This is a genomic window from Oscillibacter sp. PEA192 (genome assembly GCF_003574015.1).
In the GTDB taxonomy this organism is placed as follows: domain Bacteria; phylum Bacillota; class Clostridia; order Oscillospirales; family Oscillospiraceae; genus Oscillibacter; species Oscillibacter welbionis.
In genome coordinates this window covers 2,212,630-3,125,495 of sequence record NZ_AP018532.1, presented here as the reverse complement: position 1 = coordinate 3,125,495, position 912,866 = coordinate 2,212,630, and the positions used below count along the sequence as shown (strand labels likewise).

General features: G+C 57.3%; 887 protein-coding genes, 27 tRNA genes, 3 rRNA genes, 10 pseudogenes, 1 riboswitch and 2 other annotated features (2 of these 930 only partly in view). Of the genes and pseudogenes, 515 read left to right on the top strand and 412 right to left on the bottom strand.

Annotated features, from left to right (window positions below; genetic code table 11):
• Positions 1–952, top strand: the final stretch of a protein-coding gene (locus DN611_RS15540) for a polysaccharide pyruvyl transferase family protein (RefSeq protein WP_036629976.1). The gene continues 1,349 nt to the left of window position 1, outside the view; only the last 952 of its 2,301 coding nucleotides appear in the window; the start codon falls outside the window, past its left edge; its stop codon occupies positions 950–952.
• 63 nt (positions 953–1,015) lie between these two features.
• Positions 1,016–1,174 (top strand): rubredoxin, encoded by a 159-nt coding sequence (rd, locus tag DN611_RS15535; RefSeq protein WP_021748720.1) that lies wholly within the window; start codon positions 1,016–1,018, stop codon positions 1,172–1,174.
• 53 nt (positions 1,175–1,227) lie between these two features.
• Here the strand turns inward: rd and DN611_RS15530 are convergent, their stop codons facing one another.
• From DN611_RS15530 to dusB, 4 genes are all read right to left on the bottom strand, one after another.
• On the bottom strand, positions 1,228–1,743 hold the full coding sequence (locus tag DN611_RS15530) for a QueT transporter family protein (RefSeq protein WP_119311797.1): 516 nt from the start codon (positions 1,741–1,743) through the stop codon (positions 1,228–1,230).
• A gap of 249 nt (positions 1,744–1,992) precedes the next feature.
• The gene (locus tag DN611_RS15520) at positions 1,993–2,853 is read right to left on the bottom strand and encodes an anti-sigma factor family protein (RefSeq protein ID WP_119311796.1); all 861 of its coding nucleotides are present in this window, start codon (positions 2,851–2,853) and stop codon (positions 1,993–1,995) included.
• Positions 2,854–2,855: 2 nt separating this feature from the next.
• Positions 2,856–3,467: an RNA polymerase sigma factor gene (locus DN611_RS15515; RefSeq protein WP_021748724.1), complete on the bottom strand. Its 612-nt coding sequence runs from the start codon at positions 3,465–3,467 to the stop codon at positions 2,856–2,858.
• Complete coding sequence (gene dusB, locus DN611_RS15510) at positions 3,464–4,432, bottom strand: tRNA dihydrouridine synthase DusB (RefSeq protein ID WP_021751918.1); 969 nt, start codon at positions 4,430–4,432, stop codon at positions 3,464–3,466. The genes DN611_RS15515 and dusB overlap by 4 nt, the downstream gene beginning before the upstream one ends.
• A gap of 195 nt (positions 4,433–4,627) precedes the next feature.
• Here dusB and DN611_RS15505 point away from each other — a divergent pair, with 195 nt between their 5' ends.
• Together DN611_RS15505 and DN611_RS15500 are read left to right on the top strand one after the other, a co-directional pair.
• Positions 4,628–6,664 carry a SpoIIE family protein phosphatase gene (locus DN611_RS15505; protein WP_276894586.1) on the top strand — a complete coding sequence of 679 codons (2,037 nt, stop codon included), beginning with the start codon at positions 4,628–4,630 and terminating at the stop codon, positions 6,662–6,664.
• A gap of 77 nt (positions 6,665–6,741) precedes the next feature.
• A complete protein-coding gene (locus DN611_RS15500; RefSeq protein WP_021749096.1) occupies positions 6,742–7,014 on the top strand; it encodes a hypothetical protein in 273 nt (90 codons plus the stop codon).
• 47 nt (positions 7,015–7,061) lie between these two features.
• Here the strand turns inward: DN611_RS15500 and ribF are convergent, their stop codons facing one another.
• The 13 genes from ribF to DN611_RS15435 form a co-directional block, all read right to left on the bottom strand.
• Positions 7,062–7,979: a riboflavin biosynthesis protein RibF gene (ribF, locus tag DN611_RS15495; RefSeq protein ID WP_119311795.1), complete on the bottom strand. Its 918-nt coding sequence runs from the start codon at positions 7,977–7,979 to the stop codon at positions 7,062–7,064.
• A 3-nt stretch (positions 7,980–7,982) separates the two neighbouring features.
• Positions 7,983–8,849: a tRNA pseudouridine(55) synthase TruB gene (gene truB / locus DN611_RS15490; RefSeq protein ID WP_021749098.1), complete on the bottom strand. Its 867-nt coding sequence runs from the start codon at positions 8,847–8,849 to the stop codon at positions 7,983–7,985.
• 35 nt (positions 8,850–8,884) lie between these two features.
• Complete coding sequence (locus DN611_RS15485; RefSeq protein WP_174233004.1) at positions 8,885–9,841, bottom strand: DHH family phosphoesterase; 957 nt, start codon at positions 9,839–9,841, stop codon at positions 8,885–8,887.
• A gap of 2 nt (positions 9,842–9,843) precedes the next feature.
• Positions 9,844–10,233 carry a 30S ribosome-binding factor RbfA gene (rbfA, locus tag DN611_RS15480; RefSeq protein ID WP_025545418.1) on the bottom strand — a complete coding sequence of 130 codons (390 nt, stop codon included), beginning with the start codon at positions 10,231–10,233 and terminating at the stop codon, positions 9,844–9,846.
• 52 nt (positions 10,234–10,285) lie between these two features.
• On the bottom strand, positions 10,286–10,684 hold the full coding sequence (locus tag DN611_RS15475; RefSeq protein WP_119311794.1) for a hypothetical protein: 399 nt from the start codon (positions 10,682–10,684) through the stop codon (positions 10,286–10,288).
• A gap of 292 nt (positions 10,685–10,976) precedes the next feature.
• On the bottom strand, positions 10,977–13,367 hold the full coding sequence (gene infB, locus DN611_RS15470) for a translation initiation factor IF-2 (RefSeq protein WP_119311793.1): 2,391 nt from the start codon (positions 13,365–13,367) through the stop codon (positions 10,977–10,979).
• A gap of 87 nt (positions 13,368–13,454) precedes the next feature.
• Positions 13,455–14,096, bottom strand: coding sequence for a 50S ribosomal protein L7 (locus DN611_RS15465; RefSeq protein ID WP_119311792.1), 642 nt, complete (start codon positions 14,094–14,096; stop codon positions 13,455–13,457).
• Positions 14,083–14,364 carry an RNase P modulator RnpM gene (gene rnpM, locus DN611_RS15460; protein ID WP_021747944.1) on the bottom strand — a complete coding sequence of 94 codons (282 nt, stop codon included), beginning with the start codon at positions 14,362–14,364 and terminating at the stop codon, positions 14,083–14,085. Before rnpM ends, DN611_RS15465 begins: the two co-directional genes overlap by 14 nt.
• Before the next feature lie 30 nt (positions 14,365–14,394).
• Positions 14,395–15,570, bottom strand: coding sequence for a transcription termination factor NusA (gene nusA / locus DN611_RS15455; protein WP_025545102.1), 1,176 nt, complete (start codon positions 15,568–15,570; stop codon positions 14,395–14,397).
• 51 nt (positions 15,571–15,621) lie between these two features.
• The gene (rimP, locus tag DN611_RS15450) at positions 15,622–16,083 is read right to left on the bottom strand and encodes a ribosome maturation factor RimP (protein ID WP_119311791.1); all 462 of its coding nucleotides are present in this window, start codon (positions 16,081–16,083) and stop codon (positions 15,622–15,624) included.
• A 222-nt stretch (positions 16,084–16,305) separates the two neighbouring features.
• Positions 16,306–17,118: a metal ABC transporter permease gene (locus DN611_RS15445; RefSeq protein ID WP_119311790.1), complete on the bottom strand. Its 813-nt coding sequence runs from the start codon at positions 17,116–17,118 to the stop codon at positions 16,306–16,308.
• Positions 17,115–17,828, bottom strand: a complete 714-nt coding sequence (locus tag DN611_RS15440) for a metal ABC transporter ATP-binding protein (protein ID WP_119311789.1) — start codon at positions 17,826–17,828, stop codon at positions 17,115–17,117. The genes DN611_RS15445 and DN611_RS15440 overlap by 4 nt, the downstream gene beginning before the upstream one ends.
• Positions 17,815–18,234, bottom strand: coding sequence for a Fur family transcriptional regulator (locus DN611_RS15435; RefSeq protein ID WP_119311788.1), 420 nt, complete (start codon positions 18,232–18,234; stop codon positions 17,815–17,817). Before DN611_RS15435 ends, DN611_RS15440 begins: the two co-directional genes overlap by 14 nt.
• 166 nt (positions 18,235–18,400) lie before the next feature.
• On the opposite strand from DN611_RS15435, the gene DN611_RS15430 reads away from it, so the two are divergent.
• Both DN611_RS15430 and DN611_RS15425 read left to right on the top strand, forming a co-directional pair.
• Positions 18,401–19,318 (top strand): nucleotidyltransferase family protein, encoded by a 918-nt coding sequence (locus tag DN611_RS15430; RefSeq protein WP_021747938.1) that lies wholly within the window; start codon positions 18,401–18,403, stop codon positions 19,316–19,318.
• Positions 19,319–19,337: 19 nt separating this feature from the next.
• Positions 19,338–19,760 (top strand): double zinc ribbon domain-containing protein, encoded by a 423-nt coding sequence (locus DN611_RS15425; protein WP_025545101.1) that lies wholly within the window; start codon positions 19,338–19,340, stop codon positions 19,758–19,760.
• A 54-nt stretch (positions 19,761–19,814) separates the two neighbouring features.
• Here the strand turns inward: DN611_RS15425 and DN611_RS15420 are convergent, their stop codons facing one another.
• The 13 genes from DN611_RS15420 to ftsH (DN611_RS15365) form a co-directional block, all read right to left on the bottom strand.
• Positions 19,815–20,273: a hypothetical protein gene (locus tag DN611_RS15420; RefSeq protein ID WP_136891259.1), complete on the bottom strand. Its 459-nt coding sequence runs from the start codon at positions 20,271–20,273 to the stop codon at positions 19,815–19,817.
• Positions 20,243–20,416 (bottom strand): hypothetical protein, encoded by a 174-nt coding sequence (locus tag DN611_RS16765; protein ID WP_158629758.1) that lies wholly within the window; start codon positions 20,414–20,416, stop codon positions 20,243–20,245. Before DN611_RS16765 ends, DN611_RS15420 begins: the two co-directional genes overlap by 31 nt.
• Complete coding sequence (locus DN611_RS15415; protein WP_119311786.1) at positions 20,413–20,832, bottom strand: DUF5301 domain-containing protein; 420 nt, start codon at positions 20,830–20,832, stop codon at positions 20,413–20,415. Before DN611_RS15415 ends, DN611_RS16765 begins: the two co-directional genes overlap by 4 nt.
• A gap of 11 nt (positions 20,833–20,843) precedes the next feature.
• Entirely contained in the window at positions 20,844–22,379 is a 1,536-nt protein-coding gene (locus DN611_RS15410; protein ID WP_119311785.1) for a DUF4153 domain-containing protein, read from the bottom strand.
• A gap of 53 nt (positions 22,380–22,432) precedes the next feature.
• Positions 22,433–22,750, bottom strand: a complete 318-nt coding sequence (locus tag DN611_RS15405; RefSeq protein ID WP_025545056.1) for a hypothetical protein — start codon at positions 22,748–22,750, stop codon at positions 22,433–22,435.
• Positions 22,747–23,139, bottom strand: a complete 393-nt coding sequence (locus DN611_RS15400) for a hypothetical protein (protein ID WP_119311784.1) — start codon at positions 23,137–23,139, stop codon at positions 22,747–22,749. Before DN611_RS15400 ends, DN611_RS15405 begins: the two co-directional genes overlap by 4 nt.
• A 397-nt stretch (positions 23,140–23,536) precedes the next feature.
• Positions 23,537–23,755 carry a helix-turn-helix domain-containing protein gene (locus tag DN611_RS15395; protein WP_021747930.1) on the bottom strand — a complete coding sequence of 73 codons (219 nt, stop codon included), beginning with the start codon at positions 23,753–23,755 and terminating at the stop codon, positions 23,537–23,539.
• A gap of 9 nt (positions 23,756–23,764) precedes the next feature.
• The gene (locus DN611_RS15390) at positions 23,765–24,337 is read right to left on the bottom strand and encodes a DUF2975 domain-containing protein (protein WP_119311783.1); all 573 of its coding nucleotides are present in this window, start codon (positions 24,335–24,337) and stop codon (positions 23,765–23,767) included.
• Positions 24,338–24,352: 15 nt separating this feature from the next.
• Entirely contained in the window at positions 24,353–24,937 is a 585-nt protein-coding gene (locus tag DN611_RS15385) for a DUF2975 domain-containing protein (protein ID WP_119311782.1), read from the bottom strand.
• A 14-nt stretch (positions 24,938–24,951) separates the two neighbouring features.
• A complete protein-coding gene (locus tag DN611_RS15380) occupies positions 24,952–25,260 on the bottom strand; it encodes a hypothetical protein (RefSeq protein WP_119311781.1) in 309 nt (102 codons plus the stop codon).
• A 344-nt stretch (positions 25,261–25,604) separates the two neighbouring features.
• Positions 25,605–26,861 (bottom strand): helix-turn-helix domain-containing protein, encoded by a 1,257-nt coding sequence (locus tag DN611_RS15375; protein WP_119311780.1) that lies wholly within the window; start codon positions 26,859–26,861, stop codon positions 25,605–25,607.
• A 121-nt stretch (positions 26,862–26,982) separates the two neighbouring features.
• Positions 26,983–27,501, bottom strand: coding sequence for a GNAT family N-acetyltransferase (locus DN611_RS15370; RefSeq protein ID WP_021749203.1), 519 nt, complete (start codon positions 27,499–27,501; stop codon positions 26,983–26,985).
• Between the two features lie 82 nt (positions 27,502–27,583).
• A complete protein-coding gene (gene ftsH / locus DN611_RS15365) occupies positions 27,584–29,794 on the bottom strand; it encodes an ATP-dependent zinc metalloprotease FtsH (protein ID WP_025545050.1) in 2,211 nt (736 codons plus the stop codon).
• Positions 29,795–30,089: 295 nt separating this feature from the next.
• Between ftsH (DN611_RS15365) and rlmB the strand changes: the two genes are divergently transcribed.
• Both rlmB and DN611_RS15355 read left to right on the top strand, forming a co-directional pair.
• Positions 30,090–30,860, top strand: a complete 771-nt coding sequence (gene rlmB / locus DN611_RS15360; protein WP_021749201.1) for a 23S rRNA (guanosine(2251)-2'-O)-methyltransferase RlmB — start codon at positions 30,090–30,092, stop codon at positions 30,858–30,860.
• Between the two features lie 35 nt (positions 30,861–30,895).
• Complete coding sequence (locus DN611_RS15355) at positions 30,896–33,043, top strand: hypothetical protein (RefSeq protein WP_021749200.1); 2,148 nt, start codon at positions 30,896–30,898, stop codon at positions 33,041–33,043.
• A 194-nt stretch (positions 33,044–33,237) separates the two neighbouring features.
• On the opposite strand, the gene DN611_RS15350 is transcribed toward DN611_RS15355, so the two are convergent.
• From DN611_RS15350 to DN611_RS15340, 3 genes are all read right to left on the bottom strand, one after another.
• On the bottom strand, positions 33,238–34,053 hold the full coding sequence (locus DN611_RS15350; RefSeq protein WP_119311779.1) for a mechanosensitive ion channel family protein: 816 nt from the start codon (positions 34,051–34,053) through the stop codon (positions 33,238–33,240).
• 91 nt (positions 34,054–34,144) lie between these two features.
• Positions 34,145–34,879, bottom strand: a complete 735-nt coding sequence (locus DN611_RS15345; protein ID WP_119311778.1) for a hypothetical protein — start codon at positions 34,877–34,879, stop codon at positions 34,145–34,147.
• 45 nt (positions 34,880–34,924) lie between these two features.
• The gene (locus DN611_RS15340) at positions 34,925–35,551 is read right to left on the bottom strand and encodes an RNA polymerase sigma factor (RefSeq protein ID WP_119311777.1); all 627 of its coding nucleotides are present in this window, start codon (positions 35,549–35,551) and stop codon (positions 34,925–34,927) included.
• 162 nt (positions 35,552–35,713) lie between these two features.
• Here DN611_RS15340 and DN611_RS15335 point away from each other — a divergent pair, with 162 nt between their 5' ends.
• The 4 genes from DN611_RS15335 (at position 35,714) to DN611_RS15320 (ending at position 38,868) form a co-directional block, all read left to right on the top strand.
• The gene (locus DN611_RS15335; RefSeq protein ID WP_021749194.1) at positions 35,714–36,013 is read left to right on the top strand and encodes a hypothetical protein; all 300 of its coding nucleotides are present in this window, start codon (positions 35,714–35,716) and stop codon (positions 36,011–36,013) included.
• 93 nt (positions 36,014–36,106) lie between these two features.
• Positions 36,107–36,691, top strand: a complete 585-nt coding sequence (locus DN611_RS15330) for a sugar O-acetyltransferase (RefSeq protein WP_119311776.1) — start codon at positions 36,107–36,109, stop codon at positions 36,689–36,691.
• A 154-nt stretch (positions 36,692–36,845) separates the two neighbouring features.
• Positions 36,846–37,412, top strand: a complete 567-nt coding sequence (locus DN611_RS15325) for an RNA polymerase sigma factor (RefSeq protein ID WP_021751723.1) — start codon at positions 36,846–36,848, stop codon at positions 37,410–37,412.
• A gap of 1 nt (position 37,413) precedes the next feature.
• Positions 37,414–38,868 (top strand): PepSY domain-containing protein, encoded by a 1,455-nt coding sequence (locus tag DN611_RS15320; RefSeq protein ID WP_302201789.1) that lies wholly within the window; start codon positions 37,414–37,416, stop codon positions 38,866–38,868.
• Positions 38,869–38,964: 96 nt separating this feature from the next.
• Here DN611_RS15320 and DN611_RS15315 read toward each other — a convergent pair whose 3' ends face one another.
• The 9 genes from DN611_RS15315 to DN611_RS15275 all read right to left on the bottom strand — a co-directional run bounded on the left by DN611_RS15315 (position 38,965) and on the right by DN611_RS15275 (position 46,462).
• On the bottom strand, positions 38,965–39,885 hold the full coding sequence (locus DN611_RS15315) for a hypothetical protein (protein WP_021750559.1): 921 nt from the start codon (positions 39,883–39,885) through the stop codon (positions 38,965–38,967).
• On the bottom strand, positions 39,882–40,736 hold the full coding sequence (locus DN611_RS15310; RefSeq protein WP_021752041.1) for a glycerophosphodiester phosphodiesterase family protein: 855 nt from the start codon (positions 40,734–40,736) through the stop codon (positions 39,882–39,884). Before DN611_RS15310 ends, DN611_RS15315 begins: the two co-directional genes overlap by 4 nt.
• 213 nt (positions 40,737–40,949) lie before the next feature.
• Positions 40,950–41,702, bottom strand: a complete 753-nt coding sequence (locus DN611_RS15305; protein ID WP_021750557.1) for a DUF3169 family protein — start codon at positions 41,700–41,702, stop codon at positions 40,950–40,952.
• Positions 41,692–41,910, bottom strand: coding sequence for a helix-turn-helix transcriptional regulator (locus DN611_RS15300; RefSeq protein WP_025544718.1), 219 nt, complete (start codon positions 41,908–41,910; stop codon positions 41,692–41,694). Before DN611_RS15300 ends, DN611_RS15305 begins: the two co-directional genes overlap by 11 nt.
• A gap of 175 nt (positions 41,911–42,085) precedes the next feature.
• Positions 42,086–43,273: an AI-2E family transporter gene (locus tag DN611_RS15295; protein ID WP_021750555.1), complete on the bottom strand. Its 1,188-nt coding sequence runs from the start codon at positions 43,271–43,273 to the stop codon at positions 42,086–42,088.
• Between the two features lie 37 nt (positions 43,274–43,310).
• Positions 43,311–43,805: a gamma carbonic anhydrase family protein gene (locus DN611_RS15290; RefSeq protein ID WP_119311775.1), complete on the bottom strand. Its 495-nt coding sequence runs from the start codon at positions 43,803–43,805 to the stop codon at positions 43,311–43,313.
• Between the two features lie 24 nt (positions 43,806–43,829).
• The gene (locus tag DN611_RS15285; RefSeq protein ID WP_119311956.1) at positions 43,830–45,062 is read right to left on the bottom strand and encodes an aminopeptidase; all 1,233 of its coding nucleotides are present in this window, start codon (positions 45,060–45,062) and stop codon (positions 43,830–43,832) included.
• A 106-nt stretch (positions 45,063–45,168) separates the two neighbouring features.
• Positions 45,169–46,032 (bottom strand): YihY/virulence factor BrkB family protein, encoded by an 864-nt coding sequence (locus DN611_RS15280; RefSeq protein WP_249390880.1) that lies wholly within the window; start codon positions 46,030–46,032, stop codon positions 45,169–45,171.
• 94 nt (positions 46,033–46,126) lie between these two features.
• On the bottom strand, positions 46,127–46,462 hold the full coding sequence (locus DN611_RS15275; protein ID WP_021750551.1) for an arsenate reductase family protein: 336 nt from the start codon (positions 46,460–46,462) through the stop codon (positions 46,127–46,129).
• A gap of 50 nt (positions 46,463–46,512) precedes the next feature.
• Here DN611_RS15275 and DN611_RS15270 point away from each other — a divergent pair, with 50 nt between their 5' ends.
• The 5 genes from DN611_RS15270 to DN611_RS15250 all read left to right on the top strand — a co-directional run bounded on the left by DN611_RS15270 (position 46,513) and on the right by DN611_RS15250 (position 49,322).
• Entirely contained in the window at positions 46,513–47,229 is a 717-nt protein-coding gene (locus DN611_RS15270) for an NAD-dependent protein deacylase (RefSeq protein ID WP_119311774.1), read from the top strand.
• A gap of 204 nt (positions 47,230–47,433) precedes the next feature.
• The gene (locus DN611_RS15265) at positions 47,434–48,807 is read left to right on the top strand and encodes a citrate/2-methylcitrate synthase (protein ID WP_119311773.1); all 1,374 of its coding nucleotides are present in this window, start codon (positions 47,434–47,436) and stop codon (positions 48,805–48,807) included.
• Between the two features lie 149 nt (positions 48,808–48,956).
• Positions 48,957–49,043, top strand: a tRNA-Leu gene (locus tag DN611_RS15260).
• A 31-nt stretch (positions 49,044–49,074) separates the two neighbouring features.
• A tRNA-Leu gene (locus DN611_RS15255) sits at positions 49,075–49,162 on the top strand.
• A 72-nt stretch (positions 49,163–49,234) separates the two neighbouring features.
• Positions 49,235–49,322: transfer RNA gene (locus DN611_RS15250), tRNA-Leu, on the top strand.
• A gap of 344 nt (positions 49,323–49,666) precedes the next feature.
• On the opposite strand, the gene DN611_RS15245 is transcribed toward DN611_RS15250, so the two are convergent.
• The 7 genes from DN611_RS15245 to DN611_RS15215 all read right to left on the bottom strand — a co-directional run bounded on the left by DN611_RS15245 (position 49,667) and on the right by DN611_RS15215 (position 57,110).
• Positions 49,667–50,506 (bottom strand): DUF5677 domain-containing protein, encoded by an 840-nt coding sequence (locus DN611_RS15245; RefSeq protein WP_136891252.1) that lies wholly within the window; start codon positions 50,504–50,506, stop codon positions 49,667–49,669.
• Positions 50,507–50,583: 77 nt separating this feature from the next.
• Complete coding sequence (locus DN611_RS15240) at positions 50,584–50,793, bottom strand: hypothetical protein (protein WP_119311771.1); 210 nt, start codon at positions 50,791–50,793, stop codon at positions 50,584–50,586.
• A gap of 73 nt (positions 50,794–50,866) precedes the next feature.
• Positions 50,867–52,408: a glutamine-hydrolyzing GMP synthase gene (gene guaA, locus DN611_RS15235; protein ID WP_119311770.1), complete on the bottom strand. Its 1,542-nt coding sequence runs from the start codon at positions 52,406–52,408 to the stop codon at positions 50,867–50,869.
• 28 nt (positions 52,409–52,436) lie between these two features.
• Positions 52,437–53,066, bottom strand: a complete 630-nt coding sequence (locus DN611_RS17195) for a hypothetical protein (RefSeq protein ID WP_025544726.1) — start codon at positions 53,064–53,066, stop codon at positions 52,437–52,439.
• Between the two features lie 113 nt (positions 53,067–53,179).
• On the bottom strand, positions 53,180–53,758 hold the full coding sequence (locus DN611_RS15225) for a xanthine phosphoribosyltransferase (protein ID WP_021750465.1): 579 nt from the start codon (positions 53,756–53,758) through the stop codon (positions 53,180–53,182).
• A gap of 198 nt (positions 53,759–53,956) precedes the next feature.
• A complete protein-coding gene (locus DN611_RS15220; RefSeq protein ID WP_119311769.1) occupies positions 53,957–54,778 on the bottom strand; it encodes an Mrp/NBP35 family ATP-binding protein in 822 nt (273 codons plus the stop codon).
• 91 nt (positions 54,779–54,869) lie between these two features.
• A complete protein-coding gene (locus tag DN611_RS15215; protein WP_256264555.1) occupies positions 54,870–57,110 on the bottom strand; it encodes an ATP-binding protein in 2,241 nt (746 codons plus the stop codon).
• A gap of 586 nt (positions 57,111–57,696) precedes the next feature.
• Between DN611_RS15215 and DN611_RS15210 the strand changes: the two genes are divergently transcribed.
• The 10 genes from DN611_RS15210 (at position 57,697) to DN611_RS15165 (ending at position 63,459) form a co-directional block, all read left to right on the top strand.
• Positions 57,697–59,227: ribosomal RNA gene (locus DN611_RS15210) — 16S ribosomal RNA — on the top strand.
• Between the two features lie 105 nt (positions 59,228–59,332).
• Positions 59,333–59,408, top strand: a tRNA-Ala gene (locus DN611_RS15205).
• Between the two features lie 31 nt (positions 59,409–59,439).
• Positions 59,440–59,516, top strand: a tRNA-Ile gene (locus DN611_RS15200).
• 316 nt (positions 59,517–59,832) lie between these two features.
• Positions 59,833–62,671: ribosomal RNA gene (locus tag DN611_RS15195) — 23S ribosomal RNA — on the top strand.
• Between the two features lie 77 nt (positions 62,672–62,748).
• Positions 62,749–62,824, top strand: a tRNA-Lys gene (locus tag DN611_RS15190).
• Between the two features lies 1 nt (position 62,825).
• A tRNA-Glu gene (locus DN611_RS15185) sits at positions 62,826–62,900 on the top strand.
• Positions 62,901–62,986: 86 nt separating this feature from the next.
• Positions 62,987–63,102, top strand: a 5S ribosomal RNA gene (gene rrf / locus DN611_RS15180).
• Together the 16S, 23S and 5S rRNA genes with 7 tRNA genes alongside form the textbook arrangement of a ribosomal RNA operon.
• A gap of 33 nt (positions 63,103–63,135) precedes the next feature.
• Positions 63,136–63,211, top strand: a tRNA-Asn gene (locus DN611_RS15175).
• Between the two features lie 56 nt (positions 63,212–63,267).
• A tRNA-Ile gene (locus tag DN611_RS15170) sits at positions 63,268–63,344 on the top strand.
• Positions 63,345–63,383: 39 nt separating this feature from the next.
• Positions 63,384–63,459: transfer RNA gene (locus DN611_RS15165), tRNA-Trp, on the top strand.
• 221 nt (positions 63,460–63,680) lie between these two features.
• Here the strand turns inward: DN611_RS15165 and DN611_RS15160 are convergent.
• Entirely contained in the window at positions 63,681–64,895 is a 1,215-nt protein-coding gene (locus DN611_RS15160; RefSeq protein WP_119311767.1) for a tyrosine-type recombinase/integrase, read from the bottom strand.
• Between the two features lie 409 nt (positions 64,896–65,304).
• On the bottom strand, positions 65,305–66,234 hold the full coding sequence (locus tag DN611_RS15155; RefSeq protein WP_025544146.1) for a LysR family transcriptional regulator: 930 nt from the start codon (positions 66,232–66,234) through the stop codon (positions 65,305–65,307).
• A gap of 247 nt (positions 66,235–66,481) precedes the next feature.
• Here DN611_RS15155 and DN611_RS15150 point away from each other — a divergent pair, with 247 nt between their 5' ends.
• The 5 genes from DN611_RS15150 to DN611_RS15130 all read left to right on the top strand — a co-directional run bounded on the left by DN611_RS15150 (position 66,482) and on the right by DN611_RS15130 (position 71,508).
• Entirely contained in the window at positions 66,482–67,753 is a 1,272-nt protein-coding gene (locus DN611_RS15150) for an SLC13 family permease (RefSeq protein ID WP_025544145.1), read from the top strand.
• 24 nt (positions 67,754–67,777) lie between these two features.
• Positions 67,778–68,821: a 2-hydroxyacid dehydrogenase gene (locus DN611_RS15145; protein WP_025544144.1), complete on the top strand. Its 1,044-nt coding sequence runs from the start codon at positions 67,778–67,780 to the stop codon at positions 68,819–68,821.
• A gap of 18 nt (positions 68,822–68,839) precedes the next feature.
• Entirely contained in the window at positions 68,840–69,520 is a 681-nt protein-coding gene (locus tag DN611_RS15140; protein ID WP_119311766.1) for an RraA family protein, read from the top strand.
• A gap of 174 nt (positions 69,521–69,694) precedes the next feature.
• Positions 69,695–70,615 carry an AEC family transporter gene (locus DN611_RS15135; protein WP_025544141.1) on the top strand — a complete coding sequence of 307 codons (921 nt, stop codon included), beginning with the start codon at positions 69,695–69,697 and terminating at the stop codon, positions 70,613–70,615.
• 656 nt (positions 70,616–71,271) lie between these two features.
• Positions 71,272–71,508 (top strand): hypothetical protein, encoded by a 237-nt coding sequence (locus tag DN611_RS15130; protein WP_025544140.1) that lies wholly within the window; start codon positions 71,272–71,274, stop codon positions 71,506–71,508.
• Positions 71,509–71,592: 84 nt separating this feature from the next.
• Here the strand turns inward: DN611_RS15130 and DN611_RS17190 are convergent, their stop codons facing one another.
• The 9 genes from DN611_RS17190 to DN611_RS15100 all read right to left on the bottom strand — a co-directional run bounded on the left by DN611_RS17190 (position 71,593) and on the right by DN611_RS15100 (position 76,184).
• Complete coding sequence (locus tag DN611_RS17190; protein WP_249390877.1) at positions 71,593–71,901, bottom strand: SEL1-like repeat protein; 309 nt, start codon at positions 71,899–71,901, stop codon at positions 71,593–71,595.
• A 146-nt stretch (positions 71,902–72,047) separates the two neighbouring features.
• A complete protein-coding gene (locus DN611_RS17185) occupies positions 72,048–72,266 on the bottom strand; it encodes an SEL1-like repeat protein (protein ID WP_249390876.1) in 219 nt (72 codons plus the stop codon).
• 26 nt (positions 72,267–72,292) lie between these two features.
• Positions 72,293–73,144, bottom strand: a complete 852-nt coding sequence (mobP3, locus tag DN611_RS17180; protein ID WP_249390875.1) for a MobP3 family relaxase — start codon at positions 73,142–73,144, stop codon at positions 72,293–72,295.
• On the bottom strand, positions 73,072–73,509 hold the full coding sequence (gene mobL / locus DN611_RS17175) for a relaxase MobL (RefSeq protein ID WP_256264910.1): 438 nt from the start codon (positions 73,507–73,509) through the stop codon (positions 73,072–73,074). Before mobL (DN611_RS17175) ends, mobP3 (DN611_RS17180) begins: the two co-directional genes overlap by 73 nt.
• A gap of 8 nt (positions 73,510–73,517) precedes the next feature.
• On the bottom strand, positions 73,518–73,658 hold the full coding sequence (locus DN611_RS17170) for a hypothetical protein (protein WP_249390873.1): 141 nt from the start codon (positions 73,656–73,658) through the stop codon (positions 73,518–73,520).
• On the bottom strand, positions 73,636–73,914 hold the full coding sequence (locus tag DN611_RS15120) for a hypothetical protein (protein ID WP_249390872.1): 279 nt from the start codon (positions 73,912–73,914) through the stop codon (positions 73,636–73,638). Before DN611_RS15120 ends, DN611_RS17170 begins: the two co-directional genes overlap by 23 nt.
• 495 nt (positions 73,915–74,409) lie before the next feature.
• Positions 74,410–74,625, bottom strand: coding sequence for a helix-turn-helix domain-containing protein (locus DN611_RS15115; protein WP_249390871.1), 216 nt, complete (start codon positions 74,623–74,625; stop codon positions 74,410–74,412).
• Positions 74,622–74,831, bottom strand: a complete 210-nt coding sequence (locus DN611_RS15110) for a helix-turn-helix transcriptional regulator (RefSeq protein WP_025544139.1) — start codon at positions 74,829–74,831, stop codon at positions 74,622–74,624. Before DN611_RS15110 ends, DN611_RS15115 begins: the two co-directional genes overlap by 4 nt.
• Positions 74,832–75,800: 969 nt before the next feature.
• A complete protein-coding gene (locus tag DN611_RS15100; RefSeq protein ID WP_025544138.1) occupies positions 75,801–76,184 on the bottom strand; it encodes a hypothetical protein in 384 nt (127 codons plus the stop codon).
• A gap of 798 nt (positions 76,185–76,982) precedes the next feature.
• On the opposite strand from DN611_RS15100, the gene DN611_RS15095 reads away from it, so the two are divergent.
• The 5 genes from DN611_RS15095 (at position 76,983) to DN611_RS15075 (ending at position 82,626) form a co-directional block, all read left to right on the top strand.
• Positions 76,983–78,386, top strand: coding sequence for a sigma-54 interaction domain-containing protein (locus tag DN611_RS15095; RefSeq protein WP_051365554.1), 1,404 nt, complete (start codon positions 76,983–76,985; stop codon positions 78,384–78,386).
• Positions 78,387–78,538: 152 nt separating this feature from the next.
• Positions 78,539–79,474, top strand: a complete 936-nt coding sequence (locus tag DN611_RS15090; protein WP_158629757.1) for a 3-hydroxyacyl-CoA dehydrogenase family protein — start codon at positions 78,539–78,541, stop codon at positions 79,472–79,474.
• Positions 79,475–79,516: 42 nt separating this feature from the next.
• Positions 79,517–80,344: an N-acyl homoserine lactonase family protein gene (locus DN611_RS15085; RefSeq protein ID WP_158629756.1), complete on the top strand. Its 828-nt coding sequence runs from the start codon at positions 79,517–79,519 to the stop codon at positions 80,342–80,344.
• A gap of 42 nt (positions 80,345–80,386) precedes the next feature.
• Positions 80,387–82,303 (top strand): sodium:solute symporter family transporter, encoded by a 1,917-nt coding sequence (locus DN611_RS15080; protein WP_119311763.1) that lies wholly within the window; start codon positions 80,387–80,389, stop codon positions 82,301–82,303.
• 47 nt (positions 82,304–82,350) lie between these two features.
• Positions 82,351–82,626, top strand: a complete 276-nt coding sequence (locus tag DN611_RS15075) for a hypothetical protein (protein WP_119311762.1) — start codon at positions 82,351–82,353, stop codon at positions 82,624–82,626.
• Between the two features lie 263 nt (positions 82,627–82,889).
• Here DN611_RS15075 and DN611_RS17165 read toward each other — a convergent pair whose 3' ends face one another.
• From DN611_RS17165 to DN611_RS15045, 6 genes and pseudogenes are all read right to left on the bottom strand, one after another.
• A complete protein-coding gene (locus DN611_RS17165; protein ID WP_267288487.1) occupies positions 82,890–83,021 on the bottom strand; it encodes a hypothetical protein in 132 nt (43 codons plus the stop codon).
• 547 nt (positions 83,022–83,568) lie between these two features.
• The gene (locus DN611_RS17160) at positions 83,569–83,799 is read right to left on the bottom strand and encodes a hypothetical protein (protein WP_051365553.1); all 231 of its coding nucleotides are present in this window, start codon (positions 83,797–83,799) and stop codon (positions 83,569–83,571) included.
• A gap of 93 nt (positions 83,800–83,892) precedes the next feature.
• Positions 83,893–84,158: pseudogene (locus DN611_RS15060) on the bottom strand (helix-turn-helix transcriptional regulator).
• 629 nt (positions 84,159–84,787) lie between these two features.
• Positions 84,788–85,030: a hypothetical protein gene (locus DN611_RS15055; RefSeq protein WP_025544131.1), complete on the bottom strand. Its 243-nt coding sequence runs from the start codon at positions 85,028–85,030 to the stop codon at positions 84,788–84,790.
• Between the two features lie 16 nt (positions 85,031–85,046).
• On the bottom strand, positions 85,047–85,355 hold the full coding sequence (locus tag DN611_RS15050) for a nitroreductase family protein (RefSeq protein WP_025544130.1): 309 nt from the start codon (positions 85,353–85,355) through the stop codon (positions 85,047–85,049).
• A 423-nt stretch (positions 85,356–85,778) separates the two neighbouring features.
• Positions 85,779–86,177, bottom strand: coding sequence for an MOFRL family protein (locus tag DN611_RS15045; protein ID WP_081692089.1), 399 nt, complete (start codon positions 86,175–86,177; stop codon positions 85,779–85,781).
• Positions 86,178–86,541: 364 nt separating this feature from the next.
• On the opposite strand from DN611_RS15045, the gene DN611_RS15040 reads away from it, so the two are divergent.
• Both DN611_RS15040 and DN611_RS15035 read left to right on the top strand, forming a co-directional pair.
• On the top strand, positions 86,542–87,309 hold the full coding sequence (locus DN611_RS15040) for an aspartate/glutamate racemase family protein (RefSeq protein ID WP_119311761.1): 768 nt from the start codon (positions 86,542–86,544) through the stop codon (positions 87,307–87,309).
• Positions 87,310–87,345: 36 nt separating this feature from the next.
• Positions 87,346–88,461: an ABC transporter permease gene (locus DN611_RS15035; protein ID WP_119311760.1), complete on the top strand. Its 1,116-nt coding sequence runs from the start codon at positions 87,346–87,348 to the stop codon at positions 88,459–88,461.
• Here the strand turns inward: DN611_RS15035 and DN611_RS15030 are convergent.
• Positions 88,451–89,695, bottom strand: a complete 1,245-nt coding sequence (locus DN611_RS15030) for an IS110 family transposase (protein WP_119310534.1) — start codon at positions 89,693–89,695, stop codon at positions 88,451–88,453. The genes DN611_RS15035 and DN611_RS15030 overlap by 11 nt on opposite strands.
• A 312-nt stretch (positions 89,696–90,007) precedes the next feature.
• Here DN611_RS15030 and DN611_RS15025 point away from each other — a divergent pair, with 312 nt between their 5' ends.
• The 5 genes from DN611_RS15025 to DN611_RS15005 all read left to right on the top strand — a co-directional run bounded on the left by DN611_RS15025 (position 90,008) and on the right by DN611_RS15005 (position 95,799).
• Entirely contained in the window at positions 90,008–90,901 is an 894-nt protein-coding gene (locus tag DN611_RS15025) for an ABC transporter permease (RefSeq protein WP_025544125.1), read from the top strand.
• On the top strand, positions 90,901–91,920 hold the full coding sequence (locus DN611_RS15020; RefSeq protein ID WP_025544123.1) for an ABC transporter ATP-binding protein: 1,020 nt from the start codon (positions 90,901–90,903) through the stop codon (positions 91,918–91,920). The genes DN611_RS15025 and DN611_RS15020 overlap by 1 nt, the downstream gene beginning before the upstream one ends.
• Entirely contained in the window at positions 91,910–92,875 is a 966-nt protein-coding gene (locus DN611_RS15015) for an ABC transporter ATP-binding protein (RefSeq protein WP_025544122.1), read from the top strand. The genes DN611_RS15020 and DN611_RS15015 overlap by 11 nt, the downstream gene beginning before the upstream one ends.
• Positions 92,876–92,950: 75 nt before the next feature.
• The gene (locus DN611_RS15010) at positions 92,951–94,603 is read left to right on the top strand and encodes an ABC transporter substrate-binding protein (RefSeq protein WP_119311759.1); all 1,653 of its coding nucleotides are present in this window, start codon (positions 92,951–92,953) and stop codon (positions 94,601–94,603) included.
• Between the two features lie 47 nt (positions 94,604–94,650).
• Entirely contained in the window at positions 94,651–95,799 is a 1,149-nt protein-coding gene (locus tag DN611_RS15005; RefSeq protein WP_025544120.1) for a DUF917 domain-containing protein, read from the top strand.
• A 60-nt stretch (positions 95,800–95,859) separates the two neighbouring features.
• Here DN611_RS15005 and DN611_RS15000 read toward each other — a convergent pair whose 3' ends face one another.
• Positions 95,860–97,515: a PucR family transcriptional regulator gene (locus tag DN611_RS15000; RefSeq protein WP_119311758.1), complete on the bottom strand. Its 1,656-nt coding sequence runs from the start codon at positions 97,513–97,515 to the stop codon at positions 95,860–95,862.
• A gap of 155 nt (positions 97,516–97,670) precedes the next feature.
• Here DN611_RS15000 and DN611_RS14995 point away from each other — a divergent pair, with 155 nt between their 5' ends.
• The 4 genes from DN611_RS14995 (at position 97,671) to gdhA (ending at position 102,281) form a co-directional block, all read left to right on the top strand.
• Positions 97,671–98,765 carry a M20/M25/M40 family metallo-hydrolase gene (locus DN611_RS14995; protein ID WP_119311757.1) on the top strand — a complete coding sequence of 365 codons (1,095 nt, stop codon included), beginning with the start codon at positions 97,671–97,673 and terminating at the stop codon, positions 98,763–98,765.
• Between the two features lie 10 nt (positions 98,766–98,775).
• On the top strand, positions 98,776–99,615 hold the full coding sequence (locus tag DN611_RS16590) for a hypothetical protein (protein ID WP_136891238.1): 840 nt from the start codon (positions 98,776–98,778) through the stop codon (positions 99,613–99,615).
• 43 nt (positions 99,616–99,658) lie between these two features.
• Entirely contained in the window at positions 99,659–100,813 is a 1,155-nt protein-coding gene (locus tag DN611_RS14990) for a pyridoxal phosphate-dependent aminotransferase (RefSeq protein WP_160117454.1), read from the top strand.
• A gap of 118 nt (positions 100,814–100,931) precedes the next feature.
• Positions 100,932–102,281 carry an NADP-specific glutamate dehydrogenase gene (gene gdhA / locus DN611_RS14985; protein ID WP_119311755.1) on the top strand — a complete coding sequence of 450 codons (1,350 nt, stop codon included), beginning with the start codon at positions 100,932–100,934 and terminating at the stop codon, positions 102,279–102,281.
• A gap of 861 nt (positions 102,282–103,142) precedes the next feature.
• On the opposite strand, the gene DN611_RS14980 is transcribed toward gdhA, so the two are convergent.
• Positions 103,143–104,021 carry a PfkB family carbohydrate kinase gene (locus tag DN611_RS14980; RefSeq protein WP_021749957.1) on the bottom strand — a complete coding sequence of 293 codons (879 nt, stop codon included), beginning with the start codon at positions 104,019–104,021 and terminating at the stop codon, positions 103,143–103,145.
• Positions 104,018–104,746, bottom strand: coding sequence for a PHP domain-containing protein (locus DN611_RS14975; protein ID WP_119311754.1), 729 nt, complete (start codon positions 104,744–104,746; stop codon positions 104,018–104,020). The genes DN611_RS14980 and DN611_RS14975 overlap by 4 nt, the downstream gene beginning before the upstream one ends.
• Positions 104,747–105,150: 404 nt before the next feature.
• On the opposite strand from DN611_RS14975, the gene DN611_RS14970 reads away from it, so the two are divergent.
• The 6 genes from DN611_RS14970 to DN611_RS14945 all read left to right on the top strand — a co-directional run bounded on the left by DN611_RS14970 (position 105,151) and on the right by DN611_RS14945 (position 111,919).
• Positions 105,151–105,885 (top strand): HAD family hydrolase, encoded by a 735-nt coding sequence (locus DN611_RS14970; protein WP_025545005.1) that lies wholly within the window; start codon positions 105,151–105,153, stop codon positions 105,883–105,885.
• Positions 105,886–106,125: 240 nt separating this feature from the next.
• Positions 106,126–107,964 (top strand): ABC transporter permease, encoded by a 1,839-nt coding sequence (locus tag DN611_RS14965; protein ID WP_021749953.1) that lies wholly within the window; start codon positions 106,126–106,128, stop codon positions 107,962–107,964.
• 32 nt (positions 107,965–107,996) lie between these two features.
• Positions 107,997–109,118 carry an ABC transporter ATP-binding protein gene (locus DN611_RS14960; RefSeq protein ID WP_119311753.1) on the top strand — a complete coding sequence of 374 codons (1,122 nt, stop codon included), beginning with the start codon at positions 107,997–107,999 and terminating at the stop codon, positions 109,116–109,118.
• Positions 109,119–109,222: 104 nt separating this feature from the next.
• Positions 109,223–110,413 carry an ABC transporter substrate-binding protein gene (locus tag DN611_RS14955; protein WP_119311752.1) on the top strand — a complete coding sequence of 397 codons (1,191 nt, stop codon included), beginning with the start codon at positions 109,223–109,225 and terminating at the stop codon, positions 110,411–110,413.
• Between the two features lie 97 nt (positions 110,414–110,510).
• Complete coding sequence (locus tag DN611_RS14950; protein WP_025545008.1) at positions 110,511–111,143, top strand: hypothetical protein; 633 nt, start codon at positions 110,511–110,513, stop codon at positions 111,141–111,143.
• Positions 111,143–111,919 carry an HAD family hydrolase gene (locus DN611_RS14945; protein ID WP_021749949.1) on the top strand — a complete coding sequence of 259 codons (777 nt, stop codon included), beginning with the start codon at positions 111,143–111,145 and terminating at the stop codon, positions 111,917–111,919. The genes DN611_RS14950 and DN611_RS14945 overlap by 1 nt, the downstream gene beginning before the upstream one ends.
• Positions 111,920–112,025: 106 nt before the next feature.
• Here the strand turns inward: DN611_RS14945 and DN611_RS14940 are convergent, their stop codons facing one another.
• The 3 genes from DN611_RS14940 to DN611_RS14930 all read right to left on the bottom strand — a co-directional run bounded on the left by DN611_RS14940 (position 112,026) and on the right by DN611_RS14930 (position 117,151).
• Entirely contained in the window at positions 112,026–113,759 is a 1,734-nt protein-coding gene (locus DN611_RS14940) for an ABC transporter ATP-binding protein (RefSeq protein WP_119311751.1), read from the bottom strand.
• A complete protein-coding gene (locus DN611_RS14935) occupies positions 113,756–115,465 on the bottom strand; it encodes an ABC transporter ATP-binding protein (protein ID WP_119311750.1) in 1,710 nt (569 codons plus the stop codon). Before DN611_RS14935 ends, DN611_RS14940 begins: the two co-directional genes overlap by 4 nt.
• 117 nt (positions 115,466–115,582) lie before the next feature.
• Complete coding sequence (locus DN611_RS14930; protein WP_119311749.1) at positions 115,583–117,151, bottom strand: sulfatase-like hydrolase/transferase; 1,569 nt, start codon at positions 117,149–117,151, stop codon at positions 115,583–115,585.
• A 343-nt stretch (positions 117,152–117,494) separates the two neighbouring features.
• Between DN611_RS14930 and DN611_RS14925 the strand changes: the two genes are divergently transcribed.
• The 5 genes from DN611_RS14925 to DN611_RS14905 all read left to right on the top strand — a co-directional run bounded on the left by DN611_RS14925 (position 117,495) and on the right by DN611_RS14905 (position 121,257).
• Positions 117,495–118,499 carry a LacI family DNA-binding transcriptional regulator gene (locus tag DN611_RS14925; RefSeq protein ID WP_025543572.1) on the top strand — a complete coding sequence of 335 codons (1,005 nt, stop codon included), beginning with the start codon at positions 117,495–117,497 and terminating at the stop codon, positions 118,497–118,499.
• Positions 118,500–119,487: 988 nt separating this feature from the next.
• Positions 119,488–119,564, top strand: a tRNA-Asp gene (locus DN611_RS14920).
• Between the two features lie 6 nt (positions 119,565–119,570).
• Positions 119,571–119,646 (top strand) — tRNA-Thr (locus DN611_RS14915).
• Between the two features lie 244 nt (positions 119,647–119,890).
• A complete protein-coding gene (locus tag DN611_RS14910; RefSeq protein WP_025544103.1) occupies positions 119,891–120,310 on the top strand; it encodes an HTH domain-containing protein in 420 nt (139 codons plus the stop codon).
• A gap of 2 nt (positions 120,311–120,312) precedes the next feature.
• Complete coding sequence (locus DN611_RS14905; protein ID WP_025544101.1) at positions 120,313–121,257, top strand: IS3 family transposase; 945 nt, start codon at positions 120,313–120,315, stop codon at positions 121,255–121,257.
• Between the two features lie 100 nt (positions 121,258–121,357).
• On the opposite strand, the gene DN611_RS17155 is transcribed toward DN611_RS14905, so the two are convergent.
• From DN611_RS17155 to DN611_RS17145, 5 genes and pseudogenes are all read right to left on the bottom strand, one after another.
• Positions 121,358–121,882, bottom strand: a complete 525-nt coding sequence (locus tag DN611_RS17155; protein WP_249390870.1) for a site-specific integrase — start codon at positions 121,880–121,882, stop codon at positions 121,358–121,360.
• A 301-nt stretch (positions 121,883–122,183) separates the two neighbouring features.
• Positions 122,184–122,279, bottom strand: a pseudogene (locus DN611_RS17150) (hypothetical protein); the annotation flags it as partial.
• A gap of 377 nt (positions 122,280–122,656) precedes the next feature.
• Positions 122,657–123,013 (bottom strand): IS3 family transposase, encoded by a 357-nt coding sequence (locus DN611_RS14895; RefSeq protein WP_249390868.1) that lies wholly within the window; start codon positions 123,011–123,013, stop codon positions 122,657–122,659.
• Between the two features lie 47 nt (positions 123,014–123,060).
• Positions 123,061–123,405, bottom strand: coding sequence for an IS3 family transposase (locus DN611_RS14890; protein ID WP_160117453.1), 345 nt, complete (start codon positions 123,403–123,405; stop codon positions 123,061–123,063).
• A 13-nt stretch (positions 123,406–123,418) separates the two neighbouring features.
• Positions 123,419–123,925 (bottom strand): transposase, encoded by a 507-nt coding sequence (locus tag DN611_RS17145; protein WP_317258894.1) that lies wholly within the window; start codon positions 123,923–123,925, stop codon positions 123,419–123,421.
• A gap of 20 nt (positions 123,926–123,945) precedes the next feature.
• On the opposite strand from DN611_RS17145, the gene tnpA reads away from it, so the two are divergent.
• The 6 genes from tnpA (at position 123,946) to DN611_RS14875 (ending at position 126,649) form a co-directional block, all read left to right on the top strand.
• Positions 123,946–124,248, top strand: a complete 303-nt coding sequence (tnpA, locus tag DN611_RS17355) for an IS66 family insertion sequence element accessory protein TnpA (protein ID WP_394802918.1) — start codon at positions 123,946–123,948, stop codon at positions 124,246–124,248.
• Positions 124,178–124,396, top strand: a complete 219-nt coding sequence (gene tnpB, locus DN611_RS14885) for an IS66 family insertion sequence element accessory protein TnpB (protein ID WP_119311746.1) — start codon at positions 124,178–124,180, stop codon at positions 124,394–124,396. Before tnpA ends, tnpB (DN611_RS14885) begins: the two co-directional genes overlap by 71 nt.
• Before the next feature lie 296 nt (positions 124,397–124,692).
• Entirely contained in the window at positions 124,693–125,640 is a 948-nt protein-coding gene (gene tnpC, locus DN611_RS14880) for an IS66 family transposase (RefSeq protein WP_302201504.1), read from the top strand.
• Complete coding sequence (locus DN611_RS17140; RefSeq protein ID WP_256264667.1) at positions 125,580–125,831, top strand: IS66 family transposase; 252 nt, start codon at positions 125,580–125,582, stop codon at positions 125,829–125,831. Before tnpC ends, DN611_RS17140 begins: the two co-directional genes overlap by 61 nt.
• A 51-nt stretch (positions 125,832–125,882) precedes the next feature.
• Positions 125,883–126,044 carry a transposase domain-containing protein gene (locus tag DN611_RS17135; RefSeq protein ID WP_021751533.1) on the top strand — a complete coding sequence of 54 codons (162 nt, stop codon included), beginning with the start codon at positions 125,883–125,885 and terminating at the stop codon, positions 126,042–126,044.
• Positions 126,045–126,184: 140 nt separating this feature from the next.
• Complete coding sequence (locus DN611_RS14875; RefSeq protein ID WP_119311745.1) at positions 126,185–126,649, top strand: sporulation initiation factor Spo0A C-terminal domain-containing protein; 465 nt, start codon at positions 126,185–126,187, stop codon at positions 126,647–126,649.
• 421 nt (positions 126,650–127,070) lie between these two features.
• On the opposite strand, the gene DN611_RS17130 is transcribed toward DN611_RS14875, so the two are convergent.
• From DN611_RS17130 to DN611_RS16580, 6 genes are all read right to left on the bottom strand, one after another.
• The gene (locus DN611_RS17130; protein WP_249390866.1) at positions 127,071–127,724 is read right to left on the bottom strand and encodes a tetratricopeptide repeat protein; all 654 of its coding nucleotides are present in this window, start codon (positions 127,722–127,724) and stop codon (positions 127,071–127,073) included.
• A gap of 72 nt (positions 127,725–127,796) precedes the next feature.
• Entirely contained in the window at positions 127,797–128,075 is a 279-nt protein-coding gene (locus tag DN611_RS17125) for a relaxase MobL (protein WP_249390865.1), read from the bottom strand.
• Positions 128,068–128,337, bottom strand: coding sequence for a hypothetical protein (locus DN611_RS17120; protein ID WP_249390864.1), 270 nt, complete (start codon positions 128,335–128,337; stop codon positions 128,068–128,070). Before DN611_RS17120 ends, DN611_RS17125 begins: the two co-directional genes overlap by 8 nt.
• Before the next feature lie 48 nt (positions 128,338–128,385).
• The gene (mobL, locus tag DN611_RS17115; protein ID WP_249390901.1) at positions 128,386–128,604 is read right to left on the bottom strand and encodes a relaxase MobL; all 219 of its coding nucleotides are present in this window, start codon (positions 128,602–128,604) and stop codon (positions 128,386–128,388) included.
• A 202-nt stretch (positions 128,605–128,806) separates the two neighbouring features.
• Entirely contained in the window at positions 128,807–129,211 is a 405-nt protein-coding gene (locus DN611_RS14865; protein ID WP_119311744.1) for a hypothetical protein, read from the bottom strand.
• Positions 129,212–129,520: 309 nt separating this feature from the next.
• Positions 129,521–129,919, bottom strand: coding sequence for a hypothetical protein (locus tag DN611_RS16580; protein WP_136891234.1), 399 nt, complete (start codon positions 129,917–129,919; stop codon positions 129,521–129,523).
• Positions 129,920–130,566: 647 nt separating this feature from the next.
• Here DN611_RS16580 and DN611_RS14860 point away from each other — a divergent pair.
• The 13 genes and pseudogenes from DN611_RS14860 to DN611_RS17350 form a co-directional block, all read left to right on the top strand.
• Positions 130,567–131,010 (top strand): hypothetical protein, encoded by a 444-nt coding sequence (locus DN611_RS14860; protein WP_119311743.1) that lies wholly within the window; start codon positions 130,567–130,569, stop codon positions 131,008–131,010.
• Positions 131,011–131,025: 15 nt separating this feature from the next.
• Positions 131,026–131,406: a DUF6076 domain-containing protein gene (locus tag DN611_RS14855; protein ID WP_136891233.1), complete on the top strand. Its 381-nt coding sequence runs from the start codon at positions 131,026–131,028 to the stop codon at positions 131,404–131,406.
• Positions 131,407–131,904: 498 nt separating this feature from the next.
• Positions 131,905–133,296: a sigma-54 interaction domain-containing protein gene (locus DN611_RS14845; RefSeq protein WP_160117452.1), complete on the top strand. Its 1,392-nt coding sequence runs from the start codon at positions 131,905–131,907 to the stop codon at positions 133,294–133,296.
• A gap of 459 nt (positions 133,297–133,755) precedes the next feature.
• The gene (locus tag DN611_RS14840) at positions 133,756–134,520 is read left to right on the top strand and encodes an HpcH/HpaI aldolase family protein (protein WP_119311739.1); all 765 of its coding nucleotides are present in this window, start codon (positions 133,756–133,758) and stop codon (positions 134,518–134,520) included.
• Between the two features lie 18 nt (positions 134,521–134,538).
• Entirely contained in the window at positions 134,539–135,492 is a 954-nt protein-coding gene (locus tag DN611_RS14835; protein ID WP_119311738.1) for a hydroxyacid dehydrogenase, read from the top strand.
• 35 nt (positions 135,493–135,527) lie between these two features.
• The gene (locus DN611_RS14830; RefSeq protein ID WP_021752195.1) at positions 135,528–136,388 is read left to right on the top strand and encodes a 5-deoxy-glucuronate isomerase; all 861 of its coding nucleotides are present in this window, start codon (positions 135,528–135,530) and stop codon (positions 136,386–136,388) included.
• A 21-nt stretch (positions 136,389–136,409) separates the two neighbouring features.
• Positions 136,410–137,210, top strand: coding sequence for an MBL fold metallo-hydrolase (locus DN611_RS14825; RefSeq protein ID WP_119311737.1), 801 nt, complete (start codon positions 136,410–136,412; stop codon positions 137,208–137,210).
• Positions 137,210–138,247 carry a zinc-dependent alcohol dehydrogenase gene (locus tag DN611_RS14820; protein ID WP_158629754.1) on the top strand — a complete coding sequence of 346 codons (1,038 nt, stop codon included), beginning with the start codon at positions 137,210–137,212 and terminating at the stop codon, positions 138,245–138,247. The genes DN611_RS14825 and DN611_RS14820 overlap by 1 nt, the downstream gene beginning before the upstream one ends.
• 72 nt (positions 138,248–138,319) lie before the next feature.
• Positions 138,320–139,261, top strand: coding sequence for a creatininase family protein (locus DN611_RS14815; RefSeq protein ID WP_119311735.1), 942 nt, complete (start codon positions 138,320–138,322; stop codon positions 139,259–139,261).
• A gap of 45 nt (positions 139,262–139,306) precedes the next feature.
• On the top strand, positions 139,307–140,335 hold the full coding sequence (locus tag DN611_RS14810; RefSeq protein ID WP_158629753.1) for a TRAP transporter substrate-binding protein: 1,029 nt from the start codon (positions 139,307–139,309) through the stop codon (positions 140,333–140,335).
• A gap of 103 nt (positions 140,336–140,438) precedes the next feature.
• Positions 140,439–140,939, top strand: coding sequence for a TRAP transporter small permease (locus tag DN611_RS14805; RefSeq protein ID WP_119311733.1), 501 nt, complete (start codon positions 140,439–140,441; stop codon positions 140,937–140,939).
• Positions 140,936–142,213 carry a TRAP transporter large permease gene (locus tag DN611_RS14800; RefSeq protein ID WP_119311732.1) on the top strand — a complete coding sequence of 426 codons (1,278 nt, stop codon included), beginning with the start codon at positions 140,936–140,938 and terminating at the stop codon, positions 142,211–142,213. The genes DN611_RS14805 and DN611_RS14800 overlap by 4 nt, the downstream gene beginning before the upstream one ends.
• Positions 142,214–142,494: 281 nt before the next feature.
• Positions 142,495–142,770 (top strand): annotated as a pseudogene (locus DN611_RS17350) (iron-containing alcohol dehydrogenase); the annotation flags it as partial.
• Between the two features lie 128 nt (positions 142,771–142,898).
• On the opposite strand, the gene DN611_RS17110 reads toward DN611_RS17350, so the two are convergent.
• The 4 genes from DN611_RS17110 to DN611_RS14785 all read right to left on the bottom strand — a co-directional run bounded on the left by DN611_RS17110 (position 142,899) and on the right by DN611_RS14785 (position 144,951).
• Entirely contained in the window at positions 142,899–143,348 is a 450-nt protein-coding gene (locus tag DN611_RS17110; RefSeq protein WP_249390863.1) for a tyrosine-type recombinase/integrase, read from the bottom strand.
• A 349-nt stretch (positions 143,349–143,697) separates the two neighbouring features.
• Complete coding sequence (locus tag DN611_RS17105) at positions 143,698–144,060, bottom strand: N-terminal phage integrase SAM-like domain-containing protein (RefSeq protein ID WP_249390862.1); 363 nt, start codon at positions 144,058–144,060, stop codon at positions 143,698–143,700.
• 209 nt (positions 144,061–144,269) lie between these two features.
• A complete protein-coding gene (locus DN611_RS16575) occupies positions 144,270–144,473 on the bottom strand; it encodes a hypothetical protein (RefSeq protein WP_136891229.1) in 204 nt (67 codons plus the stop codon).
• A gap of 154 nt (positions 144,474–144,627) precedes the next feature.
• Positions 144,628–144,951 carry a hypothetical protein gene (locus tag DN611_RS14785; protein WP_119311730.1) on the bottom strand — a complete coding sequence of 108 codons (324 nt, stop codon included), beginning with the start codon at positions 144,949–144,951 and terminating at the stop codon, positions 144,628–144,630.
• A gap of 805 nt (positions 144,952–145,756) precedes the next feature.
• Here DN611_RS14785 and DN611_RS14775 point away from each other — a divergent pair.
• Positions 145,757–146,521, top strand: a complete 765-nt coding sequence (locus tag DN611_RS14775; protein ID WP_119311728.1) for a hypothetical protein — start codon at positions 145,757–145,759, stop codon at positions 146,519–146,521.
• Positions 146,522–147,019: 498 nt separating this feature from the next.
• Positions 147,020–147,160: a hypothetical protein gene (locus DN611_RS16565; RefSeq protein ID WP_160117451.1), complete on the top strand. Its 141-nt coding sequence runs from the start codon at positions 147,020–147,022 to the stop codon at positions 147,158–147,160.
• Positions 147,161–147,654: 494 nt separating this feature from the next.
• On the opposite strand, the gene DN611_RS14770 is transcribed toward DN611_RS16565, so the two are convergent.
• The 7 genes from DN611_RS14770 to DN611_RS14740 form a co-directional block, all read right to left on the bottom strand.
• Positions 147,655–148,041 carry a RidA family protein gene (locus DN611_RS14770; RefSeq protein WP_119311727.1) on the bottom strand — a complete coding sequence of 129 codons (387 nt, stop codon included), beginning with the start codon at positions 148,039–148,041 and terminating at the stop codon, positions 147,655–147,657.
• Between the two features lie 27 nt (positions 148,042–148,068).
• On the bottom strand, positions 148,069–149,361 hold the full coding sequence (locus DN611_RS14765; protein WP_119311726.1) for a TRAP transporter large permease: 1,293 nt from the start codon (positions 149,359–149,361) through the stop codon (positions 148,069–148,071).
• On the bottom strand, positions 149,358–149,897 hold the full coding sequence (locus tag DN611_RS14760) for a TRAP transporter small permease (protein WP_119311725.1): 540 nt from the start codon (positions 149,895–149,897) through the stop codon (positions 149,358–149,360). Before DN611_RS14760 ends, DN611_RS14765 begins: the two co-directional genes overlap by 4 nt.
• Before the next feature lie 85 nt (positions 149,898–149,982).
• Positions 149,983–151,053: a TRAP transporter substrate-binding protein DctP gene (dctP, locus tag DN611_RS14755; RefSeq protein ID WP_119311724.1), complete on the bottom strand. Its 1,071-nt coding sequence runs from the start codon at positions 151,051–151,053 to the stop codon at positions 149,983–149,985.
• A gap of 41 nt (positions 151,054–151,094) precedes the next feature.
• Complete coding sequence (locus DN611_RS14750) at positions 151,095–152,759, bottom strand: dihydroxy-acid dehydratase (protein ID WP_119311723.1); 1,665 nt, start codon at positions 152,757–152,759, stop codon at positions 151,095–151,097.
• A gap of 36 nt (positions 152,760–152,795) precedes the next feature.
• Positions 152,796–153,125, bottom strand: coding sequence for a DUF1904 family protein (locus DN611_RS14745; RefSeq protein ID WP_119311722.1), 330 nt, complete (start codon positions 153,123–153,125; stop codon positions 152,796–152,798).
• Positions 153,126–153,144: 19 nt separating this feature from the next.
• Positions 153,145–153,678, bottom strand: coding sequence for a nitroreductase family protein (locus tag DN611_RS14740; RefSeq protein WP_158629751.1), 534 nt, complete (start codon positions 153,676–153,678; stop codon positions 153,145–153,147).
• Between the two features lie 381 nt (positions 153,679–154,059).
• On the opposite strand from DN611_RS14740, the gene DN611_RS14735 reads away from it, so the two are divergent.
• Positions 154,060–154,440 (top strand): winged helix-turn-helix transcriptional regulator, encoded by a 381-nt coding sequence (locus DN611_RS14735; RefSeq protein WP_119311720.1) that lies wholly within the window; start codon positions 154,060–154,062, stop codon positions 154,438–154,440.
• A 257-nt stretch (positions 154,441–154,697) separates the two neighbouring features.
• On the opposite strand, the gene DN611_RS17345 is transcribed toward DN611_RS14735, so the two are convergent.
• Entirely contained in the window at positions 154,698–154,925 is a 228-nt protein-coding gene (locus tag DN611_RS17345; RefSeq protein ID WP_119311719.1) for an IS66 family transposase, read from the bottom strand.
• A gap of 1,648 nt (positions 154,926–156,573) precedes the next feature.
• Here DN611_RS17345 and DN611_RS14725 point away from each other — a divergent pair.
• The 7 genes from DN611_RS14725 (at position 156,574) to DN611_RS14695 (ending at position 165,145) form a co-directional block, all read left to right on the top strand.
• The gene (locus tag DN611_RS14725; protein ID WP_119311718.1) at positions 156,574–157,797 is read left to right on the top strand and encodes a M20 metallopeptidase family protein; all 1,224 of its coding nucleotides are present in this window, start codon (positions 156,574–156,576) and stop codon (positions 157,795–157,797) included.
• Positions 157,798–157,867: 70 nt separating this feature from the next.
• Complete coding sequence (locus DN611_RS14720) at positions 157,868–159,034, top strand: amidohydrolase (RefSeq protein WP_021747961.1); 1,167 nt, start codon at positions 157,868–157,870, stop codon at positions 159,032–159,034.
• A 98-nt stretch (positions 159,035–159,132) separates the two neighbouring features.
• Positions 159,133–160,350, top strand: coding sequence for a hypothetical protein (locus DN611_RS14715; protein ID WP_021747960.1), 1,218 nt, complete (start codon positions 159,133–159,135; stop codon positions 160,348–160,350).
• Positions 160,351–160,486: 136 nt separating this feature from the next.
• Positions 160,487–161,734: an L-cysteine desulfidase family protein gene (locus DN611_RS14710; protein WP_329757577.1), complete on the top strand. Its 1,248-nt coding sequence runs from the start codon at positions 160,487–160,489 to the stop codon at positions 161,732–161,734.
• A gap of 10 nt (positions 161,735–161,744) precedes the next feature.
• Complete coding sequence (locus tag DN611_RS14705; RefSeq protein ID WP_119311717.1) at positions 161,745–162,932, top strand: amidohydrolase; 1,188 nt, start codon at positions 161,745–161,747, stop codon at positions 162,930–162,932.
• 268 nt (positions 162,933–163,200) lie between these two features.
• Positions 163,201–164,595 carry a Na+/H+ antiporter NhaC family protein gene (locus tag DN611_RS14700; RefSeq protein WP_021747956.1) on the top strand — a complete coding sequence of 465 codons (1,395 nt, stop codon included), beginning with the start codon at positions 163,201–163,203 and terminating at the stop codon, positions 164,593–164,595.
• A gap of 13 nt (positions 164,596–164,608) precedes the next feature.
• Positions 164,609–165,145: a macro domain-containing protein gene (locus DN611_RS14695; protein ID WP_025543626.1), complete on the top strand. Its 537-nt coding sequence runs from the start codon at positions 164,609–164,611 to the stop codon at positions 165,143–165,145.
• A 217-nt stretch (positions 165,146–165,362) separates the two neighbouring features.
• Here DN611_RS14695 and DN611_RS16560 read toward each other — a convergent pair whose 3' ends face one another.
• From DN611_RS16560 to DN611_RS14680, 3 genes are all read right to left on the bottom strand, one after another.
• Entirely contained in the window at positions 165,363–165,887 is a 525-nt protein-coding gene (locus tag DN611_RS16560) for a hypothetical protein (protein ID WP_136891223.1), read from the bottom strand.
• 550 nt (positions 165,888–166,437) lie between these two features.
• Entirely contained in the window at positions 166,438–167,583 is a 1,146-nt protein-coding gene (locus tag DN611_RS14685; protein ID WP_119311715.1) for a sensor histidine kinase, read from the bottom strand.
• Entirely contained in the window at positions 167,580–168,260 is a 681-nt protein-coding gene (locus tag DN611_RS14680; RefSeq protein WP_021747951.1) for a response regulator transcription factor, read from the bottom strand. The genes DN611_RS14685 and DN611_RS14680 overlap by 4 nt, the downstream gene beginning before the upstream one ends.
• Positions 168,261–168,407: 147 nt before the next feature.
• Between DN611_RS14680 and DN611_RS14675 the strand changes: the two genes are divergently transcribed.
• From DN611_RS14675 to DN611_RS14665, 4 genes are read left to right on the top strand one after another with little or no spacing between them, the layout of a single operon-like run.
• Positions 168,408–169,118, top strand: coding sequence for a hypothetical protein (locus DN611_RS14675; protein WP_119311714.1), 711 nt, complete (start codon positions 168,408–168,410; stop codon positions 169,116–169,118).
• Position 169,119: 1 nt separating this feature from the next.
• Positions 169,120–169,251, top strand: coding sequence for a CD1871A family CXXC motif-containing protein (locus DN611_RS17100; RefSeq protein WP_256264661.1), 132 nt, complete (start codon positions 169,120–169,122; stop codon positions 169,249–169,251).
• Positions 169,244–170,110: a 4Fe-4S binding protein gene (locus DN611_RS14670; RefSeq protein WP_249390861.1), complete on the top strand. Its 867-nt coding sequence runs from the start codon at positions 169,244–169,246 to the stop codon at positions 170,108–170,110. The genes DN611_RS17100 and DN611_RS14670 overlap by 8 nt, the downstream gene beginning before the upstream one ends.
• Entirely contained in the window at positions 170,107–170,652 is a 546-nt protein-coding gene (locus DN611_RS14665; protein WP_119311713.1) for a TlpA family protein disulfide reductase, read from the top strand. Before DN611_RS14670 ends, DN611_RS14665 begins: the two co-directional genes overlap by 4 nt.
• A gap of 219 nt (positions 170,653–170,871) precedes the next feature.
• Here DN611_RS14665 and DN611_RS14660 read toward each other — a convergent pair whose 3' ends face one another.
• From DN611_RS14660 to DN611_RS14645, 4 genes are all read right to left on the bottom strand, one after another.
• Positions 170,872–171,228, bottom strand: coding sequence for a sporulation initiation factor Spo0A C-terminal domain-containing protein (locus DN611_RS14660; RefSeq protein ID WP_160117448.1), 357 nt, complete (start codon positions 171,226–171,228; stop codon positions 170,872–170,874).
• Positions 171,229–171,666: 438 nt separating this feature from the next.
• Positions 171,667–174,636, bottom strand: a complete 2,970-nt coding sequence (locus DN611_RS14655; protein ID WP_119311711.1) for an S-layer homology domain-containing protein — start codon at positions 174,634–174,636, stop codon at positions 171,667–171,669.
• A 332-nt stretch (positions 174,637–174,968) separates the two neighbouring features.
• Entirely contained in the window at positions 174,969–176,240 is a 1,272-nt protein-coding gene (locus DN611_RS14650; RefSeq protein ID WP_249390860.1) for a tyrosine-type recombinase/integrase, read from the bottom strand.
• Positions 176,241–176,516: 276 nt separating this feature from the next.
• The gene (locus DN611_RS14645; protein ID WP_021750309.1) at positions 176,517–176,696 is read right to left on the bottom strand and encodes a hypothetical protein; all 180 of its coding nucleotides are present in this window, start codon (positions 176,694–176,696) and stop codon (positions 176,517–176,519) included.
• 148 nt (positions 176,697–176,844) lie between these two features.
• Here DN611_RS14645 and DN611_RS14640 point away from each other — a divergent pair, with 148 nt between their 5' ends.
• A complete protein-coding gene (locus tag DN611_RS14640; protein ID WP_021750310.1) occupies positions 176,845–177,042 on the top strand; it encodes a ribbon-helix-helix domain-containing protein in 198 nt (65 codons plus the stop codon).
• A gap of 196 nt (positions 177,043–177,238) precedes the next feature.
• Here DN611_RS14640 and DN611_RS14635 read toward each other — a convergent pair whose 3' ends face one another.
• Both DN611_RS14635 and DN611_RS14630 read right to left on the bottom strand, forming a co-directional pair.
• Positions 177,239–177,415 (bottom strand): hypothetical protein, encoded by a 177-nt coding sequence (locus DN611_RS14635; RefSeq protein ID WP_181446429.1) that lies wholly within the window; start codon positions 177,413–177,415, stop codon positions 177,239–177,241.
• Positions 177,412–178,512, bottom strand: coding sequence for an aldo/keto reductase (locus DN611_RS14630; RefSeq protein ID WP_119311709.1), 1,101 nt, complete (start codon positions 178,510–178,512; stop codon positions 177,412–177,414). Before DN611_RS14630 ends, DN611_RS14635 begins: the two co-directional genes overlap by 4 nt.
• 200 nt (positions 178,513–178,712) lie before the next feature.
• On the opposite strand from DN611_RS14630, the gene DN611_RS14625 reads away from it, so the two are divergent.
• Both DN611_RS14625 and DN611_RS14620 read left to right on the top strand, forming a co-directional pair.
• Positions 178,713–179,600, top strand: a complete 888-nt coding sequence (locus tag DN611_RS14625; protein WP_119311708.1) for a LysR family transcriptional regulator — start codon at positions 178,713–178,715, stop codon at positions 179,598–179,600.
• Positions 179,601–179,972: 372 nt separating this feature from the next.
• Positions 179,973–180,404 carry a cupin domain-containing protein gene (locus tag DN611_RS14620; protein ID WP_025545232.1) on the top strand — a complete coding sequence of 144 codons (432 nt, stop codon included), beginning with the start codon at positions 179,973–179,975 and terminating at the stop codon, positions 180,402–180,404.
• A 141-nt stretch (positions 180,405–180,545) separates the two neighbouring features.
• On the opposite strand, the gene phnE is transcribed toward DN611_RS14620, so the two are convergent.
• The 5 genes from phnE to DN611_RS14595 form a co-directional block, all read right to left on the bottom strand.
• The gene (phnE, locus tag DN611_RS14615; protein WP_119311707.1) at positions 180,546–182,078 is read right to left on the bottom strand and encodes a phosphonate ABC transporter, permease protein PhnE; all 1,533 of its coding nucleotides are present in this window, start codon (positions 182,076–182,078) and stop codon (positions 180,546–180,548) included.
• On the bottom strand, positions 182,075–182,821 hold the full coding sequence (locus tag DN611_RS14610; protein WP_119311706.1) for a phosphonate ABC transporter ATP-binding protein: 747 nt from the start codon (positions 182,819–182,821) through the stop codon (positions 182,075–182,077). Before DN611_RS14610 ends, phnE begins: the two co-directional genes overlap by 4 nt.
• 20 nt (positions 182,822–182,841) lie before the next feature.
• Positions 182,842–183,894 carry a phosphate/phosphite/phosphonate ABC transporter substrate-binding protein gene (locus DN611_RS14605; RefSeq protein ID WP_119311705.1) on the bottom strand — a complete coding sequence of 351 codons (1,053 nt, stop codon included), beginning with the start codon at positions 183,892–183,894 and terminating at the stop codon, positions 182,842–182,844.
• Positions 183,895–184,278: 384 nt separating this feature from the next.
• Positions 184,279–185,142, bottom strand: coding sequence for an EamA family transporter (locus tag DN611_RS14600; RefSeq protein ID WP_025545424.1), 864 nt, complete (start codon positions 185,140–185,142; stop codon positions 184,279–184,281).
• 587 nt (positions 185,143–185,729) lie between these two features.
• Positions 185,730–186,086 (bottom strand): response regulator transcription factor, encoded by a 357-nt coding sequence (locus tag DN611_RS14595; protein WP_136891221.1) that lies wholly within the window; start codon positions 186,084–186,086, stop codon positions 185,730–185,732.
• A 165-nt stretch (positions 186,087–186,251) separates the two neighbouring features.
• Between DN611_RS14595 and DN611_RS14590 the strand changes: the two genes are divergently transcribed.
• Positions 186,252–186,974: a BglII/BstYI family type II restriction endonuclease gene (locus DN611_RS14590; protein ID WP_021750324.1), complete on the top strand. Its 723-nt coding sequence runs from the start codon at positions 186,252–186,254 to the stop codon at positions 186,972–186,974.
• On the top strand, positions 186,949–187,614 hold the full coding sequence (locus DN611_RS14585; protein ID WP_021750325.1) for an MT-A70 family methyltransferase: 666 nt from the start codon (positions 186,949–186,951) through the stop codon (positions 187,612–187,614). The genes DN611_RS14590 and DN611_RS14585 overlap by 26 nt, the downstream gene beginning before the upstream one ends.
• Positions 187,615–187,861: 247 nt before the next feature.
• On the opposite strand, the gene DN611_RS14580 is transcribed toward DN611_RS14585, so the two are convergent.
• The 6 genes from DN611_RS14580 to DN611_RS14555 form a co-directional block, all read right to left on the bottom strand.
• On the bottom strand, positions 187,862–188,917 hold the full coding sequence (locus DN611_RS14580) for a BMP family protein (protein ID WP_021750327.1): 1,056 nt from the start codon (positions 188,915–188,917) through the stop codon (positions 187,862–187,864).
• Between the two features lie 72 nt (positions 188,918–188,989).
• A complete protein-coding gene (locus DN611_RS14575; RefSeq protein WP_021750328.1) occupies positions 188,990–189,916 on the bottom strand; it encodes an ABC transporter permease in 927 nt (308 codons plus the stop codon).
• Position 189,917: 1 nt separating this feature from the next.
• Positions 189,918–190,976, bottom strand: a complete 1,059-nt coding sequence (locus tag DN611_RS14570; protein ID WP_021750329.1) for an ABC transporter permease — start codon at positions 190,974–190,976, stop codon at positions 189,918–189,920.
• A 15-nt stretch (positions 190,977–190,991) separates the two neighbouring features.
• Positions 190,992–192,500 carry an ABC transporter ATP-binding protein gene (locus tag DN611_RS14565; RefSeq protein ID WP_119311703.1) on the bottom strand — a complete coding sequence of 503 codons (1,509 nt, stop codon included), beginning with the start codon at positions 192,498–192,500 and terminating at the stop codon, positions 190,992–190,994.
• Between the two features lie 16 nt (positions 192,501–192,516).
• Positions 192,517–193,329, bottom strand: a complete 813-nt coding sequence (locus tag DN611_RS14560; RefSeq protein WP_021750331.1) for a response regulator — start codon at positions 193,327–193,329, stop codon at positions 192,517–192,519.
• Positions 193,330–193,392: 63 nt separating this feature from the next.
• A complete protein-coding gene (locus DN611_RS14555) occupies positions 193,393–194,907 on the bottom strand; it encodes a histidine kinase (protein ID WP_249390900.1) in 1,515 nt (504 codons plus the stop codon).
• 197 nt (positions 194,908–195,104) lie between these two features.
• Between DN611_RS14555 and DN611_RS14550 the strand changes: the two genes are divergently transcribed.
• Both DN611_RS14550 and DN611_RS14545 read left to right on the top strand, forming a co-directional pair.
• Positions 195,105–195,950 carry a tyrosine-type recombinase/integrase gene (locus tag DN611_RS14550; protein ID WP_119311701.1) on the top strand — a complete coding sequence of 282 codons (846 nt, stop codon included), beginning with the start codon at positions 195,105–195,107 and terminating at the stop codon, positions 195,948–195,950.
• Between the two features lie 303 nt (positions 195,951–196,253).
• Complete coding sequence (locus DN611_RS14545; protein WP_160117447.1) at positions 196,254–197,138, top strand: tyrosine-type recombinase/integrase; 885 nt, start codon at positions 196,254–196,256, stop codon at positions 197,136–197,138.
• Positions 197,139–197,313: 175 nt separating this feature from the next.
• Here DN611_RS14545 and DN611_RS14540 read toward each other — a convergent pair whose 3' ends face one another.
• On the bottom strand, positions 197,314–198,540 hold the full coding sequence (locus tag DN611_RS14540) for an IS110 family transposase (RefSeq protein WP_009261591.1): 1,227 nt from the start codon (positions 198,538–198,540) through the stop codon (positions 197,314–197,316).
• 342 nt (positions 198,541–198,882) lie between these two features.
• Here DN611_RS14540 and DN611_RS14535 point away from each other — a divergent pair, with 342 nt between their 5' ends.
• The 4 genes from DN611_RS14535 (at position 198,883) to DN611_RS14520 (ending at position 206,999) form a co-directional block, all read left to right on the top strand.
• On the top strand, positions 198,883–205,122 hold the full coding sequence (locus DN611_RS14535) for an S-layer homology domain-containing protein (protein WP_119311699.1): 6,240 nt from the start codon (positions 198,883–198,885) through the stop codon (positions 205,120–205,122).
• Between the two features lie 266 nt (positions 205,123–205,388).
• Positions 205,389–205,925: an LptM family lipoprotein gene (locus tag DN611_RS14530; protein ID WP_119311698.1), complete on the top strand. Its 537-nt coding sequence runs from the start codon at positions 205,389–205,391 to the stop codon at positions 205,923–205,925.
• A 169-nt stretch (positions 205,926–206,094) separates the two neighbouring features.
• Positions 206,095–206,307 (top strand): hypothetical protein, encoded by a 213-nt coding sequence (locus DN611_RS14525; protein ID WP_136891159.1) that lies wholly within the window; start codon positions 206,095–206,097, stop codon positions 206,305–206,307.
• A gap of 245 nt (positions 206,308–206,552) precedes the next feature.
• Positions 206,553–206,999 (top strand): RsiV family protein, encoded by a 447-nt coding sequence (locus DN611_RS14520; protein ID WP_158629740.1) that lies wholly within the window; start codon positions 206,553–206,555, stop codon positions 206,997–206,999.
• Between the two features lie 853 nt (positions 207,000–207,852).
• Here the strand turns inward: DN611_RS14520 and DN611_RS14515 are convergent.
• On the bottom strand, positions 207,853–208,215 hold the full coding sequence (locus DN611_RS14515) for a helix-turn-helix domain-containing protein (RefSeq protein ID WP_021750345.1): 363 nt from the start codon (positions 208,213–208,215) through the stop codon (positions 207,853–207,855).
• 254 nt (positions 208,216–208,469) lie between these two features.
• Here DN611_RS14515 and DN611_RS14510 point away from each other — a divergent pair, with 254 nt between their 5' ends.
• A complete protein-coding gene (locus tag DN611_RS14510; RefSeq protein ID WP_119311695.1) occupies positions 208,470–209,741 on the top strand; it encodes a hypothetical protein in 1,272 nt (423 codons plus the stop codon).
• A 282-nt stretch (positions 209,742–210,023) separates the two neighbouring features.
• Positions 210,024–213,914 (top strand): S-layer homology domain-containing protein, encoded by a 3,891-nt coding sequence (locus DN611_RS14505; RefSeq protein ID WP_119311694.1) that lies wholly within the window; start codon positions 210,024–210,026, stop codon positions 213,912–213,914.
• Between the two features lie 65 nt (positions 213,915–213,979).
• On the opposite strand, the gene DN611_RS17095 is transcribed toward DN611_RS14505, so the two are convergent.
• Positions 213,980–214,108: a hypothetical protein gene (locus DN611_RS17095; protein WP_256264649.1), complete on the bottom strand. Its 129-nt coding sequence runs from the start codon at positions 214,106–214,108 to the stop codon at positions 213,980–213,982.
• Between the two features lie 51 nt (positions 214,109–214,159).
• Between DN611_RS17095 and DN611_RS14500 the strand changes: the two genes are divergently transcribed.
• The 3 genes from DN611_RS14500 (at position 214,160) to DN611_RS14490 (ending at position 215,716) form a co-directional block, all read left to right on the top strand.
• Entirely contained in the window at positions 214,160–214,405 is a 246-nt protein-coding gene (locus DN611_RS14500) for a hypothetical protein (protein WP_021750350.1), read from the top strand.
• Between the two features lie 744 nt (positions 214,406–215,149).
• Positions 215,150–215,419 carry a hypothetical protein gene (locus DN611_RS14495; protein WP_136891156.1) on the top strand — a complete coding sequence of 90 codons (270 nt, stop codon included), beginning with the start codon at positions 215,150–215,152 and terminating at the stop codon, positions 215,417–215,419.
• A gap of 18 nt (positions 215,420–215,437) precedes the next feature.
• The gene (locus DN611_RS14490; protein ID WP_021750353.1) at positions 215,438–215,716 is read left to right on the top strand and encodes a hypothetical protein; all 279 of its coding nucleotides are present in this window, start codon (positions 215,438–215,440) and stop codon (positions 215,714–215,716) included.
• Positions 215,717–215,909: 193 nt separating this feature from the next.
• On the opposite strand, the gene DN611_RS14485 is transcribed toward DN611_RS14490, so the two are convergent.
• The 7 genes from DN611_RS14485 to DN611_RS16555 all read right to left on the bottom strand — a co-directional run bounded on the left by DN611_RS14485 (position 215,910) and on the right by DN611_RS16555 (position 224,026).
• A complete protein-coding gene (locus DN611_RS14485; RefSeq protein WP_025544383.1) occupies positions 215,910–217,337 on the bottom strand; it encodes a hypothetical protein in 1,428 nt (475 codons plus the stop codon).
• A gap of 4 nt (positions 217,338–217,341) precedes the next feature.
• Positions 217,342–218,160: a sensor histidine kinase gene (locus DN611_RS14480; protein WP_021750356.1), complete on the bottom strand. Its 819-nt coding sequence runs from the start codon at positions 218,158–218,160 to the stop codon at positions 217,342–217,344.
• 8 nt (positions 218,161–218,168) lie between these two features.
• Positions 218,169–219,752, bottom strand: coding sequence for a response regulator transcription factor (locus tag DN611_RS14475; protein WP_021750357.1), 1,584 nt, complete (start codon positions 219,750–219,752; stop codon positions 218,169–218,171).
• Positions 219,753–219,892: 140 nt separating this feature from the next.
• Positions 219,893–220,870, bottom strand: coding sequence for a sugar ABC transporter substrate-binding protein (locus tag DN611_RS14470; RefSeq protein ID WP_158629738.1), 978 nt, complete (start codon positions 220,868–220,870; stop codon positions 219,893–219,895).
• An 80-nt stretch (positions 220,871–220,950) separates the two neighbouring features.
• Positions 220,951–221,898, bottom strand: coding sequence for an ABC transporter permease (locus DN611_RS14465; RefSeq protein ID WP_021750359.1), 948 nt, complete (start codon positions 221,896–221,898; stop codon positions 220,951–220,953).
• A gap of 14 nt (positions 221,899–221,912) precedes the next feature.
• The gene (locus DN611_RS14460) at positions 221,913–223,406 is read right to left on the bottom strand and encodes a sugar ABC transporter ATP-binding protein (protein ID WP_021750360.1); all 1,494 of its coding nucleotides are present in this window, start codon (positions 223,404–223,406) and stop codon (positions 221,913–221,915) included.
• Between the two features lie 365 nt (positions 223,407–223,771).
• On the bottom strand, positions 223,772–224,026 hold the full coding sequence (locus DN611_RS16555) for a hypothetical protein (RefSeq protein WP_136891155.1): 255 nt from the start codon (positions 224,024–224,026) through the stop codon (positions 223,772–223,774).
• Positions 224,027–224,653: 627 nt separating this feature from the next.
• Here DN611_RS16555 and DN611_RS16885 point away from each other — a divergent pair.
• The 3 genes from DN611_RS16885 to DN611_RS16760 all read left to right on the top strand — a co-directional run bounded on the left by DN611_RS16885 (position 224,654) and on the right by DN611_RS16760 (position 227,336).
• Complete coding sequence (locus DN611_RS16885; protein WP_181446428.1) at positions 224,654–225,301, top strand: hypothetical protein; 648 nt, start codon at positions 224,654–224,656, stop codon at positions 225,299–225,301.
• Between the two features lie 201 nt (positions 225,302–225,502).
• The gene (locus tag DN611_RS14450) at positions 225,503–226,807 is read left to right on the top strand and encodes a DUF4417 domain-containing protein (protein WP_119311690.1); all 1,305 of its coding nucleotides are present in this window, start codon (positions 225,503–225,505) and stop codon (positions 226,805–226,807) included.
• Between the two features lie 304 nt (positions 226,808–227,111).
• Complete coding sequence (locus tag DN611_RS16760; RefSeq protein WP_119311689.1) at positions 227,112–227,336, top strand: hypothetical protein; 225 nt, start codon at positions 227,112–227,114, stop codon at positions 227,334–227,336.
• 514 nt (positions 227,337–227,850) lie between these two features.
• Here the strand turns inward: DN611_RS16760 and DN611_RS14440 are convergent.
• The 5 genes from DN611_RS14440 to DN611_RS14420 all read right to left on the bottom strand — a co-directional run bounded on the left by DN611_RS14440 (position 227,851) and on the right by DN611_RS14420 (position 232,978).
• Positions 227,851–229,047: a mandelate racemase/muconate lactonizing enzyme family protein gene (locus DN611_RS14440; RefSeq protein WP_119311688.1), complete on the bottom strand. Its 1,197-nt coding sequence runs from the start codon at positions 229,045–229,047 to the stop codon at positions 227,851–227,853.
• Positions 229,044–229,754 carry a FadR/GntR family transcriptional regulator gene (locus DN611_RS14435; RefSeq protein WP_119311687.1) on the bottom strand — a complete coding sequence of 237 codons (711 nt, stop codon included), beginning with the start codon at positions 229,752–229,754 and terminating at the stop codon, positions 229,044–229,046. The genes DN611_RS14440 and DN611_RS14435 overlap by 4 nt, the downstream gene beginning before the upstream one ends.
• A gap of 351 nt (positions 229,755–230,105) precedes the next feature.
• On the bottom strand, positions 230,106–231,146 hold the full coding sequence (locus tag DN611_RS14430; RefSeq protein WP_025543649.1) for a TRAP transporter substrate-binding protein: 1,041 nt from the start codon (positions 231,144–231,146) through the stop codon (positions 230,106–230,108).
• A 56-nt stretch (positions 231,147–231,202) separates the two neighbouring features.
• A complete protein-coding gene (locus tag DN611_RS14425; RefSeq protein WP_119311686.1) occupies positions 231,203–232,495 on the bottom strand; it encodes a TRAP transporter large permease in 1,293 nt (430 codons plus the stop codon).
• Positions 232,496–232,978, bottom strand: coding sequence for a TRAP transporter small permease (locus tag DN611_RS14420; protein ID WP_025543651.1), 483 nt, complete (start codon positions 232,976–232,978; stop codon positions 232,496–232,498). It lies immediately after the preceding gene.
• A gap of 312 nt (positions 232,979–233,290) precedes the next feature.
• On the opposite strand from DN611_RS14420, the gene DN611_RS14415 reads away from it, so the two are divergent.
• The 3 genes from DN611_RS14415 (at position 233,291) to DN611_RS17090 (ending at position 234,887) form a co-directional block, all read left to right on the top strand.
• Complete coding sequence (locus DN611_RS14415; protein ID WP_119311685.1) at positions 233,291–233,557, top strand: hypothetical protein; 267 nt, start codon at positions 233,291–233,293, stop codon at positions 233,555–233,557.
• Between the two features lie 192 nt (positions 233,558–233,749).
• Positions 233,750–234,262: a hypothetical protein gene (locus DN611_RS16880; protein ID WP_197714232.1), complete on the top strand. Its 513-nt coding sequence runs from the start codon at positions 233,750–233,752 to the stop codon at positions 234,260–234,262.
• Complete coding sequence (locus DN611_RS17090) at positions 234,189–234,887, top strand: hypothetical protein (protein ID WP_036626848.1); 699 nt, start codon at positions 234,189–234,191, stop codon at positions 234,885–234,887. The genes DN611_RS16880 and DN611_RS17090 overlap by 74 nt, the downstream gene beginning before the upstream one ends.
• Positions 234,888–237,485: 2,598 nt before the next feature.
• On the opposite strand, the gene DN611_RS14395 is transcribed toward DN611_RS17090, so the two are convergent.
• Entirely contained in the window at positions 237,486–239,279 is a 1,794-nt protein-coding gene (locus DN611_RS14395) for a PrpR N-terminal domain-containing protein (RefSeq protein ID WP_158629735.1), read from the bottom strand.
• A gap of 239 nt (positions 239,280–239,518) precedes the next feature.
• Between DN611_RS14395 and DN611_RS14390 the strand changes: the two genes are divergently transcribed.
• The 18 genes from DN611_RS14390 to DN611_RS14310 all read left to right on the top strand — a co-directional run bounded on the left by DN611_RS14390 (position 239,519) and on the right by DN611_RS14310 (position 254,223).
• A complete protein-coding gene (locus DN611_RS14390) occupies positions 239,519–241,606 on the top strand; it encodes a transketolase C-terminal domain-containing protein (protein ID WP_160117446.1) in 2,088 nt (695 codons plus the stop codon).
• A gap of 12 nt (positions 241,607–241,618) precedes the next feature.
• Positions 241,619–242,392, top strand: coding sequence for an SDR family oxidoreductase (locus DN611_RS14385; protein WP_021750610.1), 774 nt, complete (start codon positions 241,619–241,621; stop codon positions 242,390–242,392).
• 12 nt (positions 242,393–242,404) lie between these two features.
• On the top strand, positions 242,405–242,851 hold the full coding sequence (locus DN611_RS14380) for a tripartite tricarboxylate transporter TctB family protein (protein ID WP_119311681.1): 447 nt from the start codon (positions 242,405–242,407) through the stop codon (positions 242,849–242,851).
• A 97-nt stretch (positions 242,852–242,948) separates the two neighbouring features.
• A complete protein-coding gene (locus tag DN611_RS14375) occupies positions 242,949–243,902 on the top strand; it encodes a Bug family tripartite tricarboxylate transporter substrate binding protein (RefSeq protein ID WP_021750608.1) in 954 nt (317 codons plus the stop codon).
• 68 nt (positions 243,903–243,970) lie between these two features.
• A complete protein-coding gene (locus DN611_RS14370) occupies positions 243,971–245,464 on the top strand; it encodes a tripartite tricarboxylate transporter permease (RefSeq protein WP_021750607.1) in 1,494 nt (497 codons plus the stop codon).
• 105 nt (positions 245,465–245,569) lie between these two features.
• Positions 245,570–246,595: a zinc-dependent alcohol dehydrogenase gene (locus tag DN611_RS14365; protein ID WP_021750606.1), complete on the top strand. Its 1,026-nt coding sequence runs from the start codon at positions 245,570–245,572 to the stop codon at positions 246,593–246,595.
• Positions 246,596–247,115: 520 nt separating this feature from the next.
• Positions 247,116–247,505: a sigma-70 family RNA polymerase sigma factor gene (locus tag DN611_RS14360; protein WP_081692033.1), complete on the top strand. Its 390-nt coding sequence runs from the start codon at positions 247,116–247,118 to the stop codon at positions 247,503–247,505.
• Positions 247,506–247,828: 323 nt separating this feature from the next.
• Positions 247,829–248,173, top strand: coding sequence for a hypothetical protein (locus DN611_RS14355; protein WP_021750604.1), 345 nt, complete (start codon positions 247,829–247,831; stop codon positions 248,171–248,173).
• Between the two features lie 15 nt (positions 248,174–248,188).
• Positions 248,189–248,398: a helix-turn-helix domain-containing protein gene (locus DN611_RS14350; RefSeq protein ID WP_021750603.1), complete on the top strand. Its 210-nt coding sequence runs from the start codon at positions 248,189–248,191 to the stop codon at positions 248,396–248,398.
• A complete protein-coding gene (locus tag DN611_RS14345) occupies positions 248,395–248,802 on the top strand; it encodes a helix-turn-helix domain-containing protein (protein ID WP_021750602.1) in 408 nt (135 codons plus the stop codon). Before DN611_RS14350 ends, DN611_RS14345 begins: the two co-directional genes overlap by 4 nt.
• 425 nt (positions 248,803–249,227) lie before the next feature.
• Entirely contained in the window at positions 249,228–249,533 is a 306-nt protein-coding gene (locus DN611_RS14340; protein WP_249390852.1) for a hypothetical protein, read from the top strand.
• On the top strand, positions 249,521–250,336 hold the full coding sequence (gene mobP3 / locus DN611_RS17085; protein ID WP_025543661.1) for a MobP3 family relaxase: 816 nt from the start codon (positions 249,521–249,523) through the stop codon (positions 250,334–250,336). The genes DN611_RS14340 and mobP3 (DN611_RS17085) overlap by 13 nt, the downstream gene beginning before the upstream one ends.
• Positions 250,221–250,778: a relaxase MobL gene (gene mobL / locus DN611_RS17080; RefSeq protein ID WP_256264647.1), complete on the top strand. Its 558-nt coding sequence runs from the start codon at positions 250,221–250,223 to the stop codon at positions 250,776–250,778. Before mobP3 (DN611_RS17085) ends, mobL (DN611_RS17080) begins: the two co-directional genes overlap by 116 nt.
• Positions 250,779–251,135: 357 nt before the next feature.
• Positions 251,136–251,342, top strand: a complete 207-nt coding sequence (locus DN611_RS14330; protein WP_025543663.1) for a helix-turn-helix domain-containing protein — start codon at positions 251,136–251,138, stop codon at positions 251,340–251,342.
• A gap of 1 nt (position 251,343) precedes the next feature.
• A complete protein-coding gene (locus DN611_RS14325) occupies positions 251,344–251,694 on the top strand; it encodes a hypothetical protein (protein WP_267288533.1) in 351 nt (116 codons plus the stop codon).
• Positions 251,648–252,613 (top strand): HipA domain-containing protein, encoded by a 966-nt coding sequence (locus DN611_RS14320; RefSeq protein ID WP_326170137.1) that lies wholly within the window; start codon positions 251,648–251,650, stop codon positions 252,611–252,613. Before DN611_RS14325 ends, DN611_RS14320 begins: the two co-directional genes overlap by 47 nt.
• A gap of 133 nt (positions 252,614–252,746) precedes the next feature.
• Positions 252,747–253,013: a DUF6809 family protein gene (locus DN611_RS14315; RefSeq protein ID WP_119311680.1), complete on the top strand. Its 267-nt coding sequence runs from the start codon at positions 252,747–252,749 to the stop codon at positions 253,011–253,013.
• 52 nt (positions 253,014–253,065) lie between these two features.
• Positions 253,066–254,223, top strand: a complete 1,158-nt coding sequence (locus DN611_RS14310; RefSeq protein ID WP_025543668.1) for a tyrosine-type recombinase/integrase — start codon at positions 253,066–253,068, stop codon at positions 254,221–254,223.
• Between the two features lie 49 nt (positions 254,224–254,272).
• On the opposite strand, the gene DN611_RS14305 is transcribed toward DN611_RS14310, so the two are convergent.
• Together DN611_RS14305 and DN611_RS14300 are read right to left on the bottom strand one after the other, a co-directional pair.
• The gene (locus DN611_RS14305; protein WP_119311679.1) at positions 254,273–255,238 is read right to left on the bottom strand and encodes a DUF4062 domain-containing protein; all 966 of its coding nucleotides are present in this window, start codon (positions 255,236–255,238) and stop codon (positions 254,273–254,275) included.
• Positions 255,239–256,201: 963 nt separating this feature from the next.
• Positions 256,202–257,992: a sigma-54-dependent transcriptional regulator gene (locus DN611_RS14300; RefSeq protein WP_119311678.1), complete on the bottom strand. Its 1,791-nt coding sequence runs from the start codon at positions 257,990–257,992 to the stop codon at positions 256,202–256,204.
• Positions 257,993–258,239: 247 nt separating this feature from the next.
• Here DN611_RS14300 and DN611_RS14295 point away from each other — a divergent pair, with 247 nt between their 5' ends.
• From DN611_RS14295 to DN611_RS14210, 19 genes are all read left to right on the top strand, one after another.
• A complete protein-coding gene (locus DN611_RS14295; protein WP_119311677.1) occupies positions 258,240–259,526 on the top strand; it encodes a four-carbon acid sugar kinase family protein in 1,287 nt (428 codons plus the stop codon).
• Complete coding sequence (locus DN611_RS14290; RefSeq protein ID WP_119311676.1) at positions 259,505–260,659, top strand: iron-containing alcohol dehydrogenase; 1,155 nt, start codon at positions 259,505–259,507, stop codon at positions 260,657–260,659. Before DN611_RS14295 ends, DN611_RS14290 begins: the two co-directional genes overlap by 22 nt.
• Positions 260,660–260,673: 14 nt before the next feature.
• Entirely contained in the window at positions 260,674–261,582 is a 909-nt protein-coding gene (gene dapA, locus DN611_RS14285) for a 4-hydroxy-tetrahydrodipicolinate synthase (RefSeq protein ID WP_119311675.1), read from the top strand.
• Between the two features lie 22 nt (positions 261,583–261,604).
• Entirely contained in the window at positions 261,605–262,684 is a 1,080-nt protein-coding gene (gene pdxA / locus DN611_RS14280; protein ID WP_119311674.1) for a 4-hydroxythreonine-4-phosphate dehydrogenase PdxA, read from the top strand.
• A gap of 45 nt (positions 262,685–262,729) precedes the next feature.
• Positions 262,730–263,731: a hydroxyacid dehydrogenase gene (locus tag DN611_RS14275; RefSeq protein WP_119311673.1), complete on the top strand. Its 1,002-nt coding sequence runs from the start codon at positions 262,730–262,732 to the stop codon at positions 263,729–263,731.
• Between the two features lie 52 nt (positions 263,732–263,783).
• The gene (locus DN611_RS14270) at positions 263,784–265,079 is read left to right on the top strand and encodes a lactate racemase domain-containing protein (RefSeq protein WP_119311672.1); all 1,296 of its coding nucleotides are present in this window, start codon (positions 263,784–263,786) and stop codon (positions 265,077–265,079) included.
• Between the two features lie 58 nt (positions 265,080–265,137).
• The gene (gene dctP / locus DN611_RS14265) at positions 265,138–266,157 is read left to right on the top strand and encodes a TRAP transporter substrate-binding protein DctP (RefSeq protein WP_119311671.1); all 1,020 of its coding nucleotides are present in this window, start codon (positions 265,138–265,140) and stop codon (positions 266,155–266,157) included.
• A gap of 100 nt (positions 266,158–266,257) precedes the next feature.
• Positions 266,258–266,812, top strand: coding sequence for a TRAP transporter small permease (locus DN611_RS14260; protein WP_119311670.1), 555 nt, complete (start codon positions 266,258–266,260; stop codon positions 266,810–266,812).
• On the top strand, positions 266,809–268,086 hold the full coding sequence (locus DN611_RS14255; protein WP_119311669.1) for a TRAP transporter large permease: 1,278 nt from the start codon (positions 266,809–266,811) through the stop codon (positions 268,084–268,086). Before DN611_RS14260 ends, DN611_RS14255 begins: the two co-directional genes overlap by 4 nt.
• Before the next feature lie 22 nt (positions 268,087–268,108).
• On the top strand, positions 268,109–269,269 hold the full coding sequence (locus DN611_RS14250; protein WP_119311668.1) for an amidohydrolase family protein: 1,161 nt from the start codon (positions 268,109–268,111) through the stop codon (positions 269,267–269,269).
• Positions 269,270–270,326: 1,057 nt separating this feature from the next.
• The gene (locus DN611_RS16535; protein ID WP_145985111.1) at positions 270,327–270,506 is read left to right on the top strand and encodes a hypothetical protein; all 180 of its coding nucleotides are present in this window, start codon (positions 270,327–270,329) and stop codon (positions 270,504–270,506) included.
• Between the two features lie 64 nt (positions 270,507–270,570).
• The gene (locus tag DN611_RS14245; protein WP_119311667.1) at positions 270,571–270,951 is read left to right on the top strand and encodes a helix-turn-helix domain-containing protein; all 381 of its coding nucleotides are present in this window, start codon (positions 270,571–270,573) and stop codon (positions 270,949–270,951) included.
• Between the two features lie 330 nt (positions 270,952–271,281).
• The gene (locus DN611_RS14240) at positions 271,282–271,710 is read left to right on the top strand and encodes a hypothetical protein (protein WP_119311666.1); all 429 of its coding nucleotides are present in this window, start codon (positions 271,282–271,284) and stop codon (positions 271,708–271,710) included.
• Complete coding sequence (gene mobP3 / locus DN611_RS14235; RefSeq protein WP_119311665.1) at positions 271,698–273,671, top strand: MobP3 family relaxase; 1,974 nt, start codon at positions 271,698–271,700, stop codon at positions 273,669–273,671. Before DN611_RS14240 ends, mobP3 (DN611_RS14235) begins: the two co-directional genes overlap by 13 nt.
• A gap of 133 nt (positions 273,672–273,804) precedes the next feature.
• A complete protein-coding gene (locus DN611_RS14230) occupies positions 273,805–274,011 on the top strand; it encodes a helix-turn-helix domain-containing protein (RefSeq protein ID WP_317336530.1) in 207 nt (68 codons plus the stop codon).
• A gap of 1 nt (position 274,012) precedes the next feature.
• Positions 274,013–274,363, top strand: coding sequence for a hypothetical protein (locus DN611_RS14225; RefSeq protein WP_333637351.1), 351 nt, complete (start codon positions 274,013–274,015; stop codon positions 274,361–274,363).
• The gene (locus DN611_RS14220; RefSeq protein ID WP_333637350.1) at positions 274,317–275,282 is read left to right on the top strand and encodes a HipA domain-containing protein; all 966 of its coding nucleotides are present in this window, start codon (positions 274,317–274,319) and stop codon (positions 275,280–275,282) included. The genes DN611_RS14225 and DN611_RS14220 overlap by 47 nt, the downstream gene beginning before the upstream one ends.
• A gap of 136 nt (positions 275,283–275,418) precedes the next feature.
• Positions 275,419–275,730: a DUF6809 family protein gene (locus DN611_RS14215; RefSeq protein WP_302201511.1), complete on the top strand. Its 312-nt coding sequence runs from the start codon at positions 275,419–275,421 to the stop codon at positions 275,728–275,730.
• A 3-nt stretch (positions 275,731–275,733) separates the two neighbouring features.
• A complete protein-coding gene (locus DN611_RS14210) occupies positions 275,734–276,891 on the top strand; it encodes a tyrosine-type recombinase/integrase (protein ID WP_119311663.1) in 1,158 nt (385 codons plus the stop codon).
• Between the two features lie 185 nt (positions 276,892–277,076).
• Here DN611_RS14210 and DN611_RS14205 read toward each other — a convergent pair.
• The 6 genes from DN611_RS14205 to DN611_RS14180 form a co-directional block, all read right to left on the bottom strand.
• Positions 277,077–277,153 (bottom strand) — tRNA-Val (locus DN611_RS14205).
• 60 nt (positions 277,154–277,213) lie between these two features.
• Positions 277,214–277,288: transfer RNA gene (locus tag DN611_RS14200), tRNA-Glu, on the bottom strand.
• A gap of 39 nt (positions 277,289–277,327) precedes the next feature.
• Positions 277,328–277,404 (bottom strand) — tRNA-Met (locus DN611_RS14195).
• Positions 277,405–277,622: 218 nt separating this feature from the next.
• Positions 277,623–278,765: a glycerate kinase family protein gene (locus DN611_RS14190; RefSeq protein ID WP_119311662.1), complete on the bottom strand. Its 1,143-nt coding sequence runs from the start codon at positions 278,763–278,765 to the stop codon at positions 277,623–277,625.
• A gap of 54 nt (positions 278,766–278,819) precedes the next feature.
• A complete protein-coding gene (locus DN611_RS14185) occupies positions 278,820–279,788 on the bottom strand; it encodes a D-2-hydroxyacid dehydrogenase (RefSeq protein ID WP_021750299.1) in 969 nt (322 codons plus the stop codon).
• Between the two features lie 67 nt (positions 279,789–279,855).
• Entirely contained in the window at positions 279,856–280,449 is a 594-nt protein-coding gene (locus DN611_RS14180; protein ID WP_158629723.1) for a tripartite tricarboxylate transporter substrate-binding protein, read from the bottom strand.
• Positions 280,450–280,597: 148 nt separating this feature from the next.
• Here DN611_RS14180 and DN611_RS14175 point away from each other — a divergent pair, with 148 nt between their 5' ends.
• Entirely contained in the window at positions 280,598–281,830 is a 1,233-nt protein-coding gene (locus DN611_RS14175) for a sigma-54 interaction domain-containing protein (RefSeq protein WP_119311660.1), read from the top strand.
• A 396-nt stretch (positions 281,831–282,226) separates the two neighbouring features.
• On the opposite strand, the gene groL is transcribed toward DN611_RS14175, so the two are convergent.
• Both groL and DN611_RS14165 read right to left on the bottom strand, forming a co-directional pair.
• Positions 282,227–283,855: a chaperonin GroEL gene (groL, locus tag DN611_RS14170; protein WP_119311659.1), complete on the bottom strand. Its 1,629-nt coding sequence runs from the start codon at positions 283,853–283,855 to the stop codon at positions 282,227–282,229.
• 162 nt (positions 283,856–284,017) lie between these two features.
• Positions 284,018–284,302 (bottom strand): co-chaperone GroES, encoded by a 285-nt coding sequence (locus DN611_RS14165; RefSeq protein WP_025544992.1) that lies wholly within the window; start codon positions 284,300–284,302, stop codon positions 284,018–284,020.
• Between the two features lie 686 nt (positions 284,303–284,988).
• Between DN611_RS14165 and DN611_RS14160 the strand changes: the two genes are divergently transcribed.
• From DN611_RS14160 to DN611_RS14150, 3 genes are read left to right on the top strand one after another with little or no spacing between them, the layout of a single operon-like run.
• A complete protein-coding gene (locus DN611_RS14160) occupies positions 284,989–285,222 on the top strand; it encodes a helix-turn-helix transcriptional regulator (protein ID WP_021750286.1) in 234 nt (77 codons plus the stop codon).
• On the top strand, positions 285,206–285,421 hold the full coding sequence (locus DN611_RS14155; RefSeq protein WP_025544993.1) for a hypothetical protein: 216 nt from the start codon (positions 285,206–285,208) through the stop codon (positions 285,419–285,421). The genes DN611_RS14160 and DN611_RS14155 overlap by 17 nt, the downstream gene beginning before the upstream one ends.
• Positions 285,422–285,423: 2 nt before the next feature.
• On the top strand, positions 285,424–285,840 hold the full coding sequence (locus tag DN611_RS14150; protein ID WP_025544994.1) for a hypothetical protein: 417 nt from the start codon (positions 285,424–285,426) through the stop codon (positions 285,838–285,840).
• 139 nt (positions 285,841–285,979) lie between these two features.
• Here DN611_RS14150 and DN611_RS14145 read toward each other — a convergent pair whose 3' ends face one another.
• The 3 genes from DN611_RS14145 to DN611_RS14135 all read right to left on the bottom strand — a co-directional run bounded on the left by DN611_RS14145 (position 285,980) and on the right by DN611_RS14135 (position 288,763).
• Positions 285,980–286,963 (bottom strand): diacylglycerol/lipid kinase family protein, encoded by a 984-nt coding sequence (locus DN611_RS14145; RefSeq protein ID WP_119311658.1) that lies wholly within the window; start codon positions 286,961–286,963, stop codon positions 285,980–285,982.
• Between the two features lie 81 nt (positions 286,964–287,044).
• Positions 287,045–288,181 carry a THUMP domain-containing class I SAM-dependent RNA methyltransferase gene (locus DN611_RS14140; protein ID WP_021750282.1) on the bottom strand — a complete coding sequence of 379 codons (1,137 nt, stop codon included), beginning with the start codon at positions 288,179–288,181 and terminating at the stop codon, positions 287,045–287,047.
• A gap of 69 nt (positions 288,182–288,250) precedes the next feature.
• The gene (locus DN611_RS14135; protein WP_021750281.1) at positions 288,251–288,763 is read right to left on the bottom strand and encodes a hypothetical protein; all 513 of its coding nucleotides are present in this window, start codon (positions 288,761–288,763) and stop codon (positions 288,251–288,253) included.
• Positions 288,764–289,065: 302 nt separating this feature from the next.
• Between DN611_RS14135 and DN611_RS14130 the strand changes: the two genes are divergently transcribed.
• The 3 genes from DN611_RS14130 to DN611_RS14120 all read left to right on the top strand — a co-directional run bounded on the left by DN611_RS14130 (position 289,066) and on the right by DN611_RS14120 (position 292,357).
• Entirely contained in the window at positions 289,066–289,908 is an 843-nt protein-coding gene (locus tag DN611_RS14130) for an NfeD family protein (RefSeq protein ID WP_160117445.1), read from the top strand.
• A 2-nt stretch (positions 289,909–289,910) separates the two neighbouring features.
• Complete coding sequence (locus tag DN611_RS14125) at positions 289,911–290,861, top strand: SPFH domain-containing protein (RefSeq protein WP_021750278.1); 951 nt, start codon at positions 289,911–289,913, stop codon at positions 290,859–290,861.
• Positions 290,862–291,289: 428 nt separating this feature from the next.
• Complete coding sequence (locus DN611_RS14120; protein ID WP_160117444.1) at positions 291,290–292,357, top strand: helix-turn-helix domain-containing protein; 1,068 nt, start codon at positions 291,290–291,292, stop codon at positions 292,355–292,357.
• Between the two features lie 144 nt (positions 292,358–292,501).
• On the opposite strand, the gene DN611_RS14115 is transcribed toward DN611_RS14120, so the two are convergent.
• Positions 292,502–292,804, bottom strand: a complete 303-nt coding sequence (locus DN611_RS14115; RefSeq protein ID WP_025545589.1) for a DUF6506 family protein — start codon at positions 292,802–292,804, stop codon at positions 292,502–292,504.
• Positions 292,805–292,904: 100 nt separating this feature from the next.
• Complete coding sequence (locus DN611_RS14110) at positions 292,905–294,563, bottom strand: ribonuclease J (RefSeq protein ID WP_021750274.1); 1,659 nt, start codon at positions 294,561–294,563, stop codon at positions 292,905–292,907.
• Between the two features lie 454 nt (positions 294,564–295,017).
• Here DN611_RS14110 and DN611_RS14105 point away from each other — a divergent pair, with 454 nt between their 5' ends.
• The 17 genes from DN611_RS14105 to DN611_RS14025 all read left to right on the top strand — a co-directional run bounded on the left by DN611_RS14105 (position 295,018) and on the right by DN611_RS14025 (position 316,066).
• A complete protein-coding gene (locus DN611_RS14105) occupies positions 295,018–296,040 on the top strand; it encodes a LacI family DNA-binding transcriptional regulator (RefSeq protein ID WP_119311656.1) in 1,023 nt (340 codons plus the stop codon).
• Between the two features lie 96 nt (positions 296,041–296,136).
• Positions 296,137–297,330, top strand: coding sequence for an MFS transporter (locus tag DN611_RS14100; protein WP_021750271.1), 1,194 nt, complete (start codon positions 296,137–296,139; stop codon positions 297,328–297,330).
• Between the two features lie 131 nt (positions 297,331–297,461).
• On the top strand, positions 297,462–299,453 hold the full coding sequence (locus tag DN611_RS14095; RefSeq protein ID WP_119311655.1) for a DHH family phosphoesterase: 1,992 nt from the start codon (positions 297,462–297,464) through the stop codon (positions 299,451–299,453).
• A gap of 14 nt (positions 299,454–299,467) precedes the next feature.
• On the top strand, positions 299,468–299,701 hold the full coding sequence (locus DN611_RS14090; protein WP_021750269.1) for a hypothetical protein: 234 nt from the start codon (positions 299,468–299,470) through the stop codon (positions 299,699–299,701).
• Positions 299,702–299,715: 14 nt separating this feature from the next.
• Entirely contained in the window at positions 299,716–300,165 is a 450-nt protein-coding gene (rplI, locus tag DN611_RS14085; protein WP_021750268.1) for a 50S ribosomal protein L9, read from the top strand.
• 241 nt (positions 300,166–300,406) lie between these two features.
• The gene (gene dnaB, locus DN611_RS14080) at positions 300,407–301,756 is read left to right on the top strand and encodes a replicative DNA helicase (protein ID WP_021750267.1); all 1,350 of its coding nucleotides are present in this window, start codon (positions 300,407–300,409) and stop codon (positions 301,754–301,756) included.
• Between the two features lie 237 nt (positions 301,757–301,993).
• A complete protein-coding gene (tilS, locus tag DN611_RS14075) occupies positions 301,994–303,364 on the top strand; it encodes a tRNA lysidine(34) synthetase TilS (RefSeq protein WP_119311654.1) in 1,371 nt (456 codons plus the stop codon).
• On the top strand, positions 303,361–303,915 hold the full coding sequence (gene hpt / locus DN611_RS14070) for a hypoxanthine phosphoribosyltransferase (RefSeq protein WP_021750265.1): 555 nt from the start codon (positions 303,361–303,363) through the stop codon (positions 303,913–303,915). The genes tilS and hpt overlap by 4 nt, the downstream gene beginning before the upstream one ends.
• A 95-nt stretch (positions 303,916–304,010) precedes the next feature.
• The gene (gene ftsH / locus DN611_RS14065) at positions 304,011–305,879 is read left to right on the top strand and encodes an ATP-dependent zinc metalloprotease FtsH (RefSeq protein WP_119311653.1); all 1,869 of its coding nucleotides are present in this window, start codon (positions 304,011–304,013) and stop codon (positions 305,877–305,879) included.
• 374 nt (positions 305,880–306,253) lie between these two features.
• A complete protein-coding gene (locus DN611_RS14060) occupies positions 306,254–307,438 on the top strand; it encodes an ABC transporter substrate-binding protein (protein ID WP_021750262.1) in 1,185 nt (394 codons plus the stop codon).
• A gap of 143 nt (positions 307,439–307,581) precedes the next feature.
• The gene (locus DN611_RS14055) at positions 307,582–308,463 is read left to right on the top strand and encodes a branched-chain amino acid ABC transporter permease (RefSeq protein ID WP_337542176.1); all 882 of its coding nucleotides are present in this window, start codon (positions 307,582–307,584) and stop codon (positions 308,461–308,463) included.
• A gap of 13 nt (positions 308,464–308,476) precedes the next feature.
• Positions 308,477–309,646, top strand: coding sequence for a branched-chain amino acid ABC transporter permease (locus tag DN611_RS14050; protein ID WP_119311652.1), 1,170 nt, complete (start codon positions 308,477–308,479; stop codon positions 309,644–309,646).
• The gene (locus DN611_RS14045; protein ID WP_119310847.1) at positions 309,643–310,485 is read left to right on the top strand and encodes an ABC transporter ATP-binding protein; all 843 of its coding nucleotides are present in this window, start codon (positions 309,643–309,645) and stop codon (positions 310,483–310,485) included. Before DN611_RS14050 ends, DN611_RS14045 begins: the two co-directional genes overlap by 4 nt.
• Entirely contained in the window at positions 310,478–311,188 is a 711-nt protein-coding gene (locus tag DN611_RS14040; protein ID WP_021750258.1) for an ABC transporter ATP-binding protein, read from the top strand. Before DN611_RS14045 ends, DN611_RS14040 begins: the two co-directional genes overlap by 8 nt.
• A 240-nt stretch (positions 311,189–311,428) precedes the next feature.
• Complete coding sequence (arcA, locus tag DN611_RS14035; RefSeq protein WP_021750257.1) at positions 311,429–312,673, top strand: arginine deiminase; 1,245 nt, start codon at positions 311,429–311,431, stop codon at positions 312,671–312,673.
• A gap of 831 nt (positions 312,674–313,504) precedes the next feature.
• A complete protein-coding gene (gene argF / locus DN611_RS14030; RefSeq protein WP_119311651.1) occupies positions 313,505–314,503 on the top strand; it encodes an ornithine carbamoyltransferase in 999 nt (332 codons plus the stop codon).
• A gap of 174 nt (positions 314,504–314,677) precedes the next feature.
• Positions 314,678–316,066, top strand: coding sequence for a YfcC family protein (locus tag DN611_RS14025; RefSeq protein ID WP_036630883.1), 1,389 nt, complete (start codon positions 314,678–314,680; stop codon positions 316,064–316,066).
• 135 nt (positions 316,067–316,201) lie between these two features.
• On the opposite strand, the gene DN611_RS14020 is transcribed toward DN611_RS14025, so the two are convergent.
• Positions 316,202–317,050 (bottom strand): DegV family protein, encoded by an 849-nt coding sequence (locus DN611_RS14020; RefSeq protein ID WP_021750253.1) that lies wholly within the window; start codon positions 317,048–317,050, stop codon positions 316,202–316,204.
• Positions 317,051–317,224: 174 nt separating this feature from the next.
• Here DN611_RS14020 and DN611_RS14015 point away from each other — a divergent pair, with 174 nt between their 5' ends.
• The gene (locus DN611_RS14015; protein WP_119311650.1) at positions 317,225–317,677 is read left to right on the top strand and encodes a MarR family winged helix-turn-helix transcriptional regulator; all 453 of its coding nucleotides are present in this window, start codon (positions 317,225–317,227) and stop codon (positions 317,675–317,677) included.
• Positions 317,674–319,056: an MATE family efflux transporter gene (locus DN611_RS14010; RefSeq protein ID WP_021750251.1), complete on the top strand. Its 1,383-nt coding sequence runs from the start codon at positions 317,674–317,676 to the stop codon at positions 319,054–319,056. The genes DN611_RS14015 and DN611_RS14010 overlap by 4 nt, the downstream gene beginning before the upstream one ends.
• 76 nt (positions 319,057–319,132) lie before the next feature.
• On the opposite strand, the gene pdxR is transcribed toward DN611_RS14010, so the two are convergent.
• Positions 319,133–320,524, bottom strand: coding sequence for a MocR-like pyridoxine biosynthesis transcription factor PdxR (pdxR, locus tag DN611_RS14005; protein ID WP_119311649.1), 1,392 nt, complete (start codon positions 320,522–320,524; stop codon positions 319,133–319,135).
• A gap of 123 nt (positions 320,525–320,647) precedes the next feature.
• Between pdxR and DN611_RS14000 the strand changes: the two genes are divergently transcribed.
• Positions 320,648–321,199, top strand: a complete 552-nt coding sequence (locus tag DN611_RS14000; protein ID WP_119311648.1) for an ECF transporter S component — start codon at positions 320,648–320,650, stop codon at positions 321,197–321,199.
• Positions 321,200–321,407: 208 nt separating this feature from the next.
• Here DN611_RS14000 and DN611_RS13995 read toward each other — a convergent pair whose 3' ends face one another.
• Positions 321,408–322,232, bottom strand: a complete 825-nt coding sequence (locus DN611_RS13995) for a DUF975 family protein (RefSeq protein ID WP_021748238.1) — start codon at positions 322,230–322,232, stop codon at positions 321,408–321,410.
• Between the two features lie 344 nt (positions 322,233–322,576).
• On the opposite strand from DN611_RS13995, the gene rsxC (DN611_RS13990) reads away from it, so the two are divergent.
• From rsxC (DN611_RS13990) to DN611_RS13965, 6 genes are read left to right on the top strand one after another with little or no spacing between them, the layout of a single operon-like run.
• On the top strand, positions 322,577–323,950 hold the full coding sequence (gene rsxC, locus DN611_RS13990) for an electron transport complex subunit RsxC (protein WP_021748240.1): 1,374 nt from the start codon (positions 322,577–322,579) through the stop codon (positions 323,948–323,950).
• Complete coding sequence (locus tag DN611_RS13985; protein ID WP_021748241.1) at positions 323,947–324,969, top strand: RnfABCDGE type electron transport complex subunit D; 1,023 nt, start codon at positions 323,947–323,949, stop codon at positions 324,967–324,969. Before rsxC (DN611_RS13990) ends, DN611_RS13985 begins: the two co-directional genes overlap by 4 nt.
• Positions 324,966–325,598, top strand: coding sequence for an RnfABCDGE type electron transport complex subunit G (locus DN611_RS13980; RefSeq protein WP_021748242.1), 633 nt, complete (start codon positions 324,966–324,968; stop codon positions 325,596–325,598). The genes DN611_RS13985 and DN611_RS13980 overlap by 4 nt, the downstream gene beginning before the upstream one ends.
• Before the next feature lie 17 nt (positions 325,599–325,615).
• Positions 325,616–326,251, top strand: coding sequence for an electron transport complex subunit RsxE (gene rsxE / locus DN611_RS13975; protein ID WP_021748243.1), 636 nt, complete (start codon positions 325,616–325,618; stop codon positions 326,249–326,251).
• The gene (gene rsxA, locus DN611_RS13970; protein WP_021748244.1) at positions 326,251–326,841 is read left to right on the top strand and encodes an electron transport complex subunit RsxA; all 591 of its coding nucleotides are present in this window, start codon (positions 326,251–326,253) and stop codon (positions 326,839–326,841) included. Before rsxE ends, rsxA begins: the two co-directional genes overlap by 1 nt.
• 17 nt (positions 326,842–326,858) lie before the next feature.
• Complete coding sequence (locus tag DN611_RS13965; RefSeq protein ID WP_021748245.1) at positions 326,859–327,752, top strand: RnfABCDGE type electron transport complex subunit B; 894 nt, start codon at positions 326,859–326,861, stop codon at positions 327,750–327,752.
• A 51-nt stretch (positions 327,753–327,803) separates the two neighbouring features.
• On the opposite strand, the gene DN611_RS13960 is transcribed toward DN611_RS13965, so the two are convergent.
• Positions 327,804–328,316 (bottom strand): adenylate kinase, encoded by a 513-nt coding sequence (locus DN611_RS13960; RefSeq protein WP_119311647.1) that lies wholly within the window; start codon positions 328,314–328,316, stop codon positions 327,804–327,806.
• A 135-nt stretch (positions 328,317–328,451) separates the two neighbouring features.
• A riboswitch (THF riboswitch) is annotated at positions 328,452–328,556 on the top strand.
• A 77-nt stretch (positions 328,557–328,633) separates the two neighbouring features.
• Here DN611_RS13960 and DN611_RS13955 point away from each other — a divergent pair.
• The 8 genes from DN611_RS13955 to DN611_RS13920 all read left to right on the top strand — a co-directional run bounded on the left by DN611_RS13955 (position 328,634) and on the right by DN611_RS13920 (position 336,964).
• Positions 328,634–329,245: a folate family ECF transporter S component gene (locus tag DN611_RS13955; protein WP_021748247.1), complete on the top strand. Its 612-nt coding sequence runs from the start codon at positions 328,634–328,636 to the stop codon at positions 329,243–329,245.
• A gap of 223 nt (positions 329,246–329,468) precedes the next feature.
• Positions 329,469–330,512 carry a heat-inducible transcriptional repressor HrcA gene (gene hrcA, locus DN611_RS13950; protein ID WP_119311950.1) on the top strand — a complete coding sequence of 348 codons (1,044 nt, stop codon included), beginning with the start codon at positions 329,469–329,471 and terminating at the stop codon, positions 330,510–330,512.
• Positions 330,509–331,120: a nucleotide exchange factor GrpE gene (gene grpE, locus DN611_RS13945; protein WP_021748250.1), complete on the top strand. Its 612-nt coding sequence runs from the start codon at positions 330,509–330,511 to the stop codon at positions 331,118–331,120. Before hrcA ends, grpE begins: the two co-directional genes overlap by 4 nt.
• A 222-nt stretch (positions 331,121–331,342) precedes the next feature.
• Positions 331,343–333,196, top strand: coding sequence for a molecular chaperone DnaK (gene dnaK, locus DN611_RS13940; RefSeq protein ID WP_119311646.1), 1,854 nt, complete (start codon positions 331,343–331,345; stop codon positions 333,194–333,196).
• Between the two features lie 197 nt (positions 333,197–333,393).
• On the top strand, positions 333,394–334,533 hold the full coding sequence (gene dnaJ / locus DN611_RS13935; RefSeq protein ID WP_021748252.1) for a molecular chaperone DnaJ: 1,140 nt from the start codon (positions 333,394–333,396) through the stop codon (positions 334,531–334,533).
• Between the two features lie 7 nt (positions 334,534–334,540).
• Positions 334,541–335,350: a histidinol-phosphatase HisJ family protein gene (locus DN611_RS13930; RefSeq protein WP_119311645.1), complete on the top strand. Its 810-nt coding sequence runs from the start codon at positions 334,541–334,543 to the stop codon at positions 335,348–335,350.
• A 95-nt stretch (positions 335,351–335,445) separates the two neighbouring features.
• Positions 335,446–335,883, top strand: coding sequence for a ribose 5-phosphate isomerase B (rpiB, locus tag DN611_RS13925; RefSeq protein ID WP_021748254.1), 438 nt, complete (start codon positions 335,446–335,448; stop codon positions 335,881–335,883).
• 37 nt (positions 335,884–335,920) lie between these two features.
• The gene (locus DN611_RS13920; RefSeq protein ID WP_025545080.1) at positions 335,921–336,964 is read left to right on the top strand and encodes a putative glycoside hydrolase; all 1,044 of its coding nucleotides are present in this window, start codon (positions 335,921–335,923) and stop codon (positions 336,962–336,964) included.
• A 59-nt stretch (positions 336,965–337,023) separates the two neighbouring features.
• On the opposite strand, the gene DN611_RS13915 is transcribed toward DN611_RS13920, so the two are convergent.
• The 5 genes from DN611_RS13915 to DN611_RS13895 are packed head-to-tail and all read right to left on the bottom strand — an operon-like array spanning position 337,024 to position 339,231.
• Positions 337,024–337,323, bottom strand: a complete 300-nt coding sequence (locus tag DN611_RS13915; RefSeq protein WP_021748256.1) for a hypothetical protein — start codon at positions 337,321–337,323, stop codon at positions 337,024–337,026.
• On the bottom strand, positions 337,320–338,051 hold the full coding sequence (locus tag DN611_RS13910; RefSeq protein ID WP_119311644.1) for an MBL fold metallo-hydrolase: 732 nt from the start codon (positions 338,049–338,051) through the stop codon (positions 337,320–337,322). The genes DN611_RS13915 and DN611_RS13910 overlap by 4 nt, the downstream gene beginning before the upstream one ends.
• Complete coding sequence (locus DN611_RS13905; protein WP_021748258.1) at positions 338,048–338,359, bottom strand: YbjQ family protein; 312 nt, start codon at positions 338,357–338,359, stop codon at positions 338,048–338,050. Before DN611_RS13905 ends, DN611_RS13910 begins: the two co-directional genes overlap by 4 nt.
• Complete coding sequence (locus DN611_RS13900) at positions 338,340–338,594, bottom strand: hypothetical protein (protein WP_025545082.1); 255 nt, start codon at positions 338,592–338,594, stop codon at positions 338,340–338,342. Before DN611_RS13900 ends, DN611_RS13905 begins: the two co-directional genes overlap by 20 nt.
• Positions 338,578–339,231: a MerR family transcriptional regulator gene (locus DN611_RS13895; protein ID WP_025545083.1), complete on the bottom strand. Its 654-nt coding sequence runs from the start codon at positions 339,229–339,231 to the stop codon at positions 338,578–338,580. The genes DN611_RS13900 and DN611_RS13895 overlap by 17 nt, the downstream gene beginning before the upstream one ends.
• Positions 339,232–339,443: 212 nt before the next feature.
• Here DN611_RS13895 and mutY point away from each other — a divergent pair, with 212 nt between their 5' ends.
• The 9 genes from mutY to DN611_RS13850 all read left to right on the top strand — a co-directional run bounded on the left by mutY (position 339,444) and on the right by DN611_RS13850 (position 345,673).
• Positions 339,444–340,526 (top strand): A/G-specific adenine glycosylase, encoded by a 1,083-nt coding sequence (mutY, locus tag DN611_RS13890; RefSeq protein WP_051319938.1) that lies wholly within the window; start codon positions 339,444–339,446, stop codon positions 340,524–340,526.
• Positions 340,527–340,529: 3 nt separating this feature from the next.
• Positions 340,530–340,787 (top strand): hypothetical protein, encoded by a 258-nt coding sequence (locus DN611_RS13885; protein ID WP_021748262.1) that lies wholly within the window; start codon positions 340,530–340,532, stop codon positions 340,785–340,787.
• Positions 340,788–340,985, top strand: a complete 198-nt coding sequence (locus DN611_RS13880) for a hypothetical protein (protein ID WP_021748263.1) — start codon at positions 340,788–340,790, stop codon at positions 340,983–340,985.
• Entirely contained in the window at positions 340,985–341,452 is a 468-nt protein-coding gene (locus DN611_RS13875; RefSeq protein ID WP_025545085.1) for a PF20097 family protein, read from the top strand. Before DN611_RS13880 ends, DN611_RS13875 begins: the two co-directional genes overlap by 1 nt.
• A 2-nt stretch (positions 341,453–341,454) precedes the next feature.
• Positions 341,455–341,946: a PF20097 family protein gene (locus DN611_RS13870; protein WP_119311643.1), complete on the top strand. Its 492-nt coding sequence runs from the start codon at positions 341,455–341,457 to the stop codon at positions 341,944–341,946.
• Positions 341,947–342,035: 89 nt separating this feature from the next.
• Entirely contained in the window at positions 342,036–342,626 is a 591-nt protein-coding gene (locus DN611_RS13865) for a thymidine kinase (RefSeq protein ID WP_021748266.1), read from the top strand.
• Positions 342,623–343,495 carry a 4Fe-4S cluster-binding domain-containing protein gene (locus DN611_RS13860; protein WP_119311642.1) on the top strand — a complete coding sequence of 291 codons (873 nt, stop codon included), beginning with the start codon at positions 342,623–342,625 and terminating at the stop codon, positions 343,493–343,495. The genes DN611_RS13865 and DN611_RS13860 overlap by 4 nt, the downstream gene beginning before the upstream one ends.
• A 225-nt stretch (positions 343,496–343,720) precedes the next feature.
• Entirely contained in the window at positions 343,721–344,206 is a 486-nt protein-coding gene (locus DN611_RS13855) for a hypothetical protein (protein ID WP_119311641.1), read from the top strand.
• 75 nt (positions 344,207–344,281) lie between these two features.
• Positions 344,282–345,673: an MATE family efflux transporter gene (locus DN611_RS13850; protein WP_119311640.1), complete on the top strand. Its 1,392-nt coding sequence runs from the start codon at positions 344,282–344,284 to the stop codon at positions 345,671–345,673.
• Positions 345,674–345,838: 165 nt separating this feature from the next.
• On the opposite strand, the gene DN611_RS13845 is transcribed toward DN611_RS13850, so the two are convergent.
• From DN611_RS13845 to DN611_RS13825, 5 genes are all read right to left on the bottom strand, one after another.
• Positions 345,839–346,891, bottom strand: coding sequence for a putative ABC transporter permease (locus tag DN611_RS13845; protein ID WP_119311639.1), 1,053 nt, complete (start codon positions 346,889–346,891; stop codon positions 345,839–345,841).
• A gap of 75 nt (positions 346,892–346,966) precedes the next feature.
• On the bottom strand, positions 346,967–348,238 hold the full coding sequence (locus tag DN611_RS13840; RefSeq protein WP_036629886.1) for an HlyC/CorC family transporter: 1,272 nt from the start codon (positions 348,236–348,238) through the stop codon (positions 346,967–346,969).
• A 228-nt stretch (positions 348,239–348,466) separates the two neighbouring features.
• Entirely contained in the window at positions 348,467–349,126 is a 660-nt protein-coding gene (locus tag DN611_RS13835) for a YczE/YyaS/YitT family protein (protein WP_249390837.1), read from the bottom strand.
• Positions 349,127–349,177: 51 nt separating this feature from the next.
• Positions 349,178–349,966 (bottom strand): hydroxypyruvate isomerase family protein, encoded by a 789-nt coding sequence (locus tag DN611_RS13830; protein WP_119311638.1) that lies wholly within the window; start codon positions 349,964–349,966, stop codon positions 349,178–349,180.
• A 319-nt stretch (positions 349,967–350,285) separates the two neighbouring features.
• Complete coding sequence (locus DN611_RS13825) at positions 350,286–353,372, bottom strand: phosphodiester glycosidase family protein (RefSeq protein WP_021747570.1); 3,087 nt, start codon at positions 353,370–353,372, stop codon at positions 350,286–350,288.
• Positions 353,373–353,617: 245 nt separating this feature from the next.
• Between DN611_RS13825 and DN611_RS13820 the strand changes: the two genes are divergently transcribed.
• The gene (locus tag DN611_RS13820; RefSeq protein ID WP_021747569.1) at positions 353,618–353,809 is read left to right on the top strand and encodes a ferredoxin; all 192 of its coding nucleotides are present in this window, start codon (positions 353,618–353,620) and stop codon (positions 353,807–353,809) included.
• Positions 353,810–353,854: 45 nt separating this feature from the next.
• Here the strand turns inward: DN611_RS13820 and hemW are convergent, their stop codons facing one another.
• A complete protein-coding gene (gene hemW / locus DN611_RS13815) occupies positions 353,855–355,066 on the bottom strand; it encodes a radical SAM family heme chaperone HemW (RefSeq protein WP_119311637.1) in 1,212 nt (403 codons plus the stop codon).
• 126 nt (positions 355,067–355,192) lie between these two features.
• Between hemW and spoVAC the strand changes: the two genes are divergently transcribed.
• Positions 355,193–355,630, top strand: coding sequence for a stage V sporulation protein AC (gene spoVAC / locus DN611_RS13810; protein ID WP_021747567.1), 438 nt, complete (start codon positions 355,193–355,195; stop codon positions 355,628–355,630).
• Positions 355,631–355,767: 137 nt separating this feature from the next.
• On the opposite strand, the gene DN611_RS13805 is transcribed toward spoVAC, so the two are convergent.
• Positions 355,768–356,142, bottom strand: a complete 375-nt coding sequence (locus tag DN611_RS13805) for a desulfoferrodoxin family protein (protein WP_119311636.1) — start codon at positions 356,140–356,142, stop codon at positions 355,768–355,770.
• 469 nt (positions 356,143–356,611) lie between these two features.
• On the opposite strand from DN611_RS13805, the gene DN611_RS13800 reads away from it, so the two are divergent.
• The gene (locus tag DN611_RS13800; RefSeq protein WP_119311635.1) at positions 356,612–358,606 is read left to right on the top strand and encodes a DNA gyrase/topoisomerase IV subunit B; all 1,995 of its coding nucleotides are present in this window, start codon (positions 356,612–356,614) and stop codon (positions 358,604–358,606) included.
• A gap of 5 nt (positions 358,607–358,611) precedes the next feature.
• On the opposite strand, the gene DN611_RS13795 is transcribed toward DN611_RS13800, so the two are convergent.
• Positions 358,612–358,854, bottom strand: a complete 243-nt coding sequence (locus DN611_RS13795; protein ID WP_119311634.1) for a hypothetical protein — start codon at positions 358,852–358,854, stop codon at positions 358,612–358,614.
• A 185-nt stretch (positions 358,855–359,039) separates the two neighbouring features.
• Between DN611_RS13795 and DN611_RS13790 the strand changes: the two genes are divergently transcribed.
• The 8 genes from DN611_RS13790 to DN611_RS16755 all read left to right on the top strand — a co-directional run bounded on the left by DN611_RS13790 (position 359,040) and on the right by DN611_RS16755 (position 364,912).
• Complete coding sequence (locus tag DN611_RS13790; RefSeq protein ID WP_249390836.1) at positions 359,040–359,411, top strand: transposase; 372 nt, start codon at positions 359,040–359,042, stop codon at positions 359,409–359,411.
• Positions 359,412–359,540: 129 nt separating this feature from the next.
• Complete coding sequence (locus DN611_RS13785; protein ID WP_119311633.1) at positions 359,541–361,787, top strand: DNA gyrase/topoisomerase IV subunit A; 2,247 nt, start codon at positions 359,541–359,543, stop codon at positions 361,785–361,787.
• A gap of 24 nt (positions 361,788–361,811) precedes the next feature.
• Positions 361,812–362,666, top strand: coding sequence for a YitT family protein (locus DN611_RS13780; RefSeq protein ID WP_021747731.1), 855 nt, complete (start codon positions 361,812–361,814; stop codon positions 362,664–362,666).
• Between the two features lies 1 nt (position 362,667).
• On the top strand, positions 362,668–363,264 hold the full coding sequence (locus DN611_RS13775; RefSeq protein WP_021747732.1) for an LUD domain-containing protein: 597 nt from the start codon (positions 362,668–362,670) through the stop codon (positions 363,262–363,264).
• 59 nt (positions 363,265–363,323) lie between these two features.
• Positions 363,324–364,013, top strand: coding sequence for a hypothetical protein (locus DN611_RS13770; RefSeq protein WP_249390896.1), 690 nt, complete (start codon positions 363,324–363,326; stop codon positions 364,011–364,013).
• A 37-nt stretch (positions 364,014–364,050) separates the two neighbouring features.
• Positions 364,051–364,126, top strand: a tRNA-Gly gene (locus DN611_RS13765).
• A gap of 395 nt (positions 364,127–364,521) precedes the next feature.
• On the top strand, positions 364,522–364,785 hold the full coding sequence (locus tag DN611_RS13760; protein ID WP_119311631.1) for a hypothetical protein: 264 nt from the start codon (positions 364,522–364,524) through the stop codon (positions 364,783–364,785).
• On the top strand, positions 364,736–364,912 hold the full coding sequence (locus tag DN611_RS16755) for a hypothetical protein (RefSeq protein ID WP_160117443.1): 177 nt from the start codon (positions 364,736–364,738) through the stop codon (positions 364,910–364,912). The genes DN611_RS13760 and DN611_RS16755 overlap by 50 nt, the downstream gene beginning before the upstream one ends.
• Positions 364,913–364,971: 59 nt before the next feature.
• Here the strand turns inward: DN611_RS16755 and DN611_RS13755 are convergent, their stop codons facing one another.
• Positions 364,972–366,663 (bottom strand): FAD-dependent oxidoreductase, encoded by a 1,692-nt coding sequence (locus tag DN611_RS13755; protein ID WP_025544077.1) that lies wholly within the window; start codon positions 366,661–366,663, stop codon positions 364,972–364,974.
• A 1-nt stretch (position 366,664) separates the two neighbouring features.
• Positions 366,665–366,988: a rhodanese-like domain-containing protein gene (locus tag DN611_RS13750; protein ID WP_394802903.1), complete on the bottom strand. Its 324-nt coding sequence runs from the start codon at positions 366,986–366,988 to the stop codon at positions 366,665–366,667.
• A 217-nt stretch (positions 366,989–367,205) separates the two neighbouring features.
• On the opposite strand from DN611_RS13750, the gene DN611_RS13745 reads away from it, so the two are divergent.
• Positions 367,206–368,135: an AEC family transporter gene (locus DN611_RS13745; RefSeq protein ID WP_021747738.1), complete on the top strand. Its 930-nt coding sequence runs from the start codon at positions 367,206–367,208 to the stop codon at positions 368,133–368,135.
• Positions 368,136–368,286: 151 nt separating this feature from the next.
• Here the strand turns inward: DN611_RS13745 and DN611_RS13740 are convergent, their stop codons facing one another.
• Positions 368,287–368,619 (bottom strand): winged helix-turn-helix transcriptional regulator, encoded by a 333-nt coding sequence (locus DN611_RS13740; RefSeq protein WP_021747739.1) that lies wholly within the window; start codon positions 368,617–368,619, stop codon positions 368,287–368,289.
• 350 nt (positions 368,620–368,969) lie between these two features.
• On the opposite strand from DN611_RS13740, the gene DN611_RS13735 reads away from it, so the two are divergent.
• Entirely contained in the window at positions 368,970–369,764 is a 795-nt protein-coding gene (locus DN611_RS13735; RefSeq protein ID WP_119311630.1) for a protein-ADP-ribose hydrolase, read from the top strand.
• Entirely contained in the window at positions 369,709–370,590 is an 882-nt protein-coding gene (locus DN611_RS13730) for an SIR2 family NAD-dependent protein deacylase (RefSeq protein WP_021747741.1), read from the top strand. The genes DN611_RS13735 and DN611_RS13730 overlap by 56 nt, the downstream gene beginning before the upstream one ends.
• 466 nt (positions 370,591–371,056) lie before the next feature.
• Here DN611_RS13730 and DN611_RS13725 read toward each other — a convergent pair whose 3' ends face one another.
• The 7 genes from DN611_RS13725 to DN611_RS13695 form a co-directional block, all read right to left on the bottom strand.
• Complete coding sequence (locus DN611_RS13725) at positions 371,057–371,518, bottom strand: hypothetical protein (protein ID WP_119311629.1); 462 nt, start codon at positions 371,516–371,518, stop codon at positions 371,057–371,059.
• A gap of 6 nt (positions 371,519–371,524) precedes the next feature.
• On the bottom strand, positions 371,525–372,064 hold the full coding sequence (locus DN611_RS13720) for an FMN-binding protein (RefSeq protein ID WP_021751592.1): 540 nt from the start codon (positions 372,062–372,064) through the stop codon (positions 371,525–371,527).
• Positions 372,061–373,023, bottom strand: a complete 963-nt coding sequence (locus DN611_RS13715; RefSeq protein WP_333637349.1) for an RnfABCDGE type electron transport complex subunit D — start codon at positions 373,021–373,023, stop codon at positions 372,061–372,063. The genes DN611_RS13720 and DN611_RS13715 overlap by 4 nt, the downstream gene beginning before the upstream one ends.
• A gap of 8 nt (positions 373,024–373,031) precedes the next feature.
• Positions 373,032–374,339, bottom strand: a complete 1,308-nt coding sequence (rsxC, locus tag DN611_RS13710) for an electron transport complex subunit RsxC (RefSeq protein ID WP_119311628.1) — start codon at positions 374,337–374,339, stop codon at positions 373,032–373,034.
• A 27-nt stretch (positions 374,340–374,366) separates the two neighbouring features.
• A complete protein-coding gene (locus tag DN611_RS13705; RefSeq protein WP_119311627.1) occupies positions 374,367–375,398 on the bottom strand; it encodes an FAD:protein FMN transferase in 1,032 nt (343 codons plus the stop codon).
• Positions 375,395–376,441, bottom strand: coding sequence for a hypothetical protein (locus tag DN611_RS13700; RefSeq protein ID WP_025544084.1), 1,047 nt, complete (start codon positions 376,439–376,441; stop codon positions 375,395–375,397). The genes DN611_RS13705 and DN611_RS13700 overlap by 4 nt, the downstream gene beginning before the upstream one ends.
• Positions 376,442–376,649: 208 nt before the next feature.
• Positions 376,650–377,027 carry a hypothetical protein gene (locus tag DN611_RS13695; RefSeq protein WP_119311626.1) on the bottom strand — a complete coding sequence of 126 codons (378 nt, stop codon included), beginning with the start codon at positions 377,025–377,027 and terminating at the stop codon, positions 376,650–376,652.
• A gap of 706 nt (positions 377,028–377,733) precedes the next feature.
• Between DN611_RS13695 and DN611_RS13690 the strand changes: the two genes are divergently transcribed.
• From DN611_RS13690 to DN611_RS17075, 5 genes are all read left to right on the top strand, one after another.
• Entirely contained in the window at positions 377,734–378,579 is an 846-nt protein-coding gene (locus DN611_RS13690) for a tyrosine-type recombinase/integrase (RefSeq protein ID WP_119311625.1), read from the top strand.
• A gap of 288 nt (positions 378,580–378,867) precedes the next feature.
• Entirely contained in the window at positions 378,868–383,847 is a 4,980-nt protein-coding gene (locus DN611_RS13685; protein ID WP_160117442.1) for an S-layer homology domain-containing protein, read from the top strand.
• Between the two features lie 383 nt (positions 383,848–384,230).
• A complete protein-coding gene (locus DN611_RS16750) occupies positions 384,231–384,401 on the top strand; it encodes a hypothetical protein (RefSeq protein WP_021747988.1) in 171 nt (56 codons plus the stop codon).
• Positions 384,391–384,678, top strand: a complete 288-nt coding sequence (gene tnpB, locus DN611_RS13680; RefSeq protein ID WP_021747989.1) for an IS66 family insertion sequence element accessory protein TnpB — start codon at positions 384,391–384,393, stop codon at positions 384,676–384,678. Before DN611_RS16750 ends, tnpB (DN611_RS13680) begins: the two co-directional genes overlap by 11 nt.
• Positions 384,679–387,851: 3,173 nt before the next feature.
• On the top strand, positions 387,852–388,193 hold the full coding sequence (locus DN611_RS17075; RefSeq protein WP_119311621.1) for a hypothetical protein: 342 nt from the start codon (positions 387,852–387,854) through the stop codon (positions 388,191–388,193).
• 928 nt (positions 388,194–389,121) lie between these two features.
• On the opposite strand, the gene DN611_RS13645 is transcribed toward DN611_RS17075, so the two are convergent.
• Positions 389,122–389,198 (bottom strand) — tRNA-Val (locus DN611_RS13645).
• Between the two features lie 111 nt (positions 389,199–389,309).
• Between DN611_RS13645 and ymfI the strand changes: the two genes are divergently transcribed.
• Complete coding sequence (gene ymfI, locus DN611_RS13640; protein ID WP_021748997.1) at positions 389,310–390,044, top strand: elongation factor P 5-aminopentanone reductase; 735 nt, start codon at positions 389,310–389,312, stop codon at positions 390,042–390,044.
• Positions 390,045–390,096: 52 nt separating this feature from the next.
• On the opposite strand, the gene DN611_RS13635 is transcribed toward ymfI, so the two are convergent.
• The 3 genes from DN611_RS13635 to DN611_RS13625 form a co-directional block, all read right to left on the bottom strand.
• Positions 390,097–390,843 carry an XRE family transcriptional regulator gene (locus tag DN611_RS13635; protein ID WP_119311619.1) on the bottom strand — a complete coding sequence of 249 codons (747 nt, stop codon included), beginning with the start codon at positions 390,841–390,843 and terminating at the stop codon, positions 390,097–390,099.
• A gap of 216 nt (positions 390,844–391,059) precedes the next feature.
• Positions 391,060–391,144, bottom strand: a tRNA-Tyr gene (locus tag DN611_RS13630).
• Between the two features lie 10 nt (positions 391,145–391,154).
• Positions 391,155–391,230 (bottom strand) — tRNA-Thr (locus tag DN611_RS13625).
• 142 nt (positions 391,231–391,372) lie between these two features.
• Here DN611_RS13625 and DN611_RS13620 point away from each other — a divergent pair.
• From DN611_RS13620 to DN611_RS13600, 5 genes are all read left to right on the top strand, one after another.
• Positions 391,373–391,561, top strand: coding sequence for a hypothetical protein (locus DN611_RS13620; RefSeq protein ID WP_025544094.1), 189 nt, complete (start codon positions 391,373–391,375; stop codon positions 391,559–391,561).
• Complete coding sequence (locus DN611_RS13615; RefSeq protein WP_036631428.1) at positions 391,558–391,791, top strand: hypothetical protein; 234 nt, start codon at positions 391,558–391,560, stop codon at positions 391,789–391,791. The genes DN611_RS13620 and DN611_RS13615 overlap by 4 nt, the downstream gene beginning before the upstream one ends.
• On the top strand, positions 391,772–392,068 hold the full coding sequence (locus tag DN611_RS13610; RefSeq protein WP_021751542.1) for a sigma-70 family RNA polymerase sigma factor: 297 nt from the start codon (positions 391,772–391,774) through the stop codon (positions 392,066–392,068). The genes DN611_RS13615 and DN611_RS13610 overlap by 20 nt, the downstream gene beginning before the upstream one ends.
• Positions 392,069–392,171: 103 nt before the next feature.
• A complete protein-coding gene (locus DN611_RS13605) occupies positions 392,172–393,056 on the top strand; it encodes a YitT family protein (protein WP_021751543.1) in 885 nt (294 codons plus the stop codon).
• A 16-nt stretch (positions 393,057–393,072) separates the two neighbouring features.
• Positions 393,073–393,720, top strand: coding sequence for an aspartate/glutamate racemase family protein (locus tag DN611_RS13600; protein ID WP_119311618.1), 648 nt, complete (start codon positions 393,073–393,075; stop codon positions 393,718–393,720).
• A gap of 51 nt (positions 393,721–393,771) precedes the next feature.
• Here DN611_RS13600 and DN611_RS13595 read toward each other — a convergent pair whose 3' ends face one another.
• Positions 393,772–396,249, bottom strand: a complete 2,478-nt coding sequence (locus DN611_RS13595; RefSeq protein WP_288181523.1) for a cation-translocating P-type ATPase — start codon at positions 396,247–396,249, stop codon at positions 393,772–393,774.
• A gap of 258 nt (positions 396,250–396,507) precedes the next feature.
• Between DN611_RS13595 and ilvA the strand changes: the two genes are divergently transcribed.
• A complete protein-coding gene (gene ilvA, locus DN611_RS13590; RefSeq protein WP_036629692.1) occupies positions 396,508–397,701 on the top strand; it encodes a threonine ammonia-lyase in 1,194 nt (397 codons plus the stop codon).
• A 36-nt stretch (positions 397,702–397,737) separates the two neighbouring features.
• Here ilvA and DN611_RS13585 read toward each other — a convergent pair whose 3' ends face one another.
• From DN611_RS13585 to DN611_RS13515, 15 genes are all read right to left on the bottom strand, one after another.
• Entirely contained in the window at positions 397,738–398,511 is a 774-nt protein-coding gene (locus DN611_RS13585) for an ABC transporter ATP-binding protein (protein ID WP_025545195.1), read from the bottom strand.
• Entirely contained in the window at positions 398,504–399,448 is a 945-nt protein-coding gene (locus DN611_RS13580) for an ABC transporter permease (RefSeq protein WP_333637348.1), read from the bottom strand. Before DN611_RS13580 ends, DN611_RS13585 begins: the two co-directional genes overlap by 8 nt.
• A 27-nt stretch (positions 399,449–399,475) precedes the next feature.
• The gene (locus DN611_RS13575) at positions 399,476–400,339 is read right to left on the bottom strand and encodes a fumarylacetoacetate hydrolase family protein (protein ID WP_025545197.1); all 864 of its coding nucleotides are present in this window, start codon (positions 400,337–400,339) and stop codon (positions 399,476–399,478) included.
• Positions 400,340–400,373: 34 nt separating this feature from the next.
• Positions 400,374–401,378 carry an ABC transporter substrate-binding protein gene (locus tag DN611_RS13570; RefSeq protein WP_021748191.1) on the bottom strand — a complete coding sequence of 335 codons (1,005 nt, stop codon included), beginning with the start codon at positions 401,376–401,378 and terminating at the stop codon, positions 400,374–400,376.
• A gap of 157 nt (positions 401,379–401,535) precedes the next feature.
• Positions 401,536–401,784, bottom strand: a binding site (T-box leader).
• Between the two features lie 162 nt (positions 401,785–401,946).
• A complete protein-coding gene (locus DN611_RS13565) occupies positions 401,947–402,741 on the bottom strand; it encodes an ABC transporter ATP-binding protein (RefSeq protein ID WP_119311617.1) in 795 nt (264 codons plus the stop codon).
• Positions 402,734–403,675: an ABC transporter permease gene (locus DN611_RS13560; RefSeq protein ID WP_021748188.1), complete on the bottom strand. Its 942-nt coding sequence runs from the start codon at positions 403,673–403,675 to the stop codon at positions 402,734–402,736. Before DN611_RS13560 ends, DN611_RS13565 begins: the two co-directional genes overlap by 8 nt.
• A 290-nt stretch (positions 403,676–403,965) precedes the next feature.
• A complete protein-coding gene (locus DN611_RS13555; protein WP_021748186.1) occupies positions 403,966–404,973 on the bottom strand; it encodes an ABC transporter substrate-binding protein in 1,008 nt (335 codons plus the stop codon).
• A 404-nt stretch (positions 404,974–405,377) separates the two neighbouring features.
• Complete coding sequence (locus tag DN611_RS13550; protein ID WP_021748184.1) at positions 405,378–406,991, bottom strand: putative manganese-dependent inorganic diphosphatase; 1,614 nt, start codon at positions 406,989–406,991, stop codon at positions 405,378–405,380.
• Positions 406,992–407,170: 179 nt separating this feature from the next.
• Complete coding sequence (locus DN611_RS13545; protein ID WP_021748182.1) at positions 407,171–407,464, bottom strand: TipAS antibiotic-recognition domain-containing protein; 294 nt, start codon at positions 407,462–407,464, stop codon at positions 407,171–407,173.
• A gap of 35 nt (positions 407,465–407,499) precedes the next feature.
• Positions 407,500–408,573: a M24 family metallopeptidase gene (locus DN611_RS13540; protein ID WP_119311616.1), complete on the bottom strand. Its 1,074-nt coding sequence runs from the start codon at positions 408,571–408,573 to the stop codon at positions 407,500–407,502.
• Positions 408,570–410,186, bottom strand: a complete 1,617-nt coding sequence (locus DN611_RS13535; RefSeq protein WP_119311615.1) for a CTP synthase — start codon at positions 410,184–410,186, stop codon at positions 408,570–408,572. Before DN611_RS13535 ends, DN611_RS13540 begins: the two co-directional genes overlap by 4 nt.
• Positions 410,187–410,688: 502 nt before the next feature.
• Complete coding sequence (locus DN611_RS13530) at positions 410,689–410,916, bottom strand: hypothetical protein (RefSeq protein WP_119311614.1); 228 nt, start codon at positions 410,914–410,916, stop codon at positions 410,689–410,691.
• 109 nt (positions 410,917–411,025) lie between these two features.
• A complete protein-coding gene (locus DN611_RS13525) occupies positions 411,026–411,628 on the bottom strand; it encodes an ABC-2 transporter permease (protein ID WP_119311613.1) in 603 nt (200 codons plus the stop codon).
• Positions 411,625–412,479: an ABC transporter ATP-binding protein gene (locus DN611_RS13520; RefSeq protein WP_119311612.1), complete on the bottom strand. Its 855-nt coding sequence runs from the start codon at positions 412,477–412,479 to the stop codon at positions 411,625–411,627. Before DN611_RS13520 ends, DN611_RS13525 begins: the two co-directional genes overlap by 4 nt.
• A complete protein-coding gene (locus DN611_RS13515) occupies positions 412,476–412,862 on the bottom strand; it encodes a GntR family transcriptional regulator (protein WP_025544972.1) in 387 nt (128 codons plus the stop codon). Before DN611_RS13515 ends, DN611_RS13520 begins: the two co-directional genes overlap by 4 nt.
• Positions 412,863–413,044: 182 nt before the next feature.
• Here DN611_RS13515 and DN611_RS13510 point away from each other — a divergent pair, with 182 nt between their 5' ends.
• Genes DN611_RS13510 through DN611_RS13495 form a run of 4 tightly spaced genes read left to right on the top strand, consistent with a single transcriptional unit; the run spans position 413,045 to position 417,237 of the window.
• Positions 413,045–414,022, top strand: a complete 978-nt coding sequence (locus DN611_RS13510) for a hypothetical protein (protein ID WP_119311611.1) — start codon at positions 413,045–413,047, stop codon at positions 414,020–414,022.
• A gap of 18 nt (positions 414,023–414,040) precedes the next feature.
• Positions 414,041–415,411: a vWA domain-containing protein gene (locus DN611_RS13505; RefSeq protein WP_119311610.1), complete on the top strand. Its 1,371-nt coding sequence runs from the start codon at positions 414,041–414,043 to the stop codon at positions 415,409–415,411.
• A 12-nt stretch (positions 415,412–415,423) separates the two neighbouring features.
• Complete coding sequence (locus tag DN611_RS13500) at positions 415,424–416,947, top strand: ATP-binding protein (protein WP_119311609.1); 1,524 nt, start codon at positions 415,424–415,426, stop codon at positions 416,945–416,947.
• The gene (locus tag DN611_RS13495; protein ID WP_021748171.1) at positions 416,944–417,237 is read left to right on the top strand and encodes a NifU family protein; all 294 of its coding nucleotides are present in this window, start codon (positions 416,944–416,946) and stop codon (positions 417,235–417,237) included. Before DN611_RS13500 ends, DN611_RS13495 begins: the two co-directional genes overlap by 4 nt.
• Positions 417,238–417,301: 64 nt before the next feature.
• Here DN611_RS13495 and DN611_RS13490 read toward each other — a convergent pair whose 3' ends face one another.
• From DN611_RS13490 to DN611_RS13470, 5 genes are all read right to left on the bottom strand, one after another.
• The gene (locus DN611_RS13490; protein WP_119311608.1) at positions 417,302–418,738 is read right to left on the bottom strand and encodes an S-layer homology domain-containing protein; all 1,437 of its coding nucleotides are present in this window, start codon (positions 418,736–418,738) and stop codon (positions 417,302–417,304) included.
• A gap of 79 nt (positions 418,739–418,817) precedes the next feature.
• A complete protein-coding gene (locus tag DN611_RS13485) occupies positions 418,818–419,810 on the bottom strand; it encodes an LCP family protein (protein WP_021748169.1) in 993 nt (330 codons plus the stop codon).
• A 155-nt stretch (positions 419,811–419,965) separates the two neighbouring features.
• Positions 419,966–420,226, bottom strand: a complete 261-nt coding sequence (locus DN611_RS13480; RefSeq protein ID WP_021748168.1) for a hypothetical protein — start codon at positions 420,224–420,226, stop codon at positions 419,966–419,968.
• 46 nt (positions 420,227–420,272) lie between these two features.
• The gene (gene spoIIID / locus DN611_RS13475; protein WP_025545171.1) at positions 420,273–420,521 is read right to left on the bottom strand and encodes a sporulation transcriptional regulator SpoIIID; all 249 of its coding nucleotides are present in this window, start codon (positions 420,519–420,521) and stop codon (positions 420,273–420,275) included.
• Positions 420,522–420,666: 145 nt separating this feature from the next.
• Positions 420,667–421,830 carry a pyridoxal phosphate-dependent aminotransferase gene (locus DN611_RS13470; RefSeq protein ID WP_021748166.1) on the bottom strand — a complete coding sequence of 388 codons (1,164 nt, stop codon included), beginning with the start codon at positions 421,828–421,830 and terminating at the stop codon, positions 420,667–420,669.
• Positions 421,831–422,017: 187 nt separating this feature from the next.
• Here DN611_RS13470 and DN611_RS13465 point away from each other — a divergent pair, with 187 nt between their 5' ends.
• Positions 422,018–422,242 (top strand): hypothetical protein, encoded by a 225-nt coding sequence (locus DN611_RS13465; RefSeq protein ID WP_021748165.1) that lies wholly within the window; start codon positions 422,018–422,020, stop codon positions 422,240–422,242.
• A gap of 95 nt (positions 422,243–422,337) precedes the next feature.
• Positions 422,338–422,859 (top strand): nitroreductase family protein, encoded by a 522-nt coding sequence (locus DN611_RS13460; RefSeq protein WP_021748164.1) that lies wholly within the window; start codon positions 422,338–422,340, stop codon positions 422,857–422,859.
• A gap of 136 nt (positions 422,860–422,995) precedes the next feature.
• On the opposite strand, the gene DN611_RS13455 is transcribed toward DN611_RS13460, so the two are convergent.
• Positions 422,996–423,496 (bottom strand): hypothetical protein, encoded by a 501-nt coding sequence (locus tag DN611_RS13455; protein ID WP_119311607.1) that lies wholly within the window; start codon positions 423,494–423,496, stop codon positions 422,996–422,998.
• A gap of 241 nt (positions 423,497–423,737) precedes the next feature.
• Between DN611_RS13455 and mtnA the strand changes: the two genes are divergently transcribed.
• Genes mtnA through DN611_RS13440 form a run of 3 tightly spaced genes read left to right on the top strand, consistent with a single transcriptional unit; the run spans position 423,738 to position 425,893 of the window.
• Entirely contained in the window at positions 423,738–424,814 is a 1,077-nt protein-coding gene (gene mtnA / locus DN611_RS13450; protein WP_119311606.1) for an S-methyl-5-thioribose-1-phosphate isomerase, read from the top strand.
• Between the two features lie 47 nt (positions 424,815–424,861).
• Positions 424,862–425,596, top strand: a complete 735-nt coding sequence (gene deoD, locus DN611_RS13445; protein WP_119311605.1) for a purine-nucleoside phosphorylase — start codon at positions 424,862–424,864, stop codon at positions 425,594–425,596.
• 3 nt (positions 425,597–425,599) lie between these two features.
• Positions 425,600–425,893: a hypothetical protein gene (locus DN611_RS13440; protein WP_021748160.1), complete on the top strand. Its 294-nt coding sequence runs from the start codon at positions 425,600–425,602 to the stop codon at positions 425,891–425,893.
• Positions 425,894–426,094: 201 nt separating this feature from the next.
• Here DN611_RS13440 and DN611_RS13435 read toward each other — a convergent pair whose 3' ends face one another.
• The 3 genes from DN611_RS13435 to DN611_RS13425 all read right to left on the bottom strand — a co-directional run bounded on the left by DN611_RS13435 (position 426,095) and on the right by DN611_RS13425 (position 428,091).
• A complete protein-coding gene (locus DN611_RS13435) occupies positions 426,095–427,150 on the bottom strand; it encodes a DUF4179 domain-containing protein (RefSeq protein WP_160117441.1) in 1,056 nt (351 codons plus the stop codon).
• Positions 427,134–427,622: an RNA polymerase sigma factor gene (locus DN611_RS13430; protein WP_119311603.1), complete on the bottom strand. Its 489-nt coding sequence runs from the start codon at positions 427,620–427,622 to the stop codon at positions 427,134–427,136. Before DN611_RS13430 ends, DN611_RS13435 begins: the two co-directional genes overlap by 17 nt.
• Before the next feature lie 124 nt (positions 427,623–427,746).
• Positions 427,747–428,091, bottom strand: coding sequence for a cupin domain-containing protein (locus DN611_RS13425; RefSeq protein ID WP_021748157.1), 345 nt, complete (start codon positions 428,089–428,091; stop codon positions 427,747–427,749).
• A 188-nt stretch (positions 428,092–428,279) separates the two neighbouring features.
• On the opposite strand from DN611_RS13425, the gene DN611_RS13420 reads away from it, so the two are divergent.
• Entirely contained in the window at positions 428,280–429,758 is a 1,479-nt protein-coding gene (locus DN611_RS13420) for a MerR family transcriptional regulator (RefSeq protein ID WP_051319954.1), read from the top strand.
• 46 nt (positions 429,759–429,804) lie between these two features.
• Here DN611_RS13420 and DN611_RS13415 read toward each other — a convergent pair whose 3' ends face one another.
• Entirely contained in the window at positions 429,805–430,041 is a 237-nt protein-coding gene (locus DN611_RS13415; RefSeq protein ID WP_025544054.1) for a helix-turn-helix domain-containing protein, read from the bottom strand.
• A 310-nt stretch (positions 430,042–430,351) separates the two neighbouring features.
• On the opposite strand from DN611_RS13415, the gene hisG reads away from it, so the two are divergent.
• The 12 genes and pseudogenes from hisG to DN611_RS13355 all read left to right on the top strand — a co-directional run bounded on the left by hisG (position 430,352) and on the right by DN611_RS13355 (position 439,994).
• Positions 430,352–431,929 carry an ATP phosphoribosyltransferase gene (gene hisG / locus DN611_RS13410; protein ID WP_021748153.1) on the top strand — a complete coding sequence of 526 codons (1,578 nt, stop codon included), beginning with the start codon at positions 430,352–430,354 and terminating at the stop codon, positions 431,927–431,929.
• Positions 431,926–433,211 (top strand): annotated as a pseudogene (gene hisD / locus DN611_RS13405) (histidinol dehydrogenase). The gene hisG and the pseudogene hisD overlap by 4 nt, the downstream one beginning before the upstream one ends.
• A gap of 4 nt (positions 433,212–433,215) precedes the next feature.
• On the top strand, positions 433,216–434,280 hold the full coding sequence (gene hisC / locus DN611_RS13400) for a histidinol-phosphate transaminase (protein WP_021748150.1): 1,065 nt from the start codon (positions 433,216–433,218) through the stop codon (positions 434,278–434,280).
• 12 nt (positions 434,281–434,292) lie between these two features.
• Positions 434,293–434,880, top strand: a complete 588-nt coding sequence (hisB, locus tag DN611_RS13395; protein WP_119311601.1) for an imidazoleglycerol-phosphate dehydratase HisB — start codon at positions 434,293–434,295, stop codon at positions 434,878–434,880.
• Entirely contained in the window at positions 434,881–435,492 is a 612-nt protein-coding gene (gene hisH, locus DN611_RS13390) for an imidazole glycerol phosphate synthase subunit HisH (protein ID WP_119311600.1), read from the top strand.
• Positions 435,493–435,512: 20 nt separating this feature from the next.
• Positions 435,513–435,983 carry a pyridoxamine 5'-phosphate oxidase family protein gene (locus tag DN611_RS13385; RefSeq protein WP_119311599.1) on the top strand — a complete coding sequence of 157 codons (471 nt, stop codon included), beginning with the start codon at positions 435,513–435,515 and terminating at the stop codon, positions 435,981–435,983.
• Positions 435,984–436,003: 20 nt separating this feature from the next.
• Positions 436,004–436,186 carry a hypothetical protein gene (locus tag DN611_RS13380; protein ID WP_119311598.1) on the top strand — a complete coding sequence of 61 codons (183 nt, stop codon included), beginning with the start codon at positions 436,004–436,006 and terminating at the stop codon, positions 436,184–436,186.
• Positions 436,187–436,203: 17 nt separating this feature from the next.
• Positions 436,204–436,923, top strand: coding sequence for a 1-(5-phosphoribosyl)-5-[(5-phosphoribosylamino)methylideneamino]imidazole-4-carboxamide isomerase (gene hisA / locus DN611_RS13375; RefSeq protein ID WP_021748145.1), 720 nt, complete (start codon positions 436,204–436,206; stop codon positions 436,921–436,923).
• Complete coding sequence (gene hisF, locus DN611_RS13370; RefSeq protein ID WP_119311597.1) at positions 436,917–437,672, top strand: imidazole glycerol phosphate synthase subunit HisF; 756 nt, start codon at positions 436,917–436,919, stop codon at positions 437,670–437,672. Before hisA ends, hisF begins: the two co-directional genes overlap by 7 nt.
• A gap of 77 nt (positions 437,673–437,749) precedes the next feature.
• Positions 437,750–438,385, top strand: a complete 636-nt coding sequence (hisIE, locus tag DN611_RS13365) for a bifunctional phosphoribosyl-AMP cyclohydrolase/phosphoribosyl-ATP diphosphatase HisIE (protein WP_119311596.1) — start codon at positions 437,750–437,752, stop codon at positions 438,383–438,385.
• Positions 438,382–439,215, top strand: a complete 834-nt coding sequence (locus tag DN611_RS13360; RefSeq protein ID WP_119311595.1) for a PHP domain-containing protein — start codon at positions 438,382–438,384, stop codon at positions 439,213–439,215. The genes hisIE and DN611_RS13360 overlap by 4 nt, the downstream gene beginning before the upstream one ends.
• A gap of 128 nt (positions 439,216–439,343) precedes the next feature.
• Positions 439,344–439,994, top strand: a complete 651-nt coding sequence (locus tag DN611_RS13355; RefSeq protein WP_021748141.1) for an HAD family hydrolase — start codon at positions 439,344–439,346, stop codon at positions 439,992–439,994.
• Positions 439,995–440,027: 33 nt separating this feature from the next.
• Here DN611_RS13355 and DN611_RS13350 read toward each other — a convergent pair whose 3' ends face one another.
• Both DN611_RS13350 and DN611_RS13345 read right to left on the bottom strand, forming a co-directional pair.
• Positions 440,028–440,645, bottom strand: coding sequence for a DUF4230 domain-containing protein (locus DN611_RS13350; protein ID WP_021748140.1), 618 nt, complete (start codon positions 440,643–440,645; stop codon positions 440,028–440,030).
• A 179-nt stretch (positions 440,646–440,824) separates the two neighbouring features.
• Positions 440,825–441,238, bottom strand: coding sequence for an entericidin EcnA/B family protein (locus tag DN611_RS13345; RefSeq protein ID WP_021748139.1), 414 nt, complete (start codon positions 441,236–441,238; stop codon positions 440,825–440,827).
• A 200-nt stretch (positions 441,239–441,438) separates the two neighbouring features.
• On the opposite strand from DN611_RS13345, the gene DN611_RS13340 reads away from it, so the two are divergent.
• The 5 genes from DN611_RS13340 to DN611_RS13320 all read left to right on the top strand — a co-directional run bounded on the left by DN611_RS13340 (position 441,439) and on the right by DN611_RS13320 (position 445,506).
• Positions 441,439–441,867 carry a Fur family transcriptional regulator gene (locus tag DN611_RS13340; protein ID WP_025544061.1) on the top strand — a complete coding sequence of 143 codons (429 nt, stop codon included), beginning with the start codon at positions 441,439–441,441 and terminating at the stop codon, positions 441,865–441,867.
• 14 nt (positions 441,868–441,881) lie between these two features.
• Positions 441,882–442,415, top strand: coding sequence for a rubrerythrin (gene rbr / locus DN611_RS13335; protein ID WP_021748137.1), 534 nt, complete (start codon positions 441,882–441,884; stop codon positions 442,413–442,415).
• Positions 442,416–442,704: 289 nt separating this feature from the next.
• Complete coding sequence (locus tag DN611_RS13330; protein WP_021748136.1) at positions 442,705–442,968, top strand: HPr family phosphocarrier protein; 264 nt, start codon at positions 442,705–442,707, stop codon at positions 442,966–442,968.
• A gap of 77 nt (positions 442,969–443,045) precedes the next feature.
• Positions 443,046–444,878, top strand: coding sequence for an excinuclease ABC subunit UvrC (gene uvrC, locus DN611_RS13325; RefSeq protein ID WP_119311594.1), 1,833 nt, complete (start codon positions 443,046–443,048; stop codon positions 444,876–444,878).
• Between the two features lie 100 nt (positions 444,879–444,978).
• The gene (locus tag DN611_RS13320) at positions 444,979–445,506 is read left to right on the top strand and encodes a hypothetical protein (protein WP_025544063.1); all 528 of its coding nucleotides are present in this window, start codon (positions 444,979–444,981) and stop codon (positions 445,504–445,506) included.
• Between the two features lie 691 nt (positions 445,507–446,197).
• Here DN611_RS13320 and DN611_RS13310 read toward each other — a convergent pair.
• Positions 446,198–448,111, bottom strand: coding sequence for an LTA synthase family protein (locus tag DN611_RS13310; protein WP_249390827.1), 1,914 nt, complete (start codon positions 448,109–448,111; stop codon positions 446,198–446,200).
• 113 nt (positions 448,112–448,224) lie between these two features.
• Here DN611_RS13310 and DN611_RS13305 point away from each other — a divergent pair, with 113 nt between their 5' ends.
• On the top strand, positions 448,225–448,392 hold the full coding sequence (locus tag DN611_RS13305; protein WP_081692082.1) for a helix-turn-helix transcriptional regulator: 168 nt from the start codon (positions 448,225–448,227) through the stop codon (positions 448,390–448,392).
• A 197-nt stretch (positions 448,393–448,589) separates the two neighbouring features.
• Here DN611_RS13305 and DN611_RS13300 read toward each other — a convergent pair whose 3' ends face one another.
• The 5 genes from DN611_RS13300 to DN611_RS13280 all read right to left on the bottom strand — a co-directional run bounded on the left by DN611_RS13300 (position 448,590) and on the right by DN611_RS13280 (position 453,589).
• Complete coding sequence (locus DN611_RS13300; protein WP_025544065.1) at positions 448,590–449,522, bottom strand: TIGR03943 family putative permease subunit; 933 nt, start codon at positions 449,520–449,522, stop codon at positions 448,590–448,592.
• A 204-nt stretch (positions 449,523–449,726) separates the two neighbouring features.
• Positions 449,727–450,848, bottom strand: a complete 1,122-nt coding sequence (locus tag DN611_RS13295) for a CobW family GTP-binding protein (protein WP_119311592.1) — start codon at positions 450,846–450,848, stop codon at positions 449,727–449,729.
• Positions 450,849–451,041: 193 nt separating this feature from the next.
• A complete protein-coding gene (locus tag DN611_RS13290) occupies positions 451,042–452,466 on the bottom strand; it encodes an alanine/glycine:cation symporter family protein (RefSeq protein WP_119311591.1) in 1,425 nt (474 codons plus the stop codon).
• 110 nt (positions 452,467–452,576) lie between these two features.
• Positions 452,577–453,119, bottom strand: a complete 543-nt coding sequence (locus DN611_RS13285; protein ID WP_021748124.1) for a stage V sporulation T C-terminal domain-containing protein — start codon at positions 453,117–453,119, stop codon at positions 452,577–452,579.
• A gap of 113 nt (positions 453,120–453,232) precedes the next feature.
• Positions 453,233–453,589: a hypothetical protein gene (locus DN611_RS13280; RefSeq protein WP_021748123.1), complete on the bottom strand. Its 357-nt coding sequence runs from the start codon at positions 453,587–453,589 to the stop codon at positions 453,233–453,235.
• Positions 453,590–453,910: 321 nt separating this feature from the next.
• On the opposite strand from DN611_RS13280, the gene glgB reads away from it, so the two are divergent.
• The 7 genes from glgB to DN611_RS13245 all read left to right on the top strand — a co-directional run bounded on the left by glgB (position 453,911) and on the right by DN611_RS13245 (position 463,832).
• Entirely contained in the window at positions 453,911–455,833 is a 1,923-nt protein-coding gene (gene glgB / locus DN611_RS13275; RefSeq protein ID WP_119311590.1) for a 1,4-alpha-glucan branching protein GlgB, read from the top strand.
• Positions 455,830–457,038 (top strand): glucose-1-phosphate adenylyltransferase, encoded by a 1,209-nt coding sequence (locus DN611_RS13270; protein WP_119311589.1) that lies wholly within the window; start codon positions 455,830–455,832, stop codon positions 457,036–457,038. Before glgB ends, DN611_RS13270 begins: the two co-directional genes overlap by 4 nt.
• Entirely contained in the window at positions 457,035–458,150 is a 1,116-nt protein-coding gene (glgD, locus tag DN611_RS13265) for a glucose-1-phosphate adenylyltransferase subunit GlgD (RefSeq protein WP_021748119.1), read from the top strand. Before DN611_RS13270 ends, glgD begins: the two co-directional genes overlap by 4 nt.
• A gap of 117 nt (positions 458,151–458,267) precedes the next feature.
• Positions 458,268–460,058: a glycogen synthase GlgA gene (gene glgA, locus DN611_RS13260; protein ID WP_119311588.1), complete on the top strand. Its 1,791-nt coding sequence runs from the start codon at positions 458,268–458,270 to the stop codon at positions 460,056–460,058.
• Between the two features lie 8 nt (positions 460,059–460,066).
• Entirely contained in the window at positions 460,067–462,493 is a 2,427-nt protein-coding gene (locus tag DN611_RS13255) for a glycogen/starch/alpha-glucan phosphorylase (protein WP_021748117.1), read from the top strand.
• A 227-nt stretch (positions 462,494–462,720) separates the two neighbouring features.
• A complete protein-coding gene (locus tag DN611_RS13250; RefSeq protein ID WP_119311587.1) occupies positions 462,721–463,167 on the top strand; it encodes an RNA polymerase sigma factor in 447 nt (148 codons plus the stop codon).
• Positions 463,164–463,832 carry a hypothetical protein gene (locus DN611_RS13245; protein ID WP_119311586.1) on the top strand — a complete coding sequence of 223 codons (669 nt, stop codon included), beginning with the start codon at positions 463,164–463,166 and terminating at the stop codon, positions 463,830–463,832. Before DN611_RS13250 ends, DN611_RS13245 begins: the two co-directional genes overlap by 4 nt.
• Before the next feature lie 44 nt (positions 463,833–463,876).
• On the opposite strand, the gene DN611_RS13240 is transcribed toward DN611_RS13245, so the two are convergent.
• A complete protein-coding gene (locus DN611_RS13240) occupies positions 463,877–464,095 on the bottom strand; it encodes a helix-turn-helix domain-containing protein (RefSeq protein ID WP_410763778.1) in 219 nt (72 codons plus the stop codon).
• Positions 464,096–464,461: 366 nt separating this feature from the next.
• Here DN611_RS13240 and DN611_RS13235 point away from each other — a divergent pair, with 366 nt between their 5' ends.
• The 10 genes from DN611_RS13235 (at position 464,462) to DN611_RS13190 (ending at position 481,443) form a co-directional block, all read left to right on the top strand.
• Positions 464,462–465,184, top strand: a complete 723-nt coding sequence (locus DN611_RS13235; protein WP_021748112.1) for an SdpI family protein — start codon at positions 464,462–464,464, stop codon at positions 465,182–465,184.
• 19 nt (positions 465,185–465,203) lie between these two features.
• Positions 465,204–466,358: a DEAD/DEAH box helicase gene (locus DN611_RS13230; RefSeq protein WP_119311585.1), complete on the top strand. Its 1,155-nt coding sequence runs from the start codon at positions 465,204–465,206 to the stop codon at positions 466,356–466,358.
• 259 nt (positions 466,359–466,617) lie between these two features.
• On the top strand, positions 466,618–468,285 hold the full coding sequence (locus DN611_RS13225; protein WP_119311584.1) for a peptide ABC transporter substrate-binding protein: 1,668 nt from the start codon (positions 466,618–466,620) through the stop codon (positions 468,283–468,285).
• 249 nt (positions 468,286–468,534) lie between these two features.
• Positions 468,535–471,951: a pyruvate carboxylase gene (locus DN611_RS13220; protein WP_119311583.1), complete on the top strand. Its 3,417-nt coding sequence runs from the start codon at positions 468,535–468,537 to the stop codon at positions 471,949–471,951.
• A 207-nt stretch (positions 471,952–472,158) separates the two neighbouring features.
• Positions 472,159–473,199, top strand: coding sequence for a TAXI family TRAP transporter solute-binding subunit (locus DN611_RS13215; protein WP_021748108.1), 1,041 nt, complete (start codon positions 472,159–472,161; stop codon positions 473,197–473,199).
• A 107-nt stretch (positions 473,200–473,306) separates the two neighbouring features.
• Entirely contained in the window at positions 473,307–475,337 is a 2,031-nt protein-coding gene (locus tag DN611_RS13210; protein WP_083490965.1) for a TRAP transporter permease, read from the top strand.
• Positions 475,338–475,519: 182 nt separating this feature from the next.
• A complete protein-coding gene (locus DN611_RS13205; RefSeq protein WP_021748104.1) occupies positions 475,520–477,220 on the top strand; it encodes an HlyD family efflux transporter periplasmic adaptor subunit in 1,701 nt (566 codons plus the stop codon).
• A 5-nt stretch (positions 477,221–477,225) separates the two neighbouring features.
• Positions 477,226–477,930 carry an ABC transporter ATP-binding protein gene (locus DN611_RS13200; protein WP_036629681.1) on the top strand — a complete coding sequence of 235 codons (705 nt, stop codon included), beginning with the start codon at positions 477,226–477,228 and terminating at the stop codon, positions 477,928–477,930.
• Positions 477,927–479,183, top strand: a complete 1,257-nt coding sequence (locus tag DN611_RS13195) for an ABC transporter permease (RefSeq protein WP_025544359.1) — start codon at positions 477,927–477,929, stop codon at positions 479,181–479,183. The genes DN611_RS13200 and DN611_RS13195 overlap by 4 nt, the downstream gene beginning before the upstream one ends.
• Positions 479,184–479,196: 13 nt before the next feature.
• On the top strand, positions 479,197–481,443 hold the full coding sequence (locus DN611_RS13190; RefSeq protein WP_021748101.1) for an S-layer homology domain-containing protein: 2,247 nt from the start codon (positions 479,197–479,199) through the stop codon (positions 481,441–481,443).
• A gap of 121 nt (positions 481,444–481,564) precedes the next feature.
• Here DN611_RS13190 and DN611_RS13185 read toward each other — a convergent pair whose 3' ends face one another.
• On the bottom strand, positions 481,565–482,794 hold the full coding sequence (locus DN611_RS13185; RefSeq protein ID WP_119311582.1) for a class I SAM-dependent rRNA methyltransferase: 1,230 nt from the start codon (positions 482,792–482,794) through the stop codon (positions 481,565–481,567).
• A gap of 92 nt (positions 482,795–482,886) precedes the next feature.
• Here DN611_RS13185 and DN611_RS13180 point away from each other — a divergent pair, with 92 nt between their 5' ends.
• The 38 genes from DN611_RS13180 to DN611_RS12995 all read left to right on the top strand — a co-directional run bounded on the left by DN611_RS13180 (position 482,887) and on the right by DN611_RS12995 (position 505,229).
• Positions 482,887–483,627 (top strand): SH3 domain-containing protein, encoded by a 741-nt coding sequence (locus DN611_RS13180; protein ID WP_036630068.1) that lies wholly within the window; start codon positions 482,887–482,889, stop codon positions 483,625–483,627.
• Positions 483,628–483,902: 275 nt separating this feature from the next.
• The gene (gene rny, locus DN611_RS13175; protein ID WP_021752184.1) at positions 483,903–485,450 is read left to right on the top strand and encodes a ribonuclease Y; all 1,548 of its coding nucleotides are present in this window, start codon (positions 483,903–483,905) and stop codon (positions 485,448–485,450) included.
• Between the two features lie 305 nt (positions 485,451–485,755).
• Positions 485,756–487,195 carry a proline--tRNA ligase gene (proS, locus tag DN611_RS13170; protein WP_036630538.1) on the top strand — a complete coding sequence of 480 codons (1,440 nt, stop codon included), beginning with the start codon at positions 485,756–485,758 and terminating at the stop codon, positions 487,193–487,195.
• Between the two features lie 471 nt (positions 487,196–487,666).
• Positions 487,667–487,978 carry a 30S ribosomal protein S10 gene (gene rpsJ, locus DN611_RS13165; RefSeq protein WP_021749668.1) on the top strand — a complete coding sequence of 104 codons (312 nt, stop codon included), beginning with the start codon at positions 487,667–487,669 and terminating at the stop codon, positions 487,976–487,978.
• Positions 487,979–488,228: 250 nt separating this feature from the next.
• Positions 488,229–488,948 (top strand): 50S ribosomal protein L3, encoded by a 720-nt coding sequence (gene rplC / locus DN611_RS13160; protein WP_021749667.1) that lies wholly within the window; start codon positions 488,229–488,231, stop codon positions 488,946–488,948.
• 18 nt (positions 488,949–488,966) lie between these two features.
• The gene (gene rplD, locus DN611_RS13155; RefSeq protein ID WP_025544363.1) at positions 488,967–489,590 is read left to right on the top strand and encodes a 50S ribosomal protein L4; all 624 of its coding nucleotides are present in this window, start codon (positions 488,967–488,969) and stop codon (positions 489,588–489,590) included.
• Positions 489,590–489,886, top strand: a complete 297-nt coding sequence (rplW, locus tag DN611_RS13150; protein WP_021749665.1) for a 50S ribosomal protein L23 — start codon at positions 489,590–489,592, stop codon at positions 489,884–489,886. Before rplD ends, rplW begins: the two co-directional genes overlap by 1 nt.
• Positions 489,887–489,910: 24 nt before the next feature.
• A complete protein-coding gene (gene rplB / locus DN611_RS13145) occupies positions 489,911–490,744 on the top strand; it encodes a 50S ribosomal protein L2 (RefSeq protein ID WP_025544366.1) in 834 nt (277 codons plus the stop codon).
• 14 nt (positions 490,745–490,758) lie between these two features.
• Positions 490,759–491,022, top strand: a complete 264-nt coding sequence (rpsS, locus tag DN611_RS13140; protein ID WP_021749663.1) for a 30S ribosomal protein S19 — start codon at positions 490,759–490,761, stop codon at positions 491,020–491,022.
• Between the two features lie 18 nt (positions 491,023–491,040).
• Positions 491,041–491,388, top strand: a complete 348-nt coding sequence (gene rplV, locus DN611_RS13135; protein ID WP_025544367.1) for a 50S ribosomal protein L22 — start codon at positions 491,041–491,043, stop codon at positions 491,386–491,388.
• Positions 491,389–491,407: 19 nt separating this feature from the next.
• A complete protein-coding gene (gene rpsC, locus DN611_RS13130) occupies positions 491,408–492,298 on the top strand; it encodes a 30S ribosomal protein S3 (protein WP_021749661.1) in 891 nt (296 codons plus the stop codon).
• Positions 492,298–492,720: a 50S ribosomal protein L16 gene (gene rplP, locus DN611_RS13125; protein ID WP_021749660.1), complete on the top strand. Its 423-nt coding sequence runs from the start codon at positions 492,298–492,300 to the stop codon at positions 492,718–492,720. Before rpsC ends, rplP begins: the two co-directional genes overlap by 1 nt.
• A gap of 2 nt (positions 492,721–492,722) precedes the next feature.
• The gene (gene rpmC, locus DN611_RS13120; RefSeq protein ID WP_025545553.1) at positions 492,723–492,932 is read left to right on the top strand and encodes a 50S ribosomal protein L29; all 210 of its coding nucleotides are present in this window, start codon (positions 492,723–492,725) and stop codon (positions 492,930–492,932) included.
• Between the two features lie 17 nt (positions 492,933–492,949).
• A complete protein-coding gene (rpsQ, locus tag DN611_RS13115) occupies positions 492,950–493,216 on the top strand; it encodes a 30S ribosomal protein S17 (protein WP_021749658.1) in 267 nt (88 codons plus the stop codon).
• A gap of 12 nt (positions 493,217–493,228) precedes the next feature.
• Positions 493,229–493,597 (top strand): 50S ribosomal protein L14, encoded by a 369-nt coding sequence (rplN, locus tag DN611_RS13110; protein ID WP_016321001.1) that lies wholly within the window; start codon positions 493,229–493,231, stop codon positions 493,595–493,597.
• A 13-nt stretch (positions 493,598–493,610) separates the two neighbouring features.
• Positions 493,611–493,922, top strand: a complete 312-nt coding sequence (gene rplX, locus DN611_RS13105; RefSeq protein ID WP_021749657.1) for a 50S ribosomal protein L24 — start codon at positions 493,611–493,613, stop codon at positions 493,920–493,922.
• A gap of 17 nt (positions 493,923–493,939) precedes the next feature.
• Entirely contained in the window at positions 493,940–494,479 is a 540-nt protein-coding gene (rplE, locus tag DN611_RS13100; protein WP_021749656.1) for a 50S ribosomal protein L5, read from the top strand.
• Positions 494,480–494,492: 13 nt separating this feature from the next.
• Entirely contained in the window at positions 494,493–494,678 is a 186-nt protein-coding gene (locus tag DN611_RS13095) for a type Z 30S ribosomal protein S14 (RefSeq protein ID WP_021749655.1), read from the top strand.
• A gap of 184 nt (positions 494,679–494,862) precedes the next feature.
• Positions 494,863–495,261: a 30S ribosomal protein S8 gene (rpsH, locus tag DN611_RS13090; RefSeq protein ID WP_021749654.1), complete on the top strand. Its 399-nt coding sequence runs from the start codon at positions 494,863–494,865 to the stop codon at positions 495,259–495,261.
• A 15-nt stretch (positions 495,262–495,276) separates the two neighbouring features.
• Positions 495,277–495,822: a 50S ribosomal protein L6 gene (rplF, locus tag DN611_RS13085; protein WP_025544558.1), complete on the top strand. Its 546-nt coding sequence runs from the start codon at positions 495,277–495,279 to the stop codon at positions 495,820–495,822.
• A gap of 14 nt (positions 495,823–495,836) precedes the next feature.
• Positions 495,837–496,196 carry a 50S ribosomal protein L18 gene (gene rplR, locus DN611_RS13080; RefSeq protein WP_021749652.1) on the top strand — a complete coding sequence of 120 codons (360 nt, stop codon included), beginning with the start codon at positions 495,837–495,839 and terminating at the stop codon, positions 496,194–496,196.
• An 18-nt stretch (positions 496,197–496,214) separates the two neighbouring features.
• Positions 496,215–496,715, top strand: coding sequence for a 30S ribosomal protein S5 (gene rpsE / locus DN611_RS13075; protein ID WP_021749651.1), 501 nt, complete (start codon positions 496,215–496,217; stop codon positions 496,713–496,715).
• Positions 496,716–496,727: 12 nt separating this feature from the next.
• Positions 496,728–496,910, top strand: a complete 183-nt coding sequence (gene rpmD, locus DN611_RS13070) for a 50S ribosomal protein L30 (RefSeq protein WP_021749650.1) — start codon at positions 496,728–496,730, stop codon at positions 496,908–496,910.
• Positions 496,911–496,924: 14 nt separating this feature from the next.
• The gene (gene rplO / locus DN611_RS13065) at positions 496,925–497,365 is read left to right on the top strand and encodes a 50S ribosomal protein L15 (protein ID WP_021749649.1); all 441 of its coding nucleotides are present in this window, start codon (positions 496,925–496,927) and stop codon (positions 497,363–497,365) included.
• Position 497,366: 1 nt separating this feature from the next.
• Positions 497,367–498,683, top strand: a complete 1,317-nt coding sequence (gene secY, locus DN611_RS13060; protein ID WP_021749648.1) for a preprotein translocase subunit SecY — start codon at positions 497,367–497,369, stop codon at positions 498,681–498,683.
• A gap of 17 nt (positions 498,684–498,700) precedes the next feature.
• Positions 498,701–499,333 carry an adenylate kinase gene (locus DN611_RS13055; protein ID WP_119311581.1) on the top strand — a complete coding sequence of 211 codons (633 nt, stop codon included), beginning with the start codon at positions 498,701–498,703 and terminating at the stop codon, positions 499,331–499,333.
• A 4-nt stretch (positions 499,334–499,337) separates the two neighbouring features.
• A complete protein-coding gene (gene map / locus DN611_RS13050) occupies positions 499,338–500,090 on the top strand; it encodes a type I methionyl aminopeptidase (RefSeq protein WP_119311580.1) in 753 nt (250 codons plus the stop codon).
• Positions 500,091–500,100: 10 nt separating this feature from the next.
• Positions 500,101–500,385: a KOW domain-containing RNA-binding protein gene (locus DN611_RS13045; protein WP_021749645.1), complete on the top strand. Its 285-nt coding sequence runs from the start codon at positions 500,101–500,103 to the stop codon at positions 500,383–500,385.
• A 3-nt stretch (positions 500,386–500,388) separates the two neighbouring features.
• Positions 500,389–500,607, top strand: coding sequence for a translation initiation factor IF-1 (infA, locus tag DN611_RS13040; RefSeq protein WP_025544561.1), 219 nt, complete (start codon positions 500,389–500,391; stop codon positions 500,605–500,607).
• A 52-nt stretch (positions 500,608–500,659) separates the two neighbouring features.
• The gene (gene rpmJ, locus DN611_RS13035) at positions 500,660–500,773 is read left to right on the top strand and encodes a 50S ribosomal protein L36 (protein WP_014116882.1); all 114 of its coding nucleotides are present in this window, start codon (positions 500,660–500,662) and stop codon (positions 500,771–500,773) included.
• 26 nt (positions 500,774–500,799) lie between these two features.
• The gene (gene rpsM, locus DN611_RS13030) at positions 500,800–501,165 is read left to right on the top strand and encodes a 30S ribosomal protein S13 (protein WP_021749643.1); all 366 of its coding nucleotides are present in this window, start codon (positions 500,800–500,802) and stop codon (positions 501,163–501,165) included.
• Positions 501,166–501,180: 15 nt separating this feature from the next.
• Positions 501,181–501,588, top strand: a complete 408-nt coding sequence (gene rpsK, locus DN611_RS13025; protein ID WP_021749642.1) for a 30S ribosomal protein S11 — start codon at positions 501,181–501,183, stop codon at positions 501,586–501,588.
• Between the two features lie 23 nt (positions 501,589–501,611).
• Positions 501,612–502,214, top strand: a complete 603-nt coding sequence (gene rpsD / locus DN611_RS13020; protein WP_021749641.1) for a 30S ribosomal protein S4 — start codon at positions 501,612–501,614, stop codon at positions 502,212–502,214.
• An 89-nt stretch (positions 502,215–502,303) separates the two neighbouring features.
• Positions 502,304–503,257 carry a DNA-directed RNA polymerase subunit alpha gene (locus DN611_RS13015; RefSeq protein ID WP_021749640.1) on the top strand — a complete coding sequence of 318 codons (954 nt, stop codon included), beginning with the start codon at positions 502,304–502,306 and terminating at the stop codon, positions 503,255–503,257.
• A 58-nt stretch (positions 503,258–503,315) separates the two neighbouring features.
• On the top strand, positions 503,316–503,660 hold the full coding sequence (rplQ, locus tag DN611_RS13010) for a 50S ribosomal protein L17 (protein ID WP_021749639.1): 345 nt from the start codon (positions 503,316–503,318) through the stop codon (positions 503,658–503,660).
• A 96-nt stretch (positions 503,661–503,756) separates the two neighbouring features.
• Positions 503,757–504,047: a hypothetical protein gene (locus tag DN611_RS13005; RefSeq protein ID WP_021749638.1), complete on the top strand. Its 291-nt coding sequence runs from the start codon at positions 503,757–503,759 to the stop codon at positions 504,045–504,047.
• Positions 504,048–504,080: 33 nt separating this feature from the next.
• Positions 504,081–504,359 carry a hypothetical protein gene (locus DN611_RS13000; protein WP_119311579.1) on the top strand — a complete coding sequence of 93 codons (279 nt, stop codon included), beginning with the start codon at positions 504,081–504,083 and terminating at the stop codon, positions 504,357–504,359.
• A 159-nt stretch (positions 504,360–504,518) separates the two neighbouring features.
• Positions 504,519–505,229 carry a polysaccharide deacetylase family protein gene (locus tag DN611_RS12995; protein ID WP_119311578.1) on the top strand — a complete coding sequence of 237 codons (711 nt, stop codon included), beginning with the start codon at positions 504,519–504,521 and terminating at the stop codon, positions 505,227–505,229.
• A gap of 45 nt (positions 505,230–505,274) precedes the next feature.
• On the opposite strand, the gene secG is transcribed toward DN611_RS12995, so the two are convergent.
• The gene (gene secG / locus DN611_RS12990) at positions 505,275–505,517 is read right to left on the bottom strand and encodes a preprotein translocase subunit SecG (RefSeq protein WP_021749635.1); all 243 of its coding nucleotides are present in this window, start codon (positions 505,515–505,517) and stop codon (positions 505,275–505,277) included.
• A 239-nt stretch (positions 505,518–505,756) separates the two neighbouring features.
• On the opposite strand from secG, the gene lexA reads away from it, so the two are divergent.
• Positions 505,757–506,347: a transcriptional repressor LexA gene (lexA, locus tag DN611_RS12985; protein ID WP_021749633.1), complete on the top strand. Its 591-nt coding sequence runs from the start codon at positions 505,757–505,759 to the stop codon at positions 506,345–506,347.
• A gap of 74 nt (positions 506,348–506,421) precedes the next feature.
• Here the strand turns inward: lexA and sigK are convergent, their stop codons facing one another.
• Positions 506,422–507,153 carry an RNA polymerase sporulation sigma factor SigK gene (sigK, locus tag DN611_RS12980; RefSeq protein WP_021749632.1) on the bottom strand — a complete coding sequence of 244 codons (732 nt, stop codon included), beginning with the start codon at positions 507,151–507,153 and terminating at the stop codon, positions 506,422–506,424.
• Between the two features lie 117 nt (positions 507,154–507,270).
• Between sigK and DN611_RS12975 the strand changes: the two genes are divergently transcribed.
• From DN611_RS12975 to pgsA, 10 genes are all read left to right on the top strand, one after another.
• Positions 507,271–507,537 (top strand): GIY-YIG nuclease family protein, encoded by a 267-nt coding sequence (locus tag DN611_RS12975; RefSeq protein ID WP_021749631.1) that lies wholly within the window; start codon positions 507,271–507,273, stop codon positions 507,535–507,537.
• Positions 507,538–507,663: 126 nt separating this feature from the next.
• Entirely contained in the window at positions 507,664–509,022 is a 1,359-nt protein-coding gene (locus tag DN611_RS12970; RefSeq protein WP_119311577.1) for an FG-GAP repeat domain-containing protein, read from the top strand.
• Positions 509,023–509,047: 25 nt separating this feature from the next.
• Positions 509,048–509,734, top strand: a complete 687-nt coding sequence (locus DN611_RS12965; protein ID WP_021749629.1) for a response regulator transcription factor — start codon at positions 509,048–509,050, stop codon at positions 509,732–509,734.
• A gap of 278 nt (positions 509,735–510,012) precedes the next feature.
• A complete protein-coding gene (locus tag DN611_RS12960; RefSeq protein ID WP_021749627.1) occupies positions 510,013–511,455 on the top strand; it encodes a sensor histidine kinase in 1,443 nt (480 codons plus the stop codon).
• Positions 511,456–511,535: 80 nt separating this feature from the next.
• A complete protein-coding gene (locus DN611_RS12955) occupies positions 511,536–512,510 on the top strand; it encodes a DUF1385 domain-containing protein (protein WP_036630537.1) in 975 nt (324 codons plus the stop codon).
• A 22-nt stretch (positions 512,511–512,532) separates the two neighbouring features.
• The gene (prmC, locus tag DN611_RS12950; protein ID WP_036630536.1) at positions 512,533–513,399 is read left to right on the top strand and encodes a peptide chain release factor N(5)-glutamine methyltransferase; all 867 of its coding nucleotides are present in this window, start codon (positions 512,533–512,535) and stop codon (positions 513,397–513,399) included.
• A gap of 406 nt (positions 513,400–513,805) precedes the next feature.
• Complete coding sequence (gene recA / locus DN611_RS12940) at positions 513,806–514,912, top strand: recombinase RecA (protein ID WP_021749624.1); 1,107 nt, start codon at positions 513,806–513,808, stop codon at positions 514,910–514,912.
• The gene (locus DN611_RS12935; protein ID WP_256264896.1) at positions 514,902–515,522 is read left to right on the top strand and encodes a regulatory protein RecX; all 621 of its coding nucleotides are present in this window, start codon (positions 514,902–514,904) and stop codon (positions 515,520–515,522) included. Before recA ends, DN611_RS12935 begins: the two co-directional genes overlap by 11 nt.
• Before the next feature lie 192 nt (positions 515,523–515,714).
• The gene (rimO, locus tag DN611_RS12930; protein WP_256264897.1) at positions 515,715–517,046 is read left to right on the top strand and encodes a 30S ribosomal protein S12 methylthiotransferase RimO; all 1,332 of its coding nucleotides are present in this window, start codon (positions 515,715–515,717) and stop codon (positions 517,044–517,046) included.
• 6 nt (positions 517,047–517,052) lie between these two features.
• The gene (gene pgsA / locus DN611_RS12925; RefSeq protein ID WP_119311576.1) at positions 517,053–517,574 is read left to right on the top strand and encodes a CDP-diacylglycerol--glycerol-3-phosphate 3-phosphatidyltransferase; all 522 of its coding nucleotides are present in this window, start codon (positions 517,053–517,055) and stop codon (positions 517,572–517,574) included.
• A gap of 57 nt (positions 517,575–517,631) precedes the next feature.
• On the opposite strand, the gene DN611_RS12920 is transcribed toward pgsA, so the two are convergent.
• Together DN611_RS12920 and DN611_RS12915 are read right to left on the bottom strand one after the other, a co-directional pair.
• Positions 517,632–518,009, bottom strand: a complete 378-nt coding sequence (locus tag DN611_RS12920; RefSeq protein ID WP_119311575.1) for a hypothetical protein — start codon at positions 518,007–518,009, stop codon at positions 517,632–517,634.
• A complete protein-coding gene (locus DN611_RS12915) occupies positions 518,009–518,701 on the bottom strand; it encodes a helix-turn-helix domain-containing protein (protein ID WP_119311574.1) in 693 nt (230 codons plus the stop codon). Before DN611_RS12915 ends, DN611_RS12920 begins: the two co-directional genes overlap by 1 nt.
• Before the next feature lie 498 nt (positions 518,702–519,199).
• Here DN611_RS12915 and epsC point away from each other — a divergent pair, with 498 nt between their 5' ends.
• Both epsC and cysS read left to right on the top strand, forming a co-directional pair.
• Entirely contained in the window at positions 519,200–519,886 is a 687-nt protein-coding gene (epsC, locus tag DN611_RS12910) for a serine O-acetyltransferase EpsC (protein WP_021749617.1), read from the top strand.
• Positions 519,887–519,900: 14 nt separating this feature from the next.
• Positions 519,901–521,349 carry a cysteine--tRNA ligase gene (gene cysS / locus DN611_RS12905; protein ID WP_021749616.1) on the top strand — a complete coding sequence of 483 codons (1,449 nt, stop codon included), beginning with the start codon at positions 519,901–519,903 and terminating at the stop codon, positions 521,347–521,349.
• A 59-nt stretch (positions 521,350–521,408) separates the two neighbouring features.
• On the opposite strand, the gene DN611_RS12900 is transcribed toward cysS, so the two are convergent.
• A complete protein-coding gene (locus tag DN611_RS12900) occupies positions 521,409–521,732 on the bottom strand; it encodes a CFI-box-CTERM domain-containing protein (RefSeq protein WP_119311573.1) in 324 nt (107 codons plus the stop codon).
• Positions 521,733–522,580: 848 nt separating this feature from the next.
• On the opposite strand from DN611_RS12900, the gene DN611_RS12895 reads away from it, so the two are divergent.
• Both DN611_RS12895 and DN611_RS12890 read left to right on the top strand, forming a co-directional pair.
• Positions 522,581–523,135 (top strand): XRE family transcriptional regulator, encoded by a 555-nt coding sequence (locus DN611_RS12895; RefSeq protein ID WP_025544818.1) that lies wholly within the window; start codon positions 522,581–522,583, stop codon positions 523,133–523,135.
• Between the two features lie 13 nt (positions 523,136–523,148).
• Complete coding sequence (locus DN611_RS12890) at positions 523,149–523,634, top strand: GNAT family N-acetyltransferase (protein ID WP_025544819.1); 486 nt, start codon at positions 523,149–523,151, stop codon at positions 523,632–523,634.
• A 60-nt stretch (positions 523,635–523,694) separates the two neighbouring features.
• On the opposite strand, the gene DN611_RS12885 is transcribed toward DN611_RS12890, so the two are convergent.
• Together DN611_RS12885 and glpK are read right to left on the bottom strand one after the other, a co-directional pair.
• Complete coding sequence (locus tag DN611_RS12885) at positions 523,695–524,108, bottom strand: zinc ribbon domain-containing protein (RefSeq protein ID WP_021749611.1); 414 nt, start codon at positions 524,106–524,108, stop codon at positions 523,695–523,697.
• A gap of 125 nt (positions 524,109–524,233) precedes the next feature.
• On the bottom strand, positions 524,234–525,745 hold the full coding sequence (glpK, locus tag DN611_RS12880; protein WP_119311572.1) for a glycerol kinase GlpK: 1,512 nt from the start codon (positions 525,743–525,745) through the stop codon (positions 524,234–524,236).
• A 110-nt stretch (positions 525,746–525,855) separates the two neighbouring features.
• Here glpK and DN611_RS12875 point away from each other — a divergent pair, with 110 nt between their 5' ends.
• A complete protein-coding gene (locus DN611_RS12875) occupies positions 525,856–526,791 on the top strand; it encodes an alpha/beta hydrolase (protein WP_119311571.1) in 936 nt (311 codons plus the stop codon).
• A 53-nt stretch (positions 526,792–526,844) separates the two neighbouring features.
• Here the strand turns inward: DN611_RS12875 and DN611_RS12870 are convergent, their stop codons facing one another.
• Entirely contained in the window at positions 526,845–527,378 is a 534-nt protein-coding gene (locus DN611_RS12870) for a putative ABC transporter permease (protein WP_021749608.1), read from the bottom strand.
• 180 nt (positions 527,379–527,558) lie between these two features.
• On the opposite strand from DN611_RS12870, the gene DN611_RS12865 reads away from it, so the two are divergent.
• The 3 genes from DN611_RS12865 (at position 527,559) to DN611_RS12855 (ending at position 530,014) form a co-directional block, all read left to right on the top strand.
• Positions 527,559–528,131: a uracil-DNA glycosylase gene (locus DN611_RS12865; RefSeq protein WP_025545513.1), complete on the top strand. Its 573-nt coding sequence runs from the start codon at positions 527,559–527,561 to the stop codon at positions 528,129–528,131.
• 119 nt (positions 528,132–528,250) lie between these two features.
• On the top strand, positions 528,251–528,808 hold the full coding sequence (locus DN611_RS12860; RefSeq protein WP_394802904.1) for a biotin transporter BioY: 558 nt from the start codon (positions 528,251–528,253) through the stop codon (positions 528,806–528,808).
• Between the two features lie 90 nt (positions 528,809–528,898).
• Entirely contained in the window at positions 528,899–530,014 is a 1,116-nt protein-coding gene (locus DN611_RS12855; protein WP_119311569.1) for an SLC13 family permease, read from the top strand.
• Between the two features lie 58 nt (positions 530,015–530,072).
• Here the strand turns inward: DN611_RS12855 and DN611_RS12850 are convergent, their stop codons facing one another.
• On the bottom strand, positions 530,073–530,588 hold the full coding sequence (locus DN611_RS12850) for a M48 family metallopeptidase (protein WP_021749604.1): 516 nt from the start codon (positions 530,586–530,588) through the stop codon (positions 530,073–530,075).
• Positions 530,589–530,782: 194 nt separating this feature from the next.
• On the opposite strand from DN611_RS12850, the gene DN611_RS12845 reads away from it, so the two are divergent.
• Positions 530,783–533,227: a phosphoketolase family protein gene (locus tag DN611_RS12845; RefSeq protein WP_051319967.1), complete on the top strand. Its 2,445-nt coding sequence runs from the start codon at positions 530,783–530,785 to the stop codon at positions 533,225–533,227.
• A 65-nt stretch (positions 533,228–533,292) separates the two neighbouring features.
• Here the strand turns inward: DN611_RS12845 and DN611_RS12840 are convergent, their stop codons facing one another.
• The 4 genes from DN611_RS12840 to DN611_RS12825 all read right to left on the bottom strand — a co-directional run bounded on the left by DN611_RS12840 (position 533,293) and on the right by DN611_RS12825 (position 537,361).
• Complete coding sequence (locus tag DN611_RS12840) at positions 533,293–534,411, bottom strand: DUF4825 domain-containing protein (RefSeq protein ID WP_119311568.1); 1,119 nt, start codon at positions 534,409–534,411, stop codon at positions 533,293–533,295.
• Positions 534,395–534,889 carry an RNA polymerase sigma factor gene (locus DN611_RS12835; protein ID WP_021749601.1) on the bottom strand — a complete coding sequence of 165 codons (495 nt, stop codon included), beginning with the start codon at positions 534,887–534,889 and terminating at the stop codon, positions 534,395–534,397. The genes DN611_RS12840 and DN611_RS12835 overlap by 17 nt, the downstream gene beginning before the upstream one ends.
• Positions 534,890–535,697: 808 nt before the next feature.
• Entirely contained in the window at positions 535,698–536,624 is a 927-nt protein-coding gene (locus DN611_RS12830) for a SufB/SufD family protein (protein WP_021750876.1), read from the bottom strand.
• Positions 536,621–537,361 (bottom strand): ABC transporter ATP-binding protein, encoded by a 741-nt coding sequence (locus DN611_RS12825; protein WP_021750875.1) that lies wholly within the window; start codon positions 537,359–537,361, stop codon positions 536,621–536,623. Before DN611_RS12825 ends, DN611_RS12830 begins: the two co-directional genes overlap by 4 nt.
• Before the next feature lie 196 nt (positions 537,362–537,557).
• On the opposite strand from DN611_RS12825, the gene DN611_RS12820 reads away from it, so the two are divergent.
• The 3 genes from DN611_RS12820 to DN611_RS12810 all read left to right on the top strand — a co-directional run bounded on the left by DN611_RS12820 (position 537,558) and on the right by DN611_RS12810 (position 539,597).
• On the top strand, positions 537,558–538,190 hold the full coding sequence (locus tag DN611_RS12820) for a ferritin-like domain-containing protein (RefSeq protein WP_119311567.1): 633 nt from the start codon (positions 537,558–537,560) through the stop codon (positions 538,188–538,190).
• A 107-nt stretch (positions 538,191–538,297) separates the two neighbouring features.
• Positions 538,298–538,987 (top strand): DUF2461 domain-containing protein, encoded by a 690-nt coding sequence (locus tag DN611_RS12815; protein WP_021750872.1) that lies wholly within the window; start codon positions 538,298–538,300, stop codon positions 538,985–538,987.
• 25 nt (positions 538,988–539,012) lie between these two features.
• Entirely contained in the window at positions 539,013–539,597 is a 585-nt protein-coding gene (locus tag DN611_RS12810) for a hypothetical protein (protein WP_021750871.1), read from the top strand.
• A 76-nt stretch (positions 539,598–539,673) separates the two neighbouring features.
• Here DN611_RS12810 and DN611_RS12805 read toward each other — a convergent pair whose 3' ends face one another.
• Positions 539,674–540,174, bottom strand: coding sequence for a GNAT family N-acetyltransferase (locus tag DN611_RS12805; protein WP_025544657.1), 501 nt, complete (start codon positions 540,172–540,174; stop codon positions 539,674–539,676).
• 162 nt (positions 540,175–540,336) lie between these two features.
• Here DN611_RS12805 and DN611_RS12800 point away from each other — a divergent pair, with 162 nt between their 5' ends.
• Positions 540,337–540,888 (top strand): helix-turn-helix domain-containing protein, encoded by a 552-nt coding sequence (locus tag DN611_RS12800; protein WP_119311566.1) that lies wholly within the window; start codon positions 540,337–540,339, stop codon positions 540,886–540,888.
• A gap of 58 nt (positions 540,889–540,946) precedes the next feature.
• Here DN611_RS12800 and DN611_RS12795 read toward each other — a convergent pair whose 3' ends face one another.
• The 3 genes from DN611_RS12795 to DN611_RS12785 all read right to left on the bottom strand — a co-directional run bounded on the left by DN611_RS12795 (position 540,947) and on the right by DN611_RS12785 (position 543,544).
• The gene (locus DN611_RS12795) at positions 540,947–541,417 is read right to left on the bottom strand and encodes a hypothetical protein (protein ID WP_025544659.1); all 471 of its coding nucleotides are present in this window, start codon (positions 541,415–541,417) and stop codon (positions 540,947–540,949) included.
• 68 nt (positions 541,418–541,485) lie between these two features.
• Positions 541,486–543,177: a DAK2 domain-containing protein gene (locus tag DN611_RS12790; protein ID WP_119311565.1), complete on the bottom strand. Its 1,692-nt coding sequence runs from the start codon at positions 543,175–543,177 to the stop codon at positions 541,486–541,488.
• A gap of 16 nt (positions 543,178–543,193) precedes the next feature.
• Positions 543,194–543,544 (bottom strand): Asp23/Gls24 family envelope stress response protein, encoded by a 351-nt coding sequence (locus DN611_RS12785; RefSeq protein ID WP_021750866.1) that lies wholly within the window; start codon positions 543,542–543,544, stop codon positions 543,194–543,196.
• A gap of 261 nt (positions 543,545–543,805) precedes the next feature.
• On the opposite strand from DN611_RS12785, the gene rarD reads away from it, so the two are divergent.
• From rarD to spoIVB, 16 genes are all read left to right on the top strand, one after another.
• The gene (rarD, locus tag DN611_RS12780; RefSeq protein ID WP_119311564.1) at positions 543,806–544,705 is read left to right on the top strand and encodes an EamA family transporter RarD; all 900 of its coding nucleotides are present in this window, start codon (positions 543,806–543,808) and stop codon (positions 544,703–544,705) included.
• Complete coding sequence (gene rsmD / locus DN611_RS12775; protein ID WP_021750864.1) at positions 544,696–545,259, top strand: 16S rRNA (guanine(966)-N(2))-methyltransferase RsmD; 564 nt, start codon at positions 544,696–544,698, stop codon at positions 545,257–545,259. The genes rarD and rsmD overlap by 10 nt, the downstream gene beginning before the upstream one ends.
• Before the next feature lie 5 nt (positions 545,260–545,264).
• A complete protein-coding gene (coaD, locus tag DN611_RS12770) occupies positions 545,265–545,756 on the top strand; it encodes a pantetheine-phosphate adenylyltransferase (protein ID WP_025544663.1) in 492 nt (163 codons plus the stop codon).
• A gap of 5 nt (positions 545,757–545,761) precedes the next feature.
• Positions 545,762–546,289 carry a hypothetical protein gene (locus tag DN611_RS12765; protein WP_025544664.1) on the top strand — a complete coding sequence of 176 codons (528 nt, stop codon included), beginning with the start codon at positions 545,762–545,764 and terminating at the stop codon, positions 546,287–546,289.
• 381 nt (positions 546,290–546,670) lie between these two features.
• Positions 546,671–547,114, top strand: a complete 444-nt coding sequence (gene mraZ / locus DN611_RS12760; protein ID WP_021750860.1) for a division/cell wall cluster transcriptional repressor MraZ — start codon at positions 546,671–546,673, stop codon at positions 547,112–547,114.
• Positions 547,115–547,120: 6 nt separating this feature from the next.
• Positions 547,121–548,065: a 16S rRNA (cytosine(1402)-N(4))-methyltransferase RsmH gene (gene rsmH, locus DN611_RS12755; protein WP_119311563.1), complete on the top strand. Its 945-nt coding sequence runs from the start codon at positions 547,121–547,123 to the stop codon at positions 548,063–548,065.
• A 79-nt stretch (positions 548,066–548,144) separates the two neighbouring features.
• The gene (locus tag DN611_RS12750) at positions 548,145–548,714 is read left to right on the top strand and encodes a hypothetical protein (protein ID WP_025544668.1); all 570 of its coding nucleotides are present in this window, start codon (positions 548,145–548,147) and stop codon (positions 548,712–548,714) included.
• 117 nt (positions 548,715–548,831) lie between these two features.
• The gene (locus DN611_RS12745) at positions 548,832–551,297 is read left to right on the top strand and encodes a penicillin-binding transpeptidase domain-containing protein (protein ID WP_119311562.1); all 2,466 of its coding nucleotides are present in this window, start codon (positions 548,832–548,834) and stop codon (positions 551,295–551,297) included.
• Positions 551,298–551,412: 115 nt separating this feature from the next.
• The gene (locus tag DN611_RS12740) at positions 551,413–552,861 is read left to right on the top strand and encodes a UDP-N-acetylmuramoyl-L-alanyl-D-glutamate--2,6-diaminopimelate ligase (RefSeq protein WP_119311561.1); all 1,449 of its coding nucleotides are present in this window, start codon (positions 551,413–551,415) and stop codon (positions 552,859–552,861) included.
• 229 nt (positions 552,862–553,090) lie between these two features.
• Positions 553,091–554,077: a phospho-N-acetylmuramoyl-pentapeptide-transferase gene (gene mraY, locus DN611_RS12735; protein WP_036631121.1), complete on the top strand. Its 987-nt coding sequence runs from the start codon at positions 553,091–553,093 to the stop codon at positions 554,075–554,077.
• Between the two features lie 65 nt (positions 554,078–554,142).
• Complete coding sequence (ftsW, locus tag DN611_RS12730; RefSeq protein WP_174233003.1) at positions 554,143–555,384, top strand: putative lipid II flippase FtsW; 1,242 nt, start codon at positions 554,143–554,145, stop codon at positions 555,382–555,384.
• Positions 555,385–555,515: 131 nt separating this feature from the next.
• A complete protein-coding gene (gene murG, locus DN611_RS12725) occupies positions 555,516–556,652 on the top strand; it encodes an undecaprenyldiphospho-muramoylpentapeptide beta-N-acetylglucosaminyltransferase (RefSeq protein WP_119311560.1) in 1,137 nt (378 codons plus the stop codon).
• 64 nt (positions 556,653–556,716) lie between these two features.
• On the top strand, positions 556,717–557,988 hold the full coding sequence (murA, locus tag DN611_RS12720) for a UDP-N-acetylglucosamine 1-carboxyvinyltransferase (protein ID WP_021750850.1): 1,272 nt from the start codon (positions 556,717–556,719) through the stop codon (positions 557,986–557,988).
• A gap of 10 nt (positions 557,989–557,998) precedes the next feature.
• Positions 557,999–558,760 (top strand): cell division protein FtsQ/DivIB, encoded by a 762-nt coding sequence (locus DN611_RS12715; RefSeq protein ID WP_021750849.1) that lies wholly within the window; start codon positions 557,999–558,001, stop codon positions 558,758–558,760.
• A gap of 215 nt (positions 558,761–558,975) precedes the next feature.
• The gene (gene ftsZ, locus DN611_RS12710; protein WP_119311559.1) at positions 558,976–560,097 is read left to right on the top strand and encodes a cell division protein FtsZ; all 1,122 of its coding nucleotides are present in this window, start codon (positions 558,976–558,978) and stop codon (positions 560,095–560,097) included.
• A gap of 191 nt (positions 560,098–560,288) precedes the next feature.
• Complete coding sequence (spoIVB, locus tag DN611_RS12705) at positions 560,289–561,356, top strand: SpoIVB peptidase (protein WP_119311558.1); 1,068 nt, start codon at positions 560,289–560,291, stop codon at positions 561,354–561,356.
• 76 nt (positions 561,357–561,432) lie between these two features.
• Here the strand turns inward: spoIVB and DN611_RS12700 are convergent, their stop codons facing one another.
• A complete protein-coding gene (locus DN611_RS12700; protein WP_021750844.1) occupies positions 561,433–561,861 on the bottom strand; it encodes a helix-turn-helix domain-containing protein in 429 nt (142 codons plus the stop codon).
• Positions 561,862–561,952: 91 nt separating this feature from the next.
• A complete protein-coding gene (locus tag DN611_RS12695; protein ID WP_197714231.1) occupies positions 561,953–562,540 on the bottom strand; it encodes an NUDIX hydrolase in 588 nt (195 codons plus the stop codon).
• Between the two features lie 318 nt (positions 562,541–562,858).
• Between DN611_RS12695 and spo0A the strand changes: the two genes are divergently transcribed.
• Positions 562,859–563,620: a sporulation transcription factor Spo0A gene (gene spo0A / locus DN611_RS12690; RefSeq protein WP_021750842.1), complete on the top strand. Its 762-nt coding sequence runs from the start codon at positions 562,859–562,861 to the stop codon at positions 563,618–563,620.
• A 50-nt stretch (positions 563,621–563,670) separates the two neighbouring features.
• On the opposite strand, the gene DN611_RS12685 is transcribed toward spo0A, so the two are convergent.
• Both DN611_RS12685 and DN611_RS12680 read right to left on the bottom strand, forming a co-directional pair.
• Positions 563,671–565,077, bottom strand: coding sequence for a DUF2812 domain-containing protein (locus tag DN611_RS12685; protein WP_119311557.1), 1,407 nt, complete (start codon positions 565,075–565,077; stop codon positions 563,671–563,673).
• Positions 565,074–565,400 (bottom strand): PadR family transcriptional regulator, encoded by a 327-nt coding sequence (locus DN611_RS12680; protein ID WP_021750839.1) that lies wholly within the window; start codon positions 565,398–565,400, stop codon positions 565,074–565,076. The genes DN611_RS12685 and DN611_RS12680 overlap by 4 nt, the downstream gene beginning before the upstream one ends.
• A gap of 249 nt (positions 565,401–565,649) precedes the next feature.
• Here DN611_RS12680 and DN611_RS12675 point away from each other — a divergent pair, with 249 nt between their 5' ends.
• From DN611_RS12675 to DN611_RS12665, 3 genes are all read left to right on the top strand, one after another.
• Positions 565,650–565,829, top strand: a complete 180-nt coding sequence (locus DN611_RS12675; protein WP_021750837.1) for a hypothetical protein — start codon at positions 565,650–565,652, stop codon at positions 565,827–565,829.
• Between the two features lie 176 nt (positions 565,830–566,005).
• A complete protein-coding gene (locus DN611_RS12670) occupies positions 566,006–566,263 on the top strand; it encodes a TIGR03905 family TSCPD domain-containing protein (protein WP_021750836.1) in 258 nt (85 codons plus the stop codon).
• 165 nt (positions 566,264–566,428) lie between these two features.
• Positions 566,429–567,568 carry a glycosyltransferase gene (locus DN611_RS12665; RefSeq protein WP_021750835.1) on the top strand — a complete coding sequence of 380 codons (1,140 nt, stop codon included), beginning with the start codon at positions 566,429–566,431 and terminating at the stop codon, positions 567,566–567,568.
• Positions 567,569–567,652: 84 nt separating this feature from the next.
• Here the strand turns inward: DN611_RS12665 and DN611_RS12660 are convergent, their stop codons facing one another.
• Genes DN611_RS12660 through DN611_RS16745 form a run of 3 tightly spaced genes read right to left on the bottom strand, consistent with a single transcriptional unit; the run spans position 567,653 to position 568,916 of the window.
• Positions 567,653–568,021 carry a DUF4180 domain-containing protein gene (locus tag DN611_RS12660; protein ID WP_025545301.1) on the bottom strand — a complete coding sequence of 123 codons (369 nt, stop codon included), beginning with the start codon at positions 568,019–568,021 and terminating at the stop codon, positions 567,653–567,655.
• A gap of 57 nt (positions 568,022–568,078) precedes the next feature.
• The gene (locus DN611_RS12655; protein WP_119311556.1) at positions 568,079–568,747 is read right to left on the bottom strand and encodes a nitroreductase family protein; all 669 of its coding nucleotides are present in this window, start codon (positions 568,745–568,747) and stop codon (positions 568,079–568,081) included.
• A gap of 28 nt (positions 568,748–568,775) precedes the next feature.
• Complete coding sequence (locus DN611_RS16745) at positions 568,776–568,916, bottom strand: hypothetical protein (protein ID WP_155979402.1); 141 nt, start codon at positions 568,914–568,916, stop codon at positions 568,776–568,778.
• Between the two features lie 394 nt (positions 568,917–569,310).
• Here DN611_RS16745 and DN611_RS12650 point away from each other — a divergent pair, with 394 nt between their 5' ends.
• The 3 genes from DN611_RS12650 (at position 569,311) to DN611_RS12640 (ending at position 570,893) form a co-directional block, all read left to right on the top strand.
• On the top strand, positions 569,311–569,751 hold the full coding sequence (locus DN611_RS12650) for a cell wall hydrolase (RefSeq protein WP_021750831.1): 441 nt from the start codon (positions 569,311–569,313) through the stop codon (positions 569,749–569,751).
• A 12-nt stretch (positions 569,752–569,763) separates the two neighbouring features.
• The gene (locus DN611_RS12645) at positions 569,764–570,309 is read left to right on the top strand and encodes a hypothetical protein (protein ID WP_119311555.1); all 546 of its coding nucleotides are present in this window, start codon (positions 569,764–569,766) and stop codon (positions 570,307–570,309) included.
• A 71-nt stretch (positions 570,310–570,380) separates the two neighbouring features.
• Positions 570,381–570,893, top strand: a complete 513-nt coding sequence (locus tag DN611_RS12640) for a nitroreductase family protein (RefSeq protein ID WP_025545193.1) — start codon at positions 570,381–570,383, stop codon at positions 570,891–570,893.
• A 176-nt stretch (positions 570,894–571,069) separates the two neighbouring features.
• On the opposite strand, the gene DN611_RS12635 is transcribed toward DN611_RS12640, so the two are convergent.
• The gene (locus tag DN611_RS12635) at positions 571,070–572,434 is read right to left on the bottom strand and encodes a D-alanyl-D-alanine carboxypeptidase family protein (RefSeq protein WP_021749178.1); all 1,365 of its coding nucleotides are present in this window, start codon (positions 572,432–572,434) and stop codon (positions 571,070–571,072) included.
• A 118-nt stretch (positions 572,435–572,552) separates the two neighbouring features.
• On the opposite strand from DN611_RS12635, the gene DN611_RS17070 reads away from it, so the two are divergent.
• Genes DN611_RS17070 through DN611_RS12615 form a run of 4 tightly spaced genes read left to right on the top strand, consistent with a single transcriptional unit; the run spans position 572,553 to position 575,937 of the window.
• Entirely contained in the window at positions 572,553–572,957 is a 405-nt protein-coding gene (locus DN611_RS17070) for a ComEA family DNA-binding protein (RefSeq protein ID WP_021749177.1), read from the top strand.
• Entirely contained in the window at positions 572,938–573,615 is a 678-nt protein-coding gene (locus tag DN611_RS12625; protein WP_021749176.1) for a response regulator transcription factor, read from the top strand. The genes DN611_RS17070 and DN611_RS12625 overlap by 20 nt, the downstream gene beginning before the upstream one ends.
• Entirely contained in the window at positions 573,593–575,029 is a 1,437-nt protein-coding gene (locus tag DN611_RS12620; protein ID WP_021749175.1) for a sensor histidine kinase, read from the top strand. Before DN611_RS12625 ends, DN611_RS12620 begins: the two co-directional genes overlap by 23 nt.
• Positions 575,026–575,937 (top strand): GerMN domain-containing protein, encoded by a 912-nt coding sequence (locus DN611_RS12615; protein ID WP_025545191.1) that lies wholly within the window; start codon positions 575,026–575,028, stop codon positions 575,935–575,937. Before DN611_RS12620 ends, DN611_RS12615 begins: the two co-directional genes overlap by 4 nt.
• 20 nt (positions 575,938–575,957) lie before the next feature.
• Here the strand turns inward: DN611_RS12615 and DN611_RS12610 are convergent, their stop codons facing one another.
• Together DN611_RS12610 and DN611_RS12605 are read right to left on the bottom strand one after the other, a co-directional pair.
• On the bottom strand, positions 575,958–576,479 hold the full coding sequence (locus tag DN611_RS12610; RefSeq protein ID WP_036630223.1) for a spore maturation protein: 522 nt from the start codon (positions 576,477–576,479) through the stop codon (positions 575,958–575,960).
• Positions 576,476–577,060 carry a nucleoside recognition domain-containing protein gene (locus DN611_RS12605; RefSeq protein WP_036630220.1) on the bottom strand — a complete coding sequence of 195 codons (585 nt, stop codon included), beginning with the start codon at positions 577,058–577,060 and terminating at the stop codon, positions 576,476–576,478. Before DN611_RS12605 ends, DN611_RS12610 begins: the two co-directional genes overlap by 4 nt.
• A 192-nt stretch (positions 577,061–577,252) precedes the next feature.
• On the opposite strand from DN611_RS12605, the gene DN611_RS12600 reads away from it, so the two are divergent.
• On the top strand, positions 577,253–577,495 hold the full coding sequence (locus DN611_RS12600) for an AbrB/MazE/SpoVT family DNA-binding domain-containing protein (protein WP_021749170.1): 243 nt from the start codon (positions 577,253–577,255) through the stop codon (positions 577,493–577,495).
• A 79-nt stretch (positions 577,496–577,574) separates the two neighbouring features.
• On the opposite strand, the gene rsmI is transcribed toward DN611_RS12600, so the two are convergent.
• The 5 genes from rsmI to DN611_RS12575 all read right to left on the bottom strand — a co-directional run bounded on the left by rsmI (position 577,575) and on the right by DN611_RS12575 (position 581,981).
• Entirely contained in the window at positions 577,575–578,408 is an 834-nt protein-coding gene (gene rsmI / locus DN611_RS12595; protein WP_119311554.1) for a 16S rRNA (cytidine(1402)-2'-O)-methyltransferase, read from the bottom strand.
• A complete protein-coding gene (locus tag DN611_RS12590; RefSeq protein ID WP_119311553.1) occupies positions 578,405–579,139 on the bottom strand; it encodes a tRNA1(Val) (adenine(37)-N6)-methyltransferase in 735 nt (244 codons plus the stop codon). The genes rsmI and DN611_RS12590 overlap by 4 nt, the downstream gene beginning before the upstream one ends.
• 349 nt (positions 579,140–579,488) lie before the next feature.
• Positions 579,489–580,343, bottom strand: a complete 855-nt coding sequence (locus tag DN611_RS12585; RefSeq protein WP_119311552.1) for a TraX family protein — start codon at positions 580,341–580,343, stop codon at positions 579,489–579,491.
• Complete coding sequence (locus tag DN611_RS12580) at positions 580,340–581,608, bottom strand: S41 family peptidase (RefSeq protein ID WP_021749165.1); 1,269 nt, start codon at positions 581,606–581,608, stop codon at positions 580,340–580,342. Before DN611_RS12580 ends, DN611_RS12585 begins: the two co-directional genes overlap by 4 nt.
• Positions 581,609–581,807: 199 nt before the next feature.
• Entirely contained in the window at positions 581,808–581,981 is a 174-nt protein-coding gene (locus DN611_RS12575) for a DUF362 domain-containing protein (protein ID WP_025544307.1), read from the bottom strand.
• A 290-nt stretch (positions 581,982–582,271) separates the two neighbouring features.
• On the opposite strand from DN611_RS12575, the gene DN611_RS12570 reads away from it, so the two are divergent.
• The 6 genes from DN611_RS12570 to DN611_RS17065 all read left to right on the top strand — a co-directional run bounded on the left by DN611_RS12570 (position 582,272) and on the right by DN611_RS17065 (position 587,860).
• Positions 582,272–582,724, top strand: a complete 453-nt coding sequence (locus DN611_RS12570; RefSeq protein ID WP_025544308.1) for a CtsR family transcriptional regulator — start codon at positions 582,272–582,274, stop codon at positions 582,722–582,724.
• Positions 582,725–582,797: 73 nt separating this feature from the next.
• Entirely contained in the window at positions 582,798–583,307 is a 510-nt protein-coding gene (locus DN611_RS12565; RefSeq protein ID WP_021749162.1) for a UvrB/UvrC motif-containing protein, read from the top strand.
• Between the two features lie 35 nt (positions 583,308–583,342).
• Entirely contained in the window at positions 583,343–585,805 is a 2,463-nt protein-coding gene (locus tag DN611_RS12560) for an ATP-dependent Clp protease ATP-binding subunit (RefSeq protein ID WP_119311551.1), read from the top strand.
• Between the two features lie 389 nt (positions 585,806–586,194).
• Positions 586,195–586,560 (top strand): hypothetical protein, encoded by a 366-nt coding sequence (locus tag DN611_RS16515; RefSeq protein ID WP_145985104.1) that lies wholly within the window; start codon positions 586,195–586,197, stop codon positions 586,558–586,560.
• A 129-nt stretch (positions 586,561–586,689) separates the two neighbouring features.
• Positions 586,690–586,765, top strand: a tRNA-Pro gene (locus DN611_RS12555).
• Positions 586,766–586,948: 183 nt separating this feature from the next.
• Positions 586,949–587,860, top strand: a complete 912-nt coding sequence (locus tag DN611_RS17065) for a DUF7662 domain-containing protein (protein WP_333637347.1) — start codon at positions 586,949–586,951, stop codon at positions 587,858–587,860.
• 508 nt (positions 587,861–588,368) lie between these two features.
• Here the strand turns inward: DN611_RS17065 and DN611_RS12540 are convergent.
• The 7 genes from DN611_RS12540 to DN611_RS12510 form a co-directional block, all read right to left on the bottom strand.
• A complete protein-coding gene (locus tag DN611_RS12540) occupies positions 588,369–589,946 on the bottom strand; it encodes a tyrosine-type recombinase/integrase (RefSeq protein ID WP_119311549.1) in 1,578 nt (525 codons plus the stop codon).
• Complete coding sequence (locus DN611_RS12535) at positions 589,910–591,112, bottom strand: tyrosine-type recombinase/integrase (protein ID WP_119311548.1); 1,203 nt, start codon at positions 591,110–591,112, stop codon at positions 589,910–589,912. The genes DN611_RS12540 and DN611_RS12535 overlap by 37 nt, the downstream gene beginning before the upstream one ends.
• Entirely contained in the window at positions 591,113–591,415 is a 303-nt protein-coding gene (locus DN611_RS12530) for a hypothetical protein (RefSeq protein WP_119311547.1), read from the bottom strand. It lies immediately after the preceding gene.
• Positions 591,416–591,532: 117 nt separating this feature from the next.
• Positions 591,533–593,500: a MobP3 family relaxase gene (gene mobP3 / locus DN611_RS12525; RefSeq protein WP_119311546.1), complete on the bottom strand. Its 1,968-nt coding sequence runs from the start codon at positions 593,498–593,500 to the stop codon at positions 591,533–591,535.
• The gene (locus tag DN611_RS12520; protein ID WP_119311545.1) at positions 593,488–593,901 is read right to left on the bottom strand and encodes a hypothetical protein; all 414 of its coding nucleotides are present in this window, start codon (positions 593,899–593,901) and stop codon (positions 593,488–593,490) included. Before DN611_RS12520 ends, mobP3 (DN611_RS12525) begins: the two co-directional genes overlap by 13 nt.
• Positions 593,902–594,601: 700 nt before the next feature.
• Positions 594,602–595,015 carry a helix-turn-helix domain-containing protein gene (locus DN611_RS12515; protein ID WP_119311544.1) on the bottom strand — a complete coding sequence of 138 codons (414 nt, stop codon included), beginning with the start codon at positions 595,013–595,015 and terminating at the stop codon, positions 594,602–594,604.
• Complete coding sequence (locus DN611_RS12510) at positions 595,012–595,221, bottom strand: helix-turn-helix transcriptional regulator (RefSeq protein ID WP_050618000.1); 210 nt, start codon at positions 595,219–595,221, stop codon at positions 595,012–595,014. Before DN611_RS12510 ends, DN611_RS12515 begins: the two co-directional genes overlap by 4 nt.
• A gap of 514 nt (positions 595,222–595,735) precedes the next feature.
• Between DN611_RS12510 and DN611_RS12505 the strand changes: the two genes are divergently transcribed.
• Complete coding sequence (locus DN611_RS12505; RefSeq protein ID WP_119311543.1) at positions 595,736–596,704, top strand: DUF6076 domain-containing protein; 969 nt, start codon at positions 595,736–595,738, stop codon at positions 596,702–596,704.
• A gap of 88 nt (positions 596,705–596,792) precedes the next feature.
• Here DN611_RS12505 and DN611_RS12500 read toward each other — a convergent pair whose 3' ends face one another.
• The 12 genes from DN611_RS12500 to DN611_RS12445 form a co-directional block, all read right to left on the bottom strand.
• Positions 596,793–597,644 (bottom strand): BRO-N domain-containing protein, encoded by an 852-nt coding sequence (locus tag DN611_RS12500; protein WP_119311542.1) that lies wholly within the window; start codon positions 597,642–597,644, stop codon positions 596,793–596,795.
• A gap of 30 nt (positions 597,645–597,674) precedes the next feature.
• A complete protein-coding gene (locus DN611_RS12495) occupies positions 597,675–597,881 on the bottom strand; it encodes a DUF7695 domain-containing protein (protein ID WP_119311541.1) in 207 nt (68 codons plus the stop codon).
• A 2-nt stretch (positions 597,882–597,883) separates the two neighbouring features.
• Entirely contained in the window at positions 597,884–600,589 is a 2,706-nt protein-coding gene (locus DN611_RS12490; protein WP_119311540.1) for an AAA domain-containing protein, read from the bottom strand.
• 44 nt (positions 600,590–600,633) lie between these two features.
• Entirely contained in the window at positions 600,634–603,693 is a 3,060-nt protein-coding gene (locus tag DN611_RS12485; protein WP_119311539.1) for a type III restriction-modification system endonuclease, read from the bottom strand.
• A complete protein-coding gene (locus DN611_RS12480) occupies positions 603,690–604,406 on the bottom strand; it encodes an HNH endonuclease (protein ID WP_119311538.1) in 717 nt (238 codons plus the stop codon). The genes DN611_RS12485 and DN611_RS12480 overlap by 4 nt, the downstream gene beginning before the upstream one ends.
• Position 604,407: 1 nt before the next feature.
• A complete protein-coding gene (locus DN611_RS12475; protein WP_119311537.1) occupies positions 604,408–606,438 on the bottom strand; it encodes a site-specific DNA-methyltransferase in 2,031 nt (676 codons plus the stop codon).
• Positions 606,419–607,231: a hypothetical protein gene (locus DN611_RS12470; RefSeq protein ID WP_119311536.1), complete on the bottom strand. Its 813-nt coding sequence runs from the start codon at positions 607,229–607,231 to the stop codon at positions 606,419–606,421. The genes DN611_RS12475 and DN611_RS12470 overlap by 20 nt, the downstream gene beginning before the upstream one ends.
• On the bottom strand, positions 607,228–607,881 hold the full coding sequence (locus DN611_RS12465; protein WP_119311535.1) for a DUF4391 domain-containing protein: 654 nt from the start codon (positions 607,879–607,881) through the stop codon (positions 607,228–607,230). The genes DN611_RS12470 and DN611_RS12465 overlap by 4 nt, the downstream gene beginning before the upstream one ends.
• Positions 607,882–607,916: 35 nt before the next feature.
• Positions 607,917–609,653 carry a DUF262 domain-containing protein gene (locus DN611_RS12460; RefSeq protein ID WP_119311534.1) on the bottom strand — a complete coding sequence of 579 codons (1,737 nt, stop codon included), beginning with the start codon at positions 609,651–609,653 and terminating at the stop codon, positions 607,917–607,919.
• Positions 609,654–609,712: 59 nt separating this feature from the next.
• Positions 609,713–612,937 carry a helicase-related protein gene (locus tag DN611_RS12455; protein WP_119311533.1) on the bottom strand — a complete coding sequence of 1,075 codons (3,225 nt, stop codon included), beginning with the start codon at positions 612,935–612,937 and terminating at the stop codon, positions 609,713–609,715.
• A 115-nt stretch (positions 612,938–613,052) separates the two neighbouring features.
• Complete coding sequence (locus DN611_RS12450) at positions 613,053–613,919, bottom strand: nucleotidyl transferase AbiEii/AbiGii toxin family protein (protein ID WP_333637346.1); 867 nt, start codon at positions 613,917–613,919, stop codon at positions 613,053–613,055.
• The gene (locus DN611_RS12445; RefSeq protein WP_333637362.1) at positions 613,916–614,500 is read right to left on the bottom strand and encodes a type IV toxin-antitoxin system AbiEi family antitoxin domain-containing protein; all 585 of its coding nucleotides are present in this window, start codon (positions 614,498–614,500) and stop codon (positions 613,916–613,918) included. The genes DN611_RS12450 and DN611_RS12445 overlap by 4 nt, the downstream gene beginning before the upstream one ends.
• A 329-nt stretch (positions 614,501–614,829) precedes the next feature.
• Between DN611_RS12445 and DN611_RS12440 the strand changes: the two genes are divergently transcribed.
• The 5 genes from DN611_RS12440 to DN611_RS12420 all read left to right on the top strand — a co-directional run bounded on the left by DN611_RS12440 (position 614,830) and on the right by DN611_RS12420 (position 622,654).
• On the top strand, positions 614,830–615,447 hold the full coding sequence (locus DN611_RS12440; protein ID WP_145985103.1) for a hypothetical protein: 618 nt from the start codon (positions 614,830–614,832) through the stop codon (positions 615,445–615,447).
• A 771-nt stretch (positions 615,448–616,218) separates the two neighbouring features.
• Positions 616,219–619,140 carry an SIR2 family protein gene (locus DN611_RS12435; RefSeq protein WP_119311531.1) on the top strand — a complete coding sequence of 974 codons (2,922 nt, stop codon included), beginning with the start codon at positions 616,219–616,221 and terminating at the stop codon, positions 619,138–619,140.
• A 470-nt stretch (positions 619,141–619,610) separates the two neighbouring features.
• Positions 619,611–620,342 (top strand): PstS family phosphate ABC transporter substrate-binding protein, encoded by a 732-nt coding sequence (locus DN611_RS12430; protein ID WP_160117440.1) that lies wholly within the window; start codon positions 619,611–619,613, stop codon positions 620,340–620,342.
• On the top strand, positions 620,339–621,445 hold the full coding sequence (locus DN611_RS12425) for a hypothetical protein (RefSeq protein ID WP_119311529.1): 1,107 nt from the start codon (positions 620,339–620,341) through the stop codon (positions 621,443–621,445). The genes DN611_RS12430 and DN611_RS12425 overlap by 4 nt, the downstream gene beginning before the upstream one ends.
• Before the next feature lie 510 nt (positions 621,446–621,955).
• The gene (locus DN611_RS12420; RefSeq protein WP_119311528.1) at positions 621,956–622,654 is read left to right on the top strand and encodes a hypothetical protein; all 699 of its coding nucleotides are present in this window, start codon (positions 621,956–621,958) and stop codon (positions 622,652–622,654) included.
• Between the two features lie 216 nt (positions 622,655–622,870).
• Here DN611_RS12420 and DN611_RS12415 read toward each other — a convergent pair whose 3' ends face one another.
• Positions 622,871–624,244, bottom strand: a complete 1,374-nt coding sequence (locus tag DN611_RS12415; RefSeq protein ID WP_333637345.1) for an MATE family efflux transporter — start codon at positions 624,242–624,244, stop codon at positions 622,871–622,873.
• Entirely contained in the window at positions 624,237–624,686 is a 450-nt protein-coding gene (locus DN611_RS12410) for a MarR family winged helix-turn-helix transcriptional regulator (protein WP_119311527.1), read from the bottom strand. The genes DN611_RS12415 and DN611_RS12410 overlap by 8 nt, the downstream gene beginning before the upstream one ends.
• Before the next feature lie 315 nt (positions 624,687–625,001).
• On the opposite strand from DN611_RS12410, the gene DN611_RS12405 reads away from it, so the two are divergent.
• Entirely contained in the window at positions 625,002–625,511 is a 510-nt protein-coding gene (locus DN611_RS12405; protein ID WP_119311526.1) for a helix-turn-helix domain-containing protein, read from the top strand.
• Between the two features lie 96 nt (positions 625,512–625,607).
• Here DN611_RS12405 and DN611_RS12400 read toward each other — a convergent pair whose 3' ends face one another.
• The 3 genes from DN611_RS12400 to DN611_RS17055 all read right to left on the bottom strand — a co-directional run bounded on the left by DN611_RS12400 (position 625,608) and on the right by DN611_RS17055 (position 626,896).
• Positions 625,608–626,156 (bottom strand): AAA family ATPase, encoded by a 549-nt coding sequence (locus DN611_RS12400; protein ID WP_119311525.1) that lies wholly within the window; start codon positions 626,154–626,156, stop codon positions 625,608–625,610.
• Between the two features lie 122 nt (positions 626,157–626,278).
• Positions 626,279–626,641, bottom strand: a complete 363-nt coding sequence (locus DN611_RS17060) for a CatA-like O-acetyltransferase (protein ID WP_333637344.1) — start codon at positions 626,639–626,641, stop codon at positions 626,279–626,281.
• Positions 626,642–626,665: 24 nt separating this feature from the next.
• Positions 626,666–626,896 carry a hypothetical protein gene (locus tag DN611_RS17055; protein WP_333637343.1) on the bottom strand — a complete coding sequence of 77 codons (231 nt, stop codon included), beginning with the start codon at positions 626,894–626,896 and terminating at the stop codon, positions 626,666–626,668.
• Positions 626,897–627,068: 172 nt separating this feature from the next.
• On the opposite strand from DN611_RS17055, the gene DN611_RS12390 reads away from it, so the two are divergent.
• Entirely contained in the window at positions 627,069–627,629 is a 561-nt protein-coding gene (locus DN611_RS12390; RefSeq protein WP_119311524.1) for a flavin reductase family protein, read from the top strand.
• A 237-nt stretch (positions 627,630–627,866) separates the two neighbouring features.
• Here DN611_RS12390 and DN611_RS12385 read toward each other — a convergent pair whose 3' ends face one another.
• Positions 627,867–628,718: a TIGR02391 family protein gene (locus DN611_RS12385; RefSeq protein WP_160117439.1), complete on the bottom strand. Its 852-nt coding sequence runs from the start codon at positions 628,716–628,718 to the stop codon at positions 627,867–627,869.
• 178 nt (positions 628,719–628,896) lie between these two features.
• Here DN611_RS12385 and DN611_RS17050 point away from each other — a divergent pair.
• The 3 genes and pseudogenes from DN611_RS17050 to DN611_RS12375 form a co-directional block, all read left to right on the top strand.
• A pseudogene (locus tag DN611_RS17050) lies at positions 628,897–629,526 on the top strand (hypothetical protein); the annotation flags it as partial.
• A 658-nt stretch (positions 629,527–630,184) separates the two neighbouring features.
• A complete protein-coding gene (locus DN611_RS17045) occupies positions 630,185–630,856 on the top strand; it encodes a phospholipase D-like domain-containing protein (RefSeq protein ID WP_333637361.1) in 672 nt (223 codons plus the stop codon).
• Positions 630,857–630,889: 33 nt separating this feature from the next.
• Positions 630,890–631,246: a DUF3795 domain-containing protein gene (locus DN611_RS12375; protein ID WP_119311522.1), complete on the top strand. Its 357-nt coding sequence runs from the start codon at positions 630,890–630,892 to the stop codon at positions 631,244–631,246.
• 108 nt (positions 631,247–631,354) lie between these two features.
• Here the strand turns inward: DN611_RS12375 and DN611_RS12370 are convergent, their stop codons facing one another.
• Together DN611_RS12370 and DN611_RS12365 are read right to left on the bottom strand one after the other, a co-directional pair.
• Entirely contained in the window at positions 631,355–631,723 is a 369-nt protein-coding gene (locus DN611_RS12370; protein WP_119311521.1) for a hypothetical protein, read from the bottom strand.
• A gap of 6 nt (positions 631,724–631,729) precedes the next feature.
• Complete coding sequence (locus DN611_RS12365; RefSeq protein WP_119311520.1) at positions 631,730–632,245, bottom strand: YcxB family protein; 516 nt, start codon at positions 632,243–632,245, stop codon at positions 631,730–631,732.
• Positions 632,246–632,458: 213 nt separating this feature from the next.
• Between DN611_RS12365 and DN611_RS12360 the strand changes: the two genes are divergently transcribed.
• From DN611_RS12360 to DN611_RS12345, 4 genes are all read left to right on the top strand, one after another.
• Positions 632,459–633,199 carry an EFR1 family ferrodoxin gene (locus tag DN611_RS12360; protein WP_119311519.1) on the top strand — a complete coding sequence of 247 codons (741 nt, stop codon included), beginning with the start codon at positions 632,459–632,461 and terminating at the stop codon, positions 633,197–633,199.
• 11 nt (positions 633,200–633,210) lie between these two features.
• Positions 633,211–633,939 carry an alpha/beta fold hydrolase gene (locus DN611_RS12355; RefSeq protein ID WP_119311518.1) on the top strand — a complete coding sequence of 243 codons (729 nt, stop codon included), beginning with the start codon at positions 633,211–633,213 and terminating at the stop codon, positions 633,937–633,939.
• A 13-nt stretch (positions 633,940–633,952) separates the two neighbouring features.
• Entirely contained in the window at positions 633,953–634,171 is a 219-nt protein-coding gene (locus DN611_RS12350) for an aspartate dehydrogenase (RefSeq protein WP_119311517.1), read from the top strand.
• A 683-nt stretch (positions 634,172–634,854) separates the two neighbouring features.
• Entirely contained in the window at positions 634,855–636,240 is a 1,386-nt protein-coding gene (locus DN611_RS12345) for a hypothetical protein (protein ID WP_119311516.1), read from the top strand.
• 290 nt (positions 636,241–636,530) lie between these two features.
• On the opposite strand, the gene DN611_RS12340 is transcribed toward DN611_RS12345, so the two are convergent.
• The 3 genes from DN611_RS12340 to DN611_RS12330 all read right to left on the bottom strand — a co-directional run bounded on the left by DN611_RS12340 (position 636,531) and on the right by DN611_RS12330 (position 639,673).
• Entirely contained in the window at positions 636,531–638,069 is a 1,539-nt protein-coding gene (locus tag DN611_RS12340; protein WP_119311515.1) for a hypothetical protein, read from the bottom strand.
• 279 nt (positions 638,070–638,348) lie between these two features.
• Positions 638,349–639,164: a hypothetical protein gene (locus DN611_RS12335; RefSeq protein ID WP_119311514.1), complete on the bottom strand. Its 816-nt coding sequence runs from the start codon at positions 639,162–639,164 to the stop codon at positions 638,349–638,351.
• Positions 639,161–639,673, bottom strand: coding sequence for a hypothetical protein (locus DN611_RS12330; RefSeq protein ID WP_119311513.1), 513 nt, complete (start codon positions 639,671–639,673; stop codon positions 639,161–639,163). The genes DN611_RS12335 and DN611_RS12330 overlap by 4 nt, the downstream gene beginning before the upstream one ends.
• A 275-nt stretch (positions 639,674–639,948) precedes the next feature.
• Between DN611_RS12330 and DN611_RS12325 the strand changes: the two genes are divergently transcribed.
• Both DN611_RS12325 and DN611_RS12320 read left to right on the top strand, forming a co-directional pair.
• The gene (locus DN611_RS12325; protein WP_119311512.1) at positions 639,949–640,962 is read left to right on the top strand and encodes a hypothetical protein; all 1,014 of its coding nucleotides are present in this window, start codon (positions 639,949–639,951) and stop codon (positions 640,960–640,962) included.
• Complete coding sequence (locus DN611_RS12320) at positions 640,962–641,834, top strand: hypothetical protein (RefSeq protein WP_119311511.1); 873 nt, start codon at positions 640,962–640,964, stop codon at positions 641,832–641,834. Before DN611_RS12325 ends, DN611_RS12320 begins: the two co-directional genes overlap by 1 nt.
• A gap of 86 nt (positions 641,835–641,920) precedes the next feature.
• On the opposite strand, the gene DN611_RS12315 is transcribed toward DN611_RS12320, so the two are convergent.
• From DN611_RS12315 to DN611_RS12285, 7 genes are all read right to left on the bottom strand, one after another.
• On the bottom strand, positions 641,921–643,483 hold the full coding sequence (locus DN611_RS12315; protein WP_119311510.1) for a tyrosine-type recombinase/integrase: 1,563 nt from the start codon (positions 643,481–643,483) through the stop codon (positions 641,921–641,923).
• Positions 643,447–644,649: a tyrosine-type recombinase/integrase gene (locus tag DN611_RS12310; protein ID WP_119311509.1), complete on the bottom strand. Its 1,203-nt coding sequence runs from the start codon at positions 644,647–644,649 to the stop codon at positions 643,447–643,449. The genes DN611_RS12315 and DN611_RS12310 overlap by 37 nt, the downstream gene beginning before the upstream one ends.
• Before the next feature lie 67 nt (positions 644,650–644,716).
• Entirely contained in the window at positions 644,717–645,016 is a 300-nt protein-coding gene (locus DN611_RS12305; RefSeq protein ID WP_174233002.1) for a DUF6809 family protein, read from the bottom strand.
• A 95-nt stretch (positions 645,017–645,111) separates the two neighbouring features.
• Positions 645,112–645,558, bottom strand: coding sequence for a hypothetical protein (locus DN611_RS12300; RefSeq protein ID WP_145985101.1), 447 nt, complete (start codon positions 645,556–645,558; stop codon positions 645,112–645,114).
• Between the two features lie 317 nt (positions 645,559–645,875).
• Positions 645,876–646,310: a hypothetical protein gene (locus DN611_RS12295; protein ID WP_119311506.1), complete on the bottom strand. Its 435-nt coding sequence runs from the start codon at positions 646,308–646,310 to the stop codon at positions 645,876–645,878.
• Complete coding sequence (locus DN611_RS12290) at positions 646,307–646,972, bottom strand: helix-turn-helix domain-containing protein (RefSeq protein ID WP_160117438.1); 666 nt, start codon at positions 646,970–646,972, stop codon at positions 646,307–646,309. Before DN611_RS12290 ends, DN611_RS12295 begins: the two co-directional genes overlap by 4 nt.
• Positions 646,972–647,184 carry a helix-turn-helix transcriptional regulator gene (locus DN611_RS12285; protein WP_119311504.1) on the bottom strand — a complete coding sequence of 71 codons (213 nt, stop codon included), beginning with the start codon at positions 647,182–647,184 and terminating at the stop codon, positions 646,972–646,974. The genes DN611_RS12290 and DN611_RS12285 overlap by 1 nt, the downstream gene beginning before the upstream one ends.
• A gap of 486 nt (positions 647,185–647,670) precedes the next feature.
• Between DN611_RS12285 and DN611_RS12280 the strand changes: the two genes are divergently transcribed.
• The gene (locus DN611_RS12280) at positions 647,671–648,636 is read left to right on the top strand and encodes a DUF6076 domain-containing protein (RefSeq protein WP_119311503.1); all 966 of its coding nucleotides are present in this window, start codon (positions 647,671–647,673) and stop codon (positions 648,634–648,636) included.
• A 69-nt stretch (positions 648,637–648,705) separates the two neighbouring features.
• Here the strand turns inward: DN611_RS12280 and DN611_RS12275 are convergent, their stop codons facing one another.
• From DN611_RS12275 to DN611_RS12190, 17 genes are all read right to left on the bottom strand, one after another.
• Entirely contained in the window at positions 648,706–649,344 is a 639-nt protein-coding gene (locus DN611_RS12275) for a hypothetical protein (protein WP_119311502.1), read from the bottom strand.
• A 24-nt stretch (positions 649,345–649,368) separates the two neighbouring features.
• A complete protein-coding gene (locus tag DN611_RS12270) occupies positions 649,369–649,749 on the bottom strand; it encodes a rhodanese-like domain-containing protein (RefSeq protein WP_119311501.1) in 381 nt (126 codons plus the stop codon).
• Positions 649,746–650,279, bottom strand: coding sequence for a GDSL-type esterase/lipase family protein (locus DN611_RS12265; RefSeq protein WP_119311500.1), 534 nt, complete (start codon positions 650,277–650,279; stop codon positions 649,746–649,748). Before DN611_RS12265 ends, DN611_RS12270 begins: the two co-directional genes overlap by 4 nt.
• A gap of 62 nt (positions 650,280–650,341) precedes the next feature.
• Positions 650,342–650,725, bottom strand: coding sequence for a (deoxy)nucleoside triphosphate pyrophosphohydrolase (locus tag DN611_RS12260; protein ID WP_119311499.1), 384 nt, complete (start codon positions 650,723–650,725; stop codon positions 650,342–650,344).
• Between the two features lie 47 nt (positions 650,726–650,772).
• Complete coding sequence (locus tag DN611_RS12255) at positions 650,773–653,049, bottom strand: DEAD/DEAH box helicase (protein ID WP_119311498.1); 2,277 nt, start codon at positions 653,047–653,049, stop codon at positions 650,773–650,775.
• 10 nt (positions 653,050–653,059) lie between these two features.
• On the bottom strand, positions 653,060–653,968 hold the full coding sequence (locus DN611_RS17040) for a nucleoside triphosphate pyrophosphohydrolase (protein WP_329757364.1): 909 nt from the start codon (positions 653,966–653,968) through the stop codon (positions 653,060–653,062).
• 180 nt (positions 653,969–654,148) lie between these two features.
• Positions 654,149–655,132, bottom strand: coding sequence for a helix-turn-helix transcriptional regulator (locus DN611_RS12240; RefSeq protein ID WP_119311497.1), 984 nt, complete (start codon positions 655,130–655,132; stop codon positions 654,149–654,151).
• 49 nt (positions 655,133–655,181) lie between these two features.
• Positions 655,182–659,378 carry a hypothetical protein gene (locus tag DN611_RS12235; protein ID WP_119311496.1) on the bottom strand — a complete coding sequence of 1,399 codons (4,197 nt, stop codon included), beginning with the start codon at positions 659,376–659,378 and terminating at the stop codon, positions 655,182–655,184.
• A gap of 15 nt (positions 659,379–659,393) precedes the next feature.
• On the bottom strand, positions 659,394–660,227 hold the full coding sequence (locus tag DN611_RS12230) for a DUF4007 family protein (RefSeq protein ID WP_119311495.1): 834 nt from the start codon (positions 660,225–660,227) through the stop codon (positions 659,394–659,396).
• Complete coding sequence (locus DN611_RS12225) at positions 660,220–665,829, bottom strand: ATP-binding protein (RefSeq protein WP_119311494.1); 5,610 nt, start codon at positions 665,827–665,829, stop codon at positions 660,220–660,222. Before DN611_RS12225 ends, DN611_RS12230 begins: the two co-directional genes overlap by 8 nt.
• On the bottom strand, positions 665,826–667,349 hold the full coding sequence (locus tag DN611_RS12220; protein ID WP_119311493.1) for a hypothetical protein: 1,524 nt from the start codon (positions 667,347–667,349) through the stop codon (positions 665,826–665,828). The genes DN611_RS12225 and DN611_RS12220 overlap by 4 nt, the downstream gene beginning before the upstream one ends.
• 13 nt (positions 667,350–667,362) lie before the next feature.
• Positions 667,363–669,141 carry a hypothetical protein gene (locus tag DN611_RS12215; RefSeq protein WP_119311492.1) on the bottom strand — a complete coding sequence of 593 codons (1,779 nt, stop codon included), beginning with the start codon at positions 669,139–669,141 and terminating at the stop codon, positions 667,363–667,365.
• Positions 669,138–670,295, bottom strand: a complete 1,158-nt coding sequence (locus DN611_RS12210) for an aminotransferase class V-fold PLP-dependent enzyme (RefSeq protein ID WP_119311491.1) — start codon at positions 670,293–670,295, stop codon at positions 669,138–669,140. The genes DN611_RS12215 and DN611_RS12210 overlap by 4 nt, the downstream gene beginning before the upstream one ends.
• Before the next feature lie 11 nt (positions 670,296–670,306).
• Positions 670,307–673,888, bottom strand: coding sequence for a hypothetical protein (locus DN611_RS12205; protein ID WP_145985100.1), 3,582 nt, complete (start codon positions 673,886–673,888; stop codon positions 670,307–670,309).
• Between the two features lie 3 nt (positions 673,889–673,891).
• Positions 673,892–674,830 (bottom strand): DUF4007 family protein, encoded by a 939-nt coding sequence (locus DN611_RS12200; protein ID WP_119311489.1) that lies wholly within the window; start codon positions 674,828–674,830, stop codon positions 673,892–673,894.
• Positions 674,827–676,590, bottom strand: a complete 1,764-nt coding sequence (locus DN611_RS12195) for a phosphoadenosine phosphosulfate reductase domain-containing protein (RefSeq protein WP_119311488.1) — start codon at positions 676,588–676,590, stop codon at positions 674,827–674,829. Before DN611_RS12195 ends, DN611_RS12200 begins: the two co-directional genes overlap by 4 nt.
• A 27-nt stretch (positions 676,591–676,617) precedes the next feature.
• Positions 676,618–676,830 (bottom strand): helix-turn-helix domain-containing protein, encoded by a 213-nt coding sequence (locus DN611_RS12190; protein ID WP_119311487.1) that lies wholly within the window; start codon positions 676,828–676,830, stop codon positions 676,618–676,620.
• Positions 676,831–677,424: 594 nt separating this feature from the next.
• Here DN611_RS12190 and DN611_RS16740 point away from each other — a divergent pair.
• From DN611_RS16740 to DN611_RS12180, 3 genes are all read left to right on the top strand, one after another.
• Positions 677,425–677,598: a hypothetical protein gene (locus DN611_RS16740; protein ID WP_160117437.1), complete on the top strand. Its 174-nt coding sequence runs from the start codon at positions 677,425–677,427 to the stop codon at positions 677,596–677,598.
• A 1,098-nt stretch (positions 677,599–678,696) separates the two neighbouring features.
• Positions 678,697–679,896 carry a CaiB/BaiF CoA transferase family protein gene (locus DN611_RS12185; RefSeq protein ID WP_119311486.1) on the top strand — a complete coding sequence of 400 codons (1,200 nt, stop codon included), beginning with the start codon at positions 678,697–678,699 and terminating at the stop codon, positions 679,894–679,896.
• Between the two features lie 22 nt (positions 679,897–679,918).
• Positions 679,919–680,833: a hydroxymethylglutaryl-CoA lyase gene (locus DN611_RS12180; protein WP_119311485.1), complete on the top strand. Its 915-nt coding sequence runs from the start codon at positions 679,919–679,921 to the stop codon at positions 680,831–680,833.
• A 405-nt stretch (positions 680,834–681,238) separates the two neighbouring features.
• Here DN611_RS12180 and DN611_RS12175 read toward each other — a convergent pair whose 3' ends face one another.
• The 5 genes from DN611_RS12175 to DN611_RS12155 all read right to left on the bottom strand — a co-directional run bounded on the left by DN611_RS12175 (position 681,239) and on the right by DN611_RS12155 (position 688,639).
• Positions 681,239–682,684, bottom strand: coding sequence for an SLC13 family permease (locus DN611_RS12175; protein ID WP_119311484.1), 1,446 nt, complete (start codon positions 682,682–682,684; stop codon positions 681,239–681,241).
• Between the two features lie 316 nt (positions 682,685–683,000).
• Positions 683,001–684,854 carry a sigma 54-interacting transcriptional regulator gene (locus DN611_RS12170; protein WP_160117436.1) on the bottom strand — a complete coding sequence of 618 codons (1,854 nt, stop codon included), beginning with the start codon at positions 684,852–684,854 and terminating at the stop codon, positions 683,001–683,003.
• A gap of 294 nt (positions 684,855–685,148) precedes the next feature.
• Positions 685,149–686,063 (bottom strand): hydroxymethylglutaryl-CoA lyase, encoded by a 915-nt coding sequence (locus DN611_RS12165; protein WP_025543860.1) that lies wholly within the window; start codon positions 686,061–686,063, stop codon positions 685,149–685,151.
• A gap of 150 nt (positions 686,064–686,213) precedes the next feature.
• Positions 686,214–687,158, bottom strand: a complete 945-nt coding sequence (locus DN611_RS12160; RefSeq protein ID WP_119311481.1) for an AEC family transporter — start codon at positions 687,156–687,158, stop codon at positions 686,214–686,216.
• A 71-nt stretch (positions 687,159–687,229) separates the two neighbouring features.
• Positions 687,230–688,639 carry a sigma-54 interaction domain-containing protein gene (locus DN611_RS12155; RefSeq protein WP_158629698.1) on the bottom strand — a complete coding sequence of 470 codons (1,410 nt, stop codon included), beginning with the start codon at positions 688,637–688,639 and terminating at the stop codon, positions 687,230–687,232.
• Positions 688,640–688,948: 309 nt separating this feature from the next.
• On the opposite strand from DN611_RS12155, the gene DN611_RS12150 reads away from it, so the two are divergent.
• Genes DN611_RS12150 through DN611_RS12140 form a run of 3 tightly spaced genes read left to right on the top strand, consistent with a single transcriptional unit; the run spans position 688,949 to position 691,750 of the window.
• The gene (locus tag DN611_RS12150; RefSeq protein ID WP_119311479.1) at positions 688,949–689,305 is read left to right on the top strand and encodes a DUF997 family protein; all 357 of its coding nucleotides are present in this window, start codon (positions 688,949–688,951) and stop codon (positions 689,303–689,305) included.
• Positions 689,302–690,885 carry a sodium:solute symporter family transporter gene (locus DN611_RS12145; protein WP_025543855.1) on the top strand — a complete coding sequence of 528 codons (1,584 nt, stop codon included), beginning with the start codon at positions 689,302–689,304 and terminating at the stop codon, positions 690,883–690,885. The genes DN611_RS12150 and DN611_RS12145 overlap by 4 nt, the downstream gene beginning before the upstream one ends.
• Positions 690,886–690,901: 16 nt before the next feature.
• Entirely contained in the window at positions 690,902–691,750 is an 849-nt protein-coding gene (locus tag DN611_RS12140) for an alpha/beta fold hydrolase (RefSeq protein WP_119311478.1), read from the top strand.
• Between the two features lie 101 nt (positions 691,751–691,851).
• On the opposite strand, the gene DN611_RS12135 is transcribed toward DN611_RS12140, so the two are convergent.
• From DN611_RS12135 to DN611_RS12125, 3 genes are read right to left on the bottom strand one after another with little or no spacing between them, the layout of a single operon-like run.
• Complete coding sequence (locus DN611_RS12135; protein ID WP_160117435.1) at positions 691,852–693,642, bottom strand: aconitase/3-isopropylmalate dehydratase large subunit family protein; 1,791 nt, start codon at positions 693,640–693,642, stop codon at positions 691,852–691,854.
• Between the two features lie 13 nt (positions 693,643–693,655).
• The gene (locus DN611_RS12130; protein ID WP_119311476.1) at positions 693,656–694,756 is read right to left on the bottom strand and encodes an aconitase family protein; all 1,101 of its coding nucleotides are present in this window, start codon (positions 694,754–694,756) and stop codon (positions 693,656–693,658) included.
• A gap of 11 nt (positions 694,757–694,767) precedes the next feature.
• Positions 694,768–695,433 (bottom strand): RraA family protein, encoded by a 666-nt coding sequence (locus DN611_RS12125; protein ID WP_119311475.1) that lies wholly within the window; start codon positions 695,431–695,433, stop codon positions 694,768–694,770.
• A gap of 138 nt (positions 695,434–695,571) precedes the next feature.
• On the opposite strand from DN611_RS12125, the gene DN611_RS12120 reads away from it, so the two are divergent.
• Complete coding sequence (locus DN611_RS12120) at positions 695,572–696,444, top strand: LysR substrate-binding domain-containing protein (RefSeq protein WP_025545771.1); 873 nt, start codon at positions 695,572–695,574, stop codon at positions 696,442–696,444.
• Between the two features lie 484 nt (positions 696,445–696,928).
• A pseudogene (locus DN611_RS12115) lies at positions 696,929–697,943 on the top strand (ABC transporter ATP-binding protein); the annotation flags it as partial.
• A 137-nt stretch (positions 697,944–698,080) separates the two neighbouring features.
• Here DN611_RS12115 and DN611_RS12110 read toward each other — a convergent pair.
• The 3 genes from DN611_RS12110 to DN611_RS12100 form a co-directional block, all read right to left on the bottom strand.
• Complete coding sequence (locus DN611_RS12110; RefSeq protein WP_025544226.1) at positions 698,081–698,929, bottom strand: carbohydrate ABC transporter permease; 849 nt, start codon at positions 698,927–698,929, stop codon at positions 698,081–698,083.
• 13 nt (positions 698,930–698,942) lie between these two features.
• Positions 698,943–699,815, bottom strand: coding sequence for a carbohydrate ABC transporter permease (locus tag DN611_RS12105; RefSeq protein ID WP_025544225.1), 873 nt, complete (start codon positions 699,813–699,815; stop codon positions 698,943–698,945).
• Positions 699,816–699,940: 125 nt separating this feature from the next.
• The gene (locus tag DN611_RS12100; protein ID WP_119311474.1) at positions 699,941–701,266 is read right to left on the bottom strand and encodes an ABC transporter substrate-binding protein; all 1,326 of its coding nucleotides are present in this window, start codon (positions 701,264–701,266) and stop codon (positions 699,941–699,943) included.
• A gap of 293 nt (positions 701,267–701,559) precedes the next feature.
• Between DN611_RS12100 and DN611_RS12095 the strand changes: the two genes are divergently transcribed.
• The 4 genes from DN611_RS12095 (at position 701,560) to tnpB (DN611_RS12080) (ending at position 706,075) form a co-directional block, all read left to right on the top strand.
• On the top strand, positions 701,560–703,278 hold the full coding sequence (locus DN611_RS12095) for a sensor histidine kinase (protein WP_160117434.1): 1,719 nt from the start codon (positions 701,560–701,562) through the stop codon (positions 703,276–703,278).
• Positions 703,279–703,284: 6 nt separating this feature from the next.
• Entirely contained in the window at positions 703,285–704,826 is a 1,542-nt protein-coding gene (locus tag DN611_RS12090; RefSeq protein ID WP_119311472.1) for a response regulator, read from the top strand.
• On the top strand, positions 704,823–705,713 hold the full coding sequence (locus DN611_RS12085) for a sugar phosphate isomerase/epimerase family protein (RefSeq protein ID WP_119311471.1): 891 nt from the start codon (positions 704,823–704,825) through the stop codon (positions 705,711–705,713). Before DN611_RS12090 ends, DN611_RS12085 begins: the two co-directional genes overlap by 4 nt.
• Before the next feature lie 218 nt (positions 705,714–705,931).
• Positions 705,932–706,075, top strand: coding sequence for an IS66 family insertion sequence element accessory protein TnpB (gene tnpB, locus DN611_RS12080; protein ID WP_119311470.1), 144 nt, complete (start codon positions 705,932–705,934; stop codon positions 706,073–706,075).
• A gap of 475 nt (positions 706,076–706,550) precedes the next feature.
• On the opposite strand, the gene nagB is transcribed toward tnpB (DN611_RS12080), so the two are convergent.
• Genes nagB through DN611_RS12055 form a run of 5 tightly spaced genes read right to left on the bottom strand, consistent with a single transcriptional unit; the run spans position 706,551 to position 711,628 of the window.
• The gene (gene nagB, locus DN611_RS12075) at positions 706,551–707,306 is read right to left on the bottom strand and encodes a glucosamine-6-phosphate deaminase (RefSeq protein WP_025544221.1); all 756 of its coding nucleotides are present in this window, start codon (positions 707,304–707,306) and stop codon (positions 706,551–706,553) included.
• Between the two features lie 20 nt (positions 707,307–707,326).
• Positions 707,327–708,316 carry an N-acetylglucosamine kinase gene (locus DN611_RS12070; RefSeq protein ID WP_025544219.1) on the bottom strand — a complete coding sequence of 330 codons (990 nt, stop codon included), beginning with the start codon at positions 708,314–708,316 and terminating at the stop codon, positions 707,327–707,329.
• Positions 708,313–709,497 (bottom strand): MFS transporter, encoded by a 1,185-nt coding sequence (locus DN611_RS12065; protein ID WP_119311468.1) that lies wholly within the window; start codon positions 709,495–709,497, stop codon positions 708,313–708,315. Before DN611_RS12065 ends, DN611_RS12070 begins: the two co-directional genes overlap by 4 nt.
• A complete protein-coding gene (locus tag DN611_RS12060) occupies positions 709,479–710,564 on the bottom strand; it encodes an SIS domain-containing protein (RefSeq protein ID WP_119311467.1) in 1,086 nt (361 codons plus the stop codon). Before DN611_RS12060 ends, DN611_RS12065 begins: the two co-directional genes overlap by 19 nt.
• The gene (locus DN611_RS12055) at positions 710,561–711,628 is read right to left on the bottom strand and encodes a Gfo/Idh/MocA family protein (protein WP_119311466.1); all 1,068 of its coding nucleotides are present in this window, start codon (positions 711,626–711,628) and stop codon (positions 710,561–710,563) included. Before DN611_RS12055 ends, DN611_RS12060 begins: the two co-directional genes overlap by 4 nt.
• A gap of 225 nt (positions 711,629–711,853) precedes the next feature.
• On the opposite strand from DN611_RS12055, the gene DN611_RS12050 reads away from it, so the two are divergent.
• Positions 711,854–712,612, top strand: a complete 759-nt coding sequence (locus DN611_RS12050) for a glucosamine-6-phosphate deaminase (RefSeq protein WP_025544214.1) — start codon at positions 711,854–711,856, stop codon at positions 712,610–712,612.
• 53 nt (positions 712,613–712,665) lie between these two features.
• On the opposite strand, the gene DN611_RS12045 is transcribed toward DN611_RS12050, so the two are convergent.
• From DN611_RS12045 to DN611_RS12010, 8 genes are all read right to left on the bottom strand, one after another.
• Positions 712,666–713,529 (bottom strand): PfkB family carbohydrate kinase, encoded by an 864-nt coding sequence (locus tag DN611_RS12045; protein ID WP_025544213.1) that lies wholly within the window; start codon positions 713,527–713,529, stop codon positions 712,666–712,668.
• A 13-nt stretch (positions 713,530–713,542) separates the two neighbouring features.
• Entirely contained in the window at positions 713,543–714,538 is a 996-nt protein-coding gene (locus tag DN611_RS12040; RefSeq protein ID WP_119311465.1) for an SIS domain-containing protein, read from the bottom strand.
• Between the two features lie 13 nt (positions 714,539–714,551).
• Complete coding sequence (locus DN611_RS12035) at positions 714,552–715,601, bottom strand: Gfo/Idh/MocA family protein (RefSeq protein ID WP_158629692.1); 1,050 nt, start codon at positions 715,599–715,601, stop codon at positions 714,552–714,554.
• Positions 715,602–717,098: 1,497 nt separating this feature from the next.
• Positions 717,099–718,361, bottom strand: a complete 1,263-nt coding sequence (locus DN611_RS12030; RefSeq protein ID WP_025544210.1) for an amidohydrolase — start codon at positions 718,359–718,361, stop codon at positions 717,099–717,101.
• Between the two features lie 21 nt (positions 718,362–718,382).
• Positions 718,383–719,789 carry a YfcC family protein gene (locus DN611_RS12025; protein WP_119311463.1) on the bottom strand — a complete coding sequence of 469 codons (1,407 nt, stop codon included), beginning with the start codon at positions 719,787–719,789 and terminating at the stop codon, positions 718,383–718,385.
• Positions 719,790–719,819: 30 nt separating this feature from the next.
• On the bottom strand, positions 719,820–720,743 hold the full coding sequence (locus tag DN611_RS12020; protein ID WP_025544209.1) for a hydroxyacid dehydrogenase: 924 nt from the start codon (positions 720,741–720,743) through the stop codon (positions 719,820–719,822).
• A gap of 9 nt (positions 720,744–720,752) precedes the next feature.
• Positions 720,753–721,430 carry an RraA family protein gene (locus DN611_RS12015; protein ID WP_025544208.1) on the bottom strand — a complete coding sequence of 226 codons (678 nt, stop codon included), beginning with the start codon at positions 721,428–721,430 and terminating at the stop codon, positions 720,753–720,755.
• 167 nt (positions 721,431–721,597) lie between these two features.
• On the bottom strand, positions 721,598–723,496 hold the full coding sequence (locus DN611_RS12010) for a sigma-54-dependent Fis family transcriptional regulator (RefSeq protein ID WP_025544207.1): 1,899 nt from the start codon (positions 723,494–723,496) through the stop codon (positions 721,598–721,600).
• Positions 723,497–724,777: 1,281 nt separating this feature from the next.
• On the opposite strand from DN611_RS12010, the gene DN611_RS12000 reads away from it, so the two are divergent.
• From DN611_RS12000 to DN611_RS11920, 17 genes are read left to right on the top strand one after another with little or no spacing between them, the layout of a single operon-like run.
• Complete coding sequence (locus DN611_RS12000) at positions 724,778–725,893, top strand: hypothetical protein (RefSeq protein ID WP_119311462.1); 1,116 nt, start codon at positions 724,778–724,780, stop codon at positions 725,891–725,893.
• Positions 725,894–725,906: 13 nt separating this feature from the next.
• A complete protein-coding gene (locus DN611_RS11995) occupies positions 725,907–727,289 on the top strand; it encodes a DUF6138 family protein (RefSeq protein WP_119311461.1) in 1,383 nt (460 codons plus the stop codon).
• A 10-nt stretch (positions 727,290–727,299) separates the two neighbouring features.
• On the top strand, positions 727,300–728,142 hold the full coding sequence (locus tag DN611_RS11990; protein WP_025543907.1) for a DUF2262 domain-containing protein: 843 nt from the start codon (positions 727,300–727,302) through the stop codon (positions 728,140–728,142).
• Between the two features lie 21 nt (positions 728,143–728,163).
• Positions 728,164–728,673, top strand: coding sequence for a hypothetical protein (locus DN611_RS11985; protein WP_119311460.1), 510 nt, complete (start codon positions 728,164–728,166; stop codon positions 728,671–728,673).
• Entirely contained in the window at positions 728,670–728,903 is a 234-nt protein-coding gene (locus DN611_RS11980) for an Imm17 family immunity protein (RefSeq protein WP_021747696.1), read from the top strand. Before DN611_RS11985 ends, DN611_RS11980 begins: the two co-directional genes overlap by 4 nt.
• Before the next feature lie 13 nt (positions 728,904–728,916).
• The gene (locus tag DN611_RS11975; protein ID WP_119311459.1) at positions 728,917–729,459 is read left to right on the top strand and encodes a hypothetical protein; all 543 of its coding nucleotides are present in this window, start codon (positions 728,917–728,919) and stop codon (positions 729,457–729,459) included.
• Positions 729,456–729,851 (top strand): hypothetical protein, encoded by a 396-nt coding sequence (locus tag DN611_RS11970; protein ID WP_119311458.1) that lies wholly within the window; start codon positions 729,456–729,458, stop codon positions 729,849–729,851. The genes DN611_RS11975 and DN611_RS11970 overlap by 4 nt, the downstream gene beginning before the upstream one ends.
• Entirely contained in the window at positions 729,842–730,429 is a 588-nt protein-coding gene (locus DN611_RS11965; protein ID WP_119311457.1) for a hypothetical protein, read from the top strand. The genes DN611_RS11970 and DN611_RS11965 overlap by 10 nt, the downstream gene beginning before the upstream one ends.
• Before the next feature lie 16 nt (positions 730,430–730,445).
• Complete coding sequence (locus DN611_RS11960; protein ID WP_119311456.1) at positions 730,446–731,525, top strand: ankyrin repeat domain-containing protein; 1,080 nt, start codon at positions 730,446–730,448, stop codon at positions 731,523–731,525.
• A gap of 4 nt (positions 731,526–731,529) precedes the next feature.
• Entirely contained in the window at positions 731,530–732,150 is a 621-nt protein-coding gene (locus tag DN611_RS11955; protein ID WP_119311455.1) for a hypothetical protein, read from the top strand.
• 13 nt (positions 732,151–732,163) lie between these two features.
• Positions 732,164–732,754: a hypothetical protein gene (locus tag DN611_RS11950; protein WP_119311454.1), complete on the top strand. Its 591-nt coding sequence runs from the start codon at positions 732,164–732,166 to the stop codon at positions 732,752–732,754.
• Between the two features lie 14 nt (positions 732,755–732,768).
• Complete coding sequence (locus tag DN611_RS11945) at positions 732,769–733,608, top strand: DUF2262 domain-containing protein (RefSeq protein WP_119311453.1); 840 nt, start codon at positions 732,769–732,771, stop codon at positions 733,606–733,608.
• Positions 733,609–733,618: 10 nt separating this feature from the next.
• Positions 733,619–733,981: a hypothetical protein gene (locus DN611_RS11940; protein WP_025543914.1), complete on the top strand. Its 363-nt coding sequence runs from the start codon at positions 733,619–733,621 to the stop codon at positions 733,979–733,981.
• A gap of 12 nt (positions 733,982–733,993) precedes the next feature.
• On the top strand, positions 733,994–734,497 hold the full coding sequence (locus DN611_RS11935) for a DUF2004 domain-containing protein (RefSeq protein ID WP_025543915.1): 504 nt from the start codon (positions 733,994–733,996) through the stop codon (positions 734,495–734,497).
• Positions 734,498–734,511: 14 nt separating this feature from the next.
• Positions 734,512–734,922: a hypothetical protein gene (locus DN611_RS11930; RefSeq protein ID WP_025543916.1), complete on the top strand. Its 411-nt coding sequence runs from the start codon at positions 734,512–734,514 to the stop codon at positions 734,920–734,922.
• A 55-nt stretch (positions 734,923–734,977) separates the two neighbouring features.
• Positions 734,978–735,574, top strand: coding sequence for a hypothetical protein (locus DN611_RS11925; protein ID WP_025543917.1), 597 nt, complete (start codon positions 734,978–734,980; stop codon positions 735,572–735,574).
• A gap of 22 nt (positions 735,575–735,596) precedes the next feature.
• Positions 735,597–736,040: a hypothetical protein gene (locus DN611_RS11920; RefSeq protein ID WP_333637342.1), complete on the top strand. Its 444-nt coding sequence runs from the start codon at positions 735,597–735,599 to the stop codon at positions 736,038–736,040.
• Here DN611_RS11920 and DN611_RS11915 read toward each other — a convergent pair.
• On the bottom strand, positions 736,030–737,274 hold the full coding sequence (locus DN611_RS11915; protein ID WP_119310534.1) for an IS110 family transposase: 1,245 nt from the start codon (positions 737,272–737,274) through the stop codon (positions 736,030–736,032). The genes DN611_RS11920 and DN611_RS11915 overlap by 11 nt on opposite strands.
• 312 nt (positions 737,275–737,586) lie before the next feature.
• On the opposite strand from DN611_RS11915, the gene DN611_RS11910 reads away from it, so the two are divergent.
• The 27 genes from DN611_RS11910 to DN611_RS11770 all read left to right on the top strand — a co-directional run bounded on the left by DN611_RS11910 (position 737,587) and on the right by DN611_RS11770 (position 762,589).
• Positions 737,587–737,880 (top strand): hypothetical protein, encoded by a 294-nt coding sequence (locus tag DN611_RS11910; protein WP_333637341.1) that lies wholly within the window; start codon positions 737,587–737,589, stop codon positions 737,878–737,880.
• A 26-nt stretch (positions 737,881–737,906) separates the two neighbouring features.
• Entirely contained in the window at positions 737,907–738,461 is a 555-nt protein-coding gene (locus tag DN611_RS11905; RefSeq protein ID WP_025543919.1) for an SUKH-3 domain-containing protein, read from the top strand.
• A gap of 25 nt (positions 738,462–738,486) precedes the next feature.
• Positions 738,487–741,705 carry a DUF4241 domain-containing protein gene (locus tag DN611_RS17340; protein WP_394802906.1) on the top strand — a complete coding sequence of 1,073 codons (3,219 nt, stop codon included), beginning with the start codon at positions 738,487–738,489 and terminating at the stop codon, positions 741,703–741,705.
• Between the two features lie 14 nt (positions 741,706–741,719).
• Positions 741,720–742,679 carry an NTF2 fold immunity protein gene (locus DN611_RS11885; RefSeq protein ID WP_119311451.1) on the top strand — a complete coding sequence of 320 codons (960 nt, stop codon included), beginning with the start codon at positions 741,720–741,722 and terminating at the stop codon, positions 742,677–742,679.
• Between the two features lie 22 nt (positions 742,680–742,701).
• Positions 742,702–744,183 (top strand): hypothetical protein, encoded by a 1,482-nt coding sequence (locus tag DN611_RS11880; RefSeq protein ID WP_119311450.1) that lies wholly within the window; start codon positions 742,702–742,704, stop codon positions 744,181–744,183.
• Positions 744,184–744,197: 14 nt separating this feature from the next.
• The gene (locus DN611_RS11875; protein WP_119311449.1) at positions 744,198–744,749 is read left to right on the top strand and encodes a hypothetical protein; all 552 of its coding nucleotides are present in this window, start codon (positions 744,198–744,200) and stop codon (positions 744,747–744,749) included.
• Between the two features lie 22 nt (positions 744,750–744,771).
• Positions 744,772–745,371, top strand: coding sequence for a hypothetical protein (locus DN611_RS11870; protein ID WP_119311448.1), 600 nt, complete (start codon positions 744,772–744,774; stop codon positions 745,369–745,371).
• 2 nt (positions 745,372–745,373) lie between these two features.
• Positions 745,374–745,511, top strand: coding sequence for a hypothetical protein (locus DN611_RS17335; RefSeq protein ID WP_431834278.1), 138 nt, complete (start codon positions 745,374–745,376; stop codon positions 745,509–745,511).
• A gap of 121 nt (positions 745,512–745,632) precedes the next feature.
• Positions 745,633–746,502 (top strand): NADAR family protein, encoded by an 870-nt coding sequence (locus tag DN611_RS11860; protein ID WP_119311939.1) that lies wholly within the window; start codon positions 745,633–745,635, stop codon positions 746,500–746,502.
• Positions 746,490–746,948 carry a C-GCAxxG-C-C family protein gene (locus DN611_RS11855; RefSeq protein ID WP_256264014.1) on the top strand — a complete coding sequence of 153 codons (459 nt, stop codon included), beginning with the start codon at positions 746,490–746,492 and terminating at the stop codon, positions 746,946–746,948. The genes DN611_RS11860 and DN611_RS11855 overlap by 13 nt, the downstream gene beginning before the upstream one ends.
• Before the next feature lie 25 nt (positions 746,949–746,973).
• Complete coding sequence (locus tag DN611_RS11850; protein ID WP_119311447.1) at positions 746,974–747,288, top strand: hypothetical protein; 315 nt, start codon at positions 746,974–746,976, stop codon at positions 747,286–747,288.
• Positions 747,285–747,725 carry an immunity 51 family protein gene (locus DN611_RS11845; RefSeq protein WP_119311446.1) on the top strand — a complete coding sequence of 147 codons (441 nt, stop codon included), beginning with the start codon at positions 747,285–747,287 and terminating at the stop codon, positions 747,723–747,725. The genes DN611_RS11850 and DN611_RS11845 overlap by 4 nt, the downstream gene beginning before the upstream one ends.
• Positions 747,722–747,985 (top strand): hypothetical protein, encoded by a 264-nt coding sequence (locus DN611_RS11840; RefSeq protein WP_021747670.1) that lies wholly within the window; start codon positions 747,722–747,724, stop codon positions 747,983–747,985. Before DN611_RS11845 ends, DN611_RS11840 begins: the two co-directional genes overlap by 4 nt.
• Before the next feature lie 10 nt (positions 747,986–747,995).
• Positions 747,996–748,283 carry a DUF6881 domain-containing protein gene (locus DN611_RS11835; protein WP_025543926.1) on the top strand — a complete coding sequence of 96 codons (288 nt, stop codon included), beginning with the start codon at positions 747,996–747,998 and terminating at the stop codon, positions 748,281–748,283.
• A gap of 16 nt (positions 748,284–748,299) precedes the next feature.
• Positions 748,300–748,650, top strand: a complete 351-nt coding sequence (locus DN611_RS11830) for a DUF6547 family protein (RefSeq protein WP_119311445.1) — start codon at positions 748,300–748,302, stop codon at positions 748,648–748,650.
• Between the two features lie 15 nt (positions 748,651–748,665).
• Positions 748,666–754,875 (top strand): immunity protein Imm33 domain-containing protein, encoded by a 6,210-nt coding sequence (locus DN611_RS11825; RefSeq protein WP_119311444.1) that lies wholly within the window; start codon positions 748,666–748,668, stop codon positions 754,873–754,875.
• 37 nt (positions 754,876–754,912) lie between these two features.
• On the top strand, positions 754,913–755,662 hold the full coding sequence (locus tag DN611_RS11820) for an SMI1/KNR4 family protein (RefSeq protein WP_021747666.1): 750 nt from the start codon (positions 754,913–754,915) through the stop codon (positions 755,660–755,662).
• A gap of 73 nt (positions 755,663–755,735) precedes the next feature.
• Complete coding sequence (locus tag DN611_RS11815; protein WP_036629434.1) at positions 755,736–756,086, top strand: hypothetical protein; 351 nt, start codon at positions 755,736–755,738, stop codon at positions 756,084–756,086.
• Between the two features lie 66 nt (positions 756,087–756,152).
• Positions 756,153–756,665: an SF0329 family protein gene (locus tag DN611_RS11810; RefSeq protein ID WP_036629432.1), complete on the top strand. Its 513-nt coding sequence runs from the start codon at positions 756,153–756,155 to the stop codon at positions 756,663–756,665.
• Positions 756,666–756,683: 18 nt separating this feature from the next.
• Complete coding sequence (locus tag DN611_RS11805) at positions 756,684–757,043, top strand: hypothetical protein (RefSeq protein ID WP_021747663.1); 360 nt, start codon at positions 756,684–756,686, stop codon at positions 757,041–757,043.
• A gap of 51 nt (positions 757,044–757,094) precedes the next feature.
• Entirely contained in the window at positions 757,095–757,448 is a 354-nt protein-coding gene (locus DN611_RS11800; protein WP_119311443.1) for a hypothetical protein, read from the top strand.
• A 12-nt stretch (positions 757,449–757,460) separates the two neighbouring features.
• On the top strand, positions 757,461–758,120 hold the full coding sequence (locus DN611_RS11795; RefSeq protein ID WP_119311442.1) for a DUF3885 domain-containing protein: 660 nt from the start codon (positions 757,461–757,463) through the stop codon (positions 758,118–758,120).
• A 28-nt stretch (positions 758,121–758,148) separates the two neighbouring features.
• Entirely contained in the window at positions 758,149–758,928 is a 780-nt protein-coding gene (locus DN611_RS11790) for a hypothetical protein (protein ID WP_119311441.1), read from the top strand.
• 11 nt (positions 758,929–758,939) lie between these two features.
• A complete protein-coding gene (locus DN611_RS11785) occupies positions 758,940–759,653 on the top strand; it encodes a hypothetical protein (RefSeq protein WP_119311440.1) in 714 nt (237 codons plus the stop codon).
• A 17-nt stretch (positions 759,654–759,670) separates the two neighbouring features.
• Positions 759,671–760,546, top strand: coding sequence for a spondin (locus DN611_RS11780; protein WP_119311439.1), 876 nt, complete (start codon positions 759,671–759,673; stop codon positions 760,544–760,546).
• Positions 760,547–760,728: 182 nt separating this feature from the next.
• Positions 760,729–761,607, top strand: a complete 879-nt coding sequence (locus DN611_RS11775; protein WP_119311438.1) for a DUF4261 domain-containing protein — start codon at positions 760,729–760,731, stop codon at positions 761,605–761,607.
• A 253-nt stretch (positions 761,608–761,860) separates the two neighbouring features.
• Positions 761,861–762,589, top strand: coding sequence for a DUF5714 domain-containing protein (locus DN611_RS11770; protein WP_036629430.1), 729 nt, complete (start codon positions 761,861–761,863; stop codon positions 762,587–762,589).
• Between the two features lie 115 nt (positions 762,590–762,704).
• On the opposite strand, the pseudogene DN611_RS17030 reads toward DN611_RS11770, so the two are convergent.
• A pseudogene (locus tag DN611_RS17030) lies at positions 762,705–762,827 on the bottom strand (DUF2200 family protein); the annotation flags it as partial.
• Between DN611_RS17030 and DN611_RS17025 the strand changes: the two are divergent.
• Together DN611_RS17025 and DN611_RS11755 are read left to right on the top strand one after the other, a co-directional pair.
• Entirely contained in the window at positions 762,790–762,936 is a 147-nt protein-coding gene (locus DN611_RS17025) for a hypothetical protein (protein WP_021747654.1), read from the top strand. The pseudogene DN611_RS17030 and the gene DN611_RS17025 overlap by 38 nt on opposite strands.
• 782 nt (positions 762,937–763,718) lie before the next feature.
• Complete coding sequence (locus DN611_RS11755; RefSeq protein WP_119311437.1) at positions 763,719–765,716, top strand: thioredoxin domain-containing protein; 1,998 nt, start codon at positions 763,719–763,721, stop codon at positions 765,714–765,716.
• A gap of 237 nt (positions 765,717–765,953) precedes the next feature.
• Here DN611_RS11755 and trxB read toward each other — a convergent pair whose 3' ends face one another.
• On the bottom strand, positions 765,954–766,883 hold the full coding sequence (trxB, locus tag DN611_RS11750) for a thioredoxin-disulfide reductase (protein WP_021747650.1): 930 nt from the start codon (positions 766,881–766,883) through the stop codon (positions 765,954–765,956).
• 13 nt (positions 766,884–766,896) lie between these two features.
• Positions 766,897–767,220 (bottom strand): thioredoxin, encoded by a 324-nt coding sequence (gene trxA / locus DN611_RS11745; RefSeq protein ID WP_025543938.1) that lies wholly within the window; start codon positions 767,218–767,220, stop codon positions 766,897–766,899.
• Between the two features lie 160 nt (positions 767,221–767,380).
• On the opposite strand from trxA, the gene DN611_RS11740 reads away from it, so the two are divergent.
• Positions 767,381–768,037 (top strand): Crp/Fnr family transcriptional regulator, encoded by a 657-nt coding sequence (locus DN611_RS11740; protein WP_021747648.1) that lies wholly within the window; start codon positions 767,381–767,383, stop codon positions 768,035–768,037.
• Between the two features lie 19 nt (positions 768,038–768,056).
• Here the strand turns inward: DN611_RS11740 and DN611_RS11735 are convergent, their stop codons facing one another.
• Complete coding sequence (locus tag DN611_RS11735) at positions 768,057–768,632, bottom strand: 4Fe-4S binding protein (protein ID WP_119311436.1); 576 nt, start codon at positions 768,630–768,632, stop codon at positions 768,057–768,059.
• The gene (locus DN611_RS11730) at positions 768,629–768,838 is read right to left on the bottom strand and encodes an ATP-binding protein (RefSeq protein ID WP_025543941.1); all 210 of its coding nucleotides are present in this window, start codon (positions 768,836–768,838) and stop codon (positions 768,629–768,631) included. Before DN611_RS11730 ends, DN611_RS11735 begins: the two co-directional genes overlap by 4 nt.
• Positions 768,839–769,096: 258 nt before the next feature.
• Here DN611_RS11730 and DN611_RS11725 point away from each other — a divergent pair, with 258 nt between their 5' ends.
• The 4 genes from DN611_RS11725 to DN611_RS11710 all read left to right on the top strand — a co-directional run bounded on the left by DN611_RS11725 (position 769,097) and on the right by DN611_RS11710 (position 771,164).
• Entirely contained in the window at positions 769,097–769,504 is a 408-nt protein-coding gene (locus tag DN611_RS11725) for an SGNH/GDSL hydrolase family protein (RefSeq protein WP_249390790.1), read from the top strand.
• Positions 769,505–769,709: 205 nt separating this feature from the next.
• Positions 769,710–770,282 carry an SGNH/GDSL hydrolase family protein gene (locus DN611_RS11720; protein WP_036629443.1) on the top strand — a complete coding sequence of 191 codons (573 nt, stop codon included), beginning with the start codon at positions 769,710–769,712 and terminating at the stop codon, positions 770,280–770,282.
• Complete coding sequence (locus tag DN611_RS11715; protein ID WP_119311435.1) at positions 770,279–770,689, top strand: peptide deformylase; 411 nt, start codon at positions 770,279–770,281, stop codon at positions 770,687–770,689. The genes DN611_RS11720 and DN611_RS11715 overlap by 4 nt, the downstream gene beginning before the upstream one ends.
• 16 nt (positions 770,690–770,705) lie before the next feature.
• Positions 770,706–771,164: a metallophosphoesterase family protein gene (locus DN611_RS11710; RefSeq protein WP_021747642.1), complete on the top strand. Its 459-nt coding sequence runs from the start codon at positions 770,706–770,708 to the stop codon at positions 771,162–771,164.
• Between the two features lie 380 nt (positions 771,165–771,544).
• Here DN611_RS11710 and DN611_RS11705 read toward each other — a convergent pair whose 3' ends face one another.
• From DN611_RS11705 to DN611_RS17330, 3 genes are all read right to left on the bottom strand, one after another.
• Positions 771,545–774,589 carry a restriction endonuclease gene (locus tag DN611_RS11705; RefSeq protein ID WP_119311434.1) on the bottom strand — a complete coding sequence of 1,015 codons (3,045 nt, stop codon included), beginning with the start codon at positions 774,587–774,589 and terminating at the stop codon, positions 771,545–771,547.
• Between the two features lie 92 nt (positions 774,590–774,681).
• On the bottom strand, positions 774,682–776,661 hold the full coding sequence (locus DN611_RS16870) for a site-specific DNA-methyltransferase (protein ID WP_197714230.1): 1,980 nt from the start codon (positions 776,659–776,661) through the stop codon (positions 774,682–774,684).
• Positions 776,658–777,350 (bottom strand): hypothetical protein, encoded by a 693-nt coding sequence (locus DN611_RS17330; protein ID WP_119311433.1) that lies wholly within the window; start codon positions 777,348–777,350, stop codon positions 776,658–776,660. Before DN611_RS17330 ends, DN611_RS16870 begins: the two co-directional genes overlap by 4 nt.
• Before the next feature lie 89 nt (positions 777,351–777,439).
• Here DN611_RS17330 and DN611_RS11690 point away from each other — a divergent pair, with 89 nt between their 5' ends.
• The 6 genes from DN611_RS11690 (at position 777,440) to DN611_RS11660 (ending at position 783,609) form a co-directional block, all read left to right on the top strand.
• A complete protein-coding gene (locus DN611_RS11690) occupies positions 777,440–777,619 on the top strand; it encodes a 5-formyltetrahydrofolate cyclo-ligase (protein ID WP_158629691.1) in 180 nt (59 codons plus the stop codon).
• A gap of 262 nt (positions 777,620–777,881) precedes the next feature.
• Positions 777,882–778,145, top strand: a binding site (T-box leader).
• Between the two features lie 78 nt (positions 778,146–778,223).
• Positions 778,224–779,891 (top strand): 2-isopropylmalate synthase, encoded by a 1,668-nt coding sequence (locus DN611_RS11680; RefSeq protein WP_119311430.1) that lies wholly within the window; start codon positions 778,224–778,226, stop codon positions 779,889–779,891.
• A gap of 52 nt (positions 779,892–779,943) precedes the next feature.
• A complete protein-coding gene (leuC, locus tag DN611_RS11675; RefSeq protein WP_119311429.1) occupies positions 779,944–781,203 on the top strand; it encodes a 3-isopropylmalate dehydratase large subunit in 1,260 nt (419 codons plus the stop codon).
• Between the two features lie 5 nt (positions 781,204–781,208).
• Entirely contained in the window at positions 781,209–781,694 is a 486-nt protein-coding gene (gene leuD, locus DN611_RS11670; RefSeq protein ID WP_021747635.1) for a 3-isopropylmalate dehydratase small subunit, read from the top strand.
• Positions 781,695–781,706: 12 nt separating this feature from the next.
• Positions 781,707–782,777, top strand: coding sequence for a 3-isopropylmalate dehydrogenase (gene leuB, locus DN611_RS11665; RefSeq protein WP_119311428.1), 1,071 nt, complete (start codon positions 781,707–781,709; stop codon positions 782,775–782,777).
• 172 nt (positions 782,778–782,949) lie between these two features.
• Entirely contained in the window at positions 782,950–783,609 is a 660-nt protein-coding gene (locus DN611_RS11660; protein WP_021747632.1) for a metal-dependent hydrolase, read from the top strand.
• 519 nt (positions 783,610–784,128) lie between these two features.
• Here the strand turns inward: DN611_RS11660 and DN611_RS11655 are convergent.
• The 6 genes from DN611_RS11655 to DN611_RS16735 all read right to left on the bottom strand — a co-directional run bounded on the left by DN611_RS11655 (position 784,129) and on the right by DN611_RS16735 (position 785,402).
• Positions 784,129–784,204 (bottom strand) — tRNA-Lys (locus tag DN611_RS11655).
• A 48-nt stretch (positions 784,205–784,252) separates the two neighbouring features.
• A tRNA-Gln gene (locus tag DN611_RS11650) sits at positions 784,253–784,327 on the bottom strand.
• A 47-nt stretch (positions 784,328–784,374) separates the two neighbouring features.
• Positions 784,375–784,451 (bottom strand) — tRNA-His (locus DN611_RS11645).
• 54 nt (positions 784,452–784,505) lie between these two features.
• Positions 784,506–784,582, bottom strand: a tRNA-Arg gene (locus DN611_RS11640).
• A gap of 9 nt (positions 784,583–784,591) precedes the next feature.
• Positions 784,592–784,666 (bottom strand) — tRNA-Gly (locus DN611_RS11635).
• Between the two features lie 82 nt (positions 784,667–784,748).
• The gene (locus DN611_RS16735; RefSeq protein WP_158629690.1) at positions 784,749–785,402 is read right to left on the bottom strand and encodes a gamma-glutamyl-gamma-aminobutyrate hydrolase family protein; all 654 of its coding nucleotides are present in this window, start codon (positions 785,400–785,402) and stop codon (positions 784,749–784,751) included.
• A 619-nt stretch (positions 785,403–786,021) separates the two neighbouring features.
• Here DN611_RS16735 and DN611_RS11625 point away from each other — a divergent pair.
• Positions 786,022–786,110, top strand: a tRNA-Ser gene (locus tag DN611_RS11625).
• A 46-nt stretch (positions 786,111–786,156) separates the two neighbouring features.
• Here DN611_RS11625 and DN611_RS11620 read toward each other — a convergent pair.
• The 5 genes from DN611_RS11620 to DN611_RS11595 all read right to left on the bottom strand — a co-directional run bounded on the left by DN611_RS11620 (position 786,157) and on the right by DN611_RS11595 (position 790,111).
• Entirely contained in the window at positions 786,157–787,317 is a 1,161-nt protein-coding gene (locus tag DN611_RS11620; RefSeq protein WP_007592950.1) for a tyrosine-type recombinase/integrase, read from the bottom strand.
• Between the two features lie 122 nt (positions 787,318–787,439).
• Entirely contained in the window at positions 787,440–787,679 is a 240-nt protein-coding gene (locus DN611_RS11615) for a helix-turn-helix domain-containing protein (RefSeq protein ID WP_442950788.1), read from the bottom strand.
• Between the two features lie 495 nt (positions 787,680–788,174).
• Entirely contained in the window at positions 788,175–788,672 is a 498-nt protein-coding gene (locus tag DN611_RS11610) for a hypothetical protein (RefSeq protein WP_119311426.1), read from the bottom strand.
• A gap of 450 nt (positions 788,673–789,122) precedes the next feature.
• Entirely contained in the window at positions 789,123–789,851 is a 729-nt protein-coding gene (locus DN611_RS11600; protein ID WP_119311424.1) for an ImmA/IrrE family metallo-endopeptidase, read from the bottom strand.
• Positions 789,848–790,111, bottom strand: a complete 264-nt coding sequence (locus DN611_RS11595; protein WP_119311423.1) for a hypothetical protein — start codon at positions 790,109–790,111, stop codon at positions 789,848–789,850. The genes DN611_RS11600 and DN611_RS11595 overlap by 4 nt, the downstream gene beginning before the upstream one ends.
• Positions 790,112–790,314: 203 nt before the next feature.
• On the opposite strand from DN611_RS11595, the gene DN611_RS11590 reads away from it, so the two are divergent.
• From DN611_RS11590 to DN611_RS11510, 17 genes and pseudogenes are all read left to right on the top strand, one after another.
• Entirely contained in the window at positions 790,315–790,734 is a 420-nt protein-coding gene (locus tag DN611_RS11590) for a helix-turn-helix domain-containing protein (RefSeq protein ID WP_007592960.1), read from the top strand.
• Between the two features lie 59 nt (positions 790,735–790,793).
• Positions 790,794–791,306 (top strand): ImmA/IrrE family metallo-endopeptidase, encoded by a 513-nt coding sequence (locus tag DN611_RS11585; protein WP_119311422.1) that lies wholly within the window; start codon positions 790,794–790,796, stop codon positions 791,304–791,306.
• Positions 791,307–791,317: 11 nt separating this feature from the next.
• Entirely contained in the window at positions 791,318–791,644 is a 327-nt protein-coding gene (locus DN611_RS11580) for a DUF6050 family protein (RefSeq protein ID WP_119311421.1), read from the top strand.
• 16 nt (positions 791,645–791,660) lie between these two features.
• A complete protein-coding gene (locus tag DN611_RS11575) occupies positions 791,661–792,140 on the top strand; it encodes a flavodoxin (protein ID WP_119311420.1) in 480 nt (159 codons plus the stop codon).
• 41 nt (positions 792,141–792,181) lie between these two features.
• The gene (locus DN611_RS11570) at positions 792,182–792,784 is read left to right on the top strand and encodes a Type 1 glutamine amidotransferase-like domain-containing protein (RefSeq protein WP_119311419.1); all 603 of its coding nucleotides are present in this window, start codon (positions 792,182–792,184) and stop codon (positions 792,782–792,784) included.
• A 40-nt stretch (positions 792,785–792,824) separates the two neighbouring features.
• The gene (locus DN611_RS11565) at positions 792,825–793,034 is read left to right on the top strand and encodes a hypothetical protein (RefSeq protein WP_119311418.1); all 210 of its coding nucleotides are present in this window, start codon (positions 792,825–792,827) and stop codon (positions 793,032–793,034) included.
• Positions 793,035–793,105: 71 nt separating this feature from the next.
• Positions 793,106–794,614 carry a Y-family DNA polymerase gene (locus DN611_RS11560; RefSeq protein WP_119311417.1) on the top strand — a complete coding sequence of 503 codons (1,509 nt, stop codon included), beginning with the start codon at positions 793,106–793,108 and terminating at the stop codon, positions 794,612–794,614.
• Between the two features lie 145 nt (positions 794,615–794,759).
• Positions 794,760–795,200: a LytTR family DNA-binding domain-containing protein gene (locus DN611_RS11555; protein ID WP_002610304.1), complete on the top strand. Its 441-nt coding sequence runs from the start codon at positions 794,760–794,762 to the stop codon at positions 795,198–795,200.
• 10 nt (positions 795,201–795,210) lie between these two features.
• The gene (locus DN611_RS11550; protein WP_119311416.1) at positions 795,211–795,675 is read left to right on the top strand and encodes a DUF3021 domain-containing protein; all 465 of its coding nucleotides are present in this window, start codon (positions 795,211–795,213) and stop codon (positions 795,673–795,675) included.
• Positions 795,676–795,733: 58 nt separating this feature from the next.
• Positions 795,734–796,156: a YolD-like family protein gene (locus DN611_RS11545; RefSeq protein ID WP_119311937.1), complete on the top strand. Its 423-nt coding sequence runs from the start codon at positions 795,734–795,736 to the stop codon at positions 796,154–796,156.
• Positions 796,157–796,419: 263 nt separating this feature from the next.
• Positions 796,420–796,749 carry a plasmid mobilization protein gene (locus DN611_RS11540; protein ID WP_119311415.1) on the top strand — a complete coding sequence of 110 codons (330 nt, stop codon included), beginning with the start codon at positions 796,420–796,422 and terminating at the stop codon, positions 796,747–796,749.
• A complete protein-coding gene (locus tag DN611_RS11535; RefSeq protein WP_119311414.1) occupies positions 796,710–798,077 on the top strand; it encodes a relaxase/mobilization nuclease domain-containing protein in 1,368 nt (455 codons plus the stop codon). The genes DN611_RS11540 and DN611_RS11535 overlap by 40 nt, the downstream gene beginning before the upstream one ends.
• Before the next feature lie 174 nt (positions 798,078–798,251).
• Positions 798,252–798,465 (top strand): annotated as a pseudogene (locus DN611_RS11530) (helix-turn-helix domain-containing protein).
• Positions 798,466–798,534: 69 nt separating this feature from the next.
• Positions 798,535–800,037, top strand: coding sequence for a class I SAM-dependent DNA methyltransferase (locus tag DN611_RS11525; protein WP_119311413.1), 1,503 nt, complete (start codon positions 798,535–798,537; stop codon positions 800,035–800,037).
• The gene (locus DN611_RS11520; protein ID WP_160117432.1) at positions 800,027–801,244 is read left to right on the top strand and encodes a restriction endonuclease subunit S; all 1,218 of its coding nucleotides are present in this window, start codon (positions 800,027–800,029) and stop codon (positions 801,242–801,244) included. Before DN611_RS11525 ends, DN611_RS11520 begins: the two co-directional genes overlap by 11 nt.
• 108 nt (positions 801,245–801,352) lie before the next feature.
• Positions 801,353–802,336 (top strand): site-specific tyrosine recombinase/integron integrase, encoded by a 984-nt coding sequence (gene xerA, locus DN611_RS11515; RefSeq protein ID WP_119311411.1) that lies wholly within the window; start codon positions 801,353–801,355, stop codon positions 802,334–802,336.
• A gap of 10 nt (positions 802,337–802,346) precedes the next feature.
• On the top strand, positions 802,347–802,844 hold the full coding sequence (locus DN611_RS11510) for a restriction endonuclease subunit S (protein WP_119311410.1): 498 nt from the start codon (positions 802,347–802,349) through the stop codon (positions 802,842–802,844).
• Here the strand turns inward: DN611_RS11510 and DN611_RS11505 are convergent.
• A complete protein-coding gene (locus DN611_RS11505) occupies positions 802,841–803,533 on the bottom strand; it encodes a restriction endonuclease subunit S (protein ID WP_119311409.1) in 693 nt (230 codons plus the stop codon). The two genes, DN611_RS11510 and DN611_RS11505, sit on opposite strands and share 4 nt — an antisense overlap.
• On the opposite strand from DN611_RS11505, the gene DN611_RS11500 reads away from it, so the two are divergent.
• The 5 genes from DN611_RS11500 to DN611_RS11480 all read left to right on the top strand — a co-directional run bounded on the left by DN611_RS11500 (position 803,532) and on the right by DN611_RS11480 (position 811,165).
• Positions 803,532–803,891: a hypothetical protein gene (locus DN611_RS11500; RefSeq protein WP_119311408.1), complete on the top strand. Its 360-nt coding sequence runs from the start codon at positions 803,532–803,534 to the stop codon at positions 803,889–803,891. The genes DN611_RS11505 and DN611_RS11500 overlap by 2 nt on opposite strands.
• Positions 803,892–803,914: 23 nt before the next feature.
• A complete protein-coding gene (locus DN611_RS11495; RefSeq protein ID WP_333637340.1) occupies positions 803,915–805,738 on the top strand; it encodes a GmrSD restriction endonuclease domain-containing protein in 1,824 nt (607 codons plus the stop codon).
• Between the two features lie 17 nt (positions 805,739–805,755).
• Positions 805,756–808,845, top strand: a complete 3,090-nt coding sequence (locus DN611_RS11490; protein ID WP_119311407.1) for a type I restriction endonuclease subunit R — start codon at positions 805,756–805,758, stop codon at positions 808,843–808,845.
• Between the two features lie 25 nt (positions 808,846–808,870).
• Positions 808,871–810,262 carry an NYN domain-containing protein gene (locus tag DN611_RS11485; RefSeq protein ID WP_119311406.1) on the top strand — a complete coding sequence of 464 codons (1,392 nt, stop codon included), beginning with the start codon at positions 808,871–808,873 and terminating at the stop codon, positions 810,260–810,262.
• 291 nt (positions 810,263–810,553) lie between these two features.
• Positions 810,554–811,165 (top strand): hypothetical protein, encoded by a 612-nt coding sequence (locus DN611_RS11480; protein WP_119311405.1) that lies wholly within the window; start codon positions 810,554–810,556, stop codon positions 811,163–811,165.
• A 275-nt stretch (positions 811,166–811,440) separates the two neighbouring features.
• Here the strand turns inward: DN611_RS11480 and DN611_RS11475 are convergent, their stop codons facing one another.
• Entirely contained in the window at positions 811,441–812,016 is a 576-nt protein-coding gene (locus DN611_RS11475) for an SLOG family protein (protein WP_119311404.1), read from the bottom strand.
• Positions 812,017–812,167: 151 nt separating this feature from the next.
• Here DN611_RS11475 and DN611_RS11470 point away from each other — a divergent pair, with 151 nt between their 5' ends.
• On the top strand, positions 812,168–812,497 hold the full coding sequence (locus tag DN611_RS11470) for a helix-turn-helix domain-containing protein (protein WP_119311403.1): 330 nt from the start codon (positions 812,168–812,170) through the stop codon (positions 812,495–812,497).
• Between the two features lie 361 nt (positions 812,498–812,858).
• Here DN611_RS11470 and DN611_RS11460 read toward each other — a convergent pair whose 3' ends face one another.
• The 28 genes and pseudogenes from DN611_RS11460 to DN611_RS17020 all read right to left on the bottom strand — a co-directional run bounded on the left by DN611_RS11460 (position 812,859) and on the right by DN611_RS17020 (position 839,521).
• A complete protein-coding gene (locus tag DN611_RS11460; RefSeq protein ID WP_333637339.1) occupies positions 812,859–814,631 on the bottom strand; it encodes an antirestriction protein ArdA in 1,773 nt (590 codons plus the stop codon).
• A 13-nt stretch (positions 814,632–814,644) separates the two neighbouring features.
• On the bottom strand, positions 814,645–814,860 hold the full coding sequence (locus DN611_RS11455; protein WP_119311401.1) for a transposon-transfer assisting family protein: 216 nt from the start codon (positions 814,858–814,860) through the stop codon (positions 814,645–814,647).
• Between the two features lies 1 nt (position 814,861).
• On the bottom strand, positions 814,862–816,055 hold the full coding sequence (locus tag DN611_RS11450) for a DNA mismatch repair protein MutS (protein WP_119311400.1): 1,194 nt from the start codon (positions 816,053–816,055) through the stop codon (positions 814,862–814,864).
• A 12-nt stretch (positions 816,056–816,067) separates the two neighbouring features.
• A complete protein-coding gene (locus DN611_RS11445) occupies positions 816,068–817,957 on the bottom strand; it encodes a DUF3849 domain-containing protein (protein WP_119311399.1) in 1,890 nt (629 codons plus the stop codon).
• A 16-nt stretch (positions 817,958–817,973) separates the two neighbouring features.
• A complete protein-coding gene (locus DN611_RS11440; protein ID WP_119311398.1) occupies positions 817,974–818,732 on the bottom strand; it encodes a phosphoadenosine phosphosulfate reductase in 759 nt (252 codons plus the stop codon).
• The gene (locus DN611_RS11435; protein ID WP_119311397.1) at positions 818,729–820,798 is read right to left on the bottom strand and encodes a DNA topoisomerase 3; all 2,070 of its coding nucleotides are present in this window, start codon (positions 820,796–820,798) and stop codon (positions 818,729–818,731) included. The genes DN611_RS11440 and DN611_RS11435 overlap by 4 nt, the downstream gene beginning before the upstream one ends.
• The gene (locus DN611_RS11430; RefSeq protein WP_119311396.1) at positions 820,795–821,574 is read right to left on the bottom strand and encodes a DUF4366 domain-containing protein; all 780 of its coding nucleotides are present in this window, start codon (positions 821,572–821,574) and stop codon (positions 820,795–820,797) included. The genes DN611_RS11435 and DN611_RS11430 overlap by 4 nt, the downstream gene beginning before the upstream one ends.
• Positions 821,567–821,803, bottom strand: a complete 237-nt coding sequence (locus DN611_RS11425) for a DUF4315 family protein (protein WP_005934785.1) — start codon at positions 821,801–821,803, stop codon at positions 821,567–821,569. Before DN611_RS11425 ends, DN611_RS11430 begins: the two co-directional genes overlap by 8 nt.
• Before the next feature lie 16 nt (positions 821,804–821,819).
• A complete protein-coding gene (locus tag DN611_RS11420) occupies positions 821,820–824,024 on the bottom strand; it encodes a C40 family peptidase (RefSeq protein ID WP_119311395.1) in 2,205 nt (734 codons plus the stop codon).
• Complete coding sequence (locus DN611_RS11415; protein WP_333637360.1) at positions 824,024–825,010, bottom strand: DNA-methyltransferase; 987 nt, start codon at positions 825,008–825,010, stop codon at positions 824,024–824,026. The genes DN611_RS11420 and DN611_RS11415 overlap by 1 nt, the downstream gene beginning before the upstream one ends.
• 41 nt (positions 825,011–825,051) lie before the next feature.
• Complete coding sequence (locus tag DN611_RS11410; RefSeq protein ID WP_119311394.1) at positions 825,052–825,645, bottom strand: nitrogen fixation protein; 594 nt, start codon at positions 825,643–825,645, stop codon at positions 825,052–825,054.
• A gap of 15 nt (positions 825,646–825,660) precedes the next feature.
• The gene (locus DN611_RS11405) at positions 825,661–828,060 is read right to left on the bottom strand and encodes a VirB4-like conjugal transfer ATPase, CD1110 family (protein ID WP_119311393.1); all 2,400 of its coding nucleotides are present in this window, start codon (positions 828,058–828,060) and stop codon (positions 825,661–825,663) included.
• Position 828,061: 1 nt separating this feature from the next.
• Positions 828,062–828,442: a PrgI family protein gene (locus DN611_RS11400; RefSeq protein WP_005934790.1), complete on the bottom strand. Its 381-nt coding sequence runs from the start codon at positions 828,440–828,442 to the stop codon at positions 828,062–828,064.
• A complete protein-coding gene (locus DN611_RS11395) occupies positions 828,411–828,899 on the bottom strand; it encodes an XF1762 family protein (RefSeq protein WP_119311392.1) in 489 nt (162 codons plus the stop codon). The genes DN611_RS11400 and DN611_RS11395 overlap by 32 nt, the downstream gene beginning before the upstream one ends.
• Entirely contained in the window at positions 828,887–829,456 is a 570-nt protein-coding gene (locus DN611_RS11390; RefSeq protein ID WP_007593032.1) for an MT-A70 family methyltransferase, read from the bottom strand. Before DN611_RS11390 ends, DN611_RS11395 begins: the two co-directional genes overlap by 13 nt.
• A 13-nt stretch (positions 829,457–829,469) precedes the next feature.
• Positions 829,470–830,339 carry a VirB6/TrbL-like conjugal transfer protein, CD1112 family gene (locus tag DN611_RS11385; RefSeq protein ID WP_007046101.1) on the bottom strand — a complete coding sequence of 290 codons (870 nt, stop codon included), beginning with the start codon at positions 830,337–830,339 and terminating at the stop codon, positions 829,470–829,472.
• Positions 830,340–830,378: 39 nt separating this feature from the next.
• Positions 830,379–830,462 (bottom strand): annotated as a pseudogene (locus DN611_RS11380) (Maff2 family mobile element protein); the annotation flags it as partial.
• A 91-nt stretch (positions 830,463–830,553) separates the two neighbouring features.
• On the bottom strand, positions 830,554–832,218 hold the full coding sequence (locus DN611_RS11375) for a recombinase family protein (protein ID WP_119311391.1): 1,665 nt from the start codon (positions 832,216–832,218) through the stop codon (positions 830,554–830,556).
• A gap of 6 nt (positions 832,219–832,224) precedes the next feature.
• A complete protein-coding gene (locus DN611_RS11370) occupies positions 832,225–832,422 on the bottom strand; it encodes a hypothetical protein (RefSeq protein WP_119311390.1) in 198 nt (65 codons plus the stop codon).
• Between the two features lie 253 nt (positions 832,423–832,675).
• Positions 832,676–833,974 (bottom strand): virulence-associated E family protein, encoded by a 1,299-nt coding sequence (locus DN611_RS11365; protein ID WP_118626690.1) that lies wholly within the window; start codon positions 833,972–833,974, stop codon positions 832,676–832,678.
• 13 nt (positions 833,975–833,987) lie between these two features.
• Positions 833,988–834,635, bottom strand: coding sequence for a CHC2 zinc finger domain-containing protein (locus tag DN611_RS11360; RefSeq protein ID WP_174233001.1), 648 nt, complete (start codon positions 834,633–834,635; stop codon positions 833,988–833,990).
• A gap of 71 nt (positions 834,636–834,706) precedes the next feature.
• Positions 834,707–836,296, bottom strand: a complete 1,590-nt coding sequence (gene mobQ / locus DN611_RS11355) for a MobQ family relaxase (protein WP_119311388.1) — start codon at positions 836,294–836,296, stop codon at positions 834,707–834,709.
• Between the two features lie 137 nt (positions 836,297–836,433).
• The gene (locus DN611_RS11350) at positions 836,434–837,090 is read right to left on the bottom strand and encodes an ABC-2 transporter permease (protein WP_015540957.1); all 657 of its coding nucleotides are present in this window, start codon (positions 837,088–837,090) and stop codon (positions 836,434–836,436) included.
• Positions 837,087–837,953 carry an ABC transporter ATP-binding protein gene (locus DN611_RS11345; RefSeq protein ID WP_055052367.1) on the bottom strand — a complete coding sequence of 289 codons (867 nt, stop codon included), beginning with the start codon at positions 837,951–837,953 and terminating at the stop codon, positions 837,087–837,089. Before DN611_RS11345 ends, DN611_RS11350 begins: the two co-directional genes overlap by 4 nt.
• A 1-nt stretch (position 837,954) precedes the next feature.
• A complete protein-coding gene (locus tag DN611_RS11340) occupies positions 837,955–838,332 on the bottom strand; it encodes a GntR family transcriptional regulator (protein ID WP_015540956.1) in 378 nt (125 codons plus the stop codon).
• 347 nt (positions 838,333–838,679) lie between these two features.
• Positions 838,680–838,994: a DUF3847 domain-containing protein gene (locus DN611_RS11330; protein ID WP_118419917.1), complete on the bottom strand. Its 315-nt coding sequence runs from the start codon at positions 838,992–838,994 to the stop codon at positions 838,680–838,682.
• Positions 838,991–839,329, bottom strand: a complete 339-nt coding sequence (locus DN611_RS11325; RefSeq protein WP_118419916.1) for a DeoR family transcriptional regulator — start codon at positions 839,327–839,329, stop codon at positions 838,991–838,993. The genes DN611_RS11330 and DN611_RS11325 overlap by 4 nt, the downstream gene beginning before the upstream one ends.
• Complete coding sequence (locus DN611_RS17020; protein WP_227148914.1) at positions 839,330–839,521, bottom strand: hypothetical protein; 192 nt, start codon at positions 839,519–839,521, stop codon at positions 839,330–839,332.
• A gap of 533 nt (positions 839,522–840,054) precedes the next feature.
• Here DN611_RS17020 and DN611_RS11310 point away from each other — a divergent pair.
• The gene (locus tag DN611_RS11310; protein WP_118419914.1) at positions 840,055–840,876 is read left to right on the top strand and encodes a helix-turn-helix domain-containing protein; all 822 of its coding nucleotides are present in this window, start codon (positions 840,055–840,057) and stop codon (positions 840,874–840,876) included.
• A 46-nt stretch (positions 840,877–840,922) separates the two neighbouring features.
• Here the strand turns inward: DN611_RS11310 and DN611_RS11305 are convergent, their stop codons facing one another.
• From DN611_RS11305 to DN611_RS11245, 13 genes and pseudogenes are all read right to left on the bottom strand, one after another.
• A complete protein-coding gene (locus DN611_RS11305) occupies positions 840,923–841,687 on the bottom strand; it encodes an MBL fold metallo-hydrolase (RefSeq protein ID WP_015540951.1) in 765 nt (254 codons plus the stop codon).
• A 34-nt stretch (positions 841,688–841,721) separates the two neighbouring features.
• Positions 841,722–842,141 carry a nuclear transport factor 2 family protein gene (locus tag DN611_RS11300; protein ID WP_015540950.1) on the bottom strand — a complete coding sequence of 140 codons (420 nt, stop codon included), beginning with the start codon at positions 842,139–842,141 and terminating at the stop codon, positions 841,722–841,724.
• 18 nt (positions 842,142–842,159) lie between these two features.
• The gene (locus DN611_RS11295) at positions 842,160–842,384 is read right to left on the bottom strand and encodes a helix-turn-helix domain-containing protein (RefSeq protein ID WP_015540949.1); all 225 of its coding nucleotides are present in this window, start codon (positions 842,382–842,384) and stop codon (positions 842,160–842,162) included.
• A 142-nt stretch (positions 842,385–842,526) separates the two neighbouring features.
• Positions 842,527–842,679, bottom strand: a pseudogene (locus DN611_RS11290) (Maff2 family mobile element protein); the annotation flags it as partial.
• 134 nt (positions 842,680–842,813) lie between these two features.
• Positions 842,814–844,583 (bottom strand): VirD4-like conjugal transfer protein, CD1115 family, encoded by a 1,770-nt coding sequence (locus DN611_RS11285; RefSeq protein WP_119311385.1) that lies wholly within the window; start codon positions 844,581–844,583, stop codon positions 842,814–842,816.
• Entirely contained in the window at positions 844,580–845,071 is a 492-nt protein-coding gene (locus DN611_RS11280) for a PcfB family protein (RefSeq protein ID WP_119311384.1), read from the bottom strand. The genes DN611_RS11285 and DN611_RS11280 overlap by 4 nt, the downstream gene beginning before the upstream one ends.
• Before the next feature lie 130 nt (positions 845,072–845,201).
• A complete protein-coding gene (locus DN611_RS11275; RefSeq protein WP_119311934.1) occupies positions 845,202–846,056 on the bottom strand; it encodes a DUF6017 domain-containing protein in 855 nt (284 codons plus the stop codon).
• Positions 846,057–846,102: 46 nt separating this feature from the next.
• Positions 846,103–846,876, bottom strand: a complete 774-nt coding sequence (locus DN611_RS11270; protein WP_119311383.1) for a phage antirepressor KilAC domain-containing protein — start codon at positions 846,874–846,876, stop codon at positions 846,103–846,105.
• Positions 846,869–847,108 (bottom strand): hypothetical protein, encoded by a 240-nt coding sequence (locus DN611_RS11265; RefSeq protein WP_119311382.1) that lies wholly within the window; start codon positions 847,106–847,108, stop codon positions 846,869–846,871. The genes DN611_RS11270 and DN611_RS11265 overlap by 8 nt, the downstream gene beginning before the upstream one ends.
• 84 nt (positions 847,109–847,192) lie before the next feature.
• Entirely contained in the window at positions 847,193–847,801 is a 609-nt protein-coding gene (locus tag DN611_RS11260; protein WP_119311381.1) for a helix-turn-helix domain-containing protein, read from the bottom strand.
• Positions 847,802–848,440: 639 nt separating this feature from the next.
• Complete coding sequence (locus tag DN611_RS11255; RefSeq protein ID WP_119311380.1) at positions 848,441–849,676, bottom strand: tyrosine-type recombinase/integrase; 1,236 nt, start codon at positions 849,674–849,676, stop codon at positions 848,441–848,443.
• A gap of 112 nt (positions 849,677–849,788) precedes the next feature.
• Entirely contained in the window at positions 849,789–849,995 is a 207-nt protein-coding gene (locus DN611_RS11250) for a DNA-binding protein (RefSeq protein WP_119311379.1), read from the bottom strand.
• Positions 849,973–851,550 carry a phage/plasmid primase, P4 family gene (locus DN611_RS11245; RefSeq protein ID WP_119311378.1) on the bottom strand — a complete coding sequence of 526 codons (1,578 nt, stop codon included), beginning with the start codon at positions 851,548–851,550 and terminating at the stop codon, positions 849,973–849,975. The genes DN611_RS11250 and DN611_RS11245 overlap by 23 nt, the downstream gene beginning before the upstream one ends.
• A 273-nt stretch (positions 851,551–851,823) precedes the next feature.
• Between DN611_RS11245 and DN611_RS11240 the strand changes: the two genes are divergently transcribed.
• The gene (locus DN611_RS11240; protein ID WP_119311377.1) at positions 851,824–852,885 is read left to right on the top strand and encodes a hypothetical protein; all 1,062 of its coding nucleotides are present in this window, start codon (positions 851,824–851,826) and stop codon (positions 852,883–852,885) included.
• Here DN611_RS11240 and DN611_RS11235 read toward each other — a convergent pair.
• A complete protein-coding gene (locus DN611_RS11235; protein WP_119311376.1) occupies positions 852,882–853,097 on the bottom strand; it encodes a helix-turn-helix domain-containing protein in 216 nt (71 codons plus the stop codon). The genes DN611_RS11240 and DN611_RS11235 overlap by 4 nt on opposite strands.
• A gap of 107 nt (positions 853,098–853,204) precedes the next feature.
• Here DN611_RS11235 and DN611_RS16720 point away from each other — a divergent pair, with 107 nt between their 5' ends.
• The 3 genes from DN611_RS16720 to DN611_RS11225 are packed head-to-tail and all read left to right on the top strand — an operon-like array spanning position 853,205 to position 855,507.
• Positions 853,205–853,456: a hypothetical protein gene (locus tag DN611_RS16720; protein ID WP_136890790.1), complete on the top strand. Its 252-nt coding sequence runs from the start codon at positions 853,205–853,207 to the stop codon at positions 853,454–853,456.
• A gap of 3 nt (positions 853,457–853,459) precedes the next feature.
• Positions 853,460–854,575, top strand: coding sequence for an amidoligase family protein (locus DN611_RS11230; protein WP_119311375.1), 1,116 nt, complete (start codon positions 853,460–853,462; stop codon positions 854,573–854,575).
• A gap of 2 nt (positions 854,576–854,577) precedes the next feature.
• The gene (locus DN611_RS11225) at positions 854,578–855,507 is read left to right on the top strand and encodes a class II glutamine amidotransferase (protein ID WP_119311374.1); all 930 of its coding nucleotides are present in this window, start codon (positions 854,578–854,580) and stop codon (positions 855,505–855,507) included.
• Between the two features lie 42 nt (positions 855,508–855,549).
• On the opposite strand, the gene DN611_RS11220 is transcribed toward DN611_RS11225, so the two are convergent.
• On the bottom strand, positions 855,550–855,882 hold the full coding sequence (locus DN611_RS11220; RefSeq protein ID WP_119311373.1) for a helix-turn-helix domain-containing protein: 333 nt from the start codon (positions 855,880–855,882) through the stop codon (positions 855,550–855,552).
• Positions 855,883–856,056: 174 nt separating this feature from the next.
• Between DN611_RS11220 and DN611_RS11215 the strand changes: the two genes are divergently transcribed.
• The 6 genes from DN611_RS11215 (at position 856,057) to DN611_RS16860 (ending at position 862,021) form a co-directional block, all read left to right on the top strand.
• Positions 856,057–857,025 (top strand): helix-turn-helix transcriptional regulator, encoded by a 969-nt coding sequence (locus tag DN611_RS11215; protein WP_249390788.1) that lies wholly within the window; start codon positions 856,057–856,059, stop codon positions 857,023–857,025.
• Complete coding sequence (locus DN611_RS16505; protein ID WP_136890788.1) at positions 857,025–858,314, top strand: hypothetical protein; 1,290 nt, start codon at positions 857,025–857,027, stop codon at positions 858,312–858,314. Before DN611_RS11215 ends, DN611_RS16505 begins: the two co-directional genes overlap by 1 nt.
• A gap of 9 nt (positions 858,315–858,323) precedes the next feature.
• The gene (locus DN611_RS11205) at positions 858,324–858,575 is read left to right on the top strand and encodes a YkgJ family cysteine cluster protein (protein ID WP_119311371.1); all 252 of its coding nucleotides are present in this window, start codon (positions 858,324–858,326) and stop codon (positions 858,573–858,575) included.
• Between the two features lie 12 nt (positions 858,576–858,587).
• On the top strand, positions 858,588–859,628 hold the full coding sequence (locus DN611_RS11200; RefSeq protein ID WP_119311370.1) for a hypothetical protein: 1,041 nt from the start codon (positions 858,588–858,590) through the stop codon (positions 859,626–859,628).
• 759 nt (positions 859,629–860,387) lie between these two features.
• On the top strand, positions 860,388–861,092 hold the full coding sequence (locus tag DN611_RS16865; RefSeq protein ID WP_197714229.1) for a GIY-YIG nuclease family protein: 705 nt from the start codon (positions 860,388–860,390) through the stop codon (positions 861,090–861,092).
• Positions 861,005–862,021, top strand: a complete 1,017-nt coding sequence (locus tag DN611_RS16860; RefSeq protein ID WP_203005779.1) for a DNA/RNA helicase domain-containing protein — start codon at positions 861,005–861,007, stop codon at positions 862,019–862,021. The genes DN611_RS16865 and DN611_RS16860 overlap by 88 nt, the downstream gene beginning before the upstream one ends.
• Before the next feature lie 66 nt (positions 862,022–862,087).
• On the opposite strand, the gene DN611_RS11190 is transcribed toward DN611_RS16860, so the two are convergent.
• From DN611_RS11190 to DN611_RS11175, 4 genes are all read right to left on the bottom strand, one after another.
• A complete protein-coding gene (locus tag DN611_RS11190) occupies positions 862,088–863,320 on the bottom strand; it encodes a site-specific integrase (protein ID WP_119311369.1) in 1,233 nt (410 codons plus the stop codon).
• A 62-nt stretch (positions 863,321–863,382) separates the two neighbouring features.
• A complete protein-coding gene (locus tag DN611_RS11185) occupies positions 863,383–863,649 on the bottom strand; it encodes a DNA-binding protein (protein WP_181446420.1) in 267 nt (88 codons plus the stop codon).
• Between the two features lie 2 nt (positions 863,650–863,651).
• Positions 863,652–863,906 carry a hypothetical protein gene (locus DN611_RS11180; protein ID WP_119311368.1) on the bottom strand — a complete coding sequence of 85 codons (255 nt, stop codon included), beginning with the start codon at positions 863,904–863,906 and terminating at the stop codon, positions 863,652–863,654.
• Complete coding sequence (locus DN611_RS11175) at positions 863,903–865,624, bottom strand: DNA primase family protein (RefSeq protein ID WP_119311367.1); 1,722 nt, start codon at positions 865,622–865,624, stop codon at positions 863,903–863,905. Before DN611_RS11175 ends, DN611_RS11180 begins: the two co-directional genes overlap by 4 nt.
• A gap of 127 nt (positions 865,625–865,751) precedes the next feature.
• Between DN611_RS11175 and DN611_RS11170 the strand changes: the two genes are divergently transcribed.
• Positions 865,752–866,693, top strand: coding sequence for a helix-turn-helix domain-containing protein (locus tag DN611_RS11170; RefSeq protein ID WP_119311366.1), 942 nt, complete (start codon positions 865,752–865,754; stop codon positions 866,691–866,693).
• A gap of 471 nt (positions 866,694–867,164) precedes the next feature.
• Here DN611_RS11170 and DN611_RS11165 read toward each other — a convergent pair whose 3' ends face one another.
• The 5 genes from DN611_RS11165 to DN611_RS11145 form a co-directional block, all read right to left on the bottom strand.
• Positions 867,165–867,731: a tyrosine-type recombinase/integrase gene (locus tag DN611_RS11165; protein WP_119311365.1), complete on the bottom strand. Its 567-nt coding sequence runs from the start codon at positions 867,729–867,731 to the stop codon at positions 867,165–867,167.
• A gap of 128 nt (positions 867,732–867,859) precedes the next feature.
• Positions 867,860–868,219 carry a DUF3846 domain-containing protein gene (locus DN611_RS11160; protein WP_119311364.1) on the bottom strand — a complete coding sequence of 120 codons (360 nt, stop codon included), beginning with the start codon at positions 868,217–868,219 and terminating at the stop codon, positions 867,860–867,862.
• Position 868,220: 1 nt separating this feature from the next.
• Positions 868,221–869,144 carry a class II glutamine amidotransferase gene (locus tag DN611_RS11155; protein ID WP_119311363.1) on the bottom strand — a complete coding sequence of 308 codons (924 nt, stop codon included), beginning with the start codon at positions 869,142–869,144 and terminating at the stop codon, positions 868,221–868,223.
• 1 nt (position 869,145) lies between these two features.
• On the bottom strand, positions 869,146–870,243 hold the full coding sequence (locus DN611_RS11150; RefSeq protein WP_119311362.1) for an amidoligase family protein: 1,098 nt from the start codon (positions 870,241–870,243) through the stop codon (positions 869,146–869,148).
• 84 nt (positions 870,244–870,327) lie between these two features.
• A complete protein-coding gene (locus tag DN611_RS11145; RefSeq protein ID WP_158629688.1) occupies positions 870,328–870,666 on the bottom strand; it encodes a helix-turn-helix domain-containing protein in 339 nt (112 codons plus the stop codon).
• A gap of 149 nt (positions 870,667–870,815) precedes the next feature.
• Between DN611_RS11145 and DN611_RS11140 the strand changes: the two genes are divergently transcribed.
• Positions 870,816–873,272: a zinc-ribbon domain and TM2 domain-containing protein gene (locus tag DN611_RS11140; RefSeq protein ID WP_119311360.1), complete on the top strand. Its 2,457-nt coding sequence runs from the start codon at positions 870,816–870,818 to the stop codon at positions 873,270–873,272.
• Positions 873,273–873,328: 56 nt separating this feature from the next.
• Here the strand turns inward: DN611_RS11140 and DN611_RS11135 are convergent, their stop codons facing one another.
• Positions 873,329–874,663 (bottom strand): hypothetical protein, encoded by a 1,335-nt coding sequence (locus tag DN611_RS11135; RefSeq protein WP_119311359.1) that lies wholly within the window; start codon positions 874,661–874,663, stop codon positions 873,329–873,331.
• A gap of 260 nt (positions 874,664–874,923) precedes the next feature.
• Here DN611_RS11135 and DN611_RS11130 point away from each other — a divergent pair, with 260 nt between their 5' ends.
• From DN611_RS11130 to DN611_RS11115, 5 genes are all read left to right on the top strand, one after another.
• Complete coding sequence (locus DN611_RS11130; protein ID WP_119311358.1) at positions 874,924–875,265, top strand: hypothetical protein; 342 nt, start codon at positions 874,924–874,926, stop codon at positions 875,263–875,265.
• Positions 875,266–875,472: a helix-turn-helix domain-containing protein gene (locus tag DN611_RS11125; protein ID WP_119311357.1), complete on the top strand. Its 207-nt coding sequence runs from the start codon at positions 875,266–875,268 to the stop codon at positions 875,470–875,472.
• 71 nt (positions 875,473–875,543) lie between these two features.
• A complete protein-coding gene (locus tag DN611_RS11120) occupies positions 875,544–877,148 on the top strand; it encodes an AAA family ATPase (RefSeq protein ID WP_119311356.1) in 1,605 nt (534 codons plus the stop codon).
• A gap of 125 nt (positions 877,149–877,273) precedes the next feature.
• A tRNA-OTHER gene (locus tag DN611_RS16715) sits at positions 877,274–877,355 on the top strand.
• A gap of 433 nt (positions 877,356–877,788) precedes the next feature.
• Positions 877,789–879,942, top strand: a complete 2,154-nt coding sequence (locus DN611_RS11115) for an ATP-dependent helicase (RefSeq protein WP_119311932.1) — start codon at positions 877,789–877,791, stop codon at positions 879,940–879,942.
• A 227-nt stretch (positions 879,943–880,169) separates the two neighbouring features.
• Here DN611_RS11115 and DN611_RS11110 read toward each other — a convergent pair whose 3' ends face one another.
• From DN611_RS11110 to DN611_RS11090, 4 genes are all read right to left on the bottom strand, one after another.
• Positions 880,170–881,969, bottom strand: a complete 1,800-nt coding sequence (locus tag DN611_RS11110; RefSeq protein WP_302495566.1) for an ABC transporter ATP-binding protein — start codon at positions 881,967–881,969, stop codon at positions 880,170–880,172.
• Positions 881,970–881,982: 13 nt separating this feature from the next.
• Entirely contained in the window at positions 881,983–883,743 is a 1,761-nt protein-coding gene (locus DN611_RS11105; RefSeq protein ID WP_119311355.1) for an ABC transporter ATP-binding protein, read from the bottom strand.
• A 332-nt stretch (positions 883,744–884,075) separates the two neighbouring features.
• On the bottom strand, positions 884,076–884,705 hold the full coding sequence (locus tag DN611_RS11095; RefSeq protein ID WP_021751507.1) for a TetR/AcrR family transcriptional regulator: 630 nt from the start codon (positions 884,703–884,705) through the stop codon (positions 884,076–884,078).
• Positions 884,706–885,482: 777 nt separating this feature from the next.
• Entirely contained in the window at positions 885,483–886,391 is a 909-nt protein-coding gene (locus DN611_RS11090) for a LysR family transcriptional regulator (RefSeq protein ID WP_025544191.1), read from the bottom strand.
• Positions 886,392–886,629: 238 nt separating this feature from the next.
• Here DN611_RS11090 and DN611_RS11085 point away from each other — a divergent pair, with 238 nt between their 5' ends.
• From DN611_RS11085 to DN611_RS11045, 9 genes are all read left to right on the top strand, one after another.
• Positions 886,630–887,478: a hypothetical protein gene (locus DN611_RS11085; RefSeq protein WP_051320032.1), complete on the top strand. Its 849-nt coding sequence runs from the start codon at positions 886,630–886,632 to the stop codon at positions 887,476–887,478.
• Positions 887,479–887,549: 71 nt separating this feature from the next.
• Positions 887,550–889,088: an ABC transporter substrate-binding protein gene (locus tag DN611_RS11080; protein ID WP_025544188.1), complete on the top strand. Its 1,539-nt coding sequence runs from the start codon at positions 887,550–887,552 to the stop codon at positions 889,086–889,088.
• 87 nt (positions 889,089–889,175) lie between these two features.
• Positions 889,176–890,114 (top strand): nickel ABC transporter permease, encoded by a 939-nt coding sequence (gene nikB / locus DN611_RS11075; protein WP_021751501.1) that lies wholly within the window; start codon positions 889,176–889,178, stop codon positions 890,112–890,114.
• Positions 890,115–890,119: 5 nt separating this feature from the next.
• Positions 890,120–890,998 (top strand): ABC transporter permease, encoded by an 879-nt coding sequence (locus DN611_RS11070; RefSeq protein WP_036631401.1) that lies wholly within the window; start codon positions 890,120–890,122, stop codon positions 890,996–890,998.
• Between the two features lie 16 nt (positions 890,999–891,014).
• The gene (locus DN611_RS11065) at positions 891,015–892,088 is read left to right on the top strand and encodes an ABC transporter ATP-binding protein (protein WP_021751499.1); all 1,074 of its coding nucleotides are present in this window, start codon (positions 891,015–891,017) and stop codon (positions 892,086–892,088) included.
• Positions 892,078–893,061, top strand: a complete 984-nt coding sequence (locus DN611_RS11060) for an ABC transporter ATP-binding protein (RefSeq protein ID WP_025544187.1) — start codon at positions 892,078–892,080, stop codon at positions 893,059–893,061. The genes DN611_RS11065 and DN611_RS11060 overlap by 11 nt, the downstream gene beginning before the upstream one ends.
• 27 nt (positions 893,062–893,088) lie before the next feature.
• Positions 893,089–894,084: a hypothetical protein gene (locus tag DN611_RS11055; protein WP_025544186.1), complete on the top strand. Its 996-nt coding sequence runs from the start codon at positions 893,089–893,091 to the stop codon at positions 894,082–894,084.
• A gap of 12 nt (positions 894,085–894,096) precedes the next feature.
• Positions 894,097–895,038 (top strand): FMN-binding protein, encoded by a 942-nt coding sequence (locus DN611_RS11050; protein WP_119311354.1) that lies wholly within the window; start codon positions 894,097–894,099, stop codon positions 895,036–895,038.
• 27 nt (positions 895,039–895,065) lie between these two features.
• A complete protein-coding gene (locus tag DN611_RS11045; RefSeq protein ID WP_119311353.1) occupies positions 895,066–896,016 on the top strand; it encodes an FAD:protein FMN transferase in 951 nt (316 codons plus the stop codon).
• A gap of 95 nt (positions 896,017–896,111) precedes the next feature.
• On the opposite strand, the gene DN611_RS11040 is transcribed toward DN611_RS11045, so the two are convergent.
• The 5 genes from DN611_RS11040 to DN611_RS11020 all read right to left on the bottom strand — a co-directional run bounded on the left by DN611_RS11040 (position 896,112) and on the right by DN611_RS11020 (position 902,648).
• The gene (locus DN611_RS11040) at positions 896,112–897,797 is read right to left on the bottom strand and encodes a cyclic-di-AMP receptor (RefSeq protein WP_083491022.1); all 1,686 of its coding nucleotides are present in this window, start codon (positions 897,795–897,797) and stop codon (positions 896,112–896,114) included.
• A gap of 224 nt (positions 897,798–898,021) precedes the next feature.
• Positions 898,022–899,389 (bottom strand): MATE family efflux transporter, encoded by a 1,368-nt coding sequence (locus DN611_RS11035; protein ID WP_021751492.1) that lies wholly within the window; start codon positions 899,387–899,389, stop codon positions 898,022–898,024.
• 44 nt (positions 899,390–899,433) lie between these two features.
• Positions 899,434–900,813, bottom strand: coding sequence for an MATE family efflux transporter (locus DN611_RS11030; RefSeq protein ID WP_119311930.1), 1,380 nt, complete (start codon positions 900,811–900,813; stop codon positions 899,434–899,436).
• Between the two features lie 43 nt (positions 900,814–900,856).
• Positions 900,857–902,221 carry an MATE family efflux transporter gene (locus DN611_RS11025; RefSeq protein WP_025544515.1) on the bottom strand — a complete coding sequence of 455 codons (1,365 nt, stop codon included), beginning with the start codon at positions 902,219–902,221 and terminating at the stop codon, positions 900,857–900,859.
• A complete protein-coding gene (locus DN611_RS11020) occupies positions 902,214–902,648 on the bottom strand; it encodes a MarR family winged helix-turn-helix transcriptional regulator (protein ID WP_021751489.1) in 435 nt (144 codons plus the stop codon). Before DN611_RS11020 ends, DN611_RS11025 begins: the two co-directional genes overlap by 8 nt.
• Positions 902,649–902,899: 251 nt before the next feature.
• Here DN611_RS11020 and DN611_RS11015 point away from each other — a divergent pair, with 251 nt between their 5' ends.
• The 4 genes from DN611_RS11015 (at position 902,900) to DN611_RS11000 (ending at position 905,804) form a co-directional block, all read left to right on the top strand.
• Positions 902,900–903,508 (top strand): DAK2 domain-containing protein, encoded by a 609-nt coding sequence (locus DN611_RS11015; protein WP_021751488.1) that lies wholly within the window; start codon positions 902,900–902,902, stop codon positions 903,506–903,508.
• Positions 903,509–903,575: 67 nt separating this feature from the next.
• Complete coding sequence (locus tag DN611_RS11010) at positions 903,576–904,574, top strand: dihydroxyacetone kinase subunit DhaK (protein WP_021751487.1); 999 nt, start codon at positions 903,576–903,578, stop codon at positions 904,572–904,574.
• Positions 904,575–904,579: 5 nt separating this feature from the next.
• Entirely contained in the window at positions 904,580–905,467 is an 888-nt protein-coding gene (lsrF, locus tag DN611_RS11005) for a 3-hydroxy-5-phosphonooxypentane-2,4-dione thiolase (protein WP_119311352.1), read from the top strand.
• 13 nt (positions 905,468–905,480) lie between these two features.
• On the top strand, positions 905,481–905,804 hold the full coding sequence (locus tag DN611_RS11000) for a hypothetical protein (protein WP_021751485.1): 324 nt from the start codon (positions 905,481–905,483) through the stop codon (positions 905,802–905,804).
• A 179-nt stretch (positions 905,805–905,983) separates the two neighbouring features.
• Here the strand turns inward: DN611_RS11000 and DN611_RS10995 are convergent, their stop codons facing one another.
• Positions 905,984–906,310, bottom strand: coding sequence for a helix-turn-helix domain-containing protein (locus DN611_RS10995; protein ID WP_119311351.1), 327 nt, complete (start codon positions 906,308–906,310; stop codon positions 905,984–905,986).
• A gap of 139 nt (positions 906,311–906,449) precedes the next feature.
• Here DN611_RS10995 and DN611_RS10990 point away from each other — a divergent pair, with 139 nt between their 5' ends.
• Complete coding sequence (locus tag DN611_RS10990) at positions 906,450–907,277, top strand: polysaccharide deacetylase family protein (RefSeq protein WP_025544520.1); 828 nt, start codon at positions 906,450–906,452, stop codon at positions 907,275–907,277.
• Between the two features lie 95 nt (positions 907,278–907,372).
• Here DN611_RS10990 and DN611_RS10985 read toward each other — a convergent pair whose 3' ends face one another.
• Positions 907,373–909,112: a S8 family serine peptidase gene (locus DN611_RS10985; protein WP_119311350.1), complete on the bottom strand. Its 1,740-nt coding sequence runs from the start codon at positions 909,110–909,112 to the stop codon at positions 907,373–907,375.
• 275 nt (positions 909,113–909,387) lie between these two features.
• On the opposite strand from DN611_RS10985, the gene DN611_RS10980 reads away from it, so the two are divergent.
• On the top strand, positions 909,388–910,164 hold the full coding sequence (locus tag DN611_RS10980) for a ZIP family metal transporter (RefSeq protein ID WP_021751549.1): 777 nt from the start codon (positions 909,388–909,390) through the stop codon (positions 910,162–910,164).
• 3 nt (positions 910,165–910,167) lie between these two features.
• On the opposite strand, the gene DN611_RS10975 is transcribed toward DN611_RS10980, so the two are convergent.
• Entirely contained in the window at positions 910,168–910,389 is a 222-nt protein-coding gene (locus tag DN611_RS10975; RefSeq protein WP_025544524.1) for a hypothetical protein, read from the bottom strand.
• A gap of 151 nt (positions 910,390–910,540) precedes the next feature.
• Here DN611_RS10975 and DN611_RS10970 point away from each other — a divergent pair, with 151 nt between their 5' ends.
• Both DN611_RS10970 and DN611_RS10965 read left to right on the top strand, forming a co-directional pair.
• Positions 910,541–911,293, top strand: a complete 753-nt coding sequence (locus DN611_RS10970; protein WP_119311349.1) for an N-acetylmuramoyl-L-alanine amidase family protein — start codon at positions 910,541–910,543, stop codon at positions 911,291–911,293.
• Between the two features lie 130 nt (positions 911,294–911,423).
• Positions 911,424–911,930 carry a DUF6514 family protein gene (locus DN611_RS10965; RefSeq protein WP_119311348.1) on the top strand — a complete coding sequence of 169 codons (507 nt, stop codon included), beginning with the start codon at positions 911,424–911,426 and terminating at the stop codon, positions 911,928–911,930.
• Positions 911,931–911,983: 53 nt separating this feature from the next.
• On the opposite strand, the gene DN611_RS10960 is transcribed toward DN611_RS10965, so the two are convergent.
• A protein-coding gene (locus DN611_RS10960; protein ID WP_119311347.1) for an aldo/keto reductase crosses the window boundary here: on the bottom strand, positions 911,984–912,866 show its 3' portion. Its footprint extends 245 nt past the window's final position; the window shows 883 of its 1,128 coding nt (coding positions 246–1,128); its start codon lies beyond the right edge, outside the window; the stop codon is at positions 911,984–911,986.

Genomic DNA, 912,866 nt, shown 5'->3' with positions numbered 1-912,866 from the left:
CGCGGCCTGGAATAGAAACGATGAGATCCGAAGAGACTCCACCTCGGGCGGCGTGTTCACCCTGCTGGCGGAGTATATCCTGGAAAGCGGCGGCGTGGTCTTTGGCGCCGCCTTTGACGGCAGCCAGCATCTGCGGCACACCGCCTGCTTCCGCAAGGAGGAGCTGTGGCGCCTGCGGGGCGCCAAGTACGTCCAGAGCGATCTGGAGGGCGTCTTTCGGGAGGTGCGGCGCTGGTTGGACCAGCGACCAGTGCTGTTTTCCGGCACACCCTGCCAGGTGGACGGGCTGTACCGCTATCTGGGCGGACGGCCGGAGAATCTGACCACCTGCGACCTGGTGTGCCACGGCGTGCCCTCTCCCGGCGTGTGGGAGGACATGGCCCGGAGCCTGGAGGCGCGCCGGCAGCAGCCGCTGCAGGCGGTCCGTTTCCGCAACAAGGTCGCCGGATGGAAGGACAGCCATTTTACCGCGGTCTACGGCGACGGCACCGTGGATACCGCGCCGCTGTTCCGCACGGAATACGGCCGGGCCTTCGGCCGGGCGCTGTTCCTGCGGCCCAGCTGCTACCGCTGTCCCTACGCCTCCATGACCCGGGTGGGCGATCTGACACTGGGGGATTTCTGGGGCCTGCGGCCGGATGAGCTGCCGGACCAGCAGGAGAAGGGGATCAGCCTGCTGTTGGTGAACACCCCCCACGGCAGCCACATTTTTGACCAGCTCCCGCTGGCCAAGCAGCCCTTCCCGCCGGAACGGGCCATTGCCGGAAATCCCCGGCTGGCATCTCCCATTCCCCTGCCGCCGGAGCGGACGGCATTCTTTGCCGCCTACGCCCTGGAGCCCTTCGACCAGGTGCGCCGGGAGTTCTGCCGCCTGCCGCCGCTGCCAGTACGGGCCGCCGGCCGGCTGCTGTCGCCGGAGGTCAAGGCGGCCATCCGGAAGAAGCTGAAGTAAGCACTGTCTCCACCGGAATCCAGGCGTGTATCGCCCGTTTATAACAGAAGGAGGATCTTTCAAATGAAACAGTACGAATGCGATCTCTGCGGCTATGTGTATGACGAGGCCGCCGGCGATCCGGACAACGGCATCGCCCCCGGCACCAAGTGGGAGGACCTGCCCGCCGACTGGGTGTGCCCCCTGTGCGGCGCCGGAAAGGACGAGTTCACCGCTAAGTGAAAAGAAGTCCCGCGTCCAACGGACGCGGGACTTCTTTTTTGCGCAGAGTGGCATCAGATGCGGGAAGAGGCTATCCGGCCCTTCAGTGCGGGGACTCTGGGCAGGACCCGCAGCAGCAGGGAGCCCAGAATGAAGCAAGCGGCGGCCTCGCCGATCCCCACGGTCAGGGAGTTGAAGGCGAACGCGGGCCAGAAGGCGGCACCCTCCTGGGTGGAAAACCAGGCGATCTCCGCACCTACCAGCACCATATTGCAGATCACCGGCGGCAGGGGCGCCAGCGCCCTGTGATGGAGCTTCGATGTCCAGAGCGCAGCCAGCAGGGTGGCCGCCGTACCCACGATCCAGTCCAGAGGAATGGGAGAACCCAGGAGGTTGGCCAGGAAACAGCCGACGGTAAGACCGGGGATGGCCTCCGGGAACAGGAAGGGCAGGACCGTCATGGCCTCCGCCACCCGGAACTGGATGCCGCCATACTGGGGAATGGGCAGCAGCAGCGTCAGGGCGGCGTAAATGGCGGCGATGATACCGGCAGCGGCCATCTGCTGTGTGGTGAATCTGGGTTTGGACATAAAAGAAAGACCTCCTTGAATGATGTCGGAGGCCTTTGATACGAAAACGCAGCAAAACGCCCGTGGTAAGGTACGGGCAACCTCCATTTTTTTGTTTAGAGAACGGCGATTGACGAAGACCGCCGAACGAACGCCCAGTGTCGGACGCTTGGACAGGGAGATGGCACCTGTCGAAATAATATTATATCACAAGCTTTCAAAAAAGGGAAGAGGGACGCCGCAAAAAATTTCGGCGTCCCTTCTGCTTTTTTAACCGGGAATCACGTGGACCAGAATGGTTCCGTCGGCCTCCGCCTCCTCTGCGGTGGCGGCGCCTGCAATGGCCAGCCCCTGCTGTTCCAGCTGCTGCAGCAGAGCGGTATATTCGGCGGCGGTCAATTCGTAGACCAGAGTCCCGTCCGATTCAGAGATGAGCGTATAGCTGTCCAGCAGGCTTCCGGCCTCCTCCGCCGTCAGCGTCAGGCCGGGGGATTGGATCGCGAAGGTGGCCGGGGCCGTCTCCGGCACATCGGCAGAACTCCCTTCCCGGGGCAAAATGCTGCTTTTGGAATCGGAGGCGGGAGCAAGCTGGTCCTGTGTGCCGGGCGCAACGGTATCCGCCTCCGGCGCGATTGCCTCAGACACAGTGGAATCCGGGACGTCTGCCGTGTCCTCGTCGGACTGGGTTGCATAGGCCGTGGCGGCGGTGTCCTCCTCAACGCTGTCCACGTTGGGCACAGCGGCCTCTGCTGGGGCCGCAATCTCTGCATGGGATTCCGGATGGTCCGTCACAGCGGTGCCGCCGGGGCGGGGCAGGCCGGAGACGGCCAGCACCACGACGGCACAGCAGGCGGCCAAGGGGAGCAGCGTCTTTGCCCACCGGGGTCTCCGGCGCTTCCGGGGGGCGGCGTCCGCCCGGATGGCAGCCATCACGCCTGCGGCGAAGCCATCCGGCACAGGGGTATCCTCTGCCTCGGGAAACGCGTCCCGTATGGCCAGCGCGGCCTGGACATAGGCCCGGCAGCCGTCACAGGTATGCAGATGCTCCCGCACCCGGGCGGTTTCCTCCGGGGAAAGCTCTCCGTCGATATAGGGGTCCAGCAGGGCCGAAAACTCCTTGCAGTATGTCATTGTCAGCCCTCCTTTTCTGTTCCTTTAGACGCCGGCAGCGGAGAAAAGTTCCCGCTTTTCAGCAAAAAATTCCGCAGCTGTTTCCGGGCCCGGCTGATCCGGGATTTCACGGTGCCCACATCCAGAGAGAGGGAGTCCGCGATTTCATCATAGCGCAGCTGGTGAATCTCTCGGAGGATCAGCACCTCCCGGTGCTCCGGCGAGAGGGCGGAGAGGCCCCGCTCAATCTCTTCCCGCAGCTCCTGCCGCTCCGCCGCGTCCTGGGGAGAGGGCGCCGGATCGGGCACGTCCAGATTCAGCTCCTCGTCATCCAGGGAGGGGCCGGCCGAGGCCCGGCGGCGGCCATCACGCCGCAGCAAGTCCACGCAGGCGTTGGACACCAGCCGGTACAGCCAGGTGGAGAAGCTGGCCTCTCCCCGGAAGAATGCCAGCCCCTGCCAGGCGGCGAGAAATGCCTCTTGGGCGGCCTCGGCGGCATCCTCGGGATTCCCGCACATCCGCAGCGTCAGGGCGAACACCCGTTTCTCATACAGATGGACCAGCGCCTCGAAGGCGTCCATATCCCCGTCCCGGGCGGCGGAGACCAGCTGCTGTTCCCGCGATTGCTCGTTCATCTCAAATCCCTTTTGATTCCTTTCGTCACCCGATACACGTCTTCCAGCGTGTTCATCTGCACGATCTGTTCCTTGTAGTAGCCGGAGTGGGACACGCCCTTCAGATACCAGCAGTAGTGGCGGCGGGCCTCCAGCACGGCTACCCGCTCGCCCTTGGACGCGGCGGCCAGCTCAAACTGCCGTACCGCTGTGTCGCACCGCTCCGCAAGCGGCGGCAGGGGCGGGATGGGCTTGCCCTCCAGCGCGGCTTTGGCCTGCTGGAACAGCCAGGGGTTGCCGAAGCACCCGCGACCGATCATGGCCATGTCCGCTTTGGTGTGCTGGAGAATGCGGACCGCGTCCTCCGGCTTCCAGATATCGCCGTTGGCGATCACCGGGATGGACACAGCCTCCTTCACCGCCCGAATGCAGGTCCAGTCCGCCTGACCGCTGTACACCTGGGCCCGGGTCCGGCCGTGGACCGCCACGGCGGAGGCCCCTGCCTGCTCCAGGATTCGGGCGAACTCCACGCAGTTGCAGCTGCCCATGTCCCAGCCCCGGCGGAACTTGGCGGTCACCGGCACAGAGACGGCTTTCACCACTGCCTCCATGATGCGTCCGGCCTTTTCCGGGTCCTTCATCAGGGCGGCCCCGTCGCCGTTGTTGACGATCTTGCCCATGGGGCAGCCCATGTTCAGGTCCACCACATCCGCCCCGGAATGCTCCAGGGCGATCTGGGCTGCCTCTGCCATGCAGATCGGGTCACTGCCGAAGATCTGCACTGCCGCAGGGTGCTCCCCGGGAAACTGCTGGAGCAGGGACAGGGTCTTCTTGTCGTGGTAGCACAGGGCCTTGGAGGAGATGAGCTCCGTGATGGTATATCCCGCCCCCAATTCCGCGCAGATCTGGCGGAAGGCGACGTCCGTGACCCCGGCCATGGGGGCCAGGGCCAGGGAGGAGTTGATGGTAAGCGTGCCGATGTTCAAGGCGGGCCGTCCTTTCCAATGAAAACATGATAGTTTATCATACCATATCCGGCCGTAAAAGTCCACTATGGGCATCCAGCCCGGAAATGGCGCGGCTTTCTTTTCCCGACGGGATTTTTTCCACACAGCCTGTAAAATAGTGGAAAAAACCAAAGAGGCCGTGGACTTCACGGCGGAATACAGGAGGGACAAGCTGTGGGGCACAGGGACATGATATGGAGCCGGCACCAGCCGGCACAGCTGCTGGCCTGGGGCATCCGATTTTTTTTGGCGGCGGCGCTGACCGCCACCCAGACGCCGGGGGATTACGCGCCCTTTGCCCTGGGGTGCGTGGCGGCCTGTGGGCCAGGGGCAGGAGGGATCGCCGCCCTGCTGGGCGCTGGCGTGGGGGCGGTGCTGTTTCTGGACTTTTCCGGTGCGCTGCCCTTTTTGGCCGCTGCGATTTTGATCTTTACCACCGCGGCGGCCTTTCAGGGGCTGAAGCTGCTGGAGGGACCGCTGTTTCACCCTCTGGCAGGGGCGGGACTGTTTCTGGCGGTGAGCGGCATCTACGTGCTCCAGTCCTTGTCCCCCCTGCGAAACCTGGCGCCCTGCCTTGCGGCAACGGCCCTGGTAGGCATCTCCGCATGGTATTATCAGCCCCTGCTGCAGGCCGGAGGGGAGCGGCCGGAGCCAGATAGTCTGCTGTTTCTGGCAGGCTCCATTCTGCTGGCGCTGGTGGACGTAGAACTGGCCGGTGTCTCCGTGGGGCGTTCACTGTTGTGTCTGCTGCTGGCCTACACCGCCTATCAGCGGGGGGCCATGACCGGGGTAGCCGCCGGACTGGGGGCGGGCCTGGCGGCGGACTTCTGTTCCGGCCGGGGCGGCGTCCTCTTCGGGGCGGCCTATGGTCTGGCGGGCCTTCTGGCTGGGAGCCGCAGTAGCGGAAGGCGGATCTGGGCGGCGCTGGCATTCTGGGGAGCGGCGGCTCTGGCCGCCCTGCCGGCGGGCCTCTCCACGCCCCTGCTGCCGGAGGCCGCGGTGGGAGCGGTCCTGTTTTTGATGCTGCCGGGCCGAGCCTTCGGCGGCAAGCGGGTGATGCGGGGAGAGACACCGGAGTTTCCCGCCGCGCTGGAGGGGATGCGCGCCCAGCTGACCCGGATGGCCGCCGCTCTGCGGGCCCTGTACGACAGCATGGGCAGGGCGGCCCCGGTGTCCACGGAGGAGAACCCGGCGGTGGTCTTTGACCGGGCGGCAGAAAAGGTGTGCCGGGGCTGCGCCCTGTGCGAGCTCTGTTGGCAGAAGGAGTACACCGGCACCTTCAACGCCCTGAACGACGCCACGCCCTTCCTGCTGGAGCGGGGGCGCGCGCTGGCCAAGGACTTTCCCAGCTACTTCGCGGACCGGTGCATCCACCTGCCGGACTTTCTCACCGCCGTCAATGGGGAGCTCTCTGCATTCCTGCTGCGGCGGCAGTACCGGCGGCAGCTGGAGGAGACCCGCCGCAGCGCCAGGGGCCAGTACGCCCAGCTCAGTGAACTGCTGACCGCCACCGCTGCCGGTTTGGGGGAGGTCCGTGCCACAGCAGGGGAGGCGGATCTCTGCCGCATTGGCGCGGCCCTGCGGCCCAAGGAGGGGGAGACGGTCTGTGGGGATACGGTGGTCTCCTTCCGCACGGAGGGGGGCCTCCTGTGCCTGCTGCTGGCGGACGGCATGGGCAGCGGAGAGGCAGCCCGGCGGGAGTCCGCCCTCACCTGCCGTCTGTTGGAGCAGTTTTTGCAGGCGGGCATCGAGCCGGAGGCGGCCATGAAGACCCTGAACGCAGCCATGGCCCTGCGGGGCGCGGAGACCGGAAGCTTCACCACCATTGATCTCATCACCTGCAGACCGGAGACGGGGGAGGCGGCCTTCTTCAAATACGGCGCGGCCCCCAGCTATGTGAAGAAGGGGGGCACTGTCCGGCGGATCACCGGCGGGACCCTGCCGGCGGGTCTGCGGGGCGGGGCGGCGGCTCCGGATGTGACCCGTGCCACGCTGGAGCCGGGAAGCTTTGCAGTAATGGTCAGCGACGGGGTGGCAGACCCGGGCCGGGACGAATGGCTTCAAAACCTGCTGGCCGGCTGGGATGGAGAGGATCCGCAGACCCTGGCGGGACTGATCCTCAGCGAGAGCGTCCGGCGGGAGAATCTTCAGGACGACTGCGGGGTTCAGGTGCTGTATCTCAGCCGGGAGAGCGGTGTGAAAAAGGTGTGAGAGGCGGTATAAATTTTCCCGCGCTGAGACAAAATGGAACCATCTAAATTCTGTGAGAGGCAGGAGGCGTAAAGCGGATGGTGAAAGGCATTTCCAGACGGGTCGTGGTGGTGGATTCCCCGGACCAGCGTTTTTTTGAGCAGGCGATCTTCATCGTGCGGAACGATGCGGCCGGCGAGGGCGTCACCGCCCGGGAGCTGGTGGAGGAGGCCCGCCGGGTGGCGCGAAACTATGCCGGCGGAGACCATGGGCGGTTCAGCCGGATCTGGCGGGATCTTTCCCCGGCGGTCTACACCCTGATGGGCGCTGCCGGGATCGGCTTGGTGTGGCTGACGGTGTGGCTGATCTGAAAACAGCGCGGAGTCCGATTCCGGACTCCGCGCTGTTTCATGGAGGATCAAAGGGCAGGGAAGGTGGGGACCCCGTCTGCGAAATAGGTCCGGGTGGCGTCTGCATCCGACTGGATCTGGGCCCGCAGGGCGTCCAGGGAGTCGAAGCGCACCTCCTGGCGCAGATGCTCATAAAACTCCAGCCGCAGCTGTTTACCGTACAGGTCCCCCTGGAAGTCCAGGAGACAGGCCTCCACTGTGATGTCCGAGCCGTTTTGAACCGTGGGGCGGGTGCCCACGTTGGTGACAGCGGCGTAGCAGGAGCCGTCCTCCAGTGTGGCCCGGGTGGCGTATACTCCGTGGCTCGGCACCAGCACATGAGGCGGAATGACGAGGTTGGCAGTGGGGAACAGTTGGGAGGAGCCGATGCCCCGGCCGTGGCGGACTGTGCCTGTCAGGGTGTGGGGGTGGCCCAGGAAGCGGTTGGCCCGGCTGATCTGCCCCAGCTCCACCAACCGGCGGATGTAGGTGGAGCTGACGGTGATGCCTGCTACCTCCACCTTGGGGATGATGTCACAGCCCAGGCCCAGCTGGGCGCACTTCTGCGCCAGCAGCTCCGGTGTGCCCTGGTTCCTGTGGCCGAAGTGGTGATCGTGTCCCGCCACCAGATGGACCGCGTGGTAGCGGCCCACCAGGATCCGGACAATAAAGTCATCCCAGGGCGTGGTCATCATCTCGCGGTCAAAGGGGACCATCAGCACGTCCTGAATGCGGTACAGCCGCCGCACCAGGTCCCGCCGGTCCTCCGGGGAGTTGATGAGGGGACAGGGGACGCCGGTGACCACCTCCTTCGGCGGGCGGTCAAAGGTGAATACCGCGGGGGTACAGCCCCGCAGGGCGGCCTCCTCAGCGGCCCGGCGCAGCAGGGCGCCGTGCCCCAGGTGGACTCCGTCAAAAAAGCCCAGGGCAATGACTCGTTCTTTCATGGTTTACGCTCCAAAGAAATTCTTGATGGACGTCAGCGTTCCGCCCGCAGCCCGGGACAGGCACAGGAACTGCCGGTCCCGGCTGTATACGCGGTAGATGCCGTCCGGTGTGCCCGGCAGGGGGATGGGATTGCCGCAGCGGACCCGTTTCTCCAGCAGGCCGGATGTCAGAGGCAGGGCCGGGTACTCTGCGAAGAGGCTGTCCGTAGGCAGCAGGAGCGCTGTACCCTGTGCCTGGACTGCCTCCAGCGTCACTGCCTGGTCCAACCTGAAGCCGGCCGCCATGGTGCGGCGGAGGGCGTACAGCGTCCCGCCGCAGCCCAGCTGTCGGCCGATGTCATGGCAGAGGGTGCGGATGTAGGTGCCCTTGGAGCAGCGGCAGCGGAGCAGGTAGTCCGTTGCGCTCTCCTGGGCCAGTAGCTCCAGCTCGTAGATGGTGATGCGGCGGGGCTTCCGTTCCACGACCTGTCCCTTCCGGGCCAGGTCGTAGAGTTTCTGCCCGCCTACCTTGACAGCGGAGTACATAGGGGGGATCTGGTCCTGCTCTCCCAGAAAGCGGGGCAGCAGCGCTTCCAGTGCTGCCCGATCCGCCGTGACGGGACGGGTCTCCAGCGTGGTGCCGGTGACGTCCTGGGTGTCCGTCACCTGGCCGAGCCGCAGACCGGCTACATATTCCTTCTGGCCGTTCTCTGCGAACTCCACCCCGCGGGTGGCCTGCCCCACAAAGACCGGCAGCACCCCGGTGGCCATGGGGTCCAGCGTTCCGCCGTGTCCCACCCGCTTTTCGTGGAAGATGCCCCGCACCTTGGCGCAGACGTCCATGCTGGTCCAACCGGCGGGCTTGTCGATAATCAGGATACCACTGGGCATAAAAACCTCCTCAAGGGCAGCAGAACGCGGCCCGCTCAGCGCTGATAGTCCGGCGCCACCTGCGCCACGGCAGCCAGGATTCGCTCCCTGGCCTCAGCCCAGGGGGCCTCCACCGTGCAGCCTGCGGCGGCCGCGTGGCCGCCGCCGCCCAGCAGCCGGCAGGCCTCCGTGGCATTAATCCGGGGACCGGTCCGCAGGGACATCTTCCACACATCGGGCCGCAGCTCCCGCATGGTGATGGCGCAGTCCACGCCCTCAATCTGGGGACCCAGAGCGGAGAGGTCCTCCGCATCCGTTTCCGAGGCGCCGATCCGCGCCATCAGGGAGAGGGGCACGGACAGCACCGCCACCCGGTCTCGGTCGTAAAACGTACAGTCGTTGAGGATGGCGGCCTCCAGCTGCATCCGCCTGCGGCTCTTGGTGCGGAAGAACACCTTGTTGACGGTCTGATAGTCGATGCCGGTCCGCAGCAGCGCGGCCGCCACCGCATGGGTCTGGGCAGTGGTATTGGCGTAGGCAAAGCAGCCTGTGTCCGTGGAGACGGCCACATACAGCGGAAGGGCCATCTCCGGCGTGATGGGGCCCAGATCGGACAGAATGTCGTAGATTAGCTCTCCGCACGCGGCGGCTTCCGGCCGGACGATATTCTCTCGGCCAAAGGACTCAAAAGAGGGATGGTGGTCAATGGCCAGATCCACCCGTTCCGCGTATGGTCTGGCGTTCTCCGGGAACAGGCCCACCGTGGCGATGTCCGTGGACACCACCTTGTCCGGTGTGAAGCCTTCCGGCGCCTCGTAAGGGCGGAAATAGGGGGCGGTGGTGTCTGTCAGCTCCGGATTGGGCAGCAGAAACGCCGCCTTGCCCAGAGACCGCAGTCCTGCGCACAGGGCTGCGGCACAGCCCACCGTGTCCCCATCCGGGCGGACATGGGTGAGGATCAGAATATTGTCAAAGGTCCGCAGCAGCGCCGCGGTCTGGGGGACCGTCAGCATGCTCATTCCTCCGTTTCGCCGGCGTCCGGGTCGTCCCGGGCTTCATCCTGCCGCTCCACCTGGCGCAGGATCTCCAGGATGTGGGCGCCGTGCTGGATGGAGTCGTCGGCGATGAACTGCAGCTCCGGCGTGTATCGCAGCTGCAGGGCCCGTCCCAGCTCCCGCCGCAGGAAGCCGCCGGCGGATTTCAGGCCCTTCAGCACGTCTTTCTCCTGGTCCTTGTCCAGAACACTGATATAGACCCGGGCGTATCGCAGGTCGCTGGTGGTGTCCACCCGGGTGATGGATACCATACCCACCTGGGAGACACGGGGGTCCTTCAGACGGCGGAGCTGGTCCGCCAGCTCCCGCTGGATCTCCTCGTTGATCCGGCCGATTCGATTGCTTGGCATAGAGAGATACCTCCTTATGGGAGTTCATTGGAATTGCGCTTGGTTGGAGCGCTTATATGGTCAGGGTAATGCAGGTCTGCTCCCGCTCCTCCATCTGCACCAGGGCGTCGGCGTCCAGATCTGCCAGCGGGCCCGTCAGGCGAAAGGCCCGGACCCGGATATCGCTCACCCACAGGTTCCACAGCTCCACCTGTTCACCGGGAATGCAGCTCTGCCGCAGATAGTCCCGCAGCAGGGCGGCGTCCTGCTCCGTAGCACGCAGGTCCAGCTCATAGCGATGGGGTTTCATGGACAGCTCCAGGTTGTCCACCGCAGGGCGGTAGTAGACATGGGGCTGAACAGAAAATCCTTCCTCCTCATACCGCACGCCGCGGTGGAAATAGACCCGGCGGGTCTGGGCGGCATACAGCGGAAGGGGATGATCGGCGCAAAGCAGGATCACGCGGCTCATAGGCGCTCCTTCTGAAAAAGCAGGGCGGGCGTTTACGCCCGCCCTGCCGGCTATTGCAAGTATGGTTGATGATTGCGATCTGATGAGGCAGGCCCATTACCGGGGAAGCTGTTCATGGTAAACACCTCGATGATACCGCACGCCCCATGAAATGGGTTTCACAGGAACTCTGAATCAGACATCCTCGGCGGGCAGAGCCAACCGCGGCACGCTTGGGCGCACTGCCGTGCGGGGCCGCTCTGCGACCCGAAAGGGCGGCGGAGAGGCGGTATACAGCGTCAGGCCCAGCACATTACCGCGGAATCTCCTCCATGGTAAACGCCTCGATGATATCGCCCTCTTTGATGTCGTTGAACTTCTCCACGGTCAGGCCGCACTCGTAGTTCTCAGCGACCTCCCGGGCGTCGTCCTTGAACCGCTTCAGGGAGGCCAGAGAGCCCTCGTGGATCACGATGCCGTCCCGGACCACCCGGACGGAGCAGCTACGGACGATCTTGCCGTCCTGGACGTAGCAGCCGGCCACGGTGCCCACGCTGGAGACCTTGTAGGTCTGGCGGACCTCCGCGTGGCCCAGCACCACTTCCCGGTACTTGGGGGCCAGCATGCCCTTCATGGCCGCCTCGATCTCATCGATGCAGTCATAGATGACGCGATACATCCGCATATCCACGTTCTGGCGCACCGCGCCGTCCCGGGCGGCGGCGTCCGGCCGGACGTTGAAGCCCACGATGATGGCGCCGGAGGAGGCAGCCAGCATCACGTCGGACTCGTTGATGGCGCCCACGCCACCGTGAATGACACGGACGGTCACTTCGTCGTTGGACAGCTTTTCCAGAGAGGCCTTCACCGCCTCCACACTGCCCTGGACGTCGGCCTTGACGATCAGGGCCAGCTCCTTGCGTTCGCCGGCCTGGATCTGGTCAAACAGGTTCTCCAGAGAGACCTTCTGCACCGGTGCGGCGGCCTTGGCCTTCTCCTCGGCCTTGCGCTGCTCCACCAGCTCCCGGGCCATGCGCTCGTCGGCCACGGCGAAGAAGGGGCTGCCGGCAGAGGGCGCTTCGGAGAGGCCCGCGATCTCTACGGGTACGGAGGGGCCGGCCTGGGTGAGACGGGCGCCCTTGTAGTCCATCATGGTCCGGACACGGCCCACGGCGGTGCCGGCGATGATGATGTCGCCCTGCTTCAGTGTGCCGTTCTGCACCAGCAGAGTGGCCACGGGGCCCCGGCCCTTGTCCAGCCGGGCCTCGATGACGGTGCCCTTGGCAGACCGGTTGGGGTTGGCCTTCAGCTCCGCCATCTCAGCGGTGAGGGTCACCATTTCCAGCAGGTTTTCGATGCCGATCTTCTGCTTGGCGGAGATCCTACAGCAGATGGTGTCGCCGCCCCAGTCCTCTGGTACCAGGCCGTACTCCGTCAGCTGCTGAAGCACCCGGTCCGGGTTGGCGTTCTCCCTGTCGATCTTGTTGATGGCCACGATGATGGGGATACCTGCGGCCTTGGCATGGTTGATGGACTCCACGGTCTGGGGCATGATGCCGTCGTCCGCTGCCACCACCAGAATGGCAATGTCCGTAATCATGGCGCCGCGGGCCCGCATGGAGGTGAATGCCTCATGGCCCGGCGTGTCCAGGAAGGTGATGGGCTTGCCGTTCACCTGCACCTGATAGGCGCCGATGTGCTGGGTGATGCCGCCGGCCTCTCCGGCCGCCACAGAGGTGTGGCGGATGGTATCCAGCAGGGAGGTCTTGCCGTGGTCCACGTGACCCATGACCACCACCACGGGAGCCCGGGGCACCAGATCCTCCGCCTTGTCCTCGTGGTCGTCAATCAGCCGCTCCTCGATGGTGACGACAACCTCCTTCTCCACCTTGCAGCCCATCTCCTCGGCGATGATGGCGGCGGTGTCGAAGTCAATGATCTGGCTGAGGGAGGCCATAATGCCGTTCTTCATCAGGCACTTGACCACCTCTGCGCCGGTTTTCTTCATGCGGCTGGCCAGTTCGCCCACGGAGATCTCATCGGGGATCATGACCTTCACAGGGGCCTTCTTGGCGATCTCCAGCTGGAGCCTGCGCATCCGCTCTGCCTCGTCCTGCTTGCGCTTGTTGGAGAAGGTCATGCCGCCCCGGCGCTGGTTGTTGGTGCGGATCTTCTCCTTGCCGCTGCGCTGCTGCCGCTGCATCCGAGCGCCCCGCTCGCCGCCCAGATCCTCCAGCCGCTCATCATACTTGGCCAGATTCACGTCGCCGCCCTTGCGGGTGTCCACGATCTTCCGCTGGGGCACCCGGGACACCGGCTGCTGCGCCGCAGGCTTGGAGGCGGCGTTCTGCTGCTGGGGCTGCTGCCGGCCACCCTGGCTGCTCTGCGCGCTCTGGGCAGGCACAGACTGCCTGACCTGCTGGCCCTGGGCGGGCGCGGCGGCCTTGCCGGCGGGCTCTGGCTTTTTGGTGGCTGGTTCCTTCGCAGGCTCCTCCTTGTAGGTGTCGGCGAAGATCACCTGGATGCTGGAGACCGGATTGTGCTGCGTCAGGTATTCAAAGATCAGAGAGAGCTCCTGATCTGTCAGCGCCTGCATGTGGTTTTTGGGAGTCTCGGCGTATTTCGTCAGGATCTCCGTGATGGTCTTGGTGGGAAGGCCGAAATCCTTCGCCACCTCATGGACTCTGTATTTCTCAATACCCAATAGAAACACCTCGTTCTGCTCCAACCCGAGGGCTGGGAAATTTTTTCAAATAGCTGCCGCGGACACATGCCGCGGCGGCGCGGTCCGTCAGCCTTCCTTTTTCTTGCGGAAGGAGCCTTTGCCCTTTTTCACCGGGCGGCTGTTGGCGTATGGCCGCGCCTGTGCCTTCGGCTTGGGGCGAGCGTCCCTGGGGGGACGGGATCGGTATGGCTTTGCGCCGCGGGGACGGTTCCCGTCTGGCGCACGCTCCGGTGGCATTTCCGCCGGAGGTTTGGCCGCCTTTGGTGCAGGCGGCGCCTTTCGGCGGCGCTTGCCCTGGCGGAGATTCTTCTCATGGGCCGCCTGCTCCGCCCGGCGCTCCGCGGCCCGGCGGGCCTTTACATCCATCCGGTCCGCCGCGTCGGCGTACTGCTCCGGATCCAGCTCCGCCAGCCGGTGCAGCAGGGCGGCGGCCAGTCCCACGTCCGTCACCGCGGCGATGGCCACGGCCGTCCGGCCCAGGGCCCGGCCCAGTTCCGCCTTGGTGAAGGGGAGCTGGAGCCACAGGCAGTCACCGGCCTGGGCGAAGTGCTCGCACCGGCGGCGGGTGCCCTCCGCCGCGTCGGCGGCCAGCAGCAGCACCCGGGCGTCCCGGGCGCGGGCCACGGCCTCTACCGGCTCCTCGCCCACGGCCAACCGGCCGCCCCGCAGGCTGAGACCCAGCAGGGACAGAATGTTAAGCCGGTCCATCCGCACCTCGCAGTTCTGCCTCCATGGCGTCGTAGACCTCCGGCGGGATGGCGGTGTCAAAGGCCCGTTCCAGGGCCCGGGTTTTCCGGGCCTTCTGCAGGCAGGCCACGTCGTGGCACACATAGGCGCCCCGCCCGGGCTTCTTGCCGCCGAAGTCCAGGGACACGGTGCCGTCCGGGGCCTTGACCACCCGCAGCAAGGCCTTCTTATCCTTCATTTCCCGGCAGCCCACGCACTGCCGCTGGGGAATCTTCTTCACTTTCGGCATCTCATAGGCCGCCTTTCTGATAAACTGATCTTACTCCGCGTCCACGGGCTCCACAGCGGACGCTTCCGCCGTGTCCGCGGCCTCCGGGGCGCCCCCGGCAGGGGGCTCTTCCTCGTCGTGATAGCTCTCCGGCTTGATGTCGATTTTGTAGCCGGTGAGGCGGGCCGCCAGGCGGGCGTTCTGTCCCTCCTTGCCAATGGCCAGGGACAACTGGTCATCCGGCACGATGACGCGGCAGGCCTTGCCCTCGTCCGCCATCCACACATCCACCACGTCGGCAGGCGCCAGGGCGGCGGCGATAAACTGGGCCGGGTCTTCGCTGTACTTGACGATGTCGATCTTCTCGCCCCGCAGCTCCTCCACAATGCTGCCCACACGCTGGCCCTTGGGGCCCACGCAGGCGCCGATGGGGTCCACGTTCTCGTCGTTGGACCACACGGCCATCTTGGTGCGGCTGCCGGCTTCACGGGCGATGGATTTCACCTCCACGGTGCCGTCATAAATCTCGGGGACCTCCAGTTCGAACAGGCGCTTCACCAGGCCCGGATGGGTCCGGGAGATCAGCACCTGGGGCCCGCGGGTGGACCGGCGAACCTCCACCACATAGACCTTCACATGCATGCCTTCGGTCAGATCCTCGCCGGGGACCTGCTCACCGGCCATCAGCAGCGCCTCGGTAGAGTCGGTGCCGGTGCCGATCCGCAGGGACACATTGCCGTTGCGGGGATCCACACGGGTGACTACGCCGGTGAGGATCTCATGCTGCTTGGAGTTGAACTCATCATACACCTGGCCCCGCTCGGCCTCCCGCAGGCCCTGGATGATGACCTGCTTGCCGTTGCCTGCTGCGATGCGGCCGAACTCCACCGTGTCCACAGGGATGTTCACGATGTCGCCCACCTCGTACTTGGCGGAGAGCCTCTTGGCCTCCTCAATGGGCATCTCGTTGGCGGGGTCCACGTAGTCCTCTTCCTCCACCACGTTTTTCTGGACGAACATCTTCAGGTTCTGGTGTGCCTCGTCCACATCCACGATGACGTTCTCCACATCCGCGTGGTCCCGCTTGTAGGCGGTGGTGAGGGCCTGGACAATCTTCTCCATCATGAAGGACTGGGGGATGCCCCGCTCCTTCTCCAGCAGAGCCAGTGCCGCGAAGATTTCCGCGGGATTGAAGCCTACGGGCTCCTTCTGCTTTTTGCCTTTCATGTTGCTGATTCTCCTTGTTGATAAAATACGTCTTGTCGGGACGGTGATTGGTTAAAATTCCACCCGCAGGCGGATAAGGGCAGTCTCCTTCTTGGGGAAGACCAGATCCTGGCTGCCCACGGTGACGGTGACATCGCCGGTGGCCTCGTCATAGCCCTTCAGATAGCCGGCAAACTCCTTCCGGCCCTCCCGGGCCCGGTACAGCTTCACCAGCACGGGGCTGCCCAGAAACTGCTGAAAATCGGAGGGCCGCTTCAGCGCCCGCTCGGCACCGGCGGAGCCCACCTCCAGGGTGTAGCTGCCCTCGATGGGGTCGGCCTTGTCCAGCAGGTCGCTGACCTTCCGGGAGATCTCCTCACAATCCAGAATGTCCACGCCGCCCTCTTTGTCCAGCAGAATGCGCAGATACCAGGTGCCGGCCTCCTTGACGTACTCCACGTCCCAGAGGGTGCAGCCCTGTTCCGCGATAGCGGGAGCGGCCAGTTCCGCGGTCAGTTCAGTGATCTTTTTCATGGGAGGACTCCCTTCTTTTGGAAGTTTAAGCAGAGTTTGCCTGACCGAAAAAGGTCAAGAAAAAGAGCGGACCCCGCAGCCCACTCCACATACCTTACTCTTCTAACATACGCATCATAGCACAGATACTGGAAAAGCGCAAGCCTTTTCTGCCAGATTCTTTTCTAATATTGTATAAAAAAATCCGCCGGATATACGGCACAGCCGCAGATCCGGCGGTTTTCAGCGCCTGCGCAGCCAGCCGGCAGCACAGGAGAGCAGAAACAGCGCGAGATTTGCCGCCACCACAGAGGCTCCCACCGGCGTGGACAGCGTCCAGGAGGCCATGAGTCCCGCGCAGAAGCAGCACACCGACGTAACGGCGGCACATACCACCACGCCCCGGAAGCTCTTGAACAGCCGCATGGCCGTCAGCGCCGGGAAGATCACCAGGGAGGAGATCAGCATGGCACCCATCATCCGCATCCCCAGCACGATGGTCAGGGCGGTGAGAATGGCCAGCAGGGTGTTGTACCAGTCCACCCGCAGCCCCGTGGCCCGGGAGAAGCTCTCATCGAACGTCACGGCGAAGAGCTTGTGGTAGAACAGCACGAACAGGGCCAGCACCGCAAGGGACAGTACCGCAGACAGGGCCACATCCGCCCACGTCATGGCCAGGACGCTGCCGAACATGTAGTTGTCCACATCCGTGGTCATGCCGCTGGTGCGGGAGATGACGATGATGCCGACGGCCAGGGCCGACGCACTCATGACGGCGATGGCCGCGTCGCTGTTCCAGCGGGGATTGGTGGCCAGCCGCAGCAGGAAGAACGCCGCGAGGATCACCACGGGGATGGAGAAGTAGAGGGGAGTGAACCCCAGGGCCACGGCGATGGCCAGGGCGCCGAAGGAGACGTGGCTGAGGCCATCGCCGATCATGGAGTACCGCTTCAGTACCAGGGGGACTCCCAGCAGCGCGGCGCAGAGGCTTACCAGCGTCCCGGCGATCAGGGCCCGCTGCATAAAGGGATAGGTCAGCATCAAGGTCAGGCTCATTCCTCCACCTCCCGAAACCGCCGCCCCTGGGGGGAGGCCAGATAGTCTTTGACTGTGCCTAAAAAGTAGCTGCTGTGGCCGATGTGCAGCACCGTCCGGGCGCTGCGCAGGGCGGCCCTCAGATCGTGGGTCACCATCACCACCGCCATGCCCTCCTTCCGGTTCAGGTAGGAGAGGGTCTTGTACAGATCCTGGGCCGCGGCGGGGTCCAGGCCGGTAATGGGCTCGTCCAGGATCAGCAGGCTGCGGGCGGCACACAGGGCCCGGGCCAGCAGCACCCGCTGCTGCTGGCCGCCGGAGAGATCCCGGTAGCTCTGGTCCTTCAGCTCCAGAATCCCCAGCTTGCCCATGTTCATCAATGCCGCGGACTTCTGGGCGGCGGTGTAGAAGAACCGCAGCCCCTTCTGGTTCAGGCAGCCCGAGAGGACCACTTCATACACCGTGGCCGGGAAGTCCCGCTGGGCCCGGGTCTGCTGGGGCAGATAGCCCACGGCTCCCTGCCGCAGTTCCGGCGCCCGGAGAATCTCCCCGGACTGGGGGGAGAGGAGCCCCAGCAGGCCCCGCAGCAACGTGGACTTGCCGGAGCCGTTGTCCCCCACGATGCACAGGTAGTCCCCCGCCCGGATGGTGAGATCCAGGTGGGCCAGGACGCTCTGACCCTCATACCCCAGGGACGCGTCCCGGCAGACGATCAGCTCATTGGGCTCCATGGTGGTCCTCCTCTCCGGCGCAGACGTCGCACACCCCGGAAAACAGCGTCCCCCGGGGATCGATGCGGAAGTGGTGCTCCCGCTCCAGGTGGTCGTACAGGTTCTGCAGGCGGGTACAGTCCACATGGCGGATGCGGCCGCAGCGCTCACACTTCAGAAGAAAGCAATCCCGGTGGCCTTGGGACTGGCGGCCGCAGTACTGGTACAGGGCGCCCTCCTCGGTGTTGACCTTGTGGACCGCCCCGGCGGCCTCCAGCTTTTCCAGCTGGCGGTAGATGGTGGCCAGGCCCACCGGGCAGCCCTCCCGACGCAGGTCCTCCGCCAGTTCGGCGGCGGTGCAGGCGGTCTCGCCCCGGGCCTCCAGGCAGCGGAGCACCGCCTGGTGCTGTTTGGTGCTGTATGGCATCCAATGCCTCCTTTAATCTGAAAATGATTATCGTTTTCATATTATAGACCGCAGAGGAAAAAAGTCAAGAGCAGTTGCAAAAATCCGGCAAATAGGGTATGGTAAAAGAACAGCGTATGGTTGCGCAACAAGGCGCAAATTCACAAAAACTTTAGGAGAGAAGCAAATGAAAGTCTCACTGGTCATCATGGCGGCGGGCCTTGGGTCCCGCTACGGCGGCAGCAAGCAGGTGGACGGCATCGGGCCCCACAACGAGATCCTGATGGAGTACTCCATCTACGACGCCCTCCGGGCGGGGTTCAGCAAGGTGGTGTTCATCATCAAGCCGGAGATGGAGGAGATGATGCGCCGCCTGTGCGGGGATTATCTGGCGAGGAAGACCGCACTGGACGGCACGCCGGTGGAGGTGGCCTATGTCTTTCAGGACTTTACCTCCGTGCCGGACTTCTACCGGATTCCGCCGGAGCGGACCAAGCCCTTCGGCACGGTCCATGCCCTGCTGTGCGCGGCGGATGTGGTGCACGAGCCCTTCTGCGTCATCAATGCCGACGACTATTACGGCATCGACGCCTACCGCACCATCTATGACGAGCTGGTGAAGCTGCCTGAGACGGGAAAGGCCACCATGGTGGGGTATCTGCTGAAGAATACCGCCAGCCTCCACGGCACGGTGTCCCGCGGCGTGTGCGCGGTGGAGGACGGAAAGCTCCGCTCCGTCCGGGAGGCACTGAAGATCCAGCTGTATCCCGACGGCACGCTGCGGGATCTGGCGGAGGACACGGACCTGTCCCCGGAGACGGTGGTGTCCATGAACTTCTGGGGGTTTGCCCCCAGCATCTTCCCCGCCCTGCGGGAGTACTTTGAAAACTTCCTTCGCACGGAGGCCGGGGAAAATATCAAGGCCGAGTGCCTGCTGCCGGTGATGGTGGGGGATCAGCTGCAAAAGGGCGCGCTGGAGGTGTCCGTCCTTCACTCCGCGGACAAGTGGTTCGGCATGACCTACCATGAGGACCGGGAGATCGTGGCGGAGGAGCTCCGCAAGCTCCATGCCAGGGGAGATTATCCGGAGAGCCTGCGGGTGTGAGCATGCGGAGGTGCGGGAGATGAATCCGAACACGCCGGTGGGTTGCCCCCAGTGCGGGGGGCAGATGGACCTCTGGCAGGCGGGCAGGCGCCTGGCTCTGACGGGCCTTTTTGCCTCCGTCACCGACTGGATTGAGGTGGATATATACAGCTGCCCCGCCTGTGGAAGACTGGCCTTTTTCCGCACCAACTTTCTCCCTCAACCGAAAAAACATGTGCCGGTGGAGCCGGAACCAACAGACGTGGACACCGCCGCCTTCTACGTTCCCGGTACGGGGGAGCTGGTCAAATGCCCGGTCTGCGGCAAGGAGCATCCCCGTGACGATGCCTTTTGCCCCCTGTGCGGGACCCGGCGGGATCAGCCCTGCCCCTGGTGCGGAAAATGGTTTCCGGCAGCACAGCCGGTCTGTCCCTGGTGCGGCCACGGCCGAGATGAGGAATAAGCGAAACCGCCAAGCGGCGGCCATGGAAACCCATGGCCGCCGCTGTTTTTCTGCTCAAAAAAAGCACTCCACCACATACAGCCGGGTACCTGCGCTGTTTACCAGCAGGTACAGCCGGTTGCGTTCATCCGTTGGGTGCGCCGCCGTGAAGCCGCGGCAGTCCGAAAAATCGGGCCGCTGGTCCGCCGGAACGGCCAGCAGATCCAGGATTTCGGTCACTGGCACTTCTGCGGACCTGACCGGCGTAGCTTCCTCTGTCAGGGTTTCCTCCAGCCCGCTGTCGTCCGCGTATGCCAGGACGTGATACCGCTCCCCGTCCCCGCTAAAGCTGGCGCCGCTGTCGGTCTCATACAGACAGCCCTCGCTGGCGGGGAGCTCCAGCTCCCAGTTGAGCTGAACGGTTCTGACATAATCGCCGCTGCCCCAGAAGATCATCAGGACCGACAGAACCAGCAGGACCGGCAGTGCCAGCAGCCCGCCCATCAGCTTCCACATGGACTCACCTTCTGCCATGCAACTGAGACCTCCACCGTGGACGGCACGGTGTTCTCCATCCGGTCATAGGCGGCCTTGTAGCCGATCAGATAGAACACCCCGGCGATCAACATGCCGCAGAGCAGCAGGCACACGATCCAACCGGCCGACGGCCTGTTCACTGTGGATTCCTCCCCTCCGGCGCGGCGTCAGCCGCCAGAACTGTCCAAAGTGCCTCGTCCCCCTGGTAGATGCCCGTATAGGGCTGCTCCAAACAGCAGATGCCGTCCGCCTCGTAGACGTACAGAACGCTCCAGTCCGGCGTCTCGCCGGTGCCCAGCTCCACCTTTACCGCACCGGTTTGGTCCGGCGCGTCCTGCACGCTCTCCATGCCGGTGGAGACAGCCTCTGCCGCCTGTTGGAGAAATTCTCCGATCCAGTCCCGGTCCGTGTGGAGCGTCACCGCATCTCCTGCCGTTACCCGGATGGCAGTGACCTCCGCCGCCTCCGGGAGGACGATCCGGCCCGCCCTGCCGCAGGCTGTTACGGCCAGCGCAAGCCCCAGGCACCAGGCGGCCAGCCGCAGATAGCGCTTCATGCCCGGCCCCCTTACGCGCCGCCCCGGCTGGCCAGCCAGGCCGAGAGGCTCCAGGTCCGCCAGTCGGCGCAGTCTGTTCGGGCCTCCTGCCGCCGCTGTTCCAATAGGATGGACAGGCGGGCCGTACCGATGGCGTCCCAGTCCCCATACGCTGTGCAGACCATGTCTCCGTCCAGCCGCTCCAGCTGGGACAGGGTGTCATAGGAGAGGTCATAGAGCAGGTACTCCGCGTCCAGCACCCCGCTCTCCCCGGAGAGGTAGCGGTCCACCTGATCCTTTGCCACCAGGTAGTCCACCGGCACGCAGTTGATGACCAGCCACCCCGCCAGGGCCAGGGGAAACACCACCCGACAGAACCGGAAGTCTGGCCGCCGCACCTTCCAGGCCGCAGCCAGCAGAAAGGCCGCCATCATCCCCATGCCCCAGTAGGTCATGCAGCGCTTGAAGGACAGGCCGTACACATCCACATACAGCGTCATCCGCCAGGCGGCAGAGAGGAGCAGGAGCAGGCTCTCCGCTGTCAGCAGGGCGGAGAGGAGGCGGACTGCCCGCCAAGCGCCGCCCTCCCGGCGGGACCACTGGACCGCAGCCAGCAGAAGCGTCAGGTTCACCACTGTCACCCCCACCATCTGGAAGAAACCGCTCCGGGCCCACTCGGCATAGGAAAGGCCCTTTTGGGCCAGGTACTCGGCTCCGCCGAAGAGTCCGGCGGATTGGACGCCCAGGAACAGCAGGTACAGCGCCGCCACCGCCGCCAGCACGATGGCGAAGCCCAGGCCGTCTACCCCGCCGCGGGCTGCGGCTCCGGTCCGTTTCAGGGGTGTGGGGCGGCGGAGACTGTACAGCAGACCGAAGAGGAAGGGGGTCATGACGCTGGCCAGCAGGGCCTTCCAGACCGCGTCCGTGAAGTGGAGGGAGACAAAGGCCCGCAGGTCCGCCGTGGCGGCGGCGAACAGCGCGTCGGCGGAGGCCAGAACGGGCACCAGTACCGCCAGCAGCGCCAGGGCGCCGGCCGCCCCCAGCAGCAGGGGCAGGACCCGCCGGGCGGCGCCGTCCTTTTTCTGAGGCCAGGCGGTGGCCAATGCTGCCCCCAGATGGCCGAAGAGGCCCCACAGCAGCAAACAGAGCCGCTCCCACAGCATGGAGGGGCGCCACCAGGGCAGAAACTGTCCGCCGGAGAGGCCGATGGCGTGGACAGGTAACAGGGCCAGCAGGGCCAGCAGATTCCACGCCCGGAAATACCAGTTGGACCCCAGGGCCAGCGTGGCGGCCAGGGCCAGATTCACCGCCAGCAGAACGCGGCTCTCCCAGGTGTTCAGCAGGGGGCGGCCCAGATAGAGCCCCAGCAGGCCGTACCAGACGCAGACGGAGGCGGTCAGTCCCGCGGTGGGGCCGCTCCAAAGCAGCGTGTTCACCAGCAGAAGACAGAAGCAGAAGGCCAGCGGCAGAAGCAGTCGCTCTCGGGAGGAGATCACATAAATTTTCACCGCATTTTGCGTAAGCTTCGCCGGCCCTCCCGCCGGCAGGGCTTTTTCATGTTCATTCATAATGGGTTCTCCTTTTTTGGGGCTGTCTCCACAGCAGGGACAGTCAATGCACGTTACGTTCGGTCTCTGGCGGCAAAGTGGTGGCTCACCACGGCCATGGTTTCAAAGATCAGCGTTATCACAAACAGGATCCGGCCGGCGATAGCTGCGCCGGAGGCCTGGACCAGGGCCGTTTCCAAATCACCCGCCACGGTCTCCAGCTGCACGGCGAAGAGCTGGGCCAGCAGGGCCAGGGCGCAGGCCATCCCGCCGCCGGCCAGCTTCCAGCCGGAGCGGTCCCTCTCAGGACGGAGAAAGGACCACACCGCCAGCACCCAGCCGGTAAAGCCCGTCAGCAGGCTGACCGCATTGCAGAATGGGGCATCAATCATGCGTCCACCTCCTTGCGGAAACCGGAGTTGTCCGGGGAACTGTCTTGCCTGGGCGGGACACACACCAGGGGCAGCAGAAGCAGGTAGAGGAAGAGTGGATACAGCCAGGTACGGCTGCCCAGCGTCGCCAGCAGGCCCGGCGCCGGGCCGGTCTCCACAGCGTCAAAGGTGAGATTGGTGAACTGGAACGAGAGCCGCAGCGCCGCAATATGCAGCAGCAGGACCAGCGAGGCGCTGCCCAGGCAGAAGAGCTTCACCCGCTGCCGCTCCCGCAGATTGAAGAGCAGGAAGAGCAGGTGAAAGGCCATCAGCAGGAACGTAAACCCCAAAACATAGTCAAAGGGGTTGCACAGCCTGCCGAACTCGGTAAACAGCGAAAGCTGAAACATCGCGAGAAACCTCCAACAGTAAAGATTCCAAAAGCGCAGCCTTTATCGCGTCAGCATCAGAAGGAGTATCCGAAACGGCGTTATGAGATACCGCAACGGCCCCGGCGGCCTTCCGGGGCAGATCGGCAGACTGACCGCCGCCGGATACAATCCGCAGAAGATGTCCCGCAGTACACTGGGTCCCATCTTCCGCGATCTGCCCGGCTCCAGAGGCGGATCCCCAGAGATACCAGGGGCAGAAGGACACAGGGATCCACCCCAGCAGGAGGACCAATACCACTCCCGGCCAGGCGGCGCTGAAGAACGTGGGCGGGAAGAGCTGCGCCGCCAGCAGGGAAAATGCGGGGACGGCAGATGCAGGCCCGCTTTTGGCGGGGCGGAGCCGTGCGCCTGGCGGTCATGGTTCCGCCTCTTCGTCCGGCACGAACTCCAGAATGTCTCCCGGCTGGCAGTCCAGGGCGGCGCAGATGGCCTCCAGCGTGGAGAAACGGACGGCCTTGGCCTTGTTGTTTTTCAGAATGGACAGGTTGGCCAGGGTGATATCCACTTTCTCCGATAGTTGGGAGAGGGACATTTTCCGCTTGGCCATCATCACGTCCAGGTTGACTACAATCATGCCGTCACCTCAAATCGTCAGGTCGTTTTCCGCCTTCATCTCCGCTGCCCGGTGAAACAGCCCGGCCATCACCAGGCACAGAAGGCCCGCCATGGTGAAGAGGGGGATGAACAAAGCGGTGTAGGACAGCAATGCGGCGGCGCCATCCCGGCAGAGGGTGAAGGCGGTCCGCCCCAGGGCGCCGGCGGCGATCACAAAGCAGCCTGCGGCGGCCCGCTGGAGATAGACGGCGTTCTTCGGGGAGAACGGCGTGCCGTCCGCCACAGAGGCCAGCAGACGGATGCCCTGGACCAGGATCACTGCGCCGCAGATGCCCGCCAAAAGCAGGAATAGAGCCAGGACCGCGGTCTCCGGGGACTTCCAGGCCTCTTTCAAAATAATTTCCAGCAAATTTCCCACCCCGTCGTCAAAGTCGTAGGCGAAAACAGCCAGGAGGTGGTCGAAGCGCATGGACGCCGGATTCTGAAAGCGGAAGTAGGCCAGGGCCGGTGTCAGGGGAAGCAGCAGAATGTCGCAAAAGATGAGGAAACCGCAGAGAAAAATCAACACATCCGCGATTTTTTGGGCAGCAGTACGAACCATGGCGTGGGCCTCCTCCTAAATGGTCAGGTCGTTTTCCGCTTTCATCTCCGTCGCCTGGCGGAACAGGGCGGACATCACCAGGCACAGCAGGCCGAACATGGTGAAGATCGGCACAAAGAGCGCGTTGTAGGTGGCCAGGGGGCGGAGGGACTGGTAAAACCACAGCCCCCAGATCGTCCGGAGCAGTGCCGCTCCCGCGATGCAGAAGGAACATACAGCCGCCCGTCGGAGGCTGACGGCATTCTGCGTGGAAAACGGCGCACCCTGGAGGATGGTGCCCAGCACCCGGAGCCCCTGGAGGAGAATCAGCGCGGTGCAGATGCCGCAGATCACCAAGAACAGGGCGATTAGGGCGTTGGCGCCCTCGCCCCATATCCAGACCCAGGAGAGAAAAATCGCGGATACGCCTGCGGCGGTCACATCGTCCGCCTCCGGGTGGAACAGGTCATGCAGAAAGGTGCCGGCGCCGCCGAAGAGGTTTTCCGCGTTGACCATGACGGAGGCGGGAACCAGCAGCAGAGCCAGGACGTTGAGCAGTAGGGCGAAGATCAGCAGTACCCGGAGCACCCGGGCGAGTATTTGCACAGTACTGTTGGACATGGTCGCTTTCCTCCTTATGCGTGAGAATGGGCCCGGCTGGCCGGACGGGGACGCAGCAGGCACAAGGCCCAGATGCCGCAGAACTGCAGGAGAAGCGCCAGCAGGATCTGGAGCGCGGAACCCTCTGTCCAGAGCCACACCCAGCACCAGGCACAGAAAATCAGGAACCGAAGCAGCCCCTTCCAGAAGGGCACATAGTTCTCCACCGCGCCTGTCAGCTCCGGCAGCCATTCGCTGCCTGTCAGCACCAGACTGGGAACGCAGAACAGGGCCGCCAGAAGCAGCAGCGCCAGCAGAACACGCCAGAGACGGCTGGACGGCATAGGAATTCCCCCCTTTTTCCGTATCGTACCACGTGTAGTTATTGTTTGTCAATTATTTTTTATTGTTTTTCGATAAAAATGAAAAAGCAATAATCGGGCAGGGACAGCAGAAAAACGGCGCCGGGGCGGTCCTTTCGGACCGCCCCGGCGTCTGTATGATATAGAGAAAGGAGAGGGAAAATGATGTGTGTCACAAGCTTCCTGCTTGTTGTGCTCATCATACTGCCCCCAGCCGGGAAAGTCAACAGCCTGGGGGAAAGCTTCATACTTTGTTTACAGACTGGTCAAAAACGGATGATTTCATTCACAAAATGTTCAAAATCCGGAAACAATTTGCGCGGCGGTCATCCGCCGTACTGCCAGTGGGCGGGATCGGGATCTGTCTCACTGCTGTCTGGCCAAGTCAGCGCATCTCCGCTCTCATCGAGAATGTAGGGCACATCCTGGGAGACCGTGACCCGTCCATAGATATCCGTCACCACGGCAGCCACCTGTACCGTATCCGCAGGCGTGAGGGAGAGGCGCAGCTCCGGCAGCTGGTAAAAATCAAATTCTTCAAAGCCGTGGAAGCTGTCAGGCTTTTCACAGGGCTCTGCCCAGGCTGCCAGTTTCTGATTTTTGAACAGGCCCACCCGGATATTTGCCACGGCCGCGGTGAGAGACGCATCAGCCGGTGTCACCTCACGGATATAAACATAGCGCTCGTGGCTGGACGCATTCAGGACCAGCGTGCTGTCCTCCAGATCCATCCACATGAGATCGCTGTTGACCTCCACTTGCGGCAGAGAGGCGCTGTACAGCCCCTCAAACTGGTCCAACAGCTGGGTCTGGCGGGTGCCGTCCGGCGGGACCAGCAGCGCCGAGAGGGTGATATGGTCCGTCAAGGGGATGGAGAGTGTGGCGGAGAACCGTTGGTTGGGGCCCTCTTCTCCCACACTGCCCAGCCGGTCGCTGGCAGTCTCGCCGTTTTCCGCCAGGAACTCCACAGCCATTCCCTCCACATAGGTCTTGGGGACAGCATAGGCGGAGAAGGTGACGGTGTTGGCGGCAAGGTCCACGGCTTCCAGCTCCACACCGCAGTCCGCCACCAGGCTGTTCTGGGCCTTCAAGATCTCCTCCACCCGGTTGGAGAGGGAGCCGATCTGGCCGTACACACTGGACTCCACCCGGTAGAGGCTGTTCTGCAGATTTACATACTGGCCGTTCATTCGGTCCAGACGGTCGAAGAGGTGGAACAGCACCAGGCACAGCGCCGCTGCCGCCAACACCCAAGGCCAGCGGCGGCGCTTCCGGGGCGACGGCTGGGCGGCAATGTAGCGGCCTGCGATCTCCTCCACCATCTTCAGCTGGGCCTCTGTCAGCCCGCCGCCTGTTTCAGCAGGAGCGGCATCCGCCTCCGGCGGTTCCTCCACGCCCAGCAGCCATCCCACAGAGACGCCGAACAGGCGGCTGAGGGCGATCAGCTTGTCGACCTCCGGCAGGGCGGAGTCTGCCTCCCATTTGTAGATGGACTGGCGGGAGACGCCCAGCTTGCTCCCCAGAGCCTCCTGGGACAGCCCCAGCTCCTTCCGCTTCTGCGCGATGCGCTGCCCAATGGTCACATCCCTCGCCTCCTTTCGCCGTCAGACTAGCAGACAGCCTGCCCCCAGGCCACCAACTGGGGAGTGGAAATCTGTCAACCCACGGTTAGCAGAGGAGAAAAGCCCTTGCGTCTCAATGGATTCAGAGGGCCTTTTCGTAGCAGTTGAGATTCTCCCGCACAAAGCCCATGAAGAAGAACTCCGCCGTTCCGGCGTAGCGGTAGCCCAGGGAGGGGTACAGGCGGTTGGCGGGCAGGTTCCCCTCCCAGGTGTCCAGCCGGATGACGGTACGGCCCTGGCGGCGAGCCTCCGCCTCACAGAAGGCCACCATCTGTCGGGCATATCCCCGGCCGGAGCAGGAGGGACGGATGCACAGGGTATGGATCACCCCTACCTCCTCCGCAGCGGCGGGGATGGTCCAAGGGATGGCGCCGTACTCCGGCAGCTGGACGCTGTTCAGGTTCACCACGCCCCAGAGGACGCCGTTCTCCTCGCCCACGTAGAAGGTGCCGGCCTCCAGGGCCTGGCGGGCGGTGTCGATGGTGGGGTATTTGCCCCGCTGCCAGTTGGTATAGACGGGGCCCTGTGCCTCTCGGTCCAGGATCTCCTCATAGATATCTGCGGCCTGAGACAGGTCCGCGGGGGTGGCGAGTCGGATCATGGCGATTCTCCTTTTTGATGTAGTGGCGATGGGAAAAGCGAGGCGCGCTGGGGTCAGCGCGCCTCGCGGGGATGATCGGGGATCACGGGGTGTCCTTGGGCGGCTCAGACGGAGTGGAACCGCTCTCCTGGGGGGCGTCTCCGCCGGAAGGGGAGGGATCGGACACCGGGTTCTCCGGCTGTCCCTCCTGGGCGGGCTCCTCGGGGGATTCGATCTTCTGGGAGATCATGTGCACCTTCTTGGCAGGGGCCTCAATGGTCTCGGGAGAGGAGGGGCGGAACGCCTTGTCCTCTGCGCGGGTGGAGGCGTAGGGGTTCTCCACCAGCTCCGGGTCCCGGCCCTCGATGATAGCCACCATCTCTGCGCCGGTGATGGTCTCCTTCTCCAGCAGGTAGGCCACGACCTTGTCCATGTCCTCCCGGCTGGCCTTGATGACCTCCACGGCCTGCTGGTAGCACTGGTCCAGGATGTCCTTCACCGCCTGGTCCATCCGGGCGGCGGTATCCTGGGCGCAGTCCATGCCGTAGCCGCCGTCCAGGTATTGGTTCCGGCGGGAGGCCAGCGCCATCATGCCGAACTCGTCGCTCATGCCGAACATGGCCACCATGTTCCGGGCCACGTTGGTGGCGTCCTGAATATCCTGGCTGGCGCCGTTGGTCATGGTGTTCATCACCACTTCCTCGGCCGCCCGGCCGCCCATGGAGACCATGATCTTGGCCATCAGCTCGTCGCGGGTGCGCAGTTCGGTCTTGTCCTCCTCTGGCATCAGCAGGGTGTAGCCCAGAGAGCCCTGGGTGTGGGGGACGATGGTGATCTTCTGCACCGGCTCGGTGTTTTTCTGCTTGTAGGCCACCATGGCGTGACCGACCTCGTGGTAGGCCACCAGCTTTTTCTCAAACTCGGTGAGGACGCTGCCCTTCTTCTCCGTGCCGGCAATGACCAGCTCGAAGGCGGCCAGAAGATCCTCCTGGGTCACCAGCTTGCGGCCCTTCCGCACGGCCCGCAGGGCCGCTTCGTTCACCAGATTGGCAAGGTCCGCGCCCACGCAGCCCGCAGTGGCCAGGGCCACCTTTTTCAGATTCACGTCCTCCGCCAGCTTGATGTTGCGGGTGTGGACCTGCAGCGTGGCAATGCGTCCCGCCAGGTTGGGCCGGTCGATGGTGATGCGCCGGTCAAACCGGCCGGGCCGCAGCAGCGCCTGGTCCAGCACCTCAGGCCGGTTGGTGGCGGCCAGCAGAATGATGCCCTTGGTGGGGTCAAAGCCGTCCATCTCCGCCAGCAGCTGGTTCAATGTCTGCTCCCGCTCGTCGTTGCCGCCCATGCGGTTGTCCCGGGATTTGCCGATGGTGTCGATCTCGTCGATGAACACGATGCAGGGGGCCACCTTGGCCGCCTCCTTAAAGAGGTCCCGGACGCGGCTGGCGCCCACGCCCACGAACATCTCCACGAAGTCGGAGCCGGAGATGGAGAAAAACGGGACGTTGGCTTCGCCGGCCACAGCCTTGGCCAGCAGCGTCTTGCCGGTGCCCGGAGGGCCGACCAGCAGCGCGCCCTTGGGGAGCTTCGCGCCGATCTCCGTGTACTTCTGGGGGTTGTGCAGGAAGTCGATGATCTCTGTCAGGGACTCCTTGGCCTCGTCCTGGCCGGCCACATCCTTGAAGGTGACGCCGGTGGACTTCTCCATATACACCTTGGCGTTGGCCTTGCCCACGCCGCCGATGCCGCCCATTCCTCCCATGCCGCCCTTTTTCGCCATCCAACGCATGACCAGGGAGAACATCAGGAAGATCAGCACAAAGGGCAACACGTAGCTCACCAGCATGGCCAGCACCGGGTTCACCGGGGCCTGATACTCCTTGTCGACGCCCTCCACCCCATACTCGTTCAGGAAATCAATGACGGCGTCATTGGACTGGATCCGGACAGTGAACAGCTCCAGGTGGGCAGTCTGCTCCTGCCCGGCGGCGTCCATATAAGTGTAGCCGTCCTCCGTCTTGGTGTAGACGGTGCCGTCCTCAGCGGTGTAGGAATACCCCTCCTCAGGGGTTATCAGGAGGATATCCTCCGCGTTGTCGAATTCCACCCGGGCCACCTGGCCGCTCTCCACCATCTCCTGGAACTCTCCGTATTCCACGTTGATGGAGGAGGCCTGGCGGCCAGTGCTGCCGATGACGCTGCTGGCATAGCTGAAGATGATCGTCAGCAGAAGGGCCCAGCCCACCAGAGAGGCCACGCCCCGCCAGTTGCCGCCGGGCTTGTTGTTTTTGTTGTTCTTATTGTCGTTTGGGTTCATGTATGGAACTCCTTTCAGGGGAAAACCTGTCAATACCCGGAGGATAAACGGGACCGCCCCGGTCCCGCCTGTGCCGGAGACGGGGGTGCGGTCCGCTGCCCGGGGGCGTCCAGCCCTGTTTTCAGACAGTGCCGAAGCCTTAAAATGATTTATAAAGTATATCACAGAAGCCGCAGGCCTACAAGGACAAGGAACCGGTTTTCTATAAATTTTCTGTGAATTCCACTTTCCAGACTCCCGCCCCTATGCTATACTACCTCTTGAATGCGAAAATACTCAGATTGAGGGAGAAGTTATGGAAGAACGGAGAAAGCAGGACCTGACTGCCGAGGCCGACGGCATCATCGAGGGGCGCAACGCCGTCATTGAGGCCCTGCGGGCAGGGGAGACGATTGACAAAATTTACCTCCAGAAGGGAGAGACGGACAAGACCCTGGGACATATTGCCTCCAAAGCCCGGGCGGCGGGCGTGGTGGTGGTGGAGGCGGACCGGCGGAAGCTGGACGCCATGAGCCGCACCCATGCCCACCAGGGCGTCATCGCCCTGGCGGCGGTCCGGGAGTACGTCAGTGTGGAGAGCATCCTTCAGGCCGCCCGGGACAAGGGCGAGGCCCCCCTGCTGGTGGTGTGCGACGAGATCTCCGACCCCCACAACCTGGGGGCCATCATCCGGACCGCTGAGTGCGCCGGGGCTCACGGCGTGGTGATCCCCAAGCGCCGCAGCGCGGGCCTCACCGCCGTGGTGGCCAAGACCTCCGCCGGAGCGGTGGCCCACGTGCCGGTGGCCCGGGTGCCCAACATCCCCGCTCTGCTGAAGGATCTGAAAAAACAGGGGGTGTGGGTCTTCGGCACGGCGGCGGACGGCACCACGGCCCTGTACGACGCGGATCTGAAGGGACCCGCCGCCATCGTCATCGGCAGCGAGGGGGACGGCATGACCCGTCTGGCCGCCGAGAACTGCGACTTTTTGGTGAGTATCCCCATGCGGGGGAAGCTGAATTCCCTGAATGCCTCCGCCGCCGCGGCGATCCTGCTGTATGAGGCGGTGCGCCAGCGGATGGCCTGAAGGGCCGGGGACACAGCGGAGAGGAAAGGGGCAGCATGGCTTCCAAAGACGAGAGAGAGTTTGATAGCGGTCTGACCGGGGGCACGGATGTCCCGGCGTTGGAGGAGGACTTCTCCCTGGAGGAGATCCTGGCGGAATACGGCGCAGGCCGGGAGCAGCGGCTTATGGAGGCCGTGGAGCAGGAGGCCCGCCGGGAGACGGAGCCGGCCGCCCCTCCGGCGGAGGGCGGCGCGAAGAAGCCGCCTCTGCAAACGGAGGCGCGGCCGCGTCCCGCCCCCCAGGTGACGGAAAAAACAGCTCCGCCCCAAAAGCCGCCCGCCCAGCCGGAGGACCTGCTGGAGGAGCTGCGGCAGGATCTGCCGCCCTCTCCCCACCCCATCACGCTGGAGGATGTGGTGGGCAGCACCGTGGACGCGGTGATGGAAGAGGAGGCTCAGGAGCCCCTGCTGCGGCCCCGGCGGGGCCTGTTCTCCCGGAAGCGCCTGATGGAGACGGAGGAGCTCTACGCCCCGCCGGAACCGGAGGAGGCGCCGGAGGAGATCCCGGAGATCGACACCATCGGTCCGGAGCCGGAGCTGGCTGAGGCGGCGGCGGACTACCGGGCGGAGGCCAAGCGGCGCAAGCACCCTATCCTGGCAGCGGTACTGATCTCGCTGCTGCCGGTGATCCCTATGGGGATCGAGGCCTACGGCTATGAGATCCGCTACTGGACCGGCGACGCAGCCGTCCAGAGCGGTGTGCTGCTGGCGTGCCTTGCGGCGGTGGCCGTCCTGGCCCGGCAGGTATTCGCCAAGGCGTTCGGCTCGCTGCTGCAGAAGCGATGCACCAGCGAGCTGCTGGCGGTGGTCTCCGCCGTGGTGATGGCGGCGGACTGTGTGGCCCGGCTGGTGCTGCCGGAGCGGAGCGCCGTCCCCTGCTATGCCCCGGTGGGGTGCCTCGCCCTGGTGTTTGCCATGTGGGGCGGAGCCCGGGAGAGCCGGGGACTGTGGGACACCTTCCGCATGGCCGCCACGGATGACGAGCCGCCTTATCTGGTGACGGAGACGGAGAAGGGGGCCTGCAAGCAGGCGGGTTCCGTCCCCGGCTTCTACACCACCGCCCTGCGGGAGAATACCGCCGCCGTGTGGCAGAACGCGCTGATGCCGGTGGTGCTGATGGCCTCCATCGTGTTTGCCGGGCTCAGCTCCCTGGGCCAGGAACGGGGGGACGACTTTTTGCTGAACTGGTCTGCCATCCTGGGGGCAGGCACCACCTTTGCCCTGCCTCTGTGCTGGGGGATGCCATTCTCCCGGCTGGCCCGGCACTTTCACAAGGCGGGGTGCGCCGTGGCGGGCTGGTGCGGTGCGGAGAAGATCAGCCGCAGGCGGGCCATGATCCTGACGGACGGAGACCTGTTCCCGCCGGGTACGATCCAGCTCAACGGCGTAAAGGTGTTCGGGGAGGACCTGTCCCGGGTTTCCTCCTATGCCGCCTCTATGGCCCGGGCGGCGGACTGCGGCCTTCAGCGGTTGTTTGACGGCCTGCTCCGCAGCGAGGGCGGCCATTATGAGAAAGTGGACGATTTCAGCTTTTATGAGGAGGGCGGCTACTCCGCCACCATCCGGGGGGAGTCGGTATTGCTGGGCACGGCCTCCTTCATGCGGAAGATGGAGGTGCGCCTGCCCGGCGGCATCAACCTGCGGACCGGCATCTTCCTGGCCATGGACCGGCAGCTGGCGGCAGTGTTTGCCGTGAAGTACCAGCCCTCGGAGAACGTGGATTTCGCCCTGCGGATGATGCGCCGCAGCCGCATCACGCCGATCCTGGCGTCCCGGGATCCCAACATCACCCCGGCCCTGCTGAAGCGGAAGTTTCACAAGGGCGTGAAGGTGGAGTTCCCCAGTCTGACGGACCGGGTGGCTTTCAGTGAGGCGGAGCTGGACCGGGGGATGCCCCGGGCCCTGCTGTTTCGGGAAGGACTGCTGCCCTATGCGGAAGCGGTGGTAGGCAGCCGCCGCCTGTGCAAGGCTGTGCGCCGGGCCACGGCGCTGTCCGTGCTGGGCAGCGTGGCCGGGACGCTGCTGTCCTTTTATATGGTGTTCCAAGGCGCCTATAATCTGCTGACGCCTCTGGCCCTGCTGGTGTTCCTGCTGCTGTGGGCGCTGCCGGTGTTGCTGCTGGCGGACTGGGCGGGCAGGTATTGAGCGCCGGTCATCTCGTTCGCAGCGGGATAAGATGACGCTGCGGGCGGAAGTCAACCGCATGAGCGGGGAGACCCACCACATCCGTGTCCCATGCAGGGCATTCTGCGGCATTTACCCCAAAAGACGGCGCCCGGTCCGGGATTTCCCGGACCGGGCGTCGCTGTATACAGAGGCGCCTGGAGCGCCTCCCGCGGTCAGCTTTGGTTTTCTATGATGTGGACATTCAGGTGGTTGTAGGTCATCTCCACGCCGTACTCCCGGAAGGCGTCCCGCAGGTGCTCCCCCAGAGCCAGATACGCGCCCCACCAGTTCTCCGGCGTAGCCCAGCAGTAGACGGTGTACTCGATAGAGCTCTCCTTGTATGCGGTGAGGTAGACGGTGGGAGCCGGGTCCTCCAGCAGGTTTTCCGTCTGCTCCAGAGCGCGCCGGCAGGCGGCCTTCACCGTCTCCGTGGGGGCGTCGTAGGAGGCGGCCACCCGCTGCACCACCCGCCGCCGCCCCAATACGGTGTAGTTGGTCATCTGGGAGGAGGCCAGCTCCTTGTTGGGGAGCATCACCAAATGCCCATCCGGGGTCACCAGCTTGGTGTGGTTCAGACTGATCTCATGGACCGTGCCGGCCACGCCGCCGACCTCTACATAGTCCCCGATGGAGAAGGGGTGGGCGGAGAGGATCACCAGCCCGCCGGCCACATTGCCCAGGATGTCCTCCGCCGCCAGGGTGACGCCCAGGGACCCCACGGACAGCAGCGCCACCAGGGAGGTCATGGGAATATTCAGGCTCTCCGCCACGATCAGCACCGTGACGATATAGAGGATCAGCTTCACCCCGGCCAGCAGGTATTTCTGGATGCGCTCGTCCAGCTTCGTCCTGGCCAGCAGCCGCCGCAGCAGCTTGCCCAGCAGGTGGACGGCCACCAGGCAGATCAGCAGCGTGGCAGCGGCGGAGAGGACCGCCCGGAAGGAGAACTTGGCCAGCGTGTCTGTGAACAGGGAAGTGAGGTCCGACATACGCGGCGCCCCCTTTGTATCAGGATAGCAAAAGCATACCGGAAAGCAGCGGAAAAGTCAACGCCGCCGGGGCGCGGCTCCCGGACCCGCTTCAGTCTTTTTCATCTGCAGAAAGGGCGATTTGGCAGCGGGGCAGGATTGCATGCTCAAATGTATACAGTGTCTCCGCCGCAATGGTGCGCACAACGGCTGCCAGTACCTGGTCGATTTCGGCGGTATATATCCGCGTCTGCCCGTCCGGCAGCGGGGCGGCAATCTGCAGGGAATTTGCCGCTCTCCGGCGTAACAAAGCCGCCTTTTCGTCCATGCCGGGCTGGACATGGGCGCCACCCTCCTGGTTTGCCAGCAGACACACTACGCCCTTACGGCTCAAAAAGTGCTGCCGGTCAATCAAGAGAATGTCAATCCCATCCCACCAGGTCTTGAATGCCCGTTTGGCATATCGCTTTCCGGGTTCCAGGGACAGGGGCTGCACCGTCAGAACCGGAGGGACTTCTGGCTGGTGAATCATCTGGTACTGAATGAGCGGGGAGCGAACAAAATCGGTCCTCCCTTTATTGGGCAGCTCGCCCCGCACGGTGCTCAGACTGAGAAAATCCGGACAGCTGAATGCAAAACGCTTTGTAATTTGGGCCAGCAGGGAATCAGAATATTTTGTCTGGTGAAGCAGAAGCCGGAGCTTGGTCGCAATCTGCGCACCGTAAGACCAGTCTCCTGCATCGTAATGGAGGCATTCCTGCCTTAAAAATTTTAACTGGACGAGCAGATCGCTGAGCAATTCTGTCGGCGTCCGATCAACTTGATACGCTTTTTTATCGTTGTGCATATTTGGTGCACTCCTTTCGGCATGAATAGTTGGGATTCCTGCACTTTAAAACTCTACTTTCTCCGTGCAATAGCGCAGGAAGCGCGTCCGGACCACATTGCACGCGGCTTCATATCGCGTTTTTACCTCACGCTGTGTCAGATTTAATTCCTGCGCAATGGCCCGCAGCGACAGCTTTTCCAAAATCCGAGCCTCCAGAATCCGCTGGCTTGTTTCAGAGATGTCGGAGATGGCTTTCCAGAGACAATAGTACCGCTCTAGACGAATCAGGATCCACAGGGGATCCCAATCCCGCATCCGTCCGGTGGAGACTTCATAGAGCTGCCGGCGATACCGTAGGCCGGTCAACACCTGCCGACAGCGGGTGCGGGTAATGTTTTTGCTGTACCCGCCTACCCAGCCGGAGAACTGGCTGAGCCCCTGATATCGGTCCAGCTGTTCATAACAGAGGGCAAACGCCTCATCGGCAATCTCACAGTAATCATCAGGTCCCAGCACGCGGCAAAAATCCATCCCGTACGCGCACTGGTATACAATTTCATAGGCACTCTCATAAAGCGCCTTCCAAAGTTCGGGATCGCCGCTTTTCAGAAATTCCTGAACCTGTTGATAGTCTTGCTCCCGCCGACTGGTTCGATAGGGCTGATATTTCCAAATTTTTTTATATTTCATCAAATTCACCTCCTTTCTGCCTCTCACAGTGGCGGCTTTAGGCGATCCTGTCAAGAAAAAATTTCGCCCGCCATGCAATAAAAGCCGTTGTCTGCGCGTTATCAGGGCAGAAGACACAAACAGGAACCATGAATCCGAAACAACAAGCAGGAGGAGCTTTTTATGAAAAACATGTCTGTGAAGAAGATCGTCGCTATGATCGTGGGTGCAGCTGCGGTACTGGCCGTCGCGGCCGTGGCCGCCGTGCTGGCGCTGCGGGTGGACAGTGCGGAGGCTCAACAGATCGCGCTGGATACCGTCGGCGGCGGGGAGATCGTCTCACAGGAGGTCAGCAGTGAGGGCCTTTGGAATGAGTACAGCTACGAAATCATCAACGGGGACACGTGGTACGACATCGAAATCAGCGGCTTCGGCTCCGTCACAGAGCTGGAGAGCGTCAGCAGCCAGTATCCCCGGGGCTGAACCGACGGCGGCTCTTGCACCCGGAGGGCGCCTTCTGTATAATGGCAGAGTGAATTGCGGCCCTGGGGCCGCCTGTACAGGAGGAATCACCCTATGACGGAAAAGGAGAAGATGCTGCGGGGAATGCTGTACGCACCCGCCCATGATGAGACCCTGCTGGCGGAGCTGGCTGCCTGCAAGGCTCAGTGCCAGCAGTTCAATCAGCGGGCCTATCAGGCGGAGGGCATCGAATCCGCCCAGATGCTGCTGCGCCGGCTGCTGGGCGCCGCTGGGGAAGGACTGCGGATTGAGCCGCCCTTCTGGTGCGACTACGGCTGGAATATCAGTGTGGGCCGGAACTTCTACATGAACCACGGCGGCGTCATTCTGGACGCCGGCGGCGTGACCTTTGGAGACAACGTGCTGGTCGGCCCCCAGTGTGGATTCTACACCTCCGGCCACCCCTTGGACGCGGCAAAGCGGGCCCAGGGGCTGGAGTACGCCTATCCCATCCGTGTGGGCAGCGGCGTCTGGATCGGCGGCGGCGTCCGCGTGATGCCCGGCGTCTCCATCGGAGACGGGGCGGTCATCGCCTCCGGCAGCGTGGTGACGAAGGACATCCCTGCCGGAGTCCTGGCTGCGGGCGTCCCCTGCCGCCCCATCCGCCCCATCACGGCGGCGGACCGGATGCTGCCCTGATCCGGCGGAGCAGCTGCCCTTCCGGAAAATTTCGGCCCGGGGTTGGAAACCTCTGCAGGATGTGCTATCATGGGGGCGCGGCCGGTGATGCTTCGGCCGCAGTGCAATCAAACGCGCCGCCGGCGCGTTGTCTGTGTGAACAGGAGGAAGCCCCATGATATTCTGCATGACCGTGGCAGAGCCGGACCCAGACGCGGATGCCGCCCTGGAGGACTGTATCGCCCGCATCGCCGGGGGAGACAAGGACGCTCTGGCGGATTTGTACAACCGCACCCGTCCTGCCGTCTACGGCTTTGCCCTGTCAATCGTCAAAAACGCCCACGACGCAGAGGATATTCTCCACGACGCCTGTTTGCAGGTGTGGAACGCTGCCGGCGGATACCGCAGGCAGGGCAAGCCTATGGCCTGGGTGCTGACCATCACCCGGAATCTGGCCATCAGCCGCCTGCGGGAGCACGGGCGGACGGAACCCCTGGTTCAGGAGGACTGGCAGGACCGTCTGGCGGACAATCCCGCCGTGACCCATGAGGACCGGATGATGCTGGAGGCCGTGCTCTCCGCCCTGAGCGACGAAGAGCGGCAGATCGTCACCCTCCACGCGCTGACAGGCCTGCGGCACCGGGAGATCGCCGCTCTGCTGGGCCTGCCGCTCCCCACGGTTCTCTCCAAATACAGCCGGGCTTTGAAAAAGCTCCAACTCGCATGGAAGGAGGCAGACTGACTTGGACGAACGTGAACTGGAACAGCGCCTGCGGACCGCCGTGGAGCACGCCGCTCCTGATCCGCTGGACCGCATCCTGGCCGCCTGCGGCCCGCAAGCGGGAACTGTCCTCCCTTTTGAGGCTCCGAAAAAGAAGCGCCGCTGGGCGCCCCTGGCAGTGGCTGCCGCCCTGGTGGTCATGTGCTGTGGTGCTTTCGGCATCAGCAGCTGGCGGGGAGCCAACGCCGTGGACTCCGTGGTGATGCTGGATGTGAACCCCAGCCTCTCCATGACCGTCAGCTCCAAGGAGCGGGTCCTCTCCGTCACCCCCTTCAACCAGGACGCAGAGGTTATCCTGGGCGACATGGATCTGACCGGCACGGACCTGGACGTGGCAGTGAACGCCCTCATCGGCTCCATGCTCCAAAACGGTTATCTCAGCGATATCCAGAACGCCATCCTGGTGTCCGTGGAGAACCAGGACGCCGCAAAATCCGCCCAGCTCCAGCAGCACCTGACGGATACCATCAACAGCGTCTTCCAGGGCGGTTCCCTGGAGGGGGCTGTCCTCAGCCAGACAGTGACGGAGAGCGCGGATCTGAATGCTCTGGCCCAGCAGTACGGCATCTCCGTAGGCAAGGCATCCCTGATCCAGGAGGTGATCGCTCAGGACAGCACACTGACCTTTGCGTCCCTGGCACCCCTGTCGGTGAATGAGATCGCCTTGATCGCCGAGTCCCGGCATCTGACCACCCAGGCCGTCACCCAGACGGGCACCGCCAGCACAAAGGCCTATATCACGGCAGAGGAGGCCAAAAATGCCGCCCTGGCTCATGCGGGCATCGCCGAGAGCAGCGTGGCCCAGCTGGAGATCGAGTTCGACAGCGAGGACGGCCTGATGGTCTACGAGGTGGAGTTCTATGCCGGCGGCACAGAGTATGATTACGACATCAACGCCCGCACCGGTGAGGTGGTGAATTTCTCCCGGGAGGGCGGCATCTCCGGCGGAACAACCGGCAGCTCCGGCTCCTACATCGGCGAGGCGGCCGCCACTGCCGCCGCCCTGACCCACGCAGGCGTCAGCGAAGCGGACACCATCTATCTCCGCTGCTGGGTGGAGCACGACGACGGTTGGGCGGAGTGCTATGAGGTGGAGTTCCTGGCGGGCACCACGGAGTATCAGTATGAGATCGACCTCTATACCGGCGCCGTGCTGAAAAGCGAGCGGGAGAGCCACAGTGTCCCAGCATCCGGCAGCTCCGGCCCCCACATTGGCGAGGCGGCTGCAAAATCCGCTGCCTTGACCCACGCCGGCGTCAGTGAGAGCGACGCCTCCCGCATCCAGGTGGAGTTGGACCGGGATGACGGCCGGACCTTGTATGAGGTGGAGTTCCATGTGGGCCGGACGGAGTACAGCTATGAGATCGACGCCTCCTCCGGCGCAATTGTCAAGGCAGAGCAGGAGCTGGACGACTGAACCCTGTCACATCAAAAAGCAGCGGCCGGCAGATGCCGGCCGCTGCTGCGAAAAACCACCGGCCGAAGCCGGTGGTTTTCTGTCTGTGTGGGGCGCTCAGGCACCCTCCGGTTCTCCCGGCGCCGGGGGGCCATCCGGAGTGGGGGCGTCCGCGTCCTTTTGATCCGCCTCTTCCAGCGCCTGCTGGAGATAGTCCTGCTCCGCGGTCTTTTTGCTGGGGACAAAGCCCTGGGCGGCGCTCTTCCGGCGGCCCTTGCTGCGGGCGAAGAAGAAGCCGGAGAGGGAGAACACAACGGCACCGATGAAATTCACAAATAGGTCCTTCATGGTGTCGATGATGCCAATATCCAGGTAGCCGCCCAGTCCCAGGCTCTCTCCGTTGATGACCACGTCCTGGATATCCGGAATCGTCACCACCTTGTTGGAGAGCGTGGGATCCAGGGAGACGGAGTGGATGGCGTGGATGACCGTGTCCTTCTGCATGTCCGTGCCCAGGAAGAAGTCCATGCCGAATTCAAAGAACTCCCACAGGACCCCGATAGTCATGGAGAAGCAGAAGGCCACCAGGGCCAGGAACGCCGGGGACAGATGGAAGGTGATCCGGTCATCGTCGTTCAGCAGCATCACCATGGAGAAGCCTACCGCCGCGGCCAGGAAGCCGTTGATGGTGTGGAGCATGGTGTCCCATCCGGGGATCACGACATAAAAGGCGTTGACCTCACCCAGAATTTCTGCCGCAAAGATGAAGCAGAAAATGGTGATCTCCAGGGGCGGCGGCAGCTCGATCCGCAGCTTCACCTGGATCCAGCTGGGCACGTAGAGCAGCAGAAGCGTGAGAATGCAGAAGAAGGCGCCCTCGTAGTTGGCCAGCATAATCTGCCGCACCAGCACCACCAGCACCAGAATTCGCAGGATGGAAAAGACGATGAAGGAGCTTTTGTGTTCCCGCAGCTCCCGCGCCATGGCCTCCTGAAATGCCTTTTTATACTGCTTCTTTTCTTTCTTTGTCGACTTCAATGGGTTACCTCCTTCGGTCGGTCCGGTTCTTCAAAAATCGGCAGGGCGCCCTCTTGCTCGGCAAGGGCCACATCGGCCCGGGAGCGGAGGGTCCAGTAGGCCATCCGCATCCCAAATTTGCGGCACAGCCGCACTGCCGGCTTTTCCCGGTCTCCGAACCGGTAGGCCACAAAATCCGGCCGGGTGAATGCATTGTAGAAGAGATTCGTCAGCGCCAAGCGGTTCCAGGGACCCTGGCCGGATGGATGGCGGTGGAAATCCTGGGACAGCTGGCCCCGCAGCACCGACGGCCGGTGGCGGCGCAGCCACCGCAGCGGCCGGGGGTCAAAGCTCTCCACACAGTAGTCTATGGAGAAGCGGTCCAGGCAATCCACCGTATCCCGGGCCAGCGCCGCGGCGCCGTGCCGGTCGGTCTTCAGCTCCACCACCAGCGGCGCCCGTCCGGCAAACAGGGGGAGCACCTCCTCCAGAAGAGGGATGTGTTCCTCTGAGCCTGCCAGCCGGAGAGCGGCAAGCTCCTCCGCGGTTTTTTCCGCCACCCGGCCGGGAACGCCGCACATCCGCTCCAAATCCCCGTCGTGGATCACCACCAGGCGGCCATCCCGGGTCAGATGGACATCCAGTTCGGCGCCGTATCCGGCCTCCGCCGCCCGGCGGAAGGCCGCCAGGGAGTTCTCCGGCACGCCGGGGCCGTGGAGGCCCCGGTGGGCGTACCGAAAGCCCTCCAGCTTTTCCCAGCCAGGACCATCCCGCCGGCCGTGGAGCAGGAACCAGACCAGCAGGTATCCAAGCCCGGCCAGGGCAGCTGCCGCAGCAGCGGCTGCCGCTAAAATCAGCAGCAATTCGACCATAAACACCTCCGCCAAATCCGGGCATCGGGGAGCGGACCGCCCCGGGATGGACCGCAGATTCCTTCAAACAAAATAAAGAATACCACAAAGCCGGCCCGCTGACAAGCGGGCCGGCTTTGTGAAATGCCCGGCGGCATCAGATTTGCGCCTTCTTTTTCTCCAACAGGCAGAGCACGCAGGCTGCCAAAACGGCGCCCAGCAGCGCGATGTCCATTACGCGTCCCCCGTTCTCTTGCTGAGTCGGATGCACTCAAGGGCATAGACGGTTTGCATCGCGCCCCACACCGCCAGCACCGCCGCGATGGGCAGCAGACCGAAGTCAAACACAAAGTTCAGGATCAGCAGGGCCACCCACAGGAAGATGCAGACCTTGGTCCCCACCATATAGGCCCGGTAGCAGGCCTGGCCGATCTGGGCCCGCTCCGCCTCGTCGCAGCTGTCCATCCAGGTCTTCTGGAATTTCATGTCGTAAACGCTGCCCCGCTTCTCCGGATTGATCCGGCGCTCCAGGTCCACGATCTTCTGCTGGAGCACCACCAGCACCGCCACAGACGCCAGAAAGAGGATCAGGTCCGGCAGAAAGCGGTCGTAGATGATGGAGGCGGCGAAGAAGAAAAAGTCCAGGATTATCACCAGCCCCGTCAGCAGCAGAGCCCAGCTCAGCTGCTGCTCCGCCGCGTCCATGGCGTCCTCGTCCTCCCCATCCCAGGCGGCAAAGCGCCGTTTGGCGGCGGCATAGAGGTACCAGCCCGCCCCCAGCAGCACCACGGCGCTGCCGACGATGCCCCAGGGCGCACACACCGCCAGCACCCGGTCCAGGGCCTGCCGCACCGTCTCCGCCACGCCAGCGGCCCCAGCCACACCGGTGAAAAAGCCCAGCACGCCGCCCAGCAGCCCGAACAGCAGAATTGTCAGCAGGTATTTGGGCAGCGCCCTGCGGTTGTCCCGCCTCACGTTATCGCTCATGGCATTCATCCTCCTGATAGGTAAAAATGTCCTCCACGGTCACACCGCAGATCCTGGCAAGCTTCAGCGCCAGCGTCACCGAGGGGGAGTAGTCCCCCCGTTCGATCTGGCTGATGGTCTGGCGGGAAACACCCGCCAGGGCGCCCATCTCCTGCTGGTTGACCCCCAGCCGGGCCCGGTGCTCCTTCAGCCGGTTGTACAGCGGCATCCGCTCATCCCCTTTCCTGACAATGATCCAAGTCAAAATGACAATTATTCTTGTCAAATATAGCATAGCACTGACAAGGATTCTTGTCAATAAAAAATTGAATCTGCGCACAAAAACCGGCCGCCCAATTTGGACGGCCGGTTTTTGAACAGATGTAGGGCGGCGGAAAGAACGCTCACTGCCGGGAGGGTGGGGGAGGCGGGTCCCGCCATTTTTCCGGTGGGACTGCCTTGCTCACCAGCCGGTTTTTCACATAGCTGCGGAACAGGGCGTAGATCACGGAGCACAGCGGGATGAAGAACAGCATCCCTGTGATCCCCATGAGCTTGCCGCCCAGAGTGACGGCGGCCAGCACCCAGATGGAGGGCAGCCCCACGGAGGAACCCACCACATGGGGGTAGATCAGGTTTCCCTCGATCTGCTGGAGCACCAGGAACAGCACGATGAACCACAGCGCCTTCCAGGGATCGTCGATGGCGATGAGCAGTGCGCCCACAGCGCAGCCGATAAAAGCCCCCACAATGGGGATCAGGGCGGTCAGGGCGATCAGGACGCCCACCAGCAGGGCGTAGGGCATCCGGAAGATGGTCATGGCCGCGACGAACAGCGTGCCCAGAATGCAGGCCTCCAGGCACTGGCCGGAGAGGAAGCTGGAGAAGGTCCGCCCGGACAGCCGCAGGACGTCCAGCGTCCGGTCGGCCTGCCGCAGGGGCAGCAGGCCGTAAATCACCTGGCGGCCCTGGCGGCCCAGCTTCTCCTTCTGCAGCAGGACATAGAAGGAGAAGATCAGGCTGATGACAAAGGTGCTGACACCGCTGACCACACCGCCGATGAACCCACCGGAGGAGACAATCCCGGCCCCAATTGCCTTGGCGATCTCCAGAGCCTTGGCAGAAAGCTCCTGCCATTGGATCTCCTCCTGCAGCTTCATCAGCTGCTCCTCCAGTAGAGGCCACAGGTCCTGCAGGTTCTCCGCCAGGGCGGTGAGCTGGTGCTCCAGTCGCTGGAAGGCGGCAGGAATCTCCCGAATGATGGACATGACTGCATCTGCGATGCCCGGGCCGATCACCAGGCCAGCCAGGGCCAGCACACCGATCACCGCGACCAGGGTCAGCACCAGGGCCAGGGGGCGGCGGAGCTTTGCGCCCTTCCGGTTTCTGGGGAACAGGTGCCGCTCGATGGCCCGCATGGGCACATTCAGGATAAAGGCCAGGGCGCCGCCCAGCAGAAACGGCGCCAAAATCCCAAGCAGCCAGCCCAGCGCCGCCAGGACTGCATCCAGGCGCTGCAGTGCGCAGTAAAACGCCACACCGCCGCAGACCACCAGCAGAAGTCCTTTGATCTTCTGTTTGTTCCATTCCATGAACGGTAAACTCTCTTTCCGGCCCGGAGGGCCTGTCTCAACGGGCTTCCTGCTCCTTCCGATACTGGGCGGCAGCTTCCAGATACTCCTCCATGGCCGCCCGGTTGCCTTCGATCTCCTCCGGCTTCAGGGGCCGCACCACCTTGGCGGGGCTGCCCAGGATCATGGACCCGTCCGGGGCGTCCATTTTTCCGGTGACCAGGGCCCCGGCACCCACGATACAGTCGCTGCCGATCTTCGCGCCGTTGAGGACAATGGCCCCCATGCCGATCAGGGTGTTGTCCCCCACTGTGCAGCCGTGGACGATGGCCCCGTGGCCGATGGTGCAGCCCCTGCCCACCACCGTCTCCTCGTGGAGGATGGCCTCGTCCTGAATATTGGTGTCCGTTCCCACGGTGATGGGGCCCATGTCCCCCCGCAGGACCGCACCGTACCAGATGCTGACGCCCTTTGCCAGCCGCACGTCTCCGGTGACGGAGGCGCCCTCCGCAATCAGCACGTTCTCGTCAGTCTTTCTCAGCTCGTATGTCATGGTCTCTCCTCTTTCTCTCTGATTTCAGATCTCCGGGGCGAAGTTGCCGTCCACGAACACTGGGATTTCCTTTCCGTCGTGGGTAATACCCAGGATGTTCAGGTCCGGCGTGCCCACCATGAAGTCCACGTGGGTGATGGAGTCGTTGAGGCCCCGGGCCTTCAGCTCGTCCTTGCTCATGGCCTGGCCGTCCTTGAGGCAGGGATAGGCCTCGCCGAAGGCGATGTGGCAGGCCGCATTCTCGTCGAACAGGGTGTTGTAGAACAGGATCTTCTGGTTGGAGATAGGGCTGTCATAGGGCACCAGGGCCACCTCGCCGAAGTAGCTGGCCCCTTCATCCACAGTGACGGCGGCCTTGAGGGCCTCCTCCCCCTGTTCCGCGTGAACCTCCACGATCTTCCCGTCCTTCACCACAAAGTGGAACTTGTCAATGATGGTGCCGTTGTGGGACAGGGGCAGGGCGGAGTAGACCACGCCGTTGACGCCGGTCTTCAGGGGAGAGGTGAAGACCTCCTCCGTGGGGATATTGGCGATATAGGTGCGGCCAGACAGAGTCACGTCGTTACCCGCCTCCCAGATGTGGTCCTCCGGCAGTTCCACAGTCAGGTCCGTGCCCAGGGAGTTGGTGTAGTGGAGGGACTTGAAGTTCAGCTGGTTCAGCTTCTCCACCCGATGGGCCAGGGTCTCGATATGCCGGTGCCACTTGTCTACGCACCTGCCGTCGCCGGTAATGCGCACTGCCTGGAAGATGGCCTCCCACAGTTTGTCCATTGCCTCGCTCTCCGCAAGATCCGGGAACACCTTCTTCGCCCAGCTGGGGATGGGGATGGAGGCGATGCACCAGGGGAAGCCGCCGCACATCTGGAGACGGTCGAAGTCCTTCAAGGCCCTCCCGCTGGCCTGCTGGGCCCGGACGATCCGGCTGTGGTCCACGCCCTTGAGGTTCTCCGGATCGCTGGCGGAGATGGCCAGGTACGCCGCCCCCTCCAGGGCGTAGTCGTTGTAGAAGTGCCGCCGCCACAGGGGCACGGTGTCGAACACCTCGTCAGCCGCATGGAGGTACTTCATCCGGCCCAGTTCATCGTCGCCCCAGTTCATCACCACCTCCCGGCAACCGGCCTGATAGGCCTCCGCCGCACAGAGACGGGCGAAAAAGGCGCACTCCACAGGCGAGGAGATCACCAGCGGCTGCCCCCTCTGGATATTCAGGCCCACCCGCACCAGCAGCTGGGCGTATTCCGTCAGTTTTTCTTTCATGGATTCCATTTGATTCCATCCTTTCCAAGGGTTTCCTCACCCAGAGAATATTGTAGAGCATCTCTCCCGTAAAGTAAAGCGGGGGCCGCCGGGATTCAAAAATCGTTTACGATTCCCCCGCCCGGTCCTTTCGCAGGGAGATCAGCGTGGCGTTCAGCTCCGCCCCCATGATGAGGGTCACGGCGGTCATATACAGCCAGATCAAAAGGGCGATGGCCGTGCCGATGGAGCCGTACAGCAGGGAGTAGTCGGCAAAGTTCTCCACGTATGTGGAGTACAGCCAGTTCAGCGCCAGCCAGGCCCCCAGGGCCGCCATAGTGCCGGGCCAGATGTTCCGCCAGGGCTGGCGGCCGTCCTGAGACAGTGCGTACAGGAAGAACAGGGCGAAATACCCTGCCACCGCCGCCACCGGGAACCGCAGCTTCGCCCACAGCACCGCCCAGAACCGGGGCAGGCCGAAGCTGTCCACGGCGTAGAGCAGCAGCCGGTCTCCCACGGACATCAGCGTCAGGGTCAGGGCGATGGTGGCGATCAGCACCGCCGTGTACAGCAGCGTTTTCACCAGCTGGGGCAGCGCGCCCCGGGGCGGGCCCAGGTGATAGGCGATCCGCACGGAGCGCATCAGCGTGTTGGTGGCCCGCATGGGGAAGTACAGGGAGAAGAACAGGCCGAACAGCAGCAGCTTCACACTGGGGTTCCGGCCCACATAGGTGAGGTACACCCCGATGAAGGACACGATCTCCCGGGGCAGGAACTCCTGCACCGCGGCCAGAATGGCATCCACGTCCAGCTGCAGCAGGCCCAGCAGGGAGCTGACAAAGATCAGCAGGGGAAAGATCATGAACAGCAGGTAAAACGCCAGAGCCGCTCCCTGCATCCCCACATTGTGGCGCAGATACCGCTGCACCAGCAGATAGATGCCCCGCAGAAAGCGGTTTTGGGGCAGCTCCATCCAGGCTCGCCTTTGCACGCAGGCCACCTCCTCTCCGTGTGCATCCATAGTATGCACAGAATACCACCGATCTGTTCCGCAGCGGTGCAGAATTCTGTCGGGCGGCAGAGACTCACTCCCAAGTCTGCCAGATTTCCGGATGGTAGCCCACCGTGGCCTCCCTTCCATTGCGGACGATGGGGGTCACGAACAGCTCCGGGTGTTCCAGCAGCTTCTCCTCCCGGGCGTCCGGGGTGATATAGGCCATGTACAGGTCCTCATAGGCCCGGCATTTCGTGTTCACCAGGGCGTCAAAGCCCACTTTCTGCTTGACGGACTGGTACTCCCGGGGGGATAATCCCTTTGAGGGCAGGTCGATATACTGGTACTTAATGCGGCGCTCCTTGAACCAGCGCTCCGCCTTCTTGGAGTCGAAGGACTTAGAGGAACCGAAGATCTGAATGTTCATGCCTGTGCTCCTGTCTCAATAAAATTGGAAATTGGAATGGAGGGTCCGGTATGACGGACAGTATTAAACGGCTGAAGGAACTGGTGGGCAGCTCCGACAACATCGTGTTTTTCGGGGGGGCCGGCGTTTCCACAGAGTCCGGCATCCCGGACTTCCGCAGCACTGGCGGCCTATATCACCAAGAATGGAAATATCCGCCTGAAGTGATTTTAAGCCATACATTTTACGAAAGCAACCCCGAAGAATTTTTCCGCTTCTACCGGGCCAAGCTGCTGGCCCCGGACGCCAAGCCCAACGCCGCCCATAAAAAGCTGGCGGAGTGGGAGGCGGAGGGCCGGTTGAAAGCCGTCATCACCCAGAACATCGACGGGCTCCACCAGGCCGCCGGCAGCCGGAACGTGCTGGAGCTCCACGGCAGCGTCCACCGGAACCACTGCCAGCGGTGCGGGAAATTTTACGGTCTGGAGCATATCCTCCGCACGGAGGGCGTGCCCCGGTGCAGCTGCGGCGGCATCATCAAGCCGGATGTGGTGCTCTATGAGGAGGGGCTGGATCAGGGGACGCTGGAGGCAGCCGTCCGCGCCCTGGCGGAGGCGGATATGCTGATGATCGGCGGCACCTCCCTGAACGTCTATCCCGCCGCGGGGCTGATTCGATACTATCAGGGGCACAGGCTGGTGCTCCTCAACAAGTCGCCGGTGGCCCGGGATCTGGCCGCGGATCTGGTGATTACTGACCCCATCGGCGAGACCCTGGCCCAGCTGTGAGGCGCTTCGGCGCCGGAGTTCTTCAGGCAGCCCTCCGAGGGCTGCCTGTTGCTTTTTGAATTTGCAAGTTCGAAAAAAGAAAAATTCAAAAGTTTTCTTATTTTTTCAAAAATATTTTTTAAAACGGTTGAAAATGCAATTTTTTAATGATACTATTGCAAATAGTACAACGGCTGCATGCCGCCGAAAGGAGCGCGCACCCCTATGGTCTGGAAAGAGAACCGTGAGAACGCCTATTGTGAGATCACCCCCGCCATTCTCGCGCTGAAGGAGCAGTGGGAGAAGAAAAACTACATCGACCCCAAGCTCTATAAGGAGTATAACGTCAAGCGCGGCCTGCGGGACGAGGACGGCCGCGGCGTGCTCACCGGCCTGACCCGGGTGGGCGAGATCCAGTCTTACAGCGTCACGGAGGGGGAGCACATCATCCCCCAGGACGGTATGCTTTACTACCGGGGCATCGATTGCCGGGAGCTGGTGAAGGGCTCCGAGGGGCGCCGCTTCGCCTTTGAAGAGACGGCCTATCTGCTGCTCTTCGGCGAACTGCCCACCGCCGCCCAACTGGAGGCATTCTGCCAGCAGCTGGCCTCCTACCGGACGCTGCCCACCAATTTCTTCCGGGACGTGATTATGAAGGCGCCGCCCCGGGATCTGATGAACACCATGCAGCGGGGCATCCTGACGCTGTTCTGCTATGATGACAAGCCCAACGACATCGGGCTGGAGAATGTGCTGCGCCAGTGCCTGCAGCTGATGAGCAATATGCCCGTGCTGGCCATCTACGCCTATCAGGCCTGGCGGTTCAGTCAGGGGGAGAGCCTGTTTATCCACGTGCCCAAGCCGGAGCTGTCCACCGCGGAGAACTTCCTGCGGATGCTGCGGGAGGACTGCAGCTACACCGATCTGGAGGCCCGGACCCTGGACGTGGCCCTGATCCTCCACGCGGACAACGGCGGCGGCAACAACTCCACCTTCACCAACCATGTGGTCACCTCCTCCGGAACAGATACCTATTCTGCCATCGCCGCGTCCATGGCCTCGTTGAAGGGTCCCCGCCACGGCGGCGCCAACAGCAAGGTGATGGCCATGATGGACGACGTGAAGGAGCACGTGCGGGACTGGAATGACGAGGGCTGCGTGGCGGACTATCTCACCAGGATCCTGAACAAGGATGCCTTCGACCGCAGCGGCCTGATCTACGGCCTGGGCCACGCGGTCTATACCAAGACCGACCCCCGGTGCGAGGTGTTCCGGGCCTACGTGAATCACCTGGCGGCGGAAAAGGGCCGGGAGGACGAGCTGGCCCTGTACGCCAATGTGGAGAAGATCGGCAAGCAGCTGCTGATGGAGCGGCAGCACAAGTCTGTGCTCTCCACCAACATCGACTTTTACAGCGGATTTGTCTATGAGATGCTGGGCCTGCCCAAGGAGCTGTATACGCCCCTGTTCGCCGTGGCCCGTATCGCCGGCTGGAGTGCCCACCGGATGGAGGAGCTCTCCGTGGGAGGCAAGCTGATCCGCCCCCGGTATGAGTGTGTGGAGGAGCACCGTCCCTATACGTCCATGGACCGGCGCTGAACAGGTCAGGCGGCCGGGACCGTCTTCGGCGGTCCCGGCCGAATTCCTGGTCCATGGAAATTTTTTCGACTGATCGGGGAAAAACAGTTGACATTTGGATCTCGACTGGCTATAATAATCAAGCAGTCTTTTTTAGGGGACGAACATTTGCGGCTGTGCTGGAACTGGTAGACAGGCCAGCTTGAGGTGCTGGTGTCCGAATCGACGTGTGGGTTCAAATCCCGTCAGCCGCACCATACGGTGTCTCTGAAAAGATAACCGCTCTATGCGCGAGTGGTGGAATTGGCAGACTCGCTAGATTCAGGTTCTAGTGTCCATTACGGACGTGCGGGTTCAAGTCCCGCCTCGCGCACCACGTTCCACCGGAGGGCTCCCTTCCGGTGGAACACCCCAACGGGGAGATACAGGGAGCAAAGTTCATATCGACGCGCGAGTGGTGGAATTGGCAGACTCGCTAGATTCAGGTTCTAGTGTCCATTACGGACGTGCGGGTTCAAGTCCCGCCTCGCGCACCAAAGAGAAAGGGCTTCCTATCCGGAAGTCCTTTCTCTTTGGGCTCCGGCAGCCGAAGGCGGCCCCCGCCCTTCGGTGATTCAAATGCTCGGCGGAAGTGAATTCCGCCTGCGCCGAGGTTTTATCTACGGCAAAGCGCCCGTGCGGCGCAAATGCGCCGCCGGCCAGAAGGCCGGTGGGGTGGGTCTCCTATACCTTTTCGAGATTTTAAAATATCGATTTTGACCGTCCCTTCTCGAAAGAGAGACATCTGCGGAAAGTAGATGTCTCTCTTTTTGAATTTTGGATGCTTTTGGCAGGGCACCATCAGCGCCGCGGCAACCTGTACAGCCGCCTCGTAAGCCCGTCATGCGTTTTTGTCCCAGCTGGTGGTTCCCCAAAGAGCAGCCAGGTCCCGTTCGAGCTTCTGCATCTCCGCCTCCAGCTCCTCAGAGACAGGGTACAGGCGGATCGCCCTGAAGATATAAGACATCATCACAGTGAGCAGATGATAGGTGGAGTCGTAAAATGTGAAGGGATGCATTTTGGAGCGGATATCCTGCCCGTGGACAAACGCGCAGGCCCATTGATACGTCTGATAGAGCTCCGTTTCCTGCAGGTATTCACAAACATGGGAGAAGTAGATCCGGCCTTTGCCCGGGATCACGGAAACCAGCCACTCGTTTTCGTTGCCCTTTTTGAACCGCCGGATTGTTTCCTCCGGCTCTCGGTTCCATGCGCTGCAAAGTGCATACACAGTTTTGAGTTTTGCCTGCCGCAGCGCCCCATCCTGGCCGGGGAGGCTGCGGATCATCCCGCAGAGAAACCAGTCTTCCAAAAGGCGGGCGCTCTTTTCCTGCTTCAGCACCTTCCCGTAGACACAGCACTCCATCAGAGTCCGCGTCATCGCCGCTGTGGAAAACAGATTCCCGCCCACAAACATGTTGAAGAGCTCGTTGATCAGCTCGCGCATGTGAAGACGCCACTGGAGCAGATAGTTTTGCGGGTCATAGGGCTCTGGGGGCAGCAGCGCATACTCTGCGTCCAGCTCTTGGTAGCGCTTCAAAAAATCCGAGACCTGTTTGAGATAGGCGTATACAGTCGCCTCGGACTGATATTCGGTGTGGCTGAAATTCTCCACATACGGGGCGTCTAGGCTGTGGTCCTTCTCATTTCTGGCGTGGGAAATTTCCAGCCGTTCGGGCACATCATTCCGCTGTGGGTTCTTGTTCCTGTCAGAAATCAGTGGGAAATGAACTTCCGTAAGAAACGGAAGCAGAAATCTCAATCCGAATCCCTTTTGGAGCTCCGCATATCCGCGTCAAACCTGCCCTGCGCATTGCGGTGTCCGTCAATGTCAAGGTACAGGGTTCTCGGCTTTCCCGGCTCCTTCTTTTCCGCGGCGTATACCAAGGACACAAGATCCTTTGCCGCCTTCTCAAAATTTTCCCACCGCATAACACGGTGGTATAGCGCGACGCCTGCCTGATCCATGTGATCCCTCCTGTTCCGATTTTAAGAATCACAAGCTCCAGGGCCCAAGCGCAGGCCCTGGAGCTTGTGACCGTCATTCCCACTCGATCGTAGCGGGCGGCTTGGACGTGATATCGTACACAATCCGGTTGATATGGGGCACTTCGTTGACAATCCGCACGCTGATCCGGTCCAGCACCTCGTAGGGAATACGGGTCCAGTCGGCGGTCATGAAGTCTGTGGTGGTGACAGAGCGGAGAGCCAGAGTGTAGTCATAGGTCCGGCCGTCACCCATAACGCCCACGGAACGCATGTTGGTGAGCACCGCGAAATACTGGTTCATGGTGCCCTCCAGATGGGCCTTAGCGATCTCGTCCCGGAAAATGAAGTCTGCCAGGCGCAGAGTGTCCAGTTTGTCCTTCGTCACCTCGCCGATGACCCGGATGGCAAGGCCCGGGCCCGGGAAAGGCTGGCGCATGACCAGATACTCCGGCAGGCCCAGCTCCCGACCAAGCTGACGGACCTCGTCCTTGAAGAGCATCCGCAGGGGTTCGATGATCTCCTTGAAGTCCACATAGTCCGGCAGGCCGCCCACGTTGTGGTGGCTCTTGATGACGGCGGCGTCGCCGGTGCCGGACTCGATCACATCGGGATAGATGGTGCCCTGGACCAGGTAATCCACCTGGCCGATCTTTTTGGCCTCCGCCTCAAAGACCCGGATGAACTCCTCCCCGATGATCTTCCGCTTGCGCTCCGGCTCGCTGACGCCGGAGAGTTTGGAGAGGAACAGCTCCTCCGCGTTGGCCCGGACGAAGTTGATATCCCACTTTTTGAAGGCCTCCTCCACCTCGTCGCCCTCGTTCAGGCGCATGAGGCCGTGGTCCACAAACACGCAGGTCAGCTGGCTGCCTACGGCCTCGGCTACCAGGGCTGCCGCCACGGAGGAGTCCACGCCGCCGGACAGGGCCAGCAGCACCTTGCCGTCCCCCACCTTCTCCCGGATCTGGCGGATGGCAGTCTCCTTGTAGTCGCCCATGGTCCAGTCGCCCGCTGCGCCGCAGACCTCATACAGGAAGTTGCGGATCATGTCGGTGCCATGCTCCGTATGATTGACCTCCGGGTGGTACTGGACGCCGTAGAAGCCGCGGCTCTCATCGCAGATGGCCACATTGGGGCAGGCGTCGGAGTGGGCCACCAGAGCGAAGCCCTCCGGCACCTTCTCCATGTAGTCCCCGTGACTCATCCAGGTGATGCCCTGGGCGGGAAGGCCCTTGAAGAGCTTGCAGGCCGAATCGAAATACGTCTCGGTCTTGCCGTACTCCCGGGCGGAGTCGTCCTGGGCCTCGGTAACCCGGCCGCCCAGGTTATGGGCCATCAGCTGGCAGCCGTAGCAGATGCCCAGGATGGGCACGCCCCAGGTGAAGATGGCCGGGTCCACCTGGGGGGACTTGGGATCATACACGCTGTTGGGGCCGCCGGTGAAGATGATGCCGATGGGATTCATGGCGCGGATGTCCGCCAGCGGGGTGGTGTAGGGCTTTACCTCGCAGTAGACGCCGCACTCCCGGACCCGGCGGGCGATGAGCTGATTGTACTGTCCGCCGAAGTCCAGCACGATGACAGTCTGGTGAGACAAGGGAATTCCTCCTTTGTGTAAATTCGGTTTATGAGATCTCTGCGCCGCCCCACTCCACCAGGGTGAAGCCGGTACGCACCGGGGCGGCCAGCGTCTGGGGCGGAAGCTCCACGGAGCGGTCCAGCGGCTTCCAGGCCATGAAGACCCGCAGCACCGTGTCCGGCGCCGGGTCTGCCGTGAGCCGGGCATGGTCCGTGTAGGAACTTGTCTGGAAGGCGATCAGATTATAGGCGTTCCCCTCCATGTGAGGCAGCCAGTAGACAATAAACTCGTTGGCCTCCCGGCGGTTCAGACCCAGAGTGGCCAGGGTGTCCTCCAAAAAGGCGGCGGTGTCCCTGCCTGGTACGCAGAAGCCCTGGGAGAAGTCATATTCCGTCCGGCTGACGCCCTCCCAGTAGAGGTAATTGTAGGTCTGACCGACCGCGTCCGTCAGCGTCCCGTCGGGGCTGGCGGTGACCATCCAGGAATTTCCATTCATGACGGGATAAACACAGGTCAGTTCCCCGTCATAGTCCAGGGTAACGGTGACATCGGTCTCCGCCTCCGGATAGAGGTAGATGACCGGCTTTGCGTCGGCTCCGCCTCCCGGCGGCGTACAGCTGGGGAGCAGCGCTAGGGCCAGGGTCAGCAGTACCAGAAACAGTGGGGGCCGTTTCATGGAAAAGTCCTCCTTTTTCTGATGCGCCGAAAGATAGGGAACGATCGTTCTGCTATCCTATCAGACGGAAAAAAGAGACGAATCTTACAGAGTGCCGCGGAAAATGCAGAGGATCAGTCCTCGCCCCGGAAGACGATGTTGCCGGGCTCGGCGGACTCGATGATGGCCAGGGACTTCAGGTTCACACCCGCGGCCCGCAGCCGGTCGCCGCCGCCCTGGAACCCCTTCTCTACCGCGCAGCCGATGCCCACCAGCGTGGCACCGGCGGCGTTGACGATGTCGCACAGGCCCCGCATGGCTTCGCCGTTGGCCATGAAGTCGTCGATAATCAGGACCTTGTCGTCGGCGGAGAGCCACTCCTTGGACACCAGCAGCGTCACCTTTTTCTTATAGGTGTAGGAGAAGATGTCGCTCTGGTACAGGCCGCCCTCGATGTTGTCGCTCTTGGCCTTCTTGGCGAAGATCATGGGCTTGTGGAAGTGGTGGGCCACGATGGCGGACAGGGCGATGCCGCTGGCCTCGGCGGTGAGGATCATGGTGACCTCGTCCATATTGAAGTGTTTGCCGAACTCCTCTGCGATATGGTCCATCAGCTCCGTGTCGATGCGGTGGTTCAGAAAACCATCCACCTTGATGATGTTGCCGGGCAGCACCTTGCCCTCTTTCACGATGCGGTCTTTCAGTTCCTGCATGGGTGATTCCCCCTCGATCTGTCTGTATTTTGCATGGTTTTATGCCAAATTTGATCTTTTTCTATTATCTCGAATCCTGCCGGATTTTGCAACTGTTTTTGCCCACAAAAAGAAGGTGCTTCCTCCGGTGGATTTGCATAGGACGGACAAAACGCGGCAAACGCCGCGCCGTGGAAGGACACGGCGCGGCGTTGAGCATTATTTCCCCTCCAGCTTGTCGGCGGCAGCCTCCAGCCAGCTGCCCTGGAAGGACTCGATGTCTCCGGCGTCGGTAAGGGCGGCCAGGGCCGGGTCGATGGGCATCTCCGCCAGCACGGGCAGATGGTGGCGCTCCGCAGCCTCGGCAGTTTTGCCCTGGCCGAAGAGATGGATCTGCTTCCCGCAGTCCGGACAGGTGACATAGCTCATGTTCTCCACCAGGCCCACGATGGGGACCTCCATCATCTCTGCCATCTTCACGGCCTTCTCCACCACCATGCTCACCAGCTCCTGGGGAGAGGCCACGATCACGATGCCGTCCAGGGGAATGGACTGGAACACACTGAGGGACACATCGCCGGTTCCCGGCGGCATATCCACGAACAGGTAGTCGCAGTTCCACAGCACGTCGGTCCAGAACTGCTGGACCACGCCGGAGATGACCGGGCCCCGCCAGATGACCGGGTCCGTCTCGTTGGGCAGCAGCAGGTTGGTGCTCATCACCTGAATGCCGGTTTTGGACACCATGGGATACAGGCCCGCCTCGCTGCCTGTGGCCTGGCCGTGGATGCCGAAGGCCTTGGGGATGGAGGGACCGGTGACGTCGGCATCCAGAATGCCGACCTGATGGCCCCGGCGGCGCATGGTGACCGCCAGCTGGCTGGTGACCATGGACTTTCCGACGCCGCCCTTGCCGGACACGATGCCGAACACCTTACCGATGTGGGCTTCGGGATGGTGCTCCTTCAGCAGGGACTGGGGTTCCTGCCGCTCGCTGCAGCTCTCGCCGCAGGTGGAGCAGTCGTGGGTGCATTCGCTCATAGTATGGATATCTCCTTTTTTCGCTTTCGCGTAATTGATAAACACAGGCTCCCGGCCCCGCCGCTGCGGGGAACGGGGAGTATTCCATATCTTATACCTCTACCGCCGCATCCGTCAACCGCTGGACGAAAACTTCCCTGTCTCCGGCAAAAAATTCCCCCTCCCGGCTGTGGCAGGTGAAGAGCAGGATCTGCCGGTTCCCGGCGGCCTCTTTCAAAAACTGCAGGGCCGCAGCGCAGCGGCTGTCGTCAAAATTGGCCAGGGCGTCGTCCAGCACGATGGGCACCTGCTTCTCCGGCGGCAGCACCAGCTCACAGATGGCCAGGCGCACCGCCAGATACAGCTGGTCCAGCGCGCCGGCGGAGAGCAGGGCGGCATCCCGGAACACCGGGTCTCCCACAGGCTCTGCCGAGAGGCGGAAGCTCCGGTCCAGCACCACACCGGCATAGCGGTTGTCGGTCAGTCGGGAAAAGATCTCCGCTGCCCGGCGGCCCAGAGCGGGAGAGAAGCGGTTCTGCAGGGCGGTGTTGGCCCCCTCCAGTGCCTCCATAGCCAGCCGGAGAGCGCTGTACTCCGTTTCCAGCCGCTCCTTTCGGGCAGCCAGGTCCTCGGCAGAAGCCCGCAGCACCGCGGGATCGCCCGCGGCGTGGAGCTGGCCGTCCAGACGGTCCGCGGAGGAGCGGGCCTCCGCCAGTGCGGCGCGGACCCGGTCCAGCTCCGTGGAGATGGCCTCCCGGCTCCGGACGGGAGCGGGGACATCCGCCTCCGGCGTGCCGGGAGCGGGCGCCTGCTGGACCTGAAGCTCATAGCGCATCCGTGCCTCCCGGGCGGCGGTCTCCGCCTCCGCCAGCTCCTTCCGCCGGACGGCACAGGCCCGGAGCAGCTGGTCCGCCGTGGGGATGTCGAAGGCGTCGGGAGCGAAGCGCCGGACCTCCAGCAGGATGCCCTGTTCGTTGGAGGAGAGACTACTATATAAGGTGTCCGCTGCGGCGGACTTGGCGTTGACACTGGCCTGGGCGGCGTCCCGGGCCTCGCACAGCTTGGCGTAATCCTCAGCCAGCTGGCGGATGGCATCCAGGTCCGCGGTGCCGAAGCGCTTCAACCGGAGTTCTGCCCAGCCGGCCTGAAACGCCCGCTTTTTCAAAAAGAGAGCGAGGGCGCACACGCAGGAGAATCCGGCTAGCATGGTGAGAAGCGCAAGCAGCTTGCTGTGGCTGCCTGTGAGAAAAAGTACCGCATAGGTCACGACGAAACACAGTGGGACACCAATTAAAAAAGTCAGCACGCCGGGGACCGGATTCCATTTGACAGGCTCGTTCTCAGTTCCTGCGGCCTCTCGCCGGGCGCTCTCCGGACTCTGCCCGGCAAAGGGACTCTCATTCACAGCGGCCTCCGCCCGCAGCAATGCCTTCATGGCCTCGTCCCGCTCCGACCGGGCCTTGTCCACGGCTCTCCGGGTGGTCTCCAGATTGACGATGGCGCCGCGGAGCCGGGCGATGGTCTCGTTCTCCGGGATTTGGTCCTGCTGAAGCCGCTCCTGCACCTGCGCGGCGCGGACCTCTGCCTGTTCCGCCGCCGATGCGGCACCGGAGAGGGCCTGGCGGCGCTGGGCGGCCTCCCAGCGGTTGCAGTCCGTCAGTTCCGCCTGTAGGATCTCCGCCCGACGGGACAGAGCTTCGACCTCGGAGCGGGCCTGCACCAGCTGCCGGGCCAGAGAGTTGCTCTCCGACAGCTGACGGTCCAGTTCGGCCAGCTCCGTCTCCAGAGCGGGGAGCTGCCCGGTCCTGTTATGGCGGCGACGATTCAGCTGCTTTTTCAGGGCATCCGCAGCCTCTGTATAGGAGGTGCCCTCCTCTCCGGAGGAGATCAAGGCCGCGATGCGCCGTTCCAGCTCGGCGTCCTGGCTGATGGGCAGGTTATTCTGCCGGATAAAGGCGCTGCGCTCAAAGACCTCCCGGCTGATGCCCAGCAGGGTCTCGCCGCAGGCGGCACCGGTCAGGCCCGGCACAGGCTCGTTGGTACCGGCGTATACGGCACTGAATTCCCCCATGGGGCTGGTCTGCCGCCGGGTGGCGCGGGTCAGAGTCAGCTCCCCCAGTTCCGTGCCGCAGTCCATCCGGCCGGACATGGCCGCGCCTGACCAGGGAGCAAAGCGGTTTTTATCCGCGATAAAACCAGCGCGGTCCCGCTCCCGGCTGTTGACACCATATAAAATAGAGAGCAGAAAGGCGCACCAGGTGGACTTTCCAGTCTCGTTGGGGGCTTCGATGATATTCAGACCGTCCCCCAGCTCCAAAGACCGGCCCTGGAGTTTGCCGAAGGTGGCGGTCATGCGATGAATCCGCAGATCAATCCCTCCTACTATGTATACATTTTATTTCCATGGACATTATACCACTGTCGCCTCCGTTTGCACAGCTTATTTTCCCGACCTGCGCAAGGGGAAGGGGACGAAAGCCGGAGAAATCGCCACAGCAATCAGAAAAATAAAAAAACCTCGAAAAAGGTATTGACAAAAGGGGAAGGATTTGGTATTCTAACAAAGCTGTCGGCGCGGTGATGAGCCGGGCCGGGAAGAAATGAAAAAAGTTCTTGACAGCAAGGCTGAGGTGTGGTAACCTAAACAGGTTGCTGCTGATACGAGATGGATCGGATGTCAAAAAACTTCTGAAAAAAGTTCTTGACAAACGAAATGAAATCAAGTATAATAGCAATGTTCCGCCGGGAACGGCGTGCACCTTGTAAATTAAACAATGTAACGAAAAGGAAGCACCAGAAGGCGAGCTCATTTAGATGAGTTTGCCAAAGGACAAAGCCGTCTCACTGGGTTGAGTCAATTACCGGTGGGATGGAGAAATGAAGCTATGACAAATAGCTCTATGAAGGTTTGAACGGACTACGGTTCGTTTAGATACCATTTTATAGAGAGTTTGATCCTGGCTCAGGACGAACGCTGGCGGCGTGCTTAACACATGCAAGTCGAACGGAGCACCCTTGACTGAGGTTTCGGCCAAATGATAGGAATGCTTAGTGGCGGACTGGTGAGTAACGCGTGAGGAACCTACCTTCCAGAGGGGGACAACAGTTGGAAACGACTGCTAATACCGCATGACGCATGACCGGGGCATCCCGGGCATGTCAAAGATTTTATCGCTGGAAGATGGCCTCGCGTCTGATTAGCTAGATGGTGGGGTAACGGCCCACCATGGCGACGATCAGTAGCCGGACTGAGAGGTTGACCGGCCACATTGGGACTGAGATACGGCCCAGACTCCTACGGGAGGCAGCAGTGGGGAATATTGGGCAATGGACGCAAGTCTGACCCAGCAACGCCGCGTGAAGGAAGAAGGCTTTCGGGTTGTAAACTTCTTTTGTCAGGGAAGAGTAGAAGACGGTACCTGACGAATAAGCCACGGCTAACTACGTGCCAGCAGCCGCGGTAATACGTAGGTGGCAAGCGTTGTCCGGATTTACTGGGTGTAAAGGGCGTGCAGCCGGGCCGGCAAGTCAGATGTGAAATCTGGAGGCTTAACCTCCAAACTGCATTTGAAACTGTAGGTCTTGAGTACCGGAGAGGTTATCGGAATTCCTTGTGTAGCGGTGAAATGCGTAGATATAAGGAAGAACACCAGTGGCGAAGGCGGATAACTGGACGGCAACTGACGGTGAGGCGCGAAAGCGTGGGGAGCAAACAGGATTAGATACCCTGGTAGTCCACGCTGTAAACGATGGATACTAGGTGTGCGGGGACTGACCCCCTGCGTGCCGCAGTTAACACAATAAGTATCCCACCTGGGGAGTACGATCGCAAGGTTGAAACTCAAAGGAATTGACGGGGGCCCGCACAAGCGGTGGATTATGTGGTTTAATTCGAAGCAACGCGAAGAACCTTACCAGGGCTTGACATCCTACTAACGAAGTAGAGATACATCAGGTGCCCTTCGGGGAAAGTAGAGACAGGTGGTGCATGGTTGTCGTCAGCTCGTGTCGTGAGATGTTGGGTTAAGTCCCGCAACGAGCGCAACCCCTATTGTTAGTTGCTACGCAAGAGCACTCTAGCGAGACTGCCGTTGACAAAACGGAGGAAGGTGGGGACGACGTCAAATCATCATGCCCCTTATGTCCTGGGCTACACACGTAATACAATGGCGGTCAACAGAGGGAGGCAAAGCCGCGAGGCAGAGCAAACCCCCAAAAGCCGTCCCAGTTCGGATCGCAGGCTGCAACCCGCCTGCGTGAAGTCGGAATCGCTAGTAATCGCGGATCAGCATGCCGCGGTGAATACGTTCCCGGGCCTTGTACACACCGCCCGTCACACCATGAGAGTCGGGAACACCCGAAGTCCGTAGCCTAACCGCAAGGAGGGCGCGGCCGAAGGTGGGTTCGATAATTGGGGTGAAGTCGTAACAAGGTAGCCGTATCGGAAGGTGCGGCTGGATCACCTCCTTTCTAAGGAGACCTGGGCAGAGCAAGCTCTGCCTGGAATTCCTGGTCAGCTGGAGCGGAAAAAGAGTTACGTTGTTTAATTTAGAGGGCGTACGCCGGGAGATAGAAGGGGATATAGCTCAGCTGGGAGAGCGCCTGCCTTGCAAGCAGGAGGTCGCCGGTTCGAACCCGACTATCTCCACCAAGAGAATAAAGCGTCACCTCGTCCAAGACGAGGGCCCGTAGCTCAGCTGGCTAGAGCGTACGACTGATAATCGTAAGGTCGGTGGTTCGAGCCCACTCGGGCCCACCAGGCGATTTGCCTTTGGATTTGAAGACCTGATCGAAAGATCGGATCTTCAAATCTGACTGCAAAAGCGGTTGGAAGCTGTGCCGGAGACAAGCGAAAGCTTGCGGACGGCGATCTGCACCTTGAAAACTGAACAATGTGACAAAAGCAAGTAAGGCAACAGAGAGGTTTCTCTGTGGAAACACAGAGGAAACAAATTGATTGTGGAACAGCATCCGAAAGGATGCAGGGTGACATACAATTTCGATCTTTGTAAAGCCTGCATAATTCTCAAAGAGAACCAAGAATTCTCTGACAAGTCGCTGTGAGAACAGCGATAGGTCAAGCTGGAAAGAGCGCAAGGGGAATGCCTTGGCATCAGGAGCCGAAGAAGGACGTGACAAGCTGCGAAAAGCCTCGGGGAGGAGCAAATATCCATTGATCCGGGGATATCCGAATGGGGCAACCCGGCTGGACAATATCCAGTCATCCTGCGTTGAACAAAATAGGCGTAGGAAGGGAACCGCCTGAACTGAAACATCTAAGTAGGGCGAGGAAGAGACATCAACCGAGATTCCGCAAGTAGTGGCGAGCGAACGCGGAAGAGGCCAAACCGAGGGATTTATTCCTCGGGGTTGCGGACAGTCATTTAGCGGAAGTTATCTAGGAGAAGGGTCTGGGAAGGCCCGCCACAGAGGGTGAGAGCCCCGTATCCGAAAGAGAAGGCCGTGCGACTGAATCCAGAGTACCGCGGGACACGTGAAACCCCGTGGGAAACAGGGGGGACCACCCTCCAAGCCTAAATACTACCTGATGACCGATAGAGGAGCAGTACCGTGAGGGAAAGGTGAAAAGGACCCCGGGAGGGGAGTGAAAGAGAACCTGAAACCTTGTGCTTACAAGCTGTCAAAGCACGTTAACGTGTGATGGCGTACTTTTTGTAGAACGGTCCGGCGAGTTATAGTAACGAGCGAGCTTAAGGCATTCAGTGCCGGAGGCGAAGCGAGAGCGAGTCTGAATAGGGCGTAAAGTTCGTTGCCATAGACCCGAAACCGGGTGACCTACCCATGAGCAGGTTGAAGTGGGGGTGAAACCCCATGGAGGACCGAACCGACCCCCGTTGCAATGGTGGCGGATGACTTGTGGGTAGCGGTGAAATTCCAATCGAACTCGGAGATAGCTGGTTCTCCCCGAAATAGCTTTAGGGCTAGCGTTATGTTAGATTACCGGAGGTAAAGCACTGAATGGTAGCGGGGCCGATAAGGTTACCAACGCCTATCAAACTAAGAATGCCGGCTAATTGATGCATAGCAGTCAGACAGTGTGAGATAAGTTTCATTGTCAAAAGGGAAACAGCCCAGACCTACAGCTAAGGTCCCGAATAGATGCTAAGTGGAAAACGATGTGGAGTTGCGAAAACAACCAGGATGTTGGCTTAGAAGCAGCCACTCATTAAAAGAGTGCGTAATAGCTCACTGGTCGAGTGACTCTGCGCGGAAAATGTAACGGGGCTAAGCATCTAACCGAAGCTTAGGATTGTCGTAAGACAGTGGTAGGGGAGCGTTCCATGTGGGGTGAAGTCGTAGCGAAAGCAGCGGTGGACTGCATGGAAGTGAGAATGCCGGAATGAGTAGCGAGAATTATGTGGGAATCATAATGGCCGAAAATCTAAGGTTTCTTGGGGAAGGTTCGTCCGCCCAAGGTAAGCCGGGAGCTAAGGCGAGGCCGAAAGGCGTAGTCGATGCACATACGGTAGAAATTCCGTAGCCACCGAACTTTAAGTCAGAGGGACACTTTTGGATAGCGGAACCCGGGCGTTGGTTGACCCGGGCGAAAGGGAGCGAAAATATAGTAGCGAAGTCCGCGATGCTGAGAGGCGAGAAAAGCTCTGATGGATACTAAGGTGCCCGTACCGCAAACCGACACAGGTAGATGAGGAGAGAATCCTAAGGCCAACGGGAGAAGGGTTGTTAAGGAACTCGGCAAGTTGACCCCGTAACTTCGGAATAAGGGGAGCCTCGAAAGAGGCCGCAGTGAAAAGGCCCAAGCAACTGTTTACCAAAAACACAGGTCTATGCTAAATCGAAAGATGACGTATATGGGCTGACGCCTGCCCGGTGCCGGAAGGTTAAGAGGAGATGTCAGCGCAAGCGAAGCATTGAATTGAAGCCCCGGTAAACGGCGGCCGTAACTATAACGGTCCTAAGGTAGCGAAATTCCTTGTCAGGTAAGTTCTGACCCGCACGAAAGGCGTAATGATTTGGGCACTGTCTCAACAGCCCGCCCGGCGAAATTGTAGTACTGGTGAAGATACCAGTTACCCGCAACTAGACGGAAAGACCCCATGGAGCTTTACTGCAGCTTAATACTGGAATTCGGTAACCCATGTACAGGATAGGTGGGAGGCTTGGAAGCAGGGGCGTCAGCTCTTGTGGAGCCGCCGGTGGGATACCACTCTTGGATTGCTGAATTTCTAACCTGCGGCCGTGAATCCGGTCGGGGGACACTGTTAGGCGGGCAGTTTGACTGGGGCGGTCGCCTCCTAAAGAGTAACGGAGGCGCTCAAAGGTTGGCTCAGCACGGACGGAAATCGTGCAGTGAGTGTAAACGTAGAAGCCAGCCTAACTGCGAGACCGACGGGTCGAGCAGTAACGAAAGTTGGAGTTAGTGATCCGGTGGTATGTGAGTGGAAATGCCATCGCTCAACGGATAAAAGCTACCCTGGGGATAACAGGCTGATCTCCCCCAAGCGTCCACAGCGACGGGGAGGTTTGGCACCTCGATGTCGGCTCGTCACATCCTGGGGCTGAATTCGGTCCCAAGGGTTCGGCTGTTCGCCGATTAAAGTGGCACGCGAGCTGGGTTCAGAACGTCGTGAGACAGTTCGGTCCCTATCTGTTGCGGGCGGAAGAGATTTGAAGGGAGCTGTCCTTAGTACGAGAGGACCGGGATGGACGTACCTCTGGTGCACCAGTTGTCCTGCCAAGGGCATAGCTGGGTAGCTAAGTACGGACGAGATAAACGCTGAAAGCATCTAAGCGTGAAACTCCCCCTAAGATGAGATCTCTCACCTCGAAAGAGGGTAAGGGCCCAGGAAGACTACCTGGTAGATAGGCCGGAGGTGGAAGTGCAGTAATGTATGGAGCTGACCGGTACTAATAGCCCGAGGGCTTGACCTACGAGAAAGCAGGCGAGCCTGAAAGCAGCGTCACATTGTTCGGTTTTGAGGGTGCAGGGAAGCATGCTCAAGGGATTTGCACCTTTAGCTCAGTTGGTAGAGCAACTGACTCTTAATCAGTGGGTCCCCGGTTCGAGTCCGTGAAGGTGCACCATGGCCCGTTGGTCAAGTGGTTAAGACAGCGGCCTCTCACGCCGTTAACATCGGTTCGAATCCGGTACGGGTCACCAGACTTTTCAAGGGCGAAAGTTCTTGACAAGGGAAGCGAAATACAATATAATACAGTTTGTTCTCCGGCAAGACCGGATGACATAGAGTTGGTGCTGATTAGGGCGAGGGTCCACCCGTTCCCATTCCGAACACGGCAGTTAAGCTCGTTCCTGCTGACAATACTTGGCTGGTGACGGCCCGGGAAGATAGGTAGCGCCAACACAGGCTCTTGTTTTTAACAAGGGCCTGCCACATTCCTCCATAGCTCAGTCGGTAGAGCACGCGGCTGTTAACCGCGGTGTCGTTGGTTCGAGTCCAACTGGGGGAGCCAAGTATTGCCGCCACTCGGCGTGGCGGCAATACTTCTCTTGAAGGAAATGCCGATACGGGCCTTTAGCTCAGTTGGTTAGAGCAGCTGGCTCATAACCGGCCGGTCCCGGGTTCGAATCCCTGAAGGCCCACCAGAATGGTTGATCGCCTGACGGGAGTGCCGCAAGCGAGATAGGGGTATAGCTCAGCTGGTAGAGCAGCGGTCTCCAAAACCGCGTGCCGAGGGTTCGAATCCTTCTGCCCCTGCCATTGTTTATTCCGAAAACCCCGATTTATCGGGGTTTTTTGTTACTTTTTCGAGGGAATGATTTTCGGGAGACCGCGGGTGACGCTCAAATGATGCCCTGAATGTGGTATCTGGCGTCATCCGTTTTTACTGTTTCCGTCTGCTACAGCATCATTTTAGCATCAAAGTTTTGCGCCCCTGGCCAGTTGGTTTCTGGTCAGGGGCGCGTTTTTTGGAGGGTGCTTTAGAGATCGAATCCTGCCGTGATTCCTGCCAGCCGGGAGGTATCCTTTTTCACGTAGTAGAGTTCTGTGATCTCTGAGGTGGAGTGGCCGAGGAGGTCGGCCACCTGCCGGGGAGAGAGCGCGCGGATGGTTCCATTCGGCTGTTTGACTCCGTTGACCAGATTGGTGGCGAAGGTGTGTCGGAGGGCATGGAGTCCCCGCTGCTCCAGTCCAGCCGCCTCCAGAATGCGGTAGTATCGTTTCCGGAAGTTTACCGGCCGGGTATAACCTCCGTGTTCATCCGAGATGAGAGGGCTGTCCTCTCCGAAGTATCGCTCCGCTCTCAGAGTCAGGATGGCGTCCACTGCCGCCTGATTGAGGGGCACATCCCGTTTGCTGGAGGTGCTCTTCAGCTTGCCGATCTTCACCTCCCGGCCGCTGGTGGATTCGGTGCCTTCCCGCCTGAAAACCTCTTTCACGCCCCGCTGGAGGTGGATGACGCGGTTCTCCAGATCGATGTCGCTGTTCAGCAGTCCGAGGGCTTCGCCTGTGCGGAGTCCGGTGTTCAGCATCAGCGTATAGGCGGCCGCCTGCTGATAGATGGGCGTCCCGTTTTCCCAGGTCCTGACAGCCTCCGCCTTGAACTTTGTGATCTCCTCCGGGGTGAAGATGGTCACAGTTTCGAAGGTTGGCAGATCCTCCTTGCCCTGGCTAGCCATGAAGTTTGACTTCTTGATCATGGGAGCCGCAGCCATTGGGTTCTTCGGGATGTACTCCTGTTGAGTCAGGTAGCGGAAGTAGTCGGTAAGGATGTTGTAGACCTTCTTGACTGTGGTGTAGGCGTAGCCCTCATTCATCCAGTGATTCAGCAGGGCTTTGATATCTGCCGAGGTGATGTCACCCACCACCTTGCCGCCGAGGATCGGGTAGATCTGATACTTGGCGGTGCACTCCAGCCGGTCGTAGGTGCCGCGCTCCACAGAGGGAAATTTGAATACCCGGAGCCACTTGCCCATGCTTTCCTCAAACTTTGCCTTGGACTCATCTGAGGCCGTGAGCTGGCGGTCGAAGTCGGCAAGGTAGGCAGTGATTTTATCTTTGACCTCTTGTTTGCTGGTCCCGCAGAAGGATTTGCGTTTCTTTGAACTCTGCTCATCCGAGTACCAGACCACGCCGTTCCAGCGGCCGTCTGATCGTTTGAAGATGTTTCCGCTTTCCAATAGTTTTCGCTGCATATTACGGCCGCCTTTTCTCAGCAACACACAATACCGCAACTGCGGAAGAATAGCCACCCTGAATGAGGACTATTATCAGAAAGTTTCTATTTGGGAAGCCCGTATATTGTTTACTTCCCCGCAAAATTTGAAAAGGGGGGAGTACCACTGTTGTATCCGCAGACATCCTATTGTTTACTGCACAGTAAATTCTGAGTTATTTGTGGGGCCAAAATACCTTGCGTGTTTTTTGTCAAAACTCTAATGTATATACTACCTTTTATCCGTTATCCTTCGGCCTTTAGCCACAAAGTGGGTTTGGGGCTCTCCCTGCAAAAAGAGCGTTTGGCAGCCGCTGGCATGCTGAACGCTCTTTTTGCCCCGTATGAGCAGGTGAAATTTTTCCGTATGCAGCCGTTTTCAACACCGCTTATTCTCGTCGGAGCTGCTGTTTCATGACATCAATGAACAGCTGGGAAAGACGCGTCAGATAGGTGTCCTTCCGATACACGGCCGCTAAATCCCATACCAGATCCGGGGAATCCACTGCAAAATAAGTCACTGCGCCAGGGTGCTGGCAGACTTTCGCACCCTCTTCTGGCACAAAAGCGCAGGCAATGCCCTGAGCGGTCAAATTAATAGCTGTGGTCAGATTGGCTGTCTCCATAAGGAGATCTGGCTCAATATGACTCTTCCCAAGAGCGTGTTTAACCTCGTGGGTCAAATTCTGTCCGGGTTTCGTCAGGATCAGGGGAATATGGGTTACCAGCTCCAGCGAGGCAACAGGATAGCCTCCAAGGGTCGGGCAGTCTGCAAGTAAGTTCTGCACATAAGGGTGTTGTGTGGGGGCGGCGATTAGAATCCGTTCTTCGCAAACGACCTCCGATACCAGTTTGCTGTAATCCAGCGTGCGGGGTAGATTCATCACTGCAAGGTCGATTTTATCGTTCATCAATGCGCTTTCCAGTTGGACGGAGCGCCCCTCAGTCAGTTCGATGTGAATGTCCGGATACTGCCGGTGAAAGCTGGGGAATACATCCGGCAGCAGGCAAGCGCCCCGCCACAGCGCCACTCCTAATCGGAGGCGTCCGCTGGTTTGGTTTTTGATGTCCTGAAATTCCCGGCGGATATTTTCATCCAGCTTCATCATCTGCAGGACGTATTGATAATAGCGTTCACCGGTATAGGTCAGCCGGAGCGGCGAGGCGCTGCGATCAAACAGTTCTACGCCCAGATTCGCCTCCAGCCTTTTCAGATACTGACTGAGCGAAGGCTGGGAGACATACAGGTGCTCAGCTGCTTTTGTTAGGCTCCCCTCATCTACGATGGCTACGAAATACTCATAGTTATGCAAGACCATATATGATCCGATCCTCCTCAACTAGTATAATGTTGACATTATAATCTTTATATTACCTTTTGCCTTTGACAAAAGCAAGTATAGACGTTAAAATGATGACAGAAAAGCAAAAAATGCGCATATTTTGCTACAATCTTGCCTATGTAAAGAAAATTTAGGACCAAGGGTCTGATAAGAAAAACCAATATGGATTTTGCACTTTCGCAAAATCACCGTACATGAATGGAGAAAAGAAAGGAGAACTCCTATGAGCCCTGCAGTGATTACGCTATTGGTCCTGCTGGTTATGGTTGTGTTTTTTGTGACGGAGAAGCTCCCCGCGGCCCTGGTGGCTATGCTGGGTGGCAGTGTTTTGGTGTTGTGTGGGATCATTGACCCGGCGGAATTGTTCAGCGCCTTTTCCGGCAGCACCATCGTCCTGGTGGCGGCAATGATGGTGGTTGGTTCCGCCCTCTTCCACACAGGCATCGCCGCCAAGATGGCGGATGTTCTGGTCAAATTCACAGGTACATCGGAAAACGGCATCATGATCGCCTTTATGCTGGTGGCTACAATTATCTCCGCGGTGTGCAGCGGCGTAGCCGTAGTCGCTATGCTGCTTCCCATCGTCATCAGCGTCAGCCAGCGGGCAGGTGTCTCCGTCTCCCGGCAGCTGATTCCCATGTCCTTCGCCGCAAGCTTTGGTTGCAACCTGACACTGATGGGCGCGGCCAGCAATGTAGTGGTCAACGGAGCCCTGGAGGATCTGGGCGTTCCCACTATGACCTTCTTCGAACTGGGCAAAGTGGGCATTCCGGTCTCCATTGCTGGCATTGTGTTCTTCCTGACCATCGGAAAGCGGTTCCTGACCCCTGGCGACACCTCTGACAGAGAATATCTGGCGGAATATACCGGCAGCAATAAGGCTGTGGAATTCAACGCCGTAAAGGCCGGGCTGTGCCTGGTGATCTTGGCAGTGCTCCTGGTGGCTATGGCCATCGACAGTGATTCCTTCCCTATGTATCTGGTGGCGGCCTTCGCGGCCTTTGTTCTGGTGCTGACCGGCTGTATCAGCCAGTCCGATGCCTATAAATCCATCGATCTATCCACTCTATTTATCGTGGCCGGCATGAGCGCTGTCTCCACAGGCATGAGCAAAAGCGGTGCCGGCGCCCTGATCGCCGATACAGCGGTAAACCTGCTGGGCGAACATCCCAACAAGTTGCTGGTGCTGTTTATCATTCTGGTTCTGGTAACTCTGCTGACCAATGCCATGATGAACACCTCCTGTGCCATGCTGGTCACCCCGTTGTTCATTCCCATCGTGCAGGCATTTGGCATGAACACCACCGCCGTGGCCATCGCCATCTGTGTGGCAGCATCCGCTCCGTTCCTGACCCCGGTGGGCAGCGGCACCAACACCCTGATCGTCCGTCCGGGCAACCTGAAGTTCATGGACTTCTTCCGCCCCGGCCTGGGGCTGACGGTGGTCATTCTCATCGTATCCATGATCTTCATTCCCATTTTCTGGCCTCTGTAAGCGACTTTTGAAGGAGGCAAATTTATGAGAGCAATTGTCGTTGACAAAGATTACGGCAGCGTCACACCCCAAGAACTGGACCGTGTGGCGGCAGCCTATCAGGCGGCCGGGATCCAGATGGAGCTGCTGGAGTACCAGGTGGAAGCGACTCGTCAGAAGGAGCCCACAGAAGAGGAGATCATCGCGGGCTGCCAAGGAGCCCAGGTGCTCCTGGCCACCGGCAACCCGCCCATCACCCGCAAGGTGATGGAGACCCTGCCGGAGGTGAAGTTCGTCCAGCGGTTTGGCGCCGGCGTCAACAGCATCGACCTGGCGGCCGCCGCAGAGCTGGGCGTGATCGTTTTGAACCTGCCTGGCTTCTGCGCCAAGGAGCTGGCTGACGTGGCCACCGCCATGATCATGGGGCTGATCCGCAACACCGCCTACTATGACCGGGAGGTGCGCAAGGGCAACTGGCCCAAATGTCAGTACCTGCTGCCCCCTGATGTGCGGGAGTTGACTCTGGGGCTCTACGGCTTCGGCCTGGCAGGCCGCCATCTCCACGATATCTTCCACAATGGGTTCGGCACAAAGGTCATCAGCTGCGATCCGTACATCAGCGATGCCGTCAAAGCTCAGTACCCGGATGTAGAGTTCGTGTCCTTTGAGGAGCTGATCACCCGCAGCGACATCATCTCCATCCATGTCGTGCTGACCCCGGAAACCACCCACGTGTTCAACAAAGAAGTCTTCAAAAAGATGAAGAATACCGCCATGATCATCAACACCAGCCGAGGCCCCGTCATCGACAACGACGATATGGTCTGGGCCCTGCAAAATGGCGAGATCCTGTACGCCGGCCTGGACACCGTGGAGCGGGAGCCTCTGCCGGAAAATGACCCGCTGAAGACGCTGGACAACGTCATCGTCAACCCCCACTGCGGCAGCTATGGCGTGGGCAGCAAGAAGACCCAGATCCAGATGGTCTGCGATCTGGTCCCCACCGCCGTGACTACAGGTAAAGTAGCCGCCCGCTGCGTGGCGGACCGAGACGTACTGAATAAAGAGACTGGCTTTACATTTATCTGAGATCGGAGGAATGAGATCATGTCTATCGGATGCAAGATCGTAAAGGATTTTCAGCGGCCCGCCCCGGAGCTGGTGACCCGGTTCAAAGATATGCCGGTGGCCAACATCGATGACAACATGGGCCGCATCGCCGCAGTGGACGCGGCCATCGAGCCCATTGGATACAAAGGACAGCTGCTGGGCACGGCCTTCACCGTCCGGGTCCCTCAGGGCGATAACCTGATGTTTCACGCTGCCATGGATTTGGCAAAGCCCGGTGATGTCATCGTCATTGATGCCGGCGGCTTCACAGACCGGGCCATTTTCGGCGAGCTGATGGCCACCTACTGCAAGGCCCGCGGGATCAAGGGCATCGTCTGCGACGGTGCCATCCGGGACCGGGGCGGTCTGGCGGCTATGGAGGACTTCCACGTCTACGCCCGGTCCGCCACCCCCAACGGCCCCTATAAGAACGGCCCCGGCGAGATCAACGTCCCCGTGGTGATTGGTGGAAAACTCGTCCGTCCCGGCGACATCGTAGTGGGCGATGACGACGGTGTGTTGTTCATTGATCCCGCCATCGCCGCAGAGCTGGCGGATGCCACCGAGGCGGTTGAGAAGAAAGAAGCCGACATCATGGCCCATATTCTGGGGGACGGCACCTACATCCGTCCCTGGGTAGATGAAAAGCTGAAGGAAATCAGCTGCGAAATCCTGTAAGCACGGTACCGCATTCCAAATTTGCTACCATCGGACACACACGATCCTTTTTTCGTGCAGGGTCCGGCCCCAGGGCCGGACCCTGCGCCCTATTTCGGATAAAAATGGTATGGCCTATCGGAATATATTGTAGAATTTTTATTGGAATAAGCTTTGCGGAGAAGAGGGAGCGAGATGGATTTTTTCTGGGAGATGTTATCCCTGCAGGAGACGCTGTTTCTGCTGATCCTGTTGGGTGTGCTGGTGAAAAAATTGAAGATCATCCGCGAAAACGGGCGGAAAACCCTTTCAGATCTTCTGATTTATGCGATTCTCCCCTGTAATATCGTAGCGTCCTTTATGGGTGGGATCACACTGCCCGATGGCTTTGTGCACAACTGCATTCTGGCTGTCTGTATCTCCATCGGGATTCAGGTACTGTCGATTTACGGAAGCAAGCTGCTGTTCCGCCGGTATCCGGCAAACCAGAAAAGTGTGCTGTCCTATGGCATGATCTGTTCCAATTCCAGCTTTGTAGGGCTGCCGATTGCCCATCTGATGTTCGGGGATCTGGGTGTCATCTATACTTCCGTATTTCAAATTCCCCTTCGCTTTACCATGTGGACAGCGGGTCTTTCCCTATTTACGGATGTCAGTAAAAAAGATGCCTTCCGAAAATTGGTGCGGCATCCCTGCATCATCGCGGTATTTGTGGGCCTGATTTTGATGGTAGCTCCGATCTCACTTCCAAATTTCTTAGAAGAAGCTATTGACATAACCAGCGGCTGCACAGTGCCGCTTTCCATGATCGTGATCGGTACAATTCTCGCGGATGCGCCAATCCGATCTCTATTCTCCAAATCCGTGCTATGGTACACCTGTTTACGGTTGGTGTTCTTTCCCGTGCTGATCTGGCTGGTGCTAAAGCCGTTCCCGCTGGATTCAACGCTGGTCAATGTCTGCATTCTGATAACGGGGATGCCCGCAGGCAGCACGACTTCCATTTTGGCAGACAAATACGGCGGTGATGCCATATTTGCATCGCAGATCATCTTTGCCTCCACGCTCTGCTCGATTCTGACAATCCCCTTGTTGACCTTCCTGATGGGCGTGTGACAGTGTGCATATTCTAGCTTCCCTTTCTCAGCAACGGACAATCCCACAATCGCAGAAGAATAGCCACCCTGAATTAGGACTATTATCAGAAAGTTTCTATTTGGGAAACGCGTATATCGCATACTACCCTGCAAAATTTGAAGGGGGGACACCGCCGTTGTATCCGCAGACATTCTATGGTAAAATGCGGGTATCACTTTTCAGGCAGGAGGTGCGGCCGGTAATCTGCTGTATATCGGACATCCACGGCGAGTTGGATAAGCTTGAACAGATGCTGGAGCTGATCCGATTCTCTGGTGAGGACCATCTATACATTCTGGGAGGCGTTATCGTCCGGGGGACTTTGGGTGGGGACATTTTTTGGAGGATCATAGCCGCGACGAATATGACCATGCTTCTGGGCAACCACAAGCAGATGTGCCTGAGGACCCTGGAACCCAATAACGAGTTCGGCGCCCGGGACCTCTGGCGGATGAACGGCGGGTTCGTCTGCTTACCGGGAGCTGATCTATCACCGGACGCACCAAGAGCGGAATGGGATCCTGTGTTTCCTCGCCGGCCTGCCGGGCTATCTGGACCTGACAGTGGGTGGGCAGAGGTTTCATCTGGTACACGGGTATCCGGGAGAGGGGCACGAAACCCGCATCTGGGGCCGGGTGGAGCCAGACAACAGAAGCCCCTTTCCGGACACCATCTGCATTGTCGGCCACACGCCCACGGTGTTCCTTACGGATGGGCACGACGAGGACTTTTCAATCTGGCATGGAGACGGCATCCTCGACATCGACTGCGGCTGTGGCAGCATGAAGGCGGCACACCGACGCCTGGCCTGCCTGCGGCTGGACGATATGGCCGAGTTCTATGTGGGCGGAGTGGGAGAAGGCACCTCTTGATCTGCCGGGCCTCCCGTATTTGCGGGAGGCCTTTTTCCTTTCTCGTGCAGCTCACCATCCCTTCATCGTCATTTCATCCTGATGCTACTCATCCTCATGGTCATCCGGCTTGTGGCCCAGAGCGATACGCCTCGCCTGGAGTTTCTGCCGGCGCTTCCGGTCGATGCGCAGACCAGTGCTGGATCGAGGCAGGGAGCAGTCCTCAAAGCTCCGGCTCATGTGGTAGAGCAGGCGGGTAACTGCCAGCATGACAGAGGGCGGTCGAATATCATCGTGCCGCTCCAGAAAGAACTGGGCGTACTGATTTCCCTCAGCGGACCTGCCGAACCACACTATTGCCTGGACCTGATCCGGCTGAACACTCTGCCCAGTCAGATACAACTTTCCCAGCATATACTGGGCATACTGGTTTCCCGCCTCCGCTGACTAGGTGAGGCGCTCTGTGACTCTGACTGCATCTTTTGACACAACCTCGCCGCTGAGATACTTCTTGCCCAGCCGGTAGGCGGCAAAGTGGTTCCCGTTCCCAGCTGCTTCTTTCAAGCAGCGGATGCCCCCGTCCGAATCACAGACTTCAAGATCGTCAGAGAAAGCAGTTTGTCCAGAGCGTACTGTGCCTCCGGCAATCCCTGCTTTGCCGCCTGGGTGAGCCAGTATTTCGCGCTCTGGCTGTCCGGGATCAGTAGAAGGCCATCCCGGTAGAGTAGACCCATCAGGTACTGCGCATGGAGATCACTCTGTTCCGCCAGCCGTTCCAATTCCTCTGCCGCATCGTTCTGATCTTTCAGAGGAAAGGGCGCGTCCCGGATGATTTGCCGTAGTTCCCAGCAGGCAGAGGACTCGCTCTGCACCTGTTCCGACTCATCGCACTCAGCCAAGTCATCATTCTCGAAGGTGATCTCCTCCAGCCGAATGCGTTCCGCCTCCTGAATGACGGCGTTCTTGATCTGCCAGAACTCCTTCTCCTGGGACAGCTTTTCTTCTCTCTGGGCTTGTCGTGGTAGCAGCTTTCCACCTCACCCTGGAGCCTGCACCACTGGTCATAGCACGCACGAACTACCTGCAGTTCCTCCAGCTTGTCCACCACCTCATCCACGGTTTTCTTCACCGGCTTGGAGAGATAGCCGTAGGACTTCTTTCCCTTAACCGTTTCCAGTTGTTCAGCCAACTGCGCCATCTTCTGCTCGATCTCAGGGCGAGTACAGATAGTCCGAGCCATCTCCTGGGGGAGTTTTCGGATGGTCTGCCGAGCTTCCCGCACCACTTCATCCTGCGACTGAGATTTCTGCTCGTAGGTGTGGAGCATCTCCTGACGGAAGATCTGGTTGGTGAGCGTGGACTTGATCTTGCGGATGCCCTCTCTGGTGAGATAGGCCTCACCGGGTACCGCCGACCACGCCATCATGTGTACGTGGGGGTGCTTCACCTCATCATGGAAAGCGGCGTACCATCGGAAGTGATTCGGCGGAATGTTCATGGCGGCGATGTCGTTGTGGTTTGTCCGGAGCAGATTCATCCACACTTTAGCATTGTCGCAGTCCAGCCGTGTTGCATCCTTCCGTTTCAGGGAGAGGATGTGCGTCCATACCTTTCCAGTGTAGTGGTCCAGTTCTTCCATGGCCTTTGCCAAGTCCACGCCGTCCTCATCACTAAACAGACCATGCCCCCCAGCCGCTCCGCCCTGGGACGAGTGGCGATGTACTTCATGTAGCCCTCTGTTTTCTGTAGTGCTGACCAGTTTTCCTCCAGCGCCCTAGTGATGAGCGAGGAGGCATTGGCCTTGGTAGGCTTGGTTTCGTAGCCGGAGAATTCATTCAGCTCTTTGACATTCGGAAAATATTTCACCAGTTTCGTGATGAACTGCTCCTGCTTTCTGGTTGGCGGACGGTCATCTGGGAGCAGCTCCACCCGCTCCCTGGTCCCGATGTAGTGGAGGTATCCACTGACGGAATGATCCTCGCCACACTTCAGGTAGGGGCTTTTCACGATCAATCCTGCCACTCATCGTCCTACTCCCAGAACTCCCGCGCCCGCTGTTCCAACGAGACGCGGCCATTGGCCTTCTTCACATTGATGACGCTCTGCGCACGGCAACGGCGGAGATCCTCCTCGCTGAACTGGTAGATGTCAGCGAGGATGCCAGCCACCATGTCCTGCTCCACTGCCTGTTTGAAGGCAGGGAAGACAGGCGATCTTCCAGCTGTCCCAGCGTCCATCCAGGCAGGACTTGACGGAGGCGGGGAGGAATAGACCAGCATTATTGGCGCTGAGATAGTCAAGATAGAAATCTACGGCATTCTCGATGAAGGCGGTGAGGCTGCGGCCCCCGTCCTCCTGATACCGGCGTTCCGGAATTGCTTTTTTCTCCAGCGTCAGGTACAGGGAAAACTTCTCTTTTCTGCTCAAAAGCGGCTCTTTTCCAGGGCGTGCTCCCTGTTTTTTGTTGTGACAGTAGGTGTTCTGGGATAGTGACCGCAAACGTGATTCCCGCTGGCTGTTTTGACCCCACTTTCGGTCATCCGGAAAATTCCTGTAACTGCCCGCACTGCGGGCAGATGTGACTGGCTGGAGGCACCATCGGTGACCCCGACGTTTATCCTGTTCCTTTTTTCGTCCCTCGTAAAACCCCCAAAACGGGCCAAATCCGTCCGAAGCCACTGGGAGGGGCAAGAGCTCACGCAAACGGGGCACACAGCGGCTCACAGGCGGTCACGCTGGAGTCTCCAGCTCCTGGAAGGACTTGGCGACCCGTTGCCGCTCTGCAGCCAATTCTACCCTCTCCAGCTGTCAGGCGTAGGATTCGGCGATCACATCCTGAATTGGCCGGAGGGTGAACAGAAAATTTCCGCTGTGCCGACCACTGGCTTTGGTGGTGACCTCGGTAGGCTCGGTGGAGATAAGCTACCGCTCCTCCAGTCGGCGGATGCACTTGCGCACCGTGTTCTCACTCATGCCTACCGCATGGCCAATCGTTTTGATGCTGTGCCAGCACTGATGTGTCTTTCGATTTTTGCACCGTTTCAGGAAACTGCAGACCGCCAGTTCTCCATAGTCCAGTCCCAGCTGAAACAACTCGTTGGGCAGAAAGAAAACGTCTCGGTAATTTCTATACTTCATGTTCCACCTCCTGTGTGATCGCTCACCCACTGTATGAACTGCTCCTTGGGCACCACCATCCGGTTCCCGACGCGCATCACCGGGAAGCCCGGGTCGTGCAGCAACTCGTAACCGCTAGATGGTGACACGCCCAGAACCTTTGCCACTGTTTTTGCATTGAGAAACAGAGGCAGATCATCATAGCTTTTGTAATGGGACTCTTTCATACGCACCTCCTGCCAGTAGATCTCGATCCAATGTTTGTGCTTTCAGTCTATCAGCTGACCCGGCAGCCTTTTTGCCGGGTCTCGAAATTTTTTCAATCAGCATCCCTTTTCGAAGCCTCACAGACAACATTTGGATGGATCAAACGCAGGAACTCATCCACGGAGTGGGTCTCTCTGGCATCCTTCACTTCTGGTATATTTGTCCCGGCTCTTTTTGAAATTTTCATTCTAGCTGTAGTGCTTTTTCGCGGGAAGCAGGACTCATTTTAGTAACTTCCAGGAAAAGCAAATTGGATGAGGATAGAGTTCATCACTTTCAAATCCTCACCATCCAGATCCATTCGGACTCTTAGCAAAGGCGATATTTGAGCTGCCGACAGTTGCGTTTGAGCTGGGTGGTGCCAATCTGAGACGCGAATTCCTCCATAGAGACCAAAGGAAGTCTCGATGGGATATGTACAGGATAACATGACCAGGGCGCTTCGAATCGTCCGCTCACAAACTCCAAATCGATTTGCCAGTTGTTTCGTTGTACCAAACCGTGCGCCGCATAAGTAGCCCCATATCGCTTGTCTCTGTTCCGAGGGTCCCAATGATCTCACTCCCACTTATCGCTCCTTACTTCCGAGGATACAGCGAGACCCGGCAAGGTAACTGCCGGGCCTCCGAAAATCCTGTAGGAGCTTATTCGTTTTCTGCATTTCTAACAATCTTGAAATCAAAATTTAGACAAAATATTCTTGATAGCCTACACCGTAACTTTCAGTACGTTTAGTTCACGGAGCTAAAGGCAGAATACCGGCCAGTCGAAGAAGGTGCCGTCATTCTGCTTGATCAGCGTATCGCAAGTGGGCTTGCAACCAATGCTTTTTCTTTGTATCGCATATCAAAATCTGATAAGTGGCAGAAATAAGGACAGACAGTTTTGAAAAGGCGGGAGCATCGCTCCCGCCTTCTTGCAGAGGCACCTCACGCCTCCACAATCCCCATCTGCCCGCCCAGATCGATCACTTCTTGGGCATAGTCCTCCGGCTTTGTGTACACCATACGCTGGTGCAGCAGGAGATTTGGCTGATTGTTCCGCCACGCCTCCGCTTGGTTCAGATTGTCGATTCCGGCGACAGAGCCGACCTTGTAGCCATTGGGCAGGGTCAACATGAAATTCGTGTTGAACAGGCTGCCGTATTGATCCAGCGCCTCCGTGCCCTTGATGCCAAACAGCTTTTCCGTGAAGGTATAGTTGTCGAAGCCGATCCCTGTCAGCGCGTTGTGGCTCCCGTAGTAGACATCTAGGCGGAAGTCCGGGAAGCGGTAGTTGTGTCCGGTCCACCGGGAAAATGTATGCCAGCTCAATGCCTATGGTGCGGGAGAGTTCCGCCGCATACAGGCTGTCCACAGAGATCGGGGGGTGGAATTTGTCCACAAACTCCTTGATGTTCAGGTAGTGGTCCGGGTGCGCGTGATTCAGGAAGATGTAGTCGCAGGCATCAAAGTTGTCAATCGAGAGAGGAGCTTTAGCTTCAAGCATCGAGCGAAGTGAGCCGCTGGCATGAGACTTCCAATAATAGAAAGCTACTATTAGAACGATGATTACCCGTTTACAGGCTGTAAGGCAAGTGATGCAAGCAAAATAAATTTCAGTGCGCCTTGAGACGCTTGCCGGTAATAGGCCTTCATAGGGCCTACTCAAGCCATCGGCTTAGCCGGTGACTATGACTGTAAAAGGAAACCTCCGACTGTGCCGATGTTATACTTAGCAAAGAATCAATGAAAACGGTGGAGAGAAGGGGGAAGAATTTTAGAAATGAATATAGGAACACCCTATGGTTATCTGATTAGCGGCAGGCCGTTCCTGAGAATACGGCAGAAACGGATGGCTAAGTATTTTGAAAAGCCAGAGAGATTATATGATAGATAGCCATGTTGCCACAGCGTAAGCAGTACCAGTGCAGCAATTTTTACTTTCCAGCTTTTTATTTTTGGGAGAATTTTTTAGGTACTGTAACAATTTTACATAATTGTAAGTATTTATTTACAGTGTTTACAACTTGTGTTAAAATTGGCTTACAATAATTCTTCCAAAACAGAACCGGGGAGCTGTGTGAATTTTCGTTAAAATAACGGAAATCGAAAGGAGGAGAAATTCCCTTGATGGTCCAGAGTCTACATGAAATTTCAACAAAAGCATTGATGCAAAGAATTGCCGATGAACTGGAGGGACTCATTGTCGCGGATGCAGAGGGACGGTATGCCTATGTCAACCAGCGATGGTCATCACTTACCGGGTATACATTTGAGCAGGTAAAGGGCCGATATGTCCGGGATGTTGTTCGGCTTTCCCGCGTGGATGAGGTATTAAAGACTCAAAAATTTGTGTCTGGGGATGCGATTCTCCTGAACAGTCAAACTGGGGAGGAGGTACCGGTCTATTGCTCCTACACACCGCTGTTTCACGAAAACAAGTTGGAGGGTTGTCTCGTCTATATGATTCGAAAGAATGAGGATGTTTCCATGGCGGTTCCCTCTCATGTCGTTTCACTGCTGGAAGAACTGAATCGCCAGATGCAACTGCTTCAGTCCTTTCAGCAAAATACCGTAGATCCCTTGGATCGGATTGTCGGAAACAGCCCGGAGATTCTGAAAATGAAGCACGAAATTGTCTGTGCAGCGCGGTCCTCTTCCACGGTTTTGATTGATGGAGAAACTGGCAGCGGCAAGGAGCTGGTAGCGCATGCCATTCATGAACTCAGTCCCAGATGTAAGAATCGCCTGATCAAAGTGAACTGTGCAGCGATCCCCGCTGAACTTCTGGAATCAGAATTCTTTGGTTATGTGGAGGGAGCCTTTACGGGGGCCAGCAGGGGAGGCAGGATTGGAAAATTTGAGATGGCAAATGGCGGCAGCCTCTTTTTGGACGAGATTAATCAGATGCCGCTTGCCCTGCAGCCGAAACTCCTCCGGGTATTGCAGGAGCGGGAGATTGAGCGTGTGGGATCTTCTGCCACAATCCCCATTGACACGCGGATTATTTCATCGACAAACACGCCTCTTGAAAAGCTTGTGATGGAAGAAAAATTTCGCAGTGATCTCTATTTCCGACTGAATGTGGTATGCATTCATGTTCCGCCATTGAGAGAGCGAAGCGAGGATATTCCTTTGCTGATCGATTGGCTGATGAAGCAGTTGAATTTCCGGCTGAACCTCCAAATCCCGGGAATCTCTCAGGAAGCCGTTCAGCGTCTGATGGAATATGACTGGCCGGGAAATGTCCGTGAACTGCAGAATGTTTTAGAACGGGCCATGAATCTTGCCTGGTTTGAGACGCTGGAGTGGAAGTATTTTTCGGACTATTTTAAACATCACGCATATGAAACAAAAACATTAAACTCTGCCGCGCCGCCGCGCTTGCTGCGCCAACGGACGGATGAGCTGGAAAAGGATATCCTGATGCAAGTTTTACAGGAGTTTCACGGTAATAAGACCTTGGTAGCACAAAATTTGGGAATTTCCCGCACAATCCTGTATAAAAAACTTCATAAGTATCAACTTCTTTAAAGACTCAGCAAACAGGGGAGTTGTACAGTTTTACAACACACTATGCCAAGAATGGAGAATTTTTGTATTTTCCATTCTTGGCATAGTTTTTGCTTAGGTAGTAAGGCGTCAAGGCCCTGACAATGCTGTTTCAAAACGAGAGGAGGCGTTCTATGGGGAAAAAAATTGCAATTTATGGGGCAGGAACGATCGGCGCGTGCCAAGCGACGCTGACATCTGGCAATGGATATTCCACCGTTGTAATTGGACATTCAGAGGAGGGACTATCCCGCTGCAGAAACACCATGCTGCAAAACTGGAATGACCTTATAGCCCAGAAATTGGCGACTGCGGCCAATCGGCGTGCTGCGATGGACCTGGTGACGATCACCAATGATGTCTCAGCCCTTAGAGACTGTGACATTGTTTTTGAAGCGGTTTCAGAAGATGTGAACATTAAGCAGCGTGTGTATAGCATCATTACCGAGGTCTGCGGCAGAGATATCATTGTGGTATCCACAACATCTTCCATTGATGCTGCAATCCTGGCAGAAAAAATTGAAAATCCCGCAAGATTCCTGATTGCGCATCCATTCCAACCCGTCCACATGCTTCCCCTGGTGGAAGTTGTCCGGCATACAGAGACATCAGAGGAAACTCTGAATCAGGTCTGTACGCTGCTGAAGGACCTGAATCGACAAGTGGTCATGCTGAATCGCAGTGTCCCAGGATTTTTAGTAAATCGTTTTGCCCAGGCATTGTTCCGCGAGTCGATTTATTTGATTGAGCAGGGGATCACCACTGCGGCGGACATTGATCGGGCAATTAAGTATGCAGTTGGAATGCGGTACGCTTCTATAGGGCTTTTGGAATATTACGATGCGGTTGGCTTTGAGTTGGAAAGGGCCATTGCACTGAATGTGTATCCAGATCTCTGCGACACAAAAAGTATCCAAAAGACCACTCTGGTGGGGATTGCCTCCGGGCGCACGGGGCAAAAGGCGGGCCAAGGACTCTATGATTGGTCTGAAAAGGACGAGGATGACTTCCGATACCGGAAGCAGGCTCCCTATTTTGAGGGCGTCCGGCAATGGCATATGCCGGAGTGAATGAAACACCGGCTCACATTTGGAGTAGAAAGGATGGAAAATATGGCGAACAACAACTGGAAAATCACCTGCCTGCACTATGGTACGCTGTCCTGCTATAAGTCCTTATTTGATGGTGGGCTTGACCAAACGAGATATCCCTTTGTCTATAGTGGGTATCTCCTGCAAAAGGATGGTAGAAATATTCTTGTGGATACTGGTGTTCATCAGGACAACATTGTCGATGGCAAAGCTTGGGCGGACAGTCCGGCGGAGGGCGGCAATCAATTTGTTTTGGATGCGCTGAAAGGAGAAGGTCTGACACCCGACGATATTGAGATTGTCATGTATACCCACCTCCACAACGATCATGCAGGCGGCATGCTGCTGTTTCCCAATTCACAGCACCTGTTTCAGAGGGATGAGTATTACAATATGCTTCACCCCCTGCCCACACAGAAGATTCGAAGAGATTATGACCCGCGCACGCCAGGCGACCTTGCACAGATCAAGAATGTACGCATGATTGATGGCGATTTTGACATGGGAAACGGAATCCGCCTGTTCAAGGTTCCCGGTCACTCCCTAGGCGGTATGGCCATTCAGGTCCAGACTGCAGAGGGCAAGTATGTGATTACCGGCGATATGCCCCATATTGCCCAGTCTCTCTTCCCGCAGATGGATAAGATGGAGGTCATTGGCGGCGAAATTGTGGATATCACACCTGCACCTGAGAACTGGGGACCCTTTATCCTCAACAGCGTTATCTATGACCACTATGCCTGCTATGACAGCTTCAACAAGATTATGATGCTGGCGGAGCGGGAAGAGCCTAAGTGGTTCCTCACTGGACACGACATGTGGTGCGTCAACAAGAAATACTTTGGATAATGCCAATGCTGGTGAAATGTTCATACGTAAGGAGGTATCTGTATGACTTCACAAATGTGGATGATCCTAATTACTGTGGTCTACGTATGCGCAATGATGCTACTGAGCTGGATCATCGGAAAAAAGACCACCAAGGATGAGACGGAATTCATGGTTGGCGGCCGGGAGTTTACGGCCTTCATGACAGCCATCGGCAACGGTTCCATTCTGATCTCTGGCGGTTATCTGCCCTCCATTATCATGTACGGCTATATGTTCGGTATGGGCGGCATGTGGTTCTACTTGGGCTGGGGCACAGGAGCTCTGGTGGCTTGGCTGTGCTGGGCCGGCTTCTGGCGGACATCCGGCGCCCTGACGCCCACCGAGTGGTTTGAATACCGCTACGGAAAGGGCGGCCGCATGGCCATCACCATTGTAATCCTTTTTGCCTCCCTAGCCATTCTGGGCTGGCAGTATGTGGGATGCGGCGAGACCATCGGCGGTGCGCTGGGCATTGACCCCAAAATCGCGATGCTGTTGGTAGGTGTGGTGGTCACGGCCTACGTGGTATTCGGCGGCATCTGGGCGGCTACCGCCACAGATGTGATTCAGTTCTCCTGGGTATTCATTATCCAGTTCATCATCCTGCCGACCTTTTTGATCGCGAAGTACGGGTTGCCTGATGCAGTGGCGCTACCAGATGCTTTCCTCTCCCTTCCTTTCGGTACGCTCCCTGTCATCAAATTTGTGGCACCGTCTGTCATCACCTTCCTGATGATGCACCAGTCTCTGCTGAACCAGTCTCCGTATTGGGCCCGGGCGGCGGGTACTCGCAGTCTAAAGAACTGCAAGCGCGGCTGGATGTGGACTGTGATCATCGCCTACTTTACCGGTGTTGTCGGAGCTTTTATCGGCTGCTATGCCCGGCAGCTTCTGCCGGGACTGACGGATTCCAGTCAGGCGTTCGGAGCCTTGATGAATATTTTGCCGATTCCTTTGGCGGCCTGTATTATGGCCGGCCTGATGGCGGCCACCATGTCCACCTGCGACATCTACCTGGTATCTGGCGTGAATCAGCTAGTCCGTGATGTGGCGCAGTATTTCCTGAAAATTCGTGATACCAAAAAGCTCCTGCAGTGGGCGAAGTGGGGCACCATCATCTATGGAATGGCCTCGGTATTCTTCGCCATCTTCTGGAGCGGCGGGCTGAGCTATCTCTTCGCTTTCGGCACAGGAGTGGGTGCCCCATTGTTTGTCTACTATCTGGACTCCTGGCTATTGCGGGTAGGCAACCAGAAGGGAGCGATTGCCTCTGTTGCCGTGTCTATGGCCATTGTACTGTACTGGGATATCCTAACCACCAACTCCCAGCAGATGAACAGCCTCTGGCTGATTTTCCCGGCCTCTTTCCTCACGCTGGTGATTGTAAGCTTTCTGACCAAGAAGGATACCGTTGTTCCTGTGGATGAAAAGACGGGACCCAATGAAGCCCAGATGGAGATTCTGAAAACCATCAAGCGTGGATATTCAAATGCCGGCGCTATTATCACCAGTATGACGCGCTTCTGCAATGAGCATCAGCTACAGGCTGGCCATATCCACAATGCGCTGGATTCTCTGGAGAAGAGCGGCTATGTCAAGCGAAAGGGACAGCGGCTGATTGCCCAGCTATATTTTTCCCTGACGGAAAAAGGCGATGCCGCGGCCTGTGCCAATATGAGTGAAACAGAGTTGAAGACCATTGCCGTATATGGAGTGGACAGTCAGGCAATCCAGTTCATGCATTGGATCGAAAAGGACGATGCCACGATGAGCGAGATCTCTGGAAAGCATTCCATCTACATGATGGAACTGAGTGCCATTTCTGAACATCTCTCCGATCTGGGACTGGTGAGAGTCTTCGGCCAAGGACGATTGAAAGCCGGACTGACGGATGCTGGGCGGCAACTGTTGCGGAAGACTGCCGCACAGCATTCATAAGCAACAGGAAATCTCTTTTCCAAGAAAATGCTGAAGGAGGGAAAAAGGTGAATGCTTATGTCGCTAGAAAGCTGGCAGAATTCGCCGCCTCAATTTTGATTCTTGTTCCCTGCGTCCTGTTGCTGGCATGGGAAACTGCTCTGCCCAATGCAACATTTCTATGGGCGGTGTTGCTGGCCTGCAGCGGAGTTTTTCTGGCGGCACTTATCCATGCGGACCGCTGTCAGGAACAGCGGTCTTGGAGACGTGTAGTGAGCCGTTGCGGTGGCTTTGTGATCATGTTCCTGTTCATTCTCTATAAAGTTATAACCCTGTTGTTTTAAGAAAATAGAGTGAAGAAACTGGCATAAGAGAGAGTCCCACACACAAAATGGTAAATGTCAAATACAGGAGGATATAAAGGAGTGTGGGTGTGGCTTTAGCCACGCCCACACTCCTTTATTGCCCCTTATATTTGACATTTACCCCAATTCCAAGACCATCAACAGTTTTTCGTAGACATCCCGGTTGGAAGTTCTGAAGTACAGCATCCTCCACGGGATGCCTGACACAATCTGAGGCAGACAGCACCGTTTCAAACTCACTTTTACTCAGGTGCCTTGTTGATACTCTCCGTGCGGCGTGGCTGGAGATCATCTTCGTTGAATTGATAGGCATCCGCCAGAATGCCGGCTACCATATCCTGCTCCACTGCCTGCTTGTACAGCAGAGAGGACATCCGATTCTCCAACTGTCCCAGTCGGCCGTCCACATAGGATTTGATGGAGGCCGGGAGAAAGAGTCCTGCGTTGTTGGCGCTGAAGCAGTCCAGATAGAAGTCGACGGCTCGTTCGATGAAGGCGGTGAGACTGCGGCTTCAATCCTCCCGGTACCGCCGCTCTAAGATGGCCTTCTTCTCCGGAGAGAGGTAGAAGGCGAATTTCTCTTTTCTGCCCATAAACTGCTCCTTTCTGGGGCTTGACCTCTGTTTTTTTGTTGTGACAGTAGGTGTTCCGGGTTCGTGACCGCAGAGGTGACAGCACAGGTCGGATTTTGATCCCACTTTTGATACACCGCAAAACCCTCGCAACTGCCCGCACTGCGGGCAGTTGTGACCGGCCGGAGGTGCTACCGGCGACCCCGGCCTTTATCCTGCACGATTCCCCCCCTCGGTCCACCTGCCCATTTAGGCGTTAATCAATAACGGGAGCTGCGGCACACAGTCCCCACACGGAATGCCTGTACCCTGCCCACGCTGTCACCTCCGCACACAGCGGCCCAGGCGGTCACATGCCGGCCTGGGCCGCTGCTGCCTTCTGACGCATTACTGTGATTTCCAGCCGCGCCAACTGACGGTCATAGTACGCATTTACCACCTCCTGGGTGGGACGGAGGGTGTGGTGCAGATTCCTATTGCGCTTCTGACCGGCCCTGGTCATAATCTCTGTCGGTTCTGTGAAGAGGAGCTCCTGTTCCTCCAGTTGGCGGATGTACTTGCGCACTGTGTTTTCACTCATACCCACAGATCTCCCAATCGTTGGGCCAGCACTGATGCGTCTTACGGTCCTCGCACCGTTTGAGGTAACTATACACTGCCAGTTCACCGGCATTCAGACCCAGCAGGAAGATCTCGTCGGGCAGAGAGAAGTAGGTTCCACTTCCGTACCTGATTTTCCACCTCCCGTATGCTCATCCCCCAGCGGGTGAACTGCTCCTTGGGTACGACCATCCTGCTGCCGATCTTTAGTACCGGGAAGCCCGGCTCGTGCATGAGCTCGTAGCAGCTGGATTGTGACACACCAAGAAGTTTTGCCACTGTTGCCGTGTTCAGAAACAGCGGCAGATCCTCATAGCGTTTGCAGTCCGATTCTTTCACGATGCCTCCCCCGCATTTGAGAAATACACAACCTCTCATCATGTACAAGCAACAAAACAGGGAGTTGAGCGGAGACAAGAAGAAAATTCAGAGAATTACACAGATTCAAGCATCTTGATTCAGTGCTTTTGCCAATCAGATACTTCCTCTGACAGCGATATGCGTAATCCAGCAAGTGGGCAAAAGAAAATGAAGCGATGACGGACAACGCAAGAATCTGAGAGAATGAATATGAAACCGAGGAAAAGAAACGGCCGGATTGATTGATCCAACTCCTAATCCAGCTGGCCTTTTCATTGCTGATGCGGCGCAGTTTCTGCGTTGGTGCTGTTGGAGATTTCACAAGTGTCGATTATTTCCTCCCGCCGGGCATATGTCAAGGCGATGCCTTCATCACGTTGCTGGCGGGAATCCAGCTCAGTTTTCACAGGCTTTTATATGGAGAAATCGCCAAGGCACCAGGAAGGAGAATCTTGGTGCCCCGGCGATTTATAGGAAATAAGATAGGTAGCAGTAAATTATCTAAGCACTGTGTAGGACAAATGGATAGACTACCAGTCCGGACACAAAAGCAACATATAAAAATTCCGCTGAGGTATTTTCACCAATTTTCCAATGAACACACTCCGTCAAATCCGGATAAACCTGCTCCGATATTCAGCCCCTTCTGCAATATGGCCGATTCCGATGATGCAAGGAAGCTGGTATCCTGATGGACAGCCCAGCACTTCCAAAATCTTCCTCGGCTGTTCCTCTGTGGGAATTCGCATGGAGCGGCCAAGGCTCTCGTCTGTGGTAGCTAGGAAGACGTTTTCGATGACGCACCAGATCTCGACAAAGTCCATCAGTTTTCTGGGCCCGACCTCCATCATGATCTGTGCTTCCCGCTTATACAGCGGCAGAAGGACACATCCAGCTTCCGCACATACTTTTTTGCTTGGGGAAAGCGATCTGAATCATCTCCTGCACTGGATTTTCAGGAGGAGTGTCCTTACAGGGCAGAGGGTCAATGTAGTCGGTGACTTTTCGCTTTGCCATCTCCGACGTGACCGCAATAAGATTCCACTTGCGTTTGTGGTCAAAAGAGGGAGCCGTGATTCCGGCCCGAATAATCCACTTAATCTGTTCCGCTGTTACCGGTGTACCAGTAAACTGAAATGTTGTGCGTCTCTTTTGAATATCTTCTTTAAATTCCATAGGTGTGACCATTCCTTTCCGCTACGCTCCAAGGCACCAAAATGGATGAAACATAGGTGCCTCTCATACAGCAAGTTGAAATTTGTTAAAATAGGCTTGAGGAAGCAGGTGTACTACAGAGCACGTGGAGGTGAGTAGGCTCAACCTCGTGTTGGACTAAATAGGTATGTGCTGGACGCTCTTTCAAGCACCAATAATTAGGGCTTAACACCCTGTAACCTTATCTTTGGAGAGACGGACTGCTTCAATCTTTCAGCGGGCGTTCAGTCCCTGCTTGTTCTCCTCAGGTTTTATTTCGAGAGGATATGCTATGCCTTTCCTCCTGTTTTTACCACGCCTGTTCCCGCTTCCGATCCCGCTCCAGAAAGCCTTCGGCACCGATACTTGCTGCCCACGATACGTAATCACAACAGAGTCGCTTGTTCATGTCCTTTCAGCTTGTTGAATCAGGAGCACCAAAACATCATTTACATTGGTCCCTATGGGACCCGTTCGAATCAACCCATCTACTTGTTTCAAAGCATGATAGGCGCTGTTATTAGCTAGTATCTGGTGAATGGAGAGGCCAGCCTTTTCCAGTCGGCTCCACGTGAACCTATCTACAATTCCGCCGACCGCATCAGTGGACCCATCGGTTCCATCAGAAGCAACGGAAAAAATTAAGACATTGTCCAGTCCTGCAATTCCTTCTGCAGCGGCCAATGCCAGCTCCTGATTTCTCCCGCCAGAACCGTGTTCAGTGAGTTGCACGACCGTCTCTCCATCAGCGAGGAATGCCAGGGAATTTCCACAATGGGAATGGGCCTTTGCAATAGACGCCAACGCAGTTGTTCCGGCGGCTTCATAGCGGTGTTCTACCGCCTGTCCCTATCGTCTGGCCGATGAGATACAGCAGGGGCTCCAGACGCTCCACTTAAAGTTGGGCAAATTACTGTTAAAAATCTACCCTCAGCTTCTTAAGGAAGATGTCAAGGAAAGACCATAGATGCTTACAACAGAGATTCCCTGATCCCTTCTGCTGTTCTGGACATCTAGATATATGTGAGATTTGCATAAGGGCTGTGTGTTATGATGAAAATAATGCCCAAGAAAAATGTATATTTCTACACAAAATCCAATCGTATAATTTTCAACATAAATAACACGGCAGTAGACCAAAATTAGATGATGCGAAAAGGAGGTATCTATGAGAAAGATCAGAATCCTCAACATTGTTCCGGACATTTATACAGAGGGGATCGCAGTCTCTGTAAAGGACCGTCAGGCGCTGGCCGCCGCGCTGAAGGAGGAAACCGGGGGACTGGTGGAGCTTGAGAGCAGGATCGTTGAGGGTGGAAGTGAGTCTATTGAATGCTTTTACGATTCGGCTCTGGCTGCGCCTTACATATTAAAGCTGGTGCAGCAGGGGGAAAAAGATGGCTTCGACGCCATTGTCCTGGATTGCTTTCTGGATCCCGCACTCTCTGAATGCCGGGAATTGGTCCGAATTCCGGTGATGGGGGCATGCCAGTCCAGCTGTTCACTGGCCGCCAGAATGGCCGGGCGCTTTTCTGTGATCGGGATTCTGGATAATGCCGACCGCTGTATTCGTGAAAATATCCGGTGTTATTGCTTTGAACGGCAGTTGGCATCCATTCCGGTCATTCACATGCCAGTGGTGGAACTTCACAACAGTGAGGAGGCTCTCGTGGACAAGGCTGCGGCGGCTGCCAACCAAGCGGTACGGCAGGATGGCGCCCGGGCGGTGATTTTTGGCTGTACCTGCATGAGCACGGCGGTGGATGGCGTGAAGAGAAAACTGCAGGAACACGGGATCGATATTCCGGTCATTGAGCCATTCAGAGCGGCTCTTTACGACGCACTTTCTTGTGCGTTGATGGGCGTTTCCCAGAGCAAATACGCCTATTGGCCGGTGGAAGAAAAGACACGAAAAGTCGATTGGGAACTGACGTGATCCAAATGGCTCTGCAATAGGAAAGGGGTTGGAAAAGTGCTTCGCTATATACTGAAAAGACTCTTGCAGGGAGTATTTGTTCTGATAGGAGTTTCAATTGTCATTTTCTGTCTTTCCCGCATTATTCCGGGAGATCCGGCACGGTTGGCTTTGGGGCAGCACGCGACCCAGGAGGCAGTCGATAACCTGTCAAAACAGATGTATTTAGATAAGCCACTGCCGGTGCAGTATATCCTGTGGTTTCGGGATGTGCTTCATGGCGATTTCGGTATTTCCCTGTCCACCCGCCGCTCTGTTACAGAGGACATGAAGCAGCTGCTTCCGGCGACCTTTGAACTGATTTTCTGGTCCGCCCTGTTCATGGTGGGCGGTTCCCTGATTTTGGGACGGGCGGCGGCCCGGCACCGAGATGGCATTCTGGACAGTATCATCCGTGTGTTCTCCTATATCGGAATCGCGGTGCCGTCCTTCGTGGTGGCAATTGTGCTGCTGGTCATATTCGGAAATCTATGGCAGGTAATCCCAACGCTTGGGCGATTGAGTACCGGGGTGGCACCGCCGGACACCATCACGGGCTTCTATGTGCTGGATGCCCTGGTGCAGGGACAATTTTCCACGGCGTGGGACGCGTTCCTCCATTTGCTGTTGCCCGCGTTTGCCCTTTCTCTGGGCGGTATGTTCCAGGATGCACGGCTGATGCGTTCCGCGCTGACGGACAATATGGGAAAGGAGTACATGTGCGTTTCCCGCAGTTATGGCCTGCCGGAAAAAGTCCTGATGAATCGATATCTGTTCAAGCCCTCCAGCACGTCAGTGATCACAGTTATGGGCATGGACATTGCATCTATGGTGGGCAACGCATTCATGGTGGAACAGGTATTCAACTGGCCGGGATTTTCCAAATACGGGGCAAACGCGATGATTACCAAGGACTTGAACTCTGTCTGTGCAGTGGTGCTTGTAATCGGAGCGACGTTCTTGGTGGTCAATCTGATCGTGGACGTGATCAATGCTATGGTGGACCCGAGGATCCGACTGGGAGGTGTAAGGTTGAAACATTGTAGTCAAAGCACCATTGCGAAAAGGGCGCACAAAACCAAGCCCACTAAAAGTGGGCGAAAAACGAAGGTATGCTTAAAGTCTATGGCGTAGGTGGAGCAGCTACCAGATAACCTTGCCGCTGGAGAATGAAGATGGCTTCCGCCACGGAAACCTCACGGTGCGCTGGAGGTCGGTCTGTCTGCCGGTAAAGTTCAGGATTGTAAGACTCATTTTTCTTGAGAATGTTGTAAATAGCTGTAAGGAGCATTCTGGCAATGGCGATGATTGCTTTCTTGTGTCCACGGCGTTTCTTGAGAGCAAGGTAGCGATTGCGGACTTCTGGGAATTTCTTGGCACGAACCGCATTGAGGGCGCACTGAACAAGCAGCGGTTTGATGTAGGCTCCGGCCCGGCTGATTCTGGTGGTTTTCTTCTTCCCGGCACTTTCGTTGTTCTGCGGCGTAAGCCCAGCCCAGGAGCAAAGATGCTTCGAGGTGGGGAACACGGACATATCCACTCCGATTTCGGAAATGATGCCGATTGCGGTAAAGGATTGGATACCCGGCACCGTCATAACAAGGCCCAGTTGAGGAAGATATTTCTCAGCAGTTGCCAGAATCAGTGATTCCAAATCAAGTTTGCACAGTTGGAGACTATCCATGTGGGAACGGATGATGCGGAGCTTTTCAGCCTGTTCTTCACACATCTCTCCGTCCACAGCGGCGAGCACCTGTTCATTGGTCGCTTTCATGCCTTTGGTGCGGAAACCGGAAACATCCGTAATTTTCTCAGCTGGATTTTCTAAAATCCTGGTCGTAATTGCAGAGGCGGTTTTGCCGAACACATCTGAGAACACATCATCCAACTTGATATTGGAAACGGTTAGGCAGTTCTGTGCCCGGTTTTTCTCGCCGGTAGTGAAGTTGGTAAGTTTCCAACGATAACGAACCAAATCCCGAAGCTGGCGAATATCTGCCGGTGGGATAAAGCTTCCGGCGACAAGGTCGTGCTTGAAGATGTCTGCGATCCACTTGGCGTCTCGCTTGTCGGTCTTCTTGCCCCGAATCGCTTTCACGTATTTCGGATGAGCAAGAACGATATTACAGGTTGGCTCCAGAATGTTGTAGATGGGAATCCAATACTTTCCCGTGGATTCCATGCACACATCTTTGCAGCTATTCTCAGCCAACCAGGCTGCACAACGGCGTAGGTCCCCAGTGAAGGTGGAAAAACGCTTGCTCTTGTAGGTTGTTACTCCATACTCAGTGGTAGAAGCAATACAGGCAACGACAAAGGACTTGTGGACGTCCATCCCGCAGCAGACACGATAAACGATTTTGAGCATAACACATCCCCTCGAAACAGTGTATTTGAGGGAACAGGCAGGGACTGGACGCCCACTGAAAGATTGAAGTAGTCCGTCTCTCCAAAGATAAGGTTACAGGGTGCAAAGCCCTACTCATTGGTGCTTGAAAGAGCGTCCGGCACACATAAAGATTCAGTCCAGCAAGGGCTGGGCCTACTCACCTCCACGTGCTCTGTAGTGTGCCTGCTTCCTCAAGTACAGTCTAACAAATTTAGATAAGTTGCGTCAGAGGTACTTCGGTTTCATTCCCTTTGGTGCCTTGGAGCGCAGCGGAAAGGAATGGTCATAAAGATGGATGCAGCCAAAAAGAAAAAAGGCTTTCTGAAGCCATCCACCCGGGAGAATTTCTGTATTTACTGGTATAACTTCCGCAGCAACAAATTGTCCATGGTGGGATTGGCCATTGTGGTGATCTCCCTGATTTTCGCAATTTTTGCCCCGTATGTGGCGCCGTTTCCGGAACATGCCGGCGCCTATGTGGATCTGGCCAATGCCGGCGTGGCACCTAACGCCACGTTTTGGTTCGGGACGGATGTGACGGGGCGGGACATCCTCTCCCGCGTGATTTTCGGATTCCGCGGCGCCCTGAAAATGGCAGTGGTGGTACTGGCGATCTCTGTTCCCGTGGGGACGTTTCTGGGTCTTCTGGCGGGATATTATCACCACACCTGGGTGGACACCGTCATCATGCGCATGACGGATATTTTCCTGGCGTTGCCGTCACTGGTGCTGGCCATGACCATAGCCTCCCTCATGGAGCCGAACATGACGAATACCATGATTGCGGTGACCCTTTCCTGGTGGCCATGGTATACAAGACTGGTCTATAGTATGGCGACCGGATATAGCAAGGAGTACTTTATCAAGAATGCCGAACTTGTCGGCGCGAGCAGGGCGCATATTCTCTTCAAGGAACTGCTGCCCAACTGCTTGTCCCCGGTTTTGACAAAGATGGCGCTGGACGTTGGCTGGGTTATTCTGCTGGGCGCATCCCTGAGTTTTATCGGCCTGGGCGAACAGCCCCCCACGCCGTCCTTCGGCACGATGATCTCCGAAGGGTCGACTTACATGCCGGACTATTGGTGGATGACGGCATTCCCCGCCCTTGCCATTGTGTTTGTCATCCTTGGCTTTAACTTCTTGGGCGACGGAATTCGGGATATGCTGGACAGGGGGAAACAGTGATGGATGAAAAATTGCTGGATATTCAGGATCTCTCTGTATGGTACAAGACATATCGGGGCTTTGCCGAAGTGGTGGATCACATCAATCTGTACGTGGGTAAGGGCGAAAAAATCGGCCTTGTGGGCGAGTCCGGCTGCGGAAAGACCACAACGATGAAAATGGTCATGCGGACACTGGACGAACGGGGTATCAAGGTGGGAGAGGGGTCTAAGCTCCTGTTTGGCGGTGAGGATATCCTGGCCATGGATGCGAAGGCGCTTTTGGATCTACGGCGCCGCAAGATCTCCATGATCTCCCAGTCGCCCATGGCGGCATTGAACCCTGTATTCACGATCGGCCAGCAGATGATGGATGTGCTGAAATACTCCGGGCAGTTTGATAAGCATGACAAAAAGGGAATGCTGGACGCGGCCCGGAAGGCGATTGACAGCGTGATGATTCCGGACCCGGACCGCATTCTGAACTCGTACCCGCACCAGTTATCAGGCGGTATGCGGCAGAGAATCTGCATTGCCACATCGCTTCTGACGCCCCGTCAGCTGCTGATCGCGGATGAGCCCGGTACCGCGCTGGACGTCACGGTTCAGGGGCAGATCCACAAGCTTCTGCGCAGGCTGGTGGAGGAGGAAAAGCGCTCTTTGATCATGATCACCCACTCGCTGGGCGTGGTCCGAGAGCTGGTGGACCGTATTTACGTCATGTACGCGGGAAACATCGTGGAGAACTGCGATACCGCTGAGCTTTTCAAAAATCCGCTGCATCCGTATACCCAAGGCTTGCTGGCATGTGTGCCGCGGCTTACCGGCGGCGGAATTTCAGCCGGCATTTACGGCTACATTCCAAGTTATGTAAATCCACCAAAGGGGTGCCGGTTCTTCAACCGCTGCCCTCATTGCACAGAACGCTGCAAGCAGGAAAAACCGGGCACATACATGGCTGCAGAAAATCATGCGGTGTCCTGCTTCCTCTATGAGGACAAGGGACCTGCCAAGGAGAGGGGAGACGGCCATGTCGAATGAGTTATTGACATTAAAGAACCTGAAGCAGTACTTTCCTGTGGGAAAAGACCGGTTTGTGCGGGCAGTGGATGGCGTGGACCTGACCATCAACCATGGGGATGTCATGGGCCTTGTGGGTGAGTCCGGCTCCGGAAAGAGCACGATTGCCTATACCGTTATGGGCATGTACGGGATGACGGGCGGCGAGATCGACTTTGAGGGCGAGGTTTTCACAAAGGAGACCAAGCGGAAGAGGAGCATGAAATTCCGCCGCGAGGCGCAGATCGTCTTTCAGGATCCCGGCTCTTCCCTAAACCCCTATCAGGATGTGCGCAGCATTCTGAGTCTGCCGCTGAAGGTACATAAGGTAGTTCCCAAGAACGAGATTGACGATAAGATCCTTGAGATTCTGGAGATGGTAGAACTTCCCGCCGACTTCATGTACAAGTCGCCTAACTCCATCGGTGGCGGTGAGAAGCAGCTGGTCTCCATAGCCCGGGCACTGTGCTGCAATCCCAAGTTCATCATTCTGGATGAGCCAACCTCTTCTCTGGATGTCTCCATCCAGGCCAAGATCATCAACATGCTCATCAAGCTGAAGAAGGAGCAGAACCTCACCTATATGTTCATCACCCACGACATGGGCGTAATGCGGAACGTCTCCAACCGGGTGGCGATCATGTATCTGGGCAAGATTTGCGAAATCGCCCCCACCGAGACATTCTATCGAAATCCGCTGCACCCCTATACACAGATGCTGCTGTCCTCGATCCCGGTAGTTTCGGAGGAGGACGAGACCATCAAACCAAAGGCAGTGGAGTGCGTGGGGGAAATTCCGTCCCCGGTCAATGTGCCGACGGGCTGCAGTTTTCACACCCGCTGCCCCTACAAATGCGAGCGGTGCACAAAAGAAGACCCGGTGATGCGGGAGGTGGAGCCAGGGCATACGGTCCGCTGTCATTTGATAGATAAATAGGGCATTCTCTCTGTACACGCTTTTCGGCTGCCGCCGGAGGTGTAAATTATACGACTGTAATAAAGGAGGAAGATTATGAAACGAATTCTTGCATTGGTCCTGGCCCTTTTGAGCTGCGTCGGCCTGCTGTCCGGGTGCGGCGGAGACACTGCGGGCGACCCGGCAGACGCTCAGACGGGAGACGGCACCCGCCCCAGCATCATCCGCTTCTCTGCGGACAGTACGCCCAAGATTGATCCGGCGGTGATTACGGACTTGGTCGGCAGCGTATGTGTTGAAAATCTGTATGATAATCTCACCTATCCAGATGAAACGCCGAACCTGGCCACCGATTGGGAGGCCAGCCCGGATGGATTGGAGTATACCTTCCATCTGAAGGAGGGCGTGAAGTTCCACAGCGGAAACGACCTGACAGCTTCCGATGTCGTGTTTTCCTTTAACCGCTTCAAAACGATTGGACAGGGATTTGCGTACCTCTTCGACACCGTGGAGGAATGCGTGGCGGACGATGATTACACAGTGAGATTTGTTCTCGCCGAGCCTCTGGGTTCTTTTATGGGCATCATCTGGCACCTGTACATTTTGGACGAAGAGACGGTCATGGCCAATATTGTGGATGACGGCACCTACGGCGAATATGGCGACTATGCCATGGCCTGGCTGCTGGACAACGACGCTGGCTCTGGTCCCTACACAGCTACAGAGATGGTGCATTCTGATTATTTCCTAGCAAGCCGCTTCCCTGACTGGCATATGGGCTGGGAGGGCCGCGAAAATGCCCCCGAGCAGTTTCAGGCTATTTATCTGACTGAGCCCAGTACCCAGCAGACTATGATGGCCAATCAGGAGCTGGAAATTTCTTCTCCGTGGTTTGCTCCGGAAAACTATGAGGCGTTGGATGAGATTGAGGGGGTTGAACTGGCATTTACCACATGGGCCTGCACCCAGTATATCTTCTTTAATACGCAGGCCGCCCCCACAGACGATCTGAACTACCGCAAGGCGTTGTCCTGCCTGCTGGACTATGAGAGTTTCCTCGGCCCTGTATTCTACGGCGCAGAGCGTAGCGTCGGACCGGTCTCCTCCGCAATCAACGGCCATAACGACAGCTGTACGACTTATAACTATGATATTGAGCAGGCGAAGGAATACTTGGCCCAGTCGAGGTATGCGGACACATATCAGGACATTGAACTGGAGTGTTTCCTCCTGGATTCGGCTCCAGCTCTGGAAAAAATGATGCTGTCCCTGCAGGCCAACTGCGCGCAAGTCGGCATCACTATGAATATCCGGAAGGGTCCCTGGCTGACCTATCAGGAGCAGATTTCCAACCCGGATAGTGCGCCGAATGTATCTACCTGCAACATCACGCCCTCTGTCAATGACGCCGCTTCTGTGATGCGCACTCTATTTGGCAGCGCAACCCAGGGAACGTTTGAGAATCCCACCTGGGTTTCCACGCCGGAGCTGGATGAACGGTTGGACACTGCTGTCACCATTCTGGATACAGATGAGAGAAATGCCGCTGCCATGGAACTGCAGGACTATGTGATGGCAGAGCTGTGTGCGTCGGCACCAGTCGCCGATATGGCGAATCCCTATGCGTATCAGTCCACATACATTGATTGGCCTGTTGCGGACTATTACAATGAAACCGGTGAACTGAAGTATTATGCGCTGGGCATGGATATGTACATGCCAGACATCAGCATTTATACAGATCGGTAATCCTACGCAACAGTTATATGATAAGTTAGAAAGTGAGGAGCGCTTTTATGGTTGCGTTTGAGTTAAAGACAAAGCAGGATATTCAGGATTTTGCCACTGGCTGCTGCTTCTTCGGCTGCGGTGGCGGCGGTGACCCTGAGGCCGGCATCGTAGCCCTGACAGAGGTGTTGGAGAAGGGGAAGCCCCTCCAGGTAACCAGCTTTGACGATCTGAAGGATGATGACACCTATGCGTCTGTTTTTCTGATGGGCTCTATCGCCCCCAAAACAGATGAGATCATTGCCAAGCAAAAGCGCAACGGCGTGCCCGTTGATCCGCCCTATTCTCCCCAGGAGATGCTTTCCAAGTCCCTGGATGTCCTGGAGGAATACACCGGGAAGAAGATCAGCGCATTGTTTGCCATTGAGCTGGGCGGCGGAAACAGCTGCATGCCCATGTCCGTTGGATTCGACAAGGGCCTGACGTATATCGACGCGGACGCCGCGGGGCGTGCCTATCCGCAGATGACCCAGGCGCTGCCGCTTGTTATGGATAAGCCCTGTCTGCCGGTGGCCATCGTCAACGGCTATGGCGACACCAATATCTTGACGCGCTGTGTGAACAGCCAGATGATCGAGCGCAACGGCAAGATGCTGGCTGACTCCGGCTTCGGTATGGTAGCCCACGCGTGCTACATCATGTCCGGTAAGGAAGTCAAGGACGCGCTGGTCCCCGGCACGCTCAGCCAGTGCTTCAAGATTGGCAAGACCATTCGGGAGGCCAACGAGGTAGGGAAGGACCCCGTGGCCGCGGCAGCGGAAGCCGCCGGCGGTTATGTTCTGGCAAAAACGAAGATGGTCAAAAAAGAGGGAAAGACCATCGACGGCCTGTACTATGGCACGCTGGAGCTGGAAGGTGTGGACGAGTTTGCTGGCAATACCTATAAGCTGTGGTTCGAGAATGAGTATCATGTGATGTGGAAGAACGGCAAGCCATGGATTACCAGCCCTGATATCGTTCAATGCGTGGATACAAAGACCTGCCATCCGTTGACCAACACGGTAATTGAAGTTGGCGACTTTGTCAGCATCGTAGGCGTGCCCGCCCGGGAGCAATACAATTCAGGAAAGCCATTCTCCGTTATGAACCCCCGCTACTATGATTTTGAGTTTGACCATGTTCCGATGGCGGAAGTCCTGCGCCAAGAAAACGCCTGAGTATCTGCCGTGAAGAAGATTCCCGGTTGTCGAATGAGTTGCATCGACAACCGGGAATCTTTAAATATCGCCGGAATCAGAGGAACCCTTCCGCACGTATAAGCCCTCTAAAATAAACGCGAATTCAAACTGGCGGCGCAATGGCAACTGAAAAGGATCCTCCTTATACAGAGATACAATTTTTTGCTTGCGCTGAAGAACGGTGTTTTTATGAAAAAACAACTGTTCGGCAACCAGATTGTAATTCATGTCGCAGCGCAAAAGTGCGCGGAAGGTCTCTTCCAAGGCACCGTTTCGGGTTTGATCATATTGCCGGACAGGGGCTAAAAGACGGTCAATCAACTGCGGGACCAGTCCAGGGTCGGCCTGATAAGTCTGAAGCAGCATCATATAGGCGGGAAACTCCTCGCTGTCCACACAGGTAGAGGGCGCAAAACCAGAGGTTGCAATTTGCAGCGCCAGTCTTGCGGTTTCGTAGCTGGTTTGGATATCCCGCACACTTTTACAGCGATATCCAATTCCGGCGGAAACCTCAATATTTTTGCGCTTAAGGACCCGCTGGAGAGAACGGGCTACCTGCAAAATCGTTTGCTTGGGCGTCTGAATATGGAGGATTACGACCTTATCACTCAGTACACAGCAGATACTCCTGTCCCCTAAAGCGCTGAGTTCGCTTTGCACCAACTCATAAAAGTCACGTTTTAAAGAAGCGATTTTCTCCTCGCTGTATTGTTTGATCAACTGCTTGAAATTGCAGATATCCAGCACAATACATCCCTCTACCTGGGAGATGTCGCAGTGAATCGCTGTGCTGCGGCGAAAGATATCCTCTTCAGATAGATGGATGGTCAACAGATCCCGTATAAAATCTGTGCGCAGTTTTTCTTGCTGCTGGCTGATGCTGATCTGGCTTAGACTGGAAATGCTCAAGGCATTGCAGATCTGGGCAATCGCAATTTTATCCAAATCAGAAAACCTGCACCCTACAATTACCAAAGTGCCAAAATAGAATGCCTTATTATAGATTGGGCGCAGATAGAGCTGCTCATCTATCCCCGGGCAGGAAATGGTCTGGCTGGAATGGTGGAGCAAAAACTCTGAGAAATGATTTTTGATATACCGTTCAACCATCTGGATTCGCGCTCTGGAAAAGCCGGAGATGTAGATGGGCTCGGCATTTTGATCAAAGTACATCACGCGCTTTTCCAGCATATGTTCCAGAGACATGACCAGCGAGGAGTTGTTCCTGCTCTCCATCAGCAGTTCCGTCACATATTCATAGATGTCAATGGCGTCTCGCAGCTTTTGATTATCAAGCCCCAAAAGCGCATCGGATACAGCACGGATAATCTCTTTGTAGCCTACCAGAGAAAACATCACAATCAAAGGAAAATCCAGTTCGTTGCACACATCAATGAGCTCCTGAGAGACGTCCTTTAAAACTGTTCCCACATAACAGAGGACAAGCCCGGCAGCTCCGCTCTTGTTCAGGCGTCGGATGGCTTCCACCTGCCGCTCAGGATGGTCGACCAGGGCATACATTGAGGAAATTTCCAAAGAGGCACCTCGAACCAGCTCTGAGGAAAACCATTCTGTGATATCCACCTCCATCACGCTGACGTGCTCAACTTTACGGGTAACACCGTTTTCCCCTGCGATTACCTTGCCGGTGGCAAAGGGCTTCAGCTTTAATACATCGGCGACGGTAAGAGCCATTTCACATCCCCTCCTGAGCTGTTATACATCTGCGGGTGTTCGGGTGACTACTAGCAGAAAGGTTTCGTGGACAATTTAACATATTATAGCATGTTACGATCAGTTTGCCAATGACAAAGAGACGCATTTTGCGGAATGAATGAGAGGATGTTAGTATGAACAAAGAACGTTTGCTGCAACGCTTTCTCCAATATGTTACCTGTGCCAGCGAGACCTATCAAGAGCGAGAATTTTGCATCATGATGGAGGAAGAATTGACTTCTCTTGGACTCCATTGGGAACGACAGGAGATTGGGGAAATGTTCGGCTCCAACGGGTGGAATCTCCATGCGATTCTACCAGGTACAGGCGCTCCTCTGCTTCTTTGCGCCCATATGGACACTGTGGCCCCGGGCTATGGGATTTCTCCTATTTTGAGAGATGGGGTCATATACAGCGATGGAACCACAATTCTAGGCAGTGATGATAAAGCCGGTATTGCTGCAGCTATGGAGGCTGTCCAGACGATTGTTGAGAAAGGCTTGCCGCATCGGCCGATCGAATTTCTGCTGACTATCTGTGAGGAAAACGGCATTCTCGGCTCCAAATACGCTGACTACAGCAAAATTATCAGCAAAGAGGCCATTGTTTTAGACAATGAGGATGTGGGGCACTTGGTGAACCAGGCGGCTGCATATATGAAGATTCACTTTTCTATCCAAGGAAAGAGCGCACATGCGGGCGTTTCTCCTGAAAAAGGCATCCATGCTCTGAAAGCTGTGGCAGAGTGTATTTCCGGCATCGAATGCGGCCGTGTGTCGGAAATTAGCGTTGTCAACGTGGCCAATTTGCTCTGCCCCGGGCAAACCAACATCGTCCCAGAGAAAGCGGATTTTGATGTGGAGGTTCGCTCCTACGAGGAGGAGGAGCTCCAGTCGATTGTACAGAATATTTGCGGCCACGTGGAAAAGGTTTGTCAGGCCTGGGGCGCAAAATTCTGCAAAACCGAGAACCGGGTCTCTAATGCGTTTTGTATTCCGGTTACCGCACCCATTATTGAAAAGACCTGTGAGGCCATGCGCAGTATTGGCATCACACCGGTCATTGAACAGACGCTCGGCGGCAGCGACATCACATGGCTGGTTGAAAATGGTCTGGCTGCTATCAATATCGGGGTAGGTATGCAGGAAGTTCACGGGTGCAAGGAACATATCCTGTTTGAAGACATGATTTCGACAACAGAAGTTTTGCTGAGGGTTTTGACAACATGAGGTAAAAAATTTGAAACGTGTTCAGATTTTTTTGAGTGTGAATGCCGCAAAGTGGCTGATTGCCGAGGCAATTTCCAGGCGGCCGGAAGTTCAGACCGCACTGGAAAATGGAACATTAATTTTGAAGGGCGGAACCACAACCTCCTGTCTCAGCGCCATTCTGACGGGATCGCACCTGAGGCTGTGCGGCCGGGTAACATGCCGCGGGGCTGTGGCCAATTTGAAAGAGAGCTCCAATCCACATACGGTACTTCTCAGCCGGCAGGGCATACGGTCCCTGGATGGCTTGGAGAGAGATGCCTTTTTGAAGTTTGGACCGGAATGTGTATTGGTTACTGGAGCGAATTTAATTGATTGCAGCGGCGGAGCGGCTCTTCTTGCGGGGAGTCCCGGGGGCGGTAGCTATGGCGCGGCGCTTAGTGCCATTGAGACCGAAGGAATCCGGGTCCTCATAGCAGCAGGGACAGAAAAACTAACGTCCGGAAATATCTCATCAGCAGTAGCGTTGTCTCAAAGAAAACATGTCTCAGCCTCCCATGGGATGGCCTGCGGACTGCTTCCATTAGCTGGAGAAGTGATTACGGAGTTGGATGCCATCTCTATGCTGGCGCCTGTGAAATCAGTCCTGATTGGAAAAGGCGGCATTCAAGGAGCGGAAGGCGGTTCTCTCATTCAAGTATGGGGGGCGGACAGAGATGTAGACGCCATTTGGACGCTGGCGGGACAGTGCTCTACCCGCCCGCTGGGTGGATGTGAGGAGAGCCTTCTGGAATGTCGTCCTGGTGCGTCGGGCTGTCGGGAGCATCTCTCCTGTGTATACCGAGGACAACATGCGCATGGATATGCCTAGACCGAATAATGGAACTCGAAAGGACAGAAAGGAAAATATAGATATGTCAATAGTTTCGAAGAAAAGCAAGCAGATTCCTGGCTCTCTAATTCGAGAAATGTTCGCTATGCAAGCAGGAATGAAGGATGTCATCAGCTTCGCGTTGGGGGAACCGGACTTTACGGCCCCGCAGCATGTCGTTGATGCGACGGTAGCCTCCTTTCGGCGCGGGGAAACCCACTATACGCCCAATACCGGCATTCCTGCTTTGCGGAAGGCCGTGGCTGCGACTTATCAGGCGCGGGGGCTGGATTATCAGCCGAGTGAGATCCTGATTGGGGCCGGCGCAATCAGTCTGCTGAATCTTGCCTGCACCGCCATGTTGGATATCGGAGATGAGGTGTTGCTGCCAGACCCCGGGTGGGCCAATTACAAAGGCCTGATGATGCAGGTAGGTGCCGTCCCCATTCCTGTGAAAGTCAAGGAAGAAAACGGATTCATGTACGAGATTGACGACCTGCGGAATGCGATTACGCCAAAGACCAAAGTTATCTTGATCAATTCGCCTTCCAATCCAACCGGCGGTGTAGCCAGCGCGGAAAACCTGCGCCAAATTTCGGATCTGGCAAAAGAGCGAAACCTGTATGTTCTTACAGACGAGATTTATCGCGAACTGATTTGGGATGGGGAGCCTTATACCAGTATTGCCAGTTTTCCGGGGATGAAAGAGCGTACAGTAGTGGTAGACGGCTTTTCTAAGAAATATGCTATGACAGGCTTTCGTTTAGCTTGGAGCGCTGCGCCTTTAGAAGTCACGACTGTTATGACAAAGCTTCTGGAAAACGTACTTTCTTCTGTGAATGAAGGCGTTCAGTGGGGCGGGGTGGCGGCGCTTACAGGAAACCAGGACTGCGTGGAAGAAATGAAGTGCCAGTATCGCCGTCGCCGGGAGCTGATTGTCAAGGGACTCAATAATATTGAAAAGATTAGCTGTCTGTGGCCAAAGGGCGCATTCTATGCATTTGCCAATATTTCCGGGACTGGACTGAAATCCCAGGAGTTTGCGATGCGGCTGCTGCAGGAGCAACATGTGGTTGTCGTGCCCGGCACAGGCTTTGGCCAAGGCGGCGAGGGATTTATCCGCCTGTCTTACGCCACCAGCGAGAAAAGCATCCAGGAGGGGTTGCGGCGAATGGAGGCTTTTGTAAAGGGCCTTTGAGCCCACAGAAGCTTGGGGAAATATACGCCTTACATTTTCGAAAGGAAGGATTGTCCGTTTTCCTAATTCGCAAGGTTGAGAACTGTTCTTGATAAAATAAAGGAGGATTAAAACAGCCATGAACACATATCTCACCAGCGTGATCGAGAACGTGAAGAAGAAGCACGGCAACGAGCCGGAATTCGTGCAGACGGTGGAGGAGGTGTTCTCCTCTCTGGAGCCGGTGATCGAGAAGCACCCGGAGTATGAGAAGGTGGACCTGCTGAACCGGATGGTGGAGCCGGAGCGGATGTTCACCTTCCGGGTCTCCTGGGAGGACGATCAGGGTCAGTGGCACACGAACATCGGCTACCGGTGCCAGTTCAACGGCGCGCTGGGGCCCTACAAGGGCGGCCTGCGGTTCCAGGCCAACGTATATCCCGGCATCATCAAATTCCTGGGCTTTGAGCAGATCTTCAAGAACTCTCTGACGGGTCTGCCCATCGGCGGCGGCAAGGGCGGCGCGGACTTCGACCCGGCGGGGAAGTCGGACGCGGAGATCATGCGGTTCTGCCAGGCGTACATGCAGGCGCTGTACCGGTACATCGGGCCGGACGTGGACGTGCCTGCCGGGGACATGGGCGTGGGCGGCCGGGAGATCGGGTATCTCTTCGGCGAGTACCGGCGGCTGAAGGGGGCCTGGGAGAACGGTGTGCTGACGGGCAAGGGGTTCTCTTACGGCGGCAGCCTGATCCGGCCGGAGGCCACGGGCTACGGCGCGGTATACTATCTCCAGAACGTGCTGGAGCACGAGGGGGAGCGGATCGCGGGCAAGACCATCGCCTGCGCGGGCTTCGGCAACGTGACCTGGGGCATCTGCAGGAAGGCAACGCAGCTGGGGGCCAAGGTGGTGACATTGTCCGGCCCGGACGGATATATCTATGATCCGGACGGCGTAGCCACGGAGGAGAAGATTGCGTATCTGGTGGAGATGCGCTCCAGCGGCCGCAACCGGGTACAGGACTACGCGGAGAAGTTCGGCGTGGAGTTCTTCCCCGGTGAGAAGCCTTGGGGGGTGAAGGCGGATGTGGTGATGCCCTCGGCCATGCAGAACGACGTGCACATGGAGCAGGCGAAGCAGATCGCGGCCAACGGCGTGAAGTACTACATTGAGGTGGCGAACATGCCCACCACCAACGACGCGCTGCGGTTCTTGATGGAGCAGCCCGGGATGATCGTGGCGCCCAGCAAGGCGGTGAACGCAGGCGGCGTGGCCACCAGCGCACTGGAGATGGCGCAGAACAGCGAGCGGCTGGTGTGGACGGCGGAAGAGGTGGACGCGCAGCTGCACCGGATCATGAACACCATCTACCAGATGAGCGTGGAGGCTGCGGAGGAGTACGGCCTGGGCTACAACCTGGTGGCGGGCGCCAACATCGCCGGCTTCAAGCGGGTGGCTGAGGCCATGATGGAGCAGGGCGTCTTTTGAGGCGAGGCCTCTCACGGATCCTCAGCCGCATAGCCTGAATACAAACCACCCAGAACAGGCAGATGCGGCCGCTCCCCTCTCGCGAGGTTTGAGAACTGCAGTTTCACGCAATGTCTGCCAAAAGCCAAAGGGCGCCGGGGTGCCACCCGACGCCCTTTGATTTTGCGCCCTTTAATATGCGGCTCCATAAATGCGCGGCTGCATATTGATTTCCCCGACCCATGAAAGTCTTGTTTCTGTCTGCTACAGCATCATTTTAGCTTTAAAATTTTGCTCCCCTGGCCAGTTGCCTGCTGGCCAGGGGAGTTCTTTTTTCGCATACCTCAGAGATCGAATCCTGTCGTGATCCCTGTCAAGCGGAGGCGTCCTTTTTCACATAGTAGAGCTCCGTAATCTCCGAGGCGGATTGTCTAAGGAGGACGGCCACCTGCCGGGGGGAAAGGGAGCCGAGCGTCCCATCCGGTTGTTTGATGCTGTTAACCAGATTGGCGGCGAAGCAGAGTATGGAGCCCCCGCTGCTTCAGCTCAGCCGCCTTCAGGATGCGGTAGTACCGTTCGGGTATAGCCTTCGTGCTCGTCAGCGATGATCGACGCGTCTTCTACGAAGTACCACTCCGCTCTCAGATCCAGGATGGCGTCCACCGAGGCCTCGTTGAGAGGCACATCCCGCATTCTGGTAGATGCGTGTCCTGTTTCCCCAGGTGCGGAGAGCCTCGGCTTTGAACTTCATGGTATCATCTGGGGTGAAGATAGTCACATTTGCAGAAGTTGGTTGCTCCTTCTTCGGAGCAGAGCTGAAAAGACGGCTGCCGGGTTGGCAGCCGTCTTGGTGATTTCGGGAGATGGATACGGAAATGGCGCTCAGTAGAATTCCTTCAGATAGGCATCTACATCCGCCCGGGTGCCGGTGAAGGGGCCGGGGGTCTCCATCTTCAGGGACACTAAGGCGGTGGCGAAGCGGAGGGCGGTGGGGATGTCAGCAGTCAGCCGCTCATTGATGTAGCCGGCAAAGGTGGTGTCGCCCCGCCCGGTCCGGCCGGAGAGGTTTCTGGCCCGGATGGGGCATGTGTAGATCTCCCGACCATCGTAGACCAGCACCTCCGTGTTATGGGTGATGAGAATCTCCTTGGCGCCCCACTGGTAAAGCTGTCTGGCGGCCTCAGCCCGGTCGGTGAGACCTGTCAGAATCTCCGCCTCCGCCGCGTCGGTCTTGAGAAATCGGACATACGGCAGCAGCTCCTTTTTCTCTGCCCAGTCGTGATAGACCATGCCGCCGTTCTCCACCCAGCGCAGCATGGTTTGCACGTCGATGGCCACCATGGCGTGCCGGGCGGCAAAGGGGATCATCTCGTTGGGAATGTCGCCCGCTGCCAGGCCCGCCAGATGCCAGATCGCCGCATCGATATCCGGCACCTCCTCGGTGCGGTATGGTTCGATGACGCTGTCCACGGTGGAGGTGCGCCGCTCCCGGTCCGGGGTGTGGTAGACGTTTTTTGTGACAAAGGAGGTCCTGCTGTGCAGGGGATAGACGGTCACATTTGGGGCTGGGGCGAAGGCGGCGGCCAGGTCCACCTGGGCCGTGTCCGCCTTGGGGAGCACCGCGGTCTTGTGGCCGGTGTTGGCGGCGGCGAAGCCGGAGTAGTACACGGCGCCGCCCACGGCATGGACGGTGGTGCCGTCATAGTCCACATTGGTGTCCTGTGCCACCTCGCCGATGATCAGAGAGTCAAACTGGCTCATTTCTGTTTCTCCTTCCGCATTTCCTCATCCGTGTCCACAAAGGACTGGAACTCCGGGCTCCAGAGGTGGAAACGGTGCTGCCCAATCAAGGTCTTGTAGGCAAAGGAGTCGGCGGGCCTCTCTGGCAGGATCACGCCGGCCCGGGCCTCGTCCCCACTCTGATGGGTGTCGGATCCCGCCAGGCGGTAGTATTCTGGATGGCGGCGGGCCAGCTCTAGAGCCCGGTCATTGTAGTTGTCGTGCCGGGGATTGCCGTTGATGATCTCCGTACCGTGAATCGCGTCCTCAAACACCGTAGTGTTGCCGTCCCGATAGGGGTGGGCGTGGATAATAAGCACCTGGTCATGGAATTTCTGGAAGAACTCCCGGGCGCTCATGCAGCAAACGTAGGGGTTGGATCGCAGCCACGCCTCATCAATGCCGTACACCAGGTAGTCGTTGTCATTTTCGGGAAATCGCAGTTCCGCGCCGAGCAGCACTTGGAAGCCCACCTCGTCGCCCCGCTGTTTGGAGGCGCGGTAGCCGGAGAGATAGTGGTCTATGACCTTATTCCAATCGTGGTCTGTGTCAATCCGGGAGAGGTACTCCGGGTGGAGATGGTCCGTCACAACCAGTCCGGAGAAGCCATGGCGCACATAGCGGTCCACCACCTCCGCCGCCGGCAGGTGGCCGCACTTGCTGGTTTCCGCCGTGTGAGTGTGGGGGTCAAACAGGTATCCGTCCATAAAATGCCTTCTTTCCATGATTCAGACTGTCACGCTCAAACTGCGGGAGGGGGGCAGCGCCTTGGAACAGGGCAGACAAAAGCCGGTTTTTCCACCAAAAAGTCCTCGAAAATGCAAACGTTTTCGATTCTGCGACGCAACTCCGCCCGCAAGAAAGAGAAGTACACTTCTGCATTGAAATATATAGAGTTTTGTCAGAAAAGTCAATATAAAACTGCGATTTCTGGACTTTTGGTCAAAATGGCAAAAACAGGGGAGTGTCTTTGGCGGTTCCTCCCCTTGACAGAGAAAAGTAATCTACCATAGAATAAAGACAGAAAATCGAAAACGTTTGCATTCGGTGCATAAGACGAGTGGGCAGCGGATCCAGAGAGCATCTGCCTGTCTGCGGATAAGGAGGAAGGATGAACGAAAAAAGGTACAGGGCCGTCCTGTTCGACTTGGGCGGCACCCTTCGGATTGCGCTGGAGGATGAGCCCTATATGCGCCATGCCCGCAGGAAGATGACGGAGCTGGCGGGGGCACCGCTGCAGGTGGAGGACTTCTATCAGTTGGTAGAAGACCGCTACGAGTCCTATCGCCGCTGGGCCCTGGGAGAGAACAAGGAGGCTGGCGACCGGGAGCTCTGGTGCCGGTGGCTGCTGCCGGACTATGACCAGAAGCGCATTGCCCAGGTCTGCCATGAGCTGTCCTTTGAGTACCGCCAGTCCAAAGGCCGGCGTGTGGTGGTGGACGGCGGGGCAGAAGTGATCCGAACCTTGCACGAGCGGGGATACAAGCTGGGCATTGTGTCCAACCTGATTGGCGAGCACGAGGTGCCCGACTGGCTGGAGGAGGATCGGCTGGCCCCGTATTTTGGCAGTGTGGTGCTCTCCTCCGTGTGCCATCTGCGCAAGCCTGGCGCGGAGATTTACCACATTGCAGCCCGGGAACTGGGGGTGGATCTGGCAGACTGCGTCTCCGTGGCGGACAACATCAAGCGAGATATTCCAGGGGCCAAGGCTGCGGGAATCGGCTGCAACATCATCTTCCGGTCTCCGGAGAAGAAGCATCCTGTGGAGTTCACGGAGGAGACGCGGCCGGATGCAGTGATCGATACGTTCCCGGAATTGCTGGAGTTGCTGCCGCCGCTGAAGTGAACGCATCATTTTTTTCAAATCCCGGAAAACGTTTGTGTGAGCCGTTCGGATTTGAATTTTGCAAGACAACGAAATAACCAAAATTAGAATAATTTTATTGGATACTTTATTAAATATGCGGTATAGTTCTTGACAAAAGTATGAACGAATGTTAAATTTGAAATCGCATAGAAACGAAAACGTTTGCGATATTTAACACAAACAACAAGAGGAACTGAGGAGAGAGGGTGCAAGAGGAAGATGAAACCGCAAGAGCAAACGTATTCAAAAAGCCGGCGGCTGAAGAATCAGATCAAGGCAGTGGTGACAAATCCCTACAACATCATCGTACTGATCGCCGTCGTTCTGCTGGTCTATCTGATCGTCCTGCCGCTGCTGGACATGATCGCCACCACCTTTGAGCTGGCCCAGCGGGACATCCGGGCTGTGGGCGGCGGCAAGGCCGGCGACTTTACCCTGTACTACTGGCAGCGGCTGCTGGCCAGTGAGCTGTCCTGGACCATGCTGATCAAGCCGTTGATCAACTCCCTGGTCATCGGCGTCTGCGTGTCCGTGTGCGCCATCCTGCTGGGTTCCATTCTGGCCTGGCTGATGGTCCGGTCGGATCTGCCCTTCAAGAAGTTTTTCTCCCTGGCGGTGATTATCCCCTACATGATCCCCTCCTGGTGCAAATCCCAGGCGTGGCTGTCCATGTTCAAGACAGCGAGGTTGGGCGGCGCGCCCGGCTTCATGGCCTCCCTGGGGCTGGATGTGCCGGAGTGGCTGGCCTATGGCCCTGTCGCCATCATCATCGTGCTGACCCTTCATTATTACGCCTATACATACCTGCTGGTATCCTCAGCACTGAACTCCATCAACTCCGAGCTGGAGGAGATGGGTGAGATCCAGGGCGCGGGCAAGGCCATGATCCTGCGGAAGATCACTCTGCCTTTGGTGCTGCCGGCCATCCTGTCGGCCGTGATCCTGACTTTCTCCAAGGCCATCGGCACCTTCGGAACCATCAACTATCTGGGCTCTCCGGTGCAGTACTACACCCTGTCCAGCCAGCTGTACATGAATATCAACTCCCGGGATACGCAGACCGGATTTGCCATGGCGATCCTGATGATTATTATTGCCTCCATCGCCGTGTTCGTCAACCAGAAGCTGATCGGCTCCCGCAAGTCCTACGCCACCATCGGCGGCAAGGGCGGCCGATCCACCCTGATCGGCCTTGGGAAGGTAGGCAGGCCGGTTATCACTGCGGCGCTGTTCGTGTTCTTCGCAGTGGGCATCATCATGCCAATCGTCATCTTGGTCATGGAGAGCTTCATGCTCAAGGAAGGTATCTACTCCCTGGACAACTTTACCCTCCACTACTGGATTGGCGAATCCAATCCCCAGATTATGGAGGGGCTGCCGGGCATCTTCAAGAATGACGAGTTCATCAACTCCCTGTTCAACTCCCTGCGCCTGACTCTCGTGAACGGCGTGTTCGGCACCATCTTCGGCCAGCTGCTTGGCTACATCACCGCCAAGGGCCGCGGCAGGCTCCACGGCAAGCTGGTGGAACAGCTGGTGTTCATCCCCTATCTGATCCCGTCCGTGGCGTTCGGCGGCATCTATCTGTCCATGTTCTCCCAGCCCCAGCAGATCTTCGGCGTGACCCTGGTGCCCGCCCTGTACGGCACCTTCGCTCTGCTGACGCTGGTGTCCGTGGTGAAGCATCTGCCCTTCGCGGCGCGGGCCGGCACCTCCAACATGCTGCAGATCAGCGGTGAGCTGGAAGAGGCGGCCACCATCGAGGGCGCCGGATTCTTCCGCCGGTTCGTGAAGATTGTGTTCCCCCTGTCCAAAGGCGGCTTCATCTCCGGCTTCATGCTGATCTTCGTTTCCATCATGAAGGAGCTGGATCTGATCATCCTGATCATGACCCCCACCACCTCCACGCTGCCGTACCTGGCGTTCCGGTACCAGAACGGCAACTCGCCGCAGGCATCTGACTGCGTGGCGATTGTGATGTTCTCTATTGTGTTCCTGGTGTATGCGATAGCGAATCTCTCCGGCAAGGCGGACCTGGCCAAGAGCATGGCCGGCTGACGCGGACAGAGAACTGAGAGGAGACGACGAACATGAGCAAGATTGAATTAAAACATATCGATAAATTCTATGGCAAGAACCACGTTCTGAAAGATCTGAACCTGACCATCGAGGACGGCGACTTCATGACGCTGCTGGGCCCCTCCGGCTGCGGCAAGACCACAACGCTGCGGGTGGTGTCCGGCCTGGAAAAGCCCCAGAACGGCTTCATCTACATGGACGGCAAGGAGATCGTCAACGCGGCGGAGGCGTACTACGCGCCCCCGTCCCAGCGGAACCTGAACCTGGTGTTCCAGTCCTACGCGCTGTGGCCCCACATGACTGTCTTTGAGAACGTGTCCTTCGGCCTGAAGATCAAAAAGATCCCCTCCGCGGAGATCGAAAAAATGGTTGCCAGCGCCCTGGAACGGATGCAGATCGGCCAGTACGCCAAGCGGTATCCCACCGAGCTCTCCGGCGGCCAGCAGCAGCGTGTGGCCATCGCCCGCGCCATCGTGTCAGAGCCCCGGCTGCTCCTGCTTGACGAGCCCCTGTCCAACCTGGACGCCAAGCTCCGCGTGGATATGCGGTCCGAGCTGAAGCGCCTGCACCACGACACCGGCAGCACCATCATCTACGTCACCCACGACCAGGTGGAGGCGCTGACCATGTCCACCAAGATCGCCCTGTTCCGTGAGGGCGAGCTGGTCCAGGTGGATAAGCCTCTGGAGCTGTACGACAACCCCTGCGATCTCTATACGGCGGACTTCATCGGCAACCCCAGCATCAACTTCGTGGAGGCCTCGGGCACCGCCGGCGCGTCCGGGCTGTCGGTTGACGGTGTCATGGGCCGCCTGGAGTTCTCCCGGGAGGACATGACGCCTGAAGCGCCCGCCTCCGGCGACCTGAAGCTGGTTCTGGGCATCCGCCCGGAGCAGATCACCATTTCCCGTGAGAAGACCGACGCCGCGCAGGTGGAGGCCCGTGTATACGCCGGAATGCCCGCCGGTTCCGAGACCCTGGTCTCCGTCCGGGTCGGTGAGAAGCTGATTACTGTAAAGGAGCTGGGCTCCACCCATTACGCCGGCGATGAGACGGTCTATCTCTCCTACCCGCCCAAGAAGGTCAATGTGTTCGACGCCTCTACCAAACGCCTGATCAAGTACTCCCGCTAATGCGCGTTTCCATCATCCGAGCGATCCCGGAGTATCCTGCGGCGTCAGCCGTTGCGATAAAAGAGAGCGATTTGAGGAAGAATGATTAAAGGAGGAAAAGAACCATGTTGAAGCACAAGAAACTATTGAGCGCCCTGTTGGCTGCTGTCATGCTGTTTACTGTGACCGGCTGCGGCGGCACGGATGATGAGGCGGAGGATGCCGGCGCCACCTCCTGGGAGGAAACCGCCAACATCACCGCCACGGACGAGACGGATGAGGAGCTCTATGAGCAGGCCATCGCCGAGGGCGGCGAGGTCACTCTGTACTCCATCTCCTCCCGCTGCACCAAGGTGGCGGAGGCCTTCATGGACAAGTACCCCGAAATCACCTGCACGCCCTTTGATATCTCTACCAACGACCTGCTGGACAAGGTCACCCGTGAGCACGAGGCCGGCCAGTATGTGGCGGATGTGGTCCATATCAAGGACGAGGACGGCTCCCTGTACAATGAGTATGTGCAAAACAAGATTTTTTACATATATCAGCCTGCCGACATCCTCGCCCATATTGATCCCAGCCTGACAGAGACGCAAACCCCTCTGTACATTGAGCTGACCCAGCTGTTCTACAATGCTGAGGCTTATCCTGACGGTTCCCCTGTCACCAACATCTGGCAGGTGACCGAGCCCCAATGGAAGGGCAAGATCCTGATGCAGGATCCCCTGAATAATGTGGGCTGGGGCTCCTGGATTACCGGCTTCTGCGTGGGTGATACCCCGGATCAGCTGGCTGCCGCCTATGAGGAACTGTATGGCGAGGAGCTGGTGCTCTCTGAGGGCTGCGCCAACGCCGGCTACGAGTTCCTGAAGCGCCTGCGTGAGAATGAGCCGATCTTCACCTCCGCTTCTGACGAGGTTGCCGAGGCTGTCGGCACCCCCGGCCAGTCCGATCCCCCCATTGGTTTCTGCGCCTCCTCCAAGCTGCGCAAGAACGAGGATAACGGCTGGGTCCTGGCTCCCGTGAACCTGTATCCCACCACCGGCATACCCGCCATCAACACCCTGTACGTGGTGGAAGGCTGTGAGCATCCCGCTGCCGCCAAACTGCTGATCCGCTTCATGATGGGCGGCATTGATGGCGATACCAGCGGCTACGAGCCCTTCAACACCCTGGGCGGCTGGCCTGTCCGGGACGACATTGAACCCGCTGAGGGCTCTGTCCCCTATGAGGAGATGAACGTTTCCCCGTTCGATCCCAATTCCATCTACACGGAGTTCATGACCGTCCGTGACTTCTGGCAGATGCTCGGATAACAGCACTTCGGCGATCCTGGCTGCTTCACACGGCCGGCGGACGGGAATCCGTCCGCCGGCTCTCCATTCCGGCCCTCTCAGATAAGGAGATATGCGCATGAATCTATTCATTGACAAGAATCACCGGCGGAAGAGCCCCATTGCCATTGCAGGCTTTTTCGCCACCCTGCTGGACCTCTGCATCTACGGGGTTCTGTATACCCTGCTGGCAGAGCCGCTGTACCGGCAGCTTACGCTGCCCAGCACTGCAGCCACCAACGCCGTGCACACGCTGATCATCGCATTGGCGGGGACGGCAATCGGCAGCCTGCTGTTCCTTCTGCGGGACAAGCGGGTGGCGCTGTTCGGGTTTGTGGGGCTGGCGGTGGTTCTGGTGATGTTCTACTTCGCAGCCTGGATGCTGGATACAGACCAGCGGGCAACCATGGTGCAGCTGATTACCCTGTATGGTGTGGCACCGGCCCTGATCGGAAACGCGGTGGCTTGGCCGGTCTATCTCAAGCTGAGAAAGACCCATCCTCTGCCTGTGCAGAAGACTCTGCAGGAGGAGATGCGGGAGGCGGCCGGGACCAAGGCTGATGCCGCCCCCAAAGCGCATCCTGCTGCCCCGGCTGCTGAAGAGCGGCCCCGGCGGTCTCCCCAGGAGGATGCCATGCTGTTGTTTGAGGACGGAGAGGATGCCGGCTGCCACCGCCGGCGGAATACACACGGAAAGGATGAGGATTCCTGATGCTGACAACCGTTTTATTTGATATGGGCGGAACTCTGGAGGATATTTGGTACAACGAGGACACCCAGCGGGCGACCTGCCGCAGGCTGCTGGAGGTCCTGCGGGCCAACGGCCTGGAGCCCGGCTGCCCGGACGATGTGTTCTGGAAGCGGATCACGGACGGCGTAAAGGCCTATAAGCAGTGGAGCGAGGGGAATATGCTGGAGAAAAAGCCGGAGGAGATTTGGCCGGACTGGTATCTTCGGGACTTTGCCTTTGACCGGGAAAAGCTGCTGCCCATCACCGAGGAGCTGGCCAACCTGTGGGAGGTCACCTTCTACCACCGGGAGCTCCGCGACGGCGCGGCAGAGATGCTGCAGGCCCTGAAGAGCCGGGGCTACCACCTGGGCGTTATCTCCAACAACGCCTCGCTGTACAATGTGTTCCGCGTGCTGGAGGACTACGGCATCCGCGGCTTTATGGAGGATGTAACGGTCTCCAGCGTCACCGGTTATCGCAAACCCCATCCGGAGATCTTCCGGATCGCCCTGCGGCAAATGCAGGCAAAGCCGGAAATGTGCGTCTATGTGGGCGACACGGTCTCCAGGGACATCATCGGCCCCAAGCAGGTGGGCTTTGCCAAGGCCGTGCAGATCCGCTCCTTCCTGTCGGAGCAGAAGGATGTGCACGTGGCCGCGGATGCGGCACAGCCGGACAAGGTTATCGGAACACTGATGGACCTGGTGACTTGGCTGGACCAGATCAATCCAGAGCTGGCCCCCGCCCCCGGCGCATAACCACTCATTTAATTTGCTCACTTTACTTTTTCTCTTTCTTGCGGAGAGGCGCCCCGGCTGAATGGCCGGGGCGCCTCTCCGTGTTGTCATGAAATCCGGGGGGCTGTCAGGAGAACTGGGCATCGTATAGGACCCGATAGATGCCGCCGGCATCCAGCAGCTGCTGGTGAGTGCCCTGCTCGGCGATCCGGCCGTCCTGCAGTACCAGGATGCGGTCCGCCGTGCGCACTGTGGCCAGACGGTGGGCGATGAGGAAACAGGTGCGCCCCCTCCGCAGCCGCTCCAGGGCGGCGCTGATCTGCTCCTCGGTCTCCGGGTCCACGTCCGAGGTGGCCTCGTCCAAGATCACGATGTCCGCATTGGAGAGGAAGCAGCGGGCAAGGGCCAGCAGCTGCCGCTGGCCCTTGGAGAGGCCGGCGCCGCTGTCAGTGAGTGCGGTATCATATCCATCCGGCAGGGAGGAGAGAAAGGAATGGATACAGGCTGCCTTGGCGGCGGCCTCGATCTGGGCGCGGGTGGCGCCCGGCACGCCGTAGGCGATGTTTTCCGCGATGGTGCCGCCGCACAGCCAGCCGTCCTGCAAGACGATGGCCAAGCGGCGCCGGAGGCCGTCCCGGGTGTACTGCTGGATGGGCAGCCCGTCAATGGTGATGGAGCCCTTCTGGGGCGTATAGAACCGCAGCAGGAGGGAGACCAGGGTGGTCTTGCCGGCCCCGGTGGGCCCCACCACAGCCACCATGCTGCCGGCGGGGATGTCCGCGCTGAAGTCCCGCAGCACCGGGTGGGCGGGGTCATAGCCGAAGTCCACATGGCGGAAGGAGATGGCGCCGGAGAGCTTGCATGGCTCCCGGGCGCCCGGCAAGTCGCCATCCTCTGCCGGCTGGTCCAGCAGATCCAGAACCCGCTCCGCCGCGGCCACGGAGGCCTGCAGGTCGCTGAGGAGCTCCGCCGTCTCCCGGATAGGACCGGAGAATTTGCGGGAGTACAGCACAAAGGAGGACAGCGCCCCCAGGGACAGTCCGCCGCCTAAGTACAGCAGGGCACCAAAGACACTGACCGCCGCCAGGGAGAGGTTGTTGATGAAGTTGACGGAGGGCCCCAGGGCCGTGCTGGCGCAGTCGGCCTTGTAGTACGTCTCGGAGGCGGCGTCGTTTTTCTCGGCGAACTGCCGAAGATCTGCCGCCTCGACGCCGTAGACCCGAATGGCCCGCTGGCAGCTGACCCGCTCCTCCGCAAAGCTATTCAAGGCCCCCAGCTCCTGGGAGCGGCGGCGGAACAGGGGGTGGATATGCTTCATCTGGAGCCGCGTCAGCAGGACGGAGAGCGGCACGGTCAGGAAAAACACGCCGGAGAGCAGGGGGGAGAGCATCAGCAGCATCACAAAGGAGCCAATGACCGTCAGCAGGCTGGTGCCGATCTGGAGCAGATCAGTGGACAGGGCGGCGTTGACCGTGTCCACATCATAGCAGACCCGGCTGATCAGATCCCCCGCCGGGTGGGTGTCAAAATACCGGACCGGTAGCTGAGTGATTTGCTGAAAAGCTGCCTTCCGCAATGTGTAGGATACGGTCTGCCCCACCCGCACCAGGGCGGCGGAGGCGCCGTAGCTGCAAACAGCGGACAGGACAGCGGCTCCGAGACCTGCGGCACAGTACCGCAGCACCGCGGTCAGGTCCGCAGCCCCCGGCCCAGTCCCGATGGCCTCCACCGCCCAGCCCGCCACGAGAGGCACCAGCAGCGCCAGCAGACCGGACAGAGCGGCCAGCGCCGCAGCCCCTGCTAGGGACGACGCCTGGGGCCGCAGGAACCGGCCCATCCGGCGAAACAGATGTCGTTTCATTCGACATCACCTCCCATCTGGAGCTTGGCCATGCGCTGATAGCGCCGGCAGGAGGCCATCAGCGCGTCGTGGCAGCCCTGGGCATCGATGCGGCCGTTTTCCAGGACCAGAATGCAGTCCGCTTCACGCACGGCGGACACCCGCTCGGAGATTATCACCAGGGTAGTGCCGGGGAAATCCCGCCGCAGCGCCTGCCGCAGCGCGGCGGCTGTGGAGTAGTCCAGGGCGCTGTCGGCATTGTCCAGTATCAGGATCTCCGGCCGGTCCGCCAGGGCCCGGGCGATCAGCAGCCGCTGGCGCTGGCCGCCGGAGAGGTTGGCGCCGCCCAGGTCCAGCGGGGTGTCCAGACCCTGAGGCAGCTGGGAGATAAAGGGCCACGCCTGGGCCGTCCGGGCGGCGGCTTCCACCGCTGGCCGTGGGAGATTTCGCAGGAAGGAGATATTTTCATAGACGGTGCCGCGGATCAGGTCGTCGCTTTGAAAGACCACGCCGAAGCGGCTCTGGAGTGCCCGGCGATCCTGGGCCTTTACATCCATGCCGCCCACCCAGACCACGCCCCGGTCTGCGTCATACAGCCGCAGCAGCAGGGCGGTCAGTGTGCTCTTGCCGCTGCCGGTGGGCCCCAGGATTCCCAGCATCCCGCCTTGGCGCAAGAGGAAGGACGCCGCCTCCACATCCGGCTTGGCACCCTGATAGGAGAATGTGACGCGGTCCATGCCCAGAAAACCGCCGCCAGCAGGCAGGGGCGCTGTTTGCCGCTGCTGCTCCGGGGCCAGCAGGACCTCCTGGATCCGGCGGGCGGATGCGGCGCCCTTACTGACCTTCACGAACACCTTGGCAAGCCCCAGTGTGGCGCTTTGGATCAGAGTGAAGTAGGTCATAAAGGCGACGATCTGCCCGGGGGGCATCAGTCCCGCGTTGACCCGCAGGGCCCCCACCAGGACTACCAGGATGAGCCCGGCGTTCAGCAGCAGATCGGTTATGGGGTTTGCCAGCGCCATGACCTGCCCAGCCTGCGCCTCTGCCTGCCGCTGGGCCTGGTTGGCTGTGTCAAAGCGATCCCGCTCCCTGACCTGACAGGCGAGGGCCTTTACCACCCGCACCCCGGCGGCGTTCTCCCGGAGGATGCGTACCACCGTGTCCACAGCCGCCTGAGCTCTGGTGTAGTGGGGGATCCCCCGCCGGGTCACCAGCGTAATGGTGAGAAAGGTGAGAAGGCTCACCGCCAGCTGCACCAGCGCCAGAGAGGGCTCCAGCAGAAAGGTCAGTATCAATCCGCCCAACACCAGCATGGGGGCCCGGATGCCGCCCCGCTGGACCTTGTCAAACATCTGGTGGACATTGTAGGTGTCATTGGTGAGGCGGGACACCAGGGAGGAGGGTGAGAATTGATCTGCCTGGGTGCAGGAGAGTCCCTGGATCCGGCGGTAGAGATCCTGGCGCAGTACCCGGGTCATCTCCATGGAGACCCAGGCGGCCATCCGGTTGGCGGTAATGTTGCAGCCCACCGCCCCAAGAGCCAGCAGCGACATCCAGCCGCCGGTCCGCCAGATGGCGGCAGTGTCGCCGGCGGGCACCAGCTCGTCGATGATTTCTGCCAGCAGGAGGGGGAGGATCAGCTCCAGGACCGCTGCGGTGAATTTGATGGCGGCACCGGCGGCGACCCGCCCGGCATGGGGGCGCAGATAGCCCAACACGGTTTTCATAGCGCACCTCTTTTCCAATGTGCAGACAATCTCGCAGCACGCCCTTGGCGGCTGTATCACAAATACAGGGCCCGCGCGGAATGAGGAGCGCATCCCGCGCGGGCCGAGCGTCGGCGCTCATGAATACCAGGCGCCCAGGCCGTCTGTCAGGGCATCGTATGCCCGCTTTACCTTGTCGTAATTCTTGTCCCGGTCCAGGACCACGCCCCGGCCAACGCCGTCCACGATCCGCCCCAGCCCGATCTGGTCCAGGCGGCTGTCCAGCTCCGCCAGCAGCGCGGGGGCGGAGCCGGGTTCGGTGGAGCGGCCGTCGAAGATGATGTGGAAGTAGACCTCCTCCAGGCCCTGCTTCTTGGCCATCTCACAGATGGCCAGGGGATAGTCGATGCACCCGTGGGAGGACTTATGGGTGAGGTAGGCCAGCAGATGCAGGGAGGCATGGTTCCGTCTGGCATGCTCGATGGCCTCCAGAAAGACCGGATTGCGGGCGAAGGAGCCGTCCTGCACCGCCGCGTCCAGCCGCACGTCGTCCTGCATGACGCACCGGCCAGCCCCCAGATTGGAGTGTCCGGCCTCGGAGTTGCCGGCCTTGCCGGCCCCCAGGCCCACAAATTCACGGGAGGCCTGCAGGCGGCACCAGGAGCGATTTTCCAAAAGGGCGTCCCAGTAGGGGGTGTGGGCCAGGTGGATGGCGTCGCCCTCATCGCCGGCGCCCAGGCCCCAGCCGTCGCAGATGATGAGGAGCATCCTCCGCCCCCGGCTCCAGGCGTGTCCCTCCGCCAGGGAGCGGCCGGTCATCTCCAGGGGCTGAGGAAGGCCCATGACGTCTAATATTGTGGGAGCCACGTCGCAGAGGGCACCGTCCCGCAGGGAGATGGGGTCCTCCTGACGGGAGTCTATCAGAATAAAGGGCACCAGATTGGTGGTGTGGGAGCCGTCCGGCTTCCCGGCAACGGTGTACAGCTTTTCGATATTGCCGTGGTCCGCAGTGATGGCCACCACGTAGTCCTGGGCCAGGGCAGCATCCACCACCTGCTCCAGGGCCCGGCTGACGTAACCGCAGGCATCCAGCTTGGCGGCGGTGTTCTGGGTGTGGCCGATGACATCACCGTTGGCGAAGTTGGTGACGATGAAGTCGTATTTCCCCAGGGCGCCCGCCACAGTCCGGGCCACCTCCGGCAGGGAGAGCTCCGGCTTCTGGTCAAAGTCGATGCCTTTGGGAGAGGGGACGCACACATCCTCTTCACCGGGGAAGGAGGTGTTTTCCCCGCCGTTGAAGAAAAAGGTCACATGGGCGAACTTCTCGGACTCCGCGCAGTGGAACTGGGTTTTTCCGGCCTCGGAGAGGACCTGGGCCAAAGGTTTTACCACGTGTTCCGGCGCAAAGGCGATGGGCAGATGCTTGAACTTGTCGTGATACAGTGTCAGGATAGCGAAGTACAGATCCTTCAGCTTCCGGCGCTCCACGGCCCGGAAGTCGTCCGCCGTGAACAGTTCCGTCAGCTCGATCTCCCGCTCACCCCGGCGGCAGCAGAACACCACCGCGTCGTGATCCCGGATGCGGCCGACGGGAACGCCGCGCTCAGTCAGCACCATGGGCTCCAGATGATAGTCGTCCTGCCCTGCGGCATAGGCATGCCGGACGGCCTCTGCCAGCTGGGCACCGCCGTGATTGGATACAGACATCAAAAGACCTCCCCTATGTTTCAGGCCGCCATTCACAGTGGGCAGGAGAGCTTCTGTAAACGGACAGCTGAAGAATGTAAACGTTTGCGGTTTTCTTGATTTTATTTTAGGATATCCGTCTGTCATTTGTCAAGTCGGCGCCCGCCAAAGAATCTTCGGCAGATTTGGAGAAATTACTATAATGATAATTTTTTCGGAGATATTGACAAGTTTGATATAATTCTATATGCTGTTCAATAAGAAAAGTGAAATTGACGATTTGTTTGATTTTAACGGCGTCAAAATGAAAACGTTTACGCAATGGAACCGGCTCAGGCGTGGACCGATGGAAAGGACAGAGATCATGAAGAACGTGACACTGAAGGATGTGGCCAAGGCCGCCGGTGTCTCTTATGCAACGGTATCCCGGGCTCTGTCGGGGAGTAACCAGATCGGAAAGAGCACGCGGGAGCGGATTGTCCGCCTGTGCGACGAGATGGGGTACACGGGGAACTACGTGGCCCGCTCCATGGTGATGAAAAAGACGTATCTGCTGGGACTGGTGGTGCCGGCCATTGAAAATGAGTTCATGTCCCAGCTGGCCTATTATGTGGAGATGAGCGCCCGGGCCAGGGGCTACAACATTATGCTGTGCAACTCAGAGCCGGATTTGAAACAGGAGGAGATGGTGGTCAAACTGCTGCTGGGCCGCCGGGTGGACGGGATTTTGATCGTCCCCCAGTCCCCGGCCACCTATGAGAAGATCGCCCCGCTGCTGGAGCAGATCCCTGCGGTGTTTCTCAGCGAGAATCTGCGGGATCAGCCCCAGAGCTACGTATCTGTGGACAACAGCCGAGGCGCCTATCTGGGGGTGGAGTATCTCTACGGACTGGGACACCGGGAGATCCTGTACTTCGGTTGCCGGAACTCCACTACCCATCAGCTCCGGGCGGAGGGCTATCTGCGGGCCTGCCGGCAATTCGGGCTGGAACCCAGGCTCCATCACAGCGACTTTGCCCGGTCCTCCATCGAGAATGGATATCAGATGGTCAAGGAGCTGTTTGCAAAGCCCATCGACTATACAGCGATCTTTGCCTCTACGGACTCCAACGCACTGGGCATCCTGAAGGCGGCTGACGAGCTCCATATCCGCATCCCGGGGGATCTGTCCCTCATCGGATTTGACAACATCCCCTCCACTGCGCTGCCGCGCATCGACCTTACCACCATTGAGCAGCCGAAAAAGGAAATGGCCGTCCAGGCGGTGGATATGCTGCTGGACAAGATCGAAAAGGGGACCCAGGGTTATGTGCACCAGATTTTGATGCCCAGCCTGGTCCAGCGGGGGACCTGCCGTTCTCTGACATGATGGCAGAGCGTTTTTTCAATTTGAAGAGTGACAGAAAAAACACCGTTCCTGGCGGTGTTTTCTCTTGCGGCCGAGGTGCGGGTGAAAAGAAAATGGACTGCAGCAACTCCAGAGCTTCACAATAATATCTAGCAGGATATCCGCGCTGGTGGCATCCCTCTTGTCCAAAGCGTGATTCATATGGCTGTAGCTCTCCCGGTATTTCAGAATTTTCCAGACCAGCCCAGGAGAAGTGCTCTGCAATGGACTGGTGGAACTGGATATTCAGCGTGTTTTTCAGCTTCTTGACCCAGGTGGCCTCTTTGTAGACGCTGGCCTTGGTTCACCATACTTTCCATGCAGATCAGCAGGCTATCGGCCATCTCCGGAAGGAGGCATCCATCGAGGGCGCCAGTATGGCTCTTTCTCATAGGTTTGAAGTTCCCCGAGGAAAGGGCTTTCCATTGTTTTATGCGCCTTGGTTTTTGAGGGGCGGCTTTTTCCATGTCTGTGCGCTACGGTCATCCTTGGCGCTGGAAATTTCAGAGATTTGGTCTGGTTAGTGTAAAATTTTTGTTGGCAAAAGAAAAAGGGAAACGGCGAAAACACAGCTTCCCTTGGGACTCCAAAATCAGTAGAATTGTGAAGCGACAAAACACACCTGCTGCAAAGGTGCCTCAAGGCAGCTGTCTGTCTGCTGGATAATGGAGACATTAAAAAAATGTCTCAAAAATCAAAAAAAGGATTGACAAAAGCTGCGGCGTAAAGTATAATCCTTATTGTTCTGTGCGGCGGATGCGTTGTCCCAAAGGATGACAGCATCAAGAAAACGTCAGAATTGTGAAGAGCGAACTGCTATGGATTGGTAAGTGTTTGGGGCAGTAGAGGAACGTTGCTCTTTGTAGCCATCCCAAAACCGCATGCCGAGGGTTCGAATTCTTCTGCTCCTGCCATTGGAATCTTTAGAAGGCAGGATGTATTTGCTTATAATAGGACGAGCCTACAAAATGGCCCGGTAGTTCAGTTGGTTAGAACGCTAGCCTGTCACGCTAGAGGTCGACGGTTCGAGCCCGTTCCGGGTCGCCATTTTATGCTGCTGTAGCTCAGTAGGTAGAGCGCATCCTTGGTAAGGATGAGGTCGGCGGTTCGAATCCGCCCAGCAGCTCCAACAAATACCTGAAATCTTCGGATTTCAGGTGTTTTTTTGTTGCGAATGTGGACTTTTTCGTGTGGGTCAAAATGTGGGGCAGCGGGTTGACCCAAACCGTGACCCAGACAGGGCATAAACTGTACCCAAGAAAATGGACACGATGGATTTGACCCACGGCCCCGTTTAGTGGACACGCATTTGACCCATAGGGTCAGAGGCACCTCATCTGTGATAAAATAAGATCACCAGATGGAGGTGCTGCATGAGCACAAAAAAACAATTCACGCCGGAGGAGATCCGGCATCTACGGGCAAACCCGTACACACGGTGCGTGACAGCGGACACGATCTCCTACACCCTCGCCTTCAAGGAGGCGTTCTGGGCCTTGAGCCTGCAAGGGTACACCGGACCGGCCGCCTTCCGCAAGCTGGGCTATAACACGGAAGTCCTGGGCTTCGAGCGGGTCCACAACACCACCAAGCGCATTCGGCGGGAAGCCAAGTCTCTGGAAGGGCTTCGTGAGGGCACCCGGGGCGGCGTGCGCCTGCAGAAGGAGACAACATCGGCGGACTCCCCGTCTGTCGAAGCTGCCAGACGGATGCGGCGGGAGATCCTGTGCCTCCAGCAGCAGATGGCGTTTTTAAAAAAAGTCATGCGGCTGCACGACAAGCCGGAACAGTAGTCATGGACAGTGCCGGAGAACGGTTCGCGGCCATCCAGGAGGCGTTGGCGGACCGGAAGAACATCCTCACCGTGAAAGAGCTGTGCGAATTGGCCGGTGTGTCCCGCTCCGGCTATTACAACTGGGTGCGTTCCGAACGAGCCAGGGAAACGAGGGAGCAGAGGGACCGGGCAGATTTTGAGTGGATTTTAGAGGCGTACCGGTTCCGCAGCTACGCAAAGGGCGCCCGGGGCATCCACATGCGGCTGCTGCACATGGGCGTGCGGATGAATGTGAAGAAAATCCGCCGGCTCATGCGGAAGTACCGTCTCACCTGCCCCATTCGGAAGCCGAATCCCTACCGCAGATTACAGAGGTCTATCCGGATGGGCAGCACCGCGGAGAATCTGGTGAACCGGGAATTTGAATCACGCGGTCCCAGGGCCATCCTCCTGACGGATATTACCTATATCCCTTTGAATGGGAAGTTCTGCTATCTGTCCACGATCCTGGACGCCTGCACGAAACAGGTCTTATCCTATGCCGTGAGCGAATCTCTGGAAGTGGATTTCGTTCTGGAGATGGTGGAGCGGCTGGTGCAGAACTACGGCACCTCGCTGAACAAAGAGACTGTGATCCACAGTGACCAGGGCACCCACTACACCAGCTTGAAATTCATTCAACTGGTGGAGAGCCGGGAGCTGCGGCGCTCCATGTCCCGCAGGGGCAACTGCTGGGACAACGCACCCCAGGAGAGCTTTTTCGGGCACATGAAAGACGAGCTGGCCGGTGAGATCCCCGGTTGGACATCCTTTGCGGATGCGAAGGCATCCATTGACCGCTGGATGGATTATTACAACCAGGACCGCTGCCAGTGGGACTTGGCGAAGCTGTCCCCAAACGAATTTTACGAGTACATCTCCACAGGTGAGCACCCCGCCGGAATGCTGCCGCAATGGGTCAAATGATTTTGTCCTTGACTTGGGGAGCACTTTAGAAAGGAAATAACGGACACAAGAGTGCCGGACGGGAAGATTTGCCTTCCCGTCCGGCATTTTTCTCTCTGTCTTACATGACCTGTTCCATGAAGCTGCCCATGGTCTGGGTTGCCTCATCCTGCTTTTGCCTTGTTGCGTGGGTGTAGGTGCGGAGGGTGAAACCGGCGTCAAAGTGCCCTAGCATGGAGGACACTGTTTTCACGTCCACGCCATTCTGGAGAGCTGTGGTGGCGAAGGTGTGCCGGAGATCGTGGAATCTGAGATGTTCCAATCCGGCGTCCTTCAGGATCTTTTTGTGGAGGTTTACCACGCTGTCCGGGTGATACATCTCTCCGGCTAATGGAGAGGGGAACATGTATGGATTATCCGGATGGTGGTCATGCTCCTGGAGCAGCAGGTCCACCGCTGCCTGTGGGATAGACACCAGACGTACTGAGTTTTCGGTTTTGGGCCTTGTGAGCTCCAGACTTCCATCCGGGTTTCGGACATACTGTCTGCTTACCGAGATAGTTTTGCTTTGGACATCCAGGTCGTCCCACCGCAGGGCCACCAGTTCTCCCTTCCGCAATCCGCTGACCAGTTCCAGATAAAACATAGAGAGCAGATCTCGCCGCTGTGCGGCTTCCAAAATAGCCCCCCATCTGCTCTGGAGATAAGACTTTCATGTCCAGTTTTCGGGGCTTTGGGACGATGCAGTTCTCGCAGGGGTTTCGGGGAATGAGCCGTTCTTTTACTGCCCGGTCCAGAGCGGCGTGGAGCATCAGGTGGACGCTGCGGACCGTGGTGGTGCTGAGCCCTTTGCTCTGGTTCTTTCCAACATGGATTCTACCGTTTTCTAATAACTCCTTGTAGAGCTTCTGCAGATGCCGGGTGGTCATCTTCTTCAATTTGATATTCCCGATGCGGGGGACGGTGTAGGTATCGATGATGAGCTGGTAGCGGTTGGCGGTGGCTGTGCGGACGTTGGGCTTGGCATAGAGTTCATACCACATTTTCAGCCAGGTGGCTACTGTGTGTTCATCGGCTTCTCTGCTGACGTCCAGCCCCTGACACTCCGCCATGGCTGTTTTCGGTTTTTCCCGAACCTCCGCCTGCGTCTTACCCAACACATTTTTGTTGATGCGTTTGCCGGTCTTTGGATCGTACCCGGCAGTGTATCGTCCCTCCCAGCGGCCGTTCTTGCGTTTGCGGATGTTCCCCTCGCCGTTGGCTCGTTTCTTTGACATATCGATCGCCTCCTATCAGCAACACAACATACTGCAACTTCTATAAAATAGCCACGCTATTTGATCGGAGTTATCAAAGACTTTACAATTTCCTTTTTTCAAAAGTTGAACTGCACCCAAAATATTGGACAACTACGACTGACTCAAGCAGCGCCAAGGGTTTTACATCTATGAACGGCTGGAGGCAGACCGCCCGGGCTCAATTTGATTCTTCGGTTGTTGTAGTATTCAAGATAGGAGACCAGTTCTGTTTTAAACTGCTCTATGGATGCAAACTTTTGCAGATAAAGCAGCTCCGATTTGAGGAGCCCAAAGAAATTTTCCACGACAGCATTATCCAGGCAATTCCCCTTTCGGCTCATGCTTTGCCGAATGTCCTTGCCTTTCAGCATGTCCCGATACTTTCTATGCTGGTAATGCCAGCCTTGGTCCGAGTGAAGAATCAGATTTGTCCCATCCGGAATTTTATGAAACGCTTTCTCCAGCATGGAGGTCACCATCTTTAGGTCCGGACGATCTGAAATCGTGTAGCTTACAATGTCCCGGCTTACAGATCAAGCAGGATGGATAAGTAGAGTTTTTGCCCGAAAAGATGAAATTCTGTGACGTCTGTTACCATTTTTTCGTTTGGCTGTTCTGCCTCAAAGTTTCTCTCCAACAGATTTGGCGCAATTTGTCCCATCTCGCCCTTGTAAGAACGATATTTCTTCATCCGAACTCGGCACACCAACCCAAGCTCCTTCATCAGTCTGGAGACTACCTTGTGATTACAATGAATCTTCCTGTTTTCCAGCTCCGCTGTGATTCGCCTGTAACCGTATCTGCCCCGGTGTTCTTTAAAAATTGCTTGGATTTCTCTTTTTACGGATGCGCACTTGTTCCCCTTCTTCATCCGCTTTATCTCATCATAAAATGTGGGCCTTGACAGGTGAGCAACGGACAGCAGCATCTTCAAAGGGATTTCTGGCCTCAGTTCTTGAATCACCCGCGCTTTTTGCGCTGGCGCTGCTCGTCTTCCAAAACCGAGGCCCGCAATTTTTTAGGTATCGATTTTCTGCCTCTAATCGCTGTACTTGAGCCAGCAACTCTTTCTCACGGTCCTGGCTTACCCGTTTCAGAGGACGGCCCGATCCGCTGTGCCCTCGTCGTTCAACAGAGAAACCTTCCGGCCCTTCCGCCAAGTAAATCCACTCCCATATCTGAAGCAGTGTATGAGACTCAATCCCAAACCGCCGGCCTGCTTCACTGTGGTTCAGGCCTTCCGCCCGCATGATTTCGATTACCTTTACTTTGAATTCCGCACTGTATCTTCGATTTGGCGTAAGCGTCAAAGCTGGGGGCGGATTAAAAAGTTGAAGAGGATATGAGATACTAATTCTCGAGAAGTCTAAAGACTTCTCGAGAATTCTCATTTTAGAAGGTGGCGGGGAAGATGGGCGCGTGTGAATTGAAACGGCAGGCAAAGCTGGAACAATGGAAGACACAGGTCATAGACTGCCGCAGCAGCGGCATGAGCGTAAGGGGATGGTGTGCGGAACACAATATTTCGGCAAAGACGTACTACCGCCGGGAAAAGGAAATCCTTTCATCGGCAGCCACAGAACTTGTGCCCGCAGTTTCAGCACCGCAGCCACCGGCAGCCTTTGTAGAGCTCTCGCCGTTGCCTGAGCGGCAGACAGCGGGACCGCATCAAGGGCCTCTATTGGGAGCGGGATGGATTTATCCTGTTGTATAAGCGGTTGGAACAGGGTGCATACCAATGGCCGCGAACGGAAAACGAGGTACGGCAATTGACGCCGCAGCAATACCGCTGGCTGATGGAGGGGCTGAAGGTGGAGCAGCTAAAGGCCCACCGTCCGGTGGACGGCCTGCGTATCATTTAGGCGGTAGAATAGCTGAAAACCCTGGAAATACTGGACTTTCCAGTTCAAATATAGTATAATTTACCCATGAAAAATGAAAGAAATCATGGGACAAGCACCCCGGAGATGGTAACCATTTCACGGGCGGAATATGCGTCTCTGAAAGCGGAAAGAGACGAGCTGAACCAGAAATTGGACTGGCTTCTGGAGCAAGTGCGCCTGAACAGGAAGAAACTCTACGGAGTGTCCTCGGAGCGGCTGGAAGAAGAACTGATAGGCCCCAGTTGAGCCTCATGTTTGACGAGACGGAAGCCTGGTTGTCCAGGCGGAGAGCCAAAGAGACGGAGGTGGCCGCCCATACCCGGCGTTCTTCCAGGCCGGAGGAGGTCCTGCCGGACAATGTACCGGTTGAGGTGGTGGAACACCGGATTCCAGAGAAGGAACCAGACTGCCCTGTGTGCGGCACAGCCAAGATGGAGATTGGAAGGGACGTCCGGCGCACATTGGTGATGATCCCGGCCCAGGTGATGATCCGGGAAAACATTTATTTCACCTACGCCTGCCCCAAATGCAAGGAGGAAGGGACAGAGACGCCGATCCGCAAGGCGGAAAGGCTCCCTGCCCTGACTCCCGGCAGCTATGTCTCGGCGGAGGCGGTCGCCCATATCATGGTGCAGAAATTTGTGATGTACGCACCGTTGTACCGGCAGGAACAGGAGTGGAACCGGGCAGGCGTGCAGTTGAGCCGGCAGACCATGAGCAACTGGGTGCTGCGGGTGGCGGAGGACTGGCTGAAACCGGTATATGAGGAACTGCACAGGCGGCTCCTCCAACGACAGGTGCTCCACGCGGATGAAACCACGCTGCAGGTGCTGAAACTGGAGGGCCGGGCAGCCCGGAGCAAGTGCTATATGTGGCTGTACCGCACCAGTGGGGACGCGAAGTCCCCCGTTGTGCTGTATGAGTACCGGCCTACCCGGAAGGCGGAGAACGCGGCTGCCTTTCTGGAGAGTTTCTCCGGGTGGCTCCATGCAGATGGCTACTCCGGTTACCACCGGTTGCCTAAAAACATCCGGGTGGTTGGTTGCTGGGCGTACCTGCGGCGAAAATTCGATGAGGCGGTGGATGCCCTGCCGAAGGACCAACGCGCAGGTTGTGCGGCACCGGAGGGGCTGGATAATGCCTCTTCGGGATTGAGCAGGAATTGGCAGGGCTGCCGCCGGAAGAACGGTGTGAACAGCGTCTGGCCCGGTCCAAGCCGGTGATGGACGCTTTATTGACATGGGCTGAAACGAAGAGCGCCGCTGTGCCGAAGTCCGCGCTGGGCAAGGCACTGTACTATCTGCGGGAACAGTGGCCATACCTGATCCGGTTTCTGGGGGATGGGCAGCTGGAGATCTTCAATAACCGTGCGGAACGCAGTGTGAAACCCTTTGTAATGAGCCGGAAGAACTAGCTGTTTCCAAATACGGAAGGCGGGGCTCAGAGCAGTGCAATTGTTTATAGCATGATTGAGACTGCCAAGGAGAATCCTCTCTCCCCATACCAGTATCTGACCTGGCTTCTGAGAGATGCTCCGAAACTCGCGGCAGAGGAAAAGAATTTGGCAGAGAAATTATTGCCGGAGAACGCCCCGCAAAGCAGTTGGGATATCCCTGTGAAAATATGACTGTACGCTAAAGAGTCTGCTGATACGCAGGCTCTTTTTCCTTTTAGGTTTCTGAATTTTCTGGTGTCTCTTTTTGTCTCAAAACGGCGAATTTGCGAACTACAGATTTAACGTCAAATTTTTTACCGGAGGTATTTTCTATGGAGGACACACAAGACCTGATTTTTGAAATTGAAGGAAACGTCGGTTCGGTAGGTAGCAGCGATCTGCTGGGTGTTGTCTCTCTGGTCATGACCGGTGGGACAGAAGCCTTGCATCTGGGTAAGACATCGGATTCTTTCGAGCAACAGACTGGAAAGAAAGCAAAAACTGTATCCAGGTCCTTAGCACGTACAACAACTAACATTTGGGAGACTGGAAACAAAAAGATCCTGCGGCAAGTCTATAGCAACCATCTTCCGGTTGAACGTCCTACACCCAAAAATTTCATTATACGGCTTGCGGAATATTTAAAGCGCCAGACCATACGTAAGCAAGACACCCCTTTGAATGGTCTTGAGCGTAATGAAACTATCCCCAAAGAACCAAATGTTCACCAAATGTTCTTTACAAATATTTTTTCCACGAGATACATCCATCCCGCACTTCCTCCTATGGCATTCTAGTACAAGGTCATTTTCCAGATGGCTGGGCCACAATTTCTGTGGTTTCTCCCCCTATCCCACGGCAAAAACGCTGTGGCCTTGCTCGTTAAAAAAGATTCTCGTCTCCAACTTCCCCCTGAGCACCTTTTGGATGTGGTACATGATTTTCTTTCGCAAGAAGTGATTCACTCTTAAAATCCTGCTAATCCTATTCAGCAAAAGAGCGGCCATGCGGCCGCCCTTTTGTTGATGCTTCCCGCTGTTTTACGCTTACGATTTGGCACTCCTTTTGGCATATTTACCCCCCTTTTTTTATTTTATCACTTTTGTCTATCTCTGGGGGTGCAGTTCAATGGTATCACATTTTGATACCATCCTCCGGTCCTATCAATATCCTGTCATACCTCCCATGCCGCCTTGTGTTAGCTCGAGATCTTCATGGTCACCCGGCTTGTGGCCCATGACGATCTTCTTCGCCCTGATCTTTCGGAGCAGCTTTCGGTCCACACCATGTCCCGCCGGTGCGGCAGGCGGCACGGAGTTGTCCTGGAATATCTGCCCCAGGTGGTGAAGCAGCTTGGTGGCGGCCAGAAGCATATGAGGACTGTGTGTCATTGAAGTGCGCCAGGAAGAACTGGGCGTACTTGTTTCCCTGTTCCGCCATCGCAGAGAACCAGTCCCAGGATTGATCCGGGTCCCGCGGAACCTCCCGTCCGTCGAGATACAGCCTGCCCAGAGCATACTGGGCGAACTGGTTGCCCTGTTCGGCGGAGGCGGTGAGGTGGTCCACCGCCCCGGGTACATCCTTTGAGACCGCTTTTCCTTCGAAGTACAGCTTTCCCAGCCAGCAGTCGGCGTAGGAATTGTCCTGTGCCGCCGCTTTTTCATACCGAGACACCGCCTCATCCATTCGCTTTTGACTTTGCAGCAGTTTACCAAGGGCGTACTGGGAGAAGTCATGACCAGCTTCAGCGGCACGGCGGAACCACAGCTCCGCCTGTTCGTCATCCGGAAGCACGCCCATGCTGTCCCGCCAGCACTTGTTCAGCAGATGAGCCGCTACGGTGAAGCCGGCATTCCAGAGCTGCTCCAGCATCCGCACCTGTACTGCTTTTTCTTTCTCTGTATTTTCATACTCTGACAGGATTTCCTTGGCAGCCTGGTATGCCTAAGACATCTGCCGGCGGGAGTTCCAGATGTTGTACACCGCCTCCTGATCCTCATCCACTTCGTCTTTCATGGTCGTATCTTCGAAGGTAAAGGCACCTAAGCGCAATTCCTCTGCTTCCCGGATGACCATATTCTTGATGGCTTTGAACTCCTTTTGCTGTGAGAATGGTTTGTGCTCTCTCGGCGCGTCCTTGTAGTAGCGCTCTAGTTCATCCCGAAGTTCGTTCCATTGTCCATAGCACTCCGCCACCTCTGGGAGCCTGGCCAGTTCATCCACGATGGGCGTCTGCTTGGGCTTTTACCGGCTTTCTCAGGTAGCCGTAGACTTTCTTGCCCTTGTAGTTTTCCAGCATTCCGGCCAGCGTTTCCATTTGCGTTTCGATGACCGGACTGTGGCACAGACCTGTTTCCATCCTCCGAATGAGCCGCCCCATGGCCTCTATCGCGGTGTCCCGCACCTGCTGATAGGATAGATCTTTTTGCTGGTAGAGGGACAGCATCTCGTCATGGAAGATCTCATTGGACAGCTTCGAACGCATCTGCTCGATGCCTTTTTCCGTGAGATAGCCTTGCTTGGGGGCTGACGATTAGGCCATCATGTGGATGTGCGGATGGTGCTTTTCGTCATGAAAGGCGGCCCGCCAGCGGAAATTTTGCGGAGAGATTTTCATGGCCTGGGCCAGTTCTGTCTGATGAGCCAACAACAGCTTCCGCCAGCTCTCCGCGGAGTCATACCCCAGCCGGACGGCATCCTCCCGCTTCAGGGAGTAGATGAGGGTCCACACCGGGCCGGTATGCCCATTGATCTCATCCGTAGTTTTCTCCAGGTCGGCGGGACTATCGGCGGAGAACAGTCCGTGGGACCGGGGGGGCGCTCCGCTATATACTCCAGGTAGCCGCCGGGCTTCAACTCCTCCGCACCCTCCCGGGTGGCGATGTATTCAGCGTAGTGTCCGCCGCCGCTTCCCGACTTGATATAGCCCGACTTCTGAATCAGTCCCTCCATTCCTACACCCCTTTCTGGTAGGCGAGGGCGTCATCCATGTCGATCTCACCGTTGGTTTCTCTGACCTCCTTCACGCACCGGACCCGTGTCTTACGCAGTGTGTCCAGAGCCACGTCCATCCCGGCGGCCACCAGATTTCCCATGAGGGCCTCCTCCACCGCCAGCTTGAACAGCAGGTGTCCCATCCGTTTGCCCAGGGCCCCCAGCTTGCCCTCCAGCACATCGGCCAGAACCCGGGGCAGGTAATCGCCGGCCCGCTCCGAATTCAGGTAGCCGGAGTAGAACTGAATCGCCTTTTCGATATACTCATTTTTGGTGGAGCAGTTGTCTTTCTGGTAGTGGGACTCCACCTGATCCCACACGGCATCGTCCATCCAGACGGTGTGCCGGTGTCTGTTTTCACCCATTGTCAAATACCTCCCAAATCCGTGATAGCGTCAGCGAATGTCCCGCAATGGCGGGGATATTCGTCTGCTTCTCTGGAAACAGCGTCAATCGTAGTTTGGGCGTTCCGGAAAAGCGTCAGCCCATGTCCCCGAAAACCACCCGCACTGCGGGCGGAAGTGACTGCCTGGGCGCCATAAAAGCGCCAGGGCTTTCTCCTGTTTTTTCGTCCTCCGCAGAGCCTCAAAATCGGCCCAAATCCGTCCAAAATCCCCGGGAGGAGCTGGGATCTTACTGGGGCCCAAACCGCTCTACAAAGGGCTTTGCTGGGCTCACGGGCTTTCCCTTGCTATCCTTTGTTTTGCTGATACACTTCCTCCACAACATCTCCTGTGGTGGATTTCCTGCTTGCACGATGCCCTGCGGTGGAAAGCGCAGGCAGCGGCAGGATGTAGTAGTGGTTGTTGCTCTGCCGCCAACTTCCGTCGCGGCGCATCAGCTTGTTGGTTGCCGCCTTGCGGATGAATCCGCGATCCACTAATTGCCTGACTGCGTCCCTCGCAACGTTTTCCGAACAGCTGCAGTGCGATGGTCTTGATGCTGGGCCAGCAAAGTTCTTTCTGCCCGGCGCAGCAGACCAGATAGCTGTATACCGCCAGCGGGATCGGTTTCAGGTCATAGCAGAAGATGGCATTGCTTATTTGATAGAATCGTTCACCGAGAATCGGCATAGAGTACCTCCGTGTTCTTTTCGAAATTCAGAGAACAAAATCTTGCGTTCCGGAAGCCTCTCTGTTAGACTGTCTGCAGATGGAATCTGCGTTTTTCGGAACGCGGCGTGCCGGCGGACTGTTGCAGCAGTTTCGGCGGCTTTCCTTTTGCTGCGGACCTTGTACGCTGATCACACGCACCTCCTTTACAAAAATTCGTGGGCCGCACGCCGTACCGGTTCCTACTCTGCGGCCTTGTTTGTCACGCACGGCGTTTCCTTTCGCCTTAGTGGGCGCGCCTGTTGCTTGACAGCAGAGTTCTGGCGGCACTCTTTCCGGCAAGTATCGGCTTTGGTGGTGGGTATGCAGTTATCGAGGTACAATCGCGGCCAGATAGAATTCTTGATTTTTCTAACTGTCTAATCCAGACTTGGTTTTAAAGGCATTATTCTATTGCTCGCCTAACCCGGGCGTAACAAACCACACTCTTTGCGTCAAGACCAATTAATGAACAGTTTGTAAATTAGTCTGGGGTGGGGCACATTGCTTTGATGAGGTACACATTCAAAACCTATATCGCCCATGAGCAGGAGCACTATCTTTACAGCGAGTAGACACTTGGCGAAGCGGTCACGTTTTCTGAGACAGTCCCGTTCCCGGAAAGCTTGATGTCGCTGCTCTATATGGACCTGGACCCCATAGACGCCATTATTCAAAAGTTGAATGACGAGTTCTGGAAACTGGCAGCAACGAAAGAAGAGCAACATCACCAGAACGCGCTTGCGCTGCTGGATGACTTGGCTTCGCGCCACATCTATTTTCAGCAGTTTCGGCTGGATATGAATTGCCGTCTTACCCATGCCAAGCTATTCAATAGCTATACAGAGGACGTGCTGCCCCGGGCGTATCTGTATCATCTGCCGGAGAAGCTTCGGCAGATGCAAGCTCAGATCCTGGAGCTGATCCAACATGTATTGGATACGGATCAGGAGTCCGAGGAAACGGTACCGCAGAAAATGGTCTCCTACTACAAGGCAGCAGGAGACCGTGCCTTTCGGTTCTGTGTGCAGCCGGTTGGCTTTGAGCTCATCGACGATGAAGTGTTTGCATAGGTTTTGGAGCCGGAGGTGGTCTATGACCTCATTGACTACCACCTCCGGGAGTGCATCAAGCGGGAAGTGAAGATGCGGGTGTGCAAAAACTGCGGGAGATACTTTGCCCTGACGGGCCGTACCAACACCGAATATTGTAGCCGGCCTTTTGACGAGAAAGGCCGCACCTGCCGGGAAGTGGGCGCCATTGCCCTGTGGACGAAACGGAAGAGCAGGGATGCCTTGTTTCAGGACTATCGCAGAGAATACAAGAATCGCTTTGCTCGCATGAAGGCGGGAAAGCTGGAGCCGGAGGAGCTCTACGCGTGGGACGAACGTGCCAGAGAGAAAAAAGCGGAGTGCGAAGCGGGGAGGCTGTCCCCGGAAGACTACGCTGCCTGGCTGCGGGAATCATGATAAAGAAGGAAAAATTAAGCGGCGCAGACTGTATGCAGTCTACGCCGTTTAGTTTTAGGTATGAACCAATTTTTTTACAGAAGATGGGGTATAAACGCACTTCAAGTCAAGGCATACGGCCCGACGTGGAAATGCTCGGAGCCGATACAGCCATAGAAGCCAAAAGCATTCATGACGGAGTTTTGCAGAATTTTTACGATTCCATTTTTTGTGCTTCCCCTTGCCCTTCCTTTTGTTGGAGAAGTTTTCCTTGTCACGATTCGTTGTGTTAAATACTTTTTGCTCGTTATGAGGATGTTGCTCCATGAAGACAATTCTTTTCTCCTGAAAAACATGAAATGTGAGATATAAAGGCAAGCACTTTACAGAGAACCCCGCATTTGATAAAATAGCAATAAATATATCATGGAAATTTTGCGGAATTGGGCATTTTTGCCATATTATAATGATTTGTCGGTAGAACCGATGCAGCTGCGAGTATATAAAAGGAGATACGCCGTGATTGATAGCAATGCCTTGATTGAAATGATGGAATCCTCTTTTGATGGTGTTTGGATTACCGATGGAGAAGGCAAAGTGCTCTTTGCAAATTCAGCCAATGCCTCGCTCCTGGGGGTCAGCAAAGCGGAACTGGAGGGCAGAACGACGCAACAGCTTCTGGATGAAAAGATTTTTTCCAATTCTGTCATTCTGGAGGTTATCCGGCAAAAAAAGCAGATTTCAAAAATCAGCTACAATTATCACACGCGGCTGACGGTTCTGGCTACGGCCACACCCATTTTCGATGATGTCGGAAATGTCAAATATGTATTTAACAATGTCCGGGATATCACAGCCCTCAATGAACTCCAGAACAGTCTGAAGAGCAAGGATACGATTATCCAGCAGCAGTCCCGCCAACTGGAGAGCATGCGGATCCGCCTGGGTGAGGGGACCATTATTGCAAACAGCAAGGCGTTCAACGAAGTTATTACATTGGCACAGCGGGTGGCCGCATTTGATGGAGCCACCGTACTGATTCTGGGTGAATCCGGAACGGGAAAGGAAATTATTTCTGAACTGATTGTAAACAACAGCCCCCGGAAAGACTGGCCGTATCTGCAGGTAAACTGTGGGGCCATTCCAGAAAATCTCATAGAGTCTGAGCTGTTTGGCTATGAGAAGGGGGCATTTACCGGGGCGGACAACAAGGGACACAAGGGCCTGTTTGAGGCCGCCAACGGAGGGACGGTCTTTTTGGACGAGATCGGCGATCTGCCCCTGCATATGCAGGTAAAGCTTCTGCGTGTCTTACAGCAAAAAAAAGTGACCCGTGTGGGCGGGACAGAACCCATTGCCTTGGATGTAAGAGTGATTGCGGCGACAAATCGCAATCTGGAACAGATGGTCAGAGAGGGAACGTTCCGGGAGGATCTATATTACCGACTGAATGTGGTTTCAATTTTCATTCCGCCGCTGCGGGAGCGCCGGGAGGATATCATTCCGCTGATTAACCATTTCCTCATGGTGGAAAACCAGAAATACCACACCAATAAATCTATCTATTCAGACACGATCGATGCGTTTGAAGGATATTGCTGGCCGGGAAATGTCCGGGAGTTGGAAAATCTGCTGGAAAATTTGGTGATTACCACTCCGGGCGACATTATTCGGCGGGAGAACTTGCCACTGAAGCTTCGGCGGCCTCAGCAAGTATCTGCGGAGGAAGAAGAGGAAACGGTTTCATTGAAAAGCGTAGTAGAACGGGCGGAATATGCGGCAATTGAACGCGCCATCGAAAAATACGGATCCATTCGCAAGGCCGCTGCAGCGCTGGATGTCAATCCGTCCACTATTACCCGGAAAATGCAGCTTTATAAGGACATGTCTTCCAGAAAACAAAATAAGTAAATGGTTCGAAAGAGAGATGACGGGGAGAGGGAAACCTTTCTCCGTCATCTCGTATGCAAAATAGCAACGCTGATGCAATTTTGCGCACATGAAGAGTGCGGTTGTCTGTAATATGCATTGTTTTTGCACGAATATATGCGGCATTTATAGCCAATATGCACAATTTCGTCCCAGACTTTTGTGTGAACCTCACGAAAAAATTCGTTTTCGGCAGAATTATCACTTTGGCATAAATATTGCTTAATAACAGGGCGGACAGCAACCGCAGGAGGCGGGAGAAACTTAGACAAGGTGGCTGACAGAAAACGGATGCACTGCTGCGCGACAGCAATGTCCCTATTCAGCAGAATCTTTTTCTGGTGAAGGCGGCGGCTTTTCTAGAGTAAGACACCGAACGCGCTGCCCCGAAATCCGGCCTCGCCCCGGAACCTGTAATTTACACAAAAGGAAGTCATACAAATGCGCAAGAATATGCTCAAGGAGAAGATTCGCAATGGCGAGAGTGCCATCGGCACCTTTGTGAAGCTGACGGACCCTGCGGTTCCGGAGCTGCTGGCCCTGGCGGGGTTCGACTTCTTCGTACTGGATACAGAGCATGTGGCGGTGGACCGGGAACAGCTGACCAACATCGTCCGGGCAGCGGACGCGGCCGGCATCACGCCCATTGTGCGGGTTCGGGAGAACCAGCAGGTGGAGATCCTGCAGAATCTGGACCTGGGATATGCGGGCGTGCAGGTGCCCAATGTGGATACCCCGGAGCAGGCCCGGAACCTGGTGTCCTATGTGAAGTATACCCCCCTGGGCGTGCGGGGCCTGTCCCCCAGCGTGCGGGCTTGTGACTACGGCACCTGCGGCGTGCAGGAGTATATCGACACCGCCAATGCCAACACGATGATCGTCTCCCACTGTGAGAGCAAGACCTGTGTGGAGAATCTGGACGAGGTCCTGAAGGTGGACGGCATCGATGTCATCTTCATCGGACCCATGGACCTGTCCCAGTCCTACGGTGTACCCGGCAAGACCACGGACCCAGAGGTGAAGGCAGCCATCGACACCATCACCGCCAAGACGCTGGCAGCCGGCAAGGCAGTGGGCACCACGGCGGCTTCCGCCGAGGCGGCCAAGGCGCTGATGGCCAAGGGCGTGCAGTATATTCTGCTCTCCTCTGACGAAGGGATCATCGTCAAGTGGGGCAAGGAGACCATCAGCCGGATCCGCGGCTGAGAAGGAGCGTACATAAACATGGAAAAGGTATTTCTGACCGAGCATATCCACCCGGATGCGGTGGCGTATCTCCGGGAGAATTTCGAGGTCGTGCAGGGCACTTCCACGGAGAGCGGCGAGATCATCCGGCAGGCGCAGGGATGCTCCGCGATCCTGATCCGTTCGGCGAAGATCACGGCGGAGATCATGGACGCCATCCCGACGTTGAAGGTAGTCGCCAAGCACGGCATGGGCGTGGACAATATCGCGGTGGATCACGCCACGGAAAAGGGGATCCTGGTGGTCAACGCCCCCTACTCCAACCTGAACGCCGTGGCGGAGCATATCGTGATGCTGCTGCTGGCACTGTCCAAGCGGACGGTGCAGATGGATCAGCTGACCCGGGCCGGCCAGTTCAAAGAGCGCAACACCTACAAGACCATCGAGCTGAAGGGCGCCACGGTGGGCATCATCGGCATGGGCAAGATCTCCCGGCTGGTGGTGAAGAAGCTCTCCGGCTTTGAGATGAACATTCTGGCCACGGATCCCTATGTGAAGCAGGCGGATGTCGAGGGACTGGGGATCACCATGGCGACGCCGGAGGAGCTGTATGCAAAGTCCGATTTCGTCATCGTCCACACCTCTCTGTTCCCCTCTACCTTCCATCTGGTGGGTGCGGAGCAGTTCAAGGCTATGAAGAACACCGCCTTCATCATCAACGCCGCCCGGGGTGCCGTGATCGACGAGGCCGCCATGATCGAGGCCCTGAAGTCCGGCGAGATCGCCGGGGCCGGCCTGGATGTGTTTGAGCAGGAGCCGCCGGCTGATGACAATCCGCTCTTCTCCATGGAGAATGTGATCGTCTCTCCCCACAATGCGGCACTCAGCAACGGGGCGCTTCGGGCTATGGCTATGGACAGCGCCCAGGGGATCACTGAGTATCTCACCGGTAAACCGGTCACCTATCCCGTCAACAAGGAAGTATTGAAATAATTGCATTCAAATCAAGGAAAAAGGAGTGGACGCAAATGTCTTACACAACTGTATACCGCTTTCAGGACCTGAACGGCTATGAGAGCGTGATCTCCAAGGCCAACTCGGATATGACCTATGAGGGATTCGGCCGAATCCTTCTCAACCCCGGCCAGACGCTGGAGTACAAGGTCACCGGTGAGGAGCAGGCCATCGTGCTGCAGCAGGGCGACATGACCTGCTGGGTGGAGTATGAGGGCGTGACCGTTGTGGACGGCGCCAAGGGCCAGCGCGGCAATGTCTATGACGATCTGCCCACCGCCCTGTATGTGCCGCCCAAAGCCACAGTGAAGCTGTACAGCGAGAAGGGCATGGAGGCGAGAGTTTTCACCGCCTATTGTGAGGAGGGCAATGCCCCCTATTTCTGCCCGCCTGAAAATATCGAGGAGGGAGAACCCGGCGAGTACATCTACAAGCGGAAGTACCGCTTCATCTTCGGCCAGCCCGGCAAGCACAACGACCACATCACCAAGCTGCTGATCGTGGGCGAGACCGTGTCCGTGCCCGGCGGCTGGATCGGATTCCCGGCGCACCGGCACGACTACGAGCGCCCCGGCAAGGAGTGCGTGTTGGATGAGATCTTCTCCTTCCAGATGACCTCCACCGAGGATGGCCCTGGCCGCGGCGGCGTCATGCAGCACGGCTATGATCTGACGGACGAGAACAAGAAGATCTGGGACGAGGTCAATGTGATCGAGGAGAACAACACCGCCGTGGCGCTGCCCACCGGCTACCACACCACGGTGGCACTGCCCGGCACCCGTGCGTATCTGCTGTGGGGCCTGGCTGGCGATACGAAGAAGTACAAGGTCCAGTTTGACGAGCGGTATTCCTGGCTTGAGGGCTGCTTATATTGAGGAACTGAGAAAGGTAGTAGGATGAATCTCGCAGAGGAAATTCGGGGAACACAAGTTCCTCCAGATCATCTGGGAATTTGCTGGCTTGGCCAGGCCGGATTTCTCCTGAAGGCTCCCGACGGAACAAGCATGGTGCTCGATCCCTATCTGACGGAGTGCGGCGAGCGGATTCGAGGATTCAAACGACTCTCACCCATGCTGATCGCGCCGGAAGAGCTGGCGGTAGATTATTATGTGACCAGCCATCTGCATTTTGATCACTTCGATTATGATGCGATTCCAATTGTGGCACAGTGCACAAAAAGGACCTTGTTTTTCGGGCCTGCCAGCTGTCAGGAGAAGTTCATTGAACTGGGCATACAGGCCCACCGCTGCCATCGTCTGGACAGAGGAGAATGCTATCAGGATGAAAAGATCCTGATTCGGGCAGTGATGGCGGATCACGGTACCATGGCGCCGGATGCTATCGGGCTCTTGGTGGCGTTTGCAGGTCATCGGCTCTATTTTTCCGGAGACACGGCGTTTCACTCGGAGTTGTTTCAGGAGATCAGGATCTTTGAGCCGGATATTGCGGTGCTGTCTGTCAATGGTGCATTTGGCAACATGAACGCTGAGGAAGGAGCGGCGGCGGCGGAATTGACTGGCGCGAGATATGCAGTGCCCTGCCACTTCTGGACCTTTATGGAGCACGGCGGGCTTCCCGGTCAGTTTTGTGAGCAGCTGCTCCTAAAAGGGACTTGCCAGCCGCTCTGCTTCCGGCAGGGGGAGATTCGAACGATGCAATGTCATACAAATCGGGAAAGAAAGAAGGAGACCGCCTGATGAAAGCCATTCGGTTCATGGATCCGGGAGTAATCGAGTATTCCGAGATCCCGCAGCCTGAGATTCGGGATGACGAAGTCTTGGCACAGATCGCTTATGCCGGGTTCTGTGCTACGGATATTGAACTGCTAACAGGAGAGATGATCCATATCAAAAACGGCAACACCAAGTACCCCATCATTCCCGGCCATGAGTGGAGCGGCACGGTGGTGGCTGTGGGCAAGAATGTCCGGGATTTTAAAGCGGGAGACCAGGTCACCTCCGATGTGAGCTTGGGATGCGGCGAGTGCGAAAACTGCCGGCAGGGCCATTATAATCTGTGCCCCAACCGGGAGGTCGTAGGATCTTACCGCAACCGCCAGGGTGTGTTTGCCCAGTATGTGGCGATACCGCAACGGCATCTGTATCATATCCCCGAAGGGCTGAGCTTGGAGGAGGCCGCTCTGGCAGAGCCTGCCGCAACCGCCATGTACGCGGTCACCAAGGCGCAGATTCCCGCCGGCGCCCAGGTGCTGGTGATCGGAGATGGTCCCATTGGCCAGCTGGCGGCACAGCTTGCCAATATTGCGGGTGCCAGTCGGGTCATCATGGCAGGCAGCTGGGATGAGAAGCTGGCTATCGCCCGGGAGTGCGGCATCCATGAGACCATCAACTATCACAATGAGGATGTGATACAGCGGGCAAGGGAACTGACTGAGGGCGGTCCTGAGATCGTGATCGAGACATCGGGCAGCAACGTCGCACTGAATATGGCGGTGCAGGCCCTGAAGCCCACCGGACGGATCGTAGCTGTCAGCTGGTACAATGGAGCTAATGTGGATGTTGCCATGAACACGCTGATCGTAAAAGATGCGGCGCTCATCGGCTCTCTGGCCAGCCCCAACTCCTTTACGCCGGTGCTGCGCTACATGGTAGAGGGGAAGCTGAAGGTAAAACCGCTCATTACCCATATCAAGCGTCTGGAAGACTTCCAGAACGTGATCGAGATGATTCGGGCAAAGAAGGAAATGCGTATCAAGATTTTGTTCCAGCCGTAACTGTAAATCCTGCTGAGTTTCAGCTGATTTAAAAAACCATCTATATTTTTTTTAAGAAAGGAAACGATTATCATGGCAGAACTGAAGAAGCAGACTGAATTCAAGCTGTACAAAAGAGATTCCGTGTTCTTTGATCAGAACACCGCTCCCGTGAACATCGCCTATGCCAAGGAAGTCAACGACGTAGCGATCCTGCCCCTGGGCGCCATTGAGCAGCACGGCCCGCACTGCCCCAACGGCCTGGACAGCTTCAACGCCATCTGCCTGGCCAAGAAGGTGGCGGAGAAGTCCGGCGCCACCGTGCTCCCCTGCCCCATGTACGGCGGTCATCCCTACATGCACATGGGTATGCCTGCTACCATCGCGCTGAACTATGAGACCAACATGGCGCTGATTCACGACATCATCGCCGGTGCCTCCAATGTAGGCTATAACAAGTTCATCCTGCTGGTTGCCCATGGCCAGGACAGCTCCTTCATTCCGGCTGTTCACAAGCTGGGCATGGAAGGCTACTTCACGGTCGCCTCTACCTGGTATGACTTCCTGGGCGACAACAAAGCCGTTCTGTCCGATTATATGTGGCACGCCGACGAGGCGGAGACCTCCATGGCGCTGTCCCTGTACGGCGACTTGGTCCACATGGACCTGGCCATCGACGGCGGCGGCACGACGCTGGTGGACGGCAAGTGGAAGAAAGCGCCCGGCGAGACTTCTCATCCTTTCCAGTTTTATCATTTCGACGGCACTTTTGCTCTGATGGAGAAGGACGATCTGGACTACGGCGTGATCGGCAATCCCACCAAGGCCAGCAAGGAAAAGGGCGATGCACTGGTGGAGAAGGTCGTGGAAGGTTACAGCGCCTTCATCAAAGACCTGCTGGAAAGACATCCTGTTGGAATCAATCCTCTGGGCTTCCGGAATCCCTTGGGCTTCAACGGCTTCAACGGCGGAGCTTATCCCACATTCGACAAGGATCACGACGAGAAGGGCCGGCCTATCTACTACAACAAGTGATATAACACATAACAGGTTTCACATAACGGTTTAATGGAGGAGCATATGAAAAAGAAACTGACTTGTCTGTTGCTGGCTATGGCCATGGTGTTCTCCCTGACTGCCTGCGGAAGCGGCGGAGATAGCTCCGGCGGTGAAAGCGCAGAGGGACAAACTTATGAGTGGACGGCGTCCAGCGGACTTGCGGTGGGAAGTTCCTGGGATCTTGGCCTTCTGAAATTTGCTGAACTGCTCAACGAGCGCAGTAACGGCGCCATCACCTTGACGGTCCACTCGGGTGCTACGCTGGGATCCGCCAAGGAGACGCTGGAAGGTGTGCAGATGGGCTCCATTGATTTTATCGTAGAGAGTTCTGCGTCCCTGTCCAACTTTACGGATGCCATGTCCGTGTTTGACCTGCCCTATCTGTTCCCCGATGCTGCCACCGCACGGAAAGCTCTCAGCGGTGAGGCTGCTCAGGGGCAGCTGGACGCCCTGGAGTCCATCGGGATGAAGGGCATCAACTATTGGGAGAACGGCATTTATGCCATCGGCGCGGTGAAGCCAGTCAAGAATCTGGCGGATCTGAAGGGAATGCGTGTCCGGTCCATCGACAGCCCCCTGCAGGCGGATGTGTACAGCGCACTGGGCGCTATGCCCGTGGTTCTGGCTTGGGGTGATATCTATACCTCCATCCAGACCGGCGTAGCGGATGCAGTCAGTTCCACTGCGGTTACCAACATGTATACCCAGAACTTCTATGAGGTTGCTCCCTATATCACACTGAGCAACCACGGTTATTCTCCCGCTCCTCTGATTTGCAGCAAATCTCTCTGGGATTCCCTGTCGGAGGATATCCAGCAGCTGGTTATGGAGTGTGCAGAGGAAGCCCGTGAGTACCACTATCAGATCTGTGATGAGCAGTTGGCGGAGTACATGGCGGAGATGGAGGCCAATGGCGCGGAGTTCATCGAGATTGATCAGACCGAGTGGGAAGCTGCGGTGCAGCCTGTGTATGAGAAGTACGTGGGAGAGGGCGGCATCGATCCTGTTCTGGTAGAGGCAATCCAGACGGATGTCGAGGCTGTGGAATAAGACACAAAAAACTTGAGAACAGAGGCGGAGCGGTTGCCGCCGCTCCGCCTCATTTCGGGAGAAAGGAGCGTATCGCCGGAAAACGAGCGATACATAGTTTGCCATGTTGAAAAAACTTGATCAGGCTTTCAGCAAAGTGGAAGGCTTCCTGAGTGTTGTCCTTTTTCTGGCGATGGTTGCCATCGTTTGCTGGAGCGTTATTTGCCGCTATGCCTTGAAGATCCCTTTTCTGCAGAGTGAGGAGTTGGCCCGGTACCTCATGATTTATATCGTTTATATTGGCACCAGTATTGGTGTAAAAAGTAAGAGCCACATCGGTGTGGAAGTATTCGTGGATATGCTTCCGGAAAAGATCTATAAAAAGGTCCGGATCTTTACGGAGATCCTATGCATGCTGATGTTTGTGCTGCTGTTTGTGCTTTCGCTGCAGATGTTTAATCATCTGATCATGACCAAGCAGATGACCACAACCACGCAGATTCCCACTGCGGTCGTGTTCTTCTGCCTTCCTATGGGGTTCTTTATGGGAATCATTCACTATCTTTACAGCATTGAAACCATGATTAAGGATATTATGCATCGGAAGGAGGAGATTGAAGCATGATTACTGCAACGCTTTTCCTGGTTTTTGCCGTCATTACGATTCTGGGTATGCCTATCGCGCTGGCGCTGGTGGGCGGCGGTATGGCGGCCATCGTTGCCGGGGACTTGATGCCGCTGTTCACCTCCGTGCAGAAGATGTTCTCCTCCGTCGATAGTTTTACACTGGCGGCCATTCCGTTTTTTATGTTGGCTGGCGCACTGATGAGCAGTGGTGGCATTTCACGCCGACTTATCGATTTTGCCAATGCTGCAGTTGGTTGGATGCCCGGCGGCCTCGGCGTCGTGACGATTTTCTCATGTATGCTGTTTGGCTGTTTGTGCGGCTCCCCCACAGCAACGGTGGCGGCCATCGGCGCAGTGATGGTGCCTGCGCTGGAACAGGGAGGCTATAGCCGCAAATTCGCCCTGTCCACTATTGCTGCAGCCGGTATGTTGGGCACGATTATTCCGCCCAGCACCGTGATGATCACATACTGCTCCGCAACGGGTGTATCGGTGGGCAGTATGTTCATGGCAGGAATTGTTCCCGGCATCACGCTGGGTGCACTGATGATTGCCTTTGCGATTTTCTACGGCGTAAAAAATCGGATCCCTAGAACCAAGTTTAATATCAGAAAATTTTTGTCTGCGTCTTATCATGCCATTGGTGCCATCTTCATGCCCATTATCATCTTGGGCGGCATCTACACCGGTATTTTTACACCTACTGAGTCCGCAGCCGTTGCTTGCGCGTATGGCCTGATCGTAGGCTGCTTCATCTATCGGGAAATCAACTTCAAGGGCTTGGTGGAAACAGTAAAGTCTGCGGCTGCCTCCTCTGGTATGATCATGTTCATCGTTGCCTGTGCTGGCGTATTCGGCCTGCTGATGACCCGTGAGCAGATTCCCGCCCATGCGGCGGAGTTCATCATGAGCATCTGTTCTAACAAGGTGGTGTTCTTGCTGCTGGTGAACGTGTTGCTGCTGATCGTGGGTTGTTTCATGGATACCACGCCTGCCATCCTGATTATTGCTCCTATCCTGTTCCCGGCGCTCTCTGCCTACAATATTGATCCTGTCCATTTTGGCATCATTATGCTGCTGAATATGTGCATTGGCATGATCACCCCGCCGCTGGGGATCAATCTCTATGTGGCGGCGACTCTGCGGCAGGCGAAGGTGGGTGAGCTGGTCAACCGGCATCTGCTGAAGTACATGATTTGCTGCCTGGTGAATCTGCTGCTTATTACCTATATTCCCCAAATTTGCCTCTGGCTTCCCAGCTTTATGGAATAATGAGTTGTACAAACGGAGGAACAGACTATGAGTATAATTAAAAAAAGCCCATCAAAGTATGTCCATAGTACAGGTATGCTACAGCAATTGGATCAATATTTGCAGGGAATGGGAAAGATCCTGCTCATACTGATCAGTGAGTCCTGGCCCCGGCGGATCGGGCCTGTGTTGGAATAATTTTTTGCCGGTACGGATTATATCGTTCGGTATGAGATTTTTCAGGGAGAATGCTCTCAGTCCCAAATTGACCGCCTAGTAGAAAGGGTAAGGTCCAGGCCGCTACAGTGGTTATGGGAATCGGCGGAGAAAGAATTCAGGATATGACCAAGGGTATCGCGTATTATGCGGGATTACCGGCGATCATCATTTCTACGGTGGCTTCGACAGATCCCCCCTGTAGCTCATTGAGCGTGATTTACCGAGATAACGGTGAATTTGATCGGTATCTGTTTCTGGACCGTTGCCCGGATGGTGCTGGTAGATACACTTGTGATTGCAAAAGCGCCTGCCAAGTTGCTGGTGGCAGGAAAGGGAAACGGCATGGCAACCTATTTTGAAGCGCGTATCTGCCGGGCCTCTGGCAGCAATAACCAGAAAAAATTAGGACTCCGGCGGAACAACCGCCGGAGCCCTGTGCATTTCATCCCGCCATTGCCTGTGCCTTCCCTGTGGCGATCTCTTGCTCTCATCTCCTGGATGAGGGCGGCCAGCTTTTGTTCATATTCCTCCTCGGTAGGGGCGTAGACATTGCGGGCGATGCGCTTTCCATTGACGATGGGGGAGTAGCTTTGCCGATCCCCCGGTCTTTTTTGGCTACGGCAGTCCTTTGCATCTCGTCCGTGACATGAGCGTAGATGTTCAGCGTGGTGCTGCTGGACACATGGCCGATGATCGTGGAAAGGGCCTTCATATCCATGCTGTGCTCCAGGGAGGCAGTGGCGAAGGTATGCCGCAGATCGTGGAACCGAAGTCTCTTGCAGTCAGCTCGTTTTAGTACGGTAGACAGCCGTTTTTGTATAGTGACTGGGTCCGTGGGGGAATCCTCCTTGACTGGTGAAGGAAACATCCACCGGGAAGTGCAGGAGTTTCGATAGGTTATGAGTACATTCAGGACCGGCGGAGGGAGGAGCACCATATGTTGCCTTGCTTTGGTTTTGGGTGGGGAGACTACCAACTCACCACGTACCCGGTGGACCTATTATCCCACTTGGAGTGCCCCGGTTTTAAGATTCAGGTCATTCCACTGAAGGGCGCAGATCTCACCCCGGCGCAGGCCTGTGGACAGTTCCGGCAGGAGCAGTTCATAGCAGCCCCTCTCTGGCCTGGATCAGTAACCGCTGGATTTCCTCCGGTATCAGGACCTTCATTTCTCTGGGCTTGGCAGAGGGAAGCTTGCAACCAGCCGCAGGATTTCGGAAGATCAGGTTTTCCTCCATAGCTTTGTCCAGAGCAGCGTGGAAAGTCGTGTGGATGCTGCGAACGGCCTAATCTGACAGCCCTTTGCCGTAGAACTCAACTCGGATCAGCCTGCCGTCCTTTTTAAGGGACACATAGAATTCCTGAATGTCTGTGGTGTTCAACTTGTCCGGTTGGATTTGTCCTAACTTTAGGATGATATGCTGATAGATCCGCCGCTCATAAGACATTTGCGTGTTTGGGAGGAGATTTGGCTTTTTATATTCTTGATAGCAGAGATCCAGCCAGTCCGCCAGCAAGATTTCGGGTTTAGGTTGGTCTAGTGTAGGTTCTTTCAGCGCATCCCAGAGCTGTGCCAGCTTTGCTGCGCACTCCAACTTGGTTTTTGCAAGGATATTTTTCAGTTGATGATAAGCAGTGGCGGGATTCATAGGTGTTTCTGGTTTGGGTGGGTTGGGAAAGAACCATACGGAGTAGGAACATTTTTTCGGATTCGTAACAACTCTGCGGTGCTGTCAGGCAGGACGATTTTTTTGGTTTCGGCGTAGGTCTTGGTATCTCCGGTCATTAGTTGCCAGCCCTTTTCTTTGTGGATGGTTCGGTTGACACTCAGTGTTCCTTTTCTGAAATCGAAGTCAGACTACATCAGTCCGCAGATCTCACCCAGCCGCAGGCTGGTGGTTAGCTCCGTGTAGAAGAAGGCTTTCCGGACAGCATCCTGTTTCACCGCTGTCAGAAAAGCATCCAGTTGCTCCTCGTTCAGGATGGTCATGGACTTGTGAGCCACCTTGAGCGGCGCCACATGGTCAGCAGGATTGTGGGGCAGCAGCCGTTGGTCTACCACAGACTTCAGCGCATGGTGCGGTGGTGTGGATGCCGTGGACCGTGGTGTTGGATAACCCACGGCTCTGGCCGGGGCGGGGATGGATTCTGCCACGCTGTTTTAAGGTGTCATAGAGCGTCCGCAGGTCTGTCGGTGTAATTTGTGTGAACTTCTTCTAGCCCAAGTACAGTTTGACGTGGTGCTCCATGTCACTGCGGTAGTGTTCCGGCGTGCTGGACTGGAGGACGGATGTTATCTGCTCCAGCCAACGGTCCAGCCACTCCGAGAGGGGCATTCTGCACTCCTCCGTCAGATCCACGCCTTGATAGGCGGTGATGTCCTGCCGGAGCTTTGCGGTCAGTTCTTTTTGGGTGTCGGCGTAGGTGTAGCGGAAGATGAGGTCGCCGTTTTCCTTGCGACCCACCACGATGCGGCCCTCCCAGCGGCCGTTCTCCCGCTTGCGGACCATGCTGTTTCCGGACGGCCTGCGTTTTGCCATTGTAGGTTTCACCTCCGAGGGTTTTATCTTTGATTTGCATCACAGGACTTACGTGGCCTACCAAACAGGTGGGAACCTGCCGCCCACTGGAACAGAATCGCCCCGGTATCGGCGGCAGATGACGGCGATGCTGACAGGCCCATTGAAGTGCGCGCGAAAGCGGGCACGACCGGTATGGAAAAGCGTGAGACAAAAGGCTGTTATGCTCTTGCTTGTGTTTTCGTTGAGCTTGGGGAGCTTGATGGCGGTCAGCCAAACGGTGCGGGCCGCGGTGGTGCGCCGGGTTGTGGAGTGGTATGAGACACATATCACGTACAGACATTCGGGAGAACAGATTGCCGGAGATATGCCTTGGTATGAAATTACGGACTTACTGGAGGGATATGGTGAAATTGAGAGTTAACGAGAAGAATTTCCAAACTATGTTTGCAACACCTATCGAAATAAAGAACTCAAAAAAACGATATACTTGGACTACGTGTATATGCAGGAGGGGGCCACGAGTGATTTTGCCATGGAAAGCGCAGAAATTATTCCGGTCACAGTGAATGGCCTGGATGGACAACTGTTTTTGGAAGAGAATTGGAAAAAACAGCAAAGCACAGTTACATGTATTGACATAAGTAGCAACCTCTAATTCTGTGTGGACGCACATCTTGATTAAGAGGATATTTTGCACATAACTGAGAGCGTTTCTTTGGCGAAAACAGAAAAAATATAAGAGATGTAAAGAAAGAACCTCCTTCTGCATTTGCATAATAGAAGTTTAAGATGCTCGCTATATAAAACAGACAATGGAGGTTTCATGATAAAAAAGTACGGATCATTTGTTGCGGGCATGGCGGCGATGCTTCTGGTGGCTTCCCTTGTGGGCAGCGTGTTTGCAGCTTCCAGCCGGGTGGAATACAACCAGGCCGGGATATCTCTGTTCGGTGAGGATAAGGTCCTTGCCGGTGAAACTTGCAAAGCGCCCAATGGGCAGGGGGTACCATCGGTCATTATCTATGTGGATGTTGCCGAGGACAAGACCAATTATCTCTCCATCCGCCAGATCTCCAAACTGCTCGGCATTGAAGTGCGCCGGGACAGTCAGAAAAACCGGGTCAATCTTGGCGCGGCCCCTGCGGATTATGTGGTCGTAGGTGGAAAGAGGGGCGATGGGAGTATCCCTGCTAACGCAACAACGCCCGTACTTGGAGGCGTCCACGGCCCGTTTACGGAGATCGATCCAGTCAAGGCCGCCGGCAAGTCTTTGAGCGGCATAATTCAGGACAACACCAAGCTCCAGACCACCTGCTGCTATTCGCTGGAATCCAACTTCTACCCCAAAGATGGGAACTACATTGCGCTGACTGTGACCAACAACGGCTCCGCGATGCAGACCGCGACTGCGGGCAGGACGCTCACGCTGGGCGGATTTGAAAGTGGACATTGGCGCGGGCGAAACGCTGGCCAGAACCTTTTATATCGCCGACAGTGCGGAGGAATTGGAGAGTACACTGGCCTTCGGCATCTATGCCAAGGGAGTTTCCAGTCTCAGCGATATTACAGTTTCTCTGAAACAGTATAAGTAAGTCCGAGACCAATAAGACGAACAGCGATATTTCAACGGAAGATCGTGTTACTTGCGTTGTCTGGCATGATGTTGTCGAGCGTTTCACTTACCAGTAACGATGGCAGGACTGCTTTATTATAGTGCTCACACAAATGACCACTGCAATCAACCTATGGCAAATATGCAGAACGTACTGAGCTACTATATCCCCGTTTGGGATTCGTATACAAGGGCGTGGACTCCACAGTGATTATGACAGACATTTTGGGGCGCGGTAGACACCATCGCACCCCAATAGTTGAGAAAGAAGCAACTATCTGATCCGCTTGCAATATTTTTCTGGAAGGGACAGTTCTATCAACAAGCTGTGAAGACTTCCGGTCGTATGATAGCAGGAAGACTCTGATATGATGAAGGAAAAACAATGGAGCGGTTTGCGGAATTTCTGTGCCGCGACGAGCGGGAATCGGGGACCATCGAGACGTACCTGCGTTCCCTGCGGGGATTTGCCGAGTGGGCGGCGGGCTGGAAGACTACCAAGGAACTGTTGTCCGCCTGGAAGAGGGGCTGTCCGGCCTGGAATACCGGCTGGAGTCGGTGAACGCCATGCTGGCGGCGATCCGGGCCTCGGCAGGGACCGCCTGGCACTGCTGATAGAGACAATCTGCGCTACTGGCATCCGGGGCAACGAGGTGCGGTATATCACGGTGGAGGCTGCCGGGACAGGCGTGGCACAGATCGCCATGAAGGGCTAGGCTGGACAATCTTACTGCCGCAAAAGCTCTGCCGCAGGCTACTGAAAATACGCCAAAATGAAAAAGATCGTCTCCGGTGAGATCTTTCTCACCAGAGACGGAAAGCGCCTGTCCTGGAAATGTATCTGGTAGAGATGAAAAAGCTGTGCGGCCTTGCGGGCGTGGCGGGGAGCAAGGTGTTCCCCCATAACTATTGACGCGTTGCTCCTGTCTCGCGCATAGCCAGAGTTCCCTTCTCAAATTTCTGGATATGCGCGCATTTTCTCTTGACGTACGAACACCCCCTGTATAGGTTTATTCTCCTACACAGGGGGCATTTTCTCTATTGTCCACTTTTACTGGCCCAGTTCATATCATTCGCCCGACGGGGCGCTTTTATGAGGTTCCCGTAAATTACTCCACTACTGCGAACATAGCTATCTCAAAGAGATAGCAGTCTGCTACCGGGGGTGCCACTACGGTATACCGGGCGGGGCCTACCTTGGCGTCGCCGAAATACTTGAAATACACCTGGTTCATGCCGGCAAAGTCCTCTTGCTTCTGGAGGAAGCATCGGCACATGAGCACCTTATCCAAATCAGAGCCAGCAGCTCGGAGAATTCGACGGGCATTTTCAATAGCCAGCTCTACTTGAGCCTCAATACCTTTGGGGATGTTGCCTTGGATGTCCTCCCCCACCTGCCCGGAAACGAAGAGGACATTGCCGAAGCGAACAGCTTGGGAGATGCCATTTCGGGAAATGGCCACCTCAACGGTTTCGATTTTCGTAATCTTTTCCATAGAAATTCCTCCGTAATTTTTCTCGGCTCAGAACCCAAATATGTTGGGCAGCCACAGGGAGAAACCGGGAACATAGGTGACGACTAGTAGCGTTGGCAACCACGCAAAGAGAATCAGCAGTAGCGTGGGCTTCATGGAGTGGCTGGCGTCGGTGCCCACCACCCGAGCACCCAGATACAGCATGGGGGCACAGGGCGGCGTCACATTACCCATACCAAGATTCACGCCCAGAATGGCTGCGAAGTGGATAGGGCTCACGCCGATTTCCTTGGCAATGGGAACCAGAATGGGGGTGGAGAGCAGCAGGGCGGAGCCGTCATCCATCAGCATACCCATGATAATCATGAACACATTCATCATCAGCAGAATGACATTTTTGTTGGTGGTAAAGAGATAGATCATATCTACCAGGGCGCCGGGAAGATCCTCATAGATGAAGTACCGGCTCAGCATGCTCACAAAGAACAGCATCACCATAATGACACCAGTAGTGGTGCCGGTTTCCTTAAGAATTTCCGGCGCGTCACTCCACTTCATGCCCCGGTAGATGTAAATGGCCACGGGAATGCAATACAGGGTTGAGACGCAGGCTGCCTCGGTGGGGGTCATGACGCCACCGTAAATACCGCCTAGGATAATCACCGGTAGCAACAGGGCCGGCGTGGCGTGCCAAGTCTTTTTCAGACCGGGGGCGGAGTAGATGGGCACCCAGTTCTCCAGGGGCTGCACGCCCTCTCGCTGGGCTAGGATCATACCCACCACGCCCAGCAAGGTGGCAAGACAGACACCGGGGATCACAGTACTCAGGAAACAGGCCAGCACGGATTCTCCGGAAACCCAAGCGTACATAATCATCAGGGAACTGGGGGGGATCAGCAGGCCAAGCGGGGCAGAGGAAGAAATCAGGGCTGCGGAGAGTCCTTTGCTGTAGCCGGCCATCTTCAGCTTGGGAGCCATAATGGAGCCGATACAGCTGCAGGTGGCAGCGGCAGAACCGCAGATGGCGCCGAAGATGGCGGAGGCATAGGACACCGCCAGCATCAGTCCGCCCCGGAAGCGCCCCACCAGCATTTCTACCACGGACACCAGCTCATCGCCAACCTTGCCTTTTTCAATGAAGCCGCCGGCCATGATGAAGGTGGGAATGGCCAGTAGTACCATGGTGTTGATGCCGTTGAAGCCCACCGGCAAAGTGGTGGCAAAGGTGCCACCCAGCATGGTATACATGTAAATCGTACCTGCGCCAAAGGCAAAGGGAATGGAGACGCCCAATAACAGAGAACCCATCAGGATGGCAATGGCAATTCCAACATGAATCATGCCTGCTGTTCCTCCTTCTTCAGCGTACCAACGTTGACGAGCTCCGTCAGTAACCAGTAAATGTGATAGAGTAGCATCAGGGCAAAACCCACCAACATCACAGCATGGGAGAGCACTAGGGGGATGGAGAGCACCACAGTATAGGGCATGACGGACATATCCTTGAGAATGTAATCTATAGACCACTTGATGCAAACACCGATGACGCCACACTCAATGATTCGGGCCAGCAGGTGGCACCAGGCCACCACAGTCTTATTTTTCACAACGGTGCTGACCATGTCGGCCTTAATCTGGGAATCCTCCCGGCTGCCCTGGGCTGCGCCGATAAAGTATTGCCAGAAAATAACAAGGAGAATAATCTCGTCCAGCCCCAGAACGTTCATGGTCAGGACATAGCGCAGGAACACAGTGGCGATGGTCAGAACAAAGACAATAATACCGGTGAATACCAGAACCCACTTCTGAATCGCATCAAAGAAATGGAACAGGCCGCAGTTACCCAAATATCTGGTGAAAGCGTCCAGCTTTTCCATATGCGTTTTCTCCTTTCTTTCACCAGGCTGATTCCACGCCGGAGCGCAGAATCAGCCTGATGGTCCATATCCTAGGGAGTCTTATTTACTTTGCGCAGGCCTTCAGGTCGGCATAGATGGCATCCATGGCCTCCTTGCCCAGAATCTCTTCTTGGGCAGGCCAGACTTCTTCACGAACATGCTGGGCAATGGCACTGCGGTCAGCATCGCTGAGTTCCAGAACCTCAATGCCAGCTTCCTTCAGCATAGCGAAACCATCAGCCTCAGTCTGCTCGGCGGAGTCGAAGATTTCCTTACAGACCTGGGTGGCAGCGTCCTGCACCACCTTTTGCTGATCTGCAGTAAGCTTGCCCCAGGAGGTGGAACTCATGGCCAGGTGCACGAACTCGGCACCGAAGTTATAGGGGATGAAATAGTTAACAACGTCACGCAGGTTGGTGTACACGCCCAGGGAGGTCTGGCCCACGGAGCCGTTGACGATACCGGTCTGGATGGAGCTGTAAGTATCAGACCAGGTCATGGCCACGGTGTTGTAGCCCATAGCGGTCATGCCGGCCTTAGCCACGGCGGAGTTCCACACACGGATGGGTTCTTTTTTCTGATCCCAAGTGTTATAGGACTCGGGCATGTTCTTGCAGGACACGCCAGTCAGGCCCTCGCAGTAGACGCCCAATAGCTTGATTCCGATGTCGCTGAAGCCCTTGTCAACTAGGGAATACACTTGGGAGCCGGGAGAGAAGATGTATTCCATCTCATCGAAGTTGGAGGCGATAAAGGGAAGACTCTGCACCTCAAAGACCGGGTTGTAGGTGGAGTCGATAAACTCCAAGGACAGGTCGATGGAGCCGTCCATCAAGCCCTGAACGATGACGTCCTGAGCTCCCAAGGAGTTGGCAAAATACATCTTCACGGTGACGGCACCGTTGGTGCCCTGCTCAATGAGGTCAGCGAAGCGCAGGGCGGTCTGGGAGGCAATGTGCTCCTCAGGCTGGGCGGTGGACATCTTCAGGACGATGGAATCAGCAGCGGTATCGCCGCTGGTGCTATCGCCGTCACCTGCAGAGGCTTCGGCCTTGCTACTGCCGCAGGCTGCCAGACCCAGCACCATAACGGCGCTCAGAACCATGCACAGGAGCTCTTTCCATGTTTTGTTCATGTTCGTTTCCTCCAATTATAATGTGTGTGGTAGTGGAGAGATCAGCGGAGCACGGCACCTTTTGAAATGGAGATGCATCCCTTCTGATAAATACCCAGATAACCCGTGAAGTGGGGGTACTCTTCGCCGGTGAGCTCGGAGATGCGCTGCTGGATTTCCTCATCGGTGAGCTCCACGTTCATGGTTCTGGCGTGGATATCATATTCAATGATGTCACCGTTGCGTACGGCGGCCAGGGGGCTGTTAAGGGCTGCTTCAGGCGCGGCGAACTGAAAGCTGGCACCGGAAGCGGCACCGGAGAGGCAGCCGTCAGTAATCACAGCCACCTTGGTATAAAGGTCGCTACCCTTGAGTTGGGAGGTGAACCAGTAGGCGGAGTCATAGGAAGCTTTGGGACCCAAGTAGCGGATGATGACAATCTCGCCAGCCTTGATCTCGTGGTTGAGGAGGGCGTTGTTGGCATCGTCCATGTTGTTGAAGACATGGGCGGGACCCCGGAGCTTCATCAGGCACTCCGGTACGGCGGACTGCTTGATATAGGTGCCATCGGGAACTAGGTTGCCCCGCATCAGGGCCAGACCGCCTTGATTGTCCAGAGGATTGGACAGGGGGTGGATGATGGAGGGGGCCAGAATCTCGTGGCCGGAAATATTTTCGCCGATGGTCTTTTCATTTACCGACATGCAGTTGGTATCCAGGTGCTTCCGTAGCTCGTGGAGAATGGCCTGGGTGCCGCCGGCCTTGGCATACTGATCCATATTGTAGGGGCCGTTGGGACGGACGCCCACCAGCAGGGGAATTTCGAAGCTGGCGGCGGCATAGATGTCGCTGAAGTTCATCTCAATGCCGGACTCGGTGGCCACAGCGGGAACGTGGATGATGGTATTGCCGGAGCCGCCGATGGCCATGCAGGTCTTGATGGCGTTGGTGATGGACTCCTTGGTGATGATCTGTCGGGCAGTGATCTTCTTGGCATAGAGCTTCATGACCTGCTTGCCGGCGGCCTTGGCCAACTCCTGCATTTCCTGGCTTCTGCCGGGGGTGCTGGAGTTGCCGGGCATAGACATGCCGATGACCTCGGTGATAATGGCCATAGTGTTGCCGGTGCCCATCATGCAGCAGGCGCCGCCTCCAGGAACAGACACGTCCACCAGTTCGTCAAAGTCGGCTTGAGTGATTTTGCCGTCCCGCAGGCGGGTCTTGTTGGGGCCTATGTCGATGAAGTCCACATTCTCGCCCCGGTAGTTACCAGGCTTCATGTAGCCGCCAGTAACAATCACCGTGGGCAGGTTCAGACGGCCGGCGGCCATCAATAAGGCGGGTAGCACCTTGTCGCAGGTGCCAATCATTACCAGTGCGTCCATCCGGTGATAGCTGACCATCAGGTCAATATCATTGACCAACAGGTCGCGGCTGGGTAGGGTGTACTTCTGATTTTCCAGCATACTATCGCAGAGGTTGGTGCCATTGAATTCCACCGGCAGGCCACCGGCCTCACGGACGCCCTCCGCCACGGCCTTGGCGATAGCACCCTGGTGGATGTGCCCGGGGTTCATGGGGTTGAGGGTATTGAACACGGCAACCCGGGGCTTTTTTAGCTCCTCATAGGAAAAGCCACAGCCATGGAGAAGGGCCAAGGTCTCGGCTTTGTCCAGAGAGAACACATCGTACTGGGTCTGGAGTCCTGCACACTCATTGCTGCTCATGGATCAATCCTCCTGTAAATATAATATAGAATGAGGCTATTTGGCACCGTAGGTCAAATCGAAATAATTCTCCCGCAGGGTATCAATGATCTGAATAATCACCCGGTTGATGCCAACCCGGGACAATTCTTCGGAGAAGATACTGGAAATCTTCTGCATCAGTTCCACAGGTCGCTTGAACCAGTAGATCTCCACCATGGGGCAGCGCTCCTTGTCTGCCTCTGCCGCAAAGTATACAGAGGGTACATATTCAAAAGAAATCCACTCCACGGGGCACGCCAGCGCCTCTGCCACGGCAGGGATCAGCCGGGGGGCAACCGTGCGTACCACCTCCTCGCTGATCCCGCTGATAACAATCTTCGGCATGATCCTGATCCTCCTTTCCTTAGTCTACATAATTTACGACATCCCCTCGCTTTGGCGTGGGCTGTTCGCTAATATCATCGGAATATCCCAGGCACAAGAAGCACACTGTGTCATAGTCCTTGGGAATTCCGCACATCTCCTTGCACCCGGCGCCCTCCGGGGTATTAGTGTACAGGTTGGGTACATCCAGATACCGGGAGGCCAGTCCTAGGGACTTGGCGGCCAGGGCCATGTTCTCATTGGCGGCGGAGCAGTCTTGCTTTGCAAAGTTATTGTCCCGGGCCGAGGAGATGACAATCAGAACCGGCGCACCGTACAGGGAATGGTAGCCTTCTTCATCCCCTAAGCGGTGATTGGTTTCTGCGTCGATCTCCTCCAGCAGGGTTTTGTTGGTTATCACAGAAAAATGCCACGCCTGCCGGTTGAAGGCGTTGGGGGCCGCAATACCGGCTGCCACGATGGCCTCCAGTAGCTCCCGGGGCACAGGATTCGACTTGTATTGCTTTACGCCTTTGCGACTTAGGATTGTATTGAGAACTTCATTGGTCACCATAAAACCTCTCCTTTGTATGTATTTGCCATGGCTTTTCTTTGACACCATCATAACAGGTTCTTAGTGAAAAGTAAGACCGCACTTTTTGCCAATCTAGTTACTTTTTGGTTAGTATATTACTTAATTTTGGCCGAAGCACTGCTGTTTTTTGTGGATTTTGGCTAATTTTATTGGCGCGCTTTATGACCCGTTGCCGTAGCCGCTTCCAAAATCTAACGCAAAACTTTGTCACTTCCTACGAAAACGTCAGGAAAAACCTGGAACTCTGCCAGCCTCCTCGCCGGTTTACAGAAATACCCTATTTTTCGAGGACTTGATTTTTTGAAAACTTCCATTATACTGGTTTCAAACTGACATCAGGCAGAAGGAGGTCTTTGGTATATGGCCAGAGATAAAATCACCAATCACCGGGAGGCAGTGAACATCGTCACCTGCCCCGTCATGCGTTCATTGCTTGTACTGGGAGGCAAGTGGAAGCTGTTGCTTCTCTATCTGCTGGCCTTTGAGTCTAAAGGCGGCCATCTACGCTACAGTGATTTTGTAGATTTGATTCCCAACATCTCCGCCAAGGTGCTCTCCTCGGAGCTCAAGGAGTTGGAGGCAGACGGGCTGATTATCCGTACCATGTATCACGAGATCCCGCCCCGAGTGGAATACACCTTGTCGGAAACCGGCGCAGAGCTGGCTACCCCGGTAGTGCGAGCCATCCACACTTTCGGCGAACAGTATAAGGACGCCATGCGCAATCCCCCGCTGAACTGATTGCCTCATCATACGAGAGTCCCGCCCCTCCGGCCCAGTACCGGAGGGGCGGGACTTTTGTAACCATTAAAGATAACGGTGCTTGGAATTGCCTTGCCAATATAAGCAGGGTAATTTTCGTTATGGAAGCATTTTGGATTCCGAAGAGGCCTTGGCGGGAGCCAGATTCTCAGCCTGGATTTTGGCCCAGTACCAGCGCACTTTTCTGAAACCAAAGTAGATACCGGTACAAATCAAGGCCGTTTTCCTTTGCTGGCTCAATGAAACTGTGGAACTGCGCTGGTCTGCGTACCAGCGGGCGTATTCGTATTGATAAATAGCCAATTCTTCCTGCTCATTATGAACGACTTTATGTTATGCTCGGCGCGGTTGGCACTCACTTCTAGTTGCTCGTATTCCAGATACCGGATCAGGTACGGCCACTGCTTCAGCAGATAATGGATAACTCCTCTCATTGCAGATTTCGGTGCTGCTTCCACCTGCATCTCATTTGTCTATGACTACAGTGCGTCTAAAACCGGGTTTGTCTGCTCCAACCGCTTTTTACTCCGTTCCTCTGGTGTCAGTTCCGCCAACACTTGATCTAACTTGAAAAGCCGAGTACAACATCACTTATGATGGCTGTAGGAGAAATTTTATAGTATTCAGCACTTGTCAAATTTCATTTTGGCGTGCGCCCAGTAGCCCTCTAAGACCAGCGCGGACATGGGTGGCGTAGGATATCACCCAATTTATGGGATGCAGCAAATATCACCCGTTGCTCCAATTACACCCATCTGAGGGATTACAGAAAATCCGTTTTCCTCCACCGCTTTATTCAGTGCTGCATGAAGGGCGGTTTGAATGCCCCGGACAGTCTGGGACAGACCTTCGCCGCAGAGTTCTGCCCGCAGTGGTCTGCCGCTTTTTTGAGGTTTGCATAAATCCTGAGACAGCAGAACCATTCCCGCTTGTCAATAGTCAAGATGAACGGGACCCGCCCGCCGCTGACAAGTACGAATGCTTCTGCTCGTGCGGCAGTCAAGAGGGCAAAAGCAGGGAGTGCTTTTACCCTCGATAATTCTGATTTTTCTTTACATTTGCTTGTGTGGTTTTATATCGCCGCAAGGAATTTGGGCACCACAGCACCGAAAATCAGTGTGTTTTCCAGTGTCCTAAAAGGCAAAAAATTCAGTATTCTCAAGGCTTTTCACGGTGCAACGGCTTTTTGCGGGGCGAATGCAAATACTATTTCTTATAATATCACGTTCGTGAACTTAAGAGTGAGAGCTTATCTTCCTTCTCGCCATTCCAAGCCATTCTCAGAAAGGAAACTAATATCGTCCAGAAAGGCGAATTGCAGGACAAAGGAGTTGTTGCAAAAATGTAACAAGCACGCTCTACGGAGCGATGGATAGAAAGACCAAAACGAGGGAAGCCCGCTTTTACAACCTGGACCATCGCTGCGGGCCGCCCACATCCGCATTTGGGCCACCAGTGAACTGAAAGAGTAATGAACCAAGAACTTTGCCTTGGGTGATGAACGCCTCAGGCAGGGTAGGACTACTTTCAGCATCGGCTCCTTTAAAACCGCTGGAGCGGAGGTAATTCCATTCGGACCAGTGAGCGCCGTATCTGGCAGCAGATCATTGACATCTGTGCCGGGCGCCACCGTACGGGACTTCTATACCGTGGTATAAAATAAGTTCTGCGGGCTTTTACGCCGTCACAGGGCGCGGTGGGGCAGAGATCATTTGCACCAATGCAGACCGCAGCAAGACCAATGGGCCTGACCGCCTGGAAACGTGCGCTGGATGGACGTACGATGAGCGGATATTGCAACTACATTCTGCATTGAGTATCTGATCGGGCGTCAGAGCACCTTCGCCATGTGGAAATTTGCCGCCTGTGTCAGTGCGCTTCTGGCTTTCCGCCGATAGGATACAAGACCCGGAAAAGGGTCTCCGACTCTAACAAGGAAGTGCTCAGAATGCTGGAGTCAGGAAAAGTCAGGAGAAAAATATTGACTTGATATACTTTGTGGTTTAGGATTATTATAGATAAAGTATAGTTAAAGCAATATCGTATTGTCGGAAACAGGGATCCCTGTTTCTATGTTTGCGAAGCAAACATAGAAACCATGCTGAACAAACAATGGCTTCCGGAAGCCATGCAGGAAGGAGGAAATTTGAGACGAGTACGATAAAAGAAAGAGCGGAGGAATATTTCCCGGAGATGGTAGAGATTCGCAGGGATATTCACCGCCATCCTGAGATTGGAAGAAACGAGGTAAGGACATCGGCCCTGATTCGAAAGAAGCTGGAGGAATACGGGGTTGATGCAATCGAACGGCCTGTACCAACCGCCGTTGTAGCGTTGATCCATGGAGCCAGAGGCCCGGGCCGCTGTGTGGCACTGCGCTGCGATATCGACGCATTGCCCGTGCAGGAGGAAACCGGACTGCCGTATACCAGTGAGAATCCGGGGATTATGCACGCCTGCGGCCACGATATGCATGCATCCATGATGCTGGGCGCGGCCAAGATCCTGTGCGGAATGAGAGAGCGTTTTGCGGGCTGTGTCAAGCTGATATTCCAGCATAGCGAAGATACATTACCTGGCGGCGCCAAGGAGCTTTTGGAAAAAGGCGTGCTGGAAAACCCCCATGTGGACGCGATCTATGGAATGCATGTGCTGCCGGACGCCCACCGGGCAGGACAGGTTGGGTTCCACATCGGGCCCATAACAACTTCCGTGGACCTGTTCGACTTCACCGTCTCCGGCAGAGGGGGACATGGCTCTCAGCCGCAGAATACAACGGACCCCGTGCTGGCTGCCGCCCAGATGATCGTGATGATGCAGCAGATCGTCGCCCGCCGGGTGGACCCTATGGAGATGGCAGTGTTCTCCCTGGGGAGCATCCATGGCGGCGACGCGCCCAATGTGATCCCGGCGGAGGTCAAGTTTGGCGGCGTGACTAGAGCGTATTCGGAAAGTGTGCGAAGCGTGATTAAGGAACAGGTCCAGGCAATTGCAAAAGGTATCGAGGCCGCCTCCGGAAATACAGTACATATTCACTATGCCGACGGATATCCCAGCGCTTTCAATGACAAAGAGCTGATGGATCTTGCCGCTGACGCGGTCCGAAAGGAATTGGGTGAGGACGCGGTGGTCCCCATGCCCGATCCAATGCCTTTCAGTGAGGATTTCAGCTTCTATGGAAAGCTGGGTGGTATCCCCAGCGCCTATCTGATGCTTTATGCAGGACACGAGGGAGAGCTGGCGCCCCTGCACAATCCCAAGTGTGCGGTTCGGGAGGATGTTATGCCGGCAGGCATCAGGACCTTGGTTTCTATTGCTCTGGAATTCCTGAAGTAATCAGATTTGGAAAGTTCAAAATGATTTAACCATTTAAAGCGAAAAAATTCGCGAGAAAAGGAGAATTGTTATGAATGTGCAAGAGGTCGCCGCCCAATACGGAGAGTATCTGATCGAAAAGCGCCGCTATTTCCATCAGCATCCTGAAGTCAGCACCAAGGAATATCACACCAGCAAGGCAATCAAAGAGGCGCTGGACGAGATAGGCGTTTCCTGGCGGCCCTGTGGGCTGGAGACGGGTGTGCTGGTCACCATTCAAGGCGCAAAGCCCGGCAAGACCATTTTGCTTCGCGGAGATATGGATGCCTTGACGGTTCAGGAAACCACCGGGGCGCCTTATGCGAGCAAAAACGAGGGCATTATGCATGCCTGCGGCCATGACTGCCATATTGCGATGCTCCTGACCGCCACCCGCATCCTTCATGACATGAAAGAAGAACTGTGCGGCACGGTAAAACTGGCTTTCCAGCCTGCGGAGGAGGTAGCTCTGGGTGCCAAGTCCATGGTTGAGCAGGGCGCTTTGGACGGCGTGGACGCATGTTTTGCCATTCATGTGTGGACAGATGTGAAGTCCGGCATGGTTTCTCTGGAAGCCGGCCCCCGGATGGCGTCGGCAGACGAATTCCATATCACTGTGAAGGGAAAGGGGTGCCACGGCGCACAGCCGGAGCGGGGTGTGGACGCAGCTGTTGTAACGGCTGCCATCATCAATAACCTGCAGTCCGTCGTCAGCCGGGAGATCTCGCCTATGGACCCGGCGGTCGTTACCGTAGGGACGATCCAGGCGGGCACCCGTTGGAATGTAGTGGCGGAGAACAGCTATATGACAGGAACCACCCGCTGCTTCAGCAATGAGGTGTGGGAAACCTTTGAGGAACGGATGGAAAGAGTTATCAAAGGCACAGCCGAGGCTTACCGCGCTGAGGCAGAGCTGGAGTACCTGCGCATCGTGCCGCCCACTGTCAATGATGAGGCGGTGGTTTCCATCGCCCAAAAATCCGCGGTTGCTGTCCTGGGTGAGAATTGCCTCGCATCCAATCCGGCTACCACCGGCGGCGAAGACTTCTCCTACTTCATGCAGAGGGTGCCGGGAGCAATCGCACTGCTGGGAACCGGAAACGAGGCCTGCGGAGCCGTTTGGCCAAACCATTCCGGCAATTTCTGCGTGGATGAGGCACAGCTTTTGAAGGGCGCCATGCTCTATGCGCAGGTGGCAATGGATTTCAACGCACAGTAATTGGTCAGACTCATATTGGGTGGGAGAATGCAAAACCATGAAAGGAGGCAGTTCTGCCGCCGAAATATGTGCTGAATAAGTAAAGAGGGGGAAAAGACATGTATAACTTTGCACTAGCGTTTGTGCTCTGCGCTGCAGTGTACATCATTGGCGAGGTCGTTTCCACGGCAACAAAAGCATGGATTCCATCGGTATTCGTAACTGCCGCTATCATTCTGGTGGGCTACTGGACAGTCCTTCCCACTACGCTGATCAGCGACGCCGTACTGATTCCCTTTGGCAGCACAATCGGTATCTATCTGCTGATTACGCACATGGGCACCGTGATCAGCATCAAGCAGCTGCTGGAGCAGTGGAAGACCATTGTGGTCTGCCTTGCGGGACTTGCGGGTATGTGCGTCCTGGCACTGTTCGTCTGCCCCCTGCTCATGGACCGCAGCTTTGTTGTCGCGGGACTGCCTCCTCTCACCGGAGGCATCGTGGCTGCAACGACGATGATGGAGGCGGCCAATGCTGCCGGCCTCAAGGAAGCGGCTGTGTTTGCTATCGCCATGTACTGCGTCCAGGGGTTCGCGGGGTATCCGCTTACGGCGGTCTGCCTCCAGCTGGAGGGCAAAAAGCTCCTGAAAGAATACCGGAACGGCGGTGTGTCGGTTGCCGGCGTTTCAAATGCGGTAGATGCAGTCAACGGAAAGCTGGAAACCACCGAGAGTCCGCGCAAGAAACTGCTGCCCCCCACGCCTGCCAAGTGGAATTCTGTTGTGGTGATGCTGGGCAAGCTGGGATTCGTGGCCTGGCTGGCCACACAGCTGGGAAGAGTTGTCATCCCCGGCCTGAACATGACGATCAGCGGCGCTGTGTATGCACTGGTTCTGGGCATTATTTTCACCAGCATTGGTTTTCTGGATGAGAACGCACTGAATAAAAGCAATTCCTATGGCATTGTCATGTTCGCTCTGATGATGTATATCTTTGACGGCCTGAAGGATTGCACGCCCCAGATGCTGGGCAGCATCATCGGGCCGATGGTCATTCTGATTGTTGTCGGTGTTGCTGGCATGGCGGTATTGTGCTTCGTCAGCGCAAAAATACTGAAGATCCCGTTCCTGCTGGCCTTTGCCACCGCATTGACTGCCCTGTATGGGTTCCCGCCCAATGCAATTATCACTGAAAACACCTGCAACGCTCTGGCGGCGACCCCGGAGGAAAAGGAATATCTGATGAGCAAGATGTTCCCGCCCATGATTGTCGGCGGCTTTACCACTGTGACGATCACGTCCGTTATCATTGCAAGCGTATTTGCCAAAATGTTCTGATTGTAAAGGCCATATCATCTACAAAAGCGGGACACGAAGTGTTCCGCTTTTGTAGAATCAAATGTTGGTTGGGATCATAGAATAGGAGCGTATCGCTATGAATCGGAAACTGATTTGTCAAATATTGAATCATGAGATGATGCTGGCCACCGGCTGCACAGAGCCTGCCGCGATTGCGCTGACAGCCGCCATTGCCCGAGAGCAGTTGGATGGAGAGCTGGAGCATATCAAGGTCAGGGCCAGCGCGAATATCATCAAGAACGCGATGTCTGCGGGGATACCCGGAACGAACTATACTGGAATAAATTATGCAGCTGCTTTGGGTGCTGTGTGCGGGGCGGTGGACCGCCAGCTCCGGGTTGTGGATGACGCCCGCCCGGAAGACATTGAAAGAGCGGCCCATCTTGTGGAAAATGGATATGTGGACGTGAGAAGGGCGTTTGATCCGGACAAGCTGTATGTGGAAGTTGAACTGGTGAATAAAGAACACCAGTCCCGCGCCATTATTAAGGGAGCGCATACCAATGTGATCCTTGTGGAGCGGGACCACCAGAGGGTGGGCTGTGAGCTGCCCGGGCAGACGATGGAAACGGATATCACGCCGGAGCAGATCAGCAGGACGCTGAATATCCGGACGATCTATGAATTTGTGGAGACGATGGATCGCCGACAGGATGATTTACACATGATCCAAGAGGCCATCGAAGTCAATGGGCATATCGCGCAGCTGGGCGCAGCGGGTGATTACGGACTGAATATCGGCCATGGTATCCGGAACAATCAGGAAGCGGGGCTGATGGGGCACGATGTTGTCATGGATGCCGTAGCCATGACTGCCAGCGGGGTGGACGCCAGAATGGCGGGAGCCAATGCCCCGGTCATCACAAATTCCGGATCCGGCAATCAGGGCATTACCGCAACAGTTCCCATCTTGTCTGCCGCGAAGAGTCTTGGTATTGATGAAGAGAGAACGTTTCGCGCCGTCACGCTGAGCAACCTGATGGCGATTCATATCCACGCGGATTTCGGACCGCTCTCCGGGCTCTGCGGGGCGACCATTGCCGCTGCCGCCGCAGCCTGCGGCTTGGTGTATCTACAAGGAGGCACGCTGGAGCAGATCGGATTTGCTGTAAACAATATGTTTGGGAATGTGAGCGGAATGCTCTGTGACGGTGCCAAGGCAGACTGCGCCTTGAAGATCAGCACCTGTGTCTTTGCCGCCTTCCAATGTGCCGCTATGGCCCTTCGGAGTGAAAGCGTGAAAGCGACAGATGGAATTGTAGAAACAGACCCGGAAGAAACGATCAGAAATTTCGTGCGGCTTGGGAATGAGGGTTCCTCTAAATGTGATGATTTGATTTTGGAGATGCTTCTTCAGAAATAGGAGGACTGTTATGAACTATAAAGAACTGGCTGAACAGGCATTGGATTACATTGTGGAACAGCGCAGATGGTGCCACCAGAACCCGGAACTGAGCCTCGAGGAAGTCCAGACCACAGAGCATATTGCGGCAGAGCTTCAGAAAATGGGCTATACCGAGATCCAACGCTTCCCGGACCATACCGGATTATGTGCGATGCTGCGGGGGGGAAAGGCCGAAAAGGCGTGCAGAACTGTGGCTCTCCGGGCGGATATTGATGCCTTGCCGGTAGAGGAAAAGACAGGCCTGCCCTTTGCAAGCCGAAATAAGGGCGTCATGCATGCCTGCGGCCATGACTGCCATATCTCCATGCTTCTCGGTGCGGCAAAGATGCTGATGGAGACGAAAGACGAATTGCAAGGCAACGTCAAACTGATTTTCCAGGCTGCGGAGGAGACCTGCCACGGTGCGGAATACTATGTTGAAGCGGGTATCCTTGATGGCGTGGATGCCATTATGGGCCAGCACGTGTGGGCGACACTGGAGGAGCCATACATCAATGTGCAGGCGGGGCCCCGCATGGCCAGTGTGGATAACTTTGTAATCAAGGTAGATGGCGTTTCCGCCCATGGGACACAGCCGCATCTGGGTGTGGACGCACTTTTGGCTGCCGCAGCGATTGTCAGCAATATCCAGTCATTTGTCTCCAGAACGAACGACCCCTTAAACCCGCTGGTAGTAAATATCGGAGAGATGCACGCCGGACAGCGGTATAATATTATTGCAAACCATGCGGAACTGTTTGGAACCACCCGGACTTATAACGCAGAATTCCGTATGAAGATTGAAGCGGGGCTGCGGCGGATTGCTGAAAACACAGCCAAGGCTTTTGGCGCGACTGCCACGGTTGAATATGATTACTATGCAAACTCTCTTTATAACGATGATGAAGAGTTGAATAAAATCGCCCATGACGCAGCTGTGAAACTCTATGGGGAAGCGTGTTTGAAAGAACTTCCCCAGATGATGGGCAGTGAGGATTTTGCTTTCTTTGCCGATAAGATTCCAGCGGTGTTCGGTTTTCTTGGAACGAGAAATGAGGAACTCGGTATGACGGTGGGGAACCACAACGACCGCTATACAGTCCATGAGCCGGTGCTGCAGAGGGGGGCCGCACTGTATGCGCAGTTTGCGGCAGACTATCTGGAGCGTGGCAAATAAACTGGCAGCTGATGAATTGCGCAGGGGACATTCCGGACTCAGAAAATGCCCGGAAAGGAATATCCGCTGTACAGTAGAGGCCGGCATTCCATCGACTGGAATGCCGGCCTATCATTTTGTCATTTCAATCAAATGGTGTTCTTAATATATTCCTTATCCCAGAGCCGGGAAACTAACACTATCTTCATCGGAAGTGCTCTATTATGACTTTAGCGGGCACCAGAAGCACTCCAATAAATGCGACTGTGGTAGAAACGAGGTTGTACTCATGGAATATGGAATATGGACACTGATCCCCGTCCTGTTCGTCATTGCCTTTGCGCTGAAAACAAAGCGGACTCTGGAACCGTTGATCTTTGGAACTCTGCTGACCTATGTGATTACCAGCGCTGCACGGATCCCGTCCGAGGGAGTGTATGCACTGTCTCACATCGCCACCGACTGGATGGATGCTTTTTTCCGCGTGGCGACAGATTATTCGCACCAATGGGTCTTTTTGGTGTGCGCGTTGTTCGGCAGCCTCATTACGCTGTTGGGAGAATCCCATGGAACACTGGGATTTACAAGGGCGCTTGGAAAGCTCTGCCGGGGGCCAAGGTCCACCATGATGGTCACCTGGATCATGGGGATTCTTATTTTTGTGGATGACTATTTGAATATCATGACACTGAGCACCTGCATGAAAAAACTGACCGACCAACGCCGTGTGCCCCGGGAGGCCCTGTCTTACATCATCGATTCCACCGGCGCGCCGGTGTGTGCCATTCTGCCGTTCTCTACCTGGGCAATCTTCTTTTCCGGGCTATTTTTCACGCAGCCGGGGATTGCGGAGCTGGGCTATGGAACGGCGATAGAGACATTCTATCACGTGATCCCCTTTGCCTTTTACGCCATCGCAGCGGTTATCATCGTGCCGCTGTTTATCGTTGGCGTTGTTCCCAAGCTGGGGCGGATGCGGACCGCTTACCGCCGCCTTCAGGAGACCGGCAAGGTCTATTCGCCGGAGAGCGCACCGCTCAACGAGGAGGATGAGTCGGAATTTCAGACACAGGGCAGCCTCATGGACTTTATCCTGCCGGTGGGCGTGTTGATTATCTTGGCAATCATTTCCGGAGAGCTGTTTCTGGCCGTGGTTGCTGCGATTGCAGTGTGCTTTGTACTCTATATTCCCAGAGGCAAAATGAGCTTTTCCAGGTTCTGTGATCTGGCGATGCACGGCTTTTGCAACATGATTCCCACGGTGGCCATCATCTTCTTTGCGTTTGTCATGCAGGAGGCAATGACCGATATCGGGATTGCCGATTACATCATTACCCTGGTGCAGCCCCATGTCAATGCCGTGATCTTCCCTCTGGTGACATTTCTGGTGGTGGCGATCCTGAATTTCAGTACAGGCAGCGTGTGGGGGATTCCGGCCATCGTTGCGCCAATCCTGCTGCCGCTGGCGGAGAGCATCGGCACAAATCTGCTCCTGGTCATGGGGGCGATTGTCTCGGGCGCCACGCTCGGCAGCCATGCCTGCTTCTATTCCGATGCCACGGTATTGACATCCAGCTGCTGTAAGATCGAGAACATGGATCATGCGTTGTCTCAGATTCCGTATGCGCTGTGTGCCAGCGGAATTTCCGCTTTGGGGTATCTGGTATGCGGTGCTCTGCTGTAAAGGAGGAAGACCTATGCCGTATCATCTTTGGATGGGAAATATCGTAAATATTGCCACGGATGCCATTGTAAATGCTGCAAACACAGAACTGAAGCGTACGCCGGGGATCTGTGAGGCAATTTTCGCCGCAGCGGATAGTGCAAAGCTGGAGGAGGCTTGCCGACGTCATGGCCATTGTCCTATCGGACATTCTGTGATGACGCCGTCCTTTGGGCTGCCGGCCCGCTATATTATTCACGTGGCCGGACCTGGCTGGTTTGGAGGCGCGGAGCGAGAGCGGTTACTGCTGGCAGACTGCTACCGCCGCGCCATGACAAGGGCAGTGACCAGCGGATGCAAAAGCATTGCGTTTCCACTTATTTTTTCGGGAGAATATCACATCCCACGAGAAGAAGCAATCTATATTGCCGGCCAAGCGATTACGGACTTTATACGCCGGAGTCCTGCCTTGGATGTGGTTCTGGTCCTTTACAAGCCGGGAATCTATCTGATGGCCAAACGGATTTTGGGATGGGACGATACACACAGTTATGAAACGAGCGCCAAATGATTCTGGCGCTCGTTTTCCTGCTGGTGGGAGCGCCCCAATTCTATCTTCCGATCATGACGCCATTATTCACGGTTTGGTAGTATTACGCGTGATACGATAACGGGACAAGGTATTGATTCTATGACGAGTTGTGGGAGGGTGAGTACATAGGGGACGGACAAACAATGAATGCGCGAATTTCCCACACGATCCGGAAGCGGAGGATCCTCCGGGGAGGCTAAAAATCCTTTTTGGCTATGCGGCCGGCGTGAGCAAAACGTATGCCCTGTCGTAAGCGGCGCATCAGGCGCAGAAAGAGGGCGCTGATCTGGTGGTGGGCTATGTGGAGCCCCGCATGTAAGACCGGATACATTGTCCCTGCTGAACGGACGGGAGGTCTTGCTGAATAAGAAAAACGAATACCGCGGCATTCAACTCCGGGAGGGTTGATATTGACCAGATTCCAACTGTCCTGGTGGATGAAGCGGCGCACAACAACACCCAGGGGTGCCGGCATACCAAGCATCGGGATGTGGAGAGGCTTCTTCGGGTGGGAAAAGTCTGTCGGAAACGCCAGACCAAACAGGTCCTGCAAAATTTCTTTACCACAGGGAATATAAAGCAACTGCGCTGCAATCTGCACTTGGCGGAGCAGCAGGGGGCGCAGATTTCCATGGTGTACGGGACGGCTCCTGCGGTGCAGATCGCGGAATACGCAAGGGTCAGCGGCATGGCAAAGATCGTCATGGGCCGCATCAATCATAAGTCAGGAGCCCATCACGGGGAAAACAGCCCGGCAGACCAACTGACGGATCTGGAGGTATACATCCTTTCGAACTGTCAGCATTTATTAAGGGGCCGATTGGAGAATTGCGTGTGCCGGAAGCACATTTTTCCTGGAGAGATGCGGGCGTCATGCGGGCTTCGCTGCTGCTATCCGCAGGAAACTTGATGTGCGAAGCCCAAAACAGATGCGCACTGTCCGCTGAGAAGCAAAAAGCACCTGAAATCTTTAGATTTCAGGTGCTTTCCTGCTGTAAGTGGCGCACAGATTACAGGGCTGTATGGAGAGGCAACGGGAATTGCGTTTGCAGAGACGCTGATATCTTCAAACGTTGTACGCAGACTGCCCCGCCACGTGTCGGTGGCAGGCTTCCGGACGGCGGTTCCCTCCGCAGAGCGTCTTCCGCCCAAAAGCTGAGCCCCAGGGGGCGGCGCACGGAAAGGCAGCTTGCCCACAGCCAGGGGCATGAAAATAACTGCCGCGAGGCGTTTCCGCCGATCCCGTCTGACAAAAGACGTCAGTTTGGATCTCAATCCGGCGGAGGATCCTGTTCGCATGGCAGCTTCAGGACGAATCGGCTTCCCGCTCCCCGGGATTTTTCCACATAAACAGCGCCGCCGTGGAACTCCGCGATGGCCCGCACCAGTGCCAGTCCAAGTCCGGCACCGCCCAGCTGTCGGGAGCGGGAATCATCCACCCGGAAAAAGGGCTCGAAAATCCGCTGGCGGAGCGATTCCGGGATGCCGGGTCCCTGGTCGGCAACCACGATTTGGAACCATTCCCCATCCCGGTGGCCCGCGATGTGTACAACGCTGCCGGCCGGGCTGTACTTGACGGCATTTTCCACCAGATTGCATACCGCCTGCCGGAGCAGCTCTGCATTTCCGGCCAGGGTACAGGGCGCGGCATCCACCAAAATGGTGATGCTCCGCGCTTCCGCCTGGGGGGCGGCCTGGTCCGCGGCGCTCCGGATCAGCTGGCCGGAGGAGAGCCGCTCTCCGCGGGATGCCCGCTCCAGATTGGTCAGCTCCAAGAGTTCGCTCACCATGGCGGACAAGCGGTCCACCTCCCCCTCGACGATCTGGAGCAGCTCCAGTGTGGCCTGGGGGCGGAAGTCCTGCTTTTTGCGGAACAGGCCGATTCGGGTCTTTAGGACTGCCAGCGGTGTGCGGAATTCATGGGCCGCGTTGCGGGAGAAGTTCCTCTGCATGACGAAGACCTGGTTCAGCCGCTGGGACATCTGATTGAACGCCAGGGCCACTGCGGCCGCCTCATCCCCGCTGTCGGGGATCTCAACGGGCTGCGCCAGATCCGCAGCCGTCCGCTCCCGGATCCGGCAAGTGAGTGTGTCCAACGGAGCAAGGGCTTTTCCAACCAGCCGGTATATGAGGAACAGGCCCAACGCCAGGATGGCAACCATGGCCAGCAGGCTCTGCATGTGGAACGCCCCCTGAGCCTGCTGGATCGTATCGCTGATATGCAGTTCCGCCATGGGCAGGCTGACACTGTCTTCCAGCTCTGCGCGCTGCGCCGGAAGAAGCGGCACCGCCTGAATGGCGTCGGCCATCCGGATGGCCGAAAAATTGTTAGTCACAGTGAGCAGGAGGCAGCAGAGCGTCAGCAGGGCTGCGCAGAGCAGAGTGACCCGCAGGCGCAGGGACATCGGTTTCCTCATGCCGTCTCCTCTCCGGCCAGGCGATAGCCCCGACCTACCTTGGTCTGGATCGGATCATGGCCCAGCCGCTTCCGCAGTTTTTTCCGGAGCGAGGAGATGTGCATCCGCACGGCGTTGCTGAAGGGGTTGGCATCCGCCTCCCAGATATGCTCCATCAGCTCCTCCTGGCTGATCCAGCATCCCCGGTGAAGCATCAGATGCTCCAGGATGGCAAATTCCCGGGGCGTCAGGGGAAGGGGTTCCCCACGGCCGGAGACCTCCCGGGTCACGGTGTTTAGGGTCAGCGCGCCCACCTGTACAAGGGACTCCCGCTGACGAAATTCCCGGCGCAGCAGCGTCCGCACCCGGGCCTCCAATTCCTCCAGGGCGAACGGCTTGGTCAGGTAATCGTCCGCGCCCAGATCCAGCCCTGCCACCTTGTCTGAGAGCTGTGACCGGGCGGAAAGAATCAGCACCCGCAGCTCCGGCTGTTCCGTCCGGATGTGCCGGAGCAGCTCCAGCCCATCCATGCCTGGCAGGTTCAGATCCAGGACCACCAGATCATAGGGTTCCACAAACAGCCGCTCACAGGCCGCCGGACCATCGTAGCAGCAATCCACCGTGTATTTTTCCAGTCTCAGATCCTCCGCGATCCCGTCGCACAGGAGACGCTCATCCTCCACCACCAAAATCCGCATCCCACTCACCGCCCTTTTCCATGTGCGGCTATTATAGCACATCCAGATAAAATTTCCATCAAGACCGCCTTGACAGGAAATTTACGTTTTCCATGCTACAATGCCTCCTGTCCAAAATCCGCCGCAGGTGCGGCAAGGAGGTTTTTTATGAAGCGATGCAAGAACAAACGGAAGCTGGCCGTGCTGGGTCTGGCCGCTGCCATGGCCCTGTCCCTGGCGGCCTGCGGAGAGAAGCGGCCCAGTCAGGAGGATGTGGAACAATCCATCGAGGCTGGTACGCTTACCATCGAGGACGCCCTGGATAAGGGCTGGGTCGATCAGGCGTGGGTGGATGCCTATTATGAGGAGAACAGCGTTCCCGCCGCCAGCAAAACAGAGAGCAACATGGTGGGCGACTTTGCCACGACCACCCTGTCCGGAGAGGCGTTTACCCGGGAACAGCTTGGGGATGTGGTGTTCTTTGCCTTCCTGGATCCGGAAGCGGAGGGGACGCAGGTCTTCTATAACGCACTGGCGGAGGGATATGGGGGCGTTGCGGAGAATGGGGCGGAAATCCTGGTTTGCACCAAAAGCGGAACCGGCAGCGAGATGTTTGCCGATGCACCCTTCCCCGTCATCCTCTACAACGACTCTCTGGCAGCAGCTGTGGGCAGCAACAGAAGCATGGTGGAGGACGGGGAGATGCCAAACGTCGCCTCCTGGTATGTGAACGGAACATTCCTCTCTGCATGGTATTCCGCCGTGGACGCAGAGGAGCTGCCTGCGTCCGCGGCCGCCTTTGTGGAGATGAGCCGGAACGCCGCGTTCCAGTCTGGGACGGCGGCAGAGGGCGGCGCCGCTATGGCGGCTATGGGCTGATATGAGAAAGATCACGATCTGTTGTCTGGCAGCCGCCCTGCTGATGATTGGACTGGGGCTGTGGCGCGGGGAAGCGGACATGGTCCTGCACAAGGGCGTCAACCTGTGTTTGGAGTGTGTGGGCATTGGCTGAAAACAAGCATCGCTGGAAGATCCAGCTGGGGGCCGCGCTGGCTTCCAACCCCTTTTTGATGAACTTCCTGCATGGAAGGATCTCCAGGACCGGCCTGAAGGCCGTCTGCGTCCCCGGGCTGAATTGCTACTCCTGTCCGGCCGCGGCAGCTTCGTGCCCCATCGGGGCGCTTCAGGCGGTGATCGGCTCCTCCAAGTTCCAGTTTGCATGGTATGTGGTGGGATTCCTCATTTTCGCAGGCGCGCTGCTGGGGCGGGTGGTGTGCGGCTTTCTGTGCCCGTTCGGATGGTTCCAGGAGCTGCTTCACAAAATCCCTGCAAAAAAGTTCAGCACCAGGCGGGTCCGCATCTTGACCTATCTGAAATACGGGATTCTGGCGCTCTTCGTCATTGTCCTGCCTATGACGGTGGTCAACGAGGTGGGAATGGGCGACCCGTTCTTCTGCAAGTATATCTGCCCCGCCGGCATCCTGGAGGGCGGCATCCCGCTGGCGCTGGCCGATGCGGGCATCCGGGCCGGCCTGGGCGGACTATTTACCTGGAAGAGCTGCATCCTGCTGGGGACAGCTCTGCTGGCGGTGTTTTTCTACCGGCCTTTCTGCAAGTGGCTGTGCCCGCTGGGGGCCTTTTACGGGCTGTGCAACAGAATTTCCATCTGCCGCCTGCAGGTGGACTCGGGCCGGTGCACCGCCTGCGGGGCGTGCAGTCGTGCGTGCAGGATGGATGTGGATGTGTTCAGGACGCCCAACCATGCTGAGTGCATCCGCTGCGGGGACTGTGCGGCTGCCTGCCCCCATGGGGCCATCACCAGGGTATTTTCGATCAAAAGAATACAAGAGAAGAAGGAGACTGCCACATGAAACGTGTTCTGATCCTATTGCTGTCGGCGGTACTGATGACCGCCGCATTGACCGGCTGCAGCTCCGGTGAAGAGGACGCCCTGGTGTCCAAGACACCTTTCCCGGAATTTTCCGAGGTGGACATTGCGGGCGATGAGATCTCCAGCGACATTTTCGCCGACTATGACGCCACCATCGTCAATTTCTGGAACAATGGCTGCGGTTCCTGCATCGCCGAGATGCCTGAACTGGAGGAGCTGTATCAGGATTTCAAAGAGCGAAACATCAACCTCATCGGTGTGGGTACCGACTCCGGCGAGAGCCGGGAGCAGCTGGACACGGCCCGGGAGATTTTGAAGGAAAAGGGCGTGACCTATCACAATATCTCTCCGGATCCGGAGGGCGATTTCTACAAGGACTTCGTTGCGGATATTTCCACCTATCCCACTACATATATCGTGGACAGCGAGGGAAACATCGTGGGTGCGGATATCGTGGGCAATGTGAAGAAGCAGCTGGACACCGTGGAGACCCGGCTGGCGCTGATCACCGGCCAGAAATAGAGTGAGAGACTGACAGGCGGCCGCCCCGCGGAATAGGGCGGCCGCCTGTGCCGGATTCGTTGGCCGGGGAGAGGGGAGCGGGCGATTTGGCGGCTGCTCCGGCAGGCCGCCAGTAAAGAGCGGGAATCCCACCTTATCAGCAGATGCGGGAATCCCTGCCGCACGGGGGCCGCAGATGGGCCGTCGGTACCAAATCCCGGAACAGACAGGCGAGGGGCATCAGATCAGCACACGGCGGTTGGGGTCACTCAAAACTTCCCGCTGGATGTAGGAGGCAATGATATCAATAAACTGGGAGGCGCGGGGCGGAGCCGTCAGCGTAAATCCCGCCATTTTGACCAGAAGCGGTCGGTTTGTATGCCACGCGCAGAGAACGACAGTCTGGATGTTCCGCTCCACGTTGGAGGGATGGCACCGGGTCTGCAGGGCCACGACTTCATAGATCTCTTCGGTGACATTGAGCAGGCGGGATTCGTCTTCCAGGACCAGAGCAATGGCGCGGACCGTCTGCGGGTAACCGCGGTAATTGCGCGTAATGCCAAAGGGGCGCAGCGTTTCCCGGATGATCGTGTCCATGGAGAGCACCTCCTCGAAATTTGCGATGAGAAGATTGTACGACGAAAAACAGCAAAGCCTGAAAAAACGACATCTCTCAGAAAATTCGACATCTTCCATTGCGTGGGGAAGCTGCGCAGCCTGTCTTCCAGAATTTGGAACCCCCCTTTCAATCTATCATAATATATTTTTTTACTTTTGTCTTGAATCTGGCTGTATTTTACAAAAAAATGAGCGCCGGAAGACCGGCACCCATGGGGAAGAGGGAAAAGTTATCTGAGCAGACAGGATCTCCTTCAACTCCTGGAGAGACCTTTTTGAAAGCTGCGGGCCAATACGCGGGGCTGGAGGACGATGTTCAGCACTACTGGCCTGGATGTGATGGAAACAGGGAAAGCCCCCGCTCTTACGAGCGGGGGCTTTCTTGCGCAACAAGTTACTTGAAAGAAACTATTTGCCTTACGGCTGGGCAGTGTAGACGAAGCGGACAGTGTTGGAAGTGAACTCATCCACAACTCTGCCGTCTTCATTTTCGATGGTGATAATTACATAGTAATTACCACTTTCCTGGATCGCGATTTGTCCCAGGTTGTTCCAATCATTAACCTCATAGGCAGTCTCGTTTACATGCTCCTTGGAGCCGACTTCCGCATCGCCCTCGGTGCTGTTGGCCTTCATCAGAGTCACAGTAACAGGATAGTTAGCGGGAATCTTTCCGGTGCCGACCAGGTCAACAGTAACGATATTGCTGTTGCAGACGAAATTCTCCACACCGGTCAGGTCCAGCTCGCCGCTTTCCTGCTCACCGTCATCTTTGGCAACGCCGCCCACGTCGGTGACGCAGATGAAGGTGATCTCGCCGTCCTTCACGTACAGATCGATCTCCACAGTGCCCTTGGTCTCCAGATCCTCGTCTCTCACGGCATCCAGAGCGGCCTCCAGACGGGAGATGCTGTTGATCTCGCGGTCATACACGGAGTCGTTCCGGTCGGAGTTGCTGCGGCCATCGATGATGGTGGCGTTGGCGATGCTGACATCGTCGAACTTGACGTTATCGATGGAGCCGCTCAGAGCGTTGCGATAGATCTGGTCCGTGTTGTCCAGCGCCAGATCCTCTACGACGATGCCGTCGGAATCCTCATCGATAGAAGAAGCGGTCTTGTCATAGTCCTTCAGCGTGTAGACGCCGTCCTCGTCGATGCTGTCCACCTCATAGAAGCCATGGGCACTCAGCTTTTCATCGATGGTGATGTCCTCGCTGGTGTTGTCCTCCATGGACCAGAACTCGCGGACGTACTTGTCGGTGCCCACCTTGTCGGTGCTGCTGCCGGCGGCGTACAGGATGTCGGCGGAGCCAACGGAAGCGTCGGAGCCGAGCAGGATCACATACAGGGCGTCACGGTTCTCATCCTGGTCAGCAATCACGATCACACGGCTTCCGTTGCTCGGTGTACCCTTCATGCCGCCCATGGCATAGACGGTGTCGATATCATCGGCATAATCATCCACGCCGAGGTACTGAGTGTTCTCGTCCACATAGAAGGTCTTGCCGCTACCGCCGCCGACGATGGTGGTGGAGAACTTGGTGTCGTCCATAGCCAGAGCATCCTTCAAATTGGTGTTCAGCTCACCACTATCACTGAAGCCATAGACGGTATAGTCTCTGTCCCCGTCCCAAGCAGTGGCAATGTCATCATCAAAGGTATACAGGCCATTGACAACAGTAAACTCATCTGTCTTTTCATCATTAATGAAAGCCTTCAGTGCATTGTCCGCATCAGTTTCATCCAGCTCGATGTCAGAGGCAGAACCATCCGCCAGGGACACGGCCTGGGCGTACCAGGTAAACTTGTTGGCATTGTAACGGCTCTCCTCGCAGTAAACGCCGGTCACATAGTACACGTCGTTCAGGTCCGCACCAGCGGCACCCTCCACACCGATGACATAGCCGTCGGCGGTCAGGTAGATGGTGTACTCCTTGTCGAAGTCGAAGTTGCTGGTGATGCCGTCCACGAAACCAGCGGTGCCGTTCTCGTTGCGGGCAAACTCATACTTGGTGCCGTCCATGGTGACGGTCTCGTCCTCACGGAAAGCGGTGACTTCGCCGGTGACAGCCTCGGCCTCGTAAGAAGCCAGGACTTCATCGCCGAACTTGCCGTCGCGGAAGGCCACGGCCAGAACAGTGCCCTCGTCATAGGAGGAGGCATAGCCCCGCAGGGTCTTCTCGGCATCGTCGTACTTGTCGTAGTAGTCGTTGCTGTTGTCGCCGTCCAGATCGGTGAGGGTCAGGACCTCGGAGGCGCCGTTGCGGCTCTCAGCGGTGCTGACGTCGGTATCGACCTTGTCGATCTTGGCAACAGTGTAGCGGGAAACCACAACGGTCTCCACATCGCCGTTGTCATTCTCGTAAGCCTCGACGATATCGCCCACGGCAACCAGCTCAGAGGACTTCACCTCATTGTCATCGCCGTTCAGGAAGTACTTGGCATCCTTGGCTTCGGAGCTGCTGTAATTCATGTAGCTGGAGCTGGTGACCACCTGGCCGACGTCCATATCGTCGTCCTCCACCACATAAGTGGCGTCAGCCTCGTTGGCATAGGTGCCCACATCGTCGCCATCATAGACCCACTTGCTGGAGGGATGGCCGAAGATGTCGGTGGCATCCTCCTTCTCCAGGTCCTTGAAATACTTCTCGCCGAACTGCATCAGGCCGTCGCCGTTGCGCTCGCCATCGATGTTGCCGTCGGTGTTGGTATTGTTTTCCACGTCCTTGCGGGTGGAAGTGGTGTTGATGGTGATGTCGCCCACAACGATGGTGTCCTTCTTGTCATACTCGACCATGGTGGCCTGCAGCATGTTGAAGGCGTACAGGGCGGCCTCCTGACGGGTCACAGCCTGGGAGCCCACGAACTCGTCGTTGCCGTCGTCCAGACCGATGCCGCTGGCCTGCTTGATGACGCTGACCTGCCAGTTGGCGCCGGTGTAGCCCTCGATGGAGCTGTCATAGCCCAGAGCGCCCAGCAGCATCTTCATGAACGCGTTGCCGCTCAGGGTGCCGGTGGGACGGAAGGTGCCGTCAGCATAGCCGCTGATGATACCCTGCTGAGAGCAGTAGGTGATGTAGCCCGCGAAGGTGTTGGTCACGGGAACATCCTTAAAGGGAGCGGTGCCTGCGCTGAGCGCGGAGGCGGTGGTGGGGCCCAGGATCAGGTTGCAGATGATCTTGGCGGCCGCGCCACGGGTCAGGACATCATCGGGACGGAAGTCGCCGTCGGAATAACCGTCGACAACACCCAGGGCAGAGATCACATCCACAGCTTCTTTGTAGGTGATCTCGCTGTCGTCCGTGAAGTCCTTGGCGCCGGCGCTGACGGTGACCAGAGACATGGTCATCACCAGAGCAAGCACCAGAGAAAGGAACTTCTTCATTGGGATTTCTCCTCCTTCAAAAAATTTGCGGTCCGCCGGAAGACCCCAGGCGGGTCTGGGATTCGTGTGGGGGCTAGCCAACCAACTTGTGTCGGCCTACACCAACCGCAGAGCCGGATGCGGGGCGCTTCCGCCGTTCGCAAGGCCAATTTACGGGAAAAAACTGCCGGTGTCCAGCGTTTCGCAAACCTTTTAATCCAATTGAAAAACGGCGCACAAATCGCATGGACAGCCATGTCACGCCATCATAACACGGACGCGATTTCTGCTCCGGCCGCGGCGCGGGCCAAAAAAGAGAGCGGCCCCTGAGGGCCGCTCTCCTTTTGCGCCGTTCACAGCAGAACCTCCTCACGAATGGGAAGGGCGTACCGCTGCCCGGCCTGCACCAGGCGCCCGTCCTCCACCATGTGCTTGAGGATCAGGGCACACTGTCTGTCGCCGACGTGCAGGAGCGCCGCCAGATCCTGCCGGTAGGCCGGACCGGACTGCTCCAGAAATGTACGGATGACGTCATACTGCTCCTCCGGCGGCACCACCTGGCCGGCGGGGTAGTATTTGCCGCCGACCCGCACCAGCTTTCCCCGCTCAGCCAGCTGCCGGAGACGCTCGTAGGCCGCCACCTTGGACAGGCCGAGCAGCGACATGGCCTCCGACCGGGAGATGGTGCCTTTTTCGGCGGCGTAGGCCAGCAGCCGGGCGTCCTCGTTCTCCCGGCGCTCCTCCCGGCAGAGATCTCCCAGGCTGATGTGCTCCATCCCGCCCCGGATCAGGGCGGTCCGCACCATCTTGGACAGCCGGGGCTGGTCCAAGGGCCGCCGGGAGTTGGGCGTCAGCAGCACGTGCGGGTCCTCACCCGGCCGCCGGCGTCCCGCCGCCGCCCGCAGCAGGCGCCGCAGGGTGACGCCCAGGGCCAGGTCCCGGTCCGGCAGCCGCACCAGACCCCGGTCCAGATCCACCTGGTCCCAGGTCAGGGCTGTCATCTCCCGGACCTGCATCCCCAGCTTCCAACCCATCCAAAGGGCAAGCCCCACCGGGGAGCTGCCCTCCGCCTGGAGCAGCTTCCACATCAAAAAACCGTCCACCTCCTGCCGAGGGAGGGAGTCCTTCTGCCGTCCCTCCGGCAGATAGTCGGAGAAAACGGCATACAGAGTGGGGACGGCGATGCCGCTGATCCGGGCCACATAGGGCCAGTCGTGGGATTCCAGATGGCGGATGATGAAGTCGTGCCGCAGATCCATCAGGCTGATGCCGCCCAGCCCCGCCCGGTCCAGAGTTTTTCTGGCCAGGCGGGAAATGGACTCCGGCGGCATCTGCTGCCTGCGGCGGTCCGAGACCACCACGAAGGGAGTAGGCGGGTCGGGGCGCTCCGCCTGCCGGCGCAGGCAGTCCTCGGTCTCCGTCTCCAGCGGGATGGTCCGGTCCGGCAGCCGGAGCTGATGGGCAGAAAAGTCCACATCGTTCCAAGTGAGGCGCTGGATCTCCTCCCGGGTCAGCCCCTGCCGCCAGGCCAGGCGGAGGATCAGCCCCGCCGCCGTCTGCGTCTGCTCCGCCAGAAGCTGGGCCATGGCCCGGGCATCCGGCCGTCTCATGGTTACTTTGCTCACGTTCCGTCTCCTCCCGGTCAGGGGGAGCGATGAACGGCGGGTTACGACCGTATGACATACGGACTGAACCCTGCACCGCTTTGGACGCTCCCGGTCAGGAACGCCCAGAATTGTTCTGCTGTCTCCATGGGATGGCGGGTGCGGGCAGCTGCCCACGGGTGCCCGCACCGGGCGTACCTGCCGCCTCTGACTTTCACCGTGTTTCTGTCTGTTTCTGTCTGCCGCCGTTTGCCGGGAGAGCCGAAGGAGCTTCGATGGGGCCCGGCACCCCACCCGTCACACGGGCTGGCTATTCTTGCCGGACTGCTTCTCCCACGCCGCAAGGCCCCGGATGATTAGGTCCCGGAACATCGCGTCCCGGGGGACGCCGGGGTAGCTGCTCTGCTTTACCGCGGTCAGTTCCGCCGCCAGCTCCGGCGTCACGGAGATGGTAAACCGTTTTTGATCTCTGTTCATGTACGCAGCTCCTTTCCATATAGTGGTTAAGTGAATTGGTGAACCTATTAAAGTTATTATAGTGGTTCACTGAACCGAAGTCAAGGGGGCTGCGGCTCTCTTTACACCGGTGGTTCACTCGTGTATAATAGGGCCAGAGGTGATAAGGATGGCAACAGACAGACCGCGTTACACGGTATCCGTGGACAATGAGCTGTTTCAGCAGATCGAGGATTTCCGCTTTGAGCGCCGGTTCCAGACCCGTTCGGAGGCGACCGTGGAATTGATCCGGCTGGGACTGGAATCCCTGAAAAAGGAACAGCAGACCCCGCGGGAGAAGCCGGCGGACGAGGCACGTGACGACTGACCGTCCGCCGGCGGCTCCGGCCGCGGGGACACCCGTGAAAACGGGAGCGCGCACCCCCGCCCTATCCTATCGGAGATAACTGAAACAGTTCTGATTCCGGCGCACCTCCGGGGGAGGCGGGAATCAACGAAAAAAAGACGGCTGCCGGGTTGGCAGCCGTCTTGGTGATTTTGGGAGATGGATACGTGAAGGGCACTCAGTAGAATTCCTTCAGACAGGCCTCCGCATCCGTCCAGGTGCCGGTGAAGGGGACGGGCGTCTCCATCTTCAGGGGCACCAGGGCGGTGGCGGAGCGGAGGACGGTGGGGATGTCAGCAGTCAGCCACTCATTGATGTAGCCGGCAAAGGTGCAAGGAACGGCCAGGGCCCTCACGCCTGCCGGAAGTAGGATGCGATCTCCCGCATCCGCGCCGACTGGGATACATGGAAGGGGCACCGGCGGTCACAGTGGCCGCAGCTGATGCAGGCATCCGCACCCAGAGACAGGCTCCGGTAGTGCTCTGCCGCCAAGGCATCCCCCGCACGGGCCAAGTCATAATACTTGTTGATGAGGCCCACGTCCAGGCCGGCGGGGCAGGGCTGGCAGTGGTTGCAGTAGACGCAGGTGCCCTCCGCGTCTCTGGGGGTGAGGGAGCTGATGACGGAGTAGTCCCGCTCCGCCTCCCCAGCCCGCAGAAAGCCCAGGACCCGTTCCAGATCCGCCCGGTCTCGGACACCGGGCAGCACCGTCAGGACGCCGGGCTTGTCCAGGGCGTACTGGATGCATTGATATTCCGTCAGGGCCTGACCGAAGGGAGAGGTACGAGCATCCAGCAGCTGTCCGCCGGCAAAGGCCTTCATCACGGAGATGCCCACGCCCTCCGCCTCGCACCGGCGGTAAAGGGCCATCCGCTCCGTGGCGCTGCCGTTGGCATACTCGCCGTGCTGATAGTCGTAGCTGGGGTTGATGCTGAACATCATCATGTCCGCCAGGCCGGTGTCCAGCACCTCCCGGGCCAGGGCCGGCGTATGGGTGGAGAGGCCGATGTGGCGGACGACGCCCTGGGCTTTCAGCGCCTCCAGAAACTGAAGAACGCCGTTGTCCACATACCGGCGCCAGTCGCCGGACTCGTCCATACAGTGGATGAAGCCGTAGTCGATGTAGTCCGTCCGCAGCTGCTCCAGCTGCCACGCTACCGACCGCTTGACGGTCTCCAGATCCGTGGTCCAGCTGTAAGGTTTACCGGCGGCGTAATTGGCGCCGAAGTGGACCTGGTAGAGCACCTGCCTGCGCACACCCGCAAGGGCGGCGCCGAAGATGGGGAAGCAGGCGGAGTCGGCAGTGGCCAGGTCGAAGTAGTTGATCCCCTGCTCCAGGGCCATCTCCAGCGTGGCGGCACCCTCTTTCGCCCCGGCGGCGGGGAGGCCGCTGGTGCCCACGCCCAGGACGCTGATCCGGTCCCCGGTGCGGCGGTTGACACGGTATTCCATAGGTCGAAACCATCCTTTCCTGTTGCAGCTCTGCGGCAGCCGGAGTCCGGACGCCGCGCCTCACATGACCCTATTATACCGCCTGAAATGAGAAATAGCGAATACATGTTTTCTATGCTGAGACATACATTTCACACATATCACACTTGCGGCCCCACTGCGGCCATGATATGGTAGGGGAGAAGAGGAGGTGCGGCCCGGTGGAATTTCGGACGCTGAAGTATTTTTTGACTGTGGCCCGGGAGGAGAACATCACCCGGGCGGCGGCGCTGCTCCATCTGACGCAGCCCACCCTGTCCCGCCAGCTGATGCAGCTGGAGGAGGAGCTGGGAGTCAAGCTGTTCCGCCGCAGCCAGCACCACATCGTTCTGACGGAGGCCGGGATGCTGCTGCGCCGCCGGGCTCAGGAGATCGTAGAGCTGGCGGAGAAGACGGCCCGGGAGCTCCGACCGGCGGAGGAGGTCACAGGCCGGATCTCCATCGGAAGCGGCGACCTGCGGAGCATGACGTATCTGGCAAAGCTCCTGGCTGCCTTTCACCGCCAGCATCCCCGGGTCCAGTATGAGATTTACAGCGGAGACTCCGACGGGATCAAGGAGCGGATCGAGCAGGGACTCCTGGACATGGGACTTCTGCTGGAGCCGGTGGACACCAGCCGCTACCAGATCCTCCGGCTGCCCGTCCGGGAATCCTGGGGCGTCCTGGTGCCGGAGGATTCGCCCCTGGCCCGGCGGGAGGCGGTGACGCCCGGGGACCTGGCGGACAGCCCCCTGATCCTGACCACCCGGGAGCTGATGCGCCGGGAAATGATCCGCTGGTTCGGCCCTTACGCAGACCGGATCCAGGTGGCGGCCAGCGGCAACCTGCCTTACAACCAGACCCAGCTGGCCCGGGAGGGGCTGGGGATCTATCTGGTGATCCGGCTGGATTGCGCCTATGACGGGCTGCGGTTCGTACCCCTCTCTCCGCCGCTGGAGTCGGGCACGGTTCTGGCCTGGAAGAAGACCGAGGTCCTTTCTGCCACCGCTGCTGCCCTGCTGCGATTTGCCGAGAAATACGTCGGCGGAATATCAGACCATCCGGTATAGGCATTGGACAAGGCGAAGTTCCAGATTTAGAATGGAGGCGTCCCTGCGGGGACGTCTCCACTTTCTGCCCTGAGGTGCGGGCGATGACGATCCAGGAGGCCAGCGAGTGCGATCAGATCTCCATGGAGGTCCTGAGGTCGGGCAGGCCGCGACCCGGAGCGGCTGAACCTGATCCTGACGCTTCGGGACATCGGCTTCACCGGAGAGGAGACGGGGGGCTATATGCGGCTGCGGCTACTGGTGGAGATACGGGCCGCCGCGCTGGCGGATATTCACACCCGTGAGCGGCAGGAGACACGCTGGCGGCAGAACATCCACACCGGGGCGGCGGTCTGCCCCGCATTCATAAGAAAGCATTGGGAGGTATGTTGCATGAAGATCATGGACAAGGCTGCATTTGAGGAACAGAACGTGTTTGGCCTGGGCGCGCCCAACGACGCTTTTGCCCGGTACTTTGCCGGCCGGTCCTATCTCAATCCCCTGACCCGCCCGGAGGACGGGCTGTTTCTGGCCAACGTCACCTTCGAGCCCGGGTGCCGGAACAACTGGCATATCCACCACGCCTCCGAGGGCGGCGGGCAGCTGCTGATCTGCACCGCCGGCGAGGGTTGGTACCAGGAGGAGGGCAAAGAGGCGGTCAGCCTGGAGCCCGGCAGAGTCATCGTCATCCCGGCGGAGGTCAAGCACTGGCACGGCGCCAAGCGGGACAGCTGGTTCAGCCACATCGCCGTCGAGATGCCCGGTGAGGCCTGCTCCAACGAGTGGTGCGAGCCGGTGAGCGACGCGGAATACGAAGCACTCTGAGCGGCCCCCGGCCGGGGAATCGCAAGGCACGGACAGTCCAAAGACTGTCCGTGTCTTGCTTTGCAGCAGCTCCGCCGGAATCCTTCCCGCCGGGGCGGAACGGGGGGCTGCACCGGATCCGGCTGCTGGCGGGCATCGGCCTCAGGCGTCCCTGCGGCGGCAGAAAGCGGAGACCAGATCCACCAGCCAGGACAAGGCGATCATGCCCAGCGCCAGAGTGCTGACATCATGCCAGGCGTATTGGTTCAGGGCCAGGATCAGCGGCGCGCCGATTCCGCCCGCACCGGCCAGGCCAAGGGCGGAGGCCTCGCGGATATTGACGTCAAACCGATAGAGCCAGGCGGAGAAGAACTGAGGCACCAGCTGCGGCAGAGCCGCGTGGCGGACGCAGGACAGCTTCGGCGTCCCCATGGCCTCCAGAGCGTGATACGCCCGAAAATCCAAGGTGTCGATGGCCTCTGTGAAGCGCTTGCAGAGAAGTCCCACGCTGCACACTGCCAGGGTCAGCACTCCGGTAAAGGAGCCGGGGCCGCAGACGCGGATGAAGATCAGTCCATAGATCAGGAAGGGAACGGACCGGATGGCGGTCACCAGTGTCCGGAACAGCCAGGCGGCGGGGGCCGGGAAAAAGCGGCTGCTGCCGAGAAACGCCAGAGGAACGGAAAAGACGGCGCCGACGCAGGTCCCCACCAGCGCGATGGCGACGGTCTCCAGCAGGAGATAGGCAAGTCCGCTGCTGTCCAGGCGGAAAAACAGCTCCCAGTTCGGATGCAGGAGGCCGGTGAAGAGCGTCTTCACCATCTGCATGCTTGTGCGGGACAGGTCGGGCGGCGGAAGCGTGACCGTGCAGAACAGCACCAGCGCGGCCGCCGCGCCCGCCAGCAGCCGGCGCCCCTGCCGGCCCAGGGTCCGCTCCTGCTGCACCAGACGGGTGAGCCATGTGCTGAGATGCTCCATGAGATAGACCACGGCGAAGAGGAGCAGCAGGATCGTCCCCACCTTGTCGTACTCCCGCCAGGAGACCTTTTCATTGAGCAGCAGGCCGATTCCGCCTGCGCCCACATAGCCCAGGATGGCGCTGTGCCGCACATTGCCCTCCAGCAGATAGAGGGCGTTGGTGAGATAGGCCGGCAGGATCTCCGGTAAGGTGGAGCGGAAGAACGCCTGGGCTGAGGCGGCGCCCATAGCCCGCAGGGCCAGATAGGGACCCTGGGGCGCGCTCTCGATGTCCTCATAGGTCAGGCGGGTCATGATGGCAAAGGTGTAGACCGTGATGGCGGCCGTTCCGGCAAAGGAGCCGATGCCCAGAAAGAATGTGGCCAGCAGGGCCAGGATCAGGGCCGGGAAGGAGCGGAGCACCTGGATGCAGAAGCGGACCGCCTTCTTGACCGGGCCGGGTCCCGGCAGGGCGGCGGCGCAGGCCATGGCGGCCGGGATGGACAGCACCGCGCCCAGAAACGTCCCGGTAATGGACATCTGGATCGTGGCCCACAGCAGGGGCAGGACCTTCCCGAGGAATCCCCAGTCCGGCGGAAACATCTTTGCGGCGATGTCCGTCAGGTGGTCGCGCCGGCTCCACATCAGGGACAGGTCGCATCCGGTGAACCAGGCGGCTCCCAGGAACAGCAGCACAAAAGCGGCCGCAGCGAGGCAGCGGATACGTCTTTGTTTCATACGGCCGCCGCCTCGCCGTAAATATCCCGCAGGACGGCCTCCGTCACATCCCCGGGGGCGCCGTCAAAGACAACGCGTCCCCGGTTCATGCCGACGATATGGGTGGAGAACTCCAGGGACAGGTCCAGATTGTGGCTGTTCATCAGGATGCTGACACCGCGTTGGCGCTGAATGTCCCGGAGCAGGCACAGGATTTGCCGCCCGGTGACGGGGTCCAGGGACGCCACCGGCTCGTCCGCCAGCAGGATGGAGGGGTTCCGCATCAGGGCGCGGGCGATGGCCACCCGCTGCTTCTGCCCGCCGGAGAGGTTTTTCACCGGCTCCTCCAGCTTGTCCGCCAGCCCGACCTCTCGCAGGATCGCGGCGGCCTGTTCGGACCGCTCCCGTCCGAACGCCCCCAGCAGGGAGGCGGCCAGGGACATGTCCGGCAGGCAGGCGTTCAGCACGTTCTGGATGGCGGACAGGTTCTCCACCAGGCAGAAATCCTGATAGATGGTGCCGATCCCCTGCTGGAGCGCCCGCTTTTCCCGGCCTCGGGCGGCTTCAAAGTGCGTCCCGCCATAGAGGACTTCACCGCCGCTGCACAGCTCCGTTCCATTCAGGATGCGGAACAGGGTGGTTTTCCCGGCGCCGGACGGGCCGATGACCGAGAGAAACTCGCCGTCGCCCAGGGTGAAGCTGACATCCCGCAGCACCTCGCCGGAACGCTGAAATTGTTTGCGGATATGGATCGCCTGCAGCATGAAATCCCTCCTGAAGATGGTCACGCTTCCATAGATTTCAAAAGCGCCTGGGCCGCCCGCTCTCCGTCATAGTCGGAGTCGCTGCCCCAGTCGTAGCCCACCTGGCTGAATACGCCGAAGATCTCCTGGCCCTCCTCGGTCTGGGCCAGCTCGATGAAGGACTCGCCCACTGCCTGCCGGAAGGCTTCGTCCGCCATGGTGTCAGAGGTCTTGCTGTACGCGATCATGTCGTTGTAGATGCCGTCCGTCACACCGATCACGCCGGTCTGCTCCACCATGGGGGCTGTGCCGCCGAAATCGGATTCCCAGATGGGGGCGTTCTTGATGCGGATGTGGCCGTAGGACACCATCACATCCACCTGACCGGCAGCCAGCCGGGCCACGGAGGTGGTGTGGGAGTCGCACTCCACCACATTGTCCAGATCGCTGATCCCCTTACCGTAGTGCTCCTGCAGCCACAGGGAGGGATAGATGTACCCGGAGGCGGAGGTGGGATTCAGCACCGCCCAGGTGGCGCTGTTCAGGTCGTCCCAGGTCAGCTCCTCCCCGGCGTTGACCTTGGAGAGCAGCTCCTGGCCCTTCTCGCTGGGACCGGCCAGCAGGATACAGCGGTAGTAAGTGCTCATGTCCTCTGTGTTCTCCTCGATGGTGCCGTCGTTCCAGTCGGCGGGGTTCTCAGAGTCCTTGTTGATGGCATAGCGCAGGGCGGTCAGCAGCACATCGCAGTCGTCGGAGAAGAGCACATAGTTGCCGCCGGAGATGAAGCCCAGGTCCGCGCTGCCCGCGCTGAGGGCCTCGCCCACGGCGGTGTAGCTGGTGCCCACGGTCATGTCGATCTCGCCCACGTCGTAGCCCTTTTCCAGCAGCTTTGCCTTCAGCAGCTCCTCCAGCGGCTCCGTGGACTCGGAGATGAGGTCGGCGTCCGCATAGGGAGAAAATGCGATTTTCAGAGAGTCCACCTGCTGTACATCGGTGTCGGACGGAGCCTCCGCCGTCTCCCCGGTGCCGCAGCCGGCCAGGAGTCCGGCGCACAGCGCCAGGCTCAACAAAAGTGCGGAAATCTTCTTTTTCATGGGAATCCCTCCAGTTTAATTTTCTGCGCAAAACAAAACGGGCACGCGCCTCATCAGCACATACCCGTTCAGACCTTCACGCAGATGCTGATGCCCCCGCTTCCGCCTGGGAAGCCGGGTGCGGTCGGCCCTTACTGGGACCCTCTCAGCCTGGAACACAGGCTCCCTCGCAATCTGGTTCTTGTCATCTATGTGAGCGTGGCGCCAGGGAGCTCCCCCTTTCGCCGCATTCCTTAAACCTCGGCCAGTATAGCACGCTGTACAGAAAAAAACAAGAGTGGAAATTTTCCCCCGGCCGCCAGCTGGCGGCCCGCCGAAAGGAACACCTGTCCGGCATCGGGTGGGCGCGAAGAGAACCCCGCTGGAGGGGGATGGCTCCGGCGGTCAGAACAGCATGGCCAGCGTCCCGGCCACAATGAGGGCAAGACCTGCGGCGGAGCGAGATGTGAGCCTCTCCCGAAACACCAGCCGGGAAAAGGCCACTGTGACCAAAATGCTCAACTTGTCGATGGGCACCACCACGCTGGCGGGGCCGCTCTGAAGCGCCCGGTAATAGCACAGCCAGGAGGCCCCGGTGGCCACGCCGGACAGGCAGATGAACGCCAACTCCCGCCGGGGCACCTGCCGCACCGCACCGGCCTTGCCTGTCACCAGCACCATGAGCCAGGCCATCACCAACACCACACCGGTGCGGATGGCGGTGCCCAGGTTGGACTCCACGCCCTGAATGCCGGCTTTGCCCAGGATCGCGGTGAGACTGGCAAACACCGCCGAGCCGAAGGCGTAGAGCATCCAGCTCCCGCACTGGGGTGCACAGCCGGCGGCGGGGGACCTTTTCTCCAGCATCAGGAAGGTGCCTGTGCCGATCAGCACCACCCCGATCCCCTGAGGCAGGCCGATGGGCTCCCCCAGCAGAAAAAAGGCCAGCAGGATGGTGAGCACGGTGCTGGATTTGTCGATGGGCACCACCTTGTTGATGTCACCCAGCTGGAGGGCCTTGAAGTAGCACAGCCAGGAGGCTCCGGTAGCCAGGCCGGACAGCAACAGAAAGAGGAGCGTTGTGGGGCCGATGTTCCGGATCTCCCCCTGGGAGCCCACGACAAACACCATGGTCCACGCAAAAACCAGCACCACAAGGGTGCGGATGGCGGTGGCCACGGTGGAGTCGGTCTTCCGGATGCCGCACTTGGCCAGAATGGCCGTCACACCGGCGAAAAGCGCGGATCCAGCCGCGAAGAGAATCCACATACGCATTCCTCTTTTCTGATGACTGCCCCTTGGACAGTGCGCCCTCGATGCCGCCCCCTGCGGAGACGCCGTGCCCCCGGATGGCACATCCGTGCTTCACGCCGTTCCGGCGGTGGTGCAGGCAGCCAGGGCGGAGCTCCCTCCGGCGCGTTGCGCCGCCGCCGGACAAGAGCAGGCGGCCGCCCTCCGGTAGGCTCCGGCAGTCGACACGGTCCTGATCGTTTGCACCGTTTTCAAAAATATCGGGGGAGGGCCGGACGGGGGGCGGCGGAGGCTGCCGTACCTGCTGTGATCTCCAGCCCTGCACACTGCGGTGCGCCGGGAAGCTGGACGTTTGCCCGTAAAAGCCCTGACAGGGCGGGGGCCGCGGCCGGAGAAAGGAGCGGCCGCGGCCCGGCGGCCACCAGCGATCTCAGTATGGATATTATACCACAATATTTGCCGCCCGCGCATCCATTTTCAATCAAGTGTGCGGACTCTGCACCGGGGAGCCATCCGGGTGCCTCTTGCGCTGCGGCAGCGGAGAGGCGGGACTTCCGGCTATGGCCTTTGCGAATTGACGCAGGGGACGTGACGGGACGGCGGGTTCAGTGTGTCTGCCGCTGCCACAGAACTTCCGCCTGTGCCCGTAGCGGGAAGGTGCGGTTGGGGCAGGACAGCAGCTCGTACAGGATGTTGAATTCCCGGATGGTCACGGGGATCTCCGCTCCAGCAAGAGAGGCCGTCAGCGCGTCGGCATACAGAAGAAGTCCGTCCACGGACAGCTTCCGGCTGGCCTCAATATTGGCCCGGCGCAGCAGTGCCCGCACCCGCATGAGCAGCCCGCTGAAGTCGCCGGGCTTCACCATATAGTCGTCAATGCCTGGGTCGTACCCCTTCTGAAAACTCTCTGGGGAAATGTACCATCCTGCCACAGCACCCAACTGGCTGCGCTCTGTTAACATGTGTCCTCTTTCCGAAATTTTTGCTGCCCGGCGGGGGCTGCGGGACCCGGATTGGTGAAACGTAAAAAAGAGGCACCCCCTGAAAATTATGGCGCATTCAAAAAATGGTGGTGAAAACGGGAGGAAAAGATGTTATAATATCTAAAACACAGGAGGACAGCCGCCTTGGACTTGAGAGAGTATATTGCGCCCGACCTTTTAGAGAAGTTTGAATTTTACAGCTATAATCACGCGCTTGAGATTATCACACAGGCATTTCCGGCGGAGTGGAGCGAGATTGTGGACTGCCTGCGTCAGCTGCGCATCACTACGGACGATCTTCGGGAGTCCGGCGGAAACGAGACCAAGATCCCCAAAAAGTTTGATGATGTGCTGTATCCCCGCGGATGGCGCGAGATCCGCATTTCCGGCGACCTCCACATCAAGTTCTATCCGCGGCAGGCCGAACAGCGGGGACGCTTTTCCCAGGAGCCGTTTGAGGAAAAGGTCATACCCGGGTATATCGACGGACATAATATCGACTTTCTGAAAAACCGGATCGCCTTCGATCTGGAGTGGAACAGCAAAGATCAGACGTTCGACCGGGACCTGCTGGCCATGCGGACGTATTATGACTGCGACCTTGTCAGTGCAGGGATCATCATTACGCGCTCTGCCGAGCTGAACGACATCTTCAAAACCATTTACGACTATGACGGAAAGACCCGCCAGTGGAAACCCATTCTGCGGAAGTACGGGGCCAGCACCACCTGGATGGGGAAATTGACCTATCGCTTGGATTCCCGCAGGAACGGCGGATGCCCCATTCTGGCAGTAGGCATCAGGAAACCGTGCATCACAGATTGGGAGGAAGGGTACATCGATGAGCACAATCCAGGAAACATCTGAAAATCTGCTGCGTTTCTGCGGCGATCAAAAATACGCCACCATATATGCCGACCCTCCCTGGAGGTTCCAGAATCGGACCGGGAAGGTAGCGCCTGAGCACAAGCGGCTGAATCGCTACGAGACCATGGAGCTGGAAGACATCATGGCGCTGCCGGTGGCACAGGTGGCGGCGGAGAAGAGCCATCTGTATCTGTGGGTACCCAATGCCCTGCTTCCCGACGGCCTTGCGGTCATGAAGGCCTGGGGATTCGAGTACAAGGGCAATATCATCTGGGAGAAGGTTCGCAAGGACGGAGAACCGGACGGCCGGGGTGTGGGGTTCTACTTCCGGAATGTGACGGAAATTCTGCTCTTTGGTGTCAGGGGCGGCGGGAACAGGACGCTGCCCCCGGCCAGGTCCCAGGTGAACCTGCTGCGGGCACAGAAGCGGGAGCACTCCAGAAAACCGGACGAATTCATCCCCCTGATCGAGCGATGCTCTCCAGGGCCGTTTCTTGAGCTGTTTGCCCGCGGGGACCGGGAGGGCTGGGCCATGTGGGGCAATCAGGCCACAGCGGAATATGAACCCACATGGAATACCTATAAAAACCACACGAAAAAACCGGAAGACTGCCGGGAGGAGAGAGCTTCCCGCTCCTGATGACCCGAAGAACAGGGCGGACCGCGCCGTTCCTGTGGGGCAGAATATCGGAAAAACGGCCGTGCGATTTTTGATCGCACGGCCGTTTTGCGTCTGCGGGCCAGGGAGGAGGGGAGCGGCTGCCCGCCATCCAATGCCCGGCACTGCAGGCCCCGTTCTACCGTTGGGCAGAAGTTTCCCGGGCAGGGGGGAAAGCGGCTCCATCCAGGCATCTGGATGGAGCCGCAGTGGTTTGCGGGTATAAATCTTACTGCATAAAGCTGCCGTCCACCATCTGGTCCAGGTAGCCCTGATACTTCTCCTGAACATCGGCGGGCACCAGGTCGCTGAGGGCACCCGCGGACAAGGCACCGTTCTGCAGGGTGCCGTAGATGACCTCGCCGCCGAAGGAGCCATCCTCCACAGCCTCCATGCACAGGCCCACAAGGGAGGCATTGTCCGTCACCTGGCTGCCGATGATGCACTCGTTCTGGCCCAACAGATCGGAGGGCTGGGCGATGTCATAGATGCTCACGGAGCCGCTGGCGGCATTGGCTTCGTCAATGGCCTGCCGTGCGCCGGAGTCCACAGCGGAGGCGTCGCCAAAGAACACATCAGCGCCCTGGTCGATCATGGCCTTGGCAAACTCAATGCCCTTGTCGGCGGCGGAAAAGTCGCCGGAGTAGACCACATCCAGAGTGGAGACGGTTTTGCCCTCCTGCTGTCCCACATAGGCGGCGGCTTCCTTGAATCCGTTATACTTGCCCAGGGTGGTATCCAGTTCCATGGCGCCAATGAAGGCCACCGTGCCGCTCTTGGTCATAAGACCGGCCAGGGCACCGGCGATCCAGCCCACCTGCTGGGCATTGGGCAGCAGGGAGGTCACATTGCCGTTGACGGCTTTGGCGGGAGTGTCCTCGCCGCCGTTCAGCAGGGCGAAGGCCACATCGGGGAACTCCTCCGCCGCCTGAAGGACGGCGTCGGTGTACTGGTTGCCAGGGGCGTAGATCAGGTCATAGCCCAGGTCACAATAGGAGATGATGGTGTCATAGTAGGCAGACTGGGCGATGCTGTCGGAGACCTCCGTGGCCCAGCCGCGCTCTGCGGCGGCATCCACCATGGCGTTGTAGCAGGACATGCCCCACCCGCCGTCGGAGATGCTGGAGTCGCAGATCATGGCCACCCGGTAGCTGCTGTCGCCGGAGTCTTCGCCGGTTTCTCCGCTGGACGTGTCAGTGCCGGAGGTGTCGGTACCGGAGCCGCCGCACGCCGCCAGCGACAGGCACATGACCAGGGTGAGAAGCAGAGCCAATAATTTTTTCATGTTCTTTCCTCCCAATTCTTCATAAATGTGGATGCCTTCTATTGATAACAGCCGCGTGGGCGGCGATTATCCTCAGCGCTCCTCCTTGAGATAGGGCTTGCCGGAGCTCTTGGGGCCGGCCTTCTTCATGCCGATGCCGGCCAATACCACCACGGTGGCGATGTAGGGGATCATCTGGAAGAACTGATAGGGCACGCCGAAGCTGCCCACCTGCAGCCGGATCTGCAGCGCGTCGCAGAAGCCGAAGAACAGGCACGCCAGCAGCACGCCGGCACCGCTCCACCGGCCGAAGATCACCGCCGCCAGGGCGATGAAGCCCCGGCCCGCCACGTTGCCGTCCACGTAGGTGTTGGCGTAGCAGGTGGTGAGATAGGCACCGCCGATGCCGGCCAGGGCGCCGCAGATGACGCAGGCGGCGTACTTCACGCCAATGACGTTGATGCCCAGAGTTGCCGCCGCCTTGGGATACTCGCCCACGGCCTTGTAGTTCAGGCCGGACTTGGTACGGTTGAAGTAGATAACCGTGAAGATCACCAGGCCGTAAGCCAGGTACACCATGGGCGTCTGGTCCAGCAGGAGGCGGACCAGGAAGTTGTCGGAGGTGATGCCCAGGGAGGAGGACAGCGTGTTCATCAGACCCACCTGCACCAGCTCGGACCCGGCGCCGAAGTAGACCCGGTAGATGAAGGCCGCCAGGGCCGGGGCGAAGATGTTGATGGCCATACCGTAGACGATCTGCTCCGCGCAGAGGGTGACGGTAGCGTAGGCGAAGATCATGTTCACCAGAATGCCCACCGCCGCGCCAGCCAGCACGCCCAGCATGGGGCTGCCGGTGATGAGGCTTACCAGAAAGCCCACCAGAGAGCCGATAGAGGCCAGGCCCTCCAGTCCGATGTGGACCAGGCCCGCCCGCTGGGAGTACAGCTCCGCCAGCGCCAGAAAGATCAGGGGCGTGGCCATGCGGACGCTGGAGAGGATGATGTTCATGACAAATTCCATATCAGGCCGCCTCCTTCCGTCTCTCCGTCAGCCTTCCCAGGAACGCCTTGAATCCGGGCAGCTTCACCATGGCCAGACCCGCCACGGTGAACACGATCACCAGGGCCTGGATGATGTCGGATACGCTGGTGGGCACGCCGGTGGCCGCCTGCATGGTGGTAGAGCCCACCCGCAGAGCTGCGAAGAAGATGGCCACCACAATGGTCGCCAGAGGATGCAGCTGACCGATCAGGGCCATGGCCACGCCGTCGAATCCGTAGCCGTTGCCGAAGCCGTTGATGAGCCGGAACTGGGTCCCCAGCAGCTCGGCGCTGCCGCCCAGGCCGGCGATGGCGCCGGAGACGATAAAGCTCATCAGGATGTACTTCTTCACCGCGAAGCCGTTGAACTCCGCCGCCGTCATGTTCAGGCCCACGGCCCGCAGCTGGAAGCCCTTGGAGGTGTAGAACAGGAAATAGTACACCAGCAGTCCCACCGCCAGGGCGATGACGAAGGCGGAGGTGACCCGCAGGCCGAAGAGGCGGCTGAGCTGAGTGGCCTCCGGCACGGCCTGCGTCTGCGGAACGCTGCCGTCCCGCAGCCAGTCGGTATATACCACGCCCATGAACAGCGTGGCCACATAGTTCAGCATGATGGTGATAATCATTTCATTCTGGCCACGGTAGACCTTCAGCAGGCCGGAAATCAGGGACCAGAGGCCGCCAGCCACGGCGCCGCCCACCAGACACAGGAGAATGGCGGGCAGTCCTTCGATCCCGCTCTGGGTGGCAATGTAGCAGCAGACGATGGAGCCCATCAGGAACTGGCCCTCACCACCCAGGTTGAACACGCCGCAGCGGTATGCAAAGCAGGCGCACAGGCTGGTGAAGATCAGCGGCGTGGAGCGGGCCAGGGTGGTGCCTACGTTCCGCAGGCTGCCGAAGGCACCGATCCAAAGGGACTCCAGCGCCACAAAGGGATTGGCACCCAGCACGGCCATGATGATGCACCCGATGACGAAGGCCAGCAGGATGGAGATGATGGGTACCAGGAAACTGACGAGTTTTCCGCTGTTTTTCATGCGTTCTCCCCCTCCTTATTTCCCGGCCATGGCCAGGCTGATCTCCTCAATGGGAGGATTTTTGCCGGAGAACACGCCCATGATCTGCCCCTCGAACATCACCACAATGCGGTCGGAAACCTCCAGGATTTCGTCGAAGTCCGCGGAGATCAGCAATACGCCGCAGCCCTTGTCCCGGGCCTCGATCATGGTGTCGTGGACGAAGCGGGTAGCGCCGATATCCAGGCCCCGGGTGGGGTGGACGGCCACCAGCAGGTCCGGGCTGCCCTCCAGCTCCCGGGCCAGGATCACCTTCTGCTGGTTGCCGCCGGAGAGGTTCCGCGTCTCCTGCTCCACAGAGGTGCAGCGGATGTCGTACTTCTCCTGCATCTTCAGGGCGTAGTCCCGGATGGCCTTTTTCTTCAGAAAGTAGCCCTTGGCACTGGAGAACTCCGGAGAGTCCGTGGCCTTGAGCACGATATTGTCCTTCACGGACATATTGCCGATGAGGCCCATCTTGTTCCGGTCCTCCGGGATGTGGGATACATTTTCCAGAATAAAGCCGTTGGGGGTGAACTGAGCCACCTTGGAGCCCTTCATGTCCACCTCACCGCCGTCCGGCGTCAGCACGCCGGTGACCACCTGGGCCAGCTGGCTCTGGCCGTTGCCGTCCACGCCGGCAATGCCCACGATCTCGCCCCGGCCCACGGTCAGGGAGACGCCGCTGAGCCCTGCGTGCTTGGATTCTTTGTGGTAGTCCACGCTCCGCATCTGGATGACGGGATCGCCCGGCTCCTCCACCTTGCCGTAGTGGGAGGGGGCCAGCTCCCGGCCGATCATCAGGTTGGCCAGCTCCTGGCCGTCGGTCTCGGAGCGATCCAGGGTGGTGATGACCTCGCCGGTGCGCAGAATGGTGATACGGTCGGAGATCTGCAGCACCTCCCGCATCTTGTGGCTGATGAAGATGACGCTTTTGCCCTCCTCCGTCAGCTTATGGATGATCTGGAACAGTCCCTCTACCTCGATGTCTGTCAGGGCGGCGGTGGGCTCGTCCAGAATCAGCAGCTCCGCGCCCCGATACAGGGTTTTCAGGATTTCCACCCGCTGCTGGGCGCCCACGGCAATCTCCGTGATGGGCCGGTCCAGCTCCACGTCCAGACCATAGCGCTCCGCCAGATCCAGGATTTCCTTCTTCCGGGCCTCCTTGTCGATGAAAATGCCCTTGGTGTTCCGGTCCCCCAGGATGATGTTCTCGAACACCGTCATGGCCTCCACCAGCATGAAGTGCTGATGCACCATACCGATGCCCAGCTTCACCGCCTGGGCGGGAGAGTCGATGCGGACCTCCTTCCCATTCAGGAAGATCTTTCCCTCTGTGGGCTGGTACAGCCCGATGAGGACGTTCATCAGCGTGCTCTTTCCCGCGCCGTTCTCCCCTAACAGGGTATGTACCTCGCCCTTGCGGACGGACAGGTTGATGTCCCTGTTGGCGTAGAAATCGCCGAAGCGTTTGCTGACGTGCTCCATTCTCAGTAACTCATCCAAAGTTTCAGCCCCCTCCTTACATGCGGTGCTTCCCCATGCGGGCAAGCATCAGCTCCTTTTTCTCCTGCAGCGTGCAGACCATGGGCTCCGCCCAGGAATACTGCTGCATGAACACCCCCTGAAACTGGCAGATGGCGTCCTCATCGCCGCTCATGAATGCCTGAAAATCCGAGTCCGCCAGGTCCATCCGCACCCGCAGGCTCCCCCGGCTGCGCAGGAACATCTCCTCCGCGCCATAGTCCCGCAGGGTGTCTGCCAGCTCCTTGATGGTGCGGCGGTAGCCGGTGCCGTCGGCGTTCTCTCCCCATAGGTTTTCCACGATCTCGTGAATGGACACCGGCCGCCCGTCCCGATACACGCACAGGGCCATCAGCTCCTTGGCCTTGCCGGAGCGGAAGTGCACCGGCTCGCCGTCCACCAGCATGTCGAAGGCCCCGAAGGTGTGGAAATGGATGCGCTTGCACTGGCGGCGGCGCAGCAGCTTGGCCCGCTCCATCACATCGGCGATGTCCTCCCGGTCAAAGGGCTTGAAGATGATGTAGTCCGCCTTCATCTTCAGCGCCTCCACCGCAAACTTCGGGTGGGCTGTGGCGAAGACGATGATGATGTCGCTCCGCAGCCGCCGCAGGGCCTGGGCCAGATGGATGCCGTCCATCCCCGGCATGTCGATGTCCAGCAGGGCAAAATCCACCACATGGCCGGCGGCGTACTCAATGGCCGCGTTGGGATCGGTGAATTTCCCCACAATTTCAAAATCAGGCATGTCCGCACATTTCAGCTCGAAGAGCTGCAGATCCAGCAGCATGTCGTCCACCAGAATGGTTTTCAATCGCGGTCACCCCTGTCTCATGTTTCTATTGTACCAGATGGAGCGTACGGAAACCGTACGCTTTCAGGTCGATTTTGAAAGATTTTCCATGTTTTTCCCCCGCTTTCCATAAGTCAGGACAGCCTGTGTGCCCATGCCCACTGTGCTGGTGATCCGCAGCTCGCTGCCGGGGAAGCGGGCTATGCGCCGCCGCACATTCTCCAGCCCGATGGAGCCCTTCTCTCGGACAGCTTCCAGGCCGAAGCCCACGCCGTCGTCCGTCACCGTGACCTGCCAGTGGTCCGGCAGCTCTTCCAGCTTCAAAGAGACGGTTCCGCCGCCCACCTTGGGCTTGATGCCGTGGAGGATGGCATTCTCCACAATGGGTTGGATGGTCAGCAGGGGGATGGGAAAGTCCACGTCGGGAATCTCGTAGACCATGTGCAGCCGGTCCCCCAGCTGCTGCTGGTTGATATCCGCATAGGCCCGGACCGCCCGGATCTCCTCCCGGAAGGAGCCGATCCCGCCGTCGGCAGTGACGGAGTCCAGTGTGAACCGCAGGTAGCGGGCGAAGTCTCCGGCCATTTTGTAGGCCGCCTCCGGCTTCAGGACGATCAGGGCCTGCAGAGCGTTGAGGGTGTGGTAAAAGAAGTGGGAGCGGATCTGGTTCAGCAGCATATTGCCCTGTTCCCGCTCCAGCTGCTCCTGCAGCTGCTGGATGGCCCGCTGGGATTTTTCCAGCTGCAGCTGCCGCAGCCGGCCCGCGTAGTAGACGCCCGCCGCAGCCAGCAACGCCACCAGCAGGCTCACCGCCACCCCCAGCCACAGGCTGATCTGGAGATACCAGGGCCGCAGGGGCGCCAGGGAGACGGTCCAGACAGAGTTGAACAGCTCCTGCGCGTGGTCCACAGTCCGCACACCCTCCGGCAGCGGGTCCGCCGTCTCGAGAATCACCTGTTTCTGTCCGTCGTCCGGATTGATGCGCCAAATTTGGCAGGCGAAGCCCTGGGCATTTACCCGCTCCACGGAGCTTCCGGACAGGGCGGCCGGAAAGTCCAGCGTCACGGAGACAATGCCCCAGAAATACCGCTGGCCCTGTTCGTCCGTCAGAAAGACCGGCAGCCGCCCGGCGATGCCCAGGCCGCCCTGGATCAGCTGGAAGGGGCCGGCGATATACAGCGCCTCTTTTTCGATGGCAGCTTGAGCCTCCAGATTGCCGGCCCCGTCCCCGTACATGTTCAGCCCGACGACATCCTCGTTTCCCTCCAGGGGAAAGACACCGTCCACGATCCCGTCCGGCGCGAAGAGGACGTTTCGCACATAGTCCTCCCGCAGCAGGACATGGGCGACCCTGCCGAAGTCCGAATAGTCCCCGCTGGTCTGGATGAGATAGGCCTCCAGAACGCGGGTTTTGCTCATCTCGGAGAGCATAAACTCATACGTCTCCGCCCCGATGGCGCTGGCGACATAGCCCATGCGGTCCCGCTCCTGGTTCCGGCGGCTCCACTCCATGCAGCCAACAAGCACCAGTCCGGCCGCCAGGGCCAGTACAAAAGCCCGTCCGGCGTGAATCAGAGGCGTCCGCTTTGCGGTCCGCACCAAGGCGATCCCTCCCTTTTTTTGGCACCTGCCTTTTTTATTAAAGAATACGTCAAATCGGCCCGCAATGCAAGCAGAGGGCCGGGGCCTATCCGTCGGTGTCAGAGCAGTGTTCTGCCGCGCAAAATCCATTGGATACATAGACAGCCGGCCGGAAGGTAAAATATAGAGGATAATTGTACGGGAGGCGATATGCAGTGCAAGACTATACCATCACAGGAGAACAGCTCCAGGCGTTCAGGCAGCGCCTGGTGTGGGAGGAAAAGAGCCCCGCCACCATCGAGAAATACCTGCGGGATGCGGCGGATTTTACCGCCTGGCTGGACGGCCGGGCGGCGTCCAAGGCGGCGGCGGGGGCCTGGAAGGCCGCCTTGCTGGAGGCGAAGCTGGCGCCGGCCACCATCAACGTCAAGCTGGCGGCGGTCAACCGGTTCCTTGTATTTCTGGGCTGGCCGGCGTTTCGGGTGAAGCCCCTGCGCATCCAGCGGCGGCTGTTCCGGGACGACAGCCGGGAGCTGACAAGGCCGGAGTACCTCCGCCTGCTGGAGACCGCCCGCACCCAGGGCCGGGAACGGCTGGCGCTGCTGCTGGAAACCATTTGCGGCACCGGAATCCGGGTGTCCGAGGTGCGCTATGTCACCGTGGAGGCCGTGTACCGGGGAAGGGCCGAAATCTCCTTGAAGGGCAAGATCCGGACCATCCTGCTGCCGGGCAAGCTCTGCCGCAAGCTCCTCAAATACGCCAGGAAACAAAAAATCGCTTCCGGCGAGATTTTTCTCACCAGAAACGAAAAAGGCATCTCCCGCCGGCAGATCTGGGCGGAGATGAAAGCGCTGTGCGACAAGGCGGGCGTGGCACCCAGCAAGGTGTTTCCCCACAATCTGCGGCACCTGTTCGCCAGGACGTTCTACCGTGTCTGCCGGGACGTGGCCAAGCTGGCGGACGTCCTGGGCCACTCCAGTATTGAGACGACCCGGATTTACCTGATCTCCACGGGCACCGAGCACGCCGGGACTCTGGCACGGCTGGGGCTGGTCTGTTAGAAATAGGACAGAATCGCCATTCCGATGCGGATGGCTGCAAAAAAATAACCAGACATACATAATTGATTTTAACAGTAACCAAATTCTAGCACAAAGCACCGCCAGCCGCAAGAGCTTTTACCGATTTGGGCAGCATAAAATGGCCGGAAAAGCGTCGAATTTTGTCCGGCTGCTGTCTTTGCGCCATTTTTGAGCCCGCGCAGGCTGCGCGGGCTTTTTTGCGCACATTTGCCCCTGGTCTGCAGGCCCTGTTTCGGTCCCTTACAGGAGGAAATGGCGATTCTGTTGACAGGAGGCGGGGAGATGAGGAGTCCAGAGGCTCTGAAGCCGCGGGAGACACACCGCACACCGAACTGGCCCGGCGCCGAGCTCAGCATGGAGACCATCCGGGCTTATCTGGCGGACCTGTCCGGCAGGGGACGCCGCAAGGGCACGGTGCAGATGTACAGTGCCAAGCTGCGGGCCCTCTATGACTACCTGCCCCCGGACAAGCAGATCTCCCGGGGAACGCTGGCTGCTTGGCGAGCATTCCTGCTGGAGGCAGGGTATTCCCCCAGCACCGTGAATACCCACCTGTCTGCCGCCAACGGGCTGATGGAGTACATGGGGCGGCGGGACCTGCAGTTGGTGGGGCAGCTGGAGGCGGACAAGGGCCTCCAGCCGGAACTGAGCCGGGTGGAGTATCTGCGGCTGCTGCAGGCTGCCAGGATACTGGAAAAGGAGCGGACTTACCTGCTGGTGAAAATATTCGCCCTGGCGGGCATCCGGGTGGGGGAGCTGCCTCAGGTGACCGTTGAGCGGGTGCGGGCCGGGCGCCTGCCGGTCCGTACCGGCGGGGAGCGGCGGTACGTCCCGTTGCCCGCCTGTCTGCAGGGGGAGCTGCTGGACTACGCCCGGCGGCAGGGCCTGACGGCGGGGCCGGTGTTCTGCACCCGGAACGGGAAAGGCATGAGCCGGACCCAGGTGACGGAGGAGATCCAGACCCTGTGTCATGACGCCCGGGTAGAGGAGGAAAAGGGAACGCCCCGGTGCCTGCGGAAGCTGTATCTGGCTACCCGGGCGGAGGTGGAGCGCGGCGTGCGCCTGTTGGCGGAGCAGTCCTACGAGCGGATGCTGGACACGGAGCAGCTGGCCGCCGGGTGGGCGGAGGGAACCGGTCATTCCATCCATAAGGATGTTTACATATAAGATCACTGAAATATAAAAGTCCAATGGTATGAAGTCAAGTAGGTGATGCAAGAAAATTTTAAGCGAAACAGAGTAAAAAGCACTGTGTAGACAGCAAAAAGGCAACACCAACCAAAGCCCTGTCCCTGAGAAATTTTGAAACAGGGCCTATGAGTCAGAGTGGCAAGCTGCGCTCTCAGCCCTCCGGCGGGATATACAGGCGGTTGTCCTTTAGCAGCCGAAAGACCAACCGGACCAGTTTTCTGGCAGTTAAAGCGAGTGCGCGTTTATGCTGGTACTTGTTGACCTCTTTGAATTTGAGGTCATAGTAACGCCGGAACTCGGAGTCGCATCTTCTCACGGAGTTGGCGGCTTCCAGCAGGTAGTAGCGGAGATAGCGGTTGCCGGATTTAATCATTCTGGAGTGTTCGGCCTCGAAGTCGCCAGACTGGCTCCTGTTCCAGACAAGGCCGGCGTATTTGGCAACCGAGGCTTGGGAATCAAAACGGTGGATATCACCAATCTCAGCAATGATACCGGCGGAGTAGACCTTGCCAATACCGGGGATGGAGGTCAAAGTGTTCGGAATGATTTCAAACTGCTGTTCAATGGCCTTATCTAATACTTTGACCTGCCCTTTCAAGGCGCGCATGGAGGCAATAGAAACAGCCATTGCTTGGTTTACAGTGTCGTTTACTGTTTTGGGCAGCCGATAGGAGCCTTTGGCTGCAGCCCGAACTGCCTTGGCGGTAGCATCCGGGTCAGCAAATTTGCCACGGCCTGTTTCAGTAATAAAGGCAGTCAGTTCCTCCAGGTCGGCATTCGCCAAGTCATCCACGGTTTCAAAGTGTTCCATGAGTGCGATGGTGGTGGCGCTGGTGTTCTGAATGTCTTTGTCCTGGGCCATGCCGGAGCATTTGAGGAATAAGTAGTTGGCGAACCGCTGCTTCTCCCGGGTCAAGTTTTGGATGACATCAAATCTGGCTCTGGTAAGGGTTTGCAGGGCTTTGTAGCGGTAATCGTCCATGTAGACCTCCCTGTTGATTCTGCCGAAACGGAGATGGTCGGCAATCACAAAGGCGTCCACCCAGTCGTTCTTTGGCAGGTCAGAATAGGCTTCCTTGAATTTCCGCACCTGCTTTGGATTTAGAACATGGATTTTCCTCTGAAACCGCCCCAAGCGGCCATCCTCACGAAGAGCATAGACTAGGCTGTCCCCGTAGATGGAGGTGGCCTCCAGGCCAATCACCACACGCTCAAGCTGCATGGAGCCAAGTGCCGATACGATTCTCTCTGATAACAGTTTAGCACCGCCAAGGTTATTCTGCACGGAGAAGCTGGAGTGTTTGCTGCCGTCCGGTTTCATCAGGTAGGCCACATTGTTCTTGCTGCTCACATCAATGCCAACGAATAGTGGATTCACAATTTTCACCTCCCCGCATGGAGATTTCAGGCCAGCAGGCTTTGAGATACCCATGATAACCGGAGCATCTGGCACCCTCGCTTATCAGAATCATTCCTGGGCAGACCAATGCGATAGCCCTCACTGCTGAAAGGGCGGTCTTGTCCCAGGCAAACAGCCAATGAGTTTGCAGCTAACTTCCGGTTCAGGGGAACAGACTTTCAGTGAAGTAGCCTTACGGCTCAACCGGAGGACTCAGAACTTGACCCTGCTGTCCTACAGCTATTGTATCACGGGCACCTCAAAGCCTGCTGATACCTGAAACTATTAACTTTGAAACTTATTATACGAGGAGGAGAAGTGATGAAGAAACGGATCTTGTCAGCATTTCTGGTCCTCTGTATGATGCTGACAATGGTTCCCACTGCTGCCTTGGCGGCAGAAGACCCTGGCGGCGGCAACGGGAGCGACCGGGTCCACACAGAGAGCAACGACGGCGTCGTGGTGGACAAGACGGTCAACTATGATGAGGACGGAAATTATTCCCTGACCCTGGAGGCCTATGTCACCAACGAGGTGACCAAGGGAAGCAAGACCACACCGCTGGATATTGTGCTGGTGCTGGATGTCTCCGGGTCGATGGATGATGACCTGGGAGAGAGCACGTGGGAATATACCCCCACTGATGAACAGAGATGGTCGTATAGCGACATCAACGGGTCTCGGTGGACGACGTATTATTTCCGCGATGATGACGGCAACTACTACGAAGTGGAAGCTGAAAGTGATGGTTCTTGGGGGAACCGGCAATATTCCATCGGGTATTATACCGGCAGCGGGGTTTACCGGGACTGGAATCAGCTCGGTACTACCAGCAGGAACCAGAATGCCAACCTTTGGACAGGTACTCTTTACACGCGCCAAGAGATAACGACTTCCAAGATGGAGGCCATGCAGAGCGCTGTAAACGGCTTCATTGATCAAGTGGCCGAAAACGCGGCGGGTGCAGACAATGACGTGACCCACCGAATCAGCATTGTCAAGTTTGCGGATGACTCCTACGCGGACAGCGTCGGAAACGACCGCCAAGACGACTATTATGCCTACAACTATACACAGATCGTCAAGGACTTTACCACCGTCGATGCGGCGGGCGTTCAGCAGCTGACCGGCGCAATCGAAGCGCTGGAGCCCGCCGGCGCCACCAGCGTAGACTACGGCCTGACCCTTGCGCAGGACGTCCTGGACGGACAGTGGAGACACGACGGCGGCGAGTGGTGGGTCGAGGATCCGACGCTGACCGGCGCCCGGCAGGACGCCAAGCAGGTCGTGGTGGTCTTTACCGATGGTGAGCCCAACCACGGCAATGACTTTGATGACGATGTCGCAGCAACCGCTGTCAATCTGGCCCACGATTTGAAGAACAACGGCGTGACCGTGTACACCATCGGTATGTTTGAGGATGCGGATCCCGATGATATACGGGACAACTTCAACAAGTACATGAACGGTGTGTCTTCCAACTATCCCAATGCCACGGCAACAAATCGGTTCGGACAAGCAAGCTGGAATTTTTGCAATCTTGGCACCCGCGTGACGGAAGGCAACTACTACTTCGCGGCGGACGATGCCGAGGAGCTGGAAAACGCTTTCAGCACCATCGCCGATAACGTGAGCACCTCCAAGGTGGCGGCCGGCGCGAACACGGTGCTGTCCGACACGCTGTCGGAGTTCTTCACCTTCCCGAAGGGGCTGACAGGCAGTTCTGACGGGGGGATGGTCCAGTATGCGGAGGTCAAGGGCCAGGACGCGGACGGCAGCTATACGTGGTATGAGCCAGAGACGCTTACAGGCGTTACCCCTGTGGTAAATGCCGACAGCAAGACCATCACTGTGAAGGGCTTTGACTACACAGCCAACGCGGTGACGAAGACCACCAATCAGGACGGTACTGTCACCTGGTCCGGCGGCAAGCTGGTCCTGACGTTCCCTATCCAGCCCGATGTGAGCGGCAGCTGGAGCGACGCCGATACCTATGTGACAAATGACACGGGCGAACACAAGGCCGGTCTGAGCGGCTACATGGTGGATGAGAAGCCGAATCAGTCTCTGGAGCTGACGGAGTCCCCCGAAGCGCCGGTGGAGACGTATCAGGTGTTGTATGTTGCCAACGCCGATGATGCCGACGGTACGGTCACGGACCCCAAGTACTACATCACCGGCGGCGAGGCCATGGTGCTCCAAAACATGTTCACCCGGCCGGGGTATGAGTTTACCGGGTGGAACACCGAGAAGAACGGCGCCGGAACGCCTTATGCGGCGGGGAGTGCCATCACTATCGAAAACACCAATGTGACCCTGTACGCCCAGTGGAAGTCCTCCACGGCCAGCTATCGGGTAGAGTACTATCAGCAGAATTTGAAAGATGATAACTACTCGATCGTTGCAGATGATACATTGACACCCTCTGGTACTGTCGGAGATACTGCCACTGCTGAAATCAAGGAATACGAAGGCTTCACTTATAATGAAAACCGTTCGAATTCCTCCGGTATCATCGCCGAGGACGGCACGCTGGTGCTGAAGCTGTACTACGACCGGAACGAGTACACAGTGACGTATGAGTATGAAGGTACAGTCCCTGCGGGTGCGCCGGAGGTGCCGGGTGAACAGACCTACAAGTACGGTGAGACTGTGGAACTGGCAAAGATGCCGGATGTCACAGATTACCGCTTCAGCGGCTGGTATTCTGAAGATGTTGCGCTGAGTGGAGGTTCATTTACAATGCCCGATCATGCTGTTGTGATCAAGGGCAGCTTCTCTCAGCTCAACAGCTATACGGTGACTTACGACTTGAATGGCGGCACAACAACAAGTTCCCAGACCGTATTTCCCGGGCTGGCTTACGGCGATAAGACACCGAGAATTGAGGATCCGACTAAAGAACCCAGCGAACTTTATTCGTATGAGTTTACCGGATGGTCTCCTGAAATAGCGGATACTGTAACCGGGGACATTACGTATAGAGCGGAGTATACGCGCACAGAACGGGAATTTACCGTAACCTATTATCTGGACGGGACTCTCTACGCTGAACCAGAGTCCTACACCTACGGGGAAACCGTTGTAATCAAGAAGCAGGCAGAAGACGCTACTGAATGGACTACAAATGACCTTCAGGAAAGCGACATTATTGAAGGCCTGTTCTACATGCCTGAGCACAACGTTGTCTTCACCGCAACCACCGACGGCACGGTGACGCCCGACGAGTGCACATACACTGTCGTGTACCATTATGTGGACCGAGATGGGAATGAAGAAACAGAGACCACACCCGAGAATGAATCGTCCACGACAGGCACGCCGGTCAGCGGGTTGTATGACACTGACCGTACGTCTTATAACGGTAGCACCTACATCTTTGACCGGGCGGAACTGAACAATGTCGAGATCATAGGCGGTGAGACTCTCCAAGCAGGCCATAACTCCATCGACGTCTACTATGACATCGACGAGCTGGGTCCCGACGACGAACCCGACGGGACCCCCGACAAGGACCAGATTGTCTTCACCTATGTCAGTGCCGATCACGCTATGGGCTTTGTGAGCCTGGAGAAAGAAGTCGTCACCAGAGACCGGACCGGCATGGCCTCTCCGACGGGAGCTGTGGCGACAGCAGAAGAGGGCTGTGAGTTCGTGGAGTGGACCGATGACTACTATCATAGAACTGACACGAACGCGGGAATGAAGTACCTGGCAGGCTTGCCCTACGACGAGGACACCACCTTCACAGCGTATTTCCAGAAGGTCGGAGAGGAGCCGGGGAATACCATCTCGGTGATTTTCCTTGCGGAAAACGGCACGTTCAGCAATGGGCAGACCACCTACACGGCAATCGTGGAGGTTAATGCAGATGGCAAGTATCGCCTGGCCGAAGGCGATATCTTGGAGGCAACACCTGATACAGGCTATGGGGATCCCAGCTGGACCTGCAACTATGAGGACTGTGATGCTCCGAAGATCGGAGACCCGGTAGAGGATTGGGATCTCTTTGTTGTGACCTTCCACCCCGCAGGGGTCGTGCCGACCCAGGTCACGGTTACCTATGCGTGGTCCGGTGATCACCCGGAGGGCGTGGAACTGCCTGAAACGGAAACACTGGCTGCCGGCAGCGATTACACCATTCAGCCGCCCAGTGAATTGCAGGTTTCAGACGAGCAGGGGACCTGGTATTTTATTGGCTGGTATGACAAAGTCGGTGTCCCTTACGGCGGAACGATTTCTGCCACCGATGCCGACACCACTTTGTACGGGCGCTGGGATTTCCAGGCGACTCCCGAAGAGCCCGAGCCCGATCCCGGAGACGGCCGTTTTATGGTGATCAAAGAGCCGGATCAGACCTCTGTCACCGTGGGCGATCCCATCACTTGGACCATCACCATTGCCAGCATGACGGATGAGACGTTGACCCTGGATGTGACTGACAAGTTGGAAGGTGTGACGCTGACAGATGAGGAGGGCAATACGGTCACCAATCCGGTTATTGTCGAAGGCTGGACCTATGCAACGCTGTACGCCAGCTATCAGACCTCACTGGACGATGTGAACCAGAAGATCGTGAACACCGTGGTAGTCACGGACACGGTACATCCGGAGGATCCCCCGGTGGAGGTCCCGGCGGACCCCGTGGAGGTGAAGCCCTATGCCATCACCATCACGCCGGCGGACATTGTGATCTACACCGGCGGAACCGGATACAGCGGTGTGCTGGACGATGCGGGCGATTTTGTCGGCAGCATGGAACAGGGCCTGCCGGAGCCGGGTTATCACATCGATCTGCCCGACTCTGTGGAAGCGTGGCTCACCAGCCATGGCGTGGACCTGACGCAGGCTGCAAACCTGGCGGACTACCTGAGCTTCTACTATTATGACCAGGAGACTGGTGCGGCGATCCGCCGCTGGGATCTGATGGACCAGGGCGTCTACTCGAGAGATGCAACCGGCAACGTGAGCCGCTATGTATATAGCCTGAGCCCGAACCAAATCGAGGGTGAAAATGAAGGCGTCAAGGTCCGGCTCCAGTTCACAGATGACGGCAACATCATCACTACCGACAACATCCGAATGGAAGAGGGCGTTGTTTCTGCCAACTATGAGATGACCATCTACGACGGCGGTCTGAACCAGAGCGAGATTCAGGCGGTGTTCTCCGCCGGCGGTGATACGCTCGTCTGCAGCGTTGATATCGGTACCGGCCATCTCTTGGTCAAGAGCGTCACAGACGAGGGCACTTCCACCAACGAGATCGTGACCAGCGCCGACACTGTGGACGCGAACCAGATCACTGCCGTTGACAACGGCAATGTGACCTATTATGTCAATGACAGTGAGGTCCAGGTGGATCCCGGCCGCGTGCAGCTGCTGGTGGACAGCGTCTCCAACAGCGACGCGTTCGACGCCGCCATGGGCGCTGACGCCCTTGCAAAAGTCGCGGCCACGGACAACACGCTATCCGCCCCCCAGTACGAGATGGCCTATCTGGACCTGGTGGACACCCAGAACGGCAACACCGTGGTAACCCTGGGCAACCAGCAGGCGCTGACCATCTACTGGCCCATGCCCACCGACGCCGACGAGGACGGCGCGTTCTACCTGGTACACTATACCGGCATGGACCGTGAGAGCGCCAGCGACACAGGCGACTTGGCTGGTACCGCGCATACCGTGGAAAAGATCCAAGCTACCCGCGACGGCGACCATCTGGTCTTCACTGCCGGCAGCTTCTCTCCCTTCGTGCTGGTGTACGAGAAGGAGAGCAGCGGGGGCGGCGGCAGCACCGGAGGCGGCGGTGGAGGCGGCAGCCGGCCCACCCTGAACACGGAGGACCATTACTCCTATATCATCGGCTACTCCGACGGCACGCTGCAGCCCTACGGCACCATCACCCGGGGCGAAGTGGCCACCATCTTCTTCCGCCTGCTGACGGACGACACCCGGGAGGAGTACTGGAGCCAGGTCAACGACTACACGGACTGCAGCTCCGACCTGTGGTGCAACAACGCCATCTCCACCCTGACCAACATGGGCATCATCGACGGGTTCTCGGACGGGACCTTCCGGCCCTATGCCAAGATCACCCGAGCCCAATTTGCCAAGATCGCGGTGGGCTTTTTCGAGACCACCCGGGAGGACTACCAGGGATACTTCACCGATGTGGATATTAACGCCTGGTACACCGAGTACGTAGAGGCGGCAGCCCGCGTGGGCCTGATCGAGGGCTTTAATGACGGGACCTTCCGCCCCAACACCAACATCACCCGGGCACAGGCCTGCGTGATCGTGAACCGCGCCCTGGGCCGCAGCCCGGATGAGGATCGGCTGCTGGACGAGGACGAGATGATCACCTGGCCCGACAACAATCCGGAGGACTGGTTCTATGCCGACATGCAGGAGGCGACCAACAGCCACGACTACACCTGGGTGACCGTCAGCGGTGACAAGGTCGAGAAGTGGACGGAGAAGCTGGAACAGCGCGACTGGGCGGCTCTGGAGCACGCCTGGTCTACGGCTCACTCTGCCCCCGGCGGCGAGGTGACCAAGTAAGCGCGTACTCTGGCAGAATTTGATTCCCCAAAGGCCGTGGGAGAGGCATTTGCCTCTCCCACGGCCTTTTGACGGCCTCCGATGGCGCATCGGGACTCTTCGTGGCCAGCGGTCGCGCCGGCGACATTCCGGAGGCGTGATCCTCCGGGGGTGGAAGAGGAAAAGCGGCCGCCAAAACTTTTTTGCCCTTTGGGGCGTCTTATAAGACAGCCGGAGTCCCACAGAGGATGACGCCGGCAAACATCTTGAGGAAAGGATCATAAACGATGCAGAAGAAGCTCATTTTCTTGGCATTAACAGGGCTCCTGTGCCTGTCCCTCGCAGGCTGCGGCCAGAGCGGCAGCACCTCGCCGGAGGGGGGCAGCTCTCCGCAGGCGGAGCAGCCCGCGGAGGAGACCACTGGAGAAGATGGGGGCCGGACCCCTGAGGAGGACGGTACGGATACGGAAGCGCCCCAGTATACAGATAATTTTTCCATAGATACGGAGGCTGTTACAGCATTTGCAGAGCAGATCCAGGCCGCAGTGGCGGAAAAGGATCTGGAGGCGCTGGCGGACCTGGCGTCGTATCCGCTGTACATCGGCTTTTCCGATGGAGGGGAATCTGTGGAGTCCCGGGAGGACCTGATCGCACTGGAAGCGGACCGGATCTTCTCAGAAGAGCTGGTCTCTGAGATCGCCGGGGCGGACCCCGGGGGGCTGGCCCCCAGCAAGGCAGGATTTGCCCTGTCCGCCAGCGGCAGGCCCAATGTGGTGTTCAGTGTTGTCGATGGCAGACTGGCCATTGTGGGAATAAATTACTGACCTGCTCTTCCGCAGGGGACAAAAGGCGGCTGGCGGCGGGGGAGGCGTCGCTGCCGGAAAAGCTGGAGCTGCTGGGCAGGACCATCCGGTATCCGGAGCTGGACGTCTATTCCGCCACCCAACTGCTGGAACAGACGGAGGAGCATAGCAAGGCCTAGGCGGAGGCGGCGTGGTGTATATCCAGGCCGACGGCAGTCTGGCCGCCGGTATGCTGTATTTGCGGGGCGGCCCGGAGCACCGGGATGACCATTGGATGATGGTGGACAAGGGCACGGGGCTGCCGGTGTGGATCGACTCCACACTCCGCTCGGCAAGGGGTTCCCTGGGCACGGCGGAAGCGCTTGGACAGGCCTTCCGCAGAGGTCTCAGGCTGGAGATCTGACAGTACGGCCCGGCCCCAGATGGAAGGTGGAGGGCCGCAGCGGGCGCGTCAGTGTGGAGCTGATGGGATTTGTGTGGGACCTCTCCGGGAAGGAACCGGCCTCCCGTGCCGCAGAAGGGAAATGATGCAACAATGATGCCTTTTTGCGGCTGCTTTGCCGGAAACAGGGCTTATGGTATCGGTATCAAAAGGGAACAGGCGCCCGGACGGGTGCTGCGGATGAATATGGAATGGAGGAATTCATCATGAAAAAGAATCGGATGCAGATTTCCACGCTCCTCACACTGCTGCTCTGTATGCTGCTTCTCACTGCCTGCGGCGCGTCTGCCGCGGAGAGTGAGGGGACGGATCCGGAGACTCCGCCGCAGGAATCGGCGGCTGCGCCGGAGACGGAAGAACCGTCTGCCCAGCAGGAGGACGTCACGCTGGAGGAGCTCCTGGGAGAGGACTATGTGAATTACCTGACGGAGACGATCACGATGCAGATGGCCAACCGCATGGACAAGGACCCGGAGGTCCGCTACTTCCCGATTGAGGACAACACGCCGTTGAGCGACTATGTGACCATCGGCGGGACCACGAAGTTCGAGGTGGACGAGGAGGGAAATCCGGTGATTTACTTCCCGGCCGGAACCGTGACGGATGAGGCAAATGGCGAGCAGAGCTTTCGGATCCCGAAGCTGTATCAATAACCGGAGAAACTGAAAACAGGCCGCCGGCTGCAGCCGACGGCCTGTTTCATTATTTCTGGGCAGAAAAGAACTGCCGTCCTGAAAGGGGGGGCTGCATTGCCGCCATCAGAGCAGGAATACTTTTGCAGACTCCAGCCAGAGTGGGCACAAGATCAAAAGGCGCCGGTTTACACTCCGGCGCACCCTGGTGGCAGGCGCCAACATCGCCGGCTTCAAGCGGGTGGCTGAGGCCATGATGGAGCAGGGCGTATTCTGAGGCAAAGCATCCCACGGCTCTTCAGCCGCATAGCAAGGCGGAGCGTGAATAATGGCGGACATGAGCAGATGGCTGATGTGAGAGATGGCATACCATCAGATATGTACCAGAAATGGGAACGGGCATCCGATAAGAGCACTCTGGTGAAGACCCGGGCGAAAGGCCCTGAAAAAGCCGGGCAGAGCTGCTGCGGACAGACAACATGGTTCTGACAGACCCACCTCAAGCAGAGATAGTAAAGAAGCACAAAAGCCAGCACCGGGCAAGATATTTCCTGTCCGGTGCTGGCTTTTGCTGTACGGATCACGCTGTAAGCTGGAGGAGCTGCTTCTATGCACCCATCTGAGCGTTTCTTGTTCTAAGGAATTCTATGTTTCAGCATTCTGTGTAAGGAAGCGTTTGTAAAGAGCGGCTGGCCGATGGGATATACTTCCGGACTGATGATCTCCGGGGGGCATAACACCGGAGAATGGCTCCCGGTCTTATCTTGACAGGCCAACGGCCATAGACTTTGCAGCCGGCCTGTGAACTTCATGCAGCGGTGCTGCGGGGAAGGCGATGCGTCTATCAATTCCTCCATATTGGAGGGAGAGGAGCTCATTCGTCACCGCTCTCCTTCATTTGCAGCAATTTGATTAGATCGCTGGTCATTCGGTCAACCAGAAGCAGCTGGGCAGGGGAGAGCCCGGAGAGCTTTTCCATAACGGAGGCTGCCAGCAGATTGGAGTCCGGAAGGAGGGCCCTGCCCCGCAGGATCCACTCTGTGGAGGTTCCAAGAACTTCACAAAGATGAATCACAGTTTCCAGAGAGGGGCCGGCCAACCCCCGCTCGATTGTGGAGATGAACTGCGTGGAACGGTCAATCCGCTCTGCCAGTTCCTCCTGCGTCAGCCCAGCTTGCTCCCGGGACTGCTGGATCCGTCTTCCGATTGCGATGTTCAGCGGCTTCTTTCCCTGCATGATGATATACTCCTCAATATAATATCATCAGTTTACGCATAATAATGCTTGACTTAAACGAAATGTTATGCTTATAATTCTAAGTGTAATATACTTAGTTTTTGCGGAAGCGGTGAAGGATGATAAAAGGTAGCTGCCCTTTTCCAGCCATTGGCTGGGAGAGGGCAGCGTTTGCGTTATCCGGAAATCCAAATCATTCTTCTGATTTGTTACATAAGGATAACCTTTTGCCGCCGCCCGCCAAGAGAGGCATTATGCGAAACGAGTTCCGCCAGCCGGATGAACAGAATATGCGCCAGCTCCTGCACCAGCATCCGGAGGACCTGCCGGGGCTCATCCTCCGCCTGGCCTGGCTTCAGGGGCTCAGCCGGGAGGAGATCGTCGCCCTGAAATGGGCCCAAGTGGATTTCCAGGAGAGGAGTCTGTTTCTGGAGGACCGGACGGTCCCGCTGGAGGAAGAGACTGCCGGATGCCTCGCTGCCCGCTTCGAAAATGGCGGCGCGGTGTCTCCTTATGTGGTGATCTCCGATAAGTTCCGGGAACCTCTGCGGCCGGAGTCCGTCTCCCGCATTGCCAGAAATGCCCTGACTGCGGGAGGCCTGCCTCAGCTCCAATTGAAAGATCTGCGGCGGGACTACTTTTTCCGCCAGCTGGAGCAGCACGACTGGCCCTATGCCGTCCGGGTCAGCGGTCTGTCGGTCTCCACCTTCCAAGCCTGCTTTGCCGGAGACACCCCGCACAAAAAGCGTTCAACACAGGCAGGGCAGCAATTCGATGAATTCCGTCTGTGGCAGGTCCTTCAAAAGGAGGACAGCTCCGCCGCGGGCATTGCTCTGTGGATGAGCTGGCAAATGGGCGTGCAGGGCAAGGAGCTGGTGAATCTCACCTGGGACCAGGTGGATTTAGAGCGGGGGCTGCTGCATCTGCCGGAGCGGGACATGCTGCTGACCAATGCCGTGCGGCGGCTGCTGGAAAAAGTGCAGAAGGTCCGCTCCCCTGGGGAGGATCCCCATGTGCTGCTCTCCCCCCAGTCCCGGCGGCCTATGGATTTGGCCCGGCTGTCCAAGGTGGTGCAGACGGCGCTGATCCGGGGAGGTCTGGAAAATATCACGCTCCGGGACATCCGGGCGGCAGGCGGACAGCGGGAGGACGACCAGACCCTGCTGGAGTGGACCCGGGCCCATGGCAGCATCACCCGGCGGGATGTGATGGCGCTGCTGAATCTGTCGGACACTGCGGCATATCTCCGCCTTCGCCGGCTGGTTGGCCGGCGGGAGCTGGAGCAGGTGGGCAAGAAATACTATCTCCCCGGAACAGTGGTGCCGGAGGAAAAGCAGTGGGAGGTGATCTCAGCCTATCTGCAGGAGGCGGGGTTTGCCTACTGCCAGGATGTAGCGGAGCTCCTGCACGTCGGAAAGCGCAAGACGGCAGGTATCCTGCGGCGGATGGTGAGGGACGGCCAGCTGCTGCAGTTTGAAAAGCGGTATTATCTGGCGAAGCAGCCTGGGCAGAAGCAGATTCAATGAGGGGCGGCGAAGGGCTTCGCCGCCTCTTTTATTCTCCGCGCCAAGGTTACAAAATATAACAAATTCAAAACGTATTGCGTCCATAAGTTTTCGTTTGGATTAAAAACGGGCTGAAACTGTGGACTTTTTAGAGAAGTTTGGATAGAGTTGCCTCAGCGGGGACGCCGGGGCGGATGCGACTCTTCGGCGAATGCGCCGGCAGGGCTAGCGCCGGCGGAGGCATCGAATGGGCCCGGAGGCCGCGGCGGACCACCGCAAATTTCAAAAGGAGGAGAAATCCCAATGAAGAAGTTCCTTTCTCTGGTGCTTGCTCTGGTGATGACCATGTCTCTGGTCACTGTCAGCGCCGGTGCCAAGGACTTCACAGACAGCGAAGACCTCAGCGGCGAAGCCTATGCGGAAGCTGTCAACGTGATGTCCGAAATGGGAATCATCGACGGCTATGCCGGCGGTGCTTTCCAGCCCCAGGGAACCCTGACCCGTGGCGCTGCCGCCAAGATCATCGCCTGCATGATGCTTGGCAAGACCACGGCTGAGGCCCTGGGCACCCAGGCCGCGCCCTTTAAGGACGTGCCCGTGGGTTCCACCTTTGCCGGCTACATCGCCTACTGCGTGGAGTCCGGCCTGATCGACGGCTACGCCGATGGCACCTTCCGGCCCTCTGCGCAGCTGACCGGCTTTGCCTTCCTGAAAATGCTGCTGACCGCTCTGGGTTATGACAGCGCCATCGAGGGCTTCACCGGCACCAACTGGACCGTCAATGTGGCCTCCCGCGCCATCGAGGCCGGTCTGACTAAGGGCAATGAGAACTTTGTTGGCACCCGTGCCGCCACCCGTGAGGAGGCCTGCCTGTATGCCGTCAACGCTCTGAAAGCCACCCTGGTGGAGTATGAAAACAAGGGCACCGACGTCACCGTCAACGGCGCCACTGTTGCTATCGGCGCTTCCAAGCCCACCTACGTGACCAGCAACATCCACGACGCTGCCACTTCTATCAACGACGCCACCGACAACGTGAAGAACGGCTGGACGGTTGAGTTCGCTGAGAAGTATCAGCCCGACCTGGCTCTGAAGGACACCGCCGACGACTTCGGCCGTCCGGCCCACACCTGGACCTGGAAGAAGGCCGAGATCGGCACCTATGTGGACTTCGACAAGATGGTGGCCGAGTACACCACCAAGGTCACCGGCGAGGACCTGTACAACCTGCTGGGCAAGACCGCCATTGATGACAACACCCTGTTCGTCTATGTGGACGGCGAGGATGAGAATCTGGGTGATGCCGCCTTCGGCAAGGCCGACATGGTGAAGAAGAACGACGAGACCATCGGCCGGACCGGCAACGGCGTGCTGACCCAGGTGTTCCTGGACACCCAGGACGACGAGATCACCGTGGCCATCATCAACACCTATCTGGCCAAGGCCGCCGAGGACTACGACGAGAAGAACGACGACGTGGACCTGGATGTCTACTATGTGGACAACAACGGCACCAGCCGCAAGCCCGTCTACATGAAGACCGCTGACGAGGATAAGCCCCAGAAGCAGACCATCTCTGTGGACGGCGAGGACTTCGCCATCGAGGAAGTGGCTGAGAACGACCTGTTCCTGGTGACCATCGCCCAGGGCGTGATCCAGACCATGGACGCTCCCGAGGTCCTGTCCGACACCAGCATCTCCAACTTCCGCCTGGAGAAGTATGTTACCGCCGGTGGTACCCAGTATGACTACGCTGACACCGTCATGTATGATGAGGAAGTGCTGGATCAGTATGACGACGCCAATATGAAGGACGTCACCTACAATGTGATCCTGGACGCCTACGGCTACATGATCGGCATTGAGCAGAACGAGGATCCCGACCAGTACGTGTTCCTGACCGGCATCGACGGCAAGAACAGCAACCTGTCTGTGCGGAACGCTGACGCCAACGTCATCTTCATGGACGGCAACATGGATACCGTCACCGTGAACATGACCAAGAGCGACATCGACACCACTGGCAAGAACCTGTCTCAGCTGAACACCTGGTGCACCTACACGGTCAACAACGACAACGTGTATACCCTGAAGGAAGTGGCTGTGTCCACCTCCAAGAACGTCATCGACGATGACACCGATGTGGCCCAGTATGCCCAGGATGTGGGCAGCAATGGCGCTACCATCGATAAGAAGCACGTGTCCCTGAAGGCCGCCAACAACAGCAGCTACGTCTACGGCAACGACGACTCCGTCTACCTGAACGTGGAGCTGAAGAACGTTGAGGTCGAGGATACCACTGGCGGCTCTGGCGGCGAGTATCGTCAGATCGTGGACGATGTGGAGTCCGTCACCACCGGCGTGAAGAACGTCAACCTGGTGATGGAGAACCTCAAGAACGTGAAGCCCGATAAGGATCCCAACACCTACATTGCTCCCGACGCCGAGATCTACACCCTTTACAATGATGACGGCTATGTGATCGCCGCTGTCACCATCGGCGAGAACGAGGGCACCTCCTCCAACTACGTCTATGTCACCAGCAGCAACGTGAACCGCGAGGCTTACGACGATGAGACCGAGTGGACCTGGACCCGCGAGGTGGTCGTCAACGGCGAGCTCGTGGAGATCTCCGAGGTCGGCGACTCCCTGGAGTGGATCGGCAACGCCTCCAAGAACCAGGGTGAGATGGCTCAGGGCGAGTGGTTCGAGGTCAAGTATGACGCTGACGGCAATGTCCGTAAGGTCGAGGCCATCGACTTCTCCAAGGCTGCTGACAAGTTCGTCGACGAGGTCGAGGACGTGGAGGACGCCGTTGAGGACTTCGACACCGTCCTGCTGTCCGACACCAACACTGTTGAGAAGCTGACCTTCAAGAACGGCACCCTGTACACCGACCGGAACGCCACCAAGGGCTTCTCCGTGTCTCCCGAGGTGAAGGTGGTTCTGTCCCTGGCCGACAAGAAGGGCAACGAGTTTGATGATGTGGATGACTCCTACACCGGCTACAACGGCCTGGAGAAGGCTCTGCGCGACATGAATGCCCAGGGCACCTTCGGCACCGGCGTGGTCGAGGTGAGCGCGATCCTGGATAACGGCGTGGCCACCAGCATCGTGATCAACGACAAAGCCAAGGCTGGCTCTGATGTGAGCAATCCCACGGTTCCCGAGGGTGAGTTCCTGCCCGCTTCCTGGAATCCGACTACGAAGGGGATCGAGCTGCGCTACTATGAGAAGTCCATGAGCGACAGCGAGATCAAGGCCGCCATCGAGGACCTGCTGGGCGCTCCCGTGGATCGCCTGAACAAGTTCATGGGCTATGTCACCCTGGAGAACGGCGACATGTACCGCGTGAACTTCACTCAGATCGAGGTCGTGGCCATCAGCATTGACGGCGAGGTTGTCAGCTATCCCGACAAGGGTGATGCCGCCAATCTGACCAACATTCCCGCTGGCAACTACTTCGACATCAATGAGAATCCCGATGGCTTCATTGGAGGCAGCAACAGAGGTCTGCTGACCGTTCCCAGCACCGGCAAGGTGACTGTGAGCAACACCAACAAGGACCGTGAGTTTGTCACCGCCTACGAGCTGGATATTGACGGCACGATCACCTCCGATGTGTCCGCCGAGGTCAACGGCAAGACCGTTTCCGACGGCGACTACATTGCCGACGGTGAGGTTGTGGAGCTGACCTTCACCACCGCTGGCGACTACACCGTGAACGGTGAGCTGGTCCGCGCGGCTGCCAACGACACCTATGAGATCGAGGCGACCGAGGCCATCATGGTGAGGAGTGTTTCCAACTACATGACTGAGGAAGATATCGCGGACATTGTGGATGCCTATAATCCTGGTACTCCCACTGGTGCGACCATCACTCGGAGCGGCGACACTCTGAACATTGTTCTCAACAATACCGTATCTGATTGGACCGATGTAAGCGGCACTGGCTTGTTTGTTCTGGCAGAAGATCTGCTGGAGGATAACTCCATCCTGATTACTTTCCCGGATGGATCTGCCGAGCGGATTGATAAGGGTACTAATGCAGCTGCGGCAGCTGCTCAGCTGACTCCGAAGCTGGGTAATGTGAGCGATCTGACGCCTACTCCCATCGTGATTACTGTCACGGTTGAGAACGCTGGCAGTGGCGCTTCTGTGGAGTATACTGTAAATCTCAGCCAGGCTGACTAAGCAGTATAGCTTCAAAAGTTTCTCAAGCAAAGCGGAGCCCCCCGGATTTCCGGGGGGCTTCCCTTTTATTCGTCCACTTCCAGAATCGTCACCAGACTGTAGGTCTGCCCGCTGGTGTTGCAGATGTAAATGGCGTTGGGGTAGTCTGGCGTGGCGGTAAATTTGACGCTGTTTTTGACCCATTTGACGGGCACAATTTCTCCTCTGCATCGACCTGCTGTATGCTGCGGACTCTTTCGGCACCCATGCAGGGAGGAATCTGCGCCATACAGGAGGATATCCTGCGGGGACGGAACGTGGAGCACGAGGGGAGGCCCTTTTCCAGCACGGAGAATCTGGAAGCCACGATGCGGAAGGGGGCGTGGTTCAACCTGTTCTGTCTGGACATCTGTATGGCTGGCAAGAGCGGCATGGAGTTTGCCTGGGAGCTGCGGTCCTGGGACGAGAGGGCGGGAGTCTTTTTTATCACCACCGCAGCAACGCATATTTGAAGGCGGGCTATCAGGCCACCCCATTCAATATCTCTTTAAACCAGTGCAGCGGGAGGAGCTGGCCGAGGCCCCGGAGGCGGATCTGCGCCAGCGGCAAGTACCCCGGACATTGACGCTGCGCGGCAGCGGCCGTGCTCTGCGGAATGGAATTGATGGCGGAATGGCCCGTGTAAACTTGAGGGGCCAGCCAGGCCAGCCGTTCCCCATCTCCTCCCGCTGGCGCTGCTGCCCCCGGCCTACGCCGCGGTGGAGGCTGATTGATGCGCAACCGCATGCTGGAGTTCCATGGACTGGTGGACAGCCGGGGCAATCTCATTACAGATAAGAAGATCACCGTGGATGGGGGAACTACACTCCGGAGGAGCTGAAACTGGTCCTGGACATCGAAAAATACTTGGCCCATGTCCAGGCTGCCTACTTTACAGAGCGGGACATCGCAGAGAAACAGCGGGACAGCTTTTATAATCCGGCCGACCCCTGGGACAATGGTGACATCTCCTTCACCGGCGGCATCCAGCCGCTGATGGTGAACGCCCTGACGGACGAGGGGCCTTCCGGCATCGACTACAGGGAGCGCGGGCCGATGTGGAGGTGGAGCAGACCGGAGCGAAAAGCAAAGCTCTCCATATCCATCAATCACCATCACACTGAACCGGCACAGAACGCGGACGTGGGATGTATGCCAGGGCTGCTCCTCCCGGCCGTGCCGGCATTGCCCTGGTGGCTCTCAACGGTGGCCAGAATGTGGAAAACGCGAATGGCCTTACCGTGGCGCGCCTTCCCGACGCAGAGAGCACCGCCCTCCGGTTTAACTTTGCTGTGGGACAGGCTCCCTTCCTGGTGATCCCACAGAGCGGTCGGACCATCACGCTCCGTCAGGGCGGCGCTGTGGCGGTGAACTGGTCCAACAACCGGCGCCAGAAGAACGAGGGCACTGCGCCAAAGTACGCGGGCTTCAGGCCCCCACATCCCATGTGGCGGTATTGTATCCGGATCTCACTGGCGGAGGGATAAAAATGTGGATCTGCTCCCATGGGACCGGACACACTGACCACCACCAGGGAGAACCAGACCTTTTCCTCTGTCACTCCGCCCTGGGAGATGGTGCGGGCGCCCATCTATGAGAGCGGCGCCTGCAGCTTCCGGGTGGCAGGTGTACGCAGTGTGCTGGGAGCAGTATTACGGCAGCTGCAATCCGCCCTGCTGGTCTTTGGGAAGGTGGTTCTGGGAACGATTTCTCACCCGCTTGGGGAAAAAGAAAAGCGTCCGGCTTGCCGCAAGGCAGCTAAACGCTTTTCGGCGGGTATCTGAAATGGGGATAAAACCCATGAATAGCGCTGCATGGCGGGCCGGGGCACCGCCAACGGGCATGTGCCGACACCGGCGGGCAACTGCCGCGCCATGCAAAATTCTGCGGATGCCTTTCGTCCTGCAGCAAAAAATGCTGGATGGAGGAAAAAGGAGGTCTTTGTGCCACAAGTCTGCCGCCGGTTTTCCATGGAAGTCAGTTGATGGTTCGCAGGCGCTGGAGAAATTCCTGGTTTTCCGTCTTTTCGCAGATCGCGTCAATGTTGGAGGAGATGACCCAAACCGCCATCCCGCGTTCTGCGCAGGCAACCAGCAGGTCGATAATCAGTTCATGATGCGCCGTCTCCTGCCCGGAAAAGGGAAAAAAGCAGACCAGCAGCTGCGGATTCAGCAGATACCATTTGAAATAGGAGAACCGGAGGCGCGCCGGTAAGGACCAAGTGCGCAGAGGCCGCAGCAGATCCTCTCGGGGAAACCATCTGGAGGCCTCCTCCAAAATATTCTCCGCGACCCGCCGGCGAACCAGACGGTATCCGGCCTTGGGAAGCAGGCAGGTCGTCAGGTTGTCCAGCGCGGTGAGGTTGTCAAACAATACACCGCCGGGACGGTCCGGCCGTTCGGTCTGAATCCCGATCTCCGTGCCGATCTGCTTTGTCATCTCTTCATGTGTCTGTGCCTGCCCGTTCAGCCACAGCATCCCACTCAGCCAGTTCCTGCCGCCCAGAAAGCACTCCCGGAGTCTGGCAGCAGCCGTGTAGTTCTCGTCCCGGAAGTAGGCGATCTCTCCGCTGTGAATCTGGCAGGTCAGCGGCGCCATTCCCGGAAAAGTGAGACCCTCCAGCCGCAGCACCTGCTTGTCTTCCCAGCGGCACTCTGTATGCTCCGCTCCGCGGTCCCGGGGCTTCCAGCCCAGAACTGCATAGAGCTGCTCCCCGTACTCCTCCGGGTAAAGCCGATAGCAGGTCCTGCGGTCCCGGATGACGTCGATCCGGTCACAGTAGCGGTACATGAATGTCTCGTCCAGATCCAGCAGGAATACCGCCGTCCCTTGGCGCAGCAGCAGCTGTACGCACTCCATCAGTTTTTCCACATCCCGCCGCCGCAGGATTTCTGTGATCCGGTCCAGGACCAGCAACTCTCCCCGCCAGAACCACACCCGAAATACACAGAGGCGGTAATAATCCAGCAGGGAGAGGTCGGCAAGCCGGCTCTCCAGCGGCACACGCAGTTCCATCCGCTGCCGGATCTCCTGGCTCTCCGGACTGTGCAGGCGCCGGACCGCGCCCCATCTCTGCGGCCAGCCGGCCGGACGGTCCAGCGCCAGCAGGAAGTCCCGCACCGTCAGCTCCTGCGAATGGAACCGGTGCCAGTTCACGATCCTGGCGTTTTGCAGGATCCAGCGTTCCAGTTCCAGCGGGCCCACCCGACGGCCGCAGGAAAAGGCCCGTCCCCGCTCCAGGTGTGTGCCGCCCTTGAACAGGTCCAGATATGCGGTGCCGGAGGTAAAATGGTCGTCCACATAGACCCCGATGCACTCCCCCCGGGAAATGGAGATTTCAAAACGGTAGAATTCGTCCTCCCTGCGGAAGCAGCCGTTCTCCACCCGGATCAATTCCTCTCTCACGGTTCTACGCCTCCCGGAAACGCAGCGGCAACGTCACGCAGCACTCCGTGCCAACGCCCGCGGCGCTGAACAAATGCAGGCCGTAGTCCTCTCCGAACATGAGCCGGATGCGGCTGTTGACATTCCGCAGGGCGATTCCTCCGCACGGCTGGGTCATATCCGCGCCCCCAACTCCGCCGAACTGCGCGTTGAGCCGCTCCACCTGTTCGTCCGGCATCCCTACGCCGTCGTCCCGCACCCGCAGGAAAAATGTCCGGTCGCTGTTTTCCACAATGATGCGGACCGTGCCGTGGCCCAGTTTGCCCTCCAGCCCATGTGATACTGCGTTCTCCACCAGAGGCTGCAGGATGAGCTTCGGCATCCGCACTTCCAAAAGCCGCTCGTTCTCCAGCTCCAGTTCCAGAGAGATTTTGTCACCGAATCGGCAGCGCTGGATGGTAAAGTAGTTTTCCGCATTGTCCAGCTCATCTGAAAAGGTCACATACTCCTGGACATTGGAGATGGTGTATCGGAAAAAGGTCGCCAGAGCCTCCGTGGTCTCGGCAATATCCGGACAGTTCGCCAGCAGGGCGTCTGTGCGGATGGCCTCCAGGGCGTTATAGAGGAAGTGGGGGTTGATCTGGTTTTGCAGCGCCAGATATTCCGCCTGTTTCTGCCGCAGTCTGGTGATCTCCTCTCCGTGAAGCCGCTCTTCCACATCTGTGAAAAATGCGCTCAGATCCAAATCCCGGTGCCAGTCCATCTGCAAAACGGCCTCCAGGTCCCGCTCCCGCCGGTAGCGCCGCAGCGCCCGCCGCAGTTTCCAGTCCGTCCACGGCCACATGGTATCACCTACTTATAAAGTTTCTTATAATCTGACGGGCTCACACCGGTAAGCTTTTTGAACAATCTGGAAAAGTATTTGAGATCCCGGTACCCCACCTGCTCTGCCACATCCTGCACAGACAGCTCCTCACCGCACAGCAGCTCCTTAGCTTTGCTGATGCGCAGCTCCGTCAGATAGTCCATGAAGTTCTGCCCGGTCTCTTTTTTGAACAGTGTGGAAAAATAGGTGGCGTTGAAGCCCACGGCGGTGCTGACATCCTCCAGCCGCAGGGCCTCCTGATAGTGCTGCTGGATATAGTGCTTTGCCTCTGTGATCGGCCGCATCTCCCGCAGGGCTTTCGCCTCCTTCAGCCGCTGGATCTCTGCCTGGATGCCCTGCCGCAGCAGCCGGTATACTGCCGCCATGTCCGTGCAGTGCCAGAACCGCTTATCCATCTCCTCCTCCAGGGGCGCTTCCGTTTCACCGCTTTGGCGCATTCCGTAGAGGCATGCCTCCAGAACCTGGCGGAACCAGTCCTCCACCATCTGCCCGTTCAGGTCCGGCAGCGCCTCCACCGTCCGGCAGCTCTCCTCCAGCTCCTGCACAAAGCGCACCTCATCCAGGCACTCGGCCGCCACCTGAAAGCTCTTTTTCCGGGACGCGTCCATCTGATACCGCCGGGCCAGATCCGGCATCTCCAGCGCGGCATCCCGCCAGGACTGCGGCCGGCACAGCCGATCCCTGCACAGCCAGAGCGCCTCCCGCATGGATTCCCCCACCTGCTCCAGAGAGTCCCTCCGGCTGCCCAGGCAGACGGTGGCCTGGACATTCCAGAACAAGTCCCGCTGATTTTCGATCTCCTTGCGGATTTTGGTGAAGCACTGCGTCACTTCCACCGCATGATAGGCCCGCAGGTACAGCAACACTGCGATCCCGGCATGGCCCAGCGAGGCCGCGAACTCCTCCGTCAGCAGGCCGCTCTCCCGCCGCACGATTTCCAGCGCATGGCGCAGCAGGATCCGGTAGCCGTCCTGATAGGATTCCGCATCGGGCACATCCACCCGGATCACTGCGGCGGCGTAAGTGCCGCTCCCAAAGTGAAATCCATACTCCCCGTTGGCCTGCCCGGCGCTCAAAAAGGAGGTGCCACGCTCCGCCGTTCCCAGCAGGGCGTCCAGCAGCAACTCCTGCTGGTGTTCTCCGCTCCTTTTCAGCTGGAATTCCAGCGCGGCTTCCTGCCCCATCTTCTCCTTGAGGCGCAGCAAAATGCCGGTGAGCTCCTCCTGCTTGAGGGGCTTGAGCAGATAGTCCTCCACGCCGTATTTCAGCGCGTTCTGGGCATATTCAAATTTCCGGTATCCGCTGATGACGATGAAATGCAGCTTGGGCTGGAGGGCCTTGGCCCTCTGGATCAGTTCGATGCCGTCGCAGCCGGGCATCCGGACGTCCGTGATCAGCAGATGCGGCTGCTTTTCCCGCACCAGCTCCAATGCCCGCAGTCCATCGTTGGCGGTGCCTGCGATCTCGTAGCCAAGCGCCTCCCAGTCGATCAGCTTCTGCATCAGCAGGATCACCTTGTTTTCGTCATCGGCCAAAACGACCCGCAGCATCCGCAGCACCTCCCACGCAGATTCTGATAAGGAAAGGGAAAACGAACCCGTTTTCCCTTTCCCTGTCATTATACGCTATTTCTCGGTATTTGCCAAGAATTTTTGGAGAATCAGCGGATCAATTTGTCGCTTTTGGCAGCTTACTCGTAATCCGCCACGTTGGAGGAGTCAATCCACACGCTGTCCGCGATGATGAGATTGTTCTCCAGCGTGCCGCCGTCCAGCAGGGTGACAGCAGCTTCCACGCCGCTGGAAGCCATCAGACCGCCGTCCTGCGCCACGGTGCCGGTGATGCGGCCGTCCTTGATGGCCTCATAGCCGTCGGGGGTGCCGTCCAGGCCGGTGATGACGATGCCGCTGTTGGCACCGGCGGCGTTGCCCGCGCCCACGGCCATGCCGTCGTTCTGGCAGACGATGGCGTCCAGATCATAGGCAGACAGCCAGCTCTCCACGGTGGACTGGGCCTTGGCGGTGTCCCATGCGCAGTCCGCGGGAGCAATCACTTCCGTCATGTCCGGATAGTTGGCCAGAATATTGCGATAGCCCTCCAGGCGTGCGGTCGTGTCGGTGGTGGAGGAGGGGCCGGTCAGGATGGCGATGTTGCCCTTGCCGCCCAGCAGATCCGCTACATGCTGCATCTCATTCTCGCCGGCCTTGACGTTGTCGCCGCAGGACACGGCAGAGATGCCGGCGGACTCCCAGTCGGTGCAGGCGGATACGATGTTTATCATGATGACGCCGGCGTCGGCAGCGGCCTTAGCGGCGTCGCGCAGGCCATCGGGATCCACGGGCTCGAACAGGATGGCGTCATAGCCCTCGGACACGCACTGCTCGATCTGGCTGATCTGCTTGGCAGCGTCCTGATCGGCGCTCAGAATGTTCAACTCCACACCCAGCTCATCGGCCTTCGCCTGTGCGCCCTCGGTGACGCCGATCTGGAACGCGTTGGTCTGGTGCTGCTGGATGAGGGCGATCTTATAGGCGCCGTCTCCGCTCTCGGCGGACGCATCCCCACCAGTGCTCTCCTCGGTGGTCTCGGTGCCGCTGCTGCAGCCGGTGAGGGCGGCCAGCGCCATGGCGCCGGTCAGCAGCAGAGCCAGAAACTTCTTCTTTTTCATGTTCTTTCCTCCTTGAAATGTTTGGTTCATTTCGATATATATCAAGAGCAGGACGGGGAACGCCCCTCTCTCAATACCGTTCAGCGTTTCTTGCTCTTGCCCTTCACGTCGATCAGCACAGCCAGTACGATGATGGCGCCCTTGACGATCTTCTGCCAGTGGGAAGACACGCCCATGATGTCCAGACCGTTGGCAATGACCGTGATCAACAGACAGCCAATCACCACGCCCCAAGGCTTGCCCACGCCGCCGGTCATAGAGACGCCGCCCACCACGCAGGCCGTGATGGCATCCATCTCATAGCTCTCAGCCGCTGTGGGCTGGGCAATGGTAACACGGGAGGTCATTAAAAAGCCGCTCAGGCCTGCCAGAAGCCCCGCGATGGCAAAGGTGGAGATGCGGATCTTGGTGGTGTTGATGCCGGAGACCTGCGCTGCCAGCAGATTTCCGCCGCAGGCATATACCCGGCGGCCGTAGACTGTCTTCGACAGCACGAAGGAGCAGAGCAGAATGGTAATCACCAGAAAGACCGCCAGCATGGGAATGCCGAAGATCGAAGACGCCGCCACAGCCTTGTACGATTCGCTGATTCCGATGATGGGTTTGCCGTCGGAGATCAGGAGGGCAAGACCACGGACCGCCGTCATGGTTCCCAGTGTCATGATGAACGGAGGCAGGTTGCCCACGGCAACGCCCACGCCGTTGACAACGCCCACGGCCAGGCCGCCCAGCATGGCTACGATCAGCGGCACGAAGATCGGATACTGTCCCTGGCCCAGCATGGCGGCCAGGATGCCGGTGAACGCGACCGTTGAGCCCACTGACATATCAAAGCCGCCCGCGATGATGACGAACATCATGCCGAATGCCAGAATGCCGTTGATAGAGGCCTGCTTCAGAATATTGACCAGGTTGGCAGGCTGGATGAAGCTGGGCTTCAGGCAGGTCAGCACCACCACCAGCGCAATAAAAATCACGAAGATGAAGTATTCGCTGATCAGCGATTTTGCACGACTCTTTTCTTTCATAGTTCTTCCTCCCTTTACACCTTGATGGCAGAGGCCAGCGTCATGATCCGCTCCTGGGAGAATTCCTCCCGGCTGACCTCTCCGGAATAGTTGCCCTCGCACATGACCATAATCCGATCACAAATACCCATCAGTTCCGGGATCTCCGAAGAGATCATGATGACCGCCTTGCCCTGGCGCACCAGATTGCCCAGCAGCAGGTAGATATCCCGCTTGGCACCCACGTCGATGCCGCGGGTGGGCTCGTCCAGAATGATGATGTCCGGATCGTTCAAAAGCCACTTTGCAATGACGATTTTCTGCTGATTGCCGCCGGAGAGGTTTCCAACGATCTGGTCTGCGGAAGGAGTCTTGATGTTGAGCTTTTCGATATACTCCTCAGACGCGCGGCGGGCTTTTCCCTTGTTGTAGAGTCCGTGGGTCAGGAGCTTTTTGATGGCCACCATGGCAATGTTGTCGTTGACCGTGCCGCTGAGATTCAGTCCCGTGACCTTTCGGTCCTCGGTGATAAGCGCAACACCCTGTTTGATGATGTCCTCCGGAGAGGAGATCTTCACCCGCTTGCCGTGGACAAAAATCTCTCCCTGTGAAAGGGCGTGCATGCCAAAGATGCCTTCCACCAGCTCGCTGCGCCCAGCGCCCACCAGCCCGCCGATTCCCAGAATTTCACCGCGGCGGACGGACAGGCTCACGCCCTTGACCTTGTTGTCGGCCCGGACGATGTTTTTTGCCTCAAAGACGACCTCGCCGATGTCCGCCTCCAGCTTTGGATACACATCCGTGATCTCCCGTCCCACCATCATTTTAATGAGCTGGCCTTCGTCCAGCTCCGTTGTGGTGCCTGTCCCGATGTACTGTCCATCCCGGTAGACGCTGACCCGGTCGCAGATGGAAAAGATCTCCGCCATACGATGGGAGATGTAGATGATGGCAACGCCCTTCTCCTTCAGGCGGCGGATATGTCCAAACAGCAGCTCCACTTCCCGGTCGGTGATGGCGGCAGTGGGCTCATCCATGATGATAACCTTGGCGTTGACGGAGATCGCCTTGATGATCTCGATGAGCTGGCACTGGGCAACTGTCAGGTTCCGCAGCGTCTCCTTGGGCGAGACGTGCAGTCCGCACTCCTCAATCAGCTTCTGAGCCTGTTCAATCTCGGCCTTTTTGTCCACCAGACCGTTCTTGCGCAGTTCCCGTCCTACGAAGATGTTTTCGTATACGGTCATATCCAAGATGGGATTGAGCTCCTGGTGGATCATGGCCACGCCCATGTCCATGGCTTCCTTGGGGTTGGAAACCATATAGGGCTTGCCATCAAACAGGATCTCACCACCGGCATCCCTGGTGTAAATCCCCATCAGGATTTTCATCAGGGTCGATTTACCGGCTCCGTTTTCTCCCATCAACGCATGGACCTCTCCCGGCCGTACCTGCAGCTGGACATGGTCCAGCGCCTTGACGCCTGGGAAGGTTTTGCTGATATCCTTCATTTCCAAGATATACTCCATGCAGTTCTCCCCCCTCACATATACCTCTTTGTGATTATTTTATCGAACACCCGGCATTTTTGGAACGCCTGTTTTTCACATGACAGGGGAGGATTTTTGGCTTTTTTTCAAAAACGTCATTTTGTGTAAATGTGTAAGTGCTTTTTTGTTATATGTTTACAAAAACCTTCTGCATCTGCAGAGCAGGCGGCACTTATGCACGGTCAGACATTTTCACTGAACGTCTGGAAGTCCCTGTGACATATAAAAATAGCCACACCTAAGGGTGTGGCTATTTTAGTGTGGCTATTTTATATCAGGCGCTGAGAAAAGGTACATATCTCAAAGTCCTGCGGCATGGGGGTGTAGACAATGTGCGTGCTTTTTTAAAAGGCTGACACGCTGACAACGGAATCTGGTATATGAGGCATTGCATCCTTGATACCGGTACGGCAAAGCTCCAATAAAAATTTTTTGTTTTTATTTTCGGGTAACCTTATATAAAAGGCCAATAGTCTCTCATACATCCATCTGGCTTCACTTTTCTCCTGCACGCTATGAAATCCAGAAAGCGCAGGATTGCTGGAGACTGACGGACGCAGGCCGGCGGCCCCGTGCGTGAAAAAGGGGCCTGCGCTCATACCCGTTCCCGCTCTGTTGTGTGCTGTTGTGTCGGGAAGGTACTGGCTCGGTATTCCGCCTGCCTCGTGACTTCTGCCTGTGACGTTTCTGTTCTGTGTCCGCCTGAAAGCGGAACGGCACATGTCAGGCTGAAACTATGCCGCATCGATCAAAGAAAGGTGCTCCTCAGCACAAAAAACCATGTGTACAGTGAGAGGATTGTAAAAGCACCAGGGATAGATCTTTTGCGGGATACCGTTTCGGCCTTCCGTCCAAAAGCTGCCCGACTGTTTGGAGCCGGGGACCCGGATATCCAGACAGCTTTTAAAATGCTCCTAAATGGGTTCATGATTATCCCCGGGCTAGGCTGAACACATGAAACGGGACTGGTTTGCCGCATGTTTTGCGCGGGAAAATCAGATTGTTCCCCGCCTCACACTGCCAAAAGGCAATGAAAGTCAATTGGAATTTGTCATGAATCTGTCATCAGAGAGGCACAAATCCCTTAGAAAACAGACGTTTTTCATGACATCTTATTGGAAAGGAGGGGAAATTCCGTAACAGAGAAGGAACGGCTCCAGCTTCGTCTGCAGCCGAAAACCCGGGAGAAAATCGAGCGCTGGCAGAGCGATGCCAGCTGCTGCAGCATGAGCAAGTCCGTGGAAAAGGCGGCGAACTTCTACACGGCCTACTTGACATCAGACGATAGTAGCGTGCTGCTCTCACCAGCGATCCAGTCAGCCATCGACGGTCAGCTGCAGGTGCTCAAAAAGCAGATCAGCTACAAGAGGTATATTGTGACGGAGATCATTCCGAATGACCGTCGGCCTACCCGCAAGCAGGACCAGCTTATCACAAAGCCGACGAAAGACTTCATGGATGTGAAAGAGCTGCTGGAGTATGAGGACTATGTGCAGAAGCCAACAAAAGCTCATGCGTCGTCACTCATCACCCTGATACTGGAGGAATACTGGAAACAGGTGCAGCAAACGGACGGCTATCTGAAGTACATCGCAATGCAGCCTCGCGCGGAGCGTCTCGGCTATAACAACGCACAGGCATGGCGGGCTTTGCTCCGTGCTCACCACAATGACATCGCAGCGGCTATGCACTTTCACGTGAGCTATATCTTCCAGCACAATGCGGCTGCCGTGACTGCACAGCCGAGGCTGCACATCGACTGCAAGCAGATGCAAGAGCTCCAGAAGCTGCGGATCGCTCTGGGCCATCAGCCAGACAACCACGAAGAAGAACAAACCCGGTCCCGGGGCGGCATGACCATGAAGGGGTGGTAAGGTTCTGCACTGCATAAAACTCAGATGCGAATTCTGAAAATTGTTTCTGCTTTGAATAATTACAGATTCTTTCGTGATACTCCGTCTTTTTATTGCTGATTTAAAATTGCTCATGTTGCGGCGCGAAACTGTATAACTTTTTCCAATCGGGAGCCTGTATGTAGGAGGACTTATTCCTTACTTCACACAGGAGGCCTATTTATGACCGAAGAAAATTACAATTACCGAACCAGTCAGGCGCTGCTTCGCAATCAGTTTCCCGGCAACGGAAAGTTGAAAATCCCCATCATTCCCATGTTCCAAGAAAAGCCCGGAGACTTTGACGACCTTTTGTTGATAGGCTTCGACAAGACCCATTTGGAGGATCAGAATCATCCTGACCGGATGGTTCACTTCTTCCTATATGACTATCGTTTTGAGCGGGTTTGGAAGCACCCAGATAATGACGTCGAAAAACTGTCCCGCTACCGTGCGGTGCTATCGCCGGATTTCAGTATGTACCTGGAGATGGCGCCTGTCATGCAGATTTACAATGTATTTCGTAATCGCTGGTGCGGTGCATATTGGGCATCCAAAGGAATCCGGGTGATTCCTGCCGTCAACTGGGGAGACGAATCTACGTTTGATTTCTGCTTTGAGGGGATTGAAAAAGGAAGCGTTGTTGCTGTCTCAACTTATATGGCCACAGAGCATGACAACTGCTGTGACCAGAAAGAATGGTTCATAGCAGGATATGACGAGATGCTGCGGCGCATTGAGCCGGAAAAAATCATCTGTTACAATACACCGTTTCCTGAAATGCAGGGCAATATCATCTACGTGGATTACGAGCGTAGTTTCCGTGGTGAAGATTTGGACGCCTTTAAAATCGGCAGCACATCGAGTGGTGATCGTGATACAATAGAGCCGTACCTGATTGGCAAAGGCGGCGGCAGTGCTTATGGCGCAGACTGGAAACCAAACCCTAAAAAACCAAACGATTGGAAGTTCTTAGGGAATCCGGGCGATATCAATCAGACATATAATAAACACGGAGAGCTTTATGAGACCCATATTGGCCCAGATGGTAAAGCCGATTATGAGATTCATCATTCAGACCATGGTAACCCGGGGGAGCATGTAAATCCCCACGCCCATGAAATTATATGGACACCAACAGGTCCAAGCTTTAATCCTATGGATATGCCATTGAAGCGATTCATACAAAGAAAGGAGATTGTTTCCATGACTCCTTTGATTCCCGCTAATACACCCGAACAGAATCAATTTGTTTCAATCAGTGATTTTAAATGGTGTGTGGACAAAGGCGGTGAAATCGACTTTATTTGGGATGGGAAAGAATACGGGATCAGCCATTCCAGGGGACGAATCATTGCCTACCTGTGGGGGCAGCCTGATACTACACAATACTTCGCAACAGCTGACGATGTCCTGAACTATATGGTAGGATCTGACCGCCTGCGCGATGTGATCACGCAGGTTACTGTGCTTGACCGGACTATCTAAGATAAAAGTGTCTTGTCTGCTGCTTATAAACCACCGGTATTACCGGATTTCACAGGCCGTTTCATGACACGCGGACGATTGGAGTATCCTTCGGGGTACTCCGATTTTTTATTGTTAATTGGAAAGCGGAGCCGATTGCTCTGGCCATCGGCGTGGATGCCAAGACCCGCTCCGGCATCCTGGACCACACCAAGGCCAGCTTCCCCTTGGACACCTACGCCAACGTCACCGACGATATACAGCGGCAGGCGGCCCAGGTGATGGACACCTTCATGACCGAGATCTTCGGAAAGGGGCTGATACCATGGCAAAGCGGCGAAAGCCCGGCAGCGGCAATCAGATCGGCGACCACCTCTGGGAAGGGCGGTATTCACCCGGAGGGCCGGACGGCAAGCAGAGCTCCCGGAATGTCTGCGGCCATACCCCGGAAGAGTGCGAGGAGAAGCTGAGAGTTCTGATTGCCGCCATGAAAGCGAAAAAAGAAACTCCCGCGGATGCGGGAGTTTTCCTGTCTGTGGTATTTCTGTAGTCAATCAAAAACACCAAAAAAATCGGGGCACTGCAAATACGCAAAAAGCAAAGAAAAGAACCTGATTTCTCGTGAAATCAGGTTCTTTTTGGCAAAGACTACTGGACTCGAACCAGCGAGCTTCTGCGTGTGAATCGTACGCTTTTTCAGTTGAACTGTATGGCTATATTGGTCGCTTTTTGCTGAAGAAGTTGCATGGGATGAATTTTTTAGATGTTTGATTCTGAGGGGGGAACCCGAAAATCGGACGAGAAATTGGAAAGGACAACCGGGCCTACGATGGAAGTCCATATAGATGCGAAGATAAACTAGGTGCGGAAAGAACGGGTTGTCCTGTCCTTTTCGCTCTATTTGTTGTTTTTAGCTGTTAACGAGGGTAATTATCATCCGATCTACTCCACTGCCTCTATCTGCGTTTTTCCTGTTAGGGGCCGATGCTTGGGGCAAGTTCCCATCGCAGCGGATTTGAAGCTGCCATGCTCGGCACGGTCTGTATCTCAAAAAATTGGTTACCTTATCGGACCTCGATATGTCCCAGCGATTCCGCCATGGCCTTGTCAGAAAGCTCCTGCCCTAGGCCAGGCAGATCCGGCACAGTCAAATAACCGTTTTCCGGTACGTAAGCGTACTTTCCGTAGGACACACAGTCAGGATGCGCTGCCATATGGTAGGTTTCGTGGATGTAAAAATTGGGGATGGCGGCTTCCAGCTGAATGGCAGCGGCCTCCGCGATAGGAGTTCCGGCTACATGGCACTGGACGCGGACATCATAAATGTGTGCCAGGTCGCAGATCTTCTTGGCCTCGGATAGGCCTCCGCAGTTGGTGATATCCGGCTGAATCACAGAAATAGCTCCCTGTTTGAGCAGCTGTTCAAAGCCCCAGCGGGTGTGGAAACGCTCACCAGTGGCCAACGGTGTCTCGACTCTCCGGGCGATCTCTCCGTAAAGGGCGGGATTGAAGTTAGAGGTGGCCTCTTCGATCATCAGCACGCCGTACTTGCGGGCGATCCGCTCCAGCTGCACGGCCGCGGTCACATCGGTCCCGCAGAGATTTTCCAGGATGATGCCCAGCTGGTCACCGCACCGCTCCCGCACTGCTGCCAGGCGGGATTCTGCAAGATCCAAAATCGTTTTCTCCAAGGGACCGGTGGTCATCTCCCGGGGCAGGGGCTTTGCCTGCTCGTCAAAAGCCACGGCATTGAATTTGACGGCAGGATACCCGTCCTTCTGGATCTTGGCGCAGGTATCGGCCAGCTGCTGTATAGTGGCCTGTAGGCGGTAATCATCCAGATAACCCAAATGGCACTGGGAGAGATAACACTTGAGTTTGTCACGATGCTTGCCGCCCAGCAGAACATAGATGGGGACCCCCAGCTTTTTGCCCTTGATATCCATCATGGCGGTGTCCAAGGCACTCATGGCGGAGTAGACCGTCACACCGCCTCCGCTGAGGTGTCCCCGGAGCACATTATGGATGTCCTCCCAGATGACCTCGTTGTTCATGGGGTCCTTCCCCAAGACCAGCTGAGAGAGGTCCTTGAGCATATAGGCCACGCCGTTTTCACCGGTTCCTACGGAAATGCCGGCTTCACCATACCCGCAGATCCCCTCGTCCGTATTGACACGGCACACCGCCGGACGAAAAGGGAAGGGGGAAAACTCCTCACCGACATGGCGCAGGAGGAAAATGTCGACGCTTGTAATCTTCATGGTTCAATCCTTTCTTGGAGTGCCAAAAATTTATCCCTCCGGTTTTGTGCGTGGGCCCCCATCACATTTTTGGCAGATACCGCGTCATGCGCACAAAAGGCCTGTATCAGTCGCTCATGGTATGGAATACCTTCCTCCGCGCCCAGGGTCACATAGGTGCGATGCATGACCGGCTGGAGAAACTCCAGTAAAAGCGCGTAAGTCTGAACCACCAGGGAATTCTGCGTGATCATCGCGATTTTCGAGTGAAATTCCACGTCCACATTGGTCAGCGCCTCCAGATCGTTTTGATCCTTGGCGGCAATCAGGCGCTTATGGATCGCTTGCAGTTCCGCCAGCTCCTCCTGGGTGCAGCGCTGGACAGCCATGGCTGCCACACTGTCCTCAATGAGGCATAGAAAATCCAGCACTTCCACAATATCTTCAAACTGCAAATCGCCGATAGGCACGATATTGAGCATGTAATTGCCGGAAATCTGCCGCTTGACATAGGTTCCGGTGCCATTTCGGGTCTCTACCATCCCATAATCAGCCAGTGTACGGATGGCCTGGCGGACAGAGCTCCGACTGACGCCTAACGTTTCAGTCAACTCCTGTTCAGAGGGCAGCTTTTCGCCTTCCTTCCAGGTCCCCTGGAGGATCTGGTCCCGCAGCTGTTCAAAAACCTTCTCTGCAATATTCACTCGCGTAATCTGTTTGAGAGCCATAAAGTCCACCGTGCCTTTTGTCAAAGTTTGGTATGTATGGAAAATGCATACAATCCTTTACAAAATTATCCTAACAAATACAAGCATTGTCAAGGCTGGGTTTCGCCCAAAATCCAAAGTCTTCTGCACAGGACCAAGGAAATCGATTCACAGCTCTCTGAACGCTCTGCCTCATATTCTCTTTCTGCTGTCCAGAGAAGACCCAATCCGGAAACAGTGCGATCCGCACCGTCGGTCTCATCACCGGCTCCGGCTCATCGGTCAGGTGGGACAGTAGCCGAACATTCGGGGCCAAAATGATTTTGAAAGAGGCAGGGGGGCTTTTCACACCCCCTGCCCTCTCTATATTGCTTATTCCGCAGCGGAAGCAGTTTCCACCTGTGCCAGCAGGCTGTCCACCAGATCGGTGCCGATTTGTTCGCGGACCAGATCGTAGACGTTGGCGGAGACATCAGCCATCTCCTGAATCATGGCGGGCTCCAGAGTGATGATCTCCAGGCCGGCATCCTGAATGGTGGACTTCTGTCCTTCGATGCGCTCGTCGGCCATTTGACGGGCATACTGATGGGCCTCAGCAGCGCACTCACTGACCAACTGCTGGATATCAGCGGGCAGGGCGTCATAGGTGGCCTTGCTGCCCACCATGTTCAGAGTGTGCAGCAGATGATTGGTCTCAATGACATAGGCCTGGGGCTCATACAGCTTGTTGGCCACGATCAGGTCATAGGGGTTCTCCTGAGCGTCCAGAGTACCTTGCTCCAGGGACATATACAACTCGCTGAAGTCAGCGGGAGTGGGGTTGGCGCCCAGAGCCTGCCAGTAGGCGATGTGGTTGGGATTCTCCATGGTACGGATCTTGATGCCGGAGAAATCAGACATCTGGCGGACCGCCTTGCTGCTGGTCATGACGCGGAAACCGGAATCGGCATAGCCGAACAGCTTCAGTCCGCCGGCTTCATAGGCGGCCTGCAGCTCCGCCAGAATGGGGCCGTCCAGCACTTCCCGGGCGGTTTCCAGGTCGGGGAACACGTTGGGCAGGTCGAACAGGGCGGCCTCAGGGATATAGTTCACCAGAGAGCCGGTCATGCCCACGATGAAGTCCACGGAACCGGCAATGCAGGACTCCGTCAGCTCCGCGTCGCCGCCCAGGGCGCCGTTTTCATACAGTGTCACGGTGACAGCACCATCAGAGCGATCTTCGATCAACTCCTTAAACTTGGCTGCCAGCAAATGGTTGACGGAATCCTCCGCAGTGTTGGTGCCTACAGAGAAGCTGTAAGTTTCCCCGGCGGCATCCCCGCCAGGCTCCTGCTGTGCAGTCTCTCCGCCGCCGCAGGCGGCCAGAGACAATGCCATTGCCAGGGATAAAAGCAGAGCCAATAACTTTTTCATGGGAATATCCTCCTTAAAAATAATTAGAACTATGAACGGGCAGCTGCCCGGAGCTCTTACTGCAGCAAGAACATGCTGATCTGGGGCACGAAAGTGATCAGCAGCAAGGCGATCAGGAACGCCAGGATAAAGGGAACTGCCTTTCTGGCGATATCGAACACAGATACTTTTGAGAGGTTGCTGGCCACAAACAGGTTGGCGCCCATGGGCGGGGTCACAAAGCCGATGGCCAAGTTCACGCACATGATGATGCCGAAGTGGATGGGATCGACCCCGATGGCCTCCGCCACCGGCAGCAGCACGGGGGTAAACACCAGGATTGCCGGACCGGTATCCATGATCATGCCCACAAACAGCAACGGTACGTTGATCAGCAGCAGGATAACCACCTTGGAGGAGATGGCACTGAGCACCGCCTCGCTGACGATGGTGGCTACATTCATCAGCGTGATTACACGGGCAAAGGCCACGGCCGCGGATAGAATGATGAGGATAGGGGCATAGGAATGAATGCCTTCCAGCATGATTTTCGGAAGATCCCGGATCTTGATGGTGCGATAGATAAACAAGCTGACGATCAGAGAGTAGAAGATGGAGATGGTAGCCGCCTCTGTGGGGGAGCAGATGCCGCCGTAGATGCCGCCCAGAATGATGACGGGGGACATCAGCGCCCAGAAGCCCTCTTTGAGCACTGTGCCCAGGCCTTTTGCCCGCAGTTCCATGCATTTGGCGTTGAGCTTGTCCTTATCCTCTCCATGGATCTTACAGTAGATGTAAGAATAGACCATCAGGCACAGGGCGATCAGCACACCAGGCAGGAAACCGGCCAGGAACAGCTCGGAAATGGAGGCGCCGGAGGCGTTGCAGTACATGATGTAGGGGATACTGGGGGGAATGATGATGCCCAGACTGCCGGACACGGCCACCAGTGCGGTGGCAAAGGTCAGGTCATAGCCCACACTGGTCAGCAGGGGGATGCACATAGAACCCACGGCCGCGGTAGTAGCGGGGCCGGAACCGGAGATGGCACCGTAGAACAGGCATGTAATGGTCACCGCGCAGGGGAGACCCGCTGTTCTGTTGCCGACAAAATACGAGAACACATTGAACAGCCGCTCAGAAATCTGCCCCTTCGCCATGATCACGCCAGCGATGATAAACAGGGGAATCGCAAGCAGGGGGAAGTTGTTTAAACCACTCACCATGGAGCGGACCGCAGCGTCCGCCGTATAGGGGAAACTGGCGTCCACAATGGAGGGAAGCAACGTCACAAACGCGAAAGATACACAGATGGGTACCGTCAGTACCAGCAGAAGGACCAATACTCCGAAAAACAACGCCAGAGACATTTAGGGCGCCTCCTTTCCGATTACGATTTTGGTTTCCGCCACGATCCGGCCCAAAGACCGGAAAATGGAGAGAGTCAGACCCAACAGGGGACCCGCATAGACGATCGCCAGGGGTAATCCCAGAGCAGGGCTGGTCTGTCCGGCGGAGGACGTCACCATGTGCCAGGCGTTGACCGACAGCATAGCAAACACCACGGAGCAGAACAGGTACACCACCATATTCAATCCCGCCCGAACGCGCCGCGGCATCCACAATACGAAAGCGTCAATGGAGATGATGGAGCGGCACTTGATGGAAAGACTCAGTGTGAGAAAGCCCGTCCACACAAATAAATATCTGCTCACTTCTTCGCTCCAGGTCAGGGAGTTGTTGAACAAATAACGGCAAACTACCTGCAATCCTGATACTAGCGTGATGACCGTAATGATGATGCACAGCAGAACTTCCTCAAAATTGTCCCAAGTCCATCGAAGTTTTTTCATATTGCCCTCCTTAAAAAGTTCTCCCTAATAACTAATCGATAGGACGTCATCTGTCTGACAGCTGATAGTTAAATAATAAATTTCATTTTATCTTTTGTCAATAATTTTACCTTTTGTTTCTCTGATTTGGCTGACTAACCAAAAAACGGAGAGATCTTTTGTCTCTTATACCAGTCGACCTGGATATAGACCCTATTCGATCTGGGGCGGCAGTTGGTTGCAGGGCTCTTTGATCTCAAAGAGGTTAGAATAAACATGCAGTTTTCTTCATACGTAAGCCTGTATTTGAGAAAACTCTCAGGAAGGAAACCTATGAGCAAGGAGGCAACTGGTGAAAACGGCGCTGTTCTGGGGAGCGGTGAATATTGGAACCGCGTAAACCGCGCCGCTTTTTTTGGCACGCTGATGCAAAGACCGTCAGAAACGAATTACCACGAAACATTACGGGAGATGGGGAACCGTGCCGGCGCCGCAGTGGAAGAGATCTACGACGACTTGCAGGAACACATAAACGTCATTCGCAATATATCCTCTGATCGAAGGAGCGCACTTGCCAAGCAGGTACAATCACTAATATGATGTATGCAGGATGTCCCGCAGTTTTTGCAGCCATAGCAGTGACTGCATAGAAATCCTGAATCTATCCTCTTTTTATCTCCCAGGCAGTTCTTTTCGTGATGATCGGGCTATCCAAACAGCAATTCAAAAAATTAAGAGCGGTTCGGACTTCTTTACCAGTGAGTGTCTTGATTTACTTCAAAAGGCTGTGGATTGGAGTATTTCCTTTGCGGCGGGAGGGATGCAAGAAAGACTGCATTTCCGCAGGATATTTCACAGGGAAAGGATAAAGAATTCTTACGGGATGTACTGAACACATACCGCAGCAACAATAAATCGGCAGATCTGCGGGGGCGTTGTGGGTATTCCATTGGCAGCAGAGAATATCTGAACTATGCGGAACGGAAAGTCCCTTTGCAGGATCTTCCTGCCATATGCAGCGATGACTACGATGGAGGCATAAAGGGCTCCTTGGAAGATATCGTGCGCCAATTACAGCGGGATTTATCGCAAAACGAACGAGAGAACAACTATATCACAGACGATACAGCCCGCAACCTGCATGCCGCTGTTAGCGAACTGGAACACTGCGGGATCAGCACAGGCATTTCTGACAGCATGATCGAGCGGCTGGCATGGTTTGTGGGTGGCAATGCAGCAAGAACTCGACGAATTGAATTTAGGCGAGCGGCTGCTGGAGGACGGAGTTTGCGGAAAAAAGACTGACGGTGCTCGTGAGAGCTTTCTGGCTGAATTAGCGCGAGGCACCTTTCCAACTCTGGCATGGCTTGACCCGCTCCAAAGCAGTTGGACGAGGATTCTGGCTGCAACAAAAATCGCACGGAATGGACGGGATTTTCCATATTTTGTATTCTTTGGAAGTAATATGCCGCTTTTCGGTGCCGATTTGCACTCCCATAGAGGGAATACAAGCTATTACCTTATCAATGTGGATCCTCTCACAAATGCTTCGGCGTGGCAGAAAAGGCTTCCATCCGGACTGGATCATACCGAGATTTCCAAAGTAGTCAGGATCGCAGGGAGAGTGCTGTTGGTCGCGGGTGCAGCACTGGATGCTTTGGGGCTATGTGATGTCATTGACGGAGATCTGCATGACGCCCATCAGAAAATTGGCAAAAAGACTTATAGTACAGCTGCAAGTATTGGCGGCAGTTGGGCAGGAGGTGCACTCGGCGCCAAAGGCGGCGCTCTGGCAGGTGCTGCAATCGGTACGGCAATTTTGCCGGGACTTGGCACTGCTGTGGGCGGGATTGCCGGCGGATTGCTCCTTGGTGTTGCAGGTTCCTCTTTGAGAAAATGGGTAATTGATATCACAGATGTGGGAGAGTAACTATGGTTTTCCGAAAACGAAAAGAAAGAACTGACAGGTTGCTTAACGAACTGCACCTAGGGGAGTTTTGGCTGATGCCCGGAGCGTTCCGGGCAGAGGAAGCAACTGCCGGTATGATGGGATCATACGGACTACCCGGAGGATATGGGGCGCTGGCGGCCTCGGCCGAACAGGAGGAAGCACTGCGCCCCTTCCATACGATTGTACAGCCACTGTGGAAGAGGTCAGTGCCGGGCTACCTGTGGCGCTGACCGTGTCGGACTATACCGGACATACCTGTGCCCTGTGGGAGGCGCGCTTTCCAGAACTGCGCCAAATGGCGTTGGAACAGTGCCGTTGGTTCAAAGAAGAGGAGGTGGGCAAAGGGGAAAGGCATATATTTCTCTTTGACCGGCTGCCGGCTGCCCAAAGGATTGTATACATCGCTCTATCAGTGTATCCAACCAGAGATTCCCCGGGCGGATGTCTATCTGAATTGTTCTATTCTGAAAAAAGAGTTTCCTCTTCATTTTGATGAAGGTTCGACTCCGGAGAAGAGCGCTCTTCTAAACCTGCATGTGGATTGGGGACATTTGGTACTCATTATACAAACCGCACCAGACTTTCCGATCAAAAAGCTCGCCAAAGAGCTTGCAGACGCGTGTGAGATGGAAGGCCGGATTTTTTCTGGCCATACAAAAAGACTGTAACCATTACGGCAGCACCGGGCAGGGATTTCCTGCCCGACACTGTCCAGCTCTATCAGATACTATCGCCGTATTGGTCGGAGAAGAAGCTAAAAGTTTAAGCATGTTTTTTGAGACGAATAAAAGAAAAGTCCCTGATTTTACATAAATCAGGAACTTTTCGACGGAGACTACTGGACTCGAACCAGTAACCTCCTGCGTGTGAACAGCTTTATGAAACTTTTTTGATTGTTTCCGGCGGTTTTTAATCATTTCTGCTCCATTTCAATTGTTTCCCGGGCGTGATTTACTGTGCAAAATCCGCTTGTTCCACAAACTCCTGTGGTACAAGCTGTGGTCTGACTCTGTTATGTCGGCTAAAGTTCCGATTACTTATTAGTGAAAAAAGAACATCCCAATCCCCAGGGGCAAGCGGACAAAAAGATGGACTGGAAAAAGGCGGAAGAGATGTATTCTTACGAAGAAAGGAAAAGCAATGGTACAGTTTAGTCCGGAAGAAAAAGCGGAGGTATCATTTCTATATGGGTGAGATCTGCTCAGCCGTGGAAAATACCCTTTGGCGGGATTTTCATGCGGGCTTGCTCATCGTCAAATGGGTTATTGACATTAGGAGTTCCTTATCCCCGCTGGCTGAGAAGCGGCGAGTATCCGATCGCCAGTTTAGACTGGGAAGGGCGTTACCGCTGGTAGGGCTAAATTCAAAGCTTGGAGCAGGCTGAACTCACTTGCTCCATGTCTCAAAGGAGGTCACTTCCCCGACAATGCAGTCTGCGTAGGAAGGACGGTTGAAGAACGAGCTGTTTTACGGGAGTTTCTAGGAAAGCACATCTGTTTTCTAGTTCATTAGCAGTGTAGATCCCTGCATGAATATGGTATAACGATGGCAGAATCAAGCTATCCTTGGGGGCGATGAGATCTGCCACATACAGGCGCACCTTGAAACTCCCCATTTAGGTCCAACTTCTTGTTCGCATCTCCCTGGGCTCCAATACTCAAAATTTGTACCGCAGTAAAGTGTATAGGAGGTGAGTAAACCAACTGGAGTGGGCTTTTATCTTTGCTCGGGATTGTTATAAAGCCTATATCTAACCCACGCGGTACGCAAGACTGTCAGGAAAAGCTGTTCATATCTGAAATTCCCAGATTTCAATACAAGGCCTAGTTCCAGCTGTTCGATGGGCTACAGTTCCAGCACGCCAGGAGCGATATCTTGCCACGCCTGATTTTTGCCGCCAACTACTGCAATGTCTACCATAAACTTCCATACGGCTTATTAACCCTTGGATATACGTTCCGCGCCAGATCGCTGGCAGTCACTTAATTCAACAGGATTTACAGCGGAATGCCTCCTGTTTGCAGATTTTATAGCTTCTTGCAGTACGGTTTCCGTCTGTTCACCAGACAGCAGTTGTTCGGGATCAATACGAACGGCACTTACTCTGCTTTCCAGGTAAGCCTACACTTACCTTTGTACCATGGCGGAATAGCTTCCAGAGAGAATTAGGTGAGGTAAAGTCTCATTAGCCGCCAGTTCTTTCAGATTCAGCTTGCTTTTCGCACCTTTTCTGATGAGGCATCTAAGATATACCAGTAGTCCGGAACCACCAGTCAGCAGCGGTAAATGTCAAAATTTTCTACAGTCTGTGCCCCGTTTCCATAGTGCGCCCATTGACCAGCTATGACGGATACAACACCGTACACCAGCTGCTGGTCAGTTCCAGCGCTACTTTTCCGTTTCCAGTACCATCCAACAAAAAGCCTGTAGTCCGGCTTTGCAAAAATGACGCGGCTTTACTGCCGGTAAAATTATTGGCAATGCAGCCTATCCAGAGCTGGTTGTCATTCCAAGCCGCAATTTTCCTTTAGTAATGGTGTCGCCAGCGACTTTAAGCCGGCAGCTGCACGCCCGTATTTAAGCATGGAGCTTACGCCAAATCGTATTTCTGCTAATTCCCAGCCGCCTTGCCGCAGCGGACTGGTTCATGTTTTCCTCCATCAGTACATGCTGAATAATATCCCGCTCAATTTCCTCCAGCGGTTTTGTGATATCAATTCCACTGTAATTCAAGTATTCCGTCTCCTCCGGGGGAATAGTATTGTCATTTAAAAGCAGGGTCTGTGCCTCTTTCAGAGTAATCTGTGCTCCCTGTGCGGTCAACACTAATTGCTGAATAAACGTTTTTAACTGGGATAAATTGGTATTCCAATGCTGCTGTTCCAGCAGAGCCACGACCCCTTCTTCAAATCCCCGGATACTCTTTTGATATTCTTGATTTGCCGCAGTTAAAAAAATCTGTGAGAAGTCCGTAATGGAATCAGGAAATTCCCGTAGAGGTGCCAGGATTACATGGAGAGACGAAATCTTCTGGTACAACGGATACAAGAACTGGTCATTGGACAGAAGATGGTGGATCCTATTCGTTGCCGAAGCGATAATAAAGTGCCGCTGATCCGCAGCAGAATCAACTATGTAGGCGCTCAACTCCTGCTGCAGTTCTATTGGAAGTAAGTGAATGTTCTCCAGATATAATGTGCATCCGTTTTCATTCAAAGGTGATGCAGTTTTATCCAAAAATGCATTCCAGCGTTTCCTGGTCAGTAGGTTGCAGCGCACAAAGATGAACGGAGCCATTGGCTCCTTGCGCAGGCCATGCAAATAATAGGCCAGACTGCTTTTTCCGGTACCATATTCTCCCAAAATCAACACAGGCGGCGGAGACACGGATGCGGTGACAATCTCCGCCACCGCTTGTACCCGTGGGTTATTCTTTTGAAGAGTATTGATAAATTCCGGGGACAGTGTCACTGAAAGCGGTTTTTCGATGGTAATGTCTGCCTGGGAGGCATATCCCTTATGCATCAGTGAAATGAAGAACAGGAAGCAGTCCTGATTGCGATAAGAAACCCTTTTGCCGATAATTTCGATTCCCTGTGTTCCGATTTTTTTACAGCCCCTATCGGTGGACTGCTGCAAAAGCACCGGAATAAATAGCAACAACTCTTTTTTAAAGGTTTGATGATCGGTAATCTCAAACGCGCGATTGTCAACAATTACGTTGCCTATCTGGTCCATCAGGATAATCCGGAATTTTAAATTATCAATAACTGTCTGAAAAATCTGAGTGATCTCCTGCCCCTTTTCCATCAACTCCGAATAATAGATGGCTGCAATAACGGACTGGCGGATACAATCCTCTGATGACAGAATTAGGAGTCCCCGAAGTCCGTTTGCCATAGCAGCATTTACGGAAGGTACATCCCCAATAATCAAAGAAAATCCCCGGTCAGCCAGTTCCGCCACCCGTTCCTTAACTTCTGCGTAGCGCACCTCGTAAATCTCCGTGTTTTTCAGTTGAAGCACTTCAAATACTTTTTTGACGGAATTAATAATGCTGGAATATCCGACCACCGCCACACGCTGATCGCTGAATCCCGGTTGGTTAATAGCCCGCAGGATATCCAATAAGGATACATCCACTTCCACCACCGGCACAGAGGTAAACTGCCGAAGAATCGCCGCAATTGCACCACGAGTAATGATTGCGTCAAAGGCGTTAGGTGGATAGGAGTTAAAAATAGAGATTGCCGTAAACTCATCTCCGGTATGCATCTCAAAATCCACCGTAGGAAACTCTTGGATGACGGGCGCGGCAGTCTCTTGGAAGGACAAATATGGGGCAATGATTAATATACGGAATCGTTTCATGGGCCTCCTCCCTCCATTTTTATTCGATTCAAATTGTAGCATATAGCAGGTTTTGTGGCAAGTAAAATCTTATTTGAGTTAATATTGCTACAAAATATAGCATTATTTTGCAACACATACCTTGATGAATGCTATTTCTCTCTGTAAAATTACGGTATAAAGCAATCTGCGCAGCATCATTTTTGTGCATTTTGCTCACTCGAATACAATGCCATTTAAAAAAATGGAGGAGGGCCAAGATGGACTTGAGCTGTGATTATCTGAAAATGAAACACCCGATCGCCCAAAAGGCGCTATATGCGCTGCTGGAAGTCAAGGATTCGGACCTTCGTTTGGATACGGTATATCAGGGAAACCACGCTGTAGACCAGGGAATCCACATCGGTGGCACCTTCTCTGAACTGATTCCACTGATCGCGCTTTTTTACGGAGGTTTCATTCATGTAAATGTGGAAGACCCCACTGCTCGTGAAAGTGACATCTACGTACAGAGCAAGGGACACGGTATAGCCGGTATGGCATCGGTCTTTTCGGATTTTGGTTTCTTTGACAGAGCGCTTTTGGAGAATTCCCGCGGAAGTGACAGCGATCTGAATGGACATCCTGGCCCTATCCTGCCAGGAGTACATATCGCGACGGGACCTTTAGGGCAGGGCATCAGTGCCGCTGTCGGCTTTGCCATGGCGCAGAAAATAGAGGGTGTTGGGCGGACATTCTGCCTGATGGGAGACGGGGAACTGCAGGAGGGCATTCCATGGGAGGCATTCATGTTTGCCTCTGCCAAAAATCTGAACAATCTGTGCATTCTCATTGATCACAACTATGGACAAAACGATGACTCTCACCGTCTCATGCTTTCCATGGGTAGCTTGCGAAAAAAATTGGAGAGCTTTGGTTTTGATGTTTTGGATGTCAACGGTCAGGAGTACGAGCCGATTTACCATGCGTTGGAGCACTTCCAGCATCGGATCGACAGCCGCCCCATGGCCATCATCTCTGAATGCCGCAAGGGTGAAGGTGGTTTCTCCAAAGCCACCGAGAGTCACAAGACCACCGTGGGGCAGGATCTGGCGGAATGGGAAATCCATCAGCAGACGCTCCGCAGGGAAACCCGCATTAAAAACTTGTGTCATTTTCTACAGGCTGCAAAGGTGCGTGCGCCGGAGGAATATGAGCAACTCCTGCACTGGGCTTCCAAGATGGGGATTGATGTACAGCAGGATGAAAATGGCCCTGTGGGTGTTATACGCCGCTATTCTCAACGCCGCACCAAACGGGCTGCTCCCCGAGACAAGACTCTGCATTACCAGGAGCGCGACCTACCCGATCCCAAAATCGGAGATAAGCTGCAGTGCAGCAAAATTGCCGCGGATATGGTAGCAGCCTTTTCCAGAGACCCGAAAATGATTACTTTGGACGCGGATATGGGCCTGATCTCTGGTCTTCAGCCCGGTATGCTGAAACATGCTGGAAACCGCGGCATCAATGTAGGCATTGCTGAATCCAACATGAGTGGCATCGCCGAGGCCTTTGCCGCAAAAGGCTATAACGTCTGGCACTCCACTTTTGGCGTCTTTTTTGACTGGCGAGTTTTGCGCCGGATTACGGTCAGTCAGCAAGAGCGAATGGAATCAATTTCCAAAAGTGACGGCTGGCTGTCCGAGGGCCATCAGCTGGATATTACATTGTTCTCTACCGCTAGCAACATTGACACCGGTGTTAACGGCGCCACCCATATGAGCATCGACGATGTTACCGCGCTTATGCAGCTGCCTCACTTGCGGGTAATCGATGTAGCCTGTCCCCGAATGATGGTGGCGGTCATGAAATGGATTGCCAAGGGTAGCAAGGGGCTGGTGCTACTTCGGCTCACACGAGCCGCTTCTGAAACCATTTACCCTGAATCCCTGCAATTTGAATACGGAAAGGGCTATGTCCACGGAGATCCTCATGCGGACACCGTCATCATCACTAGTGGCCGAGGCATTTATGAGGGACTCAACGCCCAGAAGGCGTTACGGGAACAGGGACGCGAGATCGCCGTGGTGGACATGCCTTCCTTTGATGCAGATCTGGCTGCGCAGCTGACCCAACAAGGCAAACGAATCCTATTTGCCGAACAGAATAACGGTTTCCTGTTTGCCTCTTATCTGGACGAAATGTACCGGCGAGGAATCGCTTGGTCGCCGGAAAAGATTACCACCCTCAGCACCCGCACCAGAGAGCGAAAAGCACGGCATCTGCACTCCGGAACCTATACACAGCTGGCAAAACTCTGTGGCCTGTCTGCAGAGGATCTTGTAAATACGATCACATTTGAAATGTAAAGGAGGGCGCATATGGGCTTTGACATGAATGCTTTTTCCCTGGCAGGGAAAAAAGCCATTGTTACAGGTGGCGCAAAAAAGACCGGCCTGTGTTATGGTATGGCTGTCGCACTTCATGACGCCGGTGCAGAGATTGTCATTCTGGACGCAAATTCACAGGTTGAAAACACGGTGGCAGAATTGGGTGGCGCCAAATCTGGATACCACGCCGTGGTAGCAAATCTATTGGACCTCAACGATCTCAGCAACGGGTTTCAGCAAGCGATTTCAGCTCTGGGTGGACGGCTGGATATTCTGGTCAACGGTGCCGGACTTCAGTATCGCTGCCCCTCCGAGGAGTTCCCCGAGGACGCTTGGGATCGCATTATGGGGGTCAACATCAAGGGCGTTTTCTTTATGAGCCAGCTGGCTGGCAAGGTGATGCTGAAACAGGGCAAGGGAAAAATTATCAACATCGCCTCCACCAATTCTTTCATCGGCCTGCGGAACATGCCGGCGTATGTCTCCAGCAAGGGCGGCGTCAAACAATTGACCATGGCGCTCTCCTCTGAGTGGAGCGGTCGCGGCATCAATGTCAACGCCATTGCTCCCGGCTACATGGACACCGAAATGAGCAAGGATCTGCAGCAGATGGAACAGGGCAAACAGCTCACTAAGCGGATCCCTATGGGAAGATGGGGGCATCCCGAGGATCTGATGGGTACTGTCGTATTTCTGGCCTCATCTGCTTCCGACTACATTAGTGGTGTGACGCTCCCGGTGGACGGAGGTCATTTGGCAAGTTAAGGAGGTGGGTAAATGGCCATTCGTAAGCGCAACGATTTCATTTTAAGCATTCTCTCTTTTGCAATTGGATTGTTCCTGTTCGCATCAGAATCAACTGTTAGTGGTGTCATGCTGTTTGTCGGACTTCCCTTTCTGGCGGAACCCCGCACCTTTATTCAAGGCATCGGTATTCTGCTGATGGTATTCAGCATCCCTCTGTTTCTCAAATCAATCAGTCTGAAGGGTGAGCGGGACTCTGGCAAATTCAGGTTGAAAAAGGAAACGATCATTACTCTGATTGCGCTGCTCCTTTTCGTTCCCGCCTATGAACTAATCGGTTTTCCCATTGCTTCTTTCCTGCTCACTTTCTGTCTGAGCGTTGTGTATGGTCTTTGTGAAGAATCGCAGCGGGAGGAGCATGAACGTACCAGCAAAAAAAGTTCTATCTTATCCGGTTTGTCTATTCTCTTGTTGTCGTAACCGTTCTGGTCCTCGTATTTACACAGATCCTGCATGTCAAGTTCTTCTGAGTCCGTTCTTTCCTACATTTCGTTATTTTGCTTAGGAGGAAAATTATATGAAAAAGAAAAATATCTTGGCACTGGCCTGCGTATTTCTTATGATGATCGGCATTCTGTCGGGCTGCGGTGGCGGTGAAGAAGCCGCTTACCCGGCGGAAGACATCTCGTGTCTGGTCCCCTACGCCGCTGGCGGCGGCACCGACAACATCGCCCGTGCTGTGGCGGCCAACATTGATCTACCTGTGTCCATCGCCTGCTCCGTTATGACCGGTGCCGGCGGTTATACCGGTTCACAAGAATTTTCCACACAGCCCGGCGACGGCTATCACATTATGTCTCAGAGTCCCCTGGACCTGATTTGCTACTATCTGACCGGTGTCAGTGAGGAAAAACTCTGGGAGAAGATGGAGCCGCTTCCCTGCATGGTAATCGATCCCGGCATCGTGGTTACCAATCCCAACAGCGGGATCAACAGTGTGGAGGATCTAAAAGCAATGGATCCCGCTGAACTGACTTGGGGATTCATCGGTGCCCGTCAGCAGATGGTCACCATCCAACTGCTCCAGGGGCTCGGCCTGGAAGGTGCCACCCAGGTTCCCTACGACAGCGGTGCTGACGCCATTACTGCCATCATGGGCAACCATGTTGATGTCAGTTTCATGCAGGTGGGCGATCTGGGCTCCGCCGTGGAATCCGGCAATGTGAAACCCCTGCTGATTGTGGACGAAAAGCGCTGTGAAATTTATCCCGATATTCCCTGCACAGAGGAACTGGGAATTGAAGCCACCGGCGCCCAGTATCGTGCCTTCTTCGCCACCAAGGATACCACTCCCGAGCAGATTCAGTATCTGAACGATAAGATGGCAGACCTTCAAGATGACCCCGATTATCTGGAGGCTCTGGAAGGCTTTGGCTTCCTGCCTGGCTTTATCCCGGCCGATGAGATGGGGGCGAAAATTGAAGAGTGGTACAACATCTTTGCTCCGATTTATGAGGAGTACCTCAAGTGACTCGCTTCTCACCCGCGCAAAGCAACGTCAAATCGCTCTCGCTGCTTGAAATATAGGAGGTGTCGTGAATGCAGCTATTTGCAGAGGGCTGGGCTTACCTCATGGCGAACCCAATGTCGTTTGTCTATATGACTGGAGGCATCCTGATGGGTATCATCTTTGGATGCATCCCTGGCTTGACGGCTGTTTTAGGCGTTACGTTGATGATTCCTTTTACCTACGCCATGTCTGCTGCGGAAGGCCTTTCCACTCTTATCGGCATTTATGTTGGCGGCATCAGCGGCGGCCTAATCTCTGCGTGCCTGCTGAAAATTCCCGGGACCTCAGCATCTCTTGTCACCACCTGGGACGGCTATCCCATGGTCAAGCGTGGCAAGCCGGAGGCTGCACTGTCTCTTGGTGTGTTTGCCTCCTTGATTGGTGGCACATTTTCTGCTATTGTCCTGGCGACCATAGCGCCGCAGCTATCCAAGGTCACATTAAAGTTCGGGCATTGGGAGTATTTTGCACTGATTTTTTTCAGTATCTGCGTAGTGCTCTCCATGGTCAGTTCTAGCGGAGCCAAAGGCGGAATCGGATTGTTTTTCGGCATGGCTATCGGCTCTGTGGGAATTGACCAGGTCACCGGCGTAAACCGGTTGATGTTTGGCCAGTGGCAGCTCAGTTCCGGCATTGGCCTGACCGCTTTTCTGATGGGGCTGTTTGCCATCAGTGAGGTTCTCAGCCAATCCGGTGAATTGTCCGGACTGCGGATAACAACCCGGGTGCGGCGTGTCCCCTTTATCCCCCCAAAGGATGAGCGGGATGAAATGTGGAAAGGCATCACCATCGGCTCTCTGTTAGGTACCTTCACCGGTATTTTACCGGCCGTGGGTCAGGATACTGCCACAGTGCTGGCCTATAACCAAACCAAAACCATGTCCAAGCACCCGGAAAAATTCGGAACCGGATATGCTGCCGGTATCGCAGCATCTGAGAGCTCCAATAACGCTGTCAACGGCGGAGCCCTGATCCCCTTGTGCTGCCTGGGGATCCCAGGCGACAACGTGACAGCTGCTCTGATTGGCGGTCTTATGATCCACGGTCTGCAGCCTGGACCCATGCTGGCAGTGGACGCCCCGGAGGTGATTGGATGCATTATGCTGGTGTATTTTCTGGCAAATATTGTAATGTATCTGATGGAAACCGGCCTGATGAACATTTTTGTTCAAATGATCCGGATTCCCAAGTCCCTTCTTTTTCCTGCTATTTTGGTCTGCTGTGTTTTGGGCGTCTACGCCATCAACAACCGCATTTTTGAAGTGTTGGTAATGGTAGTTTCTGGAATCGTTGCCTATTTTCTGTTGAACTATTTCAAACTGGATCTGATTGCAATTCTGCTGGGATACCTGTTGGGGCCACTTCTGGAAACCTACTTGCGGACAGCCATGATCGCCGACCAGGGAAACTTGTTGGCTTTCACACAGCACCCCATTGCGCTGGGTCTCATTGTTGCGGCTGTTATTGTCTTAGCGGGACAGGCCTTCTTCCGAAAGTCCCGTAGAAAAAAGCTGTTGCGTTAGCAGGCAATACCTCCGCGCAGGAATAAGGCAACAGGCCGGCCCGTCTTTCCGGCGGGCCGGTCCTTCCTTTCATCTGACATTCAATTTGAAAGGAGCATATTTGACATGAAAGCAGCTGTTCTAACAGCACCGTATGAGATTACCGTTGAGAAGCGGGGAATGCCTCAAATTCAGGGGCCACAGGACGTTTTATTTAAGATTTTGCAAACTGGTATCTGCGGCTCTGATATGTTGGCATTCCGTGGAGGGCATAAAACCGTGCAATATCCCCGAGTCCTGGGGCACGAGTGTGTAGGTGAAGTTGTCGCAGTTGGCTACGAGGCGGAAAAGAAATTTCTCCCCGGCGATCTCGTTACAGTACAGCCTCAGTTGATCTGCGGTACCTGCTATCCGTGCCGGCACGGCAGAATCAACGTCTGCACCCACAAGAAATTTATGGGTATTAACGAAGACGGTTTTTTCACGGAATATTATAAATGTAACCAATTTAACATCGTGAAGCTGCCGCAGGGAGTAACCCATGACATGGGTATGCTGGTAGAACCCTTTGCCGTAGGAGCTAATGCAGCGGAACGGGCCGGAGCTGAACAGGGGAAAAATATTGTAATCGTGGGCGCAGGTACCATCGGCAACTGCACAGCACAAATAGCTGTGGCTAGAGGCGCTAACGTTTTAATTACAGACATTAAAGACGGACGGCTTCAATACGCACAGGACTGCGGCATAAAAAACTGCTGCAACACCAATCGGGTTTCTCTTGCGCAAGCCATCGATGGGGCATTTGGTTCTGCAGGAGCAGATGTATTGATTGACTGCTGCGGAATCCCAGAAATGCTGCAAAACATGGTGTGTTGCGCACAAAATGCTTCTCGCATTGTTTTGGTAGGCACATATGGGCGGGATATTCTGATGAATATGACACACCTGCAACGAGGAGAAATCGATATTATCAGCGTCATGCAATATGTCCGACGGCACTACCTACAAGTATTTGACCTCATGCAACGGGGAAAGCTGCATCTGGAGGGCTTTATTGGGGCCCGCTTTCCTCTGTCAGGCCTTCAGCAAGCTTTTGACTATCTTCATGAACCAAATACGGATGTAATGAAAGTTGCAATTATGGTGCAGTAGGATTGACTGCTGCCTCCACCACGCGGCACGGAGAGGCGTACCATTCAAAGGCCACTGTTTGTTTCCTGGACCCCACGGATATAATGAACCTGATTCAGCATTTACAGTTTGCATTACATAGTAGTGCGTTTGCTGAAGTGGGAAGATGAAATTAGTTTTGGCTGAAATAAGTACTTTGACATTTCAAAGCTTGCGCCGCAGTAAACAGTACAGAAGTCCGGAACTGGCCCATATCACCAGCTCCGGGCTTTTCTCTTTCTGAAGATCACAAAAACCTCTCCCATTCGACACGGTTCGACCGACAAAAAATTCCAGCATGATATAATCAAACCAGGCGCAAGCCTAAACTCGTAGCTTTCCGGTGAGGTCCACACCCCGGTGGGACCTCAGACGTTCATGGGCCTCGTAGGGCACCATCACCATCCCTGTACGAAGGAAACTTCCATGAAGGTCTTCAGTTTTTGGCGCTGTGCCGGCAGCGCGGGTGTGTGACTTTCCGTCGAAAGCGGAAAGGACACAAATGAACGACTTTGTCGTGATTCCTTATAGTGGGCAGCAAGTATCAGTGCCAAAGGAGGTCGCAGACTTCCTGGAGCAGGATCGGAAACGGGAACAGGCGCAGGAAAAGCAGGACGAAAGGCATCTGAGTAAAAGTGAGTTTGAAACGGTGCTGCCCGGCTCGGAATGCGTCAGGCGTCCCGTGGAGGATCCTGTACTCTGGACCCTCCGCCTTGAAAGTCTGCAAAAAGCCATGGAGGTTCTGGATCACCAGAGCCGCGAGTTCATCGATTTCCGCTATGACAGGGGTCTGACCATGGAGGAGATCGGAAAGTTCTACGGCGTGTCCAAAATGGCGGTATCAAAGCGGCTGAGAAAGCTCCACCAAAAGCTGAAGGGCTCTGTCATCTGACAGAGCCCTTCAACTTTTTTTGTTTTCCGGTTTACAAATGCCCTTTGAGTGTCCTAGTAAGTGAGGGGCAATGGTTTCCGCGTTGTGAGAACGCAGCGAGTTGACGTGAGACACACATTGTAAACAAATTGAAAATCTCGCAAAAATAGGTTGTAAAAAACCGTGATTTTATCCCTACCCCTTATGAGGGGATTTTTTCTCCTGCGCTCATGTCTCTGATGGATCTGAGAAAACCATCGTGCCCCAAACGACGCTTCCACACATCGGAGATATGGCTGAAGGCCGCAGCCATGAATGACAATTGAAGGAAGAGGTACAGGATTATGGATGGAACCAAATTCAACCGCAGGTTTTTGAAAATGCTTCTGAAGATGCAATGTGAGAAAGAAACGCTGGACTGTGTGATCCATGAGATGAGAGCTGTGCTGGGAGAGAAGATGCCGGAGGAAGATGCCGTGCGGGCGTATCTGAAAGACCCCGGCAAAAAAACAACCCTCACAGTGGGCCAGCAGGTCCTTGCCATGGACAAGCTGCTGGAAGACGCGGAGGTAAACTTCCACATGATTTGCGACATGGTGCGCTACCAGAACATGAAGGAAGCGGGGATGGTCCACTCTGTGGATGAGTTCCTGCAGCTCCTTCGTTCAGGCAGAACACAAAACGAGTAAAGGAGGTGCACAAGCATGAAGCTGTCGGAGTACAAAAGCTATGACGACCTGCCGCTGTTCCTCAACGCGGAGATGGTGGCGAAGGTGCTGGGCGTGTCTCCGTCATCCGGATACGAACTCCTGCATGAGGACGGCTTCCCGGTGCTGCGGGTAGGCAACCGTATGGTGGTGCCAAAAGACGCGTTCATCCGGTGGGTGGAGTCACACACAGGAGGTGGCGGATGAGAACACAGAACAACTACTTCACGATGCCCAACGAAGTGTTCCAGCTGGGACTCAGCGCTGGGGAGCTGGCGGTATACAGTTACCTGCGCCGCTGCGAGGATCGCAGGACACACCAGTGCTGGCCCAGCTACCGGACCATCGGCAGCGCGGTGGGCATGAGTGAAAACACGGTGCGAAAGTACGTACTGGCCCTGGAAGAGCGCGGCCTGATCGTCACCGAGCCCACAGACGTGCGGCTGAAAAGCGGACGGCGCCGAAACGGAAATCTCAAATACACCCTGCCGTCTATCCAGGAGGTATTGCGGGACTACTACGCCCGGCAGCGGAGTACGCTTGAGGCCCAGACAGAGCGGCAGCGGGTGCAGAAGATGCTGGCAGAGCAGCAGGCAGAAGACTCCCTGTGAGCCCCCTGTGAGGCCCTGTGTGGAGTGGCTTGGGACTCAGCAGGGTCCCAGCCCCTCCCGGGGATTTTGGACGAATTTGGGCCGGTTTCGAGGCTCTGCGGAGGACGAAAGAAAATGCTGGATAAAGAACAGGCGTCACAAGCGCCGCTCTGTTCGGTCATTTCTGCCCGTAGCGCGGGCAATTACGGGAGTTTCTGTGGCTTCAAAAATGGAGTCAATATCCGGGCCGTGATATCATCTCTGCGGTCGTTATCCCCCAACGCATACTCCCACAAAGAAAAAACAGGGGTCACACCCAGAAAGAAGACCATTATGGGAAAAAAAGAGAAGTTTCCCCTCTACCTGTCACCGGAGAAAAGACCATTCTGGAGCGCCGGTATCAGGAGGACAGGAGCCGGAGCATCACCGACTTCATTGAGCGGGCGGTGGACTTTTATCTGGACTACCTCAGCGCCAACAACGCTGGATTGTTTCTCCCTACCTCCATCAAGTCCTATCTGGACGGCCTGTTGGACCAGCTCGAAGGCCGGATGTCCTCTCTGCTGTACAAGCAAGCGGTGGAGCAGGATCTGGTGGCTGGTATCCTCGCCGACGCATATCAGTTCAGCGGCGAGGAGCTGCGCCGACGGCGGACGGAGAGCGTCCAAAATGTGCGGAAGACCAATGGCTGCATCTCGCTGGAGCAGCGGGTGCGGGAGACTTGGGAGGATGGGGATGAATGGCAAGACTGATCGTCAAAAGTCCGTATATCAAGTGCGGAGGTAACCAGGGCGCAGACGGTTACATGCGCTACATCGCGACACGGGAGCGGGTGGAGATCATCCCGGATGACCGTCCGCCAACCCGCAAGCAGGAGCAGCTCATCACAAAGCTGACAAAAGACTTCCCGGATGTGAAAGAGCTGCTGGAGTATGATGACTATGTACAGAAGCCTACAAAAGCCAATGCCTCGTCGCTCATCACCCTGGCGCTGGAGGAACACTGGAAGCAGGTGCAGCAGACGGATGGTTACATGAAATACATCGCAACACGTCCTCGTGCAGAACGACTGGGTGACCATGGCCTGTTCGGTGACGCGGATCGTGTGGACCTGGACACCGCCATATCGGAACTGGAGCACTACACCGGCAACGTCTGGACGTACATCCTCTCTCCGCACCGGGAGGACACCACACGCCTTGGCTGCGACAATGCCAAAGCATGGCGGAACCTGCTCCGCGTCAATCGCAATGGCATCGCCGCCGCCATGAACATTCAGCTGAACCACTTCCGCTGGTATGCCGCCTTCCGCGACGAGGGAAAGCATCCCCATATGCACATGATAGCGTGGTCAACACAGCCAGGAGAAGCGGACCTGACGTGGGATGGTTACCCGCAATATCAAATCCGCGCTCACCAATCAGATCTTCAAACAGGAGATGCTCCACACCTACGAACAAAAGTCGCAGTCCCGGGACGAGCTGGTGCGGGGAGCCCGCCGCATGATCCGGCAGCTTACGCAGGAGATGGCGCAAAGTCTCTGCGCGGCTCCTGAGATTGAGCAGAAGATGGAGCAGCTGGTCGGACAGTTGGAAACGGTCAAGGGCAAAAAGTCCTACGGATACCTTCCCGAGTCCGTGAAGAAAACTGTGGACGAGGCGGTGGACAAGCTGGAGGAACTGCTGGTGGTCCGTGAGTGTTATGACCAGTGGTGCATCCTCCAAAATGAGGTGGAGAACTACTGCCACGATAAGCCCAGAGAACGAAAAAAGCTGGCCCAGGAGAAAAAGTTTCGGCAGATCAAGAACGCTATCATCCAAGAGGCGGAGAATATCCGCCTGGGTGTGATGACATTCGAAGATGAAAAGGTGGAAGATCGAGACGAGTGGGTGGAAAATTGGGAGGTCTCCTACGAGTGCCTGCGGCTACGGGCCAAGATCGAAGACCGCAAGCTGCCGCTCGATCAGCGGGACGAGGCGGTGGGAGATCTGGAGTAGCTGGCAGAGTACGGCGATATCCATGCCAAATACTTCCTGGGACTGCTGTATCGGGACGGCGGGCTGCTCATCCCGGACGCTGAGAAAGTCAGGCATTGGCTGGAACAGGCGGCAAAACAGAATCTTCCGGACGCGCAATACCCCCTGGGCCACCGGCCTGACGACCACGAAGATCCGGAGATGGATCGTGTCAGCATGGGCGGCATGACCATGAAAGGATGGTGATTGTCCGCAATCTTTACGGAGTCCATTGATTATAGAGCACTCCCTTCACCAGATGGTGGGGAAATAAATCAACAAGACGAAGTATAACAAATAAAAACCTCTCCTACGGCTGGAGAGGAGAAATGATATCCAGTGAAAAAAGGAACATTCAAATCTTACGAAGATCTGCCGCTGATGCTCTCGGTTCCTGAGATGGGAGCGGCGCTGGGAATCTCCCGTGCCGGGGCTTATGAGTTGGCACGGTCCGAGGGTTTTCCCGCACTGAGGATCGGCACCCGCATTGTGATACCCAAGGACAAACTTCAGGAATGGGTAGACAAACAGACCGAAAAGATATGATATGAGGGCAATCGTTGATTTGCGGCGAGGCAATGTGGTAAAATACAACATACAAATCAAAGAAAGGGGTGTTCCTATGAAGGATATGTCGGCACAAAAGCAGGTCTGCTCAATAGGGACAGGCGGGGAGCCGGCGGAAGCCATGCGGGAACGCTCATGGGAATATGGGCTCCCACCTTACCTCCAGCATGATCTGGACGCATACAAAGAAGGCCTTGCGGAGGGGTCCTCTCTGCTGGACTGTCTGTGGGGAGAGCTGTACGGAAGCATCAACATCGCGGAGATCAACGATGGCGCGATCACACATGAACATGCCAATTATCTGCGTCAGAAGTTTCTGTGGGGTGAATGAAGTGCCTGATTTTACAAACTGCAAGCGTGTGCCCGGACGTGCTTATAACGGTGCCAACGGAAAGAAGATCGCAATCGAACATCAGGGCGAGCAATATATGCTGAAATTTCCTCCTTCCGGTCAGGGAAAGAGAACGGAGCTGTCCTACACGAATAGCTGTATCAGCGAACACATCGCCAGCACCATCTTCAACATGGTTGGGATCCCCGCGCAGGAAACCATCCTGGGAACGTATGATGTGGGGGGAAAGACGAAGATCGTCTGCGCCTGCAAAGATTTTACCGCAGACGGAAGTAAGCTGTTTGACTTCTGCTCCATCAAGAATACCGTCATCGATTCTGAATATGGCGGCACCGGAACGGAGCTGGAGGACATTCTGGATACCATTGAAAAACAGCAGTACGTGAATCCTGTGGAAGTGCTACAACACTTTTGGAATGTCTTTGTGGTGGATGCGCTTCTGGGGAATTTTGACCGACACAACGGAAACTGGGGATTCCTGTATCACGATGACACCCAGACCGCAACGCTGGCCCCAATCTATGATTGCGGCAGCTGTCTGCTGCCGCAGGCAGATGCCCAGGTGATGCGGGCGGTCTTGTCAAATCAGGATGAGCTGAATGCCCGGATTTACCGCTTCCCGACTTCTGCCATCAAACAGAATGACCGGAAAATCAACTACTATGATTTCTTGATGGCAACTGGAAACAAGGACTGCAATGCGGCGGTCATGCGCATGATGCCGCGATTCCATCTGGATAAGATGCTGGCTTTCATCAGAGAAGTTCCTTTTCTGGATGAACTGCAGCGGCAGTTTTACCAGACTTATCTGTCTGCCCGAATGGAAAGAATCATGGTCCCTGTGCATCGGCGGATTATGGAGCAACAGCAGCATCTATCACCGAGACTTCATATGTGAGTGTAAAGTTCAGGACCGCTTCCGAATTTTCGGAAGCGGTCCTGAATTTGCTAACAATTTGATAACTCTGCCCGGTTGGAGTAGCTATTGAGGTCAGGTCATAGTATTGTGTGTCGCTGATAGGAGGCGATTCATGATGCGTGACTATATGAAGGCCCTCTGCTGCAGGTTCGAGACGACATCCCGGAGGGCGGAGTATCTGGACAGGAAAGTCGAACGGACCTACAGGCAGCTCACCCGTCTGCTGGATGAGCCGGAGCGGAAACTGCTCCTGAAGATGGCGGATCTGGAAGACGCTCTGCGGGAGGAAGCGTGTCTCAACAGCTTCATCTCCGGTTACCGTCTGGCCCAGGGTATCCAACAGGAGCTGCTGGCAGACCCAGTCGCCGTACAACTTTGAAAACGAGGACGAACAACGGGCGTGTGAGCTGGCGAGAAAGGAGAGATGATGAATGGGGAAGAAACGCGCCAACAGCGAGGGCAGTATCCGCAAACGGAAAGATAGTAGATGGGAGGGATTCTACACGGCCTCCTATGACCCGGCGCCCGGGAAGCAGAAAATTAAGAATGTCCTGGGAAAGACTCAGGCGGAGATCAAGGAGAAACTGAAAAAGGCCATCGCGGACAGTCAGCGACTGGATATGAACCGTAGCGGCACCCACACGGTGAAAAGCTGGGTGACGATGTGGTACGAGGTCTATGCCGAGCCCCGGCTTCGGGAGAACACCAAGGACTACTATCTGAATTACATCAATAACCACATCATCCCCCAACTGGGGGACATCAAGCTGGACAAGCTCACCACGATCCAGATCCAGAAGTTCTACAACGATCTCCAGAAGAACGGGCGGGTGCAGCGGTACCAGCACATCCAGCTGAAGAACAAGGGACTGAGCGTCCGGGTGGTCCATGGCATCCATACCTTGCTGAACAACTGCTTGGAGCAAGCTGTGGCGGAGCGGCTGATCCTGGTGAACCCCGCGAGAGGCCGCAAGCTGCCAAAGATGGAGAAGCGGGAGATGAAGGTACTGCCGGAAGAGAAGATCCGCCCCTATCTGATGGAAGCGGACAAGCGGGGACTGCTGGCACCCTTCTACCTGGAGCTGACCACAGGACTGCGGCGGGGAGAACTGCTGGCCCTCCTCTGGACGGACCTGGACGTGGAGAAGCGAACCATCTCCATCACGAAGCAGGTGACTCGCACCAAGGGAGAATTGGTGGTGAGCCAGCCCAAGACCCACAATTCCATCCGTGTCCTGCCGGTCTCGCAGCAGGCGGTGGAGCTGCTGGTGGAGGAGCACAAGAAGCACCCGGGAAATCCCTACATGTTCCCGTCGCCCAAGACGGGAGGAATGTTCGATCCGGATTCCTTCCGGCATACCCACGAGAAGATCCTGAAAGCCATCGGCACCGAGCATATTCGGTTTCACGATCTCCGGCACACCTTCGCAACGCTGTCTCTCAAGAATGGGGTGGATGTGAAGACCCTGTCCAGCACCCTGGGGCATTACAGCGCGGGCTTCACCCTCAGCACCTACACCCACGCCACGCCGGATATGATGCGAGAAGCAGCGGATACCATGGGCGATGTGATAGGGAAGGCAATATGAAAATACACCTTTGTGAGCACATACACTCACAAAGGTGCATTTTTAGAAATTAAAACGGCAATTCATCATCTTGAACAGAAGAGGCATCTTCTGTTTCCCACTGAATCAGGGTTTTAACCCGAGACATTGGCAATCGTAATAATTTATAATTATCATCAAATAGATCCAAATCAAGCGTAATTGTTTCTTTCATACCATCATGTACTCTGGTGTATCTCCAATATGACTCATCCGGAGCTGCAATATCATCGGAAAATCCAACTACTTGCAGAAATTCTTCCAACCCAGATTGGTCTAAAACAATAAAGGTGGAACTTTTCATACCCAACAGAGATCGAATATAGTAAATGGTATTGTTGGTTGTAAAAAAGGTTCCGTCCAAAAACTGAAACATTCTTTCGGTTTCTTTATGAAAAGAAGATAGGAGGTCTTTAAATTGTTCAGTGGTTTCCTGTAAATCATAAGCTGTTTTAGCTTCTGTCAAAGAAGCATCCCTAGCCAAAAAGTTCTGAAATAATCCAGCAAATTGGCTTTTTAGGGAATTAACAATATCGGTTGTAGTTTCGAAAGATTCAATCGGGTTATTTTTAATTGCGAGACGCAGTTCCTCAATAAACTGATGAATTTTAATGTTATCCGCATATGCGGGCCTAAAGGTGCCCGAATCCTTGTTTTGCATGTATGTCCGGTTTTCTATATATACATCTTTAGCGATGAAAATATAAATTTTCTTTTTATTCTTGATAGCTGTGCGAAGTTCCTCCATGGTGATTGAAAAATCGCCTGTGGAAGCCTGAGTCCCAAAATGATTTCCAATAATACAGATTACAATATCGCAAGTGGTCAATTCACTATAACAACTATTTTCAATAGTGTCTGTTTGCGTATAAGCTACACCGCCCCTATCATGCATAACTGGCGTATACCCAAGTGATCTAATAAAATCTCCGATATCATTCCGGACATGCTTCAAATCATAATATGTTGAACTAATAAAAACACGCGGCGCAGCCATGATGGATACTCCTCTCTGTTTTTGAAATTATTTTTAGTATAACATTTCGACTTGTTATCTACAAGAAACTTTTGCGCAGAAAGTCCGATTTTAGAACATAAAACAACAAAATACGACACCACTAGGCAAAATCATTTCGCCCGGAGCTGTGTCCCTTCTGAAACTATCCCCGAATTGGTCAGTGTATTGGTCGGAGAAAAAGTAGAAAATTTGGAGAAAACTTTTAGAGCCTGAGGCAAAAGAAAAGTTCCTGATTTCTTGCGAAATCAGGAACTTTTTGGTGGAGACTACTGGACTCGAACCAGTGACCTCCTGCGTGTGAAGATCTGTCTGGACGTCAATGCCTTGCTATCAGGCGCTTTCCGGTAGGTTTTGCTCCACTTTTTTGGAACAGGCAAGAGGTCATGGTCCACTGTGTCCGCTCGCTGATATCCGGATATTGGTCAACGTATTGGTCAAAACCCTGGATTCACTCGTGGAGTGAGTTGCCCTAACTTGTGTGGGTAGCATAAAAAGACATCCCTTTTTAAAAAATATTAAATTTTAGATGGAGAAGTGTTGCTCCCGTCTTTATCTGGATGCGTTTGCGATTGTAAAGGTGAATGTATTGGCTATTGATCAATTGTTTCGCTGGTTTGCCAAGAAGGAAACAGGCTTAACCACCTTGAAAATGCGTTCAAGGTAAAAGTGCCGTTTTTATATTCTGAATTGGTTTTTGATTTTTTTAATAATAAGCGATAGGCCAGACTGCCTTGCATACGGTTTGGCCTGTGCTTATTTGGATGGGATTAAGAATAACTGGCGGTAACTTTGATACTATCAGACAAAGCTTAGAACTGGAAATACAGATCAATTCCAGGTTTTAGCGCATTATAAGCTTGAAGGAGTTATAGATAAATTTCACCACGTTCTTTAAACTTCTCGCGTTTGCCGGTGCACAAGGAGGTCCGAGAAATCCATGGCTTACTTTTGTAACAATCTCCACAGAGTAGTTCGACTAATCCCTAGTCGTTTGGAGGCTGCGGTCTGATTGCCGCCGGTTTCCTCCAGCACTCTTATCGCTACATCCTGACTGATTTCTGCTAGGGTTCGGTTCAGATCCAAGGGGGCGGAGGTGTTCTCAGCTCCTGGCGAAAAAGCGCCCATGTGCCGCTCTTTTCGAAGAATGTTTCGCACGTCTTCCGCAGTAATTACCTGTCCGGCGGAGGTAACCGCTAGCTCCCCTATTACCCGACGGAACTGAGTGTAATTGTGCGGCCATCGGAAGGCCTGCAATAGCGCCAGAGCTTCCGGTTCTGCTCCCACTAGCTGTCGGGGAAGATTAGCGTTCAGATGGCTGAGAGACAGGTTTACCAGAGCGGGAATACGCTCCGACATCTGCCGTAGAGGGGGCAAGAATAAGGAAAGACAACACAACTTATCCATGAAAAGAGATCCCACTGCGGATGTGTATTCCCCGGGTTGGCATACACAGGAGAAGATTACACGATTTCGGCGGCATACATCCATTTCGGACAATGCTGCCAACAACTGCTGCCGACGCTCTGGGCACAGCGCATCAATGCTGGCAAAGTAAATCGTAGAATCCTCATCTGCTAAGGGGGAATTGTGGTGCTCCAGCAAAAAGGCCCAGCTTTTTTCGTTGAGCAGGCTGCAATTTATAGAAACCAAGGGATTGTTTTGTAGCGTCCCGCGCATATACAGCACGCTGACTATACTTTCTTTTCCGGTGCCATCCTCACCGGTAACAACTACTGGGGCACTGCTACGACTGATACGGTCAATGTCATCCTGAAAATCGCGGATAGCGCCGGCAAAGCTGAAGATGCTACTGTAAAAGGCAACTTCCGCCTCCGGTCGGGTGAAAAACCGGATGCCGGCCTGACTGGGAGATAGTGGCGATTTGCGGGCGACAAAGAAAAAAGCGGTGCGGGATAGACTGCCGGTAGTGATGCGTCGGGACCGGATTGAATAGAGCATGCCATCCAGATTCCGAGTGATTCTCCGCTCTGCTTCTTTCTCGGATTCAGGCAGTTCTCGTTTCAGAAGATCCAAAAGCCCTTGCGAGGGGCGTTCCAGTGTGGAAAGGTAAAGATGTCCGGTGTCATCCAGTACCATGGTCTGACCGATTTGACCGTGGAGCAGTTCCCGGAAAAAGAGGTTTTCCTCCCGAAGCCTGGTCTGGCTGCGGCATAGAAACAGCGCCTGATCAAAAGCCTGGCGGATACTGTCAACGCCAGAGGCAATCAAGAAGGAGTTGAACCCCAGCCGCTTTGCGACTGTGTTGGAGACAGCGTCGCAGAGGATTGCTTCGCAGTGGCCTTCCCGCATTCCTGCAAGGATTGTCTCCACTTCCGCCCCGTCGTCCACTGTGCGAATATCGATATCATAGCCCAGCAGATCGCACAAAAGGCGGGCGTTGACGGTGATGTTGTCAAAGGAGACCATAGAGACTTTTCCCGCCCCGGTGGAAGCGCCGGCCAGTTTCAGTACACACAAGAGATCGTACATGGATACCGGGATCTCCACTACTGGAAGTGGAAGGTTTTCTTTGAGCATTTTGGCGGTCCCGCCCCGGGATATCACCACATCGTAATTCCCGTGGAAATTACTGTGAGCAATTTCCAGGCCCTGCTCCAGATCTCCCACAAACAAAGTCAGGTCGATTTGAGGGTACTCCTCCGCCACGTCGGACATCAGGGCTTTCATCCCCTCATAGGGCGCAATGCCCAGAATGCGGTATTTGTGTTTCATGGCCGCCTCCAATGTGTTTAAAATTTAAACAAATTGTATCAAATTAACAAAAATAGTGCAATCATTTTTCGAGGCGTTTCAAAACAAAACATATAATCAGCAAAAAATAATTGCATCACCTGTTGTTTATTTGTAGAATAAAACCAAATAAAGCGCATTACCTAAAGCCTGTTTGAGGATAGCTTGGATTTTTTGCTTTTGAAAATAGTACAAAGTGTTTCAAATATAAACGATACGGAGGTAGCGCATGGTCAAACTGTTGATCATTGCTGATGATTTTACCGGAGCTCTGGATACTGGCGTACAGTTTTCCGCCCACGGGGCAGTTACCAGCGTCATTACGGATCCCGCCTTCGATTTTACCAAGGTGGACAGCAGTATACAGGTACTGGTCATGGATGCGGAAACGAGGCATTTGGAACCAGAGCAGGCATATTCCGTAGTTCGAAAAGCTGTGGAACATGCACTTGCGGCCGGCGTCTGCTGCATATATAAAAAAACCGACTCTGCTTTGCGGGGCAACATCGGCGCTGAGCTGACAGCTGTGCTGGACGCGGCCGGTACCGATAGGCTTCCCTTTATTCCTGCTTTTCCCAAAATGAATCGCATTACTCAGAACGGCGTCCATCTGATCGACGGCGTACCGGTTGCAGAAAGCGTATTTGGGAGGGATCCTTTTGAGCCGGTGCGGCATTCCCGTATATCCGACATTCTTCATCAGCAGTCCTCCCTGCCGGTGATACAGCGGCATCCGGGAGATCCCGATAACGACTCTCCCGGTATTCAGGTCTTTGACGCTGCCAGCGATGACGATCTTCTGCGGATTGGCTGGCGGTTGGGTGTCTCCGGCGTGCGGCTGTGTGCAGGCTGCGCGGGATTTGCGGCCGTGTTGGCAAATCTGCTGGCACTGTCTGGACCGCCTCCCCAGGTGCCGGCGCTGGAAAAGATTCTCTTTATTGCCTGCGGCAGCGTGAACCCAGTGACCCGCCGTCAGTTAGACTACGCAGAGCAGGCCGGGTTTCCCCGTTTCCGGCTGCTGCCGGAAGAAAAACTTCTGCCGGAGTGGCTGGAGAGCAGGGACTGCGCCGTAAAAGTAAAGTACTGGTACAAGACAGCCACTCAAAAGGGAGTTTGTATCCTGGATACCAACGATCCCCCGGGCGGCCCTGATGCCAAGGCTGTCGCCGCAGAACGTGGCCTGGACCTACAACAGGTGCGGATTCGGATTTCCCATACTTTGGGGCAGTTGATGCGGCGGCTTCTGGACAATGGCTTGGAGGCCACGCTGATGTGTACCGGGGGCGACACGTTGCTGGCTTTGATGCGGGCGGTGAATGTAACCGAGTTGACTCCCGTATGCGAGTTGGATACCGGCGTAGTCCTGACACACTTTACCTACCAGAGAAAAAACCATTACATCATTTCTAAATCCGGAGGTTTCGGTGAGGCTGACCTGCTGTGCAGGCTGGCGAAACTGACAGGGGCCGGGACGATGCAGAAGGAGGATATTTCATGCTTGCGAAATACAATCTGAAGATGCCCCACAGCGTTTTCAGCGGGGAAGATGCCTTGGAAAATATCTGCGGGATATTGGAAGAAAACCAGGTAAAGCACTTGGCGGTCTTCACCGATCAGGGAATCCGAGGAGCAGGGTTGCTGGAAGCGCCCATGGCCCGGGTGGAGGAGAGCGGTGTGGATACCGTGATCCTGGATGACCTTCCGGCGGAGCCCACTTACGCCGAAGCCCAAAAGCTGGTGGACCAATGCAAGGCATGCGGCGCCGATTTCATTATGGCCGTGGGCGGTGGCAGCGTCATGGATACCGCCAAGCTGGCCAGCATCCTGATGACCGATGAATACGGTATCAAGGAGCTGCTGGACACCCCCACTCGCGCCAAGAAGTGCATCAAGACCCTGATGATCCCCACCACCGCCGGAACCGGCTCCGAGGCCACCCCCAACGCCATCGTGGCAGTGCCGGAGAAGCAGTTGAAGGTGGGCATCGTCAACACCGAGATGATTGCCGACTATGTGATCCTGGACGCGGTCATGATCAAAAATCTGCCCCGGAAGATCGCTGCCGCCACTGGTGTGGATGCCCTGGCCCACGCCATCGAGTGTTGGACCAGCAATAAGGCAAACCCCTTCAGCGACATCTTCGCCATACAGGCTCTGGACATGATTCTCAATAACATCGAGAAGGCCTGCGACGATCCCGACGCCATGGATGCCAAAAACCAGATGCAGATTGCCAGCTTTTATGCCGGAATCGCCATTACCGCCTCTGGCACCACCGCCGTCCACGCCCTCAGTTATCCCCTGGGCGGCAAGTACCACATTGCTCACGGTGTGTCCAACGCCATCTTGCTGGCACCGGTCATGCGGTTCAATGAGCCCGCCTGCAGGGAGCGCCTGGCGGCGGTCTACGACCGGTGCATGCGCGGTGGCGAGGCCACTGCGGAGGGTAAGAGCGCCGCGGTTATTGCCCGGCTGGAGCAAATCGTCAAACACCTGGATATCCCCACCAGCCTGACGGAGTTCGGCGTGCCCAAGGGGGACCTGGAGGCTCTGGTGGCCTCTGGCATGGAAGTCACCCGGCTCCTGGTGAACAATTTGCGTCCAGTCACCCCTGATGACGCCCGCCGAATCTATCAAGAGATTTTATAACAGGAGGCACCACCATGAACAGCATCGCAATCAAAGGTATCATCTGCCCCATTCTGACCCCGATGTATGAAGACGAGAGCATCAATGAACAGGAGCTGCGCAATCAGGTCAACCGGCTGATTGATGCCGGCATTCACGGCCTGTTTGCCTTTGGCACAAACGGAGAAAGCTATGCTCTCTCCACCGCTGAGAAAGAGCGGGTGCTGGAGATCGTTGTGGAGGAGACAAATCACCGGGTCCCGGTCTACGCCGGATCCGGCTGCATCACAACCAAAGAGACCATTGCGCTGAGCAAGAAGGCCTTTGAAATTGGTGCGGACGCCCTCTCCATTGTCACCCCCTTCTATGCCGCTGCATCCCAGGAAGAGCTGTATGCGCATTACATGGATGTTGCGTCTGCGGTGGATATGCCCATCGTCATGTACAACATTCCTCCCAGAACGGGCAACGCACTGGCTCCCGCGACGGTCCGCCGCCTTGCGCAGAGCGCCCCCAACATTGTGGGTGTCAAGGATTCCAGCGGGAATTTCGACAATATGAAGCAGTACATCGAGCAGACCGCAACTCTCGACCGGGAGTTCAGCGTCCTCTCCGGCAACGACTCCCTTATCCTTCCGGCTCTGGTCTTTGGCGGGAAGGGCGGCATTGCGGGGTGTGCCAATGTCTTCCCCCGCGCTATGGTCAAAATTTATGAGACCTGGGCAGCAGGGGATCTGGAAGGCGCAAAGAGAGCGCAGGACGATATCCGGCCCTTCCGCAACTGCTTCAAATACGGGAACCCCAACACCATCATCAAGCTGGCCACAAAAGAACTGGGGTATCCGGTAGGGAACTGCAGAAAGCCGTTTTGCCAGTTGTCCGAAGAGGGCATGGAGCAGATGAGGGTTGCTCTGCAGGGATGTGTCAGCAGAGGAATGTGCTAAAAACGTAGAAAGCAGGGATACAATGAATCTTCCGATTCTCGGCATCTCCATGGGAGATCCCTTCGGCAACGGCCCAGAGATCACCGTTAAGGCTCTGGCGGACAGGAGCGTGTACGACCGCTGCCGCCCTCTGGTGGTGGGCGATATGGCCAGCATGGAGTACGCCGTCAAGGTGGCGGAGAAGGTCTCCGGCATCCACCTGGAGCTCCGGCCTGTCAGGTCTGTGGCCGAGGCCCGGTTCCAGTACGGGACCATCGACGTGTACGACATGGGCCTCATCAAGGCCGGCGACATCCCCTGCGATGCCGCCGATCCCAGGCCCTTTGGCCTGGGCGCCACCGCCCTGGGCGGCGAGGCCTCCTTCCAGTATGTAGTCAAGGTCATTGAACTGGCCATGGCCGGCGAGGTCGATGCCACCATCACCAACGCCCTGAGCAAGGAAGCCATCAACATGGCCGGGCACCACTACTCCGGCCACACGGAGATCTACGCCGACTACACCCACACCTCCAAGTACACCATGATGCTGGCCCACGAGGACCTGCGAGTGGTCCATGTGTCCACCCACGTGTCCCTGCGGGAGGCCTGCGACCGGGTGAAGAAGGACCGGGTGCTGGACGTGATCCGGATCGCCAACGCCGGCTGCAAGGCCATCGGCATCAAGGAGCCCAAGATCGCCGTGGCCGGCCTGAACCCCCACTGCGGTGAAAACGGCATGTTCGGCACCGAGGAGATCGAGGAGATCCAGCCCGCCATCGATGCCGCCATGGCCGAGGGCATCATCATCCCCGAGAAAAAGCCCACCCCGCCGGACACGGTCTTCTCCAAGGCCCTGGGCGGCTGGTACGACATCGTGGTGGTCATGTACCACGATCAGGGCCACATCCCCCTGAAGGTGGAGGGCTTTGTGTACAACAAGGCCGAGGGCCACTGGGACGCGGTGGCCGGCGTCAACGTGACGCTGGGCCTGCCCATCATCCGGGCCAGCGTGGACCACGGTACCGGCTTCGGCCACGCCGGAGACGGCCACGCCAACGAGCTGAGCCTCATCAACGCCATGGACTACGGCATCCGCATGGCCAACGCCAGAGCCGGCGACTGAATCTTCCCCTGCCGGGGCCAAGCGGCGCAAAGGAGTGATTGCTTTATGAAGGTTACTATGACAGAGGCCATCTGCAAGGAAGGAATGGCCCTATTGGAGGACAAAGCCCGGATCTTCGTGGCCCATGACGCCCATCCTCACAACTATCTGGATCAACTGAAGGATACGGATATGTTTATTGTCCGGGTGGCGGACAAGGGAGCGGTTGACAAGGAGACCATGGAGAGCAGCCCGGCTCTGAAAGTCATTGGCCGTCCCGGTATCGGATACGACAGTGTGGATGTGGAGACGGCCACCCGTCTGGGAATTCCGGTGGTGGTGACGCCCGGCGCCAACAACCGCAGCGTGGCAGAGCACGCTGTAACACTTATGCTGGCACTTTCCAAAAATATGATAGAGGCCGACGCGGAGCAGCGCAAAGGCAACTGGAAGATCCGCGACGCCAAAAAGGCCTTTGAGGTGGAGGAGAAGACCTGCCTTATCATCGGTCTGGGGACCATCGGCAAGATCATCGCTCACCTGTGCCTGGGCCTGGACATGAAAGTCATCGGCTATGACACTTTCCTGACGGCTGAGCAGATGAGTGCCATGGGCGTGGAGAAGTACGAGGACAAGTTCGAGGCCCTGAAGGTCGCCGACGTGGTCATCGTGCAGATGCCTCTGATTGAAGGCGTCACCAACAATACCATTGCTAAGGCGGAACTGGATGCCATGAAGCCCACCGCCCTCCTCGTCAACTGCAGCCGCGGCGAGATCGTCAACGAACCCGACCTGTGCGCAGCGCTGAGAAGCGGCAGTATTGCCGGTGCAGGACTGGATGTGTTCTGGAACGAACCCACCCATGTGGACGATGAGATCCTCTCTTGCCCCAATGTGATCGTCAGCCCCCACTCTGCCGCCCAGACTCGTGAGGCCGTCATCAAGATGGCCACCATGTGCGTCAACGGCTGTCTGGCCGTCTGCAAGGGCAAGAAGTGGCCCTATGTGGCGGACAAAGCCGTGTACGACCACCCCCGCTGGGCCGGAGCGGACTGGGCCGAGGGATAAAAGACGGCGGCAGTGAGAAACATACACGGTTTCCGGAAAGGAGAGAATCTACTTGGAGATCAAAGAACAGTCTGAACTGCGGAAGGTCCTGTCCGGAGTGGAACTTCCCCGGATGTGCCGAGTCCGGCAGATCTTTCGCCGGGACGGCATTGATGATGTGGTGGCCTGCGTGCGGGAAAAACTGCAGGCAGATACCCGCTTTCGGGAGCGGATCCTGCCTGGTATGACGGTGGTCCTGACCGGCAGCAGCCGTCAGATCAGCCACATGCCTGAGATCCTGCGGGAGCTGGCCTCTTTCGTAAAGGCTAAGGGGGCAAAGCCATATATCATTCCTGCCATGGGCAGCCATGGCGGAGCCACGGCGGAAGGCCAGCGAAAGATCTTGGAAAGCTACGGCATTACTGAGGAATTTTGCGGCTGCCCCATCTACTCCAGTATGGAGACCGTTCGGGTAGGTGAACTTCCCAATGGGGACGAGGTCCGGGTAGACAAGTTCGCCCATGATGCGGACGCCGTGATCGTCGTGGGCCGGATCAAAGCCCACACCGCTTTTCGCGGTCCGTACGAGTCAGGTCTCATCAAGATGCTGGCCATCGGAATGGGCAAGCGTGAAGGAGCGGACTCCCTGCACCAGGCCGGATTCGGAGAAATGGGGGAGAGGCTCCCCCTGTATGCCAAGGTCGTGTTCGACAGCTGCAAAATCGCCTTTGGCGTAGCCACCATTGAAAACGAATTTGACGAGACCTGCCGCCTAGAGGTCATTCCCGCCGAGGATATTTTTGAAAAGGAACCAGAGCTTCTCCTCTATGCAAAAAAGCGGCTGCCCAGAATCATTTTGCCGGAAACGGATGTGCTCGTTGTGCGGGAGATTGGCAAAAACTTTTCCGGCAGCGGCATGGACCCCAATGTGACTGGCACTTTCGGAACCCCCTTCGCTACCGGAGGAATTCAAAAACAGCGCGTGGTGGTGCTGGACATTTCCAAAGAGAGTCACGGCAGCTTTATCGGACTGGGCAAGGCGGATACCACCACCAAACGGGCCTTTGAAAAGCTGGACACCAATGCCACCTATTTCAATATGATCACATCTACGGTCCTGGGCGTGGGCAAGATACCCATGGTGCTGGAAGATGACAAATTGGCTTTGCAGGCCGCCGTAAAAACTCTGACGCAGGTAGACAAGTCCCGCGTTCGCATAATCTATATTAAGAATACGCTGTCCCTGGAGGAGATCATGGTCTCTGAATCCCTTCTGGAGGAAGTAAAAGCACGGGAGGATATGGAGGTCCTGGAGGCTCCCAGAGAACTGAATTTTGATCAGGCCGGGAATCTGCTGGATTTTGCGTGATATTTCGACCCCCGGAGAACATCGTGTTTTCCGTAATGTTTTTGAGGAGGTATTGAACATGAAAAAGAAATTATTGAGCATTCTCTTGGCAGGCGCATTGGCATTGTCTGTGACCGCGTGTAGCGGCTCTGACAGCAGCACGACCACCAGTGATGACGCCGCTGGCACCGAAGCCGTCCACCTGACTCTGGCCCATGCCGATGCTGCTGACGGAAGCCTTTTCGGCGAGTGCACCAAGGAATTCAAAGCTATGGTGGAGGAAAAATCCAACGGTTCCATCATCGTTGACATCTATCCCAACGGCCAGTTGGGCACCGTATCCGAGTATGTGACCGGTATCCAGAACGGCACGATCGACTTGGCTCCCGCCGTCACTTCCTTTGTGGCGAACTTCTGCCCCAACGTCTCCGTTTTTGAAATGCCCTTCCTGTTTGAGGACTACGACCATGTCTGGGAAGCGCTGGACGGTTCTGTGGGTGAGACGCTGACAGCGGATCTGGAGGCCAACAACATCATCCCCCTGATCTGGTGGGGCATCGGCTTCCGCAATGTGACCACCAGCGAGAACCATCCCATCAACTCGGTGGAAGACCTCAAGGGTTTCCGTATCCGTATCATGCAGTCTGAGATCCAGCAGTCCCTGTTCCAGGCACTCGGCGCTGATGCCGTTCCCATGGACTGGGGAGAGCTGTACACCGCTTTGCAGCAGGGCACTGTGGACGGGGAGGAGAACCCCTACACTCAGGTCTTTAGTTCCAATATCTGGGAAGTAAACCCTATCATCGTGGAGACCAAGCATGAGTTTTCTCCCTCTGTCTTCATGATGTCTCCCTCCGTGGCCGGCAAGCTCTCCGAAGATCAGATGAACATCCTCTATGAGTGCGCTGAGGCTTGCAAGCCCATTTTCCGTCAGGCCACCGTAGATATCAATGACGAGGCCCTGCAGTCCCTGCAAGACGCTGGCTGCTCCTTTGTCAACACCCTGGACGCCGCTGAGCTGCAGGCCGCTACCGCCTCCGTTTATGACGAATATCCGGAATACAGTGAACTGGTGGACGCCATTCGTGCCCTCCGCTGACACGGACTTTCCCGAATAACCGCCGCAGGCCGGGGAAGGCACTCCCTCCCCTGGCCCGCTCTCCGGCGGCGCGGAACGGCTTTTTGAGAAAGGAAAAAATATGGTAAAGGTCTTATCAATCCTCAATAAGCTGGACAATGCGATTTTTGTTGTCCAAAAAATTCTGATCCTCATCGGCGTCATCGCCATGGTCGTCATTAATGGCGCGCAAGTCTTCTGCCGCTATGTGATTCACTCCAGCCTTGCCTGGTCTGAGCAGACCAGTGTGCTGCTGTTCTTTATTTTGATCATGCTTGGGGCGAACCTGGCGGTCAAGACCGATACAGAGACTAAAATCGACATTCTGCGGTTCAAAAACGACAAGGCGAATGCAACGCTCCACCTGATCACGGACGTGCTGAGCGTCGTTGCCGTTGTGGTTTTTCTGGTGTCGACACAGGCCCTTCTGACACAGGCAAAAAACTTTCCCCAATATCTCTCCTCTTTAAAACTGGACTATTACTACATCTATCTTTGGTTGGCCGTCGGTTTTGCCTTGGTTTTGATCGATAAAATCATCAATATACTGAAAAACATCTGCTGCATCTGCGGAATCACCCTTCCGGATTATGCGCAGCTTGACGCGTACCAGAGCGAAAAGGAGGCCGATGCATGAGTCCGACATTGATCCTGGCCCTTTGCTTCGTAATTACTTTGGCCATCGGTGTGCCTGTGGTATGGTCTTTGGCTCTGTCTAGTATGGTGGCCTACCTTTCCATTCCCGGCATCTCTCTCTCCTTTTTGGCACAGAAGATGGAGCTTGGCAGCGAGCAATATTCTCTTCTGGCTATTTTCTTCTTCATGCTAGCCGGTGCAGTCATGCAGCATGGTGGTATCGCTACACGGCTCATCGCATTTGCAAAGGCAATCACCGGGTCTGTCCGGGGCGGCCTGTCGATCGTCGCCATTGTAGCATGCATGTTCTTTGCTGCACTGTCCGGTTCTTCCGTAGCTACTACGGCGGCCATCGGCGCCATCATGTATCCCGAACTGCTCAAAGACGGTTATGATGAAGGATATGCCGCAGCGTTGCCAGTGGTGGGCGGCACATTGGGAATCGTAATCCCCCCCAGTATCGTGTTTGTGGTTTACGGCACTACCACCAACACCTCTGTTGCAAAACTCCTGATGTCCGGCGTCCTGCCCGGTGTTCTGGCCGGAGTTGCCATGTGCGTTTACTGTTACTTCTATGCAGTGCGCCACAATATCCACAGCGGCGGCCATTTCAGCGCCCGTGAACTGCTTATCTCCACCAAGGATGCCATCTGGGCGCTGCTGATGCCCCTGATCGTGCTGGGTGGCATCTATGCCGGTGTGTTCACTCCAACGGAGTCTGCGGCAGTGGCCTGCATCTATGGTTTGATTGTCTCCTGTGTGATTTACCGGGAACTGCGGATGCAGAAGCTGATTCAGATCGCCATTGACAGTGTCAAATCCACGGCCAATGTCATGCTCATCATCATGGCGGCCAAGCTCTTTTCCTATGTCCTTACCCGTAACGGGATTCCGGCTATGCTCTCCAACGCCCTCACCGAGATGATCTCCACCAAGGTCATGTTCCTGCTGGCGCTGAACATACTGCTGCTGTTCCTGGGAATGATTATGGATGCCGGCCCCATCATTCTCATCATTGCACCGATCATTTACCCTGTGGCATTGAGTTTTGGCATCGATCCCATCCAACTGGGCTGCATCATCGTTTTCAATCTCTCTGTGGGCCAGGCAACCCCGCCCTTTGGCCTATGCCTTTTTGCCGCGCAACCAGTCACCGGGCAAAGTATTGCGACCCTCAGCCGAAAATCTATGCCATTCGTACTGATCCTTTATGCGATGGTATTGCTGACATCGTTCGTCCCTGCGCTTTCCATGGTGATTCCCAACCTAATGTAACGACCGGAGGAGGCCCTTGCTCATGGTTTTCGATACAATTATCAAAAATGGTCTGACCGTTGATTTTCAGAACATGAAGACGGTCACCCGTACCCTCTATATCAAGGACGGCCTTCTCGCGCAGGGCGCAGAGGGCGACACGGCCAATGCTGTCATTGACGCAAAAGGGCACTATGTTCTGCCGGGCCTTATTGATGAGCACGTCCACCTCAACGCATTCAACAGCAATATCGGTGCCAATGCCGATCTCCTCTGCATACCCATGGGCGTCACCACGGCAGTGGATGCCGGCACATGCGGCTGGACCAATTTTGAGGGTTTTTACAACTACAACATCGTGCGGTATGTGCCCAATGTTCTGGCATATCTCCATGTTTCCCCCTATGGTGTCCACAGCGGGTGCATTCATGAGGAAAACCACGATCCCGCCGATTTCAATGAAGCGGAAATCGTGAAGATGGCCGTAAAATACCGCGATACCATCCGGGGGCTAAAGGTCCGTATGTGTACCGCCACCCTGGGAGATTACGGTATTGCCCCTCTCAAGCGGGCAGTGGAAATTGCCGGCCGCATTGAGCAGGCTACCGGGCGCTTCTGTGTGGTGGATGTTCACTACGACAATCTTCCCCAAAATGTCACAGTTCAGGAAATCCTGGAGACCCTGCGCCCAGGTGATGTCATTTCCCACGTGATGCAGATCCACGGTGAGACCATGTTCACGGCAGATGGCCATGTGCGGGAGGATCTGAAGCAGGCAAGGCAGCGCGGTATTTGGATCGATGACTGCCACGGGCGTGTCCACTGGTCCTTTGATACTCTGAAAAAGGCATATGCGGATGGTTTCTATCCCGACATTATCAGCTCCGACGTGGTAAGAATCAGCACTTTTGTGCGTCCTGGCTCTTCTCTGGTGCACAGTATGTGCGTCTGCTCTGCGGCGGGTATGAGTGAATTGGAAATCTTCAAGGCCGTCACGCAGACGCCTGCTAGGGCCTTGGGGATTTTGGACCGGGCCGGCACACTTGATGTCGGAAAGCCTGCTGATATCTGCATCATGGACGTTCAGAATAGTCTGGAAACCTATCAGGATTGGTGGGGCGGCCCCTGCAAGGGGAACAAATGCTTTATTCCCTTGATGACGCTTAAAGATGGTGTAATTGTTTATCGCCAGACGTTCTTCTAAGAGGAGTTTTTGCACATTAGAAAAAGTCGCCTGTTTCCGGTTCCGGCAACAGGCGGCTTTTTCGGGCCATGGCAACCTGTATGGATATATCAAAATACTAACATGTAGCGTAAGAATGGTCGGACCGTGGACCGGCCTATTAAAAAGCCTCTAAGTAGCAAGTGCTTTTTTAACTTTTCTCTGGCCGAAACAATCTAAGTGATATATTGTGGTTGTTTATTTCGAACAGTTCCGCAAGATCGGAATATGGAGTACGCATACCAATAGCGGCAGACAAACAGAATACGATTTCCTGATCAAACACCGACCGGGAATGATACAACGCTTCGCCTAATTCCCAAGTGGACAGTTTAGCTTCCGTGTCGCCTGGAGCCATAATATATCCTTCCGGTTCATCAAGGACCACTTCATAGCAGATGTTCCGCCTGAAAGCGGTGGTTGGATGGGACGAAATTTTAAACGATCAGGTATGTATAATCATTCGCGCATTCCTATGCCTCTTGATCGGCGTTAGATATGTTCCTGATAGTATTGCCACATAGTTTTCTGCATTTGTGGAGGAATTCTTCCGTGGCTTGCTCTGAACGGATGTAGAACAATCTGATTTTCCAAATTGCATACGCCGTCCTTTCCCCAATATATGGCTTCATATCCCTCCCACAATGACAGAACTCGATTTGTCTCAACTATATATTACAGACTTGAGAGTGGTTATTTCGGTCAGAACATAATTCTATTTGAAATTTTGAAATGAAAAACGACTGCTTGAATGAATATGTCGACAAGTGAGATCCGGTATTTTTCCGTAGAAGAAAGTTAAAGGTTTACAGAAGGTTCACAGATGACCCAGGGGTCAGCGGTTGACACAGCTTCTCTTAAATTTTATAATACAAATACTGGAAATCAAAAGCCCGGTAGCCCTTCACGCGGGCCAGTACAGTGCTACAAGTGAATAATGGCATGTTAAGGGGAAGGGCGCCATCCGTGATCGTAAAAGAAAGGACGATCTGGGTGGCTTTTTGTTTTCTAGGGAGAAATGAAGGGGGAATGTCGATGAGTGGTTGAACACGAGTTGCTGGACAACAGAATTTTTAAGAACGGTGGTGATATGCATTCACGCACAGCGCAAAAACAAAGTGGATTTCCTGATCAAAAAGGAAAGCCGCCGAAACTGCTGCAACAGTCCGGCGGCGCGCCGCGTTCCGAAAAACGCAGACTCCATCTGCAAACAGTCTAACAGAGAGGCTTCCGGAACGCAAGATTTTGTTCTCTGAATTTTGAAAAGAACACGGAGGTACTCTATGCCGATTCTCGGTGAACGATTTTATCAAATGAGCAACGCTATCTTCTGCTATGACCTGAAACCGATCCCACTGGCGGTATACAGCTACCTGGTCTGCTGCGCTGGGCAGAAAGATCTGTGCTGGCCCAGCATTAAGACCATCGCACTGCACTGCAGCTGTTCAGAAAACGCTGCGAGGGATGCGGTCAAGCAATTAGTGGATCGCGGATTCATCCGCAAGGTGGCAACTAAGCAGATGCGCCGCGACGGAAGCTGGCGGCAGAGTAACAACCACTACTACATCCTGCCGCTGCCTGCGCTTCCTACCGCAGGCCATTGCGCAACCAGGAGTTCCGCCGCAGGAGATGGTGAGGAAGTGTATCAACAAGACGAAGGATAACAAGGAAAAGCCTGTGAGCCCCTTGTGAGGCCCTGTGTGGAGCGGTTCGGGACCCGGCAGGGTCCCGGCCCCTTCCGGGGATTTCGGACAAATTTGGGCCGTTTTTGAGGCTCTGCGGAGGACGAAAGAAAAAGCTGGATAAAGGCCTGGGGTCACTGCCCCAGCTTTCACCCGGCACATCTGCCCGCAGTGCGGGCAGTTTCAAAGGGCCCCGGAGTTAGCAGAAATGGGGGCAAAAATGGCAGAGAAAAGAAATCCTGCGGTCGTTATCCCGCAGCGCTTACTCCCACAAAGAAAAACCAGGGGTCAACCCCAAGAAAGGAGGCCTATATGAGCCAAAAAGAGAAATTCGCCCTCTACCTGACGCCGGAGATGAAGGCACGGCTGGAGCGGCGTTATCAGGAAGATGGCAGCCGCAGTCTCACCGGATTTATTGAGAACGCCATCAACTTCTATCTGGACTATCTCAGCGCCAACAATGCCGGTATGTTCCTGCCAGTCTCGGTGCAGTCCTATCTGGACGGCAGATTGGATCAACTGGAGAAGCGGGTGTCGTCGTTGCTCTTTAAACAAGCGGTAGAACTGGATCAGGGTGTGAGCGTTCTCGCGGACTGCGTTCATCTGGACGAGGAGTATCTCCGGAAAAAACACGCGGAGAGTGTGGCTCGCGTGAAGAAGCTCAACGGCCATCTGCAGCTGGAGCAGATGGCAAAGCGTGCGCAGGAGCAGCGGGACGGTGATGATGGATGGCAAGACTGATCATCAAGAGTCCGTATATCAAGTGTGGCGGTGGTCAAGGTGCAGACGGTTACCTTCGCTACATCGCAACGCGGGAACGGGTGGAGATCATCCCGGATGACCGTCCACCAACCCGTAAGCAGGAGCAGCTCATCACAAAGCTGACGAAAGACTTTCCAGATGTGAAAGAGCTGCTGGAGTACGAGGACTACACAGCACATCCCACAAAGGCTCATGCATCGTCACTCATCACGCTGGCGCTGGAGGAACACTGGAAGCAGGTGCAGCAGACGGATGGCTACATGAAGTATATCGCTACCCGGCCCCGCGCCGAGCGTCTGGGTGACCACGGCCTGTTCGGCGACGCGGATCATGTGGATCTGGATTCCGCCATGTCCGAGTTGGAGCACTACACCGGAAACGTCTGGACGCACATCATCTCCCTGCATCGAGAAGACGCGGAGCGTCTCGGCTACAACAACGCACAGGCATGGCGAGCATTACTCCGCGCGCACCGCAACGACATCGCGGCAGCCATGCACATCCCGCCCCAGGACTTCCGGTGGTATGCGGCGTTCCATGATGAAGGCCATCATCCTCACGTCCACATGATGGCGTGGTCGGTGAAAACGGGACGGGCGCACCTCGACCGGGATGGCATCCGCCAGATGAAGTCCCAGCTCACCAACGATATCTTCCAACAGGAACTGCTCCATGTCTACGAGCAAAAGTCTGTCTCCCGGGACGAGCTGGTGAAAGAAACTCGAAAGGTCATGCTGGAGTTGTCTCGGCAGATGCGGGAGACAGTCTGCGAGCACACCCAGGCAGAGCAGATGATCTGGAAGCTGTCCGAGCAGCTGGGTGAGGTCAAAGGCAAGAAGTCCTATGGCTATCTCCCGAGGCCCATGAAGCGGCAGGTGGATGAGATCGTGGATCAGCTGGAGTGCATTCCTGTCGTCAACGAGTGCTATCAAAAGTGGTGGGAACTCCAGTGTCAGGTGAACGAGTTCTACTCCGGCAAGAAACAGCAGCGTCCGCCGCTGTCAAAGCAGAAGGAGTTCCGGGCCATCAGGAACGCGGTCATCCGGGAGGCAGAGAATATCCGCCTGGGCAAGATCACCTTCGAGGATGAGAAGAGGGAAGAGCGGGGCGAGTGGGTGGACAACTGGGAGGTCTCCTATGATTGCCTGCGGCTGCGTGCCGAGATTGAAGACAACAAGCTGCCGCTGGATCAGCGGGATGAGGCGGTGGAGGATCTGGAGCGGCTGGCAGAGTACGGTGATGTCCACGCCCAATACTTCCTGGGACTGCTATACCGGGACGGCGGTCTGCTGCTGCCGGATGCGGAACAAGCCGCCTACTGGTTGGAACTGGCGGCAAAGCGAAATCTGCCGGCAGCCCAGTATGCTCTCGGCAAGCTATATCACTCTGACGATCCGGAGGTCCATGATGTTGGTGAGGGCATCCGGTGGTTGGAGAGAGCAGTTCGAAACGGGAACCCCGACGCTGCCTATCGACTGGGAAAGGAATACCTGACGGGCAAGTCCGTGCAAAAGGACGCAGTCAAAGCGGCGGAGTATCTCCGTCACGCAGCTGACCAGAATCATCCCTGGGCGAACTATCTGCTGGGGAAGCTGTACCTCACAGGCAACGGCGTTCCCAAAGACGACGAAGCGGCTTGGAATTGTTTCCGGATGGCGGATGCGTATGGCCATCCCTGTGCTCGGTATGTTCTGGAACGCCAAGATCAATGGCACCAGCCGCAGCTCCTGTTGACGGTAAGTCGTCTGCTCTACCACATGAGCAACATCTTCCAGGACAACGCGCCTGCTCCGCCCGCACAGCCGAGGCTGCACATCGACCGCAAGCGGATGCGGGAGCTCCAGGAGCTGCGAATTGCTCTGGGCCACCAGCCGGATGACCATGAGGAAGAGCAAACGCAGACCCAGTCCTGGGGCGGCATGACCATGAAGGGATGGTAAGAGTCCGCAATTTATCGTAGACCACATTGATTGTAGGGCATCCCCTCCACCAGATGGTGAGGAAATGTATCAACAAGACAAAGCATAACAAATAAAAACCTCTCCCACGGCAGGAGAGGAGAAAGGATATTCAGTGAAAAAAGAAACATTCAAATCTTATGAAGATCTGCCGCTGATGCTCTCGGTTCCGGAGATGGCAGCGGCGCTGGGAATCTCCCGTGCCGGGGCTTATGAATTGGCCCGGTCTGAGGGCTTTCCCGCATTGAGGATCGGAACCCGCATTGTGATACCCAAGGACAAACTTCAGGAATGGGTAGACAAACAGACCGAAAAGATATGATATGAGGGCAATCGTTGATTTGCAGAGAGGCAATGTGGTAAAATACAACATACAAATCAAGGAAAGGGGTGTTCCTATGAAGGATATGTCGGCACAAAAGCAGGTCTGCTCAATAGGGACAGGCGGGGAGTCGGCGGAAGCCCTGCGGGAACGCTCATGGGAATATGGGCTCCCACCTTACCTCCAGCATGATCTGGACGCATACAAAGAAGGCCTTGCGGAGGGGTCCTCTCTGCTGGACTGTCTGTGGGGAGAGCTGTACGGAAGCATCAACATCGCGGAGATCAACGATGGCGCGATCACACATGAACATGCCAATTATCTGCGTCAGAAGTTTCTGTGGGGTGAATGAAGTGCCTGATTTTACAAACTGCAAGCGTGTGCCCGGACGTGCTTATAACGGTGCCAACGGAAAGAAGATCGCAATCGAATATCAGGGCGAGCAATATATGCTCAAATTTCCTCCTTCCGGTCAGGGAAAGAGAACGGAGCTGTCCTACACGAATAGCTGTATCAGCGAACACATCGCCAGCACCATCTTCAACATGGTTGGGATCCCCGCGCAGGAAACCATCCTGGGAACGTATGATGTAGGGGGAAAGACGAAGATCGTCTGCGCCTGCAAAGATTTTACTGCAGACGGAAGTAAGCTGTTTGACTTCTGCTCCATCAAGAATACCGTCATCGATTCTGAACATGGCGGCACCGGAACGGAGCTGGAGGACATTCTGGATACCATTGAAAAACAGCAGTACGTGAATCCTGTGGAAGTGCTGCAACACTTTTGGAATGTCTTTGTGGTGGACGCGCTTCTGGGGAATTTTGACCGGCACAACGGAAACTGGGGATTCCTGTATCACGATGACACCCAGACCGCAACGCTGGCCCCAATCTATGATTGCGGCAGCTGTCTGCTGCCCCAGGCAGATGCCCAGGTGATGCGGGCGGTCTTGTCAAATCAGGATGAGCTGAATGCCCGGATCTACCGCTTCCCGACTTCTGCCATCAAACAGAATGACCAGAAGATCAACTACTATGATTTCCTGATGACAGCTGGAAACAAGGACTGCAATGCAGCGGTCATGCGCATGATGCCACGATTCCATCTGGATGAGATGCAAGCTTTCATCAGAGAAGTTCCTTTCCTGGATGAACTGCAGCGGCAGTTTTACCAGACTTATCTGTCTGCCCGAATGGAAAGAATCATGGCCCCTGTGCATCGGCGGATTATGGAGCAACAGCAGCATCTATCACTGAGACTTCATATGTGAGTGTAAAGTTCAGGACCGCTTCCGAAAATTCGGAAGCGGTCCTGAATTTGCTAACAAATTGATAACTCTGCCCGGTTGGGATGGCTATTGAGGTCAGGGCATGGTATTGTGTGTCGCTGATAGGAGGCGATTCACGATGCGTGATTATATGAAAGCCCTCTGCTGCAGGTTCGAGACGACATCCCGGAGGGCGGAATATCTGGACAGGAAAATTGAACGGACCTACAGGCAGCTCACCCGTCTGTTGGATGAGCCGGAGCGGAAGCTGCTTCTGAAGATGGCAGATCTGGAAGATGCTCTGCGGGAGGAAGCGTGTCTCAACAGTTTCATCTCTGGTTACCGTCTGGCCCAGGGTATCCAGCAGGAGCTGCTGGCAGACCAGCCGCCGTACAACTTTGAAAACGAGGACGAGCAGCGGGCCTGTGAGCTGGCAGGAAAGGAGAGATGATGGATGGGGAAGAAACGTGCCAACGGAGAAGGCAGCATCCGCAAACGGAAGGATGGCCGGTGGGAGGGATTCTACACGGCGTCCTATGACCCGGCGACCGGAAAGCAGAAAATTAAGAATGTCCTGGGGAAGACCCAGGCAGAGGTCAAGGAGAAGCTGAAAAAGGCCATTGCAGACAGCCAGCGACTGGACATGAACCGAAGCGGTACCCACACGGTACAAAGCTGGGTGCAGATGTGGTATGAAGTCTATGCCGAGCCCCGGCTTCGGGAGAACACCAAGGACTATTATCTAAACTACATCAACAACCACATCATCCCCGAACTGGGAGACATCAAGCTGGACAAGCTCACTACGATCCAGATCCAGAAATTCTACAACGATCTCCAGAAGAACGGGCGGGTACAGCGATACCAGCACATCGAACTGAAAAACAAGGGCCTGAGTGTCCGGGTGGTCCACGGCATCCATACCTTGCTGAACAACTGTCTGGAACAAGCTGTGGCGGAGCGGCTGATCCTGGTGAACCCAGCCAGGGGCTGCAAGCTTCCAAAGATGGAAAAGCGGGAGATGAAAGTTCTGCCGGAAGAGAAGATCCGCCCCTATCTGATGGAAGCGGACAAGCGGGGGCTGCTGGCTCCTTTCTATCTGGAACTGACCACGGGACTGCGAAGGGGAGAGCTGCTGGCCCTCCTCTGGACAGACCTGGACGTGGAGAACCGAACCATCTCTATCACAAAGCAGGTGACCCGCACCAAGGGAGAACTGGTAGTGAGCCAGCCCAAAACCCACAATTCCATCCGCGTCCTGCCGGTCTCGCAGCAGGCAGTGGACTTGCTGGTGGAGGAACACAAGAAGCACCCGGGAAATCCCTACATGTTCCCGTCGCCCAAAACGGGAGGGATGTTCGATCCGGACTCCTTCCGGCACACCCACGAGAAGATCCTCAAGGCCATCGGTGCCGAGCATATCCGGTTCCACGATCTCCGACACACCTTCGCAACGCTGTCACTGAAGAATGGGGTGGATGTGAAGACCCTGTCCAGCACCTTAGGACATTACAGCGCGGGATTCACCCTTAGCACCTACACCCACGCCACACCAGACATGATGCGGGAGGCAGCGGATACGATGGGCGATGTAATTGGAAAGGCGATGTAATCACCAAAATAAACATAAGGCAGCACCGGGCTGGGAAATTCCTGCCCGGTGCTGCCTCATTCTATCGGCTACTATCGCGGTATTGGTCAGTGTATTGGTCGGAGAAAAAGCAGAAATTTAAAGCAAACTTTTTCGCGGTGAATAAAAAGAAAAGCTCCTAATTTCTTGCGAAATCAGGAACTTTTTGGTGGAGACTACTGGACTCGAACCAGTGACCTCCTGCGTGTGAAGCAGGCGCTCTAACCAGCTGAGCTAAGCCTCCATACGGATATGTAATTTTTTTCTGCCCATAAGACGCCGTGCACAACGGCGTCCTATGGGATGGTGACCCGTACGGGATTCGAACCCATGTTACAGCCGTGAAAGGGCCGTGTCTTAACCACTTGACCAACGGGCCATTTGGAAGTCCATGAAGCGCCGGGGCGCTTCATGGATCTGGTAGCGGCACCTGGATTTGAACCGGGGACACTGCGGGTATGAACCGCATGCTCTAGCCAACTGAGCTATGCCGCCAAATGTCTAACCCGAACGGGCATCAATTACTATACCAGAAGGCGGCGGCGTTTGTCAAGTGTTTCTTCGAAAAAAATGAAAAATTTCAAAAAACCGGAAGCAGAGGAGAGACTCGCTGCCGCTGGCAGGGTGCCCCGAGGCCGGCAGCCCGGATACGGTGGGAATGAGGCCGGGCGGCTCCTACCGCCCGGCACCGTCTTTTCAAAAATCCACTCATGTCATCGGGCGGACCGGAACGCATTGTAGAGCCGGAAGAGATCCTCCAGGGCGGCGCACAGATCTGCCCGGGCGGACTGGCGGGCTACCTCCCAGGGCACGGCGCGACGGTTGGTGGACACGATAGCGGTGACGCCCTCTTGATAGGCGTCCTCCGCGCCGGGGGCCACGTCGCCCACTACGGCCACCACCGGGATCCGTGTCTGCCGGGCCCGGTGGGCGATGCCGATGACCACCTTGCCCCGAAGGCTCTGACAGTCGATACGGCCCTCGCCGGTCAGGACCGCGGTGGCACCAGGCAGCAGGGCATCGAAGCCCACGGTGTCCAGGACTGTCTCGATCCCCATCTGCAGGCGACTGCCCAGGAAAGCCATCACACCGGCTCCCATGCCGCCGGCGGCGCCAGCACCGGGAAGGTCTGCGATCTCCCGGCCCAGGTCCTGGCGGATCACCTCCGACAGGTGGCGCAGATTCCGGTCCAGACGGGTCACCATATCAGGGTCGGCCCCCTTCTGGGGGCCGAAGACGGCGCTGGCGCCATTGGGACCGCAGAGGGGGTTGTCCACATCGCACATGGTCACGATCTCCACACCGTTCAGCAGGGGGAAGCGATGGGACATGTCGATCCGGCACAACCGGTCCAGCGTGCCGCCTACAGGGACGTACTCCGCCCCGGTGCCGTCCAGAAAGCGGACGCCCAGAGCGGCGGCACAGCCGCAGCCGCCGTCGTTGGTGGCACTGCCGCCCAGGCCCAGAATGATGCGCCTGGCGCCGTCCCGGATCGCCGCCAGAATCAGCTCTCCCACGCCGTAGGTGGTGGCTCCCTCAGCACAGAGACGGCCTTCCATCAGGGGCAGGCCTGCGGCGGCGGCCATCTCGATCACGGCGGTGTAGCCATCGGCCAGCAGACCGTAAAAACCAGAGATCTTACGAAAATCCGGACCGGTGCAGGGCACCTCTACCCGGTGGCCGCCCATGGCGGCCAGAAACGCCTCCACGCTCCCCTCGCCGCCATCCGCCACGGGAATGGAGACCACCTCTGCATCCGGCACGTGGCGCAGAAGGGCCTCCCGCATCAGCTGGCAGATCTCCAGGGAGGACATGGTCCCCTTGAAGGAGTCCGGCATGAGAATCCACTTTGACATGAGTTTCCTCCTCTCTGGATGCGCGGGGCGGGCGGAAGGCCCGCCCCGGTCCGGTCACGGGTTGACCACGTTGATGGGGGCGCCCTGAAGGTAGGCCCGCACGTTGTCCACGGTGCAGTCCATGATGCGCTGGCGGCTCTCCCTGGGGGCCCAGGAGATATGGGGGGTGAGGATGCAGTTCTTGGCGGTCAGCAGGGGGTTGTCGCCCCGGATGGGCTCTGTGGACACCACATCCAGCCCGGCGGCCGCCACCTTGCCGGAGTTCAGGGCGTCCGCCAGGTCCTGCTCCACCACCATCTGGCCCCGGCTGTTATTGATAATGATGACCCCGTCCTTCATCTTGGCGATGTTCTCCCGGTTGATGATGCCGGTGTTGAAGGGGAACAGGGGCATTTGGAGGCCCAGAACGTCGGACCGGGCGAACAGTTCGTCCAGGGAGACGTACTCCACCCCCAGCTGCAGAGCTTCGTCCCGCTGGCGCATGTCGTAGGCGATGACATGCATCCCCAGGGCCGATGCGATGGCGGCAGTGTGGATGCCGATGTTCCCGCAGCCAAGCAGGCCGTATGTCTTTCCCGCCAGCTCGATCAGGGGGTAGTCCCAGTAGCACCAGTCCGGGCACTGTTCCCATTTCCCGCTCTTTACCGTATCATTATGATAACCGATGTGATGGCAGATTTCAAGCAGCAGGGCGATGGCAAACTGGCTGACGGAATGGGTGCCGTAGACCGGCACGTTGGAGACAGGGATGCCCTTCTCTTTTGCGCAGGCTATGTCGACCACGTTATAGCCGGTGGCCAGCATGGCGATGAAGCGCATGGAGGGACAGGCGTCCATCACTCGGCGGGAGATGGGGGTCTTGTTGGTGAGGACCACCTCCGCACCGCCGATCCGGGAGATGATCTCGTCCTCATCGGTGAGGCTGGTGCGGTCGTAAACCGTCAGGTCTCCCAGCTTCTCCAATTCTCCCCAGCTGAGATCGCCGGGGTTTTCCGTGTATCCGTCCAAAATGACGATGTGCATTTCATTCCTCCTGTCTGTGTGTCCCCCGGCCCGCAGGGGCCGGGGGACAGCCGATTCCACTGGAAAGTCAGCAGGATTGCAGCAGTTCCAGCGGGACGCCGTACCTGACGGCCAGATCCGCGAAGTCCTGCTCAATGGCGGGGCTGATGTCGATACCCTCCCGCTCCGCCTGCCGGGTCAGATGGAACTCGATCTCCCCGGGGATCATGATCTCCCGGAAGCCCGGTGCCGTGGGGGCGGCCTTCAACTCATCATACATGGCGTCGGTCCGCACGACCACGGCCTCGCCGGAACTCTTTCCCACCACAGCCACGGTCTCAAATGCCTCGGAACCGTAGTCGGCAATGCCGGTGGCCTGGTTGATATTCAGGCAGGTGTGATAAAACAGGCAGGTATAACCGTCGGGAGAGGCGTTCTTGACTTCCTCGGAACCCAGCGCTCCGCCATTGCCGGTGATATTGGTGACGACTACGGTCTCACCCAACACATCCTCCAGATATTTTGCATATGTGCGGGCATTAAAGTCAGTGTCGCCCCCGGCGCCCATGGGAACGATCATGTTGATGGATTTGGTGGGCCAGTCAGTGCCGCCATCCTCCGAAGAGGCGTCATCGGCCGGGGTATCCGGGCTGTTGCCGCAGTGGCCGGACTGCGACGCCATGATCGCTCGGGGTGCCATCTATCTGGACCTGTGCTGCCGCTCCCTCTCTATCCGGGTGATCGAACTGATTATCAACGGAACGGACATTGTCAATATCCTGCTGTAGCTGCGGCAGAAATACGGCCCGGTTCCAGCTGCCATCCAGGTTTTGCAGCTCTCCCGCCGGGAACAGTATCTGGGAAAGCCGGCATCCTCCGTGTTCTCCACCCCGGCGTTGAGCCGCATCGTGTCCGCGACGGAGAACACGGACGAGATTATCGCTTACAAAAACACCCACCTGTCCGTCAAAACGAAAAACATGATGATGCACGGCCTCCGGGCTGGAACTGTGGTTTCCCTGCTGAACGCCGCGCAGATCCAGACCACGGAGGACCAGCTGCGCAAAAAGCTCCACTACAAGGGACACAAGGCCAAGTACACCTTCGGGGATATCATCACCCGCAGCCCGCGGATGATAGCCTGTATCCAGGAGGCCAAGGCCTTTGCCCAGACGGACTCCAATATCGTGGTGGTGGGGGAGACCGGTACCGGAAAGGAGCTGTTGAGCCAGAGCATCCACGCCTGGAGCCGTCGGTCACAGAACAACTTCGTAGCCATCAACTGCGCCGCCCTGCCGGAGAACCTGCTGGAGAGCGAGCTGTTCGGCTATGTGGAGGGCGCCTTCACCGGCGCCACCAGGGGCGGTAAGCCGGGCCTGTTTGAGATCGCCCACAACGGCACCATCTTTTTGGACGAGATCTCGGAGATCCCCCTGGGACTTCAGGGGCGGCTGCTGCGGGTCCTGCAGGAGCGGGAGATCATGCGGCTGGGGGACAGTCAGGTGACTCCCATCAATATCCGGGTGATCGCGGCCACCAACAAGAACCTGGAGTCGCTGGTCCGGGCAGGTAAATTCCGCAGCGATCTCTATTACCGCCTGTATGTCCTGCAGCTGAATCTGCCCCCGCTGCGGGAGCGGCAGGAGGACATCCCGCTGCTGACGCAGAGCTTCCTTCGGAACTTCCAGGCTCGGGAGGGCGACGGCTGTCCGCTGGAACTGAGCGATGGCGACTGCCGTCTGCTGCAGAGCTGCCCCTGGCGGGGAAACATCCGGGAGCTGCAGAATTTCTGTGAGCGGCTGGCGGTGCTTTACCGGCCTGGCGTCTCTGTATCTGGCCTGATCGCCCATCTGCTGGAGAGTGCCGCCTCTCCCGAGACGCCGCCCCCGTGCCCGCCGCCGATGCCGAAGGCCGCCCATACCAGGATCGACCTGTCCTATGAGGAGTTGCTGGCCGTTCTTCAGGAATGCGGCGGGAACCGGACGCAGACGGCGGCAAAACTGGGGATCAGCCGGGGGACACTGTGGCGGCTGCTGAAGAAGTATCAGGTCGGACAGACATGAGCAGAGGCATAGCCCATGACGCATGCCGACTGCGGTTTCCAGAGTATGGGCAGGGGAGGGCAACGCTGATGGAACCCCAGCGTACGAGAAAAAGCCCTGTGGCTGTAAAGCCAAAGGGCTTAATGGTTGCTGGTACTCAGTATGTGCAGCATCTGTGCCGCTGGTGGAAGCGGGGCGCCGCTGCAAAGCCTGTCACCCCCACTTTCCTGCCATCACAAGCTTCGTATCCTGTATTCCGGCGTTATAGCCGGAACGCAAGCGATTCCCGACTCCGGCTCACCCCGCTCGAAGGCGCAGTGGAGGACTCAATGCTTGATGCTTGTGCTCCGCCGACAAGCCGAGTCTCCACGAGAAAAGCCCCCTGGCGAAAGCCAGGGGGCTTGATGTTTTTTGCACTTAGTACATGCCGCCCATCTCGCCGCCGGCGGGGGCAGCGGGAGCGGGGGGCTCGGGCTTATCGGCCACCAGAGACTCGGTGGTCAGCACCATGGCGGAGACGCTGGCGGCGTTCTCCAGGGCGCTGCGGGTCACCTTGGCGGGATCGATGATGCCGGCGGAGACCATGTCGCAGTACTCCTCCTTGTAGGCATCAAAGCCGTAGCCGGTCTTGCCGGAGGTGCGGACCTTCTCCAGGATCACGGAGCCATCCAGACCGGCGTTGGCAGCGATCTGACGGATGGGAGCCTCCAGGGCCTTGGCCACGATGCGGACACCGGTCTTTTCGTCGCCCTCCACGCTGGAAAGCAGAGCCTCCACGGCGGGGATCACGTTCACGAAGATGGTGCCGCCGCCGGCCACAACGCCTTCCTCAACAGCGGCGCGGGTGGCGTTCAGGGCGTCCTCGATGCGGAGCTTCTTCTCCTTCATCTCGGTCTCGGTGGCAGCGCCGACCTTGATGACGGCCACGCCGCCAGCCAGCTTAGCCAGCCGCTCCTGCAGCTTCTCCTTGTCATAGTCGCTGGTGGTGGTGGAGATCTGCGTGCGGATCTGGCCCACGCGATCCTTGATGGCCTGGCTGTCGCCGGCACCGTCCACGATGGTGGTGTTCTCCTTGGTGACCTTCACCTGGCGGGCGCGGCCCAGCATATCCATGGTGGCGCTCTTCAGCTCCAGACCGACCTCCTCGGAAATCACGGTGCCGCCGGTCAGAATGGCGATATCCTGCAGCATCTCCTTGCGGCGGTCGCCAAAGCCGGGAGCCTTGACACACACCACGTTCAGGGTGCCGCGCAGACGGTTCACGATCAGGGTGGACAGAGCCTCGCCCTCCACGTCCTCCGCGATGATCAGCAGCTTCTTGCCGGACTGGACGATCTGCTCCAGGATGGGCAGGATGTCAGCGATGACGGAGATCTTCTTGTCGGTAATCAGGATATAGGGATCGTCCAGGTTGGCCTCCATCTTCTCCATGTCGGTGGCCATGTAGGGGGTGATATAGCCCCGGTCAAACTGCATGCCCTCCACGACCTCGGAATAGGTGTCGGCGGTCTTGGACTCCTCAATGGTGATGACGCCGTCGGCAGAGACCTTCTCCATGGCGTCGGCGATCAGCTTGCCGATCTCCTCGTCGCCGGAGGACACAGCACCGACACGGGCGATGTCCTTGGAGCCGTCCACGGTCTTGGCCTGCTTCTTGACCTCGGCCACCGCGGCTTCCACGGCCTTGGCCATGCCCTTCTTCACCACGATGGGATTGGCGCCGGCGGCCAGATTCTTCAGACCCTCATGGATCATGGCCTGGGCCAGCAGGGTGGCGGTGGTGGTACCGTCGCCGGCCACGTCGTTGGTCTTGGTGGAGACCTCCTTCACCAGCTGGGCGCCCATGTTCTCAAAGGGATCGTCCAGTTCGATCTCCTTGGCGATGGTCACGCCGTCATTGGTGATGAGGGGAGCGCCGTACTTCTTGTCCAGAACCACGTTCCGGCCCTTGGGACCCAGGGTGATCTTGACAGTATCGGCCAGAGAGTTGACGCCGGCTTCCAGGGCCTTCCGGGCCTCGTCGCCGCGCTTGATGAGCTTAGACATAGTAATCAAACCTCCTGTAATAGAGCTTCATGTTTCATAAATTAGGGATGGGGAGTTAGGAATTGGGAATTTTGGCGTCCGGCAGAGCCAAACGATTTGAAATTGGCCGTTGCAGGCGGCTCCACAATTTCCGATTCCTGATTGCAAGCGGGAGCGGGAGATTTATTCCACGATCGCCAGAATGTCGTTCTGACGGACAACCACGTACTCCACGTCCTCCAGGGTGACCTTGGTGCCGGCGTACTGGCTGGTGATGACCTTGTCGCCGGGCTTCACGGTCATGACAACGTCCTTGCCGTCCACGTTGCCGCCGGGACCCACGGAGATGACTTCCGCCACGGAGGGCTTCTCCTTGGCGCTGCCGGTGAGGATAATGCCGCCCTTGGTGGTCTCCTCGGTCTCCACCATCTTCAGAATGACACGGTCTGCGAGCGGAGTGAGTTTCATAATGGGGTTCCTCCTTATAGAAATAAAAATTTGAAAAACAAGTTCAGCGTTAGCACTCATATCATTCGAGTGCTAACGCTGCTATCATAGCGCAATGTTTTCCATTTGTAAAGGGGGTATCTATGAAGAATTTGTGAATTCCGAAAAAATCTCCCTCTCAGAAGGGGAGCGCATGGGAGCCGTCCTGCTGGACAGGAGAATTCAACTGTCATGACCAGCTTTCTGCCCAAACGGCTGCCTCAGGCGGACTGACGGCTTCACATCTCACTGTGCCGCATGAAACAGCTCTGCTTGGGGTTACGCATTCTTCACGGATACGATTTTCACCGGCGCAAATACTGTACAATTCACGGGAAAAAGTTTCCAAATATAAAGAAATTTTTGATTTTTATCAAGTGTTCCGTATAATACGAGGTTTCTTTATATGCTGTTGTTGCGGGTTATCCCATACCTCCCTGAAAAATTTTTCAACACAGCATCCGGCCTCGGTCAATGGTCGAGATGAACGGCAAGCCGCCATGGACAGGAGCGGAGGCTGACGCGCCTTTAATGCAATATTTTTATGGCTTTTTCACTGTTCAATAGGAAGTAAGCTTCTTAAAATTTCTCTTGACATTTTCGCTGCCCTAATTTAATATGAAGTCAGCTTCCTAAGAAGTTAACTTCCTATTTGAGGAGTGAGGAGCGTGAAAACGATTATCAAGGATTTGCGAACTGCCGCAGGATTGACGCAGCAGCAGCTTGCGAACCGGGTTCGTGTGACAGTAAGAACGATCAATTCCATAGAAAGAGGCGAATACAATCCATCGCTTGTTCTGGCCTACAAGATCGCACAGGTATTTCATACGACCGTTGAAGAGTTGTGCTGCTTGAAAGAAAATGTAGAATGTGAGGAAAATCAGGATGAAGATCACAAATAAGAAAATGTTTATCCGGGGGATTTTATTATTACTGCTTGCCGTTGGTATTGGAATATCAAGATTTTGTATATTTACCGAGGCTACGCATGGTATTCCAAAGGCGGTTATCGGCATAGGTATCTGCTTACTTGCAGCTCTTTATCACATGGTAATGGCCCTGCATATTGACGGCGAGGACGAGGGAGCGGAGGAAAAATAACTATGCAATTATTTGGCGGAAAGGGTAAGATGCTGGGCCTGCTCTTGGTATTGGCTGCCTTCGGCAGCTTTTATCTGGGTGATATTACCGCGTTCACAACCTCGCAAAAAGCTATCGCAGGGGTTGCTCTCTTTATTATTGTTCTGCTGGCCGGCATTTCCCTTCTGAAACCTAAAAAAACGGAAGAGGATATGATTGCGGAACAGGATGAGAGAAATCAGTATATCGAATTGAAATGCGCTGAAAAAGCATTTCGGGTCGCACTGTACGCTTCATTTATGACCATTATAGCCGGCATGATTGCCTTTGGCCTGACAAGGGAATATGCCTTTATCTGGTTGGTTATGGGGGGGATTGTGCCTTACGGAACATCAAGAATTGCCTATATCGTTTCTGCATTCCGATACGACAAGCCATAAATGGAAGCAGGAAAGCACTGAATGAAAAATTAAGAGGCCAGGACACCTCCTTCGGGTGTGTCCTGGCCTCTATTTATCAATTATTCTAGTTGACTATTATACCGTGCCGAGGCGCAGCGGTTGAATGATCGTAGGATGCCTATAATAGCAGAAAAGCTGTGGAATATCGACGCTTCCTTGGCTTTCGGTCAAATCCTGCCGTGGCATTGGGACTGCACCCCTTCGGCCCGAAGAAGTTCACCCGCTTCTCCGCGAGTACCAGCCGCACCTCCCGGCTCCGGAGGCTCTCCCCGTCCAGACAGGTGACGATGTCCGCCTCCCCGGGGCTGGCGGTGATCACCACCTGCCGGGACGTCACCATTCGGGCGATGTGGGGAAATTTCCAATACTCCCCGGCGGAGTAGGCCGGGAACAACCGGGCGAAGGTGCGCTTCGGCACGTTTTTCACCAGGATGGTCTCCAGCACTCCGTCGTCCATCCGGGCCTCCGGCACCGGCATGGAGCCGCCGCCGTAGTACCGGCCGTTGCACATGGACACCAGAGCGAAGTCATCCTCCAGGACCTCCCCGTCCAGCTCCACCCGCCACCGGCGGCCGATGGGCTTGAAGAGAAAATTCACCGCCACGGACAGCAGGTAACTCCCCCGGCCGGAGAGGCCCGGCACATTTCCGTACCGGTGGACGGTGTCAGCAATGCGGGCGTCAATGCCGCTGCAGGCGATGGTGAGGCACAGGCGGCCGTTGCAGTCGATGAGATCCAGGGGGAATTCCGGCCCGTCCCACAGATGTTCCGGGTCGGAGAATTTTGCAGCGTCCGGGCCGAAGTTCTTCAGAAAGTCGTTGCCTGTGCCGGCGGGGATTACCGTCATGGCGGCGTTGGGAAACCCGGCGATGCCGTTGGCCGCCTCGTGGACGGTGCCGTCCCCGCCGCAGGCGTAGATGCGCACCGGCTCCCCGGTCTCTGCCAAGGCGCGGGAGAGGACCTCCGCTCCGCCGGGGCGGTCCGTCAGCAGGCACCGGCAGTCCAGATTGTGGGCCGCGGCCAGACGGTCCGCCAGGGCGCGGATGCGGGCAGTCTGGTCCTGCTTCCCGGCATGGGGGTTGATCAAAAAGACATGGCGCATGACAGGCCCCCCTTGGCGAAATATGAGATAAGAGTGAAGAGATGAAAGATGAGGACTGTCAGCGGCGATCTCTCCTGTCTTTTAACCTTTGTCTGGCTCTGTCTTTGCGCCTCCGTGGTAGAAGAAGGCGTCGCATTTGAGCATGCCGTTGTAGAGCTTGCGTTTCTTCTCCGCGCTGCGGCCGAAGGCGCGCTCAAACTCTGTGTGGGAGGAGAGCACCAGCACGCGCCAGCCCGCCGGCAATGTCCGGGCAGCTTTGCCGAAGGAGCGGTACAGGGCCTCCGCCTCTCTCTTTTCCAGCAGCCGCTCACCGTAGGGCGGATTGGTCACCAGCTGGCCGTAGTCGCTGTCCCGGTGGAACTTTCCGGCATCCGCCACCTCGAAGCGCACGCAGTCGTCCACCCCCGCCAGCTCCGCGTTGTGGCGGCTCAACTCCACCGCACTGGGGTCGATGTCCCCGCCCCAGATGTCGTACTGGCCGTGGAATTCTTGATCCATGGCCTCTTCGGCCGCGTCCAGCCACAGCTTGGCGGGGAGGCTCTGCCACTTTTGGGCGGCAAAGCGCCGGTCCAGGCCTGGGGCCCGGTTTTTGGCGATCAGCGCCGCCTCGATGGGAATGGTGCCGCTGCCGCAGAAGGGGTCGCAGAACGGATCCCTCCCCCGGTAGCGGGAGAGCAGCACCAGGGCGGCGGCCAGCGTCTCCCGCAGGGGGGCGCCGTTGTTGTGGGCCCGGTAGCCCCGCTTGTAGAGTCCGTCGCCGGAGGTGTCCAGGTACACGGCTGCGGTGTCCTTGATGAGGGCGAACTGGATCTGATAGCGGTCCCCGGTCTCCGGCAGGGTCTCGCAGCCGTAGGCCTGGCCAAGCCGCTTGGCAGCGGCCTTTTTCACAATGGCCTGGCAGGCGGGGACGGAGTGGAGCTGGGAGGAGATGGAGTAGCCCTTCACCGGGAACTCCCCGTCCCGGGGGATGCAATCCTCCCAGGGGATGGCGGCCACGCCCTGAAACAGCGCCTCGAAATCCGGGGCCGGGAAGCTGGCCAGCTCCACCAGCACCCGGGCGCCGCAGCGCAGGTTGATGTTCAGCCGGGGGATGTCCGCCGGGCCGCCGTCGCAGTGGACCCGGCCGTTTTCGGCCCGGACGTTTTTCAGGTCCAGCCGCCGCAGCTCGTCGGCCACCAGGGCCTCCAGCCCGAAGAGGCAGGGAATGGTGTATTTCATGGGGGTTCCTCCTTGGCGGGGCATACAGATGCCCGTGGATTTTCATTGGAGCCGGTGGAAGAGAGGCTCTCAGGGGGCGGCGTGGCCCAGCGTTCTGCGCTCCACGCGAATGGTGTAGACCTCCGACCCGTCGGCGCTGCCATGGCATCCCGGTACCGTGGAAGTCGCCACATTCCAACCCATCTGGCGGCGCATGTCGTTGGCGAACTTTTTGATGTTCTGCTTGCTCAGCGTACAGCCGCAGCGGAAGACAACATTCACATTCGCATAGCGGGATGTTCCGTCATCCATCGGGCTGAGCGTCCACGCCAGATCGTGGACATGGGGGTCCGGCCGCTCCACGCCAAAAGCGTCTGCAAATGCATTCAGATCGTCAATCTCGAAGAGGTCGCTGCTGTATTCCCCGGGCCAGACGGCATAGAGCCGGATCTCTCCGGCAGCGGCCCGGCGGTAGGCCTCTGCGGCAGAGGAGAAATCGTGGCCCACCTGCGTGAGACTGCCCGCAGCATCCAGAGACAGGTAGCAGACCAGGCTGCCTCTGTATGGAAAGGGATTGGCCTTCGCACTTCTTGGCTGACGCATGGAACATCCTCCTTGCTGCCTCCGCCTCAGCGGGGCGTTTTTCCTATTATAATGCAGACTGCGGAAAATGTCGAGATGCCCGCCGGCTCTTGCCGCAACTGCCGCCGGCGGGCCGGGAGGTTTTGTAACCAAAATGAAATGGTATTTGCAAAATGGGCATGATACAATAACGATAAACGCCGCCGGAGCCGCACTTCCCGGACGGAAACCTGAAGTTGCACGGGATTTTGCCGGATGCAAAGCAGAGTTGGTGGAAACGGCGGGGCGGTTCTGCTAAAATGACAGACAGAGAGGAGAGGCGTATGGCATTTGGAGAGCGGTTGCAGGAGCTCCGCCGGGCCCGGGGCATGACCCAGGAGGACTTTGCGGCCCAGCTGAAGGTCTCCCGGCAGGCGGTGAGCAAGTGGGAGTCCTGCCGGGGATACCCGGAGCTTGAGAAGATCATCTATATCTGCAACCGCTACGGCGTCACCATGAATGACCTGTTCTGCGAGGAGGTCCCCCTGGGCGGCCAAGAGACGCCGGCGGCGCCGGAGCGGATGGAGTCCCGGACACTGAAAACGGCGCTGGGAGATTTTGTGAGCAACCTGTCCCCGGCCAACAAATGGGCCGGAGTGGGGGGGCTGGCGGCAGTGACTGCCCTGGTGGCCCTGTGTATGCTGTATTTGAAAGGAGGCGGAGACAGCGAAATGACGGCATTGTGGATTGCGGCCATCGTGGTCTTTGGCGTGGTGGAGGCGGTGACCGCCGGGCTGGTCTCCATCTGGTTCGTGCCCGGCGCCGTGGCGGGTCTGATCGCCGCCATGGCGGGGGCGGGGCTCCTGATCCAGCTGGTGCTGTTCCTGGCGGTGTCGGCGGCGGCCCTGGCGGCCACCCGGCCCCTGGTGAAAAAGCTCTCCGCCGGGCGGGCTGTGCCTACTAACGCGGACCGGGTGCTGGGCCGCACCGCCAGAGTCACGGAGACCATCGACAACGACAGCGCCTCCGGCGCCGTCTATGTGGACGGCAAGACCTGGACCGCCCGCAGCGCCGACGGATCGGTGCTCCCGGCGGGCAGCCGGGTGGAGATCCGGCGGATGGAGGGTGTGAAGCTCATTGTGGAAGCGGCGCAGAAAGCGCCTGATAAAAAAGAGGAGGTTGTGTGAATATGATGGATGTGCTCAAGTGGGTTCCGCTGTTGATCCTGGTGGTGCTGATCCTGATCCTGCTGATCGGGAACATCGTCATCGTCCAGCAGTCCAAGGCCTATGTGGTGGAGCGGCTGGGAGCGTTCCGGACCGTGTGGGGCGTGGGACTGCACCTGAAGGTGCCCTTTGTGGAGCGGGTGGCCAAGAAGGTGTCCCTGAAGGAGCAGGTGGCGGATTTCGCGCCCCAACCCGTCATCACCAAGGACAATGTCACCATGCAGATCGATACGGTGATCTACTTCCAGATCACGGACCCGAAGCTGTATACCTACGGCGTGGAACGGCCCATGAACGCCATTGAGAACCTGACCGCCACCACCCTGCGGAACATCATCGGCGAGATGGAACTGGACCAGTCCCTGACAAGCCGGGACACCATCAACGCCAAGATGCGCGCCATTCTGGACGAGGCCACGGACCCCTGGGGCATCAAAGTCAACCGGGTGGAGCTGAAAAACATTATCCCGCCCAAGGAGATCCAGAACGCCATGGAGAAGCAGATGAAGGCGGAGCGGGAGCGCCGGGAGTCCATCCTCCAGGCGGAGGGGCAGAAGCAGTCCCAGATCCTGGTGGCGGAGGGCGAGAAGCAGTCCCTGATTCTCAAGGCGGATGCCGCCAAGCAGGCCGCCATCCTGAAGGCCGAGGGCGAGAAGGAGGCCCGCATCATGGCCGCCGAGGCGGAGGCTCAGGCCATCATGCAGGTGCAGACCGCCCTGGCGGACTCCCTGAAGCTGCTGAATGCCGCCGCCCCCAATGACCAGGTGGTGAAGCTGAAGGCTCTGGAAGCCATGCAGAAGGTGGCGGACGGCAAGGCCACCAAGATCATCATTCCCAGTGAGCTCCAGGGGCTGGCAGGACTCGCTGCCAGCGCCAAGACGGTGTTCGACACAGAGGACCCCAAGGGGGAGTGAGGGAAAAGCAGTACAGGCGCACAGCAAAAGCTGTGCGCCTGTATTTTGCAAATTGGGGCAGAGGGCGCAGCCCTTCATGTCCATTGCCGGGACGATGGGAGCCAGTGCCGGAAGAGCGTATTCCCATGATCCCATACAGACCCGCGCCGTAAGGGCTTCGGTCGGGACCTGCTGCGGCCGGGAGGGTCAGGTGCAGTCTGCGTCCCGGTGAATTGCCCGCGGCGGTCTGGAGTTCTGCCCTGTCTACGCGGGGAGGTTCGCCCAATGAGAGGCGCGCCCCGGAAGCCCGGTTTGGGGCACAGTGATTACAGCGATTTTTACCCATTAACCGCCGGTTAAAAGATCGTCAGAAAAATTGAACACCTGTCGATTGCAGCGCACCGCCGGAGATGGTATTCTGGGGACAGATCACAAGAGGGGGCTTTGCCATGCAGATCCACGAGATTATCCGCACCCGGCGGACGGCACTGGGGCTGACACAGGAGCAGCTGGCGGGGAAGCTGGGGGTATCAGCCCCGGCGGTGAACAAATGGGAAAGGGGAAACTCCTACCCGGACATCACCCTGCTGCCGGTGCTGGCCCGGACGCTGCGGGTGGACCTGAACACACTGTTGTCCTTTCGGGAGGACTTGACGGAGACGGAGATCGCGGAGTTTTTGAACCGGCTGTACGAGGTGTCCCGGACCGAGGGGTGCGGCGCGGCCTTTTCCCTGGCAGAGGAGAAGCTGCGCCAGTTCCCCAACAGCGACGCGCTGGCATACAGCGCTGCGGGGCTGCTGGAGGGTCTTCTGACCCTGTTCCCCGGCACCGATGAGACAGCCCGGCCCGGCCGGGAGGACTTTGTCGCGGGCCTGTACGAGCAGGCCGCCCAGAGCGCGGACCCCAAAATCCGGGAGTGGGCGACCTATACCGTGGCGAGCCGTTGCATCGCCCGGGGGGATCTGGACCGGGCGGAGGCGCTGCTGGACCAGATCTCCAACACCCACCGGGACAAGCGGGAACTGCTGTCCGCCCTGCGGCGGAAGCAGGGGCGGACCGAGGAGGCCTGGACCCTGCTGGAGCGGGAGCTGTTCGACCGGGCCCACGGCATCCAGACCACGCTGCTGTCCCTGATCGAGATGGCCCAGGCAGAGGGGGACCGGCAGCGAGCCCAGGGCTTTTGCGACGCCGCCCGGCGGGCGGGAGAGGCCCTGGACCTGAGCGATTACGCAGTGCTGTCCGCCCCCTTCCAGCTGGCGGCGGCGGAGCAGGACGGCCCGGCGGCGCTGGACCTGCTGGACCGGCTGCTGCATAGCCTGACAGTGCCTTGGGATCTGAGTGCCTCGCCCCTGTACCGGCATCTGGCCACCAAAGAGGCCGCCGGAGAGGCCCAGTCGGTGTTGCTGGAGCCCCTTCTGGACCAGGTAGAGGCGGACCCGGACTGCGCCTTCCTCCGGGAGATGCCGGAGTATGGGACGATGGTGGAGAAGTACCGGCGCGCCGCAGATGAGGCATGAGCTGGCGGGACCCACCGGACGGCGGATGAGACTGTCCGGTTCTGCCGGTGCCAGGACGCGGCGTGCCGCAGTTCTGCATTCCCTGCGGACCGTGCGGGAAAAAGAAAAAGCGGAAGGACGAAAGTCCTTCCGCTTTCATGCGTCTCAGCCGAACAGGGCATCGCCGCTCTTGAAGCCCAGGCCGGGGTGGAAGTCGAACTTCACCGCGCCCACGGCCACGTCGGGACCCACGGCCCGCTGGATGCGGGCGATGCCCTCGTTGCCGAAGCCGGCGCACAGCTCCATAGCGGTGACGCCTCCGGCGGCCAGCTCCTTCGCGGCAGCCTCCGCCTCAGCGTAGGTCTTGCAGCCCACCACGTTCAAATGGATGCTAGGGGTGGATACCACGGTGCGGGTGGTCTCATCGGCATCGCCGATAAGAAAGAGAAATGCGGCTTGCAGTGCCATTGTTATGTAGACCTCCCTGAAAATCAAGAATCAGAGCGAACAGATAAGAGATGCCGCTTTCCCTGCGGCTCTCTTATCTGCACACCCGTTATCTGGTATGTCACAGTCTGGTGACCACGGGGATAACCATGGGATTGCGCTTGGTGGTTTTGAACAGGTAGCTGCTGACGGCGGACTTGACGGAACCCTTCAGTTCCCCGTCATCCCGGCCCCGCTTGCGGGAGACGTTCTCCGCCGCGTCCCGGGCCACGCTCTGCAGTTCCTTCATCAAGTCCCCGGACTCCTTCACGTAGATGAAGCCCCGGGTGATGATCTCCGGCTCGCTGAGGAGGTTGCCGTCATGGGCGGAGATGGGCAGGACCACCACCACCATGCCGTCTTCTGCCAGGCGCTTGCGGTCCCGCATGACCACGGCGCCCACGTCGCCCACGCCGGAGCCGTCCACATATACCTCACCGGAGGGAACGGTGCCGCCCAACTTGATGGTCTTGGCCGTGATCTCGATGACGGAGCCGTTGTCGGCAATGGCGATATGGTTGCGGTCCATGCCCATGTCCTGGGCCAGCTGGGAGTGGATCTGGAGCATCCGCTGCTCGCCGTGGAGGGGGATGAAGAACCGGGGCTTCGTCAGGGCGTGGATGATCTTCAGCTCCTCCTGGCAGGCGTGGCCGGACACGTGAAGCATGTCGGCCCGATCATAGACCACCTTGACGCCCTTGCGGAACAGCTCGTTGATGACCCGGGACACCGTCACCTCGTTGCCGGGGATGGCGCTGGCGGAGATGATGACCTTGTCCCCGGCGCCGATCTCCACCTGCTTGTGCTGAGAGAAGGCCATGCGGTACAAGGCGCTCATCTCCTCGCCCTGGGAACCGGTGGTGACGATGACCTGCTTGTTCTTGGGCAGGCCCTTGATCCGGTTGATGTCCACCAGGGTGTTCTTGGGCACCTTCATATAGCCCAGCTCTGTGGAGACCTTCATGATATTTTCCATGGACCGGCCCGTGACGGCCACCTTCCGGCCGAAGGCCGCGGCGGCATCCAGCACCTGCTGGATCCGGTGGACGTTGGAGGCGAAGGTGGTGACGATGATCCGGTCCTCGCATCCCTGGAACTGGCGCTTGAAGGTGGCGCCCACCGTCTTTTCAGAGGGGGTAAAGCCCGGACGCTCCACATTGGTGGAGTCCGCCAGCAGTGCCAGGACGCCCTCCTTCCCCAGCTCGCCGAAGCGGGCAAGGTCGATGACCTCCCCGTCGATGGGGGTGGAGTCGATCTTGAAGTCGCCGGTGTGGACGATGGTGCCCATGTGGGTGTGGATGGCAAAGGCCACGGAGTCGGCGATGGAGTGGTTCACATGGATGAACTCCACAGTGAACTTGCCGGCCCGGACGCTCTTGCCCGGCTCCACCGTGATGAGCTTGGTGCTTTTCACCAGCCCATGCTCCTCCAGCTTCAGCTTGATGAGCCCCGCGGTGAACCGGGTGCAGTAGATGGGCATGTTCAACTGCTTGAGCACATAGGGAATGGCACCCACGTGATCCTCGTGCCCGTGGGTGATGAACAGACCCCGGATGCGGGCCCGGTTCTTGATGAGGTAGCTGACGTCGGGAATGATGAGGTCGATGCCGTACATGTCGTCCCCGGGGAAGGCCATGCCGCAGTCCACCACGATGATCTCGCCGCCGTACTCATAGGCGGTCATGTTCTTGCCGATCTCATTGAGACCGCCCAGGGGGATGATTTTCAATTTTTCTGCCATAGATCGATGATACTCCTTTGAAAAAATATGTAAAATACCCCCATAACAGCGGAAATGGCGCAAAATGAGCGCACGCAAACAAGAGACGCCCGTAGCCTGCGCGGCCCCGTTTCGCCGGCAGGGGTTCGGTCACGTCATTCCGTTGAAACCGTATGGGGTTTTATTTGACTGAGGCGGAGCGGCGCTCCGCACCAGTGAAATACTGTGGAACTGTGTAAAAAAGGGCGGAAAAGCAGTTGCTTCTCGACGCGCACTTTGTTATACTGAAACGAAGGCGCGGCCCAGGCAGAGGCACGCCCCGCGGCGCTCCGACAGCCGGCGGCCTGCCGCCGGCGGACACGGAAGGCCGCACCATTCTGCCCCTAGTATAGCACAGGTCAAGCGTTTTGTATACATTTTTTTCAAGAAAACCAAGATGACCGGCGGAAGGGCCGGAGAAAGGGAGTGAAGGGACATGCGGGCAACGATCAAGATGATCGCAGAACGGGCGGGCGTCTCCATCGGCACGGTGGACCGGGTGCTCCACGACCGGCCGTATGTGAAGGAGGAGGTCCGGCGGCGGGTGCTGGAGGTGATGGAGGAGCTGGATTACCAGCCAAACCGGGTGGCCAGCGCCCTGGCCACCAGCGGCATGGCCCGGCATTTCGCTATCATCCAGCCCACGTGGGAGAGCTATGTGGGCGAGGCCATGGCCGCTGGCGTGGCGAAGTTCCGGCAGGACCGTCAGGACTACAATGTGAGCGTCACCATCCACCCGTACCGCCAGGGGCGGATGGAGGACTGCCTGCACCTGCTGGACACGCTGGCGGAGGAGGTCCAGGGGATCGCCCTGTGCGCCGCGGACTGCCCCCAGGTGCGCCAGAAGCTGGAGCTCCTGGCGGAGCGGCGGATGCCGGTGGTGACCTTCAACTCCGACATTGCAGGCGCCCGGCGGCTGTGCTACGTGGGGGAGGACGCCCACCACGCCGGCCGGGTGGCCGGGGACATCGCCGCCAAGTTCCTCAGGCCCGGAGACCGGATCCTGCTGGTGTACGCCGACCACGGCTACGCCGGACACAAGGGCCGGGCAGACGGCTTTCTGGAGCGGCTTGCGGAGCGGGGGCTCCGGCAGGAGGACTGCCGGGTGGCAGAGACCCACGACAACTATGATGAGACACTAGCAGCGGTGACCGCCGCTTTGGCGGAAGAGCCGGACCTGAAGTATATCTACATGGCCAACCGCTCCGTGCCTGCGTGCATGGAAGCCCTGCGCGGGGCCGGCCGGATGGGGCAGGTGCGGGTTCTGGCCCACGACAACAGCCCGGAGACGCGGACCTTCCTGCGGGAGGGACTGCTGGACTTCATCATTGACCAGAACCTGACCTACCAGAGCCGCAAGGCCCTGTCGCTGCTGTTCGACGCAGTGGTGGAGCACCGGACGCCGGAGCGGGACTGTTTCTATCCGGAGAGCCCCATCCTCACGGCGGAGAACTGCTGAAAGACTTTCTCCGGCGCCGGCTTCCCGCGGAGGCCGACTCTGGGGGAAGCTGTTTTTGGGAAAAGCTGTGTACGCAAACAGAAGGAGAACCGTGTCATGGAACAGACGAAAAAGCCGCTGCCTGGGGCGGTACTGCTGCTGGCGGCCCTGGGATTTGTGCTGGGGACCTGCGAATTTGTGATTGTGGGCATTCTGCCGGAGATCGCGGAGGGGCTGAACACCTCTCTGGCGGCAGTGGGAAAGCTGGTATCGGTGTTCGCCGCCTGCTACGCGGTGGGGACGCCTGTGATCACTGCAGCTACCGGCGGAATCTCCCGCCGGAAGCTGCTGGCGGTGCTGATGGGGGTGTTCCTCCTCACCAGCGCGGCAAGCTTTGCCGCTCCTAATGTGGCGGTGCTGTATGCCACCCGGGTAGTGGCGGCGCTGGTGTCCGGTACGCTGACGGCGGTGGCCATGCTCTATGCCAAGGAGGTCGCCGCCCCGGAGCAGACCGCCCGGGCCATCTCGCTGGTATACGGCGGCTTTTCCGTGGCAGCGGTGCTGGGAGTGCCCCTGGGCACTGCCGTGTGCCAGATCCTGGGCTGGCGGTGGACCTTCGCCGTGATCCTGGCTATGGGCGCAGCGCTGCTGCCGCTGCTGCTGCGCTCCCTGCCCGCGGTGCCGGCACAGGCGGACAGCGGGCTTCTGAAGTCCTTTTCCATCCTATGGGACCCCCGATGCTCCCTGTGTGTGGGGATGATCCTGTGCAGCGCCTCCGCCACCTATATCGTGTACACCTATCTCTCGCCGATCCTGACAGAGACACTGGGGCTTCCAGCGGGGGCGGTGAGCCCGCTGCTGCTGGTGATGGGAGCGTGCAGCGCCGCCAGCAATCTCATCTCCGGCCGGCTGGGGGAGCGGGGCGGCCTCCGGACCCTGCCCATGGCCTTCGCCGCCCAGGCGGTGCTGTTTGCCCTGCTGCCGCTGCTGCTGGGAAACCGGTGGGCGGGCCTTGCGGGGGTCTTTGCCATGGGGCTGCTCATGTACCTGCTGAACACCCCGGCCCAGATGCACGCGCTGTCTCTGGCAGAGCAGGATTACCCCTTCGCTTCCAGCCTGTGCGCCTCCGTACAGCCGGTATCCTACAACTTCGGCATTGCTATCGGCTCCTTCATCGGCAGCGCCGTGCAGGAGGGGTGGGGATTCCGCCCCCTGGGCCTGCCGGCGGCAATGTTCGCCCTGGCGGCACTGGGGCTGAACCTGCTGCTTCTGCGCGCCAACGGCCGCCGGACGGCCGCGGCGGCATCCTGAGGACCATCAAAACAGGCTCGGGCCGGATCAGCCCGGGCCTGTTTTAACAGTTGCTTCTTGTGGGAAAAACTGCTATACTATTCTCCAATATGGGTATGTATGCGTCCCTTTCAAAAGGAGACCTGATCGAGATGAACAACAAGAAGCTCTCCCGCCTGCTGGAGCCCAATCTCAAGCTCTACTTCCTCTGCATGATCGTCTTCGCGGCGGCCACCGCCACGGTGAGCCTGCCTCTGGGACTGGTGGAGATCGCCTGCACCGTGGGCCTGTATGCCTATTTCACCAACCGTAACCAGAAGCGGCGGCAGAACATCCTCCAGTACATTGATAATGTCACCGGCAGCGTGGATACCGCCAGCAAATCCACCCTCATCAACTCTCCGCTGCCCATCATGGTGTTCCGGCCGGACACCGGCGAGGTGATCTGGAGCAATGAGAACTTCCTGCAGCTGGCCGGCGTGCGGGAGCACCTGTTCGAGATGAAGGTGGAGGATGCAGTACCGGATTTCCCCGTTCAGTGGATGCTGGAGGGAAAGCAGGAGTGCCCGGACCGGGTGGTGATGAACAGCCGGCGGTTCCGGGTGTACGGCAGCCTGGTGCGGGCCAAGGGCCGGGGGGCCGAGCAGAACCTGGTGGCCACTACCTACTGGGTGGATACCACAGAGGCCGACGACCTGCGGGAGCGGTACACCGCCACCCGGCCGGTGCTGGCCATTTTGATGGTAGACAACTACGAGGACCTGATGAAGGCATGCGCCGATACCCAGCGCAGCGCCGTGCTGGCCCAGATCGACGAGAAGCTGAACAACTGGGCCGCCTGCGCCGACGGCCTGCTGCTGAAGACGGAGCGGGACCACTACCTCTTCATCTTTGAGGAATGCCACTACGACCACTTTGTGGAGGAGAAGTTCTCCATCCTGGATGCCATTCGGGAGATCAAGGTGGGGGATGTGTGCCCCACCCTCTCCATCGGCATTGGCAAGGATGCCGACGCTATGGCGGAGCTGTACCGCAACGCCCGTCTCAGCCTGGAGATGGCCCTCAGCCGGGGCGGAGACCAGGCGGTGGTCCGGGGAAAGGTGGACTTCCAGTTCTACGGCGGCCGCAGCAAGTCCACGGAAAAGCGCACCAAGGTGAAGTCCCGGGTCATGGCCAGCGCCCTGAACGAGCTGATGGCCGACGCGTCCGAGATCTATATCATGGGCCACAGCTTTGCGGACATGGACGCCGTAGGCGCCGAGGCGGGGCTCTACTGCATTGCCCGCAAGCACGGCAAGCGGGCCCAGATGGTCATTGATCTGGAGCACAACGCCGCCGGAGCGGTTTTGGCCAAGCTCCAGGCGTTGCCGGAGTATGCGGGGGCGTTCACCTCCGGGGCGGAGGCATTTTTGAAAATGAGGCCGGGCGCTCTGGTCATTGTGGTGGACACCAACCGCCCCGACATGGTGGAGAGCCCCCAGCTGCTGGAGTCCAGCAATCGGGTGGCGGTGATCGACCACCACCGCCGGGCGGCCAGCTACATCGAAAACGCCGCCTTCAGCTTCCACGAACCCTATGCCTCCTCCGCCAGTGAGCTGGTGACGGAGCTCTTGCAGTATCTGGTGGAGCCCGCCGATCTGCTGCGGGAGGAGGCGGAGGCGCTGCTGGCCGGCATCGTGCTGGACACGAAGCACTTCACCCTGCGCACCGGCGGCCGGACTTTTGAGGCGGCGGCCTTCCTCCGCCGGGCGGGGGCCGACACCACCGACGTTCAGCGGTTGTTCCAGAGCGATCTGAGCGAGATGGTGTCCCGCTACGACATCATCCGCCGGGCGGAGCTGTACCGGGAGGACATCGCCGTGGCGGCCATCGACCAGGAGGGCGTGGACCGGGTGACGGCGGCCCAGGCGGCGGACGAGCTGCTGAGCCTCAAGGGCGTGAAGGCGTCCTTTGTGGTATTCCCCAGTGGGGAGAACGTGCAGATGTCCGCCCGTTCTCTGGGAGAGGTGAACGTCCAGGTGATCCTGGAGGCCCTGGGCGGCGGCGGCAACTCCACCACTGCCGGCGGCCGTGTGGAGAACACAGATGTGGAGACGGTGAAGAGTCGTCTGCTGGAGGCCATCGACGCGTATTTTGAAAAGTGAGGGGGAGCGCGGCCATGAAGCGGTTTCTTTCCACATTTGGCATCTGCTTGGCGCTGGTGGAGGCATTCATCTTTTTCGGAGGATACCAGCTCTTTGATTTCAGCCGGCGCTGGTATTTGGCAGGCGCGTCCATCGCCCTGGTTCTGGCGGTGCTGGTGTGCATTCTGGTTCATCAGAATGACCGGCTGGAGGCGCTGGAAAAACGGACCCGGCAGCTGGAGGAACAAATTCAGAAACAGAACGACTAAAAGGAGACGTTATCATGAAAGTGATTTTACAGCAGGATGTGAAGGGCCAGGGAAAAAAGGGCCAGATGGTGGAGGTGTCCGAGGGCTATGCCCGGAACTTCCTCCTGCCCCGGAAGCTGGCCATCGCCGCCACGGCGGACGCCATCAACACCATGAACCTGAAGGAGAAGGCCCGCAAGGCTGAGGAGGCCCGGCAGAAGGCGGAGGCGGAGGCCACCGCCGAGAAGCTGAAGGAGTGCATGGTGAAGCTCACCGCCAAGGCCGGCAACGGCGGGCGGCTGTTCGGCGCCGTCACCACCAAGGAGATCTCCGACGGGCTTAGGCAGCAGTTCGGCATCGACATCCCCAAGCAGAAGCTGGTGCTGGACGAGCCCATCAAGGCGTTCGGATCCTATCAGGTGAAGGCCAAGCTGGGGTTTGAGGTCAACGGGACGGTGTACGTCTCCGTGTTTGAGGAAAAATAAAGGGAGTTCCTCTGTTTGGGGGCACGCTCTGGGGGAGAGGAATGGGCCGCCATTGCGGCAGTCTCGGGGGCTCCTGCGCCCGCAGGGGTGCGCCCCCGCTCTCTTTTTTGGCTGTGCCAAAAAGAGAGTGCGCCGCGCCCGGTGGAAGAGAAAAGGCGCTTGGCGCGCTCTGGTACAATGGCCCTTCGCGCTTTCCTAACCCAAACAGGTGGACTCCTATTCACGGCGAGGTGACAGTAAGATGGCAAACGAAGACCTTCTCCTGCGGCAGATGCCCCACTCTCTGGAGGGGGAGCAAGCCGTCCTGGGCTCCATGCTCATCGACGCGGACTGCGTCAAGGATGTGATGGACAAGCTCCGGCCGTCAGATTTTTACCTCCGGCAGAACCGGGAGATTTTTGAGACCATCTACTCCATGTTCACCTATGCCAAGCCCATCGACGGCATTACCGTCTGTGAGGAGATGCAGAAGGCGGGCACCTACGACGAGAACACCACCCGTTCCTATCTGGCCCAGCTGATGGAGATCACCCCCACCAGCGCCAACGTGATGGAGTACGCGGCCATCGTCCGGGACAAGGCGTTGCTGCGGGGCGTGGCCCAGGCCGCCGCCGAGATCACCGCCATGGTGCAGGAGGGCGTGGGCGAGGCCTCCGAAATTCTGGAGGCGGCGGAGCAGAAGGTTTACGCCGTCCGCCGGGGCCAGAGCGCCCAGGACATGGTGCCCCTGCGGCAGGTGCTGCCGGAGGTGCTGGACCGGCTGGGAGAGATGAGCGAGAGCGAGAATCACCTGCCGGGGCTCTCCACGGGTATGTCCGCGGTGGACCAGAAGATCACGGGCCTGAACAAATCGGACCTGATCCTGCTGGCCGCCCGGCCCGGCATGGGCAAGACCTCCTTTGCGCTGAACGTGGCCCTGAACGTGGCCAAGGCCGTCCACAAGACAGTGGCCGTCTTCTCTCTGGAGATGAGCCGGGAACAGCTGGCCACCCGCTTGCTGGCCTCCGAGGCATTGGTGGAGAACAACCGCCTCAAGACCGGCGCCCTGCGGGAGACCGACTGGGAGAAGATCGCCGGGGCCGCCACCATCCTGAATAAGGTGGATATCCGGATCGACGACAATCCCATGCTGTCGGTGGCGGACATGAACGCCAAGTGCCGCCGGCTGGATGATCTGGGCCTGGTGGTGATCGACTACCTGCAATTGATGACCTCTGCCGGCGGCAAGGGCTACGCGGGGGAGAACCGCCAGCAGGTGGTGTCCGACATCTCCCGGATGCTGAAGATCATGGCCAAGGAGCTGAACGTGCCGGTGATCTGCCTGAGCCAGCTGTCCCGCGCCAGTGAGAAGCGGGACGACAAGCGGCCCATGCTGTCGGACCTGCGGGAGTCCGGCGCTATCGAGCAGGACGCAGACATCGTGCTGTTCCTGTACCGGGATGACTATTATAATGAGGATTCGGAGAAGCACAACATCGCTGAGTGCATTGTGGCGAAAAACCGCCACGGTGAGACCGGCAAAGTAGAGCTGCGGTGGATGCCGGAATACACCCAGTTCTCGACCTTGGATACGAGGTACGACGAGGACTGAGGTCTGTGCTCTGCTTTGCAAAGCCGCACGGACGTGCGTCAAGTGTTTTGGCGGGGCCAAAACCTTGCAGGGGGCGGACTTTGTCTGCCCCCGGTCAGTGGCCGCCGGGGTCCCCCGGCGCGTTCAGACGTGCCGGGGGAGGAGCTGCGGTGGATGCCGGAATACACCCAGTTCTCGACCTTGGATACGAGGTACGACGAGGACTGAGGTCTGTTTTGGGAGAGGTGAGGTACGGACATGGAGGAACTGCTGTCCCACTGTCCCCGGTGGGTGCTGCCCGGTCGGGGGCGTCCGGCCCTGTGTGCCGTGTCCGGCGGGCTGGACTCCATGTGCCTGCTGGACCTGCTGGACCGGTGGTGTCGGGAGCGGGATGGCCGGGTAGTGGCTGCCCACTTCAACCACCGGCTGCGGGGCGCGGAAGCCGACCGGGATGAGACCTTCGTCCGGGACTGGTGTGCCGCCCATGACATCGCATTCGTCTCCAGCTCCGGGGACGTCCGGGGCCTTATGGAGCGGGAGGGCCTCTCCCTGGAGGAGGCGGCCCGGAAGCTCCGGTACGATTTTCTTCGCCAAGAGGCGGAGAAGCTGGGGCAGTATATCAAAATCTACACAGCCCACCACGCCGATGACAACGCGGAGACCATTCTTTTCAACCTGATCCGGGGCACCGGCGTGGCGGGCCTTACCGGCATGGCCTACCAGCAAAACGGCATTTGCCGGCCACTGCTGGACGTGACAAGGGAAGAGCTGGCGGCCTACGCTGCCGCCCGCCACATCCCCCATGTGGAGGACACCACCAACGCCGACCCCGGCGCCGCGGCCCGAAACTTCCTCCGGCTGGAGGTCATGCCCCGCTTGAGGCAGATCAACCCCAGAGCTGTGGAGCACATCAACGACGCCGGACGCCGCCTGCGGGTGGCGGACCAATCACTGGAGGAAGAGGCCGCCCGCCGTACTGCCCATGTGGAGGTGCAGGAGGGGCGGGTGACCTTATCCCGGCAGGCATTGGCAGAGGCCACGGACGCCGTGCGACCCCGGATGCTGCTGCGGCTCTTCGACCTTTTGGGCGTGGGGCGGAGGGATATCACAGCCGCCCATCTGCAGGCCATCCTGCACCTGACCCGGGATACCCTCTGGGGCCGGGAGAGCCGGGTGGACCTGCCCCAGGGCGTCACCGCCCGGTACTGCCGGGAGTGGCTGATCCTGGAGACCCGGCCCCAGCTTTTGACGGAGGTCCAGCTGTTGCAGGAGTGCCCCGTCGCCTGGGGCGATTACCGGATCACCCTGCTGGATCACCGGGAGGGGGAGGGACTTGCCCTTCGGCCCTGGCGGCAGGGGGAGCGGATGGGCCTGACGGTGGGCCCTGCGGCGCCGGGAGACCGTCTGGTTCTGCCGGAGACCCACGGGGGCGGCCGCAGCATCAAACGGCTGTGCATGGACCGCCGGATCTCCCTCCCGGAGCGGGACCGGCTGCCGGCCGTCTACGCGGGAGGATGCCTGGCGGCGGTGTGGCGGCTGGGCGTGGATATGGCGTTTGCAGCACCGGAGGGGGAGCCCTGCCGGTTCATTCAGATTACCGAAGCGGCAAAGGAGAGAGATTTGATATGAAAAGCGAGATGGAAAGGGATATCCTGAAGGTCCTGGTGACAGAGGAGGAGCTGAAGGCCCGCATCACCGAAATGGGCGCGGAGCTGTATGAGCAGTTTCATGGCAAGAACCCGCTGTTTCTGGGCGTGTTGAAGGGGTCTTTCGTATTCATGGCGGACCTGGTCCGGGCTTGCCAGGTGAAGAGCGACGTGGAGTTCATCGCCGTCAGCTCCTACCAGAACGCCACTGTGTCCTCCGGCCGGGTGCAGATCACCCACGACCTGCAGCAGGACATCACCGGACGGCACCTGATCATCGTGGAGGACATTCTGGACTCCGGCAACACCTTGGCGTTTTTGAAAGACTACTTCATGACCAAGGGAGCGGCTTCCATTACCATCGTGACGCTGCTGGACAAGCCCTCCCGCCGGACTAAGGCCATCACCGCCGACCTGGCGGGGTTCGTGGTGCCGGACGAGTTTGTGGTGGGGTATGGGCTGGACTACTGCCAGCAGTACCGGAACGTGCCGTACATCGGGGTTTTGAAGCCGGAGGTATACTCCGGGGAGTGAGGCGATACGCCCTGTTTTGGGCGGACTCCGCCCAATCGTAACATGAAAACAGTCTCCCATTGCGTCCCAGGCAATGGGAAAGGAGGCTTCTGCTCGTGACAAAACAAAGACGGCTATCCAATCTGAGCTTCGTACTGCTGGCTCTCGTGATCCTGCTGTGTGTCAACTGGCTCTGGCAGAACGACAACCATGTGGACCAGCTGGAATACTCCCAGGTCCGCCAGCTGTTCCTGCAGGAAAAAGTGACGGGGCTGACCATTGACAGCGGCGGCACACTGACCCTGGAGCTGCGGGAGCCGGTGAACGGCAGCGAGACCGTGCGGTATGAGCTGTACAGCTTCCAGCTGTTTTATGACGACTTCAATGACCTGGTTCAACAGCAGTATGCGGAGGGTATCATCCAGCACTATGACTACCCGGAGCCGGTGCGCACCAACTGGCTGCTGGAGCTGCTGCCCTTCCTGCTGACGGCGGTGATCCTGGGGCTGATGTGGTACTTCCTGGTGATTCGGCCCCAGGGAGGTGGCATGGGACCGGACAAGATGGCCAAATTCGGCTCCGCCCGGACCCGGATGCTGACGGACAAGGACAAAAAGGTCACTTTCGACGACGTGGCCGGCGCCGATGAGGAGAAGGAGGAGCTCCGGGAGATCGTGGAGTTCCTGAAGGACCCCAAGAAGTACCTGTCTCTGGGGGCCCGGATTCCCAAGGGCGTGCTGCTGGTGGGCCCTCCCGGCACCGGCAAGACCCTGCTGGCCAAGGCCGTGGCAGGGGAGGCCGGCGTGGGCTTCCTGTCCATCTCCGGCTCCGATTTCGTGGAGCTGTACGTGGGCGTGGGCGCCAGCCGCGTCCGGGACCTGTTCGAGCAGGCCAAGAAGAACGCCCCGGCTATCGTGTTTATTGACGAGATCGACGCTGTGGGCCGCCAGCGGGGCACGGGCCTGGGCGGCGGCCATGACGAGCGGGAGCAGACCCTGAATCAGCTGCTGGTGGAGATGGACGGCTTTACCGCTAACGAAGGTGTGGTGGTCCTGGCGGCCACCAACCGGGCGGATGTGCTGGACCCGGCGTTGCTGCGGCCCGGTCGGTTCGACCGGCAGGTGTACGTGGGCCTGCCCGACATCCGGGGCCGGAAGGAGATCCTGGAGGTCCACGCCAAGGGCAAGCCCCTGGCGGAGGATGTGGACCTGGGCCAGCTGGCCCGGGGCACTCCGGGTTTCACCGGCGCGGACCTGGAGAACCTCATCAACGAGGGAGCCCTGCTGGCCGCCCGGAAAGATCAGAAGTTCATCACCATGCAGGATCTGAAGGACGCGGAGATCAAGGTCATCGCCGGACCGGAGAAGAAAAGCCGGGTGATCCCCCAGCACGAGCGTGAGCTGACCGCCTATCACGAGGCGGGCCACGCTGTGGTGATGCATGCGCTGCCAGATCAGGACCCGGTGACCCAGATCACCATCGTGCCCCGGGGCCAGGCGGGCGGCATGACCATCTCCCTGCCGGAGGAGGACCGGTCCTATCTCTCCCGGCGGTATATGGAGGATCAGATCGTGGGTCTCTTGGGCGGCCGGGTGGCGGAGAAGCTGTGCCTGGGAGACATCTCCACCGGTGCCAGCAACGACATCCAGCGGGCCAGCCAGATCGCCCGGAAGATGGTGGCCACCTATGGCATGAGCGACAAGATCGGCACCGTAGCCTTCGAGTCTGGCCACGACGAGGTGTTCATCGGCCGCACCATGACCCAGGGCCGCAGCTATTCCGAGGCGGTGGCCGCCCAGATCGACCAGGAGGTCCAGCGCCTGGTGGCGGATGCCTATGACCGCTGCGAACGGATCCTGAACGACAACCGCGACAAGCTGGAGGCCGTGGCGTCCTATCTGCTGGAGCATGAGACCATGGAGCGGGAGGCGTTTCTGGCCGTGTTCGGCGAACAGCCGTTGTCCCTGAAAAAAGAAGAGGTCTGAGAAAAGGCCGCCGTCCGGAGAACCGGACGGCGGCCTTTTTACAAAAAGCGGGGAATAAAGCCGCCGCAACCCTCCAAAACTGTTGGAGTGACGGGAAAATGCATCAACGCAGTCACTGGAGTTTGGCAAAATTACCAATTCGCCTGTCTCTCTATCGAGGACAAATGACCGCATTTTTCTCTGCGATTTTTTTGAAACGTCCACAACAGAGGGACAAATGACCGGAATATGCGGAAAAATCTTGAACTTTTTTGAAAGAGAGCGGAAAACTTTCTGTGGATTATTCATCTTGCAAAGCCTGGAAAAAACCTGTAAAATGCCTTTCATACATGAGGGAACAGCGATCCTTAACCATTGATAGGAGGAAAAGAAGCATGAAGAGAGTTCTTGCACTGGCTCTGGCTATGGTCATGGCTCTGAGTCTGGCCGCCTGCGGCGGCAGCGGCGACACATCCACCGGCGACTCCGGCAGCAGCGGGGGGAATGTGGTCCGCATCGGTGTGTTCGAGCCCGCCACCGGCGACTCCGGTCCCGGCGGCAAGCAGGAGATGCTGGGTATGCAGTATGCCAATAAGGAGACCCCCACGGTGGACATCGGTGGCACCACCTACAACGTGGAGCTGGTCTACGCGGACAACGGTTCCACTACCGACAAGGCGCCCACCGCCGCGGCGGAGCTGGTGAGCAAGGATGTCAGCCTGGTGCTGGGTTCCTACGGTTCCAGCGTGGCTATGGCCGGCGGTCCGGTGTTTGACGAGGCGGGCCTGGCCGCCATCGGCGTCACCTGCACCAACCCCAATATCACCGCAGGCAACGACTATTACTTCCGGATTTGCTTCCTGGACAACTTCCAGGCCCAGGTGCTGGTGAATTTCGCAAAAGACAAGTTCAGCGCACAGAAGGCCTACTGCCTGGGTGAGTTGGGCAACGAGTACGACCAGGGCCTGATCGCCTTCTTCGAGCAGAACTTTGACGGTGAGGTCATCAAGGACTCCTTCCCCACCAACACCTCCGACTTCACCACCTACCTGAACAAGGCCGTGGCAGAGGATGTGGATGTGATCTTCTGCCCCGTCTCCATCGCCTACGCCACGCAGATCGTGGGTCTGGCCGCCTCCATGGGCCTGGATATCCCCCTGCTGGGCTCCGACACACTGGACAGCAACGTGGTGCTGGAGGCCGCGCAGGGCAGCAACGTACAGCTGTACGTGTCCACCTTCTACCAGGAGGGCGGCTCTCCCAAGTTCGATGACGGCATCAAGGCATGGCTGAACGAGGACTCCACCGCCATGACCAACAACGGCGGCAACGATACCATCGCCGCTGTCACTGCCATGGGCTATGACGCCTACTATGTGGCGCTGGAGGCCCTGAAGGCCGCCGGCTCTACCGACAAGGCCGCCGTGAAGGCCGCGCTGCCTGACGTGACCTACACCGGCGTGTCCGGCTCCATCGCCTTTGACGAGCAGGGCGACGCCATCCGGGACACCGCCTATATCAAGACCGCAGACACCGCCAACAACGCCTGGACGCTGGAGACGGTCCAGACTGTGGAATAAGCCTGCCATCCGGCCAGCCTGGCGGGGTATCCCCCGCCAGGCGGCTTGTTCTTGCGCGAGATGGGACCGCCTCGAAAGGGGCCGCAGCCCGGCCTTTTTGGAGACGGTCCTTCCCGCTCGCCAACTCTGAAAGAAAAGGGGGTATCCCTGTGCAATACGGAATTTCCATCCTGCTCTCCGGCATCTCGCTGGGCGGGCAGTACGCCCTGATCGCCATCGGATACACCATGGTTTACGGCATCCTGCGCCTGATCAACTTCGCCCACGGCGACGTGTTCATGGCGGCGGGATTAATCATGGTCTATCTCAGCGCAAGCCTGCCCATCGGCGTGGCGCTGCCGCTGATGATCCTGCTGACGGTGCTGCTGGGCTTTGTCATCGAACGGGCAGCCTACAAGCCGCTGCGCAGCGCGCCCCGGATGAGCGTCATGATCTCCGCCATCGGCGTCAGCTATCTGCTGCAGAATTTGGCCACCTATATCACCGGCGGACTGCCGCAGATGTACCCCAGCCTGCCCGGCCTGTCCAGTCAGATCACCATTGCCGGCACCTCCACCAAAATGGTGACGGTGATTACGCCATTCCTGGTGGTGGCGCTGGTAGTGGTGCTGACCCAGCTCATCAACCACACCAAGATCGGCATGGCCATGCGGGCCGCCTCCCGGGATTTTGAGACCGCGCAGCTGATGGGCATCAAGATCAACAACATCATCAGCTTCACCTTTGTCATCGGTTCCTTCCTGGCGGCGGTGGGGTCTGCGCTGTACTTCACCAACTATCCCTCCATCGTGCCGCTGTCCGGCTCCCTGCCGGGCCTGCGGGCCTTCGTGGCGGCAGTGTTCGGCGGCATCGGCTCCATTCCCGGGGCCGTGGTGGGGGCATTCCTCATCGGTCTCAGCGAGACGGTGATCAAGAGCTCCAACTGGAGTGTGTTTTCCGACGCGTTCACCTTCGCGCTGCTCATCATCATCCTGGTGGTGAAGCCCACCGGCCTGTTCGGTGAGAAGTCCACCGACAAAGTGTAAAGGGGGCGTCACGATGCTGCAAGAAAAAAAGAGCAAACGGGGCGCGTGGATCGCCCTGGGCTGCGTGGCGGCCCTGCTGGTCCTGGTGATTGTGCTGGAGAACACCATGCAGCCCACCAGTATGCTGTTCACCGTGCTGAAGAAGGGGGCTGTGTACGCGCTGGTGGCGGCCTCCCTGAACCTGCTGAACGGCTTTACGGGCCTGTTCTCCCTGGGGCAGGCGGGCTTCATGCTGCTGGGCGCCTACACCTACGCCATTCTGACCATTCCCTCTGCCGACCGGGAGAGCGTCTACTACCTCTACGGCGGCTCGGCAGTGAATTTCTCCCTGCCGGAGCTGTTCGGCGGCGGCGCCCTGGGTCTGATCCTGGGTGTGCTGGCGGCGCTGATCCTGGCGGGCTGTGTGGCGGCGGTGATCGCCTGGCTTATCGGCCTGCCGGTGCTGCGGCTGAAGAGCGACTACCTGGCCATCGCCACCCTGGGCTTTGCGGAGATCATCCGGGCCATCTTCCAGTGGGACCGGCTGGGCCCTGTCACCAACGGCGCCAACGCGCTGAAGAGCTTTCCCACCTTCTCCAGCTTCAACATCGAGAACGCCAATGGGGAGGTGGTGCTGCGCCTTTCCACCTTTGTGCCCTTCCTGCTGGTGGCAGTGTGCATCGGGATCATGGTGTTGTTGATCAACTCCACCTATGGCCGGGCCTTCAAGGCCATCCGGGAGGATGAGGTGGCCGCCGAGGCCATGGGCATCAACCTGGCCAAGCACAAGCGGATGGCCTTCTGCATCAGCTCCTTCTTCGCCGGCGTGGGCGGCGGCCTGTTCGCCATGTTCGCCAACCAGGCCCAAGCCAAGACCTTCACCACCTCCATGACCTACGAGATCCTGCTGATCGTGGTGATCGGCGGCATCGGGTCCATCTCCGGCAGCTGCATCGCCTCGTTCCTGTACGTGGCGGCCAGCGAGTGGTGGCTGCGGTTCCTGGACACGGAGACGTATATCGGCGCCTTCAAGGTGCCCTTCCTGCGGACCGGCTTCCGGATGGTGGTGTTCTCCATCATCATCATGATCGTGGTGCTGTTCTTCCGCCGCGGCCTCATGGGGGACCGGGAGCTCTCTGATGTGGCCCGGAGCCTGCGGGCCCGCCTCTCCGGAAAATCGAAAAAGAAGGAGGCGGCGAAATGAGTGAGAAGATCCTTCGTTTGGAGAATATCACCATGCAGTTCGGCGGCGTCATCGCCGTGAACAACATGAATCTGGAGGTAGGCGAGGGGGAGATCGTCTCCCTGATCGGCCCCAACGGCGCGGGCAAGACTACGGCCTTCAACGTCATCACCGGCGTGTACCAGCCCACCAACGGCGCGGTGTGGTACCGGGGGGAGAAGATCGTGGAAAACTACCCCCAGGGCAAGATGCGCAAGCTCTACAAGGGCGAGCACGCCGGGGAGTACACCCACGCCCTGGCCCCCACCCCGGACAAGATTACCCGGATGGGCATGGCCCGGACCTTCCAGAATATCCGTCTGTGGAAGGACCAGACGGTGTTCGACAACGTGCTGACGGCCATGCACTGCCGTGCGACGTGCAATCTCCTCACTGCGACCTTCCATCTGAACCGGCAGGAGGAGGCGCGGCAGCGCCAGCGGGTGGAAGAGCTGCTGGCGGAGGTGAACCTCAGCGACGTTTCCGGGGAGAAGGCGAACTCCCTGCCCTACGGCAAGCAGCGGCGGCTGGAGATCGCCCGGGCCCTGGCCACGGATCCGCAGCTGCTGCTGCTGGACGAACCGGCTGCGGGCATGAACCCCCAGGAGACCGACGAGCTGACGGCCTTCATCGGGGAGATCCGCACGAAGTTCGGCCTGACGGTGTTTCTGATCGAGCACCACATGGACCTGGTCATGGACATCTCCGACCGGATCTATGTGCTGGACTTCGGCAAGCTGATTGCCGACGGCACACCGGCGGAGATCCAGAACAATCAGCGCGTCATCGACGCGTACCTGGGGGTGGCGGAAGATGCTTAAAATCCAACAGCTGCGGGTGTCCTACGGCGGCATCCAGGCTCTCCGGGGCATCGACCTGGAGGTGCCGGACGGCAAGATCGTCACCCTGATCGGCGCCAACGGCGCGGGCAAGTCCACCACCCTGCGGACCATCTCCGGCCTGGTGAAGGCGGAGTCCGGCTCCATCCAGTGGAACGGGGAGGAGCTGCTGGGCAAGCCCATCGACAAGATCATCTCCGCGGGCATCGCCATGAGCCCGGAGGGGCGGCGGGTGTTTGCGGACCTGACGGTGCTGGAGAACCTGAAGCTGGGAGCCTACCTCCGCAAGGACAAAGCGGAGATCGAAAAGGACCTGAAATGGGTCTATGAGCTGTTCCCCCGGCTGGAGGAACGGAACTGGCAGTCCGCCGGCACCCTCTCCGGCGGCGAACAGCAGATGCTGGCGGTGGGCCGGGCCCTGATGTCACGGCCGAAGCTGATGATGCTGGATGAGCCGTCCCTGGGCCTGGCGCCGCTGGTGGTGCAGGACATCTTCTCCATCATCCGGGAGATCAACCGCCAGGGCGTGACGGTACTGCTGATCGAACAGAACGCCAACATGGCCTTGAAGATCGCGGACCTGGCCTATGTGCTGGAGACGGGGAACATCACCATGTCCGGCACCGGCGCGGAGCTGCTGGCCAATGAGAAGATCAAAGAGGCGTATCTCGGCAAGCACAGATAACAGCAGGAGAGAGGCGGAAGCCTCTCTCCTGTTTTTGCGTTTCCACTGCCGATGCCGCGGGACCCCGGAGGCGGCGGGGAGACGCCGCGGCCCGAAGGAGGGACGGGCGGCCTTTGCGGAGAACATGTGGGGAGAACGGACGATTCGTCCGTTCTTTTTTTGCGCGGATTTTTCGGAACGGCGCATGAAATGCCAAAATCCAGAGACCCTAAACCAGAGCGATTTCCCTGTACCTTTCCGATGAACAAAGGAGTGAGCTTTTTGGAAACCGGAATTCACAATACCTCCGAGATCGGGCGGCTGAAAAAGGTCCTTCTCCACCGCCCTGGCGGTGAGCTGGAAAATCTGATGCCGGAGTATTTGGAGCGGCTGCTCTTTGATGACATCCCCTATCTGAAGGAGGCCCAGCGGGAGCACGACGCCTTTGCCGACTGCCTCCGGCAGCAAGGAGTGGAGGTGGTCTACCTGCGGGATCTGGTGGCGGAGTCCATCACGGACGCCGACGTGCGGGCCGACTTGATCCGCCAGTTCCTGGAGGAGTCCGGCGTCAAGGACGACCGGCTCCGGGAGAGCCTGGAGGACTTCCTCTCTGCCCTGCCGGACAAGGAGATGGTGTCTGCCATGATGGCGGGCGTCCGCAAGTCCCAGCTCCGGGCAAACAGCGCCCGGCTGGGGGACTATCTCTCTGCCGCCGGGGATGATTACCCCTTCGCCGTAGATCCCCTGCCCAACCTCTATTTTACCCGGGACCCCTTCGCCACCATCGGTACCGGCGTGTCCATCCACAAAATGCACACCGCCACGAGAAACCGGGAGACCCTGTTCGGCAAGTTCATTTTCGAGCACCACCCGGACTACCGCAACGCCCCCAGGTGGTACGACCGGGGCGAGACCTCCTCCCTGGAGGGGGGCGATATCCTGATCCTGTCCCCTCAGGTGCTGGCGGTGGGCATCTCTCAGCGGACGGAGGAGGACTCCATCGACGCCTTGGCGGAGACGGTGCTCTCCGAGAGCAAGACCTTCCGCAAGCTGCTGGCCTTTGACATTCCCAAGAGCCGGTCCTTCATGCACCTGGATACGGTGTTCACCATGGTGGACCGGGACAAGTTCACCGTCCATCCCAACATCCTCCAGCAGATTACGGTGTTCGTCATGGAGCTGGACGAAAACCGGAAGATGAAAATCCGTCAGGAGGACGGCCGGCTGGAGGACATCCTGAAGGAGCACCTGGAGCTGGATAAGGTGACACTGATCCCCTGCGGCCAGGGCAGCGAGATCGACGCCGCCCGGGAGCAGTGGAGCGACGGCTCCAATACCCTGGCCATCGGCCCCGGCGAGGTGGTGGTGTACTCCCGGAACTATGTCACCAACCGGGCCCTGGAGGAGGCGGGCATCCGGCTCCACACCATTCCCAGCGCAGAACTCTCCCGCGGGCGGGGCGGACCCCGGTGCATGTCCATGCCGCTGTGGCGGGAGGATCCGTAAGCATTCGCGGAGCGTGAATGGGCCGCCCCGGCCAGGGAGGGCTTGTCCAGCGGGATGCACCCCCATGTCGTCGTCGCAAAGTCCGCTCAGCCCCGTTTCCGTGTACGGCGAAAACTGCGCCCGCTCCCTTGCACCCCAAGGGCACTTCCGCGCCCACTCCGTGGGCTTGGGCGCTCCTCCTCTCCCCACCGTGCGGGGCGCGGCGGGACCCCTTATCGGTCTTGCCAAAAGAGAAACGGGCCGTGCACGGTCCAAAGAGAAAGGCGCCTGGATGCGCTCTGGTGCAGTGGCCCTCCGCGCTGAAGGGGGGGCGGCGAATCGGTGCCTGCTCCGATTTGGCCTTGCCTTCGGGCACGCTAGGCCCTTCTGCAATTCCCTCGACTGCCGTCCCGTGGCGGATGGTGCGGAAGTTGCCGGGATGCAAGGACGCATTTGAACTGCTTCGCTTTTCCTGTCTCGCGCTACGGCGCTCCGGGGATTTCCGTCATCAGTGTTCCACTGGTTCCTCCTTCCGCGCGTTCGGCTTCGCTACGCACTGCCCTGGCGGTCATAGAAGCTGCAGCTTGGCCCTATGCTGAAACTCTCATTAACCACCGGCCAGCGGCAGCGAAAATCAGCGCAGCGTGTATCCCGGACTTCCCCGGGCTGGAGGGGTTCACAAGGGCCGGACGTTTCCCTCTCTGACCGCCGCAAGGGATCGCCAACCTTCCCCCGCCGAAACATGTTTTCTTTTCCGCCGGGAGCAGTATCCCCCACAGCCCCTGTTCGGCGGTCCACATCTGTCCCCTCAAAAAGTCCTCATCATGAACAAGATAAAAAGGAGTGCATTTTATGGCAATCAATTTGAAAGGCCGGAGTTTTCTGACTCTGGAAGACTTCACCCCCGCGGAGATCCGTTATCTCCTGGACCTGGGCCACGACCTGAAGGCCAAGCGCCGGGCCGGCATCTGCGACCCAACCCTTCAGGGCAAGCACATCGTGCTGCTGTTTGAAAAGACCTCCACCCGCACCCGCTGCTCCTTCGAGGTGGCTGCTACCCAGGAGGGGGGCCACGTCACCTATCTGGACGCCGGCAGCAGCCAGATGGGCAAGAAGGAGTCTCTGGAGGACACCGCCAAAGTGCTGGGCCGGTTTTTCGACGGCATCGAGTACCGGGGCTACGACCAGAAGGTGGTGGAGGATCTGGCGAAGTACGCCGGTGTGCCCGTCTGGAACGGTCTCACCGACGCAGACCACCCCACCCAGATCCTGGCGGACATGATGACCATTGAGGAGCACTGCCACAAGCCCCTGAACCAGGTGAAGGTGGTGTTCCCCGGCGACGTGCGGAACAATATGTGCTACGCCTGGATGATCGGCGCCGCCAAGATGGGTATGCATTTTGTGGGCCTGGGGCCCCAGGAGCTGGCCAAGGAGATGGACGGCACACTGGTGAAGCGGGTATTCGCCACCGCACGGGAGAACGGCGGCCTCATCGAGATCACCGACAACATGAACTCCCTGAAGGATGCGGACGTGATCTACGGCGACATCTGGGCTTCCATGGGCGAGGAGGACCTGATCCCCGAGCGGGCCAAGCTGCTGACTCCCTACCGGGTGACGGAGGAGACACTGAAGGCCACCGGCAACTCCAACGTGCTGTATCTGCACTGCCTGCCCTCCTTCCATGACTTTGAGACCAAGCTGGCCAAGGAGTGGCAGGACAAGGGCGTGGACATCCGGGAGGTCACCGACGAGGTGTTCCGCAGCCGCCACAGTGTGGTATTCGACGAGGCGGAGAACCGGATGCACTCCATCAAAGCTGTGCTGGTGGCCACCATCGGAAGATAATTCATGGAAAAGGCGCCGCCTTTTTCGTGAGAGCGTTTACAGCTATCTGCATGTACTCGCTTCGCTTGCACACTTGATAGCTGGGAAGGATGTTTGCCGACACGCGTGCTGCCGGCAAACATGATGGAAATGATGTTGACGCCGCGGCGTCAAAACAGAAGCGGGGTAGATATCTTGAATCAAAAAAAATTCCACATGCCCACAGCCTATACGATCCTGTTCCTGCTGCTGATCCTGGTGGCTGCCGCCACCTGGATCATCCCGGCGGGCAGCTATGACTACGTGGACGGCGTGCCGGTGGCGGGGACGTACCACACGGTGGAGCAGAATCCCCAGGGAGTGGGCGACGTTCTGAAGGCAGCTTTTTCTGGCTTTTACGACGCGGTGGACGTGTGCATCTTCATCCTGATGGTGGGCGGCTTTCTGGGCGTGGTGATGAAGACCGGTGCCGTGGACGCCGGCGTGGGCAACGTCATCCGCCTGCTGGGCGGCCGGGAGAAGTGGCTGATCCCCATTCTGATGCTGCTGTTCGGCTTGGGCGGCACCACCTACGGCATGTGGGAGGAGACCATGGCCTTTTATCCCCTGCTGATCCCGGTGTTCCTGGCGGCCGGGTACGACGCGGTAGTGGGCATCAGCGTGATCCTGCTGGGGGCCGGGGCCGGCGTCATCGCCTCCACGGTAAACCCCTTTGCCACCGGCATCGCCGCGGGCTTTGCCGGGGTCTCTCTGGGAGAGGGTATCGTGCTGCGGCTGCTGGAGTGGGTGGCCTTTGAGGCGGCGGCCATCTGGTTTGTGATGGCCTACGCCGCGAAGGTCAAGAAGAACCCCTCCAAATCCGTGGTGGGCGTGGGCGCGGGCAAGATCCAGGTAAGCATGGACCAGCAGGTGCCCTTTACCGCCAAGCGGAAGGTCATCATGGCCCTCTTTACGCTGACATTCCTCATCATGGTCTATGCTGTGGTGCCCTTTGACGAGATGGGCCTGTCCCTGCCCGCTCTGGGCTGGTGGTTTCCGGAGCTCTCCGCCCTGTTCTTGGTGGCAGGTGTCGTCATCGGCCTCATTGACCGGATGAGTGAGGAGGAGCTGGTAGAGACCTACGTGGCCGGCTGCGCGGACCTTTTAGGCGTGGCCTTTATCATCGGCATCAGCCGGGGCATCACTGTGCTGATGAACGACGGCGCCATCACCGACACGGTCCTCCACTGGGGAGAGCAGGCCCTTTCCGGCGCCGGGGCCATCAGCTTCACGCTGCTGGTGTTCGCCCTGTACCTGCCCCTCACCATCCTGATCCCGTCCTCGTCGGGCCTGGCGACACTGTCCATCCCCATTGTGGCGCCCCTGGGCAAATTCGCCGGGGTGGGCGGCGATCTGGTGGTGACAGCGTTCCAGTCCGCCTCCGGCCTGGTGAACATCATCACCCCTACTGCGGCGGTGGTGATGGGCGCCCTGGCCCTGGGCCATGTGCCCTACGACCGCTGGGTGAAGTATGTGTGGAAGCTGATACTCTGGTTTTTGCTGCTGGCCCTGGCGTTCCTGGTGGCGGGTGTGCTGCTGGGATAGAAAAAGCAAAGCGCGCACGGTTTTCCGTGCGCGCTTTTTTGCCATATCCAAATGCCGGAAGATGGCGGTTCCGGCGGCTGACTGCTGTTCCGGAAGCGGCCTTCCGCGGAGGCGCCTGATGGGGAAGGACGTACCTCAGTACCCCACGATGAGGCCCTTTTCCATGGCATAGAAGCTGGTGAGTCCCCGGCAGGACAGCAGGTCCACCTGTTTCACCGGCAGGTCTGCCAGGATCTGCCGCTTCAGGGCCATAGCACCCTCCAGGTTCTCACAGTGGGAGATTACCACCTCTGCGTCGGTGCAGTCCTTGCTGGCCTTCATCAGGGCGGTGATGGCCCGGTAGGTCTTACCCACGCCCCGGGCCTTATCCGCCACATGAATGGTGCCCTCGGCTGTGGCGTCCGCAATGATGTGGATGCCCAGGGAGCGGAGCAACGTGCCCACAATGGGCCGCATCCGGCCATTTTTGATAAGGTTGTCGAAATTCTCCAGGGTGAAGCAGGTCCGCAGGGTGGCCTGATAGCGGTGGAGCTGCTGGCAGAGAGCGTCGAAGTCCCCATCATCCCCCGCTGCCTCCATCAGGGCCTGGGCCCGGCGGATCAGCAGCACCATGGTCCCGGCGGCGGCGCGGGAGTCGATGACGCAGATCTGCTTTTCCGGGTGCTCCTCCAGCACCATCTCCCGGGCGATGCAGGCCGCGTGATACGTGCCGGAGAGCTGGGAGGAAAGCGTGAAGCAGACGGTACGGTCCCCCCGCTCAAAGGCCCCGGCAAAGTCGGCGGGGGAGGGGCAGGCGGACGAGGAGGCAGCCTTCTCCACCGCCATGGCGGAGAGCAGGGCGGGAACCGACAGGGCGTCATCGTCCACAAATTCCCGGCCGCCCACCTGGATGCGCAGAGGCACGGTCTCAAACCGGACGCAGCTGCTGTGGAAGGAAGCTGTCCGCAGGTCGCAGCTGCTGTCGCTCACAATATTCCATGTCATAAAGAACACCCCGAAATCTGATTTTAAAAACGATATCTTCTGCCACCATCATACTGGAGGAAGGGAGAATTGTCAAGGATGGATTCGGAAATCTTGACAGGCGGAAAAAATAGTGCTATGCTGGAACAGTTCTTATAAGAACTGTTTTAAATAAAATGAAAGGGGGCGGGCGCTGTGGCAGTGAGCAGTACGCAGCTGCTGCGGGTTATCCAGCAGTTCCGCCGGTATTACGATAGGCATTTCTCAGAGCTTCTGTCCCGCACCGGGCTCTCCATGCGGGAGATTCATGTGGTGCTGTTTCTGGCCAATCATCCGGCACATGACACTGCCCGGGACGTGACAGAGCTCCGGGGACTGGCCAAGAGCCAGGTGTCCGCCGCGGTGGACCTGCTGGCGGCGCGGGAGCTGCTCCGCCGTCAGCCGGACAAGGCAGACCGCCGGGTGATCCATCTGGCGCTGACAGATGCGGGCGCGGCCCTGGCCCGGGAGGGGCAGAAGCTCCAGAGTACCTGCCTGGACGCGCTGTTTGCCGGTCTGACACAGTCGGAGGCGGAGCGATTTCAGGAACTGCTGGAAAAGGTTCTGACCAGCGCGGAAGTGCGGTTGAAGGAAGGAGGCAATACATGAGCCGTCGAAATGTGGACCTGGGCAGCGGGAGCGTGGGAAAGCTGCTGTTTTCCCTGGCCGTTCCTACCATCACCTCCCAGATCGTCAACATGCTGTACAATCTGGTGGACCGGGTGTACATCGGCCACATGCAGCCGGTGGAGACTGTGGGCAAGCTGGCCCTCACCGGCGTGGGGGTGTGCCTGCCCATCATCATGGTGATCTCCGCCTTCGCGGCCCTGATGGCCTTCGGCGGCGCACCCCGGGCCTCCATCGCCGAAGGGCGGGGAGACCTGAAGGAGTCGGAGCGGATCATGGGCAACAGCTTCACCATGCTGGTGGCGGTGTCCGTGGTGCTGACTGTGGTCTTTCTGGTGTTTGCGGAACCCATGCTCCGCATCTTCGGCGCCAGCGACAACACCATCGGCTACGCCCTGAACTATATGCGCATTTATGCCCTGGGCACCATCTTCGTCCAGGTGACCCTGGGCATGAACGCCTATATCACCGCCCAGGGCTTCACGGTGGTGGGCATGAAGACCGTGCTGATCGGCGCGATCCTCAATACGGTGCTGGACCCCATCTTCATCTTCGCCTTCGGCATGGGGGTCCGGGGCGCGGCCCTGGCCACCATTCTATCCCAGGCGGTCTCCGCGGTGTGGGTGCTAAAGTTCCTTACGGGCAGCAAGACCAAGTGGCACCTGCGGCGGGAGCACCTGCGGCCCCAAGCCAAGGTGGTGCTGCCGGCCCTGGCCCTGGGCGCTTCCCCCTTCATCATGCAGTCTACGGAGAGCCTCATTACCGTGTGCTTCAACTCCTCACTGCTGAAATACGGCGGGGACATCGCTGTGGGTGCTATGACCGTGCTCTCCAGCATCATGCAGTTCGCCATGATGCCCCTCCAGGGCCTGACCCAAGGGGCCCAGCCCATCATCAGCTACAACTACGGCGCCCGGAATCCGGAGCGGGTACGGCGTGCCTTCCAGGTGCTGCTGATGGCCTGCCTGGCATACTCCCTGCTGCTGTGGGCGCTGGTGCAGCTGTTCCCCCAGCTGTTCGCCCTGATGTTCACCTCGGACAGCGAGCTGGTGAGCTATGCCTCCTGGGCCCTGCGGATCTACATGGCGGCCACCGGGATCTTCGGTATCCAGATCGCCTGTCAGCAGACCTTCGTGGCCCTGGGCAACGCCAAGATCTCCTTGTTCCTGGCAGTGCTGCGGAAGATCATCCTGCTGATTCCCTTCATTTATATTCTGCCCAACTTTTTTGCGGATAAGGCTTTTGCGGTCTTTCTGGCGGAGCCGGTGGCGGATTTCCTGGCGGTGTGTACCACAGCCACCATGTTCGCTGTCCATTTCAAAAAGAGCATGACCGCGCTGGAGGGAAAGCCCGGCGTGTGAACCGAAAACCCGATGCAGAGAGCCGGCCGCCCCAAGGGCGGCCGGCTTTTTTGCGCGTGGGAGTGGACGGTAGGCATCAGGCCCCGAAGATCTCCGCCAGCAGGTCCATGGCCTCTGGCAGCGCCGCCGGGCTGAGGCCGGCATAGTTCACCACCAGCGTGTGGGCGTAGGCAGGGGAGGGGATGGCGGCGTACTCCGAGAGAAAGCCCAGCCGGACGCCCAGAGCCGCAGCCCGGTCCCGCAGGGCCCCGTCGCTTTCCCGGGTGTCCAGCCGCAGGAGAAAGTGGAGCCCCGCCCCCTGCTCCGAGATCGTGATCCGGTTCCGGAAAGGGCTGGACCGGAAGGAGGCCAGAACCGCGTCGTGACGGGTGCGGTACTCCTTGCGCATCCGGGCCAGGTGCTGCTCGTAGTGGCCCTGGTCCAGGAACCGGGCCAGCACGTGCTGGTCCAGGGCGGGCACCGTGCAGGAATAAAAATCCAGCTCCCGGCGGTACTGCTCCAGCAGGCGGGGCGGCAGCACCATGAATCCCACCCGCATGGAGGGGGAGATGGTCTGGGAGAAGGTGTTCATGTACACCACCCGCCCGGCGGTGTCGATACTCTGGAGGGTGGGAATGGGACGGCCTGTAAAGCGGAACTCGCTGTCATAGTCATCCTCGATGATGATGCCTCCGGCCTTCTCAGCCCAGCGGAGCAGGGCCTGCCGCCGGCCGATGGGTGTCACCAGTCCGGTGGGATAGTGGTGGGCGGGAGAGAGATGGACCACACTGGCTCCCGCCGCCTCCAGGGCCTCCGGGGGAACGCCCTGGCCGTCCAGGGGCACCGGGCGGCAAGCCGCGCCGCACTTGCCGTACACCTGGCGGATTTTGGGATAGCCCGGATCCTCCACGGCAAAGACGGCCTCCCGCCCCAGCAGCTGAGCCAGCAGCAGATACAGGTACTCCGCCCCGGCCCCCACCACGATCTGCTCCGGCGGCACAGCCATGCCCTTATACTCCCGCAGGTCCCGGGCGATGGCCTGCCGCAGGGCGGGCAGCCCCTGGTGGGGCACTGGGCGCAGCAGGGCTTCCCCGTCCTCGGACAGCACCTGCCGGGTCAGACGGGCCCAGGCCGCCGCGGGGAAGCGGCTGGCGTCCACCTGGTTGCTCTTCAGATCCAGCCGCCAGACCGGGGCCTCCGGCGGCGCCTCAGGAGCCGGAGGAGCGGGGGCGGCAGGCCGGGGCCGCTCTACCTCCGCCACAAAAAAGCCCCGCTTGGGCTGGGTGTACACATAGCCCTCCGCCTCTAGCTGCTGGTAGGCCCCCTCCACCGTCATGACGGAGATGTGCAGGTGCTCCGCCAGGGCCCGCTTGGAGGGCAGCCGCTCCCCGGCCGTCAGGGTGCCGTCCAGGATGTCCCCCCGGATGCAGCGGTACAGGTATTCATACAGCGGCGCTCTGCCGCGGTTTTCCAGGGCGTAGGTACGCATGGGCTTCCTCCATCTGACCTGATAAAAAATTCAGAAATTGACGCTTTTAATCATATCATATTTGTTCTATGATGGCAACAGCAAATGGGGCGCGAGACGGCCCCGCCGGAAGGAGAAGAGGATATGGAGAAGACAGCGGAGCAGGAGACGGCCAAGACCTTCCAGCGGACACGGATGGTCGTGATGGCGGCGGCCTTTGCGGCGCTGGCCTGCGTGGCCACTATGGTGGTGAAGGTGCCGTCCCCCACCGGCGGCTACATGAACCTGGGGGACACGGTGGTGCTGCTGGGCGGATATCTGCTGGGGCCAGCCTGGGGCGCCCTGGCGGGCAGCATCGGCCCGGCCCTGGCGGATGTGCTGCTGGGCTCGCCCATCTACGCACCCGCTACCCTGGTCATCAAGGCAGGGATGGCGGCTTTGGCGGCCGCGTGCCATCAGGCGTTCGGAAAGGGACGGGGTCCCCTGGGCCTTGCGGCCTGCGGCATCGTGGGAGAGCTGCCCATGGTGGTGGGCTACTGGCTGTACGACGCCCTGCTGCTGGGGAGCGCGGCTGGTGCCGCGGCGGGTATCCCCAGCAATCTGGTGCAGGCTGCCTTCGGCATCGCCGCCTCCACACTGCTGGCGGCGGCTCTGGGCCGCAGCGCCTACGTCCGGCGGGAGTTCCCCCGGCTGTGATCCCCGCAACATGGAAGAAAGCTCCCCCGGCGGGCCTTTGGCCCGCCGGGGGAGCTTTGCGTCTGCGGGAGAATCTGAAAGATGCTTGTGGAGGGGGGCCCTTGGCGCGGAGGCGGACCCCGGCCCGGCCCGCAGGCGAGGTCTCCTGAAAGAGAGGCCCCCAGCGGGTTCTAAAACCCGCCGGGGGCTTGTAGGCTTAATGGGGTGCTCAGAAGCCTCCCCAGCCGCTGTCAAAGCTGCCGGGATCCTTGGGGGCCGCGCCCTCTCCCACGCCGGAAGTGTGCTTGGCGGTGTCAAAATAGCCAAGCTCCGTGCACTGGTAGACCGGCAGGTAGAACAGCGCCACCAGCAGCGGCCAGACACAGCCCAGCACCACCTGCAATCCTACGGGCATGGGCAGGGTGATGGCATAGACCTGGGCGGGGTTCGCCAAATAGTAGCCGGGGTCCTGGAAAATGCAGGCGTAGATATAGCCCGTCTGCACGACGGAGGTGAGGGACGCCAGGAGGAGCCAGCCGATATAGCTCAGATCCAGCATGAACAGCTGCCCCTTGTAGCCAAGAGTCTGCTGCTTGCTCATGTTCAGGGCCTCCATCACCCCGATGCCGGGGTTCTCATAGAGGTTGTACAGGGCGAAGCGGTAGCGGTAGGCGGCGATGATGCCTGGAATGACGAACAGCAGTGACCAGAAGAACGTGAAGAGGTAGATCACGATGTTCAGCAGGATGACCTTGCCCACAAAGGAGAACCCGTCGAACAGCGTCAGGTATTCCGCCCGCTCGCCCCGGCGGATGGCCATGCAGTACATCACGAAGCCGGAGGCCAGGACCATGCTCATCAGGCCGGTGAGGATGGAGATGAAGGTGCCCAGCAGGCCCGGATTCATAAGACCCATGAAGCTGTCCGCCAGGTTCAGCACCAGCACCAGGGCCAGGTACAGGCAGGTCATCCCGCGGGGGCTGACCTGGGCGGAGCGCAGCAGCTCCTTCATCTCCTGCTTCAGATGCTTTCGGTCGATCAGTTGTGCCATCATAATATGTCTTGGCCTCCAGATAATTTGAAAATGGGGCGGCCGGAGCCGGACCCGTATCACCAAGCATATCATGTTTCTTCTGAAATAACAAGAGACGGCGTAAAAATGGGAGGGAATGACAGAACTGGATAAAACGTGTGAAAAGTTGCAAAGATTCTGTATAAAGAAGCATATTTTTTTCAAAAGTTGTCGTTCACAGTCTGGACATTTTTCAAAAATAGGTGTAGAATGAGGCGCAGTATGTGATAGTGTCGCCTGCCTGGAGACCCCCTCTCTTGGGAAGGGGAGGGGCCGTGCCCTCCTGCCCGGGCCGACTATCAAGGAGTAAAAATGAGGTGAAGACAATGGCACAAGCTTTCTTTGGCGGCGTTCATCCCCATGATATGAAGGCCGCAACCAATGAAAAGGCCATCGAGCAGCTGGCTCCGCCGGCTGTTGTGGTCATCCCCATGTCGATGCACTTTGGCGCGCCCTGCACGCCCCTGGTCAAGGCCGGGGACCACGTGAAGGTGGGCCAGAAGATCGGCGAATTCCACGGATTGGGCGCCCCGATTCACGCCAGCGTTTCCGGCACGGTGAAGGCAGTGGAACCCCGCCCCTATTCCATGGGCGGCAACATCACGTCTGTGGTCATTGAAAACGACATGCAGGACGAGGTGAGCGAAGAGGTCCAGGCCCCCGCGGATCCCAATGCCCTCAGCGTGGAGGAGATGGTGGAGATCGTCAAGAACGCCGGCATCGTCGGCATGGGCGGCGCTACGTTCCCCACCCACGTGAAGATCACCAGCGGCATCGGCAAGGTGAACACCGTCATCATCAATGGCGCGGAGTGCGAGCCCTACATCACGGGCGACCACCGCACCATGCTGGAGCGGCCTGAGGAGATCATTGGCGGCGCCAAGTTCCTGGCCAAGATGTTCGGCGTGGACAAGGTCGTCATCGGCGTGGAGGACAACAAGCGCAACGGCATCGACGCCATGAACAAGGTCATTGCCGAGCAGAAGGCCCCCGTGGTGGTGGAGCCCCTGCGCTGCCGCTACCCCCAGGGCGGTGAGAAACAGCTCTGCCAGGCCATCACCGGCCGCCAGGTGCCCCCCGGCGGACTGCCCGCCGATATCGGCTGCGCCGTATTCAACATCAACACCACATGCGCCATCTACCGGGCCCTGACCACCGGTATGCCCGTGGTGCGCAAGATCGTCACCGTCTCCGGCTCCGGCGTGGTGGAGCCCAAGAACTTGGAGTGCCCCATCGGCACCCCCGTCTCCAGCCTGTTGGACGCCTGCGGCGGCCTGAAGGACGGTACATACAAGCTGATCGCCGGCGGCCCCATGATGGGCATGGCCCAGTACACCGCGGACATCTCCGTGGCCAAGGGCACCGGCGCCATCCTGGCCTTCTGCGAGAACGAGGAGAAGACCGTGGAGAATCCCCAGTGCATCCGCTGCGGCAAGTGCGTGTCCGTCTGCCCGATGCACCTGGAGCCCCTGTTCATGTACCAGTATGCCTCCAAGGGCATGGTGGAGGAGCTGAATGACGCCCACATCATGGACTGCATGGAGTGCGGCGCCTGCTCCTACATCTGCCCGGCCCGGATGCACCTGACCCATATGTTCAAAACCGGCAAGCAGCTGGTGAAGGACAAGGCGGCCGCTGACCGGGCTGCCGCCGAGGCAAAGAAAAAGGCCGAAGAAGCAAAGGAGGCCGCTGCGAAATGACTGACTACAAGAATCTCAAACTGATTGCCACTTCTTCTCCCCACATCCGGGCGGCGGAGAACACCCGCTCCATCATGCTGGATGTTATCATCGCCATGATGCCCGCCCTGATCTGGGCCATTGTGAAGTTCGGCTTCCGGGCCCTGACTCTGACTGCCGTGTCCGTGGTGGGCTGCATGTTCTTTGAGTGGGGCTATCGCAAGCTCATGAAGAAGCCCCAGTCCGTGAACGATCTCTCCGCCGCGGTTACCGGCATCCTGCTGGCGTTCGTGTGCCCGGTGAACATGCCCTACTGGATGATCCTGGTGGGCGACTTCTTCGCCATCGTGGTGGTCAAGCAGCTGTTCGGCGGCATCGGCAAGAACTTCGTCAACCCCGCGCTGGCGGGCCGTGCCGCCCTGGTGGCCAGCTATGCCGGCACCATGAGCGGCGCCTGGGCGGATCCCCAGGCCGGCTGGGTGCCCCTGGCCGGCACTGCCGACGTGGTTACCGCTGCCACGCCTCTGGCCTATATGAAGACCGGCGACATGGCCGGCCTCACCAGCCAGTACAGCGTGACGGATATGTTCCTGGGCAATATCGGCGGCTCCCTGGGCGAGATCTCCGCCCTGCTGCTGATCGTGGGCGGAGCGTATCTGATCTGGCGCAAGGTCATCAGCTGGCAGACCCCCGCGGCCTACATCGCCACCGTGGCCGTGCTGACCTTCCTGTTCCCCAAGGGCGGCGCCGACAATCTGCAGTTCATGCTGTACAGCATCTTCGGCGGCGGCCTGATGCTGGGTGCCTTCTTCATGGCCACTGACTACACCACCTCCCCCGTCACCAAGACCGGCCAGCTGATCTTCGGCCTGGGCTGCGGCCTGCTGACGGTGTTCATCCGCTACTTCGGCTCCTATCCCGAGGGCGTGTGCTACTCCATCATGATTATGAACCTGGTAGTGGCGCTGATCGACAAGGCTGTGAAGCCCTCTCGCTTCGGCGTTGTGAAATCCGCTAACAAGGAGGCGGCTGCGAAATGAGCAACGAAGTCAAGACCAAAGAAAAGATTGATATGGACCCCAAGTACATCGTAAAGCTGACTGTGACCCTGCTGGGGACCTGCCTGATCGTGGCACTGCTGCTGGGTCTGGTCAACGGTGTGACGGCCGGCCCCATCGCTGAGATCAACCAGCAGAAGACTGAAGCGGCCATGCTGGCCGTGGTGTCCGATCCGGACAACACCACCTTCTCCGACGCGCTGGAACTGTCTGGCGACATGACCGCTGCGGCCACAGCTGCCGGCGGCACCCTGAACGAGATGTACGAGGTCCAGGTGAACGGCGAGGCCGCCGGCTATGCCGTAAAGGTCACCGCCTCCGGCTCCCAGGGCAGCATTGAAATGATGGTGGGCGTGGACGCGGAAGGCGCCGTCACTGGCGTTTCTGTCGTCAACCACTCTGAGACCTCCGGCATCGGCACGAAGGTCGTGGGCAACGAACCCACCGCCTCCGGCGTGGGCGTGCTGGACCAGTTTATCGGCAAGAGCGCGGCGGACGGCACTCTGACGGTGGGCACTAACGTGGACGCCATCACCGGCGCCACCGTCTCCACCAAGGGTGTGACTGCCGGCGTGAATGCGGCGCTGGCTGCCGTGGCTGCCATGGGCTGAGAAGGGAGGAGCAATTCATGAATTTAGGCAAACAGTTCAAAGAGGGACTGATCACCAACAACCCTGTGCTGGTGCAGGTGCTGGGCATGTGTTCCACCATGGCCATCACCACCTCGTTCTTCAACGGCCTGGGCATGGGCGTGGCGGTCACCGTCATCCTGACCCTTTCCAATGTCATCATCGCGGCTATCCGCAAGATCGTGCCGGACAAGATCCGTATCGCCATGTTCATTGTGGTGATCGCTGGCTTCGTGACCTGCGTGGATCTGCTGATCCAGGCATTCGTTCCGGCCCTGTCCGAGTCGCTGGGCGTGTTCATCCCCCTGATCGTGGTGAACTGCATCATCCTGGGCCGGGCGGAGTCCTTCTCCTACAAGAACGGTGTGGCCGCTTCCTTCTGGGACGGTATCTTCCAGGGCTTTGGCTACACTGTGGTGCTGATGGTTATGTGCATCATCCGTGAGTTTCTGGGCGCCGGCACCTTCGGCGGCGGTATCCTCAACGGCGGCGACGGTATTCAGATCCTGCCGGAGCAGTTCCCCATCGGCATGCTGACCCTGCCCGTCGGCGGCTTCCTGGTGCTGGGCTGCCTCATTGCCCTGATGCAGTGGGCGCTGTCCAGACCTAAGAAAAATAAGGAGGAGAGCAAATAATGGATCAAATCTATGAACTCCTGGCAATTACGCTGGGTGCCATTCTGGCAAACAACTTCATCTTCTCCCAGTTCTTAGGCATCTGCCCCTTCCTGGGTGTTTCCAAGAAGGTGGACACCGCTGTGGGCATGGGCATCGCTGTGACGTTCGTCATGGGACTGGCTTCCGCCGTGTGCTATGCGGTCAACGAGTTCGTCCTGGTTCGCTTTGGACTGGAGTATATGCAGACCGTGACCTTCATTCTGGTCATCGCATCCCTGGTCCAGTTCGTGGAGATGTTTTTACAGAAATCCATGCCGTCTCTGTACACGGCTCTGGGTGTGTATCTGCCCCTGATTACCACCAACTGCGCCGTACTGGGCGTGGTGCTGCTGAACGTGCAGAACAACTATAACTTCATCTCCTCCGTAGTTTACGGCATCACCGGCGGCCTGGGCTTCCTGCTGGCCATCGTGTTGTTCGCCAGCATCCGGGAGCGGCTGGTGTTTGCGGACTATCCCAAGGCGTTTGAGGGCTTTCCCATCGCCCTGGTCACCGCTGGTCTGATGGCCCTGGCGTTTATGGGCTTCTCCGGTTTGAAGGTCTGGTAAGAGGAGGCAAGAGGAAAATGGATATCGGAAATGTCATTGCTGCCGTTGTGGTGCTGGCTGTCCTCGGCGCCGTGTTCGGCTTCATCTTGGCAGTAGCCTCCAAGGTCTTTGAGGTAAAGAAGGACCCCCGGGAAGAGGAAATCCTCAGCCATCTGGCCGGCGCCAACTGCGGCGGCTGCGGCTTCCCCGGCTGCGCCGGCTGTGCCGCCGCCATCCTGGCGGGCACGGCTCCGGTGAATGCGTGCGCCCCTGCCGGCGCGGAGAATGCTGCCGCCATCGCAAAGATCATGGGCCAGGAGGCTCCCTCCGGTGAGCGGAAGGTGGCTTTTGTCCGCTGCAACGGCGGCACCAACGCCGCCAAGCGTTATGAGTACGTCGGTGTGAAGGACTGCCTGTCCGCCACCAAGGTGGCCGGTGGTCCTCTGGAGTGCCAGTTCGGCTGTCTGGGCTTCGGCTCCTGCGTGTCCGCCTGCCAGTTCGGCGCCATGTCCATCGGTCCCAACGGCGCCGCCGTGGTGGACCCGGACAAGTGCACCGACTGCATGGCCTGCGCCAAGGCCTGCCCCCGCCATCTGATTACGGAGGTCCCTGTGTCCAAGAAGGTCCACGTGGCCTGCGCCAACCAGGACAAGGGCAAGGCTGCCATGAGCGTCTGCACCCACTCCTGCATTGGCTGCGGCCTGTGCCAGAAGGAGTGCAAGAAGGACGCCATTCATGTGGTGAACGGCGTGGCCGTCATCGACTACGACAAGTGCGTGGGCTGCAAGCTCTGCACCAAGGTCTGCCCGCGGGACGCCATCCTTCCCATCGCCACCGCGGAGGAGAAGGAGAAGTACAAGGCCATCAAGAAGGCCCAGGCGGAGAAGGCCGCTGCCGCGAAGGCTGCGGAGACCGCTGGCGCTGCCCAGTAACGTAGAGTAAGTGAAAAAACGATCCCGGCCGAAAGGGCCGGGATCGTTTTTTCACAGGGGGATATCCACCTCGTACGCCTGATCGATCAGAATACAGGGATACCCCCAGGTCTCGCACATCTGCTGATAGTGCGCGTTATCCAGGAGGAGAGTCTCTTTCGTACAGGTGGAATCGTCAATGCGCCGCTCTGCCGCACAGGCATATTTTTGTATGTCTGCAAAATGGGTCTCGATATATGCCTTGGTCATCACAAGGCAGCAAAAGCGGATTTCCCGGAGATAGGACGGCGTAAAGTCCTGACTCCAGCGTGGGGGGACATAACAGCCCTCCACGATCAGATCCTGGCGGTTTTCAATGGCGGTTTTGATGATCTCCCGCACAATCGGCCACAGATAGGACTCCAGCTCCCGGTCATCCTCCGGCGTGAGGCGGGTGTTGCCGCTTCGGATAAGTCCCATTTTCAGAAGATCCATGGAGAGACAGGGATAGCGGTATGTCTGGAGAAGTCTCTGGGCCAGCAGGGTTTTGCCTGTGTGCGAGGCGCCGGTAATCAAAAGAACCATCTGCGGATCGCCTCCTCTCCCATTCGGGTTGCGGTCATCTTAACACATGGACCGGATTGCCGCAAGGTGTGCTGGAAAAACGGCGGAAACCCTTGCTTTTTTCCGCGAAAGTCCTATAATGGACAATATCTAACAGGCAGAGTAGGGACATACGTGTACATCCAGTGCTGGAGAGACGGGGAGTTGCTCTTCGGACGAAAGGACCGCGAGTCCGCAGTGTGTGTCCCGCATCCCGCTGCCGCATACAGGGACCCTTTCGGCCTTCCTCTGTGCGGCATCTCCGAATTTCGGACTGCCAAAACAGAAGGAGGTTTTTTATGTACGCACATCCCTTTTCCGCCGACTACTGGCGGGACGCGTCCCGGGAGGTCCGGGACCTTCGGAAGCTGCTGTTCTCCGCCCTGATGATCGCCCTGTGCATTGTGCTGGCCCAAGTGCCCTCGGTGCCGCTGTTCGGCGGGGCCAAGGTCACCTGGGGCTTCCTGGCCCGGTCCGTCTGTGCTTGGGTCTGCGGCCCGGTGCTGGGCCTGCTGTTCGCCTTTGCGGAGGACATCCTCAGCTTCTTCCTCACTGGAGGAGGCGGCTATCCCTTTTTCCCCGGCTATACTCTGACCACCATGCTGGGTGTGCTGACCTACGCTCTGTTCCTGTACCGGGCGCCCCTGCGGGTCTGGCGGATCTTCTGCGCCAAGCTGGTCACCAATGTGCAGAACGTGGTGCTGGGGGCGCTGTGGATCGCCATTCTCAACAGCAACGGCCGCTTCAGCCTGGAGGCCTGGTATGCCAGCGCGTCTCTCAGCGCGGTGAAAAACCTCATCATGCTGCCGGTGCAGACGGTGCTGCTGGTGCTTCTACTGCGGGCGCTGCAGCCAGCCCTTCAGCGGACGGGGATGCTGCCCCGGCAGGGGGCGGGGGCCAGGCCGGACTGAGCGGACAGGGGGACCATGTGAGACGAAAAACCGGCCGCGGCAGGCGGCCGGTTTTTGATTTGCGGAGCCGCGGAAAATGTTCAAAAATCCGATGGCATTTGTTTACAATTTGTTTATATCCATCCGTTGACAATGAAGGCGCGTGGTGGTAAACTCGTTTTAGCACTCCGGAGAAAGGAGTGCTAAAACCAGCGTGAGACAGCTTGGACCAGAGGTGCTTTTTGTGGAACTCACAGACCGGAAAAAGCAAATACTGAAAGTGGTGGTGGAGGACTATGTCCGTACTGCAGAGCCGGTGGGTTCCAAGGCCATTGCCGCGGAGATGGGCGGCGTCAGCTCCGCCACCATTCGCAACGAGCTGTCGGATCTGACGGAGCTGGGCTATCTGGAACAGCCCCACACCTCCGCTGGGCGGGTGCCCTCTCCCAAGGGTTACCGGCTGTATGTCAACGAGCTGATGGAGCGCCAGCGGCTCTCCATCGCAGAGACGGAGCGGATCAACCAGTCCCTCCAGATGCGGATGGAGGAGCTGGACCGGGTGATCTCCCAGGCGGGCCGAGCGGTGAGTTCTCTGATGAACTACCCCGCCTATGTGGCCGCCACCGGCAAGAAGCAGATGACCGCCCGGCGGTTTGAGCTGCTGCCCGTGGATGAGCACAGCTGCATCGTGGTCATGATGATGGGCGACAACCGGGTGAAGAGCCAGCTGCTGCGGATGCAGCTGAAGGTGGACACCGAGCAGATGCCCACCCTGGTGAACCTGCTGAACAGCAACTTCACCGGGATCTCCGCAGACGAGATGAACCGGCGGCTGATGGATGTGTCCGAACAGGTGACGCCCCAGATGTTCCTGCTGTTGAGCCAGACCATCGCCTACGCGGCGGATGTGCTGCAGGAGGCGGGGCAGAAAGAGGTGTTTACCGTGGGCACCAGCCAACTGCTGAAGCTGCCGGAGTTCCGGGACGCAGACAAGGCCCACCAGCTGATGAGCTTTTTGTCCGACAGCAAGGAGAATCTCCCTGTGCCGGACGAGGGGCCCATGAAGATCCTGATCGGTCCGGAGAATGTCAGCGAGGCCCTGCAGGACACCAGTGTGGTGGTGGCCAGCTATGACATCGGCAACGACATGCGGGGCCTGATCGGCGTGGTGGGACCCACACGAATGGATTACGGAACCGTGGCCGCCCGGCTCTCCGGCTTTGCGGAGGGATTGACGCGGCTGTTCGGCAAACAGGAATTACCCCCGAAGGAGGATGCAAAAGAATGAGCGAAGAGACGAAGCAGCCGGCGGAGGAGACGCCGGAAGAGCCGCAGGAGGCTCCTCAGGAAGAGGCTCCCCCCGCGGAGGAGAAGGTGCCCGATGAGAAGGCGGAGAAGGCCGCCAGGGGCAAGAAGAAAAAGGAAAAGACCTACACCCTGACCCGGGAGCAGATGGAGGCGGCGGAGCTGGCCGCCCGGCAGTTGGAGTCCGTGAAGGATCAGTTCGTCCGGCTGACGGCAGAGTACGACAACTACCGCAAGCGCACCGCTAAGGAGAAAGACAATCTCTACCAGGACGCCAAGGCGGACACCATCAAGGAGTTCCTGGCGGTGTACGACAACCTGGAGCGGGCTGTGGCCACTGAGGGCGATGAGGACTCTCCCCACAAGAAGGGGCTGGAGATGATCTTCCACCAGTACCAGGAGATCCTGAAGAAGCTGGGAGTCACGGAGATCGAGGCCCAGGGCCAGCCATTTGACCCGGAAAAGCACAACGCCGTTATGCACATCGATGATGAGAACCTTGGGGAGAACGTGGTATCCCAGGTGTTCCAGGCGGGGTTCCTGCTGGGTGACAAGGTGATCCGACACGCTATTGTGCAGGTGGCAAACTGAGCGAATTCGAGAGGGGGACTGTGTCCCCCCTCGACCTTCCCCCGCACCAGGGACATCGGCCACTGGCGTGTGCGCCCAAGGCGCACGAGCCAACGTGTTTTTGTCAGGCATATATCCTGACAAATCATTGCAATGGATTCGCCTGGCGTGAATGAAAACAACAATCGCAAATTTTTATTTGTTGAGATAGAATTATTTGATCATAAATTGGAGGCAATCATTATGTCTAAGGTTATCGGTATCGACTTAGGTACGACAAATAGCTGTGTGGCCGTCATGGAGGGCGGCGAGGCTGTGGTCATCCCCAATGCGGAGGGCAACCGGACCACCCCGTCCGTGGTGGCTTTCTCCAAGACCGGCGAGCGCATGGTGGGTCAAGTGGCTAAACGCCAGGCCATTACCAATCCGGACCGCACCATCTCTTCCATCAAGCGGGAGATGGGCAGCGATTATAAAGTGACCATTGACAGCAAGAGCTACACCCCCCAGGAGATCAGCGCCATGATCCTCCAGAAGCTGAAGGCGGACGCTGAGGCCTATCTGGGTAGCACAGTCACCGAGGCGGTCATCACGGTTCCCGCCTACTTCACTGACTCCCAGCGCCAGGCCACCAAGGACGCCGGCAGGATCGCCGGCCTGGACGTGAAACGCATCATCAACGAACCTACCGCCGCGGCCCTGGCCTACGGCGTGGATAAGGAACAGAGCCAGAAGATCATGGTGTACGACCTGGGCGGCGGCACGTTCGATGTGTCCATCCTGGACATCGACGACGGCGTGATCGAGGTCCTGGCCACCGCCGGTAACAACCGCCTGGGCGGCGATGACTTCGACGAGTGCATCATGAAGTGGCTGGTCAGCGAGTTCAAGCGCACCGACGGCGTGGACCTGTCCACCGACCGAGTGGCTATGCAGCGGCTGAAGGAGGCCGCCGAGAAGGCCAAGATCGAGCTCTCCGGCGTCACCACCAGCAACATCAACCTGCCCTATATCACCGCCGACGCCAACGGCCCCAAGCACCTGGACGTGACCCTGTCCCGGGCCAAGTTCAACGAGCTGACCGCCCATCTGGTGGACGCCACCATGGGCCCCGTGCGCCAGGCCATGTCCGACGCGGGCCTGAAGCCCAGTGACCTGAGCAAGGTCCTGCTGGTGGGCGGCTCCAGCCGGATCCCCGCCGTGCAGGAGGCCGTGAAGAACTTCACCGGCAACGAGCCCTTCAAGGGCATCAACCCCGACGAGTGCGTGGCCATGGGCGCCGCCCTGCAGGCGGGCGTCCTCACCGGCGACGTGAAGGGGCTGCTGCTGCTGGATGTCACACCCCTGTCCCTGGGCATTGAGACCATGGGCGGCGTGTTCACCAAGCTGATCGACCGGAACACCACCATCCCCGTGAAGAAGAGCCAGATCTTCTCCACCGCCGCTGACAACCAGACCAGCGTGGAGGTCAACGTCCTCCAGGGCGAGCGGGAGATGGCCGCGGCCAACAAGTCTCTGGGCCGCTTCCACCTGGACGGCATCGCTCCGGCCCGCCGCGGCGTGCCCCAGATCGAGGTGACTTTCGACATCGACGCCAACGGCATCGTCAACGTCTCCGCCAAGGACCTGGGCACCGGCAAGGAGCAGCATATCACCATCACTTCCTCCTCCAACATGAGCAAGGAGGACATTGAGAAGGCCGTCAAGGAGGCCGAGCAGTATGCTGCCCAGGACAAGAAGCTGAAGGAGGAGGTCGAGGTCCGCAACCAGGCCGACCAGATGGTCTACCAGAGCGAGAAGACCCTCTCCGAGATGGGCGACAAGATCCCTGCCGATGACAAGAGCAAGGTCCAGGCCGGAATCGACAAACTGAAGGAGGTTCTGAAAGGCACGGATACCGCTGCCATCAAGACCGCTACCGACGAGTTGACCCAGGCCTTCTACGCCGTCAGCGAGAAGCTGTATCAGCAGGCCAATCCCCAGGGGGCCCAGGGCGGCGCCCAGCAGCAGGCCGGCCCCGACGCCGGCGCCCAGCAGGGCCAGTATTATGACGCCGACTACAAGGTGGTCGACGATGACGAGAATAACAAGAAGTGATCAGATGCCATGCGGCCGCGCGGGCGGGGGACACCCCCGCCTGCGCGGCACGCTCTCATGAATTAGGAATTAGAAATCAGGAATAAGGAATTGAGGTGTCCGGCGGAGCCGGACGGATTTCAATTCATCCGCCGGGAGCGGATTCCACAATTCCTAATTCCTAACTCCCCATTCCTAATTGAAAAGTTGGTGATTCTATGGCAGAACAGAAACGCGATTACTACGAGGTCCTGGGGGTTTCCCGGGGAGCCTCTGAGGATGAGATCAAAAAGGCCTATAAAAAAATGGCCCGGAAGTATCACCCGGACCTGAATCCGGGGGACAAGACGGCGGAGGAGAAGTTCAAGGAGGTCAACGAGGCCTATGAGGTCCTCTCCGACGCGGACAAGAAGGCCCGGTACGACCAGTACGGCCATGCGGGCGTTGACCCCAACTTCGGCGCCGGGGGCTTCGGCGGCGGATTCGACGGGAGCTTCGACTTCGGCGACCTGGGGGACATCTTCGGCAGCTTTTTCGGCGGCGGCTTCGGCGGCGGGCGGCGCACCAATCCCAACGCCCCCCAGCGGGGCGAGAGCATCCGCATGTCCATCGCCATCAGCTTCGAGGAGGCGGCCTTCGGCTGTGAGAAGGCAGTCACCGTGGAGCGGTATGAGACCTGCGACACCTGCCACGGCAACGGCTGTGCCCCCGGCACGTCGCCGGAGGTGTGCCCGGACTGCCACGGCACCGGGACGGTCCAGGTCCGGCGGCAGACGCCCATGGGCGTGTTCGCCACCTCCTCCCCCTGCCCCAAGTGCGGCGGCAAGGGGCGGATTATCCACCAGCCCTGCAAGGACTGCCGGGGCAGTGGTATGGTGCGCAAGAAAAAGACCATTCAGGCCAGCATTCCCGCCGGCATCGACAACGGGCAGACCATCTCCATCCGTGGACAGGGCAACGCCGGCAAGAACGGCGGCCCGGCGGGCGACCTGCTGATTACCATTACGGTCCGGCCTCACGAGCTGTTCCGGCGGGAGGGCACCTCCGTCCTGTGCGAGGCGCCCATCACCTTCACCCAGGCGGTGCTGGGTGCGGAGCTGGAGATCCCCACCATCGACGGCAAAGTGAAGTATACCCTGCCGGAGGGCACCCAGTCCGGCACCACCTTCCGCCTGAAGGGCAAGGGCATCCCCTCCATCAACGGCCGGGGGCGGGGCGACCAGTATGTCACCGTCTACATTGAAACCCCCAAAAATCTGAACAAGGAGCAGAAGGAAGCCCTGAAGAAGTTCGCCGAGACCATGGGCGAGAGCAATTACGAGGAGCAGAAGAAGTTCTTCAAGAAGTTCAAAAAGTGAGGCACGTATGTATTTAGCCGACTACCACGTCCACTCCCGCATCTCACCGGACGCCTCCGCCTCCATGCAGGAGATGGCGGAGGCGGCCATCCGGCTGGGGTTCCAGGAGATCTGCTTCACAGACCATGTGGAGCCCATCCGGTTCGGCACCACCGAACCCCGGGGGGCCTATGACTGGGATCCCATGATTGCGGAGTTCCGCGCCGCCCGGACGGCGGTGGGGGACCGGATCACGTTGCGCCTGGGCGCGGAGCTGGGAGACGCCGTGTGGGGCATCAGGCGGATGGAGTCCATGCTGGCGGAGGCCCCGCCGCTGGACTTTCTCATCGGCTCCATCCACACCCTGTCGGAGAAGATGGAGGGCCGGGACCTGTATTTCCTTACCCCGCGGGATGAACAGGAAGCGCGGGACTGCCTTGCCGACTACCTGGGCCAGGTGCGGAAGCTCGCGGAGTGGGGGCGATTCCAGGTACTGGGCCATCTGACGCTGCCCCTGCGGTATTTGAACGAGAACCGGGGGATGCATGTCAGCTTCGACGGGTTCGAGGAGGAGATCGCGGAGATCTTCCGCCTCATCATCCCCAAGGGCATCGGGATCGAGCTCAACACCAACCGGGGCAACACCCCGCTGCCGGACGAAAAGTGGCTGCAGCTGTACCGCTCCCTGGGCGGCGAGATCGTCACCCTGGGGACGGATGCCCACACGCCGGGGTTTGTGGGCTGTGCCGTCCGGGAGGGGCAGGCGCTGCTGCGGGCCTGCGGATTCCGCCGTTTTGCCGCCTTCCGGCAGGGGAAACCGGTGTGGCATGAATTGTGATTTGCTTTTCAGGGGAAAACTGGCTATAATAAATCCATTCCAGCCCCATTCCTCTCCGAATGGGATGACTTGATTTGAAAAGGAGAACGATCACCATGAAAATCGCTCTGGGTTCTGATCACGGCGGCTACGCGCTGAAATGCGACATCATCCAGCTTCTGGAGAAGCTGGGCCATGAATACAAGGACTTCGGCTGCTACTCGACGGAGAGCTGCGACTACCCCGACTTCGGCGAGGCGGCGGCCCGGGCTGTGGCCTCCGGCGAGTATGATCGGGGCATCGTCATCTGCACCACCGGCATCGGCATCTCCATTGCCGCCAACAAGGTGCAGGGTATCCGCTGCGCCCACTGTGCCGACTCCCTGGAGGCGGAGATGACCCGCCGCCACAACGACGCCAATATGCTTGCCATCGGCGCGGGGTTCACCGGCAAGAACCTGGCGGAGCGGATGGTGGAGGTGTTCCTCTCCACGGACTTTGAGGGTGGCCGGCATGAGCGGCGCGTGAACAAGCTCAACGCCATCCAGCCCTGACGGGCAGGGGCAATCTCCTGGAGAAGAGGTGACGGACATGGGAGGCACCAAGGGCTACCGGAGCTACCGGGGCAGGACCTCCAAGGGGAAGATCGCGCTGGCAGTGCTGCTGGTGCTCATCATCCTGGCGGCGGTGGGCTTTCTATGGCTGCAGGAGTATATCGTCTATGATAGGGACGGCAGCTTCCACCTGGAGTTGCCATGGAAGACGGAGACGCCCCCCGCGGAAGAGGAAGTGCCCCCAGAGGACGTAGAGATTACCATTCAGGAGCCGGAGAAGCCGAAGGCTCTGGCTGCCTTCTCTGCTTCCGCCGCGCCGCTGACCCAGGCGGGCTGGAAAGATGCCTGGCTGGGAGCCTCTGTGATGTCTGCTCCCGCCTATAACGCTGCTGCCGTCACGCTGAAAGACAGCACCGGACACATCTACTTTGCTGCCACTGGCGCCGCGGCCGGCACCGTGAGCACGGCGGAGGACACGGCGGCGGCTCTGGCGGAGGTGACGGAAAGCAGTTACCACTCCATCGGCCGGATGAGCTGCTTCCTGGACCCCATTGCCGCCCGCGCGGACGTGGAGGGCATGGGACTGAAGAACACCGGCGGCTATATCTTCTACGACGGGAACAACGGAAACTGGCTGGATCCCAGCAAGCCGGCGGCCCGGCAGTACCTGTGCACCCTGGCGGCGGAGCTGGCACAACAGGGTTTTGATGAAATCCTGCTAACGGATGTGGGCTATCCCACAGTAGGGAAGCTGGACAAGATCGACTACAACGGCGCCGACCGGGCGGCCAGCATCCGGCTGTTCCTGGAGGAGCTGCGCAGCGCTCTGGGTGAGTATGGTGTGGCTGTCTCCATTGAGCTGCCGCCGGAGGTCATCACCTCCGGCGCCGACGACACTGCCGGCCTGGTACTCTCGGATATCGCCCCGCTGGTGGACCGAGTCTACGCCGTCACCACGGTTGACCAGATCCCCGCGCTGGAAGCGGCGGTCAGTGCCGCCGGTGAGGACACGGACTTCGTGGCGGAGCTAACGGGCCACAGCCCTGATGTGACCGGCAGCTGCCTGATCCTTGCAGATTGAAGACAGATGAAGAGGAGAGCGCCCGTGCCGATTGGCACGGGCGCTTTTCTGGAGCTTCCTCAGCGGTGCGCCTCCTCATAGGACCGCAGGGTCCCCTCTGTCAATCGGGAGAGCTTATGGAGCCGTTCATTCACCATATCCCACATACACATGGGCAAGTGATCCCGATGACCACGGTGCAGCGTCACGCACTCAAAGCAGTTGCCGTGGTGGGGGCAGGCCTGCTTGCAGGGGCAGTGGTCACCGCTCTCCCGCACCTGCTTCAGAAATTCCCGCTTGATGGCCATGGCTTCCGCATGGCGGCCCTCCCGGTCCAGCTCGTTTTGCTCAATTGCAAGTTCATTGCCATCGATCTTCATGTGTCCGCTTCCTCCTCAAATGTAAAGACTTGACCGACTCTGTTAACGTACACAGTTCGGGATGTGAAAGAAGTATAGCATGACAGGAATTGATTTGTAAAGTTAAAATTTCCCCACTGGTGCATGGGCAGAAAGCGGCGGATATCCGCCAGCTCCAGGAAGTACTGGGGGCCACGGAAGCCGTCCTCCCCCAGACGGGGATCCAGAGGCAGCATGGCCAGATCGATCTTCCGGCCCCGGAGAGGTTCCGCATACCGCCGGAAGTCCGCTTCCATGTTCCGGTTCCAGACGGGGTCCTCGCCCTCCCAGTGCCACCAGTTCAGATCCCCGGCATGAAAGACCGTCCGGCCTTCCGCCGTCACCAGAAAGGCCACGCCCTCGTCGGTGGAGGGCAGTGCCTCCACGGTGACGCCGGGCAGGGGAGAGGCGCTCTCCCCGCCGGAAAGCACCCGGCAGTCCGCGGCGGCTTTTTCCGAGAGTCCCCATTTCTTCCGGTTCCGGTCTGTCAGATGGATGCCCTTGCCAAGAAGGAATCGGACATCCCGCTGCCCGTCATCCAGAGCAAAAATCCGGGGATCAAAGTGGTCTGGATGGCGATGGCTGGCAAAGACCAGCAGGGGGCCTGATGGCAGGGGGGGCAGGTCCCCCTTCCACCAGTCAAAGAGCAGCGTGAGACCGGGCAGCTCCACCAGAAAGCCGCTGTGGTCCAGAAAGGTGACGTGCATCATTTGAACTTTACAGCCGTTCCGTAGGCAATGACCTCCGCCGCCCCCTGCATCACGGAGGCAGAGGCGTACCGCAGGCCCACCACTGCGTCGGCTCCCAGAGCCTCTGCCGCGTCCACCATGCGCTTGGTGGCGATCTGCCGGGCCTCCACCAGCATCTCGGTGTAGCCGGTGATCTCTCCGCCCACCAGGGTCTTCATGCCGGCCATGAAATCGCGGCCGAAGTTTTTGCTGTACACCACCGTGCCCCGCACGATGTCCAGGGCCTCAAATTCCTGGCCGGGAATGGTTTCAATACTGACGAGCTTCATATAATTCTCCTCCTTTGATCTCTTTCAAGCGGTCCCGCAGGGCCAGCCCCAGCGGGATCAGCCCTGCTGCCTGGACAGCGGCCAGAACCGCCAGCAGAACGGATGCCGCACCGCTGGGGAAAAAGGCCTGCCGCACCCACAGCAACACCGCGGCCGCAGCCAGCAGCCATACGGCCGTCCCTGCGGCGGACACCGCTGCTTGTCGACAATCCCGCCGCTCAGTAGTTCCGCGCATCGTCTTCCTCTCCCCGCTCAATCTCCCGGACCCGCTGGACCAGGGCGATGACCACACCGACCACCACTGCCGCCGGGATGGCCACAAAGAGCGCCAGCACCGGCAGGGGCGGCGCACCGGCCGGATCCACCTCGAAAGCCCAGAGGAAGAGCCAGATCAGCCCCGCCATCAGGACTGACATGACGATGGCGACCACGATGGGCGCCACGAAGCGGCGGCGCCTGGTGTCCTGCTTCTGCTTGTTCATAAAGGTCGTTCCCTCCTGTTCCATCTGGGCCATCCGATCCAGCAGGGACTGGGCGTCCAGCTCCTCCAGCCGCTCCCTGCGGTCTGTGAGCGTCCCGCAGAAGCGGATGGCCGCTTCCAGATTCTGCCGCTCCCGCTCCAGGGACACCAGATGGCGGCGCATACCGTCCCCCACGGTGTAGGCGCCGTGCTGCATCTGCCGGATCTCCTCCAGCGGAAGGCCCAGCTTCCGAAGCAGCTTGATCCGCCGCAGGACCTCCACCTCAGTCTCCCCATAGTCCCGGTAACCGTTCTGGCTGTTCCGCCGGGGGGAGAGCAGTCCCTCCGCCTCATAAAAGCGGATGTTCTTCCGCGTGATGCCCACCAGGGCTTCCACTTCATTGATTTTCAAGGGATTACACCTCATCTCTGGGGACAGGGTACACCTTCCACCCGGGGGAAAGTCAAGAGACTTTCAAAATTTTTGTACAGGGGGTGGGAAGTTGGCGCCGGATGTGGTACAATAACCGCAATGCGGCGATTGTGCGGCTGGACAGGCTGATACAGCGGCGCAAGTTCGGAAAGGGTGCCATATCCATTCTGCGGATATGGTACAATCATACCATGTGCGGTGAGAATTTGACAACCAAAACTGTTTTACAAGATTTGCCGGGGCCGCTGTTGGCGTGGTATCGGGCCAATGCCCGGGACCTGCCCTGGCGGCGGACCACAGACCCGTATCAGATCTGGGTCTCGGAGATCATGCTGCAGCAGACCCGGGTAGCGGCGGTGCTGGGGTATTATGCCCGCTTTCTGGAGACATTCCCCACGGTGGAGGCTTTGGCAGCCGCCCCGGAGGAGCGGCTGATGAAGCTGTGGGAGGGCCTGGGCTATTACAGCCGGGCCAGGAACCTGCAGAAGGCCGCCAGGATCGTGGCGGAGCAGGGCGGCCGGTTTCCGGACACCTACCAGGACCTGCTGGCCCTGCCGGGGGTGGGGGACTACACCGCCAGCGCCATTGCCTCCGCCGCCTTCGGCCGACGGGAAGCGGCGGTGGACGGCAACGTGCTGCGGGTGGTCATGCGGCTGACGGACTGCCGGGACGATATTGCCGATCCCAAGGTAAAAAAGGCCGTGCGGGCACAGATCCAGGCCGTCATGCCGGAGGCTGAGGCGGATATCCGCGTCTTCAATCAGGCCACCATGGAGCTGGGGGCCACGGTCTGCGCACCCAACGGCCCGCCCCGGTGTCTGGAGTGTCCGGCCATGGCCTTCTGCAAGGGCCGCCTTCGGGGCACGGCAGAGGATCTGCCAGTGAAGGGGGCCAAAAAGCCCCGCCGGGTGGAGGAGAAGACGGTGTTCCTGCTGGTGCGGGACGGAAAGATCGCCCTGCGGAAGCGGCCGGGGACCGGGTTGCTGGCGGGCCTGTGGGAGTTTCCCAACGTGGAGGGAGCCCTGGACGAGGCTGCCGCCGGAGCGGCGGTGTCCGTCTGGGGCCTGGAGCCCAGGCGGTGGGAGAGCCGACTGACGGCGAAGCACATCTTTACCCATGTGGAGTGGCACATGACCGGTTACACCCTGGAGGTGGCGGGAGACGGCCCGGCGGACTTCGTCTGGGCAGATGCCGGAGCCCTGTCGGACCGGGCGGTGCCCTCCGCCTTTGGGCGGTATTACACGGAAGCGGCAGCACGCTTGAAGGAGGAGTGACGAATGGGCTGGCTGGTGGGACTGCCCCTGGGGCTGTTTCGGCTGCTGGGGAGTATTTTGCTGGTGGCGCTGCGGTTTGCGGTGCCCATTCTCATTCTCGTGGCGGTGATCTTGGTGGTGCGGCATGTGCGGAGGCGGTCCGCCCGGTACCGGGCGGAGGACGAGGACAGGCAGGAGCCGAAATTTCACGGCCCTGTGTATACGGTGGATTATGAGGAGGTCCCGGACTCCGAGGACCAGAAGAAGGACGAGGGCAACTGAATGGAACTCATCAACCTGGCGGGCATCGCCCTGCTGGCCCTGCTGATCCGCAAGCTGGTCTGGTGCCTCCGGTGGCTGTGGTGCTATTACCATGGGAAGGAGACGCCGGAGCCCGTCTCCTTCCTGCCCCGGCGGACGGGGGAGACCTTTGAGGAACGCATCCGGCAGGCGAGAGAGCAAAACGAGGAGGATTCGTGATGCCCTTCTGGAGGAAAAGCGAGGATCCCTGGGATATGGAGCCGGAGAAACGGCGCACCTGGACAGCGGGGGAGCCCCAGCCCCCGGCCGCCGACGGGGAGGCGTGGAAGGTCCCAGGGGAGAAGGAGACAGCGGAGGAGCAGACGCCGTCTGCCATGACCTGCCCCTGGTGCGGGCAGGAGATGCGGATGGGGTATCTGGTGGGCGGAAGGGACGCTGTCCGCCTGGTGTGGGAGCGTCCCGGCGCGTTTCGCCTGGCGGATGCCGACGGAACCCTCTACCTCCGGGGGGACGGTTCCTTCTGGAGCGATTACAAGCTGGCCTGGCACTGCGGGGCGTGCCGCAAGCTGGTCCTTGACACGGCCAACTGCACCCGGGCGGAGCATCTGACCTCCGAGGAGATCAACCGCCGCATCATCTACGGGGCTGATGCAGAGCATTTATCCGAAAGCCGAGAGGAGGAGTGACCGTGCCCTTCTGGAAGAAAAGCGAGGATCCCTGGGACTATGAGCCGGAAAAGCCGTCCCGTCCGGCGGAGCCGGGGCAGGAGGAGAAGGACTGCGCTCCCAGCCTGATGGACGAGCTCCGGGACTGGAACGAGGAGCGGAAGGAGAAGAAGGCCCTGCGGGAGACCCCGCCCCCGCCCATGATCTGTCCTTGGTGCGGGCAGGAGATGGAGGTGGGGACGATCACTGGGGGACGGGACAGTGTCCAGTGGTGGCCCGGCTGGCCCAACCGGTTCTTTGGTGCCAGCGGCCCGGAGATCGATATCCTCCATGAGGGGAGCCTTTTCAACAGGTACAAGACCGCCTGGCTCTGCCGCAGCTGCCGCAGGATGGTGATGGAAATTCCGGAGGAGGAGATCCCCAAGCCCCTGACGTCGGAGAAAGCGGCGGAGCAGCTGGAGGAACAGCGGCGGCGGGAGGCCCAGCGGAAGATCGACCGTGGGCTGCAGGGCTGAGGATCCCTCCCGGCGGAGGGGACCGGCACCAAAGAGAAGGCGGCGGAGTGCCGCATAAGAAGATACATAGAGAGGGAGAAAACAGACAAATGGCACAGCTCTATTTCAAATACGGGGCCATGGGTTCCAGCAAGACCGCAAACGCCCTGATGACCCGGTTCAACTACGAGGAGCGGGGGCAGAAGACCCTGCTGGTCAAGCCCCGGCTGGACACCCGGGACGGGGACCACATGGTGGTTTCCCGCATCGGCCTCACCTATCCCTGCATCTACTTTGACGAGATGCAGCAGCTCTCTGTCATGGAACTGCAGCAGAACGCCTGCGTCATCGTGGACGAGGCCCAGTTTTTGACCCGGGAGGAGGTCATGTACCTGGTGGGTCTGGTGGATGACCTGGGCATCCCCGTCATCTGCTACGGCCTGCGGGCGGACTTCAAGGGGGACCTGTTCCCCGGCAGCGAGGCCCTGCTGGTGATGGCCGACAAGATCGAGGAGGTCAAGACCATCTGCTGGTGCGGCAAGAAAGCTACCTTCAACGCCCGGTTCGATGCTGCCGGCAAGGTGCTGAAGGAGGGTGAGCAGGTGGTGCTGGGGGCCAACGACCAGTACATCGGGCTGTGCCGCAAGCACTGGATGGCCGGGGACCTGGGCCCGGACTTCCGCCCCGAGGACCTGCTGTGATCTGCCGCCTGTGCCCCAGAAACTGCGGCGAGGAGCGGACGGAGACGAGGCGGGGCGGCGTGTGCGGGATGCCCAGCGTGCCCGTGGCGGCCCGGGCCATGCTCCACCTCTGGGAGGAGCCGTGCCTGGTGGGGGAGCGCGGCGCCGGGTGCGTGTTCTTCTCCGGCTGCAATCTCCGGTGCTGCTTCTGCCAGAACAAGCCCATCTCCCAGGGGGAGGTGGGAAAGGTCCTGACGGCGGAGCGGCTGCGGGAGATCTTTCACGAGCTGATCGGACAGGAGGCCGCCTGCCTGGACCTGGTGACCCCCACCCACTTCACCGACGCGGTTCTGGAGGCCCTGGGGGACGAGGAATGGCCCGTGCCGGTGGTGTGGAACTGCGGCGGCTATGAGAAACCGGAGACCCTCCGCCGTCTGGAGGGGAAGGTACAGGTGTATCTGCCGGACTTGAAGTATGGCCTCTCCGAACCTGCCCGCAAATACTCTGGCGCGGCGGACTACTTTGACTGGGCCAAGCGGGCCATTCTGGAGATGTTCCGCCAGACCGGGCCTTACCGGATGGAAAACGGCCTTTTAAAGCAGGGTGTGTTGATCCGACATCTTCTGTTGCCGGGAGAACTGGAGAACACCCGAAGAGTCATCGACTGGGTGGCGGAGAGCTTCCGCCCCGGGGAGGTGCTGTTTTCCCTCATGAGCCAGTATACGCCCCAGCCAGGGGCAGAAGGGAAACTGGCCCGCCACGTGACCAAGGCGGAGTACCGGGCGGCAGTGGAGTACATGGAAAACTGCGGGATCACCGACGGCTACACCCAGGAGCGGACGTCGGCCAGGGAGGAGTACACCCCGGCCTTTGACCTGCGGGGAATTTGAGTGCCTGCCTTCAGACGCGGTATGGACAAATTCCATGGCCTATGTTATGTTGGAAAAAACAAGACCGAGGGGGCGGAGAGATGATCCGCGGCAAGTGGAAGTGGCTGTTGATCCTGCTGGCGGCGCTGGCTGTGCTGGTGGGGCTGATGGCTTTGGAGACCCTGCTGGGCAGCGTCCGCAAGTGCGGCTGAGCCCCGGCGGCCCTATTTGCAGAGGAGGGATTTCATGGCCCGAAGCGTGAAGCGAGTGGTACTGGTCCTACTGGCGGCGGCCGTCCTGGCCTTTGCAGCCTGGATGCTGTGGCCCCGCTCCATCGGGGATGCGGTGGATCTGGAGGGCGAGGATTTTTACGGCTTTTTGGTCACCCTCGATGTGCGAGACGGGCAGAGCCAGACAGACTCTGAGAGCTATACTGTCTCTGCGGACAGCGAACAGGCAGAGGCAATCCTGGAGCTGTTGGATCAGTACACCTATCATTTCTGCTGGGATACACTGACAGTCGCAGACGTTATTTCGGAGATCGGCGACATCATCGTGGATCTGGATGCCAGCGGGGACCTTGAGCGGAAGCTTTCCGTCTCCAACGGCACCGGCAAAGCCAGGGTCAACGGCCGGGTGGTCCGTATCGGCTATTTTGGCAGTGGGCAGGCCGCCGCACTGTGCGAACAGCTCTCCGCTATCCTCCGGGGCGAATCGGGGGTTGCAAACTGAATCCCGTGTCTTTATAATGAGAGGGCTGTCCGGTGCGGACAGCCCGATTTTTGTGTGTTTTGGGAGAGACCTGCTATGAAGCTGGAGAACAATCTGGGCACGGACGCCATCCGGCCCCTGGTGCTGCGGATCGCCATACCCAGTATGCTGGCCCAGTTCGTCAGCGTGCTGTACAGCATCGTGGACCGCATCTACATCAGCAACATCCCCTTGGTGGGGGAGACCGCTCTCGCGGGCGTGGGGGTCTGCGGGCCGGTGGTGACGCTGATCGGCGCATTCGCCTCTCTTATCGGCGTGGGCGGCGCGCCGCTCATGAGCATCCGCATGGGGGCGGGTAAAACGGAGGAGGCCCGGCGGATCCTCTCCAACAGCTTTCTGATGCTGTGTGTCTGCTCCGTGGCGCTGATGGCGGGGGTGTTCCCCCTGCGCCAGCCCATGCTGATGGCCTTCGGCGCAAGCGATGCCACCTACGGCTACGCCAATACCTATTTCACCGTCTATCTCTGCGGGACGGTGTTCAACCTGCTGGCTCTGGGGCTGAACCAGTTCATCATCTGCCAGGGCTACGCCCGGAAGGGCATGATCTCCGTCATGCTGGGGGCGGCACTGAACATCGTGCTGGACCCGGTGTTCATCTTTCTCTTTGACATGGGGGTGGCTGGGGCTGCCGTGGCCACGGTCCTCTCTCAGCTGGTTAGCTGCCTCTATGTACTGCGGTTCCTCTTCGGCAAGTCTGTGCCCATCGCCATCACTTTCGGCGGTTACGACGGGCGGCTGATGCTCCGCATCCTGGCGGTGGGCATGACGCCCTTCCTCATCATCGGCGTGGACAACATCATGATTATCTCCATGAACGCCATCCTCCAGTCCTATGGCGGGGCGGAGCTGGGAGACCGTCTGGTGACCTGCGCCACCATCGCCCAGAGCTTCATGCTGGTGGTGACCATGCCCCTGGGAGGCATTTCCGCCGGCACAGGCACCATCCTGGCGTACAACTACGGCGCCCGGCGGCGGGACCGGATCCTGAAGGCCCAGGCATTCATCGCCGGACTGTGCGTGGCCTATGTGACGGCCCTGTTTCTGCTGGCCCGTCTGGGGGGAGCTCTCTTCGTGCGCCTCTTCACCACGGAGCCGGAGCTGGCAGCGGAGGCCCTCTCCGCCATCCACATCTGCACCCTGGCCCTGATCCCCCTGGGGCTGCAGTACGCCATTGTGGACGGATTCACCGGCATGGGAAAGGTACAGCTGGCCCTGCCCCTGTCCGCCTTCCGGAAGGCGGTGTACTTTATCGCCCTGTTTGCCCTGCCGGCGGTATTCGGCGCCCGGGCCGCATTCTATGCGGAACCCATCTCCGACATCGCGGGGCCGGTGGTGAGCATCGCAGTCTATGCCCTGTGCATCCGGCGGATTCTGGATTTCCCCGCGGACCCGCCCGCTGCGGAGAACAAGTCCACGCTGCCATCCTGATCGACAAAGCGGCACAGCCGAAGGCTGTGCCGCTTTGTTTGTATAAGATCGTCGGTTCAGACAGAGATGGAGAATTGCTATAAGGGGACACGAAAAGAAGGGACGTCCGCTCCGTATGGAACCAACGACCGCTCTGCAGAGCAGGGGCTGCTGCGCCGGCTTTCCTCATTCGCCGTCCTCCCCCTCCCGGCGATCCCCCAGCTTCCGCAGGGACTCCAGGGCCTCGGCAAAGGCTTTGGCGCTGGCGGAGGGGTTGCCCCGCAGGATGCGCAGGGACTGGCGATAACGCCTGGCGGTGCGGGCGCGGATGGAAGCTTCCCGGTCCCGGAGTCGGTCCAAAAGCTGCTGGACTTCCGCCCGGCGGGCCTCCAGAGACTCCTCTGTCAGGTCCCTGGCAACTGCCAGCCGGTCCCGGTAGGCCTCCAGAGCCTCCTGGATGTTGGCAAGGGCCGTCAGCTTGGCATCGGTCCGGCGGCGCAGGGACTCCTCCAGCTGGGCCTGGCGGCGTCGGGCGCCCTTGGCATAGGCCTCCTGAATCTGGCGGCGGGTGTCCTCCCAGCGCTCCTGCCGGAGCAGCCGCTCCACCTCCGTGCGCTCCCGGAAGCGGCGCAGGTCCTCCTCCGCAAAGGCGGAGATCACCTCCACCCGCTTGGCAAGGCGGCGCAGGTCCTCGTTCTCCTCCGTGAGGCGGGTGAGGACCTCCCGCAGGTCCATGGCGGCCTGGAAGGACCGGACTGCGTCTACGGTGACGGCGATGGTCAGCAGGAACGCCAGAGGATCCACCAGGAAGGCGGGCAGCCGCAGCACCAGATCCTCCACAGGCGGGTGCAGAAACCGCACCAGCAGGATGGAGAAGGCGCCCCAGGCCAGGGAGCTGGTGAGGCAGATATAGCCGTTGAGGTTGAAGGGCTGCTTGGAGTAATCCCAGTAACGGACTTTGAAGAGGGCCTCCATGGCGGCACCGGTGACATACTCCAGCGCCGTGGCGGCCAGCATGCCCAGCAGGAAAACCAGCCACAGGCTGTCCCGCACGGGGATGGTGGCCAGCAGGATGATGACGGCGCCGGTGCCATAGATGGGCAGCATGGGGCCGTGAAGAAAGCCACGGTTCACCCACTGGCGCCGCTTGGCGGAGACGTAGCAGGATTCCCACACCCAGCCGAGAAAGCAGTAGAGAAAGAAGAACAGCAGCCACTGTCCCAGGGAATAGACGTACATAAGACCTCCGGTTTCAAATGAGGGAGCCGCCCGTCCCGCCGGGGCTCTGGCGGGACGGGCGGCGGGTTCGTCCGGTCAGTGCTGTGCCGCGCCCTCCGCGGTCTCCGGCGCCTCCGCCGCCACGGCCACCCGAACCTCCAGCACCCGGCGGTGGTCCACCATGGTCACAGTGACGTCCAGGCCCTCCGCCTGGAAGTGGTCCCCCACCAGGGGCAGGCGGCCCAGCTGGTCGATCACCCAGCCGGAGACGGTGCTGGCGTCGCAGTCCCCCTTGATGGAGAACAGATCGTACAAGTCGGAGAGGTCGGCGCCGGCGGCCACCAGGAAGCTGCCGTCGCTCTGCTTGCGGAAGGACTCCACCACTTCATCGTGCTCGTCCCAGATCTCGCCCACCAGCTCCTCCAGGATGTCCTCCATGGTCAGCAGGCCCTCGGTGCCGCCGTACTCATCCACCACGATGGCCATGTGGGTCTTTTTTTTCTGCAGCGTCCGCAGCAGCAGGCCCAGGTCCGCATTGGCGGTGGTATAGTGGACCGGCGTGATGCAGCCGGAGATGTTGCCCTGGCCCCGGTAGCGGGCGGCGTTGAAGTCCTTCTCATGGATCACGCCCACGATGTCATCCACGTCCTTGTGGTACACCGGCAGGCGGGAGTAGCCGCTCTCAGCGAACACGGCGGCGATCTCCTCCATGGAGGCAGAGTCCTCCACCGCCACGATGTCCACCCGGGGCGTCAGGATGTCCCCGGCCTCCAGGTCGCCGAACTCGATGGCGGAGCGGATCAGCTGGCTCTCGTGCTGGTCCAGACCTCCCTCGTTCTCCGCCTCGGATACCATGGTGATTAGTTCCTCTTCCGTGATGCCCTGGTCCTCAGAGGGGTGGAAGATCATGTTCAGCAGCCGCTTCCACTGGGAGAACAGGAAGTTCAGTGGCCGCAGGACCAGCAGAAACACCCGCAGGATGGGCGCGGAGAACATGGCGAAGCTCTCCGCGTGCTCCTTGGCCAGGCTCTTGGGGGAAATCTCGCCGAAGATCAGCACCACCAGCGTCAACACCACCGTAGAGACGGTGGGGCCGTAAGCCGCATACAGCTTGGTGAACAGCACTGTGCCCACAGTGGAGGCGGTGATGTTCACGATGTTGTTGCCGATGAGGATGGTGGAGATCAGCCGGTCATAGTCCTCCACCAGGTCCATGGCAAGAGCAGCCCGGTGGTCGCCGGACTCCGCCCGGCTCTTCATCCGGATCTTGTTCAGGCAGGAGAAGGCGGTCTCCGTGGCGGAGAAATAGGCCGACATCATCACCAGCAGGACGATGGCCACGGTCATTGATATAGTGGAACTGTCCATGGGAAAAATCATCACTCCTCAAAAAAATCAGCGGATCCCTGAGGCCCAAAACGCGAAAAGGGCAGTCTCACCCCTTGGGGCAGACTGTCCTTCTGAAAGACACCTCGGTATGTATGGGTGGGCAACGGAGGTTCGTCCACGCGGGTTCACAGATCCTTCCTGGCCGGCAGGCCAACTTACTTATCTGCTAATATACCATAACAACGGAAGGGATGCAACACTGATTTTTCAGGTTCTTGCACCCAGGGCGGAGATGCGGGAGATCAGCGGCAGTCTCCGGTTATAGAGGTTCACGAACCGGCCAACCGCCAGTGCGGAAAAAATGGTGCCGATCTCCAGGCCCTGGAGCTGATGGAAGAAGAGCAGGGAGAGGAGCAGGGCTGTGGACACCAGCGTGGCGTCGAAAGCCGTCTTTACATTGCCGAACTGTCGGCCGGTGACGACTGCGATGGCCTGGACGATCCCCTCGCCGGGGACCATCAGCACCCGGGGCGCCACCTCGACGCTGATGCCGAAGCCCAGCACGGCGCAGCCCACGGCCAGCGCCAGCAGCCGCATGGGCAGCACACCGACCTCCATCCAGGAGAGGAGTCCCATGCTCACATCAATGAACAGGCTGAACACCACATTCACAGCAACCTGTAGGAGCTGAACGGGACGGAAGTCCTTCCGCAGCAGCAGGACCTGCGCCAGAATGAACAGCATATTCATCAAAAAAGTGAACTGTCCCAGCGTGACGGGAAAGCGGAGGCTCAGCACATAGGGCAGGCTGGAGATGGGGGAGGTCCCCAGCGCGGCCTTGGTAATCAGGGCCACGCCGAAGGCGTTCAGCAGGACCCCGGCAGTGAACCAGCCATAGCGGGAGAGAGCGATTTTTATGGAGTGCATCTTGTTGGATCCGTCCTTTTTCGCAGAATACAGGGGGTACCGGTCAACGTGTCAGCCGGCGTCCAGAATGGCCTTTACAGCCTCCCGGGTGGAGCGGGCGGGAAACAGCTCATAGCCCACCAGCCCTGTGTAGCCGGCGGCCTCCAGCGCCTTGTAGACCCGGGGGAAGGCGATCTCCCCGGTACCGGGCTCACGGCGGCCAGGGGCGTCTGCCGCGTGGACATGGCCGAAGGTATCGGCGTACTGCCGGATGGTGTCGCAGAGGCGGCCCTCGCTCAGCTGCATGTGGTAGATGTCATACAGGACCTTCAGGCGGGGAGAGCCGATCAGGCGTACCAGCTCCGCCGCCGTCTGCGTGTCCCGCAGAAAATTACCGGGGTGGTCTGTGGAGATGTTCAGCGGCTCCAGATAGAGGGTGACGCCTGCCTCCTCCGCCAGGCGGGCGCTGGCGGCAAGGCCCGCGTACAGGGAGCAGAGCTTCACCGTGTGGGAGAGGTCCTCCCGGGGCGCCAGCACCACGCCCCCCAGCCCCAGACCGTTGGAGTGGACGGTGACGCCGGAGGCGCCCAGGAACCGGGCCGCCTCCAGAGAGCGGTGCAGAAAGGCCAGATACGCCTCCCGCTGGGCAGGGTCGATCAGAGAGAGGTCCGCGTCCCCGTTGAAGCCGCAGACAGGGATCCCGGCCCGATCTGATGCCGATTTGACGGCAGAGAGGTCCCGGTCCGCCCAGCTCCAGAACTCCACGGCGTCAAAGCCGTCCTCCTTTGCCGCCTGGAACCGGTCCAGGAAGGGCAGCTCCAGGTACAGCGTGTCAATGCAGGCGGAACGTCTCAGCTTCATGGGGGGCCTCCTCGCAAAGAGACATCCTGTCCGCGGACAGGATGTGGAATATGATTACTTTACACCCTGGGGCAGGAGCTGTCAACAGGCACCGTTTCCATCTTCCGGCTTCACCGGACAGCCCTGGCCGCCTGAATAGAGGCCGACCGGGAAGGGCTGTGCCCGGCGGCATTTGCCTGGACGGGCCCCGGGGGAGACCCTTTCCTGAAATCACAGGGGATTGGAGTCGATAGCGCTTTGCAGCACCCGGCAGATTCCGAAAAGACGCTCTCCATAAGGAGAGGCCGGCGCGGATGCGCCGGCCTCTGAAAGGCGAAACTCACATCAGGTTGTAGAGGATCTTGGCCATCTGACCCCGGGTGATGTTGGCTCCGGGCTGGAACGTGCCGTCCGCATAGCCGCTGATGACGCCCTGGGCCGCCATGGTCTGGATGTAGTAGGTGGCGTAGGCAGGGATGGAGGCGGTGTCGGAGAAGGTCAGATCGACAATGGCGTAGCCCTTCTCCTGGGTACGGCCGATCATGGCGGCGGCCTGGGCCCGGGTCAGGGACCCGCCGGGATTGAAGTACAGCCGTCCGTCGCTGCCGGTGGAGCCGTTGATGATGCCCTCGGTGTACAGGGCCTTCACCGCCGTCAGGGCGTAATCCCCGATGGAGGCGTTGTCCGCGAAGGGCAGCGTCACGCTCTCATACTGGGTGCCGTCCAGCCCCAGGTAGCGATACAGCATCACCGCGAACTGCTGGCGGGAGATGTTGTCGTTGGGCCGGAAGGTGCCGTCGGCATAGCCGGTGGTGATATTGGCGTTGTACAGGAAGTCCACATAGGTGGCCGCCCAGTAGTCGTTGATGTCCGTGAACTTGTGGTCCACGCCGTAGGGCTCCACATCCACGGAGGCCCGGCCGATGTTGCCGGAGAGGTCCCGGGCGGTGATGGTGATCCGCATGGCCTCGTGGCTCTCCCCGGGGCCGGGCAGGGCCACGGTCACAAGACCGGTGGCGGGATCATAGCTGCCGTAGGGGGCGCCGTTGTAGGTGACGGTGACGCTGCCCGCTGGCAGGATGCCATCCACCGCGTCGGCGACCGAGGCGGTCACCTGCCAGAGGGAATTGTCGAGGGAGGCGGAGACCACAGGCGCCGCGTTGTCCGGCGTGCCGGAGGCGGTGGCGGTGATGTGGTCGATATAGATGGTGCCGGAGAGCTTGTCGCCGACAGAAACCGTACCGTCTGCGGCGGTGGTGGCGCTGACCTGCAGACCCTGAATCTCGAAGTGTGCGCCGGGGAGGGTGACGGTGACCTGTTTCCAGCCGGTGAAGTCCAGCGGGGTTACCTGGAGGGACTGATAGCCTGCGGCGCCATCGTTGTACAGCAGGGACAGGATGTTGCCGGAGCCGTCGCCGTAGACCCACAGGTGCAGGGCAGTATAGGTGCTGCAGTCGATGCCCGTGGACTTGGAGGCCCGCCACTCGGCGGTGTAGGCGCCTTGGGATGCGCCGGTTTCGGTAAGAGTGTAATCCACCTTGGCGGAGCCGCTGCCCATCCGCACGGTGTCGGCGCTGTGGTTCAGACTGAAGTCCATGTTGCTGCCGCTGCCCCGGAAGATGGTGGTGCTGCCCTCAAAGGACTCCACCTCCATGACGCCGCCGGCGGAGACCGTGCCGGAGCTGGAGACGGTGACGGGGATGGAGACTCTGGCCCGGCCGGCGGAGACCGTGATGGTGCCGGTGCCGGGCGCGGCGGCAGTAAAGAGGCCGTGCTCATCCACCGTGCCGATGTCGCCGGTGACCTCCCAGGTGAAGGCTTCTGGATCCGCCTTCAGGGAGATGTGGTTGTAGGCGGCGGTGGCGGCCAGCTGGGTGGTGGTGCCGGTGGCGGCATTCAGCGTGGTGAGCGCGGTGCCGCTGCTGTCCCGGATCACCACGTCCGTGGGATCCTCGATGGCGTAGACGGTGGTAGAGCCTTCTCTGCGGCCGCTGGAGGCGGTGACGGTGATCTCACCGCCCCGTTTCGGGGTGGTGAGGATATTGCCGTCCAGCTCCCCGTCGGAGGCCTCCAGGTCGTAGTCATAGTCCTCGTCCATGGGGATGTAGTTGGTGTCTACGGCGGCGGCGGAGATCTCTACCTTGCTGCCCGCCAGAACGTAGGCGTTGTCCGCCTGGACGTAGAAGTGGCCCAGTTCGCCGGTGGGCTCATTGGTGGCCACCAGGAACAGGTGGTTGGCCACCGCCCGCTCACTGCCGTCGGAGGGACGGTTGATGGTAGCGGCGGTGGTGTCGTCGGGCTGCGTCACGGTGATGGTGGTGGAGCCGCCGCCGTCCAGGCCGATGGCGGCCACGCAGCCCAGCTCGATCATCCGCTGGGCCACCTGGCTCAGGCTGGCGCCGATGGAGTGGCCGGACCGGCGGCCGTCGATGGTATAGAACACCACGGTGCCGTCAGCTGTCACACCCACCGCCGTGCGGGGGTTCACCCCGGAGGGCAGACCGGAGACCACGGCGCCGTCCTGCACCAGGGAGTATAAGGCACCCACGGCGTACTGCACATCGTTCCACGCCTCATTGGCGGCGGAGACGGTGACGGTCACCGTGGCGCCCACAGGGATGTTCCGCAGGGCGTCGGTGTAGTAGGTGTTGGAGAGGGCGTTGGCGGAGAGGACAATCTGGTCCGGCCCGATGGCCGTTGCGGAGGTGGCCTCGATCACCTGGTCCACCACCAGCGTCATGGTGCCGCCGATGGAGAGGGAGCCGTCCACGATGGTGCACAGCACGTCCACGCCGGCCTCGGTATTGCCGGTGGTGTGCCGGTTGTTGAAGTCGTATGTATAGAGGTAGATGCCGCCGGTGGAGACCCGGGCCTTGTTGATGCCGGCCACCGTGCGGATGATGTCCGTGAAGTACCCGCTGCTGTCCGAACCCTGATAGCCCAGGTTGGCGGAGATGGAGAGTCCGGGCTTGCCGATGACAGCAGAGCCATCCTCCCGGAAACCCATGGCGTAGTAGCCGCCGTCGCTGCTGAGGACCTCTCCCTCCGACACCAGGATGCCGATGGGCAGGCCGTTGGAGGTGTTGAAGAAGTCGCCGTTGATGCCCGCCACCACCCGGTAGCCCTGGCTCTCCAGTGCCCGGGCCGCAGAGGTGACCGTGGTGCGGGTGGTCAGGGAGTCCCCGAAGGTGACGATGGGCGTCACATCTGCATTGGGCTCGTATGTGACGACGTTCTCCGTCCGCAGGTCGGAGTACGCAGTACTCCAAAACACATTGGTGGAGAGCTGGGTCTTCTGGTTCAAAAGAGTGCCCTTGGAGGTCAGGTCCTCGCCCATGGCCTCGGACGCGGCGGCGGTGAGGCCCAGGGAGCAAAGAAGCGTGAACGCCAAAAACAGGGACAGGGTTTTGCGCAGGGTGTTTTTCATGTCATACCTCCATAAGCTGCAGCTGAGATGGTCTACATAATCCTCTTCAGAATAGCATAAACAGGCGGAAAAGTAAATGGGAATGGGGCAACAAAATCCACCAGATTGCACAGAGTCTCCCAAATACAAGACGGCGTCTGCGGGAAAAAAGTTCCGCCCGCCGCAGAAAAGACTTGGAGAAACCGGCGCGGTGTATTACAATAAAAGGGAACAGCGGGCGCAGCCCGCGGAAAAGGAGGAAGCGCATGACAGTCAATGTGGACGCCTCCCGGTGTATCGGCTGCGGGATGTGCGCGGCGGCGGTGCCGGCCGTGTTTCAGATCCAGGGGCGGGTGTCCGTGGTGCAGGCCCAGCCCCGGACCCCGGCGGAGGAGGCGGGGGCCTTCGACGCGGCCAACGGCTGCCCGGTCAATGCCATCCGGGCCCGGAAGGCATGAGAAAGAACCGCCCGCCGGAGCATTCCAGCGGGCGGCTTTTTTCATTCAATCCAGGTTCACCCGGAAATCTCCCCGGGCGGCGGCATCGGCCCGCCGCTGTTTGTCCGCGGCCAGGGCATCCAGCATCCCACCGATGATCTGGTTGGACACCAGAAAGCCCCGGGGCGTCAGGTGCCAGCGGCCGTCCTCCTCCACCGCATAGCCGGCCCTGGCGCACTGGTCCAGGAAGGGCAGAAAGCAGGTGAACCGGCGGCGGAAGCGGCGCTCAAATGCCTTGGGGTCCAAACCCGCCGTGGTCCGCAGGCCCAGCATTACCCATTCGGTGTCCCGGTCCAGGGGTGGGATGCGGTCGCTCTCCGACAGCATGGGGGCGTGGTCCCGCACGCCCCGGATATAGCCCTCCAGATCCTTTGTGTAGGCGTACCGCACGCCGCCGAAGTCCGAGTGGGCGCCGGGGCCGAAGCCGGCGTACTCCCCCAGGGTCCAGTATTTCAGATTGTGCCGGGAGGCGCAGCCCGGCTTTGCGAAGTTGGAGATCTCATACTGCTCATAGCCCTGGGCCTTCAGGAACTCCACCGTGTAGAGATACATGTCCGCCTGGGCGTCGTCCCCCGGCAGACCCGCGGTCCCCCGCCGGGCAAAAAGGGGCGTACCCTCCTCTACCTTCAACCCATAGCAGGAGAGATGCTCCGGCGTCAGGTCCAAGGCAGCGGAAAGGTTTTTCTGCCACCCCTCCAGCGTCTGATGGGGCAGGCCGTAAATCAAATCCAGGGAGAGATTCTGGAACTTGGCCTTCCGGGCGGCCTCCACGGCGGCTTCCGTCTGAGCCATGGTGTGCACCCGGCCGATCTCCGAGAGCTCTTCGTCATCGGCGGACTGCATTCCCAGGGAGAGGCGGTTGAACCCGCACCGGCGCAGGGTGCGCAGCTCTTTCCAGTCCCCGGCGGAGTCGGGATTGGCCTCCAGGGTGATCTCCGCCTGCTTGTCCACCTTGTATTTTTTCAGAATGGTCTTCAGGATCTTCACCAGCCGCTTGGTCCCCAGATAGCTGGGGGTGCCGCCGCCGAAGTACACGGTGTCGACCAGATGGCCCGCCGCGAAGGGGGCGGTCTCCGCCAGATGGGCGCACAGGGCATCCGTGTAGTCGTCCATCCGGCTCTCGGACCGGGGCAGGGAGTAGAAGTCGCAGTAGACGCACTTGCTCTTGCAGAAGGGAATGTGGATATACAGGCCCAGCGGGGCGGGCATGGGTCTCATGGGGATTCCTCCAAACACACAAATCTTCGGGCAACAGTGTACTCCCTTCCGCGCAGGTTTGCAAGTGCGTATAGTTTCCGAACAAGCAGGAGACCCTATGGGAAAATGGCCTGGAGGGGATTTTCAATGAATATGACGCCGCAGGAATACCAGCAGTATGTGAAGCAGAAGGCCCCCAAGTCGCCGCTGCTGAAGGATACGGTCCTGGCCTTTGTAGTGGGCGGGGCCATCTGCGTGGTGGGCCAGCTGATCCTGAACGGCTGGACTGCCGCCGGCCTGGAGGAAAAGACGGCGGGCACCGCCACCTCCTGCACGCTGGTGTTTCTCTCCGCCCTGCTGACGGGGCTGAACCTGTACAACAAGCTGGCCCGCTTTGGCGGCGCCGGGACGCTGGTGCCCATCACCGGCTTTGCCAACGCGGTGGTCTCACCGGCCATCGACTTCCGCAGCGAGGGATTCGTCACCGGCATGGCGGCCAAGATGTTCCTGATCGCCGGGCCGGTGATCGTGTTCGGCACCCTGGCCTCGGTGATTTACGGCGTGGTCCTGGTGCTGCTCGGCTGAAGCGGGAATGCCATGCCGTCCCGCTTTGGGGATGCTGCACCCACAGAGGCTTCCTATATCCTAAATATATCCGATCTCAAAAGTCAGAAGACCGCCCCGGCGCTGTGCAGCGCCGGGGCGGTCTGGTGTCTCGCAGCTTACAGGTCCTTCTTCCAAAGACCGTGGAGGTTGCAGTAGGCATAAACGGCCTTGGCAGTCTGGCCCTCCGCCAGGGCGAACACGACCTCCGGCGTCTCCTCCGGGTGGAACCAGTGGATCAGGGCGTCCCGCTCAGTCTCCACCACCACCCACTGGATAAAGTGCTCGGCGGTCATGGGATGGGTGACAGAGCCCACGTCCACCTTCACCAGACTGCCCTCCACCGTGACGGCAGGCACGTGCTTCTCCTGGGCGGCGTCGGTGACACCGGCCTCCAGCACATGCATCTCCTCGCCGCAGCACTTCACGGGCACCTGGGCGGAGGTGAGCTTGGTGATGACATTGCCGCAATGTTTGCAGATATAGAACTTCATATAGAATTCTCCTTTTTCCGTTTTTTGAAATACTTTCAAGGGGAGAGGGATTTCTTCTGGCAATATATTAGCATATCCAAATGTGCGCATATATTGCATTTGCAACTACAAAAAAATTCCGGGTATCCGGCTGGCTGAAAAGGCGCTCTGTAAAAGCATCTGATCCGAAAAACGGAGCGTCCGGCCGGGGTGTGCGCGGCGCGGTATTTTTTTCGTATTTCAAAAGTTGACATAACGGTGTGGAAAACTCTGTGGAGAATGTGCAAAACCCCGATGAAAAGGGCATTGAGCTGGGTGACGGCCAGGTTATGAGAAATTTTACGCAATAACATTTTTGTAAAATTTGTGTGAAGCGTCGGGAAGCGGGCGGGATCACGGCGTCTTTTGGGGGAGCACTTGAAGGACAGCGCCGGGTGTGCTACAATAAATTTATGAATTTTACGGCAGACACTGCCTTTGGAGGAACTTAATGGCAACCAAGAAGCAGGACTATGGCAACGACAGCATTTCGGCATTAAAGGGCGCAGACCGGGTCCGGAAGCGGCCCGGCGTCATTTTCGGCTCTGACGGACTGGAGGGCTGCGAGCACGCGGTGTTCGAGATTCTCTCCAACTCCATCGATGAGGCCCGGGAGGGCCACGGCCGGACCATCACTGTCACCCGGTTTGCAGACCGGTCCATCCAGGTGGAGGACGCGGGCCGGGGCTGCCCGGTGGACTGGAATGAGAAGGAGCAGCGGTACAACTGGGAGCTGGTGTACTGCGAGCTGTACGCCGGCGGCAAGTACGACAACGTCTCCGGCGACAACTACGAATATTCCTTAGGGCTCAACGGATTGGGTGCCTGCGCCACCCAGTACGCCTCCCGGTACATGGACGTCACCGTCTGGCGGGACGGCTTTGAATACACCCTGCACTTTCAGCGGGGCGAGATCGTGGGGGAGCTGGGGAAGGCGCCCCTGCTCAAGAGCCAGGCCAGAAAAACCGGCACCCGCACCCGCTGGCTTCCCGACTTGGACGTGTTCACGGACATCGCCATCCCGGCGGAGTACTTCACCGACGTGATGAAGCGCCAGGCGGTGGTGAACGCCGGGGTCACCTTCCGGTTCCGGAACGAGACAGAGCCGGGTCGGTTCGAAGAGGCGGAGTTCCTCTACGAAAACGGCATCATGGACTATGTGACGGAGCTTGCGGGAGAGGGGAGCCTGACGGCGCCGGTGTTCTGGCAGACGGAGAAGAAGGGCCGGGACCGGGCGGACAAGCCGGAGTACAAGGTGAAGCTCAGCGTGGCCTGCTGCTTTTCCAATAAGGTGAACGTCATCGAGCACTACCACAACTCCTCCTGGCTGGAGCACGGCGGCTCTCCGGAGAAGGCGGCCAAGTCCGCCTTTGTCTCCGCCATCGACAAGTACCTGCGGGACCAGGGGAAGTACCAGAAGAGCGAGGGCAAGATCACCTGGGCGGATATCGAGGACTGCCTGGTGCTGGTCAGCAACAACTTCTCCACCCAGACCAGCTACGAGAACCAGACCAAGAAGGCCATCACCAACAAATTCGTCCAGGAGGCCATGACGGAGTTCCTCCGCAGCAACCTGGAGATCTACTTCATTGAAAACCCCTTTGACGCAGAGAAGATCGGCGAGCAGGTGCTGCTGAACAAGCGCAGCCGGGAGAAGGCGGAGGAGACCCGCCTGAACGTGAAGAAGAAGCTCTCCGGCTCGGTGGACATCGCCAACCGGGTCCAGAAGTTCGTGGACTGCCGCACCAAGGACGTGGACAAGCGGGAGATCTACATCGTGGAGGGCGACAGCGCCCTGGGCAGCGTGAAGCTGGCCCGGGACTCCGAGTATCAGGGCATCATGCCGGTGCGGGGCAAGATCCTGAACTGCCTGAAGGCGGACTATGCCCGGATTTTCAAGAGCGAGATCATCACGGACCTCATCAAGGTCCTGGGCTGCGGCGTGGAGGTCCAGAACAAGCACGTGAAGAACGTGGCGCCCTTTGACTTGGGCAACCTGCGGTGGAGCAAGGTGGTCATCTGCACCGACGGCGACGTGGACGGCTTCCAGATCCGGACGCTGATCCTCACCATGCTGTACCGGCTGACCCCCACCCTGATCCGGGAGGGGTACGTGTATATCGCGGAGACGCCCCTGTTTGAGATCAACAGCGGCGACAAGACGTGGTTCGCCTACTCCGACAAGGAGAAGAACGACATCGTGAAATCCCTGGAGGGGAAGAAGTACAAGATCGACCGGTCCAAGGGCCTGGGCGAGAACGACCCGGACATGATGTGGCTGACCACCATGAACCCGGAGACCCGGCGGCTGATCCGGGTGATGCCGGAGGACGTGGAGCAGACGGCGGCGGTGTTCGACCTGCTGCTGGGGGACAACCTCCAGGGCCGGAAGGACCATATTGCGGAGAACGGGTACAAGTACCTGGAGATGGCGGATATTTCGTGAGAGTTTTATGAGATCAGCAGCCCGTCCGCCCGCTGGCCCGCCATGAGCCGCAGGCCCAGTTGGAGCCCGATGGCAAAGGACTCCGTGCCCCACAGCAGGCACAGGTCTTCCAGCCGGTCCCACAGGAACAGCGCGTCCGCAGGGCTGCCGTGGGAGACGATCCGCTCTTTGAGCGCATCCGCCTGTTTGCCGACTTTCATCAACGGCAGGGCGTAGTAGTCATACAGCCATTTATAGGTCTCATTCATGGAGCAGCCTCCTTTGAATTTTATGAATACAGCATACTAGAGTTTCGGAAAATGCGCAATACGTGAATTATTTCAAGTATTTTGGCTGTTTGGGTTAATAAATGCGTAGCCGTTGGGACAGAAAGCACCCTCTGTTTCGACAACGGAAAATACACTCCCAATCAACGGATAGCGGAGAGGATGCCATGGAACGCCCCCAGCGGAAGCGCCTGCGGCTGGAGTCCTATGATTACAGCCAGCCGGGATCTTATTTCATCACCATCTGCACCAGGGAGCGGAATCAGGAGGTCCTGTGTTCCATCGAACCCGCCGTAGGGGCGATTATCAATCGCCCGCCTCGAATCTCCCTGACACCTCTGGGGCGGATCGTGGATGAAACCATCCGAGCGATCCCGGATCACTACCCCGGCATATCGGTAGATCAATATATCATCATGCCGGACCATGTGCATTTGATTTTGGCACTCCGGCACATCGGGCCGGACGAGCGGCAGATTGCCGCCCCTACGCCGCTGTCGAACGTCATCCAGCAGATGAAGCGGATCACCAGCAAGTAAGCGGGCATTTCTCTTTGGCAGAAGGGCTTTTATGACCATGTGATCCGCAATGACGAGGACCTAGCCAATGTTCGCCAGTACATCCGCAACAACCCCTTGAAATGGATACAAGATAAGGACTGATTACACTTGCCCAAAAAGAAAAAAACCGACGACAACAAGCATAAGGTAGACGCGTCCAACGTCATCGGCCTTCACGCGGCGGTGGTGGAACAGCCCATCACCGACACGCTGGAGACCAACTACATGCCCTACGCCATGAGCGTCATTGTCTCCCGGGCCATTCCGGAGATCGACGGGTTCAAGCCCTCCCACCGCAAGCTGCTGTACACCATGTACAAGATGGGTCTGCTGACGGGAGCCCGGACCAAGTCCGCCAACATCGTGGGCCAGACCATGCGCCTCAACCCCCACGGCGACGCCGCCATCTACGACACCATGGTGCGCCTCTCCCGGGGCTACGGCGCCCTGCTGACGCCTTTTGTGGATTCCAAAGGCAACTTCGGCAAGGTCTACTCCCGGGACATGGCCTGGGCCGCCCCCCGGTACACAGAGGCCAAGCTGACGCCCATCTGCGCCGAGCTGTTCCGGGATATCGACAGCGACACCGTGGACTTTGTGGACAACTACGACAACACCATGAAGGAGCCGGCCCTGCTGCCCACCACCTTCCCCAACATTCTGGTGTCCGCCAACAGCGGCATCGCCGTGGGCATGGCCTCCCAGTTCTGTGGGTTCAATCTGAAGGAGGTCTGCGACACCACCATCGCCTATCTGAAGAACCCGGACTGCGACCTGATGGAGACCCTGCTGGCGCCGGATTTCCCCACCGGCGGAGAGCTGATCTTCGACCGGAACACCATCCGGGAGATCTATGAGACCGGCCGGGGCAGCGTCCGGGTCCGGGCCAAGTACCGCTACGTCAAAGAGGAGAATCTCATCGAGATCTACGAGATCCCCTACTCCACCACCGTGGAGGCCATCCTGGACAAGGTGGCGGAGCTCATCAAGGCGGGCCGGGCGAAAGAGATCGCCGACATGCGGGACGAGACGGACCTCTCCGGCCTGAAACTGGCCATCGACCTGAAGCGGGGCGTGGACCCGGACAAGCTGATGACCAAGCTCTACAAGCTGACACCCCTGGAGGACGCCTTTGCCTGCAACTTCAACGTGCTGATCGCCGGTACTCCCAAGGTGCTGGGGGTGCGGCAGATCCTGGAGGAGTGGACTGCCTGGCGGACCGGGTCCGTCCGGCGGCGGGTCTACTTCGTGATGAAGAAGAAACAGGACAAGCTGCACCTCTTAAAGGGCCTCAAGCGGATCCTGCTGGACATCGATAAGGCCATCCAAATCATCCGGGAGACAGAGGAGGAGGCCGAGGTCATCCCCAACCTGATGATCGGCTTCGGCATCGACCAGATCCAGGCGGAGTACGTGGCGGAGATCAAGCTCCGCAACATCAACAAGGAGTATATCCTCAAGCGTGTCAACGAGACCGACGCCCTCCAGGACGAGATCGCCGACCTGGAGGACACCCTGAACTCCCCCCGGCGGCTGAAGCAGATCCTGGTGGACGAGCTGACGGAGGCGGCCAGGAAATACGGCGAGCCCCGCCGAACCTCCATCGTGTACAGCCACGAGATCGAGACCTATGTGGAGGAGGCTCAGGTGGAGGACTACTCCGTCCATGTGTTCCTCTCCAGGGAGGGGTACTTCAAGAAGATCACCCCCGCCTCTTTGCGAATGGCGGCGGACCAGAAGTACAAGGACGGGGACGGATTGTCCCAGACCTTTGAGACCACCAACGGCGCGGAGATCATGTTCTTCACGGACCGGTGCCAGGTGTACAAGACCCGCCTCAGCGAGTTTGAAGACACCAAGGCCAGCGCCTTGGGGGACTATCTGCCCGCGAAACTCTCCATGGACAGCGGCGAGAATGTGATCTACGCCGTCCTGCCGGGACCGGACTACGCCGGGGCCCTGCTGTTCTTCTTTGCAAACGGCAAGGCGGCCCGGGTGGACCTGACCGCCTACAAGACCACCTCCAACCGCCGCAAGCTGACGGGGGCCTACTCCGACAAGGCGCCCCTGGCCTGTATCCGCAGGCTGGATACAGACTGCGAGCTGGCGGTGTACTCCACGGAGCCCCGGGCGCTGATTTTCCACACCGCTCTGCTGGCTCCCAAGACCACCCGCACCACCCAGGGGGTGGCGGTGATGACCCTGAAGCCAAAGTACCAGCTGGAGACGGTGAAGGCGCTGGAGGACACGCCCATCACCAACCAGAGCCGCTACCGGGTGCGCAGTCTCCCGGCGGCGGGCGCCCTGCTGCGGGAGGAGGACTCCGAGGAGCGGCAGATGGATCTGCTGGACTGAATCAGATAGAAAAGGAGTAGATCTATGGCGCAGAAGGTGAGGAGCTGCGGTATCATCACGCTGGGGGCAGTGATCTACGCCCTGGCATTTGACTGGTTCGTAGCCCCCAACCAGATCGCCATGGGCGGCGTGACGGGTCTGGCCCAGATCGTGAACGCCCTGGTGCCGGTCCTGCCGGTGGGAGTGCTGTCCATCCTTGTCAATGTGCCGCTGTTTCTGGCGGGCTGGCGGCTGCTGGGAGGCCGCCTGCTGGTGAGCAGCCTGTACGCCATGGCAGTCAGTTCCTTGGCCATTGACGTGATTGCATGGATGCATACCTTCCCCCCGATGGACCCGATCCTGGCGACCCTGTACGGCGGCGCCGGGATGGGGGTAGGGCTGGGATTGGTATTCTCCCAGGGGGCCACGACGGGCGGCACGGATATCATCGGCAAGCTGCTGAAGCTGAAATTCCCCTGGCTGCCCATCGGTAAGCTGGTGATGATCCCGGACATGGTGGTGGTGATCCTGGCTGCAGTGGTGTTCGGCACCGTCAACGCGGCACTTTATGGCTTGATTCAGATGTATCTGCTGTCCAAGGTCATGGATATGATCCTGTACGGGTGGGATACCTCTCGTGTGGCCTACATCATCACCGACCGGTGGGAGGAGACGGTCCAGGGACTGCTGGATATGAACCGGGGCGTGACGCTGCTTCAGGGAAAAGGCGCATACACCGGCGCGGAGAAGCAGGTACTGCTGGTGGCCTTCAGGCAGCGGGAGATCGTGCCCATCAAGCGGATGCTGCGGGAGATCGACCCGAAGGCTTTTTTCATCGTGTGCGACGCCCATGAGATCCTGGGCGAGGGATTTGGGGATTATCAGAAGGAGGAAATTTGACATGACAGATTTCACGAAGGTTCAGCAGGCCCTGGAGCGCCGGGGCTACACCGTACGCACCTTTGCGGCGGCGGCGGAGGCCGCGGCCTACCTGGACGGCGCCATCGACGGCAAGACCGTGGGCTTCGGCGGCTCCGCCACCCTGGACGCTCTGGGGGTGTACGACAAGCTGGCGGCCCACAACACCGTCATCTGGCACTGGAAGCAGGAGGCGAACGCCGCCCGGAAGGCGGCCATGCAGACCCAGGTGTACCTGTCCTCTGCCAATGGCCTGGCGGAGTCGGGGGAGATCGTCAACATCGACGGCACCGGCAACCGGGTGTCCGCTACGCTGTTCGGCCATGAGAAGGTGTACTTTGTCATCGGCCGGAACAAGCTGGCCCCCACCTACGAGGCGGCGGTGTACCGGGCCCGGAACGTGGCTGCACCCCAGCGCGCCCGGCAGCTGGGGAAGAAGACGCCCTGCGCCGTGAAGGCGGACCGCTGCTACGACTGCCGGAGTCCTGAGCGGGTCTGCCGCGCCTTGGTGACTCTCTGGGGGCCTATGCTGGGCATGGAGACGGAGGTCCTGCTGGTGGACGAGGACCTGGGGCTGTAAGCGCGCCCCTGCCCGTCCCTGGGCCATTCTGACCGGAAAGGAGGCGCCGAGCCGTGAAGATGCGCCATCTCACCCTGCTCCTGTGCGTCAGCCTGTCCCTGACGGGGTGCAGCGCCCTGCTGGAGCGGAACTATGCCACCGTGGAGCCCCACAGCAGCAAGTTCTGGGAGAGCGAGGCCGCCGGGACTCTCCGGGCGGAGAACTACCAGGACATCGTGAACGACCTGCTGATCCTCATCGGCCAGCACACGGAGAGCGCCACGGTCCGCCTCTACAACTACGAGGACGATCTGACGGTGGCGGACACACTGGAGCAGGCCACTACGGAGGTCCAGCAGGAGACGCCTATGGGCGCCTATGCCGTGGAGTATATCACCGCCTCCAGCCGGTCCCAGCGGGGGTACTATGAGATCAGCATCCAGGTCAGCTACCGCCGGACGGCGGAGCAGATCCAGGCGGTGGTGAACGCCACCAGTACGGAGGCGCTGTCCGCCCTGCTGGAGGCGGCGCTGGACGAGGGCCGCACGGAGCTGGCGGTCCGGGTCGGCTATTGGGGAGAGGACGGCCAGGCCCGGGTGGAGGAGACGGTGGCACAGCTCCGGGAGGCGCGAGGTCTGGCAGAGACGCCGCCCTGGACGATCTCCTATTATCCGGCACAGGGTCCGGTGGGGCTGATCGAGTTTGTGATGGGCGGAGACGCCGCGGCTGCTGCGGAAGAAAATTCGGAAAATCTTGCAGAAGAGTCTTGACAAGCGGGTGTTTCTCTGGTAGAATACCCCTTGTTCCGCGGGCATAGCTCATCTGGTAGAGCGCCACCTTGCCAAGGTGGAGGTAGCGAGTTCGAGCCTCGTTGCCCGCTCCAGAGTGAAACAGGACACCCAGCTTTGGGTGTCCTGTTTTTTCATCAGAAAGCGAACTCGCTGCCTCCGCCCCGCGCCGAAGGCGCGATTGGATCAGAGGTGAGGCAGGGGGCCTGCGAATGGCGGTCAGCCATTCGCGGGATGCCGGGAAGCGAGCTCGAGCCTCGTTGCCCGCTCCAGAGTGAAACAGGACACCCAGCTTTGGGTGTCCTGTTTTTTTGTGTAGGAGGCGAACTTGTCCCGCCAAGGTTTTGTCTTCGGCAAAATACTTGAACGGCGTAGTGGCGCCGCCGGTCTGTTGGGCCGGGATGATAGACGGCAAACGCGATACCCCGCTGAAGGCGTGCCGTTGACTTCCCGCTCCGGAGAGGATAGCATAACCGATGAGGGAGGTCGTATGCTGAAACTGTTTCTGGTGATGGCCCTGATGTTTCTGCCGCTGTCTGTACCTTACGGCATCCTCTGCTTTGCCGCAGCCCGCTGGGGCCTGCAGCGGAAGACTCTGCGTTTCCGGCGGGGTGTCAGAGTATGCCTTTTGATCGGACTGGCCCTTTTGGCTGTGGGGATGGCCTATGGACTGCTGCGGTACTGCGGCGTCTTGGTGTTTCCGAATGACGATCCCCTCTTCCATTCACCTGTTCAACTCCAGCGGCGGCGATGAGGGGTTTCAGTACCTCTATATGTGCGGGACGGTGTTCCTGGGCATTCTGGCGGCCCTGCGGCAGGAGAGGGCGGCGCACCCCGCAGACCCGCAGAAGGCCGCAGATCAACACGCGTCCGACTGCTGAGACAAATAACGGATGAAGCCACCCGCTGCAAAGGCAGCGGGTGGCTTGCGTTTTCCTGTTTACTTCTCCATCCCGCAGGGCCAGGCCTCCTGTGCGGCGGTCCGGTCCCGCACCACCGTCTCATACAGCCGCCAGCCGCCGGAGAGGTTATAGCATTTGAACCCCTGCTGGGCCAGAATACGGCACGCGATATAGCTCCGCAGGCCGCTCTGGCAGATAACGTACACCGGCTTGCCTACCGGGACTTCCCGCAGCCGCTCCCGCAGGTCATCCACCGGGAGGTTAACAAAGCCCTCCGCGTGGCCGTCGGCGTACTCGCCGGGGGTCCGCACGTCCAGCAGCGTCACACTGCCGTCCCGGGGCAGGGCGTCCACATCCTCCGGGAAGAACTGCTCCACCAGCCCATGGGACAGGTTCTCGATCATAAAGCCTGCCATGTTCACCGGATCCTTGGCGGAGGAGTAGGGCGGCGCGTAGGCCAGATCCAGATCCTTCAGCTGGAGGGCGGAGAGTCCCGCATGGATGGCCGTGGCCAGCACGTCGATCCGCTTGTCCACACCCTCGTAACCCACGATCTGCGCACCCAGCAGGCGGTATGTGCCCTTCTCGAACACCACCTTCAAGGTCATGACTTTGCCGCCGGGATAGTATCCGGCGTGACTCATGGGGGAGAGGTAGACCTTGTCGCAGTCGATGCCCGCCTGTTTTGCCGTCTTCTCATTGACGCCGGTGGTGGCGATGGTCATATCGAATACCTTGATGACGGAGCTGCCCTGGGAGCCGGGATACCGGCTGTCTCCGCCGCAGATGTTGTCCGCCGCGATGCGCCCCTGCTTGTTGGCGGGGCCCGCCAGGGAGAGGAGGGTGTCCTGCCCGGTGACGAAGTGCTTCACCTGCACCGCATCCCCCACAGCGTAGATGTCCGGCGCGGAGGTCTCCATCCGGTCGTTCACCAGGATGCTGCCCTTGATCCCCAGCTCCAGCCCGGCCGCCTTGGCGAGGCCGGTGTCCGGCGTGACGCCGATGGCCAGCACCACCATGTCGGCGGTGAGGGGCGCCTCGTCCTTCAGCAGCACATTGACCCGGTCACCGTTGGCGGCAAAGCCCTCCACAGTGCAGCCCAGATGCAGCCGCACCCCTTTTTGCCGCAGCTTGGCGTGGAGGAAGGCGGCCATGTCCGCGTCCAGGGGATTCAGCAGCTGGCGGGGCCGCTGGACCACGGTGACGTCGATGCCCAGCTCCCGCAGGTTTTCCATCAGCTCCACGCCGATGAAGCCGCCGCCGGCCAGCACCGCGGACCGGGGATGGTGCTGTTCGATGAATTCCCGGATCTTCAGGGTGTCCTCTACCGTGCGGAGGGTGAACAGGCGGTCGATCCCTACGCCGGGCAGCGCCGGCTGGGTGGGCCGGGCACCGGGGGAGAGGACCAGTTTGTCATAGGATTCGGTAAAGGTCTCGCCGGTAGCGAGATTCCGCACGTCCACGGTCTTCTCTGCCGGGTGGATGGCTGTGACTTCGTGGCGCACCCGCATGTCCACCCGGAAACGCTGCCAGAAGCTCTCCGGCGTCTGAAGCGTCAGCTCCTCTTTGTCGGTGATGACGCCGCCGATGTAATAGGGCAGACCACAGTTGGCGTAGGATACATATCCGGACCGCTCAAATACCACGATTTCCGCGGTCTCGTCCAGCCGGCGGAGCCGGGCCGCGGCGGTGGCGCCTCCGGCCACGCCGCCTACAATGATGACTTTCATCTCACTTGACCACCTTTCCACGATAGTTGCAGATGCCGCCCAGATCCGTCACATCAGTATACCCCATGCGCCGCAGCAGGCCGGCCGCCTGACGGCTCCTGACGCCGCTGAGACAGTAGACGAAGAGGGGCGTCTCCCGGGCGGGGGGCAGAAGCTCTGTCCGCCCCAACGTCTGCAGCGGCAGATTCCGGCTCTCCGGAATATGACCGTCCGCATATTCCTCCTGTGTGCGCACGTCCAGCAGCAGGGCGTTCGGCGTGGCGGCAAACCGCTCCAGCCCCTGTCCCAGGTCCGGCCGCTGCAGAAATCCAAAGAATCCCATCATACGCATCCTTTCTGTCCGCGCCGCTGCTGCGGCGGGGCTCCCGGCACCGGGAGCCGGGCCGTCCGGCGGCTCTTTTAAAAAGAGTATACCACACGCCGACCGGGATTTCTGTGACAAAAGCACAGAAGTGTCCGGCGCTTGCAATCCCGTCTGGGTGGTATATAATGAATAACAATGCAGACCGGGGCCTGCGGGGGACCGGACAGGAGGCGTGCGGATGGAGTTTTTCTGGGAGATGCTGTCCCTGCAGGAGACGATGTTCCTTCTGATCCTGACGGGCGTACTCATCAAAAAGCTGAAGATCATCGACGCGGCGGGGCGGAAGATGCTCTCCGACCTGCTGATCGATGTGATCCTGCCCTGCAATATCGTCGAGTCCTTTTTAGGCGGGATGGTGTTCCCAGACGGCTTCGCCCGGAACTGCCTGCTGGCGGTTGGACTTTCCGCAGTCATCCAGCTGATGTCCATATACGGCAGCAAGCTGCTCTTCCGAAAGTACCCTCGGGAGCAGAGGAGCGTTCTCTCCTACGGCATCATCTGTTCCAACTCCAGCTTTGTGGGGTTGCCGGTGGCCCGCCTGCTGTTTGGGGATCTGGGCGTGATCTACACGTCCATGTTCCAGATCCCGCTCCGCTTCACCATGTGGACGGCGGGGCTGTCCCTCTTCACCAGCGTCAGCAGGAAGGACGCCTTCCGCAAGCTGGTCCGCCACCCCTGCATCATCGCCGTTTTCGCGGGGCTGCTCCTGATGGCCGCTCCGGTGTCCCTGCCGGGCTTCCTGGACAGCGCCGTCGCCTCGGTCAGCAGCTGCACCGTCCCGGTCTCCATGTTCGTCATCGGGACAATCCTGGCGGACGCCCCCATCCGCTCCATGTTCTCAAAGCCTGTTCTGTGGTACACCTGCCTGCGGCTGGTCCTGTACCCGCTTCTGCTGTGCGTACTGCTCAAACCGCTCCACCTGGACACGACGCTGACCAATGTCTGTATCCTGATGACGGGGATGCCCGCCGGCAGCACGGGCTCTATTCTGGCGGACAAGTATGACTGCGACGCCGTCTTTGCCTCGCAGATCGCGTTTGCCTCCACCCTGTGTTCGATCCTGACGATCCCGCTCCTGACTCTGGTAATGGAGTCGTTTCCCCTTTGAGGAAGCCTGCACCCTTGCGGGCCCTGCCGCTGCGGGACGGCGGGATCCAAAAAACAGACTGCACGAGCAGTCTGTTTTTTGCTGGGTCGGGGCTCTTTCGGGACCGCCCCGCAAAGGCTGCCAAAGCAGGCGGCTTGACGCTGAGGGAGGGCTACCCCTGTTTTTGGGCCTTATACGCCTCGCCCCAGTTCCTCATGGCGTCCAGAATGGGTTTCAGGCTGTACCCCAGGTCGGTCAGCGTGTATTCCACGCGGGGCGGGACCTCCGGATAGACCGTACGGGTCAGCAGGCCGCTCCGCTCCATCTCCCGGAGCTGGGCCGTCAGCACTTTCTGGCTGACCGAGCCGATGGACTTCTTCAATTCTCCAAAACGCTTTGTCCCCGGCATCAGATCCCGGAGAATGAGCACCTTCCACTTGTCACTGATCAGCGTCAGCGTGGTTTCCACCGGACAGGCCGGAAGTTCTTTTGCCGCGGCTGCCATCTGCAGGTCCCTCCTGTATACCGATCACTTCAAATCCTCTGATATCATCCATATTTTATGGTACCTGCAGAGCGATTGTCAAGCTCCCATGGGGCGGCGATGAAAAATTTCGCCCCGTGGAAAGCCCCGCAGCCCCTTGGTTACCTCCCGGTGCCTATGTCACAGCATTGTGCGTACTTTACGAGTGGTGAATCCCGCCGTACAATAGAAAGCGAGGGGTGAAGCAGCCTGCGCTTTCCCGCAGAAGGGGACGCCCTCTGCAAGTGCCGGGAAGCGGGCTCTGTGCCGATCTCCGCTCTGGCATTTCCGGTATCAGACCGTACAATGAATCTTTCCTTTGGAGGAGACCCATGGATCGCAGGGAACAGGTACAATATTTGAATCAAACCCTTCTGGCGGAAATGCCTCAGTACCGGGAGCAGGCGGAAGCATTTCCGGTGGATGCATTCTCACAGCGGCGGCTGCTCCGCTCCCTGATGAATGTCCGGCCGCCCATGCCCCTGGCCCCCAAATTTCTGGAAGTCCAGGATGCCCTGCTCTCCGCCGAGCGGGAGGAAAAGGACGTGGTGAACGGGGATGCCCTGCCTCCCACTGCAGGAGATCCCCGCCTGGTGCTCTGGCAGGGGGACATCACCCGGCTGCGGGCGGACGCCATTGTGGATGCAGATAATTCCGCTCTGCTGGGCTGCTTCGCCCCCTGCCACGGCTGCATCGACAACGCCATCCACTCGGCGGCGGGGCTCCAGCTCCGGGACGCGTGCGCAGAAATCATGCGGGCCCAGGGGCATCCTGAGCCCGCCGGCCGGGCCAAGCTGACACGTGCCTATAACCTGCCGGCCCGGTATGTGCTCCACACTGTGGGGCCCATCGTGGGCAGATGGGTGACCTGGAAGGACCGGCGGGAGCTGGCCGCCTGCTACCGCTCCTGCCTGGCGCTGGCCGCGGAGCATGGTCTCCGCAGTGTGGCCTTCTGCTGCATCTCCACCGGGGAGTTCCACTTTCCAAACCAGGAGGCCGCCGAGATCGCCGTGAGAACGGTCCGGGAATTTCTGGAGCAGCAGACAACTTCCGTAGAAAGGGTGATCTTCAATGTTTTCAAAGACCTGGACGCAGCCATCTACCGCCGTCTCCTCGGACCCGATTGAGCAGCTGAAGGGGGCCCTGGCCTCTGCGGACGCAGTGGTGGTCGGGGCGGGGGCGGGTCTGTCCGCCTCTGCGGGGATGACCTACTCCGGCGAACGGTTCCGGCGGTATTTCAGCGACTTTCAGTCCAGGTACGACATCCAGGACATGTACTCCGGCGGATTCTATCCTTTTGAAAGCCTGGAGGAGTACTGGGCCTGGTGGAGCCGGCAGATCCTGGTAAACCGCTATGAAAAGGCGCCGAAGCCTGTATATGGCGATCTGCTGAAGCTGATAAAGGACAAGGACTACTTTGTCCTGACCACCAATGTGGACCACCAGTTCCAGCTGGCGGGCTTCGACAAGCAGCGGCTGTTCTACACCCAGGGGGACTATGGCCTGTGGCAGTGCTCCAAGCCCTGCCATCAGGAGACCTATGACAACGAGGAGACCGTCCGCAAAATGTTTGCAGAACAGAGGGACATGCGGATCCCCACGGAGCTGGTGCCACGCTGCCCCAGGTGCGGCCGTCCCATGGCCATGAACCTGCGGTGCGACGATACCTTCGTCCAGGATGCGGGCTGGTATGCCGCCGCCCGGCGGTACGAGGACTTCCTACGGCGGCACAGGGGACGGCGGCTGCTGTTCCTGGAGCTGGGGGTGGGCGGCAACACCCCGGGCATCATCAAGTATCCCTTCTGGAAGATGACCCTGGAGAACCGGAGCGCTGCCTATGCCTGTATCAATCAGAAGGAGTCCTATATTCCCCCGGAGATTCGGGGGCGGTCTGTCTGCATCCCTGCGGACATCGGACATATTCTGAAACGACTCACCCTGCTGGAGCACTGAGACCTTCCCCCACCCGGGGAGGCGCATTGAAATCCCTGCTTGCCGGTGATCCCTGTGTAAATGGGACAGAGGTGCGGAAGACTCGGTGGGGTCTCCACGGGAAAATGGACTACCATCCCCAAATGCCTGCCGGCAGCTGAAACGGCTTGCGTCAAAGCCGCGTTTGCAACGGTATTGACAAGAACACAGAGCTTGCGGGATCACGTTGCCGCCCAATCCTTCGCTGCGGTCCGATGTTTTCACAGCTCACGGCAGTTCTCAGGGATATGAAAAAGGCCTCCGGCATCTTGCCGGAGGCCCTTGTTTTTTAGCGATGGAGGGTTTTCCAGGCGGCTTCGGCCTTCCGGTGCTCCGCATACAACCGGTACCGGAACGGATAGTCCGGGCTTGCAGAACAGCTGGACTGTACCGGCGAACCGATCCACGCAGCTCGCTGCCCTGCCGTATGGGAACCCCGACCGCAGTTTTAAATCCCAATACTCATCAGAATCTGTGCAGCAAGCCACAGCAGCAGCGCGGACACCACAGCCATGCTCCTGGGGTACTTGCCCGCGGCGCCGGAGGAGATCCGGTCCAGGATGGAGTGGAGCAGCACCTCACAGATCAGGAACACAGCGCCGCCCAGGATCCCGACCCGCAGCGCGTCCAGCACCGTCGGCACACTGCCGGCGCACAGAGAGAGCACGCCGAACGCCACAGTGCCCACGATCAGCGAGGTTGCCCAGAACCGGTGGTTCTTCCCAAAGAGGATCACCTCCAGGACCAGCGCGAGGAGAGAGAGGGCCGCCAGCGTGGGAATGTCCAGCGCGGGCAGGATGATGTTGGGGACCAGCGCCGCTGCAATCTGGGCGGCAAGACCCGCTGCCAGCAAGGTCACGGAAAGGCAGATGGACGCCGTGCACAGCGGCGATACAATGATCTTTTTCAAACAGCATCAACCTCCCCACTCTGTCGCAGACGTGCTGACATCTGCACCGGTGACATACGCGCAGGCGGAACTGACGCCACGGGCAACCGCCCGCGAGGTGACGGTGGCGCCGGTGATCGCGTCCACACCACCGCCCACCTCCGCCTCTCCGGAGGTGCCGACGAACTGTACCAGAAAATCAATGTCCGTCAATGCGTTCCGGCCCAGGCCGAAGGTCTCCTCCATGTCCCGGACCACCAGACCTGTTACATGGCCATTGCTGTCCACACCGGTCCACTGGCGGATGGGGCCGGCATAGCCGTCCACAGTGGTCTCTATGATCCAGCCGCCTTCCCCTTTCCAGACGGCCGTAATATTGGCATCGGTCCCCGTGTCCTCTTCCGGGGTGAAGACCGTGCTTCCGGGAAGCAGGGTCTCCATCATCTCCTGTTGCTCCGCTGCGGCGTTTGCGGCCGCGGCGGGAGCCACGGCATTCCCAGCCACTACCAGGATCAGGCCGGCAAGCAGCAGGGAACCGGCACTGACAAGCAGCTCTTTTGCCTTCATCGAAGGCCTCCTTTCCGTTGCGGCGCGCCGAACAGGCGGGTGGGCGTGAAGCGCTCCAGCAGCCAGGACGCGGCATTCATCAGTAAAATCGCGTAGGTGACGCCCTCTGGGTAGAGCCCGGCGGAGCGGAAGAGCACGGTCAGCACGCCGCAGCCGATCCCATAGAGCACCTGCCCGCCGGGCGTGGCGGGGGAGGTGGCGTAGTCCGATGCCATGAAGAGGGCCCCCAGCAGGACCCCGCCGCCCAGAAGACTGTACAGCATCCACCGAAGCGGTTCCATCGGTGCGAAGGCGAAGCTCAGGACCGCCATCGTTCCGAGATAGCTGACGGGGATCCGCAGCTTGATGACCCCGCGGACCACCAGATATCCGCCCCCGATCAGCAGCGCCAGCGCGGAGACCTCACCGATACACCCACCGATGCTGCCCAGGAACATCTCCGAAAGCGGGACGTCCGGCAGCGCGGGCATCACCATGCTGTGGAGGGGCGTGGCGGCTGTGACCACGTCTGCGGAGCCCAGGTCCAGGGGAACGGATGCCCCAGGGGCCGCGAAACGGGTCATGGACGCGGGAAACAGCAACAGCAGCAGGGCGCGGGCCGCCAGCGCGGGATTGAAAATGTTCTGGCCCAGGCCACCGAAGGCAGCCTTCACTACAATGACGGCAAACACCGCACCCACCGCCGCCATCCAATAGGGCACGGTGGCCGGGAGCGTCAGCGCCAGCAGCAGCCCCGTGACGGCGGCCGAGAGATCTTCCACGGTCTGGTACCGGCCGGTAAGCTTGCTCCAGAGCGCCTCGGCCAATCCTGCGGCCGCAATGGATACGGCCGCAAGCAGCAGGCAGCGGAGCCCGAAGAAGATCGTTCCCGCCAGGAGGGTGGGCAGCAGCGCGATCAAAACGTCCAGCATGATCCGCCGGGTGTTGTCGCCGCAGCGGATATGCGGGGATGAAGACATGGCAAACCTCATGATGGTTCCTCCCTTAGCCGCTGTTTTCCCTCCCGGATCGCCGCCACGATGGGCAGCTTCCCCGGGCAAGTGTAGGCGCAGCAGCCGCACTCCACGCAGTCCAGAATGCTGTATTGCCGAAGCATTCCCACATCCCGGCAGCGGGAGAAGCGATAGAGGTACAGCGGCTGGAGCCCCATCGGGCAGACGGACACGCACCTGCCGCAGCGGATGCAGGAGGGGTGGGGAGACTCCAGGTCATCGGCGCTGGTCAGCGCCACAATGGCGTTGGTGCCCTTGATTACCGGCGTGGAGAGATCCGCCTGGGAACGGCCCATCATGGGGCCTCCGGCGATGACCTTCCACACATCCCCCTGCAGGCCGCCCGCCGCCTCGATGGCGTGGGCGAAAGGCGTCCCGATGGGGACGATCAGGTTTTTCGGCTCCTTGATCCCGTGGCCGGTGATCGTGACGATCCGGCGGAGGATGGGCTCCCCGTCCGCCACGGCCCGGCATACGCTGGCGCAGGTGGCGATGTTGAAGACCGCACACCCCACATCCTTGGGAAATCCGCCGGAGGGGACCTGGCGGCCGGTGACTGCCTGGATGAGCTGCTTCTCCGCCCCCTGGGGGTAGCGGGTGGGCAGCACGACCAGTTCCACCTCGTCCTGCTGCTTCAGCTTGTCCGTCAGGATCGAAACGGCCCGCTCCTTGTTGTCCTCAATGGCGATCACTGTCCGCCGGGGCTTCAGCAGCTGCCGCAGCAGCCGCAGTCCGCGAATCGCCCGGTCCGCATCCGTGCAGAGTAGGGCGTCATCCGCCGTGATATAGGGCTCACACTCACAGGCGTTGGCGATCAGGGTCTCCACCTTCCCGATGTTCGCCTTGATATCGGTGGGGAACGTGGCACCGCCCATGCCCACCAGCCCGGCCTCTCGAATGCGGCGGATCAAGGCGTCGGCGTCCAGGGCATCCGTGTCGGCGCAGGGCGGGACCGCGCTGTGGTAGGTGTTCTGAAAGTCGTTCTCGATCACCACAGCCAGATGGGGCTGGCCGCTGGGGTGGCTCCGGGGCTCCACGGCCTTCACGGTGCCTGACACCGAGGCGTGAACAGGGACGCACAGTCCCTCGCCGTCACCGATCTTCTGCCCCATGTCCACATGGTCCCCGGCCTTTACCAGGGGCGTGCAGGGCTTTCCGATATGCTGGAGCAGCGGAATGACCACCTCCCGCGGCGGCGGGCAGTCCTCCAGCGGTGCTCCGCTGGACAGTTCCTTGCGCCCCGCGGGGTGGACGCCACCCCAGAAGGTTTGCTTTCGCAGCATATGATCTCACCTCTCCTCATGTTCCGTTTATGAATGAAAATAGGCGTCACAGCCCCCCGTCCAGGAGGCGGAGCCGTCTGCGTAGACCCACAACGCCTCTGCGCCATACGTCTCCAGCAGGGCCCGGCCGCTCTCCTCATCCATGATGAATGCCGCCGTGGAGAGGGCGTCTGCCAGCCCCGAGTCCGCGCAGATGACCGTCACGGACCGGTAATGCCGGGCGGGCCAGCCGGTATCCGGGTCTATGATATGGTGGTAGGCGACGCCGTCCACCGTGTAATACCGTTGATAGTCCCCGCTGGTGACCACTGCGCCGCTGGTGATATCCAGGCGCTGGACATACTCCGTGTCGTCCCCATCAGGGTTCTGGACGCCGATCACCCAGGGGCTGCCGTCGGGTTTGGGGCCCGTAACGCAGACGTTGCCGCCCAAACTCAGCACCATGCCCGTCGGCAGTGCGGCGGCCACGGCACCGGCGGCGTACCCCTTGGCGACAGCCCCCACGTCCAGGCGCTGTGCCGGGTCCGTCAGATACACCGTGGAGGCCGCTTCATCCAGCACGACATTGTCAAAGGAGGTATGCTCCAACGCGGCCTGGATAGCATCCTCCTCTGGGAGATAGGCATGCTCCGGGTCGTTGACGGACGCCTCACGGGCCTCGTGCCACAGCAGAAGGACGCTCCCCATGGCGGCATTCACCTTGCCGCCGCTGTCCGCATACAGGTCCCGGCACAGGAGCAGCAGGTCCAGGATCCGCGCATCCACCGTCACCGGGGCGATCCCCGCCTGGTCATTGACGGTCTTGAGGTTGTGGATCCCCTCATAGTCGTTGTAAATGTCGTAGAGCTGGTGGTATTCCAGCAGCAGATCGTGAGCCATCTCCGCCGTCTCTGTAAAGTCCTCCTGGCTCTCCGCATAGCCCATGACCGTGGTCACTGTATCGAACACGTCCAGAAAGGTCGCCTGATATTGCTTGGGCCTCGTCTCCACCTCCTCCGGAGCGGCGCAGGCGGTCAGAAGGAGGCAGGGGAGCAGCAGGGACAGCAGCCGGAGCCTCACCGGAGTTTTTCCAGCAGGGCCTGGAAGCCGCCGATGGAGATGGTGACGCTGGAGGCCAGGTCCGCCTCTGCGGGCTTGGTGGCCTCATCCACCGCGATGCCCGCCACCTCGTCCAGGGTCTTGCCGGTGACATAGGCGGCAAAGGCCGCCGCCTGTTCATTCCACTCCTTGCCGATGCTGCTGACGGCGCCCATGCCGTAGTCCGCTCCCCGGTCATTCTTGCTGGGCACCGGGGCGGAGAGATCCGTGAGGAGCTGTCCCTGGCCGTCAAAGCTGACCTGGGCCTGCACGGCGTCGATCACGCAGGAGGTGATGGCATCTCCGTTCATGGTCACGGCGGCGATGTTCACATTGGTCTCCACCATGCCGGCGGCGCCCTCTGGTGCATTGCCGGCGGCCATGGAATTGCTGGTCACCAGCCGCAGCTCATCTCCGGCCTGAGCGCCCAGCGGCTGGGCGCGGCCCACCGCCTCCGCGATGGCGTTCTGGAAGCCGCCGATGGAGATGGTGACGCTGGAGGCCAGGTCCGCCTCTGCGGGCTTGGTGGCCTCATCCACGGCAATGCCCAGCACCTCATCGGCCGTCTTGCCCACCACATAGTCCGCCAGAGCCTGGGCCTGCTCGTTCCACTCTTTTCCGATGCCGCTGATGCTGCCCATGCCGTAATCAGCGCCCAGTTCATTTTTGCTGGGCACCGGGACGGTGAGATCCGTGAGGAGCTGGCCCTGGCTGTCAAAATTTGCCTTTGCCTGTACGGCGTCGATCACGCAGTCAGTGATGACGCCCGTCTCATCCACGGTGACGGCGACGATCGTCACATCCGTTTGGATCAGACCGTCCTCCTCTCCCGCACTGGCGCTGGAGGATAGGGAGCCCACCGCATAGAGGCCGGTGCGGAGGCTGCCCTGGCTGTCATGGGACGAACCTTCCTCCGCATCCGCGGAACTCTGGAGAACATCCGCTGTCGTGGCGGGCCGGCCGCTGCAGCCGACAGTTGTGAAAAGAGCTGCTGCGACTAAAATCGCTGTTAAAAATTTTTTCATCCGATTTTCCTCCGATCCTGGGATTGATGCGGCGTAGAGATGAGCTCCCAGAAATGAGCATAGTACTTCTGATTTGTTACTTTTTTATCATATCAAAAAAGCGTGTATCCTGTAAAGTATTTTCAACGAATTCTATAAAAAGTGGAAAAGATATCCAAATTCTTGGAAAGAAGCTGTGAAAATTGAAAGCTTTTCACAAAAGAAACCGTCAAGAAACAATCGCTCCACTCAAAAGGAAAAAGCATTCCGCGTTTTCGGGGGCTTTTCCGGCTTTGTCGCTGTCCGGTGCGGCGATTTTCTGCAATAGAACCGGGAAAAACGATTCAAATTTCTGCGGTATGATATTGCCATTGCCTTTGCGGCGCAACATCCGCCGGGCCTTGACAGTATGTTTCTCAGGGGAATCAAGGGCTCCCGAAGCGAGCTGCCGGGACTCGGAGTGGTCATCAAAGAATGGGACGCCATCACCATGGCGAACCCCAGTAGTGTTCGCATGGAAATCAACGAGGCAAAGAGAGGTGGCGTCTTCGATTCCCGCAATGGGACGATACTGAAAATATGCAGCCTCATTGATGTCGGCGAACATGCCGGCAGTGGCATCGCAATATCTTTTACGTATGGCGCCTGTAATCACAGAGCGGTTTGAGCCGGAGTGGACTCTGCTGGAGCTCTTCCTTAAGAAAAACAGCGATAAGAGTAAGGGTGGAAGAGACCATCATGACATACCTGGCCGATCATTCCGAAGCAAAGCATCGGAAACTGCAGAGTCTATTGGCCTGAAGCCGCCCTGTACAAGAGATTATCTGAATGATCTGATTTCAGGGGGCCATCGTGACCAGGGGCGGGAATCGAAGCTATCAGCTAAAAATGGGACAGTTTAGAGAATATCATCGGAAATGAGACCCTGACAGAAAAAGAGAAGTATTTTTAGAACGACAGCGGTATGGAATTCCATGCCGCTGTTCCGGAAGGAATACAGACATGCACTATCTGAGCCGTTTGAGATGGTATTGAAAGATAGAACCTTTGCGGAATCAAGAACTTGCATATACGTTTTTCTACATACCGACTTCCGGTACGGCCTCTGGTATCATGTTCGCCGTAAAACGGGAGGAGGCGCGTCCCTTCATAGAAAAACTGGCAGATCCGCGTATAGCTTTTTGGAACTGGAGAAAATCTTACGATTACGGCACTAAAATAACAAGGCCCACAGCGGCAGCTGCCGCTGTGGGCCTTGTTATATTTGCACATCCGGTAAAATATCGTTGTGAAATCACAAAAGGAGGCATCTTATGACCGAAGACAGACTGACTCCCCTGCAAATCCAGGCATTTGCCCGCCACCTCCGGCTGGAGGAGAAGAGCGAAGCCACTATGGAGAAGTATCTCCGGGACATCCGGGCCTTCGCACGCTGGCTGGACGGGCGGGAGATCAGCAAAGGGTTGAGCGCGGCGTGGAAGGCTCATCTGGTGGAGCGGGGCTACGCCCCCGCCAGCATCAACGCCAAGCTCTCCGCACTGAACAGCCTGCTGGAGTTCCTGGGCCTCGGCGGCTGCCGGGTGAAATTCCTGAGGGTCCAGCGGCGACTGTTCCGGGACGCCGGCCGGGAACTGACGAAGGCGGAGTACCAGCGCCTGCTGGACACGGCGCACCGGCTGGGACAGGAGCGGCTGGGCCTGCTGGTGGAAGCCATGGGGGCCACGGGCATCCGGGTCAGCGAGGTGCGGTATCTCACGGTGGAGGCCGCCCGGCAGGGCAAGGCCGAGATCTCCCTCAAGGGCAAGATCCGCACCATCCTATTGCCGGAAAAGCTCTGCCGGAAGCTGCTCCAATACGCCCAAAAACAAAAAACCGCCTCCGGTGCAATCTTTCGCACCAAAAGCGGAAAAGAGCTGGGCCGCCGGCAGATCTGGGCGGAGATGAAGCGGCTGTGCGGGCGCGCCGGGGTGGACCCGCGCAAGGTGTTCCCCCACAATCTGCGGCACCTGTTTGCTATGGTGTTCTACCGGACCAGCCGGGACATCGTCAAGCTGGCGGACCTGCTGGGCCACAGCAGCATCGAGACCACCCGCATCTACCTGGTGACCTCTGGCGCAGAACACCAGCGGACGCTGGACCGGCTGGGACTGATCTCCTAATCACGGAATTCGCATTCCGACACAAATGATCGTGAAAAAATAGTTCGTCCTACATATCAATAGACAAATTTTAGCACAAAGGACAGCTAACCGCAAGGGATTTTGCCGCTTTGGGCAGCAGAAAAAAGCCGGAAAAATGTCAAATTTTGTCCGGCCTTGGTCCCTGCGCCATTTTTTACGCCCGTGCCAGCCGCACGGGCTTTTTTCGCACTTGTTCTGCGGAGCTTCTTGCGCCAGCTTGGTCGGGCGCGGGATGGAATGCGAATTCCGTTGACAGGGGGTGTGAATATGCAGTGCGCGGAGGCAGCCAGGCTGCCAGAGACTGGGGAGCAGACTGGCGCTGTCATCACATCAGAGATGATCCGGTCCTATCTGGAGACACTCTCCCGCCGGGGGAGGAGCCGGAACACGGTGCAGATGTACGGTGCCAAGCTGCGGGCCTTCTATCACTACCTGCCGTCTGACAAGCGGGTGGAGGAGGCCAAGTGCAACCCCTGGTGCCTGCGGAAGTTGTATCTGGCCACCCGGTCGGAGATCGAGCGGAACGTGCGGCTCCCGGCGGAGCAAGCCTATGAGCAGATTCTGGATACGGAGCAGTTGGCTGCCGGATGGACGGAGAATGAGAGCAATTCCATCCAAAAGGATGTTTGCGATAGATATTTTCTCGCCGAGAGGTGTAAAGGAGGAGAAGAGATGAAGAAACGGATCTTATCAGCTTTGATGGTGCTGTGCCTGCTGCTGACACTGCTGCCGGTTTCGACACTGGCGGCAGAGGAGGGGACTGGCGAGTCGGATCCTGCGATCAATCAGGATGGATCGGACTTGCGGAAAGACCCCGCAGAGGAAGGCGGGAAACAGGAGGCCGTGGAAAGTGGGACCGCCGATGAACCGGATGGCCCCAGTGCGCCAAATGAGCCGGGGACTTCAGGGGATCCAGAGGAAAATGAGCCGACAGAGGTTCCGGGAGATCCCCCTCAGGGTCCGGATCCCACGGCCCCCACGGAGCCTGCGGGAGAGCTGGATCCCATAGAGCCTGCTGAGGATCCGGGGACAGTGGTAGAAGAGCCTGTGGCTGAGAACGCGGTGTATGTGTCGGCAGCAGGCGATGATGCGGACGGCACTGGCACAGCAGACGCTCCATATGCCACCTTGGCAAAGGCGGCGGAAGCAGCCCCGGATGGTGCGACGATTTATGTCATGTCAGATGTGGAAATGAACCAAATGGCATGGGTCTGGGAGAAAGAGCTGACCATCACCAGCTATGGTGTTGATCCTGTGACGCTCTCCCGCGGAGAAAATTTTCATACCAACGCAGATCCCGCCAGACAGCACTACAACCCCGCGATGATCGAAGTAGGCGGGGAAACGGAACAAGGGACCGTTTCGTCTCTTATTTTGACCCACATCATTTTGGATGATATGGGCAAATACGAAGGTGAATACTTTGTGCAGGCCGATTCCGAAGGCGATGGGGAGACCACCGTTAGCAGGAGTGAGGTCCCAAATACAAGCATTGTGCAAGACGCCATAATCGCAACTTACAACGGTATGGGTACGATTACTTTGGGGGATGGTGCGGAACTTCGCAACTACGGCGGTATGAGTGCCGTGCGCCTGTCCGGTGGCGAGCTGATCATGGAAGAAGGCAGCGCCATTTTGGATACAACCGAAAACGAACGTGAGAAAGGTGCGTCCGGCAGCTTTGGCCCCGCTGGTGCGGTCTGGCTCCAGGGCGGCATCTTGACCATGAACGGCGGCACGATAGGCGGCGATAAAGGTGTCATGATGAATGGGCGTGCACTCTATGCAGACGGCGGCACCGCTAACATCGGCGGCACCATTCAAAATATTCATGGTACCGATGCGGCCTGGCAGGGGCAGAACGGTGTTGCTGTCCATCTGCGGTCTCACGGTGAAGCTACCCTTGCCAGCACTGGAGAGATCACCAATGTGACCGGCACCAACGCAGGCAATAACTGCGCCATCTGGACCCAATTTTGCAACTTTACCACTAAAGCGGGATCTAAGATTTCTCATGTGGACGGTTTCCAGCTGCTCTATTTTGACGACCTCGACAACAACAACTACAGCCATGAGGTGTACCTCAACGGTACGATCTCAGAATGCGCTTCGGGTTCGGCGAGTCTTTTGCGGTCCTGGTACGGCCAGATCACATTTGGCCCGAACAGCGTGATTGAAAACTGTAGTTCCAGCAGTGCGGGCGGCCTGATCTATTCCAATAACGGCTCCCACTACACATTTGCGGGCACCATCCGCGACAATACCGCCTCTAAAGGCATGATTTATCTTGCCAACCAGGGTGGCGGCGGTGTCATCGCCACGATTGAGGAGACTGCCCATATTGTGGACAACAAGGGTCTTGCCGTTCGTGTGAACAACAGCTCCAATCTCACCATGAACGGCGGTGAGATTGCCCGCAACTCGAGCTACGGTATCCAGATCAGCGGCAAGACCGACTGGACGGGTGTCAGGTTCATTATGAACGGCGGCAAAATCTGCGACAACGGCAGCTATGGTATCTACCATACCGTTGCAGGGAAGTCCCTCGTCGAGATCAATGGCGGCACCATTTCCGGCAATAAGGGATCGAGTGGCAGACAAATCTCCTCCTCCGGCGGTTATGCTGTTGCTGAAACGGAGGAAGGCGCCGGATATGAGTACACCCATGTAAGCGCTGATGTGATGGGGGAACCCCGTACCATATACGTCAGCGCCGGGAAGGTGGAACTTCCTGAGGGCTATGCGGATGTGAACCTGGGCCGCGCCACGAATGAGGCAGTCAACACGCTGAAAGCTGGCGTTGCTAACGAGCACGCCGACTGGACCCCCGTGGGCAGCAGCGCCCTGTGGGTTCAGCCGTCTGCGACTGAGTACAGCTTCGAGCTCGATCCTACTTCCTCCCCTAAGAAGACCGACCTCTATGTGGCCTATGTACAGGTCAATCCGGACGGTTCACCCATTGATGGGGCTGAAGTGGCGGTCGAAGAGGTGGAGAATGCGGAGAAGGTGCCCATCGCTTTGAAGGATCTGACGGCAGGTGCTCCGTATGCGGTGATGCTCTTCAACAACAAGGAGTATACCCTGGCCCCCGATGACATCACCATCTACACCGGCGGCGGTCAGGGCGAGGAGAACTATGACGACGGCGGTTTCCCCAAGCTCACCATCAATGGCAGTGTTGACGTAAAATACACCGGCGACATTACAAGTTTGGAAATCAAGGGTGTGACTATCCCGGCAACGGACGACAAGACCATGCTCGATCAGCTCCTTGAAAACATTGAGGCGGTCTATACCTATGAGGACGGCACTGTCGCCACAGATGATTCCAAGCCGGGCGTGTACACAGTTACCCTCAAATGGAAGAACGGACTTACCAATGAGGACGTTCGGGTGAATGGCAACAATGTAAACCTTGACGGTGCGGGTACACTAATCGTCCGCCATACGCAGGATATTGAGGAAGCGCAGGACGGCGCCAATACATATGTGTTGTTGACCGCAGAGCCCACCAAGGCTGTGATCCACGCCGAGGCGATTGCAAAGACACAAACCAGCTCATGGGGAACCGTGTATCAGCCGTCTTTCTACACCAACGATAACGAAGACTTTGAGATCGAGGATATCGCCGGTATCCAACTCCTGGATGACTCGCTGCTGATTGATGATGACGGCACGGACCGCCAGGCTCTGCTGGAACAAAAGGCAGAGGATTCTGATCTTCTGAATGAGTTGTCCGATGGCAAAACCTACCGCTACGACTTTCACTACCTGGATCTGGTGGACGCCTACAACGGCAACGCCTGGGTTTCTGCCAGCTATGGCACCACAATCTATTTGCCATATCCCGACGGTGTGACAATGGATAACGCAAATGACCTGGATGTACAGGTCATCCACTTTCCGGGCCTGCACCGGGAATATGGCATTGCCGGTCAGGCCGAGGTGACGGATGCCATTGAAGCCTGTGAGCCGGAGGTTATAACCGCTGAATTTGACGCCAATGGTATCGAATTTGATGTGGACCGTTCCGGATTCTCTCCTTTCGCTGTTGTCTGGCAGGAGAACGCGCAGACCTTCACTATCACCGCCTCCGCCGGTGACGGCGGCTCCATCAGCCCCCGCGGCAGCGTTGCTGTGGCCGAGGGTGCGGACAAGATTTTCACCATCACGCCGAACGGCGGCTATACCATTGCCAATGTGAAAGTGGATGAAAAGAGCGTAGGAGCAGTCGATAGCTATACATTTACGGATGTTAATGCAAACCACACTATTTCTGCAACCTTTGCCCGCGATAGCTTCGGAGACGGTGGCGGCCATGACAGCGATCCCTATCTGAGGTTCGACTCCAATGGCGGCACCCGCTTCGACCCCATCGATGAAGACGGAAGGAGCTTCTCCCTCAATGTGTACGATGATGAGGAGTACGGCGCCCACATCCCCACCCGGCCCGGCTACCGCTTTACCGGTTGGTACAAGGACAGCCGCCTGACCATACGGGTGGACGAGGATGAGACTCTGCGGGTGACCTCCTCCGTGACGCTGTTCGCCGGCTGGACGGAGACCTCCGTGCCCGGCATGCTGAACGGCGACGACCACTACGCCTACATCCAGGGCTATTCTGACGGCTCTGTGCGGCCCAACGCCAACATCACCCGGGCCCAGGTGGCCACCATCTTCTTCCGCCTGCTGGACGAGGATGTGCGGGACAACAATCTCACCACGTCCAACGCCTTCCCGGATGTGAACGAGGACTACTGGGCCAACACGGCCATCTCCACCATGGCCCGGCTGGGCGTCATCAACGGCCGCAACTCCGGCCTGTTCGACCCCGACGCTAACATCACCCGCGCCGAATTCGCGGCCATCTGCGCCCGGTTCGACGACAGCGGCGTCGCCGGCGTCACCACCTTTACGGACACCGCCGACCACTGGGCGGAGGACGAGATCAGCCGCGCCGCGGCGCTGGGCTGGATCCAGGGATACAGCGACGGCTCCTTCCGGCCCGACCAGTACATCACCCGCGCCCAGGCGGTGACCATGATCAACCGGGTGCTGTGCCGCCTGCCGGAGGACACGGACGATCTGCTCTCCGGTATGAACACCTGGACCGACTGCCACGAGAGCGACTGGTTCTACCTAGCCATCCAGGAGGCCACCAACTCCCACGACTTTGTCACCAAGGACCGGGTCTATGAGAGCTGGACCGACCTGAACCGCGCTCCCGACTGGAGCCGGTACGAGTAAGGAGCTCAAAAATCAATTTGACAGAAAGCCCGGGCGGATTTTTTCCGCCCGGGCTTTCTGTATTACGATAGAAAAGTGGATATCGCTACGGCTTCTAAGCGCCATAAAAACAAGTGTCAAATAGAAAAGCGGATTGCCCAGGCGCAATATAATAAAGAAGGACGGATAAACAGAAGTAGGTGAATCAAATGGCAATGAGAGCAGCCTGACATGAGGCGCGGCTTGAAACGTGGAAGAAGCAGATAGAAGGTTGCCGAAACAGGGGGAGACGAGTAAGTGAATGGTGCTTGGAACACGGTGTCGGTCCAAAGATATACCAGCGGTGAGAGCGGGAGCTGTACGGCACAAACAGCGAAAACCAAAACAGGCAGAAAGAGGGGCGGATGCCGGAAGCAGCGCCGGTATTCGCGGAAATTACCGCCTCGGAATTGCGTGGGAGCCGAGGCAAGGTGATTGCCGGGATTAAAACCGGAGCAGTTGAAGTGGGGATTTACATCCGAGCAGACAGCGCGGCCGAGGAAGCGTTGTGCTGGGGGCTGAGGGATGCTGAATGACCTTGTGGGAGCAGGGCAGATTTATATTGCCTGTGGGTATGCGGATTTGCGGAACGGGATTGGCGGCTTTGCGACATTGGTACAGCAGAAGTTCCGTTTAGCTCCGTTCAGCGGTACGCTGTTTTTGCCCTGTGGTTATAGGCAGGACTGGATCAAGAGGCTTTATTGGGAAGAGGATGGATTTGTACTGGTCACGAAGCGGTTGGAGGCTGGAAGCTTCCAGTGGCCTCGGAACAGCGCAGAGGCTCGGAGGTTAAGTTACCAGCAGTATCCTTAATTGTCAAAAGCATTGAAAATGATAACTTTCCGGGTAATTTTTAGCCACCAAATTTGCAAAAACAAGACCAATACACAGATGAACAGCACGGAGTTGGTAACGCTCTCCCGTGCGGAATAGGATGAACTGCTTCGAAAGAGCGCGGGGTATACGGAACGAAACCGGAAGCTGGAATGGCTGATGGAACAGGTGCGTCTTGCCAAAAGAAAGCCTGTGGGCATTCTCTGAACAGATGAAAGAGGAATTGGCGGGTCAACTGAGCCCGATACTTGATGAGACGGAGGCATGGTTGTCTATCAGAGCTGCTATAAGGGGAACCGCGGCAGAGCCCCATATCCGGCAGGAGCGGTCCCTACAAGTGGAGGAGCTTCCGCCCGAAAATGTCACTATTGAGATGATGGAGCACCGGCTTTCTGAATCTGGGCGTGTATGCTTCGGATCGCCCATGGAGGGGATTGGCAGAAAAGTCCGGCGGACATGAGTCATGATCCCCACACAGGTGAGGATTCGGGCATACATACGCTTGTCAAAATTGCACACGGCAGAAACGGAAATGCCCATCTTGAAAGCTGAAAAGAAGACTGCCCGAATCTCTGGCAGCTCCGCAAGTTTTGAAGCTGGAGGGCCGGACTATCCGGAGCAAATGCTATATGCGGCTGTACCGGACCGCAGGGATGTGGAACACCCTGTCGTGCTGTATGAATACCAGCCGAACTGGAGGACAAAGAAGAGGCGGAGAAACTTCTGCCGGAGAGTGCACCGGACACTCACAGAACATTGAAGGGAGAATGGTTCCATTAAGCGAGCCTGCTGAAAAGCGGGCTCGTTTTTCAGCCCTGGACAGGCAGATGTCTCTCTTTGCCCCGAAATGCCGAATTTTCCAGCAGTTAGATTGCCATGGAAATGCCGTTTAGAGTGATGGACGACTATATGCAGACGAATTTCCCTGAAGCAAAACCACACACTTCAGCCCCACCATGTGCATAGCATACCATGAGCATAGGCCTTATGAGAAAGGAACGATTGTAATGTCTGCTCTCTTGAAGAAATTCAGCAACCTTCTGTGTGTTAAAAGCATTGTAACGCTTGTCTTGACGGTAGTATTTGCCTATCTCGCTGTTTTGGATCGAATTTCCAACCAAGATTTTTTAACAATTTTTTCAGTTGTCATCGCATTCTATTTCGGCACACAGAGTCAGCGCCTGAATGAAAAGATCGAGAAGGACACAGACAAAAAGCAACTTTAGCTATAACCACAGTTCCCTTACTTTGGATGAGAGGTCAATGAGATGAATTATTTTCCCAACAACAATTTAAATAAAGAACGTCATTGCGGCTCTGCACCTGACAGAGACTCCTCCTGTCAGTGTTTTTGCCCCATTCTCTCCGGTGAACGCGGCCCCCAAGGTGAACGTGGGCCGCAGGGCGAACGCGGGCCCCAGGGTGAACGCGGCCCCCGCGGAGAGCGTGGTCCCCAGGGGCCAAAGGGTGAGCAGGGCTGTCCCGGTCCCATGGGCCCAAAAGGAATGGTGGGCCCTCAGGGACTCCCGGGGCCTCAGGGTATTCGGGGCGATATGGGGCCAAAAGGAGACACAGGAGATATCGGACCGCAGGGTGTCCGCGGGGATCCCGGCCCCATGGGCCCCAAAGGCGACCGCGGCCCCGTAGGGCCTAAGGGTGATCCGGGACCGGCTGGCCCAGTCGGCCCCAGGGGGGAAAGAGGTATTCCGGGCGACCGCGGCCCTCAAGGAGAACAGGGACCTCAGGGTGAGCAAGGGCTTCCTGGTGAGACCGGCCCTCAAGGACTCCAAGGAGATCGCGGCTGTCCCGGACCACAGGGAGAACAGGGCCCCATCGGTCCGGCAGGGCCCCAAGGCGAGCGTGGCGAAAGCGGCCCTCAAGGTCCGGCAGGACCCCAGGGTGAGCGGGGTGAAACCGGCCCTCAGGGTGAACCTGGCCCTCAGGGCCCCGCGGGCACGACACCTACCGTCACTGTGGGAACTGTCTCCTCCGGTACTGCCGCAACCGTCACCGCCAATCCGACGGACACCGGGATCTCCCTGGACTTCGTGGTTCCCGTCGGCCCTGCAGGCCCTCAGGGAGAATCCGGCCTGACAGGTCCCCAGGGCCCGGAAGGGCCTCAGGGCGAGCGGGGCGAAACCGGCCCTCAGGGACCTGCGGGCACAACGCCTACCGTCACTGTGGGAACTGTCTCCTCCGGTACTGCCGCAGCCGTCACCGCCAATCCGACGGACACCGGGATCTCCCTGGACTTCGTGGTTCCCGTCGGCCCTGCAGGCCCTCAGGGAGAATCCGGCCTGACAGGTCCCCAAGGTCCGGCAGGCCCCCAGGGTGAGCGGGGTGAAACCGGCCCTCAGGGTGAACTTGGTCCTCAGGGACCCGCAGGCACAACGCCTACCGTCACTGTGGGAACTGTCTCCTCCGGTACTGCCGCAGCCGTCACCGCCAATCCGACGGACACCGGGATCTCCCTGGACTTCGTGGTTCCCGTCGGTCCTGCAGGCCCTCAGGGAGAATCCGGCCCGACAGGTCCTCAGGGCCCGGAAGGGCCTCAGGGTGAACTTGGCCCTCAGGGACCCGCGGGCACAACGCCTACCGTCACTGTGGGAACTGTCTCCTCCGGTACTACCGCAGCCGTCACCGCCAATCCGACGGACACCGGGATCTCCTTGGACTTCGTGGTTCCCGTCGGTCCTGCAGGCCCTCAGGGAGAATCCGGCCCGACAGGTCCCCAGGGCCCGGAAGGGCCTCAGGGCGAGCGGGGCGAAACCGGGCCTCAGGGTGAACTTGGCCCTCAGGGACCCGCGGGCACGACACCTACCGTCACTGTGGGAACTGTCTCCTCCGGTACTGCCGCAGCCGTCACCGCCAATCCGACAGACACCGGGATCTCCCTGGACTTTGTGGTTCCCGTTGGCCCCGAGGGGCCGAAAGGTGAACCTGGTGAAGTTGGACCCGAAGGACCGCAGGGCATCCCTGGGCAGACTCCTGAAATTACAGTGGAGCAAAATACACCTACTGTCTACAAGGTTCGGTTTAAAACTGCGGAGACAGATTTCCTGACTCCCAATCTAAAAGCTGTTCCGGAGGTTTACAACGCAAATCTGTCCTCTGCTGGAAGTGTCTTGACGGTTCCTCTGGAGGCGCTGAACATGACCTTGCAGAACACTTCGGCCACTTCACTCCGCTTTTCCCTCCAGCCTGCGGTAACAGGAACGTCTATTGTGGCCGATATTCGCCGCGCAAGTATTTACGATGGAGCTTCTATTGACAGCCAGACCAATGACAACCTGACAATCTCAGGTGTGTTCGTAGTGGATGATCTGATCTACAGCCAGTCTCAGGAGATGCACTGGACACGAATCCGGCAACAAGAGCCCTCTACCGGTCTTTGGTCCATGTGTGAGATCCGAATCTTTTCTTCCCGAGGCGGTGCCCGTACGTCTGTATGCGTCAACTGGCTATACACGGGAGCCAGTTTCCTGGCACCATAAGTTTTCTTTCTCAGGACTGCAAGTTGCTCTGTGGGGCACTATAAATATTCATCAGAAGTGCAGTAATGTAAACGTGAAACAGAGGGGCAGCCAAACGGTCGCCCCTCTGCTCACACTTACCCATAAAATCAGATGATGAGATGTGAATGCTTTGCAGATGCTCCTTACCCCACTATACTGAAAGCAGAACATGGAATGGGGGGAGGGTATGCTGGGCGGGCGGGACTATACCGGGTACTACCGGCGGTGCGATGGAAAACTATCGATGGGATTCCTGCGGCCATGGATGCCGACACCGGCGAGGAGACTGCCATCCGGATTCTGTTTCTGTTCTTGGACCCGCCCAAGTATTACACGATAAGCAAGCAGTCCCTCTGCGCATTTCTGGAGGTGAGTGGGGGAGCGGAGAGCCGAGTGCAGGTGTCTGAGAAATAAGACGATTACGGGTTCCGCTATTAGTCTCCTGGAAGAAAGCGGAGTCCGCGGCCCGGTGCGCCGGAGCCCTGGCTATTCTCTGTTTCTGTGGTATGTTGTGTTGCTGAACAAGGGAGGCGACACGTATGAACGACTACATGAAGGCCCTGCACCAGCGGTTTTTCTGGGAACTGGAGCGTCCCAGCCTCTCTACTCCCCGAAAGTGAACGGGAAACGAATGGCACCAACGTCTCCGTCCATACAGAGGCGGCGTGCAAGGAGAAGTTGGCCCGGCTGATCGCGGAGATCGCCGCCGAGAAAAAGCGGCGGAAGCAGGCAGAACTGGCAGGTTGAACAAACGGGCCTCCCAGGGCGAACTGCTCTCGGAGGCCCGTATTTTTCCTGACTGTGGCTGGTTGAGTGGTCAGGGATAAAATAAGGTTACATAACACGCATGAAAATTGCGAAAAAATTATAAAAAAGTTCCGCTTTCAACAGAAAGCGGAACTTTCGATGGTGGACGATACAGGACTCGAACCTGTGACCCCCTGCACGTCAAGCAGGTGCTCTAGCCAGCTGAGCTAATCGTCCAAAACGGAACGTATATAGGATACACGAAAACGCACCTTTTGTCAACACTTTTCTTGCGCGATCCTGTTTTTTTTGTTATACTGCTGACAGCACTATGACAGGAGGATCACTATGAATCGTGTGGCATTGGTCACTGGGGCTTCCCGGGGGATCGGGAGAGCGATTGCGGCAGAGCTGGCGGAGGCGGGACATGCTGTCTGTATCAATTACCTGACGCACCGGCAGGAGGCGGAGACGCTGGCAGAAAAAATCCGGAACCATGGTGGAAATGCCATTGCAGTTCAGGCGGATGTGGCGGACCGGGCGGCTGTGGAGACGATGGTTCGCACTGCGGAAGCGGAGCTGGGACCCGTGAGCCTGCTGGTGAACAACGCCGGCATTGCGGGGCAGATCCAATTTCAGGATATCACAGATGCCCAGTGGAATCGCTATCTGGGCGTGAACCTGGGCGGCGCCCGGAACACCATCCAGGCAGTACTGCCCCACATGCTCCATGAGAAGGCGGGCTGCATCGTCAACATCTCATCCATCTGGGGACTGCGGGGAGCCTCCTGCGAGGTGGCGTATGCCTGCACCAAAGCCGCTCTCGTGGGGCTGACCCGGTCCCTGGCGCTGGAGCTGGCGCCCTCCCACATCCGGGTCAACTGCGTGGCTCCCGGCGTCATCAACACCGACATGGTTCAGGTTCTGGGACAGGAGACCCTGCGGGATCTGGCGGAGCAGACGCCTCTGGGACGGCTGGGGACGCCGGAGGACGTGGCCCACGCCGTTGCCTTTCTGGCCTCCGACAAGGCATCCTTCCTCACGGGGCAAATCCTCGCCGCCGACGGCGGGTTCATCGTTTGAAGACTGCCGAACAAGAGAGCCGGGCGCCGCATAGGCGGCGCCCGGCTCTCCGTTACGTCCGCCCCGGCAGCGGCAGCGCGTGGAGGATCACCCGGCCGAAGCAGGCGAGCGTCCGGCCGCTGCCGGCGGTGAGTACCACGTCCGCATCGGCCCGCGCCCGGTTTAGGGAGAAAAGATACACCGTTCCGGCGGGATCCTTGTAATACTGCTTGCAGAAGATATCCCCGTCCACGCAGAAGATCCCCACGTCCCCGGCCTTCAGGGGATCGCGATTCACATAGACCACGGAGCCGTCCGGGATGTAGGGGACCATGGAGTCCCCCTGGATACGCACAGCAAACTCTGCGGCCTGAGGCACGCCGTCTGTGACCTGGAGGTAGTCGAAATCCTCGCCGAACACTGGCGCCGCATAACCGGCCGCCGCAGGGGTCCGGTACAGGGGAATGACCCGGGGCTCCTGCTCCGGGGCTGCGGATTCCTGCTGACAGGCCCGCAGCGCCTCCACCATCGTCTGGACGCTCTCCCGCCCCAGGGGAGAGAGGGAGCGATACTGCTCCAGCAGCTGCCGCTCCCGCTCAGTCAGGACGTCCGCGCCGCGGCGAAAGCTGTCCTGAAACAAGGTGTTGGGGTCCGTCTCCAGACAGTCGAACAGCCGGAGCATCATCTCCTCCTTAGGGAAGCTGACACCGGTCTCGTAGTTGCTGACAGTGGACGGTGTGACGCCCAGCCGATCCGCCAGCTGGGGGCGGGAGAGAGCCAGCTCCTCCCGACGGGCTTTGATCCGGTCTCCAAATGCCATGGATCCCATCCTTTCCGATGTTCTTGACAGTATCCTATCGGATTTCAAGGAAGCTGTCAATCCAATTTTACAAGAAACTTGTAAAATTATACTTGACTTTCAAAAAAACTTGTGCTACTGTATAGCTGTAAACAAGATACTTGTAAAATAAATAAAAATTTACAAGTATCTTGTTTATCAAAATGAAAAAAGCGCCCGCGATTGCAGGCACCTTTTTGGTGGGGGAAGGTGGATTCGAACCACCGAAGCCGAAGGCAACAGATTTACAGTCTGCCCCATTTGACCGCTCTGGAATTCCCCCATATTAAAACTGGAGCTGGTGGACGGATTCGAACCCCCGACCTGCTGATTACAAATCAGCTGCTCTACCAGCTGAGCTACACCAGCAGTTCCAACAGCAGAATTTATCTTACCAGATAAGCGCCTGTTTGTCAACAGAAAATTTTTGCTTTTCCACCCGTTTTTTTCATTTTGCCGGCGGGGCACATGAGACTTGCCGGGATCTGTATACAGGAAAGGAGCATCGCATTTGGAAACAAAGGAACATACCCGCCGACGGCGGACGCTGCGCTGCTCGCTCTGCGGGCTGGAGATCACAGAGGGAGAGGACTACTGGTACTGCAACGGCAGCAGCGTATGTGGGGCCTGCCTCCCGGTGTTCGCCCGGGCGGAGCTGGCTCCCTTCCGCCAGGTGCGGGGAAGGGAGGCGGCGCCATGACGCTGCTGGAGATGTCCGCCCTCTACGCGGAGAGCGCGGCCGCCCTGCGGCGGCGGATCGGCGAGCTGCGGCAGGCGGCGCGGGAGCTGAAGGACGAGGAGGACCGCCGCCTTCTGCGGCGGCGGATCACAGAGCTGACGCCGCTGCTGCAGGAGACCCGGGAGCTGGCGGCGCTGACGGCCCATTATTACGACAGGAGCTATCACAGACATGAGAGATACACGCTTTGACGCCCGCAGCAGCGAGTGGATCGGGGACATGACCGTCTGGCTGCGGGACCATGCGGAGGATAACAGTGAGCAGCTGGAGCGGCTGCGGCGCGGCCTGCGCCGGGCCCGGGAGCAGGAGCTGACGCCCCGGCAGCGGGAGATGGTGTTCCTCTATTACGACCGGGGACTGAAAATGTCCCAGATTGCTCAAAAGCTGGGGGTGAACCGCTCCACCGTCTCCCGCACGGTGAAGCGGGCTAAACAGCGGCTGTACCGCTGCCTGCGGTACGCCCTGTAATTTTCCCTCTTGAGGTTTTGCGGGATACACCGTATAATCGGTATCAAAGAGGGACCATGGATATCCGCAGAAGGGAGCTGCACTCCCAAGGGAGGTTTTACCCATGCTGTACACTACCCTGCACAACCGAATCCTGCGGCTGGTGCTCGCCGTGCTGGGCGAGCTGATCGCGGCCGCGGCGCTGAATCTCTTCATTGTCCCCCTGAGCCTGTACACCGGCGGCCTGCTGGGCTTCTGCCAACTGGTGCGAACGCTGCTGCAGGACTTCCTGGGCGTGAGCTTCGGGGCCTACGACATCGCAGGCGTCCTCTATTTTCTGCTGAACATCCCGCTGCTCATGATCGGGTATCGGAACCTGGGCAGGGGACTGGCGGTGCGGACCATCATCTGTACGGTATCCTACTCTGTTTTTTACAGCATCATTCCCATTCCCACGCAGCCCATTGTGGACGATTATCTGACGGCCTGCCTGCTGGGCGGCATCCTCACCGGGATCGGCAGCGGAATCGTCCTCACCTGCGGCGGCAGCGGCGGCGGACTGGACGTGCTGGGACTCATCATGAGCAAGCGGGACAGTGCTTTTACGGTGGGTAAATTTGCGCTGGGCTTCAATGCCCTGCTTTATACGGCCATCCTGATCCTGTTTGACCCGGAGGTCGCCATTTACTCCGTGATTTACAACTTCGCAAACTCCATGATCCTGGACAGGATGCACCAGCAGAATGTCACCGTTCAAGCCCTGATTTTCACGCGGGAGGACGAGAGCGTCCTGGCGGACTTCATTATCAAACAGCTAGGGCGGAGCGTGACCTACTGGGACGGCGTGGGCGCCTACACCAAGGACGATGTCCGTGTGTTGTGCGTGTGCCTCTCCAAATATGAGATCGAGGAGCTGCTCCACATGGTGCACTCTGTGGACCCCCACGCGTTTTTGACTGTGCAGGAGGGCGTCCGGGTATTCGGCAACTTTCCGCGGAAGCTGGGATGAGGAGAGGAGGATCGCCATGAACGGACCTATTGCTGTATTGGCCGGCACACCGGTGGACACCCGGATGGGCGTGGCATATCTGGAGGAACGGGGGCTGCCGGGCGTGCCGTTTCCCCTCTCCCGGGGACCCAGGGAGCAGACTGCCTTTCAGCACGCCCCGGCAGCGGACAAGCGCCGCCAGGCCCTGGCGGTGCTGAGGGGCGCCATGGCCCAGGGCTGTCGGCGGGCTTTCGTCTACTGCAACTCCCTGTCTGCGGCAGTGGATTTCCCGGGGCTTGCGGAGGAGACGGGGATGCGGATCGTGACGCCGCTGGACGTGTACCGGCGGCTGGCGCTCCGCTACCGGGCGCTGGGGGTCATCGCCGCCAACGCCCAGGGACTCTCCGGCATCGAGAAAGTATTGCTGGAGGCCAATCCCGCCCTGGATCTGCTGGGGGCCTGTGCGCTGCCGGTGGTGCTGGCCGTGGAGGCGGGGATGCCGCCGGAGGAGCTGGTGGAACGCCACCGTCTGGCGGCGCTGGCAGCGTGGTTTGCCGACGGCGGGATGGAGGCGCTGGTGCTGGGCTGCACGCACTTCCCCTATTTTAAGGAGGCCCTGGCGGCCCGGACAGGGCTGCCGCTGGTGGACCCGGCGGAGGAGATGCTCCGCCTGCTGACCCAATGAAGAAAGCGGACCGTGGTTTTCCACGGTCCGCTCTATTTGGCGTGGGAAAGATCACCGACGGCGCCGGGAGCGGTGCGCCGGCCGGGGTCTGCGGGGAGCGCGGCGGCGCTTTGCCAGCCGCTCCCGGCGGCGGTCCAGGGCCGTGGTGCAGCGGTCAAAGCACCACTCCAGGCCCATCTGGATGGGCACCACCAGCAGCACCAGCACGATCAGCACCAGCCAGGCTGCAAAGGACAGGGAGGAGAGAGAGAAGAACGCCCCATAGAACACCACCGCCACGAACATGGCCGCACTCATGGCCACCAGCAGCACCAGCCGCTTGGCATCCAGGGGTCGGGCAGCGTAGTAGATCACCATGAGACCGTTTACCGCCATCAGGATCACGCAGATGGTGGAGAGCTCTGCCAGCGTCAGGTCGAAGGTGTAGACGAACAGCTCCGCAAAGAGGATGACGAAGATGGCTGTGAGACCGCCGGGAAAAGCCCGCCGCAGCACATTGTGGAGGAACTTGCCCTTCACCAGGTCGTGGTTGGGCTCCAGCGCCAGGAAGAAGGAGGGCACGCCGATGGTCAGGGCGGAGATCAGCGTCAGCTGGATGGGAACAAAGGGATAGGGGAAGGCGGCGAACAGGGTGATGAGGGCCAGAAAGAAGGACAGAATGTTCTTCACCAGGTACAATGCCGAGGCCCGCTGGATATTGTTGATGACCCGGCGGCCCTCCGCCACCACCTTGGGCATGGCGGCAAAGTCACTGTCCAGCAGCACCAGCTGGGCCACCTGGCAGGCGGCATCCGCGCCGGAGGCCATGGCCACGCCGCAGTCGGCGTCCTTCAATGCCAGCACGTCATTCACACCGTCGCCGGTCATGGCCACCGTGTGGCCCTGGCTCTGGAGGGCCCGGACGATCTTCCGCTTCTGGTTGGGGACCACTCGGCCAAACACAGTGTACTCCCGCACGGCCGCGGCGATGTCTTGATCCGTCTGGAGCTCCCGGGCGTCCACCCACTGCTCTGCGTTCCGGATGCCTGCCTGGGCCGCCACAGCGGAGACGGTCACCGGGTTGTCGCCGGAGATGACCTTCACATCCACGCCCTGGGTGTGGAAGTAATCGAAGACTTTGGGAGCGTTGGGGCGGATGGGATTCTCCAGCACCAGCAGGGCCAGGGGGATCACCACGCCGTGGAGGCGCCCGATCTCCGCCCCGTCGCACTGGGCCAGCAGCAGTACCCGGCAGCCCTGGGCGGCGTAGGGGGCAGTACGCTTTTCCAGGGCGGCGAAGTCCTGCCCCAGGATATACTCCGGTGCGCCCACCACATAAGCCCCCCGGTCCAGGAAATTCACGGCGCTCCACTTGGTGGCGGAGGTGAAGGGCACGGCTCCCCGGTCCGGCCAGCCGGGCCCCCGGGGAAACTTGTCCGCGATGGCCTTCGCCGTGTCGTTATCCGGATCCAGCACCCGGTAAAAGGCACCCAGAATGTCGGTGATGTCCGTGTCGGAACAGGACTCCGGGTCCAGGGGCACCACCTCCCGCACTTGCATTTGAGGACTGGTGACGGTGCCGGTCTTGTCCACGCACAGCACGTCCACCCGGGCCAGGGTCTCGATGGCGTTCATCTCGTGGATCAGCGTCCGATTCTGGGCCAGCCGCACCACGCTGACCGCCAGGGCAACGCTGGTCAGGAGGAACAGTCCCTCCGGGATCATGCCGATCAGGGCCGCCACCGTGCTGACCACGGACTGCCGCAGGCCCAGATCCTGATTGACGAACTGGTTGTAGAACAACGCTGCGCCGATGGGGATCAACACGATACCGATGAAGCGGATCAGGCTGTCCAGGGAGCGCATCATCTCGCTTTTGCCGGGGCCGCCATCTTTCTTGGCCGCCAGCGTCAGCTTGGAGGCGTAGGAGTCTGCTCCCACCTGGTCCATCCGGGCCCGGCACTTGCCGGAGATGACGAAGCTGCCGGACAGCAGCTGGTCCCCAGGCTCCTTGGTGACGGCGTCCGCCTCGCCGGTGATGAGGGCCTCGTTCACCTGCACCTGCCCGGTGAGGACCGGTCCGTCCGCAGGGATCTGGCAGCCGGCGGTGAGCTCTACCACGTCCTCCCGCACCAGCTGGTCCACCGGCAGCTCCCGGACCTTTCCGTCCCGAATGATCCGCACCTTCGCGGCGGAGAGGAGGGACAGCTTCTCAATGGTGCGTTTGGAGCGCAGCTGCTGGACGATGCCGATGACGGCATTGGCTGCCACGATGAGGAGGAAGGTCATGTCCTTCCAGTCCCCTACCAGCAGCAGGCACACCGCCAGAACCACGAAAATCAGGTTGAAGTAGGTGAAGATATTCTCCCGGATGATCTGCTTATCGCTTTTGGTGGGAGACTCCACCGGGCGGTTGTCCCAGCCGGCCTCCGCCAGGGCCTGAGCCTGGGCGGAGGAGAGGCCGCTGTCCGCCTTGGGGGCACAGCGGGGCATCTCCTGGCGGCCAGCGGCCGCGGCCTCCGCGGGGGCCGCTTTCCGGTGCGGTTTCACGGACACTCCTCCTTCGACAAAATTTGATTCATTATAGCAATTTTCGGAAGATTTGTATAGAGATGAATTGAAAACTTTCCGTGCCGCAGCAGGCGGAGGAACGCCTTGCTGCCCGCGGAGAGAATATGGATGTCCTTTGTGTAAAGACAAACTGTAAAAACGATGTCATTGGATGAAAAACATTGGAGGAGTTGTGCATTGTATTCTGCCGGGCACGCCGATATAATGAAGCATAAGAAAGACGTGGGAGGGGAGTCCATGCTGACTTTGGATATGGTCCGGGAGGCCCAGGAGGCCCTGCGGGGCATCGCCCGGCGGACACCGCTGGACAGGGCCCCGAAATTTGGGGAGAACGTGTACATCAAGGCGGAAAACCTGCAGCTGACCGGGGCCTTCAAGCTCCGGGGCGCCTACAACAAGATCCGCAGCCTGACGCCGGAGGAGGCGGCCCGGGGCGTCATCGCCTGCTCTGCGGGGAACCACGCCCAGGGCATTGCCCTGTCCGCATCCCGGCTGGGGATCAAGGCGGTGATCTGCATGCCCGCCGGGGCGCCCATCAGCAAGGTGGAGGCCACCCGTGGCTACGGCGCAGAGGTGGTGCTGGTGCCCGGCGTCTATGACGACGCGGCGGCGGAGGCGGAGCGGCTGACAAAGGAGCAGGGCTACACCTTCGCCCACCCTTTCAACGACCCGCTGGTGATCGCCGGCCAGGGCACCATCGGCCTGGAGATCCTGGAGCAGCTGCCGGACGTGGAGCAGATCGTGGTGCCCATCGGGGGCGGCGGCCTCATCGGCGGCATCGCCTTTGCGGTGAAGCAGCTGAAGCCGGACTGCCGGATCGTGGGCGTTCAGGCGGCGGGCGCGGCGTCCATGTACCTGTCCCGCCACGCCGGGGGCCCCACGGAGCTGCGGAGCGTGTCCACCATTGCGGACGGCATCGCGGTGAAGAAGCCGGGTGATCTGACCTTTGCCCTGTGCCAGCAGTATGTGGATGAGGTGGTCACTGTCAGCGAGGACGAGATCGCCTCCGCCATCCTGGCGCTGATGGAGGGGCAGAAGACCGTGGCGGAGGGCGCCGGCGCCGTGCCGGTGGCGGCGGTGATGTTCGGCAAGGTGGACACGTCGGAGAAGAAAACCGTGTGCGTGGTCTCCGGCGGCAATGTGGACGTGACCACGCTGTCCCGGATCATCACCAAGGGCCTGTCCAAGGCCGGGCGGATCGCAGAGATCAGCACGAAGGTGGCGGATAAGCCCGGCAGCCTGCTGCAGCTTTTGAAGGTGGTGGCGGACAGCGGCGCCAACATCCTCAGCATCAACCATGCCCGGGAGGATCAGCATTCCGACGTGGGAGCCTGCATGGTCTCCATGGTGCTGGAGACCCGGGACGCCGCCCATGTGGAGCAGATCCGACGGGAGCTGACGGCCATGGGCTATGAGCTGGAAAAGGAGTAAAAAGGCGGGCATCCAAAGGATGCCCGCTTTTTTTCCTCAATTCCCGGTCTCCAGAGAGATCTGATTGAACATGGTCAGGATATCGTCCATAGAGGTGGCCCGCTTTTCCGCTCCGGCCCGGTCCAGCACCACCCGGCCCCGGTTCATCATCAGGATCCGGTCTCCGTACTCCACCGCGTAGCGGAGGTTGTGGGTGACCATCATGGCCGTCAAATGCTTTTCACGGATGACTCTGTCCGTCAGGGCCATGATGACCTCAGCGGTCTTGGGGTCCAGGGCCGCCGTGTGCTCGTCCAGGATCAGGAACTTCAGCGGCGTCATAGTGGCCATCAGCAGCGCCACAGCCTGCCGCTGGCCGCCGGAGAGGGCCCCCATCCGCACATCCAGCTTATCCTCCAGTCCCAGGCCCAGGGAGGCCAGCTGCTGGCGATAGAAGTCGATGCGCTTTCTATTGACGCCCCGGCCCAGGCCGTAGGCCCCGCCCTTGTTATCCGCCAGGGACAGATTTTCCAGCATGGTGAGGTTGGGGCAGGTGCCGGCGGCGGGGTCCTGGTAGACCCGGCCCATGGTGGCGTACCGCTGGTAGTCCTTCAGCTTGGAGATGCTCCGGCTGCCCACCAGCACGTCGCCGCCCTCGATGGGGATAGAGCCGCAGATGATGTTCAGCAGGGAGGTCTTGCCGCTGCCATTGCTGCCCACGATGGCCACGAACTGGCCCTCCTCCACTGTCAGGGAGAAGTGCTCGAACAGCCGCTGCTCCGTCAGGGTGCCGGGGTTGTAGATCTTCGTGATGTCCCGTACTTCAAGCATGGATGATCGCCTCCCCCTTCCGGCCGGACAGCACCAGCACCAGCAGGAACAGTGCAGCCGTAATCAGCTTCATCATATTGGTGGGCAGTCCCAGGCTCATGGCTACCTGGATGCACAGCTTGTAGAGCACACTGCCCAGCACTACCGCCGTGGTGCCCTGGGGGGAACCCAGGAAGCGGAGGGGCCCGGAATTCCGCAGTCCCCGGGCCAGCCGGGTGCCGGTGTAGAAGTGTATGATGGACACACCGATAATCACCGCCGCCAGGCCGTACACCAGCTGGCCGGTACCCATGGTGGCGGAGAAGCTGCGGGTTTCGTGGCAGACGATGCAGCCGCCGAAGGCCACCAGGGCGTTGGAGATCACCAGCCCCAGGATCTTTACTGTGCCTCGGTCCTTGGCCAAGGTGGTCACCAGGGTGGCGTTGTCGCCCACAGCCCGCAGCAGCAGGCCGGACTTCGTGTGGAAATAGGCGTCCAGCAGCAGCTTGATGACGATGACCAGCGCCAGGGACACAATCAGCTTCCGCCCGGAGAGGGAGAGATCCCCAAACAGGGCCATCACCGGGGCAGAGGTGAAGATGGTGTCCGTACCCCGGTCGATGGTCAGGTTGGACCCGGCGATCTGCAGGTTCACAGAGAACAGGGCGGTCATGGTGATGATGCCCGCCAGCAGGTTCCGCACCTTCAGCTTCACGTGGACCAGACCGGTGAAAAGTCCCGCCAGACCGCCCACTATCAGGGAGGCGGGCAGGGTCAGCCAGGGATCGACGCCCTTGGTCATCAGCACCGCCGTGACAGCGGCCCCCAGGGGAAACGTGCCATCCACCCCCAGATCCGGGAAGTCCAGAATGGAATAGGTGATATACACGCCGTAGGAGATCAGGGCGTAGATCAGCCCCTGGATCAGAGTGCTGGTCAGCAGTTCCATCACATCCATGAGATGAGAAGCCTCCTTGTGAAAAGATCAGATCACGGTGCTGCAGAGGGTGCCGATGCCCTCGATGGCGCATTCCACCGTGTCGCCGGACTGGAGGAATCTGGGCGGATCGAAGCCCATGCCCACTCCCGCCGGGGTGCCGGTGGCGATGATGGTGCCCGGCAGCAGCGTCATTCCCCCGGTCAGCTCCTCCAGGATCTGCCCGATGGAGGTAATCAGCAGAGCGGTATTGGACTTCTGCCGCAGCTCGCCGTTGACCCGGCTGGTGATCTCCAGCGCCGGGGGATAGGCGATCTCGTCGGCGGTGACCAGCACGGGGCCCATGGGCGTGAAGCCGTCCAGACTCTTGCCGAAGTACCACTGCTTATGGCCTGTCTGCAGGTCCCGGGCGGATACGTCGTTAAGGACGGTGTAGCCGAAGATGTAGTCTGCCGCATCGGCGGCTTTCACGTCCCGGGCGGCTTTGCCCAGCACCACCGCCAGCTCCGCCTCATAGTCCAGCCGGTCCGTAAGGCCCGCGTGACGGGGGATGACGCCGTCGGGCTTCCCGGCCTCGCTGACCCGCTTGGAGAAGTAGACCGCCGCTGTACTGTTCTTGGTGAAGGCATCGGCGCTGTACCGGGCGGATTCCTCCGCGTGGTCCCGGTAGTTCATGCCCAGGCAGACCACATCCTGCCGGGGGCGGGGGATGGGAGCCAGCAGCTCCACATCTGACAGCGGGACCGCACCGCCCCGCTCTGCCGCCGCGGCGGCAGAGCGGAGGTCGGCAGGGGTCATGGTTTCGATCAAGGTGTTCATATCGGCGGCGGGGAGGGGCAGCACGCCCTTTCCATCGGCGGTGAGGGCGCCCACATGCTCGGCGCCGCTGAGACGATAGGTGACAAGCTTCATGAAGAGTTCTCCTTGGTAATGGATGTTACAGATGTTATTCCGCGCACTCCTGGGCCTCCTGGGCGATGTCGTCGGGAATGGTGATGCCCAGCTCGGCCGCCGCGTCGGAGTTGATATACAGGCCATAGTTTTCGATGGTCTCGTAGGGCAGGTCTTCACAGGCGGCCTCGCCGGTGAGGACTTTGGCGGCCATCAGGCCGGTCTGGATGCCCAGCTGGATGTAGTCCAGGCCCGCGCCGCCCACGCAGCCCAGCTTTACCTGCTCCACCTCGGAACCGTAGACAGGGATACCCGCCTCGTCCGTCTTCTCCAGAATGGCGCCCAGCACGCCCACCACATTGTTGTCCGTCAGGTTGGACAGGCAGTCCACCCCATGGGACAGCAAGGTATCCACCGCCTGGGTGACCTCTGCCTGGGAGGTGACGCCCACCGCGTCGATGGTGAAGCCGTAGTCCGTTGCCAGCTCCTCATAGACGCTGATGGAGTAGACGGAGTTGGCCTCGCTGGTGGTGTAGACGATGCCGATGGTGTCGGCATCCGGCTGCAGGGCCCGGATCAGCTGGAGCTGGCCCTCCACCGGCAGGGCATCGGAAGTGCCGGTGATGTTGCCCGCGTCCAGGTGGGCGCCCACCGGGTCGGTGATGGCGGTGAAGATCACGGGGATGTCCTTGTCCTCCGCGGCATTGAAGCAGGCGATGGCGGAGTTGGTGGCGATGCCCACCATCAGGTCCGCGTCCTCGGCGGAAAACATCTGGCCGATTTGGGTAGCCTGGTTGTCGTCGAAGTTGGCGTTCTGGTAGTCCACCTCAAAGTCCGTGCCCTCCACCAGACCGGCCTGCTCCAGGCCCTGGAGGAAACCCTCCCGGCAGTTGTCCAGGGAGCCGTGCTGGCCGTACTGGCTGATGCCGATCAGATACTTGACGGGCTCACCGCCGCTTTCGCCGGAGGAGGTGTCATCGGTGCCGCCGCAGGCGGCCAGGGACAGGATCATGGTCAGGGACAGGCCGCAGGCGGCCAGCTTCTTCAGCAGATTCATCATAATAGATTCTCCAATCTTTGATACAGAATATTTGAAAGGGGTCCGTTCAGGGAATTGATATTGCAGCACAGGCCGCGCCATCGTCTGGTATTGTGTTTCATATCTCCATACTCCTTTCCCGGACCGATCAGGGGAATCAAAAAAAGCCCTGCCCCATATTTGGGACAAGACTTGAAACCATCCTGCGGTACCACCCAAGTTGACGCAAAGCGCCCGCTCGTTCCACGTACATTCATACGCGCCGCCCGGATAACGGGTGCGGGCCCCGTCAGACGCTACTGAGCATTTTGCCGTTTGCGCTGCCCTCGCAAGTCCATTCGCTGGAAAGTTCTCTGCCGTGATCCCACCATCCACGGCTCTCTGAAAGGTGACCTGACCAGGTACTCCTCTTGCTCATCGGTTTTGCTTGATTGCTTTGCATTATACGAAGCGGCGGCGGAAATGTCAACCGTGATTTTGCACAAATCTTTTTTGCTGCTTTAAAGAGATAAAATCCGGGGCAAGAACTACCCCGGCAGGATGGCCCTGCCGGGGAGTAACATGCAGTTTGAATCGGGTTTTCCGCGGCTCAGGAAAGCAGCAGCTTGTCGTCGGCTTCGTCAGAGCCGCTGACTTTGCTGAACAGGGCCAGCAGGTCGGGAACGGTGAGCTTCTTCTTCTCCTCGCCGGACACGTCGATGACAATACGGCCGTCGTACATCATGATGAGCCGGTTGCCGTGGACGATGGCGTCCTTCATGTTGTGAGTGACCATCATGGTGGTGAGGCCGTTTTCCTCCACGATCCGGTCGGAGAGAGCCAGAACCTTGGCGGCGGTCTTGGGGTCCAGGGCGGCAGTGTGCTCGTCCAGCAGCAAAAGCTTGGGCCGCTTCAAAGAGGCCATCAGAAGCGTCAGCGCCTGGCGCTGGCCGCCGGAGAGGAGCCCCACCTTGCTGGTCAGACGGTCCTCCAGACCCAGCCCCAGGTCCCGCAGCAGCTCCCGGTAGTCCGCCCGCTCCGTCTTGGTGATGCCCCAGCCCAGGCCGCGGGGCTGGCCCCGGCGGGCCGCCAGCGCCAGATTTTCCTCGATCTGCATGGTGGGGGCGGTGCCCATCATAGGGTCCTGAAACACCCGACCGATGAATTTGGCCCGCTTGTGCTCCGGCAGGCGGGTCACGTCCACCCCGTCGATGACGATGGCGCCGCTGTCCACAGAAAAGGTGCCGGCCACCGCATTGAGCATGGTGGACTTGCCGGCGCCATTGCCGCCGATGACCGTGCAGAAGTCACCGTCCTTCAGCGTCAGGCTGACGCCCCGGAGGGCCTGCTTTTCATTGACCGTCCCGGCGTTGAACGTCTTCCAGATCTCCTTGATCTCAAGCATCCTGATCCCCTCCTGTTTTTGCTCCGGCATTGGCGCTCCCGGCGGGCACCTTGACGTGGGCGTATTTCCCCTTCCAGTAGGGGATGGCCAGAAAGGCCGCCACGATCAGGGCGGTGATGAGCTTCATGTCATCGGTGTTCAGGCCCAGCCAGATGACCACCTGGTACACCAGGTAGTACAAAATGGCGCCGATGGCCACAGCCAGCATCTTCAGCGCAAAGTTGCGGAACACTTTGCCGAAGATCACCTCGCCGATGATGACGGCGGCAAGGCCGATGACGATGGCGCCCCGGCCCATGTTCACGTCCGCGAAACCCTGGTACTGGGCCAGCAGGGCGGAGGACAGGGCCACCAGTCCGTTGGACAGCATCAGGCCCAGCACCTTGGTGAAGTTGGTGTTGATGCCCTGGGCCCGGGACATATTGGGGTTGGAACCAGTAGCCCGCAGGGAGGCACCCAGCTCCGTGCCGAAGAACCAGTACAGCAGGGCAATGACCGCCGCCACAAAAATGGCTACCACCAGGATGGGGTTGTCCAGGCTCAGGGAGCGGACGCTCTGCTGGTCCACCAGCAGGTCATACTGTCGGGAGCTGACGGGCCGGTTGGCCTGTCCCATGATCCGCAGGTTGACGGAGTACAGGGCCAGCTGGGTGAGGATACCGGCGAGGATTGCCGGAATGCCGCAGGCGGTGTGGAACAGGCCGGTGACCAGTCCCGCCAGCACACCCGCCAGAAACGCCCCCAGCATCGCCAGCGGCACCGGCGCCCCCGCCATGGTCAGCATGATGAAGGCGGCGCCGCCGGTAGCCATGGTGCCGTCCACCGTCAGGTCGGCCACGTCCAGGATCCGGAACGTGATGTAGACGCCGATGGCCATGATGCCCCAGATCAGTCCCTGGGCGGCCACACCCGGCAGGGCGTTGACCAGATGCATGATGTTCAAGTGAAATCCCTCCAAAATCCCCCGGCTGTTTCCGGAGGCAATTTGCTGCTCTATTCTAGCAAAGTTCAGCGGAAAGGGGAAGCCCCTTTTCCGCTGAAAGTGTGTTGATAAGATTTGGATGACGGGGCGGAAGGGTGGCATACCGCAGACGCCGCCCATAGGACGGAGACCGGGCGGCGGAGAGCCCCGGAGAGGGCTCCCCGCCGGTGAAGGCGGAAGTTTTGCAGACAAGAATTTGAAAACATCCGCCGGCTCTTTATCGGTTCTCCGTCCATTCGTCCTTATTCGGCGATGGCCTCATAGCCGTCGGGCGGGGTCAGGCCCAGAGCCTCGCACATGGTGGGGTTGTACTTGGGGGTGAACTGGGGGGCGTACTCGATGGGCATGGTGGCGGGATCGGCGCCGTTCACCAGGATATCATAGGCCATCTCACCGGTTTTGTAGCCGATGTCATAGTAGCTGATGGTCAGCGTGGCCACGCCGCAGCCCTTGCAGATGCCCTCCTCACCGGCGATGATGGGAGTGCCGGTGTCCAGGGAGATGTTGCCGATCAGTTCGGCGTTGTTGGCAGCGGTGTTGTCGGTGGGAACGTACAGGACATCGCTGGCCGTGCAGGCTGAGGAGGCCACAGCGGACAGGTCGTTGGAGTCGGAGAAGGAGTATTGGGTGCAGGTATAGCCCAGATCCTCCAGGTAGCCTTGGACGGTGTCCACCTGATACTGGCTGTTGGGCTCGGCGGAGCAGTACAGCAGGCCCACAGTCTGGGCGTCGGGGAACCAGGTGTGCAGCATCTCAGCCTGCTGGTCCAGGGGCGCCAGATCGGAGGTGCCGGAGACGTTGTAGCCAGTGGTGCCGGTAAAGCCGTCAATGCCCAGAGCCACGCCGTACTCGGTGATGGAGGTGCCCAGAATGGGAATGGTGCTGGTGCCGGTGGCAGCGGCCTGGAGAGCGGTGGTGCCGTTGGCCATGATCAGGTCCACGCCCTGGGAGACAAAGTTGTTGGCAATGGTGGTGCAGTTGGCGGTATCGCCGGAGGCGTTCTGGGGGTCGATGGTGACACTGTCGCCCAGCAGTTCCGTCAGGGCGTCCTGAAAGCCCTGGGTGGCGGCGTCCAGGGCCTCGTGCTGGACCTGCTGGATAATACCCACGGTGTAGGTCTGGCTGCCGGAGGCGGACTCGTCGCCGCTGGTATCGGCATCGGTATCTGTGGACTGGGTGTCGCCGCCGCAGGCAGCCAGGCTCAGAGCCATGACGGCGGTCAGCGCAAGGGCAAGAAACTTCTTTTTCATCGCAGAGATCTCCTTTTCAAGATTGATCGCGGGGAAATTACAAAAAGCGGCTCTGTCCGAAGAGCAGAGCCGCCTTCCATACGGGGTGAGATCCACCGGCCGCCGGACCTTCACTGGCTGCTCTGCCTATGACAATATCGGCCCGCATAGCGGACCTGGCAGCCATAAAATCGAGAGAACCCCGCCACAGTGCGGAACGCTGCTGCAAACAAAACCATGGAAGAGCTCCCTTCTGCCGACCGGCCTTTGTACTTTTACACCATACTGCTTTAAACAGGCAAAGTCAATGGTGAATTTATACAAAATCTCTGGAAAATGTTTCAGAGGCAGGAGATTTCCCAAAAAACAGAGCCGCCCGGCAGCTTCCTCAGCAGAAAGCGCCGGGCGGCGGGGCCACGCGCTCCTCAGCCCCACAGGGCGGAGAGCATGGGAATGACCTGCTTTTTCCGGGACATGACCTTGGGCAGGAACACCACGTCCTCCGCATCCTCCACATTGAAGGCCTGGCGGATGCTGTCCCTGTCGCCCACGAACAGCAGCTGGGTGCCCTCCAGCAGTACATCGGTAATCATCAGGATTACCATGTCGAAGCCCTGCTTCTTCTGCAGGGAGCTCATGAGCTGCAAAAACTCTCCCTTGCGCTGGAGCAGCTGGTCGGAGTCCATGCAGGTGACCTGGCTCACCGCCAGGTTGTGGCCTGCGATGTGGAACTCCTTGTAGTCTGTGCGGAAGATCTCCTCTGCAGACTTCGCACCGCCGCCGGAGGCGGAGAAGATCACCTGTCCCAGCGCCTGGAGGGAGATGTTGGCGATCCGGGCCATGCGGTTGGCCACGTCGATGTCCCGCTGGGTGCAGGTGGGAGACTTGAACATGACCGTATCAGAGACGATGGCCGCGGCCATCAATCCCGCCATCTTGGCGGTGGGCATCAGGCCCTTGTCCTGATACATCCCCGCCACGATGGTGGTGGTGCTGCCCACGGGCTCGTTCCGGACAGTGATGGGATTCTTGGTCTGGATGTCCGCCAGCCGGTGGTGGTCGATGATCTCCAGAATCTCCGCCTGGTCCAGGCCCGGTACGGACTGGGCCTTCTCGTTGTGGTCCATCAGGATCACCTGCTTGCGGCGGGGCCGCAGCAGATGGTAGCGGGACAGGGTGCCCACCACCCGCTCCTCCTCATCCAGAATGGGATAGGCCCGGAAGCGGCTTTCCAGCACGGTGTTCTGCACGTCGTCGATATAGTCGTCCAGGTGGAAGCACACCAGATCCTTGTTCTTGCAGATGCTGCTGATGGGCATGGCATGGTAGATGAGCCGCACTGCCCGGTAGGCGTCATAGGCGGTGGAGATGATGCAGGTGTCCGTCTGCATGGCCAGCAGCTCCGGGTCCACCTCCGCCTGACAGACGATGATGCAGCTGACGCCGATCTCCAGCGCACGGCGGATCATGTCTGGCTGGTCGCCGCAGACCACGATGCTGCCCGGGTCGGAGAACACCAGGTTCTCCCGGCTGGCGGGCAGGGCGATGGTGACCTCACCGGAGATCACGTCCCGCATCTCGCCGCCCTGGTTGAGAATTTTGCCCTCCAGCACGGACAGCAGGTTGTACACCGGGATCTCGCCCACCTTAGGGTTGCGGACGGAGGACATGTCATAGTTGGCCACATCCCCGGCGGAGAGCATTCCGAACAGGGTCCCGTCCTCATTGGCCACGGGGATGGCGGAGATCTTGTCCTTCTGCATGGTCCGCCAGGCCCGGCTGATGGTGGCAGCGGCGGACAGGGTGGCGGGCGTGTCGTAATCCAGGTCCCGGACCTGGGTACGCACGTTGTTCAGCAGCTTGGGGGGCTGGAAGCCGAAGCGATCCAGCACGGTCTGGGTCTCGTCACTGATCTGGCCCAGGCGGGCGGCCTCGTACTGCCGCTGGCCAAGGGCGTTCTTCAGCGCCGCGTAGGCCATGGCGGAGACGATGGAGTCCGTGTCCGGGTTCCGGTGTCCGGTGATATAGATGGTGTCCATGAATACTCCCTCTCAAGTGGATGCGGGGCATCCAATTTTTGGCGTGTTGATAGCTTTATTATGCGTCTCCGGCGCAGGTTTGTCAACAGCCCGCAGGCCGGAAAACCGGGGGCCGGAAGGGCAAAAACTGCCTCCGCCAGCGGGGGCGGAGGCGGTTTTGCGCCGGTGCGCGACGGCGTTCACAGGGTTTCCAAATAGGCCTCGATGGCCTCGCCCATGAAGTGGGCTGTGCCGGGGCCGTAGCTGTCCAGAACCTCTGCAAAGCGGTTGTCCCAGCTGTACAGGTCCGCCAGGCGGCGGAGCTTCTCCTCGTCGCAGCTGCGGCTGAACTTCACCAGATGGGCCTGCCAGCGGAGCACCAGCTCACGGGCCTCCGGACTGGCGGGGTCGCCCTTGGCCGCCTCAGCGGCAAAGGCCATGAGAATGGGGTCGGCGTCCTCCTGCTCGGCGGACGCGCCGATATAGCTTGCCATGGGATTTTTCCTCCTTGCGTGGGATTGAATCGGGGTCAGAGAATGACCAGCTCCTTGGGGGCCAGAGTGAGGTTTTGACAGCCCTCCGGTGTGAGGTACAGCACGTCCTCAATCCGCACACCCAGCTTCCCGGGCAGGTAGATGCCCGGCTCGGCAGAGATCACCGCCCCGGCGGGCAGGGGCTTGTCGTTGGAGGGAGTGGCGTTGGGCCCCTCGTGGATCTCCACTCCCACGCCGTGGCCGAAGCTGTGGCCGAAACAGGGACCGTAGCCCGCCTGCCGGATGATGTCCCGGGCGGCGCCGTCCACGGCCTTTCCAGTGGCCCCGGCCCGGGCGGCTGCGATACCCGCCAGTTGGGCCTGCAGCACCGTGTCGTAGACCTGGCGCATCTCATCCGTCACGGATCCCACCGCCACGGTACGGGTCATGTCGGAGCAGTAGCCGTGATAGATGCAGCCGAAGTCCATGGTGACGAACTCCCCGGCCTGGATGACCTTTTCCGAGGGTACCCCGTGGGGCAGGCTTCCGTTGGGGCCGGACACCACAATGGGATCGAAGGACTTGTCCTCCGCCCCGTAGTGGAGCATGAGATACTGGAGCCGGGCGGCGATCTCCTTCTCCGCGACGCCGGGCCGGATCTCGTTCAGGATATCCGTCAGGGCCTTCTCCGCAATCCGCTGGGCGGCAATCATGATCTCCAGCTCCTCCGGGTCCTTTACCGCCCGCAGTTCTGCCAGCAGGTCCGCCGCGGGCACCAGCTCACAGGGCAGAGCCCGGGCATAGGCGTCGTGCTCCCGGACGGTCATATAGGCGTCCTCAAACCCCAGGCGCTGGATGCTGTGGCGCTGGACGGCCTCCATCAGCAGGGCGGAATAGCCCCGGCCGTGGCCTGCCTCCTGGACCTCCGCATCCTGCACATGCCGCCGGGCGGCCTCTGTGTACCGGGAGTCGGTGAAGTAATAGAACTTCTCCCGGGTGACCAGGGCCATGCCGTCGGTTCCGGCGGAGTGGAAGCCGGAGGCGTAAAAACGGTTGGCCTCATGGGTCAGCAGCATACCGTCCAGGTCACGGGATTCCAGCTGGGCGGCGATTTTAGCAAAGTGATTCATCGTGTTACCTCCTGAGCCTCCATTTTCATCACAGAGGCCTTTACAAATCCATAGAACAGCGGATGCGGCCGGTCGGGACGGCTCTTGAACTCCGGGTGAAACTGGGCACCCACGAACCAGGGGTGGTCCGACAGCTCGATGATTTCTACCAGGCGGCCGTCTGGGGACAGGCCCGCCAGCCGCATACCGCCCACCTGCATCTCCGCCCGGAAATCGTTGTTGAACTCGTAGCGGTGGCGGTGGCGCTCGGAGATCTCTGCCGCGCCATACAGCTCCCGGCTGCGGGAGCCCTCCGCCAGCACGCAGGGGTAGCGGCCCAGCCGCATGGTGCCGCCCTTGGCGGTGACATTCACCTGGTCCGGCATCAGGTCGATGACCGGGTGGGCGGTGGAGGAAAATTCGGAGGAGCTGGCGTCTGCCCAGCCCAGCACGTGGCGGGCGAACTCGATCACCGCCATCTGCATCCCCAGGCAGATGCCGAAGTAGGGAATGCAGCGTTCCCGGGCGTACCGCACGGCCGCGATCATGCCCTCGATGCCCCGGTCGCCGAAGCCGCCGGGCACCAGGATGCCGCTGCAGCCCGCCAGCCGCTCCGCCGCACTGGCCTCCGTCAGGGTCTCAGAGTCCACCCACCGGATGTCTACTACCGCGTCGTTGGCGGTGCCCGCATGGTTCAGGGACTCCACCACGGAGAGGTAGGCGTCGTGGAGCTGGGTGTACTTGCCCACCAGGGCGATGGACACCCGCTTGCGGGCGTTCTTCTCCCGCTTCACCATGGCGCTCCACTCCCGCAGATCCGGCTGGTGAGTGATGAGGCCCAGCTTCCGGCACACCACCTCGTCCAGACCCTCCTTGGCCATCAGCAGGGGCACCTCATACAGCGTCTCCGCCGTGGCGTTCTGGATGACGCAGTCCGGCTGGACATTGCAGAACAGGGCAATCTTCCGGCGGATGTCCTCTGTGATGGGCACGTCGCACCGGCATACCAGAATATCCGGCTGGATGCCCAGGGACAAAAGCTCCTTCACGGAGTGCTGGGTGGGCTTGCTCTTCAGCTCGCCGCTGCCGGGGATCTGGACGATGAGGGGCACGTGGATGAACACCACATCCCCCTGGGGCCGCTCCGCCGCCACCTGCCGGATAGCCTCCAGGAAGGGCTGGGACTCAATGTCGCCCACGGTGCCGCCGATCTCCGTGATGACCACGTCCACGTCCTCTTCCGCCATGGCGTAGATGCGGCGCTTGATCTCGTCGGTGATGTGGGGGATGATCTGCACCGTGGCGCCCAGGTAGTCGCCCCGGCGCTCCCGGTTCAGCACGGACCAGTAGATCTTGCCGGAGGACACGGAGCTGTTGCCGGTGAGGTCCTCGTCCACGAACCGCTCGTAGTGGCCCAGGTCCAGGTCCGTCTCGGCCCCGTCCTCGGTGACGAACACCTCGCCGTGCTGATAGGGACTCATAGTCCCCGGGTCCACATTGATATAGGGGTCGAACTTCTGGTTCCGCACCCGGACACCCCGCTGCTTCAGAAGCCGCCCCAGGGAGGCCGCGCAGATCCCCTTGCCCAAGCCGGAGACCACGCCGCCGGTAACGAATACAAATTTCGTTGACATGCCGCTCACCTTGCCTTTCCACGCACACAGTTTTAGCAGGAAACCGAATTGTACGCCCCGGGCTGACAAACAAAAAACAAACTTCATGCGCGGTACAGTGCACCACGAATACAGGCAAATGCCGCTGCGCATGAAGTTTTTGCGCATCATTTCCGGTTGCCCCAAAGGGGCGGGGAAATGGCGCATTTTCGTTTTTTGTTATGCAAAAGCATAACAAAAAACACCGCCGGACCGATTTTGCGGCTGAAAGTCCCAGTCTCTTTCGGGACGTTCGGCCGCGGTCCGCGGTGTGTCTGTTCGGTTGTCGCGTTGCGGCATCCGCCGCAAACCGCTGCCCAAAGCGTTTCCAAAAAATACTGTTTCAGTGTAGCACCGGCTTGGGAAAATGTCAACGGCCGTCAGATGGCAAAACCGGCAGAATCCGCAGGGCGATTCCAACTGGTTTTCTGTGGATTTCGGCAAAGGCCGGGCGCGGAAACTTCGCGCCCGGCCTTTGGAAGAGTCATGGAGCCCCGTAGGTCTGGTGGATCTGGACCAGCTCCATGGGGGAGTCCACCCAATTCTCCACATACCCGCAGCCGCAGCAGACGTAGCGGATCACCGGGACCTTGCCCAGCAGGGTGTACCGGGTGGTATAAATGTTGCTGCCGCTAGCGTAGCGGCTGGGGTGGTCGGGGATTCGGACGATGTCTCTGCTGCCGCACTTGGGACAGGTGTGCGAATTCTTCATTTCGGCTCCTTTCGATTCAGGAGGGCCGCCCCGCACAGGGCCAGCAACGCGGCCAGGTCCGCCGGGGCCGGCGCCGGGCGGGGCGGGTTGGGGGAATGTTCCATGCCGCTCACCGATTCCGGCGGCTGTAAAACCGAATGGAAAGGGGAATGGATACCGCGGTCAGCACCACAGCCACCACCAGGGGAGCCCAGGTCTGGAAGCCAACGTCGGGCCCGCCGCTCTGCTCAATGGTGGCGATGCCCCCGGCGCTGGCGCACACCAGGAAGATGATGAGGAACATGACCAGCCGCCCCTTCTCCACGCCGAACCGGAACATCATGGGCAGAGTGATGTCCAGGATGCACACGGCCACGCACACGGACAGCAGGATGACGGGGATGGAGGGACCCTCCACATCGCTGAGCCAGATGACCGACAGGATGGTCTGAAGGACAAAGGTGGCCGCCGCCGAGACGGCCACGGCGATCCAGCCGAAGAGATACTTGCTCAGCACCACGTCCCGGGCGGAATACGGCATCATGGCAGCCATCTGGTCCCAGCGGCTCCGCTCGTCATAGGCCAGGGCGGTGTAGGGCAGCATAGAGGCATACACCACGGCAAAGGTGCTGTAAAACGTGCCGGGGATGCAGGAGAACACCAGAATTAACAGCAGGAAGATCTTCATCTGCCGGAAGATCACGTAGTAGTCTTTCAAAAGCAGGGCAGTCATTGCTCCTTCGCTCCTTTCACCAAAAACAGGACGATATCCTCCACCGTGGGCCGCTCCAGCGCCCAGCCCGCAGGCACCAGCGCCCGCTTCACCAGGCACCGGACGCCGCCGAAGCTGCTGTTCTCCCGGGCTACCACGGCCCCGTCCTGAAGGCTGTTCACTTGATCTGCCGTGCCCACGAAGATGCCATACTCCTCCAGCAGCCGATCCTTCTCGTCGCAGAACAGCAGCCGCCCCTGGTGGAGGAAGGCGATATAGTCGCACAGCTTTTCCAGGTCGCTCAAAATGTGGGAGGAGATCAGGATGGAGTGGTCCTCCTCCCGGGTGAACTCGTTGAAGATCTCCAGCACCTCGTCCCGGACGATGGGGTCCAGGCCGGCAGTGGCCTCGTCCAGCACCAGCAGCCTGGGGCTGTGGCTCAGGGCCACGGCGATGGCCAGCTTCATCTTCATGCCACGGGAGAAGTCCTTGAAGGGCTTTTTCTCCGGCAGGCCGAAGCGGGTGAGGTAATTCTGGTACTGCTTTCCGTCCCAACGGCGGTAGGTCTTGGCCATGACGCCTCCCACCTGAAGGGCATTCAGGCTCTCTGGGAAATAGGCCTCGTCCAGCACCACGCCGATGTCCTCTTTCAGGGAGAGAAACTCCGGCGAGGCGGAATCCGCCCCCAGGACGGTGCAGGTGCCGCTGTCCGGCCGCAGGGCCCCCATCAGCAGGCGGATGGTGGTGGACTTGCCGGCGCCATTCTCTCCCACCAGGCCGCAGATGGTGCCGCTGGGCACGGTGAGGGACAGGTCCTGTAAGGTAAAGCCGGGAAAGTGTTTCGTCACATGGCTCAATTCAATGGCGTTCATACGTGAGGTTCCTCCTCTTTCAGCAGGATGCGGAGCATTTCCATCAGCTCCAGTGCCGAGACGCCGCACTGGGCGGCCAGCTCCACGGCGGCGTCCAGGTGGTCCTCCAGCTCCTTCAGCTTCTGCTCCCGGATCAGGTCCAGATTCTTTTCCGCCACAAAGCAGCCCTTGCCGGCCACGGTGTAGAGGAAGCCGTCGGCCTCCAGCTCGTCGTAGGCCCGCTTGGTGGTGATGACGGAGATCCGCAGGTCCTTGGCCAGGGCCCGGATGGAGGGCAGCGCCTCTCCGGGGGAGAGCTTCCCGGCAATGATCTGGGCTTTGATCTGGGAGTAGATCTGATCGTAGATGGGTTGGTTGGTGGTATTGCGGATGATGAGTTCCATGGAAGTCACTCCTGTTCGTACTGTACATTTACAGTATATACAGTATGCACGGATTGTCAAGAGGGAAATGCTGGATCCCGCAAAAATTTTTGTGGTCCTTGGGGCTAGGCTCTCAACAGAAAATGTGATACACTACTAAAGCTGAGACTGACGGCTTGTCCGGAGAAAAGGAGGTGAGCGCCGTGGAGACCATCCCCGGCAGCGGAAACTGGAAGCTAACCATTCGCCGGGAGGCGGCGGGGATTACCATCCTGCGGGCGGCCACCTGCGACGCCCGGGCCCGCCTGCCGGAGACGTTATACGGCCTGCCGGTGACGGCCCTGGGGGACCACGCCCTCTCGCCCACCGCCGCTTCCGCGGAGGGGGAGGACCTGCTGGTGACCTGCGGCACCGGGACGGACCCGGGGACCTGGAGCAACCGGGACCTGGAGGACCTGACCCTGCCCCGGTCCCTGGAGCGGGTGGGGGATTACGCCCTGATGAACTGCGGCGGCCTGCGGACCCTGCGGCTTCACGACGGCATCGGTCAGTGGGGCGGCGGGGTGCTGATGAACTGCCGACGGCTGGCAGCCTTCCATCTGACCCGGGTGGGGGAGCAGGGGGACACCCTGGCCTGGTTTGCCGACGAACTGCCCTGGGAGCTGGACGTCACCGTGGAGGAGACGGACGGCACCGTGTTCCGTTTGCTCTTTCCGGAGTACCGGGAGGTTTATGAGGAGAACTGCCCGGCCCATCACTTTGATTACAACATCTTCGGCGCCGGATATCCCTATCACCACTCCTTCCGCCGGAAGCGGCTGGACCTGCGGACGTATGACGAGCTGTGGAGCGGTTTTCTGGGCATGGAGCACGATGAGGACTGCGCGGTGCGGCTGGCCTTCTGGCGGCTGCGCTACCCGGTGGAGCTGACGCCCCGGGCGGAGGGGCAGTACCTGTCCTACCTCCGGGCCCACGCCGGAGAGGCGGCAGTCTGGCTGGTGGGAGAGCGGGACATGCCGGGGCTGGCGTTTCTGCTGAGGACGGCGGAGCCGGACCGGGAGGCCCTGTCCGCCGCCTGCGCCCTGGCGAGGGAGAGCGGGGTCTCCGAGGCCCTGGCCCTGCTGCTGGAACAGCAGCGGGATGTGGCCCCCCGGGGGCTGGACAAGACTTTTGACTTATAGCAGGGAAGGAGGCGCACCATGGCGGCCAAGGACCTGACGGCCATCGGACTGGAGATTTTGCAGACGGCCCGGAATGAACTGTATCTGAATCTGCCCTATCTGGATGTGGCGCTGTGCAGCCTGGACTTCCAGCCCGGCGGCGGGGTGACGCTGTCCCTGGCCACCGACGGGGAGACGCTGTACTACGACGGCAGCTTCCTCTCGGAGCGGTATCTCCGGTCCCGGACGGCGGTGGACCGGGCCTATCTCCACGTGCTGCTCCACTGTATGCTGCGGCACCTGTGGAAGAAGCGGGGCAGGGTGGCGGAGCTGTGGGATCTGGCCTGCGATGTCGCGGTGGAGAGCATCCTGGACGAGCTGGACTACCCCTGCCTGGCCGGGGGCTTCGTCCCCGCCAAGCAGAAGTTCTACGGCGAGTGCCGGGCAGAGATGCCGGTGCTGACGGCGGAGGGCATCTACCGCCATCTCCTGCGGCTGGACCTGCCGGAGTACGAGGTGGCCCGGCTCCAGCGGACCTTTCTGGTGGACGACCATGGCCTGTGGGACCCGGACCAGCAGGACCAGGAGCAGCAGAAGCAGCGGGAGCAGAAGTGGCAGGGCGTCTCCGAAAAGACCCAGACGGGACTGGAGACCGTGCTGGCCGGCAAGGCCACCGGCGGCGAGGCGGTGCTGGAGCAGATCCAGGTGGCCAACCGGGACGACGTGGACTACCGGACCTTCCTCCGGCGGTTCGCCGTGCCCCGGGAGGTGATGGCGGTGGACGGCGACGCCTTTGACTATATCTTCTACACCTACGGCCTCCAGCTCTACGGCAACATGCCCCTGGTGGAGCCGCCGGAGACGAAGGAGGAGAAGCGGATCGAGGACTTCGTCATCGCCGTGGACACCTCCATGTCTACCTCCGGTGAGCTGGTGCGGCAGTTTCTGGCCTGCACTTACGCCATCCTCCGCAGCACGGAGACCTTCACTCGGAAGGTGAACATTCGCATTCTCCAGTGCGACGACCAGGTCCGGTCCGACACCCCCATCCGCGACCTGGAGGAATTGAAAGCCTATATGGAGAACTTCTCTCTGATGGGCGGCAGCGCCACGGACTTCCGGCCGGTGTTTGAACACGTGGCGGAGCTCCAGGTAGAGGGGGCCTTCACCTTCCTTCGGGGGCTGGTATACTTCACCGACGGCATGGGCGTCTATCCCCGGAAGCGGCCGCCCTATGACACGGCCTTCGTGCTGTTGGAGGAGCCGCCCCTGTCCGTAAAGATGCCCCCCTGGGCCATCCGGCTGGTGGTGCCCACCCCGGCCCTGGAACAGGCCGCCCGGGAGGCAGCGGAGGAGGCCAAAGCCGCCGGGCTGGACCTGATCGATTTGGACGAACTTCCCCAACTGTAAGGAGCTAACGATATGAACATCAAACAGGCAAAGCAGGAGATCACCAATACCTTGAAGGCGTATCTGGCCAAGGACCAGCTGGGGAACTACCTGATCCCCACAGTGCGCCAGCGGCCGGTGCTGCTGATGGGCCCGCCGGGCGTGGGCAAGACCCAGATCATGGAGCAGATCGCCGCCGAGACCGGCGTGGGCCTGGTGGCCTACACCATCACCCACCACACCCGACAGAGCGCCATCGGCCTGCCCTTCATCGAAAAGCGGACTTATGGCGGGGAGGAGGTCTCCGTCACCGAGTACACCATGAGCGAGATCCTCTCCTCCGTTTACCGGCTGATGGAGCGGACCGGACTGCAGGAGGGCATCCTCTTCCTGGACGAGATCAACTGCGTCAGCGAGACCCTGGCCCCCATGATGCTCCAGTTCCTCCAGTGCAAGACTTTCGGCAACCAGGCCCTTCCCGAGGGGTGGCTGATCGTGGCGGCGGGCAACCCGCCGGAGTACAACAAGTCCGTCCGGGACTTCGACGTGGTGACCCTGGACCGGGTGAAGCGCATCGACGTGGAGGAGGACTACGGCGTGTGGAAGGAGTACGCCCGCCGGAAGAACCTCCACGGGGCCATCCTCTCCTACCTGGACATCAAGAAGGACAACTTCTACCGCATCGAGAACACGGCAGACGGCCTCCAGTTTGCCACCGCCCGGGGCTGGGAGGATCTCAGCGAACTGCTGTACGCTTATGAGACCCTGGGCATCCGGGCGGACCGGGAGGTGGTGGGGCAGTACATCCAGATGCCCCGCATTGCCAAGGACTTCGCCAATTACCTGGAGATGTTCTACAAGTATCAAAAGACCTACCACGTGGAGGGGATCCTCAGCGGCACCTGGGAGAACATCACCGTGCTGGAGCTGCGGGAGGCGCCCTTTGATGAGAAGCTCTCCGTCATGGGGCTGGTGCTGTCCCGGCTCAGCGAGGAAGCCCGGAACACCCGCTGCCAGGACGCCCTGACCGACGCCCTCCACACCTCCCTGACAGAGTTTCGGGAGAAGATCGCGGACGCGCCGCCGCTGACGGTGCTGGACCAGCTGCTGTGGAAGCGGCGTACTGCCATGAAGCAGGCCAAAGAGGCCGGCCAGTTGGACAAGGAGTCCCGGGACCTCAAGCAGCGGGAGATCAACGCCCTGGAGGACTACCGCCAGCGGCTGGACCGGGAGGCCGTGGCCCCGGAAGGGGCTATGGACGCCGTCCGGGGCTGGTTCGGTGAAGAGGTGGAGCGGCGGAAGGCCGTGGCCATGGAGACGAAGGACATGTTCGACAACGCCTTCCGTTTCCTAGAGACCACCTTCGGCAACAGCCAGGAGCTGGTGATCTTCGTCACGGAGATCACCGTCGGGTACAACACCTCCTGGTTCGTGGAGCAGTTTGGCTGTGACGCCTATTTCCGCCACAACCGGGAGCTGCTGTTTGACAGCACCCGCCACCGCATCCGGGAGGAGATTGCCGCCGCCAAGGCGGCAGAACAGGAGGAAAACACATGAGGGAAGAGTGGAAGCAGATCGAAGCCGTGCTGGACGAGAAGGTGCGCCCGTCTCTCCGGGCCCACGGGGGTGAGCTGGAGATCGACCACCTGGAGGACGGCGTGCTGTATATCAAGCTGCTGGGCCAGTGTGCCGGGTGCCCCTCCGCGGACCTGACCAACGAGACGCTGATCGAGCATGAGCTGACGGCTGCCCTGCCGGAGCTGGTGCAGAAGGTCGTGGTGGTCCAGACTGTCAGCGACGAGCTGTGGGAGCAGGCCAAGCGGCTGCTGCGGGACCATCATCTTTGAAAGTCGGCAGCCCCTGAAGAGAAAAAAGCGCCCCCGGCAAAAGCCGGGGGCGCTTTTCAACAGCTTACCAGCTGTGGTGCTGCCAGGACTCTTCGGCAGTCATGGCGAAGTAGTCGTAATTGGGGGCGGGGCCGCTGTCGCCCCAGGTGGTGTCGATGTGGTAGTCTGTGCCGTCCAAGGTGGCCACGGTCCAGATGTGGGAGTTGTTGGAGAGGGCTGTGCAGTCGATGCCCTCCAGCTTCAGCAGCAGGTTGTAGGCGCCGGTGTACCCGTCGCACACGGCGGTGCCGTTTTCAAACAGGCTGTATGCAATATGGCTCAGGGAGCTGTCCCCGGCGGTGTAATCATAGACGCAGTTATCGCAGATCCAGGTGAAGTAGACCCGGGCCTTCTCATAGTCGGACATGGAGGTGGTGATCTCTCCGCTCTCCCACAGGGCATCATGGACGGCAATGGCCGCCTCCATGGCCGCGTCGCGGTAAGTCAGGATCTGATCTCCCGCGCTGGCGGCGGAGAAGGTGAGGGTGATGGACCCGTCCGCAGAATAGGTGCAGTTGACCGTGTTGTAGCATTGCTCACAATAGGTTTTCACAGCTGCCAGGGCCGCCTCCATCACCCGTCGGGCGGAGGTTACGGAGAGACTGGGGTACTGCAGGACCAGCGTGTTCTGGTTGGATGCCAGCATGTAGCGGACGCTTTCATCTATCTCCGCCGCAGTGGCGGGAGCGGCGATATACGTCCCCAAGGGCACCAGATCTCCCATGGCAGCGCCCAGGGCGCTCCAGGACTCCTTTCCCAGGTCCCAGTCCGGCGTTGCCCGCAGGCTTGGATCCACCATGCGGGTCAGCATGGCGGCGGCCGCGCCCCGGGTGATGGGCTGGTCCGGCAGGAAGGAGCCAGCGGCGTCGCTGCCTACGGACACGCCGGTGCGGTAGAGGGTCAGGATGTCCTGGTAATAGGGGGTGTACTCGGTCACGTCGGTGATGAACTGCCGGCTGGCGTAAGCCTGAGTTACCAGGTCCGCGTGAACGGGCGGCAGGGCCTCCTCCGGAAGCGTGTTCGCCAGCACATGGGCCACCTGGGCCCGGGTGGCGGGGGTGGAGAGGGACTCGTCCAGCTCCGTGCCGATGACACCCTCCGACTGGAGATAGCGCAGGTACCGGAGGGCCGCTGCCTCATTCTCGGCGGCATAGGCGCCTGGACCTGCCTCCGCGTCTCCGGTGCGGTACAGACTGCGGATGCGGCCGGCGAAAATCACCACCTGCCCAACGGTCAGCTGGTCTCGCAGGCCGAAAGTGCCGTCGGCCTTGCCTACGGAGAGACCATACGCATACAGCGCCGCCACATTGTCGTAGAACGTGGACTCCGGCGTCAGGTCGGAGAACTGGCCGGCGTAGGTTTTGCTGCGGACAAAATTGTCCGGGGTGTCCTGGGCGGCCCAGGCGGGGACAGTAAGAGCAAGCGCCAGTGCCAGCACCAGCGCGGGGACCCGTTTCTTCATGACGGCACCTCCTTATACAAAATGGAAGATCGAATTCAGGATTTCTGCCTGATGGAACAAAACGCGGACAGGGGCCTTTTCAGGAGGGGATGTCCAAATCCTCCATGGTCCGGTCCTCCACATAGGGATTCAGGTACTGGTTGACCAGCTCCAGAGTGGCGTCCGGGTCCAGATAGATGTAGGGGGAGCGCCACTCGTTGGGCAGAGTGGAGAAGGAGATCTTATCCACGCCCATGCTGATGGCCTCCTTCCCCAGCCAGGCCAGGTTCCCAAGGGACAGGTCCGTGTCCACATACTGCTGGAAGATCTTGGCGAACTCCCCCACCTTGTCCACGTTGGAGAGCGTCAGCGTCTGTTGAGCCACGGCTTTTAGGAAGTTCTGCTGGGTCTGCATCCGGCCGATGTCCTCGCTGCCGTAGCCGGAGCCGTCGTTGTTGTGGCGGAAGCGGACCACCTTCAGCGCCTCCGCACCGGAGAGATGCTGCATCCCGGCGGAGAAGTGGATGTGCAGGTCCTGGTAAGGATCGTCGTAATTCATGCTGATGGGGACTTCAAAGTCCACGCCGCCGATGGCATTCACCAGCGCGGCGAAGCCGTCCAGATCTACGGTTACCGTAAAATCCACTGGGATGCCCAGCTGCTGGGAGATGGTCTCGGCCAGCAGAGCGGTCCCGCCGGAGTTATAGGCGAAGTTGATCTTGTGGTTCTTTCCATTGATGACGGCCTTGGTGTCCCGGGGGATGCTGACACCATAGATGTAGTCGTTCTCTGCATCCACGGCCACCAGGATATTGGTGTCGCTGCCGCCATTGTGGTCATCCACGCCGGACACCAGAATGGTGTAGAAATAGGGCTTGCGCTCCAGATGGGCCGCCTGGGCCAGGACTTCTGCGTCCTGGGCGGTGTCTTCGGCGGAGACCTCCTCCGCTTCGTCGGGCCGGGTGGTTTCGGCGGGGACCTCAGGGGGACGGAAGAGACAGAAGTAGCCGGCATACAGTGCGGCGGCCACAAAGACCACGAGAAGCAGCAGTCTGCTCCAGCTGCGCCGTCTCCGGCGGGTTCTCTTTGCCATATTCAAAACGCTCCTTACAGCCGCGGCGGTGCCGCGGGGGTTTCTTTGGAAAAACTGGGTGAGAAGATTTACATAATACTCGTTGCAACATTATAAAACGGGAAGCGGAAAAACACAAGAGGAAAATGGCGTGCCGGAGCGCGGCACGCCATTTTTCAGGAATTCTCCGCATCTTCCCGGGTCTCCTCCGGAACCAGCTGCTGCAAGAGAGTCTTGATGTCAGCCAGCAATTGGTTCTGATAGGAGAGGGCGCATCGTATGTAATGGAGTGCCGGATCCAGGTCCTGGATGGGCTCCACGCCCTCCACCGGGTGAGGCCAGCGGCGGACGGGAGGCTCCGGGGTGGCCGGCACTGCGGCGACCGGGGGCTCCGGTGTGGACCGGGCCACGCGGCGGCAGCGGGATTGCTTTGCCATATCGATTCCTCCGTTGCGAGCTTTCTAAGACTAGTCTATGCGCATTTTATTCCCCGCGGTACTTTTTCCGGGTGGCGATGCCGCCGCGGATGTGTCGCTGGGCCTTGTTCACCTCCAGGACTTCCTTCACCTGCTGGTACAGCACCCGATTGAACTGGGGCAGCCGTTCGGAGATGTCCTTGTGCACTGTGGATTTGCTGATGCCGAATTTCTGTGCGGCGGCGCGGACCGTGGTCCGGTTTTCGATGATGTACTGAGCCAGCCGTTCGGCCCGCTCCTCCATGTTACCCTTCAAAACACAACACTCCCCGCCTCTTGTTGCTCCATCCTATGCGGGGAGAAAAAGGGATATGCGCGGACTGGGGCGGAGGGAAGAGAACCTCTTCTGTCTTTAGACGAAAAAGGGCCCGTCCGGGTTTTCCGGACGGGCCCGAGGGGGATTATTTTTTCAGCTTCTGGATCTTCTCCAGCCGGTTCAGGGCCTCGTTGAGGGTGTCGTCATTCTTGGCGAAGTGGAGGCGGATCAGGTGGTTCACCGGCTCCCGGAAGAAGCTGGAGCCGGGCACGGCCCCCACGCCCACCTCCCGGGCCAGGTTCTTGCAGAACTGCAGATCGCTCTCATAGCCGTACTCTCTGATGTCCAGCAGCACGTAGTAGGCGCCCTCCGGGTCATTGTGGGAGATGTGCAGGTCATCCAGCCCCTTGAGAAACAGGTCCTTCTTGTGGGTGTACTTGGCCAGCAGGTCGTCATAGTAGTCCTGGCCGAACTCCAGGCCGGGGATTACCGCCTCCTGCAGCGGCGCGGCGCAGCCCACCGTCAGAAAGTCGTGGACCTTCTTGGCCCGGTCGATGATCTCCTCCGGCGCGATGATGTATCCCAGCCGCCAGCCGGTGATGGAGTAGGTCTTGGACAGGGAGGAGCAGGACAGCGTCCGGTTCCACATCCCCGGCAGGGTGGCGAAGTAGGTGTGCCGGTGGGGGGCGTAGACGATGTGCTCATACACCTCATCGGTGATGACGTAGGTGTCGTATCTGGTGGCCATCTCCGCAATGGTCAGCAGCTCCTCCCGGGTGAAGACCCGGCCGCAGGGGTTGGAGGGGTTGCACAGCACCAGGGCCTTGGGACGTTGGCGGAAGGCAGCCTCCAGCTCGTCCACGTCGAAGGTGAAGGCGGGCGGGTGCAGTGGCACATAGATGGGCTCCGCCCCGGAGAGGATGGTGTCTGCCCCATAGTTCTCATAGAAGGGGGAGAAGACGATGACCTTGTCCCCGGGGTTGGCCGCGGTCATCATGGCGCACATCATAGCCTCGGTGGAGCCGCAGGTGGCCACGATTTCCTTGTCCGGGTCGATGGTGCGGCCCATATAGCGGGACTGCTTGCGGGCCAGGGCCTCTCGGAAGTTCTGGGCCCCCCAGGTGACGGAGTACTGATGGGGGCCCTCCCGGGCCACCTGGGCCAGCCGTTCCAGGATCGCCTGGGGCGGCTCGAAGTCGGGGAAGCCCTGGGACAGGTTCACCGCGCCGTACTTCAGGGAGACGCGGGTCATCCGCCGGATCACGGAATCGGTGAAACTGGCGGTGCGTTCAGAAAGAGGCTGGGGCATGGTCAAAATCACTCCTTAATTTGGAACAGTTGGGAAAAAGTCCTGCCAAAGCGCAATATTTTTATCAGTATAGCACGTCACGGGACAGCTGTCACCTCCGGAATCCGCAAAGGGGCGATACCTGATGTGAAAAAACGTTGGGAATTCCGGGGGGATGTGCTATAATAGATGAGAAAGGGGCACGGCCATGCACGTTGCATTTTCCGCTCTGCTGGCGGAGGGGCGGCCTTTTCTGGGGACCTTCATCCAGTCCGCTGCACCGGAGTTTGTGGAGGCCGCGGGCTACGCCGGGTTCCGGTTCTTGACCGTGGATCTGGAGCACACCTATTACGGCCCGGAGAAAACTGTGGAGATGGTCCGGGCCGGGGAAGCGGCGGACCTGTGCGTCCTGGCCTGCGCGACACCATCCTGATGTACCAAAAGTGCCGGGAGATTATGGGGCAGGTGCTGGAACCCGGAGCCATTTGATTTTCAAAGCAACATAACGATAGAAAGGAAGCTGCGAACATGAACGAGACATTGAAGGTTTTGAAGGAGCGCCGGAGCGTCCGCAAGTACAAGGCGGAGCAGATCAGGGACGAGGAGCTGAACGCCATTCTGGAGGCGGGCACCTGGGCGCCTTCCGCCAAGGGACTCCAGACCTCTGTCATGGTGGTGGTCCAGGACCCGGAGACCATTGCCTGGATGTCCAAGCTGAACGCGGAGATCCAGGGCAATCCCGGCACGGATCCCTTCTACGGTGCCCCCACCGTGGTGGTGGTTCTGGGGGACGGAGAGAAGCTGAACTGGCTGCAGGACGGCTCCCTGGTGATGGGAAACCTGATGACCGCTGCCGCGGCTTTGGGACTGGGCTCCTGCTGGATCAACCGGGCCATGGAGCTTTTTGACCGGCCGGAGGGCAAGGAACTGCTGAAGAAGTGGGGGCTGCCGGAGACCTACCGTGGTGTGGGCAACTGCATCCTGGGGTATGTGGAGGGGGACCTGCCCGCCCCCAAGCCCCGGAAGGACGGCTGGATCCTCCGCGTGTGACAGATACACAGGGCGGCGGGAGCATTCCCGCCGCCCTGCTGTTTTGCTGCGGTAGCCCTTGGCGAATCGTATGCAATCGCTTCATTTGGTGAAATCAACAGAGAGGCCTGTAGATATGATCGGCTTGTGATTGCGCTCAAAAAGATGAAAGTTCCCACTTGATTGTATCCATATCCACATAGGCATGTACTGGATTGCGTGGATCAAGATAAATAACGGGCTGCTGAAAATCAGTAGCCGGCTTTATCCATGACAAGAGGCTTTTGACTGTATAAGTCCGTCCGCCATAACAGTAGGAGCATTGAACGACCCACGGAGAGCATTGCCCGGGCCAGTTTACAAATGTCTTTGTGTTCCAGTTGATCCAAACTAGATGTCGAACGGATTGAATTTTTCCGACCACTGAAATGCCGTTTGTTTTTAGGTGCTTTCTGCGCTGCTCCTGCAGACCGCACCTCGCCAAACAAACAATACTGCCCAATAAAAGGATCGCCCCAATTGGGATAAAAGACCAATTGCAGCCGCCATTCACAGGGATGTCTGTGATATAAAAGAGCATCCCGAGGAAAACAAAAATGATTCCCATCAACCCAAATATAAAAGCGCATAAGGACCAGATCGTTTGGGGCTGGCGCATACAATCCCTCCTGATACACAGGCTCACTGGAAACACCCCTATTTTATCATACAGACCCATTTTTCACAAGGTCGGTTGGTGAAAGACGGAGTTCAGGCCATCACAACGGAGCTTGAAAAGGGAGCTGCGGACCTCCCCCCTTGCGTCGGCGGGGAAATTGCGATACACTGGACGGGAGAACACGAAGGCGCTGCCCCGGGAGACCGGAGGGGCGGCCGCCGTTTGGAAAGGAAGAACCACCATGCCAGATATCACTGCGGTAACCCATGCCCAGAACATCCGCTACGACCGGAAGGCGGAGGCCCTTTACATCATCGACCAGACCCTGCTGCCGGGGGAGGAGAAGGAGATCCGCCTCCAGACCATTGACGAGATGGTGGAGGCCATCCGGGCCCTGCGGGTGCGGGGGGCCCCGGCCATCGGCATCTGCGCCGCCTACTGCATGTATGTGCTGGCCAAGTCCATCCGGACCGAGGACCGTCCCACGTTTTTGAAGCGCCTCAGCGACTATGGCCAGCAGCTGGACGCGGCCCGTCCCACGGCGGTGAATCTGGGCTGGGCCATCCGGGAGATGATGCGCACCGCCTTGGAGCATGTCCACGATACCCGGGGCCAAATGCTGGACGCTTTGTACGAGCGGGCAGTAGCCATCCATGAGGACGACATCGCCAAATGCAGGGCCATCTCCGAATACGGTCTGAGTCTGCTGAAGGAGGGCGACGGCGTCCTGACACACTGTAATGCCGGGCCCCTTGCCACCTCCCGATACGGCACGGCCCAGGGCCCCTTCCTGCTGGCGGCGGAGCGAGGGATGCACATCCGGGTATTCGCCGACGAGACCCGCCCCCTGCTCCAGGGCGCCCGGCTCACCAGCTATGAGCTCCAGCGGGCCGGGGTGGACGTGACGCTGATCTGCGACAACATGGCCTCCATTGTCATGAAGAACGGCTGGGTCCAGGCCTGCTTCGTGGGCTGCGACCGGGTGGCCGCCAACGGCGACACCGCCAACAAGATCGGTACCTCCGGCGTGGCGATTCTGGCTAAGCACTACGGCATTCCCGTCTACGTGCTGGGCCCCACCTCCACGATTGATATGGCCTGCCCCGACGGGGACCACATCCCCATCGAGGAGCGGGACGGCGAGGAGATCAAGACCATGTGGTACGAAAAGCCCATGGCTCTGCCCGAGGTGAAGTGCTACAACCCCGCCTTCGATGTGACGGACCATGAGCTGATCGCCGGCATCGTCACGGAGAAGGGCATCTGCCGCCCGCCTTATACCAAGAGCCTGAAGGCGCTGTTTGACGACAAGAAGTGACAACAAAATGGAATATCTGACATCTACATTACAAGGAGGAATCAAAAATGGCCATCAAGGAATCCCCATCCGCCTCTATCGCGGCGGAAGAGAGCCAGATTGCAAAAGCTGTGCTGATGCCCGGCGACCCCCTGCGGGCCAAGTACGTGGCGGACCACTATCTGGAGGAGGTGGTGTGCTTCAACACCGTCCGGAACATGCTGGGCTACACCGGCACCTACAAGGGCAAGCGCATCTCCGTCATGGGCCACGGTATGGGCGTGCCCTCTATGGGTATTTACAGCTATGAGCTGTACCAATTCTTCGGTGTGGATACCATCATCCGCATCGGCTCCGCCGGCGGCATCGGGGATGATGTGAAGGTCCGGGATGTGGTCATCGCCCTGGGGGCCTCTACCAACTCCCACTTCGCCGACCAGTACCGGTTCCCCGGCCAGCTGTGCGCCACCGCCGACTTCCGGCTTCTCCGGGACGCGGTGGAGACGGCGGAGGCCATGGGCGTCCGGGCAGATGTGGGTCAGGTGTTCACGGCGGACCAGTTCTACAACGACAACTCCGACGCCGGGGCCATGTACCGGAAGTTCGGCATCCTGGCGCTGGAGATGGAGACGGCTGGCCTCTACTGGACGGCCCAGCGGCTGGGGAAGCGGGCGCTGTCCCTGCTGACCATCTCCGACCACATCTTTACCGGGGAGTCCCTCTCCGCCCAGGAGCGGCAGGACTCCTTCCACGAGATGATGGAGATCGCCCTGGAGACTGCCTGGAAGTCCCTGGAGGGCTGACATATGGCGCTGTTCGGAAAGCGTGAGAAGGCCTATGAGGTCTGGGGCGACAAACCCAGGTGGAAGGAAGCCCGGCAGCGGCTGAAGGATGCTGGCATCAAGGTCATGGAGACCGGTTTCTATGAGACGGAGGCGCCGGCGTGCGGCTGCGGCGCCAAGCTGGACCACCGGGACTTCGGCCCCAACGGGAAGATCGACCGGCTGACCTACTACATCTCCGTGAAGCCGGAGGACGTGGAGCGGGCGAAGGAGCTGCTGGCGGATCTGGTAAAGCCGGAGCACGTGGCGCCCCAGTAACCGAAACTGCAAAAGATAAGGACCCGCTGGGGCGTGTGCCCCGGCGGGTCCTTCTTCTGCAAAAAACGTTTTGACAGGACAGGCAAAGTTTTAATTTAGAGCAGTGCGGGCCCCTTCGTCTGAGAGCCGTCCGATAGAGGCGGCCGCACAGTTCTCTGCGCTGCTTCCGGAACGGTTCGGCCTGCCTGGGAATGCCTCAGCTCACTCCGCTGTCAGATCGTACACCACGCCGCCCACAGAGATGGAGGCCATGTCCTCCATGGGGAGGACCTCAGAGAACACCTCGCCCTTGGAGCAGACAGTGACGCCATCCTCCGGGCCGATGCTGCCGCCGGCGTTAGACAGGTCGATCACCGTGCCGTCGGTGAGGGTCAGCAGGATTTCCACGTTTTCGAAGTACCGCTGTGTGGTGAGGCGGTCCTCTTCGCTTTGCCGGCCGCTGCCGGAGTTGCTCCACACCACCTCGCTGTCCACGGTGTAGTCCACCTTGTAGGCCACGGGAGAGAGGGTGATGGAGTCGATGGTGAAGGTCATGCCGTCCTGGGTGAAGGTCTCGCCGCCGCTCAGGGTGACGGAGCTGTCCTCGTAGGTCATCTCAAACTTGAGCCTCCACTTGCCCTCGATGATGGGTACGGCCTCGCCGGCCTCCTCGTCCCACTTGTAGAGGTTCTCGAACACACCGGTGGCGGTGCAGTCGTTGATGGGCTTGTCGGCGCTGACCGTCTCCACCATCTGGATGGAGCTGGCTGCGGGATCCTCCACCACAAAATAGCTGCTGCCGTGGCTTCCGCCCAGAATGCTCAGGTCCGTGCCGTTGCCGTGGACCAGCAGCATTTCGCCTGTGATGTCCTCCGGCAGCAGGCGGGTACCGTCGTCCCGACTGATGGTGTAGACGATAACGGCATTATACGCATCGCCCATGACGGCGTCGGCGGTGACGGTGACGCCGTTGTCCGTGTCGCTGGCGCCCACGGGATAGCCGATCTTGTCGATGATCTCCGTCTGAGCGGGTGCCCCGCCGAAGAGGGGAGAGAAGACCTCCGCAGCGGACCGCAGGATGCCGGTGGCGCCGGCGGTGCCCACTGCCAGCACCAGCACCGCCGCAGCGGCGATCAGGGCTATCCGGCGGACGGGGCGGCGGGCGGGCCGGGTCTGCTTCCGCGCCGCCTCCGCGGCCCGGCGGGCGATGGCGGCCTTTTCCTCCTCTGTAAAGTGCAGGCTGTTCAGGGACTCCTGATATTCAAACGGGCTGTTCATAGCCATATCCTCCCAAAAGTTCTTTCAGCTTCGTCCGTCCCCGGGCCAGCCGGGTGTGGACGGTTGCGGTGGGGATGCCCAGGATTTGACCGATCTCGGCAGCCTGGTAACCCTCGTAATAGAACAGGTAAATGACGGCCCGGTAGTGGGGCGGCAGCTGATTTACCGCCTCCAGCACAGACCCGTCGCCCGCCTGGGGGGCGGGGACCTCCAGTCCGACGTCCAGGGATTGGGACCGCTGCCGCCAGGGGCTTTTCAGCAGGTCCTTGCAGGCGTTGGCCGCCATCCGCAGGATGTAGGCCCGCTCGTGCTCCGGGCTCTTAAACTCCCGGGGCTCCATCAGCAGCTTCACGAAGACCGTCTGGCAGATATCCTGGGCATCGTGGGTGTTTTTCAGATAGGTGTAACTGAGGCGGAGGATCGCGTCGGCGTATGTGTTGGCCAGCCGCTCCGCCTGTTCCATATCGTCCATGTATCTCAACTCCTTTGGAGCGCTCTCACCCAGGATACGATCCGGCGGGGAAAAAACTTTCAGGGAGGGGAAAGTTTTTTTCAGGGCAGGAAAAAGCGGCCCCTGGGGCCGCTTGGATCCGGTTTTATTCTCCCACGATTAAAGCAATCAGCTCCACGGGTTCCGTGCCCCGGTTCTCCAGGCCGTGGACCTCGCCGTAGCCGGTGGCGCAGATGTCGCCGGGGCGGACCACGATCTCCTTGCCATTGTCGTTGAACACGCCCTCGCCCTTGATGATGTAGTAAAACTCGGTCTCATGGTCGTGGGGGTGGTCGCCGATGGAGCAGCCTGGGTCCACGGTGACGTGGGCGAACAGGCGGCCGTGGTTATAGAGGCCCTCCTTGTCCGTCAGGTCCTTCATGTGGATGAGGCCCTTGCCGTTCTGGACGCAGGCATCCCGACGGGGGCACTTGTCGGATGGGGTGAACATGGCAGTCTCTCCTTTTTATTGATCTGCCGGTGGTCTTGCAGAGCCCCGGCGAAGATGATACCATCATAGCAGAGGCAAAGGGGAATGTCCAGCCGGGAAATCTCCGGCGGCGGGCGGCTTTTTTGCGAAAAAGGCTTGACTGTCAAGTCCCTTGATACTTTATCCTGAGGCCAAAGGAGGCGGTATCATTGACCAGCAAGGAGATGGAGGCCCGGTCCGGCGTGCCCCGGGCCAATATCCGCTACTACGAGGCGGAGGGGCTGCTGGCCCCCGCCCGGTCCGGTAACGGCTACCGGGATTACAGCGAGGAGGACCTGCGGACCCTGGAGAAGATCAAGCTGCTGCGGCGGCTGGGGGTAACCATCGAGGCGCTTCGGGCCTTGCGGGACGGCAGGGCGGAACTTTCTGCCGTGCTGGACCGGCGACTGGCGGAGGTGGGCGGCGAACAGGCCGCCCTGGGCCGGGTGGAGCGGGTCTGCGGCGACCTGCGGCGGACCGGCACCACATTCACCGGCCTGGACCCGGGGAGGTACCTGGCGGACCTGGACGCCCCGGCCCTGCCGGGGGAGGGCGGCCCCTGGTGGGAGAAGGCATCTGCTTCGGCCCTGCCGGAGACGGACCGGCTGCCTACGGTGTGCAGCGCCTCCCGGCGGCTGTTCGCCCGAATGTTCGATGAGATGCTGGTGCGGATGCTGCTGGTGGCGGGACTATGCCTGCTGGGGTATAACCCGACTCGGGCCGCACTGGCTATCAGTTTCGCGGGGGTGGTCCTGCTGGGTGTTTTGGAACCTCTGTCCCTGCATCTCTGGGGCACCACGCCGGGCAAGGCCCTGTTGGGGATGCGGCTGGCTGGAATGGATGGAAAAAACCTCCCATACAGCGAGGGCGTGACCCGCTATCTCATGATGCTATGGATGGGATTGGGCTTTTATATCCCCATACTGTCTCTTGTGATGATCCTCCGATCTGCTTGGCGGTGCTGGAAAGAGGAGCCCCAGCCCTGGGACGACGGGGTGGCCTACACCGCAAAGCCCTTCCGGCTCCGATACGCCGCATCGCTGATCCTGACGGTACTCCTGGTGCTGATAGTGGGAGAGGCTGTCAACAGCTGGTCCCAGCTGCCGCCCAACAGAGGGGATCTGACTGTGGCGGAGTTCGCGGAGAACTACAACCGCCAGGCGGAATATCTGGACTTTGGCGGCAGGGCCTATCTGGATGAAGACGGCCAGTGGCAGGAAAAGCCGGAGGATGGCAGCCAGATCATCTCCCTGGAAGACCTGATGGATGTGAACCCCTGGGACGATGCCAAGGCGTTCCACTACACGGTGGAGGACGGCCATGTCACAGCGGTCACCATGTCCGGAACCTTCCAAAATACCACAGCTATGTGGGTGGAAACACCTGACAGCTATGTGCCCCAAATCGTGACGGCCCTGGTCTGGGGGCGCAGGGAGGCGCCTTTCTGGTCTCTCTCCCGGCAGGCCCAGCTGCGGGAGCAGGAGGAGGCGGACTGGGAGCGGGGCTTCACCCTTCATCAGCCGGGGGTAATCATCACGGCAGAGGTGGAGCAGACAGGCTTTTGTTACTTCCAAGGCATGGGCTGGCAGCCGGTGGAGGAGGGCAACCGCCTCTCCTTCACCTACACCGTGGCCCTGGACAACGGATGACCGGAAGCAAAACGGCACGGCGCGGAGATCTCTCCGTACCGTGCCGTTAATCCTGGGCAAACAGGGCGTTGTAGTCCACTTTCAACGCCTCGGCCAGCTTGTCGATCTCAAAAATGGAAGTGGAGCGGTAGCCCGTCTCGATGTGGCCCAGCATGGTCTCCGTGATATCGCAGCCGTTGGTCTGCAGCTGGGCGGCCAGCTGCTTCTGGGAAAGGCCGCGGAGCTTCCGGTAGTATTTCACTTTCGCGCCGATGTTGCGGGTCAGAGGGGTACTTCTTTTCATTGCCATACTCCATAGAATCATGGGTTTTCTTTAAATGATAAAAGGAGCATTTGTCGGAAATCCTCTATCTATGAAGAAAATTTCATTTTTAGGGCTGGAAATGTCAGGGCGGGAACAGGGGAAAGGGAGATTGCAAAAACACCATCCTGGGTGTAAAATCACGTTAACTTCTGTTTTGTGCGAAGTTGAATTTGTTAAAAGCATAGAATTTTTCTTACTACCGAATTACCGCTTTACTTTGCTAATAAAATAAAGTAAAATAAATGCTGAAATCAACGCGGGCTGATAGTCCGCCGGGAGGAGAGTCCCCATGGAACTGGATCTGAACGTCCTGCGGCCCCAGGAGCGGGCATCGCTGCAGCTGCGGCTGCTGTATGAACAGGAGGGCTTCCGCAAATACCACATGGGTCGGTTCGAGGAATACGGTCTCTATCAGGAGAACCGCCGTTTTCTTTCCAGCGAGCAGGTCATCACCTTTACGGACCTGGACGGGCGGCTGCTGGCGCTGAAGCCGGACGTGACCCTCTCCATCGCCAAGAATGCCCAGGTGGGGCCCGGCGGCTGCGGCCGGTACTACTATCAGGAAAACGTCTACCGCCCCAGCCAGGAGAGCCATACCTTCCGGGAGATCAGTCAGATGGGCCTGGAGTGCATCGGTGCCGTGGATGATGCCGCTGCGGCCCAGGTGGTGTCCCTGGCCCTGCGGAGCCTGGCCCTGACCGGGCGGGACTTCGTGCTGGAGATCAGCCACATGGGCTTCGTCACCGGCCTCTTTGACGCGGTGGGCGCCCAGGAGGCTGTGCGGCCCAGGCTCCTCACCTGCATCCGGGACAAAAACGTCCATGAGCTGCGCAAAGCCGCTGAGGCCGCGGGCCTCTCCCGCCAGGGGACGGACGCACTCTGCCGCCTGGGGACTCTGGCAGGGCCCTGGCAGGAGGTTCTTGCTGCCGCGGAGGTGCTGGCCCTGAACGCCGCCATGGGGGCGGCGCTGGAAGAGCTGCGGGGCCTGTGTCGGGCGCTGGAGGACCAGGGGCAGACGGACCACTGGAAGCTGGACTTCTCCCTGGTGAACGATATGGAGTATTACAACGGCTTGGTGCTCCAGGGATATCTGGCGGGAGCGCCCCGGGCAGTGCTCCGGGGCGGGCAGTATGACCCCCTGGCGGAGCAGTTCCGCCCCGGCGCCCGGGCCATCGGCTTTGCGCTGTACTTAGACGAGCTGGACCGGCTGTCCGACGCGGCGGCGGAGCCGGCTGGCCTGGTGATGCTGAACGTGGCCCTGCCCAAGGGCCGCCTGGGAGACAAGGTTTACGACCTGCTGGCGGGCGTGGGCTACGGCTGCCCGGAAAACTACGCCGACACCCGGAAGCTGGTGGTGGAGAACCGAAAGGCGGGCATCCGCTACTTCTTGGTGAAGCCCAGCGACGTGGCCATCTACGTGGAGCACGGCGCGGCGGACATCGGCATCGTAGGCAAGGACATCCTGGCCGAGTCCGGCGCGGATGTGTATGAGCTGCTGGACACGGGCTTGGGCAGGTGCCGCATGTGCGTGGCCGGGCCGAAAGACTTTACCGAGGACCAGAGCCGGGCCCTGCGGGTGGCCACCAAATTCGGGAATATCGCCAAGCGGTACTACGCCGCCCAGGGCCGAGACATCGACATCATCCAGCTGAACGGCTCCATTGAGCTGGCCCCCATCCTGGGCCTCTCTGATGTGATTGTGGACATCGTGGAGACGGGCACCACCCTGCGGGAGAACGATCTGAAGGTGCTGACGGAGTTCATGCCCATCTCGGCCCGCTTCATCGCCAACCGGGCCAGCTACCAGTTCAAGCACCAGGAGATCGAGGCGCTTCTGGGCAGGCTGAAGGAGGTGACGGAGGCATGATTCCCATCTATGAGGCGGACCGCCTGGAGGACCTGCCCCTCTTTGACCGCCCCCCCAGGCGGAGGAGGATGTGGATGCGGCGGTGGCCGCCATTCTGGCGGACGTCCGCACCCGGGGGGATGAGGCCCTGCGGGAATACACCCGCCGGTTCGACGGCGCAGATCTGGAGCGGTTTGAGGTGACGGCGGAGGAGCTGCGCGCCGCCTGGGACTGTGTGGACGGGAATTTCCGGGAGACGCTGCGGCAGGCGGCGGACAATATCCGGCACTTCCATGAGGCACAGGTCCACCGGGACTTCTGCCTGACGGACCGGCCCGGCGTGGTGCTGGGCCAGCGATACACGCCTGTCGAGCGGGTGGGCATCTGCGTACCCGGCAGCCCGGTGGCTTTTCCCTCCACCATTTTGATGAACGTCATCCCTGCCAGGATCGCCGGGGTAAAAGAGATCGCGGTGGTGACGCCGCCGAACCAAAACGGCGCCATCTCTGCAGAAGCTCTGGCAGCGGTAAAAATCGCCGGGGCGGACCGGGTGTTCAAGATCGGCGGCGCCCAGGCGGTGGCGGCCCTGGCCTACGGCACGGAGACAGTCCCCCAGGTGGACAAGATCGTGGGTCCCGGCGGCGTCTTTGTGGCTGCCGCCAAGCGGAAGGTGTTCGGACAGGTGGACATCGACATGATCGCCGGCCCCAGTGAGATCCTGGTGGTGGCGGACGGGAAGAGCGACCCCGCCTGGGTGGCGGCGGACCTGTTGAGCCAGGCGGAGCACGACGCCCACGCCGCCGCCGTGCTGGTGACGGACAGCCGCCCCCTGGCGGAGGCCGTCCAAAACGAGGTGGAGCGCCAGCTGACGGACCTGCCCCGGCGAGATATCGCTCAAAAGTCCTTGGAGGCCAACGGTAAGATCCTGGTGACAAAGGACCTGGCCGCGGCAGTGGAGGCCGCCAACCGCATCGCTCCGGAGCATCTGGAGTTGTGCGTGGACGATCCCTTTGCCCTGCTGCCCCTGGTCAAAAACGCCGGCAGCGTTTTTCTGGGCCGCCACACGCCAGAGGCGCTGGGGGACTATTTCGCGGGTCCCAACCACACCCTGCCCACCAGCGGTACGGCCCGGTTTTCCAGTCCCCTCAGCGTAGACGACTTTGTGAAGAAGACCCAGTTCATCTACTACACCCGGGAGGCGCTGGCAGACGCCGCCCCCCGGATCGCGGACTTTGCAGAGCGGGAGGGCCTCCACGGCCACGCCCGGTCTGCCCTGTCCCGCACGGAAGAGAAAGGAGAGTGATCCCATGAGCCGCTGGATTTCCCAGGAGGCGGAGCGCCTTGCCCCCTACACCCCCGGCGAGCAGCCCCAGGATCAGCAGTATGTAAAGCTGAACACCAATGAGAGCCCCTTCCCCCCGTCGCCCAAGGTTCTCAAGGCCATCAACCGGGCGGAGATCCTGAAACTGAACCTGTACTCCGACCCCACCTGTGCCGCGCTGACGGAGGCCATCGCCAGGCGCTATGAGCTGAAAGCCAAGAACGTGCTGGCGGGCAACGGCTCTGACGAGGTGCTGGCCTTTGCCTTCCGGGCCTTCTGCGGAGCGGGGCAACCCGTGGCCTTTGCGGATGTTACCTATGGGTTCTATAAGTCCCAGGCTGCCCTGTTCGATCTGGATGTGAAGATAATCCCCCTGCGGGAGGACTTCACCTTACATGTGGACGACTACATGGATTTCCCCGGCACCATCGTCATCGCCAACCCCAATGCCCCCACCGGTATTGCCGTGCCCCGGAACGACATCCAGCGGCTGCTGGAGGCGAACCCAGACCGGGTGGTGATCGTGGACGAGGCGTATGTGGACTTCGGCGCCGAGAGCTGCGTGCCCATGATCTACCGTTATGACAACCTGCTGGTGACCCAGACCATGTCCAAGAGCCGGTCCCTGGCCGGCGGTCGGGTGGGCTACGCATTGGGCAGCCCGGAGTTGATCGCGGACCTGAACCGGGTGAAATACAGCTTCCATCCCTACAATGTAAACCGGCTGTCCATCGCGGCAGGGGCCGCCGCTGTGGCGGACGAGGCGTACTTCGCCGCCTGCACCGCTGCCATCCGGCAGACCCGGGCCTGGACCGTGGGAGAGCTGGAGAATTTGGGCTTCACTGTCCTGCCCTCCCAGGCCAACTTCGTCTTTGCCCGCCACAGCCAGCTTCCCGGCGAGACCCTGTACCGGAAGCTGAAGGAGAACGGCGTCCTGGTCCGCTGGTTCGACGCGGACCGGATCCGGGACTATATCCGCATTACCATCGGATCCATGGAGCAGATGGAGACCCTGGTGGAGGAGCTGACGGCCATCCTGGAAGAGCTGTAAGGAGGCGGAGAGATGCGCACTGCTGATATCAGGCGGGACACCCGGGAGACCCGGATCCAGCTCTCTTTAAACCTGGACGGCACTGGGAAGGCGGACATCGCCACCGGCGTGGGGTTCCTGGACCACATGCTGGAGCTGTTCGCCCGGCATGGGGATTTTGACCTGATCGTCCGCTGCCAGGGGGACACCCAGGTGGACGGCCACCACAGCGTGGAGGACATCGGCATCTGCCTGGGCCGGGCCTTTGCGGAGGCCCTGGGGGACAAGCGGGGCATCACCCGTTACGGCCAGTTCCTCCTGCCCATGGACGAGACGCTGGTGCTGGTGGCCTGCGACCTTTCCGGCCGGGACTATTTGGGCTGGTCCGTGGATCTGCCCGCCCAAAGGGTGGGGGACTTCGATACGGAGCTGGGCAAGGAGTTCTTCCTGGCCTTCGTCCGGGCGTGCCCCATGTCCCTCCACATCCGGCAGATGGCCGGGGAGAACACCCACCACATTCTGGAGGCCGTGTTCAAGGGCGCGGGCCGGGCCTTGAAGATGGCTGTGGCCCCGGACGAAAAACACCGGGATGAAATTCCCAGCACGAAGGGTGTGCTGTAAATGATTGCAATTGTAGACTACGGCGTGGGGAACTTGTTCTCCCTGCTCTCCAGCCTGAGGGCCCTGGACCTGGAGGCGGAGGTCACCGGCGACGCCGGCCGCCTCCGGGCGGCAGACCGGATCATCCTGCCCGGCGTGGGCGCCTTTGGGGACGCCCGCGCCAAGCTGGATGCCACCGGCTTGGTGCCGGTGATTCAGGAGGAGGCGGAGAAGAAGCCTCTCCTGGGCATCTGCCTGGGGATGCAGCTGCTGTTTGACAAGAGCTTTGAGTACGGGGAGCACCCCGGCCTGGGGCTGGTGCCCGGCCAAGTAGTGGACCTCCGCCGGGACCTGACGGACAAGACGCTGAAGGTCCCCCACATGGGCTGGAACAGCTTGCAGATTTTGAAAGATGACCCCCTGTTCCGCCACGTCCGGGACGGAGAGTATGTGTATTACGTCCACAGCTTCTATGCCCGGGACTGCGCCGCCGGCACTCTGGCCGCGTCTCGGTACGGCAATGTGGATGTCACCGGTGTGGTGCGCCGGGGAAACGTCTACGGCACCCAGTTCCACCCGGAGAAATCCGGGGGCACGGGACTGCGGCTGCTGCGGGCCTTTGCAGAACTGTGAGGGAGGATGCCATGAGACCTATGAGACGACAGGACAGGGCCGTCACGGCTCCGGAGAAGGTCCGGGCGGTTATCGACGCATGTGAAGTCTGCCGCCTGGGCCTTCAGGACGGCAGAGGCGTCTACGTGGTGCCGGTGAACTTCGGCCACACGGTGGAGGGCGGCCGCCATGTCTTTTACTTCCACGGCGCCGCGGAGGGGCGGAAGGTGGACCTGGTCCGCCGAAACGGCTGGGCCGGGTTCGAGCTGGACACCGGCTACCGGCTTCAGGGGGCGGAGGCGGCCTGCGGCTACACCGCCGCGTTTCAAAGCGTCATCGGCGAGGGTCCCATCCGTGTGGTGGAGACGGCGGAAGAGAAGCGGCGGGGTCTGGCGGCTATCATGCGCCAGGCTACCTGCTGCGGGGACTGGACCTTTCCGGACGCGGCGGTGGACGCCGTGTGCGTCCTGCGGCTGGATGCGGAGGAGCTCTCCTGCAAGGAGCACCTATAATTAGATTGGGAGGAGACGGCATGAGGCGGATCTGGCTGGGTTTTGCCTGGATTCTGTTCGGCATTCTGCTGGGATTGGTAGGGATTTGGGATCCTTGGATTCCGATTATCAATCCGCCACGCGACTTTTGGGGCTGGGCCAGTCTGCTCTGTGGGATCATCGGTCTGGTGCTGGTGCTTCTGGACAACAAGAACAAAGATTGACAGAGGAGACGTGGTCTATGCAGATTTTTCCCGCCATTGACCTGCGGGGCGGACAGGTGGTCCGCCTGTATCAGGGAGACTATGACAAAGAGACGGTCTACGCCCAGGACCCCTGCGCCGTGGCCCGGGACTTCATCGCCGCCGGTGCCGGATACCTCCATGTGGTGGACCTGGACGGCGCCAAGGACGGCACCCTGGCCAACTTTGACACCATCGCCGCCATTGCCGGACAGGGTGGCCTCTACATCGAGGTGGGCGGCGGGATCCGGGACGAGGACCGCATCCGCCGGTACCTGGATCTGGGTGTGGGCCGGTGCATCCTGGGCACCATCGCGGTGAAGGATTTCGACTTCACGGAGCGGATGGCCCAAACATACGGCGACCGGATCGCCGTGGGGGTGGACGCCCGGGACGGCTACGTGGCCGTCAGCGGCTGGAAGGAGCTGTCTGCGGAAAAGGGCGTGGACTTTTGCCGCCGCCTCCGGGACGCGGGCGTCCAGACCGTCATCTATACGGACATCAGCCGGGATGGGGCGGAACAGGGCACCAATCTGGCGCTCTACCGGGAGCTGGCAAAAATTGAGGGCCTGGACATCACCGCCTCCGGCGGCGTCAGCAGTCTGGAGGAGCTGCGGGAGCTCCGGAAGATCGGGACCAAAGCCGCCATTCTGGGCAAGGCCCTGTACACGGGCCGTCTGGATTTAAAAACGGTCATCCGGGAGGTGGGCGCATGTTAGCTAGGCGGATCATCCCCTGCCTGGACGTGAAGGACGGCCGGGTGGTGAAGGGGACCAACTTTGAGGGTCTGCGGGATATGGCAGACCCGGTGGAGATGGCCCGGTTCTACAACGAATCCGGGGCGGACGAGCTGGTATTCTATGACATCACCGCCTCTGCGGAGGGCCGGAACCTGTTTACGGACATCCTGCGGCGGGTTGCGGGCGAGATTTTCATTCCCCTGACGGTAGGGGGCGGCATCCGGACGCTGGAGGACTTTGACCGGGTCTTGAAATGCGGCGCCGACAAGGTGAGCGTCAACTCCGGCGCCATCGCGGACCCCGCCATCATCGGCGCGGCAGCCAAGAAGTACGGCGACCAGTGCGTGGTGCTCAGTATGGACGTGAAGCGGGTGGACGGGCAGTTCCGCCTCTTCGCCAAGGGCGGCCGGGAGGACACCGGCATCGACGCTATGGAGTGGGCCGCCCGGGGCGTGGCCGACGGCGCCGGGGAGATCGTGTTGAACTCCATCGACACCGACGGCGTCAAGCAGGGCTTTGACCTGGAGATGCTGGACGCTCTGGCATCACGGGTGAGCGTGCCCATCATCGCCAGCGGCGGCGCCGGGAAAATGGAGGACTTTGCCCAGCTCTTCACCCACCCCGGCATCGATGCGGGGCTGGCGGCGTCCATCTTCCACACCCGGCAGGTGGATATCAAGGAGCTGAAGCGCTATCTGCGGGCGCAAGGCGTGGAGATGCGGATCTGACAGAACGCCCGGTCCCGGACGGGAAGCGGAGTCCCAGCCGCCCACGGGCGGCATACCCAAGAAAAGGAGACAGCACCATGGATTTGAAATTTGACGCAAACGGCCTGATCCCCGCCATCGTCCAGGACCACTACACCAAGGAGGTCCTGACCCTGGCCTACATGAACGCAGAGAGCCTGGCCATCACCATTGACGAGGGCCGGACCTGCTTCTTCTCCCGCAGCCGCCAGCAGCTCTGGCGCAAAGGGGAGACCTCCAGCAACGTCCAGCATGTGGTGTCCATCACCGCGGACTGTGACAAGGACGCCCTGGTGGTGGAGGTGGTGAAGGACGGCCCCGCCTGCCACACCGGCGCGGAGAGCTGCTTCTTCCGGCCGGTCTACCTCTCCGAGGAGCTGAAGGCTTTCAGCTATGAGGGCCTGTACCGTCTGATCCAGGGGCGGAAGACCGATCCCAAGGAGGGCAGCTACACCACCTATCTCTTTGAAAAGGGCTTGGACAAGATCCTGAAGAAGGTGGGCGAGGAGTGCACCGAGGTCATCATCGGCGGCCGCAAGGAGGACAGGGAGGAGACCATCTACGAGATCGCCGACCTGACCTATCACGTGATGGTGCTGATGGTCCAGATGGGCATCACCCTGGAGGACGTGACGGCGGAGCTGGAGAAGCGCCATGTCATCGACCACAAGGTGAAGCAGGAGCGGATGCAATGAGACTGACACCGGAATGCTGCTCCGTCCACACCCACTCCGTCCTCTGCGACGGGAAGGGAACCCTGGCGGAGATGGCTGCGGCCGCGTATGCGGCAGGGGTCCGCTTCTTCGGCGCCTCCGGCCACAGCCACACGGAGATCCCCCACGACGCGGGCAACGTCCTGCCAACCGATCCGGCGGAATACCGGGAGCAGGTGCTACGCCTCCGGGAGGAATACGCCGGCCGGATGGAGGTCCTGCTGGGCATCGAGCAGGACAGCCGGTCCGCACAGCCGGTTCCGGACTGGGCGGACTACTGGATCGGCTCCGTCCACAACCTCTATGACCCGAAGACCGGGAAGTACCATGGCATAGACTGGGACCGGGAGCGGCTGATCGCCTGCCGGGACCAGATGTTCGGCGGCGATATGCTGGCCCTGACAGAGGGCTACTACCGGGATGTAGCCGCCATGGCGGACCGAAGACCCGCCATTCTGGGCCACATTGACCTGGTGACCAAGCTGAATCGGGGAAATGCCCTGTTTGACGAGGACGATCCCCGCTGCCGCACGGCGGCGCTGGAGGCCCTGCACCACACGGACCCGGATGCCACGCTGCTGGAGGTCAACACCGGCGCCATCTCCCGGGGATACCGGCACACGCCCTATCCGGCGGTGTTCCTTCTGCGGGAGTGGCGGGGCATGGGAGGACAGATCATCCTCACCGCCGACGCCCACAGCCCGGAAACGGTCGTGTACGGCTACGGCCAGGCGGCGGAGCTGGCAAGAGCGGCGGGTTTCCGGGAATGTGTTCTGCTGACCGGGAGGGGTTGGAAGCCCTGCCCCCTGTGAAATGACGGGAAACTTTCATAAAAAAGGCGCGGTGAAAACCGCGCCTTTCGGTTTGAATGCCAGTTGTAGCGGTGCGGAGAAATTGATAAAATAAAAACAATCTTACCGAAGAACAAAGGAGACGGGCCATGTATCATACAGTGATCTTTGACCTGGACGGCACCCTGCTGGACACGATTCAGGACCTGACCAATGCCGGAAACTGGGTCTGCCGCCGGAACGGCTGGCCGGAGTACTCCGCAGAGGAGTTCAAGACCATGGTGGGCCATGGAATCCCCAATCTGGTGCGGCGGTTTTCTCCGGAGAAGAGCCGCAGTCCCCTGCTGCTGGCCAATACTCTCGCCCAGTTTTCCGCCTATTACGGCGCCCACAACATGGACGAGACACGGCCCTATGACGGCATCCCGGCACTGCTGGAGCGGCTGGGGAGACGGGGAGTGACCCTGGCGGTTTACTCCAACAAGGCGGACGGCTTTTGCCGGGAGATCGTGGAACACTACTTTCCCGGTGTCTTCCATCTGGTGCGGGGCCAAGTCAAGGGAGTGCCGGTGAAGCCGGACCCGGCGGGCATCCACGCTCTGCTGGCCGACCTGGCAGTGCGCCCGGAGGAGACGTTGTTTGTGGGAGACAGCGGCGTGGATATGCAAACGGCCCACAACGGCGGCCTGACGGCCTGCGGCGTCACCTGGGGATTTCGGAGCCGGCAGGAGCTGGAGGACGCCGGGGCGGACCATCTGGCGGACACGCCGGAGGCCCTGGGGGACTATATCCTGGCATGAGAAGAGGCGGAGCCGCGGCTCCGCCTCTGTTTTTTATTGGACCGTGACGGTGTATGTGTCCGGCAGTGCGGCGGCAAACAGCTGCTCTACGCTGGAGACGGCTTTGGCGCGAGCCTCCGCCAGAAGCCCGCGGGACAGGGCCTTTTCCTCCATGGCTGCCTTCTGATCCGACTGGAAGGAGGTGAAATCCTCCACTGTGAAGGGATTGAAGATGGAGGTCTTCTCGTCGAACACCTCCATGCTGTCCTCATCGATCTCGTGGGAGAGGATCTCCGCCTCCGGCAGTGTGATGGTGACCGTGGTGCCGCTGACGGACACCTCCGCCCCGTCCAGGTCCACCCCGGCCTTGACGGTGCCGTCGTAGGTAAGGATGAAGGACTTGGTGGTGAAGGGGATTTTCACCCCGTAGAAGTCGTTGCTGCTCTCGAACTGGGCCATGTTGGTGTAGGCGTAGGTGACCGTGGCCAGCTCCCGGATCTCCGACAGCTGATTCTGCAGGACGACCGTGTCTATTTTCGCTGTCTCAGACCGGCCGGCGGACCACCGCCCGCCCAGAAAGCAGGCGCCGCCCACCAGGGCGCAGAGAAGGATGCCCAGCCACAGGTACCGGGCTGTCCTCAGGGGGTGGAGGGGTTCTTTCACAGTGCTCATAGCGGCTCCTTTTCCACAAAATGTATGCTTTGCCTTATTGTACCATGTTCCCTGGAAAAGGCAAGGACCTTCCCAAGCCCTTTCGGAAAAAGACAGGGCCGCAGCTGTTGCCGCGGCCCTGTGTGTTTTCTGCGCGCCGTCTTCCTGTTCAAGCAGGCAAAACGCTTCTCTGTCCGTTTTTATGCTGTGCGGCCGCTGGCGGCATTTTCGTGGTCCGTCAGAAGCCCGTCGGAATCGTGGACCCGGGCATTGCGCAGCATTTGTCCGTAGGATACGCCGGGACGGCTGTTCTGCTTGGTGACGGCATCCTCCACGGTGGTGTCGCCGCCGGTGAGGGCACTGTCACCTCTGTCGGTGGTGTTCTGGTCGTTCTTGTGATCGCCGGTCCCGTTGTCCTTGTTGCTATTGTTGTTGTCGGGGTCCAGGATGTCCTCGCCGGCATCCATGATGTCTTCGCCAGCGTTCTGGATATCCTCTCCGACCGTGTTTTGGCCGTTGTTATCTTGGTTGGTGTCTTTGTCGTTGCCGCCGCAGGCGGTCAGGGCAAACACCACCAGGACAGAGGCCAGCAAGAGCGTAAACTGTCTTTTCATGGGTTGACCTCCCTTTGCGCGGGCGTTTGTTTCGCGATACCCAGGTGTTATTGTCTCCGTGGCGTCTGGATTTAGCAGCGGAAGTTTCCGCCAGCGCCGGACAGTCGAATGTTGTCCGAATTTTGAAAAAGTGCTTGCATTTTCCAGCAGGATATGATATATAAATAATAGTAATTATTACTATTTAAGGAAGAAAGCCTATGCCGCAGCGTTTTTCCCAGCAGCGGGAGCGGATCTACCAGACTGTGCTGGAGAGCCGCGCCCATCCCACGGCGGAGATGGTCTATCAGCAGCTGAAGCCGGAGATGCCCCGGCTGAGCCTGGGGACCGTGTACCGCAATCTCCAGCAGATGGCCCGGGAGGGGCGGTTGACAGAGCTGGACGGCCCTGTGACCCGCTTTGACGCGGTGACTCGGCCCCATACCCATTTCCGCTGCCGCGCCTGCGGGGCTGTGCTGGATCTGGAGACTGTGCCCTATGACGAGAGGCTGGACCGTCTGGCTGCGGCCCGGGGCTGCGTGGTCACGGGCCACACCCTGATATTCACCGGACACTGCCCGCGCTGTGCGGGACAGGACGGCCGGCATGAGTATAGACCAGAGGAAAAAAGAGACAATTGTAAAATTTGAAAGGAGTCAGACACATGGAACTGAAGGGCAGCAAGACGGAAGCCAATCTGTGGATCGCGTTCGCCGGGGAGTCCCAGGCCCGGAACAAGTACGACTATTTTGCCAGCAAGGCCAAGAAAGAGGGCTACGAGCAGATCGCGGCCATCTTCCAGGAAACCGCTCTGAATGAGAAGGAGCACGCCAAGCTGTGGTTCAAGGCCCTGGACGGCATCGGCAGCACTGAGGAGAACCTGGTGGCTGCCGCTGCAGGCGAGAACGAGGAATGGACCAAGATGTACGCCGAGATGGCGAAGACCGCCGAGGAGGAGGGCTTCCTGGCGCTGGCCGCCCAGTTCGAGGGCGTGGCCAAGATCGAGAAGACCCACGAGGAGAGGTACTTAAAGCTGCTGGACAACCTGAAGAAGGGCGAGGTCTTCAAGAAGGGCGAGAAGGTCATGTGGTTCTGCCGCAACTGCGGCCATGTGGAGATCGCCGAGAGCGCGCCGGCGGTGTGCCCGGTGTGCAAGCACCCCCAGGCCTACTTCCAGGTGAAGGCCGAGAACTATTGATCCCACTGTCCACAGGGGACCTCCTTTTGGGAGGTCCCCTGTCTGCGTCTCCAGCCGCCCTTGTAGAAATAGATAAAAAAGAGGGGGTAACTGCCGGAAAATTGTGAAAGATAGGCTAAAAGACGAAAAGACTGTGTACGGTTTCCTGGAAATTTTAAAATGTTTGTGAAAAACGCCGTTGACTGTCTGTGTAAAACCGGGTATGATGTTATCAGAAAAATCATCGGTTATCATGTGGAGCTGTTGGAACAGACTTGGTTGACTTGGTATAGAAAAGGAGAGCTGGATCATGTATACACAGGAGATCACCGTAAATAATGAGGTAGGTCTGCACGCAAGACCGGCCACGTTCTTTATCCAGAAAGCAAATGAGTTCAAGAGCGGCATCTGGGTTGAAAAGGAGGATCGCCGCGTCAATGCCAAGAGCCTGCTGGGCGTTCTGTCCCTGGGCATCGTGAAGGGCACCACCATTACGTTGATCGCCGACGGCGCCGATGAGAAAGAGGCTGTCGAGGCGTTGGTGGAACTGGTCAAGGACAACTTCGGCGAATAACACATTCGATACAGGAAGTACGACACGGCCCTGCGGCGCGCAAGGCCGTGTATCTTTTATGCGAGGAGGCGGCGGGCGTGACAAAGGAAGAGCTGCGGGAGAAGGCCAACGACCTGCCACTGGCGCCGGGCGTCTATCTGATGATGGACAAAACAGGCAGGGTCATCTACGTGGGCAAGGCCAAGAAGCTGAAAAACCGGGTGAGCCAGTATTTCCAGGACAGCGCCTCCCACACCGCCAAGACGCGGAACATGGTGTCTCAGGTGGACCGCTTCGACACCATCTTCGTCACCAGCGAGTTCGAGGCCCTGGTGCTGGAGAACTCCCTTATCAAGCGGCACATGCCCCGCTACAACATCCTGCTGAAGGACGACAAGGGGTACCCCTTCGTCCGCCTGTCCAAAGAGGCATACCCCCGCTTCTCCCTGGTGAACAAGATGGCCAATGACTCCGCCCGGTACTTTGGGCCCTTCGGCGGTCGGTTCGAGACCCGCCAGGCCCTGGACGCGGTGTGTGTGGCCCTGCGGTTGCCTACCTGTAGCCGGAAATTCCCACGGGATATCGGGGCAGAGCGCCCCTGTCTGAACTTCCACATGGGCCGGTGCGACGGATTCTGCCGGCCGGAGATGACAGCAGAAGCGTATAACCGCCGGATCGAGCAGGCGGTGCAGCTGCTGGAGGGGAGGAGCAAGCAGCTGCTCCGGGACATGACCGCCGAGATGGAGGCGGAGGCGGAGGCCCTCCACTTCGAGCAGGCGGCGCTGCTCCGGGACCGGATTAACGCCATCGGTGCCCTCAGCAAAAAGCAGACGGTGATCGCGGGCCTCTGTGCCGATACGGACATCTGGGGACTGTACCGGGGATCCGGCAAGAGCTGTTACGCCATTCTCCACATGGAGGAGGGAAATCTGGCCGGCCGGGAGACGGAGCTGTTCTCCGCCCCCAACGAGGAGTCGGAGGCCGAGATGCTCTCCGCCCTGACGGCCCAGTACTACCTTCCCCGGGCCATCCTGCCCCACGAGATCCTGCTGCCCATGGAGACGGAGGACTGCGAAGAGCTGTCGGAGGTTCTGACGAAGCGGGCGGGCCACAAGGTATGGGTCCACGTGCCCCAGCGGGGAGAGAAGGCGGAGCTGCGGGCCATGGCCCAGCGGAACGCCCAGGAGGAGACAGAGCGAGCCACCACCGTGGAGGAGCGGACTGCCTACACCCTGGAGCTGCTGGGGAAGATGCTGAATCTGCCGGAGCCTCCGAAGCGGATGGAGTCCTTCGACATCTCCAACACGGGAAAGAGCGACATCGTGGCCTCTATGGTGGTATACAGCGGCACCCGGCCGCTGAAGTCCGCTTACCGCCGTTTCCGCATCCAGTCTTTGGAGGGACATCCGGATGACTACGCCTCCATGCAGGAGGTGCTGCGCCGACGGCTCCAGCGGGCAGCGGATGGGGACGAGAAGTTTCTGCCCCTGCCGGACGTGTTTCTGATCGACGGCGGCGAGACCCACGCCCGGGCAGCGCAGACGGTGGCCTGGGAATTCGGCGTGGATGTGCCCATCTTCGGCATGGTGAAGGACGACCGCCACCGAACCCGGGCCCTGGTGACGCCGGAGGGCCGGGAGATCGGCATCGTCATCCAGCAGGCGGTGTTCTCCCTCATCGGCCAGATCCAGGAGGAGACCCACCGCTTTGCCATCACCTACCACCACGAGAGCCACAGCAAAAGCGCCACCCGCTCCGCCCTGGACGGTATCCCCGGTGTGGGCGAGAAGCGGCGGGCGGAGCTGCGGAAACACTTCGGCACCATCAAGGCCATCCGGGAGGCGGATGTGGAGACCCTTGCCGCCGTGGTGCCCCGGGCCGCCGCCCAGGCGGTGTGGGAGCATTTTCACCCGAAAAACGAGAACGTCTGAAAGCCAGCGGCACAGCCGCTGGCTTTTTTGCGGGAGATGAGGAAAAGGATGCAGCCATTTCGTTTGATAAACAGAGCGTGAGGAAAGGACTGGTATTTTCATGAAGAAGGAACACTGTGTTTTGATCCTGATCTGCTGCTTTCTCATGGCGGCTTGCGGCCGCCTGGAAGATATTCCGGAGGATCTGTCGGCGTTTCCAGAGACAGAACGGAAAGAGACCGCCGAGACCCCGGCAGGGCCGCAGTTTGAAACCCTGACGGTTGCCGATGATCCGATCACGGCAGAATTCTCCCTGACCACCCGGCAGGAACCGGCGGCGTTTCTCTATGTCGCCGTGGAGGAGGATTGCACGACCACGGTGAACTGCACCTATGCCTCCCAGGACCAGCCGGTGACGGTGTGTCTGGCCGGTGGGGAGTCCTGGGAACTGCAGGGGGCATCGGAGGAGGCATACGGCGCCATCTGGAGCAACTGGCCGGTGACGCTGCGGCAGGGGGAAAACGTGTTCTGCATCACCGGCGGCGGGAGTTTCTGCCGGATGCGGCTGGAGCTGCTGGATGCGGTAGGCGTCTCCTATGCCGGGGCCTTCCCGGAAGGAACGGAGCTGCAACCGCTGGAGGGGATGTAGGCAAAGGAGCACGGGATTCCGGGCCGGAATTCCACACGGCCTAGCTTTCCATGGGCCGGCCAATGTCCCGATCCATCAGGGGCGGGAGCTCCACACCGAACCGCCCGGAGCCAACGGCTCCGGGCGGCTTTCTTGTCAGGAGTTGATTTTGCGAAGGAACCAGGCGACAATGGCCGCCAAGGCCACCCCAAACAGCATTCCGCTGTAGCATACCCGTAGGTAGAGCAGGTGGAAAGCGGTGGACTCATTGTTGTGATAGCCAGTAACAAGTGCCAGCAGATTGTTAGTGGCATTTATGTCTATACACAAAAGACGGAATAGACCCAGGCAGACCGCCAGAGCCAAGACCCAGGGCCAGATCCGGCGGCCTCTCCGGGCCCAGAGAAAAAACGGCCCCCCGTCACCAGGGCAGAGATACAAGCGTAGAGGAACAGAGACAAGAGCGTCCCTATGAGAGGAACTGTCCCAAGGAAAAGAGACGACAAATCCCCCAGCAAGCGGGAGGTGACATAGGGGATAGCCGGTGCGGCAAAGACCACCAGCACAGCCAGCGCCAGTTCCCGTTGAGACCAGGACTTCATGGGGCGCACATCCTTTCAAAAGATGGGGCTTTTCTCCATTGTATCAAGGGCAGTCAGACCTGTCAAGAAAAGAACGGCCCCCGGCGGACACTGTCCACCGGGGGCCGTTTTCAGTCGATCTCCTTATACATCAGCTTGTAGTAGCTCCACTGACGCCATTTGGCGATCTTCGCCGCCTGTTCCTCCGTCAGCTGGTCCGTCACTGTGCCGTCTGCCAGCTGATACGCCTGCTTCTGCACCACAGGCAGCTCCCGGCGCAGCTGGTTCAGAAAGTCGAACCAGGGGCTCTCCCCGGTCCGCCCGGTGAGCTCCAGCACCGCGGCCCCCAGGAAGCTGGCGGAGAGCCGCCCATCCTCCGGCAGGTCCAGGGACGCTACGGCGGCCTCCCAGTCCAGGGCCTGCGCGGCGGCGTCATTGGCCCAGATCACATAGGGCGTCTCGTAGGAGGTCAGTGCGTCCCACTCCGGCCGGGCCGTGAAGCCCAGTTCCGCGTAGGCCAGCTGGTTGTCGCCCAGATAGGGCAGATGGTCTCCGAAGAACACCAGCACCACCGGCTCCTCCACGGCGGAGAAGGTGTCCACCAGGCGGCCCAGCATGGCGTCCGCGTCCCGAGCCCCTTCGGTGTAGACTCTCAGCAGCGTCTCCACCTCGTCGGACACCGCCGTGTTCAGCGGCACCTCCGGATAGGCATAGCTCTCGCCGTACTTGTCCAGGGTGTAGGACATGTGGTTCTGAATGGTGGTTGTGTAGTGGAACAGCGTCTCGCCAGCGGCCACAGTGTCCGCGAATTCCTGTTCAATCAGGCCCGCCATGTAGTCATCCGTGACCCAGCGGCCCTTGTATGCAAGCGCCTCCATCTGGTCAGCAAATACGGTCTCCTCCGCCCCGAACCAGCGGTAGACGTTCTCCCGGTTGTAAAACCAGTCGTCCCCCGGGTGGAAGAAGGAGGTGTGGTAGCCATCGCCGCCAAACACCCGGAAGAGGCTGTCCAGGTTCCGGTTTACCACCCGGAAGGAGGAGGTCGTTCCGGCAGCGAGCGCGTTGGTCTGCATGCCTGTCAGCACGTCGAATTCCGTGTTGGCAGTGCCGCCGGCGAAGCCGGGCACCACGATATGGCCGGCGACGGCGTGGGGATCCTCCCGCAGGGCGTGGAGGTTGGGCAGGGGGTCGTTCTCCGCTGTGAAAGCGAAAGCGTCGCTGTCCGTGATATCGGAGAAGGCCTCATCCATCACCATAATGACGTTCACATCCTTCCCCAGACCGGTGTCGCCGCCCTGGTCCCAGCCGGCCGCCTCCGACCGACTGAAGCCCTCAGGCTTGTCCACCGGGTAGGTGGTGAACTGGTGGCAGAAGCAGTAGGGGAACCCCAGCTCGTTGAACACGGAGGGAATATAGTAGGCGTTGGATACCCGGAAGGAGTTGTACAGATCATTGGAGGCATAGACTGTCAGGATCAGTCCTGCCAGCACGGCAAAGCTGGCGGCAGCCCCCAGCAGGCTTCCCACCCAGCCGCGGAGCCGGGCGATGGGGAAGGGGCGGCTGCCTACGAAAAGCCCCAGGGCCACCAGCACCAGCGAGAACACCACGACGGCGGCGATGGACGGCACCGGGAACTGGATGTCGTAAGTCCCCACAGCGCTGCCCGCTTCTTTCAGCAGGGCAAAGTCCCGGGGAAACACCGGCTCGTCCCGTACCTCGATCTTGATGCGGTTGGCGATAGACAGGGCGCAGACGGCGAAGTTCGCCAGCGCCCCGGCGAAGAACACGTTCCGGAGCAGGCAGGTGAACACCAGCAGCAGCATCCCCACCGGCAGGCAGTTCAGGATAATCAGCAGCGGCTGCGCCCGGAAGACGGCCAGGACGCTCCGCAGGGCATTGGGCTGGCACCAGAGCGCCAGCAGAGTGATGGCGCCCGCCAGCAGCACAGCGGCCAGAAGCGTGGCCCACAGGGGCAGTCGGACTTTGGGAAAATGGTCATGGAGCTTCAAGAGCAGACGGTCCTTTCTGGTTGGATTTCCACACACACAGAATACCTCCATTATAAGGATTTTCCGGAAAAAAGCAAGGCTCCTGCGAAGTGTAGAGTGCCTTTGAGACAGTTTTGTGGTATGATATGGCTGGAAAAGGAGCGGATGGCATGGACGCAAAAGCCACCGGCGGGCTGATCGCCCGGCGCCGAAAAGAGAAGAACTGGAGCCAGGGGGAACTGACGGAACGGCTCCACGTGACGGACAAGGCCGTGAGCCGCTGGGAGACGGGCCGGGGCCTGCCCGATGAGAATCCTTGGGCGCTTGGTCTCGCATAAGACAAAAATCCCCTCCGTTCAACAACGGAGGGGATTTTTGCAGCAAGGTTATACACCCCGTATCGAATTTCGAAGAAATTCGGATCCATTTTCGGCAGGACATGCGCCTGCCGAAAATACGTTGATCCGTGCGCCTTGGGCACACACCAGTCCGCAGACTGGTGGTAGGGTGGTTAGGAGGGGAGCCCGCTCCCCTCTTAGAACGTCACGACTTCTTGCTGGGGCTTCTCACAGGGCCCGATGGAGATCACATGCATCACCGGCCCCTTGCCCTTGTAAGCGGCGTGCTTCTCCACCGCCATCCGGCCGGTGACCTCCACCCAGTCCCGGTTCTGGTACTGGTTCAGGTTCATGCCCTTGGCGATGAGACCCATGAACTGGATGTCGTTCTCACAGCAGGTCATGACAAAGCGGCCGGGGCAGTGGATGCCCGGGTACTTCTTGGAGTGGCACATGATAAGCTTCATGTGGACCATCTTGCCCGCCCAGCGGTCCGGGTGATCCATCACGTCCACATACCACACACCGAAGTCGTCGTCCGGCACGTCGATCAGGTCCTGGCTCAGGTCGAAGGGGCACTCGTCGCCGGTGAGGTAGTCCTCGCTGGTGCCGTCCTCCATCTCCAGGTAAATGTCAGCCCGACGGTTCACCATCCGAAGGTTCCGCTTCCGCAGGGCGTCCCGCAGCTCCGGCGTACAGCGGTTGAACACCAGCATGTCCGCGTTGGTGATTTTCTCCATCATCAGCTGGCCCATATTCTTGGCGTACATCTCAAAGGTGGGGGCGTAGACGAAGGTCATGATCTGGTACAGCACCCAGTTGGCGGGCAGAACCTCCCGGTACAGCCGCTCCATCTGCCACATGCCGTTGTACTCGATCAGCACCTGTTTGGGGTGGTACTCTTTCTCCAGCTCCTTCAGGTAGGAGCACTTCAGGTCCTCCTCGTCCTCAATGGTGATGACCGTCACGTTGTCCAAAGCGTTTTTCTCGTACTCCTCCTCGCCCTCTTCGCAGCAGAGCAGCAGGGTGGGATCCTGGCGGGCGAAGCCGTCCTCCAGGATGCCGTTGATGAAATTGGTCTTGCCGGCATCCAGAAAGCCGGCCACCAGATAAACAGGAATGTCTGCCATTATAATGTGCATTTCCTTTCGGGTAAAATACGCGGAACGGGCGCCCGGACAGCAGGAAATCTGACTTTCGACTCTGACAGTCCCTCACACCGGCCACCGCGGCGCGCTGAAGCTCTTTTGGCTCTTTTCCCTACTTCGGGGACGGACTCCACTTGATTTTGTGCAGCAATATCAAGTGTGGTTACAGTCTTTCAAGAAAAGAGTTCACAGACCGAAGAGCTGGGAGAGCTTGTCCTCCTGCAGCTCGGCGCCGATGACACACAGCCGGCCGGTGTAGTCGGGATGGCCTGCCCGGACCTCATGCTCCTCGGGGACGAAGTCGAACTCGATCCACTTGCCGCCCTCGCCGTTCACGATGCCCTTGGCCCGCAGGATCTTGCCGTAGTCGCCGGAGTCCAGGGCCGTGAGGATCCGCTCAATGTCCGCCTGGGCAAACACCTTGGGGGTCTCTTTGCCCCAGGAGGTGAACACCTCGTCGGCGTGGTGGTGATGGTGGTGGCAGGAGCAGTTGGGATCGTCGCACTCGTGGTCGTGGTCATGGTGATGCGCGTGTTCATCGTGATCGTGATGGTGGTCATGCTCCTCGTGGTCGTGATGGTCATGATCGTGATGGTGTTCGTGCTCCTCATGCGCATGCTCGTGGTCATGGTGGTGATGCGCATGCTCGTGCTCCGCCTCATCGGCGGCGTGCTCGGCGCGCATCTTCCCCAGCAGCTCGTCCGCCAGGGACACCTTTTCAATGGCCGCCAGGATGGTCTTGCCGTCCAGCTGGTCCCAGGGGGTGGTGAGGATGGCGGCGTCGGCGTTCTTCTCCCGCAGCATGGCCACGGCGGCCTCCAGCTTCTCCTGGCTCATCTTCTGGGTCCGGGAGAGGATGATGGTGCCGGCGGCCTCGATCTGGTTGTTGTAGAACTCGCCGAAGTTCTTCATGTAGACCTTCACCTTGGTGGCGTCCGCCACGGTGACGAAGCTGTTCAGCTTCATGTCGTCGGTCTCATCGGCGGTGTTCTGCACCGCCACGATCACGTCGGACAGCTTGCCCACGCCGGAGGGCTCGATGAGGATGCGGTCCGGGTGGAACTGAGCCTGCACGTCCTTCAACGCCTTGTGGAAGTCCCCCACCAGGGAGCAGCAGATGCACCCGGCGGACATCTCGCTGATCTGCACGCCGGACTCCTTCAGAAAGCCGCCGTCAATGCTGATCTCGCCGAACTCGTTCTCGATCAGCACCAGCTTTTCGCCGGGAAAGGCCTCCGCCAGCAACTTTTTGATAAGAGTGGTCTTGCCGGCGCCAAGGAAGCCGGAGACAATATCAATTTTGGTCATGGTATCAAGTCCTTTGTTTAAAATTTTTACCGTACTTTATCTTACCATCAAACTGGAAAAAAGCAACTCCTCCAGAAAAAAATTCACGAATTCCGCCATTTCCCATCCGAATGGGGAGACGGACCTGCACACGGTCCCGGACATGCCGGCAGGGGCAGGCGGCCCCCGTCGGTGGCACCTGAAGAAAGCGGACTCAGAGTGCCCGCCGGACGGCCCGCCTCTGCCGGAGTCTCCGCCCGCGGCGGATCTCCGGCTGGAAGGCCTCCAGCTCCCGGGCGGCGGTGCCGGAGAGGAGGAGCAGGGAGATCAGGTTGGGCACTGCCATCAGGGCGTTGAAGATGTCGGAGAGATTCCATACCACCTCCAGGCTCTGAGTGGCGCCCAGAAAGGCCGCCAGGGCGAAGAGAATTCGATAGAGAGGGATGGCCCGGCGGCCGAAGAGAAATGCAAAGGCCGTTTCCCCGCAGAACTCCCATCCCAGGATGGTGGAGAAGGCGAACAGCACGATCCCCAGGGAGACCAGCAGCCCCCCCAGGGGGCCCAGCACGGTCTTAAAGGCCAGGGCGGTGAGGGCCACGCCGTTTACCTGCCCGCCGGAAGCGTCGGCAGTCCCCAGCACGCCGGAGGCGCAGATGCACAGGCCCGTGACTGTGCAGATCACTGTGGTGTCGAAGAATACGCCGGTCATGTTCACATACCCCTGGCGGGCGGGGCTGTCTGTGGCGGCGGAGGCAGCAGGGATGGCGGCGGAGCCCATGCCCGCCTCGTGGGAAAAGCAGCCTCTGGCAATGCCCCAGCGAGCGGCGTTCAGGGCGGAGGCGGTCATAGTCCCCGCCGCGCCACCCGCAGCGGCGGCGGGAGAGAAGGCCAGGCGGAACATCTCTGCCACGGCTCCGGGCAGAGCGGACAGATGCCCCAGCAGCACTGCGGTGCCCGCCAGCAGGTAAAGGACCGCCATGAGGGGCACCACCACGGAGCAGACTCCGGCAATCCGCCGGATACCGCCCAGAATGACCACGAGAGCCAGCAGAGCCACTGCCACCCCGGTGGTCCGGGCCGGAACGGAGAAGCTGTCGGCCAGCGCCCCGGCGATGGAATTGGCCTGGGCCATGTCCCCCATGCCCAGGGAGGCCAGAACTGTGAAGAGGGCGAAGAGAAAGGCCAGGGCACCTCCCAGCCGCTTCCACCGCAGGGCGGCGCACATGGTATACATGGGGCCGCCGCGCATTTCGCCGCCGGCGTCCCGCTGGCGGTACTTGACGGCCAGCAGGCACTCCGCGCACTTGGAGGAAAGGCCGAAGAGGGCGGAGATCTCCATCCACACCAAGGCGCCGGGGCCGCCCGCCACCAAGGCCGTGGCCACGCCCACGATGTTTCCGGTACCGATGGTGGCGGCCAGCGTGGTCATCAGGGCGGAGAAGGGGGACACATCGCCGGCCCCGCCTGCCTTGGCGCGGGAGTCACGGCCGAGAACACTTTTCAGCGCCCAGCCCAGGTTCCGCCAGGGGAGAAAGCGGGTGCGCAGGGTGAGGAAGACGCCGGTGCCCATCAGCAGCACCAGCATTCCCGGGCCCCAGACCCGCTGGTCCACATACGCGATCCACTCTGAAACTGTCATGGAAGCAGCTCCTTCCGAATTGGGGGATACTTCCAGCATAGCGTCTTTCCGGCATTTCATGCCATCAAAAACGCGGACGCCTGTACAGGCGTCCGCGCGGGAGAGAGGATTCAGCTCTCCATGTGCCGGCCCAGAAAGGCGGCGATGGTCTGGGCCAGCTTGTACTCGGTGTCGCCGGTGACGGCAGCGGGATCGCTGGAGATGAACAGCACCAGGCCCAGCAGGTCGCCCTCCGCCAGGATGGGGGCCGCCACGGTGGTCAGCAGGCTGTCGATGCCCTCCGTCACCTGGAGGGGCTGGCCCTCGCCGGTGTACTGGTAGATTTTCCGACTCTCCATGATCTGCTCCAGCTCCGGGGTGATCCGCTTGCCCATAAGCTCCCGCTTGCTGCCGCCCGCCACGGCGATGACCGTGTCCCGGTCCGTGACGGCGCAGACGCTGCCGGTGGACCGGCTCATGGTCTCGCAGAGCTCCGCGGCGAAGTCCTCCACACCGCCCAGCAGCGAGTATTTCTTGAAGATGACCTCACCCTCGCGGCTGGTGTAGATTTCCAATGGATCGCCCTCCCGGATCCGCATGGTGCGCCGGATCTCCTTGGGGATTACCACCCGGCCCAGGTCGTCGATCCGCCGCACGATTCCAGTTGCCTTCATATCGAAAACTCCTTTTGTCTTTCAGATTTTTCAGGATGATTCTGCTTGGCAAAAGCTAGTATCCGCAGGATTTGTTTGGCTATGCAGGCCCGGCGGGTGGTTTCATTTGGCAATCAATCCGTCTCCGGCAGGTACTCCTGGACCACCAGCCCGTCGGTGGATACCAGATAGTTGGTGAGATAGGACAGGTGATCGCCGTCCACCAGCCAGGAGACCCGGTAGTTGTAATAGTCCACTCCGTCCAGAGTAAGCGGCCCTTCGTAGCCGTAGGACATCACATTGCCGGTGGCCTCGTCCACTGCGCCCAGTTGCTTTTCCAGAATGGCGACGCCTTCCTCCGGCGTGATGGTGTCCGTGGCGGAGAGCCCTTCCGCTGCGGCTCCGCTGGCCTCTGGTGCCGGATGACCGCAGGCGGAGAGCAGGAGCAGCAGCACGGCCAGTGCCGCACAGAACAGAGAGCGGGATTTCATGGGATTCTTCCTTTCCGTTCCGCCCAACACGGGCGGAAAATTTTTCCTCTGTTCAGACGAGATTAAAAAGCGGAAAGTTCCGGGAAAAATCCTGACCAATCCCACAAAAAGCACCAAACATTCTTGTGAAAATACGGGAAAAAACTGGGAAATCCCACCAACTTGTGCCGCCCTTTTTCGACAGGACCATCCTTGACGGTATTTTTCCCAGGAAGTATAATATAAACAATTATATGCATATCCAGATTCCGCGCAAACGCTTTACTCTAAGAATGACGAGCCTGCCGGGGATACTCCGCGGCGGGGAGAGGAGCTGCTGCCATGGCAAAACAAGGACAGGCGGACCGTTTCCACCAGGGGACGATGACGGACGGCTGGCGCTGGTTCGGCGCCCACCCTGCCAAAAAGCGGGGCAGAGATGGCTGGACGTTCCGGGTCTGGGCCCCCCATGCGGAGGCGGTGTCCGTCGTGGGCGACTTCAACGACTGGGAGGAGGGAGCGGCCCCCCTCGCCCGTAAGGGCGAGATCTGGGAGGGCTTTCTGCCGGACCTGCCGGTCTATACTTCCTATAAATATGCGGTGCGGGGGGCGGACGGCCAGGTCCGCCAGAAGGCGGACCCCTACGGCTTCCACACAGAGACCCGGCCGGCGACAGCCAGCAAGCTGTATGACATCAGCGGATTCAAGTGGACGGACGGCGCTTTCCGGGAGAAGAAGGCCAAGCACCCGGTCTATACATCACCGCTGAATATCTATGAGGTCCATCTGGGCTCCTGGAAAAAGCGGGGAAACGGGGACTTCATCGACTACAAGGACCTGGCGAAGGATCTGGCCGCCTATGTGAAGGATATGGGCTACACCGCCATCGAACTGCTGCCGGTGACGGAGCACCCCCTGGACGACTCCTGGGGCTACCAGTGCACCGGGTACTTCGCCCCAACCTCCCGGTTCGGCACGCCCAAGGACTTCATGTGGTTCGTGAACCACATGCATAAAAACGGCATCCTGGTGCTGCTGGACTGGGTGCCCTCCCACTTCTGCAAGGACGCTCAGGGCCTCTACGAATTCGACGGCACCTACTGCTATGAGTACAGCGATCCCAACAAGCGGGAGCACGCCGCCTGGGGCACCCGGGTCTTCGACTACGGCCGGCCCGAGGTGAAGAGCTTTCTCTTCTCCTCCGCCCGCTTCTGGCTGGAAGAGTACCACATCGACGGCCTGCGGGTGGACGCGGTGGCCTCCATGCTGTACCTGGACTACGACCGCCAGGGCGGAGCCTGGACCCCCAATCAGTACGGTGGACACGAGAACCTGGAGGCCATCGAGTTTCTGCGGGAGCTGAACACCATGGCCTTCCAGACGGACCCAAGCGTGCTGATGATCGCCGAGGAGTCCACCGCCTGGCCCCTGGTGACCCGCCCGCCGGACGTGGGGGGATTGGGCTTCAATCTGAAGTGGAACATGGGCTGGATGAACGACATGTGCCACTATTTGAAGCTGGATCCCTATTTCCGCCAGTACAACCACAAGGACATCACCTTCTCCATGATGTATGCCTTTTCTGAGAACTTTGTGCTGCCCATCTCCCACGATGAGGTGGTCCACATGAAGGGGTCCATCGTGGGGAAGATGCCCGGGGACTACGACAACCAGCTGCGGTGCCTGAGAGGCTTCTACGCCTATCTCCTGGCCCACCCGGGGAAGAAGCTGCTGTTTATGGGGGCGGAGATCGGCCAGTGGCACGAGTGGGACTCCGACGGGCAGCTGGACTGGTACCTGCTGGACCGACCAGAGAATCAGAAGCTCCGGAAGTTCTTCCGGGAGATCAACGCCTTTTATAAAAAGACGGCGGCTTTGTGGGAGGTCGACTTCGACTGGGCGGGCTTTGAATGGCTGGTGCCGGACGACAACCACAACAACGTGGTGGTGTTTCTGCGCAGGGACAAGAAGGGCCGCGACCTTATGTGCGCGGTGAACTTCTCGCCCAACACCTATACGAACTATCGGATGGGCGTGCCGCCCTACAGGCGGTATGTGCCCGTGTTCAATACCGATGACCCCGCATACGGCGGCGACGGTTTCGGCGATTCTGAGGCGGTGATGGTGGAGGCCGTGCCCTCCCATGGAAAGGAATGCTCCGCCGCCATCCGGATCCCGGCCTTCGGTGCGGTGTTCCTGCGGGGCGAGGGGACGTTCCCCAGACCCAGGAAGAAACAACAGGCAAAGGAGTTGGAAAAGACATGAAAAAAGAGTGCATCGCCATGCTGCTGGCCGGCGGCCAGGGCAGCCGCCTGTACGTCCTCACCGGCGACATGGCCAAGCCCGCCGTGCCCTTCGGCGGGAAATACCGCATCATCGACTTTCCCCTGTCCAACTGCACCAATTCCGGCATCGACACCGTGGGCGTGCTGACCCAGTACCGGCCCCTGGAGTTGAACAGCTACATCGGCAGCGGCGTGCCTTGGGACCTGGACGGGTCCACCGGCGGCGTCCACATCCTGCCGCCCTACATGGGCAGCAAGGGCGGCACCTGGTACAAGGGCACCGCCAACGCCATCTATCAGAACATCGGGTTCATCAACCTGTATGACCCGGAGTATGTGGTGATCCTCTCCGGCGACCACATCTACAAGATGGATTACTCCAAGATGGTGGAGCGCCATAAGGCCGTGGGCGCCGCCTGCACGATCTCCGTCATGGAGGTGCCGTGGTCGGAGGCGTCCCGCTTCGGCATCATGAGCGTGGACGAGAACGACCTCATCACGGAGTTCGCAGAGAAGCCCAAGGAGCCCAAGAGCAATCTAGCGTCCATGGGCATCTACGTCTTCACCTGGAAGACCCTGCGGCGGTATCTGGAGGCTGACGAGGCCAACCCCAACTCCGAAAATGACTTCGGCAAAAATGTGATCCCCGCCATGCTGGGGGATGGAGAACGGATGGCCGCCTACCGCTTCAGCGGTTACTGGAAGGACGTGGGGACGCTGGAGTCCCTGTGGGACGCCAACATGGATATGCTCTCCCCGGAGTCGGGCCTGGACCTGCTGGACGAGTCCTGGCCCATTTACGCCCGGTCCGTCAACGCGCCGCCGGCCTTTTTGGGCCGCCGCTGCCAGATCAGCCACAGTGCCTTCAACCGGGGCAGCGATCTGGAGGGGACGGTGGAGAACTCCGTCCTGGCTCCCAATGTCACCGTGGGGGAGGGGGCCCGGGTGTCCTACTCCGTCCTGTTCCCCGGGGTGACCGTGGAGCCCGGCGCCGTGGTGGAATACGCTATCCTGGGCGAGGGCTGCCGCATCGGCCGCAACTGCTGCCTGGGCGGCACGCCGGAGGAGACGGCGCCGGATCCCTGGGGCCTGACGGTGCTGGCGCCGGGCTGCGTCCTGGAGGATGAGAAGCGGGTGCGCCCCGGCGTGATGCTGAACAAGAACGGCGAGGAGGTGTCCAGATGAACGGCATGCACGGGATCATCTTTTCCTATGAAAAGCGCAATGACCTGCGGGAGCTGGGGGAGATCCGCTCCGCGTCGTCCATCCCCTTCGGCGGGAGGTACCGGGCGGTGGACTTCGCCCTGTCCAACCTGGTGAACGCCGGTGTCACGGACGTGGGTGTGGTGCTTCACGGCCATTATCAGAGCCTGCTGGACCACTTGGGCACCGGCAAGGACTGGGACCTGTCCCGCAAGCGGGGCGGCTTGAAGATCCTGCCCCCCTTTGCATACAAGCAGCACTGGGGCGAGGCGGCGGTCTTCCGGGGCAAGATGGAGGCCCTGGCGGGCGTCCGCTCCTATCTGGAGGAGATCCGCCGGGACTATGTGGTGCTTATGGACGGCGACCTGGTGGTGAACCTGCCCCTGTCCGACATCTATGACCAGCACATCAAGTCCGGCGCGGACATCACCGTAGTCTGCGGCAACGACAGCTTTGAGACGGAGAACGGCACCTATTTTGAGCTGGACGGCACCGGCCGCGTCACGGATGTGTTGTATCACCTCCACCGGCCCAGGGGCTACCGGGGGCTGGAAGTGTACATCCTCTCCACCAGGCTGCTGCTGGATCTGGTGGACGAGTGCGCCACCCGGGATCAGTACAGCCTGCGGCGGGACGTGCTCCAGGCCCGGAAGGACAGCCTGAAGCTCCAGGGATACATCTGGGGCGGCTTCGCGGCGCAGATCCGCTCTGTACAGGAGTATTACGACCGCAGTATGCAGCTGCTGGACCCGGCCATCCGGGCGGAGCTGTTCTGTGCCGAGCGGCCCATCCGGGCCAAGGCCACTGACAAGTCCTCCGCCTACATCGGACCCGACGGCTACTGCGAGAACTCCCTGATCGCAGACGGCTGCAACATCGAGGGCGTGGTGGAGAACTCCATCCTCTTCCCCGGCGTGGTGGTGGAGGCCGGCGCTGTGGTGCGCAACTGCGTGCTCTTCAAGGAGACGGCGGTGCGCCGGGGCGCGGCGGTGTCCCATCTGATCGCGGATAAAAATGTAGAAATCCTGCCGGACCGGACGCTGATGGGACACAGCTCGTATCCCATCGTGCTGGCCAAGGGCAGTCAGGTGTGAGTGCGGGAGGAAGGCTTCCAGGACGGCGAATAGACGGGCGGGGCTCCGGCTGACGGAGTCCCGCCGGTCCCTGACCCTGCCGGAGGGCGGGGCGCATGAGCGTGAAAGGAGAGGACTATGAAGATTTTATATGCGGCCAGCGAGGCGGTTCCGTTCTGCAAAACCGGAGGCCTTGCGGATGTGGCGGGCTCCCTGCCTGCGGCGCTGGCGGCCCAGGGCGCGGATGTGGCGGTGGTGCTGCCCCTGTACCAGAAGGTGAAGGAGAAATTCAGCGACCAGCTGCATTTTGAATGCTACGACTATGTGGACCTGGCCTGGCGCCACAGCTACTGCGGGCTGTTCTCCATGGAACGGGACGGCGTCACCTGGTACTTCCTGGACAACGAGCAGTATTTCCGGCGTCCGGAGTTGTACGGCTACATGGACGACGGCGAGCGGTTCGGATTTTTCTCCCGGGCCGTGGTGCGGATGCTGCCCCACCTGAGGTTCTGGCCGGAGGTCATCCACTGCAACGACTGGCAGACCGCCCTGGTGCCCATCTATCTGAAGGACGACAGCGTGCGGGAGGAGCGGTTCCGGAGTATCCGGACCGTGCTCTCCATTCATAATATTGAGTACCAGGGCCGCTACGGCCGCCAGACCCTGGGGGACCTGTTCGGCCTGGACCACGGCTGGGCGGATGACGGCACCATTCTGATGGACGGGGACGTGAACCTGCTGAAGGGCGCCATTTTGTGCGCCGACGCCGTCAACGCCGTCTCTCCTACTTACGCCAACGAGCTGAAGATGCCCTACTTCGCCCACCGGCTGGACGGCATCATGCGCCGTTGCGGCTACAAGCTCTCCGGCGTGCTGAACGGCATCGACGTGAAGCGGTATGACCCCGCCGCGGATCCCCACATCGCCGTCAATTACAGCGCGGCGGACATGGCGGGCAAGCAGGCGGACAAGGCGGAGCTGCAGAAGCTCATGGGCCTGCGGCAGGAGCCCTACGTTCCCATCGTGGGCATCGTCAGCCGCCTGGTGTCCCACAAGGGCCTGGATCTGGTGTGCGAGGTGCTCCACGACATGATGGAGCTGCCCCTGCAGATGGTGATCCTGGGCAAGGGGGACCGGAAGTACGAGGAGTTCTTCCAGTGGGCAGCCCAGCAGTATTCCGGCCGCATGGCCGTGCGCCTGGACTACAACGAGGAGCTGTCCATGGCCATCTATGCAGGCGCGGATCTGTTCCTGATGCCCTCCAAGAGCGAGCCCTGCGGCTTGAGTCAGATGATCGCCATGCGGTACGGCACCGTGCCCATCGTCCGGGAGACCGGCGGACTGAAGGACACCGTCAGCCCGTACGAGTCCTGGAGGGACGCCGGCAACGGATTTACCTTTGCAAATTACGCCGGCAGTGATATGCTGTATGTGATCCGGGAGGCGGTGTATCTTTACAAGGACTATCCCGACGCCTTCGCCCGGCTGCGGGCGCGGGCTATGGCCTGCGATTTCAGCTGGGCCCGGAGCGCGGGGGAGTACCTGCACATTTACAGCACCGTCACCGGCCAGCCTTGGCCCCCTGCGGAGGAGCCCGTCCGGACAGAAGAGTCCGCCCCGGCGGAGGAATCCGCTCCCGCGGAAGAGACCGCCCCCGCGGAAGAGACCGCCCCCGCGGAAGCGGCGGAGCCCGCATCTGACGAACCTGCTCCGCAGCCGACCGCGGAAGCGGCACAATCGTCCGCCGAGCCGGCGGCTGAGGAGGCCGCTCCGGCCGCACCGGAGAAGAAGCCTGCCGCCAGAAAGCGGACGGCAGCCAAGAAACCGGCCGCCAAAAAGACGGCCGCCAAAAGCGGCAGGAGGACGCCTGCCAAGAAAGAGACCAAACCCAAGAAGGGGACCGCCGGGAAACAGGAGCCGGCGGAGTAAGGAGACGCATGACACCAATTACCACACAGACCCTGGAGAACGCCCTCACCGCCAAGCTGATGGTCAGCTTCGGAAAGACGGCGGCGGAGGCAACGGATGGAGAGATGATGCGGGCCAGCGCCCTGGTCCTGCGGGACATGATGGCTCTGCGGGAGGTGGAGACCCGTCAGAAGGCCCGCCAGCAGCATGCCCGGCAGGTGCACTACCTGTCTCTGGAGTTTCTGATGGGCCGCAGCCTGATGAAGAATGCCTATAACCTAGGGCTGCTGCCCCAGCTGCGGGAGGCGCTGGAGCACCTGGGCTTCAAGGCGGCCGACATCTTTGAGATCGAGCCGGACGCCGCCCTGGGCAACGGCGGCCTGGGCCGCCTGGCCGCCTGCTATCTAGACTCCATGACTACGCTGGAGATCCCGGCCACCGGCTATTCCATCTGCTACGAGCTGGGCATCTTCAAGCAGAAGATCGTGGAGGGCCAGCAGGTAGAGCTGCCGGACAACTGGAAGGACCTGGGCGCGGCCTGGCTGATGCCAAAGCCCGCGGAGACCCAGGAGGTCCGCTTCGGCGGCACCGTGCGGGAGTTCTGGGACAACGGCCACCTGCACATCGTCAATGAGGACGCCACGGTGGTCCAGGCCGTGCCCTGCGACATGGAGATCGCCGGCTACGGCACGGAGCATGTGAATGTCCTGCGGCTGTGGGACGCCCGGTCCACCCAGCCGGTGGATATGTCCCTGTTCTCCCGGGGCGAGTACCTGAAGGCCGCGGAGGACGAGGCCATGGCAGAGACCATTGCCAAGGTCCTCTATCCGGAGGACAATCATCTGGAGGGCAAGTCTCTGCGGCTGAAACAGCAGTACTTCTTCGTGTCCGCCACCCTCCAGTCCATCGCCGCCAAGCACACCGAACTGTACGGCACCATGAAGAACTTCCATGAGAAGAACGTCATCCAGATCAACGACACCCACCCGGCCCTGGTGATCCCGGAGCTGATGCGGATCCTGATCGACGACGCCGGCATGGACTGGGATGAGGCGTGGGACATCACCACGAGATCCGTGGCCTACACCAACCACACGGTCCTTTCGGAGGCGCTGGAACGCTGGCCCCAGAGCCTGGTGGAATTCCTGCTGCCCCGGGTGTGGCAGATTATCCTGGAGATCTCCCGCCGCTGGCAGAAGAAGGTGGAGGACTTCTACCACGACCCCAAGAAGACGGAGAAAATGGCCATCGTCTGGGGCGGTCAGGTCCGCATGGCCAACCTCTGCATCGCCGGCGGCATGGCGGTCAACGGCGTCAGCGGCCTACACTCCGAGATCCTGAAAAAGGACGTTTTCAGGGACGCCTACGGCATGGAGCCCTGGAAATTCCGGAACGTCACCAACGGCATTGACCACCGCCGCTGGCTCAGTGAGATCAACCCCGGACTGGACGGCTTGATCCGGGACCTGACCGGCGGGGACGACTATCTGCTGCACCCCCAGGCCCTGAAAAAGCTGGATGACTATGCCGATGACGCCTCTGTTCTGGAGAGGCTGGGTGCCATCAAGCGGGCCAACAAGGCGGCCTTCGCCGCCCATGCCAAGAAGACCCGGGGCGTGGAGCTGAACCCGGACGCCATCTTCGACGTTCAGGTGAAGCGGCTCCACGAGTATAAGCGGCAGCTTTTGAACGTGCTGCACATCATCGCATTGTACCAGAAGCTCCAGGACGACCCCAACGCCATCACGCAGCCCCACACGTTCCTGTTCGGCGCCAAGGCGGCGCCGGGGTATGCAGTGGCCAAGCGGATCATCCGCCTCATCAACTCCCTGGCGGATCAGATCGACCACGACCCTATCTGCCGCGATAAGCTGCAGGTGGTGTTTCTGGAGAACTACCGGGTCTCCCTGGCGGAGCAGCTGATGCCCGCCAGCGAGGTGAGCCAGCAGATCTCCACCGCCGGCAAGGAGGCCAGCGGCACCGGCAACATGAAGTTCATGATGAACGGCGCCCTGACCGTTGGCACCCTGGACGGTGCCAACGTGGAGATGCACGACCTGCTGGGGGACGAGAACATGTTCCTCTTTGGCCTGCGGGCCGACGAGGTGGAGCAGCTGAAGCGGGAAGGCTATGTGCCCCAGCGGCTGTACAACCGGGACCCGGTGCTTCACCGGTGCCTGGACGCGCTGCGGACCGGCTTCCGGGACGGTGTCCGGTACGACGACCTGTACCAGCGGCTGCTGTTCGGCGCCGGGGGCAGCCCCGCGGACGAGTACTTTTTGCTGGCGGACTTCCAGGCATACTGCCAGGCGGAAAAGCGCATGGCGGAGACCTATCGGGACCAGACGGCCTGGAATCGCATGAGCCTGCACAACATCGCCCGCAGTGGCGTGTTCGCCGCCGACCGGGCTGTGGCGGAGTATGCCGACAACATCTGGCACGTGCCCCACAAGTGATCCGATCTGAGAAAAACGCAGAAAACCGGAAACGGCTCAGCCGTTTCCGGTTTTCGAGATCCCGCTCCTGCGCGGGACGCATGATTTTTGAAAAACTTTCGGACTGGGTGAGATATTTCACCCCAGTGAGGGATATTCCCGATAGAAAGGCCTTTCCGGGCGGCGCTGCCGCCCATCCCAACAGCAAGGTGTGATGAGATTGACAGACGCGGCATTCGAGGGGGGCGGTGGAGCGCTATGGCGACACCGTGTTCCGGCTGGCATACAGCTATTTGAAAAACCGCGCCGACGCGGAGGACGTGATGCAGGAGACGCTGCTGAAGCTCTATCTGGAGCGAAAGCCCTTCCGGTCGCCGGAGCATGAGCGGTACTGGGTCGTCCGGGTGGCGGTGAACGAGAGCAAGAAGCTGCTCCGCTCTCCGTGGCGCAGGCGGACCGGGCCTCTGGAGGAGGCCGGGGAGCCGGTGTTCGACACGCCGCAGCAGAGTGAGCTCTACCAGCACGTGATGGGCCTGCCGCCCAAATACCGGGCCGCGGTGTATCTCTACTACTACGAAGACTGCTCCGTACAGGAGATCGCGGCGGCCATGGGGGCCAATCCGTCCACCGTGCAGACCTGGCTCATGCGGGCCAGGGGGAAGCTGAAACTGATCTTACAGGAGGCAGAGTCATGATCGACAAGAGACTGTACCAGGAGACCTTTTCCCATCTCCGTGCCTCCGACCAAGCCAAACAGGAGGTTTTTCAGAAAATGCAGGAGATGAAGCACAGAAAGCGGATGCCCCGGGTCCTGCGGGGCGCGGCCATTGCCGCTGCCATGGTGATGGCGCTGGCCGTCACCGCCGGGGCAGTGAACGTGGCCACGGACGGGGAGTTCTTCCGGCAGTTCACCATCGTCTGGACATCCGGAAATCAGTACCTGGCCCAGGATAACCAGGGCAACGAGGTGTATGTCACCGTGGCGGCCGGGGAGCCGGTCACCAAGGAGAACGGCCGGCTGATCCTCCACGCTCAGGGTGAGGAGATTGACATCACCGAGGCCATGGAGACCGCGGGTGCCTATCACTACGCCTACGATATGGATGTGGTGCATGAGGACGGCAGCCGGGAGACCCGGACCGTCACCATTGACGTCACTGGCGACCTGGACCGGTGGACTGTGTCCCAGGACAACGGGGACGGCACCAGCTATGAGACTGTCAGCGGCGACAACGGGCTTACAGAGTTTTCCGGCACCATGACCGGGCAGGCAGCAGATCACTTTACCGCGGACCTGCCCGATGCCGACGAGAGCAGCGTGGTCGAGGCAAAAGCACAGGAGATTGCCCCGGCAAATTGAAGAAACCTGAAAAACGCGGACAGGGAGCTCTCCCTGTCCGCGTTTCAGCGTTCCTTGCTGAGACCCAGCAGGTAGTCCGTACTGACCCCGTAGTATTTGCTCAACGTGATCAGATGATGGATCGGAAGCTCGTTGGCCCCGCGCTCATAGCGGGCGTACATCGTCTGGGATGTTCCGAGCACCTCAGCGATCTGGGTCTGGGTCTTGTCAGCATCTTCCCGCAGGTCCCGCAAAATGCGTACATAATCCATTCCGCCGTTCACGTGGCACCTCCGTATCCGCTCTGGAGCTTTCTGGTTCTTACAATGTACCATAAAATTTGTGAATCTTACGGGGCACAATACAAAATTTTACTACAATTATAAGACAAATTTACTCAAAAAACGGAGGAATGCGGGGAAATGCGAACATATTCCGGGACTGCTTTTCTCCGGGAGAGCAAGGAGCGGCCGGGCGGGGCTGCTCCGCCTGGACGGGCGTTTTCCTTGACAGTGCTTTACAAAAGCGTATTTTCCATATATAATAATACCCGTTTCCCCCGGCGCAGTCCATAGGAAGCCCGGAGAAAAGAAAAATTTTGACGGCAGAGCGATCTGCCTGCGGACCCCAGAAGGAGGACCCGGCTGACTATGAGCAACCGAAAAAAGAGAGAGGCCCTGCCCCGCGACCTGGAAATCCGGGGGGCTGAGATATTTGGAAAGCACCTGTCGCCGGAAAAGCAGCGGGCGCTGCTGATCGTGACGCTGACGGCCTGCGCCCTGCCAATGATCCTGGGCGTGCGGATGTGGGACCGGATCCCGGAGATTGTGGAGACCGGCCTGATCGGCCCCGGCGGCCAGGATGACTCCCTGCCCCGGTGGGCGGTGGCGCTCCTCCTGCCCGGTTTGATGTGCCTGCTGGAGGCTGTCGCGCAGTTCATGCTGCTGCAGTATCAAAAGCGGATGAAGATCCCACCGGCGTTTAACCGGCTCATGGGGCGCTGGGGCTTTCCAACCATTTCCCTGCTGTTCTGCAGCGGCGCCATTTTGGAGACTTCCGGCCAGGGGCTAAGTCTGAACTTCTACACGCCCTGCATTCTGGGTCTGGTGCTGATGCTGCTGGGCTCCCACATGTTCGACTGCACGGAGGATGCCAAGCTGGCCCTGCGGTTCTCCTTTACGGTAAACAATCCGCCGTTGTGGAAGGAGGTCCACCGGTTTGCCGGCTGGCTTTGGATGCTGGCGGGCCTGGTGGTGGCCGCCGGCGCTATGGTGACCAGCGAGACCACGTTCTTCTCAGCCCTGCTGGCACTGGTAGTCCTGGTAGTGCCCATGATCTACGGGCGCAGCCGCGCTGGCCAGGCCAACGGATAAACGAAAGAGGAAGAGAGCCATGGAATTTACGGAAGGCGTCCGGTTCGACAGCCTGCACCTGTCGCCGGAGATCATACGCGCCATTGAAAAACGCAACATCGAGGTGTCCACCCCGGTCCAGGCAGGCTGCATCCCGCCTATGATGGACTGGCAGGATGTGATCGCCAAGGCCCCCACCGGCACCGGCAAGACCTTTGCCTACGGCATCCCCATCGTGGAGCATGTGGACCCGGAGGACGAGAGCGTCCAGGCGGTAATCCTGGCCCCCACCCGGGAGCTGGCCATCCAGATCACCGACGAGATTCGGGACCTGGCAGCCTTCAAGCCCGGCGTGCGGACGGTGTGCCTCTATGGCGGCGCCCCCATCGGCCGGCAGATCGACACGCTGAAGAAGCACCCCCAGATCGTGGTGGCCACGCCGGGACGGCTTTCCGACCACATGAAGCGCCGCACCGTCCGGGTGGACACGGCGCAGACCGTGGTGCTGGACGAGGCGGACCGGATGCTGGACATGGGCTTCATCCATGACGTGACCCGCCTGCTGGACAAGATGAACAAGCGGAAGAACCTGGGACTCTTCTCCGCCACTATCTCCCGGGAGGTCATGGACATCGCCTGGGTGTACCAGCGGGACGCGGCGGAGATTACCGTCCGGGAGGATGAGCAGAACAAGCCGGACATCAAGCAGTTCCGCATGGACGTGCCCCACGACGGTAAGGCAGACGCCATTGAAAAGATTCTGAACGAGACGGGTTTCGACCGGTGCATGGCCTTCTGCAACACCAAGGGCTCCACAGAGCGGATCACCAAGTTCCTGCAGATGCGGGGCATCGACGCGGAGTGCATCCACGGCGATATTCCCCAGCGGAAGCGGGAGCAGGTGATGGAGAAGTTCCGCCGGGGCGAGTTGCGGGTGTTCGTCTCCACCGACGTGGCGGCCCGTGGCATCGACGTGGATGATGTGGACATCGTGTTCAACTGCGATGTGCCGGACGAAAACCAGGACTACATCCACCGGATCGGCCGGACCGGCCGGGCCAGGCGGCAGGGCGTGGCAGTGACTTTCATCTCCGACTATCCTGCCAAGATGCGGATCGACGACATCGCCCAGAAGACCCGGAACGAGATCGTTCCGGTGAAGTTCGACGAGGACGGCCGCCTGACCACAGCGTAAAAACGGCTTTGAACGCCGGACGCGGAAATCCGCGCCCGGCGCTTTTCACGCCACTGGTTCCGGCTGGGAGACAGGGCATTTTCGAGTTCTTGCTGTGATTTGTGAATAAATTTTTAATTTTGTAATTATTTGTTACTTTTTGAGGGCTCGTAACTTTACAAGCTGCCTGATAATCTTTATAATAGACCAGGTCCTTTGATATGCAGGGGTGCCCGGTAGGGGTGCCCGTTTTAGACTCCAGAGCGGGAGGAACGATGATATGAAGAATTGGAAGCGCCGGTGGGCGCTGTTCTTGGCGGCGGCGCTGCTGCTGGCTCTCAGCCTGACCGGCTGCGGCGGAAGCGGGGAGGGGCCGGCCCTCTCCGTCTGCGTGGGCGGCGCGCCGGAGGAGCTGGATCCCATCTACGCCACAGAGACGGCGGACCAGACCGTCCTGGTCCACCTGTATGAAAATCTGATGCGGAAAACAGGAGACGGCTCCGGCGGGACCACGGTGACGAACGGCGCAGCCAAGAGCGTCAGTACGGAGGAGAATGCCGACGGCACCGTGACCTGGACCTTCAAGCTGCGGAAGGCCGAGTGGTCCGACGGCCGGGCGGTCCGGGCCGGGGACTTTGTCTTTGCCTGGCAGCGGCTGGCCGATCCGGCCAACGATTCCCCCAGCGCGTCGCTGCTGTCCGTGGTAGCAGGCTACGACGCCGTGCGGGAGACCGGCGACGTGTCGCTGCTGCAGGTGACGGCGGAGGATGACAGCACCCTGGTGGTGGTGCTGAACGGAAAGTTCGACTGGTTTTTGACAGAGGTCTGCACTGCGCCCGCCACCATGCCTCTGCGGCAGGACTTGCTGCAGGAGGAGACCGCTGCCGCTGACGGGGAGACCGCCGAAGCAGCGGCCCCTTGGTGGAACGACCTTACGGGCCTTGTGACCAACGGGCCGTATCAGGTGAGCGGGTATGAGGCTGGTGAGGCGCTGACCCTGGAGGCCAGCGAGACCTACCGCAACAGTTTCTCCGGGCCGCAGACCCTGACGTTCCGATTTGCGGAGACCGCAGAGGCGGGACAGGACCTCTACGACGCCGGGGAGGTGGATTTCCTGGGCATCCTCCCGGCGGAGCAGCTGACGGCCTTGATCGAGGCGGAGAGCCGGACCCTGGCGCGGGAGCTGAGCGTTCAGGCGGTGGTGTTCAACTGCGCGCAGGATACGCTGATGGATGCCCGGGTCCGTCGGGCGCTGACTCTGACGGCGGACCGTTCTGCCGCTGCTGAGGCGGCGGGCGCCACGGCGTATGCCGCTGAGGGCCTGATCCCTCCCGGCGTGCCGGGGAGCGGGGAGCAGGATTTCCGTACAGATGGCGGCGTGCTGCTGGACAACGACCCCGCGCACCGGGACGAGCTGGCGGAGGAGGCCCGCGGCCTGCTGGCGGAGGCCGGATACGCCGACGCCCGGGACCTGGGGGAGCTGGAATATCTCTACGTGGACGAGGGGAACGGCGCCGCCGTGGCCCAGGCGCTGGTAGACGCCTGGCAGAGCGCCCTGGGCCTCCAGGTGACGGCCCGCGGCGTCAGCCGGGAAGAGCTGGACACCGCCCTGCAGGAGGGGACCTTCACCCTGGCAGGAACGGAGATCCGGGCTTTGGGCAACGATGCGGAGTGCTTTTTGATGCAGTGGGGCTCCGATAAGCCGGAGAACCTGGGTAAATACGCCAACAGCGCCTATGATACCCTGCTGTCGGTCATCGCCGGCGCGGAGGAGGGGGAGGCCCGGATGGGTTGCCTCCACGATGCGGAGGCCCTGCTGCTAGAGGAGGGGGCCGCGGCGCCCCTCTACACCAGCGTGACGGGCTGGACACTGCGGGACGGCTTCTCCGGTGTCCAGCGGGACGCCCGGGGGTGGTTCAGCTTCGCAGCCGCTGGCAGGACCGCCTGAGATGAGCCGGAGACGGCGCCCTGAGGGCGCCGTCTTTTTTGTGCCCCCGGCGGGCCGCAGTGCCGCTGATAGCAGACATAAGACCTGCTGAAATAGACAAAGCGCCCCATCAGCCAGGCTCAAAATATGACGGCGGGATAAAATTGACAAATCCGGGCTGGAAGCCGTTGCAACCGGCGGCGGGGTTGGTGTATACTAAGCTGAACCAAAAGATTCCCGCCTGCCGGCGGAGAGAAGGAGGAACGATATATGAGCCAAGCATTCAAGAAGGTCCTGGTCGCCAACCGGGGCGAGATCGCCATGCGGATCTTCCGGGCCTGTCACGACCTGGGCCTCCAGACCATTGCCATCTACTCCAATGAGGACGTATACAGCCTCTTCCGCACCGCCGCGGACGAGTCCTATCTGATCGGAGAGAACGAGAGCCCCCTGGGCGCCTATCTGGACATCCCCCGGATCATCGAGCTGGCCAAGAAGCACGGCGCCGATGCCATTCACCCCGGTTACGGTTTCCTCAGTGAGAACGCGGATTTTGCCCGGGCCTGCGAGGCTGCGGGCATCAAGTTCATCGGACCCTCCTCCCAGGTTCTGGACCTGATGGGCGACAAGCTGTCCGCCAAGCAGATCGCCGTGGCCTGCGGCGTACCCACCACCCCCGGCACCACAGAGCCCCTGAAGAGCCGGGAGGCTGCTCAGAAGCTGGCTATGGAGTTCGGCTTCCCCGTCATTCTCAAGGCGGCCGCCGGCGGCGGCGGCCGCGGTATGCGCCGGTGTGACACCGTGGAAGAGGTGGGCACCAACTTCGATCTGGTGAAGGCGGAGGCCAAGAAGGCCTTCGGCAATGACGACATCTTCATGGAGAAGTTCCTGGTGGAGCCCAAGCACATCGAAGTGCAGGTGCTGGGCGACGAGGAGGGCAACGTGGTCCACCTGTTCGAGCGGGATTGCTCTCTCCAGCGGCGCTATCAGAAGGTGGTGGAGTTCAGCCCCGCCTTCTCCGTGGACAAGAAGATCCGTCAGGCCCTGTATGAAGACGCGGTGAAGATCGCAAAGCACGTGGGCTATGTGAACGCCGGCACCCTGGAGTTCCTGGTGGACAGGGAAGGGCACCACTACTTCATCGAGATGAACCCCCGTATCCAGGTGGAGCACACCGTCACCGAGATGGTGACGGGCGTGGACTTGGTGCGCTCTCAGATTCTGATCGCCGAGGGCTGTCCTCTCAGCGATCCCCGCATCGGCATCAGGAAGCAGAGTGACCTGCACCTGAACGGCTACGCCATCCAGTGCCGCGTCACCACCGAGGACCCGTCCAACAACTTCGCTCCCGACACCGGCAAGATCACCTCCTACCGGTCTCCCGGCGGCTTCGGCGTCCGGCTGGACGCGGCCACCGCCGGCGTGGGCAGCGAGATCTCCCCCTACTATGACTCCCTGCTGCTGAAGGTCACCACCTGGGATAACACCTTTCAGGGCGTGTGCCTGAAGGCCGGACGGGCCATCCGGGAGATCCACATCCGGGGCGTCAAGACCAATATCGCCTTCATCTCCAACATCCTGCAGAACCCCACCTTCCTGGCGGGAGGCTGCCACACCAAGTTCATCGACGAGACGCCGGAGCTGTTTGAGCTGAACGAGGGCCAGGACCGGGCCACCAAGATGCTCAAGTACATCGGGAACATCGTGGTGAAGGAGCGGGACGGACACAAGATGTACGATCCCTGCCGGTTCCCGCCGGTCACCGGCAACCGGCCCGATGGCCTGAAGCAGATGCTGGACGCCAAGGGACCCAAGGCCGTGGCGGACTGGGTGCTGGGGCAGAAGAAGCTGCTGATCTGCGACACCACCTGCCGGGACGCCCACCAGTCCCTGCTGGCCACCCGGGTCCGCACCCGGGACATCGTCAAGGGTATGGAGGGCACCAGCGAGATCCTGGCGGATGCTTTCTCTCTGGAGTGCTGGGGCGGCGCCACCTTTGACGTGGCCTACCGTTTCCTCCACGAGTCCCCCTGGGAGCGGCTGGACCTGATCCGGGAGAAGGCCCCCAACCTGCTGCTGCAGATGCTGCTGCGGGGCGCCAACGCCGTGGGCTATACCAACTATCCCGATAACGTGATCCGGGAGTTCATCAAGGAGGCCGCCCGCAGCGGCATCGATGTGTTCCGGATCTTCGACTCTCTGAACTGGATCCCCGGCATGGAGGTGGCCATGGATGAGGTCCTCAAGCAGGACAAGATCTGCCAGGCCACCATCTGCTACACCGGCGACATTCTGGATCCCAAGCGGGACAAGTACACCTTGGACTACTATGTGAAGATGGCGAAAGAGCTGGAGCACCGGGGTGCCCACATGCTTGCCATCAAGGATATGTCCGGCCTGCTGAAGCCTTACGCCGCCAAGAAGCTGGTGTCCACCCTGAAGCAGGAGATCGGCATTCCCATCCAGCTCCACACCCATGACACCACCGGCAATCAGGTGGCGGCGCTGCTGCTGGCCGCCGAGGCCGGTGTGGACGTGGTGGACTGTGCCATCAGCTCCATGGCAGGCATGACCAGCCAGCCCTCTCTGAACGCCGTGGTGGCGGCCATGAAGGACACAGAGCGGGACACCGGGCTGGATCTGGACCGGCTCCAGGCCCTCACTGATTACTGGGAGGATGTGCGTAAGCGTTACGACTCCTTTGAGGGCGGCCTGGAGTACAATACCACGGATATTTACCGCTACGAGATCCCCGGCGGTCAGTACACCAACCTGAAGCCCCAGGTGGAGTCTCTGGGCCTGGGCGACCGGTTTGTGGAGGTCAAGGAGAACTACCGTAAGGTCAATGAGATGGTGGGCGACATTGTGAAGGTGACGCCCTCCAGCAAGATGGTGGGTGACCTGGCCATCTTCATGACCCAGAACAACCTGACCCCGGAGAACATCGTGGAGAAGGGCGAGAGCCTGGCCTTTCCGGACAGCGTTGTCAGCTACTTCTCTGGCATGATGGGCCAGCCTGCAGGCGGGTTCCCCAAGGATTTGCAGCGGGTGGTCCTGAAGGGCAAGAAGCCCATCACCTGCCGTCCCGGTGAGCTGCTGCCCCCCGTGGACTTTGAGGAGAAGAAGCGGGAGATGCAGTCCTTTGACGCAGATCCCTCTTGGCGGGCCATCCTCAGCTACTGCCTGTATCCCAAGGTAGTGGAGGATTATGTCAAGAACCAGAAGGAGTACGGCTACATCATGCGGCTGGGCAGCCATGTGTTCTTCCACGGTCTGGCGGTGGGCGAGACCAACAAGGTCAACATCGCCGACGGCAAGACCCTGGTCATCAAGTACTTAGGGTTGGGCGAAGTGGACAAAGAGGGCATGCGCACCGTCAGCTTTGAGCTCAACGGCATCCGCCGGGATGTGCAGGTGCCCGACGAGGAGGCCCAGAAGAACATTGTCAAGGTCCCCATGGCGGACCCGGAGGACAAGAGCCAGGTGGGCTCCTCTATCCCCGGCGCGGTGAGCAGGCTCAACGTCAAGGTGGGCGACACCGTGGAGAAGAACCAGACCCTGGTCACCATCGAGGCTATGAAGATGGAGACCGCCATCACCGCCCGGATGTCCGGCACGGTGTCGGAGATCCTGGTGAAGGAGGGCGAGACCGTCAAGGGCGGCCAGCTCATCTTGGTCATCAAATAAGCATACGCCGCAGAAGGCCGGCCCCGGTGGGGCCGGCCTTTCGGCATTTCAGAGAGGTGGGACGGGGAAAATGAAGGTTGTGCAAATTGGACTTGCAGAAATATTAAAAAATTGTAAAAAAAACCTTGTAAAATGAATGAGGATAAGGTATGATATGCAAAGCGACATACGAGCTGTATCGACTAACAGGAAAAGAGGAATGGAAACATGAAAAAGTGCTTATCCCTGCTTCTTGCCGCGCTGATGCTGGCGGCGGTCCTGACGGGCTGCGGCGGCAATCCCTCCACGGAGGAGACGGATACCCCCGCCGACACCGGCACTGAGCAGGCTGCCCAGACCAACTGGAACGTCTCTTCCGTCACCGGCACCGGCACGGAGCTGAAATTCCGCACCGGCGGCGACCAGGGTACTTATTACGGCTTCGGCAGCGTGCTGGCGCAGGCCATCACCACCAACGGCAACGGAACCAAGGTCACGGCCGTGGTCAGCAACGGCTCCCAGGACAACATCGAGCAGATGCAGATGAACGTGGCCCAACTGGGCTTCGTCCAGTCCGACGTGATGAGCTACGCCTATAACGGCGAGCGGCTGTTTGAGGGGTTCCCCTATGCGGATTTCTCCACTGTCGCTGCTCTGTATATGGAGCAGGTGCAGATCGTCACCTGTGACCCGGACATCAAGTCCGTGGCGGATCTGGAGGGCAAGACGGTCTCCATCGGCGCCTCCGGCTCCGGCGTGTACTACAACGCCCTGGATATCCTGGCCGCCTATGACCTGACAGAGGATGACATCAACGCCCAGTACCAGGACTTCGGCGCCAGCGCCGACGCCCTGCAGGACGGCAAGATCGACGCCGCCTTCGTGGTGGCAGGCGCCCCCACCGTGGCTATCACCACTCTGGCCACCGCCAAGGACACCTATCTGGTGGGCCTGGATGACGAGCATATTGCCAAGCTCCAGGAGTCCTCTCCCTACTACGAGGAGTACATCATCCCCGAGGGCACCTATGAGGGCGTGCCGGAGACCAAGACCGTAGCCGTGGTAGCCACCGTCATCGCCCGGGACGATGTGTCTGAGGATGATGTGTACAACATCTGCTACACCATCTTTGAGAACATGGACAATCTGGCCCATGACAAGGCAGGGGAGCTGGATGTGGAATTTGCCTCCGGCGTCACCGCGGTGCCTTATCACGCCGGCGCGGCCAAGTACTTCGCCGAAAAGGGCTTTGACGTACCCACCAAGTGATCTCAGGCGGAGCCTGATCGGGAACTACGGCGGAATCTCCGCCGTAGTTCCTTGACTTCGGGTCGGTCCCGGCCTGGAAGATATCTTGCGAAATGAGAGGGGACCCTATGGCACTGTTCAAGAAACACAAGACGGAGCCTGTGCCGCCGGAGGATACCGGCGCCCACGATACCTCCGTGGGGACCGCCGCCGATGTGGAGGCGGTCATGAAAAAATACGACCGGGAGTCCAACACCCGGGTCTGGGAGGGTCTGCCGAAGCTGGTGATCCGCTGGCTGATGGTAGCGTTCTCCGCCTACTGCATCATCGACACTGTGTTCCTTTCCACCCGGCAGGAGGTTCGGCTGCCCATGTTCGTGGGGCTGATCCTGCTGTTCGGCTTCCTGACCTTCCCGGCCAAAAAAGGGGACGAGCGGGTCAACCACATGCCCTGGTATGACATCGTGCTGCTGATTGCCGGGCCCGGCGCCTACTTTTTCTACGCCGTCAATGCCCAGAACGTGGTCCAGATGTCCGCCCGGGTCATGCAGAACGACCTGTACATGATTATCGGCCTCATCGGTATCCTGGCCCTGGTGGAGCTGTGCCGCCGGTGCGTGGGCCTGCCGATCCTGTGCGTGGCCGGTGTGTTGCTGGTGTACACCTTCTTCAACCTGGGCGGCAGTGCAGATTTCAAGATGACCCTCTATCAGGTCATCCGCACCATGTTCTACACCTTCAACGGCATCTTCGGCGGCCCCATCAGCGTGTGCGCCAAGTTCATCGTGGTGTTCATCATCTTCGGCGCCTTCCTGGAGAGGACCGGCATCGCCCAGTTCTTCATCAACCTGGCCAATGCCGTGGCCGGTGCCGCCCCCGGCGGCCCCGCCAAAGTGGCCGTCATCTCCTCCGCCCTGTGCGGCATGGTGTCCGGCTCCTCCGTGGGCAACACCGTCACCACCGGCTCCGTCACCATCCCCATGATGAAGAAGACGGGCTACAAGCCGGAGTTCGCCGGCGCCGTGGAGGCGGCTGCCTCCACCGGCGGCCAGATCATGCCCCCCATCATGGGCGCCGCAGCCTTCCTGATGGCAGAGTTCACCGGCGAGCCCTACGGCACCATCGCCATGCGGGCCATCCTGCCGGCGGTGCTGTACTTCACCGGCATCTACATCGCCGTCCATCTGGAGGCCAAGAAGCTGGGCCTGAAGGGCATTCCCAGAGAGCAGCTGCCCCGCGTGCGCCAGCTGCTGCCCAAGATCTACCTTCTGGCGCCCCTGGTGCTGTTGGTGGTCATGGTCTCCACCAATATGTACACCATGGCCTTCTCCGCTGCCATCGCAATCGTGGCGGCCGTGGCCGTAGGCCTGGTCAACAACGTGGTGGAGATCGCCAGCAAGAGCAGCAACCGGGAGGACTTCCTCACCTTCGGCAAGATCATCGACGCCCTGGAGGGCGGCGCCAAGGGCTCCATCACTGTGGCGGTGGCCTGCGGCGTGGCCGGCATTATCTCCGGCTGCATCACGGTGACGGGCCTGGCCTCCAAGCTGTTGAGCACAATCGTCAGCCTCTCCGGCGGCCACATGATTATCGCCCTGGCGCTGACCATGCTCTGCTGCATCGTGCTGGGCATGGGCGTGCCGACCACCGCCAACTACTGCATCATGGCGGCCACCTGCGCTCCCATCCTGATGGATCCCTCCATCGGTGTCACCAAGATGGCGGCCCACTTCTTCGTGTTCTACTTCGGCATTGTGGCGGACATCACGCCGCCGGTGGCCCTGGCGGCCTATGCCGGCAGCGCCATTGCCAAGGCGGATCCCATGAAGACAGGGTTCAACGCCACGAAACTGGCCATAGCGGCCTTTATCGTGCCGTACATCTTCGCTTTCAGCCCCCAGATGCTCTTTGTGGATGTGACCGGTGCCTTCCAGGTGGTGCAGATCTGCATCAGCGCCCTGCTGGGCATCTTCGGCGTGGCGGCGGCCCTCAACGGATTCCTGTACCGGCCCATCCCCGCGCTGCTGCGGGTGGCCATGGCTGTGGGCGGCCTGGGTATGATGATCCCCGGCACGGCCACCGACATCGCCGGCTTTGTGTTGGTGGTTGGCATCGTCCTCTATCAGCGCTTCAGCGCCCGGCGCGCCGCCATGGTCTGAATGACCTTGAAAGTGCTCCCCGGCTTCCGGGGAGCACTTTTTCACACATACCCGCAGGTTACAAGAGATACAGGCCGCGGGAGAAACTGTAACTGTTTTGTTATTGCTTTGCCCTACATACTGTACTATTATAAGCAATACAGTTGATGCATCTGTGAAGAACAAGAAGAGGAGTACATACCATGGCTGAAGTCAAAGACCTGGAGAATGTAGAACAGGAAGCGACCGCTCCGGCGATGGAGGAGACGGCGGCGGACAGCGCCGCCCCCGCGGAGACGCGCGTAAACCTGAAGGCCCGGTGGCAGGCGATCCCGCGGAAGAAGCGGCGCCGGATCATCCGCCTGTGCATACTGGCACTGCTGCTGGTGATCGCCGCGGTGGTGCTGCTGAAAGTGCTGGGCGGCAAGAGCAGCGATGAGGGAGAGGTGGTCACCGACATTGTGCAGTACGGTTCCATCACCTCCACGGTCCAGGGCAGCGGCCTGACCAAGGCCAAGAGCAGTGAGACAATCACCATCACCACTGTCGGCACAGTGGTGGATGTGCTGGTGGCGGAGGGTGAGACGGTGACTGCCGGCACGCCGCTGTTCACCATCGACTCTCCGGCGGCAGAGACCGCCGTGCAGAAGGCCCGGAGCAATGTGGAGGGCTATGAGAAACAGCTCTCCCAGGCCCAGAAAGACATCGCAGGACTGAATCTCTCCGCCGGCTATGCCGGCAAGCTGATGGAGACCGTGACGCTGAATCCCGGTGATTCCATCACCAAGGGCCAGAAGGTGGCGGTCCTCTCCGACGATACCCGTCTGCGGCTGGAGCAGTATTACAGCTACGCCTATGCGGGCGACCTGCAGGTGGGACAGACGGTGAATGTTTCGATCCCTGCCCTGATGACCTCCGTTCCCGGCACGGTGGAGGCGGTCCACATGGTCAGCCGCATCACGCCGGAGGGGTCCAAGCTCTTCTCCGCCGACATTATCGTGGAGAATGAGGGAGCCCTGACGGCGGATATGGTGGCCTCTGCCACCGCCACTGTGAACGGTGAGACCGTGTACCCCTATGAGGCTGGCAAGCTGGCGTACTACCGCACCGGCGACCTGGTTTCCACGGTGGATGGCACGGTGATTTCCAGCAATCTGGTGGACTACCTGCAGGTGGCGCCCGGCCAGGTGCTGGTGCGCATCGACGGGGAGGAGAGCGAGAGCCAGCTCTTCACCATCCAGCAGAACCTGGACACTGCCCGGGAGGAGCTGAAGACTGCGGAGGAGAACCTGGCCAACTGCAACGCCAAGGCTCCCATTGACGGCATGGTAATCGGCCTGACCATCCAGCCCGGCGATGAGATCGCTGCAAATACCGCAGTGGTGACCATCTCGGACACCTCCAGCGTGGTGATTACCGCCAATGTGGACGAGCGGAACATCAGCTACATCAAGCCGGGGATGCCGGTGGAGCTGAGCCAGTGGGGGACCCCGGCCTTCGGCACCGTGGAGACGGTCAGCCTCTCCAGCACGGTGAACAACGGCGTGGCGACCTATCCTATCACCATCTCGGCGGACAACAGCGAGGGCACCCTGCAGGTCAACAGCTATATCGACTACACTCTAACTGCCAGTGAGAATGACAACTGCCTGGTCCTGCCGCTCCAGTGCGTGCGTACTGTGACCCAGGAGGACGGCTCCACCGTGAACGTGGTGTTTGTAAAGGGCAGTCGGCCGGACAACGCCATTGAGACGCCCACCCTGAGCGAGGAGATCCCGGAGGGCTTCTGGGCGGTGCCGGTGGAGATCGGCATCTCCGACAACTCCAATGTGGAGATCAAGTCCGGTGTGGAAGAGGGGACCGAGGTCTTCACACAGATCCAGTCCCTGCAGGCGTGGGGTTGATGCCCATGGCGAAGAACTTAGTAGAGCTGCGGGACGTCTATAAGATCTATGGCGAAGGGCGGGAGAGCGAGGTACGGGCCCTGGACGGCGTCTCCCTGACCATCGGAAAGGGCGAGTTCGTGGCGGTGGTGGGCCAGTCCGGCTCCGGCAAGTCCACCATGATGAACGTGCTGGGCTGCCTGGACATCCCCACCCGGGGGACGTATCTCCTGGGTGGAACGGACGTCCGGGAGCTGACGGACAAGGAGCTGTCCCACATCCGCAACAAGCAGATCGGCTTTATCTTTCAGCAGTACAACCTGATCCAGAGCCTGACGGTGCTGGAAAATGTGGAACTGCCCCTGATCTACCAGGGGGTGAATGCCGACGACCGCCGGGACATGGCCCTGGAGGCCCTGGCCCGGGTGGGGCTGGCGAACCGCATCAAGCACCGGCCGGTGGAGATGTCCGGTGGCCAGCAGCAGCGGGTGGCCATTGCGCGGGCCATCGCCACCAAGCCTCCCATCATCATGGCCGACGAGCCCACCGGCGCACTGGACTCCCACACTGGGCAGGAGGTGCTGAAATTCCTCCAGGAGCTGAACAAGGAGGGCAGCACCGTCATTCTCATCACCCATGATAACGGCATCGCCGCCACGGCCCGGCGGGTCGTCCGCCTGGCGGACGGCAGAATCATTGAGGACCGGGAGCAGGAGGTGGACTGGCTTTGAATATCCAACAGGCCGTGAAGATGGCGTGGAAGTCCATCTGGGGCAAAAAGGGCCGGTCCGCCCTGACCATGCTGGGCATCATCATCGGCATCGCGGCGGTGATGACCATCGTGTCCGCCATCAACGGCTATACGGAAAAGACCATGGAGCAGTACGAGGCCATGGGCAGCAACAAGCTCACCGTCAACATCTGGAACTACCTGTATGACGAAGATGGCAACAGCCTGGGTCAGGATTACTTTCCGGCGCTGTACGACTACTGCAACAGCATCAAGGAGTATGTGCTGGGCGTGACGCCCCAGGCGTACTGCAACGCCACGGTGGTATACGGGACCAAGAGCACCGCCAATATGAGCTATAATTACGATGAAAACGGCAATCTCACCGGCGACGTGCCGCCCAGCATTTACTACGGCAGCGACCAGTACAGCATCTGCAACAACCTGACGCTGGCCTCCGGCCGGGACCTGTCCGTGTTGGACATCCGGGGCTACAAGCAGGTATGTGTGCTGGGGGACCGGGCGGCAAAGATCTTCTTCGACGCCGCGGACCCCGTGGGCAAGGTGCTCCAGCTCAACGGGCAGAGCTTTGAGGTGGTGGGGGTCTATGCCCCCCGCCTTACCGGTGAAAGCGCATCCGCCAGCCAGATCGACAATGTCATCATTCTGCCCTACACCGCCCGCCGGGTGCTGGGCGGCGACGCACCGGAGCAGTTCATCGTGAAGACCCGCAGCAGCGAGGACATGATCGAGGCCAGCTCCCGCATCGGCGGCTTTTTGAAGGGAGTGGTTAATCCCAACGCAGGCGGCTTCCAGGTGGACCAGGAGAACTCCTGGCAACAGGAGCAGAACAAGCAGATGGGCATGATCTCCCTGATTCTGGGCGGTATCGCCGCCATCAGCCTGCTGGTGGGCGGCATCGGCATCATGAACATCATGCTGGTGACCGTCACCGAACGGACCCGGGAGATCGGCATCCGCCGGGCCATTGGTGCCGAGCGGAGCAGCATCGTCATCCAGTTCCTCATCGAGGCGGCCATGCTCTGCGGAATCGGCGGCATCATCGGCATCCTCATCGGCACCGGCGGCAGCCTGCTGGTGGGACGGCTGATGTTCCAGATGACCATCTACCCGGCGGCGTGGATTACCCTGTGCGCCTTTACGCTGTCGGTGGCGCTGGGAATTTTGTTCGGCATTTATCCGGCGGCAAAGGCCGCCAGGCTCCAGCCCGTGGAAGCACTGCGGGCAGAATGAGAGGGAGAGACTGATGAAGAGACGAATCATGACATTTCTGCTGGCCGTGTGCATGGCGGTTTCCCTGCTGGCGGTGCCGGCGGGGGCGGCCAATACCGCAGCAGTCACATTTTCCGATGTCGGGGACAAGAGCACGGCAGTGGCGGTGGAATCCCTGCGTCTGCTCGGTGTGCTGGACGGCTATGGGGATGGGACCTTCCGCCCCGGCACTGTCCTCACCCGGGCGCAGTTCTGCAAGATGGCGGTCTACGCCATGAACGGCAGCAATGAGCTGGGACGCTACCGGACCGTCACGGTATTTTCAGATGTGAAGCCCTCTTATTGGGCGGCGCCGTATATCAACATGGCCGCCAAGGGCAAAAACATCATCTCCGGCTACGCAGACGGGAAATTCCACCCCGACCGCACGGTGACCGTGGGCCAGGCGGTGACCATCCTGCTGCGGATGCTGGGCTACAAGGACGAAGACGTCGGCGGCGTCTGGCCGGACAGCTATATGGCGGAAGCCGCGCTCATCGGCCTGACCGACGGCGTCAGCGGAACTGGAAACGAAGGCCTGACCCGCGGACAGGCGGCCAAGCTCTTTTTGAATCTGCTTCGGGCGGACCAGAAAGAGGGCGGCAGCTATCTCGCCACACTGGGCGAGACCCGGACGGGGCAGATGCTGGTCTCCTCCACGGCTGACGGACCGCGGGGCGCCGGAACGGCGCTGCAGATGGCCTCCGGCGCAGTTTACTCCCTGGCGGACGGCAAGGTCTCCAACGGCATGCTCAACGGCACCAAGGGGACACTGCTGCTCAGCAAGAACGGTAATGAAGCCCTGACCTTTGTGCCGGATTCCGTGGGCAGCAGCAAGGTCGTGGTCCTCTCCACGGCCAAGGCCACGGAGCTGACGGATACCACCGGTACCAAGTACGTTATGGACAACGACACCGGCGTCTACTACAACGGCAAGGAGTCCGTGTGGAGCGAGGTCTACTCCTGGCTGAACGCGGGCACCTCCCTGACGCTGTATCTGGATGCAGGCGGCGGTGTGGACTATGTGTTCGTCGGCGGCGGCGGGACCACGTCCAACGAGGCGGTCATCATCTATGAGAAGGGGTCCACCTCCGGCTTCAGCTCTCTGGCCGGCGGCACCAGCGGATACGCCATCTACAAGAACGGCCTGCCCGCCACGGCCGGGGATATGCGCAAGTACGACGTGGCAACCTATTCCAGCACCACCAACTCCATCCGCGTGTGCGACACCCGGATTACCGGCTACTATGAGGATTGTTATCCCAATCCCAAGGAGCCCACGAAGATCACGGTCCTGGGCTATGAGTTCAACGTGCTGCCCACCGCTATGCAGACGGTCTCCCAGTTCAAGCCCGGCGACCAGATCACTCTGCTCCTGACCGAGGACAATCAGGTGGCCGGCGCGGTGGCGGCCAGCGGCAACACGGCCACCGGCAATGCCATCGGCATCGCCGAGGTCTCCAGCGGAAGCGCCACGGTGGACCTGCTCTGCGGCATCCAGGTGAAGGGCTCGGTCAGTCTCTCCGCCAGCGATGTGGAGCGGCTGAACGGCCAGCTGGTGCGGGTCTCCTCCAGCCGGAAGGGCGGCCTGTCCCTGACCCGCCTGACGGGCGGCGTCTCCGGCGAGCTGAATGTGGCGGAGCGCAAGCTGGGCAGCCGGAATCTGGCGGACAATGTGGTTGTCTTCCAGAACGACGGCAGCGGCCTCACCGCCATCAGCCTGTCCCAGATCGCGGACGGCAGCGTGCCCGCTTCCCAGATCACCTACGCCGGCACCGACTGGGCAGGCAGGGTAAAGGTCATCGTGCTGAATTCCGCCATCGGCGGCGGCTACATCTTCGGCCGCGCCAACTATACCGCGAACTATGACGAAGAGGGCAACCGGGAGGGCAATGCCCAGCTGTCTGTGGAATACGGTGCGGGCAAGAGCACGCCCACCTTTGAGACCGGCTATGTGGTGCGCAACGGCGACATCGTGGGCATCACCATCGTCACCTCTGGAAACACCCAGCGGATCGGCAGCCTGGTCTATCCTGACGAGCTGCGGAACGTGCCCAACACCGCTTGGAGCGGCAAGGGTGCCGTCACGGTGAACGGCCGGACCTACACGGTCCCTGCCAGCGTCCCCTGCTACAACACGCAGACCAAGAGCTGGGTCACCCTCACCGAGGCCAGAGCCTATGCAGACAGCGCCACGCTGTATGTGTACCAGGGCGTGGTCCGCTTCCTGGAAGTGGGCTGAGAGAACCGGCTGAAATCCGGGACAGATCCTCCTCTGAAAACGGCATATGTCCCATAAAAAACGGGCCGCCCCTTGTGGGGCGGCCCGTTTGCGCAGGGCGGCGCGTTGGGAAACGGCGGCGTCATACCACCTGGAACAGGTAGAACTTCAGATAATTCGTCTCCTCGACGCCCCAGAGGATGGGGTGGTCGCAGGCCTGCTGCCGGGCCTCGATCTGCCGCAGCTGCACTCCGGCGTCCCGGGCGGCGCTGTGGAGCATGGCTGCGAACTTCTCCTCCGTGGCGAAGTGGGAGCAGGAGCAGGTGGCGAGAAGACCGCCCCGGGGCAGCAGCTTCATGGCCCGGTAGTTGATCTCCTTATACCCGGAGATGGCGTTGGCAACGGTCCTGCGGGACTTGGTGAAGGCCGGCGGGTCCAGGATGATGAAGTCGTACCGCTTCGGCTCCTTCTCCAGCGCGGGCAGCAGGTCGAACACGTTGGCGGCCACGCAGTCTACTGCGCCGGTGAGGCCGTTGCGCGCCGCGTTGGCCCGGGCCATCTCCACGGCGGACTCCGACACATCCACGGCGGTGACGTGCTTCGCCCCGCCCATCGCGGCGTTCAGAGCGAAGGATCCGGTGTGGGTGAAGCAGTCCAGCACCGTCCTGCCCCGGGCGATGCGCCCCACCGCCCGGCGGTTGTACTTCTGGTCCAGGAAGAACCCGGTCTTCTGGCCGTTCTCCACGTCTACCAGATATTTCACGCCGTTCTCCGTGATCTCCGTCACTGCAGAATCCGGCGCCGCTTCCCCCGGCAGGGGATACCACCCCTTGCCCTGGGGCAGCCCCTCCTTCTCCCGCAGGGCCACGTCGTTCCGGAGAAGGATCCCGCGGATCGGGAACCCGTCCGCCCGGAGGAGCTCCGCCAGCGCCGGCAGCAGGATGTCCTGGATCCGCTCCATGCCCACGGACAGCACCTGGACGGACAGCAGGTCGTGGAACTTGTCCACCGTCAGGCCGGGAAAGGCATCTGCCTCCCCGAAGATGATCCGGCAGGCGTCCAGGTCCTCCGGAGACATCACGCGCTTCCGGTATTCCCAGGCCCACTGAAGCTTCCGGCGCCAGAAGGCGGCGTCGAACTGGTCATTGGCGTTGCGGGACACCAGCCGCACCCGGATCTTGGACTGCTCCGACAAAAAGCCCGTACCCAGATACCGGCCCTTTTTGTTGATCACGTCCACCAGGCCGCCGTTTTCCGCCTGTCCCTCTGTGGCTGTAATTTCTGCGTCATAGACCCAGGGGTGGCCCCGGAGGATGGCGGCCTCCGCTTTGGCCGTGACGGTGTATCTGGGGTAATTCCGTTCCGCTTTCATGGCATGATTCCTTTCCCTCTGATATTTCCAGGCCAGTGTATCACATTTTTGAGGGAAACGCCATAGACTGGGAAAAAAGGAGGGACAATTCCATGCCCAAGATCTATCTGAGCCCGTCCACTCAGGACTGGAACATGTACGTTACCGGCAGCGGGTCCGAGGAGTACAACATGAACCTGCTGGCAGACGCCCTGGTGCCCTATCTGCTCTCCAACGGCATCCAGTACCAGCGCAACCGGCCGGAGATGACTGCCGGCAGCTCCATCCGGGAGGCCAATCAGGGGGAGTATGACCTGTATCTGGCGCTCCACTCCAACGCCGCCCCAGAGGGGCGCTATGGCGAGGAACGGGGCATTATTGCCTTCTATTACCCCGGCAGCGTGGGCGGTCAGCGGGCCGCAGAGCTCATCGCCCAGGAGCTGCGGAAGATCTATCCATTGCCCAACAAGGTCACTACCCGCCCCACCACTTCACTGGGAGAGGTCCGCCAGCCCCGGTTTCCCTCTGTACTGCTGGAGATCGGCTACCACGACAATTACAGCGACGCCACCTGGCTGGAGGGCCACTGGGATGCCATCGCCCAGCAGATTGCCCGGGGCCTGACGGAGTATTTCGGCCTGCCCTTTATCTACCCCATGGACCCGATGCAGGGCACCGTGTCTGTGAGCAACGGCACGCTGAACCTGCGGGACTATCCATCCTCCTCCGGCAAGGTGATCGCCAACCTTCCCAACGGCGCCGCTGTTACGATCTACGGCGAATGGAACGGCTGGTATGTGGTGCACTACGGGGATCAGGTGGGGTATGCCGCCGCGGCATACATCAATACGTGAGAATCCGCCGGCTTCCCGCCGCGGCGGGAAGCCGGCGGGCCGGAGACAGGGGTACACCTGACAGACCTCGTAAAAAACTCCAAAAGCGTTCGGCGGAATTTGGGTAAATATACAGATTTGCCTTGACAGAAGAGGGCAGAACGATTAAACTAAAAACGGATAATTGTCGGCAGGCAACAGGGGGCCTTCCGATTGTTTTCTGCCCATGCGGCCCATGCGGCCTGCATATAAAACCCAAAGCGTACAGGATACCGGACACAGGAGGAGAAGATACCGTGATTGGAAACGTCGTTGCCGCCCTGATCGGGCTGGCAGTTGGCGGCGTGATCTGCTTCTTCCTCGGTATTCGCTACCGGAAAACCGTTTCTGAAAAGGAAATCTCAAGCGCGGAAGAAGAGGGAAAGCGCATCATCAACGAGGCCATCAAGAGCGCCGAGACCAAGAAAAAAGAGGCACTGCTGGAAGCCAAAGAAGAGATTTTGAAGAACCGCAGCGAGTACGAGAAGGAAGAGAAGTCGCGCAGAGCCGACCTGCAGCGGCAGGAAAACCGCCTGCAGCAGAAGGAAGAGAACCTCGACCGCAAGACCGAGGCTCTGGAGAAGAGAGAGGAGTCCCTGGCCCAGAAGCATGCGGCCATCGACAAGGAAAACGAGGAGATCAAAGTCATCAAGCGCAGCCAGACGGAGATGCTGGAGCGGATTTCCGGCTTCACCGCCGAGGAGGCCAAGGCCTATCTGATCGCTCAGGTGGAGGCCGAGGTGACCCACGAGACCGCCCTCAAGATCAAAGAGGTCGAGTCCCGGATGAAGGAAGAGTGCGAGGCGCGCGCCCGGGAAGTGGTGGCCCAGGCCATCCAGCGGTGCGCTGCCGACCAGGTGGCCGAAATGACCGTCAGTGTGGTTCCCCTGCCCAATGACGAGATGAAGGGCCGCATCATCGGCCGCGAGGGCCGCAACATCCGCACCATCGAGACCCTGACGGGTGTGGATCTCATCATCGACGACACGCCCGAGGCCATCACCGTCTCCTGCTTCGAGCCGGTGCGGCGGGAGATCGCCCGCCTGGCCCTGGAGAAGCTGATCGCCGACGGCCGCATCCATCCCACCCACATTGAGGAGATGGTGGAGAAGGCACGCCGGGAAGTGGAGAACACCATCAAGGCAGAGGGTGAGCGCGCCGTGTTCGAGTGCGGCGTGCGGAACCTGCACCCGGAGCTGGTGAAGATGCTGGGCCGCCTCCACTACCGGACCAGCTACGGCCAGAACGTCCTGCAGCACTCCATCGAGGTCAGCCACATCGCCGGCATGATGGCCTCCGAGCTGGGTGCGGATGTCCAGGCTGCCAAGCGGGCCGGCCTGCTCCACGATCTGGGCAAGGCCGTGGACCACGAGCTGGAGGGCACCCACGTGTCCCTGGGTGTGGAGTTCGCCCGGAAGTACAAGGAGCGGGAGGACATCATCCACGCCATCGAGGCCCACCACAACGATGTGGAGCCCCGGACCGTGGTGGCCTGTCTGGTGCAGGCGGCAGACGCTATCTCCGCAGCCCGCCCCGGTGCCCGGCGGGAGAATCTGGAGAACTACATCAAGCGTCTGGAGCAGCTGGAAACCATCACCGGCTCCTATCCCGGCGTGGATAAGGCCTACGCCATCCAGGCCGGCCGCGAGGTGCGGGTCATGGTGAGGCCCGAGCAGGTCAGCGAGGACCAGATGGTCATCCTGGCCCGGGACCTGGCCAAGAAGATCGAGGAGGAAATGGAGTACCCCGGTCAGATCAAGGTCCACGTCCTGCGGGAGACCAAGGTCATCGAGTACGCGAAATAAGAATTGCAGCAAGGCGGCGGGCCATCGGCCCGCCGCCTGTTCTTGGTTTCGAAGAAGGGTACTTCCGTCAGCAGATGGGAGCCGCCGGAGCACATAGCCTGCCTATATGGACGAATCTCCTGCAGGAAAGCGCCCTGCTTTCCTCTCAAATATCAAAGAGAGCAAGCTTCGGCGCAATATCAGTTCTGCAAATGCGGAACCAGGGAGCCATAACAGTTGACTTTTTCTCCCAGAGTGGATACAATAAATGTTCAGTGTAAACTGCGCCGAAGGACGGCGCGATCATAGAGAAAAGGATGAAGACTATGGCACAGGATAAGAGACAGGTGGACGCCATCACCGCACGGGACGTAGACTTCGCCCAGTGGTACACGGACGTCTGCAAGAAGGCGGAGCTGATCGACTACACCTCCGTGAAGGGCATGTTCATCTACCGGCCCTACGGCTACGCCCTGTGGGAGAATATCCAGGCGGAGCTGGACCGGCGCTTCAAGGCCACGGGGCACGAGAACGTGTACCTGCCGGTGCTGATCCCGGAGTCCCTGCTCCAGAAGGAGAAGGACCATGTGGAGGGCTTTGCACCCGAATGTGCGTGGGTCACTGTGGGCGGCAGTGAGAAGCTGGAGGACCGCTGCGCTATCCGCCCTACTTCGGAGACGCTCTTCTGCGAACATTATGCCAACATCATCCACTCCTGGCGGGACCTGCCCAAGCTGTACAACCAGTGGTGCAGCGTGCTGCGGTGGGAAAAGACCTCCCGCCCCTTCCTGCGCCATCGGGAATTCCTGTGGCAGGAGGGCCACACCATGCACGCCACCGCCGAAGAGGCCCGGGAAGAGACCATGCAGATGCTGAACATCTACGCGGACTTCATGGAGAACGTGCTGGCTATGCCTGTCATCAAGGGCCGCAAGACCGACAAGGAGAAGTTCAACGGCGCAGAGGAGACCTACACGGTGGAGTGTATGATGCACGACCATAAGGCCCTCCAGGCGGGCACCAGCCACTACTTCGGCGACGGCTTTGCCAAGGCATTTGACATCACGTTCACTGGCAAGGACAACCAGCCCCACTATCCCCACCAGACCAGCTGGGGCGTCAGCACCCGGATGATCGGCGGCATCATTATGACCCACGGCGACGACAACGGCTTGGTGCTGCCTCCTCGGATCGCCCCCACCCAGGCGGTGGTGATCCCTGTGGCGGCCCACAAGCCCGGGGTGCTGGAGGCGGCGGCCTCTCTGCGGGACCGGCTGAACGCGGCCGGCGTGCGGAGCAAGATGGACGACTCTGATAACTCCCCCGGCTGGAAGTTCGCAGAGTATGAGATGAAGGGTGTGCCCGTCCGGGTGGAGATCGGCCCCAAAGACATGGAGAAGGAGCAGTGCGTCATTGCCCGGCGGGACACCGGCGAGAAGATCACCGTGGCCCTGGCGGAGCTGGAGAGCGCCGTGAAGGCCCTGCTGGATCACATCCATGACAATCTGTATGCCATGGCCCTGAAGAACCGGGAGGACAACACCTTCGACATCCAAACTCCCGAGGAGGCCAAGGCCATTGTGGAGGGGAAGGGCGGCTTCCTCCGGTCCAAGTGGTGCGGCAGTCTGGAGTGTGAGCTGGCCATGAAGGAGCGGGCCGGTGTCAGCTCCCGCTGTATGCCCCTGGTCCAGAGCGGCACGGAGGGCACCTGCCCCGTGTGCGGCAGGAAATGCACCACCGACATCTACTGGGGTGTGGCTTATTGAGAACGAAAAGGGAGGAGGGGAACGCCCCCTCCTCTCTTTTTCAGCAGTCCGGAAGGGCTGAAACCGACGGTTTTCCTCCAAAATTTCGGAAGAATTGGAAAAAGATCCAGCCCTCCAAAAAAATCTTCATATTTTCATAAAAAACAGAGAAAATAGGCTTGACATTAGCAAGATTTTCTTTTATGATAATAAAGCTCGCGTGGAGGGCAGAACTGCGCCCGGCGAGTACTGCGATGAACCGGGAGATTGCTCGAAAGAGGTAACTTCCGGGGAGTATGTCCGATAATCGGGCGGCTGAGAAGGATCTGTACGTTGCGTAGATCGCTGCGCCATGACAGGATACCGGCCGTATCATGCGCCGGTATTTTTCATGAGCTGGAATGATACGCACGGTTAAGCGTATAGAAAAATTCTCTCGCCGTAGGTCGTCGAGACTCGTGAAACTACCTACGAAATCAGGAGGAAACAACCATGGCTCAGAAAGAAATGATCCGCATCCGGCTGAAGGCCTATGACCATCAGGTCATCGACCAGAGCGCAGAGAAGATCGTGGAGACCGCCAAGCGCACCGGCGCTTCCGTGTCCGGCCCCATCCCTCTGCCCACCAAGAAGGAAGTCGTCACCATCCTGCGGGCCGTCCACAAGTACAAGGACAGCCGCGAGCAGTTTGAGCGCCGCACCCACAAGCGCCTCATCGACATCACCAAGTCCACCCCCAAGACGGTGGAGGCCCTGATGGCCCTGGAGCTGCCTGCCGGCGTGGAGATCGAGATCAAGCTGTAACCAATTAAAGAGGGGATGAAATCCCCCCTTTAGATTCCCCCTCGCCAGTGTGCGCACTGGCGGCGCCGCCCAGGGCGGCTGAGTCAAGGTATTTTCGCCACGTACACGCCGCGGCGAAAATAGATTGAAAATTGTTTGCTGTCCATGTCTGCCGTCTTGCGAGGCAGACGGGTCATGTCGGCAGAGCAATGCGGCGGGACCCAACCCGCACGTATCTAAGCCGACCAATAACCTTTAAGGAGGAACAACCATGAAAGCGATCATCGGCAAAAAAGTGGGCATGTCCCAGATTTTTGACGAGAACGGCCATGTGATCCCCGTCACCGTGATCGAGGCGGGTCCCTGCGTGGTCGTGCAGAAGAAGACTTCCGAAAAGGAAGGCTATGAGGCGGTCCAGCTGGGCTTTGAGGACATCTCTGAGCGCAAGCTCACCAAGCCCGAGAAGGGCCACCTGGACAAGGCCGGCGTGGCTCCCAAGAAGTACCTGCGGGAGTTCGACCTGGAGAATGCCGCCGAGCTGAACGTGGGCGACATCGTGAAGGCTGATGCCTTCCAGGCGGGCGACTTCGTGGATGTCACCGGCATCAGCAAGGGCCACGGCTATCAGGGCGTCATCAAGCGCCACGGTGCCCACCGCCTGAAGGAGACCCACGGCTCCGGCCCTGTGGCCCGTCAGATCGGTTCTCTGGGCGCCACCAGCCACATGTCCAAGATCATCAAGGGCACCATCGGCGCCGGCCACATGGGCGTGGAGCAGGTGACTGTCCAGAACCTGAGCGTCGTCAAGGTCGACCCCGAGCTGAACATGCTGGTGGTCTGCGGTGCGATCCCCGGCCCCAAGGGCGGCCTCGTGACCATCAAGTCCACGGTCAAGGTCCACAAGGTCAAGCAGGCCGGCGCTGACATCAGCAAGAACCCGCAGAAGGCCTCCGGCCGCAACCCGCAGAAGGCCTCCGCCAGAAACAAGTAAGAAAGGGGTGCTTGATCAATGTCTACTATGAAAGTGTTGAACATGGCCGGCGCAGAAGTCGGCACTGTGGAACTGAACGACGCGATCTTCGGCATCGAGCCCAACCAGACCGTCGTGCACGAGGTTGTCAAGAACCACCTCGCCAACTGCAGACAGGGTACCCAGAGCGCCCTCACCCGCGCCGAAGTCTCCGGCGGCGGCAGAAAGCCCTGGCGTCAGAAGGGCACCGGCCACGCCCGGCAGGGCAGCACCCGTGCTCCCCAGTGGACCCACGGCGGCATCGTGTTTGCCCCCAAGCCCCGGGATTACAGCTATGTGCTGAATAAGAAGGTCAAGCGCCTGGCGCTGAAGTCCGTCCTCTCCGCCAAGGTGGCCGAGGGCCAGATGGTGGTCATCGACTCCATCAAGATGGACGCCATCAAGACCGCTGACTTCCGCAAGTTCCTCACCGCCGTCGGTGTGGACGGCAAGGCCATGGTGGTCACCCCCGCCGTGGATCAGACCATCGTCAAGAGCGCGCGGAACATCCCCGGCGTTGTGACCACTCCCGCTTCCATCCTGAGCGTCTATGACATCCTGAACGCCAAGTATCTGGTCGTGGACAAGGACGCCCTCGCAAAAATCGAGGAGGTGTACGCGTAATGGCTACCGCTTACGATATTATCATCCGCCCCATCATCACCGAGCGCGCCATGTCCGGTGCCGCCGACAAGAAGTACGTCTTCGAGGTGGCCAAGGACGCCGGCAAGATCGAGATCAAGAAGGCGGTGGAGGAGATCTTCGGTGTGAAGGTTGCCTCTGTCAACACCCTGACGGTGCCCGGCAAGGAGAAGCGCATGGGTGCCGGCCGTCCCGGCATGACCAAGACCTGGAAAAAGGCCTATGTCCAGCTGGCGGCGGATTCCAAGACCATCGAGTTCTTCGAAGGTATGGTCTGATAAACGGAAGGAGTGTAACGCGACATGTCTATCAAAACTTTTAAGCCGACGACTCCCTCCAGACGGCAGATGACGGTCTCCGGGTTCGACGGCATCGACAAGAAGGCGAAGCCCGAGCCCAGCCTGACTGAGCCCCTGAAGAAGAGCTCCGGCCGCAACAGCTACGGCCGCATCACCGTCCGCCACCGCGGCGGCGGCAACAAGCGCAAGTACCGTATCATTGACTTCAAGCGGGACAAGATCGGCTCCGCCACCGTGCTGCGCCTGGAGTACGATCCCAACCGCAGCGCCAACATCGCTCTGATCCAGTATGAGGACGGCGAGAAGCGCTATATCCTGGCGCCCCTGGGCCTGAAGGCCGGCCACAAGATCATGACCGGCCCCGAGGCGGACATTCTGCCCGGCAACGCCCTGCCCATCGCCAACATCCCCGTTGGTACCGTGATCCATAACATCGAGCTGCATCCCGGCAACGGCGCCCAGCTGGTGCGCTCCGCCGGCACCGCCGCTCAGCTGATGGCCAAGGAGGGCGGCGACGCCCAGATCCGTCTGCCTTCCGGCGAGGTCCGCATCGTGCGCACCAACTGCTACGCCACCATCGGTCAGGTTGGCAACATCGAGCACGAGAACATCAACATCGGCAAGGCCGGCCGCAAGCGTCACATGGGCTGGCGTCCCACCGTGCGCGGCTCCGTCATGAACCCCAATGACCACCCCCACGGCGGCGGCGAGGGCCGCGCACCCGTCGGCCGTCCCGGCCCGGTGACCCCCTGGGGCAAGCCCGCCATGGGTTACAAGACCCGCAAGGGCAAGAACCCCACCAATAAATTCATCGTCAAGCGCCGCAACGAGAAGTAAGGAGGCAAGTCAATATGAGCAGATCCATTAAAAAAGGCCCGTATGTTGCCCCGGAGCTTCTGAAGCGGGTCGAGGAAATGAACGCGAAGAACGAGAAGAAGGTCCTCAAGACCTGGAGCCGGAGCTCTACCATCTTCCCCGCCTTCGTGGGCCACACCATTGCCGTTCACGACGGCCGCAAGCACGTGCCCGTCTATATCCAGGAGGATATGGTCGGCCACAAGCTGGGTGAGTTCGCGCCCACCCGCACCTTCCGCGGCCATCGGAAAGATTCTTAATGAAGGAGGATGCAGAACATGGAAGAGATGAAGATTGCCAAAGCGTATCTGCGCTATGTCCGCATCGCTCCCCGCAAGGTCCAGATCGTGTGTGATCTGATCCGCGGCAAGGACGCCGGCACCGCCATGGCGATCCTGATGCAGACCCCCAAGGCCGCTTCCGAGCCTCTGATGAAGCTCCTGAAGTCCGCCTGTGCCAATGCCGAGAACAACTTCGGCATGGACCCCGCCAAGCTGGTGGTGTCCGAGGTGTTCGCCACTCCCGGCCCCATCCTGAAGCGGATGATGCCCCGGGCTCAGGGCCGCGCCTATCGGATCAATAAGAAGACTTCTCACGTCACCCTGGCTGTGACGGAAAAGGCATAAGAGGGAGGAGAACAGTTTTATGGGACAGAAAGTAAATCCCCACGGCCTGCGCGTGGGCGTCATCAAAGACTGGGATTCCCGTTGGTATGCCAGTGATGAGAAGGTCGGCGATCTGATCGTCGAGGATCAGAAGATCCGCAAGTACCTGAAGAAGACCCTGTACGGCGCCGGTGTTCCCAAGATCGAGATCGAGCGGAGCAACGAAGTCGTCACCATCTTCCTCCACTGCGCCCGGCCGGGCATGGTCATCGGCAAGGGCGGCGAGCAGATCGAGCAGTATCGTCTCGCTGTGGAGAAGCTGATCGGCAAGAAGGTGCGCCTGAACATCGTCGAGGTCCGCAATCCCGACATGAACGCCCAGCTGGTGGCGGAGAACATCGCCCAGCAGTTGGAGAAGCGTATCTCTCACCGCCGCGCCATGAAGAACGCCATGGCCCGCGCCATGCGCGCCGGCGCCAAGGGCATCAAGGTTTGCTGCTCCGGCCGTCTGGGCGGACGTGAGATCGCCGGCGTGGAGCACTATCACGAGGGCACCATCCCCCTGCAGACCATCCGCGCCGACATTGAGTACGGCTTCGCGGAGGCTGCCACCACCTTCGGCCGCATCGGCGTGAAGGTCTGGATCTACAAGGGAGAGGTCCTCTCTCAGACCCTGCGCACCACCCCCCGCACCATGGACACCTCCAAGCCCTACCAGGAGCGTCGTGAGCGTCGTCCCCGCCGGGATGGCGACCGCCGCGGCGGTTTCGGCGACCGGCGCCAGGGCGGCGGGTTCAACCGTGACCGTCAGGGCGGTTTCAACCGCGGCCAGGGCCGTCCCCAGGGCGGTTTCAACCGTGCCACCAATCCCAGCCGTCCGGCTGCCCCCGCGGCGCCCGCGGCACCCGCTAAGGAAGGAGGAGCCCAGTAATGCTTCTGCCGAAGAGAGTCAAGTATCGCCGCGTACACCGCGGCCGTATGACCGGCAAGGCCACCCGCGGCAACACCATTGCCTACGGTGAGTTCGGCCTGCAGGCCCTGGAGCCCGCCTGGATCACCAGCAATCAGATCGAGGCGGCCCGTATCGCCATGACCCGCTACACCAAGCGTGGCGGTCAGGTTTGGATCAAGATTTTCCCCGACAAGCCCGTGACCAAGAAGCCCGCTGAGACCCGCATGGGTTCCGGTAAGGGTTCCCCCGAGTTCTGGGTTGCCGTCGTGAAGCCCGGCCGCATCATGTTCGAGATCGCCGGCGTGTCTGAAGAAGTTGCCCGCGAGGCGCTTCGTCTGGCCAGCCACAAGCTGCCCATCAAGACGAAGATCGTCGCCCGCACCGAGGAAGCAGGTGAGTGAAGATGAAGGCAAGTGAAATTCGTAGCATGACCCCCGAGCAGCTCAACGAGAAGCTGGTGGGCCTGAAGAAGGATCTTTTCTATCTGCGTATGCAGCACGCCACCAATCAGCTGGATAATCCCCTGAAGATCCGGGAGACCAAGCATGACATTGCCCGAGTCAAGACCATGTTGCGTCAAAAGGAGCTCTCCGGAGCTTCTGACAAGCAGTAAGAAGGAGGGAATCGAACATGAACGAAGAGAAGAGAACTTCCTCCCGCAAGACCCGGGTCGGCAGAGTCGTATCCGACAAGATGGACAAGACCGTGGTCGTCGCCATTGAAGACCGTGTGGCCCATCCCCTGTACAAGAAGATCGTCGGCCGCACTTACAAGCTGAAGGCCCATGACGAGGAGAATGCCTGCGGCATCGGCGACCGGGTCAAAGTGATGGAGACCCGCCCCCTGTCCAAGGACAAGCGGTGGCGCGTGGTCGAGATCATTGAAAAAGCGAAGTAAGGAGGTGCCGTTATGATTCAGCAGGAAACATTTCTGAAGGTGGCCGATAATACCGGCGCCAAGGAGATCAAGTGCATCCGTGTCCTGGGCGGCTCCAAGCGGAAGTTCGGCAACATCGGCGATGTGATCGTCGCGTCCGTCCGCAAGTCCACCCCCGGCGGCACGGTGAAGAAGGGCGAGGTCGTCAAGGCCGTGATCGTCCGCAGCGCCAAGGGCGTCCGCCGGGCGGACGGCACCTATGTCCGTTTCGACGACAATGCCGCCGTCCTGATCAAGGATGACAAGAACCCCAGAGGCACCCGTATCTTCGGGCCGGTTGCTCGTGAGCTGCGCGACAAGGATTACATGAAGATCCTGTCCCTCGCTCCCGAAGTGATTTGAGGAGGGCAGCGAAATGGCTATGAACATTAAGAAGGGCGATACCGTTGTCGTCCTGTCCGGCAAGGACAAGGGCAAGCAGGGCAAGGTGCTGGGCACCGTTCCCGGCTCCCTGAAGGTTGTCGTGGAGGGCATCAACATGGTGACCTGCCACGTCAAGCCCCGCAAGCAGGGCGAAGAGGGCGGCATCATGAAGCGCGAGGCCGCCATTGCCGCCTGCAAGGTGCAGGTGGTGTGCCCCAAGTGCAGCAAGGGCACCCGCGTCGCCCACAAGATCGAGGGCGGCAAGAAGACCCGCGTGTGCAAGCACTGCGGCGCTGAGCTGTGAGAAAGGAGAGCTGACAAATGGCCAGACTGAAAGAAAAATACACTGCCGAAGTCGCTCCCGCCCTGATGAAGCAGTTCGGCTACAAGAGCGTCATGCAGATCCCCAAGATCGACAAGGTGGTCGTGAACGTGGGCTGCGGTGAGGCGCGTGAAAACTCCAAGGTTCTGGAGAACGTGGTGGGCGATCTGAGCCAGATTACCGGCCAGAAGCCCGTCATTACCCGGGCCCGCAAGTCCATCGCAAACTTCAAGCTGCGTGAGGATATGCCCATCGGCGCCAAGGTCACCCTGCGGGGCGACAAGATGTGGGAGTTCCTGGACCGCCTGTTCAACGTGGCCCTGCCCCGCGTCCGTGATTTCCAGGGCATCAACCCCAACTCCTTCGACGGCCGCGGCAACTATGCCCTGGGCATCAAGGAGCAGCTGATCTTCCCCGAGATCGAGTACGACAAGATCGACAAGATCCGCGGCATGGATGTGGTCATCTGCACCACCGCGCACACCGATGAAGAGGCCCGCGCCCTGCTGGAGCAGGTCGGCGCTCCCTTCGCCCGCTAAGGAGGAAGAAACGATGGCAAAGAAATCCATGATTCTCAAGCAGCAGCGGGCTCCCAAGTTCTCCTCCCGGAGATACAACCGCTGCAAGCTGTGCGGCCGCCCCCACGCCTATCTGCGTGACTACGGCGTCTGCCGTATCTGCTTCCGGGAACTGGCCTACAAGGGCGAGATCCCCGGCGTGCGGAAGGCCTCCTTCTGAGAGGCGCCCCGCGCAACCAAATTTTGTGACCACGGGCTTTTGATATGGAGCCTTTGGCAGATCGGATGGCGAAAGGTCATGACGAATTGGGCACCACGCGCGAGCGGACTGCTCCATTCGCCATGATACCTCGCTGCCGCAGCGGTCTCGAGAGAGCCGCAACTCTAAAATAGGAGGATTTATTATGCATATCACCGATCCGGTTGCGGATATGCTGACCCGCATCCGCAACGCCAACAACGCCAAGCACGACACCGTTGATGTTCCCGCCTCCAACATGAAGAAGAGCATCGCTCAGATTCTGCTGGATGAGGGCTATATCAAGAACTTCCAGGTGGTGGAGGACGGAACCCAGGGTGTCATCCACATCTCCCTGAAGTACAACGCGGGCAAGGAAAAGGTTATCACCGGCCTGCGCCGCGTCTCCAAGCCCGGCCTGCGCGTCTATGTGGGCGCCGACGAGCTGCCCCGCGTGCTCCGCGGCCTGGGCATCGCTATCATCTCTACGTCCAAGGGCGTCATGACCGACAAGAAGGCCCGCGAGCTCCATGTCGGCGGCGAGGTCCTGGCATTCGTTTGGTAAGGAGGGTATTGGACCATGTCTAGAATTGGCAGAATGCCCATTACCGTTCCCGCCGGCGTCACCGTCAATGTCGCCGAGGGTAATGTGGTGACCGTTAAGGGACCCAAGGGCGAGCTGACGAAGGCTCTGCGCCCTGAGATGATTCTTAAACAGGAAGGCAGCACGATCACCGTGGAGCGTCCTTCCGACGACAAGCTGCACCGCAGCCTCCACGGCCTGACCCGCACTCTGCTCCATAACATGATCGTCGGTGTGACCGACGGCTACAAGAAGGAGCTGGAGGTTAACGGCGTCGGCTACCGTGTGGCCAAGGAGGGTAAGAACCTGGTCATGAACCTGGGCTTCTCTCACCAGGTGATCGTTTCTGAGATCGAGGGCATCACCATCGATGTCCCCGCTCCCAATAAAATCGTCATCAACGGATGCGACAAGCAGGCTGTCGGCCAGTTTGCGGCCGAGGTCCGCGAGAAGCGTCCTCCCGAGCCTTATAAGGGCAAGGGCATCAAGTACGCCGATGAAGTCATCCGCCGCAAGGTCGGTAAGACCGGCGCCAAGAAGTAAGGAGGTGTGCCGATATGATTAAGAGACCGAATACCAACGCCCAGCGCCTGAAGCGCCACAAGAGAGTGCGCGCCAAGATCTCCGGCACCCCTGAGATGCCGCGTCTGAATGTGTTCCGCAGCGAGGCCAACATCTACGCCCAGGTCATCGATGATGTCAACGGCGTGACCCTGGCTTCCGCTTCCTCCCTGGACAAGGCCATCGAAGGTTACGGCGGCAATATCGCCGCTGCCACTGCCGTTGGCAAGCTGGTGGCCGAGCGCGCCAAGGCCAAGGGTATCGAGACTGTCGTGTTTGACCGCGGCGGCTATCTGTACCACGGCCGCGTGAAGGCTCTGGCTGAGGGTGCCCGCGAGGGCGGCCTGAAATTCTAAGGGAGGAGGAACGACAACATGCCTAGATTTGAAAGAGAACAGAGCGAGTATATCGAGAAGGTCGTTTCCCTGAACCGCGTCTCCAAGACCGTCAAGGGCGGCCGTGTGATGAAATTCTCCGCCTTGGTCGTCGTGGGCGACGGCAAGGGCAAGGTGGGCTATGGCCTGGGCAAGGCCGCTGAGGTCCCCGAGGCCATCCGCAAGGGCATCGAAGCCGCCAAGAAGAACATGATCACCGTGACCCTCTCCGGCACCACTGTGCCCCATGAGACCATCGGTGAGGCCGGTGCCGGCCGCGTGCTGATGAAGCCCGCTGCCCCCGGTACCGGCGTGATCGCCGGCGGCGCTGTGCGTGCCGTCGTCGAGGCCGCAGGCATCAAGGATATCCGGACCAAGTGCCTGCGTTCCAACAACCCCAACAACGTTGTCGCCGCCGCCTTCGAGGGCCTCAAGAGCATGCGCGGTCCCGAGGAGGTCGCCCGCATCCGCGGCAAGAGCGTCGAAGAGATCGTGGGTTAAGGAGGCGCAAAAATGGCAAACTTAAATATTAAGCTCGTCAAGAGCCTGAACGGCCGCCTGGAAAAACAGGTCGCCACCGCTCATTCCATGGGCCTGCGCAAGATCGGTGACATCACCGTGCAGCCCGACAACGACCAGACCCGCGGCAAGATCGCCAAGATCGGCTACCTGCTGCAGGTCACAGAAGTGAAATAAGGAGGCACGGAATTATGAAGTTGAGCGAACTGTCTCCCGCCGAGGGCTCCGTCCGGGCCCCGTACCGGAAGGGCCGGGGCGCCGGCTCCGGCAACGGAAAGACCGGCGGCCGCGGTCACAAGGGCCAGAAGGCCCGCTCCGGCGGCAAGATCCGTGTTGGCTTTGAAGGCGGCCAGATGCCTCTGGCCCGCCGCATCCCCAAGCGCGGCTTCAACAACATCTTCGCAAAGCCCCTGGAGATCGTGAATCTCAGCACCCTGGATCAGTTCCAGGACGGCGATACTGTCACGGTCCACGCGCTGCTGGAGAAGGGTATCCTCTCCAAGTGCCGCTACGGCTACAAGGTTCTGGGCAGCGGCAAGCTGTCCAAGAAGCTCACTGTCCAGGCTTCTGCTTTCTCCGCTTCTGCCAAGGAGGCTATCGAGGCAGCAGGCGGAAAGGCCGAGGTGATGTAACGTGATCCAAACCATTCGCAAAGCGTGGGGCATCCCCGAACTGCGGAAGAAGATCATTTTTACACTCCTCATCCTGTTGATCTTCCGGATCGGCAACGCCATCACGGTGCCTTACGTGGATGTCGGCCTGCTGGAGACCTATCTGGATCAGATGGGCGGCACCATTCTGGGCCTGTACAACGTGATGTCCGGCGGCGCCTTTGCCCAGGCAACGGTCTTCGCCCTGAGCATCCAGCCCTATATCAACGCATCCATCATCATCCAGCTGCTGACTGTGGCCATCCCGGCCCTGGAGCGGCTGGCCAAGGATGGCGGTGAAGAGGGACGGAAGAAGATCCAGTCCATCACCCGCTATACCACTGTCGGCATCGCCATCCTGCAGGCGGTCGGCTACTATTTCATGATGCGCAACTACAACCTGCTGGCATCTGATGCCACCGGCATCTGGCCCGCACTGGTCATCGTCGTGTCCTTCATCGCCGGCTCCTCCTTCGTCATGTGGATGGGCGAGCAGGTGACGGAGTTCGGCATCGGCAACGGCATTTCCATCATTCTGTTCGCCGGCATCCTGTCCCGGATCCCCACCTCTGTCAGCTCTCTGTACAGCGGCGTGGTGAGCTGGGCCAACGGCGGCGCTGCCGCGGACGGTGCGCTGCACCCGGCTCTGGTGGTGTTGCTGCTGGTGGGCGTCCTGGCGCTGGTTGTGTTCGTCGTGTTCATCAGCGACGCAGAGCGCCGCATTCCCGTCCAGTATGCCAAGCGGCAGGTGGGCCGGAAGATGTACGGCGGCCAGAGCTCTCACCTCCCCATGAAGGTGAATATGTCCGGCGTTCTGCCCATCATCTTCGCCCAGAGCATCGCGTCTCTGCCCGTGACGATCTGGACCTTCATCGGTATTCCCGAGGAGGAGACGGTTTCCCGGGCAATCTACGACGCCATCGATACCCAGTCCTTCATCTATATGATCGTGTATTTCATCATGATCATCGGTTTCAGCTATTTCTACTCCACCATCCAGTTCAATCCGGTGGAGATCGCCAACAACCTGAAGAAGCAGGGCGGCTTTATCCCGGGATTCCGTCCCGGCAAGCCCACTGTGGACTTCATCAAGAAAGTCCTGAGCAAGATCACCCTGTTCGGCGCCATTTATCTGGGCATCGTGGCGATCTGCCCGCTGCTGCTGGGTAAGGCTGTCGGCAACGCTTATCTGGCGATCGGCGGCACCTCCGTCATCATCGTGGTCGGCGTGGCTCTGGAGACTGTCAAGGCGCTGGAGGCCCAGATGCTGATGCGTCAGTACAAGGGCTTCCTGGAATAAGAGAGAAGGCGTTTCAATTGAAGCTGATCCTGTTGGGCGCCCCCGGCGCCGGTAAGGGAACACAGGCGGAAATCCTGTGCAGAGAACTGAGTATTCCCACCATTTCCACAGGCAACATCCTCCGGGCGGCCATCAAAAACGGCACGCCCACCGGCCTGAAGGCCAAGTCCTATATGGACGCCGGCCAGCTGGTGCCGGACGACGTCATCATCGGCATCGTCACGGAGCGGCTGGCAGAGGATGACTGCAAGAACGGCTATATCCTGGACGGGGTGCCCCGCACCATCGCCCAGGCCGCGGCCCTGGAAAAGGCCGGGATCACATTTGACGACGTGATCTCTATTGAGATCTCTGACGAGACCATCATGGAGCGGATGAGCGGCCGCCGTGTCTGCGAATCCTGCGGGGCCAGCTACCACATGGTAGCTGTGCCCCCCAAGCAGGAGGGCGTGTGCGACAAGTGCGGCGGTAAGCTGGTCCAGCGGAAAGATGATGCCCCCGAGACCGTCAAGGCGCGGCTCGAGGTCTATCATAAGGAGACCGAGCCGCTGAAGGACTTCTATGCCCAGCGGGGACTCCTGAAGCCTGTGGAGAATCAGCCCTCTGTGGAAGAGACCTCCCGGGCCATCCTCCACGCACTGGGGAGATGAGCGTATGATTACACTCAAATCCCCCCATGAGATCGAATTGATGCGCCGGGCCGGAAAAATTACCGCGGCTGCCCGTGCTTATGCAGGGGAATTGGTAAAGCCCGGCGTCACAACCCATGAGATCGACCGTGCAGTGGAGCATTTCATTCGCAAGCAAGGCGCAGTCCCCTCCTTCCTGCATTACAACGGCTATCCGGCCAGCGCCTGCATCAGCGTCAACGACGAGATCATCCACGGAATTCCCGGACCCCGGGTCCTCCAGGAGGGCGATATCGTCAGTGTGGATGTGGGAGCGTACATTGGAGGGTTTCACGGCGACTGTGCGGCCACCTTCCCCTGCGGCAGGATCTCCCCGGAGGCGCAGGATCTGATCGACGTGACCAGACAGAGCTTTTTTGAGGGAATCAGGTTTGCCAAGGAGGGCTACCGGCTGTTCGATATCTCGGCAGCCATCCAGCAGTACGTGGAGAGTCACGACTACTCCATCGTCCGGGAATACGTCGGCCACGGTGTCGGCGCCCAGATGCACGAGTCGCCGGAGATCCCCAATTACGGCCATCCCGGCCGGGGGCCCAGGCTCCTCCGCGGCATGACGCTTGCAATCGAACCCATGGTGAACGCCGGCTCGGCGGCCATCCAGCAGATGAGCGACGGCTGGACCGTCAAGACGCTGGACGGCAAATGGGCGGCCCACTATGAAAATTCCATTCTGATCACGGACGGCGAGCCTGAGATCCTGACGGCCCCCGCCATCTGAGAGGAAACGCATGGAAATTGCAGCATCCAACATCGTAAGATCCGTTGCCGGCCGGGACCAGGGAAAGCTCTTCATCGTTCTCGCGGTGGAGGGGGAGTACCTGCTGCTGGCGGACGGGAAATCCAGGAAGGTGGAGTCGCCCAAACGCAAAAAGCGCAGACACGTGCTGTTTGTAGCGGCGGACGAGAACCGGCTTTCTGAAAAGATCAGAGGCGAAGCCAGGATCACCAACAGCGAGCTTCGCAAAACCCTTGCGGCTTACCGCGAGGAGGTTTATCCGGACCAGGAGGGATAACGTTTGGCAAAATCCGACATGATTGAAGTGGAGGGTGTCGTGGTGGAAGCCCTGCCCAACACAACGTTCCAGGTAGACATTGGAAATGGACACAAGATTTTGGCACATATTTCCGGAAAACTCAGAATGAATTTCATCAGGATTCTGCCCGGCGACAAGGTGACGGTGGAGATGTCCCCGTATGACCTGACCCGCGGCCGGATCACCTGGCGCAGTAAGTAAGCGCCACTTGAGCTGAAAAGACACAAACCGCTGAAAGGAATGGTTAAAAACTATGAAAGTAAGACCGTCCGTGAAGCCCATGTGCGAGAAGTGCAAGGTCATTCGCCGCAAAGGCCGTGTCATGGTCATTTGCGAGAACCCCAAGCATAAGCAGAGACAGGGCTAACATTTAATTGGAGGTGCTTTGAGAGTATGGCACGTATTGCCGGTATTGACCTGCCGAAGGATAAGCGTATCGAGATCGGCCTCACTTATATCTACGGCATTGGCAGAAAGAGCGCCAAGGACATCCTGGCGCAGACAGGCGTCAACCCCGACACCCGCGTGAAGGATCTGTCCGACGCCGACGAGCAGAAGCTGCGCGACGCCATCGACAGCTATACCGTTGAGGGCGACCTGCGCCGCCAGACCGCTCTGGACATCAAGCGGCTGACCGAGATCGGCTGCTATCGCGGCATTCGCCACCGCAAGGGTCTGCCCGTGCGCGGCCAGCGCAGCAAGACCAATGCGCGGACCCGCAAAGGTCCCAAGAAGACCATTGCCAACAAGAAGAAGTAAGGAGGGAGAACCAAGATGGCAACTGCAAAGGCATCCGCCGGCAAGAAGGTCATTCGCCGCCGGCGTGAACGGAAGAACATTGAGCGGGGCCAGGTCCATATCCGCTCTTCGTTCAACAACACCATGGTAACTGTTACCGATACACAGGGCAACGCGATCTCCTGGGCTTCCTCCGGCGGCCTCGGTTTCCGCGGCAGCAAGAAGTCCACCCCCTTCGCGGCACAGACCGCGGCTGAGACGGCCGCCCGCGCCGCTATGGAGCATGGCCTGAAGACCGTCGAGGTCTTCGTCAAGGGCCCCGGCCAGGGCCGTGAGGCCGCGATCCGGGCGCTGCAGGCCGTGGGCCTGGAAGTGACCATGATCAAGGACGTCACGCCCATCCCCCACAATGGCTGCCGCCCCCCCAAGCGCCGCCGTGTCTGATTTGAAGAGGAGGTAACAAGCAAATGGCTAAGAATATGCAGCCGATCGCGAAGCGCTGCAAGGCTCTGGGCATTTCTCCTGCCGTGATGGGCTATGCGAAGAAGGAGACCAATCGCAACCCCGGCGGCCAGATGAGAAAGAAGAAGAGCGAATATGGCATCCAACTGAATGAGAAGCAGAAGGTCAAGTTCATCTATGGCATTCTGGAGAAGCAGTTCCACGCCTATTACGAGGCGGCCGCCAAGACCCCCGGCAAGACCGGCGACAACCTGCTGATCGCTGTGGAGCGCCGTCTGGACAACGTGGTATACCGCATGGGCTTCGCCATGACCCGCCGTCAGGCCCGTCAGCTGGTGAGCCACGCCCACTTCACCGTCAACGGCCGGAAGGTCGACATTCCGTCCTATCAGGTCAAGGCCGGCGATGTGATCGAGGTTGCCGAGTCCAGCCGCTCCTCTGAGATCTTCAAGCGCCTGCTGGGCCAGGATGCCCCCGTGTTCCTGATCCCCGCCTGGATGGAGCGTGAGAAGAACGCCCTGAAGGGCACCGTGACCCGTCTGCCCGCCCGGGAGGACATCGACGTTCCCGTCGAGGAGCACCTCATCGTTGAGTTGTACTCCAAGTAAGCGGAGGATACCCTCAATAATGATAGGAACTGCCGGCGGCGCGCAATCATGCGTGCTCGCAACAAGAAGATGAAGGAGGGTACTACTGCATGATCGAAATTGAAAAGCCCCAGATTGAGTGCATCGAGACGCCGGGGGACGCCACATACGGCAAGTATGTGGTGGAACCGCTGGAGCGCGGCTACGGCACCACTTTGGGCAATGCGCTTCGCCGCATTATGCTTTCCTCTCTGCCCGGCACGGCCCCGACCACCATCAAGATCGCCGGCGTGCAGCATGAGTTCTCCACCATCCCAGGTGTCAAGGAAGACGTGACGGAGATCGTCCTGAATGTGAAGGGCCTGCTCACCAAGCTCCACTGCGAGACGGTGAAGACGGTCTACATCGAGGCGGTGGGCCCCTGCGAGGTCAAGGCCGGCGATATCAAGGCCGACGGCGAGGTGGAGGTCCTGAATCCCGACATGCACATTGCCACGCTGGACAACGGCGCGACGCTGAACATGGAGATCACCCTGTCCCACGGACGCGGCTATGTGCCTGCGGACCGCAACAAGCCGCAGCAGAACGTGATCGGCGTCATCGCCGTGGACTCCATCTACACCCCCGTGTATAAGGTCAACTACACCGTGGAGCCCACCCGTGTGGGTGCTTCCAGCGACTTCGACAAGCTGACGCTGGAGGTCTGGACCGACGGGACCATCTCTGCCCGGGACGCCGTGTCCTTGGGTGCGAAGATCCTGTGCGACCACTTCACGCTGTTTACCGACCTCTCTGAGAACGTGGGCAGCAAGCCCACCGTAGTGGAGAAGGCGGAGGCCCAGCGGGACAAGGTGCTGGAGCTGACCATCGAAGAGCTGGATCTCTCCGTCCGCAGCTTCAACTGCCTCAAGCGTGCCAACATCAACACCGTGGAGGATTTGATTTCCAAGACGGAGGACGAGATGATGAAGGTCCGCAACCTGGGCCGCAAGTCCCTGGAAGAGGTCATCAACAAGCTGGCGATGATGGGACTCCATCTGGCTGACGAAGATAACAACAACTGATTCCAATGCCGGCGGACGTTCCCCGGCTGACCAAAATCCTGATAAGGAGGAAACCAAAATGCCCGGAACTCGGAAACTTGGCAAGCCCACTGACCAGCGCATGGCGATGCTGCGTCAGCAGGTGACGGATTTCCTGGACAACGGCAAGATGGAGACCACTCTTGCCCGCGCCAAGGAGATCAAGCCTCTGGCTGAGAAGATGATTACCCTCGGCAAGAAGAGCGACCTGGCCGCTTATCGGCAGGCTATGAGCTTCATCACCCGCGAGGATGTCTGCAAGAAGCTGTTCAAGGAGATCGCTCCCAGCTATGCAGAGCGCAACGGCGGCTACACCCGCGTGATCCGCACCGGCGTGCGCCGCGGAGATGCCGCGGAGACCGCCATCATCGAGCTGGTGAAGTAAGAACCCGCAATCAAAAAAGCCCTTTGTCATGGGAACCTAGGACCTGTGACAAAGGGCTTTTGATTGTTCTTGTGGACCTGAAGGAGATGTGATACAATGGAAGCGAAGGGGGAGATCTCTATGCGCATGGTTCACTGTGAGGACTGCGGAAAGCGGTATGACTACGATGTGGATGGCTTCTGCCCCCGGTGCGGGGCCTTCAACCAGCCTGTCTGGGTCCGGAGCGGCGGGACCGCCGCGGCCGCTGAGTCCCCTGCGGCACAGCAGAAGCGGACAGGGAGGCTCCAGCGGGAACTGGGAGAAAATCTCCGTCAGGCAGAGATGGCCATGGGCCGGCTGCTGAAGGAGCAGTCCCACGGTCGACGGCTGCCCGGCGGGGACTTGTGAGCGCCCGGCAGCAGAGCAAAGGAGGGAACATCTGTGAAGAAGATTTCCTGCGCTTCGTGCGGCAAACGGTATGATTGCGATGCAGACGGCTTCTGCCCCCGGTGCGGGGCCTTCAATCAGCCTGCAGGGGACGGAGACGCGCCGCAGCTCGAGAAGAAACCGGAATTTCAGCAGAGGGAGAAGCCCGCAGCACGCGGGCGAAAGAGAGCCCATTCAGCTGCCAAGGAGGGGGGAGTGCTTCTGGGACTGGAAGTGGTGTCAGATCTGGCAGTGGACCTGGTGGGAGATGCCATTTCTGACCTGTTCTCCTGACCGTCTATGCAGAGCACCGAACGGAATATGAGATGAAGGAAGCGGGCGGGGCCCGCTTCCTTTTTTCGTGTTATGAAAAAACAGGAGAAAATTTTAACGGGTGTAAATTTTCAGCTGCCGCGCAAACTACCGCTGCATGAATGAGGAGGTGTGGGCGCGATGTGGAGAGGTCGCCTGTTTTTTCTGTGCCTTGCCCTGGCACTGCTGTCCGGCTGCGCGCCGGGCGGCCCTGTGGCGGAGGCTGGGGCAGATGCCCAGCTCCCGGCGGACAAGCTGATCGCCATTACATTTGACGACGGCCCACGCCGGAACACTACCGAGCGGCTACTGGACGGCCTGCAGGAGCGGGGGGCAAGCGCCACCTTTTTCCTGATTGGCAAGCAGATCGAAGGCAATGAGGACCTGGTCCGGCGGATGCAGGCAGAGGGCCATCAGGTGGGCAGCCACACCTGGAACCATGTACGGCTTCAGGGGATCTCCCGGGAGACGCTGCAGCGGGAGGTAGGCCGTACAGAGGAGACGCTGGAAGCGTTGCTGGGAGGGGGGCCATATTGGCTCCGCCCGCCATACGGGGCCGTGGATGCGGCGGACCGGGAGCTGCTGCAGGTGCCCATGATAAAGTGGTCCATCGATCCCAGGGACTGGGAAAAGCTCAATACAGCCCAGGTGAAGGCGGCGGTCCTGGAAAATGCGGCCCCCAATCAGATCATCCTGCTCCATGATATCTACGATACCTCTGTGGACGCGGCACTGGAGATTGTAGATACGCTTCAAGGGGAAGGCTACCGCTTCGTGACGGTGCAGGAACTGCTGGAAGCCAACGGTATCCAACCGGAGGCCGGTGTGCTGTACTGCTCCGGCGACATATAAAAAAGCGCCCGGTGTGCTGGCACACCGGGCGCTTTCAGCGCGAAATCAGCCCTGCAGGATCAGCAGGACCAGCGTCAGGATCAGGAAGATGGCCCCAACCCATTTGGTGGCGCGGGCCAGCTTGGCGTCCAGAGTCTTGGCCTTGTTGCGGGACAGGAAGGAGTCGGCCACACCGCCGATGGCACCGGAGAGGCCGGCGCTCTTGCCGGACTGGAAGAGCACGATGACAATGACTGCCAGACCGCAGAGAAGCTGCAGGATCGTGATGACGAGCGTTAAAGCGTCCATACAGGATAACCTCCAAAACTTTCAGCCATGCAGCGCATGGATCATGATTTCACAGATGTTAATGATACCATAGTTTTCTCTGTATTTCAAGGGGATTTTGCAAAAAAGCAGACAAATCAAAGCTATGCGGAAGCGTACGGACAGACGACAAAAAAGTTTGAAAATGATGGAACAAATGTTTGCTTTTCCTGCGGCGTTGTGGTATAATACAGCCAGAAATCCAGCGGAGGTGGACACGTATGCGGGAGCTCTCAAAGATGCAGCAGAAAATCTACGAGTACATTGCCGCCTGTATCCGGGAGCAGGGCTACCCCCCCTCGGTGCGGGAGATCGGGGAGGCCGTGGGGCTGAAGTCACCCTCCACAGTCCATTTTCACCTCAAACGGCTTGAGGAGGCAGGCGTCATTGAAAAGGGCGCCGGCAAGGGCCGCGCCATCACGCTGCGGGAATCTCCTAAGCCTGAAAATCAGGTCCCAGTGGTGGGCAATGTGGCGGCCGGCAGCCCCATTCTGGCGGAGGAGTGTATCGAGGACTATTTGACCTTCGATACCGCCGGTCGGCCCGGGGAGTATTTTGCCCTGCGGGTCCGGGGCGAGTCCATGCTGAACGCAGGCATCCTGCCCGGCGACCTGGTGGTGGTTCACAGCCAGCCCACTGCGCAGCACGGTGAGATTGTGGTGGCTCTGATCGATGACGAGGCGACGGTTAAGCGCCTGTCTCTGAAAAGCGGTCAGGTATGGCTGCTGCCGGAGAATGAGGCATATTCCCCCATTGACGGCACCTATGCCCAGATATTGGGCAAGGTGGCCGCCGTGGTGCGGCGCTATTGAAAGGCGCGGAAGCGCGCAAAGAAAGGGCGTGATGGAAATTTTCCATCACGCCCTCTGTTTTCCAAATCCGGCGGTCACGTCCCGGAGGAATGGGGCCTCCGCCGGACCAGCTGGGGCGCAGGGCCGTCCTGCAGCTCCTGGCGCAGCTTTTCCAGCGCCCGCTTTTCGATGCGGGATACATAGGACCGGGAAATCCCGAAGGAGGCGGCAATTTCCCTCTGGGTCAGGGGGATGGTGCCGCCCAGCCCGTACCGCAGGCGAATGATCTCCGCCTCCCGGGTGGTCAGACGCTCCCGGATGATCTGGTGGAGCCGGAGCGCGCTGTCCCGGTCGTGGATATCGTCCAGCATGGTGTCATCCACGCCCACCACATCCATCAGCTGGAGGGCATTGCCCTCCTTGTCTGTCTCAATGGAATCCGACAGAGAGACTTCTCCCTGGAGCTTTTTCTGGCTGCGGAAGTACATGAGAATTTCGTTTTCAATGCAGCGGGCGGCGTAGGTGGCCAGGCGGGCGCCCTTCTCCGGGTCGAAGCTGGAGATGCCCTTGATGAGGCCGATGGTGCCGATGGAGATCAGGTCCTCCTGATCGGCGCTCTGGGTATAGTATTTCTTGATGATGTGGGCCACCAGGCGCAGGTTCCGCTCGATGAGTACATCCCGGGCCTCCTGATCTCCCTGGGCGTAGCGGCGGAGATATTCCCGCTCCTCTGCGGCGGACAGCGGCTTTGGAAACGACCCGCCGCCGGACAGGCGGAGTGAGAAGAGCAGCGTGTTGGCGAAGAGCAGCAGTGCGGCAGACAACATAGAATCCCTCCCTGTACCATCATTCCTATGCCGGGCAGGGAAGTCCCCATGCGGAAAGCCCTTTGACGGGGCGGCGGGCTGTGGTATACTGGTCTCATCGGACAGAGGAGGGACGGTATGGGCTATCTGGTCTACATCCTGCGCTGCGGGGACGGCACACTGTACACAGGCTGCACCAACGACCTGCCCCGCCGCCTCCAGGCCCACCAAAGCGGGCGGGGCGCCAAGTACACCCGCAGCCGCCTGCCGGTGGAGCTGGTCTACCAGGAGGCGGTGCCGGACCGGTCTGCGGCCCTGCGGCGGGAGGCCGCCATCAAACGGCTGGATCGCAGGCGGAAGCTGGCCCTGATCGCGGCCTTCCGACCGGGGACGGCGGAAAAATGAACAGAACGTAAAATGCGGGAAAAATGCTGACAACCCCTACACATCAGGGAGAAAACGTGCTATCATATATAAGTTGAATTATGCGTTTTTCGGCGGGGGCAGCCCACCGGCAGAGAGGAGGAGGCCATGAGACAGCGAATACAGCGGATGCTGACGGCAGCGGTCGGCCTGCTTCTGCTTCTGTCCGCCAGCGGCTGCGGATTTTCCTTTTCCCCCACGGACCTGTACAGCCTGCCGCAGCTGCCGGAGGAGTACACGGAGCTGAACAGCTCACTCAACCAGTTGCTGGAGAGCGGGGCGGAGTACGCGGCCCCCGTCTCCGGCAGCAACATCCAGCCCGTGCAGCTGGAGGATCTGGACGGAGACGGCGAGGAGGAGGCGCTGGCCTTCTTCCGCAACTCTGCGGATGAGAAGCCCCTGAAGATCTATATCTTTACCGCCGGAAAGCAGGGATATGAGCAGGCTGCCGTCATTGAGGGCACCGGCACCAGCATTTACAGCATTGCCTACGAGGATCTGGACCAGGACGGCCGGAAGGAGCTGCTGGTGGGCTGGCGGGTCAATACGGACCTCCTGGCCCTCTCCGTCTACACCCTGCGGTCCGGGGAGCCGGAGGAGCTGGTGCAGGGCACCAGCTATGTGAAATATGCGGTCAACGATCTGAATCAGGATGGCCTGTGGGAGCTGGTGGTGCTCCGGGCCGATGAGGAGGGCAACGGCATTGCGGATTACTACTGCTGGCAGGAGGAAGAGTTCCAGCTGCGAACCTCCGCACGGATCACCAGCACCATGGCGGAGCTGAGCCAGCAGGGGCGTGTGAAGAGCGGTGTCCTACAGGACGGTACGCCGGCCCTGTTCGTCACGGGGGTGGAGGAGTCGGCCTGGATGGTCACTGACATCCTGACCGTGAAAAATGGAGAACTGGTGAACATCCTGCTGTCCGACGTGACGGGGGTGTCTTCGGAGATCGCGCCCTTCAGTTCCCTGTACCCGGAGGATATCAACGGCGACGGTATCACAGAGGTCCCCCATCCCGAGCCGATCCCGGCCTGGGGAAACGTGGGTGAGGACCCCTGCCGGCGGATCGACTGGTATACCTATACCAGCGACGGCACCAAAGCGGCTGTGGTGAGCACCTACCACAGTGTGGAGGACGGCTGGTACCTGCGCCTGCCGGACGTGTGGAAGGATCAGATCCTCATTACCCGCACGGCCGGGACGGAGGAGGTCACGGTCACATTCTCCTACCGGGGAGACAGCGGGGAGCCACCACAGGATGTCCTGCGGATCACCAAGCTTACAGGCTCCGGCCGCGAGGCCAGAGCCACCCGGGGCGGCCGGGTCATCCTGCGCCGTCTGCCGGAGATCATCTACACGGCCGAGCTTCTGGACACAAATGGGAGCTGGGAATACGGCCTGACGGAAGACGAGGTGCGGGAGGCGTTCAGCCTGATCACCACGGAGTGGTCCGCCGGCGACAGCTGACAGAGAAGAAAGGACGGTATGCCGAATGAAAAAAGTAATGGTGCTGGAGGATGAGTCCAGCATCCGCAGCTTTATCGTCATCAACCTGCGCCGTGCCGGGTACGACGTCATTGAGGCGGAGACCGGCGAAGAGGCACTGGACAAGCTGAAGGAGAACCCCGATACCCGGGTGGCGCTGCTGGACATCATGCTGCCGGGGATCGACGGTTTTGAGGTCTGCCGCCGCATCCGGGCCACCAACACCAAAATCGGTATCATCATGCTCACCGCCCGTTCCCAGGAGATGGACAAGGTGACGGGACTGATGACCGGCGCCGACGACTATGTGACCAAGCCCTTCTCCCCGGCAGAGCTTACCGCCCGTGTGGACGCCCTGTTCCGCCGGGCCGGCGGAGAGGAGATCCCCCAGACCGGGGAGATTCGGCAGGATCCCTTCCTGCTGAACACCCGCAACCGGACGCTGGAGAAGAACGGCCAGCGAATCAAGCTGACCCAGGTGGAGTATTCCATCATGAAGGTGTTCATGGAAAATCCGGGCAAGGCCCTCTCCCGGGAGGAGATCCTGGATATGGTCTGGGGCCGGGACTACTTCGGTGAGCTGAAGATCGTGGATGTCAACATCCGCCGCCTGCGGCTGAAGATCGAGGACAACGTGCAGAATCCCACGTACATCACCACGGTGTGGGGATACGGATACAAGTGGGGGTTCTGAGCGGCTCCGGGCGTTGTCCGGGGCCCCGCGGAGCGGGGCGGGCCGATGGCCCGTACAAGCGTTTTGGCGGAAGCCAAAACCTTGGCGCAAGGTGGAATTTACTTCCGCCGCGCAAGCTGAGGAAAGGGGTCCCATCCCGCGCCGCGGGATGGGAAGCAACGTGCAGAATCCCACGTATATCACCACGGTGTGGGGATACGGATACAAGTGGGGGTTCTGAGAAAATCGGCCGGCCAGTGATGCCGGCGTAAGGAACGCAGGGAAAGGAGGAGCGGCCCATGGCAGAGGAAGAACGGGATCGGAAATGGACGGTGCTGCGCCTCCGGGGCCTGCGGAAGCGGTGGATCGTCAATACCATTCTGCCGGTGCTGGTGCTGCTGATGCTGCTGGTGACGCTGGTATCTGTGGGCGTTTCCACCTACTATTACAGCAGCATGGAAAACGGCCTGATGAAGCAGGCGGAGGCCATGTCCAGTGCTTTCAACGACTACTTCATGAACAGCTACTCCGAGTACAACCAGATGGCGACCCAGGCAGTGGACACCTATGAGGACAAGTCCCGGATTGAGCTGCAGTTCATCGGCAGCACCGGACGTATCCAGATGTCCACCTCCGGCCTGACAGCAGGCAGCTCGCCGGGGACCAGCGATATTACCAGAGCCATCACCAATCAGGAGATCACGCCCTTCCAAGGCAGAGACCCGGAGACGGGTGAGAAGATCATGGCGGTCTCAGCGCCCCTGCTGTTCAACGGCCGGGTGGCGGGCGTCATGCGGCTGGTGACGTCCATGAAGCTGGTGGACCGGCAGATTGTCCTGGTGGTCTTTATCATTCTGGCGGTGGGAGGCATCTGCATGGCCCTGGTGCTGATCTCCAGCCTGCTGTTCATCAACAACGTGGTGGAGCCGGTGGCCGTGGTGTCTGAGGCGGCCAAGCGGATCTCTGCCGGGAGCTATGGCTTCCAGATCGAAAACAAGTACACGGACGAGCTGGGGGAACTGGTGGACAACATCAACGATATGTCCCTCAAGATCGGCCAGAACGAGAAGATGAAATCCGAGTTCATCTCCTCCGTGTCCCACGAGCTGCGGACGCCCCTCACTGCCATCAACGGCTGGGGCGAGACGATTCTGGAGGACACCACAGATGACCCCGCCCAGATGCGCCGCGGCATCCGCATCATTCTGAACGAGGCCCGGCGGCTCTCTACCATGGTAGAGGAGCTGCTGGAATTCTCCAAGATGGAGGACGGCCGATTCACCCTCCGGATGGAGCAGGTGGACCTGCAGGCGGAGTTTGAGGACGCCATCTTCACCTACGGCGAGCTGTTCCGGCAGGAGGGCATCAAACTGAACTACGAGTGCGGGGATGAGGACCTGCCTCCCATCCCCGGCGACTCTGAGCGGCTGAAGCAGGTGTTCTGCAACGTGCTGGACAACGCCGCCAAGCACGGCGGCTCCGGCAAGCGGATCGACACTTCCATCAGCCGGGAGGGCGAGTTTGAGGTGGTTCGGGTCCGGGACTACGGTCCCGGCATCCCGGAGGCGGAGCTGCCCTTCATCAAGCAGAAGTTCTACAAGGGCTCCTCCAAGGCCCGGGGCAGCGGCATCGGCCTTGCGGTGTGCGATGAGATCGTCGGCCTTCACAACGGCATCTTCACCATCGGCAACGCCGATGGCGGCGGCGCGGTGGTCACCATCTGCCTGCCGGTCAAGGAATGATTTTCGAAAATCGAACAAATGTTTGCATTTCTGTACAGAGCATGGTAGAATTCAACTGTACGGAATTAGAAAGGAAACACATGGCAAAACAACCCCAATCCTGCGCCTTCCGCACCAGCATCGGCGGACAGGCACTCATTGAAGGCATTCTGATGCGGGGCCCGGAGAAGCAGGCCATCGTGGTCCGGGACCAGGGGGGCAATCTGGTGGAGAAGGTGGAGGAGCTGCGGCTCATCAAGGACCGGCATCCTATTTTAGGCTGGCCCCTGATCCGAGGCACCGTCAACTTCCTCTCCTCCATGGTCAACGGCGTGAAGGCGCTGATGTACTCCGCGGACTTCTATCCGGAGGAGGAGACCACGGAGCCCTCCAAATTTGAACAGTGGCTGGACCGGACCTTTTCCAACAAGAAGCTGGAGGGGCTGATCGTGGGCCTCTCTGTGCTGCTGGGTATCGGCCTGTCCATCTTCCTCTTTCTGGTGCTGCCCACCTTCCTCACCGGCGGGCTGCTGCACTTCTTCCCGGACTTCCCCATGTGGGGCCGGAACCTGATCGAAGGCGTGCTGAAGGTGGCTATCTTCCTACTGTATCTGATCTTCTGCTCCAAGCAGAAGGACATCTACCGGGTGTTCCAGTACCACGGGGCGGAGCACAAGACCATCTTCTGCTACGAGGCGGGGCTACCCCTGACGGTGGAGAATGTCCGCATTCAGCCCCGGCACCATCCCCGGTGCGGCACCAGCTTTCTGTTCGTGGTGATCTTTGTGTCCATCCTGGTGTCCAGTGTGGTGTTCGGCATCTGGCCCATCACCAATGTCTGGCTGCGGACACTGGCACATCTGATTCTGCTGCCTCTGGTGGTGGGCATTACCTATGAGTTCAACCGCTGGGTGGGCCGCCACGTGCAGGACAGTCGGCTGGCCAAAATCCTGACGGCCCCCGGAATGTGGATGCAGAACTTCACCACCAATGAGCCGGACGACTCCATGATCGAGTGCGCCATCCGGTCCCTGGAGCTGGTCTTGCCCAGTGAAAAAGGGAAAGACGAATGGTGAATTTTTGATAATGAGGCGTATTATGGCGACGACATACAACAATTTGTATTTGGATATCCGCCAGCAGCTGCGGAGGGCAGGGATCGAGGAGGCCACGCTGGAGGCCCGGGAGTTGGTTTGCTTCGGCACTAACAAGAGCCGGGAGGAGCTGGCCCGGGATGGGGGACTGTACGCCTCCCCGGAGCTGGAGCACCGGGTCCGGGACTTGGTGCGGCGGCATCTGGAGGGCGAGCCGGTGGCATACCTTATCGGTGAGTGGGAGTTCTATGGGCTCCCGCTGGACATCTCCCGGGACGTGCTGATTCCCCGGCCGGACACGGAGGTGCTGGCGGAGCAGGCCATTGGCTATATCAAGACCTTGGGGGAATGCCGGGTGCTGGACCTGTGCGCCGGCAGCGGCTGCATCGGGCTGGCGGTGGCGGCCCAAGTGCCCCAGGCCCGGGTGGTGCTGGGGGAGTGGTCTGACGGGGCCCTGAAGATCTGCCGCCAGAACGTCCGCCGCAACAGCCTTACCGCCCGGGTGGTGCCCATGCAGGCGGACGCCCGGGAAAAGCCGGAGAAATCCCTGGGAGAGTTCCAGTGCATCGTGTCCAATCCCCCCTATATCCCCCGGGCGGACATCGAGACGCTGGACACCTCCGTCAAGGACTATGAACCCCATCTGGCCCTGGACGGCGGCGAGGACGGCCTGGACTTCTACCGGAGCATCTCCGAGAAGTGGAAGGAGGCCCTGGCTCCCGGCGGCCGTCTGTATTTTGAAGTGGGCATCGGTCAAGCGGACAACGTGCTGCGGATCATGCGGACCCAGGGCTTCGGGGATATCCAGGTGGTGAAGGACCACCACGACATCCCCCGGGTGGTATTCGGAACGCTGTGTACAGAGCTCTGACGTTTAGAGAAAGGAACGGCAATGGTGGGGCTGCCGTTTTATGTGCAGGAGGCGGGAAGTCCGACCCTGCTGTGGGCCGGGCCCCTGGTGTCGGGCTGGACGCTGATGCGCCGGGGTTTCGTTAAGCACTCGCCCAAGCCGCGCTATACGGCGTATAGGGCGTCAGCCCTTTCCATGGCGGCCACGGCGGTGACCTATCCTTTTTGCAGCGGTTGAAACAGACCCGTCCAGTTATGCGCCTGAGTATTGGGACCCTGTCCGGGAGACGCTGCCTGGCGGCCGCGCGGTGATCGTGTATGGAGGGATGCTGTTTGGATCCCTCTGCTGGGGACTCTCTCAGAGAAGTAAGGGACTTACAGATGAGTTGAAATAAAGAGTTTTTATAGAGAATCAGGAGGAGAATACAATGGCGAGAGAGAAAGCGCCGCTGCCCAACGCGGCTCCGGCGGACGATAAGAAGCGGGCCATCGACACGGCCATGGCCCAGATCGAGCGGATGTACGGCAAGGGCGCCATTATGCGCTTCGGCGACAAGGCGGAGCTGAACGTGGATTACATCCCCACCGGCTCTCTGTCCCTGGACGTGGCCTTGGGCATCGGCGGCCTGCCCAAGGGGCGGATTGTGGAGATCTACGGGCCGGAGTCCTCCGGCAAGACCACCCTGGCTCTGCACGTCGTCGCGGAGGCCCAGAAGCGGGGCGGCGAGGTGGCCTTTGTGGACGCAGAGCACGCCCTGGACCCCACCTATGCCCGGGCACTGGGCGTCCAGGTGGAGGACATGCTGATCGCCCAGCCGGACACCGGCGAGCAGGCGCTGGAGATCACCGAGGCCCTGGTCCGCTCCGGCGCCATTGACGTGGTGGTGGTGGACTCCGTGGCGGCCCTGGTGCCCCGGGCGGAGATCGAGGGCGAAATGGGCGACAGTTATGTGGGCCTGCAGGCCCGGCTGATGAGCCAGGCCCTGCGGAAGCTCACCGGCGCCATCGGCAAGACCAACTGCATCGTCATCTTCATCAACCAGCTGCGGGAAAAGGTGGGCATCATGTACGGCAACCCGGAGGTGACCACCGGCGGCCGGGCGCTGAAGTTCTACGCCTCCGTCCGCATCGATGTGCGCCGGATCGAGGCGCTGAAAAACGGTTCTGAGATCGTGGGCAACCGGACCCGTGCCAAGGTGGTGAAGAACAAGGTGGCGCCCCCCTTCCGGGAGGCGGAGTTCGACATCATGTACGGCGAGGGAATCTCCCACTTCGGTGAGCTGCTGGACCTGGGCGTGAAGCTGGAGCTGGTGCAGAAGTCCGGCTCCTGGTTCTCCATCGGGGAGACCCGCATCGGCCAGGGCCGGGACGCCGCCAAGCGGTATCTCCAGGAGAACCCGGAGACGGCGGACAAGCTGGAGGCGGACATCCGCCGGAACTTCGACAAGCTGATGAGCAACCAGTCCCGCATCGCCGCCAAGGCGGCAGGCCGGGCGGTGGATGTGAGCGCCGACGACTTCGAAGATGCGGATTGAGCGCGTCCAGGCGTCCCCCCACAAAAAGGGCCGGGTGCTGGTATTCCTGGAGGACGGCGCCTGCCTGAAGATCACAGAGCAGGAGGCGCTGGACTTCGGCCTGCGGACTGGAGATGATTTGGACGGCAGACGTCTGGAGCAGCTGAAGAAGGCTGCCAGCGTCTCCGACGTGAAGGCCACGGCGGCGGACCTCATCGGCAAGCGGGCCATGAGCCGCCGCGACCTGGAGCGGAAGCTCCAGGAGAAGGGGGCCAGTCAGGCGGAGGCGCGGTACGCCGCTGAGTGGCTGGAGGCCATTGGTGCCATCAACGATGCAGATTACGCAGCAATCTTGGTGCGCCACTGCGCCGGCCTTGGTTATGGCCCGGCCCGCATTCGGGAGAAACTGCGGGAGAAAGGCGTACCCCGGGAGCTGTGGGACGAGGCTCTGGATCAGGCACCGGACAGCGCCTGGCAGATTGACCGATTTCTTGCGGCCAAGCTCCGGGGCCGGGCCCCAGAGGAGGCGGAGAAGCGGCGGCTCACCAGCGCACTGCTGCGGCGGGGGTTTGCTTGGGGAGACGTCCGGGAGGCATGGAGCCGTCTGGGAGCGGAGATTCTCGAAGAATGAGTCCCGTCTCGCAGGGGGTATTCCCTCCGGGGAGGCATACGGGCCGCCGAATGGCGGTTATGGGGTGCCTGCTCCTACAAGTGGGCGTATCTGCCCAGCCACATCATGGCTGTCATTCCCTGTCCAATGGGACACACATGCCGGCCCCGCCGGGCCCATTTTGCAACAATCCATCGATTGGAGGACTCGATCGTGCCATACAACATTTCCTTTATCTCCCTGGGCTGCGCCAAGAATCAGGTGAACTGCGAGCAGATGATGGCCTCTGTCCAGGCCGCCGGCCACACCGTCCAGGCGCAGCCGGAGGGGGCCGACGTGGTGGTGGTGAACACCTGCGGCTTCCTGCAGTCCGCCTGCGAGGAGGCCATCGACAACATTCTGGAGATGGCGGAGCTGAAGCGGGCCGGCCAGGTACAGAAGATCCTGGTCACCGGCTGCATGACCCAGCGGTACAAGCAGGACGTTCTGAACGAGCTGCCGGAGGTGGACGGCATTCTGGGCACCGGCAGCTACGGCGATATCTGCGCCGCCATCGACGAGGTGATGGGGGCCTCTGGCCTGAGGCCCTGCCACCTGGGCAGCATCCACACCGCCCCCCAGGACGGGGGACGCATCCTGTCCACGCCCCCCTGGTATGCCTACCTCCGCATCGCCGAGGGGTGCGACAACCACTGCGCCTACTGTGTGATCCCCTCCCTGCGGGGCAAATACCGCAGCCGCCCCATGGAGGGCCTTCTGGAAGAGGCCAGGGAGCTGGCGGACGCCGGCGTGAAGGAGCTGCTGGTCATCGCCCAGGATATCACCCGGTATGGAACGGACCTGAACGGCGAGCACCAGCTGGCGTCTCTCCTGCGGGAGCTGTGCAGGCTGGACTTCCACTGGGTCCGGCTCCACTATCTGTATCCGGACGAGATCACTGAGGAGCTGATCGACACCATTGCGGAGGAGCCCAAGATCGTCAAGTATCTGGACATCCCCATCCAGCACTGCAACGACGGGATCCTGAAGGCCATGAACCGCCGGGATACCAAGGCGGAGCTGCTGGACCTGCTGACAAAGCTCCGGGCCCGCATCCCCGGCCTGGTGCTGCGGACCAGCCTCATCACCGGCCTGCCCGGCGAGGGCGAGGCGGAGCTGGAAGAGCTGTGTGTCTTTCTCCGGGAGACAAAGATTGAACGGGCCGGGGTGTTCCCCTTCTCCCCGGAGGAGGGCACCCGGGCGGCCCAGATGGACCATGTGGACATGGAGGAGGCCCGCCGCCGGGCGGAGCTGGTGGTGGACGTTCAGTCCGACATCATCGACGCGTACAACGAGTCTGTTCTGGGAACGGAGCGGGAGGTGCTGTGCGAGGGCTTCGACAGCCAGGCCCAGATGCACTTCGGCCGCAGCTACGCCGAGTCCCCGGACATCGACGGCCGCATCTGGTTTGACGCGGACCGGGAGGTGGAACCGGGCACCTTTGTGACCGTCCGGCTTACCGGCGTCATGGACGGCGAACTGACCGGAGAATTGGCGGAGGAGTAAACATCCATGAATTTGCCCAATAAATTGACGCTTTTGCGCATTATTCTGATCCCGGTTTTCATGGTGGTGCTGTACTGGGGCTTCCCCGGCGCCACGTGGGTGGCGCTGGCCATCTTCATCATCGCCAGCCTCACGGACATGCTGGACGGCAAGATCGCCCGGAAGTACAACCTGGTGACGGACTTCGGCAAGTTTGCCGACCCCCTGGCGGATAAGATGCTGGTGACCGCCGCCATGCTGTGGTTCGTGGAGATCGGGCAGATGCCCGCCTGGATGCTGCTCATTGTCATTTGCCGGGAGTTCGCCGTCAGCGGCCTGCGGATGATCGCCAGCGACAAGGGACGGGTCATCGCCGCCGGATGGTCCGGCAAGGTCAAGACTGCCGCCACTATGGTGTGCGTGGTGCTGATGTTCCTGCCCATTCCACCGGTGGTGAACACGCTCTGCGTGTGGGTCATCACCCTCACCACCCTGTACTCCGGCGTAGAGTATTTCGTGAAGAACAAGGATGTCATCGCCTCGGCGTGACTCTGACAACAGACGAGCCCCCGGCGGGTCACTCCCGCCGGGGGCGTTTTGACATGTTCAGCTTCCAGGCCCCAGCCGGTCCCACACCCGCCAGAGGGACAGCAGAGCCACGCCCCCCAGCCACACCGCCAGGACATCCCGGAGGTCGCCCACGGATCGGAGCAGGTACAGAGGCGTGACCACTTCCCAGAAAAGGCCGCAGGCCAGCAGGAAAAGCGAGGCAGGCAGGGCCCGCTCCACTGGCCGCCGGCGGGTGAGACACAGCAGACCGTTCAGCAGGCACAGCATCAAGCCGCCGGCCAGGAAGTCCGCCCCGTGCCAAGCCAGCAGGCGGCAGCTGGTCAGGGGGACCAAAAGAAAGCGGTTCAGGAGATACAGCCCGGCGATGACCGCGCCGGAGGCGGCGTACCGCCGCAGAAAGGACCGGTCCATCATCAGAAGAACGAGAGGATCAGCAGGGCAACGATAACAGCACCCACCACGCCCCAGAAGCCGATGCCCTCTTGACTCTTGACGGGAGACGGTGTCTCGAAGGCTTTGGGTTTGTAAAGCAGCGCCTCCTCGGATTCCCCGCAGTCCACTACGATCTGCGGGCAGAAGAAATCCTGGTCCAGATGGGCGGCAATGTACTGGGCCGCACTGTCAACCAGTCCCCGCTGCAGCAGGATGCGGGACTGGTTGTTCACATAGTGGGCGATGGCATTGTTGGCATCCTCTTGGGTGAAGCCGCAGTATTTCACCAGCTGGGCAGACGACTCCGTGCTCTGCACAAAGCCGGGGCGGGTGGCAACGACAGCGTATTGGGGCCCACGGGGCGGATGATTGGGCAGCTGATAGCCGCATTCCGGACAGATGCTGCCGGAGACCTTCCGCCCGCAGCAGGGACAGGTGTCCGGCGGCTCATAGGCGGCGGTCTGTCCCTCCCCCGGCTCCTTTCCCAACAGCACATAGTCGGCCGACACATGGAGCTTTTCGCACAGCGCGGCGATGGTGGCGGCGTCCGGCGTGGTCTGGCCGCTCTCCCACTTGCTGACGGCCTGCCGGGTGACACCCAGCAGCTCGCCCAGCTGCTCTTGGGTCAATCCCGCCGCTTTGCGGACGGCAGCGATACGGTCCTTCAATTCCATGGAGTATCCCCTCCTTTTCTTTGGTCCCATCATACCGAAAAGGCGGGCGCTTGGCAAGCGACAGCCATTGGAATTTTGTCAACCGCCTGTTGACAGGGGGGACGGTTTCCACATTCCGGCATATTCTGTATGGAGAAGCAGGTGCGCTGTCAAGGCGCAGGGCGCAGGGCCGGGATATTCCTGCGTGAAGTTGTCTCTTGACACCTCTCTCAAATCCTGTTAAGATACAAAGCGTAAATGGAATAGCGTGTTGATCGGGAAGAGTAACAGCACTTCCAAAGAACAGAGAGGGCGCGTCACCGGCTGCAAGCGCGCCTGCGGCGGGAGCTGTGAACGTGCGCCCGGGAGCGCGGGGGATGTGGAAGCCCTCCGTCTGGCCAGCGTCAACGGGCCTCCTTGAGTGATAAAAGAGAGTGGAACCGCGATCCGTCGCCTCTCGTACCTTGGTACGGGAGGCGTTTTTCATGGCCTCCCGATCCGCACAAGGAGCAATTCGATATGGCAAAACGAGTAACCCGACTGGGCGGCCTGCTGGCCGCCTACCAGCGCCGCGACCCCGCGGCCCGCAGCAAGCTTGAGATTTTTCTCCTGTACCCTGGTGTCCATGCCGTTCTGTACCACCGGGTGGCCCATTGGCTGTACCGGCATCATCGATTCTTTCTGGCCCGGTGCGTCTCCCAGTGGAGCCGGTTCTGGACCGGCATTGAAATCCACCCCGGCGCCACCATCGGCCACCGGCTGGTGATCGACCACGGCATGGGCATTGTCATCGGCGAGACTGCGGAGATCGGAGACGACTGTCTGCTCTACCAGGGGGTGACCCTGGGGGGCACCGGCAAGGACAAGGGCAAGCGCCACCCCACCCTGGGCAACAATGTGATGGTGGGTTCCGGCGCCAAGGTACTGGGCCCCTTCACCGTGGGGGACAACGCCCGCATTGCCGCGGGCGCCGTGGTCCTCAGCGCGGTGCCGGAGGACTGCACCGCCGTGGGCGTCCCCGCCCATGTGGTCCGAGTGGCCGGAAAGATCGCCACCTTCGCCGACGAGGTGGACCAGATCAGCGTCCGGGACCCCGTAGAGGAAAAGTTGAATGCAGCCTTATCCCGTCTGGAATTTTTGGAAAAACTCATGGATGAACAATATCTCAAGAGCCGGCGGGAGGAATCCGCCGGTTCGGAAACGTAAAAGGAGCAGTGTTTATGTACCTGTACAATTCGGCCACCCACAAGAAAGAGGAGTTCAAGACCCACACCCCCGGCCGCGTGGAGATGTACACCTGCGGCCCCACAGTGTATCACTTCGCCCACATCGGCAACCTGCGCAGTTATATCATGGAGGACGTGCTGGAGAAGTTCCTCCGCTGGACTGGCTATGATGTCCACCGGGTGATGAACATCACCGACGTGGGCCACCTGACCTCCGACGCCGATGAGGGCGAGGACAAGATGCTCAAGGGCGCCAAGCGGGAGCACAAGACGGTCATGGAGATCGCCCAGTTCTACACCGATGCCTTCTTTGAGGACTGCCGCAGGCTGAATATCAAGACGCCGGATGTGGTCCAGCCCGCCACCGGCTGCATCGACGAGTATATCAAGATCGTCTCCAAGCTGATGGATACCGGCTATGCCTACTTCGCCGGCGGCAACGTGTACTTCGACACCTCCAAGCTGGGGCGGTACTACGTCTTCAACGACCACGACGAGGAGGACTTGGCCGTAGGCGTCCGGGAGGGCGTGGAGGAGGATCCCAACAAGCGCAACAAGAACGACTTCGTCCTCTGGTTCACCAAGAGCAAGTTCGAGGACCAGGCCCTGAAGTGGGATTCCCCCTGGGGCGTAGGGTATCCGGGGTGGCATATCGAGTGCTCCGGCATCTCCCTGAAGTACAATGGGGAGTATCTGGATCTCCACTGCGGCGGCGTGGACAACGCCTTCCCCCACCACACCAACGAGATCGCTCAGAGCGAGAGCTACCTGGGCCATCCCTGGTGCCCCCAGTGGTTCCACGTCCATCACCTGAATACCTCGGACGGCAAGATGTCCAAGTCCAAGGGTGAGTTTCTCACTGTGTCCTTGCTGGAGCAGAAGGGCTATGACCCCCTGGCCTACCGGTACTTCTGCCTCCAGAGCCACTACCGCAAGGCGCTGGTGTTCACCTGGGAGAACCTGGACAACGCGGCGGCGGCCTACACCAAGCTGATCGCCCGCATCGCGGCCCTAGACCCGGCGGACGGTCCGGTGGACCAGGAGGCCATGAAGCCCTACCGGGAGAAGTTCGGGCAGCAGATGGGCAACGACCTGAACACCTCCATGGGCGTGACGGCCCTGTTCGACGTGCTGAAGGCAAAGACCAACGACGCCACCAAGCTGGCCCTGATCGGGGACTTTGACAGCGTGCTGTCCCTGGGCCTGCTGGAGAAGGCGGCGGCCAAGCGGGCGGAGGCCGCCCAGGCCAAGACCACCCAAACCGAGAGCGGCTACACCGTCACCGGCGAGGGGGACCCGGCCATTGATGCGCTGGTGCTGGCGCGGTACGAGGCGAAGAAGGCGAAGAACTTTGCGGAGGCGGACCGCATCCGGGATGAGCTGAAAGCCCAGGGCATCGAGATCATCGACACCAAGGGCGGCGCAAGCTGGAAGCGGGTCTAAACGCAATACAGACAGAAAAATCCTCCCCGTTTGATAACGGGGAGGATTTGTTTTCGGGGTCACCACTCCCGGTCCTGATAGGGGGTGTCCGCCACGCCCTCGTCCCGGAGTCTTGCCACCAGCCGGTCCAGGGGGCCCCGCCAGAGCTTCTGGAACCAGGCGGTCCGGCCGAACCACTTTACCAGCGTGGGGCTGACGGCGTAGTAGGCATGAAGGAAGGTCCGGCCGTACCAGGAGGCGGCCAGGGTATGATCCCGGAAGCGCCGCAGGGTCCACACCTGGGGGCAGTCATAGGAGCCATACACCGCAGTGGCTATGTAGCAGCCGGGAGGATCGCCGTACTTGATGTTGGCTCCGGTGAGCTTTTCCGAGCTGCCGTCCATGTAGAGGACCTCCACCATGACCAGGTCCAGCGTTGTAATGGAATAGTTGTACCAGACATTTTCCCAACATACGTCCCGGAAAATCTTGCCCGGCTGAATCGGCCCGGTACATTTCAGTCCGGCCTTGGTCTTGCCGGAGATGGTACAGCTTTAGGCATCCTTCACCGCGTTGTAGGGGACCACATCAAAGTAGACGTATTTGATGGTTTTCTGCGTGTCATTTTGAAAGATAATCTGTACACTGACACCGCCCGCGCTGTTGGGACCTGGCTTCCATGTATCCAGATCCTTGTGACCAAGCTGCAAATCTCACAGAATAATCATACCACCGCTCCTCCGCAATAATTTTTAGGATTCCCTTTTTCTCAAAACTGCACAGGGAAGCGGGATACCGCCTCTCCCTGTTTTTCACCGCACCGGCCCCGGGGGCTTGCGCCCCCAGGCGGTGGGTAAAAAACAAAAACACCGCGCAGGGTCACCCCTACACGGCGTAAGAAGAGACTTCTTATGCAACACAGGCATGAAACGATAACGGCAAAAGCCGCCCTTTACAAAAAGGCCGGAATGTCGTATCATAATTCATGCGGTGCGGCCTTTCGGCCGTTGTGTAGGTGCGTCATCACCTGCATAGGTTTCCAGGTGTTGGCGCACCTGGAAACTGCCGCATTTTTGTTTTTCATGTCGATGATATCACGATTGGGATTCGCTTGCAAGTCCTTTTCCAAATTTGCCCGGCGGGGCAGCAGGGCTGTCCCGCCTTCCTCTTGACAAAATCCGACAAACCGGATACTATAGAACCGCTATTGTGCAACATAGTGGCCTTTTTGGCCGAGAGAGGAGATCGCGCCATGGAGCTGACCCGGGCGGTGGGGGAGAATATCAAGCGCATCCGCAAGAGCAAGAAGCTCAGTATGGAGCGGCTGGCGGCGGAGGCCGGCGTGTCCCGCTCCATGCTGGGGCAGATCGAGCGGGGGGAGGCCAACCCCTCTGTGGGGCTGCTGGGCAAGCTGGCCGGGGCATTAAAGGTCCCGGCGGAGGTGCTGCTGGAGAACGACGACTTCGAGCCGCTGCTGCTTCTGCGGGAGCTGGACAACAAGGCCGCCCGGCTGGATGGGGGCAAGGCGCTGTTGCGGCCCTCGCTGCCCTATGACGACGTGTTGCGGCAGGAGACGTTCTTTCTGGACCTGTACATCAGCGGCCGGTACGCGCCGGAACCTATGGTGCCCGGCTGCGTGTGCCTGGCCACCAGCCTCTCCGGCACGGTGCTGCTCCACGCGGAGGGGCAGGACTTCCAGCTGCTGGAGCGGGACGCCCTGCGGTTCGCGGCGGATCAGCCCTTCTGGCTGGAAAACCAGTTCAACGGCACCGCCCGGTTGCTGCTGACTTACCGTTATTTGAAATGAGGAGGATTTTTTCATGCACATTCGGACTGCCTCTCTGGCGGACGCGGCTGCCCTGGCGGCGGTGGAGGCCGCCTGCTTCCCACCAGCGGAGGCTGCCACGGCGGCGGAGATCACAGACCGTCTGGCCTACTACGCAGACCACTTCTGGCTGCTGGAGGAGGACGACGGCACGCTGGTGAGCTTTGTGGACGGCATGACCACCGACGAGCCCACGCTCCGGGACGAGATGTATGAAAACGCCGCCCTCCACGACGAGGACGGCACCTGGCAGATGATCTTCGGCGTCAACACCCTGCCGGCCTATCGCCGCCGGGGCTGCGCCGGAGCGGTGCTGGAGCGGGTGATTGCCGACGCCCGGGCCCAGGGAAGACGCGGCTGCGTCCTCACCTGTAAGGACAAGCTGGTCCACTACTACGAAAAATTCGGCTTTGTGAACGAGGGCGTCTCCCAGTCCACCCACGGCGGCGTGGTATGGTATGACATGCGCCTGACCTTTTGAAAGAGAAAGAGAACCCGCCGGCCATCAGGCCGGCGGGCTTGTCTTTGTTATGGCGGGAACTCAGTCACCCATAGGGGCGCCGCACTGGGGGCAGAACTTGCTGTCAGAGGCCGCGCCGCAGATGGGGCAGATCTTCTGGGCGGGAGCCGCTGCCTCAACCTCGGCGCCATCGTCCTTACGGGGTTTGCTGGCCTCCAGCTCGGCGATCTTGGCCTTAGAGGTGTTGACGGCCTCTACCAGGTCCCGGACGGCGTCGGGGATCTCCCCCTCGTACTCGCTGACGAACCACTCGCCGATGGTGCGGTAGTTCTTGTCGATCTCCCGCTGCTCCCCGGCGATGGCCATGGAGATGCGGGTCAGCTCCGCCGCGTCCTTGGCTTTATCCGCTGCCACGGCGGCCACATCCTTGGCCTTGTCGGCGGCCACGTAGGCCAGGTCCTTTGTCTTTTTGGTCAGATCCTCAAAAAAAGCCATGTCGATAAACTCCTTTCACCTGCGGACGAAACGCCGCACTGATCGTCTTCATTTCCGTTTCATGCCTCTCACTTGGCTTCAGTATAGCGCACTTTTCCACTGAACGCAACAAATTCCGGATTTGTTTACACATCGTTTTCAATCCACCGCAACGCCCGGTCCACCGCCCGGCGCCACAGGCGGTACTGGGCCTCGCAGGCGGCCTGGGGCCGCTGGGGCAGAAATACGTGCTGGCTGCGGCGCAGGGCAGCCACTTCCTCCAGACTGCCCCACACTCCGGCCGCCAGCCCCGCCAGGGCTGCAGCGCCGAAGGCAGTGGTCTCCACCTGGGCGGGTCGGTCCACCGGCAGTCGCAGCAGATCCGCCTGGGTCTGCATCATGATGTCGCTGACGGAGGCACCACCGTCCACCCGTAATGTGGTGATGGGGCAAGGGGCGTCGGCGTTCATGGCCTGTACCAGATCCGTCACCTGGAAGGCGATGGCGTCCAGCACCGCCCGGGCAATGTGGGCCTTGGTGGTGCCACGGGTCAGCCCCACGATGGTGCCACGGGCGTACATGTCCCAGTAGGGGGCGCCCAGGCCGGTGAAGGCGGGCACCACGTAGACGCCTCCGGCGTCCGGCACGCTCTCCGCCAGCCGGTCGCACTCCGGGGCGGAGGAGATGAGCCCCAGTTCATCCCGCAGCCACTGGATGGTGCTGCCGGCGTTGAACACGCTGCCCTCCAGGGCATAGGTAGTCTCGCCCCCCAGGGACCAAGCCACGGAGGTTACCAATCCCGACTGGGAGGCCACCGGCTCACCGCCCACATTCATCAGCGTGAAGCAGCCGGTGCCGTAGGTGTTCTTCGCCTGGCCCGGCGTGAAGCAGGCCTGGCCGAACAGGGCCGCCGGCTGGTCCCCGGCGCTGCCGCAGATGGGGATGCCCGCCAGATCCTCCAGTCCGGGAATGTCCGGGGCCACACGGCCGTAGAGATGGCAGTTGGGCAGCGGCTCCGGCAGCAGGGAAGCGGGGATGCCCAGCGCCCGGCAAAGCGCCTCGTCCCATTGGAGGGTGTGGATGTTGAACAGCATGGTCCGGGAGGCATTGGAGTAGTCTGTCACGTGGGCTGCCCCGCCGGTGAGGTTCCAGATGAGCCAGCTGTCCACCGTGCCGGCGCACAGCTCCCCCCGCTCCGCCCGTTCCCGGGCGCCGGGGACGTGGTCCAGCAGCCACCGGATCTTGGTGCCGGAGAAGTAGGCGTCGATCAGCAGGCCCGTCCGCTCCGCCACCAGGGGGCCCAGGCCGTCGGCCTTCAGCGTGTCGCAGAGGGGAGCGGTCCGGCGGCACTGCCATACGATGGCGTTGCAGACCGGCTGCCCGGTGGAGCGGTCCCAGAGGATGGTGGTCTCCCGCTGGTTGGTGATGCCCAGGGCGGCGATCCGCTTGGGGTCGATGTGGGCGGCGCCCACGACCTCCGCCAGGGCCCGCTTCTCCGTGGCCCAGATTTCCAGCGGATCGTGCTCCACCCAGCCGGGCTGGGGGTAGATCTGGCGGAAGGGGTGCTGGGCGCGGGAGACGATCTCCCCGGCCCGGTTGAACAGGATGGCCCGGGAGCTGGTGGTTCCCTGGTCCAGGGCAGCGATGTATGTTTCCATGAATGCGGCCTCCTCTGGCGTTTGTGACGGAAGTGTGGTATCATCGACCCAGAAAGCAGGCATCCTACGCCTGATGGCACACAGTATAGCACAGAGAGGATGATTTTTCCATGGTGAGAAACGAATTTACCTTCCCCTCCGCAGACGGGCGGACCGGCATCCATGCGGTGGAGTGGACGCCGGACATGGCACCCCGGGCGGTTCTGGTGCTCTCCCATGGCGTGTCGGAGCACATCCTGCGGTATGAGCCCCTGGCGGCCTACCTGACGGAGCGGGGCTTTGCCGTGGCGGGCCACGATCACCTGGGGCACGGTCTCTCCGTGGCGGCGGGGGCGCCCCGGCTGTACTTCGGACCCAGGGGCAGCTGGGACTGGGCGGTGCAGGACCTCTATGCCCGGCGGGAGCTGGCAGGGCAGCGGTTCCCCGGCCTTCCGGTGTTCCTGCTGGGGCATTCCATGGGGTCCTTCCTGGCCCGGACGTATCTGATCCGCTACCCCGGCACCGTGGCCGGAGCCATCCTGATGGGCACGGGGCAGATGCCCCCGGCGCTGGTGGCGGCGGGCCGCGTCCTGGCCGCCCGGGAGGCCAGAAAGGTAGGGGACCGCCATTCCAGCCCCTTGGTGAACAAGCTGGCCTTCGAGGCATACAATCAGAAATTTGCCCCCAACCGCACGGGATACGACTGGCTCTCCGCCAGCACGGAGAACGTGGACCAGTATCTTGCGGATCCCCTCTGCGGAGGGGACCCCACCATCGGACTCTTTCGGGAGATGCTGCGGGGGATCGCCTGCATTGAGAAGCAAGAGAACCTGAAGCGGATGAACCGGAATACCCCGGTCCTCTTCCTCTCCGGGCAGGACGACCCGGTGGGGGACATGGGCAAGGGTGTCCGGCGGGCGTACCGCAGCTTCCGCCGCTCCGGTGTCCGGGACGTGGAGATCAGGCTTTATCAGGGCCTGCGGCATGAGATCCTCCAGGAGACGGGCCGGGAGAAGGTCTATGCGGACGTGGCGCACTGGCTGGAGGCCCACCTGCCGGAACAGTGACCGGCCGGACGCAAAAGGAAGCCGGGCATGGACGTTTCCCCATGCCCGGCTTCTTACGCAGCCCGCAGATTTCCCAGAGACAGCACTGCGGGATCTCCTGCCCGGCGCAGCAGCTGGAGGGAGACCACTGTGTCGGCGGTGAACACCAGCAGCGCGGCATAGGTGGCGGTTGGCGGCACGGCGGCCAGCGCCGGGGCTATCGCTGCCTGGATCACCGGCAGCCCTGCTGCCACCAGCAGGCTCCAGGCCAGGGAGAAGGGCAGGCAGACCCGGCCCCGCAGATTCCACCGGACCTGGGAGTAGTCCCAGAACCGCACACCCAGCAGACGGTCATAGAGAACGTGTACGGCATACTCCACTGCTGTGGCCGCCAGACCGCCCCACAGGGCCAGAGACCAGAAGCTGCCGCTCAATGATTCCGGCAGGGCCAGCACCGCCAGGGCCCCCAGCCCGTACACCGGGCACATGGGCAGCAGCAGAAAGCACTTCCGGGCCTGCCGGTCCGCGTGGGTGGCGATGGCGTACCCCCGTTCCAGCAGATAGCCGAGAAAGCTGTATGTCCAAAATGTCCATAGCCACAGAGACAAGCGTCCCCCTCCTCTCCCTGTCCAGTCTGTCCGGACGGAAGAGATTCATACCTCATTGCGCGGCGGAAGATTTTGTGTTACAATGGCCGCAAAGAGGCCGCTGCCATTTGGCTGGGCGGCCGAGGGGCATCCGCCGCCGGTGTGGTGCCCCGGAGAGAGGCACGAAGGAGGGGGAGGCGGATGGCGGATACCTGGGAGGCGCTGGAGCAGGCCTGCGGACAATGCCGGAACTGCGCCCTGGCGGAGACCCGGCTCCACGTGGTGTTCGGTGACGGTGCCCGGGACGCGGAGATCCTGCTGGTAGGGGAGGGCCCCGGTCAGCGGGAGGACGAGCAGGGCATCCCCTTCGTAGGGCCGGCGGGGCTGCTGCTGGATGATATGCTGGAGATCATCGGCCTGGACCGGACGAAGGTGTATGTGGCCAACATCGTCAAGTGCCGCCCGCCCAGGAATCGGGACCCGCTGAATGTGGAGCAGGACGCCTGCATCGGCTGGCTCCGGCGGCAGACGGCGCTGCTGCGGCCCAAGCTGATTGTCTGTCTGGGCCGGATCGCCGCCAAGGCTATCATCAAGGAGGACTTCAAGATCACCGCCGAGCATGGGAAGTGGTTCCAGCGGGGCGGCGTCCAGATGACGGCTATCTACCATCCCTCCGCGCTGCTGCGGGATGTGGAGAAGCGGCCGGAGACCTTTGTGGACCTGAAAGCTATTCAGGCCAAGGTGCGGGAGATCTGCACCCACACGGACTGCTGAACCGGGAGGCACTGCCTCCTGGTTTTTTATCTATATTGTAAACTTTATTTTTTTTAAGGTTGACAATTATGGAAAGCCTTGCTATACTTCCTCCAGACACAGGAGAGGAGCGATCTGATTTGAAACAGACTTCCAAGACTAGGACCCGGCTGCGGACGGTGGACCTGGCGTACGCCGCCCTGTTCGCAGTGCTGCTGATGGTGTGCGCCTGGATCAACATTCCCCTGACAGTGCCGTTCACGCTCCAGACCTTTGGCGTGTTTGCAGCCCTGGGGACCCTGGGGGGCCGGCGGGGGACATTGGCTATCCTGGCATATCTGCTGCTGGGCCTGGTGGGCCTGCCGGTGTTCTCAGGCTTTCAGGGAGGCCCGGGCGTTCTGCTGGGCACCACCGGCGGGTATATCCTGGGTTTTCTGGCCTCGGCCCTGCTGTATTGGGGCATGACCGCCCGGCTGGGCGACCGTCCGGCGGTGACGGCCGCGGCCATGGTGCTGGGCCTGCTGGTGTGCTATGCCTTCGGCACCGCCTGGTTCCTGGTGGCCTATGCCCGGGCGGCGGGGCCCATCGGCCTGTGGGCAGCACTGGGAATGTGCGTGTTCCCCTTTGTGGTGCCGGACCTGGTGAAGCTGGCCTTGGCGTGGATGCTGTCCCGGCGGCTAGCGGGCTGCCTGCGGTAGAACAGCACAGCCTCCCCCAAAAGGTTTGCGTTCCCGGAAAAAGTGTGATATGGTGAAACGCGGATTTTGTCAGCCTTTGGAGGGACGGAAATGAGACTGTTGGCATTTTTCAAGCGGGAGGTGGTGCTGACCGTGGCGGCACTTTGCGCACTGGCCACCATGGTCCTGGTGCCGCCGGACGCCGCCTATCTGGGCTACATCGACCTGCGGGTGCTATGCCTGCTGCTGTGCCTGATGGCGGTGGTGGCGGGCTTCCAGTCCTGCGGGGCGTTCCGGTGGCTGGCCGGCCATCTGCTGTCCCGGGGGACCGGACCCAGGGCCCTGGCAGTGATCCTGGTGCTGCTGCCCTTTTTCTGCTCCATGGCCGTGACCAATGACGTCGCTCTTATCACCTTTGCACCCTTTGCGCTGCTGCTTCTGGACCAGATGGACTGCCGGGCCGCGGCGGTGCCGCTGCTGGTGCTGCAGACCATTGCCGCAAACCTGGGCAGCATGGCCACGCCGGTGGGCAATCCCCAGAACCTCTACCTTTACGGGGCCTATGGACTCTCTGCCGGGGATTTTTTCCCGGTGGTGCTGCCCCTGGCGGGGATCAGTCTGGCCTGCCTGACCGCGACGGCCTTGCCGGTCCTGCCCAGGGATCTCCAGATCCCTCCGGTGCACCCGCAGCCCCTGCGGCAGCCCGGGAAGTTGGCCCTGTACGGCGCACTGTTCCTGCTGTGCCTGCTGACGGTGTTCCGCATTCTGCCCTATGGTCTGCTGACGGTTCTGGTGCTTGGGACGCTGGCCGCAGTGGAACCTGCTCTGCTGCGGAAGCTGGATGTGAGCCTGTTGTGCACCTTCATCTGCTTCTTCGTGGTATCCGGAAACCTGGGACGGCTGCCTGCCGTTCATGGGTTTCTCCAGAGTCTGCTGGAGCGCAGCACCCTGCTGACCGGCGTGCTCACCAGCCAGATCATCAGCAATGTACCGGCGGCGGTGCTGCTGTCGGGCTTCACAGACAACTGGAGGGAGCTGCTGCTGGGCGTGGATATCGGCGGTCTGGGAACCCCGGTAGCATCCCTAGCAAGTTTGATCACGCTCAAGCTGTATCTTCGCTCCCCGGGGGCCCGCCCCGCCCGGTATCTGGCGGTGTTTACCGCCTGGAATGCAGCGCTGCTGGCGGTGCTGCTGGCGGCGGTCTGGCTCACGTCGGTGGGGGCGTAATATCAGACATAAACCGGAGGCACGGCCAAGCCATGCCTCCGGTTTGTGCTTTTACACGTTATCGCAGCAGCTTCTTCCGCTCCCGCCAGTCGGGGAGTACCTGCTCCAGCAGCGCGTAGAAATCCGGCCCGTGGTTTTTCACTTGGATGTGGCACAGCTCATGGACCACCACCAGGTCCATGGCCGCATCCGGACAGTTCATGAGAAAACAGGAGAAGCACAGGCTGTTCTTTCCGCTGCAGCTGCCGTAGCGGGTGCGGGCGGAGGTGATCCTGACGCCAGTAGGGAACAGGCCCATTTTCTCACTGTAATAGGCGATTTTCGGCGGCAGGACCTGCCGTGCCTTTTCCTTCAGGGCGCCGATCTCCGCCTGGGTGGGGGCGGAGGGGGCCAGGGCAGCCCGGCGGCGCTGCTGTTCCAGGTGCCGGGCGATCCAGCCGGCGTGACTGGCCACAAAGTCGTCGATGCGGGCCTGGGACAGGCGGCGGGGGGCCCGCACCACCACGCGGCAGTCCCTTGTGATCTCCAGGGCCAGGGTCTTCCGGCCGGAGCGGATGAGTTCATACGTTTCCATGCCGTTACAGTAGCACATCCGGCGGAAAAACGCAAGCGCGGCGGAAGGGATAGAATAAGGGTAAAACGCCTAAAAGAAGAATGCTAAAATGAAATAATTGTAAATTAAGATAAAATTATTTTCGATTTCGCTTGCCTTTTTTCGAATAAGAGATATACTAATTGCGAAAGGAACAAGAAAAAGGAGGCAATAATATGCCACGGACTTCTCAAAAGACAATTGCAGCAAAGCCTAAAACCAATACACGCCTGTCTAAAAAGCCGCCGTTGACGCCGACGCAGCTGAAACAGGTCGACGCCTGGTGGCGGGCGTCCAACTACCTCTCCGCCTGCCAGCTGTATCTGTTGGACAATCCCCTGCTGAAGCGCCCACTGGCCGCCTCCGACCTGAAGCAGACCATCGTGGGCCACTGGGGCACCGTGCCGGGGCAGAACTTCATCTACACCCACCTGAACCGGGTCATTCAGAAGGACGATCTGGACATGATCTACCTCTCCGGCCCCGGCCACGGCGGCAACGCCATGGTGGCCCAGGACTGGCTGGACGGCACCTATACGGAGGTCTATCCCAACATTACCCAGGACGAGGACGGCATGCGGAAACTGTTCAAGCAGTTCTCCTTCCCCGGCGGCGTGCCCAGCCACGTGGCGCCGGAGACACCTGGCTCCATCAACGAGGGCGGCGAGCTTGGGTATTCTCTGGCCCACGCCTTCGGCGCTGTGGCGGATAACCCGGATCTCATCGCCGCCTGCGTGGTGGGCGATGGTGAGGCGGAGACCGGGCCCCTGGCCACATCTTGGCACTCCAACAAATTCCTGAACCCCATCACTGACGGCGCGGTGCTGCCCATCCTGCACTTGAACGGCTTCAAGATCGCCAACCCCACCATCTTCTCCCGGATCTCCCATGAGGAGGTGGAGCAGTTCTTCCGCGGCTGCGGCTGGGAACCCCGCTTTGTGGAGGGCAGTGAGCCGGAGAAGATGCACCAGCAGATGGCTGCCACCCTGGACTGGGCCATCCGGGAGATCAAGCGCATCCAGCAGCACGCCCGCACCACGGGAGACACCACCCGCCCCCGCTGGCCCATGATCGTGTTCCGCTCCCCCAAGGGCTGGACCGGCCCCAAGGAGGTGGACGGCAACCCCGTGGAGGACTGCTTCCGAGCCCACCAGGTACCCATCTCCATGGGCCCTGACACGGAAAAGCACCTGCCCATCCTGGAGCAGTGGCTCCGCAGCTATCACCCGGAGGAGCTGTTCGACGAGGAGGGACGGCCGGTGGATCTGCTGCGCTCCTTCGCCCCCAAGGGGGACCGGCGCATGGGTGCCAACCCTCACGCCAACGGCGGCCTGCTGCTGCGGGACCTGCGGACGCCGGACTTCCGGGACTACGGGGTGGAGGTTCCCGCCCCCGGCGAGGTGGAGGCCCAGGACATGCTGGTGCTGGGCGGCTACGTCCGGGATGTGATGAAGCTGAACCTGGAATCCCGGAATTTCCGCATCTTCGCCCCGGACGAGACGGCCTCCAACCGGCTCCATCCGGTGTTTGAGGTCACCGGCCGCCGCTTCCTGGGGGAGCGGTACGAGAATGAGGACCCGGATGAGCACCTGGACCCGGACGGTCGGGTGATGGACTCCATGCTGTCCGAGCACATGTGCGAGGGCTGGCTGGAGGGCTACCTGCTCACCGGCCGCCACGGCTTCTTCAACAGCTACGAGGCATTCATTCGCATCGTGGACTCCATGTTCGCCCAGCATGCCAAGTGGCTGAAGACCTGCAACGAGCTGCCCTGGCGGCAGGATATCGCCTCTTTGAACTATATCCTCTCCTCCAATGTGTGGCAGCAGGACCATAACGGCTTCACCCACCAGGACCCCGGCTTCCTGGACCACGTGGCAAACAAGAAGGCGGACGTGGTGCGCATCTATCTGCCCCCGGACGCCAACTGCCTGCTGAGCGTGTTCGACCACTGCATCAAGAGCCGGAACTATGTGAACGTCATGGTGGCCAGCAAGCATCCCCGCCCCCAGTGGCTCACCATGGACCAGGCGGTGAAGCACTGCACCCAGGGCATCGGTATCTGGGACTGGGCCTCCAACGACCAGGGGGAGGAGCCGGACGTGGTCATGGCCTGCTGCGGCGACACGCCCACTCTGGAGACGCTGGCGGCGGTGACGATCCTGCGGAAGGAGCTGCCAGAGCTGAAGATCCGGGTGGTGAACGTGGTGGATCTGATGAAGCTCCAGCCCCACACGGAGCATCCCCACGGCCTCACGGACATGGAGTACGATATGCTCTTCACCCAGGACAGGCCCATCATCTTTGCCTACCACGGCTACCCCACGCTGATTCATGAGCTGACCTACCGCCGGCACAACAAGCATCTTCACGTCCGTGGCTACAAGGAGGAGGGCACCATCACCACGCCCTTCGACATGCGGGTCCTCAATGATATCGACCGGTTCCATCTGGTGATCGACGTGGTCCAGCGGCTGCACTCCCTGGGTAACCGGGGGGCCTATCTGGTCCAGCGGATGAACGACAAGCTGGTGGAGCACCGCCAGTATATCAAGGATCACGGCGTGGATCTGCCGGAGATCCGGGAGTGGAAGTGGAACAACGGCAAGGGAATTGAGTGAGCCGCTTTTATCAGCAAAGTAGAAGTGCCCCGCCTCGAAAGAGGCGGGGCACTTCTGACGCTGTTTTAGAATTGCGGGGTGAAAATGGTGGTTCCATCTTCTTCCGTGACCACATAGAAGCCGTGACATGTCAGGTCCAGCAGCTGCTGCAGGGCTGCCGGTGAGGTGGCGTAATCCTTGACACTCTCCGGGGCAGTCCAATCCGCGCCGGCATCCAGATTGTAGGCTTCGATCCAATCCGGCAGGGCCTGGTCCACTTCCTCCAGTGTCACAGAGCGGGTCACTGCGGTGCCGTCCGGGGCGGCGTAGGTCCACTGCACCTGCCCCAGGTTGCCGATCAGCGCCAGCAGGGAGGGAGCGATGGCATACATCCGCTTGTCGATGTCGCGCTCCACACCCAGTACATGAGCGGTGACGCTGTCGAAGTGAATGGTCAGGCCATAGGGCTCGCTGGTGGTTTGCAGGCTGATGGTGTAGTTATAGGGGAGCTCCATACTGGAAAGCCAGAGGCCGATCTCATGGACCAGGTTCCCCACGGCAGTGGCGTCGCCTACATAGGGGGTGCGGGCGTCGTAGATCCACAGTGTGGATTCAAGAATAGTGGTGCCGTTCTGCCAGACCAGCCTGCCACAGACCCAGACTTCCTTAAGCCCCTCCAGTGGGACCCGAAGGTCTACTAGATCGTTTGGGTGAATGAAAGAGGCTCTCGCTTCACGGGCGGTGAAAGAAACAACCCCATCTTCTGTCTCATCCTGTTCCCAGCCGTAGAAGGCATTGACAGCATACAGGCAGTCCACATTGACAGACAGGGTGTCCCCATCCACAATTTCCACGAGGCGAACCCCCACATCATTGGCTTGTCCCGGCCCGCCAATGATGAAGATTTTTGTAAGAATCACTGCCGCCAGCACCAGCGTGGTGCAGGCCACCGCCAGCCATACTCTCCGCCGGTTCCTGCGCCGCACCTTTTTCAGATAGTCCACCTCCCGGGCGGTCTCTTCGGCGTTTTGACCCGCCGCTTCCGTTTCCTTCGCCCCCATGGCGGTCCGCTTGGCCGCACAGGCGGGGCAGGACGCCAGATGGGCCTCCACCGCCATGTTGGTTTCCTCCGAGGTCAGCCTCTCCACATAGGTGGGCAGCAGGTCCTCCACAATGGCGCAGGATAATTCAGGAATGTTCTTCATGGTCTGCTCCTCCTTTCCGCAGTGCCTCCTTGCCCCGGTAAAACGTCACCCGGGCCCAGGTCTCCGTCCGTCCCAGCACGTCCCCGATCTCCCGGAAGCTGAGGCCCCCGAAGGCCCGGAGGTACACCACCTCCCGGGTGCTGGGGGGCAGGGCATGGATCTGCCGCAGCAGGTCCAGATGGCCCTGCCGGGTGAGCACGTCCTCCTCCGCGGAGGGGCCCGGCAGGCCGTCCTCCGGCAGGGGCTCCTCCGGTTTTCGTTTCCGCAGGTGCTGGTACCACAGGTGCTTGGCGATCTGGCACAGCCAGACGGACACCTTGCAGGAGCCGTTGAACCGGTCGATGGACCGGACGGCCTGGTAGAAGGTCTCCTGGGTCAGCTCCTCCGCCAGGTCGGCGTCATGGCACTGGGAGAGGAGAAATTTATAGACGGTCCTGGCATGGGCCTGGTAAATTTCTTCCATGTTGGCCAAGGGCATCTCCCTCCTCTCTGTCAGGTATGTCCGGCTGGCGGGGGATTCGTTACACGGATTTGAAAAAAATTCTCTATCCCGGCAGGGAGAGGGATGGGCCGCCGAACGGCGGCCGCGGGGGATTCCGCTCCCGCAGGGGATGCGCGCCCCATTTTCTTTTTGAGACATCAAAAAGAAAATGCGCCGCGCCCGGTGGAAAAGAAAACATGTTCGGCGGGTCGGCCTGCGCAGGCGCAGCCCTCCTGCCGCCGGCGGGGGAAGGTTGGCAGTCCCTTGCGGCAGTCAGAGACGGAAACGCGCCGCCCTTGGGGAAACCTCCAGCCCGGGGAGGTACAGGGATACCCCCCTGCCCCTCTCCCCGCTGCCGCTCACGCTCCCGCGAAGAACCAGGCAGCGCCTAGCGAAGCGGAAGGCGCGGAAAGAGAAGCTGGTCGAATGCATCCTTGCACCCTGACGCTGTCGGCACCATCCGCCACGGGACAGCAGTCACGACCTCGCAGAAGATGATAGCGTGCCCGAAGGCAAGCCCAAATCGGCGCTTGTACCGATACGCCGACCCCGTCAGCACAGAGGCGCGAATGCGCCGGCGTGCGCTAAAAGCGGCCTTTTCTTTTGGACCGGGCGCGGCCCGTTTTCTTTTCGGCAAGACCGAAAAGAAAATGGGGGGCGCATTGCCCAGCCATCCTCATGGCTGAATTCACCCGGGCGGCAGATTGCCGCCCCTGCGGCGCCTCCAGAAGAAAGCCCCCTCTCTGGGGGCGGGGAAGCAAAAAAAGGCGGCCGGCCCTCCGGCCAGCCGCCCCACGGTCTGTCTTTATGCCAAAAATCCCTTGAGGATCCGGTCCTCCGCTTCCTCCTCGGTGAGGCCCAGGGTCTCCAGCTTCAGCAGCTGGTCCCCGGCGATCTTGCCGATGGCGGCCTCGTGGATCAGCTGGGCCTCGGTGTCGTTGGCGGCGATCTCCGGCACGGAGCTGATCTTGGCCTGTCCCATAATAATGGAGTCGCACTGCACATGGCCGAAGCACTTGGCGTTGCCCACCACGCAGGGGCGGAACACCTGGGAGGACTCGTCCTGGGCCACAGACCGGGAGATGACCCGGCCCTTGGCGTCCTCACCGTTCAGCTCGATGACCATGTCGCTGTCCGCCACCTGGCGGCCGTGGGTCAGCAGCCGCTCTGTGATGACGGCCTCGGCCCCCTTGCCGCAGACGATCTTGGTGTACCGCTTGGTGGAGTCCACGCCCCGGATCTGCACCGTGTCCATCTGGATGGAGGCGCCCTCCTCCAGATACACGATGGTCTGGGGGTTCATGATCTTCTCGCCCCTGCCGTCCCCCTCAGCGTAGTGCTTTTCCGAGTAGTGGACATGGGAGTTTTTGCCCACATGGAAGGTGTGGATGCCGTCGTGGCGGGACTCCTGGTCGCCGCAGTTGTGGATGCCGCAGCCGGCCACGATCTCCACATCGCAGTCCTCGCCGATGTAGAAGTCGTTGTACACCGTCTCTTCCACACCGGACTTGGTGATGATGACGGGGATGTGGCAGGTCTCGCCCTTGGTCCCGTCCAGAATCCGGATGTCGATGCCGGCGTGGCCGTCGGTCCGGTCGTCGATCTTGATGTGCTCCGTGGACACCCGGCCGTCACAGCCGCAGTCCTTACGAATGTTGAAGGCCCCCACGGGCTTACCGATCAGGTCCGCGATCTTCTCCAGCAGCTCCCGGTCCACCTGTGTGTCCATCATACAGCAGCACCTTCTTTCGTCAGCACCGGGCACCCGGACAGGGTGTCCGCCAGGATCTGGGGCAGGATCTCCTCAGGTGTGCCCCGGTGGCGCAGCTCCCCGTCGCCCACCACGATGATCTCGTCTGCCAAGGAGATGATCCGCTCCTGGTGGGAGATGATAATCATGGTCGCGGTGCCGCTGGCGTGGATCTGTTCAAACGTCTCTGTCAGCCGGGCGAAGCTCCACAGGTCGATGCCCGCCTCCGGCTCGTCGAAGATCATCAGCTGGCTGCTGCGGGCCAGGATGGTGGCAATCTCGATGCGCTTCACCTCGCCGCCGGAGAGGGAGGCGTCCACCTCCCGGTCCAGATAGTCATTGGCGCACAGGCCCACCTTCGTCAGGTACTGGCAGCACTGGTCCTTGGACAGCTTCTCATTCCCGGAGGCGATGGTCAGCAGGTTGCGGACCGTCAGCCCCTTGAACCGGGGGGGCTGCTGGAAGCCGTAGCTGATGCCCAGACGGGCCCGCTCCGTGATTCCCAGGTCCGTGATATCCTGACCGTTCCACAGAATCTGGCCGCCGGTGGGCTTCACCAGACCCATGATGATCTTGGCCAGGGTGGTCTTGCCGCCGCCGTTGGGACCGGTGAACACCACCAGTCGGTGGTCGTCGATGGTCAGGGAGATGTCGTTTAAGATCCCCAGCTCACTGTCGCCCTCCCGGACGGCGTAGCTGATATGTTTCAATTCCAGCATACAATCGGAACCTCCTTTGCTGGCATCAATCCTCGCAGTTTCCCTATTTTAACAGAAACAACGGGAAAAAGCAATGAAAAAGGGAACTCTCGTCCTATGATATTTTAACCCTGGGGCGAATTTCATACGTGTGATTTTTGCAACAGGAACCGTTTTTTCCCAAGCGCATACACTGGGGAGAAAAGGAGGGACCTGGATGGAACAGACCATACATACTCCGGAGACCTATGACTTCCGGAAATACGACCAGATCTGGCGGCGGGTGGCCCCCAACCTGGAGCCCTATCCCGACCTGCGGGAGCCGGCGGTGCCCGCGATGGCGCCCCTGGCCTCTGGTGCCGCACCGCGGGCTTCCCAGCCGCCGGCCGGTGAGGACTTGGAGCACCTGCCCGGTGCGGAGGAGAACCCCTGCTGCATGGGCACCATGGCGCAGGAGGAACTGGGAGTGATCGAAGGGTTCATCGAAGTGGAGCTGGCAGATAGGCGGACCTATCAGGCATTCGCCCGGCGGGCACCGGCTTTCGCCCGGGGGACGATGCGGGATTTGGCAAACGCGTCGGGCGCAGCTGCCCGGCGGCTGATGACGGCCTACTACCTCATCACTGGGAACTGCTACCGCCCGGCGGTGGCCAGCGGACGGATTTCCATAGATAGCTGGTGCCCCGCCCTGCGGGAGCGGTACCATGTGGAGGCCTGCAACGGCATGAACTACCTGCGGGCGGGGGAGGAGACCACAGACCCCTGCCTGGGGCGGCTGCTGAAGGAGCTGGGAGAGGAATCCTACCGTCAGGCGGACCAGCTGATGGCCCTGCTGGAGCGGGCGCTGTGAGCGGAAAGAGGGGAAGGGCGCCGAAAAAACGCCGTTCCCCTCTTTTCCATGGCCGGAAAATGTGTTATACTAAATCTTAAATTTTGAAATCCAGCGGGAGGAACGGGATGTTTACCGGCTTTACAGACGAGACTGTGGACTTTATGTGGGGCATCCGCTTCAACAACGAGCGGGCCTGGTTTGAAGCTCACAAGGAGATTTATCTGACGCACTTTTATCAGCCCATGCGGGAGCTGGGGGACGAGCTCTATGACTACATCGCCGCCAAGCGGCCGGATCTGGGGCTCATCCGCAAGGTGACCCGGATCTACCGGGACGTCCGGCGGCTCCACGGCCGGGGGCCTTATAAGGAGAGCCTGTGGTTCTCTATCGAGCAGCCCTCGGAGGAGTGGACGGCCCACCCCACCTTCTGGTTCGAGCTGATGCCGGAGGGGTGGACCTGCGGCATGGGGTATTATATGCCCAAGCCGCTGACGATGGCCAAGCTGCGGGCCCGGATCGACCGGGACCCCGCCGCCATGGAGAAGCTGATGCGGAAGCTGAACCGCCAGAAGGAACTTGTCCTGGAGACGGAGGACTACAAGCGCCCCAGGGCCCCGGCCCCTTCCAAACTGCTGGAGCCCTGGTACCGGGCCAGGAGCTTCACCATCTGTCACAATGACAAGCTGACGGACGAGCTGTTCAGCCGGGACATCGTGGAGCGCCTGAGACAGGACTTCACCTTCCTGCTGCCCTATTACGACTACTTCGTCACCCTGGAGGGCGACCCGGATCCCCGGGATGCTGCCCCGGTCTGATTTTACAAAAGGAGAGCGATCAAAGATGAAAGCATGTCCCGAGAGAAGCGCGGCCCTGGCGCTGCTGCGCAAGTACAATGCCGAGCCCTTCCATATCCAGCACGGCCTGACGGTGGAGGGCGTCATGCGCTGGTACGCTCAGGAGCTGGGTTACGGCGAGGACGCGGATTTCTGGGCCGCCGTGGGCCTGCTCCACGATGTGGACTTTGAGAAGTGGCCGGAGGCGCACTGCAAAAAGGCTCCGGAGCTGCTGGCGGAGATCGGCTGCAGCGACGAGCTCATCCACGCCGTATGCAGCCACGGATACGGCCTGTGCTCTGACGTGGAGCCCACGGAGGAGATGGAGAAGGTCCTCTTTGCCGCGGACGAGCTGACGGGCCTCATCGGCGCGGCGGCGCTGATGCGCCCCAGCAAGAGCTGCCAGGACATGGAGGTCAGCTCCCTGAAGAAGAAGTTCAAGGACAAGAAGTTCGCCGCCGGCTGCTCCCGGGACGTCATCAAGACCGGGGCCGAGCGGCTGGGGTGGACGCTGGAAGAGCTGATGGAAAAAACCCTCCAGGCTCAGCGGAGCTGCGAGGAGAGCGTGGCGGCCCAGATGGCGGCCCTGTAACCCTGTATGGAAAACTGAGAACAGCCGGCCCTGGTGGGGGCCGGCTGTTCCTGATTCAGCGGGGGGGGGAGGGCGGTCAGAGGCGCTTTTCATAGGCGATTTTCTCACTGTTGTCGAACCGGATGGTGCCCCGGTACTGAAACCCCTGCTTGGCCAGGATATGCTGCATTTTATGATTTCCCGCGTCTGTGTCCACCCGAAATTCCCGGACCCCCCGATCCCGGCATAGGTCCTCCACCAGCTGGAAGGCCGTACCGGCGGCGCCCCGGCCCCGGGCCGCGTCGGATAGGGCCAGGCGGTGTACCACTACATAGGGCTCCTCCCGGGCCCAGGTGCCGTTCAGATGGTCGTAGGCCGGTTCTCCGTCGAAATCGACGCAGAGGTAGCCTAGAGGGATGCCGTCCTCCTCCAGAAAATACCCTTTTCCCGTTCGGACGTCCCGTTCCAGGCAGTCCCGGTCCGGATAGCCCGTCTGCCACTGGTCGATCCCCTGTGCCCGCAGGTGGGCCTTGGCCTGGTTGATGATGTCCATAGCCAGCTCCACCTCGGAAAGTGCGGCGGCTCTCAGTCTGCGCATACGACTCCTCCTTTTGGTGCCGCGCCGGGAAACTACCGCACCGCTCTTGACGGACCGTTTCCGGGTGCAGTACAATATCCAATGGAATTTTTTCAAGATACTGGATTTCCTGTATATTATATGATTCATCTAATATCTTGTCAATAGAGAGGGGAGAAACGTTTGGAGATCAACGCAGTGGTGTCGGAGAACGCCCGGCGGCTCCGGGAGGAGAAGCGGCTGACTCTGGACGAGGCCGCCCGTCTGACGGGGGTGTCCCGCAGTATGCTGGCCCAGATCGAGAAGGGGGACGTGAACCCCACCATCTCCATGGTGTGGAAGATCGCCAACGGTTACAAGGTGTCTTTCACCTCGCTGGTGGAGCCGGCCCGGGAGCGGCCGGTGCTGCTGCGGGGCGATGACGCGCCGATTCTGGAGGAGGATGGGGGGAGGTACCGGAACTGCCCGGCCTTCCCCTTTGACGGGGAGCGGGGGTTCGAGACCTATCGGATCGTGATGCTCCCCGGCGGCGCACTGGAGGCCCAGCCCCATCTGCCGGGGACGGAGGAGTATGTGACCGTCTTCGCCGGGGAGGCGGAGATCGGCCTGCCGGGGGAGACCTACCGGCTCCGGACCGGCGACTCCCTGCGCTTCCCGGCGGACCAGCCCCACCGCTACCGGAACCCGGGGACGGAGGAGACTCAACTCAGTATGCTGATCTGGTACAGGCATTAAAGAACCAGCCCGGGCCGTCAGGCCCGGGCTGGGGCATTTTTCAGGAGAGGGGGCCGGGTCACCGCCTCCGCCGGCCCCATAGGAAGCCCAGGGAGAACAGCACCGCCAGCATCAGCAGGGAGAGCGCATTGGCCGCCAAGGTTTCCGGCGGGCCCCAGCTGTGATTGGAAAAGGGGATCACCAGCCGGCAGGCCAGAGAAAACAGCGGGAGGCCGGGGTACTGCCCCAGCCCCGCCAGCAGGAAGCTCCGGGCCTCACTGGAGACAAAGTGGAACTGCCACACGTACAGGGCAAAGCTCACCAGACTGGGCCACTGGGTCAGCAGCAGGCAGGCGGGGTAGCTCCTTTCGGAGCGGCCGCACAGATGCCCCAGCCAGAGGCAGAACACGATGGCTGCAGGCACCTGGATATAAAAGGCCAGTGTAAACAGGAAGGCAGGGCCGTTCAGGGACAGGGCGGTGAGCCAGTTGCACAGCCAGCCCCACAGGCCGGGCACCAGGGCCAGCAGCAGAAGCTTCCAGGTCTTCATAGGGCGCCTCCTTTTCAAAAAGCAAGAGGTGTCTCTGCTTGAAAGAAACAGAAACACCTCCTGATGCTTTATTCCATGCTGATAATATAATAGTACACAGGCTGTCCGCCGGAGAGGACCGCCACCTCCGCACCGGGACACACCTCTTCAAACAGGGCCCCGGCCTTCTGAGCGTCCGCCTCCTGCACATCCTCGCCGAAGTACAGGGAGATGAAGGAGGCCTCCCGCCCGGCGGCGTCCTCCGCCAGCTTGTGGAGCAGCGTGTCAAGGGAATCGTCCGTGTCGAAGAGCTTGCCTTCCTCCAGGGCCAGATAATCGCCCTCCTTGATGGCGAAGCCGTCGAAGTCGGAGTCCCGGGCGGCGTATGTGATCTGGGCCGTGGTGACGGAGCTGAGGCTTCCCGTCATGGCGTCAGTAATGGTCTGGGCATCCGGCGCGTCGAAATCCACGTTCATCATGGCGGTGATGCCCTGGGGCACGGTCTTGGTGGGGATCACCACCACCTGCTTCTCCGTCAGGGCGGCACACTGCTGGGCTGCCATAATAATGTTGCCGTTGTTGGGCAGGACGAACACCGTCTCCGCCGGGATCTTGTTCACGCCCTCCAGAATACTCTCGGTGGAGGGGTTCATGGTCTGCCCACCGGACACCACACCGTCGGCCCCCAGGTCCCGGAACACGGCGGCCAGGCCGTCCCCAGCACACACCGCCAGAAAGCCGTAGGGCTTCTCCGGCGCCGCCACGGCGGGCGTTTCTTCCGCGGGGACGGACTCCAGCTCCGCCTCCACCGCGTCCAGGTCATCGGTGCTCTGGACGTGCTTGCCCGCGGCCAGGTCGTCCGCCTGGGTCCGCATGTTCTCGATCTTGGCCAGCTCCAGGGTACCGTATTTCTGGGCCTCGTTCAGGGCGTTGCCGGGGATGTTGGTGTGGACGTGGACCTTAAAGGCCTCGTCGTCCTCGCCGATCACCAGACTGTCACCGATGCTGTTGAGATATGTCCGCAGCGGCTCCAGCGAGATATCGGCCATGGCCTTGCGGACGATGAATACCGTGTCGAAGGCGAAGGTGATGTCCTCCGCCGCCATGGTGGCGAAGTCTGCCTTCTCCTCTCTGGACTCGCCAGCCTCCGTCTCGGGCATGGGCTCGCCCCGCAGTTCCGCCAGCATGCCGTCCAGGATCAGGAGATAGCCCTTGCCGCCGGCGTCCACCACGCCGGCCTTTTTCAGCACCGGGTTCATCTCGGTGGTCTGGGCCAGGGCGGCATAGCCCACTCGGATGGCGTCCTCCAGGACCCGCTCCAGGTCCGTCTCTCCGGCGGCGGCTGTGTCCACCGCCTGCTTGGCGGCAAGACGGGAGACGGTGAGTACCGTGCCCTCGGCGGGCTTCATCACCGCCTTGTAGGCGGCGGAGACACCCTCCTGCATGGCGGCGGCGAAAGCGGCGGCGTCCGCAGTCTCCCGGCCCTTCAGGGCCTTGGACAGGCCTCGGAACAGCAGGGAGAGAATGACGCCGGAATTGCCGCGGGCCCCCCGCAGCAGGGCGGAGGCAGTGACGGAGGCCGCCTGCTCCACAGTGGCGGGCTCGCTCTTGCGCAGCTCCGTCACGGCGGTGCCGATGGTCATGGACATATTGGTGCCCGTGTCGCCGTCGGGCACGGGAAAGACGTTCAGGTCGTTGATGGCCTGCTTCTGGGCCGTGATGACGGCTGCGCCGTGGAGCACCATCCGCTTGAACAGTGCGCCGGTGATTTGTTCGTTCATCTGTCTCGTTCCTCCCTCACAGGGTCATGGAATCCACGCACACGTCCACGTCCTTGACGGTGACGCCGGTGTTCCGGGTGACGACATAGCGCACTTCATTCATGATGGAGCGGCAGACCGCGGGGAGATTGACGCCGTTTTCCACGATGATGTGGAGCTCGATGGAGATGGAGTTGTCGTCGTGATAAGTGATGCTGACGCCCTTGCTCATGGCCTCCCGGCGCAACAGATGCACCAGGCCGTCCGTCATGGAGCGGTAGGCCATGCCCTTGACGCCGAAGCAGTTGGTGGCCGCCATGCCGGTGATGTTGGAGAAGACGGCGCTGCTGACGGTGATATCGCCGTGGTCAGACTTGAATTGAATCATGAGAACGTCCTTTCTTTCCCAGGAGTTTGGCACGAAGGGCGGCGGGCCGCCTGCTCTGGACAGCGGCTGTCCACAGCCTGTACTTTGAGAACCTTATTATATACGATTCCCCGTGAAAGTACAAGTCTAAAAAAGACCCGGCTCCGGCGCGGAAAGCTATTGAAATCTTCCGCGGCTTGCCGTAAAATAGACAAATCACGGGATTTTTCAGAAACTGAAGGCCACAGAGGTGAAGGCTGGAGGGGAAAGGAGAGCGACCCAATGAAAAACAAGGGCCCGCTGTATGTGCTGACCTGCTATGTCATCTGGGGCCTGCTGCCCATCTTCTGGAAGCTGCTGGCCCAGGTGGATTCCCTGTATGTGCTGGCCAGCCGCATCGTGTGGTCCATGGTGCTCACCGGAGGCATCCTGCTGCTGCGGCGGGACCGGCTGGCCGGTGTGCGGGCCGCGTTCCGGGACCGGAGGGAGTGGGGGCTGCTGGCCGCTGCGGGCTGCGTGGTCTGCGTCAACTGGGGCGTCTACATCTGGGCGGTGGCCAACGGGCACATGATCGACTCCAGCCTCGCCTACTATATGAATCCCATCCTGGCGATCCTGTTGGGGACGGTCCTGTTCCGGGAGCGGCTGACAAAGCTCCAGTGGCTGGCGGTGGCGGTGACCTTCGCGGGACTGGTAATCACTGTCATCCGCTACCGGCAGATCCCCTGGATCGCCCTGGTGATCGGCGGCAGCTTTGCTGTTTACGGGGCGCTGAAGAAGCAGGTCCGTTCCGACGCGGCGGTCTCCACCTTTGTGGAGACGCTGACCCTGGCGCCCTTTGCCCTGGTGCTGATCTTCTGGATGGAGGCCCACGGCACCGGCGCCGCCGGGGTCCTCTCTGGTTGGCAGTGGCTGCTGCTGCCGGTGTCCGGCGTGGTGACCACTGTGCCGCTGATGTTCTTCGCCGCCGGCATGAAAACCACGCCAATGACCCTCTCCGGCATTCTGATGTATATCAACCCCACCATGCAGCTGCTGCTGTCCGTGGCGCTGTATGGAGAGGCATTCACCGCCACCCACGCCATTTTGTTCGGCTTCGTCTGGACGGGGCTGATCCTGTACCTGATCTCCGGCGCCCGCGAGAACCGGAGGCACCGAGAGGAGGAAAAACCATGCGTGTGATTACCGGCACTGCCCGCGGCCGCCGGCTGAAGGAGCTGGAAGGGACGGAGACCCGCCCCACCACCGACCGGGTGAAGGAGGGGCTCTTCAGCGCCCTGCAGTTCGACATCGAGGGGCGCCGGGTGCTGGACCTGTTCGCCGGAACCGGCCAGCTGGGCATCGAGTGCCTCAGCCGGGGTGCCGCCTCTGCCGTGTTCGTGGACCGGCGGGCCGACGCCGTGAAGCTGATTCGGGAGAATTTGAAGCTGACGGAGCTCCAGGACCGGGCCCGGGTAGTGGCGGGGGACTCCATGGAGTTTCTGCGGTCACTGCGGGAGCGGTTTGACATCGTGTTTCTGGACCCTCCCTATGAGGCGGGGCTGCTGGAGCCCGCCGTCGCCCATCTGACAGCGTTTGACATTCTCAATCCCCATGGTATAATTGTGGCAGAACACCCGGCGGACCGGAGCCTTCCGGCGCCTGCGGCGCCCTACCGGGTGCGCCGCACCTACCGTTACGGCAGGATCGCCCTGACGCTGATCCGCCGGGGCGGAGACCGAGAAAACGAGGAATGACCCCCATGAGAACAGCGATTTGCTCCGGCTCTTTCGACCCCATCACCCTGGGGCATTTGGATATCATCCGGCGGGCGGCTGCCTGCTTTGACCGGGTCTGTGTCTGTGTCAGCCCCAACGCTGAAAAGCGAAACCAGATGTTCACACCGGAGCAGAAGCTCCAGCTGGTGCGGACGGCGGTGGCGGACCTGCCCAATGTGGAGGCGGAGCTGTGGCCGGGCCTGCTGGCGGATTTCGCGGTGCGGCACCATGCCTCCGCCATCGTCCGGGGCGTGCGCAACACCACGGACTTTGACGTGGAATATCAGATGGCTCTCATCAACCGGGGGATCCATCCGGAGCTGGAAACGCTGCTACTGCCTGCCAGCGCGGCATATCAGCACTTCAGCTCCTCCATGGCTCGGGAGATGATCCGCTATCACCAGCCGCTTGAAAACTATTTGCCCGCGTCCATCGTGCCTCTGGTGCGGGAGATGACGGAAAAGAAGGAAGGATGAGTCCCATGGCAAATGATGTGAACCGTTTGATCGATATGCTGTACGAGCGGATCGAGGACGCCAAGTCCCCGGCCCTGAAACCCAATATGAGCATGGTGGACCGGGACGAGCTGCTGGATCTGCTGGACGAGCTGCGGGCCCAGCTGCCGGTGGAGATCAAGCGCGCCCAGGAGCTGCTCTCCGCCCGGGACAAGTTTGTGGAGGATGCCAAACGGGACGTGGACCGGATGATGCGTCAGGCGGAGCTGGATGCCAAGACCAAGGTGTCCGACAGCGAGGTGCTCTATGCGGCCAAGGAGAAGGCCCGCCAGATGGTGGCCCGGGCGGAGGAGCGCTGCCGCCAGTTGTACCAGGTGACCAATGAGTATGCCGAGGACGCCCTGGCCCGCACGGAGGAGGCGGTGCAGATGGCGCTGGATGAGGTGAAGCAGCAGCGGGTGCGGTTCCGCAGTGCCTCCGCTGCCAAAATGCAGGAGCAGCGGGACAAGCTGGACGGCAGGACCCCGCCCCAGGAGGATGGCGGCGAGGAGTGATGCCGCAGGTCAACCGTAATCTTAAAAATTTGTGAAAAACGCCAAAGGATTTGGCGAAACTTTTTTGGAATACTCTAGATGTTGCGGAGAAAATGAAAAAAAGCACCCCATGGCACAAGTTCTTGCGTCATGGGGTGTTTTTTATTTTACGTAAACTTGTCAAAGAGATGTCGAACATCTGTTTTAAAATGGCGATTTTGGCCGAAAAATGCCATAATTTGGCGTTCTTAGCGGCGGTTTTCCCGGAAAAAACTGCTTGCAATCCCGGCCAATTTCGCTTATACTCAGAGCATGTGGTGGGGAAAAGTGGGTAAAAGTAGAGATTAAGTGCCAAAGAGACCCCATCCAGACCCAAAAAACGCGGGAAAGGGGGGATCAACCGTGGCCAGGCTGTTGGGAAAATCCAACAACAGCATCGACTCCAAGGGCCGTCTGGTGATCCCCTCCGCCATGCGGGAGGCCCTGGGCGACACGTTCTACATTACCATCGGCGCGGAGCACTGCCTGACCATTTACCCTCAGGCCAAGTGGGACCAGATGTCCGAGGAGATGGACGACCTCTCCTATACAGAGGCCCGGGCGCTGACGCTGCTATACGCCAACGCCGTCCAGTGTGAGCCGGACGCCCAGGGGCGGGTGCTGATCCCTGCCAGCCTTCGGGCCCACGCGGGACTGAAAAAGACCGCCACCATCGTGGGATTGAATTCCTTCGCCGAGATCTGGGACGAGAAGACCTGGACGGAGCGGGAGCAGCGGATGCTGGAGAGCGACGATATGGCCGCGGCCATGGACGCCCTGGCCCGTGTCCGGCGCAGCCGCGGGTGAGTGCCGATGGAATACACGCACAAGCCTGTTCTGCTGGACGCCTGCATCCAAGCACTGAACATCCGCCCCGATGGGATCTATGTGGACGGCACCCTGGGACGAGCCGGACACTCTCGGGAGATCGCCGGTCGGCTGACCACCGGGCGGCTCATCTGCATCGACCGGGACCAGGCCGCCATCGACGCGGCGCAGGACCGTCTGGCCCCCTGGCTGGCCCGGGTGACGCTGATCCACAGCAACTTTTCGGAATTGAAGGAGGTCCTGTCCCGGTGCGGTGTCAGCGGCGCCGACGGGATGCTCTTTGACTTGGGCGTGTCCTCTCCCCAGCTGGACGACGCCTCACGGGGCTTCTCCTATATGCAGGACGCCCCGCTGGACATGCGGATGGACACCTCCGCCCCCCTGAGCGCCGCGGACATCGTGAACACCTGGAGCCAGGAGGAGCTGCGGCGCATCCTGTTTGAATACGGCGAGGAGCGGTACGCCCCCGCCATCGCGAGAGCCATCGTCCGGGCGCGGGAGACCGCGCCTGTGAAGACCACCCTGGAGCTGGTGGAGATCATCAAGAGCGCCATGCCTCCCGCAGCTCTGCGGGAGAAGCAGCACCCGGCCAAGCGGAGCTTTCAGGCCATCCGGATCGCGGTCAACGGTGAACTGGATGCCCTGCCCCCCATGCTGCGGGCGGCGGTGGACGGGCTGAACCCCGGCGGTCGCCTGGCCGTCATCACCTTCCACTCTCTGGAGGACCGGATCGTCAAGCGGACGCTGGCGGAGCTGGCCCGGGGATGCGTCTGCCCGCCGGAGTTTCCGGTGTGCGTGTGCGGCAAAAAGCCCCAGGTGCGGCTGGTGACCCGCAAGCCCGTCACGGCGGGCGGCGCGGAGCTGGAGGAGAATCCAAGGGCCCGCAGCGCCAAGCTGCGGGTGGCGGAAAAGTGCGGCTTTGACCTTTGACCACACCGGGACCATCCGGTGTTAATGTGTGTGAGAACGGCTCCGTGCCGGTATGGCGGAGCAAAAGGAGGGACCTTCTTTGGCAGCAGCGCGGGAACTGCGGTACAACAGCCGCAGCGCGGTATATGGGGACTTGGCGTACGACCTGGACCGGGAAGTCCGGGAGCGCGCTCTTCGGCACGCCGGAGAGGCTCCCCGTCACCAGACGGCGGTAGAGGCCGTCCCCAAGGCGAAGCCCCGGGTGCGGAGCCTCTCCAAGGCGCAGGTACGCCAGCGGCAGAAGGTGTCCGTCCTCTCCGTTTTGGGCGTGGGCGCGGCCATCGGCCTTGCAGTGATGGTGCTGATGGGCTACATCCAGCTGACGATCATCTCCGACGAGGTGGTGTCCCTCCAGAACCAGCTGGAGGAGCTGCAGACGGAGAACGTCACACTCACCGCCCAGCACGAGCAGATGTTTGACCTGGCCACCGTGAAAGAGGTGGCGGAGGCGGCGGGCATGAGCAAGCCCAGCAGCAGCCAGATCTATTACATCGATCTGTCGGAGGGCGACAGTGCCGTGGTCTATCAGCAGGAGGAGTCCAATCTGCTCAGCCGTTTGCTGACCTCGCTGAACCACGGGATCTACGCCGTGGTGGAATATTTCGAGTGACGGCCGCACTATAATGAAGCGAACGGTGGGGAGTAAGAAGGGGGCCTTCTTACTCCTTGCTTTGGTATTGCGTATGGACGGGGGAAGCGGCCCCGGCGTTCCGAAAGGAGAACAGGCATGACGGACAGACCCAGAAGAAAGAGCGACGCCGCCCGCCGGGCGAACCAGGTAATCCGGGGCAGGACGATGCTCATCATGCTGCTGTTGGGTGTGGCCTCCTTCACAGTGCTGTTTTGGAAGCTGTACGATCTGCAGATCAACCGGCACGACGAACTGAAGGCCGAGGCGGTGAGCCAGCAGACCGACAGCATGGTCATCAGCGCCTCCCGGGGGACGATCTACGACAAAAACGGCGAGATCATGGCCATCTCCTACTCCACGGAGACAGTCTTACTGGATCCCGGTGGCGTCCAGGACTTTGTAGAGTCCCAGGAGCAGAAGATCCAGGATGCGGCCGAGGAGGCTGCCGAGAAGGGAGCGCCTTACACGGCGCCGGAGGTGCTGGACCAGGCGTATATCGCCCGGGGCCTCAGCCGCATTCTGGATGTGGAGGAGGAGACCATCCTGGAGCACCTGGAGAACACCGCCAACCGATACTGGGAGGTCAAAAAGAAGGTAGACCAGGACGTGGCCGACGAGGTCCGCCGGTTCATCAACGGAGAGATCGACGATGAGGGGAACCAGCTTACCACGGTGGACGAGGACGGCAACACCGTTCTCATCTCTACCGGCGGGCGGCCCACCCGGCTCCAAGGCATCTCCCTGACGCCGGACACCAAGCGGCTGTATCCCTTCGGCTCTCTGGCAGGCAATGTGATAGGGTTCGTCAATGCCAACAATATGGGCGCCTACGGGCTGGAGGCGTCCTATGATGACGTGCTCAGCGGCAGCACTGGACTGACCATCACGCCTACCAACGTAAACGGCACGCCGTTGTTGTTCAGCGGCGGCGAGCAGATGTTTGATGCGGAGAATGGCAGCAGCTTGGTGCTGACTCTGGACACCAACGTCCAGTACGCCCTGGAAAAGGGCCTGGAGAGTATGCTGGATAAGTACGACGCGGCCAACGGCGGCACCGGCATCGTCATGGACGTGAACACCGGCGGCATTGTGGCCATGGCCTCCTATCCCAACTATGATCCGGGAGACTTTTCCACCATCTATACTGAGGGACTTCAGGCGGAATTGGATGCCGCTCTGGCGGAGATCCAGCAGAACCGCAGCACCTACGAGACGGAGGAGGCGTACAATCAGGCGCTGGCGAATGCCCGGGCCACCATCCAGTTCAAGCAGTGGCGGAACAAGTGCTATCAGGACACCTACGAGCCCGGCTCCACCTTCAAGCCCATCACGCTGGCCACGGCCCTGGAGGAGGGCGTGGTGAACATGAACACCACCTTCACCTGCACCGGCTCCATCCACGTGGAGGGCTGGGGAAAAGCCATCAACTGTTCCAAGCGGGCCGGCCACGGCACCCAGACCCTGAAGGTGGCTACCGGCAACTCCTGCAACCCGGCCTTCGTCACCATGGGCCTGAAGATCGGCACGGAGGCATACTACCGCTATCTGAAGTCCTTCGGCCTCATGGAGACCACCGGTATCGACCTGCCTGCGGAGGCGGAAGGCATCTTTGCCAATGAGGACAGCTTCAACTCCAACGTGGTTTCCCTGGCGGCCTACTCCTTCGGACAGACCTTCAACGTCACGCCCCTGGAGCTGATCCGGGCCCAGGCAGCCACCATCAACGGCGGCTATCTGTATACCCCCTATCTGGTAGAACAGGTGCTGGACGACGAGGGCAACATCCTCAGTCAGCACGAGACCACAGCGGTGCGGCAGGTCATCAGTGAGGAGACCTCCGCCAAGGTGCGGGAGTGCCTGGAGTGGGTGGTGTCCGACGGCGGCGGCCGCAACGGACAGGTGACGGGCTACCGCATCGGCGGCAAGACCGGCACTGCGGATAAAACCGGCACCAAGGACGTGGTGGTGTCCTTTATGTGCTTCGCCCCGGCGGACGACCCACAGTACATCATGCTGCTGACCATGGACACCCCCAGCCGCACGACCGGCACTGCCGTGTTCGGCGGCACCATGGTGGCCCCGGTGGCCAGCCAGATCATGAGCGAGATCCTGCCTCTGCTGGGCGTTGAGCCGGATTACACCGCCGAGGAGCTGGTGGGCGCTGACACCACGGTTCCCAATGTGGTGGGACAGACCAGGGAGGCCGCTGAAGATCGGCTGGCTGACCTGGGCTTCACCTTCCGCACTGTGGGGGACGGGGACACGGTCACCGACCAGACCCCCGCCGGCGGCGCCATCGTGCCGGGAAATGCCTCCATCATCCTCTACCTGGGGCAGGAGAAGCCGGACACCCCCTGCACCGTGCCCAATGTGGTGGGGAAGAGCGCCTCAGAGGCCAACAAGGCCATCACCAACGCCGGACTTATCATGAAGGTCACCGGTACCACCACAGCCAGCTCCGGCAATGTCTACGCCATTACCCAGTCTCTCCCTGCGGGCACGGAGGTGGCGGCGGGCACGGTGGTGACCGTCCAGTTCGGCGACAACTCTGTCCTGGATTGAGAAAGCAGGTTCTGCATGGTTTTTGGCACCTTCCTCCGTATACTTTGCAAATCCCCTTGTTTATAATGAGGGACGGCAAACTGCTGCCAGACTGAACAAAAGGGGTGTGCATACAATGCATTTGAAAACGCTGCTGGCAGGGCTCTCCCTGCGGTCCGCCACCGCGGACATGGAGACGGAGATCACCCGTATCAGCTATGACTCCCGGACCACGGCACCCGGGGACGTCTTCGTGGCCATGACCGGCTTTGCCACCGACGGCCACGCCTATATCGGAAAGGCCGTGGCGGCGGGAGCCGCCGCGGTGGTGTGTGAGCGACCGCCGGAGGACAGCTCCGTGCCCTATGTCCTGGTGGAGAACTCCCGCCGGGCCCTGGCGGTGATGGCCGCCAACTATTACGGCCATCCGGCAGACAGCATGACCATGGTGGCCGTCACCGGCACCAACGGCAAGACCACCACCACCTATCTGCTCAAGGCCATCCTGGAACAGGAGCTGGGGGCCAAGGTGGGCCTGATCGGCACCAACCAGGATCTGATCGGCGACGAGGTGGTGCCCACTGAGCGTACCACACCGGAGTCCCTGGAGCTCCAAGAGCTGTTTGCCCGGATGCGCTCCGCCGGCTGCACCCATGTGGTGATGGAGGCATCCTCCCACGCTCTGGCGCTGGATCGGGTGTACGGTATCCACTACGCGGTGGGCATTTTCACCAACCTGACCCAGGACCACCTGGATTTCCACAAGACCATGGAAGCCTACTGCGACGCCAAGGCCATCCTGTTCCAGAACTGCGACGTGGGCGTCTGCAACGCCGACGATCCCTGGACAGAGCGGCTGCTGCAAAACGCCGCATGTCGGCAGTACTTCTATGCAGAGCACGCCGCGGCAGACCTGCGGGCGGAGCATATCACCCTTGCGGCGGACCACATCGCCTTCGATGCGGTGACAAAGGATAGCCGCACGCCCATCAAAGTTGGCATTCCCGGCGGGTTTATGGTATATAATACGCTGGATGTGCTGGGTGCGGCTCTGGCTCTGGGCGTTCCTCTGGAAAAGAGCGCCCGGGTGCTGGCTGCAGTTCCCCATGTGAAGGGGCGGGTGGAAGTGGTCCCCACGCCGGGAAAGGACTACACGGTCCTGATCGACTACTCCCACACGCCGGATAGTCTGGAGAATATTCTTCGCACCGTGAAGGGCTTTGCCAAGGGACGCACCGTGGCCCTGTTCGGCTGCGGCGGCGACCGGGACCGGACCAAGCGGCCTATTATGGGCAGCGTGGCGGCGGAGCTGGCGGACTTTGTGGTGGTGACCTCCGACAACCCCCGGACCGAGGACCCGGAGGCCATCATCGCCGACATCCTGCCGGGCCTGGAGGGCAGCGGCACCCCCTACCAGGTGATCTGCGACCGGGTGGAGGCCATCCACTGGGCGATGGACCACGCGCAGCCCGGCGATGTGATCGCCCTGTGCGGCAAGGGCCACGAGACCTACCAGGAAGTGAACCACGAGAAGCACCACATGGACGAACGGGAGATCGTGGCGGAGCACTTGACGGGGAAGTGACCGCCGGGCGTCCGGCGTCAAGCGGTTTGCCGCAGGCAAACCCTTGAAATCGGCCGAATTCACTTCGGGCGGTCCGCGTGAAATGCGGCTGTCAGCCGTGGGCGGCGCCGCATGGACAATGGGATACGGCGGGACATCCGGCGGAGGATCGGCCGCCGGAGAACCGCTGGAATCAGGAACGTACCAAAGGGCCGGGGCTGTGCCCGGCGAAGGAGAGGGAGACGGATATATGACACTTTCTTTGATCGCGGCGGCCGTCAGCTTTGTGCTGACGCTGCTCATCGGCAGATTTCTCATCCCGGAGCTGCGCAAGCTGAAGGCCGGCCAGGAGATCCGGGAGGACGGACCCACGTGGCACAAGTCCAAGGCCGGCACGCCCACCATGGGCGGCATCATGTTCATCCTGGGTGCGGGCGTCACCGTGTTCATCCTGGGTTGGAGCTTCATGCTGGAGGGGGTGTTCTGGCACCTCTACGTGTATCTCTTCGCCCTGATCTTCGGCCTGATCGGCTTTGTGGACGACTACCGCAAGGTCCGCCAGCACCAGAACGAGGGACTGACGGCCCGGCAGAAGTTCATCCTTCAGCTGGCGGCGGCGGTGGTGTTCCTGGTGCTGATGCGGTACGAGGGCCTGCTGACAAACGACCTGTATATCCCCTTCCTGAACATGAGCTTTACCATCAACTGGATCGTGTATCTGATCTTCGCGGCCTTCGTCATCGTGGGCTGCGTCAACGCTGTGAACCTGACCGACGGCATCGACGGGCTGGCTGCCAGCGTCACCTTTGTGGTGATGGCGTTCTTCACCGTAGCCGGCGTCCTCTGGAGCACCTACGGCATCCAGGCTCTGTTCCCGGCGGCTATGGCGGGAGGGCTGGCAGCCTTCTTCGTCTATAACCACCACCCTGCCAAGGTGTTCATGGGGGACACCGGCAGCCTGTTTCTGGGCGGCGCAGTGGCAGCCCTGGCCTTTGTGTTCGATATGCCCCTGGTGTTGATCCCCGTAGGCATCATCTACATTCTGGAGACGCTGTCCGATATTATCCAGGTGGGTTACTTCAAGCTGACCCACGGCAAGCGGTTCTTCAAGATGGCCCCCCTGCACCACCACCTGGAGCTCTCCGGCTGGAGTGAGGCAAAGCTGGTGGCGGTATTCTCCCTGGTGACGCTGGCGGGCTGCGTCCTGGCCTATCTGGGCGTCCAGGGACGATTCTGAGCACTCTGCGCCGGCCCGCTGCGGAGCGCGGCAAGATCCACAGACCCCGAGAGGAGGGAAGCAGTATGGTACGGCAGAAAAAAGCCCCGGCGGCCCGCCGGCGACCCATGAGTCGGGAAGAGGCCCTGGCCCGGCAGGAGCGCCAGCAGCGCCGGCGGGAGCTGGAGCAGGAGAGCCGGGAATTGGCCAAGGGGCCCATTGACCTGCCCTTCTTCATCCTGGTGATGCTGTTGACCGGCGTGGGCCTGGTGATGCTGCTGTCCGCCAGCTTCCCCTCCGCCTATTACGAGACGGACGGCCAGAACCCCATGTCCTACTTTATCCGCCAGGGCGTGTTCGCCATCATGGGCGTGGCGGCCATGCTCTTCATTGGCAAGATCAACTATCAGCGGTTCCGCGGTCTTGCAAAGCCGCTGCTGTATCTGGCCGTCATTCTGCTGATCCTGGTGATTGTTCCGGGCAACCCCTTGGCCATTACCCGGAACAACGCCACCCGCTGGCTGGGCATTCCAGGTACTTCGCTGCAGTTCCAGCCCTCGGAGATCGCAAAGCTGGCGGTGGTGATCTATTTTGCCGACAGCATCTCCAAGAAAAAGGACCGTATGCAGACGTTCCGCTACGGCATCGCCCCCTATGCGGTGCTGCTGATTGTCTTGGCAGCCCTGGTGGGCATCGAGCCCCACCTCTCCGGCGCCATCCTCATCATGGGCGCCGGCGCGGTGATGATGCTGGTGGGCGGCATCCACTGGAGATGGGTGGGGCTGGCTATGGGTGCAGCCGGACTGCTGCTGTATCTGGTGCTGGGCGTGATCGGCTACAACGCCTCCCGCATCGAGATGTGGCACAACCCCTGGCTGGATCCCCAGGGAGCCGGTTACCAGCTGCGCCAGAGCCTCATCACCATCGGCTCCGGCGGGCTGTGGGGCGTGGGCCTGGGGAAGAGCCGCCAGAAGTTTCTCTATCTGCCGGAGGAGCACAACGATTTCATCTTCGCCATCGTCTGCGAGGAGCTGGGCCTGATTGGCGCCACCGTTATCATGCTGCTGTTCGCGGCGCTGATTCTCCGGGGCTTCTGGATCGCCCTTCATGCCCGGGACCGGTTCGGCAGCCTGATGGTGGTGGGCGTCATGACCCTGGTGGGCCTTCAGACCTTTTTGAACATCGGCGTGGTGACGGGCCTGCTGCCCACCACCGGCATCTCCCTGCCGTTTTTCAGCTATGGCGGCACGGCGCTGTCCATCCAGCTGGCGGAGATGGGCATCGTCCTGTCGGTATCCCGGCAGATGAAGCCTACAAAGGCGGGGTAGTACGACCCAGAGGAGTTAAGAGATAAAAGATAAGAGATAAAGGCGGAATCTCAAAATGTCCGGCTGTGCCGGACACCGAATCTCTTCTCCCTTCACTTTTATCTCATATCTTTCGATTGGAGTGCAGCAAAGTGGAAGCATCATTGAAGAAGGTGATCTTCACCTGCGGCGGCACGGCTGGGCACGTGAACCCGGCTATCGCGCTGGCCCAGCTGATGCGCGAAAAGGACCCGGAGACAGAATTTTTGTTCGTGGGAGCGGAGCGGGGACTGGAGAAGGACCTGATCCCCAAGGCGGGATACGACTTCCGCACCGTCCACATCTCCAGCTTCCACCGGTCCTTCAAGCCTCGGGAGATCCGGCACAACCTGGTCTCTGTGGGGAACCTCCTTCGGGCGCCCGGAGAGGCCCGGGCCATTCTGCGGCAGTTCCGGCCGGACGTGGTCATCGGAACGGGGGGATACGCCAGCTTCCCTATGGTGAAGGCCGCTGCCAAGGCGGGGATCCCCACGGCCGTTCACGAGTCCAACATGGTGCCCGGCCTCACCACGGAGATGCTGGAGCCCTTCGCGGACCGGATCATGGTGGGGTTTGAGGCCTGCCGGGAGCACTACCGCCACCCGGAGAAGGTGATCGTCACCGGTACGCCGGTGCGGCGGGACTTCTTCCATCTGACGAAGGCAGAGGCCAAGCGCCGCCTGGGCGTGGAAGACGGCCGGCCCCTGCTTGTGTCCTTCTGGGGGTCCCTGGGGGCCTCGGGCATGAACCGGCAGATGGCGGACTTCCTGGCGCTGGAGGCGGCCAAGGAACCTTTCCACCACATCCACGGCGCCGGAAAGGATGGCTATCCAGTGCTGCTGAAGCTGCTGCGGGAGAAGGGAGTGGACCTGGCGGACCACCCGGCGCTGCAGGTGCGGGAGTACATCTATGATATGGCCGCCGTCATGCGGGCGGCGGATCTGGTGCTCTGCCGGGCGGGGGCCTCCACCATCAGCGAGCTGACGGCACTGGGGGTCCCGGCGCTGATCGTGCCGTCCCCCTATGTCACCAACAACCACCAGGAAAAAAACGCGAGGGTCCTGGAAAACGCCGGCGGTGCCGCGGTGCTGCTGGAGAAGGACTGCTCCGGTCAGGCGCTGTTCCAGGCGGCCTGCGGCATCCTTCATGACGGAGCGCGCCGGGCCTCCATGGAGCGGGCCATGTCCGCCCTGGGAATCCGGGACGCCACAGAGCGAATTTATCAAACCGTGCTGGAAATCTGCCAGTAACCACGAAACCCCGCCGGCCATAGGATGGACTGTTGAACCATTCTGGATTCGGAGGGGAACGGATATGAGCCAGCTTTTGTCGGTGCGAGGCGGCCGCCGCCTGGAGGGAGAGGTCACGATCCAGGGGGCCAAGAACAGCGTCCTGCCCATTCTGGCGGCCACGCTGTTGGCAAGGGGGCAGGTGGCGCTGCTGGGCTGCCCCCGGCTGCGGGATGTGGACGCCTCCATCCGCATCCTGCGGCATCTGGGCTGCGACGCCCATTGGGAGGCGGATGCCCTGGCGGTGGACACCACCGCCCTGCGCCGCTGTGAGATTTCGGATGTACTCATGCGGGAGATGCGCTCCTCCGCCATTTTCCTGGGGGCGATCCTGGCCCGGTGCGGGCAGGCGGACCTGAGCTACCCCGGCGGGTGCGAGCTGGGCCCCCGGCCTATCGACCTCCACCTTGCGGGCCTGCGGGACCTGGGGGCGGAGATCCGGGAGGAGGGCGGCTTCCTCCACTGCCGGGCGGACCGGCTGCGGGGCCGGGAAGTGGTGCTGCGGATGCCATCCGTGGGGGCCACGGAGAATCTGATGCTGGCCGCCTGCGGGGCGGAGGGCGTCACGGTGATCTCCAACGCCGCCCGGGAGCCGGAGGTGGTGGACCTGCAGAACTTCCTGAACGCCTGCGGGGCTCGGGTGTCCGGGGCGGGGAGCTCCGCCGTGTCCATAGAGGGCGGGCAGGACCTCCACGGCTGTACGTACCGGGTCATGCCGGATCGGATCGCGGCGGCTACTTACCTCTGCGCGGCGGCCTCTGCCGGCGGGGACATCTATCTCCGGGGCGCGGAGGAGGGGCACCTGTCCACAGTCACCGCCGCCCTGCGGGAGGCGGGCTGCACGGTCACGGCAGACAGCGGAGGCATCCGGGCTCTGTGCCGGGAGCGGCTGCGGGCCGTGGGGCCGGTGCAGACGGCGCCCTACCCCGGCTTTCCAACGGACGCGCAGGCGGTGCTGATGGCGGCACTGCTGCGCAGCCGGGGCGCCACGGTATTTGAGGAGAACATCTTTGAAAACCGCTATCGCCATGTGGACGAACTGATCCGCATGGGGGCCAGCATCCGGGTATCCGGCCGGGTGGCGGTGGTCACGGGTGTGGAGCGGCTTCACAGCGCGCCAGTGCGGTGTACGGATCTGCGGGGCGGGGCGGCCCTGTGCGTGGCGGCTCTGGCGGCGGAGGGGGAGACCCGTGTCTCCCAGATCTGCCACATCGACCGGGGCTACGAAGACCTGGCCCGGGACCTGCGGGCTCTGGGGGCGGACGCGGTGCGCGTGGAAGAGACAGAAAACGGGTAGGAGAGACGACATGGCCAGACGCAGACATTCCAACCGGCGGCGCAGGAGGGGAAACTTCGGCTTCCTCTATAAGCTGCTGTCCGTGCTGGTGATCTGCGCGGCCGTGGTGATGGCCCTGACGCTGTTCTTCCGGGTGGACACCATCGAGGTCACGGGGACTGAGCGGTACACCGAAAAGGACGTGATCGAGGCCAGCGGTATCCAGCTGGGCGACAACCTCTTTCTGCTGAACAAGTACGAGGCCGCCCGCAGCATCGCGGAGCAGCTGCCCTACATCGACATTGAGGACATCCGCATCCGGCGGGAGCTGCCGGACACTCTGCTGATCGATGTGGCGGAGTGCGGTACACCCCTGGCGGTGATCCAGGACGGCAGCGCCTGGCTGCTGAGTCCCAAGGGCAAGATCGTGGAGCAGCTGCCGGCGTCTCAGGCTGGGGACTATGCGGTGATCGACGGCTGTGAGCTGCTGGCCCCCTCGGTGGGCACGGACATCGCCCTGTCCACGGAGTTCGCCAATCAGCAGACCAGTCTGCTGGCGCTGCTGGCGGCGCTGGACGCCGCGGGCCTGACGGACCGGGTGGATGCCATCCACCTGGACGATCTGTCCCGGCTGACTATGGACTACGCCGGCCGCTTTTCTGTGGAGATGGAGTACAACGCGGACTATGACCGGATGCTGCAGATCCTGGAGGCGGGAATCAGCAAGCTGGAGAGTAACCAGACGGGCAGCATCCGCCTGGACCTGAATCCGCCGATCCTCACGCTGGACTGAGAGTGGCGGATTTGGCAGAAGATTGCCGAGACAGGGGGGACGGACCGCCGCCCCTCCTTTTTCCGGACAAAAATCTGAGGGAAAAGCCCGATGGACTCTTGACCAGAGGGCGAAAGTGTCATACAATAAACTAAATGTTATGAGATACAGGATATTGTGAATCCAAAGGGACGATCCTCCCTTTTTACACAAACGATAGTAGGAGGCACCACTATATGGCATTTGGATTGGAGACCGGTCCCGATACCGTTGTCAATATCAAGGTCATCGGCGTGGGCGGCGGCGGCAACAATGTGGTCAACCGCATGGTCCGCAGCGGCACCAAGGGCGTGGACTTTGTGGCGGTCAATACCGACAAGCAGGCGCTGAACGTATCCAGCGCCACCTATAAGATCCAGATCGGCGAAAAGCTGACCCACGGTCAGGGCGCCGGATCCGACCCCGAGGTGGGCCGCAAGAGCGCGGAGGAGAGCCGCAACCAGATCGCCAAGGCGCTGGAGGACACGGACATGGTGTTCATCACCGCGGGCATGGGCGGCGGCACCGGCACCGGCGGCGCCCCCATCGTGGCGGAGATCGCCAAGGAAATGGATATCCTCACCGTGGCGGTGGTCACCAAGCCCTTCGGATTTGAGGGCCGCCGGCGGATGCAGCAGGCGGAGGCCGGCATCGCGGAGCTGAAGGACAAGGTGGACTCTCTGGTCATCATCCCCAATGAGCGGCTGAAGCACGCCACGGACCAGAAGATCACCTTTGCAAACGCCTTCGAGATCGCGGACGACGTGCTGCGCCAGGCAGTGCAGTCCATCTCTGACCTGATCCGGGATACCGGCTTCATCAACCTGGACTTCGCGGACGTCACCGCCATCATGAAGAACGCCGGCATGGCCCACATGGGCGTGGGTCGGGCCGCCGGCAAGGGCAAGGCCGAGGAGGCCGCCAAGATGGCCGTTTCCAGCCCCCTGCTGGAGACGTCCATCGAGGGGGCCAAGGGCGTGCTCATCAATGTCACCGGCTCCATGGACATCGGTCTGGAGGAGGTGGAACAGGCCGCCAGCCTGGTCCAGGCGGCGGTTCATCCCGATGCGCTCACCATCTTCGGCGCCACCTTCGACGAGACGCTGGATGACGAGATCCGTGTCACCGTCATCGCCACCGGCTTTGACAAGGTGCCGGAGCAGCTGCCCAAGGTGCCGCCCATCCAGGCGGGGGCCGCCGGCCAGCAGAGCGCTGCGGCAGAGCCCATGCCTCTGAAGGAAGAGGACGTGCCCAAGCCGGAGGAGCCGGAGGATGACCCCTTCGAGGATATTTTCAAAATTTTCAATAAGCGGGATTGAACGATTTTTTTCCAGGACCTGCGGGTATTTGCCTGCGGGTCCTGTTTTTTTGCCGCCGCGGCGGCACAGTCAAAGCCTGCCATGGGGCTGCTTCCGCATTTTGCAAGGCGTGTTTTTCCGCCTGCGGCAGATGATAATCTCGCCGGCAGATCAGCGGATTTGCCGGCCGCGTTTCGGAAAGGGGTGATTTCATGTATGGACCATTTCAAAAAGCGAGACACGTGCTGCGGGGCGGAGCGGCGCTGGTCTTGGCATTGCTGTTGTGCGCGGCCATGCCGGCGCGCGCTGCCGGTGTGACGGCCGGCGGCGCGGACCAGGACACCTCCGCCCGGATGCTGGTCCCCGTGGGCCACACGGTGGGCATCAAGCTCTTTGCCCGCGGGGTGATGGTGGTGAAGGCGCCGGAGAGCGGCACGCCCGCGGATGACTGCGGCCTGCAGACCGGCGACATCATCGTCAAATGCGGCGGCGTCTCCGTAACCTCCTCAGAGCAGTTCCAATCCCTGCTCCAGGAGAATGGGGAGACGGCCACCGACCTGCAGGTCCGCCGGGAAGGCGGGAGCGTGACGCTCTCTGTTTCCCCGGAACAGAACGAGAAGGGCGCCTACTGCATTGGGGCCTGGATTCGGGACAGCATGGCCGGCATCGGCACCATGACGTATTACGACCCGGAAAGCGGCGCCTTCGGCGCTCTGGGTCACGGGATCACGGACGCCGACACGGCGCTCCTGATGCCCTTTGCCTCCGGATCCATTCTGCCCTCCACCGTGAAAGCGGTGAAGAAGGGTGCCATCGGAGAGGCCGGTGAGCTGCGGGGGGATTTCGACCTGGCCACAGATTTGGGTGATCTGTACGCCAACACCACCAGCGGCGTCTTCGGCACGCTGGACCCCGGCGAATTCACCGAGCGGCTGGGCGATCCCATGCCGGTTGCGGCCGCCGGGGAAGTCCACGCCGGTCCTGCCACCATCCTCTCTAATGTGGAGGGTGATGCCGTTCAGGAATATGATGTGGAAATTTTACAGGTTGTAGAGAATGCAGCAGACGGCCGGGACCTGGTGATCTCTGTGACGGACCCGGAGCTTCTGGCCGCCACAGGCGGCATCGTCCAAGGTATGTCCGGCAGCCCGATCCTGCAAGACGGAAAATTCGCCGGTGCGGTGACGCACGTCCTGCTGAACGATCCAAGCAAAGGGTATGGAATTTTGGTGGAAACTATGCTGGCAGCGGGAGATTTCTCAGAAGAACCCGTGGCCTGACATGGTCTCCCAGGCAGACAGCGGCGGCGGGAAGCATTTTGCTTCCCGCCGCCCCGGAATTTTTTACAATACAGATTTACGACTCTCCGCGCGGGAGTTCCTGCGCTTGGACAGTGGATTCGGCCTCCGCCTGGAAACTGCGGAACGCCGCAAAGTTCAATAGAATCAACAATAAATTGACCATCACAAAGGCGATCAGCACCCCGGCCACGATCCTCCAGATCCGCCGGGCCCGGCGGTTTTTCACCGCCAGCTGCTCGGCGATGCGGGCCAGCTGCTCCGCTGTTCCGCCGCGCTCCGCCTCTGGCGGGACCTCCGGCCCCAGCAGAGCCGCGGAGGTGGTGTCCAGCTCCTCCGCCAGCCGGATCAGCAGGTCCGCGTCCGGCACGGACCGGCCTTTTTCCCATTTGGAGACGGTCTGCCGCACCACATGGAGTCGGGCGGCCAGCTCCTCCTGGGAGAGGCCCTTGGCCTTCCGCAGGGCCTTCAAATTCTCTGCAAGCATTGCGTTGCCTCCTTTCCGGGATCATTCTACCAGGGGAACCGCCGTTGCGGCAAGCAACGCAGACGCACATGGCCCCTGAGCTGCAGAGGTGTTACATCCCCTGTTCCCCGGAGAACAGCGCCAGCTTGGCGTTGAGCTTCCTGTAAATGCGCTCCCGGAACCAGGGCTCCGACGAGGCGGCCACCGCCTCCTCCAGACCGAACCAGGCCACAGCGCTGTTCTCATCCGGCTTCCGGCGCACGGGGGCCGCCGGGTCTGCCTCCAGCAGGTAGGTCACATTCAGATGCAGGTGGGAGGAGACGTAGGCGCCCCGCTTCTCGTGGCCGTCCACAGTGAGGATTTCCAGAGAGTAAATGTGGGGCGATACCGGACGCACCGCCGTGAGTCCGCTCTCCTCCCGGACTTCCCGCATGGATACCGCCAGCAGATCCCGGTCCCCGTCCGCGTGGCCGCCCAGCCAGGACCAGGAGTCGTAGAGGTTGTGGTACGCCATCAGCACCTGTGTCAGGTCCGGGCTCACCACCCAGGCGGAGGCCGTCAGGTGCCCGGCAGCGTTGTCCCGGGTGTAAAGCGCCTCGCCGCTCCGCAGCCGCCGCAGCAGTTCCGCCCGGTCCCGTTCCTCCTGGTCATTCCAGGGGCGATACGCTTCTAATTCCTCCAGCAGCGTCACATGTCTCATCCTTTCTCTTGAGATGGCTCCATTGTACCACGGCCCCGTCCAAAAGGGAAGCCACTGCTGCCGGGAGACTCTGCACCCCTTGCGGCACAATGAGTTAGGAGGCGCGGCGCAGAAAGTGTCGAATGATTCTTGGAAGTTATTTACAGTTTCTTGTTGCAAATCGTGTCCGTTTATGCTACTTTATAGAAAACGCGATTTGAAGCTTCATGAATCCGTCGTAAACAGGAGCGCCCACTTTTTTCCGGCAGGGAGAGGGGGCCTGCTCTGAAGCATTTGTGCCTGGTAAACGAAAATTGTGGAAAGAGGACAGGGGAAGACATGGACATCAGAAGAACTGTATTGCTGGCAGATGCCAATGAGGAATTCCGCACCCTTGTGCGGAAGATCATAGACGAGACAGAGGAGTTTTCGGTGGTGGGGTCTGTGGGAGACGGGACGGAGGCCCTGCGCCTGGCGCGTGAGGAAGCGCCGGACCTGATTCTGATGGATGTGGTCCTGCCGGGGCTGGACGGCTTCGGCGTACTCAAGCAGCTGCGGGAGCAGGAGGGGAAGGTCCCCAAGGTTATCCTAATCTCCGCCTTCTGCAGCGACAGCGTGGTGTCGGAGGCTGTGGATCTGGGAGCCAGCTACTTTTTGACAAAGCCCGTGGAGGAGAACGCCCTGCTGGATCGGATGCGGGCGCTGTTCAGCCGGGGTGCCCCGGTGGAGGAACACCCGGCGGAGCTGAAGAATCTGGTGACCTCTGTTATCCATGAGATCGGTGTGCCCGCCCACATCAAGGGCTATCAGTACCTGCGGGAGGCCATCATGATCGCCGTGGACGACATGGATGTGATCAACGCCGTCACCAAGGTGCTGTATCCGGAGGTGGCCAAGCGGTTTTCCACCACGCCCTCCCGCGTGGAGCGGGCCATCCGCCACGCCATCGAGGTGGCCTGGGACCGGGGCGATCTGGAGACGCTGCAGAAGTATTTCGGCTACACCGTCTCCAATGCCAAGGGCAAGCCCACCAACAGCGAGTTCATCGCCATGATCGCCGACCGCCTGGTGCTGGAGCAGCGGAAGGACCGGAGAGCGTAAGAAAACAGACAGAAAACCAGCCGGGAGAGGGTATCCTCTCCCGGCTGTTGTCAGGCGTACAGGAGCTTTTCTCCGATGACAGCCATCTGGTCTGCCGTCAAGCGCCAGTCCCAGGGCAGCTTGACCTCTGCCATCCGGTCCGGCCAGCACAGCAGGAATTGGTTCACCGGCTCTGCACCGGAGTACCGCTGGAAAACCTCCTCCGCACCCCAGGGGGCGGCAGTCACGGTGAGGTACTCCTCCCAATACTCCATGGGCAGCTGATCGTTGTCCCGCTCCACCCACTGGATGAAATCACGCTTGCACAGGCCATAGAGGAAAGGAAGCTTCACCGTGACGATCTCATAGCGCAGCTCCGGCAGGTCTCCGTCCCCCAGCCGGGCGTCCTGCCGGTACTCCCCGTGGGCGGCCAAGGGGGACCACTCCACATCCGCCTCCGTGGACCAGCCGTCATAGTCGATATCGATCAGGTCCTCCACCCGCAGGGGGATGGGATCGGCGTAGACGGACCAAGTCATGCCGTGGGCGGTGTAGGTCTCCACCGGCGGATGGTCCTCCAACCAGCCGGAACCGGCATTGCGTATCATGAGGGCGAACAGACCTGTTGTCCCGCCCGCAAACATGGCGATGCAGATTCCTACGATTACCAGGAGGTTGGCCCAGGGCGGGCACCGCAGCCGTTGGAGAGCCTTCCGGGCGGCGTTGGCCAGAAAATAGACCAGTGCGAAAAACAATACCATCCCGATGGTCAGTATGACCATCCCGGTGGACCGGCTTATGGAGGCAAACAAGCCTGCAATCAGGAGTCCGGACCACATCAACACCAGAATGCCAAGTCCCCGGGCACTCCGCAGGTCCGGCAGGGGCAGCCCCGCCTCGACGGCGGCCTCGGCCCGCCACTGCCAGCGGCGGTAGAGCAGCAGGCTTGCCAGCGTCAGCACCAGCAGGGGCAGGTAGGCTGTGGCCGCCAGTAGGGCAGTGGGACTGGCCAGGGTGTCCACGGGATCCGTCCAAATCTGGTAGCATTGAAACGCCACTTCCAGCAGACAGAGGAGCAGCAGCGCCAGGTAATTGCGTATCATGGGCTTTCCAATGCTCCGTCGGATGTTCTCCAGCTCCGCCGCCGGGTCGGTGTCGATGGGAACGGCCGCCGGATCCTCGCTGTAAAACACTTGTACCTGGTCGGAGCTGGCCGCCCGGTGCCACCCGGCTTGGGCGCAGTAGTCCTGAAAGGTGTCCAGCCCCGCCGCCGGAGCGGGAGAGAACCGCCCGGCCCCGGCGAAAAAGGTGACGGCGAACCGGAGCTGCTTCGGCTCTGTCCGCCGGTAGTGCCAGGACCAGGTCCCCAGCCGGTCCAGCATCCAGCCCCTGGCGGCCATGTCTGCCAGATGGTCTGTGACCCGCTTCCGGTCCAAAAAGCTGTACAGGGGCATCCACTCCCGCTTTGTGTGCTTCATGGGGCGCCTCCTTCCGATTCCATCAGCCGTTCATAATCCGCCGTCAGCTGCCGCAGCCGCCGGGCCTCTGCCTCCAGGGCTTCCCGCCCAGTGGGGGTGAGCACATAGCTCCGCTTCCGGCCCTCCACCTTCGTCTCCCGGATGTACCCAGCCTGCAAAAACTGCTCCAGCAGGTTGTACAGCGTCCCCGGGCCCACCGCCACCCGGCTGCCCGTGGCCTCTGCGACCCAGGCCATCACGTCGGCGCCGCACCGCTCCTGCCGCAGGCACAGGAGAATGTAGAACATCTGCTCGGTCAGGGTCTGAAATTTTCCCCGGGCCATGGCGCTGCCGCCTCCTATTATCGAATATCGTTATTGCTTTGAGACCACTATATCATCGAATATCGATATTGTCAAGCCGGGATTCTTTAACCCGCCTGCAGTCTCTTTTCGAGATAACTGATGATGACGCAAACGCTTCCGCCTTCGCCAGGCGGCCTTGATCCGGATCAGATGATCTGATAAAATAAAAAATGCAGGTTTCCCGGACGGGCAAGACCCATTCGGCGGATTGGGGAGGAGGCAAATTACATGCAGATATACTGGTGGTTTCTGATTCCTGCTTTTTTCCTTCTGATCTTTTCGGACCGGATAGACAGAGCCGTCAAGGCAAATAGAAAGCTCAGAAAAGCAATGTTGGTAATACTGGCTTTGTGCAGCGGCCTGCTGCTGGTATCTATCATGGCTGTGCTTGCATCGCGCTTTGCCTGAAATCCGAAACGGCAGGAATGGACCCTGACAGTTGGGGAACGGAAAGGAACCGCCGCATGTTCCGCTGAAATGACGGAGAATTTCCCCCCCTTCTTCAAATTGTGCCGCCTCTTGCCATTCCCGGCGGGATGTGATATCCTAAACGGGCAATATCATGAAAAGAGGAGATTTCGACCATGACGTATACGTTCCGTCCCCGGGGCGTCTGCTCCCAGGAGATGCGCGTGGAGGTGGATGACGCCGGCATCATCCAGAAGATGGAGGTCCTGGGCGGCTGCAGCGGCAACCTCCAGGGGATTTCCGCCCTGGTGGTGGGGATGCCTGCCCAGGAGGCGATCCACCGTTTGAAGGGCATCCGCTGCGGTGCCAAGAGCACCTCCTGCCCAGACCAGTTCGCCTGCGGGCTGGAGTCCGCCCTGGCCAAACAGAAATAAGCCTGAGACAGGCCCTGCGGCATCTGCCGCGGGGCCTGTTGTTCAGAGTCCGTTCAGAGATCCCGCAGGCGACGAAATTCCCTGGACAAGCGATGAAAAACATGGTAAACTAAACCGTTAGCGGCGGAAGCGCCGCCAAACCAAAGAAAGACGGTTCAGACGTTTATGAAGATCGTTTTGGTCATCGACCAGTTTGACGACGCGAACAACGGCACCACCATCAGCGCACGGCGTTTTGCCCAGGCGCTGAAGAACCACGGCAACGAGGTGCGGGTCATCGCCACCGGCAAGCCCGCGGACTACAAGTACGCCGTGCGGCAGATGAGGTTCTTTCCAGTGGTGGAGCATCTCATCACCAGCCAGGGGATGCGGCTGGCCATCCCCAACCGCCATGTGTTTGAAAAGGCGGCGGCCTGGGCGGACGTGGTGCATTTCATGATGCCGTCGCCCCTGGGCATCATGGGCCTGAAGCATGTGGAAAAGCTGGGCATCCCTCACACGGCGGCCTTCCACTGCCAGCCGGAGAACATCACCTTCACCCTGCACATGGGCAACAGCAGGCGCGTCAACGACTTTGTATACAACCGCTTCCGGGATACGTTCTTCAACCGGTTCACCCACATCCACTGCCCCAGCAATATGATTGCGAACCAGCTCCGCCAACACGGCTACACCGCCCGGCTCCACGTGATCTCCAACGGCATCAGCCCGGAGTACATCTACGGCAAGCGGGAAAAGGAACCCTGGATGCAGGGCCTCTTCAATGTGCTGATGGTGGGCCGCTACGCCGGGGAAAAGCGTCAGGATGAGCTGATCGACGCCTGCGCCAAGTCCCGCCACGCCCGGGAGATCCAGGTGATCCTGGCGGGAAAGGGTCCGCTGGAGAAAAAATACCGCCGTCTGGCGGAGAAGCTCCCCAATCCCATCGTCATGGAGTTCTATGAGCCTGCCCGCCTGCTGGAGATCCTCCACATGGCGGATCTGTACGTCCACACCTCCGACGCGGAGATCGAGGCTATGAGCTGTATGGAGGCATTTGCCTGCGGCTTGGTGCCGGTGATCGCCGATTCCCCCCGGTCCGCCACGCCCCAGTTCGCCCTGGATGAGCGGAGCCTGTTCCCGGCCGGGGACACAGACGCGCTGGCCCAGCGGATCGACTGGTGGATCGAGCACCCGGAGGAGCGGCAGGCAATGGAGCGCCGCTATGCCGAACACGCCAGACAGTACTCTCTGGAGGAGTCCATCCGCCAGACGGAGGAGATGTTCCGTCAGGCCATTGCGGAGCAGCGGGGGGCGAAAGCCTAAGCGCCCGGAAAACCGAACACGCAGAAGAACCAAAGGGACGGCAGCGAAATCGCTGCCGTCCCTTTTGCGCCGCCGCGGGGCTGCTCACTCCGCGTCTGTCAGCCGCTGGACGGCCTCCTTCATGGTGGACACGAAAAAGAAGTCTTTGCCATGATTGGACTCGCGGATAAAGTCCCGCAGCGGCTTGCTGGCGTAGTGGGAGTAGTCGCCGTAAATGGCGGCCTTGAACCGGTAGTTCATCAGCTTCTGCAGGATGTCTCCCGCCACGCCGGTGCTGAGAATGAAAAAGTCGCTGCACACCAGGCGCTTGTCGATGGCCAGCCTGGACGCGCCGGTCTCATACCGGACGGACATGGCCAGGTCCAGGGCCGCACCCGCGTCCGTGATCTGCACCTTCCCGCCGGAGAGCACTGCGATGGCGCCCCGCGGGGCTTGTATGGTTTCGATATTCATCAAAATCCTCCTGACAGGGGCGGGAGGCCCGGAGGCTGCCGGAAGACCGGCTCCCGGTCAGGGAGCCCAGCGGAACTGCGCGGTCCCCGCCCCGATTTCAAAATGGTATTTGGCAATGCCCAGGTCCACCTTGGTGTAAAAGCCGGCTCCGGCTTTCGCGGCCACGCTGCCGCCCTGAAGCGTGAAGGTAAATTTCTGCTGGTTCATGGCTGTGGGCGCCAGCAGCGCCGCCCGCACGCCCCGCTGGAACCAGTCCGGCACAGGGGAATCCGCCTTGGACACCTCTTCCGGCTGCTTGACTGGGTGCCCGGCGCCCTGGGTGGTGCCGTAGCCCACCGCGATCACCAGGCAGAGCTTCTCGCCCGGGGCGATCTGAAAGGCGGTCTTGACCTTGCTGTACGTCATGGCGACCCAGCAGGTGTTGAGACCCAGCTGCTGGGCCCGCAGTACGATCTTCTCCCCGTAGTACCCGCAGGCTTCCTCCAGGTTCGGGGACTTCTTTCCGATCAGCGCGATGTAGTTTTTTACGCCGGAGAACTTCCCGTAGTGGGCCGGAAGCCCTCCGAATCCCCTGGGCTCATCCAGAACAAGCTGGATGTGAAGCCCGCTCTCCCGGTTGCACTGGGCGATGCACGCCAGTAGTGCTTCTCTCGCCTCCGGCGCGATGGGCCGGTCCTCGTAGGAGCGGACCGCATGCCGGTGCTCCATGGCCTCGAACAAATCCATAACTGTATTCCTCCTGTGATAGCCGCAGTCAATCCTCGCCGCTCTTGTCCGGAGCGTTTCTCAGGATCTGCAGAATGTCCGCGAACAGGCGCGCTACGTTTTCGATCCCACTGTCCTGCAGGGCCAGATAGTAGAAGACGTGAGTCGCCTCTTTTCGGGCTTTTATCACACCTGTCTCCCGCAGAACCTGCAGGCGGGGGAGACAACAGGGCGCGCAGCAGGTCCTGCCGCGTCTAGCCGCCAAAGGCGGTGAATCGGTTCCGGCACGGCTGGAACTCCCTCCGCAGATGTGCGGGATCTTGAGGCGTATTTTCCATGCCGCGGCCGCCTGACTCGTTCGCTGAGAATCCAGTATACCACATTCCGGCTGGGCCGGTCCATCCGGAAAAAATCGAGACCGACTTTTTCGCTGGGAGACTCCCCCCTTCACGGGACCGGGAGGCTGCCGCTGACACCTTCTGCAGTCCCTGTGCATATCCTGAGGGTGAAACGTCCGGGCCAGGCGGTCTGCCGGACCGGCGTTTGGTACGTATGGCAGGCCCCGACAGAGGAGTGATCGACCAATGGCTTATTCCGACCGGGAGCTGCTGGCGCGCCTGATCCAGTGCGAGGCGGGCGGAGAGGGTGAAGACGGCATGAAGGCGGTGGCCGGTGTTGTAATGAACCGGGTCCACGCCAAGGGCGGGGAGTATGCCCGGGTCGGGCAGGGCAGCATCCGCAATATCATCTTTCAGCCCTATCAGTTCGTCTGCGCCAGCGAGACGGAGGGCGGCGCCTACAACCCCCAGAATATCTACAACATGAGACCCGAACAGATCCACTATGACATCGCCGACTGGGCCATCGCGGGCAACCGCCTGCCGGATGTGGCGGATTCCCTGTGGTTTTACAACCCCTTCGGCCCCACCTGCCGGTCCTTCTTTCCCTCGAAGGTGGGATACTGGCAGACCCGGATCGGCGACCACTGCTTCTATAATCCCACAGACGCGTATTATCAGACTTGAGAGGTGTTGGAAATGGCACACTATCAGAATATCTACAACGGCGGAAACGGGGCGCCTCCTGTGGCGCAGGTCGCGCCCAGAATGACGGACTGGTCCGGTGAAGTCACACCCATGCCCGCCGACCCGCCCATGCCGGAGGCGCCCGGCCGCACCGTCACCAGTGCCGGCCGCCCTATGGACCGCCTGAACGCCGCGGAGGAGCAGGGCGGCCAGTCTATGGGGTCCCTGGACATGCGGAACCACCTGCCCAGCGAGGTCATCACGGACCCCATCTCCATGGAGGAAGCCTACCGGGGATCTTTGAAGGCCATGCTGAAGAAAAACGTGGGCAACTACGTGGTGGCCACCTTCCTGGTGGGCACCCAGAGCACCACCTCCTGGGAGGGGATTCTGTACGATGTGGGCAACGACTATATGACCATCTACCAGGAGGGCCGGGACCGCTACATCGTCTCGGACATTTATTCCCTGAAATTCATCGAGTTCTACGACACCCGCTGCCGGGACATCTGCGACGAGGTCCTCCGCAGCGGCTGGATGCCCAACCAGGGGATGTGAGAAAAACAGTTGCGGCGGCCGCGGGGATGTGCTAAAATCAGGTATCTCTACATCAGAAAGGAAGCATCCCCATGGATTTTGCGAAACTGGCCGCGGAGCGCTATTCTCTGCGGAAATTCAGCGACCGCCCCGTGGAGGCGGAGAAGCTCTCCGCCGTGCTGGAGGCCGGCCGCAATGCCCCCACTGCCCATAACCTCCAGCCCCAGCGCATCTTTGTGCTCCAGAGCTCGGAGGCGCTGGAAAAGGTGGACGGCTGCACCGGCGCTCACTTCCATCCGCCGGTGATGCTGCTGGTGGCATACGACCCGGAGGCCGCCTGGAAGCGGGAGGACGACGGCAAGAACCACGGCGAGATTGACGCGGCTATCGCCGTCACCCAGATGATGCTCCAGGCCGCGGACCTGGGCCTCGGCACCACCTATGTGGGCATGTTCGACCCGGAGAAGCTCCACGCCGCATTCCCGGAGCTGGCGGGGCTGACACCCATCGCCCTGCTGCCTATGGGCTATCCGGCGGAGGGCGCCCATCCCTCCCGCCTGCACACGGACCGCAAGCCCCTGGAGGAGCTGGTGCGGTATCTGTGACAATAAGGGAACTGGAATCAGGAATCAGGGGCGCACGCCGTGCGCCCCTGAATTCTATTCCGGATTTTCTGGAAAGAGTGAAGAGCAGAGCGGGAGGATTCCGTATCTCAACAGCTGCGCTTTGTGCCTCTCTCTGTAAAAAGGCCCTGGGGATGCTGCCCCAGGGCCCTTTTGTGTCAATGCCGCCTCCGGCCCCGGTAGCCGCCCCCGCGGCGGCGGGGTACGCTACGGCCGTACCGGTAGCGCCGGCGGCCTACCGTCAGCTTCCAGACGATCAGCGCCGCCGCCAGCACCAGCAACGCGATGCCAACCACCTTCACCGCGGTGGAACTGAAGAAGTTCCGCACGTTCCGCCAAAACAGCAGCAGGCCGGAGGCCTCCACATCATGGGAGGCCAGCAGGTCCACCGTGGTCAACACCTCTCCCTCCAGAGAGAGGGAGAGAGTGCCAAGCACCTGCCCCTCGGTGACCGGAGCGTCCACAGGACTCTCCAGGTCCAGCGTCCGCTCCAGAGAGGCGGGATCAGTGCCCTTGGGCAGCAACAGCTCCACATCCGCCGCCGGATGGACGGACACATGGTCCACCTTGGACAGCGCCACGCTGACCTCCTTCACCAGCTCAGCCTCCTCCAGCACCGTCTGATAGGAGAAGTTCTCAAAACCCCAGTCGAAGAGACGGGAGGTCTCGGAAAAGCTCTGGACCTGGGTGCCGCCGCTGGGCAAGGTCACGGATTCGGCCCCCAGCACCACGCTGATGAAGGAGAGGCTGCCCTCCGCGGCAGTGGATACCAGGCAGTGGCCGGCATCGGAGGTGGAGCCGGTCTTGACGCCGTGGGCCCGGCTGTCCAGATATCCCAAGGCCCGCCAGTTGGAGATCAGGTAGTTGGTGGAGTGGAGCACCCGCTCCTCGCTGAGATTGGTGGCGGGGATGGTGGCGCTCTTCATATCGCAGATCCGCAGGAAGTCGTCATGCTTCAGGGCCTCCGCTGTGATGAGGTACAAGTCCCAGGCGGAGGTGTAGTGCTGGCTGTCATGCAGGCCGGTGGTGTTGACGAAGTGGGTGTTCTCACACCCCAGAGCCGCAGCCTTTTCATTCATGGCGCCCACGAAGGCGTCCACGCTGCCGCTGACCTGCTCCGCCAGAATGTTGCACGCCTCGTTGGCGGAGACGATCAGCATACACTCCAGCAGCTGCTCCACCGTCAGCACCTCCCCGGCCCGGATGCCGGCGGTGCTGCCATCCGCCGCCAGCCCCTCCAGGGCGCTCTCCGTAACAGTGATTGGCTGGTCCATGGACAGCTGCCCGCTGTCCACTGCCTCCAGCGTCAGCAGAGCGGTCATGATCTTGGTGAGACTGGCGGGATAGAGCTCCTCGTGCTCGTTCTTTCCATAGACCATGCGGCCGGTGTTGGCGTCCACCAGCAGGGCAGCCTTGGCCTGGATGGCGGGGTCAGGCACCTCTGCGGCGGAGGCAGGACCTGTCAGCAGGGAGACCGCCAGGATCAGCAGCAAAAAAACAGAGAAAAAGCGGTGTGTTTTCATATCAAACTCCTACCATCTGTGGTATAATCAACTTGCATCGCGCGGCAGCGGCGCCGAAAAGCGCCGCGGTTCGACATTTCAATTCATAGTATATCAAAAAACGGGTGGGAGTTCAACAGTGAGTGGACGGGGAAGGCCGACAAAAAGTGAGATCATTCTGCTGGGGCTGACGGCGGTGTTCCTGTGCGCCCTGGCGGGCCTGTCTCTTCGGGATCGGCAGGATCGCGTCCCGGGCGTAGTCATTGAGACAGAGGCGGAGGTCCCCCGGGAGGAGATCGCCCCGGACTTCCCGCCGGTGGATCTGAACACTGCCACGGCGGAGGAGCTGGACACGCTGCCCGGCATCGGGGAGAGCCTGGCCCGCCGGATCATCGCGTACCGGGAGGCCAACGGCCCCTTCGGGAGCATTGAGGAGATCATGGAGGTGAGCGGGATCGGAGAGGCGAAATTCGCCGAGCTGGAGGACCGCGTCACTGTGGACAACGGCAAAGGAGAGGTGACAAATGAGGATTCTGGTGGTTGATGACGAAAAGCTGCTGGTCAAGGGCGTGAAATTCAATCTGGAGAACGAGGGGTACGAGGTGGAGTGCGCCTATGACGGTGCCTCCGCCGTGGAGCTGGCCCGCAACGGCCGCTTCGATCTCATCATTCTGGATGTGATGATGCCGGAGCTGGACGGGCAGGAGGCATGTATGCGGATCCGGGAGTTCTCCAATGTGCCCATCATCATGCTCACCGCCAAGAGCGAGGACGCGGACAAGCTGATGGGCTTTGAGTGCGGAGCGGATGACTACGTTACAAAGCCCTTCAACATTCTGGAGCTGAAGGCCCGGGTTCGGGCGCTGCTGCGGCGGGCCGCCGGCACGCAGCGGAACCGGGGCGCCGTCCTGACCGCGGGGGACTTGTCCCTGAACACGGAGGAGCGGGTGGCCATCCGGGATGGAAAGACCGTGGATCTGACCGCCAAGGAGTACGATCTGATCGAGCTGCTGATGCGCAATCCCCGGCGGGTGTACAGCCGGGAGAATCTGATGAACGTGGTGTGGGGCTATGCCTACGCCGGGGACTACCGGACGGTGGATGTCCACATCCGCCGCCTGCGGGAGAAGCTGGAGAAGAACCCGGCGGAGCCGGAGTATATTATGACCAAGTGGGGAGTTGGATACTATTTCAAAGGATAAGGGCAGGATCTGGGACAGCCTGCAGTTCAAGTTCGGCCTGAGCTATATCCTGATTATCGCGGGCGTGCTGCTGCTGCTGAACACCTATCCGCTGCGGGTATCGCAGGATCTGGTGTTCCGCTCCAAGGCAACCACGCTCCAGAGCAGCGTGTCCGTGATGGTCTACTCCCTGTCCGGCCTGGACCGGCTGACCGAGGAGAATGTGTCCCAGGCCATGGCGGTGGTGGAGGAGACGGGCCTCAGCCGCATCCTGGTGACGGACAGTGCGGGCAAGGTCCTCTACGATACCCGGGAGACCAACGACGCCCTGGGGGAGTACAGCTTCTACACAGAGATCGTCCAGGCCCTGCTGGGGAACGACGTGTTCTCCAGCAGCTACCGGGACGGGGCCTTCCGCAGCCGGGCGGCCTCGCCAGTGCTGTACCAGAACCAGATCATCGGCGCCGTATACGCATACGAGTATGACACGGAGCAGGCCGCTCTGCTAGAGGGGCTGCAGGGCAATCTATTGCGGCTCTCCGCCGGCATCGCGGTGGTGGTGCTGTGTCTCAGCGGCCTGCTGTCCCGGGCGCTGACCCGGAAGATCGGCCAGCTGCTCACCGCCATCCGGGAGGTGCGGGAGGGCGCTTACAGCCACCGGGCGGAGGTGCCCGGACGCGACGAGATCGCCCAGCTGGCCCAGGAGTTCAACAGCTTGACGGACCGCCTCCAGACTACGGAGAACGCCCGCCGCCGCTTTGTGTCCGACGCCTCCCACGAGCTGAAAACGCCCCTGGCGGCCATCCGGCTGCTGACGGACTCCATCCTCCAGACGGAGAACATCGACCGGGAGACGGCCCGGGAATTTGTCACAGACATCGGGCAGGAGGCGGAGCGCCTCTCCCGTATCACAGAGGATCTGCTCCGCCTGACCCGGCTGGACAGCAACGTGCTGGAGCGGCCGGTGGTAGTGGACGCGCTGCCGGTGCTGGAGCAGGTGATGCGGATGATGAGCCTGGTGGCCCAGGAGAAGGGAACGGAACTGACCTATCGGGCGGAGGGGACCTGTACGATGCTGGCCACCCGGGATGAGATCCACCAGATCATCTATAATCTGACGGACAACGCCGTGAAGTACACGCCGCCGGGCAGCACGGTCCAGGTCTCCCTGTTTCGGGAGGGGGATCAGGTGGTGCTGACGGTGGAGGACAACGGCGCCGGCATCCCGGAAGAGGACCTGCCCCGGATCTTTGAGCGGTTCTATCGGGTGGACAAGGCACGGTCCCGCGCTGCCGGCGGCACGGGTCTGGGATTGGCCATCGTCAGGGACACGGTGGAAAAGCGGGGCGGCACTGTGGAGGCGGCCAACCGTCCTGGAGGCGGCGCAGTTTTCACCGTCCGCTGGCCCTGGCGGGAAGGAGGCGGCCAGACATGAAAAAGCGATGGATTGCCGTGCTGCTGTGCGCCGCCCTTCTGGCGGCCTTCGGCTGGGGACAGCCCCGCATTTCCGGCGAGGGCGAGACATACGACCTCTATTTCCTGGAGGCGGATCTGTCCGACGCCCCTGGCGGCGATGCCCTGCGGGCGGAGCCGCTGTACATCGAGTCGGGCGAGGTGCGGGACACCCGGGAGCTGGCGGAGTATCTGGTGACGGAGCTGCTGGCGGGACCGGAGGACGCCGCCCTCACCAGCGCCATTCCAGAGGAGACTACCCTGCTGTCCCTGGAGCTGGATGGTACCCGGGCCAAGGTGGACCTCTCCTCCCGCTACCGGCTGCTCTCCGGCGTGGCGTTGGCCTTGGCAGACTATGCCATCACCCTGACGCTGACCCAGCTGCCGGAGATCTCCGCTGTCAGCGTGACGGTCCGGGGCCAGCCGCTGGCCTACCGGGACCGGCAGATCTTCACAGCCAGGGATGTCCTGTTTTCCAGCAACGAGGATGTGATCGACACGCTGAACGCCACCCTGTACTTTCTGGATGAGACCGGCGGCCTGACGCCGGTGGAGATGACACTGGACCTGTACGAGGGGGACACGCAGGCCGGGGCCGTGGTCAAGGCCCTGCTGGAGGGGACGGAGGAAAAGGACTGGCTCTCCGCCATTCCGGAGGGATTCCAGGTGACTTCCGTCCGGCTGGAAGAGAGCACGTGCTATGTAGACCTGCCCACGGCGGCTCTGCCGGGTCTGCCGGAGGAGGCGGATCTGTCCCTGGCCCTCCGGGCACTGGCGGACTCCCTGCTGTCCCTGCGGGCAGTGGAAGAGGTGCGGTATCTGGTGGACGGTGAGTTCGCCTCCGCCTACGGCGGCGCCGCTGTGCTGGAGCCTTATCTCAGCGCAGCTTGACGGCGCGGGACGCCGCCCCATCAGGCGCCGAAGAACAGCCGCACCGCGAAGGCGGAGGCCAGAAACCCCGTCAGGTCCGCGGCCAGGGCTGCCGGGACCGTGTGCCGGGTGCGGATGATCCCGGCAGAGCCGAAGTACACGGCGATGGTGTAGAATGTGGTTTCCGTGCTGCCCAGCATCACGGCGGCCACCCGGCCGATGTAGCTGTCGGGGCCGTAGGTGGCGATGAGGTCCGAGCCGACTGCCAGGGCGCCGCTGCCGGATACGGGGCGCACCAGCATCAGCGGCGTGGTCTCCGGCGGAATGCCCAGAAACTCCAGCGCCGGGGCGCAGAGGCCCGTGAGCCACTCCAGGGCGCCGGAAGCCCGGAACATGGCCACGGCGGTCAGCAGTCCCACCAGGGCAGGCAGGACCTTCAGCAGGACCGTGAGCCCCTCTTCGGCCCCGTGGGTCAGGGCGCCGTAGACATCCACCCGCTTCCCCATGCCGTAGAGGGCCACCCCGGCCAGCAGTACGGGGATCACCAGAGAACTGAGATTCAACGCCGGCACCTCCCCACGGCGGCCAGGAATTTGGCCGTCAGAACGCCAACCACCACCGACAGGGCCGAGGCCAGCCACACCGCCGGCAGGATGTCGAAGGGAGACTGGGCTCCACTGGCGCTGCGGACGGAGGCGATGGTGGCGGGCAGCAGCTGGATGGAAGCGGTATTCAGCACCACCAGCAGGCACAGTTCGTCGCTGGCGGTGCCGCTGCAGCCGCGGGCCATCCGTCGGGCCGCCTGGATCCCGAGGGGCGTGGCGGCGTTGCCCAGTCCCAGCAGATTGGCGGACACGTTGGCGGAGAGTGCCGCCAACGTTTTTTCATCCCGGCTGGCCTGGGGCATCAGTCGCCGCAGAATGGGCCGGAAGGCCCGGGCCAATCCGGCAGAGAGGCCGCAGACATTCATGATTTCCATGACGCCGCTCCACAGGCACAGAATGCCGGCCATGGAGACACTGAGCTCCACGGCGGAGGCGGCGCCGTCCATAGCTGCGTCGGCCACGGCGTCCAGATTCCCGGTGAACAGGCCGAAGACCAGGGACAGCACCACCATCCCGGTCCAGATCCAGGTCATTGCCATTGTCATTCCCCCTGTGTTTGTGACGGATACCCAGTTGCCTCACAAAAAATATAGAGAGGACAACTGAGATTTCAAAAAAGCAAATTGGTAAATTCACTTTATTTTTGGAATCAAATTGACAAAATGCGACCGTCTGTGATATGTTCTTATAAATGGATAGTTAGGACATATTGCTGAAAAAGGAGATACATCGTGAAATCAACGGGAATTGTCAGAAAGGTGGATGAACTGGGACGGATCGTGCTCCCTATCGAGATGCGCCGGACGCTGGATATCGGCGAGAAGGATGCATTGGAAATCTATGTGGAAGGCTCGTCCGTCATTCTGAAAAAATACAAGCCCAGCTGCGTTTTCTGCGACGCCACCAAAGACATCACGGTATTCAAGGGGAAGAATATCTGCCCCAAGTGCCTGAAAGAATTGAAAGAGCTGTGAGCGCCCTGTGCGCTGAAAACATGACGCCCATGCGGAGTTCTCCGCATGGGCGTCTTCTGCGCTGCATGTCCTGCGCGGGTCATGACCGCTCCAGGGCCGCGGCGTACAGCTCGTTTTTGGAAAGACCCGTGTGGGCCGATACCTCCCGGGCGGCATCTTTCAGCCGGATTCCCTGGGCCACCAGCCGCAGGACTTGCTCTGTCCCCTCCTCCAGCGTGACGGCGGCGGTCTCCCGGGGCGGGCTGCCCGCCACCACCAGCACGTATTCTCCCTTGGGGGTGTTTTCCTGGTAATAGGCCGCCGCTTCTCCCAGGGTGGTGCGCACAGTCTCCTCGTGGAGCTTCGTCAGCTCCCGGCACAGGGCCACCCGCCGGTCCGGGCCGAAGGTCTCCCGCAGGTCCTCCAGCGTGGCGCGCAGCTTGTGGGGCGCCTCGTGGAAGATCATGGTCCGCTCCTCGTTTTTCAGAGAGTCCAGCCGTTCCCGGCGGCTTTTCTTGTTGACGGTGATGAAGCCCTCAAAGGTGAACCGCCCCGTGGGCAGGCCGCTGACCGCCAGGGCATTCACTGCCGCGCAGCAGCCGGGGATGGAGAGCACCTCCACCCCATTTTCGGCACATAGCCGCACCAGATCCTCTCCGGGATCGGAGATGGCCGGTGTACCGGCGTCCGTCACCAGAGCGCAGGACTCCCCAGCCAGCAGCCGCTGCAGGATGGCCTGGCCCGCAGCGGCATGGTTGTGTTCGTGGTAGCTCACCAGGGGCTTTTTGATCTGAAAGTGATTCAACAGCTTCACAGAGACCCGGGTGTCCTCCGCGGCGATGAAGTCCACGGCTCCCAGCGTCTCCGCTGCCCGGGGAGAGAAGTCCCCCAGGTTGCCGATGGGCGTGGCCACCAGATACAGCGTACCGCTCATGCGTTCGTCTCCTTTGTTCGGAAATAGGCGTTGTCCAGCTCCGCCGTGGGGCGGCCGGTCCCGTCCTCCAGGCAGAGGGGGGCGGCGATGTCCAGCCCGGGCCGTCCGCCCCGGCGGGCCTCCAACAGCAGCAGGGAAGGGGCGTCCCCCGCCCGGCGGCAGACGAGGCGCAGCCGCTTGGGCTCCAGTCCCCGGGCCCGGAGGGCGCAGCACAGGTCCGCCAGCCGCTCCGGCTTGTGGACCAGGCAGAAGCTCCCGCCCCACCGCAGCAGCCAGGCTGCTGCGGTGCAGATATCCTCCAGGGTGCAGCCAGTCTCGGACCGGGCAGCCCGGAGGGCCTCAGTCTCCGGCAGCCTGCCGGACCCGGCGGGATAGTAGGGGGGGTTGCACACCACCAAGTCAAAGCCACCGGCGGGCAGCAGGCCGCGGATCTTTCGTAGGTCTCCCCGGCGGAAGATCAGGCGGTCTGCCAGGCCGTTCCGGGCGGCGGCCTGCTCCGCCAAGCGGACGGCGTCCAGCAGCAGCTCCACACCGGTGACGGACAGTGCCCGCTGGCGCTGGAACAGCAGAAGGCCCAGCAGTCCGGTGCCGCTGCCCAGGTCGCACACCCGAAGCCCCGGCTTCAGCCGGGGAAAGCTGCCCAGCAGAAAGGAGTCGGTACTGGGCTGGAACAGGCCGTCATCGCAGACGAAGGAGAGTCCGCCGGGGCAGAGGAGTTCCCAGTGCTGCAAGTCGATCCCCCCATTGGATGATGTCTATATTCATATTATAATGGAAGATCATCATTCTTGCAATGGGGGGCACGGTTCAAAAGAAAAGGCCGCTTGGGCGCGCTCCGGTGCAGTGGCCCTCCGCGCGACGATCGGTGCAAGCGCCGATTTGGTCTGGCCTTTGGGCCTTTTGCGATTCCTGTAGTTGCTGCCCCGTGGCGGATCGTGCGGACGGCGCGGAGCGGCCACTGCATGTTCTCTCCTTCTCTTTTTGCTGCCGCTGGCCCGGTGGGTGATGGAAGTTTCTGCAGCAGGCCGATGCTCTCATCGCCCGCCGGTCCAGGCCCCTGCGGGTCGTGAGGGCCGAGACTTACAGCACGGCCCGGAGCCAGCCCAGGACCAGCAGGTGGAGGGGGTAGAACATATAAAAGAACCACTTGGAAAAACCGCCGCTGGTTCCGTGCCGGCCTGTGTAGCGGGAGAGGAGCAGCAGCGGCAGAAACGCCCCCACGTACTCGACGGAGTAGGCGTAGAGCTCCCAGTCGATCTGGAAGACATGGTCGTAAAACAGTCCGAAAAACGGGTGGATCAGCAGGGAGAGCACCCCCATGTCCAGCATGACCACCATGCAGTAGGCAAACGCCTGGTGCTTCCAACTGCCATAATAATAGTCGAACACCAGGATAATCACCACGCCTGTGTAGCCCCAGTCCGCCGGGACAGACAGGATGAACAGGAGCAAAATCAGCAGGACCTTCCAGGCAGAGCAGAGGCGCGGGCTCCTGCGGATGCGGACCGCCAGAACGCCCAGAAAAATGGTATAGATGACATTGGGGCGCATCAGCTGGATGGCGGCCAGATCGCCGCCGAAGTGGAAGTACAGAAAGGGAAACCAGCTGACCAGCGCGAAAACAGCCAGGCGGAGCAGATACCGGTTGAGGTTTCTGGTGTGGTGACAGCCCTCCACGGCGGCAAAGAACATGGTGGGGCCGGTGATTTTTCCGATGGAATGCAGGAGAATCGCCAACAGGGTGCCGTCGGGGACAAAGGCGAAGGCGATATGGTCGATCACCATGGCCGCCACCGCCACGGCCTTCAGATGATTGAGGGAGAGCCCGCCCCGGGACCGCTCCAGGCATTCAGCGGACGGGGGAGGGCAGGCGGGCAGCCCCTGTGGCGTTCCTCCGGAAAGGCCGCGGCTTTCCTCCAGACAGTGGTCGGTCATGCGACTCCCTCCATGGCCCGCAGGGCCGTCACCAGAGCCGGTTCCCCGGCAGGGGAGAGAATGTCCGGCGTGGTGCCCGTTTCCTCACTGCTGGAGCCGTCACCGTTCAGGCCGAACATCATGGTGAACTGCACCAGGATGCCGCTGTTGGGCAGCTGCAGGAAGACTGGATCCAGAGCCCCGATGCCGTCGCCGCCGGTGGGACTGCCCACCAGGGTGGCGAAGCCTGTCTCCTGGCAGAACACGGCGAAGGACTCGCTGGCGGAGTAGACCGCTGGCCCCACCAGCACCCAGATGCGGCCGTGGAAGGGGGCCCGCTCTGCCGCTGGCTCCACAGAGAGGGTGCTCTCCACAAAGTGGGTGGCGGCCTGGATTCCGTCCCGCTCCAGCTTGGGCAGATCCGGCAGGTCCGCGATGGGGTGCAGCTCCTCCGGGGAGAACACCTCCTGGATATAGGGGCGGTTGTTGCCGCTCTCCGCCAGCAGGGCATAGTTGGTGCAGGAGAGGGGACGGTCCGTCAGGGGCGCCGCCAGCAGCTGCTGCCAGTAGACCTCGCTTCCGCCGGAGTTGTCCGTCAGGTCGATGATGAGATCCGTGCAGTCCGCCGCCTGGCGGTAGAAGTCCGTCAGGGCCGCCCGGTCTGTGGCGTAGCTGTCCTCATATTCCGCCGGGAAGCTGTCGATCTTCACATACCCCACGTCTCCGCCGGGCAGGAGCAGGGTGTGGAGGTTCGCGGCAGGCTCCTCCGAATCGGCTGAATTGACCGTGCCGTCCTCTTCGCCGTAGGCATCCAGCAGCGTCTGGAGTCTTTCATAGCCCCGGACGGTCACCGGGTCCGTCAGCACCTCCCGCCAGTGCTCCCGGTCCTGGATGCCGCCGTCCTCATAGGCCTCACAGTAGGCGCGGTACATATCCGGCTCCACGATCCAGAGGTGGCCGTACGTCCCCAGGCGGAACAGTGTGCTGTAAACAGCGGAATAGAATACCTCGTCGCTGTCGCTTTCCTGGATCATCTCCCGGTATGCCTGGAAGATGGCCGCCGACGGGTCCTCCGGGTTGTCCCGGTCTCGGACACCCATGCAGAGATAGCTGTCCCCCAGTGTCTGGACCAGGTAGTCGTAGTCCTCCAGCCGCTGTTCCTGGGTCAAGCCAAGCAAGTGGTCCATGGAGGGGACCTCAGATTCCGGCCCTCCCAGGGCACCGCATCCCGCCAGCAGACAGGGCAGCACCGCTGCTGCCAGCAGCTTCTTCCAAGCGTGTTTCATCGTGTGTCTCCTTTCAAATCGGCTGTCCCCAATATTACGGGAGTAAAGGGCCTCTTTCTTCACTCCAGCGGGGAACACCGGCAGGATAACACCAATTTCTTACAACTCTATGGAGAAATCTCTTACAGATTTCTTACAGTTGCCGAAACGACAAAAAGGTCCGCGAGCTTTGGCTCGCGGACCTTTTATGTATCCTCGATTACTCCTCGGGGACGATGGCGCCGTTGGGGCAGGTGTCGCTGCAGGAACCGCAGTCCAGGCAAGCGGCAGCATCGATGACGTACTGGTCATCACCCTGGCTGATAGCACCGGCGGGGCAAGCGTCCGCGCAGGAGCCACAGCTCACGCAGGCAGAAGTGATTTTGTAAGCCATGGGAAGCACCTCCATCAGAATTGTACCCCTATTGTAGCATACAAATTAAAAAAAGCAAGTACCAGCCGTTCAAATTCTATGGTTAAATTTTCGAAAAAATACGGGAAAGCGTCCAAAAATGACGTTTGTCAAGACTAACTGTTCATAAATTGTTTTCAAATAGGTCAAAGAAAGTCAAAATTCAGCTCTTGACATTTTGCTCGGGCGTGTTATACTAAACACAGAACAAAAGGTTAAAGAAAGTCAAAGTCAAAGAGACAAGGCGTTCTTTGGAAAGGGAGGAATCATCCGTGGGGATTTCCGATTTGATTGCCAGCTTCCTGCAGGAGAGTTTGGAGGAGACGGACGGTGGTGTGCTGGAGGTCCAGCGCAATGACCTGGCCCAGCGCTTCAATTGCGTACCCAGCCAGATCAACTACGTGATGTCCACCCGCTTTTCCCCGGAGCGGGGTTATATCGTGGAGAGCCGCCGGGGCGGCAATGGCTACATCCGGATCACCCGGGTCCGGGTGGACCGCCAGACGCTGCTGATGCAGGTCATCAACACCCTGGGCAGCCAGGTGGACCTGGCCTCCGCTCGGGCCATCCTGAACAATCTGGTCCAGGCCGGCGCCCTGGAGGAGAACGCAGGTCGGAGCATTCTGGCCGCCGTCGGCGACAAGGCCCTGGCCGCGGTCCCGCGGGAGAGCCGGGACACCGTCCGGGCGGACATCATGAAGCAGGTGCTGATCCTGCAGGTGTAGCCGGGACCCGGGCAGCGGGGAAAAATGTTTCAATAAGCACGCACAGTTTCCAGATGATAGGAGGAATTGATTTATGAAATGCGAAAATTGTGGTAAGAATGAAGTTACCTTTGTGTATCGGAGCAACGTGAACGGCCATGTGGAAGAGAAGCACCTGTGCAGCGACTGCGCGGAAAAGCTGGGCTATACCCAGCGGCTGGGTGCCCAGAGCCAGCGGATGATGCAAAGCTTCTTCGGGAACAGCCTCTTTGGAAACGATTTCTTCGACGATTTCTTCTCTCCCATGCCCAGCCTGCTGGGGCGGAGAATGAAGATGCTGGAGGACCCCTTTGACGACTTCTTCGCCGAGATGCCGGCCCTGAGCGCCTCTCCTGTCCAGCAGCAGGAGGCAAAGCAGGAAAAGAAGGACGACCTGGTAGGCCAGGAGGACCAGAGCCGCTTTGCCTATCTGCGCCAGATGAACGCGCTGAAGCTGGAGATGAAGAAGGCTGTGCACCAGGAGAACTTTGAGCGGGCGGCGGAGCTGCGGGACCAGATCAGGTCTCTGGAGGCCGCTCACAAGGAGCAGAAGGAAAACAAGTAAACGGGACTTTCCCATGGAAAGGAAGGTAAGACACTATGAATGAGAACAAATTTTCGCCCAGGGCGGAGGAGGCCCTGCGGCTTTCCCAGGAGGCAGCCGGTGAGCTGGGCCACGGCTACGTGGGCACGGAGCACCTGCTGCTGGGCCTGATCCGGGAAGAGGAGGGCGTGGCCCACACCGTTCTGACGGAGGCGGGCCTCACCGATGACATGATCGTGGAGATCATCAAGAAGAGCGTGGGTGCCGGTCTGCCCGGCAGCAATCCCGCCCAGGGCCTCACCCCCCGCGCCAAGCGGGTGGTGGAGCTGGCCATGGAGGACTCCATGCGGGGCGGCTACAACTACGTGGGCACGGAGCACCTGCTGGCGGGCATCCTGCGGGAAGGCAACAATATGGCCGTCCGCATCCTGCGCACCGCTGGCGTGGATGCCCGTCACCTGTACACAGCCCTGATGCAGAAGCTGGGTGAGATGCCCCGGAGTCAGGCCGCCGATCCCGGCCGCTCCGGCACCAGCCCCGCAAAGGAGGATAACGGCAAGAACAAGACCCTGAAGGAGTTCACCCGGGACCTGACCGCCGACGCTCGGGCCGGCAAGCTGGACCCGGTCATCGGCCGGGACGGGGAGATCCAGCGGGTGATCCAGATTCTCTCCCGCCGCACCAAGAACAACCCCTGCCTGATCGGTGAGCCCGGTGTGGGCAAAACCGCCATCGCTGAGGGTCTGGCCCGGAAGATCGTTATGGGCGACGTACCCGACGAGATGCTGGACAAGCGCCTTTTGTCCCTGGACCTCAGCGGCATGGTGGCGGGCACCAAGTACCGGGGCGAGTTTGAGGAGCGGATTAAGAAGCTGCTGGAGGAGGTCAGGAAGTCCGGCAATGTGATCCTCTTCATCGACGAGCTCCATACCATCGTGGGCGCCGGCAGCGCCGAGGGCGCCGTGGACGCCGCCAACATCATCAAGCCGGCTCTAGGCCGGGGCGAGATCCAGGTGATCGGCGCCACCACCCTGAACGAGTACCGGAAGTATATCGAGAAGGACGCCGCCCTGGAGCGACGGTTCCAGCCGGTGCAGGTGGGTGAGCCCAGCCAGGAGGCGTCTCTGGAGATCCTGAAGGGCCTGCGGGAGAAGTACGAGAAGCACCACAGCCTCCAGATCACCGACGAGGCCCTGGAGGCCGCCGTGAAGCTCTCCGCCCGGTATATCAACGACCGGTTCCTGCCGGACAAGGCCATCGACCTGATGGACGAGGCTGCCAGCCGGGTGCGGATGGAGACGGAGGAGATCTCCCCGGAGCTGAAGAGCCTGGAGGAGAAGATCGCCGCCCTGGCCAAGGACAAGGAGGCTGCTATCGAGAAGCAGGACTATGAGACCGCCGCCAAGCTGCGGGACATTGAGAAGGACTACCAGGAGCAGGTGGAGATGGAGCGGGAGAAGCGCCGCAAGAACAACACCCAGCACCGCCCGGTGAACGCTGACGACATTGCCGCCGTGGTGGCCGGCTGGACCGGTATCCCCGTCACCCGTCTGACGGAGGATGAGGGCACCCGCCTGCTGCACATGGAGGACACCCTCCACGAGCGGGTAGTGGGTCAGGACGAAGCCGTAAAGGCCGTGGCCCGGGCCATCCGTCGGGGCCGTGTGGGTCTGAAGGATCCGAAGCGCCCCATCGGCTCCTTCCTGTTCCTGGGCCCCACCGGCGTGGGAAAGACGGAGCTGTGCAAGTCCCTGGCAGAGGCCATGTTCGGCGATGAGAACGCCATGATCCGGATCGATATGTCTGAGTATATGGAGCGGCACACAGTGTCCCGTCTGATTGGCTCCCCGCCGGGCTATGTGGGCCACGAGGAGGGCGGTCAGCTGACGGAGAAGGTGCGGCGCAAGCCCTACTCCGTGGTACTGTTTGACGAGATCGAAAAGGCCCACGAGGATGTGTGGAACATCCTGCTGCAGCTTCTGGATGACGGCCGGATCACCGACTCTCAGGGCAGGACGGTGGACTTCAAGAACACCGTCATCGTCATGACCAGCAACATCGGTGCCCGCAGCCTCACTGCCATGGGCAGCAAGCTGGGCTTTTCCGCCGAGGAGCGGGACTCCGATCCTGACGCTGAAAAGAAGTTCGAGACCGCCCGGGAGCAGGTGATGGCGGAGCTGCGTCAGACCTTCCGCCCGGAGTTCCTAAACCGGATCGACGATATCATCGTATTCCGCCCCCTGACGGAGGAGGACATCCGGGAAGTGGCCCGGCGGATGCTGAAGACCGTCTCCGCCCGGATGGAGACCATGGGCATCCACCTGGATGCCAGCGACGAGGCTGTGGCAGAGCTGGCTAAGGAGGGCTTTGATCCCAAGTACGGGGCCCGTCCCCTGCGCCGGGCCATCCAGAGCAAGGTGGAAGACGCCGTGGCCGAGAAGATGCTGGACGGCACCCTCAAGGCCGGTGACACCGCCAAGCTTACCGTGGAGAACAATCGACTCTGCGTTTCCAAGTGAAGAGACCTGGTCAAGCCGTCCGGAGGCCCCATAGCCTCCGGACGGCCTTTCCGACATACCGGCCGGAAGCGAATAGACTTGACTTTGGCGGAGAAACAGGTAAAATAGAGAGGTATAAAATGAACCCATCGTGCTGTCCCCGATCCAGTAAAAGATGGTGCCAGAGTGCCAACGCGGCGGATCGCAGAGTATATTGCCGCACGTATGTGGGGAAGAACGCCCCCGGGCGGGAGAAATATCTATGACCAAATGTAGCGTAGTTGGCAGCACGCGTGATTTGGGAGGATAGAGAGCCTATCCATTCCCCAAAAAGTGAAAGCCTGGAAGTCCTTGGGACAGTAGCCTGCGGCGGAAATCCCCCGCCTGAAGATCCCCCCGCAAAACCGGGCTTGACCACAGCACTGCCCACAGACACGAAAAACTTGCTTTTTCCTTCTCCGCATGGTATCATGCAGAAAAATCGAATATCCGGGTATAGCGCAGTTGGTAGCGCGCCAGCTTTGGGAGTGCCGTGGCGGTATCCGGGTCAGGTCATGGCAAAACGCCGCAAAGCCTTGCAGCACCTGCGTTTACGGGGACTTTCCCCGGTTGCTGAAGGCGGCACAAAAGCGGATTTGACCACAGGAATGACCACAGACAGAAAAAACTTTGATTTTCCCTCTCGCCGTGATATAATGGCAGAAATTGAATATCCGGGTGTAGCGAAGTTGGTATCGCGCTTGATTTGGGTGCAGGATGCTCCCCTTTCAAGTTGAAACACGCTATCCCCCCAACCCCTTGATACGACTGCGATACAGGTACTTCCCCCGCAAGCCGATGTGGTCAAAAAATCCGCCTGACCACATGTTTGACCACATCTGGAGCAAAACTGAATCACCAAAAATCCGGGATTAGCGCAGTTGGTAGCGCGCTTGCTTTGGGAGCAAGATGTCGGGAGTTCGAGTCTCCCATCTCGGACCAAGCAATGATAATCCGAACTACATTATCCAAGTCGGTAATGTGTTCGGATTTATCATTTTTTGAGAAAATGCTCTAATTAAGTAAGAAGAAGCGTCTGTTACTATGACGTTTCTCCTTTTTCATGGACTTTTAGATAAACTCATGATATTATAACCATGTTAAAGACGATGGGGGCGAATTCTGATGCCGCAGGGTGATAAATATATTCATTTTACCAATTATCTAAAAAAATTCCATGAACAGGGGCAAGATGAACTTACGCTTTCGTTTACAGAGATCGAGCGTATATGGGGATTTCCTCTTGCCAGATCTATGCGGAAGTATAGCTGGGCAAATGACCGTACGCAAAGTTATGCGTTAGGGTGGCTATACGCGGATTTTACTGTAACCGCTTGTGATTTATCCGCTGAAACGGTTACCTTCGCGTATACCCCGGAAAAGGTGAGCACCCTTCTTTCCGGCCAGCATTCCAGAGGGCGGGAAACGTCCGCCTCCGCCGCAAAGCTCCCGTCAAGCGTCATCGCCGCGCCCTCGGCCTCCGAGGTCGAAAAGTATTTGCGCGCATGGAACGATTCGGAAACCTACCGGCTGCAGGAAAGTGCCCTGAACAAGCTGTTTCTTGAACTGGCTCCTCAAAATGACAGGATCGAAAACATTTTGATCAAGGCCGCCACATTGAATGATTTTTACAGTACGAATATTTTTTCGATTTATCCTGTCGCGCGGCACATCCTATCCTTAGATGTTGACAAACGGTTACAGGCTCATGATCTAAGCCTTGTTTCCGATATTTCTTATGTGACCTTTCCAAACGGCAAGACGAAAAAGCTGTATTCGTTCGCCACAAAATATTGCAGTCATCACAAGCCTGATGTTTACCCCATATACGATGATTACATCAACAAGATTTTGCGGTATTACAGGGATATAGATGGGTTTTCAACGTTTACAAGTGAAATGCTGTTGGATTATCGTTCCTTCCATGCGATATTGCATGATTTTCAACGGTTTTATAAATTGGAATCATATACCGTAAAGGAAATCGACCAATATCTCTGGCAATTAGGAAAGGCGAATTTCCCCAAAAAATATTAACGACGCGTGAATGACAAGCGCAAAGGAGGCATATTGATTATGCGTAATATATTGCGGATATGCGCATTTCCGTTTCGTTTATTCTTCCATATCTCTGCTTTCTGTATAATTGTGACTATTTCGTTTTTGGGGAATTTGCTTTTCAAAAAGAATTCGTATTAAGACAACAACGGGAGTAGTTTTGCACTCCCGTTATTATTTATAAGTTCTTTGGTCGCTCACCCTGCCGTTTCTTCCACTCGGCGTACCTCCCTCCCCATTGTCCGTCCTTGCTCTTAAAGAATGCTTGAATTTCCAGGAGCAGGACACAGGCATGTGTCTCTACCTCGTAATCTGGAATCCCTGTGCCGTAGTTATTGGGTTTCTTTCTGCGCAGCATAGCATTACCCCGTTATAACACGCCCCTCACCGAACAGACAACCTTAAAATACCGTACCATCTCCGGTGATGAAGTGGCTCCGCGCATCCTTGGGTATATCTTATACTAAGTGACAGAAAATACTTATTACTATTTTCTCCCCAACATTGCCGCTATCATTTCATAATACTTCTTCACCGTATTTCTCGCCAGTCCGGTTCGTTTGGCGATGGTCGAGAACTCTGTGACCTCCGGGTGGAGGCGCATATAGTCCCACAGCTTGCGCTGTTTTTTTGTCAGCTTTTCCGGCGGGGCGATGCCCGCAAGCTGCTCCTTGAGATTTTTGCGTTCCTCGTTCATCTCCGTGATCAGCGCCTTGAGTTTTTCCTCGCACTCCTCGCGGGTATGGGCGTAGACGTTGCGGGAATGTTGCGTCCCGTCCGGCCATATAGGAGAATAACGTCCCTCAAACAGGTGGTCATTGAGTTCGCTGACGCAGCCAGTGCCCGGTTTCCTTTTCTTCCCCACATAGGGCTGGAAGTCCACGATGCCTTTCCGTTCCGGCTCCACTTCTTCCCGCAGTTCTGCCTTGCCGATGCTCCGGTCGATGCTGGCGGCGGCTGCGCGCTGCATATCGCCGGTGATGTGGGTGTAGATGTCCAGCGTTGTCACCGCGGACACATGGCCCAGCATGGCTGAGAGGGTTTTCACATCCATGCCGTTTTCCAGCGCCAGCGTCGCGAAGGTGTGCCGCAGATCATGAAATCTGACACGCTTGCAGTCTGCCCGCTCCAGTATCGTCTGAAGCCGTCTGCGCGCCACGCCGGGCGTGATCGGCCGATCCGCCTTCACCGGTGATGGGAACATCCAGCGGGAATCCACCTTCTTGCGGTACTCCCGCAGAACGGCCAGCACCGCAGGCGGCAGCACCAGTTTTCGAACGGACGCTTTTGTTTTCGGTGGGATGATCTGCAATTCGCCGTTTACCGTGTACGCCTGCTTGTTGACGGTCAGCACGCCGGTTTCAAAGTTCAGATCCTCCCATTGAAGCGCTATCAATTCACCCCGCCGCAGACCGGTGCAGAGATCCAGCAGGAACAGCTCGTAGTACCCGTCCGCCTGCGCCTGAATGAGAAATTTCTGCAATTCCTCCCGATCCAGCACCTGCATTTCCTTTGCTTTTTTCGGCGGCAGCTTGCAGCCGATGGCCGGGTTTGTACGGAGCAGGTCATCCCGCACGGCCCGTTCCAAGGCGGAGCGGCAGACCGCGTGGCACATCCGCACCATGCGGTCGGAAAGGCCCGCGCCGTATTGCTCCGTCAGACGCTTGCGACCGTTCTTTTTCAGCCGCCCGTAGAATTGCTGCAAATCATTCTGCGACAATTTGTTCAGCGGGATCTTCCCGATCTCCGGCAGGACATGGTTGTAAATGACGTTTTCGTAGTTGTTCTGTGTGGAGGCGCGGAGCGTCGGCTTGCTGTGGGTTTCGTACCAGTAGCACAGCCAGTCCCCGAACAGCATATCCGACTTAACTTTTCGGTCATTTCGCCCCACCATGCTTTCAGTGAGCTGCCGCAGCTTCTCCTGACATTCCCGCTTTGTTTTGGCGAGAACATTCTTCGTTTTGGGAAGGCCGCTGTCATCGTAACCGATGACAACGCGCCCCTCCCACCGGCCGTCACTGCGCTGTCTTACGGTGCCGGTTCCGCTTTTCCGTTTCTTTGCCAAGGTCTCAGCCCCTTTCCGAGCAAGTCTTCCATGAAGCCGCCAACGATGCCGCTGGCGGCTTTTTGCATATCCGGTGTGACGTGGGTGTAGGTGTCCAGCGTGAAGCTGGCATTGGTATGCCCCAGAATTCCAGACAGGGTTTTGGCGTCCACGCCGCTGGCGATGGCGTGGGTGGCGAAGGTGTGGCGCAGATCGTGAAAGCGGATGTCCGGCAGTCCCGCCTTGTGTAAGATCGCTTTCATGTGCGTGTAGGCGCAGTTCGGAGACAGCGGCAGCTCCGGTCGGACAGGGTCTGGGAAGACCCATTGCGTGATTGCATTCTCTTTTCGGCGGCGCAGAATTTCCGCCGTGCTGCGGGGCAGGACGATGGTGCGCTCACCGCTGCGAGTCTTGGTCTTGCCCAGCATATTGACCCCCAGCTTTCGGCTATGAAGGGTGCGGCGTACTTGCAGAACGCCGTTCCGCGCGTCAAAGTCCTGCCACATGAGTCCGCAGATCTCGCCCCGCCGCAGGCCCGTGGTCAACTCCACGTAGAAGAAGTCACCCCATATCTTGTCTTCCCGCACGGCGTCCAGAAAGGTGTCCAGTTCCCTGTCGGTCAGGACACGTTTCGGCGCATGGCTTGCCTTTGGCACCGTTGCGCCCACGGTGGGATTTTTAGCGATGATATGCGCGTGGAGGGCGTCCTCCATCGCCTGATGGAAGATGGCGTGGAGGCGGTTGATGGTGGTATCCGACAGCGTGGAACCAAACCTCGGATGCTCCCTGACCCGGCCATTCTCTTTCAGCCTCCGATAGAGTTTCTGCACATCCTGCGATGTCACCAGCGACACCTGTTTGCCGCCGAGCTGCGGCTTGATGTAGTTTTCGATGCAGCTTCGATACCCCGCAAGGGTGCCGGGGCGGACGGTATTCTCCTTATAGTCCGTCAGCCAACGGTCCAGCCACTCCCCCAAGGTCATGCGGCTGTCCTCGGTCAGCTCCACATCCTGATAGCGTTCGATATTCTGATGGAGCTTTTCCGTCAGCTCCTTTTGTGTATGAGCATAGGTGTGCTGGAAGATGGGTGTACCGTTTTTCTTGTGGCCCACCACGATGCGGCCCTCCCAGCGGCCGTCCTCCCGCCTGCGCACCATGCCGTCGCCGGACGGTCTTCGTTTCGCCATTCAGTCCTCCTGTTCCGCCGGATGGCAGATGCGTTCTTCTTCCTCCCGCTCGAAGGAATAGAGCCCGTCTGCCTCCAGCTCTTTCGCCATGCCCCACGCCAGCTTGAAGCCTGCCGTGAAGCTCATCAGCTTGGATTCAACCAGCAATGTGTTTTGCGCATCCAACAGTCGCAGCAGCTTTCTGCGCCCCGCGGTGTCCATGTCCCGCCGCAGTTCTTCCTGGGCACGTTCGATCTGGGTGTCCAGTTCTGGATGCGACTGACGGTCGAAACGCTTTTGCAGGGCTTTCATGTAGTCATACATTGCGGCACCTCCTTTTTGGCAACCACAACACATACCACAACTCCGCTCACAAAGCTACTGTTTTCTGAAATGTTTCTTTGACTATTGCGGCGCAAAAACTGAACATCTTGCCCCCCTTCACATATGGAATTTCATTGAAAATCCCTGTTGCTGTTCCAACTCATGGTCATCCGGCTTGTGACCGAGGGCGACGCGCTTCTGCCGCATCTGCGCCAGCCGCTTGCGGTCGATTTGGACACCGGTGGCAGCGGGAGCCGGGGCGTTGTCCCGGAAAATATTGCCCATGTGGTAGAGCAGCCGGGTGGCTGACAGCAGGACGGAGGGCGGCTCCTGTTCGCCGCACTCCATGCGTTTCATGAAAAATTCCGCGTAGGTGTGGCCGTTATCCCGCGCCGCCGCGAACCATTCGTAGGCAGCGTCCATGTCTTTGGGAATACCCTCGCCCATGAGGGTCAGCTTTCCCAACAGATACTGGGCATAGGCGCTGCCGTTATCCGCGGCCTGCCGCAGGTATTCCGCCGCAGTCGAAGTGTCTTTTGATACATTTTTGCCGCTGAGATATTCCTTGCCCAGCCGGTAGGCGGCGAAATCGTTGCCATTGTCAGCCGAGCGTTTCATCCAGTAGATGCCCTTGGCAGAATCGTGCACGTCTGCATCGTCGGAGAGATACAGCTTGCCCAATGCGTACTGTGCTACGTCCAAGTCCTGCTCGGCTGCGCGTTCCAAGAACTTTTGTGCTTTGACCATGTCGGGGATCAGCAGTCCGCCGTCACGGTACGCCGTGCCGATGACGTATTGGGCGTAGGCGTCACCGTCCTCCGCAAGCTGCTCCAACTGCTCCGCAGCTTCATCCCGTTCCTCCAGAGGGAAACTGTCATCGTTCGCTATGCTTTGCAGATCCTGGCACTCGTAGCTCATGCCGTAGGTACTGATCTGTTCGCCGTCATCCTGCATTTCCTCATCCTCAAAGGAAAATTTGTTCATGCGAATATGCTCCGCCTCACGAATGACCGCGTTCTTGATCTGGCGGAACTCCTTTTGCTGAGACAGCGGTGGACGTATTCTCTTTTTATCTTCGGAGTAGTAATCCTCTACCTGACATTGCAGTTCCCACCACGTTTGGTAGCACGTATCCACGGTTGGCAGCCGCGCCATCTGGTCGACGATCTCATCCACCAGCTTCTTCATTGGTTTCGGCAGATAGCCGTAGGTTTTCTTGCCGCTGACCTGACCGAGCTGCCGCGACAGATTCCAGATCATCTGCTCCGCCTCTGGGTGGATGCAGGTCATCTCCTGCATGGCCTTCACCAACTCCAGCATGGCTTTCCGTGCTTCCGCCACCAGTTCATCGCGGGATTTGCTTTTCTGCTCGTAGACGTGCAGCAACTCCTGACGGAAAATTTGGTTGGTCAGCGTGGACTTGATTTGGCGGATACCATCTTTGGACAGGTATGCCTGATTCGGCTTTGCCGACCACGCCATCATGTGGACGTGGGGATGATTGCCCTCATCGTGGAAGGCCGCGTACCAGCGAAAGTCCTCCGGCGGGATCTTCATCGCCGCGGCGATATCATTGCGGTGGGTGCGCAGTAATGTGCGCCATGCGTCCGCATGGTTATACCCCAACCGCTCCGCGTCCTCCCGGTGGAGGGAGATGATGTGCGTCCACACATTGCCGGTGTAGTGATCCAATTCGTCCGCGACGGCGGCGAGGTCAACGGCATCATCGTCACCGAAGAGACCGTGTTCACCCAGCCGTTCCGCTCTGGGCCGCAGGGCAATGTACTTGGCGTAACCTTCCATGCCCTGTACCCGATCCCAATTCGATTCCAGCGCCAGCGTGATGAGTGCGGACGCGGTTGCTTTTGTTGGGTGTGAGAGGTAGTCTTCGTACTCCATCAACTCTTTTGCGTCAGGGAAATCCTTCACCAGTTTTGCGATGAGCTGCGTCTGCTTTTGGGTGGGCGGACGGTCATCCGGGATGATCTCCACCCGCTCCCGCGTCGCGATGTACTTGAGATACCCACCGACACTTTGCCCAGCGCCGCACTTGATGTACGGGCTTTTGACGATCAGCCTTGCCATGATTCGCTCTCCAGCTCACGGAGCTTTTGTTCCAGCCGCAGCTGACCGTTGGTGCGCTTGACGGCAACGATGCTCTTGGCCCGCTCCTGCCGCAGCACTTCTTCACTCACGTTGAGGCTTTGCAGGAGAATGGACATCGCCATGTCCATTTCCACCGCTTGCTTGTAGAGCAGCGACGCGATGCGATCCTCGAAGATCTTCAACCGCGCGTCGATGGCAGACTGCACCGCACGGGGCAGCGTGGTGCTTTGGCCTGCGGCCAGCATATCTGCGTAGCAGTTCACCGCCTTTTCGATGAACTCGTTTTTGCTGCGGCAGTTATCTTCCTGATACCACCGCTCTATTTTTTGCTTGGTCTCCGGCTCTGGCCGGTAGGTCAAGCGATCCTTGTTATCACTCATAAAATGCCTTCTTTCTCACTAAGACGCCGTCGAAAAGTCTGTATTCATCGGCTTTTCACGGACGTCAGACGCCAATTACACAAAAAATCTTCCGAATAGACGCCACAACCGCCTGCGTTGAAACCCCCGTCAACTGCCCGCACTGCGGGCAGAAGTGACCGGGCAGAGCGTCGGTTAAGACGCCAACCCTTTATCCTGCTATAAATAAAACCCTCCGATAACCGCCTGATCTGCCTGAAATACGCTGAAGGTGCGTCCCATATGGCGTGGGAAAGTCCTCTCCAGCGCGGTTCCAAATCATACTCGCACAAACGCCGCAACGTTCGTTTCGAGGGACTGCGGCGGGTACATACGCCACCCCAGCCCCTAACCGCGCACACAGCGGCTTACACGGCGAAACACGGGCATTTCGGACGGGGGGTGGTATCACTACCCTCGGAGCGTTTTGCGCGGTTCGGAAACCCTGCGTGGCCGGGTGTCAGAACGGCAAACTTTGCCGCTTTCGGGTCTTGGTCAGGTGTGCTCCCGAAGAGCGCAGAGAGCCTTCGGAACAGCGATGCGCTCATGCGCGTCGCTGTTCCGAGGCGTCGCAGCCCCGCTGGGCTGCGTGATCCCATTGCTGTTTCTCTCACCGCATTGATGGGCTTCACGGTTTTGGTTGCCCATGATAACAGCACGCAGAGAAAGATACTCGCCGGTTTCACACACCGGTCCGCTCCATGCGTCTTGCCACTCGCTGCCGTTCCGTTGCTCTGTCCACAGCATCCATCTGCCGCTGATAAAACTGGTCGATGGAAAACTGGATCGGCAGGATCGTGTAGAGCAGACTTCCGTTTTGCTTGCGCCCGTCCCGCGTGATAATGCTGGTGCGCTCCGTGACGATGAGCCCGCGTTCCTCCAACTCCTGCACATACTTCCGCACGGTGTTGTTGCTCATGCCCACCGCCTTGCCGATGGTGGCGTAGCTGGGATGGCACTGATAGGTTCTGCGGTCTTCGATGCGGAGCAGGTAACCGTAGACAGCGATCGCACTGTGAGACAGACCCAGCTGATAGATCTCATTGGGCAGAGGAAAATAGTTCTTGACCGGGTCGCGCTTTGTCCAAGTTCTCATCTGGCACCTCCAGTCTGCCGCTCTACCCACTGTTGGAATTTATCCTTGGGCACCACGAACCGACTGCCGATGCGCACAGACGGAAATACTTCTTCGTGCATCAACTCGTAGGCACTGGAGATGGACACGCCCAGCACCTTTGCCACCAGTTCCGCGTTGAGGAACAGCGGCAATTCATCGTAGCTGTGATAGGTTGATATTTTCAAAATCGTTACCTCCAATAGAATTCAGAGAAAAATTACTTGCGTTTCGGAGGTCCCTCTGTTAGACTGTTTGCAGATGGAGTCTGCGTTTTCCGAAACGCGGCGCGCCGCTGGACTGCTGCAACAGTTCAGCGGTTTTCCTTTTTGTAGGAACGATAGATACCGATTCCCCCTTTCTTAACGATCTTCTGCCACGCACCGTACCCGTTCCTGCCCTGCGGCCTTGTTTGACCTGCACGGCGTTTTCATCTGCCCTGGCACGCTCGACCGCTTTGCCGCGGCGTCCTGGCGTTACTTCTCCGGCGTGTATCATCTCCGGTGATGGGTATTCAGTTGTCGAGGTGCTTTTTCGGATTTGTGACCGTCTTTTTCATTGACAATCCGCAGTCTCCGTGTTAGACTAACTGTAAATTGCTTTTGACAGTCTTTCCGTGTTTGTATGGTAACATACTTTTCACTCCTTGTCAAGACTGTCCTTATTTCTATATTATGATTGTCTATTTCGAGGTGGTCTGTCATGTGGTATGCCAAAATGTTCTTCTCTGAGGGCAGAGAGATTTTTCAGTATGATTCCCTTGGTACGCAAGGCGTTCCGGATGTCCAGAAGGAGTTCCCCTTTCTGGAAAGCCTGCTTGCCTTTCAGGAACTGGACTGTGCGGAAGTGACGCCGATACTGCAAAGCATCACTGATAACTGGAGCCGGTTTATCGCAGAGGATGACAGGGACGCACTTGAGAATTTCAAGAGAAAACTGTGGAGGTTAGCCTCCATTCACATTTATTTTCGACTTCTCTATGTTCACTGCCGCTACCGCCAGTCAGCGATGTACATTCAAAATGACCGAGGCAGTGCGGAGGATGCGCAGATACTGGACGAACTGCGCCAGCTCCCTGAACAGCTTCCGCGGTATCAGCAGCAGATCCAACGCTTTTTTGAGTTGGTGCTGGATGTGGACAGCGCGGGACGGGAGCCGCAGGCGCAGGCGGCAAAAAATTACATTCACGACTCTCCGAAAGATCCCGACCTGTTTTGTTTCCACCCTATCCCCCTCAGCTTTGAGCCGGTGGAGCCGGGGCGGTGTTCGCCGGTGCTGTATTCCTCCGGCATCCGGGACATGATCGACTACTCTTTACGAAGCTGCGTGGAGCGGAACATCACTGTGCGGCGCTGCAAGAACTGTGGCCGCTGGTTTCCGCAGACCGGGCGGGTCAGCGCGGAATATTGTGAGCGGCCTGTTCCGAAAGGTCAGCAGCGCTGCCGCGACATCGGTGCTCTGAAGCAGTGGACGCTCCGGCAGGCAAACAATGACGCTTTCAAGGCTTACCGCAAGGAATACAAACGGCGCTTCGCGTGGATCAAGGCCGGACGGATCACCGACCAGCAGTTTTACGATTGGAGCGAACGTGCCAGAGCGGAAAAGGATAAATGTGAGCAGGGCCTGATCTCTCAGAAGGAACTGGAGGTCTGGCTGAAGGAATCCAAATAAAAATCGTGTGCTGACCTTGCGGTCAGCACACGGTTCTCTTTGTCTATAGCGAGGCAGATTTTAAACCGCCCCATGCGGGATCTGAATGCTATTTTTCTTTATTTCTCGCATCTTCCAGCAGATTTGTAACCACTTCGCTGAGCTGCGCGGCGTTCTTGGAAGTGATGACAGGAACGCCGGTCTGCGTCTCAATGGCCTTCCGTGCGTCGCCAGCCACCTTGCCACCGGCACGGGCCACGTCGATGTTCTCCGAAAGGGTTGCCGGTGCCTTCTGCTTGGAAATTTCCGTGGTGGTGGCCTCTGCCAGCATATTCAGCACCAGCTCCAGCGTGGTCATGTTATCACGAAGGTTTTCCTTTTTCAAACCTTTTAGGTTTTTGTACTGCCGGGTGGACATTCCCGACCATGCACGGGATATCTCATCGGTGAGGATGGCGTATTCCACGCCCTTCTGCACGCCGCGGGCATCCCATTCATCGGTCAATTCTTTGCGAACTTGGATGGCTTGCAGCCGCTGGTTGATCCACTCGCGGGTGTAGCCTTTCTTGAGGTAGGTTTCCAATGCCCGCTCGATGGTCAGTTCCGGGTCAATGGTTTCCTCAATGCGCTCCCGGCCGACCTGTGCCAGCCAGAGTTTGAACGGCTCCGCCTTGGGTGACGGGATGGACTGGATGATACGGAGGAGCTGCTCGGTATCGGCCACATCGGTCAGGCGTTTTTTACCATCATGAGCCGTCATTTTCAAACCGTGACAATTTGTCACGGTTTCATTGCCCTCGGCCTTCAACCGTTGTTTGAGTTTGCGCCAATACGCCGGGGGATCAACGCTGTCCGTCAGTACGCCAACCACATCAACAATAGAAAAATACCATTCCTCTTTTTCCTCGTCCCACGCCGTGCGGATGCGTTGGTTTTCAAAAAGCTGAATTTTAAGAGACATCCTATCACCCCAATTCCTAATCACCCAGGATCAAGTCAATGCGCCGTTGTCTTCCACCTTTTCCACTTCGGACAGTTCTTCCCAATCTCCAAGGTTTCCGCATCTGCGAAGGTAATCGTGACCGCCGTCCACGGCGCAGGAGCCGCAACTGCAAAACTTAAAATCATGGACAGTTTTGCTTTCGATGATATCTCCGCAATTTTTGCATCTGATCGCGTTCCTGATAATTTTCGGCATAGTCAGTCCCTCTTTAGCGCATTTTTGATTTTCTCTTTTTCCCCGCTGCCATCTGTCCGGAGGCGCAGCAGAGGAATAGCGCACTTATCCAGAATGGAGTTCTTTTTCGCGTCCCGCTCTGCCTGCTTGCTCCCGGATTTATGAGATCCGCCGTCTACTTCGATCGCCAGAACAGGTTGCTTATCCATTTGATTGAACAGTAGAAAATCCACATGTGTCAGCGGATTGCGGGCATATTTGCGTTCTTCCTCTGTCAGTGGCGCATAATCCTTCACCAGCGTGGCAAGAGAAAAATGCACCGCACAGCCGATAGAGGAAAAAGGCTCATCGGACAATATCTCTTGAATTACCGAGTGCATTAGGTTCTCAGAATCGTACTCAGACACCCGCTTATGCTTTTGCAGATATTCTCTGCGCTGCTCGGCATAACCCTGATAGAGCATATCGAATACAGAATATATCTGACTCTGGATGATCTCGAAATTGTTGTATTCGATGTACCGGGCCAAGTCACCATAGTTGGTCTGGTCATTGCGTGGGTCCTGCGATGTGATCACAGCCAGAGAATGAACCGCGCGGGAAACCGCCACATTCAGCATATGGGGATCATCCACAAAATCTGTGATGACATTGTCGACCGAAGTCAGAATGATTGCATCCTGCTCTCGCCCCTGAAACTTGTGGACGGTGTCCACCTCATAAGTATCTCCCAACTGCTTGCGGATGGCTGTCACCTGATCCCGATATGGTGTGATAATACCAATGCTCTGGAAATTTTGCTGATGCAGCCGCGGAAGTACCTCCCGCTGAATGACGTCGATCTGGCGCTGATTGAGATGTCCACGGGCGTGGTTGCCGGCAGTTGTCCGGTACATGGTCAATACATCCGGCTCATCATGATCCTTCGTCATAACGATCAGTTGCCCGTGGTAGAACTTCTGGTTGCAGAAGTTGATGATTTTTGGGTGGCAACGGTAGTGTTCCCGCAGCAGCGTAACAGGTGCGTCCTGCCATATTTTCAATGCAGAGGACAGCAGGCTGTGCGTAGAAAAGCGATACCGCTCATCCAAGGAATACTTTTGCCAAATGGCATCGCTGGTGCGAATGTCATCCTCCGTCAGCACATTAGGGAGCTGCTTCAAGTCCCCAACAATCACGATATTCCGTGCACAGGAGAAGGCCAGTACCCCGGTAGCCAGATCAACCTGCGAGGCCTCATCCACAATCAGGTAATCATAGATATGTTCAATGCTCAGCGTTCCCTTGATAGAATAGGTCGTGCTAAGTACCACCGGGTACTCACGGGTAAACTCCGCAGAATTTCGGCGGAAATCATTCTTTTCAAAGCACCGTCTATTATTCCGCCAATGATACCGTGTTGCCAGTTCCGCCCGGAACAGCCGCAGGGACTTCTGTGTGAGCTCATCCATCTTCGCATCGAAAGCGTAGCGCTCCAGCTTTCGGTTCAATTCCTGCTTTTCGGCCTCCAGTTCCCGCCTCTTTACGAAATAGAATTGGTTTTGCAAATAGGGAATAACCTGTTCTGGGGAGCGGATAAACAATTTGAGCGCATTACGGTTGAATCGGAACATGATAGAGAGTTTTTGCAAAAGTCCTAAGCGGCTCTCGCGCTCTGCATGCTGTTCAAATTCCATCCAGAGCGCAAGGATTTTCTGCGAGGACAGCTTGTCCAGGCTCTCCATCGGCGCGTCGCTGTAAGTCGCATAGTACTCTTCAAAATAGTGCTGCTCCGGATTCAGCTGCAAGAACTCCTGCTCAATTTCCGCAATGCGGTTCTTAGCGTTGAGCATTTCGTTCAACTCTTTTGAAAGCGCAGTTGTTTCCCGGTCTAATTGCTGTTGCTCCTCCGGCGGCATTTCCCAATCGCTCATATTCGGATAGGCGCCTGTCTGTGCATCCAGAAACCTCTCTTTGTTGGCAAGGCTGCCGAGAAACGCAGTCAGAAAAGCTGAATTTTTCTTCTCCAGCTTTTCCACAACATTATGCGTTGCGGAATTGTTGTTGGAGACAACCGCCACGGTTTTTCCACTGCGGACAACATTGGCGATGATATTCAAAATCGTCTGTGTCTTTCCAGTACCCGGAGGCCCCTGAATGATACTGATTTTGGAGGAAAGCGCCCGTTCTACCGCCAGCTTTTGACTCTGGTTCAGGCCAAACGGATAGATCACTGCCTCCGGCATCTGGGGCATTTTGACGTCTTTCTGCGGTGCAAGATAGCTTGCCAACACGGTATCCTCGCTGACCTGCTGGATCTTGTCATACTGCATGCTTAGAATGTTGATACCGTTTTCCGCCACCAGACTGATTGCAGCGGCAGTCTCCTTGAAATATTGGAATGTTTCTTGATTTTTACCGTCTGTCAGGCAATTTTGCTGGAACCGCACTTCGCTCCTACGGAATGATAAATCTCTCTTTCCGTTGCGGACAATACGATAATACCCACCGAAGTCGAGAAGCTCATCAATTTCGCTGATGGTTTGCCCGTTTATGGTGACAATCACCTGCGCAGGGTCAATTTTCTTTTTCAGAGGCAGGATCTCCACATTGCTACTCTGAAAGCTGTATGTCTTATTGGGCGCACTGGTATAGACGACCTCGCACTTTCCGTTGCGGAACTGAAAGTTCGCAACCGAGTCCGTCTGGTCTTTTCCTTTTATGATGATTAAGTGCTTTCGTGCGTCCATAGGCATCTCCCCATCAATTCAACTCTCAACTCATAAGTTGCGAGTTATTTCATCACTCGTTCAAGAAGCGTCTGATAGCTGTCCACGACATCATAAACCACATTTCCGTTACTTATTGCTTTGAAATGTTCTCTTGCGCAGTGGATTTTGGATTCCTCAATGAGCCGGAGCTGCATAGAGGACATAGAGCCTTTTGTTTCGGCAACAAAATAGATGTGTTTGACGGTACCTTCATAGAATGCAATCGCCCAGTCTGGATTATAATGCCCCACCGGTGTTGCAATATAGAAGCTGTCCGGCAGCTTCACATAAACTGCAACGTCTGCGTTCGTGTCCAGGTCGGTCGCAAAATCTCGTTCGTTTGTAGAATCATACACGATATGGTCGTATAGATGTCGCTGTGCCTTCATCGCGTTCGTTCCGAGCTTGCCCTTGATGGTCGGTTCGGTAAAGATATCCGTATCGTAATGCTCGTCCAGCACATTGTAGGTGATGTGTTGAATGATTGCAGTTGCCTTTTCGTCATTGATCAAAGCGGCTGCTTTGATAATGAACTCTTCTGGATTGAATTTGAACTGCTCAAAAACGGATTTCTCAATGCCGGTCAGAATTGCAACGACTGCTTTTCGTGTCAAACCGGTCTCTCCGACCAGCTTGCCAATCAGATCATACTTCACACTGCTGTTGGCACGGATTTGCTTGCTGCTGTCATAAGTAGATGACTTTGACTTCGAGAATGCACTTCCGTCAAGAAGCGAGTCCTTTGACTTGATCTCATCCATTGCGCCAGTTTCAACCTTGAAGTATATCTTTGGCACATGGAGATTTCGGTTGATGGATGCAATCGCCTTGTCAACAAGTTCATTGGTGTCAAAATCAACCACATATACTGATTTCGGGCTGATGCGTTTCCAAAGAGCCTTGAACTCCGGCATGGCGAGCTTATCCGGATCAACTTGCAGCTCCACATTCTTGTCACGGGCGTTTTCCGGTTGCATGGCGCGGCTGTCATAGACGGAATCGAGAATCTTGATCACAGCATCGCGGCTGTCCGCCACTTCCTCCGCGACCTGAATCGCGCCGTTTGCTTTGTCGGCATAATATTTATCGGTCAGTACGCCCTTCTTGTCGATATAGCCGTTGACAATCAAATCAAAATAAATCGCCTGCGCTGTATCGCCGTCCACGACCTGCTCGTTGCCTCTGGCATCCACAATGACCTTACCCTTGAACAGATCGGCGGTAACAGCCGCAGGGCGTCCTGCAACCGCATCGGCAAGTTCGCTTTGCAAACCTCTTGCAAAACTGTCATAGCTCTCGCTGGCGATGACGGTCAAAACATTGATGGTCTGCACATCATTTCCAAGCACGTTGGCGTCCATACGCTCGCCGTCCTGATTGACGCATAGGCGCAGACCACGACCGACCTCTTGCCGCTTGCGAACCTCGCTGCTGCTTTGTTTCAGTGTACAAATCTGGAACACATTCGGGTTGTCCCAGCCTTCGCGCAGCGCGGAATGCGAGAAAATGAAGCGCACCGGAGACTTTTTCGGGTCACGATCCAGAAGCAGTTCCTTGTTCTTCATGATCAGGTCATAGGCGTCAATGTCGTCAGACGTGCCCTCCTTCTTGTCGGAAAGCTTGCTGTCGGTCATCTTGCCCTTTTTGTCAACGGAGAAGTAACCGGCATGGGTATCGTGGGCAGAAATCGCATCCAGATACCGTATGTAGTCCTCGTCTCCGATTTCCCGCTGCATGGAGCTGAGAATATCGTTGTACTCTTCTTCAAACATATCCGCATAGATGCCGTTGAACGGATGCCCAACCTCATCATACTGCTTGTACTTCGCAACCTCGTCGATGAAGAACAGGGACAGGACTTTGATACCCTTATGGAAAAGCTGTCGTTCCCGCTCAAGATGGGAAAGAATCGTTTCGCGGATCTGAATGCGGCGAAGCTGGTCTTCACTGACCTTGCCGATCACGTCACCGGCAAAGATTTTGATACCATTTAGGAACTCCACAGAGTTATCGCGTCCGTCGATGGACTTGACCACAAAGCCGACTTTGTACTCGTCCAGATTGCCGGAATTGTCATAAAGATTATAACCGATTCCGACTGTTGCCGTTTTCTTGCGGATACCGGACGCACCCTTGCAATCAAACTGAATGGTTGCCGTCGGGTCGGATTTGGAAAGATTGATGCTTTCCAGATAGACGAATCCCTCGGTTGCCGTGCTGCCGGACTCAGTGATGCCCTTGACGGCGATTTTCTTGACCAGCCGCTTGTTGTACGCTTCCATTGCGTCAAGGCGATAGACCATGTTATAAATGCTGTCCGCCTTATGAGTGGCGGAGTAGCGCAGCGTCAGCAGCGGATGAAACTCTTTCAGGCGTTCCTTTGTCTGCTTACCCTCGACCGACTGCGGCTCGTCAATAATCAGAATCGGGTTGGTCTTTGCGATAATGTCGATTGGACGGCGGGAGCGGAACTCGTCCAGCTTCATGTAAATGCGCCGCGCGTCCTTACCCTTGGCATTGAACGCCTGAGAGTTGATAATCATAACGTTTATGGCGCTATCCGACGCAAAGCGGTCAATTTCCGTGAGCTGTGCAGAGTTGTAGATGAAGAAACGAATCTTCTTGCCGTATTCCTCCGCAAAATGCCCTTGCGTCACCTGAAAGGACTTATAAACGCCCTCGCGGATGGCAATGCTCGGCACGACCACGATGAACTTGCTCCAGCCATAGTGCTTGTTCAGTTCATACATGGTCTTGATGTAGGTATAGGTCTTGCCGACACCTGTTTCCATCTCGATAGTCAGATTGTAGCGTCCTTCCAGCCTTTCGGACGGTTTGATCTGATTCGTGCGCTGTACCTTTTGCAGATGCTCCAGAATCAGCTTGTCGGAAAGCTCCGGCACAATGCGTTCATTACGCCAGCCGGTAAAATCGTCCATCGTTGCGATTGCTTGCTGCTCACCATCATCAAGACCACGATCCATCATATAGGTGGGTGTGAGGTATGGCTGTCCGGCGAAAACGTCAACAACTGCTTTTGCCGCATCCGCTTGAAATTTTTGATGTTTGAATTGGAGTTTCATGTATTCTCCCTCTTAATAATCTCGTCACTATCTTTTCGGACAATTCTAAGCAGCAAGGTCGGAAAAGGCTCTTTTGCATTTGTAATACCACCAGTTAATACTCGTTTCTCTACTGCCATAAATGGTAAAAATCCAGCATTATTAAGAGAGCTAATAGATTCATTTAACGAAAACGCAATCACAACCCGATAACTTGGCTCATACTTATCCAAACAGTCAAGTTGATCGTTTACAATTTGAATAAATTTACTAATTTCCTCGGCCTCTTCAGCAGTTTTCGGTTCTTCATAAGAACATTCCATAGCGAAACAACCATCCATAATTGCCACTAATTCTTGACCCGTTGATATGCAATGCAGAAGAATATCCTCATGTCCTTTTTCTCTTAATATCTTTACCGGCTTATATTCCGCATCAGTCGTTGCTTCTTTTTCGCCATTTGACGCTATGGCTTTATACCAATTATCACGATGTTGGATTAGTTCTTTTTCTGTAAACCTAATTCCTTTTGGATGTTTGGGATCATATTGCCGAACCTCTGCATGACAATCAAAGCAAAGTGGGATTGCATTGTCGTATGTATCTGTACCGCCATCTGCACGCGCCCTAATATGGTGAACTTCCATATTATTACCGCAAAACTTATGGCAAATGCAACAACATCTCCCGCATGCAACCATTGTCCTCGTTTTTATATCTTCTGAAAAAGCCATATCAAATCACTCTCACACGCTTGGAAATGTCATTTGCATCCTCCGGCATATAGAGCTTGAAAATCTCAAACACGTTGATCTTCTCCGGGCTGGACGCAAAGCCGGAATCGCGAAAGACAGCACGGAGCGGCTTGCGCTGTGCGATCTCTTTGACCACACTTTCGGGAATGTTCGTGTCAAAACAGGCGATCAGATCGCCGTCGTTGTAGGTGTGGACGGTGCAGCCGTCGATTTGCTCGGACTTATACGGCAGGGACAGCGGCAGCCCCCAGTCGATCAGGCAGCCGAACAGCAGGTCGAGGTCGGTGCGGTCATCCTTGATGTTGGATTCCAGACCCACGATCATCCCCTGATCGTAGTCATCCGGTGCATAGTAAACGTCCTTCATGTTGGTATCGTCCAGCTTGAGGACACGGAAGCCGACGTCAAGGTCACCTGTCGTCATAGGGCTTTCAGACTTGATCTTTTCACCCGCACGGCGGATTCTCTCCTTGCCTATTTCGCAGATGTTTTTGTAGCCTGCTTTGTAGGCTTCGCTCTTTTCGTCACAGGGTTCGGGAAGCTGCACCATGATGAATTTGCGGTGTCCGCCGTCCTCGGCGTTGAGCTGCATGACGGCATGGGCAGTGGTGGCAGAGCCGGAGAAGAAATCCATAACGATAGCATTTGTATCATTAATAGCGCCTATGAAAGTTCTGAGTAAGTCAACTGATTTGGGATAGTCAAAGTATTTCTTTCCGTCAAACAACTTTTGAACTTCCGAATCCCCATTAGAAATATTAGTAATAATATCTTTTAATAGGGTTTTTTCAAATTCTCTTATACGAGTATAAATTTCATATCCATCTCTGGAGGTTGGTAAAACAATCAAGTCATAACTTTCATTTGCAATCTTTTGTTTTGACCATCTCCAAGCGTGATATTTATGAGTGCCGTCGCCATTAGAGTGCGGCGGAAGTTCGACAAATCCCGGCTTTACTTCACCAATATCACCAGTTGTGATTTCCTCTGTTTGGGGGTTATAAAAAATAGAGAACACCAAGTTAGGACGAGTTTCCTCATTAAATTTGCGATTGTGATTATAGAGAGTATCGCCAATAGCAAAGGAACCTCTGCTGTCTGTACGAATATCCTTGTTAAAGCCCTTATAAGAGTCAGGCATTTTTTCTTTGGCAAATGAAATGTCTACATTCAAGCTATAAGAAGATGCAATGTTCTTACAATACACCAAGACGCTCTCATAGGTTTTCGCTGCACCGCACCCGGATATTTGTCTTCCTGTGATGTTGGATACCCAAGCAAACTGATTCAAATAATTATGGGCACCAAAAACTTCATCACAGATTTTCTTTAAGTTACTAACCTCGTTGTCATCAATACTGATAAAGATAACCCCATCATCTGTCAGTAGATTTCTTGCCAGCATCAGCCGGGAATAGATCATGCTGCACCAGTCGGAATGGAAGCGTCCGTTGGTGTCGGTGTTCTTGAACAGGCGGTTTTCGTCCTCGTCGTACATTCCCATCTGCGCGTTTTCTTCTTCCTGCGAGCGCATGAAATCGTCGGCATAGATGAAGTCGTTGCCGGTGTTGTACGGCGGGTCGATATAGATCATCTTGACCTTGCCGAGATAGCTCTCCTGCAAGAGCTTGAGGACTTCCAGATTATCACCCTCGATGTAGAGGTTTTCGGTGGTGTCCCAGTCCTTGCTACCGCTGCTGCAATATGGTTTCCCCTCACTATCGGCTCCAGTCGGAATAGTCTCATCTTTCAGCACAGGGCGTAGGGTCTTCCGAATCGGCTTGTTGGCTTCCACGATAGCCGCCTTCTTGCCGACCCATGTAAACTCGTATGCCTCGTCCCCGTCCACCACGTCCGGCGAGAGCATCTGTTTCAGCAGCTCAAAATTGACCGCCCGCTTGATTTTGCCGTTTTCATCCGGCATCTCCGTGACGCAGTTCGGAAACAGGGCAGCAATGCGGTCTATGTTCTGCGCCGTCATATCCGGCGATTCAAATTTCATTTTGTCCATCTCGCTGACTCTCCTTCTGCTTTCCATAGTGGTCTTTTTTTATCTTGTCATAGCTTATCTGCCCATAAATAATAGAATCTAAGTAAAGCCTCTTCCGGGTGATAAGTAAATCCATTTCATTTCTGAACACGCGTCTTGACTCTATAAATGCGCTTACATCTGACTCACTGGATTCTGCACTCTGATGCGAATATACCTCATACATTTTCTCCAGAAGATTCATGGTTTTTTCCTGCATATCGAAAATAGCATCAGAAGTTTTGTCAATCCTATCAAAGTTATGAAAGTCAAGCTTCACTTCATCAAACAGGTTAGAAAAGAGTTGTTTCAGTTCACTCTCTTTCCTTTCTTTTGCTAAACAAAATCCATTTTCGTCCTGCGTGATATTATTGAGTTTTAGGTACTCAATAAGTCCGTCAACGGAGCAGGCAGTGTAATACCTATCCACCTTTTCTGCAAGTCTGGTAATATTAGCGGTTTCATATTCTATCACCTTGCCTATAACAGACAATTCATTAGCGCTTAAAGCTATCTTCTCAAGCCGTTCTTGAGCTTTATCATTTTCTTCCTTAAACTTCTTGTTTTGGCGTATAGCGACATACGCCAAGAGGATCGTTCCTGCGGCAGAAACAGCTTGTATTATATACCCAAGTAAACCATCTGCCGATACTTCTGACGAAACACGGGGCGCAAGAGCAGATATTAGAATGGGGGCAAGGATGATCAGGGCAAGCACGAGTAAACCCATATACCACAGATGCTTTTTGAGCCAATCGGTAATTTTTAATTTCACTTTACACTGCTCAACTCCTTTCTCAATTTTTTCAACTCCGCATTCATTTCCATCCGCCGGTTAAGCTGCTTCTCTTTCTTCATCTTGTTTTCCAGCACGGCAATCTGCTTTTCAAGCTGCTTCTTCTTTTCATCACGCTCGACAGACTCTTTCAGGCTCTCGCCGGAATCTGTTTGCAGCTTGTCCCCGGCGATCTGGCGAACGAGACTTTCATAGACGGCATCCATGTTCAAGCCGTCGATGCTGAGATGCAGTTCGTCTTCCGGCATCCAGTCGGTGTGATAATAGCGGCTCACCTTGAAGGCGTTGCTACCGGATGCAGCAGCCTCCTTGTAGCCGATCCACGCCTGAGCCTTGCCATCACAGGTCAGAATAAAGAGAATGTGGTACGGGATCTCTTTGTCGATTTGCTTTAGCACTGCTTCGTCAAGCTGCGGATCATTCAGCCGCACCTCGAACACCTCAATCTCGGTCACGGTTTCACCAGCCGCGATGTTCAGCGTAGACGCTGCCAGCTTGTTTCGCCAGTAGACCAACTTGATCTGATCAACAAATATACGGTGTAAGGCAGGAGAAACATCGAGGTTTTCATAGAATTTCTGCTTCGGGATTCTTTTGTTGAACTCCGTTGATACAGGGAAGCCAAGCATACTCAAGTCCTCTTTCCCCAGTAAATCCTATTTACCTATTTCGTAAGGCTGTTTTCTGATAGGAAAGTCAAAAATGCAGTCATAATCTGACTCGTGCGATTGCGGATATCATCCTCTGTAAAATCCGCCGCTGTGGCCAGATTAATCAGTTCATGATTCTTTGTGCCTTCTTTTTTCTGGTTTCGACTATTCGTAAATCCTTGATAGTATTTAATCTTATCAGAAAACCGATAATCGGCAGCACGAATGTTGATTCGTTTTTCAAGGAGAGCCTTATTACCGATCGCCTCCAAATTCTTTACATCTGACAGCGATTTGTCTTTGTCAAAGCGATTGCGAGCATATATGTGTTCAATTTCCAAAACTGTTTCCAGAGAAATCAATTCCTGTAGATCATCTTGGAAAGCCCACCATGCAAGCATAGACTTTGTGATTGGGCGAGTATTGCTAAATGTGAAGTTTGCAAACATGCTTTTTACGGTTGCCGGTTCAAATTTGAAACCGTCAAAAGATACTGGCCGATTATTGACGATATTGACCATTTCAGCATACACAGGAGTACGAAGTGCGTTTACTCCGGGATTAGTAACCGCATAAGTCCAGATAAATCCTGTAATTCTATTGAGAAACTGGTAAAATGCGTCGTCGTCAAGCATGCCATTGGCATCTTTGTTTTTCATAAAATAAACAGATACAAAATACGTCCACATACCATTTGGCGCATAGTTTAGCACAAATAATCTGTGCAAAATCCGCGGGGAGAACCGATCCCTATCCTGGTTGGAAACATCCTCCCAGAAGTGAGCAAGGGTAATCATATCGTTGAATGTACTGTCTTTCTTTAAAAGCGCATAATTGTCTTTCTCATAAAACTTGCGCAACGCTTCCGTTGTAGACGACTTGATTCCCATTTTGGCACGAACAAAGTACATATAGCGGGTAAACAACTCATCCATTGGCGTACCATTTATCGGATGGAATATTTTTTCAGTAAGTTCCTCAAGTTCCTTCCATCGCTTAATAAAGGCATCTTTTTCCCCCTTGCCGGTATAGAATTTATAAAACTGCGCCTTAAAAATGTCGGAATCAGAAAGTGGCATACCGCGATCATTTAAGGTTGAAAAAATACGCAGTGCGGTATCTTGCGATTCAGCCTCAATTGGCAGCAAAATACAGTTATTCATAATTCTGGTTGGGAGATGAGCGAAGTATGTTGGATATTTTGCCAAGAAGGAATCAATGCAGCCTTGGAAAAACATGAAATTATTTGCATAATGACTTTTTTGTTCAGGTTTCACCGTACCTGTCCGAAGAATATCAAGAAATTCATTCTTATCTTTGTCTGTTGCCACCTCAGAATCTATCTTTAGCGTTGCCATATCCGGCTCGCCAAACTCATCCGTTTTCCATATGCATTTTTCGATATTTTGCTTAGTTGCGACGGAAGCCTTGTCCTGCATATGACCAAACTTCGTATAAAAGGCCCTTAGAAGGAGCATTAGTGTGGTAAGCCGTTGCTGTCCGTCAATGACTTCCATTTTGAAATTTGTATTTCTGAAGGTAACAATTGGACCAAGGAAGTATTCGCTATTGCTGTCAAATTCTACCCGGCCCTCGTCAGGAATTGCGAATGAAAAAATATCATCCCATAGAGTTTGGCATTCTGTTTCTCCCCACGCATAAGGGCGCTGATAGTCCGGAATCAGAAAGTCAGCTTTTTTATCCTGAAATAAATCTTTTATCGTTTTCTGATCAACATTCAATTTAGACATGTTGTAATCCTCCCAGAGCATCTTCCGAAATTAAGTCTATCTTTTTCAATGATAGATTGCTATTTCACAACTAAGAAGCAAATCAGCTCAAAATCATCCAGTCCCGAAACCGCACTGAGCAGCGCAGTTGTTCCGCCGCTTTTGAACAGGCTGTCAATATCATTTTCTTCTTTCGCGTCAATAATGGAATTGATCGCCTCGCTCAGCAGCTCAGAGATTTCACCCATTTTGCGTCCGTCGTCTGTTTCGTCATTGAATCGTTTGCAAAGCTCTGCACAAGGCTCACCCTTGCCACGGCAGAGCAGACGCATGGTGTCGAGCAATCTCTTCGGATTGAGATAATCGCAGGCGATTTCACCTTCTTCACTGATGTAGACCATGTAGAAGGGGTGAATACGGTTTCGATTATCAATGTTTACACTGTTGTTGATGTTCCGAAGGACGAAAATCACACCGGCAGGAGAATCTTCTGTCTGCGCAACAACGGTGTGCAGACCCTTTGGTGCGGTTTCAATGTCCTCGTGCTGCTTCATATATTCGAGCAGATCAAGTCGGAACTCGTTGAGTCCCAAATCCATGATAGAAATACCGCTCGTCATATCCTCAATGTCCACAACTTCTTCTTGCAGCCGCTTGAGCTGCGCACGACGATATTCAAGGTCGCCTTTTTCCTCGGCATTGATCAGGTCATCGTCACCGGTAGAGGTCATGACCGAAATCTTCATGCGGGTTTCCACACGGCTTTTCAGGTTGATATACTCGTCGAGGTCCATATCCGGCCAGAAGTTTACGAGCTGGATATGGTCGTTTCTGCTTCCGATACGGTCAATTCGTCCGAACCGCTGGATAATGCGCACAGGGTTCCAATGAATGTCATAGTTGATGAGGTAGTCGCAATCCTGCAAGTTCTGACCTTCGGAAATACAGTCGGTTGCAATCAGAATATCAAGCTCATCGGTACTTCCGGGCAGGAGTACCGACTTTCCTTTGGAAACGGGTGAGAAACAGGTTAGAACCGTGTTGAGATCGGCTCGGAGCTTCGGAATGGTTGTTCTTCCGTCAACCGATCCGGTAATCTCTGCCGTTTCCAGCCCGAAATTCTCTTTCGCAAATCTGCTGACGTTTGCAAAGAGATAGTCTGCGGTATCAGAGAATGCCGTGAAAATAATGATCTTCTTATTGCCAGGATTGATGGGATGCTCGATTTTCTTCCGGATTAAATCAAACAATGTTTGCAGTTTCGTGTCATGCTCCGGCGTGATGTCGGCAATCATGAGGGACAGGAGTTCCAGATTCTCCGCATCCTTTTCCAGCTCGCGCATCCATGAAACATAGTCCATATCAGCGAGGTCAATTTTGACCTTCTTGCCAACGGAGAAGAAATCAGTGTTCTGATCGTCGTAATCAAAATCTTCTGTGCCGGAAATCTCTGTCAGATTCAAGACACAGTCTCCAGACTGATAATTTTTGATCGTCCCAATCGTATCGTCGATCAATTTTTTAATGCGATCAATCGTCAAGCGGAAAGAAGCGACTGAGCTTTCCAGACGCTTGAGAAGGTTGATGCTCATAAGACGTCGAATGCCTTCTTCACGCCCTTGCTGGGTCAGGCTGTTTCCCTTGTGGTGCGTCATGTCGATGTACTTTGCCAACTTCGACGGCATGATATAATTCGACGGCGTATAGATCGTCAGGCTCAACGACATAAGCAGATTGTAAATATCGTTATAGTTGATCGCATCATTCAAATCGGTCAAGCAGGGACGCAGGGAAACCGGCGGCAAACGCTCTGGGAATTTGCCGATATCAGAAGTGTTATAATACTTTTCGATGTGCTTTCTTGACCGCGCAATCGTCACGCTGTCCAGTAATTCAAAGAAATCAAAATCCAGCGTTCGCAAAAGCTCGTCCGTCGTGCGTTCTTCGGCAGGGAGCTTGCTCCATGCGTTGAAAGCTTTCTGTGCCTGGCGAAAGATTTCATCAATGCTCTTGGTCGTGTCGAGCTTTTTGTTCATCTGCGAGGCATCACCCTCATAAGCGAGTGCAAGCTGATTTTTGAGGTCGATAAACTTGTTGTTGACCGGTGTTGCTGAGAGCATCAGCACTTTTGTTTTCACGCCAGTGCGAACAACCTTATTGAGCAGTTTCAGATAGCGGTTTTCCTTTGCGTCCTCGCCGGACACCTCCCCGCCATTGCGGAAGTTGTGGCTCTCATCAATGACAACAAGGTCATAGTTGCCCCAATTTAGACGGTCAAGATCAATGCCATTCGACTGTCCATGCTCACGGGAAAGATCCGTATGATAGAGCACATCATAGCGCAGGCGGTCTGTGGCAATGGGATTGTTGACATAGTTGCCCTTGTATGTATTCCAGTTCTCAGAAAGTTTTTTGGGGCAGAGAACAAGCACAGATTTGTTGCGGTTCTCGTAATACTTGATGACGGCAAGCGCAGTGAAGGTTTTACCAAGACCTACGCTATCTGCCAGAATGCAGCCGTTAAATTTCTCAAGTTTACTGATGATGGCAAGAACTGCATCGCGCTGGAAGTTATAAAGCATTCCCCAGATTTTGCTTTCCTTGAAACCTGTTGCCTCATTCGGCAATTCGTCTTCGGAAATGTCATCAAGAAACTCCTTGAAAATGTTATAGAGCGCAACAAAGTAGATGTATTCAGGGGCGTTCTCACGATATGCAGCGGAAATATTCTCGATTACGACGTCAGTGACTTCCTGTAACTTCTTCTTGTCATTCCAGAGCTGTTCGAAGAGCTTGAGGAAGTAGTTGGCGTTTTCAAAACTCTCTGTCTTCTGCACCGGATAATAGGCGTTGTTGCCGCGCTCACAGCCGAGATCGACTGTGGTAAACCCGTTAATAGGCATATAGGTGCTTTCATCAACCGTCATAAAACCCATCATCTGCTCCTGGGTGACGTTCGATTTGAAAACCACCTTGTGCCGAATCCAGTCTGCACACTCTTTCGCAATCGCTTTCTGCGTCAGTTCATTACGGAGTTTTACTTCAAACTCCGTACCATACAGACTGCGCTCTCTGGAAATGCGAGGGATATAGAACTCCCGTTGCGCTTTGGAGGCTTTCTCAGTGATAAAGGTCGGAGAGGTGAAAATGAAACGCAGTTCCTCTATGCCTTCCAGTTGCTTTTTGAGTTCCTGATACGCATAGATTGAGAAGCAGGCCGCCGCAACAGACATCTTGCTGCCCTTTTGAATACCTGCTTGCAAGTCTTCTTTAACTGTTTTGTTTATGTTATCTATAATCAGCATTTCATCCCCCCATCGAGGCGCAAGACTACCTCTAATTTCTATAAACTGTACGAAAAACGGGACTCAGCCTTAGATCTCCACATTCCTACATCTACCGTCAGATTTCAGATTTGAATCATTTATCTGTAACAGGCGCTTCTCTCTTGGCAATCGCATTTATTCCCAGCAGCGTTTTCAGCACATTTATAATCTGCTCGTATTCAATACCCGCTGCATAGGTGAATTGTTTGCGGTACCTTTCCCACATTGTCTTGAGCTCTGGGCTTTCTTCGATATTCTGAAGAATGCCGGGAACATCCTCGATCTGTCGAGCCGTATCACGGTGATTGGCTGTTGCCTGTAGTGCATTTTCAAATACTGCTTGATCAAATTTCTGCGTTGTAGCCAATATATAGGCATCATAAAAATCTCTGGGACGGGTGTTGAACACGCTGCGCCGCAAGATGGTCTCCACTTTTTCCGCCATGACAGTTTCGATGTTATATGCCCACAGCTCGTAGGTTTTTTCGTCATCGAAAATCTCAGAGAAGTTGTACTGTACTGCATGAGGCGTGATGGCATCGCCAGTGGACACATCGATACTCAGCGGAGTAACAATTGTGTCAAACCATGCGTTCAACATAACCCGGTATCCGCCGTATATGTCATCTTCGCGGATGGGTGAAATGGTTCCGATCTCAAAAGAGACACCATCGTCAAAGCGAATTGCGCAGATCTGCTCCAGTGCGCTGTGGATGGCATCCGGTGTGAGAGGCAGGTTTTTCAGAGTGGTATCCAGATCCATTGTAGCGCGATTATCCAGCCCGACGATGGCAGCCACCAGCATACCGCCCTTCAACACGAACTTTTCCCTGTAATCAGAGACAGACAGGCGCACCAACAGGCGCTCGAACATATAGTTCTGCAAAATGACCTGTGCAGGAATATTCTTCTTTTTTGCAATGTTTCGGATTTTCGCTTTCAAGCTCATTGCATTACTCATAGAAGTACCTCCAAATACTGGCGCAGGACATTGGCCACCCGCATCTGTTTTGCATAAAAGTTCAGTTTGTTTAGATCCTTTTGGGGATCTGCCGCATATAACTTCAAGGCAGCGTGAAACGTTTCTGTTCCGAGTTTGTTGCGGCTGCGAATTACGTCGCAGATCGTACGCTCTAAGTCGTATGTGGGGACTTCGTTTCCGGCAGGTGTTTTCAGCATTGTTTTACCGAGTTCAAACAATTCAGGCTTGATATAATACACCTTACATTCCGACTTGATTGCCGCAGACGGAATACAGTCAGACGGTGCAGTGACCGTATGTTCAAATGGTGTGCGGTCGGAAATACCGTGAAGGTACAGGGCCGTTTCGTGCGAAAAAATAACTTTGTTGGAACGGTTGCTGATGGCCAGCAGCTCGTCCTGTATGTCATCGGGCAGAATGTATTGGCCCTTCACGATACGATGAATTCTATTTTCCTTGCACAGTTTGTAAAGCACTGCTTTTGAGATACCTCTCTGTGCAGCTATTTTCGTCTCGATAATTCCACCATGTGTTTTGGCAATAGCGGAGAGCTCAGTCATGTAATCCACACAATCACCTCGGTTACAACGATTCAATAATATTATATTTGCAGTTATGATAAAAGTCAACGTCCTTTGGGAGTCAATCGTAAAATATTTATTCTGAAATCACGATTAAAGTCAATTACATTTCGCGTGTTCAAGCCTCTTCCCCATATTCTGACAAGCTGCCCCTTAAGATGCCATCAGAATTAAGGAAAGTTTTTATTCTTTGCCTATAGCGATACAAATTTTGCTCCTCCTATCCCTGCACAAAGGAGTTGCTTAACCTCTCCGTCAGAGCTACAATGCCAACACCTGATAGCGAGGACAAAGTGAACGGAGGTCAGATGATGAATTACGAATCAGACACATTTCAGGACTATGAATCCATCACCATTGATGAGCTGAAAGAGCAAACCAACAACTTACTGGACCGGGTAACAGAAGAACAGCACCCGCTGCGCGTATTCATGAATGACGGCAAGGTGCTCCTGCTGTTCCCACAGGATCTGCTCGCCCCAATCTGCGATTCTAATTTTCGCTTGATCCTGCTATCGGCAATGCGGTATGCGATGGACAGAAACACATATATGCCCATAGTAGTCGCCGATTATATCAAGCGTCACCGTCAGTTTTTGGATGATAAGTTTCTCGTTTTGGCTACCGATGATATTCGTCGACAGCTTGAAGACTATGCAGAATATGATCCAAATTCAAATCTCTGGCGCAGTCTCTTAGATGCACTCAAAGCAGAGCAGGAGGAGCGCGCTACTCGTCAAGCGAGAAAAATTAGGCTTTGTCCGGTCTGTGGGAAGCCATTGGAAGTTATGAGTATTACCAGCAACCGGCACTCACCTGGTGGCTTTGATGTGATAGCTCGCTGCCAAAATTGCCATTCTAATTATGAGTGGTTCTGCGACAAGGATGGCGGCGTCACAGATATAAAAGAACATTTCTTCGGATAAGGCGAGTGTGAATCTCAGTTAGAATCTTTTGGGGGTATATCTTTGTCTATAGCGATGCAAATTCTGCGCCGCCTATCCCTGTATAAAGGACTTGCTTAACCACCTCATCAGAGGTACAATGCGGCAAACCGGAGCGACTAATCATCTGTCCGCGTCACTCCGTCAAACCATAAAAACCGCTTTCTGGCCCCTGTCACGAGGGTGTTCAGAAAGCGGTTTTTGACCACATGTTTGACTACAGACAGCCGTGGAGTGTGCGGAAACAGTGGAGTCAAGAGTTGCGAATAGCATCTATAATAAAGCAAAAGCGGCTATAAAGCGTCGGAAAAAGTAGAAAAATTTTTATTCAAAAGTTTGGGAGCAAGATGCCGGGAGTTCGAGTCTCCCCACTCGGACCACTTTTCGCAGAAAATCCGCCTATTCAGGCGGATTTTCTGCGTTTTTTATTCTGCTTTTGCGGTTTGGACGATTGCTGTTCAGCGGTGATTCAAGGAACAGAAAAGCGGTGAGCGCATGAGTGATGATAGCCGCCGAAACTGCTAAATCCCTAACCCATCCCTAACGGGTGCAACTCGGTATTTTCGCCGCAGATACGACGGAATCTTGAATTTTCCAGCATTGTCGCCTATAATAATTCTACGGTAGGCCTTTGTGCCGCCAAGGCAGCCGTATGGGTGATTCCCATGCGGCTTTTATCTTATCAGATATTGCAAAAGAAGCGTGCGCTGTGTTCAAAGAGAGAGGGAACTCATTGTAAACGAGGAGTTATTTATGGATTGGATAACTGCAATAAAAGAAATACAGAAGGCACAAGAAGATGATCGCTTGGTAATTTTTGTAGGAGCCGGAGTCTCTAAAAACTCAGGTGTACCTGCATGGTGGGATTTAATAAAAAAGTTTGCAGATGAGCTTGGCTATAGCCGATGCGATACTTGTAAGAAAAGAACCGCAGATTGTCCCAAGGCAGATTGCAAAGACCAATACGAATACACGCAAGATGAGTTTCTTCGCATCCCTGAGTATTACTATCAGCAAGATACCTCTGAAAACCATGCCGATTATTTTGGCCTAATCCAGAGTACATTGCATAGTGATAATGGCTCCAACCCAATTGATGATGAGATTTTTTCGGTCTTTCCGCACCATATCATTACGACCAATTACGATTCGCTCCTTGAGAAATCTCAATCCGTAAATTCCTTGTTATATGCTGTCGTAACTCAAGATAGCGATCTACTTGCAGAGGCAAGTGACCGTTATATTATCAAAATGCATGGCGACCTTGAGAAAGCGGACACTATTGTTCTCAAAGAAAATGACTACATCAAATATGAGCAAGAACACCCTTTGATTTGTACCTTCATCAAATCGCTTCTTGTCAATCACACATTCGTTTTCCTCGGATATTCCCTAAATGACAATAACCTCAACTTAATCATTGGATGGATCAATTATTTTAGGGAACTTCACGGCATAGAGGCCCGTCCCGCAAACTTTTGGATTGACTCAAAGCCCGCCACACCATTTGAACAGGCTCGGTTGGAAAACAGAAATATTTATGTTGTTGACCTTAGTTCTTTGCCTTCAGATTTAGAAGTAAAAGCAACTATCCCTGCTTCTATCACTAATGACACCGGGCGAAAACTTTTTACTTTCCTTCGCTGCATCACGAATCCCAAAATTACTTATCAGCATATTCCGCTTGAAGATCGAATTGTTGAGAAGTATCAGCTATTAAAGTCGTATTCTAAGATTTCACACCAAGATCTCATAACGGTGCATCCACTTGGTCGGACAATATTTTTGGACACGGAACTCATTTTCTATGATAAGCCGTGGTATGAATGTATTCAAAAGCTCTTATCTGGCGGCGATTCTACCGTTTCTGATATCTATAGGCGCGCTGGTATATCCGCAATTCAATTCTACGGAGACGATTTGATGTTCCCTGTTCCGGGTGCCTATAATCCTATAGATTCTCTTTCCCAGTTGTACCTTGACAATGACTACATCGCGCTAAATACCGAGATCGAAACCTGTGAAGATTTAGTCCAGAAAATGTACTATAGTAATTTACTCGGCAAGGATAAGAAGCATATTGAAAAATTGCTCTCTGCTATTACTGAAATAAATCCTCCTGACGATTATATTTCTATTTTACTATCTAAAATGCGGGCGCGTATTGCAACACTTTCCTATTTTGAACGACAGGAGAATAAAACCTTAGAACTGCAAAGGGCATTCAATATGTCTCCGCCTGAGCGATACAAAAACGCTGTATCCTTTTTAAGAATGTTATTTGACTCTCCAGCAAAGAATATGCAGAAAATGGCAGATGTTCTTACCAAACACGAAAAGAGGTACGCATTTAATAACAGAACTACCTATTTCGATCATCCACACATTTATTTATGGGAATTGAAAGCCTATGCTTACGACTACTATTTCTTTTTCAAAAAAAATGGAGTTCCGCTTGACTACTTTTCAGAACCCAAAGAATACTTTAGTTATTATTTGAAGGCGTTGCTCTGTTCGTACTCACCTCAAAAAAAAAACACGGATTTCTTGGGCATCAGAGCTCATACAGAGGAATGTAATTATCCAATTAGCGAAGTGGATTTGGATATGCTCGTAAAATTTACTTCACCTAAGACTCTGAAATCCTGGTTGGAAAAATATTCAGTACAGCATTTGACAATCGAGGACGAAATCGATGTTACTCAAAAATTTATAAACCTATGTGCCAGCATGTCTCGATTCAGAATCAAATATTGGACAGAACAGATTCATAGCTTTATAATGATTCTCTGTTTGACCGACTTGGATGAATCCAGCATATGTGCTGTTTTTAAGGCTTTGGCAGGAGTTGTTACAGAAGCAGCAATGTCGGCTCCCGTCATGGCAGAAAATAGTTTTGATGCTATTGATCTGGCTATAAATCATATGTTAGTTAATGGCCACTGTGCAGAAAGGACTTTGCTCCTTGATGCACTTTTGACAGACGAAATTTTCTCTTTACTCATAGAGCGAAAAAACAGTTCGTTTGGACACATCCTTAGGAAATTCTCCGACGAGATATCGGAAGAAGTCAAAAGACGAATCCGACAACACATCGATGCGATTGAGGATGTGGCTCAAAAGGTAAAACAACTGTACTTCTTCAGATACTTTTACACAAAAGAATTCTGCCGTTCCTTTTTTCAAGAGCATTTTGATTATCTGTCATCTGAACAGTGCTATAGCTTGCTGACAGGTCAATTTATACCATTCGAAAAGAAGTGCTGGGCAAAATTTATCTCTACTTTAGAAAAACAAGATGCTGCAAGGAAAGCACAGCCAGGGATGCGTACTTTTCCTGACTGGTTAATGGTGACCATTGAAGAGTGCATGATCTTAAAGCTATTAGGATTTGATATAGACCTTACTTCGTTAGAGCCCTATGTCCATTACTCCGAACATCTTTCCTTCATGGTAAATCCAGAGGCTTTCGACTACTCTCAGGTAAAAACCGAGAATTATATGTGGCAAAATCTCATATACTCCAAAGAATATCAGCCTTACTTTGTTAAACACAAAAGCGAGGTATTGTCTGATGATTTGAGAAAAAGCTTTGACCTGGGTATTGCAACCGAGGAGCAGCAAAAAATCGTATATGGTATTCTATTGGATCAAGATGAACTTCAACGCTTTTGATTTACGGTTTCGACAGAAAAACGATGCCCAAGGGACAAACTCGCGTCCCTTGGGCATCGTTTTTTATCCCACCCTCTCAACCGGTATCACCTTGCACTGGATCTCCTCCGGCGGGTCGGGAGACTCTGCTGCGGCGGGATCAGCCGTCTGCTCCGCGGCCCATCCCTTCCTTCGGATGGTGGAAATAAATCATTCGATCTGCTATACTTATTATGTCTACAGATGCCGCGGATTCATAACATGGACACAGAGAAGTCAGAAAGGAGTGCTGCAGCATGAAACAGGTGCTTGCCGCCGCGTTGTCACTTCTGCTCCTGCTGAACCTGACTGCCTGCGGTGACACGTCTGCGCAGGTGGAAGAAACGCAGACACAGCAGACGGAGTAGTTCGTCTTTACCCGCGAGAACTTCCCGCGGCTCAACGGCTCAACTGCAATGGTACCCCTGGGTCAGGCCATCGCAAGCGTCCTGTTGGGCGAGACCCGCGAGGAGGTCGCCGACCTGATCAACTTCTCCCGCACCACACAATCCTATCGGGAACTGATGTACGGGCAGGCCGACCTGCTCATTTCCGGTGCACCGCCTGAAGGAATTTACGCCGAAAAGGAGGAGCAGGGCTTTGAGTGGGAGATCTCCACGTTTGCGGTGGATGGACTGGTATTCATCGTCAATCAGGACAACCCAGTCGATAACCTCACCACCGAGCAGATCCAGAAGATCTACTCCGGCGAAATCACCAACTGGAGCGAGGTGGGCGGCGACGATGTGGAGATCGTCCCCTTCCAGCGCAATGAGGAGGCCGGCAGCCAGACGGCAATGAAAAATCTGGTCATGGGCGATATTCCGCTGATGGAGGCGCCGACGGAATATGTCAGCGGTGCAATGGGAGACCTAGTTGAAGTGGTTGCCTCCTACAATGACTCTGCCGCGGCCATCGGCTATACCGTCTATTACTACGCGCATGACATGAAAATGGCGGACGGGCTCAAGATCATCGCGGTGGACGGCGTACAGCCGAACGAAGAGACGATCCGCTCCCATGAGTATCCTTTCATCAACGATTCCTATGTGGTCATTCCGGCCGGCCTCGCTGATGACGCACCCGCCAAAGTCCTCTACGACTGGCTCATGAGCGAGGAAGGTCAGAAGCTCGTCGCTCACGAGGGTTACGTGAGCACGATGGATGTGGGGGATGCGCCATGAAGAAACTGATAGCAGCATGGCTGCTGCCGCTGCTCCTCCTCGCAGGCTGCGCTCCGCAGGCGGAAACATCCGTCGTCCAACCTGATGACACCGGATCGCCTGTCTACACCGACTGGTCGAAGCTCACGCCCTATGAGCCGCAGAGTCCGGTCTACACCTACCATGCGGGTTACTGCGGGGCAGACCGATTCCAGCCGCGCGACGACTATGGCGCGCTGCTCCCCTACATCGGCAGGTATGCCTCCATGGAGCAGTATGTCATTAACACCCTGCCCTTTTACGGGCTCGTGACCAGCAGCGGCGAACTTGTGAGCGATCCTGTTTACGCGCGAATCAACTTTTTTGACGACTTTCTCATCCTCTACCGCGGTGACCCTGAGGGCGTCAGCGGCGGGGACTCGTATTCCGGCGGTGCATTTTCCCGCACGCTTGCCGCCGCGGATGGCCGTTGGGCGCACGAGCTGACGGACAGCTACAATGTTTCCAGCGGCAAGGGCCTGCTGCTGACCGCGACGGCCGACGGCTCCCTCGACCTTTGGAATTCGGATGGGGAGGTCACGACGCACTTTGACAGCAGCCTGTTCACACCCTGGTTTGGGGAGGATTTAGACTGGGGAACAGAAGGCGGTCCCTTCATTGACTGGACAGACGACAAAGTGGGCTATGCAGTATCCTACTTTGCCAATGGCGAATATCTGGATCAGGGTGTTCGTCTCTATCTGGATTTTACAGACGGAACCGTCACGGACACGCCGCCTACGGGCTACAGCGCCGAAATCGACTACGAAGCGATCTCCGCCAATATGCCAGACCCTCCGGAGGTCAAGGGCTGTCAATATCTTGAGTCGGTCATCGATCCGGTGACAGGCGAGACTTATTTTTGCGGATATTACCGCAGCGGAGAAAACGGGGACGGGAACTACGCCCTATTTGACAAGGAGGGCCGGCTTTTGACGGAAAACTGTGATCTGACGCGCTTTGAGACTTCGGTCATTGTCCGGGCGGGCCTGTGTTCAACGATAGAGGACGGCTGTTTCTGCTTCCGGTCTCTTGCCGACAATGCCCTGGTGTTCCGCTGCCAGATGCAAACAAACACAGACTGATCTGTACAAGGGGATCGGCACACCGCCAAATGCAGCCATATTTACTGTCCTTGTCCCGAAGCTGCGGCTTGGCCTTGTCGGAGGCTGCCTTGTCATCTTGACTGGGCGGCCCCTGCGGGGCGTGGCCGCATCTTTCGCTTTATTCGCTGCCCTTATCCTTGGGAGCCTCCGCCTTGGCAGGGGCGGGCTGATCCTGCGCCGGAGGAGCAGCTTTAGCAGGCGTTGCCTTTCCCGACGTGGGGGGATTGTCTACCTTCCCGGCGTTGGGAATACTCTTTTTGTCGTCAGCCGCCGAAAAGCCTCCTTCGTTGTGAAACAGAACAAGCCAGCCCGATGGCTGGCTTGTTGGGAGTACCCATCCTTTCTCGTTGCGATATATGAAAACGCCGCCCGTAGTCCCGTTGGGCGGCGTAATTCACAAAATACAGATGGATAATTCTTCCCATATTTGATATTATATATTCCAATAGAGCACGAATATAAAGTGATATTTTTTGGAGAAAAATAACCATGTCAGTTTTGTTTTATAGTATAGCGAAACAAGCGATAACGCCTATTGTAAAACCTTTGGAGTTTCGTTGCCGAGGTCGCTTTTATTACAGAATAATTGATAATGTTGTACAGCAGTTTTGCTTGTTATGGCTAAATCACGATTTTACAATCAGGTTTAATATTTCTTCCGTATATGCAGATAATGACAGACTTATTGAGGGCAATGAGGTTGCCAAGATAATCAACGGAAGCAACAATATGTGGTTGGGACAGCGGTTGGTGCAGGGCGAACTGCAACAACAATTTTCTTTGCAAGGGACTACTGCCAGCCTCTTCCCTCATTATATCGATTGTGCAAATACTTGCGTGGACGTGCTTATTAACTATTTAATTCCGTGGTTTGAAAAAGCGTGCAACTCCGCTTCTGCCTATAAAATGGCGAAAGATGCAAATATCTTTCTTACCATTCATCAAGAACCGGACTCGTACGAAAGTCTTGGCTTTTTGTTAGACCAGCAACGATGGAAGCAGAGCGCTGCACTTATCAAATACTATTTGGATAACAGCCATCTTTACAATCAAAAATGGTGGATACCACGGGAACAAGAATATCAACAACTTTATGAAGCTCTTGTAAATATGGACACTGCTTATATCAAACAGTACATGGACGGTAAAAAATCGGCAACTTACCGTTTATTCCGCTATAAATTATGATTACCGTTTTTTGATCTGCAAAGCAAAAGGCGGGAGCATCGTGATAGATGTTCCCGCCTTGTTCATGCTTTGTTTTGCCGCTCGGCCTGTTGCATCGCTGCTCCAAGTTTCCCGATTCCAAGGAGGATCGAACCGCACAGGGCAGGCAATCATAGCCCGTTTTCCTGCCCTGAGACCCGCAATGCCAAGCGAACGGCCTTTGGCGCGCTGGTGTTGTTAGTCTTTGCTGCTGACCGCGCTGATTGCAGGATCCTGCCTGCTCTGCCGGCGGGTAAAATAAATGTAGAATCCCACATTCAAAATGATCCCGACCACGGTGGATACCGGGGCGGCAAGGCCGATCCTGGTCAGGCTGGCGTTGGGCTGAATGCTCATGAAATACGCCATGGGAAGGCGGACGAGAAGGGTCTGGACCAACCCCTGGATCATGACCCAAAGGGTCTGCTGGTTTCCGTTGAAGTAACCGACCATACTGAACAGGACGGCGGTGGCGATGGTCTCCGGGGCGAAACCTTTCAAGTATTCAAAGCCCTTTTGAATGACCGCCGCATCGGTGGAGAAGAAGCCCGCCAGCACATCGCCCTTCAGCAGGACCAGAACAAAGACCACGCAGCCGAAGCAAAGACCCACACCGATCCCGGTAAACATGGACTGCTTGGCGCGCTTGGGATTGCCGGCGCCCACATTCTGAGACACGAAGGATGCCATGGACTGCATGAGGGCGCTGGGGATCAGCATGGCGAAGTTGACGATCTTGCTGGCCACGCCGTACCCGGAGGAGGCCTCCAGGCCCAGGCGATTCACAAAGGCGCACAGCGCCAGGAAGGACAGCTGCGTCAAGCACTCCTGCAGCGCCAGGGGCAAGCCGACGGCCAGGAATTTGCGGCACTGGGGATTCAGCCGGATATCTTTTCGGCTGAAGGTGAACGGCAGCTCCTTTTTCAAGAGCAAGACCACCGCGCAGACCACGCTGACGGCCTGCGCAATGACCGTGGCCAGAGCCGCGCCCGCGGCGTCCATTCCGAACCCGGCCACCAGCAGCAGATCTCCGAAAATGTTGACCACACAGGCCACCAGGACGAACAGAAGCGGAGACCGGCTGTCGCCCAGTCCCCGGAAAATGGCGGAGAGCACATTGTAGGCAACGATGAAGAAAATGCCGCTTCCGCAGATGCGCACATAGCTTACGGTCAGATCCAGCGATTCTGCGGGCGCCTGCATCAGCACGGAGATGGGGCGGGCGAAGCAGACCAAAACAATGCACAGCACCACCGAGATCAAAGCAAACACTAAAGCGGCTCCGCCCAGGACGGGCCCGATCTGCTGCGGCTTTTTCTCACCCAAGTACCGCGCGATCAACACCGTAATGCCCATGGCCAGCTGCGTCACGACGAATGTGACCAGATTCAGGACCTGGCTTCCCGTAGAGACGGCGGAGAGGCCGGACGTGGATCCGAAGCGGCCCACGACCAGCAGGTCCACCGCTCCGTATGCCGCCTGCAAAATAAGGGCGCCGAGAATGGGGACCATGAACAAGAGCAGCTTCCTGAGAATATTGCCCTGAGTAAAATCCGAGTTTTTCTTATCCAACACAAACGCTTCCTTCCGACATGACACGATAGAATTTTTGAATGGTCTGAATGGTGCGGTCGGCGTCTTCCTGGGAAATATCGCTCAGGAGCGGCGCCAGACGGCAAAAATACTCCTCGTTGTATATTTGAGACAGCTGCTTTCCCGCCTCGGTGACGGAAATATAGGTGATGCGTCCGTCGCTGGGGGAGGCGTGCTTGCAGAGGAAGCCTTTGGCCTCCATCTCTTTCACCGTCCGGGTCACGCCCGGCCGGGGGAGATTCAGCGTATCGCTGATGTCAGAGATCTTTACCTGCCTGCCCTGCTGCTGCAGAGTCTGGATCACGTCCAGATACGTGATATACGCCGGCGTCACGCCCTGGGGCAGCGCCGGGAGCAGATCCCGGATGCGCTTGGCCAGATAGCAGGCGTCCAGCAGCGCTTTGATCGTTTTCGGTTCCATGTTGTCCCCTCCATATAGTTACCTTTGGTAATTATAGTGGAAATACTTTTTTTGTCAACCCCTGCGCTGCCGTCAAAGTGAACGAAGTCCGTTTTCCGACCTGTTTGATCGAAAAACGGACTTCTCGTTACATTTATACGGATTTACTTCCGCTTTTCAAAAGCGGCCTTGACGCGCTCCCGTCTCCTGCCTTATCTTTGATATAGCGACGCAAACAGTTGGGGTGGATGGCCCGGAAAACAGGCCATGTTACTCTCCGTTGCTTGCGGCAACGGGCCGCTTTGCCTACAATGGGGCCGAAAGGAGCTGAGCCCAATGTTGAACGAAAACATCAAAGCCATCCGGAGATCCAAGGGCCTTTCCCAGCAGGAACTGGCCGTCAAGGTGAACGTGGTGCGGCAGACCGTCTCGAAATGGGAGCAGGGCCTGTCCGTCCCGGACTCCGACCTGCTCATCGCCCTGTCGGAGGCTCTGGAGACGCCCGTCAGCACCCTGCTGGGGGAGACGGTGGCGGAGTCGGAGGCGGACGAGATCAAGGCCCTCTCGGAAAAGCTGGAGATCATCAATCTGCAGTTTGCACGGAGAAAGGCCATGCGGCGCTCGGTTCTCCACTGGCTGCTCGTCGCGGTGTGCGTGGGCATCCTGGCCGTGGCTGGAGTCCTGGCGGCGGTGAACAGCCCCTACCTGGGCTGGGATTACAGCGCCCCGGAGACTGCCGTCATGGGGGTGGTCCTCCACGCCTTTGAGTGGGGCTTTGTCCGGCTGGCGCCCTTTGTCCTGACCGCGGCGCTGGTGGGCGTATTTCTGACACGGAAAAAAGCATAAGACAGCGGCCTCCGGCTTTTCGCCGGAGGCCGCTCTTGCGTCTTACTTTACCCAGTGGACCACGGCGTCCCGCAGGAAGCGGGCGCAGCGTTGCCGTCAATCAGACAGCAGCGCAGTTCCACTGGCGATTTTTTCTTTTACAGCACAAACCGTCTCCTGGACAGACTGGCTTGTCGTTTCGATCACATTTGATTCATAGATCCCCAGACGGCAAAACTGCTCCCACATGGTTTCCACCAGGGCAACATTCGTTTTCCTGTCCAGTTTTGAGCGTTCCACGGCCCGCTGCATGGTTTCTTCTTTGCTGGCCCTCAGAACGATGTAGTGTACCTCATACCCCTCTCGAACGATAGCCCGCCACGGCTCCAAAAACCACGGACCCACAATTCCATCCACAATGACATCATACCCGCCACTGGCATATCGCTTTGCAGCTGCCAGGAAAGCTTCTATGACAACGGCATTCTGCTCGTTGGACTCCGGTAAATGGGGTAGGATCGCGCCTTTGCTCAAATAGTGAAAAAAGTCGTCCGTGTGCATATGTACGGATTTCGCCAGATCGGATTCTTTCGCGACAATAGACGCGGTGGTCGTTTTTCCGGTCCCCGGCGAACCTGTAATCACAATGATTCTTCCTTGATTCATCCCGATTCCTCCTCACAGCTCAGGCCTGTTCCGCTGTTCCTGCCGCTCGATTTCCTTTTGTCCTCCGTTGAAACCGGCCAGCGGCTTTTCTGCCGACGAAATGACAGCGTCAGGCGAAATGTTCAAAGATGACCTACTTCCCGCTGGAGCCGCTCCAGAAACTCCGCCGCCGGGATGCCGTCCAGCTGAGTGTGGTGGAACTGGAAGGACACCGGCAGGGTGGCCCGCAGCCACTTTTTCCGGTACTTGCCCCAGATGAGGAAGGGGTTGTTGTAGCATCCGGCGTAGATGTTCACCGCGCCGTCGATCTCGTACCCCGCCAGGGCGGAGGTTCCGATGACCATGTAGTCCTCGCCCAGTTCATAGCTCTCTCCGCTCTCCCGGACCTGCCCGGTGAGCGTCCGGTAGTCCCGGTCAAACTGCTCCAGGTTGTCGGAGACGGGGATGTCACAGGTGGCGATACCGCCGTTCCGGGTGGCTACCACCGTATTGACGGCCAGGCGGTCATACTACATCAGCTTGTCGCCCACCGGAAGCAGGTAGAAGTCCTCCATCCCGGCCGCCGCCTTTCCGATGCACCAGCAGAGGAGCATATTGAATTTGCTGCCCCGCTTCCGGCTCCGGCGCACCAGTGCCGTCACATCCAGGGTCTTCATCAGGGTCACCATGGGCATGGGGGCCTTCATCCACAGCTCAAAGGCCAGCGCCCGGGAGGTGCTTTTGGGATCAACTTCTCTCATACGCTTCTCCATTCTGCTCGTCAAATCCGGTTCGGTCGGCCGGGGAAAGTGTTTCTTATCATAACACAGCGATTGAAAGACGGCAACCGCTCCCTATGTCCCAAACACAGAACTTGTGCTATAATAACCCCAAAGACACTTATACTTCGGCACATCACAAGGAGGAATCGCCATGCGCAAGAATTTTGGAGCCAAGCCCTGGACCTATCCCCAGCCGGTCTTTATCCTGGCTACCTACAATGAGGACGGTACTCCCAACGCCATGAACGCAGCCTGGGGCGGCATCAGCGAGGACAAGGAACTGAGCATGTGCATCAGCGAAGGTCATAAAACCACCGCCAACATCCTGGCACGCAAGGCCTTTACCGTCAGCATGGCCACGGCGGAGCAGATGGTTGCCTGCGACTACGTGGGCATCGAGTCCGGCAACCAGGTGGCGGACAAGGTGGCGAAGGCCGGCTGGCACACCACCAAGTCGGAATTTGTGGACGCGCCTCTCATCGACGAGCTTCCCATGGCGGTGGAGTGCCGCCTGGTGAGTTACGACCCGGAGAGCTGCCGCCTGGTGGGGGAGATCGTCAATGTGAGCGCCGACGAGTCCGTGCTGGACGAGGCCGGAAAGATCGACCCGGACAAGCTGCGGCCCATCACCTTTGACCCCATCCACAACGCATACCGTGTGCTGGGCGAGAAGGTGGGCAACGCCTTCCACGACGGCGCCAAGCTGAAATGACCGGCTGATTTGAACCGAAATAAAATGAGGGACGGAGGCCACGCCTCCGTCCCTCATTTGTTTTGGTAGCAGGTCATTGCCATAGGTTAAGACATCAACGGCAGACATTCTGCCGATAGCTAGCCAATACCGGAATTCCATTTTAAGAAAATGTGTAAAAAAATAAGCGGCAAAAAGACCATCACAACGCAGATTATCAGTGTAGTATTCTTAATAATTCAATTTAACACTTTCCTGTTATTTCCCTGGGATACGATGACACTCGTCCAAATACTTGTGTGCAAATGATATCAGTGTGAGAATATCAAGCGCTTTTGTTTCATCAGTTTTCCAATTGACTTTCGGAGTATGTGCTGCTGGATTTCTGACTAAATGAAAAATTGCCTCAAGCAACTCCTTCAAGCCTATGAATTCACTACGTTCGCTTTCTGTTTTCATTGCGTTAAAAAAGATATAGGGCTTGTTTTGCGAAAACGCAGTTTGAAAAAGAGTTCCACCATCTGTAGTCAACCCTGAAATCTGTCGAACACGTTCGGCTAGCCCTTTTGCCGCTTCAAACACGGCATCATAATAGTCTTCCCTCAAGTAGTCCTCAATACAGTATTTCCGCACTTCGGAATGTATGGCACGGTCATAGAGAGCTTTCTTTAGGTGGTTTACTCTCTGGTCAACCTCAGTAAGTGTGTGTGCCCGGGATACTTCTTTTAATCTTCCACTTTGATCAATCGATAAACCAGCGAAGAGCAGGATTTTATTTGTTTCCTCCAATAAATACATATACTTTTCCCTGCTATCAGCGTTTGTATATAGAGCAGGGTTTAATACGGCCTCCAAAAAAGAGAATACCTTGTTAAATGAGTGGCTGTTGTCTATCTCTGTTGCTAAACAACTATAAAGCCAGTCCCTTTTATTTAATCCTGTGGTATATCCCCATTGACTACGAGAGGAGCCAACATCAACGACACAAATCCCACATTGACATAATAATGCGGTCAACTCTCTTTTGGTCAATCCTTGAGATGTATGAGCCACAACACCACAAAGCGAATTTAATTGCTGTTGATCTAAACTGCGAACAATCTGACTCATATAGAACACCTCATTTGCTGATTTCATACGGACATTTAATAATTTTATCAAGGAAGTCCTTCTTTGTCTATTGAAAATCCGCTTTTTCAATAGTGGTATTTCATCAGAGAATAGTTTGAGGCTACTTCAGTTCCCCAGAAACCGCCCCGACTCTTTCCCATCCCCGCTCCTAAAACGGATGACAAAACACCGATTCGTTGCTATACTGAATGTTGGACATCGTTCGACTTTGGCCGGGCGGCGCGGGCAGGAACGGTCCCGCGCCCGGCGTCCCATACAGAAGGGGGATACCATGAAACAGATCAGCAGGATCCCGTCGGCCTCGTTTTTGCTGGTGGGCGCTCTTTGCATTTTCTTTCCCTCCCATGTGGCGGGCGTACTGCCCTTCCTGCTGGGCGGCATCATGCTGATCGCGGGGATTGTGCACGGCGCGGCGTACCTGCGGGACAAGCGCTTCCTGGAGGACGAGCCCCAGGGGATCGGCCCGGACATCATCCTGGCGGTCATGGGCGTCGCGTTTTTGTGCGCGGGCTCCGAGGCCGTGGGGCTGATGGGCGTGGTTTGGGGGATCATCGGCCTGCGGAAAGCCGCCGGGACCATCGACCAGGCGCTGCGGCGGATGTACCGCCACCAGCCGGCGCTTCTCCTGGCCACGGAAGCGGCGATCCGGATCGTGCTGGCCCTGTTCGGCGTGTTCCGCTGGTTCGGAGATTTCCTCCCCCACATTTTCGGAAGCACGGTCCTCTTTTCCGTGGCCATGGTGCTGTATCTTCTGAACAGCCGGCTGGACGCCTCGGCAAAGCTCACCTGGCTTCTGGTCATCACGCTCCTGCCGGTGTTCGGCGCCCTGATGTACCTGTTCACCCAAAGCGACCTGGGCCACCGCACCCTGCGGAACCGGGCCGCCGACATGATGGAGCAGACCAAGGACCTGCTCACCACCCCCGCCGATACCATGGAGCGGCTGGAACAGCAGGCCCCCGGCGCCGCGTCGCTCGCCCGCTACCTGGACCGGTGCGGCTCCTTCCCGGCCTACGAGAACACGGCTGTGACCTATTTCCCCCTGGGCGAGAAGAAGTTCGAGGAACTGCTGCGGCAGCTGGAACAGGCGGAGCGGTTCATTTTCCTGGAGTATTTCATCGTGGACGAAGGCCTCATGTGGGGCCGCATCCTGGAGATCCTGGCCCGCAAAGCGGCCCGGGGGCTGGACGTGCGGGTGATGTACGGACGGGACCTGCGAGCTGTCCACGCTTCCCCGCGACTACCCGAAGCGGCTGCGGAAACTGGGCATCCGCTGCAAGCCCTTCGCCCCCATCGCCCCGTTCGTCTCCACCCACTACAACTACCGGGACCACCGGAAGATCCTGGTGATCGACGGCCACACCGCCTTTACCGGCGGGGTGAATCTGGCGGACGAGTACATCAACCGCATCGTCAAGCACGGCCACTGGAAGGACACGGCCGTCATGCTGCAGGGCGAGGCCGCCCGCAGCTTCACCCTGATGTTCCTGCAGATGTGGAATCTGGATGAAAAGACGCCGGACTTCTCCATCGTGTCGGAGATCCCGGCGGCCGCCTCTCCCGAGGCGAAGGGCTTCGTCATCCCCTACGGGGACTGTCCCGTGGACGCCGACCATGTGGGGGAGCAGGTGTACATCGACATCCTGAACCGGGCGCAGAGATACGTGCACATCATGTCCCCGTATCTGATCCTCGACGGCGAGCTCGAGTCCGCCCTGACCTTTGCGGCCAAGCGGGGCGTGGACGTGCGGCTGATCCTGCCGGGCATCCCGGACAAGTCCTTCCCGTATGCCCTTGCGTTCACCCATTACCCGGCGCTTCTGGACGCCGGGGTGAAGATCGGGGAGTACACTCCCGGATTCGTGCACGCCAAGGTCTTTGTCAGCGACGACGCCGAGGCGGTGGTGGGCACCATCAACCTGGACTACCGCAGCCTCTACCACCACTTTGAGTGCGCGGCCTATCTGCGGGACGTCCCCTGCATCCCCCAGATCCAGGAGGATTTCGAGGACACGTGGAGCAAGTGCCGCATGGTGACGCGGGAGAGCATCCGGAAGGGCAGCTTCTCCCGCTGGCTGTGGGGTGTTGTCCTGAAACCGCTGGCCCCGCTGATGTAGCCCCCGGCAAATCACAGAAAAGAGGTCCTTTCCATGAGCGGAACAGAGGAGATCGGCTGCTGCGGCGCGTACTGCGGGACCTGCCGGGAGTATCGGAACACCTGCAAGGGCTGCAAGACGGGGTATCTGGACGGCTCCCGGGACCTGAGCCGGGCCAGGTGCAAGATGAAGAAGTGCTGCCTGGCCAGAGGCCACGTCACTTGCGGAGACTGTGGGGAGTACGAGTCCTGCGAGATTATTCAGTCCTTCCTCAACCACCCCGGCTACAAATACGGCAAGTACCAGCAGGCGCTGGACTACATCCGCGCCCACGGCCACGCCGCCTTTCTGAAAGCCGCGGAGCACTGGACAGGCGCTTACGGCAGGTACCCGGAACAAGACCCGAAATGAGAACAAGGGCCGCCGAAGATCCACGGATCTTCAGCGGCCCTTATCTTTGATATAGCGACGCAATCACTGCGTCCGGATTGCCCCGGAAACCGGCTTTCACCGGCTGCCCTAGTCGGTAAACTCCACCTCCAGCTGCTCCTTTGGTTGGCCCGCGTACTGCCGGGACTCCCGGAGCCGCTGCTCCAGGTCGGCGATCTCCTGCCGGAGCTGCTCGCGGTCCTTGGTCCGGTTCAGCTCCAGAAAGAGGTGGTAGCGCTCCTGCAGGGTCTCGGCTCTGGGGGCGAAGGAGATGACCTGGTCGCCAATCCGGTTTCCCTCCAGCTCGTTGCGGCAGATCTCATCGTCCAGGACCGCCATGTAGAGGGCGTACCGGGTGAACTCCCCCAGGGGCATCCGGATCATCCACTTCCAGCAGGCGGCGATGCCGACCACCGCGGCCAGACCGCCCACCAGCGCGATTTTGCAGCCTTTCTTCATGTCTCTTTATCCTCCGATGTTCTGAATGTTCTGCCCGGACTGTTCCTCCAGGAAGCGGCGGAATTCCGGGAGGCTGCCGCCCTCCAGCGCCGCCTTCTCGAAGGCCAGGGCGTGGTCCTTTCCCATGACGAAGACCAGGTGCGTCCCGGTCTCCGCCAGGGCCAGGATCCTGTCATACTGCCACCTGGACTCCGCCGCAGCGGTCTTTACCAGGAAGTGGTCGGGATAGAAGGCGGTGTCGGCGGCATCGGTGCCCGGCAGGGCCCTGCGTCTGGCGAAATAGCCGTTGATGGCGTCCTCCTTCCAGCCGATCACCAGCAGGGCGACAATCACCGCGCAGTCTGCCGCCGTCTGCCAGACGTTCCCCCAGGAGATCCAGAGGGACACGGCGAGAAGGGCGATGATGATCCAGGCCCAGATGCGGACCATGCGGCTCCGTTTGGCCCGCACGGTCTTGCGGACCGCCCGGGCCATGGCGGTCAGCGCCTTTTGATCGTACTTGGTGTGACAGGTGAATTCCATACGTACCTCCGCGGCTGAATTCTGAAAGTGGGCCTCATAATACCAGAGAAAGCCGCGGGAGAAATGAACAGTTTCTGAATTCTTTGACCGGCCTGCCGGACCTGGATACGCTTTCCCGTTGTGCTTCGGTGCAGTTCCGCTTATAATGGAGGCAAGAACAGCAAAAGCGCGGCGTTGAAAGAGCCGCGGGACGGAAGGAAGCGAGCACGACCGATGATCTTCTATTTTTCCGGAACGGGCAACTCGGCGTGGGCGGCCCGGCAGCTGGCCCGCCTCACGGACGATACGGCCTGTGACATTACGCAGCTGAACGAACTGCCGGATCTGACGGATGCCCGGCAGATCGGATTTGTCTTTCCGATCTACGCCTGGGGCGTGCCGGAGATCATGGCAGACTTTGCGAAAAAGCTGCCCAAGACCCAGGCATTTACCTTCGGCGTGTGCACCTGCGGAGAGGACGCCGGCCACGCCATGAAGCGGTTTTCCCGGCTGTACCCGCTTAGCAGCAGCTACAGCCTGGTGATGCCCAACAACTACATCGTCGGATCGGACACCGACGGCGAGGACGAGATCCTGAAAAAGATCGCCGCCGCCCGGGAAGAGCTGGGGCGGATGGCCCAGGAGATCCGTCGGCAGGAGAGGGTGTACCGGGTCCGCGAGGGGGCCATGGCCGGGTTCAAATCCGGCCCGGTCAACTACGGATTCAACAAATTCGCCCGCAGCGCCAAGCCCTTCTTTGCCGGAGACAGCTGCAACGGCTGCGGCCTCTGCGCCGCGAACTGCCCGGCCCACGCCATCACCCTCCGGGAGGGGAAGCCCGTCTGGGCGGCCCAGTGTTACCAGTGCCTGCGCTGCATCAACGAGTGTCCCCAACAGGCCATCCAATACGGAAAGGCCACGGCCGGACGGCACCGCTACACCATCCGGGCGTATCTTCCCCAGGACGAGCAGTGAGGGAAGCGGACATGAAAGGGAAGCGAATGCCCCGGCGGAAAAAGCTGCTGCTGGCAGGGGGGATCGTCCTGCTGGTCCTGGCTGTCCTGACGGGCGCCTTTTTCTGGTATGTGTCGGATTACTACCCGGCGGACGAGATCGCGCTGGAGGTGTTGGCCCAGGACAGCACCATTGAAGTGCAGGACGATCTGACGATCCTCTCGCCCTCGTACCCCACGGACACCGCCGTCATCTTCTATCCCGGTGCCAAGGTGGAGGCGGAGGCCTATCTGCCCCTGCTGGAGCAGATCCGGCAGACCGGCGTCACCTGCATCCTGGTCCACATGCCCTTCCGCATGGCGATCTTTGACGCAAACGCGGCGGAAGATGTCATGGAGCAGTTCCCGGATATTCAGCGCTGGTACATCGCCGGACACTCCATGGGCGGCGCCATGGCCTCCCGGTTTGCGGCAAGCCACCCGGACGAGGTGGACGGCCTCATCCTGCTGGGGGCTTACATCTACGGCGACTACCCGCCGGAAAAGACCCTGACCGTCTACGGCTCTCTCAACCAGAGCGTGGAGGACCACATTGACTATACGGAGAACGTCGTGGAGATCGAGGGCGGCAACCGCGCCCAGTTCGGCAACTACGGCCCCCAGAAGGGGGACCTGCCCGCGACGATCTCCGCGGAGGAGCAGCAGGCCCGGACGGTGGCCGCCATCGAGGAGTTTCTTGAGGAGGCCGCTGCGCAGACTTGAGGAGGGATGCGGGATGTTTTTCAGGAAAAAGCGGGAGACACGCACCTACGACCGGGAGACCCAGGCGCCCGTGATCCACGCCAGCATCTGCACAGGTGAGAAGGTGGCGGGCTTTCGGGACCTCCGCACCGGACGATTCACCGAGATCATGCTGATCCGTACCCCCGGAGACCTGGAGGAGTTCCGCCGTCTCTACGGGATCGGCGAGGGCGAGATCACCACGCAATACTGAAAGCGGAGTGTCCGGAAATCGGACACTCCGCTTTTTTACAGATCTCTTCGCAGATACACCATGTCCACCAGTTGAACCCATAATCGGAAAAGACAATTTTACTCGCCTTTTGCACAAAATGAGATTCAAAAATAGGGGTTCGCCACTGCTCCCAGGAAAAACGCTTGCCTTCATAAGGAGCGTCCTCCTTTTTGTTTTCTATAACGCGGATTTTGATCGGTTGGACATACTATTCAAACAGTCATTGTTATTTCTGATCTTAAGTAATTTTGAGAATAAACCTCTGGTATAACTGCTTTTTTGATTTCATAATTACACACAGACCCACTGAAAGCATTGAGGACATTTGGATTCTATTTGGGTTCGGACATCAATGGTGCATTTTTTTAACTATTTCTGCGAGAAAGCAAAATGCCTTAAGTAGAAGTTGGCAATTTTTCAATAGGTGATTTTACATACATCTTTGTACTCCCGTTGAAAAAGAAATTTCCTGGGATGTGGAGCACCACTGGAAAAGATTACTTCTTACAAAACTTATGCGTGTAGCAAATCGAATTGCAAGATCCCTTGCTGTTTTTTAGAAGATAAGTATAATAGAATAACAATGGGCATGCCCACGGTAGCCAAGCGAGCTTTTGCTTTTGCGTTTTTCAGTTCAGTAATTGGGAGGAATAAAGACTCGTATGGGCGGAGAAGGATATGCAATTTTTCATGGTATAGAATGCATTTATGTTATCGGAACAGATGAGATAAGACTGATTCCTAAAAATCCAGATGACATTAGAAAATTAAATTGTCATTTTGATGACCGAAATTTTTATTTCCATTATTCGGATTCTGTAGATAAAAACCAGGTTGCCTATATTAAAAAAGTCAAAATGAATATCGGACATTCGTTAAGTCTAATCCCTCTATATTCTGTGAAACTTTTTAAAAAGGCACCTGTCTCCTCCATAGAAATGACTGGCCCCGCAATAGATGAGTTTTTTAGTCCGGCGGGGTATTTCTACAATAAGCATATCTCTGGCAATAAAACAAATGTTGATTTGACGAGAGAAATAGAATTTGCAGATAGATGGGAAATCATTGTTGATGAGGTTAGAATTTCTATATCTTTGCTGTATGGAGGTATTCTTAGACGTGGTATAGCCAGTGATTTAATACTTCACCCCATGCTCCATGTAGATTTCCCAGGAACTGAGGAACCTAACTTTTACTTCAAAGTTTACTCTATACTGATCCGATTTTTGCAATTTGTGCAGTATAATGGTATTTTACGGCAACACAAAGTATATTTGCGTGGTACAGCGTCAGATTATACATCTGGATATCTATATGATTGGTCTATTCAAAAAAAGGACAATAGTCGTCTCTATACAGAATGTGAATATCAACAATTCAAGCCATATATTCAAAGCCTACTTCAGTTTATTGCTGACAATTCAAATATGTCTTTGGATTTCTTGCCTATTGCACAATATCGGCATAATTCTTCAGATTATACTCCAGCTTTGTTGACTACACTTTTCGCAGCATTCGAGAATGAATATAAAATTAATTACAAAATATATAATCTTCCCAATAGTACGGACATTGGTTATATTAAATCAAACGTCATTAAAAAAATAAGAGAATGCAACACGGGAGTATTGACAGAAGCTGAAGCAGTATTTTTGAAGCAAGCAGAAGATAGAATCAATAGCCTGGGCACGCAGACCGGACAAACCAGGAAAATAAAGAATGTATATCATGTTATTGAACCTGCAATAAAGAGATCAGCAGAACATCTCTTTATTCGGTCTGCTCTTGGTACAGCTGATGGATTTAGTGAAAAAGAGATTAACCAGATTGCTGGAAAGATTGTAGCATTACGTTCCCAGGCTGCTCATGAACACAGTATTTTATCTTTTAGCGAAGAACAAGCAGAATATATTCATTTCCTTGAAATCCTTGTTTACGCTCAAATGCTAAAACGAGCGGGAATAGATAATACTGGCATAGAATTATTAATTGGCGTTGTGTTTCATTGCAACTTTGTGTTTATGGAGCAAAAAGATAATAATGAATAGGCCCCCTTGCTCAGAAGTGATAACCAAGCTTACTTGCTTTAGCGTTTCAGGATTTTATTGTGATGTATATTTCTTACCTGTTTGATATAACTTCGTGCCTAGTACCGACAATGCACAGAATGAATTTTTCAAGTCTTTCTGTGCATAGGCTCAATGAGAGTAACATTGCGCTTATTTAGTGGTACGGAAATATTAAATCTTAGAAAAGCAGTCTTTTTTTTTAAAACTATAGATTACAATAAACGAGTTAAGGAAATCTGAATAATATGGGTCTGCACACTCAAATAAACCTAAAAGCAATTGTTAGCAAGATGCTGAAGCGCGTTATTTTGAGCCAATGTTTCATACTTCCTGTATTTGCTATGTAACAGATGCTGATTATATGATATCCCGTGTTCGTTTAGAAGCTGCAATAGACTACGTCCTTTATTTGATTTTTCAATCTCTCTTGTAATTTTATCTTTTATAATTTCCCAAAATATCTGCTGATTATACTTATATGTGTGTAAAAGCATCTCCATTTCTTCAATCGTTACGAGCCAGTAATGATTATCATCTTGGACCTGGCATTCGTCCATTTTGAAAATCTCACTCAGTGCTTCTGCTTTTAAGTAATCCTCATATAAAAGCACGATCTTTATATATTGTCCGTCATTAAGACCATCTTCTGTAGATTTAAGTTGCTCTAGGGCTTTTATAATATTCCGTTCAGCAAATTGCCTAATTGTGTTGATGCTTGATTCTTGCTGTTTTGCTAATAAGCCTAATATAGTCGACTTTTGTTCTACTAAAAATCTGTATTTTCCCAGAACAATTTTCCAATCAGCGCGGGGGATATTTTCCTCCGGAATTTTATGATAATTTGTTTGAGGAACATATTCCATCAATAATTCTCTAAAATATTCTTCAAAATAGCGTCCAAACTCTGATGTAAATAATCGATTCTCTTTCTTATAAAAGTAATCTCGAACAATCCAAAGGATGCTATGTTCATACAGGAATAGATTTAAAAAGCAATTACAGCTAATAGTGCCACTATACTGGGTGCGGATAAACGGTCTAGTATATAAATACTGTCTTCCTAATTCTGAAGTGCGTATTTCTTGATATGTGGATGTATATCTTTCAATGACTTTCTTAAAATCATTTTCACATAGGTTGGCCCCCCAATTGATCTCTGCAATTAGATCTGCTACATATGGGCTCACTGTAGAACCGAACCAAGCCAAATATAAAGATGTTATTACATTGACCCATGATACCCCCGTTTCTTCCAAAACTATATCTTCAATATTAAGAGCATTCTCAAGTTTATTTCTCACATCAAATAGAATATACAACTCTCGAGCAGCTGTTTTCAAAGCCTTTGCTGGTGATTGAATTTTGAATTGTTCGCCTGCAAATCCCCATAAATATAGAAAAAAGTCAGGACCACTTTTTCCTTGTATCGAGTCTAAGAATTCCCCCTCTTTTTTTTCTCTTACGGCTTCTGTCGCTGAAACTAATAAATACAATTCTGTATTTTGAGTTATTTCGACACCCCGATAGTCATTGGTGCATTTGATTGCATTATATGCTAAATCGATTAAGTTCCAACCGGATACTAAGACCTGCTGTTCTTTCCGCATGCCATTCTTGTTATCAAACAAAAAATATTTTTCATATGACATTCCGTACTCGATATTTGCATCATCAGATTTCCTAGTATTATTTTTCATTAATTTTGCCGATTCCATATTGATATAGGCCAATAATTTGTCAAGTTTAAATTTCCGCAGTAAAGAGTTGTATTCGGAGTACTCTCCAGAGAAACTATACCGTATTTTCATGTTATTTCTCGCTTTCAAGCCATATACTTTATTCGTTTATAGATAGTAGAACTTAGACCATGATGTTCAGGATGTGAATAAATTAATAAAATAATATTATATGCTCCCCTTTTTTAGATCTGCCAGCATCTCATTATGAACGTCTCTAGTGGCGTGATCCCACAGGCTTGGTCCTGAATAGTATATTGCTCCATATTCAGTTACGAGATAAGTGCTTTCAGTTTTCCACACACCCTTCTGAGGTGTGGGAGTCGTAGGAGGTTTGACACACGAAATCCATCACACCCTCTGCCTCAGCAAAATACACGCCGTGACCCGGTTGGTGATAGCGCCCCGATCCCTGGCCGGATAGAATTCCAGCGCGGGGGAGAGCACCTCCCCAATCTCCGCCGCGGTCAGCAGCGGCATCCGGAGCTGCGGCCCGAAAAGGCTGCGGGCGGCGTTGCGCTGGCGGGTGAAGGTGGTGAGGAAGGGCCGCGCCTTGAGGGCGGCGATCAGTGCGGTAGGCTCGATGTCCATGCGGGAGAGCTGCGTGTTGGAGAGCAGCCCGGCCCCGTTGTCAAAAATGGGGCAGTAGCTGTAGGCGCCGTTCTCCTGGAGGACGGCGATGTTGTTGAGATGCCGGTCATCGTTGCAGAACAGCGCATCCACCTCAAAGAGCAGCGTCAGATACCGGGGGAAGTCTGCGAGGCCTGTGCAGTCCGCCGTGGCTTCCGCCAGGTAAGCGATCCGCCGCCTGTCGCTGGGGAGCCGCACCAGCTTGTCCCGCAGTGGCATCCCCAGGCAGCGGCTCAGCAGGTGGTTCAGCGTGATGATGGACTGGCCCTCTTTTAAGAAATTTGGGCTGACGCAGCCGGTCCGCTCCTGTCCGTGGACCTGCAGGGTCTCCATGCGGTAGCGGAGAAAGGTGAAGGGCGTGTCGCGCTCGATATTGCTCCGCTCCAGGAGCCGGGAGGTCACCGTCTCCGCCAGGGCCTCGTAGCCGAACTGGTCCAGCTTGTACCAGGAGTCCGTGCCGGCGTCGTACCACTTCTCCTGATTGCCCTTGGAGGATGTCTCCGCGATCTTCTGATCCGATACCAGAGAAATGCTCATGGCAGCACCTCCAGCCACTGCTGGTCCTCCGCCATGCGGCCTTGGGTTTTCCGGATGATCTGCAGAGGGTCATATTCCGCCACGCCGATGGCCTCCAGATACTCCCGCAGCCCGGCCCGCTGTCGGGGAATGCAGCGCTCTTCCAGGAAGGCCTGGAAGTCGGCCCAGGAGGGGCGGGGATTGTTGCCGAACGCCGTTTTCACCGGATCGGCCACATGGTTTTCCGCGGACACGGTCTCCGCCGTGAAGTCCGCACGGATGGTGGTGCAGAGCCGCTGGCCGTCGTAGAAGCGGAAGGTGCGGACGTCGTGTCCTGTGTCGGATGCGGCATCCGGGCGGGAGAGGGTGATCCGCTCTCCGTCGAAGGAGAGTTCCAACTCCCGCCGGGACTCACTGACACCCATGGCCTCCAGCCAGGTGGTGGGCAGCGTCACCTTGCAGGTCCGGGACCCTTTGGCCGCAGTCCCGCCGGCGGCGCTGATGTTCACTTTCGCAGTGCGCTTCTCCAAGGTACATCACCTCGGGAATATTATATGCTATTCGGTACGAATAGGCAAGAAAAACCGGCATGTGCCGGTTTTTCTTGGGGAGGACGATGGTCTTTGACACAGCCCTGCCCAATTTAAGCCGGAGCTGCCTGCGCCTGGATCTCCACCATCCCCCGTACCACCTCATAATGCTTCACCGCCATGTGGCCTGTTTCGTGAAAAAAACATGGTCTCTTTGGCGTGACGCAGCATTCTTGCCCATTGCCAAGATTTAATTAAAACAGGAGGAATTCACCATGTCTCCCAAAGTGCCGAAAAAAACGCTTTCCGATTTAAAGGCGGCGGCTCAAAAGGGCCTTTCCACGATTGATGTCGATACCCTTAAGGATAAGGCAACCGAGGCCACCAGCACCTTGGTCGAAAAAGCCGGCGAACTCAAAGACGCGGCGGTTGCGGCAAAAGATGATATCGCGGACAAGCTTACTGAGTTGGATCGTATGCTTCAGGAGTCTGTCACAGAGTACAATGACGCTTACACCATCATGAACGATAAAGGTGTGCAACTGTACATTGAGCGGTGCCGCTCCCTCGACTCGATCTCCTTTGTGGAAAGCCTGGTCAACAGCATTGCCAACCGTCCCAAGAGCTTTGATGCAGAGTTTGAGGAGATTTCTGTCAGCCGCAAGAAATTTACGGAATCGCGGGACTTTGCCGACCGTGAACTGCAGGAAGCGCGGAAAGCAGCCGCCGGTGCAGGGGCCGGCCTTGCCGCAGGCGCGTCTGTTGCGTTCATGGCCCCTACTGCTGCGATGTGGGTCGCCACCACGTTTGGCACCGCCTCTACCGGTGCCGCGATCTCAACGCTCTCCGGTGCGGCTGCAACCAATGCTGCACTGGCCTGGCTGGGCGGAGGCGCCCTTGCAGCGGGCGGCGGAGGAATGACAGCCGGGAGTGCGTTGCTGGCCTTGGCCGGGCCGGTGGGCTGGTCGATCGCCGGAGCGACGTTATTGTCCTCCATCCTGCTCTTTACATCCAAGAAAACGAAGCTGAACAAGCAAAAGAACGAGGAGATCCAGGCGGTTAAAGAGAACATAGAGTCCGTTCGTGAATTGGATGGGAAAATCGGCCTGATATTAACCGAGACCTTGGGAATCCGCACCGGCCTGAATGATATGCTGACGAAATCGCTTTCCTTGTATGGCGCGGACTATTTGATGCTCGATGATTCGCAGAAGCAGCTCCTCGGCGCACTCGTCAACAACACAAAAGCCCTGTCTGCCATGTTTGAAAGAACGGTGGGTGAGGCGTAATGGACGGGTATCTCAAACAGCAGGCGGTGCAGCTTGCACTGGAGCAACTCATGAAAACGCCCGCCGGAGAAAAATTCCAGCAGGCGGTGCAGTTGATTCAATCCATGCAGGAACACTTGACCGCTTTATCCGAAAAGGAGGAGGCGGCGAGTGTGACGGGCGTAAAGGCAGCGACCGTTCTGACGCTCGGGGTGTTGAAGAAAATTGCGGGCGGGAAAAATCCGTCTTCCTTCGATGCAGAGGACTGGGAAGAACTCGCCCATACAGTGTCGGAGTATGCCGTCCTCCTCGACGGAGAGCAGTACAGCATCTTTGTCTTTCAACTGTATGAAAAGTGCATACGCGCCTCCGCTGCGTCGATCCAGGGATTTGCGTCTTGTGAAACCGTCGAAGCCATCAAGAAACTGGCTGATGAACTGCATGACAGGGAAGCATTGTTCCGGGACGGCAAACTCTCAGAGGGAAACTATACAGAGGATTGCCTGTGGATCTCCCTCGAGGCCATGGCCAAGCTGATCGCTTCCTCCGCCTCCATGTTCTGCGGTCAGCAGACTGCCGAGTTTACGCAGGCGCTTGCTTCCTGTGCTTTTGAGTACGGTCGACTGATGCTCTACCGGAAAGAACAGGCGCTGGTCACTCAGTTCATCGAGTTCCAATATCGCCTGGACGAAGAACTGGAGAAACAGTACGCCGAATATCTGGCGGAACTGGAAACGCAGAGCAAGCAGTTCTACGCATTGATCGACCATGCCTTCGACCCCGATTTCCGCACTGCCTTTCTGCACTCGATCCTTCTTGCAGAGGCCGCTGGGGTGAAGGAATCGGAGATCCTTTCGTCCACTGAGGACATTGATTCATTTTTCCTCGACTGAAATTCTATCTCGCATTCATCCAAACAGAAGCGTTACCGATAAGGATATGCACCTTATCGGTAACGCTTTTTTCTTTGCTGCCTCCACTACACCAGCATGTTCTGTATTACCTCATAATGCTTCGCCACCGTGTGCCGGGTCACCTTGGCGCCTCTGGCGATGGCGCTGTAGTTCGTCTCGCAGGGGTGGAGCTTCATGTACATCCAGATCTTTCTCTGCGTGTTTGTCAGCTTCTCCGGCGCGATCCCCCGCATCCGGTCCCGGGCCGCCTGCCGCTCCGTGTTCATCTGCTGGATGAGCGCTTTCAGTTTCTCCTCGCACTCCTCCCGCGTGTGGGCGTAGACGCACTTGGAGTGCTTGGTCCCATCCGGCCAGGTGGGGGTGTAGCGCCCCTCGAAGAGATGGTCATTGAGCTCGTTGATGCATCCGGTGCCGGGTTTGCGGGTGCGCCGCGCCGCCGGCTGGAAGGGTTCCTGCCGGGACGATTCCGGATCGTTTTCCTGCACCTCGTTGCCGAGGCCGCGGTCGATTTTGGCCGCGGCCTCGCTCTGCATCTCGCCGGTGATGTGGGTGTAGATGTCCAGGGTCGTGGCCGCCGACACGTGCCCCAGCATGGCGGAGAGGGTCTTGATGTCCATGCCGTTCTCCAGCGCCATGGTAGCGAAGGTATGCCGCAGGTCATGGAAGCGCACCTGCTTGCACCCGGCCCGCTCCAGAATGCCGTGGAGCCGCCTGGCCGCCTCGCCCGGCGTCAGGGGCGCATCCTCTTTCACCGGGGAGGGGAACAGCCAGCGGGAGTCCGCCGTCTTTTGATATTCCCGGAACACCTCCACCACGGCGGGCGGCAGCACCAGCTTGCGGACGGAGGCCCTCGTCTTTGGGACGTTCAGCTGCATCTTTCCGTTCACCGCGTAGACCTGCTTGCTCACCGTCAGCGTTCCGGCGTCCAGATCCAGGTCGGACCACTGGAGGGCCATCAGCTCCCCGCGGCGAAGGCCGGTGCACAGGTCCAGCAGGAACAGTTCAAAGGATCCGTCCGCCTTGGCCTGGAGGAGAAACCGCCGGAGCTCCCCGGGCGAGAGCACCTGCATCTCCCGGCCCCGCCTGGGCGGCAGCTTGCAGCCCGCGGCCGGGTTGGTCCGGATCAGGTTCTCCTGCACCGCCTGGTCCAGCGCCGCACGGCACTTGGCGTGGCACATCCGCACCATCCGGTCGGAGAGGCCCGTGCCGTAGAGCTCCGTCCGGACCAGCCGCCCCTCTTTTTTCAGGTAGGCGTAGAACTGCTGGAGGTCCTTCTGTGTCAGCTGGCACAGCGGGACCTTTCCCAGCTGCGGGATGATATGCAGGTAGATGGAACTTTCATAGGTGCTCTGCGTGGTGGGGCGGAGGCCGGGCTTGATGTAGTTCTGATACCAGAAGTCCATCCACTCACCGAAGGGCATGTCGGCGCGGATCTTCTCCGATCTTGCGCCGCCCACTTCCTCCAGGAGCTTGGAGAGCTTTTCCTGGCACTCGTGCTTGGTCTTGGCCAGCACGTTTTTCGTTAGGGGCAGGCCCTTGTCGTCATAGCCCACCACGGCCCGGCCTTCCCAGCGGCCGTCTTTGCGCTGCCTTACGGTGCCGGTTCCGTTTTTGCGTTTTCTTGCCACGGTCTCAACTCCTCTCCCAGCAGATTTTCCAGGAAGCCGCCCACCACGTCGCTGGCGGCCCTCTGCATGTCCGGCGTCACGTGGGTGTAGGTGTCCAGGGTGAAGGACGCGTTGGTGTGACCCAGGATGCCGGAGAGCGTCTTGGCGTCCACGCCGCTGGCGAGGGCGTGGGTGGCGAAGGTGTGACGCAGGTCGTGGAACCGGATGTGGGGCAGCCCCGCCTCCTTCAGCAGCTCCTTCATCCAGTAGTAGGCGGCGCTGGGACGCACCGGCTTCTCCGGGGCCAGCGGCTCCGGGAAGATCCACTGGCTGACCGCGTGCTTCTTCCGCTCTTTCAGCCGTTGGACGGTACTGGGCGGCAGCCGGATGATCCGCCGGCCCCGGCTGGTCTTGGTCTCGCCGATTTCCAACTCGCCCCGCTTGGGCGCGTTCACCGACCGGAGGATCTTCAGCGTCCCGGCGCTCTCGTCGAAGTCCTGCCACATGAGCCCGCAGATCTCACCTCGCCGCAGTCCGGTGGTCAGCTCCGTGTAGAAGAAGTCCCGCCAGACCTCGCTGGCGTCCACCGCTTTCAGGAAGGCGTCCATCTGCGCCCGGTCCAGGATCTGCTTGGGTTTGCTGCAGGCTTTGGGCACGGAGGCGCCGTCCGTGGGATTGCAGGGGATGATGTGGTCCCACTCCGCGTCTTTGAGACAGCGGTGGAGCATGGCGTGGATGCGGCGCACCATGGTGTCGGACAGCTCGTGTCCGAACTCCGGGTGGTCGTGGACGCGGCCCTCCCGTTTGAGCCTGGTGTACAGCCGCTGGATGTCCGGCCGCGTGACCCGGGAGACGATCTTGCCGCCCAGGTACGGCTTGATGTAGCAGCGGATATACTGCTCGTAGCTGCGCAGGGTGTTGGGCCGCAGGGTGAGGGAACCGTACTCCGCCATCCAGCGGTCCAGATACTCGCCCAGCGTCATGCGGCTGTCCTCGGTGAGCTGCGCGTCCTGATAGACCTCCATGTCCCGGTGGAGTTTGGCCAGCAGTTCCTTCTGCGTCTTGGCCAGCACGTACCGGAAGATGGGCGCGCCGTTTTGCTTGTGGCCCACCACGATGCGTCCCTCCCAGCGGCCGTCCTCCCGTTTGCGGACCATGCCGTCGCCTGCCGGACGCCGTCTGCTCATACCGATTCACCTCCTGTCTGCGCGGCGCCGGGTCCCGGCGCCTTTTCTTTGATATAGCGACGCATCTTTACTGCGTTTCCCGCTCCAGCCGACGCAGGGCGCGCTCCTCCTCGTCGTCCTCGAAGCAGTAGGGCGTCAGTTCTCCGGCGATCCCCAGCGCCAGCTGGAACCCTGCGGTGAAGGACGCCAGGGAGATCTCCTCCCGCAGTTCGATGGCCAGGTCCGCCAGCTTCAGCAGCGATTCCCGGTCCTGCCGGTCCAGCTTTTCCCGCAGCGCCAGACGCAGCGTCTCCGCCTCCCGGCGGATCTCCGGGTACGCCGGTTCCCGGAAGAACCGCTGGTGCAGTGCTTTCATGTAGTCGTTCATGTGTGCCGCCTCCTTTTCAGCAACACACAATACCAGCTCGCGCGCGGAATAGCCAGAGGGACGCGGCGGAGTTAAGAGAAAGTTATCATTTGCTTTTACGTGAGATCGTCGTCCTCCGCGTCGTCGTCCGCGAAGAAGCGCGCGCTGTCATCCGCCGTGAGACCGTCCCGCTCCCGGCGGGCGCTCTGCAGGAACGTGGGCGCGCGTCCCAGGCGCTTGACCTCCCGGGCGCAGTCCGCCTGGATGGAGCGCACCTCGCTGTCGGGCACCTGCGCCATCCGCGCCAGGATGCGCGTCATGGTGGCCACCTCCACCGACAGCTTGTACTGTCCCGTGCCCAGCGCGCGGCTCAGCGTCTCGAACCGCTCCATGGGCACCTGGCTCTTTCCGCCCATCGCGGAGAGCTCCCGGGAGATCAGATGGGAGCAGTAGAACTCGATGGCCTGCTCCGCGAAGTCGTTGCGGGAGCCGACGCCGGCCCGCCGCAGGTTGTCGTCGCACAGTTTCAGGTGCCGCGGCGTCACCGCGAGCCCTGATTTCACTCGTTTTTCCAACATTTTCGGTCCTCCTTCCGGTACCAGTTCTGACCACCCTGGAAACGGCCCGCAATCCGCTGCCGTCTCCCGATCCGTTCAAAGGAGGAGCACCCTGTTTGGTACCAAACCGTCAAAACCGCCGCTGTGGGTGGTACCACCGGCCCGCGTTGCGGGTCCGGCGTGTTCGGGGCGGAAGGGTACCCTTTAGGTGTACGCCCCTTTATCTTGTCCCAATTTCGGCCGGGGAAAAGGCCCCAAAAGGGCCGGATCCCGAGGGGGAGAGGGGGAGCGCGGAAAGCGGTCCCCCTGCCCCCACAGCCGCTTCACACGCCCTCGTGCCCCGTTTCAGGTGCCGGGATGGGGGAGGCCAGGTCGGGCGCACACAGGGCCTCACAGCGCGTTTCCCGTCCGCTGTCTCCGGGAGCGTAGCGCCGCCGCTGCAGGCTGCGGAACTCCCGGAGATCATGGACCACGCCCTCCCGCAGCATCTGGTTGTACAGCAGCAGATCCCAGGCGGCGCGCCGGTAGCATCTGCGCACCGCTTCGTAGCTGCTGCGGGCGAGTGACTTCTGTTCCTCCGTGAGATCGCCGCGGGACGGGTCTGCCAGGAACAGCGTCAGCGCATCCTCCGGCATGGGCGTTCCGTGGAGCGCCCGCCACCGGATCTGGATGTACCGCCTGGCGGACAGGAAGCACTCCAGAGACAGATTGGGATCCTGCTCCAGGACCTCATCCATCAGTTCCGTGAAGAGACTCATGCGACAGGACCTCCTTTCCGGGCGGACGCGGCCAGGCGCTCTTTTACCTTCTGCCGTTCCACGGCGGCGTCCAGCGCCGCCAGGCGCTGCCGGTCACGCAGTTCCACCGCGTTTTGCACCGGCAGGATCGTGTAGCGCAGACAGCCGTTGCGCTCCATTCCGTCCGCGCCCACCACCACGGTGCGGTTGGTGGCGATGAGTCCGGCCGCCTCCAGCTCCAGCACGTACTTGCGCACGGTGTTGTTGCTGGCGCCGATGGCATATCCAATGGCCTTGTAGCTGAGTGTGCACTGATAGGTCTTCCGGTTTTCCCGATAGAGCAGGAAGGCGTAGACGGCGATGGCCGCGCTTCCCAGGTTCAGATAGAAGACCTCATCCGGCAGCGAGAAATATTTTTCTCTGCCGACCACCGGGACCAGGTCCGGTGTGACGAGCCCCTGCCGCGTCAGCACATCCAGGATGCGCCTGACGGCGCCGGGTTTCAGACCCAGGGTGCCGGTCAGTTCCGTCACCGACGCCCTGCCAGGCAGTTCCCGGTGATGCCGGTAGTGGAGATAGGCCAGCACGGAGAAGTCCGGGTACTTGAGATGGTGCTTCCAGATCCGGTTGGGGAGCGGGAAGCGGAAGACGCTGGGGTCGCGCCGGTAGGGGATGTATGCCATCAGCCGCCGCCCCCTTTCGTATGGGCGTTCACCCATTGGATGAACTGCTCCCGGGGCACCACCATGCGGCTGCCCACCCGCAGCGTGGGGAAGTCGGCCTCGTGCATCAGTTCATACCCGCTGGCGACCGACACCCCCAGCACCTGCGCCACCGTCCTCGCGTTGAGAAACAGCGGCAGGTCGTCGTAGCTTTTGTGGATCGATTCTTTCATGTGTACCTCCGATTTCTTTGTTCAGAGAAAAGATTTTCTTGCGTTTCGGAGGTCTCTCTGTTAGACTGAACATAGATCAAGCTGTGTTTTCCGAAACGCGGCGGGCCGTTGAACTGTTGCAGCAGTTCAGCGGTCTTTTTTATTACCTGTTGTGTTCGGCCATGCACCATACCTGTTCCTGCCCTGCTGCCTTGGTTGACACACACGGCGTTTTCTTCCACCTTGGCATGCTCGGCTGCTTCTCCAGCGGCAGCGTCCCGGCAGTACTTCTCCGGTGGGTATCGACTCTGGTGATGGGTATTCAATTTTCAAGGTACATCGTTGGGAACGCAATGGAGTTTCCCATTGACAGAAGCAATCCGCAATGTTAGACTAATTTTAAGAAAAAATTGACAGCTTTTGTAAGAACATCATAACATCCCCGAATATCGCTGTCAAGACTATTAGAAAAATAATTTACAATCAGACTAATTTGGAGAGACCAATATGTGGTACGCAAAAATGTATTTCTACGGAAAGCTAGAGCGCTTTGAGTATGATGCTGCCGGAGTACAGGGAGCGCCATCGGTTTACCGAGATTATCCGTTTTTAGAAAGCCTTCTAACCTTTCAGGAGATGGATTGCAGTGAACTCACGCCGTCGATTCAACGAATTGCGGATCTCTGGGAAAAATTAGTTGCAGAGGATGACCGACAGGCCGGCACAGATGCCATGGTGGAATTGGGAAAGTTGAAGGTCCGCCATATCTATCTGGAACTTCTGTATGTGCGTTGGTATGAGCGCTTTACCAGGATGGGGATCTACAAGGACCGCGGAAGCGAAGAGGATCAGAAGATGCTGGAGGAACTGCGGCAGCTTCCGGACCAGCTCCCGTTGTACCAAAAGCAGGTACAGCGGTTTTTTGATTTGGTTCTGGATGTGGACAGCGCGGGAAGAGATCCGCAGAAGCAGGCATCTACAAAATACTTTTACGATATTCCCGAGGATAGTACTCTGTTTCGCTTTCATCCCATTCCCCTTAACTTCGAGTCAGTGGAGGCAGGGTGGTGTTCGCCGGTTTTGTACTCCTCCAGCATTTTGGATATGATCGACTATTCTCTGCGCAGCTGCGTGGAGAGAGACATTACGGTACGCCGTTGCAAGAATTGCGGTCGCTACTTCCCGCAGACCGGACGGGTCAGCGCGGAGTACTGTGAGCGACCGGTGCCTGAGGGACAGCAGACTTGCCGCGAGGCAGGGGCCTTTCAGCAGTGGACGAAGAAGCAATCTGATGATCCGGTATTCAAAGCGTATCGTAAGGAGTACAAGAGACGTTTTGCCTGGATTAAGTCCGGTCGTATTTCTGACACGGATTTCTACGCCTGGAGCGAACAGGCCAGAGAGATGAAAAAGAAATGTGACCGAGATATGATTTCCCTGGAGGAATTTGTGGAGTGGCTGAAGCACTCCTGATTGAAAAGGGTCTGGCCATCATAGCGGCCAGACCCTTTTCTTTGATATAGCGATGCAGTTGCAGTTCTCTTACAGACTTCCGTCTCCCTTGTTGCCTCCGAATTCGCAGCCGTACTGATGGCCCCTCCCGTAATACCAGCGGCCATAGCGATACCCGTAGTGAGGCGGGCAGTTGGCGCAGTCGCCGTCGCAGTGCCCGCTGTGCTTCTTTCTGCCCCGGCCGGCCAGCGCGGAACCCGCCGCGAGGGCGGCCAGCGCGGTGAAAAGACCCACCTTCTTCTTTTTCGGGAGGATGTACCGGACCTGTTCCGGCTGATCATGGGCGGCAGGCTCGTCATCGAACACGTCGATCTTCGCCCACCGGGAGATCTTCCGGAAGGAATCGTCGTCGATCATCATGTAGATCTCTTCCAGCTGCTCCCGGTCAAAGGGCACGTCCGTCTGCTCCGCGATTTTGCCCAGGACAGACTCCTCCACCGTGCCCGCCATCTCCAGCACCTGCTCCGGCGCAAAGCGGACGCCGGCGGCCAGCGCCTTCTCCAGAAACTTCGCGGCAAAGGCCTCGTCCTGGAAGGCCAGCTCCTGCGCCACTTCCCACACCTCGTCCGCCGGTCCGTAATCGGACAGGCGGTAGGTGTAGTTCTTCTGTGTGCCGGGCGACCAGTCGTAGAAGCCCTCGTAATAATCTTCCCAGGTCATCTGTTTCATGTCGGCCACCTCGCGGCGGTATCCTCAAGGCTCTGTCTCATAGGGCCAGGTGTTGATGCCGCCGAATTCGTAGATGTTGGTGTAGCCCAGGTCCGCCAGCGCGGAGGAGGCGGTCTTGCTGCGGTTTCCGCTGCGGCAGTAGACCAGCACCGTGGCGTCCTTCTCGGGGATCACCCCGGCGGCGGTTTCCTCATTGATCGTGCCCACCGGCAGCAGCACGGCGCCGGGAATGTGGCCGCCGTCGTACTCGTCCTGCTCCCGCACGTCCAGGATGATGACCTCCTGGTTGTCCATCATCTCCTTGGCCTCTTCCTGGGAGATCTGCCGGTAGGCGCCGTCGGCGGCATTCCTGCCGCATCCGGCCAGCAGCAGGAGGGAGAGCAGCAGGGGGATCATTCGTTTCATCCGAGTTCCTCCAGAAGCCCGGCGGCAAAGGCTTTGTGGCCCTGCTCCGTGAAGTGTACGCCGTCATAGGCAAGAGGGATGTCCCATTTTCCGGCGTCGGCAAAGCGGATGTCCAGCCGCTCCGCCAGAGCCTGGCAAAGCCGGGCAAAGGCGCGGGAGGCGTCGATGAGCTGCGGACTGGGGACCCATTCGCCCAGGGTCACCGGCGGCGGTGCGATCAGCAGGATCCTGCTTCGATCCAGGGAGATGCCGGAGAGGAACCGCTCCAGCCTCCCGGCGGCCTGCTCCGGGCCCCGGCCCTGGAGCAGATCGTTGGTCCCCAGCATGACGATCAGCAGATCCGTGCCGGCGGGGAAGGCGGGGGCGGAGGAGGGAATCTCCCGGCCGTTCTGCCCCAGGTTGGAGACCGTCCAGCCGGTTTCCGCAGCCAGGATGTCCACCCACCGGCAGTCCGCGTCATACCGCCCGCCGAAATAACCCCGCGGGTCGTAGCCGTAGGTGTTGGAGTCGCCGAAGCAGATGACGTTCATCGCCCTTTTTCCTTTCTTTGCATGTTGGAGTTTTCCCACATCATCAAGGGGAGCCACCGTTGTTACTTGAGAGATCTCAATTTTGTTAGAATTACTTCGTCAGCTGGGCAGAATGCAAATTGGTCGATCTCGTCCACCGTGATCCAGCGGATGTCATTGTGCTCCAGCTTCTGAGGGGTACCTTCCCGGATAGTGGCATGGAACAGCGTCAGATGTACCGTCAGATCGGGGTATTGGTGGACCACATCCATGAATACCTCGCCTACATCCAGCGTGACGGCAAGTTCCTCCCGACACTCCCTGATCAGCGCCTGCTCCTTGGTTTCGCGTGGCTCTACCTTGCCGCCCACAAATTCCCACAGCAGCCCCCTGGCCTTATGAGCTGGACGCTGGCAGATCATAAACTTGTCCTGATCCCAGATCAGTGCTGCAACGACTTCGGTCATCTGCTTTCACCTGTTCTGTATTTTATACACATAGGGTTTTATAAACTTTATCCATTCTCTTTTATTCTTTGGTAGTACTGTTCAAGTTTTTCGTCACAAATTTGCTCGATTTTTTGCTTCCTTTCCCAGGTTAGTTTTTTCCAGACGGATTCATCCACCTGGATTATACCTAAGGTTTTGGTATGATGTAGCATCTGCATATTTTCAAATCGTTTAAAAGGATTAGAGAGAATATTATACAAAGCTTCCTTATCCGTATAATGATCTTTCGCGAAAATACTATTTCTTTTTTCAACTGTGAGACCGGCTAAACGGCGTTCCTCGTAAAACGAACGAAAATAAGATACAATGTCATCTAAATTGACACGACCTTTAGCATCGGCAGATTTTAGAATAGCTTTAATAAGAACAGGTTTATAAGAATGATCCATTATCATTTTCTGCATCATATCCATAAATAGTTCATATCGGTTCCCCTCTGTGATAACTGTCCAACCAAAGCGTTCTGCAAATTCTTCTACACGTTCTTTCCTATAATACTTAAACTGCTTATTCCCCGAAAGGTTAACAATCAAGTCAGGAATGATTTTCCCTCGCTTAATATACTCTTCAACAGTTTGCGTTTTCTGGACGCTAAGATGCCTAATCAGCTCTTGCTGACTATACATATCCTTTGCTTCCTCCTGCCAGTTGAAGATGTCCACCAGTTCGTAATCCAGGGCGTCCACCGGCCAGTCGATGAGGGCATCCGGGCGCTCACCCTTGTCATAAAGCCCCTGTTCGGCGGCCTTTTGCCCCTTGGTGCCCAGCACCAGCGCACCGGGCTTGTATTCCTTCAGCCGGAACAGCCGGTGCATGGAGTAGGGCATGTTGTACTGGCTGGCATTGTCCACGAAGTCAAACACCATCAGGCTCTCCTTGCCGGGAGACAGCCGCATGCCGCGGCCCAGCTGCTGGGTATAGAGCACCTTGGACATGGTGGGCCGGGCCATGAACAGCACTTCCGTGGCCGGACAGTCCCAGCCCTCGTTGAGCAGGTCACAGGCGCACAGCACCTTGGTCTCGCCCTTTTCAAACCGGGCCAGCACCTCCCGGCGGTCGCTGGCCTTGATCTCACCGGACACGGCCTCAGCGGACACGCCGGCGTCGTGGAGCCGCCCGGCGATCTCCTGGGCGTGCTTGACGGAGGCGCAGAAGATGACGGTCCGCTTGTCCTTCACATACTGGAGCCAGGTGTCCACGATCAGCTGGTTCCGCTCCGGCACATAGATTTTGCTCTCCAGATCTCGGATGTTGTACTGGACGCTGTTGAACCGCACCTTGGTCAGGTCGATGTTGGTGTGGATGCGGATGCACCGCACCGGCACCAGTTCGCCGATCTCCACGGCGGTCTGGATGTCCAGCTTGTGGGCGGTGTTCTTGAAAATATCCAGGATGTTCTTGTCGTCGGCCCGCTCCGGCGTGGCGGTCAGGCCCAGGGTAAATTCCGGCGTAAAGTAGGACAGGACCTTCTGGTATGTATCGGCGGAGGCGTGGTGGGCCTCGTCCACGATGATGTAGCCGAAGTCATCCGGCTTGAACCGTTCCAGGTTCAGCGCCACACTCTGGATGCTGCCGCAGACCACGAAGGCGTTGCCCTGCTTCATGCTCTCCACATAGCGGCCCACCGTGGCCCTGGGCCACAGCTCCCGGAAGGTCTTGGTGGCTTGATCCACCAATTCCACCGTGTGGGCCAGGAACAGCGTGCGCTTGCCGAACCGCTTGGCATCCATGACGGCGGTCACTGTCTTGCCGGTGCCGGTGGCGTGGTAGAGCAGGGCAATGGTCTCGAAGTTGCAGCGCATCTCCTCCAGCGCTGCCAGAGCCTGTTTCTGGTGTTCCTTCAGTTCCAGTTTGGAACCGTCCAGGGACTTGCCCCGCTGGGTGGGGAGGTAGTCCTCAATCTCCCTGAAGCTGGGGTGCTGGCCCAGGAATACCCGCAACTCGTCCTTCACGGTCTCCGGCTGCTGCTGCATCTGCCGCACCGCCCAGCGGTACACGTCCCAGCCCAGGTAGATCATGCTGTTCTGCTTGAGCAGGTCGTCGTAAAATTTGTTCTGGGAGACCAGCTTCGGGTTGTGGGAGGCCTCGTCGTCGATCTCAATGGCCACCTTCCGCCCGCCGTTTTCGATCAGGAAGTCGGCAAACCGGCTGTTCTGGTAGATGTCGGAGAAGGGGTACTGGGAGTAGAGATAGCCGGCTTTCTCGGCACCAAAGGTGTCGGAGAACAGTTCAATGAACAGATCCTCGGCACTGCTGCCGGAGGCGGAGCGATAGGTAGGCATGGAGGTCACCTCACTTTTTTTCAATTCCGCCAAGCGCCCACAAGAGAAAATCCAGTTTTTTCGCTATGGACATGGATCGACTTGGAATAATCTGATCAAATGCGGCAAGCGGCTCTGCCATTTCAGCGGATGCTTCCAAACACTGATAAACGAAAGAAATCTGTTTTAAGATTTCTTCGTCTTGCTGGATTTTCAGTTCAATATCTGGCTCATAAGTGCGATGGATTTGCAGCGCCTGATCTACTTGGCTATCATAGATCGGGCGGCTGGGGTCAATCGTATGCAACATCTTTGAAATAAAGGAAAACTCATGCCGCCCGTCTACTTGGGAAAGATTCCTCGCAACATCTACGAAAGACAACTCTGCGTCATTTTTGATGGCCTCAAATAGCGCGAAAAAACTATCACGATACTGTTGTGACACGAAGCGCATCCGGTAATACCCAGCAAACTTTCTCCTGTATTCGAAGTCACGAGCAATATTTCTTAGATGCAAATTGTCCTGTAGCCAATAGTATGTATTTAACATTTGAGGGGGGATCTTCTTGATAATGTCCTTCTGGTTATTTAGAATTTTAAGAGCGAGATCGTGATAGTCAGAAGATGAGTGAACCTCTTTCAAAAGAACCTTTTTCTCAAATCCGCCCAGTTTGGTGGCTTTCTCTGTCCGCATTCGTTCTAGATCTTCCATCGTCCAGCCGCGGGCTTTCACGACCGCCTGCATGACTTCCAGAAGGTCGGCCAGTTCCTCCAGAGATTTGCTCTCCTGGTATTCAGCAAGTTCCTCGTTCAGCTTCTGATCCAGAAGATACAGATAGTCCTCATCAGAAAGCGTTTCGCAGACGCAGGTTTTCCCATCGGCTTCGATGATCTCCGGAATGCGGTCGCGGACGAGTTTATGATAGATTTTCGTAGGCATCTTTTAGCCTCCTTAAAATCTCTTCATCCGCCGGACAGAACGCAAATTGGTCAATCTCGTCCACCGTGATCCAGCGGATATCATTGTGCTCCAGCTTCTGAGGGGCCTTTTCAGATGTAAAAATGCAAAGGCAGTCTTACCGAGGGTTTCACTATATCAGTATGATAGAAATGTTTTGTATTACTTAGCCAAATTTGACTGAGCAGAAGAAACCATCATTGCATATTCGTCTTTGACTTGCTTTGGCCCTAGAATCTGGATTTTTCCACCAAATCCAAAAACCCAACCATAAAAAGTGGGACTGGCTGATACTTCTATCTTTAAACGAAATGAGGTCATGTCGTATGCAAGGACGGTCACATCTTCACCAAAGCGATCTATGATTACTTTCATAAGGGAATTATCGCATTTTAAATTAACAACGACTGTCTTCCCATCGTACATCGAAAAAACTTCCTTTGTGTATTTCGCCAAATCAAAACTGTTTGGAACAGGATCGGAAGCAATATTTAGTATTTTAGGTGTAGTCGCAATTCTATCAACGCGAAAGGAAACCACTTTGTTATGCTTATTAGAAAAGCCTACAACATAATAAAAATCTCCATTCCAAACGAGATGATAAGGACTGATACTATATATTTCTCCGTTGTTTTTTAGCACTTTTTTCTTCAGGCCCGTGTACTCGTAATATTGAAAAGAAATCTTTTGTGAGAGATTAATTGCTTCATTGATTGCATCAACAATGTAATAGATTTGCTCGTTTCCCGGTTTGATCCGATTTGCCGTATACATATTACGCTTAAGTGATTCTGCTTTATATTCGCTGGTAAGCTCCTTGATTTTGGAAATAAGTATTTCACTTTTCTCTGCTGTTATGAACTTTGATGCCTCAACAGCGTCAATTAGCAACTTGAGCTCTGGTTCCTCAAACTTTCGCTTTCCAATATAATACTTCGTTTGCGAGGATGTGATTGTAACAATATCCAAGCCGTATACTTGAAGAACAGAGATATCTTTCGGCACAGTAGTACGATGAACAGATATTCCATACAGTTCTTCAAGTTTTTGAATAATTTGACTGGTAGCCAAGGGATGATCCTCATCAGAAAACCTAGTAAGGATATCCATTAGATATAGTATCCGAATTTTTGCGCTATTCTCCATAGCATCCTCCTTACCGGCCACAGCATATGCTGTGGCCGGTGGTTTTTGATTAACGAGCTAAAAGTAGTTTTTTAAATGTTTGTTTTTCACTTTCTGATAGCTTGTCATACATCGCCAGCAGTCCATCTACTCGACAGCTATGCAATTGCGATTCAACAAGTTCTCTTGTCCTATTCAATCTTTCGATAATGGGTGCTTGGAGGTATATTGGATGAGATGCGGTTTTATCAAGCCAATTTTGACACTCTATGGCTGACATGCTCTTATAACTACGTTCTGCTTCCTCAATGTATCGTTTTACCCAAATAGCTTGTTTTTGAATCAAATCCGCCTGTAATGCAGTTGCTCCATGTTTAATTGCCTTTAAGCACCTGTGCTGCATGTGATTTAACGAATAGATGAATTGATTCAAATTATCGAGATTTTGTGGTAGCGTCTCAATTTGATGAATCGCATCGTCTATGTCAGATTGCACTTTGAGGAGAGTTTGTTCAGAATCCGGGCCAAGTTGCATCTGCATCAGCATTGAAATTTTTGAAATACTCTGGCGAAGCTGTATAACAGTTTCAGCTGTGGAAGCGTTATCAATTGCAGCCGTATATTCGTTCAACAGTTCCGCTTTCTTTTGACACAATTCGTTTTTGGCATTCTTTATACGTTTATTTAGCGGGGCAATAATATCAGTTGGCAATTCATTAGTTTTACTGAAGAACTCGACCCATCCATTTAGCTTAGCTTCCATTTCTTCGCAATCTGCAAGTTTGAAGAGATTTTTGCTCTGGGTAAGATCTCTTTCGCATTCAACAAGGGAGCTTTCATATTTTTGCTTTGCTCGGAGAGACTTTTCAATTTCGGTTAAACGATTCTCAGTTGCATCTGCATAATCCTCATATTTGTTTGCTCTTAAAATCTCCGCTGCATGCCTATATCTTTTCTGGTTTTCAGAAAGTTCCTCAAATTTAAAATCTAGCGCGCTCAACATAGGAAGATATAATTTGGGAAGCATTTGCTCTACAATGGCTTTCAATTTAAGTACATCGTTTTTTTGCTTTTCAGTATAAACATATTCCAGTCCATCCTCGATAGGATCAGAAATCCTAGGGATTAAATCGAATATTTTAACGAAAGAAAGAATTCTAAATTGTTTCTTAAGATCTTCAATATGATTTTGAGCTTTACGAAGTTGGTCAGTAAAATTTCTTTCCAACCGTATTCCTGCATCTAAATATGTAATAGCTTGCCCAATTTTATATTGATTTGATTCTGTTTCTCCTTCTTGTGCTACAAGCATAGTAAGACTATTTTTCAAGTTTGCACAATTAGAGATATCCGTATTGGACATTATTTTCTCACACAATTCAGCCACAAGATCTATGCCTGCATTTGCATTCTTTTGAATGTTGATCTTCTTGAATTCTGGAACCTTTAATTTCCCCTTATCTGTACTCCAGTGCTTTGGCATTAGTCTTTCCGTGCCGTAAAAATAGAAATACCGATTCTCTTGGAATGCAATGAAATATGATACCAACAATGAAATGGAGTTTTCATTCATTCCATATGGAGCCTGTACAAATTTGTAAAATAGCTGATACACAGAGTGGCGTTCTCCATCATCAAGAGCACTAACGACATTAGAAATAATTTCTGCAATGATTGGATTTCCAGGCTCAATAAGTTGGCATCGATTGTCATATACTTTCCATGAAAAAGGAGCCGATATAGACAATACTGAATTTACACGGTTCTTATCTTTTGAAGAAAGCGCATTATATCCTTGTTGATTCATCAAAAGTCGGTTGTACAAGTAACAACAAACCTGTGTAAGTGTTGTTTTTGCCTGAGTTTTTGATTTGTTTTCGAATCCATCAAAAACAAATGGAACTGCTCTCGTATAGAGTAGGTCAAACTTTTTCGAGCATAATGCATTAATACGTACGGCATAATTTTCTAGCCCATTTACTCCAATCATGTGCCGCTGCGAAACACAACTTGTGAACTTTCGGCAAAGTTTAGTATTCTGTGCACGCAACTGATTAGAAATATGTTTTTGGAATCTCTCTTTATCTGCAGTGGAAAATCTCTGCAATGATTTTTTTACAATCAATGCTGTAAGCATTTCCTTATCGTGATCATCCAAAAATAAAATAATAATCGGATAATTTCTTAGATTAAGATCACAATAAAGCCGACTTAAACGGTTAACCTCTGAAGTAATGTCCTCTGAGCAATAGGCATAAATCAGCAAGCCCCTTGCTTTTTCACCATCACAATTTTCCGTGATATTCCGAATTTCATTTCGTAGATAGCTTTCACTAATTTCGCTGCAGTCAATGAGACGCTTGTTAAACATCCACTCTGTTGATGAAATATGGTGATCCTGCGCAAATGCTGTTTCTACAGGAGTATCTAATGCCATGAGCTTTAGTGCAGACTCGTCGATATCATCAATGGACGCTTTTACTCCTATACGGTATCTTGTGAAGATCCGTTTAAATTCATTGAATCCATTCGCTTCTGCAATCAAGTCATAAGTTTTTGCATGGTCATCAAATGCAACAACGCCATGCATTTCTTCGAGCGACTTCAGTGCACTTTGTACTTCATCCTCTTTACAATTAGAGCACAGTTGAATTGCTTTTAATGCGTCAGTCTTATCGTGAAATGCCATCCTGCCTATATTGACAACCAGAACGGATTTTAGAACTATCTTTTCGAGCTCTGAAAGCTTATCGCCAACCTTTACGAGGATGTCTCGATAAAGCATACAGTACTGACTTGACACCAAACCCTTTTCTTCCGAGTTGAGCATTTCCCCAAAAATACCTGAATCAACGATTTGATATGGATAAACATATGGCAAAAATGTGCCATCTATTTCTGCTTCAGATACTGTATCAAACATTTCTGACACATATGCCAGTGTTGACCGTTGCTGCATCCATTGATGCGAACTGGATAAAAGCCAAACCGTAATGGGATGTAGTGGATAACATCCATTTAAGATCACGTTTTTATAGAGTTCGTCAGTTATCCAGACGCTCTTTTTAGTTGATGTGCGATCCCACCTTGAAAGGGCATTTTTGCTCTTCAGGTGATAGTTTTCATACCTAACTATCGACTCGCCAACCACTCTATTAAACGCTGGATTTGATTTTTTCAGAATATTAGCAAGGATTGTTTCAAAGTTTGACGATAGGAATAGATTTTTACTTGCCGTCTGATATCGAGCAATATATCGAGTGATGTTCGACGTTTTTTCAATTCTAGCAAGATACGCTTCCAACTCGCTTTGAATGAATCCAACAAATATAATATTTCCGTTTGCTAACTGAGCTGCTTCGAATATTTGCTGAAGAGATGCTTCGCCTGCAATTGCTGGATTTGCAGCTGTATATTCAATGTATCGACCGAACTCGTCGAATAGCAGGAGCACCTTATTGAATGGCTTCCCATTTCCGCACAACTCCTCTTGAAGGGTTAGCAAAATATCCCCTGCAGATAACCCTCGATCCCATGTAATATTGTCCCCGTTCACTTCCCTGTAAACATCGTTGATAGCGGTAAGTGCTCGGCTATCATTTTCGACTCGAGATACTAAGTAATCCTTCAAAGCTTGCCCACTGATGTTTAGGCCGACTTCAAGAGCATATTTTTCAAACTGGCTTTGATATATAGCAAAAGTCCGATCAACAAAATGACGAGCAACATCATAAGATTTTGTGAGTTTTTTTAGCAGTTCATCGCTAATACCATTTTGCGCAAGTGATAGCCTTGCACAGCGCAAAATCTCGGAGTCCAAATTAAAATTGTTCATACCGTTAAGAACAATGACAAGGTTCTTTTTCACATTGTTCTGTCTGATATAAGTACCAATCTCTTCATCAGCAGATGATATATTGGACGCTATAGATTCTGCGAGCTCACCTGTACCAGAAAACAACGCCCCAAGACATACTGCAAGATGCGATTTGCCAGTACCGTATCCAGCAATGGTCATTACAAAATTATTACCAGGGTTGGAAGAGTAGAGCTTGTGTGCAATTGTTTGAGCAAAGGAGGCAGTATCCATTAGACGATGTTCTCCAGCTTTAACATCTGAAGCAGATACACCGTAGTATTTAGGCCCATGGAAAACATAGCTTTCTGCAACAAGTTTTACTTTTGTCGCATCGTAAAACCATTCAGTTTGAACGGCTCCGTTGAAGAACGTTTCCTTACTAAAACTAACTAAATCTTTAACCTTCATACTGCCTCCTAAATCTTACAGCAAACGGCTATACAACAGAGGAATTACGCTTTCCACATTGGCAGTTCGAATAATCGTTGCTGGATATAATTGTCGGTTTACCATGAGCAAACCTTCGTCGCTTAACGAATCAATCACATAGTTGCATTCATCCTCATTAAAGCCAAACAGCTTTCCGAAGCCGATGCCGTTTTTTAACTCAAAGTCAGTAATTTCTCGCTTATCTTGGTATAAGCAATCCCAACTATCAAACAGCGCAAAAGCATATACATATGTTAAATCCATCTTTTCACTCTGTTCGACGAAGGAAATTGAATTATCCCATTCAATAATTCCTAAATGAGAAAAGATTCCGTCCGTGTAACTACCTCTAACGACAGAGAATACTTTTTTGTTCAAATTTGATACAGAAATTCCGCACCAAGTGTTGGCTAAAGTGAATAACCGGTCTTGGCTAAGAGACTCTCCAACGCCTGGATGTGCCTCGTGTATTAAATACGACCACTGCGGGACACCGATGGTTTTTCTGGTCATACAATAATGACAGATCCACAGTGTGAGGTCTTCGTGCAGGTACGGATCCTGCACGAAGACTTCCTCACCTAAAGGCGTTAACGACAAAGTGTAAACACCCTTGTCGCATGTGAAGTCAATTAGGCCCATGAAACAAGCATATTTAATGTGAGGCTCTACTTTCCCTTTTTGCTCGCCAGTAGGAATTCCACTAATACCGCTGATTTCATATTTTGTGCCAGAATAGTTCTCTGATGCTAATTTGAGTATTTTTGAGATATAAGGGGCCTCTGGCTTAAAAGTTTCATGAAACTCCAGGGAAAATTTGTTAGTCATGGTTCAACCTCTCCTGAAAACTTGTAACCTTCACAATCTTTGGCTCATACTTAGCCCATTTCCCATTTCTAACCATGTTTCCGCAAGTGACACATTCGCCTTTCTTTAAAGCTTTAAGTTTAGGCGCCCATTCTTTTGCATTCTGAGCGTCGATGTCAATGTTTTTGGCAACAGTCATTACACCATCATCGGGAGGGCAGAAATAGAGTTTTTGACCTGCTTGCTGGAGCCGCTGAATTTCGTCATCTGAAAGTTGCGGTTTCATAAACTGTGTTGCATACCATGCAGAAATGCCAAACTTTCGTCCTTCTGTTAGGAACTTAGCACTCGGAGATTCAGCATCATGACTAAGGTTCTGCGCCTCATCAAGCACAATTACGAAAGGATGTTCCTCATTTCCATTTTGCACGCAATAATTCCAGATATCCCACAGCAACAACTCTGTTAAAAGCAACTGCGTGGGGCGGTCAAAACCATCAAGCTGCATGACATAGACCATTCCATTACTGTCTCTAATTGATCCCCAGTTAAAATCTTCATCCTCAGCAAAAGGTTCCAAATCAAGGAATGGCTGGATTTTACTCAAAACAGTCTCAGCCTGCTTTGCGCTTACATCATTCAACTCATCCTCAAGATAAGCAAACGACATTGCATCCTTGTGATGCTGGAGGCCGTTCTTGATTGCCTTGTAGAGGGCACTCTTCTGTTGTCCTCCGAATCCATATACTGTAGCAAATACGTTTGAAATTCTTGTTGCAACAGAAACATCCTTTTCAAGGCCTTCAGATCCGCCAACCTTTACGATTTGACGAGCGAACGGATTGACAGGAATCTTATCTAGATAAACAACCCGTTGCTGTACTTTGTCACCAAGTTCTTGGATAAACAAGGGATCAAGTTTATCCGGAGTGAAACCACTGGTATAGTCAAATACTACTCCTGACACGCCAGAACGGACCATTTCCAACAAAAGTGTTTGGATACAATAAGTTTTACCACAGCCAGAGTTACCGTTAATAAGCAGATGACGATTGTTGAGGCTTTTGTTGCCGAACTCCCAATAGTACTTTTCCTTGGTCCTCAAATCCTCACCGATGAGAAACCTTACATCAGATAACAGAGGTTTTGGTGACTGCGCTGATGTATCGGCCTTGAAGATAACGGGATCGGCTTCAGTCGCAGAGCTGTCATTGTCATCACCAACCTTGTTGTTGGGGAAGGTATCTGAATCAGCACTTTTTAGAATTTCCTTGTATGCTGCGATTGCGGCTTCAAAGGATCGATTATTGAGGAGAGATTCAGCAACTTCCGCAAAGTTATATCCTATCTCGGTTAGATGAAAAGATCCTTTTTCGCTGTTCATTAATAATCCATGCCTTCTAAAGAGCGTAATGATTGCATCGAGAACAGTTTCCCACCTACGATTCCCATTCTCATAGGTGAGCTTCTGGTCGTCCAGTGAAATATCAAAAGTAGAACTAAACCATTGTAAAGATTCTTTCCGCGTATGAACTTTCCTGTCGTTTAGATAGTTCAAGAAGGGAAGATATGCTTTATCTGCACTGGGAATGCTTTCACCCGTAGCAACTGTTATAGTTGGGGACACAACCTCCGCTTGAATATCCTCTTCGATATCATCTTCATCTGGCTCATCCTCTACTTCGGGGTAGATAATTTCATTGAGGGTAAAAACGGAGGTACGTTCTTCGGGTGGAAGAAGCATTTTCTGAATATACATCTGTCCGCAACTGTGACAAATCATTTCATCCAGAGTAATACCGGCCTCAGATAGTTCAGCAGAAAGGGTTGATTCAATTTCCCATTCATCAGGTATCTGAGAATTGGAGTCCAACCAAAATGCGAAAATATCTCCACTCCATTCGATTTGATATTTACCACTTAAAATACCGTAAATTTTATTACGGATGGTCATATACTCATCAGAAGTATTGTCTAGATTAAGTGGAGAAAAAATAATTGCGCGGTATAATTGATTTAACCAATACCGATGCATGATGCTCTCATTATTGGGGTTCCAATTTGTACTCATTGTACGAAGGCCTTTTTCTAACTGAGCTTGTGCCTTTACAATGTGATTATCATTTTGGAATCCCATCTTACACTCAATGATTTTAATGTGAATATCCAGATTCTGTGCGGGATCTAGATTGTGAGCAGTTTTAGGAATTTCAATAAGCATAAAGTCGGGGCGTGTATTATCCTTGCTAAGTTCGTCGTCTTCGGCAAACCAATGCCTATAGGAATCGAGACTTACAAGTGCCCTGACAGCAAAATTATCATTGATTTTTGTAAGTCCAAGCATTTGCATGGTGAGAATATACGCAAGAAAACTATGGATCTCGTAGTCATAGGGATTTAGTGCTTTAAGAATACGGCTGCCGTCCATGTACTGCGACAGCTCATCCACACAATATTCAGATGCCTTTTTCAGTCGATCTTCATCCCAATTCGAGAACTTTTCTTTTATGCGTTTCTGAAGCATGTGCTTAATATCAGCAAGAATATCCTTTCTTGCGGAAACAGTCACATTCAGTTCGCCGTAATTCCCCTCACCAGTAGTGAAGCCGATAATCCTACTTTTTGTGTTTTCAAGCATTTTCCTGTCAATCGCTGGATCAACACATACAACCCATTTACACGCATTGTGAGAAATCTCAATAATGTGATTTTGAATATCAGTAAGTTCAAGTGTTCTGAAGGTACGATATATACCCTCCTGACTATGCGGATTTGCGACAATAAAGTTTGCTTGAGTCTGTTCCTTAGCAGCAAGGAATTGAAACTGAGAGATACTTACTTTGCGAGACATTCCATGTGTTGCAGATATTGTGTCTGGCGTAAAGGTCATAGGGAATTTAGCTTGATCCTTATCAATGATTTCATCACCAGTTTGGTCAAACCATACATCCGCAGCTTTGAGAATATCATAATTGAAACACAGGTCACAGTTTTCCAATACCTGTTCGAGTGTTTCTGTATCGGATTTGTCCGTAATTGTAATATTGCGGAGGAATGTATTTACAGTTACCCTACGCTCTTCATCAAAATAACTATCTAGCCACTTTTTTAAATAAGTTGCAGAATTTTTTTTGCTGTTCAAGCAAACAATTCTTAGGTTTATCGTAGCGGGTGTATCATCATTCTCTAACTGCTTTGCAATAGAATGAATAGCTGCAACAATATGTTGCATGTTAGAGGGGGCAATGAATGCGACATTGAGCCCGTCCACTCTTGCAGGGAAGGTTCGGATATAATCCATTACATTACGCACAACGATTCCAGAGACTGGTGTTGCATGGAGCATTGCAGCTGCATCCTCATCGTCTGTTACAATGGCACTGCCGAAGGCATTTCCAGAAATCAGATCACTGGAAGGGTCCGAACCAAAATAAACCCCATAATACTCCCACATATTCTTACATGTGAGGTTCGTAGAGGAACGTTTAATTACAAAATCTGCACCCTGGGTGATGGAGGACAGTTGAACTAGGCTTTTGAGTTTAGCAATGATTCTCTCCTGCCGAATATTGCTTTCCATTTTTGACGTTGCAAGTTCAGCAAAACCATCGCGAAGGAAAAGCTGCTGTGCGTCAATCTTTTCAAGCATAACAGGATGATATGCAGGGAACAAAACTTCGCCCATATCACATTTTTCAACCACATCTTCATTTGATGCAATTGTAAAACAATTAAGCAATAAAATAATTTTTTCCTTTTGGGCATCTGTGAAATTGACATAGTTGGAATGAATATATTGCATTAAATCAGTATATGTTTTTACAACTATGCGCAAAGAATCCAGTGCTGAGTACATTCCGTGGTCTGTAAGCGTGATAGCAAAGTTCTTAAAATCGCTACACAGCGTATCGAAGATCACTCTGGCTTTATCACCAGAAAAGTACTTATAAACCTCTCTGACATGTTCTTGTTGCAGCACTTCATCGTCCATTTGATTCAGTTGCGCGTAGAACTCGTCTTCACTTTCGCACCGCAAATAATCCTGGATGTTCTTGCACCAAACCAATGTTGGCAGAGTATAAATATCGCCCTGCCGGAATAGAACATCACCAAGATAGGAAAAAGCGTTTAACCAAGGGGCATATGGCGAAAATGCCCACTTGAATTCGAAACTGTGTGCCTTGTCATCATTTGATGCCTTTACAGTAAAATGAATTTTGCAAGGATCGCCCCATTTTCCAGTGCTATGAACTCGATCAATCACATATTTATGATTAGTAAAATCAAAGGGATCAATTTCGTCTTCGTAAGAGAAATTTACTTGCCTGTCTTCATACACAAGATTACAACTATCAAAAAAGGTTAAAATACCACCAAGAAAGTTGCATATATTCCTGAATGCTTCTTCTTTTTGCTCATCAATGCAGTCAGACAGAGAAATCCTATCCACCCGAACGCGAAAATGCGTAGGATATGAGCCATAGGCAATATGAAAGCGATTTGCGATATCCAAGAAAATCTGAGAATACGCATCCATTGGCGCTCCAGTTACTACTGGAGCTTTTTCAGAAGTTTTTGCCGGCAATTTTGTTCCAATAATTTGGTCAATGATCGCATAATCAACAGCAAGTAGTTTTGCACGGTTTGCTTTTAAATCCATTCCACACACAAAATTGATGACGCATTCCTCAAAGTCATTATAATTTGGGAAAAGTGGCGTATCCGATGGGAAAGGTGCAGTACAATTGATATCCTTATCGGTGGCAAACTTTGCAAATTTCTCTTTAAGTTTTTTCAAAGCATACGCAGACGGTATATCATCCGCTCGATTAATAAACCCAATAGCACTTGTGATTATTTTCGCGGAAGAAAGCCTTCCGCTGCTGAGATTATTCACCTTTGGAACATATTTTGTAGAGACTATACTGGGTACGTCCCAAACTACATTAAGTGTTTCGCAAATATAGCTGATCAGTTCCTGGCACGATGCAAATTGCATATCATGCAAGCCATCAACAAATTCACTGAGTTTGAAAATGTTGATATTTATACTGCTAAAAAGAGCACGGTAGAGCGTATGAATCGCCTTATGAGATTCATCATTATCGAACGAGTTCTCGGCAAAAACATCTGTAAACCAATTGCTATAATTTGCGTTTAGAAGTGCAATAATTTCTCGAGGTGAAATAACAAAGGTTGTATCCTTCAAACTACCTGCGTCATCGGGTGCTGCCTCAGTTCCCATTAATAGAATAAGGGAGGTCTGATTTGCGGGCATATTGGGAGATTCGTTTCTCCATTTTGTAATTGCTTGCTCAAAATCCACGAAACTATTTTGCGCGTAGCCAGCTGGATGGTTTTCATCATAAATGGTATTAGTGCCCTTATGAAGATACATAAGAGCCTGCGCCCAATTTGCATTTTCAGCGTCTACAAACTGAGTGTATTTTTCGAGCGTTAGCTTTGCAACAAAGTTAGAGACTTTAGCACTTTCTCGAAGCGCCTCACATACCGATTTATATATAATCGGGTTATCAAAGCTTTCCAAGCGAACCATATTTATTTCGCCTGATTTGATCTGGTGGAGGATCTGGTTTGTTATTACTGTAATCAACTGTCTCATTTAGCGGAATCCTCCGTTTCATAAGGATTTTCTACGATAGCCGTGGCATCAGATAGATCGCGCAAAAAGCCACAGTCTTTTAGCTTTTGCGCAAAAGCCTCTAGGTTGGATTCGAGGAATGAATAATCACCCACATCCGCAACAGAACCTACTGTCATTTCCGCTTTATATTGTTCTGGCCCAATAACCATACCGAAATGAACATATAGCTGATGAACAAATTCATCTAATGTAATCATCTGCTTTGGAGGGATAATAGATAAGACCAAGAATTTTATGATATCTTCCGATAGAGAGAATCGCATTCCTTTGCCAGTGTTCGGGATAATAACCCCAATCATTTTGCCAAGTTTTCTGAATAAACGGTAGGAATCATTTGCGGCATCCCGAATAAGAGCCTGATCGTCCTTTTTATCATCTAAAAGATGACGATATTCATCAAGCCCGTGATAGAGATAGGTGCTGATCACTTCTTCATTATGCTTAAATGCAGCAATAGCACGTTTTTTGGCCTCAATATTCTCGTGACCAGCACAGTTGACATCGATTATCCAACAGTTACTTTCGCTATCAGTGGCAGCAGCAAGGTACATCATTCTCATTATTTGCAAGATAATTCCATTCGCAAGGGTTTCCATTTTTTCAAATGGATGAGACTTGCTGTTCAAGAAATTTTGCAATTCGCTAAGAGTTTGTTCATTTCTCTTGGAAAAAGATTCCGGTATTATACCCAACTTTTTTACCTCGGGCCCGATATCTTTGCTTGCTACATAATATTCTTCCCAATTCTTTTGCACAAAATTACAAAGATAAGAGAATTGAGGGAAGCTTGTGATCATGTCATTTAAGCGCGATTCAATTACGGTTTTATATTCTGGATACTCCGCAATAGCATTAAGAAGATGTAAATAGTAAACTTCTCCACCGCGACACATATAAGTATATTTGTGATAATCAAATTTTTCGTCGACATCTGGATCGTTCACATTAAACTGCAGTTTCTGGCGCCAACGCTTGATCCCCATTCCTTCAGGTAAAATTACTTCGGGGCAAATTGGCAATATATTCTGGTCGAACCATGAACGACTTTGATTAACGGCACTAAATCCTGTAAGCAAATTTTGAATAATAATTATGCTGTTTCTCTTTTTTGTCGCATTACCGCCGATCATTTGAGATTCAAGAATCTTTACACATTCCCTATAAGCTGCTTTGTCCACCTCAGCTTTACCATCAAGCTTGCTCTTAGGTAAGAAAATAAAACGTTTCAGACCAATTCTTAACTTTGGTAGATATCGAAACTGTCCGTCTGCTGCTTGCGAAATAGGAAACATTTCTGTTGTGGTGAAGGTAGGAGCGTCCGAAGGCTTATCCCCTCCGCGCTTTTCTGCTATTGCAACTTGGAGAAATTCGATAAGATATTCATACTTTGTTTGACTGGGCTGGATGCGATGCCCAAAGAGAATGCTCTGAAGAGGGTATTCTTTTTTTTCGATTTTCACATCTGGATACATTTTCACATCCAATCCCTCCTTACTGAATGCTCAATTTATTGTTTTCAAAGGCAAAGTGTTCAACTTCTTGTCCTTTTGCCGTATTAATAATTACTGTTAATTCGCAATCTTCTTCTGATTCTGGAGCGTCTTCTCCAAACTGCTCAAGTAAAAGAGCATCAAGTTGGGCTATTCCGTGGGTAAGCGCCGGGTTATTATTAGAAGAAATTGCGCCATCAATTAAGTTATTAAAATATGTAATCATTGGGAGCGAAAGCTTAAAATTTTTTTCTCCAAGTTTCAAGTATAAATCAAACTTATTATCTACATCTTCAAATTGATTTGTTACCCGTTCTTGAATCACTTTCAGATCGTATTTACTGACTTCTCCCAAAACAATCATAACGTTTTGAAATACATCATCTTCTCGACGTAGTGTAAGCGGCAAAACGGTTTTGCCTTCGGGCAAGTAACCTGTATTCTTAATATAAAGGGCGTCAAAAATCATTCCTTGCATATTCCTAAGCATGATGTTAGATTGTTTGCTCGAAATTAGTTTTCGATAATCAGCATAGGACTCACCAAAAATTTGATTCATTATACGATCTATATCTGCATCTGATTCACACAGGCTGAAAAGCAGGTAAAATCGCCTAATAGCTTCACGAAGTCTGAGTTCTTCCTCGTGTTTCTTTCTATCAAGAAGCTGTTCCTCGTCAGTGATCTGATAGTGCTTTCGATATCTTTGCGTAAGAGCGGTTAGCTCTTTCTGTATTTTGGGCATAAAGCAGGAATAGTCGTTGCTGACAAACAATGAATAATCCACATCAAGTGCAATTCTATCTAATTCGAGGTTTTGAAGCTGTTCGATGCCTTTAATTTGAGCTGTATCTGTCGCTTTTTTTAGACCATGATACCCAAAGAACAGATTTGCAAAGTTGTAAACAAAGAAAGGCTCTTTTAGCTGCCTGCTTTCTATGTCATTACAAGAGAGGTTGCCGGTCAATGCATAGCTAATTTGTCCTACCATTTGCCGAATCGTCATGCGCTTATCATTTTCATAGAGAAATCGGTAATAATTTTCTATGAATTGTGCTACGCGGTCAAATTGGGTGGTAACAAGATCGTAGTTATTTTTAATTGGGCAGCGATTAGCATACGAGCATGTTGTGCAGGGAGCCCACAGTTGAGGAACAAGTATCTTCTTTAAAACGCGCACTGCGAAAGGAACATTGTCTACCCGGGCTATATTCACAAGAACGAACTCATATCCCTCAATCTGGAGGCTCTCGTCCTCGTTAATATCCAGTTGAGTGAAAAGCCTCGACTGTAATTCCATACGGTCGTTATCAGAGAATTGTTCACCAGAACTCTCTTTTTTTGCCCGCATTAAAGCCTCAAACGCTTTTAACAACGGTCCAGTATTACTGATTAGTAGGCTGGTTTTTCCCCTTTTAGGTGCTGTTACTGCCGCTTTGAGTGCTTCTACTTGCTTTTCTGCGGCAATTTCACTCATGTCTTTGTAGTAGAGAAAATCATCATACTCTTTTTGAACAAACAAGCCTTCACGGTCTTGTAACCGTCCTAGGCTTTTCAAGACCTGGACCAAAATACTGGTTTTCCCGTCGCCAGCATGACCGGTAAGAATGAATGCCTTATGGTTCCCGGATTCAACACAATCAGTAATATAGGCGCCTAGTTTGCGGTCGACTTTTACAGAGTCATAGTAACTACTTTTAACTTGCGTTTCAGCGAGAGAACCAGTGGAGTTGCCACCGACATTGTTTGTCGAGTTCAAATAATTTATAAAGTCATTCATATTTGATCTCCCATAATATTTGTTATAGCGGCTATAAGTGCATCAATGTCAGCCTCTGTGTTAAAGTACCCTACACTCACTCTTACAGTACCGTGTGTATCAAGCGAGCCTATCAACTTATGAATGAACGGGGCACAATGGAAACCAGTCCGCACCGCAATATCAAAATCTTCGCTGAGGATTATACCTACTTCATTTGGTTCGTATCCTGGGATATTGAACGAAACAACACTGGTATGTTTTGCATCGCCAGATGGCAAATACATCGTTGCTCCAGCTTCAAGCAGTCCGCCTATCAGCTTTTGGGTAAGGCTGTTTTTCTTTTCTTCAATGCAGCCAATGCCCACTTTGTTTAGCCATTTCAGTGACTCATTCAAACTTGCGATAGCGATAATATTAGGACTACCTAATTCAAATCCGCCTGGATAATCATTAGCCATTTTAAGATTCAAAGAATCTGATCCCGTTCCTCCCGCAAGAACAGGTCGGAGTTTATAGTCTGTATTTGTAATAAAACCTCCAATTCCCCAAGATGAATATAAGTTCTTATGCCCGGCAAAAATGAGAAAGTCTGCAGCTGTTTCTTTTAAGCTAAGCGGAAGGATACCAACAGATTGGGAACCATCAACAATAACCACAGATGAGTATTCTTTTGCTTTTTCCGCAATGGTTTTGATAGGTATAATTGCCCCCGTTACATTACTAACATGATTCATAAAAACATAATCGGGAGGATTCATTGCAAAATCCTGTTCGAGAGAGGCCATATCGATAGATTGTGTTTGAGAATCAAATGGCAACAATCGAACTTTTACTCCATACCGATCGCTTATTGTATTCAGAGGACGCGCAATGGCATTGTGTTCAAAAGGAGTTATATAAACATTTTTATACGAATCCCATTCCAGACCATAGATTATTTCGTTCGCTGCAATCGTAGCAGATGGGGCAAAGACAACACACTCCGGACCTGCCGCTCCCACAAACGATGCCATAAGTACTCTAGTTTCATCTACAATCTGCATTGCTTCAGAGGCGACACTATACCCACCCCGGCCGACATTAACGGCAATAGTGCGTTGAACGGTATTTACTTTGTCATACACACATTCTGGCTTCGGAAATGTGGTGGCAGCGTTGTCTAGATAAATCATATTGCTACTCCTTAATGGATTATTTCTCCGATTAACTTCGCAAGAATTGCAAGCTGCTCATCGGGTTCAAGGGCATCGTTATATTCTTCAAAAATGGATTTCAAATTATTAAATGCTGTTTTGCCAAGGGGAGAAATGGCTTCTGCAGTAAATGTTTTTTCGACTTGAACACCATCTATAGTGATAAGTAGTCGCCCGTCATCTTGGTCATTGCCTTTAGATTCAACGTACTCGTTAATCCGCCCGATAGCGTCAGAGATATCTTTAATAAATGCAGCTGCAGAATTATCGTTCCAGTCCTCAATGGCGATAGCTGCAAAAATGGAAATAAGAGCATCTAGCAAGTCATCGTCATTATAAGAAGATATAGCTCCAGCTGTAGTGAGCAGTGCGTTTGCATTGGCATCGAAAACATGTGTTTTAGTTGCTTCCGGCAATTTCTTATACCAAGCAATCATTGCGCGAGAAAGCCCACCTTGATACCCAGGCATAAACATTGCAGTTAGTTTTTTGTTGAGCTCCGTTCTGTACATACGTAGATGTGCGTCGAGCAATTCCTTTGCACCTTTGATCACTGCAAAGCACTCGTTCAAGTCTTCATTAGCACTTAATTTGGAAAGCCATGTTTCAAATAACAACTCTTGTGAGTTGATTTCAAAGCGAAGCAGATCATTGCGGACAGTTTCAATACCAGTGTCCAGTGTTTTCTCTTCGCCATTGTCTAAATAGCACTTGAACTTTTTGGTGTATTCAGGAAGAGAGCGTGCCCAATTTTGCATGCTCTTCACAATTGAATAGACGCGATTAATGCTGGGTGTTCTGGCATCAAAATGCTTTTCGAAAAGTTGCTGAAGCTCATTCAGATACTTGTCTCGATCTTCCGTACCAGTTTCTATGAGAATCTCATAGTCTGCAGGACTGTCATTTAAACTGCTAAGAGCGTTTGCAGAAAGTTCAATTTCCTTTCCCTTGAAGTACAAAACAATGCTTTCTTTGTATTGGCGCATAGTGTAGGCGATATATAGGGGAATTATGCCTCTACGCATACCATAGGGGGCAGATGTCAGCATCTGATACAACACTTGAAAATTACATTTCTTTTTCTCGCTTCCTCTGATGAACTCATCGATTTTGCTAAGAACTTCATTCATTCCAGGATCATCAACAGTCGCTGCAATATCCAATCCGGTTTTCTTAAAGGCAGACTTATAGATACTTACCTCTGGGCCTGAACCTTCCATGCAAGGGATAAAGTGATCCTCTGCATGTTGTAAAACCCACGCAATTACCAGATCTCTTGCTTTGGTGTTTTGCGTATTCAGTTTCCTCTTGTTAACCATTTCATTGTTTACAACTGGGGTTCTGCAATAGCATTTACTGCAAATATCAGAAATTGCATGGTTTAATTCCACCTGGCGACTAATGTCCAGGCTACCATTGCAAGTCCAGTAAGTGCTGTATTCGCTGGAAGGAGAATACATTGTATAAACAGCGCCTTGAATGCGCTTTTGAATATCCTCACCGAATACTTCCAATTCCTCAATAAAATGAGGATCATCGCTGCACTCTAGTAGCTTTTTGACCGCTTCGTACTGCTTGAGGAGACCCTCATACACAAACGGGTGAGTTGTGGTACAGATTACAATCTGAGGAGTTGTAGTAAAACTATGGATTCGTCTAATCGCTTTCTCCCTTGCAGAGGGTTCTGGGCTTACAATATTAATGATTAGACCGTCGTATGGATTATCGCTAAGCAAAGAATATCCATTTTTACATTGAGCAAATGCGCTCGCGTCCATGTAAATAGTCTTAAAGCAACGGAGCATGCTGTACTTGTCATTGTACTCACGAGGCATGACATAACCGAGCTCACATGCACTGGATAGAGTTTCACAAACATTGATTCTGGACAAAGAAGTCTTCACATAGTTGTCCACACTACGCTGTACATCTACTCCGTTGGCAGTTAGAAGAACAAATTCAGACGAATCACGCTGTGATAGGATGTGCTTTCTTAACAACTCACTAGTACTTTTGTCAAAGTCCTTGTCATCCATGAGGAGCGCAGCTTTGATGTGAGCGGGAACCGGCTTGAGCCTTTCGTCACCAATTATGTTGAAGATAGCTATTGCCTTCAATATCCTAAGCTGAGCCTGATCGGACACTTGCCTAATAGCAGAATCCGTTTTTGCCCATATACTATGCACGGAGACATTAAAGACCTCTTTCTTAAAAAGTTCCTCGAAGTAGTCATAGATATAGTCTACAGTAATCCATTGAAGATTTTCGTGTTCTTTTTCAATAAAGTCTCTAAATGTATACTTATCCTGTTGTGCTAAAAACGTAAATAAAGTTCGCTCGTTTTGCCCGACCAACTCGCTCACGTGCAACAATGCGAAGGAACTCAAAGGAGACAAGGGGAAACACCCGTAAACCAACTTATCGGTGTATGCCTCAGATGATAAGTCCGAAAAAAGATTCGTCATAGAAGAACGGTCTGCTACATGCTTGAAGGCATCTGCGTGAGTAGCATAGAACTCTGCAAAAGGATCTTTCTTGATAATAGCGTTAGCGATAAGCTCATAACTTTGCTCAGAAGAAGCAACGAATCGTACCTTCTTAAAACGGCCTTCTACCGTTTTAAAACTGTCACTTGAAGAGTAGTCAAGGATATCTTTATGTGTAATACATGTAAAATGAAGTTGAGCTTCTTTGCTACGTGACGCGGCTTCAGCCATATCCTGGATAATTTTAAAATTAAGCATTTTGCTTTTTTCAAGGTTTGCTTCCAGGAACTTACTAAATTCATCAAAAATAATCGTAATTCCACAGTAGGAAGTTTGCTCTTTAAGCGCTGCTGTTACAGCCATATAGAGTTTCACAACATCCATGTTTGTTAATGGGTTAAATTCTGTCCCCGCAGCAACTTCGGGATAGCACTTGCAAAAAAGACGATACGATTTTTGGTTGAATTGCCTAAGGCCGATACGAAGCTCATCAGCTGTGGTTTTTTTGTGTTTGAGTTCTTTCTTGAGCTTTGCGTAAGCATCTGGGAAACCTGCTTCCCATTTATCCATCACTGCAATAGCAGAGTCAAAATATGTGGTAGGCAGCAGTTGATGCAAATTTGCTTGGACAAGAGCATCGTTAATCGCCACAAGGAACGACTGGTTTATATCTGTAGAATTACTGTTAATAATAACAGGCAAGGTTCTAATTTTAGATTCGACAATTGCTTTTGCAAGTGCGCCAACTTCTTTATCCACCCGCTCAATTTTTTCACAGAGTTCCATCTGAATTTCGTTTGCCTTTTTACGTTCTTTGGCAGAATGAGCACGAAGATCTAGAGACGTTAGAGCGGACAGAACTAACAAAAGGTGAGATTTTCCCCTACCATAAGGACCAATTAAAACGGTTGCTCGATTTTGAGATTCTGCATTGAAGTAATACGAACGCAAGAAAGCTCCAAGCACTTTTACAGATTGCTCTGTAGGAATATAACTCTGGACTTTTCCAGTTTTATTAAGGTCGTATTCGAGATTGACTGAAGTTTGAAAGTCTTGATTGACCCCAATTAATCCATTATATTTCATAACTTATCGCACCTGAGCCTTCTTATAATACTCCGTCATAATGTCCTTAGGCTTCATCATAGTCTCAACGTATACCATATCCAAACCCGCAGTTCGATTAATGGTGAGATAACCAGCGATTCGCAACTGATCCAGATACTCATTGATGGCAACCCTGGATAAGTTAAAAACTCTGCCAATATTGTTGGGGGCATTTAAAAGATCATCAATGCTAACTGAGTTTTTTTCTTTGCTGATATTTTGAGCAATCACATATAGCACTGCAAGTTTATCTAAAGCTCCATGTGTAGGCATAGACTTGATAAATGCGCCTTTAGTTTTCGTGCTTTTTTGGATTAAACCTAATTCAGCTAAAGGACAGTCAAGGCTTTCCTCAGGATGGGTATCAATAATGCTATTTTTAGAAATCTGCTCTCCGGCCTGAGAATTTATGTACATTTTTATGATGCTCGAACAGTCGTCAACAAACGAACTTTCGGAATAAGTACATCCTTCATCCATTTTTTTGTCCAAGAGGACCTGACAAGCGTTTACCATGTTCTCTTTGGTAAAATCCTGGCCGTCGTACTCATTGAAGAAAATATTCCACACGATGCACAACGACGCATTTGAAACAATATGGTAATGTACGAGAAATAATGTAAACAGGTCATCAAAATACGGATCATATTCTGCAATAATGTCACCAAAGTCCTCGGTAATAAATTGAGAGCGACTTCTACCAGAGTTAGTGTATTGCTCCTCGGTAAGATGTGTTGCTTGAAGCCAGAATCGGATGGATTTCACCATTTTACTACCTACACCCAGCCGCTCCATGACATCATCTTGGGAGAAAAGATCCTCATTTTCTGCAACACACCGCATGCCTTTGCGCAGCCAGCCTTCCCTAAAATTAAATGACTCGTTGCCCTTTAGTTTTACTTTTTTCAATTTCTCATTCATATCTCAGAATATCCTTTCCCTCTGGGCAGCAGCACCCTGCGCATGTAGCAGCCACCAGTATAATGGTTGATGCATTCAAAGCAATGTATGCATTTTGACCCATCGATTTCGTAACGATAGTCAATATCTGATGACCCGGATTTTATAAGCCTGATTGCATTATATTTGCAAACATTTTCGCAAGCGTGACAACCAGCGCACAATTGATATTTTGTTATTTGACACTTAAATTTTAATTCGATTTCAAGATTTTTCGTTCTGGCTGCAATTGGGGTGTTGAGGATCGAAATTCTCAACTCTTTGCTGCCGACACGTCCTTGTAGTTTCATAATTGGTTGTTTAGTTTTGCTGTCCAAAATGTAAACCTCGCCCAACCGTGCCCTTCCCATGTCAAAGTTAAGAATTCCAAACGGCTTAAAAAACTCATACATTTCTGGAGAAATTGGCTTGTTGAGTACGTAGTTAAATGTTTTTGCATCTGTGGCGCAAGGCTTAAAGTCGATAGCAACATTTTTACTTAATTCCATACCGGCGCCACCTTGACGCGCTTTCCAGCCACCGCTCTTGACATATTCCTCAGGGTCTTGTTTGCCCATTTTTTTTGCAAAGTCTAACAGGATCCCATTAAAACGCTTGGATAATTCAGGCATATATATTGCAGACAAGAACTGTGCCCAGTATGTATTATTAGGACACAGCCAACATCCGACTCTCGTATACCCCAGACGATATGCGTAATTAAAATCGATCCCTGTTGTCAGCAAATACAGCCAGATATCGTAATCAATCCAGTCGATAATTGGAGAGGCAACCAGTTGTTTGCTTATTTTTTTCCCCTCTGAGGATCTTTCATAAGAATTGCGGCTGGTCGATTCGCTTCTACGAATACCGTAAAATGTTAAAATAGTTTTTTTGTCGCCAAAAGTGCGTTTGATTTTTTCTCCAATAAAGCCTGTTTTGAAAATCGTGCAACACCATCTCAGCGATCTGCTGGGTGGCCCAAATGTTTCGCAAAGAGTAAAGAAGTTTTGCTCTTTATTTTCTGCGCGAAGCAAAGGAGTTTTTCGATTGTCGCGCTTGAAACGTTCAATATATTTGTATGTTTCAGGAAACTCTAATGTTGTATTTCCAAATATGTGAATAATATCTGGCCTTGACAGCGCCTTTCTTACAAGATCACTTACAACGGTAGAGTCCTTGCCCCCAGAAAAGGAAACAAACATTGCGCAAGTATCATCATTTTCATACTTTGATGCTTTGCGTTGTATGTATTCTCGCGCTTCGTCATTAATGTGATGATATCGACCTTTATTTGCTAAAACCCACCGAGACATTTCTTCGTTGAAAGATTCGTAGTAATCTTTCGGATCATACTTGCCCAACTCAGCTTTCACAGTATCTGGATCCAGATTTTTTACAGACAAAACTGAAAATGGAAGTCTCTTGCCATTAACATAGTAACGATTTCCCGTTCCGTTCCAAACTGATTCCGTCATATACGCTAGTGGCTTCTTAAGAAGCACGCCTAGAAGTAGCCTTTCCTCAGGAAACACTGGCCTTGCATCAGAGGTAAAAATGTTGCCATGCGTACCACATTTTGGACAAACACAATCATATATGGGAATGTTACAGGTCGGGCACCAAAATAATTCACTGTGCATTTCAGCCCTTTTTCCACAATATGGGCAGTTACTATCTCTTCCTTGTAAATCTTCTGGAGAATATTCTTTTTGGCACTCTTTACAAAAATATTTAATCATATGTATTCCTCGTGCTTATGCATTGAATCAATGTTCGTTTTCCCAGATTAGTTCCATTATTTCCCCAATATCACAATGGAACACCTTACAAATTCTCATCAACGCCTCTAAAGGAACTGGTTCATTCTTATTTAGCTTTGTGGCAGTATAGCCACTTATATCCGCGGCTTTATATAAATCACTCTTTTTCATTTGATTATCAACAAGTAATTTCCAGAGCTTCTTGTAACTAATACCCACAAAACTGCCCCCTTAAATCTACCGTACTCGCTTGTGACTGAATATAATAATGCTTATATAGCTTAGCACATACACCAAAGAATTTCAATGATTTAAACCGGATTATTCTCGAAATTCAATTACTGGTGTCGCTTTTTTGCTCTTGATTGTAAAGGAACAATTCCATTGATGCATCTTTGATATAAAAATGTTTCGCTTAGTCTGATCGTCCGAAAATGATAAATTTTTTCCCTGCTTCTCCGTTGTTCCCATATACGATGGAATACTACCCCTATCTTTGAGTAACGCACAAATAATAAAACTTGCTAGACTGTAAATTCCCCGCTACAATAGCAGCAGAGAAGGAGGAGTGCCCTATGACGATTCGATGCCCGCACTGTGGCAGTCCCGTGAGGATCCGGGGGAACAGTTGGGAGTGCGGCTGGTGCCGGGATTACGGTCCGATTTCCTCGCTCCGCCCCTCGGAGCGGGCAAAGCTGGCGCAGGCCACGGCACCTTCCATCCGATTTACCGTCACCGTGACGGACACTTCTCAGGACGAGGAGGCCCCGTCCAGCTTCTCCCTCGCCGAATCAGTTCGTCCAGAGTCCGCTGATGCAGATGCTGAAGTCGGACGACGGCCTGGCGAGGCAGTTGTTCCAAAGCGCCTATGTGGGCCGCGCGCAGGAGGCTCTGCTGGAGGCCTGCGACTGGTTCGGAGAGCCGGAGCTGAAGGAGAAGCTGCTGGGTTTGCTGAAAGAGAACCCGTATTTTAAGGGCTTTGACTGACCGGCCTGACCTCACTATACTAGAAAAATTTTCCATTCCTCTGCCGCAAAATCCCGCCGCCCTATTCTTTGATATAGCGACGCAAACACTGGGCGGTTTTTCCCCTGAAAACCGCGCTCCTTTCCGGCGCGGAGCCGGGGGAGCGGAGGCGCTGAAACCAGCAAAGAAAACCGTTGCAACGAATCCTCGTCAGAGGTACAATGCCACCAATCAGAGGGACGAAAAAACACTTCCCGCCAGGACCGGCCATGGAACGCCGGGGCTGGCGGGAAGCGTGCGTTTGACCACATGTTTGACCACAGACAGCTCTGGAGCACGCGGAAACAGTGGATTTAAGAGGTTCAAAGAGTATGCGAAAACGAGCGGAAAGGACCGGAAATGCCGGTAAACACACAGAAAAAATTTAGTTCAACCGTTTGGGAAATGAGGGCAAGGGCTCGCCCATCTCAGCGGGAAAAGTTTGTCAAAAATGCAGTTGTATGTTGCCGGCAGCAGGCTGCAAATTGAGAGGAGCTGTGTGAAGAACCTGTCGACACTGATAGCTCATTCAGCCAGAGAGATCAATGTCTGGCACCACATAATTCCAGGAATGATCAAGGAAGAGCCGCAGGTTGGTGGGGGAGAAGGCGGATGAGGCGCTATTTTCTTCATTTCAATATCTACTGTAAAATAAAGGAGCAGCATTCTATCGACCGGAACATTGCTCAGATATCGGCATGACTGCCAATAGAACCAGATGGGAGCGAATGTGGCATTTCCCAGGCGCATGAACGCCATGCTCTCAGGAGTTGAAAGCTGCGGACGATAGGCGCATCCGACCGGAAAATTTGGCTCCGCAGTAGGTCTTCTTGAAGTGTTACGGGATGTAACAATATGTTACGGTACATTTAATACTTACTGATACAAATTAGCAGCTTGATAGCGGACGGTTCAAAAAAACAGACCGATATCTGTGGTATTACGACGTCTGGGCTGCTCCAAAATGTTGGCACAAAAATTGCTTAATATCCCGATAGGATAAGGCCCTCCTCTGGTCTCGCCCCCAGAGCGATAGGCCAATTCTGAAGGCATATTATTGACGGAAAAGGAAGGTTTATCATGGAGCACGAAAAAGGCCTGCTGGAAGGCATTGTTATTCTGGATCTGACCCGCGTGTTGGCAGGGCCCTACTGCGGTGCGCTGCTGGCGGATATGGGCGCTACGGTTATCAAGGTCGAGCAGCCTGGCAAGGGTGATGACAGTCGGAGCATGGGCCCCTTTATCAATGATCAAAGCGTTTACTTTGCCAACTTTAACCGCAGTAAGATGGGCGTCACCCTGAACCTGAAAGCCCCCGAGGCCAAGGAGATCTTCAAGGAGATGGTGAAGAAGGCCGACGTGGTGATCGAGAACTACCGTCCCGGCACCATGGAGAAGCTGGGCCTGGGATATGATGTGCTGAAGGAGATCAACCCCGGCATCATCTATGGCGCTTGCTCCGGCTTCGGCCACACAGGCCCATACAGCAAGCGTGCGGGTTATGATATTGTAGGTCAGGCCATGGGCGGACTGATGAGCACCACCGGCTGGCCTGGCGGCCCTGCCACCCGCTGCGGCACCCCCATGGGCGACGTGCTGGGAGGGCTGAACCTGACCGTCGGCGTGCTGGCGGCCCTGGTGAACAAGCAGAGGACAGGTCTGGGTGAAAAGGTCGACGTGGCACTGGTGGACTCTGTGGCCTCCGCTATGGAGAATATCACCATGATCTATCAGTCTACCGGCCGTATCCCCCAGCGGATCGGCAACCGTTATGAGTCCACCTATCCCTATGATGTGTTCCCGGCCAGTGACGGCGACGTGGTCATCGCCGCCGGAAACGCCAAGCTTTGGAAGATCCTGTGCAGTGTGATGGGCAGCCCCGAGCTGGCTGATGCCCCCAAGTTTGCAGGCATCCAGGAGCGCATCGCAAATCACGAGGAGCTGCGGGAGATCATCAGCAGTTGGACCAGAAACCATACCATTGACGAAATCGACAAGATGCTCAATGACGCCGGCTGCCCGGCCTGTCCGGTGAACACTATTGACCGTCTGGTGAAGGACCCCCAGATCGCCGGCGACCGCGGAATGTTCCCGGAGATCGACCAGCCCGGCATGGGCAAGCTGCAGATCACGGCCATGGCCCAGAAGCTGACCCGCACCAAGTCCTGCCCCAGAAAGGGGGCGCCCCTGCTTGGCGAGGACAATGCCGCGATCTACGGTGAGATGCTGGACTTCGACGAGGCCAAACTGACCGAGCTGAAGGAGAAAGGCGTTATCTGATTTTAGAGGAGGATTTCCTGTCATGAGCAAGCAAGTTGAAGTCATCGAAGTGGGGCCCCGGGACGGATTCCAGAGTGTCAAATGCACCCCGATCACCACGGAGCAGAAGCTGACCGTCATCGATCAACTGGTGGCTGCCGGAGTGAAGCACATCGAGTATACCTCCTTCGTCAGCCCCAAGGCCATTCCCCAGCTGGCAGACGCGGCTGACGTGACCCGGGTGGTGCTGGAGAAATATCCAGACATGGATCTGTTCGCACTGATCCCCAACCTGCGGGGCGCACAGAACGCCTATGAGCTGGGCTTGCGGCGGGTGTGCTATGTGGTCTCTCTCAGCAAGAGCCATAACAAGGCCAACATCAACCGCACCCACGAGCAGTCTCTGGAGGCGTACAAGGAAATCCGGGCTGCCTATCCCGACCTGGACATCATCGTGGATCTGGCCACCACCTTTGGCTGTCCCTTTGAGGGGAAATACGACAATCCCTCCGCCGCGGTAAATTTTCTGAAAGACTATGTGGACGCCGGTATGAAGACCTGCTGCCTGTGCGATACTATCGGCATTGCCGATCCCGCCCAGGTGCGCGCAGTGATCGGCGCCGTGAAGAACGCATATCCCGGTCTGGATCTGATGGTCCACTTCCATGATACCCGCGGCCTGGGCATGGCCAACACCCTGGCGGCCATGGATATGGGGGTTACCAAGGTGCAGGCTGCTCTGGGTGGTCTGGGAGGCTGCCCCTTTGCCCCCGGTGCCTCTGGAAATCTGTCCACAGAGGATGTGGTGTGGACTCTCAATGAGATGGGCTGCGACACTGGCATTTCCTTCTCCAAGCTGCTGGCTGCTGCGAAGGCCCAGATGCAGGCCATCCCTGGTACATACAGCGGCCACCATATCCATGTAGAAAAAGAGACTCCCTGCAAGCCTGAGCGATAAGTCATCTAACACACACTCCTTCCCGCCCCCTTCCCAAATGGAAGGGGGCGGGGTTTTTCTGCAGGGCTGGGCGAAGAAGATGCAGGCGGGGATTCTGCGGCGGCTTACGCAGAGCCCGTACAGAGAGAAGAACACAGGGGGATCGCACGAGAAAGGGCTGACGCACAGGGCTTTGGACGGGCTGGCCCTGGGGATTACAGACTCTGTACTCGGGGGTGTATGTACCCTATGATTCTCCTGAGGCCGCCTGTGAGACAGCTGGAAGAGACGGTGTGGATCGGTCCGCACACCTGTGCTGTGCCTGTGAACTCCAGCAGCTGGATCGCTGGAGCGGAGGAGCGGGGGGACAGGAAAGGGCTCCGCACATACTGTGCGGAGCCCTTGTGACAGATGTACCAGGGACGGTCAAACCGTGCCGACACCGAAGATGCCCATGGTGATGAAATACAGAACGATGGGGAAGATGATCAGAGCGATGAGCTTCAGGCCAAGGCCGCATTTCAACATATCTTTCAGCTCGATTTCGCCGGAGCCATAAGCAATGGCGTTGGGGGGCGTTCCGGGAGGCAGCATGAAAGCAAAGTTGCAGGCCAACATGCAGGCGATCATCATGGCAAAGGGACTGACTCCGATAGCCTCGCCCACACCGGCCAGGACCGGGATAAAGGCGGCCACGACCACGGCGTTGGTAGTCAGTTCAGTGAGAACAGCGGTGACAATACCAACCAGAATTACAATCAGGATGGAGTTCATGCCCGCCAAGCCGGAGAGCATATTGGCGATCCACTCCGCGCAACCGGCATCCCGGAAGGCGTTGCCCATGACCATGGAGCCGCCCAGCAGAATAACGGCGTTCCAGGGGATGTCATTGAAGCCGGTCTTCCAGTCGCAGACGTACTCACCTTTCTTATAATCCATAGGTGCAATCATAACCAAGATTGCACCGAACATGGCGATAGTTTCATCCGTGGCATAGGGGAACCAGTCACCCCAGACCAGAGAACGGGTGACCCACAGGATGACACACAGAACGAAGATGGCGGCAACCCACTTCTCGCCCTTGTTCATGGGCCCCAGTTCCTCATACTGCCTGCGGGCGATGGAGATGTCAGTAGGGGGCATCTTGTCGACCTTGAAGAACTTCACCATATAGAGCCAGAAGAAGGGGATCAGGATGACGGTGAAAGGCAGGCCGATCTTCATCCAGTCCAGAAAGTCGATGTCGATGCCAATGGTCTCACGGATCAGGCCGATGCCGGTGGGGTTGGTGGTGGTGCCGATGACAGTTGCCATGCCGCCGATGGTGGCGGCGTAGGGGATGGCCAGGACCATGGCTTTCTTTAGACCGGCGGCATTATCGCCCAAGGTGCTGGAAATAGCCAGAGCTACAGGCAGCATCATGACAGTGGCGGTCGTGTTGGACATCCACATGGACACAAAGCCTACGGCAATGATGAATCCCAGGATCAGAGTGGTGGGCTTCTTGCCGACCTTGCTGACGATGCCCAGAGCAATACGCTTGTGCAGGCCGTGCTTCACCATGGCGCCGGACAGGAAGCCCACGCCCACCAGCAGGTAGCAGGTGGAGTAGGCATAGTGCGCGAACAGCGTGATGTCATTCTGTCCCTTGGAGCCGGTGATTTGCATTACCGGGAACAGGAAGATCGGCAACAGCGCTGTGAACGGGATCGGCATGGCCTCAGTGATCCAAAAGACCACCATCAGTACGGTGACGGCCAGCACCCGCTGCCCCACCAGCGACAGCCCTTCAGGCGTCGGCATGAAGCCGATGACCAGCATGGCAACGATGCCGACAAGGAAGCCGATCTTTTGGACTTTTGTTTTACCCATGGAATCTCCTCCTAAAAGATAGTAGAGTCTTGCCACAGGATCCCCTGTGACCTGCCCAGACGCAGCTCGCCCACGACGTCAAAAGCTATTATTACAGATATAGCAAAAAATGTGCCAATCCTTCGGGGAAAATTCATATATTTGACTAAATGTTTGAAAAAGCTGTAGAAAATTTACAAAAAGGGGGTAAAAATGCACAAAAAACGCCTTGCCCGCGAATGAAAATAGGCAGACAAGGCGTTTGGCCGGGGGAGTGTAACGCGATTTGTTAAACGTGTGTTGCAAACGGTTAAAGGCGCAGCAGAAAATGAAACGATCACCGTTGGATGCCGTATTTTTTCATCTTCCGCCATAGAGTTTGTCGACTGCAGCCAAGGCTTCTGGCGGCATCCGCCATAGAGCCGGGGTGGTTGTGCAGAGCGGCCTCGATGGCGCGGCGGTCACGTGATTCCGTTTCCTGGCAGGGTTCCGGCGCAGGCTCAGCGCGGCGGCGCAGAATATCCGACACCGTCACGGAGGAGGCTCCGGCGTTCCTCATCAGAATATTGGCCCGCTCCACAAAGTTTTGTAGCTCCCGGATATTGCCGTACCACTGATAGGGACCGGCCTGTTCAAGCAGATACAAGAACTGGCTCTGCATGATGGGGTCCTTGCCGCCGGGCAGCTGGCGGAACAGATGGAGGCCTAAGATCTTCACATCGTCACCCCGCTCCCGCAGAGGCGGGAGCTTCAGGTCCAGCACGTCCAGACGGTAATACAGGTCCTCCCGGAAGCGGCCTTCCACGGTCTCCTGCAGCAGATCCTTGTTGGTGGCGGCGATGATGCGCACGTCCACAGGGATCACCCGGCTTCCGCCCACCCGGCGGATCTCTTTTTCCTGCAGGACCCGCAGCAGCTCCACCTGGGTCTCCCGGGGGATCTCGCCGATCTCGTCCAGAAACAGGGTACCGCCGTGGGCCAGTTCAAACACGCCCTCCCGGCCGCCCCGGGAGGCGCCGGTAAAGGACCCGGCCTCATAGCCGAACAGCTCGCTCTCCAGCAGGCTGTTGCTGACAGCGGCGCAGTTGATGGCCACAAAGGGGCCGTCCCGGCGGTCACTGGCGTTGTGGATGGACTGGGCGAACAGCTCCTTGCCGGTGCCGGTCTCCCCCAGAATCAGCACGGAGGCACGGGAGGCGGCATAGCTCCGGGCAATCTGGATGGTGCTGCGGATGGCTGGGGAGTCCCCCAGGATATCGTTGAAGGCGTACTTGGCCACCAAGCCCTTTTCGTGCAACTTGAGGCGGATCTTCTGTTCGCTGTTCTGCAGCTGCTTCACGTCCTGAAAGGTGGCCACTACGCCCCGGCGCTGGCCGTCCACCAGGATAGGGATCCGGTTGGTGTTGCACAGGGTCTGGTGGATCTGCATGATCTGGTCCAGCTGCTTCTCGCCGCTCTCCAGCACATCCGGCAGAAGGGTATTGGGCAGGACCGCCTCCACCGGCTGTCCCACGGAATCCGCGGCCCGGCAGCCCATGATCCGCTCTGCCGGAGGATTGAGGACCTGAATCCGGCCGTTTTCATCAATGGCCAGGATGGCGTCATGCGTGAAGTCCAGTACTGCCTGATACATCTCTGATTGAGTCTTAAAGAGGCACTGTTTTTCTGCTTCCTCCACCTGGACACGGCGCAACTGAGTGGCACTCTCCAGTGCATTGAGAATGGTCTCCACGGAATTTTCCACGATCACATGGGGAAGTCCCAACCTTTTGGCCCACGGATCGGTCCAGGCACCGCCCACACTAAACACCGCGCCGTCTTTCAGGGCACGCTCCACGCAGCCCCGGCAGTCGGCAAAGCTTTTGAAGATGTAGTTCTTTGTCTGCACCTCCAGCATCTCACACATCTGCAGAATATCAGAACTCATGGGATCATAGGAAAAAAAAGCAATCAGTCCAGGTGTGTGCAGACCACGCTCCTTCAGCATCCAAAGATAGTCGGAGAGGGAGTTGTTCAGGCCCACGACTTTCAGGTTGGTGACCTCTTCCACGATCCGGCGGGTCCCTTTGCGGGTGATAATGATTTCGGCACCCGCAGCTGCCAGTGTCTGTGCACACTTGACCGTCTCCTGGCGGCCGCTGGCGGCCACCACTACATCAATGTTCTGATAATTCTCCTGTTTGATCAGCATCTCAGCTTTTTCCGCCAACTGTAGGGTCGGGGCCATAACACAGATATCGTTGACATGCTGAACGTCTTTCCAATTCAATATCTCCACATATATACCTCTCTGCTCTACGTTTTGAACGCAGATACGGATGGACCGACTGAAATCTGTCCGCACTACGCGCCAGCGAAGGGATGCACCAGAAAAACGTTGCACTGGGATGGGAGTGATTTTCCCTAAAAGGCTCCCAAGTCCGGGGAAGGACCGGCGTCAGCAGCGAGTGAAACGCCGCTGGTGCCATTCTGTGCCGCTGATCCCTTAGACGCAGGGCTTCGGCTTGTACAGGGACATCAGATGGCTGACGATAGGGGCGTGGACATACTGTTGGAGCAGCAGCACCGCCTCATGGAGTGCATCGTTGTCGATGCCGGTCTCAATGCCCATCTCATGCATCATGTTCAGGGTATCCTCTGTGGCAACATTACCGGCTGCGCCGGGGGCGAAGGGACAGCCGCCCAGGCCGCCGGCCGCGGTTTCAAACTTGTGGACGCCCAGTTGCATGGCGGCCAGGGTGTTGGCCAGAGCCAGGCCCCGGGTGTCGTGGAGATGCATGACGAACTTGTCCGCTCCGAACTGGGCGGTGAGCGCATTCATCAGGTCATAGGTGCGCTTGGGATTGGACATGCCTACCGTGTCGGCAATGGAGATTTCCTTGCAGCCCAGATCCAGGCCGAACTGCACCATTTCCGCCACCCGCTCGGTGCGGATCTCCTCTCCAAAAGGACAGCCCAGAGCGGTAGCCAGAGCCAGGCGGAAGTCGATCTTGTGGCCGTACTCCTGAATCAGGGTCTTGAACTGTTCCATGGATTCCTCCGGCGTCCGGCGGACATTGGCCATGTTGTGAGAGCGGCTGACACTGATGACATAGGTCAGTTCGTTGATGCCGCACTCCACGGCGGTCTCCACGCCCCGGGCGTTGGGGACCAGCGCTACCGTGCGGACGCCGTGCGCCTTCAGCGTATCCCGCACAGCGGCCACAACCTCCTTGGCGTCGGCCATCTGGGGGATGGCTTTGGGGCTGACGAAGGAGACAACCTCCAGCCGCTTGAAGCCGGCCTCTGCCAGCTTCTTGATGATAGCGACCTTGCCCTCAAAGGGAATGATATCATGGACGCTCTGAAAGCCGTCTCTGGGGCAGACTTCGATCAGCTCAATGCGTTTCGGTAGATCCATTGTGAAAAACTCCTTTCCATATTTGCTGATTGGCATGATATTTGTTCGACCTGCGGATATAGTCCGCAGAGGATACGCTTAACCACCGGAGAGTTGCATGGCGTGTCTTATGTAACAGAGACAATGTTTCGAAACGTTACGGCGTACGCCCTATATGAACCGCGCTGTGCGCATGGCAAAGATGATGGCTGTCATGGTGAACAGAGACACCAAGTGGGTCACTACTACGGCGCTGCAGGCCAGGGCTCCGTCGCCGCCCATCTTGTCTGTGATGATGTAGACATTGACGGCGGCCGGCATGGCGCCGACGATGATCAGGGTGACCAGCTGCTCCGCCGGAAGGCCGGCGGCGATCCCCATGGCAGCCCAGATGGCCGGCATCAGCAACAGCTTGACACCGCAGAGACGCATGAGCAGCGGCAGATCGTTCTTCAGGGCACTGAGACGGATGCTTCCGCCCACCACCAGCAGCGCCATGGTATTGGTGGCGGCCTGGAAATAGCCCAGGCTCTCAGAGACCACGAAGGGCAGCTGGATTTTGAAATAGGCGAAGGGGATGGCTGCAAGCACAGCCAGGATCATGGGGTTTTTCAGAACGTTCAGAAGCACGGTGGACAGGCGGAACCGACCCTGGCACTCCTTGACAGTCATCAGAACAACGCCCTGAATATTGTAAAGGGGGATCACCAGCGCCAGGATCAGCGTTGCGCTGGGCACATGGGAGACTCCATAGATATTTCGCAGAAGAGCCGTGCCCAGATAGACGAAATTGCCCCGGTAGGCGGCATGGGAAAAGGCGCTCTGCTTGCTGCGGTCCGGACACAGCAGCCAGCCGGCTGCCCAGGCCAGCGCGAACTGCAGCACCACGCCGCCCGTTGCCACCGCGACATATCTGATGTCAAAGGCGGTGCTGAGATCGCTGGTGGCGATGTCCAGAAACATTTTTCCAGGCAGCAGTACGTAGTACACCAGATTGGTGGTATGGGCAATGTAATTCTCTGTGAAAAACCCCTTGTGGGTGAGAATACAGCCCAGCCCCATGACGATGAAGAGGGGCAGGCTCATATTGAGGCTGAACAGCAGATTCTCCAGCAAAATCGGTTCCTTCTCTCCCGCGGTGTTCAACACCGCGTCAAAATTATTAAGCAATTTTCATGCCGGCTTTTTCAGTGGAGCGGTTCTTCTCCGGGGCCCTGGCAGTTCCCGGATGTCCGGGGTGGCTTCAAACCCAGCTTCTCCAGCTTCCGGTACAGGGTGGAAAGGTGGAGCTCCATCTTTCCGGCGGCTTTTCGAAGGTCCCCGCCGCAGGATGCCACCATGGCGGAGAGGTATTCCCGCTCATAGATATTCATGGCCTGCTGATAGGGCAGAAGGTCCGGGACTGGGCATTCGCTGGTTTTTGGAGAGGATATGCCCGGTGGGATTTCCCGGAAGGCCGCCGCATCGATGATGGAATCCCGGCTCTCCACCATCATCCGCTCCACGGTGTTGCGAAGCTCTCGGACATTGCCCGGCCAGGACCACTGTTCCAGAGCCCGAATCAGAGCGGGCATCAGATGTTTTGTAAAGCCATACTTTTTGTTGAAAAGCTGGACAAAGTACCGGGTCAGTGGGGCGATATCCGCCACTCGTTCCCGCAGAGGCGGCACGTGGATGGTCAATACGTTCAATCGGTAATACAGGTCTGCCCGGAATGCCTTTTCCTCTACCATCTCCCGCAGATTCCGATTGGTGGCGGCAATGATCCGTACGTCGCATTTCTGGATTCGGTTGCTGCCCAGACGCTTGACTTCGCCGGTCTCGATGATCCGCAGCAGTTTGGCCTGGAGTTCCAGAGACATTTCGCCGATCTCATCCAAAAAGATAGTGCCCTTGTCGGCGAACTCGAACAGGCCGATCCTGCCGTCCTTGGAACCGCCGGTAAAGGTGCCCCGTTCGTAACCGAACATCTCCTCTTCCAGTAAAGAGGGGGGGAGAGAGGCGCAGTTGATCGGGATGAAAACCTGATCGGCTCGGTCACTGCGGGCATGGATGTATTTGGCGAACATCTCCTTGCCGCTGCCGGACTCGCCGTACAGAATGACGGTGCTGTCCACCGCGGCTACATGATCGGCATACTCCAGCAGTTTCACCATGGCATCACTCTCCGCGATGATCATGGATGGAGTTTTGTCAGTGCCCTGCATGAAGCGAATGACGTTGCGGACGTTGTCCCGCTCCTGGTCGAACTTCTCCAGCAAGGTGTACAGCTCCTCCTCATCCCAGCTGTATGTAGGGACGTATTGCAGTTCCCCGTCCGGGCCGAAGTGAGGCCGGGACAGGGCAAGCACCTGTCGGCCGGAGGCGGTCAGCGTGTGGTTGCTGAGACACTCCTGCTTTGTTTCCAACGTCTTGATGGAAGAAGCGCTGGTGGCAAAGCAGTAGCCCTTGAGGGTATCATAGATCGAGAGCTGCAGCAGCGTCTCACGGTCGACACCCAAAAGGCGACAGGTGCCGTCGCTGACATAGAGAAAACGGCCCCGGTCATCCGTGACCAGCATGCTGCCGAAGTAGTGCTCCGCCAAGATCTTCAACAACTCATATTCCTTCTGAGCTGCGGGGGTTGAAGCCAGATCCCCGGCCAGATGTGTTTCCGGTCTCTGTACCATGCTGTGGTCAATTCCTTTCTGGAAAATTTGCGTTTCGCCGAAATGCGAAAAACAAATTCGCGAATCAGAGAAAATCAGAGGGCATTTTTTCTAATATATCTTGGAAAACGACAAAATTGCAAGGACAATTTAGGCAAAACGGACAATAAATGAATGGCATATCTTTTGCTAAAAAGAAGAGCAGCAAGCCGGACCGGAATCTGCCGGCCGGAAGAGAATTTTAAAGGAGTGAGAATCATGGAAAACAAAAAACTGTTAAATGTCGATCTGGAGAGTACCGACTATGACCCCGCCCAGGTGGGCAATCTGGACCGCCGCCTGGAGGTGGGCAAAAAAGACGCCGTGTTCTTTCACGTGCTGGGTGTGGTGGCCACAGTGATCGCCACCATCTGGATGTACGCCTTCGGAACCGGCGATCCCGCAGAGATGAGGTACTTTCTGGGCATGCCCATGTGGGTGTCTGGCGCAATCGTGATTTATCTGGCCATGTTTGTGGTGGGCATGATCTGGCTGGTCAAATGGGAGGAGTTTCCGCTGACCGCAAGGTTTAAGAAAGACAGTATGAACAAGAAAGAGGGAGGGGAACAAGCATGAGTTATGATCTGGGCGGATTCTCTGTAACCGCGTCCACATCTCGGGTCATGTTGATCATCTTTGCCGTTTACAGCGTTGTTATTGTGGGCTTCGGCTTCTACATCAAATATCAATCCAAAAAGGGCGGTAAAGACGGCCTGGCCTCCTTTCTGACGGGCGGCGGCGGGCTGGGAGCCTTTGCCATCGCCATGATCGCCGCTACAAATTCCATGGCCGGCGGCACCATGGTGGCCGCGCCCGGCCTTGGGTATTCCGTTGGATTCACAGCTGCATTGGTCTATTACGCCGGTTTCCTGACTGCTGCCTATGGCCTGGGCAGCGTGGGGCGCAAAGTGGCGATCCTGCGTGACCGCACCGGTGCCGTCACGTTCCAGCAGCTTTTGGGGCTGCGGTTCCAGTCTAAAAAGGTCGTGGGGGCGCTGGCTATCACCGGAGCTTTCGGCCTGACTTTTTTCGCCGTGGGTCAGATCACCTCCGGCGCCAAGGTCTTCGCCGCTGTCACCGGCTCCAACTCCTACTACTTGGGCATCCTGCTGACCATCGTCATCACTGTGATCTACACCGTCTCCGGAGGGATCAAGTCCATGGCCAAGGTGGCCAGCATTCAAGGTGTCATCATGCTGATTGCCACGTTCTCCATCATCGGTGTTCTGATTGCCGACAACGTGGAAAAGTACGGCAGTGTCCAGGCCGCCATGGAGTATCTGGGCACAGCCTTCCCCGGCGCGATCCAGGCGGACACAGGCTTCACCTTCTGGAACGCCATGGGCACTGCGTTGTTTGCCGGCGTGGGCCTGGGCGCTGTACCCCACGCCCTGTCGGTCACGATGACCTACAACAACCATAAGAAGTTGAAGCAGGGCGTCATCATTTCCTGCTGTGTATTTACTCTGATCCAGGGCATCATGTGCTTCACCGGCCCCCTGACCCGGGCCATTAACCCCGGCCTGGAGACTGCGGACTATACGACCATCTTCAACGCCACCAATCTCCTGCCCTCCTGGATGGGCGGCATCATTTTCTGCGGGATCTTTGCTGCGATCCAGTCCTCTCTCGCGGGGCTGGCCATGGCCGGTGCGTCCATACTGGCCAAGGACTTCGTGGTGGACTGCTGGAAGCCAAACACGCCTCCCAAGACCCAGAGCACCATCAACACCGCATTTGTATTGGGCATCTCCCTGGTGGCGACGTTGATCGCCCTGAAGCCCTCTACCCTGACCCAGTACATGATCAACTTCGCCCTGGCAGCCCTTGCAGCGGCCTGGTACTTCCCTGTTCTGGTGGGCATGTACTGGAAGAAAGCCACAGCAAAGGGAATGTTCGCCTCTACGGTGGGCGGTTTTGCCGCATACGTCATTCTTTATTTCATCTCCGGCGTGATCCCATCCACAAAGGAGTGGTGGGCTGCGGCGCTGGGGGGTGTCCACGCTTTCCTGCCTGCCTGGCTGATCTCTCTGGTGCTGTTGGTGGCTGTCAGCTATGCCACGCAGAAAGAACGGGTCAAGCTGGGATATTTCCAGGTGTTCTTCTGTGAGGACTATGATGAGAAGTATGCCAAGATCGATACATTGAAAGACTAAGAAAGGAAGTAGAGGTATGATCAGGAGCAAGGACAATTTCCTTCAGGTCAGCGACGGCGCCTGGATCTATTTTGAGGACTACGGCAAGGACAAGGGGGAGCCGATCATGATCCTCCATGGCTTTCTCTGCTCGTCCAAATTTTTCTATAAAAATATTGATGCCCTCTCCGCCGATCACCGGCTGGTGCTGATAGACTGGCGGGGGCACGGTTCTTCGTCAAAAACGCTTCAAAATCTCACTATGGACCGCTGTGCCAAGGATGTTCATGAACTCATTGAGTATTTGGGCCTGGAGGATGTGACACTGCTGGGCTGGTCTATGGGCAGCAGTGTGGTGATGGAGTACTACGAGCAGTTCGGCGACGAGCATCTGAAGAAGATCGGCGTCATCGACTCTGCCTTGTACCCTTTTTCGCCGGAGTCCTGGAACAGCCATTCTTTGGCGGGCTTCAACATGGACGCCATGACTGCCACCTTGGAGAACGCGCTCTCCCACCACGATGATTACGCCCGGACGTTTACCCGGCTCTGCTTCCATACACCGCCTTGTCAGGAGGACGAGGACTGGGTCAGTACGGAAATGAAGAAGCTGCCGGTATATATCGCCTTTGCTCTGTATAACGATTTTTTGTTCAAGGATTATACAGAGACTCTCTCCAAGATCGACATTCCCCTCCTGCTGTGCTGTGCGGACAGCCCGGCCATCCCCCGGGGGATCGAAATGGGGCGGCACTATCGGGATTTGGTGAATGGTAATTGCTGCTTCCACGAATTCTTGGATCTGGGACATGTGATGTTCCTGGAGGACCCGGAGCAGTTCAACAAGACCATCCTGAACTTTGTGGAGAATTACACCTGGACATAAAGCCCGCTCACCCGACCCTCACAGAACACAGGCTCCCGGCTACACCAGACAGCCGGGGGCCTGTGTTGGGGTACCCCGGAAGCGGGCCTGATCTGGGACCGTCACAAATAGGGCGCGGGGTCGGCGATGCGTCCCTCCAGCGCGGAGGCCGCGGCCACTGCGGGACTGGCCAGAAAAGTCCGGGCGGCAGGGCTGCCCATACGGCCGATGAAGTTGCGGTTGTGGGTGCCGACGACCACCTGCGCTCCGCTGACCAGACCGCCGCTGCGGCCCTGGCACAGAGAGCAGTATGGATGGGTCACCATGGCGCCTGCCTCCACCAGCGTCTTCAGGTATCCCAGCCGGGCGGCCTCCCGGTAGACAGCTCTGGAGGCCGGCGTCACGATCAGCCGGACAAAGGGGGCGATGGCGTGTCCTTTCAGCACTGCCGCCGCCGCGGCCAGATCCTCCAGACGGCCATTGGTGCAGCTGCCGATGAACACCTGATCCACCGGCGTGCCCGCTACATCCTCGATGGGGTGTACGTTGTCCACCCCGTAGGGGCAGGAGAGATAAGGCCGGAAAGTGCCTGCGTCATAGGTCAGGACCCGTTCGTACCGGGCATCCCCGTCAAAGCGAAGCCAGTCACAGTCCGCCAGGTCCACGCCGCAGAAGGCGGCGGTCTTTTCGTCCGGGGCGAACAGGGCCGCCTTGGCCCCGCACTCCACTGCCATGTTGGCGATGGCGGCCCGGCCGGAGATGCTGAGCTGCTGAATGGTAGAGCCTGTGAATTCCAGGGACTTGTAGATGGCACCGGCGGCAGTCAGGTCTCCCAGTACCCGCAGGATGATGTCCTTGGGAAAGACACCTTTGGGCAGGGTCCCGTTCACCACCACCTTGATGGCGGAGGGGACCCGGACCCACAGCTGCCCGCAGCCGATGATGGAGGCCATCTCCGTATAGCCGACGCCGGAGGCGAAGGCGCCCACGGCACCGTAGGTGGTGGTGTGGCTGTCCGTGCCGAAGATGATCTTGCCGGGGGCGGCCAGACGCTCCTCCAGCGCCAGCTGATGGCTGATGCCGTCCGCCACATAGAGGCGCTTCACGCCATACTCGTCCTGGAAGCGGCGGCTGTACCGGAAGCATCGGGGGTCATCATCCAGACAGGTGGGGTACAGATGGTCCACCATGACGGAGATCCGGTCCGGGTCATACACATGATAGAATCCCATGTCCCGGAACTGCTGGAAGATATAAGGGGTGTAGATATCATGGAGGACCGCCTCGTCCACCCGGACCGTCACCACGTCTCCGGGGCGTAGGTCCTGTGCGCCGGTGTTGTGGATGAGGAGCTGCTCCGCCAGGGTATGGCCTGGACGGTGGACGTCCCGCAGCGTGTCCCGTGGAGCGGGAGCGGCCGGGAGAGATTTGTCCAGCGCCCGCATCCGGGACACCAGGCCGCCGTAACGGAGGATATCCAGTACCTCCGTGCTCATACCGGGGACAGGGTAGGCCGTGCCGTTGCAGATGATCTGCCGGCCTACCTCCACCTTCACAGTGTCGCCTTCCCGGCAGCGGTCATACAGGTCCCGGCACTCGATCAGCAGCAGGCCGTTGTTGATGGCATTGCGGAAAAAGATCTTGGCAAAGCTCTTGGCGATGATGCAGCGGATGCCCGCGGTTTTGAGGACGGAGGCAGCCATCTCCCGGGAGGAGCCGCAGCCGAAGTTCTCCCCGGCCACGATGGCATCCCCGGGCCGCAGCCGGGCGGCCAGCTCTGGCCGCAGGGGCTCGAACAGATGGGGGACCATCTCCCGGAGGGAGGGCTTGGCCAGATACTTGCTCATGATGATGATATCAGTATCGATATTGTCGCTCAGCCGCCAGATGCGGCTGCAAAACGTCTGTTCCATGGCGGACCTCCTCTCAGGAACCATAGAGACTGCCGGACAGCGCCGCCTGGGCGGCCCGGCGGACCGTGGTCAGGCAGATGCCGCTGTGGGCTCTGCCCGCCCAGCCGGCACAGTTGATGGAGCCAGTGGAGACGAACACCTCCGCCTGATCGCACCGCCCCTGGCTCTGGGCCCAGCAGGCGGAACAGCCCTGGTTCATCACCAACGCCCCGGCATCCAGAAAAACATCCAGAAGCCCTTCCTCTAGTGCCTGGACATAGACAGAGGAAGTGGCGGGCGCCACCATGACCCGCACATAGGGGCATACGGTCCGGCCCCGCCAGAGGTCCGCTGTCTCCCGCAGGGCCTCCAGGCTCCCGCCGCCGCAGCCGCCGATGAACACCTGATTCACCCGCAGTCCGTCGGTTTCTCCGGCGGGAACGACCCGCGCGGCGTCCCCGGGCGGCGCTGCCATGGGCTGAAGGGCAGTCAGATCCACCGTCTCATCTGCCGGGAAGTCCTCCCGCACACAGAGCGCGGTCACAGCTCCGGCGGCGCCCAGCAGGCCGCACAGGTCCATGGCCTGGGCGGCGGTCAGCTGCGGCGCCCGGATGACCACGGCTTTTCCGCTGCACTGGCCGCTCCGGATCAGGGTCCAGGCCAGATCCCGGACGGAGAGATAGGGAGAGAGCGGGCCGGTCACCGCCAGCCGCAGCGGCGGAGCCGGGGACAGGGAGATCTGCCCGCTCTCCAGCGCGCCGGCCAGCTCCGCCGGAGGCAGGGACAGGCCCACCGCGCCGGCGGCTCCCACCGCCGCGGCATGGGCTCCGCCGGAGAGGACGATCTCGCCCTCCCGCAGCCCGGACTCCAGCAGCAGGGCATACCCGATGCCCCGGCCGGAGCGGAAGACGGCGCCGGTCTGCCGGGCCCAGTCCAGCAGGGCTTTCTGTTTTTCCGCCACCGCCACGGAGCCGGCGGGAGTGTCGTGATCAATGACCACCCAGACCCGGTCCGGCGCGGCGGGGGAGACAGCGGTGATCTGCTCCACTGCCTCCGGGGACAGGCCGTCCGTCACCAGGAGACGGTCCCACGTCACGGTCCCGCCGGACAAAAGGCGTTCCAGTTTGGAGATCATGCTGCCCCTCCTCACAGTCCCAGCTTTTCCAGCTTGCCCAGCACAGCGGCGGAGGTCAGCTGCCCCTGTCGGATCTCCGCCATGCGGCGGGCCTCGGACTGATGCCGCTTTTCACAGCCCTCCAGCACCCACTCCACCCATGTGGGGGGGATGACGGCGACGCCGTTGTCATCCGCCAGGATGATATCTCCCGGATGGACCGGCACACCGCCGCAGCTGATGGGGTGATTCAGCTGGCCGGGGCCATCGCTGTCCGCGGCGCAGGGAACCACGGCGGCGGCGAACACCGGCCAGCCGTGGGCGCGGAGCTCCTCCACATCCCGGACGGCGCCATCCACCACCAAGCCGCCGATGCCTTTGCCGAAAGCGGCCCCGGACATGATTCCGCCGATGACGGCCCTGCGATAGCTGCTGTTGGTGTCCAGCACCAGAATGTCCCCGGGCTGGGCGGACTCAATGGCCTTATGGAGCAACAAATTGTCTCCGGGGTGCAGACGCACGGTTACCGCACAACCGCATATGCATTTGCCCGGTACCACCGGCTGAATAGAGCCGTTCATGGCGTTAAAGCCCTTCAGGGCATCTGCCACCACGCAGACACCATAGGATTTCAAGCGGTTCAACAGTTCTCGGGGCTGCTGGGGAAAACTGGGTCCCATCCAAAATTCTCTGTCCATCACAGGGCAGTCCTCCTTTTTTGAATTCCGCAGAGCGGCGGTTGACTTTATTTTAGCACGTATTTTATAATAAATATAATATATAATATTTATTTAAATATCGTTTTTTTCGATATTAAAAAGGGGAGGCACCATGGGATGAAACTGATGCAGCTGCGCTACTTTTCCGCCGTTTGCCACTTGGGTGGGGTTACCCGGGCGGCGGAGCGACTCCACGTTTCCCAGCCGGCAATTACCGCGGCTATTCAGAACTTGGAAGATGAACTGGGGCTGCTATTGCTGAGTCGGGGTGGTCGGACGTTGGTTCCCACACTGGATGGTGAGGCGTTTTTGGCCCGCTGCGATGGCATCCTGACAGAAGTGGAGGGCCTAACAGCGGATTTTCAGGCCCGGAGCCAGCGCCGGAGCACTCTTTCCGTGGGAGTGCCGCCTATGGTGGCCTTTTTTCTATTCCCCAAGATTTTTGCGGAGTTCACCGGAAGTTGTCCGGAAGTACACATTCGGCTGACAGAAGCAGGATCTGATACAGCACGGGATATGGTGCGCGCCGGTCAGCTAGATCTGGCGATCATCGCCGTGGGAGAAACGCCACCCGCTGCACTGGCCGCTCATCCACTGATGCGGATGTCCATGATGTACTGCACCGGCTACGGCACCCCCATGGCCGGGCGAGAGAAGGCGGAGTTGAGGGAAATTGCAATGGCACCTTTAATCCTATTTACCAGCGGATATTATCACCAGACCCTGCTGCAGACCCGTTTCCGAGACGCAGGACTGACGCCTAATGTGTTGTTCTATTCCAACCAACTGCTGACCATCAAGAGTTTTGTCCGGCAGAATCTGGCAGGGGCCTTTTTATTACCCCAAGTGATCGAGCCCGGGGAGAATATCATAGCCCTGCCGGTGGACCCGCCGTTGCCGCTGAACATCGCGGTGGTATGGCGGCGGGACGTATTCCTTACCCGGGAGATCCGCCAGTTTATTCATTTTATGAGAACCCGCTTTGAGTGACCTCATCATGTTGGGGCATAGAAGGCTGGAACATTGTAATATAGGCGCTTTTTCCCAAAGAAGTACGCAGAACCAAGTCCCTAAAAGCATAGAAAATTAAAAATTATTCCTAAAAAAGTCTAAGTGAAAGGTGGGGAAGTTATCAATAGCTCTGTCAATAGAAGTCGCCGGATGATCAAAGGAGCTTAGGCCCGGCTGATTTCGGCGGCTTTCTTTTTCTCGGAGTTCCCGTCATTTTGCGGTGTCAACCTGGCTCAAGAATAAAGGTGCTTCGAGGCGGGAAACACGGACGTATCCGCTCTGATTTCAAAGATAATGCGGAGTGCAGCAAAGGATTGAAGACTTGGGGCCGTCATAACAAGGTAGCGCCCACAGTTCAGGGCTGTCCGAATGGGAATGGATCATCTGCCATGAGGAGTGAGCACATGAATTGAGAGATCATGAAAAATCAAATGCTTATATTAAACAAAAATTCAAGGGGAAATTGGTCGGCCCCTCTGGTTGCGGCAAGTCGACCACTCTGCGAATGGTGGCGGGGCTGGAGGAGATCTCCAGCGGAGAACTGTACATTGATGGGAAGTTGATGAACGATGTAGCCCCTAAAGACCGGGACATCGCTATGGTGTTCCAGAACTACGCGCTCTATCCCCATATGACAGTGTATGAAAATATGGCGTTCCCACTGAAGCTGCGCAAGCGCCCTAAGAGCGAGATTGACAAAGCTGTACGTGAGGCGGCGGAGATCCTAGACATTACGCAGTACCTGGACCGCAAGCCAAAAGCTTTATCCGGTGGGCAGCGGCAGCGTGTGGCGATTGGCCGCGCTATCGTACGGGAACCCAAGATCCTGCTGATGGACGAGCCTCTCAGCAACTTGGACGCCAAGCTGCGTAATCAGATGCGCGCAGAGATTATCAAACTGCGCCAGAAGATCAATACTACCTTCCTCTATGTCACCCATGATCAAACAGAGGCTATGACTCTGGGGGACCGGATTGTTATCATGAAGGATGGCTTCATCCAACAGATCGGTACGCCTCAGGAGGTTTTTGACCATCCTGCCAATCTGTTCGCGGCTGACTTCATCGGTACGCCGCAGATGAATTTTTTTGATGCGGAGCTGCAAAGGGAAGGAGACCGGTACTCTGTGATACTTGGCGGCATCAAGGTGGAGTTGTCACTTGAAAAGAGTGCTGACTTGACCAAGAAAGGGATTTCTGGACAGCCTGTTACATTGGGTGCCCGGCCCAATCACATCATGTTGGGGAAGGGAGAAGGAGGTTATATCTTGGCCAAGGTAGATGTGTTCGAAATGATTGGGTAATGGGATCCATCTTCATGCTATGGCTGCGGGAAAGAATGCAGTCATCGTCGTTCCCACTATGAATATCAGCGGGAGCTATACGGAGCGGTTTGCTCCCGGGCGGGAACCGGACTTCTGTTTCGGCGGAAATATCTGCCACATCTTCAACACAGAAAGTGTCAATCTGGAGTACTAAGAGTCCAGAAACGCATCAAAATCCCCGGCCTTTTCCTTTATCGAAAAGGCCGGGGATTTTCAACGAAGTTCAGAACAGGAAGCAAACCTGTGGGACACGGGTTTCCATGGACTGAAAGGGAATCGAAAAAGAAGGCCTCAGCCTTTTACCGATCCGGCAGTCAAACTGGCATTCACCTGCTCTTGGAAGATAGCGAATACAATGATGCTGGGCAGCACCGCAATAGTGATGGCAGCAAACATTGCCGTGTAGTTAAAACTGAACTGGCTGGTGAAATAGCTCAGGGACAGGGGCAGGGTCCGGTTGTCTGTGGAGCTGGTGAGTAGCAGAGCAAAGGTAAACTCGTTCCAGCTCTCCAAAAAAGTCAGCACCGCCGCACTGGCCAAGCCGCCCTTGGCGCAGGGCATCATTACCTGGACAAAGGTACGGAAAAAGCCGGCGCCATCAATATAGGCGGCCTCCTCCAGCTCTGTGGGAATAGAGGCGAACGCAGATCGGAGCACCATCAGAGAAATAGGCATATTCAGCGCTGTGTACACCAGAATCAGCGCAATCTTAGTATCATAGAGGCCCAGCTTTGTGATGATATTGTACACGGGACTCATCAGCGCCGTGGTGGGAATCACCATGGACAAGGAAAGAATGGCAAAAATCGTGTTCTTGAAGCGAAACCTCTTCTTGGCGAACACATACCCCGCCATAGCTAGGCAGAACACATTCAGAATCGTTGTGATGGTGGCAACTATCAGGCTATTTGCGAAAAACTTCAGGATCGGGGCGATCTCGAGTGCCTGCACATACCCGTCAAAGCCGAAGTGGGAGGGCAAGGACAGGCCATTGGAAAAGATCTCGCTGTTGGTCTTGAAGGAGGACAAAATGACCCAGATAATGGGGAGCAGCGCCACGCACACACATAGTGCCATGAACAGATAGGAAAATCCACGGGTGACCTTCTGGGTAGGCGTTCTCTTATAATGTGCCAACATTCCGATTCTCTCCTTAGTCTTCCTTATTCATGCCGAAGATCTTGCGGATCAGCGTCATAGTGATGAAGCCCAACAGAATGATTACAACTCCGATTGTATTGGCATAGCCGTAATTGTTGGCCTTCATAGTGGTGTATAGATACAGCGGCAGATTGGTAGTGACTGTACCCGGGCCGCCGCCGGTGGTGATATAGAGCATGGAGAACAGCTGTAGCATGTATGTAGCGGCCATAATGACCGTGGTACCGATCATTTTCTTGACCACCGGGAACATCACCAGACGGTCGATCTGGAAACTGGTGGCACCGTCAATCTCCGCAGCCTCGATCAAGCTCTCATCCGTGCTCAACAACTGAGCCAGGACCAACGTGGTGGTGTATCCTGCGAACAGGAACCAAGTCAAAGTGACGGACGGGAACGCAGTTGCCGTCTCGAACAACCAGTTGTGCTGTAAACTCTCAAGCCCGACCAACTTCAAGAACGAATTTACCGCACCGTATTGGGCATTGTACAAGTTCAGAAAGATCATGGCGATAGCGGACTGGGAGATAATATTTGGAATCATGTAAGTCACACGAACGAATTTCCAGCCTCTGGGTTTTTTATACAGGATGAAGGCTAGTAGCGTACCAAGAGTCACGTGGAAGATGCAATGGATAAAAAGCCACTTGACCGTGTTGCCAAAGATGGGCCAAAAGCGATTGTCCTCCGTAAACAGCTGAACAAAATTGGAAAATCCGACAAAGGTGAAGGTGCGGGGCAGCAGGCGGTAATCGAACAGCGATGTAACGAACACCATTACCAGCGGGATTGCGAAGATCAGGATAAAGAGGATACATGCTGGCGCTAAAAACAGGGCGATCCATCCGCCATTTTTTTGTTTCATCAAATTCCATCTCCTTGTCCAAGGATAGGGAAGATCGGGCTGCCGCTAGGGCAACCCGATCCTTTGTGCGCAGATTGCGGTCACGGGCTTCCGGAGTTTCGTCTACGCCATCTCTGGCGGAAAGATCAGGACACGGCGTTTGCCGCAGCAAAATCTGTGAGGATCTGGCAGAACTGCTCCGGTGTGTAGGTGCCATTGGCCAGGTTGGGCAACTCGGCACTGAAGAGATCTTGTAGGCCGGGAACCATGTTGCCGGTGAAGGTGTTGGAACGTACCGTGCATTCGGAGGCTATGTTCAGAAACTCGCCCAGCAACGGGAAGTTGGTGGTAGCGGTATCAGTGATTTCCACAGAGGCAGCGGCGGGGACCATGCCCTGCATCTCCAGTGCCAGCTGCTGAGACTCGGGGCTGGTGAAGAACTTCACCATGGCGATGGCCGCCTCCTCCAGGGCAGGATCGTCCTGCTTGGTGACAAACATGCCTTCAATGGGGGCGTCATAGACGAAGTTGCCGGGATAGGCAGCCACACCCACGTTCTGATCAAAGCCATCAGGCGTCTTGGAGGTGTCAGAGAAATCACCGATCATCCAGGGGCCGTTGCAGATCATGGCCACGTTGCCTGAGAAGAAGTTGTTGGCCGCGTTCTCATAGGCGCCGCCCACAGCGTCCAGCGTGGTGTAGTTCTGATACCACTTCTGCATCTCGGCGACAGCGTTGACAACCGGCTCAATGTTGTAGTCGGTGGGATACTTGGTGTTCATGAACTCCAGGCCCTCATCGCCGCTGGTGGCAACCATGGCGCCCATCAGCAGCATGGAGACCCAAGCACCGTCAGCGGTGTCCATAGCCAGTGGAGTGATGCCTGCAGCCAGCAGTTTGTCGCAGTTGTCAAAAAACTCATTCCAAGTGGTAGCGGGCTGAATACCAGCCTGGTCAAATAACTCCTTATTGTAGAAGTAGCCAATCAACTGACCTTCATTGGAGGAAGCATAGATCTTTCCATCGCGGCAGTTGGCAGCCTGCCAGGCGTCGTTTTCATACATGGAAGCCCATTCGGGATCCTCGTTCACCACGTCGGTCAGGTCTACAACCAGATCAGCTTCCAGGGCTAAGTCCAGCAAGCTGTATCCGCCACCGTAGACCACGGGAGGCAGTTTGCCGGAAGAGATTTGGACTTGAATTCGATCAGCATAATTGGCATCTCCGGGGATCTCCTCAACCTCAATGCGATACTGGCCCGCATATTCTTCGTTGAAGCGACTGACCAATTCCTCCACCACGGGGGCAGCCGTGTTGGTCCCGATCTGGAAAGTGGGATAGTTGATTACAATCTCATCTTCAGAGGAGCCGCTACCATCATTGGGGGCCTCATCGCTGGTGCCGCCGCAGCCCATCAGACCGAGGAGCATGGCCAGAGCCAGTGTGCAAGACAACCATCTTTTCATCTTCATTATCGTGTTCCTCCTTCGTTTCAGGGGTATAGCTACACCCCTCCTGTATGCTTTCTCAGTATATCACGGAAAAGACTACAAATATTAAGACTCTTTTGCTCTGATTCTGGTATAAATTCGCTCAATTTTTGCCGCCGAAGGCGGAGAGAGAAGAGGGCGGGAGATTTACAGATTTCAGTGTTGAAAAAGGAAAATCCTCATTGTACAATGAACCCAAGAGAAAAGTTAGGCGGCCCGAGGCGGTGAAGGAAATGGCACATAGACGGGGAAATGTCAGGCGGAAGCGGTCTCTCATGGTCAGAATGTTTTTACTGGTCTGTGTGACGATTTTGGGACCGTCACTACTGATGCTTCTGGTGTTCTATCGTACGATCCCTGCTAGAATGGAATCACAGGCCAAGGGAAATGTAAATTTCTACATCAGCCAAGTGACTGCATCTGTTGCCAACACTATGGAATTGGCACAGGACATCGCGTATAATGCCATGATAGACGATAGCCTGTGTGCAAGTATGCAGGATTTGGACATGTATCTGGCTTTGCAGGGACGGGATGACCTGCTTCGGGTCGTGGGGGGAGTGGCGGCTTACCAATCCACTTGGAAACGGGGAGCGGTAAACAGCGTGTACCTTTTTCGCAGGGATGGGGCGTTCACCTTTTACTCCCCCAGGGGGTCCTATGAGCAGGAGCAGCGCCGAATGCAGAGTATCTATGAGGCTGCAAACGAACAATCTTCAGCAGAGACGCTGTTTTCCATAGAGAATACGCCAGAGAACACCGCCTATTTTTTGCTGGACTATAAGAATATCGATACGCTGGAACCGTTGGGCAAGCTGATTATGGAGATTGATGTAGATACTTTACTGAATGCTGGAGACTTGACGGAACTCTATCCAAACACATGCTTGGCGCTCTCAGATGGAGAGGGAAAACTGCTATACGGGGAGGGGGAGGACCTGCAAGAACTTCTGGAGCAGACTGAGGATAACTCTTCCTATCTCCAAGGAACTGCCCCGGGTTGGCAGGGCCGCTTTTACCATGTCAGTCAGCGTGTGGACGATGAGGAGCTGCGGGTGGATATTTTTATACCACTTCCGTCCATGTACGATTTGGTTTGGGAGGGGAGTTGGATTTTCTCAGCCCTGTGTATCGCGATTGTGCTGCTGACGGTTCTGGCGGCTGCGGTCGCCTATCATCGGGTGCTGGGGGATCCGCTGCAGAAAATGGAGGGGATGCTGCACCGGATGGCGGAGTCAGACTATGCCGCCCGTATGCCTGACAGCGGCTATCGGGAACTGGCTGATCTGGAAACTACATTTAACCAGATGGCTGATAATCTGGAGGCATCCTGGAAGGATGCCTATCAAAAGGGCATTCGATTGCAGGAGAGCGAATCACGCCTGTTGGCTGCGCAGATCAATCCGCACTTCATCTTTAATGTGCTGGAGACCATCAATATGCGTTGCGTGGATGCTGGATTGAAAAATATTTCCCGTATGGTTACGGACCTGGCGTGCCTGCTTCGGGGAAATATCGGTGTGGGAAGCAGCCAGAAAATTACATTTGAACAGGAGCTCGGTTACGTCCACTATTATTTGGATTTACAGAGAGAACGATTTGGGGAAAAGCTCTCTTACTCAGTGGAATACGAGGACGAGGACCTTTTGCGGTACCTGGTTCCGCGGCTGACGATCCAGCCTCTGGTGGAAAACGCCATCGTCCACGGGCTGGAACCCAGGCGGGGCTTAGGAAGCGTGGCAGTCCGGCTGTGGGAGGAGACACAGAATATTTGTGTGCGAATTGAGGATGATGGCGTAGGCTTTGATCCGGAAAATCTGGATCTCGCAAGAGAGGTGGAAAGTGCCGGACAGCACAATCATATTGCACTAACAAATGTACTTCGCCGTCTGCATCTGCTATATGGAGACCGGGCGGATCTGCAGATCCGTTCGAAACCCGGTCAGGGTACCACCGTGCTGCTGACTTTGCCGCTTGATCAAACAAAGGGGTGAGAAACCATGCCGTACACTGTGATGCTTGTGGACAATGAAGCGATAATTCCCCGAGGGCTGATGTGTTTGATTGACTGGAAGGCTCACAACTGCTGTGTGCGAGCAATTGCAAACGACGGAGTAGATGCTGTCCATCAAATTCAGGAGTCCCCACCGGACATTCTGATTACAGACATTCGCATGCCGGAGATGGACGGACTGCAACTTTGCGGCTGGGTCCGGGAACACTATCCGGGCATTCAGATGATTTTGCTTACAGGCTTTCCGGACTTTGAGTATGCTCAACAGGCTATCCAGTGCGGGGTGACGGATTTCGTTCTGAAGCCTACCACGGAGAAGGCGCTCTCCGCTGCAGTGGACAAGGCATGCCAACGGCTTCAAAAGGAAAGCCGTGTGCAGAAGAGCCTCCTGCTGGAACAGCAGGCTCTGTTGGGAGAACTGATTTTTCAAAGCCGACACTCGCTGCTTTACATTCTCAATAAACTCAATGACCTGCACATTGTGCTGCCCAGTTATTATGTTCTGAGCCTGGAGGTGGTTTTCCGGGGAACTTTGGAGGAATGCACAGCGATGCTCCAGCAAGCGCAGGAGGTCATACTGTCCTGCTGCGAGGGGCATACAGTGTTTTTGGTACCGAAGAGCGATACTTGCTGCTATGCAGTTCTCTCATTGCCGGAGGGAATAGACCCCGCTGAACTCTGCACTTCGGCTGTAGAAGCGGTAGAAGGAAAAACGGATTTCCTGCTGACGATCGGAATTAGCCGCCTCCACAAAAATCCACTGAATATGCAGAAGGCGGCCAGAGAGGCGGATGACGCACAGAAATTTGCGTTGTATAGTAGCCAGCCATCCGTCATGCGGTGTGAGGACCTGCCAAAGTTGTCCGAAGACACAGCCAGTGCTCTGTGGGAGCGGTTGCGTTTGGTGGAAAGCGCCCTGGAAAATCACAGTGGTGATGCGGCTCTGAAAAACATGGAGGATCTCTTCCAATTGATAAAAGCACAGAAAATTCCTTTCTCCAGCGTGTGTCAGATCGCCCTTTTATTGCAGAACTTCTGTGTGAGTCTTCTGTTCAGCCACAATCTGCCCGCCGAACAGCTAACGGCTTTGCCCACTGGGAGCATGGAGCTTCTGGAGAACAGTGTGCGGGAGTATGTGACAGAGACCCTGTCCCGGATCGGGAGGACAGAGGAGAATATCGACAGTATCATTTACAAGGTAAAACAGTACATTGACCAAAATTACAGCACCAATCTCTCATTGGATGCGCTGGCAACGATGGTGCATCTAAGTCCCAGTTATTTCAGCAAGCTGTTTAAGCGGGAGATGGGAGAGAATTTGAGTACCTATATTCTTAATACCAGGGTTGAGCGTGCTAAATTTTTGCTGCGGACCACAGATAAAAAAGCATATGAAATCGCGGAGGCTGTAGGTATCTATGACCCGGTATATTTCTCTAAAATTTTTAAAAAGTCAACAGGCCTGAAACCGAAAGAATACCGTGAACGCTCCGGAGCAGATGAAATGGAAAGGAAGATCAAATCATGAGCTTGCAAGTAACAATTGGAACTGCCCCCTGTTCTTGGGGAGTCTGGTGGCCGGATGGAACTCCCTCTGGCACCCCGTATGATATCTTTTTGGACCAGGCGGCAGAAGCTGGATATAAGGCCCTGGAACTGGGACCAGTGGGGTATCTGCCCACAGATATTGGCCAACTGAGGGAAGAACTGGCTCGCCGGGACCTTTCTATCTGCGGCGGAACAGCTTGCTATGATTTTCTCAAGGCACGTTCCTTTGCCGATGTCCGAGGGGATGTGGATGATTTGTGCAAGCGCCTGCAGGCATTCGATGTGCATTACCTGATGACAATGGACGGAACCGCCATGGACTGCAAGACCAAGGCCGGCCTCAAGGAGCAGCAAATCAGGACCTATAAGCTTTTCGGGGAAATGGGCAGTTACTGCCGGGACACCTACGGTATTGAGGTTCTGATGCATCCGGAGAGGCGCTCTCTGATCGAGACCCGGGAGGAGTTGGAGCGACTGATTGATCTGGATCTATGCATTTGCTTTGATAACGGCCACTATGCTGCGGCCAATGGGAATTGGAAGCAGGGCGACCGCAGCGCGTTGGATTTCCTGGAGGCTCATATCGATCATATTCCCTATCTCCACTTCAAAAATGTATCTGGTGAGATCAGAAAGATGGAGATGGAGGGTGCTCTGGCACCAGATGATCCCCGGATGGATGATATTATGTGCGATCTGGAGGATGGGATCATTGATTACGAAGCTTACCGGGATTTGCTGGATCGTTTGAATTTCCGGGGAGTCGGGATCATCGAACAGGATTGCCCCCACGCCACCACACAGGAGGCATTTGAAAAGGCCAAGAAGAATCTGGCCTATCTGCAAAAAATCCACCTCATCCAATAAGGCGAAGTCCGAAAACGGAGAGCGGTCTTCAGAGAATTTCTGAGGACCGCTTCGGCCAAAACAGACAAAAGAGAGCGGGCAAGCAGTTCTGCTTGCCCGCTCTTAATATTCATTAAACGGCACGATGAACAAATTTGCATGCCAAGAGTGTTTTACACCCCTGCAATGGGAAAAGCGACAATGCTCCGGCGTTATGCAACTGTCGGGGAAGGGGATCGATGGGGGTGGCTGCCATGGTGCAGCAACGGTTTAAACCGGACCCGTTCACCAACACGCTGTTTCTGTTCTGCGGCAGACGGCGGGACTGCATCAAGGAGTTCTGCAGGGACCGGGATGGATGCATCCTGCTGTATAAGCTATAAGCGGCTGGAGCAGGCGCATACCAACGGCCGCAAAACGAAAAGGAGGTACGGCGGTTGACGCCGCAGCAGTACCGCTGTCTGATGGAGGGGCTGAAGGTGGAGCAGCCCGCCCGGAGGATGGCCTACATATGACAGGGACTTTGCTGATTCACTCGCTCAACGTTGCAACAGAGGGCAGCTTGACCCTATACACCTGCCCGATGTGGCAATGGATGAACTGTCCTGAGATTCTTCGCAGCTGGAGAGCGCGGCAAAGCCGTGTCCTCCTCTGCATTCCTCAAACCACCATTTGATATTTGCAGCGTCCTCCAAATGCTCCGGCTTTGCCTGGTGTTTCCATTCCCACGCGCCAATCTTTCCCGGCACCTCTCAAAATGAGAAATCTCGAGAAGCCCTTAGACTTCTCGAGATTTACTATCTGATACCCTCTTTGACTTTTTAATCCGTCCCAGTATTGACGTATACGACTGCTCCTTCACTTGGCGGCAGAAACAGGAACATTGGAGGGGCACTTGGACAGCGATTCTTCATCGGCGATGATGGTGACATCCTGATGAAGCTGAAGGATGGAGGCTGGGACTTGTGGCGTTACCGGACCGAAACAGCAGGCGCAGAGAGCGTCTGCCTTATCGGGACCGCTGGCAATCAGCAGGATCTTACGGGCCTGAGTAATGGCCTGCATCCCCATAGAAATGGCCTGACGAGGAACATCCTCCTCCCGATCAAAAAAACGGGTGTTGGCAGCGATGGTGCTCTCTGACAATGCTACCTTGTGCGTATATTTGGAAAAGCAGCTGTCCGGCTCGTTAAATCCAATGTGAGCATTGCGGCCGATTCCAAGCAGCTGCAGGTCGATTCCGCCCAGGGATTGGATTAATTGGTCATAGCGGCGGCACTCTGTCTCCAAGTCTGAGGCCATGCCGTTGGGAATATGGACCCGGGCAGGGTTGATATTGATATGGTCGAAGAAATTTTGGCGCATGAAGGCGTGGTAGCTCTGTGGATTGTCCGGCGGCAGATTACAGTACTCGTCCAAATTCACGGCAGTGGTAGCAGAAAAATCCAGATCTCCTTTTTCATACCAAATAATCAGCTGCCGGTAAATTCCGAGAGGTGAGGAACCGGTGGCTAGGCCAAGTACACTCTCCGGCTTCAAAATTACCTGGGCGGATATGATGTTGGCGGCTTTGCGGCTGAGGTCATTATAATCTTTTGCGTGGATGATTTTCATTTTGATAACCTCCAGAAGCCTTATTGGACGGATGGGGCGGTTGTCAACTGGGCCGCCGTTCGGTCAGCCATGGCGTCGCTTTCCTCCAGGGAGAGGAACCCGCGAGCGGCCAGGATCAGTGCTCCTAGCACCGGACTGTACCGAGGTTCATTCAGCACAAAGCTCTCCCGGTCCATGCAGGCGCGGAAGGGAGTCATGATGACTTCTCCAGCACGGAACAGGCCGCCGGAGTACGAGACTGGCACAGTCTCTCCTGCGGAGAAGGTCAACTGCTGCCGAATAGCAGTGGCCATTTCCGTCAGCTCCTCAGCCGCACGGTGGTAGATACCTATGGCTGCTGGGTCTCCCCGCTGTGCAGCCCGCAAGACAACCAGCTGCAGCTTTGCCAACAGCGAGGAATCCTGCCGGACATTTGTCTGCAGATATCCGGAGAAATATAGATCGTGAGTAATGGACAGCTCCTGCCGCAATTCTTCATAGATGGCAGATCGGGGATGCCGGCCATCTGCCTGCTTTACAAATTCGGTGATCATTTGCCGGGCTACCCAGCTGCAGGAACCCTCATCTGCAAAAAACAGAGACCAGCCTCCTACGCGAGAGGCGTTTCCGGCCGAATCTTGGCCATAGGCGACAGAACCGGTGCCGGCTACAATGTTGATGCCGGGCCGGCCGGCCAGACTGCCACACCAGCCTGCCACAGAGTCATTGGAAAACTGAAGAGGGCAGTCAGGCAGGATGGATTGCATGACTTGGGGGAAGAACTCCTCGGTACCGGGAACCTCTCCGTAAACAGTCAGGCTCAGCATGGCGGACGTAATCTGCTGAGAAGTGATGCCGCTGTCTGCCAGCAGGGTCTGAACAGAGCGGACCATCAGGTCCCGGAACCCGTCCTCACCCCAAAATGCAAAGTTGCAGCCGGGAAAAATCCGATGAGCCAGCACTTGGCCGGTGTGGTCTACTAGGAGCCACTCTGTTTTGGTAGAGCCTCCATCACAGCCTAAAAAGATCACGAGAAATTCCTCCTCTTCAACATCTTTGCGGAGCAGCAGGCCAGGACACTGGCCAGCAACGCAAGGAATCCGACCGTGCGGAACATCCAGGCCATGCCAAGATATTCTGATAGGATCCCGCTGAGGGCATTCCCTGCCACGGCACCGATACCCTGACCAATGGCCAGAAACAGAAGGTGCCCCATGGCTAGGTACTCCCCGGGCACAGTCTCCAGCATAAAGTCCACGCAGGCGGGGGTGAAAAGCGCAAAGGAAAGCGCCTGAAACAGGGCTGCAACAAGGATAATATTCAGAGAGCCGGCGCTGGCGAGAGTCAGGGCTTTCAGCGCATAGCACAGCATAGAAACTGCCATCAGGGGGGCTGCAGACAAATGCAGCCTGGAGCGCAGCCGACTGTAGCCAAACATCACAGGCAACTCACTGGTGGCCTGAAGAAACAGGGCGAACCCAACATGCTGCTCTGTTCCTCCGGCAGATAGAATCAGCACAGAGTAGAAGCTCTCCATGGACCCGGAGGCCAGAGTACAAAGAAACAGAGCGGCCAGCATCACCCAATAGACGCGATTGGATCGCAGTGTGCGGAACCCTTGAAGTAGAGTGACCGGCTTCTGGTCAAGATGGCTGGCGGGCGGAGGATTCGGTAAAGACAGGGCAACCACACACATCAAAATCCAGAGCACCCACAGAGCCACGTTGCCTGGACGAAAGCCCCAGCGTGAGACTACCATGCCGAAGATGACGGCACCGAGAGCGTAAGAGAGAGACCCGCCTGCCCGGGTAGCACCATAGTTCAGGGATGCACCGCCGTTGATCAGACGGAGAGCCCAGGAGTCCACAAAGTTCATCATACAGACGACAGTGATGTACAACCCCATTACCGCTATGGTGGTCAGCCCCATCTGACCGCCACCCCAGGTCAGCAGAAAATAACAGGCGATCCCGACCGCCGTCCCGCCTAATGTCACCTGCTTGGCACAGGAGAACCGGTCATTGAGAAACCCCCATAGGGGGCGGGCTAACGTGGCTGCTAGGGCACCCAGTGTCATTACTTGGCCAATCTGTAGCTTGGAGTATCCAAAGGAGACCAGAATGGGAGATATGTAAGCCACTGTAATGCAGTCTATCAGCATCATAATAGCCTGGAGCAGGAAAAAGCGCCGGTTTAGAGCTTTGGCTGGCATATATCTCCCTCCATCTTGCTGCCCATGATAGAGAAGAAATCCGAGTAGCGCCGATGGGAGGAATCGATCCCTCTGGCAGCGGAAAGCTCCGCGGCCAGCGTCTGCAAAGCAAGAAGAAACTCTAAGGACTGGAGGGCATCTTCTCCGGCATCCAGCAGGTGAAGAGCGTCCGGCTGGCCGGTGTCGCTGGGGGAGATCAAGCCGCAGCAGGCCCCAACTGATTTGGAGAAATTCACTAGGCGCAGCATCCGGTCCCGATCTGGCCCTTGGGACGGCAGCAGGCACAAAAGGCAGGCATCGCCGTCCAGGGCGTTTTGGATACCATGGATATACTCGTCCAAAGGATAGCAGGAAACTGGAAGATAATTGGTCTCCAGCAGCTTCAGCGCTCCTTCCTGCGCGGCTCCGAGGCTGTTGCCGCAGCCGAGCACATACAGGTGACGGAACGGCAGGAACACGTTCCGATGCGCGTGGCTCCACGCACGGGAACGGGACAGGTTTTCCGGAGCGTTCCGGCACAGTCGATCCAAGGCCTGAAGCATTCTCTGCCCATAGGACGTGTCTTGGCAGACAGACAACGCTAACAGCATTAATGTCAGCACAGTGGCGGTGACGCCCTTGGTTTTGGCACCGATCCGTTCTGTTCCGATTCGAAGAGGAACGGACAGAGAGGCGGCTAGCCCTACGGGAGAGTTTGCCTGTTCCGTAACGGCAATCACAGCCCTGCCTGCGTTGGTCAGTTGACAGACCAAATCATAGGTATTGGTGCTGACGCCGCTTTGCGAAATGGCAAAATACAGCGGGTGTGCTGCAGTAAGGCGGGCATCCGCTGCCTCGGAGGGGACAAGGCAGGTGACCTCTGTTCCCCAGGCATGCTCTAGAACCGGGCGGGCCATCAGGGCGGCATAGTGAGAGGAACCGGAACCGACCAGAATCACCCGATCCGGCTGAAATCCCCCGAAACGCCGGGAAAATTCTGCGGTGATTTCCTCGCGGGAATCCAGCAGAGCCCGCCACAGGGCGGGCTGCTGGGCAATATATTCTTGAAGCAGCGTACTCTTCATCATTTTTTGATCTTGCCGCAGATCTCCCGGAACAGTACCAAATCAGCCATAGCATCTGCAAAATCGGACTTAGGTGTGGTTCCGTTGGCAATGCAGTCATGGAAATACTGGACCTCATCCTGGAAGGGGTCGCGATAATCAGGACCATAAAGGGTGGTCTTGGTATCCTTCTTTGTGGACTCAATCACTTCAAATGTATGAGGCTGATAACGCAGATAGGGCGTCTCATACTTGATTTTCATTCGACGATCATGCTGATAGATCTCGATGGCGGCGTCGAATTGCACCACATCCTGATCGTTGAGAATCTCATAGACGGCCAAGAAATCATTGTATCGGAAAACAATAATGACATGTTCTCCCTGGACGGAGACAGATTCCACCTCCACAGGCAGCCCTACCAGTTCTCGCACAGCGGCCAGGGTGTGGCAACCGAGGCCTGTGAGCATCACATAAGTGGTGCGCTGCTGATCCGTGCAGTCGTTGCCAAGCGCGCGAGTGATCTGATCCCGGCGGCGGGAGGAACTTTCCGCCTTGACCTCGTCGGAGATGTCGCTGCATAGATAGGGAGGACGGGTCTGATCCATAAAGAAGTCGCCTTCCAGAATAATATCCCGGAAGCGCATGTATTCAATCTTGCGATCATCGCTGGCCAAGAGTTCCTTGCATTTCAGGAAGCCTTGGCTGTAACGGCGCATGTAGCCGACCATGCACACAAGCTCAGGATGAGCTTTTTCAGCGGCGATTAGCTTTTCCAGATCTTCAATACAGAGCGTCACAGGCTTTTCCACAAACACATGCTTTCCGGCCTCAATGGCAGCAAGGGCGTAGTCTGCGTGATACTGGTCAGGTGAGCAGATGAAGACGGCATCTACATCGGGGGCTTTCACCAACATATAGGGGTCTGCATAGGCTTTCGCACGATAAGTCTCCGCAATATGCTTTAGTTGCGTGGGAGACACATCGGATACCGCCGTAATCTGGTAAAGATCGTGAAGGCCGCTGAGAATGGGAAGGTGCATCATCTGAGACACCGTGCCCACCCCGATAATTCCAACTTTGACCATAAAAATGCTCCCTTCTGTTTGTGTACTATGACTTGTATAGCGATAGCATCTTTATTCTATCCAAATCACAGGACGAGTACAATGAAGATTCTCGTGAGATTTCTAGGATTTTTTTGTCCCCAGAAAAAGAGAACAAAAAAATCCAGACATCAGGATGGAATTGTCCTAACAGTGCCGGACGATTTGTGCTATGATTGCTGTGACAGTTGCAGAGGAGGAAAAATCATGAGAGTAGTTGTTGAAAAGGATTATGAGGCAATGAGCCGGTGTGCGACTGACCTAGTGCAGAAGGCCATAGAGAAAGACCCGCAGTGCCTGGTTAGCTTTCCGGGCGGAGATACACCGGTTGGGATGCTGAGGGAGTTCGTGAGCCGCGTCAACAGCGGAATGATTGATCCAACAGGGGTGAAGTTTGTACAACTGGATGACTGGGTAGGTATCGGGCCTCAGGATGAGGGGAGCTGCTCCCACTTTGTGAACACCCAACTGCTGACTCCCATGCACCGCCCGTTTGCCGATAAGTTTCTGTTTGACGGAAGCAGGATTGCTGCCATCGATTGCCAGCTGAAAGAGCAGGATGCCTTCATCCGCCGTTATGGCCCCATTGCCGTGGAGGTGCTGGGCATTGGGATGAACGGCCATTTGGGCTTTAATGAAAACGGGGTGGACTTTTCTCTGCGTTCGCACAGAACGCCGCTGAGCGCGGTGACGAAGGCTGTACAGAAGAAGTACTTCGGTGGCCGTGAGTTACCGCTTGCTGAGGGGATCACACAGGGCATCGCTCAGATCATGGAGTCAGAGCTTGTGATTTTGCTGGCCAGCGGTGTTCAAAAGGCGGAGATCGTTTTCAAAGCCATTACCGGTCCGGTTACCAACGAACTGCCGGCCTCCATCCTCCAGAAGCACCCCAATTGTATCTGGCTTTTGGACCAGGATGCTGCAGGCCTGTTGCCAAGGGAGTTGGTGGAAATGAAAAATCCGTAAAGAGTACAGTAAACAGGCTCCGGTGGAAAACCACCGGAGCCTGTTTATTCAGTCTAATTTTGGGGGCCTGTGGAAAGCAAGCCGCTTTCCGCCAGAGAAAGCGGATGACCGAAGGCGCCATAGTGGAGACAGCAGTCTGCGGCGAAATGCGCCGCCTGTTCTGCCGCCAAAAGAGCACTACCGCCATTTTCCCAGAAAGTATATAAAAAGGCGGCAATAAAGGCATCTCCGGCACCTAAAGCATCCACAGGCTGAATAACACAGGCATCCGCTTGCCAAAACTGGCCCTGGGAGATTCCACAAGCGCCGCGAGTCCCCATAGTAAAGATTACTTGGGGGATCCCACAGTCGGCGGCATATTTTGCAAAAGTGTGGACTTCTTCCAAAGACCTTTCTCCGGCAGAGAAGAAGGCAAAACGAAGGATCGGCGCAAGTTCCGCCACGTTTGTGTGAGTAAAGCCGTCATTGGAGAAATCCATGGACAGATCTGCCCGGCGGGATAGACCGCCCAGCACCGCGTTGGAAATACCGCTGTGGATACTGGTGTGGATCACATCGAAAGCGGCGGCATATGCCAGATCTTGCGGCGTCAGGTGTAGAGAGAAAAGATTTTGCACGGTCTCTTTGCCATTATTTCCTGAGAACGTGCGGTCTCCATGGTCATCCAACACAATATAGTTACATGCGGATTTGCCCACACCAATACGGACACGGCTGACTTCCACGGATTCCTCCCTGAGGGCGGCCAGGAAATGACAACCTGGTGGATCATCTGCCAGCACTCCCAGGTAGCCTGTATATTCAGCACCGATCCGGCGGGCCAGTACGGACACATTGGCGGCGTTCCCACCGGGATAGAGTTCGTCTCGAAACAAATAGGCGTCAAATACGTTGTCACCCAGTCCCAGCAGTTTCATTATGACACCTCGTTTAAAATTTTACTACGCCCATATAGCGCCGGGAACTCATGGGATGACCGGTGAGATGGGACAACTGTAAACAGAAATCTGAGGCCAGGGAGTGAAGCACCAGAGGCGCAATATACTCTTGTAATTCCTCTGGGATTTCAGTGAGATCCAAGGCGGCGGCGTCTAAGACGGTTAACTTATCGGTGACCCGCTGCAGAAACTTCACAGCCCGCTCTTCTACCGGGCGGCAACGGCCGAGCCCTAGAAAAGCCACAACAGGGGTGTCTTTTCCAATAGCTTCGCAGGCGCCATGGAAGAGTTCTCCGGCGTGAAGAGGAGAGGAATGACGCCATACAGACTCCATAAAAGAGCAGTTGGTGAGAATATAGGCGATGCATCGGTCAAGACCAGCAGAGACCGTGTAAATGAGCTGTTCCGTGCGGTGTTTCCGGGCAAACTCCCGGGCCTGAGGAGCGAAGTCTGAAACCGCACGCTGACATACGGCCTCCAGATGTTCCATAGCGGTTTCCATGCCGGGGAGACAATTACTGCCGTTCAACAGATCCACAAGAGCAAAGGCCAGCTGGTAAACCTCCGGAAAAATGGAGAGCAGCAGAGGATAGGGATTTATCGGATCGTCATAATAGTAAATGGGAAAATCCACCACAGTCTCGATAGCGGAGCCTGGTACTGTGGTAAACGCCGCAGTAAGCGCCCCGCGTTCGTGCGCTAAACGGGCGGCGGAAACGGTCTCCGGTGTTGTGCCGCTTTGAGAATTCAAGATAACCAGGCTGTGATCTCCCAACCGGTGTGGCGGGTTATGGAAGAATTCCGCTGCATTGACAGAGGATACATGGACGGCATTCGTCTCACGATCCAGAATGTACAGAATGGGGTACAGAGTGGCCAAAGAGCCGCCACAGGCCACTACAAAGATGTCCTGAATGGAACGAGTCTCTGCCGCTCTCCGGAGCGCCGCGATCTGGTTCTTGGTGAGAGCTACTTTTTCTTCGTGCATAGTTGCATCCTCCTTAAAATTCCACAGGACGAAGTTCCCGCGCGGAGCGGTAAAGTCCTGATAGGATCTGCATTACGACTAAAGACTGCGCTGCTGTTACCAGAGGCAGCCGATGCTCCCGGATGGAAGATAAAAAATCCTCCAGTTGCGCCCGATTTGCGCTCTGCTCCTCCTCCGGCATCTGATAGCGGGTAGTGACCAAGCGGGCGCCCTGTGTGCCGCTGATTGTATAGCCGCCGGGAAAGAGCTCCGCCCCGGCGGCTGTGCCGCAGAGCGTAACGGTCTCTTCCCGGTCTTCCGGCACGTGAAGGGCCCAACTGATATCCAGACTCAGCACCGTGCCGCTTTGCAGCACAACCTGTCCAAAGGCACCGGTCTCCGTCCGGAGCATGGCGGGGTCCCAAGTGCCCCAACGGTTGGCGGGAGTAGGGGAGTCTCCCGGGCCTCGAAAGATGCCGGCGCAGCAATAGGCCGGGGAAAAATCGTTCAGCAACCACAGAGCCAGATCCAGAGCGTGAGTGCCCAGATCGATCAGACATCCGCCACCCTGGACTGCTGGGTCGAAAAAGTGCCCCCAAGTGGGGATTCCCATCCGCCGGACCATGCTGGCCCGGGCAAAGTAGAGGGAGCCGAAGGCGCCTTCCCGCAGTTGGCGGTAAAGGGCCTGAGCGGCGGGAGAGAACCGGGACTGGTGCCCCACTGTCAACAGGACGCCCATCTGTTCCGCTGTCTCGACCATCCGAACGGCATCCTCAGCGGAGATGGCCATGGGCTTTTCGCACAGCACATGCTTTCTTGCGCGCAGGGCTGCCAGGGCAATTTCTGCATGGCTGTTGTTCGGCGTACAGATACAGACGGCATCAACGTCTTCACGGGCCAAAAATTCCGCCAGATCTCGACAGACTGCGGAGCCCGGAGCACCGTATTGCTGCTGGAACTCCTCAGCCCGGCCACCATAGAAGGCCCGAAGAGAGACGCCTGACATCTCTGCCAGGTTTTTAACATATTTCCATCTGGCAACGCTGCCGCATCCGATGATGCCGACTCCGATTTCTGAGCGCATAGAAGCCTCCTGTCGTAAGCTGCAAATTTGAGTCAAACGTATCATAGAGACACAGGCAAGTCAATGGAATATCTTGTACAAATCTTAGGATGATTTTGGGCGGCAGGTCACTGCTTCGTGGGGAATGAGCCGAGAGATGCCTGCCCGGCCCGTCCAGCCAGATCACCGTTGTCAAGCCGTCTACCAGGATGGCGAAGGTGATCACGCCGTTCCTGGAGGCGGTGCTGGTGGTACTGCCCCGGCTCGTCAACCGCACAAAGATCGGTATGGATATGCGGGCTGCCTCCTGGAATTTTGAGGCCACGCAGCTGATGGCATCAAGATCAACAACATCATCTGCTCTTCACCCAACAGTGTTATACAGTTTCTTACCAGCATAAGCCGAATATAGAAACGAATTACTCTGGTGACTCTTTCTGGCCAAGTTGCCGGTAATTATTTGCGGCAAAAATAGCCCCCACAGACTGCGGAATGTCCTATCCGGAGAAATTTCGGAAGGCTTCCCCCCATTCGGCTCTGGTTTGGTTATAATTGCAACGCCCCTGAAAAACCGCTGCAAGGAGGAAACAACAATGCCTGCTCTTGACAAATTCGGCAAGGGCAGGCATTGTATTTTTCTGGAAGAGATTTTATACTGCCGGCTTGGGGCATGCCAAAGCCCACTTCGGTGGGCAGGGAGGGGCTGCAGTCATGAAGACAGTGGTCTGGAATGTCAACGGCTTTGCGCCTGCAAGCGCAAAAGCTTTTGCGCATCCCCGCCAAGTCCAAAGCAGACATTTTCTGCTGTCAGGAAATCAAGATCCGGTGTCCGCTTTCCGCTCCAGGGCGTCTCTGGTTCTGGAACCCGGCCAAACGCCCGGGGGACGCGGGCGCACTTGACACTGGCACGGAGGGAGCCAAGCCCCATGCGCTACGGCATGGGCATCGGTCCCTTTGACGATGAGGGGAGGCTGATCCTGCTTGAGTATAATGTAGCCACCTTCTGTTTTTAGGGATAGAGAAGCTGACTAACAATTATTTAAAATGAAACAAGGGAGACGCCTCCAATCCTTTATGAATTTGGCTCTGGCAGTGTGTTTACCAAGCATATTCCGGATTATTTCAGCATCTCCACGCCATAATCTGCATATGAAGCCAAAATTCTACTGCATGGGATCAGTTAAAGTGGATTCCAAAAGACAGCACACCGGATGGGAAGATATCCTCCATCATCCGGTGTACTGTGTTTTTTTAACCGGATGGTAATATGAAGACCTGCTTGAACAGTCGGGTATCCCCATAAACAAGAAAATCTTCGCAGAAAATGTCTCCATAAAACATTGTTTTCAAGGGCTTCCCCTTGTTAATGGAGTACCCAATTCTTCCGAGAGGTCATTTCGACCTGCCCATCTGTGCACAGGGCAAGGTTAAAAATATAACCGCTACTGTAAAACAGTTCATCATAGGTGCCAGAATAGATATCAATGTTTTTCTGGTGACTCCTTAAAATCCATTTACCTATTCGCCTAACAGATCCCAAATATCTCCATCATAAGGCTTGAAATCCTGTATTTTCTTTGAGCTTTCCAAGAAGGCCAGGGCATATCCGATGTGTGCCGCGACACCGGTTTTGAACTGCGATTCATCTACATCGAATTTGGCCGTATGATGACCGGATCCAGTACCCAATGTGGGATCTTTAATACCCAAATTCAAATACATACCCGGCCAAAAGCTCATTACATAGGAAAGTGTCTCTGATCCAAACTTCAATGGCCCCTGCACTACACGATCTTCTCCAAAAATCTCCGTCAATGTCTGCTTTGCAATTTCATAACAATCAGATTGATTGATAAGAGGGACTGCAATACACTCAAACTGATTATATACTGCTTCGCATTCAAAAGCATCGGCAATATTATCAATAATTCGCCGCATTGCCTTGCTGAAAGGACGGTATGCTCTTTCCAAATCAAAGTAACGAACTGTACCGGCAAAATTTAAAGTTCGTCCAATAATATTGGGCCGCTGGGACTCCGTTGACACCCTGCAAATCGAAAAGGTAATTGCATCATTTGGATCTACCGCGCGCATACGAATTTTATCCAATGCTGTTTGAATCGTCTGAAAGCAATCCACAGGATTATTGGCCCAATCCGGCCTTGAACCATGTCCGTCCTTACCCACCAATGTGATGTCAAACATCAGTCCCCCAGCCATCAACGGTCCACTTCGAATCGCAAATTTTCCTGCGGGAATATCACTGTTTAGGTGCATGCCCCAAACTCCATCAATGTCCCAATGGTTCTTTTGCAGATAATCAATGAGATACCGGAGATTGCCGCCCCCTTCTTCACCGCGTTCAAACATGAGCACAATTCGCCCAGGAAAATCCCGACGGGCTGCAAGAATCTTCCCCACAGTGACCAGCATGGCTGCATGGCAGTCATGGCCGCACACATGGGACACGCCGGGGATCTTGCTGACACATTCTTTCTTGCGCAAAAGATTGCACGGATCCTCCTGAACAGGAAGTGCATCCACGTCCGCCCGCAAAAGCACGGTTTTGCCAGGAGCATCTCCCTCGATTACCGCTAAAACACCACCATCTTGCACTTCGATGGGAGAGAGTCCCACAGCACGTAACTCAGTACAAATACGAGCAATTGTTTGAGTTTCCTGCCCGGACAATTCAGGGGATTCATGGAAATCCCTGCGCAGAGCGATGCAAAAATCTTCCCATTTTTTTGCAGCATTCAGAATTTCTTCTTTTGTCATCATAGATCGTGATCTCCTTTTCATTTAGAAAGGCCCATAGTTCATTAACTGTGCAATAAAAAGAAGCGCCATGGCCAAGGCATTCCAAAGCAGGAATAGCTTCCAGAAGTATTTAAACCATTTTCCGTAGGAGATGCTGGTAGCACCAATAAATCCCATCAGCGGAGCAGAATGCGGAAGGATCCAGTTGGAAAAGCCATCGCCGAAATTGAAGGCCAGCACAGCGGTTTGACGAGTCAGCCCCACCAAATCCGCAACAGGGATGAACACCGGCATAACTGCGGCAGCCTGCCCGCTTCCAGAAATAATGAAAACATTGACAACCGTATTGGCAATCAGCATAGCCGGCCCCCGCAGCAACGTGGGAAGCCCGTTCAAAATCGCAGCGCAGCCGTAAATAACGGTGTCCAGAACCAGCGCCTCATCCAGAATCATGCTAATACTGCGGGAAAGCCCCAGTACCAGAGCTGCGGCCAGCATCCCCTTGGCTCCTCGCACAAAGACCCGGACTGTCTCATTGGGATTGAACTTACCAACAATCGCAAGAATCACGCTCATGCACAGATAGATCTGCATATGAACTCGATTGCCCCAGTTCAGGCGAAGGCTGCCATAGATGATCAGGCACAAGCCTAAAATAAAAATCACCAGAATAGCGATCTGTTGAGCCGAAAGATCGGTGTCATAGTGCTTTTCTACTTCTTGATTCTTCTGCACCTGCTCAAGATCGTAAACATAGCTCTTTGAGGGATCCAACCGAACTTTTTTAGCATACCGAGCAATAAAGAGGGCTGTAACAATCCACAAAACAAGCATGCAGATTATCCGGTAAGACAGGCCGGAATACAGCGGCAGTTCTGCAATTCCCTGGGCAACGCCTGTGGTAAAGGGAGTGATCGGTCCAGCAGCAGCACCCACAGCACCTCCTAGCAGCACCAGAGAGACGCCCACAAGCGCATCATAGCCCATGGCCCGGGCGATCATGACAAAAATGGGCGCAAATCCGATGAAAGACACTACACCGCCAGCAGGAGCTGCGATCACGGCAAACACCAGCGTAAAGACCAGTATAAACGCCATGTCCCGCACTTTCCATTTGGCCATTCTGGCTATGATCGCCTGAAGCACTCCGGTGTGCATTACGATTTCATAGCAGCCACCGATCGTCAGCAGGAAGAAAATCATTTCCGCTTGTGCAATCGTACCCTCTACAATAAAGTGTGGAATACGCAGGAGACTGATTTTTTCGCTTTCAATATAATGGAAAGAGTTTGGATCAACGATCTGCCGTCCGCTGGCATCTAAAATACGGTCGTATTGACCCGAAGGAATAAACCAAGTCACGATGACACACAGTATGATGACTCCAAGGACGATCAACATGCCGTCCGGAAAAGCAGGCTTTCGACGAATGGAATTTTTGGGTTGCATAGTGAATCTCCTTTCTTTTATCTCATCCGTTTACGGAACAGGAAATCGTGGAGAAACACCGTTCAGAACGGCGAAAAGATCTTCCACTACCGTAATCCCCATACGATAAAGCGCCTCCTCCGTATTGGCTCCTATATGCGGAGTGGGCAGAAAATTGGGTAAAGACATCAGCGGCATATCCACACCGGGAGGCTCGACGGCAAAAACATCACTTGCTGCCGCAGCCAGCTCATTACGGGACAGCGCTTCATAGAGCGCCACCTCATCTACAATCCCGCCACGTGCCGTATTGACCAGAATTGCAGTGGGGCGACAGACGCCCAGTTCCGCGGAGCCGATCATACCACGGGTGCTGTCATTGAGGGGCACGCTGATGTTGATCAAATCTCCCGCCCTCAGCGCTTCTTTCAAACAATCTGCTTTCTCAATGTCGAGCGTAGCCATTTTTTCCCGGGAAACATATGGGTCATATCCCACAAGGTGGCAGTGAAAACCGACTCCTAGAATCTGTGCAACCTGCTGTGCAATGTGTCCAAGGCCGATCAGGGCCACTGTCTTTCCGCTCAACTCAGTGCCCGTCAGCTCAGGGGGCGCGATCCTGGTGCACTCTCCGGAACGTATCAATTTTTGAGCGGAAACCAGCTTTCGGGCCAACGCAAGGAAAAGAGATACCGCCAGTTCAGCCACCGAGTTGACATTCGCCAAAGGAGTATAGACAACAGCAATCCCTCTCTCCTTCGCAGATGCAATGTCAATATTGTCGTACCCGATCCCGTGCTTTCCGATCACGCGCAGCTGCTTCGCTCGATTTAAAAAATCAGGTCCAATTTTTGTTGTCCGCACCAATGCCGCGCTGACAGCCGGGACATCCTCCCATTCGGAGACAACTTCAGCCCGTGACCGCAGCAGTTCCATTGCTGCCGGATGTATGGGTTCGTTGACAAAAATTTTCATTTGGATACCTCATAAATATTCACATTTCAATTCTGCCAGCTTCTCGTCCACCCAGGGGCGGATATATGTACTATGCTGCTTCATCTCACTGAGAGTGCGGGACTCGTTGGCCATGAGCTTTTCGACCTGCTCCAAAATCTCCTCCGCATCCTCCGGACGTATTACAACAATTCCGTCGCCGTCTCCTGCAAGAATATCACCAGGACGAATAACCTGTCCACCTACAACAACTGCTCCACCGATTTCACCTGGCCCGTTCTTGTAGGGGCCATTGGGCGTAACTCCCCTTGCATATATGGGGAAATTCATCGCCCGAATGGCGTCTGCGTCCCGGATACAGCCGTCCACCACAATGCCGGAAGCACCCCGTATTTTACAGTAACTTACCATCAGCTCCCCCAATATAGAGCGTTCTTCGCAGCCGAAAGCATCAATCACAAAAACGTCTCCTGGCTGAGCCATATCCATGGCCTTATGGAACATCAGATTGTCCCCCGCCGGGACTCTTACAGTAAATGCCTGCCCTAACAGCCGGCGCGGGCCATAGGGCCTGATGGCGGAGGAGAGCGCTGCTGTACGTCCCATGCAGTCGTCAAGATTCGCAACCGGGATATTGCGAAACCGTTCCACCAGACCGGGATCTGTACGTGCGGGATGCGTGTGGATTCTGCAACCAACGGATACCATGAAAATTCCCCCTTTTCTTCAAAGCAATTCACAATCGCTTTAAACAAGTATAAAGCAATTTACATGCCATATCCATATAAGAAAATCCAGCCGATTTCTACCGAAAAAAGGCAAAAATCGGCTGGAACAGTTGCATCATGCAATGGGGACTGTGCATTATGCAATCATCAAAGAGGAATTTCTGTATCAAAATCCCGTAGTTTCCGCCACAAAGTTGAGGGGTGAATACCCAGCAGCTGCGCAGCAGCTGTACGGCTGCCTCCCGTCTGATCCAATGCCTTTCGAATCAGATTGGATTCCGCTTCCTCCAGGGTAGGGAAATGGCCCTCCCTAGAAACAGGCAGCTCTTTTGTGGCCTCATTCTGCGCAAGGGCGCGGGCGTTCTCCCCCGTAATAAGCGGCGGATCAGACAAAATCATCAGGCGTTCAATAAAGTTGGACAGCTGACGAATATTCCCCGGCCATTCTAGGCTTTGGAGAACTTCCAGCGCCTCAGGAGCAAATCCCGTAACGTGTGTATTCAGGGCCTTGTTCTTGTTCTGTAAAAGGGACTGTGCCAGTAGCGGAATATCCTCTCTGCGCCAGGACAAAGGCGGAACCTTTAATTCCAGTACGCTCAGCCGGTAATAGAGGTCTGCCCGGAATGCCCCCTGCTGCACAAGAGTCCTCAGATCCCGATTGCTGGCAGCAAGGATCCGAATATCAACGGGTATCACTTTGTCATCACCGATCCGGACTACCTGACGTTCTTGGATCACCCGAAGCAGACGCGCCTGCATGTTGGGTGGGATCTCACTGATTTCATCCAAGAAAATAGTACCTCCATTTGCTGCTTCAAATAAACCGGTTTTCCCGTTGCTGCGGGCGCCTGTAAATGCACCTTTTACATAGCCGAACAGCTCACTTTCCAGCAACTGTTCCGGTAAGGCAGCACAGTTAATCGCCAGAAAAGGTTCGTTGCGGCGAGGACTCGCATTGTGGATCCCCTGGGCAAACAACTCTTTCCCGGTGCCCGTCTCTCCCAGGATCAAAACCGTGCTGTTGTACTGAGAAAAGCGGCGCGCCATTTGCCGGGCCTGAGAAATAGCCTCCGATTTGCCAATAATATTGGAAAGGCGCCATGTGGCAACATGGCCGTTCAACTCATGAATGCGTTTGGCAGAGCGTTCCAGCATCCGAATATCCGCCATGTCGTGAATGGAGAGTAATATGCCAACAGATTTTCCATCCAGTTGGATCGTGTTGCGCTGCAAAACGACCGGATGGGCCTCCGGATCAGCCAGACCACTTTCATTGGTAAGAGAATCTACAATATGACGATTCGCCAGCAGCTGGTCGGCATTCTGCCCGCAGGCTTCCTCATTTACAGTGCCAATAATGCGCTCTGCAGAGGCGTTGAGCTGTGAAATGATCCCGTCGCGGTCCGTAATAATAAGCCCTTCTTGCGTATAATTCATAACAGCGTGTATTAGCTGATCGTTTTCCGCGCGGTGTACTACAAAATCCAGCAAAGAACGCGCAGTCTGTATGGAAAACTCAACCATTTTTTCATCAACGTCAAACAAAATCCCGATTTTCCCGTTGATTCGCGCCTGCTTCACGCCAGGCGTGGACGAAATGACCACGTCAAAATCGCCTTGGTCAAGATATTCTTGAACCTGCTCTTCAAAGGGGCGGTCGAGAGACAGCACAGCCGCCTGAATAGAATGGGTTGGATTTTGAAACAACTCCAGACTGCGCTGGACAAAATAATTAACATAGGTACTGGCAACTATGAGAATCTTATCGGAAAAAGCAAGTCCCTCCTGAATGGCTCTGGCAAACTCCGTATTTGTAAAAAGCAGTTCCAGAACAGGCACAGAAAGATGCTTGCGCAAATACAGAGCCGTCAGTCCGGTGCTGACAATCACCCGGCTCCCCTGAGCGATCATCCGCTTCGCAATTTCCAAAGCTCCGGACATGGTTCCATAATATACCGGATAGTTAACATCACAACGCTGCATAACCCGTTGGACAGTTTCAATAATCCGGTCATTCGGAATAATATAAAGGACAGAAATATCCATCGCAAATGCACCTCTTTGAATAAAATATCAAGCTGTCTACCAAAAGGGAAGTTTGAATTTTACCATGGAAAGTTCAGTAATATATGGAATTGTTCATGCCATATTCCCGCATATAGATTCTGCATTTCGTATTCCCAAGAATAGATACGGTCTCCTTCTTTATCGTATTGAGGTTCAACATTATCAAAACATTTTCCTGTGTCTGCGGCAGCCTCGTCTAAAAGATATGCGATTAAGCCAACGATCTCTGTAGTGTCTTGCAGTTCTTTTCCGTAATGGCTCTGTTATTGCTTCTGGTACATATGGCGCATATTGTGAAGTATCGAGTAGTTTGCACTTAAGTAGTCTCTAAAATGGTTGAATCCCGTTTTATATTGTGCGCAAGATCAAATCTGTTTCCAATGACAAAAAGGTTGCGCATACTTTGCTCCTTTGAATTTCTCCATACATCTGTTATTAACTGATCCTTATTGCTATATAGCAAAGCAGATATCGGAAATTCTTAATTTTAACAGGTGTGGTGTATATTGCTTTTTATTATATCATCAACAATGGCCCTGCTGACAAGAACGCAAGAAAAAATTCTTTTTTAACCTGTAATTAACAAAAAAGAGCACCGCAATCGAATTGCTCTAATTCGATTGTGGTGTTCTCAATTTACCTGCTCAAAGATTTAAATTCGGCATTTTTCTATGCGGAAACACCCTGCTGCTCCGCATGGAAGTCTTCTGCTGCCCTATAAAGAAAGAGTGCCACAAACAGTTCCTCTATCCATTTTGAATCCTAATTCCTATGCTTTTGAAAATGGAGGGAAACACCGCCACAGCCTGAAAGCTTAGTTTGCAGGGCTGGGCATAGCCTTTGCAGAGCCTGTTGCAGTTGTCAGCCATCATCTATGTGTTTTCCTAACAGAGAGCGGTTTCTGGGATTTTATCGATGCAAGTTTTAGTTGATAATTTCCATGTAATTAGGTATGATGGAAAAGAACCATCCGACCTTGTGGTTTGAAGAGAAGCAACTAACCATATAAAAGTATCACAAGCAACTTACACTATACGCGTGGAATCATGCGTGATGTAGGCGGAAGTTTTTGGAGATGCACACGAATCAGTTAAAGATAACTTTGATTCTATATAAAAAATGGATTTTGCCTGTGGAGGAAACCACATCTGGGGGTAGATGTGGCTTCTTTCTTGCGGCCTTTTCACGCCCTGCGTCAGCCTGTCCAAGTGACAGGGTGTCGCGGGGCGTCTTTCTGTCTTTGGAAAGGAGTCAACGAATATGAGCCTGAAATACGCCTGCCCCGGCTGTGGGACCTCTTTGGGCTATGAGGGATTGTGCTGGAAATGTAAGTGCGAGCAGGATCGGCAAGCTGCTCTTGCCTGGACGCCGGAACAAATTGGCGAAAAGCAGAAAAATCTCATTCAGAACATCCAGAGGCTGGCGGAGATGGAGGACCCGGAGTTCACCGACTTCTGGCAGCTGCTGGGGGACCGGGATGCCATCGCCCCGGAGATCCAGCGGGCGGCACTGGCCGCAGAGGTGTTCTGGCCCTGTGAGATCTATTATCACGCTCCCGCCGATGTGCGGGATGGCCTGATTCATGCGCTGTTGTCCGCGGAATATTCCAGCGAGGCCTCCAACCTGATGAGTTGCCTTGCTATGCAGGGAGATGACAAGGCAATGGAGACGCTGCTGGAGCTGGAGCGAAATCCCCGGCCCTGGCGCAAGGGCCTCTATGTGGACCCATCCAGCTATGCGCAGATCGGAGGCTGGACCTTCAACAAGGAGGGCCAGAAAATCCAGCTCAACTTCGACACCTGCTATCCTATGGTCAAGGGAACCGCTGGCGAGAAATCTCCCGTCCGCATTGGCCGGGCGCGGGAGGACACCTGTCCCCACTGCGGCGGGCGTATGGTGGACATGCTGGTATTGGATGGCAGGGATGAGCGGCTCCGGTTCCTGGGGCTGGATGGTATCCTGACCGCCACCTGCTGCCCCAGCTGCGTGGGATTCCTGAAAGGCCCCGCCTTCAACCGCTTTTCTCTGGATGGCGGCGTGGAGGTCTTTCCCTCCGAACTCTTTGACGGGGCGGAGAAGATGGACTGCTATGTCAGTCCCGAGGACTACAAGGCCCTCACCGAAAATCCCTTTGTACTGGGCAAAGCGCCTGTGCCCCTGTTTTACGGCGCGGCCTGTGAGGATGTGAACACCATCGGCGGCTTTGCCAACTGGGTGCAGGACGCGGAATATACGACCTGCCCCCACTGTGGGAAGCCCATGAAGTACCTGGCCCAGATCCAGTGGGATACGGTGTTTGACTGTGCAGAGGGCGCGCTTTATGTGGAGTTCTGCCCGGACTGCCAGATCGTATCCATGCAGCACCAGCAGACCTGAGGGGAGAACCTATATGAGTTTGCCAAAGCGTGACGGCGTACATGGCCGTTATTATCTGATCCATAAGCCGGATACTGACCCTGAGGTGCTGGTGGAAGCGGATCTCTGCATTCAGGATGTGCTGAGCGGCGCCGCCCGTGAAAATCACGCCGCCTACCCGACCGTGGTGCGAAATCATAACGGAACGCCCTTTCTCCCCAATCAGCTGCTGGAGCGGCATCTTTCCCGGCTGCCGCTGAAGGAATTTCCCTGCGAGGATGCGGTTTCCATCTGCGACGCCATGCGGCGGCTGGTGGGCTGGGAAGAGATCCGCTATGAGTTGGAGAAGTACATAGAAAAGCAGGTGCAGGAACGCTGCTTCCTTGTGGGAGAGCGGGAAGATGGCTTTACCGTCTTTCCGCCCTGCGCAGTGCGGCCGGAATTGCGTCCGGAGGATGTGGACGAAGGATTGCTGCGCTTTGCCTGCTATGTGGCTGTCTGCCATACCGTGTATGGGCAGAGTTTTGAATCCCTCACCACCGAACACATTTTCGGCTTGGTTTCCCAAATCCGTCCCGACATGGTAAAGAAACTGAAAACCAACGGCAGCGGCAAATTGCCAAAGGACATCCAACAACGTAAGACGGTGCATTTCACCGCATCGGCCAATGACGCCTTTGCCACCATCCGCATCACCGCCAGGGACTCCACGGAGGAGTGCTATGCTGAAATCCTGGACTACCTGTGCGCGGTGCTGGAGCAGGAGGAATTCCCCCGCAGTTACTCGGTGGAGTGCAGAGGAAAGGAGAAAATCTATCTGCCCATTCCCGGCTTGCCCAAGAAGGGAGTCAATCAGCTCTTTGCCTGCGCTGTGCAACACCCCAATCTGCATCCGGCTATAGAGCGATACGCTCGTCTGGCTATGCGGGAGTATGAGTGGTACCAAAACCTCGCGGATGAAGCCTGCGCCATGCCCGGCTCTTTTGCTGTGTTCGCTCTGGGGCTGGAAGGAGAACAGTGGGCGCCGCTGGTGGCGGAGTATCTGGATCTCTGCGATGACGAGCACTCCTCCCTGCAAGAGAAATTCCTTCATGCCTTGATCCGGAAGTTTGGTTTCCAACCATGGACACTGGGCGTATTGGTACGGGGCGCATTGTCCATGCAGAATCTAAAGCCTGCAAAGGAGTTCCGCAGCCTGATTGCCAACGCGGAAAGCCTGGATGCGCTGCTGACAGTCAAGCGCCGCTTTTCCGCGTATCTCCTGCCGGAAGAGGACAAGGACCCGAAATTCCGGGCCATCGCTTGGCAGAGCCTGCTCTGGGCCATCTGGGGCCCGTCCTCTGAAAACGGCGGCAGCAAGGTCATCAAGACGGTGCCAAAGGAACTGAAAGAGAAATACCAGCAGGTATTTGCGTAAGGAGAACGTCATGAAAAAGAGAACGGTCAAGGACTTTATTGCCCTGTACGCCCAGGAAGATGGGGAAAAGCTGGTGCTGATCCAGAGCGGTACCAGCGCGGACAAAACCTTTCTGGATACTTTCTGGACGGCGCATACCCATGCCCTTGCCATGGCGGATGTCCAGACCGGACAGGTGATCTCCGGCCGATGCTACCTGAGCTGGCCGCTGACGGACAAGGAGCGGGAATCCGGCGGCTATTCCAAGCGGTTTGCCAAGGGCCGGATTTACCGGATCAAAGCCCGCGGCTGGAAAGGCGATGCCCTCAGCGAACCTCAGTGGTATGTCACGGAGATACTGGAGGAAGGCGTACCCTGTCCGGCACTGGAGGAGCTCTGGGCGGAATACACAAAGCCCATTCTTCTGGAGGACGAGGTGCTGGGAACCCTCACGCTGGATCGTGAAATGAGTATGTTCACCGGGACCTGCCGGTGGATGGGAAAAGAAGTCCAGATCTCGCTGGATGTGGAGATTGAAAAGAAAGCGTCCTGGACCCGCGCCACCAATGTGATGAAGAAACTGCTGGCAGATCAGGAAGTCTGGGATAAGTCCCTGCGGGCGATGGCTGCCCAGAAGCTCACCGCTCAGGCCAACGAATGGCTGGCGGACAATGACCAGACCGACCGGGACCCGGAGAAAGATCCCATCACCGGGGATGAGTTCGCCCGGCGCATCATTCTCACTGAGTTTTCGGTCTCCCCCGGCGGGCGTTTTACCGCTTGGTATGAGGACGATGATATGTTCTGGGGCCATGTGGTCACTGTGGATGGAACACTGAAAAAAGGCCCCATTGGTGCGGATATACAGGGGTGATACGGGAAAGGCGGTGAAGTCATGAATCAGGCGGAGACAGCAAAGCTGTCGGAGCTGCTTGAACAGTGGAATGATGCGGACGAGTTCTCCCGATGTATTGAGGCCATCGAAGCTATCCCGGAGCAGGAGCGGGGTTATTTTCTGACCGTCAAGCTGAGCCGGGCTTACAGCAATCTGGCGGTGCTGGGGGATCATAGAGCGCATGGGACCGACGGTGCAGTGGACGGGGCTCTCATCCGGCACGCCATTGACCTGTTGGAGTCCGTCTGCACCCAGGGGGAGAACGACCCCTACTGGAACGCCAGGATGGGCTATTCCTGTCTGATGGCATACCCCTCCGCCGCCACCGCCTATGAATACGCAAAACACTGGCTGGACCTGGCCCCGGAGGACCCGAATGCCCAAAAGCTGGTCCGGGACTGCGAGGAATATCTGGAGGAGGAAAAAGCCTTGGAGATAGATCAGAAAGAGCGGGAGGAGATTATCCGGCGGGAAACTCCCGATGATGGAAAGAGGGTTATATGTAAATGAACAGCGGGCAGATTACGGCTTTTTTACAGGAGCATTGGTATATTGCCTCGGTAATCATCGGTGCAGTGATTTTGATCGGAGCGATCCGCAACTGGAACTGGCTCTGCGACCCCACCGGTACGCGGGATGCCCACCGCCACGGCAGGGGATACCGGCGGGTGGTTTTCTTTTTGTTGGGTGTCCTCCTGATCGTGGTGAGTATCTGGGGATTTGTGCTGAAATTGAAATAGGAGGAGAACGGCTATGATGCCTGAAAAATATCCCACCTGGCTGGAAGGCCATGTGAAAGAGTGGACGGAGAAGCGTCTGCCCACCGTGACACTCTGTTCCTCCACCGGCAAGGAACTGCTGGAGGTTTGGTATTGCGGAGATCTGCTCACGGTGAAGGGAGAGCCCCAATCCTATATCGTAGATGGGGATGAGGTCCCCGGACTGGTGGCAGCCCGTGATCCGGAGAGCGGCGAGGAGTTCGTCATCTTTGACGGTGGGCGGCATGGCTACGACAATCTGTTCTGCGATGTACACGATCCATCCAAGCTGGAGCACCGTCCCCTCAAGCGGTATGGGATCCCTGCCTCCAAGCTGGTGGTGGAGCTGGGTTACAGCGTTGACTATGAGGACGAAAAAGAGGACTTCGAACCGGATGGGGCGGATACCGTGGAACTGATCAACGGTGAGCGGATGCCTTGGGAGCAGGTCAGGCGGGACGGCATTGATTATATCGCCCTTTACTATGTGAACGAGGAAGGGAAGCAAGTCCAGATTTTGGACGCAGAGCTGGCATGAGTATGGTGATTCAATCCTTTGACCATCTGCACGACAACAGGGTCCTGTGCTATTGCGCTGACTTTGAAGCCCATATCCTGCATGTGGATACCCGGACTGAGGCCGGAGAGAACGTATCCGTTCACTTCACCGGCCTGCTGGCCCACTGGTTTGAGAATGTGATCCGGGACAACATCCTCTTCGGCATGGATGAGATCACCGTGGACGGCTTTTTTGAACAGTACAAAGACCTGCTGGGCGGGGCCGTCTCTTACGGCTTTCCCGCCTGTTGCAGCATCGAGGAACTGCGGGAGCGCATGGATCGGGAGCACATCCGGGTATTTGTCATCGACGCTTCCCTTGGGCTGTGCGGATTTGTACTGGCACAGGAGGTGGAGCTGAAATGTCCATAACTGCCTATCAAGTGGAAGCCGTCGGCCATGACCGGACCGGCCGGGACTTCGGCTATGTGAATATCATGTACCGCTATGGTGATAAGAAATCCTGTCCCCGGCCGGATCAATGTGAAAAGCTGGAGGTCATGTGGGCGGACGAGAGCGTCTACGGGCCGCCCGCCCCCGGCAGCAAGGTGGGAGACTTTATCCAGACCTGGCTGGTGGGCTCCTGGAACTGCGGGGTGTTTACCCACCGGGAGATTGCCCAGCGGCTCATAGATACCTTCACTGGTCTGAAGCTCAAGGAACTGGCGTGGTTTGAGAACCCCAGAGAGAAGACGCTGAAAAACGGCAAACCACGTGTGCGCCGGGCCAAGTGGCTGCCGGAGCGAGAGGTCGATCTGGTGTATCTCTACTCCGACTACTATATTGACGCAAGAGAACCTGCTTCTGCCCAAACCCATTTCTTCACCGTCACAAGGATGGACGCCTGGGGCGTGAGCACCTGGTTCATGTGTACCCCGGAGGCCGCCGAAAAACTGATTGCTATGGATTATGACAATCTGGCCGTAAAGGAAACCACCATTGTAGGATAGAGAAAGTAGGTGCCCTATGTACGAAATTGCCTATCTTGGCCGCTGGGAGACTCTCCCGGAAACGGCTGCCGCCATCTGTGACCATGACACTCCCAAGCTGGAGGCGCTGCTTCAAGGTGGCCTGGATTTAGATGTTCCCATCCAGCTCAGCGAATACATCAAGCTGATGCCATTGGAGATCGCGGTTTTTCGGAATGATGTGCCTATGATCCACTTCCTGCTGGAGCATGGGGCTGATTCCAGTCTGGCAGAGGAACAGCCCCTACTGCTCACCGCCGCCCGCTGTTGTGGGCCGGAGGTGGTGAAACTCTTTGTGGGACAGACCGCGCAGCTTACCCCCAAGCAGAAAGAGCGGGCCTTCCAGGAAGTGCGCTGGGGCAAGCGCCCGGAGAATATCCCGGTGCTGGAGCAAGCCGGGATCACAGTGGACAAGTTTGGCGGCGAGGCATTCCGGGCCGCTGTGTCCGAGGGCAATACCAAACTTGCCCGGCTGCTTCTGGAAAAAGGGGCAGACATCAATTACCACAAGCCGGACATGGTGTTTCCGAACGCCTCCACCGCTGTCACCGAAGCTGTCCGACACAAAAATCTTCCCATGGTGCGCTGGCTCATTGAGCAAGGAGCCGACATCACCATTGCTGACAAATACGGCGACCGGCCTTACACCGTGGCGGTGCAGAACAAGAATCAGGAGCTGGCCGACTACCTGAAAGCCCTGGAACCGGAGGAATGGCACAACGAGCAGGAAAAGCTCCGGCAGCTCATGCCCTATAAGCTGCCTGCCCGGCTGGTGGAATACTTGAAGACCGGCCCCCTGCGGCTGGAGTTCCCGGAGCAGAAATGGGTGAAGTGGGCAGAGCTCTACTCTTTCATGGATGTGCAGGAGATGACCTGGAAGCGGAAGAAGCTGCTCTCCCTGATGGCGGCCATGGACAATTACAGCGACTATCTGCTGCTGTGGAGCCCCAGGGACAAAAAGCTGTGGTATCTGGATATCGAGCATGAGGAATTCCACCCTCTGGCCAAATGGGATGACTTCATCGCAGATCCCGGCCGGTATCTGAACGGGATGATTGAGGGCGAGTTTGAGGAGTAAAGCCATGACATCAATAGACTTTCTGAACAAGGTACATAAAAGCCTGGTCTCGCAGGAATATAGCCTCTCTTATTCTCCAGCCAAGTCCAAGAATTATATGCTGTACTGCAATGGCAACTTCATCGGTGGCCTGTTCGATGAGGAGCTGTGCTTCGTCTACGCCGACAGTGTGAGTGAACTGCTGGGACAGCCGGAACCCGTCTACCGTGGCTACTCCAGCACCGCCCAGCACAGGATGCTGGTGATTCCGGAGGAGCACTGGGCAAAGGCACTGAAACTGCTCTATGCCGAGAAATTTGACTGGAGCCGGTTGATGTACGACATCACATATACCAGCATTGGCGCGGCTGTGGTGGAGGACTTCTACGACGAGAATGCAGTATTCCTGCGCTTCTGCTTTGAAAAGGAACTGCTGAAAAAGAACCCTCTGGATCGACAGGGCCGTATCCTGCGGATGGTCTATCTCAATCAGGATCTGACAGAGGCGGGCAAATATCTATTCCCCAGACTGATGCAGAAGTTTCTCGTTTTTACAGATCGTAAAGGGAAAACCGGTCTGCAAACCATGCTGAAACGGTGGTACACCGCGCTGGAGAAGGAGTACCGCAGCCAGACAACAGAGTAAGGAGGGCGGCAACATGACAGAGGAAAACAGGACCTACATCACCCATCTCAAGGTCACGGATGTCCCGTGGCACCGGCTCACCACCGCCTATGGCCGGGGGACGGATTTTCCCGCGCATCTGGCGGTGCTGGAGCAGATGCGTGATTTGGCGTCCGTCAAAGAGTCTCTCTATGAGCTCACCACCAACATGGAGCACCAGGGGACCCTTTGGCACGCCACGCCTTTCGGCATGGTGTTCCTGAGCCGGATTCTGGGCAAAGCACTCAAAGAGAGCGGCCGGAATCCTGTGGCCCATTTCCTGGCCGGGGAACTGCTGGACTTCTTTGCCGGCATCCTCCAGTGCTTTCGCGATGGGGATGAGATGGAGCACGCCGAGCCGCTGCCGCAGTTCTCCGATCTGCTCCGGGAAGAATATCTGTGGTCGGAAGAATACGACGGGGAAGCGGATGAGATGCGCTACGAGGAGGACGAGGTTTTCCCCGCAGACGAATTTTACAGCTTCTATTATGACTCCTGGCAGTCGGTGGAAGCCTACCGGGATATATTGGAGCAAGTCCCGGCAGAGTTTGCCAAGCCCGCCGCCGCGGTGCTGGAACTGCTGTAAAGGAGGTCACGCCGATGTTTGAAGAATTCTATGAGATGTACGAGCCCGAGGAGCAGGAAGTGGTCGCTCTGATTAATCGCTGCATTGGGGGCGGATATAACAACAGGGGCAACTTTTGGGAAATGACTGTTGTGACGCTGGGCATGGTGTTCTGTGACACCGGCAAGGTCAGCACCAAAGAGGAGCGGCTGGATTGGCCGGTCACCGACGAGGAGCGTAACAGCGAAAAGGGCTGGGGACGCTTTGGCAAGGAGCAGATCTGCCGCCTGAAGATCCGCCGAATGAAGGAAGAATGGGCAAAGGATCTGGTGGCGTGGCCCTGGTGTATCGCCCAGGTGGTCAAGGCCCACGAGGACTGCCCGGAGCTTCAGGCCGTTCTGGACGAGTACCACAGGCCGGTGGTGCTCCAGGATGAGACGCTGGGGGAGCTGACGCTGGACAAGGACTATAACACCTTTGAGGGTGAGATCCAGTGGTGCGGAACGGATGTGTACCTGTCTCTGGAGGTCAATGCGGAGAGCAAGCCCTCCTGGACCCGTGCCCGCAGTGCCGCCAAGAAGCTGCTGGCCGACTGCGAGACCTGGGACAAGGCCATGCGGGAGCTTGCGGCAAAGAACCTGACCGGGCTGGCCAACGACTGGCTCTCCCAGGATGAGGAAAACCCCCGTGACCCGGGAACAGACCCCATCACAGAGGAAGAACTTGCCCGGCGGATCAGCATGACGAGCCTGTCCGTCACCTCCGGCGGCAGCTTCACCGTCTGGTTTGACTGCGACGAGATGTTCACCGACCATGCGGTGACGGTCTACGGCTCCTTGAAAAAGGGCCTCAAAGCTGCCAACATTGAGGGGTAAGGAGGCGCCTATGAAACTGTATGAGTATTGGCTTGGGTTGTATCCCCTTGATTGGGAATTTTGCTTTATGCCAGTCCAAACCTATAAAAACTTCATCACAGAGCAGTATCATAAAAACCCCGCTTTTTACAACATATCAGCGGGTTCTATTGAGAAGGTATTGGCACACATTGACGCCATTTTATCTGCGGCCATGGAGGACTGGAATAAAACCACGAACCATGCTGCCCTGCGTTGCCCCCCAATGATCTTTCCTCTCCCAAAGGGACAGGAGAGCAATGTGGCGGAATTTGCTGTCATTCTCAAGATGGATCATGATGGAGATACAGTAGTCTATTCGCCAATTCTATTACCCCATCTGGAAAACCAATGAGGAGGCATCCCTGTGAAGCTGAACTGTAAACGCATTGATTTTACATATACACCCGGCGAGGAGATATTCAACTTTCCCGAGGAATCGGGGCTGCCCTTTCTCTTCGATGTGGAGGGAGAACTGACCGCTGATTCTGCTGCCATGGATGCGGTAGGAGAAATGCTGGATGAGGCGGAGAGATTGGCGGAAAAGGCCAAAGCTGCCATCAAAGCGGCGCTGGCGGACGAGGGCAGCCCCTACCACGATGCCGTGGTATTTTTCATGGAGTTCCACCGGGACGATGTAGGCCCGGATATTGCGGCGGAACTTTTTCCAGGAACCGACCCGGCCAAGCTGTCCTTTGCCGAGATGGCGGACTTTTTGCGGCTCAAGCGGTTCGGCAGCCTGGTGGATAGCGAGATGAATCAGCAAGTTTTCATTCTGGACCTGTCCTTCAACCCAGAGATCACCGACGAGCTGATGGTGGTCTACTTTGACTTGAACCAGGAGATTTTCTGTATCACCCACGAGAGCTGAGGAGAGAGTTACCTATGGAAAAAGCGACTGCTGTTAACACTTGCTTAGGTGTTTTGATGGGACGGGACTGTATCTATCTGGACCAGGTGAAACAGGATGCTCTGAACAATCTGACCTTTACGGGGGACATCAATGGCCATCTGATCTCCCAGCACAGGGACGAAAAAGACTGGTTTCCCTACACACTCACCTTCCGGCGGGTGCTGGCCTATTTTGCCTGCGAATTGGACACCTATGAAAATCTGGCTGGGATGGGGCATCTGGATGGCAGTTCTTTCGATTTGATTGAGGATAGCACTTGGCTGAAGTCTCTGCCGGTGCGGGAGGACTTTGATAAAGACATCTATCGGCACTACCGGCTGTTTACATACGATGATGTTTACAACATCATTGCGGTTTCTTATGAGTTTGCGGCAGAGTTGTAAATGCCTGAAATGTGGAAGACCATTGGAAGGATCTATCAAGGAAGAAGGTATGGTGATGAAACAGAATAAGCATCAGTTGGAGCATCTGCCCATACTTCTGGTTCAGCAGCTCCGCCTGCAATGGTATAAAGACTGCCGAGGCGGAAATGCGGCCGCACAGCGGAACCAGTATCCCAGAGCCATGCGGCTGCCGAAAGACTTCTTCTCGTATTATTCCTTTGGCCTGCCTACACACTTTGTATCGATCTTACAGAGGCCCAATGGATTTCAGATCGATAAGGACTGTCGCAGGCTGATCGAATGGAAGCCGAATGGCTCAATGCGAATTCATCCTTTTGAACTGATTCAGAAGGAGTCCGGACTCCATGTGCGTTACCGCAATGATTGGCACATCGGTGCAATGCCGGAGCGATATACCTACGATGAGACCGGGCAAAAACAGCCCCTCAATGAGCTGGCATTGGATTTGGCTCCCGGTGAGTATGGGAGAGCTGTCTGCAATGGGCGGTTCCGGGACTGGGATACAGGAATCTGGTATTATGTGCTGGACATTTTGAATGTGATGCCGCTTACGGAACCCACCGACTCATTGACCAGTTTTACGGACAGAGAGCCTAATAAGATATATACCCGGATCGCCCGGCTGTGGTGACGAAAGACAGGAGGATAGCCACATGATTTCCACAAAAGATTTATCCGGCCTGCCCAATGCGGAGCGTCTGAAAAACTTCTGCAAAGGACTGGCGGCTCTGGACATCATCATGCTGGAGGAGGAATGGAGCTTCATCCGCCACTATACCTACAACCCCGCATGGCGAAAGGGCAAAGAGGCGTTTTTTGCCACTGATGGCAGTGACCGGAGCATGATCGTCATGTTTGCGCCGGAAGGCTGTGTAATCAACGGTGTGGATTCCGAACTCTATGACTGGGAGGAAAAACTTCCCCGTGTCGAAGACCTGACAGATGGGATGCCCTCTGCTTTGCAAAAACTCATGGGCAGCCGAGAGGTCAAAAGGTTGAAACATTGTAGTCAAAGCACCATTGCGAAAAGGGCGCACAAAACCAAGCCCACTAAAAGTGGGCGAAAAACGAAGGTATGCTTAAAGTCTATGGCGTAGGTGGAGCAGCTACCAGATAACCTTGCCGCTGGAGAATGAAGATGGCTTCCGCCACGGAAACCTCACGGTGCGCTGGAGGTCGGTCTGTCTGCCGGTAAAGTTCAGGATTGTAAGACTCATTTTTCTTGAGAATGTTGTAAATAGCTGTAAGGAGCATTCTGGCAATGGCGATGATTGCTTTCTTGTGTCCACGGCGTTTCTTGAGAGCAAGGTAGCGATTGCGGACTTCTGGGAATTTCTTGGCACGAACCGCATTGAGGGCGCACTGAACAAGCAGCGGTTTGATGTAGGCTCCGGCCCGGCTGATTCTGGTGGTTTTCTTCTTCCCGGCACTTTCGTTGTTCTGCGGCGTAAGCCCAGCCCAGGAGCAAAGATGCTTCGAGGTGGGGAACACGGACATATCCACTCCGATTTCGGAAATGATGCCGATTGCGGTAAAGGATTGGATACCCGGCACCGTCATAACAAGGCCCAGTTGAGGAAGATATTTCTCAGCAGTTGCCAGAATCAGTGATTCCAAATCAAGTTTGCACAGTTGGAGACTATCCATGTGGGAACGGATGATGCGGAGCTTTTCAGCCTGTTCTTCACACATCTCTCCGTCCACAGCGGCGAGCACCTGTTCATTGGTCGCTTTCATGCCTTTGGTGCGGAAACCGGAAACATCCGTAATTTTCTCAGCTGGATTTTCTAAAATCCTGGTCGTAATTGCAGAGGCGGTTTTGCCGAACACATCTGAGAACACATCATCCAACTTGATATTGGAAACGGTTAGGCAGTTCTGTGCCCGGTTTTTCTCGCCGGTAGTGAAGTTGGTAAGTTTCCAACGATAACGAACCAAATCCCGAAGCTGGCGAATATCTGCCGGTGGGATAAAGCTTCCGGCGACAAGGTCGTGCTTGAAGATGTCTGCGATCCACTTGGCGTCTCGCTTGTCGGTCTTCTTGCCCCGAATCGCTTTCACGTATTTCGGATGAGCAAGAACGATATTACAGGTTGGCTCCAGAATGTTGTAGATGGGAATCCAATACTTTCCCGTGGATTCCATGCACACATCTTTGCAGCTATTCTCAGCCAACCAGGCTGCACAACGGCGTAGGTCCCCAGTGAAGGTGGAAAAACGCTTGCTCTTGTAGGTTGTTACTCCATACTCAGTGGTAGAAGCAATACAGGCAACGACAAAGGACTTGTGGACGTCCATCCCGCAGCAGACACGATAAACGATTTTGAGCATAACACATCCCCTCGAAACAGTGTATTTGAGGGAACAGGCAGGGACTGGACGCCCACTGAAAGATTGAAGTAGTCCGTCTCTCCAAAGATAAGGTTACAGGGTGCAAAGCCCTACTCATTGGTGCTTGAAAGAGCGTCCGGCACACATAAAGATTCAGTCCAGCAAGGGCTGGGCCTACTCACCTCCACGTGCTCTGTAGTGTGCCTGCTTCCTCAAGTACAGTCTAACAAATTTAGATAAGTTGCGTCAGAGGTACTTCGGTTTCATTCCCTTTGGTGCCTTGGAGCGCAGCGGAAAGGAATGGTCATAAAGATGAAAAGCACCTTCTGCGTCTGGACGGAGGATGGCGCCACCTGGCACTGCAACCCCATAGACGGCGAGGACGCATCCAAAGATCTGCTCTCCACGATTGATGGCAATCCACAGACCTATGTGGAGTACGGAAAGTGGTTTTATCACGCCGACCTGCCTTTGGAAGCTGTGCGCCAGCTTGCTGACGGGGTGCCGGTGACAAAAGAACTGGCCGCTGCGTTGAACCCTACGCGCAGCGAGAGGGAGGAAATCAAGGCGGGCTTGGATAAGATCGGATATCCAAAGGATCTTTGATTGGCAGCAGACAGGAGATGATTCGAATGATTAAAGAACGCATCCCCATCTCCGGCGACCTCAAAAGCAAGGTCAGGCAGCTGATGGAGTACGCCGGATGGCAGGAAGGGCGAAAAGTGGACATCTCCATTGCGGAGCAGTATTACGCCGACCACGGCGTCCCGATGATGAAGACAACCCAGCGGTTTTACCGTAAATATTTCGGCCTGTGCTGTGAGTGGTACCTGGAGCAGAGAAAACTGAACTGGGCGGCTGATTTTCAATTCGCTTTGTTTCCTTACTTGGTCAACGGAATCAAAAACCATTTGGAAGAAGCCTATTTTCGGGATATGTCCGGCTGTGAACTGGCAGAGATCGAACAGGCGGCCGGTGAAAAATGTCAGCCCATCGGTCATATCGGCTACTACTACCCGGCAGAGGTTTGGATTTCCGAGTGCGGGAAACTGTATGCGAAATATGAATATCAGGATGAGATTGAGTGCTTTCCGGATGTGTTTGCCCTGATTGAGCGGGAACTGCGGCAGTGCAAATTGGATTCCGCTGCCATGAAACCTGTGGAGGCACTGGATGGAAAACTTTGAATCGCTCGAAATAGGAGACTCTATTATGTCAGACTGGGCACAAATTATATCCGATGCGCTGGACATTCTGAAATTTGACGGAGCCGTACAGGACACGCTGGCGGAGCTTCGGCGGAAATGGAGCGGGCAGATCCCGGCGCTGCTGGAGGAACGCTTTGATACGCTCGGCATTCAGTATATGAAATTACCCCACGAAATGGGCGTGGCTGCGCTGGGACAGGAGCTGTCCACTTTCGGCTGGGCGCTGTATGACCTGGACGAGGAGGACGAGTATCTGTTTGTCCTAATTCCAGCGGAAGAACGCAGCGGATGGGAACGCTACTGCAAAAAGCAGGGGCAATATTGTCACCTGATGAAACAGCAAGGACGAAAATGGGGCGACCATGCCAAGGAGCAGGACCCTGGGAAGCTGATGCCTTGCGAGGAATACATACTCCAAGATGAGTACGATTATTTCTTCAACTCTCTGGCAGGAGACTTTGCAGCGGGAGAATGGAAAAGCAGCCATTCGGAGGAATGGAAATACGGCTGTGTGGCAGATCTGCGCTGCCGCCCGCCAAAAGTGACCCGCTCCAAGAGCCTGTACCAGTTCGGGCACCTCGCCTATTCGGATCAAGCCGGAGTGTATGCCGCCTCCGGAGCCTCTGCAAGCGGGCAGATCGGAAAGGTGTTGCTTGGCAAAAACCCCAGTACACTTAATTTTTTTGAGCCTTCTCCCATCGGATACGAGGGGGCGCCCCATTCTCTCCGGTGGGTGGGAAACTCCCTCTGGGTGGGCGATCCCACCAATGCCACACGGATTGAACTCACCGACCGGGGCACCTGTCAGGATGTGAAAAACTGGCCCCTGCCGGAAGATGGATGGAGCACCAAATACCATTGTGGCATCGTGACAGACGGGCTGGGCCGGGTCTACTTTTCCAACGAGTGGTACAAGGGACAGATCTACCGCTGGGAAAACGGCAAGGTAACAAAACACACCTTCTCTCTGGATGGATACGACCATCTCTCCGAGGCCGTTCCCGTTCCCGGCACCAACTGTATCTATATGATACACTCTGTCAGTGGCAAGTGGCGGATGGAAGAATGCCTGCTGGAACTGGACATGGACACCGGGCGGTGTCGCATCGCCCCTCTGCCCGGCCTGGGCGAGGAGCTGAAACTTCGCTGGTTTACCGGGGACTGGTTGCTGGTGCAGGGAAACGGCGAAATCCTCTCCGATGACTTTGCCCAGCTCATCAACATGAACACCCGTGAAGTGCTGCGTATCCGTCCGGGAATGTTCGGCGGGGAGAAAATGCAGCACATTGGAATACTCACCGATGGCACAGTGGTCATCGTCACCCGGCGGGATAGGGTCGGGCCGGTGTTTCGTTATCCCATCGACTTCTGGGGTTTTCTTCGGACGGCAAACAAGCCCAAAAAGCTAGAACCTTGGCGAGAGTACAAAGAAGTGTACCCGAATCTGCCCATCTTTCTTGCGGGCGAAGAACCAGAGCCGCCGAAGGATGGCGCAAACAGCATTTCCGATACCGAAAGCCTCCTGCTTCGCCCTCAGTTTGACCGACTCTCCCCGGAGGAAAAGCGGCCCATAATGGAGCGGCTGGCAGCACAGTATCGCCTGGATTTTGTGCGGATGGAGCACTTTGGCCGCTGGGGACAGCACTGCACCACCGGAATCTTCAAAAAAGATGGCCGGGAGTTCGTCTTTGTCCCCGGCGATACCGTCATACTGGGCTGGGAACAGTTTGCCGCAGGACTGAATCAGGAAAGCCGCGAGGAATTGGAGTACCTGTTCCGGGAATGGGAAATGGAGCGAGACCCGACAGAACTCATTGGAGAGAGCATGGCCCCTGTCCGGCGGGCGGCCATCGGCCCCATGCTGGTGGGCCGGGAGCTGGAGGAGATCAACTGGGAGCCGGTCAAGCTGGATGACCCACGGCTGCGCCCGGAATGGTTGGAAGATTTTCGCCAATTCGCTTTGACTGACAGGAACAGTCTTACTCTGGTAGGCCGTGCCCGTTTCGAGCGGGATGGCGACAGCTGGCAGGCAAGCCTCTATCACGAGGTAGACTATCCGGACTTTCAAAACCGGCTGCAAAAACAGGGTTTCTCCCTGCCCACGGCGGACGAGTGGGCCTACCTGTGTGGCGGCGGATGTCGGACCCTGTTTCCATGGGGAGATGGGTTAGACTACTCCATGCGTCTGCACTGGTTTGAGGACATGGATGAGGATGAGAACCGGCCCTATGACATGGAGGAACCCAACTTCTTCGGCCTGTCCATCGCCTACGATCCCTATATGCGGGAAGTGGTACAGGCTGACAGGCTCACCACCTGCGGCGGCGACGGCGGGTGCAATATCTGCGGCGGGCTGGGACCGTTCCTTGGTTTCCTGCCCTGCTCGCCCCACTGCAAGCCGGAAGTGCAGGAGGATAATGCGCTGAACGGCAACTATGACTTTTACCGGCCCATCGTCCGGATACCGCTGGAAAAGAAAGGAGAAATCGAAATGCCTGCAACACAATGGCTGAACAAATATGAATCCATCAAAGACAAACTGGCCTGCAAAACAGACCTGGACGCTCATTTCACAGAGAAAGTGATTGGGAATAGGGAAGTGGATGTGCTGGACATCGGCGCCGTCCATTTTCCCAGCGGAACGATCTTTGCCTGCGATCCGCTGGTGGAGCTGGAGGATACACCGCCCTTTATACAGACGATCCCTGCCGGAACTTATCCCGTGAAGATCTGCGTGGTGCCCAGTGAAAAATACGGCGACCGCTACGCCTGCGTCAAGGTGGAGGTCAGCCGGGAAAAGCCTGTCCGCTATGAGTTGGGGATGACGGGCAAAGAGGATCTGGACGAGGAACTGGATGAGGACGGTTATTTTGGCTTTGGCGTAGACGCCGGGATGGGCTGTGTTGCGGACATCCAGACCCAGGCGGCCTTCAAAACATACTGGGCCAAGCGGCTGGAGGAAGACCCGGACATTGATCCGTACAACGACCTGTTCTGTGACTTGCTGGAGGAAAACGCCAAAGCCTGTCCCAAATATCAGTTGAGCCACGGCGACTGGCTCAACTGGACGGTGCCGGACACGGACTGCAATCTGCCTATCTTCGCTTCCGGCTGGGGTGACGGCTACTATCCCGTCTACTTCGGCTATGACGCAAAGGGAGAAGTCTGCGCCGTGTACGTGCGCTTCATCGACATTGAAGCCAGCTACCAGGAACAGGCGTAAGGGGGTAAGCAGCTATGGAATGGCCGAAACGGGCGCGGACAGCGGACTGGGAAAACGGTGTCCTGACCCTGGATGGAGAGAAGAAGTTTGAGATCCCGGAGCTGACCTTGGCCCTCATGGAACGGCTGGCTGGTTACACCCTGGTAGGCTTCCATGTGAAAGGCTATCCGGTGACGGATGAACTGCTTGCCCCCTTCGCCGAACACAAAAGCATGGTCAACTTCGGCGTGGAAGACGGCGCACTCACTGACGCCTGTTTCCCCGTTTTTTTCGCTATGCCCAAGCTGCGCTATCTGCTGTTGGACGGCAACGCCGCCATCCACGGCAGCGGTCTGTCCGCCCTGCAAAGCTGCAAGCTGGACCTTCTCACCCTCAACCGCACCGGGTTGGACGACGCCGGTTTGCTCCAGGCGGCCTCCATTCCCAAGCTCTCCCACATCCAGATCGACCATACCGCCGTTACATACGAGGGTCTGCTGGCCATCGCCGGCAACAACCGCATCGAGCCGGTGGCCCATGTGCAGTTCACCAAGGAGCAGATGGAATACTTCTCTCAAATCCAGCGGGAAAAGGGCAAAAAGCCCGTCCAGCTGGACGAACAGGCGGCGGTGGAATGCCGCAGGGTGTTGTCTGCCTTCTTTGCTGAAATGACAGAATGGGAGCAGTACATGGAACAGGCCGGGTTTGAAGATGCTGAGGCTGTGCCCCGCCTGCTGGTGATCTGGGAGAAGTATGTGAGCGAAAAGCCCCGTATGGGCTTCCGACCCCTGGGCCTCTCGTACAGCGCCCAGGGCACCTACAAGGGAGAGCAGTTCCTGGACGCGGAGCAGATCACCCGAAACAAGCTCTACATCTACACCAGAGAGAAAAACACCGGCTTTGTCCGCCGCTTCCTCATGAAGCGTGTGGGCGAGGGCTGGAGGATCGACGGGGTGCAGGAGCGACTGGACGGCTGGCAGAGAATAGGACTATAAGCTATCAGGGGGAGGCACAGGTATGAAAGCACAAGCCGGAGGGGTCTATACAGTCTACAATCGATACTTGAAATGCTACACCGCCTGCCAGGTGGCCTATATCGCGCCGCCGGACACGGTGAGCAGGGAGTCCTGGGCAGTGATCCTCTCTCTGGACTGGGCAGGTGACGCCCCTCTGACTGCGGAGGAACTGCCTCATCTCCGCCCGCTCTACAAGGACTTCATGTACTGGCCCCGGGACCTCCATCTGCTGCGGGTGCCGATGGAGGTCCCGCCCCAGTATACGCTGGTGGGGACCCTGCCGCCCTTCACCGACCAGCCCTGCCACTCCTACGGCGGCTGGAATGACGGCTACGATGTGTACCTCCAGATCCGATGGCAGGCCATCCCGGAAAAGCGGCGGCGGGCCTTCAAGAAGGCCATGGAGAGCGACGGGGAAACAGAGATCGGCGGTATTCCGGTGAAGGTCAGCAGCCATCGGGTGATGGACCAGTACACACCATTCGATTCGGCGCTGGAACTAAAGGCGCTGCCCTGCCTCTCCGACCTCATCTGCGAGCGGTGGCACCCGGATCTGCTGGAGTTTTTGCGGGGAACCCCCTTCGTTGATGAACTGACTTTGCTGGACCACGGTCAGAGGACACTTGATCTGCGGGGCACCAGCATCAGAAAGCTGATGTTGGACATGACAGGCCTTCAGGAACTGTGGCTGAGTGAGGATACAGAGCAGCTCCTGTTCCAGAACAAGGGGCCGGACGCCTGTACCATCCATGCCCCCGAAGATGGCAGCGGTTTGACCCTCCAATTTATCGGGGAATACCGCCCGCACACGGAACTGCCGAACCTATTGGAACTGCATGGCATCCAGCTGAAAGATTTTGATCTGAGTGGACTGGCTGCTGTCCACCCCCACCTGAAGGAGCTGAGGCTCTGGGGCGCGCCGGGAAATCTGCAAAACTTCTCTGCTGTGCGAGAGTTCCGGGAGCTGACGCACCTTTCCACCTTCGACCTGTTCAGCTTCGGGGCGGACAACATCCCCACCCCGGAGCAGATGCCGGAGCTTCGCTGGTTCTGGATGACCAGCCTGCCGGAGACGGCAGCAAAAGCGGCAAAGCAGCTCTGGAAAGGTAAGGCGGGAATGGACCTGCGGATCACCAAGCCCCGGAAACCGGAGTGGCTGGCGCAAAACCTGGGCAATCCCTTCCGAGGCTGGGACGGTGCGGAGCATATTCCTGTCAGTGCCGCGAAAAAGGCAGCCAATCAATACCGCAAGACTCGCTCCCAATTGATGAAACTGGCCGCTGAGCCGGGCGAGGACGCCCAGGCCCAGGCGCTGGATGCGGTTGCAGCATACACCCAGACCTTCAACAAGATGGGCTTTATCGAAACCGAGGAGCGGGATGAAATTTACATGGCCCTGCGGGGGATTCTGGACGCACTGCCGGACAACACACTCCAAAAAGATGCCCTGATTGAGAAGTTTGAGCAGCTGCGGGATTTTTGAGGAGAATGAGAAGCATGATAGAGTTCGGCAAGGATCACAGCCCGGCGTGGTTGGAACTGATGTCAGCCTACCAGATTTTTCGGGCAAGGCTGTTTGATTGGAGCCGCGAACCGGATCAGGTAAAGCAAAGAGACCTGCTACTGGAGCTTGGTTCCTGGGAAAATCGGGATCTCAACAGAAGAACGCTGGTGGCGGATCTTCTACGCAGCGCCGAGATGTGGGATGAAAAAGCCCTCCTCTTGGTTCAGAAAGAACTGACCGCGATTGCCCTACAGGAACAGGAGGTGATTGCCGCCTTTGTACGAATGGCATTATCAAAGCTCAAAGGCAGATCAGAGCGGCTTGCCATTGCCGATGAGGTGCTTCGTCTGGTAGCAGAGGAGGAAGGAAAAGCGGAGCCCGACCCTGTTGTATTCCACAACGGCTGCCTGTTGCTGTATGATTTGCACTGTGAAGCAGAGTTCTCGCAGTATGCGGATCGGTATGGGACTTTGATTGAGCAGGCATACGGGTTAGATGAAAAAGGCTTGGCGGACATGAAGAAAACGCTGTCCGCCGGGCCTTAGATAGAAAGGAATGTGTGGGCGCATGAGCCGAATTGTTGATGAACCCTACTTTACATACAGTGCATACAACGCCCTGACCTCCGGCATTCAGGTGAAATGCCCCAAGTGCCACGGCGCAGGTATGGTGACAGCGGATGATGACAACGCCTATTTCCGGTGCCTGAGCTGCGGCCATCAGGAGACCCGTGACCGGACGATCTACCGCTACGATGTCCATAACCAGTGCAAAAACTGCGGAAGATACTATCGGGTGGATATTGAAGATGAGGAAAAGCAGCACTTTTCTGTTCTCCATGTGGCCTGTCCCTATTGTGGGACAACCATGTCGGGAGAAGTTCATAAAACAGCTGAAGCATTTTCCTACACTGCTGAGATTCAGGACGGACGAGAACCTTATTTCGGCCTGGAACTGTGGTTTTTGACCTCCTTCCAGGGCAAACCGGCCTGGGCACTCAACCGGGAGCACCTTGCCTATCTGATCGGCTATCTCAGCGCCGACCTGCGGGAAAAGCCGCTGGGAAGAGCGAAAAAGACTCAGGCCGATCATCTCCCCGCCTTCATGAAAACCGCAAAGAATCGGGAGCGGATCGTGAAGCTGCTGAAGAAGTTACAGGAGGGATGAGGATGGAACAGAAAGTTATTTTCAACGGCCAAGTTTTTACTCTGACCCGGTTTTGGGCAACGGAAGAGCCTTGCCTGTGGATCACCGACCCACAGCAGATCGAGATGCCTAAAATGGAGCTTGTGGGGGCCCCCAGATGAATACTGCATTTTCCTGAAAAATCTGACGGAAACAGAGTTGGCACAGATCACATCCCTGGACGGCGCTCCGCTGGATGTGAGAGAAGAACTTCGACAGTTTCTAACAGGAAAGGACAACCCTATGGCACTACAAGATAAGAAAATCATGCCTCCCCCTTGGATGGCCTTCCCGGAGATCGAGCGATACTCCATTGGCTGGCGCATGGGCTATGGGGAGGATTACATATACCGATTTGGCGATTGGCTGGACACCCTCTCCCCGGAGGAGCGGACGGAATACCGCGCCCTCTTTCCCGAGCCGGTAACCTGGAAGGGCTGGTGGGAGGACGAGGACAGCGGCGAAGTGCTGGTACACGGTGACTTCCTGGTGGAGGCGTGGCAGCCGGAAGGCCGGCCAAAGTACACCCGCCAGTGGCTCCAGCAGGAGTTTGCCGCCGGGCGAAAGCGGGAACTGTGCCTGTTCTGGGGCCATCAGCCTTCCCAGGACGGCCAGCTGACAAAAAGCTACCTCAGCCAGTGGTGGATGGAGGACTTCTATACGACGGCTGCCCCCTACCTCTGCATGGAGCAATACATGATGGCTGCCAAGGCCGAGCTGTTCGGCGACAAAGAGATCCGGGACCAGATTTTGAAATGCAGCGACCAAAAGCAGATCAAGGCCCTGGGCCGCAAGGTGCGGGGCTTTGAGCAGAAGGTATGGGACAAGTTCAAGTACGCCATTGTGCTACTTGGCAACTGGCACAAATTCAGCCAGAACCGCGAACTGCGGGAGTTTCTCCTTTCCACCGGGGACAGCGTGCTGGTGGAGGCCAGCCCCTACGATGCCATCTGGGGCATCCGCCTCGCGGCCAGTTCGCCGGAGGCCCAGGACCCGATGAAGTGGCGCGGACAAAACCTGCTGGGCTTTGCGCTGATGGAGGTGCGGGACGAGCTGCGCAGAGTGACACAGAATGAAATGCTTTGCGATTGGAGTATGGTATGGCAACAATGAAACTCTATGAACTGGTCAACCACTATCACATCGGCACGGAACTGACCTGCGCCGAGGCCGTGTTCATGGCCTGCAATGAGTATTACCATCTGAATTTGTCCGAGGAGACCCGGAAGATGTTCTCTGTCATGGGCTTGGGCATGCAGACCGAGCAGTCCTGCTGCGGTGCTTTCACTGTGGCGGTGGGGATCATTGGGCTGATGACCGCCAAAGAGGGCCAGACCGATGTGAGCAACATGGAGGGCTACCAAATGATTGCTGACTTGACAGACTTCACGCTGGGCGTCTATGGAACGCTCCACTGTGTCGAGCTGCAAAAGCTGGAGATCGTGGGGGGTGAGAATCCCTGCCACGCCATTGTGGAGGCGTTGGCCAAAAAGCTGGAGGAGCTGCTGGCGGGCCGCAGGATCTTCCGCCCGGTAAATGCGGGACAGATTGGTTCCTGATATGCTGGAAAGGGGGGGGGAGTCCATGTCTAAACTATCCCAGGAAGAAGTACAATCACTTCGTAGCAGGATCTGCCACGGAGAGCAGGAACTAATTTCCACTCTGACGCCGGAGCAATTCCTTGCCCTGCTGTCTTACGACTATGATACCGGCTTCGCGGCCGGCAAAGCCTCCGCGCAGAAGGAGATTCTCTGTATGCTGGCGGCGGACGGGATGCCCCCGGAGAAAATTGCCCTACTGCTGCGGATGGAGGCGGAGACGGTGCGGGAGATTCTGGCCGCCAAGCGGGCCCACATTGAGAAATGCAGAAAAAAGCTGGAACAGGCGGTGAAGCCGTGAAGGACCTTTTTCAATACGGAAACCGGCGGGAGGAGGAATGGGAGATCCTGCCCTGGATCCCCGACCCGCGCCCGCCCTTCAAGATCTGGGTCAAACCGGATCAGATCGCGCCCTTTTTTCTCATTCCCCACCACCCTTATGCGATCTCCCTCCTGCTGAAGATCAGCGACGGGTTCCGGGTGGAGGAATTCTGCCGGCTGGGACGGACTGGCAGCAGCAAAGACTGGGAGCGGCTGGTCCGGGGCGTGATCCGGGAGTTCGAGAAAAACAACAGCGGCAGGGATCTGTTTCACTTCGACTCCGACGAGGATGTGTTCTGTGTGTACTCCCAATACATCGACGATTTGATGATGCTGGCCAAACTGATCCGGGCGGCCTGTGCCGATGAAAAAACGATGGGGATGTATCTGAACATGAGCGAGGCAGAGAAAACATGAAAGAGTTGACCACTCAAACAGGAATCATAGTAAAATGCAGGAAAACGGCCATTGAATTTTTCCAAAATGCTCAGTCAGCGGATTCCTTTTCTGCGCTGAAGATTCCAAAGGAATTCCAAGGTATAGCGGTTGAGTTTTATGATTTGATTCTGGAAAACGATCATCTCGCGGCCTTGCTGGGCTGTCGCGGCAATGATGATATCGCAATACAGATAGATGAGGTAACCGGCACCATGACGGGGTGGCATTGGTTCAAATGAGGACAATGGAATGATCGAGTACATCAAGCTCTTTTGGGAGAGCGCACCAGAGGGAGAACCACCGGTCATCCTCTATGAAGTGGATACCGAAAATGAGCGGCTGGTCCTCCGCTCCATCGACATCTTTGCAGATGGACGCACCCGCAATATCCCTGACCTTTATGAAGGCGCTATCGAGATCACGCCGATCCCAACCGTGGAGGAATTGAACGCCCATATCTGGGGCGAGGAGTTCCGCGCCTGCGCCATAGAGAAAGCGGAATTTGAGGCCATCTGGGAGAGCCAATTTTTTGCTTGAGAATGGAGGATTGAACATGAGTAAGGAACTGGAACTATATCAAGCATTTATTGACGGCCTTGTGGAGCGGAAAGACAGCATGACCGCCCTTTGGGTCAAGGGCGATGGTTTTCCCAAGACAGAGGACAACAAGGCGAAAAACGAGCTTCTCGCCACACTGCCCCCGGAGCAGAAAGGTGTACTGGCCGAGATGCTCCAGGACGAGCATATCGCGGGTATCCACGATACCCTGGCATATATCAATGAGATGATGGATCTGGATGGGCTGGAGCTTCGTCAGGACGGGGAATCCATTCCCAACGATTACTTTGAGAGCCTGCACTATGACTTCATCAGCCGGTGTGACGGCGATGAGTGGCCGGAATAACAGGAGGCGTGACGAATGTATATCAAAAAATACTGGGGCAACTTTATCGGAGGTTCTGATGACAGCCTGAACCTTGTGGCCTTTTTAGAAGACCAGAAGAAAGCGGAAATCCCCCTCAGCGAGATCTTCACCAAGATTGGGCTGGACAAGCAGAACTGGAACTTCCGCCAGACTGTGGGGTATCTGGAATTCACCCACTCCAATGGCGTGGAGATGGACTTCCACTTCGCCATGGATGTGGTCACCGATCTGGCCGCCATCCTGCTGGAGTGCAGCGTCAGCGGCGGCGTGGACCTCCACGACCTGGACGAGTATAACACCGCCCACCGCCGTATCCGCATCACCGCCACGTCAGAGGAGCATGACGCCATGAACAAGGCCCTGGCGGATTTTGCCCAAAATCCTCTGTCCTATGATCTCCACGAAATGATGGATGACGAGGAGATCCGGGAGATGGCTCGGGATATAGAGGCGCTGCGGAAGGAGCTGTATGAGGCCGCCGGTCGCAACCGGGACTACTATGTAAAGGCAGAGGACATGCAGAATCTGCTCCCAGACTGGGAGGAAGCCAATGGCTGCATCGCCACGAGCCGCATTACGGTGGAGGGCTGCAAGGTTGGCTACTGCTACCGGGAGGAGCCGGACGGCGACTGGGACAGCGGCTGGCGCTTTACCGCCGGTGATGAGAGCGACGAGTACATGGACGACCCCAACAACGCCGGGATCTACGGCCTCAACTCCATCTGCAACGACGATCCCGACATTATTCCCCTGCTACATACGCCCGCCCCCTGCGCCTTTGAGCGGGATGAGAATGGCGTGTTCCAGCAGATCAAAGACTGGAAACCGGATGAGGACGAGGAGGACCCAGATATGGACATTTTAAGGCAGTGCCAGAAGTGGAATGAAAAGAGCGAGTACCAGAAGATCATTGACGCGCTGGAGACCATTCCAGCCCAGGAGCGCACCCCGGAGATGGACAGCGAGCTGGCCCGGGCCTACAACAATCTGGGGGCACCTTCCAACCGTGCGCTGCTCAAAAAGGCCATCGCTCTCTTGAGCCCCCATGGGGAATACTTCGAGGGAGACCACTGCTGGAACTTCCGCATGGGTTACTCTTACTTTTATCTGGATCAGGAGGGCCGGGCTCTGCGATACTTTGAAAAGGCATTGGAGGCCCGCCCTGGTGACGAGGACACCATAGAGCTGATCGACTGGTGCAAGAAGAGCATTTCTCTGCCTCAGTTTTCACAGTGCTTCCGGGAGCGGACAGTGGACTGGTGGGAAACCTTTGCCGAAATGGAAGCCCAGCTGCGCCAGATGATGGACGACGACAAGGATCACACCCGCGGCGCGGAGATCGTGGCCCAAATGGAAGATACTTTGAACCTGGTCTTTGACGAGATTTCCTTCGAGATGGGCTTCAATGGCGAAAAGCATGAGCTGATCCTCACCCCGGAGGGCGACGAGGTCAAGCTGTTTGAGCTGGTCTACTTCCGGAAGCACGCCCCCAAGGAGGTGCTGGAGCACTGGAACATCCTGGTGGGCCGCCAGCCCAGCCAAAACATCGGCCTGCGGACCGACGACGGCTGGGATATCTCCGGGGAAGATGTGCAGATCTGGCTGGAGGAACAGGGCGAAAACAGCTTCGCCATCTCCGCCTACTGCGAAAAGCTGCTGCCCATGCTCCGGGAGGAGGAAGGCCGGGTCTGGTGGATGCTCACCACCCTCACTGACCAGGTGCTGGGCGAGATCCCCCACATGAGATACATAGACAGCTTCGATGTACTGGAGGAGCCCAAGGCAGAGCCGTCCATTCTTATGTCCCAGCTTCCTGACGCGTTGAAGGAGCGGGGCTTGGAACTTTCCACCGATCCGGAAGCCTATCTGGAGAGCTACCTTGGCTACAAAATGGAACCCAACAAGGACCCGGACGCCGACTGGCGGCTGGATGTGATGGCTGGCTCCACCAACTGTGTGCCGATCATCAACGGCTATCTGAATGCCGACAATGACTTTATGGACGAGCTCCATGCCGACGGCGCAGCGGCGGGCTTCTTCTGCTATCCCCTGGATACCCTGCGGGAGGAGGAAGGAACGGAGAAGATTTTTGACTTCCGGGACAAACTGGAAGAAGTGTTCACCACCGGGGACGGCCCGGAGGTGGTCACCCTCACCGGCGGAGCCACCGGACTCTACTGCGGCTATGTGGACTTCATCGCCTGGGATATCCGGGCGGCACTCCAGATGGCAAAGGAATTCTTCAAGGACAGCGACATCCCCTGGGCCAGCTTCCATACCTTCCGCCGTGAAGCGGGCACTGTGAGTCTGAAAAATCCGCCCGATGAGGAGCCGGACGGTGAGGCGCAGGCCGCCGAGTTGGACGAGACGCCGACGGGCATGGACTATATCCCTTATACCCCGCAGAATGCAGAGGCATTCTTTGCACAGCTCCAGCAGTGGAACGACGAGGACGAGTACACCCGCTGTATTCAGGCATTGAATGCCATCCCGGAGGACTGGCGGAACTACCGCACCGCCTACGCCCTGGCCCGGGCGCTGGAGAACTACGCAATTCTGGGCGACCACAATGAGGGAACCCCCAACTACAAGGGGGACAAGGCTCTGCTTCGAGCCATCGAGGTGCTGGAGTCCGTCCGGGAGGAAGGCCGGGACAAGGCGGAGTGGAATATGCGGATGGCCTACGGATATCAGTATCTCCACGGTCAGGAGGAAGAGGCCATCCCCTATGCCCGGCGGTGGGCGGAGCTGGACCCGGAGGACGAGGACGCTCCGGTGGTGATCCGGGAGTGCAAGGCGGAGATCCGGAAACGCCGGAGCAGCCGGAACAAGAAGGACAAATTCGTGCCGGGTGATACCCCCTTTGAGGGCTTCGACCTCACCAATTTCTGGGACGACAGTATGTATGCGCTGAAAGAGTACGTCAGTGATCCGCCTTCCGATGAGCTGATCGCCAGCGTGGAGGAGGAACTGGGCTACAAACTTCCCGCCTCCTACATCTGGCTGATGAAGCAGCACAACGGCGGCATTCCGGTGAACACCTGCTATCCCTGCGATGAGCCCACCGGCTGGGCAGAGGACCATGTGGCCATCACCGGTATGTTCGGCATCGGACGGGAAAAAAGCTGCTCCCTCTGCGGAAAGCTGGGCACCCAGTTCATGATCGACGAGTGGGCGTATCCTGCCATCGGCGTGGCCATCTGTGACTGTCCCAGCGCCGGACATGATATGATCTTTCTGGACTACCGGGCTTGCGGCCCCCGGGGAGAGCCTGCGGTAGTCCATGTGGATCAGGAAAACGACTACAAGATCACCCATCTGGCAGACAGCTTTGAGGAATTTGTACGTGGACTGGAGCATGAAGCCCTCTACGATCCGGATGAAAATGAGGGCGATTTCGAGGAGGATGATGCTGACGGGGAGGAAACCGACCGCACAGGCGTCTTCACCGGCTTTGTTCTCCTGTCCAAGGGAGAATGGGACAAGGACCAGTTCATCCGGGACATGAAGGAAAAATGGGACATCTCTGTGGAGGAGTACGACGCCAGTGAGGAGAAGGATGACGATGCGCTGGTGTTCGAGGTGGGTGATATGCTCGCTGCTGTCAGTCTGGCGACCTATCCCATCCCCGACGGCGAAGCGGAAATAAACGCAGAGAACAACTACATGTGGGAGGATGCCGTCCAAGTCGCACGGGAGCACCGCGCCCATATCATGGTGGCGGTGCTGGGCAAGGAGAAAAAGGTTCTGGAGAAGGGCAAGCTCTTCGCCAAGCTGGCGGCTGCCTGCTGCCGCCAACAATACGCCACCGGTATCTACACCAGCGGCGTGGTGTTTGAGCCCCGCTTCTACGAGGGCTTTGCTGATATGATGAAAGAGGACGAACTGCCCATCTTCAACTGGATCTGGTTCGGCCTGTACCGGAGCGAGGGCGGCTTGAACGGCTATACCTACGGCATGGATGTGTTCGGCAAGGAGGAGATGGAGGTGCTGAACGCTGACGCCGAGCCGGAAAAGCTGCGGGACTTTTTGGCAAGCCTTGCCTCCTATGTGCTGGCGTGTGATGTTACGCTGAAGGATGGGGAGACTATCGGCTTTTCTGCGGACGATAAGCATGCCATCATCCGCAGTCCCGGTGTCTCTCTGCCGGAGGAGCAGATGACGCTGAAAATCTCCTGGGAATCCGGCGGGGATGGACCGGACGGAGGCGGTGAAGACCCGAATGGCGGCGGGGATGACTGCCCGGACGAGGAATGCTTTCAAGACGAGAAATCCAGTGAACCGGAGGTCTACACCGAGGAGGAGATGGAAGCCGTCGAGGGGCACATCCAGCAGTATTTCGGCCCGTTCGAGAATGTGTTCCATGAGCTGGTCTCCCCGGACATCCATGTGGACATCTGCGTGGTACCGCCCTCCCGGGAGCGGGACTACTACACGCTGGTCACTATGGGCATGGGCGCCCACCGGATGAATGTGCCGGAGGAACTGGCGGAATACAAGCTGGAGCGGGCGGAGCTGGCCATTGCACTGCCTGCGGATTGGAAGCTGGATCAGGAGTCCATGAAAGATGAGCGGTGGTACTGGCCCATCCGCCTGCTGAAGTCCCTGGCCCGTCTGCCCATCAACTGTGACAGCTGGTTGGGTCATGGTCATACAGTGGAGAACCGGGAACCCTTTGCGGAAAACACGAAACTGTGCACTGCGACCCTGATCGATCCCCAGGGTACGGAGGACGGCAGTGAGGTCTGCACTCTGCCGGGCGGCGAGGAGGTCAACTTCTATCAGGTCATTCCTCTTTATGCGGATGAATTGGACTATAAACTGGAACATGACGCTGACGCTCTGCTGAACAGGATGAGGGGGATCAGTTTTGTCGTAAATCCCACCCGTCAGGATGCTGTCACTCGTGGCACCCTTTCCAATGATGATTTTGACGGTGAGATGGATGACGCTTCCTATCACCTTGAGAGCATTGAGGAAAAGGAACTGCCTATTGACCCCATCAATGCCTATAACCACATGGCCATCTACCTGCGCTGGTGCATAGAACACGACCTGATGGGCGAGGACTTCTTAAAAGAATACAGCGAAGTGGCCAAACAGGTCAAAGTTGATCCTGCCAGTGTGGATCTGCGGGAGTTTATCCGGGATGAGCTGGACGGCTGTCTGTTCTCTGTGCTGTTCAATCAGCAAGGCCGTGCCTTTGCAGGCTATTACTACGGAGAGGGCGACAGCCCCTACTATCCTGCCGATGTTGACGATAACGCACTCCGTTTCTTCGGCCCGGAGCGGTATCACTCCGAGGAGTTCCGGGACGAAGCCTACCTGTTCATTCCCTTTGACGAGGATTATTATCAGGCTATGGCAAAGGTGATCGGGGAACGCTTTGAAAACTGGCAGGGACAGGACTTTGACGAAGACACGCTGGAGCCCTCCGAGGTGGCGGATGCTTTGATGGAGTATCTGGACTGCGAGTGCACCTATTTCCCATCCATGGCAGATGATGACCCCATCATGTCGGCGTACAGCTATGCCAAACGGGAAAGTGTCAAAGAGGGATTTGTACCGGTGCTCATCAAGGCGGATGACGAAACACTGCTGGAGTGTCTGGTGATGAACGCTGACCCGGAGCATGACGCGGACTGCTACGAATTTGACCTCAAAGCGGTAACGGAGTACCGGAAGAAGATGCTCTCCGCCCCCATCAAGGACAGCAAGGCGGTTCTGGAGGAACTGATCGGCCAGCGCAAAGCAGAGGCCGAAGATGACGATATGGACTGGGAGGAGGAGATTCTGGGCGAGATGGCTGGCGGCTATGACAATGACCGTTTCTCCTGCTACTGGGATTCGGACAGCCACATGACCCACCCCCTCGTTTTGGCCAGGATCCCGGTGAAAAAACCCTGGGAGATCTTCGCCTACCTGCCCTTCGGCAACTGGAATGAGTGCCCCAACACGCCGGAACTGATGGCAGTGGCAAAATACTGGTTTGAGCAGTACGGCGCCATCCCTGCCGCCATGAGCCACGATGAGATGGAGTTTGAACTTCCGGTTCCTGTCCCCAAGGAAAGAGCTGTGGAGTTGGCTGTGGAGCAATATGGCTTCTGCCCGGACATCGTGGATCAGGAGCAGGATGATCCCACCGTGGGCAATCTGGCGGATGTCCTGCGGCAGTCCACTGTCTGGTACTTCTGGTGGGATTGACGGGATTCCTGCACCCTTTGAAACGGAGAATTGACCTATGAATAGTGAAGTATTGGCAATAAAACTCCTGGACCTGGCCGAGGGACGGGAAACTCCCGAAAGCTGGCGGAGCTGGTGGGACGAGCATGAGCCGGAGCTGGAAAACCTGCTGAGCCGAGGCGAATTTTTGAAACTGAAACCTTGCCGGCATGACTTCCGATGGGTCCCGGTGCTGACCAGCCAAAAGGGAGCCATCGCCATTCTGGAAAAGAGCGGCACAGCATTTGAGGTCAGCAATCTCTACCAGGAGCGGTATCTGGCGGAGCTGGACGCTTTCTGCAAGGAGCAGGAGCGAGTACAGCGGAAAAAGCAAAAGGAATTCAAGGCCAACAATCCTGAGCTGTTTTGCCGTTACCCCAAGTTCTCCAAGGCGCTGGCAAAGGCGCTGGAGCCATCTGACGAGATCCAGCCTGCCGCCACGGAGGAGCAGATCGCAAGTCAAGAAAGCGTGCTGGACTTCACGCTCCCGGCCCAGGTGCGAGAGTTCTTCCTGCTGACCGCTGGCATCCAGGTATCCACAGGCGTGATCCTTTCACTTTCCGGGATGTTTGATCTAACCATCCATGGAGAGCGGTATTGTGTGCTGGGCGAGTTCTGGAAAGAAGCGGATGGCGACCAGCTCCTGCTCCGCCCCGGAGAGGAAACCATCTGGTACTACGCCCATGAGCAGGACAAGGTCAAGCGACTCTGCAATGATATGACAGAACTGCTGGAGAAGAAATTGGCGAGGTATCTCAATGAGCAATGAAAATATCGCCTATAAAAAGAAAATAGCGCGGCGGTTGATGGCTGAACTGTAAATCAGCGAAGGAAGAATGAAAATGACATTAGAAGAAATGTTCCGTGATCTCTATGATAAATATGGTAACGATTTTAACTGGTATATGATCCCCTTCGCACAGGCGGACGGGGCATTTGTTGCAGAACTAAACAAAGAAATAGGACAAGACCACTTCTTATACGGCAAAAAAATCTTGGCGGTTGCGAAGTGTGAATCCAATGATGATGTGTTATATGTTCTCAGAAACGGAACAGGAAGAGACATCTACTATCTGTTCCATTTAACTTACTCAGCACATAATGCGGACGGATTTCCCCAGTATGAGGAGTTTGCAGATCTATTTGCAGTAAAAGAATTTATAGAACGATCATATATCGAGGATTATATGTAATTTTCAAATTTCAATTTATTGGGAATCCACCTTACCCGCAGTGGCATCAGAAAGGAGGCGGTACCTGTGTCAACTTGGAGCGGAATCCGAAACAAGCTGGAGAATGACTACCTGTGCCCGACGCTCCGTGGGCACATCCAGTATTTTGCCGCCAGCTACTGGGAAAGCCATGACCAAACAGGCCGGGCAGCCATTCGACTGGACGGCGTGGAGGTGCTGCGAAGTAACTACTATGCCTATGAACAGAACTACTGGAACAGATATCAGGCCCTGCGGCGGGAGGGCATCGGCCAGGACGATCGAACGGCCCCTTTTCGGCTGGCCCATGAAGGGACACTGAACGATGGCTGTTTTGACAACGGTTTTTTCTATGAGGCATTTCATGAATTTGACAACCAGAGCATTGAGAAAAGCCTTGTCAGCAAGAATCCCCTTGTCCGCATCCTCGCCCTTCTGGACCGCAGGCTGGGAAAGCGCCGCCTGCTGGCTTTGGAGGAATCCATGGAGCAGGAGCTGGACTGGGTACGGGCTTTCTATGTGATCCGGATGCAGGCTGAAGGGCTGATGGAGAAAGAATAACATTCAGGAGGAACTGCCATGTCACAGATCGCATCCTTTTATCTGCTCAAAGACGGTCAGCGGCAGGAGCTGTCCAACGGTGACTGCTCCGGCGCGGTCTACATGGCCATCTGGGACTGGTGTGAGAGCGAGCTGGATCTGGATGTCCGATTTCCCGCTCCCCAGACGGAGAACACTCTGGACTGCGCTCTGCTGGAGGGAGAGCTGGCGTCTGAACTGCTGGCAACTCTGCGGGAGCAGAGCCTCCCGGAGCTGGCCGCCGAAATTGCCGCAGACTGGGAGCTGCCCACCGAGGCGGTGCAAAGCGGACTTGAAACGCTGCGCTCCCATCTGGAGCTGGTGCAGAGCGACGCTGCCCTGCTGTATGAGATGACTTGACGGGACTATGCCCATGCCAAGGATGCAGGTTAAGAAACGGAGAGAAATACTATGGTGAGAGATGGACTTGTGTTCAAAGATGAGAATGGTCAGGTCATCTTCAACCAGTATAGCTTCTGCGAACTGGTGAAGCACCTGCTGGTGGAGCTGGTGGGGATCTCCTATGAGGAAGCCTCTCAGACAGTGGAACGCGCACCGCTGGCAGAGCCAGTGGCCGATGCCGTGGGAGTGGCGATATTCAGCCATGACCGGCCTTATTACTGGGCCATGTTTTTCTACTATGGGAACGGTTATTGGTGGGAAAAGGGTATTCCAGCGCAGCCAGAGGATATGGATGCCTATGAAGCTTTGGAAAAGAAAATTATGGAGAAATGCCACTTAAAGGAGCCCTTTGAGTGGAAATAGTGGAGGTGTGCAATGCTGGCGGAGGATTTTGACACCATCTTACATAATCTTGGTATGGCGTGGCTGGAACATCCGCTGTTCCATCATGCCCCGGTCGCCATCCGGTTTGAAATCGGCGGAGATGAACCAGTCTATCTGGAATGCACCTATTCGGACGAGAACACCGAGAAACTAACTCCAAACCCCGCCTATGTTCAAGGCGCACTGGAGCGGGCGATTATGATCTACCGGAACCTTCCAGCGCCGCCGGGTATTCTGCGGATTGACGGGTATCCCGAAGAAAAACCTGTCGAGTCCCTGCTGACGGCCATCCAGCAGAGGGCCGCACTTCCTGCCCCGCATGAGCAGGTCACAGCGACCATGATGGACGAGGACGGGGATACATATGCACAAGTACAGTTTTACTGGGATCTCAGCAAAATCAGCTTTCAACCGGAGCGGCTTCTCCAGGAGATCATTCTGGGGGACATCGGCGGCTGGAACGGCTTTGTGTCCAGCGTCTATCTGACCGGGCCGGGGCCATTCCTCTACCATCTGTACGATGACCGTGGGTTGGATATACTGGGCGGCTCACGGGAGCTGCTACTGCCGCTCTATCATCAATTCAATGACTGGATCTTGGAATACAATCTGGAGAAGATTGACCGACTGTTCGCTCCGGCAAAAGAATGACCGTACAGACAAAAAAGGAGGCATCATAATGGGACTTGATATCTACGCCGGAACATTGACCCGGTACTATTCTCACAACTGGAAAACCGTTGTTCAGCAGTGGGCGGAGGAAAACGGATACGCCTTCAACCGCATCACCCCGGACGGGGAACCCGCTGACAACGAGGAGGAACTGTCCCCGGCCGAGGTCCAGGCGGCGGTGGAGAACTGGCGGGATCAGATTCTGAACGCCATTTCTCAGCCGGGCCAGCCCCCCTACGCTCCCTGGCCGGAGAATAACGAGAGCCCCTACTACACCGACAAGCCGGATTGGGATGCCTTCGGCGCCATGCTGCTGGCGGCCGCCTGCCATACATACGAGGAACCGGTGCCTCCCACTGTGGAGAAGGACTGGAACTTCGGGGAGCATCCCCTGGTCGCCCGCCTTGCGGCGGACCAGGAGCGGGTATGGTCCCTGTTCCGTGGGGCTACCTGGTGGCTGCCTCTGCCGGACGCCTTCTTCTTCCAAGCACCTCTGCCTACCGACGACACCGCCGCCATCGGCACGGTGGGCGGACTGCGGAAGGAGCTGGAGAAGCTGAACCAGCTGGCGTGGCAGGCCGATGAGGATACCATCCTTGATTGGGCAGACACGGAGGGATACCCGGCAGACGGAACCGTAGGCCCGGATGGACAGTACAGCAAGGCGGACATCTCGGAGCATACCCAGTATGATACCCAGTCCCTTGCCAAGTTCGCCTTCTCCATGTTCTGGCGGGCCATGCGGTTTGCCGAGGAACAGCAGGTGCCCATTTTACTGGATTATTAAGGAGGAGCTTTATGGGATACGATGTCAGTTTTCACCCGATTTCGCCGGAAGAAATGCGGGAATGGTATTTTACCCCGCTTTCCTGGGTACAGCAGGGGCAGGAGGAAAAGGTGCTGGCCCTTGCCGCACAGCACGGAATGGAGGACTTCTATGCGGAAAAATATCTGGATACTCTGCGGGTCGGTGCGGGGACAGAGCCGGATGAATTGTTTGATAAGAGCCACGGCTTTTATATTGCGGTGATCCAGGGCTTTTTCCGGGATTACTATTACACCAGAGGCAGTGCCTTTTCTTTCCTGGTGGAAGAAAAGCCGGAATATGCCCGGTATTTCACCCCATGGGCACAGGTGACACCAACAGCTTTTCCAAATCCGGCAGAAAATCAGATCATTGAAAACTACTGTTCCGGCGTGTACCTGTCTCCAAAGCAGGTTACACAGCTTCTCCGGGATCTGGAGCAGGACCCAAAGGTGCTGGAGGATTTGGAGGGACTTTGGAGTAACGGACAGCTTGCCGTGCTGAAAAAGGCTCTCACTGCCGCGGCGGAACTGGGTGTCGGTCTGCTGGAAGCTACCGAGGTGGTGGAGCCTAACCCTATCCGCCCTAATGAGAGTACAAGCTACTCAAACCTGTACCACTGTGATCGGGATGGGGTGCATCTCTACATAGATACTGTCAGTACTCAATTAGCGGATGTGATTGGAAAAAGTGAGGAACAAGCATAAGCGGTTGGGAGGATTTTATGGAACAAAAACGCCCGGCAGATATATTTCAGGAGCTTCTGGACTACCTGTGGAACGGGCTGGGGCTGGAGGAAAAGGGCTGGAAGCGTCTGAAAAAGGGCAACTTCAAAAAGAGAACGAAAAACGGCCTGACCTACCTGATCTGGTTTGAGCGGAGCCGCTACAACTACATAGACTACGAAATCGGCCATGGAAATGTGGAGGTGGGATTCAGCTGCATCATTAAGCAGGGGGATGACTTTCTCTACTCTTTCAAAATAGAACCGATAACAGGCGGTTCGTTCTTCCGGATGCTGACAGAGGACCTGCGGTTGGATACCGGGTTGCTGGACACTTTTCTGCCCTTAATCAAAGCCCGCTACCTTGACTTTATCGACCGCTTTGAGGAGGACCCGGCAGAGGCGTTACAGCCGGTCTGCGCCCCCTTTACCCAGCCGGAGGATTACAGTTGGCGTATTCATGTGGAGGAGCAGGCGGTGGAAAGATACGGAACACCAGAGCAGCTGGCGGAGTACCGCCGTCAGGCGGAATTGCGTGGAACGCCGGAAAGCAAGGTGCGCCGGTGGATGGGGATGCAAATCTTCTATTTCTCCCATGCTGGCGATGTGGACCATGCTTGGGCCGCCAGCCGCTCCGTGGAGGAATTGGACGTGGTCGTGGGAAACCATGTCCAGGCCAAGAAGCAGTATGACACTTGGACGGAGGAGGACGAAGCGGGCTATCAGATCTACCTTCAGGAGCAGGACATGGAAAAGCGGACTTATCGGGCTTGGTATCTAATCGCCAATCCCCGAAAGCTGCCCAAGGAAATCGTTAATCAGGAACTGGCGTTTCGGTTCAAGCTGTTCCCTGACAAAATGGATAAAAAGAAATGAATGGTATTATTATTCTGGTTTGTGGTCTGCTGCTTCTCTTGGCCATAAAACTGCTGATAGAGCGCAACTTCATCGGATTGGTTCTATTTAGTGTGGCTCTTTTTTTGATTTTTGGAGTAACCCCGCATACAAAGTAGCGATCGCCCGTTGTTACATGGTCTGCTGCTATAAGGAGGACAAAAATGAGTAATCAAGTGTTCCGGCAAAACCTGGATGACAAAAAAGGGCCCCAGCCCGGCGGCCCCTATCTCATTCAAATGCTGTTCAAAGAGCCGGTAGACATGCCGGACAAGGATGAGATGACCGCTGTGATGAAAAAGCACATCGGCGCGGTAGAGTGTTTCTGCCGTGATAAAAAGATGGCAGGCTTTGCTGCCCTGGATCATATCGCGGAATTTCAGGACGGCAAATGCCCGGTGCAGCTGATGGTGATGGGATGTGACAAATTCAAGGGCAAGGGCTTCGATGCGTTCCTTATGAGCCAGATGTGGGACTGCCGGGAGGACCGAGAGCGAATCTTTCGGGAGTGCCGGTATCAGGTCGTGGCCACTGATATGCTGGCGGCGGCGCTTCCGGCCCTGGAGAGGGCCAACCTGGACGCCGACTTCGTGGAGGCCCTGGCAGAGCTGTACCCCACCTGTGAGGCGTTCTATTTCCAGAACTGCGGCAAGCTCTTGCTGGCGGAATATGTGCGTTCCCACCAGATCGAGGGCTCGGACCGCTTCATCCGATTTGGTGTCAATGTCCGCTTCTTCAACATTGAGGGCACCGAGGATATGCTCATCGACACAGTGGGCATGAACACCCTGTTCCTGCCGGACCTCCAGTACCACTTCCATAGCATGGATCCCAACTGGGTAGTGAACCACGCCTATAATGCGGCGTCGTACATACTGGAGCATGATAACCCCATTGGGGATGGGGAAACGATTGACGGCATAGAGAATGGCCGGATGAGCCGGGAGATTCAGTGGAAGTGCCAGTACGAGGATGCCCTGATCCAGCCGCCCAGGGGAGTGGTGGACATCCATATGGGCGACTATGCTTCCGGAAAACGCTGAACGGATAGAATGACTGCATGTACAGCCGGAGAAAATGTTTGCTCCCCTTAAGCGGATTTTACATTCAGCGGGTTATCTTGGCTATTGTATGATAGAAAATAACAGGAGAGAGTACACAGCTGATGTGTGGATGAACGCATCGGGGGGAGCCGATTTATGAGAAAGAACATTTCCCCACAGCATATTGTGGGGGGCGTCGGGACTGCGCAGCCGCGTGACTTCCTGCGCTGCGGATAAGGGAGGAGTGATCGATTTGCATCCAGAAGAATGCCTGATCTGCAAGGCACCGCTGGAATATCTGGTCCGGGACGAGGACATGGAGTGCGCCATCTGCCATAAAAAGGAATCCAGCAAGACCCGGTGCGTCAACGGCCATTATGTTTGCAATGACTGCCATACCCAGGGCATGGACACCATCTTCGGCCTGTGCTTGGCGGAGACTTCCGCCGACCCCGCCGCTATCCTCCGCCGGATGATGGACCTGTCCTTCTGCCATATGCACGGGCCAGAGCACCATGTGATGGTGGGAGCGGCGCTGCTCACCGCCTATAAAAATGCCGGGGGCAAGTTGGACCTGGAGAGCGCTCTCCGGGAGATGTACAGCCGGGGCAAAGCTGTCCCCGGCGGGGCCTGCGGCTTCTGGGGCGCCTGCGGGGCGGGGATCAGCGCGGGGCAGTTCCTGGCCATCGCCACGGCATCCACGCCCCTGGCCCGGGAGCCCTGGGGATTGAGCAATCAGATGACCGCCCGGGCCCTGGACAGCATCGGCAAGGTGGGTGGCCCCCGGTGCTGCAAACGGGATTCCTGGCTGGCCGTCCAGGCTGCCGTGGACTTTGTCCGGGAGCACCTGGGGGTGGAGATGCAGCACAGCGTGCCCGTCTGCTCTTACAGTGCCCGAAACAGCCAGTGCATCGGAAAACGCTGCCCCTTCTCGGCGGCAAAGCAAAGGGCTCTCGAGGCGAAAACAGCCCCGAGTTTCTGAAAGGCCAGAAGCTCCGGGACATACTTGTTTTTCCGGAGAATCTGCTCCATAGGGGTCCCTTGGGCAGCTCGTCCACCAGCTTGCCCAGATACCGGATATCCCGTATCAGCAGGTCCCATACCCGGACACCGCAGACCTTGTCGGTGATGAGGGCACGGTCAGGATTCATGGCGGGGGCACGTTGAAAAAAGTGAGCGCAGGTGACGCTGGACCGCTCCAGCCGGGCGAGGTCCGCCAGCGTGTACCCGGTGAGACAGGCAGTTACCTGGTCCACCTCCGCCCGGGTGCGGCCCTTTTTCACTTATGATGGATACAAGATCAGCCTGGGCAAGGAGGGCAGGAAATGAACCTGAAGGAGGCCCTCGTTTCCGGAACAGGCTGCAGGTCCTGACGGAAGAGCGGCCGCCCGGGGCGCCGCTGCTTGAGGCGAGGGGTGATAATCCCTCCTGAAATGCACAGACTATTTCTGCTCTTTGGATGTGAAGGGGCGGGTGGATTGGAGACCTTAGCAGATTATCTGGCGCAGGCGAAAGCGCCGCAGCGCCGCGTCCGTATGGCGGAGGTGCTGGAGTGGGCGGAACGGACGTTTTCCGGCCTGGAGCTCAGGGTTGCATGGAACCAGCCTGTGTTCACAGATCATGGGACGTTCATCGTCGGGATCAGCGTCTCCGCCGGGCATCTGGCCGTTTCTCCGGGGCGGGCTTGGAGGGCTTTTTCCGGGAAATCGCCCGGGGCGGCTATGCCGGGGCAAAATGCTGTTCCGCATCCCGTGGGAGAGGGACGTGGATTACACGCTGCTGCGCCGGATGATCGCCTTCAACCGCACCGAAAAGGCCCACTGCAAGACTTTTTGGCGGGGGAAGGCATGACGACCTGGATACCTTGGCGGGCCAGGGCGCTACTTGCCGGAATCTACCTGCCCGGTCCGACACCAGGGGCGCGCTTTGCCCGGCCGCTCCCGCCGGATCTGGCCCGCTGAGGCGGAAGTCCGCGGAACAAACTGCGGCCCCCGGCCCGTGCCGGATGGGGAAAACGCCTTGTATAAGCAGGGGGCAAGCGCGGCACTGGACGGAAAACCTGCGGAACCATGCGGGCGGCAGTGCGCCGCCCGGTCAAAGGAGGACGACCCATGCCCAACCGGCTGCAATTTGAACAATCCCCGTATCTGCTCCAGCACCGGGAAAATCCCGTGGACTGGCGGCCCTGGGGGAGCGAGGCATTCCAGACCGCACGGGAGGAGGACAAGCCGGTGTTCCTCAGCATCGGCTACTCCACCTGCCACTGGTGCCACGTCATGGCCCATGAGTCCTTTGAGGACGAGACGGTGGCGGAGGCGATCAACCGGGATTTTATCCCGATCAAAGTCGACCGGGAGGAGCGCCCGGATGTGGACGCGGTCTATATGGCCGCCTGCGTGGCTATGACAGGCTCCGGCGGATGGCCGCTGACGGTGCTGCTCACGCCGGAGCAGGAGCCCTTCTGGGCGGGGACGTACCTCCCCAGACAGGCGCTGCTGTCCCTGCTGCAGCAGGCGGCGCGCCTGTGGCGGGAAGATAGGGGCAGTCTGCTGACCGCCGGAGAGGCGCTGACCGACCGGCTCAGGGAAGCGGAGGGCGCAGGCACCGGCTTTCCAGACCGGGCACTGGCAGGCATGGCGGCGGGCCTTTACGCCCGGAGTTTTGACACCCGCTGGGGCGGCTTCGGGCACGCGCCAAAATTCCCCACGCCTCATAATCTGATCTTCCTGCTCCGGTACGCCCGGCGCACAGGGGAGTCCCAGGCCGGGGCCATGGCGGAGCAGACGCTGGAGAGCATGTACCGAGGCGGCCTGTTCGACCATGTGGGCGGCGGCTTTGCCCGGTACTCTACCGATGAAATGTGGCTGGTGCCCCACTTTGAAAAGATGCTCTATGACAACGCCCTGCTGGCACTGGCCTATACGGAGGCCTATCAGCAGACCCGGCGCCCGCTCTATGGGGAGATCGTCCGCCGCACGCTGGATTACGTCCTGCGGGAGCTGCGTGATTTTCAGGGCGGATTCTACTGCGGACAGGACGCGGACAGCGAGGGCGAGGAGGGGAAATACTATGTATTCACCGAAGGCGAGCTGAGAGACCTGCTGGGACCGGAGGACGCAGAGGCGTTCTGCGGCTGGTACGGCGTCACCGAGACGGGGAACTTTGCGGGGAAAAATATCCTCAACCTAATCGGCCGGGAACAGGTCCAGCGGGAGCCGGTGCGCATCAGGCCCCTGCGGGAGAGGGTGTATGCCTACCGCTTGGAACGGACCTGCCTCCACAGGGACGACAAGGTGCTTGCCGCATGGAATGGACTGATGATTGCGGCCCTGGCCCGGGCGGGACTGGCCCTGGATGAGCCCCGCTATCGGGACGCCGCCGTGGGAGCCGCGGCATTTTTGAAGCGGAGCCTCACAGAGGAAAACGGTCGTCTGCTGGCCAGATGGCGGGCGGGGCAGGCGGCCCACCCCGGAAAGCTGGATGATTACGCCTTCTGCGCCTGGGGCTTGCTGGAACTCTACGGCGTGACCTTCCGGACCGCCTATCTGGCGGAGGCCGGGGACCTGACGGCACGGCTGCTGGAGCAGTTTTTTGACGGGAAAAACGGCGGGTTTTACCCCTACGCGGCGGATGGGGAACAGCTCATCACCCGGACAAAGGAGACCTATGACGGGGCCATGCCGTCGGGCAATGCGGCAGCGGCGCTGGTTCTCTCCCGCCTGGCCCGCCTCACCGGGGAGGCCCGCTGGCGGACCGCCGCCGATCTGCAGCTGGGCTATCTGGCTGGGGCCACCCGGACCTATCCCGCCGGACACGGTTTTGCCATGCTGGTGTTTCTGGAGGAGCTGTGGCCCTCGGCGGAGCTGGTCTGCGCGGCCCGGACCATGCCGGAGGAGTTGGCGGCTTTTCTGCGGGAGGCCTCCAGGCCCGAACTGACGGTGCTGGTGAAAACGCCGGAGACGGCAAAGCCGCTGGAGGAGCTTGCCCCCTTCACGGAGGCCTATCCGATTCCGGAGACAGGCGTCCGGTACTATCTATGCCGGAACGGCGCCTGTGCCCGGCCGGTGGACAGTATTTCAGAAGTCAGACGGCTGCTGGAACAGAACTGAGGATCCTGCCCAAAGGGCTCCGCCGGACCGCGCGGTTTGCCGCATGACAGGTTCCTTTTCCGTGGCCTGCCGCTCTGCAAAACAAGGATACAAAAACTGCCCGGAGGAATCTGTTCCATCAGATACTCCGGGCAGCTGTGTTCTTTTCAGGCCGCCTGCATCCCGGATGCCTGCATTTTGAACGGGATGGGCATATATGCGGGAGGACTTCAGCCGTTCTCTGCCGCATTTCTTCGATCAGGCGCCGCCTGCCAGATATTCTTCCGCCATGTGGACCGCCATGGCCCCATCGGCCACGGCCGTCACTACCTGGCGCAGCGGCTTCGTCCGTACATCGCCCACGGCATAGACGCCGGGGAGATTGGTCCTTGTGGTTTCGTCCGCCGTCACATAGCCGCCGGCATCCAGCTCCAGCTGGCCTTTCACCAGCTCCGTGGCCGGCTTTCTGCCGACGCTGATGAAGAGCCCGTCGCAGGGAAGGACGGATTCCGCCCCGGTCTGCACATCCCGCAGCCGGATGCCGGTCAGCTTCTCTTCGTGCAGCAGCTCCGTAACAGTGCTGTTCCAGCGGAATTCCACGTTCTCTGCCTGTATCAGTGGCTCGTGGTAGATCTTCGTGGCCCGCAGCTGGTCCCTGCGGTGCACCAGGACCACCCTTTCGGCGATACGGCTCAAAAGCAGGGCGTCGCCGGCGGCGGAATTCCCGCCGCCCACCACGGCGACCGTTTTGCCCTTGTAGCGCATCCCGTCGCAGGCGGCACAGTAGGCCACACCCCGGCCCACCAGGGCCTCCTCGCCTGCAAGGCCCAGCTCCCTGGGATTGGCTCCGGTGGCAAGGATTACCGTCCTGGCATAAAAGGTCCCCTCGCTGGTCTTCAGCGCCTTGGGGGCAGCGGTCAGTTCCATGCGCTCCACCTGTGCGTACGCTGTCTGCGCACCGAACCGCTCTGCCTGCCGCTGCATCTTCTCCGCCAGGGTGAAGCCGTCGATCCCGTCCTCATAGCCGGGATAGTTGTCGATCTCCTCCGTCAGGGCCATCTGCCCGCCTGCCGAGAGTTTCTCCAGCACCAGTGTATCCAGCCCGGCCCTGGCTGCATAGAGCGCCGCCGTATAGCCGCCCGGCCCGCCGCCCACCACGATCATGTCGTAGACACGAGTTTCGCCCATGGATTCCGCCTCCTTACTTCGCCATAGCCTCCTGGATGAACTGGTCGATGGCCGCTTTGGACCCGGGGTTGACGATAGAATCCACGGCTTTCCCGTCCCGATACAGGACCAGCGTAGGAATGACCTCGATCTGCGCCGCCTCGGCCAGCGCGGCCTCCTCGTCGATGTTTACCTTCGCCACGGTGAGACGGTCGCCGTATTCGTCCGCGATCTTCTCATACGCGGGCCCGATCCGGCGGCAGTAGCCGCACCAGGGAGCCCAGAAATCCACCAGGATGGGCTTGCCGCCCTCTGCCATCTGCTGGAATTGTTCCTTGTTTAGATTGATAGCCGCCATGCTGGTCAGCTCCTTTCCTTGGTTTGGTCCTAGTATAACCGAAAGTCCGCGATTTTTCTGTGACGACATCACCCAAAACACGGGATTTTCCGAAAAGCGGGCCGGTTGACAGCAAAGCTCCTGTCAACTATACTGAGAACACGATGAGGAGGGACACGGAATGACCTTTCAGGACTATTTTCCCATCTGGAACAAGCTCCAAACAGACCAGCAGGACCGGATCCGCAGCAATCTGAATTTCCGAACCGTGAAGAAGGGGACGATCCTGCACAACGGGGACATGGACTGCACCGGACTCCTCCTGGTGAAGGCGGGGCAGCTCCGGGCCTATATCCTCTCTGATGAGGGGCGGGAGATCACCATTTACCGCCTGTTCGACCGGGATCTGTGCCTGTTCTCTGCGTCCTGCATCATGCGCTCCATCCAGTTTGAGGTCACCATCCAGGCGGAGAAGGACACGGACCTCTGGGTCATTCCCGCGGAGGTCTACCAGGACATCATGGAGACGTCGGCGCCTGTGGCCAACTACACCAACGAGCTGATGGCCAGCCGGTTCTCCGAGGTCATGTGGCTGATGGAGCAGGTCATGTGGAAGAGCCTGGACAAGCGGGTGGCGGCCTTTCTGCTGGAGGAGGCTTCCATCGAGGGGAGCAGCGTGCTGAAGATCACCCATGAGGCCATTGCCAATCACCTGGGCACCCACCGGGAGGTGATTACCAGGATGCTGCGCTATTTTCAGAGCGAGGGCATGGTGCGGCTCTCCCGGGGCATGGTCCGGCTCCTTGATGAGGACAGGCTGCGGCAGTTGCAGGATTGAGCCGCGTGATACGGCACGGTCATGTGCGGCTGTTCCTTGCTTTGCAGATCAGCTGTGTCATGGTGCCCATGGGGCAGTAGACACACCAGCTGCGGGGCTTGAACAGCACCATGGTGATTAGCCCCAAGACTGTGGATGTGAGCATGACGCCGTAGAAGCCGAAGGCGAACTGCGCCACGCCGGGATGGAAAAGGGTGCCGTGGTAGGCCCAGTTCCAGGGCAGCTTGAAGGTCCACAGCAGGGTGACCGCCTGCCCCAGATCCCGCACACCGGCGAACACCAAATAGGTGTTCCACAGCATCAGAAAGAACATGGCGAAGAAAAAGGCGAGAAATCCGTATCGGAACGCCTTGCTTTTCATCCATTTGGGGATGTCTTTCCTGCGGGACAGCCCGAAGCGCCCGCCCAGCAGCCCAAACAGCTGGCCCCGGCCGCAGTAGCGGTTGCAGTAGCTCTTGGTCCCGCTGACCACGGAGATGATGAGGGGGATGAAGAAGCACAGCAGGCCCAGCCAGGCAAACAGAATGTTGAAAAATCCCAGCAGGAGGTACAGGAGCGAAGCGATCCACAGATAGTCGTACCAGTGCTTCTTCATGCCTCTACCTCCCGGATTTTGATGACGCTGGCCGGACACTCCCTGGCGCACTTGCCGCAGCCCACGCATTTGTCCTGCCGGACCTGGGCCATAACGCCCCGCACGATCTCAATGGCCTGCAGGGGACAGACCTTCACACAGCAGCCGCAGGCCACACAGGCTGACGGGTCCACCACGGCTCTGCGCCGCTTTTTCACGGAATTCATAGCATGCCTCCCTAAATTGAGTGGGTTCATCATACCGCATATCTATGAATTGCACCGTGATGAAATCACAAATGCCGCAGGCAGAATAGCACCGCACGCACCGGCCTAAACGGGATGCGGGGAAGGTGAGGGCACGTCCGGGGCTTGTGCCTTGGAGGGACAGCTGTGAGGAAGGTCATCTGTTTCGCCGATTCCAGCACCTGGGGCTACGATCCCCGGTCCCGGCTGGGCGGGCGCTGTGCCCCGGGCAGCTGATGGGTGGACATCCTGGCGGCCGAAACCGGATGGGTGTTGGGCAACTGGGGCGCCAACGGCCGGGAGCTCCCCGACGCGGCACCTGACATTCCGGCGGACACCGACCTGCTGATCGTGATGCTGGGCACCAATGACCTTTTGCAGGGCCGCAGGCCCAAGGCCACGGCGGAGCGGATGGAGCGATTCCTGACCGGCCTGGAGCTGGCACGGGGGAAGATCCCTCTGTTCGCGTTGCCGTCCCGGTCCCCGGGGGAATGGGTGCCGGGCCAAATGCTCATTGCCGCTTCCCGGACCTTCGCCGGGTGCTGCCGGACCCTTGCCGGGCGGTGGAACGTCTCCCCGGCCTATGACGGTGTGCCACTTCGCGGAGCAGGGGCACAGGGCCCTTGCCGCCGGGATTTCGCCCCATGAAACGCATCGTTCCCCGGCACCGTGCGCCTGCTGGAGGGAACCATCAATGGGAGAACCGGTGCCGCCCAGAGCGGGCCGCTGCGGCTCCGGCGGGATATGGGGATATCAGCAAATCCGGCAGGGGGCTTATGGAGCGCTGCCCCGAGCATTGACGGCGGGAGCCTTTCGCGCAGACGCGCACGGAAACGAGACAAGGAGGAGCACCATGCGGATTCTGATGCTGGGCAACAGCCTCACCTCTGCCCAAGATATGCCGGACATTCTGGCGGAACTGACCGGGGCGGAAGTGGTCTGCCATACCCGGGGCGGGGCCCGGCTGTCCGAGCATCTGAACCCGAACACCCGGCTGGGCGCCCGAACGCAGGCGGCGCTTGCAAAGGAGCAGTGGGACTATGTGGTGCTGCAGGAAATGAGCCACGGCCCCATCACCGCTCCCGGGAGCTTTTTCGCCAGCGTGGAGCGGCTCTGCCGGCAGATCCGGGAGAACGGGGCCATCCCGGTGCTCTATGCCACCTGGGCCTATCAGAAGGGTGGGGCCCGGCTGTCGGCCAAGGGATGGGACTATGGTGGGATGGCCCGGAACCTGTCCGCGGCGTACCGCAGGGCGGCGGAGGAAAACCGCGCCCTGCTTGCCGACGTGGGGCGGCGGTTTTACCAGCTGCCCGGCACGCAGGACCTCTACGCCGCCGATGGCGTCCACCCCAGCGGGCAGGGGGCCCGCATTGCGGCGGAGACCATAGCGGCGGCGATTCAACGACACAAGGAGGACCCATCATGATTCGGGACATCTGCAAAGACCAGGCATTTCTGGCCCAAAAGGCCGAGCCCGCCTCTCCGGAGGACCTGCCGGTGGCGGCGGATCTGCTGGAGACACTGGAAGTCCACAGGGACGGCTGCGTAGGTATGGCGGCCAACATGATCGGCGTGAACAAGCGCATCATCGCCTTCGACAACCAGGGCGGCTATATGGTCATGTTCAATCCGGAGATCGTGAAAAGGGCCGGCCCCTATGAGGCGGAGGAGGGGTGCCTGTCCCTCTCCGGCACCCGCAGAGCCCGGCGGTGGGAGTCCATCAAGGTCCGCTGGCAGAACGAAAAATTCCAGGAGCGGATCAAGACCTTCACCGGCTGGACGGCCCAGATTATCCAGCACGAGATCGACCACTGCGAGGGCATTATCATCTGAGGGGGAGGGGAAACCTATGAAACTTGCCATTCTCTCCGACACCCACGGCCTGCTGCGGCCGGAGGTCACGGAGCATCTAAAGACCGCCGACGCCATCCTCCATGGCGGAGATATCAACAGGCAGAGCATCGTGGATGAGCTGCGGCAGTATGCGCCGCTGTACATCGTCCGGGGCAACAACGACAAGGACTGGGCGGAGGCCATCCCGCACGATCTCACCGTTACCCTGGGCGGCGTGACCTTTTTCATGGTCCACAACAGAAAGGAGGTCCCGGCGGACCTGGCCGGTGTGGACGCGGTGGTGTTCGGCCACTCCCACAAGTACGTGCAGGAGGAGAAAGGCGGCGTCCTCTGGCTCAACCCGGGCTCCTGCGGCCCTCGGCGGTTCCATCAGGAGATCACCATGATGACGGCGGAGGCGGAGGATGGGAAGATCCGGGTGGAGAAGGTCATCATCCCCCACGGGACGGCGTGAGAACGGCGGGAAGACTGCTTCTCACCGGCGGTTCCGCCGTCTGCGGGGGCGGGGCGGCGCACCCCGGGCGGGGGAGGGGACAGGGCATTGACAACCGCCTGGCACAGGCAGTTCTGCCCTGAGATGGGGGCCGGCTTTGGCGGCGCACCGGGGATGCGGCGGCTCAAACAGACTCCGCCGGGCCGGAGTTCCGGAGCGTGCCGCTGCGGCGGCCCGCTTGCTGAAAGCCGGGGAACCGGCAGTGTATTCGAATTCTTGCAGACCTCACAGCTGCACACAAGCCGGCGCGGCCTGAAATCACTTGATTTCAGGCCGCGCTTCTCTGTCCATAGCGGGGGGCCTTCCATACGCCGCCGTGCATACTGTGCGGCCCCGGGGCTTCAGCCCACGATGCGCAGGAGCTCATCCAAGTCACGGACGGCGCCGCACATCACCTCTCCGCCGCTGACCGCGGCGAAGTGTGCGCGGGCGCACTGGAGTTTCGCCGCCTCCACGCCCTGGGGCTGTGGGGCCCTGCCGCTGGTCTCTGCCACGAAATAGACGGGATCCCCTGCGCGGTCCCGGAGGGCGATGGCCCAGTCGGGCGTGTACCGCCCCACCGGGGTGGGAATGAAGAAGGACTTGGGAAGTCGGACATATAATCTGACCGCCTCGCTGGCCTCCAGCGCCTCGGCAAAGGCCCGTTCCCTGTCGGTGTCACAGATCACATAGTCTGAGATCGAATGGGCGGCGGGCACGGCGGTGCACCCCAGCCTGCCCCGGCGGACGGCATTGGTGAAGAGGGCGGCGTCATACGACGCGTCCAGCCGGTGGTATGTGATGTGCCGGACGACGGCGGCCGCCTTCTCCCGGTTGATGAGCCTGGAGGCCTGGAGGAGGAAATCCTCCGGATTCAGGCGGAACATGGCAAATGTCTCAGGGGCTATGCCCTGGAGAATGGCTGCCGCAGTGGTACGGGTCAGGCCGGTTTCCTCCACCAGCCTGCCCACTAGGTCATACCGTACACCGCCCGGCGCCGGGGGACCGGCGGCCTGCACACGGCTTTCCCTGCGGCGGAAGGCCCGGCCCTGAAGCAGCTGTTCCCGGGACTGCAGCTGCGTCGCCTGCTCGCCATACACCGTCCGGACAGAGACGGGGGTCACCTGTAGATGCGCGTCCAGAGCCTGGATGACGTTCCCGATCAGCTCCCGGGTGTCAAAGGAGACGGTGTAGAAGGACTTGGGGCCGACCCGCGCCCAAAGGGAGCGGAACGCCTCGGTCTGCAGCTTCTCCGGGTCCGCCCGGGCGGTGACGTTGCCGCCGTGGGCGTTCTCCGCGGGGATGGCCCGGGGGGTATAGACGCCGGAGAGGACTTGCGCCACGGCGGCGCTGAGGTCCTGAAGGCTTCCGCCCAGCCGGACGGCACCCCGGTCCCGGTCCGCAAAGAAGCTGCCGGTGAGGACGCGGTCCTTCACATAGCCCTGTTTCCGGAGAGCGGCACAGATCTCATCTGCCAGCTCCCGCGTCACCCGGACCCGTGCCCCGGTGGTGCCAGTGAGGAGCCTGCCGGCAAACAGGCCCGGCTCCACCATCCGGGGGCGGCCGGCAAGGGACGCCGCCAGCCCCTGCTGCAGGGCCTCCGCGAATCTGCCGAACTCCATATCGGTGATGAGCGTCAGCTTGTTCAGCTCCTGCACCGCCCCGCCCAGGACGCTTTCGTCCATGCGTTCGCCCTCCTGATTGACACACAGGCGCAGACCGCGGCCGATCTCCTGGCGGCTGCGGATCTCCGACTCCGTCTGGGGCTTCAGCATACAGATCTGGAACACATTGGGGTTGTCCCACCCCTCCCGGAGGGCGGAGTGAGAGAAGAGGAACCGCACAGGTTCATCCAGGCTGAGCAGCCGCTCCTTGTCCCGCATGATCAGGTCATAGGCGTCCGCGTCGAAGGAGGTTCGGCTCTTGCGGTCGATCTTTCCCTCCACAAAGCGGGCCTGGCGGCCCTTCCGCCGGTCTACGGAGAAGTAGCCCTGGTGGGTCTCGCGGGCATCGATGCCGTCCAGATAGGCCCGGTACGCCGGGTCGTCGATCTCTCGCCGGAACGCCTCCGCCACGGCGACGTACTCCTCCTCAAACATTTTGGCGTACTCGCCGCTGCGGCCGCTGCCGCTGTCCCCGTCGTACAGGCGGTATTTGGACACCTCGTCGATGAAGAAGAGGGACAGCACTTTCACTCCCCTGGAATACAGCTCCCGTTCCCGGCGGAGGTGGGTGCGGATGGTCTCCCGAATCTGCACCCGGCGCTGGAGAGCTGTCCGCTCCTCGCCGCCGCTGAACTGACCGGCATATAGCTTCAGGCCGTTGAGAAAGGTCACCGAGCTGTCCCGACCGTCGATCTCTGCCACCACATAGCGGTCGGCGTATTCGGCCAGGCCGTTGGACGCCGCGAACAGATCCGCCTTCCGGCGCAGCTGTTTCACCACCGTCCGAATGCCGGACGCCCCTTTGACCTCAAAACCGATCCGGGCGGCGGGGGCCCTGTCCCGGCTCAGGTCCACGCCCTCCAGATAGACAAAGCCGCCAGCGGCGGGGGAGGATGTGAAGGTCACCCCCAGGGCGGCGATCCGTTTCACCAGATGCCGGTTATAGGCGTCCAGGGCGTCCAGACGGTACACCATGTTGTACGCCTCCCGGTGGGTGGCGGAGTAGCGCAGGGTGAACAGGGCGTTGAACTTGCGCAGGCTCTCCCGAGTCTGGCGGCCCTCCACGCTCTGGGGCTCGTCAATGATGAGAATAGGCCGGGTGGCCGCGATGACGTCGATGGGGCGGCGGCCCCGGAAGCTGTCCGGCCGCTGGTCGATGATCCGCTGGTTCCTGCCCGAGTTGAACGCCTGCATGTTGATAATCATGACCTGAATGGCGCTGTCGGAGGCGAAGCGGTCCACCTGGGCGAGGCGGTCGGAGTTGTAGATGAAAAACCGCAGCCGCCTGCCGTACTCCCCGGCGAAGTGCTCCTGGGTCGTCTGCAGGGAACGGTAGACGCCCTCCCGGACGGCCACCGACGGAACCACGATGATGAACCGGCTCCAGCCGTAGAGGGCGTTTAGCTCGTAGATGGTTTTCACATAGGTATAGGTCTTGCCGGTGCCGGTCTCCATCTCCACGGACAGGTTGATCCCCGGCCCGGCCAGGGCCTTGGACAGAGGCAATCCGACGCGCCGCTGGACCGCGTGCAGATTTTTCAGGATCCGGGCGTCGGTCAGCTCCGGAGCCAGGGGTTGGTTGCACAGGCCGGTGCCGGTCCCTGCCAGGGACAGCGGCCTGTCGGCCGCGGCGCCCAGGCCCTGCCGGTGTGCCTGGGCGCACAGTGACTGGCCGCGGAACACATCGCAGACCGCTGCGGCCGCCTCCGCCTGAAAGGGCTGGTGCTTGAATTGGAGCTTCATGAGGTCACCTCCTTATGTCCGGTGCGCTGGGGACACATCCGGGCAAGACGGGGAAAGTTTCTGCGGAATGGAACCAGGCGGACGGTCTGCACTCAGAGTACCTGGACGCGGGTGCCGGGGGACAGGCTTTTGAAGATCTCCGTCACGTTGATCTTGGCGGCGTCCGAGGCGAAGGCGCTGTCCCGGAAGACAGCCCACTGGGGGCGGGAAGCAGCTATGTCCCGGATGACCGTGTCCGGAACGCCAGCGTCAAAACAGGCCGCCAGGACGCCGCCGTCCACCCGGTGGACGGTGCAGCCGCCGACCACCCGGCTGGTGTGGGGCAGGTGGATGCCCAGGCCCTGGTCCAGCAGGCAGGCATAGAGCAGATCCAGGTCGGTGCGGTCCTCCCGGATATTGGACACCGTCTGCCCGATCAGCGGCTGGGATATCTCCTCCGGGGGATAGAGGACCTCCTTCCGGCAGCCCTCGTCCACCCGGAAGACCCGGAAGCCGATGTCCGGACAGGCACCGGGGAATTCGGTCCGGATCTGATCCCCGGCACGGCGGATGCGGGCTTTGCCGATCTCACAGATGGTCTGGAAGCCCGCCTGGGCGGCCTCGCTCTTCTCACCGCAGGGCTCGGGCAGCTGCACCATAATGAAGCTGCGGTGGCCACCGTCCTCCGTGTTGAGGCGCATCACCGCGTGGGCGGTGGTGGCGGAGCCGGAGAAGAGGTCCAGGCATACGAAATCCTTCCCCGGAACAGAGCCGATCAGGGTCCTCAACAGGTCCACGGACTTTGGGTAGTCAAACAATTTCCGGCCGCCGAACAGCTTCCGCAGCTCCGCGTCTCCGTTGGGGATGTCGGGAATGACGTCCTTGAGCAGCGTCCTGCCGAAGTCCCTGATCTTGGTGTGGATCTCATACCCACCGGACGCTGTGGGGAGCACGATCAGATTATATGGCTCGTCCGCAATCTTCTGCCGGGACCACCGCCAGGCATGGTACTTGTGCACGCCGTCCCCATTTGCATGGGGCGGCAGCTCGAACCACCCGGGCCGCCTCTCCCCGATGGCGCCTGTGGAGATCTCCTGGGTCTGGGGCTGATAGAAGATGGAGAACACGAGGTTCGGCCGGGTCTCTTCGTTGAACTTGCGATTATGATTGTAGAGGGGATCGCCGACCGCAAAGGGGCCCAGCCGGTCCGTCCGAACGTCCCTGCGAAAGCCCTTGTACGCATCGGGCATCTTCTCCCTGGCGAAGCGGATGTCAATAGACAGGCTGCCGCACGCGTCGATGTCCCTGGCGTAGGCCAGGACGGACTCCCAGGTTTTGGCCGCGCCTCTGCCGGATATCTGGCGGCCCGTGATATTGGAGACCCACGCGAACTGGTTCAGGTAGTTGCTTTCGCCGAACACCTCGTCGCAGATCTTCTTCAGGTTCGCTGACTCATGGTCGTCGATGGAGATCAGGATGACGCCGTCCGGGGAGAGCAGGCTGCGGGCCAGCAGCAGTCTGGAAAAGAGCATGGAGCACCAGTCGGAGTGATACCTGCCGTCCGAAAACGTGTTTTTCCGCTGAAAGTTGATCTTCCCCTCCGCGTCCCGGTATCCGCTGGCACCGTGATATGCGCCGCGGTCCATCACAAAGGAATCCGGATAGATGAAATCGCTGCCGGTGTTGTAGGGCGGGTCCAGGTAGATCACCTTCACCGCGCCCAGATAACTCTCCTGGAGGATTTTCAGCACTTCCAGATTGTCTCCCTCGATGTAGAGGTTCCGGGTGGTGTCCCAATCCCGGCTGTCCGCCTTCACGGGGCGGAGGGTTCTGGAGGTGGGGCGGGCGGCCTCGGCCATGGCGGCCCGTTTGCCGACCCAGGTGAATTCGTAGCGATCCTCCCCCTCCGCCACGTCGGGGGCCAGCAGCTGCTTGAGGACCTCGAAGTTGACGGCCTTTTTCACCTTCCCGTCCGCGCCTCGCGTCTCCGTGACGGCGGCGGGAAACAGCGCGGCGATTTTTTCCACATTCCCCGCCGTCAGGCCGGGGGCTTCCAAGTCCAGATAGTCCATGTCTGCTTCCTCTCGTTTCATGCAGATGCGGGCGCTTCCACCGGATGCAGATGCCGGAGGCGCCCCGGCGCGCTCCGGTATCCACGGCTGCACCCCGTCCGGCGCCGCGATACGTCCAGTTTACCGCACAACCGGCAAAGAGACAAGCTGAAAATCGCCCGGCCCGGCGGGGCATTGTCGCATTTCCCTCCCGGCTGTATGATATCTCTCATAAGACCGGCGGAGAGGAGCGTGCACAATGGCCAAGGAAAATGGCGCATATACTTTTTTATAAGTTTTACCTCAGTGGGCGCCCCTGTGTTTTCTGCAAGGGTCCCATTTGTCTCCCAAACGAGACCCTTGCAGGGAGGGAACCTTCCTTGCTCAGGCCAGGGCTTGGATTGCATCGCAGAGCGCTTCATCAGAGACGCTGGCGACCAGCTCCTCATGGACCGCACGGCCCACAGCAGCAAAGACCCATAATCGGATTCCGTCACGGTTAGCCCGGGAACTTCGGCTTTCATCTTCTCGATATAATAGGCATCCTCATCACGCGTGATCTCGTTGTTCTTTTCCCGGATCTGGTCCATGCACTCCCGCAGAACCGTCTGAAGGTCCTCGGGCAGCTTGGCATAGTTGTCCTCATTATATAGCACGGTAGCGCAGTTTCCGACAGCCTCCGCGATTTCCACGATGTCCAGCCCCGGGATCACGGGGAACTGGGGCTCCATCGTGATAGGACCCCGCCCGGTCTGCAGGTCCGCATAGTTGACCTGACGCCCTCCACCCGGGTGCGCATCTGCGCCTCTCGTACCTTGGCGTGACCTGCTCCCCCGGCGGCGGGTATTACGACCGCTACCTGGAGTACTATCAGGGGCCCGCCATTCTGGTATGCCCCGACCGCCTGCTGCAGCCCCGCGTACCAGTGGGCCTCCATGACCGCCGGGTGCCCATAGTGGCCACGGAGACACAGATCTGGCGGACAGGTGCGGCGCTGTGAGGTTCTGGGCATTTTTCAGGATGCAGGATATAACCGGCCCGGTCTCCCGGTTCCTGGGGAGCGGGCCGTTTCCGCAGCGGGGTCTTCCGGAGGGAGGCCGCCGCTTCAGGACGGCGGCTGCCGTCCTGATTTTTCTTGCGATTTTCACAAGAGACGGCGCGTTTCGCCAAGAGATGTCTGTCAAACCGTACCAAATCCGCTGTGAGGGCAGATTTCCTCACTTGACGTCCTTCGGCGGAGCTGTTATACTCTTCCCATCTTCCAAAATGCGATGAAGGGGAAAAGGCGATCCCACGCCCTGTTTCAGAGAGCCGCCGGTCGGTGCAAGGCGGTACGGAGGGGACCGCGTCACTGGCCCTTGAGCAGCCGCGCTGAGAGGCATCGCCTTTAGGTGCGGACGGCCGCTGTCCGTTATCATGCAGACGCGATTCGCCCCCTCAGGAGGAGCCGATCGTACAGAGTGGCCGGGTCTCCCGGCAATGAGAGTGGTACCGCGGGTACAGCATTTTTTGCTCCCGTCTCTCAAAGACTGATGGTCTTTGGAGAGATGGGATTTTTTGTTGTCCTTCTTCCAAAGACAAGACCTTGGAAGGAGGACTTTGACATGATGGACGCGACGAAATATCAGATTGGCTACTATCCCCCGCCGGTGGAGCCGGGGCACGTGTACGAGTGGATGCAGAAGGACCATATCGAGACTGCCCCCGCCTGGTGCAGCGTGGACCTGCGGGATGGCAACCAGAGTCTGGTGGTGCCTATGAGCCTGGAGGAGAAGCTGGAGTTCTACGAGATACTGCTGAAGATCGGCTTCAAGGAGATCGAGGTGGGCTTCCCGGCGGCGTCGGAGACGGAGTATGAGTTCCTCCGCAAGCTGATCGACGAGGACCGCATCCCCCAGGACGTGACGATCCAGGTGCTGACCCAGTGCCGGGACCACATCATCCGCCGGACCTTTGAGGCGGTGAAGGGCGCCCCCCGGGCCATCATCCACTTCTACAACTCCACCAGCGAGGCCCAGCGGCGGGAGGTGTTCCACAAGTCCAGGGAGGAGATCAAGCAAATCGCCGTGGACGGTGCCAAGCTCATCAAGGAATTGAGCCGGGAGTACGAGGGCAATTTCCTCTTTGAGTACAGCCCGGAGAGCTTCACCGGCACAGAGCCGGAGTACGCCGTGGAAGTCTGCAACGCAGTGCTGGACGTGATGCAGCCCACGCCGGACCGTCCCATGATTATCAACCTGCCGGTGACGGTGGAGATGAGCATGCCCCACATCTACGCCAACCAGATCGAATGGTGCTCCAAGCATCTGAAGTACCGGGATGCCGTGGTTCTCTCCACCCATCCCCACAACGACCGGGGCTGCGGCGTGGCGGACGCGGAGCTGGCGGTACTGGCCGGTGCCCAGCGGGTGGAGTGCTGCCTCTTCGGCAACGGGGAGCGTACGGGCAACGTGGACGCCATCACCCTGGCCATGAACATGTACAGCCACGGAGTGGACCCGAAGCTGGACTTCTCCGATATGCCCGCTATCTGCGAGGTATACGAGCGGGTGACACGGATGCACGTCTATGAGCGCAGCCCCTACGCCGGCAGCCTGGTGTTCGCCGCCTTCTCCGGCAGCCACCAGGACGCCATCGCCAAGGGCATGACCTACCGGAAGGAGCACCACCAGCACCGGTGGGACTGCCCCTATATCCCCATCGACCCCCACGACATCAGCCGCACCTACGACGCGGACGTCATCCGCATCAACAGCCAGAGCGGCAAGGGAGGCATCGGCTTCCTGCTGCAGCAGAACTACGGCTATAACCCGCCGCCCCACATGCGGGAGCAGCTGGGCTACCGGGTCAAGGAGGTCAGCGACCACGACCACCGGGAACTCTCCGTCCAGGAGGTGCTGGAGGTGTTTGAGGACAACTACGTCAACAACGCGGCCCCGCTGAATGTCACTGCCGCCCACTACACACAGAACCAGGACGGGTCCATCTCCGCCAACCTGACTCTGCGCCGCGGCAGCCGGATGATCCAGTGCGGCGCCGCCGGAAACGGCCGCCTGGACGCGGTGGCCAATGCCATCGAGCAGGCAGCGGGCATGGACTTCACACTGATCCATTACAGCGAGCACGCACTGGACCCTGACACCGACAGCCGGGCCTGCAGCTACGTAGGGCTGAAGTGGCCAGATGGCAGAGAGACCTGGGGCTGCGGCACCCACACGGACATCATCGTGGCAGGCGTCCGGGCGCTGGTCAGTGCCATCAATAACCGGTAAACAGCGGGGGAGACCCCTGGACTTCATCACAGAGAACGGAGGCACAATACCCATGGGAATGACTATGACACAGAAAATCCTGGCTGCCCACTGCGGCCAGGAGCACGTCAAGGCGGGACAGCTGATCGAGGCGAACCTTGATATTGTCCTGGGCAACGACATCACCACTCCGGTGGCCATCAACGAGTTTGAAAAGGCGGGCTTTTGCGATGTTTTCGACAAGACCCGGGTGAACATCGTTCTGGATCACTTCGTCCCCAACAAGGACATCAAGAGCGCCCAGCAGTCCAAGCAGTGCCGGGAGTTCGCCTGCAGACACGGCATCGTCAACTTCTTCGACGTGGGCAAGATGGGCGTGGAGCACGCCCTCCTGCCGGAGCAGGGCATCGTCACCGCCGGAGACTGCATCATCGGCGCCGACAGCCACACCTGCACCTACGGCGCGGTGGGGGCCTTCTCCACCGGCGTGGGCTCCACGGATATGGCCGCCGGCATGGCCACCGGCAAGGCGTGGTTCAAGGTGCCCGCCGCCATCCGTGTGGAGCTGACCGGCAGTCTGCGGCGGCCTGTGTCCGGCAAGGACGTGATCTTGCACCTGATCGGACTCATCGGCGTCTCCGGCGCCCTCTACAAGAGCCTGGAGTTCATCGGCCCCGGCGTGCAGAGCCTGACTATGGAGGACCGGCTGTGCATCTGCAACATGGCTATCGAGGCCGGTGCCAAGAACGGCATCTTCCCGGTGGACGAGACCTGCGAGGCGTACCTGAAGGGCCGCAGCCGGCGGGAATGGAAGAAATACGAGGCAGATCCGGACGCAGAGTACGAGCGGACCATCACCATTGACCTGGACACCCTGGTGCCCACCGTCAGCTGGCCCCACCTGCCGGAGAACACCCACCCGGCCGCCGAGGGCAGGGACATCAAAATCGATCAGGTGGTCATCGGCTCCTGCACCAACGGCCGGATCGAGGACATGGAGGCCGCTTACAACATTTTGAAGGGCCGCCACATCGCCGACGGCGTCCGGGGCATCATCATTCCCGCCACCATGGAGGTGTACAGGACCTGCATCGAGCGGGGCTACACCACCGCCTTTGTCGACGCCGGGTGCATTGTCTCCACCCCCACCTGCGGGCCGTGTCTCGGCGGCTACATGGGCATTCTGGCGGAAGGGGAGCGGTGCGTCTCCACCACCAACCGCAACTTTGTGGGCCGCATGGGCCACGTGAACAGCGAGATTTATCTGGCCAGCCCCGCCACGGCGGCGGCCAGCGCCCTGACGGGCCACATCACCGATCCCAGGGAGGTTTGAACACCATGGAAGCAAGAGGTTCTGTATTCAAATACGGTGACAACATCGACACCGACGTCATCATCCCCGCCCGCTACCTGAACACCCAGAATGCCCGGGAGCTGGCGGACCACTGCATGGAGGACATTGACAAGACCTTCATCACCCGGGTGCAGGCGGGCGACATCATGGTGGGGGGCGAGAACTTCGGCTGCGGCTCCAGCCGGGAGCACGCGCCCCTGGCCATCAAGACCGCCGGCATCGCCTGCGTCATCGCCGCCAGCTTTGCCCGGATTTTCTACCGCAATGCCATCAACATCGGTCTGCCCATCCTGGAGTGCCCGTCAGCCAGCACTGCCATCCGGGAGGGGGACACGGTGTCTGTGAACTTTGACACCGGCGTCATCACCGACGAGACCACAGGCGAGACCTTCCAGGCGGAGCCCTTCCCGCCCTTCATCCAGAAGATCATTCGCTCCGGCGGCCTGATGGCCAGCATCCAGGCGCGGTAAGGAGGCGGCAGTATGGAGAAGAATATCGCGGTGATCTACGGCGACTGCGCCAGCCCGGAGATCGTCACCCAGGCCCTGCGGGTGCTGGACGCGGTGGCTGAGAAATTTGGCCATACCTTTACCTATACGAAAGTCCTGATGGGCGGCGAGGCCATCGACGCCTACGGGGATCCCCTGCCCCAGTCGGAACTGGACAAGTGCCTGCAAAGCGACAGCGTGCTGCTGGGGGCCATCGGCGGCCCCAAGTGGGAGGGCCTGCCCGGTGACAAGCGGGCAGAAAAGGGCCTCCTGCGGCTCCGGGCCGGCATGGGGCTTTACTCCAACAACCGCCCTGCCAAAATCTGGCCCCAGTTGGCGGACGCCTCGCCCCTGAAGCCCGCCATCGTGGAAAAAGGCATTGACTTTATTGTGGTGCGCGAGCTGATCGGCGGCGTCTACTTCGGGGAGCACAGGACCTACGAGGAAAACGGCGAGAAGGTCGCCGTGGACACCATGCCCTATTCCGAGCACGAGATCGAGCGGATCGGCCGCATCGGCTTTGAGACCGCCCGCAAGCGCCAGAAAAAGCTCACCTGCGTGGACAAGGCCAATGTGCTGGACACCAGCCGCCTGTGGCGGGAGGTGATGCACCGCCTGGCGGCGGAGTACCCGGACGTGGAATACCGGGAGATGTTCGTGGACAACTGCGCCATGCAGATCTGCAAGGATCCCGCCCAGTTCGACGTGATTGTCACGGAGAACATGTTCGGCGACATCCTGTCCGACGAGGCCAGCGAGATCACCGGCAGCATCGGCATGGTGCCCTCCTCCAGCCTGGGGGACGGCACCCGGGGGCTGTACGAGCCCATCCACGGCTCTGCCCCGGACATCGCCGGACAGGATATCATCAACCCCATCGCCTGCATCCTGTCCGCGGCCATGATGCTGCGGTACAGCTTCGATATGGCGGCGGAGGCAGACTGCATCGAAGCTGCGGTGAATCAAGTGCTGAACGACGGCATCCGCACCGCCGACATCTGGCGGCCCGGATGTGAGAAGGTGGGCTGCGCTGCCATGGGCGATGCCATCCTGGCCCGGCTGTAAGAAAGATGGAATATGCGGACGGCGTCGGGCCCGAAAAAGCCCGGCGCCGCTTTTTTCGTGGAGGCTGGAATTTACTTTGCCCACCGGATATGATATCATCCCATCAAGAGAACCGACCGACGGAGGCTCTGACAGCTGTCCGTCCCATCTTGGAAAAAGGAGTGCTGCATATATGAAGCTGCAATTTCTGGGCCATGCCTGCTTTCTGCTGGATGACGGCGTCCACAAAGTCCTGACGGACCCCTTCCTCACCGGGGCTGGCCGTCCTGAATGGGCAGAGAAGGTGGACCCGGACGTGATTTTTGTCACCCACGGCCATGGGGACCACGTAGGGGATGCAGCCGCCATCGCCAGACGTACCGGTGCGCCGGTCTGCTGCACAGCGGATCTGGCGGATGCGGTGTTTGTCCCTGCGGGGGTGGCATGCGTCGCCGGAAATCTGGGCGGCACGGTCCGCCTGTCCTTTGGCTGCGCCAAGTTTTTCCAGGCCCTCCACGGCGGCGGTGCGGCGGGCTGTCCTGCCTGCGGCTTCCTTTTTGAGATGGGGGGCAGGAAGATCTATCACGCCGGAGACACGGCCCTGATGACCGATATGACCCTGCTGGCAGACGAGGACATCGACGTGGCGCTGCTGCCCATCGGAGATTTCTACACCATGGGCCCGGCGGATGCCCTCCGGGCAGTGAAGCTGATCCGGCCCCGACTGACGGTCCCCATGCACTACAACACCTTCCAGGCCATCACCCAGGATCCGGAGGCATTCGCCGCCGCCTGCAAAGAGGCGGGATTTGCCGCCAAAGTCCTTCAGCCGGGGGAGGAGATGACCCTGTAAGCAGCCTGGGACGGGAGCGGGCGGAGCACCACAGCGGCTGCCCCGGCACGGGCGAATGAATCGCTTCCGTGCGAAGCCAACAGAGAGTTCTTGGGGGGACAGATCTGCCCGATCATGCAGGCGGCCAGTCAGGCGGTGCTGGAAGCATCGGCATTGAAATTGCTGGCGGAGACTTCACAGCGACTCCAAATCTTACAGGGCAATCGAAGCGAAATTTGATATATCCCTTGCTGGTAACCCGTTACGAACAATCCCTGGTATTTTCCGGCTGTAAAAACCTCCTGAAGCATTAGCCCTTCAGGAGGTTTTTACAGCTTGTGTTGACAGAAGAGATGCGGACATTGGAGCTCCGCACAGCAGGACGGTGCGTTTGCGCAGTACAAGCGTTTTGCCGCAGGCGGAACCTTGGCGGAGGCAGAATTCATTTCCGCCGAGCATTTGAATCGCCGAAGGGTTTCGCGGGCCAATGGCCTGCGAAACCCAAAAAGAAAGACACGACGAAAGTCGTGTCTTTCTTTTTGGTGACCCGTCGGGGATTCGAACCCCGGACCCACTGCTTAAAAGGCAGTTGCTCTGCCTGCTGAGCTAACGGATCACATGGTATTCTATTTCGGCCGTCCAATGCGGGCGGGCTGGAAAGTCTTGGCTGGGACGGCTGGACTCGAACCAGCGGATGAGGGAGTCAAAGTCCCTTGCCTTACCACTTGGCGACGCCCCAATGGAAAGGAAAACAGGGGACCGGGGTGACCCCGATCCCCTCTTTTGTGGGGTGGGAGATGGGACTCGAACCCACGACACCCGGAACCACAATCCGGTGCTCTAACCAACTGAGCTACACCCACCACATATCGAGATCCTAAACAGGATGCGTGCTGACCGACCGCCCCGGAAGGAGTTGGTACGCCAGAAGGGACTCGAACCCCTGGCCTACTGCTTAGAAGGCAGTTGCTCTATCCAGCTGAGCTACTGGCGCGAATTTGATTGGAGCAGGTGACGAGAATCGAACTCGCATCCCCAGCTTGGAAGGCTGGTGCCCTGACCATTGTGCTACACCTGCGTCTGCCCTCCGTGGAAATCGTCAGCTTAGATATATTACCATGGACAAGCCCATCTGTCAAGCGGAAACCCGCAATTTTTTTCTAAGATTGTCCTGTGCCACCAGCCAGCGCCAGCCAGGCGGTGAAAAGGCACCCTCCATCTGCGGCTCCGGACAGGGATAAGGGGCCGGCCAGCCGCTCCGGGTGCCACTGGACACCCCACACCGGCAGGGACTGGTGGATGACCGCCTCCACCGTGCCGTCTATGGCCCATTGGACCGCCCGCAGTCCCTGCCCCAGCCGGTCTGCCGCCTGATGATGGGCGCTGTTCACCACCAAGGTCTCTCCGAAAAGGTCCTGCAGGGGAGAGGGGGCTGTCCGTACCCGGTGGAGCCGGTCCCGACCCGCCGCCTGGCTGTGGCCGGGCAGGTCCTGGATCAGTGTGCCTCCGAAAAACACGTTCAGCACCTGCAGTCCCCGGCAAATTCCCAGAACAGGCTTTTTCTCCATAATGAACTGCTCCAGCAGGAACAGCTCTCCCGCGTCCCGCTCTGGCTCCAGCCCCCGGCTGGCGGTGTTTGCCTGGCCGTAGCGCCGGGGCTCCATATCGCCGCCGCCGGGCAACAACAGGGCGGCACACCGCACCGCATCCCGCAGATCCGGAGAGGCCAGGGGCCGTCCACCTGCTATCTCCAGCGCACGCTCGTAATTGATGTACTGGCCCGGCAGGCCCCAGAGAAACACTGTTGGACGCAAGGCGATCCCTCCTGTCAAATGTCTCAGGCCCATTCTATCCGGGCAGCACGTCCAGAGTTCCGCCCGGTGGTTAAAAGCGGGGCGAAGAGAAACGAACGAAAAGTTAAAAGGTTTTCCTTGAAACTTTCCCGAAAATATGCCATAATAAAACCGCTTCCCGTCTCGCAGGACGGAACTGTACAGAGTGGCATCGAAGTGGTCACAACGAGCTTGACTTGAAATCGCTACGTCGGCGGGACGTGCTAACAGCCAAAAGGCTATGTCTCCCAAGGGCTTCCGGGCGCGGGTGTGAGCGGCGCTTCGGAAAAACGCTAACAAAATGCTCACAGTTATCCTGATTTGCGTTCTCACAACTAGATATGCAGCGGTATCGAAGTGGTCATAACGGGGCTGACTCGAAATCATGTGATCCATTCATAAAAACTGCATATTTCTACACGGAGTGGTATCGAAGTGGTCGCAACGAGCTTGACTCGAAATCGTGGTCGCTACTCGGTAGCTCCCTGTCCGGAATCCCTTGATTTTACGGGGTTTTTCGGGTATTCTTAACTTAATATTTTTGCTTGTTCTCCCCATCAGTTCTCCCCGTTTTCTGAGGTGCTGATGTTGAGATAAATACGGAGCGGTATCGAAGTGGTCATAACGGGACTGACTCGAAATCAGTTGAACCGCAAGGTTCCGTGGGTTCGAATCCCACCCGCTCCGCCAGAAATCACGCCAGTAGTCGGTTTTTCCGGCTGCTGGCTTTTCTTTTTCAGTTCTGTGCAAAGCCCAGGCCATTGAGCATTGCATCAGCCGAAGTCAGCTTCGAGCTGTAATCCAGATGTGCGTAAATGTTCGCCGTAGTTGAGAAGTCGCTGTGACCAAGCCATTCCTGAATCTGCTTCATGGGAACACCGTTTGCCAGAAGAAGCGAGGCACAGCTATGCCGGAGATCGTGATACCTGATCTGTCTCATTCCCTTTGCCTTGAGCAGTTTCGGAAAACTCTCTGTGACGTAGTGGGGCTTGATCAGATCGCCAATCTCATTGACACATACATACTCAAGATATTCCTTGATGTAGCTGCGTCCGCACAAGCGGCGGTTTTCCTGCTGTTCTTCTTTCAGCGTAAGAAGTCTTTCCCGCATGAACGGAACAAGAGGCAGTGTCCTCATACTCGATTTGGTCTTTGTGGTGTCCGACGCAACCAGAACGCGCTTGCCGTCAAGATCACAGGAAGTAACCGTATGACGAATGGTGATGGTGTTCTGGTCAAAGTCGATGGCATCCCATTTCAGACCGATTGCTTCACTCCGGCGCAGACCGTAGAACGCACCGAACAGAATTGGCAGTTCAAGTTTGCTTCCTTTTGCAGCCTCGAAAAGAGCGTTGACCTCATCGGCATCATAGAAGCTGCCGACGTAGCGGTCTTTCTTCGGACGCTCAACTTTATCCGCCGGGTTTACATCAATCAGGTCAATCTTCACGGCATACTTGAGAGCCTTGTGAATGTTGGCGTGATAATGAATGACCGAGGACGGGCTGACACGCTCAAGCTCACTCAGGTAAAACTCCTGAATGTCTTTTGCGGTCAGGTTCTTGAGCGTCACTTCCTTTTCGCGGAAGTACGGTGCTACAATCTTCTTAACCGTAGTCGAGTATGAAGCGAATGTCGGGACTGCAACCGAGCTTTTGATGATGTCGAGCCACTTTTCCATATAGTCCGCGAACAGAATGTCTCCGTTCATGACCTTCGGCTCTTCGGGATTGAAATTGCGTCGTGCGTCCATCAGGATTGCTTCGGCGCGTTTTTTGTTTCCCTTCACAGTAAGCCCGGTGGAAATCCACTTGGTCTTTCTTTTCCCGAGAGAATCGGTGTAGTTCAACACGGCGTAGTAATATCCGCTTTTTTCGCGGAGATGTCCTGCTACCATAATTATCCTCCTTCTTTGTAGCAGAGACACCTACCTGATACCGTGCTTCTATTATACCAGAACCGGGTTCGAATTGGAGGACCTCTGCCGAACATTTTTTGTAAACAAATTGAGTCCAAGCATTACGCCGTGACTGCTTCTCCGCAACCGATGCAGAGAAACGTGAAAAGATGAGCCTTCGGAATACGATAGGCTCTGCCGATTTTGAGACAACAGATTTTGCCTTCCCGCAGGATGCGGTAGCCGGTCTTTGTGCTGATGCTGAGTATTTCGCACATCTGCTCAATGCTCATCACATCGGGATAGTCTTTCAGCATGAGCTTGTAGGCATCGCGCTGAGAAATGGTTGATGCGGTATTCACCCGTCTCACCTCCACAAGATTTGTTTTTGCCTTATCAGCAAAAGGATAGGCAGCAGTCCTTTTTGAGTAGACTGCTGCCCATAGTTTTTGATGATAAAGCCCTTTCGGGCGTTTTCATATTGGTTATCCTTCCGGCATATTTGCAGCTCGCGCCCCTGCCGAATAGGGAATGCTGCGGACTACCAATGGTCAATCGGTATCATGGGACTCTCACCCCTCCGAGGATCGCTCCGAGCCGCCCTTTCAGAGAAAAAACGGAAGTATCATTATACCCGGCATCTGCATCGTCGCAAGCAGCCGCACCACACGGCTGTTATAGCTCTCCGGAGGTCGCTCACTCCCTTGCGGGAGGTCCTGGCGTCGGAAGCTGTGTTGCTTCGCAGAAGCGGAAAGATCCGCAGCACTGAACTATTCAGTTTTCAAGGAGCAGTGAAGAGTGATTTGCCTCTCTTCACCATCCCACGGACAAAAAAGCAGCTAATGTAAGGTATATCATCAAAATTTTTTGAAAAAGTATTTTGCTTTCTTCATGATTAGTGTCGCAGCATTGTAAACACTTTGCCGCTGCATATTGTTAGCAGCAGCATAATCAATTTTTGACTGTCCACCGATGATGCAATTCAGGTAGATGTCAAGTTGCCTCGGCGTAAGCGTTGCACGAAACTCCTTTTCTGACATCCAGAACATAACGCTTTCCTCCATGCTGGAAGAATCAATCAACCAGTATGGTTCTAAATCCTCACAACCCTCATAGCTGACATAGCTTAAGGACAGCACACTTGCCCGTTCTTCGGCTGTTTTGCCTTCAGTTCCGGAAATGGGAACTCCTTGCTTTGAGCGGCGCAGTCTTTTTTCCTCTGCGCGGAGGATTCGCATGACCTTACGGTCAACCTCCGTCACTTCGCCGGTGATTTTCACGCGCACCATGCACTTTCCGTCCTCCGTAGTCCAGAGGTCGTAGTCGAACTCGATAGGGGTCTTAGGTGTTTTCATTGTTCATCCTTTCCGCTGTGCGGGAGCAGCGGGAAGGGTGAAGACAGAAAAAGAGCCGCATGACGGTGAGGTTTGAATCCCATGCCGATAAAACAGAGTAATTAAACTCTGTCTCATGCGGCATTAGGATGACTTCACCTATCAGGCGGCTCCACAGCTCAGCTATGACATATATTTTATTTTAGAACAGAGGCTTGTCCTCTGGTTCCTACTTGGTACGCGGTCGCAGTCTTCTCATATTCAGCACATCAAAGACTGTGATCCGCCCGCATTTCTTGCACTTGGATTCTACATGACCTCTCGTGTCTTCGTAGACAGCAATGGCATTATGCTGACAATACGGACATTTCAGGTATCGGGGCTTCTGCTGGGAAATGGCAATTCTTGCCCTGTGGATTTTTTCGATCAGCTCCGGCGTCGGTTCCTGAACCCGAATGGATGCTCTCTTCATTACCACACCTCCAATGGGTCAACATACTCACTGAATGGACGATCTACCATGTAGCCGAGTTGACGAAGGCGGATAGACGCCGTTGCCTTGGAGACACCGAACAACCGGCAGAAAAGGCGCAGCGTTAAGTGATCGCCATACGAATACCTCCCCTCGTAATTGATCAGCGGCGTTTCTGCAAACCGACGCATTGCCAGGTCAACCTCTTTTTGAGGAAGCAGGATCGCCGCGCCCAAGACATTTGCTTGCCACTCGTTCCAGTCCTCGCGGGTTTTCAGCTCTCGCGGTGTATAAGCAGTCCGTGCGGAATATCTCATTTCGCAGGATGCCTTTACCTCTTCCGATTCCAGTTGGAAGAGAATCTGATGGGCGCACTCGTGGGCAAGGGTAAATCTGCGCTTGGCGCAGAGCCGCTGCACGTTGCCGGATAGAATGAAGCTCTCGTCCAAGATGACCTGATTACGCTTCAAAGCCAGTGTGCGCGTAATACCAAGTTCCGTGATCTTGTACTCAGTGTCGGCATAGGCAGTGACACCGCAGATGCTTCCATCCGGCGAGAGACGGGCGAATGATACGCGAAGACCGAGATAATTCTTTGCAAACTGATCAATGGGCGTTGGCAAAGCTGATCGGTCGGGCTTGTCAGCCTCATCACCGAAAAAGAACCGGTTGAAGTCCTTCGTTGTTGAGGCTGCAATTTCTTCAAGTTGGCGCTGGGATAAAATCATGAGCAGTTGTCCTCCTTTGCTTCGACAAACCACTTATTACCTTCATGAAAGAGAAACGACTCCTTTCCTCTGATCATGACCGTGTAACGGATGCCGCCACCCCCAACCTTGTTGGAGCTGGCGCGGCATTTGTACTTGAGCTGTTCGATCTGAAAAACCCTTCCGTCCTTCCATCGGATCAGCATCGGGATGATTGTTCCCTCTTCATCGACATCCAGATTGACTCTGACGTAGGCTTTTCTGCATTGTAAATTGTTCATAAGCGTCCTCCGTTCCTAAAAAAGTTGCCTGTTTCCGACACGAATTTCGCCAAGAATGTTGACACACGCTCTGTTCGTGTGGTATCATGTTCACGAACGGAATGTTCGTGTAGGCACAGTATAGCACGAACACGATGTTCACGTCAATGGAATTAGCGAAAGTTCTGTTCGTGTTCGCAGAAAATTTTAGAAAGAGGTGCCTTATGGGATTCAAAGACAGGCTGAGAGAAAAGAGAGTGGAAGCCAACCTGACACAAGCCGCTCTTGCAGAAAAAGTCTCTGTTACTGCGAGGACAATTCAAAATTACGAGCTGGGCAGTCGAAAGCCAACAAAATATGAAGTCGTGAAGAAAATCGCTGAGGCTCTGAATACAACGCCGGAATATCTTCTCGGCAACAGCGGAATGCTCGTCCTTGCCGCACAGGAACAGGGCGGCGCAAAGGCAGCACGGGAAATTGACGAGCTGGTGAGCGAGGTTTCCGGTATGTTTGCAGGAGGCAGTCTCAGTGAAGACGCGCTGGACGGCGCGATGCAGGCTCTCACCAGAGCCTACTGGATTGCAAAAGAAAAGAACAAGAAGTACACGCCGAAAAAGTACCGGAAAGAACAGACGGAAGAGTAAGTCCGGTTTTTGGTACAGGCTGTTTGATATAATGGTTATCCCCGAAGGGAGGTGGCGCGATGAACGCCGAACAACTATCAAAAGTCGGCAGCGATCTCGTCCGACGCTGCGGCACAAGAGATCCTTTCCAGATTGCAAACGCGCTGGGTATCAATGTCATGGACGATTGCGAAAATCTCGGATCACTCAAGGGTATGTACTGCATCGTCAAAAGAAACCGCTTCATCTTTCTCAATAAGGATTTGAGTCCTCAAATGAAACGGATTGTATGCGCCCATGAGATCGGTCACGACCGGCTGCACCGTGCGCTTGCAAAAAAACATGGCTTGCAGGAGTTTGTGCTGTATGATATGGCAACGAAGCCGGAGTACGAGGCAAACATCGTTGCAGCAGAGATCCTTCTTGATTCCCATGAAATCCTCGAATACATCTACGACTACGGGTACACCTCAGAGCAGATTGCGCGGGCAATGCACACAGACATCAACTTGGTTGCTTTGAAAATCGCGCATCTGGCAGAAACCGGGCATAAACTTCGTCGGATGGAGTACCGTAGCAGCTTTTTGAAATGAAGGAGGTCAGTATGACGAAAAGCGATGTCACGAAAGAATTCCTAAAGAAGACCGTCATTCCGGTTGTGGTTGCACTGTTTTTGTTTTCAATGTTCAGCCGTATCTTCGTCGAGAACGGAGCGCCCGATTATTTCCTGATCTGGCTTGCTTGCGGAGTGCCTTTTGGCATTGGGAAGATGTTCACGCTGATCCCGATTGGCTTTGGCATTTCCGGGACAGTAGGTGTTGTCGCACTTAACCTTGTCCTTGGCGGTCTGATCGGCGGCGTAATTCTGATCTGGAAGCTGGCAGTTGCCATCTGGTATCTGCCCCTGACCATATACAGACTTGTGACTTGAGAAAAGAGGGAAAAACATGAGCAAGAAACTTGTAGCATATTTTTCCGCGTCCGGCGTGACCGCGAAGGTTGCCGAGACGCTGGCAGAAGCAATCGGCGCGGACATCTTTGAGATTGAGCCGAAGGTGCCTTACACGGAAGCTGATCTGAACTGGATGGACAAGAAAGCCCGCAGCACGATTGAGATGAGCGATCCTGCCTCCCGTCCTGAGATTGCCGTCAAGCGGGACAACATGAAGGACTACGATACCATCTTTGTGGGCTTCCCGATCTGGTGGTATGTCGCGCCGACGATTATCAATACGTTCCTTGAGAGCTATGATATGACCGGCAAGACGATCATCCCGTTTGCAACCTCCGGAGGAAGCGACATTGGCAAGACGAACGAACGCCTTGCGCCGAGCTGCAAAGGCGCAAAGCTGATGGACGGCAAGGTTTTCAAGGGCAGCGTCGGGCATCAGGAGCTTGCGGCGTGGGTTGAAGGACTTGGACTTTAAGGGGCAGACAAATTGGAATTTCTATATAAAGGAGAATATTGATGAAACTGTTTTTATGTTCGCACTTTTCAAGTGTAGGAAGTCTGATAAAGGAAGAAATTGAAAATAAAAAAGTCGCATTTATTCCAACAGCTTCGCTGCGTGAAGGCTACACCGGTTATGTCGGCTCGGCTCGAAAACTATTCAAAAAGTTGGGAGCAATCGTAACTGAAATTGATATTTCAACGGAGGCTTATTCAACGATACAGTCTGTTTTTGAAGATGCGGATGTGATATATTTTACCGGCGGAAATTCTTTTTTCCTTATAGACCAGCTCCGTAAAACGGGAACGGATGAGCTGTTGAAGAAAGAATTGGCAAAGGGAAAACTGATGGTTGGTGAATCGGCAGGTGCGATTATATGCGCTCCAAGCATCCAATATATCGAGCAAATGGATGAAAAGCCGGAGGACTACTCACAAGAAGATGATGCAAGGCTTGATTTGATTGATTTCTATGTTCTTCCGCATTATCTTACAGCACCATTTAAGAAAGTTACCGAGAAAATAATGACTGAGTTTTCGGATTTGAATCTATGCCCAATTAACAACCGTCAGGGAATTGTAATTGATGGTGAAGGTTCAAAGGTTATTTGCAAAGACTAATTTGAAAATTCCAGTTTAACGAACAGGAGATGATGAACGCATGAAAATCCTACATGAACTTTCTTGGCTATGGGAAACGCTGGGCATTGCGCTTGTTGCTGCGGCTGTCTGCATGGCTTGCGCTGTGCTGATTGGCAAGGCAGCGAAGAAGAAGCTCGACAAAAAGGTGTTGGCGGTCGTAGGGGCAGCGGCATTTGTGGGCGCGATTCTGGCGGTCATTCTGATCGCCCGGACACCGATGCCGCTTTGATAAGACGGAGAACTTGATGGGCAGAGCATAGCTCCTGCTTTTATACATCACGGGAAGGAGGACAGCCGAAAATGAAAGACAAAACCTATATCGCAATCGACCTGAAATCTTTCTACGCCTCCGTGGAGTGCCGGGAGCGCGGCTTAGATCCTCTGGACACAAATCTCGTTGTCGCGGATGAGAGCCGGACGGACAAGACCATCTGTCTTGCCGTTACTCCCTCCCTCAAAAGCTACGGCATCTCCGGACGCGGGCGGCTGTTTGAAGTCAAGCAGCGCGTGAAGGAAGCGAATGCCGGACGGCAGCACGACGCGCCGGGACACAGACTGGACGGCACATCACACTTCTACTCTGAGCTGCAAGCAAACCCGTATCTGGCGATTGACTTCATCATCGCGCCGCCCCGGATGGCGTACTACATGGAGTACAGCACCCGCATCTATCAGGTCTACCTCAAGTACATCGCGCCGGAGGACATCGTGGTCTACTCCATCGACGAGGTGTTCATGGACGTGACGGACTACCTGAATACCTACAAGCTCTCCGCCCATGATCTCGCCATGAAGATCATCCTCGATGTGCTTGAAACAACCGGCATCACAGCAACAGCAGGAATCGGCACGAACCTTTTCCTCTGCAAAGTGGCAATGGACATTGTGGCGAAGCACATCCCCGCCGACAAGAACGGCGTCCGCATTGCAGAACTGGATGAGATGAAGTTCCGGCGTGAGCTTTGGGCGCATCAGCCGCTCACGGATTTTTGGCGCGTAGGTCGAGGCATTGCCAAGAAACTTGAGCAGAACGGGATGTTCACAATGGGCGATGTTGCCCTTTGCTCAGAGCGGAACGAGGACTTGCTTTACAAGCTGTTCGGCAAGAATGCAGAATTGCTCATCGACCATGCGTGGGGCTGGGAGCCTACGACCATTGAAGCAATCAAGGCGTACCGTCCCAGCTCCAACAGCCTCAGCTCCGGTCAGGTATTGCACTGCCCATACGAGACGGATAAAGCAAAGCTGGTTGTCCGGGAAATGACGGACTTGCTTGTGCTGGACTTGGTGGACAAGGGGCTTGTCACCGACCAGATGGTTCTCACAGTTGGCTACGACATCGAGAACCTAACCGATCCGGCACGACGGGCAAAGTATCACGGCGCGGTTGAGTCAGATCATTATGGGAGGCAGATTCCGAAACAGGCGCACGGCTCTATCAACCTCGACGGTCACACATCATCTACCCGCAAAATAATGTGTGCTGTGTCAGAACTCTTCGACCGGATCGTGGACAAGAATCTTCTTGTCCGCCGTATGTACGTTGTGGCAAATCACGTCCTGCCGAAAGCGGACGCGCCGAAGAAAAATGACGGTGCTGTCCAGCTCGACCTCTTTACCGACTATGCCGCCGAAGAGGAAAAACAGAAAGCCGAGGACGCCGCCTTGGAACGTGAGCGGAAAATACAAGCCGCCACGCTTGCAATCAAAAAGAAGTACGGAAAGAACGCCATCCTCAAGGCGATGAATCTTGAAGAAGGTGCAACCGCGAAAGATCGTAATGCGCAGATCGGCGGGCATAAGGCATAAAGGATCAAACTAATCGGAATTTGAAGAGGAAGATTATTTATATAATCTACCGTCTACGGTCTGAAAACGACCACCTATCGAGAATCGGTGGAAATCAATTCTCGATTTTCTTATACTGTAACCGTAACAAAGAGGAGGTGAGCAAATGCAAATTGAAATCAAGTTAGATGAGAACTGCAAGGAACCCAAAATCATCGTTGTGACAAACAAAATGACCGACGAAATCAATGAAATCATGAAAAGGCTTTCAGACGAGCAGCCGAAAATGATTGCCGGATTCAAAGATGATATTGTCGAAGTGTTGGAGCCGTTTGATATTTACCGCATTTTTGCTGCATCAGGCAAAGTGTTTGCCGAAACAAATCACGGTGAGTACACGCTCCGTCTGCGGCTTTACGAAATGGAGCAGCGGCTGGACAGCAACTTTTTTGTCCGAATATCAAACTCGGATATTATCAATCTGAGAAAAGTCAAGGGTTTTGATTTAAGCTTTGCAGGAACAATTTGTGTTACGCTTTCAAATGGGACGGTTACTTATGTTTCAAGGCGTTTTGTCGCCAAGATCAAACAATTATTAGGAATATGAGGTGGTAAAAATGAAAAAAAAGATGATTCAGCGTGGGCTTCTCGGATTCCCTCTCGGCATTGCTATCGGTTTTGTAATAACTGTGATTATATCAATGTGCATAGGAGATGGTTCGTTCTATCCTGTCACCCCTGAGCTGATTGATACAATGAAAAATGAATTAAACGCAGTTATTCTTCAAACAATTCTCTGCGGAATTTTGGGTACAGGCTTTGCAATGGCTTCCGTTATTTGGGAAATTGATTCGTGGAGCCTTGCAAAGCAAAGCGGAGTTTACTTTTCCATTGCCTGTGTTACGATGTTTCCGATTGCCTATATTACGAATTGGATGAAGCATAATACCATTGGTATTCTTTCATATGTAGGAATATTCGTTGCAATTTTCGTCATCACTTGGCTCGTTCAATATTTTGTATGGAAACGCAAAGTGAAAAAAATGAATGACGGAGTTCGGAAGAGTAATAACGCAAAATGAGCATAACCTTCACAACGGCAACTTCCAGTTTATCTAGGAGGTGCGATGTAGAATGCGTATGAACAATAGGTACGACGAGATTATCAATCTTCCTCACCACGTCTCCAAGACGCGACCACAGATGCCGATGTCAGATCGAGCAGCGCAGTTCGCACCCTTTGCAGCACTCACCGGATATGACTCCGCCATCAGGGAAACCGGGCGTCTGACCGACGAAAGGATTGAGCTTGACGAGGAAGCTCTGACTGCATTGGACATGAAGTATCAGCTTCTCATGGATGCCTTTGATGACGCGCCGGAAGTCACCATTACCTACTTCCAGCCCGATGAGCGGAAGGCTGGCGGAAAATATGTATCAGCAGTCGGCGCAGTCAAAAAGATCGATGATTTTGAGCGGCGGATCACCATGCAGGACGGCGCGAAGATTCCGATGGATGATGTGCTGTCTATTGAGGGAGAGCTATTCTCAGTGCTTGAGTAATATTGAAAACGGTTTGAAAAAGACGCTATTGAGCGTCTTTTTCTTTTTCGGATACCTGACATTTTTGCTTTATTTGTCCGTATAGAGTGAAGGGGGATTTTACGGGGAGTCTCTGCGAGGGAATACGATTTTAGAGAATAGCAAGCACAGCCGGTGTATATACACACGGCGATTTTCGATTAAGGAAACCCTCCCCTTAATCTGAAAAATGCTTGTTGGGATGCCTCCCAAACCCTCTTCCTTTACGAAAGGACGGAACGCCTATGGCAAACAGAACGCGACCAAATCAGATACTCTTCTTCGTCTCCGACGATGAGAAAAGAATCATCAAGGCAAAGATGGCGCAACTCGGAACAAGGAACATGGGAGCATATCTCCGGAAGATGGCGATTGACGGTTATATCATCAAGGTGGACTATACGCAGCAGAAGAAACTTGCCGCCGCAGTCAGCCGTGTTGCCTCAAACATCAATCAGATTTGCCGCCGCATCAACTCCACCGGACACTTCTATGCCGACGATATTACAGAGCTGAAAGAAAGGCAGGGTGAGATATGGCAGTTACTAAAATCAAGCCAATCCGAGGAACTGTAAACAAGGCTATTGCCTACATTCTCGACCCGCAGAAGACCGACGATGCTTTCTATGTTTCGTCCTATGGATGCGCTGCAAGCGACGCAGCGGCGAAAGAATTTGAGTGGACGAGAAACCTTGCAGTGCAGCAAGGAATGCAGATGCCGAAGGTACTTGCCCGTCATTTGATCCAGTCGTTTGACATCGGTGAAGTGACGCCGGAAGAAGCTCACGAGGTCGGGAAACAGCTTGCGGACGAATGGCTCAAGGGCAAGTACGAGTATGTGATTGCTACCCACATCGACAAGGGGCATTGCCATAATCACATCATCTTCAATGCCGTGAATTATGTGGACTTTCACGCCTACCGGAGCAACAAGAGAACCTATCGGGAGCTACGTCAACTCAGTGATGAGATATGCAAGGAACACGGGCTGTCTGTGATTCCTCCGTCGCAGAACAAGGGCATGGACTACAAGGAATACACCGAAGCCAAACGCGGTACGAGCTGGAAGCAAAAGCTCAAGCAGACCATCGATCGGCTTGTCATCACAGCCAAGGACTACGATGATTTTCTGCGGCTCATGCAGGAAGCCGGATATGAAATCAAGACCGGCAAATACATCTCCTTCCGTGTTGAAGGTCAGGAGCGGTTTACCCGGTCTAAAACTATCGGAGAGAACTACACCGAGGAACGCATCAAGGAGCGGATTGCCGGACGGACGCCCCGAAGAAGCCAGAGACAGACCGTGCCGAATGGCATCTCCCTTATCGGAGATATTCAGGAGCGGATCAGGCTCATCGACAGCAAGGGCTATGAGTATAAAGCCAAGCTCACAATTCTCAAGGAAGCGGCGCGGACGCTCAACTATCTCACGGAAAACAACTTGCTCCAATACGCCGATCTTGAGAAGAAGGTCGAGGACGTTCACAGCTCCTATGACCGCACCGGCAAGGAACTGAAAGGCGTCGAAGCGCGACTGCGGGAAGTCCAACCGCTTATCAAAAACATCTCCAACTACCAGCGGCTCAAGCCTGTATATGACGCCTTCCAGAAGGCGAAAGACAAGCCGAGCTTCAAAACAAAGCACGAAGCCGAGCTTGTGATCTTCGAGGCAGCGCGGAGTACATTACTTGCAATGCAGGGAGATGAAAAACTGCCGAGTTTGAAGACGCTACAAGCGGAACAGCAGCGACTACTTGAAGAGCAGCAGCGGCTCTATGATGAACGCGCAAAGCTCAAAAAGGAGGCGCGGATCATCGACACCATGAAGGCAAACGTGGATGATTTCCTCAAGCCGAGTGCAGAGCATGACCGCGACCAGCAGCACAGTTCACAGCGGGAATAAGGGAATAAAGCAAGGCGGTTATCATTGATAGCCGCCTTGCTTTTTGAGAAACAAAAACATCAAGAACTTGCAGTATTTCTTCTGATTTGCAAATGGGCTGATTGCAAATAAAAAGGATTTCGTGTATAATATATTGGAGGTCGTAATTAGCGAATGAGTAAAGGGGCATAGATTATGGGAATAAGCTATAAAAAACTTTGGGTATTACTAATTGACCGCGACATCAAGAAGTCCTCGTTTCGGAAAGAGCTTAACCTTTCATCTGGAACTTGGACAAAACTGAACAAGGGGGGAAGAAGTGTCCCTCTCTATTTTGCTGCGCATTTGTGGCTACTTAAATTGTGACATCGGAGATATATGTGAGGCTGTGCGAACGGACAAGAACTGAGTCCGGTTTTTCGTACAGCTCTTTTTGTAGAATAGTAAGTGTGAAACTATAACTTTGGAGGTTGCTGAAATGGCTGAGAATAACACAAGCAATATCGGCTTTGAAAAACAAATCTGGGACGCGGCTTGCGTCCTGCGCGGAAACATCGACGCATCCGAATATAAGTCCGTCGTTCTCGGATTGATTTTCTTGAAATACATTTCTGATCGCTTCGAGGCAAAGTACAAGGAACTGGTTGAAGAAGGCGACGGATTTGAAGAGGATCAGGACGAATACACTGCCGAAAACATCTTCTTTGTCCCTGAGAATGCACGATGGAGTGCGATTGCTGCTGCCGCTCACACGCCGGAAATTGGCACGGTGATTGATGATGCAATGCGCAGTATAGAGAAAGAAAACAAGCGTCTCAAAGATATTCTTCCTAAGAACTTCGCCCGTCCAGAGCTGGACAAGCGGCGTCTTGGTGAAGTGGTTGATCTCTTCACCAACATTCAGATGATCGAGCATGGGAGCAGCAAGGACATTCTCGGTCGTACATACGAATACTGTCTCTCCAAGTTTGCTGAACAGGAAGGCAAACTTGCCGGTGAGTTCTATACTCCCTCTTGTGTCGTGCGTACCCTTGTTGAAGTATTGCAGCCGTTTAATGGACGTGTTTATGACCCGTGCTGCGGCTCTGGCGGTATGTTCGTTCAGTCCGCAAAGTTCATCGAAAATCACGGCGGCAACATCAACAAGATTTCCGTTTTTGGTCAGGACTCCAACCCGACCACATGGAAGATGGCGCAGATGAATCTTGCCATTCGCGGTATTGAAGCCGACCTCGGCAAGTTTAATGCGGACACGTTCTTTAACGACTGCCACCCTCAACTCAAGGCAGACTTCATTATGGCAAATCCGCCCTTCAATCTCTCCGGCTGGGGTGCAGATAAACTCGTTGATGATGTCCGTTGGCAGTATGGTACGCCTCCTGCTGGCAACGCCAACTTTGCATGGTTGCAGCACATGATCTGGCATCTCGCTCCAAATGGACGTATCGGCATGGTGCTTGCAAATGGTTCGCTTTCCTCACAGTCCGGCGGTGAAGGTGAAATCCGCAAGAACATTATCAATGCCGACCTTGTGGACTGTATCGTCGCAATGCCGACGCAGTTATTCTACACGACGCAGATTCCGGTATCGCTCTGGTTCCTTGCAAAGAACAAGAAGCAGAAAGGCAAGACACTATTCATCGACGCACGGAAACTCGGCACTATGGTTACGCGGAAGCTGCGCGAACTGACGGATGAAGACATCAAGAAAATTGCCGACACCTACAACGCATTCGTTGAAGGAACGCTTGAAGATGAAAAGGGCTTCTGTGCTGTTGCTACAACGCAGGACATTGCAAAGCAGGATTACATTCTCACACCGGGACGCTATGTTGGCATTGAGGAACAGGAAGATGACGGTGAGCCGTTTGAAGAGAAAATGGGTCGCCTGACTTCTGAACTGTCTGAGCTTTTCACTAAGTCTCATGAGCTTGAAGCTCAGATCAAAGAGCGACTGGGGGCGATTGGATATGAGCTATGAGACGTATCGTATTGCTGACCTAATTGATGAAATTGCGATGGGTCCATTCGGCTCAAATATTAAAGTCTCGTGTTTTGTGGACAGTGGAGTACCTGTTCTAAATGGCAGCAATCTTGAAGGATTTTCTTTATCTGAAAAGGCGTTCCGCTTCGTCACAAAGGAAAAAGCTGATTCTCTTAACAAGGCAAATGCGCATCGAGGCGATATAGTAATAACGCATCGAGGAACGCTTGGACAAATAGCGTTTATTCCGCAAGATTCCAGATATGACCGGTATGTGATTTCACAATCCCAGTTTCGCGTTCGATGCAACGACAAGGTTTTGCCTGAATATCTTGTCTATTACTTCCACACTCCAATAGGACAGCATAAACTTCTAAGCAATGCCTCACAGGTTGGCGTCCCTGCATTGGCGAGACCATCTTCGACCTTTCAACAGATTGAGGTCGTATTGCCTGAATTAAGTATTCAGAAACGTGTTGTCGAGATTATTTCCACAATTCAAAAAAAGATTGCGAACAATCAAGAGCTAAACGATAATTTAATGCAGCAAGCCGTAACGATTTTCAAGTCATGGTTTGTAGAGTACAGCCTTTTCGATGGCATTGAACCGAAAGAATGGGAAACTGTCAACTTGGAGAAGATCACATCGCTTATAAGCCGCGGAATTGCGCCCAAATACTCCGATAACTCTGATCAGATAGTGATCAATCAGAAGTGCATTCGTAACCACATGATTGATCTTTCTCAGGCACGAACTCACACCCCAAAAGTAATCAATGAGAAATGGCTTCGCTTTGGCGATTTATTGATTAACTCAACGGGAGACGGAACATTGGGACGCGCAGCACAAGTTTGGTTCCAGCCCCAAAATATCACAGTTGATTCCCATGTAACGGTTGTCAGACCGGCAAAAGAAAATCTGATTTTCTATATTGGGCTGTGGGGAGTTCTTCATGAAAGGGAAATTGAATCCCTTCATACCGGAAGCACTGGTCAGACGGAATTGCCCAAAGAGCGCGTGAAGGCATTGGAACTGCACTTGCCTGACAATGGGACGCTGGATCGTTTCAACACCCTAATTGCACCTATGGCTGCTGCTATTGTTTCAAAGCAGAACGAAAACAATAAGCTCGCAACTCTAAGGGATGCGCTTCTCCCGAAACTCATGTCCGGAGAGATCGATGTCTCTGCCGTTCAGCTCTAAGCTGCTAAATTATCGTTTACCGTCTGAATAACTCTCACCAGTGGCGAGAGTTTTACAAAAGGGACTGCCACTGAATGTCGTTCTCTTACCTCGAAAGGAGACACGACAATGACAGAACAACTCATTACGGAGATACAGCGAAAAATGCTGCCATATCTCAACAACGAACAGCTCATGCACCTTCGGGAAGCAATAGCTGAGACTTTGAAAGGGGCAACGATCACTTATGATGGAAGCTCAATTCCAGCAGAAGAAACGGATGCAGTTGAAGCATTTATCACGGCAAAACGGATCGAAGGCTGCTCAGAGAAAACCCTGAGCTACTACCGGAAGACGATTGAGGCTCTGATTGCCGGAGTCGGAAAGACTGTACAACAGATCACCACAGATGATTTGCGCCGCTATCTAACCAACTATCAGGTTCAGCGAAGGTCGAGTAAAGTGACCATAGACAACATCCGCCGGATCCTGTCCAGTTTCTTCTCTTGGCTTGAGGATGAGGACTTCATCGTGAAAAGTCCGGTGCGACGGATTCATAAGGTGAAAACCGCAAAGGTTGTTAAGGACACCTACACCGATGAAGCGTTGGAGCTGATGCGCGACAACTGTACAACGGCGCGTGATTTGGCTATGGTTGATCTTCTGGCTTCGTCCGGAATGCGTGTTGGAGAACTGGTCACGCTAAACCGCGAAGACATCAACTTCAACGAACGCGAATGCGTGGTTATCGGCAAGGGCAATAAAGAACGATTGGTCTACTTCGACGCAAGGACGAAGATCCACCTTCAAAACTATCTTGAGGGCAGATCGGATGAAAACCCGGCTTTGTTTGTTTCCCTGAAAGCTCCCTTTGACCGATTGATGATCGGCGGAGTGGAGACACGCCTTCGGGAGCTGGGAAAGCGTCTGAATATCCCGAAGGTTCACCCTCACAAGTTCAGGCGCACACTGGCTACTACTGCCATAGACAAAGGAATGCCCATAGAGCAAGTCCAGCAGCTCTTAGGGCATCAGAAAATCGACACCACATTGCACTATGCAATGGTGAAACAACAGAATGTGAAGCTGGCACATAGAAAATATATCGGTTAGGAGTGCAAATATGGAAACCAAGAAATACCGATTTGATGAAGTGACTATCAACTTTGACAAGAAACGAATCCCTCTTTCCAGCGCACAACGCGAAAAAAGGCAAGGCACGTTTCGTTATTATGGTGCGCAAGGAGTGATCGACCATGTTGATGATTACATCTTTGATGGTACATATCTACTAATTGCAGAGGATGGCGAGAATCTAAAATCAAAAAAGCAGAACATTGCGCAGGTTGTTGACGGACAATTTTGGGTCAACAACCATGCACATATTGTGCAAGGAAACGAACAGTGTGACACCCGATTCCTTTGCTATTTGATAAACAGCATGGACTTATCTGGATATGTCACCGGTTCAGCTCAGCCAAAATTATCTCAAGCGAACTTGAATGCCGTAACACTCTCTCTACCTACTCTCGCTGAGCAAAAGAGGATTGTAGAATACCTATATATGCTTGATCAGAAGATAGATGTCAATCGACAGATAAACGATAATTTAGCGGCTTAGAGATGAACAGAAGAGACATCAATCTCGCCGGACATCAGCTTGGGTAAAAGACTATCCCGAAGTCGTTTGAGCTTGTCGTTTTCAATGGCGTTAATCCGCATTTGAGCGTACATCGGTGAAACGAGAGATTGAAACTCTGCCAGCTCGTCCTCCGAAGGAAGAATTAACTCATAAGAGAGCGTGTCCGACGGTGTTGTTCTTTGTCTACTGCCCGTTGAGCCAGTAACATGACTACACATAAAGTCGGAAAAGGAATTGCTATCTATGACTGAGTACAGGAAATCTGTAATAGTCTTATCTTTTGCTTTATAGACGATGAACTCCGTAGAGCATACTGCATTCCCGGTCAGACAATACGGCTTCCAAACACGCTTCGTTGTTGGGTTGAGTTTTGAGATCATGAAGCACGAGGCATCAATGATGAATTTATTGCTCTTGATGGATGTGGATAGCTCAAAGACCGGAAACCTCGCCTCATCAAAAGCTGGAATGCTATAATGCTCAAGAAGTATCTCAGGCTCTTTCAGTGGGTTGAAACTCTTATTTGAGATCGTCGCAACCTCTCCAAGAGTTACAATACGCCACTCGGAAGGCAAATCATTAGGCGAAACAGTCTCAAAACGCTCATGATATATTGCCTGAGCTTGCTGCTCTAAATTATCGTTTACCTGATTTGGAGGTTGTACCATGTTTGATAAAGTTCAGGAGAGCTTGAAAAGAAGCAAAGACGAGCGCCAGAAAAAGCGTCTTGAAAAGGAACGGGTTCGTCTTGAGAAAGCCGCAGCAGAAGCGGTTCGTGAGAAAGAGCGGCTTCAACAGGAGGCGGAAAAGATACAGGCTGAAAAAGACCGTCTTCTCTCCCTCGATGATAAGGGGCTGAAGGTAGAATTGATTCTGGCAGTGCGAGGTCTATACTCACAAATGGAGTACATTCAAAGTCAGCAGGCTTCTTTATCCGAGCGGGTTGACGATATTGAGTCGGACATCTCTTCCATCCGCAGCGATATTTCAGATTTGGAAAGCAGACTGGGCTCGTCCGATCAGTAAAACTCAATGAAGGAGGCGCAGACGTGATTATTTCACCACAATCTCTTGATACAAACCTAAGTCAGCTTTTAGCGGAGGTTAAGTCCGGCTCAATGCAGTTGCCGGAGTTTCAGCGCGACTGGACTTGGGATGATAACCGAATTAGAGGAATTATCGCCAGTTTGTCGCAAGGCTACCCTATGGGTGCCATTATGCGACTGCAATATGGAAATCCAGACATTCAATTCAAATATCGCACGATTACGGGTGTGAAGGGTGTTTCAGTAAAGCCAGAGCATTTGATTCTCGATGGTCAGCAGCGGCTTACTTCCATCTATCAGGCAACATCCTCAAAAGAGCCAGTCTCTACCAAAACGGAAAAAGGCAAGGCGATTAAGCGGTACTACTACCTCTCTATGGAGAAGTGCCTTGACGATGATGAGGATCGCTTTGATGCAGTCCTGTCCATCCCCGAAGACCGCAAGATCAAAGAAAACTTTGACCGTGATGTGAAGCTCGACCTCTCAACCAGAGAATATGAATACGAGAATAAGCTGTTCCCGGTCAATATTGTGTTCGATAGCAACGCCGTTATGGACTGGTTCATGGGCTACATGACGCACTATGGAATGAAGCCGGAAGCAATGGATGAGTTCAAGCGTTTTCAGGCAGATGTGCTGAATACAATTTCCGGGTATAAGCTGCCTGTGATTACGCTGGACAAGTCCACGCCGCGAGAGGCGGTGTGCAAGGTGTTTGAGAATGTCAATACCGGCGGTGTTCCTCTCACGGTGTTTGAGCTTGTTACCGCAACTTATGCCACAAGAGACTTTGACCTGAGAAAAGACTGGGTGCAGTGTCGAAATACAATTTGCGGTTTCGGTGACACGCTGAGAACAGACCTGTTCGATGGAATTGATGAGACTACATTCCTGACAACTGTATGCCTCTATACAAGCTATTTGAACAAGCAGTCTGGAAATACAAACACCATCTCCTGCAAAAAGAAGGATGTTCTGGGACTTCCTTATGAATCGTACATAGCGAACCGGGATGCAGTGCTGTCTGGGTTCAAAATAGCAAAGGAGTTTCTTCTTCGGGATCAGTGCGTCTTCCGGCAGAGAGACTTGCCTTATACAACGCAGTTGATTCCCCTTGCAGCGATCTGTGCTGTTCTCGGAAAATCCAAATGCAATGAGCCAAATACGATTAAAACGCTCTCTCGGTGGTATTGGTGTGGTATTTTGGGTGAGATGTATGGTGGCGCTAATGAAACTCGGTATGCCTATGATATTGAGGACATGGTTGAAGAGGTCAACGGACGCCCGAATGCAATGCATACGATCAACAGCGCAGTCTTTTCTTCTACGCGGCTGCTAACCCTTCAAACCCGTTTGAGTGCGGCATATAAGGGAATTATGGCTCTTCTCTACAAGGAGAAATGCCGTGATTTTATGAACAACACGACGATTGACATTGTGAACAGTATGCTTGAGTCTCCGGACATTCACCACATCTTCCCGGAAGCATATTGCGAGAAACTGGGCATCAAGCGCGAACGGTATAATTCCATCATTAACAAGACCCCGATTCTTCCAGCCACCAACCGCTCGATTGGCGGAAATGCGCCGAGTGAGTATCTGGGGGCAATTCTAAAGAAGGTTGATGGACTGACCGAGAATGAGTTGCAAGCACGGGTGGAATCGCACTTTATCAACTATGCAGAATTGAAGGCAGATGACTTCAATGGCTATTTCATCGACAGAGCAAAAAGCCTTCTCAACCTAATTGAAAAAGCGATGAATAAGCCCGTCACTGACAGAGATGCAGAAAACACGCTGGATCAGTTCGGGGCGAGTCTGGCGTAAAAAGGGAGTGACAAACTATGGCAGGATATTTTACAGAATCAAATTACGAGAGCGCTGTCTTGCAGCTTCTCAATGAAGAACTGGGCTATAACTATATCTATGGACCGGACGTGGAGCGCGATTATCACTCGCCGCTTTATGAGGATGTTCTGCTACCTTCCTTGCAGCGGATCAACAAGAGCCTGCCTATGGACGCTCTGACGGAGGCAATCTATAAGCTCAAGAACTTTGAAACCGGAACACTTTTACAAAAGAACATGGTCTTTATGGACTACCTCCAAAACGGAGTCCCGGTAAAATACTATGACAAGGGTGAAGAACGCTCTACCCTTGTTTACCTTGTAGACTTCAAAAATCCTGCCAGTAACGAGTTCACAGTTGCGAATCAATGGACTTTCATTGAGAACTCCGAAAAAAGACCAGATGTGATTCTCTTTGTCAATGGTCTCCCACTCGTCATTGTGGAGTTGAAGTCTCCGTCCCGCGAAGAAACCGATGCTTCCGCTGCATACCGCCAGCTCCGGAACTATATGTATGAGATCCCCTCTATGTTCATTTATAATGCGGTATGTGTCATGAGCGACTTGACCACTTCAAAGGCTGGTACAATCACGTCCGGCGAAGACCGCTTTATGGAGTGGAAAACAACAGACGGCAGCTATGAGAATACGCAACACGCATCATTTGACACATTCTTTGTAGGACTGTTTGAGAAGACCCGCTTCCTTGACATCGTGAAAAACTTCATCTGCTTTAATGTGGACGGACAGAATACTTTCAAGATACTCGCCGGGTATCATCAGTATTTCGCAGTCAAAAAGGCGATTGAGTCTACAAAACACGCAACCGTGACGGACGGTAAGGGTGGCGTTTTCTGGCATACACAGGGCAGCGGAAAATCGTTGTCTATGGTCTTCTATGCTCATTATCTGCAAGAAGCGTTAGAAAGCCCCACTATCGTTGTCATTACCGACCGTAACGATCTGGACGACCAGCTTTACGGACAATTCGCCCGCTGCAAGGACTTCCTCCGGCAAACACCGCAGCACGCTGAGAGCCGCAAGAATCTGAAAGAACTGCTTGCAAACAGACAGGCAAATGGCATAATCTTCACGACCATGCAGAAGTTTGAAGAAAGCAACGAAGCTCTTTCGGAACGCCGGAACATTATCGTGATGGCTGATGAAGCGCATCGTGGGCAATATGGTCTCAATGAGAAGGTTGTGGTCAAGCAGAAGGACAACGGCGAAGTCGAGGCGAAAACCGTTATCGGCACTGCCCGCATTATAAGAGACACGCTTCCTAATGCGACCTACATTGGATTCACCGGAACACCGATCTCCACAAAAGACCGCAGTACACGAGAGGTCTTCGGTGATTACATCGACATCTATGATATGACACAGGCAGTTGAAGATGGCGCGACCAGACCCGTCTACTACGAGAGCCGTGTGATTCACCTGAAACTCGACGAGAACACCCTCCATCTGATCGATAATGAGTATGACATTATGGCTGACAACGCCGATCCGTATGTCATTGAAAAAAGCAAAAAGGAACTTGGTCAGATGGAAGCAATCCTCGGTGCCGACCAGACGATCAATTCCTTGGTAAATGACATTCTTGATCATTACGAGAATTACCGTGAGAATATCCTAACCGGCAAGGCGATGATCGTTGCTTATTCGCGTCCCATAGCAATGAAGATTTATAAGCGCATTCTTGAGCTACGCCCAGCGTGGACGGAAAAGATTGCAGTGGTCATGACGCAAGGCAATAACGATCCCGAAGAATGGCGTGAGATTATCGGCAACAAAGCTCATAAGGACGATATGGCGCGGAAATTCAAAGACAACAACTCTCCGCTGAAAATCGCCATCGTCGTGGATATGTGGCTGACCGGCTTTGATGTTCCCTCCCTTGCTACGATGTATGTCTATAAGCCGATGGCTGGACACAACCTGATGCAAGCTATCGCCCGCGTCAATCGTGTCTTCAAAGATAAAGAAGGCGGTTTGGTTGTCGATTACGTCGGTATTGCGGCTGCACTGAAACAGGCAATGAACGACTATACTGCCAGAGACAAGAAGAACTATGGTGATACAGATGTAAGCAAGGCTGCATATCCGAAGTTCCTTGAAAAGCTCTCTATTTGCAGAGATTTGTTCCACGGATTCAGTTATGAGAAATTCATGACCGGAAGCGACCTCGACAGGGCGAAGCTCATCAGCGGCGGAGTGAACTTCATACTCGGCAAGAGTGTTGCAGAGTACGAGCTCCCCGACCATGAGAAGACACAGAATGTGTTTATCAAAGAAGCCCTGCTTCTCAAGCAGGCACTTTCGCTGTGCAGCAGCTTGGTAGACGAGCAAACTCGCATGGAGGCAGCTTTCTTCGAGTCCGTAAGAACAATGACCGTGCGCTTGGTTTCAGGCGGTACCGGAAAGAAGTTTACGCTTCCGGAAGTAAATGAGCGCATTAACGAGCTTTTGAAGCACAGTATCAAAAGCGAAGGCGTTATCAACCTTTTCTCTGATGTCCAGACTGAGTTTTCGTTGTTCGATCCGAAGTTCCTTGAAGAAGTGGCAAACATGAAGGAGAAGAATCTTGCAGTCGAACTCCTGAAAAAACTGATTTCCGAACAGGTCTCTGTTTACCGCCGAACAAATATCGTCAAGTCTGAGAAGTTCTCCGAAATCATTCAGAGCGCAATGAACCGCTATTTGAACGGAATGCTGACCAACGAGGAAGTCATTCAAGAATTACTCAAGCTGGCGAAAGACATTGCCGCTGCTGCCGCCGAGGGTGAAAAACTCGGATTGACAGCGGACGAGCTTGCTTTCTATGATGCTCTCACGAAGCCGCAAGCAATCAAGGACTTTTACGAGCATGATGAGCTTATTGCTATCACGAAAGAGCTGACAGATTTGCTTCGCAAAAACCAGACAATAGACTGGCAAAAGAAAGAGAGCGCAAGAGCTGGAATGCGCCGCTTGGTCAAAAGGCTGCTGAAAAAACACAAATATCCGCCTGAGGGTATGGATGATGCAGTCCAGACTGTCATGAGCCAGTGTGAGATGTGGACGGACAACGTAATGACCGCTTAACTCCCCTACGAGAAAGGAGTAGATTATGGGCAATTCAGTCATGGTGAATGGCGACGAATATGCCGGAGAACAGATTGCCTACAAAGACAGCACCTATGAGCTTGTGTCAAAGGTCGCTTATCTGATCGGCGTCCCGCTCCGTATTTTCCTAAATGAGCACGAGCCGCCGAAGATTGAAATATACAACCGGCTTGAACAGGACAAAAACGCCCGCATTATCCGCAATCTCTGTATTATCCGCACCGCCATTGAACGCAATTACCGGAAGATAAATGACATTATGCGAATGGAGTACCGAGGGCTGCTTTCAATGCCGGAGATCATTCCGGCTTCCAGTATGCAGCAGCTTTCAAATGACGGAATCAGCTTTATTAAAAAGTCGAGTACAAAGCTCTGCCACCACATTATCGAGATCAACCGGCTGATTTCAGACCGCATTAACAACTGCAAAAGCCTCTTTCCAATCTGGATTAACTGGGCGTACATAAAAGAGCTGTTCATTATGCCAAACGGCTTGACAGAGGACGGAACGAAAGATGCTGCGGACATCTATTACGCAAGTCTCTCCTACTACCCCTATCAAATGTACATCAACTGGGTACCGATGGACGAGGGCAATGTCCTCTATAATGACAAGAAGTTTGCAACCCTGCTTTATCAATGGCATTGCGACGCCTTCACGGAATACAGTAAAGTCTCCGATGCAGGGGCTTTTGTAAAAAACAATATCTACGATTTCATAGATGACAGCGAGAAAACCGTATTGGTAGTGGACTGCGAAAACTCCGACCCGTACAAGCTGTGCGCCACGCTCAAAAACCTTGATTATGAGGTCATGCAGAAAATTACGGCGATCATTCTCTTTGATGACGTACATACCGCTACGGCATGGCGGATTCTTGAAAACTACACCCGCATTCCCGTTGAGCATATCATGATTGAGCGGATCAAGCAGAACAAATCACTGGTAGACATCAAGCTCACCGCAAGAGCCTGTCAGGAACACTACCAAAAGCAAGTGGATTCCTTTGTCATCGTCTCAAGCGATTCCGACTACTGGGGGCTGATTTCTTCCTTACCGGACGCCAGATTCCTTGTCATGATTGAGCGGGAAAAATGCGGACCGGATATGAAGGCAGCACTTGCAGAATCTGGGATATTCTACTGCTATCTGGATGACTTCTACTCCGGCAACAGCGAGGACATCAAGAAAAACGCACTGTTCAAGGAGATGTACCGCTGGATTGACAACTCCGTTCACCTGAATGTCAACGATATGTTTGATGCAGCTCTGCGAAACACGAGGATCGAAATGTCTTCCGCAGAGCGGCGGCAGTTCTATGAGAAGCACATCAGTCACATGACGCTGACCATCGACGAGAACGGAAACGTCAGCATTGAGCTGAAACGCGGATAGCCTTGGTTTCTATTCCGGGAGGAATGTTGATGGATAATAGATTTTATTTTGGATTCAATACATCGGAGGAACGGAAAAAGCGCAGAAAGACTGCGGGACGAGCCGCCGGAACGCTATCATGGCATCACATGGGACTCCCTGCCTATCAAGAATCGTACAAGCAGTCTGGACAAACTGAGGAAGTTTTACGAAGGTCTGCCCTCAGCCAAGGAATGATGGTACAAACGGCATTCTCTTCGGAAACATAGAACAGCCCCCCAAAAAAAGGAAATCAGAAAACGGAGGTGTATCATGTTGTACAATGAAAATCTGCGCGAAGAAGAACAACATCTAATCCAGCAGATTGCTGAACAAACAGAGAGAGAAAAAATCGACTGGGAACTAACAGAGTACAATCCGCTGTCCTTTCTGAATGAGGACAAGATAGACAAGAACCCAGCAGTAATCTGTCAGTCCTTCTCCTTTGAAGCGATCATCGGCGGATCCCGTTACGAGCTTGATGTCATGGAGAATATTGATGTGCCGTCCGGTATGGGAGACTACACCATAACCTTGACGCGGGATGAAACCGAAAATTATCTTAAAATTGAGGATGCGCTTTCCTTTGACTGTGACCGCTATGAATGCACACCGGAGGAAGTCGCAGAGCGATTTGCGGACAGCCCCATTGTCCGTCTCTGCAACGCCATCATTCCTGCCACGCTTGGGCAGGAGGATTTAGAAAAGGTCTTCACATGGGCAAGGTTTTTCAACGAGACTGGCATTTCTGCAAAGCTGATGAATCATCCGCTGACCAAGCTCTGTGAAAAGCTGTTCGACGAACACCGTTTGATGGACTTCCATCGCTGCATCTTGGATGTGGACTATCGAAAGCTGCTCCTAAATGAACTGGCTCATAACTAAGACACGGAAAAACGCCCCCGACACTGTGCCAGACGCACAGTGCCGGGGGCGTTCCCGTTTCCAGCGATTTATTCTTCCCTCGGCAATGGACTGTCCATAAGGTGACACTTTCCGTTTTGCGATGCCGCGAAAATTCGATGTGTTCCATGGAGATATTCACTGGGCAGCATACGCCGTACACGTTTCCAATAATCACTGAGCAGTGCAATAGGAATTCGCTATCGGGAAATGCTTCACGGTTTTCACAACGCTTGATTCAGAAGGGCTCTTTTGCCTTATTCCCGCGTGACATCAAGGGAAGCCGGATTGATGACGATGATGGTCTTGCCCTTTTTGTGGGCATATCTCACGGTATTCCCGGTACCGCTGGGGCATCCATTCCATACTGCGAGAATATAATCGGCGTGATCGACCATGTACCGATTTCTCTTGTCCATGCAGTCCGGCGTGTACTCCCGTTGCAGCATGGTCTCCTTGTCACACTTTGCCGCGATATTATAATACCGTTCCCGTGAAGCCACAGACCATTTGATCGCTTGTGTCTCACAAGGGATTGCGCTTTCCAGAGTAATGTGAGGGTATTTTGATTTCAAATCGAGTACAATTTCCGCAGCGTACATATCGACGCCAAGAGCCATGCCCGTAATAAAATGCGTGACGCCCTCGTTCTCGATGAGTGCTACAATCTGATCCCGCATAACAGACTTCAAAGAAGTACAACGCATATCGGATTCATCAAAGCCGAACGGAAGACTCTGCGGTCTATGACCGGTAAACGCACAACTCTTGCCTTGAACGGATTGCTTTTCAGCTTTTTGAGCAGACTTTCTAAACTCAATAATGCGCGACATGACACCCCTTCTTTCACTCTTTTGGTAGGTAACTCCATTCTATCACCCTCATCACGGACAGTCAACGCATTGTCGTTAGTAAAATCAACGACGGCGTACCGTGGATAATGACACCGCCGTTAGGTACACTAAATGCAAAGGTGGTGAGGCTATGCGAGAGAAGAAGGACATCAATATTGAAATCGGCGGCAATATTCAAGTGGCAAGAGAACAGGCGGGCTATACGCAGGACACGCTCTCAGAAATGCTTGGCATGACGCCGAATCACCTGAGTGCCATTGAGCGTGGTGCTTCCGGTATCTCTCTTGAAGCCTTGCAGCGTCTTTGCCGTTTGCTGGGCGTCAGCGCAGACCGAATTATTTTTGGGACTGATGATCCAGAAGTGGAAGCCCTTGCGCTTGCCAGACGCATTTCGGATATAAAGCCGGAATACCGGCAACAGGTTCAAGAGCTGCTATCCGCTATTTTGAATATGTCATAAAAAAAGAGCCTCTGCCGACGCCCAAAACGGGCATCGACAGAGGCTCTTGATTCGTTTTCCGGGCATTCAAACAAGTGCCGAAATCGACACTTATTTCCGCGCTAAAGATGAAACCACGCAGGGAATACAATCACTTAGGCTGGTCAATTTGCGCCGCTCTGAGGCTTGCAATCACAGGCTTTTTCGACCCCTAACTGTCTACACCTCGATGCCTTGCGGGAGAAGTGTGGACAGGCGATGAGATCCGCACGGAAGCTCTGCTTGCAGCTATGGACGCAGCGGACGCAGAAGCGGTTATACTTCCGGCGTCCGCTGTCCCCGATGAAGAACGACCACTCCTGCCGCCATTTCTGACTTCTGCTCACAGCTCAATCTCTCCTTTGTGCTTTTTGGGAGGGCAGCATTCCTTCTGCTTTTCAGCCTTTGCAGACTTGAGCCTGTCCATGATGGAGGACTTTTCGCCGGTTTCGGGGGCTTTGACCTCTGCGGTCTTGTCCTCCTTCGGACCGTTGTTGATGATCCCGTCAATCATGCCGTAGTCATCCTCCATCGACATCTCCGCCGCCTTGAGGTAGTTTTCCTTCTCAAGAGCTGCCATCCAGCTTTCCTTGCTGATACCGAGCATTCCGCCCTTTGCCGCATGATCGGCAATCTCCTTGGCATCCACGCACAAGCCCTCGGTATTATCGGAATAGAGACGGTAAACCTCGCACCCCTTCTCCAAAGCCTTCTCAGCCGCCTCCTGACCGGCGGGAAGAACGCCAGCCCATGTGTAGCCGTAGTCCTTCATATCCTGAACGGAGAGCGCGGGATCGGGCATTTCCAGCACTTCCTTGACCTCAAGGTCGAGAAGGCGGAGCGTGTCATCGTCAAAGCCGTTGTAGACATCATCAAGGACGAGCTTACCGCGCTCATCGACAATGATACAGGCAGCTTCATCGCCGTAGGTGTCATGCTCCATCAGATAAAAGCTGTGACCGCCGACTTCGTGCCGGTCAATGGTGTGCCACGTCCCGATGTGACCGGCAACCGTCAGCCCGGAGGTGTCGGCGTTCATCTCGAAGTCCTTCTGCTCGATGCTTTCCTGCTTCTGCTGCTCCTTCGAGATCATGGGGATCGCCACAATCTTATCGCCCAGCTTGACAAACTGCTCCGGCACTTTGAAGTGGTCAGCGAACTTCTGCATCTGCTCTACGGTCAGAGAGCCGAAGCTGTCATCCGTCAAGCCGACCACCATGAATGTTCCGGCAACAACATCGTAGATGTCACCGTCCTCATCACGCAGAGCGCGGTTCAGGGACAGACCTTCCAGCTTGCCTTCCTCGTTGCAGACTAAGGCAACCGGGTCTTCGTAGGGATAAATTGCCTCGATGCAGCCGCCGACCTCATGCTGCAAGGACTCCAGCCCGGAGTCAATCTCCTTCACATAAGGCTCCTTTCCCGGCTCAACGACGAGAACAGCGATGGTGCTGTCACGCTCGGCGTCTTCCCCTGAGCCGGTGATCCGGTATTCGTCGGGAATATCGTCCAGCTCACCGTTAAACTGTCTGTCCCAGCGTTCGCTTGCGACGCGGACATAGCCTTCATCGGTGAAGCGTCCCTGTTCATCATAAGCGATGTCGTGACCATAGCGTTCATAGTCGATGTAGTCTGCCAGAGGACCGAGATCCTTTTCGGAGTAGATACCGGCTTCGTTGGCATAGTAATAGCCGAGGTCATATTCGTCGTTGATACCGGGCATGATGTCGTAGCAGTCCAGATTGAACGTCAGGTTGATGAGATCGTCGATGTCGCTGACCTCATCGCAGCCAGCCTCCATAATGGCAACGAGCTTTTCCTGATCGCTCAGGGAAAGCTCGTCAATCAAGGCGGCGAGGTAGTTGAGCTTATCAAGGCTCTCGTACTCGCCAAGCATCTGCTGGACGCCGTAGATCGGGCATTCGTAGTCGGTAATAAACCACTCTTCATAGGGCTGACCGAACTCATCCTGCTTGCCGATCCCGATACGCTCAAAAGCCTTCTGCATCTCTTCTTCGGTGGTGGGCAGCTTCACCCACTCACCGACCAGCATACCCTCGTTGTACTTGCCAAGGTTTGTGACGAAGGCTTCAAAATTACCGTCTAATACGGGCATAGGCATCCTCCTTTCAGTCATCCATCATGCCGTCCGGCATGATATACAGTTCCTCAAACTCTGCGTCAGTCATGGCTTCGAGCTTCCGGATGGTCTTATACATCAGCTCTGCAATCTCGCCGTCCATGTCGTTCAGGGTGACGCTCTTCATATCGTCGATCAGCCGCTTCCGGCTGGACGTATTGAAGCAGCACATGAGGTTGAGTTCTTCTACGGTAAAGTTTTTCATATCAGAGTACCATATCCTTTCCTTTCGATTTCTGCGGTTTCGGCGTGTGGGGCGGCTGTGCCTTCTGTGCGGATTTCAGTTTGTCACGGATGGATTCACGGGCAGCGGGCTTCTTTGGGATGGTGTCGTAGATGGCAGTTCCGGCATCCTCCACATAGGCGCGGACATACTGGATGCTCTCAGAAAAGCGGATGGGGAGGTTCTTGTCCTCGATGTTGGTCAGTCTGACTTCATCGGCGGCAAAATCAACCGCGTCGATTCTGCACTTGATCCCATCCACATTCAGCGTTGCGCCGACAGGAATGTAATCTGCGGCTTTGAGTTCCTTGAAGGTCTCGCCGTCCTTGCTGAGAAAGACATCTGCGCCGGACTTCCAGAGCTTGTGAGAACCGGCTACCCACGCGGCTTCACGGAAGCCGGTCACCGGCATGGAGGGCTTGCCGCGTACCTTCTTTTCAAGGAGCTTTGTGCCGAGAAGCGGCGCGGCTTTCTCTGCATCCTTGCCGTAAAGCTCAAAATAGCCGTTCTGGGCAAAGCAAACCAGCGCGTCGGGATGCGCCTTTTTGACCGCTTCGTACTTGCGGAGTTCTGCAACGGACAGAGAGGCAAGCCCCTCCGTCCTCTCCGCCTCCGGCAGTCTGTTACGACGAGTTTTCTGGTGGGACAGCACTTCCGCCAGAGCATCCGCGTCCTTCGGGAGCGTCTGGTGGGTTTTGACGCCGCCATGCTCACCGACCAGAGCCATTGCCTCGTCGAAGCTGCTGCGGCAGGGGGCTTCCAGCACAAAGCCATCTGCAAAGGTCAGCCGGTCGTGATCCGGCGCAATCGAGTTCTGCGCCACATTTGCCGCCTGTTCCCGGTAGTTGATCTCAAAGACATCTCCGAAGACCTTGCCGCGCTTAACGGCTTTCGGGACAATGACACGAGCAATGCACTCGTCGTAGGTCTGTTCCGCGTAAAAACGGAAGGTGTTGTGATCTCGCGTTCCCTGAATAAAGACTTGATTTTCGTTGAGGCAGTGCGTTCCGTGCGGGCGGCAGAACCACATCAGCGTCTTGTCTTCGGGATTCTGGCTTTCGGCGGCGCGGCGGATGATGCGCTTGTCGATGTCGAAGTCTTCCTTGTAGCTGTCTACATGACTGTCCACGAGCTTCTGCAGCTCCGCAACGATGTCAACGTCTGTGTATTTCTTCATGCTTCTCCTTTCTCACAACTCCATGTCGTGTGTTTTGGATTTGACCGGGGACTTCTTCTCCGGCTGCGTTTTCGCGGCAGCTTTGAGCTGATCGCGGATAGAGGGCTTTTCCTGCTTCTGCTCCTGCTTGACGTATTCCAGCGTCGGCATCAGCTCACGATAGCAGCCCTGTGTTTTCCGCGCTGCATGACGGCGATGGATTTTGAAGAGCGGCTCACCGTTCTGCGTGACCGTGTTGCCCTCAATCCTGACGCCGTTCCGCGCCAGTAGATTGAAGGAATGGTTAGAGGCGCGATAGGACGCCCGCATACCGTCGTTGTTATAGGTAATCTGCCCCTTGAGCGTGTCCATGACGGCGGCTTTGATTTCCTTCTCTTCGGCAGTCAGGCGGTGCGCCTTCGGTGCTTTCGCTGCTTCCTCCGGCAAGGGGGCAAAGGGAGACTTGACCTCCACGGTTTTTACCTCAATAGAGGTAATCTCATCGCTTTCCCATGCAACGACCTCCGGGTCTCTTTCCGTTGTTTTCTCAGAAGTGACTTCCTTTTGAGCTTCGGTTTGCTGGCGGAACGCATCGACAAAAAGTGCGGTCAGTCCGGGATTGGGTTTATCCACAAGGAAGCGGGAGGCATTCTCCGGACAGACCTCAACGTTCTTCGCCCACTCCTTGAGGGGCTGGGGAATGCGCCCGTCAAAGTCTTTCTGTTGAATGGTGTTTGCAAGGACGTACCGGACGCGCTCCGGAGAGAACTGCTCAAGGACGCTTTTCACAGCAGCATCCGCATCCAGCCGGTTATCTCCGTAGTTGGAGCTGATCACCGCTTCAATCGCACGGCGGCATTCCACATTTGCCGCAAGGGAGGCACGATATGACTCCAGCTCACCGGCTTCATAGGCATAATTCGCTGTCTCGCGGTAAATAGAGGCTTCCGGCTTTTCCTCCGGAACAACTTCCTTTGCGGGAGATTCGGCTTCCTGCTCTGCGGACTGCGTTTTCTCTGCCAGCAGCACCTTGAGCTTGGCGTCAATGCCCTCGATCATCTCAGCCGCCGTCTTGCGGATGGTGTCCAGAGAGCTTTTCAGTTCCTTGGTTTCCTTGCCGGAAGACCAACCGGCAATGTAACCGAAGGAGTAGTCCGAGGTTTCAATGCCGTACCGTTGGCAGACGGTGTAGGCAACGCTTTCCGCTTCAACCTCCTTGGTGTGCCGATCCTTCTTATCTTCTGGCGCGGCTTTCTCATCCGGCTTGACGGCGTGGAGCTTTGCGTGGGCGATCTCGTGAATGGCGGTTTTGACCGTCTGGATTTCGCTCATGCCTTCCTGAATGGCAATGCGGCTTTCAACCGGCGAGAAGAATCCCTTTGCACCGCCCGGAATGTCCTCAAAGGAAATAGGGACGGGAGATTCCTGCCTGAGCGCGTCGAAGAACGCCTCGTAGTTTTCGACGGTGCCTTTCAGCTCATCGACGATAATGTCCGGAAGCTCCTTGCCGTCCGTCTGGGAAACATCAAAGACACTTACCACCTTGAAGGCAGGACGCAGGACCTCAACCGTTTCCGTGACAGCCTTCCCATCTGCGCCGATCACCGGCTTCTGCGTCAAAGGATCAATCTTCTCACGCTCTTCCTGCGCCTTGTACGGCGCGGGTGCAAGAATCTTGATGCCCTTTTCGCCCTTCATGACCTGACGGTCAAAGTTGCGCTGCCACGAGGTATAACCGGCAACATAGGTTGCCTCCGGCTTCTGCATCGCAATGAGCAGCGTGTTGTTGAAGGAATAGTTGTAGAACTTGGACATCGTGCGGAGATATTCCTTGAACCGCTCGGATTCAAAAAGCTCCTTGATGCCCTGTTCCAGCTTGTCCGTAATTTCGCGGACTTGCTGTGCATTTCTGTTTTCAGCCATCTCAAACCTCCATTTCTTATTTGCTTTTGGGCGAAGAAAACCCCGTCTGGGATTTGCTCAGTAAACGAGCCTTTACCTCAGACGGGGTTTCTCTGCGCGTCATCCGACGATGAAAGATGTTATCCTCGTTCTCCCATTCAATCAGCCGGTCAAACATATCCGGGTGCTTTGTGACCATGTGCAGCAGCTCCGAGTCACTGGCGTTGGGACAGAACCAGCAGCCGTTTCTTCGGCAGTGAGCGTAGATTGGGGAAAGCAGCCCGTGTTCCTGACAGAGTTTGTAGGCGTCCGCTTCGGTCATACCGTATTTGGCAAGCAGACTGACCTTCGTTATTCCATCCAGACGAGCAAGGCGTTTTGGCTCATCCTCCGCAATGCCGACATAGCTCACAGTGTCCGGCGAGAGCGCGGCATTGTACTTGCGGACGGGCGGGATTTTGCAGTCCCGATTGACTGCACACATACCAGCCCATGCGAAGCCGCGAACCTCGCCCTTATGCGGTCCGCGGGTGATGACATGATGGAACACCTCATCGTAGGTCTTGTCCGCATGGAGAATGGTGAACTTGATGCCCAGCTCCTTTTCACAGAAGGGCTTGAGCCGGTCATAGATGAAGTCCCGGTGTTCCGGGACTTCGCCGCTTGTGTTCTTATCAAACATGACCTCGCTGAAAACCGCTTCGTCCAGCGGCTCATTGTGCTGTGCAGCCAGCAGGAGCGTTGCCACGCTGTCTTTGCCTCCGCTGCAAGAGGCAACATACTTCGGGCGACTCATCGGTCAAACTCCATCTTGAAGCTGACGTATTTGCCACCGCTGTCATCCAGCTGGATCACTGCGTCGTAGAGCTGAGGCTTCTTCGGTGTGTAAAGCCCGGTCACTCGACACCAGCCCTTGTCCAGCAGCTCCTTTGCAATCTTCTTGGTCAGCTTCTTTTTCTTACTGGAAAAGAACTTATTGTCTTCCCACAGGCAGAAGGAGCAGTCTTTATTCGAGCAGTAGAAGTTGCCCTTGCCGACGTAGACCGGAAAGCCGCAGCGGGGACATTTGCCGATTTCCTCCTTGCCCGTGCCGAAACGCTGGGCTTCGGCATCAGAAAGAAACGGATAGGCTTTGACAAGATCCCCGGTCATCCGGACAATGCCGCTGAGGAAGGCATCCGCATCCGCCTTGCCGCGCTCAATCTCCATGAGCGTGTTTTCCCATTCCGCCGTCATTGCGGGAGAGGTGATCTGTTCCGGCAGGACGCAGACAAGGTTGCAGCCGTCCTTTGTGGGAATGAGGGATTTGCCTTTACGCTCTGCAAAGCCGGACTTCACCAGCTTTTCAATGATACCGGCGCGAGTCGCGGGAGTGCCGAGACCTTTCTTCTCGGTGTCATCGTCAAACTGATCGTTTCCGGCAGTCTCCATTGCAGACAGGAGGGTATCTTCCGTGTACTGCTTCGGAGGCGTTGTGAAGTGTTCGGTGACACTGGCAGACACACCTTCCAGCATATCGCCCTCATGGACTTCGGGCAGGGACTTCATGGGATCATCCTTTTCCTTCGCCTTGAGAGATGCCTTGAACAGCTCTTCAACGGCTTTCCAGCCGTTTTGAACGACGGTCTTGCCCTTGGCTTTGAACTCGTAGCCCTCGCAGGAGAGCGTGATCTGCGTTTCTGCGTAGGTGTGCTTCTCACCGGTCGCACACAGAAGGCGCATCCCGACAAGATTGAGGATTTTCTGTTCCGACTGAGGGAGCGCGGAAACATCCTGCTTTTCGAGCTGAACGGTCGGGAGAATGGCATGGTGATCCGTGACCTTGCTGTTGTCGGTTACGCGAGCAATGTCCGGAGTAACCGAAACGCCGGAGAAAAGCGGAAGCTGGCGGCAGACGATAGAAATGACCTGACGGGCAGTGTCCTCCATATCGTCCGTGATGAACTGACTGTCCGTGCGCGGATAAGTCAGGAGCTTCTTTTCGTATAGTGTTTGAACGAGATCGAGCGTCTGCTGGGCAGTGAAGCCGTAGTATCGGTTTGCCTCGCGCTGCAAGGTGGTCAGATCATAGAGCTTTGGGGGATTGACCGTCTTCGTTTCCTGCTTGAGAGAAGAAACGACGGCTTGCTTTTTCTCGCAAGCCGCCGCAATCTTCTTTGCTTCCTCTTCGGTTTTGACCTTTTCCAGATCGGCAGTCAGATCGCCCTTGCCGACATGGACGTTGAAATACTTCTCCTTCTGGAAGGTTGAGATTTTCCCGTCGCGCTCCACCAGCATTGCAAGGGTCGGCGTCTGAACGCGCCCGACCACCAGCTTCTTGTGATAGAGCGTGGTGAAAAGGCGGGTGCCGTTGATGCCGACAATCCAGTCCGCCTTCGAGCGGCTGAGTGCCGCTTCATAGAGGCGGTCATATTCCTTGCCGTCCCGGAGATGGTTGAAGCCTTCGCGGATGGCGGAGTCCTCCAATGAGCTGATCCACAGACGCTTGAAGGGCTTGGTGCATCCGGCTTTGTCGTAGACCAGCCGGAAGATCAGCTCACCCTCGCGTCCTGCATCGGTTGCGCAGACCAGCTCGGTGACGCGCTTGTCCTTCATGAGAGCGGACAGCACCTTGAACTGCTGTGCTTTGTCCTTCGTGACCTCAAACATCCAGCTTTCCGGAACAATAGGCAGATCGTCATACCGCCACTTGGCATACCGCTCATCGTAGGAGCTGGCGTCTGCCAGCTCCACCAGATGACCGAAGCACCACGAAACGATGTAATTGCCGCCCTCCATGTAGCCGTCCTTACGAGACGTCGCGCCCAGCACCTTTGCGATGGACTGGGCAACGCTGGGCTTTTCAGCAATGACTAAGATCAATCTTCATCACCATCCGTTTCAGCATCCTCTGCAATCTGCGGCTCATCATCCTCGTTGATGTACGGCTCTTCCTCGTAGCCTTCATCATCAAAGAAGTCCATATCTTCATCCTTGGGCTTTCTGCCCTTGACGAACTTAATGTAGTAATAAGCTGCACCCGCAGCACCGGCAAGAACGAAGATGACGAGGATCATGCCGATGTTGGATTTCTTTTCGGGTTTAGGGGCGGGGGCATCAGTTTCCGCATCCTTGTCCGGCTCAGGTGTAACGGGGGCTGTGCCGGTGCATTCGCTCATGCTGGTCTTGCAGACCGGGCAGTCTGTGTTGACCTGACCGGCAGCACATTTTTCTTTGCAGTTACAGGTGGTCAGCGCAGCCGCAGTATCTTCGTCCAGCAGCGCAAGCAGGCCGCTCTCATCGACCATGTTGAGAAAGTACGTCTGATACTGTTCCTCATCTTCGTTGATCGGCGCATCGTAGTCGATGACAATGAAGAAGGTGTTGCCGCTCTTCGTCTGGACAGTGATGAACTGCTTGTTGGTTGCCTTGTCATAGAGCAAGTCGCGGGTGTAGGCGTTGCCCTTATCGTCAATCGGCTCACCCTTCGGCTTTTCCGGTGCGGGAGTAGTCTCAGGCTGCTGTTCCGGCTGGGTTGCCTCCGTGGCCGGAAGGTTCTGTTCGGTATCATCGGCGTAGGCAAACGCCGTCACCGAGAAGCAGGACAGCGCCATGACGCAGACCGCAAGGACGGTCAGAAAACGAAAATTCTTACGCATTGTCGATTACCTCCATATTTTCAGCGTGCTTGGTGCCGCCCTTCATGGAAGACAGGAACGCCATGATCTGATCCTTGTCCATCACCATAGAGCGCACGGTATTGATGATTTCAAGGTTTTCCAGCTCCGTCTTCTTGTCGTACAGCTCCTTGAGCTGACCTTCAATTTCGGACTTCTTCTTTTCAGCCTTCTCGATGTCGGAGAGGACTTTTTGATACTTGGGATTCATGCAAAACTCCTTTCTTTTAATAGGCGGGTCTTCCGAAGGCGTAGAAATGCTGCTGCCAGTAGGAAGAGTTGATGGATGTGTACTGAATGGGATCGCCGCAGTGGATCATGACGCCATCACCGACGTAAATGCCGACGTGTGACACGCCGGGGGTGTCATACGTCCCGACGAAAAAGATGAGATCACCGGGCTGTGCATTCGCCTTTGAGACCGGCGTACAGACGTTGTAAAGCCCCTGTGCGCCCAGCCGCCCGGTCATCACAAGACCGCTGTTCGTGAGAACGTAGCTGACGAAGCCGGAGCAGTCAAAGGACGTGTCGGGATTGGAGCCGCCCCACACATACGGATAGCCGAGATACTTTTCCGCCTCGGTAATCAGCGTTGCAAACTTCTCGTCGTTCAGGTATTCCGGGTTGACATCGTAGTCGGCGGGAGGATTTGTGATGTACTTGTCCACATAGGGAGAGTCACCGAACAGATCCTCGCGGTTGCCCAGCACCGACATATACGTTGCGTACATGGAGAGCTGTTCCTGAGACATGATATAGACCGGGACATGGGAGAGATTGAAGTTTTCGAGTTTCACGTTGCAGATGTAGTAGTCATACGGGACACGATAGGCTTCCGTGTGCGTGTTGCCGTCTGCATCCGTCCATGTGTCGGTTTCCGTGCGGTATCTGGTTTCGACGATGACCTCTTCGGTGAGGATGTACTGCTTTTCAAACAGCATTTGAAGCGTACCCTGCACCTCATCCAGCGTGAACTCGCCCTTATGGAGAGCCGAGAGAATGGAGATCAGCACATAGGGGTCATGCTCAATGTCATCCAGATCGAAGTGGTATTCATCGTAGTTGTGAGTGCTTTCGTAGGTGTTGAGATAGCTTTGCAGCTCTTGCTCCATCCGGCAATACTGCGCCTCCGCGCCCAGCATCGCGTCATCCTCGCTGAGATAAGAGGAAGCGATAACCGACGAGCCGGTAGAGGTGAGCATCGAACACGAGCTGATTCCGGCACCGAGCAACACGAGAAGGGCAATTCCGACGCCGATCCAGATAAATACCTTCTTGTTCTTCTCAAAGAACTCCTTGATCTTGTCGGACGCCTTCTCACCGAGCTTCTTGCCGGTATTCTTTGTGGCAGTCCCGGCAGTCTGAGAACCGGCATTTCGAGCGGCGGCATATTCCTTCTTGATGTTCTGCTTCTGGTAGTGCTTGTTCATGTTCTGCTTCTTCATCTCAGGATGCTCCTGCTGATTTCTCTCATATTGGAGCTTGGCGTCAGCTACATCCGCCTTGTGTTCCAGCTTGGAAACCTTCTCATAGGGCTTGTTGACGCTTTTTTCTCTGTGATGACTGAAATGCCTTGCGGCGGTCTCTGCGACAATCTCTGTTTTGTGCGCCCCCTCAACCGCTGAGTTTTCCTGTTCGACCTCATGGATTTTGCCGTGAATGCCGGAAGCGAGGGTGTCACCGACCTTGCGGACGGTTTTATCCGCCTCAAATTGCAGTTTCCCTTTGCCCTTGGGTTTTTTTAGCTCATCCTCAAAATGAAGGCGGGTTTTGCCCTTGCCGGTTTCCTCATCAAAGACACGCTCTTTCTTGAGAACCTTGTGCGTGGGCAGCTTTTCACGGGCAGCATCCAGACGCTCATGCGCCTTCTCAGATTTTCTTTCGAGCTTCTGCATCCGCTTCGTGGGCGGGGCGGTACTGTCCGAGACAGGCTTTGCGGAGGCAGTCTCCGCCGCTTGGGAGAGAACAGCATCCGCGTCAACGGCTTCAACCGCAGAGGTCTTGCGCAGCTTGTGCGTGACAACCGTTTCGGCAATCACCGTGCCGGTATGAGAAGAAACGCCGTGCTGCTCCAAAACAGGAGGCTTGAACAGCGTTTCCGAAGGTAGCGGTTCAGTTACATTCTGGGGTGGATTTTCTGCCCTTTTCTCTTCTGTGACGGACGTTTCCGAGGGCAGCTGTGTGTCGTTATCCTCGGCGTGTTCCACCTGAAACTGACGCTGCTGACGGCGCATCTGCACCTTTTTCTGTTCCTCTGGGGAAAGAGCTTCGGAAGGCACGGCTGTCTCAACCGGCTTGACCAGCTCTGCATCTTCCAGCCGTTTTGACACTCTCTGCCCGGTGCCAGCCGTCAGGTTTTCCTCAACCGCGCCCTCCCGCGTCATCCGCACGACTACCTTGTCGCGGGCTTTGAGTTCCGGTTCCTTGGACATCAGATTTCACCTCCAATCCGCTTGTAGGCAAGCTCGGTGTATTCAGGGTTCAGCTCGATGCCGACGAAATGACACCCCATCTGCGCGGCAACCATGCCGGTTGTGCCGCTCCCCATAAAGGGGTCAAGCACAATGCCGCCTTCGGGACAACCGGCGAGAAGACAGGTTTCAACCAGCTTCGGAGGGTAGGCGGCATAATGACCGCCCTTGAAGGGGACGGTGTTGATCTTCCAGACATCGCGCTTATTGCGGAGCGGATTGATGTCTGCGTCCTTGATCTCGCCATGCTCACGGGGGCGGTTGATGGACTGCGGCTGAGGCTGACCGGGAACGGGCTTGCCATATTTGTTGCCGCCCTTCATGCCGCGCTTGAGGCGTTCTGCCGTTGCAGGGGCAATCGGCTCGGAGATCGCCTTGTAGTCAAAGAAATACTTCTTGGACTTGGAAAACAGGAAGACGTGTTCGTAGCATCGAGATAGGCGGTCTTTCACGCTCTCTGGCATGGGGTTGTCCTTCATCCAGATGATGTCGTTGCGCAGATACCAGCCGGTATCGCGGAGGGCAAAAGCCAGCATCCACGGAATGCCGATCATGTCTTTCGGCTTGCAGCCCTCAACCTTGTTGTTGAGAGCCACAGCCTGACCGTTTCTGCCGTTGGGGTTCTTCGGGTCAACGAAATCTCCCTGATTGCCTTTCCCAGCGTAGGTGTCCGAGATGTTCAGCCAGAGCGTTCCATCCGGACGCAAAACGCGCCTGACTTCGGTAAACACTTCCGTCAGGCGCGAGATGTATTCTTTCGGCGTTGTCTCTCTGCCAATCTGAGCATCCATGCCGTAATCACGGAGCGCATAATAAGGCGGGGATGTCACACAGCAATGAACGCTGTCTTCGGGCAGCGTTTTCAAGATTTCAAGGCAATCGCCGGTATGAATGATGTCAAGTTGTATGGTGGTGTACCTCCTGTTCTGTTGGATTTGTGTTTCCATTGAAATGTTGGCTGTAAAACCCGACAACATTTCAATGGGCATCAGTCGGAGTAATATTCGTCCGGCTCGTAATCCTCATCTTCCGTGAAGTCCTCGTCGAGATCGTCAATCTCGTCCGCCCAACGGTCGAAGATTTCCTCGGCTTCCTTAGCCGCCTCACGATAGAGGCTCAGGCGGTTCTTCTCAAAGGAAGCGAAAGCAGGGACGAACTTGCCGAACTCGCGGATTGCCTTCGCATCCTGCGTGCGCATATCTGCGACGCACTGGATGATTTCGGACATGGTGAGCAGATCGTCGATCATCAGCTCATACTTGTCCTTGGGGATAGATACGGCTTCATCATCCGCCGCGTCAGCAAAAGGGGTATTCTCGTCGCTGTTGCTGCTTTCAGGAACATCAACCTTGAAGTAGAAACCGATCATATCCACAGATACCTTGGTCATAATCTGACGTGCCTCCTTGACCTTTTCGTCGATGTCCTCCCTCACATGGAGGTAGGCGCGGTGATGCTTCTTGAGGTCGCTTTCCAGTCGGATCAGATCGGTCAGCTCCCACAGAGCCTTAAACAGCGCGGAGGTGTTCTCTCCGTATTCGATAGCGTCCGCATAGGGAATGGTAATCATCTTGTTGTTCATATTCAAAAATCCTCCTTAGTTCTGTACGGTTTCTTCTAAACGGGTGGTCATGATGCGGTAAAGCTGGGTGTCCTTCGGGAAATCGTCCTTGAAGGGAACGATGGTCGAGCCGTAGAAGATCAGCCCCTCACCGGCGTTGGAGTTGGTGATGTAGTTCTGCTGGCTGGGCGAGATGTTCAGCGCCTTCGAGAGAATCTGCCGGTCGCCGGACGCCTGATTCAGAAGGTAGACGAAATCCGAGTTTTCAAAAATGTTCTCTACCTCGCGGGACGCAAGCAGATCCTTGACGTTCTGCGTGATTCCGGTCGGGATGCCGCCCCATTTTCTGAAACGCTTCCAGATTTCCACGCTGTACGCGGCGGTCTGTTCCTCTTTCAGCAAAAGGTGGAACTCGTCCATGTAGTAGCGCGTTGCCTTGTGCTGGGCGCGGTTGATGGTAACTCTGTTCCACACCTGATCCTGCACGATCAGCATACCGAGCTTTTTGAGCTGCTTGCCGAGTTCGCGGATATCATAGCAGACAAAGCGGTTGTTGACATCCACATTCGTTCTGTGATTGAAGACGTTCAGAGAGCCGTGAACATAGATTTCAAGGGCAGTTGCAATGCGCTGTGCCTCCGGCTCCTTCTGATTTCTCAGAATGTTGTAGAGGTCTTCGAGGATCGGCATTTTCTCCGGCTTGGGGTCTGCAAGAAACTCCTGATAGACCATGCGGACGCTGCGGTCAATGATGGTCTTCTCAACCGGCTGCAAGCCGTCCTTGCCGCCGACAATCAGCTCACACATGGAGAGGATAAAGTCGGATTTCAGCGTAAGCGGGTTTTCCTCTTCGGAGTAGTTCGTGTTGATGTCCAACGGATTGATGTAATCCGTGCTGACCGGCGAGATACGGATGACCTGACCGCCGAGCTTCTGCACGAGGGGGAAATACTCGGCTTCGGGGTCGCAGACGATGATGTCATCCTCCGTGATGAGGAAGGCGTTCGTCATTTCACGCTTTGCGGAGAAGGACTTACCGGAACCGGGCGTACCCAAGATCAGTCCGTTGGGGTTTTTGAGCTGCTTACGGTCAACCATGATCATGTTGTTGGACAGCGCATTCAGCCCGTAGTAGAGAGCTTCGCCGCCCTGAAAAAGCTCCTGCGTGGTGAACGGCACGAAAACCGCCGTGCTGGAAGTGGTCAGTCCGCGCTCAATCTCCACCTGATTGACGCCGATAGGCAGAGAGGACATCAGCCCTTCCTCCTGCTGGAAGTCAAGACGCTTGAGCGCACAGTTATACTTTTGGGCAATGGCGGCGGTTTGGAACACCGCGTTTTCGAGCTTCTGGCGATTGGTTGCCGTGTTCATGATGAGGATGGTCACAAGGAACAGTCTCTCGTTGCGGGTCTGGAGATCCTGCAACAGACGCTTTGCCTCACCGCCGAAGGTGGCGAGATCGGACGGGATGATGTCCATGTCGTAGCCGGAGCGGACGGCTTTTTTCTGTTCCTCGATCTTCATCTTGTCGAGGTCGGTGATCTTCATCTTGATGCTCTTGATTGCCTTCGCCTGGTCAATCGTCCGGATATGAAAATTGACCGTGATGTTGCTGTCCATCTCAAGGAAGTCGGCAAGCATACGGTCATTGAGTTCCGGCGCGAGGATTTGCAGGAAGCTCACTGCGCCGATGGTTCTGCCCATCTTGAAACACTTGCCTTCACGGAAGTCAAAGGAAGTGGGCGAGATGAAGTCCTTCGTACTGAGTCCTGTCCGAGCAACCATGTCAAAGGAAAAGCGGAACGGCTCGTTGGTGTCCATGTTGAACACATCATGAAGCACTTTCAGCCGCTCGTAGCCGGACAGCGGCTCCGTCCTCACGCCGAGGGTTTTGAAGTTGTTGAGAATGTCGGTCTCAATGCGTTCGAGCTTCGGCTTTGCCGTGCGGAGGGAGTCTGCCTCAATGCCGAAGGTGATGTACTTCTTCTTGACCAGTCCGTTGTTGCCCTTGGTGAGCTGACTTTGCAGCATACCGGAATACTCAGAGCGGATGTCGTTGAAGGCGTCCTCCTGTGCCGGAATGTTGATGCGCTTGCGGAACTCATTGAGACTTGCCTTCTGATTGATGAAGGAGAGCTGGACGAAGATCGAGCTGTCGAAGTAGTTCAGAAAGTCGCACCAGTTCTCAAAGATGGCAGTTTTGTCCTCGTTCTGCGCAAGCTGGTAGTTGATGTCCTCAAAGGCGATGGACTTCGTGTAGAGGCGGCTGTTCACCTTACAGATACCGTCACGGCACATCTCCACATAGGGGATGGTCTGCTGGGCGGACTTGCGGACTTTCTTTGCCTTCCTGTCCTTTTTCTTCTGCATGACGATCCGCTTCTTTTCCTGAGCGGAAAGGGCATCGCCGTAAACGACACCGTTTTTGACGGTCATCTTAGGCTTTGCCTTTGCTGTGCTGTTGTTCAAGCTGCAATTCCTCCTGTTCTTTGATTTTCTGCTGAATCTCAGCGTAGAGATTGTTCGTGCGATAGGGACGCACCTTGTCCCGGATGAACATGGACTGTACGATGTGGTACAGATACTTTTCGGCGGGCTGACCGTCCTTCTCGTAAAGCGCGAAGAAGATAAACGGAAGCATGATCACCACCATCAGCATTGCCGCCGTAGACAAGTCGAGATGCGCCTTTGCCAGAAAGAAGATCGGGACGCCGACTGCCGCAGCGATGGAAAAACAAATGAGCTGCCGCTTGGTCAGGTTGAACATGACCTTCGTTTTGACGCGGTTAAGATCCTTCGGGACCGGAACAAATGCCATTGACTGTTTCCTCCTTTCTAAGCTGCTTTTCGTAGCGCAGCTTCATTTGTGCGGGATATTGATCCTCCTTCGGCTGACGCTTGCCTGTCCAGCGAAGCCCACCCGCTTTGCCTTGACAAATCCAGCCGGAAGCCCGAAGGCTTGCACCGTTTTCGCTTTCCAGCGTGTAGGTGATGATGCGCTTATAGCCCATAGCCGCAGCAGCTCTTGCCGCCGCGCCGTAGAGAAAGCTGCAAGCGTTCTTCGCCCCGTTGGTGCATAGCCTTGTAACCTCCAATGTGAAGCCGTCATCCAGATACCGGCTGACGGGACGCCCGGCGATGATTACACCGACCAGCTCACCGTCTGCTTCACAGCCGATGGAGAACTTGTGACCGGCAACCGGCTTGTGATGTCGGTGATGCTGCCGGACATACTCGTTGGCGTCTCGAAGAGAGATGGGTTTTAGCCGCAGCATGGTGTTTCCTCCATAGGAAGATGAGCCGTGCATTCGACCTCGTTGCCCCAAACATCCCAGCCTTCGGGGGACTGACGGGCAAAAAGCTCCACGCGGGGAAGGTCTCCCATGAGCCGAACAATGCGCTCCCGTGCTTCATCCGGCTTTTTGGAATGCTCTTCGATGTGGCTGAGGATGACCTGACGCACACCGGCGTCAACACGCTTCGGGTGTCCCTTTGTGGCAAGGATGCAGATTTCGGCGTTTGCCCTTGTCCAATACCCCATGCCGGTGAAGAGATCGTCGTTCCTGCGGTTTTGCTTCACCCATACAAAAGCCACGGTCTTATAAGAAAAGCCCCATGCCGTCAGCACTTCGAGTGCTTCACAGAGGCATGGGAACGTGATCCAGAGGAACAGAGCGCAGTCCTTCGCAGCCAGTTCGCCAACCGGAAGTGCCTTGATGTCTTCAATGCACATCGTCGGGTAGTGGCTTTCTGCCGACCGTCCCTGCCCCTTCTTGGAGTAAGTCCGATACGCCCAAGGGGGATCGGCGTAGATGATGCTGTACTTCTTCATGCTGCCGACCTCCTTAGTGCGCGTGGAAAATGGATTTTGCGAGGCTTCCGGTCTTGAACAGCGAGAAGCACAGAATGACCGTGTACGCTGCCACAGAGAACAGAGCCGAGTGAATGTTGTCTGCGATAATCATGCCGTTGATCAGCACCGCGTAGATGCCGACACAGACCATGATGAGAAAGCCCTGAAATGCCAGAGCGAACAAGCCTTTCAGATAGTTCGTGCCGATGCTGCCCCATTCGCGGTTGCTCATGGTTGCGATGGGAATAGGCGCGATGCTCACGGTGCAGTAAATCTCAATCATGCGCCCGTAGAGAATGACCGTAATGAGGATCGCCATGATTTTGAGGCACAAGCTGATCAGAAGAGTTTCTATCGACAGTCCGAGCAGTTCTCCGACGCCCATGTTCTCCATGCCAGTACGCATCTGCGCAATCGTTGAATCAATATCAATACTGGTGTTGCCGTGGATGACTCCGGCTGCACCGGAAACCACGTTCTGCCCGATGTCGAATACTGCCATCACGATGTCAAACGTATGCGTCACGAGGTAGATCGCCACAGCCGCCTTGAAAAACCACTTGAAGAACATCCAAGTGTCCATGTCGTGAAGGTTGTTTTTCTCGGTGATCATGGAAATCAGCTCATAGCACAAAACAAAGGTGATGATAATACCAGCGATGGGGACTATCACGTTTTCGGATAGTCCCCGGATCATCTGGTACACGCCGCCGTTCCAGCCGGACGGGGTTTGCCCGACTTCGGCGGCAATCGTTCCTACCTTCTCGTTGACATCGGTGAACATATTGGTCAGGTTGCTCTCGATCCATCCGATCAGCATATCCTTGAGAGCCTGTTCGATCTTTTCTAAAATGCTGCCCAATATTTCACCACCCTTCGGTTAAGCTGGGCTTGCCGTGGATTAGCCGAACAAACCGGAGAGCAGGGGGATGAGGGTCGTGCCGATCAGCACCACACCGCCGCCAGCCATGAGCTGTTTCATACCCAAATAGGTGTAGGAAACCGGCTCGATGGCGGGCGGCGGCGTATCAAGAAATATCTATGGAGTTTTTTAAGAACCGCCCCGGTGGGGCAGGTCAGGCTGTGACCTGCTCCACTTCCGGGATGGGTTTAAGATTGAAATGAATTTCGATAGAAATGTGTCTTGTCTTATCGCTGTCTATGCTCTCATGGACAACGATTTCTTTAATCAGGCGGTTGAGGGTGGCGGCGTCCAGTTCCGTGATGTCAGCGTATTCCTGAATGGCTTCTACCCACTGGCGGGCGTCATACGCAAGCCGGATTTCATCGGCCAGCTTCTTTCGGCCTTCTTCAACCCTTGCTTTCAACTCGGCCTGTTCCTTCTGCGTCTTTTCCATCAGCAGATTGAAGTTCGCTTCGCTGATACGTCCGGCAACCATGTCCTCATACAGCCGCAGAACCATCTTTTCCAGAACGTCAATGCGTTCCTCGTCTTTGGCAAGGGAACGCTCCAACGCTTCCCGCTGGCCTTTCTGCTCGGCTTCGCAGGTGTCGGACAGCTTCCCGGCAACGGCTTCCCCGTCCATCAGGGCGGCTCTGGCGCACTCCCGGATTTTGTTCAGGACAAGCCGGTACAGGGTGTCGTACTCAACCCGGTGCTGGGAACAATGCTGTTTCCCGTAGGCATTGTAGGTCTTACAGGAATAAATCTGCTTCGGGTGCTTCTCATTGGTGTAACGGATAGTCAGCGACTTCCCGCACTCGCCGCATTTGATAAGCCCCGCAAACAGGCTGATTTCCCCGGTCTGGCGGGGGCGCTGCCGGGATTTCAGCTTGCGCTGCACGATGTCAAAGGTCTTACGGTCAACAAGCGGCTCATGCTGGTTCTCCACGACAATCCATTCCTCCGGCTTTTTCTCCCCGATGGTGCCGATTTTGAAGCGGTATTCCTTCTTCTGGGAAGCGATAGCGCCGGTGTAGACGGGGTTCATCAGGATGTCCTTAATCACGGTAAAGTCCCAGATATACCGCCCGTTTACCGGGTCTTTCTTTTCCCACTTGGTTGACACGTTCCGCAGCCCCCGTACCCGGTTCCAGTAGGTCGGGCAGGGGATTTTTTCTTCTTCCAGCCTGCGCCGGATGTAGTTGGGGCCGTGTCCTTCCAGCGCCCACGCAAACAGACGCCGGACAATGGGAGCCGTTTCCTCATCAATCAGCAGATGGTTTTTGTCATCCGGGTCTTTCTGGTAGCCGAAGGGGGCAAGGCAGCCGGTAAACTGGCCTTTCTGCGCTTTCAGCAGATAAGAGGAATGAACCTTCTTGGAAATATCCTTGCTGTACATCTCGTTGAGGATGTTCTTGAACGGCGCAATGTCGTTGTTGTCCCGCATGGTGTCGATACCGTCATTCATGGCGATATACCGGACGCCGTGGCGGGGGAAGAAATCTTCAATCAGGAAGCCGGTCTGCAAGTAATTCCTACCCAGTCTGGATAGGTCTTTCGTGACCACAAGGTTTATCTGCCTGCGCTCGATGGCTTTCAACATCCGTTTCAGGTCGGGGCGCTCCATGTTTAGCCCCGTGTAGCCATCGTCCTGATAGACTGCAACAACCTCCCATCCCTGCTTCTCGCAGTAGGTTTCCAGCATATCCCGCTGGTTTGCAATGCTGGCGCTCTCCCCGTCAAGGTCATCGTCCTTGGAAAGCCTGCAATAGATAGCCGCCCGGAAGCTGCCCGCCAGTATTGCGTCCATGCCTGTATATTCCATTCCGTTCATCATAACCGTTTACCCGCACAATCCAGACGGAACACGGTCATGCTGAACCTTATCTTTATTATACCCTAAATCTTGCTTTTTCGCAAGATATTCTTTATCATTTCTCTGGCTGTATTTCTGTGCAATCAGGCTCACGAAAACGTCCGTAGCGTCCAGTTCGCCGTCAAATACCGTTGTGACATGGATTTCAGTTTTGTTTTTTGCCATAGGCAGTTACCTCCATAAATGAAATAAGCCAGACAGGAGAAGGTTGGCAACGAAGTCCGGCAACGGGCTTCAAAAAACCTCGAAAACAATCTCTGTCTGGCGGTTGGGTTATTTATTACTTTTTCTTTTATTTTTCTGTTGCTTTGGTTGTCAAAGGGGAGAAAAGCCCGCAGTTACAGGCTTTTTCCCGGCAACCGGCCCGGCAACGGGATAGCAACGGGGTCGGCAACCGGCTGTGATTTCCCCGGATTTTTCAGAAGGGAAGCTCCATCTGCTCGGTCACTTCCACAAATCCGTCCGGCGTTTTTTCACGCCCGTTGTCAGCGCCCGTTGCCGGTGCTTCCCGTTCCCAGCCCTTTTGCCTGCCGTATCCTTCAAATATCCGGGGATTGGAGAAATATTTCCATCCCGTGATACCGTGGTTCATAATGTCGTTGACTTCCCGGATTTCCCACTGTTTCGGCTCGTCAAAGGGGTGGTTCAGGGCTTCCTTGAAAAGCTGCTTGGAGCATACGGCGCTGCCGGTGTAGCGGTCAAGGTACGCCTGTATCATCCCGGCCTTGGTGTCCTCCGGCATGAAATCCCGCTGGTGTTCTTTGAGGTACTGTATCATTTCGGGGGTAAAAGACAGCTTGAAATCGCCGCTTTTGTAGGTTGTCATGGCTTCCGCCCATACCTGTTCGATATAGGCTCTGGAAGCGGCTTCATCGTCCAAAATGTGTACCTCGGCCCGTTCGGGGTAGACCATGACCGGCAGGAAGCGCCGGTTCCCGGAACGGTCAAGGGGCAGGAAGTCCAGGGCATTGGAAGTCCCGCCGAACACGCATTGGCGCAGCCTGTCCTCCGGGTGGGTTTCGTAGGGGATTTTATAGACCTCCTTCTGGCGGCTGAGGAAAGACTTGATTTCCTCTATGCTCTTGGCGTTGGCGGTGGCAATCATCTCCGACATTTCTATTATCCAGTGGCCTTGTAACTTCCGGTACACGTTATCATCGTCCAGCTTCCGCAAATCATCGGAAAACCACTCGTCCTTTACGGCCAGCAGCCGGAAAAAGGTGGATTTCCCGGCTCCCTGACCGCCCACCAGACAAAGCATGACCTCAAATTTACAGCCGGGGCAAAACGCCCGGTGGATGGCTCCCAGCAGGAACAGCCGCAGCGATTGGTAGGTGTAGTTGTCCGTGTCGGCTCCCAGAAAGTGCCGCAGGCAGTAGCGGATACGCTCTTTCCCGTCCCAGACAAGGCCGTTCAGATAGTCCCGGATGGGGTGGTAGCTGTTGGCGTCTGCGGCCAGATCGGCGGCGTCCGCTATCTTTTTCTCGCTTGTCAGGCCGTAGGTCTTTTCCAGATACAGGCGGATATACTTCATATCCGTGTCGGTCATGGCCTTGCTGCCGGTTCTGCGTTTCCTGCCGATGGGCTTTAGAAGGTCAATGCGTTCGGTCAGGAGATTTTTCGCCACCGCCCCGGAAAGTTCGGGGTCGTGCTGGAACACGGTCAGGCAGTTTTGAATACTGTTGCGAACGCCGCCTTTCTCGGTGCTTTCCAGCATGGCTTTTACTTCCTCAACGCTCCGGGGCGGGGGTGCGGCTTCGATGGTGTCCGTCACGGCCTGCCGCAGTTCGGGCGGCAAGGTCTGCCATTCTTCGCTCAAGGTTCCTCACTTCCTTTCCGTAGCTGGCAATCAGGGCAGCCCGTTCCCTCATATCGGAGAACAGCAGCACATCCAGCAGATATTCCACATGGGATTGTTTCTGCAAGGCTTCCACGAAAAGCGGGTGCCATTCCTCGTCCGGTGTCTTGGGGGCATAGTCCCGCTTCCAGCGGCGCAGCAGATTGTGATAGTCGGACAGTACCCGGAAGCAATATCGCTCCATGCGCCGGAATTGCTGCTCCGGGCTTTCCTGCCTTTTTCTTGGCTTCGGGCGGCTTCTGCCGTGTGGCTCCCTGTCCTCATAGGGGATGGAGAAATCCTGCGCCAGCATGAGGGCGGCTTCTTTGGGGCTGACGTTTTCCAGACGGGAAACAAAGTCAATCACATCCCCGTCTGCCTGACAGCCGAAGCAATGGAAGCGCCGGTCAACCTTCATGCTGGGGTTTTTATCGTCATGGAAGGGGCAGACGCACATCCCGTTTCTTCCTACCCGGATACCGTAATGCTCGGCGGCCTGCCGGGTGGTAACAGACTGCTTCACGACTTCAAATACGTTCAATAGGCAAATCCTCCTGAAAATAGAAAAAGCGCCTGTCATTCTCACGGGGAAAATGGCAAGCGCCTGATTGGTTAAAGTTCCATATCCTGTTTTTGCTGGCGGCGGGGCGTCTGGCGTTTCTCTGCCTGTTCCTCCCGGATACGCTGCTCCCGGCCTTTGACCGCCTGCTGGATGGACGGTTTCTTTCCCGGCTCTGCGGTCTGGCGGTACTGCTCGGATGGCAAAACCTGATTGAGCCAGTGGCGCACATCCCGCAAAATCTTTACATCCTCCTGTACGGCAGTCAGCGCTTCCGTCTTGGAAGCGATATTCTCTGAAAGCTGTGCCTGTTCCCCGGCCAGCTTCTTTGTGCTGTACTTCGCCCCATCAAGGTGAACCTTGAAATACCGCAGGGCAGCGTTGTAGGCGTCCAGTTCTTCCTTATGGTCGGCGGCAAATTTCTCCTTGGGTTTCTTCCAGCGGATAGCGGCATATTTCGCATGAACCGGCTTGTTTGCTTCAAAGTTCCCGATATGGAAAAGCAGCCGGTCAATCTCTTTCACACGTTTCTCCATCGGCCTGATTTCCTCACGGATGGAAACGGCCTGTGCGCTGGCTTCATCCAGATAAGCGTCAAGGCTCTCCACGGTGGAAATCTCTTTCTGCCGCAGGAAGTCAAGGGCTTCCATGACCTTGTTGAAATCGCCAACAGTTCCCTTGAGTTTCCCCTTGGAAGTCCAGCCGGTGCGTTCCTCGCTCCGTTTATCCAGATACCGGGAAAGCAGTTCGGGGATGGTCGGCTCCTTTGCCTGTTCCAGCGCTTCCAGCAGCGCCGCCTTTTTCTCTTTCAGGCCGGACAGCCAGCCCTTTAAGCTGCGTACCATCTGCCGGATAGACTGCATGAGGGAATTGGCGGCTTTAATGTCCCGGTTCAGGTTGCCGATGTTGGTCTGTATGCCTTTCTTCTCCAACTGGCTGACCGCTGGCCCCATGTGGACGGTGGGGATTTTATCAATCCCCTGTCGGGCATAGGAGCGAAGGTCAAGGCGCTCCGGGCTGCCGATGGCTTCCAGATAGCGGTTTGCTGTGTCAGCCCAGCCCTGCCGCCATATCTCGGCGTACTTCTGGTCGTTCCAGTCCACGGTGTCCTCCTTGTGGCTTTTCCATCTGCCGGACGCAAGCCGGATACGCTCGCCGTTCTCGTCAAGGTCGTAGACCTTCCGGCTCTTAGGGAGCCATTTCCCGGTTTCGTCCATCGCCCGCATGGTAAGAAGGATGTGGGCGTGGGGATTTCCGTCCCCCTTGTCATGGATGGCAAAGTCAGCAATCATGCCTTTGGAAACAAAAAACTCCCGGCAGTAGTCCCGGATAAGGTCGGCGTACTGTGACCGGGGAAGTTCCCTCGGTATGGCAAGCACGAACCTCCGGGCAAGCTGGGAGTTCCATTGTTTTTCTATGGCTTCGGCGGCGTTCCACAAGGTATTCCGGTCTGCGTACTCCGGCGGGGCATGGGGCGGCAGCATGATTTCGGTGTGGACGATTTCACTTTTATGGGAATAGTATTTCTGCTTCTGGTCGTATTCAGAAAACAGCCGTTCCCCGCTCTGGTAGGCGGCAGACGCAACGGCTGACTGGCGCTTGCTGCGCTGGATGATTTTCACATCAAAGTGCGGGCATGGCAAGTCGTGTCCTCCTTTCTCCCGGCGTCCAGGCAAAAAAAGAGCAGGGAACCTGTTTCAAGATTTCCTGCTCGGTGGTGCCGCCGGTGGCGGCTGGTATTCAGTTTTGAAAGTTCGGGTCAGGTTGGCCCGATTTCAATTTAATATTCGCAGTGTTGAAAAATTTGTTTTGTCAAAACACAAGAGAATATAAAAGTAATTATAGTGATTGCCGTGACAACCAATAAGCTGATATAGTACAAAGTATCTGAAACATTTCCATCAGAAAATGTATTAACTAACATAGTCAATGCGAATACTATGCCTATCGAACCAATCACACTTATAATCAGAATGACTTCTGTTTTCTCTGCTCCCCATAAATAGTAAAGTGGATAAGAAAAGGCTCCAATTAGAATAGCCAGTATTCCGCCGCCTAATACTAATGTGATAGCGTCACGGAAACCATAATAAAAGTATTGGTCGCCATGAATAAAAACTGTGAGGGTCATAAAAACAGCCACAATCACAACCCCAGATATACTCCATATTGTATGACTAATATATTGACTTTCAATAATGGCTTTTCGTCTAACCGGGAGAGTGAGTTTATATTTTTCCCATTTAGATGCGCTTTCTTTACGCACACATGAAACCATCAAAAGTGCAATTATCGGTGGAGCTATGAGAGAAAAAGCAGAAAGCAATGTTGCTTCCCCTGTTATAAGTAAAAGTACACCTACAAGCATTACAAATGCAAGTGCGATTTTCAGGTTTTCAATAACTCCATAGAAATTATTTTTCAAAAGACCTTTCATTTCTGTTCTCCTTTTACCAGTATTAGCATTATTTCATCAATCGTTGCATGGTCAATAACAATACCAGCATACTTTCGTTCGGCGGCTTCCTTATTATTAACCAGCACATCAATCTGATAATCTTGTCTGCGATAAGCAAGAATGTCACTTTTATCTAAATTTTCAAATTGTTTCTCTTTGCAACGCAATATGGCATATTTATAAATCAGATTATCTTTTGACTCGGTTAGAATAATGCGCCCTTGATGGATGAAAGTAATGTAATCTGCTATTTTTTCCAAATCACTTGTGATATGAGAAGAAAGTAAAATAGAATGATCGTCCTCACCAACAAAGTCCAGAAAAACCTCTAACATCTCATCTCTCATAATAGGGTCAAGGCCACTGGTAGCTTCATCTAAAATTAGCAACTTCGGATGATGCGATAATGCGACTGCGATTGCCAATTTCATTGTCATTCCTTTTGAATATTTTCCAATTTTCTGTTTCTCGTTTAGCCGGAATGTTTTTAAATATTTTTGAAACAAACTATTATCCCATTGAGAGAAAATTCCTTGCATAATCTCGGAAATTTGTTTGGCAGTAAGGTATTTCGGGAAATTATCCCCATCATAGACAACACCAATATCATTCCTCAATACGGTATCCTCGTCTTTCATTTCTTTCTCAAAGATTTGAATGGAACCAGAATTGCGGAACAGCGTATTCAAAATACAGCCTATGGTTGTTGTCTTACCAGCACCATTCTCCCCAACGAACCCCATAACAGACCCCATAGGTACTTCAAAAGACACATTATCCAAAAGAAAATCTGACGTTTCATAGGTCTTGCATACATTATCAAGTTTCAAAGCATAATTCATTTTATTCGTCCTCCATATAAAACATTGTGAGCAATTCCGTTAGTTTAGATAAAGGAATGTTGCTTACACGTCCAATATTAGCGGCAGCTTGCAAATGTTCTTCGGCAATACGTTGCTGTTCTTCTTGATAAAATTCCTTGTTTCGTGCTGATACAAAACTACCTCTGCCAACAGTTGTTTCAATAAAACCGTCCCTTTGCAAATCTTCATACGCCTTTTGGACGGTTATAACGCTAACGTGAATAGATTTAGCCAATGAACGCATTGAGGGGATGGCGTCTCCTGCTTGCAATTCTCCACTCATTATCATAGCTTTAATCTGTGTTGTTATTTGCTCGTATATTGGCTTATTTGCATTATTGCTGATTATGATTTCCATGCTTCACCGCCTTCACTTTAAAATGTACTGTATGTACAAGTACATTATATTCACATTCGGATTGGGTGTCAACAGAAAATTTATGAATGAATTTTAAACTTGCTGAACGGAACAGCTTGCAACGCAAGGTGCTTCCGGGCGGCAAGTCCACAAAGGGGTAGCTGGCGGCAGCCAGCGCAGGGGAAGTGTAGCTTCCCCTGTGATGATTGGCAGGAGTCGGAACGCTGCGGGCAATCATCCGCTTTCCGCAGGAAGCCCCCGGCAGGGCGCAACCCACTACCTTCAGGTGGTGTATAGTTGCGCCCTCTTTCAGAGGGGCAGTTCACGGGCTGCGGCTCTGAAAGCAATCATGGCCGTTTCCGGCCTGCGTCCTCTCCTTGAAAATTACCGTTTCCGGCGAATACTTTTTCCATAAGCTGACGGGTGCTGTCTTTGTGGAACAGCAGCTTCAAAAACAAACTGACCTGTTCATCCGTAATGGCTTCCGGGTGGGGAAGGTAGCTTTCCAGCATGGCGGCTCTGGTGCAAAGCCGGTGTGTCCGTTCCTTCCGTGTCAGCGTCTTTATCTGGTGTTCCAATATCTTTTCTTCATGCTGCGCCCTCCGCAGCTTCTTTTCCGTTTTCTCTATCTCCTGATTGAGTTTTTCCAGCTTTTCATTCATAGGCGGCTGTCCTCCTTCTTGGGAATGAGTACATATATTTTGTTGGGTTCCCCGAAGCCCTGACGCACTCGCAGTATCAGTCCGGCGTCCTCCAATTCATTCAGGGAACGCTTCACGGTCATGGTGCTGCGGGCAAGTGCCGCCGCCAGTTCCACGATGGGGAAATGGATAAATAAAATCCCGTTGGCGTCCTCTATGCCGGACAGGAAAACTAAATCCAACATCCGGGCGTACATGACCTTGGCGGTGCTGCTGATCGGGAGCCGCAGCAAGGCTCTCGGCAGCGGCATACAGGGCGGCAGGGCGGTGTCTGCGGTCATAAATTCAACTTCCATTCACTCTGTGTCCTCCTTTACTTTTCGTTTTGAGCGTTTGGAAAGATAATGGGGGCAGTCCACAATGACCGCCCGGAAACTCTGCTTGCAAGTGCGTTGGCATTTCCGGCAAAGGCCGTTGTACGTTACCCGCCCCCGTTCATTGAGGAAGAAAGACAGTTCCAGCTTCCTCTTTTTCGGCATTCTCGGCATGGTGCCTCCTTAAACAAAAATCCGCCCATTTCAGCCGTAACAGCCGCAATAGACGGATAGCAGATTTTAGTGTCGTGTTTCGGGGCGATTTTTAAGGAAAAAGCGGTCATAGAGCCGCCCGGAAATCCCCCGTAGTATTACGGATAGGGTAGACTATACCCTATCGGATTGTTGTGTTTCGGTATCAATTCGGTGTTCATTTTCGCCGGTTCTCCCTGATGTCGTTCCTGCCCCTGGCTCTCACAACGGCGTTTCGCTCCCTTTGGTACGCTCGTTGCGGTCATGGTTCCTCCATTTCCCTGCCGCAAGTCGTTGCGCTACATCGCCGGGGAGCATATCCCATACAGGCCGGTCATTCGATTGGAATAATCCATCGATGAACTAAGCCCATTATGGCACATTTTTGAGCCTTCTCCCGTATATCCACAAAGTAGGAAAACCGCCCCCAAATCGAAATTTTCCACGATTGCGGAACAGGTATGGTATAATGGGATTGACGGCGGCAGCCAGCCGCAGGAAGGAGCGATGTATCTATGAAAACCCGCATTTCCGTACAGGAACGCCTGAAAGATTTACGGGTGGAACAGGGCTTAAATCTGGAAGAACTGGCGCAGAAAACCGGCATTTCAAAATCAGCCCTCGGCAGCTATGAAAACGACAACGATGAATACAAGGAAATCAATCACGGCAGTCTGTTGAAGCTGGCAGACTTCTATCAGGTGTCCGTTGACTATCTGCTCGGCCTGACCAACAATCGGAAATATGAAAACACACCGATAGAAGAATTACATTTGAGTGATGAAGTCGTGGAACTGCTGAAAAGTGAACGCTTCAATAACCGGCTGCTGTGTGAGATTATCTCCCATGAAAAATTCAAGGAACTGCTGGCAGACGCAGAAATCTATGTGGACGGGATGGCAACCATGCGTTTCCATGACATGAACAGCTCGCTGGCTGCTGTGCGGGCGATGATACTGGAAGAACATCCCGAAGCGGTGACAGACCGGGCAATCAAAGTGTTGGAAGCCGGTCAGGTAAAGGAAGAAGATTTCTTCTGCCATGTGACGCACAAAACATGGGATGTTATTCTTCACGACATACGCAAGGCGCACGAAAATGACAATGAAAGTGCGCCTGATACCACTCCCGCCGATGAACTGATACGGGAAGTACAAAAGGCCATGCAATCGCCGGGGGACAGGGTTCAGCAATTCACGGAGATGTTCTGTAAGGCGTTCCAGCTTAAATATAAGCGGCTCTCACAAGAGGAACGAAGCCTTTTGAAGAAACTGTTCAAGAAATCCCCGCTGATAAAACAGTCCGGTATGAACTTCCGGCGCAGGCCGTGGAAATGAAAAACTGCCGTTGTGGGAATGGGTGTTCCTGCAACGGCAGCTTTGATTATATATGAATTTGGAAATCCTGAAACTTAAACAATCCATTTCCCTGTTTGAGTTTTCCGGCTCTCTCTAATTGTGCAAATCCGGCTTCAATATCGGCTATCAAAGAAACGGGAATATCCAACTGATGGTGTCCGGGCAGAACTTTTTTTATATTGTATTTCCGTATTCGCCTTATAGATTGATAGAATAGCTTCGGGTCGGTAGTTGGGTAAAATGCGTCCAGGCTTCCCTTGTATATCAAATCCCCGGAATACAAATAGTTTCGTTCTGGTTCGTAAAAGCAACAATGTCCGGGAGAATGTCCCGGCGTGTGAACAACTTGAATTTCCCGCCCGCCTAAATTTAGAAAATCGCCATCGTGTAAAATTCTTTGTGGGATACCTTGAAAAATCTGATAAGCGTTAATATCAAAATCTCTTGGAAAATCACAAGGAAGCCTTGTCAAATTATTCTTCACAACTTGCAATGGTATCGGAAACCTGACCGATAGCCAGTCCTTTTCCGCTTCATGTACGGCGATATTATCAAAATACTTATGCCCGCCAATGTGATCCCAATGAACATGAGTTGTAACTGTCATAACAGGCAGCTTTGTCAGAGAGTCCACAATTTTTCTGATGTTGGAAACGCCTAAACCTGTATCAATGAGAATAGCATATTTTTCCCCACATAATAGATAACAATGTGTTTCTTCCCAGTGCTTGTATTCGCTAATAGAGAATGTATCACGGTCTATTTGCTCAATGGTAAACCAATTATCCATTCCGCATAATTACCTCCAGCAACTGAATTTCCAGTTAAAACCACTTTGCATTTTCATCTCTGAAATGTGGTATATTGCCATCTTTATAAGGGTCATACCGATTTTCGTTACAACCAAATTCTTTTAAGAGAGCAATCTTGCCATCTGGCGTCCATTCTATCAGTGACATTCCATCAAACGCTTCTACGTTACCGGCATCCATCTTATTTTTGAAATACCATTCAACAATGGTTTGATTGCCTTTATGGAAAAATTGCTTGATGTCCCATTGCAAGACAGTTCCACGGGTATTCCATTCCTCAAACCAAAGTTTTATTTTCTTGGAGCCGTGGTACTCTGGCCCCCAACTTTCAATATATACGGCATTATCAGAAAATACATTAAATATACCCAAATCTTTTTTTGCAAGCCACATATCAAACCAAAGTCTGATAATTCTTTCTCTATTGTCCATTTCGCAGCGCCTTCCTTGTCAATTTAATTTTTCAGCGTCTTTGTCCTGCTCTAATTCAATTACATCCAAAATGCCACAATTCAGGGCTTCGCAGATACGAACCAGCGTTTCCATGCTGATGTTTTTGCCTTTACCCATGTTGGCAATCATATTTGTGGTAAGACCGGCGGCAATCCGCAAGTCCTCTTTCCTCATATTGCGCTCAACCAGCGTGTGCCAGAGGGGTTTATAGCTTATGTGCATTTATCCTCCTGCCTTTCTCCCGGTTCCGGGGTTTCTGTTCCCATTATATCAAAGTTCTTGCTATTCCACAAATATTTCTTGACACAACCGCCGGTTCCGTCTGGATTGTGCTTTTCCTTTCTTTTCTTGATTACATCTACTTAGCCATCAGCTGCTTGATGCCCTGAGACTTAGCGCCGGGGTTGTCGTTGCCGTAGCCTTCCATGAGGTTGACAACACCCCACACTGCGAGACCGGCACCGAGGGCGATAACGAGCGTCTGAAGAACCGTGACTGCCTGATTGATGAAAGCCATAGATTTTCCTCCTTGATTTGAAAAAGATTGGTTGTGTATTTTTGAAAATGGGCATAAAAAAAGAAGCCCCGTCGCTGTTCTGCTTTGGGTTGAGCCATCAGGCTTTACCCACTGCGCAGTGCAGCGACGGGGCTTTAATCTGCTTCGACCTCGCCCATATCATAGAGGTCGAACGTGTCATCGGGCTTGACTACCAGCTTGTGCTGCCGGTATTTCTCGATGTCAAAGGCGTTCCGCTTGTCATAGTCGGAGAGCTGCCGGTACTTTGGATGCTTCGTAATGTCGTATTTGTTACTGAGAAAAGGTCTCACGCCTCGAAGCTGTAAAATGCACTTAGCTCCGTCCATGACGGCGATCTCATCCTGAGACATCAGTTCCTTGCCGGTCTTCTGATAGTTCAAGCCATAGGAGTTGTTGTTGGAACGGGTTTCTGAGGTGTTGTAAAGGTCGATTGTCTCCTTGCCCAGCACCTCGCTGATTTCCTTGAGCGTGGATTTCTCCTTACCGCCAAGAAAAAGTGTGCAGTCGCAGTTACCTGTGATGGTGTCAGCCGCATCCTTGTAGATGGTCTTGAGCTGAGACTGGGACTGCAAGATGATTGACGCCGAGATTTCCCGGCTTCGGATGGTTGCGATGAGCTTATCAAACTTTGGGATTTGACCGATGTTCGCAAACTCGTCGAGCAGACACCGCACATGGACGGGAAGCCGTCCGTTGTAAACGTCATCTGCTTTGTCGCACAAAAGGTTGAAGAGCTGAGAATACATGATCGCCACGACGAAATTGAAGGTGTCATCAGTATCGGAAATGATGACGAACAGTGCCGTCTTCCGGTCTCCGATGGTGTCCAGCTCCATCTCATCGTAGCTCATCAGCTCCCGCAGCTCTGCGATGTCGAAGGGCGCAAGCCTTGCACCGCAGGAAATCAGGATCGACTTCGCAGTTTTTCCCGCCGCCAGCTTGTATTTGCGGTATTGCTTGACCGCAAAGTGATCCGGGTCGCGGGCTTCCAGCTCATCGAACATGACATCCACGGGGTTCTTGAAGGTCTCATCGTCCTCTCTGGCTTCCGAGGCATTGATCATTTCGAGCAGGGTAGTAAAGTTTTTCTCGTGGTCGGGTGCCTCGTACCAGATGTAACCGATGAGGGCTGTATAGTACAGCTTTTCCGCCTTCACCCAAAAATCTTCGCCGGATTTATCGCCATCTCCCTTCGTGTTGACGATGATCGTATTGACCAGCTTGAGGATGTCCTTCTCGCTGCGGATGTAGCTGAAAGGGTTGTAGTGCATGGATTTCCGGAAATTGATGGTGTTCAGCGACTTGATGACATAGCCGCCCTTTTCGAGCATCTTGCCGCACTCCACCAGCACCGTACCCTTCGGGTCGGTGACAACGTATGAACTGTGCATCTGCATCAGATTTGGTTTTACAAAAAAGCGCGTCTTGCCTGAGCCGGAACCGCCGATGACGAGTATGTTCTTGTTTCGAGCGTACTTCGGCTGTTTCGGACGGCTGTTCATGGTCAGGAACTCCGTCTGCGTCAGAATGACATTGTTGGAAAACTCCGGGTCCATGTACGGCTTGATGTCCTCCGGCTTACCCCAGCGGGCAGAGCCGTACTCTTCGCCCTTCCGGAACTTCTTGCGGTTCTTACCCTTGACGTAAACTGCCAGCTTGAGCAACACGCCAGCCGACAGACCGATGAGCAGATCGACGGGATGAAAGCTGGGAAACGGATTTGCAAAGGCTGTGCCGAACACGGCAAAACCGTTTGTCAGCTTGTCGATGAACGCTGTGCCGGGTGCAAGGCGGAACACAGCGGCGATCTTATCCGCAAAGTAAAAGGCAAAGACATACGGGAGGTTCAGAAGAATGAGCTTCTTCACATCGGACTTGTTCACAGCTCCACACCCCGATCCTTGGTCTTGACCTTGACTTTCTCTTTGTGCTGCGCCTTGCTCTGGGCTTTTTTCTGATCCAGCTTGTGCCGGATAGACGGCTGTTCCTTCTGCTTGACCGTCTTGGCGGAGAACTCCTTGAAGGCGGCGGTCATGACATCAACGTCCCGTCCCTTGAAGAAGACAAGATAGCTGGGCGGCTCAACGGAAACGTCCTTCTTGAGTGCAAAGTCCAGACCGTATTTACTGGCTGTTCGCTCAAAGGACTTGATGTTACCGTCCGTCACTTCGATGTTGGAGATGGCGGCGTTCTGGCTCATCAGATGCTTGATGGACTGCTTGCCGCGATAGGTTTTTGGCTGCTGCATCTGCTTCTGCGCCTTCTCAATCTCCTGCACGAACTTGGCCAGTGCCTTTTTCAGCACCTCGGCTGAGATTTTGCCGCCCTTGATCATGATTGCAACAACTTTGGTGTTGACTTCATCCTGCATTGCGGCGTTTACCTCCTTTCGTTGGAATGATTATGGGGACTGCTGCCAAAGCTAAGGCGGCACAATCCGGCGATAGATAATTTTCATTTGCAATGTCCTCCTTTCCGAGCAATGCTCACGATGGTATTCATTAAAGAGTGCCTTCACAAAGGCTATAATCGTAGGTTTTGGGCTTCTTTGACCCTGCTGACCTGTCCTGCCCGTAAAAATCATGGTTGACGAGCGCGGAATAGTAATTGTCTATCGTCAGAGAAGCGTTATACAGAGCAGTCAAAATGTACGCACGGATATTGCGTATGTCTGACGGGTTCTTGTTCATTGCTTCCAGAACGTACTCTATGTGGCTGCTATTCAGCTTGAGAAAGCGGGACTTGACCACTTGCTGCGGCATATCCTCGCCATTGATACGGATGGTCGGAGCGGTAGAGCAGACGGCATCCAGCATGATGTCCATGATCTCCCGGAAGCGGTCTTTATCGAACTTCGGATCCTGACAGAGAATGTCATAGTCAAGGTTTTGCCGGATAATCTCTTCATACCTGTTTCGCTCATCCATCCTATCCATCCCATCAAGATTGATGGATTGATTGTTCTTTGAGAGAGTATTTCTTCCTTGGTTAGTTACTTGGATAGTATTTATTTGCGCGGGATTATCCCTATGGGGATTCTCCACATCTGGACTATCCACATCGGGATTTTCCCTATGTGGTTTTTCCCTGTGCGGCAAACCTGCTTGTGGAGACTCGTAAATGTCAAATTCCGTGGTGACAAGCCTGCCCTTGCTGTCTCTTCCTCTGTGACGAACAAGATAGCCGTTTTTCTCGAGCTCTTTGAGTGCCGAGAGAATGGCGTCGGGACCTTCCTTGCAAATAGCAGCCAGCCCACGGGTGGAGAATTGCCAGCCATCATTGAACGACAGCATTTTTGAAAGAAGACCGACTGCCTTGAGGGACAGGTTCTTATCCCTTAGATGTGTATTGCCCATGACCGTGAAGTCACGGGTTTTATTGACGCGATAGACGGACACATAATCACCCTGCCATTTTCGCAGACACTTCAACGCCGCAGATACCAAAGTACCGGATGCGGATAACATCCTTGCCTTTCGGTGTAAAGTAGGTCTGAGAGCCGGTATATCGGAAGGTCACGAAATCCCGGACAATGAAAAGTCCTTCGTTGCTCTTCTTGTTGTAGGGAAGAAGCTGACCGGATGGAGAGCGGAACAGATAGCCTTCGTTAAGCAGGAACTTGACAAACTTGCGCTCAGGGATTTTCAGCTCCTTCGCCGTGGTGCGGATATTGGTGCAGTCATCCGGATTGATGAAGGCGTCGTAGTAATCAGCCTTTGGTTTTGCGGCATTCAGTTCCGCTTCAAGCGCATCAGCACGGTCTTTTTCCCGGAGCATTGCCTTTGCCAGCGTATAGGTAAACGTCGGATCCTTGCGGATACGTTCCAGCACAGAGTCCGTCATATAGCAGCCGGTCTTGCGGATCATGGGGATGACATCATGCGTGATCCAGCGTTTGAAGGCTTTGGCTTCGGACTTACGGCTGCTCAGAATAAGCGTGTAAAGTCCGGGTTCGTTCACCACCGTCATGTTGGGATTGCCTCGTTTATTACCCTCATTTGAAATGAGGGTAATCATCTTCTCGTCCGCATCCAGCCGTGAAATGGCTTGTGACGAATTGCCGATCTCCAAAGCCCTGCACACGTCTACCGCCACAAACCACGGCTCGTTTTCGATCAGGGCTGTTCGGATTTCTCCAAACTGTTCATTCTTGAAGACTTCGATTTTGTTATCCATGATTGACTTCCTTTCCGGCAGCAGATGTGCCACTTTGATTTTTGAGGGTAGAAACGGGATTGCAGCAGTAGGGACACTCTGCAAACACGCAGGACTGATATTTCCAGAAGGGGCGATGAAAGCGGCAAGTACGGCATTCCGGTATAATGCCCTCGCAGCCGCTATCGAAATGGGAATACGGCGTTTCCTGCATCAAAGCGTCAAATGCCTTGGCAGAATCTCTTGTGTTCATTGCCTTGACCTCCAATTTGACAAAAAATAAGCCCCGTTATTGTTCTGCTATGCGCAGTGCAATAACGGGGCTTTGCTATACGAATTATTCTGTTGTATCAAGTCTATCAAGAAAACTTTTGATGAGCAGCGTGTGCTTCCAAGTTTTTCGTGTAATGTCGAAGCTGTACTGAGAAACGAGGAAATCTACGAGGCTGATCTTTGGTATAAGGAACTTTCCGGAGATATTGAATGATTTGAGCTTCTTGGCGTTGCACCAGCGATGAAGCGAAGTATCGCAGTAGCCGATTGCCTCAGCCACTTCAACGATGGTCAGCAGATCACCGTACTGACAAAACTCGTCTTCCATGTATTTTCGGAAGCTGGCTCGTTCCTCTTCGGACAGCCTCGTCAGTTCATTCCGATAGGTGACACGCGAATTGTAATGACCAGACCGTTCCTGATACCAGCGATCCGGTGCGCGATAGACTTCCGGGTGAAGCTCCCGGTCAATCAAATAGAAGATTATATCGTCGGTGCGGATTGTGTACCGGCGAGTTTTCTTGCCCGTATCTTTGCACGGGACTAAACCGTTTTGCAGAAGGTGCAGAGCCGTTGCTTTGCTGATATGGGCGATCTGGTAGAACTGATCTTTCGAGACCGCCTCAGGGTATTTGCGACGGATGGATTCGTAATATTTCATGCTTTCAGTCATGCGGATAACCACCTTGATTTTGATGTTCGGTATCGGTAGGTGTCATCTGCACTGGACTGTGATTTCTCCCCGAGTTCTCCCCATCTTCTCCCCAACGGGATTTTTTCTCCCCAAAACCGGATTTCTTTCGAACTCCTTGCTCTGTCTGGGCTTTCGGGATTTTCGACCTTCAAGGGCGGAAAAATGCTGATTTTTCAAGGGCTTGCAAACTCTTGCATTGTCCGTGAGTTTCCGCCGTTTTCCTTCAAAGTCCGGATAGCGACTCTGACTCGAAATCAAGTTGTCCGCAAGGGCACGTGGGTTCGAATCCCACCCACTCCGCCAGGAAGTCCTTGAAGCACAATGCTTCAAGGACTTCTATTTTTCCCGAAGATTTCTCAATTCCCATCGTCAGCAGCAAAATGGTGCCCATGGTGCCGAGGTTTGTGGTGCCCGGCCAGTGAATGAGATATTCGGGATTTCCTTGCTGTGGTGCTCAAATGGTGCCCGTCACCTCAAAAGCGACCTATAAAAAGCAATATCAAAATACGTGAGATTTCCACAGTTCGAGAGAACGCAAAAAGAGATGCGCAGCACTGCGGTGCTGCGGCAAGTGCGGAGATGTGCGCGATGCGTAAGCATCGCGCACATCTCCGCACTTCATGTTTTCAGACCAGAACCCAGTACCGCTTCATGATAGGTGTTCAGGACGACCAGCTTGCGCTCCATCCGTACATCCACATACTGCGCCGTGACGGCTTCCAGGTTGTTGGAGAGTTGGAGCTGAATGCCGATTCCCTTCAGGCTGTGCCCCAGGATCTGTCCGACCGTATAGAAGTCTCCGGTCAGCTGGTGCATATTCGTTGCTGCCGTATGCCGCAAATCGTGAAAACGGATATGGGGCATCTCTGCGTGACGCAGAAGCTGTCCAAAATTCGCGGAGATCCTCTCCCGGCGCTTGGGAGCGCCGTTTGGCTTTGCGAATACAAGGTCGTTGTCAAAGTACGGATTCCCCGACTGCTTTGCAAAACGCTTCTGTTCCTTCTGGAGTTCCAGATGCCGTTCAAAGTATGGCTTGACGAGCGGTGTAATAGGAAGTGTCCGCTCACTGGATTTCACAGGAGCCATTTCAGAGATTACGGTGGTATTCGCTGGCGTGTTGAAAGGAAGCTGCTCCACCACGCCGAAAGTGTTCTCAGCTAGGTCTACGTTCCTCCACCGCAGTCCGATGATCTCGCTGAGGCGAAGCCCATACAATCCTCCCAGCACTACGATCAGCTCCCACTCCGTCCCCATGACAACAGCCAGCAGCTGCCGCATCTGGTCTACCGTGTAAGGATCTGGCGTCTTGCTCTGCTTTCCGAACTTCGTCAAAATATCCCTGGCCGGATTGCTGCTAATGTAGTGATACCGGCGGGCATGTTCCAGTGAGACGCCCATGATCCGGTGTGCGTATTTGACCGAGGACTGAGAGAGGCCCTTTTCAGCAAGCTGCCGGTACATATCGTCCAGCATGGCCGGGGAGAGCTGGTTCAGAAATACATCTCCGATATAGGGGAAGATGTGGTTCTTCATGTGACTCCGATAGCTGGCCTCGGTGCTGGGGCGGAGATTTGCAGAGCCATGCCGGTCGATCCACTCCGTCATGTACTCCTGCACAGTCATTTTTCGCTGAACAGCAGAGGGCGGCGTGTATGCCGGGTTTGTCAGCTTCGCTTTCATCTCCGCTTCATGCTGTAAGGCGTCCTTCTTTGTCAGGAAGCCCTTGCGGGAATAGGTCTTGCTCTTTCCGCCGGACTTGTACTTGACATTCACATCGTACACAGTGCCGGCCTTTCCAGTGAGTTCTCCCGCGCTGTTGCGCTTATTTCTCACGGTTCGTTCTGTAACAGCCATACATTATTCCTCCTTTTAGAGGTGGGCGGTGGTTTGCTCTCCAAGCAAACCACCGCCCACCTACTCTTGACGCGCCTAGGGCCAGATGGTAAAATCAGGGTAACGCATCCTTTCAGGCCGCAGCCGGTACTTTGGCCCGCTTGTAATAGTCCAGCAGAGCCTGGACGGTTGTCAGCCGCCGGTTGCCGACTGGCAGATACTCCAACTGCCCATCCTCCATCAGCTGGCGGATGCGGTTGACGCCGAGGCCGCTGATTTTTGCTGCCTGATCCGGGGATAAGAAGAGCGGGAGATCTTCACGCTTTTTCTTGCTGGGCATCGTCTTCCTCCCTCTTTGAAATGATATGTGGTCCACCTTCCGTGGAACTTTCTCCCCTTAGCCACGCAGGCGTTCGAGGCTGTTGTTCCAAAGTTCCATGGGATTCGCTTTTCTTTAGAGAGATTCCCACATGTCCTTGCCGGTTCTCTTTTCCGATACGGATGCGCTTGGCGTAGACGCCTGGAATTCCAGACAAAAGGTCATGGAACTGGCTGAGTGAGAGTGCCTCCAGCCCATTCTGTGCGCAATAATCCACGAATGCCGCAAAGAGGTCCGTATTGAATACGCGAGCCTCCGGGGAGAGGATACAGCGTTCCTTTATAAAGCCGGACAGGACGTTTGATCGATTGACAAACGATTCCAGAAATGCCTTAGAATCCTCCGGTAGAGCAAACACAAAATTCCGTTCCATGAGGTCCTGCAAGGCATGAAGCGCAAGGGTCACGATGGAGTCCGCCTCTTTGCAAAGCCTATCCAGCAGGCTCTTATCCTGTTTCTCCGGCGGGATGCTCTGATTGAAGAGTAGGACCACGAGCCGGTTTGCAAAGGCGGCGGTGGTATCCGCCTCGGTCGTCCGCGGTAGCGTGTTGCCTGCAAACAGCAGCTTGCACCGTGGGATGAAATAGAAGAGGTCTTTCCCTTTGAACTCGCCCGTGATACGGTCGCCGCCGGTGACAGACTTGAAAATGGAGATGTCCCGTAAGGCTCTCCCAGCAATCTCGCCGGCGATATTGACTTTCTTGCCCGCCAATTCTGCTCGGGAAAACCGTTCTCCTAGCTGATGAAGCGGTACATTGGACACGAGCGATGGATCAAATAACCGACTGATGAACTCGGCGATGACACTTTTTCCGGAATTTGGTTGTCCCTGTAGGAAGAAAGCACACTTCCCAACGGTCAGGTCGGAGCAAATGTAGCCGATCATCTCCAGAAGCAGCTGCCGCTTTTTAGGGTCTCCATCGAGAGAAGAACGGCAGAAATCTTCGAGAACGGGACATTTGATTTGCTCAGGATCTTCCAGGTAACTGGCCTTAACCTGGTAAGTAAAGTGGAACCGGGGATCGTGCTCCAGCAGCTCGCCAGATTCCAGATTGAAAACCCCATTTTCCAGATTCACCAGTTCTTTACTCCGGTTGAACTCATCGCGGCAGCACCGGAGGTCTTCCCGCCAAGTCAGGCGCTGGGCAATTTCGCGGAGATCGTTCGCCAAAAGACTCCGGGTCGTGATTTCCGGGAAGAAGTTTGCAAGCCATGCCGTCAGTTGGGGAATGGGCTGGTAGCAGCCCAGCTCTTCGTCATAGGCGAACGGCTCCCCGTCCTCGGTAAACAGGAGAATTTTGGCTTTTGCGATCTGCTCCACCAGATCGGAGAAGAAATTCGCCCGCTTCCGAGGGCTTTTGGCTGTGGGAGCCGGCGGTTCAGGCTCCTTTTTCTCCGGAAGCCCCTGGCGCTCCCGTCGGGCGGCTTCCTCCGCCATCTCGCGCATACGTCCACAGAGATCCTGCGAATCGTCATCCTCGTTCTCCCAATCAGGGAACAGAAATTTCGTACTCATCTTGACTCCTCCAGATAGTGTGTAGTAGCCGGCTCGAGAGCTATCATATACAAACTCGGCAATTGCCGCGAACGCTTCTTTTTTTTCATGCGGCTTATTTTGGTTTTCAGAGGACAAATCAGAATACAGAGGGGGCTCAATTTTGCTGTGCCCCCTCTGTATTCTGATCTGGATTTAGGGATATTCACCATATTTTTCCTGTTTTACGGCCCGCTTTTTCTACGAATTAGTCGCCTGAATTAAATTAAGCAATGCTAAAAAAGGAAGAGTTCTATGAAAAATTGGGAGATTATAGCATCTCTTTTGGAACGAGAAGAACATGCCTTAGGCTCCGTCGTGGAGTATATGATACACGGATATCAGTCACGGAATATTCCAGCACAAAACATCCGCGAAGAAAGCAATAGTGAATGTCCAGCAGATAATGAGTTATTGATGCCTTGTAAGAATACACAAACCTTCTGGGAAACTATAGAGCGTGAATTTGAACATCACTTTCAAGATATCGATGCGCATTTCAATAAGCTGTTTAAGCTGCGGACCCGGCGACCAGGAGCGAAGAAGCTTCAGCCATTAGACCCATGGTGGTATCTTGAAGATTTGGAAGACTCTTTTGAAGATGTCAAAGAATATTTGCTGATAAGAAATCGCACAAAATGCGAGTGCCTTTTTAAAAAATTAAAAAACGAAATCAAAAAGGGCATGGAGCCTACACCCCCTACTTGTCCGAGTGTTCTTGGAAGCATACCATTAGAACGAAAATTCAGGTATGTTCATCAAATGCTCAATTTGGAAGAATCGGCTGTTTGTAGTCTTTTGCCCTTCCTCTTGACTGCTTATATATGCAATTTTAGTAAAAATTTTTTTATTCTGAGAGGGAGTACCTCTGTCGAGAACGCCTTTATCAATGAAGAATGCGGAGTTCCTCTTTCGCAATATAATTTTATTATCGAATCCCTTAAATCATTGAGCCGAATATTTGGCTTTAAGGATTTCTTTACCGAAATCAAGGAAGTGGAACCCCCTAAAAATAGTGAAATGGTGCGTCCTGCGGTATTTCAGCCTTCATCTTTTCCAAATTTAGAGGATCGCCACATACGGGATTTAGTCTTTGAAACATGGTGTGTTGTGATTTACAAATACTTAGCAGGTAATACAGATCCTGTTTGTAATTCTCTTTTGGATAAAATAAGCTTCTCTGACAGCTATATTTTATATCTGTATTACAATAATCAACACCTATACAGTCACTATTTGGCGGAAAGCGGAACATATTCGGACTCCGAGATTCTATCTGATATTTTCTTGCGTTATGAGGGGCATTTAAATATTTAGCTACGGTTGCAGAGAAAATATTCGACTGCTTCCAAAGTCAAACGCCAAGAGTGCCCAATCCGAACTGCCGGCAGCTCCCCCGACTTTAAGAGCCGGTACATGGTGTTTTTCCCCACACCGAGAAGATCCATGGCCTCGGCGGCGGTCAGCACCACCGGGAGACGTTCCTGCTTATAGGCGTCCAGAGCTTCTCTGTATTCGCTATGATCCATTTCAAATTCCTCCATTCCGGTTGATTATCCCCCTGTTTCCCAGATAGCGCCTTGTTTGCTTTTCCTGTCCCTTTCAAAGAAATATCATTCTTATAGAGCGGCGGCGATTGCTGAATGCCTTTGGCATTCAGCAATCGCCGCCGCTTTTTCATTTTGAAAGGAAAAAGGAGGAAAACCATGCTGAACACACTGCTTTCCGTGATCCGCGCTATTCTGGTGGAGCTGGTAGACCAGCTGCTCCGCAAGGTCTGCACCCTGGGGTGAAAACTGATTCCAGGAAAAATGTCCTGGGGATCATCCTGGCTGCCGCCGCTGCTATCTTATGTACGATCATCGACCAAGTGATGAAGGAGGAATGAGTGATGAAAGAGGAAACCTATGTCTGCGCGATCTGCGGACGTGAATACCTTATCTCCCAGCGGGAAGAGTTCGACGGGCAATTCCTTTGCCCCCGCTGTTTTGCAGAGGAGACCGTGACCTGTCATGTCTGTGGAGAACGGATCTGGACCGACGATAATGCCGGGAACAGTGACACGCCGCTCTGCGAGCGTTGCTATGACCGCTATTACACCAACTGCGTCCGCTGCGGGGAGCTGCTTCACAACGACGAAGCCTACTATGACCGGGATGACCCGGACGAGGAAGAACCGCTCTGCCATGCCTGCTATACCCGGACCGCCGGCGACCGGGCCATTCAGGACTACTGCTACAAACCGGAGCCGATTTTCTATGGAGACGGCCCCAGGTTCTTTGGCGTGGAGCTAGAAATCGATGGAGCCGGGGAGTACGGCTCCAACGCCAAAAAACTCCTGCGGATCGCCAACGAAGAAGAGGAACGGATCTACTGCAAGCATGATGGCTCCCTGGAAGAGGGATTTGAGATCGTCACGCACCCCATGTCCCTGAGCTACCAGCTCCAGCAGATACCCTGGGAGCAAATCTGCAAAGGAGCTGTGGATCTGGGCTACACCAGCCATCAGGCCGGGACCTGTGGCCTCCATGTCCATGTGAGTCGTCTGGCTTTTGGAGAGACTGAGGAACAACAGGACACCGCCATTGCCCGTGTCCTCTACTTTTTCGAGAAGCACTGGGAAGAGCTGCTGAAATTCAGCCGCCGCACCCAGCACCAGCTGGATCAGTGGGCATCCCGTTACGGCTATAAGGAGCAGCCCATGGAGATCCTGGATCACGCCAAGAAGGGGTATCACGGCGGGCGCTATACCTGCGTAAACCTCACCAACCGGGACACCATCGAATTCCGGATGTTCCGGGGAACACTCAAATACAATACCCTGATCGCCACGTTGCAGCTCGTTGACCGGATCTGTGACGTGGCGATCTATCTGTCTGACGACGAGCTGAAAGCCCTGTCCTGGACTTCCTTTGTCTCCGGCTGTCAGGCTCCGGAGCTGGTGCGGTATCTGAAAGAGCGGCGTCTGTATGTCAACGAGCCGGTCATGGCGGAAGTGGAGGTGTGACAATGTGCTGTCTGTTTGGATTGATCGACACGGAGCTGCGCTTTACCGGGAAGGAAAAATCCAAGATGCTCCATGCGCTGGCATCTGCCAGTGAGGCCAGGGGAACGGACGCCACCGGTGTGGCCTATGACTCCGGCAGGAATCTCCATATCTATAAGAAGCCCATTCCCGGCCACAAGCTGAACTTCTACGTCCGCGACAACTCCCGCTTCGCCATGGGCCACACCCGCATGACGACCCAGGGCAGTGCCAGAAAGAACTATAACAACCACCCGTTCCGGGGGATCATGCAGACTGGGACCTTTGCCCTGGCCCACAATGGCGTTTTAGACAATGACATCAGCCTGCGGAAGAGCCTGCATCTTTCCAGAACCAGGATTGAGACGGACAGCTACATCGCCGTCCAGCTGATTGTGCAGAAGGGCATTCTGAACTTTGACAGCCTCCGGTATATGGCGGAGCTGCTGGAAGGCTCCTTCACGATCACGGTGCTGGGAGATGACGGAAGTTTCTACATCGTCAAGGGAGACAACCCCTTCTGCCTGTATTTCTTCCCGGACTGCGGTCTCTATCTCTATGCCTCAACGGAAGAAATCCTTCGTCAGGCGCTCCGGAAGCTTCAAGTACCGCTTGGAAAGAGCCGGAAGGTTCCTGTCCAGTGCGGAGAGATTCTGCGGATTAACCAGACTGGGCGGCTCGACCGGGAGACCTTTGATGACAGCAAGCTGTTCCGGTTCAGATACCCCCGGTTCCTGATGAACGATCCATACTGCCGCAGTTTCCCCCATGCGGAAAAAGACACGACCCATTTGGATGAACTGAAAACCGTGGCGCTGGCCTTTGGGTATTCTCCGGAGGATATTGACCTGCTGGCCGCCCAAGGCTTCACCGCTGAAGAGCTGGAAGACCTGTTTTACAGCGGTGAGATCTAATCCATTCCCCATCGGGAGTGGACGCAAAAAAAGAATCGCTTGTCAAAGCGATTCTTTTTTTGCATTCATTGCCATGATAAAGGTTTTCAGAAGCTGTTCCGCATAGGCCTGCTCAGAGGAGGAACAGCTACGGAGCAGCTGCGTGATGGGGCTGGAACTCTCGGTGTTCTCCCTGCCAAAAAGGATGAAATCCGTGGACAGGCGCAGGACCTCAGAGATCCGGCACAGGGTCTGGACGGACATCCCCTTGACACCCAGCTCAATATCCGAGCAGAATTTCGGCGTCACGTCCAGCAGCTCCGCGAACTGCTCCCGTGTGTAGCCCAGAAATTCCCGCTGCCTGCGAATTCTCCCGCCGATTGATACCCAGTCCATAGCGCCCCTCCGTTTTTCATCAGTTTAACCCGGAGAGTTTTATCTATAAATGAACTTGTGGGGTTGAATGGATATAACTTTTAGGGTATAATGACGTTGAACTTTCAGCGCAATTTTTTACATGGACAAAAAGTGTCTATGTCCGCTGCTATGATAGAGACAGGAGGTGGTGGCGTGGAGACAGACAAGAACAGCCGCCTGCTGTATCTCTATGAAATGCTGGTCCACGGAGAGGGATTGCAGAAAAAAGAAGCCGCTGCTCGCTTTGGTGTCAACGAGCGCAGCATCCAGAGGGACATCGACTGCCTGCGTAATTTTTTTGCCAGTCAGGAGCCGCCGCAGGAGATCCTATACAAGGCGAAGGAGCAGCGGTATGAGCTGACCTCCGCCGCCGGGAGCTTTCTCTCCTGCGGGGAGCTGCTGGCGGTGTGCAAAATCCTGCTGGACAGCCGCTCCATGCCGAAGGATGAGATGGAGCCGATTCTGGATAAGCTCCTGAGCCGGTGTGCCTCCCCGCAGAGCCGGAAGCTCCTGGGCCAGATCCTGGCGAACGAGCGGTTCTACTATGTGGAGCCATATCATGGGAAACGGCTCTCGAACCAGCTTTGGACACTGGGACAGGCGATTTGGAGCCATTCCGTGGTCGAGGCAGTCTATCGCACCCAGCAGGGAGAGCGGAAGAGCCGACGGCTCCAGCCTGTGGGCCTGCTGTTTTCGGAGTTCTATTTCTATCTGACCGCTTTTATTGAGGGCATCGACCGGGCAGAGCACTTTGAGAATGCCGATGATCCCTTCCCCACGATCTACCGGGTGGACAGGATCGAGAAGCTCCAGGTGCTGGACGAGCACTTCCAGGTGCCATACAGCCGCCGTTTCTCTGAGGGGGAGTTCCGGAAGCGGGTCCAGTTCATGTACGGCGGGAAACTGGAAACGGTGCGTTTTATCTATAAAGGGCCATCCGTGGAGGCGGTACTGGACCGGCTCTCCACGGCGGAGATACTCAGTGAGCACGACGGATGTTATGAGATCCGCGCGGAGGTCTTTGGCAAGGGCATTGAAATGTGGCTAAGAAGCCAGGGGGACCGTGTAATTTGGAAAGACTGCCCACAAAAAACGAATGAGCAAGGAAAGGGGATGCAATAATGGAGGATTTAATTGAAAAAAAAGATGGTGAACTGCTACAGAAACACGCCTGCGATTCATCCGACTATTTAATTGCAGTGGCCTGTGGGGCAGTCTCTGGTTTAGTTGATATTTTTCTAGTAGGTGCACCGAGCCAAAGCGTCATTGGAAAATGGACGGATGCGCAAGTAGATGAAGCTGTAAAAAAATTTGCAGAAAAAAGTGGATGGTCTCCACGACCTGGAAAAGAAGGCAACGTTGCTAGTGCAATTGGTTATCTGGAAAGACAATATAAAGTCAACTACGACCAGAGATATTCAGCGGATGTGGGCGGTGCATTCAATATGAGTACCAAAAACCACCACATCAAATCTCTGTCACATTCGCCCGATATCATCGGATTGTTTTTCTCAGTCTTAAATCAATTTACATCTACATCTTCGTTTGTGAGCGGGGGAAAACTGGTTACTATCAAAACAGAATCCTTTGAATTGCAAGGCAATAACCTTGTCTCTAAAGTTTTCTGCGGCATTGTAAATTGGTTTGGACACATCATGTCCGATGTTGCGGGAAGTTCTGGTAGTCGCGGTAACATTGGAAGAGGATCAGGTGTGGCGATTCCATTTTTTGAACTCTTCCAATTTTGCAACTTCGGAAAGTTCAACATTGGACAGGATAAACAAGATTTGGCCACATTGGCTGTTCGAGCCTTTCAAGAGGGGTACGACGCCCGGTTTGGCATAGCCATGTCGCTTCCTGTACTACTTTGTGAGCTATTGGTCCGTTTTATCTGGATGATAAAGCAGCGATTCTATTTCAAGAAGCCATTAAAGGAGTGCATCCCCACCCAGTCACATACCGACTTGCGCATAATGCTCCTTTTCGGACATGGTACATTATGTTTGATGGATGGGGCAGACGCATTGGTCCGTTCTGGTGGAAATTGGCTAATGTTTTTTACTCGTATGAACATCATCGCATGGGGACGTTTCACGGTGCTGGTGCTAAAGGAAATTTGCCTCAGGGCTGGTATTCAAGCACCTCTGCAAAAGCAGTTGGATGCCTATAAGAAAATTACCGCATCACTGCAAACATATATGGAGCAACTCAAAAGAATTGATTTGGCTGCATTCCAAAAAGAAACCGCCCAATACCAACCGCTTGAAAGTTATATTGACTGCATCGAAGATGAAAAGAGCCTCAATTTCTTTTTGAAAAAGAACATGGTGGAGCTTGGCATTTCGATTCCCTGGGAAGGTGATTTTGACACTTTTATGAGGGATAAGAGCCGGCATCTGATTTACGAATGAGCAATCGCTATGTTTGAGTGTGATCGTTGTGGAGCCTGCTGTCGGCACCTGGATATATCTAAGCTGTATGCAGAGCTGGATCGGGGCGATGGCACCTGCAAATATCTGTCTGGAAATCTGTGCAGCATTTATGAGAAACGTCCATTGCTGTGCAGAGTAGACGAGAGCTACCAGAAATTCTTCAAGGAAGTGATGCCTATCGATACATATTATCGCCTGAACCGCGAGGCCTGCCAAAGACTAAAGAATTTAGAAAAATAGGAGGAATTTACGATGCCATTACCTTTAATTTTAGGAGCTGCAGCAGCAGTTGCCGGAGCAGCTGGTGTTGGGAGTGCAATTCATGGTGGAGTTAAAATGAAAAAAGCCAATGACACCATGAAGCAAACTCAAGAGGCACATACAGCCAATGTCAGGCGGTTTGAGATAAGGAATGAACGTTGCACTGCTGCCATGGATCGTCTGGGAAAGCTGGAGCTGGAGATTCTGCAGAGTTTTCAGAAGTTCTCAGACATTTTTGAGCGCATCCAGAATAAGCCGGAGTTCCGCGCTTTCAAGCACGGTGACGTCACGATTCCAACATACAGTCCAGAGGATCTGAAAAAGGTGTCGGTCGGTGCTGGTGTTCTACTGGGAGGGCTGAGTGGAGCAGCTTTGGGAACTGCCGGTGGGTTTGCTGCTGCTGGTGCTACTACTGCTGCCGTTATGGCTTTGGGTACTGCCTCCACAGGCACTGCCATCGCCTCGCTTAGTGGTGCAGCTGCCACTAACGCCACGCTGGCTGCCCTGGGTGGTGGTGCACTGGCTGCCGGTGGCGGCGGTATAGCTCTTGGAACCACCATTCTTGGTGCCACCACTCTGGGCATGGGTCTCCTGGTAGGCGGCATTATCTTCAACTTTACCGGAAACAAGCTCTCAGCCAAAGCGGACGAGGCTATGGAACAGATGAAAAAAGCCAAGACAGAAATTGACCGAATCTGTGCCTATCTTGAATCTTTGCACATGACAGAAGAACGGTTCGAAAAAGCTCTGTCTGCTACTAACAATGTGTATATGCGACATCTCGCCCAACTGGGCAACTTGGTGATTCTTACCGGAAAAACTGACTGGAACGAATTTACCGATTCGGAGAAGCTTATGACAGAGAACACTGTCCAACTGGTAGCTCTCCTCTTCCAGATGTGCAAAGTCCAGCTCGTTCTCTCCAGTGGCTCCACTACCGAGGTCAATCGAATTAACCAGGTCGACATTGATTTGGCTATCAATAGTTCCGATGCGTTCCTGAAAGAAAAGGGACTTACAGCTCTGACTTGATAGAAAGTATAGAGGTTTAAGACAAGTCTACGACCTCCGCTCCCACATCGTCAAAATTTTGGCCTTCGGCGCCCTGTCGGGAAGGCGTCAAATGAAGGCCTACAACCCCCGTCCGGCCAGGGGGTTGCACGGCCTTCATTTGACGCGGCTTAAGCCGCGATGTCTCTGACGTTACCCCAGGGAGGATGATTGCTTAGCGTGGTGCCGAAATGGTGCTTTTGCCGATCTGTGATGATATGAAGTCAGAAATTCACCAGTGTGAAGAAAAATGGAATTTTTCTTTTATATAGCTACTTTCCATGGCAAAATAAAACGTTATGCACAAATATGAGCAAATATTTTATGCATTATTCCCCTCGAAATCGTTTGACGGTTAATCCCGTCCGTGGGTTCGAATCCCACCGCCTCCGCCAAAAACCCTTGGAAATGCTGAGTTTCCAAGGGTTTTCTCTTTGCTTGATATTAAGTTTCGATTGCGGCAAAAACCAAAATGGTGCCCATGGTGCCCTGTTTGTGGTGCCCAAGCACTGAATACCATTCGGCGAAAATGAATGCTGTGGAGCCCAAATGGTGCCCAGAGGGGCGGTAGAAACGTATAAAACTTCAGAATATCATATGCAGAACTCATATAGCTTTTGAGGGTTACCACGCATCATACGGAAACGTATAAGACGATATGATAACAGGGATTTTCGGTTGTGTTTGTATGATTTTATTTGTATAATCAATGTAGCCTGATTAAATGCAAAGGTGATGGAAATGGTTACAACAGTTAGTTTTGAAATTACGACATATGACTATGCCTCCCCTGACTACGGCAAATGGACATTCCCTCATGATTTTCACTATGTGTATATCTTAGAGAATGGCAGAGATGCGTATGTCGGTGAGACAAATGATATTATTGAACGAAGCAAGGAGCATCATCGTAAGGATGATTGGTGTTACCGTTTTCATTTTAAGAGAATCCACGTAATAACAGGCGAGGACATTGAAGAAACTCCGGCAAAGCATTTTGAAAAACTTTTGATTAAATTAATGCGTATTGATCGCAGATTTCATGTCATCAATCGCAGTGAGGGTGAACGCACATTTTATCGGCGAAAAAACGAGTTTGAACTGGGCTTTGACAGGCTATGGCCACAGCTGGTAGAGCGTGGATTGGTAAAGCACAAAGAGTTTCAAGCCATCCTGAATAAAACGGAGTTTAAGTATTCTCCTCAAACGAGCCTTACAGATAAACAGATTGCCACCTTGACAAATATTGTAAATGCCATACATACCAGCGCATCACAAAACAACGAAAGGCAAAAAAGGCTAGGCCCATACTTCTGGAAGGTGATGCAGGAACCGGAAAGACGGTCATTGCATCCTCTTTGTTCTATCACCTTAAGACGAACCCTGATTTCAACGGAAAGCAAGTCGGTTTGGTATTTTCCAATTCTGCCACACGAAGTGAACTAAGATCTGCATTTAAGCGTCTGCCTGGGGGCTATGATAAAGAGATTATTAGCCCAATTGATGTTACAAAAAAGCATTATGACATTATCATTTGTGACGAGGCGCACAGATTACGAAGAAACAAAAATCTGGGTATGTATATTACTAATTTCCGAAGCGGCAACACTAGGCTGGGGTTGGATGATACGCATGACGAATTAGACTGGCTTGTGAAAAACTCCGATTGTCTTGTGTTGCTCTACGATAGAAAGCAAATTGCGTGTCCTTCTGATATTCCTTACGATGTTTTTCATCAACGCCTTGATATTTCACATTGTGGTATCCGTCCGGTAGAACTACAGGATCAGATGCGTATTCGCGCCGGAAACGACTACGTTCCCTATATTCATGCCGTATTGAATCAAAAACAGCTCTCCGCTTTAAATTTCAAAAACTATGAATTCAAGATTTTTTGCTCCTTTAGCGATATGATTGAGACTCTTGATATGAAAGAAAAGTCTGTTGGCTTGTGTAGATTGTGTGGAGGGTATGCTTGGAAGTGGATTGCGAAAGACTCTCCTGATAGACCGGACATATCTATCGATGGAGTTGATGTATGGTGGAATCGCCAGACTGGCGGATGGCTTAGAAACCCGAACGCAAAGCAGGAGATGGGCAGCATATATTCATTGCCTGGGCTTGATCTGAACTATGCTGCGGTAGTTATTGGCCCGGATTTGTATTATGATACTGAAAGCAGAGAAGTTAGAGTTAATCGAAAACACTTTTTTGACAATAAAGTGAAACGGTCTGTAGCAGATGATGAATTAAAAAACTATATTCTCAACACTTACGCAGTTCTGCTGACTCGCGGAATATTAGGAACCTATGTATATGTTTGCGATGATGCTTTGCGCGAATATCTAGGGAAGTTTATTCCGATAGTTAGATAAGAGTGTTACTAAAAGATATACGTTGAGAATAAGGCCAGCGCTGAAATTCAACGCTGGCCTTATTATTTAAACATTGGTGCCACTCAACACAGCTCTATGGTATGTATCAAGCACCACCTGTTTCCGATCCAGACGCACATCTACATACTGAGCGGTGACAGACTCAAGGTTATTGGAGATTCCGAGCTGGATACCGATGCCCTTCAAGCTGTGCCCCAGGATCATACCTACGGTATAAAAATCGCCTGTAAGCTGATGCATGTTGGTTGCTGCCGAATGTCTCAAGTCATGAAAACGCATATGAGGCATCCCAGTGTGCCTCAGAAGCTGACCAAAATTCGAGGATACCCGCTCCCGGCGCTCCGGTGCCCCGTTGGGCTTGGCGATAACCAAATCATTGTCATAGCAGGCTTGTCCCGCTCCGGTCAGCAAAGTTCTCTGTTCGGCCTGTAATGCCAGCTGGCGCTGAAAGTATGGCAGAGTAAGGTCTGTGATCGGCAGGACACGATCACTGGATTTTACAGGAGCCATTTCATCAATGGTCACTGTTCCCGCCGGTATTCCGAACGGCAGCTGCTCAACCACAGCAAACGTCTTGGATTCAAGATCAATATTTCTCCATCGAAGACCAAGAATTTCAGACAACCGAAGCCCATAAAGGCCTCCGAGAACCACGATCAGTTCCCACTTGGAACCAGCCACATTGGCAAATAGTGTGCTCATTTGCTCGGTCGTATAAGGGTCAGGAGTCTTGCCCTGCTTGCCGAACTTAGTGATAACGTCCCTTGCAGGGTTGTTTTCGATGTAATGGTACTTCCGTGCGTGTTCGAAAGCAACCCCTACAACGCGATGGGCATATTTCACTGAGCTATGGGAGAGACCTTTCTCGTACAACTGCCGGAACATATCATCCAGCATGGCAGGAGTTACCTGCCCAAGCGGAACGCTTCCGATATACGGAATCACGTGATTACGGATATGAGACCTGTAGCTGGCCTTTGTACTGGGACGGAGATTAGCATTTCCGTGCCGCTCGACCCATTCCTCCAAATATTCCTCCACAGTCATTTTCCGTTGGGCAGCTGTAGGTGCAACATAGGACGGATTTGAAAGCTTGTTTTTCATGGCTGCTTCGTACTGCAAGGCCTCTTTTTTTGTGGCAAAACCTTTCTTGGAATGTGTTTTCTGCTGTCCGTTGACTTTGTGCTTGATGTTCACGTCGTAAACTATACCGGGTTTCCCGGTTAATTCCCCGACACTGTTACGCTTATTTTGAACGGTTCTTTCTGTAATAGCCATTTTTGCCTCCTTATAGTTGGATCAGAGTCCCGGAAGGCGTGTGCCTTCCGGGACAGATTTGATTATGCGCTCTCCGCATTCATTTTCTGGATAGCGTCAAACCTCGCCTTAATAGCAGGCTTAGAAGGTGTCTTATGGGTTTCGTAATAGGCCCAGATGGCATTGACGCTGAGTAAGCGGTGGTTGCCGATCTGCAGGTATTCGATTTCCCCCTGTGCCATCAAGGTTCGCAGAGTTGCCTCGCCGATCCCGGAAACCTTTGCCATCATACTGGCCGGCATCAGCATCGGGAGCAGTTCAGGCGGGTCAGATTTCATTTTCTTGGCCATGGCTATTCTCCTTGGGTATTCAGGGGAAGCTTATTGGCAAAGTAAATCTTCCCGGGTTTGAGGAACTCCGGTATAGCCCGGTTCAGCGGGGCAATTTCCCACAGATGGTCGGTTGCTTCGGCTGTTGCCTCGGCAATGCTGCCGAATGCTTTGGTGTAATGTGCACCACGGAAGTACTTGTGCAGGCAATACCTTGCGTGCTCATAGGAATACTCAATCATAACAGCATTATCTCCGAAAACCGCATAAATTCTCATTTCACTTGCCCTCCATCCTTAAGTCGTATTCCTTTTATGTAATTTTTGGGATTTCCACCACCGGGCAATCTCACCCGACCATGTTCAATAGGATGTTTTTGAGAAACAAACCGAGTAAATAACCGGGAAAAAGCGTTATCGTTTATACTAAGATTATAAATGCTGCAAAAAAGTTCGCAGGCTTCGCAATTATGGACACCTCCATTGGGATCGGGAATAATCCAGTCTTGTACAAATGCTGCCATACATGATTCGAGGTCGCTACTGATTGATGTTGCCTCAGTAACCGCATTGATCTCGTAGTTGCCAGAAAAGATGTAATGCTTACTGCGGAGACAAAAATATGCCTGTAGTGCCCGATTAGCTATACGATCCGTTTCCTCCTTTAGGTTATCGATTAACGACGGCATGCGGGCCTCCTTTGCCACGGGGAAGGCAAAGGGAATTACAACGATACGGTCAATCAATGCCTCATCTCTCCTTTTGGTGCATAACATGTGATTTGTTGCTAAAACAAATGTTGCCTCGCACTCAAATTCCACCCGAGATTGGAATTTTACATCGGAGGATACTTTGTCGTGGCCACTGAGTTTTTTCAGAGCACTGACTGACTTATCATCGAGCACTCCGGCGGGAAGGTCAGGCGACAAACATATGACCTTGCGACTCAACTCGGACACAGCGAACTTGTCACCAAGTTCATGGACATTCAACGATGAAACGACTTCGTCGGGATAAAGACTGCGGAGAAAATTCGAAATTAAAGATTTGCCTGCGCCAGAGTAACCTTGAAGCAAGAAAATTACTCGCCCATCAAGATCCGGAACAAGACAGTAGCCAATGAATTCCAACACCCTGGCCTCTAACAACCTATCACCACCACTCATCTGATGGAGGAAGGTATCAAAATAGGGCGTAGACAGATTAGCGAAGCTCGGGTTATACTGACATTTAAGGCAGTATGTTGTAAAATATTGGGGTGAATGGGGATGTAGCTGGCCTGTTTTAAGGTCGAGGGTTCCATTCTCAAAAGTTACAAAGCGATAGCGTTCAGTACTGTTTTCTCCCACTTTGCATTCAATGCGAGGTTCGTTGCGAAGACAATCATATACCGATTTAGGAAAACTGGGGGTACCGGCGGCCTTGGCTTGTGAGCGACACTTATCAACAATAAAGCGTAACGCTGTATCTGTTGGATATGGCCGGTAACACTGACCATCAAATATGTGCAGTACATTACTTATTGACTTCATGTGGAAGCGTGTAAGTAAATACTGCGCAGTATCATACGGTGACATTTTGTCTTCTGAGGTAGAGGGAGCGCTCTCAGCGTCGGTAGCTTTTGATACTTTGACTTTCGGAAGCAATTCCTGCACTGTGGGCTGCTCATCCTTTGAAGGAACTTGTATCTGACGGTACACAGGTGTTGACGTGGGTATGGAAGTATTTCTGTACATCGCCGGTTCCGAAACAAGGCCCTTCATCTTGAGGATCTCTTTGTTGCTCATATCGATTGCATCCGGTTCATGAAAGTCCATAGGGATTAACAGATTTCTCGGATTCGGCGGATCGGGGATGCGTTCTCTGGTTTCGTCTATGTAAATAACTTTTGAGTGGTTATTTACGTCCCTAATTGGTCGTGTAGGTATCATGGGTTCGAATAGTTTTTGCTGTGAACCAATGTGCTCAAGGTACGGGTTGGAATGTTTCTTTTCCATGGCAAACTCTCCTTTGCTGATTTTGGTGTCATTTGACTATTTCATCCTGCCACGAAAACTGAAAGTCGAGAATTCGCAACATAAACAACCTTTTTTCAACAAGAGAAAGTTACAAAGGAGAGAAACCATGCCTCGCAAGAAAAAAGAAGTACTCAAGACCTGTGGAAAAATTGAGACCCAATTTCCTGCTCATGTAACGCAAACCGAGATAGCTATCAGCAAACTCAAGGACGCGGAGCTGATTGACCCCAAAACAGTCTCGTATTATGCAACAAAATTGCGTGAATGTCGGGAAAGAATTGGATTGACTGAAACATCTGTAGGAAATCTACTTAACTTGTCCCATGTTTCAATTGTTGGTTATGAGAATGCCCTCAGGCCAAGGGCATCTATTGACAGAACATATCTTAAGCTGTTTGCTTTAATCTATGATGTATCTCCGCTGTACCTTGTTGGGAAAACAGATAACCCATTGGACTATACGGGGGAGTTTCCAGTAGAAAAGTTTTTGCCGACAATTACAGAGCCTATAATGTTTGCACTCAGTTGCGCTAATAGCACACCAAGACCGCCAGCGCTGATTTATGCGGATGAAGCGGTAATGGCCCTTTATAAAGATGGTGTATTGGCTTCCAAAGAGGATCGTGAGTTGATGCAGGTTTTCTTACGAATCTGTGATGCCAAAGACAAGCGGCATGAAGTGATTAAAAATGCATTATTTGGCATTCCTTTGATACAAAGACTTTTTCAAAAGATTGGGGATGAAGCCTTCGCAAAGGAGCGCCGTACCGATATCAAGAGCAACAGATGCGAAAGAATAACAGAAAAGGATCCATATCATATACTTGAAACAATCTTTACGCTCGAGAAACTTGGGTACAAAGACCTTGATTTGTTGAAATGTTTCCTTGCGATTACAAGAGGTACACCAGAGGAAAAGCTTTTTGTGTTGCGATTTTTAAGAGATGGTGGGTTTATTGACGAAAGCAGTTCGTTTGTACAAAATAACAGGGCTACAAAGTTACAATCGTTGTCAGACCTTGCTTTCACGCATACGGAACAGGATTGATAAATTATTGTGCCGATGTGTCAGTGTCAAAAGCAGCTTGAATCATCGACTGTGAATCCGCCGTAATTATGCTTTTTGACCCGTAAAATTTAGAGTAGTTCTGACACAAGCACATTGACACAGTAAAGTTTGGTGAGCAGGTATTGTTTGGGCCAGAAGGGAAAGAGGCTTGGGGGAGGGGAAGGCCGAGCCGCCCGCAGGGCGTTGAGGCCCCATTCCCCTCCCCCAAACCAAAAGTTGACATATAGAAAAGGGGTTAGGGCCAGCGCCCTAACCCCTCAAATCATTTGTCCCGTTTCTTGAGCATGGACACATACACTGCAATAGCGGCACTGGCACCTTTCAGGAACAGAGTTATGGCATCCATGATGATAGCGGGAATCATTTTGCGGTGCAGACTTCGGTGAAGCAGAAAGCGATCATGGTGATAACAAATCCAACCAAGAACCAAATCACTGCGGGTTCCTCCTTTCAAACGTCTAATTTCAAATGGCTTTCAATGGCATCCTCCAACTCCTTCTGCTGGATGCCGATGTAGCGCTGTGTCACGGCAGCGCTGCTGTGCTGCAGGAGCTGCTGGACCAACGCAATATTGTAGTTGCTGTTTTTGTAAATCTCCGTTGCGTAATACTTTCGGAAGCTATGTGTGCTGATACCGGAGAAACCCAAATAGTCGCAGACGGTTTTCAGATGCTTCTGTACCGACCGTTCCGTGACCGGGAATATGAGATCATTGCTCCCAATGCCATTATCCAGACAGTAGCATCGGATAAACTGATACAGCGCCAGAGGAACGGTAAACACACGGGCCTTTCCGGTTTTCTGCTCTATGATGGCAAGACGATAGCGGTTGCCGTCCTTGACAATATCGCACAGGCGAAGCTGAACAATGTCCGAGATGCGCAAACCCAAGTTTGCTTCCAGCATGAGTGCCGTTGCCGCCCGTGGGTTCGGACGGCATCCGGTGAAGCCCTGCTTCATGGTTGAGATGATTTCCTTGTATTGCTCCGTGGTCAGAGCCACGGTTCGCTTGTTCATTTTGCACCTCCAATCCAGTCTGAAATACGAATTATCGTCCTGGGAAATACGAACTTTTAAGGCCAATCCGCTGAAAGCCTTGAAAACACTGGATTTTGGTAGTCGTATTTCTACAATTTAACGAACAATCACAAATTTCTCAGCACAAAGATGGCATCGCCGCCGATACGCAGAAAAGTTTCCGGGAAGCGGAACCGCTCCTTGTATCGCTCGATCTGCTCCTTGGATAGAGATGTGAAATTCCGATGCCCGGGTGGGGCGGCGCAGACAAAGAAGCTGCCGAAGATGATATCCCCTATTTCGTGAATAGAGCGGCACATGGGCAGATTCATCAGTTTGCCATCATCGTTGCAAATCAGAGCCACAGGTTCGTCAAAGGGATAGATGGCCTGAATCGTCCCACCAACAGCTTCCTGCATGGAATCCAGAGTGCCGGAGATGTTCTTTTCCTTCGGTGCCTTGCCGGGTTCGACCATGAGAATTTTCATGTCATACCTCCATCGTGTAAAAGCATTCTTCGATTTCTTCCGGGGTAAACCCATCGTTCAGCAGATCATCAATATCGTCGGGAGCATATCCGAAGGCTCTGGCTACCGATTTCAGTTCGGACACATAGCTGTCATAAGCGGTATCGTTGTCCCAGAGGGAAAAGCGGTAGGGCCAGCCAAAGTAACTGCGGCTGCGGAAAAGATGGGAGGTATCGAAAATGCTCCGGGTAATACGGCCAAAGCGGTCAATACGGACGATCTCCCCGGAGTCGATATTGACCTCCTGCGGTTTACCCAGCTTGAGCCGGATGCCCTGTAAGGCCCGTTTCAGGATGTCCTCGGTGGATGCGTAGAGGTACAGCCCTAACTTGGGCCAGTGGTACAGGCAGAGGGGATTGTTTCCCTTCACGATATACAGGTTGTCCGTATTGTCCGTTACCGTGAATGTAAAGGTTCCTTCCACGGCTTCGGCCATCTGTTTCAGGCTTGCAAAGGACAGTTCTCCGGATCGCTCGATCAGCTGGACAGCTACATAGCTGTCGGTTTCGATTTTTGTGGAAGGAAGTTTCCTCTGCCTCCGAAGTTCATGGTCATTGTGGAGAATGCCGTTGTGGGCCAGAGCGAAAGGAACCCCACCTGCACGGCCACTGAACGGATGATTATTGTGGTTGTGTTTCTCACAGCCTTGCGTGGTCATTCTTGTGTGGCCCATGACATAATTGGTGTCCTTTGGAATACGCAATCGAAGGTGGTGAGCAGGAAGTGGACGCTTATAGATCTGCAATCCGTTATCGGTGTTATAGGCGATTCCGGTGGCATCGGTGCCACGGGCCTCACAGACGGTAGAAAGCACCGCCAGAATGTGGTTTTTCTGAGCAGCAGTCAGAGAGTGGCCGTAATCTAAAAGTCCGAATAAGCAGCACATATCAGACCTCCTCAGACACAGCAACAGGTTCATTGAGGTACAGGCGGCGTTCCTTGAGATACTGGATCAGCTCCGGCTCAGTAACACCGGACACAAACTCACTCCACGACATGGCTCTGAGTTCATCATCGGACATACAAATCGCCACGTCGCAGATTCGGTTGACCATCTGCAGCGTGGCGATCAGCGTATTGTATTTCAGAGTGCCCCGGAAGATCCGGAACTCAATGGTATCCTCATTGGTCAGATTGACGCAGGTATAGCGGTTACACCGGCCTTTCTTGACATGCTCCATCATTTCGGTGGGATGATCCTTGTAGCCGTACCGGGCGGCCCAGCGCTCCAACTGGCGCTGAGTACGGCGGCTGAATTTCAGAAGCTCATTCCAGTGACGCTCCACAAAGAACAACACACGTGCAATGGCGCTGTCCTGCTCCACCGCAAATGCACCGAAGGCCTCCCGGCTCACATGGACATGCAGACCACAGGTGTTGGCCTGATGGGAGCGGTAGCCCTGTCGCACGGCCTCCGCCATGACCTCTACCCAGGGCATCTTTGTCAGCTGATATTCAAGCGACATAGGATGGGTCACGAGTTCAAGCCCTTCATCCAGACTGCCATCATGCTTGATATAGATATTCTCAGTATCCCGGTTGGCTACGTTCAACAGTTTCTTAGCTTTGGACTCATACTCGCCGCCCTCGTCGATCTCAAGCTCCACGCCGAAAAAGCGGGGGCCATTGCCGTAGAAGTTGGGTGCAGGGCGGTAGCTGTACTCGTGGATGATCCGACTGTCCAGCATATCATGGCAGGACTCACAGTACGGCTCATCATCGTCCCCGAAATAGAAAGCGTTGTTTTCGTGAAGCAGACGGCCGCAGCGGGAGCAGTGAACATAGTTTCTTTCATAACAGCTGCCGCAGAGGATCAAATCGCCGCTGCCCTCATTGTTGTCGTTCCAAATGCGCCTTCCGCAGTCTTCGCACACCGAAGTCTCCGTTTCGAGACAGGCGGGACAAAGGAACTCGCCATCGAACTCCGTCAGCTCTGTTCGGGGAAATTCATGCCCACAATGGGAACATACTTCCTTGGTTTTCATAGTCAATTACCTCCATAAACAAAATTTGCCCGAGGCTGTTTCGCCTCGGGCTTTATACATGGAGATAATATATCATTCAATTATTCATCTATCCGTTTCGCTCTGCTTTGCTTTTAAAAAATCAATAAATTTGTCTACGCACATTCGGTTTTCCTGTGTTAAAGTCTCCCACCGGGCCAAATACTCTTTTTGCGGAAAAGTCATTAGGGCTACTGATTCGTCCTCGGCAAAAAATTGCGATAGAGAAATATTAAAGCCTTTACATATCTTTTCGAGAGTAGGAATAGACGGAATAGTCCCTTTGTTCAACATAGCGCTCAAGGTGGAGTAGGTAATATCGCTTTCTTTGGCCAATCGATAATACGTCCAAGAATACGCATTGCACAGATCCTTTATTCGCTTTGTTACATCAAATTTAAGCACGAGGCACATCCTCCCTCACGAGGGGTTTTTATTATTGTACCCTGCACATCGCAAAATCGTTAGATTACAAATATCGTCATAAATCATTGAATTTATGACGATATTACGCTATACTTATCTGACAAGAAACTTGCAAAGGGGATCGCATTATGTTTTGCTATAATTGCGGAAAAGAGTTAAACGATGACTTCAATCTTTGCCCTTATTGTGGCGCAGATATAACACGATATTCTGACGAAACTGCCGATAAAGCCAAAGAATATATAGTAGAACCAGATGTAAAGTTTGAATTACTTGGTCGAGAACTTTTCTTTTCTCCTCGTTTTTTGGAGTACAATACACTGAGAAAGCGTTTTTTTGAAAAGGCCGAAAGTCTTGAAGAGGAATATATCAAGTTTTACAAGAGCCGAAAGCACACATTTGTGGGCCTTTTCGATGAAGAAATCCCCGAGGTTGTTCAAAAGGTCACCTCTGCCGTTCGTTTCGGTGTTGACGTTCTTATGGAATACGGCATTGATGACATTGATGACACCATGTTGGCAAACATGGTGGTCCAGAGTGGCAACATCAAAGAGTCTCTGGGATACATATATGCAAAAGCTGGGGAAATTCAGCGCTATGCAGAAAATTTGGGAGACTATAGAGATATAAAAAAAGCAAGCAGAGGTCATTGGGAAGGTGGCGGGTTTGGTGTCACCGGAGCGGTCAAAGGTGCAATTGTTGCAGGAGCATTCAACATTGGTGCAGGGGCATTTCATGGTATCGGGGATACCCTTACGAAAGCAAGCGACAAAGCAAAGATAAGTGGTATGAAACAGGAGCTTGCTATTGATCCAAGAGTGGCAACGTGCCTCTTTGATACCGTTTACGATTTCAGCACAAAAGTGTTTTATTGTGTAGAAAAACTGCTGATTGAAAATGATCTCATTGATGAATATGATTTCGATGAAGCTGCCGCAAATGCAAGGGCTAAAAACTATATTGCAAGAATTGCATCACAGGCATCCGCTGAAAATGTTGAAAAAGCTATAGATATCTTATGCGATTGCATACAACAGGCGCCATATTCCACCATTCTTTACGTTCACCTCTATAATCTTTTTACCGGGAGGAAATCGGATATTCATTCTGCGGCCAAGTTCTTTGGTAACGAGAGAAATTATAAATTATCCCTTCTGAGCGCAGACAAAAAGATTGTTGACTCAATAAAGACCGAACCAGAGAAAACAGTTGAGGAAATCCGGAAAAAGATAGAAAGTTATGAAACGCTCGCAAGGGATAATCCGTACTTGAATGTAGCCACCTATGTCAAAGCTTTGGAAAAGAAAGCAATAGAGATAGAAAAAGAAGCTGAAAGAACGAGCAAGGCACAAGCACTGGAAAAGCAGATCAAGGGAAAGCAGAAAGAACTTGCCGAGATGATAATCGCAGGAAAGGAAAATCTGCTGTGGGATATGGCTGAATGTGATGATTTGGAGGCCATGATTACCTTAAAACTCTACTACTATAAGCTATCTAATCCAGCTTGTGGAGAACAGTATGCCGTTCGTGAAAAGATGACTTCATTGATACAGCGTGCAAACAGTGGCAATAAATTTGCGGAATACTTAGTTGCCTTTCTTATGCACACAGTTTTAGATTATACCCCTTGGAGATGGCAATCCGTAGGACACAAAGAAGATAAGAGTAAATACTTCCGTGAAGCCAAAATATTTGCCGATGCCGGTAATATTTTAGCGATTGGAGATATTGGTAGATGGATGTGTGCAATTAACGACTCCGAACAGGGTATCGAAATGATAAAGATGGCCGCCGAAAAATTGGAGCCCTTTGCGGCGCTCAAATTAGGTAATTACTATAGAGAAGGGAGCAAAGCACTAAATATTCCACAGAACCCCAGTATGTCACATTACTTTTCAACCATTGCTTTTGCATACGGATTATCTGAGAACGCAAAAACTGTAGCTGGTCCATTGGCAACGGCTGCCGAAAAGGCTACTGCGGAAAATATTCAAATGAAGGTTCAATCCGAGGCTGAAGAAACATCTGATGAAAAAAAGTCTTCGACGTCTATAGGAACAGTAGGCCCAGCCTCAATTGAGGCCCAGTCTGCTGTTGGAATGGATAAAAAGCCATTAGAAATTTCAGATGTTTCCCCATGTCCCAAAGCAGGCGAAAAAACGCAAACCACTAATGTAGCGGAAGAAGCCAAGGCGGAACCAGTTCAGTCCAAGGAAGCTGAACAACAATCTAAAACAAACGCCTCTTTTGTTGGTAATACTGCAAACAAAAAAACTCCGTCAAATTCCGCTATCAAAAAAACTCAGAGTAAAACAATGGCTCCAAAGAGCAAGGCGGTGGCCGGACTGCTAACCCTTTTTCTGGGACTTGTAGGCGCACAATGGTTTTATCTCAATAAACCTGTAAGAGCAATAGTTTATTTGGCTATTACACTTTTGGGTATATTCGTCGTTCCAGGTGCAGTATCTTTTTGGCAGTTATTTTTGTTCGGCGAGTCTATATTCTTCTTTGTCGCAAAAGCAGCCAAAGTCGAAAAATATTCTAAACGTGCCATTAAACACAAAAAACAAGTGAGCAAAGAATAATCAAACAAGTGAGAGTGACGAGAACACAAAAAGTCTCGTCACTCTCACTTGCTATTTCATTCTGTGGAAGATGGCTTAATGAGTGTGGAAAGAGGGATGTTTAGACTGTTGCTCCCTACAGAAATCTTGCAATAAAGTTCCAAATCACCTCTACCATAGTATGGGGTTTTAGCATCTGGGAGATATGTAATTTTGATACCTCTATCCATACAAGGATTGCCCCACCGGGATTTTCCCCAATAGGTAGTCTTACAGATATCTCCGACGTTCCATTCACAGTTATGATCTAAAAGCCAGTGGTCATAGCAAAAGTTGCGGATATTTCCGCTCGAATCTGCCAGTTCAAATGTTTCCCAATATATCTCGTCAAATTGGGGCGAAATATGAAACACCCTCTTTTTTGCGTGGGGAGTCATAACTGAATAGCTGTCCCGCAGGGAAACCGGGAGTGAATCTGCTGGTATGATGCCGTCTGCTTCTTTCTGGTGCATGATGATGGTATAGAACTCTTTTCCAACAGGTAATTCGGACTGCTTACAGGCCAACAGCGCAGAGCGGAAAAGAGAATGTTCCTTGCCATTGACCTCAAAGGAGCGGGAGCACCCCCAAAAAAGATTCCAGCACTTGCAATACACGCCAGCGCTGCCGATATTCACAAATGTAGATACTGGAATGGCCCCCAAAGGAAATGCGTAGTTCCCATCGTCATAGACAGTGCCGTCAGAGAGCACTTCCACGGAATAGCAATCGTAGGCCATATGAACATCCATCAGCCCGGTATATTCTTTGGACGGATCACCAAAGGCGGGTTCTGGGACAAAAGGCGTGTTGATCTGCTTGGTGTACTGCTCGCTAAATTTGCTTAGGCAAAGCTCGGTTTCCTGATAGACAGGATAATTGCCGTAAAGAAGTCCGTAGTCATAGAGGTGTTCATTGGAGAAAATATCGCTTTCATACAAATCAAAATATTCCGTGTAAACCTCGCTCAGATCTACAGCAATTATGATGATACGGACAGGAGCATACCGACATAGAAAGTCCTTGGAGTCCTTTACAAGCAGTCCAGCAGGCAAACAGGCGCAATCAAATATCTTGGGTGCATTCGGGTTGGTAATACTGATGGGAATTCCGGCTCCCCATATCTTTTTGCATCGTTCAATGGACAGCCGCTTGCAATAAGCTAAAGCCTTGTCTATGCTGGAAAAAGTGTGGTCATTAACTTGGTAGGAGCACCCTTCCGGAATAACGACCTTATCCAAATACTTGATTTGGTCATTCGACAGGTTCAGGCGATCTCGATGGTGCTTTTTCCTTTCTTTGGCTTTTGTTCGGGCTTCATGTATGTAATAGCCAATGTGGGAGAATTTCTTGAGGGATAATAATATATTCATAGGCTGTTCCTTTCAGTGTATTAAGGAAAAACAGCGGCGGAGTCGTGCCACAATCACGAACATCCGCCGCCTAACCGGACCTGTTGACAACATAGGCAGGAGAATAAGCCGATGGTTGCGCAACGGATCAGACTGATTAGAGAATAGCACACGGCATGGACAATAAATGTCCTTATCTTTCGCTCCACAGATTTTTTGAGATTTTTGTGCGTAATAAAGGAACATCATGGTAAATCAATCTGAAAAAGGAGAGAAAAACCATGATGAGTCCTGAAATTGAACGTGAAATGATTCGCCGCCACCGTAACGGCACGATTCGCTTCGATCACGAAGGTGAGTTTTGGCGGGACGATGAAAAGCGAACTGTAAAAATGATGTTTGAAGAAGGCTACGGCATTTCTGAAATCGCCTTTGCTGTTGGCAGATCAGAGCCGGCAGTCATGCAGCAAATTGAGAAAATGGATCTCTACCAAAGGACGCTGAACCCCAAGCGCCACAAGTCGCCGCCCAAGGCTCCTACTTGTTTATGTGACTCCTGCTCGCTTGATTTGAGCGCTTGTCCCCGCTGTGAAGCCCATCTTTCGGTGCAGGAGGTGGAATGAATGTTAGAGGAATATCCTGATATTCTGACAGTAGAAGAAGCCTGTGAAGCCCTGAGAATGGGCTACAATGCTATGTACGATCTCCTAAACAGCGGTAAGCTCAAGGGGTTTCGGAATGGCCGTGTATGGCGTATTCCAAAGCTGGCTATCAAGGAATACATATTGGAAAGCGCCAGAATCAAAGTAAAAGAGGAACGTGTCCGGTGACACGTTCCTTGCTGTTTCTTTAAGAATATGCTATAATTTGAAAAAACCTGTAGAAAGGTTGGCATCCTTATATGAAACTCAAAGAAATTCATCTGAAAAAGTTTAAACGTTTCACAGATTTGACTATAACAGCTATTCCCTCAAGTGCTCGATTGGTTGTACTTGTTGGACCGAATGGATGTGGTAAGAGTTCCGTTTTTGATGCATTTAAGGTTTGGCAATTGTGGAAAGGATATACCGGCCTCCCCACAGACCAAAGCTACTGCAATAAAACTCCAGTAGGGCAAGATGGTTATGAAAATTCAAACAAATTAGTTGATTTATCATTTTATGATTATGATGGTGAGGATACCAATAAAAACCATTCGATTTTCTATTTTCGAACCGCGTATCGGAATGACCCTTCTCTAGCTATCAAAGGTATATCGGCGGTGGAAGCGCCTACAGCAATTGCAAATAAAAACATGATGATAGAGAACGATCAGGAGGTTGCGAAAAACTACCATCGTTTGATTTCTAAGACGCTTGAATGTGTATATGATACATCATACAACGAGAAATCGGTAGCCACACTACGTGATGAATTAATCGGAAAAATTCGAGAATCTCTAACTCGCCTTTTTGGTGACTTAACTCTTTCTGGTGTGGGAAATCCCACAGAAAATGGCGACTTCCTTTTTGACAAAGGGGTTTCCAAAAATTACTCCTATAAAAATCTCTCTGGAGGAGAAAAAGCGGCGTTTGATTTGATATTAGACTTGGTCATTAAGCAAAAATACTATCCAGACACCATTTTCTGTATCGACGAGCCAGAGGCCCATATGCATACAGCATTACAGGAAAAACTCTTAGGTGAACTTTACACTCTGATCGGAGCAAATGGTCAGTTATGGATTGCTACGCATTCACTTGGTATGCTAAATAAAGCCAAAGAACTTGAAGCCGAATGTCCGGGAAGTGTTGCATTCTTAAATTTTGATGGATTTGATTTTGATGATGTAGTTCAGATTATGCCTTCTCCCGTTTCACATAATTTGTGGAATAGAATTCTATCTTTGACTTTAGAAAATTACTCTACCTTACTTGCCCCGGAAACAGTAGTGTTCTGCGAAGGGACTACTAGGGGCAGGAAACGGAAAGACTTTGATGCAAAGTGCTATGCAAATATTTTCAGCACAACTCACCCGAGCACTGTGTTCTACTCATTAGGAGGCTGCAACGACATCGAGGAAGACAAACTAAAGGTAATTGGGCTAACACAAGCTATTGTCCCGAACACCAATGTCATTCGAATTATTGATCGAGATGATCGAAGTGAAAATGAAGTAGAAGAACTTTCTGAAAAGGGAATTAAGGTGCTGGATAGGCGTCACCTTGAATCCTATTTACTGGACGATGAAATAATCAAAAAATGGTGCGCTACAGTTGGGAAAGCAGAGTTGGAAAATAGTGCCCTTACAATAAAGCAACAGGCGATAAATGCTAGCATTAGTCGAGGAAATGCCACGGATGATATTAAATCTGCTAGCAACGATATAGTAACCAACATCAAAAAGTTGCTTGGACTTACAGCGTGTGGAAATAATGGTGAAGCAATTATTCGTGACACAATTACACCATTAATAACACCGGATACCCAAGTATATCAACAACTAGAACGGCTGATTTTTGGTTGATGCTTATGGTGCCCAAATGGTGCCCTCACTCGTTTTGATGCTACATGAATATTCCTCTGCATCAGAGAAAAAGGTGCGACTTTTGAGCAAAACAACACATTTTAATTGACCTAGAACGGCTCGATGTGGCGGTATGGGATTCTGTTTATCCTTCGAAATCAGTTTGCGAGCAATCGCACGAGGGTTCGAATCCCTCCCGCTGCGCCAAAATGAATGACCCTGCCTGATTTGGGCGAATGCTTGGCGTTATTTTGGGTCAGGCAGGGTTATTTTAAGTATGAACCCCTTGCATTGCAAGGGGTTCATACTTTCTTGTATTAAGCACCTATGCTACCGGCAAAGTACAAAACATTGAAATGATAGAGGTCAAATTCCTGTTATGCCACTGAAATATGGTCCAAAAAAGAATTTTCTAAGGCAGAAGATATGATTTGTGAACTTGGCCTGAAATAAGTGTGATTTGCGGCACAAGGATTCCCTATACCTGCGGTTAATTTGAATGTCTGCATCCTTCTTCCCTGTTCTTCGTATGCCAATCCTCAGCCATAGGAGATCTGATGGATTTTTCAGAAGAGGTTGAGAACATCTGCGGGTTCTGATATAATGGAAGAAACAGATGTTCGACAGGGAGGACGCCACGATGACCGATTTGCTCTCCGGCCTCAACGCTGCCCAGCGCCAGGCTGTGACCGAAACCGAAGGATTTGTCCGTGTCATTGCCGGAGCCGGCTCCGGCAAGACAAGGGCGCTCTCCCATCGTTTTGCCTTTCTGGTGAACGAGCTGGGCATCCTGCCGGGAAATATCCTCTGCGTCACCTTCACCAACAAATCCGCAAATGAGATGCGCCAGCGCATCCACATCCTCACCGGCGACAATGACACGGGCTATATCAACACCTTCCACGGTTTCTGCGTCTCCGTGCTCCAGGAGGACAGCTACGCCGTCCAGTATCCCAAAAGCTTTCTGGTGCTGGACAACGCGGACATCGACGCTATGCTCCAAATCATCTACGAGGAGCGGGGATTGACGCTGCGGGATATGACCTTCTCCGCAGCCCGGGACATGGTCGAGATGCAGAAGCTGTTCAAGCGTCCGGACTACTATCTGGATATGATCGCCATGCCTCTGGACACGCTGAAGGAGAAGTATGACCAGGCGGACACCCCGGCAGACATCATTTTCTACGGCTATCTGTATCAGGAGAAGAAGTGTTTCGGACTGGATTATAACGACCTGATCAAGTTCTCCCTGTATATTTTCCAGCAGCATCCTGACATTCGGCTCAAGTGGCAGCAGCGGCTGGAGTACATCATGATCGACGAGTTCCAGGATATCGACCAGCTTCAGTACGAGCTGATGGAGGTTCTGTGTGGTTACCACAAGAACCTCTTCATCGTGGGAGACCCGGACCAGACCATCTACACCTGGCGGGGCGCCGACGTGAAGTACCTGCTGGACTTTGACAAGAAGTTTCCGGGGACAAAAACGATTCTAATGATGGAGAACTACCGCTCTGCGCCGGAGATTCTCTCTGCCGCGAATTCCCTGATCGACAAGAACCGGACTCGTATCAAAAAGGAATTGCAGCCCACGCTGCCCTCCGGCAGTCCGGTCATCTGCCACTTCGCGCAGACCCAGGAGGCGGAGGCCGAATGGATAGCGGGGGAGATGAAGGAGCTTCACGAGGCGGGCACGCCATACCGGGACATGACGGTGCTCTACCGGGCCCACTATGTGACCCGGGCGGTGGAGGAAGTCCTGCTGGGAGAGAAGATCCCCTATACGATTTACAGCGGCGTCCAGTTCTTTGACCGTATGGAAATCAAGGACGCCCTCTCGTACTTGCGGATGATTGCCTACAAGGACGACCTTTCCTTCCGGCGGATCGTCAACGTCCCCAAGCGGAATCTTGGGAAGCGGCGGATGGCATTTTTGCAGGAGTACGCAGAGAGGCAGGGCCGCTCCCTGTATCAGGCGCTGCAGGACAATCTGGAGGACCCACTTTTCAAAGGAACAGGCGCCGGAAGGTTTGTCGGCCTGATAGAGTCCTTTGCCGCCGGATATGGGGGGAGACCGGTGTCCGAGGTGCTTTCGGCCCTCCTCAATGAGAGCGGCTACGAGAAGATGCTCCGCACCGAGGGCAGCCAGGAACGGCTGGACAATCTGGCGGAGCTGAAGCAGTCGGTATATGAGTACGAGACCACCTGCGGGGAGGAGGTCACCCTGGAGCACTATCTGGCCCATGTGGCTCTGTTCACCAATGCCGACACGGCGGAGCAGGGAGACAAGGTGAGGCTGATGACCGTTCACGCCGCCAAGGGCCTGGAATTTCCCTATGTGTTCCTCTGCGGCATGAATGAGGGGATCTTCCCCTCCCGGAAGGTGCGGACGCAGCAGGCCATGGAGGAGGAGCGGCGGCTGGCGTTTGTGGCGCTGACACGGGCGGAGAAGGGACTGTACATCTCCGAGGCAGACGGACGGAACTTCGACGGCACCCCCCGGTATCCCTCCCGCTTTCTTCTGGACATCGACCGCAATCTCCTGGCCTTCACCCGGCCGCCGGAGGAGGGCTTGATCCGGGCGGCCCGGGACTATATCGGCCACAGCCAGACCTATCTGCCGGAGACCGACGGGAACATGGCATTCTCCGTGGGGCAGCGGGTGAAGCATATTCTGTTCGGCTCCGGTACGGTGCTGGATGTGGACATGGACAAGGGTGCTCATGTGGTACAGTTCGATGAGATGGAGACGCCCCGAAAGATATCCTTCCGGGCGAAGCTGGAACGGATTTGACAAATCCTGGGAGGGATGGACGGGGGCTCCTGCTGCAATGCCGATCATTGGGGGGCCCGGGTGGAAGGAGCCCTGCCTCCAAAGCAAACCAGGCTCTCCGGAAAGGGAAACAGCTCCCGCTTTTCAAAGGAATGGCTTGAAAAGCGGGAGCTGTTCTTTTCGCTTCAGCACGGCGGAGTCTGATTTTCCATACTGTCCAAATCGCAGCCGCCCCCCTCTTCCTGGGATCACGAGGCCTTTTCAAACTGGCTGTTGTACAGGTCAGCGTAGAAGCCGCCTTTGGCCAGGAGTTCCTTGTGCGTGCCTTGCTCGATGATATCGCCGTCCTTCAGCACCAGAATCAGGTCGGCGTTTTTGATGGTGGACAGCCGGTGGGCGATGACAAAGCTGGTGCGGTGCTCCGTCAGCCGGTCCATGGCCTGCTGGGTGATGAGCTCTGTGCGGGTATCCACCGAGGAGGTGGCCTCGTCCAGAATCAGCATGGGATTGCCCTGAATCATGGCCCGGGCGATGGTGAGCAGCTGCTTCTGCCCGGAGGAAATGGCAATGCTGTCATCCAGCACGGTATCAAAGCCGTGGGGCAGGGTTTCGATGAAGTGATAGATGCCGCAGGCCCGGCAGGCCTCCTCCAGCTGCTGGTCCGTGACCCCGGTCTTGTTGTAGACCAGATTTTCCCGGACAGTCCCCTCAAACAGCCAGGTGTCCTGGAGTACCATGCTGAACAGGTCGTGGACGCCCTCCCGGGTCATTTCAGAGGTGGGCACGCCGTCGATTTTGATGTTTCCGCTGTTGATCTCAAAGAAGCGCATCAGCAGATTGACCATCGTGGTCTTGCCCGCTCCGGTGGGACCCACAATAGCCACCTTCTGCCCCGGCTGAATATGGGCAGAGAAGTCCTTGATGATGATCTTATCCGGATGATTCGGATAGCTGAATCGGACGTGTTCAAATTCGACTTCGCCCTGCACAGGAGAGAGTTCGGGGCGCTTGCCGGTCTCATCGGGCAGCTCTTTCTCGTGGAGAAAGTCGAAGACGTGGTCGCCGGCGGCTGCCGCCGTCTGCATCTGGGTCATGCCCTGGGCCAGGGTGCTCAGGGGAGAGGTGAACAGCCGCACATAGAGGATGAACGCAACAATGACGCCGAAGGAGATCTCTCCGCTCATGGCCAGGGCGGAACCCAGGACGCAGACCGCCACATAGCCCAGGTTGCCGATGATAGTCATCAGGGGCTGCATGATGCCGGAGAGGAACTGGCTGCGCCACTCTGCGTCGTACAGAACGGCATTCATCCCGCCGAAGGTCTCTTTTACCTGCTCGTTGGCCCGGGAGAGGCGCACCACGTCGTGGCCGGAGTACATCTCCTCAATATAGCCGTTCAGGGTGCTCAGGTTCTCCTGCCGGGCGGTGAAGTACTTCTGGGACCGGAGCATCACCGCAGCCATGATGAGGAAGCCCAGTGCCGTGACGGCAATGGCTGCCAGCGCCATACGCCACTCAGTGACAAACATCATCACCAGACAGCCGAGGAATTGGGCCACTGCGCTGATCATGGAGGGCAGGCTGTTGGCCAGGGCCTGCTGCAGAGTACTTACGTCGTTGGTGATGCGGCTGAGGATGTCACCATAAGACACCTTGCTGAAGTAGCTCATGGGCACCCGGTTGATTTTTCGGGACAGGTCCTGCCGCATATCCCGGGACAGCTCCAGGGTGACCGTAGCCATGATGAAGTGCTCCACATAGGTAAAGACGGCACTGAAGCCGTAGATCACCAGCAGGATTACGCCGGTGCGGCCGATGGCGGCCAGATCGATCTCCCCGTCCAGGGCGTCGGAGATGAGGTCCGTGATCCGACTGAGCAGGCTGGGGCCGATGATGGTCAGCACTGCGCCGGCCACGGCGAAGCAAAAGGCCGCAACAGAGGGCACTTTCAATTTGTTGGAATAGGTGAACAGTTCTCTGAGCACACCGCCGATGCCGCGCCTGCTCTTTCCCGGCGCGCACATTCTGTTCTGCATCATCTTTGGCATCTTGGTTTCCTCCTTAAGCCCCCAGCTCTTCCTGGGAGAGCTGGGACCGGGCGATCTCCTGGTAGATCGGGCAGGTTTGCATCAGTTCCTCGTGGGTACCCATCCCCACCATCCTCCCCTCGTCCAGAACGATGATCTTGTCCGCGTTCCGGATGGTGCCGATCCGTTGAGCCACGATCAGTCGAGTGGTATCCTTCAGCTCCCGGTCCAGGCCGGCACGGAGCCTGGTATCCGTCCGGTAGTCCAGGGCGGAGAAGGAGTCGTCGAACACCAGGATCTCCGGGCGCCTCGCCAGGGCCCGGGCGATGGAGAGCCGCTGCTTCTGGCCGCCGGATACGTTGGTGCCTCCCTCGGCGATGGGGGCATGGATGCCTCCGGGCATCCTGTCCACAAACTCGCTGGCCTGGGCCAGCTCCAGAGCCTTTTGAACGTCCGCATCGGAATCCTTGCCCCGGCTGGCGCCGAACAGCACGTTGCCGCGGACGTCTCCGGAGAACAGGATGGCCTTCTGAGTTACATAGCCGATGCGGTCATACAGGGCGTCGAAGGTGTAGTCCCGAACGTCCACCCCGTCCACCAGCACAGTGCCCTCCGTGGCATCATAGAACCGGGCGGCCAGGCTGACCAGAGTGGTCTTGCCGCTGCCGGTGGCGCCGATAAAGGCCACGGTCTCCCCCCGCTTGGCCTGGAAGGTGATGTGCTCCAGGACATTCTTGTCCGAGGAGGGATAGTGGAAGGAGACGTCCCGGAACTCCACAGTACCGGTTTCCAGGGCATCGATGCGGGCGCCCTGAGTCAGGCTGTTCCGGGTCTCCAACACCTCATTGATCCGCTGGGCGGACACCTGGGCCGCCGGGAGCATCATGATAATCATGACCATCATCATAATAGACATGATGACGTAGGTGGCGTAGGTGCCGAACACCACGATGTCGCTGAAGGCGGCCAGCCGTGCGGCGGTGTCCGCGGCAGGGACGGCGTTCACGATGGAGGCACCCACCCAGTAGATCACCAGAGACAATGCGTTCATGGCCAGGGTGACGCCGGGCATCAGGAAGGCAAAGGCCCGCTGGTTGAACAACTGCGTGCGCATCAGTTCCTCGTTGCCCTTCCAGAACTTGGCGTTCTGGTAGTCCTCAGCGTTGTAGGCGTGGACAACATTGATACCGTTCAAGTTCTCCCGGGCCACCAGGTTGATATGGTCGGTGAGCTTTTGCACCCGGCGGAACCGGGGCACCACCACGCCGATGATGACCGCCATCATCACCAGCAGGGCGGCCACAAATCCGGCGGTGATAGCGGAGAGGGTCCAACTCTTGCCCACGATTTTGATGATGGCCCACACTGCCATGACGGGGGACTTGATTAGGATCTGCAGGCCCATGGCCGTCAGCATCTGCACCTGGGTGATGTCGTTGGTGGTGCGGTTGATGAGGCTGGGGACGGAGAAGGTCATCATCTCCTGCTGGCCGAAGTCTGCGATCTTATGAAACACCGCTTCCCGGATGGAAAAGCTGAACCCGGCAGCCACCTTGGCGGTCAGATAGCCGCAGATGACGCACAGCACCGCGCTGGCCAGGGTGCAGCCCAGCATTTCCAGGCCGGTATGCAGGATGTCCGACAGGGTGCTCCCCGGCGTTTTAATCAGAACGGTCAGGCTGCTCATGTAGTCGGGCAGCGCCAGATCGAAATAAATCTGCCCCAGGATGAGCACTGCGCACACGGCGGCCATGGCCCACTCCTGCCGCCGTAGGTTACGAAGTAATTTCAGCATATAAATCCTCCTTGTGGTATCATCAATTGCTGTTTTGCCGCCAGAACCAGCCGGAGAAGCAGGCGCGCAGGATCGAGGCCGCATCCTGAAAGATCAGCAGGCTCCCGCTGAGGATGCTGAGGTGCGGACGGCCCGGAGAGGGGCGCAGACCGGGAAAAATCCGCCCGCTGCCAATAGAAGAACCAAGGCGGTGCACCGGCCCCGGCCTGGTCCCTCCGGCCGCTTCAGATTAAAGGAGCTGACAAGTTTGCTGAAGCCCGGGTACAGCAGCCGCATTCCAAAGAGATAGGGGAGTCCCGCGGCAGAGATCACGTTATCCACCGAACCGGAGATCATGCCGGATCTGCGTGGCGAAGAATCCCAAATAGGACCATATTCAGCAGTTCGCCTGCGGTTTCCAGCATGGCATGGAAATCCTGCGCGGGATGTCCGCCCTGATAACTCACAATCATATTCTGGAAAAGAGACTCGATGGTTTCCAAATAGCGGGTCACCATTTCAGGCTTCAAATCCGGCCGCAGCGGCATTTTGTCTATGAGCCCCTCGATAAATTCCTGATTCAAGCGCCGCATCGGTGCGCGCAGGGCCTGAATTTGCGCGGCCAGATGTTTGGGCGGACGGAGCATGGCGCTTTCAAAAACGAGCTTTTGCTGGGGATGAAGCTGGAAAAAGCACTCCCGGATCATGAAGAAATCTTTGACTGCGGCTGCCGTATCCTCCCCTGACAGATGGGCCATATCCCGTTCCACATGGGCCCTGAGCTCCTGGAAAGTGCGTTCGACGCACAGTAAAAACAACTCGTCCTTATTGGAGTAGTAGTGGTACATCATGCCCTTGGAGATCCCGTGGTTCCCACAGATCCGCTCCATGTTGACCTTGTCGTAGCCGTAGGTCCCGAACTCCTCCAGGGCGGCCTGATAAATCTCTTTTCTGCTGCGTTCCTGGCGCTCTTTCTGCGTCATGCTGCATATCCTCCTTCTGCCTGATCCAAAACCCCCGGCCCGGCCAAAACCCGGAACCAGGGAGACACCCGGGCGGGCAGCGGGAAAACGTCCGGACGGACAGGCCATTTTGACGTCCGACCAATTCCGCGCCGGTATGGGACCGGACACACGCCGTCAGGTTTGCAACCCGCGGCGGCTACTGCCTGAGGATTTTACAGACGATCTCGTCTATACTTTTGGAAGTATACTACTCCCGGATGGCCTCATCTATGTTTGCCTCGTGAACGGTTCATGAATTTTTTGAAAACGAGCCGGAGAGGCTGAGGCCGGGAGCAGCTGTCTGCCGCGGGCACGGCTCCCGGGCCCTTGACCGGCAGGGAGGCGCTCTGCTCCCGCGCACAAAGAAGCCGTGAGTCTGCGGAGGACCGCTCACAGCAGCGGTGCCAGCAGCCGCAGAAGCCCTTGAAACAGGCGGAACAGCGGTCAGCGACGGCAGATTGCGGCGGCTGCCTCCTGGCAGATGCCTTTTATTCCCCTTGCAGGACTCTGATTGAAAAAACATACGGGAAATTACCCAATTGAGCCCACGGCATTGGATATAACGAGAATGAAGTCAGCCGCTATTTAAAACCCCCAGGGACCGCTGCGCAGCAGTTCCTGGGGGTTTTAAATCTTTGCGGCAAGATGCGTGCAAAAGGCGTTCCTGCACACGCTGTCGGCAATGTTTGGAGCCATCGCACCAACAGGGACACACGCCGATGCGGACAAACTACCCTGTGGGAGACGGCACGCCGTTTATCCGGAATAGCGCTTGTGCAGGCGGTCAGTCAGATAGCGAATGAAGTGCTTCTCTCTGGGGCGGAGCGTAAATGTCCGGGAATGCAGCAGGGCCACGGCCATGGGAGCGCCGTCCGCGATGGGACAGCAGACGCAGTTCATCCGCCGGGCATCCTCCTCCGGAATGCTGATGCCGATGGCGATGTAATTGCCTTTGCGGACCGCGTCGAAGATCGTGCCGCGGTCGCAGATGTACAGCAGGTCTGTGTGGCTCTGGAGTCCCAGCACGTCCAGCGTATCGTCCGGATCGATGTGCGCGTCGGCGATGAAGGGATACCCTGTGAGATCCTTGAGCGAGACACGGGAAGAGTTGGCCAGTGGATGGGACTTGGACATCAGCGCGGTGACGGGAATAGAGCGCTGGAGGACCGTCATCTCCAGATTGTACTGGTCCGCCAGATCCATGTACTTGGGGATGACCTGCTCGAACAGCACCAGGATGCCCAGCCTGCAGTTCTGGGCCACGACGTTTTTCAGATTTTCCCGGAGGCCGGCCTCCAGAAATTTGTCGTGGGTCCTGTTCAGGTTGGGGAAGCAGTTTTTGTAATCAAAGAAACACTGGAGCACAAAGGCGGAGCGGGCGCAAATGATGGAGAGGCTGTCGCTCTCGGACATGGATTGCGGGATCTTCTGGATATTATTGCGCTCGGTGACGATCTTCTCAGCGTGGCTCATGAAAATCAGTCCCTCCGGCGTAGCGGTGATGCCGTTGGCCGTCCTGTGAAACAGGGGATAGCCGATCTCCTGTTCCACGTTCTTGATGATGGTGCTGAGATGGGACTGGGAAATATAGCAGTTTCGGGCGGCTTTGTTGACGGAGCCGCACTTGTACGCCTCCAGGATATAGACGAGGTGTTCTGTGTTCATGTCGCGCTCTCTTTCTCAAAACGGCGGAGGGACCTAATCCCAAATAGCGAAGGCTTAACAAAATCCCCTATAATCCGACAGCCAGGGGAGCATGTTATAATCGTAACAGGCAAAACAAAGGCGCCCGGTCAGAGGGGCGTTCAGATTTTATCAATCATTATAGCGCCAATTTTCAAAGAATACAAGATCCGCACCCGGCGGTGGAATGCGGATCAAAATGAGGGAAAGGAAGAGAGGCATGGCAGAGAAGAAGCGCGAAAAGTCCGTTGACGTGCTGGACCGGCTGTTCTGGACGGTGCAGCCACCTATGGGGCTGGTAAAGGGAGACTATTACCGGGCTGAGAATTGGTTTGCCCCGCATTTCCCGGGGGACAAGGGGTATCACGGCATTCTGGAAGTGGTCCGGCGGGACGGAACCCTGCAGATGGTGGAGTTTAACGAGATTAACAACCCCACCTATTACATCAGACGGTACCAGGGCGTTTCCAAGCGGCTGTCCGACTACGGCTTTCTGCAGGCCACCAAGGAGCGGACCGCCAAGTCCGGCGTGGTGCTGGTAAACGGCCTGACCCATCTGGAAGAGCAGATGGTGGCGGAGAACCGCCTCACAGGCGAGTTTGACCTGCTCACCGGCGCCTCCAACAGCATCAAGCGGTCTATGCTCCCACTGGCAGAGGAGATCGCGGGGCGGCTGGACAAGCCCTCCGGCCAGGTGTATTACGGCCTGTCCCAGGCGGTGGAGCCCGGCGTCACCGGGCGCTTGCAGATCGTGCTGGAGGCGGGAAAGATCATCTCCTGCGCCTACGACGAGATCTTTGCCGACCGGCAGGAGGAGATTGAGGACCCGGAGCTCAAGCCCTATTACCGGCAGTCCAAATATCACTGCCCGGACTACATCTCCACCATCGGGGCCGGGTTCAACAGCATCTTCGACCTGCTCAGCGCCCGGGTGCTGGAGACCCAGAGCCTCACCGACCTGACCGGGCTCCCCTTCACGGAGGAGCCCAAGCGAGCGAAGGAATGGGACAACTATCTGGAGCTGGCGAGGCGGATGGAGGATGCTCTGGCGGCCGACGGCCTGCGCTGAGCACACAATCAGGAATGTGACCGCCGGGGGCGGTTTCAGAAATATATCACCACCACGTCAGGAGGAGTACGATGAAGAAGAGAGTTTTCGCACTGTTCACCGCAATGTTCCTGCTCTGCGGGATGCTGGCCGGCTGTGGCCCCACCGGTTCCAGCTCGACGACCACGGACGGTTCCGACGATGGCGCCAAGGATACCCTGATCGTTGCTATCCCAGAGTCCCCCACCTACATGGATCCCATGGTGCAGGCCTCCATCGGGACCTATCGTGTCACCACCCAGATGTTTGACCGTCTGGTGATGATGGACAACGACATGAACCTAGTGCCGGGCCTGGCGGAGAGCTGGGAGGTTATCGACGATACCACCACCGTGTTCCATCTGCGCCAGGGCGTCAAGTTCCACAACGGGGAGGAGATGACCTCCGAGGATGTCAAGTACAGCCTGGAGCGCTGCATCGCAAACCCCGGCGTGAATTACAACTACCTCATCATCGAGAGCATCACCTGTGACGACGACTACACCGTCACCATCAAGACCTCCGCGCCCTTCAACGCGCTGCTGTACCGCCTGAGCCTGGACGCGGCCTCCATCATCTGCAAGAGCGCGGACACCAGCGCGGAGGAGTTCAACAAGAACCCCGTGGGCACCGGCCCCTTCAAGTTCGTCTCCTGGGAGCTGGGCGGCGACGTGGTCCTGGAGGCCTTTGAGGACTACTGGGGCGGCGCTCCGGCCGTCAAGCGCGTCATCTTCCGCACGATTCCCGAGGCGCTGAACCGCACCATTGGCCTGGAGACCGGCGAGGTGGACCTGGCCTATGACCTGGGCATCACCGACCTGGAGAGCCTGGCGGACAACGCGTCCGTCACCACCCTCACCTCCCCCAGCACCACCGTGTGGTATGTGGGCATGAACGTGCAGAAGGCGCCCTTTGACAACGAGAAGGTCCGGCAGGCCGTCGCCTACGCGCTGGACCCCCAGGGCTACATCGACCTGGTGTTCAGCGGCGAGGCCACACCCGCCAACTACACCATGCTGCCCCCCAGTGTGGACGGCTACGTCTCCGACTGCTCCGACTACTCCTGCAACGTGGAGAAGGCCAAGGAGCTGCTGGCCGAGGCCGGCTATCCTGACGGCTTCTCCACCACTCTCTGGTGCTCCGATACCCAGGTGATGCGGGACTCCGCCGTGGTCATTCAGGAGCAGCTGCGCCAGGTGGGGATCAACGCCGAGGTCAAGACCCTGGAGAGCGGACAGTTCCAGTCTGAGACCGGCAACGGCGCCCATGATATGTTCATCATGTCCAAGACCTCCATTGACCCCGACTCCATGCTGCGGTCCATGTACCACACGGAGGCTCTGGGGCCCTCCGGCAACCGCTGCTTCTGGACCACGCCTGAGGTGGACGCCTTGATCGATGAGGCCAGCACCACCACCGACACCGAGCACGCCATGGAGCTGTATGCGGAGATCCAGAGCAAAGTGGCGGAGGCCGCGCCCCTGGTCCCCATGGCGGTGGAGCACCTGAACGCCGGTATGCAGTCCAATGTGAAGGGATTCGGCCTGTATCCGGGCAAGTCCCACTACATCAACGGCACCTATTTTGAATAAGCGCATTCAGGCATTCCAGTGAGCGGGCGGCGGCAAAAGCCGCCGTCCGCTTGCGCGAATTTGCGTTATGGAAAAGGAGAGTGACAGATGTACCGTTTTATTCTCAAACGGCTGCTCATGCTGATTCCGGTGCTGCTGGGTGTCAGCTTCATCGTTTATACGATCCTGAGCTTCACCCCCGGCGACCCGGTGCAGATGATGCTGGGCGACAACTACTCCGAGGAATCCTACGCCGCCATGCAGGAGGAGCTGGGCCTGGATGATCCCTTCCTGGTCCAGTACGGCCGGTTTATCATCAACGCGGTCCACGGTGACTTCGGTACCTCATACAGCACCGGCAACCCGGTGGCGGCGGAGATCGCCGCCCGGCTGCCCAATACCATCCTGCTGTCGGCCTGCGCCATGCTTTTTGCCATTCTGATCGGAATTCCCCTGGGCGTGATCTCCGCCACCCATCAGTATTCGGCGGTGGACAACATTTCCATGGTGGGCGCTCTGTTCGGCGTCTCCATGCCGAACTTCTGGCTGGGGCTGATGCTGATCGTGATCTTCGCAGCGGGGCTGGGGTGGTTCCCATCCTCCAACTTTGAGACCTGGGGCGCTCTGGTGCTGCCGGCCGTCACCCTCAGCGCCAACTCCCTGGCGATGATCACCCGCATGACCCGCTCCTCCATGCTGGAGACGATCCGGCAGGACTACATCCGCACCGCACGGGCAAAGGGCCTGAAAGAGAGCGTCATCACCATCCGCCACGCTCTGCGCAACGCCATGATCCCTATTGTCACCACAGTGGGACTGCAATTCGGCTTCTCTCTGGGCGGCGCAGTGCTGGTGGAGACGGTGTTCTCCTGGCCTGGCATCGGCCGGCTGCTGGTGGACTGCATCGGCCTGAAGGACACGCCCGTGGTGGTGGCCTGCGTATTGGTGCTGGCCACGATGTTCACCATCATCAATCTGTGCATTGATATCCTGTACGCATTCCTGGACCCCAGAATCCGGGCCCAGTACAAAACGGCAAAGAGGTGATGCGGATGACTGGGAAAGTGAAAAACAAGAACAAGAAAAAGTCCCAGGCCGCCGCAGTATGGCGCCGCCTGAAGAAAAACAAGATGGCCGTTCTGGGACTCATCATTCTGGCCGTCATCATCTTCTTCGCCGTCTTTGCCGATGTGTTTTTTGACTACGAGACGCTGGTGATTCAGCAGAACGCATCCCTGAAGCTCCAGCCCCCCTCCGTCGAGCACTGGCTGGGCACCGACGAGGTGGGCCGCGACATCCTGGCCCGGATCGTCCACGGCGCCCGGATCTCCCTGCCGGTGGCCTTTGCCACCATCGCCATTGCCACAGTGGTGGGCGGCCTGCTGGGGGCCATTGCCGGTTACGGCAGCCGCCGGGTAGACGATGTCATCATGCGTGTCATGGACATCTTCCTGGCGATCCCCAGCATCCTGCTGTCCATCGCCCTGGTGTCCGCCATGGGCACCAGCGTCACGAATATGATGCTGGCCATCAGCATCTCCAACATCCCGCCCTTTGCCCGGATCGTCCGCTCCGCCGTTCTGACCATCAAGAACGAGGAGTACATCGAGGCGGCCCGCGCCATCGGCGCCAGCGACAAGCGCATCATCCTCAAGCACATCCTGCCCAACTGCATGGCCCCCATCATTGTGCAGGCCACGCTGTCCATCGCCGGGTCCATCCTGGCCATTGCCAGCCTCAGCTTCATCGGCCTGGGCATCAGCCCGCCCACGCCGGAGTGGGGTTCTATGGTCAGCACCGGCCGGCAGTATTTCCGGGCGGCCTGGTGGGTGTGCGCGTTCCCGGGCTTTGCCATCATGTTGACCATCCTCTCCCTGAACCTGCTGGGAGACGGCCTGCGGGATGCCCTGGACCCCAAGCTGAAGAACTGAGGAGGGAGGACGCCACATGGAAGAGAACAAGCAGCACAAGACCGCTTTGCCAGAGACGGAGCCCATTCCCTCCGCGCAGGCCCCGGAGGCCCTGCTGGATATCCGCGGCCTGCGGGTGGAGTACCACACCGACGAGGACGTGGTCTACGCCGTCAACGGCCTGGACCTGACCATCGGAAAGGGCGAGAGCCTGGGTCTGGTAGGCGAGACCGGCGCCGGCAAGACCACCACGGCCCTGTCGGTCCTGCGGCTCATCGCGGACCCGCCGGGAAAGATCATGGGCGGCGAGATCTGGTTCGAGGGCGAAGATATGCTCCAGGCCAAGCCCGCCCGCCTGCGGGAGATCCGCGGCAGCAAGATCTCGGTGATTTTCCAGGACCCTATGACCAGCCTGAACCCGGTCTACTCCGTGGGCGATCAGATCGCGGAGGTCATCCACCAGCATGAAAAGTGCAGCAAGGAGGAGGGCCGGAGAAAGGCCGGCGATATGCTGGAGATGGTGGGCATCCCCCGGGCCCGCTATGACGAGTATCCCCACCAGTTTTCCGGCGGCATGAAGCAGCGGGTGGTCATCGCCATGAGCATCGCCTGCTCGCCGGAGCTGATTCTGGCGGACGAGCCCACCACCGCCCTGGACGTGACCATCCAGGCCCAGGTGCTGGAACTGATGAACGAGCTGAAGGAAAAGCTCCGTACCTCCCTGCTGCTGATTACCCACGACCTGGGCGTCGTGGCCCAGGTCTGCGACCGGGTGGCTATCATGTATGCCGGTGAGATCGTAGAGAGCGGCACCATCGCGGAGGTGTTTGACCACCCCCATCATCCCTACACCATCGGCCTCTTCGGCTCCATCCCGTCTCTGGATGAGACGGCGGAGAAGCTCAAGCCCATCCAGGGCCAGATGCCGGACCCCACGGAGCTGCCGGAGGGCTGCGCCTTTGCACCCCGGTGCCCCTACGCAACGGGGGCCTGCCGTACCCGCAAGCCGGAGATGACCGGCGTCGGCGGCACCCAGATGGTGCGCTGCCTGGCCCACCAGGGCGTTTTCGAATCCCCCGAACTGATGGAGGAGGTGCGACATGGCAGATAAGGATATCATCCTGGAAGTCCGGGACCTGAAGAAGTATTTCAAAAGCCCCACCGGCACCCTTCATGCGGTGGACGGCGTCAACTTTTCCATTCGGAGAGGCGAGACGCTGGGCCTGGTGGGGGAGTCCGGCTGCGGCAAGTCCACCATCGGACGGCTGATCCTGGGCCTGCACCAGTCCACCAGCGGCGAGATCCTGTTCAACGGACAGGACATCTGCAAGATGAATAAGAAGCAGCTTCACGACCTGCGCAAGGATCTGCAGATCATCTTCCAGGACCCGTTCTCCTCCCTGAACCCCCGGATGTCCATTGGGGAGATCATCGGGGAACCGCTGCGGATTCACGCAAAGGCCCAAAGCCGTGCGGAGCTGGATAAGGAGGTCTCCCGGCTGATGGACGTGGTGGGCCTCTCCGCCCGGCTGTTCAACGCCTATCCCCACGAGCTGGACGGCGGCCGCCGCCAGCGGGTGGGCATCGCCCGGGCGCTGTCCCTGCAGCCCCAGTTCATCGTCTGCGACGAGCCGGTGTCCTCGCTGGACGTGTCCATCCAGGCTCAGGTCCTGAACCTGCTGAAGGATCTGCAGGCGGAGTTCCACCTGACCTATCTCTTTATCACCCATGACTTGTCGGTGGTGAAGTTCTTCTCCGATAAGATCGCGGTGATGTACCTGGGCCAGTTGGTGGAGACAGCGGATTCCGCGGAGCTGTTCCGCCAGCCACTGCATCCCTATTCCCAGGCTCTGCTGTCTGCCATTCCCATCCCCAGCAGCCGGCAGAAAATGCAGCGGGTGAAGCTCATCGGCGAGCTTCAAAGCCCCATTGACCCGGAGCCGGGCTGCCGCTTTGCCAAACGTTGCCTGTACGCCCGGGAGGGCTGCACCGGCCGGGACCTGGCGCTGCGGGACTTCGGCAGCGGCCACTTCTGCGCCTGCTGCCGGGCCGGCGCCCTGGAAGAGCAAACCCCGTCCAAGTGACGGACAGAATCATAAGGAGGATTTGACATGACTGACAAGACGAGATGGCTGGGGCTGGGCCCCTGGCATGAGGACAACGAGAGCGAGCTGATCGACTGGACGGCGCAGCCCCAGTACAAGGGCCTGGTCAAGGGCGATTACTATCACGCCGAGCTGCGGTACAGCGGCCGCTGGGGCGACCCCGGCCACAAGGGCGAGCTGGACGTGGTGTTTGACGACGACGGCAAGATCGCCTTCGCCGAGTTCAACGAGACTACCATGGGCAACTACTATGTCCGCCACTTCCAGAATGTCAGCAAGCGCCGCACGGAGTTCCAGTTCTTCCAGGACTTCCATGACAAGCGCCGCAGCGTGGCCTATGGGCGGGTGCTGGCCAACGGCTTCAAATATGTGGAGGACCAGATCCTGGAAAAGCAGGACCTGGACGCTGACTATGACCTACTGACCGGTGCCTCCTTCTCCATGAAGAACATGATCGGCCTGAAGAACGACGTGTCCGCTCAGCGGAAGGACTCCAACCACAAGAAGCAGCGGTACTACGGCTACACCGAGGATTACGGCTACGGTATCACCGGCTGGCTCCAGGTGGTGGTGGAGGACGGCAAGATCGTCAGGTGCTTCTACGATGAGATCTTCGCCGATCACACCAAGGACATCGTCTACGACGACCTGAAGCAGTTCTACCGTCAGTCCAAGTATTTCTCCACTACCTATGAGGACCCGTTCCCCTCCGGCTGGGACCGCCACGCCTGGCTGGTGTGCTTCAAGGACCAGTCCGATGCCATCAACAAGAAGGTCTGCGAAACACAGGATATGTTCGATATCACCGGACTGCCCTGCGTGGAGGGCCCGGACATGGGCGTGGTGTGGGACAAGCCACACAAGGACGATGTGGCTCTCGTCTCCAACAGCGACGCCACCGCCCGCTCCGTCACCCGGCCCCGCTCTCCCGTGTGGAACAACTATCTGCGCCTGGCCAAGATCGTCCACGACGAGATGGTCAAGGACGGCGCCGTGAAGTAAGGAGGAACGAACATGGATAACGCAGGAAAGAAGCCGGTCTGGTCCGTCCAGCCCCCCAAGGGGATGTTGAAGGGCGACTACTATCGGATCGAGGAACGGTTCCCGCCCTACTATCCCGGCGTAGAGGGGGAGTTTCCCGCCGATCCGGGTCACCTGGGCATTGTGGAGGCGGTGAAGGCCGACGGCAAGCTGATCTTTGTGGAGCTCAATGAGATCACGGCTCCCTCCTATTACAACCACCTGTACCAGGGCATCTCCAAGCGCCGCTCCAGCTACAGCTTCTGGCAGTACACGAAGCCCCGGATGCAGAAGGCCGGCTCCGTGCTGACCATGGGTATGCAGTACGTGGAGCAGCAGATGCTGGAGAAACAGAGCCTGAGCGGAGACTTCGATCTGGTGGCCAGCGCCTCCGGCAGCGTGAAGAAGCTGCTGACCTTCGCGGCCAAGCTGGACAAGGAGCTGGACGAGCCCTCCTCCAAGAAGCTGTACAGCTATTCCGAGGACTATGGCTACGGCCTCACCGGCTGGCTGAAGGTGGTGGTGGAGAACGGCAGGATCCGCTCCTGCCGCTTTGACGAGATCTTCGCAGACAACGAGGAGGACATCGTCCACCCCGAGCTGAAAAAGTACTACCGCCAGTCCAAATACGACTGCCCCGCCTATGAGGATCCGTTCCCCTCCGGCTGGGACCGCCACGCCTTCCTGGTGGGCTTCCGCACCCAGATGGACAACCTGAACCTGAAGGTCTGCGCCACCCAGAACATGCTGGATCTGACCGGCCTGCCCCACGCCGCCGGACGGGATATGGGCATGATCTGGGACAATCCCAACCCAGACCATGCGCATCTGGATATGGATCCCAAGAACCGGCCGATGTATCCTGCGTTCATCAACTACCTGCGGATGGCCAAGGTTGTCCTGGAGGAGATGCGCAAGGACGGCGTTTTCCAGTAAAGACAAGAACCGGAAAGGAAAACCGTTATGGAGCATACCCGCGCATTTTTGGCGTACGACACCCTCTGCCGCATCGCGGCGGAAATCCCGGAGGACGGGGAGCAGCTGCTGGAGCAGTGCGAGGAGGAGGCCCACGGGCTGGAGCGCACCCTCAGCATGTTCGATCCCGACTCAGAGCTTTCCAGGCTCTGCCGGGACATCCGGCCCGGCGAGGCTGTGCCGGTCTCTGAGACCCTGTACACCTTCCTGGAGCAGAACCTGGAGATCTGCCGCCTGTCCAGCGGAGCATTCGACCCCACGGTGGGGCCGGTGGTAAAGCTGTGGGATTTTCTGTCCCAGACGCCCCGGATCCCCTCTGCGGAGCGCATCCGGGCGGTGCTGGACCGGGTGGGCTATCAGCACGTCCGCCTGGACCGGAATACGCGGACCGTGACGTTTGATCTTTCTGGAATCGGTTTGGATCCGGGCGCAGCCGGGAAGGGCTTCGCCCTGGGTCTGACCGTGGACCGCCTGCGGCAGGGCGGCGTCCGGCAGGCCGTGCTGGACTACGGCGGGAACCTGTTTGTGATCGGCGCGCACCAGGACGCGCAGGGCGGGACCCGGCCGTGGAAGGTGGCGATCCGGGACCCGGACAACACCGGCTCGGTGTTTGGGACGGTGCAGCTCCAGGACGCGGGCATCGCCACATCCTCCTGGTATGAGCACAGCTTCCAGAAGAATGGGACCGTGTACCACCATCTGCTGGACCCGCGGACCGGGTACCCCATGCCGCTGACACTGAAGAGCGTCTCCATCCTGTCCTCGCGGCCTGTTTACACAGACCTGCTCTCCACTGCCTTTTTCATCCTGGGGGAAGAGGAGGGCGGCGTTCTGGTGGACCGGCTGCGCAGGGACAGCGGCGAGATGATCGAATATGTGGCCGTACGGGAGGATGGGACTGTGGCCGCGTCTCCGGGCGCGGCGTTCGCCCCTGCCTGATCGATCTTGATGCAAAAAGCGATCCCCCTCAGTGCACACACTGAGGGGGATCGCTTCGTCCTGCTTGTGCCCGGCCGCCGGATATGGCGGGCGGCTCAGATCTTTTCAAACTGCGTCACATCGGAGACGAACAGCGTGGCACCGCCTACGGTCACCTCCGTGGGATAGGCCGCAGAGGGCGTGGCCAGCTGCACGTTGGAGGAGATCTTCTCCGTCCGGCGGGAGCAGTTCTGGCGGATGATGGCGATGGCCTGGGGCACCCGGTCCTCCTCTGTGCCGATCAGCAGCGTGGAGTTGCCGCCGGTGAGAAAACCACCGGTGGAGGCCATGCGGGTGAAGTAAAAGCCGGCGTCTGTCAGGGCGGCGCAGACCTCGCTGGTGTCCCGTCTGTTGACGATGGCGGTGATGAGTTTCATGGCAGTCGCTCCTTTGCGTTCGGGTTTCAGGGCCGCGCCCTTGCAGCGGTCCCAGATGTGGATGCGGTGGAGATAGAAGCACAGGCCCAGCGTTCCGGTCACGACTTCCGCAATGGGAAAGGCCAGCCACGTGTAGGCCAGATCGATCCTGGAGAAGAGCCAGAATACGGGAATCAGGCAGAAGATCTGCCTGGTCAGGGAGAGCAGGACGCTGGGCAGCGCCGCCCCGATGGCCTGGAAAAAGACCGGCAGGATCAGGGAGGGCACGGCGGGCAGAAAGCTGATGCCGATGATGTGGAAGGCTTGGACGCCGATCTCCAGGACCGCGGGCTCCGCGGTGAAAATGCGCAGCAGCTGTTCCGGGATCAGCTCGAAGCAGGCGATCCCCACCAGCATGAAGGACATGGCCAGCAGGACGGAGTTCTTCACCACCCGGCGGCAGCGGCCGTAGGCACCCTTGGCGTATGTATAGCTCAGCAGGGGGACGATGCAGGTCTGGAGTCCGGAGAGGGGGATGAAGAAGAAGGACTGCACCTTGTAATACAGGCCCAGGACCGTCACGGCGTCATCGGAAAAGCCGGCCAGGATCATGTTCAGGGCCATGATATAGACCGTGAACAGAAGCTGCATGAAGATGGAGGGAAATCCCAACCGGTAGATCTTGGCCGCATAGGAGCGGAACACCCGGATGGGGGGCGGCTTCCGGAATCCGGAGACAACAATGAGCGCCGCCAGCACCTGGCCTGACACCGTAGCAAAGGCGGCACCGGCCACTCCCAGCGCCGGTGCCGGGCCAAGGCCGAAGATCAGAATCGGGTCCAGCACGATATTGGCCGCGGCGCCGGCGATCTGGGCCAACATGGGCAGGCGCATGTTGCCGCGGGCTTGGTGGACCTTGCTCCAGGTACTCTCCAGAAACACACCCGGACTGCCCACGCAGACGATGGTACCGTATGTCACGGCAAGGTCCGCCACGGAGGAGGACTCCGTGGAGATCGCGGCAAAGGGGCGCATCAGCAGGCCGCTCAATACGGCGAAGATCAGCCAACTGATCAGCGCCAGGACCGTCCCTGTTCCGGCGGTCCGGTCGGCTAGGTGGTGGTTCCCCTGGCCGTCGTACCGGGACATCAGGGTATTGACGCCCACGCCGGTGCCGACAGCGATGGCGGTGACGATCAGTTGAACAGGGTAGACGATGGAGAGGGCGGTGAGGCCGTCACTGGAGAACTGGCCCACAAAATAGCTGTCCACGATGTTGTACATGGCCTGGATCAGCTGGGCCAGCATGACCGGAGGCGCGATCCGCATCAGGATGGCCCAGACACTCTCTGTATCAAAGAGGCTGTATGCAGAGGATGCTCTCATGATATGGCGGTGCTCCTAACAGGTTCGGGATCTTCCAACCTCCCGCAGAGGGGCGGCCGGGACTTGCGGGGAAGATTATAGCCGGGCCGGAACTGTTTGTCAAGACGCGCAGGGGGCCGGAACAGGCAGAGGAGGCGCTTTTGGAAAAACCTCCAAAAGCGCCTCCGCTTTTTCTTGCGAGTCTGTGGGAGTAAGAGAGGGAACAACGGCGCGGCAACCGGGTCTCAGATGTTCTCCGGCGGGCGGTCCGGCAGGCGGCCCAGGGGACGGTACACGGTGAAATACATGGTGAGGCTGCAGGCCAGGCCGCCTACCAGCTGGGAGATGGCCTCGGCTGTGAATACGCCGGTGGTGCCCATCCAGATAGGCAGAACGACCGTCAGCGGCGCATTGATGATGGCTTTGCGCAGCAGAGAGAAGAAAACCGCCTGCTTGGAGCGCCCCAGGCTCACGAACACACCCTGCCCCGCCATTTGGAGGGACATGGGGATAAACAGGCAGAAGTAAATGCGCAGGGCGGGGATGCCGGCAGCCACCACCTCCGGCTCACTGTTGAAGACCCGGATCAAAAGCCCGGGGAACAACATGGCGGCGGCCCAGAAGACAGCGGCGTAACCAACCGTCACCGCCACGCTGAAGCGGATGGAGCTCCGGACGCGGCTGTATCGGCCGGCGCCGTAGTTGTACCCGGTGACCGGCTGGGCGCCGTTGGTGAGCCCCTGCACCGGCATGAAGAACACCTCCCGCAGGGAGTTGATGATGGTCATCACGCCTACGTACAGGTCGCCGCCGTATGCCTGGAGCGTGGCGTTGCACACCACCTGCACCAGACTGTTGGTGAGATTCATGAAGAAGCCGGACAGGCCCAGGGCCACGATGGATTTCACCCGCCCGGCGCCCAGCGCCAGATTCCGCAGGCGGAGCCGCAGGATGGCCTTCCGCCCGGTGAGGAATTTCAGTACCCACACGGCGGAGCAGCCCTGGGCGATTACGGTGGCCAGCGCCGCGCCCCGCACCCCCATGTCCAGGGCGAAGATGAAGACCGGATCCAGCACGATGTTGACCACCGCCCCCAGGCCCACGGTCATCATCCCGGTGCGGCCGAAGCCCTGAGACGTGATGAAGGGATTCATCCCCAGGCCGATCATGACAAAGACGGTCCCCAGCAGATAGATGGTCATGTACGCCTCGGCATAGGGATAGGTGGCGTCACTGGCGCCGAACAGGTAGAGCAGGGGATGCCGGAACAGCAGGAACACCCCTGTGACAGCGGCGCCGAAAATCAGCAGAAGGGTGAAGGCGTTGCCCATGATCCGCTCGGCCTCTTCCTCCTCGCCCTTGCCCCGGTAGATGGAGCACAGGGGGGCGCCCCCCGTGCCGCACAGGTTGGCAAAGCCCATCACGATGGAGATGATGGGCAGCGTCAGCCCCAGGCCCGTCAGAGCCAGATGCCCGGGGAGCCGCCCCAGGTAGATGCGGTCCACCACGCTGTACAGCACGTTGATGAGCTGGGCAGCCGTCATGGGCAGCGCCAGCGAAATGATGTTGCGGGGAATGCTGCCGACGGAAAAATCGTGCTCCTTGCTTGCCACGGATTCGTTCTCCTCCTTACAGTTCCGTTTTGCTCACGCCGGTTTCAGGCCCCGGCTGGGGCCGTTCCGCCCGCCGCGCTCCCCCTTTGGATGGCCCGGTAAAACCACAGGGCTGCGGCCAGCGAGATGGCGTCCACGATGGGCTGCACCCACATACAGCCGTACAGGGGAAAGAGCGCGTCCATGAGATAGAGCAGCGGAATGTCCAGTACACCCTTGCGCAGGATCGAGCAGACCAGGGACTCCCTGGCCCTGCCCATGGCCTGGAACTGGATGATCATGGGATAGCACAGGGCCATCATGGGCATTGCCGTCACCATGCACCGCAGGAACACGGCCCCATAGCGGACTGTCGCAGCATCGGCAATGAACAGGGAGACCAGGGGGGTGGCAAACGCCTCATAGCAGACCAGACACAGCACGGCGAAGCCAAAGGACATCAGGCTCCCTATCCGGAAGGCCTGCGCACGCCGATGGTGATTCCCGGCAGCGTGGTTATAGGCCAGCAGCGGCAGAAGTCCGTTGGAGACACCGATGGAGAAATACAGGGGCAGCTGGTCCAGTTTTTTTACGATGCCCAGGGCCGCCACCGCCTCTGTGGGGTATTGGGATACAAAGTCGGCCTGGGCAGCGGTGGCCACCACTGTCAGCGCATACTGCAGGGCGGAGGGGAAGCCGATGGCCAGAATGGGGCGCAGGTACTGGGCGGCATACCGCAGATTCGCCGGCAGCAGGTTCAAATAGGTGGCGCCCCGGCGGCGGACCAGATAGACGGCAAAACAGGCCACCGCCGCCCCGTTGGAGAGGGCCGTGGCCATGCCCGCGCCCACCGCGCCCAGGCCCAGGAACTGGGGCAGGACGAACAGCGGGTCCAGCAGGATATTCAGGACGCCGCCGAAGGAGACCCCGAAGGCGGCGGCTCCGGCGCCGCCCTCCGCCCGGACCAGATTCGCCAGGAGGGTGTTGAGAATGGTGAAGGGGCCGCCCAGTATGACGACCCATTTGGCGTATCCGTAGGCAGCAGCATAGGTAGCCTCGGTGGCGCCGCACAGGTGCAGCACGGGATCGGCCAGCAGTCGGAACACCGCGGAGAAGAGCAGGGCGGACAGCAGGCCGCCGGCCAGAGAGACAGCGGCGATCCGCCGGGCGCCCTCCTCGTCCTGACGGCCCAGGGCCCGGGCGATGGCGCTGGCCCCGCCCACGCCGAAGAGGTTGGAAATGGCGGTCAGCATCAGAAAGGAGGGATAGGCCACAGTGACGGCCGCGGTTTCATGGGGGGCGTTCAACATCCCCACAAAGTAGGTGTCCGCCAGATTGTAGACCAGCGTGACCATCTGACTGGCCACGGCCGGGACTATCTGCAGCAGCACGGCCTTTCGGACGGGTGTCTTCGCAAAGACCTCCAGATTCTGTTTCCTGTTCATATCCACAGCACCTGCGATTCCTGAAATAGACCGCCTGCGAGGGTCAGCGGTCGGCCACAGCCTTGCGCATCCACTTTCCACTCTTGACCCGGAGCAGGGAGACCGCCGCGCCGATCAGCCAGCCGGCGGGGATGGACCACCAGATGGCGTTGGCCCCCAGCGGGGTGAGATACACCAGTGCGTAGGCGATGCCCACCCGGGAGAACAGGTTGGCCATGGAGCTGAAGGTGAAGGCTGCCATGTCACCCGCGCCCCGCAGCATCCCGTTGGGGACGAACAGCAGGCCCATCAGGATATAGAAGAGGGAGACTGTGTGCATATAGGCCAGACCGTAGCCCATGGCGCCCGAGGCGTCCCCCGGGTCCAGGAACAGGGATAGCAGCTGGTTTCCGAAGAGGAAGATGATGACGGTGATCAGCAGAGAGAATACCGCCACCATCAGCAGACAGGCCTTCAGGCCCTCCTTGACCCGCTCGTACTTGCCTGCACCGATGTTTTGGGCCGTGAAGCTGGACATGGCGTTGGAGATGTTCATGTTGGGCAGCATGGCCAGGGAGTCGATCTTCGTGGCAGCAGTGTATCCGGCCACCAGTACTTTGCCGAAGGAGTTGACCAGACCCTGCATCATCATCATGGAGAGGGACACCAGAGACTGCTGGAGCATGGAGGGCAGGCCGATCTGGGCGATACGCTTCACCGCCACCATGTGGAAGAGGGGCAGCTTCACGCCCTGTTTTTCCGGCTCGCAGGGCATCCGCCGCATCCGGCGGAGCAACACCAGCAGGGAGGCCACGGCGCAGAGGCCCTGGGCGATCAGCGTGGCCCACGCCACGCCAGCCACGCCCATGCCGAAGCGGATAACGAACAGCAGGTCCAGCACGATGTTTGTCAGGCTGGAGATCATCAGGAAGATCAGGGGCGTCTTGCTGTCCCCCTGGGCGTTATAGATGCCGTTGAGAGTGTTGTAGAGGAACAGGAAGACCGCGCCGCCGAAATAGATCTGCAGATACGTCCGGGAGTCGGCCATGATATCCGGGTCCGTGCCCAGCAGCTGCAGCAGGGGACCGGCCAGCAGCGTTCCCAGGCCCATGATGAGGAGCCCCAGGACGCCCAGAGAGATGATGGCGGTGGAGATGGTGGTCTTCATCTCATGGATGCGCCCGGCACCGAACAGCTGGGACACCACCACCGTACAGCCCATGGACAGTCCGGAGGCCACGGCCACCGACAAAAACACGATGGGGAAGGAGGAGCCCACGGCCGCCACTGCGTCTTCGCCCACAAATTTTCCCACCACCGCGGTGTCCACCATATTGTAGAGCTGCTGGAACAGATTGCCCGCCACCATGGGCAGGGCAAAGAAAAACAGCAGATTCAGCGGTCTGCCCTCCGTCAGATTCTTAACCATGTTCACTTCCCTCTCCTCGACAAAATTCGATCACATTCTCCGCAATGCGGGTCAGAAACGCCTCGTTCAGGGCGCGCTCCTCAGGGGTGAAGCCCTGGTATTTGACATGCCCCCACTCCTCCAGAATCCGCTGGACGCCCTGATATGCGCCCTCCCCCGCGGGAGTCAGAGAGACATGCTTCTCCCGGCGGCACCGGGCGCTCACCTGCCGCTCCACCAGGCCGCGCTTTTCCAGACGGGCCAGGCTCCGGGCCACAGCCCCCTTGTCCACCGCCAGCTGGACGGCCAGGTCCTCCTGCCGCATGTGGCCCTCCCGCCCCAGCAGGTGCAGGATCATGCCGTCCAGCTGCTGCAGGCCCAGGGTGCCAAGCCTGTCCCGAAAATACTGTCGCTCCAGGCGGCGAAACATCTCGATCCGATTCGGCATACCATTCTCCTATCGTTGCATTTTTCAACAATTGTATTTTACAAGAATCGCCATGGGAAATCCATATACAAAACACACAAAATAGGGAATTCTGTCCGTCAATGAAGGGCGGGGTGGAAAGGCCGTCGGAGAGTCCCTGCTGGCCGGGAGAAAAGAGGGGCGATGCGCCTTGAAAAAGCGAAATGACTATGTTAGAATAAAGATGTCTTCCAAAATTTGTTTATTTTGTCAAAAGAGGGGGCCGATATCACATGACAAGAGCTGAATTTGCGGCGCGCCTGAAAAACGCCTGCGCCGCTGTGACCGCCGCTGAGGCGGAGCTGACGGAGATCGATTCCAAATTTGGGGACGCGGATCACGGCCTGACCATGGCGAAGATTGCCGGGGCTATCTCCGAAGCAGTGGACGCCGCCGAGGGGGGGATCCAGTCCATGCTGGATGACGCGGCCATGGCCGTTATGACCCTGAACGGCGGCAGCGCCGTCCCCCTGTGGAACACCTGGCTGGACGGCTTGCAGGAGGAGGCCCCAGAGGGGGAGGAGATCGACGTGGCGGGCCTCAAGGCCATCTTCGCCAAGGCCCTGGAGGAGCTGGAAGATATGTCCGGCGCCAAGGTGGGGGACAAGACTATGATGGATGCCCTGATCCCCGCCAGCGAAGCCGTCGCGGCCTATACAGGAGACAGCGCGGACGAGCTGTTCGATGCCGCGGCCCAGGCCGCCGCCCAGGGGGCGGAGGCTACGAAGCAGTATGTCTCCAAATTCGGCCGGGCCAAGAGTTACGGGACCAAGACCATCGGCACCCCGGACGCGGGCGCCGTATCCATGTCCTGGTTCTTCCAGGGGCTGGCCCGGGAATAACCTGTTGTTCCACCCGCAGGAGCGGGATTGGCAATGCACCACTTAAATATCACTGGAGGAATGCTGTATGAAAATGAAGAAGTTCATGAACGCGCCGGAGACGGTCACCGACGAAGAGCTGGTGGGCCTGGGTCTGGCCTATCCGGACATTCTGAATGTGGACGGCCACCTGGTCATCAGTAAGGATCTGGCCAATGCCGACCGGGTGACCATCGTCACCTACGGCGGCTCCGGCCATGAGCCCGCCCAGGCCGGTTTTGTGGGCAAGGGTATGCTGGACATCCAGGCGGTGGGTGATATCTTCGCCGCCCCCAACGGCCAGCTGGTGTTTGATGCCATGAAGATGGCGGACAAGGGCCACGGCGTGCTGCTGCTGACCCTGAACTACGCCGGCGACCAGCTGGCGGGCAAGCAGGCCATGAAGCTGGCCAGGAAGGCCGGCCTCAATGTGCGTCAGGTGGTCACCGGCGAGGAGATCCGGTACGACCCCAACGGCGAGGACAACAAGCGGGGGCTGGCCGGCGCGGTGGCGCTGTACCACATCGCCGCGGCCGCCGCACGGGAGGGCAAGACTCTGGAGGAGGTAGCGGAGATCGCTCAACATTACGCGGACAACATGGCCTCCATCACCGTCAAGTCCACCGATGCCACCCATCCCCAGAACGGCATGTCCTTCGGCGACCTGGGAGAGACCGACCTGATGGAGATCGGCGCCGGCCAACACGGCGAGGGCGGCGGCGTCCGGGTGCCCATGATGTCCTCCAAGGATACCGTGGCCACCGTGGCCGAGGCCCTGTGCAAGGCCCTGGACCTGAAGCCCGGGGACAAGACCTTTGTGATGATTAACGGCTGCGGCGCCACCACCATGATGGAGATGCTGGTGCTGTTCAAGGACACTGTGGAGTTCCTGAAGGCCAAGGGCATCGAGGTCGTGGCCAGCATGGTGGGTGAGATCCTCACCGTCCAGGAGGCCGCAGGCTTTCAGATGAACATCGCCAAGTGGGACGAGGAGATGCTCCGTCTGTGGAACACCCCCTGCCGCACCCCGGCGTTCAGTAAGGAGTAAGCGCTATGCCAGACGCAATCGGAAACAAGACCGCCCACGACTACCATCTGGACGTGCCTGCCCCGGAGCAGGGCTTCTTCGCCAAGGGCCTGGGCCACGGGGACTGGGGAGCCAAGAATCGGCTCTCCCACCTGTTCAATCCCAAGAGCGGCAACACGGTGATGCTGGCCTTTGACCACGGCTATATCATGGGGGCCACTGCGGGCCTGGAGCGCATGGACGTGACCATCGCCCCTCTGTGCCGGTACGCGGACGTGCTCATGGCCACCCGGGGGGCCATCCGCTCCTGCATCCCCCCCACGGTCCACAATGCCATCTGCCTCCGGGCCACCCATGACGCCAGTGTGCTCATCGACGACATGAGCACCGGCAACGGCGTGGGTGCCGATATGGAGGCCGCCATCCGCATGAATGCCTCCGCCGTGGCCATCCAGTGCTTCATCGGCGGGGCGGGCGAGGCCCGGTCCCTGGAGACCCTGTGCCGCGCCGTGGACGCCGGGGAACGGTACGGCATCCCTGTTCTGGGCGTCACCGCCGTGGGCAAGGAGATGGCCCGCACCACCCAGTATTTCCTGCTGGCCGCCCGGATGCTGGCAGAGCTGGGGGCGTCCTTCGTCAAGACCTACTACTGCGATGACTTTGAGAAGGTAGTGGCCGCCTGTCCCGTGCCCATCGTCATCGCCGGCGGCAAGAAGCTGCCGGAGGACGAGGCCCTGACCATGGCCTACCGGGCCATCTCCGACGGCGCCCGGGGCGTGGACATGGGCCGCAACATCTTCCAGAGTGAGCATCCCGCCGCCATGTGCCGGGCGGTGGCCAAGATCGTGCACGAGAAATTTACTGACCGGGAGGCCTTCCAGTTCTATCAGGAGTTGGCCGCCCAGGATAACTGACAGGAGGTTTTCCATGGCAGCGGAGTATATGCATATCGGGATCCCCGTGCTGAACAAAAAGCCCAACATGGTCTACAACGAGTGGGGCGGCTTCTGGGTCAATGAGAGCGTGGATGCCTACGACTACAAGATTGAATACCTGAAATTTGAGGAGGGAACCCGGTTCCCGGAGATCCTTTCCAAACAGCCCCACGTGGCCTACAAGGTGGATAACATGGACCCCTATCTGAAGGAGGCCCAGCAGGTGATTTTCGGGCCGGAGACCCTCAGCGATACGGTCCGACTGGCGTTCATCACCCTGGATGACGCCATCATTGAGCTGTACGAGGAAACATAACGGCTTCAACACCGGCCTCCGCCAGTGTGCGGAGGCTGGTCCCTTGCCGCCACCCCGCAGGGAATGGAGGGTATCCGGCACAGACTTGGAAAAAACCAGAGCGGCGCCCCGGCGGAATATTCCGCCGGGGCGCCGCTTTTTTGCGGGACAGACATGGTGCATACTTTTCCCGCTTCTGCTCACGTTAAGGTTGCCAGCTGCTCCAGCAGATGCAGAACAACAGGCTTGACACGCGGCGCACAGGCGTTGAAAAGCCGCAGCACCTGCTCCTGACCGTAGTCGGGAGAGGTCGTCTGGACGCCGGTGAAGGCTCGGGCAAGGTCGTATTCCAGAACACAGCAGAGCCTGTCCAGCAGGTCCAGCGTCGGATGCACCCGTCCGTTTTCAATTTTGGACAGGTAGACCACAGTAATGCCGGCCCGTTCCGCCGCGTCCTCCTGTGTGATCCCCAGTTCCTTTCGCCGCGCCTGCAGCCGGCCACCAATCGCAGCATAATCCAAAGGCATGTAATCACCCTAAAACATCCTAGCAAAGATAATCTTTTCATTTAATGAATTGACATTTTAACTTAATCTGATAAAATAATATTTGCGAATTTTCTAAGGGTATACGCCGCAGCGCCAACACATGGGAGATGACAGACAGATGAAAAAAATTCGGGTGGGAATCCTGGGAGTGGCCGCCGCAGCGGCGCTCTGCTTCACGGCGGGAGCCGTCTATCTCTATGCCAGGGGAGTGTGGCAGATGCCCATTCCGGCGGACCGGGCCCTCCCGGTGCTGATGTACCACCATATCGTGGAGGACGGTGAGCCGTGCAACGATATGACCATCACCGTGAGCCGTATGGAACAGGACCTGCGCTGGCTGACGGAACATGGCTACCACACTGTGCTGCCGCGGGAGTTGGCAGGGGGAGAGCCGCTGCCGGAAAAACCCCTTCTCATCACCTTTGACGACGGATACCGGAGCAACTACGAGCTGCTCTTCCCGCTGCTTCAGGCATACCAGATGAAAGCCGTGGTCTCTATTATGGTGTATATGCAGGACGTGTCCGCTGACAACTTCCTCAGCTGGGATATGTGCCGGGAGATGGCAGACTCCGGCCTGGTAGAGATCGGGTCCCATGCCTATTCGCTCCACAATCTGGGAGATCTGGGCGGAAACTTTGACCCGGGCGGCATCAACGGCATCCAAAGGGATCCGGAGGAGTCGGACAGTGCCTTTGAGGCCAGGGTGCTGGGGGATATTCAGAAGAGCCATGACCGCATTGCCCAGGAGGTGGGCCAGCCCGTCACCTTCTTTGCCTATCCCTTCGGCATCACCGAGCCGGACGCGGAGGCATTTGTGCATGAGCTGTTCCCGGTCACTGCGGTCACCAGACACGGCACAGCCGACTTGGGGAAGGGACTGCATGAGCTGCCACGCATGACCGTGACGATGGACAGGGAACTGGAGGACATTCTGAAGGACTGATGGAGGGGCCGCTTTTCCGGAGCAGGAAAAAGGACTCCGCAGGCACAGCCTGCGGAGTCCTTTTGACCGGGGATGGAGTTGGCGGCGGGCCGCCCTCAGGGGCTCTGGGGCAGATCCACTGTGCGGACCGTCTCATTGCCGGCCAGGTCCACCGCGTAAAAGGTATAAGGTCCGCCATTGCGCACCAGCAAGGTGGCGGCTCCCCACGCATTCAAGGGGAGGGGCGTCCCCGCGGCGCCGCCCTGGAAATTCGCTGCCGTGTATGTCCCGGCGGCATAAGCGGCGGAGCGGAAGTCGCCGTCCGGATCCTGGACTTGAACGGTCAGATACTGCTGCCCCCTCCACTGGAAGAGAGACAGGGAGAGAATGGGCGGACTGTCGGTATAGGCCGCCAGGTCCGGCTCCGTCCAGGTCCGCCCCTTCTGGGCCGCGGCCCCGGATGCCATGGCGGCACCCAGGTCCAGCATCCCGCCGGTAGCCGTCAGGCCGGTGAGGCTGCCCAGCTTTTGGACGGAGGATAGCAGGATGTCCTTCACGTCGGCCAGCGTGGCATCCGGAAACTGGGAGCAGAGCATGGCCGCCGCAGCACTGACCATAGGCGCCGCCATGGAGGTTCCTGTCATGTAACTGTATGAATTCCCGGGGGTGGTGCTTAAAATATGGGTGCCGGGGGCGGCTAGGTCCACAGAGGAGGCGCCGTAGCTGGAGGTAGGATCCAGGTTACCGTCGTATCGGAGGTTCGCCACGGTAATGAGGTTATCCAAGTGGTAGCTGGCCGGGTAGCTGGGGGCAAGCTCCAGGTCGGCGCCGTCGTTGCCGGCTGCAACTACGAACAGCATATCCGACGCCGCGATGGTGCGGTACAGCGCGGGGTCGTTTCTGGAAGAGCCCAGGCTCAGGTTGCAGATCCGGGCTCCGTTGGCCTCCGCGTACTGAATGGCCCGGATGATGGACGCCGTGGAGCCGCTGCCGTCCCACCCGCCCAGAGCCTTGACTGCCATGACTTTGACGTGGTCGCTCCGGACGATGCCGGCGATCCCGATGTCGTTGTCTGCATGGGCGGCGATGGTGCCCGCGCCGTGGGTGCCGTGGCTGTCCTCACTGCCCGTATAGACCTGATTGCTGCCGGAGTAGAAATTCCAGCCGTAGACATCGTCGATATAGCCGTTTCCGTCGTCGTCTACCCCGTTGCCGGGGATCTCGTCTTCGTTCACCCAGATGCGGCCCTCCAGATCAGCGTGGGTGTAGTCGATGCCGGTGTCCACCAGGGCCACCACCACATCCCGGCTTCCGCCGTCGTACAGGGCCCAGGCATCCTCCGCGCCGATGTCCACGCCGGCCGCGGCCTGCACGGTTCCGGTGCTCCCGGCGGATGCATCGGACTGCATCCACCAGGGGGCAATCCACTGCCACGGGGCGGAGGGGAGTGCAAAGGGATCATTGAAGACCGGATAGGGGTTCTCCTGCTCCTCCAGTTGGAAGCTGCCGTCGTTATACAGGGCCCACTGCTCCGCCAGCAGCGGGTCTGTGGTGGAGAGAGCGGTGCTTGTGTATGTGTAGTTGGGCTGGACCAGCGCCACACCCTCCTGCCGGGCCAGCTGCGGCAGCCCCTCCTCCAGGGAGGCGGCGTCCTCGTAGACGACCACCTCGGTCCTGCCGTCCTCATACAGGACCAGAACCTCACTGTCGGGGTATGCGGCGGGCTCCAGAACGGATGTCCCCGCCGGGACGGAATCGGTGCCCACAGCGGCTGCGCCCAGGGTCATGCCCTGCGCCAGCAGAAGCAGGGAGAGCAGCAGGCACACCGACCGTTTTACATGGTGAGAGACCCTCATGGCGTTCCTCCTATTCCGGGATGGTTCTCTGATGATGGGACCATGGTACACCCAAAAGCTAAAATGAGCCTGAAATGAGGGGAAACGGAGCCATCCGGCAGCCTGTCCCCTGTGTCAAGCATAGCAGACTTGCTCCCTGCTGTCCAGAGCGGCAGCGATTTTCCGGATTTGTGAAAGGCCATCCGGTGGGAAAATGAATTTGACACCGGTGCGGGAATCCGGTATTCTGAACGCATGGATACTGATTCCGGACACAAGATGAGAAAGGATGGATTATGGAAGCATTATACGGACTCCTGCTCCCGTTCCTGGGCACCTCCCTGGGCGCGGCGAGCGTGTTCTTTATGAAAAAGGCGATGTCGGACGGCCTGCAGAAGGGGCTGACGGGCTTCGCGGCAGGGGTGATGACGGCGGCGTCGGTTTGGAGCCTGCTGATCCCGGCTATTGAGCGGTCGGAGGAGCTGGGAAAGTGGTCCTTTGCACCGGCCGCCGCAGGCCTCTGGCTCGGCTTTCTGTTCCTGCTGGCGCTGGACCATATCATTCCCCATCTGCATTGGGGCAGCGCGCAGCCGGAGGGCCCCTCCAGCCGGCTGCGCCGGACCACCATGATGGTGCTGGCGGTAACGCTCCACAACATTCCGGAGGGGATGGCGGTGGGCGTGGTCTGCGCCGGATATCTGGCAGGGGACACGGAGATCACTGCTATGGGCGTGCTGGCGCTTTCCCTGGGCATCGCTGTCCAGAATTTCCCGGAGGGAGCCATCGTCTCCATGCCCCTGCGGGCGGAGGGCGAGGGGAAGCTCCGGGCCTTCGCCGGAGGCGTGCTATCCGGCGTTGTGGAGCCCATCGGCGCCCTGGTGACGATCCTGGCGGCGGAGCTGCTGGTGCCTGCCCTGCCGTATCTGCTGGGCTTTGCCGCAGGGGCCATGCTTTATGTGGTGGTGGAGGAGATGATTCCGGAGATGTCCCAGGGACGCCACTCCCACATCGGTGTGCTGGCCTTTGCCGCGGGCTTCAGTGTGATGATGGTGCTGGACGTGGCCCTGGGATGACGGTCAGGATGATTTTTGCCCGGTGTCCTTCTCCAGCTGTCCACTGAGGCGTTCGCTCTGCGTGCCGAAATAGAAGGCGATGACGACGGAGAAGATGGTCAGGAAATCGTGGCTGGAGATACGGCCGGTGACGGCCAGGTCGGCAAATACAACGGTGAGGATCAGCGTCACAATACTTTTGACGCAGAGAAGATTGCTCAGACGTTTAATCAGAGCGGCAGGCATGGGGACCCCTCCCTGTTTCGGATGATTTTGCTCCATGATATGCGCCCCGCTCCGAAAAGACCCCGGCGGGGGAACAGGACGGGCGCCCTCCCACTAAACTGGAAGGGGAGCCCTGTGCTCCCTGAGCCTGTACAGAGGGGGGAAAACGCATTTGAGCGAACGAGAAAAGCGCGTCTGCCTGGATCCGGGGCATGACGCGGGCAATCTGGCCAACAAGAGTCCGGATGGGACCTATTATGAGCATGTATTCACCCTGGACCTGGGGAAGCGGCTGGAGAAGCTGCTCACAGACCGGGGCGTCTCCGTGACCATGACCCGTACTGGCGGCGGGGCAGTAAGCCTGGCCAGACGGTGTGAGATCGCCAACAGCATCCCGGACCTGGACCTGTTCGTCAGCCTTCACAGCAATGCCGCCGCCGGGGGCGGCTGGTCCTCCGCCAAAGGGTGGAGCGTCTATCTCTACGGCCCCGGCGGCGACCGGGAGCGGGCGGCTCAGGACATCCTGGAGCAGGTGCGGGCGGCGGGCATCGCCGTGCGATCCACGCCGATTGTGTACGATCCGGAGCTCTATGTGCTGAAGCACACAAAGGCCCCGGCCGTCCTGCTGGAAAACGGCTTCCACACCAACCGGGAGGAGGCTGCCCTGCTGGGGCAGGCCGACTACCGCCAGAAGCTGGCGGTGGCAGAGGCCAAGGGAATTCTGGAGTATTTGGGCATCCCCTGGGTGGAGACCGAAGAAGAGACGGACTACCAGGCAGAAGCCAGGGCCGCCGTGGACTGGCTGACGGAAAACGGCATCATGCAGGGAAATGCGGAGGGAGACCTGATGTTGGACCAGCCGCTGACCCGCCGACAGTTCGCCGTACTGGAGTACCGGATCGCCAAGCTGGAAGGATTTGTCTGAGCACAGGCCCCGTATGAATATGCGGGGCCTGTATTTTCTTTGGGTAAATCGACGAAATTCGACATTGTTCGGCAATTTTTTTCCAAAAGTGAATTTTTATTCGTGTTAAAAATTTGGAAGATAATGTAAAATCCTCCGTAGAAGGAGGGTTTGCTATGCAAAAATATCAAAAAAAAGACACATTCAGGAAAAGAGCCCCTTTTGGAGAGAGCGGAGACTGGCGGGACTTTCCCAGGAAAAGGCTGCGGAACGCCTGGGAATTTCCACACGGACACTGCAAAAGTATGAGCGGGGAAAAGCGCAGCCCAGGTTCGACATGGTTGTCCGCATGGCAGAGATTTACGGCTGTGACCTCTATGCGTTTCTCTGCTCCCGGAGGGCAGGCGGCATGACCGGCTACCGGTATGCGCCGGTGCGCGTCCGCAGCTTCCGACCAGACTGTTCTTGTGTGTATGGCATTCTGGTCCGGAAGCTGGAGGGGGAACGGACGGTGGCGCTGACCGTCATCCCCGGGCTGTCGCCGGACAAAGAGGCGGTCCACCGCTTTGCGGAGTGGTGCGGCCGGGAACAGTTGGACCCCGCCCATCTGCCGGAGGCCATCCGGGCCGCATTCCCGGACACCGTCAAGACTCCGTGAGAGCGAGCACCCCCGCCGGAGAGTTCCCGGCGGGGGCGCTTCTGTCTCAGATTTTACAGCCGGGACGCAAAGTCGGCCATGGCCTCGGAGATCTTCAGTTGCTGAGGACAGACCGCCTCGCAGCTGCGGCAGCCGATGCAGGCGCTGGGCCACTTGTCCTGCGGCAGAGCAGAGAGGGCCATGGGGGCCAGGAAGCCGCCGCCGGTGAAGGCATGCTCGTTGTACAGCGCCAGCAGGGAGGGGATATCCAGCCCCTGAGGACAGTGGCTGACGCAGTAGTGGCAGGCGGTGCAGGGAAGGGCGGTCTTGCTGACCATGCGCTGGGCCTGGGCCAGCAGGCGGTCCATCTCCCTGCTGCTGAGGGGAACCCCCATCTGGAAAGTGGCGATGTTGGCCTTCACCTGCTCCAGGTCGGACATGCCGGAGAGAATCATGGTGACGCTGGGAATGGACTGCAGAAACCGGAAGGCCCAGGCCGGGATGGGTTCCTCGGGGCGCATGGCCCTCAGGGGGGCGGCCTCCTCGTCGGAAAGGCGGGCCAGGCGGCCGCCCCGCAGGGGCTCCATGACCCAGACGGGAATGTGCCAGCTATCCAGCAGCTCCACCTTTTCGCGGCCGTTCTGGAAGGTCCAGTCGATGTAGTTCAGCTGCAGCTGACAGAACTCCATATCCTTGCCGTAGGCGTCCAGAAACCGCTTCAGCACAGGCAGGTTCCCGTGGCAGGAGAAGCCTAGGTGGCGGATACGGCCGCGCCGCTTCTGCTCCATCAGATAGTCGTGGATGCCGTACTGCGGGTCCAGATAGGCGTCGATGTTCATCTCACAGACGTTGTGGAAGAGATAGAAATCAAAATAGTCCACCCGGCACTTTTTCAGCTGCTCCTCAAAAATCTCCTGCACCTTGGGCATGTTGGATAGGTCGTAACCGGGGAACTTG

What these genes read in the sequence shown, in the direction of transcription:
- DN611_RS11135 (WP_119311359.1), bottom strand. Translation starts at nt 874,663, where the DNA reads ATGAATATATTATTATCCCTCAAGAAATTCTCCCACATTGGCTATTAC.
- DN611_RS13920 (WP_025545080.1), top strand. Translation starts at nt 335,921, where the DNA reads ATGGGAGGCACCAAGGGCTACCGGAGCTACCGGGGCAGGACCTCCAAG.
- DN611_RS11205 (WP_119311371.1), top strand. Translation starts at nt 858,324, where the DNA reads ATGTTTGAGTGTGATCGTTGTGGAGCCTGCTGTCGGCACCTGGATATA.
- DN611_RS11830 (WP_119311445.1), top strand. Translation starts at nt 748,300, where the DNA reads ATGAGTAAGGAACTGGAACTATATCAAGCATTTATTGACGGCCTTGTG.
- DN611_RS11950 (WP_119311454.1), top strand. Translation starts at nt 732,164, where the DNA reads ATGACAGAGGAAAACAGGACCTACATCACCCATCTCAAGGTCACGGAT.
- DN611_RS12290 (WP_160117438.1), bottom strand. Translation starts at nt 646,972, where the DNA reads ATGGCATACATCCCCTACCGGCGCGACCCCAGCGTCTTCCGCTTCCCG.
- DN611_RS13930 (WP_119311645.1), top strand. Translation starts at nt 334,541, where the DNA reads ATGTATTTAGCCGACTACCACGTCCACTCCCGCATCTCACCGGACGCC.
- DN611_RS14165 (WP_025544992.1), bottom strand. Translation starts at nt 284,302, where the DNA reads ATGAAACTCACTCCGCTCGCAGACCGTGTCATTCTGAAGATGGTGGAG.
- DN611_RS12410 (WP_119311527.1), bottom strand. Translation starts at nt 624,686, where the DNA reads ATGGAACCGAAAACGATCAAAGCGCTGCTGGACGCCTGCTATCTGGCC.
- DN611_RS13380 (WP_119311598.1), top strand. Translation starts at nt 436,004, where the DNA reads ATGAGGCGGATCTGGCTGGGTTTTGCCTGGATTCTGTTCGGCATTCTG.
- rsxE (WP_021748243.1), top strand. Translation starts at nt 325,616, where the DNA reads ATGAATTTAGGCAAACAGTTCAAAGAGGGACTGATCACCAACAACCCT.
- DN611_RS12840 (WP_119311568.1), bottom strand. Translation starts at nt 534,411, where the DNA reads ATGAAGAACATTCCTGAATTATCCTGCGCCATTGTGGAGGACCTGCTG.
- rplP (WP_021749660.1), top strand. Translation starts at nt 492,298, where the DNA reads ATGCTTCTGCCGAAGAGAGTCAAGTATCGCCGCGTACACCGCGGCCGT.
- glgD (WP_021748119.1), top strand. Translation starts at nt 457,035, where the DNA reads ATGAACGGCATGCACGGGATCATCTTTTCCTATGAAAAGCGCAATGAC.
- DN611_RS11105 (WP_119311355.1), bottom strand. Translation starts at nt 883,743, where the DNA reads ATGCTGAAATTACTTCGTAACCTACGGCGGCAGGAGTGGGCCATGGCC.
- DN611_RS14425 (WP_119311686.1), bottom strand. Translation starts at nt 232,495, where the DNA reads ATGTCTCTGGCGTTGTTTTTCGGAGTATTGGTCCTTCTGCTGGTACTG.
- DN611_RS11660 (WP_021747632.1), top strand. Translation starts at nt 782,950, where the DNA reads ATGAAGCTGCAATTTCTGGGCCATGCCTGCTTTCTGCTGGATGACGGC.
- DN611_RS12145 (WP_025543855.1), top strand. Translation starts at nt 689,302, where the DNA reads ATGAGTTATGATCTGGGCGGATTCTCTGTAACCGCGTCCACATCTCGG.
- DN611_RS14045 (WP_119310847.1), top strand. Translation starts at nt 309,643, where the DNA reads ATGAGTGAGAAGATCCTTCGTTTGGAGAATATCACCATGCAGTTCGGC.
- DN611_RS11545 (WP_119311937.1), top strand. Translation starts at nt 795,734, where the DNA reads ATGAACAATAGGTACGACGAGATTATCAATCTTCCTCACCACGTCTCC.
- tilS (WP_119311654.1), top strand. Translation starts at nt 301,994, where the DNA reads ATGGAGGAACTGCTGTCCCACTGTCCCCGGTGGGTGCTGCCCGGTCGG.
- DN611_RS17100 (WP_256264661.1), top strand. Translation starts at nt 169,120, where the DNA reads ATGAGAAAGATCACGATCTGTTGTCTGGCAGCCGCCCTGCTGATGATT.
- DN611_RS11180 (WP_119311368.1), bottom strand. Translation starts at nt 863,906, where the DNA reads ATGAGAATTTATGCGGTTTTCGGAGATAATGCTGTTATGATTGAGTAT.
- DN611_RS11280 (WP_119311384.1), bottom strand. Translation starts at nt 845,071, where the DNA reads ATGCAGGATGAAGTCAACACCAAAGTTGTTGCAATCATGATCAAGGGC.
- DN611_RS14530 (WP_119311698.1), top strand. Translation starts at nt 205,389, where the DNA reads ATGCAGAAGAAGCTCATTTTCTTGGCATTAACAGGGCTCCTGTGCCTG.
- DN611_RS11395 (WP_119311392.1), bottom strand. Translation starts at nt 828,899, where the DNA reads ATGCTGCGGCTAAAACCCATCTCTCTTCGAGACGCCAACGAGTATGTC.
- DN611_RS11485 (WP_119311406.1), top strand. Translation starts at nt 808,871, where the DNA reads ATGGGCAATTCAGTCATGGTGAATGGCGACGAATATGCCGGAGAACAG.
- DN611_RS12660 (WP_025545301.1), bottom strand. Translation starts at nt 568,021, where the DNA reads ATGAATATCGAAACCATACAAGCCCCGCGGGGCGCCATCGCAGTGCTC.
- DN611_RS13985 (WP_021748241.1), top strand. Translation starts at nt 323,947, where the DNA reads ATGACTGACTACAAGAATCTCAAACTGATTGCCACTTCTTCTCCCCAC.
- DN611_RS14480 (WP_021750356.1), bottom strand. Translation starts at nt 218,160, where the DNA reads ATGTGGCCGTGGACGGACTGGAAACTGCGGCGGGCGCTGCGGCGCTAC.
- rpsS (WP_021749663.1), top strand. Translation starts at nt 490,759, where the DNA reads ATGAGCAGATCCATTAAAAAAGGCCCGTATGTTGCCCCGGAGCTTCTG.
- rpiB (WP_021748254.1), top strand. Translation starts at nt 335,446, where the DNA reads ATGAAAATCGCTCTGGGTTCTGATCACGGCGGCTACGCGCTGAAATGC.
- DN611_RS15225 (WP_021750465.1), bottom strand. Translation starts at nt 53,758, where the DNA reads ATGCAGGAACTGAAAGACCGCATCGTGAAAGAGGGCAAGGTGCTGCCC.
- DN611_RS12215 (WP_119311492.1), bottom strand. Translation starts at nt 669,141, where the DNA reads ATGAATGACTTTATAAATTATTTGAACTCGACAAACAATGTCGGTGGC.
- DN611_RS11065 (WP_021751499.1), top strand. Translation starts at nt 891,015, where the DNA reads ATGGAAGAGAACAAGCAGCACAAGACCGCTTTGCCAGAGACGGAGCCC.
- DN611_RS11410 (WP_119311394.1), bottom strand. Translation starts at nt 825,645, where the DNA reads ATGAACAACAAGATGATTACCATTCCCTATGCGGACGCTATCGAATAC.
- DN611_RS12360 (WP_119311519.1), top strand. Translation starts at nt 632,459, where the DNA reads ATGATCTTCTATTTTTCCGGAACGGGCAACTCGGCGTGGGCGGCCCGG.
- DN611_RS12475 (WP_119311537.1), bottom strand. Translation starts at nt 606,438, where the DNA reads ATGGACAAAATGAAATTTGAATCGCCGGATATGACGGCGCAGAACATA.
- DN611_RS14710 (WP_329757577.1), top strand. Translation starts at nt 160,487, where the DNA reads ATGATGCTGGCCACCGGCTGCACAGAGCCTGCCGCGATTGCGCTGACA.
- rpsH (WP_021749654.1), top strand. Translation starts at nt 494,863, where the DNA reads ATGCATATCACCGATCCGGTTGCGGATATGCTGACCCGCATCCGCAAC.
- DN611_RS14620 (WP_025545232.1), top strand. Translation starts at nt 179,973, where the DNA reads ATGAAGATCATGGACAAGGCTGCATTTGAGGAACAGAACGTGTTTGGC.
- DN611_RS14860 (WP_119311743.1), top strand. Translation starts at nt 130,567, where the DNA reads ATGTCGCTGCTCTATATGGACCTGGACCCCATAGACGCCATTATTCAA.
- DN611_RS12425 (WP_119311529.1), top strand. Translation starts at nt 620,339, where the DNA reads ATGAAGAAACTGATAGCAGCATGGCTGCTGCCGCTGCTCCTCCTCGCA.
- nikB (WP_021751501.1), top strand. Translation starts at nt 889,176, where the DNA reads ATGTACCGTTTTATTCTCAAACGGCTGCTCATGCTGATTCCGGTGCTG.
- DN611_RS14060 (WP_021750262.1), top strand. Translation starts at nt 306,254, where the DNA reads ATGAAGAGAGTTCTTGCACTGGCTCTGGCTATGGTCATGGCTCTGAGT.
- DN611_RS12120 (WP_025545771.1), top strand. Translation starts at nt 695,572, where the DNA reads ATGAAACTGATGCAGCTGCGCTACTTTTCCGCCGTTTGCCACTTGGGT.
- DN611_RS17065 (WP_333637347.1), top strand. Translation starts at nt 586,949, where the DNA reads ATGCCGCAGGGTGATAAATATATTCATTTTACCAATTATCTAAAAAAA.
- ftsW (WP_174233003.1), top strand. Translation starts at nt 554,143, where the DNA reads ATGGTACGGCAGAAAAAAGCCCCGGCGGCCCGCCGGCGACCCATGAGT.
- DN611_RS16760 (WP_119311689.1), top strand. Translation starts at nt 227,112, where the DNA reads ATGGCAAAGCGGCGAAAGCCCGGCAGCGGCAATCAGATCGGCGACCAC.
- DN611_RS11375 (WP_119311391.1), bottom strand. Translation starts at nt 832,218, where the DNA reads ATGATGAACGGAATGGAATATACAGGCATGGACGCAATACTGGCGGGC.
- DN611_RS11300 (WP_015540950.1), bottom strand. Translation starts at nt 842,141, where the DNA reads ATGGACAATAGAGAAAGAATTATCAGACTTTGGTTTGATATGTGGCTT.
- DN611_RS11470 (WP_119311403.1), top strand. Translation starts at nt 812,168, where the DNA reads ATGCGAGAGAAGAAGGACATCAATATTGAAATCGGCGGCAATATTCAA.
- DN611_RS12480 (WP_119311538.1), bottom strand. Translation starts at nt 604,406, where the DNA reads ATGGCTTTTTCAGAAGATATAAAAACGAGGACAATGGTTGCATGCGGG.
- DN611_RS11250 (WP_119311379.1), bottom strand. Translation starts at nt 849,995, where the DNA reads ATGCCCAGCAAGAAAAAGCGTGAAGATCTCCCGCTCTTCTTATCCCCG.
- DN611_RS12305 (WP_174233002.1), bottom strand. Translation starts at nt 645,016, where the DNA reads ATGAACGACTACATGAAAGCACTGCACCAGCGGTTCTTCCGGGAACCG.
- DN611_RS14380 (WP_119311681.1), top strand. Translation starts at nt 242,405, where the DNA reads ATGGCCATTCGTAAGCGCAACGATTTCATTTTAAGCATTCTCTCTTTT.
- DN611_RS12455 (WP_119311533.1), bottom strand. Translation starts at nt 612,937, where the DNA reads ATGCTGATTATAGATAACATAAACAAAACAGTTAAAGAAGACTTGCAA.
- trxA (WP_025543938.1), bottom strand. Translation starts at nt 767,220, where the DNA reads ATGGCGGCTATCAATCTAAACAAGGAACAATTCCAGCAGATGGCAGAG.
- DN611_RS12090 (WP_119311472.1), top strand. Translation starts at nt 703,285, where the DNA reads ATGCCGTACACTGTGATGCTTGTGGACAATGAAGCGATAATTCCCCGA.
- DN611_RS12820 (WP_119311567.1), top strand. Translation starts at nt 537,558, where the DNA reads ATGGAACAGACCATACATACTCCGGAGACCTATGACTTCCGGAAATAC.
- DN611_RS13185 (WP_119311582.1), bottom strand. Translation starts at nt 482,794, where the DNA reads ATGAAAGCGGAACGGAATTACCCCAGATACACCGTCACGGCCAAAGCG.
- hisC (WP_021748150.1), top strand. Translation starts at nt 433,216, where the DNA reads ATGAGCCGCTGGATTTCCCAGGAGGCGGAGCGCCTTGCCCCCTACACC.
- DN611_RS11055 (WP_025544186.1), top strand. Translation starts at nt 893,089, where the DNA reads ATGACTGACAAGACGAGATGGCTGGGGCTGGGCCCCTGGCATGAGGAC.
- DN611_RS11140 (WP_119311360.1), top strand. Translation starts at nt 870,816, where the DNA reads ATGTTTTGCTATAATTGCGGAAAAGAGTTAAACGATGACTTCAATCTT.
- DN611_RS14705 (WP_119311717.1), top strand. Translation starts at nt 161,745, where the DNA reads ATGAACTATAAAGAACTGGCTGAACAGGCATTGGATTACATTGTGGAA.
- DN611_RS12865 (WP_025545513.1), top strand. Translation starts at nt 527,559, where the DNA reads ATGGCGGATACCTGGGAGGCGCTGGAGCAGGCCTGCGGACAATGCCGG.
- hisF (WP_119311597.1), top strand. Translation starts at nt 436,917, where the DNA reads ATGTTAGCTAGGCGGATCATCCCCTGCCTGGACGTGAAGGACGGCCGG.
- DN611_RS11520 (WP_160117432.1), top strand. Translation starts at nt 800,027, where the DNA reads ATGAGCTATGAGACGTATCGTATTGCTGACCTAATTGATGAAATTGCG.
- dapA (WP_119311675.1), top strand. Translation starts at nt 260,674, where the DNA reads ATGAACAGCATCGCAATCAAAGGTATCATCTGCCCCATTCTGACCCCG.
- DN611_RS12500 (WP_119311542.1), bottom strand. Translation starts at nt 597,644, where the DNA reads ATGTCTCTTAAAATTCAGCTTTTTGAAAACCAACGCATCCGCACGGCG.
- DN611_RS11560 (WP_119311417.1), top strand. Translation starts at nt 793,106, where the DNA reads ATGAAAGACAAAACCTATATCGCAATCGACCTGAAATCTTTCTACGCC.
- DN611_RS13685 (WP_160117442.1), top strand. Translation starts at nt 378,868, where the DNA reads ATGCAGTGCGCGGAGGCAGCCAGGCTGCCAGAGACTGGGGAGCAGACT.
- dnaB (WP_021750267.1), top strand. Translation starts at nt 300,407, where the DNA reads ATGGCAAACGAAGACCTTCTCCTGCGGCAGATGCCCCACTCTCTGGAG.
- DN611_RS13910 (WP_119311644.1), bottom strand. Translation starts at nt 338,051, where the DNA reads ATGATGCACGTCACCTTTCTGGACCACAGCGGCTTTCTGGTGGAGCTG.
- DN611_RS13480 (WP_021748168.1), bottom strand. Translation starts at nt 420,226, where the DNA reads ATGGCAAAGCAATCCCGCTGCCGCCGCGTGGCCCGGTCCACACCGGAG.
- DN611_RS13770 (WP_249390896.1), top strand. Translation starts at nt 363,324, where the DNA reads ATGCGCCATCTCACCCTGCTCCTGTGCGTCAGCCTGTCCCTGACGGGG.
- DN611_RS13215 (WP_021748108.1), top strand. Translation starts at nt 472,159, where the DNA reads ATGAAAAAGTGCTTATCCCTGCTTCTTGCCGCGCTGATGCTGGCGGCG.
- DN611_RS17090 (WP_036626848.1), top strand. Translation starts at nt 234,189, where the DNA reads ATGCAGCAAGAACTCGACGAATTGAATTTAGGCGAGCGGCTGCTGGAG.
- hisA (WP_021748145.1), top strand. Translation starts at nt 436,204, where the DNA reads ATGCAGATTTTTCCCGCCATTGACCTGCGGGGCGGACAGGTGGTCCGC.
- DN611_RS12375 (WP_119311522.1), top strand. Translation starts at nt 630,890, where the DNA reads ATGAGCGGAACAGAGGAGATCGGCTGCTGCGGCGCGTACTGCGGGACC.
- DN611_RS11390 (WP_007593032.1), bottom strand. Translation starts at nt 829,456, where the DNA reads ATGAAGAAGTACAGCATCATCTACGCCGATCCCCCTTGGGCGTATCGG.
- DN611_RS12935 (WP_256264896.1), top strand. Translation starts at nt 514,902, where the DNA reads ATGCGGATTGAGCGCGTCCAGGCGTCCCCCCACAAAAAGGGCCGGGTG.
- DN611_RS15440 (WP_119311789.1), bottom strand. Translation starts at nt 17,828, where the DNA reads ATGGAGCCCAATGAGCTGATCGTCTGCCGGGACGCGTCCCTGGGGTAT.
- DN611_RS14535 (WP_119311699.1), top strand. Translation starts at nt 198,883, where the DNA reads ATGAAGAAACGGATCTTGTCAGCATTTCTGGTCCTCTGTATGATGCTG.
- DN611_RS15050 (WP_025544130.1), bottom strand. Translation starts at nt 85,355, where the DNA reads ATGGAATTTAAAGAAGATATTCAAAAGAGACGCACAACATTTCAGTTT.
- DN611_RS15295 (WP_021750555.1), bottom strand. Translation starts at nt 43,273, where the DNA reads ATGGAATGGAACAAACAGAAGATCAAAGGACTTCTGCTGGTGGTCTGC.
- DN611_RS11600 (WP_119311424.1), bottom strand. Translation starts at nt 789,851, where the DNA reads ATGATTTTATCCCAGCGCCAACTTGAAGAAATTGCAGCCTCAACAACG.
- DN611_RS13760 (WP_119311631.1), top strand. Translation starts at nt 364,522, where the DNA reads ATGCTGAAACTGTTTCTGGTGATGGCCCTGATGTTTCTGCCGCTGTCT.
- DN611_RS15290 (WP_119311775.1), bottom strand. Translation starts at nt 43,805, where the DNA reads ATGACATACGAGCTGAGAAAGACTGACGAGAACGTGCTGATTGCGGAG.
- DN611_RS11370 (WP_119311390.1), bottom strand. Translation starts at nt 832,422, where the DNA reads ATGGCAAAAAACAAAACTGAAATCCATGTCACAACGGTATTTGACGGC.
- DN611_RS12285 (WP_119311504.1), bottom strand. Translation starts at nt 647,184, where the DNA reads ATGAAAGAATCGATCCACAAAAGCTACGACGACCTGCCGCTGTTTCTC.
- DN611_RS11735 (WP_119311436.1), bottom strand. Translation starts at nt 768,632, where the DNA reads ATGAAGAAGCACTGGTACGACTATCTGTGGATCGCTTCGCTCCTGTAC.
- DN611_RS15080 (WP_119311763.1), top strand. Translation starts at nt 80,387, where the DNA reads ATGACTTCACAAATGTGGATGATCCTAATTACTGTGGTCTACGTATGC.
- DN611_RS15275 (WP_021750551.1), bottom strand. Translation starts at nt 46,462, where the DNA reads ATGAACATTCAGATCTTCGGTTCCTCTAAGTCCTTCGACTCCAAGAAG.
- DN611_RS11570 (WP_119311419.1), top strand. Translation starts at nt 792,182, where the DNA reads ATGAAACTGTTTTTATGTTCGCACTTTTCAAGTGTAGGAAGTCTGATA.
- DN611_RS13795 (WP_119311634.1), bottom strand. Translation starts at nt 358,854, where the DNA reads ATGAATGAGACCTATAAATGGCTGTATGACTACTACGCCCTGCCGTTG.
- DN611_RS12580 (WP_021749165.1), bottom strand. Translation starts at nt 581,608, where the DNA reads ATGAAACACGCTTGGAAGAAGCTGCTGGCAGCAGCGGTGCTGCCCTGT.
- DN611_RS12400 (WP_119311525.1), bottom strand. Translation starts at nt 626,156, where the DNA reads ATGAATCAAGGAAGAATCATTGTGATTACAGGTTCGCCGGGGACCGGA.
- DN611_RS12970 (WP_119311577.1), top strand. Translation starts at nt 507,664, where the DNA reads ATGAGACAGCGAATACAGCGGATGCTGACGGCAGCGGTCGGCCTGCTT.
- DN611_RS11150 (WP_119311362.1), bottom strand. Translation starts at nt 870,243, where the DNA reads ATGAAAACCAAGGAAGTATGTTCCCATTGTGGGCATGAATTTCCCCGA.
- DN611_RS12240 (WP_119311497.1), bottom strand. Translation starts at nt 655,132, where the DNA reads ATGGAGAATAGCGCAAAAATTCGGATACTATATCTAATGGATATCCTT.
- DN611_RS12420 (WP_119311528.1), top strand. Translation starts at nt 621,956, where the DNA reads ATGTCAGTTTTGTTTTATAGTATAGCGAAACAAGCGATAACGCCTATT.
- DN611_RS12440 (WP_145985103.1), top strand. Translation starts at nt 614,830, where the DNA reads ATGATGAATTACGAATCAGACACATTTCAGGACTATGAATCCATCACC.
- DN611_RS13255 (WP_021748117.1), top strand. Translation starts at nt 460,067, where the DNA reads ATGACACCAATTACCACACAGACCCTGGAGAACGCCCTCACCGCCAAG.
- DN611_RS13295 (WP_119311592.1), bottom strand. Translation starts at nt 450,848, where the DNA reads ATGACCAAAATTGATATTGTCTCCGGCTTCCTTGGCGCCGGCAAGACC.
- rpsE (WP_021749651.1), top strand. Translation starts at nt 496,215, where the DNA reads ATGCCTAGATTTGAAAGAGAACAGAGCGAGTATATCGAGAAGGTCGTT.
- DN611_RS17130 (WP_249390866.1), bottom strand. Translation starts at nt 127,724, where the DNA reads ATGCTGGAGCAGCTCTGGAATGCCGGCTTCACCGTAGCGGCTCATCTG.
- DN611_RS12875 (WP_119311571.1), top strand. Translation starts at nt 525,856, where the DNA reads ATGGTGAGAAACGAATTTACCTTCCCCTCCGCAGACGGGCGGACCGGC.
- rd (WP_021748720.1), top strand. Translation starts at nt 1,016, where the DNA reads ATGAAACAGTACGAATGCGATCTCTGCGGCTATGTGTATGACGAGGCC.
- DN611_RS14475 (WP_021750357.1), bottom strand. Translation starts at nt 219,752, where the DNA reads ATGCTGCGGGTCGTTTTGGCCGATGACGAAAACAAGGTGATCCTGCTG.
- DN611_RS14385 (WP_021750610.1), top strand. Translation starts at nt 241,619, where the DNA reads ATGGGCTTTGACATGAATGCTTTTTCCCTGGCAGGGAAAAAAGCCATT.
- DN611_RS17340 (WP_394802906.1), top strand. Translation starts at nt 738,487, where the DNA reads ATGTCAGACTGGGCACAAATTATATCCGATGCGCTGGACATTCTGAAA.
- DN611_RS12050 (WP_025544214.1), top strand. Translation starts at nt 711,854, where the DNA reads ATGAGAGTAGTTGTTGAAAAGGATTATGAGGCAATGAGCCGGTGTGCG.
- DN611_RS12385 (WP_160117439.1), bottom strand. Translation starts at nt 628,718, where the DNA reads ATGAGTCAGATTGTTCGCAGTTTAGATCAACAGCAATTAAATTCGCTT.
- DN611_RS15335 (WP_021749194.1), top strand. Translation starts at nt 35,714, where the DNA reads ATGAAAAACATGTCTGTGAAGAAGATCGTCGCTATGATCGTGGGTGCA.
- DN611_RS11095 (WP_021751507.1), bottom strand. Translation starts at nt 884,705, where the DNA reads ATGACGCAGAAAGAGCGCCAGGAACGCAGCAGAAAAGAGATTTATCAG.
- DN611_RS13285 (WP_021748124.1), bottom strand. Translation starts at nt 453,119, where the DNA reads ATGAAGGCAACTGGAATCGTGCGGCGGATCGACGACCTGGGCCGGGTG.
- DN611_RS11550 (WP_119311416.1), top strand. Translation starts at nt 795,211, where the DNA reads ATGAAAAAAAAGATGATTCAGCGTGGGCTTCTCGGATTCCCTCTCGGC.
- rnpM (WP_021747944.1), bottom strand. Translation starts at nt 14,364, where the DNA reads ATGCCGAAAGTGAAGAAGATTCCCCAGCGGCAGTGCGTGGGCTGCCGG.
- DN611_RS13455 (WP_119311607.1), bottom strand. Translation starts at nt 423,496, where the DNA reads ATGCGCCAGCCCCAAACGATCTGGTCCTTATGCGCTTTTATATTTGGG.
- DN611_RS14605 (WP_119311705.1), bottom strand. Translation starts at nt 183,894, where the DNA reads ATGAAAAAGAAGATTTCCGCACTTTTGTTGAGCCTGGCGCTGTGCGCC.
- DN611_RS14250 (WP_119311668.1), top strand. Translation starts at nt 268,109, where the DNA reads ATGGTTTTCGATACAATTATCAAAAATGGTCTGACCGTTGATTTTCAG.
- DN611_RS13790 (WP_249390836.1), top strand. Translation starts at nt 359,040, where the DNA reads ATGGAACGCCCCCAGCGGAAGCGCCTGCGGCTGGAGTCCTATGATTAC.
- rpmC (WP_025545553.1), top strand. Translation starts at nt 492,723, where the DNA reads ATGAAGGCAAGTGAAATTCGTAGCATGACCCCCGAGCAGCTCAACGAG.
- DN611_RS12210 (WP_119311491.1), bottom strand. Translation starts at nt 670,295, where the DNA reads ATGATTTATCTAGACAACGCTGCCACCACATTTCCGAAGCCAGAATGT.
- DN611_RS11565 (WP_119311418.1), top strand. Translation starts at nt 792,825, where the DNA reads ATGAAAATCCTACATGAACTTTCTTGGCTATGGGAAACGCTGGGCATT.
- trxB (WP_021747650.1), bottom strand. Translation starts at nt 766,883, where the DNA reads ATGGGCGAAACTCGTGTCTACGACATGATCGTGGTGGGCGGCGGGCCG.
- DN611_RS11995 (WP_119311461.1), top strand. Translation starts at nt 725,907, where the DNA reads ATGAGTTTGCCAAAGCGTGACGGCGTACATGGCCGTTATTATCTGATC.
- DN611_RS15030 (WP_119310534.1), bottom strand. Translation starts at nt 89,695, where the DNA reads ATGCTCAAAATCGTTTATCGTGTCTGCTGCGGGATGGACGTCCACAAG.
- DN611_RS13210 (WP_083490965.1), top strand. Translation starts at nt 473,307, where the DNA reads ATGGCACTGTTCAAGAAACACAAGACGGAGCCTGTGCCGCCGGAGGAT.
- DN611_RS11020 (WP_021751489.1), bottom strand. Translation starts at nt 902,648, where the DNA reads ATGCCGAATCGGATCGAGATGTTTCGCCGCCTGGAGCGACAGTATTTT.
- DN611_RS15150 (WP_025544145.1), top strand. Translation starts at nt 66,482, where the DNA reads ATGAGCCCTGCAGTGATTACGCTATTGGTCCTGCTGGTTATGGTTGTG.
- DN611_RS13775 (WP_021747732.1), top strand. Translation starts at nt 362,668, where the DNA reads ATGACAGATTTCACGAAGGTTCAGCAGGCCCTGGAGCGCCGGGGCTAC.
- DN611_RS11585 (WP_119311422.1), top strand. Translation starts at nt 790,794, where the DNA reads ATGAACGCCGAACAACTATCAAAAGTCGGCAGCGATCTCGTCCGACGC.
- rplD (WP_025544363.1), top strand. Translation starts at nt 488,967, where the DNA reads ATGTCTACTATGAAAGTGTTGAACATGGCCGGCGCAGAAGTCGGCACT.
- DN611_RS15515 (WP_021748724.1), bottom strand. Translation starts at nt 3,467, where the DNA reads ATGAACGAGCAATCGCGGGAACAGCAGCTGGTCTCCGCCGCCCGGGAC.
- rpsM (WP_021749643.1), top strand. Translation starts at nt 500,800, where the DNA reads ATGGCACGTATTGCCGGTATTGACCTGCCGAAGGATAAGCGTATCGAG.
- DN611_RS12655 (WP_119311556.1), bottom strand. Translation starts at nt 568,747, where the DNA reads ATGGATTTGTTCGAGGCCATGGAGCACCGGCATGCGGTCCGCTCCTAC.
- DN611_RS15415 (WP_119311786.1), bottom strand. Translation starts at nt 20,832, where the DNA reads ATGAAGCGCTATCTGCGGCTGGCCGCCTGGTGCCTGGGGCTTGCGCTG.
- DN611_RS13005 (WP_021749638.1), top strand. Translation starts at nt 503,757, where the DNA reads ATGGAAGCGAAGGGGGAGATCTCTATGCGCATGGTTCACTGTGAGGAC.
- DN611_RS14420 (WP_025543651.1), bottom strand. Translation starts at nt 232,978, where the DNA reads ATGAAAAAACTTCGATGGACTTGGGACAATTTTGAGGAAGTTCTGCTG.
- DN611_RS14515 (WP_021750345.1), bottom strand. Translation starts at nt 208,215, where the DNA reads ATGCAGGGAAAGAAGCCGCTGAACATCGCAATCGGAAGACGGATCCAG.
- DN611_RS15005 (WP_025544120.1), top strand. Translation starts at nt 94,651, where the DNA reads ATGGTTGCGTTTGAGTTAAAGACAAAGCAGGATATTCAGGATTTTGCC.
- murA (WP_021750850.1), top strand. Translation starts at nt 556,717, where the DNA reads ATGAGCCAGCTTTTGTCGGTGCGAGGCGGCCGCCGCCTGGAGGGAGAG.
- DN611_RS11910 (WP_333637341.1), top strand. Translation starts at nt 737,587, where the DNA reads ATGAAAAGCACCTTCTGCGTCTGGACGGAGGATGGCGCCACCTGGCAC.
- DN611_RS13885 (WP_021748262.1), top strand. Translation starts at nt 340,530, where the DNA reads ATGGGCTGGCTGGTGGGACTGCCCCTGGGGCTGTTTCGGCTGCTGGGG.
- DN611_RS14115 (WP_025545589.1), bottom strand. Translation starts at nt 292,804, where the DNA reads ATGGCACTGCAAGCCGCATTTCTCTTTCTTATCGGCGATGCCGATGAG.
- rpsC (WP_021749661.1), top strand. Translation starts at nt 491,408, where the DNA reads ATGGGACAGAAAGTAAATCCCCACGGCCTGCGCGTGGGCGTCATCAAA.
- DN611_RS12830 (WP_021750876.1), bottom strand. Translation starts at nt 536,624, where the DNA reads ATGATGGACACACAGGTGGACCGGGAGCTGCTGGAGAAGATCGCGGAC.
- DN611_RS14225 (WP_333637351.1), top strand. Translation starts at nt 274,013, where the DNA reads ATGAGGGCAATCGTTGATTTGCAGAGAGGCAATGTGGTAAAATACAAC.
- DN611_RS12085 (WP_119311471.1), top strand. Translation starts at nt 704,823, where the DNA reads ATGAGCTTGCAAGTAACAATTGGAACTGCCCCCTGTTCTTGGGGAGTC.
- DN611_RS11325 (WP_118419916.1), bottom strand. Translation starts at nt 839,329, where the DNA reads ATGGAAGTTGAATTTATGACCGCAGACACCGCCCTGCCGCCCTGTATG.
- hpt (WP_021750265.1), top strand. Translation starts at nt 303,361, where the DNA reads ATGAAAAGCGAGATGGAAAGGGATATCCTGAAGGTCCTGGTGACAGAG.
- DN611_RS13305 (WP_081692082.1), top strand. Translation starts at nt 448,225, where the DNA reads ATGGACGCAAAAGCCACCGGCGGGCTGATCGCCCGGCGCCGAAAAGAG.
- DN611_RS10975 (WP_025544524.1), bottom strand. Translation starts at nt 910,389, where the DNA reads ATGCCTGCCGCTCTGATTAAACGTCTGAGCAATCTTCTCTGCGTCAAA.
- DN611_RS14415 (WP_119311685.1), top strand. Translation starts at nt 233,291, where the DNA reads ATGAGCAAGGAGGCAACTGGTGAAAACGGCGCTGTTCTGGGGAGCGGT.
- DN611_RS11815 (WP_036629434.1), top strand. Translation starts at nt 755,736, where the DNA reads ATGACATTAGAAGAAATGTTCCGTGATCTCTATGATAAATATGGTAAC.
- dnaJ (WP_021748252.1), top strand. Translation starts at nt 333,394, where the DNA reads ATGGCAGAACAGAAACGCGATTACTACGAGGTCCTGGGGGTTTCCCGG.
- DN611_RS11220 (WP_119311373.1), bottom strand. Translation starts at nt 855,882, where the DNA reads ATGGACTGGGTATCAATCGGCGGGAGAATTCGCAGGCAGCGGGAATTT.
- DN611_RS13900 (WP_025545082.1), bottom strand. Translation starts at nt 338,594, where the DNA reads ATGCGCGGAACTACTGAGCGGCGGGATTGTCGACAAGCAGCGGTGTCC.
- DN611_RS13750 (WP_394802903.1), bottom strand. Translation starts at nt 366,988, where the DNA reads ATGATGGGATTCTTTGGATTTCTGCAGCGGCCGGACCTGGGACAGGGG.
- DN611_RS12280 (WP_119311503.1), top strand. Translation starts at nt 647,671, where the DNA reads ATGTGGTACGCAAAAATGTATTTCTACGGAAAGCTAGAGCGCTTTGAG.
- DN611_RS15380 (WP_119311781.1), bottom strand. Translation starts at nt 25,260, where the DNA reads ATGCCGTCCAGCCGTCTCTGGCGTGTTCTGCTGGCGCTGCTGCTTCTG.
- DN611_RS11785 (WP_119311440.1), top strand. Translation starts at nt 758,940, where the DNA reads ATGGGATACGATGTCAGTTTTCACCCGATTTCGCCGGAAGAAATGCGG.
- DN611_RS14830 (WP_021752195.1), top strand. Translation starts at nt 135,528, where the DNA reads ATGTCTTACACAACTGTATACCGCTTTCAGGACCTGAACGGCTATGAG.
- DN611_RS14770 (WP_119311727.1), bottom strand. Translation starts at nt 148,041, where the DNA reads ATGGAAAAGATTACGAAAATCGAAACCGTTGAGGTGGCCATTTCCCGA.
- DN611_RS13820 (WP_021747569.1), top strand. Translation starts at nt 353,618, where the DNA reads ATGACAGTCAATGTGGACGCCTCCCGGTGTATCGGCTGCGGGATGTGC.
- DN611_RS11200 (WP_119311370.1), top strand. Translation starts at nt 858,588, where the DNA reads ATGCCATTACCTTTAATTTTAGGAGCTGCAGCAGCAGTTGCCGGAGCA.
- DN611_RS13615 (WP_036631428.1), top strand. Translation starts at nt 391,558, where the DNA reads ATGACGCTGCTGGAGATGTCCGCCCTCTACGCGGAGAGCGCGGCCGCC.
- rplO (WP_021749649.1), top strand. Translation starts at nt 496,925, where the DNA reads ATGAAGTTGAGCGAACTGTCTCCCGCCGAGGGCTCCGTCCGGGCCCCG.
- DN611_RS14815 (WP_119311735.1), top strand. Translation starts at nt 138,320, where the DNA reads ATGGCAGAACTGAAGAAGCAGACTGAATTCAAGCTGTACAAAAGAGAT.
- DN611_RS13745 (WP_021747738.1), top strand. Translation starts at nt 367,206, where the DNA reads ATGGAGTTTTTCTGGGAGATGCTGTCCCTGCAGGAGACGATGTTCCTT.
- DN611_RS14185 (WP_021750299.1), bottom strand. Translation starts at nt 279,788, where the DNA reads ATGCACATCGTCATTTTGGACGGATACACGGAAAACCCCGGCGATCTC.
- DN611_RS11415 (WP_333637360.1), bottom strand. Translation starts at nt 825,010, where the DNA reads ATGGAAACACAAATCCAACAGAACAGGAGGTACACCACCATACAACTT.
- DN611_RS13720 (WP_021751592.1), bottom strand. Translation starts at nt 372,064, where the DNA reads ATGAAGGCAAAAGAGCTGCTTGTCAGTGCCGGTTCCCTGCTGCTTGCC.
- mobL (WP_256264647.1), top strand. Translation starts at nt 250,221, where the DNA reads ATGCTCCACACCTACGAACAAAAGTCGCAGTCCCGGGACGAGCTGGTG.
- DN611_RS14450 (WP_119311690.1), top strand. Translation starts at nt 225,503, where the DNA reads ATGACCGAAGAAAATTACAATTACCGAACCAGTCAGGCGCTGCTTCGC.
- DN611_RS11430 (WP_119311396.1), bottom strand. Translation starts at nt 821,574, where the DNA reads ATGCGTAAGAATTTTCGTTTTCTGACCGTCCTTGCGGTCTGCGTCATG.
- DN611_RS14300 (WP_119311678.1), bottom strand. Translation starts at nt 257,992, where the DNA reads ATGAAACACAAATACCGCATTCTGGGCATTGCGCCCTATGAGGGGATG.
- DN611_RS12670 (WP_021750836.1), top strand. Translation starts at nt 566,006, where the DNA reads ATGACGTATACGTTCCGTCCCCGGGGCGTCTGCTCCCAGGAGATGCGC.
- DN611_RS12795 (WP_025544659.1), bottom strand. Translation starts at nt 541,417, where the DNA reads ATGAAGACCTGGAAGCTTCTGCTGCTGGCCCTGGTGCCCGGCCTGTGG.
- DN611_RS11940 (WP_025543914.1), top strand. Translation starts at nt 733,619, where the DNA reads ATGAAACTGTATGAGTATTGGCTTGGGTTGTATCCCCTTGATTGGGAA.
- DN611_RS11275 (WP_119311934.1), bottom strand. Translation starts at nt 846,056, where the DNA reads ATGGGCAATACACATCTAAGGGATAAGAACCTGTCCCTCAAGGCAGTC.
- DN611_RS11260 (WP_119311381.1), bottom strand. Translation starts at nt 847,801, where the DNA reads ATGACTGAAAGCATGAAATATTACGAATCCATCCGTCGCAAATACCCT.
- DN611_RS15055 (WP_025544131.1), bottom strand. Translation starts at nt 85,030, where the DNA reads ATGATGGAGGTCGGGCCCAGAAAACTGATGGACTTTGTCGAGATCTGG.
- DN611_RS15025 (WP_025544125.1), top strand. Translation starts at nt 90,008, where the DNA reads ATGGATGCAGCCAAAAAGAAAAAAGGCTTTCTGAAGCCATCCACCCGG.
- DN611_RS14715 (WP_021747960.1), top strand. Translation starts at nt 159,133, where the DNA reads ATGTATAACTTTGCACTAGCGTTTGTGCTCTGCGCTGCAGTGTACATC.
- DN611_RS13575 (WP_025545197.1), bottom strand. Translation starts at nt 400,339, where the DNA reads ATGAAGCTTGTCACCTATCGTCTCAGCGGCGCCGAGCATGTGGGCGCC.
- DN611_RS14665 (WP_119311713.1), top strand. Translation starts at nt 170,107, where the DNA reads ATGAAACGTGTTCTGATCCTATTGCTGTCGGCGGTACTGATGACCGCC.
- DN611_RS13805 (WP_119311636.1), bottom strand. Translation starts at nt 356,142, where the DNA reads ATGAAGTTCTATATCTGCAAACATTGCGGCAATGTCATCACCAAGCTC.
- DN611_RS11160 (WP_119311364.1), bottom strand. Translation starts at nt 868,219, where the DNA reads ATGAAAATTCTCATGGTCGAACCCGGCAAGGCACCGAAGGAAAAGAAC.
- DN611_RS12010 (WP_025544207.1), bottom strand. Translation starts at nt 723,496, where the DNA reads ATGGATATTTCTGTCCTTTATATTATTCCGAATGACCGGATTATTGAA.
- DN611_RS15090 (WP_158629757.1), top strand. Translation starts at nt 78,539, where the DNA reads ATGGGGAAAAAAATTGCAATTTATGGGGCAGGAACGATCGGCGCGTGC.
- DN611_RS13840 (WP_036629886.1), bottom strand. Translation starts at nt 348,238, where the DNA reads ATGGACAGTTCCACTATATCAATGACCGTGGCCATCGTCCTGCTGGTG.
- DN611_RS15530 (WP_119311797.1), bottom strand. Translation starts at nt 1,743, where the DNA reads ATGTCCAAACCCAGATTCACCACACAGCAGATGGCCGCTGCCGGTATC.
- DN611_RS13605 (WP_021751543.1), top strand. Translation starts at nt 392,172, where the DNA reads ATGCTGTACACTACCCTGCACAACCGAATCCTGCGGCTGGTGCTCGCC.
- DN611_RS12605 (WP_036630220.1), bottom strand. Translation starts at nt 577,060, where the DNA reads ATGGCAATGACCTGGATCTGGACCGGGATGGTGGTGCTGTCCCTGGTC.
- DN611_RS14365 (WP_021750606.1), top strand. Translation starts at nt 245,570, where the DNA reads ATGAAAGCAGCTGTTCTAACAGCACCGTATGAGATTACCGTTGAGAAG.
- DN611_RS12850 (WP_021749604.1), bottom strand. Translation starts at nt 530,588, where the DNA reads ATGGAAACGTATGAACTCATCCGCTCCGGCCGGAAGACCCTGGCCCTG.
- DN611_RS15475 (WP_119311794.1), bottom strand. Translation starts at nt 10,684, where the DNA reads ATGAGCCGCGTGATCCTGCTTTGCGCCGATCATCCCCTTCCGCTGTAT.
- DN611_RS14460 (WP_021750360.1), bottom strand. Translation starts at nt 223,406, where the DNA reads ATGGAGTATATCTTGGAAATGAAGGATATCAGCAAAACCTTCCCAGGC.
- DN611_RS11870 (WP_119311448.1), top strand. Translation starts at nt 744,772, where the DNA reads ATGAGCCGAATTGTTGATGAACCCTACTTTACATACAGTGCATACAAC.
- DN611_RS12460 (WP_119311534.1), bottom strand. Translation starts at nt 609,653, where the DNA reads ATGTCTAAATTGAATGTTGATCAGAAAACGATAAAAGATTTATTTCAG.
- DN611_RS13700 (WP_025544084.1), bottom strand. Translation starts at nt 376,441, where the DNA reads ATGAAAAAATTTTTAACAGCGATTTTAGTCGCAGCAGCTCTTTTCACA.
- DN611_RS12450 (WP_333637346.1), bottom strand. Translation starts at nt 613,919, where the DNA reads ATGAGTAATGCAATGAGCTTGAAAGCGAAAATCCGAAACATTGCAAAA.
- DN611_RS12465 (WP_119311535.1), bottom strand. Translation starts at nt 607,881, where the DNA reads ATGCTTGGCTTCCCTGTATCAACGGAGTTCAACAAAAGAATCCCGAAG.
- DN611_RS11535 (WP_119311414.1), top strand. Translation starts at nt 796,710, where the DNA reads ATGGCAGTTACTAAAATCAAGCCAATCCGAGGAACTGTAAACAAGGCT.
- DN611_RS13565 (WP_119311617.1), bottom strand. Translation starts at nt 402,741, where the DNA reads ATGCTTGAGATCAAGGAGATCTGGAAGACGTTCAACGCCGGGACGGTC.
- xerA (WP_119311411.1), top strand. Translation starts at nt 801,353, where the DNA reads ATGACAGAACAACTCATTACGGAGATACAGCGAAAAATGCTGCCATAT.
- DN611_RS13345 (WP_021748139.1), bottom strand. Translation starts at nt 441,238, where the DNA reads ATGAAAAGACAGTTTACGCTCTTGCTGGCCTCTGTCCTGGTGGTGTTT.
- DN611_RS15145 (WP_025544144.1), top strand. Translation starts at nt 67,778, where the DNA reads ATGAGAGCAATTGTCGTTGACAAAGATTACGGCAGCGTCACACCCCAA.
- DN611_RS12435 (WP_119311531.1), top strand. Translation starts at nt 616,219, where the DNA reads ATGGATTGGATAACTGCAATAAAAGAAATACAGAAGGCACAAGAAGAT.
- DN611_RS14465 (WP_021750359.1), bottom strand. Translation starts at nt 221,898, where the DNA reads ATGAAAGAAAAGAGTCGTGCAAAATCGCTGATCAGCGAATACTTCATC.
- DN611_RS12815 (WP_021750872.1), top strand. Translation starts at nt 538,298, where the DNA reads ATGTTTACCGGCTTTACAGACGAGACTGTGGACTTTATGTGGGGCATC.
- DN611_RS12520 (WP_119311545.1), bottom strand. Translation starts at nt 593,901, where the DNA reads ATGAGTGATAACAAGGATCGCTTGACCTACCGGCCAGAGCCGGAGACC.
- DN611_RS13485 (WP_021748169.1), bottom strand. Translation starts at nt 419,810, where the DNA reads ATGGCAAAGAGAACCCGCCGGAGACGGCGCAGCTGGAGCAGACTGCTG.
- DN611_RS11575 (WP_119311420.1), top strand. Translation starts at nt 791,661, where the DNA reads ATGAGCAAGAAACTTGTAGCATATTTTTCCGCGTCCGGCGTGACCGCG.
- DN611_RS11820 (WP_021747666.1), top strand. Translation starts at nt 754,913, where the DNA reads ATGAATAGTGAAGTATTGGCAATAAAACTCCTGGACCTGGCCGAGGGA.
- DN611_RS15425 (WP_025545101.1), top strand. Translation starts at nt 19,338, where the DNA reads ATGAATCCGAACACGCCGGTGGGTTGCCCCCAGTGCGGGGGGCAGATG.
- DN611_RS14740 (WP_158629751.1), bottom strand. Translation starts at nt 153,678, where the DNA reads ATGGTGACCAATGAAGTTCTCAATACAATCCTAAGTCGCAAAGGCGTA.
- DN611_RS14210 (WP_119311663.1), top strand. Translation starts at nt 275,734, where the DNA reads ATGGGGAAGAAACGTGCCAACGGAGAAGGCAGCATCCGCAAACGGAAG.
- DN611_RS13350 (WP_021748140.1), bottom strand. Translation starts at nt 440,645, where the DNA reads ATGAGCACTGTGAAAGAACCCCTCCACCCCCTGAGGACAGCCCGGTAC.
- DN611_RS14430 (WP_025543649.1), bottom strand. Translation starts at nt 231,146, where the DNA reads ATGAAAAAGTTATTGGCTCTGCTTTTATCCCTGGCAATGGCATTGTCT.
- DN611_RS14010 (WP_021750251.1), top strand. Translation starts at nt 317,674, where the DNA reads ATGAGCCGTCGAAATGTGGACCTGGGCAGCGGGAGCGTGGGAAAGCTG.
- DN611_RS14350 (WP_021750603.1), top strand. Translation starts at nt 248,189, where the DNA reads ATGAAGCTGTCGGAGTACAAAAGCTATGACGACCTGCCGCTGTTCCTC.
- rsxC (WP_119311628.1), bottom strand. Translation starts at nt 374,339, where the DNA reads ATGCTGCGAAAGCAAACCTTCTGGGGTGGCGTCCACCCCGCGGGGCGC.
- DN611_RS14155 (WP_025544993.1), top strand. Translation starts at nt 285,206, where the DNA reads ATGAAGATCACAAATAAGAAAATGTTTATCCGGGGGATTTTATTATTA.
- DN611_RS15445 (WP_119311790.1), bottom strand. Translation starts at nt 17,118, where the DNA reads ATGAGCCTGACCTTGATGCTGACCTATCCCTTTATGCAGCGGGCCCTG.
- DN611_RS11400 (WP_005934790.1), bottom strand. Translation starts at nt 828,442, where the DNA reads ATGGCATTTGTTCCGGTCCCGAAGGATCTTAACCGCGTCAAAACGAAG.
- DN611_RS13855 (WP_119311641.1), top strand. Translation starts at nt 343,721, where the DNA reads ATGGCCCGAAGCGTGAAGCGAGTGGTACTGGTCCTACTGGCGGCGGCC.
- DN611_RS12490 (WP_119311540.1), bottom strand. Translation starts at nt 600,589, where the DNA reads ATGGACGCACGAAAGCACTTAATCATCATAAAAGGAAAAGACCAGACG.
- rbr (WP_021748137.1), top strand. Translation starts at nt 441,882, where the DNA reads ATGGAACTGAAGGGCAGCAAGACGGAAGCCAATCTGTGGATCGCGTTC.
- ilvA (WP_036629692.1), top strand. Translation starts at nt 396,508, where the DNA reads ATGCTGACTTTGGATATGGTCCGGGAGGCCCAGGAGGCCCTGCGGGGC.
- glpK (WP_119311572.1), bottom strand. Translation starts at nt 525,745, where the DNA reads ATGGAAACATACATCGCTGCCCTGGACCAGGGAACCACCAGCTCCCGG.
- DN611_RS15040 (WP_119311761.1), top strand. Translation starts at nt 86,542, where the DNA reads ATGAGAAAGATCAGAATCCTCAACATTGTTCCGGACATTTATACAGAG.
- DN611_RS14360 (WP_081692033.1), top strand. Translation starts at nt 247,116, where the DNA reads ATGAACGACTTTGTCGTGATTCCTTATAGTGGGCAGCAAGTATCAGTG.
- DN611_RS14595 (WP_136891221.1), bottom strand. Translation starts at nt 186,086, where the DNA reads ATGTTAACAGAGCGCAGCCAGTTGGGTGCTGTGGCAGGATGGTACATT.
- DN611_RS12515 (WP_119311544.1), bottom strand. Translation starts at nt 595,015, where the DNA reads ATGAGAACTTGGACAAAGCGCGACCCGGTCAAGAACTATTTTCCTCTG.
- DN611_RS11270 (WP_119311383.1), bottom strand. Translation starts at nt 846,876, where the DNA reads ATGGATAACAAAATCGAAGTCTTCAAGAATGAACAGTTTGGAGAAATC.
- DN611_RS14735 (WP_119311720.1), top strand. Translation starts at nt 154,060, where the DNA reads ATGGCCAGAGATAAAATCACCAATCACCGGGAGGCAGTGAACATCGTC.
- DN611_RS15420 (WP_136891259.1), bottom strand. Translation starts at nt 20,273, where the DNA reads ATGGCAGAAGGTGAGTCCATGTGGAAGCTGATGGGCGGGCTGCTGGCA.
- DN611_RS12535 (WP_119311548.1), bottom strand. Translation starts at nt 591,112, where the DNA reads ATGGCGAAACGAAGACCGTCCGGCGACGGCATGGTGCGCAGGCGGGAG.
- DN611_RS11050 (WP_119311354.1), top strand. Translation starts at nt 894,097, where the DNA reads ATGGATAACGCAGGAAAGAAGCCGGTCTGGTCCGTCCAGCCCCCCAAG.
- DN611_RS10980 (WP_021751549.1), top strand. Translation starts at nt 909,388, where the DNA reads ATGGAAGCATTATACGGACTCCTGCTCCCGTTCCTGGGCACCTCCCTG.
- DN611_RS13915 (WP_021748256.1), bottom strand. Translation starts at nt 337,323, where the DNA reads ATGAAGATCGATGGCAATGAACTTGCAATTGAGCAAAACGAGCTGGAC.
- ymfI (WP_021748997.1), top strand. Translation starts at nt 389,310, where the DNA reads ATGAATCGTGTGGCATTGGTCACTGGGGCTTCCCGGGGGATCGGGAGA.
- DN611_RS15485 (WP_174233004.1), bottom strand. Translation starts at nt 9,841, where the DNA reads ATGCTGACGGTCCCCCAGACCGCGGCGCTGCTGCGGACCTTTGACAAT.
- DN611_RS12205 (WP_145985100.1), bottom strand. Translation starts at nt 673,888, where the DNA reads ATGAAATATAATGGATTAATTGGGGTCAATCAAGACTTTCAAACTTCA.
- sigK (WP_021749632.1), bottom strand. Translation starts at nt 507,153, where the DNA reads ATGTTGTCTGCCGCACTGCTGCTCTTCGCCAACACGCTGCTCTTCTCA.
- DN611_RS11170 (WP_119311366.1), top strand. Translation starts at nt 865,752, where the DNA reads ATGCCTCGCAAGAAAAAAGAAGTACTCAAGACCTGTGGAAAAATTGAG.
- DN611_RS12915 (WP_119311574.1), bottom strand. Translation starts at nt 518,701, where the DNA reads ATGGAATTGAAGGACCGTATCGCTGCCGTCCGCAAAGCGGCGGGATTG.
- DN611_RS14355 (WP_021750604.1), top strand. Translation starts at nt 247,829, where the DNA reads ATGGATGGAACCAAATTCAACCGCAGGTTTTTGAAAATGCTTCTGAAG.
- DN611_RS14585 (WP_021750325.1), top strand. Translation starts at nt 186,949, where the DNA reads ATGAGCACAATCCAGGAAACATCTGAAAATCTGCTGCGTTTCTGCGGC.
- DN611_RS12390 (WP_119311524.1), top strand. Translation starts at nt 627,069, where the DNA reads ATGCGCAAGAATTTTGGAGCCAAGCCCTGGACCTATCCCCAGCCGGTC.
- grpE (WP_021748250.1), top strand. Translation starts at nt 330,509, where the DNA reads ATGAGCGAAGAGACGAAGCAGCCGGCGGAGGAGACGCCGGAAGAGCCG.
- DN611_RS12185 (WP_119311486.1), top strand. Translation starts at nt 678,697, where the DNA reads ATGGAGCACGAAAAAGGCCTGCTGGAAGGCATTGTTATTCTGGATCTG.
- DN611_RS14105 (WP_119311656.1), top strand. Translation starts at nt 295,018, where the DNA reads ATGCGGGCAACGATCAAGATGATCGCAGAACGGGCGGGCGTCTCCATC.
- DN611_RS11850 (WP_119311447.1), top strand. Translation starts at nt 746,974, where the DNA reads ATGTCTAAACTATCCCAGGAAGAAGTACAATCACTTCGTAGCAGGATC.
- DN611_RS13600 (WP_119311618.1), top strand. Translation starts at nt 393,073, where the DNA reads ATGAACGGACCTATTGCTGTATTGGCCGGCACACCGGTGGACACCCGG.
- rplC (WP_021749667.1), top strand. Translation starts at nt 488,229, where the DNA reads ATGAAAGCGATCATCGGCAAAAAAGTGGGCATGTCCCAGATTTTTGAC.
- DN611_RS14040 (WP_021750258.1), top strand. Translation starts at nt 310,478, where the DNA reads ATGCTTAAAATCCAACAGCTGCGGGTGTCCTACGGCGGCATCCAGGCT.
- DN611_RS13205 (WP_021748104.1), top strand. Translation starts at nt 475,520, where the DNA reads ATGGCTGAAGTCAAAGACCTGGAGAATGTAGAACAGGAAGCGACCGCT.
- DN611_RS11295 (WP_015540949.1), bottom strand. Translation starts at nt 842,384, where the DNA reads ATGCACATAAGCTATAAACCCCTCTGGCACACGCTGGTTGAGCGCAAT.
- DN611_RS14660 (WP_160117448.1), bottom strand. Translation starts at nt 171,228, where the DNA reads ATGGACACGATCATCCGGGAAACGCTGCGCCCCTTTGGCATTACGCGC.
- DN611_RS12785 (WP_021750866.1), bottom strand. Translation starts at nt 543,544, where the DNA reads ATGATTCAATTCAAGTCTGACCACGGCGATATCACCGTCAGCAGCGCC.
- DN611_RS12825 (WP_021750875.1), bottom strand. Translation starts at nt 537,361, where the DNA reads ATGCTGGAATTGAAACATATCAGCTACGCCGTCCGGGAGGGCGACAGT.
- DN611_RS11450 (WP_119311400.1), bottom strand. Translation starts at nt 816,055, where the DNA reads ATGAAGAAATACACAGACGTTGACATCGTTGCGGAGCTGCAGAAGCTC.
- DN611_RS14095 (WP_119311655.1), top strand. Translation starts at nt 297,462, where the DNA reads ATGAACAACAAGAAGCTCTCCCGCCTGCTGGAGCCCAATCTCAAGCTC.
- proS (WP_036630538.1), top strand. Translation starts at nt 485,756, where the DNA reads ATGGCACAGGATAAGAGACAGGTGGACGCCATCACCGCACGGGACGTA.
- DN611_RS12260 (WP_119311499.1), bottom strand. Translation starts at nt 650,725, where the DNA reads ATGACCGAAGTCGTTGCAGCACTGATCTGGGATCAGGACAAGTTTATG.
- DN611_RS12000 (WP_119311462.1), top strand. Translation starts at nt 724,778, where the DNA reads ATGAGCCTGAAATACGCCTGCCCCGGCTGTGGGACCTCTTTGGGCTAT.
- DN611_RS12310 (WP_119311509.1), bottom strand. Translation starts at nt 644,649, where the DNA reads ATGAGCAGACGGCGTCCGGCAGGCGACGGCATGGTCCGCAAACGGGAG.
- DN611_RS11480 (WP_119311405.1), top strand. Translation starts at nt 810,554, where the DNA reads ATGTTGTACAATGAAAATCTGCGCGAAGAAGAACAACATCTAATCCAG.
- DN611_RS12740 (WP_119311561.1), top strand. Translation starts at nt 551,413, where the DNA reads ATGCATTTGAAAACGCTGCTGGCAGGGCTCTCCCTGCGGTCCGCCACC.
- DN611_RS12020 (WP_025544209.1), bottom strand. Translation starts at nt 720,743, where the DNA reads ATGAAAATTTTTGTCAACGAACCCATACATCCGGCAGCAATGGAACTG.
- DN611_RS14190 (WP_119311662.1), bottom strand. Translation starts at nt 278,765, where the DNA reads ATGTCAAAGTGGATTCTCATGCCGGACTCCTTCAAGGGGACCATGTCC.
- DN611_RS15355 (WP_021749200.1), top strand. Translation starts at nt 30,896, where the DNA reads ATGGCTTCCAAAGACGAGAGAGAGTTTGATAGCGGTCTGACCGGGGGC.
- hisH (WP_119311600.1), top strand. Translation starts at nt 434,881, where the DNA reads ATGATTGCAATTGTAGACTACGGCGTGGGGAACTTGTTCTCCCTGCTC.
- DN611_RS14930 (WP_119311749.1), bottom strand. Translation starts at nt 117,151, where the DNA reads ATGTCTGTATCCAATCACGGCGGTGCCCAGCTGGCAGAGGCCGTCCGG.
- DN611_RS11875 (WP_119311449.1), top strand. Translation starts at nt 744,198, where the DNA reads ATGATAGAGTTCGGCAAGGATCACAGCCCGGCGTGGTTGGAACTGATG.
- DN611_RS12530 (WP_119311547.1), bottom strand. Translation starts at nt 591,415, where the DNA reads ATGTATGACTACATGAAAGCCCTGCAAAAGCGTTTCGACCGTCAGTCG.
- DN611_RS15220 (WP_119311769.1), bottom strand. Translation starts at nt 54,778, where the DNA reads ATGAGCGAATGCACCCACGACTGCTCCACCTGCGGCGAGAGCTGCAGC.
- DN611_RS13045 (WP_021749645.1), top strand. Translation starts at nt 500,101, where the DNA reads ATGGAAATTGCAGCATCCAACATCGTAAGATCCGTTGCCGGCCGGGAC.
- rbfA (WP_025545418.1), bottom strand. Translation starts at nt 10,233, where the DNA reads ATGCCAAGCAATCGAATCGGCCGGATCAACGAGGAGATCCAGCGGGAG.
- DN611_RS12040 (WP_119311465.1), bottom strand. Translation starts at nt 714,538, where the DNA reads ATGCACGAAGAAAAAGTAGCTCTCACCAAGAACCAGATCGCGGCGCTC.
- rpmD (WP_021749650.1), top strand. Translation starts at nt 496,728, where the DNA reads ATGGCAAACTTAAATATTAAGCTCGTCAAGAGCCTGAACGGCCGCCTG.
- DN611_RS13340 (WP_025544061.1), top strand. Translation starts at nt 441,439, where the DNA reads ATGCCGCAGCGTTTTTCCCAGCAGCGGGAGCGGATCTACCAGACTGTG.
- DN611_RS14895 (WP_249390868.1), bottom strand. Translation starts at nt 123,013, where the DNA reads ATGGTGACCTCCATGCTGGAGAAAGCGTTTCATAAAATTCCGGATGGG.
- DN611_RS13320 (WP_025544063.1), top strand. Translation starts at nt 444,979, where the DNA reads ATGAAGAAGGAACACTGTGTTTTGATCCTGATCTGCTGCTTTCTCATG.
- DN611_RS12745 (WP_119311562.1), top strand. Translation starts at nt 548,832, where the DNA reads ATGACGGACAGACCCAGAAGAAAGAGCGACGCCGCCCGCCGGGCGAAC.
- DN611_RS11190 (WP_119311369.1), bottom strand. Translation starts at nt 863,320, where the DNA reads ATGGCTATTACAGAAAGAACCGTTCAAAATAAGCGTAACAGTGTCGGG.
- spoVAC (WP_021747567.1), top strand. Translation starts at nt 355,193, where the DNA reads ATGAATATGACGCCGCAGGAATACCAGCAGTATGTGAAGCAGAAGGCC.
- spo0A (WP_021750842.1), top strand. Translation starts at nt 562,859, where the DNA reads ATGGACATCAGAAGAACTGTATTGCTGGCAGATGCCAATGAGGAATTC.
- DN611_RS12715 (WP_021750849.1), top strand. Translation starts at nt 557,999, where the DNA reads ATGGCCAGACGCAGACATTCCAACCGGCGGCGCAGGAGGGGAAACTTC.
- DN611_RS14975 (WP_119311754.1), bottom strand. Translation starts at nt 104,746, where the DNA reads ATGGACGGATACCTGTTTGACCCCCACACTCACACGGCGGAAACCAGC.
- leuD (WP_021747635.1), top strand. Translation starts at nt 781,209, where the DNA reads ATGGAAGCAAGAGGTTCTGTATTCAAATACGGTGACAACATCGACACC.
- DN611_RS14910 (WP_025544103.1), top strand. Translation starts at nt 119,891, where the DNA reads ATGAGCACAAAAAAACAATTCACGCCGGAGGAGATCCGGCATCTACGG.
- DN611_RS16870 (WP_197714230.1), bottom strand. Translation starts at nt 776,661, where the DNA reads ATGAAACGAGAGGAAGCAGACATGGACTATCTGGACTTGGAAGCCCCC.
- DN611_RS14500 (WP_021750350.1), top strand. Translation starts at nt 214,160, where the DNA reads ATGCAGGGAGGAATCTGCGCCATACAGGAGGATATCCTGCGGGGACGG.
- DN611_RS12125 (WP_119311475.1), bottom strand. Translation starts at nt 695,433, where the DNA reads ATGGACAGAGAATTTTGGATGGGACCCAGTTTTCCCCAGCAGCCCCGA.
- DN611_RS11165 (WP_119311365.1), bottom strand. Translation starts at nt 867,731, where the DNA reads ATGAACAAGCGAACCGTGGCTCTGACCACGGAGCAATACAAGGAAATC.
- DN611_RS14295 (WP_119311677.1), top strand. Translation starts at nt 258,240, where the DNA reads ATGGTCAAACTGTTGATCATTGCTGATGATTTTACCGGAGCTCTGGAT.
- DN611_RS17155 (WP_249390870.1), bottom strand. Translation starts at nt 121,882, where the DNA reads ATGTTTTATCTGGAACTGGTCAGCGGATTGCGGAAGGGAGAACTGGTG.
- DN611_RS17190 (WP_249390877.1), bottom strand. Translation starts at nt 71,901, where the DNA reads ATGCTGGGAAAGTTGTATCTGACTGGGCAGAGTGTTCAGCCGGATCAG.
- DN611_RS17195 (WP_025544726.1), bottom strand. Translation starts at nt 53,066, where the DNA reads ATGAAACGGCCCCCACTGTTTCTGGTACTGCTGACCCTGGCCCTAGCG.
- DN611_RS11880 (WP_119311450.1), top strand. Translation starts at nt 742,702, where the DNA reads ATGAAAGCACAAGCCGGAGGGGTCTATACAGTCTACAATCGATACTTG.
- tnpB (WP_119311470.1), top strand. Translation starts at nt 705,932, where the DNA reads ATGGGGGTGGCTGCCATGGTGCAGCAACGGTTTAAACCGGACCCGTTC.
- lexA (WP_021749633.1), top strand. Translation starts at nt 505,757, where the DNA reads ATGCGGGAGCTCTCAAAGATGCAGCAGAAAATCTACGAGTACATTGCC.
- DN611_RS14110 (WP_021750274.1), bottom strand. Translation starts at nt 294,563, where the DNA reads ATGGCAGAAAAATTGAAAATCATCCCCCTGGGCGGTCTCAATGAGATC.
- DN611_RS17345 (WP_119311719.1), bottom strand. Translation starts at nt 154,925, where the DNA reads ATGCAGGTGGAAGCAGCACCGAAATCTGCAATGAGAGGAGTTATCCAT.
- DN611_RS14720 (WP_021747961.1), top strand. Translation starts at nt 157,868, where the DNA reads ATGAATGTGCAAGAGGTCGCCGCCCAATACGGAGAGTATCTGATCGAA.
- DN611_RS13715 (WP_333637349.1), bottom strand. Translation starts at nt 373,023, where the DNA reads ATGTCTTCATCCCCGCATATCCGCTGCGGCGACAACACCCGGCGGATC.
- DN611_RS11920 (WP_333637342.1), top strand. Translation starts at nt 735,597, where the DNA reads ATGATTTCCACAAAAGATTTATCCGGCCTGCCCAATGCGGAGCGTCTG.
- DN611_RS15310 (WP_021752041.1), bottom strand. Translation starts at nt 40,736, where the DNA reads ATGGTCGAATTGCTGCTGATTTTAGCGGCAGCCGCTGCTGCGGCAGCT.
- DN611_RS11225 (WP_119311374.1), top strand. Translation starts at nt 854,578, where the DNA reads ATGTGCTGTCTGTTTGGATTGATCGACACGGAGCTGCGCTTTACCGGG.
- DN611_RS14805 (WP_119311733.1), top strand. Translation starts at nt 140,439, where the DNA reads ATGTTGAAAAAACTTGATCAGGCTTTCAGCAAAGTGGAAGGCTTCCTG.
- DN611_RS13695 (WP_119311626.1), bottom strand. Translation starts at nt 377,027, where the DNA reads ATGTTCGCCGACATCAATGAGGCTGCATATTTTCAGTATCGTCCCATT.
- DN611_RS16865 (WP_197714229.1), top strand. Translation starts at nt 860,388, where the DNA reads ATGGTTACAACAGTTAGTTTTGAAATTACGACATATGACTATGCCTCC.
- DN611_RS14760 (WP_119311725.1), bottom strand. Translation starts at nt 149,897, where the DNA reads ATGGAAAAGCTGGACGCTTTCACCAGATATTTGGGTAACTGCGGCCTG.
- DN611_RS14875 (WP_119311745.1), top strand. Translation starts at nt 126,185, where the DNA reads ATGGAGGACACACAAGACCTGATTTTTGAAATTGAAGGAAACGTCGGT.
- DN611_RS14905 (WP_025544101.1), top strand. Translation starts at nt 120,313, where the DNA reads ATGGACAGTGCCGGAGAACGGTTCGCGGCCATCCAGGAGGCGTTGGCG.
- DN611_RS13230 (WP_119311585.1), top strand. Translation starts at nt 465,204, where the DNA reads ATGGAATTTACGGAAGGCGTCCGGTTCGACAGCCTGCACCTGTCGCCG.
- DN611_RS11345 (WP_055052367.1), bottom strand. Translation starts at nt 837,953, where the DNA reads ATGAATTATGCTTTGAAACTTGATAATGTATGCAAGACCTATGAAACG.
- DN611_RS11840 (WP_021747670.1), top strand. Translation starts at nt 747,722, where the DNA reads ATGAAAGAGTTGACCACTCAAACAGGAATCATAGTAAAATGCAGGAAA.
- DN611_RS14945 (WP_021749949.1), top strand. Translation starts at nt 111,143, where the DNA reads ATGCTGACAACCGTTTTATTTGATATGGGCGGAACTCTGGAGGATATT.
- DN611_RS11115 (WP_119311932.1), top strand. Translation starts at nt 877,789, where the DNA reads ATGACCGATTTGCTCTCCGGCCTCAACGCTGCCCAGCGCCAGGCTGTG.
- DN611_RS11975 (WP_119311459.1), top strand. Translation starts at nt 728,917, where the DNA reads ATGATGCCTGAAAAATATCCCACCTGGCTGGAAGGCCATGTGAAAGAG.
- rsmH (WP_119311563.1), top strand. Translation starts at nt 547,121, where the DNA reads ATGGAATACACGCACAAGCCTGTTCTGCTGGACGCCTGCATCCAAGCA.
- DN611_RS12665 (WP_021750835.1), top strand. Translation starts at nt 566,429, where the DNA reads ATGAAGATCGTTTTGGTCATCGACCAGTTTGACGACGCGAACAACGGC.
- DN611_RS13435 (WP_160117441.1), bottom strand. Translation starts at nt 427,150, where the DNA reads ATGAACAGCCCGTTTGAATATCAGGAGTCCCTGAACAGCCTGCACTTT.
- DN611_RS14220 (WP_333637350.1), top strand. Translation starts at nt 274,317, where the DNA reads ATGAACATGCCAATTATCTGCGTCAGAAGTTTCTGTGGGGTGAATGAA.
- DN611_RS15395 (WP_021747930.1), bottom strand. Translation starts at nt 23,755, where the DNA reads ATGATTGTAGTCAACCTGGACGTGATGATGGCCAAGCGGAAAATGTCC.
- DN611_RS15015 (WP_025544122.1), top strand. Translation starts at nt 91,910, where the DNA reads ATGTCGAATGAGTTATTGACATTAAAGAACCTGAAGCAGTACTTTCCT.
- DN611_RS11980 (WP_021747696.1), top strand. Translation starts at nt 728,670, where the DNA reads ATGAACAGCGGGCAGATTACGGCTTTTTTACAGGAGCATTGGTATATT.
- DN611_RS11340 (WP_015540956.1), bottom strand. Translation starts at nt 838,332, where the DNA reads ATGGAAATCATAATCAGCAATAATGCAAATAAGCCAATATACGAGCAA.
- DN611_RS11440 (WP_119311398.1), bottom strand. Translation starts at nt 818,732, where the DNA reads ATGAGTCGCCCGAAGTATGTTGCCTCTTGCAGCGGAGGCAAAGACAGC.
- DN611_RS12255 (WP_119311498.1), bottom strand. Translation starts at nt 653,049, where the DNA reads ATGCCTACCTATCGCTCCGCCTCCGGCAGCAGTGCCGAGGATCTGTTC.
- DN611_RS13300 (WP_025544065.1), bottom strand. Translation starts at nt 449,522, where the DNA reads ATGGCAGACATTCCTGTTTATCTGGTGGCCGGCTTTCTGGATGCCGGC.
- DN611_RS11720 (WP_036629443.1), top strand. Translation starts at nt 769,710, where the DNA reads ATGCGGATTCTGATGCTGGGCAACAGCCTCACCTCTGCCCAAGATATG.
- DN611_RS11790 (WP_119311441.1), top strand. Translation starts at nt 758,149, where the DNA reads ATGGGACTTGATATCTACGCCGGAACATTGACCCGGTACTATTCTCAC.
- deoD (WP_119311605.1), top strand. Translation starts at nt 424,862, where the DNA reads ATGGCCATCAAGGAATCCCCATCCGCCTCTATCGCGGCGGAAGAGAGC.
- DN611_RS14135 (WP_021750281.1), bottom strand. Translation starts at nt 288,763, where the DNA reads ATGCGTCAGCCAAGAAGTGCGAAGGCCAATCCCTTTCCATACAGAGGC.
- DN611_RS12150 (WP_119311479.1), top strand. Translation starts at nt 688,949, where the DNA reads ATGGAAAACAAAAAACTGTTAAATGTCGATCTGGAGAGTACCGACTAT.
- DN611_RS12505 (WP_119311543.1), top strand. Translation starts at nt 595,736, where the DNA reads ATGTGGTATGCCAAAATGTTCTTCTCTGAGGGCAGAGAGATTTTTCAG.
- DN611_RS15390 (WP_119311783.1), bottom strand. Translation starts at nt 24,337, where the DNA reads ATGGTTCGTACTGCTGCCCAAAAAATCGCGGATGTGTTGATTTTTCTC.
- DN611_RS15140 (WP_119311766.1), top strand. Translation starts at nt 68,840, where the DNA reads ATGTCTATCGGATGCAAGATCGTAAAGGATTTTCAGCGGCCCGCCCCG.
- DN611_RS12645 (WP_119311555.1), top strand. Translation starts at nt 569,764, where the DNA reads ATGGCACACTATCAGAATATCTACAACGGCGGAAACGGGGCGCCTCCT.
- DN611_RS11885 (WP_119311451.1), top strand. Translation starts at nt 741,720, where the DNA reads ATGGAATGGCCGAAACGGGCGCGGACAGCGGACTGGGAAAACGGTGTC.
- leuB (WP_119311428.1), top strand. Translation starts at nt 781,707, where the DNA reads ATGGAGAAGAATATCGCGGTGATCTACGGCGACTGCGCCAGCCCGGAG.
- DN611_RS12635 (WP_021749178.1), bottom strand. Translation starts at nt 572,434, where the DNA reads ATGAAAACACACCGCTTTTTCTCTGTTTTTTTGCTGCTGATCCTGGCG.
- DN611_RS11425 (WP_005934785.1), bottom strand. Translation starts at nt 821,803, where the DNA reads ATGAATCCCAAGTATCAAAAAGTCCTCTCCGACATCGAGAAGGCTGAA.
- DN611_RS13460 (WP_021748164.1), top strand. Translation starts at nt 422,338, where the DNA reads ATGAACGAGACATTGAAGGTTTTGAAGGAGCGCCGGAGCGTCCGCAAG.
- DN611_RS11795 (WP_119311442.1), top strand. Translation starts at nt 757,461, where the DNA reads ATGCTGGCGGAGGATTTTGACACCATCTTACATAATCTTGGTATGGCG.
- gdhA (WP_119311755.1), top strand. Translation starts at nt 100,932, where the DNA reads ATGAACACATATCTCACCAGCGTGATCGAGAACGTGAAGAAGAAGCAC.
- DN611_RS11775 (WP_119311438.1), top strand. Translation starts at nt 760,729, where the DNA reads ATGAGTAATCAAGTGTTCCGGCAAAACCTGGATGACAAAAAAGGGCCC.
- pdxA (WP_119311674.1), top strand. Translation starts at nt 261,605, where the DNA reads ATGAATCTTCCGATTCTCGGCATCTCCATGGGAGATCCCTTCGGCAAC.
- DN611_RS11125 (WP_119311357.1), top strand. Translation starts at nt 875,266, where the DNA reads ATGTTAGAGGAATATCCTGATATTCTGACAGTAGAAGAAGCCTGTGAA.
- DN611_RS13015 (WP_021749640.1), top strand. Translation starts at nt 502,304, where the DNA reads ATGATCGAAATTGAAAAGCCCCAGATTGAGTGCATCGAGACGCCGGGG.
- DN611_RS10985 (WP_119311350.1), bottom strand. Translation starts at nt 909,112, where the DNA reads ATGAGGGTCTCTCACCATGTAAAACGGTCGGTGTGCCTGCTGCTCTCC.
- DN611_RS11540 (WP_119311415.1), top strand. Translation starts at nt 796,420, where the DNA reads ATGGCAAACAGAACGCGACCAAATCAGATACTCTTCTTCGTCTCCGAC.
- rplE (WP_021749656.1), top strand. Translation starts at nt 493,940, where the DNA reads ATGGCCAGACTGAAAGAAAAATACACTGCCGAAGTCGCTCCCGCCCTG.
- DN611_RS14490 (WP_021750353.1), top strand. Translation starts at nt 215,438, where the DNA reads ATGGGACCGGACACACTGACCACCACCAGGGAGAACCAGACCTTTTCC.
- hisIE (WP_119311596.1), top strand. Translation starts at nt 437,750, where the DNA reads ATGGATTTGAAATTTGACGCAAACGGCCTGATCCCCGCCATCGTCCAG.
- mutY (WP_051319938.1), top strand. Translation starts at nt 339,444, where the DNA reads ATGTGCGGTGAGAATTTGACAACCAAAACTGTTTTACAAGATTTGCCG.
- DN611_RS14610 (WP_119311706.1), bottom strand. Translation starts at nt 182,821, where the DNA reads ATGCTGCAGGCGATCCATATCCGCAAACAATTTCAGCGTTCCGGCGAG.
- mtnA (WP_119311606.1), top strand. Translation starts at nt 423,738, where the DNA reads ATGCCAGATATCACTGCGGTAACCCATGCCCAGAACATCCGCTACGAC.
- DN611_RS15110 (WP_025544139.1), bottom strand. Translation starts at nt 74,831, where the DNA reads ATGAAAGAGTCCCATTACAAAAGCTATGATGATCTGCCTCTGTTTCTC.
- DN611_RS11175 (WP_119311367.1), bottom strand. Translation starts at nt 865,624, where the DNA reads ATGGAAAAGAAACATTCCAACCCGTACCTTGAGCACATTGGTTCACAG.
- DN611_RS12060 (WP_119311467.1), bottom strand. Translation starts at nt 710,564, where the DNA reads ATGATGAAGAGTACGCTGCTTCAAGAATATATTGCCCAGCAGCCCGCC.
- DN611_RS17110 (WP_249390863.1), bottom strand. Translation starts at nt 143,348, where the DNA reads ATGGTGCTCCTCCCTCCGCCGGTCCTGAATGTACTCATAACCTATCGA.
- DN611_RS12895 (WP_025544818.1), top strand. Translation starts at nt 522,581, where the DNA reads ATGGAGCTGACCCGGGCGGTGGGGGAGAATATCAAGCGCATCCGCAAG.
- DN611_RS14260 (WP_119311670.1), top strand. Translation starts at nt 266,258, where the DNA reads ATGGTAAAGGTCTTATCAATCCTCAATAAGCTGGACAATGCGATTTTT.
- DN611_RS15135 (WP_025544141.1), top strand. Translation starts at nt 69,695, where the DNA reads ATGGATTTTTTCTGGGAGATGTTATCCCTGCAGGAGACGCTGTTTCTG.
- DN611_RS14680 (WP_021747951.1), bottom strand. Translation starts at nt 168,260, where the DNA reads ATGCGGATTTTGGTGGTGGAGGATGAGCGTCTCCTGTGCGACGGGATC.
- DN611_RS14520 (WP_158629740.1), top strand. Translation starts at nt 206,553, where the DNA reads ATGAAAAAGAATCGGATGCAGATTTCCACGCTCCTCACACTGCTGCTC.
- DN611_RS12225 (WP_119311494.1), bottom strand. Translation starts at nt 665,829, where the DNA reads ATGAGACAGTTGATTACAGTAATAACAAACCAGATCCTCCACCAGATC.
- recA (WP_021749624.1), top strand. Translation starts at nt 513,806, where the DNA reads ATGGCGAGAGAGAAAGCGCCGCTGCCCAACGCGGCTCCGGCGGACGAT.
- DN611_RS17330 (WP_119311433.1), bottom strand. Translation starts at nt 777,350, where the DNA reads ATGGAGCCCCAGTTCCCCGTGATCCCGGGGCTGGACATCGTGGAAATC.
- DN611_RS12065 (WP_119311468.1), bottom strand. Translation starts at nt 709,497, where the DNA reads ATGCCAGCCAAAGCTCTAAACCGGCGCTTTTTCCTGCTCCAGGCTATT.
- DN611_RS12235 (WP_119311496.1), bottom strand. Translation starts at nt 659,378, where the DNA reads ATGAAGGTTAAAGATTTAGTTAGTTTTAGTAAGGAAACGTTCTTCAAC.
- dctP (WP_119311724.1), bottom strand. Translation starts at nt 151,053, where the DNA reads ATGAACAAAACATGGAAAGAGCTCCTGTGCATGGTTCTGAGCGCCGTT.
- DN611_RS14255 (WP_119311669.1), top strand. Translation starts at nt 266,809, where the DNA reads ATGAGTCCGACATTGATCCTGGCCCTTTGCTTCGTAATTACTTTGGCC.
- DN611_RS13495 (WP_021748171.1), top strand. Translation starts at nt 416,944, where the DNA reads ATGAGGGAAGAGTGGAAGCAGATCGAAGCCGTGCTGGACGAGAAGGTG.
- DN611_RS13835 (WP_249390837.1), bottom strand. Translation starts at nt 349,126, where the DNA reads ATGCACTCCATAAAAATCGCTCTCTCCCGCTATGGCTGGTTCACTGCC.
- DN611_RS13500 (WP_119311609.1), top strand. Translation starts at nt 415,424, where the DNA reads ATGAACATCAAACAGGCAAAGCAGGAGATCACCAATACCTTGAAGGCG.
- DN611_RS13580 (WP_333637348.1), bottom strand. Translation starts at nt 399,448, where the DNA reads ATGGATGTGATGGAACTGCTGACCAGCACTCTGATCCAGGGGCTGATC.
- glgB (WP_119311590.1), top strand. Translation starts at nt 453,911, where the DNA reads ATGGCAAAACAAGGACAGGCGGACCGTTTCCACCAGGGGACGATGACG.
- prmC (WP_036630536.1), top strand. Translation starts at nt 512,533, where the DNA reads ATGGCGACGACATACAACAATTTGTATTTGGATATCCGCCAGCAGCTG.
- DN611_RS15330 (WP_119311776.1), top strand. Translation starts at nt 36,107, where the DNA reads ATGACGGAAAAGGAGAAGATGCTGCGGGGAATGCTGTACGCACCCGCC.
- DN611_RS12135 (WP_160117435.1), bottom strand. Translation starts at nt 693,642, where the DNA reads ATGGAACAGACGTTTTGCAGCCGCATCTGGCGGCTGAGCGACAATATC.
- DN611_RS14970 (WP_025545005.1), top strand. Translation starts at nt 105,151, where the DNA reads ATGAACGAAAAAAGGTACAGGGCCGTCCTGTTCGACTTGGGCGGCACC.
- DN611_RS11580 (WP_119311421.1), top strand. Translation starts at nt 791,318, where the DNA reads ATGACGAAAAGCGATGTCACGAAAGAATTCCTAAAGAAGACCGTCATT.
- DN611_RS14675 (WP_119311714.1), top strand. Translation starts at nt 168,408, where the DNA reads ATGAAGCGATGCAAGAACAAACGGAAGCTGGCCGTGCTGGGTCTGGCC.
- DN611_RS15350 (WP_119311779.1), bottom strand. Translation starts at nt 34,053, where the DNA reads ATGTCGGACCTCACTTCCCTGTTCACAGACACGCTGGCCAAGTTCTCC.
- DN611_RS11955 (WP_119311455.1), top strand. Translation starts at nt 731,530, where the DNA reads ATGACATCAATAGACTTTCTGAACAAGGTACATAAAAGCCTGGTCTCG.
- DN611_RS13280 (WP_021748123.1), bottom strand. Translation starts at nt 453,589, where the DNA reads ATGAAATCCCGCTCTCTGTTCTGTGCGGCACTGGCCGTGCTGCTGCTC.
- DN611_RS12445 (WP_333637362.1), bottom strand. Translation starts at nt 614,500, where the DNA reads ATGACTGAGCTCTCCGCTATTGCCAAAACACATGGTGGAATTATCGAG.
- DN611_RS12200 (WP_119311489.1), bottom strand. Translation starts at nt 674,830, where the DNA reads ATGAATGAGAAATTGAAAAAAGTAAAACTAAAGGGCAACGAGTCATTT.
- DN611_RS11025 (WP_025544515.1), bottom strand. Translation starts at nt 902,221, where the DNA reads ATGGTTAAGAATCTGACGGAGGGCAGACCGCTGAATCTGCTGTTTTTC.
- DN611_RS11500 (WP_119311408.1), top strand. Translation starts at nt 803,532, where the DNA reads ATGTTTGATAAAGTTCAGGAGAGCTTGAAAAGAAGCAAAGACGAGCGC.
- DN611_RS11490 (WP_119311407.1), top strand. Translation starts at nt 805,756, where the DNA reads ATGGCAGGATATTTTACAGAATCAAATTACGAGAGCGCTGTCTTGCAG.
- DN611_RS11590 (WP_007592960.1), top strand. Translation starts at nt 790,315, where the DNA reads ATGGGATTCAAAGACAGGCTGAGAGAAAAGAGAGTGGAAGCCAACCTG.
- DN611_RS14370 (WP_021750607.1), top strand. Translation starts at nt 243,971, where the DNA reads ATGCAGCTATTTGCAGAGGGCTGGGCTTACCTCATGGCGAACCCAATG.
- DN611_RS14570 (WP_021750329.1), bottom strand. Translation starts at nt 190,976, where the DNA reads ATGAAAAACAGCGGAAAACTCGTCAGTTTCCTGGTACCCATCATCTCC.
- DN611_RS11185 (WP_181446420.1), bottom strand. Translation starts at nt 863,649, where the DNA reads ATGGCCAAGAAAATGAAATCTGACCCGCCTGAACTGCTCCCGATGCTG.
- DN611_RS12805 (WP_025544657.1), bottom strand. Translation starts at nt 540,174, where the DNA reads ATGCGCAGACTGAGAGCCGCCGCACTTTCCGAGGTGGAGCTGGCTATG.
- DN611_RS14940 (WP_119311751.1), bottom strand. Translation starts at nt 113,759, where the DNA reads ATGAAACGACATCTGTTTCGCCGGATGGGCCGGTTCCTGCGGCCCCAG.
- DN611_RS12835 (WP_021749601.1), bottom strand. Translation starts at nt 534,889, where the DNA reads ATGCCCTTGGCCAACATGGAAGAAATTTACCAGGCCCATGCCAGGACC.
- rplQ (WP_021749639.1), top strand. Translation starts at nt 503,316, where the DNA reads ATGCCCGGAACTCGGAAACTTGGCAAGCCCACTGACCAGCGCATGGCG.
- DN611_RS15300 (WP_025544718.1), bottom strand. Translation starts at nt 41,910, where the DNA reads ATGCCGCTGTACAACCGGCTGAAGGAGCACCGGGCCCGGCTGGGGGTC.
- argF (WP_119311651.1), top strand. Translation starts at nt 313,505, where the DNA reads ATGGCAATCAATTTGAAAGGCCGGAGTTTTCTGACTCTGGAAGACTTC.
- DN611_RS12025 (WP_119311463.1), bottom strand. Translation starts at nt 719,789, where the DNA reads ATGCAACCCAAAAATTCCATTCGTCGAAAGCCTGCTTTTCCGGACGGC.
- hemW (WP_119311637.1), bottom strand. Translation starts at nt 355,066, where the DNA reads ATGAGACCCATGCCCGCCCCGCTGGGCCTGTATATCCACATTCCCTTC.
- DN611_RS11090 (WP_025544191.1), bottom strand. Translation starts at nt 886,391, where the DNA reads ATGAACACAGAACACCTCGTCTATATCCTGGAGGCGTACAAGTGCGGC.
- DN611_RS11960 (WP_119311456.1), top strand. Translation starts at nt 730,446, where the DNA reads ATGTACGAAATTGCCTATCTTGGCCGCTGGGAGACTCTCCCGGAAACG.
- truB (WP_021749098.1), bottom strand. Translation starts at nt 8,849, where the DNA reads ATGCCCAGTGGTATCCTGATTATCGACAAGCCCGCCGGTTGGACCAGC.
- DN611_RS11945 (WP_119311453.1), top strand. Translation starts at nt 732,769, where the DNA reads ATGTTTGAAGAATTCTATGAGATGTACGAGCCCGAGGAGCAGGAAGTG.
- mobP3 (WP_119311665.1), top strand. Translation starts at nt 271,698, where the DNA reads ATGGCAAGACTGATCATCAAGAGTCCGTATATCAAGTGTGGCGGTGGT.
- DN611_RS11825 (WP_119311444.1), top strand. Translation starts at nt 748,666, where the DNA reads ATGTATATCAAAAAATACTGGGGCAACTTTATCGGAGGTTCTGATGAC.
- DN611_RS11060 (WP_025544187.1), top strand. Translation starts at nt 892,078, where the DNA reads ATGGCAGATAAGGATATCATCCTGGAAGTCCGGGACCTGAAGAAGTAT.
- DN611_RS14310 (WP_025543668.1), top strand. Translation starts at nt 253,066, where the DNA reads ATGGGGAAGAAACGCGCCAACAGCGAGGGCAGTATCCGCAAACGGAAA.
- DN611_RS16505 (WP_136890788.1), top strand. Translation starts at nt 857,025, where the DNA reads ATGGAGGATTTAATTGAAAAAAAAGATGGTGAACTGCTACAGAAACAC.
- DN611_RS14655 (WP_119311711.1), bottom strand. Translation starts at nt 174,636, where the DNA reads ATGAAGAAGTTCCTTTCTCTGGTGCTTGCTCTGGTGATGACCATGTCT.
- DN611_RS14100 (WP_021750271.1), top strand. Translation starts at nt 296,137, where the DNA reads ATGGAACAGACGAAAAAGCCGCTGCCTGGGGCGGTACTGCTGCTGGCG.
- DN611_RS14955 (WP_119311752.1), top strand. Translation starts at nt 109,223, where the DNA reads ATGTTGAAGCACAAGAAACTATTGAGCGCCCTGTTGGCTGCTGTCATG.
- DN611_RS11455 (WP_119311401.1), bottom strand. Translation starts at nt 814,860, where the DNA reads ATGAAAAACTTTACCGTAGAAGAACTCAACCTCATGTGCTGCTTCAAT.
- DN611_RS11780 (WP_119311439.1), top strand. Translation starts at nt 759,671, where the DNA reads ATGGAACAAAAACGCCCGGCAGATATATTTCAGGAGCTTCTGGACTAC.
- DN611_RS13570 (WP_021748191.1), bottom strand. Translation starts at nt 401,378, where the DNA reads ATGATGAATCTGCTGAAGAAGCTGGCCGCCTGCGGCCTGTCCCTGACC.
- DN611_RS15345 (WP_119311778.1), bottom strand. Translation starts at nt 34,879, where the DNA reads ATGCACAACGATAAAAAAGCGTATCAAGTTGATCGGACGCCGACAGAA.
- DN611_RS15215 (WP_256264555.1), bottom strand. Translation starts at nt 57,110, where the DNA reads ATGACCGCCACCTTCGGCAAACTCCAGGGCCGGTCTTTGGAGCTGGGG.
- DN611_RS15160 (WP_119311767.1), bottom strand. Translation starts at nt 64,895, where the DNA reads ATGCAGCGAAAACTATTGGAAAGCGGAAACATCTTCAAACGATCAGAC.
- DN611_RS13825 (WP_021747570.1), bottom strand. Translation starts at nt 353,372, where the DNA reads ATGAAAAACACCCTGCGCAAAACCCTGTCCCTGTTTTTGGCGTTCACG.
- DN611_RS11505 (WP_119311409.1), bottom strand. Translation starts at nt 803,533, where the DNA reads ATGGTACAACCTCCAAATCAGGTAAACGATAATTTAGAGCAGCAAGCT.
- DN611_RS13875 (WP_025545085.1), top strand. Translation starts at nt 340,985, where the DNA reads ATGCCCTTCTGGAGGAAAAGCGAGGATCCCTGGGATATGGAGCCGGAG.
- DN611_RS13845 (WP_119311639.1), bottom strand. Translation starts at nt 346,891, where the DNA reads ATGTACGTCTATTCCCTGGGACAGTGGCTGCTGTTCTTCTTTCTCTAC.
- DN611_RS12350 (WP_119311517.1), top strand. Translation starts at nt 633,953, where the DNA reads ATGTTTTTCAGGAAAAAGCGGGAGACACGCACCTACGACCGGGAGACC.
- DN611_RS13200 (WP_036629681.1), top strand. Translation starts at nt 477,226, where the DNA reads ATGGCGAAGAACTTAGTAGAGCTGCGGGACGTCTATAAGATCTATGGC.
- DN611_RS17045 (WP_333637361.1), top strand. Translation starts at nt 630,185, where the DNA reads ATGCTGCAGGGCGAGGCCGCCCGCAGCTTCACCCTGATGTTCCTGCAG.
- DN611_RS14505 (WP_119311694.1), top strand. Translation starts at nt 210,024, where the DNA reads ATGAAGAAGTTCCTTTCTCTGGTGCTTGCTCTGGTGATGACCATGTCT.
- DN611_RS12130 (WP_119311476.1), bottom strand. Translation starts at nt 694,756, where the DNA reads ATGATCTCCAAACTGGAACGCCTTTTGTCCGGCGGGACCGTGACGTGG.
- DN611_RS12965 (WP_021749629.1), top strand. Translation starts at nt 509,048, where the DNA reads ATGAAAAAAGTAATGGTGCTGGAGGATGAGTCCAGCATCCGCAGCTTT.
- DN611_RS14435 (WP_119311687.1), bottom strand. Translation starts at nt 229,754, where the DNA reads ATGGCTCTCAAACAGATTACGCGAGTGAATATTGCAGAGAAGGTTTTT.
- DN611_RS14745 (WP_119311722.1), bottom strand. Translation starts at nt 153,125, where the DNA reads ATGCCGAAGATTGTTATCAGCGGGATCAGCGAGGAGGTGGTACGCACG.
- DN611_RS14750 (WP_119311723.1), bottom strand. Translation starts at nt 152,759, where the DNA reads ATGAGCAGCAATGAGTGTGCAGGACTCCAGACCCAGTACGATGTGTTC.
- DN611_RS13965 (WP_021748245.1), top strand. Translation starts at nt 326,859, where the DNA reads ATGGATATCGGAAATGTCATTGCTGCCGTTGTGGTGCTGGCTGTCCTC.
- DN611_RS13995 (WP_021748238.1), bottom strand. Translation starts at nt 322,232, where the DNA reads ATGATGGCACAACTGATCGACCGAAAGCATCTGAAGCAGGAGATGAAG.
- DN611_RS12140 (WP_119311478.1), top strand. Translation starts at nt 690,902, where the DNA reads ATGATCAGGAGCAAGGACAATTTCCTTCAGGTCAGCGACGGCGCCTGG.
- DN611_RS15385 (WP_119311782.1), bottom strand. Translation starts at nt 24,937, where the DNA reads ATGTCCAACAGTACTGTGCAAATACTCGCCCGGGTGCTCCGGGTACTG.
- DN611_RS15430 (WP_021747938.1), top strand. Translation starts at nt 18,401, where the DNA reads ATGAAAGTCTCACTGGTCATCATGGCGGCGGGCCTTGGGTCCCGCTAC.
- DN611_RS14050 (WP_119311652.1), top strand. Translation starts at nt 308,477, where the DNA reads ATGCTGCAAGAAAAAAAGAGCAAACGGGGCGCGTGGATCGCCCTGGGC.
- DN611_RS12575 (WP_025544307.1), bottom strand. Translation starts at nt 581,981, where the DNA reads ATGGCTTACAAAATCACTTCTGCCTGCGTGAGCTGTGGCTCCTGCGCG.
- DN611_RS15405 (WP_025545056.1), bottom strand. Translation starts at nt 22,750, where the DNA reads ATGATTGATGCCCCATTCTGCAATGCGGTCAGCCTGCTGACGGGCTTT.
- DN611_RS14140 (WP_021750282.1), bottom strand. Translation starts at nt 288,181, where the DNA reads ATGAAATACACCATTCCCTGCCTCTTCGGGCTGGAGGCCCTGGTGGCC.
- DN611_RS13180 (WP_036630068.1), top strand. Translation starts at nt 482,887, where the DNA reads ATGCCCAAGATCTATCTGAGCCCGTCCACTCAGGACTGGAACATGTAC.
- DN611_RS11990 (WP_025543907.1), top strand. Translation starts at nt 727,300, where the DNA reads ATGAAAAAGAGAACGGTCAAGGACTTTATTGCCCTGTACGCCCAGGAA.
- DN611_RS11680 (WP_119311430.1), top strand. Translation starts at nt 778,224, where the DNA reads ATGATGGACGCGACGAAATATCAGATTGGCTACTATCCCCCGCCGGTG.
- DN611_RS13850 (WP_119311640.1), top strand. Translation starts at nt 344,282, where the DNA reads ATGAAGCTGGAGAACAATCTGGGCACGGACGCCATCCGGCCCCTGGTG.
- DN611_RS14785 (WP_119311730.1), bottom strand. Translation starts at nt 144,951, where the DNA reads ATGGCAAAACGCAGGCCGTCCGGAAACAGCATGGTCCGCAAGCGGGAG.
- DN611_RS14545 (WP_160117447.1), top strand. Translation starts at nt 196,254, where the DNA reads ATGAGGAGTCCAGAGGCTCTGAAGCCGCGGGAGACACACCGCACACCG.
- DN611_RS14090 (WP_021750269.1), top strand. Translation starts at nt 299,468, where the DNA reads ATGAAGCGGTTTCTTTCCACATTTGGCATCTGCTTGGCGCTGGTGGAG.
- DN611_RS17135 (WP_021751533.1), top strand. Translation starts at nt 125,883, where the DNA reads ATGATTGAGACTGCCAAGGAGAATCCTCTCTCCCCATACCAGTATCTG.
- mobP3 (WP_025543661.1), top strand. Translation starts at nt 249,521, where the DNA reads ATGGCAAGACTGATCGTCAAAAGTCCGTATATCAAGTGCGGAGGTAAC.
- DN611_RS13270 (WP_119311589.1), top strand. Translation starts at nt 455,830, where the DNA reads ATGAAAAAAGAGTGCATCGCCATGCTGCTGGCCGGCGGCCAGGGCAGC.
- DN611_RS12270 (WP_119311501.1), bottom strand. Translation starts at nt 649,749, where the DNA reads ATGAAACGAATGATCCCCCTGCTGCTCTCCCTCCTGCTGCTGGCCGGA.
- DN611_RS14925 (WP_025543572.1), top strand. Translation starts at nt 117,495, where the DNA reads ATGAAGAACGTGACACTGAAGGATGTGGCCAAGGCCGCCGGTGTCTCT.
- rsmD (WP_021750864.1), top strand. Translation starts at nt 544,696, where the DNA reads ATGCGTGTGATTACCGGCACTGCCCGCGGCCGCCGGCTGAAGGAGCTG.
- hisG (WP_021748153.1), top strand. Translation starts at nt 430,352, where the DNA reads ATGGAACTGGATCTGAACGTCCTGCGGCCCCAGGAGCGGGCATCGCTG.
- DN611_RS15155 (WP_025544146.1), bottom strand. Translation starts at nt 66,234, where the DNA reads ATGGTCTTGCATAACTATGAGTATTTCGTAGCCATCGTAGATGAGGGG.
- DN611_RS11595 (WP_119311423.1), bottom strand. Translation starts at nt 790,111, where the DNA reads ATGAACAATTTACAATGCAGAAAAGCCTACGTCAGAGTCAATCTGGAT.
- DN611_RS13430 (WP_119311603.1), bottom strand. Translation starts at nt 427,622, where the DNA reads ATGGACGATATGGAACAGGCGGAGCGGCTGGCCAACACATACGCCGAC.
- ftsH (WP_025545050.1), bottom strand. Translation starts at nt 29,794, where the DNA reads ATGAACCCAAACGACAATAAGAACAACAAAAACAACAAGCCCGGCGGC.
- DN611_RS14840 (WP_119311739.1), top strand. Translation starts at nt 133,756, where the DNA reads ATGCGCAAGAATATGCTCAAGGAGAAGATTCGCAATGGCGAGAGTGCC.
- DN611_RS13880 (WP_021748263.1), top strand. Translation starts at nt 340,788, where the DNA reads ATGGAACTCATCAACCTGGCGGGCATCGCCCTGCTGGCCCTGCTGATC.
- mraY (WP_036631121.1), top strand. Translation starts at nt 553,091, where the DNA reads ATGACACTTTCTTTGATCGCGGCGGCCGTCAGCTTTGTGCTGACGCTG.
- rplI (WP_021750268.1), top strand. Translation starts at nt 299,716, where the DNA reads ATGAAAGTGATTTTACAGCAGGATGTGAAGGGCCAGGGAAAAAAGGGC.
- DN611_RS13545 (WP_021748182.1), bottom strand. Translation starts at nt 407,464, where the DNA reads ATGGCAAGCTATATCGGCGCGTCCGCCGAGCAGGAGGACGCCGACCCC.
- DN611_RS11330 (WP_118419917.1), bottom strand. Translation starts at nt 838,994, where the DNA reads ATGAATGAAAAGCTGGAAAAACTCAATCAGGAGATAGAGAAAACGGAA.
- DN611_RS11120 (WP_119311356.1), top strand. Translation starts at nt 875,544, where the DNA reads ATGAAACTCAAAGAAATTCATCTGAAAAAGTTTAAACGTTTCACAGAT.
- DN611_RS11445 (WP_119311399.1), bottom strand. Translation starts at nt 817,957, where the DNA reads ATGGCTGAAAACAGAAATGCACAGCAAGTCCGCGAAATTACGGACAAG.
- DN611_RS12960 (WP_021749627.1), top strand. Translation starts at nt 510,013, where the DNA reads ATGGCAGAGGAAGAACGGGATCGGAAATGGACGGTGCTGCGCCTCCGG.
- DN611_RS12995 (WP_119311578.1), top strand. Translation starts at nt 504,519, where the DNA reads ATGTGGAGAGGTCGCCTGTTTTTTCTGTGCCTTGCCCTGGCACTGCTG.
- DN611_RS17120 (WP_249390864.1), bottom strand. Translation starts at nt 128,337, where the DNA reads ATGCGTTCGAAGCTGTCCAATGAGATCTTCCATGACGAGATGCTGTCC.
- glgA (WP_119311588.1), top strand. Translation starts at nt 458,268, where the DNA reads ATGAAGATTTTATATGCGGCCAGCGAGGCGGTTCCGTTCTGCAAAACC.
- DN611_RS14120 (WP_160117444.1), top strand. Translation starts at nt 291,290, where the DNA reads ATGCAGATCCACGAGATTATCCGCACCCGGCGGACGGCACTGGGGCTG.
- DN611_RS17075 (WP_119311621.1), top strand. Translation starts at nt 387,852, where the DNA reads ATGACCTTGCAGAACACTTCGGCCACTTCACTCCGCTTTTCCCTCCAG.
- DN611_RS15370 (WP_021749203.1), bottom strand. Translation starts at nt 27,501, where the DNA reads ATGATCCGACTCGCCACCCCCGCGGACCTGTCTCAGGCCGCAGATATC.
- DN611_RS12495 (WP_119311541.1), bottom strand. Translation starts at nt 597,881, where the DNA reads ATGCCGAAAATTATCAGGAACGCGATCAGATGCAAAAATTGCGGAGAT.
- rplB (WP_025544366.1), top strand. Translation starts at nt 489,911, where the DNA reads ATGTCTATCAAAACTTTTAAGCCGACGACTCCCTCCAGACGGCAGATG.
- DN611_RS14960 (WP_119311753.1), top strand. Translation starts at nt 107,997, where the DNA reads ATGAGCAAGATTGAATTAAAACATATCGATAAATTCTATGGCAAGAAC.
- DN611_RS12275 (WP_119311502.1), bottom strand. Translation starts at nt 649,344, where the DNA reads ATGAAACAGATGACCTGGGAAGATTATTACGAGGGCTTCTACGACTGG.
- DN611_RS16750 (WP_021747988.1), top strand. Translation starts at nt 384,231, where the DNA reads ATGCCGGAAGCAGCGCCGGTATTCGCGGAAATTACCGCCTCGGAATTG.
- DN611_RS12105 (WP_025544225.1), bottom strand. Translation starts at nt 699,815, where the DNA reads ATGAAACAAAAAAATGGCGGATGGATCGCCCTGTTTTTAGCGCCAGCA.
- DN611_RS14835 (WP_119311738.1), top strand. Translation starts at nt 134,539, where the DNA reads ATGGAAAAGGTATTTCTGACCGAGCATATCCACCCGGATGCGGTGGCG.
- DN611_RS12585 (WP_119311552.1), bottom strand. Translation starts at nt 580,343, where the DNA reads ATGACCGACCACTGTCTGGAGGAAAGCCGCGGCCTTTCCGGAGGAACG.
- ftsZ (WP_119311559.1), top strand. Translation starts at nt 558,976, where the DNA reads ATGGCATTTGGATTGGAGACCGGTCCCGATACCGTTGTCAATATCAAG.
- DN611_RS15500 (WP_021749096.1), top strand. Translation starts at nt 6,742, where the DNA reads ATGGTGAAAGGCATTTCCAGACGGGTCGTGGTGGTGGATTCCCCGGAC.
- DN611_RS14320 (WP_326170137.1), top strand. Translation starts at nt 251,648, where the DNA reads ATGAACATGCCAATTATCTGCGTCAGAAGTTTCTGTGGGGTGAATGAA.
- DN611_RS16885 (WP_181446428.1), top strand. Translation starts at nt 224,654, where the DNA reads ATGAGCAAGTCCGTGGAAAAGGCGGCGAACTTCTACACGGCCTACTTG.
- DN611_RS12370 (WP_119311521.1), bottom strand. Translation starts at nt 631,723, where the DNA reads ATGAAGAAAGGCTGCAAAATCGCGCTGGTGGGCGGTCTGGCCGCGGTG.
- DN611_RS12325 (WP_119311512.1), top strand. Translation starts at nt 639,949, where the DNA reads ATGTCTCCCAAAGTGCCGAAAAAAACGCTTTCCGATTTAAAGGCGGCG.
- DN611_RS13095 (WP_021749655.1), top strand. Translation starts at nt 494,493, where the DNA reads ATGGCAAAGAAATCCATGATTCTCAAGCAGCAGCGGGCTCCCAAGTTC.
- DN611_RS14325 (WP_267288533.1), top strand. Translation starts at nt 251,344, where the DNA reads ATGAGGGCAATCGTTGATTTGCGGCGAGGCAATGTGGTAAAATACAAC.
- DN611_RS11245 (WP_119311378.1), bottom strand. Translation starts at nt 851,550, where the DNA reads ATGAGTACGAAATTTCTGTTCCCTGATTGGGAGAACGAGGATGACGAT.
- DN611_RS11155 (WP_119311363.1), bottom strand. Translation starts at nt 869,144, where the DNA reads ATGTGCTGCTTATTCGGACTTTTAGATTACGGCCACTCTCTGACTGCT.
- DN611_RS15410 (WP_119311785.1), bottom strand. Translation starts at nt 22,379, where the DNA reads ATGAATGAACATGAAAAAGCCCTGCCGGCGGGAGGGCCGGCGAAGCTT.
- DN611_RS11365 (WP_118626690.1), bottom strand. Translation starts at nt 833,974, where the DNA reads ATGCTGGAAAGCACCGAGAAAGGCGGCGTTCGCAACAGTATTCAAAAC.
- DN611_RS13355 (WP_021748141.1), top strand. Translation starts at nt 439,344, where the DNA reads ATGTATCATACAGTGATCTTTGACCTGGACGGCACCCTGCTGGACACG.
- DN611_RS11460 (WP_333637339.1), bottom strand. Translation starts at nt 814,631, where the DNA reads ATGCCCGTATTAGACGGTAATTTTGAAGCCTTCGTCACAAACCTTGGC.
- DN611_RS12355 (WP_119311518.1), top strand. Translation starts at nt 633,211, where the DNA reads ATGAAAGGGAAGCGAATGCCCCGGCGGAAAAAGCTGCTGCTGGCAGGG.
- DN611_RS14700 (WP_021747956.1), top strand. Translation starts at nt 163,201, where the DNA reads ATGGAATATGGAATATGGACACTGATCCCCGTCCTGTTCGTCATTGCC.
- DN611_RS12790 (WP_119311565.1), bottom strand. Translation starts at nt 543,177, where the DNA reads ATGAACGAACAAATCACCGGCGCACTGTTCAAGCGGATGGTGCTCCAC.
- map (WP_119311580.1), top strand. Translation starts at nt 499,338, where the DNA reads ATGATTACACTCAAATCCCCCCATGAGATCGAATTGATGCGCCGGGCC.
- DN611_RS14390 (WP_160117446.1), top strand. Translation starts at nt 239,519, where the DNA reads ATGGACTTGAGCTGTGATTATCTGAAAATGAAACACCCGATCGCCCAA.
- rpsD (WP_021749641.1), top strand. Translation starts at nt 501,612, where the DNA reads ATGGCTAAGAATATGCAGCCGATCGCGAAGCGCTGCAAGGCTCTGGGC.
- DN611_RS14125 (WP_021750278.1), top strand. Translation starts at nt 289,911, where the DNA reads ATGATGGATGTGCTCAAGTGGGTTCCGCTGTTGATCCTGGTGGTGCTG.
- DN611_RS13190 (WP_021748101.1), top strand. Translation starts at nt 479,197, where the DNA reads ATGAAGAGACGAATCATGACATTTCTGCTGGCCGTGTGCATGGCGGTT.
- DN611_RS11420 (WP_119311395.1), bottom strand. Translation starts at nt 824,024, where the DNA reads ATGTCCAAGGAACCGGAACTCAAAGCCCGCGACAAGGTAGTCGTGCGG.
- DN611_RS13960 (WP_119311647.1), bottom strand. Translation starts at nt 328,316, where the DNA reads ATGGTTCTTTTGATTACCGGCGCCTCGCACACAGGCAAAACCCTGCTG.
- DN611_RS12900 (WP_119311573.1), bottom strand. Translation starts at nt 521,732, where the DNA reads ATGGACGGCAGCTCGGAAAAGCTCACCGGAGCCAACATCAAGTACGGC.
- DN611_RS13780 (WP_021747731.1), top strand. Translation starts at nt 361,812, where the DNA reads ATGGCGCAGAAGGTGAGGAGCTGCGGTATCATCACGCTGGGGGCAGTG.
- DN611_RS13730 (WP_021747741.1), top strand. Translation starts at nt 369,709, where the DNA reads ATGTTTTCAAAGACCTGGACGCAGCCATCTACCGCCGTCTCCTCGGAC.
- DN611_RS12810 (WP_021750871.1), top strand. Translation starts at nt 539,013, where the DNA reads ATGAAAGCATGTCCCGAGAGAAGCGCGGCCCTGGCGCTGCTGCGCAAG.
- DN611_RS14150 (WP_025544994.1), top strand. Translation starts at nt 285,424, where the DNA reads ATGCAATTATTTGGCGGAAAGGGTAAGATGCTGGGCCTGCTCTTGGTA.
- DN611_RS13830 (WP_119311638.1), bottom strand. Translation starts at nt 349,966, where the DNA reads ATGAAGCTGAGACGTTCCGCCTGCATTGACACGCTGTACCTGGAGCTG.
- DN611_RS13225 (WP_119311584.1), top strand. Translation starts at nt 466,618, where the DNA reads ATGAAGAATTGGAAGCGCCGGTGGGCGCTGTTCTTGGCGGCGGCGCTG.
- DN611_RS11045 (WP_119311353.1), top strand. Translation starts at nt 895,066, where the DNA reads ATGGAGCATACCCGCGCATTTTTGGCGTACGACACCCTCTGCCGCATC.
- rsxA (WP_021748244.1), top strand. Translation starts at nt 326,251, where the DNA reads ATGGATCAAATCTATGAACTCCTGGCAATTACGCTGGGTGCCATTCTG.
- DN611_RS15325 (WP_021751723.1), top strand. Translation starts at nt 36,846, where the DNA reads ATGATATTCTGCATGACCGTGGCAGAGCCGGACCCAGACGCGGATGCC.
- DN611_RS14935 (WP_119311750.1), bottom strand. Translation starts at nt 115,465, where the DNA reads ATGAAAACCGTGTTGGGCTATCTGCGCCCCCATGCCGGGCGGGTCGCC.
- nusA (WP_025545102.1), bottom strand. Translation starts at nt 15,570, where the DNA reads ATGAAAGGCAAAAAGCAGAAGGAGCCCGTAGGCTTCAATCCCGCGGAA.
- DN611_RS15305 (WP_021750557.1), bottom strand. Translation starts at nt 41,702, where the DNA reads ATGAGCGATAACGTGAGGCGGGACAACCGCAGGGCGCTGCCCAAATAC.
- DN611_RS17165 (WP_267288487.1), bottom strand. Translation starts at nt 83,021, where the DNA reads ATGTCCTCTCTGCTGTACAAGCAGGCAGTGGAGCAGGATATGGTAGCC.
- DN611_RS16740 (WP_160117437.1), top strand. Translation starts at nt 677,425, where the DNA reads ATGCAGATGCTGAAGTCGGACGACGGCCTGGCGAGGCAGTTGTTCCAA.
- DN611_RS11925 (WP_025543917.1), top strand. Translation starts at nt 734,978, where the DNA reads ATGAAACAGAATAAGCATCAGTTGGAGCATCTGCCCATACTTCTGGTT.
- DN611_RS10995 (WP_119311351.1), bottom strand. Translation starts at nt 906,310, where the DNA reads ATGCCTTTGGATTATGCTGCGATTGGTGGCCGGCTGCAGGCGCGGCGA.
- DN611_RS16560 (WP_136891223.1), bottom strand. Translation starts at nt 165,887, where the DNA reads ATGATTGATGCGGCCCATGACGATCTTTGCCATGCCGCTGACCCTTGC.
- DN611_RS14640 (WP_021750310.1), top strand. Translation starts at nt 176,845, where the DNA reads ATGGCAACAGACAGACCGCGTTACACGGTATCCGTGGACAATGAGCTG.
- DN611_RS12845 (WP_051319967.1), top strand. Translation starts at nt 530,783, where the DNA reads ATGCCACGGACTTCTCAAAAGACAATTGCAGCAAAGCCTAAAACCAAT.
- DN611_RS14130 (WP_160117445.1), top strand. Translation starts at nt 289,066, where the DNA reads ATGGCATTTGGAGAGCGGTTGCAGGAGCTCCGCCGGGCCCGGGGCATG.
- DN611_RS14240 (WP_119311666.1), top strand. Translation starts at nt 271,282, where the DNA reads ATGAGCCAAAAAGAGAAATTCGCCCTCTACCTGACGCCGGAGATGAAG.
- DN611_RS13540 (WP_119311616.1), bottom strand. Translation starts at nt 408,573, where the DNA reads ATGAATCACTTTGCTAAAATCGCCGCCCAGCTGGAATCCCGTGACCTG.
- DN611_RS12230 (WP_119311495.1), bottom strand. Translation starts at nt 660,227, where the DNA reads ATGACTAACAAATTTTCCCTGGAGTTTCATGAAACTTTTAAGCCAGAG.
- DN611_RS12680 (WP_021750839.1), bottom strand. Translation starts at nt 565,400, where the DNA reads ATGGCCCGGGGAAAATTTCAGACCCTGACCGAGCAGATGTTCTACATT.
- DN611_RS15020 (WP_025544123.1), top strand. Translation starts at nt 90,901, where the DNA reads ATGGATGAAAAATTGCTGGATATTCAGGATCTCTCTGTATGGTACAAG.
- DN611_RS14995 (WP_119311757.1), top strand. Translation starts at nt 97,671, where the DNA reads ATGAACAAAGAACGTTTGCTGCAACGCTTTCTCCAATATGTTACCTGT.
- secG (WP_021749635.1), bottom strand. Translation starts at nt 505,517, where the DNA reads ATGGACGCTTTAACGCTCGTCATCACGATCCTGCAGCTTCTCTGCGGT.
- DN611_RS12345 (WP_119311516.1), top strand. Translation starts at nt 634,855, where the DNA reads ATGGGCGGAGAAGGATATGCAATTTTTCATGGTATAGAATGCATTTAT.
- DN611_RS12700 (WP_021750844.1), bottom strand. Translation starts at nt 561,861, where the DNA reads ATGCTTGCAGAGAATTTGAAGGCCCTGCGGAAGGCCAAGGGCCTCTCC.
- DN611_RS17145 (WP_317258894.1), bottom strand. Translation starts at nt 123,925, where the DNA reads ATGAGAATTCTCGAGAAGTCTTTAGACTTCTCGAGAATTAGTATCTCA.
- DN611_RS11240 (WP_119311377.1), top strand. Translation starts at nt 851,824, where the DNA reads ATGAAAAATTGGGAGATTATAGCATCTCTTTTGGAACGAGAAGAACAT.
- rplR (WP_021749652.1), top strand. Translation starts at nt 495,837, where the DNA reads ATGATTAAGAGACCGAATACCAACGCCCAGCGCCTGAAGCGCCACAAG.
- DN611_RS14865 (WP_119311744.1), bottom strand. Translation starts at nt 129,211, where the DNA reads ATGGGTGAAAACAGACACCGGCACACCGTCTGGATGGACGATGCCGTG.
- DN611_RS11970 (WP_119311458.1), top strand. Translation starts at nt 729,456, where the DNA reads ATGAGTATGGTGATTCAATCCTTTGACCATCTGCACGACAACAGGGTC.
- DN611_RS14345 (WP_021750602.1), top strand. Translation starts at nt 248,395, where the DNA reads ATGAGAACACAGAACAACTACTTCACGATGCCCAACGAAGTGTTCCAG.
- DN611_RS11800 (WP_119311443.1), top strand. Translation starts at nt 757,095, where the DNA reads ATGGTGAGAGATGGACTTGTGTTCAAAGATGAGAATGGTCAGGTCATC.
- tnpA (WP_394802918.1), top strand. Translation starts at nt 123,946, where the DNA reads ATGGGCGCGTGTGAATTGAAACGGCAGGCAAAGCTGGAACAATGGAAG.
- DN611_RS10990 (WP_025544520.1), top strand. Translation starts at nt 906,450, where the DNA reads ATGAAAAAAATTCGGGTGGGAATCCTGGGAGTGGCCGCCGCAGCGGCG.
- DN611_RS12695 (WP_197714231.1), bottom strand. Translation starts at nt 562,540, where the DNA reads ATGAGACATGTGACGCTGCTGGAGGAATTAGAAGCGTATCGCCCCTGG.
- rpsK (WP_021749642.1), top strand. Translation starts at nt 501,181, where the DNA reads ATGGCAACTGCAAAGGCATCCGCCGGCAAGAAGGTCATTCGCCGCCGG.
- DN611_RS14800 (WP_119311732.1), top strand. Translation starts at nt 140,936, where the DNA reads ATGATTACTGCAACGCTTTTCCTGGTTTTTGCCGTCATTACGATTCTG.
- DN611_RS12560 (WP_119311551.1), top strand. Translation starts at nt 583,343, where the DNA reads ATGAATGAGAACAAATTTTCGCCCAGGGCGGAGGAGGCCCTGCGGCTT.
- rpsQ (WP_021749658.1), top strand. Translation starts at nt 492,950, where the DNA reads ATGAACGAAGAGAAGAGAACTTCCTCCCGCAAGACCCGGGTCGGCAGA.
- DN611_RS11015 (WP_021751488.1), top strand. Translation starts at nt 902,900, where the DNA reads ATGACAAGAGCTGAATTTGCGGCGCGCCTGAAAAACGCCTGCGCCGCT.
- lsrF (WP_119311352.1), top strand. Translation starts at nt 904,580, where the DNA reads ATGCCAGACGCAATCGGAAACAAGACCGCCCACGACTACCATCTGGAC.
- DN611_RS11985 (WP_119311460.1), top strand. Translation starts at nt 728,164, where the DNA reads ATGAATCAGGCGGAGACAGCAAAGCTGTCGGAGCTGCTTGAACAGTGG.
- DN611_RS17105 (WP_249390862.1), bottom strand. Translation starts at nt 144,060, where the DNA reads ATGAATCCCGCCACTGCTTATCATCAACTGAAAAATATCCTTGCAAAA.
- groL (WP_119311659.1), bottom strand. Translation starts at nt 283,855, where the DNA reads ATGTCTAAGCTCATCAAGCGCGGCGACGAGGCCCGGAAGGCCCTGGAA.
- DN611_RS13735 (WP_119311630.1), top strand. Translation starts at nt 368,970, where the DNA reads ATGGATCGCAGGGAACAGGTACAATATTTGAATCAAACCCTTCTGGCG.
- DN611_RS12975 (WP_021749631.1), top strand. Translation starts at nt 507,271, where the DNA reads ATGGGCTATCTGGTCTACATCCTGCGCTGCGGGGACGGCACACTGTAC.
- DN611_RS11110 (WP_302495566.1), bottom strand. Translation starts at nt 881,969, where the DNA reads ATGCCAAAGATGATGCAGAACAGAATGTGCGCGCCGGGAAAGAGCAGG.
- DN611_RS12165 (WP_025543860.1), bottom strand. Translation starts at nt 686,063, where the DNA reads ATGGATCTACCGAAACGCATTGAGCTGATCGAAGTCTGCCCCAGAGAC.
- DN611_RS11705 (WP_119311434.1), bottom strand. Translation starts at nt 774,589, where the DNA reads ATGAAGCTCCAATTCAAGCACCAGCCCTTTCAGGCGGAGGCGGCCGCA.
- dctP (WP_119311671.1), top strand. Translation starts at nt 265,138, where the DNA reads ATGAAAAAGAAATTATTGAGCATTCTCTTGGCAGGCGCATTGGCATTG.
- DN611_RS14980 (WP_021749957.1), bottom strand. Translation starts at nt 104,021, where the DNA reads ATGAGCCAGTTTGACTCTCTGATCATCGGCGAGGTGGCACAGGACACC.
- epsC (WP_021749617.1), top strand. Translation starts at nt 519,200, where the DNA reads ATGGCAAAACGAGTAACCCGACTGGGCGGCCTGCTGGCCGCCTACCAG.
- DN611_RS13555 (WP_021748186.1), bottom strand. Translation starts at nt 404,973, where the DNA reads ATGAAAAAGAAGTTTCTTGCCCTTGCGCTGACCGCCGTCATGGCTCTG.
- DN611_RS11620 (WP_007592950.1), bottom strand. Translation starts at nt 787,317, where the DNA reads ATGGTAGCAGGACATCTCCGCGAAAAAAGCGGATATTACTACGCCGTG.
- rplF (WP_025544558.1), top strand. Translation starts at nt 495,277, where the DNA reads ATGTCTAGAATTGGCAGAATGCCCATTACCGTTCCCGCCGGCGTCACC.
- DN611_RS13245 (WP_119311586.1), top strand. Translation starts at nt 463,164, where the DNA reads ATGATCGACAAGAGACTGTACCAGGAGACCTTTTCCCATCTCCGTGCC.
- DN611_RS12035 (WP_158629692.1), bottom strand. Translation starts at nt 715,601, where the DNA reads ATGCGCTCAGAAATCGGAGTCGGCATCATCGGATGCGGCAGCGTTGCC.
- DN611_RS13330 (WP_021748136.1), top strand. Translation starts at nt 442,705, where the DNA reads ATGTATACACAGGAGATCACCGTAAATAATGAGGTAGGTCTGCACGCA.
- DN611_RS11860 (WP_119311939.1), top strand. Translation starts at nt 745,633, where the DNA reads ATGGCACTACAAGATAAGAAAATCATGCCTCCCCCTTGGATGGCCTTC.
- nagB (WP_025544221.1), bottom strand. Translation starts at nt 707,306, where the DNA reads ATGAAAATCATCCACGCAAAAGATTATAATGACCTCAGCCGCAAAGCC.
- DN611_RS15265 (WP_119311773.1), top strand. Translation starts at nt 47,434, where the DNA reads ATGGTCTGGAAAGAGAACCGTGAGAACGCCTATTGTGAGATCACCCCC.
- DN611_RS17055 (WP_333637343.1), bottom strand. Translation starts at nt 626,896, where the DNA reads ATGAGAGAAGTTGATCCCAAAAGCACCTCCCGGGCGCTGGCCTTTGAG.
- DN611_RS13530 (WP_119311614.1), bottom strand. Translation starts at nt 410,916, where the DNA reads ATGAAGAATTCGCACACCTGTCCCAAGTGCGGCAGCAGAGACATCGTC.
- DN611_RS12405 (WP_119311526.1), top strand. Translation starts at nt 625,002, where the DNA reads ATGTTGAACGAAAACATCAAAGCCATCCGGAGATCCAAGGGCCTTTCC.
- DN611_RS11080 (WP_025544188.1), top strand. Translation starts at nt 887,550, where the DNA reads ATGAAGAAGAGAGTTTTCGCACTGTTCACCGCAATGTTCCTGCTCTGC.
- DN611_RS14725 (WP_119311718.1), top strand. Translation starts at nt 156,574, where the DNA reads ATGGCTTCCGGAAGCCATGCAGGAAGGAGGAAATTTGAGACGAGTACG.
- DN611_RS17335 (WP_431834278.1), top strand. Translation starts at nt 745,374, where the DNA reads ATGGAACAGAAAGTTATTTTCAACGGCCAAGTTTTTACTCTGACCCGG.
- DN611_RS13415 (WP_025544054.1), bottom strand. Translation starts at nt 430,041, where the DNA reads ATGAAAAGAAGTACCCCTCTGACCCGCAACATCGGCGCGAAAGTGAAA.
- DN611_RS12885 (WP_021749611.1), bottom strand. Translation starts at nt 524,108, where the DNA reads ATGGCTTTTTTTGAGGATCTGACCAAAAAGACAAAGGACCTGGCCTAC.
- DN611_RS11230 (WP_119311375.1), top strand. Translation starts at nt 853,460, where the DNA reads ATGAAAGAGGAAACCTATGTCTGCGCGATCTGCGGACGTGAATACCTT.
- DN611_RS12365 (WP_119311520.1), bottom strand. Translation starts at nt 632,245, where the DNA reads ATGGAATTCACCTGTCACACCAAGTACGATCAAAAGGCGCTGACCGCC.
- DN611_RS13525 (WP_119311613.1), bottom strand. Translation starts at nt 411,628, where the DNA reads ATGACTGCCCTGCTTTTGAAAGACTACTACGTGATCTTCCGGCAGATG.
- DN611_RS12855 (WP_119311569.1), top strand. Translation starts at nt 528,899, where the DNA reads ATGAGACTGTTGGCATTTTTCAAGCGGGAGGTGGTGCTGACCGTGGCG.
- DN611_RS11905 (WP_025543919.1), top strand. Translation starts at nt 737,907, where the DNA reads ATGATTAAAGAACGCATCCCCATCTCCGGCGACCTCAAAAGCAAGGTC.
- DN611_RS13425 (WP_021748157.1), bottom strand. Translation starts at nt 428,091, where the DNA reads ATGTTCACCCCATCCGACAAGTGCCCCCGTCGGGATGCCTGCGTCCAG.
- tnpB (WP_021747989.1), top strand. Translation starts at nt 384,391, where the DNA reads ATGCTGAATGACCTTGTGGGAGCAGGGCAGATTTATATTGCCTGTGGG.
- DN611_RS13980 (WP_021748242.1), top strand. Translation starts at nt 324,966, where the DNA reads ATGAGCAACGAAGTCAAGACCAAAGAAAAGATTGATATGGACCCCAAG.
- DN611_RS11835 (WP_025543926.1), top strand. Translation starts at nt 747,996, where the DNA reads ATGATCGAGTACATCAAGCTCTTTTGGGAGAGCGCACCAGAGGGAGAA.
- DN611_RS13585 (WP_025545195.1), bottom strand. Translation starts at nt 398,511, where the DNA reads ATGCTTGAAGTACGGGACATCACGAAGATCTACAACCCCGGCACCCTG.
- DN611_RS14820 (WP_158629754.1), top strand. Translation starts at nt 137,210, where the DNA reads ATGAAAGCCATTCGGTTCATGGATCCGGGAGTAATCGAGTATTCCGAG.
- DN611_RS11085 (WP_051320032.1), top strand. Translation starts at nt 886,630, where the DNA reads ATGGCAGAGAAGAAGCGCGAAAAGTCCGTTGACGTGCTGGACCGGCTG.
- arcA (WP_021750257.1), top strand. Translation starts at nt 311,429, where the DNA reads ATGAACAAAGGAGTGAGCTTTTTGGAAACCGGAATTCACAATACCTCC.
- DN611_RS12685 (WP_119311557.1), bottom strand. Translation starts at nt 565,077, where the DNA reads ATGAAGCACACAAAGCGGGAGTGGATGCCCCTGTACAGCTTTTTGGAC.
- DN611_RS11740 (WP_021747648.1), top strand. Translation starts at nt 767,381, where the DNA reads ATGACCTTTCAGGACTATTTTCCCATCTGGAACAAGCTCCAAACAGAC.
- DN611_RS11000 (WP_021751485.1), top strand. Translation starts at nt 905,481, where the DNA reads ATGGCAGCGGAGTATATGCATATCGGGATCCCCGTGCTGAACAAAAAG.
- DN611_RS15285 (WP_119311956.1), bottom strand. Translation starts at nt 45,062, where the DNA reads ATGAAAGAAAAACTGACGGAATACGCCCAGCTGCTGGTGCGGGTGGGC.
- DN611_RS12045 (WP_025544213.1), bottom strand. Translation starts at nt 713,529, where the DNA reads ATGAAACTGCTGGGACTGGGTGACAACGTATTTGACGCCTATTTGTTT.
- DN611_RS11070 (WP_036631401.1), top strand. Translation starts at nt 890,120, where the DNA reads ATGACTGGGAAAGTGAAAAACAAGAACAAGAAAAAGTCCCAGGCCGCC.
- DN611_RS13360 (WP_119311595.1), top strand. Translation starts at nt 438,382, where the DNA reads ATGAGACTGACACCGGAATGCTGCTCCGTCCACACCCACTCCGTCCTC.
- DN611_RS14180 (WP_158629723.1), bottom strand. Translation starts at nt 280,449, where the DNA reads ATGGCGTCGCAGTCCGGCCACTGCGGCAACAGCCCGGATACCCCGGCC.
- DN611_RS13385 (WP_119311599.1), top strand. Translation starts at nt 435,513, where the DNA reads ATGAGACGACAGGACAGGGCCGTCACGGCTCCGGAGAAGGTCCGGGCG.
- rlmB (WP_021749201.1), top strand. Translation starts at nt 30,090, where the DNA reads ATGGAAGAACGGAGAAAGCAGGACCTGACTGCCGAGGCCGACGGCATC.
- DN611_RS11235 (WP_119311376.1), bottom strand. Translation starts at nt 853,097, where the DNA reads ATGGATCATAGCGAATACAGAGAAGCTCTGGACGCCTATAAGCAGGAA.
- DN611_RS14990 (WP_160117454.1), top strand. Translation starts at nt 99,659, where the DNA reads ATGTCAATAGTTTCGAAGAAAAGCAAGCAGATTCCTGGCTCTCTAATT.
- DN611_RS11130 (WP_119311358.1), top strand. Translation starts at nt 874,924, where the DNA reads ATGATGAGTCCTGAAATTGAACGTGAAATGATTCGCCGCCACCGTAAC.
- DN611_RS14630 (WP_119311709.1), bottom strand. Translation starts at nt 178,512, where the DNA reads ATGGAATACCGTGTCAACCGCCGCACCGGGGACCGGATCAGCGTCCTG.
- DN611_RS12650 (WP_021750831.1), top strand. Translation starts at nt 569,311, where the DNA reads ATGGCTTATTCCGACCGGGAGCTGCTGGCGCGCCTGATCCAGTGCGAG.
- DN611_RS12055 (WP_119311466.1), bottom strand. Translation starts at nt 711,628, where the DNA reads ATGGTCAAAGTTGGAATTATCGGGGTGGGCACGGTGTCTCAGATGATG.
- DN611_RS11040 (WP_083491022.1), bottom strand. Translation starts at nt 897,797, where the DNA reads ATGAGAGCATCCTCTGCATACAGCCTCTTTGATACAGAGAGTGTCTGG.
- rplV (WP_025544367.1), top strand. Translation starts at nt 491,041, where the DNA reads ATGGAAGAGATGAAGATTGCCAAAGCGTATCTGCGCTATGTCCGCATC.
- DN611_RS17020 (WP_227148914.1), bottom strand. Translation starts at nt 839,521, where the DNA reads ATGCCGAGAATGCCGAAAAAGAGGAAGCTGGAACTGTCTTTCTTCCTC.
- DN611_RS14575 (WP_021750328.1), bottom strand. Translation starts at nt 189,916, where the DNA reads ATGGAATTTGTCATGAACATCATCCTCTCCAGCGTCCGCATGGCCACG.
- mobP3 (WP_119311546.1), bottom strand. Translation starts at nt 593,500, where the DNA reads ATGGCAAGGCTGATCGTCAAAAGCCCGTACATCAAGTGCGGCGCTGGG.
- DN611_RS14215 (WP_302201511.1), top strand. Translation starts at nt 275,419, where the DNA reads ATGCGTGATTATATGAAAGCCCTCTGCTGCAGGTTCGAGACGACATCC.
- DN611_RS11265 (WP_119311382.1), bottom strand. Translation starts at nt 847,108, where the DNA reads ATGAACACAAGAGATTCTGCCAAGGCATTTGACGCTTTGATGCAGGAA.
- DN611_RS13220 (WP_119311583.1), top strand. Translation starts at nt 468,535, where the DNA reads ATGAGCCAAGCATTCAAGAAGGTCCTGGTCGCCAACCGGGGCGAGATC.
- hisB (WP_119311601.1), top strand. Translation starts at nt 434,293, where the DNA reads ATGCGCACTGCTGATATCAGGCGGGACACCCGGGAGACCCGGATCCAG.
- DN611_RS11915 (WP_119310534.1), bottom strand. Translation starts at nt 737,274, where the DNA reads ATGCTCAAAATCGTTTATCGTGTCTGCTGCGGGATGGACGTCCACAAG.
- leuC (WP_119311429.1), top strand. Translation starts at nt 779,944, where the DNA reads ATGGGAATGACTATGACACAGAAAATCCTGGCTGCCCACTGCGGCCAG.
- DN611_RS11525 (WP_119311413.1), top strand. Translation starts at nt 798,535, where the DNA reads ATGGCTGAGAATAACACAAGCAATATCGGCTTTGAAAAACAAATCTGG.
- DN611_RS14950 (WP_025545008.1), top strand. Translation starts at nt 110,511, where the DNA reads ATGAATCTATTCATTGACAAGAATCACCGGCGGAAGAGCCCCATTGCC.
- DN611_RS13550 (WP_021748184.1), bottom strand. Translation starts at nt 406,991, where the DNA reads ATGGACACCATCTATATCACCGGACACCGGAACCCGGACACGGACTCC.
- DN611_RS12625 (WP_021749176.1), top strand. Translation starts at nt 572,938, where the DNA reads ATGAGGATTCTGGTGGTTGATGACGAAAAGCTGCTGGTCAAGGGCGTG.
- DN611_RS14290 (WP_119311676.1), top strand. Translation starts at nt 259,505, where the DNA reads ATGCTTGCGAAATACAATCTGAAGATGCCCCACAGCGTTTTCAGCGGG.
- DN611_RS16555 (WP_136891155.1), bottom strand. Translation starts at nt 224,026, where the DNA reads ATGAGCGCAGGCCCCTTTTTCACGCACGGGGCCGCCGGCCTGCGTCCG.
- DN611_RS11610 (WP_119311426.1), bottom strand. Translation starts at nt 788,672, where the DNA reads ATGAAAACACCTAAGACCCCTATCGAGTTCGACTACGACCTCTGGACT.
- DN611_RS13905 (WP_021748258.1), bottom strand. Translation starts at nt 338,359, where the DNA reads ATGAAGCTCGTCAGTATTGAAACCATTCCCGGCCAGGAATTTGAGGCC.
- DN611_RS13470 (WP_021748166.1), bottom strand. Translation starts at nt 421,830, where the DNA reads ATGCCCCAGCCTCTTTCTGAACGCACCGCCAGTTTCACCGATTCCGTG.
- DN611_RS14275 (WP_119311673.1), top strand. Translation starts at nt 262,730, where the DNA reads ATGAAGGTTACTATGACAGAGGCCATCTGCAAGGAAGGAATGGCCCTA.
- DN611_RS13740 (WP_021747739.1), bottom strand. Translation starts at nt 368,619, where the DNA reads ATGGCAGCCGCGGCAAAAGAACTTCCGGCCTGTCCGGTGGAAACCACG.
- DN611_RS12295 (WP_119311506.1), bottom strand. Translation starts at nt 646,310, where the DNA reads ATGAGTCTCTTCACGGAACTGATGGATGAGGTCCTGGAGCAGGATCCC.
- DN611_RS13535 (WP_119311615.1), bottom strand. Translation starts at nt 410,186, where the DNA reads ATGTCAACGAAATTTGTATTCGTTACCGGCGGCGTGGTCTCCGGCTTG.
- DN611_RS14825 (WP_119311737.1), top strand. Translation starts at nt 136,410, where the DNA reads ATGAATCTCGCAGAGGAAATTCGGGGAACACAAGTTCCTCCAGATCAT.
- DN611_RS11405 (WP_119311393.1), bottom strand. Translation starts at nt 828,060, where the DNA reads ATGACCGTCAAAAACGGTGTCGTTTACGGCGATGCCCTTTCCGCTCAG.
- DN611_RS16580 (WP_136891234.1), bottom strand. Translation starts at nt 129,919, where the DNA reads ATGCCGATTCTCGGTGAACGATTCTATCAAATAAGCAATGCCATCTTC.
- ribF (WP_119311795.1), bottom strand. Translation starts at nt 7,979, where the DNA reads ATGAAAGAACGAGTCATTGCCCTGGGCTTTTTTGACGGAGTCCACCTG.
- spoIVB (WP_119311558.1), top strand. Translation starts at nt 560,289, where the DNA reads ATGTATGGACCATTTCAAAAAGCGAGACACGTGCTGCGGGGCGGAGCG.
- DN611_RS11930 (WP_025543916.1), top strand. Translation starts at nt 734,512, where the DNA reads ATGGAAAAAGCGACTGCTGTTAACACTTGCTTAGGTGTTTTGATGGGA.
- DN611_RS13955 (WP_021748247.1), top strand. Translation starts at nt 328,634, where the DNA reads ATGTACGCACATCCCTTTTCCGCCGACTACTGGCGGGACGCGTCCCGG.
- DN611_RS13290 (WP_119311591.1), bottom strand. Translation starts at nt 452,466, where the DNA reads ATGACAGTTTCAGAGTGGATCGCGTATGTGGACCAGCGGGTCTGGGGC.
- DN611_RS15400 (WP_119311784.1), bottom strand. Translation starts at nt 23,139, where the DNA reads ATGTTTCAGCTTTCGCTGTTTACCGAGTTCGGCAGGCTGTGCAACCCC.
- DN611_RS11255 (WP_119311380.1), bottom strand. Translation starts at nt 849,676, where the DNA reads ATGGCTGTTACAGAACGAACCGTGAGAAATAAGCGCAACAGCGCGGGA.
- DN611_RS15000 (WP_119311758.1), bottom strand. Translation starts at nt 97,515, where the DNA reads ATGGCTCTTACCGTCGCCGATGTATTAAAGCTGAAGCCCTTTGCCACC.
- DN611_RS13635 (WP_119311619.1), bottom strand. Translation starts at nt 390,843, where the DNA reads ATGGCATTTGGAGACCGGATCAAAGCCCGTCGGGAGGAGCTGGCTCTC.
- pgsA (WP_119311576.1), top strand. Translation starts at nt 517,053, where the DNA reads ATGAATTTGCCCAATAAATTGACGCTTTTGCGCATTATTCTGATCCCG.
- DN611_RS13560 (WP_021748188.1), bottom strand. Translation starts at nt 403,675, where the DNA reads ATGCATCTGGTCAACGCCCTGCCGGGTGTGGCCGCCCAGGGACTGATC.
- DN611_RS14580 (WP_021750327.1), bottom strand. Translation starts at nt 188,917, where the DNA reads ATGAAAAAATTATTGGCTCTGCTTCTCACCCTGGTCATGTGCCTGTCG.
- DN611_RS13610 (WP_021751542.1), top strand. Translation starts at nt 391,772, where the DNA reads ATGAGAGATACACGCTTTGACGCCCGCAGCAGCGAGTGGATCGGGGAC.
- DN611_RS14245 (WP_119311667.1), top strand. Translation starts at nt 270,571, where the DNA reads ATGCCGATTCTCGGTGAACGATTTTATCAAATGAGCAACGCTATCTTC.
- DN611_RS12030 (WP_025544210.1), bottom strand. Translation starts at nt 718,361, where the DNA reads ATGATGACAAAAGAAGAAATTCTGAATGCTGCAAAAAAATGGGAAGAT.
- DN611_RS14810 (WP_158629753.1), top strand. Translation starts at nt 139,307, where the DNA reads ATGAAAAAGAAACTGACTTGTCTGTTGCTGGCTATGGCCATGGTGTTC.
- DN611_RS14685 (WP_119311715.1), bottom strand. Translation starts at nt 167,583, where the DNA reads ATGAGGAAACCGATGTCCCTGCGCCTGCGGGTCACTCTGCTCTGCGCA.
- DN611_RS12175 (WP_119311484.1), bottom strand. Translation starts at nt 682,684, where the DNA reads ATGGGTAAAACAAAAGTCCAAAAGATCGGCTTCCTTGTCGGCATCGTT.
- DN611_RS13520 (WP_119311612.1), bottom strand. Translation starts at nt 412,479, where the DNA reads ATGAACGCCATTGAATTGAGCCATGTGACGAAACACTTTCCCGGCTTT.
- rplW (WP_021749665.1), top strand. Translation starts at nt 489,590, where the DNA reads ATGGCTACCGCTTACGATATTATCATCCGCCCCATCATCACCGAGCGC.
- coaD (WP_025544663.1), top strand. Translation starts at nt 545,265, where the DNA reads ATGAGAACAGCGATTTGCTCCGGCTCTTTCGACCCCATCACCCTGGGG.
- DN611_RS14145 (WP_119311658.1), bottom strand. Translation starts at nt 286,963, where the DNA reads ATGCGCCATGTCTTTTTGATCAACCCCCATGCCGGGAAGCAGGACCAG.
- DN611_RS12195 (WP_119311488.1), bottom strand. Translation starts at nt 676,590, where the DNA reads ATGATTAAATATTTTTGTAAAGAGTGCCAAAAAGAATATTCTCCAGAA.
- DN611_RS15240 (WP_119311771.1), bottom strand. Translation starts at nt 50,793, where the DNA reads ATGGATCAGGCAGGCGTCGCGCTATACCACCGTGTTATGCGGTGGGAA.
- DN611_RS14305 (WP_119311679.1), bottom strand. Translation starts at nt 255,238, where the DNA reads ATGGCTGCGCCGCGTGTTTTTATTAGTTCAACATATTATGATTTGAAG.
- DN611_RS15270 (WP_119311774.1), top strand. Translation starts at nt 46,513, where the DNA reads ATGACGGACAGTATTAAACGGCTGAAGGAACTGGTGGGCAGCTCCGAC.
- DN611_RS14890 (WP_160117453.1), bottom strand. Translation starts at nt 123,405, where the DNA reads ATGAAGAAGGGGAACAAGTGCGCATCCGTAAAAAGAGAAATCCAAGCA.
- DN611_RS11310 (WP_118419914.1), top strand. Translation starts at nt 840,055, where the DNA reads ATGAAAACCCGCATTTCCGTACAGGAACGCCTGAAAGATTTACGGGTG.
- DN611_RS13490 (WP_119311608.1), bottom strand. Translation starts at nt 418,738, where the DNA reads ATGAAGAAACGGGTCCCCGCGCTGGTGCTGGCACTGGCGCTTGCTCTT.
- DN611_RS14000 (WP_119311648.1), top strand. Translation starts at nt 320,648, where the DNA reads ATGGAGAAGACAGCGGAGCAGGAGACGGCCAAGACCTTCCAGCGGACA.
- DN611_RS11475 (WP_119311404.1), bottom strand. Translation starts at nt 812,016, where the DNA reads ATGTCGCGCATTATTGAGTTTAGAAAGTCTGCTCAAAAAGCTGAAAAG.
- DN611_RS13690 (WP_119311625.1), top strand. Translation starts at nt 377,734, where the DNA reads ATGACCGAAGACAGACTGACTCCCCTGCAAATCCAGGCATTTGCCCGC.
- DN611_RS13865 (WP_021748266.1), top strand. Translation starts at nt 342,036, where the DNA reads ATGGCACAGCTCTATTTCAAATACGGGGCCATGGGTTCCAGCAAGACC.
- rpmJ (WP_014116882.1), top strand. Translation starts at nt 500,660, where the DNA reads ATGAAAGTAAGACCGTCCGTGAAGCCCATGTGCGAGAAGTGCAAGGTC.
- DN611_RS12765 (WP_025544664.1), top strand. Translation starts at nt 545,762, where the DNA reads ATGGCAAATGATGTGAACCGTTTGATCGATATGCTGTACGAGCGGATC.
- DN611_RS15095 (WP_051365554.1), top strand. Translation starts at nt 76,983, where the DNA reads ATGGTCCAGAGTCTACATGAAATTTCAACAAAAGCATTGATGCAAAGA.
- DN611_RS11710 (WP_021747642.1), top strand. Translation starts at nt 770,706, where the DNA reads ATGAAACTTGCCATTCTCTCCGACACCCACGGCCTGCTGCGGCCGGAG.
- DN611_RS15010 (WP_119311759.1), top strand. Translation starts at nt 92,951, where the DNA reads ATGAAACGAATTCTTGCATTGGTCCTGGCCCTTTTGAGCTGCGTCGGC.
- DN611_RS11715 (WP_119311435.1), top strand. Translation starts at nt 770,279, where the DNA reads ATGATTCGGGACATCTGCAAAGACCAGGCATTTCTGGCCCAAAAGGCC.
- DN611_RS14395 (WP_158629735.1), bottom strand. Translation starts at nt 239,279, where the DNA reads ATGAAACGATTCCGTATATTAATCATTGCCCCATATTTGTCCTTCCAA.
- DN611_RS15340 (WP_119311777.1), bottom strand. Translation starts at nt 35,551, where the DNA reads ATGAAATATAAAAAAATTTGGAAATATCAGCCCTATCGAACCAGTCGG.
- DN611_RS11030 (WP_119311930.1), bottom strand. Translation starts at nt 900,813, where the DNA reads ATGAACAGGAAACAGAATCTGGAGGTCTTTGCGAAGACACCCGTCCGA.
- pdxR (WP_119311649.1), bottom strand. Translation starts at nt 320,524, where the DNA reads ATGCGTACCTACGCCCTGGAAAACCGCGGCAGAGCGCCGCTGTATGAA.
- DN611_RS14315 (WP_119311680.1), top strand. Translation starts at nt 252,747, where the DNA reads ATGATGCGTGACTATATGAAGGCCCTCTGCTGCAGGTTCGAGACGACA.
- DN611_RS11305 (WP_015540951.1), bottom strand. Translation starts at nt 841,687, where the DNA reads ATGGATAATTGGTTTACCATTGAGCAAATAGACCGTGATACATTCTCT.
- DN611_RS12675 (WP_021750837.1), top strand. Translation starts at nt 565,650, where the DNA reads ATGCAGATATACTGGTGGTTTCTGATTCCTGCTTTTTTCCTTCTGATC.
- DN611_RS11555 (WP_002610304.1), top strand. Translation starts at nt 794,760, where the DNA reads ATGCAAATTGAAATCAAGTTAGATGAGAACTGCAAGGAACCCAAAATC.
- DN611_RS11350 (WP_015540957.1), bottom strand. Translation starts at nt 837,090, where the DNA reads ATGAAAGGTCTTTTGAAAAATAATTTCTATGGAGTTATTGAAAACCTG.
- DN611_RS11010 (WP_021751487.1), top strand. Translation starts at nt 903,576, where the DNA reads ATGAAAATGAAGAAGTTCATGAACGCGCCGGAGACGGTCACCGACGAA.
- rarD (WP_119311564.1), top strand. Translation starts at nt 543,806, where the DNA reads ATGAAAAACAAGGGCCCGCTGTATGTGCTGACCTGCTATGTCATCTGG.
- DN611_RS15115 (WP_249390871.1), bottom strand. Translation starts at nt 74,625, where the DNA reads ATGAAGTATAGAAATTACCGAGACGTTTTCTTTCTGCCCAACGAGTTG.
- DN611_RS14470 (WP_158629738.1), bottom strand. Translation starts at nt 220,870, where the DNA reads ATGAAAAAGAAGAAGTTTCTGGCTCTGCTGCTGACCGGCGCCATGGCG.
- rsmI (WP_119311554.1), bottom strand. Translation starts at nt 578,408, where the DNA reads ATGAGCGGTACGCTGTATCTGGTGGCCACGCCCATCGGCAACCTGGGG.
- DN611_RS12265 (WP_119311500.1), bottom strand. Translation starts at nt 650,279, where the DNA reads ATGAACGTCATCTGCTTCGGCGACTCCAACACCTACGGCTACGACCCG.
- DN611_RS12565 (WP_021749162.1), top strand. Translation starts at nt 582,798, where the DNA reads ATGAAATGCGAAAATTGTGGTAAGAATGAAGTTACCTTTGTGTATCGG.
- rsxC (WP_021748240.1), top strand. Translation starts at nt 322,577, where the DNA reads ATGGCACAAGCTTTCTTTGGCGGCGTTCATCCCCATGATATGAAGGCC.
- DN611_RS12615 (WP_025545191.1), top strand. Translation starts at nt 575,026, where the DNA reads ATGAAAAAGCGATGGATTGCCGTGCTGCTGTGCGCCGCCCTTCTGGCG.
- DN611_RS12920 (WP_119311575.1), bottom strand. Translation starts at nt 518,009, where the DNA reads ATGATGGACCGGTCCTTTCTGCGGCGGTACGCCGCCTCCGGCGCGGTC.
- DN611_RS14375 (WP_021750608.1), top strand. Translation starts at nt 242,949, where the DNA reads ATGAAAAAGAAAAATATCTTGGCACTGGCCTGCGTATTTCTTATGATG.
- rimP (WP_119311791.1), bottom strand. Translation starts at nt 16,083, where the DNA reads ATGAAAAAGATCACTGAACTGACCGCGGAACTGGCCGCTCCCGCTATC.
- DN611_RS14020 (WP_021750253.1), bottom strand. Translation starts at nt 317,050, where the DNA reads ATGACATGGAATATTGTGAGCGACAGCAGCTGCGACCTGCGGACAGCT.
- DN611_RS11755 (WP_119311437.1), top strand. Translation starts at nt 763,719, where the DNA reads ATGCCCAACCGGCTGCAATTTGAACAATCCCCGTATCTGCTCCAGCAC.
- DN611_RS11805 (WP_021747663.1), top strand. Translation starts at nt 756,684, where the DNA reads ATGTCACAGATCGCATCCTTTTATCTGCTCAAAGACGGTCAGCGGCAG.
- DN611_RS12955 (WP_036630537.1), top strand. Translation starts at nt 511,536, where the DNA reads ATGGCAAAACAACCCCAATCCTGCGCCTTCCGCACCAGCATCGGCGGA.
- DN611_RS13440 (WP_021748160.1), top strand. Translation starts at nt 425,600, where the DNA reads ATGGCGCTGTTCGGAAAGCGTGAGAAGGCCTATGAGGTCTGGGGCGAC.
- DN611_RS12180 (WP_119311485.1), top strand. Translation starts at nt 679,919, where the DNA reads ATGAGCAAGCAAGTTGAAGTCATCGAAGTGGGGCCCCGGGACGGATTC.
- DN611_RS14510 (WP_119311695.1), top strand. Translation starts at nt 208,470, where the DNA reads ATGCGAAACGAGTTCCGCCAGCCGGATGAACAGAATATGCGCCAGCTC.
- DN611_RS13515 (WP_025544972.1), bottom strand. Translation starts at nt 412,862, where the DNA reads ATGGAACTCATCATCCGCAATACCACCAACCAACCCATCTACGATCAG.
- DN611_RS13235 (WP_021748112.1), top strand. Translation starts at nt 464,462, where the DNA reads ATGAGCAACCGAAAAAAGAGAGAGGCCCTGCCCCGCGACCTGGAAATC.
- DN611_RS13465 (WP_021748165.1), top strand. Translation starts at nt 422,018, where the DNA reads ATGCACGTTGCATTTTCCGCTCTGCTGGCGGAGGGGCGGCCTTTTCTG.
- rpsJ (WP_021749668.1), top strand. Translation starts at nt 487,667, where the DNA reads ATGGCTCAGAAAGAAATGATCCGCATCCGGCTGAAGGCCTATGACCAT.
- DN611_RS14965 (WP_021749953.1), top strand. Translation starts at nt 106,126, where the DNA reads ATGAAACCGCAAGAGCAAACGTATTCAAAAAGCCGGCGGCTGAAGAAT.
- phnE (WP_119311707.1), bottom strand. Translation starts at nt 182,078, where the DNA reads ATGAAACAAAGACGTATCCGCTGCCTCGCTGCGGCCGCTTTTGTGCTG.
- DN611_RS15520 (WP_119311796.1), bottom strand. Translation starts at nt 2,853, where the DNA reads ATGACATACTGCAAGGAGTTTTCGGCCCTGCTGGACCCCTATATCGAC.
- DN611_RS14695 (WP_025543626.1), top strand. Translation starts at nt 164,609, where the DNA reads ATGCCGTATCATCTTTGGATGGGAAATATCGTAAATATTGCCACGGAT.
- DN611_RS17170 (WP_249390873.1), bottom strand. Translation starts at nt 73,658, where the DNA reads ATGGTGGCTGGCATCCTCGCTGACATCTACCAGTTCAGCGAGGAGGAT.
- DN611_RS13800 (WP_119311635.1), top strand. Translation starts at nt 356,612, where the DNA reads ATGGCAACCAAGAAGCAGGACTATGGCAACGACAGCATTTCGGCATTA.
- dnaK (WP_119311646.1), top strand. Translation starts at nt 331,343, where the DNA reads ATGTCTAAGGTTATCGGTATCGACTTAGGTACGACAAATAGCTGTGTG.
- rplN (WP_016321001.1), top strand. Translation starts at nt 493,229, where the DNA reads ATGATTCAGCAGGAAACATTTCTGAAGGTGGCCGATAATACCGGCGCC.
- DN611_RS11965 (WP_119311457.1), top strand. Translation starts at nt 729,842, where the DNA reads ATGTCCATAACTGCCTATCAAGTGGAAGCCGTCGGCCATGACCGGACC.
- DN611_RS15465 (WP_119311792.1), bottom strand. Translation starts at nt 14,096, where the DNA reads ATGGACCGGCTTAACATTCTGTCCCTGCTGGGTCTCAGCCTGCGGGGC.
- DN611_RS12095 (WP_160117434.1), top strand. Translation starts at nt 701,560, where the DNA reads ATGGTCAGAATGTTTTTACTGGTCTGTGTGACGATTTTGGGACCGTCA.
- DN611_RS15435 (WP_119311788.1), bottom strand. Translation starts at nt 18,234, where the DNA reads ATGCCATACAGCACCAAACAGCACCAGGCGGTGCTCCGCTGCCTGGAG.
- DN611_RS12320 (WP_119311511.1), top strand. Translation starts at nt 640,962, where the DNA reads ATGGACGGGTATCTCAAACAGCAGGCGGTGCAGCTTGCACTGGAGCAA.
- DN611_RS11855 (WP_256264014.1), top strand. Translation starts at nt 746,490, where the DNA reads ATGGCAACAATGAAACTCTATGAACTGGTCAACCACTATCACATCGGC.
- DN611_RS12335 (WP_119311514.1), bottom strand. Translation starts at nt 639,164, where the DNA reads ATGAGCATTTCTCTGGTATCGGATCAGAAGATCGCGGAGACATCCTCC.
- DN611_RS12640 (WP_025545193.1), top strand. Translation starts at nt 570,381, where the DNA reads ATGGATTTTGCGAAACTGGCCGCGGAGCGCTATTCTCTGCGGAAATTC.
- DN611_RS13755 (WP_025544077.1), bottom strand. Translation starts at nt 366,663, where the DNA reads ATGAAAGTCATCATTGTAGGCGGCGTGGCCGGAGGCGCCACCGCCGCG.
- DN611_RS12170 (WP_160117436.1), bottom strand. Translation starts at nt 684,854, where the DNA reads ATGCTGATCAAACAGGAGAATTATCAGAACATTGATGTAGTGGTGGCC.
- DN611_RS14775 (WP_119311728.1), top strand. Translation starts at nt 145,757, where the DNA reads ATGATAAAAAAGTACGGATCATTTGTTGCGGGCATGGCGGCGATGCTT.
- DN611_RS17160 (WP_051365553.1), bottom strand. Translation starts at nt 83,799, where the DNA reads ATGAGTGAAAACACAGTGCGCAAGTACATCCGCCAACTGGAGGAACAG.
- DN611_RS12890 (WP_025544819.1), top strand. Translation starts at nt 523,149, where the DNA reads ATGCACATTCGGACTGCCTCTCTGGCGGACGCGGCTGCCCTGGCGGCG.
- DN611_RS14440 (WP_119311688.1), bottom strand. Translation starts at nt 229,047, where the DNA reads ATGAAGATTACAAGCGTCGACATTTTCCTCCTGCGCCATGTCGGTGAG.
- DN611_RS14765 (WP_119311726.1), bottom strand. Translation starts at nt 149,361, where the DNA reads ATGATTCATGTTGGAATTGCCATTGCCATCCTGATGGGTTCTCTGTTA.
- DN611_RS13505 (WP_119311610.1), top strand. Translation starts at nt 414,041, where the DNA reads ATGGCGGCCAAGGACCTGACGGCCATCGGACTGGAGATTTTGCAGACG.
- DN611_RS12110 (WP_025544226.1), bottom strand. Translation starts at nt 698,929, where the DNA reads ATGTTGGCACATTATAAGAGAACGCCTACCCAGAAGGTCACCCGTGGA.
- DN611_RS12340 (WP_119311515.1), bottom strand. Translation starts at nt 638,069, where the DNA reads ATGAAAATACGGTATAGTTTCTCTGGAGAGTACTCCGAATACAACTCT.
- DN611_RS17040 (WP_329757364.1), bottom strand. Translation starts at nt 653,968, where the DNA reads ATGCCTACGAAAATCTATCATAAACTCGTCCGCGACCGCATTCCGGAG.
- DN611_RS12015 (WP_025544208.1), bottom strand. Translation starts at nt 721,430, where the DNA reads ATGGTATCCGTTGGTTGCAGAATCCACACGCATCCCGCACGTACAGAT.
- cysS (WP_021749616.1), top strand. Translation starts at nt 519,901, where the DNA reads ATGTACCTGTACAATTCGGCCACCCACAAGAAAGAGGAGTTCAAGACC.
- DN611_RS14600 (WP_025545424.1), bottom strand. Translation starts at nt 185,142, where the DNA reads ATGTGGATTCTCTTCGCGGCTGGATCCGCGCTTTTCGCCGGTGTGACG.
- DN611_RS16755 (WP_160117443.1), top strand. Translation starts at nt 364,736, where the DNA reads ATGACGATCCCCTCTTCCATTCACCTGTTCAACTCCAGCGGCGGCGAT.
- DN611_RS11730 (WP_025543941.1), bottom strand. Translation starts at nt 768,838, where the DNA reads ATGAATTCCGTGAAAAAGCGGCGCAGAGCCGTGGTGGACCCGTCAGCC.
- DN611_RS11510 (WP_119311410.1), top strand. Translation starts at nt 802,347, where the DNA reads ATGGAAACCAAGAAATACCGATTTGATGAAGTGACTATCAACTTTGAC.
- DN611_RS15085 (WP_158629756.1), top strand. Translation starts at nt 79,517, where the DNA reads ATGGCGAACAACAACTGGAAAATCACCTGCCTGCACTATGGTACGCTG.
- DN611_RS14645 (WP_021750309.1), bottom strand. Translation starts at nt 176,696, where the DNA reads ATGAACAGAGATCAAAAACGGTTTACCATCTCCGTGACGCCGGAGCTG.
- rplX (WP_021749657.1), top strand. Translation starts at nt 493,611, where the DNA reads ATGGCTATGAACATTAAGAAGGGCGATACCGTTGTCGTCCTGTCCGGC.
- DN611_RS12100 (WP_119311474.1), bottom strand. Translation starts at nt 701,266, where the DNA reads ATGAAGATGAAAAGATGGTTGTCTTGCACACTGGCTCTGGCCATGCTC.
- DN611_RS12485 (WP_119311539.1), bottom strand. Translation starts at nt 603,693, where the DNA reads ATGAAACTCCAATTCAAACATCAAAAATTTCAAGCGGATGCGGCAAAA.